The organism is Pseudomonas rhizosphaerae, assembly GCF_000761155.1.
Lineage (GTDB): Bacteria > Pseudomonadota > Gammaproteobacteria > Pseudomonadales > Pseudomonadaceae > Aquipseudomonas > Aquipseudomonas rhizosphaerae.
In genome coordinates, this window is the sequence record NZ_CP009533.1 from 1317047 (window position 1) to 2239792 (window position 922746).

Genomic DNA, 922746 nt, shown 5'->3' on the forward strand with positions numbered 1-922746 from the left:
TGACACGCCGCTCCGGCTTGGTTTCGCCATTGAGCGCCTCGCCGCGGGCCTGCTGCAGAATGCGCCGCTCCACGGCTGCATCCGGAAAGCCGATCTTGACGTGCATCAGGAAGCGATCGAGTTGCGCCTCGGGCAGGGGATAGGTGCCCTCCTGCTCGATCGGGTTCTGCGTGGCCATGACCAGGAACAACGGCGACAGGTCGTAGGTGCTGCGACCGACACTGACCTGACGCTCGGCCATGGCCTCGAGCAGCGCCGACTGCACCTTGGCCGGCGCCCGGTTGATCTCGTCGGCCAGCACCAGGTTGTGGAAGATCGGCCCCTGCTGGAACACGAAGCTGCCGGTTTCGGGCCGATAGATCTCGGTGCCGGTGATGTCGGCGGGCAACAGGTCGGGGGTGAACTGAATGCGGTGGAACTGCGCCTCGACGCCTTCGGCCAGTTCCTTGATCGCTTTGGTCTTGGCCAGCCCCGGCGCGCCCTCGACCAGCATGTGACCGTCTGCCAGCAGCACGATCAGCAGGCGCTCGACCAGCTTCTCCTGACCGAGGATCTGCGTGGAAAGAAAGGTTCGCAGCGCGATCAGCGCTTCACGATGTTCCATCGTTGACGGTTCCTGAAGAAGGGACCGAGTACGCGGGTGAGGGCGTCTTGGCCGGGGGCAGCTACTTTAATGCATTGGGGGGTAGGAGAGGAATCGGTGTGTTCGACCGGGCACCTCCGTATCCCGTAGGAGCGGTCAGTGGCCGCGAAGAAGCTTGCACGGCCAGAAAGATCGGTTGGGTCTGCCGGCCATTTCGCGGCCACTGGCCGCTCCCACACATATACAGAGCGGCGGATAGTGAGGTCAGTTGATTTCCAATGTCCCGACACCGGCCAACAAAATCCTCAACGTCTCTTCGATTTCCGCCCGATCGGCCCCATCGCTGGCATGTTCGATTTCAAGCACATCATCCCCACCGAATACATCCGCATCCCTAGCGGCCACTTCCACCAGCAGGCGTTTGGCACTCAGGGTCACCTTGAGGTCACGCAGCAGATACGGCTCTTCGCCGAGGGTGATTTCCAGCTCTTCTTCGTCCGGAAAGCGCGTCATCAGAAACATCTCGCCTGCGGTGCCGTGGCAGCACAGCAGGGCCATGTCGTCTTCTTCTTCATCGCGGGGGTTGGCCATCAGCAGGGAGGCGGTCATGCGCATGGAGGAACTCCTGTTGTAGGAAAATGGCGCGATTATAGCCAGTAATGCCTCGATGCGCTGGAACGCCCGTGCCAGTGCGCTCATACGACAACTCCTGCATGACCGAATATGTCGCCGCACCGCAAGAGTGCATGCCGGGCTCTGGGTAAGCTAGGTCGTTGGACCTCTTGAATGTCGCCCTGCAGCGCCGGATTGGCTATGGTTGATCCGAACCGGGGTGACCTGCGACGCTTCACCCAATAACAAAGCCCAAGCGGAGTACCACAGATGGCGTTCTTCACCGCAGCCAGCAAAGCCGACTTCCAGCATCAACTGCAATCGGCCCTGGCTCAGCACATCAGCGAGCAGCAACTGCCACAAGTGGCGCTGTTCGCCGATCAGTTCTTCGGCATCATCTCTCTGGACGAACTCACCCAGCGCCGCCTCAGCGACCTGGCCGGCTGCACCCTGTCGGCGTGGCGCCTGCTGCAGCGTTTCGATCATGCCAAGCCGCAGGTGCGGGTCTACAACCCCGATTACGAACGTCACGGCTGGCAGTCCACCCACACCGCCGTCGAGGTGCTGCACCACGACCTGCCGTTCCTGGTGGATTCGGTGCGCACCGAGCTCAACCGCCGCGGCTACAGCATCCATACCTTGCAGACCACCGTGCTCAGCGTACGCCGCGGCAGCCAGGGCGAGCTGCTCGAAGTGCTGGCCAAGGGTGCCCAGGGCGAAGACGTCCTGCATGAATCGCTGATGTACCTGGAAATCGACCGCTGCGCCAACGCCGCCGAACTCAATGTGCTCGCCCGCGAGCTGGAGCAGGTGCTGGGCGAGGTGCGCATCGCGGTGCAGGACTTCGAACCGATGAAGGCCAAGGTCCGCGAATTGATCACGCTGGTAGAGCAGACCGCGTTCGCCAGCGACGAGCAGGAAAAGGCCGAGATCAAGGCCTTCCTCGAATGGCTCACGGACAACCACTTCACCTTCCTTGGCTACGAGGAATTCGTGGTCGACGCCGATGCGCAGGGTGGCCAGCTCAGCTACGACCCACAGTCCTTCCTGGGCCTGACCCGGCTGTTGCGCGCCGGCCTGAGCAGCGAAGACCTGCACATCGAAGACTACGCTGTGCAGTACCTGCACGAACCGATGCTGCTGTCGTTCGCCAAGGCCGCGCACCCCAGCCGCGTGCACCGTCCGGCCTATCCTGACTACGTCTCGATCCGTCAGATCGATGCCGACGGCAAGGTGCTGAAAGAATGCCGCTTCATGGGCCTGTACACTTCGTCGGTGTATGGCGAGAGCGTGCGCGAGATTCCCTACATCCGCCGCAAGGTCGCCGAGATCGAACGCCGCTCCGGTTTCCACGCCAAGGCACACCTGGGCAAGGAACTGGCCCAGGTGGTCGAAGTGCTGCCGCGCGACGACCTGTTCCAGACCCCGATCGACGAACTGTTCAGCACGGTCATGTCGATTGTGCAGATCCAGGAGCGCAATAAGATCCGCGTGTTCCTGCGCAAGGACCCTTACGGCCGTTTCTGCTACTGCCTGGCCTATGTCCCCCGCGACGTCTATTCCACCGAGGTGCGGCAGAAGATCCAGCAGGTGCTCATGGAGCGCCTCAAGGCCACGGACTGCGAGTTCTGGACGTTCTTCTCCGAGTCGGTGCTGGCCCGCGTGCAGTTGATCCTGCGTGTCGATCCGAAGAACCGCATCGACATCGACCCGCAGCAGCTGGAAAACGAAGTGATCCAGGCCTGCCGCTCGTGGCAGGACGACTACGCCAGCCTGACCATCGAAAGCTTCGGCGAGGCCGCCGGTACCAACGTGCTGGCCGACTTCCCGAAAGGCTTCCCGGCCGGTTTCCGCGAGCGCTTCGCGGCGCACTCGGCGGTGGTCGACATGCAACACCTGCTGGCCCTCTCCGAAGCGCGCCCGCTGGTGATGAGCTTCTATCAGCCCCTGGCGCAGAGCGGTGAACGCCAGCTGCACTGCAAGCTGTACCACGCCGACACGCCGCTGGCGCTGTCGGACGTGCTGCCGATCCTGGAGAACCTGGGCCTGCGCGTGCTGGGTGAGTTCCCGTACCGCCTGCGTCACCGCAGCGGCCGCGAGTACTGGATCCACGACTTCGCCTTCACCTACAGCGAAGGGCTGAACCTGGACATCCAGCAGCTCAACGACACCCTGCAGGATGCCTTCGTGCACATCGTACGCGGCGATGCCGAGAACGATGCGTTCAACCGCCTGGTGCTCACTGCAGGCCTGCCATGGCGCGATGTGGCCCTGCTGCGTGCCTACGCGCGCTATCTCAAACAGATCCGTCTGGGCTTCGACCTGGGCTACATCGCCAGCACTTTGAACAACCACACCGATATCGCCCGCGAACTGACGCGGTTGTTCAAGACCCGCTTCTACCTGGCGCGCAAGCTGGCCGGCGACGACCTGGACGACAAGCAGCAACGTCTGGAGCAGGCGATCCTCACGGCCCTGGACGACGTCCAGGTGCTCAACGAAGACCGCATCCTGCGTCGCTACCTGGACCTGATCAAGGCCACCCTGCGTACCAACTTCTACCAGCCGGACGCCAACGGCCAGGTCAAGTCGTATTTCAGCTTCAAGTTCAACCCCAAGCTGATCCCCGAACTGCCCAAGCCGGTGCCCAAGTTCGAGATCTTCGTCTACTCGCCACGGGTCGAGGGCGTTCACCTGCGTTTCGGCAACGTTGCCCGCGGTGGCCTGCGCTGGTCGGACCGTGAGGAAGACTTCCGCACCGAAGTGCTTGGCCTGGTCAAGGCGCAGCACGTGAAGAACTCGGTGATCGTGCCGGTGGGCGCCAAGGGCGGTTTCGTCCCGCGCCGCCTGCCCCTGGGCGGCAGCCGCGACGAGGTGCAGAACGAGGCCGTGGCCTGCTACCGCATCTTCATTTCCGGGTTGCTCGACATCACCGACAACCTCAAGGATGGCAGCGTGCTGCCGCCGGCCAACGTCGTGCGTCACGACGATGACGACCCGTACCTGGTGGTGGCTGCGGACAAGGGCACCGCGACCTTCTCCGACATCGCCAACGGCATTGCCATCGACTACGGCTTCTGGCTCGGCGACGCGTTTGCCTCGGGGGGTTCAGCAGGTTACGACCACAAGAAGATGGGCATCACCGCCAAAGGTGCCTGGGTCGGCGTGCAGCGGCATTTCCGCGAGCGCGGCATCAACGTGCAGAAAGACAGCATCACCGTCATCGGCATCGGCGACATGGCTGGCGACGTGTTCGGCAACGGCCTGTTGATGTCCGACAAGCTGCAATTGGTGGCGGCGTTCAACCACCTGCACATCTTCATCGACCCCAACCCGGAGCCCGCCAGCAGCTTCGCCGAACGTCAACGCCTGTACGACCTGCCGCGCTCGGCGTGGAGCGACTACGACACCTCGATCATGTCCGCCGGTGGCGGCATCTTCTCGCGCAGCGCCAAGAGCATCGCCATCAGCGCGCAGATGAAAGAGCGTTTCGACATCAAGGCCGACAAGCTGACCCCGACCGAACTGCTCAATGCGCTGCTCAAGGCACCGGTCGACCTGCTGTGGAACGGTGGTATCGGCACTTACGTCAAGTCCAGCGAAGAGAGCCACGCCGATGTCGGCGACAAGGCCAACGACGCACTGCGCGTCAATGGCAACGAACTGCGCTGCAAGGTGGTGGGCGAGGGCGGCAACCTGGGCATGACCCAGCTGGGCCGCGTCGAGTTCGGCTTGAATGGCGGTGCGACCAACACCGACTTCATCGACAACGCGGCCGGGGTGGATTGCTCCGACCACGAGGTCAACATCAAGATCCTGCTCAACGAAGCCGTGCAGGCCGGCGACATGACCGAGAAGCAGCGCAACCTGCTGCTGGGCAGCATGACCGAGGAAGTCGGCCATCTGGTGCTCGGCAACAACTACAAGCAGACCCAGGCGCTGTCCCTGGCGGCGCGCAAGGCCTACGAGCGGTTGGCCGAGTATCGTCGCCTGATGGCCGACCTGGAAGTGCGTGGCAAGCTGGATCGGGCCATTGAGTTCCTGCCAACCGAGGAGCAGCTCAACGAGCGTGTCGCGAACAAGCAGGGCCTGACCCGGGCCGAGCTGTCGGTACTGATTTCCTACAGCAAGATCGACCTCAACGAGGCGCTGCTGGCCTCGCCGGTTCCCGACGATGCCTACCTGACCCGCGACATGGAAACGGCTTTCCCGCCGTCGCTGGTCAGCAAGTACGCCGAGGCCATGCGCAGCCATCGCCTCAAGCGCGAGATCGTCAGCACCCAGATCGCCAACGACCTGGTCAACAACATGGGCATCACCTTCGTGCAGCGGCTGAAGGAGTCAACCGGCATGACCCCGGCCAGCGTGGTCGGGGCCTATGTCATCGTGCGTGACATCTTCCACCTGCCGCACTGGTTCCGCCAGATCGAGGCGCTGGACTATCAGGTGTCCGCCGATGTGCAGTTGGCGTTGATGGACGAACTGATGCGCCTGGGCCGTCGCGCCACCCGCTGGTTCCTGCGCAGCCGCCGCAACGAGCTGGATGCAGGTCGCGACGTGGCGCACTTCGGTCCGCACATCGCGGCGCTGGGCCTCAAGCTGGACGAACTGCTCGAAGGGCCGACCCGCGAGCGCTGGCAGACCCGCTACCAGGGTTACGTCGAGTCGGGCGTGCCGGAGTTGCTGGCGCGCATGGTTGCCGGTACCAGCCACCTGTACACGCTGCTGCCGATCATCGAGGCGTCGGATGTGACCGGTCAGAACGCCGCCGAAGTGGCCAAGGCGTTCTTCGCCGTGGGCAGCAAGCTGGACCTGACCTGGTACCTGCAGCAGATCAGCAGCCTGCCGGTGGAAAACAACTGGCAAGCACTGGCCCGCGAGGCGTTCCGCGACGATATCGACCTGCAGCAGCGGGCGATCACCATCTCCGTGCTGAAGATGCAGGACGCTCCCGGCGACGTCGAGGAACGGCTGGACCTGTGGTTGGAACAGCACGAAGTGATGGTCAAGCGCTGGCGCGCCATGCTCGATGAGATCAAGGCCGCCACGGGGACCGATTACGCCATGTACGCAGTGGCCAACCGTGAACTGATGGACCTGGCCCTGAGCGGTGGAGCTCCGCAGCTCTAACTTGTAGACAAACCCATTCGCGCCGCGCCGCGAATGGGTTTGTCGATTCTCCGCCTGCACCCCGTATTCGCTGTCATCGTAGTACCTGTATGCGGGATACCTGTATCCCTGCAGTGCCCATATCCCTGTAGTGCCTGTCCAGAACCTGCTTGTTCAAACTGAGATCGGTCATCCGTGCAGTTTCGCTTTGCGCTGCCTGATGAAAACCTCAGCTCAACATCAACGACAGGATATGGACGTCAGCATGAATACATTTGCGGCAGGTTCCTTCTACGCACAACTCGAATGCATCACCCCTGGCCACACAGGTATCGTCGGCGTTGCTGAAAACGCCACGGTGCCTACTCAGAGAGGGCAACTGGTCATTGGCGAAACCTCAGCACGCGTAGTGTTTTTTTTCGACTACAAAGGGCAGGCGCAGGGTCGTATCCACTTCCGCATTCGTGCTGCCTTGAAGGGCAGTTGGCGCGGCGCCACGCTGGGCGTGAGCGGTGACGGGTCGTTGAGTCTGAACACACCTGAGTACGAAGCGGATGACTGGGGCATCGTCCCGCTGAATGCGTGGGGAACAGGATCCAAGCTTGAGTTCAGCCTGCAAACCAGGCAAGGCCGGCAGGTCGGTCTTCATTCAGAACGCCGCCTTGCCTTGGGCGCAGAACCAGTCGGCGTATTTCGTCCCACATTGCGTCGGGGTTGAACAGACCGGGCGGCATCCACTCACGCAACGTTCCAACGATCTCCCTTACCAAAGCTGAAGGGTGCAGTCCTGTACGTCACCACCCTTTTTTGGACGGAGTAATTATTTACCGCAGGGTGCACTTCCCGCCGTCATAGCCTCTTGGTCATGCAGAGAAGGGCATGCGCCCTGATCAAGAAGCGACCTGGGAGGTCACTATGAAAAATTTAATGGGCACTTCATTCATTGCACAGCTGAAATGCATCGCGGGCACTTACCCACCGTTTGTCGCGCTTTCCGAAGGCGACATCGCGGCGAAGTCGGGTTGGTTGGAGCTGACGCATGATTCGTCACGCTCGGTCGCATTCAGGTTCCAATTTCTCAGCCAAACCGAAGATCGTTTTCACTATGCGATTACCGGAGCGGAGGAGGCTGGCTATTACGCCGATGCGGCGCTGGGCGTGAGCTTGAACAGCTACGTAGGGCTGTATCATCTGGCCACAGTCGAGAACGTCTGGAAGTTTGACTTCACCGCGACGGGGCTGGATGAAGAAGGTTTTTGGCTGCGCGACAAGGACGGCTATCGCATGGCAGTGACTGAAATCCCGCATGCGGGGTTTGTAAGCATTCCCGGGGTGGCGGGTGTACCTCGACTGAACGTAGCCTCGGGAACCCTTGCGCGATTTGAATTGACGGCGGTACGCGCGTTGGGCTGAGGGTTGCCCAACCGATACGCCTGACAAAAAAAGGGTCGCTCTCCTGAGAGAGCGACCCTTTTATTTTTCCATCGACAAACAGGCGTTATGCAACAGGCATCAAGCCTGAACCACCGGAATGTTCGCGTTGGCCGCGGCATCGCGGAACTCGGCGATCTGGTCGAAGCTCAGGTAGCGGTACACATCGGCAGCCATGCTGTCGATGCTGGCCGCGTACTCCATGTACTCCTCGACCGTTGGCAGCTTGCCCAGGATGGACGCGACGGCGGCCAGCTCGGCGGACGCCAGGTACACGTTGGCACCGTCGCCCAGACGGTTCGGGAAGTTACGAGTCGAAGTCGACACCACGGTGGAGTTGGGTTCCACGCGTGCCTGGTTACCCATGCACAGCGAGCAGCCTGGCATCTCCATGCGCGCGCCAGCCTTGCCGTAGATGCCGTAGTAGCCTTCTTCGGTCAGCTGATGGGCATCCATCTTGGTCGGTGGCGACAGCCACAGACGGGTCGGCAGTTGGCCCTTGACCTTGTCGAGCAACTTGCCGGCAGCGCGGAAGTGACCGATGTTGGTCATGCACGAACCGATGAACACTTCGTCGATCTTCTCGCCCTGAACGGTGGACAGCAGGCGTGCATCGTCCGGATCGTTCGGTGCGCACAGGACCGGCTCTTTCAGGTCGCTCAGGTCGATCTCGATGATTTCGGCGTATTCGGCGTCGGCATCGGCACTCAGCAGTTGCGGGTTCGCGACCCACGCTTCCATGGCCTGGGCACGACGTTCCATGGTCCGCGCATCGCCGTAGCCTTCGCTGATCATCCAGCGCAGCAGGGTGATGTTGGACTTCAGGTATTCGGCGATGGCCTTTTCCGGCAGCTTGATGGTGCAACCGGCGGCGGAGCGTTCGGCCGAGGCGTCGGACAGTTCGAACGCCTGCTCGACGGTCAGCTCGTTCAAGCCTTCGATTTCCAGGATGCGACCCGAGAAGGCGTTGATCTTGCCTTTCTTTTCGACGGTCAGCAGGCCTTTCTGGATGGCGTAGTACGGAATCGCGTGGACCAGGTCGCGCAGGGTGATGCCCGGCTGCATGGTGCCCTTGAAGCGCACCAGGACCGACTCGGGCATGTCCAGCGGCATGACGCCGGTGGCGGCGGCGAAAGCCACCAGGCCTGAGCCGGCCGGGAACGAGATGCCGATCGGGAAGCGGGTGTGCGAGTCACCACCGGTGCCGACGGTGTCCGGCAGCAGCATGCGGTTCAGCCAGCTGTGGATGATGCCGTCGCCTGGACGCAGGGACACGCCGCCACGGGTGCGGATGAAATCCGGCAGGGTGTGGTGGGTGGTCACGTCGATCGGCTTTGGATAGGCCGCGGTGTGGCAGAAGGACTGCATGACCAGGTCGGCCGAGAAACCCAGGCAGGCCAGGTCCTTGAGCTCGTCGCGGGTCATCGGGCCGGTGGTGTCCTGGGAGCCGACGGTGGTCATCTTCGGCTCGCAGTAGGTGCCGGGACGAACGCCTTGGTTCTCAGGCAGGCCACAGGCCTTGCCGACCATCTTCTGCGCCAGGGTGTAGCCCTTGCCGGTATCGACCGGGGCTTCTGGCAGCTTGAACAGATCGGTCGGGCCCAGGCCCAGTTCGGCGCGTGCCTTGTCGGTCAGGCCACGGCCGACGATCAGCGGAATGCGGCCGCCAGCGCGGACTTCGTCGAGCAGTACAGGGGTCTTGAGCTCGAAGGTGGTGATCACTTCGTCGCTGTCGTGCTTGCAGACCTTGCCCTGGTGCGGGTACAGGTCGATCACGTCGCCCATGTTGATGTTCGACACGTCGAACTCGATCGGCAGGGCGCCGGCGTCTTCCATGGTGTTGTAGAAGATCGGGGCGATCTTGGTGCCGAAGCAGAAACCACCGGCGCGCTTGTTCGGCACGTACGGGATGTCGGTACCGAAGAACCACAGCACCGAGTTGGTGGCCGATTTACGCGACGAACCGGTACCGACCACGTCACCCACGTAGGCGACGGGGTAGCCGTCGGCGTACATCTGGGCAATCTGCTTCATCGGGCCGATCGAACCCTGGACGTCGGGCACGATGCCTTCGCGGGCCATCTTCAGCATGGCCAGGGCGTGCAGCGGGATGTCCGGGCGCGACCAGGCGTCGGGTGCAGGGGAGAGGTCGTCGGTGTTGGTTTCGCCGGTGACCTTGAAGACGCGCAGGCTGATCTTGTCGGCCAGGGTCGGACGCTTCTTGAACCACTCGCCGTCGGCCCAGGATTGCAGTACGCCCTGAGCGTGGGCATTGCCGTTCTTGGCTTTTTCCGCGACGTCGTGGAAGGCGTCGAACATCAGCAGGGTGAACTTGAGCTGTTCGGCAGCTACCGGCGCCAGGGTGGCGTCGTCGAGCAGTTCGACCATGGTGGCGATGTTGTAGCCGCCCTGCATGGTGCCGAGCAGTTCGACGGCGCGCTTGCTGTCGATCAGCGGCGAGGTGGCTTCGCCCTTGGCCACGGCGGACAGGAAGCCGGCCTTGACGTAGGCGGCTTCGTCCACCCCTGGCGGTACGCGGTTGGTGATCAGGTCGACCAGGAAGGCTTCTTCGCCGGCGGGAGGGTTCTTCAGCAGCTCGACCAGGCCTGCGGTTTGTTCGGCGTTAAGCGGCTGGGGCACGATACCCTGGGCGGCACGCTCTTCGATGTGTTTGCGATAGGCTTCAAGCACAGTTATTACCCTCATCAGTGGTCCCGGAAGGGACGCTCATCCAGGGAACGCCTGCATCCATGCGCACGGTCTTTTCGGCCGTTCAGCCAGGAAGGCAGGTATTCCTTACAGAAGCTGTTTTCAAAGTTTTACGCCTGTAGAAGGGAAAACTGATGAGGGCTGGCACCGGATGAACGGTGCCAACACCCTTCTACTGGATCAACTGTGCTCGTGACGCTTTGAAAACAGCTTCCAATGGACATTGGCGCCTAAAAAGGCTGCATGATTCTACGTTATCTTGCGCAGGAAGTTAAGTTAAGCCCCACTCTTTCTGGGGTGACCCCTGTTAGACAAAGGACTAACATGCGCCCGGTGTTCCACCGTCCAGCGTGCCGATCCACCATGTCCAACCATTCCATCAAGACGCCCTGCGTGGGCTTGTGCTCGACCGTCTACGGCGACCTGGTGTGCCGCGGCTGCAAGCGCTACCACCATGAAGTCATCCATTGGAACGGCTATGACGAGGCGCAGAAACGCGCGGTGTGGGTCCGTCTGGAGCAGTTGCTGGTGCAGGTCATGGTGGCCAAGCTGGAAGTGTTCGACCCCTTGAAGCTGCGCCAACAACTGGAACAACGCAAGATCCGTTTCGTCGAGCGGCAGTCGGAATACTGCTGGGCCTACCAGTTGATCGCCCGTGGTGCCCGTGTGATCAACAACCTGGAAGCCTATGGGCTGGTGCTGCTGCCCGAGTTCCGCGATTGGGATCTGCCGCAACTGCGCGATGCCATCGATCGGGAATTCTTCATTCTGTCCGAGGCTCATTACCAACGTTATATCGCGCCGGCGTTCGTGCGCGAGTTGAGCGAACAGCGCATTATCTGAATCTAAGTCTGCGGTGAGGCCTTCGCGGGCAGAGGCCCGCTCCCACCGGGACCGCGCTTGCTCTTGTGTGGGAGCGGGTCTCTGCCCGCGAACAGGCTACCCCGATCACTCCATAATTCTGGATACCCCCATGCTCATAGTCGCCGACGAAAACATCCCGCTGCTCGACGCTTTCTTCGAAGGCTTTGGAGAAATCCGCCGCTACCCTGGCCGGTCCATCGATCGGGCGGCGGTTGCCGATGCCGATGTGCTGCTGGTGCGCTCGGTGACTCAGGTCGACCGTGCCCTGCTCGAGGGCAGCAAGGTGCGCTTCGTTGGCACCTGCACGATCGGCACCGACCATCTGGACCTCGAGCACTTCGCCCAAGCCGGTATCCGCTGGGCCAGCGCACCGGGCTGCAATGCCCGTGGTGTGGTCGACTACGTGCTGGGCAGCCTGCTGACCCTGGCCGAGATCGAAGGGCTGCCCCTGAGCGAGCGGCGTTACGGCATTGTCGGGGCCGGCCAGGTCGGCGGGCGCCTGGTCCAGGTGCTGCGCGGCCTGGGCTGGGACGTGCAGGTGTGCGACCCCTTGCGCGAGGCGCAAGAAGCCGGCGATTTCGTCAGCCTGGAGCACATCCTTGAATACTGCGACGTGATCAGCCTGCACACGCCGTTGACCCGCAGCGGCCCTCACCCGACCTGGCACCTGTTCGACGATGCGCGTCTGCGCGCTCTCAAGCCGGGCACCTGGCTGATCAATGCCGCGCGAGGCCCGGTGATCGACAATGCCGCGCTGGGCTGGGTCCTGCTGGAGCGTGAAGACCTGCAAGCGGTGCTCGACGTCTGGGAACGTGAACCTGCGGTCGATCCGGCGCTGGCCGAGTGCTGCGTCATCGCTACCCCACACATTGCCGGCTACAGCCTCGACGGCCGCCGCCGCGGCACGGCGCAGATCTACCAGGCGCTGTGCGGATTCCTCGGGCGCGGGGTCGAGATCCACTTGGACGACCTCTTGCCCAAGCCTTGGCTACGCGAAGTCGGCCTGAGCACCGACACCGACCCGGCCTGGGCGCTGGCCATGCTCTGTCGGGGTGTCTACGATCCCCGTCGCGACGATTCCGACTTGCGCCGAAGCCTGGGTGTCGACATCGCCCGGCAACGGCTGGCCTTCGACCAGTTGCGCAAGCACTACCCGCCACGCCGAGAGATCGAAGGTCTGCGGGTGCGCATCGACGGCCCTGCGCCTGCGCTGGAGCGCATCGTCACGGCCCTGGGCGCAGTGCTGGTCTAGCCGGGTGCTGTTGACCAGGGCGCAAAAAGCAGAAACCCGGCCACTGGGGCCGGGTTTCAAAAGCAGCGAAGCGGGTGGGTCGATCAGTCGTTGCCGACCGGCTTGACCACATGTTCTTCCAGTTCGCGACAGGCGTCCTGCACCATGTCTTCGGTAATGGGCACTTCGCGTCCCTGTTCATCGATGATCGAGCCACCGACGGGCTCGTGGGGATGCACGCGTACCACTTCGATGCTCTTTTGCGTGTCGTCATGCGAGCTCATGGCCTGTCTCCTCTTCAGGTGTGTGCGCCGTCTGCTACGGGGCTGCTTCCTAGCTGACTTTGTCCGTTTGATGGAGTTCCACTGTAGTCGATCGAGTGTCTGGGTGTAGGCTTGCAGATCATTCGAATGCGGATCATCTACCTTGCAGCTATTGTCTTCAAGTCAACGTCGTGGCTTGCGCCTGGCCTGGCGCTTCGTGCGTCCCTATCGATGGCAGGCATTCGGCGCGCTGCTTGCGCTGCTGGTCACCGCCGGTATCACCTTGTCCATGGGGCAGGGCATTCGACTGCTGGTCGACCAAGGCTTCATGACCCAGTCGGCGCACCTGCTCAACCGTTCCATCGCCGTGTTCATGGTCCTGGTGCTGGCCCTGGCCACGGGAACGTTCGCGCGCTTCTATTTGGTGTCGTGGATCGGCGAGCGCTGCGTCGCCGACATCCGCAAGCAGGTATTCGACCATCTGGTTCATCTGCACCCGGCGTTCTACGAGAACAACCGCAGTTCGGAAATCCAGTCTCGGCTGACCACCGACACGGCATTGCTGCAGTCGGTCATCGGCTCGTCGCTGTCGATGTTTCTGCGCAACCTGCTGATGGTGATCGGCGGGGTGGTGCTGCTGTTCGTCACCAACCCCAAGCTGACCAGCATCGTGGTGGTCGCCTTGCCGCTGGTGCTGGCGCCGATCCTGATGTTCGGACGCCAGGTGCGGCGCCTGTCGCGGCAAAGCCAGGACCGCATCGCCAACGTCGGCAGCTACGTTGCCGAAACCCTGACCCAGATCAAGACGGTACAGGCCTACAATCACCAGGCCGAAGACCAGCGGCGCTTCGCCGTCACCGTGGAGCAGGCCTTCGATACCGCCAGGCAGCGCATCGTCCAGCGCGCCTGGCTGATCGCACTGGTGATCGTGCTCGTACTGGGCGCCGTCGCGGTGATGCTGTGGGTAGGCGGCATGGACGTGATCGGCGGGCGCATTTCAGCGGGTGAACTGGCCGCGTTCGTTTTCTACAGCCTGATCGTGGGCAGCGCCTTCGGCACCCTCAGCGAGGTGGTCGGCGAGTTGCAGCGCGCCGCCGGTGCCGCCCAGCGCATCGCCGAGTTGTTGCAGGCACGCAGCGATATTCAGCCGCCTGCCGCCGGTTTGCATCAGTTGCCGTCGCGGGTGACAGGGGCGTTGGCCCTCCAGGACGTGGTCTTCGCCTATCCGACGCGTATCGACGCACCGGCCATCCAGGGCATGAGCCTGACGGTCCGCCCGGGTGAAACCCTGGCCTTGGTCGGGCCTTCCGGTGCAGGCAAGTCGACGTTGTTCGATTTGCTGTTGCGTTTCTACGATCCGCAGCAGGGCCGCCTACTCATCGACGGGGTCGATCTGCGCGAGGTGGATCCCCAGGATCTGCGTCGACATTTCGCCATCGTATCGCAGACCCCGGCGTTGTTCTTCGGCAGTGTGGAGGACAACATCCGCTACGGTCGCGCGGACGCTACCGCCGAGCAGGTCGAAGCGGCTGCGCGCATCGCCCATGCCCACGACTTCATCCTGCAGTTGCCCCAAGGCTACCAGACACCCCTCGGCGACGCCGGCATGGGGCTGTCGGGAGGCCAGCGACAGCGCCTGGCGATTGCCCGCGCCTTGCTGGTCGACGCGCCCATCCTGCTGCTCGACGAGGCTACCAGCGCCCTGGATGCGCAGAGCGAGCACCTCATCCAGCAAGCCATGCCCACCCTGATGCAGGGCCGCACGACGCTGGTGATCGCCCACCGTCTGGCCACGGTGCAGAATGCCGATCGCATAGCGGTGATTGACCAGGGATGTCTGGTGGCACTGGGTACCCACGCCGAGCTGGTGGCCAGCAATGCACTGTATGCGCGCCTGGCGCATCTGCAGTTTGGACGCTAGCGCGAAGGGCCCCCGGAGCTGGGGGCCGGAACTGTCAGCGGTATTGGCAGAGGTACGCGGTTTCCACGTCCACGACCAGCTGAAACTTGCTGTTGGCGGGCACGTTGAAGCGACTGCCGGCGGTGAAGGTTTCCCACTCGCTGGCATCGGGCAGCTTGACCTTCAAGGCGCCAGAGACCACGTGCATGATCTCGCTCTGGGCCGTACCGAACTCATACTCGCCCGGCGCCATGACACCAATGGTGGCTGGGCCGTCGGCATCGGCAAAAGCAATGGACTTGACGGTGCCGTCGAAGTACTCGTTGACCTTGAACATGAGGCGGTTCCTTGCGAAGGGATGGAAATGGCTGGCCAGTATGCCCAACCCCCGGCAGGCCGTCATCCGCTTTACGGCGCCAGCACCATGGGCAGCAGGCGCGCGGTATTGCGCGCATCTTCCAGCGCCCGGTGCTGCTGGCCGCTGAACTGCAGGCCGGCCAGTTGCAGTGCGCTGGTCAAGGCAAGCGGTCGTGGCAGCTGACGGGCCTTGGCGAAGCGTTGCTTGAGGTTGATGTGAGGCACTCGTGCCAGCACGCTCTCCAGGTTGTGCCGTTGCCAGTCCTGCAACAGCTGCAGGCGGTCGTAATCGCCCCAGCTGACCCATCCCTGCAGTTGCCCCCGGTACGGCGACAGCCATTGCTCGAAATCTTTCCAGACCTGGGTCAGGCCCGCCGCGGCATCCACGTCCGCTTGGCCGATGTGGGTCAGCGCTCGGCAAAAAGGCGTCAGGCTGGGGCGTCGCAGCGGTTTGACGAAACGCTGGAAGTGGTCGACCTCGCTTGCGTCGCGGTTGACCAGGCTTGCGCCGATCTCGATGATTTCCATTTCAGTGACCGGCCAACCTCCGTCGTCGGTGGTGGCCTCCAGGTCGATGACCAGCCAATGCGGCATACCAGGCTCCCAGGCACATGCGCTTAGAGGCTAGAGCCTAACCCGGCGCAAAGAGTTCCGATATCCCGGCGACCGCGTGACAGAGCGGCTCGGCTCAGCCGGCTGTGGAGGAGGGCAAGGGTGTCCGACGCGGGTACATGGTTTAGCAGTTGTCAGCCCGATGGAAAAGCCCTAGCGTACGTGCTTCGCAAAACGGCTGGTGGGGGTTCTCTGCCTTGAAGTACGGTTATGTTAAGGCGGCCCTGCCACGCATGTTGCTGGCTGGCCTGGCCCTGTGGGCACTGGGCGGCCAGGCAGCCCAGGAAGTGCGCATCGGCGCGGCCCATTTTCCGCCCTACGTCGTGCACCCTGAGCAGGGCCGCAACGAAGGCCTGCTGCCGATGCTGATCGAGCAGCTCAACCAGGCGCAGACCACCTGGCATTTCGTCATGGTGCCCACTTCGATCGCCCGGCGTTATCAGGACTTCGAGCGGGGCAGGGTCGACATGGCGATCTTCGAGAACCCGCTATGGGGGTGGCAGCGCATCAAGCATCGTGCCGTCGATCTGGGCCTCGAGGATGCCGAAGTGTTCGTGGCGCTCAAGGAAGGTAACGACCAGGACGTTTTTGCCGATCTCACGGGCAAGCGGATGGCGCTGTTCTATGGCTACCACTACGCCTTCGCGGATTTCGACGCCAATCCGCAATACCTGCTGCGCCGTTTCAATGCCGTGCTGACCTATTCGCACGAAAGCAACCTGATGATGGTGGTTCGCAAGCGGGCCGACATCGCGATGGTCACGCGCTCGTTCCTTGCCGATTTCGTGGCCAACAACCCGGACGTTGGCGCGCAGCTGCTGGTCTCGCAACGCGTGGACCAGATCTATCGGCACTACGCGCTGGTACGTCCCGGCGCGCCGATCACGGCCGAGGAGTTCACCACGCTGATGCAACAGATGCACGCCACGGGAAGACTGTCGCCCATCTTCACACCTGCCAAGGTGGCCGTACTGGAGCAGCCAGTGCGTCGGGTCGCCGTGCACAACCCTGCTGTCAAGCCCTGAACTAACGGTACGATTTGCGCCCGGACACGCGGGAGACGTACGCCCGGCTTTCCCGTTCGGCTTCTTCACGGGTCGCGAACGGGCCTTCGAGGGTGTTTTCCCGCGTGCTGAAGAAATAGAAGCCATTGACCGTGCTGAAGCGTTCGGCACGAAAGTGCGTGGTTTCAACGAGGTCCTGGGCACGCTTGCCAAACATGATGTGCATCCTGTGTAGAAATGAATCTCTGTAGTGGATCGGGTAAGCCCACGACCAGCGCCATCGTTGCCGCACGATAACGCTGGCGGCAAGAGCTTAAAGCATTTCTTCGGGTCGTACCCACTGGTCGAACTCGGCTTCGCTCAAGTAGCCCAGAGACAGCGCAGACTCGCGCAGGGTCAAGCCCTCAGCGTAGGCCTTCTTGGCGATCTCGGCGGCTTTATCGTAGCCGATGTGCGGGTTGAGGGCTGTCACCAGCATCAGGCCGCGCTCCAGGTGCTCACCCATTTGTTGCGCATCCGGTACCAGGCCAGCCACGCAGTGCTCCTGAAAGTTGCGACAGCCATCGGCGAGCAGCTTGATGGACTGCAGCAGGTTATGAATGATCACCGGCTTGTATACGTTCAACTGCAGGTGGCCCTGACTGGCAGCGATACCGATCACCACGTCATTGCCCATCACCTGACAGGCCAGCATGGACAGCGCTTCGCATTGGGTCGGATTGACCTTGCCCGGCATGATCGAACTGCCCGGCTCGTTGGCGGGCAGCTTGATTTCGGCAATGCCGGCACGCGGACCGGAACCGAGCAGGCGGAAATCGTTGGCCAGCTTCATCAAGGCCACGGCCAGTGTCTTAAGAGAACCCGACAGGCTGGTCAGGGGTTCATGGCCGGCCAACGCTGCGAACTTGTTCGGCGCGGTGACGAACGGCAGTCCGGAAAGCGCTGCCAGCTCGGCGGCGATCGCTTCGCCGAAGCCCTTCGGAGCATTGAGCCCGGTCCCCACCGCAGTGCCGCCCTGGGCCAGCTCGCACACGGCGGGCAGGGCACTGCGAATAGCCTTCTGCGCATAGTCGAGTTGCGCCACGTAGGCCGAGACTTCCTGGCCGAAGGTGATCGGCGTGGCATCCATCATGTGCGTGCGACCGGTCTTGACCAGGTGCATGTGCCGCCCGGCCAGTTCAGCCAGTCCCTCGGCGAGCACAGCGATCGCCGGCAGCAAGTCGGCTTGTACAGCTTGTACGGCGGCGATGTGCATGGCGGTAGGGAAGCAATCGTTGGAGCTCTGCGAACGGTTGACGTGATCGTTGGGATGCACCGGCGACTTGCCGCCGCGGCCCTTGCCGGCCAGCTCGTTGGCGCGTCCGGCAATCACTTCGTTGACGTTCATGTTGCTCTGGGTACCGCTGCCGGTCTGCCACACGACCAGGGGGAACTGATCATCGTGTTCGCCAGCGAGCACTTCGTTGGCGGCCTGCTCGATCAGACGAGCGATGTCGGCCGGCAAATCGCCATTGCGATCATTGACCCGCGCGGCAGCCTTCTTGACCAAAGCCAGGGCGTGCGAAACCGGCAGTGGCATGCGCTCCTCGCCGATGGCGAAGTTCACCAGCGAGCGTTGGGTCTGGGCGCCCCAGTAGGCCTCTTCAGGAACTTCGACCGGTCCCAGGCTGTCTGTTTCGATACGACTCATGCTGTTCATGCTCCTTGTTGTCGGTCTCGCGTCACACCCTGAAGATGCACGTGCGGGTTTGGCTGCAGTTCATCGGCGGCTCTGGCTGTTAGGGTGCATACCGGGCTTCAGGTTCCATGAAACTGCGCCTGCCGTTCGTAGCCTGGGGTTGAGAGAGGCACGCGCTTGAGCGCAGAATGATCGTTTCTGGGGTTCTACCTCGCCTGCTAGATAAGGAAACTCGATGACTCGTTTTCGCGCCATCTGCACCGCGGCTGTTCTCGTCTGCGCCAGTGGCCAGGTACTTGCCGACACTGCCAGCCATAACGCCAGCGCTGACGCCTTCCTGATGATGGCTCATGCGGACAAACTCGGGACGCCGGTGTACATGCAGGTGCAGCAAATGTTCGCTCAGCGTTTCGAGCAGACCAAGGCACCAGCCAGCAAGCAAGCCACTCTGGAAACCTATCAGGCCAAGGCCAACGCCGCCCTGGATCAGGCCATCGGCTGGCCGAAGCTCAAGCCCGACATGATCAAGCTGTACACTACCAATTTCTCCGAGCAGGAGCTCAAGGACCTGGTCAAGTTCTACCAGTCGCCGTTGGGCAAGAAAGTCCTGGAAAAAATGCCGGCCGTGACCCAGCAATCTGCGCAGCTCACCCAGCAGAAGCTGGAAAGCGCAGTTCCGGTGGTCAACAAGCTGTTGGCTGACATGACCAAGGAGCTCGACCCTCAAGGCGCGGCCAAGGCTGCCGCCGGTCCGGCCAAGCCTGCGAAGCCGTAACGGAGTCGCCGCTAATGTCGATGAAGGAACGCATCGTTTCCACGCTGCAGATGCTGCAACCCGAGCATTTGCAGGTGTTGGACGAAAGTCATATGCACAGTCGCGGTACCGAGACCCATTACAAGGCGGTGTTGGTCAGCGAGCGCTTCGCCGGCCTCAACAGCGTCAAGCGCCACCAGTTGGTGTATGGCACGCTCGGCGAGCTGATGGGTGAGTTCCATGCCCTCGCGCTGCACACCTACACGCCCCAGGAATGGGCTCAGGTCGGTGCTGCGCCAGCGTCGCCGACCTGCGCAGGCGGTGGGCACTGAGTCAGGGATTTTGCTAGAATCCACAACCCGCCAGCGGCATGCCGCTGGCGGGTTTTTATTTGAGCTCTTGAAATCATGAGTTCTTGAAATCTCGATTCTCGAAGACCGAAGCCCCCTGAAAATCCGGTCCGGCCCTTGCGCGGTCGACCACCTGGAGCGTTTTACCCATGACCCAATCAATCGTCGTGGCGGCACTTTACAAGTTCGTCACCCTGGAAAACTACGTCGAAATGCGTGAGCCCCTGTTGCAGGCCATGCTCGACAACGGCATCAAGGGCACCCTGCTGATCGCCGAGGAAGGCATCAACGGCACGGTCTCCGGCACACGCGAAGGCATCGACGGGCTACTGGCCTGGCTCAAGCTCGATCCGCGCATGGACGACATCGACCACAAGGAATCGTATTGCGACGAACAGCCGTTCTATCGCACCAAGGTCAAGCTGAAGAAGGAAATCGTCACCCTCGGCGTTGCCGGCGTGGACCCCAATCGCACGGTTGGGACCTACGTCGAGCCGCAGGACTGGAACGCGTTGCTCGACGACCCTGAAGTCCTGCTCATCGACACCCGCAATGACTACGAAGTCGCCATCGGCACCTTTCAAGGCGCAGTCGACCCCAAGACAGCCTCGTTCCGCGAGTTTCCCGATTACATCAAGGCCCATTTCGACCCAGCGGTGCACAAGAAGGTCGCCATGTTCTGCACCGGCGGCATTCGCTGCGAAAAAGCCTCCAGCTACATGCTCGGCGAAGGCTTCGACGAGGTCTATCACCTCAAGGGTGGCATTCTCAAGTACCTGGAGCAGGTGCCCCAGCAGGAAAGCAAATGGGAAGGTGACTGCTTCGTCTTCGACAACCGGGTCACGGTGCGCCACGACCTGAGCGAGGGCGACTACGACCAGTGCCACGCCTGCCGCACGCCGATCAGTGCCCAGGACCGTGCCAGCGAGCACTACGTGCCCGGCGTCAGTTGCCCCCATTGCTGGAACAGCCTGAGCGAAAAGACCCGCAAGAGCGCCATTGATCGTCAGAAGCAGATCGAACTGGCTCGCGCGCGCAATCTGCCGCACCCTATCGGCCACAATTATCGCAAAGCCGCTCAGGACTGAGTTAATGTCGCGCAAACGCCTGATCTACGTGATGGACCCGATGTGCTCCTGGTGCTGGGGCTTCGCGCCCGTGGCCCAGGCTCTGATCGATCAGGCCGAGGCGGCAGGGGTGCACACCCACATCGTGGTCGGCGGCCTGCGCAGCGGCGGTGCGGCGCTGGAGCCCACTACCCGCGACTACATTCTCGAGCACTGGCACGCGGTGCACGATGCCACTGGCCAACCTTTCGAGTTCGAAGGCGCATTGCCGGCAGGCTTCGTCTATGACACCGAGCCTGCGTGCCGCGCCATCGTAGCGGTACGCGAGCTGGCACCCGATATGGCCTGGCCGCTGGTCAAGCTGATCCAGCAGGCGTTCTATACCCGCTGCCTTGACGTGACCCAACCGGCGGCACTGGCTGTCCTGGCCGAGCAGGCAGGGGTGCCGCGCATCGAGTTCGTCGAGGCATTCGACAGTGACCGCAGGGTGCAGACCACCCAGGCGGATTTCGCCTGGGCGCAGGGGCTGGGTATCGCCGGCTTCCCGACCTTGCTCGCCGAGCGCGACGGGCAGTTGGCCTTGCTCACTAATGGCTACCGGCCGCTTCCCGAGCTTGCACCGTTGCTGGCACGCTGGCTGGAACGAGCCGCCGATGCATGACCGACCCGGCGCGACCGGTGAAGCAGCTTCGCAGGGCGCAGTGTCGTCCGACCGACTGAGCTGGGCCGAAATCCGCCGGCTGGCCTTGCAACACAAGCGTACGCTGTGGACCGCCAACGGCGTTGCCGTACTGGCGACCCTGTGCAGCGTGCCGATCCCGTTGCTGTTGCCGCTGCTGGTCGATGAAGTGCTGCTAGGGCACGTCGGCAGTGCCACGCGCTGGATGAGCCACGTGCTGCCGGCGGGCTGGCAAGTCCCCGTGGGATTCATCGGCCTCATGCTGGTGGTCAGTCTCACCCTGCGTTGTGGCGCGTTGCTGTTCAACGTCGTGCAGGCGCGGTTGTTCGCCGGGCTGGCCAAGGACGTGGTCTATCGGTTGCGCCTGCGCCTGATCGAGCGGCTCAAGCGCATTTCGCTGAGTGAATACGAAAGCCTGGGCAGCGGGACCGTCACGACCCATCTGGTCACCGACCTGGACACCCTCGACAAATTCGTCGGCGAAACCCTCAGCCGTTTCCTGGTGGCCATACTGACCCTGGCCGGGACTGCCGGCATCCTGATGTGGATGCACTGGAAACTGGCCCTGTTGATCCTGCTGTTCAACCCTCTGGTGGTGTACGCCACGGTGCTGTTGGGCAAGCGTGTCAAACACCTGAAAAAACTCGAGAACGACAGTACGGCACGCTTCACCCAGGCGCTCAGCGAAACCCTGGACGCCATTCAGGAAGTGCGCGCCAGCAATCGTCAGGGCTATTTCCTGGGGCGCCTTGGTCTGCGTGCCCGCGAGGTCCGCGACTTCGCCGTCGCCTCCATGTGGAAGAGCGACGCATCGGGCCGTGCCAGTGCGCTGCTGTTCCAGTTCGGCATCGACATCTTTCGCGCCGCAGCGATGCTCACGGTGCTGTTCTCCGACCTGAGCATCGGCCAGATGCTGGCCGTGTTCAGTTACCTCTGGTTCATGATCACCCCAGTGGAACAGCTGCTGAACCTGCAATATGCCTACTACGCCGCAGGCGCCGCCCTCAATCGGATTAATGAATTGCTCGCCCGTGCCGATGAACCCAGGTATCCAGGTGGTAGCGATCCGTTCCACGACCGCGAGACCGTAGGCATCGATATTCGTGGCCTGAGCTTCGCCTATGTCGAAGACAAGGTGCTCGACCGCCTCGACCTGAGCATCGCGGCTGGCGAAAAGGTTGCCATCGTCGGCGCCAGTGGGGGTGGCAAAAGCACTTTGGTGCAGTTGCTGCTCGGGCTCTATACCGCGCAGGCCGGGGAGGTGCGCTTCGGCGGTACGCTGCAGCAGGCCATAGGCCTGGAGACGCTGCGCGATAACGTCGCCGTGGTGCTGCAGCATCCGTCGCTGTTCAACGATACCCTTCGCGCCAACCTGACCATGGGGCGCGAGGCCAGCGACCAGGCGTGCTGGAATGCCTTGCAGATCGCCCAGCTGGACAGCACCGTGCGGGATTTGCCGCAGGGGCTGGACAGCGTCGTCGGCCGCTCGGGCGTGCGTCTTTCCGGTGGCCAGCGGCAGCGCCTGGCGATCGCGCGCATGGTGCTCGCCGAGCCCAAGGTCGTCATCCTCGACGAGGCCACCTCGGCCCTCGATGCGGCCACCGAGTACAACTTGCATCAAGCCCTAGCGCGATTCTTGCGAGGGCGCACTACATTGATCATTGCCCACCGGCTGTCTGCGGTGAAGCAGGCCGACCGCGTACTGGTGTTCGACGGCGGCCGAATCGCCGAAGATGGCGACCATCAGCAACTCATCGCGGAGGGCGGGCTGTATGCGCGTCTGTACGGTTATCTGCAACAGGTTTGAGTTCGCACCTGGCGGCGCATGCGCCACGAAAAAAAAGGCCGAGCACCGAAAAAAAACTGTGCCGGTCCTTTCCGAAACTAGCCTAGAGTGTGCCAGTGGCGATTGAAGTTCTGACTTGGACGTTGCCTGGATGCTGAAGCAAGGAACCTCATGAAGCACACACAGACTCTCGATACACCGAGATTACTGGGGATTGTCTGGCCATTCATCGCCGTCGTGGGGTTGATGGCAATGCTGGGTTGCATCAGCCTTTACGCACTGTCCGCAGTGCGCAGCTATGTCGCGGGCGAAAGCTTCTGGTCCAAGGGCCAGAAAGACGCGATCTACTACCTCAACCTGTACGCCGACAGCCGGGACGAAGAGGTCTTCCAGAAATACCTGCGCGCCATCGCCATTCCCCAGGGCGGGCATCAGCTGCGCCTGGCCCTCGACCGGCCCGAGCCGGATCTGGCAGCGGCTCGGGCGGGCATTCTGAAGGGCAACAACCACCCCGACGACATGCAGAACATCGTCTGGCTGTACCGTCATTTCAGTGATGTCAGCTACATGTCCAGGGCCATTGCGCTGTGGAAGACCGGTGACACCTACCTGGTCCAGCTCGACGAACTGGCGCAGCGCATGCACGCCGCGCAGCAGGCCGGCACCGCAACCGAAGCGGACATGGCCCGCTGGAAGCACCAGATCATGCTCATCAACGACGCCGTCACGCCGGCAGCCATGGCTTTCAGCGCGGCGTTGGGGGAGGGCTCGCGGGCGGTCCAGTACCTGCTGGTGGTGAGCAACCTGCTGGTCGCGCTGCTGTTGATCGTCCTGGCCCTGTGGCGCACGCGCAAGCTGCTCAATCAGCGCCACGCCTTCGCCTACGCCCTGCAACTGGAAAAGGACCGCGCCCAGGTGACCCTGGCGTCGATCGGCGACGGCGTGATCACCACCGATGTCGAAGGCGCGATCCTCTACATGAACCCGGCCGCCGAACGCCTGACCCACTGGAGTGCCGACCAGGCCATGGGGCTGCCCCTGGCGGCGTTGTTCAATCTGCTCGACGAGAACGCGGAGAAAGACAGCTTCACCCTCATCGACCACATCGTCAGTGGCGACCTGCGTGGCGGCAGCGAACACGCGAAATTGATCCAGCGCCTGGACGGCAGCACGGTCTCGGTGACGCTGGTGGGTGCCCCCATCCAGACCGACCAGCACATCAGCGGAACCGTGCTGGTGCTGCACGACATGACCCAGGAACGCCAGTACATCGCCAACCTGTCGTGGCAGGCGACCCATGACGCGCTGACCGGCCTGGCCAACCGCCGCGAGTTCGAGTTCCGCCTCGAACAGGCACTTACGGCGTTGCAGCGCTACCCAGGCTGCCACTCGCTGATGTTCCTGGACCTGGACCAGTTCAAACTGGTCAACGACACCTGTGGCCATGCCGCCGGCGACGAGCTGCTTCGTCACATCTGTGCGGTGTTGCAATCCGGGCTGCGTGAGGGCGATACCCTGGCGCGCCTGGGTGGCGACGAATTCGGCATCCTCATCGAGAACTGCTCGACGACCGAGTCGGAAAAACTTGCCGAAACCCTGCGCCAGACCGTACAGAACCTGCATTTCGTGTGGAAGGGGCGCCCCTTCGTGACCACCGTGAGCGTCGGCATGGTTCACCTGACCCAGGCCCCGATCACCCTCGAAGCCTCGATGCGTGCCGCCGACATGGCCTGCTACCTGGCCAAGGAACGCGGCCGCAACCGAGTTCAGGTCTACCACACGGCTGATAGCGAGCTGACCGTGCGGGTCGACGAAATGGCGTGGGTTCAGCGCCTGCACATGGCCTTGGAAGAGAACCGGTTCTGCCTGTACGCTCAGGAAATTGCCGCGCTGAGCATCCAGGACGGTCCTCCCGGTGGGCATATCGAGATTCTCCTGCGCCTGAGCGATGAAACCGGGCGCATCATCATGCCCGAGGTGTTCATCCCAGCCGCCGAGCGCTATGGCCTGATGACCGCCCTGGACCGCTGGGTCGTGCAGAATGTGTTCAAGGTGGTGCGCCAGACCCTTGACCAACCCGACCAGGGGCCCTTGGCGGTGTGCGCCATCAACCTGTCGGGGATCAGCATCGGTGATGAGGAGTTCCTTGAGTTCCTCCGCGAGCAATTTAGCCTCTATGCAATTCCGGCAGAACTGATATGTTTCGAGATCACCGAGACCAGCGCGATTGCAAATCTGGGCAGCGCTATCCGCTTTATCAATGAATTGAAGGGCTTAGGGTGTCACTTTGCCCTCGACGACTTCTGTGCCGGTATGTCTTCTTTTGCCTATTTGAAACATTTACCCGTCGATTATTTGAAAATCGATGGCAGCTTCGTTAAAGATATGTTGGACGACCCGATCAATCGGGCGATGGTGGAAGTGATCAACCATATTGGCCATGTCATGGGCAAGCGCACCATTGCCGAGTTTGTCGAGACGCCTTTGATAGAACAGGCCTTGCTGGAAATTGGTGTCGACTACGCACAAGGCTATTTGATCGAGCGACCGCAGGTGTTCACCTGTGACAGTCTGCGCCGGCACCTGGGCAGGCTGCGGCCATTGCGATTTGGCGTTCCCGACACTTTCCGATAAGGGCAATTTGCCGCTGTTCTTCACTTAATTAAATGGAGGTTTGCCAGTGAACGATCCTTTTATTCGACTGGGTCCGCTGATGGACGCAAAGAGTTATCCCGAGTGGGCGCAGAAACTCATCGAAGACTGCGCGCCTAACAAGCGGCGGGTCGTCGAGCATGAGGTCTATGCACGAATGCGCGACAATCAGCTGAGCTCGCGCACCATGCGCCACTACCTGATCGGCGGCTGGCCGGTGGTGGAGCAGTTCTCGCTGTACATGGCGCAGAACCTGACCAAGACGCGCTTTGCCCGGCATCCGGGCGAGGACATGGCGCGGCGCTGGCTGATGCGCAATATCCGCGTCGAGCTCAACCATGCCGATTACTGGGTGCACTGGAGCCAGGCGCATGGCGTCAGCCTTCAGGACCTCATCGCCCAAGACGTGCCGGCCGAGCTGCATGCGCTCAGCCATTGGTGCTGGCAGAGCTGTGCCACCGACTCGCTGGCGGTCGCCATGGCGGCCACCAACTATGCCATCGAGGGTGCAACCGGCGAGTGGTCGGCAGTCGTGTGCGCTGACGACACCTACGCCCAGGCATTCCCCGAGCAGAACCGCAAGCGCGCCATGCGCTGGTTGAGCCTGCACGCCCAGTACGACGATGAGCATCCATGGGAAGCCCTGGAAATCATCTGCACGCTGATCGGCAACCACGCTACCGAAGCGCAGCAGACCGAGCTGCGCAACGCCATCTGCAAAAGCTACGACTTCATGTTCCTGTTTCTCGAGCGTTGCATGGCGCTCGAGCAGCAGCGCACCACGACCCTGGACAACAGGGTCGTGGCGTGAAGCCGGTTAGTGGTTGGCAACACAGTGCTGCTCTGACGCAGCACTAGCAGGATCGCCTCAGGCGGCACCAATGTTGCGCGACAGGCTGGCTGGCCGGTCGTCACAACGGTTGGCGCCCGCCCTGAGGACACCTTTCACTGGGCGTCGAACGCCTGGCCGTTGATCCCGGCACTGTCGGGTCCCATCAGATACAAGTACACCGGCATGATGTGCTCGGGCAGCGGGTTGCGGCTCGGTTCCTCGGCCGGGTACGCCTGCGCGCGCATGGCGGTACGCGTCGCGCCAGGGTTGATGCTGTTGGAGCGCGCGGCGCTGACGCCTTCCAGCTCGTCCGCCAGGGTCTGCATCAAGCCCTCGGTGGCGAACTTCGATACGCCATAGGCACCCCAGTGCGCACGGCCCTTGCGACCGACGCTGCTGGAGGTGAACACCACCGAGCCATCCGCCGCTTGCTTGAGCAAGGGCAGCAGGGCACGAGTCAGCATGAAAGTGGCATTCACATTGACCTGCATCACCTGGACGAATTCGTCGTCGGGCAGCACGTCGAGCGGCGTCCGCGGGCCAATGATCGAAGCGTTGTGCAGCAGGCCGTCGAGACGGCCGAACGTGGTCTCGATCATCTGCGCCAGCTGCGCATACTGCTCGGTGTGCGCGCTTTGCAGGTCGAATGCGATGACCACCGGCTGGGCATGCCCGGCTGCTTCGATTTCGTCATAGACAGCCGTGAGGTTGGATTCGGTCTTGCCCAGCAGCAACACGGTGGCACCATGGGCTGCGTAGGTTTTCGCGGCGGCGGCGCCGATGCCGCGGCCGGCACCGGTGACCAGGATGACGCGCCCGGCCAGCAGGTCGGGGCGGGCTGAGTAATCGAACATGGGATCTCCCGGATAATGAGTTGGCTCAGCAGCTGCAGAGGGCTTGATCCAGCACGCGGCGCAGATCCGACGGGTGATCCACCACCACATCGGCGCCCCAGTGATCGGGATTGTCGTCGGGGTGGATGTAGCCGTAGCGCACCGCAGCGGTCTTGGTCCCGGCGTCGCGGCCCGACGCGATGTCGCGCAGGTCGTCGCCGACGAACAGCACGCTGGCCGGGTCCAGGCCAAGCGTGCTGCAGGCCAGGCGCAGCGGTTCGGGGTCCGGCTTGCTGCGCGTCACGTGGTCGGGGCAGATGAGCAGTGCCGAGCGCTGGGCCAGCCCCAGCTGCTGCATGATCGGCTCGGCGAAGCGCAGTGGCTTGTTGGTCACCACGCCCCAGATCAGGTTGGCCTGCTCGATGTCGTCGAGCAGTTGCGCCATGCCTTCGTACAAATGGCTGTGGACCGCGCAGCCTTGTTGGTAACGCTCGAGAAACTCCAGGCGCAATGCTTCAAATTGCTCGGTCTCGGCCGGCACGTCGAACGAGGCCTGGACCATCGCCTTGGCGCCACCAGAGATCACGTCGCGAACCCGTTGCTCGTCGATGGGCGGCAGGTCGCGCGCAGCGCGCATGGCCTGGCAGATGGCGATGAAGTCCGGCGCGGTGTCGAGCAACGTGCCGTCCATGTCGAAGAGTACCGCTCGCAGGCGCATGCTCATTCCTCGCGTAGGGTCTGGATCATGTAGTTGACGTCGACGTCCGCCGCTAGCTTGTAGTGCTTGGTCAGCGGGTTGTAGGTCAGGCCGATGATGTCCTTGACGTTCAAGCCGGCTTCGCGGCTCCAGGCGCCGAGTTCGGACGGGCGGATGAATTTCTTGAAGTCGTGGGTGCCGCGTGGCAGCAGCTTCATGATGTATTCGGCGCCGATGATCGCGAACAGGTAGGCCTTGGGGTTGCGGTTGATGGTCGAGAAGAACACCTGGCCGCCGGGCTTGACCATGCGGAAACAGGCGCGGATGACCGACGAAGGGTCCGGCACGTGCTCAAGCATCTCCAGGCAGGTGACCACGTCGAACTGCTGCGGGCACTCGGCCGAAAGGGCCTCGGCAGTGATCTGGCGGTATTCCACCTCCACACCGGATTCGAGCTGGTGCAGGCGGGCGACCGCCAGCGGCGCCTCGCCCATGTCGATGCCGGTGACCTTGGCGCCGCGCAGGGCCATGGCTTCGCTGAGGATGCCGCCGCCGCAACCGACGTCCAGTACCTGCTTGCCGGCCAGGTTGACCCGCTCGTCGATCCAGTTGACGCGCAGCGGGTTGATGTCGTGCAGCGGCTTGAACTCGCTGTTGCGGTCCCACCAGCGGTGCGCCAGGGCTTCGAACTTGGCGATTTCAGCGTGGTCGACGTTGCTCATTGGGTGTCCTCTAAACGATGTGATTCTTGAATTCGGTAGTGCCGGGCCGGGGAACCATTACCGCTCTGCGGCAATGCGTTCACCCCAGGCGCTGGCCTTGTCGCGCAGCGAAGTTTCGTCCAGGCGCGTCAGGCGGCCCTCGTCGAGCAGTTGCCTGCCCGCGACCCAGACGTGGCGGACGCATTCACGGCCGCCGGCGTAGATCAGTTGCGATACCGGGTCGTACACCGGCTGCTGGGCCAGCCTGGACAGGTCGAAGGACGCCAGGTCCGCCGCCTTGCCCACTTCCAGCGAGCCAACATGCGCTTCCATACCCAGAGCGCGAGCGCCATTGAGGGTTGCCATGCGCAACGCGCGGTGCGCATCCAGGGCGGTCGCCGAACCGGCGACGGCCTTGGCCAGCAGCGCCGCGGTGCGCGTGTCGCCGAGCAGGTCGAGGCTGTTGTTGCTGGCGGCGCCGTCGGTGCCCACGGCTACGTTGACGCCAGCCAGCCAGAGTTTCTCCACCGGGCAGAAGCCACTGGCCAGCTTGAGGTTGGACAGCGGGCAGTGCACGACGTTGCTGTTGCTTTCCAGCAGCAGGGCAAGGTCGGCGTCATCTACCTGCGTCATGTGCACTGCCTGGAAGCGCGGGCCCAGCAGGCCGAGGCGGGCGAGCCTGGCCAGGGGGCGCTCGCCGCTCTGCTGCAGGGCATCGCTCACTTCACCTGCGGTTTCATGGACGTGCATGTGGATGGCGGCGTCCAGTTCGTCCGCCAGCACGCGGATCTTGTGCAGGTTTTCGTCGCTGACCGTGTAGGGCGCATGGGGGCCAAAGGCGATGCTCACGCGGGGGTGGTGCTTGAGGTCGTTGAACAGCTCGACGCCCTTGTGCAGCGCCTCGTCGGCATCCCGCGCGCCGGGGATGGGGAAGTTGAGCACCGGCACCGTCACCTGCGCACGCATGCCGCTGGCATGCACGCGCTCGGCGGCCACTTCGGGATAGAAGTACATGTCCGAAAAACAGGTGATGCCGCCTTGCAGTTGTTCGGCGATCGCCAGATCGGTGCCGTCGCGCACGAACGCCTCGCTGACCCAGCGGGCTTCGGCGGGCCAGATGTGTTGTTCGAGCCAGGTCATCAGCGGCAGATCGTCGGCCAGGCCGCGGAACAGGGTCATCGCTGCGTGCCCGTGGGCATTGATCAACCCCGGTGCGAGCAACTGGCCCGGTAGTTCGCGGATTTCCCTCGCCTGCAAGCGGGCGGCAGCACTGCGCGGGCCAATGAAGGCGATCTGGCCGTCCCGGATACCCAGGGCATGGTCCTGAAGCACGACACCCGCGGGCTCGACCGGTACCAGCCAGGTGGGCAGCAGGAGCAGGTCCAGGGCGGTATCGACGTCGGGCATGGCAAGTTCCGGGGCTTCGGCAGGTGATGGCGAAGTATACCCGAGCGTCTTGGGCGGGGGCTCGCTATAATCGGCCGCTTTTGGCGTCTGAGTACGGAGTGGGGCATGCGTGATCGATTGTTGGCGGCGGAACGGGTCAAAGCCGTTGATTGGCGAGGTGACGCGTTGCACCTGATCGACCAGCGCGCGCTTCCTGCGCAGGAAGTCTGGCAGGCTTTCGTCGATGCCCCCGGTGTGGCCGGTGCGATTCGTTCCGGGCTCGTGCTCGGTGCCTCGGCCGTTGCCATCTGCGCAGCCTATGCAGTGGTGCTCGCAGCCCGCCTGCATCGCGCGACCGGTGCCGACTGGCGCCACGGCCTCGACGAAGACCTGCGCATGCTGGCCGCACTCCGCCCGGCCACGGCGAACCTGTCCTGGGCGCTGGAACGCATGCGCGAACGCCTGGGCCGTGTGCGAGCCGACGAAGACCCACTGCCCGCGCTCGAAGCCGAGGCCCTGGCCATTCACCAGAGCGATCGCGAAGCCAATCTGACCATGGCCCAATTGGGTGTGGAATTGATCCGTCGGCACCAGGGCAACCTGCAGACCGTGCTGACCCACGCCAATGCCGGCGCCCTGGCCAGCGGCGGCTTCGGTACCGCGCTCGGAGTGGTGCGTGGGGCGTTCCACGAAGGCATGCTCGAACGCGTCTATGTCGGCGAAACCCGCCCGGCCCTGCAGGGTTCGCGCCTGGCCGCCTGGGAGCTGTCCCGCGAGGGCGTGCCGTTGACCGTGACGGCCGACTCGGCAGCGGCGCACCTGATGAAAAGCAAGGGCATCACCTGGGTGATCGTCGGCGCCGAGCGGATTGCCGCCAACGGCGATATCGCAGCGCCCATCGGCACTTATCAGCTGGCAGTCGGTGCGATGCACCACGGGGTTCGCTTCATGGTGGTGGCCACCAGCGCGGCGATCGACATGGCCCTGGAAAGCGGCGACGACATTCCCCTGCTCGAGCGCGATGCCCGTCAATTGCTGGACGTGGCCGGGACGCGCATCGGCGCCGATGTCGAGGCGTTCAACCCAATCCATGACGTGACACCGGCCGACCTCATCGACGTGATCGTCACCGAAAAAGGTATCGTCGAGCGGCCCGACGCGGCCAAGCTCGCGCAACTGATGTGTCGTCGACGGCTGCATTGAGCTCGCCACGGTGGCAAAACGCTCGTTTTTCGTACCCCGCCAGGTCTGCAAGCGCCGCAGTGCCATGCCAGAGGCTCGATACGACTCGATCAAGGGTCCTGTCAGGGTTTAAGGGGATAGGTGTCTGACGGCGATTGTGCTAACATCCAGCGGTTTTCAGGGGTGCATCGAGGTGTGCCCCCAGCGCCGTAGGTCCGAGGCGTAACTCGTTGATTTGTCGTAAGTCGCCGTTGGCATCTGCCAGCGGCGGCAAGCTTCGTTCTTCTCACAGGGAGGCAACGGAGTTTCACCAGAAAAAGGAATCAGGCTTCTCATGGGCGAACTGGCCAAAGAAATCCTCCCGGTCAATATCGAAGACGAGCTGAGACAGTCCTACCTCGACTACGCCATGAGCGTGATCGTCGGTCGTGCACTGCCTGATGCACGTGACGGCTTGAAGCCCGTGCATCGCCGCGTTCTGTTTGCGATGAGTGAGCTGGGCAACGATTGGAACAAACCCTACAAGAAATCGGCCCGTGTGGTCGGTGACGTGATCGGTAAGTACCACCCGCACGGTGATACCGCGGTCTACGACACCATCGTGCGCATGGCCCAGCCGTTTTCCCTGCGCTACCTGCTGGTCGATGGCCAGGGCAACTTCGGTTCCGTTGACGGCGACAACGCCGCGGCCATGCGTTACACCGAGGTGCGCATGACCAAGTTGGCCCACGAGCTGCTGGCCGACCTGCACAAGGAAACCGTCGACTGGGTGCCCAACTACGATGGCACCGAGCTGATCCCGGCAGTCATGCCGACGCGCATTCCCAACCTGCTGGTGAATGGTTCCAGCGGTATCGCCGTGGGCATGGCGACCAACATCCCGCCGCACAACCTGGGGGAAGTGCTCGACGGCTGCCTGGCGGTCATCGACAACCCGGACGTCACCATCGATGAGCTGATGCAGTTCATTCCCGGCCCGGATTTCCCCACCGCCGCGATCATCAACGGTCGCCAGGGCATCATCGAGGCTTACCGTACCGGTCGTGGCCGCATCTACATGCGCGCCCGTTCGCACGTCGAGGACATCGACAAGGTCGGTGGTCGCCAGCAGATCGTCGTCACCGAATTGCCGTACCAGTTGAACAAGGCCCGCCTGATCGAGAAGATCGCCGAGCTGGTGAAGGAGAAGAAGCTCGAAGGCATCTCCGAGCTGCGCGACGAGTCCGACAAGGACGGCATGCGGATCGTCATTGAGCTGCGCCGCGGTGAAGTGCCGGAGGTGATCCTCAACAACCTCTATGCACAGACCCAGCTGCAGGCGGTGTTCGGTATCAACATCGTCGCCCTGATCGACAACCGTCCGCGCATCCTCAACCTCAAGGACCTGCTCGAGGCCTTCGTTCGCCACCGTCGCGAAGTCGTCACCCGTCGCACCGTGTTCGAGCTGCGCAAGGCGCGTGAGCGCGGGCACATTCTCGAAGGCCAGGCGGTCGCGCTGTCCAACATCGATCCGGTCATCGCCCTGATCAAGGCCTCGCCGACGCCGTCCGAAGCCAAGGAAGCGCTGATCAGCACGCCGTGGGAATCCAGCGCGGTGGTGGCCATGGTCGAGCGCGCCGGTGCCGAGTCGTCGCGTCCGGAAAACCTCGATCCGCAGTACGGCCTGCGCGACGGCAAGTATTTCCTCTCGCCGGAACAGGCCCAGGCCATCCTCGAGTTGCGCCTGCACCGCCTGACCGGCCTGGAGCACGAGAAGCTGCTGGCCGAGTACCAGGAGATCCTCAACCAGATCGCCGAGCTGATCCGCATCCTCAACAGCGCCGAGCGCCTGATGGAAGTGATCCGCGAGGAGCTGGAGCTGATCCGCGCCGAATACGGCGACGTGCGCCGCACCGAGATCCTCGATTCGCGTCTGGACCTCACCCTGGGTGACATGATCCCGGAAGAGGAGCGCGTGGTGACCATCTCCCACAGCGGCTACGCCAAGACCCAGCCGCTGTCCTCCTACCAGGCCCAGCGCCGTGGCGGCAAGGGCAAGTCGGCCACCGGCGTCAAGGACGAGGACTACATCTCGCACCTGCTGGTCGCCAACAGCCACGCCACGCTGCTGCTGTTCTCCAGCAAGGGCAAGGTGTACTGGCTCAAGACCTACGAAATTCCCGAGGCCTCCCGCGCGGCCCGTGGCCGTCCGCTGGTCAACCTGCTGCCGCTGGATGATGGCGAGTACATCACCACCATGCTGCAGATCGACCTCGAGGCCCTGCAGGCCACCGCCGGTGCCGACGAAGAGCTGGACGACGCCGACGACACCGTGCTCGAAGGCGAGATCGTCGAGCCAGAGGAAGTCGTCGAGGCGGCTGAAGGCGAAGACGGCGACACCGCCGAGCTGGTGGCCGAGCCGACCGGCGCCTACATCTTCATGGCCACCGCGTTCGGTACCGTCAAGAAGACCCCGCTGGCGCAGTTCGCTCGTCCTCGTTCCAGCGGCCTGATCGCCCTGAAACTCAAGGAAGGCGACACCTTGATCGCCGCCGCCATCACCGACGGCGCCAAGGAAGTCATGCTGTTCTCCGATGCCGGCAAGGTGATCCGCTTCGCCGAAGGCGTCGTGCGTCAGATGGGCCGTGGCGCTCGCGGTATCCGCGGCATGCGCCTGGGCAAGGGCCAGCAGCTGATTTCCATGCTGATCCCCGAGTCCGGCGCGCAGATCCTTACCGCTTCGGAACGCGGCTTCGGCAAGCGCACGCCGCTGAGCAAGTTCCCTCGTCGCGGTCGCGGCGGTCAGGGCGTGATCGCCATGGTCACCAAGGAACGCAACGGCAAGCTGATCGGTGCGATCCAGTCCCAGGAAGGCGAGGAGATCATGCTCATTTCCGACCAGGGCACACTGGTGCGTACCCGCGTCGGCGAAGTGTCCAGTCTGGGCCGCAACACCCAGGGCGTGACCCTGATCAAGCTGATCACCGACGAGAAGCTGGTGGGCCTGGAGCGTGTTCAGGAACCATCGGAAGTCGAGGATGATGAGCTGGAAGAAGGTGTTGAAGGCGCTGAAGGGATCGAAGCTGTAGAGCTGGACGATTCCGAAGTGGCTCAGGGTGACGTCGAGCCCGATGCCGCGGACGAAGCGCCCGAGGAGTAAGCTGTAGGGCAGGGGAGTGGGCGGTGGATTCTTCGCGGCCAATGGCCGCTCCTACAGGTTGGCGAAAATCCCTGTAGGAGCGGTCATCGGCCGCGAAACACGCACCGCCGATTTCCGGCACACCCGGGTCAGCCCCGAATTCAAGCAGAGCGAGAGTGGATGTGAGCAATCGAGCCTTTAACTTCTGCGCAGGCCCCGCTGCGCTTCCCGAAGCCGTACTGCAGCGCGCCCAGGCTGAAATGCTGAACTGGCGTGGCAAGGGTCTTTCGGTGATGGAGATGAGCCATCGCAGCGAGGACTACACCGCCATCGCCGAGAAGGCCGAACAAGACCTGCGCGACCTGCTTGGCGTGCCGTCCAACTACAAGGTGCTGTTCCTGCAGGGCGGGGCCAGTCAGCAGTTCGCCGAAATCCCGCTCAACCTGCTTCCCGAGAACGGCACGGCGGACTACATCGAGACCGGCATCTGGTCGAAGAAGGCCATCGAGGAAGCACGTCGCTACGGCAACATCAACGTGGCTGCCAGTGCCAAGTCCTGTGACTACCTGGCCATCCCCGGCCAGGACCAGTGGGCGCTGACGCCTGGCGCGGCCTACGTTCACTACGCGTCCAATGAAACCATCGGCGGCTTGCAGTTCGACTGGGTGCCGCAGACCGGCGATACGCCACTGGTCGTCGACATGTCGTCGGACATCCTCTCGCGGCCCATCGACGTCTCCCGGTTCGGCCTGATCTACGCCGGCGCGCAGAAAAACATCGGCCCCAGCGGCCTGGTCGTGGTGATCGTGCGCGAAGACCTGCTGGGCAAGGCCCGCAGTGCCTGCCCGACCATGCTCGACTACAAGATCGCCGCCGACAACGGCTCGATGTACAACACCCCGGCCACCTATTCCTGGTACCTCTCAGGTCTGGTGTTCGAGTGGCTCAAGGAGCAGGGCGGCGTTCAGGCCATGGAGGCGCGCAACCGCGCCAAGAAAGACCGCCTGTACGGTTTCATCGATGCCAGCGGCTTTTACAGCAACCCGATCTCGCTCGACGCCCGGTCCTGGATGAACGTACCGTTCCGCCTGGCCGACGAGCGCCTGGACAAGGCTTTCCTGGCCGGTGCCGACGCACGCGGTCTGCTCAACCTCAAGGGTCACCGTTCGGTCGGTGGCATGCGCGCCTCCATCTACAACGCCCTGGGCCTTGACGCCATCGAAGCGCTGGTCGACTACATGGCGGAGTTCGAAAAGGAAAACGGCTGATGTCCGAACATGAACTCAAGGCCCTGCGGGTCCGCATCGACAGCCTCGACGAAAAGATCCTCGAGCTGATCAGCGATCGCGCCCGCTGCGCCGAAGAAGTCGCACGGGTCAAGATGGCCGCGCTGGCCGAAGGCGAGGTGCCGGTGTTCTACCGGCCCGAGCGTGAGGCGCAAGTGCTCAAGCGTGTCATGGAGCGCAACAAGGGGCCGTTGAGCAACGAGGAAATGGCCCGTCTGTTCCGCGAGGTCATGTCTTCCTGCCTGGCCCTGGAGAACCCGCTGAAGGTGGCCTACCTGGGTCCCGAGGGCACCTTCACCCAAGCGGCCGCCATGAAGCACTTCGGCCACGCCGTGATCAGCAAGCCCATGGCGGCGATCGACGAAGTGTTCCGCGAAGTGGTCGCCGGTGCTGTGAATTTCGGCGTGGTGCCGGTGGAGAACTCCACCGAAGGCGCGGTGAATCACACCCTCGACAGCTTCCTGGAACACGACATGGTGATCTGCGGCGAAGTCGAGCTGCGCATTCACCATCACCTGCTGATCGGCGACAACACCAAGACCGACAGCATTACCCGCATCTATTCCCACGCACAGTCGCTGGCGCAGTGCCGCAAGTGGCTGGACGCACACTACCCGAACGTCGAGCGCATCGCGGTCGCCAGCAACGCCGAAGCGGCCAAGCGGGTCAAGGGTGAATGGAATTCGGCCGCCATCGCCGGCGACATGGCCGCCGGCCTGTACGGCCTGGAGCGCCTGGCCGAAAAGATCGAAGATCGCCCGGACAACGCCACGCGGTTTCTGATCATCGGCAACCAGGAAGTGCCGCCCACCGGCGACGACAAGACCTCGGTCATCGTCTCCATGAGCAACCGCCCGGGCGCCCTGCACGAGCTGCTGGTGCCGTTTCACGACAATGGCATCGACCTCACGCGCATCGAGACACGCCCGTCGCGCAGCGGCAAGTGGACCTACGTGTTCTTCATCGATTTCATCGGCCACCACCGCGACCCGTTGATCAAGGGCGTGCTGGAACAGATCAGTCAGGAAGCCGTAGCACTCAAGGTGCTGGGCTCGTACCCCAAAGCGGTTCTTTAACAGAAGGGTTAGCACGCATGACCGATTTCCTTGCCCTGGCCCAGACCGGTATTCAGCAGTTGTCCCCGTACGTTCCCGGCAAGCCGGTGGACGAGCTGGCCAGAGAGCTGGACATGGATCCAGCCAGTATCATCAAGCTGGCCAGCAACGAGAACCCGTTGGGCGCAAGTCCCAAGACTCGAGCTGCCATCGAGCGCGAACTGGCCGAGCTGACGCGCTATCCAGACGGTAACGGCTTCGAGCTCAAGACCCAGCTGGCGCGGCAGTGCCGCGTACAGATCGACCAGGTGACTTTGGGCAACGGCTCCAACGATATTCTCGAGCTGGTCGCTCGGGCCTACCTGGCGCCGGGCTTGAACGCGGTGTTCAGCGAACATGCCTTCGCGGTCTATCCGATTGTCGTGCAGGCGGTGAACGCCGGCGCGCGGGTCATCCCGGCCAAGCAGTTCGGCCATGACCTGCCCGCGATGCTGGCGGCGATCGATGACAAGACGCGCATCGTGTTCCTGGCCAACCCGAACAACCCGACCGGCACCTGGTTCGGGCCGCAGGCCCTGGAAGACTTCCTGGCCGCGGTTCCACCCACCGTCGTCGTGGTGCTCGACGAGGCCTATATCGAATACGCCGTGGGTGGCGATCTGCCCGACGGCCTGGATTACCTGGCGCGTTACCCTAACCTTTTGGTGTCGCGCACGTTCTCCAAGGCCTACGGCCTGGCCGCACTGCGAGTGGGTTATGGTCTGTCTTCGCCGGTGATCGCCGATGTGCTCAACCGGATTCGCCAGCCATTCAACGTGAACAGCCTGGCGCTGGCAGCGGCCTGCGCTGCGCTCACCGATACCGACTATCTGCAACGCAGCCGCGAACTCAACAGCGCAGGCATGCAGCAGTTGGAGAAAGGGTTCGCCGAGCTGGGGCTGCAGTGGATCCCGTCCAAGGGCAATTTCATTGCCGTGGATGTCGGTCGCGATGCTGGTCCGGTGTTTCAGGGGCTACTGCGCGAAGGTGTGATCGTGCGCCCGGTGGCCGGCTATGGCATGCCCAATCACTTGCGCGTGACTATCGGCCTGGCCGAAGAAAACAGCCGCTTCCTGGAGGCGTTGCGCCAGGTGCTGGCTCGTGTCTGATTTCACGCAATTGCAACCGGGCGCTGCCAGAATAGGCCGCCTGGTGGTAGTGGGGTTGGGACTGATCGGCGGCTCGTTTGCCAAGGGCATCAAGCAAAGCGGCCTGGCCGATGAAGTGGTGGGGGTCGATCTCGATCCGCGCTCCTGTCAGCGTGCCGTCGAGCTGGGCGTGGTGGACCGTTGCGAAGTGGATCTGGCCAGTGCCTGTGTCGGCGCCGACGTGATCCAGCTGGCCGTGCCGATTCTGGGCATGGAAAAACTGCTGGCGGCACTGGCGCGGCTCGATCTGGGCCAGGCGGTGATCACTGATGTCGGCAGTGCCAAGGGCAATGTGGTACGAGCCTATCGCGACGCCTTTGGCGGTGATCTGTCACGCTTCGTCCCGGGCCATCCGATCGCCGGTTCCGAGCAGAGCGGGGTGGAGGCGGCCAATGCCGAGTTGTTCAAGCGGCACAAGGTGATCCTCACGCCGCTGGCCGAAACCTCGCCCCAGGCGCTGGCCCAGGTCGACGGCCTGTGGCGCGCCCTGGGCGCGGATGTCGAGCACATGCAGGTCGAGCGCCACGATGAGGTGCTCGCCGCCACCAGCCATTTGCCCCATTTGCTGGCGTTCGGTCTGGTCGATTCGCTGGCCAAACGCAGTGAAAACCTGGAAATCTTTCGCTACGCTGCGGGCGGTTTCCGCGATTTCACAAGAATCGCCGGCAGTGACCCGGTCATGTGGCACGACATCTTCCTCGCCAACCGCGAGGCCGTATTGCGCACACTCGATATTTTTCGCAGCGATCTCGACGCCCTGCGCGACGCGGTCGATGCAGGGGATGGGCATCACCTGTTGGGCGTGTTCACACGCGCCAAGGTGGCCCGCGAGCACTTCAGTAAAATCTTGGCCCGTCGGGCCTATGTGGACGCTATGAACTCCAACGACGACCTGATCTTCCTGGGCAAACCCGGCGGCAGCCTCACTGGCCGCATTCGCGTACCGGGCGACAAATCCATTTCGCACCGTTCGATCATGCTCGGCTCGCTGGCCGAGGGCACTACCGAAGTCGAAGGCTTCCTTGAAGGCGAGGACGCCCTGGCGACCTTGCAGGCCTTCCGCGACATGGGTGTGGTCATCGAGGGCCCGAACCAGGGCCGCGTGACCATCCATGGCGTCGGCCTGCACGGCCTGCAGGCGCCGCCGGGGCCGATCTACCTGGGTAACTCCGGTACTTCGATGCGCCTGCTCGCCGGTATTCTCGCGGCGCAGAGCTTCGACACTACGCTGACCGGCGATGCCTCGCTGTCCAAGCGGCCGATGAATCGCGTTGCCAATCCCCTGCGGGAAATGGGCGCGGTCATCGAGACCGCTGCCGAGGGCCGCCCGCCGATGGTCATCCGTGGCGGGCAGCGCCTCAAAGGCTTGAACTACACCCTGCCGATGGCTTCCGCGCAGGTCAAATCCTGCCTGTTGCTGGCCGGATTGTGGGCCGACGGCAAGACCACCACCACCGAGCCTGCCCCCACCCGCGATCACACCGAGCGGATGCTGCGCGGTTTCGGCTACCCGGTGGACGTCAATGGCCCGCGGGCGTCGGTCGAGTCCGGCCACACGCTGAAGGCGACCCATATCGAAGTGCCAGGAGACATCTCCTCGTCGGCGTTCTTCCTGGTGGCCGCCTCGATCGCCGAAGGCTCGGACCTGACCCTGGAGCACGTGGGCATCAACCCGACGCGCACGGGTGTGATCGATATCCTGCGTCTGATGGGCGCCGACATTACCCTGGAGAATCAGCGTGAAGTCGGTGGCGAGCCGGTTGCCGACCTGCACGTGCGAGCTGCCCGGCTCAAGGGCATCGAGATCCCCGAAGCACTGGTGCCGCTGGCCATCGACGAATTTCCCGTGCTGTTCGTCGCTGCGGCCTGTGCCGAAGGCCGCACCGTACTGCGCGGCGCCGAAGAGCTGCGGGTGAAGGAGTCCGACCGTATTCAGGTCATGGCCGACGGCCTGCAGGCGTTGGGCGTGAAATGCGAGCCCACGGCGGACGGCATCATCATCGACGGCGTCGGTCACGGTGTGCCGGCCATGGGCGGCGGCGAAGTGCACGGTCACGGCGATCATCGCATCGCCATGGCGTTCAGTGTTGCGTCCCTGCGCGCCAGTGCGCCGATCCGCATCCACGATTGCGCCAACGTCGCCACTTCGTTCCCCAACTTCCTTGGCCTCTGCGCCCAGGTCGGCATCAACGTGGCCGAAGAGGTTGCGTCGTGAACCAGGCGCCGGTCATCACCATCGATGGGCCAAGCGGCTCGGGCAAGGGCACCATCGCCGGTATCCTGGCCAAGCGCCTGGGCTGGAAACTGCTCGACTCCGGTGCGCTGTATCGACTGCTGGCCTATGCGGCACGCAACCACGGCGTGGACCTGAGCAACGAAGCCTCGCTGATGGTGATGGCTGCGCACCTGGACGTGCAGTTCATCGCTGCCGCCGACGGGCAGCCGCAGCGCATCGTTCTGGAAGGCGACGACGTCAGCAAGGACATCCGCAACGAGCAGGTCGGTGCCGGTGCATCCCTGGTCGCGGCGCTGCCGGCGGTGCGCGACGCGCTGTTGCAGCGCCAGCGCGCATTCCAAGAAGCGCCTGGCCTTGTGGCCGACGGTCGCGACATGGGCACGGTGGTGTTTCCCGAGGCGGCGCTCAAGGTATTCCTGACCGCCAGCGCCGAGGAACGTGCGCGCAGACGTTACTTGCAGTTGAAGGCTGCGGGCAACGATGTTAGTCTGTCGAGTCTGCTAGATGAGATACGTAAACGCGATGAGCGTGACACCCAGCGCGCAGTGGCCCCGCTCAAACCGGCGGCCGATGCCATACAGCTGGATTCCACGGAGTTGTCCATCGAGCAGGTGTTGCAACGCATCATGAGTGAAGTCGCACTGCGCGACATCGCCGGGTGACGAAGAAGCCATACGGGAACCCAGTCAAGATCCCGGTGGCTTTCTTTTACTTGAACGAAACCCACGTTGTCTGGAGCGTGGCTGATGGGCGTATGTTTCGCCCAAATCTACAGGAATTAAAATGAGCGAAAGCTTTGCAGAACTCTTTGAAGAAAGCCTAAAAACTCTCAATCTTCAGCCAGGCGCAATCATCACCGGTATCGTCGTCGATATCGACGGTGACTGGGTTACTGTCCACGCCGGTCTGAAGTCCGAGGGTGTCATCCCGCTCGAGCAGTTCTACAACGACGCTGGCGAACTGACCATCAAGGTCGGTGATGAAGTTCACGTTGCGCTGGACGCGGTAGAAGACGGCTTTGGCGAAACCAAGCTGTCCCGCGAAAAAGCCAAGCGTGCCGAGTGCTGGATCGTTCTGGAAGCAGCTTTCGCCGCCGAGGAAGTGGTCAAGGGCGTTATCAACGGTAAGGTTAAAGGCGGCTTCACTGTCGACGTTAACGGCATCCGTGCGTTCCTGCCTGGTTCCCTGGTCGATGTCCGCCCTGTGCGCGACACTACCCACCTGGAAGGTAAAGAGCTCGAATTCAAGGTCATCAAGCTGGACCAGAAGCGCAACAACGTTGTCGTTTCCCGTCGCAGTGTCCTGGAAGCCGAGAACTCCGCCGAGCGCGAAGCTCTGCTGGAATCCCTGCAGGAAGGTCAGCAAGTCAAAGGTATCGTCAAGAACCTCACCGATTACGGCGCATTCGTCGATCTGGGTGGCGTCGATGGCCTGCTGCACATCACCGACATGGCCTGGAAGCGTATCAAGCACCCATCGGAAATCGTCAACGTTGGCGACGAGATCGATGTCAAGGTTCTGAAGTACGATCGCGAGCGTAACCGCGTATCCCTGGGCCTGAAGCAACTGGGCGAAGACCCATGGGTTGCTATCAAGGCACGTTACCCAGAGAGCACCCGCGTCATGGCGCGCGTAACCAACCTGACCGACTACGGCTGCTTCGCAGAGCTGGAAGAAGGCGTGGAAGGCCTGGTACACGTTTCCGAAATGGACTGGACCAACAAGAACATCCACCCTTCGAAAGTCGTACAAGTCGGCGACGAAGTGGAAGTCATGGTTCTGGACATCGACGAAGAGCGTCGTCGTATCTCCCTGGGCATCAAGCAGTGCAAGTCGAACCCGTGGGAAGACTTCTCTGGCCAGTTCAACAAGGGCGATAAAATCTCCGGCACCATCAAGTCGATCACCGATTTCGGTATCTTCATTGGTCTGGACGGCGGCATCGACGGTCTGGTTCACCTGTCCGACATCTCCTGGAACGAAGTGGGCGAAGAAGCCGTACGTCGTTTCAAGAAGGGCGACGAGCTCGACACCGTCATCCTGTCGGTAGATCCAGAGCGCGAGCGCATCTCCCTGGGCATCAAGCAGCTGGAAGACGATCCGTTCTCCAACTACGTTGCCGTCAATGACAAAGGCGCTATCGTTCGCGGTATCGTCAAGGAAGTTGACGCCAAGGGCGCTGTAATCACCCTGGCCGACGACATCGAAGCCACTTTGAAAGCTTCCGAAATCAGCCGTGACCGCGTTGAAGACGCGCGCAACGTTCTGAAGGAAGGCGAAGAAGTCGAAGCCAAGATCATCAGCGTCGACCGCAAGTCCCGCGTCATCCAACTGTCGATCAAATCGAAAGACGTTGAAGACGAGAAAGAAGCTATCCAGAGCCTGCGCGACAAGCCAGCCACTTCGGATATCGCTGCTGGTCCGACCACTCTGGGCGACCTGCTGCGTGCTCAGATGGAAAAGCAGAACTAAGTTCTGTTTGACCTGTAGAAAAAGGGCGACTTCGGTCGCCCTTTTTTGTGCCTGTGATTTGTGCTCCTTGCAGTGCCGCAGACGGTCGATGGCGAACTAACCAGGGCCTTGGGTGTTCAAAGGCAATAAGTGAATACCCAAGGATCGCCAGGGATGAAAACCGTAGTAACCGCAATGCTGTTCGTAGTAGTTGGTCTGACATCCGCATGCTCGTCCACCTCGGTGGTCAAGCGAGATTATCGAGGCATGCAGGCGTTGCAGATCAACTGTAGTGGCTTGGGGTCGTCATGGGGCAAGTGCTACGACAAGGCAGAGCACGCCTGCCGTTCGGCGGGCTACAAGGTCTTGGCAAAGACCTCGGATATCAAGGAAGAACCGGAGGATGGCTTTCTTGGCTGGAATCCGGGCATGGCCAGCCGGACCATGTTCGTGCGTTGCAACAGTCAAGGCTGACTGCCCTGGGGACGCTATCTATAACTGGGAGCAACATACGAAAAGTTACAAACTTTTCAATCGTCGTACTGAAACCTGCCTGAAGTAAATTAGCAATTGGCCACTTACTTGGATAGGGTAGGTGGCTTGTCGCTGTCCCCCGATTTCGACATTTCGCTTGAAAAGTCGCCCCTTGAACCCGTGTCCATCCAAGAAGTAGAAAAGGCTCGAGTCATGAAATTTACCCTGCTCATCGCAGCACTGCTGCTGGTGACCGCGTGCGCCGCCACCTCCACGTCCCACGGCAAGCGTGGCAGTCGTGGGTTGCATATCAACTGTTCGGGCCTGACCTCGTCCTGGACGCAGTGCGAGAAAGAAGCCGAATCCGCCTGCGGGCCTGCGGGCTACCGCACCCTCGCCAAGTCCAGTGACGTCAAGGAAGAACCGGACGACTACGTCTTCGGTCTCAACCCTGCCGGTTATTCGACGCGCAGCATGATCGTCAAATGCCGCAAGAGCAGTGCGTTCAAATAGTGCGCCGCCAACTCATTTTCAAGAAGTCAAGAGTCGGGCTGTTCAAATCTGTCAAGCCATGCTAAAACCTTCTCAGCGCTGATCTAGCTGCTTGATAAAGAAGGGAAAAATATGACGAAGTCGGAACTGATCGAACGTATTGTCACCCATCAAGGTCTACTTTCATCCAAGGATGTGGAATTGGCCATCAAGACCATGCTCGAGCAAATGTCGCAGTGCCTTGCCACGGGCGACAGGATCGAGATACGGGGCTTCGGCAGCTTTTCACTGCACTATCGCGCACCGCGTGTCGGGCGCAATCCGAAGACTGGCCAGTCGGTGAGCCTGGACGGCAAGTTCGTCCCTCACTTCAAGCCTGGCAAGGAATTGCGCGACCGGGTGAACGAGGACGAAGAACTCGCTTGATCGACGTTGAAGGAGAAGGCTTTGCGTAATCTCAAGAAGTTGCTGCTGGTGTTGATTTTCCTGGCAGTCGCCGCTGTGGTGCTGGTGTTCGTGCTGGAGAATCAACAGGGCGTGGCGCTGAGTTTTCTTGGGTGGTCCAGCACGACATTGCCGGTGTCGGTATTCGTTCTGGCGGGCATGCTCGCAGGCATGCTGTTGGGCCCCTTCTTTGGTTGGTACATTGCCGCAAGCAGCAAGCGTCGCTGGCGCAAGCAGTTGCGCGCCAAGGCCCGGGCAGAGCAGCGCGCGACCCTGGCAAGCACATCGGTCGATTCACCTGCCACCGCTGCTACACCTGCGCAGGTCGCGCCTCAGCAGGTAGTGGTCAAGTAACGCAGTCCGTGGAAACATCGCGTATCAGCGCATGTCCCGGTTGAACGGTATTTGCTGCGCCATCGGTGCAGTTTCTGTTGCACAATAGCCGCAGACCGTTTTCCAGGACCCACAATGTCATTCCCATTACGCTTTGGGCGCCACCTTCCCAGCGCCATTCTGGCTCTTGCATGGCTTGGCCTGACAGGGTGTTCCTCGCCCAAGACTGCCATCTACGAACATGAAAACTTTGCCGATTCGGGCACTTTTTCCCGCAACTATCCGGTCAGCGATATCGCCTCCTGTGAGGCGGCGCGCCGGGCATTGCTGAGCCAGGGCTACATCATCACCAGCAACGATCCGCGTCAGGTGAGTGGGCACAAGAGTTTCCAGCAGACCGGCGAAAGTCACCTCGAGATCAGTTTCAATGTGGTCTGCGTCGCCGATGCCAGCAGCGAGCACAGCTCCACGTTGTTCGCCAATGCCTTGCAGGATCGCTACGCATTGAAGAAGGTCAACAACTCCGCGAGCGTGGGTGTCGGGGTACTGGGTTCGGTGTCGATGCCGATCGGCTCAACCGATGACTCCATGGTCAAGGTGGCCAGCGAAACGGTGGCATCGGACAAGTTCTACGACCGCTATTTCTCCCTGGTGGAGAGCTTCATGCCCGTGCAGGCGAAGAAGGTCGTGCCGGCCCAGCCTGCCAAGGATGAACTGGGCGTTCCCGATACCGTCCCTGCCGCTTCCTTAGCGCCTGCACCTGTACCTGCATCTACACCTGCAGCAGCCTCTGCGGCCGCGCCGCTGGTTCAGCCGACACCGACCGCCATCGAGGCGCCGCAGGCCGAGGTCGCTCCCGAGCAGCAAGCCTCACAACCGATCGCCCCACCTGCACAGCCGGCACCTATCCAGTACGTTCCGCTGCCCGAGACGACCCAGGCCATGCCCGATGCTGCTCCTGAAGCCCCAGCGGCGCCTGCCGTCGATTCGGCCGTTCCCCAGCCCTGAGGCTTGGGCCCGTGAAGGTCATTGGCGGCTCGCACGCCGGTATTCGCCTGGTGTAACCGCGCACCAACGCTTGAAGGCGCGCTGGAATGCCTCGGCCGACGTGAAGCCCAGCAGGTAGGCTATCTCGCCGAAGGCCAACTCGGTATCGCGGATGTAGGTTTGTGCCAGGTCGCGGCGGGTGTCGTTGAGAATCGAGCGAAACTGCGTACCTTCCTGGGTCAGTTTGCGCCGTAGAGTCCAGGCCGGCATCTTCAGGCTGGCGGCGACTTCATCGAGCGTCGGCTCGCGCCCGCCATTGAGCAACGGGCCCAGCAGTTGGCTGACCCGCTCGCCAAGAGTGCGGATGCGCGTCAACCGTTCCAGTTCCTGCTCGCATAGCTGCAACAGGTGTTGCCAGGTACTGGGGCAGTGTTCGGGATTGCGCAGGTTAAGGCTGGCATGGGTCAGGCGCAGCTGGTTGTGTTCGCAGCCGAAGGCGGCGTTGGCGGGGTAGTGGGCGGCATAGCCAGGCGCGGAAAACTCGATCTCCAGCCGCTGTGCATTCAGGTTCTGTCCGGCCAGAATGCTCAGTTGCCGTAGCCAGCCCGTCAGGAGCGAGTCCACCACAAAGCGGTTATAGGCGTTGTAGGGACTGATCGAATAGAAGCGCAGCCAAGCGCCTTCACGGTCCTCGTGGAAGCTCGACTGCCCGCGATAGTTGGCGGCGTACAGCGCTTCGAAACGAATGAGCGTGCGGGCCGCCTCGCGTACGGTCGGTGCCTGTGCTGCCGTGACTCCGGCAAGGCCTGCCTGGCTAAGTCGGCTGGCTTGGCCAATGCGCAGGCCCAGGGCCGGGTCGCCGGTCAGGGCGATGGCCGCGTGGCCCAGGCGCATGTAGCGGGCGATGGTCAGCCGCGCTCCGGCGACGTTGAGCCGGCTGGGTTCCAACCCGTACTGTGCTAGTAGAGGCATGGGATCATGGCCGTGACTGCGTACCGCTTGCGCCAGGCTCTGGGTGAAGCCCACTGACAAGTCGCCGAGTCTGGTGCGCTGGCCGCTCACGAGTCTAGAGCCACAGGTTGATCAGGCGCGCGCCACGCCCGTCGCCGACCTGGCTGAAGCGCTCGCCCTGGCGGGCAAAGCTGCGCCCCTCGTAGAACTGATTCCAGAAGTGCCCGCCCATGAACACGGTCATGCTCGCCTGCGCTACGCTTTCTTCGCCCAGGCGCTGCCAGGCTTGTGCCTCGCTGACCTGGCCCGGCAGCAGGGCGGCATTGTCCGGGGTGGCGCTGATGCGAAAGCCGCGCCACGGGCTGGACCAGCGGCCGCGGCCCAGCACCGATGCCGGTACCGCCAGCAATTGCACGTCTTGCTGGCGCAGCTGTGCATGGCTTGCCGGGTGCCAGCTGTCGGTGCCGATCAGCACGGCGAGTTTTCCCGCCGGGGTCTCGAACACGTTGAACGGTGCGTCGCCAAGAGGTTGCACATAGCGGCGCGTGGGGTGGCTGGTGAAGTGCTGCAGCTGCGGTTGACCCAGCACGGCGCCATCGGCGGCAAATACGACGCTTGCGTTGTACAGGGGCCCGTTATCGGTGCACAGGCGACCATCTACCACCGAGGGGCTGGGCAGAACGATGGAGCCTGCGACCAAGGTCACGCCAAACTGCCTGGCAAGGCCGCCGAACAGCGCTTGGTACTGGTCGGCCATGCGCACGGCCTTCATGCGCAGGTAGGCGTCGGCGAAGCGATCGTCGCCATGGGCGCGGGCCAGTCCGGCGAGCAGATCCACAGGGTTGCTGGCGGCCAGCCATTGTTCGGCATCGCGCCGCTGCAAGGCCTGGTAAAACTCGTTTTTCTCGCCCACTGCCCACAGCCAGGTGCCGATGTGCTCGGGCAGGACCACGACGGTCTTGCTGCCGATCAGGCCGGCGTTCTGGGCATGCTGCAGATAACCAGCCAGTTTCAGGCGCAGGCGCTCGACGCTTTGGTAGTCCGCCGGAAACAGTTCGGGCTGGATCCCCAGCAGATTGCCTCGCCCGGCAGAAGCGCCGTCGACCGCATCGAGGTTGATACGCAGGTCCGACAGGTAGTGCCCTACGGGGCGCTGGGTGGTCCATAGCGCATAGGTGGTCAATGCCGCCAGCAAAAGCAGGGCGACGGCGGACATGAGGATTTTGCGCATGAAGGACAACAACTGGCTCCTGTTGGTGAATCCGCCCTAGGGTAGACGTCGCGTGCAGCATGATCAATGACTTGTCATTTCTGGTCATTGAGGCGGGCGTCTCGCGTCTCTACTGTTAGACACCCCCTGTGACCGAGCCCGCCGAACGAGGCTCTGCACGTACCCGTGATCCTGCCTGTGGAGATCCCATGGCCGCTGCTTCCTATCCTCATCTGCTGGCCCCGCTGGACCTGGGTTTCACCACCTTGCGCAACCGTAGCCTGATGGGCTCCATGCACACCGGTCTCGAGGAAAAGCCCGGTGGTTTCGAGCGCATGGCTGCGTATTTCGCCGAACGCGCGCGGGGCGGGGTGGGCCTCATCGTCACCGGCGGCATTGCGCCGAACGAAGAGGGCGGGGTGTATGCCGGGGCGGCCAAGCTCAGTACGTCCGAGGAAGCGCAGAAGCACACGCTCGTTACCCAGGCGGTGCATGCGGCGGGTGGCAAGATCTGTCTGCAGATCCTCCATGCTGGTCGCTATGCCTACAGTCCCAAGCTGGTGGCGCCAAGCGCCATCCAGGCGCCGATCAACCCGTTCAAGCCACACGAGCTGGATGAAGAAGGCATTCAGAAGCAGATCGCCGACTTCGTCGAATGTGCCCGACTGGCCCAGTCGGCCGGCTACGACGGGGTCGAGATCATGGGCTCCGAAGGTTACTTCATCAACCAGTTCCTGGCAGCCCACAGCAACCAGCGCAGCGATCGCTGGGGCGGCAGCTACGCCAATCGCATGCGGCTGGCGGTCGAGATCGTCAGTCAGGTGCGGCAAGCGGTCGGGCGCGAGTTCATCATCATCTTTCGTTTGTCCATGCTCGACCTGATCGAAGGCGGCAGCGTCTGGGAAGAGGTGGTCGAGTTGGCCCAGGCCATCGAGGCGGCGGGAGCCACCCTGATCAACACCGGTATCGGCTGGCACGAAGCGCGCATTCCGACCATCGCCACCAAGGTGCCCCGCGCGGCGTTCAGCAAGGTCACGGCCAAGCTGCGCACGGCGGTGCGGCTGCCGCTGATCACCACCAACCGCATCAACACACCGGAGGTGGCCGAGCGCATCCTGGCCGAGGGCGACGCGGACATGGTGTCGATGGCCCGGCCGTTCTTGGCCGACCCTGAATTCATCAACAAGGCCGCCGCCAACCGGGGCGACGAGATCAACACCTGCATCGCCTGCAACCAGGCGTGCCTGGACCACACCTTCGCCGGCAAGCTGACCAGCTGCCTGGTCAATCCGCGCGCCTGCCATGAAACCGAACTTAATTACCTGCCGGTGACCCAGGTGCGCAGGATTGCGGTAGTCGGTGCCGGGCCGGCCGGGCTGGCTGCCGCCACCGTGGCGGCCGAGCGCGGCCACGAGGTGACCTTGTTCGACTCGCAGGATGAGATCGGCGGGCAGTTCAACGTGGCCAAGCGCATTCCCGGCAAGGAAGAATTCAACGAAACCCTGCGCTATTTCGATCGCCGGCTGAAGCGGCTCGGCGTCGACGTGCGCCTTGGCACGCGGGTCGGTGTGGCTACATTGGCAGGCGGTGGTTTCGACGAGGTCATACTGGCCACGGGCATTGCGCCGCGGCTGCCGGACATCGAGGGAATCGACCATCCCATGGTGCTGGGTTATCTGGATGTGCTGCTGGAGCGGCGCCCGGTGGGGCAACGGGTGGCGGTGATCGGCGCCGGTGGCATCGGTTTCGACGTCAGCGAATTCCTGGTGCATCAGGGGCCATTCACCAGCCTCGATCGCGAGGCGTTCTGGAAGGAGTGGGGTATCGACCTGACGCTGCAGGCCCGCGGCGGTGTGGCTGGGGTTGCAGCGCACAGCCATGCGCCGGCGCGCGAGGTCTACCTGTTGCAACGCAAGGCGGGCAAGGTGGGCGACGGCCTGGGCAAGACCACTGGCTGGATCCACCGTGCCGGCTTGAAGAACAAGGGCGTGCGCATGGTCAATGCGGTCGAGTACCTGAAGATCGACGACGCCGGCCTGCACGTGCGCGTCGGTGATAGTGAGCCGCGGGTGCTGGCGGTGGACAACGTGGTGATCTGCGCGGGACAGGATCCGTTGCGCGAGCTCCAGCAGGGATTGCTCGATGCCGGGCAGCGTGTGCACCTGATCGGCGGCGCGGACGTGGCCGCCGAACTGGACGCCAAGCGTGCGATCGATCAAGGCTCGCGCCTGGCGGCGGTGCTGTAGAATGAGCAGCGCCGGGTCGGACCCGGCGCCGCTCATTTCTACCTCCCGCTTGTCAGGCAGCCATGCTTCTCGACCTACCGCGCGCACCGCTGCAACCCTTGCGATTGTCCTGGCTCACTGCGGCCGGGATCGAAGCCGCCGTGCTGCGGCTGGACCTCATCGATCCGCTGATCAGCGGTAACAAGTCGTTCAAGTTGCAGCATCACCTGCTGGCTGCTCAGGCCGCTGGCTGCAATGGCCTGATCAGCCTGGGCGGCGCCCATTCCAACCATCTGCATGCCCTGGCGGCCGCCGGCGTGCGCCTGGGGCTGCGCACGGTCGGCTTGCTACGCGGCCACAGCCAGGTCACGCCGACCGTGACCGACCTGCAGCGCTGGGGAATGGAGCTGCATTGGTTGGGTTACGAGGGGTATCGGCAGCGTCACCGGGAAGATTTCTGGGCGCCCTGGCAGGCGCGCTACCCGGATCTGCTACCCGTGCCCGAGGGCGGTGGTGGGTTGCTGGGGGCCAAGGGCTGCGCTGCCTTGCAGGTTCAGGCGCACGCGCAGCTGGCGGACATCGGTTGGGACGATTTCGACGCGTGGTGGCTGGCCGTGGGTACCGGTACGACGCTGGCCGGTATGGTCCTCGCCGAAGGCGGGCGCCGTTTGGTGTACGGAGCCATGGCAGTGGGGCCGAGGCATGGTGTGCATGAGCAGGTGAGCGCGCTGTGTGGCGACCACGGCTATACCTTGCTCGATGCCAGCCGTGGCGGCTTTGCCAGGATGGACAGTACGTTGCTTGCGTTCATGCAGGCCTGCGAGGACGAGGCAGGAATCCCTCTGGAGCCGGTGTACACGGCCAAGGCGCTGTGGGCGCTGCGCGAGGCGGTTGCAGCCGGTGTGTTGGTGGCAGGCAGGCGAGTGGTGTTCGTGCACACCGGAGGCCTGCAAGGGTGGCGCGCGGCGCCTTGAGGCTTCAGTCGCGCTTTGGCAGCATGCGGCGCAGGGTGTTGTCGCCTCGCAGGTAGTGATGGGCCAGGCCCAGTCCTGCGTGCAGAGCAATCAACCAGTAGCCCCAGCCAGCGATGCGCATGTGCCACTCCTGCAGGCGTCCTCCCAGGTCGCGGTCCTCGGCGATCAGGTGCGGCAACTCGATACCCCAGAACACGATGGGCCTGTTCTGCGCGCTGAGAATGAGCCAGCCCAGCAGCGGCAAACCGATCATCAGGGCATACAGGGCAGCGTGCATCAGGCTCGCCAGGCGCGTCTGCCAGACCGGCAGAGGCGGCACGATGCATGGCGTGGCACCCAGGCTTCGCGCCAGCAGGCGCAACCACACCAGCAGGCCCACGCTCAATCCGAGCATGAAGTGAAACTGCACGATCAGCGCACGCCCGCCACTGCCCCGCAGAAACTGCCCCCGCAACTCGATGCAGGCATAGGTGGCAGCCAGCAGAACCAGCATCGACCAGTGCAGGGCGATCGACAGGCTGCCGTAACGTTCGTGGGTGTTTCTCCAGGTCATGGGGCGACTACTCGAGCGGTCATGCACAGGGTATCGGGCCGGCACTGGACATCTTTAGCCGGCCCGGGGGATCACACGCCTGGTAGCGCTGGCCAGGGGTCGGCGACCAGGAAGACCCTCTCGGCTTCCTGCCAGTCACCATGAGCGTCGTGGGTCAGACGCACGAGCATCTGCGCGGCGGCGAGTGGGTCCAGTTGCTGCAGCCAGGCGTTGAGCTGGTCGGGTGCCCAGGCGTCGGCGGCAGCGAGGCGAGCCGGTGCCAGCCAGGCATCGCGCGGCAGCGGATGCCAGCGCCCGTCTGGGCGTTGCTCGACGAAGGTCGGCCAGTCGCGCTGATGCACCCAGCGTCCGCGCAAGTGGTCGGGGTGGGCATGTTCGGGCGCACTCGCTGCACCTGGCCAGGGGTAGAACAGGTAGCCGGCCAGCCACAGGTGGGCGTCGAACCGTTCTATGCCCAGTTCCTGCAATGCCTCGCGGCCTTGGCTGGATGTGGAGATGGGCAACTGGTGCTCGGTCAGGTGGTTGAGCTTGCGACCCAGACGATCCTGAGTATTGGGGCCCAGCCATTGGAAGGCGTCGTGGCCATCGGCGGCCACCGGCCCCAAATATAGCTTGATGGCCAGTTCCAGGTGATGCACGCCGTCGCGGTCGCGGATCACCATGTCGAGTTCGCCCAGGGTGTGCCCGCCACTGCGGATCGGCAGGTTGGCGGCCAGCAGCTCGATACCGGGCGCCTGGTGCAGGGCGAATTGCCACAGGCGCTCGTAGTACAGGCCCAGGCGCCGGGTGGGGGCTTGGGCCAGCCAGTCGAGCAGCGGCTGGCTGGCGTCGTCCTGCGCCTGCAGCCAGGCTTGCACCTGCTCGGGCCGTTCGGCCCAGATGCTGCCGGCCAGTGGGTGACGTTGCGGCCACGGCGCAGTGTGCAGCAGCGGTGGGGCGAGGATGACCCACGCCAGATCGCGTACCTGAGGCTGGCGCAGGTGGCGCGGAAAGTCGGCAAGGGCGGCGAATGGATTCATGGAACGATCCCGGTCAATGGCGCGGTGGCTGAAAGGGTTTTGTGCGGCAACGGCTTTACTCCATAATCCAGATCCGTATTTGTGTCCGCAACCGCTGGTTGCGCGACAGCGTTGTGGAATGTGCCTGGCGCATCCCAATAGCCAGAACAGACCCGAGCAGGAGCCTCATGGAGCAATTTCGCAATATCGGTATCATCGGCCGCCTCGGCAGCTCGCAGGTGCTCGATACCATTCGCCGCCTCAAGCGCTTCCTGCTCGACAGGCACATGCACGTCATTCTCGAGGACACCATCGCCGAAGTGCTGCCCGGCCACAACCTGCAGACCTCGTCGCGCAAGATGCTCGGCGAAGTCTGTGACCTGGTGATCGTGGTCGGCGGCGACGGCAGCCTGCTGGGCGCGGCACGGGCGTTGGCGCGGCACAACACCCCGGTGCTGGGGATCAACCGCGGCAGCCTGGGCTTTCTCACCGACATCCGCCCCGACGAGCTCGAAGTGAAAGTCGCCGAGGTGCTGGATGGGCACTACCTGGTCGAGAACCGCTTCCTGCTCGAGGCCGAAGTGCGCCGGCATGGCGAGGCCATCGGCCAGGGCGATGCGCTCAACGATGTGGTGCTGCACCCGGGCAAGTCGACCCGCATGATCGAGTTCGAGATCTACATCGACGGTCAGTTCGTCTGCAGCCAGAAGGCCGACGGTCTGATCCTGGCCACGCCGACCGGCTCGACCGCCTACGCACTGTCGGCGGGCGGGCCGATCATGCACCCCAAGCTCGATGCGATCGTGATCGTGCCCATGTACCCGCACACGCTTTCGGGGCGGCCGATCGTGGTCGATGGCAACAGCGAGATGAAAATCGTTGTCTCAAAGAACATGCAGATCTATCCGCAAGTCTCATGTGATGGCCAGAACCACTTTACCTGTGCTCCGGGCGATACCCTCACGGTGCGCAAGAAATCGCAGAAACTGCGTTTGATCCACCCGCTGGACCACAATTATTACGAAGTGTGCCGGACCAAACTCGGCTGGGGCAGCCGGCTCGGCAACACCGGAGGCGATTGATGCTCGACCCGGCGCGAAGTTATGACCTGATCGGCGATGTGCACGGCTGCGCGCACACGCTTGAACATCTGCTCGACAGGCTGGGCTATCACAAGCAGGGCGGCGTCTGGCGCCATACCTCGCGCCAAGCGTTGTTTCTTGGCGACATCATCGATCGCGGGCCACGGATCCGCGAGTCCCTGCACATCGTCCATGACATGGTCGAGGCCGATCAGGCGCGTTGCATCATGGGCAATCATGAGTTCAACGCCTTGGGCTGGAGCACACCGGCCATGCCCGGTAGTGGCAAGCAGTACGTACGCGAGCATGTGCCGCGGCACGAACGCCTGATCCAGGCCACGCTGGATCAGTTCGCCCAGCATCCCGGCGACTGGCATGATTTTCTTGGCTGGTTCTACGAGTTGCCGTTGTTCCTGGACGCCGGGCGTTTTCGCCTGGTGCACGCGTGTTGGGACGCCGGCTTGATCGAGCCATTGCGTCGCCAGCACCCAGATGGCTGCATCGACGCCCATTTTCTCCAGGCGTCGGCGGTCAAGGGCAGCTTCGCCTGCCAGGTGTTCGACCGCCTGCTGCGTGGCACTGACATGCGCCTGCCCGGTGGCCGCACTCTGACCGGCGCGGATGGCCTGAGCCGCGCATTCTTTCGGACCAAGTTCTGGGAAGACGATCCGCAAACCTACGGTGATGTGGTATTCCAGCCCGACGCGCTGCCGGACGAGGTCGCCTGCGCGCCGTTGAGCCCCGAGCAGAAGAGCGCCTTGCTGCGCTACGGAGTCGACGAGCCATTGCTGTTCGTCGGCCACTACTGGCGCAGCGGGCGACCGGCGGCGATACGGCCGAACCTGGCGTGCCTGGACTACAGCGCGGTGCTGTACGGCAAGCTGGTGGCGTACCGTCTGGATCACGAAACCCGAATCGATCCGCGCAAGTTCGTGTGGGTCGATGTCGAGCGCCCGGAGGCGATCTGATGAGTGCTGTCGTTGTATTGCGTCTGCCTTTGAGCACCGACCTGAGTGGCTTTGTGGGCTTGCTGCGGCGTCTGAAAGTGCCGCATCGGGTCAGTGAAGAGCAGGGCAGCCAGGTTTTGTGGGTGCCCGACGAGCGTCTGGCCCATGATATCCGCGACCTGTACCAGCGCTACCCCGAGGGCAACGCGCAAGTCGATCCTGAGCTGATGGCCCGGCATGCGCCGGTGCGCGGGCCGGGTTTCGTCCAGCAGCTCAAGGCCAGCCCGGCCACGGCAGCGGTGCTCCTGGCGTGCCTGGTGGTGGCGGGGTTGACCTTGCTGGGAGAAAACCTGGGCAATATGCGCTGGTTGACCTTCCTCGATTTCCAGGTGCAGGGCGAATACCTCTATTTCACGCCTTTGGCCGATACCCTGGCCAGTGGCCAATGGTGGCGCTTGTTCACTCCCATGCTGATCCATTTTGGCCTGCTGCACCTGGCGATGAACGCCTTGTGGTACTGGGAGCTGGGGCGGCGTATCGAGGCGTTGCAGGGGCGGATCAACTTGCTGGGCCTGACCCTGTCGTTCAGCTTGGTGTCCAACGTGGTTCAGTACCTGGTCAGTGGGCCGAGCCTGTTCGGCGGGTTGTCGGGCGTGCTGTATGGCCTGTTGGGGCATTGCTGGCTGTACCAGTGGCTGGCGCCCAACCCGATCTATCGCCTGCCACGCGGCGTGCTGGTCATGATGCTGGTGTGGCTCGGGCTGTGCCTGAGTGGGCTGGTGAGCGTGCTGGGCTTTGGTGAGATCGCCAATGGTGCGCATGTCGGCGGCCTGCTGATCGGCTGCGCCACTGGCCTGATCGGCGGCCTGCTGGCCCGGCGCAAGTCCCGGTAATCGCGTCACGGCCGGACGCGGCTCGCACACCCCTGTAGCAGCGGCGCGAGCCGCGTCGGCGGTGTATGCGGTGTGTCCGATGTCGCGGTCGGTGGGGTGGCATCGCGTGGAAATCCGGCGGCTGCTCTTTCGGTCTGGGGTAACTGAAGGCACAATGCGGGTCCTTTTTTTGGCTGGCCATGCCGGGGGCCTCGAAATGATCAATACGCCGTACTACCTCATCGACAAACAGAAGCTCCTGGGCAACCTGGAAAAGATCGCCTACGTGCGCGAGCAGTCCGGGGCCAAGGCGTTGCTGGCGCTCAAGTGCTTCGCCACCTGGTCGGTGTTCGACCTGATGGAGCAGTACATGGACGGCACCACATCGTCCTCGCTGTACGAGCTCAAGCTGGGTCGGCAGAAGTTTGCCGGTGAGACCCACGCCTACAGCGTGGCCTGGGCCGACGACGAGATCGAAGAGATGCTCGCCAACTGCGACAAGATCATCTTCAACTCGATCGGCCAGCTGCAGCGTTTTGCCCAGGCTTCCCAAGGCAAGACCCGTGGCTTGCGAGTCAACCCGCAGGTGAGCAGCTCCGACTACCTGCTGGCCGACCCGGCGCGTCCGTTCAGCCGCCTGGGCGAATGGGACCCGGCCAAGGTCGAGGAAGTGATCGAGCAGATATCCGGCTTCATGTTCCACAACAACTGCGAGAACGGCGACTTCGCCCTGTTCGACAAGATGCTGGGGACCATTGAGGAGCGCTTCGGCCACCTGCTGCACAAGGTGCAGTGGGTCAGCCTGGGCGGCGGGATTCATTTCACCGGCGAAGGTTACGCACTGGACGACTTCTGCGCCCGGCTCAAGGCCTTTTCGCAGAAGTACGGCGTGCAGGTGTACCTGGAGCCCGGTGAGGCGGCGATCACCAACAGCGCATCGCTGGAAGTCACCGTGCTCGACACCCTCTACAACGGCAAGCACCTGGCTGTTGTGGACAGCTCGATCGAAGCGCACATGCTCGACCTGCTGATCTACCGGCTCAATGCCAAGCTGGCGCCCAGCAGTGGCGAACATACCTACATGGTGTGCGGGAAATCCTGCCTGGCCGGCGACATTTTCGGCGAATACCCGTTCGAGCGTCCGTTGGCCATCGGCGATCGCCTGTCGTTCGTCGATGCCGCCGGTTACACCATGGTCAAGAAGAACTGGTTCAACGGCTTGAAGATGCCGTCCATCGTAGTGAAACAACTCGACGGTACAGTCGAGGTGGTACGTGAGTTTGGTTTCGAAGACTACCTGTCCAGCCTTTCGTAAGCGGACAGCCGAGGAGAAGTGAATAAATTGAAGAAGAACGTTCTTATCATTGGTGCAGGAGGTGTCGCCAAGGTGGTGGCCCACAAGTGCGCGCAGCACAACGATGAACTTGGTCGTATTGCCATCGCGTCGCGCAACATCTCCAAATGCCAGGCCATCATCGACAGCGTCAAGGCCAAGGGCAGCCTCAAGCAGCCCGCCGACATCAAGGCGTTCGCACTCGATGCGCTGGATGTCGAGGCGACCAAGGCGCTCATTTTGCAGACCGAATCGCAGATCGTCATCAACGTCGGTTCCGCGTTTCTGAACATGTCGGTGCTGCGCGCCTGCATCGATACCGGCGTGGCCTACCTGGACACCGCCATCCACGAGGAGCCGGGCAAGGTCTGTGAAACCCCGCCCTGGTACGGCAACTACGAGTGGAAGCACCTGGAAGAGTGCCGGGAGAAGAACATCACCGCCATTCTGGGCGTGGGTTTCGATCCGGGCGTGGTCAATGCCTATGCCGCACTGGCGCAGCAACAGCATTTCGATCGCATCGATTCGATCGATATCCTCGACGTCAATGCCGGCTCCCACGGCAAGTATTTCGCCACCAATTTCGATCCGGAAATCAATTTCCGCGAATTTACCGGGCAGGTCTGGAGTTGGCAGAACAGCCAGTGGACCAGCAACACCATGTTCGAAGTCAAGCGCACAGACGATCTGCCAGTGGTGGGTTCGCAGAACCTGTACCTGACCGGGCATGACGAAGTGCACTCGCTGTCGAAGAATCTCGATGTGCCCAACGTGCGTTTCTGGATGAGCTTCGGCGAGCACTACATCAATGTGTTCACGGTGCTGAAGAATCTCGGCCTGCTGTCCGAGCAGCCGGTGAAGACCGCCGAAGGGCTGGAAGTGGTGCCACTCAAGGTGGTCAAGGCGGTACTGCCCGATCCTTCGTCGCTGGCACCGGGGTATACCGGCAAGACCTGCATCGGCGATCTGGTCAAGGGCAGCCGCAATGGGCAGCCGCACGAGGTGTTCATCTACAACGTCGCGGACCATGAAGAGGCCTACGCCGAGACCGACAGCCAGGGCATTTCCTACACGGCGGGTGTACCACCCGTGGCTGCAGCCCTGCTGGTTGCCCGCGGCGAGTGGGATGTGCAGCGCATGGCCAACGTCGAAGAGCTGCCAGCCGAGCCGTTCCTCAAGGCGCTCGACGCCATGGGCCTGCCGACGCGCATCAAGGACGCCTCCGGCGACCGCGCCTGGGACGCCATCGCGTAACCCTGCGGGACAGGCCCTTCTGTAGCTGCGCTGTGGGAGCGGTCTTTGGCCGCGAATTGGACACTGCGGTGCATCAGGCAATTCACGGCGTTCTTTTCGCGGCCACTGACCGCTCCTACTAGAGACAGGCAGCGGTGATAACCACGCGGCTTGCGCCGCTGCTACAGGGGTGGCGGTATTTTGCGCAGGACCGTTGGTCCGGCCCTGTGCGGGAATTTTGGAACATCAAGTTGCTATCAGTGGCCTGATATTTTGTAACGTTCCTATTCCCGTCCGAGGCACCAACAATGATCAAGACAGACCGAAAGTGGGCAATTGCACTGTGCGCGGCTGGCGTAGCACTGGCGTTGAGCGGTTGCGCTCGCGACCCGGAAAAACGTTCCGTCTCCGAGCTGGCTGTCAGCGGCACCAAGAGCATGTTCCGTACCGACTCGGACATGCAGACTGTCCTCAATAAATTCGCCAGCTTCGATGCCAAGGCCGTGGAAAAGATCACGGCGGTCGAAGCACGGCAGCAACCGACCATCGCCGACGCCGTGAAAGGCGTGCTCGTCGATGAAAAGCGCGACACCACGCCTACCGCTCTGGTCCCAGGCGTGACGACCCGTGACATCACCGTGCCCGGCGCGGCGGGTGCGTTGCCAGCCACCGTCTACACCCCCGAAGGCGCCGGCCCGTTCCCGGTGGTCCTGTATTTCCACGGTGGCGGCTGGGTGTTCGCCGATCGCAAAGTCTATGACGGCGGCGCCCGCGGGATCTCCAAGCAAGCCAACGCCGTGGTCGTGTCCGTCGACTACCGCCGCGCTCCCGAGAACAAGTTTCCTGCGGCCCATGACGATGCCCTGGCTGCCTATCGTTGGCTGAGCAAGAACGCCTCCGCCGTCAATGGTGATGGCAAGCGCCTGGCGCTGGCCGGTGAGAGCGCTGGTGGCAACCTGGCTGTGGCCACCGCCGTCGCCGCGCACAAGGCCGGCCTGACCGAGCCCAAGCACGTGCTGTCCGTGTACCCGGTGGCGCAGTCCAACACCGAGACCGAGTCCTATCGCAAGTATGCCGATGCGATGCCGCTCAATCGTCCGATGATGCTGTGGTTCATCGACAACGTGACCAAGGGCCCGGCAGACGCCAAAGATCCACGTATCGACCTGGTTCACGCCGACTTGAAAGGTCTGCCCCCGGTCACCGTGATCAATGCTGAGATCGACCCCTTGCGTGACGATGGCGCACAGCTGGAAAAAGCGCTGCGTACGGCGGGTGTCAGTGTTGAACGCGAGGTCTACCCTGGCGTGACTCACGAGTTTTTCGGCACCGCAGCGGTGGTGAAGAAAGCCGAGGAAGCCCAGATGTATGCAGGCGAGCGTTTGAAGGCCGACTTGGCCAAATAATAAAAACCAGCGTGATAACCGTACGACCTGAGCAGAGGCATGCACATGAGCCATTCTTTGGATAATCCGTTGCCGGAAAATCGGTTGACCGTCACGCCGCTGGAATTCCAGCCTTCATTCGAGCAAGTGCCCGATGACGAGGAGGAGACCAACCGCGAGCTGACCGAGGTGATGCGCAGTATTCTGGACACGACGTTCGAAGACGGCGGCCACGCGTTGCGTGGTGTGCATGCCAAGGCTCATGGATTGGTTCGAGGCCACATCACGGTGCTCGAGGGCCTCCCTGCGCCGTTGGCACAAGGGGCTTTTGCGGTTCCGGGCACGCTGCCTGTGGTCATGCGCTTTTCCACCAACCCGGGCGATCTGCTCGACGACAAGGTCTCGACCCCCAGGGGGTTGGGCTTGAAGATCGTCGGCGTGCAGGGCGCACGTTTGCCGGGCAGTGAAGGTGATGTGACCCAGGATTTCGTCATGCAGAACGCCAAGGCGTTCACTGCGGCCACACCCAAGGCTTTTTTGAAGAGCCTCAAGTTGTTGGCCAAGACGACCGACAAGGGCCCTGGCCTGAAGAAGGCGTTTTCGGCGCTGCTGCGAGGCGTGGAGTCGGTGATCGAAACCATGGGCGGTGAGAGCGGTACGCTGAAGAGCATGGGCGGGCATCCGCTGACCCATGTGCTCGGTGAAACCTTCAACACCGTTGTGCCGTTTCTCTATGGTAATCACTACGCCAAGCTGGCCGTGGTGCCCGTGGCACAGTCGCTGACCGATTTGACCGATCAACCGGTCGATCTGGACGGTAAACCGGATGGCCTGCGCGAAGCGGTCACCCAGTATTTTGCAAACCAGGGGGGTACGTGGGAAGTGCGTATCCAGCTGGCGACCGACCTTGAACAAATGCCCATCGAGGATGCGTCCAAGGAGTGGTCTGAAGAGTTGAGCCCTTTCGTTACCGTTGCACGTATCGAAGTGCCGGCTCAAGCCGCCTGGACCGATGAGAGCATTCAAGCGATCAACGAACAGATGTCGTTCAGCCCTTGGCATGGCCTGGCGGCGCACCGTCCGTTGGGCGGCGTCATGCGCGTGCGCAAACCGACCTACGAGATGTCTGCAGGCTTTCGCGGCAAGCACAATGGTTGCCCGATCCATGAGCCTCGTTGAGGTCTCTTGGGCGCGGTCGTCAGCCGGCTGAGGCGTATGCCGGAAAACGGGTGGTGAAGGTGGTTCCGGCCAACGCGCTGGAAACCACCTCGACGACACCCCCATGCGCCTTGGCAATTTCGCTGACGATGAACAGGCCCAGGCCGACGCTGCGCACCTCTCGGCCCAGTTCCGAGCCGCGTGTCATCGGTGAAAAAATCGAACCCAGCTCAGCCTCGTCGATGGGCTCACCCACGTTGTGCACGGCAATTTCGACCGTGCCTTGGGCGGCCGACACGCGCACTTCGACAGGGCTGGTGCCGTCGCCGTAGGTCATGGCGTTGGCCACCAGATTGCCCAGCAGTTGAGCCAGGCGGTCTGCGTCCGCGTGGCAGAACAGGGCCTCGTCGCTTGCACTGAAGACGATATCCCGGTGTGGATAGAGCAAGCGCAGCGAACCGACGGCGGCGGCAATGGCGCGATCCAGTTGTACCGGTGCGCGATTCACAGCCAGGCCCTGGCCGATGCGCGCCTGGGTGAAATCCAGAAGATCGTTGATCAAACGCTGGGAGCGCGCGGTCGCCTCACCGATGTGGCTGAGCATGGTGCTCTGCCGCTCGGTCATGTCCAGCGAGCGCAGGTACTGCGCGGCCATGGACACGACTTGCAACGGATTGCGCAGGTCGTGGCTGACGATGCCTATCATCTGTTCGGCAAATAGCGCGCGGTCGACAGCCAGTTCGCGCTGGCGATTGAGCTCGCGTTCGAGTACCACGTGGCGCTGCAGGGCATCCTCGGCCTGGCGCTTGGCCTGCAGCAACTCCTGTTCGAACCGAATCCGGTCGGCAACGATGAACGCCGATACCTCGTCGAACACCTGGCCCTGATGCTCGCGGCGTCCGGCATTGAGCACCATGGGCGTGACCTTGCCGTCGGCGGTGAGGAAGTCCAGCTTGACCTCGGTGATGGAGCGCTGCATTACCAGCAATGGCATCCAGTGGGTCTGGTAGAAGATGCGACCGCCCACGGTGAGCAATTCCTGCAGCTTGCGCACGCCAACCAGTTGCTCATGGGTGTAGCCCAGCCAGTGGCAGAAGGTCTGGTTGACCTTGAGGATCAGGCCTTTGTCGTTGGTGAGCACCAAGGCACAGGGGGCCTGCTGATAGAGCGCTTCGGCATCCGGGATGCCCACGGCCTCGACACTCATGCGCTCAGGTGGCCGCAGGTGTGCATCAGGAATGTCTGGATGGCGTCGATGCAGGCGGCAGGCTGGCTCAGGTGTGGGCAGTGGCCTTCGTTCTCGATGACCACCATGCGGCAGTCAGCGATTACACCGGTCAGGTACTCGCCAACGGCCCTGGGTGCGATGAAGTCGTCCGAAGACTGGAGCACCAGCACCGGCCCGCTCAATTCGCGTACATCCGCGCGACTGTCGCTGAGGAAGGTCACGCGGGCGAAGCGCTTGGCGATGTCCGGGTCGGTCTGGCAGAAGCTGTTGGTCAGCTCGGCGCCCAGTTCCGGCTTTTCAGGGTTGCCCATGATGCTCGGCGCCATCGCACTGGACCAGCCCAGGTAGTTGTTTTCCAGGGTCGAGAGCAGGGCGTCGATGTCCTCGCGGGTGAAGCCGCCGGGGTAGTCGAGGTCGTTGATGTAGGAAGGCGAAGGGCCGACCATCGCATGGGCACCGATCAGTCCGGGGCTGAGGTTGGCGGCCATGGCACCTGCCATCGCGCCGACCGAATGACCCACGAACACCACCGGGCCCTCACCGAATTCCCGGATGATCTCGACGATGTCGCGAGCGTAGCCTGCCAGTGTCGAGTACTTTTCGGCATCGTAGGCGCTGACGTCCGATTTGCCGCAGCCGACCATGTCGAACAGCACCGTTCGGTAGCGCCCGGCAAACGCCGGCTCGACCAGTCGCCACATGTTCTGGTCGCAGCCGAACCCATGGGCGAATACCAGCGTCAGCGGCCCTTGGCCTTTAACCACTACATTGTTGCGAGCCTGGACGGACATCCGTGGAATTCCTGTTTGAGCAAGCGAGCATGCGCGGGTGATTAGCCGGCTAGTCTACCCGAGCATAGCCGCCAGCGTCAGGCTCGCCAACGTTCTCAAACGGTGTTTTTTCTCACGTGCTCGAGCAGGGCCTGAAGCGGGTGACGGACCGTGTGACCTTCTTCACGCTTGACCTGGCTGCGGCACGAGTAGCCGTCGGCGAGCAGATTGCCAGTGCCTTGGTAGCGGGCCAGCAGCGGTTGCCAGGACTGCCCATAGATGACCTTGGAAGTCGCGACGTTGCGCGCTTCATGGCCATAGGTGCCGGACATCCCGCAACAGCCGCTGGCGAGTACCTGCAAGGTCGCCCCCAGGCGGCTGAAGACTTGTTGCCAATGGGTGATGCTGTTCGGCTCGTTGGTTTTCTCGGTGCAGTGCGGCAACAGCTGGTAGACCCCGCCGGTCCCAGGCTGTTCGGTCTGTGGCAGCACCTGGGCCAGCCACTCCTGGGGCAACAGCACGGTGGGGGCCTGCTCCTGGCCCAGGGTCTTGGCGTATTCCTGGCGATACACCAGGGTCATCGCCGGGTCCAGGCCCACCAGCGCAATGCCGCTGGCCTGGAGCTGGCGCAGCGACTGCGCGTTGTGCCGGGCGGCCTTGTCGAACGCCCCGAGGAAGCCCTGCACCTGCAATGGCTTGCCGTTGGCGGCGAAGGGCGCCAGGTAGATATCGAAGCCCAGCCGCGAGATCAGCTCCAGCCAGTCGGCCATGACCGGTGTGTCGAAGTAGCGGGTGAAAGCATCCTGCACCAGGATCACGCTGCGCTGGCGTTGCTCGGCGGTCAGCCGGGCGAGGCGGTCGGCGGTCGCCGCGCGCACGTTCCAGTCCCGGCAGTGGGCATTGAAGTCGACCAGGCTGAGCAGCGGGCTGTCGACCATGCCCGCGACGTGCTGCAGCGCCTGACGCACCGGGGTAAAGGACATCACCGCGTTGTAGGCGCGGGGGAAACGCGCCAGGTATGGAATGCTGAATTCCAGCGAACCGATCAAGTAATCCTTCAGCGGGCGCAGGTAGCGACCGTGGTAGAGCTGCAGAAAGCGCGCGCGGAACTCCGGCACGTTGACCTTGACCGGGCATTGCCCCGCGCACGACTTGCAGGCCAGGCAGCCCGCCATGGCGTCGTACACCTCGTGGGAAAAGTCGTCGCGGCCCATGCGCCGGGCCAGGCTGTTGCGGGCACGCTGGAACAGGCTGCCACTGGCGCTGTGCAACACGTTGGCCCCGTGCAGGCCCTGCAGGCGCAACCATTCGCGGATCAGTGAGGCACGCCCCTTGGGTGAATGGATACGGTTGCGCGTGGCTTTCCACGACGGACACATGGCGTCGTTCGGGTCGAAGTTGTAGCACGCGCCGTTGCCATTGCAATGCAGCGCGCTGTCGTAGCTCTGCCAGACCCGCTCGTCGATGCTGCGGTCCAGCTCGCCACGCAGGGTCACTTCATCGACCTGGGTCAGGCGCGCGTCGGCGACACTGGCTGGCGTAGCGATCTTGCCGGGATTGAGCTGGTTGAACGGATCGAAGGCGGCCTTGAGCGCTTGCAGCGCCGGGTACAGTTCGCCGAAGTACTCGGGCACGTATTGCGAGCGCAGGCCCTTGCCGTGTTCGCCCCAGAGCAGGCCACCGTGCCGCTGGGTGAGCGCCGCGACCTCGTCGGAAATGGGCCGGATCAGCGCGGCCTGGCGCGGGTCCTTCATGTCGAGGATCGGCCGCACGTGCAGCACGCCGGCATCGACATGGCCGAACATGCCGTACTGCAAGCCATGACCGTCGAGCAAGGCACGGAACTCGCCGATGTAGGCCGCCAGGTTCTGCGGTGGCACGGCGGTGTCCTCGACGAACGGCTGCGGCCGCGCTTCGCCCTGGACGTTGCCGAGCAGGCCCACGGCGCGTTTGCGCATGGCGTAGACGCGGCTCACCGCCAGGGCGCCGACTGCCAGGGTGTGGCCAAGGCGCTGCACCGTGGTGTCCTGCTGCAGGTGGACGATGAACTGCTCGACTCGCTGCTCGACCACGCTCAGGTCGTCGCCGCTGAATTCCACCAGGTTGATGCCCAGGGTCGGCGCCTGTGCGTCGGTGGGAAAGTATTCGGCCACGCCATGCCAGACGATGTCGTTCATGGCCAGCAGGAGGACCTTGGAGTCGACGGTTTCGATCGACAGCGGCTGGTGCGCCATCAAGGCATTGGCGTCGTTGAGCGCGTCCATGAAGCCGGCATAGCGCACATTGACCAGAATGGAATGCCTGGGGATCGGCAGCACGTTGAGCTTGGCCTCGACGATGAAGCCCAGTGAGCCTTCCGAGCCGCACAGTACGCTGTTGAGGTTGAAGCGGCCGTCGGCCTCGCGCAGGTGGGCCAGGTCGTAGCCGGTAAGGCAGCGGTTGAGTTTGGGGAAGACCGCGTCGATCAGTTCGGCCTGCTCGTCGGCGATGGTTGCTGCGCACTGATAGACCTCGGCGATGCGGCCGTCGCCCGCGCGGTTGGCTTGTAACTGCGACGCTTCCAGGCTGTGACTGTGCAGGCGCTCGCCACCCAGCAGCAGGGTGGTCAGTTCCAGCACATGGTCGCGTGTCTTGCCGTAGGTGCAGCTGCCCTGGCCACTGGCGTCGGTGTTGATCATGCCGCCGATGGTCGCGCGGTTGGAGGTCGACAGCTCGGGGGCGAAGAACAGCCCGTGGGGTTTGAGAGCAGCGTTGAGCTGGTCCTTGACCACACCACTCTGCACCCGCACCCAACGCTCTTCGACGTTGATCTCCAGCACCTGGTTCATGTGCCGGGACAGGTCCACCACCAGGCCATCGGTGAGCGACTGGCCGTTGGTGCCGGTGCCGCCGCCGCGCGGGGTCAGCACCACAGCACGGTGTTCCGACTGGCTGGCCAGGCGAGCGAGCACTTGCACATCGGCCTCGTCTCGGGGAAACACGGCGGCCTGGGGGCGGCGCTGATAGATCGAGTTGTCGGTGGCCAGCACCGTGCGCATGCCGTAGTCCTCGACGATCTCGCCTTGGAAACCTGCGTTTGCAAGTTCGCGCAGCAGAGCCTGGTAGGGCGCATGGGGGCTTTCTGGCGGGACAGTTCGGCGATCATGGCAGTCGGGATCCGGCGTGAGAGATCAATGTGCATTCGAAATGCGCAGGCTGGTAACAGCCAGAGCGGATGACGGTCGGGTAGGCGGTTATGACCGTCCTGGCCCTTGTAACATGACGTGTAGGGACGTATTTTCACCAACACGGGGCAACCTGGCAAACGTATATCCTTCGTTCTTTGCATGAGCTCCATGAATGAACCCCAGACGGCTTACCCCCTCCATGTCATTGCTGTTGGCGTTCGAAGCAGCCGGCCGCCACGGCAGTTTCACCCGCGCGGCGGCTGAGCTGGCCCTGACCCAGAGCGCGGTGAGCCGGCAGGTGCAGGCACTCGAGGCACTGCTGGAAGTGGCCTTGTTCAGGCGCGACGGCAAGCGTATCGAGTTGACCGCGGCGGGCGCCTTGTACCAGCACGAACTGGCGGGGGCCCTGGCGCGCATCCGTGGCGCTACCCTGCAGACCATTTCCCACCGCAGCGAAGCCGATACGTTGCACCTGGCGGTGCTGCCGACGTTCGCATCCAAGTGGCTGCTGCCGCGGATGGGCGACTTCTACGGCCGTCACCCCGGCAGCCTTGTCCATATTCATTCGCGGATCGTGGGTGGTGACCTGTCCCAAGGCGCACAGGACATGAGCGCGATCATCTGCGCGGGGTCGGGGCAGTGGCCGGGCTATGTGGCGCACCGGCTGCTCTCGGAGAAACTGGTGGTGGTGGCCAGCCCCAAGGCCATGCCCGCTCATGCCCAGGTGTCGGTGCAGGACGCCGCCCGGCAATTGTTGCTGGGCGTGGTGTCGCGCCCCCACGCGTGGTCCGACTGGTTCGCCAGTGTCGGCCTGGTCGGTTCGTCGACCCTACGCCTGGGGCCGAGCTTCGAGCACACCGCGCATCTGATTCAGGCGGTCATTGCCGGGATCGGCATCGGCCTGGTGCCGCGCATTCTAGTGCAGGACGAAATCGCCCAGGGCGAGTTGGTGACCCTGTTCGAGCCCATGGAAAGCGGTCGCGGGTATTACCTGGCGTATCCCACCCACAATCAGCAACTGCCGTCGCTGGTGGCCTTCCGCGAGTGGTTGCTGTCCATTCCGTTTCCAGACAGTTGACGATCAGCAGTCCCAGCATCGCAGAGGGCTTTGGTACCGACACGATATGTTCGTCTGGAGATGCCCTGTGGGAGCGGTCCTCGGCCGCGAAAAAGGTACCGCAGAGCAGCAGTCGATCCGCGAAGCTCTTTTCGCGGCCGCTGACCGCTCCCACGGAGATTGGCAGAGGGGCACGCTGCGTCTGCACACGTTCTGTAGCAACTCACTGACAAACCATCGAAGGGGCCGGCTGTCAGAGTGCCACTGACCATGAGGAATAGCCGTGTTTCATATCTATGCGACTGTCGCTTTTCTGTACGTTGCGCTGCGTTTCGTCTACCCGTTGCCCCTGGCCGCAGGCTGGCGTTTGCTGATCGGTCTGGTACTGCTCGCGGCCTCCAAGTACCACATGCTGATCCTGGCGTTTACCGGGACCATGTACTCGCCTGAAGTGCCGTACTGGGTGGCCTATTCAGCTGGATGGGCCTTCACGGCATTCGCCTTGCTGTTCGTCTTCGTGCTGCTGCTCGACGTGGGCATCCTAGTGACTCGTCTGGCCCGTCGCCGCGCCTTGCCTCGCCATGCCCTGGCCAGATGGCGCTATGCCGTGGCCGCGCTGGCGGTGGCTGTCTCAGGCTTCGGTGTGGCCCAGGCCACTCGCGTGCCGGAAGTGCGTCAGGTCGAACTGCAGATCCCTGGGCTGGCGCCGGCAATGGACGGCTTCCGGCTGGTGCAACTGTCCGACCTGCACATCAGTGTGCTGTTTCCCGAGCCTTGGGTGGAAGCGGTGGTCAAGCGCAGCAACGCCCTGGCGCCAGACCTGGTGGTGATCACCGGTGACCTCATCGATGGCACCTTGCAGGCGCGCGCCACGGATGTGAGGCCTCTGGCGCAGCTGCGTGCCCGTGCTGGCGTGATCGCGATCCCCGGCAATCATGAATACTATTTCGGCAACGAAGGCTGGATGGCCAAGTTTCGCGAGGCGGGCATGCACAGCCTGATCAATCAGCATGAGGTGATCGATGACGCCCGCGGGCAACTGGTCATCGCCGGTATCACCGACAAGGTCGCCACCCAGTATGGCGGCAGTGCGCCGGACCTGGACCTGGCCCTGCGCGGGGCTCCGGCGAATGTGCCGATCGTGCTGCTCAACCATCGCCCGGCCGGTATCGATCAAGCGATCGCCGCCGGGGTCGACCTGCAGCTTTCCGGACACACCCATGGCGGCATGATCCGTGGATTCGATCAAGTGGTGGCCAAGGCCAACGAAGGGTTCGTTTCAGGGCTTTATCGTCGTGCCGGGCTGCAGCTGTATGTGAGCAATGGCAGCGGCTTGTGGAACGGCTTTCCGATCCGTTTGGGCGTGCCTTCGGAGATCACCGAGTTCACCCTGCGTGCGGCGCCGTCCGGGCAGTGAATCGGCAAGTGGAGGGAATCAATGAGGCGTGCCGTACTCATTTGCTTGAGAGGTTTTTCATCACATGAGGAGTCAGACGATGAGCAATGCATTCAAGGTCGGTGATGCGGTGCGCTGGAATTCCGAAGCGGGGGAGATCCACGGCAAGGTGACCAAGGTTCATGTCAAGGATGTTGAATTCATGGGCAAGCACCGCCCGGCGTCCAAGGACGAGCCGCAGTACGAGGTCAAGAGCGACAAGACCGGGCATTCGGCCCTTCACCATGGCGATGCATTGCACAAAGCATGAACCCCTTCTACGCCGCCGTGTAGCAGCGGCGCAAGCCGCGTCGGCGTCACATGCGAAGTGTCAGGCGTATTGCGGTGGGGCCGGACGCTGCTTGCGCCGCTGCTACAGGGGCGGTGCAAGCCGGGGGTTGGGTTATTTGAAGTCGGCGGCGCTATGGCGCTCGGGGACTTGGGTCGCTTCATCGCCCCAGGTGCGGTTGACGCGTTGGCCGCGCTGCACGGCGGGGCGTTGGGCGATTTCTTCGGCCCAGCGTTGCAGGTGGGTGTATTCCTCGACCGCCAGAAATTGCGCCGCGTCGTACAGATTGCCGCGCACCAGTTGCCCGTACCAGGGCCAGATGGCGATGTCGGCCAGGGTGTACTCGTCACCGGCGATGTAGCGCGCCTGTGCCAGGCGCTTGTCCAGCACATCCAGCTGACGCTTGGCTTCCATGGTGAAGCGATTGATCGGGTATTCCAGCTTTTCCGGCGCATAGGCATAGAAATGCCCGAAGCCGCCACCCAGATAGGGTGCCGCACCCATCTGCCAGAACAGCCAGTTCATGGCCTCGGTACGCGCTACGACGTCGGTGGGCAGGAACTCGCCGAACTTCTGCGCCAGGTACAGCAGGATGGAGCCTGATTCGAACACCCGCACGCCGGCACCTTCACTGTGATCCACCAGTGCCGGGATCTTCGAGTTCGGATTGATCTCGACGAACCCGCTGGAGAACTGATCGCCTTCGCCGATGCGAATCGGCCAGGCGTCGTACTCGGCGTCGGCGTGGCCCAGTTCCAGCAGTTCTTCGAGCATGATGCTCACCTTGACGCCGTTGGGGGTCGCCAAGGAATACAGCTGGAACGGGTGCTTGCCTACGGGCAGGGTCTGCTCATGGGTGGCGCCAGCGGTGGGGCGGTTCGTCTTGGAAAACTGGCCGCCGGATTCCGCGTCGTGTGTCCAGACCTTGGGCGGGACGTAGGGAGTAGGGCTCATGCAGTGTGCCTCCTGGTGTGCTCGGCGATGCGCGCTGGGCGCGGGAAGTGTGCGATGAAGATAGGACTTGGCGCAGGCCCTGACAGTTCATCCAGTTGGGTCTGGTAACTGAGAGCAATACTGCTGGAAAGCAACCAGCTGTTTTTCAAGAATATTTATTGCAATTGGGGTTTCCTGTCGGAAAGAAACCTGATAAATTCCCGCTCGTTCATGCAGAGGCCAGCAACTGGCTTTCTTGCACCGGATACAGGGGCGTCGCCAAGCGGTAAGGCAGCAGGTTTTGATCCTGCCATGCGTTGGTTCGAATCCAGCCGCCCCTGCCATTATTCCCGTCACATGAACCCACTTCTCTTCTTGCAACTCCCTCCCCGCTTTTATTAGCCTGCCCGTTCTTCAGTGCAACAGCATCTATTGATAACATCCGAAATGTCCGACAGCGACAGGCGGCGAAGTCGAGACCGATGGTTTTTTTCAGCAGCGCTCGTTGCGGGAACTGTGCTGCCGGCCCAAGGCCTAACTGGCACAATGAAGTAACAGGTCGATATCACCCTGACAGGGTCGTGGGAGGCGTTCTGAATCACACCACAAACGTGGCAAATGTGTCCCAGGTCGAGCGGCTCCGCCGGCTGATGGAAGCGGCTGGTTTCAACCTGCACGACGCACAGACCCAGAGCGCGCTGGAACAACTGCAAGCCTCGATTGCGCATTCTACCGTCGCCACCAGTGATGCCGAACGCCTGTCGCAAGCCGACAGCCAGGCCCGTGAACGCGCGGCGCTCGAAAGCTTCAAGGAAACCCAGGAACGTTACCGCCTGGCCGTCAAGGCCACCAACGATGCAATCTGGGATTGGGACCTGAGCGGCAACCATGTGGTGTGGAACGAGGCCCTCGAGCAAGCCTATGGTCACCCCCTGGCCTTGGTCGAGCCGACCGGCGACTGGTGGATCGAGCATATCCACCCCGACGACCGTGCGCAGGTCGATGAGTCCATTCATGCCGTGATCGACGGCAGTCAGTCGGCCTGGTCCGGCGAATACCGGTTTCAGCGCCATGACGGGACGTTCGCCGAGGTGTTCGACCGAGGACATGTCATCCGCAATGCCCAGGGCCAGGCAGTGCGCATGATCGGCGCCATGCTCGACCTGACCCGAGTGCGCGCTGCCGAAAGCGCGCTACGGCAGAGCGAGGAGCGCTTCCGCAAGATTCTGGAGACCATCGAGTCGGCGTTCGCCATCGTCGAAGTCAAGTTCGACGCCCAGGACAAACCGGTCGACTACTGTTTCCTCGAAGCCAACCCGGCTTTCGAACGTCAGGCCGGTGTCAACCTGCGCGGTCGCTGGGTGACCGAATTCGCACCCGACCTGGAACAGTTCTGGTTCGACACCTATGGCCATGTGGCCAAGACCGGCGAGCCGGCCACTTTCGAGAACTACGCCGAGGCCTTCAAGCGCTGGTTCGACGTGCGCGCGGTAAAGGTCGGTCCTGCCGACGAACGCAAGATCGCCGTGATTTTCAGCGACGTCACGGAGCGACGCAACGCCCAGGAACGCCTGCGCGTCAGCGAGGCCGTGGCGCGCGAGAACGTCGAGCGGGTCCAGTTGGCGTTGGCCGCCGGCGCGATCATCGGCACCTGGCATTGGCACCTGCCGACCGATCGTTTTGCGGTCGACGAGGGGTTTGCCGCTGCGTTCGGTCTTGATCCAAAACTGGGTCGCGAGGGCTTGAGCCTGGAAACCGTCGTGGCCACCGTGCACCCCGATGACCGCGAAGGGCTCAGTGCGGCCATTGCCGAGGTGATCCAGCGCGGCGGCAGTTATTCCCATCAGTACCGCGTGCGCCGGGCCGACGGCCATTACTACTGGATCGAGGCCAATGGCCGTGTCGAAAACGACGCCGAGGGCAAGCCGCTGCGTTTTCCAGGCGTGCTGATCGACGTCGAGGCGCGTCGCTCGGTCGAGGCCGAGCGCGATCGCGCCCTGTCGGCGCTGCGTGCGCTCAACGACACCCTCGAACAGCGCGTGACCGAGCGCACGGTCAAGTTGATCCAGGCCGAAGAGAAGCTGCGCCAGTCGCAGAAGATGGAAGCGGTGGGCCAGCTCACCGGTGGCCTGGCCCATGATTTCAATAATCTGCTGGCCGGCATTTCCGGCGCGCTCGAGTTGATGAGCACGCGCATCGCCCAGGGCCGCTGGATGGAAACCGACAAGTACATCAGCACCGCGCAGGGCGCCGCCAAGCGCGCGGCGGCGCTCACGCACCGGTTGCTGGCCTTTTCCCGCCGCCAGACGCTCGATCCGCGCCCCACCGACGTCAACGCGCTGATGGAAGGCATGACCGAGCTGATCCAGCGCACGGTCGGGCCCAGCATTCGCGTCGAAACGGTTGGTGCCACCAACCTGTGGACGACGCTGGTGGATGTCAGCCAGCTGGAAAATGCCCTGTTGAACCTGTGCATCAATGCCCGCGATGCCATGCCCGATGGCGGGCGCATCACCATCGAAACCGCCAACCGCTGGATGGACCGCGAGGCTGCACGCAGCTACGACATTCCCGAAGGGCAGTACCTTTCGGTCAGTGTGACCGACACCGGTACCGGCATGTCCCCCGACGTCATCGCCAAGGCATTCGACCCCTTCTTCACCACCAAGCCGATCGGTCAGGGTACGGGCCTTGGCCTGTCGATGATCTACGGCTTCGCCAAGCAGTCGGGTGGCCAGGTGCGGATCTACTCCGAGGTGGGGCAGGGCACGACCTTGCGCATCTACCTGCCACGCTACTACGGCGAGGTCGACGACGAAGTGCCGGAGACCCGCGAGTCGCTGGCTGCGGCGGCCCATGCCGGGGAAACCATCCTGATCGTCGACGACGAGCCAACCGTGCGCATGCTGCTCAACGACGTGCTGGGCGATCTGGGCTACACCTTGATCGAGGCGGCCGACAGCCTGGCGGGCCTTAAACTTCTGCAGTCGGATGTTCGTATCGATCTGTTGATCAGCGACGTCGGGCTGCCGGGCGGCATGAACGGTCGGCAGATGGCCGATGCCGGGCGCGAGGTGCGGCCCGATCTCAAGGTGTTGTTCATTACCGGCTACGCGGAAAATGCCGCGATCGGCAATGGCTACCTCGGCCCGGACATGCAGGTCTTGACCAAGCCGTTCGCCATGGACACCCTGGCGTCCAGGGTCCGCGAGTTGATGGCGCCCTGACCCTTACCCGGTGCGGCGGGCCCTACAGGAGTTGTCGATGAACGATGTCATCCTCGCTGGCGCAGGACTGGAAAGCGGCTGGCATTCGCGGCGCAGGCTTGGCGCGGTCGAGGTTCCAGTGCATTACATGCGCGGCGGGACGTCGACCGGGGTGGTGCTGTGGGAGCCGCTGCTGCCGGCCGATATGGCATTGCGCGAGCAACTGTTGCGTCACCTGATGGGCGTGCCCAGTTCAGGCAGCCAGCCGGGCAACCGCCAGATCACCGGCCTGGGCCGTGGCCCGGCCACCAGCAACAAGGTGTTCGTGATGAACACCGAACGCGTGGATGGCCAGCTGCGTCTGGTCAGCACCCTGGCGCAACTGGCCAGCGACCATGCCGAGGTCGACTGGAGCGTGAACTGCGGCAACATGTCCAGCGCGCTGTTGTTGTGGGCCCTGGACATGGGTTTGCTGGAAGCCGCGGCCGATGGCGTCTGCGAAGTCGATATCCGCAACACCAACACCGGTGTCATCACCACGGCGCGCATGCAGCGCGATGCACAGGAGGGCTTTCTCCTGGCGCGGATTCCCGGCGTGATGGGCGACTACCCTGCGGTCGACCTGTTTCTGCATGCGCCGGTCGGCAACAAGACCGGCGCCTTGCTGCCAACGGGCGCGGTGGTCGACAACGTGGCCGGCATCGACGTCTCCTGCGTGGACGTGGCAGTGCCCATGGTCATCGTCGAGGCCCGCAGCCTGGGCAAGACCGGTCATGAACCCGTTGCCGCGCTCGCAGCCGATGCAGCGTTCATGGCGACGCTGCGCACGCTGTGGACCCAGGCCGGATTGAAGATGGGACTGCGCCGCAAGGACGGTGTGCTCATGACCGAGGACGAACTGGCGCGCAGCGAAACCATCCCCAAAATCTGCATCGTCGCCGCGCCGCGCGAGGGCGGCCATATTGCCGTGCGCTACTTCACGCCGCAGACCGGCCACGCCTCCATGGCGGTGTCCGGCGGCTGCTGCTTGGCGGCAGCCTGCCTGATCCCGGGTACCACCGCCCACCGCGTCGCCACCGACATCGCCGTCCCCGGCGCGGCGTTCGCGGACATTCACGTCAGCATCGAAAACCCTGCCGGGCGCCTGGACACCACCGTGGTCGCCGCACTGGACGACCGCCACCTGCAGATTCGCAGCGCCGCCTACCGCCGCAGCACACAGATACTCATGCGTGGCCATGTGCCGTTGTATGGCGCTTCGGGTGAGCTGCAAGAAGCCTTGCTCGCCAGCCAGCGGTAATTCACCGGGTCCCGAGAGACCCGGCGAACGCGGGTCGCTACGGCATGCCCAGCCAGTTGGGCAGGGCGAGGGAGAGGAACGGCACGTAGGTGACCAGCAGCAGGAACATCAGCAGGATCGACAGCCAGGGCAGGGCGGCGCGGATGGTCTGGCCCAGGGTCAGGCCCGTTACCGCTGAGGTCACGAACAGGTTCAGGCCCACCGGCGGATGCACCAGGCCGATTTCCATGTTGACCACCATGACGATGCCCAGGTGAATCGGGTCGATACCCAGCTCCATGGCGATCGGGAAGAAGATCGGCGCCAGGATCAGGATGATCGCCGAGGGCTCCATGAAACTGCCGGCCACCAGCAGCACGATGTTGACCATGATCAGGAAGCCCAGCGGCGTCAGTCCTTCCGACAGCACCCAGTTGGTGATCTGCTGGGGAATCTGTTCGGTGGTCAGCACGTGGGCGAAGAGCATGGCATTGGCGATGATGAACAGCAGCATGATAGTCAGGCGGCCGGATTCGAGCAGCACCTTCGGGCACTCGGCCAGGCGCATGTCCTTGTACACGAACAGGGCGATGAACGCCGAGTACACCGCCGCGACGGCGGCCGCTTCGGTCGGGGTGAACATGCCGCTGTAGATGCCGCCCAGAATGATCACCAGCAACAGCAGACCCCAGAAGGCGCGGCGTGCGGTGGTCAGCCATTCACGGAAGGTAGCGCGTGGCTGGGCTGGGAGTTTCTTGATCCGGGCGACGATGTAGATCACCACCATCAGGATCACGCCCAGCAGGATGCCCGGAATCACACCGGCCATGAACAGCTTGCCGACTGAGGTTTCGGTCGCCGCCGAATACACCACCATCACGATCGAGGGCGGGATGAGAATGCCCAGGGTACCGGCGTTGCAGATGATGCCGGCGCCGAATTCGCGGGGGTAGCCGGAGCGCACCATGCCGGCTACGGCGATCGAGCCTACCGCCGCGACGGTGGCGGGGGAGGAGCCGGACAAGGCGGCGAACAGCATGCACGCCAGCACCGCAGCAATCGCCAGGCCGCCGCGAATGTGGCCGACGCAGGCGTTGGCGAAATCGATCAGCCGTTGCGCGACGCCCCCGGTGGTCATGAAGGCGCCAGACAAGAGGAAGAACGGAATCGCCAGAAAGGTGTAGCTGTCCGAGGTCTCGAACAGCTTGATCGCCAGCGAACTCAGCGAGTCCTGACTGAACAGCAGAATGGACACCGCGCCGGAGAGGCCCAGGGAGATAGCGATGGGCACGCCCAGGAACATGAACACGAACAGCAGCAGGAACAGACAGATAACGGTCATCAGCGGTGCTCCTCGCCAGGGTTGGCCAGTTTGCTGGCTTCTGCCGCTTCGTCGGCCAGGCCCAGTCCTGTCTGCCGATGGGTATAGATGCGGTACATGATTTCCAGGTAGCGGGCGATGATCAGGGCGAAGCCGATCGGCACGATGAGTGCGATATGGCCGATTTGGATGCCGTAGCGATCCAGGTCCTCGGCGCCGATGCCGGCGACCAGCACCGCCGACACCCACTTGATGCTGGCGATCAGAAACAGGCCGGCGTACACCAGGCAGCAGCCGCAGGCGATCATCGCCAGAATGCGCTGCGCAGGCTTGCTGGTTTTCTTCACCAGCACGTCGACTCCCAGGTGGCCGGCGGTGCGCACGCCGTAGGCGATACCGAAGAAGATCAACCAGCCGAACAGCGCCTTGGTCAAGGCGATGCTCCAGGTCATTTCCTGGGCATAGCCCATCAGGTGGTCGCCGATGCCGGCGAACAGGTCGCTGCTCCACGCCCATTTGTCGCTGAGGGTGTAGAATATCGTGTAGAGGTTGTTCAGCGCGACGTAGACGAACGTCACCAGCGTCATGGCAGCCAGCAGGAAGGCGATCATGCCTTCCTCGAAATGCTCCCAGACTTGCCTGAGCGATTGCATAGGGATTCTCCGAGCGTCAAGAGAGCGGCCGCCGGCGAGCGGGCAGCCGCGCATGCTTCACCGGCGGCCGTAGCCAAGCCAGTGCAGGGGACGGGTCAGCCCCTCACGAGGCTTTGTTGGAGGCTTCGGCGGCCTTGATCAGGTCGGGGCCGATCTGCTCGGAAAACTTGTCCCACACCGGGCGCATCGCTTCGCGCCATTGCTGGCGTTGCTCGGCAGTGAGTGGGTCGATCTCGCTGGTCTTGGCGTCGATGATTTTCTGCCGCGCGGTCTGGTTCAGCGCTTCGGCTTGCTTGTTCACCTCGACGGTGACCTGGTCCATCAGCGTCTGCAGCTCGTTACGGACATCGTCGGGCAGGCCGTTCCAGAACTTGGAATTGGTGATGACCATGTAGTCGATCAAGCCGTGGTTGGTCTCGGTGAAGAAGGGCTGCACTTCGTGGACCTTCTGGCTCTCGTAGTTGGACCAGGTGTTCTCGGTGCCATTCACGGTGCCGGTCTGCAGACCCTGGTAGACCTCGGCGAAGCTCATCTTGCGGGGGTTGGCGCGTATCGCCTTGAATTGCTCTTCGAGTACGCTCGACGCCTGGACGCGGAATTTCAGGCCACGGGCATCCTTGGGCAGGATGACCTTCTTGTTCGCCGACAGCTGCTTGAGGCCGTTGTGCCAGTAGGCCAGACCGCGGATGCCCTTGTCGTCCATGGAGGTCAGCAGCGCTTTGCCCTGGGGCCCTTGCTGGAAACGGTCGACTGCGGCCAGGTCATCGAACAGGAACGGCAGGTCGAAGATCTGCACCTGCTTGGTGTAGTGCTCGAACTTGGCCAGCGAGGGCGCGAGCATCTGCACGTCGCCCAACAGCAGCGCCTCCATCTCCTTGCCGTCGCCGAACAGCGACGAGTTGGGATAGACCTCGACCTTCACCTTGTCCTTGAGCTTGGGATCGGCGGCCACCAGTTTCTGGAACATCAGCGCGCCTTGGCCCTTGGGCGTGTTCTCCGCCACCACGTGGGCGAATTTGATGACGACGGGATCGGCGGCCTGGGCCAGGGTTGCCATCGAAACGGCGGCGGCGCAGAGCAGCGCCTGGGTCAGCTTGAACATGGAGATCACCTTGTTATTGTTGTAGGACAATCCATTTTTGGGCGGCTGTGTCGAGTCGACCGGCCCTGTGCAGCGTAGGCGTGTTTTCAGCTTCAGGATCGCTTAATCGACGCCGTGCCGAAAATCTGTATTTGCGTAACCCGGCGTTCGGCGCTACCGAACGCCGGCGCGCGGTCTTATCGCTGCAGGGTGTCGAGCAAACGCCTGGCGCGCTGCAACACCGGCGCATCGACCATCTGGCCGTCGAGCTGGAAAGCGCCCGCACCCCCGGCGGCGGCACTGGCCGCCAGTACGGCACGGGCCCATTCCAGATCCTGGACGCTGGGCGCCAGTGCCGCATGAATCACCGCCACCTGACGCGGATGGATGCACAGTGCGCCGCCATAGCCGAGGTTGCGCGCGTGCTCGATGGCGCGCTGCAACCCCGGCGCGTCGTCCAGGGCGGCGAACACCCCGTCCAGTGGTGGCAGCAGGTTGGCGGCGCGTGAATGCAGCTGCACGCTCATGCGGCCTTGGTCGAGAAAGGCTTCTGCCGCTGGGGTGCCGCTGTGGAGGCCCAAGTCCAGGGCCAGGTCCAGGCTGCCGAAACACAGCCGCTCGACGCCGGGGCCATTGACGATGGTCTCCAGCGCCAACAGACCTCGGGCGCTTTCGATGATGGGCCACAGCGGCTTGCCGGCCTGGCTGGCCGTGGTCAGATGAGCGCGGGTTTCGGCCTTGGGCAACATCACCCCGACGACACCTGGGTGGCTGGCGCAGAAAGCCAGGTCGCTGGCGTGTTCGGCATGGCCGGGGGCGTTGACGCGCACCATCACGCGGGCCGTTTCGGTGTGACCCAGGAAGTGCGAAAGATGCTCGCGCGCCTGGCGCTTGAGGCCTTCCTCGACGGCGTCCTCGAAATCGACGATCACCGCGTCGGCGCCCGCGGCCAGGGCCTTGGCGAACCGATCAGGGCGGCTGCCCGGCACGAACAGGGCCGAGCGAAGGTTAGGTATCGGCATGGTTCAAGGTTCCCGATAGTGAGTTGGCGGGGAATCAGATCACGCCGGATGCCGCCATGTGTGTCTGCTGCTCGGCGGAGTAACCCAGCTCGTCAAGAATGCCTGCGGTATGCTGGCCCAGGTCGGGGACCGCATCCATGCGCGGCGCAAACGCTGTATTGCTGGCCGGCGGCAGCAGGGCGGGGAGCTTGCCGGACGGGCTGTCCACCTGGCGCCAGCGGTCACGCGCGGCCAGTTGCGGATGCTCCCAGACCCCAGCCATGTCGTTGACCCGGGCATTGGCGATCTGCGCGCTGTCCAGGCGCTCCAGCACCTGCTCGACCGACAACGCCGCGAAGCTGTCGACGATGATCTGCCGCAGTTGATCGCGATGACGCGAACGTTCGAAGTTGCTGGAAAAGCGCGGGTCGGCGGCCAACGGCGCGTCGAGCAGCACCTTCTCGCAGAACAGCGCCCACTCGCGCTCGTTTTGCAGGCCGAGCATGACGGTGCCGCCGTCACCGGCGGGGAAGGGCCCGTAAGGATAGATGGTCGAGTGTGCCGCACCGGCACGGGCGGGCGGCGGTGCGCCGTTGTAGGCGTAGTACAGCGGGTAGCCCATCCATTCCACCAGGCTTTCCAGCATGGACACGTCGATGCGGCTGCCGACCCCGGTCTTGTCGCGCAGCATCAATGCCGAGAGCACCCCGGTGTAGGCGTACATGCCGGCAGCGATGTCGGCGATCGAGCAGCCAGCCTTGGCTCGCTCGTCTTCGCCGGGGCCGCCGGTCACCGAGAGAAAACCGCCTTCGCTCTGGATCAACAGGTCGTAGGCTTTTTTCTTCTCGTAGGGACCGCCTTCGCCGTAGCCGGAAATGTCGCAGACGATGAGCCGCGGATACCGCGCCTGCAACGCCTCGAACGACAGCCCCATGCGCGCCGCCGCTCCCGGCGCCAGGTTCTGCACCAGCACGTCGGCCTTGGCCAGCAGGCCGTGCAACACGGCATCGGCGGCTTGCTGCTTGAGGTCCAGGGTCAGGCTCTCCTTGGAACGGTTGGTCCAGACGAAATGCGAGGCGAGGCCGTCGACCCGCTGATCGTAGCCGCGGGCGAAGTCACCGCTGCCGGGACGTTCGATTTTCACCACGCGTGCGCCCAGGTCGGCCAGTTGACGCGTGCAGAAGGGCGCGGCGATGGCGTGTTCCAGGCTGATGACGGTGATGCCGTCCAGCGGACGCGGATTGAGATCGGTCATGGGGTCACCTGTGGGTCAGATCAGATCGGTCAAGGTCTGGGTGTCGCGCAATTGCCAGATGCGCTCGATCAGCACCTGTCCTTGGGCCGGCGTGCGTGCACCGGAAAAGGCCAGCAGGCGCAGGAACTTGTCTTCCAGTTCGGGGCGCGACAGGGTATTGCCGGGGTCGCCCTTGGGTTCGTCGATGGCGGCGCTCAAGGTACGGCCGTCAGTGGTCGTGACGATGACTCGCCCCAGCCAGCGCGCCGGGTAGGCAGCGTCGACCTCGGGGTCCAGCTCCATGCTGACTTTCTGGCGGAAGCCGTCGACCGCCGCATCCGTCAGCGCCAGGTCGCGGAATTCGATCAGCTGTGCGCTGCCATGAACGGCGATCAAGCCCAGCACCGCGCCCATGGAGAATTTGGCCTGGTGTACCGTGCTGGGCTTGACCACCCGGCCCAGGACATCGATAGCGCCCTGATGCACGCGGGTGACCACCTTGGCGATCTGCTCGTGGTGCAGCCCTTCACGCTGCATCAAGTGCAGGAGGGCATCGGCGGCCGGATGGGTATGGCGGCACGAGGCGTGGAACTTGAACGAGGTTTCCGCCAGTGCCCAGCGGCTGCCCAGGCGATCGTCCAGGCGGCTGGCGTCGGCGTCGCTGGACATGCCCGCCGCCAGGCCCTGCTCGCCCTCCAGGATGTTGCGTGCTCCGGTCAGGCCGTCTTCAGTCATGTAGGCGGCGAGCAAGCCATCGGCGGCGGCCTTGGCGGTGTGCAGCTGCTTGGAGTCGGCGGCGTCGCGCAGGAATTCCCAGAGCCCGGCAGCCTGGGTGCCGGCATTGCCGAGCAGGTTGATGAACTGCTCGCGGTCGAACCCCAGCAGCTTGCCCACGGCGACTGCAGCGGCCAGGGTGCCCACCGTGGCGGTGGTGTGGAAGATTCGATAGTGGGAACGGCCCATGAACTCGCCGATGCGGATACCGGCCTCGTAGCCGGCCACCGACGCCAGCAGCAAATCGCGCCCGGACTTGCCGCGGTCCTGGGCGGCAGCCAGCACGGCGGAAAATACCACCGTGGCCGGATGCAGCACCGAGCTGTTGTGCAGGTCGTCCTGCTCCACCAGGTGCGACGCGGCGCCGTTGACCAGGGCGGCGAAGTAGGGCGAAGTACCGCGGCCGTTGACCAGCATTCTGGCCGGGCCGTCGCTGGGCCCCATGCGCTGCGCGTAGCGCTCGAACAAGGGAATGGGGTGGGCGCCCTGGCTGGCCAGCGCCGAGCCTGCCCAGTCCAGGAACAGGTCCTCGCAGCGGGCCAGGACGGGCTCCGGAATGTCCCCATAGCGCAAGTCGGCGAGGAACGTGGCCAAACGGTGAGTAGCATTCATCGACGGGTCCTCAGAAGCTGCGTGGCAGTTCGAGCAGATGCTCGGCCACGTAGGACAGGATCAGGTTGGTGGAGATCGGCGCCACCTGATACAAACGGGTTTCGCGAAACTTGCGCTCGACGTCGTATTCGCAGGCGAAACCGAAACCGCCGTGGGTTTGCAAGCAGGCATTGGCGGCTTCCCACGACGCCTTTGCGGCCAGGTACTTGGCCATGTTGGCGCTGGCCCCGGCGTTCTTGCCGCTGTCGTATTCCTTACAGGCGCGCCAGCGCATCAAGTCAGCGGCTTCGATTTCGATGTGCGCCTCGGCAATGGGAAACTGCACGCCCTGGTTCTGGCCGATCGGGCGGCCGAACACCACCCGATCGCGGGCGTAGGCGCTGGCCTTTTCGATGAACCACCGGCCATCGCCGATGCACTCGGCGGCGATCAGCGTGCGCTCGGCATTGAGGCCGTCGAGGATGTAGCGGAAACCCTTGCCTTCCTCACCGATCAGGCTGTCGACGGGCAGCTCGAGGTTGTCGAAGAACAGCTCGTTGGTCTCATGGTTGACCATGTTGGCGATCGGTTGAACGGTCAGGCCCTTGCCGATGGCTTCGCGCAGATCGACCAGAAAGATCGACATCCCTTCGGATTTGCGCGTGACTTCGGCCAGCGGCGTGGTGCGTGCCAGCAGGATCATCAAATCCGAATGCTGCACCCGCGAGATCCACACCTTCTGGCCATTGATGACGTACTTGTCCCCTTGGCGCACGGCGGTGGTCTTGATCTTGGTGGTGTCGGTGCCGGTGGTCGGTTCGGTGACGGCCATCGATTGCAGGCGCAGCTCGCCGCTGGCCAGCTTGGGCAGGTAATGGCGTTTCTGCGCCTCGCTGCCGTGACGCAACAGGGTGAACATGTTGTACATCTGGCCGTGCACGGTTCCTGAGTTGCCGCCGCAGGCGTTGACTTCCTCGAGGATCACCGAGGCTTCGGCCAGGCCCAGGCCCGAGCCGCCGTATTCGCTGGGGATCATTGCCGACAACCAGCCGGCGTCGGTGAGGGCCTTGACGAAGGTTTCGGGAAAACCCTTTTCTTCGTCGATCTTGCGCCAGTAGGCGGCATCGAACTCGGCACACAAGGCGCGCACGCCTTCGCGGATGGCATTGAGGTCTTCTTCGTCGTAGGCAGGCATGGCGGTTCTCGAAGTCGTTATTGTCGGAATCGTTGGAATCGTTGGATAGCCGTCACTGGCCGGACTGTGGCAAGCGGGCAGGGACAGCGTCGAACGTGACGTCCGCGCTCTGGGCGACGCCGGCCTCGTTACCAGCCCACAGACGCGCCTTGCCGGGTTCGAGCAGGCAACCCTCGACCTGGAACGGAGTGGGCACGGTCAGCGGCCGCACGCCGCGGTAGGCGAAATGGCGCACACGCGCTTGCGGATTGGCGCGGACGAAGCTGCGCAACAGCAGGGTGGCGATCAGCGGCCCGTGCACCACCAGGCCGGCATAGCCTTCAGTGCCCGTCACGTAGGGGTGGTCGTAGTGAATCCGGTGGCCGTTGAAGGTGACAGCCGAATAGCGAAACAGCAGGGTCGGGGTCGGCGTCACGGTTTCGCCCCACTGGGCGGCGAGCGGTGCCTGATCGCTGGACAGCTTGGGCGGGTTCGGCTCGCGGTAGACGATGTCCTGCTCTTCGCGCAAGCACAGGCGACCCTCCTGGCTGTAGTCGTGGCGCACCGTGACGAACAGCAAGGCGCCGGTATGGCCGTGCTTTTCTTCGATGCGCAGAATGGTCGAAACCCGCTCGGCGGCGCTGCCGACTTTCAGCGGCTCGATGAACTCGAGGCGGCCACCGGCCCACATGCGGTTGCGGCCGTCGGCGGCGGGCAGAAAGCCACCGCGCAGCGGATGCCCATCCGTGCCCAATCCACTTTCCGCGACCGGTGCCTGGAAGAAGCACCACTGCCACAGGGGCGGCAGTGGCTCGCCGTCTTTGGGCGTAGGTTCGCCGAAAGTCGCGGCAATGCGCTGGACCATGTTCTGGCTGAGCACATCGTGCGCCTGCTCGGTACGGCCCACCCAGGCGCTGTAGTCGGTGGCTGAATCTGAAGCGCTCATGGGCGGCCTCTGTCGTTGTCGTTGTGACGCGATGATGCGAGGCGCAAGGCATTCTGTGAATTTGCATTTGCGTAAGGCGGCGTTCATATTTGCCGAACGCCCGAAGGTAGGATCCCGACATGCATTTCGACCTGGCCGACCTGCGCCTCTTCATCCATATCGGCGAATCGCCGAGCCTGACCCAGGGCGCGCGACGGGCGTTCCTGTCGCCGGCGGCCGCCAGCGCGCGGATCAAGGCGCTGGAACAGCAGCTCGATACGCGCCTGCTGTACCGCGACAGCCGTGGTGTTGAACTCACCCCCGCTGGGCAGAAGCTGCTGGTGCACGCGCGGTTGATCATGCGCCAGGTCGACTACCTCAAGGCCGATTTCACCCATTTGGGCGCCGATTCGGCGGGGCACATTCGCATTTTCGCCAACACCACGGCGGTCACCGAATTCCTGCCCGAGGTACTGGCCGGTTTTCTCGCCGAACGTCCGGGTGTGAGCGTCGACCTGCAGGAGCGCCTGTCGCGCGACATCGTCCGTGGCGTGCTCGACGGCAGCACCGACATGGGCATCATTGCCGGGCCGGTAGAGGCAGCGGGCCTGCAAGTGATGCACTTCAGCACCGACCGCCTGGTGCTCACCGTGCCCGTGGGTCACGAGTTGGCCCAGTGCAAGCGCATCAGCCTGAAACAGACCCTGGCGTTCCAACACATCGCCTTGCACGAAGGCAGCACGCTGCTCAGCTTTCTGCGCGAACACGTCGAGCGGATCGGCCAGGGGCTGTCGCTGCGTATCCAGGTGTCGAGCTTCGAAGCGATCTGCCGAATGGTCGAGGCAGGCGTGGGCATCGGCATCATTCCCGAATCCGCCGCCTTGCGGCACAGCCGCACCATGCGCCTGGTGACCATCGAGCTGGACGAGCCCTGGGCGGTGCGCGAGCGCAGCATTCTGGTGCGTGAACTGGAGGCATTGCCGGGCACGGTCCGCGCGCTGATCGCCACCTTGATGCCAACCCCGGTGCCTGATTGAGATGATGCGTTGCAAGTTGGCCGCAGGGTTTCTATCATCGCCGCGGGTGCGCCGCTGCATAGGGTACGGCGCAGGTTAAAGTTCAGCGTTGGTCGGGCCGCCAACGGAGACGTCCCGTGTCCGAAAACAAACCGGCCCTGCCTGCCATTCCCCGCCCGCAACTGCTTACCGAGCGCGCGCTGGCGGCGCTCGAACGCTTCTCGCACATCGAGGCCGTCAGCGGCATCGTGCTGCTGCTCGCCGCCATCACTGCACTGGTCTGGGCCAACAGCCCGGTGGGCGACTCCTACGACCACTTCTGGCACACCCAGGTCACCCTGGGGCTGGGCGATTTCAGCGTGTCGCGCTCGCTGCACTTCCTGGTCAATGATGGCCTGATGACCATCTTCTTTCTGGTGGTAGGTGCGGAAATACGCCAGGAGATCAAGGACGGTGCCTTGGCCAACATGCAGTTGGCAACCCTGCCCCTGGGTGCGGCACTGGGCGGCGTGCTGATGCCGGCCTTTCTGTACTTCGCGCTCAACCATGGAACTGCCGCCAGCGCTGGCTGGGCGGTACCGACCGCGACCGATATCGCTTTTGCCGTGGGCGTGCTGGCACTGCTGGGCAAGTCGATCCCGGCCAGCGTACGCATCCTGCTGCTGGCGCTGGCGATCATCGATGACATCGTGGCGATCCTCATCATTGCGGTGTTCTATACCGCCAGCCTCGACTACCTCGGCCTGCTGGTGGCGGTGGCGGGGCTGCTGCTGGTGCTGGTGTTCCAGCGCATGGGCATCAGCAAGGCGTACGCCTATGTGCTGCCGGGTGCGATCGTCTGGTTCGGGCTGCTCAAGACCGGCGTCCATCCCACTCTCGCCGGGGTAATCCTGGGCCTGATGACGCCGGTCTATTCCAAGCCGATGGCCGAGCGTCCGGTGGACGTCATTCGCCGCAACTTCAACGAGTTGATGGAGCGCTTCACGCCCGGCAGCGACAACCGCGATGCCGTGGCCGAGCCTCTTCGCCAGTTGCGAGATGCGCAACGTGAGGTGCTGCCGCCAGTGCAGCGGGTCCAGGTTGGCCTGCACCTATGGGTGGCTTTCGGGGTCATGCCGCTGTTCGCCCTGGCCAATGCCGGGGTGAGTTTCGATGGGGCCAACCTGAGCGATGCGATGTCGCAGCACGTGTTCGCCGGTGTGATGATCGCCCTGGTGCTGGGCAAGCCCCTGGGCGTGCTGCTGGCCAGTGTACTGCTGGTCAAGTTGAACATCTGCAGGTTGCCCGAGGGCGTCACCTGGGGTGGGGTAGGTCTGGTCGGCCTGCTTGCCGGGATCGGTTTCACCATGTCGATCTTCATCGCGTCGCTGGCCTTCACCGACCCCACCCTGCTGGCGTCGGCCAAGCTCAGTGTATTGGCGGCCTCGACGGTGGCAGCGGTGCTGGGCCTGGTCTGGGGCAAGCTGACCTTCGGCAAGGCCCGCCCGGCCTGATAGCGACAGGCTGAGCCTCCTGTGAGGGGCGCTTGTGCAGGGACTTCTGTGGGAGCGGGCTCTGCCCGCGAAATGGGCACCGCGAACCCTTCGCGGGCAGAGCCCGCTCCCACAAAACCTGCTCCCACCACCGCCCCCTGTTCATGGAAGTCGAAGCGCGGCCGATACGCTTTGTAACGGCTCCGCGTATCTCTTTCAGGCTCTCCATGCTCAAGTCCAGCTTTACCTCTCCCGCATCCGGTGCCCGCCCCGCGAGCAGCACGTCTTTGGCTCAGGCGTCGTTGGTCACGTTCTGCGCCAGCCTAGCCGTGGTCTTTGCCCTGGCCGTCTCGTTGTCACTGTATTTCGCCCGTGGCCTGGATAGCACGGAGCAGGCCCAGGGCCAGTCGCTGGTGCAGAAAAGCATCGAGGCCGAGCGCCGGCTCTTGCAGCTGACCATCAAGGATTACTCTTTCTGGGGCGAAGCCTATCGGCACCTGCACCTCACAGTGGACATGGAGTGGGCCTACGTACGCGAGAACTTCGGCCCGGCGCTGTACGACGATTTCGGCTACCAGGCGGCGTTCGTCATAGGGCCGAGCAACCGCTCGGTGTATGCGGTGATCGACGGCAAGTACGAAACCGTCGCCGCAGCCGATTGGCTCGGGCGACCCGTCGACGAATGGGTGGCTGCGGCGCGCGGGCTGGCCGATGACGAAAAAGTCTTCACGGCACTCACCAGCCTTGCCGGCACACCGGCGCTGGTGGTGGCGGCGGCGATCACGCCCAGCACCGACCCCACCGTGCAGGCAGACGACCGGCTGCCCTCGGTCATGCTGGTAGTCAACCGGCTCGATCCGCAGCGGCTCGAAACGCTGGGCGCGAACATGGGGCTGCAGGGCGTGCGCATGGCTCGCCCGAACGACGCCACGGCGGCGCACGCGTCGCTGACAGGCGAGCACGGCACGGCCTTCGATCTGCAGTGGGACGCCGTCCGGCCGGGGCGGCAGATGATCATCGTGGTCCTGCCCCTGATCGTTCTGACGACGCTGATCATCTTCGGCATGACCTGGGTCATGCTGCGCCGCAACACCCGCGCGGCGCGCGCCCTGGACGGCAGCCACGAGCTGCTGCGCAACAGCCAGGCCGCGCTGGCGCAGAGCGAGTCGCGCTTTCGCGACGTTGCCGAGGCCAGCTCCGACTGGATCTGGGAAACCGACTGCGACGGGCGCGTGACCTACCTGTCCGACCGCTTCGAGGCGGTCACCGGGCTGGACAAGGCTCATTGGCTGGGGACCTGCATCGACGAGCGAGTGGACTTGCCCGACGGCAGCCTGCTGGCCTGGCTGCGCAGCAACGACGGGCACTGCAACCTGACCACCGAATGCAGCTATGTGGACGTGCACCTGCATCGACGCACCGCCCGCATCGCTGCGCGCACCATCGGGGTCCAGGGCTTTCGTGGCACGGCCACCGATGTCACCGAGGAAATCGAGGCCAGGCGACGGGTCGAGTACCTCTCGCGGCATGACGTGCTGACCGGGCTGCCGAACCGCAGCCAGCTGCGCGACTACTTGGAAAGCCGTCTGGAAAACGCGCTGGCCGCCAGCCAGTCGCTGATCATGCTGACCATCGACCTGGACCGCTTCAAACCGGTCAACGACCTGCTTGGACACGCCACCGGCGACCGTGTGCTGTACGAGATCGGCGCACGTATCAGGCAGTGCGTGCGCAGCCAGGACATCGTCGCCCGGGTCGGTGGCGACGAGTTCGTCATGGTGGTCGCAGGTCCGATCGGCCATGAAGAGATCGAAGCGCTGTGCCGACGGCTGATCGAGCTGATCGAGCAGGTCATCGAAGTCGACGACCAGGACATCCATGTCAGCGCCAGCATCGGCATCGCCGTGTCGCCGGGCGATGCCGCGCACGCGCCCGAGTTGCTGCGCTATTCCGACATCGCGCTGTACGAGGCCAAGGCCAGTGGGCGCGGCACCTGGCGCTTCTACGATGGGGACATGAATGCGCGCATCGTCGAGCGCCGGCGTCTGGAAAGCGACCTGCGCTATGCGATCAAGCACGGCGAACTGCGCTTGCACTACCAGCCGCGGTTTCGCATATCCGACGGGCAGATGGTCGGGGCCGAGGCGCTGGTGCGCTGGCAACATCCGCAGCGTGGCCTGCTGGCGCCCGACGCGTTCATTCCGATTGCCGAAGACACGGGGCTGATCACGGCGCTGGGCGACTGGGTAATGAACGCCGCCTGCCGGCAAGCCAGCCAGTGGCCTGAAGCGCTGTTCATTTCGGTCAACGTGTCGTCCAAGGAATTCCAGAATGGGCAACTGGTGGAACGGGTCAAGGCCGCGTTGCAGCGCACGGGCCTGACCGCGGCGAGGCTCGAATTGGAGGTTACCGAAAGCGTCATGCTCGAGGATGCCGACAACGCCCTGACCTTGATGCGTGCGCTCAAGGCATTGGGCGTGCGCTTGGCGATGGACGATTTCGGCACCGGTTATTCATCACTGAGCTACCTGCGTTCGTTTCCGTTCGATGGGCTGAAGATCGACCGCAGTTTCGTCAGCCGGCTGGGCGACAGCCAACCGGACCTGGCCATTATCGAGGCGGTGATTGGTCTGGGTCGGGCGTTGTCGCTGACGGTAACGGCCGAAGGCGTGGAAACCCAGGAGCACCTGCGGCTGCTTGACTCGGTGGCGTGCGACGAGGGCCAGGGCTATTACCTGAGCCGCCCGCTGGATGGGGCCAGCTTCGAGGAGTTGCTGCTGACCGCCTGCCATTGATATTGCATCGACCGATGACGCGGCTTGCGCCGCTGCTACAGGGGATTGGGGTGGGTGGGGGACGCGGCTCGCGCCGCTGCTGCGACCCTTCCTATCGATGTAGATGCTTCGTGGGAGCGGTCTGTGGCCGCGAACTGGGCGCCGTGGTGCATTCGTGAATCCGCAGGGCTTTCTTCGCGGCCACCGACCGCTCCTACGCATACAGGCAGCGGCGTACTCGATTACCTGGCACGCCCATGCTGGCGTTCCAATTCCTGCAACTGCACCAGCAACGGATGATACGGTGCCCGTGAACCTTCGCCGTCGGCGAAGCCGAACACGCCTGCAGGGCAGTAGCGGCCGTCGTCCCAACCGGGGTAATCCAGAAACGGATACCAGCACAACCCCTGCACATCGACGCCGCGTTGCAGCGCCAACGCCAGCTGATGGCCCACGTACTCCAGCCACGGCCCGCGGGCATCACCCTCGGCGCCCGTTTCGGCCAGCAGAATCGGCCGGCCATAGCGCCGATGCAGCTCAGTCAACAACCCCGCCAGCGGGCGAAATTCGGGATGCCCTTGCAGAATCCGTTCGCCATTTTGTCGCCATTGGTTCTGCGGGTAGAAATTCGCCCCGATGATGTCCAGGTAATCCTCACGCCCACCCAACCCGGGCCATTGACGACCGGCCAACATGTCCCACGCCTGGAACTGCGACAACCGATGACCCTCGGCACGCTCCTGATCTACACTGCGCGCAGAGTCGGGCACCACGTGAATCAACGGATCGCACTGGACGAACCGCGCCTGCGGCGCGTGCACGCGAATCGCCTCGATTGCCGCAATGCTGGCCCGCACCAATTGATGCTTGAGTTCCAACCCACGGCCATGGGCGCGAGGGTTGAAGTAGGCAACGTCGCCACCTGCCCAGCTCCAGAACGAGATCTCGTTGACCGGCGAATAGAACGGCGCTTCCAGGCCTTCATCGACCATCAGCCGGGCAACCGCGCCGGCGAACCGGGCGAAGCGCTCGACGAACTCGGGGCGCCAGATGTCCAATCCGTCTGGATACCCGTAATGCGCCAGGTCCCACACCACCTGCACATCGCAGTCGCGCGCGGCCCGCAGCAACGGCAGGAAACTGCTCCAGTCGTAGTGCCCCGGCTGTCGCTCGATCTCATGCCAGCGCAAGCCATCGCGCGCGCACTCAATGCCGCTGGCGCGTAGCTGAGCGTAGTCCCGCGCCGCCCAGCGCAGATGGCCGGTACTGACCTGCACATCGACCCGCTGGCCATCGCCGCGGCGCTGCGACGCGCATTCGTAACCGGCCATGGTGAACGTCTTGAACAGACCAGGGCCGGTCATGCATCACTCCGACCAGCCCTGCGTTCGTGCCTCAAGCCCCTTGCCCGTCGAGCAACGTGGCTGCTGCCATGCCTCCATGCACCGGCTGGCCCTGTTGCTCGATCCGCTGGAACAGCGCGAGCGCCTGACCCACGACCTGGTCCATGTTGTAGTACTTGTAGGTACCCAACCGGCCAAGGAAGGTTACCCCCGGCGTCTCGTCGGCCAGCGCCTTGTAGCGTTGATACAACTGAGCGTTTTCAGCGCGCGGAATGGGGTAGTAGGGGTCGCCGTCGGCGCAGGGATATTCGTAGGTGATGCTGGTCTGCGGATGTTCCTGCCCGGTCAGGTGCTTGTATTCGGTGATGCGCGTATAGGGCACCGCTTCATCCGGATAGTTGACCACGGCCACCGCTTGCAGCTGCGGCTGCTCCAGGGTCTTGTGCTCGAAACGCAGCGAGCGGTAGGGCAGGCGGCCCAGGCGGAAGTCAAAATACTCGTCCACCGGCCCGCAGTAGATCAATTGCGCATAGGACAACTGCTCGCGAACCTTGGCGAAATCGGTGTCCAGCAGCACGTCGATACGCGGATGGTCGAGCATGTTCTCGAACATGCGCGTGTAGCCTTCCAGCGGCATGGCCTGAAAGCTATCGGTGAAGTACCGATCGTCGTCGTTGGTACGCGTCGGGATCCGCGAGGTCACCGATTTGTCCAGCTGCGAAGGGTCCAGGCCCCACTGCTTGCGGGTGTAGCCCTGGAAGAACTTCTGGTAGAGCTCCTGGCCGATCTGGTTGATCACCACGTCCTCGGAGGTCCGGATGCATTCCACCGGTTGTGCACGGTCGGCGAGAAAACGCTCGGCCTGGGCTTCGTCCATTTGCAGGCCGAACAGGGTGTTGAGCGTGGTCAGGTTGATCGGGATCGGCACCAGGTGCCCGTCGACCTGGGCCAATACCCGGTGCTCGTAGGGGCGCCACTGGGTGAACCGCGAGAGGTAGTCGACGATGCGCGGGGCATTGGTGTGGAAGATGTGCGGCCCATAGCGATGGACCATGACATCGGCGGCATCGAGGTGGTCGTAGGCGTTGCCGCCGATGTGTTCGCGTCGGTCGATCACCAGCACGTTCAAACCCAGCCCTTCGGCCAGGCGCTCGGCAATGACGCTGCCGGCAAAGCCTGCGCCCACCACGACGTAGTCGTAGGGACGTCCATCAGCGTGCGTGGAAGGACCGCGGCTGGCGCTGTCGAGGGTTACCTGAGGCATTCGATCTGCTCCTTCATGGCCGCGCAGGTTTTGTCCCACGACATACCGTTCAATGCTGCATCGGCCTGAGCCAGCACGCTGTCGCGAGCCTCGGCGCTCAAGGCCTGTTCAACCGCCGCGATGAACGCGGCGGGCGTATCGGCAATGGCCACGACGCCGCTGGCACCGTAGCCGCTGATCACGTCGGCAATCGGCGTGGACACCACTGGGCGCCCACCGGCCAGGTATTCGGGAGTCTTGGTTGGGCTGATGAAGCGCGTCGAGGCGTTGATGGCGAATGGCATCAACGCAACGTCCCAACCGGCCAGGTACTGGGGCAGCTCGTTGTATTGCTTGGCGCCCAGGTAGTGGATGTTGGCGCGCCGGGGCAGGGTCTGTGGATCGATCTTGACCACCGGACCGATCAACACGACCTGCCATTGCGGACGCTGCCGGGCGAGTTCGTCGACCAGCTGGATGTCGAAGCGCTCGTCGATGACGCCGAAGAAACCCAGGCGCGGACGGCTGATGCCTGCCTGGTCGGCTGGGTCGGGCAGCAAGTCGCGGGCCTTGGCGAAGTGCGCGATGTCGACGCTGCTGGGCATCGAATGGGCGTTGGCGTGCTGATGCCGCTTGGCTTCCCACAGACTGTGACCACCGGTGAACACCACATCGGCGCGGGCCAGCAACTGCTGCTCCCGGTCGATCAGCTCGGGCGGTGCACCCATGAAGGCCGACAGCTCATCCATGCAGTCGAAGATCGTCACCTGGCCCTTGAGGTGCTCGGTGAACGCCAGGCTCATCGGCGTCAGGTACCACAGCAGCAGTTCGTCGTGTGGATGCTCGGCCAGATAGGTATCGAGTAATTCGCGCTGCAGGGCGATCACCCGTTCGTGCGGCACGCCCGCCGGCAACTGCGGCACCAGCACGGTCACCCCTTGGGTGGGCTGGCTGCTCAGCAACTGCGGCTTGGCGTTGTCGGCGAACACCGGTTCTTCGAAGAACAGCACGTCGTAGCTCTGCGCCAGGCGCGACATGACGTGTTGGGGTCGCTGATAGACGAAACCCCAGCGCAAATGGGAAAGGCAGAGCATGAGCGGCCGGCGTGTCGGCGCAGAGTCGCGCAGGGCATCGGAACGAGAAGCAGGGGTAAGGCCGGGCGGCGCCACATCGGTCATGGTGTTGTCCTTGGTTCGGAGCCTGAATCGGGACTGAAGCCAGGTTGAACCCTGCTTCGACGCCACCCGAGGGGATTGTGCGCGGCAGTGCGGCTGGGTGATCGGATCACGGTCTGCGCACTGGCAAGGTTTGGACGCCGCCGCCACGACGCTCGTTCAACTTTCCTTGCGCGACCGTCCGGCATCGCGGTGGAACTCCCCGGCTGCTCCATGCCCATACGTGGATAGGCCTGATCCCGTCGTCGTATCACGCAGGTGCTATCCCATGAATTGGACTGGTACGTGTCGCCTGCGGGCGAGACGGGGGAGTGGCAACGATGATTCTGGTCACAGGCGGTACGGGTTACATCGGCGCGCAGGTCGTGTTGCAACTGCTGGCCCATGGGCAAACCGTGGTCATTCTCGACAATCTGTGCAACAGCTCGCGCACCACCCTTGAGCGCATCGCCCGGCTGAGCGGGCGCCGTGCACGCTTCGTGCTGGGGGATATACGCAACAGGGCGCAGCTGGATGCCGTGTTCGCGGACTTTCCGATCACTGCGGTGATCCACTGCGCAGGCCTGAAGGCCGTGGGCGAAAGCGTGCGCGAGCCCCTGCGCTACTACGACAGCAACGTTGGCGGCAGCATCACGCTGTGTCAGGCGATGGCAGCCGCAGGGGTCTTCACCCTGATTTTCAGTTCGTCGGCGACGGTCTATGGCGACAGTCCCCGGATGCCCATCGACGAAACCTGTGCCACCGGACTGCCGACCAATCCCTACGGGTTTTCCAAGCTGATGGCGGAGAACGTCATGACCAGCCTGGCAGCTTCCGATGCGCGCTGGTCGGTGGGGCTGTTGCGGTATTTCAACCCCATCGGCGCGCATGATTCCGGCGAGCTGGGCGAGGCACCTGCGCAGGTGCCGAACAATCTCTTGCCTTATCTGTTGCAGGTGGCGAGCGGGCAGCGGGACGTGCTGCATGTGTACGGCAAAGACTACGCCACGGCGGATGGCACCGGGGTTCGCGATTACGTACATGTGATGGATTTGGCCGAAGGGCATTGGCTGGCGTTGCAGGCCTTGATCGGCGGCAGCGGGGTGCGGGTGTGGAACCTGGGGACCGGGCAGGGCTATTCGGTGTTGCAGGTGGTCGATGCGTTCACGCGCACGTGCGGTGTGTCTGTGCCGCTGGTGTTCGAGCCCAGACGCGCGGGCGATGTTGCCCAGTGCTGGGCCGATCCGGACAAGGCACGCCGTGAACTGGGCTGGCAGGCCCGACGCACCCTGGAAGACATGTTGCGCGACGCCTGGCGCTGGGAATGCCGATTGGCAGCCGAACACCGCCCCATCGTCTATACGCCCCGCATTGCCCCCGTAGCAGCGGCGCAAGCCGCGCCCGAATTCGCCGCGGTGTAACAGCTTGACCGCATGTATCGCTGACGCGGCTTGCGCCGCTGCTACAGGGATTTTGGCGTGACGGACTGCCGCGGTGTGTCGCACACACCGCGACAATCGGCTTTACAACACCACGCTCGGCAGCCACAGCGAGATAGCGGGGATATAGGTCACCAGCATCAACACCATGAACAAGGCCAGGTAGAACGGCAGCAGCGCCTTGACCGTGGCTTCGATGGTCACCTTGCCCACCGCCGCACCCACGAACAACACCGCGCCTACCGGGGGCGTGATCAAGCCGATGCCCAGGTTCACCAGCATGATCATGCCGAAATGCACCGGGTCCACACCCACGCTGACGATCACCGGCAGCAGGATCGGCGTCAGAATCAGGATCAGCGGCGCCATGTCCATGATCGTGCCCAGCATCAGCAGCATCACGTTAATGCACATCAGGATCACGTAGCGGTTGTCCGACAGCGTCAGGAACGCCGTGGTGATCTTCATCGGGATTTCCATCAGCGTCAGGATGTAGCCGAAGCTGGCAGCGAAGCCGATCAGAATCATCACGATGGAAATGGTCCGTGCCGCCCGGTGCATCAGCTTGGGCAGATCACGCCACTTGTAGTCGCGGTAGATGAACATGGTGACGAAGAACGACCACAGCACGGCGATGGCCGCCGACTCGGTCGCAGTGAACACGCCCGACAGGATACCGCCGAGGATGATCACCAGCGCCATCAGCCCCCACAACGCCTCACCGGCGATTTTCAGCGCCTGGCGCATGGGAATGACTTCGCCCTTGGGATAGTTGCGCTTGCGCGCAAAGATCATGCACAGGCCCATCATCACCGCACTGAGCAACAGCCCCGGCATGATCCCGGCCATGAACAGCGAGGCGATCGACACCGAGCCACCGGCAGCCAGCGAGTACAGCACCGAGTTGTGGCTCGGTGGCGTCAGCAAGGCTTGCACCGAGCCACTGACCGTCACTGCCGTGGAGAAGTCGCGCGGATAACCAGCACGCTCCATTTCCGGAATCAGCACCGAGCCCACCGAGGCGGTGTCGGCCACGGACGAGCCGGAGATGGCCCCGAAAAACGTCGAGGCGACGATGTTGACCAGGGACAGCCCCCCACGCACGAACCCCACCAGCACGCCAGCGAAGGCTACCAGTCGGCGCGACATGCCACCTTCGGCCATGATCGCACCGGCCAGCACGAAGAACGGAATGGCCAGCAACGAGAACTTGTTCACCCCACCGGCGATCTGGATCATCAAGGCATCGGCCGGAATATCGATCCACCAGGCACCGATCAAGGCCGACAAACCCAGCGCGTACGCCACCGGCATGCCCACCAGAATCAGCGCGATAAAGCTGCCCAACAGTATGAGAGCATCCATTTACGCGGCACCTTCACTGGCTTCTACAACGTCGAACCGCATCACGGCGCGGTGGCTCTGGTCACCCAGGAACAGCTTTTCCAGGACAAAGATCAAAGTCACGACGCCGCCAATCGGAATGGGCAGGTAGGAGATGCCCACCCGCATGGAAGGGATTTCGCCCAGGTACTGGTTCCAGGTGTTGGCGCACAGCTTGAAGCCCTTGAAGATCATGAACAGCGCGACCACCGCCATCAGGATCTGCACGCCGACTGCGGCGTAGCGGCGGACCTGCGCCGGCATGCGGTCCACGGCCATCGCCACGGCCATGTGCGCGCCGGCCCGGTAGCTGGCCGCCGCGCCGAAAAAGGTGAAGACCACCATCAGCAGGATGGCGACCGGCTCCGGCCAGCTGGAACCGCTGCCCAGGGCGTAGCGGGTAAAGATGCCCCATGGAATGATCAGGGTCATGGTCAGGACCGACAAGCCGGCGATCCCGGTGCAGACCCGGTAAAGCAAGTCGTTGAAACGCAGCACAGTGTTTTTCATGAGGCTCACCCAGCGGCAGGGGAGCGGGCGCAGGCCCGGTCCCCTGTGGTGTTGACGGACAGACTTACTTGACGGCTTCGATACGGGTGATCAGCTCTTTGTACGGCGCGCCGTACTTGTCACGCACCGGTTGAGTGGCGTCGTAGAAGGCTTTCTTCTGCTCAGGCGTCAGGGTGATGAATTCCACGCCACCGGCCTTGAGCTTGGCTTCCGCTTCGCTGGATTTCTTGTCCCACAGCACGCGCTCTTCCATCTGCGCCTCGCGGGCGAGTTTCTTCACCAGCGCCTGTTGTTCCGGGTTGAGCTTGTTCCAGGTGATTTTCGACATCACGATGGGCTCGGGCAGGATCAGATGCTCGGTCAGCGTGTAGAACTTCGCGTTCTGGTAGTGGTTGTGTTCGAGCATGGTCGGCGGGTTGTTCTCGGCGCCGTCGATCACGCCGGTCTGCAGGGCGCTGAAGATCTCACCAGTGGCCATGGCGATGCCGTTGCCGCCCATCGCGTTGATGGTTTCGATGAACACCGGGTTGCCCTGCACGCGAATCTTCATGCCTTTGAGGTCGCTGATCTGACGCACCGGTTTTTTGCTGTAAAGGTTGCGCGTGCCGCCATCCATCCAGCCCAGGGCGACCAGGTTGAATTCGGAATTGGTGATCTTGTCGAGGATCTCCTGGCCGATTTCACCGTCGATGATGCTGCGCATGTGCGCCTGGTCACGGAAGATGAACGGCAGGTTGAACACGTTGACGTCCGGTACCACCGGGCCGACGATGCCCAGGCTGACCCGGGTCATCTGCACCGCGTTGCTCTGGACCTGCTCGACCACTTCCTTCTCCGAGCCCAGCACACCGCCGGCGAACATCTTGAAGGTGATCTCGCCCTTGCTCTGTTCTACGAGTTTCTTGCCCATTTCCTGCTCGGCCACCACCGGCGGATAGCCGGCCGGGTGCACTTCGGCGAACTTGATGTTGATCGCGGCCTGCGCCAGCCCGGACAGGCAGAAGGCGAGCGGGAGTGCTGCTACGAGTAACGTGCGTTTGAAATCCATGGATAACTCCAGCGTTGTTGTTGTTTTGGTGTCGCAAAGGATTCAGTTGTCGCCAAATGGCCCGGAAGCCACGAAGGCGCCGCCCTGATAGACGCGTGCCGGATCGTCGGCAGCGGGCATCGGTTGAGCTTCGATCTTGTCGCGGAAGACTTCCGAGCTGTCCTTGGGGGTGAAGCCCAAGTGCGCGGCAAAGCGGTTGTCCCACCACAGGTCGCGGTTGGCCGAGGCCCCGTAGACCACGGTGTGGCCGACGTTGGGGGTGAACAGGCTCAGTTCGATGAGGCGAGTCAGGTCGTCGAAGCTGAGCCAGGTGCTCATCATCCGGCGGTTGGCGGGCTCGGGGAACGAGGAGCCGATGCGGATGCTGACGGTTTCGATGCCGTAGCGATCGAAGTAGAAGGTGGCCAGGTCTTCGCCATAGGATTTGGACAACCCGTAGTAGCTGTCCGGACGCCGCGGCGAATGAGCGTCGATGGTTTCGTCCTGCTTGTAGAAACCGATCACGTGGTTGGAACTGGCGAACACCACGCGCTTGACGCCGTGCCGGCGCGCGGCTTCGTAGATGTGAAACACCCCGCAGATATTGGGGCCCAGGATATCTTCGAAAGCATGCTCCACCGACACGCCGCCAAAATGCACGATGGCGTCCACGCCTTGCACCAGATCATGCACCGCTTGCTTGTCGGCGAGATCGCACAGCTGGATTTCGGTATGGGGATCGGCTTGCTGGGCGTCGGCACCTGCCGACAGGGGGGTGATATCGGAGAGCCGCAGGGTGCGGGCAAAGGGTTTGAGGCTTTCTCGAAGCACCTTCCCCAGACCACCGGCGGCGCCGGTCAGGAGAAGGCGGTTGAAGGGATTTTGGGTGGAGTGAATGCCTGTCATGAGCGAGACCTTTGTCGTTATTATTTTGTCATCTGTTGTCGTATGACTTGGCTCGGATTATCGACAGCTCCTGACGATCTTGTCAACGCGACTAATGGCGAAATCCGCTCGTAGCAGACACATTGCAGCGTTTTGCAGACAGGTGACTGCCGACTAGAGACGAATCCAGCGCTGGCGCATCCAGCCACTCAGGGCATCCACCGCCAGCACCAGGACCAGCATGGCCAGAATGAGCGTGCTGGCGCGTGCTTCCTGGAACAGGCTGAGGGTGACGTAGAGCATCTGGCCCAGCCCGCCGGCGCCGACGAAGCCGAGGATGCTGGCCATGCGAATGTTGTTTTCCCAGCGGTACAGGGTGTAGGCCAGCAGCTGTGGCCAGAGGATGGGCAGGGTGCCGTAGCAGAACGCCAGCCAGGCGTTGCCGCCCTGCAGGCGAATCGCATTGGCGGGTTCGGGCGGGGTGTTTTCCAACGCTTCGGCGAACAGGCGGCCGAGCACGCCCGCCGTATGCAAGGCCAGCGCCAGGGTGCCGGCGTTGGGTCCGAGCCCGGCCGCCAGCACCATCAGCACCGCCCACACCAACTCGGGTACTGCACGCAGGGCATTGAGCAGCAGCTTGGCCAGGCCCTGCATGGGCCAGCCCAACCGGCCGGCGGCGGGGATCGCCAGCAGCAGGGCAGCCACCGCGGCCAGTAACGTGCCCAGAGCCGACATCGCCAGGGTCTCCAGTGCGGCATGGCCCACGGCCCACAGGTGTTCGGCGGTGAAATCCGGAGACAGAAAGCGCGCCGCGTAACGAGCCATGTGACCCAGGCTGTCGGCATCGCCCAGGTTGAACGGGTTCAGGCCCAGATAGGCGAAGGAGGCGATCACCGCCAGGATGATGGCCAGTACCAGCACCGCATTGCCCAGGCGCCTCATGTGAAACGCCCTCGCAGCACCCGGCTGAGCAAGTCGGCGACCAGCACCAGAACGATGAACGTCAGCAGAATGCTGGCCACCTCGGCCGAAGCGAACATGCGCATCGACAGGTCGATCTGTTGGCCCAGCCCACCGGCGCCGACGAAGCCCATCACCACCGAGGCGCGCACTGCGCATTCCCAGCGGTACACGGTGTACGACATCAGTTCGGCGGCAGCGGCCGGAAGCGTGCCATAGGCGAACGCGGCCAGGCGTCCGGCGCCCGCACGCATCAGGGCCTGGGCCGGACGTTGATCGGCCGACTCGTAGATCTCGGCATACACCTTGCCGAGCATTCCTGCGTAGGTGATGGCAATCGCCAGCACACCGGCGGTCGGGCCCAGGCCTACGGCGCGGACGAACAGCAAGGCCCAGACGATCTCCGGCACGCTGCGCAGAAAGATCAGCACGCCACGCACCGGCCAGCGCAGGCAGGTGCCGAGCCAGCCGGGTTGAGCGCCGATGCTGGCCGCCGACAGCGACAGCGCGCGGCTGGCCAGCAGGCTGGCGGGTACCGCAAGCATCAGCGCCAGAAACATGCCTGCGGTGGCGATGGCCAAGGTCTGCAAGGTCGCGTCCCACAGCAACGCCAGAAAGTCCTGATCATGGGCCGGCGGCCAGAAACTGGCCAGGAAGGCACCGGTGGATCGGCTGACGGCCGGATCGAACAGCACGCCTGGGTTCAGCTCGGCCAGACGGATGCCGGGCCACAGCAACAGCACGGCCAGGGCGGCCAGCAGCAGCCGCGGCAAAGCGGCCGGATCGCGGTGGTGCCGACTCAGCATCGCGGCAGCCAGGGCGTCGCGGTGTCCGCTGACGTGGGGGCACGGCTCAGCTGCGCGTTGGCATACAAATCATCCAGGCGTTGTGGGGTGACTTCGGCGGCGCTCAGGTCGAAGGCGATCTGGCCGTCGCGCACGCCGATGATTCGTGGGAAGCAGGCCAGGGCCAGCTCCACCGTGTGCAGGCTGGCCACCAGGGTGACGCGCTGTTCGCTGGCGTGCTGGCAGAGCAGGTCCAGGGTATGCCGGGCCAGCCTGGGGTCCATCGCCGAAACCGGCTCGTCGGCCAGTAACAACTCTGGCTGTTGATACAGGGCGCGAGCGATGCCGACGCGCTGCAATTGCCCGCCCGACAGCTGCTGGCATTGGGCGAACAGTTTGTCGTCCAGGTCCAGCCGCGCCAGCAGCGCATGGGCGCCGGCGATGTCCACCGGATGCAGAAGGTTGAGCAGGCTCTTGCCCAGGCCCCATTGCCCCAGCTTGCCGGCCAGCACCGCCGTGACCACCCGTTGCCGGGGCGGCAGCGGCGGGGCCTGATGGATCAAGCTAATACGCGCGCGCAGGCGCTGGCGCACGCGACTGCTCAGCTGCCAGGGCTGCACACCCAGCAGCGCCAGCTCGCCGGCGCTGGGCTGCAGGGCGGTCGCCAGCACGTTGAGCAGGCTGGACTTGCCGGCGCCTGAAGGGCCGATGATCGCCACGCGCTCACCCGCGGCAATGCTCAGGTGCACGTCGCGCAGGGCCTGCACACCATTGCGGTGGCGCAGGTCGACGGCCGTCAGGCGCAGGGTCATTTCAACAGATCGGCAGCGCGGGCGGCGTCCTCAATGCCTTTGTAGTTCTCAGGCTTGGTGGCGATGAAGCGGCTGGCTGCCTGCAGGTCGAGAATCGCCTTGTCTTCCGGCTTGGCCGGGTCGAGGGCAAGGAACGCCTGCTTGAGCTTTTCCGCCAACGCCGGGTCGAGGGTGCCGCGCACGGTCCAGTTGTAGTCGAAGTAGGTCGGCGTGGTGGCAAACACCTTGACCTTGTTGGTGTCGACCTTGCCGCTGTCGACCAGCTTCTGCCAGACGCTGGCATTGAGCACGCCGGCATCGACCTTGCCGGCCTGCACCCACGCTGCGGTGGCGTCATGGGCACCAGAGTAGGCGACACGGCTGAAATAGGTCTCAGGCTTGATATTGTCCTGCAGCATGAAATACCGCGGCATCAGGCTGCCGGAAGTCGACGAGATCGAGCCGAACGCGAAGCTCTTGCCCTTGAGGTCCGCCAGCGACTTGACGTTCGGGTCGCTGGTGATGAATTTGCTGGTGAACTGGGCATCCTGCTCGCGCTGCACCAGGGGAATGGCGTTGCCGGTCTTCTGGTTCACCTGGACGAAAGTGAAGCCGCCCAGCCAGGCCATGTCCAGGCGATCGGTCGCCAAGGCCTCGACCACCGCCGGGTAGTCGGCCACTGGCACGAACTCGACCTTCATGCCGGTTTGCTGCTCGAGGTAGGCGCCCAGCGGTTTGAACTTGCGCAGCAGTTCGGTGGGTGCTTCGTCGGGGATGGCGGAAACGCGCAGAACATCGGCGGCAAAGCTGGTGACCGCGCTGGCGCACAGGGCGAGGCCGGCAACCAGTGACAGGGAGCGCTTGAACATGGTGAGTCTCCAAAGGGGCGGCGCACGGAGCGCCTGGGCGGCGCGTGCCGAGCTGGACAGGGCTGGCGCGATTATAAGAGTCACTGCAGGAAAGGCCAGCTTTGATAGACTTCGCAGCCTGTTTCCAGGACGTCGAGAATGCTGCCATGAATTCGCCCATCCGTTTGACCCAGTACAGCCATGGCGCCGGTTGCGGCTGCAAGATCTCGCCCAAGGTATTGGAGGTGATTCTGGCCGGCAGCGGTGCGCAGAACCTGGACCCCAAGCTGTGGGTCGGCAATGCTTCGCGCGACGACGCGGCGGTGTACGCCATCGACGAAGAACGCGGGGTGGTGTCCACCACCGATTTCTTCATGCCCATCGTCGATGACCCGTTCGATTTCGGGCGCATTGCCGCCACCAACGCGATCAGCGACATCTATGCCATGGGTGGCGACCCGTTGATGGCCATCGCGATTCTCGGCTGGCCGGTCAACCTGCTGGCGCCGGAAGTAGCCCGCGAGGTAATCCGCGGCGGCCGCGCGGTGTGCGACGCCGCCGGCATTCCCCTGGCTGGCGGGCATTCGATCGACGCGCCTGAACCCATCTTCGGCCTGGCGGTGACCGGCCTGGTCGACAAACGCCACATGAAGCGCAACGATACCGCCCAGGTCGGCGACCGTCTGTACCTGACCAAGCCGCTGGGCATCGGCATCCTCACCACGGCCGAGAAGAAATCCAGGCTGCGCGACGAAGACGTCGGCGTGGCCCGCGACTGGATGTGCACCCTGAACAAGCCTGGCAGCCGCTTCGGCAAGCTGGCTGGCGTCAGCGCCATGACCGACGTCACCGGTTTCGGCCTGCTCGGGCATCTGGTGGAGATGGCCGATGGCGCGCAGCTCACCGCGCGTCTGGACTACGCCGCCGTGCCGCGCCTGCCCGGCATCGATCACTACCTGCGCGAAGGCTGCGTGCCCGGCGGCACCCAACGTAACTACGAAAGCTACGGCGAACGCATCGCTGCCCTGACCGATGACCAGCGTGACCTGCTCTGCGACCCGCAGACCAGCGGCGGCTTGCTGGTCGCAGTCAGCGCCGCCGGTGAAGCCGAGTTCGTCGCAGTGGCCGCCGAACTGGGTCTGCAGCTTGCCCCCATCGGCAGTTTGATTGAGCGTCTGCCCCATGCGGTCGAGGTGGTCTGATGCGTGACAACAGCAGCGACTACCGCGCGTTGTTCCTGGGCGATGTGCCGATGATGGACGCCCGTGCGCCGGTGGAGTTCGACAAGGGCGCGTTCCCAGGCGTGCACAACCTGCCGCTGATGGACGACCTGGAACGGCAGAAGGTCGGTACCTGCTACAAGCAGCAAGGCCAGGAGGCTGCCATCGCCCTGGGCCATCGCCTGGTGTCCGGCGACATCAAGGCGCAGCGGATCGCGGCCTGGGCGGCATTCGCCCAGGCCAATCCGCACGGCTATCTGTATTGCTTCCGCGGCGGGCTGCGTTCGCAGACCGTGCAACGCTGGCTGCACGAAGCCGGGATCGACTACCCGCGGGTGCTGGGCGGCTACAAGGCCATGCGCAGCTTCCTGCTCGACACCCTCGAGCAGGCGGTGGAGCAATGCCGGTTCGTGGTGCTGGGCGGCATGACCGGCACCGGCAAGACCGACGTACTGGCGCAGTTGAGCAATGCCCTGGACCTGGAAGGGCATGCCAACCACCGGGGCTCCAGCTTCGGCAAGCGTGCGACCGGACAGCCAGCGCAGATCGATTTCGAGAACCGCCTGGCCATCGACGTGCTGAAAAAGCGCGCCGCCGGCATCGAGCAGTTCGTGCTCGAAGACGAAAGCCGTCTGGTCGGCAGCTGCAACGTGCCGTTGACGTTGCATCAGGGCATGCAGGGTTATCCCCTGGTGTGGCTGGAAGACAGCTTCCATAACCGTGTCGAGCGCATCCTACGGGACTACGTAGTGGACCTGTGCGCGGAGTTCGTCGCCCTGCATGGCGAGCACGGCCACGAGTTGTTTGCCGAACGCCTATTGCAAAGCCTTGATCGGATCTACAAGCGCCTGGGCGGCGAGCGGCATCAGCGCCTGCAGGCACAGATGCAGGCCGCATTGGAAGAACAGCAGCGCACCGGCCAGGTCGATTTGCACCGGGGGTGGATCGAGGGATTGCTGCACGAATACTACGATCCGATGTACGCCTTTCAGCGTGAAAGCAAGGCATCGCGGATCGAGTTCGCCGGCGACCAGGCCGCCGTGGTCGACTACCTGCGCGAGCGACTGGCCAAAGGCTGAAAGCCGCGGGCGCGGTTTGCAGCCAGGCCAGGATGGGGCTTAGTTGATGCGTGGATGCTGTTCCACCAATGACTTGCGCTTGGCTTCCAGCTCGGCGATCTGCGTGTCGATGTCTTCGATCTTATGCTCGATGTTGTCGTGGTGTTCGACCAGCAACTCACGGGCTTCCTCGATGTCCGACGCCGCTGGCGCTGCACCGCGTAGAGGTTTGTTGGCCGTCTCCTTCATGGTCACGGCGGTGACGAAGCCGACCACGGCGAACACCATCAGGTAATAGGCGGGCATGTAAAGGTCGTCGGTGCTTTCCACTAGCCACGCCACGGCCGTCGGGGTCAGGCCGGCGATCAGTACCGAGACGTTGAACGCGCTGGCCAGGGCGCTGTAGCGAATGTGCGTGGGGAACATCGCCGGCAGGGTCGAGGCCATCACGCCGATGAAGAAGTTGAGCACCACGGCCAGCATCAGCAGGCCGGCGAAGATCAGTCCGATCTGGCCGCTGTTGATCAGCATGAACGCCGGAATGGCCAGGAAGAACAGGCCGATGCTGCCGAACAGGATGAAGGGCTTGCGGCCGAACTTGTCGCTGGCATAACCGATCGCCGGCTGCGCGAACAACATGCCGACCATGATCGCGATGATGATCAGCACGCCATGGCTTTCGCTGTAGTGCAGGTTGTGCGACAGGTAGCTGGGCATGTAGGTGAGCAGCATGTAGTAGGTGACGTTGGTCACCGCCACGATGCCGATGCAGGTCAGCAGGCTACGCCAGTGCTTGGTCGCCACCTCTTTGAACGAGACCTTGGGGCCACCGGCCAGACCTTCGCGGTCACCTTGTTCGAGTTTTTCGACGTGTTGCTGGAACGCCGGGGTTTCTTCCAGCGCGTGACGCAGGTACAGGCCGATCATGCCCAGCGGCAAGGCCAGGAAGAACGGCACGCGCCAGCCCCAGTCGAGGAATTTCTCTTCGCCGATCACGGCGGAGATGCCGACCACCACACCTGCGCCGAGCACGAAACCGGCGATCGAACCGAAGTCCAGCCAGCTGCCGAGGAAGCCGCGCTTGCGGTCCGGGGCGTACTCGGCGACGAAGATCGAAGCGCCGGTGTATTCACCGCCCACCGAAAAGCCCTGCGCCATCTTCGCCAGCAGCAAGAGGATCGGTGCCCAGATTCCGATGGAGTCGTAGGACGGAATCAAGCCGATCGCGAAAGTGCTCAGCGACATGATCACGATGGTGGCGGCGAGGACTTTCTGCCGGCCGTATTTGTCGCCCAGTGCGCCGAAGAACAGGCCACCCAGGGGGCGAATCAGGAAAGGCACGGAGAAGGTAGCCAGGGCCGCGATCATCTGCACGCTAGGGTCAGCGCCTGGGAAGAACACCTTGCCCAGGGCGTAGGCCACGAAGCCGTAGACACCGAAGTCGAACCATTCCATGGCGTTGCCAAGCGCCGCGGCGGTGATCGCCTTGCGCATCTTGACGTCATCGACGATGGTGATGTCGTTCAACCCGATCGGGTTGCCTTTTTTTCTGCGAGATTTCATGGGTGTTTCTCTTGTGTCAAAGCGGCTTGTCCCCATGAGATACAAATTGACACCAAAAAATTCACTGGTGACGGCGATTTAGTGTCACCGCAGCGGTCCGTTCGCCAGCGCGTCCATCACAGTCGGTGATCGGCCAAGACGCACACGTGAAAAAACCGGATAATGCGCGCCATTCGTTTTTGCCGGTATCAGGTGCGCCCCCATGGAAATCAAGGTCAATTTTCTCGACAACCTTCGACTTGAAGCCAAGTTCGACGATTTCACGGTGGTGGCGGACCAACCCATTCGCTACAAGGGCGACGGCTCGGCACCGGGGCCTTTCGACTATTTCCTGGCATCCTCGGCGCTGTGCGCGGCGTACTTCGTCAAGCTGTACTGCAACACGCGCAACATACCCACCGACAACATCCGCCTGTCGCAGAACAACATCGTCGACCCGGAAAACCGATACAACCAGATCTTCAAGATCCAGGTCGAGTTGCCGGCGGACATGTCGACCAAGGACCGCCAGGGCATCCTGCGCTCCATCGACCGCTGCACCGTGAAGAAGGTGGTGCAGACCGGGCCGGACTTCATCATCGAAGAAGTCGACAACCTCGACGCCGATGCCCAGGCCCTGTTGATGCCGACCCAGCAGGCGGGCGCCAGCACCTATGTGCTGGGCAAGGACCTGCCGCTGGAGCAGACCATCGCCAACATGTCCGGCATCCTCGCCGGGCTGGGCATGAAGATCGAGATCGCCTCGTGGCGCAACATCGTGCCCAATGTCTGGTCGCTGCACATCCGCGATGCCTACTCGCCAATGTGCTTCACCAACGGCAAGGGCGCGACCAAGGAAAGCGCGCTGGCCTCGGCCCTGGGTGAATTCATCGAGCGGCTGAATTGCAACTTCTTCTACAACGACCAGTTCTGGGGCGAGGACATCGCCCAGGCCGACTTCGTCCATTACCCCGACGAGCGCTGGTTCCAGCCGGGCCGCAAGGATGCGCTGCCCGCGGAAATCTTCGATGCGCACTGCCTGCCCATCTTCAACCCCGATGGCGAACTGCGCGGCTCCCATCTGTACGACACCAACTCGGGCAACATCGAGCGCGGTATCTGCTCGCTGCCTTTCGTGCGTCAGTCGGATGGCGAGACGGTGTATTTCCCGTCCAACCTGATCGAGAACCTGTACCTGAGCAACGGCATGAGTGCCGGCAATACATTGGCCGAGGCCCAGGTGCAGTGCCTGTCGGAGATCTTCGAAAGGGCGGTCAAGCGCGAGATTCTCGAGGGTGAACTGGCGCTGCCCGATGTTCCGGCCGAGGTACTGGCGCGCTATCCCGGCATCGTGGCGGGCATCCAGGGGCTGGAAGAGCAGGGCTTTCCGGTGCTGGTCAAGGACGCCTCCCTGGGCGGGCGCTTCCCGGTGATGTGCGTGACCCTGATGAACCCGCGCACCGGCGGCGTGTTCGCGTCGTTCGGCGCCCATCCAAGCCTGGAAGTGGCGCTGGAGCGCAGCCTCACCGAGTTGCTCCAGGGCCGCAGTTTCGAGGGGCTCAACGACTTGCCGCAACCGACCTTCGAAAGCCATGCACTGATGGAGCCGAACAACTTCGTCGAGCACTTCATCGACTCCAGTGGCGTGGTGTCGTGGCGCTTCTTCAGTGCCAAGGCCGACTTCGCCTTTGCCGACTGGGACTTCACCGCCCAGGGCGACAACGCCAATGCCGAGGAAGCAGCGACGCTGTTCGCCATCCTCGACGGGATGGGCAAGCAGGTGTACATGGCGGTCTACGAGCACCTGGGCGCCAAGGCGTGCCGGATTCTGGTGCCAGGGTATTCGGAGATCTATCCGATCGAAGACCTGATCTGGGACAACACCAACAAGGCGCTGTTTTTCCGCGAAGACATTCTCAATCTGCATCGTCTGGATGACGATGCACTGGGCGATCTGTTGCAGCGCCTGGAAGAGTCGGAACTGGACGACTACACCGATATCCGCACCTTGATCGGCATCGAGTTCGACGAGAACACGGTGTGGGGGCAGTTGACCATTCTGGAGTTGAAGGTGCTGATCCAACTGGTGCTGGAGCGCTTCGACGACGCCAAGGAGCTGGTCGAGATGTTCCTGCAGTACAACGCCAATACTCAGGAGCGTGTGCTGTTTTTCCAGGTCTTGAACGTGGTGCTCGAGGTGCAGCTGGACAGCGATCTGGACATGGCCGATTACGAGGCCAATTTCCGCCGCATGTTCGGCGATGCGCGGCTGGACGCGGCGCTGGGTTCGGTGGACGGCAGCGTGCGCTTCCATGGCCTGACGCCGACGAGCATGAAGCTCGAAGGCCTGGATCGTCATCTGCGCCTGATCGACAGCTACAAGAAACTCCACAGCGCCCGCGCCCAGGCCTGACCCACCGCGTGCACCGCCAACGCGGCTGGCGCCGCTGCTACCGGATACTGGCGATACGGGGGGCGTGTCTTTGTAACATCATGACACGCCTTCTGTAGCAGCGGCGCGAGCCGCGTCCGGCAGCACCACCGTGCTCAAAGCGGGGCGGTCAGGTAACGCTCCAACAGTTTCTTTATCGAACCGTCGCGGTGCAAGGTTTGCACCGCCTTTCGCAAACCCAGCACCATGTGCGGCGAACAGCTCTTCGAACAGGCCAGGTACAAGTCCGTGGTCATCAACACCGGACTCATCAACAACTGCCGCTCGGACACCTGGCGCCAGATGTACTGCGACTCCGGCACGCCATTGAACCAGGCGTCGACGCGCCCCAACAACAGCATCTGCGCGGGGTTCTCGCCAATGCGCAACGGGTAGATCTGCGACGCGTCGAAGCCTTCGTCCTGCAGCTTGCGCTCTTGCGCACTGCCCAGGCCCACCGCGATCCGGTGATAGGTGCGACGCGCCTCGGCGAAGCTGTCGACCCGCTTGTCGAGGCTGAAGAACGCCCGGTCCATGCTCATGATCGGCGCGATCCAGGTGTAGCTCGCCTCCCTGTCGGGGGTGCGTGAGAGCGGCACGATGAGCATGTCCTGCCCTTGTTGCACCGTGCGTTGCGCTCTGAGCCAGGGCAGTACACTGACAGTGGTGTGATAACCCGCCAGCACCATCGCCTGCCGGGCGGCGTCGCCGAGGATACCTTGCTGACCTGCCTCGCCAGCCATGGTCAGCGGTGGCGCCTCGGCCATGTACAACTCGAAGGTGCGTGGATGCGCGGCCCAGGCGGCACCGTGCAGGGCGCTGCACAGCAGCAGACCGCAGACCGACGTGAACAGTAATCCGCAAGCGCGGTTCAGATGACCCATGGCAACGACTCGATGACGTTCAGTGGCAGGCTTCAAGACGGCCAGCATAGTCGCTAATGACGCCGCGTGCCTGTATGGGAACCGCCCAGAGCGCAGACCCTCCATATCAAGCACATACCTACGCACGAGGGCACTCCTGGTGGAGACCGAGCAAAGCTGGTCGTTCGATGCACTGCAGATTGAGCAGGCGCAGCGTTTCAACAAGACCCTGGCGCGGCTGCCGCGCTTCCGTATCCGCAACCGTGTCACCCCCATGCTGATCCAGACCCTGCTGCGCGCCGGCCAGTTAGCCAGTTCGTTGAAACCTGCGCGGCATGGCCTGGCCATCGAAGAACGCCTGCTGCCTACCATCGACGCCCGGCCCGTGAAGGTACGCATCATCCGTCCGCCCCGGCCACCCAAGGGCCTGGTCCTGGATTTCCACGGCGGCGGCTGGGTCATCGGCAATGCGCAGATGAACGATGACCTCAATATCGCCCTGGTGCAGGCCTGTGACGTTGCGGTGGTGTCGGTCGACTACCGCCTGGCCGTCTCGACACCGCTGCAAGGCTTGCTCGACGACTGCCTGGCCGCCACCCGCAGCGTGCTGGGCGACGGCCTTCCCGAGTTCGCCGATCTGCCGGTGATCGTCGTCGGCGAGTCCGCCGGTGGGCATCTGGCCGCGGCCACCCTGTTGCAGCTCAAGCAATGGCCTGCGTTGCTGAAGCGCGTGTGCGGTACGTTGCTGTATTACGGCGTGTTCGACCTGACCGGCACCCCCAGCGTGCGCGATGCCGGCCCCGATACCCTGGTGCTGGACGGGCCGGGCATGGTCGAGGCGTTCCGTCGGCTCACACCCGGTTTGGACGACGCGCAGCGGCGCCAGTCCTGGCTGTCGCCGCTCTATGGCGACCTTGCGGGCTTGCCGCCGGCGCTGATGTTCGTCGGTGAACTGGACCCCTTGCGCGACGACACCGTGCTGCTGGCCGAGCGCTGGGGCGAAGTGGCCGCAGTGGAACTGCGCCGGTTGCCCGCATCGCCCCACGGTTTCATCCACTTTCCTACGCCCATGGCGGACAGGGCTCTGGTCCACAGCCGTGAGTGGATCGTCCGACTGTTGGCGGCACAGGTTGCTGCGGACCCTGCCGGTTGAGTTGAAATGCACGGGCGCGCTCGCCAGAATGCCGGCCCAATCAAGAGAACCGATCGCTCGTGAATCCGCTCAGCTTGTCCCATCGTCTGGAGCGCGTGGCCGCCCAGGTCCCCGTCGGCGCGCATCTGGCCGATATCGGCTCGGATCATGCCTACCTGCCGGTAGCACTGGTGCTGCGTGGCGTCATCCCCCAGGCCGTTGCCGGTGAGGTCGCCCGCACGCCGTTCCTGGCGGCCCGGCGCAGCGTTCACGACAATGGCCTGGAGCATTGCATCAGCGTGCGGCAGGCCGACGGACTGGCGGCGATCGAGGTCGGCGACCGAATCACCGCGGTCAGCCTGTGCGGCATGGGTGGCGAAACCATTCGCGACATTCTGCAGGCGGGCAGGGCGCAGCTGAGTGGATGCGAGCGTCTGATCTTGCAACCCAATGGCGGCGAGCGGCCCTTGCGTCAATGGCTGATGGACAATAGCTATGGCATCCGGCATGAAGAAGTGCTGCGGGAAAACCGTTTCGATTACGAAATCATCGTCGCCGACACCGGTGAACCGGTGGCGTACAGCCCTCAGGAGTTGTTCTTCGGACCCTTGCAACTGCGCCACCGCACCCCGGCATTCCTGGCCAAATGGCAACGCCTGCTGCACCTCAAGCGACGCACCCTCGAACGCTTGGCCCACGCCCGCCAAAGCGAACTCGACGCCAAACGCCTCGAGCTGGCCCAACACATCCAATGGATCGAATCCCTGAACCCCCTGTAGCAGCGGCGCAAGCCGCGTCATTGCGCATGCGTTGGGTCAGTTGCCCTGCAGAGCCCCCGGACGCGGCTCGCGCCGCTGCTACAGGGGGAGCGCAATGTTCTGTAGCAGCGGCGCAAGCCGCGTCACTGCGCATGCGGTGGGTCAGTTGCCCTGCAGAGCCCCCGGACGCGGCTCGCGCCGCTGCTACAAGGGAATGCGGCGGGTTCACCAGGGTATGGCTTGGCCATCCCAGGCCCAGAAGCTGCCGGTTTGCGCCGGTCCGTGCTCGCCGATCAGTTCAAGCAGGCAACGCGCTGCGAAATCGGGGTCGAACAATTTTCCTGCCGGGACATTGCCCTGGAAGGGCTGCGAGAGTCGGGTGTCGGTGGTGCCTGGGTGCAAGGCCAACACCGTGGCCGCAGGATTCAAACGCTTGAGTTCGATGCTGGCCGTGCGCAACAGCTGGTTGAGCGCCGCCTTGCTGGCGCGATAGCTGTACCAGCCCCCCAAGCGGTTGTCGCCGATCGAACCGACCCTGGCCGACAGCGCGGCGAAGGTAGCGGGCTGTTTGCGCAACAAGGGCAACAGATGCTTGAGCAGCAGCACCGGGGCGAAGGCATTAGTGGCGAAGCTCGCCTGCAGACTGCTCAGATCCAGCTGGGCCAGCCCTTTTTCCGGCCGTGCGCCGTCCTGATGCAGAATGCCCAGCGTGCTGATCACCAGATGCAGATGAGCGCAATCGGCCGCCACCGCACCGGCCAGCCGCTGCAGGGCCTGTTCATCGCGCGCATCGCAATCGAGTCTGACCAGACGAGGCCCATGGCGCTCAGCCAACGCCGCCAGCTCGGCACTGGTCGTGGCTTGCCGGGAAACCGCAAACACCTGGGCGACATCCTCACGCTGCAACAACTGCTCGCACAACGCCAGGCCTATGCCTTGGCTGGCGCCACAGATCAGCGCAGACGCACTGCCGGATAGATCGGGTATCAACGCCATGCTCCACCGCCCTGCCAGAAGATCGTACCGATAGGACCGAGAACCACCCCCAAACGTTCTCCAGTGGCAATTGCCAGCTCATGCACGGCGTGCCATGGTGCCCACCTTTTTTCAGGAGAGACGCCATGGCCGCCACCATCCACATCGCTGCCGCACTGCTGCTCAACGAGCAAGGGCAAACGCTGCTGGTGCGCAAGCGCGGCACGCGCGCCTTCATGCAGCCAGGCGGCAAGATCGAATCGGGCGAGCAGCCTGCCCAGGCACTGGTTCGTGAGTTGGAGGAGGAGTTGGGCATCGCGGTGGATCCCGCCGAAGCCCGATTCCTGGGCACCTACACCGCCGTCGCGGCCAACGAGCCCGGCCATGAAGTGCATTGCGAGCTGTTTCAGATACGCACCCAGGCCCAGGTCAACCCCGCCGCAGAAATCGAAGAAGCGCTGTGGGTCGATGCCACAACGGTCGGCGAACTCGAATTGGCACCGCTGACCCGCGACCAGATACTGCCGCTGCATTTTCTTTGAGTCGCAGTTGCGATCCGCTTCAGTCCTGATCGACAGCGGCGCTCGCAGTATCGGCCTCGAGCGCCAGTCGCGCCCGGTCAGCCTTGCTGATGTAACGGTCCTTGCTCTGCGGCGCCAGCTTGGCGCTGGCTTTCTTGGCGTGTGCTTGCAACAGCTGTTTGATCTTCTTGCGGCGATTCATGGCATGGCCCAGGCGGAAAGTGGGTCGATGATACCAGTACGGCTCATCGACCCGCGCGCGGCTGCCGATCAGAAGCTGTACTTGGCCGTCAGCATCAGGTTGCGCGGATCGCCATAGCTGTCGCCGCCATAACTCGCCGAGTTGGCGATGGAGTTATAGTACTTGCGGTCGAACACGTTGTTGGCGTTGACCTGCAGGTCCAGGTTGCGGTTGACCTGATAGCCGGCCATCAAGTCGGTCACGGCATAGCCGCCCTGTTCCAGGCGGTAGCGGCTGCCATCGGTCAGGTCGATGTCGTTGTACAGGCGGCTCTGCCAGGAAAAGGTGCCGCCCACGCGCAGCTTCTCCAGCGGGCCCTGGAAGCGGTAGGTGGTGGTGACCTTGAACAGGTGCTCGGGAATGTCGGTGTCGAAGCGCTGGTTCTCGTTCTGCGGGTTGGCGCTGTCCTTGAGCGTGTGCACCCGTGCGTAGGTGTAGCCACCGCCCACCTGCCAATTCTCGGTCAAAGCCCCCTGCAGCTCGAAATCGATGCCCTGGCTGCGCACTTCACCGGACGCTTCGTAGCAGCTGAGCTGCGGGCAGTTCTCGACGAAGATCTGCACGGCGCGGTTTTCCTGATCGACCCGGAACAGCGCCAGGCTGGCATTCAGCGCGCCATCGAAGTACTCGCCCTTGATGCCGATCTCGTAGTTCTTGCCCTGGATCGGCCTGACTGGCGTGCCGCTGGTGTCCTGGGCACTCTGCGGGGTGAAGATGTCGCTGTAGCTGGCGTACAGCGAATGGTGGTCGTCCAGATCAAAGATCAGCCCGGCGTAACGGGTGACATTGCGCGTGACCTTGTAATCGCCTTCGCCATCGCGGTTGTCATAGTCGTACCAGTCCAGGCGGCCACCGAGAATCAGCTTCAGCGGATCGGCCAGGCTCAAGCGCGTGGTCATGTACACGCCATCCTGGGTGGTGACTTCGCGGTCGTTGTCGGTGTGGGTGAAGTTCGGCTTGCCGGCGTTGATCGGCCAGTTGGTGTCGTAGGGATCGTAGTTGTGCGTGGTCATGTCGTAGATGCGCCTGCTGGCGCCGACCACCAGTTCGTGAGTACGTCCCAACGCCTGGAACGGCCCGCTGACGAAGGCATCAAGGCCAGCCTGGTTTTCATCGTGTGCCGACTGGTACACGGTACGTGCCAGGGTATTTTCGAACCAGCGCGATTGATAAGAGCCCGAGAACAAGCCGTTCTGCTCGGCATAGTTGGCGTTGACCTGCAGGTTCCAGTCGTTGGCCAGGCGCTGGCGTACTTCCGCGAACACGGTGTTGATTTCCTGGTCCTTGTTCTCCCATTTGGTGCCCGGGTTGTACGAGCGGGGCAGGTCCAGGTGATGACCGTCCTGGCCGATCATCGATGAACCCCAGAAGTAATTGGTCTTGTCCTTCTGGTGAGAAAAACCCACGGTCAGCAGGGTGTCTTCGCTCAGGTCCGCTTCGGTCACCGCGTAGAACAGGCCATGGTCCTCTTCCACGCCATCGATGAAGCTGTTGGCATCGCGGTAGGACGCCACTACCCGGCCGCGCAGGGTACCCGCCGGGTTGAGCGGGCTGGAAGCGTCGATCTCGCCACGGTAGTCGTCGTGGCTGCCGGCGGCGCCGGTGAGGGTGACCTTCTGCTCGGCGAGCGGGCGTTTGCGCACCAGGTTGATGGCCGCCGAGGGGTTGCCGGCACCGGTGACCAGGCCCGTCGCACCACGCACGACTTCGACCCGATCGAACATCGCCAGGTTGGGCTGGGCGCCGATGGTGACGCCCGAGTAGCCGCTGGGGATACCGTCGTACATCAGGTTGTCGATGTCGAAACCGCGTGCCGTATAGGCCTGGCGACCGGGGCCGTTGGCATAGCTGAGGAACAGGCCAGGGGTGGCGCGCACCGCATCGTTGATGCTGGTCATGGCCTGGTCGTCCATGCGCTGGCGGGTGATCACGGTCACTGCCTGGGGCGTTTCGCGCAGGCTCAGTGGCAGCTTGGTGGCCGTTGCCATGCTGCCGGTGGTGTAGGACTGGGAGCCCTCGGTGTAGCTGCCCAACTGGAATGCGTTCGAGGTGATCTCGCTGGCACCCAGTTCGATGACCCCAGGCACCTGGCCCTGGGTTGGGGTGCTGTCGGCGGCCAGGGCTGGGGCCATCGTGGCCATGCAAATGGCCAGGGCCAACAGGTTTTGCGGAGAGTTGGGGAACTGCGAACGGGAAGGGCGGGACATGAAAAGCTTCCTGGCTAGACAAAGGCAATGCGAATCGTTAGCACTATTGTCTCAGAAATTTCCTACGCACGTCGCCCATGACGGCAAAAAATGTCCTGTTGCCGCGTCACGCTTGAGCGGCGCGTCAATCCTTTCGCGACGTTCCCGGACGCGGCTCGCAAGCCTCTGTAGCAGCGGCGCAAGCCGCGTCAGCTGCACTCGGCCACTACACCGGTGGTCGCGGCAATGGGGGATAGCGACGGTGCGTCACCCATATGTCACATTTCATGTCTAGCTTCGACCCTCACACCCCGGGCGCCGCCATCCTCCCTACCGCACAGAGCCGCCATGGAAATCGATATCTTCAAAGATCTGCTGGTCCCCGTCATCGGCGGCCTGGGCATCTTCATGCTCGGTCTGGAGTTCATGTCCGATGGCATCAACAACCTCGCCGCCAACCGCATGCGGGCCTGGCTTGCGAAGCTGGCAGGTACGCCGGCGAAAGGGCTGGCCGCCGGGACCGTCATCACCGGCGTGCTGCAATCCAGCACGGCGATGACCGTCATGGTGGTCGGACTGGTCAACGCCGGGGTGGTGGGTCTGCGACCCGCGATCAGCGTGATCATGGGCGCCAACATCGGCACCACCCTGGGCAACGGCTTGATCGCCATGCCGCTGGGTCCGCTGGGGCTGATCTTTGCCGGGCTGTTCGCCCTGGTCTATGTCTTCAGCAAAAACGAAAAGACCCGCCATCTGGCCATTGCCATCATCGGTTTCTCGCTGATCTTCTATGGCCTGAACCTGTTGACCGGCGGGCTCAAGCCCCTGCGCGAACTGCCGGAAGTGATGTCGGTCATCTCCGGATTGCGCGCCGACAGCTACACCGGCCTGGCCATCTGCGTACTGACCGCCGCCGGCATCACCGCCATGATCCACTCTTCATCCGCGACGATCGGCATCGTCATGGGCCTGGGGGCGGCTGGCATTCTGGACTGGCAAACCGCCGTGGCGTTCTCCCTAGGCGCCGACCTGGGCACCACCGTTACCTCATGGCTGGCCTCGCTCAACCTGTCGAAGAACGCCAAGCGCGCGGCCTATGCTCACATCGCCTTCAACTTCATCGGCGTTGCCGTGATGTTTCCGCTGTTCTTCTTGTCCATGGACATCCTGCAAGGCGCCATGGGCCTGTTCGGCATGGACGTGGCCCGCTCGGAAACCGTCGACGGCAAGGAAAGCTTCCCACTGGTGCCCGTGGCGGTGGGGCTTTATTCCATCGGCTTCAACATCTTCAACACGGCGTTGATGTTCCCCTTCATCGGCGTGTTCGACCGCGTGCTTTCGCGTATCGGCGCCAGCCGCAGCGACGAGGAAGACTACGCCGTGCCGCGCCATCTCGACCGCGCTGCACTGGCCAACGTCAACACCGGCGTGGCCGCCGTCAGCCAGGAACTGACCCGCTACAGCCAGGGCATGGGCCTGCTGCTGCACGCGGCGCGTGGGCAGTCCCAGGCGCTGAAGAACGCCGTGGAACACGAGCACGCGCTGGACACCCTGAGCCAGGAGATTCGCGGCTACACCGCGCAGATGTTCAAGAACGATGTCACGGCGCGGCAGACCAACCTGCTCGCCAGCCTCATCGAGGAAGAGGACTTCAGCGCGAGCCTGACCCGGACCCTGTCGCAGATCGCACGCCGCATCGAGCGTCAGGTGTTCTGCGCCAATGCCCGCAAGATCGTCGACGCCATTCTCGATATCGTCGAGCCGGCCGTGCGCAACGGGCCGCAGGGTACGTACCTGCCGAACGCCCATGCCAAGGATCTGCTGGCCCTGCGCGAACGCTGCCTGCAAAGCGAGCAAAAGCTGGGCTGGGACGAACGTGGCGCGATCCTGGCGTTGCTGGGCAGTGCCGAGCGCGCGCTGAATCTGGTTCAGCGCATCGCCGAGGAACGTCTTTCGGTGTCACGCGAGCTGGACCAGGGCGACCCAGCCTCGGCGGCCGACCACGCCCCGTCAGGGGTGTTGGCCAAACCGTTGTAGCTTGAGTCGGCGCTAGCGGGCGGCGGCGGCCGGGGCCGTGGCGTTGTACCAGGGCCGCAGCAGACTGAGCAGGCCCAGCAGCGCCATGCCGGCGCCCAGCCACAACGGGGCGCGCAACCCCAGGCCGGCATCGATCACTGCACCACCGGCCCAACTGCCCACCGCCAGGCCGGCGGTGATCACCGAGGTGTGCAGGGTGTTGACCAGCGCGCCGGGCTCGGCGGCCTTCATCACCCGCGCGACCATGGCCGGATTCAGCGCCACCCCGGTCAGGCCAACGGTGAGGAAACAGGCCAGGTTCAGCCAGAATATCTGGCCGGCGAGGGCGAATCCGCCCAGGGCCAGCACCAGCAGGGCCAGACCCCAACCGAGGGCGGCGAAGGTATGCCGATCGGCGATTCGGCCCACCACCATGTTGCCCAGCACGTTGGCCACGCCGTACAGCGCCAGCAGCGGCGCGACCTGGGCGGGAGCCACACCGACTTCCTCGATCAGGATCGGCGTGCAGTAGCTGAACGCAGCGAAGGTTGCGCCGATAATCAGGCCGCTGGTGATGTAGGCGCCCCAGAGGCTGCGATTCTTCAGGCTGATCCACTGGCTGCCCAGCGAGGGCTCGTCCCCGGCCTCGGCGCGCGGCAGGCGCGTGGCGACCAGCACCGTGCACAGCGAGGCCAGGGCCACCACCAGCCAGGCACTGGCCCGCCAGCCATAGTGATGTTCGACCCAGGCGGTCGCCGGCACGCCGGCCACGGGCGACAGCATCAGCCCGGCCAGCACCACCGAAATGGCCCGGCCACGGTCCTGCAGGCTCACCAGCCCCGCGCACAGGGTCATGCACAGGCCGATACAGGCGGCGCTGGACACGCCCATGACGATGCGTGCCACGGCCAGCACCGTATAGGTCGGCGCCGCGGCGGCCAGCGCGCCGGCCAGCACGTACACCGCCAGCAGCCCGACCAGCGCCCGCTGATTGCTGATCCCACGCGACAGCAGCAGCACCGTGACCGGTGGCCCGCCCAGGGCCATGCCCAGCGCATACAGGGCAATCAGGTTGCCGACCTGGGCCAGGCTCACGGAAAACGCGGCGGCCAGCGCCGGCATCATCCCGGCCACCATGAACTCGGCGGTCACCAGCGAGAAAATCGTCAAACCGAGCAGGTAGACGGTCGGCGGAAGCTTGGAACGGGTGGTCATGAGCATCTCGGACAAAAATGAAGCTGGCTACCCTAGGGATTGTTGAACGAATGGTCAAATAACCGAGGGCGCTCTGTTCATGTCAGCGACGACCGGCGCTGCCCCTTGCATCCCACCTCCGGCAAAGCGATGCTCAGTGCCTTCCCCTCAAGAGCGTGCTGTCATGCCCTGCGTAACGCAAAGCCCCGCCGAATTGGCCATGGATGAAACCTTCTGGACGGACGTTGCTGCACGCTACCCACGCGACGACGGACCGATCAATCTCGACGGCGGCTATTTCGGTCGCATGAGCCAAGGCGTGGTAAGCGCCTATGAAGACGCGATCCGTCAGGTCAACCGCAGCAACTCGGTGCACGTGCGCCAGCACTTCGACAAGCATGAGGCCGATGCCATCCGCCAGCAGCTCGCCGAGCTGATGGGCGTGCCCGCAGGCGAACTGACCTTCGCCCGCAGCGCGTCCGAAGCCTTGTACTCCCTCATACGCAACTACAAGCACCTGCAGCCTGGCGATCAAGTGTTGATCAGCGACCTGGACTACGGCTCGGTGCAGGGTGCCTTCGACTGGCTGCAGCAGGCACGCGGTGTCGAGCTGGTGCGTCTGGTCCACGAGCACCCTGCCAGCTATGAGGGTTTGCTGCAGACCTACCGCCGGGCCTTCGCCACTCATCCGCGGCTCAAGCTCATGGCCTTGACCCACGTCACCCACCGTACCGGGCTGGTCATGCCGATCAAGGTCATTGCTGCCGAGGCCCGTGCCCACGGCATCGACGTGATTCTGGACGGCGCCCATTCGCTAGGTCAGATGGAGGTCGATCTGGACGACCTGGGCATCGAGCTGGCCGGTTTCAACCTGCAGAAGTGGATCGGCGCGCCGCTCAGCCTGGGGGTCATCCACGTTCGCCGCGAGCGCCTCGCCGATTTCTCGCCGGACATGGGCAACCCCAGCTACCCGGCCGACGACATCCGCTGCCTGACGCCCTATGGCACGCCCAACGTGCCAGCGCTGATGAGCCTGCCCACGGTGTTTGCCGAGCACCAGGCGCTGGGCGGCTGGCCAGTGAAAGGCGCACGCCTGCGTTACCTGCGCGACCTGTGGCTGACGCCTGCACGAACGTTGCCGGGTATCGAAGTGCTCACGCCCGACGATCCGCGGCTGTCCTGCTGCATTGCGTCGTTCCGCTTTCGTGGCGTAGAGGACCAGCAAGGCAAGATCGACCAGCTGCTTGCCCAGTTCGATATTTTCACGGTGGCCCGCGACGGCTCGGCCTGCGGGCCGTGCATTCGGGTGACACCAGGAATCAACACCACGCCCGCCGACATGCATGCCCTGGTCGAGGCCTTGACGGTGATGAGTCGCTAACGGGGAGGGGTGGTTGCAACAGAGAACCGGCGCGCTGGACGCACGCCGGTGGGTAGCACCTCGGGGCAGGGCGCCCCAAGGCCAGCCTCAACGGCTGGGGGTGACCCGCCAGATGGTGTTGGCCAGGTCGTCGGCGATGATCAGCGCGCCGCGCGGATCGACCGTCACGCCTACTGGACGACCACGGGTCTTGCCATCGTCGCCGCGGAAACCGGTGGCAAAATCGATCGGCTCGCCGGCAGGCTTGTCCCCGGCGAACGGCACGAAAATCACCTTGTAGCCCACGGGGTTGTCGCGGTTCCAGCTGCCGTGCTCACCGACGAATGCACCCTGGGCAAATTTCTCACCCATGGCCGGGATCGAGAAGTCCACGCCCAGTGCGGCGACGTGCGACCCCAGGCTGTAATCAGGCTTGACCGCAGCAGCGACCTTGGCCGGATTCTGCGGCTGCGCCCGTGGGTCGACGTTCTGGCCCCAGTAGCTGTACGGCCAGCCATAGAACTGTCCTTCTCGGACCGAACTCAGGTAATCGGGCACCAGGTCCGGACCCAGCTCGTCACGTTCGTTGACCACGGCCCACAGCTGGCCGGTACCCGGTTGGATGGTCAGCGCCGTTGGGTTGCGGATACCCGTTGCATAGGGCTTGTGCGCACCGGTCTGGGCATCGATCTGCCAGACCATGGCGCGGTCGATTTCGACCTCCATGCCACGTTCGGTGACGTTGCTGTTGGAGCCGATGCCTACGTACAGGTAGCGGCCGTCGTCGCTGATGGCCAGCGACTTGGTCCAGTGGTGGTTGATCGCCGAGGGCAGGTCGGCCAGTTTGGTCGGTGCCGCGCTGGCCTTGGTCTGCCCGTCGGTGTAGTCGAAGCGCACCAGGGCATCCTGGTTGGCCACGTACAGCTTGCCGTCGGCATAGGCCAGGCCGTAGGGCGCGTTGAGGTTTTCCGCGAACACCGTCTTTAGCTCGTAGGTGCCATCGCCGTCGGCGTCGCGCAACAGGGTCAGACGGTTGCCGCCCTTGACCTGGGTATTGCCCTTGGCCTTGATATAGCTGGCGATCACGTCCTTGGGCTTGAGCTTGGCAGCGCTGCCGCCACGGCCTTCGGCGACGATGATGTCGCCGTTGGGCAAGACCAGGGTCTGGCGCGGAATTGCCAGGCCAGTGGCAATCGCGCTGATGGTATAGCCCTGCGGGACGGTAGGCTTGCTGTCACCCCAAGCCACCGGCTCGGCGATTTTCATGCTCGGCAGCAGGCCGCGCTGCGCTTCCGGCAACTTGGGATCGGGCCCGCGGGCCTGGGTGCTGTCGGCTTCGCTGCCGCAACCGGCGAGCAGCAACGCAACGCTGATGGCCGTCAAGGCGCCTGAATAGTTCATCGAACACCTCCGGAACGCAGATTGGTCAAGCCTACCCATGCCGCGATCAGCGACAGTACCGTCACGATCACTGACAGGATCAGGCCTGAGGGCATGACCGCCCAGGCATCCTTGGCATGCTCGAAGGCATTGACCAGCCCCAGTACCCAGGTCACCAGCAACAGCAGGAAATACAGGACCGGACGGCCGCCCTTGTGTTCGGCACGGACCAGGTTGATCACCGCGCACAGCAGCGCCAGGCCGCAGAACACCAAGGCACCGGCGATCAACCAGGCGGCGAAGTTGGCCCACTGGATCTGGTAGCTCTGGGCATAGGCAATATCGCTCAGAAGTCCGCCCAGAAACAGCGGCACGGTGCCGGCCAGGAAGATCGCATGCAGCGGGCCTGGCCTGTGTCGATAGGCAAGTTGAGTAGAAGTGGTCACGACAATTCCTCATCAAAGGACAACATCGGCACGGGTGCACCGGCTGGTCAGACGCGCACGTTGCGCATAGGAGAGGATTGCCCGTGATGACCGTTAGTTCACAAACCTTCGTGTCGAAATATTATCGAGTGCCAACCAGTCGTCGACGCGCGCGGTCGACGAACCTGGTTTGCGTTCAAGCAACCCATGATCAAGGCCGATACAGCATTAGCCCGTGCGTTCGCAGGGCCTAATCGCGAGGTCTTTCATGTTCAAAACGTCTCTGCGCGCCCAGGTGCTGGCCTTGCTGGCCGGCGGGTTGCTCATCCTGCTGCTGATTGCCTTGGGCAGCTTCAAATTCCTCGCAGAAAGCCTGGATGACTACACCCACCTGGTGGCCGGCCCGTTGCGGGCCACTGAACTGGTCGATCGTGCCAACGTTCAGTTCAAGACCCAGGTGCAGGAATGGAAAAACGTACTGCTGCGCGGAAAGGATGCCAAGGCCGCAGACAAATACTGGGCACAGTTCCAGGAGCAGGAGCGTGCGGTAACGGCCACCTTGCAGGCCCTGGTCGAGCTGCCTGGCGTGCCCGCCAGCGTCAGCCAGAACGCCCAACGCCTGCGCGCCGAACACACCGCACTGGGTGCGGCGTATCGCCAGGGTCGCGACGCCTTTCTGGCCAGTGGCGCCGACGCTGCCATCGGTGACAAGGCCGTGGCAGGCGTGGACCGTGCCACCAGCGAGCAGATGAATGCCCTGGTCACCGAACTGCGCGGTTTCGCCGACGCGCAGTCGCAATCGATCAACGAGCAGGGCCACCAGGCGATCATCTGGGGGATCGGCATCATGCTGTTGTCCGGCCTGTTGATCACCGCTCTGAGTTTGTGGCTGGTCAACCGCAATCTGGTGACGCCGGTGCGCGACCTGATCGCCTACGTGGCGCGCCTGAGCCAGGGTCATCTGGCCGAGCGTGTGGTCAACCATCGCCGCGATGAGCTGGGCAACCTGGCCGTGGCGGCGAACACCCTGCGTGACTTTCTTGCCGATACCTTTACCCGCCTGCAACGCAGCACAGCCAATCTGGACCAGGCCAGCGGCGAGTTGAACACCATTGCCGCAGTGATGCTGCAGGGCACCAACGAGCAGTTCGAGCGCACCGATCAAGTGGCCACGGCGATGCAGGAAATGTCTGCCACCGCGCAGGAAGTCGCCCGCCATGCCGCCGGCGCGGCCACCGCCGCCGCCGATGCCGACCGCGAGGCGCAGAGTGGTGAGCAGTCCATGCAGGCGACCATCCACACCATCACCCGCATGCGCGGCGAAATTGCCCTGACCGGCGATGTGATTCGCCAGTTGCGCGACGACAGCGGACGCATCGGCAAGGTGCTGGAAGTGATCCGCGGCATTGCCGACCAGACCAACTTGCTGGCGCTCAATGCGGCCATCGAGGCGGCGCGGGCAGGGGATGCCGGCCGTGGTTTTGCCGTGGTCGCCGACGAGGTGCGCACCCTGGCACAACGTACCGCCGCCTCGACCCTGGAAATCCACCAGATCATCGACACCGTGCAGACCGGGGCGGTGAACGCCGTGCAGGCTATCGAAAATGGCCAGCAGCGCAGCGATCAGGGCGTCGAGCAGGTGGTGGAAGCCGGGCAGACACTAACGCGCATCACCCAGTCCATCGAGGCCATCAGGGACATGAACCGGCAGATCGCGACGGCCGCCGAAGAGCAGAACGCGGTGGTCGACGACATCGCCCAGAACCTGGTGGAAATCACTGCGATCGCGACCACCAACCAAGCCAACGTCGATCGGACCCAGAGCGCCAGCAATCATCTGCATCAGTTGTCGGCGGAGCTGGGCCAGGTCACTGCGCGCATCAAGGCAGCCTGACCTGATCGCCGCGCTGCAATGGCGCGGCGACCTTCAACATCACTTGCGCTTGGGCAGCAGGCGCGCCAGCCTGCGCAGCTCGACCTCGGCTTTTTTCAGCTCGGCGGCCGAGTCCTGCGCCCAGACCTTCGCCAGCGGTTGCAGGTCGGCTTCAACCTCCGCCTTGAGGCACCACTGATGGTGGTCGTGCCATGAACCCAGCGCCGATTGCACGGCCTTGAGCGATTTTTCCGCCTTGGCCGACAACGGCGACAATTGGGCGAACGCCTGAGTGAGGTAACGCGTGCGTTTGACGAGGATGCGCAGTTCGTGCCGATCGAACTTGGCATCCTTGAGCGCGCGGCGCAGCTTGTCGACGTGCTTGTTCAACGTCTTTACCACGGTGCGCTTGAAGTGCGCCGAGTCCATGCCGGGCTCGCTGGCACGGAACGCGGCTGGCCAGGCATCGAGGGCCGTGAACAAGGCCTGCAGGGTAGGGTGCTCGACGATCAGCCGGTGCTCTATTTCAAGCCGTGCGCGACGGCTGTCGGCGGCGCCGTCCATGCCACGCTTTTGCAGCTCCTGGGCCATCACTTCCAGGTCGCGCGTGGGCGTGGTGAGTTGCCCCACGGCCTTCGCCGCCTTCAGCAGCGGACCCATGGCCGGCACCGATCGCACCGGAATCAACAGGCTGCGAATGCGTCGCACGGCAATGCGCAGATCGTGCAACGCTTCGGCATCCGCCGCGGTTTCCAGGCGAGCCCGCGCATGAAAGAGCGCCACCTCCAGCGCGATGATCTCCTTCACGTACATGTCGACGAATGCCATGGATCCTCCTGTTGATAATCGAGTGCGATGATCGAGCGGGGCGTCGCTGCGACGCAGAGTCATCGATAGACAGAACGCCGCGCGCAATGGTGCCCACCCTGTCGGACGAATATGTTTGCAAATACATCTGCCGCTGATCCACAGCCGTACTGCCCGCTTCGGTAAACCTCGAGCGCCACCTGCGGTCACACCTACTCATCCCATTGCACGCACGCGCTGCACCGCCCCATCAGGAGCTTTTCAATGACTGTGAAGTCAGACCCCGTCGAGACCTCGACACTCAACCCGCCGGTCTTCTGGATTTCGGCCATTCTGCTGCTCTTGCTGGTGCTGTTCGCCAGCCTGATGCCACAGCAGGCGCAAACGCTGTTCGCCCACGTGCAGGACTGGATCTTCACCAACGTCAGCTGGTTCTACATTCTCGCCGTCGCGGTGATTCTGGGCACCGTGGTGTTCCTGGGCGTCAGCCGCTACGGCGACATCAAGCTGGGCCCGGACCACAGCACCCCCGACTACAGCAGCATGACCTGGTTCGCCATGCTCTTCTCGGCGGGCATGGGTATCGGCCTGATGTTCTTCGGCGTCGCCGAGCCGGTCATGCACTTCCTCAACCCGCCCTACGGCGAAGGAGCCACGGTTGCCGCCGCGGGCGAGGCGATGAAGATCACCTTCTTCCACTGGGGGCTGCATGCCTGGGCGATCTACGCCATCGTCGCACTGATCCTGGCCTATTTCAGCTTCCGCCACGGCCTGCCGCTGACCCTGCGTTCGGCGCTCTATCCCCTGATAGGCGAGCGCATCTACGGTCCCATCGGGCATGCCGTGGACATCTTCGCCATCATCGGCACGGTACTGGGCGTAGCCACCTCGCTGGGCTTCGGTGTGGCGCAGATCAACACCGGTCTCAACGCGCTGTTCGGCGTACCGGTGTCGATCCCGATCCAGATCGCCTTGATCATCGGCACCACTGCACTGGCCACCCTGTCGGTGGTGTCGGGGCTGGACAAGGGCATCCGTCGCTTGTCCGAACTCAACCTGGGCCTGGCGGTGTTGCTCATGGCCATGGTCATGATCCTCGGCCCCACCGTGCTGATCCTGCAGACCTTCGTGCAGAACACGGGCGGCTACTTGAGCGAGATCGTCAGCCGAACCCTCAACCTCAATGCCTACCAGCCCACCGACTGGATCGGCGGCTGGACCCTGTTCTACTGGGGCTGGTGGCTGGCCTGGTCACCGTTCGTGGGGCTGTTCATCGCGCGCATCTCGCGCGGTCGCACTATCCGTGAGTTCGTCACCGGGGTGCTGCTGGTGCCTACCGCGTTCACCCTGCTGTGGATGACCGTGTTTGGCAACACCGCGATTCACATGATTCTCGAACAGGGCATGACCGACCTGGGCATGGCCGTGGACAAGGACACCTCGCTGGCGCTGTTCGCGTTTCTCCAGCACTTTCCGTTCTCTGGCGTGATCAGCGCCCTGGCGATCATCATGGTGGTGGTGTTTTTCGTTACCTCGGCCGACTCCGGCGCGATGGTGGTGGACATGCTCGCCTCCGGTGGGTCGGAAAACACCCCGGTGCGCCAGCGCATCTTCTGGGCCTCGAGCATGGGCCTGGTGGCCATCGCATTGCTGTTGGCCGATGGTCTCAAGGCGCTGCAAACCGCAACCATCGCCAGCGCATTGCCGTTCACCCTGGCGCTGTTGCTGAGCATGCGCGGCCTGCTCAAGGCGCTCAAGCTGGACGCCACCAAGCGCGGTCTGCGCCATCAGGCCCTGGCCATTTCCCCAAGCACGCCACGGGCTGGCGGTAACTGGCAGCGCCGTCTGCGTACCCTGGCGATGTTCCCGCGACGTGCCCACGTGGTCCGCTTCATCGAAGAAGTGGCCCGCCCGGCTTGCCTCAGCGTCGCCGAGGAATGGCGCCTGCAGGGTTACGACTGCACCGTGGAAGATGGCGAGGAGGGCGGTGTGCGCCTGAGTGTCGGCCCGACCGACGATGCCTTCATCTATGAAATCCGGCCCCATGCCTACGCCACGCCCAGCTTCGTCATGAGCGGGCCGACCGGCGAGGAACGCAAGTATTTCCGCGCCGAAGTGCACCTGCGCGAGGGTGGCCAGGACCACGACGTCATGGGCTGGTCGCGCGATGAGGTCATCGGCGACATTCTCGACCACTACGAACGCCACATGCACTTCCTGCACCTGGTGGGCTGACCGGCTCGCCGTTTCAATTTGCAATGGCGGGGCTGTAACATGCCCGCCATTGCCTCTCATTGACCTCAGGAGCCTCCCATGGCCCATTCAGACATCACGTTTCTGCCGGACCCCGACCCCGAGTCGATTTCCTCCGACGTCGCCGGCTTCGGCGGTCTGCTGGTAACCACCCAGATTCCAACCCGCGCCGACGGCAGCCTGGAACTGGGCAGCATCACCGAGCAGAGCGAATGCACGCTGCAGGCGCTGAAGGTTGCGCTGGAAGCGGCCGGCAGCTCGCTGGATCGCGTCCTGCACCTGACCATCTACCTGACCGACATGGCTGACCGCCCGGCCTTCAACGAGGTCTACCAGCGCTTTTTCAGCAAGCCCTGGCCGGTGCGCGCAGCCGTGGGTATCACCGCGCTCGCCGCCGCTGGCATGCGTGTGGAAGTGACCGCCATGGCCGCCAAGGGCTGATCGTGCAGGAGAACAGCATGATCGAAGTCACCGAGGTTTCCATCGCCGAACTGCGCGCGGCTCTGGAGAGCGGCCAGACCACGGCGGTCGAACTGGTCCGGGCCTACCTGGAGCGCATTGCGGCCTATGACGGCGCCGACACCGCCACTGCGCTGAACGCGCTGGTGGTGCCCAACCCCTCGGCCTTGGCCGAGGCTGCGGCGGCCGATGCCCGACGCGCCAGCGGCCAGACCCTGGGGCCGCTCGATGGCATTCCGTACACGGCCAAGGACAGCTACCTGGTCAAGGGCCTGACCGCGGCGTCAGGCAGTCCGGCCTTCGCCGGGCTGGTCGCCCAGCGCGATGCCTTCACCGTCGAGCGCCTGCGCGCCGCCGGAGCGATCTGCCTGGGCAAGACCAACATGCCGCCCATGGCCAACGGCGGCATGCAGCGCGGTGTCTACGGCCGAGCGGAAAGCCCGTACAACGCCGAGTTCCTCACCGCGCCGTTTGCCTCCGGCTCGTCCAATGGTGCTGGCACGGCGACCGCAGCCAGCTTCGCCGCGTTCGGCCTGGCCGAAGAAACCTGGTCGAGCGGACGCGGCCCGGCGTCCAACAACGGCCTGTGTGCCTATACGCCCTCGCGCGGGATCATCTCGGTGCGCGGTAACTGGCCGCTGACGCCGACCATGGACGTGGTCGTGCCGTTTGCGCGGACCATGGCCGATCTGCTGGAAATCCTCGACGTGGTGGTCGCCGACGACCCCGACACCCGTGGCGACCTGTGGCGCCTGCAACCCTGGGTGCCGATACCCAAGGTCGCCAGCGTGCGTCCGGCGTCCTACCGGGAACTGGCCACCACACCTGCAGCGCTTGCGGGCAAGCGCTTCGGCGTGCCTCGTATGTACATCAATGCCGACCCGCTGGCCGGCACGGCCGAGCAGCCAGGCATCGGCGGCCCGACCGGGCAGCGCATCCACACACGCGCCGCGGTGATCGACCTGTGGCAACAGGCACGGGTCGCCCTCGAAGCGGCTGGTGCGGAAGTCGTCGAAGTGGACTTTCCCTTGGTGTCCAACTGCGAAGGTGATCGCCCCGGAGCGCCGACCGTGTTCAACCGCGGCATCGTCGACCCGGCATTCCTTCATCATGAGCTCTGGGACCTGACGGCGTGGGCCTTCGACGATTTTCTGCGCGCGAACGGCGATCCAGCCCTCAACCGCTTGGTGGACGTCGACGGGCCGCTCATCTTCCCCCATGACCCCGGCACGCTGCCCAACCGCGAAGGCGACCTGGCCGCCGGCATGGACGAATACGTGAAGATGGCCGAGCGTGGCATCACCCCCTGGGACCAGATCAACACCCTGGCCGACGGTCTGCGTGCGTTGGAGCACACTCGCAAGATCGACCTGGAAGAGTGGATGCAGGCGTTGCAACTCGACGCAGTGGTGTTCCCCACCGTGGCCGACGTGGCCCCGGCGAATGCCGACGTTGACCCGGCGGCAGCAGACATCGCCTGGAGCAATGGCGTGTGGGTGGCCAACGGCAATCTGGCGATCCGTCACCTGGGCGTGCCGACTGTGACCGTGCCGATGGGCTTGATGGCCGACATCGGCATGCCGGTGGGGCTGACCTTTGCTGGCCGTGCCTACGACGACACGCAACTGTTGCGCCTGGCCGCCGCTTTCGAAGCCACCGGCGATCGCCGCACGATCCCGCCACGCACACCGCCGCTGCAGCGCTGAGCATCCTGCCGACCCCGTGGCGTCCATGGTCCTACGGGGTCAGCCACCGCGCTGGCCGTCGGTGCGGTCCATGAGCTCATTCCAGATGTACATGACTGCGTAGGCGCGCCACGGCCGCCAGTCCTCGCTGCGCAGCCGTTGATGCCCCAGTTTCAGCAGCTCAGGGTGCTCGCGGATGATCTCCTGCATGATCACCAGATCGCTGCCCGGCCAGGCATCGGTATCCCGCCAGGCGCGCATGGCCACGTATTCGACCGTCCATGGGCCAATGCCCGGCAGGGCCAGCAACCCTTGGCGCAGGGGCCCCAGGTCGGTCCGCGTCCGTTCATCAGGGAACGCCTCGATCTGCACCTGGTTGTGGGCCACTGCGGCGGCGAAGTTCTGCAGTGCTGCGACTCGCTTGCCGGGCATGCCGATCCGTTCGAGGTCGACTTCGGCCAGGGCAATGGGGGTAGGGAACTGCCACGCCACCTGTGGATGCTGTGGCTGGCTTACAGGCTGCCCGGCACGTTCGGCCAGGCGACCAGCGATGGTTGTCGCCGCCTTGACGCTGACCTGTTGGCCGACGATGGTGCGCACGATCAGCTCGAAGGTCGACCAGGTGCCCGGCACGCGCAGCCCGGGTGTTTGCAGCAGCAGGCGGCCCAGCCAAGGGTCGCCGTCGAGTGCGGCATGCAGCTTTTGCGGGTCCAGATCCAGATCGAACATGCGCCGCAGACGCGGCACCAGCGCAGGCAGGTGAGCACTGGCCGGCCCATCGACGCGTGCGATCAGGCAGTCACGGCTCGCGTCCTGCCGGACACTGAGCAAGCCTTCGTCGCCCAGCCATTCGACGGTGCGCAGGTACACGCCGTCGATGACCGTTTCGACCAACGCACTGGAGCGCCCGCCGTAAAACCTGAGCAGGCGTTGCCAGTCGAAGGGCGGTTTATAGAACAATTCGATGTCGGTATGGCGTGAGGGCATGGCGAAAAACTCCTTGCTGGTTCAGACCATGCCTCCCCTCACTTTGCTCCATCCACCGCCGACGCGGCTCGCGCCGCTGCTACAGACACATCGCCGTACCCACCGACACCGCGATCTTTGTAGCAGCGGCGCAAGTCGCGTCCGGCCTCACCGCGTTCATCCAGACACTCTGCGTTGCCCGCCGACACGGCTCGCGCCGCTGCTACAGACACATCGCCGTACCCACCGACACCGCGATCCTTGTAGCAGCGGCGCAAGCCGCGTCCGGCCTCACCGCGTTTATCCAGGCGCATCGCGGTGCCCAGTTCGCGGCCGAAGACCGCTCCCACAAGAGATTTGCGGAGAGCGCAATTACTTCGCGGTGGCCGGGCGCTTGATCATCAGCAGTGCCACGATCAATGCCAGAACTGCCACACCGGTGGCCAGCAGACCCAGCGACTCCAGGCCGAACTGTCGAATGCCCAGGCCACCGAAAATCGCGCCCAGACCAATACCCGCATTGGCCGCCGAGATGTTCAGCGAAGCTGCCAGGGCCTGGGCTTTGGCGCCGGCCTGCATGACTCGCACCTGGCAAATCGGAAACAGCGCGGTGTAGGCGATACCCCAGGCGATCAGCGAAGCGATCAACCAGGCTCGCTGCTCGGCGAACGCCACGGCGGCGGTCATACCGGCGCCCAGCACCACCAGAAACACCACCATGGCACCCAGCGGACGCTTGTCCACCATGCTGCCACCCAGGTGATTACCCAGCATGCCAACCGCGCCGAAGCCCATCAACCACCAGCCCACCTGACCCGCTGGCACGCCACCCAGGCGTTCGAGGATATCGGCCAGATACGTGTAGGCCGTAAACATGGCGGTAAAGGCCAGCACCGACAGCAGCACGTGAGCCAGAAAGCGCGGCTGACGCAGGATGGCCGTCTGCTTCTCGCCAGCGGCAGCGACCGGCGAGCCCGGCAACTTCGGCATCACCAGGTGCATCAGCACGCCGATCAGCAACGATACCCCGGCCAGCACCCAGAAGCTGCCGCGCCAGCCGATCAGGTCGGCGGCCACGGTGCCCAGCGGCACCCCGAACACCAGGGCTGCGGAAATGCCCAGATAGACCTTGGCCACCGCCTTGCCCGATTGCCCAGGCGCAGCCAGTTGCCCTGCGGTTTCACTGGCAGTGCCCCAGAACACTGGCAGCGCTAGGGCCGGGATGAAACGCGCGATGGCCAGCACCCAGATATTGGTGGACACTGCTGCCAGCACGTTGGACGCCGCGAACACCAGCAGAATCAGGGTAAACAGCTTCTTGCGCTCGACATGGGCCAGCCGCGCCGTGAGGTAGGGGCCGAACAGCATCACGGTGAAGGCGAACAGGGTCACCACCTGGCCCGCCAAGGCGATGGAAATGTCCAAGTCGCGCGCCAGGCTGGGCAACAGACCGACGATGAGAAACTCGGTGGTCACGATAATAAAGGCCGCCACGGCCATGATCAGGATCTGTATGCCCGAGGCGGTGTTGCCAGAAGCCGAGGGTACGGCTCCGGCGGTATTGGAAGTAGGCATCGAATGTAACTCCGGAAAGATTTTGCAATAGTCTATTGAAGAATCTCCGGCATATTCCGGTCATCTGGTACCTTGTGAATTGAATTGAATTCACCAATCGGAGCTGCAATGTTTTCGTCCGAGCGCCTCAAAGGCATCGATGTCTTCGTCAGCGTCGCCGACCTGGGCAGTTTCACCGCCGCCGCCGAACGCTTGAACCTCAGCAACTCGGCGGTCAGCAAAGGCGTGGCCCGCCTGGAAGCGCGGCTCGGCGTGCGGCTGTTCCAGCGCACCACACGGCGGCTGGCGTTGACCGAAGCGGGGCAGACCTTCTACCGCACCTGCACCGGCGTGCTCGCCGACCTGGAGGAGGTCGAGCTGGCGATGAGCGCCGAACAGCGCGAACCCCATGGCCGCCTGCGCATCGACCTGCCGGCGTCCTACGGGCGGCTGCACGTGCTGCCGCTGATCCTCGAGTTCACCGCCCAGTATCCTCGGCTGCAACCCCACATATCGTTCTCGGACCGTTTCGTCGACCCCGCCCAGGAAGGCATCGACATCGTCGTGCGCATCGGTGGCTCGGACGCTTGGCCAAGCAATGTCGGGCGACGCTTCTTCGGTCGCCAGCGCCTGGTGTTCTGCGCCGCGCCGGCCTACCTGCGCGATCACGGCACCCCGCAGGGCGAGCGGGATCTGGAGCAGCATCGCTGCGTGGGTTATGGACAGACCGATGGTTCGGTCTATCCCTGGTACTTCCAGGGCCGACAGGCCGGCGACATGGAACGGCGGATCATCCATCCCCACGTTGCAGTCGGCGATGGCGAAGGGCAGGTCATGGCGGTGCTGGCCGGGCACGGCATCGCCCAGCTGCCCACCTGGCTGATCCAGCGGCACCTGGACAGCGGCGCCCTGGTCGAGGTCCTGGCGCCCCTGGCCACCGATGGCCTGGCGATGAACCTGGTGTGGCTGAAAAGCCGCGAAGGCCTGCCCAAGGTGCATGCCCTGCTGGAGTTCCTCACCGCCCGGCTGACCCCGGCAGGCACGGTTGGGTGAAGGGCCGCCGGGATTTCCCTTTACGCACCCGGCACAGCGTTTAAAATGCCAGCATCCATTGGAGGCTTCCGCATGTCGTCATTCGCCCACATGATCGAAAACATCACCCCTGATATTTACGAAAGCCTGAAGCTGGCGGTCGAGATCGGCAAATGGTCCGACGGCCGCAAGCTGACCGCCGAGCAAAAGGAACTGACCCTGCAGGCGATCATCGCCTGGGAAGCCAAGAACCTGCCCGAAGACCAGCGCACCGGCTACATGGGCCCGCAGGAATGCGCCTCGAAGTCCGCGCCGATCGAGAACATCCTGTTCAAGTCGGACTCGATCCATTGACCAGCGATCTCTTCACGCAAGACACCCTGCAAGAGCTTGGCCGTGGTTCGGCCAGCAAGATGTCCGCGCGCCTCGAAGCGCCGGTGGTGCAATACCAGCTGCGTCTGGGCGAAACCCAGATAGCCGCCAACCCCCTGATCGGCACACGGATACGCCTGGAATTTCTCGGTGCCATCCACTGCGTCCATTGCGGTCGCAAGACCAAGACCAGTTTCAGCCAGGGCTACTGCTACCCGTGCATGACCAAGCTGGCGCAGTGCGACGTGTGCATCATGGCCCCGGAAAAATGCCACTACGACGCCGGCACCTGCCGCGATCCGGCCTGGGGCGAGCAGTTCTGCATGACCGATCATGTGGTCTATCTGGCCAACTCTTCGGGGGTCAAGGTCGGTATCACCCGGGCCAGCCAACTGCCCACCCGCTGGCTCGACCAAGGCGCGAGCCAGGCACTGCCCATCATGCGCGTGGCGACCCGTCAGCAATCGGGCCTGGTCGAAGACCTGTTCCGCTCCCAGGTGGCGGACCGCACCAACTGGCGCGCGCTGCTCAAGGGCGACGCGCCGGCGGTGGATCTGGTGGCGATACGCGAACAGCTGTTCGACAGCTGCGCAGCCGGCATCCATATGCTGCAGGAGCGCTTCGGTCTGCAGGCGATCCAGGCACTGAACGATGTCGAGCCGATCGACATCCGCTATCCGGTGCACACATACCCGAGCAAGATCGCCAGCTTCAACCTGGACAAGAACCCCGTCGCCGAAGGCACGTTGCTGGGCATCAAGGGTCAATACCTGATATTCGATTCCGGCGTCATCAATATTCGCAAGTACACGGCTTACCAACTGGCCGTGCATCAGTAGAAGGGTTTTCGCATGCGTACCGAACAACCGAAAATGATCTACCTGAAAGACTATCAGGCGCCCGATTATCTGATCGACGAGACCCACCTGACCTTCGAGTTGTTCGACGATCACAGCCTGGTCCATGCGCAATTGGTCATGCGTCGCAACCCTGAGCGGGGGGCGGGCCTGCCGCCGCTGGTGCTCGACGGCGAGTTGATGGAGTTGCTCAGCGTCAAGCTCGACGACACCGACCTGACGGCGGATCAGTACCAGCTGGCCGCAGACAGTCTGACCCTGCAACCGCGCAGCGATGCCTTCACCGTCGACACCAGCGTGCGCATCCACCCCGAAACCAACACCGCGCTGGAGGGCCTGTACAAGTCCACCGGCATGTTCTGCACCCAATGCGAAGCCGAAGGCTTCCGCAAGATCACCTACTACCTCGACCGCCCCGACGTGATGAGCCGCTTCACCACCACGTTGATCGCCGACCAGCAGCAGTACCCGATCCTGCTCTCCAACGGCAACCCGGTCGGCAATGGCCCCCAGGAAGACGGCCGGCATTGGGCCACCTGGGAAGACCCGTTCATGAAACCGGCGTACCTGTTCGCCCTGGTGGCGGGCGATCTGTGGTGCGTCGAAGACAGCTTCACCACCCTGAGCGGCCGCGACGTCGCGCTGCGCATCTATGTCGAGCCGGAAAACATCGACAAGTGCGCCCACGCCATGACCAGCCTGAAGAAGTCCATGCGCTGGGACGAAGAGGCCTACGGTCGCGAGTACGACCTGGACATCTTCATGATCGTCGCGGTCAACGACTTCAATATGGGCGCCATGGAAAACAAGGGCCTGAACATCTTCAACTCCAGCGCCGTGCTGGCTCGCGCCGAAACCGCCACCGATGCCGCCCACCAGCGCGTCGAGGCGATCGTCGCCCACGAGTATTTCCACAACTGGTCGGGCAACCGCGTGACCTGCCGCGACTGGTTCCAGCTGTCGCTCAAGGAAGGCTTCACCGTCTACCGCGATGCAGGCTTCAGCGCCGACATGCACTCGCCGACGGTCAAGCGCATCCAGGACGTTGCCTACCTGCGCACCCACCAGTTCGCCGAAGATGCAGGCCCCATGGCCCATGCCGTGCGGCCAGACAGCTTCATCGAAATCTCCAACTTCTACACCCTGACCGTGTACGAAAAGGGCTCGGAAGTGGTCGGCATGCTGCACACCCTGCTGGGCGCCGAAGGCTTCCGCAAGGGCAGCGACCTGTACTTCGAGCGTCACGACGGCCAGGCCGTGACCTGCGACGATTTCATCCGCGCCATGGAAGACGCCAACGGTGTCGAGCTGGGCCAGTTCAAACGCTGGTACAGCCAGGCAGGCACGCCGCGCCTGCAGGTCAGCGAGCAGTTCGATGCCCAGGCGCGCACCTATAGCCTGACCCTGCGCCAGAGCTGCCCCGCAACGCCGGACAAGGTCGAGAAACTGCCGTTCGTGATCCCGGTGGCGCTGGGCCTGCTTGGCGCCAACGGCCAGGAGCTGCCCTTGCGCCTGGCCGACGAGGCGTCGGCGGTCGGCACCAGCCGAGTGCTGGCGGTGACCGAGGCCGAACAGACCTTCACCTTCGTCGATATCCCCGAGCAACCGCTGCCCTCGCTGCTGCGCGGCTTCAGCGCGCCGGTCAAGCTGAGCTTTCCGTACAGCCGCGACCAGCTGATGTTCCTCATGCAGCACGATACTGACGGCTTCAACCGTTGGGATGCGGGCCAGCAGCTGTCGGTGCAGGTGCTGCAGGAAATGATCGGGCAGTATCAGCGCGGCGAGTCGCTGGCGATGGACTCGCGTCTGTCGACGGCCTTGGCCAGTGTGCTGGACAACACCGAGCTGGACCCGGCGATGGTCGCCGAGATGCTCTCGCTGCCCAGCGAGGCGTACCTGGCCGAAATCAGCGAGGTCGCCGACGTCGATGCGATCCACGCCGCTCGCGAATTCGCCCGCAAGCAGTTGGCCGATGGCTTGTTCGATGCACTGTGGGCCCGCTACCAGACCCACCGCGAGGTCTCCAAGGCGACCGCTTATGTGGCCGAGAAGGAGCATTTCGCCCGTCGCGCGCTGCAGAATATCGCGCTGTCGTACCTGATGCTCAGCGGTCGCCCGGAAGTCCTGGCTGCCACCTTGGAACAGTACGATGCCTGCGACAACATGACCGAGCGCCTGACGGCACTGGCGGTGTTGGTCAACTCGCCGTTCGAGGCAGAAAAGGCCCGTGCGTTGCAAGCATTCGCCGAGCACTTCAAGGACAACCCGCTGGTCATGGACCAATGGTTCAGCGTCCAGGCGGCCAGTGGTTTGCCGGGTGGGCTTGAACGCGTCAAGGCGCTGATGCAGCACCCTGCGTTCACCCTGAAGAATCCGAACAAGGTCCGTGCATTGATCGGCGCATTCGCCGGTCAGAACCTGATCAACTTCCACGCCGCCGATGGCTCGGGCTACCGTTTCCTCGCCGACCTGGTGATCGAGCTCAACGCCCTCAACCCGCAGATCGCCTCGCGCCAGCTGTCGCCGCTGACCCGCTGGAGAAAGTACGACAGCAAGCGTCAGGCCTTGATGAAAGCCGAGTTGGAACGAATCCTGGCCTCAGGCCCACTGTCCAGCGACGTCTACGAGGTGGTCAGCAAAAGCCTGGCTTGATGGGTTGATCCGTAGGGCCTCTTCGCGGGCAGAGGGCTCGCCGCCCGCCCCGCTCCCACAATGAAGCGGTGTACATGCATTCATTGTGGGGGAGGACATTGTGGGGGGCTTTGTAATAGCAGGCTCTGTGGAAGCAGATCCTGTGGGAGCGGGCTCTGCCCGCGAATAGGCCCCGGCGGCGTTGTCATATCCCGTGGGAGCGGTCAGTGGCCGCGAACAGGGCGCTGCGGATTGTCTGATGCACCGCAGTGTCAGGTTCGCGGCCGACGACCGCTCCTACAGAAGAGCCCAGGCTCAGGTACTGACCTTCAACCCCACCAACCCCAGGATGATCAGACCCACACTGATCATCCGCATCAGCGCCATCGACTCGCCGAACAGCACGATCCCGGCGATCACCGTCCCCACTGCACCGACACCGGTCCAGATGGCATAGGCCGTACCCAATGGCAGCTCGCGCATGGCCAGGCCAAGCAGGCCAAGGCTCGCCGCCATGGCAGCCACGGTCAATACGGTAGGAAGGGGGCGGGTGAAGCCGTCGGTGTACTTCAGGCCAATGGCCCAGCACACTTCGAAAAGACCGGCGAAGAACAACAATAACCAGGACATGGGAAAACCTCATCGAAGATGGGGTCGTCCCCGTTTGCAGGAAAAGTGGCGCCGGGTCGTCCCGGCGCCGAACACCATGTTGCCCATCCTTGAGCGATGGATCAAGTGCAGCGGATCAAGGGTCGGTCTTCAATCCACCGGGCTCGGTCCCTTCCATGCGGCGGAAATAGGTCGAGAGCAGTGCGCCGGAAATGTTGTGCCAGACACTGAACAAGGCACTGGGCACTGCCGCCAGCGGGGAGAAATGCGCGCTGGCCAGCGCCGCACCCAAACCCGAATTTTGCATGCCCACTTCCAGCGCCAGCGACTTGCGCTGCGCCAGAGGCAACTTGAACACCTTGCCAGTGAAGTAGCCCAGCAGAAAGCCGAAGCTGTTGTGCAGAATCACCACCGCCATGATCAGCAATCCCGACTCGGCGATGCGCGCCTGGCTGGCCGCGACCACGGCGCAGACGATCAGCACGATGCTGACCACCGACACCAGCGGTAGCACATCGACGGCCACCTGTACCCGTGCGCCCAGCAGTTTCTGCGCGAGCACGCCGAGCACGATCGGCAGCATCACCAGTTGCAGGATCGACCAGAACATTTCCATGAACGAGACCGGCAACCAGGCCGAGGCCAGCAGCCAGATCAGTGCCGGGGTGAGCAACGGAGCGAGCAGGGTGGTTACCGCCGCAATCGCCACCGACAGGGCCAGGTCGCCCTTGGCCAGCCAGGTCATCACGTTGGACGACGTGCCGCTTGGGCAGCAGCCGACCAGGATTACCCCGACAGCGATTTCCGGCGGCAGGTGAAACGCCTGACACAGCAGCCAGGCGACCCCCGGCATGATCACGAAATGCGCCACCACACCCAGGGCCACGCGCCATGGATGACGCCCGACCTCGGCGAAATCGTCAAGCTTGAGGGTCAGGCCCATGCCGAACATCACCAGGCCCAGCAACGGCACGATCAACGGCTTGAGGCCGATGAACCATTCAGGCGCCAGAAACGCCAGTACGGCGAACAACAACACCCAATAGGCAAAGGTATTGCCGACAAAGCGACTCAAAGCAGCGAGCGCACGCATGGGGTAGTTCCTTCTTATAGAAAATCATCATGTCATGGCCGAAGACCATTCTTGCAAGCGGCCCGCGAACCCTATTGCAGATCCCGGATGCAGAACCCTGATGCAGAACCCTGATGCAGATCCCTGTGGGAGCGGGCTCTGCCCGAGAAAGCCACCCCGCGATCTGCCTCAAACACCGCGGCGCCCGGTTCGCGGCCCAAGACCGCTCCCACACATGAGGTGCAAAGCAGGTACTACCGATCAAATCCCCTGTGGCAACTCTTCGCCACCCAAGGCCTCGAACAGCACCGGCAGGAATTCGCCAAAGGTCAGCATCATCAGTGTGAAGCTGGCATCCAACTGACCCAATGCTTCCTCGCCACCGTCCTCTTCGGCCTGGTCCTGCAGCAGTTCCTCGAACTTCAAACGCTTGACCACCATCTTGTCATCCAGCACGAACGACAACTTGTCCTGCCAGGCCAACGACAGCTGGGTGACCTGCTTGCCGGTGCTCAAGTGCAGCTGGATTTCCTCGCTGGTCAGGTCCTGACGCTTGCAGCGCACAATGCCGCCGTCTTCATGGGTATCGCGCAGCTCGCATTCATCCAGCACATAAAAGTCGTCGGCGGCTTTCTGGGTCTTGACCCATTCGGTCATGGTCGCGGTCGGAGCAACCTTGACGGTCAATGGACGCACCGGCAGCGAGCCGATCACTTCGCGCAGGGTCGACAACAGGTCTTCGGCACGCTTGGGGCTGGCCGAGTTGACCAGGATCAGCCCTTGCTTGGGCGCAATGGCCGCAAAGGTCGACGAGCGACGGATGAAGGCGCGCGGCAGGAAGGCCTGGATGATCTCGTCCTTGATCTGGTCGCGTTCCTTTTTATAGACCTTGCGCATCTGCTCGGCTTCGATCTCTTCGACCTTCTCCTTGACCGCATCACGCACAACGCTGCCCGGCAGAATGCGTTCTTCCTTGCGTGCGGCGATCAGCATGAAGTCCTGGCTGACATGCACGAACGGCGCATCTTCGCCCTTGCCGAACGGCGCGACGAAACCGTAGGTGGTCAGTTCCTGGCTGGCACAGGGGCGCGCCGGTTTACTTGCCAGTGCGGTTTCCAAAGCCTCGGCGTCGAAAGGGATATCCTGGGTAAGACGATAGACAAGCAGGTTTTTGAACCACATGGGGTGAAGCACTCCTCAACATTAGGAGGGCATTATTCTCCGTGTGCGGAGCTGACGCCATCCCTGTGCTAAGTGTTTGGAAGCGCTCGAAAATTTTTTTAAAAAAGTGCTTGCCAGAGTTAGGGTCGCTCCGTAGAATGCGCGCCACACCGAGAGACAAAGGGTGATTAGCTCAGCCGGGAGAGCATCTGCCTTACAAGCAGAGGGTCGGCGGTTCGATCCCGTCATCACCCACCAATCTCTCTCAGTGTTACGCGCAGCGGTAGTTCAGTCGGTTAGAATACCGGCCTGTCACGCCGGGGGTCGCGGGTTCGAGTCCCGTCCGCTGCGCCATTAATTCCGCTTCAGAGCCCTTGAACTCTCTGAAGCACAAAAGAAGCGACCTTCGGGTCGCTTTTTTTGTGCCTGCGATTCCTGTAGCCGCGGCGCAAGCCCCATGCACAGATGACGCGGCTCGCGCCCCTGCTACAGGGCCATGCAGATGAATCGATGACGCGGCTCGCGATGCTTGTAGCAGCGGCGCAAGCCGCGTCCGGAATCATCGCAATTGCCTGCGCGACCACACCCTGTGGGAGCGGGCTCTGCCCGCGAAGCAGTCGCTGCGGTGCATCAGCCTGGCCTCGGTCGGCTCACTCGCCTCTGATGTACTGCTGCAACTGCTCGATCAGGCGAGCCTGCTCGGCAATCGCTTCCTTGACCAGGTCCCCGATGGAGAGCAGGCCCAGCAACTGTCCGTTGTCGACCACGGGCAAATGCCGCAGGCGACCTTCGGTCATCAAGGCCATGCAGTGATCGATGTTCTGCTGGGGCGTCACTGTGATGACATGGGCACTCATGATTTCGCTGACCGGTGTGCCGATGGACGAGCGCCCCAGCAACACCATCTTGCGCGCGTAGTCGCGCTCGCTGACGATGCCCACCACGCGCCCGTCGAGCACCACGGGGAGGGCGCCAACGTTCATCTGCGCCATGAGCTTGAGGGCGTCCAGCACCATCTGCTGCGGCTCGATGGTATGAACCTGCTGGCTGTGCTGGACTTTACTCTTCAACAGTTCCGCGACGGTTTTCATGGGCGATGGCTCCAGAGAAAGCGAAAGTGGCGACAGCGCCCTCGTGGTCCGTGGCGCCAGGCCAATTAGTTCACGTTCGACACTGTCCGCTGTATCCCCAGAACGAACACCGCATGCCCAACCGCGTTATGCGGCCTTGCCATGCTCGATCGCCTCAGGCGACCTGGCACTGGCGGCAAACATGCTTGCCATCACGGTTGGCCCAGCCCAGTTCGGCAATGCGCGCTTCCGCGGCTGGCTTCTGTGCCTTGGTGCCAAGCTTGGCGTCTACCGCAAACTCGAAGTCCAGGACCTTGCCACAGCTGTCGCAATTGACTTTCCACTGGTGGATCGCCAGTTCCCCGAACACCGGACCAGTGGCGACCGCCACCCATTGGCCAGGCGGGTTGATCAGATGGCGGACCTTTTCCACCACCAGGCGCATGGACAAGTCCTTGCTGCCCTTGAGGGTGACCAGCAAGGTGTCGCCGTTGTGGATCGAGCCGCCGTTGCCGGTGACCTGATAACGGCCAGGCATCAGCGCGCGGCACTCGATCAGGGTGTGCTGGGGGTTGAGCAAGCTGAAGCGGAAATCGTGTTCGACCATGGGTCCTCCAAATAGACCCGACATGCTAGCACGCCAGCCGTGGCCGGGCCTCAGGCCATCGCCCGGGCCTGCTCCTCGAGCCTGAGGATCGCTTCGTCCAGTTCGTCCAGTGCCGCCAGTGCGGCCGGGTCGTTCTGCTTGAGCAGGGTTTCACTGCGCAGGCACGCGGCGCGCAGCTGCGGTACGCCGCAATAGCGGGTGGCGCCGTGCAAGCGATGCACTCGTTCGATCATGGCGTTCTGGTCAGCGGTGATCCGTGCCAGCTGGATAGCTTCGCGGTCGGCCTGCAGCGAGGCCAGCAGCATCGCCAGCATGTCGGCAGCCAGGTCGGCCTTGCCAGCGGCCAGGCGTAGCCCCTCTGCGGCATCCAGTACCTGCAGGCTGTTGCTTTCCAGCGGCAGCTCCGCCGTCTTGTCCAGCCCTTGCGGGGCCAGGCCAGGCCTGTCCATTTCAGCACCACTTGCGCCAGCTGGCGTTCGCTGATGGGCTTGGTCAGGTAGTCGTCCATGCCGCTTTGCAGCAAGGCGCGCTTTTCATTGGCCATGGCGTGGGCGGTCAGCGCCACGATGGGCAGCGCAGCGCCAGTCTGGGCGCTTTCCCAGACGCGGATGCGCTCGGTGGTTTCACGGCCGTCCATCTCCGGCATTTGCACATCCATCAGCACCAGGTCCAGGCCACCTTCCTGCACCGCCTTGATCGCCGCCGCACCGTTGTCCACCGCGCGCACCTCGGCGCCCAGGTCTTCGAGCAGGGTCTGCACCAGCAGCAGGTTGGCCGGATTGTCGTCCACGCACAGCACCCGCGGCGCACGTTCGGCACTGCCCTCGGGGCTTTCGTAGCGCAACTGCTTGGGGTTGATCAGGTCGGCCAGGGCGCGGCGCAGCCGGCGTGTGCAGCTGGGCTTGGCCTGCAACTGCCGGTCGGCATTGGGTACGGCGGCATGGAACAGTGCTTGCTCGGTGGTTGGGCACAGCACCAGCACCTGGCAGCCGCTCTGCTCGATCTCGCGAATCTGCACGGCCAGGCGTTCGGGCGATATCTCGTGGGCAGTAATGCCAAGCACTGCCAGGTCCAGCGGCTGGCCCGCCTGACGCGCGGCGTGTGTCGCCAGCACCAGCTTGTCCAGGGATTTGAAGTCGGTCACCTCCAGGCCGCAGTCTTCGAGCTGATGCTGCAGGGCTTGTCGGGCCAGTTCATGGCCGTCGACGATTGCGATGCGACGGCCCAGCAGGGGCGCCGACGGCAGGTCCTCGGCATCGTCGCGCGCCTTGGGCAGGTTGAGGCTGATCCAGAATTCCGAACCCTCGCCCGGCGTGCTGTCGACGCCGATCTCGCCACCCATCTGCTCGACCAGTCGCTTGGAGATCACCAGCCCCAGCCCCGTGCCACCGGGCTGGCGCGACAGCGAATTGTCGGCCTGGCTGAACGCCTGGAACAGTGCCCGCACGTCCTGGCTCGACAGGCCGATGCCGGTGTCCTGCACACTGATGCGCAGTTGCACGCTGTCTTCGCTTTCGTCTTCCATCATGGCGCGGGCAACGATGGTGCCCTCGCGGGTGAACTTGATGGCGTTGCTGACCAGGTTGGTCAGGATCTGCTTGAGCCGCAGCGGGTCGCCGATCAGTGACAAGGGCGTATCGCGGTACACCAGGCTGACCAGCTCGAGCTGCTTGGCATGGGCGGCCGGCGCAAGAATGGTCAGGGTGTCCTGCAGCAGGTCACGCAGGTTGAACGGAATGTTGTCGAGCACCAGCTTGCCGGCTTCGATCTTAGAAAAGTCGAGAATCTCATTGATGATGCCCAGCAGGCTGTCCGCGGATTTTTCGATGGTGCCCAGGTAATCCAGTTGGCGCGGGGTGAGCTCGCTTTTCTGCAGCAGATGGGTGAAACCGAGTATGCCGTTGAGCGGCGTCCTGATCTCGTGGCTCATGTTGGCGAGAAATTCGGACTTGATCCGGCTCGCTTCCAACGCTTCCTTGCGCGCCAGGTCCAGCTCGATGTTCTGGATCTCGATGGTCTCCAGGTTCTGCCGGACGTCTTCGGTGGCCTGGTCGATGCTGTGCTGCAGTTCTTCCTGGGCGTCTTGCAGGGTTTCGGCCATGCGATTGATGCCGGCCGCCAGGGCGTCCATTTCGTGGCTGCCCATGGCCGGGACGCGGCTTTCCAGGTTGCCGTCCTTGATCTGCGTGACCGTGTCCTTGATCTGCCGAATCGGCGCACTGATGCTGCGGCTCATGTGCGCCGCCAGCAGCGCGGTAATGCTCAGCCCGGTGAGAATCAGCAGCAGGCTGGCGAACAGGCTGCGGTAGCCGCGCAGCAACGTACCATCGTGGGACAGTTCCAGCTCGACCCAGCCCAGCAGGTGGTCGGCCTCCTCGGGCACCTCGTCGCTGGCCAGGTCGCGGTGGCGGCCGAACACCGGCATCAGGTAGCGGGTTGCGTCGAAGCCGCTGCGTTGCAGCGAATGGGTGCTGTTGCCGATGGGCACTGCGTTGAGCATCATCGGCCCGGCATGGGCGAGCAGGGTCCGGTCCGCGCCCAGGAAGGTCACCGAGCGCACGTCGGTCAGCTCCAGGGATTGCGCGGCGATGCGCTCCAGGCGCTCGCGGTCCTTGGCCACCAGTGCAGGTGCCGCCAACGGCGCCAGCTGTTCGGAGATCATGTCGCCACGCTGCAATAACTGTCGCTGCAGGTCGGACTGCTGCATCCAGGTGAAATAGCCACCCAGGATCAGCGCCATGCAGGTGGCCGGGGTGAGCGCGAGTAACAACACGCGGCTCTTGATACCGAGTTTCTTCAACACGCCGCAGGCGCCTTTCTGACTGAGCAATGCTGGGAAAATACAGCGGGGCGGGACAATGCGCCAGTCGTATGCAAGCGCTTATGCTTTCGCGCTATAAGGTGCGCACTTTGCGTGATATGGGTATGCCGCGTTTGCCGGTATGATAGTCCACCCCCCGCAGTCTGGATTGCGAATACGCCATGACCCCGCAGTACCTAACGATCGCCGACTGCGTCGGCAATACACCGCTGGTGCGCCTGCAGCGCCTGGCTGGCGAGACCAGCAACACCTTGCTGCTCAAGCTGGAAGGCAATAACCCGGCCGGTTCCGTGAAGGACCGCCCGGCGCTGTCGATGATCGCGCGCGCCGAAGCGCGTGGCCAGATCCAGCCCGGCGATACCCTGATCGAAGCGACCTCCGGCAATACCGGCATCGCCCTGGCCATGGCGGCGGCGATCAAGGGCTACAAGATGATCCTGATCATGCCCGACAACTCCACCGCCGAACGCAAGGCGGCCATGGCCGCCTACGGCGCCGAGCTGATCCTGGTCAGCCGCGAGCAGGGCATGGAAGGCGCGCGGGACCTGGCCGAGCGCATGCAGAGCGAAGGGCGCGGCAAGCTCCTGGACCAGTTCGCCAATGGCGACAACCCCGAGGCGCACTACCGCAGCACCGGTCCCGAGATCTGGCAGCAGACCGCTGGCACCATCACTCATTTCGTCAGTTCCATGGGCACCACCGGCACCATCATGGGTACCTCGCGCTTCCTCAAGGAGCAGAACCCGGCAGTGCAGATCGTCGGCCTGCAACCCATGGAAGGCGCCTCCATTCCCGGCATTCGCCGCTGGCCAGAACAGTACCTGCCGCGCATCTACCAGGCCGACCGGGTCGACCGGATCATCGACATGGCCCAGCACGAAGCCGAGGGCATGACTCGCCGGCTGGCACGTGAAGAAGGCATCTTCTGCGGCGTGTCTTCCGGTGGTGCGGTGGCGGGCATGCTGCGCCTGTCCCAGGAAGTGAGCCATGCGGTCATCGTCGCGATCATCTGCGACCGGGGCGACCGCTACCTGTCCAGCGGCATCTTCGACGCGCCCAACTGATGGCCAGAACCAAGCCTGGCCTGCGCTTCCAGCCGACAGGCGGCACCCGTGCGCCGCAGGTGCCGACCGGCAAGAAACAGCGCTTGCCGATCGAACGCCTGGCCAGCGACGGACGCGGCATCGCTTTCTTCGAAGGCCGTACCTGGTTCGTCAGTGGTGCCCTGGCCGGTGAGCAGGTCGAAGCCCGCGTGCTCAATGCCCACGGCAAGATCGTCGAAGCGCGCTGCGAACGCGTGCTGGTCGCCAGCGAGCTGCGTCGCCCGGCACCGTGTCCGCATTTCGGCATCTGTGGCGGCTGCAGTATTCAGCATCTGCCCCACGACCAGCAGTTGGCGCTCAAGCAGCGCTTGCTGGCCGAGCAGTTTTCCCGCGTGGCCGGCATCGAGCCGCAGGAATGGGCAGCTCCGTTGAGCGGTCCCGAACTGGGCTATCGCCGTCGGGCCCGCCTGGCCGTGCGCTGGGACCCCAAGGCGCGGCACCTGGCCGTGGGCTTTCGTGCCGCAGCCAGCCAGGACATCGTCGACATTACCCAGTGCCAGGTGCTGGTGCCTGCGCTGCAACCGGTCGTCGAACAGCTGCCGGCGCTGCTGCGCAGCTTTGCCAAACCGCAGGTGCTGGGCCATGTCGAGCTGTACGCCGGTACCGCACTGGCGTTGCTGGTTCGCCACACCGCCGCACTGGCCGATACTGACCTGGACGCGCTGCTGGCTTTTTGCGCAGGCTTGCACATGCAGCTGTGGCTGCACGGTGAAGACGAGCCCGCACCCGTGCACGCCGGTGAATCGCTGGGGTTCGTCCTGGCGCCTTGGCATCTGCAGCTGGCCTACCGGCCTGGCGACTTCGTCCAGGTCAATGCGGCGGTCAACGACGCCATGATCGCGCAGGCGCTGGAATGGCTGGCGCCCAAGCCCGATGAACGGGTTCTGGACCTGTTCTGCGGGCTTGGCAACTTCGCCCTGCCGCTGGCCCAGCGCTCGCGCGAAGTGGTCGCGGTCGAGGGCGTCGCGGCCATGGTGCAGCGCGCCGCCGATAACGCTGCTGGTAACAATTTGCATAACACTGGCTTTTTCCAGAGCGACCTGTCGCAGCCTCTGGACGCCGCCGAGTGGGCCCGCGAAGGTTTTTCTGCGGTACTCTTGGACCCACCTCGGGACGGCGCATTCGAGGTGGTGCGCACGATCCGCGCACTGGGTGCGCAGCGCTTGGTATATGTCTCCTGTAACCCGGCAACTTTGGCCCGCGACACGGTCGAATTGTTGAGGCAAGGCTACAGGCTAAAACGAGCCGGGATCCTCGACATGTTTCCGCAGACCGCGCATGTCGAGGCCATGGCGTTATTTGAAGCGGGCCAGGATGGCCCGTCCAATCCGACTGGCGTGCGAAATGCCTGATCGATGCCGGCCCAGCATCGGTCATAGCCAGCGACTGTTGATGCGCTTCGGCGTGTTGTAGGGAAAGGTAAGCAACATGGTACAGGTGAGAGCACACCAGCCGATCAATACGGACGGCAGTATCAATCTCGACGCGTGGCTGGATCATATCGTCAGCGTCGATCTGGTACTGGATCGAGGGGCCCTGAAGGAGGCCTGCGAGTTTGCCCAGGCCGCCGAGCTGCAGGGCAACCCGGCCCAGCATTCCTGGGCCGATGGCACTTCCTGTTTCCAGGCGGGCCTGGAAATCGCCGAAATCCTCGCCGACCTCAAGCTCGACCAGGATTCACTGATGGCCGCGGTTATGTACCGGGCCGTCCGCGAGGGCAAGGCCAGCCTGGAAGAGGTGGGCCGGCGCTTCGGCAGTACCGTGTCCAAGCTCATCGACGGCGTGCTGCGCATGGCCGCCATCAGCGCCAGTCTCAGCCCGCGCCAGTCCATGGTGCTGGGCTCCCAGGTGCAGGTCGAGAACCTGCGCAAGATGCTCGTGGCCATGGTCGACGATGTTCGCGTCGCATTGATCAAGCTGGCCGAGCGCACTTGTGCGATCCGCGCGGTGAAAAGTGCCGACGACGAAAAACGCAACCGCGTTGCTCGCGAGGTGTTCGACATCTACGCGCCGCTGGCGCATCGGCTGGGCATCGGCCACATCAAGTGGGAACTCGAAGACCTCTCGTTTCGCTACCTGGAACCCGATCAATACAAGCAGATCGCCAAGCTGCTGCACGAACGCCGGCTGGACCGCGAGCGTTTCATCACCGAGGTGATGAGCCAGCTGCACAACGAGCTGCTCGAGACCGGGGTCAAGGCCGACATCAGCGGGCGGGCGAAACACATTTATTCCATCTGGCGCAAGATGCAGCGCAAGGGCCTGGAATTCAGCCAGATCTACGACGTGCGCGCGGTGCGCGTGCTGGTCCCGGAAATGCGCGATTGCTACACCGCGCTGGGTATCGTCCACACGTTGTGGCGGCACATTCCCAAGGAGTTCGACGACTACATCGCCAACCCCAAGGAAAACGGCTATCGCTCGCTGCACACGGCGGTGATCGGTCCGGAGGGCAAGGTGCTGGAAGTGCAGATCCGCACCCACGCCATGCACGAGGAAGCCGAGCTGGGCGTTTGCGCGCATTGGCGTTACAAGGGCACCGACGTCAAGTCCACTTCCAACCAGTACGAAGAAAAGATCTCCTGGCTGCGCCAGGTGCTGGAATGGCATGAGGAACTGGGCGATATCGGCGGCCTGGCCGACCAGTTGCGGGTCGACATCGAGCCCGACCGGGTCTACGTGTTCACCCCCGACGGCCACGCCATCGACCTGCCCAAGGGCGCAACCCCGCTGGACTTCGCCTACCGCGTGCACACCGAGATCGGCCACAACTGCCGCGGCGCGAAGATCAACGGCCGTATCGTCCCGCTCAACTACAGCCTGAACACCGGCGAGCAGGTCGAGATCATCACCAGCAAGCACGGCACGCCCAGCCGCGACTGGCTCAACTCCAACCTCGGCTACGTCACCACCTCCCGGGCGCGGGCAAAGATCGTCCACTGGTTCAAACTGCAGGCGCGCGACCAGAACGTTGCGGCCGGTAAGTCGCTGCTCGAGCGCGAGCTCAGCCGCCTGGGACTGCCGCAGGTCGATTTCGACCAGCTCGCCGAAAAAGCCAACCACAAGGGCGCCGAAGACATGTTCGCCGCCCTGGGCGCAGGCGATCTGCGCCTGGCGCACCTGGTCAACTCGGCGCAGCAACTGGTCGAGCCCGAGCGCGGCAACGAGCCGGTGGAGCTGGTCACGCGCAAGGCCACCGGCTACAAGCCCGGCAAGCGCGGCGATATCCAGATCCAGGGCGTGGGCAACCTGATGACGCAGATGGCCGGCTGCTGCCAGCCGCTGCCGGGCGACGCCATCGTCGGCTACATCACTCAAGGGCGCGGGGTGAGCATTCACCGCCAGGACTGCGCGTCGGTGCTGCAGCTTGGCGGTCGCGAGCCGGAACGCATCATCCAGGTCAGCTGGGGGCCGGTGCCGGTGCTGACCTATCCGGTCGACATCATCATCCGTGCCTACGACCGCTCGGGCCTGCTGCGCGACGTCTCGCAGATCTTGCTCAACGAGCGGATCAACGTGCTGGCGGTCAATACCCGCTCGAACAAGGAAGACAACACCGCGCTGATGTCGCTGACCATTGAGATCCCTGGCCTGGATGCCCTTGGGCGTCTGCTGGGCAGGATTTCGCAGTTGCCGAACATCATCGAGACACGGCGTAACCGCACGCCGTGAGTTCGCGGATCCCGACACTTCTGCAAAGAGCCTGAGCATGTACACACTGCAAGACCTGCTCAACCTCATGGCCCGGCTGCGTGACCCGCAGCACGGCTGTCCGTGGGATGTGAAGCAAACCTATGCCAGCATCGTCCCGTTCACGCTGGAAGAAGCCTATGAGGTGGCCGATGCCATCGAACGCGAAGACTTCGAGCACCTCCAGGGCGAGCTGGGCGATCTATTGTTCCAGGTGGTCTACTACAGCCAACTGGCGCGCGAGGAAGGTCGCTTCGAGTTCGATGGCGTGGTCGATGGCATCACCCGCAAGCTGATTCGACGCCACCCCCACGTATTTCCCACTGGCGACCTGTACGCCGCACTCGACACGCCACGCCTTGACGAGCACCAGGTCAAGCAGCGTTGGGAAGAGATCAAGGCCCAGGAACGTGCCGAGAAGGGCGGGGTGGGGGAGCAGCTGTCGTTGCTCGACGACGTACCTGCCGCGCTGCCTGCCCTGGCGCGGGCGGCGAAGCTGCAGAAGCGTGCTGCCGTGGTCGGCTTCGATTGGCCCGGCCCTCTGCCGGTACTGGACAAGGTGCGCGAAGAATTGGACGAAGTGCTTCAGGCCATGGCTGAGGACGATGCACCGGCAGTGGCCGAAGAAGTCGGTGACCTGCTGTTCAGCGTGGTCAACCTGGCTCGCCACCTCAAGGTAGACCCGGAAAATGCCCTGCGCGGCGCCAACCTCAAGTTCGACCGGCGCTTTCGCTTCATCGAGCAGGCATTGCGCGACACCCACCGCAACATCGAAGATTGCACCCTGGAAGACATGGACGCCCTGTGGGGCGAGGCCAAACGTCAGGAACAGAATCTGCCCAGCTGTGGCTGAGCCGTTTTATAAGTGAGCAGAACACCATGAGCCTTTCCCTCCGCGACCAATTGTTGAAAGCTGGACTGGTCAACCAGAAGCAGGTCAAGCAAGTCAGCAAGGACAAGCAGAAACAGAAGCGCCTGGAGAACAAGGGCCAAGTCGAGGTGGACGATACGCAGCAGCGCATTGCCCAGGAGGCCATGGCCGAGAAGGCCCGTCGCGACCAGGAGCTCAATCGCCAGCAGCAGGAAAAGGTCGAGCAAAAGGCCCGTGCCGCCCAGGTCAAGCAGTTGATCGAGGCCACTCGCCTGCCCAAGTTGACCACCGAGGACTACTACAACTTCGTCGACGACAAGAAGGTCAAGCGGCTGTCGGTCAACAACCTGATGCGCAGCAAGTTGAGCAACGGTTCGCTGGCCATCGTCCAGCACGGGGGTGGCTACGAGGTCATTCCGCGCGAGGCCGCGCTGAAGGTTCAGGAGCGCGCGCCGCAGCGCATCGTGATGCTCAACGTGGCGACCGAGGAAGTCGAGTCGGCGGAAGATCCATACGCCGCCTACAAGATCCCGGACGACCTGATGTGGTAACCCGCCTGGCCACCCGCTGAAACGACAAACCCCGCCTTGGCGGGGTTTTTCTTGCGCGGCGAACGGTCAATTCGAAGCGCGTTGGCTTTCGAGGGTTTCCAGTTCGTTCTTGTAGCTCTGAGCGTCAGTCTCGTTGTGGAACATCCCCACCAACAGGTCCTGTTGGTAGACATCCCAGATCTGGATGCCTGCCGCCACACCTTCGTGGGACATGTGGGCTTCGTCGCGTTCGGTCACTTTTACGGTCATGGGAAAGCTCCTGTCTCGAATAGCTGCCTCGAATATCTGCACGTGGCGTGTGCAGGCCTTTGTTATAGAGTTGGGTAGCTTGCTAAGTAAACAGGCGGATTCCGTAACAGTTTTTTACAGAAAGTGACGCAATCGGCTAACCCGTACAGGCCGGGCGATGCGGCGGATTGTCGCAGTGGGTTCCGGGCGGTGAAACAAATTTCATCCAATAAAAAACCCATCCGAAGATGGGTTTTTTCAGTGCGGCGTCAGATCAGCGCGGGGTAGTGCCCTGAGGGGTAGTGTCTGGAGCCGGATCACGGCCTTCGGCAACACCCAAGTCATCTTCCGGACGACCATCGACGATGGCGCGGCCACCGGAGGCCAGTTCGGTCTGCAAGACTTTTTCGTCCAGCTCGCCGACCCACTTGGCAACCACCAGGGTGGCCACTGCGTTACCGACCAGGTTGGTCAGTGCGCGGGCTTCGGACATGAAACGGTCGATACCCAGGATCAGCGCAAGGCCTGCAACAGGCAGTTGGCCTACGGCCGACAAGGTAGCGGCCAGCACGATGAAGCCCGAACCGGTCACACCGGCTGCGCCCTTGGAGGACAGCAGCAGTACCAGCAGCAGGGTGATCTGGTGCGTCAGGTCCATGGTGGTGTCGGTCGCCTGGGCGATGAACACGGCGGCCATGGTCAGGTAGATCGAGGTACCGTCCAGGTTGAACGAGTAGCCAGTCGGAATGACCAGGCCCACCACCGACTTCTGTGCGCCCAGGCGTTCCATCTTGATCAGCATGCGAGGCAGTGCCGATTCCGAGGAGGAAGTGCCCAGAACGATCAGCAGTTCTTCACGGATGTAGCGGATGACCTTGATCACGCTGAAGCCGTGTGCGCGGCAGATGGCGCCCAGCACCAGCAGCACGAACAGTACGCAGGTGACGTAGAAGCAGATCATCAACTGGCCCAGTTGCACCAGCGAACCCACGCCGTAAGCGCCGATGGTGAAGGCCATGGCACCGAATGCACCCAGTGGCGCCAGCTTCATGATCATGTTGATGATGTTGAACATGGCGTGCGCGAAGCGATCGATCAGGTCCAGCAATGGCTTGCCGTAGGCACCCAGGCGGTGCAGAGCGAAGCCGAAGATCACCGAGAACATCAACACCTGAAGGATGTCGCCGTTGGCGAAGGCACCGACGATGGTGTTCGGAATCACGTTGAGGATGAAGCCGACGATGCTCTGGTCAGCGCCTGCCGAGACGTAGCTGGCGATCTTGCTGGCGTCCAGGGTCGATACGTCGACGTGCATGCCAGCGCCGGGCTGGACCACGTTGACCACGACCAGACCGATGATCAGTGCCAGGGTCGAGACGATTTCGAAGTACAACAGGGCGTAGCCACCGGTCTTGCCGACCGATTTCATGCTCTGCATACCGGCGATGCCGCTGACCACTGTACAGAAGATGATGGGGGCGATGACCATCTTGATCAGCTTGATGAAGCCGTCGCCGAAAGGCTTGAGCTTGACCGCGAACTGAGGATAGAAGTGGCCGATCAGAATACCGATGATGATCGCGACGATCACCTGGAAATACAGCGATTTGTACAGCGGCTGACGAGTCGTCATTGCAAGTTCCTCAAGTGTATCGCCTGGCACCCATTCCGGAGTGGTCGCGACACCTAAAGCACGAACCCTCCTGTCTGGAGGGATTTGTTGTGGGCGAGTTGCGCATTGGCAGGCCTCTGCCGACTGTATTGCAGGGGTCGTGCCATAGTTGCGTAATGATGGCGACAACGCCGGTGGCTGCGGCCTAGGCAGGGGTATGGTTGTCGTCACATAGCTGTACAAGTGGCGGGAATCCGCCCCAGTCGTCCCTGAGGGGCTTGTGCATGGCGGATATCCGCCCACAAAAAAGGGCCCCGCAGGGCCCTTTCGGTTTCAATACGGTGCAGCAGCTCAGCTGCCCTTCACCGACTTGCCATCCACCGAGCCGTCTTGAAGCATGATGTTGTATTCCTTGCCATCGGTCTCGACCTGTTGCAGGCGTACCAGCAGGTAGTCCCAGTCCTTGGCGAACCACAACACGGTGATGCGCTTGCTTTGCGTTGGATCGCGTACGCGCTCGACCTTGATCGCGTCGACCTGGCCCGCTTTGGTTTCGACTTTCTCGGTGCCCAGCACGCGGAAATCGTAGGTGTCGATCTCGTCGCCATCGACCACCTGGTAGCTCATGCTTTTCTTGCCTGCGGCTACATCGTGCTGCAAGGCCAACTGGTAAGTGGACTTGTCCAGGACGCCGGTGTTGAGCGGCAGGTTGATCGCATCGCCACGGTCGGTGCCGGTGACTTTCTTGGCCGCCCAGTCGAAGTCCAGGTTGACCTTGCGAGCCTTGCCCAGTCCGCCACGTTCGAACATGTAGGTCTCGGGCAGCATCGTTTCCTTGTCGACACGCAGGGTGCTGACCTCGGTCAGGCTGGCGATCATCATCGAAGCCTTGAAAGCCAGGGTCCAATCGCCATTGGCGCCCTTGCTCAGGCTGCGCTCGGCGGTGCCGCTCATGGGCAGCTGTTTCCAGTCGGCGGTGTAGCTGGCGGAAAAGGGCTTGAGGTCTGCGGCATGAACCGGAAGGGCCAGCAGGGCAACGGCGAAGAGCAGGGCGCGACGCATATAAACTCCTAGGGTCGAATCAAATGGCCACAAGCCGGCAGCGGCTGGCCATCGAGCAGTGCACCGTGGTCGCCGAGGCACACACGGCCTTCGGCAAACCAGCGCACTGCCAGCGGGTAGATCTGGTGTTCCTGGGCATGCACTCGGTGCGCCAGGGTGTCTGGCGTATCGCTCGACTGTACCGGAATCACTGCCTGTACGACCAGTGGTCCGCCATCGAGTTCCTCGGTGACGAAGTGCACGCTGCAGCCGTGTTCGGCATCGCCCGCTTCGAGTGCGCGGCGGTGGGTGTGCAGGCCTTTGTAGCGGGGCAGCAAGGACGGATGGATGTTGAGCAGGCGGCCATGGTAGTGGCGAACGAAGGACGGGCTGAGGATGCGCATGAAGCCTGCCAGGACCACCAGGTGCGGGTGGTACTGGTCGATCAGGTCGGTCAGGGCGGCATCGAAGGCTTCGCGGCCGGCGAAACCTTGATGTTCCAGCACCCGAGCTTCGATACCTGCATCGCGGGCGCGCTGCAGGCCGAGGGCATCGGCGCGGTTGGAAATCACCGCGACGATACGAACGGGGTTGTCTGCCTGCAGGCTGTCGAGCAAGGCCTGCAGGTTACTGCCGGTGCCCGAAAGCAACACCACCACGTTGCAAGTCGAAGGCATCAGTGAGCCTTGAGGTTCTTCAGTTCGACCTGAGCGGCGCCTTCGGCGGCGTCGGTGATGTCGCCGATGACCCACGGTTGCTCGCCGGCTGCGCGCAGGGAGGCCAGGGTTTTTTCGACGTCGGCCTGGGCCACGCAGATGACCATGCCAACGCCGCAGTTCAGCACGCGGTGCATTTCGTGCTCATCGACGTTGCCCTGCTGCTGCAGCCAGTCGAACACCGCAGGACGCTGCCAGCTGGCGACGTCGACCACGGCCTGGGCACCCTTGGGCAGAACGCGCGGGATGTTGTCGAGCAGGCCGCCACCGGTGATGTGGGCCATGGCCTTGACCGCACCGGTGTCCTTGATCAGTTGCAGCAGCGGCTTGACGTAGATGCGCGTCGGCGCCATGAGCAGGTCGGTCAACGGCTTGCCGTCGAGCTGGACGTTCTCGATGTCGGCACCGGCGACTTCGATGATCTTGCGGATCAGCGAGTAGCCGTTCGAGTGCGGGCCCGAGGAGGGCAGGGCGATCAGCGCATCGCCGTTGGCGACCTTGCTGCCGTCGATGATGTCGGCCTTCTCGACCACACCGACACAGAAGCCGGCCAGGTCGTAGTCTTCGCCTTCGTACATGCCGGGCATCTCGGCGGTCTCGCCACCCACCAGCGAGCAGCCGGCCAGTTCGCAGCCGGCGCCGATGCCGGTGACCACGGTGGCGGCGGTGTCGACGTTGAGCTTGCCGGTGGCGTAGTAGTCGAGGAAGAACAGCGGCTCGGCGCCACACACCACCAGGTCGTTGACGCACATGGCGACCAGGTCGATGCCGATGCTTTCATGGCGATTGAGGTTCAGCGCCAGGCGCAGCTTGGTGCCCACGCCGTCGGTGCCCGACACCAGCACGGGCTGCTTGTAGCCGGCCGGGATTTCGCACAAGGCACCAAAACCGCCCAGGCCGCCCATGACCTCGGGGCGCGCGGTACGCTTGGCAACGCCTTTGATGCGTTCGACCAATGCTTCACCGGCGTCGATGTCTACACCGGCGTCCTTGTAGCTCACGGAGGGTTTATTGCTCATGATCCAGGCCTTTAAAGGAGGGAGTCGGGGGAGTCGACCGTCGTCGATCCACGAAGGCGCGCGATTTTATCAGGCTTGCCCGACCGTCACCAGCGCGGTTCGATGGTTGTCCGCATACCGGCGCTAGGTCGGCCGCACCCAAGGGATGCGTGGGCATGCTACATTGTGTGCCGATATATTGTGCGCCGAGATTGACCACTGAGCTTTTTGCCGATTGTACGGTCACAGCCTCAATCCGCTATCACCGTCGGGAAACGTCCATGCGTCTGCGCCACTACCTGCTAGCCACCTGCATCACCTTGTCGAGCGTGCCGCTTCACGCCGAAACCATCAGCAACCTGTATCAGGTGCGCGAGCCCGTGGCCAGCCAGACGCCCGAGGAACGTACCCAGGCCACCCAGCGTGCGCTGGAGACCCTGGTGCTGCGCCTGACCGGCGATGCCAAGGCGATTGCCAACCCTGGTCTGGCCAGCGTGCGCCAGGATCCGCAGCAGATCATCAGTCAGTACGGCTACGATGCCGGCCCACCGGAGTCGCTGCAGGTCGATTTCGACATTGCCAGTACCGACAATGCATTGCGTTCGGCCGGCCTGCCGACCTGGGGCAGCAACCGCCCCTCGATCCTGGGCTGGTGGTTGAGCGACAGCGTCGAGGGTAGCAGCCTGGTCGGCGACGGGCAGTCCGCCGCCGAGCCGCTGCGCCGCGCGGCCCAGCATCGCGGCCTGCCGTTGCGTCTACCCCTGGCCGACCTTGGCGAGCAGGGCGTCGGCACTGCACAGAACATCGAAGCCAGCGACCCGGCAGCGCTGCGTGGCGCATCCGAGCGCTATGGCGCCGACGCCCTGTTGGCCGTGCATGCCCGCGAAGAAGAGGGCAAGTGGTCGGGCACCTGGCGCCTGTGGCTGGGCAGCCAGCGCGAACAGGGCAAGGCCGAGGGCGCCGATCAGGCCGCCCTGGCCGACGCCGTGTTGCTGGCTGTCAGCCAGCGCCTGGCCACGCGTTTCGTCGCCAAGCCTGGCGCCAGTACGGAAATGACCCTCGCGGTGGAAGGCATGAACCTGGAGCGTTACGCACAGATGGGCCGCCTGCTTGAATCCTACGGTGCGCGCGTGCGGACCGTGTACGGCGACAAGGTGGTCTATCGCGTGACTGGCAGTGCCGAGCAGCTGCGCGCCCAACTGGGTCTGGCCAAGCTTCAGGAAGTGCCGTACCAGGCGCCCGCTGTGCCGGTCGATGCCCAGGCCATTCCTGGGGCACCGGCGCCCGCGCCGCAGCCAGCCCCTCAGCCAGCGCCGGACCTGAGCTTTCGCTGGTAGTTTTTTCAGGGCTGCACCGTCCAAGCGGACGCGCAGCCCGAGTTCCCAACTTCGTTTTGTCTTCTCTATATATAGCTGAGCTGCCTGATGACTGATATGCGCCGTTGGTTCTGGCTGGGGGCCGTGCTGCTGCTCTGCGTCTTCCTCTATGTGCTGCATCCGATTCTCTCGCCATTCCTGGTGGGTATCCTGCTGGCCTACCTGGCCGATCCCCTGGTCGACAAGCTGGAAAAATGGAAGCTGTCGCGCACCTGGGGTGTGGTGGTGGTGTTCGCCCTGTTCACGTTGCTGTTGGTGCTGGCGTTGCTGGTGCTGATTCCCATGCTCGCCAAGCAGTTGGTCAGCCTCTACCAGATGGCCCCGCAGATGCTCGACTGGCTGCAGCACACGGCGCTGCCTTGGGTGCAGACCCGGCTGGGCCTGGCCGAAGGGTTCTGGAAATTCGACCAGATCAAGGCTGCGATCAGCAGCCACATGGGGCAGACCACCGATGTGGTCGGTGTGATCCTGTCCCAGGCCACCGCGTCGGGCCTGGCGTTGATGGCCTGGCTGGCCAACTTCGTGTTGATCCCGGTGGTGGCGTTCTATCTGCTGCGCGACTGGGACCTGATGATGGCGAAGATCCGCAGCCTGCTGCCGCGCCAGCGTGAAGGGCAGATCGTGCGACTGGCCGGCGAATGTCACGAAGTGCTGGGCGCCTTCGTGCGCGGGCAATTGCTGGTGATGCTGGCCCTGGGGGTCATCTATGCCACCGGGTTGATGCTGGTAGGCCTGCAGTTGGGCCTGCTGATCGGCGTCGTGGCGGGGCTGGCGGCCATCGTGCCGTACATGGGCTTCGTCATCGGCATCGGTTCGGCGATCATCGCCGGACTGTTCCAGTTCGGCCTGGACCCTTTCCACCTGATCGCCATCGTCGCCGTATTCATGATCGGTCAGGCGCTGGAGGGGATGGTCCTAACGCCCCTGCTGGTCGGCGACCGCATCGGCCTGCATCCGGTGGCGGTGATCTTCGCCATCCTCGCCGGCGGCGAGCTGTTCGGTTTCACCGGCGTGCTGTTGGCGCTGCCGGTAGCGGCAGTGATCATGGTGTTGGTACGGCACATGCACGACCTGTACAAGGACTCGAACATCTATGCCGGGTCCGAGGATCCGGACCTGTGATCGCGACGGACTTGGTCAGGCTTGCTCGAAGACAATGGGTAAACCTTTGATTTTCCAAGCAGTGTTGCGCATTGTGCGCCTGCGTGGGCAGGTATAGACTTTGCACACTTCACATTGAGGTCCGTTGCAGCTCGATCCCTGGGCTGTTCAGCCAGCATGAAACCGATTCAGCTGCCCCTTGGTGTGCGTCTGCGGGATGACGCCACCTTCATCAATTACTATCCAGGCGCCAATGCCGCGGCACTCGGCTACGTCGAGCGTCTGTGCGAAGCCGACGCTGGCTGGACCGAAAGCCTCATCTACCTGTGGGGCAAGCATGGGGTAGGGCGCACCCATTTGTTGCACGCCGCCTGTCTGCGCTTCGAGCAGTTGGGCGAACCGGCGGTCTACCTGCCGCTGGCCGAGTTGCTCGACCGCGGCGTCGGCATTCTCGATGATCTGGCCCAGTATGAGTTGGTATGCCTGGACGACTTGCAGGTGGTGGCCGGCAAGCCGGAGTGGGAAGAAGCCCTGTTTCACTTGTTCAATCGCCTGCGCGACAGCGGTCGCCGCCTGCTGATCGCCGCCTCCCATTCGCCACGCGAACTGCCGGTGAAACTGGCCGATCTGAAGTCTCGCCTGACCCTGGCCCTGATCTTCCAGATGCGACCGCTGTCCGACGAGGACAAGCTGCGCGCCCTGCAATTGCGTGCATCGCGTCGCGGCCTGCACCTGACCGACGAAGTCGGGCATTTCATCCTCACCCGCGGGACACGCAGCATGAGTGCGCTCTTCGAGCTGCTCGAACGCCTCGATCAAGCCTCGCTGCAGGCGCAGCGCAAGCTGACCATCCCCTTCCTCAAGGAAACGCTGGGCTGGTAAACGAGCAGGTCGATTCAGTCGCTCTATGACCTGTTTCACCGGTGTTCCATTCTGATCTAAGCCTGCTCTGTCACGCCATTTATCTGTATAGGCGTCCAGTTCCGATGGTGGCATTGTGCGATTATTTATTAGCCAATGAATCCGGGGGTATGGCCTCTTTATCGTGCATTGACCTTGCGGTAGGGCCGCAAAACGGGGCGTTAGATGTCACCGTAATTCTCCGGAGTCACATTTCGTTCGATTGAATTTGCAAATAATCGTGAGACAGGTATAGTCGCCACTTCTCAACCATTCCCCGTCACGGTCGTGCCCATGCTCAATCGCTTAGCACCCCTCGTGCCCATCGCACTGTTGACCTTGCTGGTCGGTTGCGCGGCGCAAGCGCCGGTCTCCCAGCAGCAGGTTCTGGACCCGGTTACCGCAGTCCAGCCGCATCAATCCCCCTCGAAAGCCTCGCTGGTTTTCGAAGATGAAATCGCCACCGAAGACGAACTCGCCCAGTTCGACGGCAGCAAGGCCTACAGCCTGCCGATCCTGGCCGACAGCATTCTGGAACGTGGCAAATCCCTGATCGGCACCCGCTACCGTTTCGGTGGTACCGACAAGGTTTCCGGTTTCGATTGCAGCGGTTTCATCGGTTATCTGTTTCGCGAAGAGGCCGGCATGAACCTGCCGCGTTCCACTCGTGAGATGATCAACGTCAAGGCGCCTCTGGTCGCTCGCAACAAGCTCAAGCCCGGTGACCTGCTGTTCTTCAGCACCAATGGTCGCGGTCGCGTCAGCCATGCGGGTATCTACCTGGGCGACGACCAGTTCATCCACTCCAGCAGCCGCCGCAGCGGTGGCGTGCGTGTCGACAGCCTGGGCGACAGCTACTGGAGCAAGACCTTCATCGAGGCCAAGCGGGCCTTGGCCATGGCGCCCGCCACGATGATCTCGAGCAAATAGCAGACGCAGCGCAACGAAGCGGCGGTGAGGTGAAAACCTCAGCGCCGTTTGTGTTTTCGGGTAATGAATCTAGTCTATTACGGCAGTCGGCTCAGGATGGTTCGGTACATGTCTACCCAGGCACGCGTTCTCGCTTCAATCGCAATGGCCGTCTTTCTTGCCGGCTGCGCCAGTGCGCCTCCCGCCAAGGTGGTGAGACCCAAGGTCATCAACCCAATCGTCATGAACCCCAACAACGACATGGTCGGCGCTGCCGATGACGTGCTGTTCCGGGCGCTGGGGTTGGTGGGTACACCGTACCGCTGGGGCGGCAATACGCCCGACTCGGGTTTCGACTGCAGTGGCTTGATCAGCTTCGTCTACCGTGACGCCGCCGGCATTGCCTTGCCCCGCTCGACGCGGGAAATGATCGTCATGCGTTCGCCCGATGTCGACCAGTCGCACCTGCAATCGGGCGATCTGGTGTTTTTCGCCACCAGCGGCGGCTCCCAGGTCAGCCATGCGGGGATCTATGTGGGTGAGGGACGTTTCGTGCACGCGCCGTCGAGTGGCGGTACGGTCAAGCTTGATTACCTGAACAAGCCCTATTGGCAGAAAGCTTATCTGAACGCCAAGCGGGTGCTGCAACCTGGCCAATTGGCCCGCAACCCGTGACTGCAACAGGGCGAGTTTCCTCGCCCTGTTCAAGCCCCATTACTTGGCGGCAGTGACTCGCCAGATCTTGTTGCCCACATCGTCCGCGACCAAGACGCCACCCTTGTGGTCGGGCAACACCGCTACCGGGCGACCCATGGCTTTCTCGTCGGCATTGAGGAAGCCGCTGAGCAAGTCGACGGGCTGCCCGCTTGGCTTGCCGTCCACGAACGGCACGAATACCACCTTGTAGCCGCTGTGCGGTTTGCGATTCCAGGATCCGTGCTGGCCAATCAACGCGCCTGTGGTGAACGGCGCAGGCAGCCCGCTACCGTCGGCAAAGCTCAGGCCCAGTGAAGCGGTGTGCGGGCCTACCGCGTAATCGGGTGCAATGGCTTTTGCCACCAGTTCGGGATTCTGCGGTTCGACGCGCACGTCCACGTGTTGGCCGTAATAGCTGTAGGGCCAGCCATAGAAGCCGCCATCCTTGACCGAGGTGATGTAGTCGGGCACCAGGTCGCTGCCGATTTCGTCACGCTCGTTGACCGCCGTCCACAGCTTCCCCGTCTTGGGTTCCCAGGCCATGCCGTTGGGGTTGCGCAGGCCCGAAGCGAAGATGCGATGCTGCCCGGTCGCCGCGTCCACTTCCCAGATCGCCGCACGGCCTTGCTCCTGGTCCATGCCGTTCTCGCCGACGTTGCTGTTCGAGCCAACAGTGACGTACAGCTTTTTGCCGTCGGGGCTGGCGATGACGTTTTTGGTCCAGTGATGATTAAGCGTGCCGCCCGGCAAATCCACAACCTTTTCGCCTGCGCCGCTAATCGAGGTGGCACCGTCTGCGTACTTGAAACGCAGCAGCTTGTCGGTGTCGGCCACGTAGAAATCGTTGCCCACCAGGGTCATGCCGAAGGGCGAATTGAGATTGGCGATGAACACGCTGCGAGTCTCGGCCACGCCGTCGCCGTCCTTGTCGCGCAACAGGGTGATGCGATTGGCGCTGGGCACGCCGGCGCCGGCCCGGCTCATGACCTTCTCCATGACGAAACCGCGCAGGCCCTTGCTGTCGTCCGGCTTGGCCGGCGAATTGGTTTCCGCCACCAGCACGTCGCCGTTGGGCAGCACGTAGAGCCAGCGTGGATGGTCCAGGTCCGCGGCGAAGGCTGCAACCTGGGTGCCTGGGGCCGCCGTTGGCTTGCCGCCTTCGGCCCAACCCACGGCCGGTGCGATGTTGACGGTGGGGATGAGGGTCTTGTTAGGCTCGGGCAGCTTGGGCGAGGGGCCGGTCCCGTCGCTGACCTGCAGCGACGACGTTTCGCCACAGGCGGCGAGGCCGGCAGCCAGCAGGATCAGGGTAGCGAGGCGGGTCTTGTGCATGGTCTGGCTCTCTGAGGTTTTGTTCACACAGGGTAGAGGCGCCGGGCGCGGGCAAGGTTCAACCGCGTTCCCGGTCGCCGAGTGCGGGGGATCAATTGACGCTCCAGGCGCAACCCTCTAACCTGCGCGGCTGTTCCAGGTGCTCGGCGATCAGGCGATTGGCGCGAGTGAAACAGGGAAGCCGGTGCGCAGCGTTTACGCGCCATGCCGGCGCTGCCCCCGCAACGGTAGACGAGTCAAGGCTGCACAGGATGCCACTGAAGCGATTCGGGAAGGCGTGTGGCCCGGGTGTACAAACCCCGCTCGTGAGCCCGGAGACCGGCCTGGTGCACTTTTTATGGCTCGTTGCAGAACCTGCGCTCATCCCACCGATGGCGTGGGCCTGTGTCGTGCCCTGATCCATGTTCTGTCGCGCGGGGAGAGCGGCATTGACGTTCACTGCCTGGCCCACCGGCCGCGGTGTCGCGTCGATGCTGCCTGCGCGCAGGTGTAGCGGAGAGCCACCATGAACGAAACAGCCGAGCGCGACGCCCGTCATCTGGCGCGCATGTTGCGCAAGAAAGCCGTCATCGACGAGCGCATCGCCAATTCCCCCAATCAATGTGGCTTGCTGCTGGTGCTCAGCGGCAACGGCAAGGGCAAGAGCAGCTCGGCCTTCGGCATGCTTGCGCGGGCCATGGGGCATGACCTGCAATGCGGCGTGGTGCAGTTCATCAAGGGACGCAACAGAACCGGCGAGGAGCTGTTCTTCCGACGCTTCCCCGAGCAGGTGCGCTACCACGTGATGGGCGAAGGCTTCACCTGGGAAACCCAGGACCGCCAGCGTGACATCGTGGCCGCCGAAGCGGCCTGGGAAGTGTCCAGGCAGATGCTGCGCGATCCGACCATCGGCCTGGTGGTGCTCGACGAGCTCAATATCGCCCTCAAGCATGGTTATCTCGACCTGGACACGGTGCTGGGCGATCTGCAGGCGCGTCCACCCATGCAGCATGTGATCGTCACCGGTCGCGGCGCCAAGCCCGAGCTGATCGAGCTGGCCGACACGGTGACCGAAATGGGCATGATCAAGCATGCGTTCCAGGCCGGCATCCGTGCCCAGAAGGGCATCGAGCTATGACCGAACCGCGCCAGTGCCCGGCGGTGCTGATTGCCGCGCCGGCCTCCGGGCAGGGCAAGACCACCGTCACCGCCGCCCTGGCGCGCCTGCATCGCAACCAGGGCCGGCGCGTGCGGGTCTTCAAATGCGGGCCGGACTTTCTCGATCCGATGATCCTGGCCAGGGCCAGCGGCGCCCCGGTCTATCAACTGGACATGTGGATGGTCGGCGAGCAGGACAGTCGACGGCTGCTGTGGGAAGCGGCGCAGGAAGCCGACATCATCCTCATCGAAGGGGTCATGGGCCTGTTCGACGGCACGCCGTCGAGCGCTGACCTGGCGCGTCATTTCGGCGTTCCGGTGCTAGCGGTGATCGACGGCACGGCCATGGCGCAAACCTTTGGCGCGCTGGCGTTGGGGTTGGCCTGTTACCAGCCCGACCTGCCGTTCGCCGGGGTGCTGGCCAACCGGGTCGGTACGGTACGCCATGCGCAGTTGCTCGAAGGTAGCCTGACCCAGGGTCTGCGCTGGTACGGCGCTTTGTCCCGGGAAACCGGGATCGAATTGCCGAGCCGCCACCTGGGCCTGGTGCAAGCCAGTGAGCTCAACGACCTGGACACCCGGCTGGATGCCGCCGCCGCGGCCCTGGCGCAGACCTGTGAAGTGGCGTTGCCACCGGCGGTCACCTTTGCCGCACCGGTCGAGCACAGGGTCGCGCGCCTGCTCGACGGCGTGCGCATCGCCGTGGCGCGCGACGCTGCCTTTGCATTCGTCTATGACGCCAGCCTGGACGTGCTTCGCAACATGGGCGCCGAGCTGGTGTTCTTCTCGCCGCTGCACGATGCGCACCTGCCTGCGTGCGACAGCCTTTACCTACCTGGCGGCTATCCGGAGCTGCATCATCTGGCGCTCGCCGCCAATGAATCGATGCTTGCCGACATTCGCGCCCATCATGCGGCCGACAAACCCTTGCTGGCCGAATGTGGCGGCATGCTCTACCTGCTCGATGCGCTGACCGATGTCGACGGCGCGCGTGCCGAGTTACTGGGGTTGCTGCCGGGCGAGGCGGTGATGCAGAAGCGCCTGGCCGCCCTGGCGTTGCAGGCGGTGGAGCTGCCGGAAGGCGTCTTGCGTGGGCACACCTACCATCACTCGCTGACCAGCACCCAACTGCAGCCGATCGCTCGCGGCGTGAGCCCCAATGGCGGGCGTGGTGCCGAGGCGGTATACCGCCAGGGGCGAATGACGGCTTCCTACGTGCATTTCTATTTTCCTTCAAATCCTGCGGCAGTGGCGGCGCTGTTCGCGCCCGATCTTCACCTCGACGCACAGGCGAACGAGCCGACTGATGAGTGAGCCCTACAGCGACAGCGAGCGCGCCGCGATCTACCGGGTGATCGCCGAGCGCCGCGACATGCGCCATTTCATCGGCGGCGACGTGCCCCCGGCGCTGCTCGCGCGGCTGCTGGCGGCTGCCCACCAAGGGCCCAGTGTCGGCCTGATGCAACCGTGGCGCTTCGTCCGCATCAGCGACCGGGCGTTGCGCAGCCGTATCCAGGCGTTGGTCGAAGATGAGCGACTGCGCACCGCGCAGGCCATGGGCGAGCGCTCGGACCAATTCATGCAGCTCAAGGTCGAGGGCATCAACGACTGTGCCGAGGTGCTGGTGGCCGCGCTGATGGACGATCGCGAGCGCCATGTCTTTGGCCGCCGCACGCTGCCGGAAATGGACCTGGCCTCGGTTTCCTGCGCCATCCAGAACCTGTGGCTGGCCGCTCGCGCCGAGGGTCTGGGCATGGGCTGGGTGTCGCTGTTCGATCCGCAGGCCCTGGCCGCGGTACTGGGCATGCCCGCCGGTGCCAAGCCGGTGGCGGTGCTGTGCCTGGGGCCGGTCGAGCAGTTCTACGAAGCGCCCATGCTGGAATTGCAGGGTTGGGCAGCAGGCCAGCCACTCGAACAGATGCTGTATGAAAACCAGTGGGGACAGTCGTTGTGAGTATTGCGTTGATGACAGTGGCCGGGGTCGCCCTCGATGCCCTGTTGGGCGAGCCGCGTAAGCACCATCCGCTGGTTGCCTTTGGCCGTCTGGCCAATCGCATCGAAGCGCGCTTCAACCGCGCCGGGCGCGGCTGGCGCAGCCACGGAGTCACTGCCTGGTTTGTGGCCGTGGTGCCCTTGACCCTGCTGGCGACCGTGCTGTCCTGGCTGCCGCTGGTGGGCTGGCTGGTCGAGATTTTCGCGCTGTACCTGGCGCTGGGCATGCGCAGCCTGGGTGAGCACGTGATGCCCGTGGCCCAGGCGCTGCGCAGCGACGACCTGGACGCTGCGCGTCAGCGCGTCGGCTACCTGGTCAGTCGCCAGACCGAAGAGCTCGACGCCGAAGCGGTAGCCCGCGCCGGCACTGAGTCGGTACTCGAAAACGGCAGTGACGCGGTGTTCGCAGCTATCTTCTGGTTCGTCGTGGCTGGCGCACCCGGTGTCGTCCTCTATCGATTGAGCAATACCCTGGACGCCATGTGGGGCTACCGCAACGAGCGCTTCGAGCGATTCGGCTGGGCTGCGGCGCGCATCGACGACATGCTCAACTACATTCCGGCGCGTTTGGTTGCGCTGACCTACGCGGTCTTGGGCAAGACCCGTCTGGCCGTGCGCTGCTGGCGCAAACAGGCCCCGCTGTGGGACAGCCCCAACGCCGGCCCGGTGATGGCGGCGGGCGCCGGCGCGCTCGGTGTGCAGCTGGGTGGCCCGGCGATCTATCACGGCGAACTGCATGAGCGCGCCGTGCTGGGCGAAGGCGCGCCCGCCGACGCCGACGCCATCGAGCGCGGTTGGCAGCTGGTCCAGCACGGTGTGTGGCTGTGGCTGTTGGTACTGTGCCTGGGAGGCTTGATCGATGCTTGAGCATGGAGGGCGTTTGCGCCAGGCAGTGGTCGAATACGGCATTGCCGAAGCGGACTGGGTCGACCTGTCTACCGGCATCGCACCTTGGCCTTTTCCCATACCCGACATCCCGACCCGCGCCTGGGCGCGGCTGCCGGAAAACGAAGACGGTCTGGAAGAGGCTGCGCGCGGCTATTACGGTTTCGAGCAGGTGTTGCCGGTGCCGGGTTCGCAAGCCGCGATCCAGACTCTGCCGCGCCTGCGCCGCAGTGGTCGGGTAGGGGTGCTGTCGCCGTGCTACGCCGAACACGCCGAAGGCTGGCGCCAGGCCGGGCATCTGGTTCGGGAAATCAACGAAGAGGAGGTCGAGCATTTCATCGACAGCCTCGATGTGCTTGTCGTCGTCAACCCGAACAACCCCACTGGCCGGTTGCTGCCGGCCGAACGCCTGCTGGCCTGGAATGCGCGCCTCAACTGTCGCGGCGGCTGGCTGGTGGTCGATGAAGCGTTCATGGACAACACACCACAGGCCAGTCTGGCACGGCACGGAACCCAGCCCGGACTGATCGTGCTGCGCTCGTTCGGCAAGTTCTTCGGCCTGGCGGGTGTGCGCTTGGGCTTCGTCCTGGGCGAGGCGCGCCTGCTGCGTGCGCTGGCCGACCTCATCGGGCCCTGGGCGGTAAGCGGGCCGACGCGCCGGCTGGGCCAGGAGTGCCTGCTCGATCAAGCGGCGCAGCAGGCACAGATCACTCGCTGTGCACTGGCCAGCGAGCGCCTCGCACAGTGCCTGCGACGCTACGACCTGGCACCCCAGGGTGGCTGCGCACTGTTCCAGTCGGTTTCCTGCGAGCAGGCCGAGCAACTGCAAGCGTTTCTGGCTCGCCGCGGCATACTGGTGCGGCTGTTCAAGCAGGACAGCCGCCTGCGTTTCGGCCTGCCGGCAGGCGAAAGCGATTGGGCGCGCTTCGAAGCGGCCCTGAGCGAATATCGGGAGCAAACGCCATGAGCACATTGATGGTCCAGGGCACGACGTCCGATGCTGGCAAAAGCACCCTGGTCACCGCGCTGTGCCGCTGGCTGACCCGCCAGGGCGTGGCGGTGGTGCCGTTCAAGCCGCAGAACATGGCGCTCAACAGCGCGGTCACCGCCGACGGCGGCGAGATAGGTCGCGCCCAGGCCGTGCAGGCCCAGGCCGCCTACCTGCAACCGCACACCGACATGAATCCGGTGCTGCTCAAGCCCAACAGCGACACCGGTGCCCAGGTGATCATTCACGGTCGCGCCGTGACCAGCATGAACGCGGTCGCCTATCACGACTACAAGGCCATCGCCATGCAGGCGGTAATGGCCTCACACCAGCGTCTGAGTGGCAATTACGCAGTGGTGATGGTCGAGGGCGCCGGCTCGCCAGCGGAAATCAACCTGCGTGCCGGCGACATCGCCAACATGGGCTTTGCCGAGGCGGTCGACTGCCCGGTGCTGCTGATCGCCGACATCAACCGCGGCGGTGTGTTCGCCCACCTGGTCGGCACGCTGGAATTGCTCTCGCCCAGTGAGCAGGCCCGGGTCCAGGGCTTCATCATCAACCGCTTTCGCGGTGACATCGCCTTGCTCCAGCCAGGTCTGGATTGGCTGGAAGCGCGTACCGGCAAACCGGTGATCGGCGTGCTGCCCTATGTGATGGACCTGCACCTGGAAGCCGAAGACGGCCTGGATCGACGTCAGTCAGACAAGGCCGACAGAGTGCTCAAGGTCATCGTGCCCGTGCTGCCACGCATCAGCAACCACACCGATTTCGACCCGTTGCGCCTGCACCCACAGGTCGACCTGCAATTCATCGGCGTGGGCGATGACATCCCGCCAGCTGACCTGATCATCCTGCCTGGTTCCAAAAGCGTGCGCGCCGACTTGGCTCACCTGAGGGCCCAGGGCTGGGAAGAGGCGATCACTCGCCACCTGCGTTATGGCGGCAAAGTGCTGGGGATCTGCGGCGGACTGCAGATGCTCGGTACTCGCATCGACGATCCGCTGGGGCTCGAAGGCGCCGCTGGTTCCAGCGCCGGCCTGGGCCTGCTTGAGTTCACCACTCAACTGCATGCGGAAAAACAACTGCGCAACGTGACCGGCCAACTGACCCTCGAGGACGCTGCCGTCAGCGGCTACGAGATTCACGCTGGCGTCACCGTGGGCACTGCACTCGAGCGCCCGGCCGTCCACCTGAGCGATGGTCGTAGCGACGGTGCGATCAGCGCGGACGGGCAGATCCTCGGCACCTACCTGCACGGCCTGTTCGAAGCACCGCAGTCATCGGTGGCATTGCTGCGCTGGGCGGGGCTTGCCGATGTGCAATCGGTGGATTACCACGCCTTGCGCGAAGCCGACATCGAGCGTCTGGCCGATCTGGTCGAACAGCACCTGGACACCACCCGGCTGCGCGAGCTGTGTGGCCTTACCGGCGGGAGTGACTGAAATGCTGCAACTGATTCTCGGCGGCGCCCGCTCCGGCAAGAGCCGCCTGGCCGAACGACTGGCTGCCGACAGCCAGCTTGACGTGATCTACATCGCTACGAGCCAACCGCTGGACGGCGAGCTCAACCAGCGTGTGGCCCTGCACCGCGAGCGCCGTCCCGAGCACTGGGGGCTGGTGGAAGAGCCCTTGGCCCTGGCCAGCGTGCTGCGTGCGCAGGCACGCACCGATCGCTGCCTGCTGGTCGATTGCCTGACCCTGTGGCTGACCAATCTGCTCATGCTCGACGATGCGCAGCGGTTAAATGCCGAGCGCGAGGCACTGCTCGAAACCCTGTCCAGCCTGCCGGGTGAAATCCTCTTCGTCAGCAACGAAACCGGCCTGGGCGTAGTGCCCATGGGCGAGCTGACCCGGCGCTTCGTCGACGAGGCCGGCCTGCTGCACCAGGCCCTGGCCGAACGCTGCGAGCGGGTGGTGTTCACCGTTGCCGGCCTCCCCATGATCTTGAAAGGACCTGCGTTATGAATTCAGCCTGGTGGCTGCAACCTGCTCGTGCAGCCGATGCCCACATTCATCGCGAAGCGCTGGAGCGCCAGCAGCAATTGACCAAGCCGGCCGGCTCGCTGGGCACTCTCGAACAAGCGGCGGTGCAGCTGGCTGCCCTGCAAGGCCGGCTCAAGCCCTCGGTGGAGCAGGTCTGGATCGCAGTGTTCGCGGCCGATCACGGCATCGTCGCCGAGGGTGTCTCGCCCTATCCCCAGGAAGTCACCGGGCAAATGGTGCACAACTTCGTCAACGGCGGGGCGGCCATCAGTGTGTTGGCCCGTCGACTGCAGGCACGCCTGGAAGTGGTGGACCTGGGCACCGTCACGCCCTTGGGCGATCTGCCCGGCGTGCAACACGTGCGCATCGCCGCTGGTACGCGCAACTTCATCGACACTGCGGCAATGACCGTCGAGCAGGGCGTTCAGGCGTTGCAAGCCGGTCGCGACAGCGTGCTGCGCGCCAAGGCTGCGGGTACCGAGCTGTTCATCGGCGGTGAGATGGGCATCGGCAATACCACCTCGGCCACCGCCCTGGCCTGCGCCTCGCTGGCCTGCGCCGTGGCCGACCTCACAGGGCCGGGCACCGGCCTGGACGCTGCCGGTGTGGCGCACAAGGTGCAGGTCATCGAGCAGGCCCTCAGGGCCCACGCGGACCTGCCCGACGAACCGTTGCAACGCTTGTTCTGCTTCGGCGGCTTCGAAGTCGCCGCCCTGGTCGGCGCCTACCTGGCGTGTGCCCAGGAAGGCATTGCGGTCCTGGTCGACGGCTTCATCTGCAGTGTCGCGGCGCTGGTCGCGGTGCAACTGAACCCCTCCATTCGGCCCTGGTTGCTGTTCGGTCACAATGGCGCCGAACCGGGTCATCGTCATGTCCTCGCCGCCCTCGATGGGCAGCCGCTGCTGCAACTCGGTTTACGCCTGGGTGAAGGCAGCGGCGCGGCATTGGCCGTGCCGTTGTTGCGCCTGGCCTGCGATCTGCACGGGCAGATGGCGACCTTCGCCGAAGCGGCCGTCGCGGACCGTCCGGCATGACCCTGCACCTGGATCTGCTGCGCCATGGAGAAACCGAGATCGGCGGCTTTCGCGGCAGCCTTGATGACGCCCTGACCGAGCGCGGTTGGGCCCAGTTGCAGGCTGCGGTCGCCGAGCGATCCGGCTGGGATCGCATCGTCAGCTCGCCGCTGCAGCGCTGCGCACGCTTTGCCCAGGTCCTGGCCGAACAGCGTGGGCTGTCGCTCAGTCTCGACGCCGACCTGCAGGAGCTGCATTTCGGCGCCTGGGAAGGCTTGAGCGCGGCGCAATTGATGCAGACCGATGAAGCCGGCCTGGGCCTGTTCTGGAACGATCCCTACGCGTTCACGCCGCCCGACGGCGAGCCCATGCTGGATTTCTCCGCGCGCATCCATGCCGCGTTGCGCAGGCTGCACCTGCAATATCCAGGCGAGCGGTTGCTGCTGGTGGTGCACGGCGGGGTCATGCGCCTGTTGCTGGCCGAAGCACGCGGCCTGCCACGCGAACAGCTGCTTCACGTCGAGGTCGCACACGCTGCCTTGTTCAGTGTGGTGGTGGCAGCCGACGGCAGCCTGAGCGAGCCGTCCTGAGCATGCTGCCCTTCTGGATCGCCTTGCAGTTTCTCAGCAGCTTGCCGGTGCGCCTGCCAGGCATGCCCAGCCCGGAGGCTTTAGGTCGCTCGTTGTTGTTCTATCCGGCCGTGGGGCTGCTGTTCGGCGTGCTCCTGTGGGTCGCCAATGCGCTGCTCGCCGGAACGCCATTGCTCCTGCACGCAGCGCTGTTGCTGGCGCTATGGGTGGTGCTCAGCGGTGGCCTGCACCTGGACGGTCTGGCCGACAGCGCCGATGCTTGGCTGGGTGGCTTCGGCGATCGTGAACGCACCCTGCTGATCATGAAAGACCCGCGCAGCGGACCCATGGCCGTGGTGACGCTGGTGCTGGTGCTGCTGCTCAAGTTCTGCGCGCTGCTGGCCTTGCTCGAGCAGGGCCAGCAGGCAGCGCTGCTCATGGCCCCGGTGTTGGCACGGGCAGCCATGCTCGGCCTGTTCATGGGCACGCCCTACGTGCGTGCCGGTGGGCTGGGCCAGGCCTTGGCCGACCATTTGCCGCGTGGCGCCGGAAGCTGGGTTTTGGCCGCGGTTGCGTTCGCCAGTCTCGGGTTCTGCGGGTTCTGGATCAGCCTCTCGGTGCTGGTGGGCTTCATGGCGTTGCGGCGGCAGATGATCCGGCGCCTGGGTGGCACCACCGGCGACACCGCCGGTGCCATGCTCGAGTTGCTTGAATTACTGGTCCTGCTCGCCGCTGCACTGTAGACAGTGCTTTGCAGAAGGCTGCCTGTGAGCCCGTGAACAGGCATACAATCGAGCGGCCTGTCCCCTCATGCCTGGAGCACACAATAATGACATCGGTATGGCGTACCAGCGGCTGGGTTCTGCTCGGCGCAGCCTTGATCCTCGCTCTGTCTCTGGGCATTCGCCACGGCTTCGGCCTGTTCCTGGCGCCCATGAGTGCGGAATTCGGCTGGGGCAGGGGCGTATTCGCCCTGGCCATCGCCCTGCAGAACCTGATCTGGGGTTTGGCCCAACCGTTTGCCGGTGCCCTGGCAGATCGTTTCGGCGCCGGCCGGGTCGTGGCGCTGGGTGGTGTGCTGTACGCGGTCGGCCTGGGCTGCATGGGCCTGGCCGACTCCGAGTTGAGCCTGAGCCTAAGCGCAGGCCTGTTGATCGGGTTGGGGCTTTCCGGTACATCCTTTTCGGTGATTCTTGGGGTGGTCGGACGAGCCTTGCCCGCCGAGCACCGCAGCATGGGCATGGGGATCGCCAGCGCGGCCGGCTCCTTCGGCCAGTTCGCGATGCTGCCAGGCACCCTTGGCCTCATCAGCTGGCTGGGCTGGTCGACGGCCCTGCTGGTGATGGGCGTGCTGGTGGCGTTCATCGTCCCCTTGGTGCGCATGCTCAAGGACCGGCCATTGCCACCTCAGGGCCAAGACCAGAGCCTGGGCCAGGCGCTGCGCGAAGCCTGCGGTCATTCAGGGTTCTGGCTGTTGGCACTGGGTTTTTTCGTGTGTGGTTTTCAGGTGGTGTTCATTGGCGTTCACCTGCCTTCGTATCTGGTCGACCAGCATCTTCCCGCGAGTGTGGGTACCACGGTGCTGGCGTTGATCGGCCTGTTCAATATCTTCGGCACCTACACCGCCGGCTGGCTGGGCGGGCGCTTTTCCAAGCCGCGCCTGCTCACTGCGCTGTACCTGCTGCGGGCCGTGGTGATCGTGCTGTTCCTGTGGTTCCCAGTGACGACCTTCAGTGCCTGCCTGTTTGGCATGGCAATGGGCTTGCTCTGGCTGTCCACGGTTCCCTTGACCAATGGCACGGTGGCGACCCTGTTCGGTGTGCGCAATCTGTCGATGCTGGGTGGCATCGTGTTCCTCTTCCATCAGTTGGGCGCGTTTCTGGGCGGCTGGCTGGGTGGCCTGGTCTACGATCACACCGGCAGCTATGACCTGGTCTGGCAGCTGTCGATCGCATTGAGCCTGCTCGCCGGGGTGCTCAACTGGCCGGTGCGAGAGCGGCCGGTTGCCAGGCTGCAGGCACAGGGAGTGATGTCGTGAACAGGCTTCAAACCCTGAAGCTGGCGGCGGTGGCCTTGCTTATGGCTTTACTGGGTGTAGCCTGGTGGGGCTGGCAGCAGGGCGGCCTGGCTCTGTTGCAGTTGAACATGAGCCTGTGCTGAACCTGACATGAAAAAGCCCCGAACCAGTCGGGGCTTTTCGTGTTGGCCGATCGATCAGAATCGATAGGTCACTGAAGTACCGAAGCCATGTGCACTGTTCTCGTACTTGGCCTGGTAGGCACCCTTGGTGGCGCTGACCAGATTGATCTTCGTGTCTTCTTCCTTCAGGTAGGAATAGGCGAAGTCGAAGGTCAGGTCGTCCGTCGGGCTCCAGCCAGCACCCAGGCTGAGGATGGCGCGGTCGCCCGTCGGGATGCGTGGCGAACGGTTGGTGTTGTTGGTCGGCGACTGGTCGACCGAAAAGCCCGTGCGCAGCGTCCACTGCTTGTTCAGCTTGTAGGCGGCGCCCACGGCATGGGACCAGGTGTCGTGCCAGTTCTGTTCTTCGGTAATGGTGCCGATCGAGGAGCGCAGCGCGGCAGGCACGCCGTCGTTTTCGACCGAAATTTCCTTCAGGCGGCTCCAACGGGTCCAGGTGCTGCCTGCGTACAGGGTCCAGTCCTGGTTGAGTTCGTGGGTGACCGAGAAGTCCACCGACTCAGGCGTGTCGATGTCCAGCGATGCATCGTACTTGCTGCCGTTGAACGGCCCGAACCCCGAACCTTCGACCTTGGTATGGCCGTCCAGCTTGTACTTGACCTTGGAGTGGTAGGTCAGGCCCACGCGGGTATCATCAGTGGCCTGAACGAGCACGCCGACGTTGAAGCCCACGGCGGTATCGTCGCCCTTGATCTTGACTTCGCCGTCGTTGCGGCCTGGCGTCGCGCGGTTCAGCGTGGCCGACGTCAGCTCGCCTTCAAGGCGGTTGAAGGTTGGACCGAAGCCGATCGATACACGCTCGTTGAAGGCATAGCTGACGGTAGGCTGCAGCGTGACGACGGCCACATGGCTCTTGTCGCCCCAGTAGCGTCCGGCAAAACCGCTTTCATAGTCGGTAACCAGACCGAAAGGCGCGTAGAGGCCGAAACCGACGGTCCAGTTGTCATCCAGGGGTTTGACGTAGTAGCCCATCGGGACGCCGACGAACGGGACCATGTCGCCGTCGTTGCTGCCGCCGAAGGTTCCACGTCCGCTGATGTCGGTCTTGGCAACGATGGCTGCGGCGCCGACGCTCACTTGTTCGCGCTTGATGCGCGACATGCCGGCAGGGTTGCCATAGACGGTACTGGCGTCTTCGGCAGAGGACGAGCGACCGGCAAATCCGGTACCCATTCCGCTGACGCTTTGTTCGTTGAGCGCGAAACCGGCAGCGTAGAGTTGGCCGGTTGCCAAGGTGACAGCGAGGCCGAGAGTGGTCTTGAGCATTAGTCTTTTCATTGTTTTAACTCTAGGGGGGCACTGAGGCGCAAGCTACCAACATTTTCACCGCAACGCTATAGCCTGAAACACTCCGGCTAGAGCGGTTTTGTAGGACAATCCGACGAGATTTCCTGTCGCTTTGAACAGTTCGCGAGTTCCGCTGTCGGCGTCCCCCTTGTGCCACGGGCGCGAGCTGGGATTGGACAGATCAGACCGAGCCGTCTAGACCGGCCTTCGAAGGGTGTTTTCAGACGAAAATAAATGACGTCAGTTTTTCGCCGTTGCGAACTCGGCACTCGGTAAAGGTTCAATCGCGCACTGTACGGCCTGTAACGTGTGTTTACAGTTGGCCGTCACGAATGGCTGCAATGCCCTGTACGCCCAGTCGAATCCCAGACATGAAAAAGCCCCGAACGGTCGGGGCTTTTTCGGTATCGCCGCAGCGATCAGGCAACCAGTGCCTGACGCGTGCGATCGATCACGGCCTGCAGGGGTTCGGCACTGGAGTACTGTTCCGGGTACAGGCGTTCGCTGTGACGGGCGATGCCGTGTTCATTGACGACGGTGAAGCTGAAGCAGCCTTTGCGAGCGGCCATGATCAGGCAGTTCATCGGAGCGAAGGCATGGGTGAGGGTGCGGATAGCATCCTGAGTATGGATATGAGTCATGTTGTTGTGTGTTCCTGCAATGGTCACGACTTGGAGCCGTGATCGATAAAAACGTTCCAGTAACGCGGGCCTTTTGGCCGGGCGAAGAACCTGTCTGGAACAAGACAGCCAGTGAACAGCGCCTTATCGATTTGGCTGTTGGGCTGACTGGTAGGTACTTAGGAGGGCAGGCAACATTCCGGGCTAAGGTTCGGGGCCCTGGATGCAGATCCTGATCAATCGTAGGTTGGTCGGGGCAGAGTAATTCGCTTGATGCCGGACTTGTGCGCAAGTCGCGGGGCGTTACCTGGAGACCATCGTGTTGGTCGATCCCGTGTGAACAGGGGTGTCGACCTGAATTGACTTTCAGCTTGGTACTAACGGGTCGAAGACTATCGCAGTTCTTGTGGATCGCGCAAGCCTTATCGCAAAAGAATAGGTCGTCGCCGTAAAACCGATGCAAGTGCAGGCCTGGGTGGCAAGAGTGTAGAAAAAGATGTCTACAGGGCCCTGAGATCCAGCTGCCATCATGGCTACTCGTTATGACTGACTTAAGTCAATGAAAAAAAACGTCTTTTCGAGTTGGTGAAAAAATCGACAGTTTGACTTCAGGCCCCATTCCATACGGGTTTGCGAGGGGCGGGGGGGTGTTGTCCACTGACTTATCCACAGCTTCTGTGGATTGTCCCAGCGGCGCGCTCTAGGACGGGGTTGGCTCGTTCGGGAACGACAACATTTGCGCTGAAGGCCTAAACCCCTTGCCGATACCGCCGATAACACGCACATGACCCTGATGCCGGTGCCCTATGTTCAATAACAAACTCAAGCAGCAACTCAGCGCCCAAGCCGACGAGCTGGTCGAACTGCGCCAATTGGTCGCCGGCATGACCCATGAGATGCTCAGCCTGGACATCGATACTTCCCTGCGCATCATTGCCTGCAACGAGCTGTTCGCCGCAACCCTGGGCTATACCGAAGCGCAACTGATGGGCAGGCTGATGACCGATCTGGTTCCCAGCTACGTGACCAAACTGCCCTGCTACAACAATTTTCGCGCGGCGGTAGCGGCCGGCACGTCGGTGTCCGACAACTATCGTTACCTCAAGGCGGACGGCAGCCTGGTGTGGGTCAATGCACATTGGAAGCCGGTCAGGAACGCGGCAGGTGTGCTGATGCACATCAAGTGTTTTGCCACCGATGTCACCCAGAGCATGGAGAAAGCAGCAGAAAACGCCTCGTTCATCGACGCCTTGTTGCGCTCCACGGCTGTCATCGAGTTCGACTTGAAAGGCACCGTGCTGTCGGCCAACGACCAGTTCATGCGCGGGATGGGCTACACCCTGGCGCAGGTGCAAGGCAAACATCACCGCATGTTCTGCCACAGCGAGGAAGCCAATGCGCCGAGCTACAGCGAGTTCTGGGCTAACTTGAACCGCGGTGAATTCGTTGCCGGGCGTTTCAAACGACTCGACAGCATGGGCCGAACCATCTGGCTCGAGGCAACCTACAACCCGGTCTACGACACCGAAGGCAAGCTCTACAAGGTGGTCAAGTTCGCCACTGTTGTCACCGAGCAGGTCGAGCGCGAAGCCGAAGTCAATCAGGCCGCGCAGACCGCCTATGAGATTTCGCGCAGCACCGACATTAGTGCCCAGCGCGGTGCGGTGGTGGTGACCGATACCGTGCAGACCATGCGCAAGATCGCCGACGACATGCAGTCGGCGGCAAGCGGTGTGGAAGCGCTGGGCAAGCAATCGTTGCTGATCAGCTCGATCATTCAGACCATCAGCAGCATCGCGCAGCAGACCAACCTGCTGGCGCTGAACGCCGCCATCGAAGCGGCACGCGCTGGCGAGCAGGGCCGCGGATTCGCCGTGGTGGCCGACGAGGTCCGGCAATTGGCGGGCCGTACCAGCACCGCCACCGACGAGATCGCCTCGGTGGTGCAGCAGAACCAGGCGCTGGTCGATGGAACCGTGCGCGACATGGCCAACAGCAGGTTGCAGGCCGAACAGGGCGTCGAACTGGCCGGGCAGGCCGGTGACGTGATCGTCGAAATCCAGGACGGCGCGAAGAAAGTGGTGGAGGCGGTGGCCCGTTTCACCAACCTCTGACGGCCTGTACGGCGCCTTCGCAGCAGTTGTATTAGAATGGGCCACGTTCATTCAGCGAAGGTAATCGATATGACAGTCCAGACCGAAACCGCTCTGCTGGCGGGTGGCTGCTTCTGGGGCATGCAGGACCTGATTCGTCGTTATCCAGGGGTCCTGCAGACGCGCGTAGGGTACAGCGGAGGCGATATTGCCAACGCGACCTACCGCAACCACGGTACCCATGCCGAAGCCATCGAGATCGTGTTCGATCCCAGTGTGATCAGCTATCGCCAGATCCTCGAATTCTTCTTCCAGATCCACGACCCGTCCACGGCCAACCGCCAGGGCAACGACGTCGGCCTGAGCTACCGCTCGGCGATCTTCTATACCAGTGAAGAGCAGCAGCGTGTAGCGCTCGAAACCATCGCCGATGTCGACGCCTCGGATCTGTGGCCCGGCAAGGTGGTGACCGAACTGGCTCCGGCGGGCGATTTCTGGGAAGCCGAGCCCGAGCACCAGGACTACCTGGAACGCATTCCCAACGGCTACACCTGCCATTTCATACGTCCAGACTGGAAGCTGCCTACGCGCGGCTGATCTCGTCCCTCCGCTCACAAGAAACATCCAGACATAATTCCCCGGCCATGCCATTCAGCCATGCCGGGGCACTCGTTGTCGTCAGTCCCCTCGTAAGCTCGTTTTCGCAGTGCAGCCCACATCCGTCGTGCCTTCCAGGCTTCGCTCAGTCGATAGTTTCGACTTCTTTCACGGATGCATCCCGGCCAAACCCGCAAGCAGTGTTTTCGGATGATTATGATTGGCAAGCGGGAATCCCTGCCAGACGCTAAGAATTATCGTTTACATTTTTTTGACATTTGCATAGCCTTGCCCCGCTTCCGCATTCAACGCGGTTTCGCACACAAGTTTGCGCGGTTTCCTACAGCCCGCATTCGAGTTTTCGTCCGGGGGGGACGGACCGCCTTGTGTGGGTTCCTGAGGTCATGCCATGAATCATTTTCCGTTGCGCGGTATTGCGCTGTGCGTCTCTTTGTCCATCGTCGGCCTGGCCCAGGCTGCACCGACAGCGGTGGCCCCGCCTGCGCAACCGCCTGGCAAAGCGTCCTCGGGCACTGACTCCAGCGATACCGTGATCGAACTGGGCGCGACCGCCGTGTCGGCTGCCAGCAGTACCATCGCTGGTACGGCCACCACCGAGCATTCCGGTTCCTACACCACAGGCAGCATGAGCACCGCGACCAAGTTGCCGCTGTCGATCCGCGAAACGCCCCAGTCGGTCAGCGTCATCACGCGTCAGCGCATGGATGACCAGGGCATGAACGACCTCAACGACGTGGTCAAGTACGCGCCGGGTATCACGTTGCGCAAGTTCGGTGGCGACCGTCAGGCATTTCAGGCGCGTGGTTTTTCCATCGACAACATCATGTACGACGGCCTGCCGACCAGCATTGGCCAATTCACCCTGGACACCATTGCCGGCGCCGATCTGGCCCTGTACGACCGGGTTGAAGTGGTACGCGGCGCTACCGGCCTGATGACCGGCGCGGGCAGTCCTTCGGCGACGCTGAATCTGGTGCGCAAGCGGCCTACCGCTACGCCGCAGGTCAGCATCACCACCAGCGCCGGCACCTGGGATCGCTACCGCACACAAATCGATGCGTCGAATCGGCTCAATGAATCCGGCACGCTGCGTGGCCGGGTGGTGGCGGCCTACGAAGACGACAACAGCTACATCGACGAGCGCGAGAAGCAGCGTCAGACGTTCTATGGCGTCTTCGAAGCCGACCTGAGCGATGCGACCACCTGGACCCTGGGCGCTTCCAAGCAGCGTGATGACGCCACGTCGGACTGGGGCAGCCTGCCGTCCGGTCCGAATGGCGAAGACCTGCACCTTTCTCGCTCCACTTTCCTGAGTAACGACTGGGCCTATTGGGATCGGGACAACGTCAGCGTATTCACCGACGTCACCCATCGCTTCGACAACGGCTGGACAGCCAAGGCCGCCGCCGCGAAGATCTGGGCCGAGTCCAACACCTTCTCCAGTTACCTGACTGCCCCGCGCAATGGCGTCTACGGGCAGGCCACCGGCGCCTACGACACCACCGACGTGCAGACCAACGTGGATGCTTCCTTGGCCGGTCCTTTCCAATTGTTCGGCCGCGAGCATCAGTTGACCGTCGGTGCGAGTCGCCGTCAGGAAAAGTTCGACCAGACCGGTGGCTACTGGAACGACTCCACGCCCATCGACATCTACAATTTCGATCCGGGTGTCATCGCCAAGCCCTCGCGCACCCGTAGCGACTATCGCCTCTACGAGAGCAAGAACACCGCGACCGAGAAGGGCGTTTACGCTGCGGCACGCTTCAACCCGGTGGACCCGCTGCACATCATCGTCGGCAGCCGGGTCAGTTGGTACGACTACGACAATCGCTCGGCAATCGGCGACTACAAGGTCACCCAGGAAGTCACGCCCTACGCCGGCATCATCTACGACCTGAACGACACCTACTCGGTCTACGCCAGCTACACCGAGATCTTCAAGCCGCAGACGCAACAGGACGTGGGCGGCACGGTGCTGGATCCAATGACCGGTGAAAGCTACGAGATCGGCATCAAGGGTGAATATTTCGACGGTGGCCTCAACGCGTCCGTGGCCATGTTCGACATGACCCAGCAGAACCGTGCCTATGCCATTGCCGACCAGCCCGCCAGCTGCCGTGCGACCAACCGCACCTGTTACGAAGCCGCTGGCGAGGTTCGCAGCCGTGGGCTGGACACCGAGATCAGCGGTGCCTTCACGCCTAACTGGCAGTTCTCTGCGGCCTACACCCTGGTGCTCAGCCAGTACGTGAAAGACCGTACGTACGAGAAGGGCAATCTGTTCGCGCCCAACCAGCCCAAGCATCTTTTCAAGGCAGCGACCACTTACCAATTCGAGGGCGCTCTGGACAGACTGCGCATCGGTGCCGATGTACTGGCACAGAGCGCCACCTACGGTCGCGTCGGTCGCGGCCATGCCGAACAAGATTCCTACGCCGTGCTTGGCCTGATGGCCGGCTATCGTTTCGACGAGCACTGGGACGCACGGGTCAATTTCAACAACGTGCTGGACGAGAAGTACTGGCAGGGTATTCCTACGGCCACCGGCAGCGGCACCTACGGCGATCCGCGCAACCTGATGTTTTCGTTGAAATGGACGCTGTGATCCGGTGACCGGCGGGGCGGGCGTGCAATGCGCCTGCCCACTGTTGTGGGTGCGGACATTCACAACCGCATCCGGTTCCCAAACAACATAAATAATCATTTACAAAATTTTCACAACTAATTATCTTCTCCCGCGACCGCAGCCGAGTGGTCATGTCCGCAAGTTCGCCGCCGCGCCACGCCGCTGCGAGTCGCTGCCCAGGATGGGCGGACCGCCTTGCGATCCATTCCTAGGGCATCGATATTCATGACTGACTTTCCCCAACGCTCGCTGGCGCTCTGCGTCTCACTGTTCATCGCCGGCCTGGCGCAGGCCGCGCCGGTGGCTATCAACCTGCCCGCGCAACCGCTCGCCGACTCCCTGCAAACGCTCGCACAGGCCGGCGGCCTGCAAGTGGTCTACGAGCCAGCGGCAGTGGTAGGCAAGACGGCGCCGCGCCTGGCTGGACAGATGGAGCCAAGCGTTGCACTGCAGCGCCTGCTGGCGGGCAGTGGGCTGGTGGGGAGCGTGCAGGGCAATGTGGTCAGCGTGACTGCGCCGACGGTGGCGACGGGTAGTGCGATCGAATTGGGTGCCACTGCGGTTTCCGCCGCCAGCAGTTCGATCGCCGGCACGGCGACGACCGAACATTCCGGTTCCTACACCACCGGCAGCATGAGCACTGCGACCAAGCTACCGCTGTCGATCCGCGAAACGCCACAGTCGGTCAGTGTCATCACGCGTCAGCGCATTGAAGATCAAGGGCTGAACGACGTAAACGACGTAGTCAAATACGCGCCGGGCGTGACACTGCGCAAGTTCGGTGGCGATCGTCAGCAGTTTCTGGCGCGTGGCTTCACCATCGATAATCTGATGTATGACGGTCTGCCGACCATTCTCAGTACCTTCACCCAGGATACGTTGGCAGAGGCTGACCTGGCGATATACGACCACGTCGAGGTGGTACGCGGTGCCACCGGTTTGATGACCGGTTCCGGCAGCCCCTCGGCCACGCTGAATCTGGTACGCAAGCGCCCAACCGCCACTCCTCAGGTGAGTATCACTACCAGCGCAGGCAGTTGGGATCGTTATCGCACAGAGGTGGATGCGTCGAACAAGCTGAACGACTCCGGTACCGTTCGCGGTCGTGTGGTTGCAGCCTATCAGGATGACAAAAGCTATATCGACGAGCGCAACAAGCAGCGTCAAACCTTCTACGGCGTCCTCGAAGCTGATCTGAACGATTCGACTACCTGGACCATCGGTGCATCCAAGCAGCGCGACGATGCCACCTCGGATTGGGGCAGCCTGCCGTCCGGCTACAACGGTGAATACCTTGGCCTGCCGCGCTCTAGCTTTCTCAGCGGCGATTGGGCCTACTGGGATAGGGACAACGTCAGTGTCTTCACTGACCTGACCCACCGCTTCGACAATGGCTGGAACGCCCGCCTGGCCGGCTCGAAGATCTGGGCCGAGTCCAACACCTTCTCCAACTACCTGAGCTTTCCCTATCCCTACCTGGGCTCGGGCTATGAGCAAGGCGCCGGCCAGTACGACACCACCGACACCCAGACCAATCTGGACGGCTCGCTGTCCGGCCCTTTCCAGCTGTTCGGTCGCGAGCATGAATTGAGTGTCGGGGTGAGTCATCGTCAGGAGAAGTTCGACCAGACCGGCGGCTACTGGGCAGGGTATCCAGTGGACCCCTACAACATTCGTCCTGGGTTGGTGCCGAAGCCTTCAAGGGCCGATCGGTCTCCCTACGCCAGCAAGAACACCGCAACCGAAGACGCTGCCTATGCCGTCGCGCGCTTCAACCCGATCGATCCCTTGCACATCATCGTCGGCAGTCGGCTGAGCTGGTATGACTACGACAACCGTACTGGCCCCGGCGACTACAAAGTGACCCAGGAAGTCACGCCTTACGCGGGCGTGATCTACGACCTCAACGACACCTATTCGGTCTATGCGAGCTACACCGAAATCTTCAAACCACAAACCGAGCAGGACAGTGGCGGCTCGGTACTGGACCCGATGACTGGCAAGAGCTATGAGATCGGACTCAAGGGCGAGTACTTCGACGGTGCCTTGAATGCTTCCTTCGCGTTGTTCGACATGACTCAAGAAAACCGGGCTTACCTGCTCGGCAATCAGAACGCGTCCAATTGCGCAACGTTTCCCGCGACCAGTTGCTATGGTTCGGCCGGTGAAGTCCGCAGCCGTGGTATCGACACGGAAATCACCGGAGCACTTACCCCGAACTGGCAGTTCTCGGCCGCCTATACACTTATCCTCAGCCAGTACGTCAAGGACGCGGTCGAAAGCAACGAGGGTCGCAAGTTTGCGCCTGATCAGCCCAAGCATCTGTTCAAGGCGGCCACCAGCTACAACTTCGAGGGCGACCTGAACAAACTGCGCATCGGTGCAGACGTTATTGCTCAAAGCGATACCTTCAATCGGGTTGGCAGCGGCTATGCCACCCAGGACTCGTATGCTGTGGTTGGCTTGATGGCGGGCTACCGGTTCGACGAGCACTGGGACGGTCGCGTCAATTTCAACAACGTATTGGATGAGAAGTACTGGCAGGGCATTCCGACAGGTTCGGGCAGTGGTACCTACGGCGATCCACGCAATGTGATGTTCTCGCTGAAGTGGTCCCTCTAGAACCGGTCACTGGCATGGGTCTGAGGAAGGCCCATGGGGTGGATGCCGGTGTTTCGAGCGGAGCTGCGGATATTCATGAAAACACTGCTCATCATCGGCATCGGCGCCGGTCATCCCGAGCACATCACCGTGCAGGCGGCGCGTGCGCTGGCGCGGGTGGATGTGTTCTTCCTGATGGACAAGGGCGAGCACAAGGGCAAGCTCAATGCCCTGCGCCGCGAGATTCTCGAGCGTCATGCCACACCCGGCTCGTACCGGCTGGTGGAAGTGCTGCAGCCCCAGCGTCCGCTCGGGTCGGATTATCGGGCGTCGGTGGATACGTTGAATGCGCACAAGCAGGCGGTCTTCGAGCGGTTGCTCGATGACGAAGTGGCCGACGGGGAGTGCGCGGGGGTATTGGTGTGGGGCGATCCGTCGCTCTACGACAGCACCTTGCGCATCGTCGAGGCGATCGCCGCCGACGGTGGGCGAGCGCTGCGCTATGAGGTGTTCCCCGGCGTGACCAGCATCCAGGCGCTGACGGCCGCGCACCGAATCACCCTCAACAGCATTGCCGGCGCGGTGCAGATCACTACCGGTCGACGCCTGGCGGCAGGGATGCCCGATGGGGTCGATACGGTGGTGGTGATGCTTGATGCGCACGACGGCTTCAAGGCCTTGATCGGGCAGGATCTGGACATCTATTGGGGCGCCTATGTGGGGACGGCTGATGAAGTGCTGCTGAGTGGACGGCTGGATGATTTGGCTGAGGTGATCGCCCAGGCGCGGCAGGACGCTCGGCGCCGGCATGGGTGGATCATGGACAGTTATCTGCTCAGGCGGCGTACCTGACACTGCGCGGTGCGGCCGGACGCGGCTCGCGCCGCTGCTACAAAGCGAGCGGCGGGGGTGGTGTAGCAGCGGTGCAAGCCGCGTCGGCGGATAAGGTGATCTGTCTGATACCCCGCGGTGCGGCCGGACGCGGCTTGCGCCGCTGCTACAGGGCGGCGGGGGTGGTGTAGCGTCGGCGGATTTTGCGTCTTGCGGGCTTGTATTACCTAAACGCGAAGGTCACCATCAGCGCACCTTGCGTTCCGCTGTGAGCCGATATGCCGACCCAGCCTCCCGAACACCCTTGCGACCCCTGCGCACCTGAAGAGCCGCGTGCTGCGGATGCCGCCGAGCGCTTGCAGCTGGCCCTCGACACCGGGGCGATCGTAGGCACCTGGGTCTGGGATGTCGCGGCCGATCACTTCAGTGCCGACGACCGCTTCGCCCGCACCTTCGGGCTTTCCGCCAAGGTATGTGCGCAAGGGCTGGCACTGGAGGAGGCCATGGCCAGCGTCCACCCCCAGGATCGACCCCGGGTCGAGGCGGCCGTGTTCGAAACGCTGGGCAACGGCGGGCATTACCGCTGCGAGTACCGAGTCCTGCAAAGCGACGGCAGCTACCGCTGGATCGAAGCCAACGGCCATGTGGAATTCGACGCAGCGGGCCGGCCACAGCGGTTTCCCGGTGTGCTCCTCGACATCCAGAAACGCCGCAGCGCCGAGGCCGAGCGCGACCGCATGACCCACCTGCTGCGCACCTTCACCGCAGCCGTGCCGGGCGTGGTCTACGCCAAGGATCGCCAGGGCCGCATGCTGGTAGCCAACCGCGGTACCACCGAACTGATCGGCAAACCGCCCGAGCAGTACATCGGTCGTACCGATCTGGAGTTTCTGGAAGACAAAGTCCAGGCCCGGGTGATCATGGAAACCGACCGGCGCATTATGGAAGGCCGGCACACCCAGGAGGTGGAAGAAGAGGTCCGCCTTCCTGACGGCACGGCGGCAACCTGGCTGTCGCTCAAGACGCCCCTGCTCGACGAGGAGGGCGAAGTCATCGGCCTGATCGGCTCGTCCATCGACGTCACAGCGCGCAAGAAGGCCGAGGCTGCGGTGCTGGAGCTCAACCAGACCCTGGAAGAACGTGTACGCACCGCCATCGCCGAACGGGAAAAAGCCGAGGAGGCGTTGCATCAGGCGCAGAAGATGGAAGCTGTGGGCCAATTGACCGGCGGTATCGCCCACGACTTCAACAATCTGCTGGCCGGGCTATCGGGGAGCCTCGAACTGATGCACATGCGCCTGAAACAGGGGCGCACCGATGACCTGGAACGCTACCTCAACGTGGCCCAAGGCGCGGTCAAGCGCGCCGCCTCGCTGACCCATCGCCTGCTGGCTTTCTCTCGCCGGCAGACCCTGGCCCCGGTGCCGACCGACGTGAACGCACTGATTCGTGGTCTGGAAGAACTGGTGCGGCGGTCGGTGGGCCCGTCCATCGAAGTGAGTGTGCGCGATACCGACGCATTGTGGACGGCCCTGATCGATCCGACGCAGCTGGAAAACGCCCTGCTCAACCTGTGTATCAATGCCCGCGATGCGATGCCCGCAGGTGGCCGCATCACTATCGAAACCGCCAATCGATGGTTGCCCCACAGTGACGCGTCCAATCAGGAAGTCCAGGCAGGTGAGTACCTAGTGGTACAGGTCACCGACAACGGTACAGGCATGACCGATGAAGTGATGGCCAAGGTCTTCGAGCCGTTCTTCACCACCAAGCCAGTCGGGGAGGGCACCGGCCTGGGGCTGTCCATGATCTACGGATTCGCCCGGCAATCCGGCGGGCTGGTGAAGATCACGTCACGGCCCGACCATGGCACCACGGTGAGCCTGTACCTGCCCCGGCACAATGCCGGCATCGAGGCGGAACCGCTCGGCGCCAGTCGGGTATCCATCGATACGGGCGGCAGCGGCGAAACCGTGCTGGTGGTGGACGACGAAGCGTCGGTGCGCGGCTCGGTGGCCGAGCTGCTGGAAAGCCTGGGTTACGTCGTGCTGCAGGCCGCTGACAGTGCCCAAGGGCGTGACCTCCTGCAATCGGCGGCACGGATCGACCTGCTGGTGACGGATGTGGGCCTGCCCGGTGGCCTCAATGGTCGGCAGATGGCGGAACTGGGGCGTGCGGCCCGACCGGGCCTGCCTGTGCTGTACATCACCGGCTACGCACAGAACCTGGCACTGGACCAATGCCACCTGCAGCCCCGTACCGAGGTGCTGACCAAGCCATTCGCCCTGGAAGCCTTGAGCGAGCGCGTACGCGCGTTGATCACCCAGAGCCTTGGGTAAAACATAATCTGCGCCCATGAAAAAGCCCCGCCTTGGCGGGGCTGCTCACTGCCGGCCGACTCATCGGGTCAATCTGGCATTCAGGATCGCGTCGCGTACCAGCGGACGGCAGGCTTCGACGAAAGCGATCAACTGACTGGCCGGGATCGAGCCCAATGCGCTGACAGGGGTGTGGCGGATGGTGTTATATTCCTGCGCTGACATGGCGGATACCTCTCAAGGGTTTCATTCGATGTGTCATCCGAGCCGCCGGGACTCTCACCTCCCGGGGGCTCTCCTTTACTTGGTTCGCCGGCCAGGTAAAAGCGTTCAATAATTAAGATGGCCAGTCGCCGTACGGTATGTTAGGCCCGCACAGCGTGCTCGTCGCCATTCACCCTTGCACGAACACCAACGCCTTGAGGCCGCTGGCCGGATCGATGTCGACGAATTCCGGCGGGTTTTCCAGGCGTTGCTGCAGACGCAGGCCCGACGCCTCGCGGCGCAGTTCCTCGACGAGAAACTCAGGCCCCAGTGCCGGGTCGTTCATGCAGGCCAGCACCACACCTGATTCGCTGAGCAGCTCCGGCAGACGGCGCAGCACCCGCTGGTAGTCCTTGGTCAGCAGGAAGCTGCCTTTCTGGAACGAAGGCGGATCGATGATGACCATGTCGTACGGGCCATCCCTGCTGACTCGCGCCCAGGACTTGAACAGATCGTGCCCCAGGAAGCTGACCTTGCTCAGGTCGTGGCCATTGAGGTGATGGTTCTCACGTCCCCGGCTCAGGGCGGCGCGCGACATGTCCAGGTTCACCACATGGGCGGCGCCACCGGCAATGGCGGCCACGGAGAAGCCACAGGTGTAGGCGAACAGGTTGAGCACGCGCCGGCCCTCGGCGTTTTCGCGTACCCAGTCGCGGCCATGGCGCATGTCGAGAAACAGCCCATTGTTCTGCTTGCGCCCCAGGTCGATGCGGTACTGCAGGCCGTTTTCAATCAGGATCGCCTGTTCATGTGCGTCGCCGACCAGCCACTCAACGTCGCTGGCCGGTAGATAGCGGTGTTGCAGGGCCAGGCTGCACGCGCCGCTGCTTGCCCAGACGGGTAATGCGCCCAGCTCGGTCAGCAGACGCTGCAAGGCGGCCAGTTGGTCGGCTGGCGGTTCCTTGAACAGCGACACCAGCACGATACCCTGCAGCCAATCCACAGTCAGTTGTTCGAGCCCAGGCCAGCGCCGCCCGCGGCCATGGAACAACCGGCGGGTTTCCACCGGTGGCTGGGCGAGTGCTTGAAGCAGGTTTTGGTGCAAGGTGGCGAGGGCGTCGGCGTTCATGGAAAAGGTCACGGCTGCAAAGGGCCGGCATTCTACGTCAGCTCAGGTACTTTTCGAACCAGCCCAGCGTACGGTCCCAGGCCAGGTCTGCCGCGGCCTTATCGTAGCGTGGCGTGGAATCGTTGTGGAAGCCGTGATTGGCGCCGGGATAGATGTACGCCTCATAGGTCTTGCCTGCGGCTTTGAGCGCCGCTTCGTAGGCCGGCCAGCCTTCGTTGATGCGTGTGTCCAGCTCGCCGAAATGCAGCAGCAGGGGTGCCTTGATCTTCGCCACGTCCTTGGCGTCGGCCTGACGGCCATAGAACGGCACTGCGCACGCCAGCTCTGGATAAGCCACCGCTGCCGCATTGGACACACCACCGCCATAGCAGAAGCCGGTCATGCCGACCTTGCCGGTGGCGCCCTCATGCTGCATCAGCCAGGGGATCGCAGCGAAGAAGTCGTTCATCAGTTTGGTCGGATCGACCTTTTCCTGCAGTGCGCGGCCCTTGTCGTCGTTGCCAGGGTAGCCGCCGACCGAGGTCAGCCCATCGGGCGCCAGCGCCATGTAGCCAGCCTTGGCGACCCGTCGCGCGACGTCTTCGATATAGGGGTTCAGGCCACGGTTTTCGTGCACCACCACCACGCCGGGGACCTTGCCGGTGGCCTGTGCCGGCCGCACCAGGTAACCACGGACCTGGCCGTGGCCGTTGGGCGACGGGTAGGTGACGTACTCCGCCACGATCTGCGGGTCGGTGAATTCGACCTGCTGGGCCAACGCGTAGTTGGGGCTCAGGCTGGCCAGCAAGGCACCAGCGGTCAGGCCGCCGAAGGTGAACAGGGCCGCGCGGTCGAGGAACTCACGTCGGTTGATCTTGCCGTGAGCGTAGAAGTCGTACAGATCGAGCAGTTCGGGGGAGAAGTCTTTGGCACTGAGGCGATCCATCGGGTACTCCTGTCGCAGGACACTGGGCGTTGAGGGTTGCACTCATTAAAGCAGCGTTTTGCCACCCGGCCACCGCTTCATGCGTCAGCGCCGATGCATCAGCTTCCAGTGATCTGCAACCTGGCCCATCGTCTTGGCTTCGCCACTCTTGAGCCAGGCCATGAAGGCCCGGTCGAAATGGAAGCTGGGACCGCAGGCTTCGGTCAGGAAGCGCCGCACGTTCTGGGTATTGCGATAGCCTCGGTCCAGTGGGGTGTAGCGGGTGATCGGCGCGCTGTGCCAGTCGAAATTCATGAATCGCTATCCTTCGCGAAAAGAGGGGGGCGGTGGGAGTGCCACACGGTGGTGCCGCGCATGATGACTCAGTGTACCGCCATCGTGCACCTAGCACTGTTCCTGTGCCACGTTTTGCCTCAGAGTTCGGAAATCGTCAATAGTGCCAAACACCGATGGAAGGCTGATGAGCGAAGACCAGTGGACCCAACGCATGCAAGACAACGGCTGGCTGTGGAACCCGGCGCAAACCGGCGCGCAGGCGCCGTGCCTGATCCTGGCGCACGGCGCCGGCGCGCCCATGGACAGCCCGTTCATGAACGCCATGGCCGAGCGTCTGGCGGCCGGCGGTGTCAGTGTGGTGCGCTTCGAGTTTCCCTACATGGCCCAACGCCGCAGCGGTGGCAGCAAACGCCCACCCAGCCCCCAGGCAAGTTTGCTGGAAAGCTGGCGACAGGCCTATGCGCTGGTGCGTCCACTGGTGACCGGGACCCTGGCAATAGGGGGCAAATCCATGGGCGGACGCATGGCCAGCCTGCTGGCGGACGAATTGGGCGCCGATGCACTGGTGTGCCTGGGCTATCCGTTCTATGCAGCGGGCAAACCGGAGAAACCGCGCGTCGAGCACCTGGCCGATCTGCGCACGCCGACCCTGATCATCCAGGGCGAACGCGATGCGCTGGGTAACTGCAAGACAGTGGCAGGCTATGAGCTGTCGGAGGAGATCGAAGTGTACTGGCTCAGCGCGGCTGACCACGACCTCAAGCCTCTGAAGGCGTCGGGGTTCACCCATGATCAGCACCTTGAAACCGCTGCCGACCGGATCGTGGCCTTTCTGTCCTGAAGAGCTGTCCTGATTCGCGTGCCGCCGTGCAGGCGGCGCCGCGAATCCAGAGGCCGATCAGCGGTTGAAGCGCTCCACCAGCGAGTACTGGCTGTTGGCGGTCTTGGTCAGTGCTTCGCTGAGCAGTGCCGAGTTCTGCGCCTGTTCGCTGGTTTCATCGGCCAGGTGCGAGATGGTGGTGATGTTGCGACTGATCTCTTCGGCCACCGCGCTTTGCTCTTCGGTAGCGGCGGCGATCTGCGTGGTCATGTCGGTGATGTTGGCGACTGCCTCGCTGATGCCGATCAATGCGCGGTCCGCCTCCAGCACACGGGCCACGCCATCTTCGGCCTGCCGGTGACCGGCATCCATGGTCTGCACGGCATTGTTGGCGGTCTGTTGCAGCTTGGCGATGAGCCCGTGGATCTGCCCGGTCGACTCACTGGTACGCTGCGCCAGCTGGCGGACCTCGTCGGCGACCACGGCGAAGCCGCGGCCCATCTCGCCAGCACGCGCGGCCTCGATGGCCGCGTTGAGTGCCAACAGGTTGGTCTGGTCGGCGATGCCCTTGATCACATCGACCACCCCGCCGATTTCGTCGCTGTCCTTGGCCAGTTGCGTCACGGTCTGTCCGGTTTCGCCCACCACCACCGACAGGCGCTGGATCGCCTCGCGGGTTTCGCCGGCGATGTCGCGGCCGCGGCTGGTCAGGCGGTTGGCCTCCTGGGTGGCGTCGGCGGTGCGCTGCACGTGGCTGGCGACTTCCTGGGTGGTGGCCGCCATCTGGTTCACTGCCGCAGCCACCTGCTCGGTTTCCAGGCGCTGGCGCTCCAGGCCTTGGGAGCTCTGGTGGGCCAGGGCGTCCGACTGCCGGGCCTGGCCGGTCAGGTGCTCGGCGGTGTCCTGCAGGCGGGTGAGGCAGGTCTTGAGGCGTGCTTCCTGGCTGAGAATCGCCATTTCCAGGCGCGCCTGGGCGCCGCGGCTGTCGGTGTACATCTGCGCGATGAGCGGATCGGAGGTGGTCTGGTCGGCCAGCTTGAGCAGGCGCTTGATGCCGCGCTGCTGCCAGCTCAGGCCCATCAGGCCCAGTGGAATCGACAGGCCGGCGGCCAGGGCGAAGCCCCACGAGGTGTCCAGCCAGGTGCCGATCATGAAGCCGACCTGGCTCACCAGAATGAAGGGTACCCAGTTCTGCAGCACCGGGATCCAGCGATCGCGACCGGGTACCGCCGACTTGCCGTTGTTCAAACGTTCATAGAGCGATTGGGCGCGGCGGATCTGCTCGGCCGTCGGCTTGATCCGAACCGATTCGTAACCCACTACCTGCTTGTTTTCCAGCACCGGGGTGACGTAGGCGTTGACCCAGTAATAATCGCCGTTCTCGCAGCGGTTCTTGACGATGCCCATCCATGGCAAGCCCTGGCGCAGGTTCACCCACATGTGTTCGAACACCGCTGGCGGCACGTCCGGATGGCGCACGGTGTTGTGCGGCGCACGAATCAGTTGCTCGCGGGTGAACCCGCTGATCTCCACGAACGCATCATTGCAGTAGGTGATCATTCCTTGGGTGTCGGTCGTAGAAATCAGGCGCTGCTGGGCAGGGAAAGTCCGTTCGCGCTGAGTGATAGGCTGATTGTTACGCATGAGTGTCCATTCATTCCGTGGGGCTTTGACAGGTTCTCGGCCAAGTCGGGAAAAGGTTGAATGGAATTTGGACGGCAGCAGGGTGGGGGGCTTGAGTGCCACGGCCACGGACGAAGCTCTTGCTTCGCCCCTGGCTTGGGGGAGGTCAGAGGGCCTGGATGACGGCGTTCATGTGCGCTTGCAGGTCGGCGATCGGGTCGTCGCTTTCTTCGGCCAGCACCAACAGCTTGCTGCCCGCAGCGGTGATTGCCGACTTGACCGCTTCGGGCGGCTGGCGGTGGTCGATGACCAGGGCGACGTCGTTGTCCTTGAGGGTCGCGCTCAGGTGCTCCAGTTGCGCGGCATCCCATTGCTCGTCGGTGAGCGCCTGGGTGGCCACCGTGTCCAGGTTGAGACCGGCCGCAAGGTAGGCGAACCGGTCGCTGAGGCTGACCACGCTGACATTGTCGGCCTTGGCCAGGCGGGCCTCGCTGTCGGCGCTGAGCTTGAGCAATTGCTGCTTGAGCGCCGCCAGGTTGGCATCGATGCGCGGCTTGGCGGCCGGTGCCAGACGCACCAGGTCGGCGGCCATGACATCGGCCATGCGCCCCATGTTGTTGCTCGACAACCACGGCTGGCTGTTCAGGCCGCCGACGCCCGGCTGTACGGCAATACCGGGCAGCACGCCATCGACCGGGCGCGCCGCGTCGATCTCGACGATACGAATGTTGCTACGGCGCGCCAGCGGGTACAGGGAATCGTCGGGCCACAGCGAACGCAAGCCGATCACGGCATCGGCGGATCCGGCCAGACCTGCCAGGGCCTCCGCGCCGCGCCCGGTGAAATAGGCATTCTGCCGGGAGCCAGGCAGGTTGGCTGCGGCTGCACGCTCCAGCTGCACGCCGCTGTCCTTGAGCAACAGCTGGCCCAGACCGTAGGTGATCGGCAGGCTGGCGAGGACTTTCACGGGCTCCGCCGCCAGGGCTGCGGGGGCGAGCACCGCACACAGGGTCAGGGCCGCTGTCAGTTTGCGCAGAATAGGCATTTATCCGATGTTCCCTTTGAGGCTGGGCAAGGTGCCGCGGGCGATGGCGGCCAGGGCGAAGGCCACGCCTGCAACCAGGATGATGGCAGCGCCGGACGGTACCGGCAGGTCGAAGAGAATTGGCAGCAGGATCCCGCACAGCGTGCTGAGCGTGGCAATGAGCACCGAGATCCAGAAGAATCCCTTCAGCGATTGGCTCAGGAGCCGCGCCGCCGCGGCCGGAATCACCAGCAGGGCACCGACCAGGATCGCGCCGATGACCTTGACCGCCGCTACGGTGATCAGCGTCACCAGGATCACGAACAGGTAGTCCAGCGCTTTCACCGGCACGCCGCGAACGGCAGCCAGCTGCGGGTTGAAGCTGGCCAGCATGATGCGGTTGTACAGCGGCAGGCTCAGGCTCAACACCAGCGCACCGACCACGGCCAGTACCAGCAGGTCGTTGCCGTTCACCGTGAGGACCGAGCCGAACAGCACGTTCTCGAGGATGTGTACGTTGATCTTGCCGGCCAGGGTCAGCAGCAGGCTGGCGCCCAGTGCCAGCGATACCGAGAGGAACACGCCGATCAGGGTGTCCGGCGCCAGGCCGGTGCGGTTACGCAGGTAATTGAGCACGATGCCGAACAACAGGCAGTAGCCGAACAGGCTGCCGTAGGGCCCGGTGTAGGGCTCGCCGAGCAGGATGCCGATGGCCACGCCGGTCAGTGCGGCATGGCCCACCGCTTCGGAAAAGAACGCGAAGCGCTTGACCACCACCAGCGTTCCCAGGCCGCCCAGCACCGGGCCGATCAGCAAACCGGCGATCAAGGCATTGACCACGAAGCCGTAGGCCAAGGCGGCGGGCAAGTAGCCGTCCGAAGCCAGGCCCTGGATGGCCAGGCGAAACTGTTCGTAGTCCATCAGGCGAGGCCTCCGGCGCGGGGATGGGTGGAGAACAGCGTCAGCAGTCGGTCCGGTGTGAGTGCCTCGGCCGGTGTGGCGTCGAACAGCACGCGGCGGTTGAGCCCGGTGACCCGGTCGGCCAGACGCTTGACGGCTTCCAGGTCATGCTCGATCCACATCACGGTGATGCCAGCCTGCTGCCAGTCCAGCAGCAGACGCTCGAACACCTGGATGCCGGCCTCGTCCAGCGCCGACATCGGTTCGTCGAGAATCAGCAGTTGCGGCGCCGGGATCAGGCCCTGCGCCAGCAGCACACGCTGGCGTTCACCGCCCGACAGCGCGCCCATGCGCCGCTTGCGCTTGTCCTGCATGCCGACGCGCTCCAGTGCTTCGCCGATAGCGCCGGCATAGTGCCTGGACAAGCCAAGAAAGGCCGGTCGACGCTGGCACATGGCGGCCATGAAATCGTCGACCGTCATCGGCAGGCCACGGTCGAACTCCAGCGCCTGGGGCACGTAGCCGATCACGCCGGGATCGCCCGGCCATTGCAGGCTGAGCTGCCCACGGTGGGGCATTTGCCCCAGCAAGGTCTTGATCAGCGAGCTCTTGCCGCCGCCGTTGGGCCCGACCAGCGCATGCACGCTGCCACTGGCCACACGGAAGCTGACGTCGTCGAGAATCAGCGTGCGGCCCAGCACCAGGCCTACCTGGGCGAAATCGATGGCAGGCCCGCTGCGGGCCAGGGCCAGGGGTTCGGCCGCGGTCATGCGCCGGCCTCCTGGATCGCCCGGACCACGGTGTCGAGGTTGCCGCCCATTTCCTTCTCATACTTGTCGGCGCTGTATTCGCCATAGGAGATATGCGAGAGCGGGTACATCTTGACCCCCGATTCGCGCTGGATGGTTTCGACATAGGTCGAGGGAAAATCCATTTCCGAGAAGATCACCTTGACGTCCAGTGCGCGCAGTTGATCGATGGTCTTTTTCAACTGGCTGGGGCTTGGCTCGATGCCGTGGGCGGGTTCGACCACTGCGGTGACTTCCAGGCCGAACTCGCGCAGCAGGTAATCGTAGGCGGCATGCACGGTTGCCACGCGCAGCTCGGCATTGGGCGCCTGGGTCAGCTTGGCCAGGGCATCGGCACGCAACGTGCGCAGGCGCTTGCCGTAGGCTCGGGCATTGGCGGTGTAGAACTTGGCGTTGTCCGGGTCGAGCTTGCCCAGCTCGCGGGCAATGTTGTTGACCTGGGCGATGGAGGCGCTGATGGACAGGAAGGTGTGCGGGTTGACCACCTTGCCGGCGCCGCGGGCCATGGTCCCGGTGGCCGCCAGCAGCGGCACGTCGGCGTTGGCCTCGATCACGGCGATGTCGGGCTTTTCGCTGGCATCGATCATGCGGTCGGCGAAGTCGTCATGGCCGACGCCGTTGAGCACGATCACGTCCAGGCTGCCGATGCGCTTGATGTCGTCGGCCCGTGGCTCATAGGCGTGGGGGTTGAATCCGGCCGGGATCAACGGCACGACTTCAGCCTTGTCGCCGACGATGTTCGCCACGTAGCTGTAGTAGGGGTGCAGAGTGATGCCGATGCGCAGCGGTTTGCCGTCGGCGGCCCAGGCGGCGGTGCTGAGCAGTGTGCCCAGGACTGCGACGGACACAAGTCGCAGCAACGGACGGCGGGCGATAGATCTGGGCATGGAAAATCCTGGGGAAGAGGGCGTATTCAATGGCGATGCTGGCGGGTGACACCGGTGTCGAACTGGGCGATGACCTGTTGCCAGCCTGCGTCGGCGAGCGTCTTGTCATCCATCTGCGAGGGTGCGCTGGCGGAAGGAGCGCGATTGATCCATACATCCGCGTCGGGGCCGTTCACCCGCAGCAGGAACGAGCCAGCCACCTCGGGCGCCTGGCTCAGGCCCACGTAGGAGTGCTGGACCATGTTCCATGCATGGCTGCCGCGGCTGACCGAGCTGGCGTCCTGGGCGAATGGCGCGAAGCCTTCGCGGGCCAACTGCGCAGGCGTCACGGGTTCGGGCTGTTCTTCGGCGAGCAGGCGCACCTCGTCCAGGGTCACGCGCAGGTCGGCATAGATACCCTGCTCGGCGGCGCTCAGGTCGCGCCGCGCATCGAGCTGATGCGACGGTACGGCCACCGCTTCGTGGCTGACCCCATGCCAGCTCACCACACCGGCGGCAGCCAGCAGGATGAACAGGCAGAGCAGGCCGACGTACAGCGTTTCATGGCCCGCCCCGGCAGGGCGGACGATGTGGGTGACGGGCGTGCTCATGGTGCCTCGATGTCGGCTTGGTCGATCTCGACGACATGGCCTGGGCCGGCATCGAACAGCACATAGAACTCGGCATCGGGGCGCTTGAAGGTCACGGTCGAATCGCTGCCCAGCTTGCCGGGCACCAGAATGCTTTCGTCATAGCCGACCACGTCCAGGGTGACCCCCGGCGCGCCGCTGCCATCGGAAAATCCTCCGGTACAGCGAATCTGCTGGTCGTCGATCTGCTTGCATTCGCACATGGGGTTGTGGGCCAGGGCGACGCTGCTGCAGGCAGCGGCGAGCAGCCCGAGCACCAGGGCAGGCCAGCGGATGAATGAAACGCGGGTCATGGTTGGGTTCCTTGACGGTTCAGCCAGGACACCGTTGCCGGTGACGCCTGGCTCAATGGAATGGAGGTTTGGTGCATGGAGCCGTCCCAGCCTTCCATGGTGATCCACAGCTGAGCATCGGCCTCGGTTTTTACCGGCACCGGCAAGCCGGCGAACATGCGGTAGCCACTGCCGAAGAAGATCACGCCCGCAGCCCGCAGGCTGCGCGGTTTGCCGATGCGCAGGTAGGTGGCCTTGACCTGGTCGATGCAGCGCTTGCACAGGGCAGCGGTGAAGTACTTGATGTCCTGGCCGCTTTCGGCGGTGGGGCCTTCGATGCGGCGCTCGGCCAGGGTCAGGCTCCAGGGACCGACCGCGATGTCGCCCACGGTGCGTTCGCCCAAACCACTGTCACCGCGATCCCTGGCGTTCTCGGCGAAATAGTGAGGCATGAAGCTCAGCGGGATGAGCACCAGCAGCACATTGATATGGAACCGCCACTTGCGCCAGAAACGCGACAGGGGCGACGGCAAAGGGGCACTGATGACTCGGCTCACAGGCTGCGCTCCGCGGTTTTGTGGGCAATAGGACGCAGATTCCCGGCGGGCATCTGTGCGGTGTCCTGGCGGCTGGTGCGCTTGAACGCCTGGGCAGTGGCCAAAGCGGTGCGTTTGCTCCAGATCATCAGGCCGCTGAGCACCATCATGCTCAGCAGCAGGCCGAAGAAGGCCCAGATCAGCTTGATCCACAGGCCACCGAAATCACCGGTGTGCAGAGGGCGCATGGACTCGGTGACGAATTCCAGGGCATTGCGGTCGCCGAGCAGGTGTGAGCTGATCAATTGTCCGGTGTAGGGGTTGATGCTGGCGGTCTGGTACATCAGTGGATACCAGCTGCGCCCGCCGACTTCCATCGGGCTGTAGGCATTCAAAGGCAGCGACACGTAGCTGGCATCCAGCCCCGGCACCTGTTGCTTGACCACGGCGATGGCCTGCTCGACCGGAATCATCGGCGCCGGGGTGCCATTGGCCACCAACGGTACGTCGGCCCGCGCGATCACCGAGGTAACCGGCGAATAGCTGGAGATGCTGATCTGGTTGTCGTAGAGGATCGCGCGGATCAGGAACCATACGCCGGTGATGGCGATCACCGCGATGAACCAGATCGACCAGATGCCGCTGAGGCGGTGAAAGTCGCCCCAGAACACTCGTGCCCCCTGGTTCAGGCGCAGGGTGGGCTTGAGGAAGCCTTTCCAGAACTTCTTGTAGACCACCAAACCGGTGATCAGCGACACCAGCAGGGGCAGCCCCAGGAACGACACCAGGTACCAGCCCCACGAGAAACCGTTGGTGAAGGGCACCAGCCACCAGCCATGCAAGGCACGGGTGAAGGCCGGGAAGTCGAACGCCGGGCTTACGCCCTGCAAGACGCCGGTGTAGGGGTTCACGTAGACCGTTGGCGAGCGGCCGTCCGGGTAGGTGACGCTGGCGTTGACCGCGAAGTAGTCGCCATCCGGGTGGGTCAGGTTGCTGACGCGTAATTCGGGGTGGTCGCGCTGGATGGCGGTCATCAACTGGTCGTAATTCAATGGCTGGGCATCGTCGGACGGCTTGTTGGCGCGCATTTCCGGGTTGATCAGCCACATGATTTCGGTGCTCACCACGGCCAGGGTGCCGGTCACGCACACGATCAGCACGAAGAACCAGATCGGCAGGGCCAACCAGCTGTGCACGAGGAACCAGATTTTCGAGCGGGATTTCTTCGACATTGGAAAACGTTCTCGATTCGAGAAGCCGGTTGCCTGACGGGCAAGGTACGGCGCCAGCGAACAGGTGGCCACGGATTTGGATGGCGGCTATTGCACTGGATAAACAAGAATGAGAACAAGAACCAAATGAGTTGCAGGTGCGTTTATTTGAAACTGAATGTTTCAAATGTGACGAAGTACCACCTTCGGGTAGGCATCCACCCCCTGTAGCAGCGGCGCAAGCCGCGTCATCAGCCCCCGCAGTAAACCTGCACAATCGCGGCGAGGCTGAACGCGGCTCGCGCCGCTGCTACAGGGGTTGCGACGGCAGGGGTTGCGACGGCGCAAGGGCTGTGCGGATGAAACGACCTTACACCACCGGGTTACCGATCAACTGGCGCAGCACATAATGCAAGATCCCGCCGGAGCGGAAATATTCCACTTCGTTGAGGGTGTCGATCCGGCACAACAACTCGACGGTTTCCTGCTGGCCGTCTTCGCGACGGATGTGCAGGTCCAGGCGCATGTGAGGTTGGATCCGGGCACCGCTCAAGCCGACGATGTCCAGGGTCTCGCGTCCGGTCAGGCCCAGGCTCTTGCGGCTCTGGCCGTTGGTGAACTGCAGCGGCAGTACGCCCATGCCGACCAGGTTGGAACGGTGGATGCGTTCGAAGCTCTCGGCCACCACGGCTTTCACACCGAGCAGGTTGGTGCCCTTGGCCGCCCAGTCGCGACTCGAGCCGGTCCCGTATTCCTGACCGGCGATGACCACCAGCGGTGTACCCGCCTCCTGGTAGCGCATGGCCGCATCGTAGATCGGCAGCTTTTCGTCCGTCGGGATGTACAGCGTGTTGCCGCCTTCTTCGCCACCGAGCATTTCATTGCGGATCCGGATGTTGGCGAAGGTGCCGCGCATCATCACTTCATGGTTGCCACGGCGCGAACCGTAAGAGTTGAAGTCCCGCGGCTCTACGCCCTTGTCGCGCAGGTAACGTCCAGCCGGACTGTCAGCCTTGATGTTGCCGGCAGGGGAGATGTGGTCAGTGGTGACCGAATCGCCCAGCAACGCCAGGATGCGGGCACCCTGCACGTCGGCGATCACTGGCGCAGGCCCGGCGATGTCTTCGAAGAATGGCGGATGCTGGATGTAGGTCGAATCCGCCTGCCAGACATAGGTCGGCGCCTGCGGTACTTCGATGGCCTGCCACTGCGCATCGCCGGCGAAGACCTCGGCATACTCCTTGTGGAACATGGCCGTATCGACCTTGGCCACCGCGTCGGCGATTTCCTGCTGGGTAGGCCAGATGTCACGCAGATAGACTGGTTGGCCGTCAGTGCCAGTACCCAACGGTTCGCTGCTGATGTCGCTGCGCACGCTACCGGCCAGCGCATAGGCGACGACCAGGGGCGGCGATGCCAACCAGTTGGTCTTCACCAGCGGGTGGACCCGGCCCTCGAAGTTGCGGTTGCCCGAAAGCACCGATGCCACGGTCAGGTCGGCGCTCTGGATGGCCTGCTCGATAGGCTCGTCGAGCGGCCCCGAGTTGCCGATGCAAGTGGTGCAGCCGTAACCGACCAAGGCGAAGCCCAGGGTATCCAGGTACTGGGTCAGGCCTGCCGCCTTGTAGTAGTCGGTCACCACCTTGGAGCCGGGTGCCAGCGAAGTTTTCACCCAGGGTTTGGTGGTCAGGCCTTTTTCGACCGCTTTCTTGGCCACCAGGCCGGCCGCCATCATCACGCTGGGGTTGGACGTGTTGGTGCACGAGGTAATGGCGGCGATGACCACCGCCCCGTGTTGCAGATTGTGCGTCTGGCCACGCCAGGTGTAGGGCGCGCCCTCGGTCTGGTCGGCATTGCCGACAGCGACGCCGCCGCCACCTTCGCTTTCCAGGCGGCCTTCTTCCTTTTTGGTCGGCTTGAGCTGCAAGCTGATGAAGTCGTTGAATGCTGCGCTGACTTTTGGCAGTGCCACCCGGTCCTGGGGACGCTTGGGCCCGGCCAGGCTGGCCTCCACCTCACCCATGTCCAATGCCAGGGTGTCGCTGAAGACCGGCTCCTGGCCAGGCAGGCGCCACATGCCCTGGGCCTTGCAGTAAGCCTCGACCAACTGGACAGTGGCTTCCGGCCGACCGGACAGGCGCAGATAGCCCAAGGTCACGTCGTCTACCGGAAAGAAGCCGCAGGTCGCACCGTACTCTGGCGCCATGTTGGCAATGGTCGCCCGGTCCGCCAGAGGCAGATCGGCCAGCCCGTCACCGTAGAATTCGACGAACTTGCCGACCACGCCTTTCTTGCGCAGCATCTGGGTCACGGTCAGCACCAGGTCGGTGGCGGTGATGCCTTCCTTGAGCTTGCCGGTGAGCTTGAAGCCGATGACCTCGGGAATCAGCATCGACACCGGCTGGCCGAGCATGGCTGCTTCCGCCTCGATCCCGCCAACGCCCCAACCCAGCACGCCCAGGCCGTTGATCATGGTGGTGTGTGAGTCGGTGCCTACCAGGGTGTCGGGGAAGGCGTAGGTGCGACCTTCTTCCTCTTTGGTCCAGACGGTGCGCCCCAGGTATTCCAAGTTGACCTGGTGGCAGATGCCGGTACCCGGTGGCACCACGCTGAAGTTGTCGAATGCACTCTGGCCCCAGCGCAGGAACGCGTAGCGCTCGCCGTTGCGCTGCATCTCGATGTCGACGTTTTCTTCGAACGCCTCGCCACTGGCGTAGTGGTCGACCATCACCGAGTGGTCGATCACCAGGTCCACGGGCGAGAGCGGATTGATGCGTTGCGGGTCGCCACCGGCCTTGGCCACGGCGGCGCGCATGGCAGCCAGGTCGACCACGGCCGGTACGCCGGTGAAGTCCTGCATCAACACGCGCGCCGGGCGGTACTGGATCTCGCGGTCGGAGCGGCGCTCATGCAGCCAGTCGGCGAGGGCGCGCAGGTCTTCGCCAGTGACGGTCTTGCCGTCTTCCCAGCGCAGCAGGTTTTCCAGCAGCACCTTGAGCGACATCGGCAGTTGCTGCAGGTCGCCCAGGCTCTTGGCGGCTTCGGGCAGGCTGAAGTAATGATAGGACGTGCCGGCGACGTCCAGGGTATTCAGGCTTTTCAGGCTATCGAGGGAGGGCATGGGTAGCTCCTTTTCGGGCCCGCACGGCACGGGCTGGATAATCAGGTTCTTTCAGTGAGGACTTCCAGTGCATGCCCAGGGTTCCGATTTCCTTTATCATGCGCCGATTTCGGCCCCTGGCAGTGAAAGTCTCTTTATGAATACGTTGTTTATGCATTGCCGCCCTGGCTTCGAAGGCGAGGTCTGCTCGGAGATCGCTGAACACGCCGCACGGCTGGGGGTTGCCGGCTATGCCAAGGCCAAGCCGCAGACCGCCTGCGCCGAATTCATCTGCCACGAGCCGGCTGGTCCGGCACGGCTGATGAGCGCGTTGCGGTTTAGTGACTTGATATTTCCCCGGCAATGGGCGCGCGGCGATTTCGTGCAGTTGCCCGAAACCGACCGCATCAGCGTTGTGCTCGAACACCTGGCGGCCTACCCGGTCTGCGGCAGCCTGTGGCTGGAAGTGCTCGACACCAACGATGGCAAGGAACTGTCGAACTTCTGCAAGAAATTCGAGGCCCCGCTGCGCAAGGCCTTGCTCGGTGCCGGCAAGCTGGTGGACGATCCCGACCTGCCGCGGCTGCTGCTGACCTTCAAGAGCGGGCGCGAGGTCTTTCTCGGGGTGGCCGACGCGGGCAATTTCGCCATGTGGCCCATGGGTATCCCGCGCCTGAAATTTCCCCGCGAAGCGCCCAGCCGCTCGACCTTGAAGCTGGAAGAGGCCTGGCACCACTTCATCCCCCGCGAGCAGTGGGACGAGCGCCTGCACGGCGACATGACCGGTGTGGACCTGGGTGCTGCGCCTGGCGGCTGGACCTACCAGTTGGTACGCCGTGGCATGCTGGTCACCGCCATCGACAACGGCCCGATGGCACAGAGCTTGATGGACACCGGCCTGGTCACTCACCTGATGGCCGATGGCTTCACCTACAAACCCAAGCAGACCGTGGACTGGATGGTCTGCGACATCGTCGAAAAGCCGGCCCGCAACGCCGCCTTGCTGGAAACCTGGCTGGGCGAGAACCTCTGCCGCGAAGCGGTGGTCAATCTGAAGCTGCCGATGAAGCAGCGCTATGCCGAAGTGCGCCGATTGCTCGAGCGTATCGAGGAGGGCTTCAAGGCCCGTGGCATCAAGGTCCAGGTCGGCTGCAAGCAGCTGTACCATGACCGCGAGGAAGTTACCTGCCACCTGCGTCGGCTCGACGGCGGCAAGCGCTGATCCAAGCAGGCACCGCGGCCTGGGGTCGCACACGGCGTTCGGCTTGTCTGTCGGCGCTACAATGGTTGAATGAATGGCTGCTTGAATGACCGGCTGCTTGAATGAATGGCGGCTCGAACGCCCGCTTGACCTGGAGCTTTGCATGAACCAAATCCTGTCTGCCGACCGTACCCTGGATGCCACTGGCCTGAGCTGTCCGGAACCGGTGATGATGCTGCACCAGCACGTGCGCGACTTGCCCGCCGGCGGCCTGCTCGAAGTCATTGCCACCGACCCCTCGACCCGTCGCGACATCCCCAAGTTCTGCGTATTCCTGGGCCATGAGCTGGTCCAGCAGGACGAAGAAGGCGGTACCTACCGTTATTGGATCCGCAAGAAAAGCGACTGATCGCCTTCGCAGATCAACCGCGGCGCGCACATACCCAGTGGCTGGCGAGCTGGGTATAATCGCTCCCTTTTTTCCAGGTGCCTGGCCATGTTGTCTGAAATTCACGCCTTTCTCGGCTGCCCCACGCCCGATGCCTGGGTCCAGGCCGCGCTGGCCGACCAGCACACGCTGCTGATCGACCACAAGAACTGCGAGTTCAAGGCAGCGTCCACGGCCCTGAGCCTGATTGCCAAGTACTGCACCCATGCCGACCTGATCAACATGATGTCGCGACTGGCGCGCGAAGAGCTGGTCCATCATGAACAGGTTCTGCGCCTGATGAAGCGCCGCAAGATCGAGCTGCAGCCGTTGTCGGCGGGCCGCTACGCCTCGGCGCTGCGCAAGCAGGTGCGCAATCACGAACCGGTCAAGCTGGTCGACACCCTGGTGGTCGGCGCCTTCATCGAGGCGCGCAGCTGCGAGCGTTTCGCAGCCCTGGTGCCCCATCTGGACGAAGAATTGGGTACTTTCTATAACGGTCTGCTCATGAGCGAAGCCCGGCACTACCAAGGCTACCTGAAGCTCGCCCACCAGTACGGCGACGCCGCCGACATTGCCCGCACCGTCGACAAGGTCCGCGTGGCCGAGGCGGAACTGATCGAAAGCCCCGATGCGGAATTTCGTTTTCACAGCGGTGTGCCTGCCTTCGCCTGACTGCGCTTCTGCGGCGCAAGTGTTGCGCCGCATCTGACTATCTCCCACGTCATACCCATGGCTTGAGCACGTTGCCAGTGCACGAGTTGACAGACCTGTAGTTGACGTTTACGTTAACGTAAAGCAACCAGGATCAGGTCGACGTGAGCACTCTCTACAGCATCTCCGAAGTTTCCCAACTGCTCGACGTAACGCCCAGGACCCTGCGCTTCTACGAGGAGCAGGGCATGGTCACGCCGACGCGTCGGGGCCAGGAAAGGGTCTATTCGGCTCGTGATCTGGTGGCGATGAAGTTGATCCTGCGCGGCAAGCGCATCGGGTTTTCCCTGGCCGAGTGCAAGGAACTCATCGATATGTACGACCCCTCGGGCAACCGCAAGCAGCTCGACCGGTTCCTGGAGAAAATCGCCGAGCGTCGGGCGCAGTTGCAGCAACAGATGCTTGATATCGAACAGATGCAGGTTGAGCTCGACACCGCCGAGGAACGCTGCCGTGTCGCGCTGCACACCTGATCGCGGCTAGGCACGCCCTTCGATCTCCCTGATAAATACAAAAATAGCGAGTGATGAACATGATTTCAGTACCGGGACTGTATTTTTTCCTTGGCGAAGACATCGACATGCTGCGCGATTCGGTGGCCGCTTTCGTGGCGCAGGAGATCACGCCGCGCGCCGCCCAAGCTGATCGCAGCGACCAGTTTCCCGCGGACCTGTGGCGCAAGTTCGGCGACATGGGCCTGCTGGGCCTGACCGTGCCTGAAGAGTGGGGTGGCACGGGCATGGGCTACCTGGCGCATATGGTCGCCATGGAGGAAATCTCCCGCGGCTCGGGGGCCATCGGCTTGTCCTACGCCGCCCATTCCAACCTGTGCGTCAACCAGATCAACCGCAACGGCAGCGCCGAGCAGAAGGCGCGTTTCCTGCCCAGGCTGATCAGTGGCGAGCACATCGGCGCCCTCGCCATGAGCGAACCGAACGCCGGTTCCGACGTCGTTTCGATGCGCCTGCGTGCCGACCTCAAGGGCGACCACTACGTGCTCAACGGCACCAAGATGTGGATCACCAACGGCCCGGACTGCGACGTGCTGGTGGTCTACGCCAAGACCGACATGGCGGCCGGCGCCAAGGGCATCACCGCATTCATCGTGGAGAAAGGCTCGCCCGGGTTCAGCGTCGCGCAGAAGCTCGACAAGCTGGGCATGCGCGGCTCGCACACCGGTGAACTGGTGTTCCAGGATGTCGAGGTGCCGCTGGCCAACGTGCTGGGCCAGCCGGGGCAGGGCGTCGGCGTGCTCATGAGTGGCCTGGACTACGAGCGCGCGGTGCTCAGTGGCGGGCCGCTGGGCCTGATGCAGGCGGCCATGGACCTGGTGCTGCCGTATGTTCACGACCGGCAGCAGTTCGGCCAGAGCATCGGCGAATTCCAGCTCATCCAGGGCAAGCTGGCCGACATGTACACCACCCAGCAGGCATGCCGCGCCTACCTGTACGCGGTTGGCCGGCATCTGGATGCACTCGGGCAGGCACCGGTGCGCCAGGTTCGCAAGGACTGCGCCGGGGTCATTCTGTATGCCGCCGAAAAAGCCACCTGGCTGGCCGGTGAGGCCATCCAGATTCTGGGTGGCAATGGCTACATCAACGAGTTTCCTGCCGGGCGCCTGTGGCGTGACGCCAAGCTGTACGAGATCGGCGCGGGCACCAGTGAGATTCGTCGCATGCTGATCGGTCGGGAACTGTTCGAGCAGACCCGCTGACCTTTTCTCGCTGCCCCTCCCATCGGTGCCGTACCCGCACAGGAAATGCCCATGGCCATTCTCCACAGTCAGGTCAACACACGTTCAGCCGACTTCGTCGCCAACCGCGAGGTGATGCTGCAGCAACTCGATACGCTGCAGCGGTGCGCAGCGCAGATCCATCAGGGCGGTGGCGAAGCCGCCCAGGCGCGCCATGTCGCCCGCGGCAAACTCCTGCCACGCCAGCGCATCGACGTGCTGCTCGACCCTGGCTCGGCGTTCCTCGAAGTCGGGCTGCTGGCCGCCCATGAGGTGTACGGCGAGCAGGTCGCCGCCGCCGGGCTGATTACCGGCATCGGTCGAGTCAGCGGCGTCGAATGCATGATCATCGCCAACGATGCCACGGTCAAAGGCGGCAGCTATTACCCGCTGACCGTGAAGAAGCACTTGCGCGCCCAGGAAATCGCCCAGCACAACCGCTTGCCCTGCCTGTACCTGGTCGACTCCGGCGGCGCCAACCTTCCAAGGCAGGACGAAGTGTTCCCGGACCGCGAGCACTTCGGGCGGATCTTCTTCAACCAGGCCAACATGAGCGCCCAGGGCATCGCCCAGATCGCAGTGGTCCTGGGTTCGTGCACGGCCGGCGGTGCCTATGTACCGGCCATGAGCGATGAAACCATCATGGTCCGCGACCAGGCGACCATCTTTCTGGCCGGCCCGCCCTTGGTCAAGGCCGCTACGGGCGAGGTGGTCAGCGCCCAGGCGCTGGGCGGTGCCGACCTGCACTGCCGGCAGTCGGGGGTGGCCGACCACTACGCCGAGAACGACCAGCAGGCACTGGCCATTGCCCGTCGCTGCATCGCCCATCTGAACTGGCGCAAGCAAGGCTGGTTGGCCTGCGCCGAACCCTTGCCGCCCCGCCATGCGGCGGATGAACTCTACGGCCTTGTGCCCGCCGACCCCAAACAGCCCCTGCCGATCTACGAGATCATCGCGCGCATCGTCGACGATTCGGCCTTCGACGAGTTCAAAACACTGTTCGGGCCGACTCTGGTGTGTGGTTTCGCCCATATCCACGGCTACCCGGTGGCGATTCTGGCGAACAACGGCGTGCTGTTCGCCGAAGCTGCGCAAAAGGGCGCGCACTTCATCGAGCTGGCCTGCCAGCGCGGCATCCCTTTGGTGTTCCTGCAGAACATCACCGGTTTCATGGTCGGCCAGAAATACGAGGCCGGCGGCATCGCCAAGCACGGCGCCAAGCTGGTCACGGCGGTGGCCTGTGCGCAGGTGCCCAAGTTCACCGTGATCATCGGGGCCAGCTACGGCGCCGGCAACTACGGCATGTGCGGGCGCGCCTACGATCCGCGCTTCCTGTGGATGTGGCCGAACGCAAAGATCGGTGTCATGGGCGCCCAGCAGGCGGCCGGGGTGCTGGTCCAGGTCAAGCAGGAACAGGCCCAGCGCCAGGGTCAGGCGTTCAGCGACGAACAGGCCCGGCAGTTGGCCGAGCCGCTGGTGGCCCAGTACGAACAGCAGGCTCACGCGTTCTATTCCTCGGCCCGTTTGTGGGATGACGGCGTGATCGACCCGGCGCAGACCCGGACCGTGCTGGCGCTCGGCCTCTCGGCGGCGTTGAACGCACCCTTGGCCGAAACTCGCTTCGGCGTCTTCCGCATGTAGCCCATGCGCTCATCTGAGGTCAGGATATGCACGAATTCTCGACGGTACAGCTGCACATCAGCGCCGACAACGTGGCCAGCGTCTGGTTGAATCGCCCGGACAAGAACAACGCGTTCAATGCGCTCATGCTCGAAGAACTGCAGGAGGCGTTCCATCGCGTCAGCCAGCAACCGGGGTTGCGCTTCATGTTCCTGCGCGCCCATGGCCGGCACTTCAGCGCCGGTGCCGACCTGGCCTGGATGCAGGCCAGCGCCCGCTTGAGCTATGCGGAAAACCTCGCTGAAGCCGTGCGGCTGAACGAGCTCATGGCGCAGTTGCAGCACCTGCCGTTGCCGACCGTGGCGGTGGTTCAAGGCGCCGCGTTCGCTGGGGCGATGGGCCTGGTCAGCTGTTGCGACATGGCCATCGCCGCCGACGATGCGCTGTTCAGTCTCAGCGAGGTGCGCCTGGGCCTGGCCCCGGCGGTGATCAGTCCCTACGTGGTGCAGGCCATAGGCCCGCGGGCAGCGCGACGCTATGCGCTGACTGCCGAGCGGTTCGATGCGCTGCGGGCCCGCGAATTGGGGCTGCTCGACGAGGTGTATCCGCGTGCAGAGCTGGAGGCGGCGGTGCAAACCTGGACCCGGCGCCTGCTCGGTAACGGCCCTGAAGCGATGCGCGCCTGCAAGGCGCTGTTGCTGGAGATTGGCGATGGCCAACCCACGGCCTCGCGCCAAGCCCAGGCACAGGCGTTGATCGCCCGACTGCGTACCGGCACCGAGGGCCAGGAAGGCATGCAGGCATTCTTCGACAAACGCGCACCGGCCTGGACAGAGGTAATGCCATGACACCGTCAACCAGAACCCTCGCCACATTGCTGATCGCCAACCGTGGCGAGATCGCCTGTCGCATCATCCGTACCGCCAAAGCCATGGGTATCCGTTGCGTCGCCATCTACAGCGACGTCGACGCCGATGCCCGGCACGTGCGCGAGGCCGACCTGGCCATCCCCCTGGGCGGCAGCAAGCCTGCCGACAGCTACCTGCAGATCGACAAAGTGGTGGCTGCAGCCCTGGCGTGCGGCGCAGATGCTGTTCATCCCGGTTATGGTTTCCTTTCGGAGAACGCCGCTTTCGCCCGGCGCCTGGCGCGCGAGGGCATCCTGTTCATCGGCCCGCCCGCCGAGGCCATCGAAGCCATGGGCAGCAAGTCGGCGGCCAAGGCGCTGATGGAGCGGGCCGGCGTGCCGCTGGTTCCGGGCTACCACGACCAGGCCCAGGACCTGCAGACCTTCGTCGATGCCGCCCAGCGCATCGGCTACCCGGTGTTGCTCAAGGCCGCAGCCGGCGGTGGTGGCAAGGGCATGAAGGTGGCCGAATCGGCCAACGAGCTGGCACCTGCCCTGGACTCCGCACGGCGCGAAGCCTTGGCCGCCTTCGGCGATGGCCACATGCTGGTGGAGAAGTACCTCGCGGCGCCCCGGCATGTGGAAATCCAGGTCTTCGCCGACGGGCAGGGGCATTGCCTCTACCTGCATGAACGGGATTGTTCCATTCAGCGTCGGCACCAGAAAGTGCTGGAAGAAGCCCCGGCGCCGGGCCTCGATGCAGCCCTGCGCCAGGCCATGGGCGAGGCCGCCGTGCGCGCCGCTCAAGCTATCGGCTACGTAGGTGCGGGCACCGTCGAGTTCCTGCTCGATGGCGACGGTCGCTTCTATTTCATGGAAATGAACACCCGCCTGCAGGTCGAGCATCCAGTGACCGAAGCCATTACGGGCCTGGACCTGGTGGCCTGGCAGATTCGCGTCGCGCGTGGTGAAGCCTTGCCACTGAACCAGGACCAGGTTCCACTGCTCGGCCATGCCATCGAAGTACGCCTGTACGCCGAGGACCCCGCGGGTGGCTTCCTGCCCGCCAGTGGGCAGCTGGCGCTTTATCAGGAACCGGCAGCCGGGCCGGGCCGGCGGGTGGACAGCGCCGTGCGCGAAGGCGACACCATCTCACCGTTCTACGACCCCATGATCGCCAAGCTCATCGCCTGGGGCGAGACTCGCGAGCAAGCCCGGCTGCGCCTGTTGGCCATGCTCGCCGAAACGGCCGTGGGCGGGATCAAGAGCAACCTGGCCCTGCTGCAACGCATCCTTGCCACGCCTGCCTTTGCCCAGGCTCAAGTCGACACCGGTTTCATCGAACGACACGCCGAAGCGTTGTTGCCCCAGCCCCCCGTGCTGACCGAAGCTTTCTGGCAAAGCGCCGCCCGCGCCTATCTGCGCTCGACGCCGGCCAGCGTGTGTGAACAAGACCGGCACTCACCCTGGAGCGAAGCAACCGGCTGGCGCCAACTGGCGCCGGCGCACGCTACCCTGGATCTACGCTGTAGCGGGCAGACTCGGCTGTGCACGGTGAGCCTGGCGACGGTCCGCACAACGCCGGATGAAACGCGCCTCATCGCACGCCATGGCGATACCGCCTACCTGCATTGGCAAGGCGATGCCTACGAGGTCACCGTGGTGGATGCCCTGTCCGCCAGCGCGGCGGCCCACGGCTTCGACGGTTCGCTCGCCGCGCCCATGAACGGCAGCATCGTCCGCCTCCTGGTCAGCCCTGGACAGCAGGTCGAGCAGGGCGATGGCTTGGTGGTGCTGGAAGCCATGAAGATGGAACACACCGTGCGCGCCCACCGGGCTGGCGTGATTCAGGCGTTGTGCTGTGAAGAAGGCGAGATGGTCAACGAGGGCACTGTATTGATCGAGATGCAGGAGGTCGAGCATGCTGCCTGAATGGGTGAGGATCGTCGAAGTAGGCCCCCGCGACGGCTTGCAGAATGAACAGGGCGCCGTGCCTGCCCAAGACAAGGTTGCGCTGGTCGACGCCCTGGTCGCAGCCGGCCTCAGGCATGTGGAAGTCGGCAGTTTCGTATCCCCGCGGTGGGTGCCGCAGATGGCCGACAGCGCGGCGGTCTTCGCCGCCATCGAGCGCGCGCCGGGGGTGACCTACGTTGCCCTGACGCCGAACCTGCAAGGTTTCGAGGCGGCCATCGCAGCTGGGGCGTCCGAGGTGGCGGTATTTGCCGCTGCTTCCGAATCCTTCTCCCAACGCAACATCAATTGCTCCATTGCGCAGAGCCTGCAGCGCTTCGAGCCGGTAATGGCGGCCGCCGCCGAGCGTAGCATCAAGGTTCGCGGCTACGTGTCATGCGTGCTGGGGTGCCCGTACGAGGGCGACATCGCGCCGGCGCAGGTGCGTGACGTAGCCAATGCCATGCTGCAGATGGGTTGCTACGAAATTTCCCTGGGCGACACGGTTGGCGTGGGTACGCCTGAAGCGGCGCGGCGGTTGATCGAAACGGTCGCACAGCGCGTGCCGCGTGCGCAGCTGGCCGGACACTTTCACGACACCTATGGCCAGGCCGTGGCCAACATCTATGCGTGCCTGCTGGAAGGCGTCCAAGTGTTCGACAGCTCCGTGGCAGGGCTGGGCGGTTGCCCCTACGCACCCGGTGCCAGTGGCAACGTCGCGACCGAGGATGTGCTCTACCTGCTGCACGGGCTGGGCATTTCGACTGGCGTGGACCTGGACAAGGTTGTCCAGGCCGGACAGGCGATCATGCTCGCCCTGGGCAGGCACGGCGCCTCGCGCGTGGCCCGTGCGCGGACGGGCGTCGGTGGGCCGCAGTAGCGAATCGCGCCCACAAAAAAGGCCACCCGAAGGTGGCCTTTTTCAGCAGGACATCAAGCAGCCGGATTGATCGGCTTCTCGGGGTACCAGGCGTCCAGCAAAGGGCTGACTTCGACGCGGGTCAGTTCGTCGCGGCCCTTGAGCCAGGCTTCGACGACGCTGCGCTGCTCTTCGGTGACCGAGCCACGCTTGGCCGAGCACACCAGGCCGAAGTCGTCGCCGCCAACATAGTCGAGGCCGTTGGCGTCCATCGCCTCGGTCAGGAATGCGTCGAGGAATGCGTCGATTGCCTCGTCACCCAAATCCTCCTTGAAGTCCAGGTTCAATTCGAAACCCAATTCCTGGAATTCGTCGACGCACAGTTTTTTGCGCAGACGACGGGAGCGGTTAGTGGCCATGAAACAATCCTCTTAGGTAATATCGCGGCGCAGTTTACCAGTTAAGCCGCTCGCCTGCCCGATTCAGTGACAAATGAACCGCACGTAGCCTGCACGGGGCGTTGCAACCAGATGCAATCATTCGTCAAGCTTGGCCAGCGTGCGTTGCAAGTCCGTCTGCAACTGCACCAGTGCCAGGTGCAGGGCGTCACGTCCAGGCCGCAGGTCGTCATGCGGGTCACTGGCCTCCAGTACCTGGCAGGCTTCATAGACAGCGCGCGCCTGGACGATGCGGGCCGCGCCATTGATCCTGTGGGCAATGTCGAGCATGCCTGGGTGATCGTCAGGGGCAATGGCAAGCAGGTTTTCGCAGTCGAGCGCGCAATTGCGCAGGACTTCCTCGAGCAGTCGCCGGGTCAGTGTAATATCGCCGCCGGTCAAGGCCTGGAGTTCGTCAATGATGTGGGTCATGCGGTCAATCACACCAATGCATTGCGCTTGGCCATTTCGATAAGTTCCACCAGCGAGTTCGCTTGAAGTTTCTGCATCAGGCGTTTCTTGTAGGTGCTGACCGTCTTGTTGCTGAGAAACATGCCGGTGGCAATTTCCTTGTTGCTGCGGCCCTGGGCAAATAACTGCAAGACCATCAACTCACGGTCGTTGATGGTCTTGAAAAGTTCGAGCTCTTCGAGTTGTCCTTCGTTTTCCCGAGACGGAATCAACGCCTGGCTAGGGAAATAGTTATAACCGGAGAATACCGCGCGCACGGCGCTGATCAGTTCGCTCAAGGCCTCCTGCTTGCACACGAAACCGGCAGCGCCTGACTGCATGCAGCGTATGGCGAACAGGGCAGGGGCCTGCGCGGTCAGTACCAGGATCTTGTAGGGGACGTTCATGCCGTGAAACCGGGTCAGCACTTCCAGCCCGTCCAGTTTGGGAATACTGATGTCGAGAAATTTCTAGACAAGCCATCTTTGGTGTCAAAGCCCTCGAGGCTTTGACTGCCCTTGCCCTTGCTTTTGATTCCAAAGCCCACAAGGCTTTGGTGCTCCTGCTCCTGCTCCTGCTCCTGCTCCTGCTCCTGCTCCTGCTGGGAAAGCTTAAGCGGTGTTTTTGATTGAGAGTGCTCTAGGCTGAATCTATCTGACACACCACAGCTCATGGCCATTGCGGGAGGCGGAGGATGAAGCCGTTACCTGCCGACTTCAAATAAGATCCTAACCTAAACTTAACGCACGGGTATGCCTGCAATATAAGTGATCTAACGATCCTCCCTCAGAGCCTGCTTTCCGGTCGAGCATGTAGACGCTCCATTCCGAATCGTTAGTGGAAATAGGTTTAGATGAGGGGAGGGTAGTTTGCATCCATAAAGGCAAGGTTTGGCCAGTAGTTCTCATAAATGGAATAGTCAAGGCTCCGAGCGTCAGCCCGCTCATGCTCGTTCAATAATGCCCAAGTCAGCTTCATCCGGCGCTTCCATCCTTTTGCAGTCAGAAGAGTTTCAGCGTCTATTAGAGTCACCCCGCAACCGATCAGGGCTCCAACAAAGCACGCCTTTGCAGCATAGGGGTTCTCTGTAATTCGTTTTCTAATAGCGTCAGACTCTCGGTATGCCAAGCCTATCAGTTGAAAGTCGGACGCCCACATTGATTCCTGTTTCTCGATACGGCTGCGGATCATGAAGTTTGATTCGTCGCATGCATTGACGGCAATCATTATGCTAAGGGTGGTCATACATTTTGCTCCATTTTTATCGCTCTTGTACCTCCATATTGCCGAGGAGTAAGTATCACCGCAAGCCTTAAGTCCGTTGACGCTTTTTGAGTTGGGGGTATGCAGGAAGTCAGTTGGGTAATATTTAAAGTAGTTTGCTAGTGATCAAGGCATGAGATGAAGGGGTTGGTGTTGTAAGCTTGGCTGTCTGGACTGCACGCAAATCCGAGATGGTTCAGAGAACTTACGTTGATCAACAATCAAACGCTTCGAGCGTGATCATATTCCTTGGCCACTTATGGGGATACCTCCTGCATGGATGCAAAATGCATGGTGTGACCAATGTCGTATCGGCCCGTGTGTCAACTCTCACGCCGGCCAGCTCTGCTTGCCGGTTGGCGGGAAAGCTACTATCCGCGTAGGCAATGGGTGTATCGTTTTGCTGCCGTGCGTGAAGATGGAAGAGCGGTAAATCTCCGGAGAGGAAGTCACACATCGGGTTATATCGACTGCTACGCCCAGAACCTTTGTGCACCTCGCTCGCCGGATTGAAGCAGGTTGTGTCACGTTGTCAAAGCCTGCTCAGTTACCCCGCTAACTCGGAATTGAAGATAGGTAATGTCTAACCATTCAAGGCTTCCACGAGTCGTACGTTGGGCTAGCGGGCGTAGACAAGTCCTCCCCGATTATCCGTCTCTGAAGCTTGACCGCCGTAAGTTGCCAGAACGTAAAAATGGCCACCAAGACAAAGCTCAAAGACCCCATGAAGACTAGCGCTAAACCTGATGTTTTCTGCGTTTCAATCGCATCAGCTATGTAACTGTCGTTGAAACCCAGCACCAGACGACAGATGACGTCTTTGTCCCAGCTGCTATCTAGCGGAACGGGGGCATCACCGTAGCGGCAGTCATGCTGCTGTATTTTCCACGCATCGCCTCGGAGGGTACCGGGGAGGTCGAATCGTACACTAGTAGCTTCGTTTTTCCCCACCCAAAACCAAGTGTCCGTCGCTGTGACTTTAAGCATGGCCTGGTCTGGGTTCTGGAGGATCGAGCCCGTGGCCACGAATAAGCATCCCAGCGCAAGAAACAGTACCCGAAAGACCCATATCTGCATTCTGCTCGGTATTTCGAAGATTAGTTTGTTGGCTTTGAAATACCAACCCGCGTGGCGTACCTCCGCGAATTCCAGATCATTTTCATTCAGCCATCCATGTAGCTGCGTCTTGGCCTTGACCGACTTAAGGCGAAAGCCAGTCTTCAGATTGAATTTGTTCAAATCCAAGTATTCGTCAGCAACCTTTTGATCGTCTGTGTTCGTATATTTTCCTTCGAGTCCCAGCCATTTCAGAATTTGATGAAACAGGAAGAAAAACGAACGGGTACGCCAAAACACAGCCCCTATGACCAGCAGCCCGCATGCGATGGGCCATAGCTTGTATAGAACGTCGAGTATGTGCATGACGGAGGTGAAAGTTTGATCTGTCATTGTGCAATGCCATCCTTGGAGGAATCGCATCCTGTCAGCACAAGCGAGGCGGCACAAGGCCAGCTTGGTATATGAGCTTACGGCAGATATCTGTCGAAGGCCTATTTTTCCACTTGAAGGTAGTGGGTTGGAACGAAAGCTTGCTGAATTTGGCAGCCAGCTCCTGTGCCCCTAATCCATATTCCTAGGCGTCTAAGGGGCTAGGGTATCGGGCGGTGGCCGCCTTTGGTGAGGCAACGACGGCTTAGCGCCATGTTGGCGTCAACGCTAGGTCACCACCGCATTGCACTCACTCGTCGATGTAGCCCTTGGCTACATAACGGCGGTGGAACATCTCGTGGTTCTCTAAATCCGTACGGTACGATTCCAGCTGGGTGGTTCCCGCCTCATTCGGGTAGTCTTCGTGACGCATCTGCCGGAGCTGAACAAGCTCATCAAGGTTGGTTTCAGCCTGACGAATCCACCTAGCTTGGATGGTCTCGGCGAGATCCATAAAACCATCAGACGACCGACCGTTTGCCCAAAACCACTGCTTCATATCCTGGTACATCTGAAGGTGTCTGCTGTCGAATCCGCCCCGATGCTCATCGATTTCGAACGAATACCTGGAAGAGTCGTACTGGTACAAGATGAACTCTTGAAGCGAGTAGGCGGTTCCGTACTTGCCATCAAGCAAAATTTCACGGTGCACAATGTAGGGTGACTCGCTCATTCCAGTGTCCTTTTTGAAGTCTAAAACCTCAGTCTAGACGCTCAATGATCTCGCGCTCCGTTAATAAAGTGGGTGGGCTCTGCTACCGAGCAGGGGATCTCATCAAGGATTAATCCCTTGCGGAATTGCGCTCCGCTTGACCCCCTACGTGCAGTCGATGTGACCAGTCATTTGCGTTATGTCTGACTACCGGTTGCATCGGATTTGACCAACATGATTCATCGATGGAGTGCGCGGCGGCGGCGAGTCATTTGGCTAATGAAGGCGGGGTGAAACTTCTTATCATTTGTTCCGGCCTCACTCAAAGCGCAGCAGGCCATTTCCTTTTCTTAGTAAGAATGCGACGCATGCGATTATACAGTGGCATCATTACGAGACTGAGTCCGAGCTCCAATACCTGCGCACCGACGTATAGGGAATCCCCAGGACGGCGGCAATTTCCGCCCGGGTCTTTCCTTGAGCTTTAAGCGCCAGTACCGCCTCGCGGTTCTGTGCTTTAAGCGGATACCCCAGTGGTCGCTTGGCCAACTGGGTTCCTTCCAGCTGGGCCTGAACCAGATCAAGCCCGCCCGATGTAGCGAAGATCGCTAGCCCATTGTGAGCACACGCGAGCGCAGCCTCGAACGACTCCCCGCGCTTTAGAGACACGCAAAGGGCTAGGAGCGCGACGATATCGAAGTCCAATGCCTCAGCAATCTCCGAAAGCTTCCCGATGGTGATGTCGGTTTCGCCACGCTCTAGGAGACCGAGAGTGGTACGAAACGAGGCTCCTTTCAGCTCCTTTTGCCCTACGCCGCGTTGCTCGCGAATCGCCCTGAGCGCTGCGGCTAGCTCGGTTTTCAGGTGCATAGGCATCCCCAAAAAGCGAGGATATAGCCACAGATCGCAGTAGCCAATAAACAGAGTATTATGGCTATAATGGCTATCTCGAGTTATGATGTGCTTCCATATGGGGCACTCCTGAAGCCTGGCTACCTGGAAAGCGTGAGTCGGGGCTTTGGAAGCAACCCGAATCAATTTACGCATAAGCCGACTTTAAGGGTGCTGCTTTATGAGGGCTTACGTGCTGTCCGACCTCCATATTGAGTTCTGTGATTTCAGCCCCGAGCCCGATGGCTATGACCTTGTGATCCTGGCGGGTGATATCCACACCAAAACCCGAGGTGTCGAATGGGCGAATGACACGTTCAGCTGCGATGTCGTTTATGTGCTGGGTAACCACGAGTTCTACAGCGGACACTTCGATCGAATGTTGGAGAAGGCTCGACAGGCCGCTGCGCCTCATGTCCACCTTTTGGAAAACGATACGTTTGTTTGGAATCAAATCAGGTTTCTCGGCACAACTTGCTGGACAGATTTCACGTCGAGCGGAGACATGGTTGCGGCAACGTCGATAGCCCGACAAACCATGACGGATTTCAGAGTCATACGTGCAGGCCCGAACTACCGGCGTCTGCGCCCTGACGATGTGATATGTCGAAATCGACAGGCGAAGGAATGGCTAACACAAGAGTTAAGTAGGCCATTCCCAGGACGCACCGTTGTCATCACACACCATTCGCCTCTTGTTGAAGTCGGGGGTGGGCATGAAGGGCATCTGACGGCAGCGTATTGCAACAGTTGGCATGGTCTTGTCGAGCAGGCCGATTTTTGGGTTTTCGGACATACCCACGAGTCGATTGATGTCCAGCTCAGCGGGTGTCGAGTGCTTTCGAACCAGCGGGGTTATCCAGGGGAGTCGACGGGGTTTGCACCGGGCAAGATCGTAGAGATTATTTGACGGAATAGGAGGGTAGAGGTGGTGTCTTCCATAGCGATACACGAGGCCTCACGCGAGCTTGAAGAAGCCCGTCAGATTGACTGGGGGGTCATGGTTGACGCTTATCTGACTGATGCTGCCCCTGTCGGTGACCGATACGCCGCGTGCGCGCATCGTGTTCAATCTGGAGCCATCCGAGATGGCATGACCGTCGTTACTCCTCCGGTAGTCTGTTTGACGGAGGTAGGGAGCTTTTCGTTGGTACGAAGCCGCTCCGGCCAAGACCACTACGTGATTGTCACTCGACATCACGGGCCTGAGGCATGACGTAATGACCGCTCCCCGCTCGGTAGACGAAGCAGCAAAAATCAATTTTGGAGTAGCCATCACCGGCTATTTGTATTGCCCTCAACTGTGCGGCTTTTGTTTTGAAGGCGTTGTCTATTTCGACCGAAAGGCACGCTTCGCGAGCGGGCGTTTGATACGCACCTCTGTAGTTTCAAATTTCTTGGAGATTGCTGGCTATTGGATAGCTCTCACATCCAGTGGAAGCGCCTATGTCCTTGTCGGTGAGGAAGGCCCGTGGCAGTACCCTCCAGAAAGCGGCGCGTCGATCAAACGCCGACCCGAGGCTACCTGAACGCTTTCTGGTGCGCAGGAATGACGCATCCCTAGGAGTAGAGGTTTATGTCCAATATTGACGTACAAGACATCATCGGCCCCAGTGCTGTCATGCAAGGCAGCAGCGTCGAGCTTCATGAAGCCATCCGCATCACCAAGGAGCGATTTCCAGGCCAGAGCTTTTGTGTGGTTGAAGATTGGGTGTGGCTGGACTTGGATGCGCCTGACCTCATCACAGAGGAGCTTGCAAGCGAAGGGCAGCAGCCCGTCATGCTGCTTGTCTTCAACGCGTTGTACGACAGCTCCAGCAGTGCCAATCATCACTGGTTTCGGTCAACGCCGCTCGTTGAGTTCAACGATGGAATGTTCTTTCTGACCGCATACAAGCTCTACGTGCTGCTTGGGCCTGGACGAAGGAAGACGATGTCATTGTCGGCTGTGGTGCGCTTGTTCTAAGCGGGGGTGCAAGCCAAAGAGGAAAAACAGATGATCAGCGGGGTTATATTTGATGCTTTTGGCACCGTGGTGCGAATTGGCGAACGAACAAATCCTTATCGTGAACTCCTCAAGCATGGTCGCCGGCAGGGGATGAGCTTCGACCCAGCCGCGTTTCATATCGCGATGACAATGAACCTGTCTTTCTTGGAATTGGCTTCACACCTCGGCATCGCTCTCTCGCCATCAAAGCGTGAAGAGCTGATTCAAGCATTGGAGGTGGAGCTGTCCTCGATCACCCCTTTCGCCGATGCGCTCGTAGCCATACAGCAGTTGAAAGAAGCGGGGCTGAAAGTCAGCATCTGCTCGAACCTAGCGACCCCCTACGTTCCAATTGTCAGAGAGATTTTTCGAGACATGGATGGGTATGCATTCAGCTGTGAACTGGGTGTGATGAAGCCAAATCGTGCTATCTACACCTCGGTTTGCAACCAAATGGGTGTAGTACCTGGAAACTTCTTCAGCGGAGAAACAGGCCGCGTTGTGATGATTGGGGATTCGCCGAGGTGCGACAAAGAAGGCCCGCGAACCGTGGGTATTTCAGGCCTTCATCTAGATCGCACGGGCCGTGGTCAGATTCAGGATCTCGCACAATTCGCAAAGATTGTGATCGGCCAAGGAATAATCGAGCCGACGTGAGCTACTGGATCAAACGGTTCCGGCGATTCTGGTTAACCTTACCCAGCTGTGCGCTAACTTGGAGTAAGCGTTCAACGAGGGAGATAGCGCCGTGCGGAATGCTGCCGTCTATAAGCTTTTCCCGCTGTGCTAGATGTGATCTAAGTCGGCCAGGCGGCTGTCTCTGACTTGCAGACGGGCTACTGAAGCAATTCGAGCCTGAGCGTCCTTCGTAGTTCGCAGAGTAGCGGAGGAGCATCGGGTTGGGGGTCTGATGGACGCTCTGTCCAAGCCAACGACCTGATTATCGTTAGCGGTGTCGATGTGGCTCAACTTAGTGATGGCAGGATCGTCCATTATAGGTGGTGCTCGGGCACCGTAGGGTTAAGGGGGGCAGTCAATGCGGTAGCAGGCCGGTGCTCGGCAGGGATGCCGGGAATGGGCTGTCACCTATCGGCCAGAAGCTGCCTGTTCATAAAGAGAAAAAAGCTTGGAAGGGGGCACCTGAGCGAGTATGGTTTATGGAATAGCGCTTTAGGTACTATGATATGCCCTCGATTCATACTCTGAACGCTCGTGACAACGGTTTGCTCCCTGTAATGCGGGAGTACTTCTCCCTCAGCGATGCACGCACCTTTACTGAGATCCAAGGTTTACATGGAGAGTGCGTAGACATTCTTCAAATGAAGGGGATCAACTATGCGTCTCTCAGAACGGCCCTGACCCCACAACCCACAAAGCACGAGGTAGCGTTCCTTTTCGATACGCATCGTTGTACCCGGAACTTCGCGCCTGGAGTGGAGTGCACCGAAGCCTTATTTAGAGCTCTGGGTGCTAAAACAACCCATAGCATACTGGGTGGTGAGCTCTTCGGCTCGAGCGATACGCTCGCGCGCACGCTGCTGAGTCCCGTAGTGGTCAGCACCAAAACGAGTTTTCGTCTGCCTAATACGTGCTTCGTCTTATACGTGAACAACCTGTCGGAAGGTGCTGTTGCTGCCATCGACTTTAAACTTCAGCAACTTCCAGCCTACGTAGGCTACTTGCGATGCACTTACTTCAGCGCAGCTAAAACATTCATCTCGCTGAAACTGATGAACTATGTAATCAAGCATGGCGACACGGTCATCATGGGTCACGAAGATGATCGACCGAATACGCAAGATTACAACCTCCACCAGCATGACTACGTGAAACAAGGTTTCCGACTCAGAAGTATTCAATTGATCTATTTTGGCACCTTCCTCTCGTACAAACCTGAGCGCCTGTTGCTCGATATCACCGACGACGACTTGGAGATCGCGGTAAGGGCTATGTCCTCTGTTACGGCACCGCTGGCAGAATTCACTGTCTTCATTGAGGACGCGAAATTCGAAAAATACCTTCAGACCACGAAGCTCGGGAAACTGCAAAAGGCAGGCTTGGCAGAACTTACTAAGACTGAACTCGAGGCAGCAATCCTAAGCAAGCTGCGGATGAACTACCTATATAATCTCGAGTGGGTGAGCCAACCGACTCATCAGCTCACCAAATTTAATATTCTGCTTGAGTTCCCACGATTTGGTGGTCACCCGGAACGAGTCGTTGTGGCATTGGAGTACCGTTCGGTCGAACGTATACTGCGCCTTCTCACCATCACCTGACTACATGTCCATACCAACGGTGACCTAGCGTGGGCGGTAGAGCATGCAAAAAAGGAGTCCCGCTTGTCACTTAGTCCACTATGGCAACCAGCCGAATTTCGCGACCCGGGTCAGCACAATGAATGAAATGGAACAGGAGGTTGTTTACCTAAATGCGACACTGGAGCTCATCAAGTCGATAGTCAATAGAGCCATGTTCGAGGTCGCAGGCAGCGGTAACGACCAGAACATCTGGTTTGCGACCACAGCTCACAAACAGTTATTTTCAATTGCGCTGGTCGATTTTTTGTCCGCTACAGATAGAGACGCTCCGGTGCCAAAAACTACTTATTTGAACGCACTTAGGACGACGGCGAACAACCCCAGTTTTGATCAAGCAGGTTCGGTAACGAGATTAAAAAAGGCAGTCGATAATTTTGCCGCTTGGCTCGACACTATTGTACAGATACCTGCCTGGCTTCCGACTATAAGCAAGCAGGTCACTCTAAAAATTCCGAGATCGCTCGTTTTGAAAATCGGGGGAAACTTGTCCAAACATAACTACCTTCGGGCTATTGGCATATCAAAGGAATTGCAAAGGCAGCTGGCTCAAGCGGGCGAGCCCGTCGAGCTATACCAGGCGATACTCGCACAAGAAGATATCTACCAGACATTCCACGACGACGTCGCTAGCTATCACGTGAGCACCATTGCCGAGTTTTTGAATGAGTTATGGTGGGGCATTCAAACTTATCTCGTTCCAGAATACGAACGAAGCCATCCTAACAACGAAGTCGATCCGCGTGACTGGTATCAATATCCCAGCGACCTGAATGATCTTTTTAGCAAAGCGTGCTACTGGAATCTAATGAATCAGATTCGATCCGGGCCCATATTTCCGCCGTTTCGGGTGACCAAACACCTCAAGGGTCGCTACTGAGGCTCTGGATGTCGGCCAAGTAGCCAACAGCAGCGTTGCGTAGTCGATAGCATACCTTCGCTCTAGTCATGTAATGCATCGGGTGTTTAATTGAATAGGGTACCTGGTACAACGAGGGGTGGGGTAGCCGTGGATCACCTTACTGGTCATGCGGCGGTTTCGTACGCCGTGCTGCACTCTGGCGCAGCGGAAAAAGCGGATCAGCTAAAATGGCCACGAGATCAGCAGGGCATAACAGAAATCGCTCGAGGCCTTGGACTGACGAATGTCATATTTCACCGAACGTTGGGATCCAACGGGACAAGCTGACCAGACGACTTTAGACGTTGCATGTCAAATTCATGCGCTCACGCTGTAATTGTCATGCTAGCCATTAGCTTTGAGGCCAAGCTCTGCTGGCCCTTGATAATGAAAGCACTGACAATCGAATGATAGGTTGTGTCCTGATTAGTCATATCAAAATGCGCTTGCCACGTTACCGTACTTCGTGAGCCATCTCCTTCTGGCCTTACCTTTATGGAAGCTAAGAAATCCGTAATGCAAAGCTCGGATTCCTCATGGCCATACGAGAACTCCATCAGGTCATTATCGATGGACAGAAGCCTCTGACGTACAAATCCCCCTTCGGCAAGAGTGAGCTTTCTGATAGAGCCACCAGTGTCCGCAGATTTCCCACTCTCAACAGTGCAGTGTGCTACACCAGTATGCCACTCAGCGATGCTGTCAAACTGTCTGAGGACGTGCCAGATTGTCTGAGGGTCTGCGTCGATAATGGCAGTGTATTTTACTGAAGCCACATTGGTTTTCCTTGTCCCTGTTTGGCACACCTGAAGATGGCGCACGTATGTAGTTGGCTTAATCGAACTAGATAGGCTTAACTGAAATCACTTCGACATATCTGAATTTCTTTCTTGCCACCTTTGTAGCCTCTTGTTCAGCTAGAAGGGTACTTAGCGTATCAGCCTCATGAGTCATCTCCTGAGTGTGACCTTCGAAATCGTTCCCTACGCGCAGGATGACCCTAAGCCTGGGTGTGAAAGCGTTTGCTGTTTTCTTTTTGAGGGGTTTTGCAGGAGCCTCTACTACGGATTCTGGAGTAGGTTCTGGTGCTTCTACAGCTGTGGCCGGCGCAGAAACCTCAACGCCGCCGAAAAGCGCTTGCCTCATTTCATCTTCTGTAAGTTCTGAACTCATGTGATGTCTCGGACTGCTTAGGGTAAAGATGCTTATGTCACTCTACCAGATTGGTCAGGTTAGCTAAAGTTCGGGGGTACGAAGTTGCTTATCTTCGTTCAAGTAATACGCTGCAATTGGTCGTGTTCACCGTCACTGAAGGTGTGCGGCTTGGAGTTAGACAGGCCGCTTCGAACCGCTGTTGTACACCGAGCCACTGGGTGTCTATGATCTATCGCTTCCATCTTCCGCTCTTAGGTCTGATCGATCTGTAAGCCCCGCTTGCAGCGACAGACAGTGTCTTCCGCGAACACGCAGTCATTGCTATGGATTCTGGTGATGGCTGCAGGACGCGCTTACGGAAATTCATCCGGTGGTAAAGTGATTGCAACCTCCTGTCTCAATTAGTAGGCGAAAAGATGCTTGAAGATGAGCGGTTGAGATTGCTTTATAAAAGCGTATGTCCGGGACGCGTCACTAGTTAATTAGATTTCAAAAGTGCACATATGCTGAAAAACAACCTAGCAAAACCCATAGGCTACCGAATATCCAAGGCGCACGCATTGAAAACGCAAGGGCCTTATTGTTTCCATTTTGCATTGTTTCTCTACGGTGAAATAGGGGAGCACCATCTTTATCTACATTTGCTATCGGTTCGCCGCTCAGCATGAAAGTTTGTTTAGCGTACCAGTGATCGATAGCGTCGTAGGATGCTTTAATTCCAGGCCAAGCCTGAGCAGATAGGATTACTCCGAACAATGCAAGAAGCACTGGCAGCACCAAGGTGAAGAATTTCCCCCATTCTGAATTCAGGTTTGCCATGGTCGACGCGTAGACGACAACTAAAAAAGATTGCGCGCCTAAGTAGGCATTGCTGCGATCAGACAGAATGGTAGTTTCGCATTGGATTTCGTTCCGATAGAAATCTAGTCGGTCGCGCACTGTAACGAATATTTTAGATGGGTCTTCAGGATGCACATCCTTGGAGGTGCCACCAGTGAGAATTCGCTTCAATGATCCATTCCTTGCAAGACGAGGCGAGAAAGCGCCTACCCAAATCAAGCCCCTCTGAAGTCCTGAAACCTGCATCAAGCAGACACTCCGCTACCCATTTTGAGCGTCACCACTGTGTTAACACAGGCTCCAGGCCAACAATTTCAGCCCCCAAGGGCACCTTTATGGATCGTCGGAATGCCCCCTGTTGGGGACGTTCCTTGCCGCTCGGCTAACGATCCACATTTCCAGTATGGCCTCGAATTCAGACCACAGCACGACATTCAATGAGCTGATCAAGTTATCGGGGGTTTGGCTGTTTATCCATTTCAGCGTTGTCGGGATCGATATCAGGGACGCCATTCTCGTAGGGATTAGTTGACTCATCACTTGGCGCATCGACTTCGTTGTTAGGCAGCTCATCAATGCCTGCCTCATCACTCGGATTCAAGTCAGTACGGCCAGGGCTAAGAGGATCAGTATTTTCAGGCGGGAACTGATTACTATCGGCTATATCATTCAACTTTGGATCTGACATGTTGCCTCCAATGAAAGCTTTTTACAGGTTTGAGGTGATTGGTTTCAGCCCTTGCTATGGCTATCAGACGTTGGGGGGATAGCAACACCTCTTGGCCCCGCGATGCCCCAGATAGCGAGTCCAACCACAGGCAATATGAAAATCAACACCGTCCAGCCTAGCTTCGTACCAGAGCTTTTGGTGCTTCGCCACACGCTTGTCAGTACCCAGACGTCTAGCAGCAAGACGATCACAGCGGACGCTGTCCAGAAAATTGAGGTTTCCATGGTTAATCACTCCTTATGGATCACCTACAGAAGAGGGTCACCGGTCTGCGCAAGTTCCCGATCATTTCAGGTTGGCGATTGACTGTTCACCCCTATGCCCGGAAGGCAGGATCAATCAAGCTATCTGCCTTTACCTCTGCAGGGCCAATGTACCTACGAGAAGGAAGATGTCCGCGTTCTACCAGTCACTATGCCTCTGGGTGCTGATGGCAAGATCTTGATACGCCCTCAAATTTCTTACGGTGGTCATCGCGGTGCCTCTTACAACCGAATGTCTAAACAGAAGATAGCGAAACTGAGTCCTTCACACGCCTAGCAGGGGCGGATGGCCATGACCTTGACGGAAAGAAAACCTATAGACTAACCTTGTTAGCTGTTGTGTAAGGCTTGGAGCGAATGTCTAAAGGACGTAGCAAGCGTGCTGGCTACACGTTGATCATAGAGGGCTTATGTCGTTACCGATCACAGCTAGGCAACTAAACGCCCTACGCGCCTTGCACAGAGCGAACCCGGATTTAGGGGAGCTGGCTAGCGCGGTTGCCCTAGCTTTTGACGCGTCAAAAATCGACAACCCAGAGCTTGCCAGGTTGATTTTGGAGAAGACATGCAGACGTATTGTCAGCGGCCAACCGGGAAGCCGCGAGATCATGGTTCAGCACCTTCAACACTTCGGGAGCCTCGAATGCTTATCTTCCCAGCAGGTCACCGAGTTCTCAACCCGCATTCGGAAGCTAGGCTGAGCCCGTAGGTGCACTGACAGCGCCTAGGCGCCTAGAAGATGCGATCAGGACAACCAGGACTCGACTGTGTCCGAGCCGTGCTCTGCCTTCCATTCTTTTAGGGTCTTGTGATTGCCGCCCTTGGTTTCGACCACCTCGCCATTATGCGGATTTTTATAGACCTTCAATGCACGAGCTTTCCGGCTCGCCTTGACCGGGGCAGGCGCAGTACGGGTAGATTTGGAGTCATTCTGGGGATCCAGGATCGCAATGATGTCCCGTAGGCTTTTGTTATATTCACCCAGCAAAGCGCGCAATTTGCTCTCAAATTCGATTTCTTGCTCAAGCCCCTTGTCGCCTTTCATGGCTTCCAGTGCAGCGAGTTGTTCGGCAAGATGACGTTCGAGACGGCGGAATTCAGCGAGTTTAGACATTCGTATTTCCTGAGATGATTAAGAGTAAATAGATTATGGCTCACTACGGCAAGATCTGCACGGTAGTAATCAAATTTACGTTGTGCCGATAGTACGGATCGCCTCAATCGGCATGTTGAGCCTGGTGGTTCAGTTGACGAGAGGTTTAGCCAATCTGCTGCGCCATTCTCGATCAAGCAATTCGCGACCTTTTATCCGAATGACCTAATTCGCCGTTTTAGCATCAGTTAAGCTGATTCAGGCAACGGAGGGCTCTGCGCTGCGCCATTTCATTTCCGATATTCCAAGGCGCTCGGCCTCAGGCCTCGATGTCTTTCTAGTTTTGTCGCGAGAACTCTTCGGGATGTACCCAAAACCGGCATCGCAGCTTGCCCAGTGCCATGCGGCAACGGTATCCATCTTATCGGCGCGAACCACGAAGCTCCTGGGCTGGCCATGGATGATGTAGTCGATGATGTATAGATGGTTTTTCATCTGTAGGCCCCTTGAAAAAACGTGACTAGGCATACTGATTTTCGCCGCATCAAAAGATTCCCTTTGCACCGATACATTCGCCCAGGCACGTCACTGCAGAAATCATTCTGAACTTGCCTTTGCCGAGTCGCTCACTGTGAAATACACACGAGTCTCATCTGCAGAGGGGAGTAGGAATGGAGAACTACCACATCACCACCACCACCGATGGCTGGGAGCTGAAAAAACAGGGTGCTACTCGAGCGTCGAAGACGGCTAAAACGAAGGCAGAGATCGTCAAATTAGCTACTGATTTTCTTGCTGGAAAGACCGCTTCGCTGAAGATCCATAAAGAAGATGGCACCATCCAAGAGGAGCGCACGTATCCTCGTAGCGCCGACCCTAAAAAGTCCAAAGGCTAATACCGTGGAGCGATTCATGGACGATTATCAAAGTGAGCTGGTTAGGATCACTGAATACATCAGGCAGAACTCGTTGCTGCTGTCCACGGCAGAGTCCTGTACAGCTGGCCAAATGATATCCTTAGTGGCCTCCGTGCCCGGCGCTGGTCAGCTTCTGGAGAGCGGGTACGTCGTTTATTCTCCTGAAGCCAAACAGCGGATCCTGCACGTCGAAGCCGACACGATCAATCAATACGGCCTCACGAGCGAGCAGGTTGCGGGCGAAATGGCATACGGTGCGCTAAAGGGTGGGCCCGCTACCGTGGCGATAGCCACTACTGGGGTTGCTGGCCCCGATGCTATAGAGGGGATTGCGCCGGGGACAATATGCTTTGCATGGTTGTTCGCGGTGAAAGATCGCTATGCTAGTTTTACTGGTACTCGTCATTTTGAAGGTGATCGACTCGAGGTGCAGATCGCCGCTTCACTGTACGCCTTGGAACAGTTGCAGCCGCTCCATTCTAAAGCGCTAAGAGGCGAGGGGCTGTGAGCCGTAGGGCGAGTTGGACAATTGCCCGTAACGCCCCTATGACTGGGTATCGCTACCGGCACCTTAATTTACTGACCGGCATCGCGACCGGGTGCTTGGCTAGGCTTTTGGCTTAGCGGGAGTATGCCTCCCGCTTTTCAGAAGCTGATGAGGTCTGTTTCAATGATCCGCTCGTTGGCATCTAGTAACGTTTTCTCAACGTTCCGGGTCTCCCCAGCCCAGGGCTTCTTAAGCTCCAGCCACATTTTATGACTTTGCCTATCAGCACAGCTTACCTTTCTGCTGACTTCTGATGACCATGCATGAATCCTTTCAACTCCAAACTCTCCGCCTTCCTTCGTTACCGTCTGGCGCCCCGTCACGTTCCTGCCGTATCTATCTGCAACCTTCAGTCGATAGATAGGTCGATTTCTTACCACCCCTGTAACCAGAGTTCTGACGGCAGCCGAGGGCGTCTCATGATTGGAATCATTGTCCCTGCACATAACGAAGAAGCGACCATAGGCCATTGCATCGAATCCTTGCTCGCAGCTGCAGCCCATCCGAGGTTGCAGGGTGAAGATGTTCAGATATTCATCGTAATGGATGCTTGTACAGATGCTACTGGAGACGTGGTAGCTGCTTATCCAGTACAAAGCATCGAGGTGGACTATCAGAATGTGGGCCGCTCAAGGGCAGCCGGGGCTGACCTGCAGATTCAGCAGGGTGCCCGATGGCTAGCGTTTACCGATGCAGACACGGCAGTGCCCGTCTCATGGCTGGCGGATCAGCTACGATTTCAAACCGACGCGGTCTGTGGGACGGTAAAGGTGGATGATTGGTCGCTCCATTCAGATGCTGTGCGCGAGCGCTATGATTCGCTCTATACGCCTATCGAAGGCCATCAGCACATTCATGGTGCAAACTTAGGCGTTGATGCGCGAGCCTATAAAAGCGTTGGGGGATTCAAACCCCTGAAGGCGCACGAAGATGTGCACCTGATCAACGACTTGAAAAATGCTGGGGCCTCTATTACCTGGACGACAGTGAATTGTGTGACCACGAGCGCACGGTTGGATTGCCGGTGCCGAGAGGGGTTCGGTGATTATCTTCGGTCGTTAGCACATAACAGCGTCCAAGCGATCGCTTGATGGTTAAGCGGTAAGGCTTCAAAATCTGGGCCTGAACTGCTGGGTTTAGCGCTAGGCAGGCCCCAAGCTGCCGTCCTCGAGTTTATAGGGATATTCAACGATGTGAGGTGCATTGCGAGTTTGGTTTTCGCTGTCCTCAAAGCGTGGTGACAGGGCTTTATTAATAACGCCTCCTATCCCTCGCTCCTGAGCCTATCGAGTGAGACGCCTGAACCCCTATGGTTGGGTGGCGAGTACGCTATCGTTACGTTCTAACGGTATCCGCTGTTGCTACTCCCAAGTAGCGCACTCCTCTGAATCGGCTTCGTATCAGGGACAGCCCAAAGCCTCTGCACGGTACCCTTTTGACGTAGATTGTTCCATATAGCCCCCTTCCATGAGCTACCGGCCAAACGCGTAGGAATGAGCGGGCTATCTTCAAACCATCTGCCTAAACAGAACTCCAGATAAATGGTTCCCTACTCGGACAGACCACCTTCATCCGAGAATTGCTATTCAACTCAGCAATTCGAGCGTGCTGTATAGCGGTTGAATGTCCCCATAGGTTCAGAAGGCATGATAGCCATCGATAGATAGCTCTGATCGTCCTTATTGGGAAAATCATTGAAACTTTCGCCATCCTACCTTTTGTCAGGTCAAGCAAAATTGTATGGATCAAGTCCGTTTTGCTATGGCTCTCAGGCCATGAAGGCGCTGCTGCATTTCCTCCCGCTCCATTGAGCGAAGCAGCGCCTAATCATCTAGAAAAACGCCTGAGGAAATGACTATGTTTTTACACAATAAGCGTCTTCAGTACACCGTTCGTGTCGCTCAGCCCAATCCTGGCCTGGCCAACCTGTTGCTTGAACAATTTGGTGGTGCCCAAGGTGAGTTGGCGGCGGCAGCACGATATTTTACCCAAGCGCTGGCCGAAGATGATCCAGGTCGCAAAGACTTGCTCATGGACATCGCTACTGAGGAGCTGAGCCATCTCGAGATCGTCGGCTCTATCATTGTGATGCTTAACAAGGGTGCCAAAGGCCAGCTCGCTGAAGGGGTGGAAGAAGAAGGTGAGCTGTACCGTTCTCTGAACGGCGCTGGCAACGACTCCCACATCACAAGCCTGCTGCACGGTGCCGGAGCACCGCTGGTTAACTCGGCAGGGGTGCCTTGGACTGCTGCCTACATTGATACCATCGGGGAGCCAACCGCAGACTTCCGCTCGAACATCGCAGCTGAAGCCCGTGCAAAGATTGTCTACGAGCGCTTGATGAATGTGACTGACGACCCAGGGGTGAAGGAAGCTCTTGGCTTTTTGATGACCCGTGAGATTGCTCACCAATTGTCATTCGAGAAAGCGCTGCACTCTATCCAGCCGAATTTCCCACAGGGCAAGCTTCCAGGGATGCCTGAGTTCACCAACAAATACTTCAATATGTCTGGAGAGCCAAACGTCCGTGGCCCATGGAATCAAGGGGATGAATGGGAGTACGTTGAAAGCCCTGAGCCGGCCGTGGACGGCGGGGATGGTCTGGCGTCAGTGACTCTGTCGTCTGCTGACTTCGACGTACTCGAAGCTATGAAGACTCGTACCATGTCAGATCCGTCAAGCAACCCCATTACTGGCGCAGACCTCGGCTCGGGTCTTGCGCAAGACAAAGACGCTTAACTGATAGGCTCGCGTGCTTTCACAAGTGCGCGGGCTATCTGAAATCACAGCCAAAAAGAATGATGTTTCAAAGCTCATGTTTTCCCTGCAGATTGATAAACCTAAGTTTTTCACCTCAGAAGCGGCATTGAGCTAGAGGCCCAGCGGGTCTGAGAGCCCGGCAGGTACCAACGAGCAGTCCATATTTTCGCAGTACAGCACGTAGAAAAATATAAATCGTACATTTGCAGGATACGGCGCGGCGGATGCAGAAGCAGTATGGCGCGACACATCTCGACTCAGATTCACGTCTACGCTGTATGAAGATACGCTAACCTTCTGTCGTAACGGTGGACAAAACAAAAATTAGGACTTTGTGAGGTGAGCAATGCTTTCCCATCTTGAGCTACGCCATCTGCTCGAATCCGCATTCCTTCCCACTGAATGCAAATGCACTGTCAGCTCAGACAGGACTATCAGTATCCAACTGATCAATCCCAAAACACGTAAAGTCGAGGTCAGCAGAAGCGGGGTTCCCATCGGCAGCCTAACTTCGAGCAGAGCGATAGCCAATCTCGTTGCAGAGCTCAAACAAGAGCTGCGCATTTGGCCAATCGCTCATCAGGATCGAAGGCAAAACAGACGATGATGAGCGCGTCGTTGGATCAAATCACGATAGAGCAACTGTCTTCACTGCAAACGAAGCGTACTGGGGCACCAGAGGCGTCTGTTGGGCATGTGAGCAGGCGATGCTTAGTAGACTATCCCGAAGCGTTGACTGCGGTTGTCGACGGACACGTATCGTCAAGGGTAGCTGCGTCCGTAGATAGCACCCGTAGCAATAAGCCTTCAAGCGGTAGGTGTGATATGACTTCGCCGGACGCACAGGAAGAGGTTCTAAACATGTTTGCGATGATGCGGGTATTCTGAAAAGCGGGATGATGTGGATTTTAACAGCGCTATAGTTCCCCCGAGCCCGATACTGGAGTAACGAATGGACTCAATCGAAACCCTAGGCACCACAGAGTTTGCTATTCGAAAAGCAATGCTTCGAATCGATGCTATCAGCTCTGTAAAATCTACGGAGGAAGCCGTTTTCCGTCTTGGCGCTGCCACCGCGTACATCACAGCGTGTGCCGGGTTGAAGGCAATACCGGAAAAGGTCTAGGCCAACCTGTTGGACGATGCGGACGCCGCGTACGACTCACATCCCTCCGCTGGAGGCACATCGGAAAGGTTTTCGGTGTAAGGGACTCAGACCGCAGGCTATGCAGCGAACCACTGATGCATTGGTCATGCTGCCTGCTACAACAGCCCGGCCGCTCGGTGAGGACAGTGGCGACACCGCGAATGTCCTATGTGCCAGATGCACAATGGCTGACAATGTTGTAGCTTGCACTGATCCACACAAAAATAACTAGACGTGAAATGCCTTATGAAACTCCAACCGATGCCGCCGCTAAACAGTCTGGTTGCGTTCGAAGCTGCAGCAAGACATTTGAGCTTCACCCTAGCCGCTCGTGAACTGAACGTCACCCAAGGTGCTATCAGCCGCCAGATTCGACTGCTCGAAGATTACCTAGGCAAACCCCTTTTCAGCCGCACTACGCGAGAAATCGTCTTGACGACCGTGGGCAAGCAATACTGCGACGTTGTGCGTGAATCGCTTCAACAAGTCGCTCATGCCACGTCCGGTATCCGCCATTGGCAAGGATCGCAGCGTGTGACAGTTGTCACCAGTACTGCCATGGCGTCGCTTTGGCTCCTGCCCAGGGTATCGGTGTTCAAGAACCTGAACGATGAGGTAGACCTGCGCATCATCGCCACCGACAACATGGGCGATTTTTCCAAGCTGGACTGTGATCTGGCGCTGTACTACTGCCGTTCCCAACCGACAAACGCCAGGGTAACGCCTCTGTTCGTCGAGGAGATATTCCCAGTCTGCAGTCCAGCTTATTTGGCACGTAATCCACAGCTATCCGATCCACAGCATCTGGGCGAGGCGACATGGCTGTGGTTAGAAGATCCGCAAAGCGACTGGGTTGGTTGGGCGGAATGGTTTCTTCGCAATGGATTGCCGCCTACCGAGCCCCGTAATCGCATCGATATCAACAGTTATTCGATGCTCATTCAGTCGGCGCTAGCGGGACAAGGCGTGGCGCTAGCATGGTCGAACCTGGTGGACAGCCACCTGCTTAACGGTGCTTTAGTTAGGCCGGTCGAAACAGTGCTTCGTACCGACGCCCGGTTTTGTCTGTTGGAGCCCAGCGGGCGCTCGGCCAATCGCCAAAGCGTTAATCGCTTCCGTGAGTGGCTGCTTACCCAAGTGAGTTACGTTCAGGTTGCTGATGTAGGTTGAGGAGCAACGGCACAGGGCTGGATCACTTGCACCGTGCAAAGCCGATCGGCTGACGTGGTGCGTATTGCGTGTGCGGCGAGTGTTTAAGCGCTGGCTCGCAAAGTACTAACAATCGGCTGATCGCCAATGCGGCGTTTTTGGAGTGCGCCGGATCTCCTGGCAATGTAGCGGATGAGCGATATTAGCAAGGTTGATGATAAGCTGATTCTGAGCGAATACTGTCAGTGGAGCCCGTTGAGCACGTGTCCTGGCCGCATACAACTGCTGCGCGTTGCCTGTAGCTTTCGCTGCTTTTATTTATTGCCTTGCTGACATTAGTTCGTCAACATGGCGTTGGCACGCGGTTTTTTTCAGTGATGGGGCGGAGCACCGCCACAGCTTTCCTTTGACTAAAAGGTGTCGACCGTGAGGGGGGCAAGTTAATTTAGACACCCATTCAAACTAGGCAGCAATCCAGCACTGATGTTAACTGCTATCTGTGGGAGTGTTAAGCAACAAATGCACGCGCAAAGTTAGTTCATTCAGACTAAAGGGCTTGGTCAGCAATGGATTGTCCTGTCGACCGAGACCAGACACCAATCACCTGCAAATTCGGTGATAAAATAATCAATTCGAGCACCTGGTATTTTTGCTTCAGCTCCGCAGCCAAGCTGATCCCGTTCATCAACCTTCGTAAGCCAATAGCGGTTAGCAGCAAATCCAGATGTTTCAACTTGTGCGCATGATTAGGGTGCTAACGTGAAAATATCTTTTCATCACAGAGTATTTCGCTAGGAACAAGAATCCAAGTCATTCCAGCAATAGTTACTTAAGCGATGAGAAATTTTGAAGAGTTGCTCGAGAAAGTGATCAAGGCCTGCTAGCCAACCTTTATCCGCAGTTGATGTAGTGCCGCTGTGCTGATCTCGATTTAACGCCATAGCCGTCGCACGTAGTGAGTTATAAATCATTAAGTACTTGTCATAATTACTGCTAAATTGTAATTTCATAGTTTTCGGTAACTTGTTGATGCTCATTGCGTGTGAGCTTGTATGTCTGCGGGAGAGGAAAACGTTCTGTTGCTCCCTCATCTACGCCATAATCAACCGTCGTCTTTTGATCTTGTTCGCTCTAGGAGCGTAATCCATGAGGCCCAATCGGCATCTGTGGAGAGTTTTTCTGGTGGCCTGTGAGTTTGATTGTCTTATGTTGAGCATCATTTGGGGCGAATAAATATGGTAAAAACGAAGATTTACATGGCTGGAAATTTTAAAGTTCTGGAGTGAGGCCAAGCGATAGGGTACAATGGGCGATCAAAATAATAAACCTCCAAGAGGTTAAAATGAGAAGCTTTCCGTTACCTCCGCTGAATAGCCTTATCGCGTTCGAGTCTGCTGCGCGCAATCTTAGCTTTACCCAGGCGTCAATTGAGTTGAATGTTACTCAGGGGGCTGTGAGCAAACAGATTAAGTTGCTGGAAGAGTATCTTGGCAAAAAGCTCTTGCATAGAAGTACAAAAAAAATGGAACTGACACTAGCTGGTTTGGAGTACTACGACACAGTCAGGAAGTCACTTTTCATTTTGGCGGAAGGCACAGATAAAATTCGTGGGGTGCATGGTAGCCAAGAGCTTACGGTCGCAGCCACCACGGCCATGACATCCCTATGGCTCATGCCGAAAGTCTCAACGTTTCAGGCCTTAAATGAAGACATCGAACTCAGGATCGTTGCCTCGGACAATTTAAGTGAAACGGCCCAATACGATATTGTTTTGAATTATCTGCGTTTCCCACCGCGTGGGTGCAGGGCCACAGCATTGTTTGATGAGGAGATTTTTCCTGTCTGCAGTCCTGAATATCTACGCAAAAATCCTAATCTTACTACCCCTGAAAGCTTATCTGACTGCACCTGGCTTTATCTTGAAGATATGCAGAAGGATTGGCTCGGTTGGCTGGAGTGGTTTGATGGGTTGGGAATACCTGCCCCAGTGCCGAAGCGTAAACTAAAAATCAACAGCTACTCCATGCTACTGCAATCCTGCTTGGACGGGCAGGGTGTTGCACTAGGATGGTCATATCTTGTCGATGATTATCTGCGAAGTGGAATGCTGATAAAACCAATGGAACCCATGCTGAAAACTGGTTCAAAATTCTGGCTCATCGAGTCCGATAGCTATACCCGCAACCAGAAAGGGGTTGATAACTTTCGCAATTGGTTGATCGACAAAATTCCGCATATATAAATCCTAAAAGCGCCGTTTAGGCGCCTCTTTATTAGCTTAATAAATAATTGGCGGCGTAGACTCTATGACGAGCATGATACATCCATGCTTCGAGTACAGCTGGTGCTCCGAGTCTTTTTTGTAGATTACACAATCACCCTTCTCATAAATAGTTCCAGTGGAATCCTCGACTTCCCCTTGCGAAATCATTATCAGCTCTACGTCAGTGTGGCGATGTAAAACTGATTGACAGTTAGTGTCCATTTTCATCCAGTAACTACACCAGGAATTGTTACTTTCTAGCATGAAGTAAGTGATGCCAGGTAGTAACTTACCATTTATGACTAATTCAGCCCATAGGACTTCATCTAGCTTGAATCTGTCTGAGCTCGCAGTTGGTATCATGAGGTTGACTCGCTCTTCTAGTTGGCCGGAGAATATGCCCAAATCCAGATTATTGATGATTCCCCCCTGGTGGTGGAAAGCATGTGTAGCCAGTTTTTCGTTCTGAGGGCGGTGAGTTACGTACCACCGCCCTAACGAGCAGATTAATCCAGCGCGCCAGCTTGCTGCAGGCTCAGAGACCGCGTTTCTGGCGCCATAATCCAGCTGGCGACCAAGCCTACTAAGGTTATGGCAGCTGCTGCGTACATAGTATTCGCGATACCGTAATCAGCAAGCGCCACTGGCACAGCATACGTACCTGCTGCTGCACCGATGCGTGATATGGATGTCCCCAGGCCCATAGCTTGAGCCCTGATTTCGGTCGGGAACAGTTCATTGGGATAAACCATCGTGAGAACTTGGGCGCCGCCAATAAACACGGCATAAGCGCCGAACAGGGCCAGAATCACCGTCGGTGAACCTTCGTGAAAAATCCCTAGTCCAAACAACGCAAGTCCTGATAACAGAAAACTGCCGATTAGTAGATTACGGCGACCAAGGCTATTGATTACGCGCGTAGCGACCATGCAACCGACGACAAAGAGTGCCGTGATTGTCACAGAGCCTATCGATGCCCAATCGTCTTTGATGTTGAGTGCTTGGAGCACCTTCGGAGCGAATGCATAGACTGCGAAGATGGGAACAATTGAACACGTCCAGAACACTGACACAAATAGCATGCGACGACCGTAGCCAGCACGAACCAAGCTCCAAAAGGAAACTTTGACCGACTGAGGTTCTTCAGGCAGGTTTTTCAATGAAAACTCATGGCCGTACACCTTTTTGATCACCTGCTCTGCTTCGGAATGTCGGCCTTTGCTTAAGAGCCACCGTGCGGACTCAGGGGTACCAATGCGTAGCAAAAGAAGCGCTATGCTGAAGACGGTAGTGCTGGCAAGCACCAAACGCCATGCATCCTGGCCCCCTATTCGCAGGATCAGCTCACCAACAACATACGCCACTGCCGCGCCGATAAACCAGACGATAACGAACCATCCCAACTTTGGGCCTCGCTCTTTTTTGGGTAGGAACTCGACGAGCATCGAGGTTGAGACAGGGTATTCGATACCCACTGCTATCCCGATGAGGAGTCTCAATAGGAAAAGTGTTTGTGCGTCTTGTACCCAGTACTGGGCCACTGAACCTACCGTGAACAAAATAGGCCCGACGTAGTAGATCGCACGTCGGCCATACCGATTGGTAAGCCAGCCGCCGAACAGGCCACCTATGAAAATTCCAACTAGCGCTGAGGCTGCGATCATTCCTTCCCAGAAGCTATCAAAACCCAGCGCTGCTGATGCGGGCATCAGGGCAATACCGATGAGGCTGAGAACGTATCCATCCACGAAGGAGCCACCAGCAGATCGCCAGGTAAGCAGCCGGTGAAATCGGCTCCATGGTAAGTCTTCGATATTGCGTACTTGATTCGTCATGTTATCTCCCGGTACGGCTGAATTTTTATTGTTGGTCGCTAAAGATTAAAGTCTCGAAACGCGACTATAATCAGTCCAAGGATTAGTGTTGTAAGCAGCTATCGGAATGCCTTCGTGTATTCCTTATAATTCATGCATGCACGTGCGAACTCGATTCCACGGAATTTAGACTCTTACGAAATCTTTAGAAACTTACGAAAGAATGAAGCTAGAAAGTTTATGGGTGGGTCTCCCTGCTAAAGATCGCCATCAGGTTCGTAAAGCGCGTGATTAGTGCTGTAAGAAAGTGCAAGGCGGGTTCGTATTGGCTGCGCCATAAGTAAGTCGATTGCGGTTGTACCTGATGCCGGGGCTGCTTCGAATCCTGAAACGGCTTTGCCGACAAAGCTAGGCACCACGAGTGAGGTGGCGATGTTTGTCGGAGCCGCGAGTATCGCGACAGCAGAGCAGCTACAGGATTTCAAAGCCATCCGTGATTCTCCTGTTGTTTTTAAATGTTGTTGGAGAGATAGAGCGAGTCGAGCATGCTGGTTGTGAGGCGTGGACGCAACGTAGTAATACTCATGCATTTATGATCTAAAGGAATAAATGAAAATCGTGCCCCTTGGCTTTTCGTCGGGCGTGCATTTATTCCAAAAGGTAATGAGTGGCTGAGAATAATTCGTTTGTCTGAAATGAGGAGTGAATTTTAAATGTCGCCATCGACCACCAAGGCGTTGGAGAAAATAACAATGACATCCAAAAACCTGATTCCTGTTCAGAGTCTTACAAACGTCCTGAATCCGATTGAGCACGCTCATGGCTTGACAAATGAATTCTATACCGAGCAGAAATTCTTTCAGCTGGATCGCGATGAGTTGATGGGCAAAGGTTGGACTTGCATCGGTTTCGCGACTGACCTGCCACAAAAATCCTATGTGAAGCCTGTTGATTTCATGGGGCTTCCGTTGCTGATGATGCGCAACAGAGAGGGAGAACTCAGAGTATTCCACAACGTCTGCAGTCATCGTGGAGTGAAGCTAATACAGGAAGCCGGCCCTATTCAGGGTGTTATTCGCTGCCCTTACCACTCCTGGACTTATGACCTCAATGGTGCTCTTAGGGGCACACCGCACGTTGGAGGTATCGACGTTCACAAAGATGACCGATTTAATTGCGAGAAGCATGGTCTGAAGCCTTTGCGTAGCGCTATTTTCATGGATATGGTTCTGGTGAATCTGTCTGGAGACGCAACCCCTCTCGAAGAAGTATTGGTTCCGCTGAAAGAGCGCTGGACTCAGTTTCTCGGGACTGATGGCCTTTCCCTAATCAGGAAGGAGGCCGATGGGGGGTCGATGGCGCTAGAGGTCGAGTGCAATTGGAAACTGGCGGTTGAGAACTTCTGCGAGGCATATCACCTGCCGTGGGTTCACCCAAGCCTGAACACCTATTCTCGGCTGGAAGACCATTACAACATCCTTTTCGACCAGTTCGCAGGCCAGGGAAGCTATGCCTATAACCTGTCCACTGTGGCGGGTACAACCCTGCCAATCTTCCCGAGTTGGCCAACTGACCGGACGAAAAACGCTGAGTACGTTGCGTTTTTCCCTAATACGCTGATCGGCATCCAAGCTGACCACGTTTTCGCAATGATGCTTCAACCCATTTCCCCAAGTCGCACCATCGAACACCTGCGCGTGTACTACATCGGCGACGAGGCATTAGGTGAAAAGTATGACGCATCGCGCAACGCAATTATGGAGTCCTGGAAGGTCGTGTTTGCTGAGGACATCGCCTCAGTAGAGGGCATGCAGAAAGGCCGTAGTTCACCAGGCTACAGCGGTGGTGTGTTCTCACCTGAAATGGATTTGCCAACACACTATTTCCACCGCTGGGCTGCTGAAAAGCTCCTCCAGACAGAGCAGGCTTGAGGCGGGAGTTTGAGAGCATGAAGCAAAGACATTGGCTAAATTTTATAGATGGCAAGTGGTGCGACAGCGATGCCAGATTCGAGCTGTTGAATCCTGCTACGAATCAAAGCATCGGAACAATCGCAAAAGCTTCGGTTAGCGATGCAGCAGCAGCTCTGGCGGCAGCGCGTCGCTGCGCCGACTCCAGACTCCTGTCTTCGGTACGACCCGCCGAACGAGTTAAGTGGATGACCCGAATTGCCCAGGAGATTCGCGTTCTTGCCGACGAAGGCGCGCATGTCCTGTGCGCTGAGAACGGCAAAACCGTTCCCGAAGCCCTAGACGAATTCCTTGAGGCCGCCAGATATTTTGAGTATTACGGTGGTATGGCAGACAAGATCGAAGGTGTATCCATTCCACTGGGTAATGGATACATAGACTTCACTGTGTACGATCCAATGGGCGTGTCACTGCAAATTGTCCCATGGAACTTCCCGGTCTCTATCTGTGCCAGAGCTCTCGCGCCGGCACTGGCTGCGGGTAATGCAGTCGTAGTGAAGTCACCAGAGCTCTCGCCGCTCGGAATCTGCGTCCTCTTCGAGGCCATTGAGCGTGCAGGTCTTCCTGACGGCGCGGTGAACCTGCTTTGTGGCAGTGGTCGCGAAATCGGATCTTACCTTGCTGCTCGGCGAGAAGTGGATCAGATTGTTTTCACCGGCTCTGTTCCTACCGGACAGACCATCTTGAAACTTGCTGCAGAGAATGCAACTCCCTGCGTGATGGAGCTCGGCGGGAAGTCGGCAGCCCTCGTTTTCCCGGACGCCGATCTTGACCAACTTATAGCCAGTGTACGCATGGGGATCTTCTTCAACGCGGGCCAAGTGTGCTCGGCCATGTCACGATTGGTTGTTCATCGCTCGATCTACGACACTGTCGTCTCTCGCGTTGAAGATCTTGCTACGGGACTTTCTGTTGGGAACGGCGCTGACGGTAACGATCTCACTCCGGTGATCACCGCGAGACAGTTGAATCATATTCAGCAAATGTGCCAGCGTGCTCAGCAAGAAGGGGCAGTACTGGTGACGGGTGGCGAAGCTTTAAGCGACAGCCAGGGCAATTTTCTGCGGCCTACTATTTTCAAAGATGTTTCCCCAGAGATGAATATCGCGCAGGAAGAAGTATTTGGGCCTGTTTTGGTCATCATGCCCTTCGACGACGAGCCTGAAGCCATCACCATCGCGAACAGCACTGCCTTCGGTTTGGTGGCGGGAGTCTTCACTCAGGATCTGAACAAGGCGATGCGGTGTGCGCGTCTTCTGCGTTCAGGCCAAGTGTTTGTCAACGAGTGGTATGCCGGCGGTATCGAGGTGCCTTTCGGTGGCGTGGGACTGTCCGGGTATGGGCGTGAACGTGGCCAGGAAGCGCTATATAGCTATGTTCGAACCAAGAACGTGGCTATCAAGGTCGCAGGTGAGTAATAAGCTATGAAAAAGTGGCTCTGTATTATCTGCGGCTGGATCTATGATGAGGCGGTAGGCTGGCCTGATGACGGGATCACTCCGGGCACACGTTGGGAAGACATTCCAGATGATTGGGTATGTCCAGAGTGCAAAGTTGGTAAGGCAGATTTTGAGATGCTTGAAATCTCTGACTCGGAAACGGCTGCAATTGTGCCCATTATTGCGCCTATCGCTCATGCACCAATTCAAGCAGTCGTTGTTCAAACTCCTATGCCTATCGGTTCGACTTCGGTTGCAGAACCTATCGTGATTATTGGTAGTGGTCACGCCGGCTATGGACTTGCTCAAGCTATCCGGAAAGCTGATCCGAATGTTGAAATCTGTGTCTTGACCAGTGAGTCCGGCCATAGGTATTACAAACCGGCCTTATCCATCGCTTTGGCACAGGATAAAGGCGCAGCACGGTTGATAGACGAGGCGCCTTTCCAAATTGAGTCGCGACTCTCGATCAGGGTCTACCCACATTGTCTTGTTGAGCGAATCGATTCGAAACAAAAGCGTATCCACACCAACTTCGGTGAGATTGGCTTTGGCAAACTTGTGATTGCGAGTGGTGCCAGCCCCATTCGCATTCCGCTGGACGGTAGCCATGATGCGATGCTCAGCGTGAACACTCTTACTGATTATGAGTTGTTCAGGAAAAAGCTTCCAAGCGCAAAGAGCATTGCCATTCTTGGAGAAGGCTTGATTGGTTGCGAGTTCGCAAACGACCTAGCATCTGCTGGATATCAGGTACATATCATTGGATTAGGTGCGTGGCCTATGGGTCGGCTTCTACCAGAACCAGCCGGAGTTCATCTGCAGGAAAAGCTTTCGGAGCTGGGAGTGAAGTGGAGCCTAAAGACAACCATCTCTAGCATCCAGAAGCGAGAGAACGATTTCAACATCGAGCTAGCGAATGGCGAATCTTTGATCGCCGACTTCGTACTGTCCGCTGTCGGTTTACTTCCGAATGTCGAATTCGTACGTGAAAGCGGCATTGAGTGTGGTCGTGGCGTCAAGGTAGATGCTCGGCTCCAGACGTCGGAAAAAGACATCTATGCCATTGGTGATTGCATTGAAATCAATGGGCAACTGCTTCCATACCTTGCGCCAATTAACGAGGGTATAAAAGCTCTTGCACGCACACTCTTGGGTGAGCCAACAGCCGTCCACTACCCACTGATGCCTATTACCGTGAAGACGGCGTCTGCTCCATTGTCTCTTCTTCCGCCACCTGCCGGCAGCACGGGTGACTGGTATATCGACTCCCTTCAGGATGGTCTAGTGGCCAGCCATAAGGATCAGACGGGCCGAGTTACCGGGTTTGTGTTGCTTGGACGTCAAGCCCAGAAGAGCAGGACAGATTTGCTCGCAAAATGTCAATCATTGCCTATCGGGTGAGTATAATAAAATGAATAATCAAGCCATTAATTTACCCAACGATGACAGCGACTGTGGTTGGTATGACATTCTTCCTAAGCCCACCCCTTCAAAAGTCTTGAAAGGTGAGCAGCGCGCGGACTATGTCGTGGTCGGCGCCGGTTTTGCCGGTCTTGCTGCTGCGCGACGTCTGGCAGAGTTGAAGCCAGAGGCAACGATTTTCCTAGTGGACGCTCAGCGAGTCGGATATGGGGCATCAGGCCGTAACTCTGGCTTCGTAATAGACCTTCCGCACAAGATGGCGCTGGAACATCCGGATCCGAATTTCAAACAGGCTCTGTTGCGGCTTAATCGTTCCGCGATTTCCAAGCTGGAAGGCCTGATCAAAACTCACGACATCGACTGCCAATGGTCTCACGCCGGTAAATACCAGGGCGCTGTTGGAGAGCGTGGCGTAGCTTATCTCGAGAATTTTGTCTCGCTCATGCGAAATCTGGGGGAGCCTTTTGAGATGGTCGAGCGGGATCGTCTGCAAAAAGTACTAGGCACCTCGCACTACACCCAGGCTGTCTTCACTCCCGGCTGCTACCTCATGCAGCCAGCTGCACTTGTGCGTGGATTAGGCGACTCACTGCCGAGTAACGTTCAGCTGTTCGAAAATTCCCCTGTTACCGGTCTGCGTAAAGGCAGCAGCGGAAACTGGGTTATCGAGCTGGCGGGCGCATCAGTACAGACGAAAAATCTACTCCTGACGACGAGCATCTTCACTCAAGAGTTTGGTTACCTCAAAAACCGCCTTCTGCCTGTGATGACGTTTGCGAGCTGGACTCGCCCTCTCACACAAGCGGAAATGGACGCCACAGGCATTACTGAAGATTGGGGGCTTACTCCGGCAGATCACGCCGGTACCACGGTTCGCATGACCAAGGATCGTCGCCTGATCATTCGAAACTCGTATCAGCACGTTCCAAAGTACGGTCAGAGTGTGAACGATGATCTGAGAGACAAGGTGCGCGCCAAACACCGAGTTTCCATGCTGCTTCGCTACCCACATCTAGCGAATGTTCCATTCACTCACACTTGGGGTGGGTCGTATGCTATCTCCCGGAACTTCACCAATTTTTTCGGGAAGTTAGATGAAGGCGTGTATGCGTCCGCATGTGACAACGGCGTTGGTGCTGCCTGGGGCACCATCGGCGGCACGTTACTGGCTGATAGCGTGGTCGGATCGGACTCATCGCTCTTGAACGATATTCGACATGTGAGCGGCATGCCTTCTCTGAACCCTCCCGAGCCGTTTCTGGGTATGGGTGTCCGCACGCGAATCCGTTGGGCAGCATGGAACAGCCGGAGCGAGCTATGAAGTCCACCACAGGCAGAACTCCGGTATATGTGGTTAATCACAAGGATCTTGAGTTCATCCATCGTGGTGGCCCACCCGGCAGTGCAAGTGTCGTCCGAGCGCTCTCTGACGATATCTCTCCGAACCTGGGTGTGGGATTTGGTAAGTGGGAAGGTGCCGAGGTTTCCTGGACTGTTCTTTATGACGAGGTGATCTTTGTCTTCGAAGGGTGTTTCACATTGAGGGCAAACGGTCAGACCTATGAAGTGCATCCTGGCCAGCTTCTCTGGATCCCCGAACATACCGTTCTTGAATACTCTGGCTATGCGACCTTCGGTTACGTTGTTTATCCGGGCGATTGGAAACGAAAAAATTCGCTTTAACTAACCGCATACCAACGTTGGCGTCCGATTCATAACGTGGAAATTTACTCCGAGCTAATGCGGGTATGGATCGCGATGATTTTTCCGAATAGATGTGCCTCGACTATAAACTTCAGTCGCTTGCCCAGGAGTGCTTATGTCCACTAGCGCATTCAAAAACAAAGATGAAATCCGAACACTTTTTTCTGCTGCAATGTCTGAGATGTATAAGAGTGAAGTCCCTCAATATGGAACGCTTTTGGATTTGGTGGCGTGCATTAACAAGGGCACCATGGAACGGGATCCACGGCTTGAGCAGAACCTGAGTCTGGGCGGGGAGTTGGATCGCCTGTCCATGGAACGTCATGGTGCCATTCGTGTAGGCACACCGGGTGAGCTGTCTACATTGCGCCGTTTGTTCGCAATCATGGGAATGGAGCCTGTCGGCTACTACGATCTCGCTCCCGCCGGCGTTCCAGTCCATGCCACCGCGTTTAGGGCTGTTGAAGAAAAGTCGCTCAACAAAAGCCCGTTCCGGGTTTTCACATCGCTCCTACGGCTAGAACTCATCGATGATGCAGAACTCAGAGAAGTTGCCCAAGCCGCCCTTCAAGCCAGGAATATTTTCACCCCCAAAGTAATCGAGCTGATCCAACTCCATGAGTCCAATGGTGGGCTCACGTTCGAACAAGCAGAGGTATTCGTTGCAGAGGCACTTGAGACCTTCAGATGGCATAGTTCGGCCACTGTCAGCCTAGAAACCTTTAACAAACTTCAGCAACAGCATCGCCTCATTGCCGACGTGGTCGCATTCAAGGGCCCACATATCAACCATCTGACACCTCGAACTCTCGATATCGATGCGGTTCAGGCCAGCATGCCGTCCAAGGGCATCGTCCCTAAAGCTGTGATTGAAGGGCCTCCGAAGCGCAAGGTCGATATTCTCCTTCGGCAAACCAGCTTCAAAGCTCTCAACGAGCACATCGCTTTCCCGGGTGACGGTGGAGAGGTAAATGGCAGTCACTCGGCTCGGTTTGGCGAGATTGAGCAGCGAGGAGCAGCACTTACTATTAAAGGCCGTGAACTCTATGACAGGCTCTTGCTCATTGCCAAAGCCGAATTGGGTGCGCCTCCATCCGAAGTCAACGCGCACCAATATGCTGAAATTCTCCAGCGTGTGTTTCAGGATTTTCCGGACGATATCAAATCGCTGCACGACAATGATTTGGTTTTCGTCAGGTACTATCCGGCGCTCGATAAGATACCGAATTTCCAGGATTCTGATCTGAAAGCATGGCCTCTAAAAGGCTTGATATCGGAGGGGCTGATCAAGTACAGCCCTCTTGTGTATGAGGATTTCCTTCCGGTCAGCGCTGCCGGAATTTTCCAATCCAACCTGGGTGACGAAGCTTCGGATACAGGTCTTTCTGGGTCATCCCGAAATGAGTTTGAGACTGCATTGGGCAGTGGGGTTCGTGACGAATTTTCGTTGTATCAAGATATCCAGGCTCGGTCGTTGGATTCATCCCTAAAAGCTCTCAGGATTGTGTAGCGCTTTTCTGTAAAAGTTAACTCTTTGCGCACATCTTGGTATGTGCGCTTTTTTTTGCACCGGAGCGGTGGGATGTTGCCACGTTCGAGCCCTCCTTTGAAAAGTTCGGGACTTATGCTCAAGGTGATAACTCGCGTGGACGTGAAGACCTGATGCATATTCAGCAGATCACAGAGCGCTATGATGCGAATTAAAAGTGAGCTTGCCGCCACAACGTGTGGATTAGTGGCTATTATTTTGTGGAGCACCGCCGCAGGATTGATTCGAAGTGTCAGTGAAATCTTCGGCCCATTGGGTGGTGCCGCGATGATTTACACATTGGGCGCAATCCTGCTTGTTTGCTTGCTGGGAAAACCTCGCCTTCGTTCGATATCAAAGCTTTATCTATTCTTGGGCAGTGCCCTATTTGTCGCTTATGAGGTGTGTCTTTCACTTGCTCTGGGATTTGCCAGCAACCGTACTCAGGCAATCGAGCTTGGCGTGGTGAACTACCTATGGCCATGCCTCACCGTTGTTCTAGCGATCATCATGAATGGCCAAAAGGCGCGGTGGATCATCATTCCTGGTACTGCTATCGCTCTCTTTGGCATTTTATGGGTAGTCAGTGGGGATGGTTTGTCATTGCTAGGCATCATCGCAAACGTTCAGTCAAACCCGCTTAGCTACAGCCTCGCACTAGGCTGCGGGATTACGTTCGCCTTGTATTGCAACGTTACTCGGCGGTATGCGAACGGGCAAAATCTGGTGGGGTTATTCTTCGTCTTGACCGCAATTGTGCTTTGGCTGAAATATCTGTTCAGCAGCGAGATGATTCCAGCAATCAGCTTGGGTGGCAGCCTTGAGCTTGTAGCCGCTGCTGTCGCAATGGCTGGCGGCTACGCGCTCTGGAACATCGGCATCTTACGCGGAAATATGACCTTGCTGGCCACCGCATCCTACCTCGCCCCCGTGCTGGCGTCGGCATTTGCTGCAGTATGGTTAGGAGCCGTGCTGAACATGCAGTTTTGGCAGGGGGCAGTGCTAGTTACAGCAGGATCGCTAATCTGTTGGCAAGCTACTCGACAGCGTGATGATTCAGTATGAGCGCCGGGTGTTTGGAGCTTTATATGACGGTAGCATCTGAATAATTCCAGCGTTTTGGTTATCGAGAACGGCCTCGCCACACAGTGCTCAAAGTTCCACCGAGCATTGCTGTGGTGTTTGTTCCATGTATTTTTAATCCGGGAACGGTAGGGACAGCAGCCAAGCACTGAAGGTCGCAAGCGCTGGCAAATGTTGATAGCGTGTGGCATACGCAAGGTAGTATTTGCGATCGCTTTCCATCGGGTCGAACAGTGCTATCAGCGCTCCGGATTTGAGTTCGTCCTGCACCAGAATGTCAGGAACAAGCCCGATACCAATGCCCACTGATACGGCCTGAATGAGGTGGGCAGTGAGCTCGAAACCTGGGCCGGTACGCATACTTCTATGACCAAGGTTGTAGCGGTCAAACCAATCAGACCACGCATTGGGTCGAGAGACGACATTCAACAAAACATGATCAACAACGTGCGCTGGTGACATAGCGCGAAAATCCGTTAGCGCCGCAGGGCTCGCTATAATGACCAGTTTTTCTTTGAGTAACAGATGCGAAATATAGCCTGGCCAGTCAGGCTGTCACAGTCATTGAAGAGCAAATCAAACTCCACTCGAGGGCATATAGATCTCATTACAATTGGAACTTCGCATCATGACGCATTGCCGAGCGCGACATCCGTCTGTAGAGGTTGAAAAAGTCTGCCTTCATCGCGCGGAACACCGGATCACCGTCCACGCAATTCTCGCGACCACCGTTCTGCCAAAATTGCCGTTGGTGGTGTCCAGGCTGGAACTAAGTGTTCCCACTCAGTGCGCTCTGATCGAGTTTCTTGTTTTCTCGCCTTGAGTCCACACGACTTAGCATCGATACGGCCACCTAATTTACCTACCCCACGTCCACTTGCAGCCACAGTACAACTCGCCAAAGGCACTGTTCGCTTGGTCGAAATAGATTTTTTGCTTGGCGATGACCTTGGCTTCGGAAAAAGTTGATGGCGGGCTTGAGAAGGCGGAGGTGGTGATCGAGAGGGCTAGCGCTACTACCCCAGAGCAGTTTTTTCATTCGGCAGCTTAAGCAATTTTGAGGGAGCGCATTATACGCACGACTTCATGGCACGCCTTGAGAACGAGACGGTGGGTTGCCGCGAACGAGCCGGTAGTTGGGATCAAGCGGAGCCACTCTTTGCTGGCGTCCGTGCATTGGTACTTGATCCGCGATCATGAGTTATTTTGATGGCAGTGCAGCGCGCTTCGCGGAAAATTCTCGATAGGAAATAGAGCCCCAGACATCAGTCGAGCCCCAGCCACCATTATTGCGCGCGTGTCTCGATGAGTTCACCGCATGCTTACGAGAGTGTGGCGTTATCTATCGCTTATCCATACTTAAACTGAGAATATGGGTGGGGCGATAATGCCAACTAAAGCGTCGTGCTGGATACGTTCTTGAATGATCTGAGTCTTGAGGATTTCAAACAGGAACGGCGTGTTGGGTTTATGAAGTGTCCGCTTGGAAGGCTGGGGCTGGTGCCCACTCCGATATTAGTGTGCATCATCTCTTGGCTCCATGAGGCTAGGTGGGGCTTTCCCGAACGGATGCGCCAACTAATATCTGTTGCATCCCTGCGATGCCTTAGCATTGTTCAATACAAGCGCTTGGAGCGCCACCGTAAGGATTATACGGGTGGCGCTCAATCACGATCGCTATTGTTTCAGGCGGTCTCTCGCAGCGCCGTTAGCGGACGCGCTTCATCCGGCTCTAGCTGCCGTATTGAGGCGGAATCGGCAGGTGCGCGCATGACCATCGTCTGCACTGGCCAAACCGTATCCTGTCGCAAGCTTCGTAGAAGGCTATACAAGGTAACCACGAGGAACAGCGCTATAGGGAAGCCGATCACGATGCTCGCCATCTGAACTGCGATCAGTCCTCCAGCCAATAACAACCCCGCAGCGATCGCACCTTCCAAGAAACACCAGAGCACCCTGATCCAATTAGGCGGGTTGATACTGCCTACAGAGTTCAGCATGCACAGCACCTGAGTTCCCGCGTCTGCCGCTGTAACGAAATGCACCGCCAAGAGCAGGCAGACAAAAATGCAGAGCACTCCCCCTACCACAGGCCCATCGAGACGCTCCAGCAAGGTGAACATCGCTGCAGTGGTCTCTTTCTTTGTGGCCTGCAAGAGCGGCCCTCCTTCGTATGCTGATCCCGCACTTTGTTCTGTGGTTACTTGTTGCGCGCTGAGCCGACGAGCGTCTTGTTCGTCCTTGAGTGCTGTGCCGCCGAAAACTGTCATCCATAGGATGGTGACCAATGTGGGCACCAACAATGCTCCGATGACCAGTTCACGAATCGTTCTACCGCGAGAAATACGTGCGATGAACAAACCCACGAACGGGCCCCACGTCATCCACCACGGCCAGTAGAATGCTGTCCAACTCTTTTGCCACGTAGAATTAGCTTGGGTGTCTGTCCATAAACTTAAGCCCACCAAGTGCTGGAAGTAGTCTCCGGTAGCTTCGAACAGAAACTCCAGGATATAGCGCGTGGGGCCTAATGCCATGACGATCAACATCAGGCCGAACGACATCCACATATTGAGCGTGGACAGACGTTTCATCCCTTTCGACACGCCTGCGACCAACGATATGGCTGCAATCACGCTCACCACCGCGATGATCATTAACTGCAGCGTGATACTCACAGGTACTTGGAAGACCTGGTTGAGTCCAGTGTTGATCTGCATAACTCCCAAACCGAGCGATTGGGAAACACCGAACGCCGTGATGCACACGCCGAGGATGTCAACGACATGCCCGATTGGCCCGTAGATTCGCTCCCCTATTATGGGGTAGAGGATAGAGCGTAGCGCTAAGGGCAAGCCTTTACAGTAAGCGAAATAAGCGAGACCTAGCCCGATGGTTGTGAAGATTGCCCATGGGTGCAGCCCCCAATGGAACAAGGTCAAGCGCATGGCTACTGTGGCCGACTCGTCAGTGAGCCCCTGGCTGAACGGGTTGGTTGAATAGTGCAACACAGGTTCGGCGACCGACCAGAAGATCAGGCCAATCCCCATGCCTGCGCTGAACAGCATGGAGATCCAGGCAGGAAAACTGAACTCAGGCGTATCGTGCTCTCGCCCTAATTTCAGAGTGCCATACCGGCTGATAGCTATCAGGATCAAAGCCCCGAGCAGGCCACTTACTACCGCGAGATAGAACCATTTGAAGTTATCGAGGATCGCGTCTGACGCGGTTTTGAAAGATTGTGCTGCTTGCTCTCCTTGCGTTGCGCATAGCACGACAAAGGCAAGAACTATAGTGACAGAACAGATTGTTACAACGGGATTGAGGCCCTTGAAAAGGCCGCTTTTTGCACGCATCAGGGTTCTCCCTTATTGTTTTAATGCGCTGCGGTGCAGCGCGATACGCTATGGGATAAATAGCCGTACCAAGATGAGCGAGAGCAGGAATCCCAACAAACCATTTAAACTCATCATATGATGAGATTTAGGAATGAATAGCAGGCTCAGCAGAGCATCCTGATAAAAAGCTATAAATGACAAAATCTCATCAATAAGCCCCAAAAAATCGTTTGCGTGCGAGGCTCGTTAATCTGAAGAATCTGCCGTGCAAGGGCTAGTACCACAGCCCTTATAACGTGCGATTTGGAGATAACAATAATGGGCACCGCAAACCTGATTCCTGTAGAAATCCTGGAAACCGTACTGTCCCCCATCGAGCAGGCCCATGGCCTGACTAACCCCTTCTACACCGATAATCTTTACTTCGAGATGGATCGCGACCATGTAATGGGCCGTAACTGGGCGTGCATTGGTTTCGCATCCGATTTGCCCACGAACGCATATGTTAAGCCCGTAGATTTCATGGGGCTACCGCTGCTGATGATGCGCAACCGTGAGGGCCGCGTGCAGGTTTTCCATAACGTTTGCAGCCATCGCGGGGTAAAGCTGGTACAGGAACCAGGTGAAGTACAAGGCGTCATTCGCTGCCCATACCACTCTTGGACGTACGATCTGAATGGCGCGCTGCGCGGCACGCCTCATGTCGGAGGCATCAACCAGCACAAAGACGAGCGCTTTGCCTGCGAGAAGCATGGCCTCAAACCTCTGCGTAGCGAGATCTGGATGGACATGGTTTTTGTCAACCTGTCCGGTGACGCCCCAGCTTTGCAAGACGCGTTGGCTCCGCTAACCGAACGCTGGACGCAGTTTCTGGGCACTGACGGCATGAGTCTGATGCGCCGTGAGTCAAACGGTGGCGCGATGGCTATCGAAGTGAAATGCAACTGGAAGCTTGCGGTCGAGAACTATTGTGAGGCGTATCACCTGCCTTGGGTACATCCAAGTCTGAATACCTATTCGCGCCTTGAAGACCACTACAACATCCTGTTCGACCAGTTTGCAGGGCAGGGCAGCTACGCCTACAACCTGTCGGATGTGGCGGGTACGCACCTGCCGACATTCCCTTCCTGGCCGGCGGATCGCATGCGCAACGCCGAGTACGTAGCCTTTTTCCCTAACGTCTTACTGGGTATCCAGGCGGATCACGCGTTCGCAATGATGCTTGAGCCCATCGAGCCTGGCAAAACTGTAGAGCATCTGCGCCTGTTTTATGTGGGTGACCAAGCACTGGAGCCTAAATACGAGGCTGCCCGCAAGGCGGTGATGGATTCGTGGCGTGTGGTGTTCGCAGAAGACATCGCTTCGGTCGAAGGAATGCAAAAGGGCCGCAGTTCGCCTGGCTACAACGGCGGTGCGTTTTCCCCCGAAATGGACATTCCAACGCATTACTTCCACAAATGGACGGCCCAGCAACTTCTCGATACAGCCAAGCAGGCGTGAGCCAGGAGAATCCTATGACTACCCAGCACTGGCTCAACTTTATCGACGGAGAGTGGGTCGACAGCGCAGAACGTCTGACTATTCTGGCGCCCGCCCACAATCAGCCTGTGGCGACTATTGCTCAGGCGAGCGTTGCCGACGCTGACCGGGCTCTGGAGGCCGCTCGCCGCTGCGCTGACAGTGGCGAGCTGACCCGCGCTCGCCCGGCGCAGCGCGTGACGTGGTTGCTCGAAATTGCCGCGCAAATTCGCGCCATTGCCAATGAAGGCGCACAAGTGTTGTGTGCTGAGAATGGCAAGACCCTCCGGGACGCAAAGGGGGAGTTTGATGAAGCTGCGCGTTACTTCGAGTACTACGCGGGCATGGCCGATAAGATCGAAGGCACCTCTATCCCGTTGGGTAACGGGTACATGGACTTTACCGTCTATGACCCAATGGGCGTATCGCTGCAAATCGTTCCTTGGAACTTTCCAGTGTCAATCTGTGCTCGCTCGCTGGCGCCGGCCCTGGCTGCTGGCAACGCGGTGATCATCAAATCCCCGGAGCTCTCGCCACTGGGGCTGTGTGTGCTCTTGAAAGCTTTGGAACGAGCTAGCTTGCCGCGTGGCGCTGTCAATTTGTTATGCGGTCGCGGCCGTGATGTGGGGGCACACATGGTGTCCAGCAAGCACATCGATCAGATCGTGTTTACCGGCTCCGTTCCGACCGGACAAAGTATTCTGCGGGCCGCTGCAGAAAATGCTGTGCCGAGCGTGATGGAGCTTGGCGGCAAGTCCGCCGCTGTGGTTTTCGCTGATGCCGACCGCGAGCAGGTCTTGAACAGCGTTCGCGATGGCATTTTCTTCAACGCGGGTCAGGTTTGCTCGGCTATGTCGCGCATTCTCATTCATCGCTCGATCTACGACGAGGTCGTGGATGCCATCGTCGCCATGGTTGAGACCCTTCACATTGGGCCAGGCGAGGAAAACGCAGACATTACGCCTGTGATATCTGCAGCCCAATTGAAAGGAATCGAGGCCCTCTGCCGTCAAGCCCAGGAAGAGGGAGCAGTGGTCGCCACAGGTGGAGAGGGCGTTTCTGATCGCTCGGGGCATTTTATGCGCCCAACCGTATTCCGGGACGTCACGCCCCAGATGAGCATTGCACAGGTCGAGGTGTTTGGCCCGGTGCTGGCCGCGATCGCATTCGACTCGGAGGAGGAGGCAATCGCTATTGCCAACGGCACCGATTTCGGCCTCGTTGCGGGCGTATTCACCCTGGATCTCAACCGGGCTCTGCGTTGTTCGCGCCGTCTACGAGCCGGCCAGGTGTTCGTCAATGAATGGTACGCCGGCGGTATTGAGACGCCATTTGGTGGTGTAGGCCTGTCGGGCTTCGGTCGCGAAAAGGGCCAAGAGGCGCTGTACAGCTATGTACGTACTAAGAACCTTGCCATTCGGGTCAAGGGGGAATGATGGAAATCGCATTCAAGAAGTGGCTGTGCATCATCTGCGGCTGGATATATGACGAAGCGCTCGGCTGGCCGGACGATGGAATCGCCCCAGGGACAAGATGGGAGGACATTCCTGACGATTGGCTGTGCCCAGAATGCAAGGTTGGCAAGGCCGACTTCGAGATGCTTGAGATTAGCGAGCCTGTGACGGCGGTGGCTCAAGCGCCTGCACCTGAATTGCCTGCCGCGGCGGTACTGCCTCAGCAACTGGCGGCGACTCTTGAACAGCCAATCGTCATCATCGGTAGCGGCTACGCAGGTTACGGCCTCGCCCAAGCACTGCGCAAAGCAAATCCTGACGTAGAGATCCGGGTGGTTACCCAGGAGGATGGGGACAACTACTCCAAGCCAGCCCTCTCTATTGCACTCGCGCAGGGACGTGAACCTGCCACCTTGGCCAGCGAAACGCCGCTGGCTATTGAGGAAAGGCTAGGCATCCGCGTCTACCCGCATTGCTGCGTCCACCGAATCGATACGCAGTCTCGGCGCCTTTTCACCAACTTGGGTGAAATGCGCTATGGAAATCTTATCCTCGCCAGCGGCGCATCACCGGTGCGACTGCCTATAAAAGGGGCAGCGGATGCGCTAGTGAGTGTGAACAATCTCCATGACTACCATGCGTTCCGCGACCGGCTGACTGTGGGAAGGCGCGTAGCAATCCTGGGTGACGGTTTGATCGGTTGCGAGTTTGCCAATGATCTGGCAGCGAGCGGTTACGAGGTTCAGGTCATTGGATTGGGGGCCTGGCCCATGGAGCGTCTACTACCGGAACAGGTCGGCGTGCAACTGCGCAACGCCTTGTCCGATCTGGGCGTTCGTTGGCACCTGGGTACTACGCTTCAGCGCGTTGACCGCCTTGCAGTTGGATACAGCCTGACGCTGGCTAACGAGGAGCGGGTTGAAGCGGACATTGTGTTGTCTGCGATCGGTTTGCGTCCCAATGTCGAGCTGGCACGAGCCGCTGGTATCGAGTGCGACCGAGGCATCCTGACCGATACGTTCCTTCAGACATCGCATCAGGGTGTGTACGCCTTGGGCGATTGTATCGAGATCGAAGGGCAGCTTTTGCCATATTTGGCGCCAATCAACCAGGGCATCCAGGCACTGACGAAGACACTGCTGGGGCAACCAACACCTGTGAGCTATCCGCTCATGCCCGTAATGGTAAAGACGCCGGCCGCACCACTGAGTCTGCTACTGCCGTCTCATGGCACGGAAGGTTCCTGGCGGTGCGACGTCACAGAGGATGGCCTATGCGCTGCTTTCCACGACCTACAAGGCGGTCTACGTGGCTTTGTTCTTCTCGGGAAGCAAGCGCAGACGCAACGATCTACTTGGCTGCAACGCTGCCAAGCCACACAACAACAAAACGTGGCGTGAGGCCTGGTCATGAACAGTATTGTTAAACTGCCTTTTGATGATACGGACTGCGGTTGGTACGCCGCATTGCCCCCTCCCATGTCCGCCAAACGGCTGGAAGGGCACCACACCGCCGACCATGTGGTGATCGGCGCCGGCTTTGCGGGGCTTGCCGCAGCCCGCCGTTTGGCTGAGCATTGCCCCCACGCGCGTATCGTGTTGGTCGACGCCCAGCGCGTGGGATATGGCGCTTCTGGTCGAAACTCCGGTTTCGTAATCGATCTGCCCCATAAGTTCGCTTTGGAGCATCCTGATCCGCAACACAAGCAGCGTTTGCTAGGGCTGAACCGCTCGGCTATCGCCCAACTGGGATCTTTGATTAAACAATATGGGATCGAGTGCCAATGGTCGCATGCCGGCAAATACCAAGGGGCGGTGGGCCCCCGTGGCTTGGCATATCTAGACCATTTCCGGTCGTTGCTGGATAACCTGGGCGAAGATTATCGGGTTGTTGAGCAGGCCGAGCTGAAAGGTGTTCTGGGAACCTCGCACTACAGCCGCGCGATTTACACCCCCGGGTGCTACCTGATGCAGCCTGCTGCACTGGTGCGAGGGTTAGGCGCATCACTGCCTGAAAACGTGGAGGTTCTGGAAGAGTCGCCTATCCGTGGTCTGGAAAGGGATTCATCAGGGGCGTGGCTTTTGACAGGCGACCACGGTTTGCTTCGTACGCCCAGCGTTCTGCTTAGCACCAGCATCTTTACTCAAGAATTCGGCTACCTGCGTAATCGCTTGTTGCCTGTGATGACTTTCGCCAGTTGGACGCGCCCGCTTACAGACGAAGAAATGGCATCAACTGGCATCCAGGCAGATTGGGGGCTGACGCCAGCTGATCATGCGGGAACAACGGTGCGTATGACTCAAGACCGCCGCTTGATCATCCGCAACACCTATAAGCACGTGCCGCGCTATGGGCACAGTGTTAACTCAGTCACTCGCGAGAGCATACGAAATGATCACCGCAAGGCGTTTCTGGCTCGCTACCCAGGATTACAGCACGTTCCCTTCACTCATACCTGGGGCGGCACCTATGCGATATCTCGCAACTTCACCAATTTCTTTGGAAAAGTAAACGAAGGGGTGTTCGCGACGGCCTGTGACAATGGGGTTGGCGCAGCTTGGGGCACGGTGTCGGGTCGTTTGCTGGCCGACAGGGTAGTCGGCGCGGATTCACAGCAGCTTCAGGACATCCAGGCTGTGACCGGAATGCCGTCTTTGAATCCTCCTGAGCCCTTTCTAGGCCTAGGCGTGCGCACGCGGATTCGTTGGGCAGCCTGGAACAGCAGGAGTGAGCTGTGAGTACACCACAATGTGCGGTAAAAAAAACGGTTCTGTTAGTTGACCATCGTGACCTGTTATTTAACCATCGGGGAGGCCCCCCCGGAGGGGCCAGCGTCGCCAGAGCTTTGAGCAACGAGGTCTCTCCCAATATGGGCGTGGGCTTTGCCCGCTGGGAAGGGGCAGAAGTAGCTTGGACAGTGCTGTATGACGAGGTTATCTTCGTCATTGAAGGCTGCTTCAATCTGTGCGCGAATGGCAAGCGGTACAAGGTCGAGCCCGGACAGATGCTGTGGATTCCCGAAGGTACCGAGCTGACGTACGGGGGCCATGCGCTGTTTGGTTACGTGGTTCATCCAGGCAATTGGAAAGAGCTTCACGGTATCGAATGATGAGTGATTTGCTTCCACTGTTGTATTCATAAGAGGAAAACAGTGCATACCTCTGGCGGTTCTACGTGGCTTGTAGTGTAAATAGTTAAGGTGGAATGATTCGCTAGCAATATATAAGCGTATCAGCAGAGTCCTGGTAGCAGTGATCGCATCGTTAGGAGCGCTCTGATCGAAGCAGGTACGCGCTACCCGGACGCTAGCGCGTACATAACAGTATGTGCTGAGCTGAAAACGGTATTGGAGAAGGAATACCCAACCACTTTTCAACGCCATGAATATTGGAGGTGCTACGATCAGGGGAGGCGGTGCCGAGCAGACCTTTTAAAGGCTGTTCTCCCGTCGGGAGCGTTAACGTTGATGCCACCACTTATCGCAGCACTTGGCCTTTAACATTTAATGGCGTGTAAAGTTTCTTTTGATGACCTTCGCTGAGCTCCTGTCTTTTTTTAGTATTATCTTGATGCACATTAGGTACTTCGGATCGCGAATCATATATGACCCTGTTCTTTCGTTGCGTGACAATAAGGGTGTCGGCTCACTAGTTAGTTCCGAAAGAATATTTCCGACCCCCATATGTTTTGCAACTTTTGTAGGGAACTCCTTCCGGATAAGCTTATCTATGTCCGACGAGTCAAACTGATGGCCAGTGAATTTTCCTATGCAGTATATAACCTGATTTCTGCGGGCGACGGTGGTCTCTCTGCTGTTTAAATGGCTTTCGACAACACCATAGCAGTGCCGGAGGCTGTTACGTAGCCAGCTATCGTCTGCCCTTTCCAGAAGAACGGAATCGTACGACCAGTCGTTGTCGCTTATCTCGAACGCAAGAGCTTCACAATACTCATGTACGCGTTGAGCAAAGCCTAGGGTTATATCCCATACATGATCAGAGATTTCAATTTGTTGCTCGGCGGATATCTCGATTCTTAACTGCATGAATCCTTTCTTTACCAGTTCCAAAACCTGTCCAGAGTCAAGCCCTTCAACCTTGCGAATTTCATATATACGATTTGCAACTGACTCTGCATTTTTTGTTTCTCGATAGTAATGGAGCACGCCATTTGGAACGCCTACTATCAAAAAGTTTATATTGCAATCAGCGTATCTTGAATCATCCAATAGGATGATTAGATCAGCAAGCTCTGTCATTAGCTGTGTGGTATTGAAAATAGACTCTAGGTTGTCAAGGACTATGATTTTCTTTGTGTTTTTACCTTCATTGCCTACTTCAGATAGTAGTTTAAATGCTTTGAGTAATGGTTCTTCTTGTGTTATGTCAAAAGTGTCTGTATGCTTCAAAACACCTTTTGCAAAATATGCATTTATTTCAGCGGCTTTCTCTGCGTTGTATTTCATTTTAATTGCAGTGCCTGGCTCGATTATGCAATTGCAAATCTCTGCGGTAAGAGATCCTGCGCGGGACGCGTTAGCACAGTTTACGGCAATGTAGGGGGTTTTGCTTTCGGTCAAAACCTTTTTGTAAAGCCAAGTCTTGCCGTTCCCGCTCTCACCGAATAAAAGCGTGTGAGTGTGGCGCGAAAATGACCGTGCCAAATCCTTCTCGTGGTATGGGCGGGGTACGTACATTCTTGGATTGACTTCGCGGCTGCGAGGAGTAAATACTTCTGTGATTTGTTTTCTGACCATCCTTGGTTATCTCATTGGGCGCTAAAAATGAATTGTAGTGCTTTAGCGCGAGGCATTGATACAGTTGAAAGTTTTACAAGGTATGTCAATTTATGCTGGATAGCGATTTCGACTCTAAAGTCGAGCTTACCATCGGCTCCTTTAGGCGCCTGCACAGCAACGCTGAGAACTGGACGTCTGCTTCATGAGCTAGGGAGGGGAGGTTCAGGCCCGAGGCTGATGACGAGTATCGCTTGGATGCAGAGGCGTTAGCTAGAAGTCACCTCCGGCCAGATCATGTGCTTCTGACTGGTATGCGTCCCCAGTATGGGGGGATCGACTTGCTCCTGCTGTTTTGGCAGTACCAGCCATTCCTACGTCAAGATGCTAGTTCCTGCCGTCTAGAACGATGTGCATCAACGTCATCTGGGTCATCTGGGTCAGTTTGTAGATAGTTTTCTAAAGCGCTTACTCATCGATAATTCCGCTATCGATGTCGCCATCAGGAGGTGATTAGGATCACCTCCATCCACCGCTGACTTAGCTCACTGATTTTAAAGGGATCGGCCCTTGGAGACGGTCTAGCATGGTGTTGCAGTACCAATCATCGAATTGGCAAACGCCGGTTTCGGCAGTTTCAGAAAACGGGCCAGGTTCAAACGAGGGGGAGGTCACGCCACGCTGCGTACCTTCCACCAGTGTCCTATCTTGGTCATTCGTTGCGATCCAAACCTTGGTCAGGCGATCAAGGTCGTAGTCGACGCCTTCCATTGCCGTGTTATGGACTAACCACTTAGTGGTTACCAATGTTTCAGTTGCGCTGATAGGCAGCACACGAAAGCTCAACGCGTGGTCACCTAAAAAATGGTTCCAGGTCGACGGGTAATTGAAGTACAGCAACGCGCCAATGTCCGGCTCTCCGGATTTGTCCAAACGACCATTTACCGCAGGCTTGCCGTCCATCGTGTAGCTGACTGCACCTGACGACAAGGGAATTCTGGTCATGCGGAAACGACCATGAATGTCCATGACCAAACGGCTAGGAAGACCTGCCTTTTCGCACTTGTTCCAGTAAGCCGTTAGCTCCGGATCATCTTCACCACTCGTGCCGCCCACTGAAAGATTGTCTACAAACGAGTTCAAAAGCTCAGGGTGAGAGCCATCGCAGTGGTAGCATTCACGATTATTCTCGAATACGAGCTTCCAGTTCCCCTTTTCGATGATGTTAGACTCGAAAGCGACTTTGCAGTCCTCCAGATTATGCGGTGCAACGAACGGATCTACTGCATTACGAAAGGATTCAAAATCAGGCTTTACGACACCAACGCACACGTAGATGAACGTATTAACCACTTCGCAATGCACAGGCTTGAGATTGTATTGGCTTTTATCAAAGTCCTGGCCCATATTGCCAGCAAAGAGCAATTTGCCATCGAGCTCGAAAGTCCACTTGTGGTACGGGCATACGAGCTTGGCGACTTTACCTTGTGCAGCTTCACAGACTTTAGCGCCGCGATGGCGACATGCATTATGAAATGCTCTCACTTCGCCATCTTTACTGCGTACGATAACTACAGGGTAGTCACCGACCTGGAGAGTAATATACTGACCCGGCTTTGCGACTTCGAATGTATGACCGGCAAAAATCCAATCCTTGTGCCATATCTGTTCTAGATCTTGACGGTATACTTCTTCGCTGCTATAAAGCGCGCCTGGTAATGAATGGTTGGGCTTGCGCTGAGAAACTAGGTCAAAGACGGTTTTTTTGGAATCCATATTATTCTCCAGGATGCAAACCTTCGGGGCCATATCTAAATCTAGCGTGGTAATATCGTCTGTGTTCCAAAGCAGTCAACGGCGTTGACTGGTACCCATTACGCCTTGGTTGAATGAACTAGACATGAACGCCTTTTGAGATCAACTGAATAGCTAGGTATGGCCATCGCTCACTCATGGCTGATGACCGCAGCCTATACCCGCTGATCATCTCGGATCAAACTACATTTCATGTAGACAATGAATGAGCGCAGGTTATGAGTCCACAGTGCTTGCACGTGTCTCGACGCGTAGGCTGCCATGCGCTTCAGGCTGACTGATGCACGTTCGCATGCGAATTTAGGAAAATTACCGAAAGCGAGTCCACAGCCGACGACGACAGCTCCAAGCTTTTTACTGCAATTTTGATTTCTTCGCGGCTTGCTTTGTCTAGCAACACTGATGCGAACATATCGTATTTGCTTTCGAGCTCCCCTAACGTCATCGCAGATTCGGGATCACCCTTCGCTGCCGTGGTTTTGCTGCTAAAAATAGTGCCGTTGACCATGGTAACAATGACTCTGGACAATATCTCTTGCGGAAAACGCCTCGACAGATCATCAGCCTCGACTATCTCAATTTTAGCGCTTATCGCAAGGATATCAGGAGCAAAGATTGAGTCGCCCGTAACCTCTTCAGGGCCGACCTTGCCCCTTACAATCAATGCCGCGAGGGGGAATGCGAGCGCATATTGGGCCTCGTCGGCATTGGATGGTCTATGGCCCTGTAGGCAAACCGACTCAAAAAAGGTCTCGACACGAATAGTCTCTATCTGAGCCACGTTGATACAGGGATGAGCTTCCAGCAGTTCCACCATTGCTGTGAGCGCGGGTTGGGCCCACCGGCAGACGGGCCAAGGCTTGAAGTATTGGCTATCTATCTCCCATCGATGCCCTAGATCTTCCCAAAACGCCGCGACGGATGCGTCCTCTATGGTTTCTGCCGGTGCCCCAGTCATACCTTCTTTTGCCATTAGCAAAGCATTCAAGCCCACGAATGCCCCAGAGCCATGGCCATCGCGCAGCATCGTCGGCGATTGCACAACGCGCATCATCGGGCAACGAGCACTGAAATATTCTGCGATCCCTAACGCGTGCCGAAGCGTTGATTCGTCGAAATCTAGCAGTCTGGCCCCAGCACATACGACGCCGATTGCCGAGAATGCTCCCGAAGCGTGATAGGTGGGTGATGTAGCCATTAGAGCCACACCGGCGCGTAAAGCGGTCTCGTAGCCAATACACAAAGCCGTCAACAATTCGAAACCGCTTATTGGCTTTCCTTGATGGGCCAATGCATCCGCCAGAGAGAGCAACGCGGGCACAACTGTTGCGCCAGCATGTCCCTTGGAGGTGAAATGGCCTTCATGCGCGTCTAGGCTATCGGCAGTGAATCCGCCCGCCCAGCTTGCTCCAAGAACGTTTACTCTGTGGCCGTCAAATATCAGTCGGCTGGTAAATTCACCGCCCGGGTAATGCGCCCGGGCGTATCGGCGGATTGCCTTACTCGTATCATTGCCAGTTGCGCCTGCCATGACACCAAGGATGTCCAACAGACTATTTTTAAGAATTTGTTGAGTCTTGGCTGGAGCTTGGTCAAAGTGAAAATCACGGCAGAACTGGAAAAGCGACATCCATAAGCTCCTTTGAATGATCTCGCTTGGCTAAACTTGGCCCGCGTCACCCTACGATGAGCGCGTCCGTGCAAATGAGCGAGCAACATTTTCTAGGTGCTATCGATAACTTTATGTGATGAGGCATAGAGGTTGGTGCCTAAGGCATGCCTCTGGACGTATGACGGCTATGACGAAAAAAAGCCTAGCGTCTCGGAAATTTGCCGAGCATCCATTCGCGAAATCTACGTAAGGCCTCATCGTTATCCGAGTTCTCTTTGCATGCAAGGTAGTGGCAGCTATTGCGCAGCTGCACTCGATCAGCAATGGGCCTGATGAGAAGACCTTTCTCGATCAGTCCGCTTACCAGATGATTCCAGCCCAATGCTATACCCTGATGAGTGAGTACCATACTAATGATCAAATTGTAGTCATTGGCATTGAAGATCGGTGGACTGCTAGGAGGACGGTCATCTAGGTCAACGGCCTGGAAGGCAAACCAGACGCCCCAATCGACGTGTTCGGCTACCTGCGAACGGCCATAAGGGCTCAGGTTGAGCAAAGCTGAATCACGAATCCCTTCCAGTGAGATGAGCTCAGGATGCTGCTCCAGAAAAGCCGGCGTGCAAACTGGATAAATCAGGTCATGGCACAAATGGTAGTTTTTGTACCCGTCGCGTATGCGCGCAATCTTGGTGATGAACGCGTCGGGCTGGACACCTGGTTCCATGGTTAGAAAATTCTGCGTGGTAATAAGATTAAGCTCGATACCTTCGCTTTGGGCAAAAAATTCCGGCAAATTGCTTGATAGCCATAGTGCAGAGAATGCGGGTGAGCAACAGATAGTCAGCACACGTTTCTCGGACTGGGCGCTGCGTATACGCTCTGCAGCCTGAGCGATATTAACGAACGACAGATGAGCGGCATCGAAAAATAAAGCCCCTGCTGGAGTCAGTTCCACCGCGCGGCCGACCCGCGTGAAAAGTGCTGCGCCGAGATGAACTTCAAGCTCCTTGATCTGACGGCTAATCGCTGCCTGCGAGACGCACAGAGCTTCAGCCGCACGGGTGAAGCTCTCGTACTTTGCAGCTGCTACAAATGCCTTGACTGCGCGTAATGACGGCATCTTGAGCAGAATTGCATCCGGGTCAACGTGCTTCGACATGCGAAACCTCCTGTCAGTGCCGCTGTGCTAGATCGCCGGCGAGGGTATAGGAACAGAGCCTCCGAGTGGCAGCTCGATGTCGTTTTCGATGCGCTTAAGTCGCTCGCTGGCACGCCGCAGCCTCTAGCCTGCCTGTAGCGCCAATCTATAACCCTACGTTATCCAATTATACCTGTAAATGTTGTTGGATCTGATGAGGTATTGGGCATAGATTGGAAAAACACCCTAATTCCTGGGGGTAAAAATAAAAAATCAAGGAAATCGTTGAGATGAAAAAATTTCAATACCACTGCCCATCACAAATAATTTCGCGCGTCTACGCGTCGCTTATTGCGATGTGCGCTGCTGCGAAGGAGGCAAGGTATGAATAACTCTGACGATATAATATCCGTCCAGAACGTGTACAAGGTTTTTGGAGCGCAACCAAACGTGGCCATGAACATGCTGCGTGATGGAGCCACAAAAGCCGAGGTATTTGAAACAACTGGACAAGTCATCGGCGTATTCAACGCAAGCTTCTCTGTCAAGCGTGGCGAAATCTTCGTAATCATGGGGCTTTCCGGGTCAGGAAAATCCACCATGGTGCGTCTCTTCAATCGATTGATAGAACCTACCTCCGGCTCTATTTTTCTGAACGGCAAAGAAATTACAGGTCTAGCTGATAAGGATCTGCTGCAGGTGCGCCGAAAAGATATGGGTATGGTTTTCCAGTCTTTCGCGCTTATGCCCCATATGAGCGTGATCGATAACGTAAGCTTTGGACTCGAAATCAGCGGTGTCAGCGAAAAAGAACGTTACAGCCGCTCAGTGATCGCGCTTCGGCAGGTCGGCTTGGCAGGCCAAGAATATAGCTACCCTCATCAATTGTCTGGTGGCATGCAGCAGCGCGTTGGTCTGGCCCGCGCATTGGCTAATGACCCTGCCATCCTTCTGATGGACGAAGCCTTCTCAGCGCTTGATCCCATGATTCGTAGCGAGATGCAGGGGGAGCTGATCAAGCTTCAGGCTGAGCAGAACCGTACGATCATTTTCATTTCGCACGACATCGAAGAAGCCGTTCGTATCGGTCACCGTATCGCAATCATGGAGGGTGGCCGTGTGGTTCAGATTGGAACGCCACGCGAATTGCTTTGCAATCCCGTGAACAAATACGTCAAGGATTTTTTCGAAGGTTTCGATACCAGTCGCATCCTGCGCGCCGGGGATATTGCGCAATTGGACTCGGGGATTGTTTTTGAGCCAGGCCGACATACGCCTATCAATGCTGACGCCTTATTAAAAGAGATTGTGTCCGTCGTTGCCACCTCGCAGACCCCTATACCCGTCGTGGATAGCAAGGGCATGTATAAAGGTACGATTTCGCAAGGTCATCTTCTAAGCTGCTTGAGCAGCCGCTAAATCTACGATCAGCTTCCGGGCCGTTTCTGAGGTGGGCTATGTCTGACTTTAATATTCTTGATCCTTTTAAAACTTTAAATGTGCCGCTTGGAACATGGATTGAAGGTGTTCTGAAATATCTCGTGCAAAATTTCCGTGATGTTTTCCGATCGATTCGGTGGCCTGTAGACCAGGTATTGGATGGCATTCAAGCCGGGTTGCTTTCGGCACCACCTACAGTGTTTATAATCTTAGCCGCCCTGATCAGTTGGCAGATCGGTGGTAAAAGAATTGCGATATTTACCTTCGCCACACTCACAGCTCTAGGCTTGATAGGTGTATGGAACGATGCAATGGTTACTCTGGCACTTGTACTGACGTCGCTTTTCTTCTGCGCCGTCATCGGGATTCCGTTGGGAATAATGAGCGCGCGGAGCGATCGGCTTGAAATGGTTATCCGGCCAGTGCTGGATGCCATGCAGACCTTGCCTGCCTTCGTATACCTCGTGCCAGTAGTGATGCTCTTCGGTATCGGCAACGTCCCCGGAGTGATTGTCACCATAATTTTTTCGGTGGCACCGTTAGTGCGCCTTACGAACCTAGGCATCCGCCAAGTACCCGAAGACAAGGTTGAAGCCGCTAGAGCGTTCGGTTGCACGGCCACGCAAATGCTCTTGAAAGTCCAACTGCCGCTCGCTGCACCAACGATGATGGCCGGTCTTAATCAGACTCTTATGCTCTCTCTCTCAATGGTGGTTGTCGCCTCCATGATCTCTGTGGGCGGTCTCGGTCTGATGGTGCTCAGTGGTATTGGCAGGCTTGACATGGGGCTTGCCAGTGTCGGCGGAGCGGGCTTGGTACTCCTGGCTGTTTTCCTTGATCGGCTAACGCAAGCGATGGGTGAGCGCAGTAAGGATCTTGCAACAGGTCAACGTTGGTACGAGACCGGCCCAATCGGCCTGGTAATGAAGCTCAAAAAGAAGAAGACAATAAAAAATGTAATAACACATTAAATTTCCTGCTCACCCAAAACAACCTTCAAGCGTGGTGACATATGAACCCTGCAAATTTAAAAAAAACCGTAGTTGCAAGTCTAGTAGCTTCGGTTCTTGGTACGGCGCTTACCTTTGGAGCGTTCGCTGCTGACGCCAACAAGCCTGGTGATGGTAAATCCATTACTCCTATTTTCCCATCTATCGCCGAAGAACGGTTTCGTGGTGAGGTTGCAATAGCAGGGTTGAAAGATCTCGGTTACGACGTGAAGCAACCAAAGGAGGTCGATTACCCGGCAATGTTCTTGGCACTGTCCTACGGTGATGCCGACTTTACCGTGCATGAATGGGGTGCGCTGCACGAGGGGTTTTATAACAAAGCCGGCGGCAACGATGTGATGGTGAAGGTCGGCGAAGTTATGAAAGGTGTCTTGCAGGGGTACATGATCGATAAGAAAACAGCAGATGCCTACAATATCAAGGATTTGTCAGATCTAAAAAAGCCTGATATCGCGAAGCTTTTCGACAGCAATGGCGATGGCAAGGCCGATCTCACTGGATGTAACCCCGGATGGGGATGTGAGGTCATGGTTGAGTACCATATGAAAGCCTATGGTCTTGAGCCTACAGTCGTTAACAATCGTGGCTCCTACTTTGCGCTCATGGCAGATACAATCTCGCGATACGAACAAGGTAAGCCGATCCTGTTTTTCACTTGGGTACCTCAATGGATCGCCGGTGTTCTAGTAGAAGGACGAGACGTGGTATGGCTTCCTGTGCCGTTTACATCTCTTCCTGACGGCAAAGAGCCCAAAGACACTTTCTACAATGGGAAAAATCTGGGCTTCCCGGTAGATACTGTCTACGCAGTGATGAATAAAGAATACTCTGAAGAGAACCCAGTCGCGACGAAGTTTTTGTCTGAGGTGCATATCACTACGGCAGATGAAAGTGCGCAGAACCTTCGCATGCAGAAGGGTGAAAAATCTTTAGCTGATATCAAGCGCCATGCGGCCGAGTGGATCAAAGCGCACCAGGCGGAGTATGACGGTTGGCTAGCAGATGCAAGAGCTGCTGCAAAGAAATGATAAATAGCATGATTAATTTGTTGGGTCGTGTCCTTGCTCGTGCCAGTGTTAGGGGTTAGATGATAGCCTCTATCACTTACATGGCAGTTATTGCAAGCTATCGCTGATACGTACGTGTTAACGGGCGCTTACAGCTGCACGCTTAACATATTATTAGCGCTGTTACCTGTCATCGGTTTATGTCTATGGCAGGCAACCTCAACTATTGATGGTCATGATCATGAAAGTTACTTCGCTGCCTGCGGATGATAAAAGCTGTGGATGGTTCCATCTGAGCTATCCACGCAAACCCGAACCTACTCACTCAGGGCATAGGAATGCTCACTGGGTCGTGGTGGGCGCGGGATTTACTGGCTTGGCGGCAGCGCGACAGTTAGCACTACGCTTTCCCGACGAAGAGATTGTGCTTGTTGAGGCTCAAGAGGTAGGTCTTGGCCCTTCTGGAAGGAATGCCGGCTTTGCCATCGATCTGCCTCATGATATTTCTGCGGAAGATTACATTGGCGATATTGAGCTCGCCAAAATCAGTCTTAAGCTGAACCTAGCAGGGCAATCCATCCTGAAGGATCTGGTAAGCCAGCACGCTATCGACTGTCAGTTGAAGGCGTGTGGGAAATACCAGGCTGCAGTCGAAGAACGTGGCATCTCAGTTTTGGAGGCTTATCGCAAGGGACTCGACAAGCTTGATCAGCCCTATCAAATGATTAGCGCCGATGAGCTACCTGATCATCTTGGGACACATTTCTATCGAAAGGCGCTTTACACCCCGGGTGCTGTATTGATCCAGCCCTCTGCTCTGGTGAAAGGTCTGGCAGACAGCCTTCCTTCGAATGTCACTCTCTATGAGCGTACGCCGATCACGGATGTTGAGTACGGCACCAAAACGGTTTTGAAGCATGCACATGGCAGTATCACTGCCGACAAACTGGTGTTGGCCAATAACTCGTTCGGTATGCGCTTCGGTTTCTTACAAGGTCGTATGCTGCCTATCTACACCTACGGCAGTATCACTCGGCAGCTTACTGAAGATGAGCAATCTGCCTTGGGCGGCAAACCCTTCTGGGGGGCCATCCCTGCGGATCCTTTCGGGACGACGGTAAGACGCACGCCTGACAACCGATTGCTCATTAGAAATAGCTTCAGCTTCAATCCTGATGGACGCAGCAACCAGAAGTTTAACGATCGCTTCGTGCGTCGTCACAAAGCGTCATTCGATGTTCGTTTCCCAATGCTTCCTGACGTGAACTTCGAATACACCTGGGGCGGAGCGTTGGCAATGTCGCGCAACCATAACGGTTTCTTTGGCGAACTGGCTCCCAATGTCTACGGTGCCTTGGGCTGTAATGGGTTAGGGGTTACGCGAGGCACTATCACAGGTACGCTTCTCGCGGACTGGTTAGCGGGCGATCAGGATCCTTTGATCGATTATCTTTTAGGGGCTCCACGCCCCAATACTAACCCACCTCAACCCTTCCTTTCTATGGGTGTAAATATGAACTTAAAGTGGGGGCAGTACCGCGCTGGACGTGAGAGCTGATAGCCGACTTTTGCCGTTAGCGAAAGTGTCAGGTCGTTGGCGGTGTGAGATTGCAAAGAGATCCGTTGTAATGCGGTCTATCAGCGGATGAACTGGAGAAGGATAAGCACGGAATGAAAGATAGTATTGTTTCGATTGAAGACGTACCCCTTAGTGGGTTTCATCGACTCCTGACGATTAGATCAGCAGGTGGATCCTTCGTAGACGGATACGTCTTAAGCATTATTGGCGTCGCGTTGGTGCATATGTCCACCTCGTTGGCTCTAGACGATTTTTGGGAAGGGATGATTGCGGCTTCCGCGTTGATCGGCATCTTCTTTGGTGGCTTTCTGGGAGTATGGTTGACTGATGTATTAGGGAGAAAACGTCTCCTGTTTTTTGGGCCGACTTTATTTGTAGTCGCTTCATTGGCACAGTGTTGGGTAGATTCGGCACCGGTGCTATTTTTTCTCAGACTGGTTCTTGGGGTGGCTGTGGGTATCGAATACCCGGTTGCTACATCATTGCTCGTTGAATTTTTGCCTAAAAAATATCGTGGCCCGAGGCTGGCAATGCTTACCATTCTGTGGTTCGCAGGGGCTGCAAGCGCCTACATTGTGGGGGAAGTCGCTTTCAGGATATGGGGCTCTGACATATGGCGCCTGGTGCTTGCGAGCGCGGCGGTGATTGGAGCGCTTTTGTTCCTGATTCGCTTAGGCACCCCTGAGTCGCCTCGCTGGTTGCTCAGTAAGGGGCGAGACGCAGAGGCGGAGGCTGTGATCAAGAAAGTCTACGGAGTTAACTTTTCTCTGGCCAACCTACCGGAGCAATGTCAGGGCGAGAAAATAACAATCTGGAACCTATTGCACTCTGGGTATGGGAAGCGAATGCTTTTTGTCATCGTTTTCTGGACTTGCTCGGTCGTGCCGTTATTCGCGGTGTATGCATTCGCACCGAAGGTACTTGCAGCGCTTAACTTGAAAGGTGATATGGCATCGTTAGGATCCATAGCAATCACTTTGTTCTTTGTTGTAGGATGTTTCATCTCTGCCCAGATAATTAATTTGGTTGGTCGAAGGAACCTACTGATCTATAGCTCTCTTTGTTCTGTCCTCGCTTTGTTAGGGCTTGGATGGAGTCATACTGGATCAGGTTTTCTTATACTGTTTTTCTTCGCCATTTATGCATTGTTTATTGGAGGCGCTCAGGTACTCACGCTTGTTTATCCAAATTAATTATTTCCAACAGAGATCAGGGCGCTTGCTGTAGGGATAGGCACATCGCTATCTCGCATAGGAGCAGCAATTGGGACATACCTCGTTCCACTGTCGCTGAGCTCTCTTGGTATTGCCCAAACGATGTATGTAGCTGCAGGTGTAACGCTTGTCGGATTGGTCTTGGCATGTGTTCTTGCACCTGAAACTCGCTCGTTAAGCCTGCAGCAGGCGGCGTCACTAAATTAACCGGCAGCCGATTCAGCTAAGCCGTATGGGATCTTAAATTGACCATTGGAGGCTACACCATGAACTTTGACGGCATCTTCACACCCGCCATCACTCCGTTGACGTCGGACGGTAAAATCGATCATCTCGCATTTGTCGAAGTGCTCGAATACCTCATCGATTCAAAGGTGCATGGGGTCATCATTGGCGGCTCCACGGGCGAATATTATGCTCACTCGTCTGAAGAACGTATTGAGCTGGCCAAACGAGCGAAAGCCGTTATTGGCAATCGTTTGCCCCTGGTGATCGGTACGGGCGCGATTCGTACTGAAGACTCAGTGCATTTCGCCCAAGGTGCTCGGGAAATAAAAGCTGACGCGATTTTGGTAGGTTCGCCGCCTTACGCACTTCCGACCCAGAACGAAATTGCAGCCCATGTGCTAGCCGTCGATCAAGCCGCCGGCCTGCCTATCATGCTTTATAACTATCCCGCACGAATGGGCGTAGCGATGGGTGACGATTTTTTCGACGCGGTAGCCGGCTGCAAAAACATTGTCGCGATCAAAGAAAGCTCTGGCGAAATGGCGCGGCTACACCGCTTGGCCACAGCTCATCCCTCTATCCAGATTTCCTGCGGCTGGGATGACCAAGCACTCGAATTTTTCGCTTGGGGCGCCCGCAGTTGGGTCTGTGCTGGATCCAATTTTATTCCTCGTGAGCATGTGGCGCTTTATGAAGCCTGCGTCCTTGAGAAAAACTTTGAAAAAGGTCGACGCATCATGGGCGCGATATTGCCGCTCATGGATTTCCTCGAAACAGGCAAATTCGTGCAGTCCATTAAGTATGGAAGCGAGCTGAGTGGCCTTCACCCTGGCGGTGTCCGCGCCCCACTCAAAGGGTTGGAAGAATCTGAGAAGGCTGAACTCAAGGCGGTCGTGGCAACCCTTAAACAGAACGTAGCGAAAATTACTGGGGAGATGTGAAATGACAGAGTTGCTTAGCAAAGAAGCGTATCTAGAACTGGCGGGTAAGCTCAAATACCGCACCCAGGCATTCATTGACGGCAAATTCTGCAGTGCGAAATCTGGCAAAACATTCGCTACTGCCAATCCGGCAACCGGTGAGCATCTCGCTGATATAGCCGCATGCGATACCCAAGACGTTGACTTAGCAGTATCCAGTGCAAAAGCTGCTTTCGAGGATGGCCGTTGGAGTTCTCTATCTCCAGCCTCTCGGAAATCGGTGTTGCTTGGGTTTGCCCAGTTGCTGGAAGACAATGCCCATGAGTTGGCAGTGTTGGAAAGCCTGGACAGCGGCAAACCTATCCGGGAATGTCAGAACACTGACATTCCCGAGACCATCAATACCATTCGGTGGCACGCTGAGCTGGGCGACAAAATCTACGATGCAACGGCACCCGTGGGCTCTGGCGCCGTAACAATGGTTGTACGAGAGCCCATTGGTGTCGTAGGCCTCGTGTTGCCGTGGAACTTCCCTCTACTCATGCTTGCATGGAAAATCGGCCCCGCACTTGCCGCTGGGTGTTCGCTTGTCGTTAAACCTGCCGCAGAGACGACGCTGAGCACTCTACGGGTGGCTGAACTAGCCTATAAGGCCGGTATCCCTGCGGGCGTGCTCAACATCGTCCCTGGCAGCGGCAAGGAGGCTGGTGAACCGATAGGCCGCCATCCAGACATTGCCATGATCAGCTTTACTGGCTCAACAGACACGGGCCGCCGTTTCCTCAAATACTCAAGCGAATCCAACCTAAAACGGGTTGTTCTTGAGTGCGGAGGGAAGAATCCAGCGGTTGTGATGGACGACGTGGAAGACGTAGATCAGGTGGCGCAGCACGTAGTGAATGGCGCTTTCTGGAATATGGGTGAGAACTGCTCGGCCTCCTCACGCCTAATTGTTCACAAGGACATCAAGGATGAGCTTATCAAGCGCATGGGCGTCCATTTGCGTGACTGGCAAATGGGTGATCCGCTCGATCCAGACAACCGTCTAGGATCCATGATCAGCAAGGCTCATTTCGAGAAAGTTCGATCCTATATTGACCAGGCTACTGACGAAAAACTTGAGTTTCTGGTAGGTGGCGGTGTTGGCGATTCTATGTTCGTCTCCCCTACGATCATCAATGATGTAAAGCGTGACAGCAGGCTCTTTCAAGAAGAGATCTTTGGCCCTGTGCTGACGGTCACAACGTTTGAAAGCGTTGACGAAGCGATCGAGTTGGCCAATGACACTGCCTACGGTTTAGCAGCGTCCGCTTACACGGGAAACCTGCGCAATGCGCTAAAACTGTCGCGTGGTATTCGTGCAGGCATCGTCACCGTGAACTGCTTTGGTGAGGGTGACGCGTCGACGCCATTTGGGGGCTACAAGGAGTCGGGTTTCGGCGGGCGAGACAAATCGATTTGGGCGCACGATCAGTACACTGAAATTAAGACCATCTGGATTGATGCTTCGTAACGGACGCAGCTAAGCTGCTCCCTGCCACCACCGCGCCAGGTGGTAGGGCGCTTAGCGGACAAATGGTCTGACGGTCAATTTAAGATGAGGGCATTCCATTGGTAGAACGGCGTATTTTCAGCAGCACCAACAGAGGCAAAAATCTAAGGTACCTTGATGACGTAGGAATTAAAGACCTACCTAACCTGAAGGTAGGATTTCTATTGCTCGAAAACTTCTCACTCCCTTCTTTCACACAAGCGCTTGACACGTTGGTGACAGCGAATCTTATCCGCTCGAATTTGTATGAGTCGTCTACTTTTTCTATCGATGGCAAAGAGGTAATGAGTGATTTAGGCATCGTGATCAAACCCGATAATATTCTTTCAAGTTCCTCCCTGGATGCTTGCGCTCTTTTCGTTGTGTGTGGGGGGCTGCGCACTCCTCTGCGGGAAAGCCCTACAATGAAGGCTCTGTTGTTGAAAGCATCAGATAGAGACATCGCGCTGGGCGGTCTATGGAGTGGCGCTTGGTTTCTAGCCACAGCAGGCCTACTGGATGCTTACCAATGCGCTATCCATCCTGAACACCGCTTAGCGCTGGCTGAAGCAGCGCCGCTTAGCTCGGTCACCAGTGAAAGTCATGTAGTGGATCGCAATCGCTATACAGCCGCAAGCCCGCATGGCGCTTTCCACATGATTCTTGACTGGGTAGGAAGGTCGCATGGTGCAGTCTTGGTGGAGGGCATTTCAGGCTTACTAGCGTTCGAGGCTTCTCGCTATCGCAGGTCAAATGCAACGCAACGCCCAAATATGACTGTACCGCTTAGGGAAGTGGTTAAGCTGATGGAGACCAACCTTGAGGAGCCATTGCAACTGGATCAAATCGCTCTGTATGTTGGTAAATCCCGCAGGCAGATCGAAAGAATGTTCAACACGCAGCTCAACACGACGCCATCGAAATATTATCTGGAGCTTCGAGTAACGGAGGGCCGTCGCTTACTCCAGCATTCGACGCTATCTATCGTCCAGGTCGCAGTCACATGTGGGTTTGTCTCTCCCAGTCATTTTAGCAAATGCTACACAGGATATTTTGGGCATTCACCTTCGAAAGAGTTGCGGCTGGAGGTCTGAGTCATTCGTAAAGTAGTATCTGATAGATTATTCCGTCCCGGAGCACTTGCACTGAAATCAGTCGATGGCCAGTGCATACTAAAATATCGTTCCCAAGAAAACTAGTTTTGGCAAACCGAGATAATTTAGGCGATCCCATGCCGTATCAACTATCCTCGGTCTCTCTTCTGATCGTGCTTCCAACAATCCATCATCAGTTATAACTTTCTTCACCGACACATCCCTTTTTAAAGTCACCATTGTGTCGTTAAGACGTAAAGCTTATTTAGAGTTCAGGGGGTACCGTACGCCTTCGGGTAGCTGCCCAGCAAATCAGCGATCCGACAGTCACGAACATGGCGCCCTGCCAAAATTGCGTTGTCACCACTGCACCGAGCCATGCTGCAGCAAAGGCTGAAGAAAGCACTGGTGCAAAATAGGAAACGGTTGCTAGCAACGTCAGGTTCCCGCGTAGGATTCCAACATTCCAGAGTGCGTAGCCGCCTGCCATCGATGTAGCTGCCGCGATTAGCTCTATAGTATTTCTGACAGTAAACAGTCCGATTTGCTGATCGCTAAACGCGTACTTTATCCATAGGGCGATTGCCGTAAGTGTAAAGAAAAAAGCAACCCCATTCTGACCACCAGCGTAACGTCTGGTCACGTTGCAATACAGCGCGAAAATAAGCGCTCCGCTAAGTGAAAGGCTATAGCTAAGCGGATTTGAAGAAATGCGTTCAGCAATTTTCGATACTGCCAACCCGTCTCCGCTTACTACCCACAAGATTCCGAAAAGAGCACATGCTGATCCGGGCACGATGATCCAGCGAGCTTTTTGTCCATTCATTGCTATGGCAAGCATCACTGTGAGGCACGGCCATAGGTAGTTTACGACGCCGAGCTCAATGGCCTGAGCGTTGTCTTGGGCGTAACCCAACGAAAGCGATAAGCAGATCTCATAAGCTACGAACAAAGCGCTTCCTACTATCAGATAGGAGCGTGGCCATTGGCGGATGTGCGGTCGGCCTAGAAAGATGACCAGGAGAAATGCACCTAGGGTATACATGAGCGCAGCGCCGCCAAGGGGGCTAAAAAGCTGGCTTAAACTACGGATTAGCCCAGGAGCTGCACACCAGAGGGCAATGGCAAATAGTCCGCAGACCGTTGCCTTGGCTTCACTGTTCAATATCACCTCTACGACGAGGGTGTCCACGCGAATTGCGATGTTCGATCCCCACGCTACGATTGACGGTACCGCTCTTTTGTACCTGGAGATTGCTTATTAACGACAGAAGCTTGCCTGTCATGGCTGGAGGCCGTGAAATGCAAGCGTTTGATGAGTGCATTCGCAATGTATTGCCGAAAATATGTCATTAGATGAATGAGCAGCGGCGCTGGTAGGAGGCGCTAGCTTGGGGTCTCCAACGCCACAATTAGAATCAGTTCCGCTGCCTCGATCACACCTCATAGCGCTGTTCTTTTGAAGGCGGATAGCCAAAAAAGCTTCGATAGGACTTGCTAAAGTGTGGGCTGGAAACGAAACCACATGCGATAGCGACCTCAGTAATCGGCATGTTTGAGTTCTGAATAAGGCGGCGCGCTTCGGTTATTCGCAGACGCAAATAATATCGCTGTGGTGTGGTGCACAGCTGCTCACGGAACATCCGCTGGATCTGCCGTCTCGAGAGTTGAACACACTCTGCCAGCTGCTCGGGATCTAGAGATTCCTCTAGGTTTGCCTGCATCAGATGAATGATCTCGCGCAAGGGCGCAGTCAAATTCTGCTGGCCACCCGTATCAGGCTTGCGTGAACGAGGTGGATCATAATTGAGTAGCTCAGCGATAGCGTCAGCCAGTTCTTGCCCACACTGCTTTTTGAGCCAGTCCACCATGACGTGGTAAGCGCCAATAGGCGTGGCTGCGGTGAGCCTGTCACGGTCAATAACAGCTGTGTCGGAAGTCACGCTCGCGTATGGAGAGCGCTCGGACAATGCAGAGCGTTGTTCCGGATGAATAGCGCATCGGTATCCATCAAGCAGCCCGGCCTTTCCCAAATACCATGCCCCATTCCAAAGCCCCCCAAGGGCGATCGGCGTCTTGGAAAGCTTCTTCAGGAGGACTGTAAGCCAAGGCGGCGCTATCCTCGTCGTACGAAGACCTCCGCAAATGATCATCAAGTCCAGTTCCGCTATTCGTACGTCCGTAAGCGGAGTGTCCGGCCGAATCGAAATGGCTAGGTCGCTGACGACCTCAGCGCTATTACCCGAAAAAGTTCGGATTTTTACCGCGCCGGGGCTGATTATGTTGGCGGTGGACAGTACAGCTAAGGCCTGTGTAAAGCAGGGCAGAGAAAACCCATCAAGCAATAAAAAACCGATAACTGACGTTTTTTGGTTCGCGCGCTGGGGGGGAGAGCACTGCCGAGCATGCGGCCCTGCTGAGAGCACCGATTGTTTTGCTGTTTCTGTCAACATGGACATACCTTATTGACCAAGCTAGAGCAAATGCAGGCGATTCCAATTGATCCGACTCTGCAATGCTGGTCAGCCCCGTTGGCTGCACGATTCCTACTGGTGCGTTCAGTCTACGGGCAAGGCGGTAACTCAGAAATCTACATTTTTGAAAGGCTTACGATGACGTGCGGTTATCAGCCGCTCCTAAGAAAGCTAGATGAGAAGCTTGCTACGATGCCAGTCGTCCTGTCTCGGTACCCCTTCAACCACAGACGCAGGCCAGCTCTTGGATGTCTGAGATTGGTCGACGTCAGCATCATGGTGGCTATCGCGCTAGCACCGCATCTAGCCTTCCTAATCATCTACGCATGGGCTGATTTTGAACGGATTAGTCGCGGTAGGTAAGAGGCGGATACGGAACCAAACAGCTTTCAAATCCAACGCAGGAATTCCCATAGTCATACGCAATCAAAGGGGGGTTGTACAGGTCGAAAGGATTCGATATGTCTAGCCTCGCAGAATACCGCCGACTCGAACAGTAAATTGCCGAGCAGCGTTCCAAGCTTGAAAAGCTTCAAGGGGACGAAGGATGGCGTTCCATTTGAAGATACCCAATATCCAGTTGAGTCGATTGCCGAGCTCTCAAGGCAAGGGATTCCTGACCTCGTGGCATTACTTTCATCACCCAATCCCACTATTTCAGCGCTTTCGATTCTATCGGCTCAGCTTGATGGGGCCGTTTTGATGGGGCACTCTCAAGCAGGTGCATTCCCACTGGGCACGGCACTGCTCAAGCCTGACATGGTGAGGGCGATGATGTTGATCGAACCCGGAAGCTGTTCACCAGACACTTGGACTGATGAGCAGATTGCTGTGTTTGCCAAAATTCCATTGCTGGTGGTTGATGGCGACCATCTTGACGCTCCTACCTACCTGCCAGTGGGAACACCTGGATGGCAAGCTCGGTTTGACGGATGCGAGCGTTTCATTGCCCGCGTGCGAAAAGCTAACGGGCAGGCGGATATGCTTCATCCCCCGAGACTAGGTATCCATGGGAACAGCCATATGATCATGCAGGATAAAAAAAATCTTCAAATCGCAGACTTGATCACTAAATGGCTGGATGCACAGACGAACGAAATGCTTCATAAGCAAACATCATTACTCAGATAACTGATCAGTGCCCCGGCTCTGACAACGCTTATTGCGCGAATGAACGAGGTTCTGGTCGGTATTCTCGAGGAGCAAACTGCAGAGCTCAATGAGCTCAGTCAGTTTCTGTCAAAAAGCCAGTAGCGCAATCCAAGTTATCTACTTCAAAGAGTGCGAGCGCATGGCGGCCTCGCGCTCGTTTACCTGCAATTACCCGCTTTCCTAAATCCAGCTGCTTCAGCTTCTGCCTCTGAGCCAAACTTCATCTGGTTTTTAGCCGCCACTTTATCGTAGCTAGGACACCCAGTCGGGAGGTGATACACGTGGCTATTTGTGTTTCCAATGATTACCCCTGCCGAGGCAGTACTGATAACCTGGGGAGCTGGCAGAGATTTCGCTACCTTGGGTGGAATAGGACTCACGATCCCATCCGCAGCAGGCTTGTATCCCGGCGTCCATGAACGCTTGCCGGTTACAAACAGATTCTCATGGCCCATGATCGCTGCAATACGCTTGTTCCGTTCAGACTCCCAAGATGTCACTGGGAACTGTTTGTCCCAAGCCATGAGGAGCTGTTGCTGCTGCCTCGACATGCTCAGGTTGTACCGGTCGAACATGTAGAAGCTCGTCCGGGCGACAAGACCTTTCATCTCATCACGCGGTTCTGCTGCGCGCTGCTCGAAATCTACTTTGGTCTTACATTGGCCATACTGTGGAGCCACCCCTGGGGCCATGCCGTAGTTGAAATTGCTTCGGTCTCCGTTTACCTCGCCAACCGATGGATAGAGGTTGAACAGGTCAGCTTCCATAGCGCGAAATACCGGGTCGTCGTCGACGCAGTGTTTCCGGCCACCGTGCTGCCAGCACTGGCGTTGATGCCCGAACGTCCATGCTGGAACGATATGCTCCCACTCTGTACGCTCGGCACGTGTCTCCTGTTTTCTAGCCTGGAGGCCACAAGACTCTGCATCAATGCGACCTCCTGACTTACCTACCCATTTCCATTTGCAGCCGCAGTAGAGTTCGCCCATGTTGCTACTAGCTTGGTCGAGGTACACCTTCTGTTTAGCGACGACTTTGGCTTCAGTGAATGTGCTGGGCGGTATGGCTAAAGCGGGCGCAATCGCTGATAGGGAAAGGGCTAAGCAGAGCAGTATTCTTTTCATGACACATACGATGACAAAAATGAGTAGGCATTTTACGGGCACGCGCGTCGTTGCCAATGGCTAATGTTGTCTATCGCACCCATTCCGCAGGCGCCGACTCTGCCCCTGACGGTATGGCCGGATTTTGTGCCATTCAGAGCTGCCAAGCCTGAGTCGAGCGAAGACACTGGTAGCTTCGACGTTAGGCTGCAAAATTCGCATGGTGGGCGCACACCAATGCGCATAGCCAATTCGAAAGGAGCCCATATGTCTCGTCTCACAGAATACCGCCGGCTCGAACAGCAGAGCACCGAGCAGCGTTCCAGGCTCGATGAGCTTCGAAGTGATCCAACGGTTGAGAAAGAGATGGAGTTTGAGGGCAAACTGCATGAGCTGCTTTATCCGCATGGCAAGGGGCTGGATGACATGGTCGACCGGCTTGATCCTAGGTTCTCAAGGGTACAAGGAGGGCAAGTGGCGGTGCCTGCTAAACGCTCTAGGCAGGCTAGGAGGGTGAAAGTTTATCGCAATCCGCTGACAGGCGAGATCGTGGAGTCGAAGGGCGGAAACAATCGGCTTCTTGCTGCTTGGAAGGCGCAGTTTGGCCATGAGGAGCTTGAGTCCTGGGTGAAGTGGCTAAGCCAATTGATGCGGTTGAGAAGCGTTTGCCGATACCCTGTGGGCCAAGGGTTACGTCACCTGTAATATTCACCGGCCTCCGACCAGATGTTTTATCGAGTCCGAGGCTGTGAGCTCGATGGAGGAAGGCATACCCCATACTCGATCAATTCTAAGGTGCATGATACGTAGTATGTCGGGGCCTTTGTCGAACAGTTCAGCACCTCTCTGAGAGATATTATCTGCGCCACGGTTTATCAGCTTAATACTGAATCAACTGCCAGGCGCCGTCCTTTCAGCTGCATAGAGTCGCTCTTCTAAGCCGCGAATGTATTCGCGAAGAAGCTTGAGCTCTCCAGCTACCTGCTCCTCCGAACTAAATTTTTGCCGGAACAACAGGTCTTCAAGTGTATTCTTGGTTTGTTCTAGATCATCTTTGATCGTTTGGAACGATTCATGTGAGTCAGGGGTCGTCAGCAATTTGTATTGCTCGTCGACATACGTCCAAATAGATTTTGGTCGTAAATGACCGGTTTTCGCTATTACAGTCCGAGCAACGGATTCTTTAAGCGATGATGAGAGTTCTCCCATGAGTTCGGGGTTCTTTCTGAATCGCAGCAGTAGCTCAGATTTGACCTCTCGGCTTACAAATCTATGACGAAACATAGATAAACAGACCTTCCTATCACTAAGGCCTGCATCGTCACATAGCCTGTCAAATTCTTTGGTTAAAGATGCTTTGTTTAATGGCGAACCATTTTTTCCTAAAAGTGTGGCGCTGGTTCGCAGAGTTGATCTGTTGATGGTAGTTATGTGACTGACAAACTCTGCCCTATCATCGAAGTAGGATTGTAGGCTTATTGCTAAGCCCATGTTTATCTTTAGTCTACGTATTGCTTTGGATGCTCTAGTCTTTTTTGTGGGTAAGCAAACAGTGAGGGTAGATATGATATTGGAGTTCTCATCGATCGGCATTTCCTGCAGCTCTTCTGGGCGCAGACCGAAGTTTGTCATCATGTTTATAGTAAACATTCTTCTGCTATATAGGTACTTGAGAGTATTTATTATGTGTAGATTTAACCGCTTGCCGGGCGTCTCTCTGGAAATAGCTTTATGATAGCGTTGGTAAACAACGGTGCGTAATTTTGCTATATGTTTTTCAGGCATCGGGAACTTATCATTAATTGCGGTTGTTGGTTGAACAAGATCTGCGTGCCATAGATATAATGTGTTATGGTATGTATGCCGCCACTCTATAGTTAGTCGAGGTTGTTCGATAGAAGTCCCTATTATGGGAAGGTGGTCGTGGGGGGGGTGATTTTGCTGAACCCATAGCAAAAACCTTAGACATGTATGCTGGATAGACAAGACTTGCGAGCCGGCGCGGGCACGAGTAGGAATTTGAGATCTACCCACCTTTAATTCATTCTGCAAATCGTTTTTAAAAATTGTAAAGTATGAGTCGCTGAATTCGTAAAATGAGATATTTCGTGTAAAGCAGAAGCGAATAAAATGGGTGATCAAGACTGCGTTGGTCTTGGCTGACTCTTTCCCGGTTGAGGTGGAAGCTATTTCCATAAGCCATAAATTTACTAAATGACAGGGCGTACCATTTGGCCAGTACATTAGCGGGAGTAGTCTATAGTTCGCGTAGGTTACATAGTGGTGTTGAGTGCGTGTAAGGGGTGATGCTCCGCTGGGCAGTTTCTTATCGGTAAGTAGTCTATATAACTGCGCCATTACTGTTTCCCTCCCTGAATAACCTGCAAGGCCGCACCCTCACGCGCTCCATGGGATGTGATATGGGAATATTTAGCATGACTGATAGAGATGAAATTATTGATTTTAGCTTGAAAGAGATTTGGTAGTGACGGTTCTCTCACCAGAGCTCTCAGGAATTCATACGCCTCTATATAAGCCATACTGCATAAATGTGCCTCGAGCAAAGCCAAGTTTTCAAGGTTTTCTAAATTCTTTTCCCCCTCAATAAGCCTCTGTTTTACTAAGGTTTCTTGATGCGCTTGGGTACGAAGCTCCTTGATATACTCCCAAGTATTAGCATGGTGATGAGGTGTCGCAATGCTTCTGTTTTTGACTGCGTATGCCTTTATTGTATTGTAGGCTTTCTGCGTAAACAGCCCTTTAATTTCTGCCGCCAGAAAACCCCGCAGATCGGAAAGGGCGGCTATATCCGTCTCGGTAGCTAAGATCTCATGCAGTATTATTTTACGAAGCCAGTCTATTCGGGCTTCAATATTTTGCTCAGTCGAATTCATTATCACGTGCTCCTTCAAATTTTATTGCGAATTCCATGGTTGTCAGAACACCATCTGTACCAGATATTTCAACTGTATATACGGTGCTTTTATATTTCCCGGCCTGTTGCAAGTGGTTGATAAACTTAATGAAGTTATCATGGCTCAAAGCTTGAATGGAATGTGTGTTGAAGTGAGTACAAATGTGACTATACAATGCAGCAAGGCCATCGTGACCCTCCGAGGGGATATGACCAAGTTCCAACGCGAGGAGTCTGTCACTAACGCACTGGCTTTCGTATTTTACGCTCTCGGGGTCGTCATGGGAAAAAGATGTGTACGCATCTATGTGCCCTTCGTGAATATGGCCTGCTCCATAGCCTAGCGTACGCCGGAGCGCGCCGTCATGGTGCTTGTACATCACAAGCAAGAAGAACTTACGCATTTGATGAATACGAATTTTCGAAGGCCGGCCATCCGCACCTGTTGGTAGAGCTATTAGTTCACAGAATGTATCGATGGCGGCATTCAACGTCTCACCAAGAACTTTGCCTGTTGGGGCTGAAAGGTATCGTTTTGGAATATAGAATAAACGGTCAATGACGGGGCCGTTTTTATCTCCGTATATTGCTCTAAGCTTTGCGGACAAAACTTGCAATAACTGGATCGCTCGGGCTACTAAGGAAGGAATAGGTCGCCTGATTACCTGCCGTTGCCCCTGAACGCCACTCTTCTCCAATTCGTGGATTAATAGAGCTCCACCATTTTCAAACTCCCAATCAAGGCATTCGAGATTGACTCGGTGCAGTTCACCATCGCGAATAGGCTTGCACATGCCGATCAAAAGAGCGCAAGCACCGTAAAAAGCTTCGTGGAGAGTTTGGAAAGTTATCTCACCCTTGGGGGCCGGAGAGCGGCTATTGGCTGTGAATGACGTGACATTGTATCGAATAAACAATGGAACGCCGCCAAACTGCTCGTCGGAACACCATTCCAACCTTTTGCGTTGGAAGAAGTCTTTCATTGAAGAGCTACGCTTTGGTTTACTATATGAACCTAAATACGTAAATTCGTCGGCAAACGCACCTGCTGCTGTTACTATTTGTTCGCCATAACATATGATCATCTCGGCTGCTTTATTAATGGCGCCGAGACCAACCTCCATTGGAAGAAGCATTGTATGTCCATCGAGCCCGAGCGTGTCTAGATGCTTCTCTTTAAAAGCAGAGTCTGAAATGTATGGGAGGTCACTCACCAGGTTATGTGCAGACATTAAGATTCGGATTTCTTTTTGATGCGTATACATCGTTTTCCTGACAATCGTAGATAAGGGGCCGATGCGGCGTTTATCTTTATGTATCAGGTTAACTGCTTCTGGAGAAGAGAGTTTATACTGGATATCGAACTGATTGAGAACATTTGCTATAATAGGATATCGATCGAATAGCTGCGATGAGCAGCCCAGCATTTTCTCCAGGTATTTACGAGATACTACTTTGCACTTTAGCCTTTTGGCGTGAATATAAGCTCCTTGCTTATGCAGCCAACATGCAGAGCTTTGAATAAAACCCTCATTCAAGCAGTTCTTGTTGGCAATAATTTCTGACAGTGGCAACGAGGTTAATGTTTTTTCGTGAAGTATCGCCAGAAATCTGTCTTCTAGCTTTAGTGTGTTTGCAATTCCCCCATTGGCAAACTCGTGAAAGTAAGCTTTGAGGTGATCATCGGTGAGTAGCTTAAATCCAAATTGTTGAGTCTGGAAAACCTCAGTGTGAAGCACCATCCACCTTGCTAGATTTACAGAGGTGTCAACGACTCTTAACCATTGTTTGTGCCAGCCGTGAAAGTGTTGAAGGTTGCCCATCCGCAAGTGGAATACTGCTTTTTGAATTGGCTCTAATAATAGTGAATTTTGAGCATCGGTTAATAAGCTGCCGTCTGGCAGGTAGTCGTCGAACTTTATAGTGAACACCGAACCTAATTCGTAGTCATCTATGACAAGCCACTGCTCGCTCCCGATGCCGCCGGCTTTTAACCAGTCAGCCTCATACTGGTCGTTCTGAACATGAATGAGTTTCCTCGCCTTATTAACTAAATTTTCGACTTGCACCTCTTCGCTGATGTGACGCGAATTTCGTCTGCGCATCTATAGTCTCCTGATCAGCTGTGCTTTTATCGGGCCAGCTGCACATTAACAAATAGTGAGTTATAGTATTCGATTTCGCCAAGCGCGATCTGGTGTGCTTCTTTCAATTCATCCCAGTCGCCGCCACAGAAGCTGTGAGAAATTTGAAAGTCAGATTCACTAGCGTTGTCTATGTCAAGTTCGGCTGCCAATCTAGAGAGACGTGCGATGTTACATACGGCTTGATGACTAAGCTGAGTCTCTGGATGGATCTTCAGCTGTTCTTCTGATGGCATATTGGCAACTTGAGATTCATAGGCATACAATGCAGCTAGTATCTCACTGTTTATGTGAAAGTGAAGATCACCGCTTTTCGGGGGTAGAACGGTAGAAAGGTTGTTAGCATTCGACAGTCGACGGCGAGCAACAACAGCAAATGGATCATTCCCAATAGCCTCAGAAAGAACTCTCACGATAAAGCGGTGGAGTTGTTCCGGGGTTGTAAAATCTGTTGCGGCCAGAGCCCATGGATGTCCATGCGTGGCGACTACAATAGCTTTCTGTGCCAGGATGCGTAGAGTTCTGTTAGCAAAGCGATTAACCAGCCACTTGGGAATATAGTTAGACTCTGTTACTGCAATGCTATTTCCTAAAACGAGGGAAGTCACCGCGAGACTACCTGTTCGCAGGAATGTGATGATTCCCTGCGTTGCTCTGAGCACTCTGGGTGATAAATCGAGTTCACCTCTGATGGAAGTGAGATCGCCAGCAAGTCGAGTCTTGAGTGAATTTTTGTCTTCGTTGTTGTTGCTTATCTGGCTAGCCCTGCTTGCAGGCCCCCGTGACGAAAAATAGATGAATAGCCGCGTCCAGTCCGAACGTTTATCGCTCTTTAGAAGCTGTCTGACGTTTGCGGTGCATTCAATTACCTTTGCAAGAATATCCCTACTTATTTTGTTCAAGTACGCGACCTTTCGACTCCCTGCCCTAGGTTTTGAAACCGAGAATCTCACTAATCCTTCTTCAGTATCCACCTGGACATAGCAATCACCGTTTTCCATATACAGATCTGCTACAGCGATGGACTCAGGGGTGAAGACAGGATTGTTAATGACAAGTACGGCTATCGCTGCGTTGCAATCTACTACACTTAATAACCCAATCAGCCGGCTTGCGTATTCGTTTGAAACTTTAGCTTTCATATATTTACGGGGACAAATCGCTTTCAGCGCCTGGAATAGCTTATTCACTCTCCCAAGACCTAAGCCGGCTGAAGTTCTAAAAAACTCAGTTGCGCTAATTGCTGTAATCAGGCCTTTCTCAAATTTGTGCTTCAGTAGGGTCAAGAGCCACGGGATGACTAGTCGACGCGGCGACGAAGGCGCGCAGACGTGGATGCCGTCAGCAGTAATTCCGTTTGCTTCAATTATTTGGTCACGGCCGAGCGCTGGAACAGAGTCCATCAGAGCTTTGCCGATACTATGCGTTGTCAGCATTTCTTCCCAATAACCGTTTAAAGCATTGGATACAAGTGCAACACTAGTTTCAAGCTCCTGTTTGAATTGCGTTAAATACAAGTCATCCGGTTTGTCGAGATCCAGCTCAACCAGAAACTTTTTTGGCAATATTTCTTCAATCGCTGTAACTAGTGGGATTTTTTCACATTGATAGCCGAGAGGGGGAGAGGAGTTTTCATCAGTCCGAGAATTGCTTTTGGCATTTGGAATCCTTACTGCACGAGGGATTACTCCCATTCGTGAAAGTTCTTTGATTATTTGCGCGGCGGAATTCCAGTACGTCACCCGTGATTGGAGTTTTAGTTTTTTCGCTTGGATGGTTTTTTCAAAAAGTGTAACAATAATATTTTGCCAGCCGGGGACGTTGTTGTGCGCCGGCCATTTAGATGTATTTAGTTTTTCGAGAATCGTGCTTAGGCCTTTGAAGCATGCGTTGTAACTGTTTTTCGAGAGTCTTGAACACACCGCTATGGTGCTGTCAGCGAGCACCTGCAACTGAGGAGGGGTGAATTTTCCATAATGAGTGCAAGCGTAAGTCTGCGAGCCTTTTACCGCTAAGTCGGACTGCCACTCGAAAGTCAGGACTTTGTCTGTGATTCGACACGTTAGCATGCTGAAACGTCCTGTGAGTGGAATGCTCTGAAGGCTAGCTCACTGACTCGAGGTGTCAAATCTAGGTGTCAAAATAAATGCTATCCTTCTGATATACATACATAAAATCCAGTAATCCAGAACGCTGTCTAGAAAATATCAATGAGCAAGTCAGGTTGGCACTCGCGCACCATCTGCATGGCATCCACGCCATTGTCGCTTTCTCCGACAACGCAGTAGCCTTCGTTTTCCAGAATCATTCTGACAGCAAGCCGAATGACAGGGTGATCATCGATAATGAATACATTACGCATGCAGCCTCTCCTGAACGATTCAGTAAAAGCGCGCACCTTAGCCCAGTTGCTTCGAAGGTCATACGAAAGGACATGGCAAAGTGTGATTCTAGGAAACTTCCTACACATTTAAGCGTAACGGAATACAAAAGAATACAAAGATAGTTTGATTCAAAAGAGTCAACTATCGTTTGTATTCGTTTGTTTCACCGCTTCAGGCTAGAACGAGTTGGAACGCCCGGTCATTTCTCCGGCCATTTCGGCGGCATAGCTGTCGGTCATGCCCGCGATGAAATCGATCATGCGCAGGAACGACTTGTGCAGTGGCCAGTCTGCCTGCGGCGCGTTGTGCCCCAGCAGGTCGAGAATGCGCTGGTGCTTGAACGACAACTTGCCGGTGGTGTGCTGCTCCAGCGCTGCGCCGCAGAAGGCATTGAGCAGGACTTCGAGGGTGGTGTAGGCGCCGATCTCGTGCAGTGTCTTGCGCTTGTCCTGGAAGATCTTCTTGCGCGCCATGTCCTTGGCATCGAGCACGCAGCGCTTGGCCGGACCGTGCATGTGCTCGACCAGATCGCCCGTCAGCTGGCCGGCCAACAACGCCTGCTGTTGTTCGACGAAGGCACGCGCCGCGGCATTGGTCAGGTGCTCGATGGCCTTGCCGCGCAGGATCGCCAGCTTGCGCCGCCGCGAGTCCAGCGGACCCAGCTGGCGATAGGTGTCGGGAATGTCGTCGCCCACCAGGTCGAGCAGCAACGCTTCGACCTCGGCATAGTCGAGCAACTCCATCTCCAGGCCGTCTTCGAGGTCGATCAGGCCATAGCAGATGTCGTCGGCCGCCTCCATCAGGTACACCAACGGGTGCCGGGCCCAGCGCTGTTCTTCGAGCAGCGGCAGGCCCAGCTTGCCGGCGATCTGCTCGAGCAATGGCAGCTCACTCTGGTAGCAGCCGAACTTATGCTTCTTGTAGCCCAGGGCGTCGGCATGGCGCGCGGTCCAGGGGTACTTGAGGTAGGTGCCCAATGTGGCATAGGTCAGCCGCGTACCACCGTCGAACTGGTGGTACTCCAGTTGCGTGAGCACCCGAAAGCCCTGGGCGTTGCCTTCGAAATTGAGAAAGTCGTCGCGTTCCACTTCGCTCATCGCGTCCAGCCAGCCACGGCCTGCAGCCTGGCGGAACCAGTGGCGAATGGCGTCTTCACCCGAATGGCCGAACGGCGGATTGCCGATGTCGTGTGCCAGGCAGGCCGATTGCACCACCATGCCCAGGTCGCTGGGTTCGCACCACTGCGGCAGCTGTTCACGCAAGGTTTCACCCACACGCATGCCCAGGGAGCGGCCAACGCAGCTGACTTCCAGCGAGTGTGTCAGGCGCGTGTGGATATGGTCGTTGCTCGACACCGGATGGACCTGGGTCTTGCGCCCCAACCGGCGGAAGGCGCCGGAAAAGATGATGCGGTCGTGATCCTTGTGGAACGGGCTGCGGCCCAGTTCTTCAGGGCTGTGCAGGGGCTTGCCCAAGCGTTCGCGTGTAAGCAGTGTATGCCAATCCAAGGCGATTCCTCCGGGACCCGATCTAGCCTGCAGTGTCGGCTTGCGTACGCCGGCTGGCAAGGCTGGCATTGGGCCGTGAATGTGTGGGGCGTACTTCTGAAAGCACAAATTCGGCGCAAAAAAAAGCAATCCGTACACAGCGAAAGCTGCGTCCGGATTGCCTTTTGTTGCAGCATTAGCGTCGGCGCGACGAGCCCTGCATGGCCAGCTTGATCAGTGGCAACAAGGTTGCCCCGACTTTCGCCAACCGTGAGAGACGCCCGGGGCCGCGCACCGGCACAACCACCGGAGCCCGTACGCTGTTGCCAGCGCCGCGCCCGGTGAGGAAGCCCATCAGCGTAACCCCGGCAATGCCCCACAGCGAGGCATGCTTGATGCCCATGCCGGTCTGTACCGATTGGCCCAACCCACGCAGACGGTTGAGCGGGTTGACCAATTGCCGGGACTCATGCCGCAGCTCCTGACGATGCATTTCCATGCGCAGGCGAATCAACGACTTGCGCATTTCGCGCCGCGATTGCGCGCTGGTGGGTTCGTTTCGGCTCATGGCAGCAGGCGCTCCCTGTCGTTGGCCAATTCTTCCAGTGTTCCACTGAATGGCGAGGACTCATCGAACACGGCCGCCTTGAGGCGGAATGCGCAGAAGATCCCTGCCAATACGTAGAACACCGCCAGGCCGACCATGCCGGCCATGCGGTAGTTGTCCCACAGCAGAATCAGGATGAGCCCGGACAACGCGACCAATGCCAGCAACGCGAATACCAGGGCCAGCCCGGCAAAAAGCAACAGGCTGACGGTTCGAGATTTCTGCTCCTGCAACTCGATGCCGAACAGTTCGACATGACTGCGTAGCAGGCCGAGCATGGCAGCACCCAGGCGCCGAGACGTGGAGCCGGTGCTGGTGTCTGTGGTATCCGAGTCGAGGAGGGACATATCAGTGCCTTGTAGCCAACAGGCCCAGAAGGAAGCCTACACCCGCGGCGATGCCGACGGACTGCCAAGGGTTTTCCTGTACGTAGCCTTCAGCCGCTACCACGGCTTCCTGGCCGCGCTCGGCAGCGGTCTCCTTGGTCTGCTGCAGGGATTCGCGAGCCTTGAGCAGGCTTTCGTTGATCTGCGCACGCAGTTCTTCAGCTTGAGTACCGGCGATGCTGGCCGTGTGCTCGAGCAATTTTTCGGTGTCGCGGACCAGGGTCTGAAAATCCGCTTTGAGAACTTCTTGAGCTGCTTTGGTGGTCGGGGTGGCCATGTTGATCTCCATATGGGTGGCGTCTGGATGTTTCGAGTAGGGGTGATCCCGAAGGTTCAGTGCCATTACGCAGTGTCATCCTCTGTATAGCTCATTATTCCGGGCTCGGGTGCGATTGACGGGCCGCCGCGGCCTGTTTATGCTGTATAAAGATACAGTATATGGATAACGTCTCACCCATGCTCAACGTCGAACAACTCAAGTACAGCGTCAACCGCATGGCCCCGGACGTAGTGCGCGAGGCCGTGCTTGAACTGCGTCTCGATGGCCTGGTGACTGAAGGCAAGACGCCGTTCAGCAAGCTGCACTTCAACACCTGCTTTGCCGAAGTCGAAGCGTTGTTCCAGCGCGCCGGCTATCACCGTCCACTGGATGTCGTGGGCTACAAGGGTCTGCTGTACGCCCTGTACGATCCCACTCGCTGGGAAGCGGTGGACGTCTTGCGCTGGCTCAAGGAGTTCACCGAGGCTGCCGAGGCCGTCCACGCGCAATGACAGCCGTGTCGTGGTGGGCGATAATCGCGGCCTGAAACGACCGTGGAATCAAGGCATGTCTGCACCCAAGTTCGACCCCGCTGCTCATCAGGCCAGTACCCTGTGCTTGCCCCCTGGCAATTGGGCGACCGTACTGGACTGCCTCTGCGAGCATTTCCAGGCCATCGACCGTGCTCAATGGTTGAGCCGCATGGCCAGGGACCGGGTGCTGGATGCCGAGGGCGTACCCATCGGGCCAGCCCATGCCTACCGGCAGGGTTTGCGCATCCACTATTTCCGCGAAGTGCCGAACGAACGACCCATTGCCGCTCAAGAGCAGGTCTTGTACGCCGACGAGCATCTGGTGGTCGCCGACAAGCCGCATTTCCTGCCGGTAACCCCCACCGGCGAATACGTCGAGCACACGCTGTTGCGCCGCCTGATCCGCCGGTTGGACAATCCTCACCTGGTGCCGCTGCACCGTATCGATCGGCACACCGCCGGCCTGGTGCTGTTCTCGGCCAATCCGCAGACACGCAGTGCGTACCAGCAGTTGTTCCCCACTCGCCAGATCGAAAAGCGCTACGAGGCCATCGCCCCTGCGCTGCCCACGCTGACCTTTCCACTGGTACATCGAAGCCGCCTGGAACATGGCGAGCCGTTTTTCCGCATGCGCGAAGCGCCAGGGCAGGGCAACAGCGAGACCCGAGTCGAAGTCGCTGAAAAAGGCGAGCACCTGTGGCGCTACCTGCTCAATCCGGTCACCGGCAAGACCCATCAGCTGCGGGTGCACATGACCGCGCTGGGCGCGAGCATCTGCAACGATCCCTTCTACCCGCAGTTGAACAACACCGAAGTGGACGACTATGCCCGTCCACTGCAACTGCTGGCCCGCTCGCTGCAGTTCCATGATCCGCTCGACGGGCGTTCGCGCTGCTTCGAAACGCAGTTGAAGCTGAACTTCTAGAACGAAAAAGCCCGCCGAATGGCGGGCTTTGACGTGCAACCGAAACTCTGCGGAATCAGAGCTCCTTGACGGTACGCACCTGGTCCTTGTTGACGCGGGTGGTCTTGCCGTCCAGCTGCTCGAATTCGTAGAAACCAGCGTCTTCGTCGTAGGAGGGGGTGTCTACTGCCTGGATTTCACGACCGTCATTCAGCGTGATCACGGTAGGCGATGCGCAACCGGCAAGCGATGCCAAGCCCAGCGCGAGCATGAAAGCGGGAAGGATCCGGTGAGTCATTGTGTTTCTCCACAAAACAAAAAAGGGTGCTGGCGTATACGGGGGTGAGACGCTCCCAGTGCCAGCAAAGTTCCGTTGGTCCGACCTCTACAGTCTAGCGCCTGTGCGCCCTGTCAGCGACCCAGTAGTTGGGGCGTATTGAGGTTGGCCAGGCGCGGGTCGTCTTCGGCGCACTGGAGCGCCTGCGCACCCATGGCCAACAGGACCCGGCGCGGGCTGCGTTCACCCGCCTGCCAGGCCTGACGCACCAACGGCAGGTGTACCGTCGGCACGATGCACAGCAAAGGCTCCCAGAAATCGCCCTGACGCAGCATCAGCGGCTGGTTCGGATGCGCCTGCTGAGTGTGGCGCATGGCGTTGAGCAGCGCTTCGTCCACGCCGGGCACATCGCAGGGCAATACCAACAGCAACGGGTGGCGAGCCGCTTCCAGGCCAGCCATCATCCCGGCCAGCGGCCCGGGGAAGTCGCTGTCGTCGTCATGGACCAGGCGGTCGGCAAAGGTCGCATAACGCGGGTAGTTGCGGTTGCACGAGATGATCAGGTCATCGGTCAGCGGGCGCACGCGTTGTTGCAAGTGCTGGATCAACGGCTGGCCGCGCCAGTCGATCAGGCCTTTGTCGCGGCCGCCCATGCGTTGCCCGCGACCGCCTGCCAGCAGCAGGATAGAGCAGGGTGGCAGGGTATCGACAGGGTTCATTCGGGCGCTCGGACAGTAGCTGGGGGCTGTGATATAACACCGCCCATTCCATCAGACAACCGGACCTCGCCAATGAAAGCCAAGGCAGATGTACCCTTCGTGCCCCTCAATATTGCCGTCTTGACGGTCAGCGACACCCGAACCGAGGAAACCGACACCTCTGGCCAGTTGTTCGTCGATCGCCTCGGCGCATCCGGCCACGGGCTCTATGCGCGTGTACTGCTCAAGGACGATCTGTACAAGATTCGCGCCCAGGTGGCGCAGTGGATCGCCGACGATCAATGCCAGGTGGTCCTGATCACCGGCGGCACCGGCTTCACCGGTCGCGACAGCACTCCGGAAGCAGTCGCCTGCCTGTTGGACAAGCAGGTCGATGGCTTCGGCGAGCTGTTCCGGCAGATATCCGTGGCCGACATTGGCACCTCGACCGTGCAGTCCCGCGCCCTGGCCGGGCTCGCCAATGGCACCCTGGTGTGCTGCCTGCCAGGCTCGACCAATGCCTGCCGCACTGGCTGGGACGGCATTCTTGCCGAGCAGCTGGACGTGCGTCACCGGCCCTGCAACTTCGTCGTGCACCTCAAGCAGGCCGAGCCCTGCGTCAGCCGTGGCTGAGTTGCCGGCGGCGCAGCCGCTGCTACCGGTCGAGCAGGCGCTGGCGCAACTGTTGGCCATGGCCGATGCCGCGCCCATTCGCGAGCGCGAGCAGATCGCCCTGGCCCAGGGCAGCGGTCGAGTGCTTGCCGACGACCTGATCGCCACCCTCGACCTGCCACCTTGGCCCAACAGCGCCATGGACGGCTACGCGCTGCGCCGAGACGACTGGCAGGGTAAACCGCTGCGCGTCAGCCAGCGTATCTTCGCCGGCGCCGTACCCGAGGCGCTGGAGCCCGGCACCTGCTCACGCATCTTCACCGGCGCACCGATGCCGGACGGCGCCGACTGCGTGGAAATGCAGGAAAACGCTCGCATCGAGGATGATGAGCGGGTGAGCTTCAACCAGACCTTGACGGTTGGCCAGAACATCCGTCCGCAAGGCCAGGAAACCCGTATCGGTGACCGCCTGCTGGCGGCGGGCAGTCGCCTTGGCGCAATCGAGCTGGGGTTGCTGGCGTCCATGGGGCACGCGTCCATCGATGTGGTGCGCCGGCCACGGGTGGCGGTACTGTCGACGGGCGATGAGTTGGTCGAACCGGGTCAGCCGCTGGGCCCTGGACAGATCTACAACAGCAATCGACAGGTGCTGTGCAGTGCCTTGAGCGGGTTGGGCTGCGAAGTGGTGGATGCCGGGATTCTGCCCGACGATCTGCAACAGACACGCCAGCGCCTGGCGGCGTTGGGTGATGTGGACCTGATTCTGTCCACAGGGGGCGTCTCGGTGGGCGAAGCCGATTTTCTCGGCATTGCCCTGCGCGAGGAGGGTCAGTTGGCCCTCTGGAAACTGGCGATCAAACCCGGCAAGCCGCTGACCTTCGGCCACTTTCGTGGCGCGCCGGTCATTGGCCTGCCGGGCAATCCCGCGTCTACGCTGGTGACCTTCACCTTGCTGGCACGGCCTTACCTGCTGCGCCGCCTGGGTGTGCGGGACGTGGCGCCGTTGCGCTTCCAGGTGCCGGCCGGCTTTGCCTGGCCGCGCGCCGGCACTCGCCGCGAGTACCTGCGCGGGCGCATCGAGCAGGGCCGGGCTGTGATCTATCCCAACCAGAGCTCCGGCGTGCTGCTCAGCGCAGCCTGGGCCCATGGACTGGTCGAGATCGGTGAAGGCTGCACCGTGGATGAAGGCGATCTGGTCACCTTCATCTCGTTCAGCGAGCTGTTCTAGACCTTGCTCTTGTCCGACTCCACGGCTGCCGGTGCGCGGCCGTAGATGTCGGTGAAGCGCACGATGTCGTCTTCGCCCAGGTATTCGCCGCTCTGCACTTCGATCATGACCAGGTCGATCACGCCGGAGTTGACCAGGCGGTGCACGTGGCCCTGCTTGATGAAGGTCGATTCGTTGGTGTCGAGCAGGAACTCGTTGTCACCGTTGGTGACCCGGGCCATGCCGCTGACCACGATCCAGTGCTCGCTGCGGTGGTGGTGCATCTGCAGCGACAGGGTGCCACCGGGCTTGACCACGATGCGCTTGATCTTGAAGCGCTTGCCTTCCTCGAGGATGGTGTAGGTGCCCCAGGGGCGGGTGACGGTGCGGTGCAGGCGGAAGGCATCGTGACCCTGGCGCTTGAGCTGCTGGGCGAGCAGCTTGACGTCCTGGGTGCGGCTGCCGTCGGCGATCAACAGCGCGTCCGGGGTGTCGATCACCACCAGGTTGTCCACGCCGACCGCGCCAACCAGGCGCCGTGGCGAGTCGATGTAGCAGTTGCTCACATCATGCAGCACGGTCTCGCCATTGCACTGGTTGCCCTGTGCGTCGGCCGGGGTCAGCTCGCGTACCGCCTGCCATGAACCGATGTCGCTCCAACCCATCTGGCACGGGATGACCGCAACCTTGTCGGAGCGCTCGAGCAACGCGTAGTCGATGGAAATATCCGGCGCCAGGGCGAAGGTGCTGCTGTCCAGCTCGACCTGCAGTTCACGGTTGCCCTGCTTGGTGTCGCTGACCTGCAGGCAGGTGGTGGCGGCCAGCAGCACGTCGGGTGCGTGTTTTTCCAGTTCGCGCAGCAGCACGTCGACACGCATGCAGAACATGCCGGCGTTCCACAGGTAATCACCGCTGTCCAGGTAAGCCTGGGCGGTGGCCTGATCGGGCTTCTCGCGGAACTGTGCAACCTGGTAGCTGCCGTCGCCCAGATCGGCGCCGCGTTCGATGTAGCCGAAACCGGTTTCCGGCGTCTGCGGCACCAGGCCGAAGGTCACCAGCCAACCCTCGTCGGCTTTCTTGCGTGCTGCGCTGACCGCTGCCTGGAAGGCGTCGATGTCGCGAATCAAGTGGTCGGCTGGCAGCACCAGCAGTTGCGCCGATGCACCGTAGTGCTTGGCGGCATGCAGGGCGGCGCTGGCGATGGCCGGTGCAGTGTTGCGCCCGGCAGGCTCGAGGATGAAGTCGAGCGAGGCCTCGCGATCGTTCAGTTGGCGGTAGTCGTCCAGCGTGCGGAAGAATACTTCGCGATTGGTCACGGTCAGGACCCGATCCACGCCCGGCAACTGGGAGGCGCGGGTGAAGGTTTTCTGCAGCAGGCTTTCACCGTCCGGCAGACGCATGAAGGGCTTGGGCATGGCTTCGCGCGACACGGGCCACAGGCGGGTGCCGGAGCCCCCGGCGATGATGCAGGGAATCAGAGTTGTCATAGGTCGAGCCTCGAATTGAAGAAGGCGGGCGGCGCTTGCGTATACGAGCGCACACGTCCAGCCAGGCTGGATGCATGAAAAAGTCGGTGAAAAAAAGGGCACAGCGCAGGATTCGTCGATTCGACAATGCTACCGCCACCCTGAGTCGGGGTGGGCGTGCAGGAATCGGGGAGGTAACGACCACTTCGATGGTGGCCAGTTGCTTCGCAGTAAAGCCTAAACGAGAACGGTTGGCGAGTGGTAAATGCACGAATGGTTAAAAACTTTTCGTCCGGGCTTTTTTTCCTGCGGCTGTGGTCACATCTGGCAGAGTTCAACTCAATGGCCACCGGAGACATGCAGCATGAGCGAGCGCAAGGCAATCCTGATATTGCACGGCAAACAAGCTTCCAACGAAGAGGTGCGCAGTGCGGTGGGGCGCTACCGAGAGCAAGGCAACGAGCTGGACGTGCGCCTGACCTGGGAAGGTGGCGATGCCCAGCGTCTGGTCAAGGAAGCACTGGAGGGCGGTTACACCCAGATCATCGCCGGCGGTGGCGATGGCACCTTGCGCGACGTGGCCGAAGCGATGGCGCTGGCCAATACCGACGCCAGCCTGGCCCTGATGCCCCTGGGCACGGCCAACGACTTCGCCCGCGCCGCCGGTGTACCCCTGGAGCCCGAACACGCGCTGGCCTTGCTGGCACGCGAACCCCAGGCTATCGATCTGGGTGAAGTGGGCGGGCAGGTGTTTCTGAACATGGCCACCGGTGGGTTCGGCAGCCAGGTCACGGCCAATACCTCCGAGGACCTGAAGAAGGTGCTCGGTGGCGCGGCCTATCTGTTCACCGGCCTGTCGCGCTTCAGCGAATTGCGTGCTGCCTCTGCCTCGCTCAGCGGGCCGGACTTTCATTGGGAAGGCGACCTGCTGGCACTGGGCATCGGTAACGGCCGCCAGGCCGGGGGCGGTCACGAACTGTGCCCTGAAGCGGTGGTCGACGACGGGCTGCTGGAGATCAGCATCCTGCCGGCACCCACCGAAGTGGTCGGCACCCTGAAAAGCCTGCTCGGCGGCGGGGGACTGGAAACGCTGTTCGTACGTGCGCGGTTGCCGTGGGTCGAGATCAACAGCAAGGAAAACCTCGACATCAACCTCGATGGCGAACCGCTGCGAGGCGAGAATCTGCGCTTCAGCGCCATGCCCAAGGCCTTGAAGGTGCACCTGCCCGTCGGGTCGCCGCTGCTGAGCCACTGATCGAGCCACCGATTAAGCGTAGCGACCGTAGTCAAGATATTCCTGCCAGCGCCGATAGCCCGGTACCTCTTCTTTCAATTGGGCTTTGGAGCTTCAGATGGCCGGCATTCTCGACACGGTTGACCAACGTACACAGCTGGTGGGCGAAAACCGGCTGGAACTTCTGATGTTTCGCCTGGCTGGCAGGCAACTGTTCGCGATCAACGTGTTCAAGGTCCAGGAAGTCCTGCAGTTGCCCAAGCTGACGCTGATGCCCCAGCGCCACCCGCATGTCTGCGGCGTGATCAACCTGCGCGGGCAGACCCTGCCGGTGATCGATCTGTCCCAGGCCATCGGCATGCGCCCCCTGGTGCCGGGGCCTGGCAGCACCATCATCGTTACCGAGTACAACCGCTCGATCCAGGCGTTTCTGGTCGGCGGGGTCGACCGCATCGTCAACATGAACTGGGAAGCGATCCTGCCGCCCCCGACCAGCGCCGGGCGTCAGCATTACCTCACCGCGATCAGTCGGGTCGACGAGCAACTGGTCGAGATCATCGACGTGGAAAAGGTGCTCGCCGAAATCGTCCCCTACAACGCCCGCGTGTCGCGGGACAAGCTCGACGACCCGTTGCTGGCGCGCGCTCGCGGCCGCGAAGTGCTGCTGGTGGATGACTCGTCGGTGGCCCTGGCCCAGTTGCGCGATACCTTGTCGCAGCTGGACATCAAGATGCATGTGGCCAGCGATGGCCTCAAGGCGTTGAACAAGCTCAAGGCCTGGGCCGACGCCGGGGAGTGCATGACCGACAAGCTGCTCATGGTCTTCACCGACGCCGAGATGCCCGAGATGGACGGCTATCGCCTGACCACGGAGATCCGCAACGACCCTCGGCTGCGCGAGCTGTACGTGGTGCTGCACACGTCGTTGTCGGGCAGCTTCAACGAGTCGATGGTGAAAAAGGTCGGCTGCGACAACTTCCTGTCCAAGTTCCAGCCCGACAAGCTGGTGGACGTGGTTCGCCAGCGCCTGGAGCTCGATCGACGCTGACCGCCCCCTCGTTATTGCCCTGCGGCTTCCGCTAGACTGGCTTTCTTTTCGTCTGAGGAGCCGGGCCATGTCGAGCCTCGCTGCGCTGTACCGTTACCCGCTCAAATCGGCCCGCGGCCAATCCCTGCCGCAATCGGCGGTGGACGGCCTGGGTCTGGTCGGCGACCGACGCTGGATGCTGGTCGACGCGCAGCGCGGTCGGTTCCTGAGCCAGCGTGCAGACCCTCGCCTGGGTCAATTGGGTACGCAGATCGATGCCGATGGTGGCCTGCACCTGAGCGCCGACGGATACCCCGATCTCTACGTACCGGTGCCGGTTGCCGGCGAGTTGCGTGGCGTCACGCTCTGGAACGACAGCTTCCGGGTCCCCGATGCCGGTGAAGCGGCGGCGGGTTGGGTAAGTGACTTCATGGGCAAGCCGGTTCGGCTGGTGTACGTACCTGCCGATCGCGCGCGCACCGTCAGTTCCGGCTATGGCGAAGGCGGCGACAAAGTGGCCTTCGCCGACGGTTTTCCGCTGTTGTTGATCGGTCAGGGTTCACTTGACGATCTGTCCGCACGCGTCGGGCGGACGCTGGAAATGGCGCGATTTCGTCCCAACCTGGTGGTGCAGGGCAGTGCGGCCTTCGCCGAGGACGGCTGGAAGCGTATCCGCATCGGCGGCCTGGATTTTCGTGTGCTCAAGCCCTGCGCGCGCTGCATCCTGACCACGCTGGACCCGCAGACCGGTGAACGCAGCCCCGACCGCGAGCCACTGGCAACCCTCAAACGCTACCGCGAGCAGGACGGCCACGCGATGTTTGGTCAGAACCTGGTGTGTGACGGTACAGGCGTGCTCGAAGTGGGCATGCCCATTACCGTGCTCGAATGACAGGCCGGCAGCGCGCAGGCTGCCGGCCATGACTCACTGGTCGTCGAAGAAGCGCTCGTGCCAATCCACCACCGGCTGCGGCGCGTTGAGCTTTTCGCCGTAGATGACGGCGTAGGACAGCACGTTCTGCACGTACTGGCGCGTCTCGTCGAATGGAATGGATTCTACCCAGACATCGAAGCTCAGGTGGTTGGCGCCCCGGAGCCACTGCCGCACTCGGCCTGGACCTGCGTTGTAGGCCGCCGAAGCCAGCACCCGGTTGCCGTTGAACTGGCTGTGCACCTGGCTCAGGTAGGCTGCGCCCAGCTGGATGTTGGTGTCGGGGTCGAGCACCTGCTGCGGTGAAGACAGCGGGATACTGAACTTGCGCGAAGTTTCCTTGGCGGTACCCGGCATCAGCTGCATCAGCCCCATGGCGCCAGCGCCGGAACGGGCATCGTCCATGAACGCGCTTTCCTGACGGGTGATGGCGAACACCCAGCTGGTGTGCAGGCCGCGCACGTTGGCTTCGCGAATCAGGGTGTCGCGGTGGGCCATCGGGAAACGGATGTCCAGGTCGTCCCAGTACTGCGCCTGGCTGATGGTACGGATGGCCGGGAAATACCAGCGCATGTCGTAGGCCAGCTTGGCCTGGGCGACCATTTCGTCGCGGTCGAAATGGCGGCTGACGTGGTACCACTCGCGCCGGGCATCGACGATCTGGCCACGTGCGTACAGCTCCAGGGAGCGGCGGATACCGGCGGTGTTGCGCACCTTGTTGACCAGCGCCTGGCTCATCACCAGCGGCTTGTTGTTGAGCGAGTAGGGCGCCTGGATGCGGTCTGCCGCCAGGAAGCCGTAGAAGTCGCGTTCCTTGGCCACGGCCTTGTACAGCTGCGGCACCTTGGCGCTTTGTGGCTGGGCCAACTCCAGGCTGCGCGCCTGCCAGTACTGCCAGCGGTTGCTTTGCGCCAGGTCCTTGGGCAAACGCGTGGTCAGGTCGTAGGCTTCCTGCCAGCGCCCCAGGCGCAATAGCAGGCGCAGGCGCCACTCGGTCACGGTGTCGTCGCGCAGCTCCGGGTCGTAGCGGGTCATCAGCTCCAGCGCTCGCGGATCGTAGCGGCGCGCCAGGGCCAAGCCGATCTCACGGGCGATGGCAACTTTTTCCTCGGCCGAAAAGCGCATGCTGCTGGCATAGCTGTCGAGCATGCGCATGGCGTTTTCCGGGTCCTGGCGTGCCAGGCGGCGCAGGCCCAGCCCGACCACGTCGGACATGGCTTCATCCACCGGCATGAAGCGCCCGGGCTGGTCGAGCAGTTCGGGTTTCTGCGCCACATCGAGCAACAGCCGGCCCTGGGGCGACAGCGTGGTCAGGCTCTGTACCAGGCTGGTAGCCAATGGATAGTTGCGCGCCTGGGCGGCGAGCTTGGCCCGCTGCCAGCGCTTGTTCTCGGTCAACTGGCCTTCGCTGGCCCAGCGCTGGAACAGCCCGTCGCAGGCCGTGGGCAGCGACTTGCCGGTGAGCCACAGCTTGTCGGCGTTGGCGTAGCCTTCGGCGCGCAGCTGGCTGTTGCTCAACTGGTACTGGCCGTACAGGCAGTCGAGCTCCTTGAAATTGAGCTTGGGATCGTAATATTTGACGAACGGTGCCCATTCACCGCGCTCCGCCAATTGCCGCAGCCAGCGCAGTTTCATCCAGTTGGCCTGGGGCAGGTCACCGTGCTTGGCCAGGAAACCCTCGATCTCGGCGTTGCTGGCGCTGCGCAGGCGCGGCGTGAGTTCGTCGTAGGCCAGGTAGGCTTCGAGCGGGTAATCCTGCAGTTCTGCGGCGTAGCGCATGTACGGGCCGCTGTCGCCCTTGGCCAGGGCGCGCTTGGCTTCGTCGTAGTACTGGCGCTGCGTGGCCAGGTCGGCGGCCTGGACATTGGCGACGCTGGAGGCGGACAGGATGAGGCAGGAGAACAGGCTGAACAGGCGACTGCGCATGAGACTTCCAGGCAGAGAGGACGTGACAAGTGTCGGCAATGCCAGCACTAAAGAAGTGAGCCTAGCTTAGCCTTTAGAGCAGGCGCGATGAAAGCGTTCAGGATCATTCATTTTATTGCCGCCTTCGGTCTGCCGGGGCAAAAGTCGGTTAGAATGCGCGCCCGGTTTTTGGAGAAGCTCATGACCCTGCTCAAATTCAGCGATGTGTCCCTTGCATTCGGCGCGATGCCGTTGTTGGACAAGGTGTCCTGGCAGATCGCCCGTGGTGAGCGGGTGTGCATCATCGGCCGCAACGGCACTGGCAAATCCAGCATGCTGAAGCTGGTCAAGGGCGTGCAGAAACCCGACGACGGCGCCGTCTGGCGCGCGCCCGGGCTGAAAATCGGCGAATTGCCCCAGGAACTGCCGGTGGCCGACGAACGGACCGTGTTCGACGTGGTTGCCGAAGGCCTGGACGGCGTTGGCGCATTGCTGGCCGAATATCACCATTTGAGCCAGAACATCGTCACCGACGAAGACCTGAACAAGCTCATGCATGTTCAGCAGGACCTCGAAGCCCGTGACGGCTGGCGCCTGCAGCAACTGGTCGACAGCACCCTGAGCCGCCTGCAACTGCCGGCCGACAAGACCCTGAAGCAGCTCTCCGGTGGCTGGCGCCGTCGCGTGCTGCTGGCCCAGGCGCTGGTGTCCGAACCCGACCTGCTGCTGCTCGACGAACCGACCAACCACCTGGACATCGGCGCGATCGCCTGGCTCGAAGAAGCCCTCAAGGATTTTCAGGGCGCGGTGCTCTTCATCACCCACGACCGTTCCTTCCTGCAGAACCTGGCCACGCGCATTCTCGAACTGGACCGCGGCGGCCTGATCGACTGGAACGGCGACTACGCCAGCTTCCTTGTGCACAAGGAAGCCATGCTGGCCGCCGAGGAAACCGCCAACGCGTTGTTCGACAAGCGCTTGGCCCAGGAAGAAGTGTGGATCCGTCAGGGCATCAAGGCCCGGCGTACCCGCAACGAAGGCCGTGTGCGTGCCCTCAAGGCGCTGCGCGTCGAGCGCGGCGAGCGTCGCGAACGCACCGGTAAGGCCAACATCCAGCTCGACACCGCAGACAAGTCCGGCAAGCAGGTGATGGTGCTCGATAACGTCAGCTTCGCCCATCCGGGCGGACCGATGCTGATCAAGGATTTCTCCATGGTCCTGCAGCGCGAGGACCGTATCGGCCTGCTGGGCGCCAACGGTACCGGCAAGACCACCCTGCTCAAGCTGATGCTCGACAACCTGCAGCCCACCAGCGGTTCGGTCGACGTCGGCACACGCTTGGATGTGGCCTACTTCGACCAGTTGCGCCACCAACTGGACCTCGAGAAGACCGTTATCGACAACGTCGCCGAAGGTCGCGACTTCATCGATATCGACGGCCAGAGCCGCCACGTGTTGAGCTACCTGGGCGACTTCCTGTTCAGCCCCCAGCGTGCGCGCACGCCGGTCAAGGCATTGTCCGGCGGTGAACGCGCTCGGCTGCTGCTGGCCAAGCTGTTCAGCAAGCCGGCCAACCTGCTGGTGCTGGACGAACCGACCAACGACCTCGACGTCGAGACCCTTGAGCTGCTCGAGGAAGTGCTGTCCAGCTTCAAGGGCACCGTGTTGATGGTCAGCCACGACCGTGCATTCCTCGACAACGTGGTCACCAGCACCCTGGTGTTCGAAGGCGAGGGCAAGGTTCGCGAGTACGTCGGCGGCTATCAGGACTGGATCCGCCAGGGCGGCTCGCCCAAGCTGCTGGGCGTGACCGAGAACAAGTCGGGCAAGGCCGAACTCAACAGCGCTGTGGTCAAGGCGCCTGAACCCGCAGTGGTGGAAGCGCCAGCGCCGGCGAAGAAGAAGCTGAGCTACAAGTTGCAGCGCGAACTGGAGGCCCTGCCCGGCCAGATCGATGCCAAGGAGCAGGAAATCTCCGGGCTTGAGGCCGAGATGGCCGATGCAGGTTTCTACCAGCGCCCTGCGGCAGAAACCGCAGCGGTGATGGCCAAGCTGGAAGCTTCGCAGGCCGAGCTGGAAGCGATGGTCGAGCGCTGGGCCGAACTCGACGCCTGAGTGCCTGTGCTGCAATATCAGCGGGGCCGAAATCAGTCATTCGGCCCCGCTGATGAGCTTACTCGGCGCGCTTGACCAAACGAACTGCGAGCACGTCGCACGGAGCACCGTGCAGCACGTCGTTGGCGGTCGAACCCAGCAGCAACGCCAGGCCGTGACGGCCATGGCTGCCCACCACCACCAGATCGCACTCGGACTTCTTCGCCAGGTTGTGGATTTCCTGGCGCGGCTGGCCGTAGGTCAGGTGGCAGTCGCCCACCACCAGGTCCGGGTACTTGACCTTCAGCGTTTCCAGGCGCTCCTTGGCCTGATCGAACTGCTGCTGTTGCAACTGCGAAAGATCCATCGGCACGTCCCCGCCGAATGCCATGGCCATCGGTTCTACAATGTGCACTAGCGAGAGCTTGGCGCCATTGCTGACCGCCAGTTCCCTGGCCCGTTTGATGACCGGGTCACACTCTTCGGTGAGGTCGACGGCGACCAGAATGTGTTGGTAGGGCATGAGAAGCACTCCTGACGATTGCGATAGCTTGAGTATGGACTGTTTGGGCGGGGCGCAACATGAACAACCCTCACCGATCTTTTTGAAACGCTTAGCGGGTGTACTCTTTATGACGGTCTGGATAGTCGTGTCAATCCTTGCGCTGATTCTCAGCCCCATGGTATGGCTGCGGCCCTCGCGCAGCCAGAGCGGGCGCATGGCCGTGCGCATGCAGGCCCGGCGCATGGGCCTGGCGATGCAACTGGCGCCGCAGCAGTGGCCACACTGGTTGAGCGTCGAGCCCCCCGACCCCTGCGCGCAATACCATCGGCCACGCCGCAAGGGACGGGTCGACAGCTGGAGCTACTGGCAGACCGAACCCGGTGTGTGGTGCAACCAATGGCGCGAAGCCTGCGCCGATCCCGACCTGCTACCGCACCTGTCGACGCTGCCGGCCGATGTCTACAAGCTCGAGGCCGGCCCGCAGATGCTGGCCCTTTACTGGGGCGAGAAGGGCGATGAAAAGGTGCTTCAGGATATTGCCAAAGTCCTTCGAGCGCTGGCCTGAGCGCATTCTCGAGCTATCGTCATATGCCTGCGGCAGCCTGTCGCAGGTGTGCGTTTCTTCATATTCCGGAAATGACCGCAAAGTCGCGTTTTCAAAGGCCTTGCGCGGCATTTGACAATCGTCCGCAATTCCGTGAATGTACACGCACCCCAATCAAACGGGCGTATGAATCGAGCGTTTTTCTCTCGCGCTCCAGCATTATCCCGACTACCGCGCTGACGGGTATGCCTGGCTACAGAGAGCGGCGGCCATGTACCGCCCCCTTTTTACCCAGCGTCCGGCGTGTACTGTTCAGCTTCCATATCGTGGAGATCAGTGGATGATTTACGAAGGTAAAGCCATCTCGGTGAAGGCTCTTGAAAGCGGCATCGTCGAACTGCGGTTCGACCTCAAGGGCGAGTCCGTCAACAAGTTCAACCGTCTCACGCTCGAAGAACTGCGCGAAGCGATCGCGGCGATCAAGGCCGACGCATCGGTCCAGGGCGTAATCGTCAGCAGCGGCAAGGACGTCTTCATCGTCGGCGCCGACATCACCGAGTTCGTCGAGAATTTCAAACTGCCCGAAGCCGAACTGGTCGCGGGCAATCTGTTGGCCAACCGCATCTTCAGCGACTTCGAGGATCTCGAAGTGCCCACCGTCGCTGCCATCAACGGCATCGCCCTGGGTGGTGGCCTGGAGATGTGCCTGGCGGCCGACTACCGGATCATGTCCAGCGAAGCGAAGGTGGGCCTGCCTGAAGTCAAGCTGGGCATCTACCCAGGCTTTGGCGGTACGGTGCGCCTGCCGCGCATCATCGGCGCCGACAATGCCATCGAGTGGATCGCCTCTGGCAAGGAAAACGGCGCCGACGACGCCCTCAAGGTGGGTGCGGTCGATGCGGTCGTGGCGCCGGACAAGCTGGAAGCTGCTGCGTTGGATCTGGTCAAGCGGGCCATCAGCGGCGAATTCGACTACAAGGCCAAGCGCCAGCCCAAGCTGGCCAAGCTCAAGCTCAATGCCATTGAGCAGATGATGGCCTTCGAAACCGCCAAGGGGTTCGTCGCAGGCCAGGCCGGGCCCAACTACCCGGCGCCGGTCGAAGCGATCAAGACCATCCAGAAAGCCGCCAGTTTCGGCCGCGAGAAAGCCCTGGAGATCGAGGCCGCCGGTTTTGCCAAGATGGCCAAGACCTCGGCCGCGCAGAGCCTCATCGGCCTGTTCCTCAACGATCAGGAACTCAAGCGCAAGGCCCGTGGCTACGACAAGGTGGCTCGCGATGTGAGTCAGGCGGCCGTGCTGGGCGCTGGCATCATGGGCGGCGGTATCGCCTACCAGTCGGCGCTCAAGGGCACGCCGATCCTGATGAAGGACATCAACGAGAAGGGCATCGAACAGGGCCTGGCCGAAGCTTCCAAGCTGCTGGGCGCCCGGGTCGAGAAGGGCCGACTGACGCCTGCGAAAATGGCCGAGGCGCTCAACGACATTCGTCCGACGCTTTCCTATGGCGATTTCGGCCATGTCGACATCGTCGTCGAAGCCGTGGTGGAAAACCCCAAGGTCAAGCAGGCGGTACTGGCCGAGGTCGAGGCGCAGGTGAAGGACGACACCATCCTGGCGTCCAACACCTCGACCATTTCCATCAACCTGCTGGCCCAGGCACTCAAGCGCCCGGAAAACTTCGTTGGCATGCACTTCTTCAACCCGGTGCACATGATGCCGCTGGTCGAAGTGATTCGTGGCGAAAAATCCAGTGAAGTCGCCGTCGCGACCACCGTGGCCTATGCCCGCAAGATGGGCAAGAACCCGATCGTAGTGAACGACTGCCCCGGCTTCCTGGTGAACCGCGTGCTGTTTCCCTACTTCGGTGGTTTCGCCCGCCTGGTCAGCGCCGGCGTGGATTTCGTTCGCATCGACAAAGTCATGGAAAAGTTCGGCTGGCCAATGGGTCCGGCCTACCTGATGGACGTGGTCGGCATCGACACCGGCCACCATGGCCGTGACGTGATGGCCGAAGGGTTCCCGGATCGCATGAAGGACGAGCGTCGCTCGGCCATCGACGCGCTCTACGAAGCCAACCGCCTGGGGCAGAAGAACGGCAAGGGCTTCTATGCCTACGAGACCGACAAGCGTGGCAAGCCTAAGAAAGTCGCCGATCCTGCCGCTCTCGATGTGCTCAAGCCAGTGATCTACGAGCAGCGCGAAGTCAGCGACGAGGACATCGTCAACTGGATGATGATCCCACTGTGCCTGGAAACCGTACGCTGCCTGGAAGACGGCATCGTGGAAACCGCCGCCGAGGCCGACATGGGCCTGGTCTACGGTATCGGTTTCCCTCCCTTCCGTGGCGGCGCGCTGCGCTACATCGATTCGCTGGGCGTTGCCGAGTTCGTCGCCCTGGCCGACCGCTACGCCGAGCTGGGTCCGCTGTACCAGCCAACGCCGAAGCTTCGTGAAATGGCGCGCACCGGGCAGACCTTCTTCGGGCAAGCGGCCAACGTACAGAACAAGGGTGAATGACTTATGAGCTTGAATCCTAGAGACGTGGTGATCGTCGACTTCGGTCGCACCCCCATGGGCCGCTCCAAGGGCGGCATGCACCGCAACACCCGCGCCGAGGACATGTCGGCGCACTTGATCAGCAAGCTGCTGGAACGCAATGCCAAGGTCGATCCGGCCGAAGTCGAGGACGTGATCTGGGGCTGCGTCAACCAGACCCTGGAGCAGGGCTGGAACATCGCGCGCATGGCGTCGCTGATGACCCAGATCCCGCACACGGCAGCCGGCCAGACCGTCAGCCGTCTGTGCGGCTCCTCGATGAGCGCACTGCACACCGCGGCCCAGGCCATCATGACCGGCAACGGCGACGTGTTCGTGGTCGGTGGCGTCGAGCACATGGGCCACGTCGGCATGATGCACGGCGTCGATCCCAACCCGCACATGTCGCTGTACGCTGCCAAGGCCTCGGGCATGATGGGCCTGACCGCCGAGATGCTTGGTAAAATGCACGGCATCACCCGCGAACAGCAGGACGCATTCGGTGTTCGCTCGCACCAGTTGGCGCACCAGGCCACGGTGCAGGGCAAGTTCAAGGACGAGATCATCCCGATGCAGGGCTGTGACGAGAACGGTTTCATCAAGGTCTTCGACTACGATGAAACCATTCGTCCCGACACCACCCTGGAAAGCCTCGCCGCGCTCAAGCCTGCGTTCAACCCCAAGGGCGGTACGGTCACGGCTGGTACCTCGTCGCAGATCACCGACGGCGCCTCGTGCATGATCGTGATGTCGGCGCAGCGCGCCCAGGATCTGGGCATCACGCCATTGGCGGTGATCCGCTCGATGGCCGTGGCCGGTGTCGACCCCGCGATCATGGGCTATGGGCCGGTTCCAGCGACCCAGAAAGCGCTCAAGCGCGCAGGTCTGGGCATTGCCGACATCGACTTCATCGAGCTCAACGAAGCCTTCGCCGCACAGGCCCTGCCAGTGCTCAAGGATCTGAAAGTGCTCGACAAGATGAACGAGAAGGTTAACCTGCATGGCGGCGCCATCGCCTTGGGCCACCCTTTCGGTTGCTCAGGTGCCCGAATTTCCGGCACGCTGCTCAATGTCATGAAGCAGAACGGCGGGACTTTCGGCCTGTCTACCATGTGCGTAGGCCTGGGGCAGGGCATCACCACGGTTTTCGAGCGCGTCTAGTCCAGATGCATCGAGTCGAACGAACCGGGGCCCAGCGCCCCGGTTTTGTTTTTTTGGTTTTTTTGAGTCAGTATTTCAAGCGAGGCGCAACATGCATATACAGCCTGGGCTCTATCGTCACTACAAAGGCCCCGAGTATCGTGTCTACGGCGTCGCGCGCAGTTCCGAGGACGAGCAGGAAGTGGTGTTCTACCAGGCGCTGTACGGCGAATTCGGCCTTTGGGTTCGACCGCTGAGCATGTTCCTTGAGTCGGTCGAGGTTGACGGCGAGAGCGTCCCGCGCTTTGCTTTGATCGAGGCCGAACCCAGCCTGTTTTCCGTTCCGCAGGCGCCGACCGCTTGAACCCCGGCGCTTGACCTCACGTTCTCACCACTATATATAGCGGGGCCTCGCAAGGCGCCGCATGCCTTTCATTTCAAGAATTCAGGAATTTTCCGATCCATGGGCAAATCGCTGGTCATTGTGGAATCCCCGGCTAAGGCCAAGACCATCAACAAGTACCTGGGCGACCAGTACGTGGTGAAGTCGAGTATCGGCCATATCCGAGACTTGCCCACCAGTGGTTCGGCCAGCGCGAGCAAGGAGCCGGCCGCCAAGCGCGGCAAGGCTGCCGCTAGCGACGCGCCGGCGCTCTCGCCCAAGGAAAAGGCCCGCAAGCAATTGGTGGCACGCATGGGCGTGGACCCGGACCAAGGCTGGAAGGCCAAGTACGAGATCCTGCCCGGCAAGGAAAAGGTCATCGAGGAACTGCGCCGCCTGGCCAAGGATGCCGACACCATCTATCTGGCGACGGACTTGGACCGCGAGGGGGAAGCCATTGCCTGGCACCTGCGCGAAGCCATCGGTGGTGACGACAGCCGCTACAAGCGCGTGGTGTTCAACGAGATCACCAAGAAAGCCATCCAGGAGGCCTTCTCGCGTCCTGGCGAGCTGGACATCGACCGCGTCAACGCGCAGCAGGCTCGCCGTTTTCTCGACCGCGTCGTCGGCTACATGGTCTCGCCGCTGCTGTGGCAGAAGATCGCCCGTGGTTTGTCTGCCGGGCGCGTGCAGTCTGTCGCGGTGAAGCTGGTGGTCGAGCGTGAGCGCGAGATTCGTGCGTTCAACCCCGAAGAGTACTGGGAAGTGCATGCCGACCTGGCATCGGCCAAGGCGGCCAAGGTGCGCTTCGAAGTGGCCCGCGAGAACGGCGAGGCCTTCAAGCCCTTGAACGAAGCGCAGGCCATGGCCGCGCTGGCCAAGCTCAAGGACGCCAGCTACAGCATCGTCAAGCGCGAGGACAAGCCGACCAGCAGCAAGCCGTCGGCCCCTTTCATCACGTCCACCCTGCAGCAGGCGGCGAGCAACCGCCTCGGCTACGGCGTGAAGAAGACCATGATGATGGCGCAGCGCTTGTACGAGGCCGGCTACATCACTTACATGCGTACCGACTCCACCAACCTGTCGGTTGACGCCGTGCAGATGGCCCGGGCCTACATCGAAAGCGAGTTTGGCAAGCAGTACCTGCCCGAATCGCCAATGGTGTATGGCAGCAAGGAAGGCGCTCAGGAAGCCCACGAGGCCATTCGCCCCTCGGACGTGAACACTCACCCCAGCAAGCTCACCGGCATGGAGCGCGACGCCGAGCGCCTGTACGAGTTGATCTGGCGCCAGTTCCTGGCCTGCCAGATGCCGCCTGCCCAGTACCTGTCGACCACCGTCACCGTCGCTGCCAGCGATTTCGAGCTGCGCGCCAAGGGCCGCATTCTCAAGTTCGATGGTTACACTCGCGTGCTGCCGCAGATGAGCAAGCCGGGCGACGACGACGTGCTGCCGGACATGAGCCAGGGTGAGCAGCTCAAGTTGCTGCACCTGGACCCTACCCAGCACTTCACCAAGCCGCCTGCCCGCTATTCCGAAGCCAGCCTGGTGAAAGAGATGGAAAAACGCGGCATCGGTCGACCTTCGACCTACGCGGCGATCATTTCCACCATCCAGGACCGCGGCTACGTGGCGCTGCACAACCGTCGCTTCTATTCGGAAAAGATGGGCGACATCGTCACCGAGCGGCTGTCCGAGAGCTTCTCCAACCTGATGGACTACGGCTTCACCGCCGGCATGGAAGAGAACCTCGATGACGTGGCTCACGGTGAGCGCGACTGGAAGAACGTGCTCGACGAGTTCTACGGCGACTTCAAGGGCAAGCTCGATGTAGCAGGTGCTGCCGACAGCGGCATGCGCGCCAACCTGCCGACCCTGACCAACATCGCCTGCCGCGAATGCGGCCGCCCGATGATGATCCGCACCGCTTCCACCGGGGTGTTCCTGGGCTGTTCGGGCTACGCGTTGCCGCCCAAGGAGCGCTGCAAGTCGACCATCAACCTCATTCCGGGCGATGAGATCGCAGCCGACGATGAAGGTGAGTCCGAATCGCAGATCCTGCGCGGCAAGCATCGCTGTCCGATCTGTGCGACTGCCATGGATGCCTACCTGGTCGACGAGAAGCGCAAGCTGCACATCTGTGGCAACAACCCCGACTGCCCAGGCTATGAGATCGAAGAGGGCAACTACCGCATCAAGGGCTATGAAGGCCCCAGCCTGGAATGCGACAAGTGTGGCAGCGAGATGCAACTCAAGACGGGCCGTTTCGGCAAGTTCTTCGGTTGCACCAACCCGGAATGCAAGAACACCCGCAAGTTGCTCAAGAGCGGCGAGGCAGCACCACCGAAGATGGACGCGGTGAAAATGCCCGAGCTCAAGTGCGAAAAGGTCAACGACACCTACGTGCTGCGCGACGGCGCTTCGGGTCTGTTCCTGGCTGCCAGCCAGTTCCCCAAGAATCGCGAGACCCGTGCGCCGCTGGTATTGGAGATCATTCCGCACAAGGACGAAATCGATCCCAAGTACAGCTTCCTGTTCGATGCGCCGATCAAGGACCCGGACGGCCGTCCGACCGTGATCCGCTACAGCCGCAAGACCAAAGAGCAGTACGTGCAGAGCGAAGTCGAGGGTAAGCCAACCGGATGGAAGGCGTTCTACGACGGCAAGACCTGGAAGGTCGAAGACAAGCGCTGAGGCGCTCGTTGCAACGTAGGCCGCGCCGTCCATGAGGACGGTGCGGCCTTTTTCATTTGTAGCTTGCGCTGCCCCGGCGGGTTCTCGACACTGTAGGCGATCAGTGTTCATTGCGGAGACCGCCACCATGGCCTATGAGCTCTACACCCGTACCAACCAGAAAATCTATTTCGCCGGGCTGGCGCTGGAGGCGATGGGCAAGGCCGAGCTGGGCCAGGCGATCAATGCCCAGGCACAGTTGCAGGCGCAGCGCGAATCGGCGCTGTTCCACCTGTACGGTGCCTTGCTGGGGCTTTGCCATGAGATTGCCGGTTACTATCGTCTGCCGCAGGCCGGCACCGCCCGCGCTGAAACCCTGTTGTCACCTCAGGCGCTGGAGGGTGCGTCCATTCCCGAGCTCGGCGAGCTGGTGGAGTTGGCCCAGCACTCCCATACCTGGCTGGCGCAGCTGCTTGCAGCGCACAGCACGCTGTTCGTGCCGCCCCGTGCGCCAAAGAAGCCCAAGGGGGACGTGACCCAGCCGTTGATACAGGCAGTGAATCTGGACGAAGTGGAAGAGCCGGAATTGAGTCGCGAGGTGCTCGAGAGCTGGCGTCAGCAGCTCAAGGGCTTGACCGTTCGGTTCCGAGAGGGGCTCAGTGAGTGCTGATTTACCCCGGCACTGCTACAATGCCCGCCTTTCGTGGAGAACATGTCCTTATGCCTACGTCCTTTCTTGAGATTGTCGAGCTGCCTGACGGCCGCATCGAGTTGCGTCGTGCCGAGGACGAAGGTTCGCTGGTGACGCTGAATTTTTCCGAAGATGCCAAGGCATTCTTGCAGGGCCAGCACGTGGAAGTGGCCAAGGCCATGCTCAGTGTCGGCGTGCAGATGGCTGGCAAGCTGGTGGAAGGCGAGCTCGACAAGGAAGACGGCCCGCGCGTCCTGCACTGATCCTGCCGCAAGGCAAGCGCTTGCCGGGGTGGACGGTCCCAATAACGGCAGGGGCTAGCCCAGTCGAATGTTCAAGCTCTGCGCGCCGCCCTGGCGTGCTGCCGAGATCAATTGTTGCCTGGCCACGGCAGGCAGCGGATTGAGCCAGCTCACCACCGTGTGGCTACGGCCCAAGCGCAACGCCTCGCAGGTAAGTCGTTGCGCGCTCTGGGTGCCACGCGGCTGGAGCAGCAGGATCCGTTCGCGGTTGAGCCCTGCATCGCGCAACCAGGCCTGGGTCAGGCTCGCGGGCGGGGCAATCAACGTCAGCCAGCGTGCGTCCTGCTCTTCACTGAGCTCGCGCAGCATCGGCGCCAGCAGGCTCAGGCAGTTCCCCGCAGCACCACGCAGAGACATCTCGCTGAATACATCCGGCTCGGCAAGGGTCCAGGGCGACTCGACGGCCTCCTTGAATCGCGGCACGGCCGGTGCGGCCATGAAAGCTTCGAACAGCGACATTTGTGCCTGTTGGGGTGTCAGGGGAAACTGCATGATGCCTCCTTATCGACGAATGACGCCGACGCTCAAACCTTCGATGACCAGATCCTGATCCTTGAGGTCGACTTCAATGGGTGCGAAATCAGGGTTTTCCGCAACCAGAAAAACCTTGTTGCCCTCGCGCTGGAAACGCTTGACCGTGACCTCGTCGCCGATCCGTGCCACTACGATCTGCCCATTGCGCACTTCACGGCAGGTGTGCACGGCGAGCAGATCGCCGTCGAGAATGCCGACGTCGCGCATGCTCATGCCCTGCACGCGCAGCAGGTAGTCGGCGCGCGGATGGAAGAAGCCCGGGTTGATCTTGCAGGACTCCTCGATGTGCTCCTGCGCCAGGATCGGCGCACCCGCGGCGACCCGGCCCACTACCGGCAGACTGGCGTCGTCGTTGCGCGCCTCCGAGCCTGGAATACGAATGCCACGCGAAGCGCCCGGGGTCATTTCGATCGCGCCTTTGCGCGCCAGGGCCTTGAGGTGTTCTTCGGCGGCATTGGGCGACTTGAAGCCCAATTCCTGGGCGATTTCTGCACGTGTAGGTGGAAAGCCATTGTCGTCAAGGCAGCGCTTGATGAAGGCCAGAATTTCAGCTTGGCGTGGCGTCAATTTCAACATGTCGATGGCTCTGTCTTTTTGTACAGTGACTGGGATTATATACAGTAGATAGCCCTTGGCAATACCGTTTTCAGGGGGCTGGTTCCGGGGATGTTCGCATGCTGCGCTAAGGCGATGAATTTGTATGCTTTAATACGTGACCGCATGGCCATAAATAGCCCGCCCGGACTTGACAGTCACAGGCTTTGAAACGTATGTTTCAAACAAGTGTTTGTCAGGCGGAGTAGCCATGGCCCAGTCGGAAACCGTTGAACGCATCCTCGATGCCGCGGAACAGCTTTTTGCGGAAAAAGGCTTCGCGGAAACGTCGCTGCGCCTGATCACCAGCAAGGCCGGGGTCAACCTGGCGGCGGTGAACTACCATTTCGGTTCGAAGAAGGCACTTATCCAGGCGGTCTTCTCGCGGTTCCTCGGGCCGTTCTGCGCCAGTCTCGACCGCGAACTCGAGCGGCGCCAGGCCAGCGCCACGCCCAAGGCAAGCCTTGAAGAACTGCTGGAGATCCTCGTCGAGCAGGCCCTCGTGGTGCAACCGCGCAGCGGCAACGACCTCTCGATCTTCATGCGCCTGCTTGGCCTGGCATTCAGCCAGAGCCAGGGTCACTTGCGTCGTTACCTGGAGGACATGTACGGCAAGGTGTTCCGCCGCTACATGCTGCTGGTCAACGAAGCAGCACCGCGCATTCCACCCCTCGAGCTGTTCTGGCGCGTGCATTTCATGCTCGGCGCCGCCGCGTTCAGCATGTCCGGGATCAAGGCGCTGCGTGCCATCGCCGAGACCGATTTCGGTGTCGATACCTCGATCGAGCAGGTCATGCGCCTGATGGTGCCGTTCCTGGCTGCGGGCATGCGCGCACAGAGCGCAGTGACCGACCCGGCCATGGCCGCGGCTCAGTTGCGCCCGCGCAGCAAGAGTACCCCGGCCGTTGCCAAGGCCTGATTCGGGCATGGCTGTCTTCCAGATCCCTCTTTACAAGGAAACCCCATGAGCGCTCGTCTGCAAGGCTCCTTGATGGTCGACGTCGCCGGTACCTGGCTTACCGCCGAGGACCGACATCTGTTGCGCCAGCCCGAAGTCGCCGGGCTGATCATCTTCGCGCGCAACATCGAGCACCCGCGCCAGGTGCGGGAGTTGACGGCAGCCATCCGTGCCGTGCGGCCCGACTTGATCCTCGCTGTGGATCAGGAAGGCGGTCGGGTGCAGCGCCTGCGCCAGGGCTTCGTACGGCTGCCGGCCATGCGCGACCTGGCGCGCCATGCCGATGCCATGGCACTGGCCGAGCAGTGTGGCTGGTTGATGGCCACCGAAGTGTTGGCGGTCGGGCTGGACCTGAGTTTTGCTCCGGTACTGGACCTCGATCATGGGCACAGTGCGGTAGTTGGCACCCGCGCGTTCGAGGGCGACCCGCAGCGGGCGACGGCGCTCGCCGGTGCGTTCATCCAAGGTATGAATGCCGCGGGAATGGCCGCCTGCGGCAAGCATTTTCCCGGCCATGGCTGGGCCGAAGCCGACTCCCACGTGGCGATTCCCACCGACGAGCGCAGCCTGGAGCAGATCCGTGCGTGCGATCTGGTGCCGTTCGCGCGGTTGGCCGACAAGCTGGCAGCGGTCATGCCGGCGCATGTCATCTACCCGCAGGTCGACGCCAACCCGGCGGGCTTTTCACGCCGATGGCTGCAAGACATCCTGCGCGGTGAGTTGGGCTTCGAGGGTGTGATCTTCAGCGACGACCTGTCGATGGCCGGTGCCCACGTGGTGGGTGATGCGGCCAGTCGTATCGAAGCAGCGCTCAGCGCTGGCTGCGACATGGGCCTGGTGTGCAACGACCGCGCTGCAGCGGAGCTGGCCCTGAGCGCAGCCCAGCGCATGGGTGTGCAGCCGTCGCCGCGCATCGCGGCCATGCGTGGCCAAAGCCAGGCGAATGTCGAGTATCGCCAGCACCCGCGCTGGCAACAGGCAACCGCCGCGTTGCGCGCCGCAGCGCTGATCGATTGATCCTGTGCGTCAGCGGGTGAGCAGGCGCAGGGGCTGGCCGGCATGCCAGGCCAGTATGTCTTCGATCATCTGGGTGAAGAACAGCCGGTAGTTGTTCCCGGTGACGTAGCCGATGTGCGGGGTAGCCAGCACGTTGGGCAGCATGCGGAACGGATGATCTTGCGGCAGCGGCTCTTCGTCGAACACGTCCAGCGCGGCGCCAGCCAGGCGGCCTTCGCCAAGGGCTTGAATCAAAGCTGCTTCGTCGATGATCGGGCCGCGCGAGGTGTTCACCAGCCGCGCACCCGGCTTCATCCAGCCCAGGGCTTGCGCATCGACCAGCCCCCGGCTGCGCTCGCTCAGCACCAGATGCACGCTGAGCACGTCGGCCTGTTCGAACAACTGCTGTTTGTCCACGTACTCGACGCCTACCTCAGCCGCCCGCTCGGGGGTGAGGTTTTGGCTCCAGGCGATCACGCGCATGCCGAACGCCTGGCCAAAGCGTGCCACCTTCTCGCCGATGCTGCCCAGGCCCAGCAGGCCCAGGGTGTTGCCATGCAGGTCGCCACCTAGGCCGATTTGCCAGCCACCGCTGCGCAGCGAATTGGCCTCGCCCAGCAGGTCACGGGTCAAGGCCATCACCAGGGCCCAAGTCAGCTCCGGGGCCGCATGCTTGTAGCTGTCGGTGCCGGCAACCTGGATGCCCAGGCGGGCGGCTGCCTGCAGGTCGATGGCGGCATTGCGCATGCCGCCGGTGACCAGCAGTTTCAGCTGTGGCAGTTGCTCGAGCAAGGTGGCGTCGAAGAGGGTGCGTTCACGCATCACGCAGATGACAGCATAGGGCGCCAGGCGCTCGGCCAATGCCGTGCCGTCGGCGGGATACTCGTGGATGAAGTCGAGCTGGCCTACGGCTTCGAGCGCGGTCCAGTCGACCGCGCCTTCAGCCACCGATTGCCAATCGTCGATGACGGCTATTCGCATGGGCATTGCCTCGTATCAAAGTGGTTTCTGGGGAGCGTCCAGCCAGTCGAGCAGGGCCTTGTGGAATCGCGCCGGTTCTTCCATCTGCGGCGCGTGGCCCAGGCCTGCGAACTCCACCAGGGTGCTGTGGGGGATCATCTGGCTGGCCTGCTTGCCCAGCACGGCATACTTGCCCAGCTTGGCCTTGACTTCGGGCGGGGCGATGTCACTGCCGATGGCCGTGGTATCGGCATCGCCGATCAGCAGCAGGGTCGGTACTTCAAGGTTTTTGAATTCGTGCACCACCGGCTGGGTGAAAATCATGTCGTAAATCAGCGCCGAGTTCCATGCCACCAAGGTATGCCCCGGGCCCTTGTTGAGGCCGGCGAGCATGTCTACCCAGCGGTCATACTCGGGCTTCCAGCGACCGCCGTAGTAGGTGGTGCGCTCGTAGTTGCGGATGCCGTCGGCGGTGACCTTGGACTCGCGTTCGAACCATTGGTCGACACTGCGATAGGGCACGCCCATGGCTTTCCAGTCTTCCAGGCCGATGGGGTTGACCATGGCCAGGCGCTCGGTGTCTTCGGGGAACATCAACGCATAGCGTGTGGCGAGCATGCCGCCGGTGGAGTGGCCCATGATCACTGCTTCCTTGACCCCGATGCGGGTCAGCAGGTCGTGGGTGTTGTTGGCCAACTGTTGGAAGCTGTATTGATAGTGTTCGGGCTTGCTGGAGGTGCAGAAGCCGATCTGGTCGGGAGCGACCACGCGGTAGCCGGCATCGCTGAGCGCCTTGATCGAGCTTTCCCAGGTGGCGCCGCAGAAATTCTTGCCATGCATCAGCACCACGGTGCGGCCGTTGGCCTTGCCGTTGGCGGCGACGTCCATATAACCCATCTGCAGGCTTTTGCCCTGAGACTCGAAGGCGTAATGTTGCAGGGTGTATGGATAGTCGAAGCCTTGCAGTTCGGGGCCATAGGCAGGCGTCGAGTCGGCGGCCAGCAGTGGCTGGGCGAAGACGCTGGCAAGTGCCAGCATGGACAGGCGAAGCATGGGGACCTCCTGGAGTCGGCTGTAGACAAGGGTAGACGCACGGTCGCTGCGTGCTGCCGGCGTTCACCGTAGCACCCATTGGAGGTCGACAGGCCCCGGTGGTGCCGGGCTGCGGCGATAAATGTCCGACATCAGGTTTCAGAATGCTACAAGCCCCAAGCGCGACCACGGGCAATGCGCCGCCCGTGGGTCGATACAACAATAATCATCGAGGCAGAAAGTGCCTCTACCTGGAGATCTACATGGCTTTTGAAACCATCCTGTTGGAAACCCGCGGTCGCGTGGGCCTGATCACCCTCAACCGTCCCCAGGCGCTGAATGCGCTCAACGCCCAGCTGATCGACGAGTTGAACCAGGCCCTGGATAGCCTGGAAGGCGATCGCGAGATTGGCTGCATCGTTCTGACCGGTTCCGCCAAGGCGTTTGCCGCTGGCGCCGACATCAAGGAAATGGCTGAACTGCGTTACCCGCAGATCTACTTGGACGACCTGTTCCACGAGAGTGACCGCGTGGCCAACCGGCGCAAGCCGATGATCGCCGCCGTGGCCGGCTTCGCCTTGGGTGGAGGCTGTGAGTTGGCGCTGATGTGCGATTTCATCCTGGCCGCCGACAACGCCAAGTTCGGCCAGCCGGAAATCAAGTTGGGCGTACTGCCGGGCATGGGTGGGACGCAGCGCCTGACCCATGCGGTGGGCAAGGCCAAGGCCATGGAGCTGTGCCTGACCGGTCGCCTGATGGGCGCCGAGGAAGCGGAACGGGCAGGGCTGGTGGCCCGCATCGTCGCCGCCGACCGGTTGCTTGACGAAGCCCTGGAGGTCGCCCAACAGATCGCCGCCAAGTCGCTGCCGATCGCGATGATGGTCAAGGAAAGCGTCAACCGCGCGTTCGAAGTGAGCTTGTCCGAAGGGGTTCGTTTCGAGCGGCGGGTGTTCCACGCGGCGTTTGCCAGCGAGGATCAGAAAGAGGGGATGGCGGCATTCATTGCCAAGCGCCAGCCGCAGTTCAAGGGTAATTAGCCCGCCTGCAAGGGGGCTGGTGCCTGGCCAGCCCTCTTGCGGCAATGTGAGTCATCACAGCGCGTGGGTTACAGCAGGTAATGACGCAGCTCGCGGGCGATCAGCATGCGCTGGATTTCGCTGGAGCCTTCGTAGATCTGCGTGATGCGCGCGTCGCGGTAGTACTTTTCCACCGGATAGTCTTCCAGGTAGCCGTAGCCACCGTGAACCTGCACGGCGCTGGAGCACACCCGTTCGGCCATTTCCGACGCGAAGAGCTTCGCCTGGGAGGCTTCGGACAGGCACGGCAGGCCCGCGCTGCGCAGGCGCGCAGCGTGCAGCACCAGCAAGCGTGCGGCATTGACCTGCACCTGCATGTCGGCCAACAGGTTGGCCACGCTTTGGTGTTCGATGATCGGCTTGCCGAACTGCACCCGCTCGCGGGCGTAGCCCAGCGCGGCCTCGAACGCGGCGCGGGCGATGCCCAATGCCTGCGCGGCGATGCCGATACGGCCGCCTTCGAGGTTGGACAGGGCGATGTTCAGGCCCTTGCCGCGTTCACCCAGGAGGTTGGCTGCGGGTACGCGGCACTGGCTCAAGGTGATGGCGCAGGTGTCGGAGGCGCGGATGCCGAGCTTGTGCTCGCTGCGGTCGACGGTGAACCCTGGGGTGTCGGTGGGAACCAGAAAAGCCGACAGGCCCTTCTTGCCCAGCTCCGGGTCGGTGACGGCGAAGACGATGGCCAGCTTGGCTCGGCGACCATTGGTGACGAATTGCTTGGCGCCATCGATGACCCAGTGCTCGCCGTCGAGCACGGCGCGGGTGCGCAGGTTGTTCGCCTCGGAGCCAGCCTGGGGTTCGGTCAGGCAGAAGCAGCCGATGACCTCGCCGCTGGCCAGGGCTGCCAGCCAGGTGTCCTGCTGGGCCGGGCTGCCGTAGTTGAGCAGGGGGCCGCAGCCCACTGAGTTGTGTACGCTCATCAACGCACCCAGGGCACCGTCGGCTGCGGATATCTCTTCCACCGCCAGCGCATACGCGACGTAATCGGTGTAGCTGCCGCCCCACTGTTCGGGCACGACCATGCCTAGCAGCCCGAGGGCGCCCATCTGTGCCACCAGCGCGTCATCGATCCAGCCCGCCTGTTCCCAGGCACGGGCGTGGGGCGCCACTTCGGCGCGGGCGAAGTCGCGCGCCATGTCGCGGATCATGATCTGTTCTTCGCTCAGTTCCAGGTCTTGCATGGCAGACTCCGGCCTCAGAGGCCTTGAAAGAAGGGCTCGACGCGGGCGCGTGCAAGCCGGTCTAGCGTCGGTGGGTTCCAACGCGGGTTCTTGTCTTTGTCGATCAGTAAAGCACGTACGCCTTCGATCAGGTCGCCGTGCTCGAACCACTGACGGTTCAGGTGCAGCTCCAGGGCGAAGCATTGCTCCAGGCTGCAGTGGCGACCGCGGCGCAGCAGTTCGAGGGTGACGGCCATGGCCAGCGGGGAACGGGTGCGCATCAGCCGCGCGGTGTTCTGCGCCCACGCCTGGCTGTCGGCGACGCTCACGTTTTCCAGCTGTTCGACCAGACTGGTCAGGTCGGCTTGACCGAAGAAATGGTCAATGGCCGGCCGCAGCCGGTGCAGCGGGGCGTCGGGGAGGGTCTGGACGCCGAGGCGGGCGAGTACACCTTGCAGGTCCTTGAGGGCATTGTCGCTCCACTGCAGTTTGTCCAAGCGCTCGTCGAGCTGGGCCAGCCGCTCGCTCTCCAGGTACCAGTCCGCCAGGCCGCAGTAGAGCGCATCGGCTGCTTCGATCTGTACGCCGGTGACGCCCAGGTAAGTACCGATTTCACCGGGGATGCGGCTGAGGAAATAGCTGGCGCCGACATCGGGAAAATAGCCAATGGCCACTTCCGGCATGCCCAGTTTGCTGCGCTCGGTGACCACGCGCAGCTCGGCTGCCTGGGCCAAACCCATGCCGCCGCCCAGGGTGTAGCCATCAAGCAGGGCCATCACGGGCTTGCGGTATTGATGCAGGCATTGATCCAGGGCGTATTCTTCGTCGAAGAACGCCTCGTGCAGGGATTCCCGGTTGCGGTAGCTCAGGTAGAGGTTGCGGATGTCACCGCCTGCGCAGAAGCCGCGGTCGCCAGCGCCGCGCAGGACCACGGCATGGATCTGCGGGTCCACGGCCCAGGCATCCAGGTAGCCGCGCAAGGCGCGGACCATGTCCAGGGTAAGCGCATTCAGGCCGGCCGGGCGGTTGAGGGTCAAATGGCCAATGTGGTTGCGGACTTCGCCGAGCACGTGGTCGTCGAGCTCCAGGGGAGAACGCTGGGGAGAGGAAAAAACCTGAGCTGTCATCGCTGAATCCCTGCTTGTTATTGATTTCCTGAGATAAATGAGCGGACCAGGCGATCGTGACAGGCAAGTTTGCAGCTTTCAATACAGATTAATGCAGGTCTTGCCTGCAAATTTGCACGGACTGCGAACGCGGGTCGGCATCCAGTAGACCGGCCCCGCGCCACGGCGTTCGTTGCCGTAGCAGCGGCGCAAGCCGCGTCGGCGGTGGATGCGGGGGTCAGGAATAACGCGGTGAAGCCGGACGCGGCTTGCGCCGTTCCTGTAGCAGCGGCGCGAGCCGCGTCGGCGGTGGCTGCGGTGTGTCTGATGCCACGCGGTGAAGCCGGACGCGGCTTGCGCCGTTCCTGTAGCAGCGGCGCGAGCCGCGTCGGCGGTGGCTGCGGTGTGTCTGATGTCACGCGGTGAGGCCGGACGCGGCTTGCGCCGCTGCTACTGGGAACGCGGCGCTGGCGTCGGCGGTTGGTGCGATGGATCAGGGGAAAGCGGTGAAACTGGATGCGGTGGTTCAGGCGACGGCTTCGACGACTTTTCCCTGTTTCTCATACAGGAAACTGAGCACCGCTAGGCGGTACTGGTTGTAGCGCGGGTCGTCGGCCAGGGCCAGGCGGCTGCGCGGGCGGGGCAGGTCGATGGTGAGGATTTCGCCGATGGTCGCCGCTGGGCCATTGGTCATCATCACGATGCGATCCGACAGCAGCACCGCTTCGTCGACATCGTGGGTGATCATCATCACCGTGTTGTGCAGCTCGCTCTGGATTCGCATCACCTCATCCTGCAAATGCGCGCGGGTCAACGCATCCAGCGCGCCGAACGGCTCGTCGAGCAACAGCACCTTGGGCTGCATCGCCAGCGCGCGAGCGATGCCGACACGCTGCTTCATGCCCCCGGAAATCTCGCTGGGGCGCTTGTGCAGGGCGTGGGTCATGTTGACCATTTCCAGGTTGTGCAGTGTCCAGGCATGGCGCTCGCTCTTGCTCTTGCTGTGCTTGAAGACCTTGTCCACACCCAGGGCCACGTTCTCGTAAACGGTCAGCCACGGCAGCAGCGAATGGTTCTGGAACACCAGGCTGCGGTCCGGCCCCGGCTGACGCACTTCCTTGCCGTCGAGAATCACCGCACCGTTGCTCGACTCGATGAGCCCGGCGACGATGTTCAGTACTGTCGACTTGCCGCAGCCCGAGTGGCCGATGATGGAAATGTATTCGCCGCGTGCGACGTTGAGGTTGATCCCGCGCAGCACCTGGCTGGTGACACCGTCGCGCTCGAAGTGCTTGTCGACGTTTTCGATACTCAAGTAATGGCTCATGTTGCCTCCTCAGCTTTGCGAAGTGCCACGGGTGACCAAGCGTCCGACCATCGCCACGAGACGGTCGAGGCAGAAGCCAACCACCCCTACGTAGGCCAGGGCGAGGATGATGTCGCTGATGCGCGAGGCGTTCCAGGCGTCCCAGATGAAGAACCCGATGCCGACACCGCCAATCAGCATTTCCGCAGCGATGATCGCCAGCCACGACAGGCCGACACCGATGCGCAGGCCGGAGAAGATGTAGGGCGCGGCCGCCGGCAGCATGATCTTGCTGAAGTATTCCAGGCCGTTGAGCCGCAGTACCTTGGCCACGTTGCGGTAGTCCTCGGGAATGTTGCGTACGCCCACCGAGGTGTTGATGATGATGGGCCAGATGGCCGTGATGAAGATCACGAAGATCGCCGAAGGGTAGCTGTCCTTGAAGCCGGCCAGCGACAGCGGCAGCCAGGCCAGCGGCGGCACCGTACGCAGGATCTGGAACAGCGGATCGAGGCCGCGCATGGCCCAGGTCGACTGCCCCACCAGCACACCGAGGCTGATCCCCACCACCACGGCCAGGGCGTAGCCATAGGCGACCCGTGACAGGCTGGCCAGCAACTGCCAGGCCATGCCCTTGTCGTTGCCGCCGTTGTCGTAGAACGGGTCGACGATCAGCTCCCAGGTGTCGGTGATGACCTGGGTCGGCGGCGGCAGCGCCGCGCCCTTGCCGCTGCACACCAGTTGCCAGACCAGCAACAACAGGGCGCCAATCACCACCGGTGGCAAACACTGTTGCAACACGAAGCGGCGGGTGTTCTTCAGCAGGCTGGCCATCCGCGGCGGCTTGACCTGCGCCTTGGCGACCGCCTGGGCGGCGCTGTGCAGCTTCTTCACTTCAGCATTCATGGTGACCTCCGGTCAGTGCGGGGAGCATCAGGCCAGGGCCTTGATGGACAGGCTGTCGAGATAGGCCTGCGGGTTCTGTGGATCGAAGGTCTTGCCGTCGAAGAAGGTCTCGATACCGCGCGAGTCGGAATCGGGAATCTGAGCGGACGGCACGTTCAGTTCGGTGGCGGCCTGGCGCCAGAGGTCGGAGCGGTTGACCTTGGCGATCAAGGCCTGGCTGTCGAAGTCCTTGGGCAAATAACCCCAACGCTTGTTCTCGGTGAGGAACCACAGGTCGTGGCTCTTGAACGGGTAGGAGGCGAAGTCGTCCCAGTAGCGCATGATGTGCGGGCTGTCCTTGACCACCTTGCCGGTGCCGTAGTCGAAGTTGCCTTTCATGCGCTCGATGATGTCCGCCACCGGCGCGTTGATCCAGCGCCGCTTGGCGCAGATTTCAGCCACTTCTTCCTTGTTCTGCGGCTGCTCGCAGAACATCTGCGCTTCCATCACCGCCTTGAGCAGCGCCTTGGTTGCGTTGGGGTGCTTGTCGACGTAGTCGGCGCGCAGGGCCAGGGCTTTCTCGGGGTGCTTGTCCCAGATCTCGCCGGTGGTATTGGCGGTGTAGCCGATCTTCTGGTTGATGAGCTGGGCGTTCCATGGCTCGCAGACGCAGAAGCTGTCCATACTGCCGACCTTCATGTTGGCCACCATCTGCGGTGGCGGCACGACGATGGTGGACAGGTCCTTGTTCGGGTCGATGCCGCCTGCAGCCAGCCAGTAGCGCAACCACAGGTCGTGGGTGCCGCCGGGGAAGGTCATCGCGGCATTGACGGTCTTGCCGCCGGCACGCTTGGCTGCCAGCGCCGCCTTGAAGGGCGCAGAGTCCAGGCCCAGTTTCAGGTCGGCGTGTTCGTTGCCCACGGAGATGCATTGCCCGGCCAGGTTCAGCCGGGCCACGATGTACATGGGCACCGGTTGGTTGTTCGGGGTGACTTTGCCGGCAGCGATCAGGTAGGGCATGGGCGTGAGAATGTGCGCGCCATCGATGCCGTTGGCAGCCGAGCCCAGCACCAGGTTGTCTCGCGTCGTGCCCCAGGAAGACTGCTTGAGCACTTCCACGCCAGTCATGCCGTGCTTGGCGAAAAAGCCCTTTTCGTCGGCGACGAACAGCGGCGCGGCATCGGTCAGTGCGATGAAGCCCAGCTTGGCCGTGGTGGTTTCCAGACCGTCGGTGCCTGCTGCCCAGACCGCCGAGGCCAGGCCGGGCGGCAGCAGGCCCAGGGCAGCACCGGCGCCGGCGACGGTCAAGGATTGCTTGAGAAAGTGCCGACGCTTGGCGTCGTGCGGGTGTCCCTTGAAAGGCGTGTCGTCCATCGCTGATTCCCCTGCTGGTGGCGGCCAAAAAAAAAGCAAAAAAAAACGGCGTTCACGCGGTCCGGGCAGTGCTGCCGGGAACGCGTGGACACCGTTGTCCAGGATTCGAATAGTCGACCGCAGTTGGCTGCGATCCTGTGTGTCTCAAAGCAGATTGCGTGCCAAGGCCGCATGAGCCGCGTAGCACGTGGATGGGCAGGTGCCGCGCAGCACCGGCGTGCACGGATGCGGAGCATGCCACGTGCGGGGTGCGCAAATAGGGCGCAGTGTCCGCTTCAACCCTTGCCGGCCACGGCCAGAACGTTCTGGGCCATGTCGACCATGCGCAGCCCTCGCGACATCGCCGATTGCCGCAAGCGGGTGTAGGCCTCGTTTTCGCTCAAGGCGTATTCACTCATCAGCAGCTGCTTGGCGCGTTCCACCAGCTTGCGCTCGTTGAGCGCCTGGCGCGCCTCGTCCAGTTGCAGGTTGGCGTCTTGCAAGCGATGGGTCTGGGCTTGCAGCAGATCCAGCAGCGAGCGGCCCATCTGCGGTCCGTGGCCGTCGGGCGCGGGGCTGTCGAGATCGCTGGCATGCACGCTGAACAGCCGGGCGTCGCCACAGCCCATGGTCTCCAGGCTGGCCAGGCGTTGCAGCAGCACACGATGGTTGTCCAGGTCGGCATGGGCCAGCTTGATGCTGCTCTGACAACTGGCCAGAAGTTGCTCGGCCAGGTGCTTCTCCACTTCGTGCATCTGGTCGATGCGCTGGCTGTGCAGATCGAACCATAATTGCGACAGGCCAGGGTCCACCGGATGCTGCGCCGAGGTGCGCATGCCGACCTCGCGCAGGCGCAACAACTGTGTGGTGAGTTCGCTGCGCTGCAGCTCGGCCCAACGCTGACCGGCCACCGGGTCGGCGAACTCGCCAAAGGTCTGGAAGCAGCGCTCCTGGCTTTGCGTCAGGTGCAGGATGCGCTCCTGCACGCTGGCGTCGAAGAAACCCGCTGAAAAGCCCACCACACCGGTGGCCCGCTCCTGGCCCGCCAGTTCCTTGCCCTGCATGAAATTGAACAGCGCTACCAGCACTCGGGTGATGCTGGGATCGATGGCGGTGTCGGCCGCTTCGAAGACGACCGCCATCAGCCCACCCACCAGGCGGGTCAGCGCCGAGGTGGCCACGCTGGGCGCCAGTAGACGTTCGCGGATGCGCCGACGCAGGCCGGGCAACTCGTCGAAGCCGTGCAGGACATAGGCGACACGGTTGAACAGCCGGGCACGGTCGGCAGCGCTGGCCGCGTTGAGGTCCATGGCCTGCAGCCGCGGCAGTACGTCCTGGGCCAAGGCCTGCGCCTGGTCGGCGTGCAGGTCGAGCTGGCCACGATAGGTTTCGGCCTGGCTGCCCAAGTAAAGGTTGGTGTAGCCACGTTCGCGCTGCAACGCGTGCACCAGGCGGCTTATCAATGTCACCAGTTCACAGGTGTCGGCCAGTCCGCGCAGGCCTTCGAGCTCGCTGCGGCGGGCGGCCAGCATGAAGCGCAGGGCAGGGGGCATAGGACGATCAGGCAGGGCGCGATCAGGCATGGCGGGCTCGCAACTTCGATGAGGGACGGCATGGCTGCATGCAAATCCTGGTCCCGACGCCGCGCCTGCCGCGTGCATCGCCGCGTATGCCGACGGCTGCGTAGCTGCTATAACGCGCAGGCCCAACAATAAAAAAGGAGTTCACGATGTCCCCCATTCGTCTCGGCGTGGTCGGCTACGGCAAGATTGCCCAGGATCAGCATGTCCCCGCCTTGCGCAACGACCCGGCCTTCGACCTGGTCGCCGTGGCTACCCTCGGCGAGCCATGCCCCGGCGTCGCGCATTTCGCCAGCCTGCACGAGTTGCTCGAACAGGCAGCGGATATCCAGGCGCTGGCCTTCTGCACACCGCCCCAGGGTCGCTATGCGCAGGTCCGCGAAGCGCTGCTGGCCGGCAAGCACGTGCTGGTGGAAAAACCACCCTGTGCCAGCCTCGGCGAGGCCATGGCCTTGGTCGAACTGGCCGCCGAGCAGGGCGTGACCTGCCTGTTCGCCTGGCATTCACGTTTCGCTGCCGGTGTCGAGCCTGCGCGCGCCTGGCTGGCGGGCAAACGCCTGCAGTCGGTCACGGTCCAGTGGAAGGAAGACGTGCGCAAGTGGCACCCGGGCCAGCAGTGGATCTGGCAGGCCGGCGGTCTGGGCGTGTTCGATCCGGGCATCAACGCCCTGTCGATCATCAGCCACGTGCTGCCCGAAGCGCTGTTCGTCACCCAGGCCAGCCTGCGCTTTCCCGGCAATCGCCAGGCGCCGATCGCGGCTGACCTGAGCATGAGCGATGCACAGGGTTTGGCAGTCAGTGCTGCGTTCGATTGGGACCATGGCCACGACGAGCTCTGGCAGATCGAGGTGCGTTGCGCCGAAGGCTGCCTGCGCCTGACCCACGGCGGCGCACAGCTGCTGATCGACGATGTACCGCAAACGCTCGAGACGACAGGCGAGTACCCCTTGCTCTACCGGCATTTCGCGCAGCTCATCGAAGCCGGCCGCAGCGATACCGATCTGCAGCCGCTGCGCCTTGTGGCCGACGGGTTTCTGCTCGGGGAGCGCGCAACGGTCGTCGACTTCGTCGACTGAGGCTGCGCTGCGTCTAACGGCGCTTGGCTGGCGGGCTCGGCAGCGGCGCGAGCAGGGCGTCGATATCGTTGTCCTGCAGGCGCCAGTCGCCGGTTTCCCTTGCATCGAGAATGCCGGCCGCCAAGGCTGACTTTTCCTGCTGCAGGTGCTGGATCTTTTCTTCCACGGTGCCGCGGGTGATCAGCTTGTAGACGAACACCGGTTTTTCCTGGCCGATGCGGTAGGCGCGGTCGGTGGCCTGGTTTTCCGCGGCCGGGTTCCACCAAGGGTCGTAGTGGATCACCGTGTCCGCTGCGGTCAGGTTCAAGCCCACGCCGCCGGCCTTGAGGCTGATCAGGAAGATCTGCAGCCTGCCGTCCTGAAAGTCCCTGACCGGTGCCCGGCGATCGCGCGTGGTACCGGTGAGCAATGCGTAGGGGATGCCTCGCTGCTGCAGCTCCTGTTCGATCAGGCCCAGCATGGAGGTGAACTGGGAGAACAGCAGGATGCGCCGACCGCTGCCCAGCAGTTCGTCGAGCAATCGCAGCAGGCTGGCCAGCTTGCCCGAACTGTGGCCCGGTGGCGGTGCTGCAACGCTGTTGACCAGGCGCAGGTCACAGCACACCTGACGCAGCTTGAGCAGCGCTTCGAGAATGATGATCTGACTGCGCGCCACGCCCTTGCGGTCGATCTCGGCGCGGACCTTCTTGTCCATGGCCAGGCGCACGGTTTCGTACACGTCTCGCTGCGCCTCGTTGAGTTCGACCCAGTGGACGATTTCGCTCTTGGCCGGCAGCTCGGTGGCGACCTGCTCCTTGGTGCGGCGCAGCAGGAACGGCTTGATGCGCGCGTTCAGGTGCTGCAATCGTGCCTGGTCGCCCTGTTTCTCGATCGGCAGGCGGTAATCGCGGCTGAACTGCTTGCTGTCGCCCAGCCAGCCGGGCATGAGGAAGTGGAACAGCGACCAGAGCTCGCCCAGGTGGTTTTCCAGCGGCGTACCGCTCAGGCACAGGCGTTGCCTTGCGTTCAACTGGCGTGCCGCCTGCGCGGCCTTGCTGCCAGGGGTCTTGATGTACTGAGCCTCGTCCAGCACCAAGACGTGCAGCGGCACCTGTTCAAGTATTTCAAGATCCTTGGGCAGCAGGGCATAGGTGGTCAGCAGCACGTCGTACTCGGCCAGGTGCGCGAAGTGCTTCTTGCGCGTGGCGCCGTGCAGGGCCAGCACCTTGAGCGCTGGCGCAAAGCGTGCGGCTTCGTCCTGCCAGTTGGGCACCAGGCTGGTGGGCATCACCACCATGGCCGGCCGATCCAGGCGCCCGGCCTGTTTTTCGATCAGCAGGTGGGCAAGGGTTTGCAGGGTCTTGCCCAGGCCCATGTCGTCGGCGAGGATGCCGCCCACCTCTAGTTGCCGCAGGGCCTGCATCCAGCTCACACCGTCCAGCTGGTAAGGGCGCAGGGTGGCACGCAATCCCTCGGGGGCGGCCACTGGACAGTGGCGGATGTCACGCAGGCGGTCGGCAAAATTCCGTACGCGCTCGCCACCCTGCCAGTCCAGCGGCAACGCCTGCAGCCCTTCCAGCCGCGTGGCATCGGCAGTGGCCAGGCGTATCGAAGTGTCGCCCGGTTCGCGCAGGTAGAAATCCCCGAGCGTCGCCAGCACCGGCTTCAAACGGCCGTAAGGCATGGCCACTTGCAAGGTTCGCTGAACCCCGGCATGCACGGTGTGTATGGGCACCAGAATCTGCTCGTCGTCGCGACGTCGCGCCAGGTGGGTCGGGTTGAGCAATTCCGGGTGGCTGCGCAGCAGGTTGAGCAGGATCGGCAGCAGGCTCAGCGGCTCACCGTCGACGACGATGCCCAGTTCCAGGTCGAACCAGTCCCGCCCAGGCGCTTCCTCGATGGTGGCGTACCAGCGCTCGACCGGCGTCAGGTCGAAGGCAAACTCCTCGGCGTATTCGATCTCCCAGCCCTGCTCACGCAACCCAGGCAGTTCGTTGAGAATGAAGCGCAGCCAGGCCGCGTCGCTGGGCAGCTCGAAGATTTCCCCGGCGCTTTCGGGCAGTGCCTTGCTTTGCCGGGTGGCCAGCTTGAAACCGATGCCCTGCAACTGTTCGCGCAAGGCACGCTCGGCGGCCGGCTGACGCTCGATCCGTGCGCTCTGGTTTTGCCATTGGCGCGCCACGCTGGTGGGCCGTGGCCCGCTGACGTATTCCCCCGCATAGCCGTAGGCCAGCGCTGCGCGGTGCTGCACGTAGCGCTGCATCTTGCCGTTGCGCGGTTCGAAGGCGCTGAACTCGACGCTGCCCAGCCACAGCCGTGGCCGCGGTTGCAGCGTATCGATCACGCGCTCATCGGGCATATCAACCGGCTTTTGGCGTCAGGCGCTCGAACAGCGCTTCGATGACGTTGAAGCGCTCCTCGGCGCGCTCCATCGGCACCATGAACTTGAACAGCGTGGCGCCTTCGAACTTGTAGCGCTTGGGCTGGCTCTGGATCAGCTTGATCAGGGTCAGTGGATCGACCGGCGTACTGGCGCCGAATTCGATCCGCCCACCTTGCGGGCCGCCGTCGACCTTGGTGATCCCCAACTGCTCGGCCTGAAGCTTGAGCAGGGTCAGGCGCACCAGGTTCTTGGTCGGCTCGGGCAGCAGGCCGAAGCGGTCGATCATTTCCACCTGCAGGTCCTTGAGACCATCTTCGTCCACCGCCGAGGCGATGCGCTTGTAGAGGATCAGGCGCGCGTGCACGTCGGGCAGGTAATCCTCGGGAATCAGCGCCGGCAGGCGCAGGTTGATTTCCGGGCCGCCACCCAGGGGCTGGTCCAGGTTAGGCTGCTCGCCCTTGCGGATCGACTTGACCGCACGTTCGAGCATTTCCATGTAGAGGGTAAAGCCGACCGCCTGGATCTGCCCGCTCTGGCCTTCGCCGAGCAACTCGCCTGCGCCGCGGATTTCCAGGTCATTGGTGGCCAGGACGAAACCTGCGCCCAGATCCTGGGTATTGGCGATCGCTTCCAGGCGCTTTTCCGCGTCCGGCGTGATCTGCTGGCGCGGCGGGGTCAGCAGGTAGGCGTACGCCTGGTGGTGGCTGCGCCCGACGCGGCCGCGCAGCTGATGCAGCTGGGCCAGGCCGAACTTGTCGGCCCGCTCGATGATGATGGTGTTGGCGCTGGGCACGTCGATACCGGTTTCGATGATGGTCGAGGCGATCAGCACGTTGAAGCGCTTGTGGTAGAAATCGCTCATCACCTGTTCCAGGTCGCGCTCGCGCATCTGCCCGTGGCCGATGCCGATGCGCGCCTCGGGAACCAGTTCGGCGAGGTCGGCGGCGCATTTCTCGATGGTCTTCACATCGTTGTGCAGGTAGTACACCTGTCCGCCGCGCAGCAGTTCGCGCAGCAGCGCTTCCTTCACGGTGCCCTTGTTCTGCTCCATGACGAAGGTGCGCACCGACAGGCGCCGTGCCGGTGGCGTGGCGATGATCGACAGGTCGCGCATGCCGGCCACGGCCATGTTCAGTGTGCGCGGGATCGGCGTGGCGGTCAGGGTCAGGATATCGACTTCGCTGCGCAGGGCCTTGAGGGCCTCTTTCTGGCGCACCCCGAAGCGGTGTTCTTCGTCGATGATCACCAGGCCCAGGTTCTTGATCTTGACGTCGTCCTGCAGCAGCTTGTGGGTACCGATGACGATGTCGATCTTGCCTTCGGCCAGTTGCTCGACGGCGGCACCGACTTCCTTGGCCGACTTGAAGCGGCTCATCACTTCGACCGTTACCGGCCAATCGGCGAAACGGTCGCGGAAGCTGTTGTAGTGCTGCTGGGCGAGCAGGGTGGTCGGCACCAGGATGGCCACCTGGCGGCCGCCGTGCACGGCGATGAACGCCGCGCGCATGGCCACTTCGGTCTTGCCGAAGCCGACGTCGCCGCACACCAGGCGGTCCATCGGCTTGGGCGCCAGCATGTCGTGGCGCACCGCTTCGATGGCCGACTGCTGGTCCGGGGTTTCCTCGAAAGCGAAGCCGGCGCTGAACGTGGCGTAGTCCAGGGCCGGGTCGGCGAACGCATAGCCTTCGCGCGCGGCGCGGCGGGCATAGATGTCGAGCAACTCGGCAGCCACGTCGCGCACCTGCTCGGCGGCCTTGCGCTTGGCTTTCTGCCAGGCCTCGGAGCCGAGCCGGTGCAGCGGCGCCAGGGCGTCGTCGCTGCCGGTGTAGCGGGCGATCAGGTGCAGGTTGGCCACCGGCACATAGAGCTTGGCGTTCTCGGCGTATTCCAGGGTGAGGAATTCAGCGACCTGGTTGTCGATCTCCAGCGTCGCCAGCCCCAGATAACGGCCCACGCCATGGTCGATGTGCACCACCGGCGCGCCTTCGCGCAGCTCGGTGAGGTTCTTGATGACGTTGTCGTTGGCCGCGTCGGCGCGCTTGTCGCGGCGGCGCCGCTGCATCACGCGCTGGCCAAACAGCGGGCTTTCGGCGATCAGGGCCAGGGCCGGGTCGAGAATCTGCAGCCCTTCGTCCAGCGGCGCGATGGTGATTGCCAGGCGTTCCTTGCCCTGGGCGAATTCTTCCCAACCGTCAACCGTTCTTGGGCGTACCTTGAGGCGCTCCAGCAACTCCAGCAGCACTTCGCGGCGGCCGGCGGATTCAGCGGTGAACAATACCCGCCCGGGGAACTGGTCGAGGAATCCGGCGAGCGCGGCGAGGGGCTGGCTGGCCTTGGCCTCGATGGCCAGGTCTGGCAGTTTCGCCGCAGCGAAGCGTTCGCGGCCCGGCCCCGACTCCAGGTCGTCCTGGCTGACGACGATGCGTGGCCAGGTCTTGAGTTGGGCGAAGCAGTCTTCTACCGGCATGAACAGCTCGGCGGGCGGCAGCAGTGGCCGCGCAGGATCGACCCGGCGCTCTTCGTAGCGGTTGCGCACGTCGCTCCAGAAGTGCTCGGCCGCCTGCTCGATGCCGGGCAGCGAGAACACCTGGGTGTCCTGGGGCAGGTAGTCGAACAGGGTCGAGGTTTCTTCGAAGAACAGCGGCAGGTAGTACTCGATACCGGCAGGGGTAATGCCACTGCTCAGGTCCTGAAAGATCGGGCAGCGGCGGAAATCGACGTCGAAACGCTCGCGAAAGCGTGCCTTGAAGCGGGTCACCGCTTCCTTCTGCAGGGGGAACTCGCGGGCCGGCAGCAGGCGGATCGACTCGACTTTGTCGATGGAGCGCTGGGTCTCCGGATCGAAGGTGCGCAGCGTCTCGATCTCGTCGTCGAACAAGTCGATCCGGTAGGGCAGTTTGCTGCCCATGGGGAACAGGTCGATCAGGGCGCCGCGCACGGCAAATTCGCCGTGCTCGTACACCGTGTCGACATAGCGGTAGCCGCTGGCTTCCAGGCGCGTGCGCATCTGCTCCACATCCAGGCGCTGGCCGACGTCCAGCACCAGGCTGCTGCCCAGCAGGAACTGGGTCGGCGCCAGCCGATGTAGGGCTGTGGTGATGGGCACTACCAAAACCCCGTGCGCCAGCTCGGGCAGGCGATAGAGGGCGGCGATACGCTGGGAGATGATGTCCTGGTGCGGCGAGAACAGGTCGTACGGCAGGGTTTCCCAGTCGGGGAAATGCAGCACCGGCAACTGCGGGGCGAAAAAGCGCAGTTCCTGTTCCAGCCGATCGGCGCTTTGGCTGTCGGCAGTGAGCAGCAGGGTGAAGCGCTTGGCGGCATTGGCCGCTTCGGCGATCGCCAGGCTCAAGGCAGCCCCGGGCAGGTTGCCCCAGGCGTGTTTGCCTGCCGAGGCAGGGAGTTGCGGAAGGCGCAGAACAGGCACGGGAGGTTGAGCTCCAAGCGTTGCGGCGGAAAACGAGGAGTGTACCGGGGTGGCAGTGGGCTGTCAGGTGCTGTTGTGGGGTTGCGACAATGAAGCCGCTTTCGCGGGCAGAACGTAAAAGGTCTTGGCTTTGCAGCGCTTGGCCTGCAAGGGCAGGGCCAGGCTTTTAACGGCGCGCCGCAGTCTGTCGCCATCCCTCGTCATAAAACCGCCGGGTATGATCTACCTCATTGGCAGGCCTCGGTTTTTTTGACGGCCCTATTCGCCAATCTTCACGACGTCGATAAGCGCAGATTGCTCCGGCCGCGCGGCGAAGTCATAATGTAGCCCGTTTTCTCAGCCCCTACATGTGGAAGGTTACCGTGACTCAGAAGCCCGACCAGTGTCTTGGTGAATGGATCGATCGTGAAGCTCTCGCCGAAGCGATGATTCCTTTGATCGGCCAGCTCTACCGCAATAACAACGTAGTCACCTCCATCTACGGCCGCAGCCTGATCAACCGTTCGGTGATCGAGCTGCTCAAGGCGCACCGCTTCGCTCGCCATCGCCAGTCCGATTCCTCGGAGCTGTCGGTGCACGAGACGTTCCCGCTGATCAAGGCGATGAGCGAACTCAAGCTGGGTGCGGCTTCCGTCGATCTGGGCAAGCTCGCGGTCAAGTTCAAGGAAAGTGGCAACGGGCGCAACGCCGAACAATTCGTGCGTGAAGAGTTGGCGGACGTGGTCGGCCAGCAGAACCAGGGCGAGCGTACCGGCACCGACGTGGTGCTGTACGGTTTCGGCCGCATCGGTCGCCTGCTGGCGCGCATCCTGGTCGAGAAGGCCGGTGCCGGCGACGGCCTGCGTCTGCGTGCGATCGTCGTGCGCAAGGGCGCCGACAACGACCTGGTCAAGCGCGCCAGCCTGCTGCGTCGCGACTCGGTGCACGGCTCGTTCGACGGCATCATCCATGTCGACGAGGCGAACAGCACCCTGACCGTCAACGGCAACCTGATCCAGGTCATCTACGCCAAGAACCCGAGTGAAGTCGACTACACCCAGTACGGCATCAAGAATGCCCTGCTGGTCGACAACACCGGCGTCTGGCGCGATGCCGACGGCCTTGGCCAGCACCTGGCCTGCCCAGGCATCGACCGCGTGGTGCTAACCGCACCGGGCAAGGGCAAGCTGAAGAACATCGTGCACGGCATCAACCATGGCACGATCACTGCCGACGACAAGATCGTGTCGGCCGCGTCCTGCACCACCAACGCCATCGTGCCGGTGCTCAAGGCGGTCAACGACAAGTTCGGCATCGTCAACGGCCACGTCGAAACCGTTCACTCGTACACCAACGACCAGAATCTGATCGACAACTTCCACAAGGGCGACCGTCGCGGCCGTTCGGCGGCGTTGAACATGGTCATCACCGAGACCGGCGCTGCTACCGCTGCCGCCAAGGCGCTGCCCGAACTGGCCGGCAAGCTGACCGGCAACGCCATTCGAGTACCGACGCCGAACGTCTCGATGGCCATTCTCAACCTGAACCTCGAGAAGGCCAGCACCCGCGAAGAGATGAACGAGTACCTGCGCTACATGGCGCTGCACTCGGACCTCTCCCGCCAGATCGACTTCGTCAACTCCCAGGAAGTGGTATCGACCGACTTCGTCGGCTCGCGCTACGCCGGTGTGGTCGACGCCGAGGCCACTATCTGCAACGACAACCGCGTCGTGTTGTACGTCTGGTACGACAACGAATTCGGTTACAGCTGCCAGGTGGTACGCGTGATGGAAGACATGGCGGGCGTCAACCCTCCAGCCTTTCCTCACTGAGCCTGAGCGCTGAATGAAAAACGTCCCGACTGGTTCGGGGCGTTTTTGTGTGTGGGGTGTCAGTGATGGCCTCTTCGCGGGCAGAGCCCCGCTCCCACAAGTGCCCGTATTCACATAACGACAATCTGTGGGAGCGCGGCTCTGCCCGCGAAGGCCGCACCACGGTGTCAGGCTTGCGCCGCCAAAGCCGTGCGCTGCGCATGCCGGTCGCCGCGAAACAGCACTAGCGTCGCTATCAGCCCCAGCACCGCCGCGCCACTGAGCCAGATGCCCGGTGCCGCCTTGTTGTCCAGCGCATGAATCAGATAGGTACAGGCCACCGGCGTGAACCCGCCAAAGGTCGCCGTGGCCAAGCTATAGGCCAGTGAAAACCCGGTGGTGCGCACGTCCAGTGGCATGATCTCGGTCAGCGCCACGACCATGGCCCCGTTGTACGAGCCATACAGGAACGACAGCCACAGCTCGACCATCAACAGACGAGCAAAGCTGGGGTCCGCTACCAGCCACGACAAGGTCGGGTAGGCCGTTAGAATCGCCAGCACCGTGGCCGCGAGCAGCAACGGCTTGCGCCCGATCCGGTCCGACAGTGCGCCCATGATCGGCAGCCAGATGAAGTTGGAAAGGCCCACGGCCATGGTCACCAGCAGCGCATCCATGTCCGACAGGTGCAGCTCGTTCTTGCCGAAGGTCGGTGTGTAGGCGGTGATCAGGTAGAACGACACAGTGGTCATCACCACCAGCGCCATGCCGGCCAGGACCAGACGGAAGTTCTGCGCCACCGAATGCACGACCTGCTTGAGCGTAGGCCGATGGGTGCGCGCTTCGAACTCGGGCGTCTCTTCCAGCGAGCGACGGATGAAGAAGATCACCGGCACGATCATGCAGCCCACCAGGAACGGTACGCGCCAGCCCCATTCACCCATTTGCTGCGCATCGAGAAACTGATTGAGCAAGACCCCGAGCAGGCCGGCGAAGACCACGGCAACCTGTTGGCTAGCGGACTGCCAGCTGACGAAGAAACCCTTGCGCCCCGGCGTGGCGATTTCGGCCAGGTACACCGACACACCACCCAGCTCGACCCCTGCCGAGAAGCCCTGCAACAGCCGCCCAAGCAGGACCAGCAACGGCGCCGCAACGCCCAGGGTCGCATAACCAGGTACGCAGGCGATCAACACCGTCCCCAGGGCCATCAAGGCCAGGGTCACGATCAAACCTTTGCGACGCCCGTGGCGGTCGATGTACGCACCTAAAAAGATGGCCCCGAGCGGGCGCATCAGAAAGCCGGCACCAAAGGTGGCCAGCGACAGCATCAGCGAAGCGAAGGCGCTGTCGGCCGGAAAGAAAGTCTTGGCGATGGCCGTGGCGTAAAAGCCATAGACCATGAAATCGAACATTTCCAGAAAATTGCCGCTGACAACGCGAAAGATCGCTTTGCCTTTACCCACCTCAGACGTCATGGCTGTGCTCACTTTACTTGATCTTGTTGGTGCTCCAGGGTTGAAACGCGTTGGCCCAGCGGGCACAACGGTTCAGCACTGGGAACATATCTTGTAACAATATGTTCCAGATCCACCTCAGGTAAAGTGAAGATGTTCGCTAGCTAAGCAGTTTGACGAGGGTAGGCGTGCCGCGCATCGCTCAGGCTGGACGCCAGCTGACTGCGTGGATGCCGAATTTTTCCGCCAATGGCTGGCTGGTTTTTTTCACGTGCTCGCGGCCGAACCGGCCAATGCGGCCCACCCCGGCGTCGCAGCTTGCCCAGTGCCAGGCTTCGCTGGCGTCCATTTTTTCGGCGCGGATGACGAATGACTTCGGATCGCCGTGAAGGGTGTAGTCAATGACGAACAGTTTCGCGTTGTTCATGGGGCCGGGAATCTTCCTTGTGGTGTGCGTCGCAGTCTGGTTCGGAGTCCGGCCCGTCTGAATAATTCCGTTGGATCGGCGCAGCTGCGCCGGTCCACTGGCCGCGCTGCCCCTGACTCAGCCCAGACCGGCCTGGCGGGCCAGCGCGGTCGCCAAGCTCGGGGCCAGTGGCAGGGTGGGCAAGAGCGTTGCCTGATAGGCGTGATAAAGATCGGGCTTGCCTGGCCAGATGGTCCACGCCGGTCGATTGCAAGTGTCCAGCTCGTGGTGCCAGCTGCCATGTTCACGGTCGATCAGGTACAGGTCGATGTAATCCCAGAACTCTCGGTACCACTGCTCATAGCCTGCATCGCCGGTGCGCTGGTGCAACGCGGCTGCGGCAGCCGCCGCCTCGGCCAGCGTCCAATGCAGGCGCTGCGCGACCACTGGCCGCTGTTGCCAATCCACGGTGTAGACGATCCCCGGCTGGCCATCTACGGTCCAGCCAACCTGACAAGCGGCAGCGAACAGGCGCTGGGCGTCTTCGGCCAGCCAGCTCGGGTTGGCCAGGCCGATGCGGTGCCGTGCGGCTTCCAGGTGCAGCAGCAGCCGCGCCCACTCGAAGGCATGCCCGGGGGTTTGCCCGTAGGGACGGAACTCGTCGCCGGGACGATCATGGTTATAGTCGCGCAGTGGTTGCCACTGGGCATCGAAATGCTCCACGGGCAGGTAGCCGGCGGCCGCCGCATGCTGGTGGATCATCCGTTCGCTGATCGCCAGCGCGCGATCAAGCCATTTCACATCGTTGCACACATCGGCCAAAGCCAGGCAGGCTTCCACGCCGTGCATGTTGCTGTTGCCACCACGGTAGCGCTCGAGATCGCTCCAGTCCTGGGCATAGGACTCCAGAAATGCCTGCTCCTCTTCGCACCAGAAGTGTCGCTCCAGTATCTGCACCGCGTCATCCAGCAACGCTGCTGCATCGGGTCGTCCGGCCGCCACCGCCGAGCTCGCCGCCAGGGCGACGAAGGCGTGCAGATAGGCTTGCTTGCGCGAGGAGGGCTCGGCTCGCTCGCCGGCATACCAGCCGCCATGGCATGCGTCGCGCAACGGGCCGTGCAGCGCGCGCAGGCCATGGTCGACCATGGCCGCACTGCCTGGAATGCCTTGCAGACAGGCCAGGGCGAAGCTGTGGGTCATGCGAGCGGTCTGGATGGTCAAGGCGCCGCTGGCTAGATCCGGCCGACCGCGGTTGTCGAGGTCGGCGAAGCCGTTATCGATTCGCGAGGCCTTGGCGAATTCCAGCAATCGCTGGCCCTGCAGGGCCAGCCAGTGTCGGTGCGCGGGGAGGTTCAGCCAACTGTTCGTGGTAGCAGTGAGCAATTCCATCTGTACGAATGCCTCGCTGGGGATGCAGGAAGCATTCAGCATAGCGGTCCGTGACCGGCCCTGGGGTAGCGCCGGTCCGTACAGTCAGGCTTGTGGCCGATTCGGCCTACTGATAGGCGTCGTCTTCGTCTTCGAACTCTTCTTCCTGAAGCGGCACGGTGGCATCTTCGGTGGTCACCGAACCCGGATCCTCGCTGCCTGGATCATTGATGAAGGGCACACCGTTGGGGCCTTTTTCTTCTTTACCTTCGGTTTCAGGTGTCATGCTCATTCTCCTGTGGGCGGGCGTCGGTGAGCGACCAGCGTACGGTCGACTCAGGCATTGGACGCCCGGGCGCGGGCGACGTTCATGCTGACCATTGCCACGATCGCCACCAGCGCCACCAGTACGCTGAAGAACTCGGCGGAGTGATGCAGGCCGAACAGCGGAATGCTCACGCCCACCGCGATCACCGGCAGCGACATGGACACGTAGTAGACGATGAACAGCGCCGAGGTGACGCCGGCTTTCTGTCCGGCGGGTGCGGCATTGGCCACTGCGCCCATGCCGGCACGGAACGTGAGACCCTGACCGATCCCGCTGAGGGCGCCGCCCAGGACCAGTAGCCACAGCTGCGCGCTGGCGATACTCATGCCCAGACAGGCCACACCAAGGATCAATATGCAGCAGCCGACGCTCATCTGCGCGGCCTCGCGGATCCGTCTGACCCAGGCCTGGCCGACGATCGAGCCCAGGAACAGCACAAAAATCACGGCGCCGATCATCAGGCCCTGATCATGGCCCATCACTTGACGCATGATGGCCGGCACCAGCGAGGTGAACAGCCCGGTCACGCTGAAGCCGGCAAGACCGGCGATGGCTGCGGGAATGAACGGTCCGCGCACCGCTGCAGGCACGCTCGGACGCTGAAAACCCAGGCGTGGGCTGGCGGGCCGCTGCACCGTCTCGCCGACGGCCAGGATGGCCACCGCGGCCACCAGCAACAGCAGCAGGTGCACGATGAAGGCCAGGTGCACGGGCCACGGCAGCAACTGCGAAGTGAAGCCGGCCAGCAATGGCCCCAGTCCCAGGCCGAGCATGTTGGCGGCCGTGGCCACCAGTGTCGCGTTGGCCTGCCAGCGCTTGGGCGCCGCTTCGATCACCGCCACGGTGCCGGTACCGGTCATGATCCCGGCCGAGAAGCCCGAGATGAGTCGAGCCACCAGCAGTCCGCCGATGGAGTCGGTGCACAGGAAGATCACCGCGCTGACAGCGCCCATCGCCAAGCCGGCCAGCAGCATCGGGCGCCGACCCAGTTGATCGGACCAACTGCCGACCGCCAGCAACGCAAGGATCACCCCGGCAGCGTAGATGGCGAAGATCAACGTCACCCAGGTCGGGCCGAAGCCCAGGTGCTGTTGATACAGGGCATAAAGCGGTGTCGGCAGGGTCGTGCCCACCATGGTGATCAGGAACGCCAAGGCGATCAGCCAGAAACTGGTGCCGTTCGATTGTTTATTCACGTGCTGGCCTCACGGGTGCTTGAAGTGAGCGCCCCGGCGCAGCCTGATCGGCCCTTCCGGTTCGCTGTCGGGGTCCAGGCGCACGTCGCCCTGAGTCAGGTCGATGATCTGCGCAGCCGCGAGAGCCCTGGCCACCCGACGAACTTCGGGCATCAGCGCACGCCACGCGGGCTCTTCCTGCTCCAGCGAGCGGGCCACTTCCGAAGGGCAGATCGAGGCGCCGATAGCGCGTTGTTCGAGCAACTGCAGGACGCGGCTGGCGATGACGTCGTCGGGATGGATCATGGGAGGCGTTCGTCCTTGCAGGCGACATGGCGAAGGTGAAAACAACTTCAGCCATGTTACCTGCAACGTCCAGGACTGGACACATCGAACCGTTCGCGGTGCCAGGCCGCGAACGGCGGCGGTTCAGGCGCTGGCGGTCTCGTCGGGGGTGAATTCCTTCTCCATGTGCCGTTCGATCTGCTCCAGCGACTTGCCACGGGTTTCCGGGACACAGGTCATCACGAATATCAGCGACATGACGTTGATCACCGCGAATACCACGAAGGTATAGGGGCCGAAGCCGGCCAGTGCGATGGGAAACAGGAACGCCACCACTGCATTGCACAGCCACTGGAAGCACACCGCCGTGCCGGTCATCAGTCCGCGCAGGTGGGACGGGAACAGCTCGGACATCAGCAGCCAGTAGACCGGGGCGATGAAGGTCTGCATGAACAGCAGGAACATCAGGATACAGGCCAGCGCCAGGTAGCTTTGCAGCAGCGAGGAGGGCAGCAGGGTGAGCACGCAGCACAACAGCACCTGCGCCAGGATCACGAAGCACAAGCCGGTCATCAGCATCGGCCGACGGCCATGGCGGCCGACCAGCCAGATACCGATGAGGGTGGCGATCACCGAAGCGACACCGTTACCAATGGTCGCGGTCAGCGCCGCGTTGGTGCCCAGGCCCGTGGATTTCAGAATCACCGGGGTGAAGTACATGAATGCGTTGACGCCCGTGAGCTGGGCGACGAAGCCCAGGCCCATGCCCACCAGCAGCAGGCGGCGCAGCCACGGCTCGGACCAGATCGAGGACCAGCTGACATCGGCCCGCTCTTCCTCGTTCTGGGCAATGATTTCCTTCATTTCCTTGTCGACCTGCTTCTTGCTCGAGCGGATCTTTTCCAGCACTTCGCGCGCCTCTTCCATCCGCCCCTTGCTGGCGAGCCAGCGCGGCGAGGTGGGCACGAAGTGCATGCCGATCCACAACAGGGCGGCCGGAAGGATCGCGATGGCCAGCATCCAGCGCCACACATCCGGGGTGTGGGCGAAGTGCGCGAGCAGGGCATTGGACACGTAGGCCACCAGTTGCCCGGTGACGATCATCAATTCGTTCTGGCTGACCAGGCGCGCGCGCTTGTTGGGGCCGGCAATCTCGGCAATGAACATCGGCACGATCGCCGATGCACCCCCGACCGCCAGGCCCAGTACGAAACGGGTGGCGACCATGATCGCCACGCTCGGAGCCAGGGCCGAACCCAGGGCGCCGATCATGAACAGGATGGCCAAGCCCTTGAGCGCCGTCAGGCGGCCGTACTTGTCGGCCAGATGACCGGCGAACAAAGAGCCGAATGCAGCGCCCAGGATCAGCGACGATGCCACCAGGCCTTCGGTGAATGGGGTAAGCCCTAGGCCTCCTTGGTCGGGTCCCTGGGTCATGAAGGGCAGGGCACCGGAAATCACCCCAGTGTCATAGCCGAATGCCAGGGCACCCATGGTGGCGATGATCGCCACGCGCACCACGATCTGGCCGGGGGAGGTGCGCGTGGCATCGTTTTCCTCGCCCGCAGGCAAGGTGTCAGGTGCAGTGGTGTTGGAACTGGACAAGGCTCATTCCTTTCATTGCGCGCAGGCAATGTCTCGTGATGCGCCACGCAGGATCGCGCACGAAATGAGCAGGGCAGGTGTCAGCGTTCGGTGTTGCGATGCCGGGCAGGGAAAGGAACGGTCCCAAAGGCCGTCGGCGCCAGCGGATATTATGATTATGTCGAACTGCTTGAATCTTGACGTCTTTGAACCGGGTTCAAGGACACTGCCTTTGCGCTTTTCGCGGTCATCTGCCGGTGTGGCGCTGGGCTGTGAGTCTTATGAACAAAGTGGTTACAAAAAGTTTTGTATCGTTTGAAATTAAATGCTGTCATCGCGCAGAAGCCAGGAATCCAACGTGTCCTGTCAGCCTGCTCTGCTAGCATAGGCGTTCGAACAGCAGGAGAAATCAGTGAGCCGCAAAAATCTGAGTCGCACCCCGGAACAAGTCGCCATGGCCCGCAGCGCGGGTGCCCTGGCCGCTGACGTGCTGCGCATGATTGCACCGCATGTGCAGGCCGGCGTCACCACGCAACAGCTGGACGCGCTGTGCAACGCCTACATCGTGAACGAACTGAGGGTGATCCCGGCGAACGTGGGTTACCACGGTTTCACCAAGACGGTATGCATCTCCGTCAATCATGTGGTGTGCCACGGCGTGCCCAGCGACAAGGTGATATTGGTCGACGGCGACATCGTCAACATCGATGTGGCAGTCATCAAGGACGGCTGGTTTGGCGATACAAGCCGCATGTATTACGTCGGCGAGCCCAGCCCACTGGCACGGCGCCTGGTGGACACGACCCACGAAGCGATGCTGGCCGGGATTGAAGTAGTCAAGCCAGGCGCCACACTGGGCGACATTGGCCATGCGATTCAAACCGTGGCCCACCGTGAAGGCTTCAGCGTGGTGCGCGAATACTGTGGGCATGGTATCGGGCAGATTTATCACGATGAACCACAGGTGCTGCACTATGGCCGCAAGGGCGAGGGCATGCGCTTGACCGAAGGCATGATTTTCACCATCGAACCCATGATCAATGCTGGCAAGGCTGGCACCCGCCAGCTGCCCGACGGTTGGACGGTGGTAACCCGCGACCTGTCGTTGTCCGCGCAGTGGGAACACATGGTGGCGGTCACTGCCAACGGCTACGAAATTCTCACGCTGTAGCGCGTACGACACATGCCCGCGCAGGCGGGCATTTCCACGAACCTTGGGCTAGAAAGGCTCGAGCGGAACCAGCTGGCGAATCTTCTTTACCACTTCATTGATGTCGAAGGGCTTGTCGTAGACGGCATTGAACAGGTCGGGAGTGGCCCGTCCGACGCTGCCCTGTGCGCCACTCATCAACAGGATCGGCACAGACTTGAACGAGGGATGGCTGCGGATCTTCTGCGCCAGTTCCAGCCCATTCATGCCCGGCATCATGAAGTCGGTAATGACCAGCGCAGGACGCTCGCGATCGAGGATCTCCAGCGCACGCTTGCCGTTGCCGGCCTTGACGGCCATGTAGCCCTCGTCTTCGAGCGCGTAACCAAGGATGTCGGCGATGAGATACTCATCGTCGACGATCAGGATAGTGGCCATGTCAGTTCGACCCCGGAAACATCACGGATTCGATATCGTGGAGGCGCTACCTGATAACACTGCCTCTGCATTTTTGAACGCCTTTCTCAGGTCGATTCCGTGACCATGGATGACCAGCTCCAATAGCGACGGATCATAATAACTATCTCTGACTTTAAGAATGGAAAGCAAGCGCTTAAGTTCAGACTCATGTTCGACAAATCGAGTCAGCAGGACGTTGTCGACGATGCTGGAAAGGTCGGGCGCCGGTGAAGTGATTTCCGGACCGAACAACCCGCGAATCTCCCAGGTGGCAAACACGGTCACACCCCGTGTACGCAGCTCGCTCATGAGCGTGCTGAAGAACTCGGTCAAGCGTACGGTACTGGTTGCCGTGCGGGCCATCCCGCCCAGGCTGTCGATCAGCACGCGCTTGATGCCGTGGGTTTCCACCTGACGCAGCAGGCGCGCGCCCAGACCGTCGAGCAAGCCTTCGGTGGTCGGTTGCCAGCACACGTGCAGGGCGCCGCTGGCCTGCAGTGCTTCGAAGTCATGGCCCAACGACCGAGCCTTGACCTGCAGGCGCCGTTCCGATTCGTACATGCCGAACAGCAAGCCAGGCTCTTCGGGTGTGGAGGCGCCCAGGAAGTTGATCCCCAGACTGGTCTTGCCGATCCCCGAGGGACCCATCACCAGCGTCACCGAGGAGCGCGGCAGACCGCCACCAATCAGGTTGTCCAAATCAGGAATGCCGCTGGGCACCCGGCTCAGATCGGTGAGGTCGGGGCAGGAAGGGCGGCTGTACAGACTCTCGAGGCGCGGATAGACCACCAGTCCATCGTCGGTGATCTCGCATTCATGCAGGCCCGACAATGCACCGCTGCCGCGGGTCTTGCGCAACTGGATACGGCGGACCGAACGGGTGTTGAACAGCTCCTCGCCCAGTTCGATGACGCCATCGACCATGGTGTGCTCAGGGCTGCCATCGTCCAGTCGCGAGCTGGTCAGGAACAACACCGTACACCCGGCGAAGGCCGCATGGCCTTGCAACTCGGAAATGAACTTCTTGGTGTCGATTTGCGAATCGGCCTTGGAACGGGCATTCAGGACGCCATCGACGATCAGAATCGTTGCCTTTTGCCGGCTTATTTCGCGACGCAGCAGCTTGACCACCTCATCCAGGCCCTCGTTCTCCAGCGTGTCGAAGGCACTGACGAACTGAATTTCGTTGCCGATTTTCGAGGCGTCGAAAAAGCTCAGGGTAGAGAGGTACTGAAACAGCCGTTCATGGGACTCGGCCAGCAGCGTGGCAACCAGGACCCGGCCGCCTTCGCGCACGTGATTGAAGCCCAACTGATTGGCCAGGATGGTTTTGCCTGAACCGGGACGACCCTGCACGATGTAGGACGCACCGGCCACCAGCCCACCCTTGAGCAACAAATCGAGCCCTTCAATCCCGCTAGCGAGGCGCTTTAGCTGTTCCAATATCCGATCTGCCTGTATGGGTTATGCATGATCGGCCTCGTCTGGATGACAACGACCGATCCATCAAATGCTGGCGATTCTATACCTTTTTGGCAGGGTGGGTGCATCCGAAGCCATAGCCGCGGCTCGCGCCGCTGCTGCAGAGATCGTCCTAGCCTTGGCATATTGCATTCACCATTAAGCCGGCTTTCGCCGCCGTTCATAGTGCTCGAGCAGCGGCTGGGTGCTGATGCCGTGTACCAGGATGCTCAACGCCACCACCGACAGCGTCAGGCTGATACACACCTGCTCGACCGATTCAGGCAATTCGTGTGCCAGGGCATAACACAGGTAGTAGATCGACCCGATCCCACGTATGCCGAACCAGCCCAGCAACGCGCGCTGATGCCCATCGAGCAAGCGGCGACTCACCAGCAGCCACACGCTCAATGGCCGAATCACGCAGAACAGCGCGGCCGCCAGGCCCACCGCTCGCCAATCCCAATAGGCGGACAAGGTCGCCCCCAGAATGGTGATCAGCAGTACCTCCATGGACCGTTCCACCAGATTGCCGAACACCAGGATGTCGCCCATCATCACCCCAGCGGCCAGCTGCCCATCTTCCAGATCGTTCGGATGGGTGACGGTGCCTTCTTCGGGGGCCATGTCACGGTGGCCGCTGATCGGTTTCGCCAGGTGCTCCGAAGGCACCTCGGAGTTCGACGTGCGTACCTCCGCCTGCCGCAACCCCAGGCCTGCGGCGAACACGGCGAGAAAACCGAAGGCGCCCACGGAGGCGGCGGCAAAGTAGGACAGCGCTATCAAGGCCAGCGCCAGAAAATCGTTCGGCGAGTTGGTGCTGTCGGCGTGGCGCACGCGCAGGTAGATCATCAAGTGGCCGATTGCCCGGCCCATCCCGTAACCGATCAGCAATCCGACCGGCACGCCCCACACCAGATTTTCCAGGGCCCACTGACCCAGCCAGTGGCTGTCGAGGCTGCCATGATGCAGCATCAGCAGGCTCAGGATCACGAAGGGAAAGGCGGTGCCGTCGTTGAGCCCGGCCTCGCCCGACAGCCCGAAGCGCACGCGGTCGAAATCCTGCGCGCTGTTCACCTGGACCATGGACGCCAGCACCGGATCGGTCGGCGCCAGCATCGCCCCGAGCAGCATGCTCACCCCCCACGACAAGCCCAGGGCATAGTGCGCCACCAGGCATACCCCCAGGATCGAGACGATCATCACCGGGCCTGACAGCATATAAGCTGCGCGCCACGCACTGCGGCCCAATCCCAGCCGCAATTTGATGCCAGTGCTGAACAGCGAAAACAACACCGCGGCCTCCGCCAGGCGTTCCAGCCACGAAGCGGTGTCCTTGAAGTCGGTGGTGAACAGGCCCAGCCCCATTGGGCCGATGGCCACGCCGAATGCCAGGCACACCGCGGAGGTGGTCACTGGCAACCAGCGCAGGTAAGACGCCGTCAGCGCCAGCATCAACAGCAGGACGCCCAGCACGGCCATCCACAAGATAAAGCTCATCAGGCCTCGTCGGGCTCTCACCCATGAAATGGCTACAAAATGTAACCGCTACTGGTGTGACTGCTCATGTGTCTGTTAGTTGAGCGACAAAACGTCGCGGGCGTCATGAGGGGCACCGCTCGTCCGATCTAGCGTTACCCGATGCTTATGGATGGCCAGAAAGTCCGTAGCTCTGTCTGACTTGGTCCGTGATTCCTCCGCGATTGGACGCGTTGATCGTTTTCATCTGCCCCATGAGGTTTTCGCCCGTCTTGCTGGCGAGCAAGTCCCTATGGGTTTTGGCGATCTCTCCCAGCTCCTCGGCGCCATGCACCACCCCGGTCACTGTCCATGCTGCAGACAGTATCTTGAGGCCAGCCTTCGCGACCGGATGAGGCACGATTGCTGCCGCTCCATCCAAACCGGCCTTGACCGTACCTCCGAACGATAGACCGGTAATCAGCTTGTCTTGCGCCAGCTCTTCCAAGTCGTTTACCGAATTCTGAAGCTGCTCGGTCTTGGTATTGGAAAGTGTGGCCAGCTCGGCGGTGCTCTGCACCACTTTTTTAGCTGTTTGCACAGTGCCCTTGACGCCTTGCACGACGCCCTGTGCAGCATCAGTAGCCACCGCGCCCGCCAAGGATGTCTTCTCGAGTTGCGAGACGCTGCCGCTATGGCTGAACTCGGCCACGGTACTGATAGTCGACGCCCCTTCGAGGACCGCCTGGGCGCCCGGTAGTTGTCCATGGGCCAGATGCTCGGCAGTTTCGGCCCGACCGATAGCGCTGTCCTTAATCTGACGTGCAGGGCTGAACTCGTCCTTCATGCGTTGGATCTTTTCGATCGCTTGATCCGCTCTACGATCGCCCATGGAGCCACTCGGTGCAGGCGCGGATGCCTGTGGCGCAGGCTGTGCTGCCTTTTCGTTATGCTTCCACGCCTCGTAGCCCAATCCCGCTGCGCCAACACCGCCTCTGACCATGATCCGCAACATGCGACCATCGTCATCCACCGCTGACGCTGGCGAGTTGCGGACCATGGCGTAAAGGTTCAGGCCATCCACCGTGCCTGCCGGATCGGCGCTCAGCCAGCGACCGATCCATGGCTGGTAGTAGCGATAGCCGTAATAGTAGAGTCCGGTATGGTCACGTTCTTTTCCTGAATAGCGGACCGTCTTGTATCGGGCTTCGACCTGACTCCGGCAAGCCCATATGGCCGTGGCGCCGAACGGGAAGAACTCTTCGCGGCTGATCACCTGGCCTTCGCCGTCCAGCTCTAGTCCGTGACTGCCGAGCAGGTCTGTATAGCTGTAGCGCAACTGGTCGTTGGCCACACCGTTGGGGCTGCCTGCAGGCCAGTGCAACAGACGAATGTGCTCGCCCACGCTGATGCAGTGCAACGCTTGCCCGTCGTTTTCATGCCATTCCAGTCCCGGCAAATAGCGGGTAGTCCCCAGCGCATGGGTCTTGCGCAACCGTTGATGCTGAAGGCCATAGAGGTAGTGCTCGATGCCACCCCCTGTACAGGCAACGCTGCGCAGTTGCATGCGGCTGTTCCAGGTAGTGGTTTGCGAGTGATCCAACGCCCGCTGCTGGCCAGCAGCGTCGAAGTGATCGTCGATCTGGCTGGGGTCGTCGCACAGACTGCTCGGCAGCGTCCGATTGCTGCGGGTGGAGGTCGTTAGCTCAGTGATGAAGCCCGCGCCGGTTGCCGGTACGCTATGCCGAATGGCTTGCAGGTTGCCGGCCTGGTCATACACGTATCGACGGCGGTAGCGAGCGTAGGCACTGGTGTCGATGGCAAGCGCGCCAGGTAGCTCGCTGCCGACTTGACCGAGTGCGGCCATTTGCCGACCACACGTTTCGATGAGCTGCGCCAGTGAGTCATAGCGATAGTCTTGCTGCGGCTCGATTTTCTGATTGCGCCAAAAGCGAGTCTGTTCGGCGTCATTGCGCACCTGGGTCACTAGACCCGTCGGGTCGTACTGGTAGCGTAGGTATTGCATTGTACGGCGGTCTCGCAGGCGCAGAGTATGCAGGCCGACCAGGCGTTGGCTATCAGGTGCGTAGCTATGGGTCACGACAATGCCATTGGCATGCCGCTCTACTTCCTTTTGCCCGCCTGCACCGTAGCTCACGTCCAGCACCGCTGGGATCTCGGTCCTCTGCGCGAGGGTGCCCCAGCTGGCTCGGAACTGCCCGCAACGGTCACGGCCATAGCGTTGACGATGCCCTTTGGCATCCTCGCTGGCGACGATGGCGCCACAGGCATCGAACGCTACCGTGCTGATCATGGGTTCTGGTTCCAGGAATTCGGTCCAGGGCTGGGAATCATCGCCGTTCCAGTCACTTTCGGCATGGCTGGCAAGCAATTGCAGGCTTTCCCTGGCAATCGCACCATGAAGACTGCGCGCCTCGACAACGTTTTTACCGCCGCTGTCGAAACGTGAGTGGCAATGGCCGGCCAGGTTGCGTGCCTTGGTCCACTCGCCAACGTCCGCCCATTGCCAGCGTTCGGCTGTACGCCAGACTTGTGCGGCGTCACGTTCGTGAACCGCCAGCAGGCGGCCGGGCAATGGTGCATGTTCATAGTTCCGGGTCTGCGCGACACCATTGGCGAGCCAAGTCATTGCCTCACGGCCGCTGGCGTCAAGCAAGATCACCTCTGTCCCGGCGTCGACGCTACGGCTTTGCAGGCATCGACCGCTCAAGCTGTGGCGGTGCTGCAGATTGGCAGCCACATTCGCTCCGTTGGCTTGAGCCGTATGAAGACGCGGGTCGATACTGTATGCGAGCTGCCCACTCGCATTGTATCCCTGGCGCGTGATGTGCGCGTGGGCGGCGCCAGGTTGGTCACGGTAGTAGGCGATATTGCGCAGCGCCAGCAAGCGGTTGTCGAATACCTGAAGTGCAGGGGTAGCGTGATGAATCGCGTGAGACGCAGAGTGGGTCATGGCAGCACCTGTAACCTTGGAATCGAGTGTGGGTTGCTCTTCCTTGTAACCCGTGGCGCCATCTGGAGGCCCGTGGTGCGGTCTGTTACGACGCTTGCCACAAAGCTTTCAGGCAATTGACAAATCCCCGATCCCTGACCATAGTTCCCTTCACGCAAACGTTTGCGGTTGCCCGCGAACTGTTGCTCGAAAATAATCATAAGATCGGAGTAACCCCTCATGAAGCTGCCCTTCGCTGGACGCCTGCTTGCCGTCTCCCTGATGGCTGCCATCGGCACCGTCGCCCCGTTGCAATCCTCCTTCGCCGATGCCCAGAAGCCCAAGGTCGCGCTGGTCATGAAGTCTCTGGCCAACGAATTCTTCCTGACCATGGAAGACGGCGCCAAGAGCTACCAGAAGGAACACGCCGCCGATTTCGACCTGGTGTCCAACGGCATCAAGGACGAGTCCGACACGGCCAACCAGATCCGCATCGTCGAGCAGATGATCGTGGCCAAGGTCGATGCGCTGGTCATTGCCCCGGCAGACTCCAAGGCCCTGGTACCTATCATCAAGAAAGCCATGGATGCCGGTATCAAGGTCGTCAACATCGACAACCAACTGGATGCCGGCGTGTTGAAAAGCAAGGGCATCCAGGTGCCGTTCGTAGGCCCCGACAACCGCAAGGGCGCCAAGCTGGTGGGTGACTACCTGGCCAAGCAACTTGCCGCAGGCGACCAGGTCGGCATCATCGAAGGCGTACCGACCACCACCAATGCACAGATGCGCACTGCCGGTTTCAAGGACGCCATGGAAGCGGCGCAGATGAAGATCGTCTCGGTGCAGTCGGGCAACTGGGAAATCGACAAGGGCAATGCCGTCGCTTCCGCCATGCTCAATGAATACCCCGACCTCAAGGCCCTGCTGGCCGGCAACGACAGCATGGCGCTCGGTGCGGTCTCTGCGGTGCGTGCCGCCGGCAAGGCAGGCAAGGTGCAGGTGGTGGGCTACGACAACATCAATGCCATCAAGCCGATGCTCAAGGACGGCCGCATACTGGCCACGGCTGACCAGTTCGCCGCTCGCCAGGCAGTGTTCGGTATCCAGAGTGCCCTGGGCATGATCAAGGGCGACAAGCTCGACGTCGACGCCAACGGCGTGATCCAGACCCCGGTCGAGCTCGTCACCAAGCCCTGATGCAGAGCGTCTCGTGGCAGGCCTGGGCATTGCCTCGGCCTGCTATCGGCAGGCGCGTCTGGAGAACCCTATGACATCCAATGTTGTGCTGTCGGTGAGTGGCATCGGCAAGACCTATGCCCAGCCGGTGCTGTGGGACATCGATCTGCAACTGCACCGTGGCGAAGTGCTGGCCCTGACAGGCGAGAACGGTGCAGGCAAAAGCACCCTGTCCAAGATCATCGGCGGGCTGGAAGCGCCGACCACAGGGCAGATGCAGTTCCAGGGTCAGCCCTGGCTGCCGGGCAGCCGCACCGCCGCCGAGCGTGGCGGGGTGCGCATGGTCATGCAGGAACTCAACCTGCTGCCCACCCTGACCGTCGCGGAAAACCTGTTTCTTCACGAACTGCCCAGCCGCGCAGGCTGGATCGACCGTCGGCGCCTGCGTGAACAGGCTCGTCAGGCGATGGCTCAGGTGGGCCTGGACGCGATTGATCCGGACACCCTGGTCGGCGATCTGGGAATTGGCCATCAACAGATGGTCGAGATCGCCCGCAACCTGATCGGCGAGTGCCGGGTGCTGGTGCTCGACGAACCCACCGCCATGCTCACCGCGCGCGAAGTCGACATGCTGTTCGCGCAGATCCTGCGCCTGCGCGAACGCGGCGTTTCCATCATCTATATTTCCCATCGCCTGGAAGAGCTGGCCCAGGTCGTGCAACGCATCGCCGTGCTGCGCGATGGCCGTCTGGTGTGTGTCGAACCGATGGCGCGCTACAACAGTGAGCAATTGGTCAACCTCATGGTCGGTCGCGAGTTGGGCGAACGCATCGACCTGGGTGAGCGGCGCATCGGCACGACGATGTTTCAGGTCCAGGGCATGAGCCGTGGCGACAAGGTCAAGGACGTGTCCTTCGACGTGCGCCAGGGCGAGATCTTCGGCATTTCCGGATTGATCGGGGCAGGGCGCACCGAGCTGCTGCGGCTGATCTTCGGCGCCGACACCAGCGATGCCGGCACCGTTGCTATCGGCCTGCCACCCAAGCCGGTCAACATTCGCAGCCCCGCCGATGCCGTGGCCCACGGCATTGCCCTGATCACCGAAGACCGCAAGGGCGAAGGTCTGCTGCTGTCGCAGTCCATTAGCGCCAATATCGCGCTGGGCAACATGCCGGCGATTTCTGCCGCTGGCATCGTCAACAATCAAGCCGAAGGCGCCTTGGCACAGCGCCAGATCGAGGCCATGCGCATCCGCAGTTCGAGTCCGGCACAGACCGTGTCGGAGCTGTCCGGCGGCAATCAACAAAAGGTGGTGATCGGCCGCTGGCTGGAGCGCGACTGCGCCGTGCTGCTGTTCGACGAGCCCACCCGCGGCATCGATGTGGGTGCCAAGTTCGACATCTACGCCTTGCTCGGCGAGCTGACCCGTCAGGGCAAGGCCCTGGTCGTGGTCTCCAGCGACCTGCGCGAGCTGATGCTGATCTGCGACCGCATCGCGGTGCTCTCGGCCGGCCGCCTGATCGACACGTTCGAGCGCGAACATTGGAGCCAGGATGAACTGCTGGCGGCCGCGTTCGCCGGTTATCAAAAACGCGATGCGCTGCTGGCCGAGCCTGCAGCAAGGACCTCTGCATGAAAACTTCGACGCTGCCCAAAGCTACCCCTGGCACAAAATCCAGCGGCACCTACCTGGGCCTGGGTACCTACCTCGGTCTGGCTGGCGCCTTGCTGGCCATGATCGTGCTGTTCTCCGTGCTCAGCAGTCACTTCCTGTCGTACAGCACTTTCAGCACCATTGCTAACCAGATTCCCGACCTGATGGTATTGGCTGTCGGCATGACCTTCGTACTGATCATCGGCGGCATCGACCTGTCGGTGGGCTCGGTGCTGGCACTGGCTGCTTCCGCCGTCAGCGTCGCAATCCTCGGCTGGGGCTGGAGTGTGTTGCCCGCCGCGCTATTGGGCATGGGCTGCGCGGCGCTTGCCGGGACCATCACCGGTTCGATCACCGTGGCCTGGCGCATCCCCTCGTTCATCGTCTCCCTGGGCGTGCTGGAAATGGCTCGCGGGGTCGCCTACCAGATGACCGATTCGCGCACGGCCTACATCGGCGACGCCTTCGCCTGGCTGTCCGACCCGGTTGCCTTTGGCATCGCGCCCTCGTTCCTGATCGCCCTGGGGGTGATCGCCATCGCCCACCTGACCCTCACACGCACGGTCTTCGGCCGCTACCTGATCGGCATCGGCACCAACGAAGAAGCCGTGCGCCTGGCCGGGATCAACCCCAAGCCCTACAAGGTGCTGGTGTTCTCGCTCATGGGGCTCCTGGCCGGGGTGGCTGCACTGTTCCAGATTTCCCGGCTGGAGGCGGCTGACCCCAATGCCGGTGCTGGCCTGGAGCTGCAGGTAATCGCCGCGGTGGTCATCGGTGGGACCAGCCTGATGGGCGGACGTGGCTCGGTCATCAGCACCTTCTTCGGCGTGTTGATCATTTCCGTGCTGGCTGCCGGCCTGGCGCAGATCGGCGCGAGCGAACCGACCAAGCGCATCATTACCGGTGCCGTGATCGTCATCGCCGTGGTGCTCGATACCTACCGCAGCCAACGCGCACGCAAGCGGGGTTAGCATGGCGACCATCAAGGACGTCGCGGCACGGGCGGGGATCTCCTACACGACCGTCTCCCATGTGGTGAACAACAGCCGACCGGTCAGTGCGCACGTGCGGCGCAAGGTCGAGTCGGCCATTGCCGAACTCAACTACGTGCCCAGCGCCGTGGCGCGCTCGCTGAGAGCGCGCAGCACGGCGACCATCGGTTTGCTGGTGCCTAACAGCGTCAACCCGTATTTTGCCGAACTGGCGCGAGGTATCGAGGACTGCTGCGAGCGCAATGGCTATTGCGTGATTCTGTGCAACTCTGACGACGATCCGCAGAAGCAGCGCAACTACCTGCGTGTGCTGCTGGAGAAGCGCGTCGACGGCATTGTGTTCGCTTCGGTCGGTGGCGATGCCGCGCTGACCGATATGCTGGCGGCAGTGCGCACCCCCATGGTCATCGTCGACCGCGGCTTGCACGAGGTGACGGCCGATCTGGTGTGCATCGACCACGAGCAGGGCGGTTACCTGGCCACCCTGCACCTGCTGGAGCTGGGCCATCGCGCCATTGCCTGCATCAGCGGTCCGGAGCATACCCATGTGGCCCAACTGCGGATGGACGGCTACCATCGCGCGCTCGCCGAGTACGGTGCACAGCCCGCGAAAGGCCATGTCCTGCACAGCGACTTCACCAGCCCGGGCGGCTATCGGGCGGCGGTGCAATTGCTGGCAGGCGAGCGGCCCACGGCGATCTTCGCCGCCAACGACATGATCGGTCTGGGCGTGCTGCGCGCCGCCGCCGAACAGGGCATTCGGGTACCTGAACAGTTGTCGGTCATCGGTTTCGACGACATTCAGCTGAGCCGCTATGTGTATCCGGCCTTGACCACCGTTGGCCAGCGCATCGGCGAGCTGGGTGAGGTCGCCGCCGAGCGGCTGCTGGCTCGCATTGCCGGGGCCGCAGGTGTGGCTGCCACGCAACAGGTCATCGCGCCACAGATCGTGGTGCGCGAGTCAACGGCACGATACGCCGGTCTTTCCCATGAATTGCGCTGAGAGTGGCCCAAGATGCAAGCGAACGTGTTGGTAATAGGCAGTCTGAACATGGACCTGGTCGCACAGGCCGAGCGGCTGCCACGGGCAGGAGAAACCCTGCTGGGCCAGTCCTTCGCGACGGTTCCAGGTGGCAAGGGCGCCAATCAGGCCGTCGCGGCGGCGCGCCTGGGCGGTCAGGTGGCGATGATCGGCTGTGTAGGCGCCGACGCCTATGGCCACGCGCTGCGACAGGCGCTGGCCGATGAGGGTATCGATTGCCAGGGCGTGCGGGTGGCCGAGGACGTGGCGACCGGGATTGCCATGATCGTGGTCGATGCCAACAGCCAGAATGCCATCGTGATCGTCGCGGGCGGCAACGGCCAGCTCGAATGCGCCGACATCGAACGCTTCGATGGTCTTCTGCAAGCCGCTGACGTGGTGGTGTGCCAACTGGAGATCCCCTACGCGGTAGTGGCCTTTGCACTGGAGCGTGCCCACCAGGCGGGCAAGACGGTCATTCTCAATCCCGCGCCGGCCAGTGGCCCGCTGCCGCAGGAGTGGCTGGCCTGGGTTGACTACCTGATCCCCAACGAGAGCGAAGCTCAGGCCCTCACCGGGCTGGCAGTGGACTCGGTGGACGATGCAGAGCAGGCCGCCGGCCTTTTGCACGAAGCCGGCGCAGGCAAGGTCATCATTACCTTGGGCGAGCGGGGCGTGTTGTTTGCGGCGGGCGCACAGTCCCGCCACTATCCTGGGCGCAAGGTACAGGCCGTGGATACCACGGCAGCGGGCGATACCTTCGTCGGCGGCTTCGCCGCGGCCCTGGCGCGAGGCCTGGACGAGTCGCAGGCCATCGCTTTCGGGCAGGCCGCCGCGGCGCTCTCGGTTACCCATGCTGGTGCGCAGCCTTCCATTCCCACTCTGGCGCAGGTCGAGCAGGTGCTATCGTGAAAAAGACTGCATTGCTGAACATTTCCCTGTCCCAGTTGGTCGCCTCCCTGGGCCATGGCGACATCGTCGTGATCGGCGACGCCGGCCTACCGGTGCCGCCGGGCGTGCCTATGATCGACCTGGCGCTCACGCCGGGCATTCCCAGCTTCGTCAGCACACTGGAGGTGCTGCTCAGTGAGATGCAGGTGGAGAGCCACGTGATCGCCGAGGAGATGCTCCAGGTACTGCCCCCGGCGTCGACCCGAATCCAGCAACTGCACGATCAAGGCACACTGGGCGTGCGCCAGATGGTCAGCCATGCGCGGTTCAAGGAATTGTCAAAAAGCGCCCGCGCCATTGTGCGGACCGGTGAATGCCAGCCCTACAGCAACATTGCCCTGATGGCAGGCGTTACTTTCTAGATTCATCAATGAGCACAAGGAGTGTGATATGCAACGTTTTTTCCTGACCCTGATCCGAGGATTTTCGCTGATGGCCTTGCTGACCAGTGCCACCGCCATGGCCGCCGACAAGATCGATCTGATCATCGATACCGATCCGGGTGCCGATGACTTCGTCGCCTTGCTGCTGGCCTTGTCCTCACCTGAGCAGATCAACGTTCGCGCGCTCACCACAGTGGCCGGCAACGTGCGCCTGGACAAGACTTCCCGCAACGCACGCCTGGCTCGCGAATGGGCCGGCCGCGAAGACGTACCGGTGTATGCCGGAGCGCCCAAGCCATTGGTCCGCGAGCCGATCTATGCCGCCAACGTACACGGCGAGGAGGGCGTGCCGGGTATCCCCGTGCATGAGCCCAGCAAGGGTCTCGCCGAAGGCAGCGCGGTGCAGTACCTGATCGACACCCTCAGCCAGGCCGAGCCCCACAGCATCACCCTGGCGATGCTGGGGCCACAGACCAACCTGGCGCTGGCCCTGATCCAGGCCCCGGGCATTACCCAGGGCATCAAGGAAGTGATCGTCATGGGTGGCGCGCACTTCAATGGCGGCAACATCACCCCGGTGGCCGAATTCAACCTCTTCGCCGACCCCCACGCCGCCCAGGTCGTACTGGCGAGCGGCGTCAAGCTCACTTACGTGCCGCTGGACGTCACACACAAGGTGTTGACCAGCCCGGCTCGCCTGCACCAGTTGGCCGCCTTGCAGAACAAGGCCGGTCCGCGCGTGGTGGACATTCTGCAGGCCTACGTCAAAGCCGACATGGAGCACTACGGGCTGCCCGGCGGCCCGGTGCACGATGCCAGTGTGATCGCCTATCTGCTGGCGCCTGAGCTGTTCAGTGGGCGCAACGTCAACCTGACCATCGACACTCGAGAAGGCCCTACCTTCGGCCAGACCGTGGCCGACTGGTACGGCACGCTCAAGCAACCCGCCAATGTATTCTGGGTGAACGAAGGCGATGCCCAGGGGCTTTTCGATCTGTTGACGCAGCGGTTGCAGCGTCTGCCTTGATCCGGCGAGCCCTTGCCGGGCTCGAACATTTCACAGCGTAGGTGCGTTCTTGAGGGGATGCGCCACACTGTTGGTCGTCGCTGCCAGGTGCTCGTTCGCGTAGCGCTCGAACACCTGCATGACGAAGCTGCGCGCGGCATCGGTGCCCAGAGCCTTGACCAGGACATCTACGCCGATGATCGCCAGCTCCTCGGGCGTGCCGGGGCTGAAGGAGCTTTGGCCCTGCGGCCACTGGACCTTGATGTCCGCCTTGATCGATACGTTTGCCATGCTGCTCTCGCCAACGGTCACAAGCGAACGACGTTCGCTCCTCATGCCCAAGTAAAGCATTTTCGCCAGCGCTTTACACCGGCCCTTGGGCAGATGGCAGACTGCATGGCAAACTTGCACCCATTCTTCGGCATGGAGGCTTACGTGCACATTGATCTTACCCAGAGCGGCTCACTGACCCTGGAGGCTGTCCGCGCCCTGCTGGCGTCGGGAAACCCGGCGGTCCACAACCAACTGCGCGTCAACCGAGCAGGCCTGGCCTTTCTGTCTACCCATGCGGTCGGCGGTATGGATGTGCAAGACCTGTGCTTTCGTCTCGAAACCTGGGCGGCAGGCTCTGGCTACGTAGGCGCTGCGGCGGCTGCGGACGACCTGTGGGTGCAACAGGTGCATGCCGCCTTGCAGACTCACTGGCCCGTGCCACGGTCCGACTACATTGACTTGTATTGAGCGTCCGTTGGCTACATATCCCGTGACGATTTCGCGGGCACTTCACCATGGCTCACTCGGGCAGACTACACAGGCGTGCAACCAATCCGACTGCAAGGGGTCGCACAACCTTACCCGCTGAAACAGTTACCGAACCCTTCAACCAAAGAAAGAGGAGGCTACATGCCTTTCCCGCGCAAGACCTTGTTGATCCTGATGGCAGCCCTGGCCGCCAGCGGCTGCTCCACATCCGGACCCTCGACCGGGCCATCTGCCGCTGCCGCACCTGCTTTCGACGGACGCTGCAATGCCGATGGGGCACGCTACACCGTCGGCAAGCCGGTATCAGCCGACCTGCTTGAACAGGCCAGGGTCAAGGCAGGCGCACAGGTCGCTCGCGTACTGCGTCCCCATGACATGGTCACCCTCGAGTACCGCTCCGACCGTCTCAACCTCAATGCCGATGACAACGGCCAGATCACCCGCGTCAATTGCGGCTAATCACAGCGCAATTGGCATAAATCGCAGGCGAAAAAAAACCCGTCACATGGACGGGTTTTTTCAGTCGCTCAGATTACTCTGGGCGAACTTGAGCAGCTTGCATGCCCTTTTGGCCTTTCTCAGCCACGAATGAAACGTTCTGGCCTTCTTTCAGGCTTTTGAAACCGTCCGATTCGATAGCTTTGAAGTGTACGAACAGGTCGTCACCGCCACCTTGAGGAGTGATGAAGCCGAAGCCTTTCTCATCGTTGAACCATTTTACGGTGCCGGTCTGGCGATTAGACATGGTGAATCTCCAAGAAACATAATATTCAGTAGTGCTGTGCTGCTCAGGCCAACTGGGCACACGGTCCCTATCATAGTCCAAAACCTGGACTGTGAACCCCCCTTGATTGGGGTCGGTACTCAAGGTTGTCGTCGTTTGGTCTGTTCAACGCTGCTAAGCCCCTTATTTTATTGGGCTTTGCACCTGAAAATTCTTTTAAAAAAAAACCGCATTTGGTCGTAAATAATTCAGTAGCCTGCCGTTTGCGGGCCTGAAGAACCCCCGCAGGTGCTCTTCAGGCAGGCGTGCATTGTTATTGGTTGTTGCAAACCAGCACTTCTTTCATCAGCTTTTGGCGCAGTGCCATTGGCGGCTCGACCTTCTTGTCAGTCAACTGGTCGATTTCGGCCTGGCTGAATTTCTCTTCGATCACTTTCGCGCCACAGCTGCAGTGTGCCTTGGCCTTGGCAGGGTCCACATTTTGTTGCACGGCCGCAGCTTCGCACTGAGCGGTGTATTCGGCCTTGGCATTGGCGGACAGCGCGGCAGCCTGGGCTGTGAATGGCAGCAGCAGGGCCAGGCAGGCAGTCAGGGGAAGAAGTCGTTTGAGACCCATAATGAATAGCTCCTTGTTCTCAGGCGGTATTGACTCACCTCATCTGAGGGGTGGAAAGGGCTGCAAGTTCAGCCACCGGCTCAGTTGCCGCGCTGCATGCATGGCGCACCAATCCGACGCACTATATGTGCTAGGATGCTCGGCCCAGCGTTCGGCGCAGTTTCTACAGGCTGTGCAGCCTGTTCCGCCAAGCGTGGGATTTACCTTTTTCGATTGCTCCAGTCACTCTGGTTCGTGTTCCGGTCGGCCGCAAGGCTCCTGCCAACGTAAGGCAGGCATACTGGGCGAATCGCGTACTGGCTCATCCCAACCCATGTGACCTTTGGTAGGGGTCACCACTAGGAGAGGAGGCGCCATGCCCACCATTACTCTTCCCGACGGCAGTCAGCGTTCGTTCGATCACCCGGTTTCCGTTGCCGAGGTCGCTGCATCCATCGGCGCCGGTCTGGCCAAGGCCACCGTGGCCGGCAAGGTCAACGGCCAACTGGTCGATGCCTGTGACCTGATCACCGCCGACGCCACTTTGCATATCATCACGCCCAAGGACGAAGAGGGGCTGGAAATCATTCGCCACTCCTGCGCCCACCTGGTCGGCCATGCGGTCAAGCAGCTGTACCCGACCGCGCGCATGGTGATCGGGCCCGTCATCGAAGAAGGCTTCTACTACGACATTGCCTTCGAGCGGCCTTTCACACCAGACGACATGACCGCGATCGAGCAGCGCATGCAGCAGTTGATCGACACCGAATACGACGTGATCAAGAAAGTCACGCCGCGCGCCGAAGTCATCGACGTGTTCACCGCTCGCGGCGAAGACTACAAGCTGCGCCTGGTCGAAGACATGCCGGATGAGCAGGCCATGGGCCTGTACTATCACGAAGAATACGTCGACATGTGCCGCGGTCCGCACGTGCCGAACACGCGCTTCCTCAAGTCCTTCAAGCTGACCAAGCTGTCCGGTGCCTACTGGCGCGGCGATGCCAAGAACGAACAGCTGCAGCGCGTGTATGGCACTGCCTGGGCGGACAAGAAGCAGCTGGCGGCCTACGTCAAGCGCATCGAGGAAGCCGAAAAGCGCGATCACCGCAAGATCGGCAAGCGCCTGGGCTTGTTCCACCTTCAGGAAGAAGCGCCTGGCATGGTTTTCTGGCACCCGAACGGCTGGACCGTCTACCAGGTGCTCGAGCAGTACATGCGCAAGATCCAGCGCGAGAACGGTTACCTGGAAATCAAGACGCCGCAGGTGGTCGATCGTAGCCTGTGGGAAAAATCCGGGCACTGGGCCAACTACGCCGAGAACATGTTCACCACCGAGTCGGAAAATCGCGACTACGCCATCAAGCCGATGAACTGCCCATGCCACGTGCAGGTGTTCAACCAGGGCCTGAAAAGCTACCGCGAGTTGCCACTGCGTCTGGCCGAGTTCGGCGCCTGCCACCGCAACGAGCCTTCAGGCGCGCTGCACGGCATCATGCGCGTGCGCGGCTTCGTCCAGGACGACGCGCATATCTTCTGCACCGAAGAGCAGATGCAGTCCGAATCGGCGGCCTTCATCAAGCTGACCATGGACGTCTATGCCGACTTCGGCTTCAAGGATATCCAGCTCAAGCTATCGACTCGCCCCGAGAAGCGCGTCGGTTCCGATGAGCTGTGGGATCGTGCCGAGTCGGCCCTGGCTGCAGCGCTCGATGCCGCTGGCCTGCCGTACGATCTGCAGCCGGGCGAGGGCGCCTTCTACGGTCCCAAGATCGAATTCTCGCTGAAGGATTGTCTGGGTCGAGTCTGGCAATGCGGTACACTGCAGCTCGATTTCAACCTGCCGATCCGCCTGGGTGCCGAATACGTCACCGAAGACAACGGTCGCAAGCATCCGGTCATGCTGCACCGGGCGATCCTGGGTTCGTTCGAGCGCTTCGTCGGTATTCTGATCGAGCACTACGAGGGCGCATTCCCGGCCTGGCTGGCTCCGGTGCAGGCTGTGGTGATGAATATCACTGATAAACAAGCCGATTTCGTGCATCTGGTCGAAAAAAATCTGACGGAAAGCGGGTTTCGTGCCAAGTCCGACTTGAGAAATGAAAAGATCGGCTTTAAAATCCGTGAGCATACTTTGCTCAAGGTTCCTTATCTCCTGGTCATCGGGGACAAGGAAGTTGAAACGCAAACTGTCGCTGTGCGTACCCGTGAAGGCGCTGACCTGGGCTCCATGCCCATCGCGCAATTCACCGAGTACCTTGCACAAGCGGTTTCCCGGCGTGGTCGCCCAGATTCGGAGTAATTATTATTAAGCGTGAAATGAGACAAGATAAACGAGCTGCACCGAAAGCCCCGATCAACGAGAATATCTCGGCACGCGAGGTTCGGTTAATTGGCGCTGACGGCGAGCAGATTGGCATCGTCTCTATCGATGAAGCGCTTCGTATCGCTGAAGAAGCGAAGCTGGACCTGGTGGAAATCTCCGCCGATGCCCTCCCGCCCGTATGCCGGGTGATGGACTACGGCAAATCGATCTTCGAGAAGAAGAAGCAGGTTGCCGCGGCGAAGAAGAACCAGAAACAGGTTCAGGTAAAAGAAATCAAGTTTCGTCCAGGGACGGAAGAAGGGGATTACCAGGTAAAACTCCGCAACCTGGTACGTTTCCTGAGTGATGGGGACAGGGCCAAGGTATCCTTGCGATTCCGCGGCCGTGAGATGGCGCATCAGGAGCTGGGTATGGAGCTGTTGAAGCGGGTCGAAGGTGACCTGCTCGAATACGGCTCCGTCGAACAGCATCCGAAGATGGAAGGACGCCAGCTGATCATGGTCATCGCCCCCAAGAAAAAGAAATAACCACCAGGGCACGGCAGGCCTTGCGGTTATGTTTATCAATTGAATGTGGAGTACCCGAACATGCCAAAGATGAAAACCAAGAGTGGTGCAGCTAAGCGGTTTTTGAAAACCGCTAACGGCATCAAGCACAAGCACGCTTTCAAGAGCCACATCCTGACCAAAATGTCGACCAAGCGTAAGCGTCAACTGCGCGGTAGCAGCTTGCTGCATCCGTCTGACGTGGCAAAAGTCGAGCGCATGCTGCGCCTTCGTTAATTTCGGTCAAAGATAGAGGACTAACTCATGGCTCGTGTTAAGCGTGGCGTCATTGCCCGTAAGCGTCACAAGAAAATTCTGAAACTGGCTAAAGGCTACTACGGCGCTCGTTCGCGCGTATTCCGTGTTGCCAAGCAAGCGGTCATCAAGGCAGGCCAGTACGCCTACCGCGACCGTCGTCAGAAAAAACGTCAGTTCCGCGCCCTGTGGATCGCTCGTATCAATGCTGGTGCTCGTGTAAACGGTCTGTCCTACAGCCGTTTCATCGCTGGCCTGAAAAAAGCGTCCATCGAGATCGACCGCAAGGTTCTGGCTGATCTGGCAGTGAACGAAAAAGCGGCGTTTGCTGCGATTGTCGAGAAAGCTAAAGCCTCGCTGGCCTAAGTACCCCGACAATCACCCTGCCTGCCGTCGGCAGGCCTGGGTGTTAAACGTCATGAATAGGGGAAGAGCCTTCAAGCTCTTCCCCTATTTCGTATCTGGAGTCTGTACATGGAAAACCTGGATGCGCTGGTCTCCCAAGCTTTGGAGGCCGTGCAACACGCTGAAGACATCAATGCCCTGGAGCAGATCCGGGTTCAATTCCTTGGCAAGAAAGGCGAACTGACTCAGGTGATGAAGACCCTGGGCAACCTGCCTGCCGATGAGCGGCCCAAGGTGGGCGCGCTGATCAACGAAGCCAAGGAGCGTGTCACAGATGTCCTCAATGCGCGCAAGGCGGCTTTCGAAGAAGCCGAGCTGAGCGCCAAGCTCGCTGCCGAGCAGATCGACGTTACCCTGCCTGGCCGCGGCCAGACCACAGGCGGCCTGCACCCTGTCACTCGGACGCTGGAGCGTATCGAGCAGTTCTTCACCCATATCGGCTACGGCATTGCCGAAGGCCCCGAGGTGGAAGACGACTATCACAACTTCGAAGCGCTCAACATCCCTGGCCATCACCCGGCCCGCGCGATGCATGACACCTTCTATTTCAATGCCAACATGTTGCTGCGTACCCACACCTCACCGGTGCAGGCGCGGACCATGGAATCGCAACAGCCTCCGATTCGGGTCGTCTGCCCGGGCCGGGTCTATCGTTGCGACTCGGATATCACCCACTCGCCGATGTTTCATCAGGTCGAGGGGTTGCTGATCGACCGCGACATCAACTTTGCGGACTTGAAAGGCACCATCGAGGAATTCCTGCGGGTGTTCTTCGAAAAAGAGCTGGCGGTACGTTTCCGTCCCTCGTTCTTCCCCTTCACCGAGCCTTCGGCTGAAGTCGATATCCAATGCGTGATGTGCAGCGGCAAAGGCTGCCGAGTCTGCAAACAGACCGGCTGGCTGGAAGTGCTGGGCTGCGGCATGGTGCACCCCAACGTGCTGCGCATGTCGGGTATCGACCCCGAAGAGTTCCAGGGTTTTGCTTTCGGCATGGGCGCAGAACGTCTGGCCATGCTGCGTTACGGCGTCAACGATTTGCGCCTGTTCTTCGACAACGACTTGCGGTTCCTCGCGCAATTTCGCTAGCCGTAACGAATCTTTCAGGAGAGCAGGATGAAATTCAGTGAACAATGGCTGCGTGGCTGGGTAAGCCCGCAGGCCTCGCGTGACGAGCTGGTAGCGCGTCTGTCGATGGCAGGTCTGGAAGTGGACAGCGTGACCTTGGCCGCAGGCGAGTTCAGCGGTGTGGTCGTGGGCGAGGTGCTCGCCACCGAGCAGCACCCTGACGCCGACAAATTGCGCGTTTGCCAGGTCAGCGATGGCAGCGAGACTTTTCAGGTGGTCTGTGGTGCGCCGAACGTGCGTCCCGGCCTGAAGATTCCGTTCGCCAAGATCGGTGCACAGTTGCCCGGTGACTTCAAGATCAAGAAAGCCAAGCTGCGCGGCGTCGAGTCCAACGGCATGCTGTGCTCGCAGTCCGAGCTGCAGGTCGGTGAAGGCAACGAAGGCCTGATGGAGCTGCCGGCCGATGCACCCACCGGTGAAGATTTCCGGGTTTACCTGGGGTTGGACGACGCCAGCATTGAGGTCGACCTGACTCCGAACCGTGGCGACTGCCTGTCCCTGGCTGGTCTTGCCCGGGAAGTGGGCGCGCTCTACGGTGCACCGGTGACGCGTCCGGTGATCGCTGCCGTTGCACCGGTCAACGACGAAGTCCTTGCGGTAGACGTACTCGCGCCGGCGGCTTGCCCACGTTTCCTGGGCCGCGTGGTACGCAATGTCGACCTGTCCAAGGCAACTCCGCTGTGGATGGTCGAACGCTTGCGCCGCAGCGAAGTGCGCAGCATCGATGCCGCCGTGGACATCACCAACTACGTGATGATCGAGCTGGGCCAGCCGATGCACGCCTACGACCTTGCCGAAATCGACGGCGGCATCCGCGTACGCATGGCCGAGGAGGGCGAGAAGATCACCCTGCTTGACGGTCAGGAAGTCACCTTGCGCGGCGAGACCCTGGTGATCGCCGACCACGTACGACTGCTGGGTATTGCCGGCGTCATGGGTGGCGAGAACAGCGGCGTGACCGCCAAGACCCGCGATGTGTTCCTTGAAGCGGCTTTCTTCGAGCCGATCTCGGTAGCTGGCAAGGCACGCTCCTATGGGCTGCACACCGATGCCTCCCATCGTTTCGAGCGTGGTGTCGATTCGAACCTGGCACGCGAAGCCATGGAGCGTGCGACTGCGCTGCTGCTGGAAATCGCCGGCGGTGAGCCCGGCCCGATCATCGAAAGCGTCAGCCAGCAGCATCTGCCGCAGGTCGCGCCGATCACCCTGCGCGCCGAGCGCGTCAGCCAGATGCTGGGCCTGGAACTGGGCGCCAGCGAGATTCAAACGCTGCTGACCGGCCTTGGTTTGGGCGTGAAGGCCAGCGGGGAAGGGCAGTGGTCGGTCGAAGTACCCAGCCACCGCTTCGACATCAGCCTTGAAGTCGATCTGATCGAGGAACTGGCTCGGCTTTACGGCTACAACCGTCTACCGGTTCGCTACCCGCAGGCGCGTTTGGCGCCACAGGCCAGTCCGGAAGCTCGCTCCGACCTGCCCGCCTTGCGCCGTCTGCTGGTCGCACGTGGTTATCAGGAAGCGATCACCTACAGCTTCATCGATCCAAAGCTGTTCGAGCTGTTCAGCCCTGGCGTCGAGCCGCTGTTGCTGGCCAACCCGATCTCGGCCGACATGGCGGCAATGCGCTCGTCGCTGTGGCCGGGCCTGGTCAAGGCCCTGCAACACAACCTCAACCGCCAGCAGGATCGCGTTCGCTTGTTCGAAAGCGGCTTGCGCTTCGTCGGTCAGTTGGATGGCCTGAAGCAAGAGCCCATGCTGGCTGGCGTGGTGTGCGGCAGCCGCCTGCCCGAAGGCTGGGCACAGGGTCGCGAGACCGTGGATTTCTTCGACGTCAAAGCCGACGTCGAAGCGGTGCTCGGCTTCGCCGGCGCGCTCGATGCCTTCACCTTCGTTCCCGGCCAGCACCCCGCGTTGCATCCGGGCCAGACCGCACGGATCGAACGTGACGGACAGGAAGTAGGGTATCTCGGCGCATTGCACCCGGAACTGGTGAAGTCGCTGGGTCTGGATCGCACCGTGTTCGTCTTCGAGCTGGTGCTGGCCGAAGTATCCGAAGGTCGTCTGCCGAAATTCCAAGAGCTGTCGCGTTTCCCTGAAGTGCGTCGTGACCTGGCCTTGCTGGCCGATCGTGATGTGGCTTCGAGCTCAGTGTTGGCGGTAATTCGAGAGAATGCAGGCGAATGGCTCACGGACCTCAGGCTGTTTGACGTCTACCAGGGTAAAGGCATTGATCCTCATAGAAAAAGCCTGGCTGTTGGCTTGACCTGGCAGCATCCATCGCGCACTCTTAACGACGATGAGGTGAATACCACGACACAAGCCATCCTCACCTCGCTCGAACAAAGGTTGAACGCCACGTTAAGGAAGTAGCGCATGGGGGCTTTGACGAAAGCTGAAATGGCGGAACGTCTTTATGAAGAGTTGGGCCTGAACAAGCGAGAGGCCAAGGAATTGGTCGAGCTGTTCTTCGAAGAAATCAGGCACGCTCTTGAAGACAACGAGCAGGTCAAATTGTCGGGTTTCGGCAATTTCGACCTTCGGGACAAACGCCAGCGGCCTGGCCGCAATCCGAAAACCGGTGAAGAAATCCCGATCACGGCTCGCCGCGTGGTCACCTTTCGTCCAGGGCAGAAACTGAAAGCCCGAGTTGAGGCCTATGCTGGAACCAAGTCATAACGACGAACTTCCGCCCATTCCCGGCAAGCGCTACTTCACCATCGGTGAAGTCAGCGACTTGTGTGCCGTCAAGCCTCACGTGCTGCGGTACTGGGAGCAGGAATTTCCTCAGCTCAACCCCGTGAAGCGTCGCGGAAACCGTCGGTATTACCAGCGCCAGGACGTGCTGATGATCCGCCAGATCCGCGCGCTGCTGTATGACCAGGGTTTCACCATCGGCGGTGCGCGTCTGCGTCTGTCCGGTGACGAAGCCAAGGATGACACCACGCAGTACAAGCAATTGATTCGCCAGACCATCTCCGAGCTCGAAGATGTGTTGAGTGTCCTCAAGAAGTGAATTTCTGGAAAAAAATACTTCCATAATTCAAATGCTTAAGGTATATTTCTCGACGTTCTCAGAGGTTCTGGAACAGCTTTACGCTCGGTCGGGGCGTAGCGCAGCCCGGTAGCGCACTTGCATGGGGTGCAAGGGGTCGAGTGTTCGAATCACTCCGTCCCGACCATTTATTCTAATGACTTAGCCCAATCTTCACAGGTTGGGCTTTTTCATGCGTGGGGACTTTTTCGGGACATCATCCGATTTTCCCGTCAAGACCAGCCCGCGCAAGTCGGTCGCCGATGGATCGGGCTGGTAGTTATGTGTCATCTCCTCGTCAGTATGGCAAGCGATCCTCTGCCCTCCCTCTCTGAAGCGCTTTTAGACGCGCAGACCGATTGCTTCAAGGCCTGGCGTTGATATATGTGTGGGGTACATGCAACGCTGGGGGAAATTCGATCACCTTAGCTTTGTCAGCAGCGCAGGTATCACTGGGTGATATTTTTGAGGTCCCAAATACTGCTGCGCCATCCACCACGCAGCACCGAGCGCTGATGCTACAACCGTCGCCAAACCTAGGAGAGCCAGGAACGTTAGTCGTCCTTTTGTCACCATGTGATTTTCGATGTTAGCAAGTCGATTCTCTACGGCTTGCGACGACAGCTTGAGCGCTACGATATCGCCAGCAACGCCTTTAACATCGACCTTGATCGAGGAAATGTCACTGCGCACGTATTCCATATGACTTTCAAGCTTTGCAACTCTAGGTTCCACGTTATTGCCTCCGCTGGGTGGACCTCCGCCGCCCCGCTTGGGTTGGTCCCGGTCCGTGTCATGGAGTTTATACTCGTCCTTCATCCAGCTGATGTTATCACTCATCGGTTGGATCTCCGGACACATTCCACGGATAGCGGCCGTCGTAGATCCTGCCCGTACGGGAGTCTATCTGCTCAAGGGCGTCAAAAACCTCTCGGAATTTATTCCAAGCGCTATCTGCCCTTTCCTTGGCCTCGCCTTCCAGCGGCATTGCTTTCATAGCAAGTAGCATATCGAGCGTAACTGAGGTCAAAACACCCACTGCAGATCTTAGGGGGCCGATTACCTGTGTCAGCGCAGAGTATCCACCGGGCCATCCAAAAATTTGCTCACGTGTTCAGGAAGGCTGTCAGGCCCTTTTTCATCTGCCATATGAGGCTCCTAGCCAAAAAAATGAATGTCACTCTTTTTTGCATTCCATCTCGTCAGAGCCGCGCCTGTTAACGGCCGCGTCATCGATGAGCACCGTTCTATTTGCGGTCATCGGGACACCAGTAGCTCACTCCACACGCATAGCACGCGCGCGAAAAATGTCTCTGCCCTCTACCTTCACTGCCATGGCCGAATGCATGACGCTGTCAGCTACTCTCTTCAGATATCCTTCCCAATGGCATGCGGTCCCTCCGCGTTCTAGAGCGTTCCAGGGCATCTATGTGTGATCTTAGCACTGCCCAGGACCGCGCTCACATCGACAATTCGGCCGGCGAGGTCTAAAAGTGTCGCAAGTTAATTGGGGAGGATGATGTTCGGTGATCGAATCGATGATCCAAGCACTGCGGTAGCTGGCAGCCCAGCTTTCTGAGCTTTTCTACAAGCCAAGGCCGCTTGTTGCGACCGCCTGCAATAGCTCGTAGCTTTAGTCGCTCAGCGTCATGGCGCTCACTGGCCAAGATTTGAATGCGGTCCACTTCTGCTGGCGAAACACAGAGAAAACCATCTTCGTCGCCAACGATCAGAGCACTTGGTTCGATCACCATGCCGTTAATAGCAATTGGTAGTGCAAGGGGTCGAGTGTTCGAATCACTCCGTCCCGACCATTTATTCCTAAGTGAAATCGGACAGTTAAGCCACTTCTCATAAGTGGCTTTTTTGAGCCCGCGCAAAACTATCTGGTGATTTCTCTGATATCCAAGTCAGCGTCAACCTCTGACCAGACCGGCCCAGCCCAGCCCAGCCCAGCCCAGCCCAGCCCCCCAGACATCCTCAAAACCTGTTCACCGGAATCTTCAAGCTGCACAACCCGCTCTCATCCGCAGGTGGCAGGTTTCCGGCCCGGATATTCACCTGTAGTGCCGGCAGCAACAGCGCAGGGACCGACAGGCTGACATCCCGAGTGGTGCGCATGCGCACGAACGACGCCAGATCCGAAGCATCACTGACGTGAATGTTCTTCTCGCGCTGCTCGGCGACAGTGCTTATCCAACACGCTTCCCTACCAGCGGGAGGGTAGTCATGACACATGTACAGTCGGGTGTGCGAGGGCAGGTTCAGTAGCCGCTTGATCGATCCATACATCTGCTCGGCATCCCCGCCTGGAAAATCGCACCGGGCGGTGCCAACGTCTGGCATGAACAGCGTATCGCCGACGAAGACATGTAAGTCGTCGACCAGATAGGCGATGTCTGCCGGCGTGTGTCCAGGTACATGCAGAACTTTCACCGGGATCGCGCCGATGTGAAACGCCTCGTCCGCGTCGAACAGTCTGTCGAACTGCGAACCATCGGGCAGGAAACTGGGTTCGAGGTTGTAGATGTCGCGAAACACCTTCTGTACCGCTGTGATCTGCGCACCGATGCCGATCTGGCCGCCGAGTTTGTCCCTGAGGTAGGCGCTGGCGGACAGGTGGTCCGCATGCGCGTGGGTTTCCAGTAACCACTGCACCTGTAGCCGGTGCTCATTCACGAACGCGATGATACGGTCTGCACTATCGGTGTGGATGCGTCCGGCTTTGGCATCGTAGTCCAGCACGGGATCCACGATCGCGCAGGGGCCTCCCGAGGCCTCGAAAATGACATAGCTCACGGTTGCCGTGGCGGTGTCGTAGAAGCCTTCAATCTGCGCGGTCATTGCCAGCCCCCTTGCTTAACGTCATTACACTATATTGAAAGATATACTATCCAATCGTAGACTGTCGATCTTCCACTGTCGGGGCTTGCCATGTCTGCTCAATTGTCCGCCGAGGAAATCGGTCTGCTGCGCGATTCAGCCGCCAAGGCGTGTGCCCTGCTGAAAGCGCTGGCCAACGAAGACCGTCTGTTGCTGCTGTGCCAATTGACCCAAGGCGAGCGCAACGTGGGCGAGCTGGAGGCATTGTCCGGGATCAGGCAGCCGACGTTGTCTCAGCAGTTGGGCGTCCTGCGTGAGGAGGGCATGGTCAACACCCGCAGAATGGGTAAGTACATCTACTACTCGCTGGCCAGTTTCGAAGTGGTCTCTCTGATGCAGACGCTATCGGGCCTGTACTGCGGCCAGGCGCTCAAGAAGTAAGCCTCAGCACTATCACACAGCGTACATGCCTGGAGTTTGCAATGGAGCAAGTGGTAAAGCGTATAGACGCAGGGTTCTCGGTGGCTGGCCAGCTCGATCCGGGCAATTTGTCTGAAGTGCGGGCCATGAGCTTCGCCAGCGTGATCTGCAACCGTCCGGATCATGAGGGTGGAGTGGATCAACCCGATCATCTGGCGATGGAGCGAGCGGCTATCGCGGTAGGGCTGGAGTTCCGCTACCTGCCTGTAGCGAGCGCGGGTGCCACGGCTGCGCAGGGGCAAGCGCTGAAGGCGCTTCTGGAGCAACTGCCCGCGCCTGTCCTTGCCTACTGCCGTACCGGCAATCGATCCGCCAAGCTCTACGAGCTGGCGACCCAGGGTAGCCCTGAAACCCGGCTGTACGATGTGGTGGTCATGGGCGGTGGTTCAGCCGGCATTGCGGTGGCGGCCAGTCTGCTCAAGCGAGATTCGTCGTTACGCGTCGCGATCGTCGAGCCGGCCAGCGAGCATTACTACCAACCCGCCTGGACGCTCGTGGGCGGGGGTGCCTACAACATCGATGACACCCTGCGCCCAATGGCCAGCGTCATTCCTCAAGGCGCGCACTGGATCAAGGCGTCGGTATCGGCCTTCGCGCCTGGCCGTCAGCGTGTGTTGCTCAGCGATGGTACCGAGCTGGGTTACCAGCAGCTCATCGTCTGCCCCGGCCTGCAGCTGGCCTGGGAGAAAATCGAGGGTCTCGAAGACACGCTTGGCAAGCATGGGGTGACCTCGAACTACCGACACGACCTGGCGCCCTACACCTGGGAGCTGGTGCGCTCGTTGCGCAGTGGGAGGGTCTTGTTCAGCCAGCCGGCGATGCCGATCAAATGCGCAGGCGCTCCGCAGAAGGCGATGTACCTGTCCTGCGATCACTGGCGCAAGGAGGGCGTGCTGAAGTCGATTTGCGTGGAATTCAACCTTGCAGGTCCGGTGTTGTTCGGGGTTGTTGCATTCGTCGCCCCGCTGATGAAGTACGTCGAAACGTACGGCGCAGCACTGGCCTTTCAGTCCAATCTGGTCAAGGTCGACGGTCCCGGCAAGACCGCCTGGTTCGATGTAACGGACGCGGACGGCAATGTGACCCGTGTGCAGAAGTGTTTCGATGTGCTGCACGTCGTGCCACCTCAGCAAGCGCCGGATGTGATTCGTCGCAGCGAATTGGCCGACAAGGCGGGCTGGTTCGAAATCGATCCGGCGACCTTGCAGCATCCTCGCTACCCGGAAATCTTCGCCGCGGGCGATGTCTGCGGCACCGGCAATGCCAAGACCGCTGCGGCTGCGCGCAAGCAGGTCGTGGTGGTCGCCGAGAACCTCATGGCATTGCGCAAGGGCCGGGAACTGCCTCGCCGTTATGACGGCTACGGCTCGTGTCCGCTCACTGTCGAGAAGGGCAAAGTCATATTGGCCGAGTTCGGCTATGGCGGGAAATTGCTGCCGACGTTCCCGATGGACCCAACCATACCGCGCCGGTCGGCGTGGTTCCTCAAGGCGCGCTTTCTGCCGTGGTTCTATTGGAACGGCATGCTCAAGGGGCGCGAGTGGTTCACCGACTGCGCCTCGAAGTGATCGGATGCTGACCTTCCTGCTGGGGGCCTGCGTGGGCCTGGTCCTGGGGCTCACCGGCGCAGGGGGTGGCATCCTGGCGATTCCGGCGCTGACTCTGGGGCTGGGTTGGTCGGTGACCCAGGCCACGCCTGTCGCCTTGCTCGCGGTAGGCAGCGCTGCCCTGATCGGCGCGATGCAGGGGTTGCGCCAAGGCCTGGTGCGCTACAAGGCGGCAGCGACGATGGCTGCGGTAGGCTGGCTGGTTGCGCCGCTGGGACTTTACATCGCCACGCGGGTCCCCGGCACAGCGCTGATGACCCTGTTCGCTGCCGTCATGCTGGTGGTGGCGGGCCGTATGTACCTGCAGGCCAGGGCTGACAACGAAGCGCAAGGCACGTTACAGCGCAACTGCATGCTCGATCCTGCCACGGGCCGGCTCGACTGGAACGCCCGATGCCTGGCTACCCTGGCCTCGATTGGCGCAGCGTCCGGATTCTTGACCGGCTTGTTGGGCGTGGGGGGAGGGTTTCTCATCGTCCCCGCCTTTCGAAAATTCAGCGATGTGCGCATGCACGGTGTGGTGGCCACCTCGTTGATGGTTGTCACACTGGTCTCGCTGGGCACCTTGTGCCATTTGTTCAGCCAGGGGGTCAGGTTTTCTTCAGCAGGCGCTTTGTTCACCTTTTCGGCACTGGTCGGGATGGTCTGCGGTCGCCTTGCAGCGCCGAACGTACCTGAGCGGCTTTTGCAGCGAATGTTTTCTGTTCTTTGTGCAGGTGTGAGCCTGCTGATGCTGGGCAAGGTTTTCTATGGCATGGGTTGAAAGGTCGAGGAGTCAGTGTTCAGGACTAAACTCACCTTCGCACGCTGAATGTCGATGCTGCGATTACGCTGGAATCCATATCCCGCCTCCGCACCTCGCTGCTCAGCGGCGCACCGTTACCAAATCAACATTCGCGTTCAAGAATCTTTATCCAATCCAGCGGTCAGTTACTCCCGATGTACCCTATGTGTTGCCATTTGCGGCAGACCAACCGAAGAACTGAATTGGGAGCTGCTGAGGCATGAGTGAACTGAGTATCTGGCTGGAAGCGATAATCCTGGGGCTGGTGCAGGGTTTGACGGAGTTTTTACCGGTGTCTTCCAGCGCGCACCTGCGCATTATCGGGCCATTGCTGCCCTCGGGTGGCGACCCAGGCGCAGCCTTCACTGCCATCACCCAACTGGGCACCGAGGCCGCGGTGCTGCTGTATTTTCGCAAAGACATCCTGCGCATCGCCTTGGCCTGGATCAGGTCGCTCGGCGACGCCGCGTCCCGCAGTAACCCCGACGCCAGAATGGGCTGGTTGATCATCATCGGCACCTTGCCTATCTCGATCCTGGGCTTGGTGTTCAAGGATTACATCGAAGGAAGCCTGCGTAACCTTTACCTGACGGCGACCATGCTGATCGTGTTCGCACTGATCCTGGCGGCGGCCGATAAACTGGGACGCAAGGAGCGCAAGCTCGATCAACTGACCTGGACCCAGGGCCTGATATTCGGCTGCGCCCAAGCGCTGGCCTTGATTCCCGGCGTATCACGCTCGGGCGGCACCATCACCGCCGGGCTGATCATGGGCTACACGCGTGAGGCAGCAGCTCGCTATTCGTTCCTGCTGGCGGTACCGGCGGTGATCGCTTCGGGTTTCTATCAGCTGTACCGCAGCTGGGGCGAGCCTGGCGTGTTCTCCGGCGGCCCCACGTTGCTGGCCACGGTCATTGCATTCGTGGTCGGTTACGGGGTGATCGTGGTGTTCCTCAAACTGGTTTCGACCAAGAGCTACATGCCATTCGTGTACTACCGCATCGCCCTGGGGCTGGGCGTGATGGCGCTTCTGGGCATGGGCGCTCTCAGCGCTGTGTGACCGCTGCGGGAGTGTGTGGGGTGGCTTGACCAGCAATGCAGACTGACGGCGACTACGTCATTTGCATTGTGCTGCCGGTGGCGGCAAGGGACCCCGGTCGCTCTTTCGTGGCTAAGCTCTCGTGATTCAAGGACAGCCGGGTGTTTTCAAAACTTCTTTGGAAGCCTCCTGAAGCATGTCCTTGAGTTCGATGGCGTCACGGCTCGCGTAGATCCGTCCCCCCGTGTTTTCCGCCATGCAATTGGAAAGCGCGTTTTTACCGATATTGACAACATTGACCTTCAGCTTCGGCTGGTCTTGGGCAATACGTCGGGATACCGCACAGGCATCCTGCTGGCAGTTATCCTGGCCGTCGATGAACATCACGATGTAGGCATCGCGATTGCGTCCGTCGACTGTCGAAGCAGCTTGCGCCAAGCTTTCCGCCAAGGGCGTTCCGTAGTCGGCCCTCAAACCGTTTATGCCTTTGATCAGCTGTGATCGCTGCGGTGTGGGAAACAACCCGTAATCTGCGACTCTCCCACAGCCTTCGAATGCCATGAAGCGCATGTCGATCTGGGGCAGTAGGTTGTCGATCATTTTGGCCAGTGAAACTTTGGCAACGTCCAGCCGCGTGGGTTGGGTCAGTAGTGGCGCGACGCGAGGATCGCGAGGGTCTAGTCGGGCGCCGACCTCTCCGTACCATTGATCGTCCCTGGGCGAGGTTTTGACGTTTAGGTTCATCGAGCCGGAGGTGTCCAGCACTACGACGAATTGTGGCGGTATCGCGGGGTCTGCTGGTTTAGGGCAAGCCTTGGTTTGCTTCGTGTTCTCGATAGGTTTGGATTTTGGTACCGGCACAGGCACAGGTAAAGCTGGTTCAGGTTCAGGTTCAGGGATCGGCTCGGGTACCCCTTCAGGTAGAAGTTCAGGATCAGGTAACGGAACCGCCACTTGAGGCTGAACCATGGCAGCGGGTGTGGCTGGCACCGGCTCTGTGACCGGTGCGCGCAAAAACCACCACACAAGAAAAGCCAGTAGCAGCAAGGCCAGCGCGAGCAACAGCCAAGGCCATAAGCGCCTGCGAACGGGGCTAGAGGCGATAACGGTCGTTGTGGCGGGTAACACCGGAGTCACCGGCTTGGGCTTCAACATATGCCAGCAGATTACCAGCGGCTCGCCATTCAGGCTGTAGAGATTGCCTGGTAATGGCTCGCCGATAAGGCTACGTAAGCTGGCCGCCGTGTCCGACTGGCCTTTGCTTTGTTGTTCATCGGCCACCCGTTCAAGCGAATGCTGGCGCTGCTCAAAGGTATGCAGTAGTTGACGCTGCTGACCCTCGTTCAAGGCGTTGAACGCTATCGCCTGACCGCCCAGCTCCGTCCACCACTCAAGCACGTCACCGCTGCCTGTACGTGGAATGGCATACAGGCTGGCAACGTTGGGGGCAGCGTATTTGCGGACGATCTCGAGCTTGGCGTCGAGTGCGGTCATGTCGCGCGCAGATAGGCTGGCATCTCTGATGACCCGCTGCATTATGCTATCTCTTGCAAAAATTCAGACGTCCCAGGCGGGGCGCTGGTTTGATTTTATTGGTCGAAGCCAAGGCTAAGCTGCAACTTGCTGACTTTCTTCTGCAGGGCTTTGAGCTCTTCTTGCTTGGCTGCCAGCTGCTGCGGATTGCTGCTCTGCGGCTGACTCTGGGCAGTTTGCAATTGGCTTTGAAGCGAGCTGATCTGTTTTTGCACGGACGTTTTATTAGCGTGTCGACTCTTGAGTGCTGAAAGCAGCTGTCCCAATGACTGGTTCAGTGACGCCTGAGCCTGTTGCTGTGCTTGCAGATCCTTGCGTGTCGCGGCCTGTTCGGCAGCAATGCTGTCGTAGACCCGTTTGAACATCGCGTTTTCATGGCGCGCAGCGATCAGTTCGTTTTCTTTACTTTTGACTTGATCACTGTATCCGCCGGTGTAATCGCAGTTCATCTTGGTGATCATGCTCACGTCACGATTGGTGGCGTCGCATGAGCCGGGAGCTGTAGCGCAACCGGAAAGCGCCCAGGCACCTCCCAGGCAGACAAGCAAGCTAACGGTCGTATTCATGAGGTCAACCCAGGGTGATAGCAGAACGTTGGCTGTACAGACCGTCGACTTCTTTCTGCAGCGCGGCGACCTTTTCATTCATTTTCAGAATGTTGATATCAACAGCCTTGAGCTCGGCACTGCTACCTTGCGCTCGCTCGGCATCGGCGACCTTGGTGTACTCAGTGACCTTGCCGCGCATGTTGCCCACCTCCTTACGCAGGTAAGTGATGTTCTCGTCAATGCTAGCGATGTCAGATTGCGCCTTGGCCTTGTCCAGCTTCTTCGCAATTATGTCGCGCTTGATCTGGGCGATACTCTGCTGGTCATCGCTGATGACCTGCTGTGCCACGGCCGTTCGAGCAACGACTTTGTCGGTATCAGCCTGAACATCCCGGGTGATAACCTGCAGCCGTTCAGTGGTATTGGCATACTGGCTGCGACGTTGGTCCAGGTAGTAGTTGGCGCCCATTGCTACGCCGCACGCCGCTATACCGGCAACGACGGCACAGGCGGCCTTATTGCCTGAGTTGGACAGGGCGCAAGCCAGCACGCCAGCGCCAGCGGCGACTGCACAGGCCTGATAGCCTGACTTGGTGAAGAATTCAGCGGTCGCTCCTTGCGTCAGACGCGGGTCTGGCGAATTGCCTATAAGGCTACTGCCTGTAGATGCACACCCGGTCAGCAGAATGCTGCCTGCCACGACAAAGCTGATCATCAGCTTGGAATGGAAACGCAGGCCTTGAGTCATGGTGTAGCTCCTTGATGTGTGCTGATAGATTATTGCTTCACGGCTTTGCAGGCTGTTAGCCAGGCATCGGCATCGATTTTCTGTTTTTGCAGGAAGGTTTTCTGATTGCTCCAGTGGGCCTTCAGATAAGGCTTGAGCGCTTGCAGCTGCTTATTGCGATCCATGATTTCGTCCATGACCGGCACCTGTTTTTCCAGCAGCGGCTGGCCGTACAGAGACGCGGACTCCACCAGGCTGCTGGCATAATAGAGCCCGAGCTTGTGGACGCGGCTCTTCTGCTCGTCGAGCTTGGCTTTACGCATATCGCAAGTAGGATCTTTCTCGGAACCTTCACAATTGAGCGCGTAATTTTTCTGCGTGAAGTCCAAGTACTGGCCATCATCGAGCATCTTGGTGCACAGGAATGCGCCAAGATTCAGGCTGGCACGTATAGCCTGATCACGATTTTCCTCCTGTAGAAGATTCGTCGCACGTAACTGATTTTCCAGTGCCTGAAGTTTTTCCTTGAGCGCTTTGTCATCGACGCTGGAAGCCAAACTGTTGAGCGCTTGAACGGTGCCTTTACCTTCCCCTTGAGCCGGCTCCTCGCTGCCCGTACCGAGGGTTTTCCAGCTGCTTTCTATTGCTTTGACACGATCGCGAGAAGTCAGGGTTTGCGAAACCATGGCCAGTCTGAAACCTGTTGTCTTGCTTTTCATCTGGCCATCGGCGTTGTAGTACGGATCTTCCTGGCGCAACGAGGTGCGAATGTCGGCAGATGCGGTCAGGTAATTGCCGCCACGCACTACATAGCCGCCAGCCTGGCCGTGCTGACGATCCAGTTTGTTCAACCTGAACGGCTCGAACATCATCTCATCGGCATTGCCCAGCATGTCATGAAGGCCCAAAGGGTTTGGCTTGAGCAAACCTGTGAGCTGCAACTGACCATTCGATGATTGAGACCCGGCGAACCACTCGTAAGCATTCATGTTTTCGGGCATCGGGTAGCGAGTGTCACGAAATTCTGCGGCGCTGACATCGACGCCACCTCGGGCAGCGAACTCCCATTCTATTTCGGTGGGCAGGCGCAGGAAACCTGCCGAGCCGTCCTCTTTGGGTAACTTGTCTACTGCATTCTTGCGCAGCCAGAGGTTATATTTATCTGCTGCCTGCATCGCGTCGAGCCAGCTCACATTGACTTGCGGCAGGCGTAGCTTGTTGGAGGGTTCAGGGCACTTTTCATCCGTCAGCGCGCGGTATTGCAGCTGAGTCAGTTCGTACTTGGCCATCAAGTAGTAACGAGACTTGTCGGTTTTGGCACCGGTGAAACTGCCTGCGATGAACGCTGGGCGGGTCTGTTCCACGTAGCCATATTCAGCACCGTCCTGACCCACCTTGACCGGAAAGTCGTCCAGCGGTCCGGCAAGCGGGATATACGCCTTGCGAAACACCATAGCTCCCTCGCATGGCATGGGTAAAATGACGTCTTCGTTGTCCGGCATGGGGTTGAATTGCTTTTCTTCCCAGGAAACCGCTGAGGCGTCGAGCCAGGGAACCACTGTCAAAGGCAGCAGCAGGGCGATACGTCTAAAGTTCACGCAGACTCTCCGCAGGTTGAATGCCGATAGCGCGGACGGCACCGATGAGGGCGACCAAGACGGCCACCAGTAGGGACAGGAGCAATGCGGCAAAGCCGTGCCAAGGGGTAATATGGCAGGCGAAGGCCCCTGTGCTCTGACTGCTGCCGAGCACATGGTCGAACAATCGACTGCCCACCAGATAGAACGCCAGTCCGCCAATGTAGCCGATCAGGCTCAGCACGATGGCCTGCAGGACCACGAACCCGGCCACCGCCGGGCTGCTGAACCCCAGCAGACGCAGGACAGCCAGGCTTTTGCGCTTGCGGTCGATATTGGCCAGAAATGCGCCGACCAGCGAGGCAATACAGCCGGTCAGCGCGGCGGCTGCGATCACTCCGAAAATCAGACTTAGCACATGGTTGATGGCTTTAACGTTCTCGATGTCGGCCAGTCGGCTCGATGTCTGAATATTCTGCGCCATCAGCCAGTGCTCGAGCGCGGCTACGCTGTCGATATTTCGCGCATACACCCTTGCCCGCGCGTACAGCGGTTGCAGGTTGTCCAAAGGCTTACCGGATTCCAGGCCGAATGCCGGGACCCGATAACCGTCTCGAAAGTGCTCGAGCGACAGCAGCAGAGAAGGTGCGATGAAACCTGCCGCGCGACCGAAACGCGAGGCATCCAGGATTGCGACGACGTTGAGGTTGATTTCACCCAGCTCGCTGATGCCGTCCAGGCGGCGCGCTGCCCGTAGTCGAACACTGCTGCCGACCTCGGCCTGCAGGCGCTGTGCGGCGGACGCGCTGAGGATCAAATCATTACCCTGCAAGGCGCTGGCTGGCATGTTCAGCAGAGGGTCGCCAGCCTGAGTTGGCAGAATCTCTGCATTTTCGACAAAACGTTGCAGGCCGATCAGCAGGTCAGCCTGGGTGTTGAGCGAACGGGTCTGGCCAATGGCGAAACCTGTCTCGGGCACCTGTTGCAAGCGCGTGATCCAGGTGTCGTCGAAGCTGCCGCTGCTCAGCATTTTCACTTCCAGATTGCGCGGGTCGCGCAGGAGGTCATCCTGCAACTGGCTCACCACGCCGTGTTTGAGCCCGAACAAGAGCAGTAACGGTGCAATAACCGCGACCAGAGACGCTGCGATGCAGAGCGAAACCTTGCGGTCGTGCCATAAATCCTCGACCGCAAGCTTGCAGAGCAGCCGCAGCCGATCAATCCAGCGGTTCAAAACGCGTCTCTCCTGCATGGCTGACGGCGTCAATACGCCTGAGGCCGAAATCCCTGACCAGTGCCCAGTCATGGGACACCACCAAGGCGCTCAGGCCCAGTTCTGCTACCAGACTCAACAGCAGCTCGAACAAACGCTGGGCACTGTACGGGTCAAGCGCCGCAGTCGGCTCATCGGCCAATAGCAACTGTGGCTCATGCGCGATGGCCCGTACGCAGGCTACCCGCTGTCGCTCGCCGATGGATAGGGCATGTGGAAGTTTGTCCAGCAAAGCATCGAGTCGTAGCGCGGCGATTGCCCGTTCCACGTGAGTGCTGTCTGCATTCATGCCCAGCAGGCGGCGCGGCAGACTGATGTTGTCGCGCACTTTCAGAAACGGCAGCAGGCCGCCGCTTTGCAGAATGAAGCCCAGATCCCGAGAACGGACCTGTGTCAGGGCGGCCTGATCATCGGTTGCAAGCATTTGTCCGACGTCCAATCCATCGCGCCCAAGACGAAAGCGGCCCAGCTGCGAAGGCATTAACAGCAAGCCGATCGCTTCCAGCAAGGTACTTTTGCCGCAGCCGCTTTCTCCGGTGATAGCAAAGATTTCACCCTTGCCGATCTGCAGGCTGGGCAGGTGTACGCGGTGCGCTTGTGCGCCGTCTCCACGTTGCACAAGCAAATTTTGGATTTCGAGCATGGGCTGAACGGTCTCGCTACGGCATCATTTCAAGAGGCACGGGATAAACGTTATCTCTTGCATCGCTATCCTTGGCCAGCGCGACCCAACGGTCGACGTCGGCGTTGTAGCGCTGGTAGTGCCGAAGCTTGGTGCTTAAAGTACGGATAAATTTTTCCTGCGCGAGTCCGTCCCAGCTTTTCCATGTGTCCTCATCCAGATTGAGTACTTCACTGTGATAGGGCAGGTCTTCGAGGTATTCACCCAAAACGCCCAAGTCTGCGACTTTGGTGTTGTTGTTCTGCTTAAGCTGGTTGGGATCGGTGCCCATGGTCGCGGCCACTGATCGCAGCTTTTCGAACATGTCGGTGGGCGAAATCAGCCCTTCATTGGCGGCGTCCAGAATCTGCTTCATGACGTCGCTGAGGTCACTGAGCTGGGATTTGGTCAGCAATACGCGTACGTCGGTGGCGGGAATGTTCTGCTTGATCAGATCGCGGTCGGTGATCCATGCCTTGAACACCGGCGGCGCCTGGGATTGGTTCTTCTCACCCAGGTAGGCCAGCTGCATGGCGTAGCCTATAAGGGCGGCGTCTTCCAGCATCTTCTTGTCGTCAGGGTCTTGCTTGGCATTCGCCGCGCTGCCAATCGCCTCGTCGCCCATGTAGGCAGCTTTGACTTGCGAGGTAATGGCAGTCGCCAAAGAGTCCACTTTGCGCCCAAACTCTTGGACGTCGCCTGCGTTTACCGGGTAATACAGCGAGGTGTTGGTGCCAGGGTAGGTCGATAGATTACGGTATTGCGCTTCCGCCCGGGCATGATCCTTGATACCGGCCGGAGTCTTGAGGTGCAGCGTGTAAACGGCAACCCCGGGGTTGGCTGCCTCGAGGCGCACCTGATCTGCGCTCAGACCCGTATTGGAAAGTTTGTCGGTACCTTCTAGCGCGCCTGCATCTGTGATCAGTACCACATAGCGTGCACCGAACTGGCTCCAGTCCACTTTGTCGATGCTGTGCATGACGCCTGCGTAAGCGTCTTCATCGAACGCCCCGCTCGAGACCTTCGCCTGCTTAAGATCAGCAACCTTAGCCAAGAAATCTGCGCTGTCCTGCACTTTGTTAGGGTCTGCATACATTTTGCTTACGTATTCAAGGCCCGGAACCGCTTTGGTGCTGGAGCGGAACGCGACCAAACCAAATTTCACCTGCTTGCCGAGATTTTCTTTTTCGATCTGTTTATAGACTTTGCTAATGGCTTCACGAGTCCGGTCAATGTACGGATCCATCGAGATGGTGGAGTCGATGACAAATACCACAGCCGCGCTGAATTCCTTCAGCTGGCTCGGGGCAGGGGAGTTGGTAGTTCCCGTTGCGCCAGTAGCAGTTCCTGGACCAGCGCCAGCGGCCGCTGATTGTTCATCGGTCTTGCTGACGGAGGCAACGTTAAGGATGCGTGTGCGAAAACCCGCTTCGGTCATCACCTCCTCACCACTCAATACCGGCAGCAAGTAGAACTGCTTTTGCATATCGACGAAATATTCGGGTTCCTGCGCCAGTACGCCCGGCGCTTGCACGCCTTGTTTGAGCTTGGCACGCAAGGGCGCCACTTTACTCACCGGATCCGGCGCATCAAGTATGCCTTCCAGCGTTGGCCGCTCTTTGAAGAACAGAAGACGATCACGATTGGCCGGGTTGGTGAAGGCCAGGGTCAGTTGCATTTTCCATTCGACGGTACATGTCGAGGGAAGCCAGCCAACTGTTTTACCGAAGCTGTCAGCCCCGACCTTGAGCCACTGCGCATTAGCCGCCTGCGCTCGCTCGTAGACATAAAAACGGCTAAAGGTCGGTTGCACGATGCCATCGCTGGTACCCGCCGCAGCGCTTAGCTGACAGCCCGGCGTGGTCAGCACCCGTTGGAACAGGGTTTTCTTGCCCTCTTGAATCAGCGGTTTGTCGGCAGCATGGGCCCATGGGTCGATAGCGCATAGGGTCAACAGCGCTACGCTGCCCAGCGTACGTCGAAATCCACTCATGGCTTGAGTTCCTCGAAACGTTGCTTGGCATCTGCATTGTTCGGGTCAAGCCCCAGGATGGTCTCGTACCAATAGGCAGCGGTGGCTTTATCAGGCTCGGCGAAGCACTCGCTTGGCTGATGATATTTGGGGTCGTATTCGTGGGCGTAGGCCGTTGCGATCATCAGGTCGCCTGCCTGTGAACGGTTGGCATACAGCCGCTGTGCGACTCCGCAGTGCTTGCTCGCCTTTGCGGTCTCGATGATCTTCAGCAATTCGGCACTGGCTGGCGACTGCTTGATGCATGCCTGAACGAATGCCAGCTCAGGTTGGGTGTTCATGCTTTCCAGTGTGCACGCAGCGCCCGCCGTTGGAGTCCCGGGCTCGACAGCGGCTGCTGGCACTAAAGGCACGGGCGTATCGGCTTTTTTATGGAAGAAAAACCAGGCGCCTGCAGCCGCGAGTATCAATACCAGCAGACCAAGGATGATCGGCAGCAATTGGCTCTTCTTTGGCGGTACCGGCCCGGCAGCTCGCTCCAACGGTTCGCTATGAATCGGTTCGTGCTGCAGCTCGACTTCTGGTGCGTTGGATGCGTCGAGCCCTGGCACAGCAGAGATATCCAGCGGCTCGCCTGGCACCGTAGGGATAACCAGATCGGTGCCGCCGTAGATGCCTCGGGTTTGGCCACCGGCGCTGGATGCCAGCAATCCAATGCCGGGACGGATCACGCCACGGTCACTGAACCCTGGTCCCTGTTCGCGCAGCTCGATCTGGAAGTTGGAGTTGGCACCGCCTTCGAGCAACGGATCGACTACGTCGGGGCCGACCAGGGTTTCCAGCGATTCACCGCTGGCGCCTTCGCTGAAATGTGGCACCTTGAACCAGAATGGATTGCTGCTCCACTGCTTGTGTTCCTGCAGGTAAAACCTGTCCTGGTTGCGCTGGATGGAAAACTCCAGACGCTCGTGGACGCCTTGCCATTTCTTCACCGTCAGGCAGGCTTGTCCTGGCACGCCAGGTTCCAGGCCCAGTAGATCAACTCGAATCGGCATCGCTTATCTCGCTTTCAACGCGGCGAGCACGTGGCCCAGCCGTTCATTTTGTTCGGAAGTGATTTCCCGGCCTGCGCTGTGACCGGCATTGCCCAAGGTGAGCGCTGCCAGACCTGATAGCCAGTCGCCGACGAACAATTTGGCCTGGTTGGCTGGCTGCGCGGGCAGAATCGGCAGTCGGCCCTGCTCCACATCGGCATAAAATGCATAGAGGTGGTCTTTGCTGCCCACCAGACTTTTCGGACGCTGTGCCAGGGGCGTCTGAATAAAGCCGAACCACGACACGAAATCACCCAGCACCAGTTGAACCTCAAGGACCTGGCGTTCCACCAGTTGATCGCGGCGTGCCCCGCTCTGGGCGCGCTTCAATACGGCTTTGGCCAGTTGTCCTGGAACATCCTGTCGGTAAGCGGCAGTGATCAGTTCGTCGGCCACCGCTTCGATGATTGGTTTGGTCAGACCCAGCAGGTTCAGCAGGCTCTGCCGATTGGCCAATTCGCGCAGATGAGCGATCCAGGCGTTGAACACAGCCTTGGCGAAGCGGTGATCGGTGCCTTCCGATTCCGGTGCGACCGACGACGACTGTGGAGCGGCAGCCGTATCTTCCGGTGCATCGAAAGCGGCGCTGAAATCGGCGAAGTCGAACCCGCCACTGTTGCCGTAGAGGCTGGCCGGCGGGGTGTCGAGTGCGACGTTCTGGGTGATGGGTGCGCTGTGTTCCTCATAAATGCCGCTGAGATAAAGATCACGCACGCCGTCGCCAGGCAATTGCAGGTTGTCGATCAACTCGCCGACGATTGCCTGATTCCTGCCCACGTGTTGCAGGATCGACTGGGCCTGGCTGCGTTTTGCGGCCATGGCGCCGTGACCGTCGGATTGATACCAGCTGCTCAGGCCGTGAGTGGTGAGGTCTTCCAGGCACTCAGTCAGCTGGTCGCGAATGCGTGACAGCTTGAACTCGGTATTAGCGACATCCTTGAAGCTTTCGCTGAAGCGCTTGATGCCGCCATCGTTGATTTGCAGCAGCGCCGCCCACGCCTGCGCGGGCTGGTAGATGTGCTTGCCGACCAACGTATTTGCACTAAAGGTCTGACCCAGCAGATCGATGCGCTCACGGGAGCGTTCGAGGATGTGCAACTCGTCGCCCGTTTGGGCATGCAGCTCGATGAAGGGTGTTTCCATGCGCGGCTTGCGCACCAGATACGTATTCTGGAAGGGCATTCCAGCCCAGTCGGTCATCCAGGAGAAGCTGCCAAAGCGCTCGATCATGGTCAGCTTGACCATACCTTCCCAGCCCGCATCGAGCATATTTGCTGGCGTGTTCAGTGCGCCGGAGATACGTTTGTCGAGCATCGTCAGGGCCCAGATCAGGCCAATGCCGGAGCGCTTGCCGCGATCCTGAGCGTTCACGCCCTGGGTCTTCTCGATCCAGCGGGTCAGCACAGGGCCGACATCCGGCACGTCGCTCTGTTTGTCCGATGCAGTGCACACCACCAGGGCGTTCATTTCCTGGCAATCGGTGTAGCGCTCGAACAGGTAAGCGACTTTGCCGCGCAACAACAGTTGAGACACCACATTGTCGTCGGCGCCGGTCGAGTCCTTGAGTTCGCGCAGTTTCATCCGACCGCGATAACCTGGGAAGTCGAGCAAATCGACGGTGTTGACCACCGCATCCTTGGGCTCATTGATCAGGCAGAACGTCATCTCGGTCGTCAACGCAGCCAACTGCGCTACGGTGACCGACGCGCTGGCGCCCAGTTGTCCGTCGCGCTGAGGCCTGACGTCAATCGACAGGTCGGCGCTGGTGTCGAACCGGTTGAGTATATCGACGTTCATGATGCTGTCGGTCTGGCTGTACTCGCCGTACCCGTCACGACTGACCAATGCAGCAAGCGGCGCGAACACAGCATGTGGGTGACCCAGTTTGGCCAGGGCCGCGCTGAGTTTTTCGTACACGCGGGTCAACGCGGGCTGTTCGCCCCACAAGATCGAGAACAGCTCGGCACGCTGCTGAATGCTCAAGCGTGGTGCCAGCCGCAGCACATGCGGCCAGTACAGGTGCTGCAGTTTCTTCACCGAGCCTTTGAAGTTGTCGTTGAGGTAGTCCCACAGCGAAACCACGTTGTCGGCGCTGACACCAGGCACATCTACGGGGCTTTCCCGGCCTTCGACGGCCTTGAGGATCCGCTGGATGCGCGCTTCGTCGATTTCGTATTCGATCTGCTCAAGGTCGAAATCCTTGAACCACGCATTGGCCAGGATCTTGGCGATTTCAATCTCGCTGAACAGCTTGAGCTCTACCGGAAACGCCGGATCGGGGCTCGGCAACGCCGCGCGGCTGAAACGCGTGACCAGGCCGGTGGCCTCCTTGCCACCGCCCACCGGATTGATATGGGCGATGAAGTCCAGGGTCTCGGCACCGAAGCGCGTTTCCAATTTACCGCTCTCGCCAGCAGCCAACGCTGAAATCAGGTACGACTTGCCCGCCTGAGACAGACCGAAAAAGCCGATGGTCATGGGGGTACAGGCTACCCGCTCCAGATTGCGGGCTAGGTTGCGGGCGCGATGCAGACGCACGTTCAGGTTGTCCGCTTCACCGTCCAGACGCGGTGCATCAGGGCGCGTCTGCTCGATCCACTGCAACGCCTGGCCTGCACCGTGATGCACTGCAGCCCAGCTGGCCGCCAGCTCGGATTGTTGTTTGCTCAGGTCGCTCATTTGCGTTTCACACTTCCACTGTCGAGCCAATACTTGGTCTCGCTCAGGCCTGCGTCGAGCATGGTGTTGAGTTCCAGCTCCAGGTCGCTGCGCGGGTTGAAGTTGACGTTGTTGCTGTTGGATTCAATGCCCGCCACCGACAATCGGTCACTGACCAGCCCGTGCTTGCGGGTGTGCTTGTCGGGGGCTTTGACTTCGAACCGCACCTTGAGCAGAGGCGCCTGGTTGTCGGTCCCAACGGCCCTGGAAAACTTGTCGCGACCTGCCGCGGTGAAACGCAGTGTGTACAGCGGCGATGCAGACCAGCGCTCGGTGGCGAGCTGGCGAAAGCCCAGGCGCAGATCGCCACGCATTTCAAGCTGTGGACTGTCGGCGTCGTCACCGATGCCCACCAGTGGCAGTTGTATCTTGCCGTCCTGGGACTGAATATCGCGGTACAGCACATCGGCGTCTTTGATGACGTTGTTCAAGTCGATCACGCCAATATGCTTGACCGTCGAGTACGGCTTGAGCGCCGAAGACCGGAAATAGAAATTCGGCAGGCTGTGGTTGGCACATAGCAGGCACAGCATTGCCCCTACCGAAGCCGTACTTTTCGGATCGTCGATCAGGCCGCTCTTGTGAAACGGATACCAGCCGCCGGTCCGGTAGTTCTGCAGTGGCAAGATGCGTCCGGGAGGTAGCGGAAGCATTTTGCGTATGAACGCTTGCACACCAGGCAACCGCGACGGTCGACCGGTCAGCAGTAGCACGTCACAGGGATAGTGAAAAATCACTTCGCACAGCGCGCCAAGTGTTTTGGTGATGTTGATCTGTTCGTTGAGAAATGCCGCGTGCAGTTTCTGCAAGTCGAAGCTGATTGGCGCGTCGAACAGCTCGAATGGACTCTGTACACCGACTTCCCGGCGCACGGCACTGTGCACGTATTCAAGTACGGTCTGGCTAATAGCCGTCTCGCCTAAAAGCTCACGATAGCTATATACGCGAACCTCCAGCGGCGTTTCCGGATCGTACTGCTCGTATGCCTTGAGCAGCGCCAGGCCCAGGGGCGTGAAGACTTGCAGATTCAATTGCTGGCGCAGAATCATGTCTTGCGCGCTGACCGATTCATCGCCGCACAGACGTGACATCAACGAGCGAGGAGATTTAACCCCGGCGCTGAGCAGAGCCTTTTCGAAGCTGGGCAGCACGAAATCCTGGATCACATCGAGCAAGATATCGTCGCCTGCCACTTTGAAGCCGTCCCGAAAGCGCTGTTCCGGCACAATGTGGACATTGCTGCCGCTGCCCGAGCTACCGGCACGGTCCAGATGGTAGTCGGTTATCACCAGGTCGGTGGTGCCACCGCCGATGTCGATAGTGGCTACGGTAATGCGTTCGCGATCGGTTTTGTCTGGACGGGCGAGGGTGTCGAAAAACTCTTCAGGGTGTCCCGCAAAATTCTCGTTGATCTCGGTGTACAGGTACACGAGTTGACCGCACGACGCTTCGTCCCACTCTACGCGGACACTAGGTACCGGTGTGCGCGGAGGGGTGAGCTCATCGGTCTGCGGATCTTCTTCGCCGCTGTGCCAGCCCATGCTTTTCCAGACCAGACCAATGGCTTGTTGCACGCGCTCGTTGAGAATGCTGCGCTCTGCCTGAGGCATGCCTGGCGGCACGGTCAGGGTAATGCTGTTGAGCTGACGCGGCATACGGGTATTGCCTTGACGCGAACGCTGCGCGGGGCTGTTGATCTGCGACAGTGCCTGCGCAAGGACCTCGGCGAGCATGAACGTCATCAACGAACTGCGCGAGTAACGTGGCATGAACACCGGCAAGCGATCGTCTTCATCCAGCGTGTACAAGGCCTCGCCGGTTTCGTTGATCAGATGCGAAAACGGTGCGGCGGTGGCATAGGGCTCGTTGTCGGTCTTGATGTACGAGCAGTTGAAGCGCCAGCCATGGCCGTACGGATTTTCGTCCCAGAGGTAGCGTTTCGGGCTGGAAAGCCCGGTCGACCCTTCGGTTCCGCGGCGGCGACTGGCCAGGCGACTGGCTTCACTGCCCACACGGGCAATCGTTGCCCATTGGAACGCATCGTGGCGTCCGCTTTTGACCGAACAGTGGTCTTTGCCGAAGTACGCCTGAGAGAACTCGACGCGACTCTCGAACGGCTGGTTGTAGGTGTGCTCCGGCGTGATGAGGTCTCGCAGCTCAAGCACGTAATTCTGCTTGAGCCCGGAACCGGCCTGACCGTGGTTCTCGATCAGGATGCCGCAGGTACGCGAGTTGCCGACATCCAGCACCAGATCCACCTGGATCGGCTTGACCTGACCCCTGCTGTCGTTGGCGACCACTTTCAGCTCGGGAATCTCCACGCGGGCCTTGTTTTGGTGACGTGCATGCGTCGCGCTACCGAGCAGGCTCAGCACGTTCAGGTAATGCGCGAGGTGATGACCGGCGCGAATGTCGATGTCCAGTTCTTCGCGGGAGCGCTGCGTGTTGCCCTCGTTGAAGACCTCCAGCAGCCATTCGTTGACCCAACCCTGCGCCAGGAACCATCGCGTTTCGCGCGCTTTGGTTGCCAGCTTGAAAGAGACCCCGGAGCTAACGTCCTCTTCGTTCGGGGCCAGATAGGCGGTGCCGTCGCGTTTAGGCATCACGCGGCTGTCGAACGCCAGGGTCAGACGGTGACTGTGGCCGTCGATGTCGGGTGCCGGCAGCTTGACGACACGCATCCTGGCCCAGTTGGTAGGGCCTTCATCGAAGCGGTGTGGTTGCATGAAGCGAAAGAAAGGCAGCGGCAACCACAGACCGTTCAGCAATTCCAGACTGCTGCGCATGTCGATGCTGAACACCGGTTTGGTCTTCTCGATTCTCTCGGGTTCTGGTTCGTAGAAGAAAAAGTCCTTTTCTTCGTCGTAGACCAATCGACAGATGAGCCCGTCGGCCATTGGCGCGAATTCGCCGGCCTGCTCTTTGCGCACGTCGAGGCGCAACGCGAAATCCAGGAACTGAACACCCGTGTCGCTGACCAGTGAAACGGTATCTTCGAATTGTGTAACTTCAGGCAACATGTCAGTTCTTCCAGTCTTATTCGGTCAACTGCCGCATGGACATGGGGAATTTCTCCGCGCCATAACCGCCGGTGCAATCAGCGATGTTCTGGGCACCTTTCCCACATTCGATCTTAGGCATGTCATAGGTGCTGCCGTCGCCACAGGTGGCCTGGGCGCTGCTGTTGATGGACAAGTTTCCGCCACTCATCGCCGCGTTGACCGGCCCGGAACAACTGATGCCGTTTGCTTGGCGCACAGTGACTTCACCTTTGCCGTCTTCGAACTTGTATTCCAGTCGCAACGGTCGACCAGTGCGCCGATCTTGAATACCGGCGCCGGCACGGTAGTGGCCGTCGAGGAAGTCTGCAGTACCGTCTTTCACGTGCTCAGGGATGCTCAAGGAGGCAGCCGGCTTTTCGGCTGACGTTTCCCCTGGCTGGCGTTCGGGCTTGCCGGCGGGCTCGTCGGCTGGCGTCGGTTGCGTTGGCGTTTGCGCGGCCGCATCTTGCGGGGCTACCGACGCCGGCACCTGGGGCTCGATGCCGGCGTCTTTTTGCGGATCAGGCGTAGCAAGGCTGGCGTTATCGCCCGCGGCGCCGCTACTGCCGAGTACGGGTGCGCTCATCCCGCTATCGGTGTTGAGCGTTGCCGTGGGCAGGCCGGAAGGGGAGGACACCTCTGGCAACGCAGCGGCGGGCACCCCTGGAATTGCCAACGTCGGCACGCAGCTGCGCAACCCAAAAAGCAACAGCAGCAACAGCAGCAGTAGAAGTGGTAGCAGCCACCACCAGCGCCGCCACCAGGATCGGCGAACCTGTACGGGCGGCTCCGCCTCGACGACAGGCGCGACCGGAGGGGAAGGTGCCACGGCTGGCGTCACGGTTTCTTCAGGCGGGTACAGGCAACGAAGCGGGCTACGATCAGGGTCGGCGTTGGCGTGTTGAAAGCCCCAGAACGTCAAGACTGGCTTGCCTGCGACCAGGTAGACGAAGTGTTGATCCGGAAAATGGATGACGCGTTTGAGCAGTTTGCCAAATACGGCTTTATCGCCCTGTTGCTCAACCGGGTCTGGCCCCAAAAAACGTTCGCTCAGTTGCATGAGCGCTACGTTGAGCTTCTCCAGCTGCGACCTGGCAGGCGCGCGTTCATCTTCAGTTGCAGCACTCCAGGGAATGACATCGCCTTCGATGCTGCTGTACCAGTCGATTTTGTTGCCCACCTCATCGCTTTGAGGGACTGCGAAGTGGTCGACCAGCTCGGGGTTCTTTCGCCGAATCGCTTCAAGTAATTGCAGTGCAGCCCGGTACACGGGCCGGCCCGTTTCGCCAAGCGCAGTGAATGACTCGCTCTTGCCACTACGTAATAGTGCGCCTTGCATCCTTGCTCCAAACCAGAGTTATGACGGGTAAGCGCTATCGAGAAGCTCCATGCTACCCCTGTGAGGCGGGACAGTACCTCACACCTGCACCAGACTCAACACCGCCTCCGCGAATTCAGCCGGTGCTTCTTGCGGCACGTTGTGCCCCACGCCCTCCAGAATCGATCGATGAACAGCCCCTGTGAACGGGCGCAGCGCCTGCTGCTCATCCTGAGCCGGTGTCACCCCATCGTCTGCGCCGGCCAATATGACCGTAGGTACGGCGATGCTGGGCTGCTCGGCCAGTCTGCGTTCGATGGCCGCGTACTGCGGATCGCCATCGACCAGTCCGAAGCGATGGCGATAGGAGTGCGTGACCACGTCCACAAAGTCGGGGTTGTGGAATGACTGCGCCGAGGCCGAAAACAGCGCGTCACTGAACGTCCACGTGGGCGACCACTGTTGCCATAGCAACTTGCAGAACGACTCGCGATTGGCTTCAAGGCCAGCTCGGCCGCGGGCGCCGTGCAGGTAATACTGATACCACAGGCGGTGTTCGGCCTCCGGGGTCGCGGGGTGTGTGGCGCGGGCGATGTTCTGGATGTTGTAGCCAGGCTCGCAGCTGACCAGTCCGATCACGCGCTCGGGCCACAGGGCCGCCACCACGCAAGCTGCGCGGCCGCCCCAGTCGTAGCCGGCCAGCACGGCTCGCTCAATCTTCAATGCGTCCAGCAGGGCCAACAGGTCAGCACCCAGGGCCGCCTGCTCACCTGAACGAAGCGTGCCGGCGTCGGTGAAGTGGGTACTGCCGTAGCCACGCAGGTAGGGGATGATGCATCGGCAGCCGGCGTTGGTAAGCCGTTCGGCCACCGAGTCGTAGGCATGGACATCGTATGGGAAGCCATGAAGCAGCACGACGGCTGGGCCATCGGCCGGACCGATGTCCTGGTACGTAACGTCAAGCACGCCTGCTTGAATCTGTTTCATAGGCTTATCCCTCTGTAGGTGATGAGGGTGTGACAACGGTGAAACGCGCACATCACCACGACATAAGGATTCAGAAAAGAGATGTTATACTGTATCGATTCTATCAATCGATGCGACATTTTTCATGCTCACGACCCAGCACCATGCCCAGTCATCCGAACCCGACGTGCTCGCGGAGATCCTTCGTGACGACATCAATCTGGCCGTCTGGGCGCGACCTCTACCACCTGGGATAGCCCTGTTCAGCGAAACACTGTTAGCTCGCGGCGATCCACTGTCCGAGTCGCGGGTGATCGAATTGCAGGGCGACGATCTCCCTCGGTTGCCTGGCTTGGCTGCGGCCTTCGCTCGATGCGAGGGTCATGCCGAGTTCGTCGAGGACGTCGCCTGGCTTACCCAGGCCTACGGGTGCTTGCTGGGCGCAGAGCGCATTGGCCTGCGCCTGCGGATTTTGGACAAAGCCATGTGTCCGCGTTACCACGTCGATTGGGTCTCCGTACGCCTGATCACGACGTACGCCGGCCGTGGCAGCGAATGGCTCGAAGAGGGCGCGATGGCCAGAGAGGGGCTGGGTAATGCAGCGTGCGAGCCAACTGGCGAACCGGGTCGATTGCAGGCCGGTGACGTCGCCTTGTTCAAGGGCGAGCGCTGGGAGGGTAACGAGGGATGCGGAATCATCCATCGCTCGCCCCAAGTGGAGAGCGGCGAGCGCCGCCTGATCATGACGCTGGATTGGCTGAAATGACCGGGCGGCGCGTGAACTCAGTGTTGATGCGCCTTGCCGACGAAGGTCAGGGACGTGAAGAGGCTGCGCTCCGAAATGTCCTTGCGGTCGACTGCCGGTACCTTGGCTTGTGCGGCGATGACGTTGAGCCCGGCATTGCGCACGGTGACGCTGGCGCGGCCTTGTGCATCGGTGACGACGCTGCTGGCGTCCGACAAGCCTCGATAGTCATCGAGCAGGGCAATCCCGGCAGCCGGCTTGCCGTCGATGGTCACTTCAACCGGTAACCGATTGCCGACGCCGACGTCGCTGGGGTCTTTCAATGGCCGAATGACCATGGCCAGTTTCAACGCGGCGGGGACCTGGGCGTGTGCATCGAGGATCGCCAGGCTGTACTTGTAGCTGTGACTGGCGCTGACGGCGCCGGGCACGTCGGCCATGGCCTTGTTCACCGATTCGCCCTGGGCGTTCTTGCTCCAGACACCGTTGTCCAAGGCAACGGCCAGCACGGCAGGCGGCTTCTCAGGATGCAGCCGCGCGTGGTCGCCAAGTTTCTCCACCGTCACCGGGATCATTTGCCCGCGCGCGTCGTAAGCCCACGCGCCTTTGACCTTATCTGCCGCGTAGGCCAGGTCTTCTGCGCCGTGTCCATACACGACCTCCAACTGGCCGTAGCGCTGTTCCGTCCAGATGCCATGGGCATACGCGCCGTGGGCACTGAGAAGGGCTACCGCTGCAAACACTGGCAATGCAATTTTCATGGGGCTTCCTGATGGCTCTGAAAGGAGGGTGAAACGATGCCGAGGGGCATCACACGTTCAGCGTGGCGAACGTGCAGATGGCTTGTGGTCAAGGATCTCACTCGAAGGTATTATCGACACGTTATATCATAACGTAAAGGATGATTCATGTACGGACAAGGGAATCGTATCAGGCGTCTGACGATGGCCAGTGCAGCGCTGACGGGAAGTTTTGGCTTGTGCATGCCGTTGGCGGCGCAGGAGTCGGGAACGGCAGGGTCCACTGAGCTGGGGCCGATCGAAATTTCGGGCGGCAGGCAAGGCTCGGGAGCAGCGCAGCCGCTGATGCGTGGCAAGATCGGTAGCACTGCGCAAAGCCTGCCGACCGCTGTCACGACGATCACCGAGGAGGAGATTCGAACCCTTAACGTGGATCGCGATATTTCCAATATCTACCGGCGGGTACCGGGCGTGGTGGCCAACAATATCGATCAGGGTGACACCGGCAACGGTTTTCGCATGCGTGGGTTCGCCACCAATGGCACTCACGGTGCAGATGTGGCGGTGTCCGTGGACGGCGTGCCGCAGAACATTCCTTCAAGCCAGGGTGGGGCGGGGCATGGTCCGGTATTTCTGGAGTGGCTCACGCCGCAGATGATCAAACGCGTTGACGTCATCAAGGGCCCGGTGTCGGCCCTGTACGGTGATCAGAACCGTGCGGGCGCGGTGAACATCGAAACCCTCGACGGCGGCGATGTCGCGTCGAGCGTCGGGGTGGATGTGGCCAGCTTCGATGGCCGGCGGACCAATCTGGTGCTCGGTGGTGAGCACGAAGGGTTGCAGTCACTGTTGGTGACCGACATCTACCGGACCAATGGCTATCGCAAGGCGGCCGAGACCGAGCGCGACAATTACTTCTGGAAACTTTCCAAGGTCATTGGCGAGGCCAAATATTCGGTACGGTTCAGCCACTACGAATCGGACTTCAAGAATGACGGCTACCTGAACCTGCCTGCCCTGAAGGCAGGCACAATCGGCCGCCGCGACACCGATAACCTGTACGGCTTCGGTAACGCCAACCGCAACACCTACGTTTTCAATCGGGCGCCGGCCGACGGAGACGCGGGCCTGTACTACACCGCCTATTACGAAGACTTCAGGCGCGTGCGCGGCATCTCCAACGGTACGAACACGCATAACTATGGCAAGGACGACCGAGACATCTATGGCGGTCGCCTGACCTACAACTTCGTGCATGAAGATACGGCATCGCTCATGGTGGGTACGGATGTGCGCCGCGACAAGGGCGATGCGTTCAGGCGGCAGTACCGAAATTTTGCGCCTACGCAGAACTTCTACCACGACTTCGACATGGACCTGATCACCTATGGGGTGTTTGCCCAAGGTCAGTACAAGCCAATCGATTCACTCAAGTTGCTCGCCGGCGTTCGCCATGATCGGTTCGATTACGCTATCGACAACCTGAAGTTCCGCAATGCCAGTACCGGCTACAACAGTTCGGTGACCACGCCCAAGTTCGGCCTGGTGTGGACGCCGTTCGAGCCGCTCGAGCTCTTCACCAACGTGGCCCAGGGTTTCCGTTCTCCGGCGGCGGAGTACATCAGCTCCGGCAGTGGCAGTGCGCTCCCGCTCAGGGACACGGGCGGGCAGATCAACGACAGCGTGCGGCCGAGCAAGGTCAAGTCCTATGACATCGGGTTCACCCTGCGTCCCAGCGATCGGCTGTCCACGACCACTGAGTTCTATTACATCCAGAACGACAGCGAGACGGTGCAGACCTCGCCTGGGGTGTACGAGCAAGTGGGCGATACGACGCGCAAAGGCGTGGAGACCAGCTTCAACTATCAAGCCACTTCCACCCTCAGCACCTATGCCAGTTACGGCCGTATCATCGATGCGTTGATCACCAACCCTGCGCCGGGTATCGGTGCGCGACTGGTCGTGCCGGAACACACCTACAAGGCAGGTGTTCAGTACCGGGATGGGTTCATGGGCGGGCAAATTACCCTGAACGCCGATGCCTATCACCTGGGCGGCATTCCCTACTATGTGGGCACCGATAAAAGGACCATGCCGGCCTACACGCGCTATGACCTGCGCGCCAGTTACGACTACAGCGATTACCAGTTCAGCGTCTATGGCACCTTTCGGCCCCACCGGTACGGCACTGAAGTGGCCTATGGCACCAATAGCGGTCTGGTGATCGTGCCGCAGCCGTCCACGACCCTGGGTGCTTCGGTCAGGTATTTCTTCTGACGGTCGAGGGTGCGCTCACCATAGCGCTTGCTGGGTGATCACCTGGCGAGCGGCATCTCGATAGCCGAGCAAGACGTTGTAATCCTCCAGCGCCGTTTCCTGCACGGTCACGATGCCTGTTACAGCCGCAACCTGGGGCAGGTTGGCCAACGCCGCATTCATCGCTTGCCGCAATGACTCCGGGGCCGGCCCTCTACGGCTGGTGATGTACGGCAGGGTGGGGGCATGGGCGGTACGACCCAGCACGCGGACGCCGTCCAGTTCACTGGGCGCATACTGGGTCAGATAGGCGAACGTGACACTGTCGACGGCGGCCAGGTCGGCGTGATGGTCGGACACCTGCGCGATGCTCTGGCGATGGCTGCCGGTCGCCTGGACACTCTTGAAGAACCGACCCTGCCGCGCATGGGGAATAAGGGCATGGCGCAACAGGTTCATGCCGCTGTTGGAATCGAGGCTGTTATAGGCACCCCGGCAATCGAAGAACTCGGGCAGTGTTTGCCGCGCATCATCGCGCCGCGCGATCAAGAGACTGCAGTGCTGTCCGGCCTGGGCATCGGGCAGGGCGAAACAGGGGCGGCCGACCACACGGACCTGGTGCTTGAGTTCGGTGATCAGAGGGAAGCCACAGGTTTGCGCCAGCAGCAGTTGCGGGTGCAACCAGAGTTCCAGCAGTGAGCCGTGCCAAGCACTCGCCTGCTGAATGCCTAGCAGTTTCAGGGTTTCGTGCAACCAGCGTCGGTAAGCCTCACCGACGACGGCGGGCGCCGGGTACATGGGCAGGTCGGCGATCACTTCGGTGCTCATGGCTGCTCGGTGCTCGTGGTTGCGTAGTCCCACCTCGAGGGTGCAAGGGGCTGTCTACCGGGCAGACGGCGTACTGGCGAAACAGCTCGCTGTAACCATTGACCAGGAAATGCCCGCTGCGTTGCAGCCAGTCGGCCCGTCGCTCGCGGTAGACACGCGGCAGGTAGTACCAGGGCAGCCCGGGCAGGTCGTGATGGACCAGATGCAGGTTGAGGTTGAGAAACAGCCAGCGCCAGGGCCAGCCCGCCTCGTTGAGTACCGAACGCTGTTCGGGCGCGGCAGCAGGGCGATGCTCGTAGTAGGAACGCACCATGGACAAGGCCAGCGCCAGGACGCTGGCCAGCACGTAATCGATCACCGGCACCCCGTGGTGGGCGATGAACCAGAACAGCGTCAGCACGCAGGCCAGATGAGTCGTCCACATCAGCCAGGCCTGCGCCTCGCCACGAATCAAGCGCCCAGACTGTTCCCTGATCAGACCCGCAAGCGCCAGCGCCGGGCCGACGCACAGGCGCCCGAGCATCGTCTTGTTCAGCCAATGCAGCGCCTGGCCCGGCGCCGTGCTGCCGGACCAGCCCTGGGCATCGAGGTAGCGACTTTCAGGGTCGTGGCGTGGCACGGTGATGGTTTCGTCGCGGTGATGGGCCAGGTGGCTGTCGCGATAAAGGGTGTAGGGGTACCAGACGGCGAATGGCGCATAGCCCAGCACTTTGTTGACAGCGCGCCAGCGGGTGGGGTGGCCGTGGAGCAACTCATGCTGCAGTGACATCCAGAAGGTCAGCAGCGGCACCAGCAGCAATACGGTAAGCGGGCGCCCGAGGTGTGAGCCCGCTTCGATGAGCACCCACCAGCCGCCATAGGTACCGAGCAACAGCAACCAGGTGGGCCAGTCGCTACGGGCGGTCCAGCTGCTCTGCAAGTGAAGGATCGACTGACGGTGACGAGAATCGAGATAATTGGGCATAAGGGCGACATGACGGCTGATCGGTAGAGACCGACACTAGCACTGTCACTTATGTCTGGATAATCACCAAACGCTTATAGGTAATGCCTGTCTGGAATAACGCACGGCGTCTTGAAGCATTGAAAACTCAGGCTGCCTTTTCCATTCTCAGCGCGGTGCCTTTCAGGTCCTCAATGGTCAGCGCCAGCGAGCCCGCCTGGTTTTCGACAAGCAGCACGTCATCGATCAAGTGGTCGATGTTTCTGCTGCGCAGGAACAGGGCATGGCCGCGCAGCATCTGGTAGATCATCTCCAGCTGGCGGGCGGCGTCATGGACGTCTTGCTGCATTTCCTGGATATGAGTGGTGGGCAAGGTATGCTCCATAGGCTCGATCGTTCTTCTGGCGTCCCTGGCCACTGGATGAGCGCTGCTATTCATGTGGGTGTGATCAGACTATCGGCTGAGGCGGGCAGAGCTTAAATAGTCTTTTTCGATAAAGGCTATAGGCCATCATGTTGCTGGATCGGCATGGATGGGCCAGCATCGCGGGGCTGGCCGTGCATGACCGGCATTCTTTCGCCAAAAAGAGGGTTTTTCGATGAGCGACGTCAGATACCGCCGCCTGGGCCGTCACGGTCTTCAGGTTTCCGAAATCACCTTGGGTACGATGATGTTCGGCGGCCAGACCGACGACGCCACGGCCAAGCGCATCGTCGACGATGCCTTGGAGCAGGGCATCAATGCCATCGATACGGCGAACAACTACAACGATGGCGCTTCGGAAATCGCAGTGGGCAAGTTGATCGCCGGGCAGCGTTCGCGGTGGGTGCTGTCGAGCAAGTTCGTCAACCCCAACCCCGGTGTTCAGGGCCCAAACGGGCGTGGCGCGTCGCGGCACAGTGTCGTCGAGTCGATCGAAGGCAGTCTGCGCCGCCTGCAAACCGATTATCTGGATCTGTATTACGTCCACCGCGAAGACCCGTTCACGCCTGTTGAAGAGACCGTCCGCGCCCTGACCGATCTGATTCGCGCGGGCAAGATCCGTGGTTACGGGCTGTCGAACCACAGTAGCTGGAAGCTGGCGGAGTTCTGCCGCGTCGCTGACTTGCTGGGCGTCGAGCGGCCGACCGTCAGCCAGCCGCTGTACAACCTGGCCAACCGGCAGATCGAGAGCGAGCATCTGCCGGCGGCCGAGCACTACGGCATTGGTGTGGTTTCCTATAGCCCGCTGGCGCGCGGCGTGCTGACTGCCAAATACCAGCCTGGGGCCGAGCCCGGCAGCGACACGCGAGCCGGCCGCAGCGATCCGCGACTGCACCAGACCGAGTGGCGTCCGGAGTCGCTCGACCTGGCCCAGCGAATCAAGGATCACGCCCAGGCGCGGGGCATCACATCGGGGCAGTTTGCATTGGCGTGGGTGCTGAACAATCGGTTGATCAGCTCGACGATTGCCGGCCCGCGCACCGAGGAGCAGTGGCGGGACTATGTGCCGGCATTGCGGTACAGGTTCACCGAGGAAGACGAGGCGTTCGTCGACGCTCTGGTCGTGGCCGGCCACAGCTCGACGCCTGGGTACACCGATCCGAGCTATCCAGTCACGGGCCGCTGCGTTCAGTTCTGAGCTGCGCCACAAACGACCACGGGTGCCTGAATGGCCGTGGCGATCGTGCTGCCTGCCTGGGGCGATCCATAGAGATAACCCTGCGCGTAGTGGCAGCCGTTCTCTGCGAGCCACTTGGGCAGGTAGGGGTGGTGAAAGTCTTCGATGCCTTCGGCCGTCACCTTCATTTTCAGGCTTCGCGCCATCCCCAGGATGGCCTCGACCATGGGCAGGTGGTCGATGTTGCCGGCTTCGAAGAATGAGCGGTCGATCTTGATCTTGTCGATGGACAGCCGCGTCAGGTGGTAAAGGCCTGAATAGCCGATGCCGAAGTCGTCCAGCGCCACGCTGATGCCATACCCATGCAGTTTGCTGAGGTTGCGTTGGGCCGCTTCCAGATTGCCGACCAGCGCTTCTTCGGTGATCTCGACTTCGAACCGTTCGAACGGGAAGTCCTCGTGCCTGAGTTGCTCGACCAGGCGATCCGGAAACAGCTCATCGGTGATCATCGTGGCGCTGACGTTCAACGAAAGATGAAGGTCGTCGTCCCACAGGCTAGCGGCCCGGCAGGCCTGCCTGACCAGCGAACGGGTCATCGCCGGTATCAGGCCCATGCGCTCCAGAAGGGGAATGAAATCGGTCGGCATTCCGGTGCTGCCATCGGGCTTGAGCCAGCGGGCAAGGATCTCGAAGCCGACGACCTGCTGTGACGGCAGGGTCACGATGGGCTGGAAGAACGGCACGATTTCTTCCCGATCCACGGCATGCCTGAGGGCAAGATCCAGATCGGCTTGGGCCCGCAGCTGCCGTTCGTATTCGTTGTCGTAGAAATTGAAGGTCGAGCGACCGGTGTTCTTCCCTCGGTACATGGCAGTGTCCGCGCAATGCAGCAGGGACGATGCATCCTGCGCATCCACCCACGACCGGGAAATGCCGATGGTTGCGCCCAGTCGCGCGCACAGGGTGGTTTCGAGCACCGGTTCGCTCAGCCAGCGGACCGCCAGCTCGGCTATTTCGGCAAGCTCGCTCTCTTCCCTGTGGTCGAGGAACAGCAGGCAGAATTCGTCTCCGCCCAGGCGCGCGGCCGTTCCCGCGTGGATGGCGGCGATGCCCTGCAGCCTGTGCGAAACCTCTACCAGCACGCTGTCTCCCGCCGAATGGCCATGCTGATCGTTGATGGCTTTGAAATGGTCCAGATCGATCAGCAAGATGGCCAGGGGCCGCTGCAGGTCGAGCTTTTTGCGCAGCACGTCCATGAACACGCGCCGGTTGATCAGCCCACTGAGCGAATCGTATTTGGCCAGGGTCTCGGTCTGCGACTGGATGCGTTGTAGGCGTCGATAGCTCGATTGCGTATTGGCGACCAGGCGCGTGAGCACCACCGTCGGGATGATCAGCGACAGCATCGAGAAGCCCGAAGCCGTCAAGACGAATCTCCAGCGTTCGGCATCTTCGAAATCGCCGTCATAAGGCAGATTCAGCCAGTGCATGACAAAGGCTTCGAGGTGGAATTCCCAGAGTATGGAGAGACCAACCACAGTGAGCAGACTCAGCAGCAGAAGCGTGGGCAGGCGGCACGGATTTCGGCGGTGTAGATCGGTCATGGTTGGCCTCGCAGGGCCATGTAGGGGAAGAGTGATGTCAGACCGCCATTATTCCACAAGCGTTCCTACCGCTGATCGGCATCTGTGTGCATCTGGTCGCCATGCAGCAGGCCGGACGTATGGCAAGCCACGTTATTCAAGCTTCCATGGCGGGTGCCGATAGAGGGCTCATACCACCCTAGACCCTGATGCGAAGTACCCGACGCCGCGGTGCTTTTCGGTCGACCTGACAGGACATCCGTATGACATGGCTCCGCGATGCAAAGTTATCCTCCAAATTGATCGCAGCCTTCGGGTTGTGCGCACTCATTACCCTGGCCGTTGGTGTACTGGGCAGTCGCGGTGTGAGCCAGATGTCGGACAGTCTCAAACTGGTGTTTTCCAATAACCTGATCTCGGTTTCCAAGACGGCCGAAGCCAAGAGCAAGGCCATCGCCCAGCTCAAGGATCTGTACGCCCTGATCGCCGCTCATGCGGAGAATGATTCGCAGAGTGTCAAAGACACCATTCGCCAAAGCATGAATGCCAACCTTGCCGACAGCGAGAAGGCCTTTTCGATCTACCGCAAGACTCCACTGGCGGACGACGAGCGAGCTGCCGGTGACAGGATGGAACGTGATTGGCCGGTCTACCAGGCGCAGATCCAGAAAGTGCTGTCGGTGCTGGACGCTGGCAATGTACAGGGTGCACGTTCACTTATGTCCGGCGAGATCCAGCAAGCCTATCGTACCGTGATGGATGAGTTGACCATCATGGTAGAGTCGAACAACCGGCAAATCGGCGAGGGCGCCCTTGACGCTGAAGCGCAGGAGCAGGCAGCGATCAGGGTGCTTTATATAGGTATCGCGTTGGCATTCCTCGCGGCGTTGGCACTGGGGCTGTTCATCAGCCGTTTGATCAGCCGCCCCATCGCAACAGCAGTGGCCAGCGCCCAGCTGATCGCCAAAGGTGACCTGACCCATACCATCGGTAGCTCGGCACGCGACGAGACCGGGCAGTTGCTCACGGCCCTGGGTGAAATGCAGGAAGGCCTCAAGGCCACCATTCACCAGATCGCCGATGCATCGAACCAGCTCGCTTCGGCCGCGGAAGAGCTCAATGCCGTCACCGAGGACGGCAGCCGCGGGCTGCTGCGCCAGAACGACGAGATTCAGCAGGCGGCCACGGCCGTCACCCAGATGACCTCGGCGGTGGAAGAGGTCGCACGCAATGCCCTTTCTACTTCGGAAGCCTCGCAGACCGCCAGCAGTCAGGCCACCGACGGCCTGACCCAGGCGCGCAATGCGGTGGACGCGGTGAACAATGCCACGGTTGAAATCCAGTCCTCGACCACCATCGTCGAAGACCTGGCCGTGCAAGTACGCGATATCGGCAAGGTGCTCGACGTCATCCGCGGTATCGCCGAACAGACCAACCTGCTGGCGCTCAACGCGGCCATCGAAGCGGCCCGTGCTGGCGAGCAGGGGCGTGGTTTCGCGGTGGTCGCCGATGAGGTCAGGGCCTTGGCGGCACGGACCCAGTCGTCCACGGGCGAGATCGAAAGCATGATTGGCGCTGTACGCTCGCGAGCGGATCAGGCGGTGACGGCCATGGGCAAGAGCCAAGGCCTGGTGGGCGATACTCAAGTGTTGGCCAAAGCCACCGGCGATGCGCTGCAATCCATCGCCACCGGGATCGCCCAGATCAACGACCGCAACCTGGTCATCGCCAGTGCGTGCGAGGAGCAGGCCCATGTCGCACGTGAAGTGGACCGCAACCTGATCAACATCCAGGACCTGTCCACGCAGACCGCGGCAGGCGCTCACCAGACCAGCGCATCGACTCAGGATCTGTCGCGCCTGGCCACTTCGTTCAATGATCTGGTGAGCCGCTTCCGTCTGTAAAATGTTCGGAATGGTTCAACGGGCTCGGCAAACGATCGTGACAACCCGTACAATACAGATGGGACGCATTCGCGTCTTTTATCCAGTACGGAGTTACATGTGTGGTCAAGTCGTTGAATCGGGCCCCTTCGTGGGTGCTGTTGTGCTCAGTCCTGCCTGGCTTGGCCATCGCAGCCACAGAGTTGCCGTCCAGTGTCATCCAGGCCACCGGTGAAGGTGACGGCGCTGACAGCTACACCCAGGCCCGCGGGGAAACGGCGAGCAAGAGTGCCACGCAGAACCGCGACGAAGCACAAACCGTCAATGCGGTGACGGCGCGCACGCTCGACGATTACCAGGTCAAGGACCTCAACGACGCGATGCGCTTCGTCAGCGGCGTGACCCAGACCAACACCCTGGGCGGCACCAAGGATGCGCTGATCAAGCGCGGCTTCGGCAGCAACGACGACAACTCCATCCTGCGCGACGGTATCCGCTCGGCCATTGGCCGCAACCTGGGCGCGACCACCGATCATGTCGAAGTACTCAAGGGACCAGCCTCGCTGATGTATGGCGCGCTGGAGCCGGGTGGCGTCATCAACGTGGTCAGCAAGCAGCCGCAGTTCACTCGCAGCACCACCTTGAGCGCATCGGGCTTCAGCGAGGGCGGCGGCTCGCTGTCCGTGGACACGACGGGTCCGCTGGGCGATACCGATCTGGCCTACCGACTGGTCGCCGAGCGCAGCCATGAAGACTACTGGCGCAACTATGGGACGGACGAACACACCCTGATCGCACCCTCGATCGCCTGGGTGGGCGAGCGCGCCAGTGCCTCGCTGGCCTACACCTATAACGACTACGCCAGCCCGTTCGACCGCGGCACCGTGTTCGTCGGCGGACGACCGGCCGATATCAGCTACCGCGACCGCCTCGACGAGCGTTGGGCCAAGACCGTGGGCATCAGCCAGAGCACCACGGCAAAATTCGAGTACCAGTTGGGTGACGCCTGGCGCAGCCGCCTGACCTACGGCTGGACCCAGGACCGCTACAGCCTGGCCATCGCCCAGCCCAATACACTCAACGGCAACACCCTGCGACGCATCGCCAACGGCGGTCATTACGATTACGAAAGCCGCTACACGGCGCTGGATCTGATTGGCGATCAACAACTGTTCGGCCAGCGGCATGAAATCGTCGTGGGCCTCGACAACGAGTCGCTGGACAAATACCGCGGCAAGACCTACCGCAACGTCAACACTGCCGCCGGCAACATCGACATTCGCAACCCGGTGTATGGTCGCCTGGCCGAACCGAGCACGGTCAGTGCGACCCAAAGCAACGCCGAGAACAACCTGGTTACCACCTCGTTGTATTTCAAGGACAACTGGCACCTCAACGATCGCTGGATCCTGGTGTTCGGTGGCCGTCAGGCGCATTGGGACCAGTACAGCGACCAGGGGCTGGGCCGCTCGTACGCCCCCGGTGCGGATTCCAACGGCGACGAGTTCATCCCTTTCGGCGGGATCGTCTACCAGCCCAGTGAGACCGTGGCGCTGTATGCCAACTACAGCCGATCCTTCGTGCCCAACGACGCCGACGATGCGGGCAACAGCTTCAAACCGACCGAGGGTCGCAGCTACGAAGCCGGCATCAAGTACACGCCGACTGCCGCGTTGAACGTGAACCTGGCGGTCTATGACATCGAGAAGAAAAATCTGGTCAACAGCGTTTTGCAGAGCAATGGCGACAGCCTCGACGAGGCGGTCGGCAAGGCGCGGTCACGGGGTATCGAGCTGGATGTCACCGGTGAAATTGCCCAGAACTGGAGCGTGATCGGCACCTACGCCTACAGCCATACCGAGGTACTGAAAAACGCCGAAGCACCCGAACAGGAAGGCAATCGCCTACCCAATGCACCGATGCACACGGCCAGCCTGTACCTGACTCACCATCTGGCTTTGCCGGCGCAGACCGGCCGGTGGCACGTGGGCGCAGGTGCACGCTATGTGGGCGAGCGGCCGGGCGACAACGCCAACAGCTTCTGGATGGACAGCTACACCCTGGCCGATGCCTTCGTGCGCTGGGACCTGCCCACCCAAGGCTATGAGACGCGCCTGCAGTTGAACATCGACAATCTGTTCAACAAGCAGTATTACCCGTCCACCACCGGCAGCAGCACGCTGCAGGTGGAAGAGGGCGCGCTGCGCACGGCGCGTCTCACGGCTAGCGTCAAATTCTAAGCCGCACTTCGCCGACGACGCCTACAGCAGCCACAACGCGGCAATCAGGGCAGGGGGCATGACCACGGCGCCGAGCTTGAGGAACCTCCAGGCGCTGATCTGCACACCCTCGCGGCGTACCGCGATCAACCACAGCAAGGTCGCCAGGGAGCCGGTGACCGACAGGTTAGGGCCCAGGTCCACGCCGACCACCAGCGCGCCGGTGACGTTGGGCGGCAGATGGCCCAGTTCGTTGATCGAGCCGCTGAGCAGGCCGACCGGCAGGTTGTTGCCGATGTTGCAGGCCACGGCGACCAGAATTCCAGCCCACCAATGGGCCTGCGCCGGCGCGTCTCGGGCGGCCTGCTCCAGCCACGAGGCCAGCTGCGCGGTCACGCCAGTCTGACCGATGCCTTCCACCAGCACGAACAGCCCCGCCACCAAGGGCAACACGCCCCAGGCGACTTCCTTGCACACCGGCCAGGGGTTGCTGCGTTTATACAAGTGCACCACCGCAAGGGTGGCGAAGGCGGCCAGGAAGGTCGGCAATCCCAGTGCTTCGTCCAGGGCCGACACGGTCAGCAGCAAGACGGCTGTCACACCCAGACCGGCAGCCGTGAGCCGTGCGCCGGTGCTCAGGCGGGGCAGCTGCTCGACGAGTTCAAGGCGCTGCCGCAAGTGCCGACGCTGGGTCAGGCGCAGCACCAGGTAGGTCATGGCGATGGCTGCCAGCGACGGCAGGCTGAACATGGCCAGCCAATCCAGCAGTGGTGGCATGTGCTTGCCGAATATCACCAGGTTGGCCGGGTTGGAAATCGGCAGGACGAAGCTGGCAGCGTTGGCGATGAACGCGCAGACGAACAGGTAGGGCAGCGGGTCGACCCGGGCAGCCCGCGTGGCTGCGTACACCGCAGGCGTCAGCACCACTGCCGTGGCATCGTTTGAAAGAAAGATGGTCACCAGCGTGCCGACCGCAAACACCAGATCGAACAGGCGCTGCGCGCTGCCACGGGCCTGGCGAGCGGCAACGGTTGCCAGCCAGTCGAACAGCCCTTCGCGTCGGGCCAGTTCGGCGAGCAGCATCATGCCCACCAGAAACAGGTAGACGTCGACGCCCTTGAGCACTGCAGCCAAAGCCGCCGACCAGGCGATCAAACCACCGGCGACCAGCCCGATTGCTGCCGCCAGTGCCCATACGTATTCGGGAATCCGCAGTGGCCTGGTGATGATGCCCAACGTCGCAAGGAGGCTTACGCCCCAGATGATCAAGCTGGCGTGGGGCAAGGTGCGGCTTCCTGTTCGGTGTCGTTGCGCAGGGTTTCGGGCATGGCGGTAAGCAGCAGCAGGAAGGCCGCCGCGGCAACCCCGGCCAGGGTCAGGAAGGCTGCGCTGTAACCGGCTGCCTGGACGACGAAGCCGGCCAGGCCGTTGCTCAACGCGGCGCCCAGGCCGAAGGCCGTGGTCAGCGCGCCCAGGCTGACGTTGAAGCGTCCGGTGCCGTGGGTGAGGTCCTTGACCACCAGCGGAAACAGGGCCCCGAACAAGCCAGCGCCGATGCCGTCGAGCAGTTGCACACCGACCAGCCAATAAGGGTCATTGGAAAACGTATAGAGCACGCCGCGAATCGGCAGGATGAGGAAGCCGGCCAGCAGCAATGGCTTGCGCCCCCATTGGTCGGCACGCGCGCCTACCAGCAGGGCGGCAGGCACCATCACCAGCTGGGCGGCGACGATGCAGGCCGAGGTCAGGGGGGTGGCCATGCTCAAGTCGATCTGCGAAAGCTTCTGGCTGACCAGCGGCAGCATGGCCGCGTTGGCCAGGTGGAACAGCGCGCAACACACGGCGAACACCAGCAGAGCGCGGTTGCTCAGCAGCACCTTGAAACCGGAGGGCTGTTCATGCTCATGCTGGTGATGCGCTTCCAGCCCACGGGCGACGTCGTGGTCGATGGCGTCTGCGCTTACGCAGCTCACGGCCAGTACGCTGGCCAGGGCCATGGCCGCCATGAGATAGAACACCGCTACCGGCCCGAATAAGTAGGCGAAACCACCCGCCAGCAAGGCAGCGAAGGCATTGCCGGCGTGGTTGTAGGTTTCGTTGCGGCCCGTACGCCGAGTGAACGCTTTGGGGCCGGTGATACCCAGGGAAATCGCAGCGATGGCCGGTGCGAACACTGAACCTGCGATGGCGCCCAGCGCTTGCGTGGCGGCGACCAGGCCGAACGAAGTGATGAAGGGCAGCACCACGCAACTGGCGGTGACCAGCAGGGCAGCCACAACCACCACCGCGCGCTTGTGCCGGGTCTTGTCGATCAGGGCGCCGGCAGGCGTCTGGGTCAGCAACGCCGCCAGCCCCGCCAGGGTCATCACCAGGCCAATGCTGCCGGGGTCCCACTTGTGCACGGCCAGCAGGTAGATCGCCAGGTACGGCCCGAGTCCGTCACGGACATCGGCCAGGAAGAAATTCAGGCCGTCGAGAGACAGCGCGTTACGCCGCGAAGTGGCAGATGTGGCCAAGGCAGTAGTCTCGGATGAGGGCAGGCAGGTACAGAACTGAGTGGGCGAATCGGGCTTAAGTTCCAGCATCGACGGTGGGTTCGAGTGAAGATTTTGCTACCTGTGCCGGGACCTCGGAAAGATCGCCAGAAAGGCCGGTAGGGCGAAGGTGAACAGGGCGCCAGTCACGCCCATGACGCCCATGGCTGCACCGAACAGCGGCGCTCCGGCAGTTTGCCCGAGGGCCAGGCACAGGAACGGAAAACCGAGCCCCAGGTCGGGCCGATCCGGCAGCAGCGCGATGCCCTGGATCAGGTAGGTGCCCGAGGACATGATGTAGGCGGCGCCGAACAGGCTCATCGCCACGAAGCCGAAGGCGGCGTTGAACCCGCTTGCGGCCAGGGCCAGGATTGCCACGACGATGGCTGACAATGCCCCGGTATGCATTCGTGCGGTGCCGAAGCGGTCGATCAGCACACCGGTGGCCGCGCCGCTGGCGCCGGCAGTCCCCAGTGCGATCCAGGCCCAGGCGATGCCGGTGTCGCTCACGCCGAATGCCCCGCGCAGTATGTCCGCGCCGAAGGTCCAGATGGCCGTGCTCGACAAGCCCATGGCAAAGGCGCTGAAACAAAGCGTGGCCACGCCGGGGCGGCGCAGAAGGTCGAGGGAGATGCCAGCGGTGGCTTCGTTGCTGCGCGCCTTGGGCACGGCGCACCACAACCACAGCGTCACCGCCGCACCGATCAGCGCGAACAGTCCATACAGTTCACGCCAAGCGCCGAAGGTCAGGGCCGCCGCCATGCCCGAGAACACGATGCCAACGGCCGTACCGGCATTGATCACCGCGTTCGCCCTGGCCCGGCCGTCGGCAACGATGTGCGCTGCGACGGCGCTCGCCAGCGGCGGCGAGGTCAGCCCGGTGCTCAGTCCGGCAAGCGCAACACCCGCACCCAGCACCCAGCCGGTCGAGGCAACCATGATGCAGGCCATTCCTGCCGTGGCGGCCAGGCCGGCGAACGCGGCAAGGGCGCGGGGCGTCAACCTGCCACCGCAGACGAAGGTCAGGACGATGCCGACGCAATAGGCCGCAAAGGCGCTGCTGCCGATCCAGCCTGCGGCGGTGGCATCCAGGAACAGCTCCGCGCGGATCTGTGGCAGCAGCAGGCCATAGGCAAAGCGCGCCAGCCCGTACGACAGCGCGGTGAGGGCGAACGCGGCGGCAACCAGGTTGAGGCCGCGCTTCACGACTTTTCGGCCCTGGCGCAGGCCGTCAGAGTCAGCGCCGCCTGTTTCGCCCCGTCGATCACCGCCGCGCCGGCCACGCTGGCGGCGGCTGTGGCACCTTCGAACAGCAGCCAGACCTGCAAGGCCAGTGCAGGATGTTCACGGCCCAGGGTGGCCTGCACCCGGCGTGCGATCTCGGCGTGGAACTGCTCTTTCTGCTGCTGCACCAGCGCCACGATGGCCTCGTTGGCTTCGGCGTATTCACCGCGTGCGCGCAGCAGCATGCAGCCACAGGTGCCCCTGACGTCTACCCATGCCGCAAGCGTATCGAACAGCGCGGCGATCGGTTCGCTGCCTGCCGCTTCGTTGCCCAGCTGCGCCATGAACTGCTGATGGCGGTCTTCGAGCACGGCAAGCACCAGGCCGTCACGGGAACCGAAATGTTTGTAGAGGGTACGTGTCGAGGCGCCGGAGGCGGCCAGTACCTGATCGATGCCAACGCCACGCAGGCCCTGGGTTTCGAAGGTGCGGGCAGCACCAATGAGAATTTCCGTACGTTTGTCCATGGGTCGAGTGTAAAGCGATCGTTTTACATGTCAACCTGGCGATACAGTTGACTCGCGCATTAGTTTGATAGCATTTCGCTATTATTCCCGCCTGCATTACCAATTGGATTGTTCGTGGGCGGCGCTTTAAGGTCCGCCACTTCGGCGCGACCGCACTCCTGCAGCGCGCCCCTATTCAGTCCTTGCCGTGCCTACTGCCGAGCCTCCCATGAAAAGACCCTTGTCCCTGGCCACGCGCATAGCCCTGAGCTTCGCAGCCATTCTCGCGTTACTGGTGATGATCACTGCCATCGGCATCCAGCGTGTCGCGTTCATCGACTCGACCTTGAGCGACGTGAGCGAAAACGCCGCGAAGATCCAGCGCTACGCGATCAATTTCCGCGGCAGCGTGCACAACCGTGCCATCGCCATACGTGATGCGGTGCTGGTGGACAACGATCGCGACCTTGCCAAGCACCTGGCGGAAGTGGCCACGCTGGAGAAGGCTTACATCGATTCGGCAGCGCCCATGGACCAGCTGTTCACCAACGCCGATGTCACCGCTCAGGAACGCGAGCTGCTGGACGCCATCAAGGGCATCGAGCGGCAGACCCTGGCGTCGAGCCGCACCCTCATCGACCTGCGTCGCGGCGGTGACATCCAGGGTGCCCAGGCCCTGCTGCTGCGGCAGACCTCGGACGACTACAGCGAATGGCTCAAGCGGATCAACGCGCTGATCGATTATGAGGAAGCTTCGATCAAGGCCAAGCTGGGCGCCGTGCAGGCCACCGCCAGCCAGTTCAGCACGTTGATGCTGGTGGCCACCGCTATCGCGCTGTTGCTGAGCATTGTGCTGTCGATCGTGATCATCCGTTTCGTCAAGTCGACCCTGGGCGCAGAGCCGTCCGAAGTGGCTTTGGCGATCGAGCAGCTGGCTGTCGGCAATCTGAACCAGACGATCGTCACCGATCACCCCGGCAGCGTGATGGGGGTGCTGAAAACCGCCCTTGGCCATCTGGCCGACACCATCGAGCAGGTGCGCAGCGCCGCGCGGGAGGTCAACCACTCCTCTGCGCAATTGTCCGCAACCTCGACGTCCAACGACGCGCACATCCGCTTGCAGACCCGCGAGGCCGAACAGGTGGCCACGGCCATCACGCAGATGGCGGCAACCGTAGGCGAAGTCTCCGGGTACGCCGCTCAGGCGGCGGATGCCTCGCGCCTGGCGGACATTGAAGTGGAGAGCGGTAACCGTCTGGTGGCCAGCACCACCCGGGCCATCGAACAGTTGGCCTTGACCCTGGCACAGACCACCGAGACGGTTGATCAGGTATCGCGCCACAGCGAAAAGATCGAATCCGTCATCGATGTGATCAATTCGATTGCCGCACAAACCAATCTGCTGGCCCTGAATGCCGCCATCGAGGCCGCCCGCGCCGGCGAGCACGGCCGTGGCTTTGCCGTGGTCGCCGACGAAGTGCGCTCCCTGGCCAACCGCACCCAGCGCTCCACCGAAGAGATCCGCGACATGATCAGCACCCTGCAATCGGGCACCGACGCGGCCGCGCAGACCATGCGCAGCAGCTGCGAACTGGTGGGGCAGACCGTCACTCAGACGCGCAGTGCGCAAGACGCCCTGGCCAAGATCAGCGAGCAGGTCGGTGCGATCAATTCGATGAACGCGCAGATCGCCAGCGCGTCCGTACAGCAGAGCGCAGTGGCCGACGACGTGTCGCAGAACATCACGCGCATCCATGGCTCGACGGTACAGTCGGCGAGCGGCTCGCAACAGGTCGCCACCGCCAGCACCGAGCTGGCGCGCCTCGCGGATCGGCTTTCGCAGAAGGTCGCTTTCTTCGGCGCTGTCTAGACGGACGAAGGGCAGTGGTAGGGTCCGGGCAAAGGTCGCTACAGTTACAGGCAGGGCTGCCGATACAATGATGCAGCCTTGTCTTGAGTGACTCCCCTTGCGACCGACCATCGGGCAATGAATACCGTGATGACCCATTCTGTCCCACCCTTCCCCGACAACGAGCAGGAGCGCGTTCTGCGAGTCGCCGAACTGTGCTACCGCGACGCGGTCGACGATGAAGTGCTGGACCGGATCGTCGCGCTGGCCGTGGAGATCTTCGGCGCGCCGATATCGATCATTTCCATTCTCGAAGAACAGCAGCAATGGTTTCGCGCCAAGGTCGGTATCACCGTTTCATCGACGCCACGGGACGTGTCCTTTTGTGGCCACACCATCCTGGTCGATGAGTTCTTCGAAATTCCGGATACCCACCTCGACCCACGGTTCAGGCACAACGTGCTGGTCACCGGCGCGCCGGGCATCCGCTATTACGCCGGTGTGCCGTTGCTGACCGACGACGGTATCGCCCTGGGCAGTCTGTGCGTCATCGACAAGCAACCGCGCGCGCCGATGTCCGCCGGCCAGTTGGCGAGCCTGAAGCATCTTTCGCGGCTGGTGGTGCATCGGTTGCATGACCTGCGCACCGCTTCGTTCGTTGATCGGCCCACCCGCCTGATGAACCGCATTCGCCTGGAAGACGACATTCATCGCCACCTGAGCCAAGGCGAGGAGCCGTTGCTGATCGCGGTCGATTTCCTCTCTCCCAGCTTCGTCAACGATATCGTCAAGGCGCTGGGCTATTCATTTTCTCAGTACCTGGTCAGTGAAATCAGCCGTCGCGTGGCGGGCTTGATCGGCCATGATTGCGTGCTCTATCGCATCGGTCTCACGCGTTTCGCGTTCATCAAGCCGCGCGACGAGTGCCTGACCACCTTGCACGAGAAATTTTCCACAGCCTTCGCCGCACCCGTCGAACACGACGGCATTCCCATTCGTACGCAGATCGGCATGGGCGCGCTGGAACTGGATCGCCAGACCATCAACGACCGCGACTGGGTGCGTCTTGTAGTCAGCGCCGCCGATTACGCGCGCGACCGCGGAATCGGCTGGGCGCGATACCAGGCCGAGCTGGACATCGCCCAGCAGCGGGCCTTCGTGCTGCTCAGTTCACTGTCCTACGCCCTGGAAGAATCCGCACAACTGGGCCTGGTGTTCCAGCCGCGCATCGACTTCGCCAGCGGGCGCTGCTGCGCGGTGGAGGCGTTGTTGCGCTGGACTCATCCGACCCTGGGGCCCATAGGGCCAGATGAGTTCGTGCCGCTGGCGGAAAAGACCGACCTGATCCGTCTGTTGAGCGTCTGGGTGGTCGAGGCGGCCATCGAGCAGACCCGGCAATGGCGGGACGCAGGCTACGACTTCAAGGTCGCGATCAACATCAGCCCCTGCGATCTCGAAGGGCCGGCCTTCACCGACCGGCTGATCCAGACCCTGGCACGGCACGGCGTCGATGCCGCGACCCTGGAAATCGAGTTCACCGAGGGAGCCTTGATCAGAAATCCTGCCGAGTGCCGCCGCCAATTGACGCGCCTGCGCGCGCTGGGCATCGACATCTCCATCGATGACTTCGGCACCGGTTACAGCAACTGGACTTACCTGCGCGAGCTGCCGGCCACGTCGGTGAAGCTCGACCGTTCGCTGATCAAGGACATCGAGAACCAGGAAAAGGATCGACGCCTGGTCACCACGCTCATCGATCTGGCACAGCGCCTGGGCTACAAGGTGGTGGTCGAAGGCATTGAAAGCCAGGCCAGCTACGACGCGGTGAAAAGCTGGGGATGCGATGAGGGGCAGGGTTATTTCATTGCCATGCCGATGCACGGCGAACAGCTGATCGAATGGTTCGAATGCCAGGCCGGGGCGGTGTCCATCGATCAGGCCGTGGACAAGGTTTCCTGCTGAGACCCGGCACGCCCGCGCCACGCCATTGTCGACAAAACTGGACATGGCGACCCACGAAGCCATCGTTAAGTGGCAGAATCTGCGCCACTTGATTCCAATGGAGACCCCCATGCTTCGTGCATTCGAACGAAGGCTCGACCCTTTTCCACCTGACGAAGTACCCCCACCGCCTGCCGGCCTTGTGCGTTTTCTGTGGGCCTGCACGCGGGGTGCGCGTGGCTATATCCTGGCGTTCGCGCTGCTCAGCGCCGCCGTTTCGGTGTATGAGGCCTGGCTGTTTTCATTTCTCGGCCAGGTCGTCGACCTGCTCACCACCTGGCAGCAGGGCGGTGATGCCGCCGCCCAGGAAAGCCGCGTGTTGTGGGGCATGGGCCTGGTCATGGTCGGCAGCATTGCACTGGTCGCCTTGCGCACCATGGTCCAGCACCAGATTCTGGCGATCAACCTGCCGCTCAGGCTGCGTTGGGATTTCCATCGGCTGATGCTGCGGCAAAGCCTGTCGTTCTTCTCCGACGAGTTTTCCGGCCGGGTCACCACCAAGGTCATGCAGACCGCCCTGGCCGTGCGCGACGTGCTGTTCACCCTGATCGAGATCCTGCCGGGGATCGGCGTGTATTTCATCGCCATCATCGCCCTGGCCGGCGGCTTCGCGGCCAAGCTGATGCTGCCGTTCGTGGGCTGGCTCATTCTGTTCGGGCTGGCGATGTGGTATTTCGTGCCGCGCCTGGGCCAGGTCGGGCAGGAGCAGGCCCACGCGCGCTCGTCGATGACCGGGCGCATTTCCGATGCCTACACCAACATCGCCACGGTCAAGCTGTTCTCCCATTCCAACCGCGAGGCGCACTTTGCCCGCGCGGCCATGGAAGACTTCAAGAACACCGGCTTTCGCCAGATGCGTCTGGTCAGCCAGTTCGAGATCGTCAACCAGGCGCTGGTGGTGGGCCTGCTCATGGCAGCCGGTGGCTATGCCTTGTGGCTGTGGCACTTGGGCGAGATCGGCACCGGCGCCGTGGCGGCGATCACGGCCATGGCGCTGCGCATCAACGGCATGTCGCACTGGATCATGTGGCAGATGACCTCGCTGTTCGAAAACATCGGCACCCTTGAGGACGGCATGGGCACCCTGACCCGCGGGGCGAAGGTGCAGGACGCCCCCGACGCCGGTGCATTGACCACTTCCGGCGGCGCGGTGACGTTCGACAACGTCAGTTTCAACTATAACGGCGAACGCCAGGTGCTCGATGGTCTGAGCCTGGACATCCGTGCGGGCGAGAAGATTGGCCTGGTGGGGCGTTCGGGGGCCGGCAAGTCGACGCTGATCAACCTGCTGCTGCGCTTCTACGATGTGGATAGCGGCGAGATCCGCATCGACGGGCAGAACATCGCCCACGTGACCCAGGACAGCCTGCGCAGCGCTATCGGCATGGTGACCCAGGACACCTCGCTGCTGCACCGTTCCATCCGCGACAACATCGCCTATGGCCGCCCCGATGCCACCGACGAGCAGGTACGCGCCGCTGCGGCCAGCGCCCAGGCCCATGAGTTCATCGACCAACTCAGCGACCGCCAGGGCCACAGTGGCTACGACACCCTGGTGGGCGAGCGCGGTATCAAGCTGTCCGGCGGCCAGCGTCAGCGCGTGGCGATCGCGCGGGTGATGCTCAAGAATGCGCCGATCCTGCTGCTCGACGAAGCCACCAGCGCGCTGGATTCGGAAGTCGAGGTGGCCATTCAGGAAAGCCTGGATCACATGATGCAAGGCAAGACCGTGATCGCCATCGCCCACCGCCTGTCGACCATCGCTGCCATGGACCGGCTCATCGTCATGGACCAGGGGCGCATTCTGGAGCAGGGCACCCACGCCCAGTTGCTGGCTAAAAATGGTATCTACGCGCGGCTGTGGCAGCACCAGAGCGGTGGGTTCCTCGGCGAGGATCAATTGCTGACAGAGGGCGTGAACCAGGGCTGAGTGGCACTGGATGTACACCGACCGGTGACCCGCGGCTGGTAATTGCCGCGGGTATGCCTCTAGTCTTGGTGCAAATTCCAAGGCATATCGAGGCTGCCCCATGACTGCTCTGAGCGGAATCCGCGTCATCGAAATCGGAACCCTGATCGCCGCCCCCTTTGCCGCGCGCATGCTGGGCGAGTTCGGTGCCGAGGTCATCAAGATCGAAAGCCTGGGGCAGGGCGATCCCCTTCGCAAATGGCGCAAACTCCACGAAGGCACCTCGTTGTGGTGGTACCTGCAATCGCGCAACAAGAAGTCTCTGGCCTTGAACCTTAAGTCGACCGAAGGCATCGAGATCGTCAAGCAACTGGCCGAAAGCGCCGACGTGCTGATCGAGAACCTGCGCCCTGGCGCCTTGGAAAAGCTTGGGCTGGGCTGGGATGTGCTGCACGCGCTCAATCCTAAGCTGACCCTGGTGCGTATCTCCGGCTATGGCCAGTCCGGCCCGTATCGCGATCGGCCCGGTTTTGGTGCGATCGGCGAGGCCATGGGCGGTATCCGCTACACCACTGGCCACCCGGATTCGCCACCGGCGCGGGTGGGGGTGAGCCTGGGCGATTCGCTGGCGTCCATGCATGCGGTGATGGGCGCGCTGATGTCGCTGCTGCGGGTCAAGACCGGTCAGGGGGACGGGCAGGTGGTCGATGTTTCCCTGGCCGAAAGCGTCTTCAATGTGATGGAAAGCCTGGTGCCCGAGTACGCCATGCTGGGCCACGTGCGCGAGCGCAGTGGCGGCGCATTGCCCGGCATTGCCCCGTCCAATACCTACCCCACGGCCGATGGCGGTTATGTAGTGATTGCGGGCAACAGCGATCCCATTTTCAAGCGCCTGATGAACGCCATCGGTCGAGCCGATCTGGGCGATGACCCCGCGTTTGCCCACAACGACGGGCGTGCCGCGCAAAGCGACCTGCTCGATGGCGCTATCAGCACCTGGAGTGCCCAGCGTTCGATCGAGGACGTCTTGCAGGCATTGGAAAACGCCGAGGTGCCTGCCGGGCGCATCTACTCGGTCGCCGACATCGTCGCCGATCCGCACTATCAGGCTCGCGGCATGATTCTCGACGCGCAGCTGCCCGGTGGGGTGGAAACGAAAATGCCGGGCATCGTGCCCAAACTTTCCGCCACCCCGGGTGTGGTCAATTGGCAGGGGCCGAGCCTGGGGCAACACACCCGGGACGTGCTGACCGAGCTGGGTTTGAGCGAGAGCGCTATCCAGCGCCTGAAAGATAAGGGGATCGTGCAATGATCAGCGACTACTCGCACCGTCTCATCGTCCAGGAAGTGGCGCCGCGCGACGGCTTGCAGATCGAACCGATGTGGGTCGCCACCGAAGACAAGATCAAGCTCATCGACCAGCTCTCGCTCGCCGGCTTTAGCCGTATCGAAGCGGGCTCCTTCGTTTCGCCCAAGGCCATTCCGGCACTGCGTGATGGCGAAGAGGTGTTCCGAGGTATCACGCGTTGCCCTGGTGTGGTCTATGTCGCGCTGATCCCCAATGTGAAGGGCGCCCAGCGGGCGCTGGCGGCAAGGGCTGACGAGCTCAACCTGGTGCTGTCAGCCAGCCAGAGCCATAACCTCGCCAACATGCGCATGAGTCGGGAGCAGTCGCTGGCAGGCTTTGCCGAGGTGGTCGAGCTGGCTCGCGGCATGTCGGTCAGCCTTAACGGAACCGTCGCCACCACCTTTGGCTGCCCGTTCGAAGGGCGTATCGATGAAAAGGTTGTCCTGGGCCTGGTCGAGGCCTACCAGCGCCTGGGCCTGCAAGGGGTGACCCTGGCCGACACCACCGGCATGGCTAATCCGCGCCAGGTGTATGGGCTGGTGCGACAAGTATTGGAGCAGCTGCCCGCCGACGCGCTGACGCTGCATTTTCACAACACCCGTGGGCTGGGGCTGAGCAATGTGCTGGCGGCCTATGAAGCGGGTGCTCGAAGGTTCGATGCATCGCTGGGTGGCTTGGGCGGATGCCCGTTCGCGCCGGGCACCTCGGGCAACATCTGCACCGAGGACCTGGTGAACCTGTGCGAGGAAATGGGCATTCCCACCGGTATCGATCTGCCTCGTCTGCTCGAGCTGTCCCGCACCTTGCCGGCACTGTTGGGGCATGAGATGCCGGGGCAGGTGGCGAAGGCGGGGCGTAATCAGGACCTTCATCCGTTGCCGCCGGGGCTCGACGGTCGACTGGCGCCTTGCTGATGTGAGGCTCCTACGGATACCGCACATTCCGTAGGAGCGCAGCGTGGTCGCGCAGGGCCCGCTGTGGTCAGCCAACGCGTTCCAGGCTGGTGTCCAGGTTTTCGCCGTCGCCTTTGTAGTCATCATGCTTGACGTCGTCGAAGCCGGCTTCGGGCAGATGGCCTTCCTCAGCGTAGAACTCATACTCGCCGTCGCGATACTCGAAGATGCTTTGGTCGTCGGGCGCGTCGCGTTGGCCATAGTTGTACATGTAGGCATCGAGGAATTCGAAGCGCTTGTCGCCGTCTTCGGTCAACAGGCCCTGTTCGGACAGCTCGGCGAACAGATCCTGCAGGTCGTCGCGATGGGCGTCCATGCGGTTGTTGTGCTTGATGTCCTCGACGATCAGGAACGGCGTCAGTGCCAGGGTCAGGGCCGCGCCCGCCCACAGCAGTGGACCGGTCAGCGCGCGGGCGACGTTGGAGCCGACCAGCGCCGCTATCTGCGCACCGCCACCGGCCAGGTTGAAGGCCCCCGCAGCCACGGTGATCGCGCCCTGGGCCACCACCGTCTGGTCGTTGCTGTTGAGCCCGGACTTGATCTTCAAGCCGCCCAGCACCAGGTCTGCCACACCGGCGAAGGTGTTGGCGCCTGCGTCCATGATCCGCAGAAATGCCGAGACCGCGCGGGTGCTCGGCGTGCTGCCATTGAGGCCGGGGTTCTTGGCGAAGCCGTCGCGAAAGCCCTCGGTCAAGGTCTTCATGTTGTCTTCGGACAGGTCGAGCTTTTCGGCCAGCTTCTTCTTGTCGTCTATCGGTGCAGCGTCGATAGCCGCGTTGAAGTCTTCGAGCAACTTCTTCAGGTCGCCTTCCATGATACTGAACGGGCGACCACCGCCCTGGGGCTTGTCGTTGCCGAAGATCTGCGGCAGCGACTTGTCCAGGCCGAGCATCTGGTTGACCTGGGTGCCGCGCACGCTGTCGACGATGTTGGAGCCCAGGTTGACGAAATGCTGGCCGGCACCGAGCACGCTGACCATGTCCTTGGCGATGGCCAGGCGCTCTTCCGGCGTGTCGGCCAGGCTGCCGCCCTTGCCGACCAACTGGTAGATACCCGACGCCAGCGAGATCAGGCCGCCGGCCGAACCCAGCACGCCGTTGCCGTTGAGCTCGCTGAGGGTGCGCAGCATGCTGCCATGTGCGCCTTCACCCAGGGTCTTGTAGACGTCCTTGCCCATGACCTTTTCAATGTCGGCCTGGCTCACCGTACCGTTTTGGCTGAAGGTGGCACCCAGCTCCTTCAAGGCACTGGCGAAGGTTTTGGCAGTCTGCTTGTTGCCAAGAAACTCCTGAACGAAGCGCTCGGTTTCCACGGTCCGCCGGGGGATGTCGACGCCGCCTTTCTTCAAGGCCGCCAACAATGTCTTGATCGTGTCCTGGGTGGCTAGCACCGTGTTCTGGTCATTGATGCCGGAGGGATCGGCCAGCAGTTTGTCCAGGTCCATGGTGGTCGCATCGATCATCATGTGCTGGGAAAACTGCGCGGCCTTTTCCGGATCGAAAGCGGCGAGGGCGGCGTAGGTCTTGCCGATGTCGGCCTCGGCCAGGCCATCCTTGCCGTCCTTCTTGAGTTCGGCGATGTAGCGCGAGTAATCCTCGGAGAAGGCCATCTCCTCGAGTTTCTCGCGCACCGCGGTCTTGTCCGGCAAGGCATCGATGGCCTTGGCCTGCTGCGCCTGGAAGTCTTTCTGAACACTCTCGGCACCGAACAGTTCGGCGGTCCGCTCGTCGACCTTGACCCGATCGATGATCGAGGACAGGTCATCGCCACTGACATTGGCCGTGTTCTGGCCCATGGACATGTCCAGCACCACCATGTCCAGGCCACCGTCGCTGGCCGCCTGGGCGCGCAGGGCGTTGTAGAGCTTGGCGCGGTCGTCGTCCTTGGCGATGCTGCCGTTGTCGACGCCGGTCTTCCATTCGGCTATCAGGTTCTGCCAGGTCAGTTCGCTGACCGTGAGTTTGCGATTGGCGTCATTGGGGTCGACCGTGCCGGTTTCCAGGTTGCCGGCGTCCAGCTCGGTCATGCTGGGCAGGTCGGCTTCCTTGCGCGCATCGTCGATCTTGCCGTCGTCGTTGCGTCGGCCCTCGTCCACAGCCACGAAACGCTCGTACAACTGCGCATTGGTCTCCTTGGACACGATGACCTTGCGGCTGCCACCGTCGGCATCGAACACCTCGGCGCGGACCAAACCTGGACCGACCTCGTCCTTGACGCCAATGGTGGCGCCGTCGATATCCGCGTCGGTGAAGGGGTTGTCGTCGACGCGTTCGTAGCCGTCTTGCTCGCTGCTCTTGATGCCGTCCAGGGTCTTGGCCATGTCGTCCAGGGTATCGAAGGCTTCCGGGGTCAACTCGCGGGTCACCACCACCACGCTGTCGTCCTGCTTGTAGACCATCAGCACATCGGGGTTGCTGGGGTCTCGCTCGATCGTGCGGACCTGGTCGAGGCTCGGCGCGTCCTCGCTGCGCAACACGCTGGCGTCGTGAAGCTTTTCCTGCAGCTCGATCATTTCCCGCGTGTCGGGGTTCTCGATAGGCAGGGGCTGGGCCTGTTTTGCGATGCTCTTGGCGATCGCGATCAGGGCGTCGAAAGTCAGCTCGGGATTGGTTTGCGGGACGACCGGATCGGTCGACGTGGCAGGCTGAAGGGTATCGGTCATCGGCTTGCTTCCTTTTGGGAGGGTGCGAATGGCGAGCGCGCGGGACAAGCGCCGAATGCCTACCGTACAGCCCGAGTGTTTAACTTTTGGGTCACCGATCAGATCAGGCGCGCGCCAACCAGAATGTCGGCCACTTCCTGGAACGTCGCGTCGGGCACGGCGTCGCCGGCCGCGCGCACGGCAATGCGGCGCGCCAGCGGCCCATTCACGGCATGGGCGATGCCCAGAACCCGGGCCTGCTCGAGCATCGCCGCCGATTCGTCCTCGCTGGCGCGACTGACGATCACTGGCACCGGCGTTTCGCCACGCACGTAGCGCAGGCCAACCGCCCACTGGCCAGCCTCGCCGATCACCAGCGTGGCGTTGTGCAGCCCCCGCTTGGTGGCCAGTGCGTGCATCTGCTTGCGCTGGCGTTGACGCGCCTGGCGGATCAAGGGATCACCGTCGGTGTCCTTGGTCTCGCGCTTGCGATCGCTCTTGGTCATGCGCATTTCCCGCCCGAACAGCCAGCGTTGCATCAGCACGTCCAGAGCGCCCACCAGCAGGAAGGCGATGATCAGCGTGACCAGCAGCGGCCGGAACACCTGCAGGAATGAAGCCCGCACGCACTCGGCGCCACAGCCCGAAGATTGCATCAGGCTCTGCATCCCGGTGCGGTAGACCAGCACGAACGCCGTAGCCAGCGCGCCGAGCTTGAACAGCCCCTTGAGCAACTCGATGAGGCTGCGCACCGAGAAGATTCGCTTGAACCCCGCCACCGGGCTGATGCGTTCGAACTCGGGTTTGATCGGATCGGCACTGAACACCGGCCCACCCATGGTCACCAGATTGCTCAGCACCACGGTGACCACCGTCACGGCCAGCAGCGGCAGGGTGACGCTCAGCAGCAAGTCTACAGCCGTGCTCTGCACCCTGGGCCAGAGGCTTGCAAAGGGTTGGCTCCAGACCTGGGCTACCAGATCGACGAATGCCATGCAGCGCTGTTGCAGCTCGTCGACGACGCTGATCAGGTACAGGCTGCAGGTCAGGATGACCATGGCCGTGACCATGTCCTGGCTCTTGGGCAACTGACCTTTGCGGCGGGCATCGCGCAACTTCTTCTGCGACGCGGGCAGCGACTTCTCTTCGCTGGGCTGATCGCTCACGTCGCACCGGCCTGCACCGTGGCCTTGACCACGTCGAACGCGCCGCGCATCGCCCCCAGCTGGTTGAGCATGTAGGGGATCATGAAGCTGACGTACACGACCATCAGGAACGAGAACAGCAGGTTTTTCACCGACAGCGACAGGTCGAACACGTGCAGCTGCGGTGCCATGCGTGCCAGGTAGGCCAGCAGCAGGTCGGCGGTGAGGATGGCGATCACGATCGGAGCGATCATCAGCACGCCGGTCTGCATCACCTTGTCCAACACCCCCACGATTTCCATCACGGTACCTGCGCCCAAGGTGGGTGCTGCAGCCAGCACTGGCCACAGCTGGTAGCTGCGGTACAGCCCGTCGAGCATCAGGGTGAACCCTCCGGACATGAAGAACAGGGTGATCAAGGTGATGCTCAGCAGCGTCGAGGTGACGCTCGATTCGCCCGAGCTCAAGGGGTCGAGCAACTGCGCCATGGTCGAGCCCCGTTGCAGGTCGATCAGCTCCCCGGCGACCTCGGCGGCCCAGAAGGGGATGCCGAAAATCAGTCCGATGACCACGCCAATCACCATTTCCTTGATCAGCAGCGCCATCAACATCAGGGTCGAGGGAGACTGCTCGCCGGCCAGGGCCACGAAGATGTCCGGCGCGATTGGAATCGACACGACCACCGCGACGGCGCTGCGGATCATGCCGGTGAGCCCCAGCCGGTTGAACGCCGGGGTGATGATGATCATCCCCAGGGCGCGTGCCACGGCCATGCCGAAGGCGCTGAGCAGGGGGTAGGCCAGGTCGAGGAAACCTGCCAGATGCTCACCGAGCATGGGCCACCGTCACCGTGTCCATGCGGGAAAGTTGTCGAGCATCTGTCCGGCCAGGTTGACCACCTGACTGGCCAGCAGCGGACCGAGTACCAGCAACACCAGCATGACGGCGACCAGTTTGATGGCCTGGGGCAGTGTCTGGTCCTGGATCTGCGTCAGCGCCTGGACCAGACCGACGCCGAAGCCCACCACGATGGCAACCAACAGGGCTGGGGCCGACAGCAACAGTACGGTCATCAGCGCGTCTTTCATTACGCTCAGGAAGATGTCCTGGCCCATCAGGGCTACCTCGCGAGCAATGGGAGAACGGCGTTCATGTGCCGTAGCTCATGATCAATCCGTGCATCAGGCGCGACCAACCGCTCACGGCCACGAACAGGAAGATCTTCAAGGGAATCGAGATCAGTGTCGGTGAGACCATCATCATGCCCATCGCCATGAGGATGTTGGAGACGATCAGGTCGATCACCAGGAACGGGATGTACAGCAGAAAGCCGATCTCGAAGGCACGAGTCAGCTCGGAGCTGACGAACGCCGGGATCAAGACCACCAGATCGTCGTCGCGCAGGTCGGCGCGGGCTTCCGGCGACCAGATGCTTTCGGTCGCCTGCAGGAAGAACGCCCTTTCATCGGGATTGGCGTAGCGTGACAAATGCGCCTGCAACGGCGCGCGCAGCACGTCGCCCGCTTCGCGCAGGCCGTCCACGCTTTGCAGGCTGATGGGCTGTGCTTCGAGCCGGTGAAGCATTTCCCCCACCAGCGGCGTGGTGATGTAAACGGTCAGGATCAACGCGATGCCGTACAGCACCAGATTGGGCGGGGTCTGCTGCACGCCCAGTGCGTTGCGGATGAGAAACAGCACCACGGAAATCTTCAGGAATCCGGTCATGGTGACGACCACCAACGGCACCAGGCCGATGGTGGAAACCACGATGATTATTTCGATCAGGTTGGGTTGTAGCTCATTCATGGGCGACACGGCTCGTCAGGCGCACGCCCAGGCCTTCGCCCAGGGTGACCAGTTCGCCGTGGCCGAAGGCTTTGCCATTGGCGTGCAGCATGACCTGCTGACCCTCTCGATCAGGCAGGGGCAGGATGCTGCCCGAGACCAGCTCACCCAGCGCCTGCACGGTCAGCTCCAGGTGTCCAACCTCGCAGATCAGCGTGACCGGCAGGTGCGCCACGGGGTTGTCGGGGGATTGCGCCATGCTCAATGCTCCAGGCAAGGAAGAGGTAGGGGACAGGTACGGTGGATCGTCCAGGCGCAGGCCGCCGGGAATGAGCGTGGCGAAGGCGTGCAGGCGGTCGGCGATGCGCACCAGCACGCCGTGCGTGGGCCGATCGAGCATGACCACATCGCCGTGCTTCAGGCTGTGCAGCTCGGCCATGGACAGCTGCTGCCAGCCGCAGGCGACCGACACTGGCAACGCTAGCCCGTCGAGGCGATCAGGCACGCATGGAGCCTGTGTGTTCAGGAGGGTCAGCAGACGTTCGGCAGCGCCCAGGTCGAGTGCCAGGCCCAGCGTTGCCTGCCAGGATTCGCTGCCCACGCTCAACCCCAGGCGCACCGGAAGCGGATGCTGCGCCGGCGGCTCGGGGATGCACTGCAAGGGCTGTGCGGTCGCCTGCTCCAGGGCTTCGACGAGATCGAGCAACAGGTACTCGAGCAGCAGGCAGCGCTGCTCGGGGTTGGCCCCTTGCAGGCTGGTGCTCGTTGGGGCGCCAAGCGCCTCGGCCAGCCAGGCCATGGGCAGGTGCAAGGTGCCCGTGTCTTGCCCGAGCTTGAAGGTGACGTCCACGCTGTCGCCGAGCGCCTCGGGCCAGGCTTGCACCTTGACCTGGCAGGCCTGGCCGCCCCAGGAAAAGTCGAGGGCGGTGCGTGGGCGCAACCACTGATTGATCGGCTCGACCGCGTGGACATCGACCGACGGGAACCGCGCCGGCCGGATCGGCAGCACGGGCGGTGGCGACGTTTTTGCAACGCGGATCGGGCGGACCTCACCCATGGCGCGAGCCGCTCGGCCGGTCTTCGGCTTCCCATTCGGCGTGCCACTGCGCTCGTAGCTGGACCTGGCGCAGCGCTCGTCCCAACACCTGCGCCATGGCCTCGCTCCGGGCCTGGTGCTGTTGATGGTGTCGGCGCAGGGTGTCCAGTCGAGCAAGCACTTGGGTCCGTTCATTGGCGAGCGCTTGCAACTGCCGTGTGAACTGCTCATCCAGCCGGACGCGTTCGCCGGCCTGCTCCTGGTAATGCTGGACCTGCCAATGATCGACGATTTCACCCAGCAGCGCTGCGCCATTTCGCGCGTCACGATGGGCCAGGTCCTCGCTGTGTCGGCGGTGTGCCTGAGTCAGGGCGTCCAGGCGCTGCTCCAGCTCGTCGCGGCTGCGCACCTGATGGGCGAGCGCCATGCGGGCTTTGCGTTCGCGCAGCTCGCGCAATCGCACCAGTGCCTGCAAGCGCTCGGCAGCGGTCATTGGAGCAACTCGAGCAGGGCGCGCACTGTGTGTTCATAGTCGCTGCAGCTGTTCGCGTCCTGGCGCAGGAACCCTTCGATCGACCCTTGCCGAGCGATTGCAGCGTCGGTCTGCGGGTCGCTGCCGGCACTGTACTCGCCCACTTGCAGCAACAGCTGGACATCGGCGTACAGCGCCATGGACTGTCGGATCTGCGCTGCGCCCTGGCGTTGCAGCGGCCGCACTACGTTGTCCATCAAGCGGCTGCGGCTGCGCAATACGTCGATGGCCGGGAAATGATTCTTTTGCGCCAGGGCGGCGCTCAGCACGATGTGGCCATCGAGAATCGAGGTGACTTCTTCGGCGACCGGGTCCTGGCTGCCGTCGCCCTCGGTCAGCACCGTATACAGACCGGTGATGCTGCCGCGCGCGGCCGGCCCTGCACGTTCCAGCAGGCGCGGCAGCGCGGCGAAGAACGATGGCGGAAACCCGCGCCGGGTCGGCGGCTCGCCCGCAGCCAGGCCGACCTCGCGCTGGGCCCGGGCGAAGCGGGTGACGCTGTCCATCAACAGTAGGACGTGCAGGCCTTGATCGCGGAAGTATTCGGCGATGCTGGTGGCCACGTGGGCAGCCTGGACCCGCTCCATCGCCGGACGGTCCGAGGTGGCGACCACCGCTACCGTGCGGGCACGGGCCTGCGCACCAAGCTGGACGTCGAGCAGTTCACGGACCTCGCGGCCACGCTCGCCAATCAGCCCCAGCACGATGACGTCGGCGGCGGTGCCGCGCACGATGCTGGTCAGCAGGGAAGATTTGCCCACGCCAGGCTCGCCGAAGATACCCACTCGCTGTCCGCGGGCAATGGTCAGTAGCCCGTCGATCGCGCGGATGCCCAGCGTCAGCGGGTGCTCGATCAGGCTGCGCGAGAAAGCGGCCGGAGGCTCGCCGTGCACCGGGTAGTGGCGCGTAGGGCCGGACGCCGGCGCCGGGCCGTCGAGAAAGTGGCCCAGGGGGTCAATGACCCGGCCGAGCAGATGATCGCCCACGCTCACGGTCAGGGGCGCGCCGGTCGGAATGACCTCGCAGCGCGTCGACATGCCTTGCAGGTCGCCGATTGGCGTAAGCAAGGCTTCATCGCCCTCGAAGCCGATCACCTGGGCGGCGATCCGACGCTGGTCCAGAGGGTCGCGCAAGTAGCACAGCTCGCCAATGCGAGCCATGGGCAAGCTGGCGTAGACCATGATTCCGCGAATCCGGCGGACCTTGCCGCGCATCGGTCGCGGTATGGCGCTCCTCGCCCGTGCGAGCAGGTCGGGCAGCAGCTCGTCGAACACCGCGTTCACGGCGCCGCTTCCAGGTTGGCAGGCGTCTCCGGCAGGCCGAGCGCCGCGCGCAGTCCTTGCAGCTGCTCGTCGATGTCGAGATCGACCAGCGCTGCCGGGCTCGACAGCGTGGCCTGGCGCGGGCCCAGGCTGGCGTCGCCGTGGACTTCGACAACGCCCAGCAGCGCCTGCAGCAATGTGGTAACCGGCTCCAATTGAGCCGTCGGGACGCGCAAGATCAAGTGCTGCTGGTCGCGGAAGTCGCGCAGGGCGCGCTGGCAGAGGTGGGCGATCAAGGGCGCTGCATCGAAGTCGTCCAGCACCTGGCGGACCAGTGTCAGGCTCAGCTCGGCCAGTTGCACCGGCACCGTGGCCAGATAGCGGTCGAGCGCAGTGCCGGTTTCGACCAACCGTCGACCCGCCGCTGCCTGCCCCTCGGCCAGCCCTTCGGCGTACCCGGCCGCACGTGCATCCTGCGCCTGCCGGTCGGCTTGTTCGAGCATCTGGCGAGCCTGCTCTCGGGCGTCTTCCAGGAACTGTTGGCCGTCGATCCACTGTGCAGCCTCATGGGCTCGCACGATGCGCTTGGCAGGGGTCGGCAACGGGCTCGCTTCACTCATCCGGCGCCCCCTGGATCGGCGAATCGCTTCGTACCACCCGGCGCACGATGGCGGGCCCGTACTGTTCGATGCGTGCAGTGATGGGGGCGGCAGCAGCCGGATCGTCGATCTTCAATCGGTACCAGGCGGCCAGGGCGCGAGGCTGTTCGGCCAGCCAGGCGTTGACGCAGGCCTGGCCGTCACGCTCGACCGCGGTGTCGAGTTCATCGAGCGACGCCGGCAGTTCGCCGGGTGCCAGTGGGCAGGCCAGGGCCTGTTCGGCCAGGGCCAGCTCAAGCAGCGCGTCGCCAAACCGCTCGCGCAGGGCGCGGACCGCCGGCGCGCGAATTTCCCGAACCAGCGCTTCGGCCCAGAACACCACCCCACAGCGCCGCGCCAATCGCTTCGATTGCGCGATGTCCAAGGTGGCTATGGGCACATCCTCACACTGTGGCGGTTGCAAGGCTTCAAGGGGTTGCAGGGCAAAACGTTGTTCCAGCATGCGGGTCAGCCGCTCCTGCAGGCGCGGCTGGGCGAGCATGGCATCCAGGGTGGCGGCGGGCAGGTCGAGGTTGTCGAAGCAGGCCTGCAGGCGCGCTCGGTGCACGCTCTGCAGGGGTTGGGCGGTGAAGGCTTGCCAGCGCTGCTCATGCTCGGCTGCGGCGAGGGTGCGTTGCTCCGCGCTCATGTGGCATCCACCAGGGCATAGCTGCGGGGCTGACGGGCCTGCCACAGCACATAGCCCAGTGCGCCCGCGAGGGCCACGATGCTCAGCAGCATCACGCCGAACAGGACTTTGGCTTGGGTCTGGCTGGCGTCCAGCACCCAGATGCCCATGACCGATGAGAACGCGGGAGCCTGGCGGGCCTGTTCACGGGCCGCGGCCTGGACGGGAATGACCGAAACACCGTCGTAGCCCAATCCGGCAATACCGTTGGCGACCAGGGTCTTGATCTGCGGGATCAGTGCGTTGATGTCCAGCCCGGCTTCGTAGCGAACGAACACCGAGGCGGACGAGGGGGTGATGTTGCGCTTGAGCAGGTCGTTGTCCGGCAGCACCACATGGACCCGGGCCGAGACCACGCCGTCGACCTGCGATACGGTGTGTGCCAGTTCTTCGCTCAATGCGTAGATCAACTGGGCGCGCTCCTGAGTCGGCGACGACACCAGACCGTTGCTCTTGAACACCTCGCCCATGCTGGCGAAGGTCTGCTCCGGCAGGCCGGCCTGCTCCAGGATCGCCATGGCCTGGGCAAAGCGCTCCTGCGCCACGTTGACGGTCAGGCGTCCGTCTTTCTGCACCACCCGTTCGGCGGGGATGCCCTCGTGCAACAGGGCGGCGACCATGGTGTTGGCCTCGCGCTCGCTGAGGTTGGTGTACAGCTGGGTCTTGCAACCCTGCACCAGGCAGGCGAGCAGCACGATGGCGAGCAGACGGCGCGCCGCGCGGTGCAGGGTCGTCGGTGGTGAAAGGTTCATCATTGACCCTTGAGCAAGGTGTTGGCAGCGCCGGACACCTGGGTGGCGCCACGCACCACCATCTGCGTTTCGATGGAGTGATCGAACATCAGGCTCAGCGACTCGACGACTTTCTGCAGTTGCGGATCGGCAGGGCCAGGGGATGGGGTCGAGTGGCCGACTGTCGGAGCGCCGGCGGGCCTATCGCTTGGCCTGGCGCCGAGGTCGGCGGCGCGCTCGGCGAAGCGCTGGGTGCGATTGAAGAAACCGTCGAGGTTGTCCAGAACGCCAGCCCCCAACTGTGCGGGGCTGGTGCCGGTGGGGGCGATGGCTGGTTGGCGGGCCATGTGTTCGAAAAGGTTCTGCGATACCTGGCCGGTGCCCACAGCATCGGCGACGGGTGGCTGTGCCGGTACGGCGTTGGCGGCAATGGGCAGCATGGTCAGGCTCCTGTTCGACGAGAGGACGGTTCAGCGTGCCGCGATCACTCGTCGGACATCGCTTCGTTCAGCATTTCGTTGGCCTTGGGCATGATGATCATCTGGCCCGCCACGGTGACGGCGCCGCTGACCAGTTGATCGGTGAACTCGGCATCGGTCAGCTCCGTGGAGCTGTCCAGAGCGGCGTTGAACTGCGCTTCGCCGTCAGTGCCGACAGAGGGGTCCAGGTTCGGATCGATAGCATTTGTAGCCATGGTCGTTCTCCTTGCTGTTGAGCCCGAAGGCAGGGGTAGAACTCAGTTGAGGCCTGAAACCACTTGAGTCTCGGCGCCGCCGCGAAAGACCCTCACGCTGGCAGGGCCGGGCCCGGTGCTGACCGTCCGGCGCACGGTTGGACGCAGGGCGGCGAGTTGCTCATCGATCAGGCTCAGATAACCGGGCAAGCCCACCGCGCGCACCTGGTGGCCGGTAGCGTCGACGGTCAGCCGGGCGCGCGGGCCGCCTGCCAGTAGCGGCGCCAGTGCGCCGTGCACCGCCGCGGTCGATAGCGTGCCGGTGTCGAAGGTGCGTGCCGCAGTGTCCTGGGTACTGTCGACGAACAGCGTGCTGCCATCGAAGTACCAGCCAAGCCCGTTGGCGATGCTGAGCGCGGCGAGAAAATCGGCGGCATTGTCGGCGCGCACCTTGCCGCGCACCTTGCCCTTGACGCTGTCGGCAAGCACCACGGCAAAGCCCAGGTTGCTGCCCATTTCCTGCAGGACGCCACGCACGTCCTGGTCGATGATCAGGTAGGGATAGGGCTGCGCGGTCCAGGCCAGTGAGGCGCCGGCGTTTGCCCAGGCTGCCTCGTGCGCGGCCAGCACGCCCAGCGTCAGCAGCAGGCACAGCCGCGACAGTGCGCTGCGTGGGCGCAGGCGTGACCTGCACATCGTTTCTGCGCCGTGTTGGCTCATGCGCTGTGGGCTCCTGCCGGTTATTGGAACGGGCCGAGTGTAGCCGCGCACACTTTGCGGTTTTGTGACGATGAGGCATTCACACTGTTGCCTCGGATACGGGCTGTCGCTGTCACCGGACTGTCACCTGTTTAAGGTTCACTCAGCCCTTTGTCAGCCTTCAGGGGAGCGGTTCAGTGGGCGTTTCAAGACCCGGAAAGTCTCTGCCGATCTCGGCCCTGGCAGCAGTCAGCTTGTTGATGGGTGGCTGTGCAACGCAGGCTCCGCCCAGCGATGACGGCGCGCGATTGATGCAACTGGCCGCCGAGGTCGATCGCCGCGGCGACCCGTCATCGGCGGTGGCTCTTTACGAGCGTGCTGCGGTACTGTCCAAGGAGGCGCCCGAGGTCATGCTGCAGTTGGGCGAAGCGCGCTTGGCCAGCGGCGATCCGCAAGGTGCGGCACGGGCCTTCCGTGGCGTGTTGGTCAATCAGGCTCAAGAGCCGCGAGCACTGCTGGGTCTGGGCACGGCGTTGTTGCAGGCCGGCGAAGTCAGCCGGGCGAGTGAGACCCTGGCACAGGCGGCGCCCATGATCGGCACGGCCAGCGCCTACAATCGCCTGGGTACTGCCGCAATGCTCGCCGGCCGGCAGGCGCAAGGGCTCGCCGCGCTGCGACAGGCCCACGACCTGGCGCCGCAGAATCTGGATATCAGCACCAACCTGGCGCTGGCCTGCGCGCTTGGCAGTCAGTCCGGCGAGGCCGTCGAGCGCATGACCCAGGTGGTACGCTCGCCATTGGCACGCCCCAGTCACTTGCGCCAGCAACTGCTGGTACTGACCCTGGCCGGCCAGGAGCAGCGCATCGCCGCCGAATTGCCCGATCTGGGCGCAAGCGAGCGAGTGGATCTGATCGGCAAGGCGCGAGCCATCAAGCTGCTGCTAGACCCGGCCGACCGCGCTCGCGCCTTGGGCATTCTCACTCGCCAGGCGCGCTGAGGCTCAGGGCGGCGGCGCGGCGAGTCGTTCCCGCTCCAGTGCCCGCTTGCGTTCCACATCGGCGGTTTCGCCCAACAGATAATACTGGGCGGCGCGTCCCACAGGCGCTGCCAGCGTCGGCCCCATGGTTTGCCCCTGGTGCACGTCATTGGGGTTCTGCACCATCCGTTGCAGGTTCAGGGCGTTGGCGCAGCCGACGGGCAAGCGCGCATGTCCCGCAGGGTTGTCGCCGCCGGTGCAAGCCATGGGCAAGGCGCGCGCAGCACCGGTCGATGGATCTTCGCGCAGCATCAGGTAGTCCAGGGAATCGTCCGGCGTGTCCAATTCGGTGGCGCATCCGCCGAGTATCAGCAGGGATACAGCGCAGGCCAGGGTTCTGCAACGGGCAATCCACACAGGGTCAGTCCACGTACGCTCAGTCCACATAAAAGCCGAACTCCCTGTGTGCGGTCAGCGCAACGTTGCCGTTGGCCAACCGCCAGGCCGGGTTGTCGCGGGCAGGGTCCAGTGGCGTGGCCAGGCTGCGGTCGGCGACGGGCTCGACGATGTAGGGCGTAATCAGGATGACCAGTTCGGTTTCACTGCGCTGGAAGCGTTTGGACCTGAAGAGGTTACCCAGCACCGGCACATCGCCCAGCAGCGGCAGCTTGTCGATGTCTTGCGAACTGCTGCGCTGGAACAGCCCAGCGATGGCAAAGGTCTGCCCGCTGCCGACTTCGACGCGGGTGTCGGCCCGACGCACTTGGAAGCTGGGTACGCTGAACCCGCTGATCTGCACCTGGCTGGTGGTGGAGAGGCTGCTGACTTCGGGCCGCACTTGCAGGCCGATGCGTTTGTTGGGCAGCAGAGTCGGGGTGAACTGCAGCGAAACGCCGAACGATTTGTAGTCGATGCCGATCAATTGGTTGCCGACCGGGACGGGCACCGGAATTTCACCACCGGCCAGGAAACTGGCGGTCTGGCCGCTCAGGGCCGTGATGTTCGGCTCGGCCAGGATCTCCAGGAAACCGTTGCTCTGCAGTGCGTCGAGCAGCACATCGACGCTGGCGCTGCTGGAGTTGAACCCGGCCGACAACAGGTTGGTGGCGCCGGCCACCGCCGAGCTGGCCAGTGGGCCGCCGGTGATCAGCCCGAACGAGAACGAGCCGCTGTTGATCAAGGCATTCCAGTTGACGCCGTAGCGCAGTAACTGCTCGCGGGAGACCTCGGCGAAGCGCACACGGATGTTCACCTGAGGCGAGCCTGGGTAGGTCGCTGCGTTGATCGGCGGCACGCCGGGCGGCGCACTGCTAACCAGCAGGGCGTTGAGTTCGATCGCGCTGTCGAGGTCGGCCACGGTGCCGCTGGCCAGCAGACGCTTGCCCTGGCTGTGTACCTGCACTTGATTGTCCGAGTTGTGTTGTTGCAGCGCCGCGCCGATGGCCGGGCTGACGCTGACCCGCACCGCACCTTGTGACACTTGCCGGGCGTCGAGGGCAAGCAGGTTGGTCTGGCCGTCGGTCTTGCCGAATACATAGGCTACGCCGGGCGAGACGATACGAATGTCGGCTATCGCGTTGTCGGCGATGAACACCGATTCCACGGGTGCAGCGAAGCGCAGGATGCGCCCTTCGCCAACGCTCAACTGGACCGTAGTGCTGTCTGCCGGATCAAAGGTCATGCCCTGGGCCTGGCCCGCCAGCACAAGCGCCAGGCATGCGCCGGCACGCATAACCGGTCTCAGCAGGCGGCTCAGCCTCCCCGCAGGCGCGAAATGCAGGCTCATGCCGTGACTCCTGCATCGGGAGCGGCCAGTGCTGGAGCAGGGTTGCCGGGCAGGGCGATGGATCGCAATGTGTGCAAGGTGAACTCTCGGGTCAGGTCTTGATAGGACAGCACGGGGACTTCCAGGTCGTGACGAACCAGCCATTGGCGCAGATAGCGGCGCAGGTCGGCCGATACCATCAATACCACCTGAAAATCGTCGGCCGTGCGGGTGAAGGCCTGGCGCAACTGCTCCAGCAGACTGTTTCCCAGCACTTCCGGCAGGCTCGCGCCGCGGCCCGATTCGGTTCGGCGCAAGGCCTGGCGGATCGCGTCTTCGGCAGGCCGGGCCAATACGAAGGCGGCGATGACCCGGTGCTCGTCGGCATAGCGGTGACAGATCTGGCGTGACAACGCACTGCGTGCGTGCTCGCTGAGGACATGCAGCTCGAGGTCGCGCGGCCCCCATTCCACCAACGCCTCGAGCAGGCCACGCAGGTTGCGCACCGCTATGCCCTCGTCGAGCAGGCGCCGGAGGATGTCGGCCAGGCGCTGCAGCGACGTGTGCCGCAGTGTTTCGCGCACCAGCTCCGGGTAGTCGGCTTCGATCCGGTCGAGCAGGCGACGGGTTTCCTGGATGCCGATGAAGTCTGCGGCGTAGCGGGTCAGCACGGTCTGCAGATGGGTCCCCAGCGCCAGCTCCAAGCCGTGAAAGCCGATGCCAGCCTGTTCCAGCGCCTCGCGATGGATATTATCGACCCACAGGGTTTCGCTGCGCCCGACCAGGGCCATGCCATGCTGTGGCTCCACGTCCAGCAATTGCAGGTGCATCGGGTCATCGCGCACCCACAGATGGGTAGCAGGCAACGGACCTGCGCTGATGGGAACGCCTTCGAGCAGGATCGCGAACTGGTCGGCCGCCATGCCGGTGTCGATTCGAGTGCCCACCTCGGGCAACTCGATACCCAGCTTGTGCATCACCGCCTGGCGGGCGTCCTCGGCGTGCGCGCGCAGTTCGTCCAGCGTGAGGTGCTGGGCCAGAGCCTGGCCGACGCGCAACATGATTCGGCGCTCCGGCTCCATCGGCGCCGGCAGGCTTTCATGGTGGGCAGCGGCAGCCGCTGCGTCCGGTGGTTGCATGGTCGTGGTAGGCAGGGCTTGTGTCAGTGCAGAGCGGGTTTGCCGTCGATGCAAGGCAAACGCTGCCGCACCCAGAATTGCCGAAATGGCCACGAACACGGCTGCGGGAAAACCGGGAATCAACGCTACGGCCAACAAAATCACGGCGGTCAGGGTCAACGCGCGCTGGTTCGAGCCCAGCTGACCCATGATCTCGCTGCCCAGATCCTGGTCGTCATCGCTGGCAACCCGCGTCACCACGATCCCGGCCGCCACTGCGATCAGCAGCGCCGGGATCTGTGCGATCAACCCGTCGCCGACGGTCAGCAGAGAGTAAGTGTGGCTGGCTTCGCTGAACGAAAGGCCGCGCTTGGCCATGCCGATCGCCATGCCGCCGAGCAGGTTGACGAACAGGATCACTAGGCTTGCGATCGCATCGCCTTTGACGAACTTCATCGCCCCGTCCATCGCCCCGTACATCTGGCTCTCGCGTTCCAGCAGGGCGCGGCGCTGCTTGGCCTGTGCCGGTTCTATGTCGCCATTGCGCAGGTCGTTGTCGATACTCATCTGCTTGCCGGGCATGGCGTCCAGGGTGAAGCGCGCCGCCACTTCGGCGACCCGTTCGGCGCCCTTGGTGATCACCAGGAACTGGGCCACGGTGATGATCAGAAACACCACCAGGCCGATCACCACCTCCCCGGCAATCACGAACTCGCCGAACGCGGCGACGATTTCACCCGCATCGCCCTGCAGCAGTATCAAGCGCGTGGTGGTGATCGACAGCGAAAGGCGCAGCAGGGTACTGAGCAAGATGATCGGCGGCAGTGCGGAGAAATCCACCGAACGCGACACATAGAATGCCACCACCAGCACCAGCAGGCTGAAAGCGATGTTCACCGCAATCAGCGCATCGACCATGACCGTGGGCAGGGGAATGATCATCATCACCACTGCCAGCATCATGAAGGCGGCAATGACCACGTCGCTGCGCTGGGACGCCAGCACCGCCAGGCGGTTGAGAGGGGCGAGATTCATCGGTTCGAATTCCTTGGCGGCGTAGGCCCCAGCAGATGATGGGAAAAACACTCGCGTGCGCTGGCATGATCGCCGCTGACCCACAGTGCGCGACTGCGCAACAGTGAATGACACGGGTGATCACCTTCCAGGCCGATCAGGTAGTCGAGTGCGTTGAGTGCCCGGCGTCCGTCGCCCGACTGGGTGAACAGGCCGATCAGGCTGCGCAGGATATGAATGTCGTCAGGGCAGATTCGGTAGGCCATGAGCAGGTAGGTCAGCCCGCGTCGTTCTTGCCCACTGCGTGCATACGACTGTCCCCGGCTGTGCAGCCACTGGGCGCAGTCACGGGGTAGCTGCGCCGCCCGCGTCTGGTCGGCGTCGCCTGGCAGATCGCGTTCAGGCGTCATGGTCGACGCCGGCTTCCAGATGCTGCTCGATGTCGCGCTGCAGTTGCAGTTCTTCGTGCAGCAAGGCCAACGCGACCGCCTCGGTCTCTGCATCGGCACCCAGGCGCGGCACGATCACCTCGATCAGGTGCTGGAGGATCTGCGCGGTGCGGTGCGGGCTGAATATCGTCGGGTCCTGAATTTGCACCTGGGTCAGTTGCTCGAGCCGTCCGCGCAGCGATCTACCGACCTCGGCGCGGCGGTTGCGGAAGTGTTTCTCGAAGGCCTCGCGGGTGGCCGCCGCGGCCCCGGCGGCGGCGGGTTGCACAGGCTCGCTGCGCAGGCTGCCGGCTGCGGGCTCGGGCCCCTTGCGTGCTTCGACCTTCATGCCGGTCGCTCCAGCGTCACAGGCCCGTTCACAGGGTCAGCTCGAATTCCTTGCCCTGACGGGCGAGGATCAGCCGATCGTGTTCGATACGGTGCAGGAACCAGCCATCGGCCAGGGCTGCACCGGGATAGAGACGTTCGCCGCGTTCACCGACGACATAGGGCTGCGGGCCCAGCCAGACCGCCTGGAAATGCACCCGTGGCGGGACCAGCGGCGCCGGCTGGACATCGTTGCGCAGCACGGGCGTATTGCCCCAGGTTCGGTCATACCAGTTCTGTACCTCGATCCAGCGGGTGCGTTGGTCGCTGTCGACCAGGCCGCTGACTCGCAGCGTGTCGCCTTGAGTATCGATGGACAGGGGTTGCAGGCCAGCCTGATCCAGGCGATCACGCAAGGCAGCCAATGCTTCTGGCTGCGTTGCGGCGACGGCGCGCGGCGTGGAGGCACCCGGTGGAGCGCTGGCAGCGACAGCTGCCGGAGCAGCGTCGGGGCCAAGCCACCAAAGACAAGCTACGCCGATCGACAAACCCGCCACGGCGAGCATGGCCCAACGGGTAATTGCCGTTTGATGGGTCGTTTCGGCACCGGCCGGATGCGCCAGGCGCAGAGAAGTCTCGCCGATGCTCATATGCACCGGCAGCGTGCAGCGGTAGCCGTGGCCTTGACTCACCCGTACGGCCCCGACCATGACATCGCCACCGGTGGCCTCTATCGCGAGGAAGCGCCGGTGCACGTGGATTGTCAGGTGGGCTGGACGAATCTGGGGGTCGCGCAGGACGATGTCGCAGTCTTCGTGTGCGCCAATGCGACACAGGCCGCTTTCAAGCGCAACGACCGCACCGGCATGCAGGCCGCTCAGCACGTTGAGCTCGGGAAGAAGGGGACGGGCAACCAGTGGTAGAGCGCGGTGTGCAGCAGTCACAGGCATTCATCACTCGACGGCGACTAGAACGGGCGGATGGCGCAGGGCGCCACCCGCCAGCGAATCAGTTCTGCGGACGCTGCTTGGCGGCGTCTAGTTCGGACTTCTTCTCGGTGGTGATCTCAGTCACCTTGGCCGATTTCTCGATGGCCGAGTCGAAGGCGGCAGTCATTTTCTCGATGGCTGCGTCGGCGCTGCTGGTGCTTGCTGCTGGGGTAGTGGTGCTCATGGTGTCTCTCCTTGTTGAGGGGATGTAGGTCTGTTTCGCTGCTACTGCACAGATGCAGACTGCATGTCACCACAGCCACCGCGAGGTCAGTCCCGGTGGTTGCAGGGCTACCCTACAGGCAAGGCGGTTAAGGAATTGTGTCAGCGGCGAAATGCGCGGCGTTGGGTTGTAGCCGCAATACCTCGGTTGTCGGATAATGACGCGCAGCCTCGCCAGCACGGTCGAGGTCTCGCCACTGAGGATTGTGTGATGGTAAAAGCGCGCCCGCGTCCGGCGGTAAATGGAGTCGCTTCGGCCGATCGGGTGCTGACGGTGCTTTCCGCGTTCGCAATAGGCGATACCGCGCTGAGCCTGGTGGAGCTGGTCAATCGCACCGGGCTGATCAAGAGCACCATCATGCGGCTCATGGTGTCGCTGGAAGACCACGGCTACATCACCCGAATGGCCGACGGGCGCTACCAGCTCGCCAGCGAAGTGATGCGGCTGAACGCGGTGTATCAGGAGGCCCTGGACCTGGAGCGCCACGTGATGCCCAGGCTGCAGCTGCTGGCCGAACAGACTGGCGAGACAGCCTCGTTCTATGTGCGCCATGGCGCCTACCGCATGTGCCAATTCCGGGTGAACTCCGCGCATCGGCTGCGGCTCAACATGCAGCCCGGCGACATGCGTCCAATGGATGAAGCAGCCGGGGCCCAGGCGCTGCGTGTGCCGGTACAAACCGGTACTGCGCTGGAACAACCCTATTTTTCCAAGGGCGCCACCGATCCCCACGCATCATCCATTGCCCTGCCGGTGTATGGCGCGCAGCGCGAGCTGATGGGGGCGTTGGTCATTTCCGGGCCGGCCAGTCGGCTCACCGAAGAGGTCGCCCAGGGCCACTGGACGCTGCTCTTCGACACCGCCCGCGACCTCATGCGCAGCCTGGGCTTCAAGCCCGTGGACGACAAAGCTGCTGGCGGCGAATCGAACGCCGCCGACTGAGCTTCACATCCTGTGCCACTGACGCAGCTGCACGCCCAGGTGGTCAACGACCCAACAAATGACGGTTGACCACACAGCGCGGATCCAGCTCGGCACCGCTCCAGACGGCAAGAATCTGTTGCAGCGCCACCAGGCCCACACGGTCGCGAGCCTCGGCAGTATTGGCGCCCACGTGCGGGGTGGCAACCAGCGTCGGCAGATCCCATAGGGTGCTGTCCGCTGGCGGTGGCTCGGGGCTGAACGTATCCAGGCCGGCACCGGCAATCTGTCCTTCGCGCAGTGCCCTGACCAGCGCTTCAGTGTCCACCAGCTCGCCCCGCGCGGTGTTGATCAGAATGCTGCCCGGACGCATGCGCGCCAGTTGCGCAGTGCCGATCAGATGGTGATTGCTGTCGGTCAGCGGGCAGTGAAGGCTGACGACATCGCTATCGGCCAACAGCCGCTCCAGGTCTTCCTCACGCTCGACATGGGCGCGCATCGGCAGCTCGCACAGATAGGGGTCGTAGACCTTGACGCGCATCTGCAGCGGCGCCACCAGGTCCATGAGGATGCTGCCGATGGAGCCCAGGCCGACCAGACCCAGGGTCTTGCCGAATAATTCGATGCCATTGGCCGACGACTTGTCCCAATGACCTTGGCGCATGCGTGCGTCCAGCCATGCGGTCTGGCGTGCCACGCTGAACAGCAGGGCAAAGGCGTGCTCGGCCACCGACTGCGCGTTGGCGCCCACCGCGATGGTCACCGGAATGCCGAGGTCTGCGGCGGCCTGGATGTCGATGGTGTTGTAGCCCACCCCATGCTTGGCAATGATTTTCAGCGCATATGAGGCGTCGATCATTGCGCGGGTCAATTGACCTTGGCGAACGATGATCGCGTCAGGTTGCTCCGCCCGGATAACGGCGAGCAGTTCCTGCTCGGGCAGATAAGGCGTGGTGGGGATGACTCTCACGCCATGTGCGGCAGCGAGATGCATGGCTTCGGGAGCGAGCTGGGGACCTGTCAGCAGGACGGTGTGGGACATCGTGAGTACCTTGTTCTTATTGGAAGCTTGCGGGGAGGAGTCTGCCAATGCTCGGACATGACCCAGAAAAGAATCTAGCATAATGAAATGACGTTGCAATAAATGACTCTAGAAAATCTTCTGCTCACGATCTGTCGCGATAAAAGACGGTTGCATCGGTTTAAATGAAATGCAATTCTAAAAAAACGACATCGAATAACATCAAGTAGAGGTATGTCACATGAGCATCGGCTTTCAGGTCCTGCAGCGCCCGCGCAAGGTCGACCCGCAATGGGTCGAGCGCTATCGTGAACTCCCCGTCGCCAATGTGAGCGATTCCATGAACCGCATGACCGCCGCCGGCACGCGTCTACGGCCCATGCACCGGCAAGGCGTGCTGGCCGGACCGGCATTGACCGTCAAGGCGCGGCCTGGCGATAACCTCATGCTGCATTACGCGCTGGATATCGCCGAGCCGGGCGATGTGATCGTGGTCGACGCGGGCGGCGATCTGACCAATGCGCTGATCGGAGAAATGATGGTGGCCTACGCCGTCAAGCGGGGCGTGGCAGGAATCGTCATCAATGGTGCCATTCGTGACGCGGCCAACATCGGTGCGGGCGACTTTCCACTGTTCGCTGCAGGCGTTTCCCATCGTGGCCCCTACAAAGATGGCCCCGGCGAGGTCAACGTGCCGATCGCCATCGACGGCATGGTGGTCGAACCCGGTGATTTGATGATCGGCGATGAAGACGGTTTGCTGTGCGTGCCCTTCGACCATGTCGAACAGGTGCATGCACGTGCCGCTGCCAAGTACGCCGCCGAGCACAAGCAAATGGAGCAGATCGCCCAGGGCAGCAACGATCGTTCTTGGGTGATCGCTGCCCTCAAAACCAAGGGTTGCGCGCTGCTAGGCGAGGCTTGATTGAGCGTCTTCGCTAAAAAGCGAGCCGGCAGACCCGCTGACAGAAATGGCTTTTAAAATGCCGTTCTATTCTGCTAGATTCGATGCATTGTTCCTTGACACGAGAATCCTGCCGCCAAGCCCCAACCCGTTTGTTGCCTCCAATAAAAACAACAGAGGAACACATTGATGAAACGCCACAGCACCTGTTTGTCCGCAGCGTTCCTGGCCCTTGCCATGAGCTCGCTGAACGCCCACGCCGCCTGGCCGGAAGACCGTCCCATCGAATTTCTCGTCGCCTACGCGCCGGGTGGCAGTACCGACGTGATGGCGCGCACCATGCAGCCGTACCTGGAAAAACGTCTTGGGGCCAAAGTGGTCATCGTCAACCGCCCCGGTGCTGCGGGTGAAATCGCCTACACGGCATTGAGCAAGGCTCGGCCCGACGGCTACACCTTCGCGTTCATCAACACACCTGGCTTCCTCAGCACCCGAGTGCAGCGCAAGGTCGGCTATGCGGCCGACTCCATTCGTCCTGTAGCTCGCATCGTCGATGACCCCACCGTGCTGGCCGTGCCGAACGACTCACCCTATAAAACCCTCAACGATTTCATACAGGCTGCCAAGGCCGCTCCAGGCAAGTTGTCGGTGGGCACCTCGGGCGTGGGCACCGACGATCACTTGATGATGGTGCAACTGGACCAACTGGCGGGTATCGAGCTGACCCACGTTCCCTTCGGGGGCGCATCCGAGTCGAGCACTGCCTTGATGGGAGGTCACATCAGCGCGGCCGGACAGAACATCAGCGAACTGAGCGATGACAGCAAGTATCGGGTGTTGGCACAGTTCTCCGCCGAACGCATGCCCCAGGAACCGGACCTGCCTACGGCCAAAGAGCAAGGCGTCGACCTGGTGATGACCTCCGAGCGCGGCATTGCGGCACCGGCCAAGGTCCCGGTCGAGATCGCTGCACGCATGTCCGTGGCTGTGAAGGAGGTGCTCGAGGATCCGGCTTTTCTCAAGCAGGCCAAGGACCTGTCCTTGCCCATCGCCTACCTGTCCGGTGAGGACTGGGCTGCCCAGATGCCGGCGCAGACGGAGCGCTTCCAGCAGCTCTGGAGCGCGTCGCCATGGGTGAAATGAGCATGACCGCACGGGGCAGCCGCCCCGACGTGCTGGCGAGCGGGATCTTCATCGGTCTGGGTGGCCTGGTGCTGTGGTCGACCAGCGACCTGCCGGTCGGCAGCGCGGCGATGATGGGGCCCGGCTTCATGCCGCTGATGATTGGTTCGCTGATCATCGTCCTGGGTCTGGTCGTGGGCCTGGTCGGCATGTTCAAGCAGGTGGAGGCCATCGATCGGGTCAAGCTGCGCCCGCTGCTGATCCTGCTGGCAGCGGTAGGGGGATTCGCCCTGGCCGCCGAGCTGGCCGGGTTCATCATCGCCGCAGCAGGACTGATCATCTTCGGCAGCATGGCCGACAAGGAGTGGCGTGTTCGTGAAGTGCTCATCTCCAGTACGGTATTGACCCTGTTCGGGCTGCTCGTATTCATCTATGGACTCGATGTCCAAATGCCGGTGGGACCCTTCTGATGGACATGTTCGACGCACTGTACCTGGGTTTTTCCGAAGCAATGAGCCCGACCAATCTGGCGTTCTGTCTGATCGGTGCACTGCTCGGAACCTTGATCGGCGTATTGCCAGGCATCGGTCCGACCGCAACCGTGGCGATCCTGCTGCCGATCACTTATTTCCTGCCGCCACTCGCCGCGCTGATCATGCTGGCGGGTATCTTCTATGGCGCTCAATATGGAGGATCGACCACAGCCATTCTGGTCAACCTGCCGGGCGAGGCCTCGGCGGTCGTCACGGCGCTCGATGGCCACGCCATGGCCAAGCAGGGCAGGGCGGGTGCGGCCTTGGCGACCGCGGCGCTGGCCTCTTTCTTCGCCGGTACCGTGGCGACCGTGGCCCTGGCCGTGGCAGGTCCGCTGCTGTCCAAGTTCGCGCTCTCCTTCGGCCCCGCTGAATACGTGGCCTTGACCGTGTTCGGGTTGCTGGCGGCGACCATCCTGGCCAGTGGCTCGGTGATCAAGGCGGTCGGCATGGTCTGCATCGGCTTGCTCCTGGGGATGGTCGGCATCGACGTGAGCAGCGGTTCCACGCGGCTGACGTTCGGCAGCACCGACCTGTACGACGGTATCGATTTCGTGGTCATCGCGGTGGGTCTGTTCGGCATTGCCGAGATCGCGGTCAACCTGGAGTCCGGCGAAGCCAAGACGTCGCTGGCCGGCAAGATCACCCGCCTGTGGCCCACGCGCGAAGACTTCCGCAAGGCGTGGCCGGCTACCCTGCGAGGTACGGCCCTGGGTACGTTTCTAGGTGTATTGCCAGGCGGCGGCGCAACGCTCAGTGCCTTCAGCGCCTACTCGCTGGAAAAGAAGATGTCGAAGACCCCGGAGAAGTTTGGCACCGGTCTGGTCGAAGGGGTCGCCGCACCGGAAGCCGCCAACAATGCCGGCGCGCAGTCCTCGTTCATTCCATTGCTCACCTTGGGCATTCCTTCCAACTCGATCATGGCGATGATGCTCGGGGCCATGATGATCCATGGCATTACCCCCGGTCCTTCGGTGATCACCAACCAACCGGCGCTGTTCTGGGGGCTGATAGCCAGCATGTGGATCGGCAACGTCATGCTGCTGGTCATCAACCTGCCGTTGATCGGCCTCTGGGTGCGCCTGCTGCGGGTGCCATACCGCCTGTTGTTCCCGGCTATCCTGCTGTTCTGCTGCGTTGGCGTGTACAGCGTGAACAACCGCGGTTTCGATGTGGCACTGGTGATCATCTTCGGCCTGCTGGGCTATCTGTTCCGCAAGGCCAAATGCGAGCCTGGCCCGCTGTTGCTCGGCTTCGTACTGGGCCCGCTGCTGGAAACCAATCTGCGCCGCGCACTGTTGATCTCCCAAGGCGATCCCGCCGTGCTCATCGAGCGGCCCATCAGTGCGGTGTTGTTCGCCGCGTCGGCCATTCTGTTGGTGATGATGGTGCTGCCGGCGTTTCGCAAGAAGCGTGAAGAAGCTTTCCAGGACGAAGAAGTGTAAAGGCGTACCGAGCGTGGTTCGGACACGTTCAGCCGTGCAGATAGCGGTGGATGTGTTCGACGACGCAGGCTTCCACAGCGCCTTCACCGGCACCCTGGGCAAACACCGCACAACTGGCCGAAACGTCGCCTGCGCAACCTCGGTACACCGCCACGACGCTGCCGGGGCCGCATCCGGTATGCCCCGTCAACACCTGCCCATCGGCCACGGGCCCGCGCATCAGGCCCAGCGCATAGCCCGGCGCCGACCAGGGGCGGCCGGCAATCGGGCCGCCCAGTGTGCGCGTCTCCTGCATCGCCACCAGCAGGTCGGCCGGCAGCAGGGTGTCAGCCAGCAGCCGGTCCAGGAGCAGGGCAGCTTGCGACAGTGGGCCGATCAGCAATCCGTGATAGACCCAGCCCGGGTCATAGTTCGAAGCCCCCGTGCAGGCGTGTTGCAGATCGGCTCGATCGGTCGCGAAACGCACATCGTCGAGACCCAATGGCAGCAGCACACGGGTGCGAACCGCCTCGGCCAGGGTCAGGTTGCTGGTGTGTTCGATCAACCTTGCCACCATCAGGTAGCCCACATTCGAGTAATGCCAGCCTGCACCAGGCTTGTACCGAAGCCGGTCGGCCTGCAACCGCTCGAGCATTTCCTGCGCCGACCAGGGCAGTTCATGGTTGGCGACAGCGGTGTGGTAGTCGGCCAACTCGGCATAATCCGCCAAGCCCGCCTCGTGCCGCAGCAGTTGGCGAAGGGTGTAGTCGTTGCCTGCCAACGGATCGTCCAGGCTCAGTTGCCCATCGCGCACCAGCGTCAATGCGGTGGCGGCAAGGACCGTTTTGGTGAAGCTCCACCAGGGCAGCGTTGGCTCGCAGGGTTGTGGATACAGTACAAGTTGGCCGTTGACGACCACGGACATCAGCATGCTGGCCTCGCGAGTGAGCGATGGGACGGATGAGGAGCGTGCGACTGGCGCCTTTCCCCCAGGCGTCCTATGGTAGACCAGACTTGCACACAATGACTTCCCCACCTTACTGGAGGCTTCCATGCAAACCACGGGCAACACGATCCTGATCACCGGTGGCGGTAGCGGCATCGGTCGCGCTCTGGCCGAAGCCTTTCTGGCCCGAGGCAACGAAGTGATCATCGCGGGGCGCCGAGAGTCACTGCTCGAACAAGTGGCTCAGGCCAATCCCGGCTTGCACTACACCGTACTCGACACCAGCGATGCGCAGGACCGGCAGCGAGTCGTCGAACAGCTGATCGAACGTCACCCGGACCTCAACACGGTCATTCACTCGGCCGGCATCATGCGCGGCGAGTCCTTGCGGGCAGGCTCCACCGAACTTGAAGCCACGGTCGCTACCAACCTGCTGGGGCCCATCCATCTGGATGGCCTGCTGCTGCCGCACTTTCTCACTCGACCCCACGCGGCCATCGTGACGGTCTCCTCCGGATTGGCGTTCGTCCCGCTGGCCCTGAACCCCAGCTACTGCGCGACCAAGGCGGCGGTCCACTCCTACAGCCAGTCACTGCGCTACCAGCTCAAGGACACCGCCGTGAAGGTCCACGAACTGGTGCCGCCGTACGTCCAGACCGAACTGATGGGCCAGCGCCAAGCCAACGACCCCCACGCGATGCCGCTCGCGGAGTTCATCGACGAAGTCATGGCGATTTTCGAACGCTCGCCGGATGCCGAGGAGATTCTCGTCGAGCGGGTCAAGCCGTTGCGTTTCGCCGAAGCCAATGGCGGCTATGGACAGTTCTTCACGAACTTCAACGACCAGATGGCTGCGGCGCGGGCGGGGGAGTAGGGCCAAAGAGGGTTGTACCGATCTTTCGGATTCATCTTTCCGGCGCGGATGTTAGGAGAACGGTTTGCTGGATTGGCTTGCATCACATTCGGTACTGGCCGATAATCGCTTCCAACAACTAATCCTCGTGACTGGCGTGGTTTGGCCATCTGGTTGGAGGAGGAAAAAGCCGGCGCGAGCCGGTTTTTTCGTTTCTGGAGTATGGCAAATGCAGCTACCGCCTCAGTCGGAGCCTCTGCGCACTCGCATTTACATCGATGGATACAACTTTTACTACGGATGTCTACGTGGCACTCCCTACAAGTGGCTGGATCTGCTGCCCCTTTTCGAAAGACATATCCTCCCATCGGCACTGGTAAAGGATGAAGAAGGTCGGATCAGACAATCAATCCTGCTTGCGTCCCCTTCGATAAAGTTCTTTACCGCGAAAATCGTCGAGTCCGTTGCTCGCGCGGCCGATTCCGTTTCGTCGCAAGCGCGTTATCACACTGCGTTGAGAAAGCTATATGAAACGCGTATCGAGTTGGTCGAAGGTTACTACGCGGTCAACAAGATGAAAGTGAAGGTCGTCGATCCTGATTGCCCGAACCGTGCTCCACGCGAGTGCCGGGAGGTACAGGCCTGGAAAGTCGAAGAAAAGCAAAGTGACGTGAACCTCGCTCTGCAAGCCTATCACGACGCCATTACCGGCCAGATTGACCACGCCGTCATCGTCACCAACGACACCGATATCGCTCCAGCGCTGCAAATGATCAGAGCCCATACCACCGTGCTGATCGGTGTAGTCGTACCAACCATCGACCAGCGCCGTCCTCCCAACACCGACCTGGTGAAGCTTGCCCATTGGAGACGGGAGCATATCAATCCTCATGAGCTGGCAACTTGCCAATTGCCCCGTGTCATTCCGGGGAGAAAGGCGACCATAAAGCCTGAATCCTGGTATGCCCAACCTGAGTTGCTCAAAGCGATTCTGGAGTTGGCTGCCCCTGTACGTGGAAGCAAGGCAGCCGTATTCAAATGGATGGATCAAGTGAATCCCTATCTGGGCGATCAACGCCCGATCGATATGATCGACTCTCACTCGGGTGCGAATCAGGTACTTGAATACATTCGAAACTATCTTTCGCAAACTACATCCAGACCTGATGACATACATACCTCTTAGGCATGACGTAGGACTCTTCCGAACTTCTCGCATTATATTTTCCATCGTCATCCGCCATAACGCCGATACAAAGCCCGCTTGACGCCTCGTGCCCATTAAACCCCAGGCAGCTTCGCTATCACCTTGATCTCGAAATCGAAGCCATATAACCACGTAACGCCCACGCAGGTGATGTTCGGGAAAGGCGCCTGTCCCCAGTATTCAGGCACCACTTCCCAGATGGTTTCGAACCGCGATTGCGGGTCGACGATGAACACCGTGACGTCCACCACGTCGTCGAAGGTGCACTGCGCCGCGTGCAGCACGGCGTTGAGGTTCTGGAACGCCAGGCGCACCTGGTCTCGCAGGTCCGGCTCGGGCGAGCCGTCTTCGCGGCTGCCGACCTGGCCGGACACGAACAGCAGGCCATTGCTGCGAACAGCGGGTGAATAGCGGTTGCGTTCATAAAGGGCCTGGCGGCCGGTTGGAAAAACGACGTCACGCTGAGTCATGGGATTGCCTCCGTAAGCGGGCCGGGCGACCCGTTATCTATCGAAGGAAAACAGTAGAGGCTTGCCCTGGCGGGATAAACGAGCAAGTCTGACCAGGACTGTTTGCGTTTTCCAAACAATGGCTCCTGAAAACGAGGTACCGATGGACCGTTTCGATGCCATGCAGGCGTTTGCGCGGGTGGTGGAGACGGGCAGTTTCACCCAGGCGGCGCACACCCTGCACATGAGCAAGACCACGGTGACCCAGCTGGTGCAGCAGCTCGAAGCGCGTCTGCGGGTGAAGCTGCTCAACCGCACCACGCGCCGGGTCAACGTCACCGCCGACGGCGCCGCCTACTACGACAGGGTGGTGCGCCTGCTGGCCGATCTGGACGACGCCGAGACCGGTCTATCCAGTGCCGCCACCGTTCCGCGCGGCAGGCTGCGGGTCGACGTGCCCAGTCCTTTCGCCAGCCATGTGCTGATGCCAGCCTTTCCCGAATTTCATCGCCGCTACCCGGATATCCAGATCGACATGGGCGTCAGCGACCGCATGGTCGACATCATCGGCGAGAACGTGGACTGTGTCGTGCGCGGCGGTGAATTGACCGATCAGTCGCTGATGGCGCGCCGCCTGGGCGACCTGCGATTGGGCGTCTATGCATCGCCCGGCTATTTGCGCCGACTCGGCACGCCCCAGCATCCCGGCGATCTGGAAGCGTCCGATCACCGAGTGATCGGCTTTCTCTGGGCACGCACGGGCAGGGCCCTTGCTTACACCCTGCAGCGCGACGGCGAGCGCGTGACCGTACGCGGCCAAGCGGTGCTTTCGGTCGACGACGGCAACGCCTATCTGGCCGCAGGGCTGGCTGGCATGGGGGTGCTTTGGCTACCGGAGTACATGGCCAGCGCACCCGTAGCGCGCGGCGAGCTCGTTGCGCTGTTTCAGGACTGGCAACTGGAGTCCATGCCGATGTACATCGCCTATCCGCCCAATCGACATATCAGCTTGAAACTGCGGGTGTTCATCGAGTGGGTGGTGGAACTGTTGCCGTTCGAAGGAGCGGCGAGCGGGTAATACAATGCCTGTGCGGTCAGCCGATGATGATGGTGCCGGCAGCGATAATCGTACAGGCCAGCACTTTGCGCACGGTGAGGCTTTCGCCCAGGAAGAACCAGCCGATCAAGGCTGCGAACAGCACGCTGGTCTCGCGCAGCGCCGAGACCATACCCATGGGTGCATCGGTCATGGCCTGGATGACGATGCCATAGGCTAGCAGGGACACCAGGCCGCCGGCAGCCGCCGTTGCCATTCCGGGACGATAAGCAAACAGGCTGCGCGCTCCGCGCCGACCGATATACACCATCGGCATCAGCACCCCCCACAGCACACACATCCACACGGTATAGGCCATGGGGGCGCCGGACAGGCGCGCACCGATGCCATCGGTGACGCTGTAGGCTGCGATGAACACACCGGTGCCCAGGGCGTAGGGCAGGCTGGGCACGGCCAGTTTGCCCTTGCTGAAGGCCAGCAGGATGATGCCGCCCGAGACCAGGCAGATGCCGGCCAAGGCACTGGCCTGGATGTGCTCGCCGGCGAATATCGCTGCACCCAGCGCGATCAGGATCGGCGACGAGCCGCGGGCAACCGGATAGGTCTGCCCGAGGTCGCCCATCCGGTAGCTGCGCACCAGAAACAGGTTGTAGCCCACGTGCAGCACGCCCGACAACACGGCATACGGCCAGCTCGCCATGGCTGGAGCCACCATGAACAGTGCCAGGACGATGCAAGTGCCAGCCACGGCCAGGCACATGACGGTCATCGACCAGAGCCGATCCGCGCCACCGCGCAGCAGTGCGTTCCAACCGGCATGGAGCAGGGCGGCGAATAACACGAGGGAGATGGTGGAAATAGGCATTGCGGCATTCTAGGCCAGCAAGCAGGAGACAGGACAGTGAAGTCTGCTCGTCGTCGATATCGGATCATCAACGCAGCAGGCCCGCGCAGTTCAGCCGAACTGCGCGGGCCTGCCCTTGCGATCAGAGCGATCGCAGGGGGGCGTCAGACAGTGACGTGCAGACGAACGTCGACGTTGCCGCGGGTGGCATTGGAGTACGGGCAGACCTGGTGGGCCGCTTCGACCAGCGCTTCGGCGTCGGCCTGTTCCAGACCTGGCAGGTGGATGTGCAGATCGATGTCCAGACCGAAACCGCCGGGGATCTGGCCGATGCCCACGTTGGCCGTGATCGAGGTGTCGGCCGGCACGCTGCGCTTGCTCTGGCCGGCGACGAATTTCAAGGCGCCGATGAAGCAGGCCGAGTAGCCCGCCGCGAACAGCTGCTCCGGGTTGGTCGCTGCACCGCCGGCACCGCCCAGTTCTTTCGGTGTTGCCAGAGCCACGTCGAGAATCTTGTCACTGGAGACAGCACGGCCATCACGGCCACCGGTGGCAGTTGCGGTTGCGGTATAGAGAACGTTCATGGATTTATCTCTTCAGGACTGGATGGGGGTACCGCCAGCGCGCATATGCACGATAAACAGTGATGATTAATCTATCGTGCAAATATTTAGCACGCAAGACATTCCTGTGTTGATTTCGGCAGGGTGCCCGATCTGGCCCTGTTGCTCTTGACCCGCAGGGCCACATTTGGCGGTTAGGTTAGCGTCAGCGCCTGAAGCAACGGTTGGTACACCCTGATCATCTGGGCAGCGGTCCCATGGGCTCCAACTCCCGGATCAGATCGATCAGCAGCCTGAGCCCAACGGGCACCTGTCGAAAGCTCGAGTAGTAGATGTGGAAGCCAGGATCGGTGTGGGCCCAGTCCTTCAGGACCTCCTGCACGGTGCCGTCCTCGATGTACCTGGCGATGACACGTTCAGGTACGTACATCAGACCGGCTCCTCGGGTGACCAATGCAACGCCGACGCGGGTTTCATCGATGGTGATCGCGCCGGGTACCTGCACCTCGAGTTTCTGGCCGTCCTTGACGAACTCCCAGTCATACAACCGCGCGTTGCCGAGGCGGATCTTCAGGCACCGATGGGCTTTCAACTGCTCGGGATGAGTGGGCACACCGAAACGCTCGAGATAGCAGGGTGTTCCCACCACGCTCCAGCGCACATCCGGGGACAATCGCTGAGCGATCATGTCACTGGGCACCGTGCCGCCGAAACGAATGCCTGCGTCGTGGCCCTCGCCAATCACATCGATCATCCGGTTGGTGACGGTCAGGTCCACTTCGATGTCGGGATAGCGCTCCACGAACACTGGCAGGACAGGGCCGAGCAGTAATTTCGCGCCATCGCTGAGGACGTTCAAACGAATGCGACCTGCCGGCTCGTCGCGCAACCGGTTGAGGGTCTCCAAGGCGTTGCTGATGTCGGTCAGTGGATGGCTGACCAGCCCCTGCAGCTCTTCGCCGGCAGCGGTAAGGGTCACGCTGCGGGTGGTGCGATTGAGCAGGCGAACGCCCAGGCGCGCCTCCAGGCCTTTCATGGCATGGCTGAGCGCCGAAGCGCTGATGCCGACTTCGACGCTCGCACGGCTGAAGCTCTGGTGCTTGGCAATGGCCAGGAAATAGATGATGTCAGCCAGGTTGGCACGACTCAGTTGCATGGATCACCCGCCAGCGGAGCGCTTGAAAGGGCAATCATACAGAAGCGGGTAACTGATCGATGAGCTTGTCCAGCGTGATCGGATAATCCCGAACCCGTACCCCAGTGGCATTGTAGATGGCATTGGCGATGGCGGCGGCCGCACCGGAGATGCCCAACTCACCCACGCCCTTGGCTTTCAACGGCGTTGCGCAAGGGTCGACCTCATCAAGAAAGATGACCTCCTGATGGGGAATGTCGGCGTGCACGGGGACCTCGTAACCCGCCAGGTCGTGATTCACGAAGAAACCCAGGCGATGGTCCACCACCATGTCCTCCATCAACGCCGCGCCGGCGCCCATGGTCATGCCGCCAATGATCTGGCTTCGTGCCGTTTTCGGATTCAAGATACGGCCGGCGGCGCACACCGCCAATTGGCGACGGATGCGAATCTCGCCGGTGGCTGCATTCACCCCGACCTCGACGAAGTGCGCACCGAACGTCTGCTGGGAGAAGCGTTTGGCCAGATCGCCATATTCCATCAGATCCTCTGCCTCGATATCGCCGTGCGCCGCAGCGCTGGCCAGCATAAAGCTGGCGCCGGCGTCGCGCACCTGGCCGTCGACGAACTCGGTCGTCACCGGGTCCAGGCCGAGTTTCTGCGCAACGGCTTCGCGCAGCTTCACACAGGCGGCATAGACACCTGCGGTGGAGGAGGCCGCCCCCCATTGGCCACCCGACCCGGCGGACTCGGGGAATCGCGAATCACCGAGAAGGACCTCGACCTGATCGATATCCAGCCCCAACATTTCGGCAGCGGTCTGGGCAATGATGGTGTACGTGCCGGTGCCAATGTCCGTCATGTCGGTTTCCACGGTGACTCGGCCTCGCCGGTCGAGTCGTACGCGAGCGGCGGATTTGCTCGTCGGCGCGCCCCGGATGGCTGAAGCCACCCCCATGCCGATGAACCAGCCATCGTTCAGGACCTGAGCGGGCGCCGACAGCCGCTTGCTCCATCCGAAACGCTCGGCGCCGAGGGTCAGGCACTCGATCAACTGACGCTTGGAAAAGGGTCGGGTGGGTTGTTCGGGATCGACCTGCGTATCGTTCATGACCCGAAACCGCACGGGGTCCATGTTCAGCTTGGCGGCCATTTCATCCATGGCGATTTCCAGCGCCATCATGCCCGGCGCCTCACCGGGCGCGCGCATGGCGTTGCCCTCGGCCAGATCCAGCACGGCCAGTTTCAGGCGCGTCAGACGATTCGCGCCTGCGTACAGCGAGCGGGTCGCCGCCGTCGCCGGTTCGGTACGGCCTCCACGCAGATTGCCCGACCAGCTCTCGTGGCCTATGGCAGTGATGCTGCCATTGCTGTCCGTACCGATGCGTATACGCTGCAGGGTGGCCGGGCGGTGGGTCAGATTGTTGAACATCAGCGGCCGGGGCAGGGCGACCTTGACCGGGCGTCGGGCCTCTCGGGCCGCGAGCGACGCCAGCACCGCGTCGCACAGGATCGTCCCCTTGCCGCCGAAACCGCCGCCGATATAGGGCGAGATCAGATGGACCTGCTCCTTGGCGATGCCGAGCGTCTTGGCCAAGTCGCGAACGCCCCAGTTCAATTGCTGGATCGACGTCCAGAGGGTCAGCTGATCGCCTTGCCATTGAGCGATGGTGGCATGGGGTTCCATCATGGCGTGAGCCTGATCCGGGGTGCTGTAGGTTTCGTCGAGTTGCACCGCTGCACGTTGGAACGCGCCGTCGAAATCGCCGACGTCGGTCTGCGCGGGGGGACCGAAGGCGGCGGGCGGCGGCGTTTGCGCCGCGTCTTTCTGTGCTTTCAGGTCGAACTGTCCAGGCTCTCGAACATAATAGATGCGCAGCAGTGCAGACGCCGCGCGAGCCTGCTCGAAGGTTTCGGCCACCACGATGGCCACGGCCTGGTGATAGTGATCCACCTGGGGGCCGCCCAGCGCCCGGCTGACATAGAACTCGCCCTTGTCCAGCTTGCCGGCATTTGCATGGGTGACGATAGCGATCACGCCCGATGCCTGCCTGGCTTGCTCCGAGTCGATCGACGAAATGCGCCCCTTGCTGATCGCCGCCCCGACCACGTAACCATAGGCAGGGTTGCTGACTGCCGCATTCTGCTCATAGGCGTAGGTGGCGGTGCCAGTGGTCTTGAGCTTGCCATCGATGCGGTCTTTGGGGTGGCCGATGACATTGAGCTGATCGATCGGATTGGTCGTCGCGGGCGTATCGAATTTCATGGGCTATCTTCCTGTTCGGTTCGCCGGTCGGCCAGCGCGATAGGCAATGGGCGGCGTTACGACGACGCTTGAGCCAGTGCCAGACCCAGCGTGCGCTCGGCGAGTTTCAGCTTGAACGCGTTTTGCGCCGTGGGGCGGGCGTCGCCGAGCAGGCGGGCGCTCACTGCGGCCGCCCCTTGAGGCAGCAAAGCGTCTGCGGCGACGTCGTGCCACGGCTTGTAGGCGACACCTCCGAGCGCGATCCGTCCCGTTCGATCCGGCTGCACCACTGCCGCCACCGAGATCAGGGCAAAGGCGTACGAGGCGCGGTCACGGACCTTGTAGTAGATGTGCCTGCCGCCTGCCGGTTTGGGCAGGATGACCGCCGTGATCAATTCGCCCGGGGTCAAGGTGTACTCCAGGTGAGGCGTATCGCCGGGCGCCTTGTAGAGCTGCGCGAGTGGAAACGTGCGGGTCTGGCCGCTGGCGTTCAGGGTTTCGACCGCGGCATCCAGTGCCTGCATGGCCACCGCCATGTCGCTCGGATGGCTGGCAATGCAGGCATCGCTGACACCGATCACGGCTTGCTGACGACTCATGCCGCCCAGCGCTGAGCAACCGGTACCGGGACGGCGTTTGTTGCAGGGTTGGTTGGTGTCGTAGAAGTAGGAGCAGCGGGTTCGCTGCAGCAGATTGCCCGCCGTGGTCGCCTTGTTCCGCAGTTGCCCGGATGCGCCCGACAACAGGGCCCTGGACAGCACGGCATAGTCGCGCCTGACTTCGGGCGCGGCAGCCAGGTCGGTGTTGCGCACCAGCGCGCCGATGCGCAAACCACCCTCGCGCGTGGCCTCGAGGGTATCGAAGCCCAGACCGTTGACGTCGAGCAGGTGCTGTGGGGTTTCGATCTCCAGCTTCATCAAATCCAGCAGATTGGTGCCCCCGGCAATGAACCGCGCTGCGGGGTTGGCCGCTGCTGCCGTGGCGGCTTGCTCGGGCGACGTCGCACGTTCGTAGGTGAATGACCTCATGCGGTTTCCCCCGTGGCAACCTCGGTAATGGCATCGATGATGTTGGAGTAGGCGCCGCAGCGGCAGATGTTGCCGCTCATGCGTTCACGCAGTTCGGCTGGGGTCTGCACGACCGGCGCGATCAGGTCCTGGGTTACGTGACTGGGAATGCCGGCCTTCAATTCGGCCAGCACCGCCACCGCCGAGCAGATCTGTCCAGGCGTGCAATAGCCGCATTGATAGCCGTCATGCTTGATGAAGGCGGCCTGCATCGGGTGCAGACGCTCCGGCGTGCACAGGCCTTCGATGGTGGTGATGCTGTCGCCTTCATGCATGACTGCAAGGCTCAGGCATGCGTTGATCCGGCGTCCCTCCACCAACACGGTGCAGGCGCCGCATTGGCCATGGTCGCAACCTTTTTTGGTCCCGGTGAGTTTCAAGCGCTCGCGCAACACATCCAGCAACGTGGTTCGGTTGTCCACCTCAAGGGTCTGCCGGCGACCGTTCAACGTGAAGGTCACAGAAGAGCTCGCCGGTGCCTGCGCGGCTGTCTTGCCGGGCTCGACGGCGTTCACGGGCGCTGCCGACAGGGCCATCGACACGGCCGAGCCTGCCGTTCCCACCAATACCTGACGGCGAGACAGCCTGAAGCCGTCTTTGGGATGCAGATGATCCAAGTCTCTCTCTCCTTCAGCAATGCCCGTCGGCACGAACAACAATGACCCACGCAAAGGACACGTCGGATTGAGGCAGGTGAATCCAGCAGGTGCTGAAGCAGATCCCCTACACCCTTTAAGGTTAAGGCATCACGTCAGTGGCGATAACGTCGATGGGCGGGATGAAGTAGTGAATGAAGCTCAGTAATGGCGTGAAGGGCAAATCATGGGGCCGGCGTTCGTCGCAACGCTATCAAGGGCCGATTCGAACAGCGATCAGGCATCGTGACCTGTGCTCAGGCTGTCCCACAGCCCCATCGTCTGATCGACCGCCGCGTCCAGGGTGGCCGCCGTCACACCGTCGCGAGCCAGCGTCGACAGACCCAGCAGAAAACTGTCGAACGCGGTGGCAAGCACTTCAGGGATCACGGTTTTCGGGAGTTCACCGCTGCTAATTCCTCGCTCGACGCAGGCGCGTAGGCCGGCGCGGTTGGCATTTCTTGCGTTCACCAACGGCTTGGAGATGATTTTGCTCTCGGCCGAACATGCGCTCATCAGCCCCAGCGCGACCAGGCACCCGGTTGGGTGACCGGCCTCGGACTGCATGCTGGCCGAGCGGCGCAGGGTCAGTTCGATGGCCGTCCTGGGGGGCAGGGTGGTGTCGAACAGGCTTTCAGTGACGCGGCCGTGGGTACCGAGATAGCGCTCCACCACCTCATCGAACAGCGCCTGCTTGGAGCCGAAGGCAGAGTAGAAACTGGGCGCGGTGATACCCCCGCCAATGCTGGCTTTGAGCTGGCTGAGCGAGGTGGCGTCGTAGCCATGCTCCCAGAACAGGTGCATCGCCTGAGTAATTGCCTCGTCGCGGTCGAACGTGCGAGGGCGCCCCATCTGAGCCATGTCGGATCTCCTTCGTTGGTACATAGATACTAAACGATACATAAGTGGTTGACCACGGCGAGCGGCTTGTTTAGATTTGTATCGATCGATATATAAATCCCTAGGAGCACACCGGATGACCACGGATGAAACACAACGCGACACACTCCCGCTCGGCGCTTTATTGGCCCTGGCGATGACCGGTTTCATCTGCATCGTGACCGAGACGCTGCCCGCTGGCCTGCTCCCGCAGATCGGCAGCGGCCTGGGTATCTCGCCGTCGCTGGCTGGCCAGATGGTGACCGTCTACGCCCTAGGGTCGTTGCTGGCGGCCATCCCGTTGACCATCGCGACCCAGAGCTGGCGGCGCAGAACCGTCCTGCTGCTGACGATCGCGGGGTTTCTGCTGTTCAATTCCATCACTGCCTGGTCGTCCCATTACGTACTGACCTTGGTCGCCAGGTTCTTTGCGGGTGTGTCGGCAGGTCTGGCCTGGAGCTTGATTGCCGGGTATGCGCGACGCATGGTCGTGCCGCAATTGCAGGGCCGGGCGCTGGCCGTGGCGATGATCGGCACGCCGATTGCCCTGTCGCTGGGCGTGCCCCTGGGTACCTGGCTGGGCGGCTTCATGGGCTGGCGCATGGCGTTTGCGTTGATGTCCGTCTTGACGCTGGTGCTGATCGGCTGGGTGCTGGTCAAGGTGCCGGACTATCCGGGGCAGTCTTCGACCCAGCGGCTGGCGTTGCACGAGGTCTTTTTCACCCCAGGGGTGCGACCGGTGCTGGGTGTGGTGTTCACCTGGATGCTGGCACACAACATCCTCTATACCTACATCGCACCTTTCGTAGCGAAGGCGGGGTTGGCCAACGATGTCGATCTGGTCCTGCTGGCCTTCGGCATCGCCGCGCTGGCGGGCATCTGGGTGACGGGGCGTCTGGTCGACCGTCATCTGCGCACAGCGGTCCTCTTCAGTCTGGCCAGCTTTGCCGCCGTTGCGGTATTCCTCGGCCTGTTCATGACCTCGGCGACCGCCATTTATCTGGGCGTGGCGATCTGGGGGCTGACCTTTGGCGGCGCCGCCACTCTGTTGCAGACGGCACTGGCCGACTCCGCAGGCAGGGGCGCAGACGTTGCGCTGTCGATGAATGTGGTGGTGTGGAACAGTGCGATTGCAGGCGGTGGGTTGCTAGGTGGTTTCTTGCTCGGCCACTGGGGGGTGGGCTGGTTTCCCTGGGTATTACTAGCGGTGGTTTTGATCAGCCTGGGAATCGCCTCACGGGCGAGGGTGCATGGTTTTACCAAGGGCGGCCGGATCTCGGGCGAGGTCGTTATCGGTCACTGATGCTCAAGGCGCCTGCCAGTCAGGAGCCTTGTGGAATAGTGATGTCCACCGCTAGGTCTGTAAGCAGCCCGGACATTGCCGCCTGGATTCGTTCTTCGTTGCGCCTGTAGTAGGTCCATTTGCCCACCTTGCTGGCCTCGACGAAACCCTGATCAAGCAAGGCTTTGAGGCAGATGGAGGTGGCCGGCTGCGACAGCCCGGCCTTGTCCTGAATAAGGCTGGCGCAGACGCCGTGCACACTGAAATCGTACAGCTGGCTGTAGCCTGCGAACGACCGATGAGGATCCTTGAGCCAGGTCAGGACGGCTCGCCGGGTAGGGCTTGATAGAACCTTCAGTGCTTCGTTCAACGCCGTCATGTGGATGCCTGACCCTGTGATGGCCGAGAGTGAACCCGCCCGAAAGCGTCTATTTTAAGGGGTCATGAACGGATAGTCGATGTAACCCCGTTCTCCACCGCCGTAGAGCGTTGCGTGGTCGACCGGATTGAGGGGTGCGCCGTGCGCGAAGCGCTTGGGCAAATCCGGGTTGGCGATGAACGTGCGGCCGAATCCGAACAGATCGCCATGACCGTCAGCGAGCACCCGTTCGGCTTTTTCCCGGGTGTAGCAGCCGGAATACATGATCGGATTGTCGAAGGTTTCGCGCAGTGCCTGGCGGAAGCTCACAGGCAACTCCGGAGCATTGTCCCAGTCGGCTTCGGCAATGGACAGGTAACCAATGCCCAATCCATTCAACATCGCCGCCGCCTGAACGTAGGTGGCATGAGGGTCGCTTTCCACCAGGCCCAGGTAGACACGCGCCTCCTCGGTAGTCTCGAACAGCGGTGCGAAACGCACGCCGACACGCTCGCGGCCGAACACCGAGATCACCGCTTCGGTCACTTCACGCAGAAAGCGCAGGCGGTTTTCGAGGGAGCCGCCGTATTCGTCGGTGCGCTGGTTGGTATGTTCGGACAGGAACTGATTGAGCAGATAGCCATTGGCCGAATGCAGTTCGACGCCGTCGAAGCCTGCTTGCTTCGCGTTCACGGCGGCCACGCGGTACAACTCCACCAGCGCTTTGACCTCTGCCGTGGACAGTGCGCGAGGCAGGCTGGGATCTGCCAGCTCGCCCGTTTCAGGGCCGGTCTCGATGAACACTTTCACTGCCGTTGCTGCAATGGCCGACGGGGCTACAGGTGGCTGGTTGTCAGGCTGCAGGCTGTTATGGGACACCCGCCCGACGTGCCAGAGCTGGCAGAAGATCACGCCGCCTTCCTCGTGTACGGCGCGAGTGACCTGCTGCCAGCCAGCGATCTGCTCCTGGCTGTAGATACCCGGCGTCCAGGCGTAACCCTGGCCGCGCGGCTCGATCTGCGTGCCTTCGGTGATCATGAACCCCGCACCGGCACGTTGTCGGTAGTAGGTGCTCATCAAGGCATTGGGGACGTCGCCCGGCTGGCTGCTCCGCGACCGCGTCAGAGGGGAGAGGGCAATGCGGTTCTTGAGGGTCAGGCCACCGAGTGTGAGGGGGGTGAACAAGCTGGCGTCGGTCATGGTGATTCCGTAGGGCTACTGAAAGTGGCCACACATTAACACATTCGAATGTGTTTATGTGAATCAGCCCATCCAGCCAACGGCCGTCTTCGGAATCACCTCCGACTCATCCAGCTTGGATGCGAACATGCTGACCGCTTCCACGGCATCGCTGGTTCCCGTACGGATTTGCAGGATCACCGAGCCGGCTTGCTCGGCCAGCAACACGCCTCGTTGTGCACCTTCATGGGTGGAATTGATACTGGTGACCGCGTCCCGGGTTTCAGCCAGGATCTTGCCGATCATTTCAGCGATCTCGCTGGTCGATCGACTGGTACGCCCGGCCAGTTGCCGGACTTCGTCGGCTACCACCGCAAAGCCACGACCCTGGTCGCCTGCGCGCGCCGCTTCGATGGCGGCGTTGAGTGCCAGAAGGTTGGTCTGGTCGGCGATGCTGCGGATGGTGTTGACGATTGCCGTGATCTGCTCCGAGCGCTCTCCCAGTTGACCCACAAGGCGCGCCGAGGACTCGATATGGTTGGCAATCAGGCGCATTTCCACCGCCGTTTGCTGAATGACTTCGGCGCCCTGCTCGGCGACTTTCTCGGTTTCGGCCGAGATATGGTAGGCGCGTGACGCGCTGCGCGAGTCTTCCTCGAACTTCTCCACACGCTCGGTGATGTCGCTGGCGAACTTGACGATCTTGGTCAGGGTGCCATCCGCGTCGAAGACGGGATTGTAGGTCGCTTCCAGCCACAACGTTCGGCCGTGCTTGCCGATGCGTTTGAATTGGCCACTGAAGACTTCTCCGGAGTTGAGTCGTTTCCAGAAATCGCTGTATTCGCTGCTGCCGACCAGGTCGGCCTCACAGAACATGCGGTGGTGCTTGCCCTTCAGATCCGCCTGGGCATAGCCCATGGTATTCAGGAAGTTCTGGTTGGTCTGAAGGATGTTGCCGTTAAGGTCGAACTCGATGACCGCCATCGCCCGATCCAGGGCATTGAGCTTGCTGTTGGCCTCGGCATCCTGGAGCACCTTCTGGGTGACATCCAACGCGAACTTGACCACCTTGCAAACTTTGCCCTGCTCATCCAGCACGGGGCTGTAGCTGGCCTCCAGCCACACCTTTCGCCCGTCCCCGCCGACCCGCTGGAAGGTGCCGGAAACGAATTCCCCGGCTCGAAGACGGCCCCACAACTCCGTGTAGGCAGGACTGCGGACCAGAGCGGTCGGACACAGATCCGCATGCGCCACGCCGACGATTCGCTCGGCGCGATAGCCCATGATCCGCAAGAAGTTTTCGTTGGCGCGAATGACCTTACCGTCCAGACCCAGCTCGACGATTGCCATCGAGCGATCCAGTGCATTCACCAATCCTTGGTGTTTGATGATTTCAGCGTCCTGGGATTGCAACCTACGTTTCAGCGCTGAATTGAACACGTCGTTACCCTCGGATTGGATGTATGCCTCTCAAAGGGGTATCGACCGCGAACCGCAAAGCTCCATGAACACCGAGAAAAAAGCTGTGAAGAGAAATCGCAGCCTTTTTTTTGCGCATCGGGCCCGCGATTGGATGATCGAGCCGAAGGAAAGGTGAAACGCTGCTGGCCAGAGCCCATGGCCAGGGCGGGTATCAGGTTCCAAGTATCCGCTGACGCCGCTTGCAGTTGGCAACCTTGCACAAGCGCCGCGATAACTGCTCGATCGAGTAGGGTTTATGCAGCAGTTCAAAACCGAAGGTGCCGTTCTCTGCCAGGGCATGGCTATACCCCGATGTGAGTAGTACGGGAAGGTCGTGGTGCTCTTCGCGGATTTTCCGCGCAAGATCGATCCCGTTCATTCCCGGCATCATGACATCGGAAAACACCACATCGAAGCGATCTGCGTCTGCGGCCAGTTCTGCAAGGGCTTGCTCTGCGTTGTTGGCCAGTACTGGAAAGTAACCCCGATCTATCAAGGACTGCACAGCGACATTGCCAACCTGGACGTTGTCTTCGACCACCAACACACAGGTGCCATGGCCGTATACCAGCGCTTCTTCCTCTTCCTGCGAAACCGCTGGTGCAGGCGCCTCTACTTTGGGCAGGTAAAGGTTGAAGGTGCTTCCATGCTCTGTCGAGCTCTGCACCGTGACCTCGCCCCCCGACTGTTTCGCAAACCCGAAGACTTGAGACAGGCCCAGGCCGGTACCTTGACCTGGGCGCTTGGTGGTGAAAAAGGGTTCGAACACCTTGGCAAGTTGATCCTGAGGAATACCGACACCCGTGTCGATGATCGACACCTGCACGTACGGTCCGTCGATTGCTGCCTGCCCCTGCAGGGCTGGAATCCGTTCGATCGTCTGAACCCTTATCGCAAGCTGGCCTTCACCGCCCATGGCGTCCCTTGCATTGACGACCATGTTGATCAGGGCGGTCTCGTACTGGCTGACGTCTGCCCTCACGAAACAGGGATCTTCCGGCAGCTGCGTGACGATCTGGATCAGGGAACCCGTCAGCGTCTCGATCATGCCGGACAGTGATCTGACGGTATTGCAGGCGGCGAACACTTCGGGCTTGAGCGCTTGGCGTCTGGCGAAGGAGAGCAGTTGTGAGGTCAGCTTGGCCGCCCTGTCTACCGTATCGGAAATAGCGCCTACATAGCGCTGGCGGCGGGTGTCGGGCAAGTCAGGCTTCTTGAGCATGTCCACCGAGGACTTGATCACCGTGAGCAGGTTATTGAAGTCATGTGCGACGCCACCAGTGAGTTGCCCGATGGCCTCCAGCTTCTGGGATTGGCGCAATGCTTCTTCGGCTCGTGTCAGCGCTTGCGCCTGCTGCTTTTCCAGGGTGACGTCGCGCCCGGTTGCATAGGTAACGTCGCCGGCCGGCGCAGCCACCCAGGAAAACCAACGCAACGATCCATCCTTGTGTCGGTATCGGTTCACCACCCGAGGCATTCCGCCTTCAGCGGCGAGTACATAGGCGTCAACCGTGTCGTCATGGTCATCTTCGACCACGAATTCGTTGACGTGATGGCCGACCAGTTCGTCGGGTAAATAACCCAGCAAGGCCGTCCAGGACGGGTTCACCCGAAGAAACACCCCGTGGAAGTCGATCACCAGGAGCAAATCGGGAGAGGTATGCCAGAGCTGGTTGAGTTCCAGGGTGCGCTGCTGGACTTGCTGCTCCAGGGTTTCGTTCAGGGTCTGCAACTGTGCTTCGATACGCGCTCGCTCGCGTTCCTGGCGAATGGCTTCAGTGATCTCCGTGCCCTGGTTGAACAGGCCCACGATAAGGCCGTTCTCGCCACGAATCGGCGCAGCACTGAAGTTCCAATACGTCGTCTCGGACTTGCCTCGCCGGATCATCGGCAGTTCGACTTCGGCTTGCGAGAAGCCTTCGCCCGTGCGTTGGCAATGATGGAACGGGGCGCATACCTGCTCCCACGCCGAACCCCAGACGTGCGCGACCGGCGTTGCCATGGCATTGGGGTGGCGATCGGCCAACGAAGGGATGTAGGCATCGTTGTAGAGCATGATCAGGTCCGGGCCCCACAGCACGGTAGCCAGTACTGGCGAGTTCAAACAGGTCGAGACCATCGTCTTGAGCGACTGCGGCCAATCGGCCAGGGGGCCCAGGGAGGTGGCGGCCCAGTCGTGAGCGCGCATGCGCTGGCCCATCTCGCCGCCACCCGAAAGGAAAGCATACGGATCGCCGAAACCATCGATTGTAGGCATCGCTTGAACAGGCTCCTGCTGAAGTGCTGATCACCTCAGCTCGACTTGAACCGCCGTCGATGGCCTGGGGACTGAACTGTGTAATTCGTGATGATGATTAGTAATCTGGCGGTAAGCAAGGTTCAGCTCATCGCGCCCCAGATTTGTTAACCGCGATTCACTATTGGCTGATCATCGGCAGTATTTAACACCCGAGACCGATTCATCTGTGCTTCGAGCGGTGGCACAATGGTCCGGCTGATTTTTCCAGGGCAGTCAGCACACCTCATCGCCGAGCTGGGCCATGGAGAGATTGACCGATGGTCCCCAAGAAGGGCTCCGATCCCTTGCCTTCCTGCAACCCAGTCACTACCGGATTTTGTATGCAAGAGATGCCGCCTGCCGAGACCATTCGTGCAGCTCTCCAGATTTCCCATGCCCGACTTCGCAAGCAACACGAGCTGGTCGTCGAGTTCGGCGTCAAGTCCCTTCGCCTGTCCAATGTGGACGAGCTGCTGACGCAGGCCTGCGAGGCTGTCGCCGTTGGGATGGATACGCGCTTCGCCAAAGTCTTGCGCCCCATACCCGATAGCGACCAATTCATTCTTTCGCACGGGGTAGGGTGGGCTGAGTCCGATATCGGCAGCGCAACCGTGGGTGCGGACGAAGCCAGCCCGGCTGGATACGCGTTCTCTACCAATCGGCCAGTCATTTCCAACCATTTGAGTGCAGAACACCGGTTCAGAACTCCGGCTTTGATGAAGGCGTATCAGATCGAGCGGGCCATCAACGTCCCTATCCGCGGCATTTCTTCGCCCTACGGGGTGCTGGAAGCCGACAGTCGAGACGGTGATGATTTCATCGAAAGCGACCTGGTATTCATGGAGGGCATCGCGAACGTGATCTCCATGGCGGTGGAGCGTATCGGGATCGACGCCGAGTCCAACGGACCGCATCTGTATTCGGAGAGCGTGCTCAATGCCAGCCCCGACTGCGTGAAGATTCTTTCGGCCGCAGGTGAAATCGAATTTTTCAACGAGACCGGTCTGTGCCAGATGGAAGTCGACAGCCTGGACAACGTGTTTGGCAAGCCGTGGGCTCAGCTCTGGCCAGAAGAATCCAAATCCACGGTCGTCAATGCGGTGAACCGTGCGGCAAGCGGTGAGTCGGTGCGCTTCGAGTCGTTTTGCCCGACCGCCAAGGGTGACCCACGCTGGTGGGATGTGACCGCAGCACCAATCTTTGGCAAACGTGGTGATATAGAAAAAATCATCGCTGTGTCGCGGGACATTACCGAGCGACACAACCATGAGGCCAGCCTGGCGTCGTTGATCGAAATACAGAATACCAAACTGACCAACAGTGACCTTCACCTGGAAGAGATACACCATCGGGTCAAGAACAGCCTTCACCTTGTGAACACGCTGTTGCTTCTGCAAGCCAACCTGGCTGTCGAGGAAGCGGTGAAGATCCAGTTGGAAACGGCCGCGGGAAGAGTCCTCACGATCGCGACGGTGCACGAGCGTTTGTACCAGACTTCCCAATCCCAGGCCGTTTGTGCGGCCGATTATCTTCAAGCACTGTTGGGCGACATCGGCAAGGCGTTTGGCGATCGCAACATCGACCTGCAGGTCGACGCGTTCGCACTGTCACCCGAAAGAATGGCGCCTTTGGGACTGGTCATTTCCGAGTTGGTGACCAATGCCTTGAAGTATGGCAAGGGGACCATTCAAGTCAGTGTCATCCATGCCGCAGACCACGCGGTAGTTACCGTTGCAGACGAAGGTGACGGCTTTCCCGAATCCTATCCAAAGCCCAATGGAACGGGCCTTGGCATGAGATTGGTGAAAAGCTACTCGGGGTTTGGCAAGGAAGCCATCGCGGTCGATCGGTCCGCGAAGACGAGCACCATTCGGGTCCGCTTCAAGCTCTGAACGTATTGCCTGGGCGGCACGCAACGCTGACCTGGCCGGAGTCGTTGCTGAAGCAGCGGTCCCAGACCACCCCGAGGCAGGCGGGCAGCCTGGCGGCGTTTTCGCGCGACATTGATGAGTCCTGCTCACTGATCCATGCAGGTTTCAGTGGCTAATCGGATGGATATCTACCTGATAGATTGAAAGTTCTCACATGAACCACAGGAGAACGCCAGATGAAAGCACTTGCAGCCGCAGCACTCTCGCTGTCCCTGTTGACATCCGAAAGCGAAGGAGCACAACCCATGAATGTCGTCGTCACGCCTGCCGGCTCACAGCCTTCGGCTGTCGGGCCTGCCGAGTATTTCACTGGCCAGGTGCGGGTCGATGCACCCTTCAAAGGCACCGACGGCGCGCGTATCGGCGGCGCTACCGTAACCTTCGAACCGGGCGCACGTACGGCCTGGCACACCCATCCCCTGGGCCAGACGCTGATCGTGACCGCCGGCGCGGGCTACGTGCAGCAAGAGGGCCAGGCCCGGCAATTGATTCGTCCAGGCGATACGGTGTGGATTCCTCCGCAGGTCAAACACTGGCATGGAGCAAGGCCCGATACCGGTATGAGTCATATTGCCATTGCCGAAGCTCAGGACGGCGAGGTGGTGGAATGGCTCGAGCAGGTCAGCGATGCGGAGTACGGCCACGGAGAATGACACCCATCCCCGGCGTTCATCGGCCAATGGCATTGTTGCAGCGATGAACTGCTGACTGTATCTGCGGCTTGCTATAAAATCGATGCCAAAGTGCCATGCCGCTCGACGCACCGTCCCCAGCGGCCCCACGGCACTTCCGAGCTCTGACAGGGCACATTGATAGCAGAGCCGGAGAGCCTTGGAATGCCACTCAGTCGCCGTGAGTTGGGGATAGAATTTGCGCGTCGTATCTACCGACCCCGTTCGGTAGGCTGCCTGTTGAGCGCTGTGTTCATCAGCGCAGTGCTGTGGGTCGATCCCGGCACGCCGGCATGGGTATGGGCAGCGATGCTGGCCAACCTCATGGCCTGGCCGACCGTTGCCTATCTGCTCGCACGCAGAGCATTGAATCCTTTCGCCGTCGAATTGCGCAGCCTGGCCTTGGACAGCTTGTTCGCTGGATGCTGGGCGGGGCTGATGGCGCTGAATCTGCTGCCCTCGGTTCTCCTGCTGGCCATGGTCGCCATGAACGCGATGGCCGCAGGCGGGTGGCGTCTGTTCAGAACCAGCGTCGCGCTGCAGGCCTTGGGCCTGCTGCTCATGCTGAGCCTCAAGGGTTTTGAACTGTCACTGGCAACCAGTGCATTCCAGCAACTGACCTGCTTGCCGATGTTGGTCATCTACCCGTTGATCGTGGCCCGTGCCAGCTACGCTGTTTCCGTGCAGCTGGCAGTGCACAAGAAAGCCTTCAAGCTCATCAGCAAGCTGGACGGCATGACCCGGCTGTTGCACCACGCATCGTGGAGGGAAAAGCTTGACGAGATCTTCCCTCGCTGCAGAAGAGGCGAGGTGGTGGCGATGCTGGCCTTGATAGACATCGACAACTTCAAGCGCATCAACGACGAACACGGTCATCTGGTGGGCGACGCCATCATTGGTCGCCTGGCAAATCTGCTGCGCTCGGGGCTGGGAACCTCCGCCGTGCCGGGTCGCTACGGCGGGGACGAGTTCTGCTTGCTGTTGTTGGATGCAGGCGTCGACGAAGCGTACCGGCAGCTGGACGAGATTCGCCAGCGATTTGCCGAATGGGCCGACGTCACCGTGCCCGTTCAGGTGACGCTGAGTATCGGACTGGTGCCTTACTCACACCAATATGCCAGCGAGCGTGACTGGATCAAGGCCACGGACGAGGCGCTGTATCGGGCCAAGCGCGGTGGCAAGAACCGGCTGTGTGTGCAGGAGTGGCCACTCGCAGTGGATGGCTGAGGGCTGCCGGAGCTGGATACAACGTTAAAGCGCGGCTTGCAGGTCGCGCCCCAACACACGGTGGTACTCCGCCTGCGCAGTGTGCTCGGTGAACTCGCCGGACCACTTCGAAACCACCACCGTCGCTACGCTATTGCCAATGGTGTTGCAGGTGGCGATGGCCATGGACATGAAGCGGTACACCCCGAACAGCAACGCAAGCCCTTCCACGGGCAGCGAGCCGATGGCGGTGACCGTGGCCGCGAAAACCACGAAGCTGCCGCCGGACACCGCCGCAGCACCTTTCGACGTCACCAGCATGATCGCGATGATGCCCAGTTGCTGTTCCCAGCTCAGAGGAACGCCATAGGCGTTGGCGATGAACAGCACGCACAGGGACATGTAGATGGAAGTGCCATCCAGGTTGAAGGCATAACCGGTAGGCAACACCAGGCCCACACTTTGCTTGGAGCAACCGAACTTCTCGAGCTTCTGCAAAAGACGCGGCAGCGCACTTTCGGAAGAGGCAGTGCCCAGTACGATGAAAATCTCATCTTTGATGTACTTGAGGAACCGCCACAGGCTGAACCCGGAAATTCGGCAGACGATGCCCAGTACGATGAAGATGAAGAACGCGATGCAGACATAGAACATCAGTACCAGGTTGGCGAGTGACATCAGTACGGCCGCCCCGTTGCTGCCTACGGCATAGGCCACCGAGCCAAAAGCGCCCAGAGGGGCGAACTTCATGATCAGATTGATGAACTCGAAGAAGCATTCGGAGATGCGGCTCAGTCCATCCTCGATGACACTGCGACGTTCGGGCTTGAGCGCCAGCAGGGCAAAGCCGAACAATACCGAAATGACCAGCACTTGCAGCAACTGCCCGCCCGCGAAGGCGCCAACGAAGTTGTCGGGGAAGATCCCGTAGATGAAGTCCATGGTCGAGGCCGGCGCGTGACCTTTGGCGACTGCAGCCGAGGCAGCGGCGGCGGTGGCACTGCTCGGATGCGCATCGTGCATGCCCGAGCCGATGTTCAGCAGATTGCCCCAGAGCAAGCCGATGGCCAAGGCAATGGTGGAGACGATCTCGAAGTAGATCAACGCACGCAGGCCGACTTTGCCAACCCGTTTTATATCACCCGCCGAAGCTATGCCGTGCACCACGGTGAAGAACACCAGCGGGGCGACGGCGGTCTTGATCAATTTGAGGAAGATGTCCCCGAGAATCTTGAATTTGGCCGCCAGCTCCGGCGCCAGGAAGCCGAAGGCAATGCCCAGCACCATGGCGGCGATGACCTGAAAGGTCAGGTCTTTGTAGAACGGCTTCTTGTTGAGGGTCGTCATGTCTGCGGTCTCGTTGTTGTTATAGGCGAGCAGTAGGCAGTAGGGCTCGCTCGCGGCGAGCCTGGGCAAAATCAACGCTTGACGCTGCCCTCACGCGCTAGGGCGATATCGACCATCTGCGGTGCCAGGCCGAGATAGTTGGAAGGGTCGGTCAGTCGCTTGAGCTCTTCGATGTCAAGCTCAGCCGTGGCTTCGCCCTGGGCGAGCAACGCGTCGAGCAGGCTGGTGCCTTCGTCGTTGGCCATGCGGCAGGCGGCGTAGACCACATCGTGTGCCACCTGTCGACCCAAGGCAGGGGCGAGGCCCATCATCACGGCTTCGGCCACGATCAGCCCTTGGGTCATGTCCAGGTTTTTGCGCATGCGCTCGGGGCGAACTTCCAGGCCCGCGAGCATGAACTTGGCCTGACCCAGCGAGGCGGCGCTCAGGGCGAAAGCTTCGGGGATGGCGATCCATTCGGCCTGCCAGGGGCCAGTAGAACGCTCGAAGTCCTGAATCATTGCGTCGAGCATCAGCCCTGCATGCTGACGGACACCCTTGGCGGCTGCGTACATCAACTCGCAGGAAATCGGGTTGCGTTTCTGCGGCATGGTGCTGCTGGCACCACGTCCCTTGACGAAAGGTTCGTACACCTCACCCAGCTCACTGGTCATCATCATCATGACGTCCAAGGCAACCTTGCCCAGAGAGGCCGTGACCAGGCCGAGGAAGTTCAGGGTTTCCGCCAGACCGTCCCGGGCGACGTGCCAAGTGGCCTGCGGGACGCCCAGGCCCAACTCCGCCATCAACGCCTCCTGCACCTCCAGACCCTTGTCGCCCAATGAAGCCAGGGTGCCAGCCGCGCCTGCGAACTGACCGATTTCCACCCGCGGACGCAGTTCCACCAGACGCTCGGCGTGGCGGTCGAACATGCTCAACCAGACGGCGCATTTATAGCCGAAGGTGATGGGCAGCGCGTGCTGCAGGTGGGTACGGCCCGCCATGGGGGTATCGCGGTAGCGCATGGCGAGGTCGGCGAGCAAGCCCCGTACGGCTTTGATATCGCGTTCGATCAGCACCAGCGCGGCGCGGATCTGCAGCACCACGGCTGTGTCCATGATGTCCTGGGTCGTAGCACCCCAATGCACGTAGCGCCCCGCATCGCCGCAGGTTTTCGACAGTTGTTCGACCAGAGGCAAAATCGGGTAGCCGACGATTTCGGTTTCATGTTGCATCAGTGCCAGGTCAAGGGATGAGTAGGTGGAGCATTCGGCAATCCGTTCGGCGGCTTCGCTCGGGATGACACCACAGCGAGCCTGAGCGCGCGCCAATCCCACTTCCACCTCGATGTAGCGCTCGATCAGCGCCTGGTCGGAAAACACGCCACGCATTTCGGCCGTGCCGAACATGTCGCGGAAAAGGACGGAGTCAAAGACGGTGCTGGACATGAAGTGATCCTATTATGTTTGTTATTTACCGTACATATTAATATGTACGTACATAATAATTGCGTACGCGCTGATACACTGTCAACTCGTTGATCGCCTGAGACTGATGGAAGGTATGAGCCAAGCGCGCTATGAAGTGGTTGCGAAGGACTTGATGGAAGGAATTTCCAGCGGGCGGTTTCCCGTAGGCACACTGCTGCCTACCGAGCTGGAGCTGTGTGACCTGTACGCCGTGAGCCGCCACACCGTGCGCGCCGCGATTACCCAACTGCAGAATCAGGGGTTGGTTTCGCGGCGCAAGCGGGTGGGCACACGGGTCGAGTCGGCCACGCCCATCGGGGGATACTCGCAGTCACTGGCCTCGGTGTCAGACCTGGTCCATCTAGCCGAAACCCAGGTGCGCCGCATTCAGAACGTCCTGCATTTCGTAGCCGACATTGCCTTGGCCAAGCGGTTGGGACTGACACCCGGGGAGCACTACTTTCGGGTCTCCAGCATCCGCGTCGATCAGAACAATCCACGCGCGCCCCTGTGCTGGACTGACGTCTACGCGCAGGAAATCTACGCTGGCGTGGTCGAATTGGCCGAACAGCATCCCGACGAGTTGATCGCAGCCCTGATCGAACAGCATTTCGGTCGGTACATCGACGTTGTCGATCAGCACGTTCGTGCAGTGCTGCTTTCGGCTGAAGTTTCGAAAAGCCTCAATGCCGAAGTCGGCTCACCCGGCCTGAATATCCTTCGTCAATACCGGGACCGGGAAGGGGCGGTGATGGTGGTTTCGGAAACCACGCATCCCCAGGACCGCTTTACTCTGGTTTCGCAGATGCGCAGGGACAGGGTCTAGCCCTGACTCCCTGTGCTGCAAGAGCGCCAACACTGCATAAGGGCTTGATCGGCCCTATGCAACGGCAAACTCGGGCAGGAGATACTCCTGCAATTCGGCGATCACTTCCAACGCCGGGCGCCGTGTCGGTTTGAGGTTCAGGGCGACATGGTTGATGCCCGCCTCGCGCTGGTCGGCGAAAAACTTTTTCAGAGCGTTCCTGCCGCCGCGCAGGACGCGACCGGTCTGCAGGGGGGCATCGGCGTCCACGTCCAGGTCGAACATCGCCCCATAGCCGAACGGCACGAAACCCCGCGATGCAGTCATTTCACGCCAGTGCGGCACCACTTCCGGCATCCGTTGGGCGTCGCCGTGCCAGATCCAGGCATCGACGTGTTCGGCCAGCCATTCGAGGCTTTGCCCGGCGCGGCCTATGGCAATGATGGGGATGCGCGAAGCCGCTGCTTTGGGTACCAGGTCGATGTCGCCGCGCAAATGACCGAAATGCTCTGTTTTCAAACGCGGGAACGACACTGAGGTCAGGGTCTTGATCAAAGCCACCGCTTCGCGATAGCGCTCCACACGCGTGCCGAAGTCGACTCCGAACGCCGGGTATTCGGTGGGTCGGTCACCGGAGGCCATGCCGGCCAGAAAGCGTCCGCCCAACAGCTGATCGGCGGTGGTGATCTGCTTGGCGGTGATCACCGGTTCTCGCAGGGGCGTTACGAACCCGGCGGTGCCGATCGCGATGCGTTGGGTGAGCGCGGCCAGCCAACCGGCGTACACCAGCGGGTCGAGCACCTGGCCCGTGTCGCCGAACGAGGGGTCGTAGAAGGGCACGTCGCGCAACCACAACGCAGCGGCGTCGCTGCGATCCAGGCTCTGCACGATCTCGGCCTGGTCCGACAGGCTCGGGAACGGGCTGTCCGGATAGCCACAGGCAGGCGCAATGAAGCCGATGCTCAACTGGCCCGGCTGGAAGGTACGGCTGAACGCGTCATGGTCAGCCAGGTCGTGCGATTGAGTGTCCTGATTTCGTACATTCATAGTGTCTGTCCAAGATTCAAGAGATGGCATCAGTCTAACGGCCAGCCTGATGCCTGTTTCCGACCTTTTGGATCGACACTGGTGAAAAACATTCCTCAATCGCGCGTGGACTCAGTAGCCGGTGCCCGCGTGGCTGCCGGTGACGATGGCGATCCCCGAGCTGGTGCCCAGGCGGGTAGCGCCTGCTTCGATCATGGCCTTGGCCGTGGCTACGTCGCGCACGCCGCCCGATGCCTTGACACCGATATCCGGGCCGACCACCCGACGCATCAGGGCGACGTCTTCAAGGGTGGCGCCGCTGCGGCTGAAACCGGTGGAGGTCTTGACGAAGGCAACGCCCAATTCGCGGCAGATCTCGCACGCACGCACCTTCTGCGCCTCGTCGAGCAGGCAGGTTTCCAGGATCACTTTGAGTGGCACCTTGCCGCAGGCCTTCAGTACGGCGGCGATGTCATCGCGAACGTCGGTGTACAGGCCGTCCTTGAGCCAGCCGATGTTCAACACCATGTCGACTTCCTGCGCACCGGCTGCGATGGTCAGCGTCGTTTCCGAAGCCTTGGCAGCGCTCAACCCCGCGCCCAGCGGAAAGCCCACTACTGCGCAGACCTTGACCGCAGAGCCTGCCAGGCGCTGCGCCGCGAAAGGCACTTGGCTCGAATTCACGCATACCGAATAGAAGCCATGCTCGCGGGCCTCTGCGCACAGTGTGGCGATCTGCTCGCGGCTGGCATCGGCTGCCAGCAAAGTGTGATCGATGGTTTGGGCCAGTGCAGCGGGGTCGAGTGAAGTCATGGAGCGATTCCTGTCATCAGTGGAAACACGGGGCTTGAGCCCGCACGTTATAAAATTAACAATCGGTGTTACTTTGTTCGCGGTATCAACCGTCCCTACACCACCAACGGATCGCCGGCATGCCCGTGGACGTCAAGAAAACCAATCGAATCAAACAGATCCAACAGGTCCTGCAAGACCAGAAGGCCGTTCATCTGCGCGAAATGGCCGCGCTGCTCGACGTGTCCGAAATGACCTTGCGCCGCGACCTGAGTCGGCATCCGCAACAGCTGCGTCTGCTGGGCGGCTACATCACCCGCGCCCACGACGATCCGGAGCCCGGGGATTACCGGGTCAGCGAGCAGGACACCCGGCACGTCGAGGAAAAGCGCCGGATCGGCAAGCTGGCCGCCGCTTTCATCCAGCCGGGTGATACGGTGTTCTTCGATTGCGGGACGACGGTCCCTTTCGTGGTCGACTTCATTCCCGACGATCTGGAGTTCACCGCGGTATGCAATTCGCTGAACGTCCTGCTCAAGCTGCAACACAAACCCCACTGCAGCATCGTCCTGTGTGGCGGTGTCTTTCACCGCAAGAACCAGGTGTTCGAGAGCCAGGCCGAAGCCAGTATTCTGGATGGCGTGCGCTTGACCTGGGCGTTCGTGTCCGCCGCCGGGATCAGCCTGGAGTGTGGCGTCACCTGCTTCAATTTCCACGAGGTGGAGGTCAAGCAGAAAGTCATGCGCCAGGCGCGGCAATGCCTGCTGCTGGCCGATCACTCCAAGTTCGACGCCGTGCGCACGGCGCACTTTGGCGCGTTGAGCGACTTCCAGTGCGTGGTCAGTGACAAGAAAATCCCCCGTGCCTACCGCGAAGCCATCCAGGCGGGCGGCGCCCAGCTGGTGTTGTAGACCGCTCACGTGGGCAACGCCCGCCGTTCCGCCACTCCGAGAAAACCGGTGCGCACGCTGAATTCGGCGCGCGCACCGGGTGCCACGCTGCGGACGTTGCCCTTGGCCTGTTCGGCGCGGTAACCCTCAGGCTCGCAGGTGGCAGGCAAGACGAACGCCGCTACCTGCTGGTCCGCGTTGTGCAGGATCCAGCGCGCCGCGTGGTCGAACTGGCGAGGGCTGTAGCGGGTGTAGAAGGCCGCGCCATCGGGATGCTCCAGAAAGAAGTGCGCCTGGCCATCGGCATCGCTGCGCACGTCATCGAAGAAGCAGACGATTTCCGGGTCGTACAGCGCAGGGGAGTCGAGTACTGCAAGGCGCGTCGGGTCTTCGCTCAGGTGTGCCATGTAGTCGGTCCAGGCCGGCGTCGGCCGCACATGGGCCGGTACGCTGGCGCGCACGCGGGTGCGTTCGCAGCCCAACGGCTGGCTCAGCCGCGCGCCTTCGACATAGGCGTAGTTCATGTGGGCCATGTACATCAGGTCCATGGGCTTGCCCGCCAGGTTGACCACGTGCATGCCGATGTCAAACAGCCCGCTGGCCGGGCGCAGGGTCACGCTGGGGCTGGCTCGGTAGTGGTCGCCAAAACCTTGTACGTATTCATACGTGCCGCCCAGGCGCAAGTAGACGCCGTGCTCGTCTTCGCCCGTTTCCAGCCAGGCCTCGTCCATCGGCGCGCAGGGCATTTCGCCGTGCAGCGCGTGGTCATCCTCCGGCCCTGGGCAGCCGTTGCGCAGCAAGCCACTGTGAAACATGAAGCAGCCATAGGTGCCGATCACGCTGGCAGTAGGGCGGGGCTGGCTGAACATGTTGCGCATGGTCAGGTCATGGCCATCGAACTCGGCCGACCAGATCATCTGCCCCTGCCAGGGCAATATCACCAACTTGCCGCGGCTGTTCTCCAGCGACAGCGCCTTGACCCCGCTGGGGTAGGTCCAGGCGCGTACGCTGAAATGGCGCGACTCGAGCAGGGTCCGGCTGGCGTTGTCCCACAACTGTGGGTACAGCGGCAGGCGCAGGTGGTCGGCACTCATTGCACCACCGCCGCAGGTGAGCCGTTCAGCACCGGTTGTGGCTGGCGCATGCAGCGCACCGCGTACATCACGATGGCCACGAAGCACAGCAGCGGCACTGTGTAGGCGATCTGCATATTGCCGTTGTTGGCGTCGCTGAGCAGGCCCTGGAAGATCGGGATCACACCGCCGCCGACGATGCTCATCACCAGCAGCGAACCGCCGACGCCGGTGTCTTCACCGAGCCCGTCGATGGTCAGGCCGTAGATGGTCGGCCAGCAAGGACCGAGAAAGACGCTGACCCCAACGGCCGCGTACACCGCCGTGATGTTCGGGACCAGAATGGTATAGGCCAGCAGCAGGATGCACAGCACGCCATACAGCGCGAGCACCTTGGCTGGGTGCATCTTGCGCATCAGCAGGTTGGCGACCAGCTTGCCGACGAAGTAGGCAGCGAAGGTGATCAGCAGGAACCACGAGGCGCTGCGTTCGTTCATGCCGCCCATCTGCATGGCCAGGCGAATGGTGAAGCTCCACACACCCACCTGGGCGCCTACATAGAGGAATTGCGCCAGCACGCCGAAACAGAAGCGCGGATTGCGGCGCAGGCGGCCCAGGCTTTCGCCAAGGCTGGCCCGGGGTTCGCTGGCGCTACGGTTGCCCTTGCAGGCCGGAAAACGGGTGATGGCAATGAGGATGAACATCAGGATGAGCACGGCGATCATCCATTTGTACGGCAGCAAGGTGGACTGGATCATCTGTAACTGCTGCACCGCCGCCTCGCTGGTGCTCATCTGGGTCAACTGCTCGTGGGTGGCGTCGGTGTCCTTGAACATCACGAAGCTGCCAACGTAGACCCCGGTCATGGCGCCGAACGGGTGGAAGGTCTGGGAGATGTTCAGGCGTCGCGTGCCGGTCTTCCGCGGCCCCATCAGGGTCGAATAGGTGTTGCACGCGGTTTCCAGGAACGACAGGCCGGCTGCGATGACGAACAGCGCGATCAGAAACATGCCGTACTTGGCGGTGGACGCCGCCGGGAAGAACAACGCGCAGCCGAACAGGTAGAGCATCAGGCCAATGAGGATCGTGGTCTTGTAGCTGAAGCGACGCACCACCAGTGCCGCCGGTATGGCAACGAAGAAGTAGCCCAGGTAGAACGCCGACTGGACGAAAGCCGACTGGAAGTCGCTGAGCAGGAAGGCCTTCTTGAAGTGAGCGATGAGCACATCGTTCATGCCGGCCGCAGCGGCCCACAGGGCGAAGATCAGACACAGCAGGATGAAGGCGAACCACGGCGTGCGGTTCAGGTAGAACCCGTCCGGGGTTTGTTGCAGCGCAGGCTTATTCATTATTGTTCTCCGCGAGAGTGCTGGTGAGGTTCAGCGGGCCGATGTATCGAGAAACCGTGCGAACGTAGCCGCATCGGGGTAGGAAGATTGTGTGCCCAGGCCGGTGACCGAACAGGCGGAGTAGGCCACCGCCTGGTGCATTGCCTGGCGAATATCTCGGTCCTGACTCCAGTGACGGGCAAAGCAACCGATGAAGGCATCGCCTGCGCCACTGGTGTCGCGTGCCTCGACCTTGACCCCGGGAACCTGCCACTCGCCTTCGGCGCCCACGTACAAAGCGCCTTGCTCGCCCAAGGTGACGATGACGTGGCGCATGCCCTTGGCCACCAATGTCCGCGCCGCCTGTGCAGCTTCTTCGGCAGAGGTCACCGGCAACCCGCTGATGAGGGCCAGTTCGCTTTCGTTGGGGATCAGGAAGTCCAGCAGCGCCAGGTGGTCGTTGCTCAGACCGGCCAGGGCAGGGGCGGGGTTGAGCAGCACGGCGATGGCATGGCGACGGGCGAATTCGATGGCGTGGTAGACGGTTGCCAGTTCGATTTCCAGCTGCAGCACGATCAAGGCGCAGTCGCGTAGCTGTGCCTCGGCGCGGTCGATGTCGGCTGGCTGCAGGTGCGCGTTGGCGCCTTTGACGATCAGGATGCTGTTGTGGGAGTTCTCCTGGACGAAGATCGGTGCAACGCCGCTGGATACGCCCGGTACGCGCTCGACGAAGCGCGAGTCGATACCCAGGCGTTGGAAATTGGCCAGGGTGGTGTCGGCGAAGCCGTCGTCGCCCACCTTGCTCAGCATCAGCACGTCAGCCCCCAGCAGCGCCGCAGCCGCAGCCTGATTGGCGCCTTTGCCACCACAGCCCATGGCGAAACGGGGTGCTTCGAGGGTTTCACCCTGGGCAGGCATGCGATCGATGTAGGTAATCAGATCGACCATGTTGCTGCCGATGACTGCAATCTTGCTCATTGTTGTTGTGACCTCGCCAGCGCCGACGGAAGCATCCACGGCTGTTATTTGTGTTATTTAAATAACATTTTCTGTGAGGATTCAATCTTTATTTTATGCGGCTGCAGTGATGTCGCAATGACATCGGTCAAAACATAAGGTTCAAAAGTCATACAAAAATAATTAATTGTACAATTTTTTGTAAAGTTATCTCGATGCCTACCGATACGCACGTTTGACCACAGAACACTTGTGATCAGCCAAAGGGCCAGACAGAGCCCGGCGTCCGAGAAAATGGACCGTTCTCACCCAAGACCCACAACAAACCGACCCATTCCGGGCTGTGAGAACTTTATGAACATCCTTGCTCCTGCCGTCACATTGGCCAACCGGCTACGCTTCCCGACAAAATTCGCGGTACTTGCCTTCATCGTTCTGGTCCCGCTGCTCCTGCTCGGTACCCGCTTCATCGTTCAGCTCAATGACAGCCTGGCGGTCATACGCTCGGAGCAGACCGGCCAGCGCTACCTGCTGGATGTAACGCCGATCCTGCGCCTGTCCATGATGCAACGCGCGTTGACCAACCGTTTGCTCAGCGGCGACCAGACCGCGCAGGCTGATGTCCTGGCCAACCAGGCGAAGATCGAGGCTGCGTTCTCGAAACTGGCGACCACCGATGGCCAGTTCAACGACGCCTTGCAGACCGGCGATCGCGTGGAGCGCCTGCATGCCTCGGCTACGCGCTTGATGTCGTCGGCCAAGCCCGGCGTCGATCCGAGCGGCATGTTCGATGGATGGAACGACCAACTGACCGAGACGCTCAATTTCGTCTACTACGTTTCGGCCACCTCCGGCATGGTGCTGGATGAGGATTACGCCTCGCTGTTCATGATCGACCTGAGTACGCTACGTTTGCCCCGGCAGATCAACATCGTCGGGCAATTGCGTGGGTTGGCCAGCGGGCTGCGTGAAGGGCAGCCGTTGAGCCCGGCAACGCGTGGCGTGATCAAGTCGATGCTCAAGAACGAGTTGCTGATCCACAAGGAGTTGCAGCAAAGCCTGGAATTGCTGCGTCGCCGAGAGCCCGCGCTGGCCGATCGCATTCAGGCACCCATCGACAGTGCGTTCATGAGCCTGACCGGCTTCCGTGCCGATCTTGATGCGGTCACGTCCTCCACCAGCGATACGCTGGTCAACGTGCAGAACGTACCCGCCAAGGGCAACACGGTGGTGGCCGAGCTGTACAAGGCGCAAGACACGCTGCAGGAAGAGCTGCTCAACCGCCTGGCCTATCGGGCTCAGGAAAAGACATCGGAACGCCTGTTCATTCTCGGCATGTTCGCTGTCGTCGGCTTGTTGCTGGTGTACGTTTTCTGCGGCATCTACAGTGCCATGCGTCGCAGCATTCAAGATGTGCTGCAGGCCACCCAGCTCATCGCCCAAGGTGACTTGAGCACACGCGTCCAGGTTCGCGGAAAAGACGAAATGGCCGACGTGGGCAACAGCCTGAACCGCATGGTACAAGCCTTCGGCAGCTCGCTGACCCAGGTCGAGCGCAGCTCGCAGTCCGTTTCCGACGCCGCTGCGCGCATGGGTGTCTCCATCGACAGTGCCAAGCGCGCGATGAGCACTCAGCAAGGCGAGACCGAACAAGTGGCCACGGCCATCAACGAGATGACCGCCAGCGTTGCCGACGTGGCGCAGAACACCGAAGGCGCCGCCCACGCTGCCGGGCAGGCCAGCCAGTCCACCCATGCCGGCCTGGCACAGATGCACGAAACCAAAGTCACCATTGAGTCTCTGGCCGACGAAGTGGAGCGCAGCGCGCAGAAAGTCTCGGCGCTGGCCCAGCACAGCCAGCAGATCGGCGGGGTCATCGAGGTGATTCGCAATATCGCCGACCAGACCAACCTGCTGGCCCTCAATGCGGCCATCGAAGCCGCCCGTGCCGGGGAACAGGGCCGTGGCTTTGCCGTGGTCGCCGACGAGGTGCGGACCCTGGCTTCACGCACGCAGAACTCGACCGAGGAAATCCGCCGGATTATCCAGGAGCTGCAATCGGCCACCTCGGCTGCTGTCGAGCAGATGAAGGCCGGCAGGCAGCGCGCCCAAGAGTGCTTGCAGTCGGCCGATGCGGCGTCGAACAGCCTGGATGCCATTAGCGAGGGTGTCGAGCAGATCGTCGGCATGAACACCCAGATCGCCAGCGCCGCCGTTCAGCAACATGCCGTGTCCGAAGACATCAACCGCAACGTGACCGAAATCCGCAATGGCAGCCTGGCGTTGATGGAAGGGATCGAAGACAACGCGGTGACGGCGGAAGAACTCACCTTGTTGGCGACGGAACTGCGTACCGTGGTATCGCGATTCAAGGTGTAGCGAGGAAGAAACGGTGTCGATCCGCGCTCGGCGGCGGATCGACAGACCGAGGTCTAGCGGGGCTGGCTGCCTGAGGAAGCCAGAGTCGTGGCCAGCTTCGCAGCCGCATCGAGGGCGGCGGTGAAATTGGCCTCGGCGGTTGCGGCATCGCCAAGGGTACCTTCCGATTCCACCGTGTCGATGGCGGGAATACCTACCATGCGGGCCCAGGTCCGCAGAAAAGCCACCTGATGGTCGAAGTCTTCGGTGGGGTAATCTTCACCAAGCGCCACTCCACGGGTGGCCAGTACCACCACTTTCTTGCCTTTGAGCAGGCCGACCATGCCCTTGTCGTCGAAGTCGAACAGCACGCCGCGCTGTGACACCGAGTCGATCAGATGCTTGAGACGGTAGGGCACGCCGAAATTCCACATGGGCACACTGAACACAATCACGTCAGCACGATGGAATCGCTCGCCCAGGGCGTGGATCTGTTTCCAGACAGCCGCCTGCTCGGCGGTCATTTCTACACCCTCCAAGTCCGCGTATTTGGCTTTCAACGCGGGGCCGTCGAACGGCAGCAGGTCGGTGGTCCAGACATCCAGTACGTCGACGGTAGTGTCCGGCGCAATCGATGCAGCCGTTTCGAGGTAGCGGTCGGCCAGTTTCAGGGAGGCCGAACGCTCCCCGCGAGGCGAGCTGGCAATGTGAAGAATATGCATACACGGGGTTCCTGAGTGAGGGGCTGCGCAAGGTTTCAAATTAGTCCTCGACGCAAGCGCCGATGTTCAATTCTGCAGCGCGTAGCGGCGACAGTGTTCCAGGTAGCCTTGTTCATGGCTGCCCACCAGATGTACCACGCTGGACCATAGCCAGGAAGGCGCATCCAGGGTATTGGAGCGGTTGGTTTGCAATTCGCGGATCCAGGCGGCTCTGGTCGAAAGGTCCATCTGCCGGGCATGGGCCGTGCCGACGACGCTGGCCAGGTAGCTCGCCGCACGCATGGCTTCGGTTTCGCTCAACTGATCGAGCTCGAGCTTCATGTCCTGGGGCAGCAGTTCGCGAATGAAGAAGCCATGGTCGAGCATACGGGTGGCCAGCATGCGATTGCCCAGCCCCGGTGACAGATGCCGGGCGCCTTCGACCACGCGCTTGCCGTTGTCCCGCGGCATGCCCGCACGAACGGTACGCGGCGCTGCGGCCGCCACGGCTTCCTTGATGTCCAGAAGGCAGAGCTCCTGATCGTCGTCGTCGCCCACGCCCAGCAGCACGGCGTAGCGTTTCAGACCCAGGGAGCTGCACCCCTTGACCCAGTACGCCGAATCGAGCAACTCGACATTGTCGCTGCCCGACCGGCCTTTCAGCGAGGTGACCAGGTCGTGGATCTCGTCGGTGGCGCACAGCGTCTTGATGGCGCTGCGTTCGGTCTTGGACAAGGCCCAGAAATGCTTGCCCAATGGAATGGTCGGACGCATGTCCTCAATGCGCTCCTGAGCCAGGTGTTTCCACGTGCGCTGCACGGCGCTGCGCATGCCGGCCTTCACCTGTGCCGGGCGTTGCGGCTCTTCGTCATGGTCGTTCTTGAAGGCCTGCTCATAGCCCACCATCATCTCTTCGAGCATGCGCGCGGTGGCCACGCCAGGCAGGTCCGATCCGCGCGCGGCGGTCGCCAGGGACAAGCCGAGCCGAACCAGGTCATGCACGGGATTGCCGATGACCGTCTGGTCCAGGTCGCGGATGTGGATATCGATGCGGCCCTTCGAATCCCCGGTCGGGCCCAGATTGCCGGCATGGCAGTCGCCGCAGATCCACACCGGCGGCCCGCTGGGTAACCGCCGACCCGACTGGGACTGCAGCCATTCATAGAACTGCACCGTGCTGCCCCGCACATAGGCGTGGGCGGAACGCGCCATCTTCAGGTTGCGCAGTTGCTCGAGCGGTTCCAAACGTGCGGCAGGGCGGGGCGTCTTCATGGATTAGTCTTTGAGGGAAAGACGTTGGAGTAGGGAGATGCGCCGCGTGTTTCAAAATGTTTCTACGTTTTTTTGGGGCAGTGGCCGTGCGCCTGGCCGTGGTGCACTAGAACACGGGTGGATCGAGCAGCACGCTGCGGATCATCCACAGGCAACCCCTGAGCCACGGCGAATGCGATTTCCATGCAGGTAAAGCCCAGGATCAACAAGCTTGCGCCGTGTGCCACCGCGTACAACTGCCACGCAGAGAACAACACGCGGGCTACCCCATCGTACAAGCCGGCGCGGCGAGTGGGGTGTCGCAGGCGCCACAGTGACCAAACCACCACCAGGCTGCCCATCAGATTGGCGAACAGCAGGCTGGTCGCATCCAGTACGGGCACCGGGCGGGTCAATGCCAGTGCATCGGAGAGCGCGGCTAAACCGTCGAACACCCAAAGCGCCGTCCAAGGCGTCATGAAGCCCGCTGTCATCAGTAGGTCATAGCCGGCGCTGAGCCGGACGGTCTGCAGATTTGTCTTTGCGCTGATCATGGTTATCCCTCACTGTTCGAGCGCGCAGGCTAAACCCTGGTGCTAGGACCAGAGTCAACAGAAGGATTAGGCCATGAGAATCGGTCAGGTAGCCGCACGCACGGGCGTGTCCATCGATGCATTGCGGTTCTACGAAGAGAAGGGCTTGATCAAGCCCCGGCGTACTGCCAATGGCTACCGCAGCTACCCGGAGCAGACGCTGCAGCTGGTGGGCTATATCAAGCTGGCCCAGCAGCTTGGGTTTTCGCTGAGCGAAATCGGTGAAAACCTGCCGTTGCTGTGGAACAGTGGTCAGGCTTCGGCCGAGGTACTGGCTCGGTTGTTTACCGAAAAGCTCGCGCTGCTCGATGACCGAATCGAGCAGATGCAGGGGCTGCGTGCCTTGCTGGCGGAGCGGGCTGCGCAGGTGTGTCCCTTGCTTGCATCCAATTCATCGTCCTGATCAACCGTGGGCGAACTGGTCGACCAACCCCAGACGTGGGATACGGGTATTGGGCGGCAGTAGCGCACCGGGTGCGATCACCGCATTCGCGCCGATCTTGCAGCCGTCGCCCACCAGGGCACCGAACTTGTTCACGCCCGTCTCGATGACGTCATCGCCATGGCGAATGCGAATGTTTGCCCCGTCCAGTTCATTGCGGTAATTGGCGATGATCGCACCGGCCTCGATGTTCACTCTTTCGCCGATCACCGAGTCACCGACGAAATTGAAATGGGCCAGCTTGCTGCCGTCCAGCATGAAGGTGCTCTTCAACTCGCAGCTGGGGCCCACGATGCAGTGGCTGCCCAGATAGACACCGCCACGCAAGTACGCGCCCGCAGCGACGAATGCTCCTTCACCGATGATGATCGCGCCTTTGAGTACAGCGCCTTCTTCCACCACCGCGCTTTCGTGAATGGCGCAGTTTGCGTGACGTCGATAACCCCGGCCAAGACGATCGAGCAAGGTCAGAACCTGGTTTTCGCAGTCCTGAGCCACTTGCCATGGCGTTGATCGTGGCAGGCCCAGCGCGTGCCAGCGAGTGATGAAGCTGTGGATTTCGAACGTGTTCATGGACAACCTGCGACAACGAGAGGCATGGATTAATCTGTGCTGATTCGGTCCGTTGACATGAACCGCTACCTATTGGCGAGTATGGGCGAGTCGTCTTGGCGACTTTTACTGCTCACTACCGCCCCTGGCATGAGGCTCCAACGTGAGACCTATCTTGCCTCTCCAGGAAAACATCCGGTTTGGTACTGAACCGCTCGGCCAACGCATAGGCCATCTTGTGGCTGATCGGACGCGTGCCCGCAAGCACTTTGGAGACTACGTGCCTGTCTCCAACTTCAGGCAGATCTGAACCGCTAAGACCTAGTACGTCCATGAAGTCGCGTAAGAGCTGCACTGGCGTGCTTGCAGATGCCAGATTCGCATTGATAGCAGCGAATTGTTCTGAGTCGCGCTCGTATGTCTGGATAGCTTCCTCGAGCTCGATCAGGACCTGTGTCTCGTACTTGTTGAGGCTGTGGCCATCGGTCAGTTCGTCTAGCAGAATAGACGCACGTTGGTACTCGTCGGGCGTATGGATTCCGCCAACGAAAGATTCACGAAGTTGCTCAACCAGCCGCTGAAGGCTCTCCAGAGCAGCGCGAATAGCTTGCGAATTTTCAAGCACAGCGGTCATGGCTTCACTCCTTGACTGTTTCTGGCATACCAATCGTCTGCAACGTCGTATTCCGCATGTGTATAGATATGTTCTACGTATAACTTCTGCCGCTCGTAGTTGATGCCAGCGATCAGCCTTAATTTGTTACCGCCAATATCAATCACAACCCATCCTGCTTCAGAACGAGGTTTGAACAGATCAAGCCTGTTACCTAACGCAGCACCTAAATCGTTGTAATTTTCAGGTTCGAGAGCGCACAGCACGCGATAGCACGTCTTGAGCGCATTGGAACACGTTGGATGCCTTCGACATGCTTCATCAAACCGATCCCTCTTCAGTACGTCCATAAGCATTCCTTGCCTTCAATTCAATCATACGCTTGTTGTCATTTTTGGCAACGGGTGCGAGTTTGACAGGTTGTTTTACTATCAGCCAAATGGGCGAAAAAGGTCGCGCTGGCGCTCAAAGAGAATCAGAGGGCGGCCGCTTGCGCGATGTACGATCCGTGCCAGGAAGCGTACAGCTGTCGCCGCGGCAACGCGCGGCGCCGTCAGGGTGGGGCAGCCACGCCAGATGCGGGCGCCAGCGGCAGAACAGGCGATAACCTACGTTGAACAGCGGCCGGGCCCACCGCCATGACAACGGTGCCGCCCACGCGCCAAGGCCTGCAGCTCGCCAGCTCCAGAGTGTGGCGTCAAGGCCGGTGACCCACGTTCCGTCGGCGAAGCGCGCATGCAGCAAAGACCCCATGTGCGCGCGGGTGAATCCCAGGGGTTGCGGATCGAACGTCGGATCGGCAATGTCGATGAACCGAAGGCGATCGGGTGAAGCGCGGCCGCTCAGAACCTTGATCTCGTGAGCGCACAGGGGGCAGTCCCCGTCGAAGTAGAGCGTCAGCGGCCAGTGGGGTTTCTCGTACATCGATGAGCGTTCCGTATTGGTAGTGGCATGCGGTGCCTGACAACAAGGCAATGTTCTTCACGTCACATAGACATCGCATTCAGTCTTTTCCGCCATTTTTAACGCACTTGCTGTCCGGCGGCCAGGCAAACGGCGCAGCATATTTTTCGCCTTGTTGCAGGCTCTGGGATCTCGCAGAATGGAAGGGCTGTTGGCGGATGGATACGGACGTCACGCAATGCGTGGCAATCGCCGTGCACGCTCACAGGCAGGCCGCTTGTTATTGCAAGCGGCTGTCATTTCCATGGATGTTCAGGAGCGCAACGGGTGATGATGGAACGATACATCGATACTGCGGCCCTCAAGGATCTGGCTACCCAGGCGTCTGCCATCAGCCTGGACTGTCACTGCCTGCAACGGGATCTGCAAGGCTGGGCCGCATGGCCGGTGGGCTATCACGAGGATGACTTCGTGCAACTCGGGACGCTGGCCCGGTATTCGCCCGATGAGTCCATCATTGATGAATATCACCCAGCCGGTACCAGCTATTGGTCGAACGATGCGCCGATCGCCCCGCGCTTCTATCCCTACAATCAAAGCGCAGTCTGGCAGTGCCGGAGCTGTGAACGCCTTTACCTGCGCCATAACGACGATGGCGCCTACCATGTGGCGCCGCGTATTCGCCTGGCCTGCGCGACGCTGATCGTCGATGCGCAGCATCCGAACGATGGCCGCGAAAGGGCGGCCATCTAACCGATGTGCTAGTCACGCGACGCTCGCCCAAGCGCTTTGCCCATGCCCTGATTCCTGGCGTGCCGCCAATCACGGTCGGCCTTGCTGTCGATGCCGATATGGCGTTGCAGCTCGCCGGCGACGCTGGCCTGGCATTGGCGAAAGCCGTCGTCCCAGCCGGTGGCGTATTGGCGATCGGCAAGGTAGGCGGGGACGTTCTTGCGAAATTCGCCCAGCGCCTGCGCGGCGTTGCGCCCACTGCTGCAGCCGTCTTCGAAGCCGTTGGCGAAGGGCGCAGGGTAGCCTTCGGCCAATAGCCGCTCTCGCGTCGTCTGGCAGCCGCTGAGCAGGGCGGCCGCCAAGGCCAGGCCCAGCAGCAGGCTCGCCTGTTTGAACGGACCGCCCCTGGCGCTCATCTCAACGATCTCCGTGGGCCGCAAGGGCATGGCTTTGCACAGCCTGGGACGGCGCGGGGCGATAGAGAATCCAGCGATAACACAGCACGCAGATCAGCCAGTCGATCAGCAGCGTCCAGATGTTGTGAGACAGGAAATGCGCGCCCTGTGCCATGCGGCCCAGGGAAAAAATCGCGCCCAATCCCAACGCCACGGCCAGCGCGATTCGTGCGGTGCGTGGGCGGCGGTCGCGCCAGAAGAAGAACAGCGCAATCAGCGAGAAGCCGCTCGAGGCGTGACCTCCCGGCCAGCACAGGCCGGGCTTCTGGGTCTCGGCGCGTGGGCTGAGCAGCGGTGTGTAGGTTTCCTGGCCACCGAACTCTTTCAGGCTCCACGGGCAATGCACGGCAGTGAGCACCTTGAGCGGGGTGACCACTGAGGTCGTCAGTGCCATTGCCAGCACCACGTAACCCAAGGGGCGGCGCCATTCACGCAACCTGGGTGAACACACGCTGGCGATGAACCCGCCCAGTGCCAGTACGGCGAAGGCGATCACGGCCTGTTTGGCGCGGTCGTGGAGGATATTTTCCAGCCAATAACTCTGCCGTCCGATGAAGCCGGTGCCCGGCACATAGAACAGTTGCGCAAGAGCGAAATCGAGTGCAGGTGGATATAGCCACAACATCAACGCCATAAGCACGAGGGGAGCGCCCAGCGCCAGGCGAAAATCAAAAGGGCGGGAGGCACGCAAGGGTACTTCGATAGCCATGAACGGCTCCGATGGTTGGGTAGAGAATCGACGACGGCGATGGGCGCGAAGCCTTGCATGTGGTGCTCGGCTGGCTGCTGCCTGCTGTGCTGGCGACGATAGGTTTCAGGCCTTCAGCGATGGGTGAAGAAGATGTGAAAAATGCGTCGGGCACGCAGTTTCCAGTGGGCAATCAGGATAAATAATCAATGTGTCTCAGAGGCGTGGTTTGCGGTTTTTTCGAGCAAGCTTTTCCTCGCAAATCTTTCACGAAAGTTTGAGTTATTCGCGTCTAGAGTCCGCGCTGTCGATACCCGGCGCATTGCGCACGGCCCGCCTATCTGCCTGACAGTAGACCCGCATGTTCAAGATAAAACCTGTTCGCCCGGAATTCGTGACACTGGCTGCCAGCCTGTTTCTGTTGGTCGGCTTCAATACACCGCTTTGGACACACCTGGCGTCCATCACCGGTGGTGAGGGCGCCAGTACGCAACTCGCCTGGGCGTTCGCCGTGCTGCTGTTGTGCGTATTCAACTTCGTGCTGACGATGCTCGCGTTTCCCAAACTACTGAAACCCCTGTTGATGGTGCTGTTTCTGGTCAGCGCCTGTGTCGCCTACTTCATGGGGCAGTACGGAATCGTGGTCGACGCGGGCATGTTCCGCAATCTGGTTGAAACCAATGTCACCGAAGTAGAGGGCTTGTTGTCGCCCCTGCTGTGGGTGTACATCCTTGGGTTGGGCGTGCTGCCCTGTGCGTTGGTGTGGAAGACGCCCATTGTCTACCGCAGGCCGCATCGCGAAGTGCTGAGCAAGCTGCTGATCGGCACCGGTTGCGCCGGCATCATCGCCACGGTTGCGCTGCTGGACTACCAGGGCCTGTCATCGCTGTTGCGCAATCACCACGAGTTGCGCCTGATGGTGGTGCCAAGCAATTACATCGGCGCTTCGATCGGCTATGCACGAGAGCAGGTTTCGACTGCCCAGCATCCTTTCGTGCCGCTGGGTGAGGATGCGGTACGTGCCGTCAACGTGAGCAACCACGCCAGCAAATCCCTGACGGTATTGGTAGTAGGCGAAAGTGCGCGCGCCGAGAACTTCGGTGTCCTCGGTTATGGGCGCGATACCACGCCGCAACTGACCGCAGAGCAGGGGCTGGTGTCGTTCACCGACGTTCACTCTTGCGGCACCGAAACGGCCGTTTCCGTGCCCTGCATGTTCTCCAACATGGGCCGCAAGCAGTACAAGGCGGCCATCGCGAAAAACCAGGAAGGGTTGCTGGACGTGCTCAAGCGTGCCGGCCTGGACGTGGTGTGGTGGGACAACCAGTCCGGCTGCAAGGGCACCTGCGACCGGGTCACGTTGCTGGATGTCAGCCATGAAAAAGATCCGACACTGTGCGCGGACAGCGAGTGCAGGGACGAAATCCTGCTGCAGGGTTTGCAGGCGTTCATCGATCATATGAGCAAGGACACTGTTCTGGTATTGCACCAGATGGGCAGTCACGGCCCCGAGTATTACAAGCGCTACCCGCAAGCCTTCGAACACTTTACCCCAGTGTGCAAAAGCAACGCCCTGGATGCCTGCAGCCGGGAGAGTATCGTCAATGCCTACGACAATACCGTGCGGTACACCGATCACGTTCTGGCGCGGCTCATCGATACCCTGCGCAACAACCAGGACCACGTGGCCAGCGCGATGATCTACCTCTCCGACCACGGCGAGTCGCTTGGGGAGTACAACGTGTTCCTGCACGGTACGCCTTACATGTTGGCACCCGACCAGCAGAAGCACGTCCCGCTGCTGGTATGGTTTTCCGACAGTTACCAACGTGCGCTCGCCGTCGACAGTCGCTGCCTGCAGCGCACACGCAATGCCCCGCTCAGCCAGGACAACCTCTTTCACTCGATGCTAGGCTTGCTGAATGTTCAGACGCGTGTCTACAACAGCGCGCTGGATATGTTCGCCGGCTGCAAGGGGGTGAACGGCAATGCGCTTGTGGCCACGAAACAAATGCCAGTCGAGCGTTGAGTGGTCAGTCGTTTTTCGTTCTCCTGCCTTGAATAACAAAGAGACTTCCATGCGCATACTGGTCATCGAAGATCATGCTGACATCCTCGCCAACGTCTCGGAATACTTCGTGCTCAAAGGCTGCGAAGTAACCGGCGCGCTGGATGGCGTGACCGGGCTTCACCTGGCGATGACGGGTAGTTATGACGCCATCATTCTCGATGTGATGCTTCCCGGCATGGACGGCAACCAGGTCTGTCACAAGCTGCGCTCGGTCTCCAGGCGGCACACGCCCATTCTGATGCTCACTGCCCGCGACGAACTGGAAGACCGGTTGACCGGATTTCGCGTCGGCGCCGACGACTACATCATCAAGCCCTTCGCCTTGTCCGAGCTGTTTGCCCGTGTCGAGACGGTGAGTCGGCGATCGGCCGGGATGAGAAAAAACGTGCTCGAGGTCCATGACCTGAGCTTCGATCTGGATTCGCTGGAAGTGAGGCGGGCGGGCAGGTTACTCAAGCTCAACCCCACCACGCTGGTCTTGCTGGAGCTGCTGATGCGCAAGAGTCCCGCCATCGTGAAGCGCCGCGAGCTGGAACGGGCGCTGTGGGGCGAGGAAGCGCCCGATTCCGACAGCCTGCGAACCGGCATCTATATGCTGCGCCGAACGATCGACAAAGCCTTCGAGGTGCCCTTGCTGCACACCGTGCACAGCATGGGCTACAAACTCCAGGCGCCGAGCGACGTCCAGTTGGCGGTCGACCGCCACTGACTTGGGCCCGCATTCGGTCTCATGCCAGCCGAAGCGTTTCCAGGATCTGCTCGACTTGCTCTCTGGCTTGCCTGTTGAGTCCCTTGAGGGGCAGCGGCAAGCAGTCCGCCGCAGTATGGCCCATGATCTGCGCTGCAGTAGCGACCACTCTCAGACTGCCGTATTGGCGGAACATCGCCCATAACGGCTCGAGCCGTGTTGACGCCTGGCGCTGACTTCCAACGAACGCTTTGCCGGTGCGCTGTCATCGGTGCCGAAGGTATCCGGGTGGAAGCTCTATCGGCGTGGCTTGTTGATGCACCTTACCAACCCGAAGGCGATCCTGAGCTGGATCGCGACGATGACCATGGGTCTGGGGCCAGGCGCTACCACCTCAACGGTCGCCATCATCCTGGCCGGTTGCGCCGTACTCAGCGTGACTATTTTCGGCGGCCACGCGGTGGTGTTTTCCACGGTGTCGATGGTTCGCGCCTATCAACAACCCCGCTGCTGGATCGAGGGTACGCTGGCGGCGGTGTTTCCCGGCGCGGGCCTGAGGCTTCTGTTTGCCAGAGCATAAGGTGGTGGTGGATGGGTTGTGGTACGCATCTATAGTCGCCTGCTAGCCCCACCTGACTGCACCTATCCAATACGACGCCACGACCAGTCACTTCACCATCGCTTAAATAGTTCGCGAGGTGATACGTACGCGGCTACTAATTCTCGGGATCTATGAGGCTGCGGATATCCAATCGACTAGGTTCTATCTATGCAGTAGGTGGAGGGATCAGGCGAACGGATTGGTCAATAAGTATGAATTGGTTGCGTTGGCGTATAAGTGTGAGCTGTTTTTTTGGATGTATAAATGATGGAGGGTATGGAAGATGACCGGGTTTGAAATTGGCGTAACTTCGTCATGTCACAGGCTTGCACTTTTCTTATTGCCGGATGGCGTTGCGCCTTCATGTTGGACATATCCCGATAATATTATCAGCGGCCGTTCAGGTGTTTGGCCCGCTATGCTTGTTATCGAACGGGCTAAAGGGCGTTGCTTGTAGAGCTTAAGATCCTGTTGCCTGCGTTAAATGGCGAAGGGGCTAGCGTTTGCAGAATTTTACGCTACAAGTGATCGGGGTGAGTCATGAAAACTCTCGTATACATATTTTTCGTTATGGCTGCTGTGCTAGGTGAGATAGATTCCGCAAGAGCTGCCGGTGTGTGGTGCGGGCTCTGGGGTAAAGACACTGTTGTAATCGATATGAAATACACGTTTTTCCCACCCGAGCTGGAGGGGGATTCGTGGGTGCCTCGTCCCAAGCACGGCACAAAAGACTGTACGGGGTCCTTCAAGTCCATTGTGCTGGAAGTCTATTATCCGGGCATGGAAGCTGCTGGAAGACGCACTGTCTATAACGATCCGGATCGGCGCCATGTTTCGATACATATGGTGAGGTTGAACCCCGCAACCAGCAGTTTAGACTTTACCGGAACACTACAACGATACATGCCACATCTTAGAACGGGTCAGGGCGAAGCATACGGTACGGAAGAGGCATTTGGCCTTCAGAAATACTCCGGCGTGGATCCGGTCTACAAAACAAGCCTAGCAGAAATCTACTGGTCTAACGCGGCTAATGAAGGTGATCCGTTATACATCATCTGTAGGTTTCATTCGAGCAAGTTTCGAACAAGATGCTTACTTTGTGTCAAGTCGGTGGGCGACGCCACTGAAGTAAATGTTGAGTTTAGTTATCATTCGATTTCAAAATGGAAAGAGCTTCTGAATGAAGCCGAAACGTTAGTTGGTAGCATCAAAAACAGGGAGAGGTAAATGGTTCAGTCAGTCAAGCGAGCCGAGCTAGATGTCGCGAGTAAAATACTTGTGACCGAAGGAGTTAGTAAGATGTACGGCTACCTTGCCGATAAAGGCTTTAACTATGCGCGCTTAGCTAATGGGGTTGCGCTGGGGAATTCACTTTCCGGTGAGGCCGCAATATCGTATATGAAGTCTGTCGCTAAAAGCCATGGAAAAGTGCTAACCGAAGCAGATGTTGATAAAGTTCGTTGGGATATGGCTCACGGCTATCTAAATACTCTATCTTCATTAGCAGTGGGTGATGATGCCTCCGTCGGGCGCGATGTAACTGCTAAAGAGGCCTCTCGGTTTCATACAAATGTTTTCGAAGCTAACGGCCTGCCTATCCAAGCCTGGACGCTGGACAGTATCTTCAAAATAATCAACGACTCGTCAGAAATTGAAGCGTATTGGGAAAAAGTGTTGGAGTCTGCAGGGCATGCCGATAAAGAGCTGGAGCTTGCCTTTGAAACGATGGGCTTGATGTACCACAGCTATGACACTGGTAGTAACGTGTTGGAATCCAGCACCTGGTTGGGCCACATGATCAGTTTTGACAGTGTGTGGAGTACGCTCACTCACGTGTTTGCTCCGCGCGAGTCCATAGACTTCGATGTCTATACTGATTTCATCAATGCGCGGCAGGTTATCGATCCTCTTGTCCTCGATCTTGACGGTGATGGAGTTGAAACAGTGTCTGCAGATGTCGGGATCATGTTTGACCATGACGGGGATGGCATAAGAACTGGATCAGGGTGGGTACTCAGCGACGACGGCCTTTTAGTCATTGATAAAAACCGGGACGGTGTCATTAATAACGGCAGTGAGCTGTTTGGTGTCGACATGGTACTTTCGTCAGGACAGAAAGCCAGTAATGGTTTTGAAGCGCTCGCTGATTTCGATACCAATGAGGATTTGGTTTTCGATGCCAGAGACGCTGATTTCGAATATGTTAAAATATGGCAGGATCTGAACCAAGACGGCCTGTCACAAAGCGCGGAGCTCAAAAGTCTGAGCGAGCACGCTATAACCTCGATCAGCCTGACTCATCAGGCTGTGAGTTATGTCGATAATGGTAATGTAATTTCGGATGTCGGTAGTTATCAGTCGACGGTTGCTGGTGCGACCGTTGAAAGAAGCATTGAGGGTGTCAATTTCGTCAAGAATACGTTCTTTCAGGACCCTCAAAGTCCCATTGCACTCGATGCTGTTGCCGCAAGACTTCCTGATATGAATGGCTCCGGCTCGTTAAGAAGTTTGCGCGAATCCGCAATGCTAAGCGGTAAACTGAAAACAGCGCTCGCGGCTTATGCCAAGGCTCCTACGAGATTGGCTCAATTTGCACTGCTCGATGACCTGTTGATCTCCTGGAGTGAAACCAGCACTGGGAAGAACTTTAAGGAACGGATCGGCTCCTTGTCACGTGACCAGCACGCCGTGGAGTTCCAGTACTCTTGGCATGCAGGTTTGCGAGCGTCCGAATCGAATGTGGCTTCCATTTTGCCCTCCCCTGAGGACCTATCGAAAGCGGAGCTGTTACGAAAGATTGGAATACTCGAGGCTTTTACAGGTGTTGAACATTTCACGTTTGATCCTGAAAATTTTGATCTGTTTTCATTGCATTCTATGACGGGCGGGGAGGTGGATAGTGAAACAGGACCCCATGTATCGTCCATCGACTCGGCCCCAGATAAAATATATGTTACGGAACGAGACCTCGACGTTCAACCACAGCAGATAACTCAGATAGAAAGAGCTTACACTGCACTCAGAGCATCGGTGCATAATGGTCTTAATTTGCAAACAAGACTTTCTGCTTATGCTGGCAAGAGAAGGTTCGTCATTGAAAATGGTGCTCCGGTCGAACGGTATGGAGAAATAACACACTCTCTTGAGGCACTGGTGCAAACAAATCCGCTGCAGGCCGTAGCTGATGCTATCGAACTCACTCGTGAACTGAAAACTGACGAGTGGGCAAGTATGATAATACCCACTGCCCGTGCCTTGTCGCCGCAACAACTTGCTCGGCTTACGGCTATGTACAGCCATGATCTGGATGGAGTGATTGGTCGCCACCAACTGGCAGGTTCACGCGATCGGTCTGACTTTATATTGGCGGGAAATGGAGCTGACCATGTGCACAGTGGCTTTGGAGACGACATCGTTGGTGGCGGGGATGGAAATGATAGAATTAAGGGTGGGGCAGGCAGAGATATCCTTTTTGGAGAAGAGGGTGATGATAATGTCGCCGGTGGTGTAGGCAACGATTTCCTGAATGGAGGCGCTGGGGACGATGAGCTCTCCGGGGAATTTGGCAATGACATACTTATTGGTGGAGATGGCGATGACCTCATCTTCGGTGGCCATGGCGATGACTTGTTAATAGGTGGATCGGGAAACGATACGCTGTCGGGGGGACGAGGTATGGATACCTACTACTTTTCGCGCGGATGGGGGGGAGATATCATCAGGGAATCAACTGGCGCTATCAATGTGGTGAAATTCGGGCCTGACATAGCGCCTTCAGATATCAATCTTTATCGATCCATGCACGACTTGGTGATTCAGCTCGCAAATGATTCCTCTCAATCCATACGTGTAGAATCTTATTTTATTGTTCATGATGGCTCGCCGGAATCGATCAGTAGCATTGAATTTTCTAATGGGTTGTCTTGGAATCGCGAAAACATCCATGCGGCGGTATGGGCAGGGACTGAAATCGCTGATGACCTTCGTGGTGATCATAGGGATAACGTATTGGATGGAGAAGATGGAAATGATTTGATACTTGGAGGTGGAGGGAATGATGTTCTTCATGGTGGCTCGGGTGACGACGAGATTTATGGCGATGCCGGTGATGATCAGCTCTTCGGGGACGAAGGTAATGATCACCTTGCCGATAACGGAGGTGATAATTTATTCGATGGTGGTAAAGGAAATGACACTATCGTTTTTGGCGAAGGGAATAATACCGTATTTTTCGGCCGCGGATCTGACCACGATGTTCTGGAGTGCGGCGGTTTCAGCCAAGTAAACGTACAATTGCCCATTGGTGATTTTTCAAGCTACGCGCTTGAGCGTTCTGACGCAGACTTGGTATTGTACTTTGGTGACACCAGGCAAGACACGCTTACGTTTCGGTCGGTCTTCACGCAAGGTGATATACGGTACGCAATTACTCTAACCGATGGACACCAGGCTTTACACTATTCGCCCGATCATTTGCTATCAACCTTCCCTATATCCAACACGATTTCCGGAAGCGAGCAGTCAGATTGGCTTCATGGTCTTTCCAGTAATGATCTGATCCTCGGGCTGGCCGGTGACGATGTCCTTCATGGCGCTGCGGGAGACGATATTCTCAACGGCGGAACAGGTGACGACTATCTATCGGGTGATCGTGGCGACGACACGTATATTTATGAGTCAGGTGGAGGTCATGACAAAATTGCCGCAGGCACTGGGGGCGCTGATAGATTGATCCTGGATAAACGTATCTTGCTCGACTCGATTTTATTTCAGCGCTCTTTTGAGGATCTTATTATACGAATAGGTGACGGTGTGGATCAGAGCGTTACGGTCCTTGGTTATTACTTCCAAGGCGGCTCTCTAGCTTCTATTACTATCGAAGGTGTTGAATATATGCCCGCACAGATCGAGTCAATGGTGGTGATGAATCCTCTTGATCACTGGACTGACGAAAGTCCAGGCAGCGACTTGATCCTGGGTGGGCCGATGGTTGCTTCGATAATGAGCGAGTCTGATGATGAGGTAAGGCTTGGTGGCCAGGGAATTGAGCCTCACCATGATTCGGGGAAGCAACGCATTTGGATTGGCGACAGGCTCGAGACCTCGGAGGTCATGGGTATATCCGACCCTGTTGCTTTCGCAGGTTGGAATCAAAGTGTAGCCAGTCGAGCTCAGGAGATATCGGTAGGTGACTATCCAAGTGATACCTTACGAGTTGAAATTCTCGTCAATGCGATGGCGAGCTTCGGAGGCCCTCAAGGCGGGGATATTTCAAATCCGCTGTCCAGTTCGGGACCAACCGAGATGACGCCGATGCTTTTGAACCAGGGGATTGCTGCTCCTCTGACCTCGTTCGTAATCTAACCATCAGGCGCGCGTGCATTACCCTATCCCGTCGGCAAAGGTCGTCTTCGCATTCACCTCACACTCGCTGGCTCAAGTGTTAGTGCCGCACGTCGATGACGGATGGCATCAACATCTGATCGCAATGGAATCCTGCATGATCATCAGACGCCTCAATCTCGCCCCTCGCGCTATCGCATTTTTCTCGGCCGTTGTTGTGGTCATAATCGCGACGAACTGGAAGACCGGTTGACCGGATTTCGCGTCGGCGCCGACGACTACATCATCAAGCCGTTCGCCTTGTCCGAGCTGTTTGCCCGTGTCGAGACGGTGAGTCGGCGATCGGCCGGGATGAGAAAAAACGTGCTCGAGGTCCATGACCTGAGCTTCGATCTGGATTCGTTGGAAGTGAGGCGGGCGGGCAGGTTACTCAAGCTCAACCCCACCACGCTGGTCTTGCTGGAGCTGCTGATGCGCAAGAGTCCCGCCATCGTGAAGCGCCGCGAGCTGGAACGGGCGCTGTGGGGCGAGGAAGCGCCCGATTCCGACAGCCTGCGAACCGGCATCTATATGCTGCGCCGAACGATCGACAAAGCCTTCGAGGTGCCCTTGCTGCACACCGTGCACAGCATGGGCTACAAACTCCAGGCGCCGAGCGACGTCCAGTTGGCGGTCGACCGCCACTGACTTGGGCCCGCAGTCGGTCTCATGCCAGCCGAAGCGTTTCCAGTATCTGCTCGACTTGCTCTCTGGCTTGCCTGTCGAGTTTCTTGAGGGGCAGCGGCAAGCAGTCTGCCGCAGTGTGGCCCATGATCTGCGCTGCGGTAGCGACAACTCTCAGACTGCCGTATTGGCGGAACATCGCCCATAACGGCTCGAGCCGTGTTGACGCCTGGATGGCTTGATCAGGGTCTCCCAAGTGCGTTGCGCGGACAAGCGCCTGCGCGGTGTGCGGGAACAGCCCGCCGACCACGGAGTACCACACATCACATCCCGCATTGAGTCCGGTCACCGCGCAGGCATCGCCACTGATGCCGATGCTGACGTGGTCGGGAATGATCGCCCTCAAGCCCGCTATCCGAGCCGATGCCTGCGCAGGGTCGATTACCACGGCGGGGATTTTGATCGAAGCGATGTTGGGCAAAGCTGCAATGCGCCCGTGCAGCTCGTCGGTGAACTGGAAGTGCGTGGTGCCAGGGTTGTCGTACACCACCAACGGCACCGACACTCGGTGTGCGACCGTTTCGTAGAGGTCGAATACTTCGTCCGCGCCCAGCGTCTGATAACTCACCGGCGGCAGCAACAGCGCCGAAGCACCTGCGGCCTGGGCGTCATCGGCCAGCAACAGCACGTCTCGGGTAGCGATCGAACCAATCCCGACGATGACCGGCACCGCCCCGGCCACTTGAACGGCGAGCCGAGCCGCGAGGCGCCGCTCCTCCTGGTTCAGATACGCATAGCTGCCTGTCGATCCCAGGGCACCGATGGAGTCGACCTTGGCCGACTCCAGGTTCTCGACCAGACCCGCGAAGGCTTTCTCGTCCACCTTGCCGTCGCGCAGCGGAGTCAATGGAAACGCACTGAGACCTGTGAACATGCATGAACTCCCTGGTACTGAATGTTGCGACTGGGTTTACTTCCCAGACCGACGCTACTATAGGGTATCCAATCAGATAACCTGCACCCGCCTTTAGTGGAGTCCTTCAATGTCATTCGATCTCCACCTGCTGCTTTTGGTGTTCGTGACCTACATCATTGGCGCCGCCAGCCCAGGGCCCAGCAACATGCGCATCATGAGCGTGGCGATGCACCAGGGCAGGCGACCGGCGTTGATGCTGGCGGCGGGTGTCATCAGCGGGTCGTTCTTTTGGGGCACCATGGCCGCGACAGGTGTGTCTGCGGTGATCGTCCAGTACGCCGAGGCGCTCTTCGTGTTGAAGGTAATAGGCGGCGCCTATCTGTTGTTCCTTGCCAGCAAGGCCTGCCGCTCGGCGCTGACCTCCAACGAACGCTTTGCCAGTGAGCTGTCAGCGGTGCCGAAGGTATCCGAATGGAAACTCTATCGACGTGGCCTGTTGATGCACCTTACCAACCCGAAGGCGATCCTGAGCTGGATCGCGACGATGACCCTGGGTCTGGGGCCAGGCGCTACCACCTCGACGGTTGCCATTATCCTGGCCGGTTGCGCCGTACTCAGCGTGACTATTTTCGGCGGCTACGCGGTGGTGTTTTCCACGGTGCCGATGGTTCGCGCCTATCAAAAGGCGCGCCGCTGGATCGAGGGTACGCTGGCGGCGGTGTTTGCCGGGGCGGGCCTGAAGCTCCTGTTTGCCCGCCCATGATCAGCTACCGGCCGGGCGTAGTGTCCAGCCGGGCCGCCAGGCGCATCAGGTTGGCCCGGTCCAGCCCCAGGCTGCGGGCGGCGGCTGCGGCATTGCCGTCGTGGCGTGCAAGGGCGTCGCTGAGCAGCTGCCGCTTGTAGGCGTCGACGGCGCTGCGGAAATCCACGGGCGGCGCCGAGTCTGCAGAGTGCGGGAGAGGGGTTGCCGTGGAGCTATGGTCCGTGGTGGCTTCGAGAAAGTCCAGGTCCTCCGACTCCAGGGTCAGCACCTGTTTGGCCAGGGAGGACGTCGTGCGTTTGTTTGCCTTGAGTGCGGCCCTCGCCATCAGGTGTTCCAGCTCGCGAATATTGCCGGGCCAGGCATATCCGATCAGGGCGCGACGGGCGTTCTCCGAGAATCGCAACGAAGGCACGCCGATGCGCCAACGGTTGTGTTCGGCAAACGCCCCGGCCAGCAGCATGATGTCTTCGCGACGTTCCCGTAGTGCCGGCACCCGCAGCGGGTAGACGCTCAGACGATGATACAGGTCGGCCCGAAACCGCCCCTGCCGCACTTCGTCGGCGAGGTTGCGGTTGGTGGCGGCGATCAGGCGAATGTCGACCACGTGGAGCTTGTCCGACCCGACCCGTTGCAGCTGGCCGCCCTGCAGCACTCTCAGGAGGCTGGCCTGTACGACCAGGGGCAGTTCACCGATCTCGTCGAGGAAGAGCGTTCCCGAGGTAGCCAGTTCGAACTTGCCCAGGCGATTCTCGATGGCCCCGGAAAAAGCTCCCTTGACGTGCCCGAACAGCTCGCTTTCCACCAGGTGTTCCGGCAACGCGGCGCAATTGACCGTGATGAAGGGCTTGTCGGCCCGAGCCGAGCCGTCATGCAGCCGTTGTGCGACCAGCTCCTTGCCCACGCCCGTCTCGCCGGTGATCAGCACGGTGAGATCACTGGGCGCCACCAGATCGACCTCCGACAGGAGCTGCCTGAAGCGTTCACTGTTGCCGATCATCGCAGGCTTGGGCCGATGGGCGGCGAGTCGATACGCTTCGGCCCGCTTGCGTTCACCGGCCACGGTCTGCAACAGGTCATCGAAGCGAGACGCCGCCACCACCGTAGCGGCCGCGAACGTGGCGAAGGTCTCGATGGTCTGCAGATCGCGTTCGGAAAACTGGCCGACGGTCAATGCGTCGAGGGTCAGCACGCCCCAGATCTGCTCGTTGATCCGCAATGCACAGCCCATGCAGTCATGCACGGGCAATGCGCTCGAGCCGATCAAACCGTCATAGGGGTCTGGCAGGTCACAGTTCGGCGGGAACAGCACGGGGCCTTTTGCTTCGACGATCGCCTTCAGGCGCGGGTGGCGTACCACAGGGTAGCGGCGGGCCATGGCGTCTTCGGCCAGACCGTAGGCAGCGACAGGAATCAGTTCGCCATGATCCACCCGCAGCAAGGCCATGGCATCGGCCGGTACCAGTTGCTGCAGGGCATCGAGCACCCGGTAGTAGCGCAGCTCGGAAGAAACTTCTGCAGTCAGGTCACCCAGCAGCGGTAGCAATGCCTGGAGGGCCCTGGCTTGGTGGGTCGTAATGACTTCTTTTGCCATTTTTTGTGTCCAAAGGACTCGGTCAGAAAGACTGTTCTACACGGTTTCCTTGTTGATTTACAAGGGTTTTTGGTTTGGCATGAGGGTTGCTCTGGCTATTGGCATAACTGTTTGACTATCCGGAGCTGAACCATGCTGACTTCTGCCCAACGCAACATCATCAAAGCGACCGTGCCGGTTCTGGAAACCGGCGGCGAGGCGCTCATCACCCATTTCTACCGGCTCATGCTCGATACCTATCCGCAGGTGCGACCCTTGTTCAACGAAGCGCACCAAGTCAACGGTGCACAGCCCCGGGCGCTGGCCAATGGTGTGCTGATGTACGCCAGGAACATCGACAAGCTGGAGAACCTGGGCGAGCTGGCGGGTCGGATCATCAACAAGCATGTGTCGTTGCAGATCCTTCCGGAGCATTACCCGATCGTCGGCACCTGCCTGCTGCAAGCCATCCGCGAAGTGCTGGGGACCGCCGTCGCCACGGATGAAGTCATCGCAGCCTGGGCAGCGGCGTATCAGCAGTTGGCGGACATCCTCATCGAAGGCGAAGCCAATGCCTACGACGCTATTGCCGCCGCACCCGGCGGCTGGCGTGGTGCGCGGTCGTTCCGAGTGGCAAGCAAGGAAGTCGAAAGCGCCGAGATCACATCGTTCTACCTGGTGCCCACCGACAGCCAGCCGGTCATCAAGCACGCAGCCGGGCAGTACATCGGCCTGCGCCTGATGATCGACGGCCAGGAGGTGCGTCGCAACTATTCATTGAGCGAACAGGCCAATGGCGTCCACTACCGCATCAGCGTCAAGCGTGAAGCCGGAGGCGTGGCCTCGACGTACCTGCACGATCATGTCGAGGAAGGCTCCCTGCTCGAACTGTTTCCGCCGGCCGGAAACTTCACGCTCAACGATCAGGCCCGACCGCTCGTGTTCATCAGCGGCGGCGTGGGAATCACGCCCACGCTGGCGATGGCCGCCGAGGCGCTGGAAGCGGGCCTTCGGCCTGTGACGTTCATCCATTACGCCCGCAACGGCCAGGTGCATGGGTTTTCACAGCTGTTGCAGGCATGGCGACAACGCTATCCGCAGTTCCAGTGCCATGTCGTGTACGGTCAAGCGACCGATCGCGATGCCTGCACCCCGGATGCCATTGGGATGCCGAGCGTTGCCCACCTGGAAGCCTGGCTACCCGCCGACCGTGACGTGGACGCCTACTTCCTGGGCCCGACGCCGTTCATGGAGTTCATGAAAAACGCGCTGCATGACCTGGGCGTACCCGACCCACAGGCCCGCCATGAATTTTTCGGCCCTGCCCAGGCTTTGGCGTAAGCTTCTCGCTGCAACCCTTTGAAGAGGTCGGTGCAATGCGCAATCTTCGTTTCTGGAGCCACGTCGGCGTGCGGCTGCCCATCGTTCAGGCGCCCATGGTCGGGGTCTCCAACCCCACGTTGGCGGCTGCGGTAAGCAATGCCGGCGCCCTGGGTTCGATTGGCCTGGGCGCCAGCACGCCGGAGCAGGCACGAACGCTGATCCGTCAGACCAGCGCGCTGACCGACCGGCCCTTCAATGTCAACCTGTTCTGCCATGCACCCGCGCGTTTCGACGACGCGCGCAACACTGCCTGGCTGGCGCACCTGGCGCCCTGGTTTGCCGAATTCGATGCCGTGCCGCCGTCAGCGCTGCGCGAGATCTACACCAGTTTTCTGGATGACCGTGCAATGCTCGACGTGCTGCTCGCCGAGCGACCGCGGGTGGTCAGCTTCCACTTTGGCGTGCCCGAACCCCATTGGATCGAGCAACTGCGAGGCGCGGGCATCGTCACACTAGGGTGTGCTACCACTCTTCAAGAGGCGCGGTGGCTTGAAGACGCCGGGATCGATGCCATCGTGGCCCAAGGCTATGAGGCAGGAGGGCATCGGGGCGTGTTCGACGACTCGCCGAACCAGGACCAGGCGTTGGGACTGTTCGCGCTGCTGCGCGTGCTGACGACCAAGCTCAGCCTGCCGGTGATAGCCGCCGGTGGCATCATGGACGGGGCCGGCATCGACGCGGCGCTGGCCCTCGGTGCCTGCGGCGCGCAGCTTGGCACCGCGTTCATCCTCTGTCCCGAGTCCTCGGCCACGCCGCAGCATCGGGCCGCACTCGCCTCCGCCAAGGCGCATGACACTCGGGTGACCCGCTATCTGTCCGGCCGACCCGCGCGGGGTTTGGTCAACCGACTGTACCTGGAAGGCTCGTCGGAGCCATTGCCGCAGGCAGCCGAATATCCGCTGGCCTACGATGCGGCCAAGGCGCTGCATGCCGCTGCCGTGCTCAAGGGTAGTCATGAATTTGCCGCGCAGTGGGCGGGGCAGGGCGCGCCGCTGGCGCGAGCGATGCCGGCTGCGCAATTGATACAAACCTTGGCTGACGAGATGGGCGAGGTCTCAGCTCTCGCGTCGTTGCCATAGCGAAACGAGCGCCAGAAGCGACTTTCAGGGAGGAAGGCTACCCGCTGCCGTTGCGGCAATCCAGTCAGCCCCGCGACTCAAGAGTTTGCCTTGCAGGCCGATGACAGATGGCATCAACCCCTGATCGCAATGGAATCCTGCATGATCATCAGACGCCTCAATCTCGCCCCTCGCGCTATCGCATTTTTCTCGGCCGTTGTTGTGGTCGTAATCTTGTTAGGCAGTATTTCCCTGGTCCAGATGAACAAGCTGTACGAGGCCGAACAGGACGTGGAAACCAACTGGATGCTGGGTATTCGCGACGCAGGTCAGATGAACAGCGGGCTGTTGAGGTTGCGGCTGGAAAGCTTGCGCGGTGCCACCACCACCGACGCCGCGCTGCGCGAGCAGACGGTCAACGCGTTCGCCGGCTATCGCACTGCTTTCCTGGACGCCGTGAAACACTACGAAAGTACCGTGGCGAGCGATGATGACCGCAAGCTGTATGAATCCATACGTTCCGATGCGGCGGCGTACGACCAGCTACTGGGCCAACTCGAACCCATGCTGCGCAACGCCGACGCCACCTCGGCCACCGGCCTGATCAACACGACCATTCGGCCGCTGACAAACAGGCTCGAAGGCAAGGTCAACGAACTCATGGCCCTGAACGACCGCGGTGCGACCGATGCTGGCGATGCTGCGGCCGCGACCTTCGAGGCGGGGCGCAGCTGGGTACTGGGGCTGATGGCAGCAGCAGTGCTGGTGACCATCGTCCTGGCTGCGCTGCTGATCCACAGTATTGCGCAGCCCATTAAGGAAGCCGTACAGATTGCCCAGCGCATCGCACGCAAGGACTTGACCGAGCAGATCGTCGTGGTCGGGCAGGACGAAGCCGCCAGTATGCTCACGGCGCTGGCCCAGATGCAGGCCAACCTGCGTCAGACCATCGCGCACATTTCCGACAGCTCCAACCAACTGGCGGCGGCAGCGGAAGAGATGACCGCCGTGACCGAAGAGTCCGGTCGTGGGCTGGTGCGCCAGAACGATGAAGTCAACCAGGCGGCCAGCGCCGTCACCCAGATGAGCTCGGCGGTCGACGAGGTAGCGCGCAACGCCGCAGAAGCCGCCGATGCATCCGCCACCACGCAGTCGCTGGCCAGGGACGGGCTGGGCAAGGTCGAGCAGACCCTGACGGCCATCCAGGCGCTGGCGACGAACGTGGGCAGCACCAGTGACCAGGTCAAGCAGCTGTCGTCACGGGCGCGGGAGATCAACACCGTGGTCGAGGTGATCCGCGCCATTGCCGAACAGACCAACCTGCTGGCCTTGAACGCGGCCATCGAAGCAGCCCGCGCCGGTGAGCAGGGCCGCGGTTTCGCCGTGGTGGCGGACGAGGTCCGCGCGTTGGCCCATCGTACCCAGCAATCCACCCAGGAAATCGAAAAAATGATCGGTTCGATGCAGACCGATTCGGTCCAGGCCGTGCAGGCCATGGAGCAGAGCCAGCAGATGGCCAGCGATTCTTCGGCCGTGGCGCAGCACGCCAGCACCTCCCTCAATCAGATTTCCGCTTCGATCAACCTGATCAGCGAACGCAATACCGTGATCGCGACAGCTGCCGAAGAGCAGGCCCAGGTGGCACGGGAAATCGATCGCAACATCATCAGCATCCGGGACCTGTCGATCCAGAGCGCGGCAGGGGCCACGCAAACCGCTACCGCCAGCGGCGAGGTGTCGAGACTGGCGGTGGGCCTGACGGCCATGGTCGGTGAATTCGCGATCTGAGCCCACGCTGGCCAACCCAGCCTGGGGTCAGCGGTTGTTGCGCAGGATCGAGAAGTTCAGCGCTGCCGCTACGCAGAGCCAGGCCAGGTAGGGGAACAGGATCAGCCCCGAGATGAGGTCCAGGCGGATGGCCAACACCACCATGGCAGCGGTTACCAGCCACAGCACGACGATGATCACCAGACCGGCCAGCAGCCGGTGGGCGCCGAAGAATACCGGCGTCCACAGGGTATTGAGGGCGATCTGTGCGGCCCACAGTGCCAGCACCGTCTCGCTGCCCGGCAGTTGGGTCAGTCGATAGCCCGCCCAGGCCAGCAACAGGTAGATCACCGTCCAGGCCAAGGGGAACGCCCAGTTCGGCGGGGTGAACCGCGGCTTGACCAACGAGGCATACCACTGGCCGGGCTTGAAGATGACACCGGTGCTGGCCGCGGCGGCGCAGGCCAGCAGGAAGATGAAGAAAACCATGGTAAGTCCCTGTGCAATGATGAAAGTGCAGTCGCGAAAAGTCGCTATCAAGCTGACGCCTGAATCAGGGAAAAGTTTGTGTCCGGTGTGTCGGTGTCATCAGTCGTGCGATTCCTTGACCAGCTTGGCGAACGCGTCGGCGGCGGCGCTCCGATAGCCGTTCTTGCGACGTAACAAGGCCGCCGTTCGCCTGGGCAGCACGGGGCTGGTGCGAAGCTCGCGCAGGTCGTGCTGCTCGCGCACGATGGCGTCGGGCAGGATGGTCACCATGCGCCCTTGCTTGATGACCTTGAGCAATATGGCGATCGAATTGGCTTCCAGGGCGATAGTGGGCGTGAAGCGCTGTTTGCGGCACCAAGCATCCACCGAGATCCGCGTGGCGAACGCTGGCGCCAGCAAGGCGAAGCGAAGCGCCTTCAGGTCGGCCACGGTCAACACCTTGTCCAACGCCAGTGCTCCTTGCTGACCCGTGTTCAGGCTCGAGCCTGCCGTGACCAGACACAGTTTCTCCTCGAACAGCGGTTGCGCGTCGATGTCGGCGCCATGCTCGCCGGTAAAGCCGATGGCCACATCCAGCAGATCGCGGGCCAGGGCATCGAGGATCTGTTCCAGCGACATTTCCGTAAGGCTGATCGCCACGCCAGGATGACGCGCGGAAAAGCGGTCGATCAGCGGCGCCACCAGGTATTCACTGAAGGTCGGCGTGACGCCGAGGCGCAACTGGCCGCGCGAAAGATCGCTGACGTCCATTACCGCACGCCGGCCCGCATCCAGCTCCGTCAGCGAGCGTCGCGCATGTTCCAGATAAACGCGTCCGGCGTCGGTAGGGACGATGCCCCGACCGCTACGGTCGAACAGCGGCACGCCCATGCTCAGCTCCAGCTGTTTTATCTGTTGCGACAACGCTGGCTGGGAGACATGCAGCGCCTCGGCTGCGCGGGTGAAACTGCCGTGATCAGCGACGGCCAGCAGGTAGCGGATATGACGTAGCAGCACGGTTTCACCATAAGCTAAAATTATGGACATGATCTGAAATGAGTCTTGGTCATTATGGTGGGTTTTGTTGATTCTGTGCGTCCAGGCGTTACCCCCTGAACTTGCGTTTCCATTCGGAGAATCGACCATGTCCCAGAGCAACGTTTCCAAGGCACCACGCCAGACCCTGACCGAGCGAGTGCTGCAGGCCAAGACCGCGAACAATCTGACTTGGGCGGGATTGGCCGAAGGCACCGGATTGAGCACGGTGTATGTGACCGCCGCTTTGTTGGGTCAGCATCCACTGCCTGAGGCGGTGGCGGAAGTTGTGGCTGAACGCCTGGGCCTGGATGCGGAAGCGGTGACGCAGTTGCAGACCATACCGCTACGCGGCAACGCCGAAGACGTATCCAACGATCCGACCATCTATCGCTTCCACGAAATGGTCCAGGTCTACGGCACCACTTTGAAGGCGCTGGTGCACGAGCAATTCGGTGACGGCATCATCAGCGCGATCAACTTCAAGCTCGACATCAAGAAAGTCGACGATCCCGAGGGCGGCTCGCGCGCGGTGATTACACTGGATGGTAAGTTCCTGCCCTACAAACCCTTCTAGGATCCTCGACATGAGCGAAGAAACACGCCCGCCACTGCCACCGTTCACCCTCGAAACCGCGACCCGCAAAGTTCGCGGTGCCGAGGACGGCTGGAATTCGCGAGACGCCGCCAAAGTGGCGCTGGCCTATACCCAGGACACCTACTGGCGCAACCGCAGCGAGTTCATCGAAGGCCGCGCCCAGGCCCAGGCGTTTCTCGAACGCAAGTGGCGCAAGGAACTGGACTACCGGCTAATCAAGGAACTCTGGGCCTTCGCCGACAACCGCATCGCCGTGCGTTACGCCTATGAATGGCACGATGATTCGGGCAACTGGTTTCGCTCCTATGGCAACGAGAACTGGGAGTTCGCCGCCAACGGACTCATGCAACGGCGCTTCGCCTGCATCAACGATTTGCCCATCGCCGAGTCCGAACGCAAATACCACTGGCCCCTGGGCCGCCGCCCCGACGATCACCCAGGCTTGAGTGATCTGGGGCTTTGACCAAGCGTTCGCTGTCGGGATAACGAGGGCAGGCGAGCCAGCTGGCCCGGCCGTGATTCAGAGACCGACGTCGGGCAGGGTGGGGCGGTTGGCCAAGGCCTTGGCCATGATGCGCTCGACGAACAGGCGGTCTTCCTCTGGCAGGGCCAGGCGGGGTGGGCGGGTCAGGGCGCTGCCGCGGCCCATGATGGCTTCGCACAGCTTGATGCATTGCACCAGGTCCGCACGGGCGTCCAGGTGCAGGATCGGCATCAGCCATTGGTAGATTTCCATGGCTTCGGCGAAACGTCCGGCCTTGGCCAGGCGGAAGATGGTTTCGCCTTCCTGCGGGAAGACGTTGGACATGCCCGACACCCAGCCTTCGGCACCCACCGCGATGCTTTCAAGGACGACGTCGTCCAGGCCTGCGAACAGCACGAAGCGGTCGCCCACCTCGTTGCGCACGTCGATGAAGCGCCGGGTATCCCCTGATGAGTCCTTGAAGCACACCACGTTGTCGCAGTCAGCCAGGGATATGAGGATGTCGGCAGTCACGTCGTTCTTATAGATCGGCGGGTTGTTGTAGACCATCAACGGCACGTCGGCGTGCCTGGCCACGTAGCGAAAGTGCTCGGCGGTTTCGAAGGGTTTCGAGCCGTACACCAGCGCTGGCATCAACATGACGCCATCGACCCCGGCCTGGCGAACGGCGTTGGCCGTCTTCGCCGCCGCGACGCTGGTGAATTCGGCCACGCCGCAGATGACCGGCACGCGCCCACCGGAAGCGTCGACGGCCACTTCCGTGACGGCGATCTTTTCTTCGGCGGTGAGCGAGGTGTTCTCGCCCACCGAGCCGCAGACCACCAGGCCGGACACACCGTCGCGGATCACATTGGAAATCACTTGGTGGGTCTTCTCCAGATTGATGGAAAAGTCATCGTTGAATTGGGTGGTGACGGCCGGGAATACGCCACTCCAGTTGATGCGCTTGCTCATTTGAATGTCTCCAGGGATTAAGTGTATTTCGTATACGTTTAGACTTAGCGGTGTTGATAAAGCGGGTTGTGCACGCGTCGGGCTATTGCCTGCTGGCGGTTATTTGACTGACTTCAGGAACGCAGCCGTTTCCGGCTGCAATGGATTGCCAATGACCTGATCCGGGCTGCCGATCTCATGCACCAGGCCGTTGCGGAAGAAGGCGACGCGATCGGACACATCGCGGGCGAAGCGAATTTCGTGGGTCACCAGCACCATGGTCATGCCGTCTTCCGCCAGCATGCGCATGGTGTCGAGCACTTCGCCAACCAACTGCGGATCGAGCGCCGAGGTGGCCTCATCGAACAACATGTAGTCGGGCGACATGGCCAGCGCCCGGGCGATCGCCATGCGCTGTTGCTGGCCACCCGACAGCTTGCCGGGGAAGGTCTTGAACTTGTCGCCCAAGCCAACATGGGTCAGCTGCCGCACGGCCAGCGCCTCGGCCTCATCCTTGCTCTTGCCCAGCACCTTGCGCGGCGCCAGCATGACGTTCTCGAGCACCGTCAGGTGCGGAAAGGCATTCCATTGCTGGAAGACGATGCCGATTTTCTGCCGCAACCGATTGATGTTGGTGCTGCTGTCGTGGACCTCGATGCCATCGACCCGGATGCTGCCCCGCTGGATCGGCTCCAGGCCGTTGATGCACATCAGCAGGGTGGACTTGCCCGAACCCGAGCCACCGATGATGGACACCACCTCGCCCTTGCTCACCGTCAGGCTGACGCCCTTGATGACCTCCAGCTCGCCGAAGGATTTGTGTACGTTGTCGATCTCAATCATTTTCCTGCCACCTTCTTTCCAGACGAGCGCCTAGGCGTGCGACCACCAGGCTCATGACGTAGTAGATGAGGCCGGCGATGCACAGCACCAGCAGCGGTTCCTGTATGCGCGTGACGATGGTCTGCGAGGCGCGCAGCAGTTCGACGATGCCGATCCACATCACCAGCGCGGTATCTTTCATGACGCCCAGCACCAGGTTCAGCCAACCGGGGAAGGCTACGCGGGTGGCCATTGGCAAGACGATGTAGCGCAGGTCCTGCCAGTAGCTCAGGCCCAGCGAGCGGCTGGCGCGGCGTACCGACGGCGACACGGCCAGCACGCCACTGCGCACGATTTCGGTGAAATACGCGGCGGCGTAAACCCCCAGTACGATGCAGCCGACGCTGAAGGCGCTGATGTCCAGCCCGGCAATGCTCTTGAACGAATTGAGCAGGACGAACTGGATCAGCAACGGTACGCTGCGAAACACGTCCAGCACCCAGGCCAGGGGCAGGCTGGCGCGCGGCGCCAGGGCGCGCAGCAGGCCGCACAGCAAACCGCCGAAGGAGCCCAGCAGGATTGCCCAGAACGTCAGTTGCAGGGTCACCCAGGCGCCGTCGAGCATGTACACGAGGTCTGTCGCGGTGAGGCTGGTAGAAAACATGCGCCGCTCCTCAGTAGCGAAACAGACGCCAGCTCAACAGCCGGGCAAGGCCGACGATCAGCTTGGCGATCAGGTAGTAGAGCACCGCGGCCATGGCGAAGTACTCGAAGGTGCGGAAGGTCTTCACGTTGTAGTCCTGGGTGACGCCGGTGAGGTCGTCGTTGAGCCCGACCACCACGCCCAGCGAGGTCATCAATACCGCCCAGACCATCTGATTGCTGAGCGGGTAGAACACCACGCGCAACAGTTGCGGCACGATGATCATCCGGTACGCCTGAAAGGCGCTCATGCCCAGCGAGCGTGCAGCACGCATCTGCGTGTCGGGCACTGCCTTGAGACCGCCGCGGAAGTTTTCCGCCAGGTAACCGGCGTTGTTGAAGGTGATGCCGGCCAGCAGCGCCAGCCAGGAGCTGACGTGCAGCCCCATGGAACCCAGGCCGAAGTAAAGGATGTAGATCTGGAACAGCGATGGGGTATTGCGCGCGATCGACACCCAGCCGTCGCCGATGCCGCGCAGCACCCGGCCGCGCAACGTCCGTTCGGAGCCTGCGCGCATCACGGTCAGCAGCAGCGCGATCAGCACACCGAAGATCATCGACAGCGCGGCGGTTTCGAACGTGACCCAGGCGCCCTGCAGCATGTCGGGCAGGGCGCGCCACGCGGCCCGCCATTGGAAGGTGTAGTCAAACATGGTTCGAGCGCTCCACTGGGCTGGCGGCGTACAGCCAGGCGGGCGGTTCACCACAGGTGCTGCCGCTGCACGCGCTGTCGACGCAGACGGCCAGGCTGGCGAAATGCACACTGCGCCCGACCAGGCCCGGCGCGTAATGGGCGAACTTGCCTGAATTGGTCATCAGTGAGCGTGTGCCTATGGGAATCACCGGTTCGCCCAGCATGCACCAGCAGGTGTCGGTGATCAGCGTTGCGCCGAAGGCGTCGAGCACGGTCAAGTGACCGGCTGCGCGCGCTTGCTCCAGCACCGCTCGGCCGCAGGTGATGGCCAGCACCACGTCCGGGTGCTTGCGCCGGCCTCGGCACAGCTCAGCCAGGCGGGCAAACTCACTGAGGGAAAAATGCGGATTGCCCAGGGAGATCATCCGCACTTGCGGATCCCAGGCACTGTTGAGTTCCTTCCAGCTCGCCAGCAGGTCGAGGGGCGTGATCGATAGATGTGGCAGCGTCCCTGACGAATCGATCGAGCACGCTGGGTCAGATGCTTCCGGCGTGACCCCGGCCATGTGAAACATCGGTGCGGCACTGGTAGTGGCGAACGCGGCGCCGAACGCCTTGAGGTCATCCAGGCCGGGGCGCAGGTGTTGCAGACCGTCGATCAGGGGAATGCGACTGCCGCAGAGGGCGCCGATGTGATAGCCCAGCAACGGGTAGAAGCTGTCGTCCCGTTCCGTCAGGGCCGGTACCGCGATGCGCAGTTGCGGCTGGCGTTGCCCGGTGAGGTGGCAGCCGATCGACGGCGCGCGGCCGGTCAGGGCGATGCAGATGTCGAGGTAGTCGGGGTATTTGAGGGTACGTGCGCCGAGCACGCTGTTGGCGTACACCACGGCGTTGGACTCGGCCCACACCACTTGCTCGCCGAGCTGTGGCGCACTGTCGAGCAGATAAGGCGCGCAGGTGAAACTCAAGCGTGCGCCCATGGCCATGTAGGCATCGCCCAAGGCGCTGGCAGGTTCGCCCAGGGCCGGGTCGATACCCAGTTCGCGCCAGCGACGCTGGTCCACCGAGATCGCGTTCAGGGTAGTGGGTACGCGCACCTGCGCGCCCCACTGTACGAGTTGCTCGGCAAACCGCAGGCTCGCCGGGCCGGTGTAGATGCACCCGTCGATGTGCGCCTGGGTGATGTCGATCAGTTCCCGGGCGCCTTGCAGGCGCGCCATGCGCAGGATGATCTGCATCGCCACCTGCGCTGCCTTGCCATGGGTGCCTTCGAGCAGTTCATGGTCGCGGTGGTCGAGTTCAAAGCCGGTTTCGGCGGGGTCGTCCTGGGCTGGGGTTTGGCAAGGCTGCCAATCGTCTTCCGGCATGTTGTTGTAGAGGCTCACAGAGCCGCCTTCGAGCCGCGCCCAGCCTTGGCCGCGCAAGGTGGCGAAGGCTTCGTGGCCGACGCACAGCACCGGCAGGGAGCGGCCAAAGAAATGCTGCGCCACCAGCGCCCCCAGGGTCAGAATCTCGTCCGCTTCGGCCAGCACCAGCGCCGCCGGGGCATGACCGTTGGCGATCAGCTCCATCATCACGCTGCTGCCGGTGCAGGAGCCACGACTGCCGGGAATCGCCAACACCCGGCCTCCCACGCTCTGGCCACTGAGCGGATGGTGGCGGTCGATGACCTCGCCACTGCTGGGGTCGACCCCGCCCCAGAAACTCAGGCCAGTGTCGGCGAACAGCAGGGCACCCTGCGCGCTGCCGTCGATCAGGCGGCGTCCACTGGCGATGCCGGGCATGGTCGTCACCTCAGTAGTAGACGTTGGGGACGGTGAGGTTGGTGGGCGCAATCTCGGTGCCGACCCATTTCACGAACAGCTCGTTGTAGCGACCGCTGCGCACTTGCTGGTTGACGAACAGGTTGAGGTAGTTGAGCAAGCCATACTCGGTGCGCTTGGCCCCAAGGGAAACGTAATCGATCACGTAGGGCGCATTGCCGGCGACTTTGAGGTTCTTGTATTTGCCGGATTTCAAGGTGGCGGCAGCTACGGTGTTGGTGACCACGGTGGCCTGGATGTGGCCCTGGGCGACGGCCAGGATGGTGTCGTTCTGCGACTGGTAGGCACGGAAGCTGCCGCCACCCCAACTCTTCACGTCCTTTTCCAGGGCTATGGCCTCGTAGGTGCCGCTGGTGTTGCCCAGTGCCTTGCCCTTGAGGTCGTCGAAACCGTTGATGCCCGTGTCGTCGCGGGTGAGCACGACCATCTGGAAGGCGAAGTAGGGCACGCTGAGGCCAACGGTCTTGGCCCGCTCCAAGGTGTCCGACGTGGACGCCACGATGACGTCGGCACGCCCCGAGATCAGCGCCGGAATCCGATCCGGAAATGGCGTCTCGACGACTTCGGCATCTACGCCGAGCACCTTCGCCAGGTCATGGCAGTAATCGACGTCGAAGCCGGCGGGTTTGTTGGCGCTGTCGCGAAAACCCATGGGCGGGAAGTCCAGCGTCACCGCGCAGCGCAGTTTGCCGGAGCCGACGATGTCGTCCAGCTTGTCGGCTTGGGCGGTTGCCATGAAAGCGCTACTGAGCACAGCGGTAAGGGCTACGGCGAAGGCGGGTGTTTGCATGGGAACCTCGGATGGGATAGTGCAGGAATGACCGATGAGATTTCGTATACGATATTTGAAATGCAACAGCCGTGCCTGTTCGCCTTTGTCACTGGATGATTTCAAGGAAGCTTGAACCAGACACGTTTCAGGTGGGTACGAGCATGCCTTCGCGTTTCCGAGATCCAATCTGGGGTGTTACATAAGGGAGCATCGCCAGCGTCACTGCCCGCTAACGGAACATCAGCGATGACTATCGCGATACAAACTGGGTGACAAATGCGTCAAGGCGCGGAATTGTCGGCTGAATGCACTGTGGTCGGTGTAGCCGCAGCGCAGGGCGATGTCGGTGATGGGCAGGTCTTCTTCGCGCAGCAGGCGCGAGGCTTCTTCCAGGCGCGCCTTGTGGATCAGCTGGCGCGGGGTGAGCTGGAAGATCCGCTTGCAGTGCCGCTCCAATTGCGCGACCGACAGCCCGGCAATCGCCGTCAGTTCCGCCAGGCTGATCGGGCGATGGAAGTGGGCGCGGATGTGCGCATCCACCGCCGCCACTTTCTGGAACGAAGGATGACTGGATTGCGGCAGTTGCAGGTCTCGAGAGATGCCGGCCAGACCGACGATGCGACCTTGCTCGTCGTGCAGGGCGATCTTGTGGGTCAGGCACCATACCGGCTGATTGCCGTCATAGAGGTGCAGCTCCAACTGGTCGGCCAACTCGCGGCCACTGCTCAGGACCTTGCGGTCCTGTTCGGTGTACAGCGAGCCAAAGCGCGCCGGGAACACCTGCTCGGCGGTCAGGCCCAACAGTTGCCGGTGGGTCTTGAACCCGCAACGCCGGGCCAGGGTGGTGTTGACGAAGGCATAGCGAGCGGCGTCGTCCTTGATGAAGAACACCACGTCGGCCAAGGCGTCGAGCAGTGGCGCCAACGGTTGCAGGCTGACCAGCAGGTCGGGCAGGTGGCAGGGACTGGCAGGAACGAGGGCGGCGAGCATGGCGTCAGGCTCCGGAAAGGACGCCCGGAGCATAGTGCCCCCGGCCCGCTGCGCAAAGTGCTGGCGATGGGATCAAGTAGGCGGGTGGTCGTCGATGCAGAGCAAGGTCGCGATCCGGGCCGGGCTGAAGGGCGGGCGAGGTGTGGACGGCTGCCAGCCGAACAGCTGCGCGGTGGCAGCACCACACACCCGGCCCTGGCAGGCGCCCATCCCGCAGCGGGTGGCCAGCTTGGCCTCGCGCCAGGAGCCATGTGGTTGAACGGCCGCGTAGGGCACGTCTTCACAGCGGCAGACCAGTGTGTCCGGTTCGCACAGGGTGGCGAGCGCCGGCCTCAGGGCGAACGCGCGGTTCAGCACGGCGGCGAAGCCCTGCCAATGGCTGCGCTGCGACCAAAGCTGTGCGGCTGCGGCTTGATCGCCGACCGCAGCGTGCCCAGCGATGCTGCCTTCGACCAAAGCCAGCTCGCTGCCGCCGAAACCGGTGCATTCGCCGGCGGCGAAGTGATCGGCCAGGCTAGTCGCCTGCCAGCCATCGACGGCAATGGTTCCAGCCTGCAACGCACAGCCCAGGGCCTCCCCCAACTGCGTGTTGGGCACCAGGCCGAAGCCACAGGCCAGTCGCTCACACGGTATTTCCACGGTTCGCCCCCGTTGCATCAGGCGCACGCCTTCGAGCCGTTCGCTGCCGAGCGCGGCCAGTACGTAGCTGTCGGCGCGATACACCGCTGAGCCGAGTTGCAGTGCTTGCAGCGCCTTGTGCGGCCAGCGTGGCAACTGCGCTGCGAAGCGCGCGACAGCGCCGGTGCTGGCCTGCTCGGCGATGCGGATCACCCGAGCGCCCTGCTTTTGCGCGGTGTGGGCGCTGGCCAGCAGCAACGGACCGCTGCCCGCGACGACCACACGCTCGCCCGCGATGGGCAGGCCGCCCTTGACCAGAGCCTGCAAACCTCCCGCGCCGGTCACGCCGGGCAGTGTCCAACCGGGGAAGGGCAGCAACAGCTCACGGGCGCCGGTACACAGGATCAGCTTGGCATAGTCGATGATCCAGCCGCGCTCCTCGTTCTCCACCAGCAAGCGGTAGGGCGCGGGCCGGGCAATCACTCGGGTGGCGGTGTGGAGCTGCACATTGCTATATCCCTGCAAGCGCTCACGCAGTCGAATCACCTGAGTCGGCAACGCGGCGTGGGGCCCGTCGCGCCAGATTTGTCCACCGGGGGCCGGATTGTCGTCGAGCAGCACAATGCGAGCCCCGCTGGGTGCTGCTGCCAGTGCCGCATGGAGGCCAGCGGGGCCAGCACCGATGATCAGGACCTCGGCGTGTTCGTTCATCATGAGGTGTGCACCTGCATGCCGTCGCGGCAGTGCGTCTGGCACGCCAGGCGCCGGGAACCGTCGATGGTGACCCGGCACTCCTGGCAGATGCTCATGCCGCACAGGGGCGCACGCCGCTGGCCGCTGACCGAGGTCCGCGTGCAGCCGTCACCGGCGATCGCCAGCGCGGCTGCGACACTGGTGCCTGCAGCCACACGCAGTGTGCGACCATTCACAGTCAATTCAGGCATGGGCACATGCTCCGAGAAAACGCTGTGGCAGGTACGGTGCTGCGGCCAGCGGCAGCGATTCGTCGAACAGTTGCGCCACCAGCAGGTCGGCGGTCGCCGGTGCGGTCGTCACCCCCAAGCCCTCATGACCCACCGCCAGCCACAGGCCCGGACGCTGTGGATGCTCACCCACCAAGGGCAAGCCGTCCGGGCTGGCCGCGCGGAAACCGGTCCAGGCACGAATCACGTTCATGTCGTTCAGGGCAGGGACATACTCGGCCGCGCGCCTGAGCATTTTGGCGAGCATCCAGCCTTCGACGTCAGGCTCGGTGGTGTCGAATTGTCGCGAAGCACCGATGAACAATTGCCCGGTCGGGCGCGGTTGGATGTTGCAGGCCGTAGACGGGCCGCTGGCGGTGTGGGCGCTGGTGACGTAGCCCAGCTCTACCAGCGTATGGGTGATCTGCGCGGGGTAGCGGTCGGTGATCGCCAGATGACCTTTCTTGGCCTGCACGGGCAACTCGGGGCACAGCGCGGTGGCCTGGATGCCATTGGCCAACAGCACCAGATCGGCGCTCAGCCATTGACCGTCGGCCAGGCGCACACGGTGGCCGTCCACCTCAATGACCGTGGCGTGTTGCTGACGAATCAAGGGATGGTCGAGCATCCACTGCGCGGTCGCCGGTGCATACACAATACCGTCGCCCTTGATCAACAGACCGCCTTCCAGGCCCTCGCGCAACAGCGGCTCACGCGCGCGCAGGGCGGTCGCACCAAGGATTTCGCACGCCTCGCCATGCTCGCGCAGCACCTTGAACTTGTGCTCGGCAACGGCCATTTCCTCATCGTTCGCAGCCAGCCAGAGGGTGCCGTTGCTGCGGTACGCACAGCCCTGAGGCAGCGCCGAGGCCATCTCGCGCCAGCGCCTGAGCGAGTATTGGCTCAGCGCCAGTTCGGCGGCGTTGTCGTCGAGCACCAGCAGGTGGCCCATGCCAGCCGCCGTGGCGCCGGGCTGTCCGGCGTCCAGCACCTGAACGTTCAGGCCACGTTTGGCGAGCGCCTGGGCGCAGGCGGCGCCGACGATGCCCGCGCCGATCACAATGGCGTCGGCCACGGCCTGCGTGCTCACAGGCGAATGCCCCAGGCGAAGGGGTCGTTACCGTGCAAAATCAGCGTGGCTTCGGCGCTCACATACGCCTGCCCGCGAATGGTCGGCACCACCCGCCCATCGGCGCTCGGCTCCAGCGGCTCGTAGGACCCTTCGAACGTGCTGCCGATGACGCTGGCCTGACGCCAGATCTGGCCGGGCTGCAGCTTGCCGTCGGCTGCAAGGCACGCCAGCTTGGCGCTGGTCCCGGTTCCGCAGGGCGATCGATCGTAGGCTTTGCCCGGGCACAGCACGAAGTTGCGGCTGTCGGCCTGCTCGTCCTCGGCGAACAGTTCGATGTGGTCGATCAGGCCACCGTCTTCGCCGCGTAAGCCTTGATCCTCGAGCGCCCTTTGCACGGCGACGGTGTAGGCCGTGAGGGCTTCGAGGTTGTCACCGCTGACAGCCAGCCCATGCTCGGCGATCAGGAAAAACCAGTTGCCGCCCCAGGCGATGTCGCCCACGACCGGGCCGAAGCCCGGTACGTTCAGTGCTACATCCTTGCGGTAGCGATAGGCCGGCACGTTGCGCACGCTGACCGAACCGTCGTCATGCAGTGTCGCCTGAACGGTGCCCACCGGTGTCTCGACGGCGTGCATACCCGCACCGATGCGGCCCAGATGGGCCAGCGAGGCAATCAGGCCGATGGTGCCGTGGCCGCACATGCCCAGGTAGCCGGTGTTGTTGAAGAAGATCACGCCGGCGCAGGCGCTGGGGTCCACGGGCGTACACAGCAGCGCGCCCACCAGCACGTCGCTGCCACGCGGTTCCAGCACGCAGGCGGCGCGCCAGGCATCGTGGTGTTCGGCAAGCCGTTGTCGGCGCTCGGCCATGCTGCCCGTGCCGAGCTCGGGGAAACCGCCGATCACCAGGCGCGTGGGTTCACCCCCGGTGTGCGAGTCGATCACTTCAATGCGGTTCATGGGCCACTCGTCGAGTCGTTTCAGTGAACCCTAGCGTGGCGCAGATGAGGCGGTGGGGCTTGAGCGATTTAACGCGTGCCGATGACGAATTCGGCACAGTGGCTGATTTTATTGGCCGGTTCCCAGGACGATTTCAACGCGCGCTGGGCAGGTGCTCGAACAGGGTCTGGCAGACCCCGGCGATGTGTTCGTCCAGCAGGCGCACGGCAAGCTCGACGTCGCCCGCGCGACAGGCCTGGAGAATCTCCCGGTGCTCGTGGTCGGCGCGATCCTTGCCGGCCGACAGGCTCATCTGCATGCGCAGGTAACGCTCCAGCTTGTCGTTGACCGAGCGAATCATGCCCACCAGAAACGGCCGCTGCGCAGGTTCGTAGAGGCAGGCGTGCAGCGCCCAGTTCAGCTCCGCCCAGCGGCCCACGTCGTTCTCACCGATGAACTCGCGGCAGATGCTCTCGGCGCGGACGAAGGTCGCCTCGGTCATGTTCGGAATGGCCAGGCGCAGCACCTTGTCTTCCAGCAGCATGCGCACTTCGAACATCTGCGCCAGCTCGGCTTCCGACAAGCGCGTGACCATGGCCCCGCGGTTGCGCTGGAACATCACCAGGCCCTCGGCTTCGAGGCGCTTGAGCGCTTCGCGCACGGGGATCTTGCTGACATTGAACTGGCGCGCGATGTCGTCCTGGCGGATCGGTTCATCTTCGGCAAAGTGCCCGGCGACGATCGCGTCGCGCAGGTGCCGAGTGATGATCTCCGAGGTCGAAGGCGAGTTGCCGAGGTCCGGCGCGTTGAGTTTGGTCTGGGCCACGTCACTGGGTCATTCGAGGGATTGAGCGTATAGGGTATACGCTTTTGCGCCGGGTTGACTCGGCATCCATCGGCCTAGCGCGACGAGCCCTGCCGCCGATGGTGCCGGTACAGCTTCACCAAGGCGAAAGCGAGCAGGGCGCCGAAGCCCAGGGACACCGCCTCCACGCCTGCGCGTTGCCAATCGCCGACCCGTGCGTAGTGCCACAGCGCCTGGCCGGTGGTCCACTGGTTGAGCAGCGGCAGGCACAGGCACAGCAGCGCCGCCAGGCCCAGTTGCTCGGTCCATGCCCGCTGGCGGGGCCGACACAGAGCGTGCAGCAAGGTCGCCGCCCAGATCAGCAGGAAGCTGCGTATTTCCCATCGGCTACGGTCCGCCAACTCGAGGGGCAGCAGCCGGTTGGCATAGAAATAGCCGCAGCACGCCAGGCCGATGCCGACGCTGCACACCACATTGAAGGCTTCGACGCAGTGATAGAAACGTCGCGTGGCGTCACCGAATTCGTGCTGACCCTTGATCCGTCGCTTGATCGAAAACAGCAACATACCGGCTACCATCATCGCGGTGCCCAGCAAGCCGCTGGTGAAGTAAACCCACCTCAATGCCCAACTGCCGAAATCGGCAAAGTGCAGGGAGCGCATCACGCCTTTGATCCGCGCGCCCATGGACATGCTGGCCGGGTCGGGCCGCTGGATCTGCAGCACCGCGCCGCTGGCGGCGTCGAACAGCACGCTGGCCTGGGCCGTGAACAGGTTGGAGGAAGGTTGCCTCGGGTCCGCACGTCCGATGATGCGTACGCGTGCGTTGGCGGAGCCGGGCGCGTTCACCAGCAGCATCTGCGCCGGTTGCCCGGTCAGCATGCGCGCCTTTTCCAGAAGACCTGCCCAATCCGGAGCTGGACCGGTCGGCTGCGCCATGGAACCGACCACAGCTGGTTCAGCGGCAAGCTCGGAGGTGAAGCGTGCATAGGCGCTATCGTCCGCACCGTACACCGCTTGCACAGGCCACGGCATGTAGCTGCTGGCGAAGATGCACAGGCCGGTGTAGGCGATCATCAGCAGGAATGGCAGGGTCAGTACGGCCGCGGCGTTATGTGCATCGAGCCAGGAACGTGGCCCGATGCCCGGCCGGAAGGTGAAGAAGTCGGCGAAGATGCGCCGGTGGATCACCACCCCGGACACCAGTGCCACCAGAAAGCCGACGGTCAGTGCGCCGACGATCCAGAACCCCAGCAACGGCAACTGCAGCATGTAGTGGAACGACATGAAGTGCCGGCCGCCTTCGGTCTGGCGCAGCGCTGCTGGCGACACTGGCGTTCCGCGAGCAGGGTCCAGGGCGATCTGCTGGATGCCACTGCCGTCGCGCCAGAGCAGGCGTACGGCTTCGCCCGGATGGGCCGGCAACTGCACCCGCCACAGCCGTGCGCCAGCGCCATGCACGGCGAGGTAGCGCTGCGCCTGCGCTACGGCGCGCCCCTCGTCCACCGAGCCCGCAGCGTCGGATGCGGCAATCGGCTGCGCCTCCATCCAGCGGGTGATGGGTTCGCGGAACACGCTGAGCGAACCGGTGAGGAAAATCACGCACAGCACCCAGCCGCACACCAGGCCACACCAGGTGTGCAGCCAGGCCATCGACCGGCGTAGCGTACCCTTCACTGCACTGCGCCCTGCACCGATGCGATCAGAAATCGCCCCGCAAGGTCAGCATGTAGCTGCGCGGCTCGCCGAAGACGTTCGAGCGGTCGACTGCCACGGCCGTGGTGTAGTAGCGCTTGTCGAACAGGTTTTCGGCGTTGAGCTGGACTTTCCAGTGCTCGTCCAGCTTCCAGGCCACCCGCGCATCCCAGATCGCGTAGCCCTGGCTGCCGAAATCCAGCCCGGTGGTCGACGAAGCCTTGTAGTAGGACTGCGCCGAAACGCCGCCACCGACGGTCAGCCGGTCCCAGGCGCCCGGCGGGTTGTAGCTGGTCTGCAGGCGCAGCATGTGCTTGGGCGTCTCGTAGGCAACCTCGACGTCCTCGGTGTTGTTGCGCAGCAGATTGAAGGTGTAGCCGCCGAACACCTGCCAGCCCGGCAGGATCTCGCCGCTGGCTTCCAGGTCGATGCCCTTGCTGCGCTTGATGGTGCCATTGACGTAGCAGGTGCCCTCGGAGTCGTTACTGGTGCAGTTGGTGTTGGCCAGGTCCACCAGCGCGACGTTGGTCTGCTTGATGTAGAACAGTGCCATCGACAGGTTCAGGCGGTTGTCGAACAGAGCGCCCTTGATACCAGTTTCGTAGTTGTCACCTTCGGAAGGCGAGAGCGGCGTGCCGCGGGTGTCGACGTAGTTGCCTTGGGCGTTGAAGATTTCCGCATAGCTGGCGTACCACGACCAGTCGTCGTTGAGGTCGTAGATCACACCGGCATAGGGCGTGACCTTGCGCGTCACCTTGGACTCGTAGGGCAGGGCGGCGCCGCGCTTGATGTCGTAGGTGTAGTCGTACCAGCTGGCGCGGCCGCCGAGCACCAGGCTCAGCGGTTCGCTCAGGCGCAGCCGCGAGTTGGCGTACAGGCCGGCACGCTCCTCGGTCATGTCGATGTCGGTGGTCCAGGCCGGCCGGGCAGGCTTGGCGATGGCGTGGTGGTCGACATCGAAGATGTTCAGCGCTTGGTTGCGCAGGCTGGCGGTCGCTTGCTGGGTGGTGGCTTCCTGCCGCGACCAGGTGCCGCCCACGGTCACATCATGGGTCAGGCCGAAGGCGTCGAAATTGCCGCTGACATGGCTGTCCAGGCCGGTGCTGGTGACTTCGTCCTGGCGGAACAGTGCCCCCTGGAACACCGAACCGGTGTTGGTCACCGGACTGATGGCGCGTCGCGCGTAGGCGATCTGCTGATCGAAGCTGCCCTGGGACACGGTGACCGAGGTGGTGCTCGACCAGCGCTCATTGAAGCGATGTTCGATTTCGGCGAACGCCTCGCTCATCTCGCTTTCGTGCCGGTTCCAGTCCTGCACCAGGGAAGTGGAGCGCGAGATGTCCAGCGCGTTGCCGTTGCTGTAGCGCGGCAGGCCGTAGATCGAATAGCCGTTGATGACGTTCTGCTGATGACGCAGGCTCAGGCTCACGGTGGTGTCGGGGTTCAGATCGGCCTCGACGATGCCGTACACCAGCGGCGTGCGCGTGTTGCGCTCGTCCAGGTAGGAGCCGTTGTCTTCATAGGCGGTGACCAGTCGGCCGCGCACGCTGCCGGTATCGTTGAGCTTGCCGCTGGCGTCCAGGTCCATGCGGTAGCGGTCCCAGGATCCGGCACTGGCCTGAACCGTCAGCCGTGGTTCGGCGGTCGGTCGCTTGCGCACTAGGTTCACCGCGCCACCCGGCTCACCGGCGCCCACCAGCAAACCGGCCGCGCCGCGCAACACTTCGACCCGATCGTAGATGGCGGTGTCGGGCTTCATCCAGCCGGTGATCTGGTAACCCTGACCGGGAACGCCGTCGACCAGAAAGCTTTCCGCCAGCAGCGAGAATCCGCGCGAGGTGTACACGTGGCCACCGAAGTTGCGGTACTGGAAGGTGATGCCTGGGGTCTGTTCGAGCACCTTGTCCAGGCTGGTGAGCTTTTTGTCGTCCATCAGCTGACGGGTGACCACGCTGACGGTCTGCGGGGTTTCCTTCAGGCTCAGATTGAGCTTGGCGGCGGTACTGCTGCTGCCGGTGGTGTAGGAACCAGTACCGTCGGTGGTGCTGCCCAGGTCGTTCAGGGCATTGACCGTGGTCGCGCCCAGGGCCATGGCCGGGTCATCGCGGGCCGGCAGCTTCTGCAGCACCAGGGTGCGCTCGTCGAGCAGTTGCCAGGTAAAGCCGCTGCCGCGCAGCAGGATTTCCATGGCCTGGCTGAGGGTATAGCGGCCTTTCAAGGCAGGTGCACGCAGGTTGGCCACGTCCGCCGAGTTGAAGATCAGCCGCACGTTGGCCTGGTCCGCCAACCGGGTCAGCGCCTGGTCCAGCGACTGCTCGACCGATTGCAGGTCCAGCGCCGTGCTGGCTTCGGCCGCTTGTGCCGAAAGTGAAAACGTCGGCAAGCCGGTCGTCATGGCCAGCAGCAGCGCCAGGGTCAGGGTGCGACCGGCGGCGGGAGCGAAGTGCGGAAAACGTGCCTGCATCTGAAACGTCCGTTATCGAATGGAGATGAAATGCCCGAGAATCAGGGTTCTCTCTGCAACGACGACCGACATAGGCCAACCTTGCCGTCCAGATTGAAATTATTTTCATTATCATCCGCCATTCTGATGATAAGCGTTCTCAATTGGGATAGGATGCGCCGCTTAACCGCCGGGGCCGTGCGCATGTCCGTGTCACCCAACTCCAACCCTTTGCTGATGGTCTTTCAGGAGCACTACGCCGACCTGTTGGCCTTTCTGGCACGTCGCCTGGGAAATGTGGAGAAGGCTGCCGATGTGGCGCAGGACACCTATGTGCGCCTGGCCGGGCTGGCCGACACGGCGCAGATTCTCGAACCGCGCGCGTTCGTGTTCCGGGTGGCGGGCAACCTGGCCATCGACCGCCTGCGTCAGGAACGGCGCTACTGCGCGCTGCAGGGCGAGGAATCCGACGAGGAACCCTGCGATCCCATGGCCTCCCCGGAGCGATCCTTCCTGGCCGCCGAAGCCATCGAACAGCTCGACCACGCCTTGCATCGCTTGCCCAGCAATGCACGCCTGGCATTGCTGCTCAGCCGGCTCGAAGGCCTGACCCACGCGCAGATCGCTGCGCGCCTGGGGGTTTCGCAAAGTTCGGTGGGCAAGTACCTGGTGCTCGCCATGCGTCACTGCCGCGATTGGCTTCGTCAGTCGGAGTGCCTCTAGAATGCACGGTACTGACGTCCTTCCGGCGACGTTTGCGAGCCCATCACCATGACCAAGCCCATGACCCCGACTGCTGCTGCCATCGAACTGGAAGACCAGGCCATCGAGCAGTGGGTGCACCTGACCTCGGGCCATGCCAGCGACGCGGACCGTGACGCTTTTGCCCGCTGGCGCCTGCTGAGCCCGGAGCACGAAGCGGCAGCACGACTGGCCGAACAGATCTGGCAGGCGCTGCCCGAGACTCGCACGGTGCAGACCTTCGTCCCACCCGCACGGCCCCAGCGGCGGCCGCTGCGCTGGGCAGCCCTGGCGGCCGGGCTCGGTGCACTGGCACTGACCGGGCTGAGCGAGCCGGCCAAGGTGCATTTCGCCGACTATGCGACGGCGGTCGGTGAACGCCGCGCACTGACCCTCGAAGACGGCAGCCAGGTCTGGTTGAACAGCGGCTCGGCGCTGTCGGTTCACTACTCCGCCACGCAACGGGAAATCAGCCTGTTCAAGGGCGAAGCCTTGTTTCAGGTCAGCAAGGATGCCCTGCGGCCGTTCGTGGTGCAGGCCTCGGGCGGCAAGGTGCAGGCGGTAGGTACCCGCTTCGATGTCGACCGCCAGGGCGAACACGTACGCGTGGGAGTAACGGAGGGGGAAGTGAAGGTCACGTCCGGCGGCGCGGTGGTGCCGTTGAAAGCGGCCCAGCGCCTGGCTTACATGGCGGGAGAAGCGCCTTCGCCGACCGCGGTCCTGGACCTGGACACAGCGTCGGCATGGCAACGCGGCAAGCTGATCTTCAACCGTCAGCCGCTGGCCGAGGTGTTCGCCGATATCGAGCGTTACCTGCCGGGCTCACTGGTCATCGCCGGCAGCCTGCCGAGCACTGCAGTGAGTGGCGTATTCAACCTTGACGACGTGCCTGGCATGCTCGATGTGCTGGCGCGTACCCAACCGGTACGAATCTATCGGATGCCTTGGCTGACCGTGGTGGTGGTGAATCAGACGCGTGCGTGAGGGGGTATCGAACAGCGTTGACAACGGGGGAATGCGAGGGAATACCGAGGGAAAGCTAGGGCACGAGGCCCTAGCAGACAACGAATGTCACTTTTTTTTCTTCGCAGGCTTTTCTGCTTTTTCAACTTTGTCGGACTTCTTGGCCTTCTCGGCCTTTTCCGGCTTGCTATCGGCTTTCTTCGCAGTTTTCTTCGGCTCTACATCTTTCTTCTTGTCTTTCTTGTCCTTGTCGGAGGACTTCGAAAGTGCGGAAGCTGCAGCAGATTTCTTTTCCGGCGAAGACTTTTTGTCCTTCAATTCCTTGCTGGCTTTCGAAGCGTCGCTTTTGGTTTTCTTTTCGTCTTTAGCCACGTTGACCACCTCTCGGAGAGTGCCGATATTGACACAGTGCCTGTGGGAATATTCACAAGCTGATCATTAGGTGAGCGGCTGGAAAGGCAGTTCAAAATTTTTTTGCGATCTGCGCAGGTGCGCTGAGAATCCTGCCGGGATCCTCAGCGCACACGGGCTCAGCAGGGTTGGGCCACCGCGTTGTTGCTGACCTTGCGACCCAGCACCAGCACCGTCGCAAAACCTGCGCCGACCAAGGCCGTAGCCAGGCTCAGCAGCACCGAGCTGCCCAACTGGTCGACGATCTGCCCACCGAAAAACGACCCCAGCGCGATGATCACCTGGAACAGCGCAACGAACAGTGGCATACCGCGTTCGACGTCCTTGGGCGCGACCACGAACATCCAGATGCTGGAGCAGGCCGGGAACGCGCCAAAGGCAAACCCCCACAGAGCGATCAGCATCGCGGCGCCGACAAGGCTGGTGGCGAAATGCGGGAAGAGGGCGGTGCTGGTGCCGATCATCAGGGCCACCAGCAGCAATGTGTAGCGCACGTTGCGGTTGGCAGCGAACCCGGCGAACACGTTGCCCAGCACCCCGGCCATGCCGTAGAGCAGCAACAGCGAGCCGATGGTCGACCCGTCGAACCCGGCACTTTGTTTGAAAAATGGCGCGACATAGGTGTACGCGGCAAAGTGCGCCAGACCGATCAGCAGCACGGCGATCAAACCCACCCGCGCCTGGGGGTTCCTGAACAGCGCAGGCAGGTCATTGACGCGAATGGCCCGATCCGGGTGCAGCGGCGGCAACAGGAATATCTGCGCCAGCAGCACCGGTATACCCACCAGCGCGGTGACCAAGAAGGTCATGCGCCAGCCCATCAAACCGCTGAGCCAGGTGCCCACGGGCACGCCCAGCACCGTCGCCAGGGTCACCCCCATCATGATGATCGACGTCGCCTTGGCCACGCCGACACCCTTGGGCGCCAATCGGCCGCTCAGGGCAATGGCGGTGGCCCAGAAGCCGCCGATGCTGACGCCCAGCAACACGCGGCCGAACAGCAACACATTGAAGTCGCTGGCGAAGGCCACGATGCAGTTGGCGATGATCATGATCAGCGTCAGGCCGGTGAGCAGGTAGCGGCGGTCCATGGCGCCGATGCCGACCGACAGCAACGGTGCGGCGAGGGCAGCCATGATGCCGGGCAGGGTGACCATCAAGCCGGCATGTCCGGCACTGATGCCCAGGTCGCTGGCGACATCGTTGAGCACGCCCACCGGCAGGAATTCGCTGGTCACCAGAGCGAAGGCGCCGACGGCGACCGACAGAATCGCCAGCCACTGCTGCTTGACGCTCTGCGGCTTGGCTTCGGAAAGGCCGGAGGCGGCCGCGTGGGGGGTTGGCATGGGAATCGGTTCCAAAAGGGCAGGTCGCCTGCGGACAGGCGCGGAGAGCGGGGAATTGGCGGCGATTATAGGGGAGGGTTGCAGCGAGCTGGGAGGCGGGGGGCTTGATAGTGATCATCAGTGAGATCGATCCGGCGCCCCACGCAAGATGAGAGCCCACCTGTGGGAGTGGGGCATCTAATGTGTAGGAGTGGGCTCTGCCCACGAAGGCCTCACCGCGGTCTCCCGGAAACATCGCGGCGTCTTCTTCGCGGGCAGAGCCCGCTCCCACAGGGGTTGGGGCACCCCACAGGGGGTTGGGGCATCTACTGTGTAGGAGTGGGCTCTGTGTGGGAGTGGGCTCTGCCCACGAAGGCCTCGCCGCGGTCTCCCAGAAATACCGCGGCGTCTTCTTCGCGGGCAGAGCCCGCTCCCACAGGGGGTAATTACTGGCCTTCCCAGCGTCGGAACAGCGCACTGGCGTTGACGCCGCCGAAGCCGAAGCCATTGGAGAGCGCGTGGGTCATCGGGGTCTTGCGCGCAGTCAAAGCCACCAGATCAAGCCCATGGGCGGCTTCATCCGGCGTCTGCAGGTTCAGGGTCGGCGGCACTGTCTGGTCGCGCAGGGCCAACACGGTGAAGATCGCCTCGATCCCGCCTGCGGCGCCCAGCAGGTGGCCAGTGGCGGATTTGGTCGAGGTGATCGCAAGACCTGCCCGAGTGCCGAACAGGGCGCGAATGGCCGCCAGCTCGCCTTTGTCACCGACCGGCGTGGACGTCGCATGGGCATTGATGTGCTGGACGTCCTCCGGGCCGATGCCGCCTTGGCGCAAGGCTTGCTCCATGGCCCGGCGAGCACCGCTGCCGTCTTCCGGGCCGGCCGTCAGGTGGTAGGCGTCGGCACTGGTGCCGTAGCCGATCAATTCCGCCAGCGGCGTCGCGCCCCGGGCCAGGGCGTGTTCCAGGGACTCGATCACCAGCAGGCCCGCGCCCTCTGACATCACGAACCCGTCGCGATCCCGGTCGAAGGGGCGGCTGGCCTCGGCAGGACGATCGTTGAACTCGGTCGACAGCGCACGAGCAGCCGCGAAACAGCCCAGGGTGACTCGGTCGATAGCCGCCTCGGTACCGCCGCACAGGGCAATGTCCGCCTCGCCGCTGCGGATCAGCCGCGCGGCATCGCCGATGGCTTGGACGCCGGCGGCGCACGCGGTGACCGGCGCGCCCAACGGGCCTTTGAAACCGTTGCTGATGGAAACGTGCCCGGCCGCCATGTTGGCCAGGAACGACGGTGCGGTGAACGGCGACAAGCGCCGCGGTCCACGCTCGTCCGTCGTGCGAACGGCTCCTGCGAGCGCGCCGAAGCCGCCCACGCCGGAACCGATCACGGTTGCCGTGCGCTGCTGCTGAGCTTCATCGGTCGGGTGCCACTGCGCCTGGGTCAGCGCTTCATGGGCGGCGACCAAGGCGAACTCGATGAAGCGGTCCATCTTCTTGCGTTCCTTGGCGGGTATCAGCGCATCTGCGTTGTAGCCTGCCACCGGGTCCATTTCCAATGTGGGCACCTGCCCGGCCACGGCAACGCCGGTGCCTTCGCCGATGTGCTCTGGCAGCGCACGGATGCCCGACATGCCGGCCAGCAACCGCCGCCAGACCTCGTACACGCCACATCCCAGTGGTGTGACCAGCCCTGCGCCGGTGACCACGATGCGCTTCTGGCCATCTTGAGTGTTCATTGATGTGTCTCCAAACCTGTCTTTGAATGAGGTGTCGAGCCGGTATCGGCACGGATACGAAAGCCGATGGCATACATGGCAGGCAGAAAGATCAGGGTCATGACCGTCCCGCCGAACGTGCCGCCGATGAGCGTGTAGGCCAAGGTGCCCCAGAACACCGAATGGGTCAGCGGAATGAACGCCAGGATCGCCGCCAGCGCCGTCAGCAGCACTGGCCGAGCGCGTTGCACGGTGGCTTCGACCACGGCATCGAAGGGCGCCAGGCCATTCTTCTCATTGAGGTCGATCTGCCCGATCAGGATCAGCGTGTTGCGCATCAGAATCCCGGACAGTGCTATCAGACCGACCAGAGCATTGATGCCGAAGGGCTGGTTGAACAGCAGCAGCGTAGGCACCACGCCGATCAGGCCCAGCGGCGCTGTCAGGAACACCATCGTCATCGCCGCCATGGAGCGTGTCTGCACGACAATGATCAACAAGGTAATGGCGATCATGATCGGGAACAGTGGCGCCAGTGCCGCGGTGGCCTTGGCCGACTCTTCGATCGAGCCTGCCTGTTCGATGCGGTAGCCGTCGGGAAGCGCGGCGATGATCGGTTGCAGCGTCTTTAGCAGTTGGGTGGATACATCCGGCGGCTGCAGGTGCTCGGCGATGTCGCCGCGCACGGTCAAGGTCGGCACCCGATCGCGGCGTCGCAGGATGGGATCTTCCATGCGCACCTCGACGGACCCGATCTGCGCCAGCGGTATGCGCTGGCCGCCTGCGCCGACCAGGCTCAGGTCATCGATCCTGGCGGGGTCGAGCCGCACAGGCCCTGCGGCCCGGGCCACCACCTGCACCGAGCGGATGTCTTCACGCACGGCGGTGACAGGCACCCCGGAGAGCAGGAACTGCAACTGTTCGGCGACGGCGGCGGAGCTCAGGCCCAGCGCCTGCAGCCGGTCCTGATCCAGGGAAAAATGCAGCGTGGGCACGCGCGGCCCCCAATCCTGGTTCACGGTGCGCATCATCGCGCTGCCCTGCATGACGGCCTCGACCTTGCCGGCGATCTCGCGCAGCACCTGCGGGTCAGGCCCCATGACCCGGTAAGCGACGGGGTAGGGCGAGTAGGGCCCGAACACCAGTTGCGTCACGCGCACCCGCGCCTCGGGCGCCAGGCCTTGTGCAATGGCTTCGCGGAGCCTGAGTTTCAAGGCATCGCGCGCTGCCTGGCTGTCGGCGAGCACGACGATCTTGGCGAACGAGGGATCGGGAAGCTCTGGCGCCATCGCCAGGTAGAAGCGGGGCGAACCCTGGCCGATGTAGGCGGTGACGATTTTGGCCGCGTCATCCTTGCGCAGCCAGGCTTCGATCTTGGCCGTGGCTGCGCTGGTCTGCTCGATGGCCGTGCCATAGGGCATCTGCACCTCGATCAGCACTTCCGGGCGATCGGAGGTCGGGAAGAACTGCTTGTTGACCAGCGCCATGCCGGCGATGGCCAGCGTGAATGCCAGTATGACGGTACCGGCCACGGCCCACTTCCAGCGGATGATCCGGCTCAGGAACCGGCGAAAGCGGTTGTAGTGAGGGGTGTCGTAGATCGCGTCGTGTCCGCCTTCGACCGCTTTGATCGGCGGCAGCAGCTTCACGCCCAGGTAGGGCGTGAACACCACCGCCACGACCCAGGACGCGATCAGCGCGATGCCGACGATCCAGAACATGTTGCTGGTGTATTCCCCGGCCGTGGACTGGGCGAAGCCGTTGGGCATGAAGCCCACGGCGGTCACCAGAGTGCCGGCCAGCATCGGCGCGGCAGTATGGCTCCAGGCATAGGCCGATGCTTCGATGCGGTCGTAGCCTTCCTCCATTTTCACCACCATCATCTCGATGGCGATGATCGCATCGTCCACCAGCAGCCCCAACGCCAGGATCAGCGAACCCAGGGTGATGCGATCGAAGTGCTTGCCGGTGGCTTCCATCACCACGAACACCATGGCCAGGGTCAGCGGCACCGCTGCTGCAACCACCAGGCCGACGCGCCAGCCCATGCTCACGAAACACACCACCATCACCACCAGCAGGGCGACGAAGAACTTGATCATGAACTCGTTCACTGCCGCGCCGATGTTCACCGATTGATCGGTGACCTGCGCCAGGCTCATGCCCAGCGGCATCTCGGCATTGATTCGCGCCGTCTCGGCGGCCAGCGCCTTGCCCAGATCCAGGCCGTTCCAGCCATCGCGCATGACCACGCCCAGGATCAGCGCCGGTTCGCCCTGATGGCGCACCATGAACGTCGCCGGGTCTTCGTAGCCGCGCGTCACCGTCGCCACGTCCGCCAACTTGAGCGTGTGCCCGCCGGCGATCACTGGCGTGTTGCGTATGGCGTCCAGCGAGTCGAAGGCGCCGTCCAGCCGCACCACGATCTGTGGACCCTGGGTGTCGATCGAGCCGGCGGGGGTCAGGCGGTTCTGGCCGTTGAGGCTGGCGAAAACGTCCTGGGGCGACAGGCCCAGGGTCGCCAGGCGCTCATGGGAAAAGGACACGAAGATCCGTTCGGGCTGCTCGCCGATGAGGTTGACCTTCTTCACACCAGGCACATGCAGCAGACGCTGGCGCAAAGCTTCGGCCTCGCGCACCAGCAGGCGTTGCGGCTCGCCGCGGGCCTTGAGCGCGAACAAGGCAAACGTGACGTCGGCGAACTCGTCGTTGACCATTGGCCCGACCACGCCGGCCGGCAGGCTGCTAGCCGCATCGCCGAGCTTTTTCCGGGCCTGGTAGAACTGGTCTTCGACCTGCGCCGGCGGGGTCTTGTCCTGCAGCGACAGCAGGGTGAAGGCCAGCCCCGGTCGGGTGTAGGTTTCGCTGCGGTCGTACCATTGCAGCTCCTGCAGGCGCTTCTCCAGAGGCTCGGCCACCAGGTCCTGCATCTCTTGCGCCGTCGCGCCTGGCCAGGCCGTGACCACGGTCAGCTGCTTGACCGTGAACGGCGGGTCTTCGGCGCGGCCCAGCTTGAAGAACGACAGCGTGCCGACGATGGCCACCAGAAAGATCAGGAACAGCGTGACCGAGCGCTCGCGCACGGCAAGCGCCGACAGGTTGAAGCGCGTGCCGCTCATGGTTGTGCCCCGGCCTGGGCTTGCAGGTCCGGCGTCGCGATCAGTACTTCCTGGCTGTCGTGCAGCAGGTGAGGCCCCAGGGCAACCAGTCGCTCGCCTGGCTGCAAGCCCCGCACCGTGGCGGTATCGTCGCTCAGGCCGATGACCTGAACGGCCCGCCACGCGGTTCGCGCCGGCGCCCCGGCGACGCTCCACACACCCGGCCCGTTGCCCGGATCGTGAAGGGCGGCAATGGGAACGCTCAGAGCATCGGGTGCAGCAGGTGGCGCGCCGATGAACAGGGTGACGGTCGAACCCAGCGGCGCACTGGCATGTTCGCCATCGAGCACATAGCGCGCCTCGAAAGTCCGTGTCATCGGGTCGGCAGCGTCGGCGAGTTGCCGCAGCGTGGCGGTGACGCTTCGGCCAGACCCGCCGAACAGGCTGGCCTGAGCCGTACTGCCCACCGCCGGCCTGAGCGTCTCGGGCAACTGCACCACGGCCTCGCGCAGGCCGGCCTTGGCCAACTTCACCACGGCCTGCCCAGCGCTCACGACCTGGCCGGGTTCTACCAGGGTGGCCACCACGACGCCGTCGGAATCGGCGCTCAGGGTGGCGTAGCTCTGCTCGTTGCGGCCCACGGCCGCCTGTGCCTGGAGCGCTACCAGATCGGCCCGGGCGGTGTCGGCCAACGACTTGAACCGGTCGTAGTTGGCGGCGGAAATGGCACCGCTGGCGACCAGTTGGCGGTTGCGTCGCTCATCGCTTGCGGTCTGCGCAGCCAGCGCCTGGGCGGCGGCGACGGCTTGCTCGCGGGCATTGGACTGTAACGCCAGGTCGGCAGGGTCCAGGCGCATCAAGCGCTGCCCGCGCGTGACCGACTGGCCGGCATCGACGAAGCGCTCCACCACCTTGCCGCTCACCCGAAAGCCCAGGTCGCTTTGCACCCGTGCCGCGACCACGCCGGTGAAGGCGCGGCGGCCGTCAGGGGCGGGGCCGGCCGCGACCACCCTGACCACCGGCGGCTGGGTGCGCGGATCCGCAGCGTTCGGCTGGCTGTCGCAGGCGGTCAGAAGCAAGGGAAGCAGGCAGATACCGAGCGCAGGCGCGCGAAGCCGAGACATGGGATTCCTTACGTAGGCAAGGGGAAAGGAATCCGATTCTGATACGAGTGACTAATTCAGTCAATGGTCACTTATCGCGGCGCCAGGCTTCTCAGGATCAACGCGGGAAGCTGCTCGGCAGCGGTGGCAGCCGTCTCCAGGTTGTACTGCAACTGCACGGGACTGATGTAGGGGCGCATCACCAGGAAAACCGCGTGACTCGCTTCGTCCAGTGGCGTGTGGCCCTCGAACTCGCCGGTTTCTCGGCCTTCGCGCAGAATCTGCTCGATCAAACGGTGCAGGCGTTCGCCGTGGCCTGCGGCAGAAGGCCAGTTGTCACGCGCTGCGACGGCGGCGATGTCGTACAGCTTGCGATCATGGAAGAACAGTTCGCTGCCCGCTTGCACCAGCGCCTTGAACAGACGGCTCAGCTTGTCCGAAGGGCTGCTGGCTTCGGCCATGGCCTGGTCGACGACGGCCATGATCATGGCCAGCCGGCTGGCGCAGATCATCTCGCCGATGGCCTGCTTGGATTCGAAGAACTTGTAGATGTAGGCCTTGGAAAAACCGATGGCCTTGGCCAGGTCCGACACCGTGGTTTTTTCGTAACCGTAGTGGCCGAAATGCTGCATGGCGGCCTCGACGATCTGGTCGCGAACGCTGTGATCGGTAGGGCCTCGTGAGGGAAACGTGGGGGGCTGGCGGGTCATGGCGGCTGCTGGGCTCGGTAGGCGTGGATCGACAAAGAGTGACTGTAACCCGTCGTGGTCACAAGTCCATTTTCGCTCGATCGCCGCTACAGGCGGTGTAGATGCAGCTGACCCACGCCCTTGGGCGCAGGTCAGCCGGCTGCCACGTGATCTAGAAATCGACGCTGGCCGACAGTTCATAGGTGCGCGGTGCGCCCAGGCCCAGGCTCTGCGTCTGCGGGATGCCCCAGTAGTCCTTGTCGGCCAGGTTGCGGATGCTGGCGCGCAAGGTCACCGGCTTGTCGGAAACCTTCGTGGTGTAGCGTGCCCCGGCATCAAAAATCGTGTAACCGGGAATCGACAGGCTGTTGTCGGCGCTGATGTACTGCTTGGAGACGGAGGTGGCGTTGGCGGTCAGGGTCAGCCCCTCGAGCAGCGGCGTGTCCCATTCCACACCGAGCTTGCCCTGCAGTTTGGGGTAACCGGTAGCGGTCTTCCCATCGGTGGCGCCACCGGCACTCTTGGTGACCTCGGGGTCGACGTAGGCGATGCCGCCCATCAGCCTTACGTCCATCATCGGCGAGCCAAAGAAACCCCACTCAACGCCGCGGTTGCGCTGTTCACCGCCGAATGAATAGATGTTGGTGGCCGGGTCGGTGTAGGCATTCGGACGCTTGATCTCGAACACCGCCAGGGTGTGGGTGAAGGTACCCAGGTCGAGCTTGAGGCCGACCTCCTTCTGCTTGGACTTGAACGGCGCGAACACGTCACCGGCATTGGCGGCACTCACCGGCGCCGACGCGCCCTTGCTCAGGCCTTCGATGTAGTTGGCGTAGAGCGAGAGGTTGTCGGTCAACTTGAACAGGATGGCGCCGGCCGGCGAGGTGGCGTGGGTGTCGTAATTGGGCCGGTTGCGCGCACCAGTGACGACGCTGAAGGTGTCGGTGACGACCTCCTGGCGGCGCACCCCGGCGGTGATCTGCAGGCGGTCGTCGAACAGCGACATCGTGTCGGCGAGGCCGTAGCTTTTCAGGTCGTTCTCGGTGTGAATGATCAGCGGCCAGGCTTCCGGGGCTTCTGGTCCCCAGACGGGGCGATAGATGTTGGTCGTCCAGTTTGCACCCGGTACCGAGCGACGGCCCCAGTCCTTTTCCTTGTCGCTGTACTGGGTCGCGTTCACCGACCACTGGTGGTTGATGCCGGAAGTATCGAAGTGCCCGCGCAGGCCGACTTCGGCCGAGGTCTTCTCGATTTCGAACTTGAGCTGGCCCATGGTGGTGGTGAAATCACCGGCCTGATTGACCAGCGCCGACGACAACGCACCGTTGTACTTGTAGTTCGTCTTGCTGGTGCCCACCGCACCGTAGGCCATCACGTAATCGTTGAGGTCGTACTCGCCGCGCAGGATCACGCCCTTGTCCTGGGTTTCTACGGAGGCCCAGTCGGGGTTGAGCAAGGTGTCGGCCTTGGGCGGCTTGGGAATGCCGACGCCGGGGGCCAGGCCGATACCGCGGTTCTGACCGTCGATGTGGTCGTCGCTGTCGAACAGGTCGACCGACAGCCGGGCGCGCTCGCCACGCCAATCCAGCGCCAGGGCCGACAGCACGTTGCGCGCGGACTGGTCATCGGTGGAGGTGTCGCCATCGCGGTACACGCCGTTGAAACGCACACCGAACTGGTTGCCCTCGCCGAAGCGCCGGCCGATGTCCAGATGTCCGCCAAATTGCGCATCGGAATGGTAGGTCCCGGTCAGGCGAGTCAGGGGCGTATCGGCCGCTCGCTTGGGGATCAGGTTGACGATGCCGCCTACCGAGCCGCCCGGCGGCATGCCGTTGAGCAGCGCCGAAGGGCCTTTGAGCACTTCGATACGCTCGTACACTTCCGGCGACGCCCGGTAGAAGGGCGCCATGCCGTACAAGCCGTCGACGGTCATGTCGCTGAAGCTCACCGGAAAACCGCGGATCGAATAGCTTTCGCCGTGGCCGCCCTTGATGCCGTTGGTGAACACCGAAGGGTCGGTGGCGGCGATCACGTCGGTGATGTCCCTGGCCTGCCTGTCGCGAATGTATTTGTCGGTGTAGCTGATGGTGCTGAAAGGCGTCTCCATGATGTCCTTGTTGCCCAGCAGACCAACGCGGCCACCTGTCGCCACTTGCCCCCCGGCGTACTCGGGCATGAGCGTGGCGATCGGGTCCAGGGTGCCTTCGACCGTGGTTTCGGACAGGATCAGGCTGCCTTGATCAGTCTCCGCGCGCGTTTTTTCAGCCGGCTCCTGGGTCTGCGAGAAGGCGCCGAACGATGCACCGCTCAGGCCGAACAGCAAGGCCATGTGCACCGCCGTGCCGGTGCGGTTCAACGCGAATTTCGGTGCTGGCGAGGCTGGGTTCACGGGTCGCGGATGACTGTGTTGCAACATGCTGGATTCCTTTCGATTCGGGAATTAGTGGGGGCTCACTAGGGTTCCGAAACAAAGCGAAATATCCTCAATGCAAATCGTTAACATTCGATAAAAATTCCTGTCTATGTATTTTCCGTTGGCGTTTGTCTCGCCGGCTCAGCGCTCATAACCCTGCATCACCTCGTCGGCCATGCGCGTCAGGCAGGTCACGCTGGCGGTGCACAGGTACCAGGTGCGGGCGTCGACGAAGATCACCCGGCCCTGGGTCCAGGCCTTGGTCTTGCGTAACAGCGGGTTGTCCAGGCTGTCCAGGTTCAGCGCCGGGCGTCGTTCCATCACTGCCGTGCGGTCTATGACGTAGAGGATGTCCGGGTTGGCCTGCTGGATGAACTCGTTGGAGATCGGCTGGCCGTGCAGGCCGGCTTCGATGTCTATGCTGGCGGGCTTCACGCCCAGGGTATCGAAGATGAAACCGTAGCGTGACTTGACGCCGTAGGAAGTGAAGGCCCCATTGTTGTGCAGCACGATCAGCGCTTTTTCGGGACGCCCTTCGGTGACCTTGCGCGTCTGCTCGACCTTGGCATCGATGAGCGCGACCTTTTCCTGGGCCAACGCCTGCTTGTTGAGGATTCGACCGAGCAGGGTCAGGTGGTTCTTTGCCGTCTCGATGAAGTTGCCCTGCTTATTGGTCAGGTCGATGTCGTCGTAGATCGTCGGCGCGATCTGGCTGAGTTCGTCATAGCTGCGCGCCTGCAATGGCGAGATCAGGATCAGGTCGGGCTTGAGTGCATGCAGCCGTTCCAGGTTGGGCTCGATGGTGGTGCCCACATCGGCGATGTTCGGATCGTCGCGGTACTTGAGCAGAAAGTCGGCGACGTAGTCCTTGGCGATGCCCACCACTGGCGCACCGAGTTGATCGAGGCTGTCCAGCTCGCTCATGTCGAAGGCCACGACACGTTGTGGAAGCTGGTCGATGGTCGTCGTGCCCAGGGCATGCTGGACGCTGACTGGGGTGTAGGCGGTCGCGGCGGGAGAGGCGGGGGCCGCCGCGGTTGCGGTGGCCTGTGCAGCAGGCTGGTCGCAGCCGGACAAGGCGGTGATGGCCAGTGTCAGTAGCGCGCAGGCGACGTTGTGGTGTGCCCTGTTCATATCGGTTCCCTCGACGGCGATGGGTTGAAGTAATTGCAGACGAACCCGCGCTCGCTGCGCAGGATCTCGAAATCCAGTTCGTACAGGTCGCGCAGGCAGGTTTCGGTGACCACCTGCGCCACCGCGCCCTGGCTGTGCACGGCGCCGTGTTTCATGGCCACGATGTGGTCGGAGTAATTGGCAGCGAAGTTGATGTCGTGCACCACCAGGATCACCGTCCGGCCCTGCTCGTCGCACAGCCGGCGCAGGGCGCCCATGATCATCACCGCGTGCTTCATGTCGAGATTGTTCAGCGGTTCATCCAGCAGCAGGTAGTCGGTCTGCTGGGCGATGGTCATGGCCAGGAACGCCATCTGCCGCTGCCCGCCGCTGAGCTCGTCGATGTAGCAGGCTCTTAGAGGCTGCAGTGCGAGAAAACCCATGGCCTGGTCGATCGCTTCATGATCTGCGGCGGTGAGGTTGCCCTGGCTGTAGGGGAAGCGGCCGAAGGCGACCAGTTCCTCGACCGTCAGGCGCAGGGTGAATGCCTGGGTCTGGCGCAGGGTGGCGACCTGCTTGGCGTATTCGCGCACCGGAATGCCGGCGCTGTCGCGCCCGGCGAGGGTCACGGTGCCCCGCGACGGCGTCTGCAGCCGGGCGATGAGCATCAGCAAGGTGGTCTTGCCGGCGCCGTTGGGGCCGATCAGCGACGTGACCTTGCCGGACGGGAACTGCACGCTGACGTCGTTCAGTACCGGGGTGTTGCCATAGGATTTGTGCACGTTGCTCAGGGCGATCATGGGTTGCCTCGGGTGCGAATCATCAGCGCGAGGAAGTACACGCCACACACCAGGTTGATGAGAATGCTGACGGAGGTGGTGTAGTTGAACAGGTGCTCGACCAGGTACTGGGCGATGATGAACACGCCGATGGCCACGCCGCAGGCCGTTGGCAGCGTGACGCGGTGGCGCGCGGTGCGGGCCAGGGCATAGCTGATGTTGGCAACGATCACCCCCATGAACGCGGTGGGGCCAACCAGGCTGGTGGACACTGCCACCAGCACCGCGATCAGGGCCAGTTGCAGGCGCACGCTGGGCAGGTAGTCGACGCCCAGCGACACGGCCTGGTCCCGGCCCAGCGCCAGCACGTCGAGCACTGGCAGCGTACGGTGCACCACCAGGCAGGCCGCAGCGACCAGCACGGCGCAATAGATCACCTGGTCCAACCGTGCCTTGTTGAACGAGGCGTAGTTGAAACCCTGCAGGATCGAGAACTCGCCTGGACTGATTTTCAACTGGATGAACTGGGTGAAGGTCGCCATCACCATGCTCAACACCAGCCCCAGCAACAGCAACAGGTAAACGTTGTTGCGCCCGTTGCGGAACAGCCAGTGGTGGATCAGCCAGGAATAGCCGAGCATCAGCACGATCGACAGCAGCGCATTGCCGCCGCGGCCCAGCAGCACCAGGCTCTGTGTGCCCAGGCAGAGGATCAGCAGCGCCTGGAACAGCAGGTAGATGGCCTCGTATCCCATGATCGCCGGAGTCAGGATGCGGTTGCCGGCAATGGTCTGGAAGATCACCGAGGTGTAGGCGATGCAGACCCCGGCGATGACCATGGCCGCCAGGCGGATCAGGCGCCGCGGGATCACGTAGGCGAAATCCATTGCCGAACCCAGCAGCACGAAGCCTACCGCCAGGGCCAGTACCGCGAGCCAGAGGCCGTTACGGAGGGCGCGCGCGCTCATGTGTACTTCCTCAGCAGCACAATCAGGAACACCACGCCACCAATGCAGCCGGCGGTCATCCCGATCGGCACTTCGAAGGGGTAGATCAACAGGCGTCCGAGAATGTCGCAGGCGAGCAGCAGCGCCGCCCCGTACAAGGCCACGATGGGCAGGGTGCGTTGCAGGTTTTCGCCGTGGTAGAGCGCCACCAGGTTGGGCACCACCAGGCCCACGAAAGGGATCGCGCCAACGGTGATCACCGTGGCCGACACGCACACCGCCACCAGCATCAGGCCGAGTGCCGCATTGGCGGCGTAGTTCACCCCCAGGCTGCTGGCCATGCCTTCGCCCATGCTGAGGATGGTGAAGCGCTGGGCGAACAGGTAGGTAAGCAGCACGATGGGCAATATCAGGTAGATGATTTCGTAGTTGCCCTGAACGATCTTCGAGAAGTCGCCCAGCATCCAGCCCTGCATGCTTTGCAGCAGGTTGTGGCGATAGGCGTAGAACTCGGCCACCGCGCTGAGCACACTGCCGTACATCAAGCCCACCACCGGCACCAGCACCACGCTCTTGAACTGGATGCGGCGAATGATCGCCACGTAGAGCACGCTGGCCAGAAAACAGAAGCCCAGGGCAAACAGCATCCTTGCCGTGCTGCCCGCGGCCGGAGCCACCGTCAGCGAAACCAGGATGCCCAGCTTCGCCGCATCCAGGCCGCCGCTGGTGGCAGGCTCGACGAAGCGGTTGCGCACGATCTGCTGCAGGATGACCCCGCACATGGCCAGCCCGGCGCCGGTCAGCACCAGTGCCATCAGGCGCGGCAGGCGACTGGCAGTGACGGTCAGCCACGCGTCGCCGGAGAAGCTCCACAATTCGCTCCAGGACACCTCCTTGACTCCCAAGGTCAACGACAGGCAACACAGCAGCCCGAACGGCACCAGCCAGACTGCAGGTCTCAAGTAGCGTCCTCGTTCGTCGTGTCCGCAGCGAGGCGCCAACCCTTGGCGGCGCGTCGCTGCGCCAGAAAGCGTGCGTACGGCCCGGCCTGGCCGCTGAGCTGGGCATGACTGCCGCGCTCGCCGATGCGGCCGTTTTCCAGCACCACGATCTGATCGGCCATTTCCACGGTCGACAGCTGATGGGCGATCACCACCAGCGTGCGCTTGCCACGCAGCCTGGCCAGGGTCTGCGCGATGGCCGCCTGGTTCTCGGCATCGAGGGCCGCAGTGGCTTCGTCGATCAGCAGGATCGGTGCGTCCTTGAGCAGGGCGCGGGCGATGGCGATGCGCTGACGCTCGCCACCGGAAAGCCGTGCGCCGCCTTCGCCGACCTGGGTGTCGAGCCCCAGTGGCAGGCGCGCGACGATGTCCAGCACGCCGGCCTGTTCGGCGGCCAGCAGGATCTGTTCGCGACTGGCATCGGCCTTGCCGACCCCGATGTTGTCGGCGATGCTGCCTTGAAACAGGTAGGCGTCCTGGAAAATCTGGCTGATCTGCCCGGCCAGTTGGGCACTGGACAGCTGCCGCACGTCGGCTCCGCCGATCTGTACGCTGCCCTGGTCGACGTCAAAAAAGCGCGCGATCAAACGCACCAGCGTGGTCTTGCCAGACCCCGATGCACCGACCAGCGCAGTCATGCTGCCGGGCGCAATGTGCAGGCTGATGTCGTGCAGTATCCGCGGCTGATCTGGCCCATAGCCAAAGCTCACGTCATTGAATGCCACGCTGCTGTCTGCAGGCTGCACCGGCTTCTGCGGCGGCGGCAACGGTTGCACGGCAAACAGCTCGTCGACCACGGCCAGTTGCCCGCGCGCGCCGCGCAGTACCTCGCTGTAGCTGGCGACTTCCAGCAAGGGATCGACGAAGCGGCTGACCAGCACCAGCGCTGCCACCAGCGCCGTCATGGAAGCGGGCGTCACTGTACCGCCCAACGACCCATTCAACGCCCAGCCGGCCGCGACCAGCAGCGCGGCAAAGCTCGCCTGCACCGCCCAGGTGTTGACCACCACGGACATGGCCGAGACGTGGATCAGCCGCCGGGCCGACCGTTGCTGGCCGGCGATCGCCTGCTCCAGGAACCGTGCGCCGCCATCCTCGCCATTGAAGGCGCGCAGCACCGACTGGGCCTGGGCGAACTCGACCATGCGCCGGCTGGTGCGGGCAGTGCTGGCGTGCAAGCCGGCATCGCTGCGCCGTCCCAGGCGCGCCGTCAGCCCAAAGGCCGCCAGCAGCAGCGGCAGTGTCACCAAGGCAATCAGCGCCATCTGCAGGTTCAGGTAGAACAGCCCGGCGATCACTGCCAGCGGCGTGATCACGCTGGTGATCAACGGCGTGAGGACGTGGGCGGGCAGTTGCGCCAGGGCCATCATGCCCTGGGTCGAGACATGACTCAGTCGCGCCGTGTTGTCCGGGTCGAACCAGCCCACGGGCAGCCGGGCGACGTGCTCGCTCAAACGATGGCGGCCGGTTTGCAGCACGGCCATGCCGAAGCGCACGCCGGCTTTCTCGACGGTCCGGCGCAATGCCCAGCACACCGCCACACCCACCAGCATGGGCGCCAGCCCGCTCACGGCGGCAGCGATGTCATGACCCAGCAGGCCGTGGAGTACCGGCACCACCGCGACGATGGTCAGACCGTTGAGCAGGCCATACAACAGGGTCAGGCCCAGGTAGCGATGCAGCACTTGGGCGTCGTCGCCGAGCAGGCGCAGGAAGGTCTTCAGCATGGGGCGTGCTCCGTGCACTCGGTGTGCGAATAGCCGCCTGCCTGCCATAGGCGCGCATAGCGACCGCCTGCGGCGAGCAGTTGGGCATGTGTGCCTTGTTCCTGAATGCGGCCGTGGTCGATCAGGATGATCTGGTCGGCGTGCATCACCGTATCCAGGCGGTGGGCGATGACCAGCACGGTGCGTCCGTGGGCGAAGCGCGACAGGGCCTGTTGGATCTGCATTTCGTTTTCCGCATCGGCGGCGGCAGTGGCTTCGTCGAGCACCAGCACGGCCGGATCGAGCAATACCGCGCGGGCAATGCTGACCCGTTGCAGTTCGCCACCGGACAGCTGGGCGTCTTCACCCACTACTGACTCGTAGCCACGGGGCAGGGCGATGATCCGCTCGTGGACGTTGGCCAGGCGCGCCGCCTGCTCGATCTCCTCGAGGCTGGCTGACGCGCGCCCCAGGGCAATGTTTTCGCGCAGGCTGGCATGGATCAGGCGGATGTCCTGCAGCACGAAGCCGACATGTCGGTAAAGCTGCACGCTGTCGATCTGGCGCAGGTCGACGCCGCCCAGGGTGATGCTGCCGGCATCCGGGTCGAAGAAGCGCAGCAGCAGGCGCGCCAGGGTCGACTTGCCCGCGCCGGACGGGCCTACCACGGCCGTTACCGTGCCGGGCTCGAGGGTCAGGTCGATGTCGCTGAGCACTGGCGTTTCGCCGTCGTAGCTGTAGCTCACGTTCTGCACCCGCAGTTCGGCCCGTGGCAGCAGCGTGCTGGCTGCATGGGTCGGGCCGGGCAGTACCGGGGTGTTCAGCAGCTGCTGGATGCGCAGGGCCGCGGCCGTGGCGTTGTGCAGGTCGTGGGTGATGTAGCTGAGCAGCAGCAGGGGTGCGCACAGGCTGGGCGCGACCAGCAGGAAAGGCAGCAGGTCGATGGCCTCGATCCAGCCCAGCCAGGTGAACAGCGTACCGAACGTGAGCACGATGCCAAGCACCACGACCGGGGTGATCAGCGCGTGGGCATTGGCCATGGCACTGACCAAGGGACGAGCGAAATCCTGGAACGCCAGTGCGAAGCTGTCCACGGCTTCACGGTAATTGGCCTGGGCCTTGCCCTCGACGCCGAAGGACTTGACCACGGTGATGCCGTTGACGAATTCCACCACCGCGTTGTTGATGCGCGCCATCCCGGCGCCGAACGCCTGCATGTTGGCGCTGCTCGCCCGGGTGGCCCTGGACACGAACAGGAAAAACAGCGGGAAGGGCAGCAGCGAGACGAGCGCCATGCGCCAGTCCATGGCGAACAGATACAGCGTGGCGAACAACACCGCGCCGAGCGCCCGGCCCACCGTGGTGTAGAAGTGCGCGGTCAGGCTGTGCAGGGTGTCGACGTCATCCTGCATCGCCTGCTTGACCTCGCCCGAGGCTCGCGCGGTGAACCAGCCCAGCGGCACCTTGGCCAGACGGCGGGTGATGGCCAGGCGCAGGTGCGCGGTGATCCGGTTGTCGAGCAGGTGGGCGAGCATCTCGCCCAGGGAGATCAGGATCATGCCCAGTGCGAGGCAGGCCAGGCTGCCGGCGATGACGGCCCAGACCCACGCTGTCGAATCTGCCGTCGCCAACCCGAAAGTAGCAGGGCCCAGCGCAACGGTGGCCAGGTAGGCAATTCCGGCCAGCGGCAGCAGGGTCAGCACGGTGCCCAGGCCGGCGAGGGCCGCCGCCGCGACCAGGCGTCCGCGAATGGGTTTGAGCAGTTGGGACAGGGCGCCTTCGACGGCGGCAGGGGGGGCGGGGGGCGTTGCGTCGCTCATTGGATCTCCGGAACAGGGCTGCAAGGCCGTCGGCGAGGCGTGGAGGCTCGACGCGGCGCTGGGATGCACGGTGCTTACCGTGTATTTCGAACGACGCCGAAAAATCCTCAATGGGCGCAGCGATTGCGCGGGCGATCGCTGGCGAAGGGCTGACAGGCGCGCATGGCGCTGGCGATGTATTTCTCCACGGAGGACACCGACACCTCGATCTCGCTGGCGATTTCGCGATGGCCCATGCCGCCCAGTCGATGCAGCAACAACGCCTGGCGAGCCTTGGCCGGCTGCAGGCTGATGGCGGCGTCGACCTGGGTCAGGGCTTCGAACGCCAGCGCGCGGCTCTCTTCCGACGGCCCCAGCGGCACCTCCTGCTGCCTCAGGCGCTCCAGATGACCGGCCTCCAGGCGGCGCCGGCGATAGAGGTCGATGAGCATGCCCTTGGCGATCTGGGTGAGATGGCAGCGGCACTCATGGGGCGCTGGTACGGCGCCTTTTCTGATGAGGTTCAGGTAGATGTCGTGCGCCAGGTCGGCGGCGTCGGTGGCGTTGCCCAGCTTGCGGCGCAAGAGGCTGCTGAGCCAGCCGTGATGGTCTATGTAGAGTCGCTCCAGTTGTTGCCTGAGCGCGAACGATCCGTTGTCCACGATGCCTTTCCCACCCCATGTCGATGTTGCGATTTTGACGGATGATAATAAGTATGATTATCATTTGCACGATACGTTTTTTGCGTGCTGAGTGCAAATGCACCACCCATTGCTGCTTCCGTGTCGCGTTCATGCATCGACCATGACCCTGTTTTTTCTGCCAACCAAGGTGCTTATTTCCATGATGGAATCCCGTCCCGACACTCCCCCGCAGGATCTGCTCACCCCCCATGAAGAGCAGGCCTGGCTCCTTCAGCAGCAGTACCCCGAGCAGGTCCGCAAGCACTTCAGCGCCTGGTCGCTGGGTTGCGCCTTCGATACCCAGCGCCTGGAGTCGGCGCTCAGGGCCGTCATCGACGCGCTGCCGGCGCTCAATGCTCGTTACCTGTTCGACGATGAAGGCGAGCTGCGCAGGGTCACGGCCGAGGATTGGCAGGCCTGTGTCGGCGTGCTGCAGGTGGACACCGAGGCGCAGGCCAGCGAACTGCTGCTCGCCCGCCAGGCGTTGCCCTGGGATGCTGAAACCCAGGCGCCGCTCAATGCACTGGTGATTCAGACAGAGCAGGGTGTGATCCTGGGTTTCGTGCTGCATGAGGTGCTGGACCAGACGTGTCGTGAAGACGACCTGTATCGGCTGGTCATGGACGCCTACGACGGACGTCCGGTGGGCGTGCCTCACTTGCCTTGGCTGGTTCGCCAGGCGTGCGACGGTTCGGTTTCGACGTCGGCCGATTCCACGGCGGGCGCGGACGTCGACACCTTGGGCGCGCTGATCCTCGCCGAATTCCGCACGACCCTGGCGGAGCCGGACATGACCCTGGAAGACGACTTCTTCGAGTTCGGCGGCCATTCCCTGCTGGCAACGCGGATCATCGGCAAGCTGGCGGACAGCCATGGCGTTGAGGTGGGCTTCAACGACTTCTTCAGTGCCTCTTCGGCAGGCGCACTGGCGTTGCGGGCACGTCTGCGCGAGCACCACCCGACCAGCGCCGCCGTGGTGACGCCCAAGGCTGTACAGACCGCGCCCTTCGCGCCGGCGCAGGCTTCGCTGGGGCGCGCCTATGCGGCGTTCGATTTCGGCACGATCTTCAATCTGCCGTTCGCCGTGGCGTTTCGCGAGTCGGTCGACGAGGTCATCTTCGAGCAGGCATTGCGTGACCTCGTCGAGCGTCATGCCAGCTTGCGCACCACCTTCCATTTCGACGAAGGCGAGCCCTACCAACGGCTGGTGCCCGTCGAGCGCTTGGGCCAGTACCAGTGGTTCTGGTCCAGCCAGCATGGCGACGGCGCGAGCCTGGCCAGCGAAGCCGGACATGCTTTCGACCTGTCCCGCGAGCTGCCGATGCGCGTGCGCTTCCTGCGTGATGCGCAGCACGGTGGGCAAGTGCTGTCGCTGCTGGTCCACCACATGGCCATCGACGAGTGGTCGCTCAACGTCATGATGCAGGACCTGAGCCAGGCCTATGCGGCACGCGCCGCTGACCGCGCGCCGGTCTGGCACGAGCCGGCGCCGGCGTTTCACGAATTCGCCACTCGCGCCCGGATCGCCGGCATTAACCCACGGCATCTGGCTTACTGGACCGACATGCTGGCCGATGCCACGCGCGGTCTGCGCCTGCCCAGTCCCGTCGGCGAAGGCGCTGTAGCCTCGACCGAATCCGCTATTCAGGCGCAGTGGTTCGAGATTACCCCGAGCCAGGCGCTGACCGACGAGCTGCAGCGTTTCGCCAGGCTGAACAACGCATCCCTGTTCGGCGTGCTGTACACGGCGATTGCGCTGGCCTTGCACAAGGTCGGCAACCTTGAGGAACTGGTCATCGGCACCTCGGCTTCGGGACGCACCGACCCGGACTACTACAACACGGTCGGCTACTTCACCACCATGGTCGCCCACCGCGTGCGCTTCGAGCCGCAGCAGGCGCTGGGGCGGATGGTCGAGTCGGTCAGCAGCCTGATCAATGATTCCATGGCCTACGCCGACGTGCCTCTGGAACAGATCCAGCAGGCGCTGGGCATGACGGCCGCCGATGGCCTGCTGTTCGACGTGTACATCCAGATCCACGCCAACAATGCCTTGAACGGCGCCTTGCGCGGGGCCGATGGCGAGGCGATCCGCTACCGCCAGATCGACCCCGACAAAAGCCAGTCGATGTTCGGCATGCAGTTCGAGATCATGGAAAACAAGGTTCATGGCCAACGCTCGCTGCGCCTGGTCGTGACCTACCAGACCGCCCGCTACAGCGCCGTGCAGATGGCCAGGGTCAGCCAGGCCATCGAGCAGGTGATGGCTGCCTTCACCGGTGAAGAAGGCGCAAGCGCCCTGGTAAGCCAATTGACCCTCTAGCAGCTCCCGTAGGAGCGGTCATCGGCCGCGAAGGGCGCGCTGCGGTATGACTGCTCCTCCGCGGCGGCCTTTTCGCGGCCACGGACCGCTCCTACAGGAGATCGGTGCACACCGCGGGGATGTACACCCCGTAGGAGCGGTCATCGGCCGCGAAAGGCGCGCTGCGGTATGACTGCTCCACCGCGGTGACCTTTTCGCGGCCACGGACCGCTCCTACAGGAGATCGGTGCACACCGCGGGGATGTACACCCCGTAGGAGCGGTCATCGGCCGCGAAGGGCGCGCTGCGGTATGACTGCTCCACCGCGGTGGCCCTTTCGCGGGCAGAGCCCGCTCCCACAGAATGCGTTTTAGGCTTGATGCATGCCGTAGCGCTGGAACGACGAGCGCTTGGGCAGCCGATAGCGCTCACGCCCCAGCAGTTGGTTGGCGATGGTGGCGTTGCGCGTCGGGGCGATACCCAGGTCGGGCGAGCCCACGCCGTGCTGGAAGATCTCGGCGTTCTGCACGAAGATCTTCCCGGCGCCTTCGTCGCGGCGCCGTGCGGTGAAATCGGACTGCACCACGCAGTCGCCGTGGTCATCGGTGTCCAGCACCGTTTCCTTGAGCCGTTCGAACCATTCGGGCCAGGTATGCCGGTAGCCGGTGGCAGCGACGATCGCATTCGCCTCGATGGACCCGCTGCGGTCCAGTTCGCGGTGCCGGTAGGCGATGCGCAGAGTACCCTGGAGATCTTCCACCCGTTGCACTTCGCAGTTCGACAGCAGGGTCAGGCCCGGCTCGCGCCCGCCGATGGAGCGCTCGTAGATCAGGTCGTACAAGGCGCCGATGGTCGAGAAACTGATGCCCTTGTACAGCAGCCCTTGCCCGGCGACGATCTCGCGCCGGCGTTCGGGCGCCAGGCTGTGGAAGTAGTCCATGTAGGCGGGGGTGAAGCATTCCTGGCCCAGCTTGGAGTATTCCATCGGGTGGAAGCCGGGTGAGCGCGTGATCCAGCGGATCGAAGCGCCGGCCGCGACCCGCTCTGGCGTCAGCGCGCTGAACAGCGCCAGTACGCATTCGGCGGCGCTTTGTCCGGAACCGATCACCGTGACCTGTTGGCACTCGGCCAGCTCAGCCTGGCGTTTGCCGAACTGCGCCGAGTGCATGATCGGCGCCGCGCTCTTGACCTGCGCCCACTGTGGCAGCAAGGGTTGGGTGCCGATGCCCACCGCCAAGTGCCGGCTGCGATAGTGACGCTTGAACCCGGAGATCGACCGGCTCTGGATCACAAACCGTTGGTCATCGACATCGTAGGTGACATCGCACACTTCCTCGTCGAAGCGGCACGTGTTCAGGCGTTGCGCCGCCCAACGGCAGTAGTGGTCGTATTCCAGGCGCGGCACTTGGAAGTTGTCGTAGTAGTAGAACGCGTGCAGGCGGTCGTGATGATGCAGGTAATTGAGATAGCTCAAGGGGTGCGTCGGGTCGGCCATGGTCACCAGGTCGGCCAGAAAGGGCACTTGCAGGGTGGTGCCCGGAAGCAGCAACCCTTCGTGCCAGCGAAACTCGCTCTTGCGTTCCAAAAACAGATGGCTCACCTCGGGGTGGCCATCGAGCAAGGCGGCCAGCCCCAGGTTGAACGGGCCGATGCCTATGCCCGCAATGTCTATCGTCGTTACATCCGTCATCCCGTCTCTCCATGAGCATTGTCGGGTAGGCACGGCGCCACTGCAGGGCGCCGTGATCGATTCACTGCGCCAGTGCGGTGCGGCCCTTGGCGAGCAGCCGTTCCACGTCGTGGGCGTTGCGGCACTGCAGCAACTGGCCGGGTGACAGCGTCACGGCAAAGCATTCGCGCAGCCTGGCGGCAATGGCCTTCAAGTGTTGGGGGCGCAAGCCCAGGCTGATGAAAGGAGTAGCGGAATCGTCGGTGGCTTGCGCCGTGCGACCCAGCACACTCAGGTAAGCCTGCAGCACGGCCGGCGCCACCGCGTCCGCAGCAGGGGCTGCATCCAAGGTCGGCGCGGCAAGCAGTTGCCGTGCCTGCTGGCGGTCGACCTTGCCGTTCGGCGACAGCGGTAAGCTGGCGACGGCCAGCAGGCGCGTCGGCAGATGGGAAGGTTGCAGATGCTCGCGGGCATAGTTGCGCAACTGGGCGACGCTGACCGGCTCGGTACCCTGGTCGCTCACGTACAGCGCACCGAGGTTGGTTTCGCCCTGGCTTGCGTCTGCGTAATCCACCACCAGCACCTGGCGCAGTGCGGGATGGTTGCTCAGCACCTTTTCCACATCGGGCAGCGAAACACGCACGCCGCGCACTTTCACGTAGCCATTGACCCGGCTGGCGAAGATCAGCGTGCCGTCGGTGCGATAGCGCCCGCGGTCGCCGCTGCGAAACGCCCTGACAGGTTGACCCTGTTCATCGCCGACGGTGATGAAATCGGTCTGCGCGTACTGGCCGTCTTCCAGGTAGCCAAGGGCCAGATTGACGCCCGTGGTATGGATACGGCCAACCACGCCCGGCGGGCAGTGCCGGCCGTGCTCGTCCAGCACCAGGTAGCGGTTGCCGGGCAACGGCTGGCCGTAGGGGATGACCGTACGGTCGTCGCTGCCGATCTCGTGCCAGATGCTCCAGATGGTGGTTTCGGTCGGTCCTCCAAGGGAAATCAGCCGAGCATCGGGCAGCCATTCGCGCAGCTGCGCGATCACCACCGGCTTGATGTAGTCGCCGCCCTGGGCGACCAGGCGCAGGCTGCGCAGGTCGTGTTCGCCACGGCAGGCCAGGAGCATTTCCACGATTGCCGGCACCGAGCACCAGAGGCTGACCCCATGCTTGGCGATCAACTGGTTCCAGCGCACCGCGTCCTTTTCTTCGTTCGCCGCAGGCAGCACCAGTGTGGCGCCGGCGCTGAGGCTGCCGAACACGTCGAACAGCGACATGTCGTGGTGCAACGGCGTCACCGACATGAACACATCGTCTTCGCTGACCTGCCAGCGTGCCAGGGTGCTGCCGATCACGTTGGCCGTGGCGCGGTTGTTCAACACCACGCACTTGGGCTGGCCGGTGGTGCCCGAGGTGTACAGGTAGTAGGCCGGCGCGTCACTCAAGGACAGGTCGCTCAAGGACAGCTCTGACCGAGCCGGATCATGCGCAGACTGGGGCAAGGCCGCAGGCGTGGCGAGCAGTGCCGACATTGCGACGGCGGGGTGATCGACGGGTTCCAGCTCGGCCATCACGACCAGATCGGGCTGGCAGTTTTCCAGCAGGTAACGACGCCGTTGTGCAGGCGCCGACGCGTCGATGGGCACCCAGATCACCCCTGTCAGTGCGCAGGCCAGGGTCAGCAGGGTGTGCTCGGGGCTGCGCGGCAGGCAGATCGCAACCACCTGCCCGCGCGCAATATCGCGGGCCTGCAAGGCGGCGATCACCCGTGCCACGCCGTCGCCCAGTTCGGCATAGCTCAGGCGTGTGGTGCCGCAGATGAGCGCAGTGCGCCTGTTGTCGGGGTCGAACAGATGCCCGGCGATGCGAGCCAGGAAAGGCGTTTGGCAAGCCTCGCTCTCGGGGCTGTTGTGGCGGTAGTGGCGGGTGTCCAGCAGCGGCGCGGTGGCCAGGGCGAAACGCTCGCCGGCGGCCACTTGGGCCATGGCACGGTCGAGCATGCCCAGGATGCAGGCGACGTGTTCCGAGTCCATCACCTTGTCGGCATAGTCGATGTCTACCCTCAGCGCGCCTTCGGCGTCGGTCGACAGCCGAATGTCCATGGCCACCTGCGGCGTCTGGGTCAGCCCTGTGTGCAGGCGCACGGGACTGTCGGCAGGGGTCACCGGCCACGACAGGCCACTGGTGATCACCACCGGCAGCACCGGGCCCGGTCCGTGCTTCTCGAACAGCAGGCGGGTCAGGTCGACCCCCGAATACGCCAGGTGCTGCAACCCTTCGAGCACATCGACCTGCAGCGCGCTGGCGCGTTCGGCGAACGGGCGCGAATCGGCGGCCCAGTTGATGGCGATGAAGCTCGAATGGTTGGCCAGGTCGGCGCCAGCGGCCGGCGCGACCGGGAGCGCCACGCACAGATCGCCCTCGTCGAGCCAATGCGCAAGCACTTCCATGACCACGGCCATGAGCGCGGAGTTCTTGAACAGATGCTGCCGTGCCGCCAATCGGCTCAGCGCGGCGAACGTTGTCCGGGGCACCACCAGGCTCTGCCGCCGGTAGCTCGACGGCCCCGCCTGGGCAAGTAGCTGCTTCCACGGCAGGCACGGCGGGCCGGTGACGGCTGCCAACTTTTCGCGCCAGTAGGCCATGTCGGCCTTGCGCTGTTCGCTCGAGGCTGCCGCAGCTGGCCGTGATGCTGGCGCGGCGAGGCTCTGCTCGGTGCTGCCGGTGAACAGTTCCACCAGCAACGCCGCGATCGAGTGGCCGTCGAGGATCAAGGCGTCCATGCGCACGAACACCACGTGTTGGTCCTGCGCCAGGTGGAACACCGTGACGTTCCACGGTGCGGCGCGCAGATCGAACACGGCGTGGGCATAGGCCTCGCGGCGTTCTTCGACGCTGCGCAGGCCGTCGCTCAACGCCAGGTGGCGCAGGTCGATGTCATCCAGGTGCACCTCGGCCGCGGCACTGACGTACTGCACGCGCTGCTCGGCGTCGATGTGGGTGCGCAGGCACGGGTGACGTTCCACCATCGCAGCCAAGCGGCTGCGCAGCAGATGTGCATCGATAGGCCCGCGGTACTCACGAAATTCCTGCATGGCCACGCCGCCCAGGGCCATGTGTGCGCTACGGCCCAGCAGGTAGGCCTGTTGCAAGGCGTTCAGCGGCTGTCGAGCGGGCGGTGCGCTGAACGGCTGGTCCAGACGCGCCGGGTCGGCGGCAACGGCCTGCACCCGTGCGACGAACTGCTCGAACAGAGTAGAAACCCATGGCAGAGGCAGGGCGTCGACGCGAATGTCCCAGTTGATCGAAAGGCCCTGGTCGATGTGCGCCACCTGAACATCCAGCGCCACCTGTGGGCCTTGGGAGATGACCCAGTTCATGGGGCCGAAGACTTGCCGCACGCGTTCGGACAACAACCCTGCCTGGCCACGGTCGAGGGCCGCGGTGAACACCACCGGCGCCAACTGCGGCGAACCCTTGTGGCGTGACAGGTCGCGCATCAGGTCCACGCCCGAATAGGCGCTGTGCTCCAGGGCCTGGATCAGGTTGTCGCCTAGTTGCCGACACAGGCTCGCCGGACTGTCGGCGCTGGCCATGTCCACGTCGACGATCAACACGTTGGCGAACTCGCCGAGGGTGTCTTGCACCCAGGGCAGCAGCGGCGCGCGCCAGAAGCTGGGGACGTTGAGGCGAAAGCGGACGTCCCCGGTACGCTCGCCCAGCACCGTGGCGAACAGCCCGAGCATCAGGTTGGACAAGGTCATTCGCCGCTCGCGCGCCAGCCGTTGCAAGGCCTGATAGTGCTGCGCGTCGAGCCAGGTGTGCAGGCGCTGGCTGCGTGGCTGCGCCGCGGGCTGATCGAGCAAGGGCAGGGTGGGGGCTGGCGCAATGGCATCCAGACGCTGGCGCCACCAGTGGCGATCGCGATCGCGGGCGCTTTTCACCGCCGGGTCGGCGCGTAGCGTGTCCAGCCACTGGAAGAACGTCGGCGGCGTTGCGCCTGGCTGCTCCGGTGTTACATAGGCCGTTGCATAGGCCGCCGCCAGGTCTTCCATCAGCGTGGGAAAACTGGATGGGTCGATGGCGATCATGTCGGTGTCGACGTGCAGGCGAAAACGCGCGTGCGGAAGCAGGCTGATGCCTAGGCGCAGCCCGCCGAAGTGGACCAGGTCCAGTTGCTGATGAGTCCACAGGTCGCGTTTGTGCAGCAGCACCCGATCCATTTCCGCGGCCGCAAGTCCGCTCAGGTCCTCGACTTCAAGGGACGGCGCGCACGCCGTCGGCGGGGTGTGCTGCAAGCCGTCGGGGCTTACCCGCAACTGCAGCATCGGGTGGCGCCGGCCGGTTATTTCCAGTGCCGCGCGCAGCCGGTCGAGGTCGATCCCATGGCCGTCGAACTCGGTGTACAGGTGAGCTGACACGTTTCCCAACGCCGCATGAGCAGCTCGCCCGATCCAGCAGGCGGCTTGCATTGAAGTTAACTCTCTCATGGCTCACTCGTTTCACGTGATTGACAAGGTTGTGGATATGCCGTCACCATTAGAAACAATAATCATTCACATTCGCAATTAAAAATTACACTTTAGGGCAGGGAGGCGAAACCGAAGATGAGATCAGCCATCGTCAGAACGACCGCGCCGCAAGACATGCAACAACTTGTTTCAAATGGTGATTTTTCGTTCGTATCGGGCCAGCGCGAGCTGCGTGCCCAGGGGGTCGTGCAACGCGTCGAGGTTCCGGCGCTGGGTGGCCATGATGGCCAAGGCCGATTCCAGCAAGCCGTGCAGGAGGCGTTCGCCCAGGCTCGGCAAGCCGGGCAGGAGGTGCCGATGGTGGTCGGGGCAATCCCCTTCGACCCGTCCGAGCCGTCTTGCCTGTATGTCCCGCAACAGGCCCAGTGGCACGACTCGCCGCCAAGCGGTCCAGGCACGCTGACACCCATGCCGCCGTTGCTGGAGCAGCGCAACCTGCCTGATGAGCACGCGTTCATGCGTTCGGTCGAGCACGCGGTGACCAATTTTGGCTACAGCGATGTGCGCAAGGCAGTGCTGTCCGTGCAGCGCGAACTGCTGTTCGCGCAGAACATCGACGTCGACGCCCTGGCCCGTAACCTGCGTGCGCAGAATCCTGCGGGCTACCACTTCCGCGTGCCGATGGCCGACGGTGCCACGCTGCTGGGCGTGAGTCCCGAGCTGCTGGTGCGCAAGCACGGGGCCTCGTTCGTCTCCAACCCGCTGGCGGGGTCGGCCAAGCGCATGGCCGATGCCGACGCCGATCGACGCAGCGCCCAGTGGCTTTGCGAATCGGACAAGGATCACTACGAACACGGCTTCGTCACCGCGGACATCGCTGCGCGAATCAGCGAGCTGTGCTCGCGGCTGGATGTGCCGGAGCAGCCCTCGCTGATCAGCACCCCGACCCTGTGGCACCTGTCGACGCGCATCGAAGGCACCCTGGCCGACCCCAGCGTGTCGGCCTTGCAGCTGGCCTGTCGGCTGCACCCTACACCTGCCGTCTGCGGTTTCCCTACGGAATTGGCGCGACGTCTGATTCGCTTCGTCGAACCCACCGAGCGCGGCCTGTTCACTGGCATGGTCGGCTGGTGCGACGCTCAGGGCAACGGCGAATGGGTCGTCACCATTCGCTGCGGCACGGTTGCAGGCCCCAGGGTCAGGCTGTTTGCCGGAGCCGGCATCGTCGAGGCCTCGCAGCCCGCAGTGGAGTGGGCCGAAGTCCAGACCAAGCTGCGCACCATGCTCCAGGCCTGCGGACTGCACACCTGATCCACCTTTCTCATGACGAGCGAAACCATGACTATCGAATTCACCCGCTGGCCGCAGCAACGCGCTCAGGCCTATCGCGACCTCGGCTACTGGCTCGACCAGCCATTGACGTGCATTCTCGACGAGCGCTGCCAGGTTCAACCTGACGCGCTGGCGATCATCTGTGGCGAGCGCCGCTTCACCTACGCCGACCTCGACCGGCTGTCGTCCAACCTGGCTTCGCGCCTGGCTGCGCACGGTTTGGGCCAGGGCGATGCGGCGCTGGTGCAGTTGCCGAACATCGCCGAGTTCCATGTGGTGCTGTTCGCCTTGCTCAAGGCCGGCATCGTGCCGCTCAATGCGCTGTTCAGTCACCGCCGGCTGGAGCTGGGCGCCTACGTCAAGCAGCTTTCACCCAAATTGCTGATCGCCTCTCGCGAACATGAAGTGTTTCGCGACGACGGCTATGAAACCTTGTTCGAGCAGGCCACGGCCCGGCCACAGATTGCCTTGTTGCTCGGTGACGCCCGCACCGAACACAGCCTAGCCCACTGGATCGAGACACCTGGCAGCGAACAGGCGCCGTACGCGCCCACGGCCGCCGACGAAGTGGCCTTGTTCCAGCTGTCCGGCGGCAGTACCGGCACGCCGAAATTGATCCCGCGCACCCATAACGACTACCACTACAACGCCCGTGCCTGTGCCGAGGTCTGCGCGCTCACGGCACAAACGCGCTTTCTCTGCGCGGTGCCGGCCGCGCACAATTTCCTGCTCAGCTCGCCGGGTGCCTTGGGCGTGTTCCATGCCGGCGGCTGCGTGATCATGGCCGACAATCCGGAGCCGCTGGCGTGCTTTGCGCTCATCGAGCAGCACGGCGTCAACACCGTGGCCCTGGTGCCCAGTGCCGTGGCCCTGTGGCTGCAAGCCGCGCCCCCACACCGTGAGCAACTGCAATCGCTGCGCTACCTGCAGGTCGGCGGCGCGGTGTTCGCGGACTCGTTGGCGCGCCAGGTGCCCACGGTGCTGGGCTGTCAGTTGCAGCAGGTGTTTGGCATGGCCGAAGGGCTGATCAACTACACCCGCCTGGACGACAGCGACGAGCAGGTATTCACCAGCCAAGGGCGTCCGGTCAGCCCCGGCGATGAAATCAAGATCGTCGACGAGCAGGGCACCGAGGTGCCCGACGGCCAGGCAGGGATGCTCGCCACTCGCGGGCCGTACACCTTCTGTGGTTACTACAAGAGTCCCGAACAGAATGCCCAGGCGTTCGACGCGCAGGGCTACTACTATTCCGGCGACCTGGTGCAGCGCCTGCCCAGCGGGGATCTGCGCGTGGTGGGAAGGATCAAGGATCAGGTCAACCGCGGCGGCGAGAAGATCGCCTCCGAAGAGATCGAAAACCTCATCGTGCTGCACCCCGCCGTGACCCATGCCGGCCTTGTGGCCATGCCCGACGAGGCGTTGGGCGAGAAGAGCTGCGCGTTCGTGGTCACCCGCGATCCGACCCTCAAGGCGCCTGCGCTGCGTCGTCACCTGGTGGAGCTGGGCATTGCCGAGTACAAGTTGCCCGACCGCATCCGCCTGATCCCGAGCATGCCGCTGACGGCCGTGGGCAAGATCGACAAGAAACGCCTGCGCCAACTGCTGGCAGTGGACACCAACCGCACCTGGCTGAAGACGCGCCTGCTGCAATTGATCGAAGACGGCGAAACCCTCGACCCCGAGGAAAACCTGATTTTCTACGGCCTGGATTCCTTGCAGGTGATGCGCCTGGCGGCCGAGCTCAAGGAGCGCGGCGTGGCCGTGAGTTTCGAGGAACTTGCCAGCGCGCCGACCCTGGCCAACTGGTGGGCACTGGTCGAGAGCCGCCAGAAAGCCGCCTGACTCAAGGTGCGGGCCGCGCCGGTGCAGTGCGGCTCGCCTGGTCATTCCAGAGAGGATGCAAGATGACATTGTCTACTGCCGACACCCACCGACTCGATGATTTCTGGCAACACTGCCTCAAGCATCAGTTCTTCAATATCGGCTACCCGGAAAACGCCGATTTCGACTACAGCGCGCTGGAGCGTTTCCTGCGCTTTTCCATCAACAATTGTGGAGACTGGAGCGAGCACAGCAACTACGTGCTCAATTCCTTCGACTTCGAAAAAGAGGTGATGGCGTATTTCGCCGACCTGTTCGAGATTCCTCGCGAGGACAGCTGGGGCTATGTCACCAACGGCGGCACCGAGGGCAACATGTTCGGCTGTTACCTGGCGCGGGAATTGTTTCCCGACGGGACTTTGTACTATTCAAAGGACACCCATTATTCGGTGGCCAAGATCGTCAAGCTGTTGCGTATAAAGTGCCGCGCCGTGAACGCCTTGCCCACCGGCGAAATCGACTATGACGACCTGCTGGCGAAGATCGCCGCAGACGGTGAACGGCACCCGATCATCTTCGCCAACATCGGCACGACCATGCGCGGCGCCGTCGACGACATCGCCGTCATCCAGCAGCGCCTGCAAGATGCCGGCATCGCCCGGCGCGACTATTACCTGCACGCCGATGCCGCGTTGAGCGGAATGATCCTGCCGTTCGTGGACGCGCCGCAGCCGTTCACCTTTGCCGACGGCATCGATTCGATCTGCGTTTCCGGGCACAAGATGATCGGCTCGCCGATTCCCTGCGGGATCGTCGTGGCCAAGCGCAGGAACGTTGCGCGCATCTCCGTGGAAGTGGACTACATCTCGGCAAGCGACAAGACCATCAGCGGCTCGCGCAACGGTCATACGCCGATGATCATGTGGGCGGCGCTGCGCAGCCATTCTTCCGCGCAGTGGCGCCGTCGGGTCGAGCGCAGCCTGGCTGCCGCCCAGTATGCGGTCAACCGCCTGCAGGCCGGCGGGGTCAAGGCGTGGCGCAACCCCAACTCCATCACCGTAGTGTTTCCCTGCCCCTCGGCGGACATCGCCCGCAAGTACGGCCTGGCCACCTCGGGCGACACCGCGCACCTGATCACCACGCCCCATCACCGCGACAACCGGGCCATCGATGCCTTGATCGACGAGGTCATCGCCGATGCCCGTCCGGAAGTCTGGCGTGCCACCCTCCAGCGCAGCTGGCAGGGCAGTGCCCAACGGCTGCCGCGAACGGCTTCATGGAACCAGGCAGCTGGCCTGGGAAGATTTTGATGCCGGGTCTGCAATGCTCCAGCTTTTCCATTCCACCTTGCCAGAGAGAGGCTACCTTGACCCCACCACTCCACCCCCGGGACTGCGCGAACCTGGAGGATATCCGCGGCGGTATCGATTGGCACGACCGGCAGATTTTCCAGGCACTGGTGCAACGGCTGGAATACGTCAAGGCCGCGGCCCAGTTCAAACCCAGCGAAGAATCCATTCCGGCACCCGAACGGGTTGCCGCGATGCTCCAGCAGCGCTTGGACTGGGCCGCTGCCGCCGGATTTGATTCGGCGTTCACCGAGGCGCTGTTCGAGAAGATCATCCACTGGAACATCCAGCAGCAGATTGAGCACTGGCGCGCGACCCGAGCGCCCTACGTCTGATCATTCCGCACCTACAGGAATGGCAGTGCATATGTGGGAGCGGTCATCGGCCGCGAAGCAGGCGCTGTGGTGTGTCAGGATAAACGCGGTGCGCCGTTCGCGGCCACGGACCGCTCCTACGGGATTGCAGTGCATATGTGGGAGCGGTCATCGGCCGCGAAGCAGGCGCTGTGGTGTGTCAGGATAAACGCGGTGCGCCGTTCGCGGCCACGGACCGCTCCTACGGGATTGCAGTGCACATGTGGGAGCGGTCATCGGCCGCGAAGCAGGCGCTGTGGTGTGTCAGGATAAGCGCGATGCGCTGTTCGTCCTACAGGGATCATGGGAGGATGATGTATTCATTGCGCTGCTCGATGCCCTGATGTGGCCTTTCGATCAGGTGCACGTAACGACCGCTGACCTGGTCGATCGGTACGCAATCGTCCACGTCCAGCACCGCATCGGTATGGGGCTGGCGCCAGTGTTCGAGGCACTGGCGCCTGGCCTTGCTCTTGGCTTCGCGAGGGGCCTGTGCAACCACCAGCACATAGTGATGGGCTTCGCCGAACGCCCGCGGCTCGTAACCGCCCAGGTTGATCACGTACAGCCTTGGCGAACCAGCGGCGGGCGCCAACGGGCTGAACTCGACCTTCCACTGCTCGATGCCGTCCACGGCCATCCAGGCATCGATGTGCAAGCCCTTTTGACCCCCGAACCAGTCCGCGCGCAACTGCGGGTAGATGGCTTGCAGATCGTCGCCGACCGCACAGGCGATGTCGTGTACTTCGATGCGCGCCTTGGGGTGCTTGCCGCCCAGTAAAACGATGTAAAGCATGGGTGCGATCCTTGGAGAGTGGGGGCTGGTAAGATCCAGGCCTTTTCTCGATTTCGAAAGGTCTTCTATGACATCCATCTGCAAGCCATTGCTCACTGCTGCCTTGCTGTCGCTCTGTGCCGCCCAGGCCACGCTGGCCTCGGCCGAAGGCTCCACGTCGACTTCCGACTACAGTTCGGCCTACAGCACGTGCATGGACAGCAACAGCTCCACCACCGGCATGGTCAGCTGCGCCGCCGCCGAGACGAAGCGTCAGGACGCACGCTTGAACGCCAACTACCAGGCCGGCATGAAAACACTCGAAGGCGACAAGCGCACGGCGCTGCGCGATGCACAGCGGCTGTGGATACAGTTTCGCGATGCCGACTGCGCCATCGAGGCCGGTCTGACGGGCGGCACGCTAGACCGGATCAATGCTCAGATGTGCCTGTTGAAGGCCACCAAGGTCCGCGCCGACACGCTGGCAGTGCGGTTTCAGCCGCAGGATCTGTAGTAGCGCCGCTACTTCAGGTTGTCGTCGAGAAACTCACCGATCACCGGGATGATTTCCCGTCCGTGGGTTTCCAGAGCGAAGTGCCCGGTGTCGTAGAAGCGAATGTCCGCCTTGGGCAAGTCACGCTTCCAGGCCTCGGCGCCCGCCGGCAGGAAGAACGGATCATGCTTGCCCCACACCGCCAGCAAGGGCGGCTGGTACTGGCGGAAGTACGCCTGGAACTGCGGATACATCGCGACGTTGGCGGCGTAGTCCAGAACCAGATCGAGCTGGATGTCGGCATTGCCGGGCCGCTGGATCTGCAGGCCTTCCAGGGTATAGCCGTCCGGTGAAACCGTGCTCGGGTCGCTGACGCCTTCCAAGTACTGCCACTTGATCGAAGCCGGTGTGGGGAAATCCTTCAAGGCCTCGCGGTGTTGCGCGGTAGGTTCGCGCCAATACGTTTGAATCGGCGCCCAACCGGCGCCCAGGCCTTCCTCGTAGGCGTTGCCGTTCTGCGAGACGATCGCCGTCACGCGCTCTGGGTGAGCAACGGCCAGGCGCCAGCCTACCGGGGCGCCGTAGTCATGGACCATCAGCGCGTAGCGGTCGAGCTTGAGATGCTCGGTGAACTCGCCGATGGTCTGCGCCAGTTGGCTGAACGTGTAGGCGTATTGGCCACGGGCAGGTGCCTCGGTAAAGCCGAACGCTGGCAGATCCGGTGCGATCACGTGATAGCGGTCGGCCAGTTGCGGAATCAGCTCACGGAACATGAACGACGAGGCGGCGAAGCCGTGCAGCAGCAACACCGTGGGGGCACTGGGGTTGCCGGCCTCGCGGTAGAAGACCTTGACGTCGCCTACCTGCTCATAGCGGTAGTGTACGGTGCTCTCGGCATGGTCGGTGTTGGCGGTATCGACGGCCTGTGCAGTGCCGGCCAGCAACGAGGCGGCAAGCGCAGCGGCGATTGCGGATTTGGACGTAGTCATGAAGGCTCCTTGTGTAACCTCTAATGTGTTCATTTGAAGGTTACGAATAGTTTTGGTAACCTGTCAAACACATTTTCCAAGTTACAGGCTGTCATGAACTCAACCAGCATTGCTCCTGACACGCTTTTCGTGGCCGACAATATCGCGTTGGATTTCATCAACACCGCGTACGGTATGGGTGATCAGCAGCATGATTGCCTGCACGATGACGAGGCGGTATTGGCTTGGCTCAAGGCGGCGGGGCTGATGGCCGAGCAGGGGCATCCAGAGGCTGTCCCGGGATTATTGGCTCAGGCCCGAGCGCTCCGGCTCGGTGCGCGGGCCGTGGTGGACGCTGCCATGACGGGGGCGCATGCCGATCTCGGGGTAATCAACCAGCTACTCGAGGCGGGGCGGCCTGTCAGCTGCCTGCAATGGGATGGCGCAGCCCAGGCGTTTCACCTCGTCACGCGACCCAAGGACACCAGCCCGGCAAGCTTGCTGTGGCCGGTGGCCGATGCGCTGGTCGGCCTGGTGACCGGCGACAAGTTCGAGTTCGTGCGGCAGTGCGAGGCCCACGACTGCATCCTGCTGTTCCATGACCTGAGCAAGTCGCACAGACGCCGCTGGTGCAGCATGGCAACCTGCGGCAATCGCATGAAAGTGGCGGCCTTTCGCGCCCGGAAGAAGCCCGAATAGACGTGGCTCAGGCTGTGTGGAGTACCGGAAAGCGCAGCGTGAAGCGGATGCGTCCGGACTGTGGCTGGACAACACTGGCCTCGCCACCGTGCAATTGCATGATCGCCGCGACGATGGCCAGGCCCAAGCCATTGGAGTCGGAGTTCTGCTGACGCGAGGCGTCGCCGCGGTAGAACCGATCGAACAGATGGGTCAGCGCCGCAGGGTCCAGGGCCGGCCCCTGATTTTCCACCCAGATCATGCAGTGCCCCGCGTTCGACTCCACGCCAATCAGCACATCACTGTGCGCGTCGGCATAGCGGATCGCGTTGGCCACCAGGTTGCTCAACGCTCGCCGCAGCAGCAGTGGGTCGGCATCCAAGGTCGCTTCGCCCGAGGTCAGCAGGCGGATCCGCCGCTCTTCGGCAAGGCCCTCGAAATACTCGGCCACGCGCTCCAGCTCAGCGTGGACCCGCAGCGGCTGACGCTGGACCACGGCTTGGGTATCGTCGGCGCGGGCCAGGAACAGGATGCTTTCGACGATGCGCGAAATCCGTTCCAGCTCTTCCAGATTCGACGCCAGCAGCGCCTGGTACTCGTCGGCGCTGCGGCCCTGGCGCAAGGCGACCTGGCAGTGACCCATGAGCGAACCCACCGGCGTGCGGATCTCGTGGGCCAGGTCTGCGGAGAACTGGGTGAGCCGTTGATAACCCTCGGCCAGGCGATCGAGCATGGCGTTGTAGGCCTCGCTTAATTGCTGCAGTTCGACAGGCGTGTTTTCGCTGCTCATGCGGCTGTGCAGGCGCGCCGGGGAGATGTCGGTGGCATGCGCTGTCATGTCCCGCAATGGCCTCAGCCCGCGACGCAGTAGCACGAAGCCGAGCAGGGCGGTGAGCAGGAAGGCGATGCCCACGGCCAGGTAAATGCGCTGGCGGAACTCGGTGAGCATGGCCATTTCCTTGACCATGATGTGTGCGGCCGTCAGCTTCACTTCGCGGCCGCCCGAAGTGGTCAACACGCTTGCCGCGCGCAGCGGTACACCCGCAGGCGCCATCCCCGTGCGCAGGTCGGCCCTGCTGGGCACGCTGTCGTGGGCGACCTCGGGCAGGGGCGGCAAGGTCGCGCGCAGCGGGTTGACCTGGATCACCGGTGGCTGGCCGACTTCGGCAATGACGAAGATGTCGTCTTCGCTGCCCAGCATGTTCTGGAAGATCTGCGGGCTGCTCGACAGCTTGTCCAGGGTCAGGTCGTAGTGCAGCAGTTTGCGAAAGTGATCGAGCCGACCGAGCACCGCGTTGTCGCTGCGTTGCAGCACCGACGCCTTCATGGATTCGTACAGGTACCAACCGGCGCCCGCCACCGTGAGCATCGCCACCAGCGAAAAGGCCAGGGTCGAGCGCAGGGTCAGGGATGGGGGGCGTCGGCGTCCCATGGGCGCACCTCGCAGACGTAGCCGATGCCGCGCACGGTGTGGATCAGCTTGACCGGGTAGGGCTGGTCGATCTTGCTGCGCAGGCGCTTGACCGCGACGTCGACCACATTGGTGTCGCTGTCGAAATTCATGTCCCACACTTCCGAAGCGATCTGGGTGCGCGAGAGCACATCGCCTTCGCGGCGCAGCAGCAAGTGCAGCAGGGCGAATTCCTTGTTGGTCAGGGGGATGACTTCCTGTTGCCGCGTCACGCGGCGGCGCAGCAGGTCCAGTTCGAGGTCGGCGAGGTGAAAGCGATCGGCTTCGCGCGCGCCACCGCGGCGCAGGATGGTACGAATCCGCAGCAACAGTTCGGTGAACGAAAACGGTTTCACCAGGTAGTCGTCGGCGCCCAGCTCCAGGCCGCGGATGCGGTCCTGTAACTGGTCGCGGGCGGTCAGGAACAGCACCGGTACTGCTTGCCGAGCGCGCAGCACCTCCATGATCTGGAAGCCGTCGATGCCGGGCAGCATCACGTCGAGCACCAGCAGGTCGTAGGCGTTTTCCAGCGCCAGGTGCAAACCGTCGGCACCGTGCTGCGCCCAATCGACGTTGTAGCCGGATTCACCCAAGCCTTTTTTCAGGTACTCGCCGGTCTTGATGTCGTCTTCGATCAACAGGATATGCATCGATCAGGCTCGCTCGGGCGTCGGCGGTTCATAGGTTGGCGGTTCAGGGTCCAGGCGCGCGGCGAACAGGGCCTGCGCAGTGCAGTCTAATGGAGCAGGACGGCGCTGTCGGTTACATTCCTGTCATCGATGGCGCCGTCGCACGAATGACAGAAATGTCATCGCCCGGTCATTCACGCGTGCCAGTTGTTGGCCGAACATGACTGCACACCTACCGCAAGGAGTCGTACCGATGAAGATCAAAACTGCCCTGTCGACCACCCTGGGCACGTTGCTGCTCAGCGCCGCCGTGATGGCCTCGGCTGCGGACATGCCAGTCGTCAAGCCGATGCGTGGCACGGTCGATGGCCTGGACAATAACACCTTGTCCTTCACCACCCGCAGCGGTGCGCACCAGACCATTGGCCTGACCGACAAGACTGGCATTCGCCTGGTGTCCAAGGCCAGCATCGATTCGATCAAGGCCGACAGCTTCATCGGCTCGGCGGCCACGCCCCAGGCCGACGGTACGCTTAAGGCGCTGGAAGTGACCGTGTTCGAGCCGAGCCTCAAGGGCAGCGGTGAAGGGCACTACGGCTGGGAAAACGCTGATGGCACTACTGGCACCATGACCAACGGCACCGTGGGCAAGCTGGCCCAGACCAATGGCCGGACCTTGACCGTGAACTACAAGGGCGGCGAGAAGCAGGTCGTCGTGCCTGAAGATGTGCCGATCGCCTACGTTGAAGCGGGTAAGGCCGAGCAACTGGTCAAGGGCGCCAAGATCGTCGTGTTCCCCGCCGACGACGGCAAGACCGCCCGTGGCGTAGCTGTAGGCAAGGACGGCTTCCAGCCTCCGATGTAACACAGCGGGCTTTCTCCCGTAGGAGCGGTCATCGGCCGCGAAAGACGCATCGCGGAGTATCTGATCTACCGCAGTGGTCTTTTCGCGGCCACTGACCGCTCCCATAGGGGGGGCGGTGTGTTTTCTTATAGGGGAGGGCCATTTCATGGCCGTGCAACGCATACATTCACTCACGGTACGCCTGACCCACTGGATCAATGCCTTCGGCATGACCTGCATGTTCATGAGCGGCTGGGGTATCTACAACGCGTCACCCCTGTTCGCGTTCCGCTTCCCGCCCTCGCTCACCCTGGGCGGCTGGCTGGGCGGTGCGCTGGCCTGGCATTTCGCAGTCATGTGGCTGCTGCTGATCAATGGCCTGGTCTACGTCCTTTACGGACTGCTCAGCCAGCACTTCAAGCGCGACCTGCTGCCGGTCACGCCTACCGCAGTCAAGCGTGACCTGCGGGATGCATTGCGCCTGCGTCTGATCCATGAAAAAGGCGTCTACAACGCCGTACAGCGCCTGATGTACTGGCTGGTGCTGGCAGCCGGCGTGCTGATTCTGGTCTCCGGCGTGGCCATCTGGAAGCCCATACAGTTCCAGGAACTGGTCGCCCTGCTGGGCGGTTACGACTTCGCCCGCTATGTTCATTTTGCCGCCATGTCGGCCATCGGTGCTTTCGTGGTCGTGCATCTGGCCCTGGTATTGCTGGTGCCCAAGACACTGCCGCCGATGATCACCGGCGGTGTGCGGCCGCTGACCCACGAGAAGAACGATCATGAATGAACCCAGGCCCCGCCGTACTGCCCCGATCAAGCTGGAGCCTGCCCAGCGCACCGAATTGGAAAGCCTCCAGCGCCGGCATTTCCTGCGCGGCGGCTTGACCGTCGGCGCCATGGCGATGCTCAGCGGCTGCAACCTGCAAGACGGCGACCAGGTCGACAAGGTCTTGTGGGCCATGTCGCGCTGGAACGATCGCGTGCAAGCCTGGCTGTTCAACGGCCAACGGCTGGCGCCCACCTACAGCAAGGCGCAGATGACCCAACCGTTCCCGTTCAACGCTTTCTACAGTGAGGACGACATCCCCGACATCGATGTCGCCGGCTATGCCCTCGCCGTGTCCGGCCTGGTGCGCGACAAGGCGCCCTGGACTTTGGAAGGTCTGCGCAAGCTGCCCCAGCGCAGCGACATCACCCGGCTGATCTGCGTCGAGGGCTGGAGCGCCATCGGCCAGTGGGGCGGGGTGCCGCTGAAAACCTTCCTCGAGCATATTGGCGCCGACACCACGGCCAAATTCGTCGGGTTCAAGTGTGCCGACCGTTACTACTCGAGCCTGGACATGCCCACCGCCCTGCACCCGCAGACGCTGCTCGCCCTGGACTACGGCGAAATCGCCCTGCCGCCCGAATACGGCTACCCGCTACGAGTCCGTGTGCCGACCAAACTGGGCTTCAAGAACCCCAAGCATATCGTCGAGATCTTCGTCAGCAACGACTACCCCGGCGGCTATTGGGAAGACCAGGGCTACAACTGGTTCAGCGGGATCTGACGCCGATCAGCAGGCGCAGGACGCGGTCACGGCCGTCGTCGCGTCCCGGCCATCAGCTTTGGCGAGCGGTAAGCCTTCGTCGAGCCAGCCGGTGACGCCGCCGATCATCTCCTTCACCTGATGGCCCAGGCTGGCCAGTCGCACCGCGGCCCGGTGCACCCCGTTGCAGTGGGGTCCGGCGCAGTAGACGACGAACAGGCTGTCGGCTGGGAACTGGGCAAGACGTTCGGGGGTGATCGTTCGGGTCGGCAGGTTGACCGAGCCGGCTACATGGCCGGCGGCGAACGCGGTTTCGTTGCGTACATCCAGCAGGATGAAGTCGACCTGGCCGGTTTGCTGGCTACGGTACACATCGGAGCAATCGGTTTCGAAACGCAATCGCTGGCTGAAATGGGCGAGTGCTTCGGGGGCGCTGGCGGCGGGGTGTTCACTGATCAGGCTGGGCATATGGGTGGCTCCTGGCAAGGTGGGTGTAGCGTCACTTTAAAGGTGTCGCACCTTGCGCTACAGTGGCGAACTCGACATCGACCGGTAGTTTTTCGCCAATGCATGACGCTCCTGGGCTGGTGGCCATATTGGCCTACGATGGTTTGTGCACGTTCGAATTCGGTATTGCTATCGAGATATTCGCGTTGCCCAGGCCGGAATTCGATTTTGCCTGGTATCGGCATAGCATCGTTGCCGTCGACCGGGGGCCGCTGCGTGCGACAGGGGGGTTCATGGTCAGCGCCGATGCCGGGTATGAGGCGTTGACCGAGGCCCGTACCATCGTCATTCCCGGATGGCGGAGCCGCGATGAACTGCCGCCGCATGCGCTGCTCGACGCGCTGCGCCAGGCGCATGAGCGCGGCGCGCGCCTGCTGTCGATCTGTTCCGGGGTATTCGTGCTGGCGGCAGCCGGGTTGCTGGACGGCAAGCGCGCCACTACTCATTGGCGCTACTGTGATGAGCTGGCGCGGCGGTTTCCCGCAATCCTCGTGGATCCTGCCGTGCTGTATGTGGACAGCGGGCAGGTGATCACCTCGGCGGGCAGTGCGGCCGGGATCGATGCCTGCCTGCATCTGGTGGAGCGGGACTTTGGTGCCCATGTGTCCAACACGGTGGCCCGACGGCTGGTGATGGCGCCGCTGCGCGCCGGCGGGCAAGCGCAGTTCATTGCTGCGCCGGTGGCCCAGGTGCCGCGGCATGATCTGGCGGCGGTGCTGGAGTGGGCTCGTGAGCGCCTGGGTGAAACCCTGACAGTGCCGCAAATGGCCGCCAAGGCGCTGATGAGCGAGCGCACGTTTTTGCGACGCTTCAAGGACGCGACCGGCATGACACCCAAGGCCTGGTTGCAACACGAACGAATGGCCCGGGCTCGCTCGCTGCTGGAAACCAGCGCGTTGGATACCGAGCAGGTAGCCCAGCGGTGCGGTTTCGCGTCAGCAGAAAGTTTCCGAGTCGCCTTTCGCAAAGCCGTCGGCTTGGCGCCATCGTTCTACCGCGAAAGGTTCGGGGCCCGGCAGCGCTGACGCGGTGTCTCTGGATGACCGCGGCGGACCCGGACGCGGCGTTAGAGGCGGGGTGAGTGCAGTTTGTGTAGCAGCGGCGCGAGCCGCGTCGGCGGTGGGTGAGGTATGTCTGGATAAACGCGGTGGGCCCGGACGCGGCTTGTGCCGCTGCTACGGGGGGCGTGTGTCAGGGTTTGGTGACGGTGAGGACGACGGCGGCGATTCGTTCGGCCTGTTGATAGCCAGGGGTTTCCAGCTCTTCGCCGAACACGTCCGGGTCCACTTCTTCATAGGTCCACTGCAGGCCCGGCACATTCAGCAGCGGTTGTACCTGGGCCAGGAACAGGTCGACGCCGTCCACCGACGGTGCGCCGGTGTACAGCAGCAGACTGCCGCCGGGTGCCAGACGGTCCAGGGCCTCGCGGGCGATGCGGACCGACAGTGCCGATCCCAGCTCGCCACCGCCATCGCGATAGGCCCGCGCCTCGGGGTCCTGCATGTAGGGCGGATTGGCGACGATCAGATCGAAATCGCCACTGGTCCCTTGCAGGACATCACTGTGCCAGGCCGAAACGTTGCTGACGCCCGCCAAGGCAGCATTCACCGCCGTAAAGCGCAACGCGATCCGGTTGATATCGACGGCCTGAACCTGCGCTTCGCGGCGCGCGAGGGCGATCACTATCGCGCCGGCGCCACTGCCACAGCCGATGTCGATGGCGGTGCGGACAGGATGTAGGGACTGGGCCAGATGCTTATCGATGGCTCGGGCAAAACGATGGGTGTCCGGACCGAAAAATACCGAATCATGAGCCACGGTCGGATAGGCCGAATGCACGAACAACTGCCCGTCCAGACTGGACCAGCGCACCTCGCTGTGCAGCAACCCCGAGCGCTCGGTGAGAATGGCGCTCTCCAATAACGCTGCAGTTTCCACCTGCGGCAACAGGCCTGGTTCGAACGGGCGACTCCAGCCGAACACACCGCGCAGGTCACGGGCGACCCGATTGCCCGCGCGTTCATTGTTGCGCTGGTGGGTCAGCGGCGTCACGGTGACGAAGCGGTAACCGTCCGCCTGCAGACGACGGCCCAGTTGCAGCAGCACCGTGTCCAGCTCGCCATCCTCCCCGGCACCGCAGGCGTCCGCCTGGCCCCTGGTCAAACCGTGTACATCAATGCTCAAGGCTCAGCACTCCCTCGCTCAGGCGTTGCGTAAAAATGCGCGTGGCTTCAAGCCCCTCAGGCGACGCGTGCAGCGACGGCGACATCTTGCGAATCAATTCCCGGGTCGAGTCAGCAGGCGTGGCCCCGGCGGCGGGGATCGACGCAACGGCCTCCCGGCGACGGAACCGCGCCCTGAATGGATTGTTCACGCCGGACTGCGTGTCTACCCAATCCCCGGCGATCCAGTCCTTCAGCAATTGCAGCTCGTAACCGTTGAACACGCCAAACATCGGCGCGCCGGGCCCATCGATCATTTGCCAGAAGCGGCTGGCCTGCGGGTCTTGATGGCGTTTTATCCAACCCTTGTTTTCCAGAGCGGTCAGAAAATCACCGCACTGGCCTGGCTGGGCCAGCCATTCGTTGACGGTCTTGCCTTCCAGGCGGCAGTAATCGGAGTGCATGAACTGGCCAAAGCCGCGCTTGCGCTCCAGCATTTGCACCACTTCATGGTCCAGGTTGAAGCCCTCGATCACTGCAGAAGACCCGACGCCCAGATCATTGAGGTTATAGCCTGCCCGCAACCGCTCGAGGAATACCGCATTGCCAGCACCTCCCGGCAGCAGGTCCAGGACGGCCGCCACGGCCTTGTGCGCATGCCCGGTGCCTGCGTTGTCTATGGTCACGTGCAACGTGAAATAGTAGGGGTCGATGCCCAGCTCGTTGAGTTCGAACGCAGTGATCAGCAGGTGCAGCGGCAGCTGTTCATACCCCAGGTTGTAACCGATGACCTCAGGCAGGAAGTCATCGCTCGCCTGTCCGAGTGCCAGCTGGATAGCGCCTTGCAGATACAGACCGTCGGCCAGCTCATGGGTCGCCAGACAGTCATGCTCGGCCAGCAATGCGCGGTAGAGCGTCACGTGGTTCAGCGCCGGGTCACCGTCGCCCAGCTCCTCGAGGTAGGTGCGGATCAGCCCTCGGTAACGCCAGTCGGCCGAGTGGCGCACCGTTCCAAACAGCCACGCGCCATCCACCAATTTGCTCGGCGCGACCTGCTGCAGAAAGTACAGCGCATGCGCCTTGCTGCTGAAGAAACGCCGCGGCGCACCGGCATGGCGTAACTGCAGATACTCCGAGTACTGGCGACCCACCGCTGCGGCATTGTCCGCCACCCACTGCAACAGCTGGGCCGGCTCGGTCGGCATCGGGCAGGGCAGTGCCGAAGCCTGCTCCAGTTGCTCTTCGAGAAAGCCTTTTATCACGGTGGGATCAGTGGTTTCAGGGTCGCCGAGTAGCGATTGGTACATCGGCAGGGCGGCACGGCTGGGCGTGGCGCACGAAGGCTGGCAGGCCATGGATTGGAGCGAGATCATCATGGTACCAATTATGTTTTTGGTGTGATGATTCGAGTTCGGCCGGCCGCAGAAAATTCAGCCGGAGCGACGAAGCGACACGTCAACAGTGAGTGCGCCTTGACCGGCGTGCCGTGCGACTCGCCTCTATCCAGTCAGACCGCCTGACTGTGAGTGTGCCCATGGCGATGCAACGCAACCCAGATCACCACGGCCAGTACGCCGATCAAGGTTGCGGCCGACATCAATACCAGGCTGTGGGAAGTACTGAACGCCGCCTGGCCTGCGGCGACCAGTTCGGTCGCCTGTGGGCCGCCCAGCGCTTTCGCAGCGCTCATGGTCTCGCCGATCGAGTGCCGGGCACTCTCCGCGATGGCGGGCGGCAACCCTTCGGGCATCTGCATCGAACGGGTGTAGCCACTACCCAGCACGATGCCGAAGCCGGTGATCCCCAATCCCGAGCCCAGGTCATAACTGGTGGCCTCCAGCGCGCCGGCCGAGCCGGCCTTGTGCGGCGGGGTGCTGCTCATGATCGCCACCGAGGAAGCTGTCAGGCCAATGCTCAGCGACGCGCCGAGCACTACCAGCAGGCCGATCACGCCCAGGCCGCTGTGGTGCAGATCGGCCATGGCCAGGCCCGCCAGGCTGGCACTGGCGGCGGCCAGCGACAGGCTGCCGACCCAGCGCAGGCCGATGGCGCGCAGCAGCAAACCGGCCATGGGGCCGCCGACGGCCGAGGCGACCATCAACGGCAACAGGAACATTCCAGCTTGCAGCGGCGTTTGTCCCAGGACGAACTGCAGCTCCTGCGCCAGCATCAATTCGACCCCGGCCAGTGCACCCATCACCACCAAAGCCATGACCACACCCGCGCTGATCGCTGGCGAACGGAACAGGCTCAGGTCCAGCATCGGTTGTGCGGCATGCAGCTGCTTGTGCCCGAACCAGCCGAGCATGCTCAGGCCGATGAGTGCCGAAGCGGTGGTCACGGATGCCGAGCTACCCGGTTTGAATCCCGACTTGAGGGCATAGACCGTGGCCATGATGCCCAGCATCAGGATCAAGGCCTGGCCGATGGTCCAGTTGCCGTCGCCGGTAATGGCGGTGCGCGGAACGTGCTTGAGCACCAGCGGCATCACTACCAGCATCACCGGCACATTGACCAGAAACACCGCGCCCCACCAGAAATGCTCCAACAGGGCACCGCCTACCAGCGGGCCGATGGCAGCGCCCGCCGAGCCAGTCGCGCCCCAGATGCCCAGGGCCATGGCGCGCTCGCGCTCGTCGTCGAAAGTCTGGCGGATGATGGCCAGGGTGCAGGGGATGATCATCGCCGAGCCGAAGGCCATGAATGCCCGCGCGGCGATCAGCGCAGCGACGCTGGGCGAGAACGCGGCAAATACCGACCCGAGGCTGAAGAGGCACAGCCCGGCAATCAACAGTTGGCGATGGCCGATGCGGTCGGCGAGGGTGCCCATGGGAATCAGCAGGCTGGCCATGATCAAGGGGTAGATGTCGATGATCCACAACACCTCGGTACCGGTGGCCAGCAGTGCCAGGGTCAGCGATGGGACCGCCACGTGCAGGATGGTCACGTCCAGCACCACCGGCAGAAACACCATCATGACCGCGAGCAGCACCCACCAGCGTTTTACAGATTCAGACGACGACACGGGACTTCCTTGAATGATCGAACGGACTCCAGATGCGGCAGCCCGGCATAGTGTGATATCATCATGCCATTATCTGCATGATAGGCCGAGACACACGTCACATAGCAGCTCGCCAGTGATAGTATGCATGTTCTTCACGTCAGCTCACATTCGCCCCACCTGAAACTCATTCGTCATCCTGAGCATTCGATCACTGAACCTGTTCATCAGCGAGATAGCGCTACCAATAGCACGTGGGCATAGCGACAGTGCCGGTTAGGAAGGGTAGTTAATCGTCGTGCCAGTGGTGCCGGACTTCGGCACGGTATGGGTTTGAGAAGCCTCGACAAGTCGGTTTACTGGCGTTTTCGCAGAGTTGCGAGGATAAGCCTGACGCGATTTCGTAACACACTTGTTGCGCATACGTTGCACACTGGAACTGGCTGAAAATGCCACAGCCCTCGGTAACCGAGGGCTGTGGCTCGCCCTATGGTGGCAGCGACGAGCGTTTTGCCAACGAACCGTCATTTATTGACGGGTGTTTGTCTCGAGCTGGTCGCTGAACATTCTTTGGCGCCAATAATATTGACGCCCGAGGCCCGCAGATATTTGGCGCCATCATTTAAGTTTGCGTAAGTTATTGTTTTATATGGATTTTTCAAAAAATTTCAGGCTTGACAATTTATTTACACGCCAGTGATAGCACTCGGCTTGCACTGCCGGAGTTTCGACACCTAGTATCACCTCGCCGTACCGATGCCGCCCCAGAGTCGGCACTGACAAAACGCGACCAGACCGGCCGCACAAGATCGACACTGCCTTGCGTACATCACCGTTTCGGTACCCCACGGTGCTGGACGAGACGTGTACCTGATTTATTTTGCTCCGATGCGATGTTTATACGACGTCCGGACTGAACCTTGGCGCAACAGCTTGTCCAAGGTCAGCTTCGCAGGATGTGCCGATGGGCGTTGCACTGGTTGTTGCTGCATACCAAAGACTCTGGAGATTTGCATGAAAGCGATTGTCACCGGCGTAACCGGCCAGGATGGAGCGTATCTGACGCAGCTGTTGCTGGAAAAAGGCTACACCGTCTACGGGACCTACCGACGCACCAGTTCGGTGAACTTCTGGCGCCTGGAAGAGCTTGGTGTCGCGACCCATGCCAACCTGCACCTGGTCGAGTACGACCTGACCGACCTGTCGGCCAGCATTCGCCTGCTGCAGAACACCGAAGCCACCGAGGTCTACAACCTGGCGGCGCAGAGTTTCGTCGGCGTGTCGTTCGAACAGCCGCTGACCACGGCCGAGATCACCGGGGTGGGGGTGGTCAACCTGCTCGAAGCGATCCGCATCGTCAACCCGAAGATCCGCTTCTACCAAGCGTCCACTTCCGAGATGTTCGGCAAGGTGCAGGCGATTCCGCAGATCGAGAGCACGCCGTTCTATCCGCGCAGCCCCTACGGTGTCGCCAAGCTCTACGCCCACTGGATGACCATCAACTACCGCGAGTCCTACGGGTTGTTCGCCACCAGCGGCATCCTCTTCAACCACGAGTCGCCGCTGCGCGGCCGTGAGTTCGTGACCCGCAAGATCACCGACAGCGTGGCCAAGATCAAACTGGGCAAGCTCGACGTGCTCGAACTGGGCAACCTCGACGCCAAGCGCGACTGGGGTTTCGCCAAGGAATACGTGGAAGGCATGTGGCGCATGCTGCAGGCCGACGAGCCGGACACCTTCGTGCTGGCCACCAACCGTACCGAAACCGTGCGCGACTTCGTCAGCATGGCGTTCAAGGCTGTAGACATCAGCCTGGACTGGTCGGGCAAGGATGATTCGGAATGCGGCACCTGCCGCGCGACCGGCAAGGTGCTGGTCAAGGTCAACCCGATGTTCCACCGTCCAGCCGAAGTCGATCTGCTGATCGGCGACCCGGCCAAGGCGCGTGAAGTGCTGGGTTGGCAGCCGCAGACCAGCCTCGAAGAGCTGTGCCGGATGATGGTCGAGGCAGATCTGCGACGCAACGAAATCGGCTTTTCTTTCTAGGCGCCCTTGGCGTCTACCCGAATTACGGCAGTGGGAATGGATATGAATAAACAACAGTGGATGGCATGCCTGGCGCTGGCGCCTTGGCCCTTGAGCGCTTGGGCGTTGGAACCGGCAAAGGTCGAGCTTGGTCCCGTGAACTTCACTCCGACACTGGAGATAAGCGAACGCTACGACGACAACTTTCGTGCAGTGGATCGCAATGAGGACGCAGCGTGGATCACCTCGGTCAAGCCGACCCTGTTGTTTACCCGCGAAACCCGTAACACCGGTTACAAATTTCGGTATTCGGCCGACAGCCAGACCTACCTGGACCACGCCGACGCCAGCCACATCGACCATGATGCCGAGCTGAACGGCATCTGGGCATTCGATTCGCGCAACCGCCTGGACGCCTCGCTCGATTACAAGCGCGGCGAAGAGACCGTCGACTCCGCCGACGAGCGTGAAAACGACAAGTACACCCGCCAGGGTGGTCGCTTGAAGTACACCTTCGGCGCGCTCAGCGCCATGAACCAGATCGAACTGGGTGGCGGCTACCGTCAGCAGCGCTATCGCAATGCCAACGGCATCAACGACGACAAGGAATACGACGCCACCAGCGTCAGCGGTACCTGGTTCCATCGTCTGGGCGGCAGCACCCGCGCCCTGGTCCAGCTGGACCACGTCGACTACGACTACCTGGACTTCGACCGCCGCAACAGCAAGGGCAACCGCGTGCTGTTCGGTATCGACCGCGACGTCACCGCCAAGCTCAGCGGTACCGCCCGCGCAGGTTACGAGCGCAAGGATTTCGAAAGCTCGCAGAGCAACGACTACGGCAGCGGCACTTGGGAAGTGGGCATGGACTACAAGCCACGCACCTATTCCACCATCTCGGTGAACATGCGCCGCGCCTTCGACGAAGGTGACGACGGGGCCAACACCGTGCACGTGACCAGCAGCCGTCTGGGCTGGCGCCACAGCTGGTCGTCGTTCTTCGCCACCGACGTCAACTACCGCCACGCACAGCGTGAGTACCTGGGCACGGGCGGTCGCGACGACACCCAGAACGCCGCCGGCGCCGAGGTGATCTACACCGCCAGCCGTTGGGCCGAGGTTTCCCTGGGCTACAACCGCGTGGACAACAACTCGAACGTGGACAGCGAAGACTACGTTCGCAACATCTACCTGCTCAGCCTCAAGCTGTCCCTGTGAACCTGACCCAAAGGGGAGAAGCCACCATGTTCAAGCATGCATTGATTGTCGTACTGGCACTGTTCAGCCTGGGAGCCCAGGCCGATGCCTACAAGCTCGCTTCGGGCGATGTCATCCGGGTTTCCGTACTGGGTGAACCCGACCTGACCAACGAAGAAGTCCATCTCAACGACTCCGGCACGTTCTCGTACCCCTTCCTGGGCGCCGTGAAAGCACTGGGCAAGACCACCGACGAGATCGAGCGCGTCATTACCAAGGGCCTGAGCGGCGACTACCTCAAAGATCCGAAAGTGTCCGTGAGCGTGGTCGAATACCGTCCTTTCTATATTGGCGGTGAAGTCAAGGCGCCAGGCGGGTATCCGTACAAGCCGGGCCTGACCATGGACCGAGCCATCGCCCTGGCTGGCGGCCTGACCGAGCGTGCTTCGGTCAACCGCATCAACATCAATCGCGGCGGCAGCGCCAAAGCGGCCCAGTTGGCAACACCGGTAGAACCGGGCGACACCATCACCATCGATCAGGGGTTCTTCTGACATGAGCCAGATAGCCGTAAGAAACAGCCAGGGCGGCGTTGCCCCGTGGCAGGCCGCGCCCGCGTTGGAAGACCGCGACGCGTTGGACTCGCGCAAACTGTGGCGCACGCTGTGGCGTCGCCGCGCCATGATTCTCGGTGTCTTCGCGGTGGGCACGGCTGCCGCCGTGATCTACGCCCTGAACATGACGCCAACCTATCGCTCCGTCACCACCCTGGTGATCGAGCCCAGCGGTAACCAGGTCATCACGTTCCAGCAGACGCCGGACCGCCCCGACCCGAACAGCGACTACTTGCAGACCCAGATGGGCCTGATCCAGAGCCGCGAAGTGGCCGAGCGCGCCGTGCGTGAACTCGACCTGTCGCACCACGAAGAGCTGGATCCACGGCAGAAGCAGTCGCGCCTGTCCAAGATCAAGGCGCAGCTGTCCAACTGGCATGCCGACTGGTTCCCGCAGAGCTGGCACCAGGAGCTTAACTACACCGAACAGCAGGCATTCAACAGCGCTGTGATGGAACTGCGTCAGCGCACCAGCGTGACGGTCGTCGGCAAGAGCCATCTGGTCAGCATCGGCGTGACCATGGCCGATGCTGAAACCGGCGCCGCCACTGCAAACGCCTTGGCCCAGGGCTACCTGGCCAGCCGCCAGAACTCGCAGCAGCAGGAATCGCTGACCGCCAGCCGCTGGATGAACACCCGCATGGTGGAACTGCGTACCCAACTGCAGCAAGCTGAAAGCAAGCTGCAAGCCTACCGCGACGGCCAAGGCCTGGTCGATGTAGGCGGCGTGGCAACCATCACCGCCAACGAGCTGGCCCGCACCAGCGACCGTCTGGTCGATGCCCGCCGCGAACGCGCCGATGCCCAGAGCCAGTACCGTCAAGTACAGGGCCTGTTGGCTCGCGGCGGCAATCTGGACCTGTCCAGCGTACCTGCGGTGATCAACAACCCGGTGATCCAGCAGTTCCAGGCCGTCGCCGCCACTGCCCAGGCACGTGTCGACGAGTACAGCCAGCGCTACGGCGACAAGCACCCGCAAATGGTCGCTGCCCGCTCCGAGCTGCAAGCTGCCCAGGCCAGCCTGCGCAGCCAGGTCGGCCAAGTGGTCGCCGGTCTGCAGCACAACTATCAGTTGGCCCAGGACAACGAGAACTCGCTGCGTTCCTCGTTCAACAGCAACAAGCAGGAAATCCAGGACATCTCCCGCAAGGAGTTCGCCCTGCGTGAACTGCAACGCGACGTCGACAGTAACCGTGATGTGTACAACACCTTCATGACCAAGCTGCGCGAAACCATGGCCACCGCCGACCTGGTCTCGGGCAATGCCCGCGTAGTCGACCCAGCCATCGCGCCGCTGTTCCCGACCACGCCGCGCAAGGCCATCCTGGTGATTCTGGCCGCGCTGCTGTCGCTGATTGCCGGTTGTGCCATAGCCCTGTTGCGTGAAGCCCTGAACAACAGCTTCAAGAACAGCGCCGACGTCGAGCGTGCCTTGCAACTGCCGGTACTGAGCGTGGTGCCGCTGCTCAAGCGCCGCAACCGCTCGCGCATCCATCGCCAGTTCGAGCGCAACGACGACGCGGCATTCGCCGAAGCCGTACGGACCCTGCGTACCGGCGTGATGCTCAACGACGACGATGTACGCCGCAAGACCCTGGTGCTGACCTCGACCACTCCGGGCGAAGGCAAGACCACCCTGGCGATCAACCTGGCCGGTGCCATGGCCCGCGTCGAACGCGTGCTGTTGGTGGAAGCCGACCTGCGCCGTCCGAAAGTGGCCACCAACCTGGGCCTGGACGCTCACCACATCGGCCTGGCCGAGTTGCTGGCGGGCAAGGCGGGCGTCGATGACTGCCTGCAGAGCATCGGTAGCCTGGACGTGATCTGCGCCGGTGAAATGCCCTACAACCCACAGGAACTGCTGGCCAGCACGCGCATGCAGACCTTCCTGGAGTGGGCACGCCACCGCTACGACCGTGTGATTCTCGACACCCCGGCCAGCCAGTCGGTGAGCGATGCGGCGCTGCTGTGCGGCATGGCGGATTCGGTGATCTACGTGATCAAGTCCGAAGTCACCAGCATGCCACTGGTACGCAAGAGCATCGGTCAGCTGTTGCAGACCGGCGCGCCGATCACCGGTGTGGTCCTCAACCAGGTCTCGCGCCCCGAGCCCGGCCAGCGTCGCGACCATTACTACGACTACCTGCCGGCAGCCCCGGCCCAATAAACCTTTCCGACCTTGCAGCCGCGCCGCTCACCCTTCGGGGCGAGCAGTGCGCACGGCTGGCCGCGTTACGGAAAATGCCAATCCACGCCGCACTTGTCTGCAGAGGATACTTCTATGATTGCGCCTCGCTTGCACCCGATGGTAAACCGCCGGGGCCTGACGTTCTGGACCATGTGGCTCGCGGGTGCCGCTTTGGCATGCGCGCTGACCTTCAGTGTGCTGTACGCCCATTTCGACGCGTTCCCACCCCAGTACCGGGTGCTGATGATGATCGGGGTGCTTGCCTCGGTTCCCGTCTACAGCTTCCTGCACGTCTACCACAAGCGTTTGAACTACCTCTTGGGCCTGCTGCGCCTGCTCGGCGGCTGGCTGACCCTGGTCGCCGCCCTGGCCGTGGTCATCTGGCTCAGTGGCAGCCCGCAGACCCTGGCGCCCGGCATGGCCGTCAAGTTGATCGCCTACGGCTTCCTGGCCCAGGCCGCGACGTTCATCCCTTTGCGCTTCTTGCTCAACCGCCACAACCAGCGGCTGAAGAACGAACGCAAGGCCGTGATCATCGGTGCCGGTGAACTGGCCGGCAAGCTGGCCCGCCAGCTCAAGCCGCGCGTGCCGGTACTGGGCGTGATCGCGCCCGACGCCGAAGTCGATGCCGACTGGGTGCCGGTGCCTGGCGTGCCCCACCTGGGTGGCTTCGACGAGCTGCGCGACATCGTTCAGCGCGAGCAGGTGCGCCGGGTGTACATCGCCCTGCCGCTGGACCGCATGGTGCAGATCGAATCCATCTACGTCGACCTGCTCGACCTGGCGGTGGACGTGGTCTGGGTACCTGATTTCGGCAGCATGATGCTGCTCAACCAGTCGATCTCGCAGATCGAACAATTCCCGGCCATCTACCTCAACGAAACCCCGCTGAGTTCGCACCCGGCGGCGGCCATGGCCAAGGACCTGATCGACCGCAGCCTGGCGCTGCTGGCAATCGTGGCCTTGGCACCGGTGCTGATCAGCTGTGCGGTGGCGGTGAAGCTGTCCTCGCCAGGCCCGGTGTTCTTCCGCCAGGGTCGCGACGGTTGCAACGGCACGGTGATTCACGTCTACAAATTCCGTTCGATGCGCATGCACGACGATCAGGAAGTCAAGCAGGCCACCCGCAACGATTCGCGCGTGACCCGCGTGGGTGCATTCCTGCGTCGCTCGTCCCTGGACGAGCTGCCACAGCTGATCAACGTTCTGCGTGGCGAAATGGCCCTGGTCGGTCCGCGTCCACACGCCATCGCCCACAACCATTACTACTGCGACAAGCTGATGGCCTACATGGCGCGTCACCGCATCAAGCCGGGCATCACCGGCCTGGCCCAGGTCAGCGGCTTCCGTGGCGAAACCGACACCCTGGACAAGATGCAGGGACGTCTGGAACGTGACCTGGCCTACATCAACCACTGGTCGCTGTGGCTAGACATCAAGATCCTGATCAAGACCCCGTTTACCCTGTTCTCACGGAACATCTATTGAGCCCGGAGGCTGGGATGGAACACGACTTGAGCCAGGGGCCGACACCGGCCCCTGGCCTGATCCAGCAGCTGCGCCAGAACCGCATGGTGCGTAACCTGGCGACAGCGCTCGGCGGCTCGGCCGGCGCGCAGCTGATCAACCTGGCGCTGATCCCGGTGATCATGCGTATCTACGGCCCCGAAGCGTTCGGGGTGGTGGGTACCTTCCTCAGCCTGACGATCATCCTGATCCCGGCCTGCAGCCTGACCTGGTCGATGGCCATCGTCCTGCCCCGAACCCATCGCGATGCCAGTGGCCTGGCCAAGCTGGCGACCCTGGTTGCCTTGCTGGTGTCCATCCTGGTGGCCGGCGTGCTGTTGTGGTGGGGGCCGATGCTGGCCGAACGCTGGAACCTGGCATTGCTCACCCCGTACCTGATGCTGCTGCCGCTGGTAATGTTCAGCTCGGCGGTGCTCGAAGTACTGCAGCAGTGGCTGTATCGGCATGGCCGCTATCGCCTGACCGCTCGTGCGGCCACCAGCCACGCGCTGGTCTACAACGGCATGCGCAGCGTCGGTGGCCTGTTCAACAACAGCGCAACCATGCTGGTGGTCACCAGCGCGCTGTACTACGTGGTGCACAGCCTGTTGATTCTGATCGGCATGGCCATGAGCAAACCGGCTCCGGCCGAGGCGAGCGACACCGACGAGGCACCACGCAAGACTCTGCGCCAACTGGCCAGCGAATACCGTGACTTCCCCCTTTTCCGTGCCCCGCAGGTATTGATCAACGCACTGTCTGTGCACATGCCTACCCTGGTGCTGGCGTCGCTGTTCGGTGCCATACCGGCAGGCTATTTCGCCCTCTGCCTGCAAGTGCTGGCCATGCCCAGCAATTTCATCGGCAAAGCCATGGGCAGCGTCTTCTACCCGCGCATTGCCGCCGCCGTACACGCGCGTGAAGCGGTCGTCGGCCTGCTGCTCAAGGGCGTGGGCGCGATGACGGCGATCGGCGCCTCGGGCTTTCTGATCCTGGTCATTGCCGGGCCCTGGCTGTTCACCCTGGCCTTCGGTGCCCAGTGGCACGAAGCGGGCGAATACGCGCGCTGGCTGGCCCTGGCCGAATTGGCACGGTTCGCAGCGATGCCGTGCGAGGTCGCTATCCCGGCGTTGCGCCTGCAGGCCTACTTCCTCGGTTTCGAAGTCTTCGCCACCTCGTTGCGCTTCGGTGCAGTGGCCATCGGCGCCCTGTGGGGCGGCTCGGCCCTGGCTGTGGTGATGGCGATCGCGGCGGCAAACATTTTCATCTACCTGGCGATGATGTCGATCGTCGTATTCAAGGCGCGTGCCTGGCAGAACCGCCAGAGTGGCACTCTACAGGAGGCTCAAGCATGACCCGATCCAACAACGATGTGTGCGCGATCATCCTCAACTGGAATGGCGCCGATACCACCATTGACTGCATTCGTGCTCTGGACGCGCATTGCCGTGTCCCGGTCGTGGTGATCGACAACGATTCCAAGGACGACAGCGTTTCGCGCCTGAAGCACTTCCTCAGCGACTCGACCGGCCCGGACCTTCACGTCATCGACGAGCGCGCGGCCGGCAGCTACGACACGCCGCACGAGCGGGTATTGATCGTCAACGAAGGCAACCACGGCTACGCCGGTGGCAACAACGTCGGCATCGATTACGCCGTGCGCGCAGGCTACCGCTACATCTGGCTGCTCAACAACGACGTGACCGTCGAGGCCGGCGCCCTGGAAGCCTTGCGCGACACCCTGGAACAGTCGCCCAAGTGCGGCTTCTCGGCCTCGGTGCTGGTGTACTCGGACCGCCCCCAGGTAGTCCAGTGCGTAGGCGGCGGCACCTTGTTCCCCTGGCTAGGCAAGACCAAGCTGATGGGCAAGAACCTGGACCGTGCGCAGCTGGCTACCGCCGGCCTGCCCGAGCCCGACTACCTGATGGGTGCCAGCCTGATGGTGCGGCGCGAGGTCATCGAAGAAGTCGGCATGATGGACCATCGCTACTTCATGTACTCCGAAGAAGTGGACTGGGAACGTCGCGCAGCGGCGGTCGGTTGGCACGGTCGCGTCGCCCTGAACAGCTTCGCTCGCCATGGCGACAGCGGCAGCACCAAAGGGCGCAGCCACATGTTCCATTTCTACCGCAACCGCGCCGCCATCATGTACAACAAGCGCTTTCATTCGACCGCGTGCACCTTCGTCTCGGCCATTGCGCTAGGCGCGATCACCGTGCTGCAGAACCGCAGCAGTGCCAAGAACATCAAGTTCGGCATCAAGGGCATCACCGAGGGCTTGGCGTTCAAATGGCGCTGAGTGATCTATCGTCCACGAGGTAACGGACATGCTCCAGGCTTTGTTCAATCCGCGCACGTTGCTGTGCCTGCTGGTGGTGGTCAACTCCGGCTTTATCTTCCTGACCGACAACAAGCTGGCGGGGCTGCCGTACCTGCGTGAACTGTATCTGGCCGGTGTGGTGGGCTCGGCGGTGCTGTTGCTGACCATGTGGCAACGCCCTTGGCAGTCACGGGCCAGTATGTGGATCCTGTTCATGGGCGTGGCCCTGCCGGTGATGTCCGCACTGTTCTCCTGGTATCACTTCGAGCAGCCGCTGTTCTACGGCCTGCTCGAAGAGCGCCGCAACTTCCTGTACTTGCTGTTTTTCCCGGCGCTGTACTTGATGCTCAAGGCGCAACCGACCCAGGAACAGCTGGAACGCTATTTCCTGATGGGCGGCCTGGCCTGCGTGGCGGTCGGCTTCCTCTACTACTTCAAGATCGTCCCGGAAAACGCCGCCGTGGCGTTCAACGTCGATGAGAAGGACTACGGCCTGAACCCGTTGCGTCCGGATCGCTTCAGCATCGGCGGCTCTTACGTGTCGCTGTGCGCAATGATGCTGATGTACCGCCTGCGCCGGCGTATCGAGTTGGTGCCGGTATTGCTGCTGGGCCTGTTCGCGGCGTACTTGTGGCTGGTGCTGCAGACCCGTAACACCATGCTGGTATGGACCCTGGCTGCGCTGTGGATCTTCCGCGCGCACCTGCATGTGCTGGTCAAGCTGGGCCTGGCGATGATCGTGGTGGGCGGGATTGCCTACATGGTGATGCCGGCACCGTTCGAGGCACAGTACGAGCGGCTGATGGCCCTGGTGCAGGAAGCGACCGAGCCGGGTGGGGTGCGTGCCGATACCACGGCGATCATTCTGCGCGACACCGCAGCCAACTGGTACGTGGGGATGGGCGCACTGTCACTGCAGTGGCAGGGCGGTTTCTCGCGCCTGTACAGCTCGTATTTCTACTTGTCAGACGTGGGTGTGCTGGGCGTGATGTATCGCTACGGCTTCATCATGCCGCTGATCATTTTGGTGTACTTCGTCGGATTCTGGCGAATCGGTCGGCAGTGCCGGAACAAAGGTGACCTGCTCGCTGCCTTTATCCTGGACATGTGTTTCAACCTGATCAACCTGTTCCTGTCGCCGGCCATGATGTATGACGGCAACATTGCAGCGCTCGCGGTTGCGGCATTCGTCTACTACGGGCAGGTGAGGGTGCCGGCGTCGCAACCGGCCGATCGTCCCCAGGAACGACCGGCCGGCCCAGCGGGCCTGTCGGTTACGTCGGGCCGATAGCCTTGCACTTCGGCTCTTTCAGGTACCTGCCCATGACCGACCATTGAGGGCGGGCCTTGCCGTTGATCGGCTCGACCGCCATGAAGTAGCCACCCCAGTAGGGGCCGCTCGACCAGTAGGTGATCGGCATGCACTGGATGGCCAGGTACTTGTGCAACCGCTCGGCCGCATCCAGCCAGCGCGGGTCGTTGTCAGGGATGCCGAATTCGCCGATGTGGCCCTTCTTGCCATTGCGCTTGAGCCAATCGACGAACGGCTTGACGCGGTTCACAGCGATATCCGGATCCCATTTGCCGGAAATTCGATTCTTGTAGTTACCACTGCCGTCGGGATCGATGTAGATATGCGCGGAAAAGATCAGCTTGTTCGATGGGTCGTTGAGTTTGAGCAACTCATCGTTGTAGTGCGGCCAGCGCTCGGCACTGGACCACGAACGACCCTCGACGTAGATCGGGCGGGTCTTGTCGATCGCCCGTATGGCATCGATGCCGGCTTGCGCCGCAGTCGGCCAGATGGCGTCGGACTCGTCGTGCGGCTCGTTCATCAGGTCGTAGCCGGCCAGTGCACTGTAGGGGCTCCAGCGGCGGGCCATCTGACTCATGAGGTTCTTGTAGTGAGCCACGGTGACGTCCTTGGTACCGATGATCTTGCCGCGGTAGCGCCCGTAGTTGTGCACGTCCAGGATCACCTGCATGTTGGCCTGAGCGGCCTGCACCAGCATCTTGTCGATCAATCTCGCGTAAGTCGGGTCCAATGCTCCGCCCAGCGTAGGTTGCAGCCGCTCCCACTTGAGCGGGAAGCGCACGCTTTGAACGCCCCGACGCTTCCAGTTGGCAAAGAAACCTTCGCGCGGAAAGAAATAGTGCGTACCTTCCACGCCCGGAAACGCATTCTCGGAGAACTCAGCCCCCGAAACGTTGACCTGCGTCATCGGCACATCCGCGAGTGCGGCGCCAGAGCCCAGCACCAACGCCATCGCCGCACTCAGCAGTGTGCGACGAGGGCGTGAGGCATGGAGTTTCGGCACGAAAGGTACTGCGCGCCCGGACACTGCACGTGAATACAACCTTTTGATGTTCATGGGCTCAGCCTATGGATAGAAGACAATCAATTACCACGCTTTAGACGAATAAGCCGAATCGTCCAAGCTCCCGCAGCCTTTCTACGGCGCTGCATTAACGCATTCTAGAACTGATAGGACGGCCTGGATGAAAGTTTTTGGGATAGATTTCTACAAAGGTGACCAAAGGGACCTGATCCGCGCCATCAAGGGCGAAGTGAACAAGCCTTTTGGTTACGTAGTGACCGCCAACGTCAACCACGTTGTGCTGCTTGAAAACGACTCGGTATTCCGCAACGCCTACGACACTGCGGCCTACCGGATCTGCGACAGCCGGGTATTGATGCCGGTGCTGCGCAAGTTCGACGCCGGCGTGCCCGAGGCCATCCCCGGCAGCACCCTGACCGTGTCGATGATGGACGAAGCCCAGCGCGAAGGCTGGACCGTGACGGTCGTCGGCTCGACCACCGACGTGCTGCAGGTGCTGGCCCAGCGCTACCCAGCGGTGACGTTCCTGCACTACAACCCGCCCATGGGCTTCATCGACAACCCGGCGGAGGTGGAAGCCACTTTGCAGTTCGTCGAGCAGCACCGGGCTCAGCTGTTGATCATGTCGGTCGGTTCGCCGCGTCAGGAACTGCTCAGCAAGATGATCGCCGACCGCGGTCGTGCCCATGGCGTAGGCCTGTGCACGGGTGCGGCGCTGAACTTTCTTTCGGGCAAGGTCCAGCGTGCCCCGATGTGGGTGCAGAAGCTTTCGCTCGAATGGCTGCACCGCATTCTCAGCGAGCCGCGCCGCCTGGCCGGGCGCTATTGGCACGACGGGCGGCGTATTTTGCCGATCATCCTGCGGCAACGCTCGCAGCAGCGTCAGTATTCGCAGCAGCGCGACAAGCCCTGAAAACGACAAAGCCACCTATGGGTGGCTTTGTCGTTTCAGGGCGCTGGCCTCAGCGCTTGCCCATGGAGCGGCGGGTACCGTTCGGCGCGCGGCCTGGGGTCTTGTCATGGTTAGACTTGCCCGCGCCGGGGTACCGGGCTGCTTCCTTGGCCGCGAAAGCACCTGGCTTGAAGGGGAAGGTGAAGGCCGGGATCGGCGCCTGGCCATCGACTTGGGCGGCCTCGACGAGCGGCTCGGCATCGGGGTGTTGATTGGCAGGCATGGTGACTCCGGGGCAAGCACGTTGTAAGGGAGGGGCAGTATACCCGAGCCTCCCTTGCAACGCTTGGTGCTGCGTTCGGTGTCTGGATTGGCGCCAGTGTGGCCAGCCAGGCCTGGCGTTAGGCCGGGCAGGCGGTGTGGCCGTTGTCCAGTCCCTGCTTGACGTTGCGCGAGAGCAGGCTGGCCTTGCCGTCGTGCCAGGTCAGGGTGAGCACGTAGACCGAGTCGAAATCGTTGGATTCCCAGTCGTTGGTGATGTTCATCTCCTGACCCACGGCGCGGCCGGCCACTTCGTTGATCAGTTCGGGCAGGTAGCCGTGCGACCAGGCCGTGTAGATGACCGCGTTGTGGTACTTGTCGCGCATCAGTTCCTTGGCCAGGTCCTGGGTGTCATTGGCGCCGTACTCGATGTTCACCGGCAGGCCCAGCTTGATGGCGCTGGGGCTGATGGTCATGAGCGGGCGCAGGTAGCTGTAGGATTCGTCGTTCTCGCCTTCCTCGACGTGCCGACCCGGGTCGGCGGCAAACACGAAATCGGCGTTGCCGAAGCGTTGCGGCAGCACTTCGGCCAGGTTCAGGGCGCGGTTGAGGCCTTGGCAGTTGAGCTGGCCGAGGCCGCCGGCGGGTTTTTCGGCGTGGCGCAGGAACACCAGGGTCTGGGTGCCATCGACGGGCGCTGCACGACTGTCGCTGATCTCGAAGGCGAGGAAGGTGCAGGAGCCGGCCAGGAGCAGGGCGGGCAATGCGTAGTAGTAGCGTTTCAACTGCCGGGCACAGTTGCTCAAAGTTTTCATAGGAAGGTTCTTGAACTCTCTCTGGGTTAGCTGACACACCCGACCAATGCGCGTGGCATGCACGCGCCTGGGCTCTCCCTGTCTTTATTTTTCCTGCCTGTTATCCAGTGGCAGGGGCGACTCTCTGAGTGCGATCTTGCCAGTTTGTTCGACGTTGGCTCCAATCAAGATAGTGGCATTTTGTTTCAGATTGACGACGCCGGGCTGGCGCGCAGGCCAGCGCTCAAAACACCCGCCATGGCGTTGCGGGTGTCGGACAGCGCCTTGCGGAACACCTCGTGCTGCGCCTCGACCCGCCATACCGGACCCACCAGGGCCAGGGCGTACTGACCTTGCGAGGTTTGCAAGGCCACGGCCATGGCGCCCACACCTATCATGTGCTCGTCGGAGTCGCAGGCATAGCCCCGGTCGCGAACCTCGGCGAGTTGTTCGAGCAGGCGGGGCAGGTCTGGCGTGCTCGGCGTCAACGGTTCCAGCACCGGGCCGAGCAACTGTACCACGGCCTCGTCGCTCATCTTGGCCAACAACGCCTTGCCGCCCGAGGTCGCGTAGACGCTGAGGAAGCTCCCCGAAGAAGGCGCTACACGTAATGGCTGCGGCGACACCACCGAGTGCAGCAGCATCAGGTGGGTACCGTTGCGGTTGACCAGCACGGAGGTTTCCCCGGTTCGCTCGGTCAACGCCTCCATATAGGGGCGCACTTGCTGAATGATATCGACGTGGCTGTTGGACGCCAGGCGCATCAACGCCGGGCCCAGGCATACGCCGCCGGCACCCTGGACCTTGAGCAGCTCTTCATGGGCCAGTGCGTCGACCAGGCGCTGGACCGTGGAGCGGGGCAGGTCGATGCGCTTGGCGATGGCGCCCAGGCTCAGACCGTCCGGTTCGCTTTCCAGACAGCGCAGGATGGCTGCCGCCCGAGAGATGACCTGAATACCGTTACGATCATTGTCGCTGCTCATAGAATTTGCCTTTTGTATCACTGATCGGTACATTGTATCGGAATTCAGCAGTTCGCAATAATTTGTTACCCGTCATTCGCAGCAAGCAGGTTCATTTCGTGTCCCCACCTTCTTCTCCTCCCGGTCCGGCGCCGTTCGGCTGGCGTCTAGCCATTGGGCTGGTCGGCGTGCTGATCGCCGCCTTGACGTCTGGCATCAACGACCGGGTCACCGATATCACCCTGGCCGACCTGCTGGGCATCTATGGCTACGGCCACGATGAAGGCAGTTGGATCAGCTCTGCCTATGCAGCGGCCGAAGTGTCGGCGATGCTCCTGGCGCCCTGGTTGGCAGTGACTTTTTCCCTGCGCCGCTTCGCCATCGTGGTCACGGTGGCGTTCGCCGGCTTCGGCGCACTGTGCCCGTTCGCGCCCAACCTGGAAAGCCTGCTGGTGTTGCGCGTGCTTCAGGGCCTGGCCGGGGGCGCGCTGCCGCCGCTGCTGATGACCGCCGCCCTGCGGTTTCTGCCGTGGCACATCAAATTGTACGGGCTGTCGGCCTATGCGCTCACGGCCACGTTCGGCCCCAACCTGGCGATGCCGCTGGCCGCCTTGTGGACCGAGGGCAGCGACTGGCGCCTGGTGTTCTGGCAGATCATCCCGGCGTGCCTGATCGGCGGCGCCTGCATTGCCTATGGCCTGCCTCAGGACCCTTTGCGCCTGGAGCGCTTCAAGCAGGCCGATTGGCGCGGCGCGTTGCTGGGCACGGCCGGCCTGAGCATGCTGATCGTCGGTTTGACCCAGGGCGAACGGCTGGACTGGCTCGAGTCGCCCTTGATCGCCTCGCTGCTGATCGGTGCCGGGGTGTGCCTGCCGCTGTTTCTGCTCAACGAATGGTTTCATCCACTGCCGCTGTTCAAACTGCAGTTGCTGGGGCGGCGCAACTTCGCCTTCGGCATCACCACGCTGTGCCTGTTCCTCTTCGTTGGCATGGCCGGCAGTGCGATTCCCGCAGGCTACCTGACCCACATCCAGGGCTACCGGCCGTTGCAGACCATGCCCACTGCGCTGTGCATCGCCTTGCCGCAGTTGCTGATCGCGCCGCTGGTGGCGTTCGTCATCAACCGCAACTGGGTGGACGCACGCTACGTGATGGCCGCTGGTTTCGGCCTGCTGACCCTGGCGCTGCTGGGTGGCTCGCAGCTCACCGGCGAATGGATTCGCGACGACTTCTACCTGTTACAGGCCTTGCACACCTTCGGCCAGCCGATGGTGGTGGTGCCGTTGCTGATGATCGCCACCGGCGTGATCCATCCACTGGAAGGGCCGTTCGCCTCGTCGATGGTCAATACCCTGCGTGGTTTGTCGTCGGTGGTAGCAGGGGTGGTGCTGGAAAATTTCGTCACCGCCCGTGAGCACCTGCATTCCAACACCTTGCTCGACCAGGTCGGCAACAGCTACCAGAGCCTGTTGCCGCTCTACGGCGAACCGGCCGCCGAACTGGCCGGCCGCGTGCGCGCCCAGGCGTTCGTGCTCAGCTACAGCGACGCGTTTCTGGCACTGCTGGCCTTCATCGCCGTGCTGCTGGTGGTACTCGCCACCCTGCCCAAACGTGCCTATCCACCGCAACCTCCGGTACCGTCATGACACCTGCCACCAAACACCGAACCGCCGTCTCCCTCATTGTCGCGGCCATCTTCGTCTGCGCTGCCTATGGCCTGTACCACGTGCTGCACAGCGATGGTCTGCAGCGCACCGATGACGCCTACATTCGTGCCGACTCGGTACTGGTAGCGCCGCGGGTGGCCGGGGTGGTCACCGAGGTGCTAGTGCAGGACAACCAGTCGGTCAAGGCAGGGCAGTTGCTCGCGCGCCTGGACCCGCGCGACTACCGTGCATCGGTGGCAGCCGCCCGCGCCGACGTCAGTGCGGCACAGGCACAGGTGAAGAACCTGCGCGCCAGCATCGAGCGTCAGGCGGCTGTGATCGACCAGACCAGTGCCGCGACCCGCGCGACGGCCGCGTCGCTGAAGTTCGCCCAGGCCAACGCCCAGCGTTACCGCAACCTGTCCAACGCTGGCGCCGGCACCCAGGAAGAGCGGCAGAAGGCCGAGGCCGAGTTGCAGGGCTGGGAAGCCTCGCGTGACCGCGATGCCGCGTCGCGCGTTGCAGCGCAGCGTACCCTGGATGTGCTCAAGGCCGAGCTGGAAGTGGCCCAAGCAGCGCTGGACAAGGACCGCTCGGCGCTGGAGCAGGCCGAGCTGAACCTGTCCTACACACAGATTCTGGCACCGGTCGACGGCATGATCGGCCAGCGCTCGGTGCGCGTCGGCGCCTATGTCGCACCTGGTCGGCCCCTGTTGGCCCTGGTGCCGCTGCACGAGGCGTTCGTGGTCGCCAACTTCCGCGAGACGCAACTGGCGCACATGCACGCCAATCAGCGCGTGGACATTCAAGTCGACAGCATTCCCGACCAGATTTTTCAGGGTCACATCGACAGCGTTGCGCCGGCCACCGGTCTGTCGTTCGCGCAGATCAGTCCGGACAACGCCACCGGCAACTTCACCAAGGTGGTCCAGCGCATCCCGGTCAAGGTGGTGTTCGAGGCCGATCAGCCCCATCTGGACCGTCTGCGCGTGGGCCTGTCGGTCATCGCGTCGGTCGATACCACCCAGGAGCCCTGAGATGAAACGTGCATTGCTTGCCCTGGCCCTGAGCAGCGTCGCCGCCTGCAGCGTCGGGCCGGACTTTCAGCGGCCCCAGGCGGCGCTGCCTGCGCAGTGGCAGGACCGCGCCGGCACCCGCGCCGACGCGGCGCTGGACACCGCCTGGTGGCAGCAACTGGGCGACCCGCAACTGACCGCGCTGGTCACCCGCGCCGCCAAGGCCAATCTGGATATCCGCTCGGCGGCCAACCGCGTGCAGCAGAGCCAGGCCCTGCGCCAGGTCAGCGGCAGCGAGCAGTTGCCGGGGCTCAGCGCGCGCGGTGGTTACCAGCGCGAGCGCAACAGCGGCGAAGGGTTGAACGACCCGTCCGGGCAGAACGGCCGGGCGCCGTTCGAGCTGTGGAGCGGGGCGCTCGATGCCAGTTGGGAGGTGGACCTGTGGGGCCACGTCCAGCGCAGCGTCGAGATGGCCGAGGCCGACGTGCAGTTCAGCCAGGCCCAGCGCGACGCGGTCGGCCTGAGCATCGCGGCGCGTACCGCCACCGACTACATTCGCCTGCGCGGCGTGCAGGCACGCCTGGCCGTGGCACGGGAAAACCTGGAGATCGCCCGGCAGAGCCAGCGCCTGACCCAGACCCGCTACGAGAACGGCGTCACCACCAACCTGGACACCGCCAACGCCGCCGCGCTGGTGGCCACCATCGAAGCCTCGCTGCCCGTGCTGCAGGCGCAGCAGGACCGCTTGATCAACGCGCTCAGCTACCTGCTGGCCGAACCGCCACGGGCCCTGGCCGACGAGTTGCGCACACCGCGGGCCATTCCCGATCCCGCACCGGACGTGCCCATGGGCTTGCCCTCGGAACTGGCCCAGCGCAGGCCCGACATCCAGCGCAGCGAAGCGGCCCTGCACCGTGCCACCGCGGCCATCGGCGTGGCCAAGGCAGACTTCTACCCGCGCGTCAGCCTGGGCGCCAGCTTCGGCTCCCAGGCCTTGGCCGGCTCGGACCTGGGCAGTTGGGATTCGCGCAGTTGGTCGTTCGGCCCCAGCCTGTACCTGCCGATCTTCCAGGGCGGACGCCTGACCGGCACCCTGGAGCTGCGCGAGCATCAGCAGCAGGAAGCTGCGCTGGACTACCAACGTGTAGTGCTGGCCGCCTGGCACGAGGTCGACGACGCCATGAGCGATTACGCTGCCGAACAGCAGCACCATGCCGCTTTGGGCGAAGCGGTGCGGCAGAACACCGTGGCCTTGGGCACTGCCCGCGACCGCTACAACCAAGGCGCTACGGACTTCATCAACGTGCTCGGTGTGCAGCGCGCGCTGCTGGCCACGCAAAGCCAACTAGTCGACAGCGCTACCGCCGCGGCGATCGACCGTGTGCGGCTGTATCGGGCCCTGGGTGGGGGCTGGCCAAAAGACGCCTGAAGAAGCCGCGATGCCCCCGGCAAGCCGTGCTAGGGTAAGGTCTGTCAGCCAACAGGAGCCTGCCCATGCCCGACCACGTCCCGCTCAAGCTCAGCAACCCGCCCGGCCTTTTCGACCCGGCGCCCTATGGTTACTCCCATGTGGCCGAGGTCGCTGGCGGCAGCAAGTTGTTGTTCATCGCCGGCCAAGGCGGTGAAAGCCTGGACAGCAGCATTTCCCCGGACTTCCAGCTGCAGGCCGGGCAGGCCCTGGCCAACCTGCGCACCGCACTGGCCTGCGCCGGTGCCGATTACTGCCACGTCGCCAAGCTCACCGTGCTGATCGTCGACCATGACCATGAGCGCCTGGCCCTCTGGAGCGACACCCTGCGCGAGGCCTGGGGCGATGCCATGACGCCTGCCTGCACCTTGATCCCGGTGCCGCGCCTGGCCCTGGACGGCATGCTTATCGAAGTCGATGCGGTAGCGGTGATGCCGCAATGAGCGAGTTGATCAGCGCTCTGCGCGGCATTGTCGGCGCTACCCATGTCCTCACCGAGTCGGCCGAGACCGAACGCTTTCGCCAGGGCTTCCGCTTCGGCAGCGGCGCCGCGCTGGCGGTGGTCCGTCCCGGCTCGCTGCTGGAGCAGTGGCAGGTGGTCAAGGCCTGCGTGGCGGCCGATGTGATCGTCATCATGCAGGCGGCCAACACCGGCCTGACCGGTGGCTCCACCCCCGACGGCGGCTACGACCGCGATGTGGTGATCATCAGCACCTTGCGCATGCGCACGGTGCACGTGATCGAGGAGGGCCGTCAGGTCATCTGCTTCCCCGGTTCCACCCTCGATCAGCTGGAAAAGGTCCTCAAGCCGCTGGGCCGCGAGCCCCATTCGGTGATCGGTTCATCCTGCATCGGCGCGTCGGTGTTCGGCGGCGTCTGCAACAATTCAGGCGGCTCGCTGGTGCGCCGCGGACCGGCCTACACGCAGATGGCGGTGTACGCCCAGCTCGGCGCTGACGGCACCTTGCAACTGGTCAACCACCTGGGCGTCGAACTGGGCGATACGCCCGAGCAGATTCTGGGCAACCTCGACGCGCAGCGCTACACCGCCGCCGACATCCAGGCCGACGCCGGGCTGGGTTCCGACCATGGCTATGCGGCCTATGTGCGCGAGGTCGATGCGCCCACCCCCGCGCGTTTCAATGCCGACCACCAGCGCTTGCACGAAGCCAGTGGCAGTGCCGGCAAGCTGGCGGTGTTCGCCGTGCGCCTGGACACCTTCGCCGCCGAGCGCGACACCGCCGTGTTCTACATTGGCAGCAACGACACCGCCGACCTCACGCAGATTCGCCGGCACATGCTCGAACACTTCGACGAGCTGCCGATTGCCGGCGAGTACATGCACCGCGACGCCTACGACGTGGCCGCCGAATACGGCAAGGACACGTTTCTGATGATCCACCACCTGGGCACCCAGCGCCTGCCCAAGCTGTTTGCCTTGAAGAGCCGCGCCGACACCTTCCTCAAGCGTTTTCCCTGGCTGCGCGCGAACCTCGCCGACCGGGTGCTGCAAGTGGCCGCGCGCTGCTTTCCCGACCACCTGCCGCCGCGCATCCGCGACTTTCGCCGGCGCTACGAGCACTACCTGATGGTCAAGGTATCGGCCGGCTCGGTGGAGCCGACGCAGAAACTATTGGAGGAACTGTTCGCCGGGCGCGACGGTGATTTCTTCCGCTGTACCGCAGAGGAGGGCAGCAAGGCCTTTCTCCACCGCTTCGCTGCCGCGGGCGCCGCAGTGCGTTACCGCGCCGTGCACGACCGCGAGGTGGAAGACATCGTGGCGCTGGACATCGCCCTGGCGCGTAACGATCGACAGTGGTTCGAGACGCTGCCCGACGACATCGAGCGGCAGATGATCGTCAAGCTCTACTATGGGCATTTCTTCTGCCACGTATTCCACCAGGACTACATCCTGCGCAAGGGCAGCGATTGTCTGGCGGTGGAGCATCGCATGTGGGCGCTGCTCGATGAGCGCGGCGCGGAGTATCCGGCCGAGCACAACGTCGGCCATCTATACCCGGCCAAGCCGGCGCTCAAGGCCTTCTATCAGCAACTGGACCCCTGCAACGCCTTCAATCCGGGCGTCGGCCAGACCTCCAAGTGCCGCCACTGGCAGGAATGACTGCGGCGTCCCTTTCGCGGGTAGAACCCGCTCCCACAGGGTCACCGTTGTTTCTTGTTCACGGTGGTACCGCCGTTTCTTGTGGGAGCGGGCTCTGCCCGCGAAGGGCTCGACGCGGTGCATCTGGTCGACCGCGGCGTCCCCTTCGCGGATAGAAGGCTCAGCCGCCCGCCCCGCTCCCACAGGTCTCCACTGCTTCTTGCACAGGGCTGTGTCTTGTCCAGGGGATTGCCGCCGATTCAGTCCGGCAGCCACTCCTGCAAGGTCAGTTCCACGGTGATGAACGACAGGTTGCGGCCGCGCTCCAGGCGTCCGGCAAAGATGTTGCCGTCGGCGTCCGCGACCACGGCCTGCAGGCGACTGTCGCCGATGACGATTTCGCCACTGATGCTGAGGATCTCGACGCCGGGGCCCGGTACGGCCAGGGTCTTCATGCCGTGTCGGCCCAGGTAGCCCAGGTTCGCGTCGATCAGGCTGCCCAACCCGCCGCGAATCACTGCCAGTTCGATGCCGTGGCTGGCGCACAGGGCTTCGGCACTGTCGACGATGTCTTCGTTGGGCTTGAGCCTCGCCACCACCAGCCGCCCCAGGCGACCGGTCTGCACGGTTGAAGCGGACAGCTCGGGTTCGAGTACGGCACTGGCGTTCATGAGGCCTCCTGATCGATCGGGTGCAACAGGCTGAAATGGGTTTCGGCGTCGGGCTGCGATTGGTAAGCGACGTGATCGAACAGGCACAGGCGGATCACCAGGTTTTCGCTGCCGACCACCAGTTTGTCCAGCACCAGATGGCCGCCGTGCTGCTGGCCGTCGCGGTCCAGAAACCCGGCGTGGCAATGCAGCAACGGTTGGTTCTGCGCATCGCGGCCGACGGTGATCGCACCGCTGATGAAGGTGATGTAGCCGTCCAGCACCACCGGTGCACCGTAGTCGTAGGGCCGTTGCGCCTTGTCGGTGACCACCATGCGGTGGTAGCTCAGGTGCGCCGCGCCACCGCAGAGAATGCGACCCACCGCGCTGCCGTAGCGACGTCCGCGCAGGGCCGCGAGCACGCCGTCGGCGACGTTGCAGGCCAGGGGCAGCACGATGCGCAGCTCTTCACCCTGCGCCACGCTGCGATCCAGGCGCCGCGGCTGCTGCGCCGGCCCGCCGTGGACGAAGACCCGCACACCGTCGCGCTGTTCGAAATGAGGGTTCATCAGGCTGCCTCCTCGCGTTCCTGCAGCAACGCGCGGATCTGCTTCTTGACGATCTTGCCGTAGCCGGACTTGGGCATGTCCTCCCAGCGCACGAATCGCTTGGGCCATTTGTAGCGGGCCAGGCGCGGCTCCAGGTGCGCCAGCAACTGTTCGTCGCTGACCTGGCCGGTGGTGACGATCACAGCGCAACCGCACTCGCCCCATTTCTCGTCCGGCATGCCCAGCACGGCCACCTCGTTGACCGCCGGGTGGGTGAGCAGCGCTTCCTCGACCTCGCGCGGGTAGACGTTGGAGCCACCGGAAATGTACATGTCCGAGGCCCTGCCGGTGATGAACAGGTAACCGTGCTCGTCGACATGGCCCAGGTCGCCGGTGTGGAACCAGCCGTGCTTGAAGCAACTGGCGTTGGCTGCCGGGTTGTTGTAGTAGCCGCTGAACACGGCCGGCCCGCGCACGCAGATCTCGCCGTCCTCGCCGGTGGCCAGCTCGTTGCCGGCGTCGTCGAGAATGGCCACCTGCATGCCCGTGCGCGGATAGCCGCAACTGCCGACCTTGGCGGCGGGCGAGTCCTCGGCGTCGTGGCAATCGGCGGGCAGCACGGTAATGTTGCCGGTGACTTCGCCCAGGCCGTAATACTGCACCAGCACCTTGCCCAGCTTGCGCAGGGCGTGGCACTGATCGGCGCGGTACATCGGCGCCCCCGCGTAGATCACATGACGCAGGCTGCTGTGGTCGTAGCGGTCCACGGCCGGGTCTTCGGTGAGCATCTTGACGATGGTCGGCACGGTGAACAGGTTGTCCACGCGGTGCTCCTGCACCAGGCGCCAGGCTTCGTCGCAGTCCAGGCGGTCGCTGGCCGGCAGCACGCAGGCGGCGCCACGCGCCACGTTGACCAGGGCGTGGATGCCGGCGCCATGGGACAGCGGCGCTAGCACCAGCGAGCGCGAATGCTGGCTGAGGCCGGGCATCAGGTCGGCGATGTGGTTGTTGACCACGAAGGCCATCTGCCCGTGGGTGAGTACGCCGGCCTTGGGATGGCCGGTGGTGCCGGAGGTGTAGAAGAACCACAGCGGGTCATGGTAATTGACGTCGGCGGCGCGGAACGTGCTGGCGTGTGGCGCGCCTTCGTCGAGCAGTTGCCCATAGCTCAGCTCGCCGGCGCGTGGTTCACCGATGGCGATCACCTGCCGCAATGCCGGCGACTCGGCGCGCACCGCGTCCACGTAATGCGCCAGCCCCTCATCGTAGAGCATGGCCACCGCGCCGCTGGAACTGCCCAGGTAGGCAGCCTCGGGCGGGGTGATGCGCACGTTGGTCGGCACCCACACCGCGCCCAGGCGAAACGCCACCCAGGCGCTCTCGAACAGCGGCAAGTTGTTGCGCGAATGCACCAGCAACTTGTCGCCCTTGCCCAGCCCGCGGGCGCGCAAGGCGGTGGCGACGCTGTCGACCCGTTGCGAAATGCTTCGCCAGGTGTGGACCTGGTCGCCGCGAATGAAGCCCGGCGCATCGGGGTAGCGCCGGGCGATCTGGTTGAGCAGTTCGCCCAGGTTCATCACGTTGTCGATGCCGGTCATTGCACGCGCTCCAGAATGCTCACGTAGTTGGTCACCGCCGCGCCGCCCATGTTGAACACCCCGGCACGGTCGGCCTTGGCCAGTTGCATGTCGCCGGCCTGACCGCTGAGCTGCATGGCCGCCATCACGTGCATCGACACCCCGGTGGCGCCGATCGGGTGGCCCTTGGACTTGAGCCCGCCGGAGGGGTTGATCGGCAGTCGGCCGTCCTTGCGGCTGATGCCCTCGGCGATCACCCGCGCGCCCTGGCCGCGTTCGGCCAGGCCCATGGCCTCGTATTCGAGCAGTTCGGCAATGGTGAAGCAGTCGTGGGTTTCCACCAGCGACAGGTCGGCCAGGCTCAGGTTGGCGGTGCCCAGCGCTTGCTGCCAGGCCCGGGCGGCACCTTCGAAGACGGTCGGGTCGCGGCGCGACAGCGGCAGGTAGTCGTTGACCTGCACCGCTGCCCTGAAGGTGATCGCTTGGCCGCGGCCAGGCGCGTGGTCGTCGCGGCTGATGACCAGCGCGGCAGCGCCGTCGGTGATCAGCGAGCAGTCGGTGCGCTTGAGCGGCCCGGCCACGAACGGGTTTTTCGCCGACGGCTCGCGGCAAAATTCGTAGCCCAGGTCGCGGCGCATGTGGGCGTAGGGGTTCAGCGCGCCGTTGGCGTGGTTCTTCGCGGCGATCATCGCCAGCGCGTCGGACTGGTCGCCGTAGCGGTCGAAGTAGGTCTGGGCGATGGTGCCGAACACCCCGGCGAAGCCGCCTTCGATCTGCGCTTCCTCCTTGGCGTAGCAGCATTTGAGCAGGATCTTGCCAACCTCGTCGGTGGGCAGTGTGTTCATTTTCTCGAAGCCGACCACCAGTGCGTGGCGAGCCTGGCCGGAGAGCACCGCCTGCAGCGCCGAATGGATGGCTGCAGAGCCGGTGGAGCAGGCGTTTTCCAGGCGCACCGACGGGGTGAAGCGCAAGGCCGGAATATGGTTGGCGAGCAGCGCGGAGGGAAAGTCCTGATACAGAAAGCCGGCATTGAAATGGCCGACGTGGACCGAATCGATCTGTTCGGCGTCCAGCCCGGCATGTTCGAGCGCCGCCACGGCTGCATCGGCCATCATCTGCTCGGGGTCGAGCTGGTCGAACTTGCCGAAGGGGGAGTGGTACCAACCGCTGATGACTGGCGAACCCATGAGGTGTTTCCTCGATTGATGTTGTTTGCCAGGGTCGATAGCAAGAGCGGTGCCAAGGCCCGCAAACCCCTGCTGCTGGCGGGTTGGCTGTTACCCCGCAGACGTCGGGTGTCGCCCCAGGTGTCGCTTTGTCGATGGTGGGCGACACCTGAGGGAGACACCTGTTACACCCAGCAGGGCGGGGCTTGGCGCGTGACATCTGCAGATACATTCACGTCGGTACAAGTTTGTTCAGGTAAAACAGCAGCTTGCTGTCCGCTTTACGCTGATGGGCGCGGTTTTTCCGCAGGTTGGGCACGGGTGGCACCCGATTTGCTTTCTTACCGGTACCCCAGCGCCTGCCCCGGCAGCCCGGTGAATGAAAGCTGGTCAATAAAAACAAGAAGGTCAGGAGAGCTAAATGAGTGATTTCTCGCGCCGCCGTTTCATCAAGACCGCCACCCTCGCATCGGCTGCGGTCGCAGCCACCGGCCTGGGCTTGTTCAGCTCGCGCAGCGAAGCGGCGGACTTCAAACTCAAATTCGCCAACAACCTGCCCATGATTCACCCGATGAACGTCCGGGCGCGGGAAATGGCCAAGGCGATCAAGGAAGAAACCAACGGCGCGGTGCAGATCCAGGTGTTCCCCAGCAGCCAGTTGGGCAGCGACACCGACACCCTGGCCCAGGTGCGCTCCGGCGCGGTGGACATGTTCGCCCTGTCGCCGGTGATCCTCGGCACCCTGGTGCCGTCGGTGCAGATCAGCGCCGTGGGCTTCGCCTTCAAGGACTACGACCAGGTCTGGAGTGCGATGGACGGCGATCTGGGCGCCCATGTGCGCAGCGAGATCGCCAAGACCGAAACCCTGTTCGCCTTCGACAAGATGTGGGACAACGGCTTCCGCGTCACCACCACCAGCACCCGTCCGGTGCTCAAGCCAGAAGACTTGGTCGGCATGAAGTTGCGCGTGCCGCCCAGCCCCATCATCATGTCGATCTTCAAGGCGTTCGATGCCGCGCCCACCAGCATCAACTTCGCCGAGGTGTATTCGGCCCTGCAGACGCGCATCGTCGAAGGCCAGGAAAATCCGCTGACCCTGGTCTCTTCGGCCAAGCTCTACGAAGTGCAGAAGTACTGCTCGCTGACCAACCATGTCTGGGACGGTTTCTGGATGCTGGGCAACAGCAAGTCGTTCGCCCGTCTGCCGGCGGACGTGCAGGCGGTGGTGCGCAAGCACGTCGATGCCGCCGTCATGGGCCAGCGCGCGGACCTTGCAGCCTTGCAGGGCAGCATCCGCGACACCCTCAAGGAAAAAGGCCTGGAGCTGGCCGACACCGAGCCGCAGGCGTTCCGCGAGAAGCTGCGCAGCGCCAACTACTACGCCGACTGGCACGAGAAGTTCGGTGACGCTGCCTGGGCCATCCTCGAAAAATACTCCGGGAAGCTGGCATGATGAGCGCCGAGGCGATGCCGGCCGAAACCGTTGCCATGCGCCTGCCGGCCCGGGCGCTGACCTGCCTCAACCGCTGCGCCATGCGCGTGGTCGAGGTGCTTGCCGTTGCCTTGATGCTGATCGAGACCTGCGTGCTGCTCGCCGGCGTCGTCTCGCGCTACGTGTTTCACAACCCATTGGTGTGGACCGACGAGCTGGCCTCGTCGCTGTTCATCTGGCTGGCGATGTTCGGCGCCGTGCTGGCGCTCGATCGGGGCGAGCACATGCGCATGTCGGCGCTGGTCAACAAGCTGCCGCCGGCCTGGCGGGGCTTCAGTGAAACCCTGTCGGCGCTCATCGTGGTGTTGTTCGTGGCCATGATCATCACCCCGGCGATGGTCCACTCCCATGAGCAGATGGCGATCACCACGCCGGCCCTGGGCATCCCCGACGGGGTGCGCGCCGCGGCATTGCCGGTCGGCGCCATGCTCATGCTGCTGGCGGCGGTCGCGCGAATGGCGCGCTATTCGACGCTGCGCCAGTTCGTCGCCGGCGTGGCCGTGGTTGCGGTGGTCGGCGGCTCGCTGTGGCTGGCCCAGCCGCTGCTCGCCGAGATCGGCAACTACAACCTGGTGGTGTTCTTTCTGGTGCTGCTAGGCGCCTGCGTCTTCGGTGGCATCCCGATCGCCTTCGCCTTCGGCACCGCCACCATGGCCTACCTGGCCCTGGCCACCCACGCGCCCCTGTCCATCGTCGTCGGGCGCATGGACGAAGGCATGTCGCACATGGTGCTGCTCGCCGTCCCGCTGTTCGTCCTGCTGGGGGTGGTGCTGCAGCTGTCGGGCATGGCCCGCACCCTCATCGACTTCATGGCCTCGCTGCTGGGGCATGTGCGCGGCGGCCTGCAATACGTGCTGCTTGGCGCCATGTTCCTGGTGTCGGGGATTTCCGGCTCCAAAGTGGCCGACATGGCCGCGGTGGCACCGGCGCTGTTTCCGGAAATGAAGAAGCGCGGCTCCGAGCCCGAAGAGCTGGCCGCCTTGCTGGCTGCCACCGGGGCGATGACCGAAACCATTCCGCCGAGCCTGGTGCTGATCACCATCGGCGCGGTGTGCAGTGTCTCGATCACCGCGTTGTTCATCGGCGGGCTGATGCCGGCGGTGGTGGCCACTGTGGTGATCGCCATCGTCTGCTGGTGGCGCTCGCGCAAGGAGGCCATGCCCACGGTCAAGCGCGCACCGATGTCGGTAGTGGCCAAGACCTTCATGATCGCGCTACCAGCCCTGGCCTTGCCATTGCTGATCCGCGTGGCGGTGCTCGAAGGTGCGGCCACGGCTACCGAAGTCTCGACCATCGGCGTGGCCTATGTGGTGCTGGTGGGCTTGGTGATGCACCTGTTCATGCGCCACATCGAGTTCCGCAAGGTCTACCCGATGATGATCGAGGCGGCAGCGTTGTCCGGGGCGATCCTGTTGATCATCGGCATGGCCTCGGCGATGGCTTGGGCACTAACCCAGTCGGGCTTCTCGGCCAATCTGGTCGACCTGATCAGCGAGATTCCAGGCGGCGCCATCGGCTTCATGTTCGTCACCATCGTGACCTTCCTGATCCTGGGCAGCGTGCTCGAAGGCATTCCAGCCATCGTGCTGTTCGGGCCCTTGATGTTCCCGCTCGCCGAAATGCTCGGCATCCATCCGGTGCACTACGCCATGGTGGTGATCCTGGCCATGGGCATCGGCCTGTTCGCACCGCCCTTGGGCGTCGGTTTCTATGCCGCCTGCGCCATCAGCAAGACCCCGTCCGACCATGTCATCCGCCGTGTGTGGGGCTATCTGGCGGCGTTGGTCGTGGCGCTGGTCATCGTTGCCTGTTTCCCGTGGATTTCCATCGGTTTCCTCTAAGAGAGTCCTGGTCATGAGCCAAGCAGTCAGACAGCTTCCCAGCAAGAGCGGCGAGGGCCGGGTGGCCTTCATCACCGGCGCGGCCATGGGCATTGGCGCGGCGATCGCCCAGCGTTTGGGTGAGGACGGCCACAGTGTGGTGGTGGCCGACATCAACCGCGGCGCTGCCGAAGAGATGGTCGCCGGTTTGCGCGCCCAGGGGATCGAGGCGCGGGCGGCGGTGATCGATATCGGCGATGCGCAGTCGATCGCCGAGGTGTTCGCCGGCCTGTCGCGCTGCGACGTGCTGGTGAACAATGCCGGCATCGCCAGGACCCAGGCCTTTCTGGACTGCGACCTGGCCGACTGGCAACGGGTGTTGAACATCAACGTGACCGGCGCGCTGTTGTGCGGCCAGCAGGCGGCGCGCCTGATGAAGGAGCAGGGCTGGGGGCGGATCATCAACATCGCGTCCATCAGCGGCATGCGGGCGAGCACGGGGCGCACCGCCTATGGCACGTCAAAGGCCGCGGTCATCGGCCTGACCCGGCAGATGGCGGTCGAGTTGGCCGAGTACGGCATCACCGTCAATGGCATCGCCCCGGGGCCCGTGGATACACCCCTGACCCAGCGCCTGCACTCCAGCGCCACCCGCGACTCCTACGCCCGCGCCGTGCCCATGCGCCGCTACGGCACCCCGGCGGAAATGGCCGGCGCGGTGGCCTTCCTGGCCTCCGACGACGCCTCCTACATAAGCGGTCATGTAATCCCAGTAGATGGCGGCTACATGGCGTCCGGCATCCTGGAAATCTGAGCTCGCCCGTGGGAGCGGTCAGCGGCCGCGAAAGGGGCACTGCGATATACCTGAGACTCACTGATCCTGCAGCGTCGCCTCTTCACTCGCGCGCATTGCGCTTTCCACGAAGGTGGCAATACAGGGGTTGTGGTTGTCGGCTTTCCACACCGCGACCACTTCGATCACCGGTGGGGCCACCAGGGGCCGGAAGGTGGTGGTGGTCAGGCGCATGTTGCGCATCGAGCGCGGCACGATGGCGATGCCCAGCCCTTCGCCCACCAGGTTGACGATGGTCTGCTGCATGTTGATCTCCAGCCCGACGTTCGGCGTCACGCCATGTTGCAGGCAATAATTGACGATCATGTCATGCAGGGCAGGGGCGATACGGCGCGGCACGATGATGAAGGTTTCCGCCGCCAGGTCGCGCGGGTCGATCAACGGCTGCTCCAGCAAACGATGCCCCGGCGGCAGCACCACCGTCATCTCCTCGCGGTAGATGGTCACCGTTTCCAGCCCACTGCAATCCTGGGGCCGGTACATGATCGCTACGTCCTTGTTGCCGCTGCTGATGTCCTGGGCCAGGTCCATGGGCAGGGTCTCGGTCAGCTTCAGGTTCACTTGCGGATACTGCGCCGCGTAACGCCGAGTGATCGCCGGGGTGACGCTGTAGGCCGTGGACATCATGAAGCCCACCGACAACTCGCCTGCCGCGCCACGCGCCGCCGCCAGCGCATTGCGCTTGGCCTGCTCGAACGCCGCGAACACCGTCCCCGTGTCCAGATAGAAGCGCTGGCCGGCATCGGTAAGCTCCACATGGCGCCGCGAGCGGTCGAACAGCTTCACCCCCAGCTCTTCTTCCAGCAGCGCGATCTGCCGTGATAGCGGTGGCTGGGAGATGTGCAGCCGCTCCGCCGCGCGACCGAAGTGCAGGGTTTCGGCCAGCGCACGAAAATACTGTAAATGCCTGAGCTCGATCATGATGCTCGCAAAGGTATCAGTGGGTGCCTGATTATGGATTGGAAAACATAAGTTCGCCTGCCGTATTGTGAAATGGCCAAAGCGTCGAGGCTTGCGTCACGAGCGCCAGACCTCGAGATAGTCACGAGCTATAAAACAATAAAAGGTGACGCCGATGTCTTCTGTATGCGAACACACCGCACGTGCTTCGACTGCTGCGCCCGTACCGTCCTCATCCGCACTGCTTTCAGCCGAGCAGTATGAATCCGATATCGCCAACGACAGCGACCCGCAGGTACGCCAGGCCTTTCGCCGCGCCCTGCGCCTGATGGAGCGCGGCATCGCCGTGCTCATCCAGGGCGAAACCGGCACCGGCAAGGAAGTGCTGGCCCGCACCCTGCATGCTCACAGCCAGCGCCGGCAGGCCCAGTGCGTGGCGCTCAATTGCGCCTCCATCCCGGAAAGCCTGATCGAGAGCGAGCTGTTCGGCTACTCGCGCGGTGCTTTTTCCGGCGCACTGCCCTGTGGCAAGAAGGGCAAGGTTCAGCAGGCCGACGGCGGCACCTTGTTTCTCGACGAGATCGGCGACATGCCTTTCGAACAGCAAACCCGCTTGCTGCGGGTGATCGCCGAGCGCGAAGTCACTCCGCTGGGCGCAGAGCGCAGCCTCAAGGTCGACTTCGCCCTGATCTGCGCCACCCACCAGAACCTCACCAGCCTGGTCCAGCAGGGTGCCTTTCGCGAGGACCTGTTCTACCGCATCGCCACCGGCGTGGTGCAGCTGCCGCCGCTGCGCGAGCGCACCGACCGCGCCGAACTGGTCTGCCGCATGGTCGCCAGCGAGCTGCCCGGCTGCGACCCGCGGCAGGTCATCGCTTCGGATGTCTGGCCACTGCTGCTCAATCACCCCTGGCCGGGCAACTTGCGGCAGATGCGTGCGGTGATTCGCTACGCCTGCGCAGTGATGGAAGGCAGCCGCATCCAGCGCACCGACTTGCCCATGGATTTCCTCGGTCACGGCTGCCCGACCGCATCGCCCGCACCTGCCAACGTGACCCCGATTCGCCGTCCGGTGACCCTGGCCGCGCCGCTCGACGAGCGTGCCGACGTACTCGACGTGCTCAATGCTTGCCGCTGGAACATGTCGGCGGCGGCGCGTGCCCTGGGTATCTGCCGCCCGTCGCTGTACCGAGTCCTGCGCCGGTTGGGTATCCCACAGCTCAAGGACCAGCTGGCCCAGGGCGCTTACCTGCCGGCCTGAAGACGCATCGCTGCTGTCTGCTTTTCAACCAAGGGAACAACAATAATGAATGCCCCTATCAGTCTTGCCATCACCGGTCAGGTGGCGGTGGTGACCGGTGCCGCCCGCGGCATCGGTTTCGCCATCGCCCAGGCGTTGGGTCAATGCGGTGCGCGGGTGGCGATCGCCGACCTCGACGGTATGGCCGCCAGCATTGCCGCCGGGCAACTGCGCGAACTGGGTATCGAGGCTATCGGCGTGGCCGTGGACGTGGCGGACGAAAGCCAGGTGCTGGCCATGGTCGACACCGTCGAAGAGGCGCTGGGTGGCGTCGACATCCTGGTCAACAACGCCGGGATCGTCTCGACCGGGCCGTTGCTCGACGTCAGCGCCGCCGAGTGGAACCGGGTCATGGCCATCGACCTCACCAGCGTGTTCTTCTGCGCCAAGGCAGTGCTGCCGGGCATGATGGCGCGCCGTGCCGGCCGCATCATCAACATCGCCTCGGTGGCGGGCAAACGTGGCGGCGGCCTGTTGGGCAACAGCTGCTATGCCGCGGCCAAAGGCGGCGTGATCGCCTTGACCAAGGGCCTGGCCCGCGAAGCCGGGCCGTTCAACATCACCGCCAATGCCATCACCCCGGCCTTGACCGACACCGAGATGACCCGAGCTCTGGCGCCCGAGGCGCGCGCCCGGGTGCTCGCCGACATACCCTTGGGCCGTGCCGGCTCGCCACGGGACATCGCCGCAGCGGTATGCTTCCTGGCCAGTGGCGCGGCCAGCTTCATCACCGGCGAGATCATGGACGTCGACGGCGGCTACATGCGCGACTAACGTTGCACCGCTGCCGGTATGAACGCCAGGATGAGCGACACCGTGACCAGCGACAGCAAGGTCGATACCAGGATCGCCCGCGACATGGTGTCGGCCTCGCGGCCATACAGCGCCGCCAGCATGAAAGGCCCGTTGCCGATGGGCAGGGCACTGACCAGCAGCGCCGCCCAGGCCCACATGGCTGGTATGTCGAACACCCAGAACGCCAGCCAGGCCGTCAGTGCCGGTTGCACCAGCAACTTCATCGCCACCAGCATGACCAAGGTCCTGCTGTCGGCCTTGTGGGATTTTTCCGCTGCCAGGAACAGCCCGATCGACACCAGCGCGCAAGGCCCGGCCGCTGCGCCGAGGAACTGGAATAGCTGGCGCACGCCTACCGGCAGTATCAGCCCGCTGTAGGCCACCAGCGAACCCAGCACTGGCGCGACCATGATCGGATTGCGCAGCAGCGAGGTGCCGACCTTGAGCAAGGTACGCCCCAGGCGTTTCTCGGTTTGCTGGAAGGTCTCGATCATGATGATGGCCACGGCGAACAACACGCAGGCCGTCATCACCGCACCGATCACGGCCGGGGCGATGCCAGGGTCGCCGAAGGTCAGCAGGCACAGCGGAATGCCGAGAAATCCCGAGTTGGGATAGCCTGCGCCCAGCGCATCGATGGTCGCGTCGAGAAAATGCGCGCGGGCGCGCAAGCGCAGCCACAGGGTCAGCAGGAAGACGATGCCCATGCCCAGACCGAAAGCCAGCACGTAGCCCATGTCCAGCCCTTGCAGGGTGCCCAGCCGCGCCATGGCTTCGAACAGCAGGGCAGGCAGCCCCAGGTAGATCACGAAACGGTTGAGCTCGATCGAGGCATTGGGCCCCAGGACGTTGCGCCGACGGCAGACGAAACCCACCAGAATCAACCCGAACACTGGAAAGGCGACGTTGAAGATTGCGAGCATCGGCTGCTGTGTCCTTTGGACTGTTGGAAGCCCCAGTGTAGCAGCGCCACCGCTGCCGGCACGGCAGGCTGCGACCCATTGGGCGCATCGCAGGGTGCCGTACTTATCAACTCGAGCATGCCGTCGAGCAACTCGTCGTTTTTTTCTTGAAGGGTAGGGGGGAAGTCCATCTACACTGATGGCACTATCACATTAGGAGGCGATAGTGTGTCATGACAGCCAATAACCTGATGGACCTGGTTGCGCTGAAGCCGCTGTCTGCCACCGAGGCGGGCTGCGTGGATCGTGTGTTGCGCGCCATGCGCATACACTTGGGCATGGATGTAGCGTTTGTTTCCCACTTCCGCCGGATCGACCGCGTGTTCACCCATGTCGACTCCGCCAGCTCGGTGCCCCTGAGCCCAGGCGATGTGCTCGAGATGAGCGCCGGCTACTGTCGCGGCGTGGTCAGCGGTGAACTGCCGGGGCTGATCCGTGACACCGGCCAACTGCCGGCCGCCATGGCCGTGCCCCAGACCCCGGGCCTGCCGATCGGCGCGCACATGAGCGTGCCCATTCACTTGAGCGATGGCCGCCTGTACGGCACCTTTTGCTGCTTCAGCCACGCACCCGATCCGGGTTTGACCGAACGCGACCTGAAGATGATGAGGGTCTTTGCCGAGCTGATCGCCGAGCGTCTGGAGTCCGACCTGGAAATGGTCCGTGATCACGACGACAAGGCGTTGCGCGTGCTCGAGGTGATGCAGGAACAGCAACCGCGCGTGGTCTACCAGCCGATTTATGATTTGAGCAACATGCGTATAGCGGGTTGGGAGTGCCTGTCGCGTTTCAGTGGCAAACCGGTGCGTCCGCCGGACGTGTGGTTCAAGGAGGCCGCTGAAGTCGGTCTGGGCAAGCAGCTTGAGTGCTTGGCCATTGGCATGGCCCTGGCCGGTCTGGCACGGCTGGCGCCGGACACCTACCTGAGCATCAACTGCTCGCCCGAGCTGGTGCTCAGCGGCGAACTGCTGGGTGTCTTGCAGGATTACCCAGCCGAGCGCCTGGTGCTGGAACTGACCGAACATGCGGTGGTGCAGGACTACGTATCGTTGCAAGTGGCGTTGCAGCCGCTGCGCGTGCGAGGGGTGAGGGTAGCGATCGACGACGCCGGTGCCGGCTATGCCAGCATGCGTCATATCCTTCAGCTGCGTCCGGACATCATCAAGCTCGACATGAGCCTGACCCGCGGCATCGATCAGGATTTCCAACGACGCGCGATGGCCTCGGCATTGATCGCGTTCGCCCGCGAAACGGGTAGCGTGATCGTCGCCGAAGGCGTGGAAACGGAAGCGGAGCTGGCACAACTCAAACGCCTGGGCGCCGCCAACGCCCAAGGCTTTCTCCTGGGCCGCCCCGAACCCCTGTAGCCGCGGCGCCCCGGACGCGGCTCGCGCCGCTGCTACAAGAACCGCGTCAACCACGACCCCTGTAGCAGCGGCGCAAGCCGCGTCGGCGGTATACGCGGTGGCCCATGAGAAACGCGGCGGGGCATGAAGCGGTTTAGAAAACCACGCCCTGGCTGCGCAGGTAATCGTCGTACGTGCCGCTGAAATCGATCACGCCACTGGCGCTCAACTCGATGATGCGGGTGGCCAGGGAAGACACGAACTCGCGGTCGTGGCTGACGAACACCAGCGTGCCGGGGTAGTTCTCCAGCGCCAGGTTCAGCGCCTCGATCGACTCCATGTCCAAGTGGTTGGTCGGCTCGTCCATGATCAGCACGTTGGGCTTCTGCAAAGTCAGCTTGCCGAACAGCATGCGCCCCTGCTCACCACCGGAAATCACCTTCACCGACTTCAGAATTTCGTCGTTGGAGAACAGCATGCGGCCCAGAGTGCCTCGCACCATCTGCTCGCCCTGGGTCCACTGGCCCATCCAGTCGAACAGGTTCATATCGTCTTCGAAATCGTGCGCGTGGTCCTGGGCGTAGTAGCCCAGCTCGGCGCTCTCGGTCCACTTCACCGCACCGGCGTCCGGGGTCAGCTCGCCGACCAGGGTACGCAACAGGGTGGTCTTGCCGATCCCGTTCGGGCCGATGATCGCCACACGCTCGCCAGCCTCGACCACGAAACTGAAGTTTTCGAACAACGGCTTGCCGTCGAAGCCCTTGGACATGCGCTCGACGGTGACCGCCTGGCGGTGCAGCTTCTTGTTCTGCTCGAAACGAATGAACGGGCTGACGCGGCTCGAAGGCTTGACCTCGGCCAGCTGGATCTTGTCGATCTGCTTGGCCCGCGACGTCGCCTGCTTGGCCTTGGAAGCGTTGGCCGAAAAGCGCGAAACGAACGTCTGCAGCTCGGCGATTTGGGCTTTCTTCTTGGCGTTGTCCGACAGCAACTGCTCGCGCGACTGGGTCGCAGCAGTCATGTACTCGTCATAGTTGCCTGGGAACAGGCGCAACTCGCCGTAATCCAGGTCGGCCATGTGGGTGCAGACGCTGTTGAGGAAGTGCCGGTCGTGGGAAATGATGATCATGGTGCTGTTACGCGCCGTGAGAATGTTTTCCAGCCAGCGAATGGTGTTGATGTCCAGGTGGTTGGTCGGTTCGTCGAGCAACAGCACTTCCGGATCGGAGAACAACGCCTGCGCCAGCAGCACCCGCAGCTTCCAGCCCGGCGCAACTTCGGTCATCGGGCCGAAATGCTGCTCCAGTGGAATGCCCAGACCCAGCAGCAGCTCGCCGGCACGGGACTCGGCAGTGTAGCCGTCCATTTCGGCGAACTCGGTCTCCAGCTCGGCGACGGCCATGCCGTCTTCCTCGCTCATTTCCGGCAGCGAATAGATGCGGTCGCGCTCGGCCTTGACCTTCCACAGCTCCTCGTGGCCCATGATGACCGTGTCGATCACGCTGAAATGCTCGTAGGCGAACTGATCCTGACGCAGCTTGCCCAGGCGCACGTTCGGTTCGAGCATGACCTGCCCACCCGAAGGCTCCAGGTCGCCGCCCAGGATCTTCATGAACGTCGACTTGCCACATCCATTGGCGCCGATCAGGCCGTAGCGGTTGCCGTTGCCGAATTTCACGGAAACGTTCTCGAACAGCGGCTTGGCGCCAAACTGCATGGTGATGTTAGCTGTGGAGATCAAAGAGCTTACCTATCAATAACTTGGGGAGCGACGGTTTTGGGCGATACCGATTTGATACCATTTTGGAGCTTTTCCATCTCGCTCCAATCTGAGCTTGAGTTGATCCATCGCGCATACGTTGATAGCAGCATCTGCACACTGTGGCCAAGCTGCTGAGCGATAAAGGCGGGATTCAAACCGGACATTAAGCATATTGTCGCATAGGTGTGGCGGCAGTTGTATGGCGGCCGGTAGCGAGTTCCCAGCGCCAGCAGGGCTGGACGCCACTGCTTGTGGATGTCCGATGTCTGTTTTACGTACTCTCCGTTCTTCGAGGGAGGGAAAACGTAGGGTGTCTCAAGCACCTTACCAACTCCACTTTTCCGACGTTCTGCATAATCTCGCGCGAACTCCAAGGCGTGAAGCGCGCGATCGTTCAGCAATACGAACCGATCGCCGCCGGTTTTCGTCCGCTCTTCGATCTCTCCTAGGGCGACTGTCCGACAGACGTGAGCGATCTTTTTATTGAAATCGATCGCGTCCCAGCGCAACGCAAGTGCTTCAGAGAGCCGCAGTCCCGTGAAAAAGACGAACTCGTAGAAGGCTGCGTAGATTGTTCCAGGCCAGTGCTTGTGGGCGTAGAGCTGAGCAATGATCCGGTTCGCCTCGTCTAACGTGAATGGGTCTATCTCTTTACGGTTGCGCTTTGGCAGTTCGATTGAGTCGGCGGGATTCTTCGCAAGCAGCCCGTCGGAGACGGCCGACTTCAGCACTGTGGAAAGCTTGGTAAGGGCGTTGCGCTTCACCCCAGGCGAAGCCCAGGCCGTAGAAGTGATGATCGTACGGATCAAGGTAGGGGTGATCAGATCGATCCGAACCAGTGCCAAGCGCGGGACCCAGTATAGGTTCAGTGCCCCTTTGTAATTGTTCCTAGTGCCCGCAGTGATCTCCCGGCTATCCAACCAAAGCTGGGCATATTGGCCGAAGCTGAGCGCGCTTCCGGAGACGGTTGCCGAGCCGGGGAACAGCTCGGCGTATTTGTCGTCATCAAGCAGCCCATGTTTGATGAGGCTGACTACCTGATCGCGAAGCTTGGATGCAGCTGCGATGCCTTTTTGTGTCTGGGGATAGGGGAGCGTTTCACAGCGCCGGACCCCGTTGTAGGTAAAGCGGACACGGAGAGCGTTCCGGAAGACTTCCACCCCTCGGGGCATACCCACTGACTTTCCAGCCATTCTTCGTATCTCCTGATGCTGTAGATGATTCGGCTACCTTGCTTGATCCAAACTCCCATGGGGATCTGGCGGCGTGCACGCCTGGCCCGCAACGCATATACGGTGGTGCCCAGCAGGTCCGCCATTTTCTCTTCCGATACCTTGTCCATTTCGTGGACAACGGCCACCTCGCGCTCTGCGCTCATGTTTTGGTACCTCTCCAATTGAATTTCGGCCCGCACTCGGGCAGTCGGCGCCCACTGTTGGCGGCAGAAGGCGTTAGCTCGGGCGTTCGGTCTTATCTCTCGACAGCGCCCTATCCATCAGCGCAATCGACTTTCGGCGTCGGTCCTGGACCTCAGTGCTGTCTGGGTCGTAGGTAGGGCCGAGATAGCTGCAAGGATCCTTCGCCATCGCCCGCTTCACGCGGTTGAAGTTCTCATCGCGCTGCCAAAGGCTGCTCCAGACCATGACCGGTTTCTTGCCTTCGGATTCAGCCTCGGCAAGCTTCCAGATTGCTTGGCGATCGAAGGTCATCAGGATGTCCATGGCGCAGACTGCCAGGCGCAGGTCGTCATAGTCGGGCCGCTCGCCTGAGCGTGACGCTTCAACAATTTCGCCGAGAGTTTTCATGGCGTCACCACACGGCGAGCCCACTGCACATAGGGGCCGTCATCCGTATCGAAGATTCCCATCAGGAACCACTCAGGCCCTGGGGATTCAGGATTCCACGCAGTGCACGCAGCATCTTCGTCGGGAAGATCTTCGAGCTCGTCGCCTGAGTGCCACCCTTTGAGCTCGAGGCCTTGCTCTTTCGTCCAGGCAAAGTAGGGCGCAGGGTCCTCACCGCCGCCGAAATCTGGAATGTCTGGGTGGTACCACCATCCGTCTCTGTCGCGCGCCACTGCCACCGGCTGGATCAAAACAGTTTCTTCAGGCATGACTTCGTCCTCACCGCTACAGCGGCTGACTGTGAATTGAAGGGGAAGGGGTTACTTGGCGATGACGTCGGCGCTTGCGATGTAGCGGCCGATGATCATGCCGAGGGGAAGTTGTAGGCAGAGCCACACGATGACGCATTGAGCGGCGAGCAGGCTCATTGTTTCCTCGCTTGTGCATACCGCTGCTGACGCTTCTTGGAGCAGGAGCGGTGGTTTCCGTGGGCGCGGTATTGGCCGGATTCGTCGCATACCCCGTTGAGCTCGAGGCAGGGCATGGGCCTGGCGCGGGGTGTGGTGGTGCGGCGCAGGGCGGTCACGCTGCCACCGCCTCACGCGCCGCGGCGCGCCAGGGATCATTCGCGCGGGCCAGCGCCGCCATCGGCGGAGGGCTCACGCTGTTGCCACACATGTGCACCTGCTCGGTCTTCGTGAACTTCCGGCCGTCTGCGCCTTTGTCGATGATGTAGTTAGCGGGGAAGCCCTGGGCGCGGTACAGCTCATGGGGCTGCAGCATGCGCAGGCAGATGTCGAAGATCACATAGGGGGTGCCTTTGACCATGACAGTTACCAGTGCCAGCCGATCCTTGGTCGTGATCGTCGGCGCCGGGCTGCTGCAGCCGCTGACGTTCTCCGTGCCGTAGTAGCTGATCAGGAACGCCGCAACGCGCAGCGCGCCTTCTTCATGCTCGGGCGACAGCTTCAGCTCCACCAGTGAGCTCTTGCCCCCACCACAGGCCGTGATTGTCGGTGCGGGTTCGTCGATAGCCTGGCCGACGCTGGCGCCGAACTGGCGCTCCATGAAGGCGGTGACCACGCCGTGGTGGGTGCCGCCGGCGCTGATCGTGTGCAACGGGTCTGCAGTGTCCCGCGCATCACAGTTGCCTCGCAGGTGCACTAGGTTGGCAGTGACCAACTGCTGCTGGCTTCCGGTATTGGTGACGGTGGTCATAGGCTCGTCCATGGGTTTGGCGTCGGTGGTGTTGAATCCGCCGTTCATCTGGGCCATGACTGCCGTGCACACCCCCATGGCATGCGCGGCGCCGGGCGGGCGCTGGTAGTTGCCGCCGCTGGTGATGGTCGGTAGAGGCTCGTCAAGCGCTTTGCCTGCATCATCGAATCGGAACTTCACCAGGTGCGCTGCAGCGAGCGCGCGGTGACTCTGCGTCATCAGAGTCCCAACTGGCTGATCAGCGCCCACCGGCTTCCCGGCATATTCCGGCCCGCCTGCGCCAACGAGCACGGCGCTCGACAACGCATGCTTCACGCCGCCTGCAACGACGGTCCCCAGCGGGGTATCGAGCCCAGGGACCCGCGGCTGTTGTCCCTCACGCTCTCCGTAACCGGTCTGAACCAGCGTAGGGCTGATCAAGGTAAGCTCTCCGCGGTTGGCGCATGTCACGGTCGGCAGCGGCAGGCATGGATCGTTGACCCGGTCGCTACCCTGGTGGGTGGCTGGCGCGATGATCGGGCTGGCCATGGCGAATGATCCGCCACGTGGCCACGACGTCACCGTACGCAGCGGTTCATGAGCAGACTGGGCCAGTTCTCTGGACCAGTTCGCGATCGGCACGATGAAAGGGTCGGCGCTGTCGATCACGAACTTCTTCATGCCCTTGGCAACCCGGCGAAGCGTGGCCGGGGCCAGGTCCTTCTTGCGGCCGAAGATGCTTTTGCTCGGCACCGACCAGTCGATGCAGTCGGCGGCTGTGCGCCACTTCTGTTGGCCCTTGGCGGGCTTGCGAGCGTGCGTTGGCTCTGGCCACACAATGGGCTGGCCATCGCACCGGGCGATCATGAACAGCCGCTCGCGGCTGGTGGGCGCGCCGAAGTCGCAGGCTTTGATCACCCGCCACTCGACCGCATAGCCCATGCCTTCCAGTAGCGCCACGAACCGGCGCCAAGTGGTGCCGCGGCGCTTTGGGTCAGGCACCAGGAATTGCTGGTGCACAGGAACCACTTCGCCCGGCGCGGCGACCTGGCCGCCCAGCTTCATCACCCGTCCGGTGACCTTATCGCGCTTGGCGATCAGCGGGCCCCACTGCAGGATCTGCTTCACGTTCTCTAGGCTGATGACCCGAGGCCGCTTCTTGCCGGCCCATTTCAGGCCGATCCACGACAGATTGCGGATCTCACGCTTGCGCGGCTGGCCGCCGGCGGCCTGGCTGTGATGCGTGCAGTCAGGGCTCATGTGGAACCAGCCCACGGCGCGCCCGCCGCATTCTTGGTCGGGGTCACCTTCGAACACGTCGGTGGTGTAGTGTCGGGCCGCCGGGTGGTTGGCGGTATGCATGCTGATCGCTGCCGGGTTGTGGTTCTTGGCCACAGTCACCGCGCGACCCAGGCCCATTTCCAGCCCGGTACCGGCGCCGCCGCCACCGCAGAAGAAGTCCACCACGATCTCATCGTCTTGCGGATCGAAGCCAAGGCCGTACTGGGTTTTGAAGTCGAGCAGGTGTTTCTTCTGGTTAGCTGACATGAGAAGTCCTCGCCGGTGGCGTGTATTTACAAATGTGATTGAAATGGGTTCCCTCTGATTTGGACCCGGACTGGCAGTTGCTGCCGCTTTAGCCTATACATGGTTCACAATCAGAAATAAGAGGTGTGTTGGTCATGGTCAAGGATATTGAAAAGGCAGTCAGACATGCCAAGGCCGCTTTTGACGATATGACTCAGGAGGAGTTGGATGAATGGAATCTAATTAACGATAAAGAACACCGGGAGCAGTACCAAGATTTTATTGATGGCTACAAGCAAGAAACTTGTTACCTCTGCGGTAAGGATTTCAAGACTGTTAGCAGGGATGATCCATGTGTGCACTGGTTACTACGTCGAGGAAAGTTTAGGACGAAAGATATAAAATTAGTTACGGCCAAGTTCGGTTACCACAATATATGTGCGTACCTTAGATGGTGCGCCAACGCTGAAAGGATAGCTGTAAACATAAATGATTTGACTGAAGAGGCACCTGCAGGCAAAGTTTTGAGCTCAACTATCAAATGGAAGAATATCGAGTGGTCATTCGACTGTTCCCCTAACGATTTTGCTGGTCATGGCGGAGCTCATTCGAACTTCCCGCATTATCATTTCCAGATGAGAATTGATGGTAGACAGTTCATAAACTTTAACGACTATCATCTGCCTTTTAGCGACTTCGATTTGGTCCAAATGCGTTTATCTCAGGAGCCAGGCGTGCATTCCGACTATGGAGCCCATGGGTTTGGTATGCAGGATGCCATGCATGCTGATCCAGCAGATATTATTAACTACACGAATCCAACAGATGATGAAAGTGACTCCGTTTTTAATATTCAAACCATGGTCATGGCGCCGGATAACCCAATAAGAGGTGAAGAAATAATCGCAGCTTTCGAAGAAAGCAAGCGAACGGGGAGAACCATGGCCGCGATCTTCAGGGAAAGGTTCGCAGGTTCCAGCGTCCAAGTGCAGACCGTAGTCAGCCCATCGGACAACGTTCCGCAGATAACCTCGAGGACGGAGCATAAGCCTCGGTGACCTTCGTTCCCATGTTGGAAAATTATCGAGCACCCAATTGCCAACCCTGCGGGCCACCGAACTTACTGTTTAGTACCGTCTTGAATTTTTCGTCAATAGCCTAGCTCTGGACATCCTCATCAATCCAGCGCAATTTAAGTACTCGTGGCCAGCCCCTGGTGATGACCGAGATGCGCAGTGTAACCAGTTGTTCGGTGAGGCCGTCAAACGGGATGCAGCACACAAAGAGGTTTTTCTTTGCTACGTGCTTAAATCTACGGCTGCGAAGATTGTTGAGATAGCCAGCAGCTATCGAAAGCGGCCCGCCTGTCGAGGCGTTCAGCGTGATAGGTGAAGGTGGGGTGGGGGGCTACGCGGCTACGGTGTCCGGCTCGGCCAAGGCCTGCTGCACCGCGGCAATGATGCGTTCGAGGTCGTCGTAGTCGGGGTTGGGCTCAGTGGCGTCGTTGTCCGCCGCTAAGTGCCACCACTCATCACCGAACAGTCTGTGCATCAGCTCGCTATGCGCGCCATGCAGGTGGTCGATGGACGGCGAATCCCGCAGATCTCCGGCCTCGTCGTAAAGCTCGCGCGCTTCGTCCCGGCCATAGCAGAATGTTCTGCGCTCCTTCAGAACCTGGCGCCGCGCTTTGTCGGCAAGTGCTTCGCCACTGAACTGCCTGGAGCGCATCTGTGAATCGAAATAGCCGATGATGTAGCTCGCACTGAGCTCGCGGAAGAACTGGCCTACGGTCATGCCGTCCCACATTCCACCCCAGAACGCCGTCCAGCTTTTTCCCCAGCAGCTGACGGTGATTTTGCCGCGCTTGGGCTCGAGGTCTTCGAGGAAGACCGTGATGGGGTCCAGGTTCGCGGCGCCTGTGATGTACAGCTTGGTAACGCTCGAGGTCTCGACCTTCATGGCAATCTCCATTGCAGGCGCCCCTCCGTCGCTCGGAGGTAGCTATTTAATGTTTCAAGAAGTAAGAGTGTGGTCCGGCATCCCGTCGGCGAGCGTTACGCCAATGAAAAGCATGCCGACCAATGTGGAGGTTTCTGCACGTATCGGAATTTCAGAGGAAGAAGTGGCCCTCTACCGTCAGTCTTCATCACGACGAGTCGATGGGTTTTGGGTCATAGTTTTCAGTTACGACATGCCCGCATTGCTCAGGAAGCATCTCTCAGGCAGCTTCACAGTCATCATGGAGCCGGTCATTCGATCCTAATGTGTGCGGCCTGTGCTCATTCAATGGGTATTCAATGGAGGTGCGTTAGCGTATAGGTGGGCCCCGGCATTCGGCCGGACAAAGGAAATGTCAATGTTTAGTCCCGTCGAAAACGTCACAGCTATTGAGCAGGCGACCGTTGCTCTGCTCACTGAATTGCACATGTCAGGAGGCGATTTAGTTCTGAGTGCTGATTTCGCGAAGCGTGGTATCAAGTCCGGCGCTGCGTACAGTTGGGTAGGACCTGAGCTGGTAGCTGGATCACAGGATGCTGTCGATCGCATCGTAGAAGCGATCACGCTGGCTAGCTGATCCGTAAGGAATTAGTGGACTCACCGGTCAGCCGCCCGCCTGCCGAGGCGTTCGGCGTGATAGGTGAAGGTAGGAGAAGGGTTAGGCGGCTGCGGTGTCCGGCTTGGCCAGGGCCTGCTGCACCGCGGCAATGATGCGTTCGAGGTAGTCGTAGTCGGGGTTGGGCTCCGTGGCGTCGTTGTCCGCCGCTAAGTGCCACCACTCATCACCGAACAGCCTGTGCATCAGCTCGCTATGTGCGCCGTGCAGGTGGTCGATGGACGGCGAATCCCGCAGATATCCGGCCTCGTCGTAAAGCTCGCGCGCTTCGTCCCGGCCATAGCAGAATGTTCTGCGCTCCTTCAGGACCTGGCGCCGCGCTTTGTCGGCAAGTACTTCGCCACTGAACTGCCTGGAGCGCATCTGTGAATCGAAATAGCCGATGATGTAGCTCGCACTGAGCTCGCGGAAGAACTGGCCTACGGTCATGCCGTCCCACATTCCACCCCAGAAAGCCGTCCAGCTTTTTCCCCAGCAGCTGACGGTGATCTTGCCGCGCTTGGGCTCGAGGTCTTTGAGGAAGACCGTGATGGGGTCCAGGTTCGCGACACCTGTGATGTAAAGCTTGGTCGCAGTCGAGGTTTCAACCTTCATGGCAATCTCCATTGCAGGCGCCACCCTCCGTATCCGGCGGGAGGCAAGACTGGTTAAAATGAGTGTTTTGGTCTGGATGGCACAGACATGGACACAAGGACGAATGAGGCAAAGCCCATGAGCTACAAAGGGCACACAGTCAGAGCCTTCGCTCACTGGACGAGTGGATCTGGTGAATCGCATCTGCTGCGCATCATCAATGTGGTTGTTGGCATGAAGACCAAGGTTATCTATGGGCCTTGGGAGTCCAATGAGGCTGCCATCGAGGCAGTGCTGAAAGCAGCCGGCGAAATTCTCGACTCTTCACCTCACGCCGTGCTCGGCCCTCCGATATCTCGGTGAGTGGCAAATAAGGCTGGGGTGGTCTATAGGTATTGGCCGGCACAGGGCCGGACTAAAATGGAGTCGGATATGGCTATTGGGAAACTGATGCAACACCAGTTAGAGGAAATACTTTCTGCCGGAGCTGCTCTAGAGCTTTCTGCGAAAGGCCGAATGCCGAGTCAGCTCATTGACCTTGCTAAGTGCGCCAAACGTGGAGGTTCGCATCTTACCCTCACAGATGCAGGCGAAATCTTGCATCACCTATTGTTGGAAATTGCCCGCGATGGGCAGGGTCATGTCACCTTGAAGGATTGAATATTTCATCTCTATCATCCTGCAGAATCATCAGCATGCTCCACCGGACGTATACTGCGCGGAATGCTTGGGGTCTTCGTGATCAGGTTGAGCTTGACCAGGGCGCCAAGGCGCTCGGCGATGCAGTTCTGGCGGACCCCGGCGAGTTCGGCGAGGTCAGCCAGGGTAGGCGAGTACCCGTGCTTTGCGATGTACTGGCGGATGTGCTCCAGCGTTTCGAGCTGGGGTTTGCTGGGCTTTTTACTTGCGGGCATTGGTACCTCCGTAGCCTGCAGGATGGCGGGCCCGTCTCCAGGCCTCCGTCCCGTTAACGTGGGTCGAATGAACCCAAGGCGAGGGTCGCCGCTTCGCCAATCTTGTCCTCGAGGACCGCTTTGAATTCCTGGGCAATGTCTTCGCGCTGGACATCTTCACCGATCCAGCGCAACTTCAGCACCGGCTGTTGGCCGCTGGTGATGACCGAAAGGCGGAATTTGATCTGCTGCTCAGTCAGGCCCTCGAACGGGATGACATTGAACAGCAGTGCCACCGGCAAGGTTTCCTTGCTGCGCGCCTCGATCTGGTCCATGGCGCTGCGGCTGGCGCTGGTATCCCCGACCGTTGTTTCCGATTCGCTGGTGGCCTTCACCGTGATGGTGCGCACCGCGGCGATAGCCTTGGCGATCGCGATGGCAGTTTCGTTCTCGTCGACCGGGGTCAGGTACTGGTGCCAGTCCTCGATCCAGTCGCTCATATCCTTCTGGGTCATCGCTTTGCCGTTGACCAACTGAGCGGCCTTGTACCCCGCAGATGGCTTCAGCTTGAGCAAGGCACGGTCATCAGCGTGGCCCGGGCTGATCTCGTCTCCGATGTTGAAGAAAAGAGAGCAGGACATCTCGTCCTGGTCGATGAAGCCCTTGGCGCCGGGCATGTTGCGCTTGATCACATGGCCAACGAAGTCAGCCAGCGAGTGAGTAGAGAAGGTGCCGCGGAAGCGGCTACGCCCGGCCATGTAGCGCTCAAGGTCGGCTACGCTCACGGCGTCTGGTATCAGCGCGACTGGCGTGTTGGTGGGCAGCATCTTGCCGGCGGCCGACAGTGCGGTCTCGGTAATCTGCTGGATTGCATCTTTGGTCAGGGACATTCTTCTATTCCTGGTGGTGGGGTTCGAGATCAGGTGCGGGGTTTGATAGGGGCTTCATCACGACTGAACAACTGGTCGTGCTTCTCTTGGAAGAGGCTGATGCGGCCGCCGGAGCCGACGTACATCGGGGGTGTCCAAGCTGGTGTTCTCACTGCGCGTGCCGCGCTTGGTGGGCACCTTGTAGTCGAGCTTGTGCTTGATCTTCACCTGGTGGGATTCGCCGATCTGGCTGAAGTCCAGGGTGATGACCAACTTCCCGGCCTTGCCGTGATCGACGACGCCCGAGGCGACTTCGGACAGGGCATGGCCGATCTGGCTGGCGAAAGCGCCGCCATTCAACTCTTCAAGGAATTCGGCGGTATCTGTGGGTGTAGGCACTACGTGTCTCCAGGCGATGATGTTCAGCTAGCCCAGCGAGTGCGGTACTTCACGATGTCCCTAGCATTGGAAACACCGCAGCCGTACTTGGCCGCCAGATATTCGTAACCACCAACGCCCGCTTCGTACTCGGCGCGCATGGCGGATACTTGTTCAGTGGTGAGCTTTGCCCGCTGGTGGCTGGCACCGCAGCGATGATTCGTGTGGTTTCGAGTGATCTTTTGCATGCAGTCCGCTCGCAGGTATGTCCAGCCAAGCCAGACGTCGTCGCTGACTTACTCTTTTGGTGAGGCGCTTCAAGATTCGAACCCTGAGCCTTCGATCAGCGCCCTGGCGTCAGCTTTCAATTCCATCTCCTCAGCGAATTTGCTCGCTTCCTTCCAAGTGTCCCGCTCGCCAACTACCTGGCCGGTCGAACGCTCGGTGACTTGATAGGCGCCTGGGCCCTTGCCCACGATCTGATAGCGCAACTGCTGCACTGGTGAGCGTCTCCCGATGCGGTTGTACAGGTCGACGGTGGTGGTGTTCATTCGAGCGCGACACGCCTCAAGGACGGTTACGCGCTGATGCATGGCTGCGTGCATGTCTTTCTCCTTGTCTGAAGGCATTGGTCAGGACCCTGGGGCAGGGTGCTGGCTCATATCGACGGGCAAAGAAAAGCCCGGACATGCCGGGCTTTGCGCTCAAGTGGTACCACCCTACGAGAGCGTTGCGTGCTGCCCTGGGCGGGCGCTTGTTTATGGCTTCATGGCTCAACCCTCCATCCGTACGCCGCTGTGTATAGGCAGCGGCACCCATCAAGCGCAGTATTCGAAGGCTTCGGCCTTGCGCATCACACGCACCTCGGCGGTACGACGCTCCGGCGCGCGGCGGTCTCGGCGCATTGAGTGGTCATCAGCCACCGCGTGCATGGTGATGAGCGCGGCGAGCAGGATGCACACCGGTGAAATGATCTGACGCTTCATGGCCTCGGCCACCAGCGCGGCCCGGCGGTGCACACCTAACTTGAACATGGCCACGTCCAGCCGCTTCTTCACGGTGCCCGGCGAGATGCCGAACACCTTGGCGATTTCCTTGGCCGTCATGCCCGCCGCGACGGACATGCAGTACTGCAGTTCTTTGGGCGCCAGGCCTCGTCCGAGGTGGCCTTTCCATTCGCCGCTGATGATGGTTTCCATGATGATTCCTCAGACTTGGTAACTCGTTCGATTTCCCGTCTGGCCCTGTCGCCAAGGCCAGCCAGTGAAATCAGGTGCCGGTCTTTTCCCGGCTGTCATCCAGTCCTCGGCACTGGCGCCGCTCCGTGCCCGCTGTTGATTGCAGGCCGAGAGTCGTCGATGGTTTGGGCGGTGAGCTTCCTCCCCAGGGCGTTAATCAACATCTGTTCGCCTTGGATCGCGGGCCTATACAACATGCATGCTGCAGCTCGTTTGCCCGGATAAGTGGGGCAGGGTGCATGAGGTCCGGCGCCCCTCAATGCCGAAGCTCGGGGCGCTAATTTGAATCGTTTGAATGTGGGTCCGTTTCTCCTAAAGAACTTGGTCCAGTCGATCCCTCGCGGGGCTGGGAGGCCAATTCGCTGGCCCCGTGCTAACTGGCGGCTTCACCAGTCGTGTCCCGAGCCGCGCTGGCGTCTCGATGGATGTAAATATAGGCGAACACATAATTGCTGTCTATGGGTACGCACATAATTTTATGGGTTACCTATTTTTTGGCTGAAAAAAAGCCCGCTCAAGGCGGGCTCATCTCAGACTTCGCAATACTCTCGCCAGCCTATTCGAACTTCCTTTCCGTCTACCTCATCAACCTTTATCCCGGCAGTCTCCGATATCTCGTTCAGGAGCCGCCGCCAATCTGCAGGCGGCTCGTTAGGTAACCTGGACACCACAACGAATTGGCGCTTCTGAACCTTCGGATCATTGATGATGCGCTGCACGCGGTGGCCGATCTGCTCGTAGGTGCGCGGCTTGGTCTGGGTGAAATCTGGCTGGTGAAGCAAAGTGAACCTCCTTATCTACTGCTGTATGTACATACAGTATTCAGGAGTAGGGGAAATGGCAAGCGCAGTGGAGGATCAATCTGACAGGCACAAAAAAACCCGCCTGCCGCGGGTCTGGTATTTCTAGTAGAGGCTGGAACCGATACCTGTTCCGGCATCAGCCTATGCTGGTTCAAAGCTTCATGAGCGCTCTCACCACCACGCCAACGATCTTGCAGTCGTCCGCGCACGGCTCAATAGGGTAGGCCGGGTTCAGCGGTTTCAGGAAGCGGCGCCCACCGTCCTCGACCAGCTTCTTGAACGTGGCTTCATTGCTATCGGCCAGCTTGGCGATTACAAGCTTGCCCGAATGCACGTCGGCTTCGGTGTCCACCAGGATGAACGTCCCTTCTGGAACGCTCTGTCCGTTAATGGAAGTCATCGAGTCGCCTTTCACCTCGAGCCAGAAGGCTGGGCCTTTGGAGTCGTACTCCGACATTTCATACCGATCGGAGAAACCAGGTGGGAAGGGCTCTACCGCCTCAGACCACGCGCCAGCGGCAACCCAGGAGATGACCGGATACCGGAACATCATGTTGGGTTGCACTATGTCCCGAACATTGCTCTGCTCGGTTTCCCCGATCATCTGTCCCGCACCGCTTTCTATCCAGATAGCCGATACGCCACAGGCCTTCGCAATTGATGCGTTGTACGAAGATCGGGCTGAGCGCCCTCGCTCCAAGTCGGAGATCGACGCCTGGTCTATGCCCACCAGCTTGGCCAATTGCGCCTGAGTGAGCTTCGCGTGGCGCCGCGCGGCTTTGATTCGGTCTTTATATTCCATCGCTCGATTATTACTGGTGCTCCCATATCGTTGCAAAGAGGTATACCTATGCTCTACGATATGGGTATTCACATAAGTAGGGGCGACATGAACACGATTTTTAAGGACCTGGTTGCCTTCTTCGGTACGCAGGAGGCAACCGCTGAGAAGCTGAAGGTCGATCAGAGCACCGTTTCGGGCTGGGTCCGGGGTAAGCATGGCATGTCTCCTATTGTCGCCAAGCGGGCCGAGGCTCTGAGTGAAGGATCTTTCAAGAAAGAGGATCTCTGCCCCTCATTTCCATGGGCTGAGATGGCGGCGTAGCCGGGCATTTATCCAGCCGGTGAGTGAATTATCCGCGTGTTGGCGCTTGGCCAGTAGTTACCCCGCAGGGCTGTTGATTTAACCAGTATAAAAAATGCAGACGAAAAAAAACCGCCTGGCAGGGCGGCTTCTTAAACGACATCGGAACTGAGGTTGATTATGCACACCCAGATCACCCCCCGCAATACCCTCGATGATTCGTCATCGGCTCAGAATCACCAAACGATGACGCGTCATGTCATGTCATCGCGCGAGATCGCCGATCTCACCGGGAAGCTTCACAAGAACGTCAAGCGCGACATCACCACTATGCTCGTCGAGCTGAAAAAAGATGCGCTCAGTTTTGAGCGCATCTACTTGGACGCACAAAACCGCAATCAGACCGAGTACCTACTCGACCGCGAGCATACCGACTGCCTGCTGACCGGTTACAGCGCCGAACTGCGTATGAAGGTGATCCGCCGCTGGCGCGAGCTCCAGACTCAGGCTCAGGCGATTCCTGCGACCTACGTCGAGGCCTTGCGTTTGGCCGCCGACAAGGTCGAAGAGAACGAACGCCTGCTCGGCGTGATCCAGTTGCAAGCTCCGAAGGTGGCCGCGATCAAGCGCCTGGCTGCTGCCGCCGGCGCCATATGCATCTCCGATGCCGCAAAGCAGCTGCAGATCACCCCTTCGAAGCTGTTCAGCTGGCTTCAGGCGAACCGCTGGATCTTCCATCGCGGCAGCTCCACTCGCTGGATCGCCTATCAGCCGCGCATCACCGCCGGCTTCATGGTGCACAAGGTCACCCAGCTCAAGCCTGACGCTGAGACCGGTGCCGACCGTGCTGCCTACCAACCCCTCATCACTCCGAAAGGCCTCGCGTGCTTGGCCGAGAAGAATATTGGAGCCTCGCTGTGAGCGTTCAAGCAATGTCCTGGGCACTGTCCCGTCGCGACCTCGGGAAGGACTCGAGCGCGCGCCATGTGCTGCTGTGCCTGGCCAACTATGCCGCCGCCGACGGCCGTGGCGCTTTCCCATCGGCCAAGACCCTGACCGAAGACACTGGCCTGTCCGAGCGCACCGTGCGTTCGAAGCTCGATCTGCTCGAGGTCCAAGGCCTCATCGTTCGTGGCAACCAGGCCTTGGCCGCCGTGTACATCGACCGCCATGACCGCCGCCCGGTGGTGTACGACTTGATGCTCAAGCGGGGTGCAGCAGATGCACCCCGTGAAGAGGGAACGGGGTGCAGCCAGCAACAGAACGGGGTGCAACCTACGACAGAACGGGGTGCAGCCATTGCACCCAATACATCACTTAACCATCAATTAACCGAACAGCAGCAGCCGCACGAGATTTCGGATGTGGTGGCTGAGCAGGACCTGGCCGCCGCTGCAGAGTTGGATGGATCTGCCGAAGGTCGCCAGCGCTTCTCGATGCACGCTGACTGGGCCGTCAACCACGCCTCCCTGGCTGCCCAGCTCAAGATCATGGGGATCACCACGGTCCTCACCGACGAGACCTTCGGGTCATTCATGGGCTTCCACATTGCCAAGCCGGACATCCGCGACACCGACGCTGGCTGGTGCCACCGCTTGGCCAAGTGGACCAAGCGCCAAGCCTCCGAGAGCACAAGCGCTGCCGACGCCGGCGAAGGATCGGCCAACTGGGCAGCCAAGGGGGTTCGGCTGTGAAGACCGCAACCAGCGTACGCGACCTGATCGCTACCCGCCGTACCGACCCAACGTATCAAGCACCTGTCGAGCCCGGCGCTGTGGCGGTTGACCCGGCCACCCGGGCAGTGATCGACGACCTGTTCCTCCGCCTGCGCGGCGCGTGTGGCGCCTGGCGCCAGTCCTGGCCGACCGAAGCTGTCATGAACGCCTCGAAGCTGGAGTGGCTGGCTGAGTTCATGCGCGCGGGCATCAACCGCATGGAGCAGATCGACCACGGCATGCGCGTTGTGAGCGCGAGCAAGCGGGCATTCGTACCGACCCCCGGTGAGTTCGTGAGCTGGTGTTTTGCGCCTGAAGGTCTGGGCCTGCCCAGTGTCGAGAAGGCCTATGCCCAGGGCCTGCGCAACTGCCATCCGGCCATGCGTGCCGATGCCAAGTGGATGCACCCGGCCGTCTACCACGCCACGGCCGCCGCCGGCTTCCACAGCCTGCCGCTGCTTACCCGCGAACTGGGCATGGCCTCGTTCGAGAAGCACTACCTGGAGCAGTGCCGGAAGATCTGGAAGGGCGAGCAGCTGGGTGCTGTCCCGGTGGCAGAACTCGCCGCACCGGCCGCGCCGCGCAACCCAGAGGTGGCCCATGCTGCCCTGGCAAACCTTCGCTCGAAAGTATCGGGAGCACGCCCATGAACATCCGCCAGACCAAATTGACCAAGGCCGCCTGCGGCCGTGACTGCCAGGTGCGTGTGCCTGGCGTGTGCAACGGCAACCCTGAAACCACCGTGCTGGCGCACTACCGCCTGGCCGGCACAAGCGGCATGGGCTGCAAGCCGAACGACTTCCAAGGCGCCTGGGCGTGCTCGGCCTGCCACGACTACGTCGACGGGCGCGGCTCAAGTCGCCGCCGTGACGACCGGGAAGAATCACGCCTGCTCCACGCCGAGGGCGTCATGCGTACGCAAGACATTCTGATCCGTGAAGGGAAGGTGGCATCGTGAAGGCCGCGGAGCTGAAGTTGTTCAAACCCAAAACGGTACGGGCCAGGCCCGCCGACCGCGAGGGCCAGGAGCAGACAGCGCTGATGCGTGAGATCGAGCTGCGTTATCCCGATGCGTTCGCACTCATGTACCACGTCCCGAACGGAGGGCACCGGCACAAGGCCGTCGCCGCCAAGCTGAAAGGGCAGGGCGTGAAGGCCGGGGTGCCAGACCTGGTCCTGCCGATAGCACGCGGCGGGTTTTTCGGCCTGTACATCGAATTCAAGGCCACGGTCGATCCCGCACCAGTCTCTGCAAGCCAGCATGCCTACATCGATCGCCTCAACCTGCAGGGTTACCTGGCGATCGTCTGCCGAGGGCACTTCGATGCGATGGAGCAGCTGCGGGCCTACCTCCGTCTGGCACCGACGAGAGCTGCGGTATGACCCTTGTGGTTGCATTCTCCGATGCCGAGCTGCGCCGCCGCGCAGATGACCCCTCTGCTGTTCTCATGCGCGACCCGCGTCACCCTGGCCTGTACTTTCGGTTTACCGAGGCCCGCCCGCGTGGCACCTGGAGCTTGGTCGTACGGAAGAAGTGGATGCGGATCGGCTCCTACCCTGATCTGTCGGCCAAGGCTGTACTGGCGGCGCTGCCCGAGACTCGGCAGCGGCTAGGCGCGGATGCCAACGCTACCGCTGCGGTATGCCCGTGGGCCACCTTGGGCGAGCTGTTGGCCTGGTACAGCGACCGGATGAGTCGAGACCGGCATCTGTCCGCCAAGCGCAAGGCCACGGCCAAGTCTGCCATTGCGTGCCATCTGATCCCGCGCGTGGGCGGCCTGGCCTTCGCTGAGATTGATCGCGCTACGCTCGACACCAAGCTGATGTGGCCGCTGCAGGAGAAGCTTTCGCTGGAGTTCGTTCGGCTGATATTCGCGTTGCTGGTGCTGGCCTGTCGGCAGGCATTCGTGCTCGACATGATCCCCACCAACCCGATGGCCGGGATCAAGTTCAGCGATTTCTCCAAGACGAAGATCAAGGCCAAGGCGGCGCGGCTGCGCGGTGTGCAGGTCCAGGATCTGCTGGAGCAACTGGCGGATGCCTTCGAGCGGCGGCCTGCGCACGGCATGTTGGCCTTGATGATGCTGTGCCACGGTACGCGCGTCGGCGAGACCCGCATGGCGCTCTGGTCGCATATCAGCTTGGCCGACCGTACGTGGCATATCCCGGCCGTCCACACCAAGACCCGAGTCGAGCATTCGCTCCCCCTGACCGATCAGGTGTGTGCGCTGCTGGCCCGCTACCGTCATCGCCAGACCGATATCGGCTACACCGGGCAATACCTGTTTCCGGCCCGTCATGGCAAAGGCATGAGCGAGGGTCAGGCCAGCCTGGTATTCACACAGCTGGGGCAGGGCGAGTGGACCAGTCATGACCTGCGCAAGTTGGCACGCACCGGCTGGGCGGACCTGGGTATCGACTTCCTGATCGGCGAGATGCTGATCAACCACGCCATGGGTCACAACGTGCAGGCCTACATCCACACCACAGTTGAAGAGCGCAAGCGCGAAGCCTTGGAGAAGTGGCACAGCCATTTAGACGCCAAGGGATTCAGCGTGATTCATGGGTTGGAGGGCGTCGAAAACAAAGAGTCCAGCATCGGTCTGGAAGCCGCGCCGCACAAGGGCTGCGAGCCAGTTCAAGAATCAACCATAGGCGAGGTTTCAAAAGCATGAAAAAGAGCCATGGGCCTGCTTTCCGTGCTGCTCGCATTGAGCTCGCCAGGTGCTCGGCCTGCCGTGGTCGCGCTGTGACGCAGGGCGTTTTCCATGAGCTGCCATGCGACCAGTGCAGCGCGTCCGGCTGGGTTTCGGCTGAGACCGGCGAGGCACTGCCGCACGATGTGCTGGTGACGCAGCTCAGCCTCCGTTTACAGGCTGCCGAACAGCAGATCGAACAGTTGAAGCGGCCGGCGCTGATGAATGGCCCGGCCGCCCAGTACAAACAGAACAACCGCCGCGGCGCCGGCGGCACGAACTACACAGGGGATTGAGCGATGGCTATTTATAAAGACGTGATGGGCACCCTGGTGCGCGTGCTGGCCGCCGACAACATCGACAACAGCACCAAGCAGTCCTGGCAGAAGTTGATCGATGCCGATCTGCGCCAGGGCGGTACCGGCAGCACTATCTCGGTTCGCGACAAGTTCGACTACGACTGCTGCCTGTACGCACTGCTGCACCGCGAACTGGCCTCGGCCCACTGGGATGTGCTGGTCGCCAAGTACTCGACGCACAAGGCCAACAAGGTCGCCGCCATTGGCCGCCTGGTGAGCCGCATGACAAGCCCGGCGCCGCAACTGTTCGTCTTCAAAGCGCTCACCGCCTGGGCTATCCCTAAGCTCAAGGGTGAGCAGTCTGGCAAGCGCTCCACCGACATGATCGTCCTGCCGGTCGAGTTCTACGACATGAACACGTGGGATCCCGATGCATCGCCAGAGCGCACCCGCCGCAACTGGCGCGCTGGAATTCACAAGCGCCTTGAGCAGCTGGAGGAAGCCGCCGTAATCCACGCGACTGAGATATTCGACGCCGAGCAAATCTTTCTGGACGCCGCTTGACCGGGATGGCCGATTGGCCGTAAATTATCCCCATCATGTCGATCTTGCGTGCGCTGATACGCAACGACAATAAAACATCCGAAACCCGGCCATTGCGCCGGGTTTTTTCGTTTCTAGCTCCCCAGTTTGGGGAGGCATTCGGATTTCAATCATGCCAGAGAAAGACCCCGACCTCTGGGCTCAGGTATGGCTGCACCTTCGCCTGTACCTAGCCAACCCTCTCTGGCAAGGAGCGATCATGGCAACGGTAATTTCTGGGCTTCGTGTGTTGTACGAGGCCAAAGAGACCAGCAAGCGGCGCATCCTGCTGGAGTCACTGATTTGTGGCGGGCTAAGCCTGTCCGCGAGCAGCGTCATCGAGTGGATGGAGTGGCCTTCGAGCTTATCCGTTGCCGCTGGTGGTGCGATCGGCTTTGTCGGTGTGACCGTCATCCGCGAAATGATCGTGAAGTTCCTAGGACGCAAGGCGGACAGCCTATGAGCCTGCTCAAAAACATTGCCGCTGCACTGATCATCGCTTTGGTGGCTGCACTGCTCATTGCCATTCAGCAGTACCGCGTGATCGCCCTGGAGGGGCAGGTGACGGTGCAGACACGGGCTGCCAAGGATGCAACTGAAGCCAACACCGAAAGCCTGAAGACCATCACCACGCTCCAGGCCGAGGCCAAGCGTAACGCCAACTACCTGGCCGATCTGCAGCAGCGCCTCAAGGCCAGCGAAGACAAGGCCCGCCAAGCGAGGAAGGACTTTGAAGACCTCAAGCGTAAGAGCCCGGCTGTTCGCAAGTGGGCTGATCAGCCTTTGCCTGACGGCCTGCGCGGCAAGCCCGCAGCCAGCGCCGGGAAAGACGTCAGCGGTAACGCTGGAAGCACCGGTAATGGTGCCGTGCGAACGGGTCAGCGATAGCGATGACAACCTGGCGCTGAATGGCGACCTTTGGGCACTGAAGGATCGGGCCATCAACCTGCTTGATACCTGCGCTGATCAAGTAGATGCGCAGATCAAGCGGAGCCAGAGCAAGTAGGCCTCGCCACAAGTTCACGGCGGCCATTTTGTGGCGCGTATCGAGGTGCACTGATGGCTAGACTAAAGACGCTCGGCCCGCGTCTCAAAGAGTGCAGCACCTCCAGGGTCCAAGTGGTCACGACCGGTAGCTGGCGAAGCGGTATGACCAGCTCGCAGCGAGGCTACAACTACAAGTGGCAGAAAGCTCGAGAGCGCTACCTCAATAGCAACCCACTGTGCGTTCACTGCCAGCAGATTGGACGCGTGACGGCGGCAAGCATCGTCGACCACATCGTGGCTCACAGGGGTGACATGGTCCTCTTCTGGGATCAGACCAATTGGCAAAGCCTTTGTAAGCCCTGCCACGATTCGGTCAAACAGGCGGAGGAAGCTGCCAGCCGTGGAGGCTAGGGAGTCAGCCTGCGCGTAAAACTACGAAATCCGGACCTAGGCACGTCATTGACGTGCCTCAAGGGGGTAGGGGGGGCAAAAGCTTAGGGCGTTCCACTAGCTAGACCGCTTCCGACCCCACGTACAGATTTTTTCCCGCTCAGGATTTTTTGTTAAATGGCACTCACCCCTAAAAAGCGCGCATTTGTCGATGCGGTGAGGGGAGGTGCGTCCAACAAAGACGCTGCGATAGCCGCAGGATACGCGGCTTCCAGCGCTGCACAGGCCGGCGCCAGGTTGGCGAAAGACAGGTTCGTGATCGAGGCTTTGACCGGTCAACCAGTTAACAAAAAAGTTAACAAATTTGTTAAAGGCAGCCCCCCGGCTACGGCGGCACCTTCGGTAGTCGACGGTCAGGATCTACCGACAGAGGAGCAGGGCGACGCGGCCTTCGATCTGTCAAAGGCTCTGCGGTTTTCTGATCCGAAGGACTTCCTACTGGCAACGATGAATGACTTCGAGGCCGAGGCCAAGCTGCGCGTGGACGCAGCAAAGGCGCTGATGCCATTCATTCACCCACGCAAGGGTGAGAGCGGCAAGAAAGAAGTGGCCAAGGAAAAGGCGGCCGGCGCTGCCCAGGGCAGGTTCGGCGTGCGTAAAGGCCCGCTCTCGGTGGTGAAATGATGGAGTGGTCAACGGCCTGTACAGACTGGGAGCAGCGCATTGTTGCCCGCCAGAGCTTGATACCGTTCGAACCTCTATTCCCTGATCAAGCAGCTGAGGCGCTGGAAGTCTTCGGCGACCTGCGCATGGTAGATGCCACCGGCAGCCCGCTGATGAGCGAGACCGTGCGCTCATGGGTGAACGAGTTCGTCGCAGCCATCTTCGGCGCCTATGACCCGTACAGCGGCCGCCGGATGATTAGTGAGTTCATGCTCCTGATCAGCAAGAAGAACGGCAAGTCGACCATTGCCGCCGGTATCATGCTGACGGCTCTGGTGCTGAACTGGCGGACGTCGGGTGAGTTCATCATCCTAGCCCCGACTAAGGAGATCGCTGACAACTCCTACATCCCGATTCGGGACATGGTGAAGGCTGACGAGGAGTTGTCCGCCTTGCTGAAGGTGCAAGACCACCTGCGTACCGTGACCCACATGGAGACCGGCGCCACGCTGAAGGTGGTGGCGGCTGACAGCGAGACTGTGTCGGGCAAGAAAGCCATTGGCGTGTTCATCGACGAACTATGGGTGTTCGGCAAGCGAGCCAACGCCGAAGCCATGTTGCGCGAGGCCACGGGCGGCCTAGCATCACGGCCGGAGGGGTTCATCATCTGGGCGACGACTCAGTCTGATGCGCCGCCGGCAGGTGTCTTTCGGCAGAAGCTCATGTATGCCCGCAAGGTGCGAGACGGCGAAATTAAAGACCCGTCGTTTCTTCCGGTGTTGTATGAGTTCCCGAAGGCCATGCTTGACGCTGGTAAACATCGCGACTTTTCCAATGCCTATGTCACCAACCCCAACCTAGGACTGTCAGTCGATGAGCCGTTCATTGAGCGCGGTTACACGCAGGCTCAGCTCGACGGCGAAGAGTCGTTCCGTGGCTTCCTGGCCAAGCACCTCAACGTGGAGATCGGCTTAGCGCTGCTCTCGGATCGTTGGGCGGGTGCTGACTTCTGGGAGGTGCAGGCGTCCGAGCTGTGCCGCACGCTGGAAGATCTGATCGAGCGCTGCGAGGTGATTGATATCGGTGTCGATGGAGGCGGCTTGGATGACTTGCTGGGGCTGGCTGCAGTTGGCCGCGAGCGCGCAACCCGGCGCTGGCTGACCTGGACACATGCCTGGGCGCACCCCTCGGTGCTCGAGCGGCGAAAAGCAGAGGCACCACGCATCCGTGACTTTGCGAAAGATGGGCACCTGACCCTTGTCGAGCGCATCGGCGACGACATCAAGGAGGTGGCGCAGTTAGTGGCGCAGGTCGAGCAGGCCGGCTTGCTGGATAAGGTCGGCCTGGACCCGGCCGGCGTTGGCGCAATTCTCGATGAGCTGGAGGCTTTAGGGATTCCACGCGAGAAGATCGACGGCATTTCACAGGGCTGGCGTTTAGGCGGGGCGATCAAGACTGCCGAGCGCAAGCTGGCCGAGGGCACGCTACTGCACGGTGGTCAGCCAATGATGGCCTGGTGCTGCGGCAACGCCAAGGTCGAGCCACGCGGTAACTCGATCCTGATCACCAAGCAGGCCAGCGGCTCGGCCAAGATTGACCCGCTGATGGCGCTGTTCAACGCCGTGACGCTGATGGCTCTCAATCCAGAGGGGCAGGGCGGAATGGAAAATTTCATGGCCGGTATTCGGGACCCATTGATCGCATGAACGCATTTCACTACTTCATCATCTCTGCGCTGCTCGCGTTTGGCTTGGCGTGTGCCGGGGTCTGGGTGCTGTTCGGTACAGGCTGGTCACTGCTCGCCGGTGCTGCCAGCTTGTTCAGCATTGCAGCATTCATCCGACGAGGGCTGAGCAGTGATTAAATCCCTCACCCAGGCGCTGGGTACCGCTGCGACCAAGCCCACGGCCAGCGTGAGCGGCTGGCTTGGCAAGAGCATTCGATTGTCAGACGGCGGCTTCTGGAACGCCTTCATGAGCGCGCAGTCCAGCAGCGGCAAGTCAGTGACGGTCGACAAGGCCATGCGGCTTTCAGCTGTGTGGGCGTGTGTGCGAATCATCTCCACGTCCGTCGCAGGGTTGCCGCTCAGCATCTACCGTCGTCTCCCCGACGGTGGACGCGAGACAGCCCGGGACTTCCCGCTCTACGACGTTGTGCACAACAGCCCGAATGAGGACATGGCGGCCTTCCACTTCTGGCAAGCGGTCGTCGCTTCGATGCTGCTGTGGGGCAATGCTTATTGCGAGATTCACCGGGCTGGCGGTCGGGTGATCGCACTGGACTTCCTGATGCCGTCGCGGGTGACGCCGGAAACGGACGACGATGGTCGGCTGCGCTACTTCTTCCAACCACGTAAAGGCGCTCGCCGGGAGATCGCCCGGGGCGACATGCTGCACATCCCGGCCTTCACCCTGGATGGCAGGATGGGCTTGTCGGCCATTCGCTATGGCGCCGATGTATTCGGCTCGGCGATGTCGGCTGATGATGCGGCGAACACCACATTCAAGAACGGGATGATGCCCACCGTAGCCTTCTCTGTGGACAAGACGCTCAACCCAACGCAGCGCGCCGAGTTTCGTGACTACGTCAAGACGATCTCCGGCGCGCTCAATGCGGGCAAGAGTCCGGTGCTCGAGCAGGGCGTGAAGCCTGAGATGATTGGCATCAACCCAGCTGACGCTCAGTTGCTCGAATCGCGGGGCCACAGCATCGAGGAGATCTGCCGGTGGTTCGGCGTGCCGCCCTGGATGGTGATGAAAACAGACAAGGGCAGCAACTGGGGTACCGGTCTTGAACAACAGCAGATCGCATTCCTCACCTACTGCATCATGACCTACACCGCGCCGATCGAGCAGTGCGTAAACAAGCGCTGCATGACGGCGGTGGACCGGATCAAGCATTACTCGGAATTCTCGCTGGAAGCTTTTCTGCGCGCTGACAGCGCTGGCCGTGCCGCCTATTTGAGCACCATGAGCCAAAACGGCCTGATGACGCGAAACGAGGGCCGGCACAAAGAGAACATGCCGAGCAAACCCGGCGGCGACATCCTGACGGTGCAATCGAACCTGGTGCCGCTGGAGCAGTTGGGAAAACAGAACGACAGCCAAGCCGCGCGCAACGCGCTGATGAACTGGCTCAAGAGCGAATCCGAGGAGTAACTCATGAAACACAAGATCCAGTCTCGCGGTCTGCGCAGCGAGATGAGCCCGCGTGCGCTCGACAAATGGAACCCGGCCATCCAGGCGGCCGTGGAAAACACCTCGGAAACCATCACCATCTACGGCGTGATCGGCGAGGACTGGTATGGAGAAGGTGTGACCGTCAAGCGCATCGATGCAGCGCTGCGAGCGATCGGCGATCGCGAGGTGACGGTGTACATCAACTCACCAGGTGGCGACATGTTCGAAGGGATCGCCATCTACAACCGCTTGCGTGAACACAGCCAGATGGTCACGACCAAGGTGCTGGGCATGGCCGCTAGCGCAGCCTCGATTGTGTATTTGGCCGGCAAGAAACGTGAGGTGGCCAGCAGCGCCTTCCTGATGATTCACAACTGTTGGACCTTCCTCTCCGGTAACCGCCACTACCTACGCGACGTATCGGACGACATGGAGGAGTTCGACGCCGCCATGGCCGATCTCTACGCCGAGACCAGCGGACAGTCCGTCGAGGACATGGCCGAATTGATGGATGACGAGACGTTCATCCGTGGCAAGCGCGCGGTGGAGCTAGGACTGGCCACCGGCCTGCTGGCAGCGACCGAGGTCACCGAGCGCGAGACCGAGGAGGTCGGCCAAGCCAATGCACTCAAGGCCATGGACACTGCACTGGCCAAAGCGGGCATGACCCGCTCCGAGCGCCGCGAGCTGTTCGCCAGTTTCAAGTCCGGCACGCCTCGCGCTGCCGGCGGGGGCACGCGTAACGCTGCCTCGACCGATAAGCCCAGCGCTGTCGCGCCAGACCTCTCCGCCTCTCTGAGCGCGGCAACCGATCTTCTCAAATCTCTGAAAGGAAAGTGACCATGGACTACGAAGCCCAAGTCAAGGAATTCAACGCTACCCTCAAGGGCATTGGCGACCAGATCAAAGCCCAGGCTGAAGCCACCGAAAAGCAGATCAAGGCCACCGGCGAGATGAACGCCGAAACCCGCGCCAAGGTCGACGAACTGCTGACCAAGCAAGGCGAGGTGTCGGCGCGCCTGCAAGAAGCCGAGCAGAAGCTGGTCAACGCCAGCCGCGCGCCGGCTGACCGCGAAGAGCCGCAGAAATCGGTCGGCGCTCTGGTCGTTGGCAGCGAAGAAATGCAGGGCATGAACTCCTCCTTCCGTGGCTCGCGCCGTGTGTCGGTACCGCGTGCCGCTATCACCACGGCCACCGGCGGCGCTCTGACCACTGCAGATCGCCAGCCAGGCATCATTGCTCCCCCTCAACGTCGCCTGACCATCCGCGACTTGGTGGCACCTGGTACCACTGAAGCCAACTCGATCGAGTATGTGCGTGAAAGCGGTTTCACGAACAACGCTCGAGCCGTCGCCGAGAACACGGCCAAACCCTACTCGGACATCGCGTTCGAACTGGCCACCGCCAACGTGCGCACCATCGCGCATCTGTTCAAAGCCAGCCGCCAGATGCTCGACGATGCTCAGGCGCTGCAGAGCTACATCGACGCTCGTGCGCGTTATGGCCTGCTGATGGCTGAAGAGGCCCAGCTGCTGTACGGCAACGGCACTGGTGCCAACTTGCAGGGCCTCATGACCGTTGCGCAGCTATATGCCGCTCCCGCAGGCGTGGCAGTGGTTGGCGAGCAGCGCATTGACCGCCTGCGCCTCGCCCTGCTGCAGGCCGAGTTGGCCGAGTTCCCATCGGACGGCATCGTGCTCAACCCGATCGACTGGGCCGCTATCGAGCTGACCAAGGATGGCGAAGGTCGCTACATCATCGGCGAGCCGCAGGACGGCACCACTCCACGTCTGTGGAACCGTCCGGTTGTCTCGACCCAGGCTATGACGCAGGACGACTTCCTGGTCGGCGCATTCAAGTTGGGTGCACAGATCTTTGATCGCATGGAAATCGAAGTGCTGATCTCCACTGAGAACGACAAGGACTTCGAGAACAACATGGCAACTATCCGCGCCGAAGAGCGTTTGGCCTTCGCCATCTACCGCGGCGAGGCCTTCGTTACTGGCCCGCTGACCGGCAGCGGCTCGTAACCCTCCACCCCAAGGCGCCAGCGATGGCGCCGTACAGGAGCGATATCCATGGCTAGCAGCAAGAAGCAAGACAAACCCAGCACGGTACCTGAGCAGGCTGTACCAGCACCTGCTGAACAGGGCTTGATCTCGCCGCCCAGCGGCAGCAACGCCACCGCTGTCGATGCGGTCGAGCCGAGTACGGCAGTTGCCGGACCCGCTGCTGACCCTGGCGCCAGCGACACGCAAGAAACGGGCAGTCCGGTGACCGAACTACCGACAGAGCTGACGCCGGTTGCTACCCCGGCAGAGGATGCTGCAGGTGCAGGTGCAGGTGCAGGTGCCTCGCTGAGCCAGCCTGGCCAGACTGGCGATGCGCTGCATGGTGCTACCGATGCGGCAGAGCTGGGCGAATCCACCTCGAGCGTTACGGTCGATTTGAATCCAACCACGGTCGAGGTTTACCCGCTGCGCTCGTTCATGGACGAGGGCGAGCTGCGCCGGCGCGGCGGGCCAAGCTACCAGGTGCCAAAGCTTCATGCTGAGGAGCTCGAGCAGCGGCAGCTGATATCGCGCACGCCGTTCGAGGAGTGACTAATGTCAGTGATCAGCATGGCGCAGGCCCGAGCCCACCTGCGTGATCCAGACGATGACGACGACTACCTGCAACTGCTGATCGAGGCGGCTGAGCATTCGGCTGTGAACTATCTCAATCGCCTGGTTTACGCCGATGCTCAATCGATGGCAGATGCCGTCGCAGCAGGGATGGCCGGGGAACAACCCATGCTCAGTAACGCCCCGTTCAAGTCGGCCTGCCTGCTGATCCTGGGGCACCTATACGCCAACCGTGAGGACGTCGTGACTGGCACGATCGCTACCGAGTTACCCAGAGGATCGCAAGCACTGCTGACTCCGTACCGGGTCGGGTGGGGCGTATGAGGGCCGGGCCGCTTCGGCACTTGTTCAAAGTGACCTTCCGGCATGAAGAGCGCACCAAGTCCGGAGGCGCAGTTGTCACCTGGCTTCCTGCCGCTCGCCCGGAAATGTGGGGTCAAGTACGAACCCCCTCTGGGCGGGTCATCGCTGTGGCCGAAAAGCTGAACGCAATAGTGACGGCCGAGATCATCGGTCGACCTCGAGCGGACATGGTTGCGGGTGCAAGACTGACGCGGCGGGGCGTCACGTACCAGGTTGAGGCTGTATTACCTGATAACGAAAACACACTGATGAGGCTTCTTTGCTCTTCGGTACCAAATCCTTGAGGTGACTTATGAAAATACGTGCATTGGGTCCGCTGACCGGTGCCTCTGGCGAACGCGAGAAGGGTGAGGAATTTACCGTCTCTAAGGAACAAGGCGAGGGTTTGATTGCCCGCGGCTACGCCGAGGAGGTAGTCGAGGTTACCAAACCGACGAAGGGCGACCAGGCCAAGGAGTAAGCCATGGCCCGCCGTTCTAAAATGCGCGGCGATATTCGCCTCCGGCGGACGCTGCGCAATATCCATAAGACGATGGACAACGAGCTGGCGCCGGCCATGCGCAAGGCGGCAGAACGTGTCTTGTCTACGCAGCAACAACTGATGCCCAGGGATACGGGCGCCGCTGCTGGCGCGCTGAAGATCTACGTAGCCCCAAGCGGCCTTGATGCGCAGATCGGCATTCGCGGCAAACGCGACAACCGGAAGTTCTTCTACTTGCGCTTTATCGAGTTCGGTACCAAGGGCTACCGCAGCGGCAAGCGAGGCGGCAACCGTAATCAGCGCTCGACCAACAAGAGCGATGGCGTGCACTTCTTCGGCAAATACCCCGATATTCCGGCCCGCCCGGCTCACCCTTGGCTTCGGCCGTCGATGGACGTGAATCGGGAGTATGTAATGGCCGATATCGAGGAGGCCGTGCGGCGAACGCTGCGCAAGGCGAGCCAGGGGGTGGGCAATGCCTGACCCTTCCGTTGCCTTGCAAGAAGCGATTTTCGCCAGGCTGCAGGCCGAGGTGAGCTGTCCCGTTTACGACGGCGCGCCCATGAACGCCGATATGCCGTACGTTTCAATCGACCGGGAGGTGTCGGTCAACGACAGTCCTATCTCGGGCCGCAAGCGCGAGCAGCGCCTGCTCTACCTATCGGTCTGGTCGGATGCTGGAGGCCAGGCGGAGGTCAAGCGCCTCAACGGCGAGGTGATTGCTGCGCTCGACGAGCGCCCGCTTGCGCTGGAGGTTGGCCGAGCAGTCTCCGTACGCGTGATCCAGTCCGATGCCCAGCGCGATGCTGACGGCATCACGTATCAAGGTTCGATCACGGTCCGCGTCATCACAACCCACTGATTCAACTGCTAGCCGCGCAGCGGCTTTATCCAATGTGCCCTTGGAGGAACCCCCATGGCTGATGACAACCTGAATACAGCTGCGGACTGCCGCCTTTACCTAGGCGGTAAGACCGGCGCTGCAACCGAAACCGAGTACAAGGCCGACACCTACGTGGATGTGGGCGAGATCGAAGACCTGGGTGAGTTCGGTGACACCTTCAATGCGGTGAACTTCACCGCCCTGCGCGGGGGCCGCGTGCGCAAGTACAAGGGCACCGCCGATGCCGGCGACATGACGCTGGTGGTCGGCCTGGACAATGGCGATGCGGGCCAAAAGGCCGTGGCCGTCGCCCATAAGGACCGTTCGAAGGGCAACTACAACATCAAGGTCGTGCTCAACGACGGCGATGCCACTGCCACCCCGCCGGTGCTGCCGACCACGTTCTACTTCGGGGCCAAGGTCATGAACAACAAGGTGGCCGCCGGTAATGCTGACAACGTCGTACGCCGCAACGTCACCCTCGGAATCAGCACCGACATTCTCGAAATCGTGGCCGGCCCGGCCGCTCCCTGACCGACGGGGCTGCGGCCCCGTTCATTCTGAGGCGAATCCATGAGCGAAGCTCTGTACGGCACCATCACTCTGGTGATTGGTGCTCGAACCTACACCCTGCGCCCGACGCTCGAAGCAGCGCTGCTGATTGAGAGCCGTTTTGGGGGCTTACGCGGCGCGCTCGAATCCATGCGGCTGATGAGCATTGCGGCCAGTGCCGACATCATTGTCGCCGGCGCCGGGCTTACGCCGGACAAGCACTCTCAAGTAGCTACTGAGGTGTTCAGCACCGGCGTCGCCAAGGTCTCAGCACAGCTGACCGACTTCATCGCGGTGCTGCTCAACCCGGTACCGCCGAGTGTGGCCGCTCGGGGAAAGGACGAGGCGGACAGCACAGCGCCGTGAAGGACGGTAGCTACGTCGACTATCTGTTCGGCGTGGCCACCGGCTGGCTTGGCTGGCCGCCTGATACCGCCTGGCGAACGCCCATACCGCAATTGATGCTGGCGCTGGATGCGCGGATCGACTGGACCGGTCGCGGTCAGGGCACTGCGTCGAACCAGCAGGAGGCCTCGCGCAGGCCTGGTACCGTTGCCGACAAACTGAAGGCCTTTTTCCGAGGTCGGCAGCAAGAGTAAGTCGCCGCCTCCGGGCGGCTTTTTTGTGCTTGGAGAAATGCATGGCCGATCAACAAGTCCAGGGGATGCTGGTCCAGATCGAGGCGACCACGGCCCAGCTGCGCCGCGAGCTGGCGAATGCCGACCAACTGGTGGCACGCAGTACCCAGGCGATCGACCGCAACCTGGCTACCGTCGATTCTGCTTTCGACAGGGCAGGCTCTGCAGCGCAATCAGCGGGTGTGTTGATGCGCGGCGCATTTGCTGCGGTTGCAGGCGCCGGCGTAATTGGCGGCATCATCAAGCAGGTGGACGCCTACGGACAAATGTCCGACCGCATGAGGGCCGCCGCTGGCAGTGCTTCCGAGTATCAGGTTGTTCAGGATCACCTGATGCGTACCGCGCAGGAGACCTACCGACCACTGGCTGAAGCGCAAGAACTCTACATCCGCACAGCAGACGTGATGCGCAGTTTGGGATTCAACACCCAGCAGACACTCGACATCACCGACAGCTTCAGCTTCCAACTTGTGACCAACGCTGCCACGGCTGACAAGGCCTCGTCGGCACTCGATGCTTATTCGAAGGCACTGCAAACCGGCAAGATTGAGGCCGATGGGTGGGTATCCATCCAAAGCGCTATGCCCACCATCGTGCAGGCAATTGCAACGGGTACTGGCAAGAGCGCCGATGCCATTCGCAAGCTGGGCGTGGAAGGCAAACTGTCGCTGGATGACCTCAATACCGGTCTGCTTCGCACTGTCGATGCCAATCGCCAAGCTGCCGCCGAAATGTCCACGAGCGTGCAAGATGCGCTGGTCAATATCGGCAATGCCGTCAGCACGTTCCTGGGCAATATGGAGGAACGCACTGGGGCGGTTGGCACGCTTTCGCAGGTGTTGCTGGTACTGGCGGACAACGTCGACCTTGTAGCCACCGCGATGGCCGGTGCGGGTGCTGCGGCGCTGACGCTGTATGTGGCCAAGGCAGGTTTGGCGCTGAAGGCGGCATTGGCGCAGCGCATCGCTGAAGTTGAAAATGCCAGAGCCGCGATTCGCGCCGCCGACGCCCAGCGGGTTTACGCCCAGGCGCAGCTGCAACAGGCAGAGGCGTCGGTAGCTGCCACCACTGGCCTGCAGCGCTTGTCGGTCGTGCAGACGCAGCTGCTGCCCAAACAGGCGGCGCTTACGGCGTCGACTGAAGCCCTGACCATCGCCCAGGCGAATCTCACGCGGGCAGCCACCGGTGGGTTGCTGTCGGCGTTGGGCGGACCGGTGGGGCTGGCGCTGCTCGCAGGCACCGCCGCGGCAAGCTTCCTGATGCTCAGCGAAAACTCCGACGGGCTCGAGAAAAAGCTCGGCGACCTGGCCGAGCCACTCGACAAGGTGGTAGAGCGGTTCAACAAGCTGAACAGCGCGACCCAGGCAGTGGCGCTCAGAGAGCTGCAAGGCAAGATCGACGACTTGCAGAGTAATCTGGGTCAAACGTCAGGCGCCATCGCTGACAAGTTCGAGAACGACCTGCGCGGCATGGGTGCTGCGGGCGTCGATGGGTTCATTGCCGGGCTGGCGCCGATGCCGCAGGAGGCCCAAAGAGCGCTGGACTTAGTTCGTGCTGCTGCGAATCAGGCAGCGACCGGCGCGGTCGTGGATTGGAAGGCAGTAGCTGACGAAGTCCGCGGCATCCCTGGCGTCACTGAGGCCATGGCGCAGGCGATCGAGACAGGCCAAATAAAGGCGTCCGATCTCAGCGTTGAGCTTATAAACCTTCGCGCCAAGCTGGCAGAACTGACCGGTGAGACCGATCGCAATACTGCCTCCACCCAGGCCAACAATGCTGCGAAGGCAGGCATGAGCTCTGCCGGCCAGACCTATCTGGACACGCTCCAGAAGCAGCTGGCCGGGCTTCAGGACAACGGTGACGCGATCAAGATCGCAAACCGGCATATCGCCGAGAACGCGGATCTTACCGAGACCGATCGGCTGGCCATTCTCTCTGCGGCCAGTGCCATCGAGGCCCAGAAGAAAGCCAATAAGGATTCCACCCAAGGCAGTAAAGACCGGGCAAAAGCGCTCAAGGATGAAGTCAAGGCGCTGGATGCGATCATCGACCGCGCCCTGCCAGAGCGTAAGCGCCTCGACGACCTGAAAGAGGGTATCCAGGGTCTACGCAAGGCTCAGGCCAGCGGCAAGATTACCGCCGCCGAGATGGAGCTTGGCATCAAAAATCTGAACACCGCCTATGCCGCACCAGTGCTTCAGAAGCGTGCCGAAGAGGAGCGAAAGCTTGCAGAGGCACGGCGCAACAGTGCCGAGTCATACCGCAAGGCCATGGAGGTGGTGCTGCAAACGCGCCAGGACGCGATAAATGCTGATGTGTCCGGCATCGGCATGGGCGATAACGAGCGGGATCAAGCCGACCGACTCAATGGGGTGCGGCAGAGATACGCCGAGGCGCGCCGGCAGTTGGAAGAGCAGCAAGAGGATGTGTCCCGTCGATTAAGTGATGATGCCTACCAGCAGCGTCTCGCCGATCTAGGCGATTTTCAGGCCCGTGAGCTTCAGATGGAGGTGGATGGCTACGACGCCAGACTGGTCGCACAGCGGGACTATCGAAACGGCGCCAAGCGCGCCTGGGCCAACATTCAGGCCGACGCCGAAAATGTGGCTGGCACCACCGACGAGATGCTTACCTCAGGCTTCAACACTGCAAAAGATGCCTTGGCCGAGTTTGCCGTCACGGGAAAGGCCAACTTCAAGGATTTCGCCTCCAGCGTGATTGCAGACATGGCGCGAATTGCCAGCCAGCAGGCGGCAAGTTCGCTGCTGAGCGGGCTGGTAGGGCTGGGGGTGTCTGCGGTTGGCAGCTACTTCGGCGGCGCTGGCAACGGCATGGCGCCGGGCTCTGCCGGCGCGGTCTCGTCAAACCTTGGCGCCTCACAGGCGGGGTACTCGAATGCCTACTTCCAGGCACTGGGCGGCGGATGGGATGGCGGCGTGCAAATGTTCGCGAAGGGCGGTGCGTTCGCTACCAACAGTGTTCTGACCAAGCCGACTGGATTCGGCATGGCCGGGGGTGGACTCGGCATCGCAGGTGAGGCCGGGCCTGAAGCCATCATGCCACTGGCGCGCGGCGCGGACGGATCGCTGGGGGTGCAGATGGTAGGTGGCGGGGGTGGTGGCTCAACACTCGTCCAAGTCAGTGCGCCTGTGGCCGTGACGCTGGAGGATAGAAGCTCCGAGGGTATGGAGCTGGACACCGAGGCCCTTCAACAGAACATGCAGCGCCAGATGCAGGGCATTGCGGAAAAAGCGGTTTCTGACTCTTGGCGAGCTGGGGGGCTCAGTCACCGGAACAGCAGTGGGAGACGCTGATGGCGATCGAAACATTCACCTGGACACCTGACGACGAAGCCAGTGGCGACAGCACACTGAGGACAAGGAAGTCGCAGTTCGGGGATGGCTATGCGCAGGTGTCGAGCGATGGGCTCAACGGCGAGACTGATAGCTGGTCATTGTCGTTTGGCGGCCTCGCTGACGAGATAGCTCCGCCCCTGGCCTTCATACGGCGCCACCGCGGCGCCAAGTCGTTCTTGTGGACTAACCCTGAAGGGGTGCTCGGGATGTACCGATGCGAGACCTTCCGGCAGCAGCGCAAGCCGGGTGATGTCGTGGTGCTGTCGGCAACCTTTGAGCGAGCGTATCAACCATGAGCCTGATCACTCAGTTACAGAAACTCGATCCAGGCGCCGAGATCCTGCTGTTTGAGCTGGACGGCTCGGACTTTGGTGCCGATATCCTGCGGTTCCATGGGCATGCAATACCGCACACGCCGGAGGAGTTGGCCACCGCTGGCGCCAATGCCGATCAGTTGCCGGCCAAGTCGATCTGGTGGCAAGGCAACGAGTACGGTGCATGGCCCATGCAGATCGATGGTATCGAGGCGAACTCGGACGGCACTGCGGTCCGGCCTACCTTGAGCGTTGGCAACGTCAACGGCAGGATCACGGCGCTTTGCCTGGCCTTCGACAACCTGCTGGAATTCCAGCTGACCATGCGGCACACCTTTGCCGAGTATCTCGACGCTGAGAACTTCCCCGGCGGCAACCCTTCAGCAAATCCATCGGAGGAAAGCATCGAGGTCTGGTACATCGACCAGAAAGTGTCGGAGAACGGCACCGCGGTTGCGTGGGAGCTGGCCAGCCCCGGCGATGTAGGCGGTGAAACGATCGGCCGGCAGATGACGCAGCTGTGCCACTGGGCCATGACTGCCGGGTACCGCGGGCCCAACTGCGGCTATACCGGACCCTATTACGACATGGACGGCAAACCGACTACCGACCTGGCCAAGGACGAGTGCAACGGCTGCCTTGATACCGGCTGCACCGTTCGCTTCCGCGAGGGCAACCCGTTGCCCTTTGGCGGGTTCCCTGCTGTTTCCTTGATTGCCCGGAGTTGAGCATGCGCAAGCACATCCTGGCCGCCGTGCAAGCGCACGCAGCGGCTGAATACCCGCGCGAGTGTTGCGGCCTGCTGCTTCAGATCGGCCGCAAGCAGGTATACCACCCGTGCTCCAACGTCGCCCAGGACCCCACAGAAGAGTTCCGCATCGCGCCGGAACAATACGCCGAAGGTGAAGATCTGGGCGAGGTGATCGGCATTGTGCACTCGCACCCTGACGCCACCAGCAAGCCGTCGCCGCGTGACCTGGCCATGTGTGAAGCCACGGGCCTGCCCTGGTACATCCTTTCGTGGCCGGAGGGCGACCTGCGATCCATCACCCCCACCGGCGACACACCGTTGCTGGGCCGACCGTTCGTGCACGGGGCTTGGGACTGCTGGCAGGTCTGTGCTGACTGGTACGAACGGGAATGGGGGCTGGAGTTTCCAGCCTACGCCCGCGAGGAGGGCTGGTGGGAGAATGCTGCCGGTCCGAGCCTGTACGAGCAGGCCTTCGAGGGGGCCGGCTTCTACCAGGTCAGCCAGCCCCAGCGCGGCGACATGATCGTCATGGCCGTAGGTCGCACCGCTCACCCCAATCACGCCGGCATCTATCTGGACACCGACGTACAACTGCCAGAGACACACGCCCAAGTCTTCGGGCCAGGCCCATTCATGCTGCATCACCTGTTGGGGCGGCCGTCAGAAATTGTCGTGTTCGGCGGACCCTGGCTCGGGCGGACTCGGCTTGTGTTGCGACATAAAATGGCGCCGGGATGATACATTCTCAGTTTGAGGAGGGAGCACATGCGAATTTTGATAGGAGCATTGGGTTTGGTTTTGCTCGCGGGGTGCGTGTCGCCAGGCGATCTGGAAAAGAACAATCCCAGCATAAGCGCCAATACTTCGAAGGATCCCAAACGCTACGCGCTTTGCGTGTTCCCAAAGTGGCAGGCGGCTCGCGCAGACTCCTCCATGGTGGAGACCGAGAGCGGTTACAGGCTGTGGGTTGCCAGCAGTAACATGGCTGACGAACTGCTGGACATCAAGAAAACCAAGTCCGGAAGTTCTGTGATGCTACGGCAGCGCATGGCCTGGTCGCCGGGTTTGGGTCGAAGCGATATTGAGGGGGCAGTCAGATCCTGCCTTTAGTGAGCGCCAAAACATGAGAGCCGCCTCCGGGCGGTTTTTTTACGTCTGGAGGAAACATGGCCGCTGCAGCACACGATGGCCGTCTAACTGCAATCAAGCTTTCTGGCTCACTGGCTGTGAAGTTCGGCAGGCTGCATAGACGGCTACTGGACACAGGGAAATCTTGGGAGGCCTTCAAAGCGTTAAAGGCCACGATCCCTGGCTTTGAGGATGAGATCAAGCGACTTGATCGGCTGGGGATGAGATTCGCAATTTTCCGAAATGGAAAGAATATTGGTCAGGATGGATTCGACCGAGGCGGCACCAGGGAGATCAGGATTGTGCCCGCTGTGGGAGGGAGCAAGCGCGGTGGCGTGCTGCAAACTGTGATCGGGGCAATCCTTATCGCGGCATCATTCATACCAGGCTTCCAGGCTCTGCTGCCTATTGGCATATCACTGGTCGCTGGCGGCGTTATGCAGATGCTGAGCCCACAGGCGAAAGGCCTTACTCAAAGCGGCTCGCCCGAGAACCTGCCGTCGTACGCCTTCGGCTCAGCCAAGAACACCACTGCCAGCGGAAATCCGGTCCCCATCTGCATCGGCGAGCGCCGCTGGGGCGGGGCGATCATATCCGCCTCGATCTACGCCGAAGATAAGACCTAACGTCACATCAGCAAACCAGCCGCCTCCGGGCGGTTTTTTTATTGCCTGGAGGAAAGCATGGGCGCAGCAGCTCACTTGGATATTACTGGCGACAAAGGCGGCGAGAGCAAGCCAAAGACGCCGGTCGAGGCGCCCGACAGCCTTCAGTCCACGAACATCGCGAAACTGTTGCTGGCCGTGGGGGAGGGTGAGTTCGATGGCATTCCAACTGCTCGCGACATCTACCTGGACAACACGCCTATCGTGGACGCAAGCGGCAACGTCAACTTCCCGGGCGTGAAGTGGGAGTGGCGCAGCGGCAGCCTTGAGCAGGAATACATCCAGGGTATCCCCGCGGTCGAAAACGAGACCACGGTCAACGTCGAGCTGCGCAGCGACAACCCGTTCGCTCGCGCCCTGAGTAACACCCAGCTCTCCGCTGTTCGGGTTCGCATGTCATGGCCGCGCCTGGCCCAGCAGGACAGCAGCGGCAATACCAACGGCTACCGGATCGAGTACGCGATCGATATCGCCACTGATGGCGGTGCCTATGCTGAAGCTCACCGCGGCGCCGTAGACGGCAAGTCCACCAATGGATACCAGCGGTCAGTCCGCGTCGATCTGCCGAAAGCGACCTCGGGCTGGATGATGCGTGTCCGTCGGCTCACGCCGAACGCCAACAAAGGTACCATCGCCGACACGATGACCATCGCGGGTTACACCGAGATCATCGACGAGAAACTGCGCTATCCGAACACCGCGCTGCTGTACATCGAGTTCGATGCCCAGCAGTTCCAGAACATCCCGGCGGTGACCGTCGACTGTAAGGCCAAGCGTTGGCCAGTACCGAGCAACTACAACCCGATCAGCCGCATCTATACCGGGGTCTGGGACGGCACCTTCAAGCAGGCTTGGACCAACAACCCCGCGTTCGTGACGTACGGTCTGTGCGTCGAAGACCGCTTCGGGCTGGGTAAACGCATAAAGTCGTGGATGGTCGACAAGTGGGAGATGTATCGGATCGCCCAGTACTGCGACCAGCAGGTGCCAGATGGCGTGGGCGGCCAAGAGCCCCGTTTCCTGTGTGACCTGAACCTGCAGGGCCGTGCCGAGGCCTGGACGCTGTTGCGCGACCTGTCGGCCATCTACCGAGGCATGGTGTACTGGGCCCACGGATCGCTGTTCATGCAGGCGGACATGCCGCGCGCGCAGGACATCGACTACGTCTTCACCCGGTCGAATGTGATCGACGGCGAGTTCATATACGGCGGCGCTGAGCGCAGCACGCACTACAGCCGCGCTTTGGTCAGCTACGACAACCCAGCCAACAACTACGACACCGACGTCATTCCTGTGACCGATAATGCGCTGCAGCGCCGGTACCGTGACCGACCCATCGAGTTATCGGCGATCGGCTGTACCCGTGCCTCCGAGGCGCAGCGCCGCGGCAAGTGGGCGCTGTTGAGCAACAACCAGGACCGGACCGTCACCTTCAAGACCGGCATGGAAGGCCGTATCCCGCTGCCGGGCTACGTCATTCCGGTGGCTGACGAATTGGTGGCAGGTCGCCCGAACGGTGGCCGGATCTCGTCTGCAGCCGGCCGCGTGATCACCCTGGACCGCGACACTCCGATCAAAGCTGGTGATCGGCTGATAGTGAATCTGCCGAACGGGACCGCCCAGGCGCGCACCGTGAAGTCTGTTGCTGGGCGCGCAGTGACGGTGACCACTGATTACGGCATGCAGCCAGAATCTGAGCTGCAGTGGGCGATCGACTACGACGACCTAGCGGTTCAGCTGTTTCGCGTGCTTAAGACGGTGCGCACCCAAGACGGCGACTACGAGATCACTGCGCTGGAGTTCAATCCGAGCAAATTCCCGGCAATCGACACAGGCGCCAAGTTGGACGAGCGCCCGATCAGCGTCATTCCGGTGACCACCGTGGCGCCGCCGGACAGCGTTTCGCTGTCGGCGGGGCACATGATTGATCAGGGGATTGCGATCAGCACCATGACCATTGCCTGGCCCGCGGTGCAGGGCGCCGTTGCTTATGACGTCGAATGGCGCAAGGACAATGGGAACTGGGTACGGCTGCAGCGCACTGGGGCGGCGTCTGTGGACGTGGTCGGTATCTATGCTGGCGCTTACCTGGCCCGTGTCCGTGCGGTGAGTGCGTTCGATATCACGTCGATCTGGAAAAGCTCGCAGCTGACCCAACTGAACGGCAAGGCCGGACTTCCGCCGGCAGTCACCTCGCTCACCACCGAGAGCTTGCTCTTCGGCATCGGTGTGCACTGGACCTTCCCGCCTGGTGCGGAAGATACCCAGCGCACCGAGCTCTGGTACAGCCAGGGTACCGACGTGACGGCAGCGACCAAGCTGTCCGACCTGGCGTACCCGCAAAGCGACCATGTGCTGCAGAACCTGCGCGCGGGTGCGGCCTTTTTCTTCTGGGCGCGCCTAGTGGATCGCACCGGCAACGTCGGCCCGTTCTACCCAGCCGGCGTGGGCGTGCGTGGTGAACCCAGCAGCGATGCTGGCGCCATTCTCGACCAGATTGCCGGCCAAGTCGGCGAGTCCGCGCTGGGCAAAGAATTGGCCGCTGAGATTGAGTTGATCAGCGGCAACGGCCCGGCCTCCGTGAATAAGCGCCTGCAGGAAGCCAAGGACCTGCTGGCCGAGCAGATTGCTGCCGTCGATACCGAGTTGGCGGGTGTGAAGACCGAGCTGCAGGAGCAGATCGACACGATCGCCGATCTCGCCGACTCGATGCCGTACAAGCCAGACCAGGCCTATGCCATAGGCCAGGGAGTGCTGGGGGCTGATGGCGTTATCTATCAGGCAGTCAAGGCAGTGCCGATCAACATGCCGCCGCCGAACACCACGTACTGGCTGAATGTTGGTCAGGCGGTGGTCACCGCGAACGGCCTCGCCGCGCGCGTGCAGACGGTTGAGATGAAGGTAACTTCGGTCGAGGACGTGAACACCTCACAGGCCCAGCAGATCACCGGCCTGCGCACAGACGTGGACGGCAAGGCATCGGCCAGCAGCGTGCAGACCTTGGGCAACCGAGTGACCAGCGCTGAAAACTCGCTCACAAGCCAAGGCTCGGCCATCACAGGTCTGGACAACAGCCTGAAGACGACGAACACCAACGTCGGCAATGCCCAGACGGCAGCAAACAACGCTGCCACGCTGGCCGGCAGCAAAGGCAAGGTGCTGGTGCAGACGGGAACGCCCGCAGTAGCGGACCAGCTGGCGCAGAACCTCTGGATCGATATTACCGGCGGGGCCAATACGCCCAAGCGCTGGAATGGCTCGGCCTGGGCGGCTGTAACCGACAAGGTGGCGACAGATGCGGCGACGGCCGCGGCCAACGCGCTGACCCAGGTGCAAACCAAAGCCGACGCCAGTGCCGTGTCGGCTCTGACGAACCGGGTTACTGCAACTGAGACCGCCATCACTTCTCAGAGCAGTAGCATTGTCAGTCTGAACAACAACCTCTCGTATGCCGGGGGCGAGAACCTGGCCTATAACCCAGACTTCGTTAAGCCTGGTGCCGATGGAACGGTGGCCGAAGGGTATCTCACGGATGCACCCGGCTCTCCCGGTGCTTCTACGGGTGTCTTTTCGTTGGTGCCCTCCTGGCTGAATACAGCAGAGAAGGCCCAGCGCATTGCGGTCACGGGCATCAACCAGAGTGCGCTGTACAGGTCTATCCGCAACAACGGCAACAGACTGCCGAAGGTCTCTGAGGGCCAGCCCGTGGCTTCGTCGATCTTCGTGCGTGGCACAGTCGGTCTCGGTTTTCGGATCTTCATTCAGCAGGTCAACGCCTCGGGCGGTGTGCTCACAACCACAAACACGGTTATGTATTACTTGACCGGCTCTACCCAGCGAATCGCTTTGAGCGTGCCGTCTCCGGTGGCTGGCACCGTCGCCCTGGTGATGTTCTACAGGGTATACGGCAGCGAAAGTGTTTCGGACGGGTACATTGAACTGGCCCGCCCCCAAGTTGAATACGGCAACGTGGCTACAGGCTGGAGCAATAACGGCCAAGTGAACACGGCTGATCTGATAACGACGTCCAGTGCCATTTCCTCACTGGGCAGTAAGGTGGATCAGCAGGGCGCAGCCCTGACCTCGACCAGTAACAGCGTGGTCAGCTTGTCCAATACTGTTGCAGGTGTTCAGGGCAGCATGGGGGCCTTCGGGATTGACCCTGCTACTGGCGGGCTTTGGAATTTCGATGCCGGCGCTGAGGGGTGGACTCCCGCGAACTCAACTCTGTCCATGGCTTCGCCCGGGGTGCTTCGGCAGACCTCTACATCTGGCGATCCCAGCATCAAAGTTGACGGGCTCAGCATCAACGGTGCGCTGTACACAAAGGTCAGAGTATCGATTACCCGTCGCGCGGGCGCGCCGGCCACTGACTGGGATGGGTTGGTGTTTTACGCCACAAGTGCCCATGGTTTTACAGCCAACTACTACAAGGCGATCCCCAATCCCAACTTGGCTGTGGGCGAAAGCAAGGTCGTTGAGTTCGACATGGCTTCTCTTACGGCCGGGGGAAGCGACTGGACCGCAAGCACCATCACGTCTCTGCGTTTGGATATCGGTCTTTCGGGGTCTGGCGTGTTCGACTTTGAATGGATCGTTGTGGGGCGCGTGAGTCCGGCTGCGTCGAGTCGCGCTCTTGATTCATTGACCTCCACGGTCAACCAGCAAGGGGGCAACCTGACTAGCGTATCAGCTCGAACAACCAGTCTTGAAAACACGGTCAACAGCACCACAAGTGGCCTCGGCACCAAAGCCAGTGCATCTGCCGTAGATACACTGGCCAACAGGGTCACTGCAGCCGAAGGGGTCAACAAGAGCCAGAGCACCAGCATCACCGATCTGAACAATGGTGTATCAACGCTCCAAGGCAACCGCACCGCAACAAGTCGCGCCTTGACCTCGCTTTCCTCGGAGGTCACGCAGCAGGGTGACAAGCTGACTGCACAGGCTAAGCAGGTCACAAATCTGAGCGCGTACGTTGGGGATGTGGCAACCGTGCTCAACAACGAGACCACGGCTCGCGTCAATGCGGATCAGGCTCTGGGACAACGGGTCGACACCGTCCAGTCCACGCTGGGTGATACCAGGGCAGCAGTCCAGCAGACCTCCACCGCGCTTGCGGGGTTGAATGGGCAAGTGAACGCGCAGTACTCCGTGAAAGTGATGACAACAAGCGGTGGGATGAAGGTCGCTGCGGGCTTTGGTATTGGCCTTGAGAGCGAGGGAGGCGTAACTCAAGGGACATTTGCTGTCAGCGCTGACAGGTTCGTCGTGTTGCCATCCGACTTGAGCGGTACTTTGACATCGCCGTTCGCTGTGGAAAATGGGCAAGTCTTCTTGGCAGATGCCTATCTCAAAAAAGCCACGATCCAGCAAGGAATCGTCGGACAGTCACTGTATTCACAAACGTACACCAACTACGGCCAGCCGGTCATGAACGTCGATTTTAACGCTGGTCAGATCCTTATCCAGAACAGAACAACCAACGGCGCCTACATGTTCATCCGACAAGATGGCATATTCATGGTGCAAAACGGCGTAGTTGTGGTGGAGTTAAGCATGGGGTAATAAAATAATGGCTGGGTTGATTCTGCGTAATCCTGCAAACGGCCAAGAAATTCTAAACATGACCGGGAATTACAGTCAGGACTTGGGCTCAGTAATAACCAATGCGGTCAATGGATCGGTTTCGATCCCTTCACCGCCACCGGGGAAAACGTTGTTCTATAACATCCTGCCTCTTGTTGACCTGCAGAGGGAAAAGGGTAAGCGACCAGGTGTTACAATCTCGGGAAATACGTTGTCATGGGCCTATTCCTATAACACAAATGGCTGGGGGTACTTTTCTGCCAACTGCAAAATCTCCTATGGATATTACTAATGGCAGGATTAAAAGTAAGAAAGCTTGACGGTACGTTGTTGCTAGATACTCAAAGGATCACTTACGGCTTGGTGAAAAGCGGGCGGTTGACACAGGGAGAACGTTGGCCAAGAAAATACCTGAGGTCTATCCAGCTCGACCCGAACAATGGACAGAACTGGGTCGACAGCCCCGGACTTTCAGACCAAGTTTGGAACTTCACTGTTCCGAATGCCGTCGCGCCGATGCTATTTATCGTAGGGAATGGCACGTTGAACGGGTCGACGATATCAGGCAATACCATCACATATTTCTATCTGAACGCCGATGCAAATACCAAGGTCTACGCATTCGACCAAATGCGAGAAATGGGTTCTGGACCAAGGCTGCGCTGCCGAAATGTCGCAACAGGCGCTCTAACTTTTAATTCGTATATGGTGCCATTAAACGTACTTGCGGTAGTACAAGCACCCACGATCCCAGGCGTACCGCCACCGCCTTATGGTTCTGGTGTTGATAACGGCAGCAGGGCTACAACATATGTGAACGGTTACAACCAAGATATCACGTATGGGAATAGCCAAACTGTTGCCTCGGTTATTTACTCGAAGGTAGATATCCCTTTCGCAAATGAAGAGTACGCAGCGCATCTGACATTTACTCGTGGCGCCACTGTTCAAATGCAAACACCGAGCGGTGCAAACTTTCAATTCGGATTGGAGGAGGGTTGTGGCGGATACACCGGGGGCATTCGGTTTATGTTTGGTCCAGCCGGGGGAACGCCTCAACAAAGTTCCAGCGGGAGTTGGACACTATTTTATGGAATCCCTACAGACCGTTTTCCCACGGCTCTGGTCATCCGAACCTCAAACCTACCATTTCCTTTCAACTGATTACTCAACCGGGCCCCGTTGTGCGGCCCCTCACTTGGAGAGACACCATGCCTTACATCGTCATCAACGGTGCGAACTCGTACGACCCCAACAACCAGGTGGAATACGCCACCGAAGCCGAAGCGGACGCCAAAGCGCGGGAGATCCTGCAGTCGTTCCCCCAATCGTCGATCCGGACCGCTCAGTTGCTCAACAGCTACAGCGCGAAGGTGACGATCAGCACCAAGGCCGTGCCAGAGCCCTCGCCGGCAGCAGATGAATCGCCGACTGCTGAGTAAAACACCCCACTCCATATGCCCGCCTCGAGCGGGCTTTTTTACGTCCGGAGAAAAGCATGAAGACCTCATCGAAGGGCATCGCCCTGATCAAATCCGCAGAGGGCCTGCGGCTCAAGGCCTACCCCGACCCCGGCACCGGCGGCCTGCCTTGGACAATCGGTTACGGCAGCACGTCGGGCGTCACCCGGAACATGGTGATCACGGAAGCCCAGGCCGAGCAGATGCTGGCGGAAGATCTGGTGCGTTTCGAGCGCATCGTGGAGCGCGCGGTTCGCGTGCCGGTCACCCAAGGCCAGTTCGATGCGCTCGTGTCGTTTACCTACAACGTCGGGGAAGGCAATTTCACCAAGTCGACGCTGCTGCGCAAGCTGAATGCCGGTGATACCGCCGGTGCCGCCGAGCAGTTCTCCCGCTGGGTCCATGCTGGCGGCAAGGTGCTGTCAGGCCTAGTCAAGCGGCGCGCCGCCGAACGGGCCTTGTTCCTGGGAATCGCGTGACCTGACCAACAATCAAGCGCTCCACCGCGCTGCTTTCCTAAGGTGACCATCGTGGCTGCATACACCGTTCAGAAAACCTTCCCTTGGCGCTGGTCCAATTCGCCTGTCGTAATAACCACTGTGGTCAAGACGGGCACGGTCATCGTCGAGAAGCAAGCTGGCGATACCTGGGTTCCCGCCTTCACATTCACAGAAACCGGCTGCCAGGCCCTATGGCTGGGCCGCGGCTTGTTCCGAGTCACTCCCACCGGAAACGCCGTCTATGAGACCGACGAGCTATGACGGTCGCGGTAGGGAATGGAGTCATTGCAGGGCCAGGAAACAAGGCATCAGTTCAAGGCGTCATGGCTAGCCAGGAAGACCGCCGCGGGCTGCAGCTTATTCAGAACTACAAGTTCGAGACCGATCTGGCCGGATGGTCTGCTGATCCTGCCTACGTTCGAAAGACAGAGGCAGGCTTCAATGGCGGCGACCCGTTTGTCGAGTACAACGGCGTGTCAGGCAATTTCGACAATTTCACCACCTCGAACGACGCTGATTCGGGGATGCTGGTGGAACCGTCCACGACCTACACCGTCAGCGGTACCCGAACGGCCAACTTCACCGGGAACTACCCGCAGGTGCAGATCAACACCGGCGCGGACGACGGAGCTGGCCATGCCTTCCCTGGCACCACCCTGGGCTCCATGCGATTCACGGCGGCGGCAGCTGAAGCTCGTTGGTCACTGCAGTTCACGACTGGCGCTGATACGAAAAGGGTCTGGATCCGATTCCAAGGCCTGGGCGGTGTTGGCCGGTTGCGGCTGATGGAACTCAACCTGACCAAGGATGCCGCTGTCCAGCCGTACCGCGACTACTTCAACCCAGGCAATTGATGTCGGCGCGATGGTCTTGGTGCTGGATTGAACCGTCTTCCCAAGTTCACCACACGTCCTAGAAAAAATGAAAAGAAGCGGCCGTCCACCATGCTTCAACATGGCAGCCGGCCGCCGAACCGCAGACCAATCCTGCAAGTCCAGCCAAGGCTCCCTGCTTCGTGCACAAAGCGGGGGGAGCCTAGCACCTGTTCATACATACAGTAAAGGCTTGCTAAATCATGTCGAATCCCGTCATACCTTGGATGGGTGGCAAACGCCGCCTGGCCGATCGTCTCATCCCCCTATTCCCACCACACGACTGCTACGTCGAAGCCTTCGCGGGCGGAGCAGCGTTGTTTTTCCTGCGGCCCCAGCCGGCGCCTGTCGAGGTGCTTAACGATATCAACGGTGATTTGGTCACGCTGTATCGTGTCATTCAAAATCACCTGGAAGAGTTCGTGCGTCAATTCAAATGGGCGCTGAGCTCGCGCCAGGTGTTCGAGTGGCAGAAGATGACCCGGCCCGAAATACTGACCGATATTCAGCGAGCCGCCCGTTTTTTCTATCTGCAGCACCACGCGTTTGGTGGCAAGGTTTCGGGTCAGACCTTTGGTACAGCCACGACTGGGCCAGCCATCAACTTGCTGCGAATCGAAGAAAACCTATCGGCCGCATGGCAGCGCCTGGCGGGTACCTATGTCGAGCACTTGCCCTGGCATGACTGCGTTCAGCGTTATGACCGACCGCACACGTTTCACTACATGGATCCGCCATACTGGGAAACGGCCGGCTACGGCGTGGACTTTCCGTTCGAGAACTACATTCGCATGGCTGAATTCATGCGGACGTGCAAGGGAAAGGTGATGGTCAGCATCAATGATCATCCCGACATCCGAAAGGTGTTTGAAGGATTCCATTACGAGAGACTGGATATCCGCTACACGACGGCCAACCAGAGAAACGGTCAGTCTGATCTAGCAGGTGAACTGGTGATTATGAACTGGAAACCGTCGGATCTAGGTCACCTTTTTTAGGGTAAGCATCATACTAGCGTAGGTACCAATGCTGTTTGGAATGGAATTCAACAAAAGACCAGGTCGTTGCGTCGATTTAGGCTAGAACAATACGACTTGCAAATCATCAACAAATGAACCACAAACGTGCCTTGAGTTAGACGGTTTTTAGTTAAAGACATTTGGGCGCTTGAGCTGCCCGCAGGATCTACGGGCAGCGGCATGCATTACCTCGCGAGAAATTAATCAACTTTTGGTTGAGTGCTGCATTTATCCCCTGTATGTGAGATGTAAAATAGTAATAGTGCAGGATGGATGCGTGCCTGGTGGCGATGATTTAAAAAATAGCCGGAAATAACTATGAGCTACCAACTTTTACAGCCATATGAATGCATAGAGAATGTTCGTCGCCTGCGTGCAAATGGTGATGAAGTTTTTTTATCGAGCCATAAGGGGTTCCTATCAAATCTATCCTGGCAGAGCTAATATTTGACCTGTTGCTTACACTGGACATATCTAGGGAAGATATATGCGCGCAATAGCGATTCCACCAGCTGTCGAAATCTAAGCCATTATAGTATGTGATTAAAAAGGTCCTTTTCACATCTACTGGGTTGTAGCTTGTTAATAGCTTCGAGTAATGTGTATTAATGTAGTTGCTATTTACTGAATCTAGTCTCATCGCCTCAACGATGGCGAAGAGATCCATTTGATGTTCGATAATTATATCTAGCTCGCCAGAGCCCACTCCCGAACTCGACTGTCCTTCGCGAGTCTGATCTTTAACTTCGTATCCTTTAGACATGATCATGTCCCTAAGATAATCGTTGCTATAGTCTTCAGAATCAGATTTTTTTGCTCGGCGAGCTAGTCTCTGCAGGACCCATTCGATATCGGATTCAAGCTCAATATATGTTGGCATGGTCTTGAACCTATTTTCTGTTTGGATTTGGTTTATATTCTGTAGATTTAATAGATTTATTCTCTGCCTATTGATTTCAGAGATGAAGTCGGAATAATGGTTGTTGTCATCAGCCACAATGGACTTGCTAAAACTCGTTATCGCTCTAGATATGGTTCGATAGACTGTTTCGCCACTCGACATGGATCCAGCAGATGAAGATAGGAGCATTTTACCTGAGTCGCATGATTCAAGTAACTTGCGCCACATTTTATAGTTGGTAAAGCCGTTCACATCTTCGCTTAAAGAGGATACATAAGAAGTGCTAAGTTTTTCTTCTCTGTCCAGTACAACTTGATCTTCGGAATACAGCAAAGCTCCCATGAAAAAGTTAAAAAAGACATGGTCATTGCCTATATTTTTAGATAGGAAGCTAGGGCAAATGCAGTGAGAGCTTCTCATTATGATTGCACCTCAGAATCTTTGTTAACTTTAGCGTACTTGAGTTGCTGTATTTTTATTGTGTCTTTTATTTCCACATCCATAAAATCTTTCGGCCACTTGATATCGCCGTTATCACTTATTTTTATGTCGTCAAGTAGAGTGTGGCGATTTATTCTGTCTCGGTGCAGGTGATATATTTTTACATCATCCTCGGTAAGTGCAGAGCTGTCGTCTACTATCCGTAGCCTAATTCTTCGAATAAGCGCATCACTGTGAGTTTCTATCAAAAATCTTTTACGCTCGCTTAATGCGATTTTGATTACAGCATCTGTCAACCAGGCTTGCATATTTGGATGTAGATGTATTTCGGGTTGTTCGATTATCGTCAGAGATCCCGCCGGTGACAAGTACGCTTGGACTAATATTGGAAGAGCCTGAGATATTCCAAATCCCACATCAGTAAGCTCAAGATCCACATCATCCTGATTGACAACAATTTTATAAATGATGTCGTTAACTTTTACGATGTCAATGCCGATATTGAATGGGGCGAGCAATAAGTTGATATTGTCTTTGATTGTAGGGTTGTTCTTTAAAACCTCTGCCAGCTCAGTGCCATCCAGGACGTTCAGCTTTGTATGATGTACAGATTTATCGAGCAAATAGTATCTTTGAGGGAAAGCCCGGAGTGGGCTCACATGATTGACCTGGAGGCCGCTCAAAGCGGATAGTACATGCTTTGAAGTGATATTAACCATCCGCGATAGGATTGCTGCGAATGGACTGCTGCTTCCTTCAAGCGATGAAAAGCTTCCAAACGATCTATTTAGCTCTGTAGCGTGCTTCATAAATACAAGAGAGTCTGGCGATATCAGCTTTAGTAACTCTGATCTGGATCGGCTCAGCACACTAGGATCGATAACATCTGAGAAAATGTCAGAATTGTTGCCTTCCTTTTTATATCCGAAAATGACCCCGCCTAATTTGTTATACTGTATGTATTCAACAACTTGTAGGCACTCAAGTCTTTTGTTGTAAGCGAAAGAGTATGATACTTTGAATGGTGTTATTTTTGCGGACGGAAGCTCTAAGTAGCCAGTGAAGCAGTCTTCGATTTTTTTAAGAGACGCGCTATGCGTTAGATTAAAATATGCTTCAGGTAGATTCGGGCTCACCCTGACACCTCCCATGATAGCCCGGTAATGTTTAATAAGCTTTAAGTAAATCAACTTAAAATCTTTTATTTTGGCGATACTGATTGACGACTCTCGACTTCTGAAAGTAATGTCCTCTAATTTCGGAAGTAGTTTTCGGAATGCTACAAGCGCTGAAGGGCTGGCAGGCACACCCTTCGAAGATTGAGATGAGGCAAAATGCGACATAAACCTAATCACAGTATCATGATCTTGAAGAATTGCCGTCTTGGCTTCAGAGATCTTCTTTCTGATATTGTCTCTCTGAGAGAGCTCAAAAGAAAAACTTAGCCGGTTCGCAGGATTTTTATCTTTGATGATGTTGAGAGTTTCTCCCATCCCGGTTTTGTTGCCGTTGAGCCTAAGTGGAGATTCTGAAATTAATGTCGAGTCTGCGGATTGAGAAAGCATCAACAATGAGTTGATCAGTGCGCTTTTGCCGCTGCTATTCGCGCCTAGCAAAACGGTCAAAGGGCGCAACTCTAACTTAAAGTCTTTAAAGGCTTTATAGTTGCTTCCAGAGAAAGTTGATATCACAGCAATTCCTTTTGAATGGGAGAGGGTGTTCACGCGCGTTTTATCATCCCCAAGCAAAATATGCAAGAAATATCGATTTTGGTCTTTGCCTCTCTATATGCTTTATGTTGTAGGGGTATGTAGCGAGTGCGCAGATTAAAGCTTTAATGCTCTATGATTAAACAGCAATTGCTCCTATTTGGGCTGAATCTTGGCATGTATTAATATGATTCCCGATTGGGTGGCGAGGCGGGATTTAAATATTGGACCTAATGGCGTGCCGCAAATGATTTGTCTTCACTTTGAGGCTCAATGTTATTCTTGCTTCTATTCCTAATATAACCCCTCCTGGTGATTTTCGTGAGAGATGCAGATTTTCCACTAATCAAACGTAGCGGAAAGCAATGAGAGTTCCAGAGTGCGGATGACGCTTTCTGTTTCTATATTTTATCAAAGATTGAAATTCGTTCCTCATTAGCGTGTTGCTTTAGCAGGTACAGCTCTTCGAGTTAGACCGCTTTTTGCATCAACTGCCGCCGGTCCAGGGCACGAGGTGTAACGGGGCCGGATGCAATTGAATTATCAATAGAACAGCACTCAGGTGGTGAAGTGGCAAGAGATTCGTCAGCTATTAATAGGTGGTATTTTCACTATAAGAGCTGGCTCCCCGTGTATATTTCTTGTCCGGTATTGCCAGTTATTAGGATCATAGCGTGTCGGCTATCGTTTGGGTTTTCTTTCTAACTGCTCATTTATGTCGACGCAAGAGCGCCAGACTTGGCAAATTAGCGAGCCCGATCAAAATGTACGCGTGTGAGCTGGCCTACGACATGGTCAGCGGCGGCGGTAGAGCGATCTACCCAGCACCGCTCGTGTATTCAACTATCCAACGAAGATCACGCCATGGAAAGCAGCTTTGGCCACCCCTTAGTGTGCAGAATGGGGTGTGCATGAACGGCTTGCCCGAATCTCGAAGCTGTTGATAGCCTTCACAGGTCCTGCAGCGAATGTGTGGAATGGGTTCATCGTGCACGGCCCATAACTTGGACCAAGTATCCAGATCACTGATCTGCGGTGTCAGGTTCAGCCAGTCCAGCGTGTCCATACGCACCTCCGTTGTCGTGGCGCAAGCATAGTAGGCTTTGCCGGTCTTGGGTCGGTAATTGCGCAGGTGCTTCTGGCTGCGGATCTGGTGCCGCCAATGTTTCGCGGAAAGGGTAGGGGCTCTCGGCTGACTGCCGCGCTGCCATCTGCATCCCCCGCATCCGATTGCCGAGCGCTGATAGCTCGACGTGGGCAGCGGAGAGGTCGCGTTTGTACGACGCCAATAGGTGCAGCGCCTGGTCGCGCTCGCGCGCAGTGACTGCGTGGATGTCGACCAGCTTCAGGATATTCGTCCGGGCCTGGCGCAGGTCGGCGGCCACCTGCTCGTACTCTGCCTGGACTAAGGCGGCCTGTTGCTTCCATATCTGTGCTTCGGTGGGTATGCCGAGGCATCCGAACGCTTCGTCTTCAATGTCCATGCTGCTGCTCACAAATACTGTATTTGCGTACAGTATTCGAGGTTTGTCAGATTGCTCAAGGGCGGATCGATAGGTGGTGCAGGGGAGGGGTATTGAAGGTCGGCAGAACGCCGGGGGAGGGAAATAGGCAGCGTGACCAAAACGTGAGTCACGCCAGTTCACAGCGTGAACAAGGTGCGCATTTGTGAGACAGCGTGACCGATTGCGGGCGGCGTAAACGCTTGTTTTTAAAGGGCTCCCTCAAGGAGCATATGATTTAGGTTCCTGTGCGTCTTGAGTCGGATGGTTGCCCAAGACCCAGGCTGCAAGCCCCGTATTTCCGTTTGCAAAAACACAGAAAAGGTTACTTTTTGGCTTTGTCAGACAGCCGTGATGGTATCCTCTAGATATTCGAGAAGGGCGCGGAAGCATCTCAATATGCAAGCAAACTGCTTAAAGAGGATCGCAGTCGCTAGGGCGTTGAAGAAGACAGGGTAAGTTGAACAGATCTTTTAATTAGATTCCTCATGCTCGTCCCGGCGGTAGTGCTGCAGGGCTTTTTTATTCTATTCTTCTTTTTATCTGATCCATGATCCATGCAAGATCTCGCCATGGGAGATGGCCGTACGGGTCATATTTTTCACATTCCGGACCATGGGTAAAAAGGGTAAGGGCGTCCGATGGCCACTGCGCCCACCCACAATATCTGCACTCGAGATGATCAGCTTGAATGCTCCAACTTACATTCCATTCCTTCAGATCGTAGTCGCTAGCAACCAACCTCAGACCAAGCCCTGCCATAGTCACCTCCACGAGGACGTGTCAGCATAGCTGTGCTTGCCTACCTATAGCTCAAGGATTGAAAACCGCCTGTCTGCAAATCGGTCGCGCTGTCCATATGTACAGCGCATGAGCCAAGCCATGGACGCCATTCCAACCCGAACACTTCGATATCTCCATTGACGACCTGTTGTGCATGCGCGCATGGCACCTACCTGGATCGCGTGGCCGGTGACAACATTATTCGCGCCGGGATTTTCGATGGTGACCTACTTATCTTCGACAGGGGCGCGGGAGCAAAAAAGGGCAGGTGATCATAGGCGTTACGCCTGTCGGCGGAGTGCGCACACCCCGTCAGAGGGCTCAGGTTATTCCGTTCGGCCCTTCGATGGCCTGTCGGATCTTCTTGGCTAGATCGCTAGGGATGTACGGCTTGGCAATTACCAAAAAATCACCACCTCCGGCATCTGTGCGCTCCAGAGAGTTCTCAGAGTAGCCCGTGGTCAGGAGCACCTTGATATTTGGGTACCGGCGCTTCGCTTCCCTGGCCAACATCACTCCATTCATGCCGCCCGGCATGATGAGATCCGTGAACAATACATCGTAAGCAGCGCTCTCCATACGTTCCAAAGCTTCCTTTCCGCTGTAGGCGATATCGCACTCGTAGCCGTATTCCTCAAGCACAGCTTGCGCGAGATCCGCGACATCCGGACGGTCTTCAACGACTAGTACCCGCTCATGACCTTGATGAACGTGAATTTCCTCGGCCGCTGCTAGCGTGTGGAGCTGACTATCATCTGCCGGAAAATACATACGGATAGTCGTTCCGATCCCTTCTTCGGAATAAATCCGAGCCACGCCACCAGACTGTTTTACGAAGCCGTAAACCATCGAAAGCCCCAGGCCTGAGCCTTTGCCCTCCTCCTTGGTAGTGAAGAAGGGGTCCATCACTCTGTTTAGGATGGACTCCGGCATTCCTCGGCCATTATCGGTAATGGCGACGCTGACATACCGACCAGGCACGAGGCCCTCATAAGACGAGTTTTTGCTCAGCGTCACGTTACGGGTTTCAACGGACAACATCCGAGCATCCTGTCCCTCCATAGCGTCTCGAGCATTGATGTAAATGTTGAGCAGCGCCACTTCGGTCTGGGTCGGGTCTAATCTCGAGTTCCAGAGGTCTTTCGCAAGGTCATAGCGGATCTGCGTATCGACCAACGTGCGCTCTGCAGTTTCCTCGAAAGATATGATAAGCGTATTCAGGTTGATAACGCGCCCCTGCAGCTTTTGCTTGCGTGAAAATGCCAATAGCTGCTGGGTGAGGGTAGTGGCTCGCTCCGTGGCATCCCGTGCCTGAGTAGCATTGCGTTTAAGCCGCTGACGGTCGATCTCTGGCTTATCAGCGGAGCGCTGGATCATGTCTAGGTATCCCACCATGACCTGCAGCAAATTATTGAAGTCATGGGCTATTCCACCCGTCAGTTGGCCTAGTGCTTCCATTTTTTGCGATTGACGCAGCCCGTCCTCAGCATCACGACGTCTGCTCACGTCGAGCTGTGATGCGAAGAAATAGATTAGGTCGCCTGACTCGTTGTAAACCGGCGAGATAAACAGCGCATTCCAAAATGAGGTGCCATCTTTCTTGTAATTCACTACCTCGACGGCTATCTCCCGCCTGTCTTCAATCGCTTTTCTCACCTGCCCGATGATCTGTCGGTCCGTTTCAGCACCCTGAAGAAATCGACAGTTACGACCAACAATTTCCTCACGGGAGTAGCCAGTCATGTCTATGAAGGCATTGTTGGCAAAAATGATGGGATTATCAGGCCTCTTTGGATCCGTAATCGTCATCGGCATGCGCGTGGTTTCGACGGCTGCGAAGAAGATATTGTGATCAGATGCGCTTATGTCACCGGTAAAGTTGTCGGTCACGCGGTTGGAATGCTTAGCCATTTACGCTCCTGGTTTGGCGGTAGCTACCTTGAGGGCCTAGCTCTTGGAATCGCGAATCGGAGGATCCCTAGACTTGCCGATCAGAAGAAAAGATCTTCCGACAAAACGTCTCGAGACATTGCAGGGAAAAAGGCTTTGCAAGCCAGTGAACATCATCACTTCTCAGCGAATCCGCTCGTGGGTGATAGCCTGACATGACGACGATCGGGCTCTCAGGTTGAGTCGCTTGAAGCTTACGCACCAGATCCATTCCGTCCATCTTCCCAGGCATACACAAGTCTGTAATTAGCAGCCGCACTGGGTAGGGCCTCTGCTGGATGTGCAGCCAGGCCTGGTCTGCTGTCTCAAAGACGTGAACTTGGTAGCCTAGATCTTGGAGGAACTCGAAGAGAAGATCACGGACCGGCTGCTCGTCTTCAACGAGAATGATAGTGTTCATAGGAGGTCATTTTCGAAGGAGATACGACATTGACTGCCAGCGTTCACGAACATTCCCTGCGGTTAGATTTTAGTCAACAATCATGAGTTGTGGTGCATGCTCGATGCGCCGGAAGGGGCGATTGAGGAATCTGTGAGCAGCGGATGCAACCTGCAGTGGACGATTTTGGGTTCAGCGAGGCGAGTTCAGGATGAGCTGACGCCCTTGGATGAACTGGTTCTGTCGTCAATGACGCAAACAGGTCCTTGCCGTGGGGTTTGGATGTGCAGGGTGAATGCGTCGGTAGATAAGCCATCCTAAGGCCGCAGCTGTACAATCTGCATAATCTTCACCTTCTTTTCTCTAAAATCAGGATCTAGGATCGGATGTCAACATCAGAATTTGAAATCGATATCGCTTCTATCGGAAAGATGGAGAGCATTCCTTTGATTCTGAGCTTGGTGAAAGCGACCACAGGTTTGCGCTTCGCAGCTGTTGCCAGGGTGACCACGAGTCGATGGGTGGCTTGTGCGGTCGATGACTCGATTGGATTGGAGTTGGCCGTTGGTAGCGAACGTCTTACAGCAGAGACTTTATGCGGCCAAGTGCATGATCTGCGCAGATCATTGGTGTTCGGTAGCGGTTTTGCTGAATTGTCTCGTTTAGGATACGAAGCGGTGGCGCCGAGCGATTTGCCTGCCGTACAAAGCCATATTTCCATTCCCATCATTACTGCCAATGGGGAGCTATTTGGAACCCTATGTGCGCTGGACGTAATGCCCATTACCTTGAATAAGCAGTCGGCTATAAATACGCTTGAGCTTTTCGCTCAGCTAATCGCCGTGAATTTGAGTTTGCACGATCGCCTTGAACAAAGTGAATCTCAACTCGTTGCATCAACCGAGCTTGGCCGGCTCCGCGAACAATTCATTGCGGTTCTAGGGCATGACCTCCGTACCCCGCTTAGCGCCGTAAGGCTCAGCGCAGATGCGCTACGCGCGAACATTTCGGAGAGCCGACGTTTGCTGCTGGCCGAAGGTATTCGGTTAAGCGCGGCACGCATGGCCGCATTGATAGAGGACATTTTGGACTTCACACGCTGTCAGCTAGGAGGTGATGTCGTAATGAATCTCCGTCGAGCAGACGACATTTTTGATGTGCTTGGAGCTGTTGTTCAGGAGGTCCGTTTGGCCCATCCGGAAGCAAATATCACGTTTGACTATGAGGGCGCTACTGCATTGTTATGTGATGTCGGCAGGATTAGTCAGCTGGTTTCCAACCTCTTGACCAACGCAGTAGCGCATGGTCAAAAAGGAGGGGCAATTGTGCTAAAGGGGCGCATCGATGAGGGAATGTTGGTGCTGAGCTGCATCAACGGGGGCAGCCAATCCCAGATACGTTGCTTGGATCTCTTTTCGAGCCTTTTACGCGTACCGACCGTGACAGTCACACAGAGGGCCTTGGGCTGGGCCTATATATATGCTCGCAGGTTGCTGAAGCTCATGGTGGTACGTTGAGCGTAACCTCCAACAAAGACGCAACGATATTTGTCGCATCAATACCAGTACGCTTGTAGGTTCACTACGATGCTTCGCGGTAACGGAACAATGGCTTGAAGCCTACAAATGGCTACAGATTCCATTGGTCACAAGCGAAGGCCGTATGCATAATCGGCATAGGGCTCGGCAATGTCATCTGATACCAATTCTGATACCAATGGCGGCTTTTTGTTGATGCCTCACGAGCGCTGGGGAGCGGGAAATGCCCGAAAACATTGATCAACAGCTAACGTCAGCAACCACTTAAGACTGCATGGTGATGTTAGCTGTGGAGATCAAGGAGCTTTACCTATCAATAACTGGGGGAGCGATGGTTTCAGGCCATACCGAATCGATAGCCGATTCGGTACCAATCTGGAGCCTGGCAATAAAGGCGGGATTCAAACCGGACATTGCGCCTATTGTCGCATAGGTGTGGCGGTAGTTGTATGGCGGCCGGTCGCGAATTCCTGGCCCCTGAAGCCTAGACAGGACATGGCTTTGCCAGCTCATTACCCGCAAGCTCCACGAAGGGCAGGGCTTGTTTTCTGTGATTCCAGCTCTGAAAATGTGGGCTTGGATTTTTTGATCAGGGATGAAACATTGAAGACTCTTGTCTGGCTGGTGATTGCAGCCGTTATCGCGTGGAAATTTTCCCCACAGATCGATGGATGGCTGAATTCCGATTCTTCAGCGAATTCAGGCGGCCTTGTATCCCCAACGCCGTTAAAGCCCCCGGTAAGTCGCGCGCCATTCAATTGTGATGGTCGACAGTACTGCTCGCAAATGACGTCCTGCGCCGAGGCGATGGCTTTTCTGCAGAATTGTCCAGGTATGAAAATGGACGGCAATAACGACGGTGTTCCCTGCGAAACCCAGTGGTGCAAGAGATAGGTTTTTTTCTACGCGGCTTCTGTACATAGAGAAGGCTAATCGTTACTGCTTTCAGTCGTTCGCTACCCGCCGTAGAGAGCTGAGCGACCGCCGACCCCTGCACGTACCGCCGCTAACGCAGAACGTTCAAATACCGTCGTTGCAAAGTTATCAGGCAGCTTCAACTGAAACGGCGAGATGCTTGCCCATGGCGGCCAGCGCTGATTCGATCTGCTCCATCTTGGATGTATGCAAAAAATCTACCAGACGATCTCCTTGGGTTTGATGAAAGCCCAGCAGCCGGCACAGATCTGCTTTGCGCATATCTCGCTCTATCATCGTATTCCAAAGCACGATCTTCGCTACGGTCACAGCAGGCAGATGAATGATACGCTCGCCCTGTTGCGGTGCTGATGCCCGCGGAATTGGACGTCGTTGGTCAACGTAGATCGACAGCGTTGTTTCTATCGCGTCAACGGCCTCGTTGACAGCGTGCTGTTCGTCGTCCCCAAAGCTGTTCAGTTCCGGCAAGTCTCTGCAGTAGACGGCGAGACCGGGAACAGTGTCTGTTTCAAATCGGATTGCATAGTCATACATGGCTTAGTCCTCCGGGTGATAGGCCTGCTGTCCGCAAAGCGAAAAACCATCAAAGCCCCAGTTGTTTAATGATCGCCTTGCATGTCCCTTCCAGCCTTCATTTTGCTCTGACGGGTCGAGTTCAAGCCCCCCGCCCCAGATGAGCCAGACTCGTCGCCAGCTCATTCTTCCTGAACGGCTTGCTCAACCGCGGCAGGTCCGGGTCGAGGCCTTCACGCTCGGCGTAGCCGGAAACCAGCAGGATCGCCGTCCCAGGCCTGGCCCGACGCACGCGCTTGGCCAGGTCGGTCCCGCTGATGCCCGGCATGAGGTGGTCGGTGATGAGCAGGTCGAATGTCTCGCCGGTATCCATCAATTCCAGGGCTTCTTCGCCGGATGCCGCTTCGATCACGCAATAACCCAGCTCGGCCAGCATGTACGAAGTACTCGCCCGTACCAGTTCTTCATCATCCACCAGCAACGCCACGCCACGGCTGGAGGACAGCTCGGGCGTGTCGACCAAGCGCAGGGCCTCGGCGGGGAGGGCAATGCTGCGCGGCAGCCACAGCTCGACATTGGTGCCCAGGCCCGGCGAGCTTTGAATGGTCAACGCGCCGTTCAACTGCGACGCCAGCCCATGCACCATCGACAATCCCAGGCCAGTGCCCTGGCCCACGCCCTTGGTGGAGAAAAACGGCTCCACCGAGCGTGCCAGCGTCGTCGGGTCCATCCCGGTGCCGGTGTCGGCGACCGAGAGGCACAGATAGTTGCCCGCTGGAAGACGTGAACGGTGCCCCTCAGCGATCGATTCCATGCAGGCGGATATGCGCAGCGTGCCGCCTTCGAGCATCGCGTCACGGGCGTTGACGGAAAGGTTGAGCAGCGCCATCTCGAGTTGGTTCACGTCGGCGATGGCTGCGGGCAGGTGCTCCGGCGCGTCGACCACCACCTTGATCTGCGGCCCGGTGGTACTGGCCAGCAAGTCACCCATGTCGCTGACCAGCTTGCCGACGTTGACCGCCACGGCCTGCAGCGGTTGGCGCCGGGCGAAGGCGAGCAGCCGCTGCACCAGCGTCTTGGCGCGGTCGGCGGACTGCACGGCGCCGGAAATCAGTCGCTGCTCCCGTTCACCGCCCACTCCGCGGCGCTGGAGCATGTCCAGGGTGCCGACGATGGGCGTGAGCAGATTGTTGAAGTCGTGGGCCACGCCGCCGGTGAGCTGCCCCATGGCTTCCATTTTCTGGCTCTGACGCAGGGCCAGCTGGACTTCTTCACGCTCAGCGACGGCCTGGGCGATCCGCGCTTCGAGGGTGGCATTGAGCTCGCGCAGGTTTTCGTCTGCGGTCTTGCGTGCGGTGATATCCATCGCCGTGCCGGTCACGCGCAGGCAGCGCCCGTCCTCATCGAACACGGCACGGCCCTTGGCCGCGACCCAGCGAACCACGCCGTCCTCGCGGCCGACGGTTCGGTAGTCGACTTCGTAGAGCGCTCGGCGCTCAGGATCCATCGCCGCTGCGAAAGCCTCCAGAGTCGCCTTGCGATCCTGCGGGTGCAGACCCTCGTAGAAGTCTTGCAGCGTGACCGCGACGTCAGCTGAAATCCCGAACATGGCTTTGGTCTGGGGTGGCCACACCAGCGTGTTCAAGACGAAATCCACGTCCCAGAAGCCCACGTCGGCATGGTCGACGGCCAAACGCAGCCTGGCCTCGCTGGTGCGGATGGCCGCGTCGACTCGGGTGCGGTGCACCATGAGGCCGATGGTCTGCACCACGAAGTCGAGGATTTCCACATCGGCTGGCGCGCACTCGTGCAGTTCGGGGTCGTACAGGACGAAAGCACCCATCACGGCACCCTGGGCCGACCTGATGGGAACCGACCCGCATACCTGCAAGCCCTGCTCGATCGCCAGGTTTCCGAGCTTCTCCTGCCAGGCATCGTTGGAGATGTGAACGACAGTCATCAGCCCGTTGTGTGGCATGGGAGCGCTACAGGTGCTCGAGTCCGGGTCGATGACCATGGCCTTGACGGCGTCCTGGTAGAGGGCAGGCAGGCTGGGACCCACGCAATGCTGTACCTGCCGGCCTTGTTCGTCCAGAAGCACGATGCTTCCCAAAAGGCGCGACGTGGACAAGGCTTCGACTTCGCGCACGACCGACTCCAGCGTGACGTCGAGGGTATTCTCTTCCACCGCCAGGGCCAGAATGCGGTTTTGCGCAGCCCCGATGGCAGCGGCGCGATTGCGCGCTTGCGTCAGGCGTGCGTTCTCGATGGCAATCGTCGCCAAGCGCGCCAGGCTTTCAAGCCTTTCCACGGTGTCGCGGGAATGAGGCTGCGCCTCGGACCAGTAGGCGCCGAGCGCTGCCACGGCAACTGGTTGGCCTATCGGGACCATGATCAGGCTGCGCACGAACGTCAATGCGTAGGCGTCCTGCGGGATACGCGAGTCGAGCCGCACGTCGGGGATGACGATGGTCTCGTTGCCGAGCATCGCGCGCCCCGACACGCAGCGCTCGATCGGAAAGGTCTTGCCTTGCCACAAGGGAGAGACGGCATCTTCGGCAACGTATGAACAGTGCCCGTCGTGTTCGATGGCGATCGCGATCCCCTCGGCGCCCACGGTCGCACGCGCCGTTTCGCGCAGCACGCTGACCACCTCGTCGATCGACTTCGCCGTCACCAAGCGTTCGCTGGCGTGGAGCACGTGCGACAGCCGATCATCACTCTCAAGAGCCGTGGGTACAGTAGGCAAGCGGAACTCCGAATGATGGGGGTGACGAACGAGGTGCCAGATGACCCGAGTTGCCGGGCCAGGTCGGGTTCAGTCTCTCAGAAATGCGCGCGAGCCGATAGCACGACGGTACGCGGGCCGCTGATTGAAGCCCGGCGCTGGTCGGCTCTACTTGAGCACCAACAAGCGATAGACGCCCCCATCGTTTTCGATCCCATGGGTGTCGTGGGCAAAACCTGGAAAAGAGCGGTCGAAAGTCTCCAGCGCTTTCAGGTAGGCAAGCAGCGGCCCGTCAGCTGCGCCGGCGTGCTCGCCCGGCATCAGCAGGGGGATGCCGGGCGGGTAGGGCACGATGCCCGTCGCCACGATGCGTCCGGCCGCAGCGTCCAGAGCCACCAGTTCCACTTCGTTGCGGACCAGCTTTTCGTAGGCTTGAACCGGGCTGAACTCGGCCTTGGGCAGCGTGCCGAACGCTGCGGACATGGCCGCCGTGGTGCGGTTCTCTTTCATTGCGGCGAAGATGTCTTGCGCCAGATCCCGCAAGCCCATGCCGCTGTATCGCTGCTGCGTGGCAGCGAGCAGGTCGGGCAGGCACAGTTCCAGCTCCAGGTTGGCGTCGTAGTCGCGCTTGAAGTCCAGCAACGCGTTCACCAGGGTGCCCCACTTGCCCTTGGTGATTCCGATGGAAAACAGGAAAAGCAGAGTGAAATCGGTGGTTTTTTCGACCACGATTCCCTGCCGACCCAGATACGCGCTGAGCACACAGGCCGGAATGCCGAAATCCAGAAGCTGGCCGTCGTCGCCCATGCCGGGGCTCAGAATCGATACCTTGATCGGATCGAGCATGCAGTAGCCGTCTTCGATGTCGCCGAAACCGTGCCAGACCTCGTTGGGGTGCAAGACCCAGCACTTCGGGTCGGACTTGAGCATGAGCGGGTCGACTTCATGGAAGGCGATGGCCGCCCCGCCGACCTGTATCACCGGCGGCTGCCAGCACGACACGAACCAGTCGCCGTTGGCGGCCATGTCGCTGTGCATCCGCGAGATCACCTGGCGAAAGGCGATGGCCTCTTCGATGGATTCGTTGGTCAGAATCTGCCCGCTCGGCGCTTCCATCATGGCCGAACTGACGTCGCACGAGGCCATGATCGCGTAGTTGGGCGAGGTCGAGGCATGCATCATGTACGACTCGTTGAAGCGTCCGTGGGGGATCGGGTTGCGCCCATTGCGCACATGGATCATCGACGCCTGGGACAGGGCGGCCAGCAACTTGTGGGTGGATTGGGTGGCGAACACGGTAGGTTTGGACGCGTCGTGATCGTCCGGGCTGCCGTGCATGGCGAAGCGGTCCTTGTACAGCGGGTTGAAGCGCGCATAGCCATACCAGGCCTCGTCGAAGTGCAGGCGGTCGACGCTCTGCCCGAGCAGTTCCTCGACCCGCGTGACGTTATAGGTCAGGCCGTCGTAGGTGGAGTTAGTGACGATGGCGTGTACGGGCGTGGGGTCGATGTGCGGCTTGACCAGCGGGTTGCTGGCAATGGCGGCCTGCACCCCGGCGGCGCTCAACGTCTGCGGCAGGATCGGACCGATGATGCCGAAGCGGTTGCGCGTCGGCACCAGATAGGTCGGAATCGCCCCGGACAGCGTCATGGCATGCTCGGCGGACTTGTGGCAGTTGCGGTCGCACAGCGCGATCTGGTCGCGCGTGACGCTGGCCATCAGGATCACCCGGTTGGACATCGACGAACCGTTGGTGACGTAGTAGGTGCGATGAGCGCCGAACACCTTGGCCGCGTAGCGCTCGCCCTGGCCGATGGGGCCGCTGTGGTCGAGCAGCGAGCCCAGTTCGCCGACCGAGATGGACAGGTCGGAGCGCAACAGGTTTTCCCCGAAGAACTCATAGAACGCCCGGCCTGCCGTACTTTTCAGAAAGGCCGTGCCGCCGGCGTGCCCAGGGGTGTGCCAGGAGTATTCGTAGCTGCGGGCGAACTTGAGCAACGCGCCGAACATCGGCGGCAGCACCGCCTGACGATAGCGCTCAATGGCGGCCATGATCCGCCCACTGAGGAAGCGGCTGGTGTCTTCCGGCAGCCAGATGAAATCGTCGGCGTGCTGCATGACGATCAGCGGCACGTTGCCAGCGGTGCTGCGGTCACTGATCAGGAACACCGGGACCCGCGTGTTGCGCTCGCGCAGGGTGGTCAGCAGGTCGATGCATTGCTGGTGGTCGTCGCTTTTGTCCATTTCCCAGCTGAGCAACACGCACTGGATCGCAGGGTCGGTGCTCAGGATCGATTTGGCGTCGTCCAGACGCTCCGAGGTGATCACGCTGATGGAGCGCTCTTCCACATCGGCGATGAGCTGGATCAGTGCCCGACCGAACACGGTTCTCTTATCGGGCTGGGTGCTGATCAGCAAGGCGAGCATGCCCAGCAGGTTTCTATGGTCCGTCATGGTCGTGCCTCCGGTGCAGGGGTGTTCGATGTCGGGCTGGCCAGACTGTTCACGGGAATCGGCGTGCCGACGATGTGCTGGGCCGCGACGGTTTGCGTCGGGGCACTGTTGTTGACCGCTTCCAGGCGGATCAGGCGGTTGTTGACGAAGCCGAACAGCGTGTAGCCGACGATGGTCGCCACGCCGCCGAGCATCAGCGCCTGGGCACCGGAGCTGTAGAGCGCGAGGTAACTGTAGGCCGCCGCGATCCCGGCCACGATGTTGGTCACCAGCGCCTTGTTGGCCGGCACATTGGAGACCTTCTGCAGCGTCATCAAGGTGGCCATCGACAGGATGTACGGCACCAGGTTGGTCACCACCGCCAGGTTCACCAGCGTGTCGAACTGCTTGGCCAGGTCCGGGCTGATGGTGAGCAAGGCCAGTGCCGTCTGGATCGCCAGCAGAATCAGCATGCTGATCACCGGCACACCATGCGCGTTGACCTTGGCGAAGATCGGCAGGAAGTAACCGGTGTCGGCCGAGCTCTTGAACACCTGGGCCACGGTGAACTGCCAGCCCAGCAGCGAACCGATGCAGGCCAAGACCATCAGGCCCATGACCAGGTTGCCGACCATCGGCGTGAACATCTTGGCGAACACCAGGCCGAATGGCGCCGTCGAGGACACCAGTTCGGCGTTGTCGACGATGCCGGCAATCACGTTGGTGGACACGATGTAGATCACCGCTGCGCCCAGGGTCCCGCCGAGCACGGCGATCGGCACGTTCCTTTCCGGATTCTCCACGGCATCGCCGTTGGCACACGCCGATTCCAGGCCGAGAAATGCCCACAACGTGATCGCCACCGACGCGCCGGCCGCTTCGTACCAGCGCATGTCGTAAGGGTTCCAGCCCGCCGCGTAGGTGCCGCTGTCGAACCAGAACCAGCCCACCGTCGACACCAGTACCACGGGCGCGATCACACCCCAGACGGTTATGGCGCCGATCTTACCCGTCACGTTCGCGCCGCCGAAGTTGGCGAAGGTGGTGATCCACAACAGCGCGATGGTCGCCAGGCCGACCTGCAGCGAGCCCAGTTTGATATCGAACAACGTCTGGATATACCCGACCGCCGTGATGCTGATCGCCACGTTGGCGATCAGCAGCGACAGCCCATAGGTGTAGTTGGTGATGTAGTTGCCCGATTTGCCGAAGGTATATTCTGCATAACCGCCCATGCCGCCGGTCTTGCGGCTGAGCATGCCGCAGCGGGCAAAGGCGTAGGCCAGGGCCAGGGAGCCGGTGGCGGTGATCAGCCAGGAGAGAATGGAAATGCCACCCACCTCAGCGAGTTTGGTCGGCAGCAGCACGATGCCGGACCCCAGCATGTTGACGGCTGTCAGCATGGTCAGCTGACTCACACTCATCTTCTTCATGACGGACACTCCATTGCCTGGATGATCAGAGAGGTCTTTAGCTATAGCAAAGATTGCAGAGAAGACAAGGCAGGGGGTGGGCGCAGTGGCCCTGATGCCGCTCGTCAAGTCGACGGCACTTCCAGCTTCAGGGCGATCTCCCACTAACAGGCGCGGATGAACCGCGTCACGAAAGGAGACATATCATGGTCGAAGACAACAACCACCCGCAGAATCCGTATCCAGGGCCGGCCGAGCCCGGTAGCGGGGAAGAGGGCTACCCTGATATCCATGATGAGCACGATGATGATCAGGATGGCTCGCCAGGCAACAAGGCGGTAGACGAACCAGACACCGGGACCAATCCGCCGGTGGATGAAGACGAAGAGCCTTCTCCAGGCAACCGTCTCTAAACGCTACGCGTAACGCCGCAGCAGACCTGCACCCTGCCATGCGCGGGGTGCATATCCCCAGTTATCCCCCAGTTATCAGATCGGTTATCCAATCCGTTATCAGATCCAATCGCCGGTTCAGCCGTCGTGCAAGCCGTGCAGTTGCATGTACTCGTCCCACGGCATCCCGGCCATCTCGGCGACTTCCTTGTGCACTTTAAGACGTTGCGCCTTGAATTCTTCCGGCGTGGCAGCCGTGAGCTGCAGGGTCAGCTCCCAGGCGAACAGGCCTTGCGCATCGGCGGCTTCCTCGAATGCCTCGTGCAGGCGTTCGGCGCGGTATTCTGCGATGCTCAGCCCGGCCGCACGTGCGGCCAGGGGGTTGAGGCCGTCCAGCTCCGTTTGCAGCTCGGCATGCTCTTCGAGGAAACGGTCCAGTGCGGCCTGGTGACGCGAATCGGGTTCTGCCATGGGGCCTTCGATCAGTGTTGGGTAGGCTTCGATTGTGCAGCCCCGAATCGATCCAGGCAATGCCGGCTGCAGGGCAGAGCGGTGATCGAGCGCTGGCAGCTTGCAGCGCGCAATTGCGCAGTGATGATGCCGAGGGCGTGCCGCAGTGCTACATTCGCGCTTTGACTGGAATGGAAACGACGATGCGGATCATCGCTGCAGCACTTGGCTTGTGCGTACTCACCGGTTGCACAGGCATCAACATGAAACAGGCGCGCAGCGGTGCGCCGGTGCAATCCGTCACTTCGCAAAAGCCTGCGCAGAAGATTGCCCAGTGCGTGCAATTTAGCTGGCAGGACGAAGCCATGTTCGGTGTCATGACCGATGCTTCCACCGAAGCCAGCGACGGCGGCTACACGGTCTTCACGCCTGCGGCAACCTACTTTGCCGACATCCGTCCACGCGGCGCCGGGAGCGTGGTGAGCTTCTATGCCCGCGAGCAGGGCGAGGTCGCCACGCGCCGCCTGGCATCCCTGGCCACCTGCCTCTGAGCGCAAAAAAGCGTCTTCCCACAGGCAAAATAATCTGCACCCCCGCGCCGCTGCTGCGTCTCATGCCATGAACCCGTTCATGCAATGAAACCCTGTGCTTAGTGAGGATGATATGGCACCCAGCAGTTCGACGCAGATTCCCGACCCTTTGGATCGTCCGAACGATCCCGTCGCTCCCGAACCCTATGCCGAGGGCAAGCCCGACGAGGACGTACGTCCGGGCGATGAAACTCTGTCGCCCGTGCCTATGGACAGTGACCCGGAAGTGGACCCCCGCCAGGTACGCACCCAGACCGGCGAGCCGGACATCAGCCCAGACGACCCTGCCTGACGCTACCAGCTGATTCGCAACCCCAGGCTGCCCTGCAGGCTTTCCTGGGGTTGGGAGTCCAGGCTTCGGGCGTAGTCGGTGTCGAGGTACACGCTGACATCGTCGCTGAGCCTTGCGGTGAGTCCCAAGCCCAACTGGGCCTGCGTTGCCCGGTGCCGCGTGTGCAGGGTATCGCGGTCATCGAAGGTCACGGCGTCTTCACCCTGTAAGGTGTGCCAGACGTTGGCTCGCACGGAAGGCTCCAGCGGCAGGCTGCCCACGCGATATTCGCCCTTCAAACGCACGCCCAACCTGGCTCGCCAATAAGGTTCGCTGTCGAATGCAATCTCGGAGACGGGGTCGCGCGCTGTGTCCAGCGAGTTTTTCTGCCCGATCACCTGTGCTTGCGGCTCCAGCATCCACTGTCTGGAGAGCATGATCGGGTAGCCGCCTTCCACGGAAACGGCGATGCCCTGGCCGTCGAGGTCGAGGGTGTAGCCCCGCTCGGAACGGCTGCGCCCGTCGAAGCGGGTGCCCATTGCCACGACGTCCAGGTAACCTCCGGCCGGGCTTACCAGCGTCCAATAGGCGCCGAGGCTGTCGGCGCGCAAGCGGATGTCACCCGAAGGGGTGTCGTCGAATCCCAGGGCGAAACCGCGTACCTTGCCGTCCAGGCGTGAGTGTCCGACGAACAGGCCGGCATGCTGGCGATAGCCGTTGTCGCCCAGAGCAGCGAACAGGTCGTGGCCCACCTGGTAACCGCTGATGTTGCTGCTCAAGCTCGGCGCTGCCGAGCCGGCCCATTTCTGTCGGCCATGGCTGCCGAAGGTTCGCGCCCACCCCGCCGCCAACGCGCCGCGTTCCTTGAGCAGGCTCTGTTCGCCATGGCGTTGGTGAAAGCTGCCCAGGCTGTCCAGCGCCAGCAACGCGGCCGCTGGGGGCACGGCGCTGTAGGCAGGGACTTCTATCCGGTACAGCAGGATGCTTTGGCCGGGAATCGCCGGCGGCAGGCCTGGCGTGCCAACTGCAGCGATGGGTCCAGACGGCGCCGGTGCGGGCTCGGGGGGTTGCGGCTGTACGGGAGGCGGCGGCACGACCAGGTCGACCTGGGGGGGCTCAGGCGGCTCGCCGCTCGGGGGCGTTACCGGCGACGGCTCGTTCACGGGCGGCTCCGCTATGGGGGGCTCGACTATCGGTGGTTCCACTGTCGGCGGCTGCACTACTGGCGGTTCGACTACAGGCGGTTCAACGACAGGTGGGTCGACGATCGGTGGTTCGACCACAGGCGGCTCAACGACGGGCGGCTCCACCACAGGTGGCTCGATCACTGGCGGTGGCGGGATGACGGGCGCCACGGACGAACGCAAGAACCAGCTGTTCTCGCTGCCCGCCGTCACGCCGCCCTTGAACAGGTAATACTGATAGGCCCCCACCGAGAGGTTGTTGGCCAAGGTAAATGCGCCATCGCTGCTGGTCGCACCCTGGGTGGCTTCAACCAGGGGAATGCCGTTCGCGGCGGTCAGTGCGCCCTGGCCGTCGAGGTTGTCGACGGTGATCGCCGTGCTGCCACTGATCGTGCCTTGGGCGACGATCAGCCGGTCGGAAGGGGCGTCGTCTGCGCCCAACACGCTTTGCAGCTTTAAGCGCGCGTCGTTGCCCACGTAGTTGCCGATGATGGTCAGCCGATCGCCCGCCTGGGCCCCGCTGCGGGTCAGATCGATCGATCCGGCGTTGTTCACCGTGACTGTCTGCCCGGCCACTATCGGCCCCACCGACCCCTGTGTGGCGCCCAGCGTGCTGGTGCGGTCGAGGGTGAGCAGGCCACTGCCCAGGGGCGTCGAGTCGTCGGCCAGGCTCAGGCGATCGGCAAGGTCCAGCACCGAGCCGTTGTTCAGGTTGATCGTTTCCCAGTAGCTGTACCGCGCGCCGCCCGTGGCGCGGCTGTTGTCGAAAGTCAGCGTATCAACACCGGCATCACCGTAGATCAGGTTGGGTGACGCCAGTTGCGCATCGGAGAGATTGCTCAGCAGCGCCGTGTCATTGCCGGGGCCCAGGCTGACGGTGCCATGAATCAGGCCCCCATCGCGCCAGATGAAGCGGTCGTCACCGAAGCTGAGCAAGACGTTGCCACCGATGTCGCCGCCGCTCACGGTCACCTGGTCGGTGCCGCCGCTGACGCTGATGTTGCCACCGATGCTGCCAGCCGACACCGTAATGGTGTCGTTGCCGAAGCCGGCCACCAGGTTGCCGTTGATACGGCCGCCGGACAGTTCGAACAGGTTGTTGTCCAGCTTCATGTCGACCCGGCCGATGGTCCCCCCGCTCATGCGCGCGATGTCGCCGTCCTCGAAGGCGCCGACGATCGTGCCGTCGGTCATTAGGAAAGTGTCAAGCCCGTCACCTTGGCTCAGCGACTGGATCTGCCCGCCACGCATGATGAAGCTGTCGATGCCGCTGCCCTGGCTGACCGCACCGCTGACGATGCCGCCGGTCATCTCCAGCACATCGGCGCCATCACCCTGTGCCAGGGAAAACAGCCGCCCACCGCCGAAGAACACAGTGTCAGCGCCCGCGCCGGTGTTCATGGCGCCGCCAACGCTGCCCGAGTGGATCCGCACAGCGTCTTGGCCGGGGCCGAAATCGACCGGTCCGGTGATGCTGCCCGTGCCATCGACGGGCAGGGTGAGGCTGTTGTCGCCCAGCAGGTCGGAAAGCGCCGGCGCGGTTCCACTGTCGCACACATAGGCATCATTGCCCACGCCGGGGGCGAATGCGCAATCTGCCAGCACCTGGTCGCTTGGCACTATCAAAGCGGTCAACAAGCCGGTGCGCATGAGTAACGCATTGGTATTCATCGGCAACTCCCGCAAGCACTCGCGCAGCCGAACCGGACGCGATGAGCGTTCGGGCGGTCGATGGAAACATGCAATGCAACGAGTGTAGTCGAGGGAGATTGAAAGTTGAGGCAGAAAGCAACTTTGCAAGAAGTTATTCAATAACGGCCGCGATGAAAATTATTGTTCATCGTGGCCGCTGTTACATAGTAGATATCAAATAACTGTTGTAGATAAGTTGGTCAGGTTCACGAAGCCTTGCGCGGGCGGCGTCTGGCTGGCGCTTTTTTCGGGGCAGTCTTGGCTTTTGCCGGTTTGGACTTCGAAGCGGCAGAAGGCTTGCCGGCCAGGCTGCGCTTGAGCAGTTCGGTCAGGTCGATAACGTCCGCCGTCTGGCGTGATTCTTGACCCGCCTCGGTTTCCACGTCTTCGATCTCACCCTTGTTGGCCTTCTTCTCGACCAACGCCATGATCTTCTGTTCGAACTTGTCGACGTACTCTTCCGGCTGCCAATCGCCACTCATGTCTTCGACCAGACGCTTGGCCATGTCCAGTTCTTTCTTGGTCAGTTCGGGTTTCTTGACTTCTTTGCCCAGCTCCAGAATGTCCAGGTCACGCACTTCCGACGGCCAGCGCAACTTGACCATCACCAGCGCGCCGTCAAGTGGCATGAGCGCAGCCAGGTATTGGCGGGTGTGCAGTACGACCAGTGCAAGTGCAACTTTCTTGGTGCTGATCAGTGTTTCGCGCAGCAAGGCATACACTTTCTCGCCACGGCGATCCGGGGCCAGGAAGTAGGGCGTATCGATGTTGGGCAAGGGAATCTGGGTGCGGTCGACGAAAGAGAAAATGTCGATGGTCTGGGTCGAGACCGGGTGGGCAGCGCGGATTTCATCTTCGCTCAGCACGACGTAGCGACCTTTCTCGTACTGGACACCCTTGACGATGTTTTCCTTGTCCATTTCCTTGCCGGTCTTCTTGTTGATGCGCTTGTAGCCGACCGGGTCCATGCTGCGTTTGTCCAGCCAGTCGAAGTCCACGCCTTGGGACGCGGTGGCGGAGACCAATGCCACGGGAATGTGAACCAGACCGAAACTGATCGCGCCTTTCCAGATTGCTCTTGCCATGGTGAAGGGTGCTCCTGCGCGGTGTGTCTGCAGGTGACATTCGAGGCCTTGGCAAAGTTTCAATGGGCAGACGCTATGCAATTTGCAACGGCAGTGCACCATGATCTTGCACATTGCACGATCGGCAGCTTGCTGTTCTACGCTAACTCATTGATTGGTATGGAAGCGGTTGTGGTGCACAGTGGGCATGAAAGGTGCACTGTCTTCGAGCAAACCCGATGTCAGGGATAAGACCAAGAATGGAGTGTCATCATGTTGTCCACCCTTGAACTGCGCAACATCATTGAAAGCAGTTTTCTGCCGCAGCGCTGCCAGTGCACCCAAGCCACCGACCGCTCCCTGACCGTACGGGTATTCGACCACGCTACGCATAAGGTCGATTACACCTTGAGTGGTATCCGCACCGAGCAGTTGACCAGCAGCCGCGCGATCTCGAACCTGATCGCCGGCATGCGCACCGACCTCAAGCGCCAGGGCCAACTGCCCAAAGCGGTTGGCGAATACCTGTAACACCGCCAACGCCACGGACACCACCCCCTGTAGCAGCGGCGCAAGCCGCGTCCGGCCACACCGCGGTCATTCAGACGGACCGCAATACTCGCCGATGCGGCTTGCGCCGCTGCTACAGTGTTAATCGCGGTAGAACACTTGGACCAGGTGGTAACCGAACTTGCTTTTTACCGGGCCGTGCACCGTACGCAGCGGTTTCTTGAAGATGATCTGATCGATCGCCCCCACCATCTGCCCGGGTCGCACCTCGCCCAGGTCTCCACCTCGTTTGCCCGAGGGGCACGTGGAATACTTCTTGGCCAGCACATCGAACGCCTCGCCCTTGGCGATACGCAGGCGCAGCGCTTCGGCTTCCTCGGCGGTCTTGACCAGAATGTGCCTTGCTTGTGCCTTCATTACCCAGTGCTCGCTGAAAAAAGCCGCTGATTATGCCGCAAATCAGGACAGGTTGATCATGTCGCGGATCTTGCTGCCCAGTCGCTCGAGGGAAAACGGTTTGGTGATCATGTCCATGCCCTCTGCCAGAAACCCGTAGCGCTCGGCCGCTTTCTCGGCATAACCGGTGATGAACAGCACCTTCAGGCCGGGCCGCTGCTGTCGGGCGATCTCCGCCAATTGCCGCCCATTGAGCCCCGGCAGGCCGACGTCGGTCACCAGCAGATCGATGTGCAGCCCAGCCTCGATCAGGGCCAGCGCGGCCGTCGCCTCGGCGGCCGAATGGGCGGCGTAGCCCAGTTCGTCCAGCACATCCAGCACCAGCATGCGCACCGCCGGATCGTCCTCGACCACCAGCACGCTTTCTCCGTCCTGTGCCATGGGTGGCGCGGCCGACGCGTGTTGTTCGGTGATATCGCCTAAGGGTTCGAGGTGTCGCGGCAGGTACAGGCGCACGCAGGTGCCTTCACCCACTCGGCTCTGCAAAGTCACCTGGCCGCCGGACTGCTGGGCGAAGCCGTAGATCATCGACAACCCCAGCCCGGTGCCCTGGCCGATAGGTTTGGTGGTAAAGAAGGGATCGAACGCCTTGGCCAGCACCGGGGCACTCATGCCACTGCCGTTGTCGCTGACCCGAAACATCACGTAGGCCCCCGGCTTGACCGGTTCCAGGGTCGCACCCTCGGGGGTCGCATCCAGTTCGCAGTTGGCCGTCTCGATGGTCAACACCCCGCTGTCGGGCATGGCATCGCGGGCATTGATGATCAGGTTGAGCAGGGCGTTTTCCAACTGGCTGGCATCGGTGTTCACTGGCCAAACGTCGGGCGCCAGTTGCAGACGTAATTGCAGGTGTTCACCCAGGGTCCGGCTGAACAGCTCCTCGAGTGAATGCACCAGCTCATTGGGCGCCAGACGCTTGCGATCCAGCGACTGCCGCCGCGAGAACGCCAGCAGGCGATGGGTCAGGCCGGCCGCACGGTGGGCGGAACTGACCGCCGCCTCGCTGAACCGCTTGATCTCGCTGCTGCGCCCGGCGTCGATGTAACGCTGCATCAGGTCGAGGCTGCCGATGATGCCGGTGAGCATGTTGTTGAAGTCGTGGGCGATGCCGCCGGTCAACTGACCGAGCGCTTCCATTTTCTGCGCGTGGCGCAAGGCCTCTTCGGCGCGCTCGCGCTCCTGCATTTCGTTCTGCAGGCGCAGGTTGACCTCGGCCAGGGCCTGGGTGCGTTCGCTGACCCGGGTTTCCAGGTGCTCGTTGAGCTCGCGCAGGGCCTGCTCGACCTGACGACGATTCTGCACGTCCTCGGTCATGCCGAACCATTGCCGGATCACGCCCTCGGCATCCAGCCAGGGCAGGGCGCGGGCGTGCATCCAGTGGTAGCTGCCGTCGGCCATGCGCAGGCGGTACTCGGCGTCGTACGGACGGCCAGTGCTGACCGCCAGCTGCCAGGCATCCAGGGTCGGCAGATGGTCGTCCGGATGCACCAGTTGCGCCCAGTCGTCGTCGGGTCGCAGGCTGTGCATACCCGTCAGTTGCCGCCAGCGCTCGGTCTGGCTCTCGCCGTCGGTGCGGCCATTGGCCTCGGCGGTCCAGTGCACTGCCGGGGACAGCTCGATGGCCATGCGAAAATGCGCTTCGCTGTCCCGCAGCTCCTGTTCGGCGCGCTTGCCTACCGCGCTCACTTCGCGCCGCTCGTTGGCCTCGATGGCGGTGACCAGAATGCCGGCCACGCGCTCGTTCTCATCGCGAATCGGGCTGTAGGTGAGGTCCAGCCAGACCTTCGCCCAATGGTCCTCGCGCGGCAGGTTGAAGTCCTTTTCGTTGAAAGTGCGCACCTCTCCCTGCAACACGGCGGCGTAGATCGGGTCGGTGAACGGCTTGAGTTCCGGCCAGATGCTGTCCACCGGCTGGCCCAGCGCCCGTGGGTGGTTGCTGCCCACCAGCAGGGCAAAGGCGTCGTTGTACAGCTGGCACAGCTGCGTGCCCCACAGCAGCAGCATCGGCATGGGCGAGTGGGTGACGATGTCCACGGCTGTGCGCAGGCTTTGCGGCCAGGCGTCGGGGCCGGGCAGGGGACTGTCGGCCCAATCCATGCTGGCGATCAATGTCGCGACCTTGCCGCCCACAGGTGAGGCATTCATTGCGTTATCCTTTGATTTACCGCGGCTGGGTCTCCAGCCAAGCTATAGCGTACTTTCAACGACGGCCTTCGCAGGACCCCAGCACATGGAAATTCAAGCATTGCTCAAGCTCCTGGCCAGTCAGGATGGTTCCGACCTCTACCTGTCCACCGGCGCGCCACCCTGTGCCAAGTTCAACGGCGTGCTCAAGCCGCTCAGTGCCGAGGCGTTGAAGCCCGGCGACATCGCCGAAATCGCCGCCGGCATCATGGACGCCGAGCAGCGTATCGATTTCGAGCGCGAGCTGGAAATGAATCTCGCGCTGTCGATCCACGGGGTAGGGCGCTTTCGCGTCAACATCTTCAAGCAGCGCAACGAAGTGTCCATTGTCGCACGCAACATCAAACTCGACATTCCCAGCTTCGAAGACCTCAAGCTGCCGCGCAAGCTGCTCGACGTGATCATGGAAAAACGCGGCCTGGTGCTGTTCGTCGGTGCCACTGGGTCGGGCAAGTCGACGTCGCTGGCAGCATTGATCGACTACCGCAACCGCAACAGCAGCGGGCACATCATAACCATCGAGGACCCGGTGGAGTTCATCCATCGGCACAAGAAGTCGATCATCAACCAGCGCGAAGTGGGGGTCGACACACGCAGTTTCCAGGCAGCTTTGAAAAACACCCTGCGCCAGGCTCCGGACGTGATCCTGATCGGCGAGATACGCGACCGCGAAACCATGGAGCATGCACTGGCGTTCGCCGACACCGGTCACCTGGCCATTTCCACCCTGCACGCCAACAACGCCAACCAGGCACTGGACCGCATCATCAACTTCTTCCCCGAAGACCGTCGTCCGCAGTTGCTCAACGATCTGGGCAACAACCTGCAGGCGTTCGTCTCGCAGCGGCTGGTGCGCACCACCGACGGCAAGCGCCGCGCGGCGGTAGAAGTGATGCTGGGCACCCCGACCATCCGCGACTTCATTCACCGCAACGAATTTTCCGAACTCAAGGGCATCATGGAAAAATCCGTGAACCTGGGCATGCAGACCTTCGACCATGCGTTGTACGAGTTGGCCATCGAAGGAGCGATCAGCGAGGAAGAAGCGCTGAAGAACGCCGATTCGGTGAACAACCTGCGCCTGCGCTTGAAGCTGCACGGCGAGGAAGGCGTGCAACACACCACCGCCCCAGCCCCACCCACACCCGCCCCGACCGCAAAAGCGCGGATTGGGGCCTGGTGGCAGATGACCCAGAAACACCCTGATCACCGCCCCTGTAGCAGCGGCGCAAGCCGCGTCCGGCCGCACCGCGCCGTTCCAGAAACACCGCCGGCGCAACTGATGGAACGCGAACCCCTGTAGCAGCGGCGCAAGCCGCGTCCAGATTCACCGCGTTCATCCAGGCACACCGCGTATGCCGCCGACGCGGCTCGTGCCGCTGCTACAGGTGGATCTCCACCGCCAGGGGCAGATGGTCCGACAGATGCGTCCAGGGCTTGTTGCCCAGGATGATCGGCCCGTGGCTGGTCGCGTTCCTAACATACACCCGGTCCAGGCGCAGCAACGGAAACCGCGCCGGGTAGGTCTTGGCCAACTGGCCGTTATGGCGCTCGAACGCCTCATGCAGATCCTGCCGCTTGGCCAGCGTCGCATTGCCGCGAAGCTGCCAATCGTTGAAATCCCCGGCGATGATCACCGGCGCATCGGCAGGCAATGAATCGAGCAATTGCCCCAACAGCGCCAACTGCAACTGTCGATGGCTTTCCAGCAGCGACAGGTGCACGCAGATCGCGTGGACCTCGTCATGCCCTGGCACTTGCAGCACGCAATGCAACAGGCCGCGACGCTCGGGCCCGGTGATCGAGATGTCGAGGTTGGTGTAACGCAGGATGGGGTACTTGGACAGCACCGCATTGCCGTGGTGGCCGTCCGGATACACCGCGTTGCGCCCGTAGGCGAAATCGCTCCACATGCTGTCGGCAAGGAACTCGTACTGTGACATCTGCGGCCAGTTGGAAAACTTCGACGCGTGGCCATCGTGGCCGCCCAGCACTTCCTGCAGGAACACCAGGTCGGCGCTGGTGCTGCGCACCGCCTCGCGCAGTTCGGGCAGGATGAAACGACGGTTGAAAGCGGTAAAACCCTTGTGTGTATTCACCGTCAGCACCCGCAGGCGATGCACTTCACGGGGCTGGTCCGGCGCTTGCGCACCGAGCGGTTCGCTGGGGGGAGCGATGGTCACAGAAGCTCCTTGCACATGAGAATGTCCTTACTCCGACTTTGCCGGCACTGGGCGGTTCCCCGCCTCATTGCGCCAGCCAGCCACCGTCGATGTTCCAGGCCGCACCACGGACCTGGCTACCGGCCTCGCTACACAGGAACATGACCAGCTCGCCCAGGTGCTCGGGCGTGACGAATTCCAGTGACGGCTGCTTTTCGGCGAGCAATTCTCGCTGGGCGGCAGCTGGATCACCGCCCCTGGCCGCACGATCGTCAATCTGCTTCTGCACCAGCGGAGTCAGCACGAAACCCGGGCAGATGGCGTTGCAGGTAATCTGCGTGGTGGCCGTTTCCAGTCCCACCACCTTGGTCAGACCGATCACCCCGTGCTTGGCCGCCACATACGCGGACTTGCCCACCGAGCCGACCTGGCCGTGCACCGAAGCGATATTGACGATCCGCCCCCAGCCTTTCTCGCGCATGCCAGGCAGTGCCAGGCGCGTGCCGTGGAAGACCGAAGACAGGTTGATCGCAATGATCGCGTCCCAGCGCTCCACGGGAAACGCCTCGACCGCCGCCACGTGCTGGATGCCGGCATTGTTGACCAGAATGTCGACACCGCCGAAGCTGGCCTGGACGTACTCGAACAGCTCGGCCAGTTGCGTCGGGTCACTGACGTCGGCGCCGTGATGGGCAACCTGGGTGCCGTGTCGGCGCACTTCGGCCAGGGCCTGCGCCGGGTCGCCGAAGCCGTTGATCACGACGTTTGCGCCGTGACGTGCCAGCACCGAGGCGATGCCCAGGCCGATGCCGCTGGTGGAACCGGTAACCAAAGCTGTCTTGCCGTCGAGTGCCATGCGCGTTACCTCAGAGGTTGTCGTGCAATCTATACCACGCTACACCAGCGCTGCCTGCAGCAATTCCTGGGTATAGGGGTGGCGGGGGGCGCTGAACAGCCGGTCGGTGGGGCCATGCTCCACCACCTGGCCGTCCTTGACCACAATCACATCATGGGCCAGCGCCCGCACCACCGCCAGGTCGTGGCTGATGAACAGGTAGGTCAAGCCATGGCGCTCCTGCAGCTGTTGCAGCAACTGCACCACCTGCTTCTGCACCGTGCGGTCGAGGGCCGAAGTCGGCTCGTCCAGCAGCATCAGGGCAGGACGCAGCACCAACGCGCGGGCGATGGCGATGCGTTGACGCTGACCGCCGGAAAACTCATGGGGGTAGCGATGCCGCGCTGCCGGATCCAGGCCCACCTCGCGCAGCACCTGGATCACCTGCTCGTCGCACGCGCGGGCGTGGGCGCCGCTGTGCACTTCCAGGCCCTCGCTGATGATTTGCGCCACCGACATGCGCGGGCTGAGGCTGCCGAATGGGTCTTGGAACACCACCTGCATCTGCTTGCGCCAGGGCCGCATCTGCTTCTGGTCCAGGCCGTCGAGGGCCTGGCCCTGAAAGCGGATGCCGCCCTGGGAGTCGAGCAGGCGCAGGATCGCCTGGCCCAGCGTCGACTTGCCCGAGCCGGACTCGCCGACGATGCCCAGGGTCTTGCCCTGTTGCACGCTCAGGCTGATGCCATCCACCGCCTTGACGAACTCGCGTGGCTTGCGAAACAGCCCGCCGTCCAAGGGGTACCAGACCTTCAACTGTTCGACCTGCAACAGCTCCGGACGGGTCTCGTGAAACAGCGCCACGCCGGCCGGCTCGGCGTCCAGCAACAGTTGGCTGTAGGGATGCTGTGGCGCGCTGAACAGCTGCTCGCAAGGGGCCTGCTCGACGATCTCCCCGGCGCGCATCACACACACGTGCTGGGCGATGCTGCGCACCAGGTTGAGGTCGTGGCTGATCAATAGCAGCGACATGCCCAGGCGCTCCTGCAACGACTTGAGCAGCAGCAGGATGCGTCGCTGCACCGTGACGTCCAGCGCGGTAGTGGGCTCGTCGGCGATCAGCAGTTGCGGTTCGCAGGCCAGTGCCATGGCGATCATCACGCGCTGGCGCTGCCCACCGGACAACTGGTGGGGGTAGGCCTTCAAGCGTTTGTGCGGTTCGCGGATGCCGACCATTTCAAGCAGTTCCAGAATGCGCGCTTCGGCCTGCTTGCCGCCCATGCCCTTGTGCACCAGCAGGGTTTCACCGATCTGCTTCTGCACCGTGTGCAGCGGGTTCAGCGAGGTCATGGGCTCCTGGAAGATCATCGCAATGCGATCGCCACGCATGCGGCGCAAGGTCGCCGCATCGGCGCCCAGCAGTTCCTGCCCCTGGTAGCGGACGCTGCCGCTGCTCTGGCAGCCGCTGGCCGGCAGCAGTTGCAGGATGGAATGGGCCGTCACCGACTTGCCCGAACCCGATTCACCGACCAGGGCCACGCACTGGCCGACGGGAATGTCGAAACCGACATCCTTGGCCGCCGCCTGGCCATTGAAGGCCACGTTGAGGTGGCGGATCTCGATGAGGTTTTCAGCGGTCATGGGCAGGAGCCTTGTGGGGTGACAGGGAGGGCCTCTTCGCGGGCAGAGCCCGCTCCCACAAGGACCTGTTGAAAACCGAACTTGTGGGAGCGGGCTCTGCCCGCGAAGGGCGCCCTGCCAATCTCAACTCAAGCACGCGGATCAAACGCATCGCGCAGCCCCTCTCCAATGAACACCAGCAGCGACAGTATCAGCGCCAGGGTGAAAAACGCGGTAAAGCCCAGCCACGGCGCCTGCAGGTTCTGCTTGCCCTGGGCGATCAACTCGCCCAGCGAAGCACTGCCCGCCGGCATGCCGAAGCCCAGAAAATCCAGCGCCGTGAGGGTCGAGATCGCCCCGGTCAGAATGAACGGCAGAAAGCTCAAGGTCGCGTTCATGGCATTGGGCAGGATGTGCCGCAGGATGATCTTGCGGTCCGACAACCCCAGCGCCCGCGCGGCCTTCACGTATTCGAGATTGCGCCCGCGCAGAAACTCGGCGCGCACCACGTCCACCAGCGCCAGCCAGGAAAACAGCGCCATGATGCCCAGCAACCACCAGAAATTGGGCTCCACGAAACCCGACAGAATGATCAACAGGTAAAGCACCGGCAGCCCCGACCAGACCTCTAGCAGACGCTGGCCGAACAAATCCACCCAACCGCCGTAGTAGCCCTGCAACGCCCCGGCGCCAATACCGATCAGCGAGCTGATCAAGGTCAGCGCCAGGGCAAACAGAATCGACACCCGCGCGCCGAAGATCACCCGCGCCAGCACGTCGCGCGACTGGTCGTCGGTGCCCAGCCAGTTGGTCGTCGACGGTGGGCTAGGGGCGGGCTGGGTCAGGTCGTAGTTGGGCGTGTCGGCGCTGAACGGAATCGGCGGAAACAGCATCCAGCCGCCGCGCGAGGCGATCAGCTGGCGCACGTAGTCACTGCGGTAGTCGGCCTGGAACGGCAACTGCCCGCCGAACTCCTGTTCGGTGTGACGCTTGAACACCGGAAAGTACAGTTCGCCGTCGTACTTGAGCACCAGCGGCTTGTCGTTGGCCACCAGCTCGCCGCCCAGGGTCAGGGCGAATAAAGCCAGGAACAGCCACAGTGACCACCAGCCGCGGCGGTTCTGCTTGAAGCGGTCCAGGCGACGACGGGCCAGGGGCGACAGACGCATCAGGCATTCCTCGCGCTGAAGTCGATGCGCGGATCGACCAGGGTGTAGCACAGGTCGCCGATCAGTTTGATCAGCAGCCCCAGCAGGGTAAAGATGAACAGCGAGCCGAACACCACCGGATAGTCCCGCGACACGGCCGCCTCATAGCTCAGCCGGCCCAGCCCGTCGAGGGAGAAGATCACCTCGATCAACAACGAGCCGGCGAAGAACACGCTGATGAACGCCTGGGGCAGGCCGGCCACGACCAGCAGCATGGCGTTGCGGAACACGTGGCCGTACAGCACCCGTTGCTCGCTCAGGCCCTTGGCCCGCGCAGTCACCACGTATTGGCGGGTGATTTCGTTGAGAAACGAATTCTTGGTCAGGATGGTCAGCGTGGCGAAACCGCCGATCACCAGCGAGGTCACCGGCAGTACCAGGTGCCAGAAATAATCGGCCACCTTGCCCAGCAGGCTGAGCTCGGCAAAGTTGTCCGACACCAGGCCGCGCACCGGAAACCAGTTCAGCGAGGTACCACCGGCGAACACCACGATCAGCAGCATGGCGAACAGGAACGCCGGCATGGCATAGCCGATGATGATCAGGCTGCTGCTCCACACGTCGAAGCGGCTGCCGTGGCGCACCGCCTTGCGGATGCCCAGCGGGATCGACACCAGGTAGGTGATCAGGGTTGCCCAGAACCCCAGCGAGAGGGTCACCGGCATCTTGTCCAGAATCAGGTCGGTGACCTTGGCGCCGCGAAAGAAACTGCTACCGAAATCCAGCACCGCGTAGCTCTTGATCATCAGCCACAGGCGTTCGTGGGCCGGCTTGTCGAAGCCGTACTGGCGCTCGATGTCCTTGATCAGCTTGGGGTCCAGCCCGCGGCTGGCCCGCGAGCCCCCTTGCACCATGTCGCCACCGCCGCCGGTGACGCTGCCGCCGCCCACACCCTGCAGGCGTGCGATGGCCTGTTCCACCGGGCCGCCCGGCGCGGCCTGGACGATGGCGAAGTTGACCAGCAGGATCGCCAGCAGGGTCGGCACGATCAGCAGCAGGCGGCGTAACGTGTAACCCAGCATCAGTGAGTCTTCCCTGTCAGGCGGTCGCGCATCTGTTCGGTGGTCAGCGCAGTGGGGCTGACCTCCCACCAGGTTTCGATGGCCGGGTCATTGGCGGCCGGGGTGGCGGGCATGCCGAAGCGGTTCCACCACACCGTCGAGGTGCCCGGCGGGTAGTAATTGGGCACCCAGTAGTAGTTCCACTGCAGCACCCGGTCCAGGGCGTGGGCGTAGTCGCGCATCTGCGTCTGCGTGCTGGCCGCGCCCAGGCCGTTGATCAACTCGTCGACGGCCGGATTCTTCAGCACCATCAAGTTGTTCGAGCCGGGGTCGGTGGCCACGCCGGAACCGAAGAAACCGTACAGCTCGATGCCCGGCGTCGGTGTGACCGGGTAGCCGGTGATGATCATGTCGTAGTCGCGGGCCATCAGCCGGTTGACGTACTGCGAAGAGTCGATACGGCGGATCTCCATGGTGATGCCGATCTGCGCCAGGTTGCGCTTCCACGGCAGCAGCAAACGTTCCAGGCCGTTCTGGGTATTGAGGAAGGTGAAGCTCAACGGCTCGCCGTCGGCGTTCACCAAACGGTCGCCGTCGGCATGCCAGCCGGCCAGCTGGAGCAGGCGCAGCGCCTGCAACTGCTTGTCGCGGATCAGCCCTGAGCCATCGCTGACCGGGGCGTGAAACACCTGAGTGAACACCTCATCCGGCACCTGGCCGCGCAGTTTCTCCAGAATCTTCAGCTCGCTGTCGCTGGGCAGTTGCCGTGCGGCCAGCGGGCTGTTGGAGAAGAAGCTCTGCTGGCGGATGTACATGCCGCGCATCATCTGCCGATTGCTCCATTCGAAATCCCAGAGCATGGCCAGCGCCTGGCGCACGCGGCGATCCTGGAATACCGGCCGTTGCAGGTTGAAAACAAAGCCCTGGGCGGCCTGCAGGCCTGCTTTGGCCAGGTGCGCGCGTTGCAGACGGCCGTCGTCGAGCGCCGGGCCGTTGTAGCCGATGGTGTAGGCCGTGGCGGAAAACTCGCGGTTGTAGTCGTAGCCACCACCGCGCAGCACCTGGCGCGCGACGTCGGTGTCGCCGAAGTACTCGATGCTGAAACGGTCGAAGTTGTACATGCCGCGCGCCTCGGGCAGGTCCTTGCCCCACCAGTCGGGGTTGCGCTTGAAGGTGATGCTGCGGCCGTTGTCGATCTTCTCGATCGCGTAGGGGCCGCTGCCAAGGGGCGCCTCGAAGCCGCCACCGCTGGCGAAGTCGCGGGTCTTCCACCAATGCTCGGGCAGCACCGGCAAGGTGGCCAGGTCCAGCGGCAAGGTACGGCTTTCGGCGTTCTTGAAGTTGAAGCGCACCTGTCGCGGGCCTTCTACTTGCACATCGGCAACGTTGGCGAACTGGGTGCGGTAGCCCAGGCTGCCTTCACGCATCAGCAGCTCGAAGGTGTAGCGCACGTCTTGCGCGGTAATCGGCTGGCCGTCGGCGAACACCGCCTTGGGGTTGAGGTAGAAGCGCAGCCACAGGCCGTCGTCGCCGCGTTCCATGCGCTCGGCCACCAGACCATAGACGGTGTAGGGCTCATCCAGCGAGCGCACGGCCAAGGGCGAGTAGAGCAGCCCGTCGACCTGGCTGACGCCGATGCCCTTGTCGATGTACGGCAGGATGTGGTCGTACTGGCCGATCTCGATGGCCGAACGGCGCAGGCTGCCGCCCTTGGGCGCGTCGGGGTTCACGTAGTCGAAATGCTGGAAGTCTGCGGGGTAGCGGGGCGCTTCGCCATAGACGGTCAGCGCGTGCTGGGCGGCGGCCTGGGCGCCCGTGGCCGTGGTGAACAGGGCACAAAGAACGATGGAGAGGAAAACTGCGCGCATTGTCTGCCTGGGTCGAAAAGCGAAGGGTGCAGCCTAACATCATGGCCCGGTGGTATTGCAAACGCAGAACGGCCCGCGATAGGCGGGCCGTTCGGGCGTAACGCAGACCGCAGACTATCAGTCCTGACGGCTGGTGACTTCCAGCAGGTGATAACCGAACTGGGTCTTCACCGGGCCTTGCACGACGTTGATCGGCGCGCTGAATACGACGGTGTCGAATTCCTTGACCATCTGGCCTGGACCGAACGAACCCAGGTCGCCACCTTGACGGCTGGACGGGCAGGTAGAATTGGCCTTGGCGATTTCCGCGAAATCGGCGCCGCCCTCGATCTGAGCCTTGAGGTCGTTGCACTTGGCTTCGTCGGCAACCAGGATGTGGCGGGCAGTGGCTTTAGCCATGGTGATTCTCCTTTCTGAAAAAGTGGGCAGGTTACCCGATTGAGGGGCGGTTTTCCTGCAAAAGTTCCATACGAATCTGTACGGCGAGTCAGTCGCGGCTGTGCACCCGGCGGCCGGCGGCATAGGTCTGCAAGACCGCGCGGTCGTCGCCCAGGGTCATCAGTACGAACAGCACTTCTTCAAACGTCTTGGCTTGCGCGATGCGGTAGCTGAGCAGCGGCGTGGCATGGTAGTCGAGCACCACGAAGTCGGCATCGGTGCCCGGCTGTAGGGTGCCGACGCGGTCTTCCAGGCGCAGCGCGCGGGCGCCACCCAGAGTCGCCAGGTACAGCGACTTGAACGGGTTGAGTTTTTCACCCTGCAACTGCATGACCTTGTAGGCCTCGTTCAGGGTATGCAGTAGCGAGAAACTGGTGCCAGCGCCGACGTCGGTGCCCAGGCCGACGTTGACCTTGAAGCGCTCGGCCTGGGGCAGGTTGAACAGGCCGCTGCCCAGAAACAGGTTGGAGGTGGGGCAGAAGGCAATGGCCGAGCCGGTTTCCGCCAAACGCTCGCACTCGGCGTCGCACAGGTGCACACCGTGGGCAAATACCGAGCGCTCGCCGAGCAACTGGTAATGGTCGTACACGTCCAGGTAGTTGCCGCGCTCGGGGAACAGCGCCTTGACCCATTCGATTTCCTGGAGGTTCTCGCTCAGGTGGGTCTGCAGGTAGACGTCCGGGTACTCGCGCAGCAGTTGCCCGGCCAGGGTCAGCTGGGCCTCGCTGCTGGTCGGCGCGAAGCGCGGCGTCACCGCGTAGTGCAGGCGGCCCTTGCCGTGCCAGCGTTCGATCAGCGCCTTGCTCTGGGCGTAGCTGCTCTGGGCGGTGTCGGTCAGGTAGTCGGGCGCGTTGCGGTCCATCATCACCTTGCCGGCGATCAGCCGCAGGTCCAGGGCCTGGGCGGCTTCGAACAGGGCGTCGACCGATTCAGGGTGGACGCTGCCGAACACCAACGCAGTGGTGGTGCCGTTGCGCAGCAGTTCCTTGAGGAAGATCTGCGCGACACCGTCGGCATGCGCCTTGTCGGCGAACTGGCCTTCACAGGGGAAGGTGTACTCGTTCAGCCAGTCCAACAGTTGCTCGCCATAGGAGCCGACCATGCCGGTCTGGGGGAAGTGGATGTGGGTGTCGATGAAGCCGGGGGTGATCAAGGCATCGGGGTAATGGGTCACCTCGACGTCGTCCGACAGCGTCGGCAGCACCTCGCTGGCGGCGCCCAACGCACTGATCCGCCCGTCCTCGACCACCAGCACGCCATCGGCGAAGTATTCGTAGGAGGCCTGGACACCGACCAGGGCAGGGTCGTCGAGGCTGTGCAGGATTGCGGCGCGATAGGCTTTGCAGGTAAGGCTCATGGTGCATCTCTCAAGGCAGCGGGGCTGCGGCGCGAGCGCGGCAGCAGTTGGGCGACCCCCGGCGAGCTGGCTGTCCCCGGCTCGGCGCGGGCGCCAAAGTGCGCATTGTAGGTGGCGATGATCTCGGCGGCGATGGAAACGGCGATTTCCATGGGCAGCTTGCCCTTCACCGCTTCCAGGCCCATGGGGCAGCGCATGCGCTGCACCACACTGGGCGCGATGCCGCGGTCACGCAGGCGGTGCTCGAAGCGCGCGCGCTTGGTGGCGGAGCCGATCAGGCCGAACCAGGTGAAGTCGTTGCGCTCAAGGATGGCTCGGGTCAGTTCCAGATCCAGCGAGTGGTCATGGGTCATGACGATGCAGTAGCTGCCCACCGGCAGGCTCGCGACCTCGTCCACCGGCTCGTCGGTGATCACCTGGCAGACACCGTCGGGCAGGCTCGCCGGAAACTCCTCGGGCCGCGAGTCGACCCAGCGCACCCGGCATGGCAAGCTCGCCAGCAGCGGCACCAGCGCGCGGCCGACATGGCCGGCACCGAACACCACCACCTGCGCCTGCGTTTGCGCCACCGGCTCGAACAGCAGGACGGTGGCGCCGCCGCAGCACTGCCCCAGGCTGGCGCCCAGGCTGAAACGCTCCAGGCGTGTGGCGCGGGTGCCTTCGGCGAGCATTTCGCGGGCGATGTGCAGCGCCTTGTATTCCAGGTGGCCGCCGCCGATGGTGTCGAACAAGGCGGTGTCGCTGACCACCATCTTGGCCCCGGCATTGCGCGGCGTGGAGCCTTTCTCTTCGATGATGGTCACCAGCACGCAGGCTTCGCCACGGGCCTGCTGTTCGGCCAGGGCACCGATCCAGTCAGTCATGGCGTACGCTCCCGGGCGCCGCCTGGCGCATCTGCTCGCAACCCCACAGCACCCGTTCCGGCGTGGCGGGCGCGTCGATATTCGGTTGCAGGCGGTAGTCGCCCAGGCTGGCCACGGCATCCTTGATCGCGCACCAGGCAGCGATGCCCAGCATGAACGGCGGCTCGCCCACGGCCTTGGAATGGAACACGGTGTCTTCGGGGTTCTTGCGGTTTTCCACCAACTGCACGCGCAGGTCCTGGGGCATGTCGGCCACCGCCGGAATCTTGTACGACGCCGGGCCGCTGGTCAGCAGCTTGCCCTGATCGCTCCACACCAATTCTTCGCAGGTCAGCCAGCCCACGCCCTGCAGGAAACCGCCTTCTACCTGGCCCAGGTCGATGGCCGGGTTCAAGGAGGCGCCGACGTCGTGGAGGATGTCGGTGCGCAGCAGCTTGTACTCGCCGGTCAGGGTGTCGATCAACACTTCGCAGCACGCCGCGCCATAGGCGAAGTAGTAGAACGGCCGGCCACGGGCCAGGCTGCGGTCGTAATGAATCTTCGGCGTCTTGTAGTAGCCGGTGCTGGACAGCGACACCTGGCCCATCCACGCCTGCTGCACCAGGCTCTGGAACGTCAGCAGCTGGTCGCGCACGCGCACATGGCCGTTGCTGAATTCCACGTCTTCCTCACTGACCCGGTAGTGCCGCGCGGCGAACTCGACCAGCCGCTGCTTGAGAATCAGCGCCGCGTTCTGCGCCGCTTTGCCGTTGAGGTCGGCACCGCTGGACGCCGCAGTCGGCGAGGTATTGGGCACCTTGTCGGTGTTGGTGGCGGTGATCTGGATGCGCGCGATGTCGACCTGGAATACCTCGGCCACCACCTGCGCGACCTTGACGTTCAAGCCCTGGCCCATTTCGGTGCCGCCGTGGTTGAGGTGGATGCTGCCGTCGGTGTAGATATGGATGAGCGCGCCAGCCTGGTTGAGAAAGCTGGCCGTGAACGAGATACCGAACTTGACCGGCGTCAGCGCCAGGCCCTTCTTCAACACCGGGCTGTCGGCGTTGAACGCGCGGATCGCCTCGCGGCGCTGTTCGTAGTCGCAGCTGGCTTCGAGTTCGGCGGTGATCTCTTCGAGCAGGTTGTGCTCCACCGTCTGGTGGTAATGGGTGACATTGCGCTCGGTCTTGCCGTAGTAGTTGGCCTTGCGCACCGCCAGCGGGTCGAGGGCCAGGTGGCGCGCGATGCGGTCCATCACTTCCTCGATGGCCACCATGCCCTGGGGGCCGCCGAAGCCGCGGTAGGCAGTGTTGGACGCCGTGTGGGTCTTGCAACGGTGGCCGTTGATGGTGGCATCGCCCAGGTAGTAGGCGTTGTCGGCATGGAACATCGCCCGGTCGACGATCGACGCCGACAGGTCAGGGGAGTAGCCGCAGTTGCCGGCCAGGTCCAGATCGATCCCGTGCAGCCGCCCGTTGTCGTCGAAGCCGACGTCGTATTCGATGTAGAAAGGGTGGCGCTTGCCGGTCATGAGCATGTCCTCGACCCGCGGCAGGCGCATTTTGGTCGGCTGCCCGGTCAGGTGCGCCACCACGGCGCACAGACAGGCCGGGCTGGCGGCCTGGGTCTCCTTGCCGCCGAAACCACCGCCCATGCGGCGCATGTCCACCACCACCTGGCTCATGGACACGTCCAGCACCTCGGCCACCAGCTTCTGCACCTCGGTGGGGTTCTGCGTCGAGCAGTAGACGATCATTCCGCCGTCCTCGGTGGGCATCACCGAGCTGATCTGGGTTTCCAGGTAGAAATGTTCCTGGCCGCCGATGTGCAGGCTGCCCTGCAAGCGGTGGGGCGCGCTGGCCAATGCCGCGGCCGAGTCACCACGCTGGTGGGTGTGGCTGTCGAGCACGAAATGCTGCTGGCGCAGCGCCTGGACCACGTCCAGCACCGGCGGCAGGTCTTCGTACTCGATCACCGCCGCCATTGCCGCGCGGCGGGCACTGTCCAGGTCGCGGGCGGCCACTGCCAGTACCGGCTGGCCGACGAACTCGACCTTGTCGATCGCCAGCAACGGGTCGCCGGGCAGTAACGGGCCGATGTCCTTGAGGCCGGGGATGTCCTCGTGGGTGATCACCAGGCGCACGCCGGGGATGTCGTAGCAGGCGGAGGTGTCGATGCGCAGGATGCGTGCGTGGGCCCGGTCGGACAGCCGCGCATACACGTGCAGCTGGTTGGGGAATTCCAGGCGATCGTCGATGTACACCGCCTCACCCGTGACGTGCTTGTCGGCGCTGTCGTGCTTGACGCCCCGGCCTACGCCGGTGGTCAGCCCCTGGGCGAACAGTTCAGCCATGCGTGCCTGGCTGTCGGGCGCTTGATGCTCAGACATGGGCGCTCACCCGCGTTTGAATGTGCGGCGACTGCAACTCGATGAAGCACTTGCGCAGCAGGTTCTGCGCGGTCAGCAAGCGGTACTGCTTGCTCGCGCGAAAATCCGACAGCGGCGTGAAGTCCTCGGCCAGCGCGGCGCAGGCGGCCTCGACAGTCGCCTTCGTCCAGGGCCTGTCGAGCAACGCGGCCTCGCAGCCTGCGGCGCGCTTGGGAATCGCCGCCATGCCACCGTAGGCGATGCGTACGTCATGAACGCGGCCATCTTCGATCAGCAGACTGAACGCGGCACACACGGCGGAAATGTCATCGTCCAGCCGCTTGGAAACCTTGTAGGCACGAAACACGCGGCGGGCGTCGGCGCGCGGGACGATGATCTTTTCGATGAACTCGCCGTCTTCCCTGGCGGTGACTCGATAGTCGATGAAATAGTCCTGCAGGGGCAGGGTGCGGCTGCGCTCGCGTTTGCGCAGCACCACGTGCGCGCCCAGGGCCAGCAACAACGGCGGGCTGTCGCCGATGGGCGAAGCGTTGCCGATGTTGCCGCCCAGGGTGGCCTGGTTGCGAATCTGCAACGACGCGAATCGATGCAACAAGTGGCCGAAGTCGGCGTACTCGGCCGCCAGCGCCTGATAACAATCGGTCAAGGGCATAGCCGCGCCGATCTCCAGGCGATCGTCGAAGGTCTCGATACGCTTCATCTCGGCAACGTGGCCGACGTAGATCATCACTGGCAGCACCTTGTGCGCCTGGGTCACTTCCAGCGCCAGGTCGGTGCCACCGGCCAGCAAGCGCGCCTCGGGCTGCTCACTGTACAGCTCGGCCAGGTCGGCCACGGTCAAGGGCACCAGGCAGCGGTTGTTGCCGCCGTGAAGCTCGTCGGTCCGTGCTGGCGCGATGGCTTGCAGCCGGGCAAGGGTCTGCGCCTGCTGGCTGTCGAACTGATCCGGCAGTGCAGGCCCGCCGCAGGCCTGGGCCGCGGCATCGAGAATGGGTCGGTAGCCGGTACAGCGACAGAGGTTGCCGGACAACGCCTCGCAGGCCTGCTCGCGGTTCGCCTGCGGCTGGTTCTTCTGCAGGGCGAACAACGACATGACGAAACCCGGTGTGCAGAACCCGCACTGAGAGCCATGGCAGTCGACCATGGCCTGCTGAACGCTGTGCAGGCGACCTTGGAGCTTAAGGTCCTCGACGCTGAGCAGCTGCTTGCCGTGCAGGCTGGAAACGAACGTCAGACAGGCATTGCTGCTGCGATAACGAATGTGCGGCTGACCGCCGTCTTCGACCCGCTCGCCGATCACCACGGTGCAGGCACCGCAATCGCCGCTGGCGCAGCCCTCTTTGGTGCCCGGCCGCGCCAAATCGGTGCGCAGGTATTCCAGCACTGTCAGGTTTGGGTCCAGGGCATGCTCGGTGTGCAGCGTTTGATTCAAAAGGAACTGGATCACGGATGGCCTCACGACGCCTGATTCTTCGGTCTGCCTCTAGCAGAATCTATGCGGCAGCCGGGGGGCGGTCAACGATTAGCTGACCTGCGGGTCAGGAAATTGGGCGAGCCCGTTTCCTGCGCCCCGGCAGACATGCCTTTAGCCAAGCCACATCCGTGCCAACCTGCCGCCTTTGCCCTGCAATTGGGGTACACTGCGCCCCATGCTGCGATCACAGACAGCCGATCACCGATTACCGATTGTCGAAGGAAAACCATGACGTTCAAGGCGCCGGACAGCCTCGCCGAGCAAATTGCCCATCATCTGGCCGAGCGCATCATCAGCGGTGAGCTCAAGCCGGCCGAGCGCATCCAGGAACTCAAGGTCACCCAGGCGCTGAACGTCAGCCGTGGCTCGGTGCGCGAGGCCCTGCTGATTCTCGAACGCCGCCATCTGGTCGACATCCTGCCGCGCCGCGGCGCCCAGGTCAGCGAGCTCAGCGAACACAAGGTACGCAGCCTCTGCGCCCTGATGGGCGAGATGTACATCATGCTCGGCGACGCCGTGGCCCAGCGCTGGAAGACCGAGGCCGACCTGGCGCCGTTTCTGATCATCCAGGGGCGTTTGCAGACCAGCTTCGAACGCCAGGACATCAACGCCTTTGTCGAAGACAGCTTCAACGTCATGCGCGCCGCCTATCCTTTCGCCAACAACCCGTACCTGCAAGAGACCATCGAGAACCTGCAGCCGGCCATGAACCGCACCTATTACCTGGCCCTGGAACAGCGCAAGGCGTCGATGAGCGAATACCTGGCCTTGTTCGGACGCCTGCTGCAGGCGGTGTCGGCGCGTGACCCGCAGCTCATCCGCAAGGTGCTGGGCGAATACTGTCAGCGTAGCTGCGAATTGGTGCTCAGCGCCTTGGCGGTTCGCTGAGCATGCGCCTCAAGTGCATTCGTCTGGCCGGGTTCAAGTCGTTCGTCGACCCGACCACGGTCAATTTCCCCAGCAACATGGCCGCCGTGGTGGGGCCCAACGGTTGCGGCAAGTCCAACATCATCGACGCCGTGCGCTGGGTCATGGGCGAAAGCTCGGCGAAGAACCTGCGCGGCGAGTCGATGACCGACGTCATCTTCAACGGCTCCACCAGCCGCAAGCCGGTCAGCCAGGCCAGCATCGAACTGGTGTTCGACAACAGCGACAGCACCTTGGTGGGCGAGTACGCCGCCTACGCGGAAATCTCGATCCGCCGCAAGGTTACCCGCGAGAGCCAGAACACCTATTACCTGAACGGCACCAAGTGCCGTCGACGCGACATCACCGACATCTTCCTCGGCACCGGCCTGGGCCCGCGCAGCTACTCGATCATCGAGCAGGGCATGATCTCCAAGCTCATCGAGGCCAAGCCCGAAGACCTGCGCAATTTCATCGAGGAAGCGGCCGGCATCTCCAAGTACAAGGAGCGTCGTCGCGAAACCGAAAGCCGCATCCGTCGTACCCACGAGAATCTGGCGCGCCTGACCGACCTGCGCGAGGAGCTGGAACGCCAGCTCGAACGCCTGCACCGCCAGGCCCAGTCGGCCGAAAAATACCAGCAGTACAAGGCTGAAGAGCGTCAGCTCAAGGCGCAGCTGTCGGCCCTGCGCTGGCAGACCCTGAACGAGCAGGTCGGCCAGCGTGAGGCGGTCATCGCCGACCAGGAAGTGGCCTTCGAGGCCCTGGTCGCCGAGCAGCGCAATGCCGATGCCGGCATCGAACGCCTGCGCGATGGTCATCACGAGCTGTCCGAACGGTTCAATACGGTGCAGGCGCGTTTCTATTCCGTGGGCGGCGACATCGCCCGGGTCGAGCAGAACATCCAGCACGGCCAGCAGCGCCTGCGCCAATTGCAGGACGATTTCAAGGAAGCCGAACGCGCGCGCCTGGAAACCGAATCCCACCTGGGCCACGACCGCACGCTGCTGGCGACCTTGGGCGAAGAGCTGGAAATGCTCGAGCCCGAACAGGCCATCAGTACGGAAGCGGCCGAAGAGGCCGCCGCAGCCCTGGAAGAAGCGGAAACCCGCATGCACGGCTGGCAGGAACAGTGGGACCGGTTCAATACCCGCTCGGCCGAGCCGCGGCGCCAGGCCGAAGTCCAGCAGGCGCGCATTGCCCAGTTGGAGCTTTCGATGCAGCGCCTGGCCGAGCGGCAGCGCCGCCAAAGCGAAGAACGCGAGCTGCTGGCGGCCGATCCGGAAGATGCGGCCATCCTCGAACTGGACGAACAACTTGCCAGCAGCGAAATGCTCATCGAGGAATGGACCGCGCAGGAGCAGCAGCAAGCCGAGCAGTTGGAAGCCACCCGTCAGCAACTGCACGAGGCCACCCAGGCCCAACAGCAGGCTCAGGGCGAGTTGCAGCGACTCAACGGCCGCCTGGCCTCCCTGGAAGCGCTGCAGCAGGCCGCGCTGGACCCGGGCACGGGAACCGCGCAGTGGCTGGACCAGCAGGGGCTGGCCCAGCATCCGCGCCTGGCCGAAGGGCTGCGGGTCGAGCCGGGTTGGGAACAGGCCGTGGAAACCGTACTGGGCGCCGACCTGCAAGCCGTGCTTGTCGATGATCTGGCGGGCCTGGACCTGGCCAACTTCGAACAGGGCGAATTGCGTTTGGTCAGCGCTACGGCAGGCGGCGCGGCCCTGGCCGACAGTCTGCTGCACAAGGTCCACAGTGAGGTCGACCTGAGCCCGTGGCTCGCTGGCGTGCGCGCAGTGGCCGACCTCGACACCGCCCTGGCATTGCGCAACCAGTTGGCTCCTGGCGAAAGCCTGGTCAGCCAGGACGGCTACTGGCTGGGACGGCACTTCCTGCGGGTCAGCCGCGGCAACGACGCCAGCCGTGGCGTGCTGGCCCGCGGGCAGGAGCTGCAAGCCCTGCACCTGGACGTGCAGGCCCACGAGGCGACCCTGGCGCAGGTCCAGGAACAGTTGCTCACCTGCCGCGAGCAGCAGCAAGCCCAGGAGCAGCTACGCGAACAGCTGCGTCGGCGCATCCAGGACGAAAGCCGCCAGCAGGGCGAACTCAAGGCCAGGCTCTCGGCCAGCCGGGCCAAGGCCGAGCAGTTGTCGCTGCGCCGCCGCCGACTCGACGAAGAACTCGGCGAGCTGGCCGAGCAGCGTGCGCTCGAGCACGAGCAGGTTGGCGAGTCGCGCCTGCAATTGCAGGACGCCCTCGACGCCATGGCCAGCGATACCGAACAGCGCGAACAACTGATGGCCCAGCGCGACGAGCTGCGTGAGGGTCTGGAGCGCATCCGTCAGGACGCCCGCCAGCATAAGGACAGGGCACACCAGTTGGCGGTCCGCCTGGGTTCGCTGCGCGCCCAGCACGACTCCACACGCCAGGCGCTCGAACGCCTGCAACTGCAGGCCGAGCGCCTGACTGAAAAACGTGAACAATTGACCCTGGGCCTGGAGGAGGGCGAAGCGCCCCTCGAAGAGCTGCGCCTGAGCCTGGAGGGCCTGCTCGAACAACGCATGGCCGTGGACGATGAAATGCGCCACGCGCGGCTGGCCCTGGACGATGCCGACCGCGAATTGCGCGACGTCGAAAAGCGGCGCACCCAGGCCGAGCAACAGAGCCAGGTACTGCGCGGCCAGCTGGAACAGCACCGCCTGGAGTGGCAGGGGCTCAGCGTGCGGCGCAAGACCCTGCAGGAACAACTGCATGCTGACGGCTACGACCTGCACGGCGTGCTCGCCACCCTCGACGTGCTGCTCAACGAGCAACAGGCCGAGGAAGAACTTCAGCGCATCGATGGGCGCATCCAGCGCCTGGGCGCGATCAACCTCGCCGCCATCGACGAATACCAGCAGCAGTCCGAGCGCAAGCGCTACCTGGACGCCCAGGATGCCGACCTGGCCGAAGCGCTCGACACGCTGGAAAACGTCATTCGCAAGATCGACAAGGAAACCCGCAGCCGCTTCAAAGACACGTTCGACCAGATCAATGCCGGTTTGCAGGCACTTTTTCCGAAAGTTTTCGGTGGTGGCAGTGCTTATCTGGAACTGACGGGCGAAGATTTACTCGATACAGGGGTAACGATCATGGCGCGTCCGCCCGGCAAGAAGAACAGCACCATTCATTTGCTCTCCGGTGGAGAGAAAGCCCTGACCGCACTGGCCCTGGTTTTCGCCATCTTCAAATTGAATCCGGCGCCGTTCTGCATGCTCGACGAAGTCGATGCACCGCTGGACGATGCCAACGTCGGTCGCTACGCACGGTTGGTGAAGGAGATGTCGCAGACAGTGCAGTTCATCTATATCACCCACAACAAGATCGCCATGGAAATGGCCGATCAACTGATGGGGGTGACCATGCATGAACCAGGCTGCTCGCGACTGGTCGCCGTGGACGTCGAGGAGGCCCTGGCCATGGTCGAGGCCTGAAAAACCCTGAATTCGACGTTAAAATCGAGCTATGTGCGACAGACGGTGTAAAGTTGTTTCCGGTCGTGCTAGTTTTACCGAAATAGTGTTTACGCGTGGAGAAAACGCCTGTCAGAACATAGAGTTGGCGCCACGTCTTAAAGAGGGTTCACGCCCTTTATTTTTCATTTTCATTAGAGGCACGGGATTACATGGAAATCGGTCTGCGCGAGTGGCTGATCCTCATCGGCATCATTGTCATTGCCGGTATTCTTTTCGATGGCTGGCGCCGGATGCGCGGCGGCAAGGGCAAGCTCAAGTTCCGTCTGGATCGCAACATCAACAACCTTCCCGAGGAAGACACCGGCGCCGAAGTGCTCGGTCCTCCCCGTGTGCTCGATACCCACAAGGAGCCGCAACTGGACGAGCATGACCTGCCGCCCATGAGTGCCCAGCGTGACGGTGGCAGCCAGCGCGCCAAGCGCGAGCCGACCGCCGACCACGCCGACCTGAACCTGACGGTGGAGCCGGACGAGATCAAGGAACCCCGCGAAGCCCGTCCACCCAAGCCTGCCCGCGAGCCCAAGCCTGCCAGGCCGCAGCCGGCCATGAAGGCAGCACGCGACAGCCACGATGACTTCGCCAGCGATGGCAAGGGTTTCTCGAGCAGCGGTGCGCCGGCCGTGGAGAAAGACCTGCCGCCGGTTGAAGAAGTGCTGGTGATCAGCGTGATTTCCCGCAGCGAAAGCGGCTTCCGTGGTCCGGCATTGCTGCAGAACATCCTGGAAAGCGGCCTGCGCTTCGGCGACATGGATATTTTCCATCGCCACGAAAGCATGGCGGGCAATGGCGAGATCCTGTTTTCCATGGCCAACGCGGTCAAGCCAGGCATCTTCGACCTGGACGACATCGACCACTTCAGCACCCGTGCCGTGAGCTTCTTCCTCGGGCTGCCCGGTCCGCGTCATCCCAAGCAAGCGTTCGACGTGATGGTAGCGGCCGCTCGCAAGCTGGCCCATGAACTGGACGGCGAGTTGAAAGATGACCAGCGCAGCGTACTCACCGCGCAAACCATCGAGCACTACCGCCAGCGCATCGTCGAATTCGAACGCCGCGCCTTGACCCACAAGCGCTAGGCTTTAAACCGCGGCGCTCCCTTCGCGGGCAGAGGGCTCGCCGCCCGCCCCGCTCCCACAGATGACATCATGATGGGAGCGCGATGTCTGTGGGAGCGGGCAGTGCCCGCGAAGGGCGCGCTGCGGTGGGCCTGATTCAACCCAAGAGCAGCCCAGGCTGCTCTTTTGCTTCAAGCGAGAACCGATCATGACCGACGCCACCCGTATCCTCGAACTGCGTGCCGAACTCGACCAGCACAACTACCGCTACCACGTGCTCGACGAACCCAGCATTCCCGACGCCGAATACGACCGTCTGTTCCGCGAGCTCAAAGCCCTTGAAGCCGACCACCCCAACCTCATCACTCCCGACTCGCCCACCCAGCGCGTCGGCAATGCGGCCTTGAGCGCATTCACCCAGGTTCGTCACGAAATCCCCATGCTCAGCCTGGGCAACGCCTTCGAAGAAGTTGATCTGCGCGAATTCGACCGTCGCGTCACCGAAGGCCTCGACCTGCCCACTGGCGATCTGTTCGGCAGCGGCGCCGCCATCCACTACAGTTGCGAACCCAAGCTCGACGGCCTGGCCGTGTCGCTGCTGTACCAGGACGGCGCCCTTGTGCGTGGCGCGACCCGCGGCGATGGCACCACCGGCGAAGACATCAGCGTCAACGTGCGTACCATTCGCAACGTCCCGCTCAAGCTGCACGGCAGCGGCTGGCCGCCGGTGCTGGAAGTGCGCGGCGAGGTGTTCATGTCCAAGGCCGGTTTCGAACGGCTCAACGCAAGTCAGATGGAAGTCGGCGGCAAAACCTTCGCCAATCCGCGCAACGCCGCGGCCGGCAGTCTGCGCCAGTTGGACTCGAAGATCACCGCCAGCCGTCCCCTGGAATTCTGCTGCTACGGCATCGGTCAGGTCACCCAGGACATTGCCACCACCCACACCGGCAACCTCGAACAGCTCAAGCAGTGGGGCATGCCGATCAGTCGCGAACTCAAGGTCGCCGAGAACATCGAGCAGTGCCTGGAGTACTACCACGACATCGGCGCGCGCCGTACCCAGCTGCCCTATGAAATCGACGGCGTGGTGTTCAAGGTCAACAGCCTGGCAGCGCAGCGCGAACTCGGTTTCCGCGCCCGCGAGCCGCGCTGGGCCATCGCCCACAAGTTTCCGGCCATGGAAGAGCTCACCGAACTGCTCGACGTGGAGTTCCAGGTCGGCCGCACCGGCGCCGTCACGCCTGTGGCGCGCCTCAAGCCGGTCAAGGTGGCCGGTGTGACGGTGGCCAACGCCACCCTGCACAACATGGACGAGGTGGCACGCCTGGGCCTGATGATCGGCGACACCGTGATCATCCGCCGCGCCGGCGACGTAATTCCCCAGGTCATGCAGGTCGTCACCGAACGCCGTCCGGAAAACGCCCGCCTAGTGCACGTGCCGGAAACCTGCCCGGTGTGCGGTTCCCATGTCGAGCGCACGCAGTTGATCAAGCGCAGCAAAGGCAAGCAGACCGTCAGTGAAGGTGCGGTGTATCGCTGCGTCGGACGCCTGGCCTGTGGTGCTCAGCTCAAGCAGGCGATCATTCATTTCGTTTCCCGGCGTGCCATGGACATCGACGGCCTGGGTGAAAAAAGCGTCGAGCAACTGGTTGATGAAGGCTTGGTGAGCTCGCCGGCCGACCTCTACACCCTGCAGTTCGACGACGTGGTCAAACTGGAAGGTTTCGCCGAGGTGTCCAGCAACAACCTGCTCAAGGCCATCGAAGACAGCAAGCGACCCAGCCTGGCGCGGTTCATCTACGCCCTGGGCATTCCGGACGTAGGCGAGGAGACGGCGAAAGTACTGGCGCGTTCGTTAGGTTCGCTGCAACGCGTCAGCGAGGCGTTGCCGCAGGTGCTGACCTACCTGCCGGACGTCGGCCTGGAAGTGGCCTTCGAAATCCACAGCTTCTTCGAGGACCCGCACAACCGCACCGTCATCCAGCAACTGCTCGAACGCGGCCTGCAGTTGCAGGAGGAGGGCGAGGTGCACCCCGAGTACGCCGCCAGTACGACCCTGGCCGGGATGATCGCCAAACTGGACATCAGCTCGGTAGGCCCGACCGGCGCGGAAAAGCTCGTGGCCAAACTCGGCAGCCTGAACGCGATCATCGCCGCCGACGGCATCGACCTGCGCCAGGCACTCAACACTCGGCAGGCAGAAGCGGTGCGCGAGTACTTCAAGCAACCGCACCACGCCGAGACGGCGAGGGCGGTAGAAGCGCAACTGCAGGCGTTCGGTATGCACTGGGCCAGCGAGAAGAAGGCCGTCGAAGGCCTGCCGCTGGCAGGGCAGACCTGGGTGCTGACCGGCTCGCTCGAACAGATGAGCCGTGACGAAGCCAAGCAGAAACTCGAAGCCCTCGGTGCCAAGGTATCAGGCTCGGTCTCCGCCAAGACCCACACCGTCGTCGCCGGCCCCGGCGCCGGCTCCAAGCTGGCCAAGGCCAGCGAACTGGGCATCAAGGTCCTCGACGAAGAGCAATTCCTGAAGTTCCTGGCATCGATGTAACATCATGACATAAAAGGCGCATCCCCACCCCGATGCGCCTGATGCACCCAAGTTCTGTAACATCATGACGCATCGGCATTGTCATCATATCCCAACCTACTGAGCCCCCTGTAGCAGCGGCGCGAGCCGCGTCCGGCACACCGCGTTCACCCTGACACACCGAAACCACCCCCAACCGCGTCCAGCCACCCCACGCTTATCCTGATGCACCGCGTGTACCGCCGACGCGGCTCGCGCCGCTGCTACAAATACCCCCAGCCGCGCCGGGCTGCACCGCGTTTATCCTGATGCACCGCGTGCGCCGCCGACGCGGCTCGCGCCGCTGCTACATGCGCCACAAAACTACTGTAGCAGCGGCGCAAGCCGCGTCCGGCCACACCGCCTTTCCCCCTGACAGATCGCGCCCGACTGCACCGCATTTGTCCTGGTGCACCGCGTGTGCCGCCGACGCGGCTCGTGCTTAACCTCTCATCTGCTTTTCATCCAACCAACATCGCAAATGAAACCTTTTTCATAGCCGCAAGCTCTAGTCATGGCAGGCCACTGGAGATCGCCATGTACCGTTTTTTCGAACAGCTCAGCACCCGAATCACCGCCCCATTTACCAAGCCAGACAATCGCCACAGCAAGGTATGGGAATGCACCTGCGGACAGTCGATCTTCTTCCGCAACAGCCAGTGCCTGGCCTGCCACGCGCTACTGGGCTACTGGCCAGCCAAGAACGTGCTGTCCACACTCGACGCAGGTCCCGAAGCAGGCAGCTGGCGCTTGCACGCCGCCCCGGACGCCGGGCTGTTTCGCCGCTGCGCCAACCTCGACACTCCGGCAGCCTGCAACTGGCTGGTCCCGGCAGAGCAGGGCGCCGCAGCCCTGTGCACCGCGTGCAGCCTGAACCGCACCATCCCCGACCTCAGCGTCCCGGAAAACCCCGAACACTGGCGCAAAGTCGAAACCGCCAAGCGCCGCCTGATCGCCCAGCTGATCAATCTGGGCCTGCCGGTGATCGCCAAGACCGAAGACGAAGCCACGGGCCTCGCGTTCGACTTCATCGGCACCGACCTCAACGGCAATGCGCCTACCACTGGCCATGCCAACGGTCTGGTGACTCTGGACATCAAGGAAGCGGATGACGCCCACCGGGAAAAGGTTCGCGTGCAGATGCGCGAGCCATACCGCACGCTGCTCGGACATTTCCGACATGAAGTAGGCCACTACTACTGGGACCGGCTGATCGCCGACACCCACTGGGTTGCCGACTATCGTCGTTTGTTCGGCGACGAAAGCCAAAGTTACGCCGACGCCTTGCAGCGCCACTACGACCAGGGTGCCCCGGCCGACTGGCAGCAGAACTTCGTCAGTGCCTACGCCACCATGCACCCTTGGGAAGATTGGGCCGAAACCTGGGCGCACTACTTGCACATGATGGACGCCGTAGACACCGCGCTAGGCTTCGGCATGAGTGCGAAGGAAATGGACTTGGACTACACGCCGTTCCCATTGACCACTTTGTACGATCCGGACCACACCAGCGGCCCGGCATTCCTTGCATTCGTCAACGCCTGGATCGAACTGGCGGGCATGCTCAACGAGCTGTCACGCGCCATGGGTCAGCCCGATTTCTACCCCTTCGTGCTGCCCCCGGCCGTGATCGCCAAGCTCCACTTCATCCACGTCGTCGTCCAGGAAGCCGGCGGCCGCGCCGACGACGTCCTTCAGGTGTGACCTACACTTCATGAGCAAGCCCCTCCCTGTGTGGGAGCTGGCCACTGTGGGAGCGGGCTCTGCCCGCGAAGAGGCCCTCCCAGTCACCCCCCAGTATAGGAACGGGCCACTGTGGAAGCCCCCCACTGTGGAAGCGGGCTCTGCCCGCGAAGACGCCCTCCCAGTCACCTTCTTATCCAAAACCTGCATCGCCCATCCGGACATCTTCGCGGGCAGAGCCCGCTCCTCACAGTAAGTCATTCCCACAGGGGCTCACTCCCACATTTCGCCGGAATCCCCCTACAGCACCAACACAAACCTGCGCTCATAACCAATCCGGCCACGGTAAGCCTCACCGCGGTCCACCCACCCCAGCGCCTTGTACAAACCCATGCCTGCCACATTGTCGGCATCCACCGACAGCTCCAGCTGCTGCACACCCGGCCATGCTCCCCGCGCGGCATCGGGCAAGCCTTCAAGGCACGCACGTCCCAACCCTCGGCCCTGCATGCGCCAATCCACCTGCAACGCATGCAGCGTCGCTGACCCTGGATGGGCCCATTCCGGCACGTAGCGTCCATGCTTGAGCAACAGGAACGCCTTCGGCACCTCATCCACCAGCAGGGCGAAACCCTGTATCTCGCCGTCCATGCAGCCCAGCAGGGTATACATCGCCATGTCCACATCTCCGGAGTACTGCTTCTGCTCCGGGCGAATTTCGATATCCATCAATTGCTGCAATTGCGCAGGCGACAAGTAGGGGTAGGGCGTCAGAACGTTCATTGCAGGCAACCGGGCAGGGGAAATGCGGCGACGTTACCAATTCACATGCCTGCTGTCGCTTATCCTGCGCGTACGCCGGCAGCACAGGCTTCAAACACCCAGCCGGCCATCCGCGCCAAGTCCCTGACAGCCCTCGAAATTTTATCTCGCGCAACGGGTTGTAACTTCCGTCAGGACCGGTACAATGGCCCCCGCTCGCTACCTAGCGAGTGTCGTTATGGTGACCCTGCCGGTCCCCCCGCAACGATTACCCGTGAACCTGGTCAGATCCGGAAGGAAGCAGCCACAGCGGGAACATTGTGTGCCGGGGTGTGGCTGGTAGGGTTGCCACCTCTTCCAGAATTCGTCATTGCACGGGTTCGCAGCATCACCCCTCCCAAGTCTATGTTCATGCGATCAATCGCCATCGCCCACTTTCGCCTGCGTTTCTACAAGCCAACGCAGCAATAGAGCAGGGCGCGGATGCAATTTTGGCCCTGCTCCATTAGCATTGGCGGTCTTCCGCTTTCATGTCGCGACGGTTTTCGATGAGTTATCAGGTTCTTGCACGTAAATGGCGTCCGCGCTCGTTCCGCGAAATGGTCGGCCAGACCCATGTGCTCAAGGCATTGATCAATGCGCTGGACAACCAGCGGCTGCATCACGCCTACCTGTTCACCGGTACCCGGGGCGTGGGCAAGACCACTATCGCGCGGATCATCGCCAAGTGCGTCAACTGCGAGACGGGCATCACCTCCACGCCGTGCGGCGAATGCTCGGTCTGCCGCGAGATCGACGAGGGGCGCTTCGTCGACCTGATCGAGATCGACGCGGCCAGCCGGACCAAGGTCGAAGACACCCGCGAACTGCTCGACAACGTCCAGTACGCTCCCAGCCGCGGGCGCTTCAAGGTCTACCTGATCGACGAAGTGCACATGCTGTCCAGCCACTCTTTCAACGCGCTGCTGAAAACGCTGGAAGAGCCGCCGCCCTACGTCAAGTTCATTCTCGCCACCACCGATCCGCAGAAACTGCCGGCGACCATCCTGTCGCGCTGCCTGCAGTTTTCGTTGAAGAACATGACCCCGGAGCGGGTGGTCGAGCACTTGAACCATGTGCTGGGCGTCGAGAACGTGCCGTTCGAAGACGACGCGCTGTGGCTGCTGGGCCGCGCGGCCGATGGCTCGATGCGCGATGCCATGAGCCTGACCGACCAGGCCATCGCGTTCGGTGAAGGCAAGGTGTTGGCCGCCGATGTGCGAGCGATGCTTGGCACCCTGGACCACGGTCAGGTGTATGGCGTGTTGCAGGCACTGCTCGATGGCGATGCCCGTGCGCTGCTCGAAGCGGTACGCCATCTGGCAGAGCAGGGGCCGGACTGGAACGGTGTGCTGGCCGAAATGCTCAACGTGCTGCACCGCGTGGCCATCGCCCAGGCGCTGCCCGAGGCGGTGGACAACGGCCAGGGTGACCGCGATCGCGTGTTGGCGCTGGCCCAGGCACTGCCGGCCGAAGATGTGCAGTTCTACTACCAGATGGGCCTGATCGGCCGCCGCGACCTGCCTTTGGCCCCGGAGCTGCGAGGCGGCTTCGAGATGGTGCTGCTGCGCATGCTCGCGTTCCGCCCGGCAGGCACCAGCGACGGACCCGATCAACCACTAAAGACAGTGGGGATCAGCCAAGCCACAGTTGATTCCACCCAACCCGTGGCCGCCTTGCCCCCTGTAGGAGCGGTCATCGGCCGCGAAGAATCCCCTGCGGATAACCAGACAAACCGCGTCGCCTCCTTCGCGGGCAGAGCCCGCTCCCACAGTTTGATCGCAGCGGAACAACCCCCCGCAGATCAAAAGACAGACCACCCCCACAGCCGGCCTCCAGCGGAGCAGCCCCCTGTGGGAGCGGGCTCTGCCCGCGAAGAATCCCCGCAGATCAAAAGACAGACCACCCCCACAGCCCGCCTCCAGCGGAACAGCCCCCTGTGGGAGCGGCTCTGCCCGCGAAGAAGCCGCCGCGCAGCCCCAGGCAGCCCCCGAACCCATCATTGACCTGCCCTGGAACGATCCAGTTGCACCCGCCGTCGTGCCCACCCAGGAACCCATCCTCGACATCGTCGGCGAGCAGCCCGCATTGACCCCAATGCCAGCGCCTACACCCGCCAGCGCCGTCCCCGATGCCCCTGAAACCGAGCCGGAGCCTTCCGAAGACGACGCCGAACCTGTCGACTACACCCCAGCCGGCATGGACCGCGACGACGAGCCGCCACTGGACGAAGACTACTACGCCCCGGAAACCGACGGCGCCGCCTACAGCTACCTCGACGAGCTCGCCAGCGAGACTGTCCACGATGCGCCGGTCGAGGCCGAACCCGAGGTGCTGCCCGCCGCGCAGCCAGCCACCGGCCTGGCCCTGCAATGGCTCGAACTGTTCCCGAAGCTGCCGATTTCAGGCATGACCGGCAGCATCGCCGCCAACTGCACCCTGATCGCCATGGAGGGCGACGACTGGCTGCTGCACCTGGACCCGGCGCAAAGCGCGCTGTTCAACAGCACCCAGCAGCGCCGCCTGAACGACGCGCTCAACCAGTACCACGGGCGCCCGATCAGCCTGACCATCGAGCTGATCCGTCCGGAACAGGAAACCCCGGCTCAGGCCGCTGCGCGCTGGCGTGCCAATCGCCAGGCCGATGCCGAGCAGTCGATTCACCAGGACCCGTACATTCAACAAATGCTGCAACAGTTCGGTGCCATCATTCGCGACGATACGATTGAACCAGTCGAGGCGGTGGCCAGCCCAACGCGTTAAGCACCCGACCCAATCCCGCGCAAGACGCCTCCGGCGCTGCGCGTTCATACCCATTGACCCTTGAGGTGAACCCCATGATGAAAGGTGGCATGGCCGGCCTGATGAAGCAGGCCCAGCAGATGCAGGAAAAAATGGCTCAGATGCAGGAAGAGCTGGCCAAGGCCGAAGTAACCGGCCAGTCGGGCGCAGGCCTGGTGAGCGTAGTGATGACCGGACGTCACGACGTCAAGCGCGTCAGCCTCGATGACAGCCTGATGCAGGAAGACAAGGACGTTCTGGAAGACCTCATCGCCGCCGCCGTCAACGACGCCGTCCGCAAGATCGAGGCCAACAGCCAGGACAAGATGTCCGGCATGACCTCCGGTATGCAACTCCCGCCAGGCTTCAAGATGCCGTTCTAAACCCCAAATGCCAGGCCCTCAGCCTGGCATTTTTTTGCGCCGCTCATTCCCCGTAGGAGCGGTCATCGGCCGCGAAAGGCAGACCCCGGTCCACCAGCAAGACCGCGTAATCCCCTTCGCGGCCACTGACCGCTCCCACGACGCCAAGCCCCCAGCCCCGGACTTTTAGCCTCCCACATTCCCCGTAGGAGCGGTCATCGGCCGCGAAAGCCGGACCCCGGTCCACCAGCAAGACCGCGTAATCCCCTTCGCGGCCACTGACCGCTCCCACGACGCCAAGCCCCAGCCTCGGACTTTTAGCCTCCCACATTCCCCGTAGGAGCGGTCATCGGCCGCGAAAGCCGCGCTACGGTCTCCAGCCAAGCCTCGTCTCTGAAAGGGCCCAGTTGAACATCCCCCCACCCCCCGCTGTCCTTTTCCTATAGCCACTTGCTCAAGGAATACCCCGCAATGTCCCAAGACCTGACCCTCAACCAGCGCTTCGTCCTCGCGTCCCGCCCAACCGGCGCGCCGACGCCGGAAAATTTCCGCCTGGAGCGCGAAGCATTGCCGGATCTCGAGGACGGCCAAGTCCTGCTGCGCACCCTCTACCTGTCACTCGACCCCTACATGCGTGGCCGCATGAGCGACGCGCCGTCCTACGCGGCGCCGGTTGAAATCGACGAGGTCATGACCGGCGGCACCGTCAGCCGTGTGGAAACCTCCAAGCATCCAAAATTCCGCGAAGGCGATCTGGTCGTCGGCATGACCGGTTGGCAAACCCACTGCATCTCCGATGGCAGTAACCTCACGCCGCTGCCTGCCGGCATCCCCAGCCCGTCCATGGCGCTCGGCGTCCTCGGCATGCCTGGCATGACTGCCTACATGGGCCTGACCCACATCGGCCAGCCCAAGGAAGGCGAAACCCTCGTCGTCGCTGCAGCTTCCGGCGCGGTTGGTTCGGTAGTAGGGCAGGTGGGCAAGATCAAGGGCCTCAAGGTCGTCGGTATCGCCGGCGGTCCGGACAAGTGCCGCTATGTCGTCGAGGAGCTGGGCTTCGACGCCTGCGTCGACCACAAGAGCGACACCTTCGCCGAAGACCTGGCCAAGGCCTGCGATCAGGGCATCGACATCTACTTCGAGAACGTCGGCGGTAAAGTCTTCGACGCGGTCATGCCCCTGCTCAACGCCCGTGCGCGCATCCCGGTCTGTGGCCTGATCGCCGGCTACAACGCCACCGATCTGCCGGAAGGCCCCGACCGTTTCGCGCTGCTGCCGCGCACCTTGCTCACCAAGCGCATCCGCATGCAGGGCTTCATCGTGTTCGACGATTTCGGCGATCGCCACGCCGAATTCTTCTCGGCCATGGTGCCGTGGGTTCGCGACGGCAAGATCAAGTTCCGTGAAGACGTGGTGGAAGGTCTGGAGCGCGCGCCAGAAGCTTTCATCGGGCTGCTGCAAGGGCATAACTTCGGCAAGCTGGTGGTCAAGGTTTCCGAGGTCTGATCATTTGACGTGGTCCGGAGGCGCGGGTATAAACCGCGTCTCGTCGTCATTCCAGGCCGCCTTCCATGAGCTTCAGCCCACTGATCCGTCAACTGATCGACAGCTTGCGCACCCTGCCCGGCGTCGGTCAGAAATCCGCCCAGCGCATGGCCTTGCAGCTGCTCGAGCGCGACCGCAGCGGCGGTAGCCGGTTGGCCCAAGCCTTGAGTCAGGCCATGGAAGGCGTTGGCCATTGCCGCCAGTGCCGTACCCTCACCGAAGAAGAACTCTGCCCGCAATGCGCTGACCCGCGCCGCGACGACACGTTGCTGTGCGTGGTGGAAGGGCCAATGGACGTCTATGCTGTGGAGCAGACCGGCTACCGCGGCCGCTATTTCGTCCTCAAGGGGCATTTGTCGCCGCTCGATGGCTTGGGCCCGGAGGCAATCGGCATTCCACAGCTGATGGCACGCATAGACGAGCAGGGCACCTTCGCCGAAGTGATCCTGGCCACCAACCCGACCGTGGAAGGCGAAGCCACTGCACATTACATCGCTCAGCTGCTGGCGAAAAAAGGTCTGATAGCTTCGCGTATTGCCCACGGCGTGCCATTGGGTGGCGAATTGGAGTTGGTAGACGGCGGCACCCTGGCCCATTCTTTCGCTGGCCGCAGACCAATCACCTTGTAACCGGTTACCATAGCCCCCGTAGCAGCGGCGCAAGCCGCGTCGGCGGCACACGCGGTGGACCGGAACAACCGCAGTGCTGCCGGACGCGGCTCGCGCCGCTGCTACAGAAACTGGGTCGCTGGCAGGCACATTCACCAGGCTCCCACGATCCCCGTAGCAGCGGCGCAAGCCGCGTCGGCGGTATACGCGGTAGGCCTGAACAAACGCGGTGCTGCCGGACGCGGCTTGCGCCGCTGCTACAAAAATTACAGCGTCATTGCCTTCACACATTCACCTTCAGGGCCGACCATGCACCGCTTAGCGTTCAAGCAAGTCGACGTCTTCACCCACCAGCGCTTCAAGGGCAACCCGCTGGCGGTCATTCTGAAGGCCGAAAGCCTGACCCGCGAACAGATGCAGCAAATCGCCCACTGGAACAACCTGTCCGAAACCACCTTCGTGCTGCCTGCCACGCGCCCCGAAGCGGACTACCGCGTCCGCATCTTCACCCCCAGTTCCGAGCTGCCGTTCGCCGGCCATGCCACCATTGGCTCCGCCCACGCCTTGATGGAAGCCGGCCTCATCGAGCCCCGCAACGGCAGGCTGGTGCAAGAGTGCCCCGTGGGCCTCATCAACGTCGACGTCACCAGTCAGCCCGATGGCTCGCGGCTGATCACTTTCGAGCTGCCACCCGCAACGATCCAGCCGGTCAACGACAGCGATTATCGCGAACTGCAGGCCGTGCTGGGTGTGAGCGTGGTGCGCGATCGCCGGCCGTGCTTCGTGACGGTGGGTCCGCGCTGGCTGGTGGTGCAGCTGCGCGACGCGCAAACGGTACTGGCCGTGATACCAGACCTGGCGCGCATGGCCATCAACGACCACCGCACCAGCACCACGGGCGTTGTGATTTTCGGCCCGCACCCTGAAGGCAGCAATGAACACATCGAGGTGCGTACCTTTGCACCCACGTGCGGCATCGTCGAGGACGCGGCTTGTGGCAGCGGCGGCGGGGCGGTAGCAGCCTTCATTCGTGCCACGGGCCAGACCGCCTCGTTCGGTTCGCAAATACGTATCGCCCAAGGCGCCGCCCTGGGGCGCGCCGGCAAGCTGCACCTGTCGATCAGCGATGAATCGATCAAGGTCAGCGGTGCCTGTGTCACCTGCCTTGATGGCTTTCTCAAACCCTAGCCAGCACCAAGGCAGACCTCAGCGGCCCACCACCTCGATGCCGCCATCGGTATGTTGCCGATACAGCGTGTATGGCAGCATCAACGTATCGAACACCGCCGAGACGGCCATATCCACCGCCACAAAACCTAGCTGCGCTCCGTCTCGCGTCTGTCCCGGCCTGGCCTCCTTCCCATGCAGGAGGCAGAAGTCGTACACCACGCCGCTGTACACCCGAGGCACCGCAGCGCAGAACGATTCCGCTTCCTTGAGGTTGTCACTGGTCACCACGTCGTCGCGAAACACCGTATTGATCGTGCCGCAACCGGCCAGCAATCCCGCGAGTAACACACCTACCACTGCTTTCATGCGTACCACTCCTTGTGTGAGGTCGGCACTATACCGGTTCTCCATGCCGGCTTCGCCCTGCGCCAAATGTGCCTTTCGTCAGATGAAGGGAACTGTCATTTACGAAAACGCAAAATGCGTTGTCCATTGCCTCGCCGAATCGAGCCGCCATATCAGGTAAGTGCGCTGAAGGGAGCTCTAGTTACCTCCCGTAACATCTTTTTTCGCAGTCTGTACAACGGGCGTTACAACCTTCGCTGCTGGCCTGAAAGTCCCGTCGGGACACACCCTGGGTGGTTTGGTATGATCCGGCCTTTGAACATTTTGCATACGTCGGGCGCATCCTGAATCGATCCAGCGCGCCCCATCTTCAACTCGATGGTGTTGTTTAACGTGAAAATCCTTGTAACCGGTGGTGCAGGCTTCATTGGCTCGGCAGTGATTCGCCATATTCTGGCGAATACCGACGACGCGGTGGTCAATGTCGATAAACTGACCTACGCCGGTAATCTGGATTCGCTTATGGGCAGTGAGCGCACCCCGCGCTACGCCTTCGAGCACGTCGACATCTGCGATCGCGCGCAAATGGATCGCGTGTTCGCCGAGCACCGGCCGGATCGGGTCATGCACCTGGCCGCCGAGTCCCATGTCGACCGTTCTATCACCGGGCCTGCTGCCTTCGTCGAAACCAATGTCATCGGCACCTACACGCTGCTCGAGGCCTCCCGCCAATACTGGTCGCAGCTCGATGCCGAGAAACAGGCCGCATTTCGCTTTCACCACATCTCCACCGATGAAGTGTATGGCGACCTCGAAGGTCCCGAAGACCTGTTCACCGAAACCACACCTTACCAGCCCAGCTCGCCGTATTCCGCGAGCAAGGCCAGCTCCGATCACCTGGTCCGCGCCTGGCAGCGCACGTACGGCTTGCCGACGCTGATCACCAACTGTTCGAACAACTATGGGCCGTGCCATTTCCCGGAAAAACTCATTCCGTTGATCATCCTCAATGCCCTGGAAGGCAAAGCGTTGCCCATTTATGGCAAAGGTAATCAAATCCGCGACTGGCTGTATGTCGAAGACCACGCACGTGCGCTGTATCGAGTAGTGACCGAAGGCGAGGTAGGGGAGACCTACAACATCGGCGGTCACAACGAGAAACAGAACATCGAAGTCGTGCACACGGTCTGCGCCTTGCTCGACGAACTCTGCCCGCAGTCCCCCCATCGTCCTCATGCGCAGTTGATCACCCACGTACAAGATCGCCCCGGCCATGACGTTCGCTACGCCATCGACGCCAGCAAGATCCAGCGCGAGCTGGGCTGGACGCCGGTAGAAACGTTCGAGTCGGGTATCCGCAAGACCGTGCAGTGGTATCTGGATAATCCCGAATGGGTGAACCGCGTGAAGAGCGGCGCCTACCAGCAATGGATCGATACGAATTATCAAGGGCGTGAACTGTGAAAATATTGCTCCTGGGTAAGAACGGTCAGGTGGGTTGGGAGCTGCAGCGTGCGTTGGCGCCGCTGGGCAATGTTGTCGCGCTGGGCAGGAACATCGATGAAGCCGGTCTGTGTGGCGACCTGGCGGCACTGGAGGGCTTGGCCGACACGGTTCGGCGTATCGCGCCGGACGTGATCGTCAACGCCGCCGCGTACACCGCCGTCGACAAGGCCGAAACCGAAAAGGACACCGCCGACCTGATCAATCACCGGGCCAGCGGCATGCTCGCCCGCGAAGCGCTCGAGCTGGACGCCTGGCTGGTGCATTACTCCACCGACTACGTGTTCGACGGCACGGGCGACAAGCCCTGGCTCGAAACCGACACCACGGTGCCGGTCAACTACTACGGTGCCAGTAAGCTGGCCGGCGAAGAAGCCATTCGACAGTCCGGCTGCAAGCACCTGATCTTCCGCACCAGCTGGGTCTACGCAGCACGGGGCAACAATTTCGCCAAGACCATGCTGCGCCTGGCCAAGGATCGCAAGAGCCTGAGCGTCATCAGCGACCAGATCGGCGCACCCACCGGTGCCGAGCTGCTGGCCGACGTCGTTGCGCATGCCATTCCCATGGCCGTGGCCAGCCCGGATCTCGCGGGCACCTACCACCTGGCGGCCACCGGTGAAACGTCCTGGCACGCTTTTGCCAAACTGGTCATCGAGAACGCCCGCCGCCAAGGCACCAAGCTGGCCGTGGAAGCGGTCGAGGCCATTCCCACTAGCGCCTACCCGACGCCCGCGCGGCGCCCGCTGAATTCGCGCCTCGACACCACCAAGCTGACCGAGCGTTTCGGCCTGACGCTGCCGCACTGGGAAGTGGGCGTGAAGCGCATGCTGGCTGAAATCAGCACCAAGTGATGGCCGCTGAACTAGTGACCCACGCCGAGTGTCCAAGCGCGAACGATTTGCGCTTGGCCCCATATTTCCTGATATTCTAGCCGCCACTTCCTTGACTCATCAGCAGCGAGCGGTTTTAGGGGTTTGACGTATAAGTTGTCTGCGGCGCAGGGAGCCGCGAGATCTTCGATACGCCGGGGTGGTGCACCCCATGTACAGATGGTCTACAGATCGATTTCACAGTGCCGCTACACCGGCAAACAAAGGATCCAATACGCATGAACCTGATCCCCGTTATTCTTTCCGGCGGCGTTGGCAGCCGGTTGTGGCCCGTTTCCCGCGAGGCCCATCCCAAGCCCTTCATGGCGCTGCCCGACGGCCAGAACCTGATTCAAAAAACCTTCCTGCGCGCCGCCAAGCTCGAAGGCGTGTCCGAAGTGCTGACCGTCACCAACCGCGAACTGCTGTTCAAGACCGAAGACGAATACCGCACCGTCAACAAGACCGGCCACGCCCAGGGCTTCATCCTCGAGCCGTTCGGCCGCAACACCGCCGCCGCCGTTGCCATGGCCGCGCTGCAACTCAATGACTCCCACGGCCCCGACGCCCACATGCTGGTGCTGGCAGCCGACCACCTGATCCAGAACGAAGCCGCATTCGCCGCGGCCGTCGCCAAGGCCGTGAAGCTGTCGGCCGATGGCTGGCTGGTCACCTTCGGCATTCAGCCCCAGTACCCTGAAACCGGTTTTGGCTACATCGAAGCCGGCGTCGGCACCGGCCTGGACGGCACCTTGAAAGTCGCCCGTTTCGTCGAAAAGCCGGACCTGGAAACCGCCAAGGGCTATGTGGCCGCCGGCAACTACTTCTGGAACTCGGGCATGTTCTGCTTCAAGGTCGGCAGCGTCCTGGAAGAGCTGAAAAAGCACGCACCGGACGTGCTGGCCGCCGCCGCGGCCGTCAAGGACGCCTCGCGCCTGACCGAAGCGCCGAACTACCGCTGCCTGGCCCTGGACGCTGATGCGTTCGCCCAGGTTCCGGACATTTCGGTCGACTACGCCCTGATGGAGCGCTCGGACAAGGTCGCCACCGTGCCGTGCGACATTGGCTGGAGCGACATCGGTTCGTGGAACGCCGTCAGCGAGCTGACCGAAGCCGACGCCCAGGGCAACCGCTTCGAAGGCGAAGTGCTTTCGCACAACGCCCGCAACAACTTCGTCCACAGTGAAGACCGCCTGACCGCGCTGGTTGGCGTCGACGACCTGCTGGTCATCGACACCCCTGACGCCCTCATGATCAGCCACAAAGATCACTGCCAGGACGTCAAGCACATCGTCGGCCAGCTCAAGGCCAGCGGTCACCACCTGCACAAGCTGCACCGCACCGTGCACCGTCCATGGGGTACCTACACCACCCTGGAAGAGGGCGAGCGCTTCAAGATCAAGCGCATCGTGGTCAAGCCGCAGGCGTCGCTGTCGCTGCAGATGCACCACCACCGCAGCGAACACTGGATCGTGGTCAGCGGCATGGCCGTCGTCGTCAACGACGACCGCGAGCTGATGCTCAACACCAACGAATCGACGTTCATTCGTGCCGGCCACCAGCATCGCCTGAAAAATCCGGGCGTGATCGACCTGGTCCTGATCGAAGTGCAAAGCGGCGACTACCTCGGTGAGGACGACATCGTCCGTTTCGAAGACGTCTACGGCCGCGTTGACAAGGCCTGATCGATATCCCCCGCATCGGCCTCTGCGCGTGCTTGAAACACATGCGCAGGGGCCGAACCGCGCTGGTCGTTCGTCAGCGACCGTCCAATCTACCGACGTCCGCACTGATTGCGCGTCGGCCACATAGAGCGAGCGATTGCCATGTATCCCCCTCTCCAGACCCGTTGCTTCAAGGCCTATGACATCCGCGGCCAAGTCCCTGCCGACCTCAATGACGACATCGCCTACCGCATCGGCCGCGCGCTGGTGTCCGAGCTGCACGGCAAAGCCTATGTGGTCGGGCGCGACATGCGCCTGGAAAGCCCAAGCCTGGCCGCTGCCCTGATCAAGGGCCTGACCGAGGCGGGCGCCGATGTGCTCGACCTGGGCCTGTGCGGCACCGAAGAAGTCTACTTCGCCACCAGCCACCTCAAGGCTGACGGCGGCATCATGATCACCGCCAGCCATAACCCCAAGGGTTACAACGGCATGAAGCTGGTGCGCGAGCACTCCAAGCCGATCAGCGGCGACACTGGCCTGGATGCCATCCGTGCCCGGGTCGAAGCGGGTAACTTCGACGAAAAGGCAGCCACCGCTGGCCACGTTCGCGAAGTGTTCGACAAGAGCGCCTACATCGAGCACCTGCTGACCTACATCGACGTCAACTCGCTCAAGCCCCTCAAGGTGCTGGCCGACCCAGGCAACGGTGCCGTTGGCCCGACCATCGAACTGCTCAAGGCCAAGCTGCCGCTGGAACTGATCGTCATCAACGGCGAGCCAGACGGCAACTTCCCCAACGGCGTGCCCAACCCGCTGCTGCCGGAAAACCGCGAGCTGACCCGCAAGGCCCTGCTGGAAAACGGCGCCGACATGGGTATCGCCTGGGACGGCGACTTCGACCGCTGCTTCTTCTTCGACGACAAGGGCCGCTTCATTGAGGGCTACTACCTGGTTGGCCTGCTGGCTGAAATGCTGCTGAAGAAACACCCCGGCAGCAAGATCATCCACGACCCGCGCCTGACCTGGAACACCATCGAGCAGGTGGAAGCCGCTGGTGGCGTCGCCATCCAGAGCAAGACCGGCCACGCCTTCATCAAGGAGCGCATGCGCGCCGAAGACGCCGTGTACGGCGGCGAGATGAGCGCCCACCACTATTTCCGCGACTTCGCCTACTGCGACAGCGGTAACATCCCGTGGCTGCTGGTCGCCGAGCTGATGAGCGTCACCGGCAAGACCCTCGCCCAGTTGGTGGACGAGCGCATCGAAGCCTTCCCGTGCAGCGGCGAGATCAACTACGAAGTCGCCGACGTCAAAGGCTCGATCGAGAAGATCCTGGCGTTCTACACCGCCGAGAACCCCAGCGTCGACCGCACCGACGGCATCAGCGTCGAGTTCGCCGACTGGCGCTTCAGCCTGCGGGGTTCGAACACCGAGCCATTGCTGCGCCTGAACGTGGAAAGCCGCGGCAGCGAAGAATTGGTGGCTCAGCGTGTCGCTGAGATTGAGCGTTTGATCAAAGGATAATTATGTTCGGCATGTTAAGAGGCATCTGGGACTACAGAGGCTTCATTGCAACTTCCATCAAGAACGAGTTCGTTGCGCGCTTTGCGCGCAGCAAGCTCGGTGGCCTCTGGATGATCATTCATCCGCTGGCCCAGGTCGCTATCTATGCGCTCATCCTGTCGAACGTGCTCGGTGCCCGCCTGCCGGGCATCGACAACAAGTACGCCTACGCGCTGTACCTGATTGCCGGCATCCTGGCCTGGAACCTGTTCGCGGAAATCGTCGGGCGCTGCCTGACGGTGTTCATCGAGCAGGGCAACCTGATGAAGAAGATGCGCTTTCCGCGCATTGCGCTGCCCATCATCGTGGTCGGCTCCGCGCTGCTCAACAACCTGCTGCTGTTTGCCGCAGTGTTGATCATCTTCGCCGCGCTCGGCCATGCGCCTAACATGCAGATGTTCTGGTTGCTGCCGTTGACGCTGACGATCGTTGCACTGGCCGTCGGCATCGGTCTGGTGTTGGGCGTCTTGAACGTGTTCATCCGAGACATCGGCCAAGTCATGCCTATCGTGCTGCAAGTGTGGTTCTGGTTCACGCCTATCGTATATTCGATAAACATCGTGCCGGACTATCTGAGAGGCACACTGGACTCCAACCCCATGTACCCGATCGTTGCCGCCTACCACAACGTACTGGTGTACAAAGTGCCACCTGATCTTGCGCAGATCGGCGTGGTGGTCTTGATCGCCGTGGGCTTGATGTTGCTGGGCTTGTTCCTGTTCCGTCGGGCGTCTGCAGAAATGGTGGACTCCCTATGACTCTTCTAGTCGTCAGCAATGTAGGCAAAGCCTACCGCACCTACCGTTCGGAATGGCAGCGCATGGCGCGCTGGTTCTACATGCCGATCAAGGCAACCGAAGAGCATTGGGTGCTCAAACACATCAGTTTCAGCCTGGGCGCTGGCGAGGCCATCGGCCTGGTCGGCCAGAACGGCGCCGGCAAGTCCACGCTGCTGAAGATGATCACCGGGACCTTGCAACCCAGCGAGGGCAAGGTTCAGGTCAACGGTCGCATCGCCGCCATTCTCGAGTTGGGCATGGGTTTCAATCCCGAGCTGACAGGTCGGCAAAACGTGTATCACGCCGCAGGGCTGATGGGCTTCAACGTCGGCGAGATCAACGGTGCAATCGACGATATCGAAGCCTTCGCCGAAATCGGCGAGTATTTCGATCACGCCGTACGGACCTATTCCAGCGGCATGCAGATGCGCGTTGCGTTCTCGGTGGCTACCGCATTTCGCCCGGAAATCCTGATCATCGATGAAGCTCTCTCAGTCGGCGACAGCTATTTCCAGCACAAGAGTTTCGGCCGCATTAAGGAGTACCAGAAAGCGGGTACCACCTTGCTGATCGTGTCCCACGACAGGGGTTCGATCCAGGCGCTGTGCAGTCGCGCCATTCTTCTGGACGGCGGCACCATCATCAAGGATGGCCCGCCGGAAGAAGTCATGGACTACTACAACGCGATCATTGCGCAGAAAGAAAACTCAGTGGTGGAAGTGAATACCTTGGCCGATGGCGGCCGGCAGACCAAGTCCGGCAGCGGCAAGGCCTCCATCGAAAGTGTGACGCTCTACAACACCGAAGGTGCTCCGGTCGAGTACATCGCTGTGGGCGAGGACGTGTGCTTGACCATCAAGGTCAAGATCAATGTCCAGTTGCCCGAGCTGGTCGTCGGCTATGTCATCAAGGACCGATTGGGCCAAGACGTATTCGGCACCAATACCCACCACCTGAAGTGTGTACGGACGGATCTGCAGGAAGGCGAATCGCTGTCCTACGAGTTCCGCTTTCCTGCCGCGCTCGGGGTCGGGTCCTACTCGGTGGCCGTGGCGCTGCATGCCACCGATAGCCATATCGCTGATAATTACGAGTGGCGCGACCTGGCGTTGCTGTTCAACGTAGTCAACATGTCCAAGGGCAGCTTCGTCGGCTTGGCCTGGATACCGCCAACCGTGGAGTGCAAGTGATGGATGACGGTTTCTACAGGGCTTTCGAAGACCGCTATCGGGGTTCGCGTGAACTGATCACCGAGCGACTGCGCGTCTATTTGCCATTTCTCGAACCGCTCAAGGGCCTTTATCAGGATTATCCGATACTGGACCTTGGCTGCGGTCGTGGCGAATGGCTCGAGTTGCTTCAGCGCGAAGGCTACGCCCCCATGGGCGTTGATCTGGACGAGGGGATGCTGCAGGCCTGTCAGGCACTGGGATTACCTGCGCGCAATGCGGATGCGCTCGCGGCGCTCAAGGAGCTGCCAGACAACAGCCTGATAGCCGTGACTGGCTTTCACATCGCTGAACACATTCCATTCCCGGTGCTGCAAGAGGTGGTCGCCGAGGCCCAGCGCGTGCTGCGCCCGGCCGGGCTACTGATCCTGGAAACGCCTAACGCGGAAAGCCTCGTCGTCGGGACCAACACGTTCTATCTGGACCCGACCCACGAACGGCCACTGCCAGGCTTGCTGCTTTCGTTTCTGGCAGAGCATTCAGGGTTCGCCAGGGCCAAGATCGTCCGCCTTCAAGAGCGCGACGAACTGCGCAACGAAGGCCAGAGTATTGGGATCTGGGACGTGATTTCGGGCACCAGCCCGGACTACGCCGTGGTCGTTCAGAATCCGGCTGGCGCCGAACAACTCGAAGCCTTCGCGTCTGCGTTCGACGCAGCCTATGGTGTCGCGCTGGACCAATTGGCAATGCGTTACGACCATGCTCTCGAGCTGCGCCTGAACGCGATCGAAAGCAAGATTGCGCAAGGCCCTGACCAGGAAGCCCAGGGGCAGTTCGTCACCTACCCCGGCCTGCAAGGCGCACTGGAACGCATCCACATTCATCACGCGGAACAACTGAAGCTGCTGCACGACAACTTCCAACATGCAGCTGACGTCCACGAAGACCGCTTCAACCAGGCAAGCCGGGCCCAGGAGCAACGTTTCCACGATCTCGTCATTGCTCAGGAGCAGCGCTTCAGCGACGCCGTGGTGGCTCAGGAGCAACGATTCGTAGAAGCGGCGGCCGCGCAGGAGCAACGCCTCATCGAGTCGTCGGTCGTGCAGGAACAACGGTTCAGTCAAGAAGTCGAGGTGTACCAGCACCGGTTCAGCGAAAGCGTGATCGATCTGCAGCAGCGGTGCACGCAGCTTCAGAACAGCCTTGCAGAAGCACACCTTCACCACAGTAACGCGGTGCAGGAGCTCGACCAGGTTCGCACCGAACTCAATGCATCGCTGGGTCATGCCCACCATTGGTACTTGCGCGCCGTGGCGTACGAGCAGCAGTTGCAGGAGATGCAGCGCAGTACCTTTTGGCGCGTTACCAGTCCGGCGCGCTGGTCGGTTCATACAGTCCGCACCGCCCCGGGTGCAGCGGTCGGCGTCGTGCGCGGCTCCGGGCGCAAGGTCCTGGGCGCCGCCGTACAGTTCGTTCTGGCTCGGCCGATGCTGCATCAGCGTCTGAACAACGCGCTCAAACGTTCTCCGCGCCTGTACATGGCGCTCAAGAGCGTCGTGCACAACCACGGGATGATGCCCGATGCCGCGCTGGCATCCAGTCTTCCTTCGGACAGTTCAGTGCCTGCGCACCTGGAAGGCCTGTCGGTTGAAGCGCGTCAGATTTATCACGACCTGAAAAAAGCTATTGATCAAAAGGACCGGGGCTAATGCGGATTGTTATAGACATGCAGGGCGCTCAGGTTCATTGCGCCACCTCCGAGTCGCCTTGCTACGTCATGGACCTGGTGGAAAGCCTGGTTGAAAACGGTGGAGAGCACGAAATATTCCTGGCCCTGAGCAGCCTGCTCGACGGGACCATTGAAGCCATTCGTGCGAAGTTTCACGGTGTATTGCCCAGCGAGAACATTCGCGTCTGGTCCGCGCCTGGGCCTGTCGACCTGCACCACGGCGAAAACGCCGGGCGTGCCAAGGTCGCCGAGCTGGTGCGTGAAACCTTCCTGGCCAACCTCGAGCCGGACCTGTTGCTGCTGTCCCACGCAGCCATTAGTACTGGCAGTGAAGCTGCGTCGCTCGTAAGCGCGTTGCCCAGCGGTATGTCGATCGGCATGATCGTCGAAAGCGTAAGCGCGTTCGAAGAGGGCGCGCCGCGCCCGCAGTGGGTGCATCAGTTCGACCGCGAAGGTCAAGCCCACAGCGTATTGCTGCTGCGCCCGCTGGACGTCGAAAGCGTCAGTCAGGCGCTGGATATTCCCGCCGAGCGGATCATTTCGCTGAACACCGATTCAACCACCGACTTTGGTGAACAGGACCTGCGCAACGACGCGTCGAACGTGCTCGCGCTGCTGGAGCGAAGTGGCGTTCCTCCATTGGAAAAGCCGGCGTTGCGCCATCGCCTGGCCTACGTCTCGCCTTTGCCACCACAGAAGAGCGGCATTGCCGGGTACAGCGCCGAGCTGCTGCCCGAGCTCAGCGCCTACTACGACATCGACGTGGTGACTGGCCATCTGGAAGTGACTGACGCGTGGGTGCTGGACAACTGTACGCTGCGCTCCGTCGACTGGTTCCGGGAAAATGCCTCGAGCTATCAGCGGGTCATCTATCACCTGGGCAACAACCCGATGCATGCCTTCATGTTCGAGTTGCTCGAGGACATTCCAGGCGTCGTGGTGCTGCACGATTTCTATCTGGGCAATGTGCACTGGTATCGCCAGGCGCATGCGCTGAAACCCGGCGCGTGGGTACAGGAGCTGTACCAGGGCCATGGTTACAAAGCGGTGGCGGATTTCTTCGAGGACGGCGTGCATGACACGCTTCCCCGCTATCCGGGCAGCCTGGGCGTGCTCAGCAAGGCCCTGGGGGTGATCGTGCATTCCGAATACTCACTGTCGCTGGCGCGGCATTGGTATGGCAACTCGGAACACTGCTCCATGATTCCGCTGCTGCGTGTCCCCGCCGCCGCACCCGATCGGGCCAAGGCACGCAAGGCGTTGGGCTTGAAGCCCGACGACTTCGTGGTGTGCACCTTCGGATTCATGGGCAAGACCAAGCTCAACCATCGCCTGCTCTCGGCATGGGAATATTCCGAACTCTTAAGCCAGGACCGCAAGTGCAAGTTGTTCTTCGTGGGGCAGAACGAGGCCTCCGACTACGGCCAGGCCATCGAGGAACAGCTCAAGGCCCGCAAGCAGGCTTCAGGCGTGAATATCGTCGGCTGGACCGACAACTCGACCTACGAACTGTACTTGGCAGCGGCGGACGTGGGCGTTCAGTTGCGTGAGCTGTCACGTGGCGAAACCTCGGCCGCCGTGCTCGACTGCTTCAACTACGGCCTGGGCACGATCGTCAACGCCAACGGCGCCATGGCGGATCTGCCCGACGACGTGCTGATCAAGCTGCCGGACCAGTTCAGCGATACTCAATTGACCGAGGCCCTGGAACAGCTGCGCGGTCATCCGCATTTCTGCCGAGAGCTGGGCGACCGGGCTGCCGCCTTCGTGCACGCCGACCACGCCCCCGCACAGTGCGCCAAGCTGTACATGGAGCGTATCGAAGCGCACTACGAGGAACACAGCCGCTACAAGACCTTCGTGTCGTCGGTGGCCAGTGTCATTGCCAGCGACGAAGCCAACGTCGATATTCTCGAAACCTCCAAGTGCATCGCGCTCAACCAACCGCCGACCATCGGCCTGCGTCGTATCTACGTCGATGTATCTGCGATGGCTCGCGTCGATTTGCGTACCGGCATCCAGCGCGTGGTGCGTGCGTTGCTGTTGGCACTGATCGAATCGCCGCCGCCGGGTTACCTGTTCGAGCCCGTGCTGCTGAGCAACGTGGGTGGTGCATGGCACTGGCGCTACGCGCGCAGTTTCATGATGACGCTCATGGGCTGCCCCAACGAGTGGCTGCGCGATGACCCGGTCGACATGCAGCCGGGGGAGCAATTCCTCGGTCTGGACTTCTGCGGTTCGTACACCGTCGAAGGCGGCAAAGCCAAGGTCTTTGCCCGCATGCGCGAGCGGGGCGTAAGGACATCGTTCGTGGTCTACGACCTGATCCCGATCCTGTTCGAGGAGCACTTCCCGCCAGGCACCAAGGATGCCCATGCCCAGTGGCTGTATGAAATCACCCAAGCCGATGCTGCGCTGTGCATTTCCGCGGCCGTGGCCCACGATCTTCAATATTGGCTGGCTGTCCACGGTGCCCCGCGTCCGGATCACAAACGCCTGGAAACCAGCTGGTTCCACCTCGGCGCCGACCTGAACTCGTCGGTGCCCAGCACCGGGATGCCGGACGGCGCCGCCGAGATCCTTGCTCGCCTGCGCAGCGCGCCGAGCTTCCTTTCGGTAGGCACCATCGAGCCGCGCAAGGGTTACGCCCAGACGCTGGCGGCATTCGACCTGCTATGGGACGAGGGCGAGGAACTGAATCTGGTGTTCGTCGGCAAGGAAGGCTGGATGGTCGAGAAGCTCGCGGCCAGCGTGCGCAAGCATCCACAGCTGAACAAGCGCCTGTTCTGGCTGGAAGGCATCAGCGACGAATACCTCGAAAAGCTGTACGAGTCTTCGTCTTGCTTGCTTGCTGCCTCGGAAGGAGAGGGGTTCGGCCTGCCACTGATCGAGGCTGCCCAGCACAAGTTGCCGATCCTGGCCCGAGCACTGCCGGTGTTCCGCGAAGTGGCGGGCGAGCATGCTGCTTTCTTCGAAGGCGATACGCCTCGTGCCTTGGCCGATGCGGTGCATCAGTGGGTCCGCAGCGATGCCGATGGCAAGACGGTCCGGTCCGACGACATGCCGTGGCTGACCTGGAAGCAGAGTGCAGAACAGTTGAAAAAGGCTTTGTTCGGTCTCGAGCAGATAGCGCCGACGACGATCGTTCAAGCTGCCACCGCGCCCGATGCAGTGCATGAAACGGAGGGCAGTCGGCAGGAATGCTGAAAGGTCGCAGACGGCGTTGATGCCGTTCCATGACCCATTGAAAGCGTTGGCCCGAAGGCGTTTTTCGTCGCTGACCGGGGCACCGCCAGGGTGCCGACCGTAGCGGTCGGCGCGGCCCTGCTTATACCCAAATGGCTGTTTCCAAGGTATTATTGGCGGCTATATGCGTTCTCCCGTTCGTGGGTCAGGACCGAACTAAACCAATGACGGTGCACGTGCAATGACAACCCGCCTGAAGCTTGAAGAGCGACTCGTTGGCAAGAAAATTCTGGTCACCGGGCACACCGGTTTCACCGGAAGCTGGGCATGCCTTTGGTTGACATCTATCGGTGCCGAAGTCGCTGGCTACTCGCTGGCTCCCGACACCACTCCTTCCCTGTATCAGACCATGGGTCTGGACAAGGACGTCGCCAGCACACTGGGCGACATCTGTGATTTCGAATCGCTGCACAAGGCAGTCGAAGCGTTCCAGCCGGAGCTGATCCTTCACCTGGCTGCTCAGCCACTGGTGCGCAAGTCCTATCGCGAGCCGGTGCAGACATTCCTCGTCAATGCCCAGGGCACTGCCCATGTTCTTGAGGCCGCACGTCTGGTCAAAAGCGTGCGTGGCGTGCTCTGCATCACCACGGACAAGGTCTACAAGAACAACGAATGGGCCTGGCCATACCGCGAAAACGATCCGTTGGGTGGCAAGGACCCGTATAGCGCCTCCAAGGCCGCTGCGGAAATGGTCATTCAAAGCTACGCCGCTTCGTATCCTTTCGCGGAAGGCCAGGGCCCAGCCATTGCGACGGCGCGCGGCGGCAACATCATCGGTGGTGGAGATTGGTCCGAAGATCGCCTAGTGCCGGATTTCGTCCGTGCCGCCATCGACGGCCAGGCCATGACGCTGCGCTACCCGGACGCCACCCGTCCATGGCAGCACGTGCTGGCCCTGGTACACGGCTACATGGTGATCCTGGCCGAGCTGGCCTCGGACACACCCGAGCGAGTTGCCAAAGCCTGGAACCTGGGCCCTCAGGAACTCAAGCAGTATTCGGTCAGAAGTGTCCTCGAACTCATGAGCGAACACTGGCAGCGTCCAGACCTCAAGTACATGGACAACCCTCTGCCTGAAGCCGGTTCCTTGGCACTCGACAGCTCCATCGCCCGAAACCAGCTGAACTGGATTCCGGTGTGGGACACTGAAGAGGTCGTTCGACAGACCGCGCTGTGGTATCGCGACTACTACGCAAACCCTGAAAAGGCCCGAGACATTACCTTGGCCCAGATCAACGAGTGGCGCGCAGGCATCCAGGAGTGATTTACATCCTGGGCGGACGAGGCCGGCTGGGGCAAGCCCTGGCCGCGCTGTACGAGCCAGGCCAGAGCGTCTGCCTGGACAGGGCAGTGTATGACGCCTGGTCGCAGCCCGATGCGGCCGGTGCCGTCAGGTCATACTTCTCCCGGTGCACGCCGGTGCCCTCGATCATCTATGTCTGCTCGGGTCTGCTGGACCCGCAGATCCCGGACGACGAACTGCTGGCGGTGAATTACCAGTTGCCGCGTAATGTCATCGAAGGTGTCCAAGGGCTGGGCATCAAGGTGGTGACGTTCGGCACGGCCATGGAGCATGGCCTGGCAACCAACCGTTATGTCCAAAGCAAGGTCAAGCTGAGCGAGTTCGTCGAGCAGTCCGTCGCCCAGGGCGCCCTGGCAACGCATGTGCGCATCCATACGCAGTACGGGGAGGGCGAGCCTAGTTCGTTCATGTTCCTCGGTCAGATCCTGACTGCGCTGCGGAACGACACCCCGTTCGCCATGACGCTGGGGCGCCAGCTGCGTGAATACCATCACGTCGCAGACGACGCCAGGGCCATTCAATTGCTGGTTCAGGAAGCGATTGTCGGTCCGGTGGACTTGTCCCATGGCGAACCGGTGACGTTGCGCAATCTGGCCGAAGCGATCTTCGAGTCGCTTGGTAAATCCCATCTTCTTCAAGTAGGCAAGCTGCCGGAGCCCGTTCAGGAAAACTTCGATACGGTCTTCGTCGTCCCCGAAACACTCCAGACACTTTCATTCAGGGACACCCATCCGGCGGTTGTCGACTACATGAAGTCAAGGATGAATGGTTAATGCAAGGTTTTGATGCACATATGCTTAGATCAGACAAAAAGCCTTTGGTCTCGATATCCATTCCGGTACTCAACGAGTCGGGCAACCTGGAAAACCTCTACAAGCGCCTCGTTGCACTGGGCGTGAAGATGGAGAGTCGTTGCGATCTGGAGTTCGTTTTCTCGGACAATCATTCGGACGACACGACCTGGGACATGCTCACGGAATTGGCCGCCAGGGATTCGCGGGTTCGGGCCATTCGCTTTTCCAAGAACTATGGCTTCCAACGCTCCATTCTCGCCAACTACATGCACACCCGCGGCGACGCTGTCATGCAGATCGACGCCGACCTCCAGGACCCACCCGAACTGCTGGAAGCATTCTTCGAGCGCTGGGAGGCGGGTTTCGACGTCGTCTATGGCGTGCGCCGCAAGCGCCCTGAAAGCTGGCTGCTGAACAACTTCCGCCGTGTGGGCTACTGGGCCATCGACAAGGTCAGCGAGCATCCCATTCCTCGCGACGTCGGCGACTTCCGCCTGATCGATCGCAAGGTGGTCAATGTCCTGCTCAAGACCAAGACGGCCAACCCCTATCTGCGTGGCATGATTGCCGGCATCGGCTTCAACCAGACAGGTATCGCCTACGACCGCGATGCGCGCGTGGCCGGCGAAAGCAAGTTCAACGTCAACCGCCTTGTTCGCCTGGGTCTTACCGCCGTCTTCAACCATTCCACAGTTCCGCTGCGCGCTGCATCGTTCGTGGGCAGTCTGATACTGGCCGCAAGTCTTATCGGCGCGCTGTATTACGTGGTGTTGAGGGTCTTTCATCCCGAGTTGCCGCCGGGCCTGGCAAGTATTCATATCCTGGTGCTGTTCGGCATCGGTTTGAATTCATTCCTGCTGGGCATCATTGGCGAGTACATCCTGCGTATCTATCTGGTATTGCGCGCTGACCCGGTCGCCGTTATCCAGCAAAGTCTCAATTTCGATCCCTCCGATCTCAAATTATAAGGAGCATAAGATGAAAGCTGTCATTCTGGCCGGTGGCCTGGGTACTCGCATCGCCGAAGAGTCAGACACCAAGCCAAAACCGATGGTCGAGATCGGCGGCAAGCCGCTGCTGTGGCACATCATGCGTTCATACGCCAACCACGGCATCAAGGACTTCGTCATCTGCCTGGGCTACAAGGGCTATGTCATCAAGGAGTTCTTCTTCAACTACTACCGCCACATGTCGGACATGACCATCGACCTGTCCACCGGTGATACGCAGATCCTCAACAGCCAGGCCGAAGACTGGAAAATCACCCTGGTCGATACCGGACCTGAAACCATGACCGGCGGCCGCCTGAAGCGTGTTGCGCCTTATCTGGACAATGAAACGTTCTGCCTGACCTACGGTGACGGCTTGTCCGACATCAACATCAGTGCCGAGGTTGAATTCCACCGCCAGCACGGCAAATTGGCTACCGTTGCCGCAGTACAACCGCCTGGCCGTTTCGGCGTGCTGAACATCGACGCGCACAACGCTGTGTCCAGCTTCGAGGAAAAACCGAGCGATGAAATCGGCTGGATCAACGGCGGTTTCTTTGTACTGGAACCTCAAGTCATCCAGTACATCGATGGCGACAGCATTTCCTGGGAGCGCGAGCCGCTGACCAACTTGGCAAAAGACGGGCAACTGTCGGCGTTCCACCACACCGGTTTCTGGCAGCCGTGCGACACCCTGCGTGACAAGCGCGAACTCGAAGCCCTGTGGGCGGCCAACAAAGCCCCGTGGCGGATCTGAGCAAGCACATGACCCAAGCGACAGCGGTAAAAGAACGGCGCTGGATCAAGCACCTGATAGGGGGCGGGATCACGCTCATCTGTCTGGGCGCGATCTTCCGCCTGGTGAAGTTCTCCGAAGTGATGGACGCCCTCAAGCAGTTCGAATGGCATTACCTGATCTTGGGTGTGATGTCCCTGGCGTTCGGCTACTGCGTGCGGATCTTCCGCTGGTCGGTGATGCTTTCGGCCACCGGGAGCGAGGTCAGCTTCAAGAACTGCGCTGCGCCGTTCCTGGGGGCGATCGCGCTCAACAACGTGCTGCCGCTGCGCCTGGGTGACGTTGTCCGCGCTTTGGTTTTTCCCAGTGCCATGGGTGTGACCAAAACCGCCGCCGCGACCAGCCTGGTCGTAGAACGCCTGATCGATCTGGTCACGTTGCTGGCGTGTCTTGCCCTGGGCGTGCTGGCCATCCAGACGCTTCAAGTGCCGCCTGCACTGCGTGAAAGCGCGGTGGTGCTGGCACTGCTCGGCGGTATCGCCCTGGCGGTAGGCTTTTTCTTTTCGGGCAGTTTCGCGCGCTTGTTCAACAAGCTCGGCGGCGGTACCGACGCGAGCAGGGGCTCGGCCAAGCTGCAGCAGATCTTTCGCACCATTGCCGGCCTGTTCGAAAGCTTCGACGTGATGTCGCGCCCACGGGTGCTGGGCACCATGTTGCTGCTTTCGATACTGGTCTGGATGGGCGAGGCGGGCTTGTTCTATTTTGCCCTGCAAGGCCTCGGCCTGGAGGCGACGCCGTTGATGGCACTGTTGGTCATGGCGATTACCACCTTGTCGACGCTGGCACCGTCCTCACCCGGTTATGTTGGCCCGTTCCATTTGGCGGCATTCACCGCAGTTTCCCTGATCGGTGGCACTTCCGCGCAAGCGGGCAGTTACGCCGTGATCGTACACCTGGCGCTTTGGCTGCCGACCACCATCGTCGGCGCCCTGGCCATCTGGTCCCGGCCGGCTCTGTTCAAGGCCGCCCGCAAGTGATCAAGACCTTATCCATTCTGGTAAACATCAATGAATAATTACGACGTAGTGATTGTAGGGGGCGGTTTTACCGGCCTCACCGCAGCGTATGTACTGGCCAAGCAAGGCAAGAGCGTACAAGTCATCGAAGCGGACTCCACCCCTGGCGGCCTGGCCGGTATCTTCGAGTTCGACGACGGTGTGCGGGTCGAGAAGTTCTACCACCACTGGTTCAACAACGACGTGTTCGTTCCCGAGCTGGTCAAGGAACTGGGTCTGGAAGGCGACGTGATCCTGCTGCCAACCCGCACCGGCATGTACTTCAATGGCCGCATGTGGAAGCTCTCCACGCCGCTGGACCTGCTGCGCTTCAAGGCACTGTCGTTCGTCGACCGTATCCGCCTGGGCCTGCTGGTGTTCCAAGTGCGCAAGATCAAGGACTGGAAGTCCATCGAGCACCTGAGCATCCGCGAGTGGCTGGAAGGCATGTGCGGCAAGTCGGTGTACAAAGTCGTCTGGGAGCCGTTGATCGACTCCAAGTTCTCCGTCTACGCCGAAGCGGTGAACGCCGTGTGGATGTGGAAAAAACTGGTACTGCGCGGCAGCACCCGTAACGACAAGGGCGGCGAAGAACTTGCCTACTTCAAGGGCGGTTTCGGTCGCCTGGCCGAAGCGCTGGTCTCGGCCATCCGCGAGCACGGCGGCGAAGTCACCCTGAACACCAAGGTTCAGGGCCTGGTGACCGAGGGCAAGCAGATCACGGCCGTGACCACCGATAAAGGCGAAGTGGCAGGCAAGAAGTTTCTGTTCACCCCATCGTTCCCGTTGATCGCCGACCTGTTCGAAGGCAAAGCGGACGACCAGTGGCTGGCCAAGCTGCGTCGCGTGAAGTACCTGGGCAACATGTGCCTGGTGCTGCGTCTGAAGCACAGCCTGTCCGACACCTACTGGTTGAACGTCAACGACCCGGGCTTTCCGTTCGTGGGCGTGATCGAGCACACCAACTTCGACACCCCGGAAAACTACAAGGGTACGCATATCGCCTACCTGTCGCGCTACCTGGCGACCCAGGATCCGGTATGGGCCTACAACGACGAGCAGTATCTGGACTTCGCCCTGGGCCACCTCAAGCGCATGTTCCCCAAGTTCGAGAAGGACTGGGTCGTCGACTACAAGGTATGGCGCTCCGAGTACGCACAGCCGGTCACCGAGCGTAACTATTCGCAGTACGTACCTGACGCCACGACGCCGTACGACAACGCCTTGATCTCGACCATGGCGCAGATCTATCCGGAAGACCGTGGTACCAACTACGCTATCCGCGAAGGCCGAGCCATCGCCAAGCAGCTGTAAACACAGTTGAACGGGTAGGGTAAATCTCCGGGTGTCTGACCAGTGCAGACGCCCGGAGCCGTTTTGAAGGGTCCCAAAAAGGAAGATGGGTACGCTCATCTTGGAGAGGCAAATGCACTCAGGAACTGTGCCGTCAAAGCTGATGGTCTGTTTGATGTTCGTAGCTTTGGCGCTGTTGGTGGCGCTCAACATCGACGCGCTGTGGGGGCATGCCGTTGACCTGGCCCACCACTACGTACTGGTGTTCAGGATAGGCGAGCAATTCAACCTCGGTAATCCCACCGATCCCTCCATGGGCGAGATGAATTTCTACCCTCGGCTGAGCCACATCGTGGCTGCGGTCGCAGGCTTCATAGTGGGGTCGCCGTTGCTCGGCTTGCACCTGACCGCGCTGCTTTCACTTTTCCTGATCTGGTTTTGCTACGTCTACCTGCTGGGCACGCTGCCGCGTGCGTTGGCGGTTGCGAGCATCGTCTGCCTTGCCGTGCTCTCGTTTCTCAACAAGCGGGTCTTCCATCTGGAAGTGCACGGCAGCGAGCTGGTCGACAACTACTTCTTCTCCCAGTTGATGGCGCAAAGCGTGACCATGCTGGTCATCGCGATCGGCCTGCTGTCCGAGCGCAAGGCCGGCCGCTGGTGCGCCTACTTCGTGCTGGTCATGGGCATCTTCATCAACACCGGCATACACCTGCTGCCCACCCTTGAACTGCTGGGTGTGCTAGGTTTTGTATTGCTTGTGGATGGCATCAAGGTTCGCCGTACGGACCCGCGATTGAGGGTCTGGCTGCTGCCCGCACTCATCGTCCCAGCCTGCGCGTTGGCTGGCGTACTGATCAATCCGGCATTCGCTGCCATGCGCCAGATCGCGGACAACAACGGCGGCCTGGGCTTTGATCGAATCAGCTACCCCGTAGGTTTGATCACCGTTTGCCTCGCGGTAATGGCGATGTCCTTCGTGGCCGCATGGGCCTACTTGCGACCTCATGGCCAGTACGCCTGGCCCGTGCTCAAGTACCTGTCGGCGCTAGGCATGGCCATGGCCACGCTTTGCCTGTTGCAGATGGTGCTGGCGCAGTTTGGCTATGGCTCCGATTACGCAGTCAAGAAGTACGGAAACGGCCTGCTGACGCAATTGTTGGTGCTTGCCAGTGCCGGCTTGGGTGCCTTGATCCTACGTCGGCCCCGAATCCGAGCGTTGCAGTTGCCGGGTTGGCTGTTTGCACCCGGTGCGGCCGTGCTGTTCTTCTGTATCGCCACCAACGCCACGCCGCGCAAGAGTGATTTCGACGTGTCCGAGCTCGTACAGCTCGAAAAAAGCATGATCGGCTTGCTGGCCAGCCAGTACACGCCGGCAGTGTCGCCCAAGCAGGATGTAGTGATAGGCCTAAGCAAGGAACCGACCTTCGACTACATGTTTACCTTGGCGATCGCTCGTACGTCACGCAAGTACGCCACACCTGAAATCTTCTACACCCACGCCATCACCGATTTCAGCAAGTACGACAATGTCATCACCGCGCCCGGTACACCCCGTTACGATAGCCCCCAGTGTCGGCGCAACAGCAACCGCCTACTGGTGGTCGACTCGGCAGCGTGCCTGGCGACATTGGCGCAGGAGGTTGAAAAGCAGCAGACGGCTTTCGATTTCACCTCCGACAGCACCTTGCCTGTGGGCAGCATCGACGGTTTCAGCGTCCCGGAGGCACACGGGCGCTGGATGCAGACACCACAAGCGCGCTTTACCTGGCTGCGACCCAGCGTTGCACCCAATACCCTGAAGGTAAAAATCACGCCTTTCCTGAGCGCCGAGCATCCGCGACAAAGACTGTTGATCAAGGTCAATGGCCAGCGCGTGTATGAAGGGGAGTTCCTCTATGAAGGTCTGGTAGAACCCATTCAGGTTGCAATCCCGGCACCCACCGAGCGTGGCTACGTGGTCGAGTTCGACGCGCCCGACGCCATCTCACCCAAGGCACTGGGATTGAGTGAAGACACTCGAGAATTGAGCTTCTCGGTTAAGGAATTGACGTTTGAGTAACAGCAGTCCTTCGCCAGCTCCTGCCGACATCCATCGTGGGCGAGATATAACGGGGTATCGCCTTAAACATTTCCAACCCGCCGTCGCTGGCCTCACGGCCGCAGCGGTAAGCATGCACGGAAGTCGACTTTATGCGTGACACGAAAACCGTACTTCATCAGCCGCAACAACGTCATATGGGCGTCTACGTAGGCATCTGCCTGGCCCTGCTGTTCCTCTATCTGCTGTTGAGCCGCCTGGCGCCCGTACGCGTAGGCGATGGCTCGGAGTACTACGCCATGTACCTGGCGTGGCGCGATACGCTGCGTCCCTGGATGAACCCCGCTTCGTTCGCGTCCTACCAGCAGCTGTATTCGGAACATGGCATTGCTGATCTGGTAACCCTGGAGTGGCTGCAGACAGCCTTCCCGGCGCTCCAGCTCGGCGACATGGCCGACTTCAACCATTTCTGGTTCTACAGCTTCCTGGCCTTCGTCGTCAGCAAGGCAGTGAGCCTGGTAGGCCTGGTTCTGGTGCCCCATCAAGCGTTCCTGGCGCTGCACTGGCTCTTGCTATGCATCACCGGTATGACCGCTTACCGCTTGTATGGAAAGCGCGGCATCGGCGTATTCACGGTGCTCACGCTTTTCTCTCCCATGCTCTGGTTCACAGACAAGGTTCACACAGAGGTGCTGACCTACTGCCTGACCTTGATGGGCATCATGTTCGTCTTCTCCAGGCTGTACCTGGCGGGTGCGTTGGTCATCGGCATTGCCGCCACGCAAAACCCGAGTTTCGCGCTGGTAGCGTTCATTCCGTTCGCCTATCGCTTCGTGCTGTTGCGCACGCAACGTTTCACTTTCTTCGAAGTATGCCTGGTGGTCGGCACTGCATTTGCCGTACTGGCGCACCCGATCTACTACTTCCTGAGATTCGGTGTGATTACACCGCAACTGCTCGCCGGTGGCGCATCACTGGGCAGCAATCTGTCGACGTTCTATATCTGGATCCTGGACCCGGACCTGGGCCTGTTGCCGAACTGGCCGGTCGGTGCGTTCTTCATCTTGACCGCCGTAGCCCTGGCCAAGTGGGCGAAACCCATAGCCGGGGAGGGTGGCGACAGGGCCTTCTATGTGTTCCTGGCCGCCTTCTTCCTCATCAACTTCTATGCTCACTCATCGACCATAAACCTTAACTCAGCAGGCACACCAGGTGTTGCCCGCTACTCGCTGTGGTACCTGCCGGCATTCTTCCCGGTTGTCTATTTCGTGGCACGCTGCCTACCCTTCGGGCGCTTTATGACAGCGCTGTGGGCCTTGGTACTGCTGGCACTGGGCATCTATGGCATACAGCAAAACAACCCCGTCAAACCCGAGCAGTATTCGTCTCCTTCGTGGTTGTCCAACGTCATTCAAACCAACGTCCCAGGTCTCTACTACCCGCCAGCCGAAGTATTCACCGAACGCTACTCAGGGTATGGCGAAGCCATCAAGGTGTTGAAGCCACGTGCCGTGCTTGGGCCTGACTGCCACAAGCTGTTCGTCTTCGCAGGCCAACGCGAGCGCATGGTCACAGCACCGTCGTCGTGCACGCTTGACCTTAAAAAGCTGGAGACTCTGGTAGCGACCGATTTCGTCGGAGTGACCGAAGACCAGTATGTTCAACTCAGCAAAGACCAGCTCGCTTCCGCGGCATTCATAATGGCCCCCGGTAGCTATCAGGTTGGTACGTCCGGTACCGGCTCGCCTGTGATAGGTGATGGCTGGTTCGCCACAGAGCCGTGGGGACGGTGGTCAAGCGCGAATGCCACGTTGGTATTGCCGTGCAATCCCGCGCAACCCTACGCAGGGAAAGAAAGCCTCAACTTGGCGCTGCACCTCGAAAGCTTTGCAGATCAGCCTGTACAGATCAGCCAGGACGACAACGTTCTGTTCGACGGAGCGTTGCCTGCGGATGGCTTGGTTCCGATCAAGGTGAAAGTTGACAGCTGTAGAACCCCGATCTTGAAGCTGGACGTGCATGTCGAGAATGCAAAGTCTGCGCTTGAGCGAGGGTTGTCGGATGATCCGCGGAGGCTTGGGGTGGGGTTGCGGGGGGTTGAGGTGTTGCCTTAACGGAAAAAGGGAGGGCCCAGCCGCTGGTGCTGGGCTCTTTAGCAAGCTGCGTCCAGTGTTCCACAAAAATTACCCAGCCAATTAATAGTAGGGTAGGTGTAAGACCTGTCACGCCAAACTTGAGTCGGGCACGCTATGTTGCAGCGCTATTCGATTTTTGGAGTGTTTCGATTTCGGCTTCAATCAGCTCAAGCTCCAAGGCAGCATGCAATCGTGAGGTTTCAAGAAGGTTCATCCTGGTGTGATAATCGGCCGTAGATTGATCAGGGGGAACAGACAATGTGCCATGGGAGGCCTTGATAGACACAACTTGCTCGTGGCATCCGGCAATATTTCGACGGCCCAGTGCATTTTCTAAAGCCGGTTTCCTTCTAATAATGCACATTGAGTTGACAAATTCAATGGAGTGAATTTCAGATAGCAGCGATTCACTGAGAGCTGGAGTCAGGCCATAAGCTTTCAAATAATCGGCCCTTGTTCGACCAATCTGCCAGTGCTCGTGATTTATGATGTCAGCAAGTTTCTTGAAAAAAGCCATCGCGGAGAGCGGATAATTGAGTCCGCCCTCCCAGTCCGCCCAATAGCTACAGTGCAGATCTTCAGCAATAAAAATTCCACCCTCACTGATGAAGCCGAACATATCAGAAAAAGTTCGGATTATATCGGAGCTGGTGTGGGAGCCATCATCGATGATGATGTCGAAAACGGGTGAGCGTTCCGTTAATTTATTCTGAGTGTCCTGATTCTTTATGTCACCAATAACAATATTTATTCTATTGGAATTGTAGCTGAGTGAGGCACACTCTTCGTTGATGTCGCATCCTGAGATCGATGTAGCATTGGGAAAATATTTATCCCAGATCTCCAGTGAGCCGCCGTTCTGGATGCCGATCTCGAGAATCGATAGAAAATGTTCTCGAACAGGGCTAAACAATCTATCGTAATGGTATAAATAGCTTTGCCACTTGTCCGAAACGCGTCCGACATGCTGATTATAGATTTCGTCTAACACCATAATTTTTATCTACTCTCTAAAGCTGAATTTGTTAAGCAGTGCAGGAGGCCGGGCCGGTGAAAAAAGCACATCGGCCCATTCGTTAGCTGTGCGTCACATCGTGCTCAGCGCCTTGTAAAAATTATTTTTGTGAGATGTCCCAAATTGGTAATTAGCCACCTTGAATTTCAGGCGCTCTCTTTCAAGATCAGTGAGCCGTTGAAGCTTTTCGGCGATCACGCTTTTGATTGAATACGTGCCGTAAACAGCAGGGCACTCCAATATGAAGCGTGAATTTGACTGAAGTAAGACATGGTCAGGACGCTCGTGATCCAATATCGTTGTATCAACGGATGCACTGCTATGAACTTGAACCACGCGGCTAAAAAATAACGTAAGTGGTTTAACTAAACTGTCCGAAGATGAGCTGCCAAAGACGACCAACGTACGATGCATGTGTGCTGAGGGATTCTCGAACACAACGATTTTGCCGTTGTTGTTAATGTGATTATTGAATGTCACAGCCAAGGCGGAATCGGGTATGCTGAAAGCAATTCTAGGATGCAGCGGTGGGGGGTCTAGCTTTTCAGCTAAATCCCCTTTGCTCTGCTCAATGGTATAGCTGATTTTCATATGCCGTTCAAAGCTTTCCATGTCCAAGCCAAAGCTCGAAATGATCCGCGTGAACGCTACATAAGCACCATAATCCGTCCAGTGCGTATCGCCTTTCCAATAGGTAAGAGCCTTGTCATGGGTCAGCTCGGCGAGTGGGTAGATAAACCTAGCATCCGCTTTGAAAAGTTCAACGAACTGATTAGGCGTATTGAATGGACTACATGCATGCGGATAGTACTCAGGCAGTACATATTCCTTTCCGGGGGCAAGCAGAAATCGCCATTCAAAACCGCGTTCATTAGCAGCTGTTGAAAAATGCCGGATGTAATCCATCCAGTCGTGCTTTAGCTGATCATCTAGAATCACGTCACCCACATACTGCTCGACGCTATTGTTGGTGTCGTTGTCCAGAAAGAGCCAGCCATCGCGACCTATTTGCACTTTTGAAAGTTCTTCAAAAAAGAACGTGCCTAGCCAGCAGGGTTGATCATCATGCGTCAAAGCGATATCAAAAGACGGAACATCTGAGCTGGGGATATTAGTCACAATGCTGAACCCGCATGTCAGCACAGGTCGAGTACCCTTGAACTCACCTGAGAGCGCTTCTGCAACATCGGTTCGTTCAATGTCGATAGGGCCGCTAAACCGCCGGCCAGCGATATCTATCAAAACGTGGGTAGCTTTATGAACACTCAAAACCCAGCCACTGATGGTAAAGGGAGATCCGTCGTCCCGGGACTCAAAACTAGGCGCCGGCTCTTCGAGATTCCAAGCATGTATAAGCTCAGAGATACTTTCGGCCTTAGCCGGAATAAAATTTCGAAGAGTGGTCATAAGTTAATTAGCTCCAAAGGTTCGTTGTCGAATCTTCTCTCTGAGTTCATCGAGGCGGGTTTTGCATTTCTCGAAGAGATCGTTTGTTATAACCGAGTCTCGAGACTCAGTGTTTGTGATGGCAAGCGTGTGTGCTCTATCGGTACAATGCAGGTAATCGCCAATGTAAAAATTCTCACTCAAAGAAGCCCAGTCAGTCGTGGTCTCATCGAAAATCTGCAACGTGAGGTAGTAGTCTTCCATGAATTTCTGGTCTGAGAAATACTCTAGCGCATTAGCATCAAACTTTGATTTGTCCAGCATGAAGCTATGAAGTGGGGCATGGTTTGTCTCTAAGAACTCTTTATAGGTGAAGCCGTATTCGTATGTTTTATTTCTTTTAATGAACCGTTCCGACTCCGATTCGTAGGTTGTATCATACACGCGTCCAAACGTAGCTTTGGATTGGGTCGTTTGAAGTCTATTTATTAGGTAGCTGTAGGAATCGCTGAGCATGAGATCGTCATGGTCTAGGAAGGCAACATAACGCGAGGTCGCTGCGTTCAGTCCATCATGTAGAAGTTTGGCTCGAATATCCTGGGAGTTATTATGGGAGTTGAATCGCATAATGGATATTTGGGTGTTGGGTGAGTAATTAAAGTTATCGCACAACGACGTCAATGCTTTAAATTGCTGTTGAGATAGATCTTGGGCGCATATGAGTGGTTTGACGACGCAGGAATGGATGGCTGCCAAACTCAGCAATGCATTTCTAAGCTCACTCAGGTTGTCGTTTTTGTGAAATCTAATGATAGTCGTTACCTCGGATAGAAGGTCCGGGTTTTGAGTTGTAACTTTCGTTGGAAACACACGGGCTTTATGGCATATTTTGAATGTCTGATCTCTGTGGCCCGAAGGAATGAGGATAACAGAGTTATTGTAAGCACTCTCGGAATGTACGGAGCAATGGCCTACGTCTTTTTGTAGTTCTTGGGATGCGCCGTATTCATTCGATATGATAACGGACTCTGTATTGATTGAGTGAGCCTTCCGCATCTCGCTGATGAAACTTTCAGTGATCAGTGCCAGCTTTCTAAACTGTAATTTGAAAGACGGTTTGTGCTTCGAGAGCTGAACGATGGGGCATTTTAGTCTGTTCAATTCGTCAGCGGCAAATTTATTGCTTACCACGATTTTTAGTTTGCTATTGCGAACAGAAGCAGCCAGTTGTTTGAAAAATTTTAGTTTGGTAAGGGCGTCTGAATCCAGATCTCGAATAAGATAATCAGGAAGTTCGATTTCAATACATGTTATTGCTTTTAGATTGGGGTTTGAGCCGATGTCGTCTGAATAGGGTATGTTGGACAGTGCTCGGCCCACACTATTGAGGTACGCATATCCAAAATTTTCATCTGGTTCTAAATGCGCACCCTCCGCCCATTCGTTCCAGGCGTTGATAACAACTATCTGTCGGTCTGTAGGGAGGTTTTCTTTGGTGTAGGAAATTGCGCTTTCAAGCCAATTCTGAAATTTCTCAGGCGTGCTGTCATGCACAATATGGGCTTCCGAACCATAACGGGCGGTATTATCCCAAGCCGGAACAAGACTTCTGAAATACTCGAAGTCTTTTGAGCTGGTCTGATCCATATAGTAACTAGCGACGTCATCATATTTGAGAACACTGCCATTCACCGGCCAATATTTATGCAAAGTGTCCCTGATTTCAGGGGCATTACCAGCGGTCCAGTCATGTAATACCCTTTCCAGGGCCCCATCCATGCCGTAGTCCCTAGGGTCGGTGGCACCTCTGGTCATGATAGCGGTGATGTAAAGCGGCGGTATGCCATGTTCTGCACACACTTTGTTCCAAGTGCTGATGTACTGATCGGGATTTGGAATGGATGATGGACGATAAATATAGAGAACGGGTCGGCCATCTATCGTGATGTAGCGACTGTCTTTCAAAAATGGCACGAGATACCGTATGAATGCTTCAGCATCTTCTTGTGAGTAATTTTGCGATAGCAGTACTTCGGAGTCGTTCCCATCCCAGCGCTTAGTCCAGTTCTCATTGGCCCAGCAGAAGCAGTAAGGCATGTCTACATCTTTGTTGGCAAGCAACATGCGAGCGGGCTCTTCCAGAATCAATTTCCCGAGAACCAATAGTGATAGAAAATTTGGCCATGCACGCCGGCCACTTTCATAAGCTGAGCCTGCTTTTTTAGAACGGCAGGGGAGTCCAATAGGTAATAACCGATGTCACTATGTGGCACATGTTGTTGGTAGTGCTCATTGAACAAAGGCGTTGACGTTTTAACCTTGGTCCACTCGGTAAATCCTTTTCCATGCCACTCATCGTTTTCAGGGATAGGGTGAAACTGAGGCAGATAGAATGATAAAATCTTGATAGCCTGTTCATTTATAAGCTTGGCGTAATTTCTCTGCGGCTCATAATATAGTTTCCCTATGTCGCTTTGACCGTTAAGAAGCTTCAGTATTTTTCCAGGAGCGTTGCGCCCGCTTATCAATATTATCCGTTCCAAAGCGTGCGCTAAAGTACCATCTGTGGGTATGGGTTCTTCAGGGAAATTTTCCCAGCCCAGCGACATCGAAAGGAAAGGCGAAATTCCTTCCTTGCTTGCCCAAAACATTGAACCTTCAGGGAATTCGATTTTTTGGAAGTCCGAGATACTGATGTCAAGATGTTCATGCAGTACTTCTCGAGCTATATCGTAATTTCCCGCCCAGCCTGATGGATCTTTAATGTAATAGCTTTGGCCTTCGGGATATATAAATTTGGTTTCGCTGTTTATCAAGCTCAGTATCTTGTGAACTTTATCTTTCGAGCCGAGCAAAGAGTTGAGGATCTGATCGCCCCAGCGCTCAAGGTCTTGAGTATGTGTGCTTTTCTTCGTATGTATGTGACACACTGCGTCGTAGGCTTGAAGCTCTGCGCCGAACTCGATTATAAATGGTGCTAGATCTCTGCCTTTGTTAGGCACCGTTTTTATGTTCAGTTCCTGTATGTTGCTGACGTGCTTGACTATCTCTTCCGATATTTCGCGAGTGGACGTGCAAGGGGTGGACACGAAAAGATCGAAAGCAAGGGGTATGTTGTTAAGATGCTGAATCATCTTCTGAAGCATGTCAGGGTAAAATAAGTGCAAGTGTATCGCGACCGTCATACCGTCGATCGATTGTGGTGATCCGCTGTATACTGAGCTTTCCAGGTAATAGGGTATACTCGAGACATTCTGCGTTGAAGCGGCTTGTTCAGGCCAGCCACTTTTACTGAAAAGCCGGTCAATACCATTGATCTGGCTTCTAAGCGCGCTGACTTCTTTACGTACGCTATCGCGGAAGGTTACAAATGAATGCACTCGTTGTTCGTGTTTTCCGAACATTTCAAAGTGTTGTTGCGCAGATCCAAATACACCGTCTCTTACCGCTTCTTCAATATCAGGGTACACATTGAGATAGATAGCTTCATCAAACGCATCCGGTTCGTGGTATTTGTTGGCGACTATCCGAGTCAGCATTTCAGAGCGTCGCACTGATTCATTCAAGGTCGCTAGTATGGGGGCTCTCAATGCCGCCATGTCCTTCATAAGCTTTTCCTGAATAGTATCCACCTTCTTGGTTTTCTTTTGGATTCGCTGTTTAGCTAGGCGTATATTGTATTCAACTATCTTTCCAAGCTCAGGATTTTCTTTTCTTGCCCGCTCATAGCTTTTTATCGCACTTCGATAATCTTCAGCGCGAAACTGCTCGTTGGCGATTGAAAGGCTGGTCTTGGTTTTCATAATGGGGTCACTGTAGATTCAGTCTATGATTTAAGAGGGCTGATATTCGCTATTGCCTGTTTTGTACAGATTAAATCCGCATCAGCCTCTTCGTTTTACCGTAGGTCCACGGAGGCTAATTAATTTTTGGATGTGGGTAATCGAACAAGGTCTTTGGTTTGTAGTCTGGCCGTAGAAGGTGTCTTTGCTGCTTTCCGACCCTTTTCTCGGGGCTTTTCCGGGCCGGCCGATGTATTTCTGATCAGTATCTGTTTCAACGATTCGCTGACGACCTTCCATCGTGTGCAATCTGCGCCTTGCAAGGCACCCGTAAAAATAAGGTTATCCAATTGGGTCGGCAAGCTAACCACTATAGCGGTTATTAATAGCTTGTCTTCATCCTGCAGCAGGTTCCACACGTTCGTATCCATCGCATGAGGCATCGCGAATCGAAGTTCTAATCGCTTCCCCCGATCATCATCGCTTTCTGCAAACCAGCTGTGAAAAGCATGTGCACTGCTTTCAAAAAACTCCAATCTAGGATTTTGGCCAAAACTCTCGTTAATGTCGTTGGCGCTCGCGAGCTTATACTCAAATTCTGGCCACACTTTGTGGCCAAGCCGAACATTTTTCAAAATAATGGAAATCGATTGATAATTATCGAGATTAGCAGTGCTAGATATGAGCACGTCGTCATATCTAAGAAGTCCTGGCCAGCCTTGCAGCAGGTGGTCCAAAACCGAAAAGCCATTGATGAATTCATCTTTATTGAAATTGGCGAACTTCGTGAGTTCGGTATTCTTCACGGCTCTTAAGACCTTGCGCACCAGTTCGCAGACCATTAGCCAGTCTGAAGAACCCAGTTCGCTCAAAATAGCATTGCCATGTTGCATCACTGGTCCTTGAGTAGCGACCAGGGGTAGCTGGTTGCTTTGTTTGAACGCAGTCGGCCATTTAATCAGCGGCGAACAAGCAGCTGAGCGATAAAGAGTGATGGTGCCTATGCCACTGCACACTTTCGTATCAAAGCGTAAGGTCGGAATATATAGATTGTTAATATAAGTTTGCGTCACAATCCAGCGTAACGTTTCATTGTCGACAACATTTACTGAAATCGAGTCACACTCCCAGTAATGAGGGTTTTTGTTTATGAAGGACTCGATACGATGCTGCTGCCTCTGTGTCATGTTTCTTTCGTCGACCAGTCTTTCAATAATCTCTTGGGATTGATGAAGCTGGAATAGCAACTCCCTATTTTCATCCTGCGCATTTATTTTATCGAATTCTATCAAGGAGGCTGTCTTGAAAGCAGCCTGTTCTTCACTTACCAGTCTCTTGTTCGCTTTCTTTAGGCTTTCGCAATCTTCATTTAGTATTTTGATTCTGTGCAGCGCGGCTTCGTGCTCTTCAAATATCTCGTGTAAATGCGCAGTGCCTGTTTGTCCTTTTATAAGTCCGGTTGATCCGGTGGAGATATCTTCTTTCAGTTTTTCGATAAGCGCGTATTTGCTTCTTAACTGTCTGTTAAAATTTGCTACTGCTTTCTCTGAATCAAAAATAGTATTTTCGATTTCTTTCTGCAGTTTTTCCAGGCTTGAAGTTATGGACGTCCGAGCTGAAAGGCCCGTCGCGATGACTGGCTCTTTGTCCAACGGGTGCAGGCTCTTCTCACTTCGCTCTTTTTTTGCCGTCATTGTCGGTGTGTCCAATATCGTTTCGACTAAAGTTCAGGTTGAAGTCGTATGCTGATAGCGGTGTAATTCATCACGCTGCATCATCGATCAGCACCCGGATCCGCAAGTCCTCTTAACGCTATCCACTGGTTCGCACTAAATTATCGTCTTTCAAGGACAAAGCGTGTAATGAGCGCAATGGCTTTCTCGAAGCCGTTGGCTTATCGAGCCCCCTTACGGTCGACAGCGGTCTTGGAGGTAGTGCGAGGCCTCCGTAGGGTCCTGTCTGATAATCGTGACTCAACCCAGGATGGTAGTAATCATCCACTTGTCCATTGTCGGTCCAATTGGATCTGAAAAATCTCTGTTCGCGCTGTCCCCGGGCAATGCGATCTACAGTCGAATCTTTTCCCCGGCTGGCAGACTCCGCATGAATCAGTTCAGCGAAAGGCGTCCACAACACTTTCAAGCCTCGTTCGCGTATCCTTAGGCATAGATCCACATCATTGAACGCAATAGGCAATGAATTCTCATCCATTCCACCCAGTTCTAGATAGATGTCTCTAGGCGTAAGCATGCATGCACCGGTAACGGAACTCTGGCACCGAACGACCTGATTCATCCCAAGATAACCAGCATCCTGTCTAGCACTACTATTTCCCGCATGTGCCGCGAGCCCGTTTATACCTATGGTGACGCCACCATGCTGTACCATGCCGTTCGCCCAGAGTAATTTGGCACCAACCGCTCCAACGCCTGGCCGCAGTGCTTGGCTTACCAATTCCTTGAGCCAATCGGCTTCGAGAATCTCGATATCATTATTTAACAAGCATAAAAACCTGCCAGTTGCAATTTCAGCAGCTCTATTGTTGACCGCCGGATAGTTGAACGGATACGGATGAGGTAGTACATGCACACCGCGGCTTTCAAGTTCGGCTAGATAAGCGAGGGTCCTGGTGTCGCTGGAATCATTATCAACTATAATAACCTCTAAATTATCATAGTCAGTATGTCCCAGTACGCCTTCGACGCAGGTTCTCAAAAGGTCAACTTGATCTCGTGTAGGGATCATTATGGTTACCCGTGGAAGGACCTCTGGCAACGGCCAGCGTGCTCTCAGTAGGCCCGGATACCCCGTGACATCGTCCAGAGTCGCATCACTTGATAAACATTGAACAAGCCAAGCTATAGACTCTCGTCGACTGCTTGTCTTGGGATCCTCTGCGGGGGTTCGCGCTAACCTATTGCTCCTGTGGTACACTACGCGCGGTAAATGCATGACACGTTTGGAGTTAACTACAGTCGATAGTGCCATACCAGCCAGAAACATGTCCCAGCTTAATTTGCCTTCATTCTTGCAGTTCTCTGTAAGATCAATCGCGGCGTTCACCGCTGACATACTAAAAATCGCCCCTGGGGAAAATACGTCCTCGCCTATGAAAAGATCTATATCCCAAGCAGGTTTGAGCCAAGGTGCGGTGCGTCGGCCGCTGATATCGTCGCAGTCGCAGTCTCCATAGGCCCAGTCAACGCCTTCAATCATTAGTTCTTGCAATTGATCAAGTGCAAAAGGCGCCAGCCGATCACCCGCCATAACCGGAATGACATTACGGCAACCCTGTGACTGTAGACTTTTTAACGCGTCAACTACATCATCGCTTGAGCAGCACTCTATCGCTTTGGCTGGATGTCTTTGAACCAAGCTAGCCATGGAAATCGCTTCAAGTTCCTTTGCCTTTTTCGTGAGCACAAGAATCCCGCAATTGACAGGTTGATCATGCAGCATCGGGGGGGCGGATTGAAACGCTTCGTACCATTCATGGTAATGGTTGAATCCAGCACTTTTGGGCAATATGAGCTCATGCTGCTTAGCTACTTCGGCCAGTAATTGAATATCTGGATCATTCAGTTCACTCGCTTTTTTATTGCGCAGTATACCTTCTATTCCTTCTGGCCAAGTGCACACTGTGATTGGGCTGCCAGACAAAGGCTCCCCGCGGTCGTTTTCTATAGTCAGGGTATGAACCCTGCCGTCGGCCAGTTGCCACGGAAGGTCCAATTCAAACGCATGATCGTTTGTATTTAGATAAGACAAGGAGTGGTGCGCCAGATTCGCTACAGTGCTGGTGAGCTTCTGGCCGTGTTCGATTACGTTTATTGTGACATTCCGATTTGGACTGCCTGTATCCCAAGCCCAACCATAGATTTTAAGGCCCCCTGTGTGCCAGACCTGCGAGGCGGCATTTGACTGTCCCGCAGAACGAGGTGCCGGCAATGCGATACCGTCGCAGAGCCAATACCCGAGGTTTGCGACTCGGGCGGAGATTTGTCTGGCATTGGTTAGATAGCGTTCCTGTATTTTCATGGCGAAGCCATGAAACCCGTCACCGATGATAGGATTCTGAATAAACGCCTCAGCCCTCGCAAATCCTACACTCTGGCCGTCTGCGAAAACTTCTACGACAATTCTCGTCTCGGTATGATCATCGTCTATAGCCCAGCCTTGAAGCACGTCGCCATACAACCCGGTGATTGCTCCTCGCACGCTTGGCTTGATTTTCATAGAATGCTCAGCGTCAAATTCGTCATTTAGTAATTTCATGCCTGGGCGTCACTGAATGGTCCGTTTGTTGTCCTGCCAGCCGAATAGTGTCGCGATTAACTGCCATATCAAAACAAGGTGTCGGCGGCTCAATTTGGTTCTGGCTTGCAATTTTGGTCGGCGCGCTACAACCGCTGAGAACGTTGCTGTCCATGCGGGTAAGGCCTGGAAGTTCATATATGCCCATGACACAATCCAGCGCACACATGGCGGTGTAGCTGGTGGCATCTATATCCGTAAGAAAAATTTGCTGTTTGCTGATTGCTTTTCTTTTTCGAATGAATTCGAGATGGTTGTTGATCGCTTCTTCAGATGTGTTGTCGCTTTCCATCAAAAGTCTCGGGTGAGAGAGGTCCTGATTGGTAGATGAGCGCTTGTCACCATGTGAATACTCTTGGATTGTGTCATTACAACCATCATGTTGTATGGTCGTTTTCAGTCGCGAATGACATTCAAATTTCAACGTTTTTGCGAAGTGTGGTATCGGGTGACGTGCGGAATAGACAAAAGATATCTGGCGCATATGTATAAGCTGATTAAGATCATCTGCCAAATTTTGCATCTGGGCGCTCAAGTCATAATTGACAATCATCGCTAAGGAGCTGAATTCTATTTTTAGCGTAGCAACTTCGCCCCATGCGAGCTGTTGATGGCTGAGGCTTGCTGCATAGCGTTTATCTGTATGACCCATGTTCGGCATGGACGTTTGGGGAGTATCGACTTTCCGACCCGTGATATCATGCTTAATTATGAATGCGTCCAATCGAGCCTTTTGCAATGCATTACGGGCCGTTTGCAGAGGGTCATGCTGGCAAAAATCCAGATAGGCTTTTTCTGCTTTAGGGTAACGCTGTCTGAGCACAGCGTTGTTGTACGCGACTCGTATGTTTTTTTCCTCTCCGAAAGAGACTCCCCCTTTATGAGCAATGAATACATTAGTAGCGCCCAGGTGGCGCCAACCCATGGTTTTCGCTCTCAGGCACCAATCAGTTTCTTCCCCGTAGCCACGAGTTAGTGTAACTTCATCTAGATAGCCGACACTTTCCAATGCTGTTCTTTTTATATAGAGACAGAATCCGCACCCGGTTTCCAGCTCTACCGCAGCACTGGAGATATCGCTCGCCAGGGTGTCCAGTTCAGACTGTTCCTCAGCACTGGGCATGGGCGAACTCACCCGGCTGACTGGAAAGCTCATCAGTTCGCCGTTATTGGTAAACGGCGTCACCGAAGCGATATCGTCGGCGGCGTAGGCGGTATCGCGCAGCCGATCCAGCCAGTTGCCATGCACGCGGGTATCAGCGTTCAACCACACAACGTCCTGGCGAGGGCTGAGTGCCATGGCGCGATTCATGGTGCGTATGAAGCCCAGGTTCACCGGTTGCTGTACCAGCGTTATCTTGCCCTTGCTCGCCAGTAGCTTCAGCGCCTTGCGCAAGGCGGGTACGGGAGTCGCGTCGTCCAGCACCACGAGTCGATGGGGCGTACGGTTGAGCTTGCGCGTCGCGATCGCGCTGATAATGCACTCCAGGGTTTCCTCGAGGCCATCGTAGATCGGAATCAGAACATCGACCGGGTGGTTCTTACCCACATCGCCAATCGGCGTCGGAGGTACGAAAGTCGGCATAGCCGAAACCGGACTGCCTAGAAGAACTGTGCCTGTTGTAAATCTCACGGTCACTGCTGGAGTCGGATTAGGAACCTTGATACGGATTCCGCCATGGGTTGCAGGTAGGCCTGCGGCCGTGAGCAGGGGATGGGCCACGTTGGCCGAGACGGTCATGGCCCTTCCGTTGGCTTCCAACTCCAGTGCAGCAGGTGCATGCACGTTGCGCAGGTCAACGGCCCAGCCCTGTATTTCCTTTTCCTCGGGCAGATAGCGCGCTACACCGACAGTGGCTGGCGCATCGGTTTGCGCAGCGAGAATCTTGAGGACGAAGTTCAGCTCATTGCCGGCCGTGATATCTGGCAAGTGGGCAAGGATCAAGCGGCGAAGCTCGGTAGGGCTCGCCGACTGGCTGCGAGCTTGCCACAGCATCATGCGCAGAGCGGGGTCATTGGGGAGCTTCTGCCATATGGCTGCGAGATAGCGAGCGGCCATTTCAGGCTGCCCCTGCGCCAGCATGCTGCGGCCAAGCAGGGCGTGTACGTCTGCACGCTCGGGGAGGGCGTGCGCTGCATTGCTGAAAAAAATAAAAGCCAGCTTGGGATCATTCGGCAAAGCATCGATGCCTTTCCAGATCAAAGCTTCTGGACGGTATTCGGGCGTCTGCAGAGCGAGCTCGAGCATCGCCGCGGCGCTTTCATGCTCTTGCGCCTCACGGTGACGATGAAATATGTCCATGAGCGTTTCTCGCCCACGGTCGAGGTTTATGGACATAGCTGGCGAATTCACTGCAAATAATAAAAAGAAGGGCGACCCTGAAGTCGCCCCTTTTCGAAAACCACCCGCCTTGCGGCGGGCAGTATTCAGCTTGCTACGACTGGGCGGTTTAGACCTGGCCGTGGATCACAATGACGTTGTCAATTGTGTTGGTAGCTTCTTCCGAACCGACGATGGCGATAGCGACGTCCGCCAGGGTGTGACCCTGAGCGATATAGTCGATCCAGCCAGCCTTGCTTGCAGCGTCTTCGGTCGCGGAGCGGCCCAAGGCGTTGGTGTACAGGCTGTCGATGAAGTCGCTGTTGATTTTCTGACCGGCTTCAGCCGAGTTCAGAATGCTTGCAGCGACTTCGGTACGGCTAGTACCGGTGACCAACTGGCTGATCCAGTTGTTCAGGCCATCGGCTTCGGCACCGCGACCCAGTGCAGCCTGGTACAGGCCCTGGACGTACGAACCGTTGCTCTGGTCGTTGCTGATGGCTTCCTGCGAAGTGGCAATTGCGCTGACCACGTCGGTACGAGTGCCACCGGCAGCCAGGGTGTTCAGCCAGCTCTGTACGCCTGCTTCATCGACGTTGGTTACGTCACGCTGCAGAATCTGGGTGTACAGAGACTCAACGAACGCTTCGTTCGACACGACGGTGTACTCGGAAGAGTTCAAGAACTCTTGAGCGATGGCGGTAGTGGAAACACCGGCTTCGGCCTGAGCAGCCCACAGTTGTGCACCATCCTTGTCTGCATCACGGCCCAGCAGGCCTTGGAACAGACGCAGCGCAGCCGCTTCGGCTTCGCTGTCGACCAGAGCAACGGATTCGTTGTTGTCGAAGGACAGGAACTCGGCGTGAGTGATCGACGCAGTTTGCGTGCCGGTCAGGTTCACATCGAAGTTGTTGCCGACGGTGAAGTCGTAGTCCTGGCGCGAACCGCCCAGGTGAACGACATCGTAGCCTTCGCCAGCGTCGACCACATCAGCGGTACCAGCCAAGAAGATCTCGTCGTTACCGGCACCCGAAAGGATAACGTTGTTGCCAGCGCCACCGTAGATGGTGTCGTTGCCAGCAGCAGTAATGATGGTGTCGTTGCCGTCACGGCCGTCGACGTAAACATTACGGTCGCCAGTGAAGATCAAGGTGTCGCTGCCATCACCTGAAGTAACGATCAGGTCTGGGGTGGAATCAGTTACAGCAGCGGCAGAAACGTCGCCTTCGGCGGCGAATGCAGCAAAGGCAGCAACAGCAGGTGCATCGAAAGACACAACCAGGTTGGCTTCGCTTTCAAATACGAACGCTTGAGCTGCGGAAAGCTGGGCAGGAATGGCCACAGCAACGTTTTCACCCGCTGCGCCGGCGATGGTTGCGCTGACCAGGGCAGGAGTGGTGCCGGCTGGCGAGACTGGGGCGGACACGCCGTCCCACGAAGCAACACTTACACTTTCAGCAGTGTCCAGTGCCAGCAGAGTGCTGATGGCAGCGGCGGTAGTGGAGGACAACAGAGTAGGGTTGTTGGCCAGCGAACCTTTCAGTTCGGACGCGGAGTAAGGCTGATCGTATTGCATGTGTAATTCCTGTTACTTCAGGCCATCTGGCCTGTGCTGCTATTTTTCTGCTTCAGTGCAGAGTTTTCCCACGGAGACTTATAGCGGGGAGCGTTCGTCTTCGTGACGGGATCTATTGAGAGATGCAGCGCCACCAGAGGCTCGGTGCCAGTGGGGCCATACATCATCTGATTGGGCACGACGAGTTGTGGCGATGAGCCAGAAAACACGATGTGACCCGAGAGTTCGTAAAGGCAGCGGTTTGGCCCGACCAGGCTGAACCCTGCAGAGATAAGGGGGGACGACTTGCCGCGGGTGCCGCTGAAGGTACCTGCTGCCACATTAGGGCTGGGGCCTGAGCCGGCAACTGTCGAGGTGTAGACGAGGTCAACGCCCTCGGGCTTGTTTTCCCAGATGACGCTGAAACCCTCTAGTCGCTTGGTGCCGTCATGTTCGCCGACCCAGCCCTTGGTGGACTCCACATCGCCCGCGCCTTGCAGGTGTGCAATCAACTTCAGGGTTGCGGGTGCTGCCTCTACTGCCAACGTATAGCTCGGCTCAGGCGTTGCAACCACGGCAAAATTTCGCATGATGGCGGGGGAGGTATCGATACGGTCGATACGGAGATCCACCGGATCGATTTCGGCGTCGAACATGTGGTATTCGGTGATGAGTACAGTTGCGACGCCACCTTTGACACGGGCGACTATGGTGTCGCCCAGGTGCGTGAGCATGTTCTTGCTGACGCCTTCGCCCGGAAAGAAATCGATAGATCCTTTGCCTAGGGGCGCTTGCTGTAGCGAAATACAGACGGGCTTGTCAGACGGTGGCTGAGAGGCATACCGGAATATATACATTCCAGGCTCAAGCAGGGTTACCCGCGAGCTTATTTTCAGGCCATCTAATGCATGCGAAGGCAGTGACATGAATTTCCATTTCCTGTTGGCTTGAACACACTGTGCCATCTAAAAACGGCAAACCTGTTACAAATGACTCGGCCAGTGGCGGCGTCCCTTCGAGCGAGGATGATTAGGCTTAACGGGGTGAGATGTCAATCACTGAGTGTAAAAATTCTTACACGCGATATGGATTTTTCCTACATGTGCATCGTAATTGTTGTTGCGGCGTATTTCCCTGGCCTGATGAAATAAGATATGCATATATCCAGAAATTCTAAAAATTAAAAAATCGTTATAAATCAAACTATTGTGATAACTAATGACTTTTCAGGTTTAGTGCGACAAATTTAAGGCGCGTGAGTGCTAGCTTTGCGCCACTACTTAGCATTGTCTTTTTATCGATTGGAGTGGCTAGTGGCGCTTCGATTGAGGCAATCTCAAACACTGTCCGGTTAGTCTGGTTTCCCCGTATCGCGGCGAGCGCTGCCTTTAGAACCCTTGCTCCCTTCCTCAAGAGAAAATTAAGTAATCCCTATTTTCGTAAGCTTTCCGTTTCCCTATCCTTGTGCTCTCTAGAGCGCTTTGAATTGATCGCATCGGCACACTAACGTTGCGCCCCCGCACTCCAGCACCAGTGATACACTGCCCGCCGTTTTCGCCTTTTTTCAAGTACGGATGCTATGAGTCGTTTACCAGAAAATAATTTGCAGGCCGCCCTCAAGGCATGCAAAAGCAGCTTCGTTTCTGTGGGTGTGTTCAGCTTTTTCGTCAACGCGCTGATGCTGGTTCCGACGTTCTACATGATCCAGATTTCTGGACGGGTCGTGCCATCCAGCAGCAGCTCGACGTTGATCATGCTGACGCTGATTCTCACCGTCTTGATGATCACCATGGGCGCTCTGGAATGGGTGCGATCGCGCATGATGGTTCGCATAAGCAACCGCCTTGATGTATTGCTCAGTCGTGATGTCTACCGTGCGAGCTTCAAGCGCGCGCTCAACAGCGGTGGGATGGATGCGACAGCCCAGTCGCTGAACGATTTGACATCCCTACGCCAGTTTCTGACCGGTCCTGGACTTTTCGCCTTTTTCGATGCGCCCTGGTTTCCGATCTACACCGCAGTAATGTTCATGTTTCACCCCTGGTTCGGCTGGATGACCGTGGGATGCGGAGTGGTCCTCGTGGTACTGGCATTCATGAATCATCGCTTCACAACTCAGGCTTTGGCTGATGCCAATCTGCAAAGCGTCAAATCCAACGTTGCTACCGCCAAGAACCTGCGCAACGCCGAAGTCATCGAGTCCATGGGCATGCTCGAGACACTCATGAATCGCTGGGCCGTGCGCCAGCGCCGAATCTTGCTGCTGCAGTCCAATGCGAGCGACAAGGGCGGGGCGGTCACATCCATCTCCAAGACGTTCCGCATGTGGTCGCAGTCGATCATGCTGGCGATGGGTGCCTACCTGGTGATCATTCATGAGATCAACCCAGGGTTGCTGATGGCCGGCTCCATTCTGCTTGGTCGCGCACTGGCGCCTATCGATCAGATGATCGGAAGCTGGAAAGGTTTCGTAGGCGCAAAGGTGCAGTATGGGCGCTTGAACGAGGTGTTGGACAAGCTCAACGCCGAGCCCGAACGTATGCCGTTGCCGGCCCCACAAGGCCACATCCAGGTTGAGAATCTGGTGGTCGCGCCGCCCGGCGCCAAAGCGCCTGTCATACGTAATATCAGCTTCGTCGCACCTGCCGGGGCTGTTGTCGGCATCGTCGGGCCGAGCGCGGCAGGTAAATCGACATTGGTACGGGCCTTGATGGGCATCTGGCCGCCTCAGCACGGCGTGGTGCGCCTCGATGGCGCCGATATCAGTACCTGGGACAAGCACGAACTGGGGCCGTATGTAGGCTACCTTCCGCAGGACATCGAGTTGTTCGAAGGAACCATCAGCGACAATATTGCCCGTTTCGAGAAGGTCGATGCCGAGAAAGTCGTGCTCGCTGCGCAGACTGCCGGTGTGCACGAAATGATTCTGATGCTGCCCGACGGTTACGACACCATAATCGGCAGCGATGGCGTAAATCTGTCGGGCGGCCAGCGTCAGCGGGTGGGCCTGGCGCGTGCCCTTTATGGGAGCCCCAAGCTGATCGTGCTCGACGAGCCCAACTCGAACCTCGACGAAGTCGGCGAGCGTGCGTTGGGCGTGGCCTTGCAGAAGGTCAAGGAGAATGGCTCGACGGTCTTCATCGTTTCACATCGCCCTAATATCCTGTCTCGTCTTGACCATATTTTGGTGATGTCGGCAGGTACCATTTCTATGTACGGCCCGCGTGACAAGGTAATTGCCGAGTTGGCGGCGCAACAGAACAAGGGTCAGCCACGCGTGGCCCAGCCAGCGCCGGGCGCCCCAGTTACGCCTCCTGCCGCTGGTGCCCCGGTCGCCCCGGTCGCCCCGACCCCGCCCGCCGCACCTCCTGCACCTGCGGCACCCAAGCCGCCAGCAGGCCCGGCCAACACCCAATCGACCGGCGCGTGAAAGGATTTCATCGATGACCAGCAAAGCCATTACCGCGTTCGACCACAATTTCGATGACATGCCGATCTCCGATCGAGGTATCCGCCGCATCGGCTTCACGATTATCTTCGTCACCTTCGGCATTTTCGGCACCTGGGCGGCCGTTGCGCCCCTGAGCAATGCCGTGCATGGGAGCGGTATCGTTACCGTACAAAGCTATCGCAAGACCGTGCAGCATCTGGAAGGGGGGATCATCAAGGAGCTCAACGCCCGTGACGGCGACATGGTCAAGCAGGGCGACCCGCTGATCGTGCTCGATGAAGCGCAGCTGAGCTCCGAGTACGAGTCCACTCGCAACCAGCTGATCGTGGCCCGCTACAAAGAAGCCCGTTTGCGTGCAGAACGCGACGGCCTGCAATCGGTACCCCCTGTGCAGATGACGGGTACCGATTCGGACCGCGCCATGGAGGCGCTGGCCGGTGAGCAGCAGGTGTTCAAGGCTCGCCACGATTCGCGTTTGAGCGAAATCTCCGTGCAGCGCGAGCGTATCAGTCAGCTCAAGCAGCAGATCCTGGGCTTGCAGGGCATGATCAGGACCAAGCAGAACCTCGAGAAGTCCTACAGCGGCGAGATCGTGCAGCTCAAGGATCTGTTGTCTCAAGGCTTTGTAGACAACCAGCGCTTGCTGGAGCAGGAGCGCAAGCTCGACATGCTGAAGACGGAGGTGGCCGATCATCAGTCCACCATCCTCAAAACCCAGCTGCAAATCAGCGAGACCGAGCTGTCCATCGTTCAGTTGAACAAGAAGTTCAGCTCTGACGTGGCCAATGATTTGTCAGATGTGCAGGCTCAAGTGTTCGATCTTCAAGAGAAAGAGGCAGCTCTCAACGATCGCCTTTCGCGCGTAGTCATTCGCGCGCCGGAAAGCGGCATGGTGCTGGACATGAAGGTGCACACCGTAGGTGGCGTGGTCAGTGCGGGCACGCCACTGCTTGACATCGTGCCTGCTGAAGCTGAGCTGATTGTCGAGGCGCGTGTAGCACCGGCCGATATCGATCGTCTGGAGATGGGCAAGCGTGCGGATATTCGCTTCAGCGCATTCAATAATGCAACCACACCGGAAATCGACGGCGAAGTCACGCGAATTTCTGCTGATGCGCTGAAGGACGAACGCTCTGGCGACTCCTATTACCTGGTTCGGGTGAAGGTGACTGAGCGAGGGCTGAAGACGCTTGGTGATCGCAGGTTGCAACCGGGCATGCCAGCGGACGTCTTGATCAACGCAGGTGATCGCACAATGCTGGAGTATCTGCTGAAGCCGGCACGCAACATGTTCGCCAAGTCGATGATCGAGGAATGACTGTGTTGCGATTGTTACCTGGTGTGATGTTGAGCATGTTGGCGTTGCAAGCAGTAGGCGCCGAGGCGCTGGTTCCCAAGGATGTACCGCCCAAGCCGCCGGTGTCGGCTTCTACCTACGCGCTCGATCTGGCCGGGCTGTACCGCGAAGCGCGGCTGGAGGACCCGCGGGTGCTGGCGGCCTATGCCCGTGCCCGTTCCGCGTCCGAACAGCAGCGCGAGGCGTTGGGCGGTTTGCTGCCGCAGTTGTCCGCGCAAAGCAATTTCAACCGGATTCTGCGCAAGGACGATGCCGCGCGCGAAATCTATGACAACAAGAGCTATTCCCTGAGCCTGACTCAGTACCTTTACAACAAAACAGCTTGGGAAGGTTGGCAGAAGGCCAAGAGCATCACGGCGCAGAAAGGCGCTCAGGCCGAAGATTCCCATGCTGAGGCCACGGTGGATCTGGCCAAGCGCTACTTCATCGCCCTGGCTGCCGACGACGAATTGGAGCTGGTGCAGGCCGAGCGTCGTGCGACGCAGAAGAACCTGGACCGAATAAACATGCTCTACGAGCGGCAGATGGCCAAGATCACCGATCAGCTCGACCTCAAGGCGCGAGTCGATGCCCTGGCGGCGCAGGAGGTGGACGCGCGCAACCAGGTGCAGGTCAGCCGTGAGGCCTTGTCCGAGATCGTTGGCCGACGCATCGACGAGCGCCTGAGCCGGGTGCGTAACGACGTGGCGCTGCAGGCGCCGACTGCGCCTTTGGCCAATTTCGTGTCCCAAGCGATGGATGCCAACCCTCTGCTCAAGGCCTACCAAAGTGGTGCCGAAGCTGCCGATGCTGCTGTGCGTGAAGGGAAGGGTGGGCACTATCCCCAGTTGAGTGTGAGCTTGAGTGCTCAGCAAAGCGACGTGGGTTACGACAATACCTTGACGCCGCGTAGCGACAGCTATGTGGCTACGTTAGGGGTGCGGGTGCCGATCTACAGCGGCGGGTCCACGTCGGCGCGGGTCCGTGGATTGTACGATGATCAATTGGCGGCCGAGCAGGACCTTGAAGGTGTGCGTCGGCAGGTGGTGAAGGAAACCACCACGGCTTACCTCACGGCCCAGGCCAGTGTGGAGAAGATGCGCGCGAACAAGAACGCGCTGTCTTCGGCGCAGCAATCCAGTGTGGCGGCGCAGAAGGCCTTTGCCTATGGCGTGGTGAATGCGGTGGACGTGTTGACCAGTGTGCAGAACGAGTTCAGGGCGCGCAGGGATCTGCTCAAATCCCAATATGACTTCATTACCAACCTTTTCATGTTGAATCGTTGGAGCGGGCAGTTGAACCAAGAGAGTGTCGACAGTGTCAACGTCTGGCTCAGCCCCGAGCCCGAGCAAGGTCTACCAGGCGGCGATGTCGCCAAGGTGAAGACCAAGCCCTGATTCAGTGTGTATCACCGACGTAACAACCCCGTAGGAGCGGTCATTGGCCGCGAACGGCACACCGCACACATCAGTAAGTCCGCGGTGTTCTTTTCGCGGCCAATGACCGCTCCTACGGGTGACAGGTGCCAGGCGGGGGAGGCTGGGCTGGGCTGGCGGGTATATGTATACTCCGCGCTTTGTAAATTCGGGCGCCGGTGCTTTGCGCTGCCGCAAGCGTTGTTCGGTTTCTCATTCGTTGCCTCGTCGGCACTAAATGGAGTTGGTTAATTCGCATGAAAGCTATTGTCACTGGTATCACTGGTCAAGATGGCGCCTACCTGGCGGAACTGCTGCTGGAAAAGGGCTACACCGTATACGGCACCTACCGCCGTACCAGCTCCGTCAACTTCTGGCGTATCGAAGAGCTGGGAATCCAGAACAACCCTAACCTGCATCTGGTCGAATACGACCTGACCGACCTGTCCGCCAGCATCCGCTTGCTGCAGACCACCGAAGCGACCGAGGTCTACAACCTCGCTGCCCAGAGCTTCGTAGGCGTTTCGTTCGAGCAGCCGCTGACCACCGCCGAAATCACCGGCCTGGGCGCTGTCAACCTGCTCGAAGCCATTCGCATCGTCAATCCGAAGGCGCGCTTCTACCAGGCTTCGACCTCCGAGATGTTCGGCAAGGTGCAGGCCATTCCTCAGATCGAGGAAACCCCGTTCTACCCGCGCAGCCCTTACGGTGTGGCCAAGCTGTACGCCCACTGGATGACCATCAACTACCGCGAGTCGTACGGCATCTTCGCCACCAGCGGCATCCTGTTCAACCACGAGTCGCCACTGCGCGGCCGTGAGTTCGTGACCCGCAAGATCACCGACACCGTCGCCAAGATCAAGCTGGGCCTGCAGGAAACCCTTGAGCTGGGCAACATGGACGCCAAGCGCGACTGGGGTTTCGCCAAGGAGTACGTCGAAGGTATGTGGCGCATGCTGCAAGCCGACGAGCCGGACACCTTCGTGCTTGCCACCAACCGTACCGAAACCGTGCGTGACTTCGTCACCATGGCCTTCAAGGCCGTGGACATCGAGATCAAGTGGCAGGGCGAAGCCGAAGCCGAGCAGGGCCTGTGCGCCAAGACCGGCAAGGTGCTGGTGTCGATCAATCCGAAGTTCTACCGCCCAACCGAAGTCGACCTGCTGATCGGCAACCCGGCCAAGGCCAAGCAAGTTCTGGGTTGGGAGCCGAAGACCTCGCTGGAAGAGCTGTGCCGGATGATGGTCGAGGCCGACCTGCGTCGCAACGAGAAAGGGTTTTCGTTCTGATGGCTAATGTCGGCAAGCGTGCACTGATCACTGGTATCCAGGGTTTCACCGGTCGCTACATGGCGGCCGAGTTGCAGGCCCATGGGTACGAAGTCATCGGCCTGGGCAGTCAACCGTCGGAGGAGCCGGGTTACTACCAGGCCGATCTGAACGATGCGCCCAGGCTCGCCGCCTTGCTGGCAGAGTTGCAGCCAGACTACGTGGTTCATCTCGCCGCCTTGGCGTTCGTGGGCCATGGTGTGGCTGATGCGTTCTATCAGGTCAACCTGATCGGGACGCGCAACTTGCTCGAGGCGGTCGCCGCTTCGGGCAAGGCGCCTGAATGTGTATTGCTGGCCAGTAGCGCCAATGTGTATGGCAATGCATCCGAAGGCATGCTTGACGAAGGCACGGCGCCTGCGCCGGCCAACGATTACGCCGTCAGCAAGCTGGCCATGGAATACATGGCCAGCTTGTGGCAAAACCGCTTGCCGATTGTCGTCACCCGGCCGTTCAACTATACCGGAGTGGGGCAGGCGGACAATTTCCTGTTGCCCAAGATCGTTTCGCACTTCCGCCGCAAGGCCGAAGTGATCGAGCTGGGCAACCTCGATGTATGGCGCGACTTCAGCGACGTTCGTGCGCTGGTAGCTGCCTACCGTGGGCTGTTGGAAAGCAAGCCCGTGGGGCAGACCGTCAATGTCAGCTCGGGTGTTACCCATTCCCTGCGTGAAGTGATCGAGTTGTGCGAGAGCATTACCGGCCACAGCATGCGGGTTGAAGTGAACCCTGCGTTCGTGCGCGCCAATGAAGTGAAGACGCTGTGCGGTGACAATACCCGCCTGCGCTCGCTGGTCCGCGACTGGCAGACCCCGCCCTTACGCGACACCCTGCAATGGATGTTGGCTGCCCAATAAATGAAGGTCGTCCTTTCCGTTGAGCCTGTCCGCTTCCCGCTGACGGGCATCGGTCGTTACACCTATGAATTGGCGCGACGCCTTCAGAACAGCGCCGAAATCACCGATCTGCAGTTCTTTGCCGGGCGTAGCTTCTTGCCTGGCTTGCCCAATGCGTCAGATGCTTCGGGCAGCGGCTACAGCCTCAAGCGCGCGGTGCAGAAGAACTTCCTGGCCATCGAGGCCTATCGCCTGTTGATGCCGCTGCTCAAGGCCCGTGCCTTGAAGGGGCACGGCGAATATCTGTACCACAGCCCCAATTACTATCTGCCGCCGTTCAAAGGGCCGCGCGTGGCGACCTTTCATGACCTGTCGCCATTCACCTGGTCCCAGTGTCACGCACCGCAGCTCGCGCGCTACCTGCAAAAAGAGCTGCGGTTGACCTTGAAGCGGGCCGACCGACTGATCACCGATTCCGAATTCACTCGGCGCGAACTGGCCGATTATTTCGATTGGCCCATCGAGCGGATCGATGCCGTGCCGCTGGCCAGTTCGCCCGAGTTTCATCCGCGCAGCGCAGCAGAAACCGCCGAAGTGCTCGGGCGCCACGGCTTGACCCACGAAGGCTACAGCCTGTTCGCCGGCACCATCGAACCGCGCAAGAACATCGAGACGCTGCTCACGGCCTACGAAACGCTGCCACTTGCCACGCGCCAGCGCTGGCCGTTGATCCTGGCGGGCTATCGGGGTTGGCGCAACGAAGCCATCTTCGCGCGCATCGAGTCGGCGCAGCGTCAGGGCTGGGCGCGCTATCTGGGGTTCGTCCCGGCCGAGGATCTGCCCGTGCTGTTCGCCGGTGCGCGGCTGTTCGCCTTTCCGTCGCTGTACGAAGGCTTCGGCCTGCCGGTGCTGGAATCGATGAGTTCGGGCGTGCCGGTGGTCTGTGCCAATAACTCTTCGCTGCTGGAAGTGGCGGGCGATGCGGCATTGATGTGCGAGGCGATGGATGTCGACACCTTGGCTCGGCACATGGCTCGGGCGCTGGAAGATGACGCGTGTCGCGTCGAAGCACGGCAACGCGGGCTGGCTCATGCTGGCGGATTCTCCTGGGACCGCTGCACCGCACAGACGCTGGTCGCCTATCGCAAGACGTTGGAAAGCCGATGATCAAGGTGCTGCATTTCTTCAAGACCTACTTCCCCGATTCCATGGGCGGTATCGAGCAGGTCATCTTTCAGCTGGCTGAAGGCTGTGCCGCTGGCGGTGTACAGTCCGAGGTGTTGTACCTCAGCGACCGCGGCGCAGCGCGCAACGAACGGGTAGGGCACCACATCGCTCACCGCGCCAAGCTGGATCTGCATGTGGCCTCCACCGGGTTTTCCTGGTCGGCACTTGGCGATTTCAAGGAGCTCGCGAGCCAGGCGGATCTCATTCACTACCATTTTCCGTGGCCGTTCATGGACCTGGTGCATTTCGCCAGCCGTACGGGCAAGCCGTCGGTGGTGAGTTATCACTCCGACATCATCAAGCAGAAGACTTTGCTCAAGCTGTATCAGCCGCTGATGAATCGTTTTCTCGGGTCCATGGATCGCATCGTCGTGTCTTCGCCCGATTACGCTGCCAGCAGCACAGTGCTGCAGCGCTTTCCTAAAAAACTGTCAGTCATCCCGTTTGGCCTCGACCCGGCCACCTACCCCACACCGTCGGCCGAGCGCCTGGTGCATTGGCGGGGCCGTTTCCCCGGCAAATTCTTCCTGTTCGTCGGTGCGCTGCGCTACTACAAGGGGTTGAATTACCTGCTGGACGCGGCCAAGACCACCGGGCTGCCGGTGGTGATTCTGGGCGGTGGCCATCTCGAAGCCGAGCTCAAGGCATATGCCCAACAGCTTGAGGTGAGCAACGTCCACTTTCTCGGCGGCTTGCCGGACGAAGACAAGGCCGCGCTGCTTACCCTGTGCCATGCCTTCGTCTTTCCCTCGCATCTGCGCTCCGAATCGTTCGGCATCTCGCTGCTGGAGGGTGCCATGTACGGCAAGCCGATGATCTCGTGCGACATCGGCAGCGGCATGAGCTACATCAACCGCACCGGGGAAACCGGCTGGGTGATTCCCCCGCGCGATTCTCAGGCGCTGGCGGCGGCCATGCAGGCGCTGTGGAACGACGAAACCATGGCCAGCGCCATGGGCGCCGCCGCAGCGCGGCGTTTCCAGCAAGTATTCACCGCACAAGGAATGGCGGACAGTTATGTGCAGTTGTATCGCGACGTATTGCAGCGTTAACCCACTCGACCAAGGTACTCGCTCATGATCTCGAAACCTGTTTTGATCACCGGTGCGTCGGGTTTCGTCGGCGCCGCCGTGGCGGCTCGGCTGGTACAGCTGGGTTGTCCGACCACACGCGCAGCGGTGCGCCGCGCTTACACTCAGCTGCCCCTGGGGGTGGAAGGTTGCGTGGTCACCACGCTGGCCGCCGACACCGACTGGACCAGTGCCTTGGCCGGTATCGACAGCGTGGTGCACGCCGCCGCCCGTGTGCATGTGATGCGTGAGTCCGCAACCGACCCCTTGGCTGCTTTCCGCCGGGTCAATGTCGAAGGCACTCTGAACCTTGCTCGCCAGGCGGCCCAGGCCGGGGTGCGGCGCTTTGTGTTCATCAGTTCGATCAAGGTCAATGGCGAAGTCACCGAGCCGGGCCGACCGTTTCGTGCCGACGACGAGCCTGCCCCGCAGGACGACTACGGGGTGTCCAAGCTGGAAGCGGAAGTAGGCCTGCGCGCGTTGGCTGAAGCTACCGGCATGGAGGTGGTGATCATTCGTCCGGTGCTGGTATATGGGCCGGGCGTACGGGCGAACTTCCAAGCGCTCTTGCGCCTGGTGAACAACGGTGTGCCGTTGCCATTCGGCAAAACTGCCAACCGCCGCAGCCTGGTGGCGCTGGATAATCTCGCCGACCTGGTGTGTACCTGCCTGGAGCATCCAGCCGCCGCTAATCAGACCTTCCTCGTCAGCGATGGCGAAGCCGTGTCGACGGCGGGCCTGGTGCGCGCCATGGCGACAGCGCTGGGCAAGAAGCCGCGCCTGCTCGATGTACCGTTGCCGTGGATGAGCCGCGTGGCGCAGGCGCTTGGGCAGGGCGCGGTGACGCAACGCTTGTTCGACTCGTTGGAAGTGGACATCGACAAGAATCGCCAGCTATTGGGTTGGCAGCCGACCACTCGGATGGCCGATGCATTGGCCGCCACGGCGCGGCCCTATGTGGAAGCACGCCGTCGATGAGCATGTGGGTCTGGCTGTTGGTGGTTCTGGCGCTTGCGTATGGGCTGACGTTCGCTTTGCGCCGCTATGCCCTGGCGCGCAGTTTGATGGACGTGCCCAACGCGCGCAGTTCCCACACGGTGCCGACGCCGCGCGGCGGCGGGGTGGCGATCGTGCTGGTGTTTCTTGCAGCCATCAGCCTGCTGGCCTTCAGCGCAATGCTGGATACCCGCGTGTGGCTGGCCTTGTTCGGCAGCGGTGCGCTAGTGGCCGTGGTGGGCTTTCTCGACGATCACAACCACATTGCCGCGCGTTGGCGCCTGCTCGGGCACTTCGCGGCGGGCGCCTGGGCCTTGCTGTGGCTGGGCGGCATGCCGGGCGTGCTCGGTGCGGTCGATGGGCTGGCCGCGCTCTGGTGGCTGTTTGGCCTGTTCTACCTGGTGTGGATGCTCAACCTCTACAACTTCATGGACGGCATCGACGGTATCGCCAGCGTCGAGGCCATCTGCGTGTGCGCCGGGGCCTGCCTGATCTATGCGTTGGGCGGGCATCCGCAGCTGATGTGGCTGCCGGCGTTGCTGGCGGCGGCGGTGTCGGGCTTTCTGCTGTGGAATTGGCCGCCGGCGAAGATCTTCATGGGCGATGCCGGCAGCGGCTTTCTCGGGGTGATCCTGGCCATTCTTTCAGTCCAGGCCGGAGGGGTCGAGACAGATTACTTCTGGGCCTGGGTGATCTTGCTGGGTGTGTTCATCGTCGACGCCACGTTCACCTTGCTGCGACGGTTGCTGCGCGGCGACAAGGTGTATCAGGCGCACCGAAGCCATGCCTATCAGTACGCGTCGCGGGTCTACGGACGACACTTGCCGGTGACTGTCGCAACGGCGTTGATCACCCTCGGATGGCTGTTACCGTGGGCCGTTGGTGTGACAGTTTTCGGTCTAAATCCTCTGCTGGGTACGTTTATTGCGTACATCCCTTTGTTGTGGCTGGCTTTTCGTTATCATGCCGGGGAATTGGAAAACGCATGAAAATGTGTCCATGCACTGGTGCAATCGGCTGATCGCACTTAAGGTTACGTAGTTGCTGCAACCGACTGTCACGGTCAGGGGCCATTCGGGTCAAATGTTGATGGATAGAATACGTACACGCTTGCTGGGTTTGCCGCGTCGCCAGAAGCGCATGCTGCAAGTGGTCACAGACATCGTATTGGTCTGGGTCGCGCTGTGGATGGCGTTCCTGGTGCGCCTTGGCATCGAGGACATGTACAACCCGATCCGTGAGCACGACTGGCTGTTCATGGCCGCGCCGCTGGTAGCGATACCGCTGTTCATTCGTTTTGGCATGTACCGCGCGGTGATGCGGTACTTCGGCAACGATGCACTGGTGGCCATCGTCAAGGCGGTCAGCCTCTCGGCGCTGATCCTGGCGGTGGTGGTGTATTGGTACAGCAATCATCAGACGGTGGTGCCGCGCTCGATCATCTTCAACTACTGGTGGATCAGCCTGGTAATCATCGGCGGCCTGCGCCTGGCGATGCGTCAGTACTTCATGGGCGACTGGTTCAACGCGGTGCATAACGTGCCATTCGCCGGGCGCGACGACCGCCTGACCAAGGTGGCGGTGTACGGTGCAGGTGTTGCGGGCAATCAACTGGTCGCTGCGCTGCGCATGGGCCGGGTGATGCGTCCGGTAGCGTTCATCGATGATGATCCCAGCATTTCCGACCGGGTAATCGCTGGCATCCAGGTGTTCAAGCCCAAGCATATCCAACGCATGATCGACCTGACCGGCGCCGAGGAGCTGTTGCTGGCGCTGCCGTCGACGTCACGCTCGCGTCGTCGCGAGATTCTCAGTTTTCTGGAAGGCTTTCCCCTGCACGTGCGCAGTGTGCCCAACTTCACCGCCTTGGCCAGCGGTGAGGTGAAGGTCGACGACATTCAGGAAGTGGACATCGCCGACTTGCTCGGCCGCGATTCAGTGCCTGCGCAGGATGACTTGCTGGAGCACTGCATCGCCGGCAAGTCGGTGTTGGTGACCGGGGCAGGGGGGTCGATCGGTTCCGAGCTGTGCCGACAGATTCTGAGCCTGGAACCGGCGCTGCTCATTTTGCTGGACCATGGCGAGTTCAATCTCTACACCATCAGCGGCGAGCTCGAGCAGCGTGCTGCTCGCGAAGGGTTGAGCGTCCAGATGCTACCGACCCTGGGCACGGTGCGCGACCAGGCCAAGCTGCTCGAAGTGATGACCACCTGGAAGGTGGATACGGTCTACCACGCCGCGGCCTACAAGCATGTACCGATGGTGGAGCACAACATCGCCGAAGGCGTGCGCAACAACGTGCTGGGCACGCTGAATTGCGCCCAGGCGGCTCTGCAGGCAGGGGTGGCCAACTTCGTGTTGATTTCCACCGACAAGGCAGTGCGTCCGACCAATGTGATGGGCAGCACCAAGCGCCTGGCCGAGATGACGTTGCAGGCGCTCAGCCGCGAAGTGGCCCCGGTGCTGTTCGGCGATCCGGCCAATGTGGCGCGGGTCAACAAGACGCGCTTCACCATGGTGCGTTTTGGCAACGTGCTGGGCTCGTCCGGTTCGGTGATTCCGTTGTTTCACAAGCAGATCAAATCGGGTGGGCCGGTGACGGTGACGCACCCGAACATCACCCGTTATTTCATGACCATTCCCGAGGCCGCGCAGCTGGTGATCCAGGCCGGCTCCATGGGGCGCGGAGGCGAGGTCTTCGTGCTGGACATGGGCGAGCCGGTCAAGATCATCGACCTGGCGCAGAAGATGATTCATCTGTCGGGCTTGAGTATTCGTTCGGAACAGAACCCTCAGGGTGATATCGGTATCGAGTTCACCGGGTTGCGGCCGGGTGAGAAGCTGTACGAAGAATTGTTGATCGGCAACAACGTGGTCGCTACCCGTCATCCAATGATCATGAGTGCCCATGAGGATCATCTGCAGTGGGAAGCGCTCAAGGGTGAGTTGAGTGGTTTGCTGCGTGCACTGGACGAAGCCGACTTCGACCGGGTCCGCGCGATCCTGCAAGAAGCGGTCAGCGGCTACGCGCCCGAAGGCGAAATCGTCGACTGGCTGCACATCCATCAGCACCGTGGCAGCAACGACTAAGCATGGACCGAACATGCCGATCTGTTCCCGGTGGGAGCGGTCCGTGGCCGCGAAAGCCGCACCGCGGTGTGCCTGACCCACAGCGTCAACCTATTCGCGGCCGATGACCGCTCCCACGGGTGGGGCCTCTTCCTATACCTCACTGCGGCGGTTAGGCATTGGTCGACAATCGGGTACGGATCGCCCATCATGCACCGCTGCCGATACCAGGCCGTACATATCCGAACCAGTCGTTGCCCATAAAAATGACCGACCTACTTTCCGAACCTGCTGTTCGAGCCGACATGGCGGATCTCCCCCTCGTCTCGATCGTGGCGCCGTGCTACAACGCTGAGAAGTTTCTCGAGGAGGCGCTGGCCAGCATCTTCGCCCAGGACTACCCCAATTTCGAAGTGATCATCGTCGACGACGGTTCCAGCGACCGCAGCATCGAAATGCTCACGGCGCTGCAGGGTACCTACGACTTCCAGTTGCTGCAGCAGGCCAACCAGGGTGTCAGCGCGGCGCTCAATTTCGGCCTCCAGCACGCCCGTGGAAAATACGTCTCCACCCCGGATCTGGACGACGTCATGCTCGCTCACTCCCTGCGCGTGCGCGTCGACTACCTCGAACAGCATCCTGAAGTCGGTGCCGTAGGTGCATTGATTACCTACATGGACACCCAGGGCAACGCCCTCAAGGACCAGACCCACACCCGCATCCGCCGCATGGATTTCGCCGATATCCTCGCCAATGCCCGGGTGTGCGGCGCGCCGGTGTCGCTCTACCGCATGGACGTGCTGCGCAAGGCCAAGTTCTACGACCCGGCCATCAAGGTGCAGGACTTCCAGATCACCCTGCGCATCGCCGAACAGGGTGTCCAGATTCACATGCTGCCGGTGATCGTCACCCGCTACCGGCGCCATCCGCACAATCTGTCGCGCCGTTACAAGACTCTTCTCGAGGCCGACATGCGTGCCATCGAGCCCTATCGCGGGCACCCTGGTTACGAGCGTGGCCGCGCCAAGCTGGTCAACAAGGCGTTGAAGTACGCCGTGGTGGAAGACAAGAAGGATGCGTTGCGCCTGCTGCGCTCCATCCCGCTCAAGCTATGGGACCGCACTACGTTTCGCCGTCTCAAGCGTTTGGTGCTGCACTGGTAAGTAAGGATATGCGTCGATGAAGTGGTGGGACCGGTTGAAGAAAAGGAAGGTGCGCAAGCACCTCGGTCAGTTCGAAAAACTGTTCCGTGGGCCTGAGCGAATCCGTTTGCGTTACCCGCAGTACTCGTTTGGCGTGGGCACCTACGGCATTCCCGATGTGCAGGAGTTTGGTGACGCTACCACCCTGAAGGTGGGCAACTACACGTCTATCGCCGAGGGCGTAAGGATCCTGCTCGGCGGTGGCCACCGCACCGACTGGGTATCGTGCTTTCCGTTTCCGTTGATCATTGACGAGGTCAAGGATGTGCCGGGCGCAGCGCCTACCAAGGGCGACGTGATCGTCGGCAGCGACTGCTGGCTGTGCGCCAACGTTCTGATTCTGTCTGGTGTAACAGTTGGACATGGCGCGGTCGTTGCAGCCGGTGCGGTAGTGACCAAGGACGTACCGCCCTATGCCATGGTGGGAGGCAACCCTTGCCGGTTCATCAAATGGCGGTTCGAGGAGCCTGTAAGGCAAGCGCTGCTGGCCTCGGCGTGGTGGGAATGGCCCGTGGCCGAGGTCAAGGCCGTGGCTCACCTGCTGTGCAGCGACGACCTGGAGGCATTCCTGGCCTATGCCCGCGATCGCCAATCCTCCGCGGTGCTTCAGTAAGGTATTGAATTGTTTCAATAGGTTAGCTGGTTGTACGTAAGGCCTGACAGTCATTGTGGGCATGCATTGTTACAATGCGAACGGCCCGGGTGAATGACCTCGTGGCCTGTCATACCTTGAGTACGTGCCATAGCATAGGCACGGCTTCTTTTTTTTCAGAGCAGCGAATATGAACACGTCCATCTCCGACAATCGAAAGCAGCCTCTGGTAACGGTGATCATCGCATCGTACAACCACGCGCCGTATATCGAAGCGTCGATCGGCAGCGTGCTGGCGCAGACCTACGCCAACATCGAGCTGCTGGTGGTGGACGATGGCTCGACCGATGGCAGCGTCGAGCTGCTGCGCACGCTCAGCATCCAACACGGTTTCGATCTGCGTGTGCAGGAGAACAAGGGGCTGTCGCGGACCTTGAACGAGTCGGTGGCGCGTAGCAAAGGCAGCCTGGTGGTGCCGTTCGGTTCGGATGACGTGATGTTTCCCCATCGTATCGCTACCCAGGTGGCGTACATGGAAGGCAAGCCCGAGGTGGGCATCTGCTCGGCCAATACCGAGATCATCGATGCCACCGGCAAGGTGATGTGCGAGCGCGAGCAGCGCAAGCGCAACGAGCCGTTCCGGCGGCTGGATTTCGACGACATGTTCATGGACCGCAAGCCCGGGCCCACCGCTGCCACGCTGATGTTTCGTCGCGAGGCGCTGGAGAAGGTGGGCGGGTTCGATCCGGAGATCCGCCTGGAGGATGTCTACATCGAGCTGGCGGTGACGCGGGCAGGGTATTTCATCGACGTGCTGGGCGAGCCGTTGGCGCAGTATCGCAAGCATGCGACCAACACCTACAAGAACGGCCGCTTCATGGTCGAGAACGTGCTCAAGACCTATGCGGTGTACCGCGAGCACCCGGCGTACGAGCAAGTGCGCTGGCGCTTCCTGAATTCGATGTTCTTGAAGTACGCCCGCAAGGACAAGGGCCTGAGCAGGGAGCTCCTCGGCATGATCCCGCTCAGGGCCTGGAACAAGAAAACCCTGCGCGGCATGATCCGCATGGTGTTCGGCTAGAGCCCCGCTTGCAACAGGCTTACCGGTGCCTGTAGCAGCGGCGCGAGCCGCGTCCGAGTCCGCTGTGGTGTATCAGATGAAACGCATGGGCCGCCGACGCGGCTCGCGCCGCTGCTACAGAGAGCTCAATCCCGTGTAGCAGCGGCGCTGCAGTCAGTCGGTTTTAGCGGGGCGGCCAAGGCGGTTGCCCCAGTGGCATAGCCATTGCGCATATACCAGGCCCATCGGAATCCAGATCAGGAACCAGTGCTCCTTGGGCCGGGACATGAAGGCGCTGCCTTCGGTCAGACCCGAGGCGAACCCGAACACCAGCCAAGTGGCGGCCAACACCACCTGCGGTTCACGCCGATTCATCCAGCAAAAGCGCATGGCCAGTCCGTACAGCACCATCCACAGGCTCAGCCCCGCTACGCCGCCGATGTACAGCACGCCCAGTTCGATATTGTGCGGGTCGGCCAAGGTGTATGGCAGCCCCGGAATCACGATGGTCATCTCCGAATCGTAACCGCGCCCCAGCCACGGGTTCTCCCCGATCTGACGCAACGATTCCATCCAGATTTCCGGTCGGTAAGATGCACCGCGTGAAGTCAGCACGTCAGGCATCACCACATACAGCGCCGCGATCCCCAGCAAGGCAATGGCAATTGCCAGGCCGCCACGCTTCTTGTTGCCTGCGGCCATCAGCCAGAGCAACGCTGCGGCCATGCCGATGATCGGTGTCCGCGAGCCGGTGGCGATCAAGGTCACCCCCAGTACTGCCAGGCAGCCCAGTGCCAACGGATTCCACGGATTGCGACCGATGTACCAGGTGGCCAGCCAAACGCTGGCGAAGGCGCCGAACACGTGCGCGCTGAGCAGGGGGTTGTAGAGCGCCCCATACCCGTCCAGACGACTGCCCAGGGACGCGCCCTGCACCCCATAGAAATAGATCAACGACAAACCCGCCGCCGCCGTCGCGATCAGCGCCGCCAGACGGGTGATCTGCGCCAGCCGCGCCGGCATCTTCAGTGCAATGAGGCCTGCGGAGAGCAACACCATGGCGATGTACAGCGGCCGCTTGAACAGCGAGCCGAAGTCTTCGCCGTCCACTGCCCAACTCACGCTGAGCAGGATGTAGGCGCTGAACGCCACGAAGGCGAGGAACATCGGATTGCGCACCAGCGCCTTGAACGGGCTTGGTTGTAGCGCCAGGGCCAGCAGCGTGGGGACGGCGAGGAAGATGTAGAACAGCTTGTGGTAAAGCGAGCGATCCCAGGCCCAGAACATGCCGGTCATGATGACCAGCCAGCCGATGGGCAGGACGTAGGCGTTCAGCACATGCGTCGTACGCTCGCGCACGGACGTGCCTTGAGTTGGGGTGAGGGGTTGTCTGTCCATAGGCCTAGGTAATGAAATATTGAGGGCGGGTGGATTGTACGTGGATGTGACTTCGTATCAACAGTGAAGGTCCTGGCGCTGAATAATCCTACGGATCGGCGCTAGCCAAACATGTGCTTACACAGGTTCCATAGCCTGAAGCCGCCGTTTAGCGAAGGGGTGGGGTGCGCGGACACGTCGTGCAACACGGTGGCGGTGGAACAACTGGCAGGCTGGGCTAGGGTTCCCAGGCGGCTGGGAATGCCGCGTTTCCCATTCACGTCATGGAGCGTATGCAATGCGTAAGATCCTTCTTCCCGCACTGGTGCTGGTTCTGTTCGCCAGCACTGCCGGGCCACTCACCACCCCAGCGGCAATGGCAGCTGCGCCGACGTCGACATTGAATGCACGGGCCAGCCCACCGGGGCGGGTCAACCTCAATACGGCGGACGCGGAAACCCTCAAGCGGGAGCTGTCTGGGGTTGGGCTGACCAAGGCCACTGCCATCGTCAAGCACCGACAGACCTACGGACCGTTCGAATCGGTCGAGGAGTTGCTGGAAGTCACCGGGATCGGGAAAACCCTGCTCGACCGCAATCGCGAAAAGCTCAGAGTTGACTGATGGCTTGTGCGGCTGGCCTCGCTCGGGCGGGTTCAACCGGAACTGACGAGGCGCAGCTTGAAGCGATCGGGAATCACCGCCTCGATGATATCGGCGGCGCGCTGGGTGCCGCCCATCAGGTGAATGGCATCGGCCAGGTGTTCCAGGTCGGGCCATTGGTTTTCCAGTAAATGACGCATGTGTTGCGCCAGCTCCTGGCTACTGCTGTGCCGGCTGGCATGCACCCCGGAACCGCTGTAGGCCACCCGCGCCGCAACACCTGGCTGGTCGGCGGCGATGGGCAAGGCCAGTATCGGCGTTTCCGCCACGACGGCTTCGAGCACGATGTCGAGGTCGCCGTGGGTCACCAGGACGTCGGCGTACTGCAATAGCATGTGCTGATCGGCAAAATCCGTGACCCAGGTCGCGCCATGTCGCAACAGTTGATCGCTTTGGCGATGGTTCAGTCCGCCGCAGTGCATCACCAGCAGTTGTGCATCGAGCATCTTGCAAGCCTGGGCGATCCGCTTGAACAGATTCATCCGGTTGCCATGCAGCGCACCCAGGGTCGCGACGACGAAGGGCCGGGTGTTGTCCAGTGTGTAGGGCAGATGGTTGGTTTCGTCCGAAATACGGCGCAGTGGGCCAACCTCATGAAACCAAGGCGGCAGGTTGGGCCGCGGGAAGTCGAACTCGAGCACCGTCTGGCTGATCTGCGCCAGCGGCGACAGGCATTGGTGCAGGCCTTCGCGTGCAGGCAGGCCGAGCGCAGCGCACTGGCGGGCGATGGCCATGCGCAGTGGTTTCATCAGCCAGTCATGAAGACGCTGCGCCCGCGCATAGCGCTTGACCGCATCGTCGCCTCGCTCATAGGGGTAGGGCAACACCGCCAATGGAACGGTTACATCCTCGCGATTGACCGGCAGCGCGCAGGCAATCGAAACGAAAGGCAGGCCGAGGGATTCCGCCACCAGCCCGCCGGCCGCCTCCAATTGATCGCAGAGAAGCGCATCGATACGAGCCTCCTGAAGGGCGGCGGGAAGATGTTCACAAAGCATCTCCGTCATCTGCGCCATGTCCGCATAGTTGCGACGTTGGCCCAGCAGGGTGTCGAAGTCGGCGGCCAGTGCCAGGCTCTTTGAAAGGCTCCCGGCAGGGAAGCGTTCGTCGCCGACACTGCGGAACTTGATCTTGTCGAACCGCAACAGGTGACGGGCGTCGGGTCGGTGAAAAAACGTCACGCTGTGGCCGCGCTCGATCAACTCCATGGCCAAGTGTTCAAGTGGCTGGAAGTGGCTCGGCAACGGCGGAGCGATGATGGCAAAGCGGATCATTGTCGACTCCCGCAGGTTCAGACGAGCACAGTGCACCAAGCCCGGTCTCCACGGCAAGCTGGGCGGGCCGCGCACTGATGCAAGCTATCTGCATGAGGGGAGGGATTGAAGCTATGAACCCGGTTCCGTGACGCTCGTTCCATATTCTGTTGCAAATTATGCAACTCGACAGCGCTCGTCGTCGGAAAAACATCTGGAATGAGTCCGTCAATAAAAAATAAAGCCATTTAAAACATAGCCTTATCAGAAATCCCGAATGTGGTTTGTGATTTGTAGTCAAATGCTCGACGTTTTCCATTCCGAACTGCTGTATTGGAGAGTAAGCTTGCCGGCGGGCCACCCACTGCGGGTGATATCGATTGGAAGACGCGGGTCGGATTGCACCCGCTGTAGTGGCTTGGCGCGGCGGGTAAGGGACCGTCCTGCGCCCATGCCTGGGAAGTGGATGATGGCTGACAAGACATTGCGGATCCTGATTGCCGACGAGTTGGACCAGCAAGCCGTGCAAATCGAGCGAACACTCAACAACCTGGGCTACTTCAGAGTGGTGCCGGTGGGTTCGCTCGACGAATTGCTGACCATGGTACAAAGCGCTTACCAGCCGTTCGATCTGTTGATTGCCAATACCGACATGGCCGTGCGCTCGGGTGTCGATCTGCCGCGGTTCTGCAAGAACAGTGAGCACGTTCGCCATGCGTTGCTGTATGAAAGCCAGAAGCGCGTCGAGACCGAACTGGCCGATGCCAGCGGCGAGCGCCTGAGCACCAGCGTGACGCAGCTGCCGGACCGTGACGCCCTGCAAACCTTCATGGCCATCGTCGAGTCGCCCAAGGCACCGCCAGAGCACCGTGTACGGGTGATCGGCGATGGCATGCGTGCACGCAAGTCCGTGAATTCCCCGCCCCTGTAACCGCATCGCGCCTGCCACGACCGACACTTTTTGCTATCCTGCGCGCCTTTGACAGGCGCGAGCATACGCGCCGTCGGTCACCAGCGGACTTGCCCATGCCTGCCGATAGCTCAACCCAGCCACTGCTGCTCAGCCGCAGCGACCACAAGACCCTGGGCCTGGCAGCCCTGGGCGGTGCGCTGGAGATCTACGATTTCATCATCTTCGTATTCTTCGCCCTGACCCTCAGCCAGCTGTTCTTCCCACCACAGATGCCCGAATGGCTGCGCTTGCTACAGAGCTTCGGCATCTTCGTGACCGGTTATCTGGCACGCCCACTGGGCGGCATTGTGATGGCGCACTTTGCCGATCGGCTAGGGCGCAAGCGGGTGTTCAGCCTGAGCATCCTGATGATGGCGGTGCCCTGCCTGTTGATCGGAGTGATGCCCACCTATGCCCAGATCGGCTACTTCGCGCCACTGCTGCTGCTTGCCCTGCGGATCCTGCAGGGCGCGGCGGTAGGAGGCGAGGTGCCCAGTGCCTGGGTGTTCGTGGCCGAGCACGTGCCGCAGCGGCGACGCGGCTATGCATTGGGATTTCTCCAGGCCGGGCTGACCTTCGGCTACCTGCTGGGTGCGCTGACCGCTACCCTGCTGGCGCGACTGTATACCCCCCAGGAAATTCTCGACTGGGCCTGGCGGCTGCCGTTTCTGCTTGGCGGCGTGTTTGGCGTGGTCGGGGTGTGGCTGCGGCGACTGCTCAGCGAAACGCCGGTGTTTCTGGCGATGCGTGCACGCAGCGAGCAGGTCAGCGAGTTTTCCCTGCGTACCGTATTGCGCGAGCACCGCGCCTCGCTGATTCCCGCCGTGTTGCTGACGTGCGTGCTGACCTCGGCGGTGGTGGTACTGGTAGTGATCACGCCGACGGTGATGCAGCAACGCTTCGGCCTCGATGCGCGGCACACCTTTGCCTTGAGCAGCCTGGGTATCGTTTTCCTGAACATCGGCTGCGTACTGGCAGGGCTGCTCGTCGATCGCATTGGCGCCTGGCGCGCACTGGTGCTCTACAGTGTGCTGCTGCCCGTGGGCATCACTGCGCTCTATGCCAGCCTGGTAGCCGGGGTGGGGAACCTGGGTGTGGCCTACGCTATGGCCGGCTTGGGCTGCGGGGTGGTCGGCGTGGTGCCCTCGTTGATGGTTGGTCTGTTCCCCGCCAAGGTTCGCGTGTCGGGTATCTCGTTCACCTACAACATCGCCTATGCACTGTGGGCCAGTACCACGCCGTTGCTGCTGATTGCACTGATGCCGTGGAGCCCGTGGGTGTGCGTCGGCTACTGCCTGTTGATGGGCGCCGTAGGTATCGGCACCGCGTGGTTCTTCGGCAGACGCCGAGCCCTTCAGGCATTTGCCTGACTTCAAACGAACCGGCCTCTCCAGGCCGGTTTTTTTATGCCCCCGATTTCTGGGCAGCAGGCCAACCTGTGGGAGTGGGCTCTGCCCGCGAAAGGCGCGCTGCGGTCTGGCAGATATACCGCAGTGGAGCCTTCGCGGGCAGAGCCCGCTCCCACAGAGAGCGTGCTCTCTAAAGATGAAGCGCTTGATTTATCCCTATATATGGGATTGATAATTATATATTGAGATTTTACTCAAGATAGATTTATAGTCGGCCATCACACACCGCCACTCACTACCAAAAACAAACAAGGTGAAGCGATGCAGCCGCAACTCGTTGCACTCGATTGGGGAACCAGTTCCCTGCGAGCCTATCTGCTCGGCCCTGATGGCCATGTACTCGACCAGCGCTCGCTGGATCGCGGCATCATGCAGCTGTCTAATACTCCCCGCACCATTGCCGGCGAATCCACCCACGATGGCTTCGAGCTGACGTTCGATGAAGCCTGTGGCGACTGGCTCGACGCCTATCGCGATGTGCCCGTGATCGCCTGCGGCATGGTCGGCAGCGCCCAGGGCTGGCACGAAGTGCCTTATTGCCCAAGCCCTGCGCAGGCCGGCGACGTGGCTGCCGGAATGGCGCGGGTACGCACCTTGCGGGGTATCGACCTGCACCTGGTGCCCGGCGTGCTGCAGCGTTCCACGCTGCCCAATGTGATGCGCGGCGAGGAGACCCAGATTTTCGGTCTGCTGCAGTCGCTGCCCCAGGCCGAGCGCGACCAGACGCTACTGGTCGGTCTGCCCGGCAGCCATTCCAAGTGGGCGAGGGTGGTCGAACAGCGCATCGAGCATTTCGACACCTTCATGACCGGCGAACTGTTCGCCGCAGCCAGTGCCCATACCATTCTTGGCCGCACCCAGAAGCGCAGCGCTTCGTTCGACAGCGCGGCGTTCGAGCGCGGCGTGGCCGTGGCCACGTCCCGCGAGGGCAGCATTGGTGTGCTGTCGACCATGTTCAGCGCGCGCAGCCTGGGTTTGACTGGCCAATTGGCCAGTAGCGAACAGGCCGACTATCTGTCCGGCTTGATGATTGGTCATGAACTGCGCGCTTTGGCTGAAATGCTGCGCCAGCGCAGCTGCCACGACACGCTGCCGGCCGTGGTGCTGATCGGCAACGGCGCGCTGTGCCAGCGCTATCGACAGGCATTGGCCTTGTGCGGTTTCACCAGCGTCAGCCTGGCCGAACAGGCTACCGAACGCGGTCTCTGGAGCCTGGCGCTGGCCGCCGGGCTCGTCGCTCAACAGCTCCAAGAGGTTTGACATGCTCAAGCAAGCAATGGCCCAGAACGGGCTGATCGCCATTTTGCGCGGCCTGCGCCCCGAAGAGTCGGTGGCCATCGGCGAGGTGCTGTACGACGCCGGGTTTCGCATCATCGAGGTACCGCTCAACTCGCCGCAGCCCTACGACAGCATCCGCCTGTTGCGTAACACGCTGCCGGCCGATTGCCTGATCGGAGCGGGCACGGTGCTGTCGGCCGAGCACGTGCAGCAGGTGAAGGCGGCAGGCGGGCAGTTGATCGTCATGCCTCACAGTGATCCTGCAGTGCTCAAGGCGGCCAAGGAGGCCGGCCTGTACCTGGCACCGGGCGTGGTGACGCCGACCGAAGCCTTTGCCGCCCTGGTCGCCGGTGCCGACGTGCTGAAACTGTTCCCGGCCGAGTCGCTCACGCCCGCCGTGGTCAAGGCGTTGTTGGCAGTGCTGCCCAAGGGTACGGCGCTGGTGCCGGTGGGGGGTATCAGCCCTGACAACATGCACGCGTTTCTCGACGCAGGTGTGGCCGGCTTTGGCTTGGGTTCTGGTTTGTTCAAGCCGGGCATGACGGTGCAGCAGGTCGCGGATAACGCCAAGGCGTATGTGCAGGCGTGGCAGTCGCTTAAAGGTTGACATGCTGCGTGCGCCTGTAGGAGCGGTCATTGGCCGCGAAAGGGGCACCGCCCTGTGCTTGACACACCGCATTGCCTGGTTCGCGGCCGAAGACCGCTCCTACAGAAGATCGACAACAGCGAGCCCCGACAAAATTTTTGACGCTCGAGCGTCCATCGAACAAGAGAGACAACAGATGAAAATCACCAAACTCACTACATTCATCGTCCCACCGCGCTGGTGCTTCCTCAAAGTCGAGACCGACGAGGGTGTGGTCGGCTGGGGCGAGCCGGTGGTCGAAGGTCGGGCGCACACCGTGGCCGCGGCAGTCGACGAATTGTCCGACTACCTGATCGGCAAGGACCCACGCAACATAGAGGACATCTGGACGGTGCTGTACCGCGGCGGTTTCTACCGTGGCGGTGCGATCCACATGAGTGCGCTAGCCGGTATCGACCAAGCGCTGTGGGACATCAAGGGCAAGGCCCTGGGTGTTTCGGTCAGCGACCTGCTCGGCGGCCAGGTACGTGATCGCATTCGGGTGTACTCGTGGATCGGCGGCGATCGTCCGGCCGATACGGCGCGGGCGGCGAGTGAAGCCGTTGCCCGTGGGTTCACAGCGGTGAAGATGAACGGCACTGAAGAGCTGCAGTTTCTCGACACCTTCGACAAGGTCGATCGCGCCCTGGCCAGTGTGGCGGCCGTGCGCGATGCGGTCGGGCCGAACGTGGGCATCGGCGTCGACTTCCATGGCCGGGTGCACAAGCCCATGGCCAAGGTGCTGATGAAGGAACTGGATCAGTTCAAGCTGATGTTCATCGAAGAGCCGGTGCTGAGCGAGAACTATGAAGCGCTCAAGGAGCTGGCGCCGCTGACCAGCACGCCGATCGCGCTGGGCGAGCGTCTGTACTCGCGCTGGGATTTCAAACGAATTCTCAGTGAAGGCTATGTCGACATCATCCAGCCTGATGCATCGCACGCCGGGGGGATCACCGAAACCCGCAAGATCGCCAACATGGCCGAAGCCTATGACGTGGCACTGGCATTGCATTGCCCGCTGGGTCCGATAGCCCTGGCGGCCTGCCTGCAGCTGGATGCGGTCTGCTACAACGCGTTCATCCAGGAGCAGAGCCTGGGCATTCATTACAACGAGAGCAACGACCTGCTGGATTACGTAAGCCATCCTGAGGTGTTCGATTACGACAACGGGTTCGTGAAGATCCCCAACGGGCCAGGCCTGGGCATCGAGATCAACGAGGAGTACGTGCGGGAACGGGCCGAGATCGGCCATCGCTGGCGCAACCCGATCTGGCGCCATGCCGATGGCAGCTTTGCCGAGTGGTGAGGCCTGCCGCAGTGTGCCTGATATACCGCGCCGTGCCTTTCGCGGCCGCAGACCGCTCCCACGGGCACTGCGCCGATTGCGTGGGAGCGGTCATCGGCCGCGAACTGGGCAGTGCGCGGCCTCAGACTCACTGATCCGGCTACAGGCTCAGCTACAAATACAATAAGAGGTATGACCCATGCACACCCACACCGCATCCACCGCTCCGGCGCTGGCGACGCCCAGTCGCAAGCGTTTTTTCATCATGGTGCTGTTGTTCATCACCGTGGTGATCAACTACCTGGACCGCAGCAACCTGTCCATCGCAGCGCCCGCGCTGACCAGCGATCTGGGCATCGATCCGGTCCACGTGGGCCTGATCTTCTCGGCCTTCGGCTGGACCTACGCAGCCATGCAGATTCCGGGCGGCTGGCTGGTCGACCGCGTCCCGCCACGCATTCTCTACAGCGTCGCGCTGGCATTGTGGTCCATCGCCACAGTCATGCTGGGCTTCGCCGGCAGTTTCATCGCCTTGTTCGTGCTGCGCATGGCAGTGGGCGCGCTGGAGGCGCCGGCGTACCCCATCAACAGCCGCGTGGTCACGACCTGGTTCCCCGAGCGCGAGCGCGCTACCGCCATCGGCTTCTACACCTCCGGCCAGTTTGTCGGCCTGGCTTTCCTTACCCCCGTGTTGGCCTGGCTGCAACACGAATTCGGTTGGCACATGGTGTTCGTCAGCACCGGTCTGGTGGGCATCGTCTGGGCCGTGATCTGGTACGCCGTGTACCGCGAGCCGCGGGATTTCAAAGGCGCCAACGCGGCCGAGATCCAGCTCATCAGCGACGGTGGCGGTCTGGTCGACATGCAGAAGTCGGCGCGTCAGGCCAAGGCCGGTTTCAGCTGGACCGACCTGGGCATCGTGTTGAGCAAACGCAAGCTGTGGGGCATCTACCTGGGCCAGTATTGCCTGAACTCGACCTTGTGGTTCTTCCTGACCTGGTTCCCGACCTATCTGGTGAAATACCGCGGCATGGATTTCATCAAGTCGGGCATGCTCGCTTCGTTGCCCTTCCTGGCGGCCTTCGTCGGCGTGCTGTGCTCGGGGTTCTTCTCCGACTGGCTGGTCCGTCGCGGCGCCAGCATCGGTTTGGCGCGCAAGCTGCCGATCATCGGTGGTTTGCTGATCTCGACCTGCATCATCGGCGCCAACTATGTCGACTCCACGCCCTTGGTCATCGCCTGCCTGGCGTTGGCGTTCTTCGGCAACGGCCTGGCGTCGATCACCTGGTCGCTGGTGTCGACCCTGGCACCGGCGCGCTTGTTGGGTCTGACCGGCGGCGTGTTCAACTTCATTGGCAACCTGTCGGCGATCACCACGCCCATCGCCATCGGCTTCCTGGCGACCGGTGACTCGTTCGCGCCTGCGATCACCTACATTGCCGTCACGGCGCTGGTCGGGGCGTTGTCGTACATTTTGTTGGTGGGCAAGGTCGAGCGGATCGAGCTTTGACCGCATTGCAAGCAGGCGAACATAATGCGCCTGCTTTTTCCCCATGCGAAGGTTGACCATGCAGGACGACACAACCCCCGCCGCCCCGACCGGCACCCAGACCCTGCTGCGCGGCCTGGCGGTGATCCAGGCGGTCGCCGGCGGCGCCCGTGACCTCAAGGAGATCGCGCGGCGCATCGGCACCACGCGCAGTACCACCCACCGGTTGGCAAGCTGTCTGGTGGATGAGCGCTACCTGCGGGTGTTGCCTCAGGTGGGTTACCTGCTCGGCCCGCGCCTGATCGAGCTGGGTTTCCAGGCCCGGGACGAGGTGCCACTGGTAATGCTGGCCACGCCGTGGCTCGATGAGCTGTCGGTGCTGACCGGCGATACCATCCATCTGGCGGTGCGCGACGGCGACGAGGTTCTGTACCTACACAAGACCCCAGGGCGCAACGGCCCGGAAATGCGCTCGCGTGTGGGCCACCGCATGCCTCTGGCGCGCACCGGCATTGGCAAGGCATTGATGCTCGACGCGGGGGCAGGGGAGTGGCAACGACTGTTCGAGCGAGGCGAGGCGGTTGCGGCCGAATCCGCGCTATGGCCGGACCACCCGCAACTCACCTGGCCTCAGTTCCACGCAAGGATGCAGACCTATGTGGCAGGTCGATATGCGTTCGACCTGGAAGACAACGAACCCTCCATCCGCTGCGTGGCCGCGCCTATCCACGACGCCAGCGGACAGATCGTGGCGGCGATCAGCGTGGCCAGCACGCTGCCGTACATGCCCCTGGAAAAAATGCAGGGCCTGGTGCCCACCGTGCAAAAAGCCGCCCAGGCGGTCTCTGCCGAACTTGGCGTACGGGTGTAACCCTCTACACCGCGGTGCCCTTTTCGCGGCCACTGACCTCACCCACGGTGCGAGGCGGTGTGTCGATCCCGTGGGAGCGGTCATCGGCCGCGATGGGGGCGCGCGGTGTACCAGACAAAACGCGGCGCCGCTTTCGCGGCCACTGGCCGCTCCCACGGTGCGAGGCGGCGTGTTGATCCCGTGGGAGCGGTCATCGGCCGCGAAGAGGGCTCGCGGTGTACCAGACAAAACGCGGCGCCGCTTTCGCGGCCACTGGCCGCTCCCACGGTGCGAGGCGGCGTGTTGATCCCGTGGGAGCGGTCATCGGCCGCGAAGAGGGCTCGCGGTGTACCAGACAAAACGCGGCGCCGCTTTCGCGGCCACTGGCCGCTCCCACGTTGTGACGTGGTGTGTCGATCCTGTGGGAGCGGTCATCGGCCGCGAAGAGGGCTCGCGGTGTATCTGACAAGACGCAGCGCTCCTTACAGCCAAACTGCATCCCAAAGCGAGTAGTCCCCAACCCTGGAAACCAGCCCCGCACGAACCGGGTTTGCCACTACATAACGGGCGGTAGCGAGCAGATCCTCTTCCTTGCGCAATGCTCGGTCATGAAACCCTGCCTGCCACAGTTGTCCCATACTCCCAGACAGGTTGTTTACCGCTTTGGTCGACCGTGACTTGACTTGGCGCATCAGGCTTTGCAACGAAGCATCCTTCAGTTGCACCAGCCAGTGAACATGGTCCGGCATCACTACCCAGGCCAGCGATTGCGCCTGGTTCCACCGTTGGGCATTCATCAACTCCCTCACCACGCAACGGCCTAGTTTGAAATCCTGGAAAACTGGTGCGCGGTTCAGCACCACTGTGCTCAAGAGATAGATACCGCCGTGCTGCGAGTAGCGACCCGTGCGCAATTTGCAACTTTTGTAGAATGGCATGACAGCCTCCATGGCAAGAAAGCTGAATGTAGCCATTGAGCCCAATGGCATGGTGGTGAGATTGGTGACTGGCTATGTCATTGACAGTCAGGGTGCTTGTGCTGCGCTGCATTAGCACACAGCGGGTTGTCCGTTGGAGTGGTCCGTGGTCGCGAAGGGGGCACCGAGGTGTGTCAGGCGCACCGCATGCGCTGTTTCGCGGCCGATGACCGCTCCCACGGGGAGGCGGTGGGCGCGGTCAACTGTGGGAGGGGGGCAACCGAGGTGTGTCAGGCGCACCGCATGCGCTGTTTCGCGGCCGATGACCGCTCCCACGGGGAGGCGGTGGGCGCGGTCAACTGTGGGAGGGGGGCAACCGAGGTGTGTCAGGCGCACCGCATGCGCTGTTTCGCGGCCGATGACCGCTCCCACGGGGAGGCGGTGGGCGCGGTCAACTGTGGGAGGGGGGCAACCGAGGTGTGTCAGGTGGACCGCGTGCGCTGTTTCGCGGCCGATGACCGCTCCCACGGGGAGGCGGCGGGCACGGTCAGCTGTGGGAGCGGTCCGTGGCCGCGAAGGGGGCGCCGAGGTATGTCAGGTGGACCGCATGCGCTGTTTCGCGGCCTATGACCGCTCCCACGGGGAGGCGGTGGGTACGGTCAACTGTGGGAGCGGTCTGTGGCCGCGAAGGGGGCACCGAGGTGTGTCAGGTGGACCGCGTGCGCTGTTTCGCGGCCGATGACCGCTCCCACGGGGAGGCGGTGGCGCGGTCAGCTGTGGGAGCGAAGGGCGAGGTGCGGTGTCTCAGGCATCAGTTCAGGCCCAGCTTTCCGCGCAGGGTCGAGAGGTCTTCAGCGAGCGTGTTGACCGGGCCGATCAGGGCTTTGCGGTCGTTTTCCTTGACCTTGTCGTAGGTTTCGAAGCCGCCGTCCTTTGTACGGTACTTGGCCAGGATCTTGTCCACGGTGGCGAAGTTCTTGTCGACTTTGGCGGCGAACGCCTTGTCCTGGCCTTCGATCTGCGGACGGAACAGGTCGACGATTTTCTTGGCGCCGTCGATGTTGCCCTGGAAGTCATACAGGTCGGTGTGGCTGTAGCGGTCTTCCTCGCCCGACACCTTGGTCGCGGCCACTTCCTCGAGCAGTGCGGCAGCGCCGCCGACCACTTTTTCCGGTGGGAAGGTCAGCTCGGCGATGCGGTTCTGCAGATCCTTCACATCCTTGAGCAAGCCGTCGGCCAATGCGTCCAGCCCTTTGGTGGTGTTCTCCGAGTACAGGCTGTATTCCAGGCGATGGAAACCGGTGAAATCTTCCGCCTTCACGCCGGCTTCATGGTCGTCGACCCGGGAGTCGATCGACGCGTCCAGATCGCTGAACAACTCGGCGATCGGCTCGATGGCCTCGTAGTGCACGCGAGTCGGTGCGTACAGCTTCTTGGCGGTGGCTAAGTCGCCTTTCTTGATCGCGTCGGTGAACCTGGCGGTTTCCACGGCCAGTTGGTCAACCTTTTCGGTAACGTAGATCTTGTAGTCCGAAACCGGCCCCACCAGGTCCAGCGGCGACTGGGTCGCGGCGAAGGCCGATAGTGGAGCGTTCAACAGGCCAAGGGTCAGCAGCAGAGCGAGTGGCGTCTTTGTCATGAAGGGTTCCCCGGTGGTATCAGATGGTCATGCGGTGGTCGTGGTGGTTTTGGTTGCGTCGAGCAGGCTGCGGCCGATGAAGTCCTGGGCGCCGGTCACCCCCGGCAGGGTGAAGAAATAGCCACCGCCGACGGGCTTGAGGTATTCCTCCAGCGGTTCGCCGTTGAGGCGGGTCTGCACGGTGATGAAGCCTTTTTCCAGGTCCGCCTGGTAGCAGATGAACAGCAGGCCCATGTCCAGCTGGCCGTTCTTGTTCACGCCGTTCGAGTAGTTGAACGGCCGGCGCAAAATCAGATTTTGCTGCGACTCGGGCGTGCGCGGGTTGGCCAGGCGGATATGTGCGTCCAACTTGGTGATCTTGCCCTCGGGATCCTTGGCGTAGTCCGGCACATCGCTTTCGAGTCGGCCATCCATGGGCGCACCGGTGGTTTTCACTCGGCCGAAGATGTTTTCCTGTTCCTGCAGCGGGGTGCGGTCCCAGCGTTCGACGAAGTTGCGGATGATGCGCACGGCTTGATAGCTGCCGTGGGCCGCCCAGGCCGGCTCGTCGCTGCCGGGTTGGACCCATACCCGGGTGTCCATCAGGCGAGCGTCGTTGGAATCCGGGTTGGCGGAACCGTCGCGAAAGCCGAGGAAGTTGCGTGCGCTTTGTTCCGGTTCGCCCGGCTTGGCGGGCGCTTGTGGCGGCACGGTGCCTTCCTGTTTCCAGCGCACGAACAGCAAATCGGGCAGGTTCTTGACGATGTCGCGCAGGGCGTGAATGTTGCTGTCTGGCGTGTTGGCGCAGAACTGCAGGGTCAGGTCGCCGTGGCACTGATCGGCTTCCAGCGCATCGTTGGGAAAGCCGACCATGCGCGACAGGCGCTTGGGCTTGGCCTCGGCCAGGCCGAAACGCTCGTCGAACAGCGACTCGCCCACCGACACGGTGATGGTCAGGTTGTCCGGCACTACCACCGGGCCGAGGATGCCCGAGTCCACCGGAGGCAGCTTGGGGTCGACCTGGGCCACGGCGCCGCCGGTCATCAGGAAGCGAATGCGCTCGTCCAGGGTGCGGAACAGGCGCTCCAGGTCTTCGCGGTCGCTGGCCAGTACGTCGAACGCCACCATCATGCCGGCGGCGGGCCGCGGCGTGACGATCCCGGTCTGGTGCTGGCCCTGGTAGTCGTGACGGTCCTGGGTCTTTTCACTCTTTGGCGCTTCGGTCACTTTGGCCGCGGGGGCCGCCATTGCCGGGCAGCTCAGCCCTGCGCCGGCCAGTGCCGCGCCGGCGGCGCCCAGGCCCAACAGCACGCGGCGGCGCTGGGCATCGACCGGAGAATTCGGGTTGTCGGAGTTGCTCATGTTCGTTGACCTCGTATCTGTTCCATTCACCGAACCCCTGTAGCAGCGGCGCAAGCCGCGTCCAGCTTGGGCGCGTTCAGCCAGCCATACCGCGAATACCGCCGACGCGGCTTGCGCCGCTGCTACAGGGGTTGGCGCAAGCCGCGTCCAGCTTGGGCGCGTTCAACCAGTCATACCGCGGATACCGCCGACGCGGCTTGCGCCGCTGCTACGGGGGTCGGCGCAAGCCGCGTCCAGCCTCGACGGGTCCGGGGTTAGCGCAGGGTGGAGAGGCCGAGCGCCGGGTCGATGCCGTCGAGGGCATCGGCCAGGGCCTTGGCCTGGGCGGCGATCTGCTCGCGCTGCTCGGCGCTGACCGTTGTGTAGCTCTGGTAGCCGTCGCCACTGCGTAGACTCGCCAGCTGCATGGCCAACTCGTCAGCCGCTGCATCGATACGCGGCAGCAGATCGGCGGCCGATTTGGTCAACAGCGGACGCAGCAGGTCGATGACCTTGCGCGCACCCTCCAGATTGGCGGCGAAGCCATTCAAATCGGTGTGGCTGTAGCGCTCTTCTTCACCGTCGGTGCGAATGTCCGCCAAACCATGCAGATTGCGCGAGACGATGTTCACCAGTTGTTCTGGCGGCAGCGGTTGCGCCAGCAGTTGCTTTTTCAACTCGGCGACGTCGGCGGCCAGTTTCTGCGCCACCGGCGCCAGGCCGTCCACGGTGTTCTGCCGGAACAGACCGTATTCCAGGCGATGGAAGCCGCCGAAGGCCGGGTCTTGCTCGCGCTTCTCGTAGTAGTCGGCGCGGGCGTTGATGGCATTGTCCAGCTCGGCCAGCCGTTGCGCCGCCGCTGCGATGCGTTGATAGGCCGCGCGCGCCGGCACATACAGGCTGCGCGCCTGCGCCAGATCGCCTGCAACAATGGCCTGCTGCAAAGCGTCCACGGCGCGGATCAAAGCGCTGCCCTGGGTGGCCAGGTACACGCGGTATTCCGACAGGGGGCCAACGAAGGCCACCATCGACGGCCGCGCCTTGGCGGCCGCATCGGATTCTGCCGTAGGCGTCACCTTCAAGGTGCCGCGGGGGTTGCTGAGCAGGCCGCAGGTGATCTGATAATCGCCGGGCTGCAGGTTGGCATTGATCACCTGGCTTAGGCCGGGCGCGATGTTCTCGCGTTCCTCGACCACCAGCACACCGTCGAGGATCTCCCATTCCACCGCGCGCTCGGAGCGGTTGACGATGCGAAAGCTGTTGCGCCCGGCGGCCACGGTCAGCGCAGCCGGCTCGCAGTTGTGCGGGTGGATATTCACCACGATTTCGTTCTGGGCACTGGCCTGGCGTTTGTTCGAGGCGACTTGCGAGGCGTAATAGAACAGGCCGCCGGCGGCGATCATCACGACCACCGATCCGGCGAGCGCCAGACGCATCAGGCGCGGCGACGCGCCATTGACTGGATTGGACATGGAAGCCTTACGGATGAGTGGCAGGAGATGAGTTGACCGGCGCTGGCGCCGCATGGGGCATGAAGAACGCCACCAGTGCCACCACCAGGTAGATCAGGTAGGCGCCCAGGGTGCTTACCGTAGGTGCGTCCTGATAGCCGAACATGCCGGCCAGCACCGAGCCGGTCGGGCCGTCCATGGGCAATGTGGCGCTGATGTCGAAGACCACGGTTTGCAGGCTGTTCCACACACCGGCCTCGTGCAGTGCCATGACCGAATTGCCGAGGATCCCCGCCGCGACGACCAGGATGAACAGCCCGGTCCAGCGGAAGAACAGCGACAGGTTCAGGCGCATGCTGCCCGAGTAGATGGCGAAGCCGATGGCCACTGCCAGCAGCAAACCGAGCAGGGCGCCGATGGGCGCGCTGGGGCCTTCGCTCTGTTGAAACACGGCGAGCAGGAAGAATACCGTTTCCAGGCCTTCGCGGGCTACGGCGAAGAACACCATGGCGATCAACGCGGCCACCTGATGGCGGGAGCCAGTCAGCGCCTGGTCCAGGGCGGCCTGCAGCGAGTGCTTCACGGAGCGAGCAACCTTGCGCATCCAGAACACCATGGAGGTAAGGATGACCACGGCCACCAGGCCGATGAGCGCTTCGAACAATTCCTGTTGTTTCTGCGGAAACTCCGCGCTCATTAGTTCCAGGCCACCACCGACCAGCAGCGCCAAAGCCGCTGCCAGGAAGACGCCGATCCAGACCGCTGGCATCCATTGACCACGGCCGGTCTGTTGCAGGTAGCTGGCGATGATGCCAACGATGAGCGCGGCTTCAATCCCTTCGCGCAGCATGATCAAGAATGGAACCAGCACTTCGCACCGTTCAACGAGTAATAAGGATGCTAACTTGTAACATAATGATACTCATTATTAAACAGAGTGCTTGATCTTTGCGCCGAATGGAAGCTGAACAAATCTTCAGGAAGAAGGCGGTGAGAACACCTCCTGCCCCAGGCGCTGGACCAGCAACGTGACCGAGTCGGCATTGGCCAAGATCAACTTGGAACGCACCTCGGGATCGGTTCGAAACACCTTGCGGGCAGCGGCCAGGCTGGTCTTGCCGGTGAGCCGCAGGACCGTCTCGCTTTGGCGACCGTCGCTGGGCCGGAAGTCGCGTCGGCCCTTGGTGCCAGGGCGGGTGAACAGTTTCGCGTCCGGGGTAGTCAGCGACAGCGCTTTCTGGCGCAGCGTGTGCAGGGAGTGCGCATATTGCTGCGCCTGTCCGGACGGTCCGCCCAGGTCGTCGAAGTGTTGGTGCAGTGGGCGAAACGTGTCCAGATAGGCCAGGTCCACGGTCTTGAGCACCTGATGGCTGACTTCGTGCAGCAACGAAGCCGCCTGATGGTGCGCGTAGAGCTGCGCCTGGGTGCGTTCGTGACTGGAATACATCAGGGTCTCGATCGGCAGGTCGAAGAATTTATCTGTCAGGAACAGGCGCTTTTGCGGATCGCCTTCCCAGATGAAGGCGTGATTGCTTTCGTGTCCCTCTTCATTGAGCCCGTCCCAGTAGCGCGGTGACGAGTGCGGGTCCAGTGCGTCGCTGGTCAGCTCGTCGAGCAACTGCACGCAGCTGCTGCGCAAACGGTGCAGCATGGCCGGCGTCACATCCACTTCGAAGACATCGGTCAGAATGTCCAGGGTCTGCGTTGGCAGAGGCACGTGGGGAAATTTCTGGTTGAGATTTTTCAGCGCGTTGCGCAAGCAGTCGACCCCGTGGGCGTGGGCCCGGACGATCATCTGTTGATGGCGCGGGTAGCGCTGGCGGATCTGCTCGATGCCCTTGGCCTGGGTGATGAACACGTCGGCTATGTTGAGGTCGGTGACCCAGCTCTCGTAGTTGTCCATCATCGAGTAGCCGGCGCCCATCCGTGCGATCTCCAGATCGGCGTGCCATTTCTGCTGGCTGTCCAGGGTGATGGTGGGCCCCTCGCGTCCCTTGCTGACGATGGACCAACCCTGCTCGGCGCGCGTGACCTCCATCACCCGGCCATCGACGATGGCATAGCGATGGGTGGCATTGGCAGTTTCGTACATATTGAGCAGCGCATCGTAGTTGAGCGTGTTCAACGCCACATCGGTCGCTTCCAGGGAGGCCAGTTCGGCGTTCATACCGCCCTGGGGTCGCCCCCCCACACGCGTAGTCGAGATACGCTCCGCAGTTTCGGCGGCCTGGATTTCCTGCCTGAAATGCTCGGCGCCGCGGCGCGCGCCGACCACCGACGCCAGGGCCGCCACGAAGTCGGCCAGCGCTTCACCCCAGTTCCTGCGGCCGATGGCCTTGACCGAATCGTTGAGCAGCTGCTGGGACTGATACAGCGCCACCAGGGACCCTACGGCGCTGGGCAAAATCATTGCGCCTTGTTCCAGCCCCAGCTTGACCAGGTGACAGAAGGCATTCCAACTGGCTTCGCCGGAAGACCGCGTCTGTTGCCGAGCCACCAGTTGGATGAGCTGCAGGTTGTCTTCGAACAGGTAGTCCAGGGCATTGCCCTGTTCCGGCTGATCGAGCAGTACGATGGCGGGCGGCTTGCCCAGCCGCTCGCCGTCGCTGACCTCGGTGGTCCAGGGAATGTGCGGTTCAGTGAATCCGGAATGCTCATAGCGCGAGTGGACGGCTTCGGGCAGGCGACTGAGAATCTGCGCCTGCAGGGCCTCATCGGTCTTGATCTGCGCCAGCAGGTCGGCGCGCGAAGCGTATTCGCGCATGCTGTCGGCCTCGCTGTAGACGGTGTAGAGCACCACCGGACCGCGTTCGGGATGCGCAGGCGCAATCAGGTACATGCCACAGGCGATGTCGGCTTTCATGCCCACGTCTGGGATCAACCCCAGGGGGCCGAGGGTGATCTTCTGCCCCTGCAAGGGTTCGCGAGCCACACCGTCGGGCATCTCCACCACCTGGGCGATCATATCGGTCGCGGCGGCGCTGAGCCTGCCTTGCATTTGCTGTTCGATTGCGTTGCGCAGCATCTGCGCGGGCAGTGCCTTGACGAACAGAAGCCGGCGCCAGGCGTGGTCGGCGGACTGCTTCGACAGTTTGACGGCCAGCAGCTTGCGGTACTCGCCACCGACGTCCGCGTCCTCGACCACCTGGCGCACCTGGTGGGTGGTCGGCACATCCAGGGTCAGCGAGGGCGGATCGAGGGTGATGTGCATCTCGCTGGACAATGACCCGGCAAACTGGCTTATCGCCCACTCAGTCAGGGTCTTGGTGCGGCTGGTGAGCGTGCCGGTACCGATCATGCCGCCAATGTTCATGCCGCCGCCGCTGGTGTCGGTCAGCCTGATCACCACGCGGTCCGGATCGCTGGGCCCGGTGGGCCAGAACTTGGCCATGGAAGCGCGCAAGCGGGTGCGGGAGAAGTCATCGATGAACGGAATCTGCGCCAGGTAATTGCTCTTGTCGTTGGCGGTCGCCATGCAACGCGCGAGGATGTCGGCGTAGCGGACCAGCTGGTCGGCACTCGCGTGCTTGATCCAGGGTGGCAGCAGTTCGCCGAGCTGCACGTTGGCCGCATCGACCGCCAGCCGATCCAGGGCAGTGGTGAGCATGTTGTCGCCGCGGCTGTAGTCCGCGTTGCGCTGGAACGATGTGGCCGCAAAGCTGCACTCGATGGCCAGCGCCATGTTGATGCCCAGGGCGGTGAGCTGACGATGGCTCTCGATCACATCGAGTTCGGTGATGAAGTCGCCCGTCATCGCCCGGGTTTCCACCTGCAAGCCATCGATCATGGTGGTCTGGATGCGTTCGAGCATCGTCGCCACCCAGGCGGGGTCCAGCCCCCTCAGCCAGCGTGCACGGGACTGGGGGTGGACGACGGAAGCTGCGACGGTCTTCTTCAACTGCTGCAGCGAGTCGAACGCGAACAGGCCATGGTCGCCGGACCACATCAACACCGGACCGGCCGGTTCGGAGTGACGGTGCAGCACGAACATGTCGGTCAGCGGAATGCTGCTGGTCTCCGAAGGCGCCTTCAGATAAATGGCGTGCACATCGGTGGCGGCCGTATTGCGCAAGCCGGGGGTAGGGTAGTCGACGGCAGTGGCGAGCAGCTTGAGCAACGCCTTGTCGATCATGCCTTCACGCGTGGCAATGGCCAGGCTGGTGCGCAGGCCGATTTCGCGCAGCGCCCGCCGCTGACCGGGCAGGTCGTAGGCCCCCAGGCAAGGCGGTTGCGGTGCCGACATCTGTCGCCGGACCAGGCGGCGGTAGGTCTTGGTCAGCGCGGGGCTGCAGGCCAGCACCAGTTGTTTGATCTGTTCGACCTCTGGCCAGTCGAGCGCGGTGCCTGCCGAATCAAGAAGCTGGTCCGCCGAGGTCAGGGTCTGGACGATGGCGCCACTGGTGCGCTCCAGAAAATAGTCCACCAGGCTTATCGCGGCAAGCTCGGGGGCTCCGGCGATGCGCAGGCGCGGCTGGTCGGCGGGCCGCGGTGACTGCATGGCCAGCAGGCCGGGTGCCAACAGGACTCGTACACCGTCCTTCACGGTCAGGGTGCGCTGCACGTTCCACTGCTGCCACTCGCGCATGGCCTTGATCTGCAGCAACCAGTTGCTTGGCGTGGCCTGCGCAGACAGGTCGAGGGGTCGAGTCGGGTCTGGTGTGCCCGTGCGCTCGCTGTCGAACCAGTTCAGGCGTGGGTGTGCCAGTGGGCGCAGGTCCACGGCGTCGGCGACCGCCGTCAGGGGCGAGGCGCGCAGCGCAGTCTTGTCGACGAACACCTGGCGTGCCCGCCGCTGCTGCAGATCGATCAGCCCGTCGGCAAGGGCGTCGAAGGCGTTCCCGGTCAGCGCAAGCCGCTCAGGTACGGGAAGAATCGTCGCGTTGAACAGTGCCCGGTCGCGTTCGACCACGCGTAGGCTGTCGGCCACCTGGGAAACCAGCCCGGTCAGGTACTCGCCCAGGGCTTGCAGGTCCGGGCAGGAGGTCAGGCCCTGGTCGGTATTGAAGACGAAGTAGCCCAGCGCAGGCCGTTGCGCATCGCTGATGATCAGGGTGCCCGGCCATGCCACAGGGGTGTCGCGCGATGCGCCATCGGGATTGAACCGGACGGTTTCCAGGCGTAGTCCGGCAGGCGCCTGGGGTGCCGCTACCGACTTCAGCAGTGCGAGCTGATCGACGCTGGAACGCAGATGGCTTTGCTCCTCCAGCACCAGGCCGAGGTAGGTGTGCTGCAGGCTTTGGCTCAAGCCATCACGCAGACTGGCGCTTTGCGTATCAGAGCTGGCCTGCCAGAAATCGCTCAGGGCGGCGCTGTATTGACCGGGCAGCTGGGTCACGCTCGTGGCCAGGGTACTGCGGTAGAGCTGCGCCTGGGCTTCGGTCAATGTCTGGCCGTATACGCCCAGGAAGCGATGCTGGATGTCGCCTTGCGGTGCCTCGGCGAGCAGGTCCAGGGCCGTATCCAGCAGGCGCTGCACATTGACCACCGCCTTGGTTTGCGAGTCGACCCGGTGCACCTTGTGCCTGCGCGGAACGATGGGGTCGCTCGCTGGCATTGCGCTGCGCATGGCCTGGGTAAGGTGCTGGTCGAAGACGTCGCTCAGCAGTGGCAGCCGGTGCCAGGTGTGGTCGATGGCTTTCAGACGCAGGGCCTGGGCCACGATGATCGCCTTCATCCAGCGCTTGAAGGGTGTCTGCGTCAGCGACAGCCACTTCGGCTCGCGCGGTTTGGCCCAGCGGCCGTCGGTTTGCCCCGATGCCCGTGCAACCAGGGCGTCGCGCAACGCCGTGGCATCGTCGAAGGGCAAGATGCCGGTCAGGGGCGAGTAATAGTAGGCAGCCGGCTTGTCCGGATCGGTGTAGGTGATGCGCAGCCCGCAGAAGATACCGGGATCGGCGTTGTCCAGCAGGCAGACCTGCATGTCCTGTTCAATGCTGGGGTTGTCCGGCAGGCGACGCAGCCAGTCGTACTCGATGACGCTCAGTTGCTCGTTTTTCAGGGCTTGGGTGAGGTGGCGGGACATGCACTGGGCAAGTTGACGCGAATGAAACCAGGGAAGGGTATTGGCCATGATGCGCTCCATTGATGGAACAGGCGGCGGGTGCCGGCCTGCGAACGATCAAGGCTAGGGCCGGGCCATGGCGCGATGGCTGTACATATGTGGCGGGGAAGATGAGCGCGGCAGGGTAGAAACGAACATGCCCCGATGCGTGGTCGGGGCATGTCAGTTTTGCAGGGTGCAGCGCGCGGTCAGACCGGGAACAGTTCGCTCAGCTTCATGGCCAGCATCATGTCGCCTTCGGCGCGCAGTTTGCCGCCCATGAAGGCCTGCATGCCGTCGGTTTCGCCGCTGACGATACCCTTCAGGGTTTCGCTGTCCATGACCAGGGTGACGTTGGCGTCCGGGTTCTCACCTTCCTGCAGGTCGCAGGTGCCGTCTTTCACGAGCAGCGCGTAGTGCTTGTCTTCGTCGGTGATGTTGAAACCGAAGACCAGGTCCAGGCCTTTGGCGGCTTCTGGATTGAACTTGGCTTTCATGGCGTGTACGGCGTCGGCTACGGAGGTCATGGTGCGGTCCTTTTGTTGGAGGGGTGCGGCGATCGTGAGCGTCCTGCGAGGTTAGGGGGGGTATGGACGGCTGTCAACGAATAATCATACGCGCGTTTGAAAAGCGTGTTTGATGCCGATCGTTTCACGGCTGGCCCAAGGCTTTGCCCCCCGGTATGCTGGGCTCATTCAATCGCCCCCTGGCTTGGCGGGCGTCATGCACGTAAGGAGTCACCGTGGAGTTTTTTGCCGATTACGCCGGCTTTCTGATCCGAACCGTTACGCTGGTCGTCGCCATTGTGGTGGTGCTGGCTGCCATTGCATCGCTGCGCGCCAAAGGCCGGCGCAAACCGGCTGGGCAGTTGCAGGTCAGCAAGCTCAACGACTTCTACAAGGGCCTGCGCGAGCGGCTCGAAGCCGGCCTGTTCGACAAGGACAAGCTCAAGGCCTTGCGCAAGGAGCAGGCCAAAAGCGAAAAGAAAGCCAGGAAGACCAAGCCCGACAGCAAGCATCGAGTGTTCGTGCTGGACTTCGATGGCGACATCAAGGCCTCGGCCACCGAGAACCTGCGCCACGAAATCACCGCCGTGCTGACCCTGGCCACCCCCAACGATGAAGTGGTGCTGCGCCTGGAGAGCGGCGGCGGCATGGTCCACAGCTATGGCCTGGCCTCCTCGCAGCTGGCGCGTATCCGTCAGGCCGGTATACCGCTGACGGTGTGCATCGACAAGGTCGCGGCCAGTGGCGGCTACATGATGGCCTGCATCGGCGAGAAGATCATCAGCGCGCCGTTCGCCATCCTTGGTTCCATCGGCGTGGTGGCGCAACTGCCCAACGTCCACAAGTTGCTCAAGAAGCATGACATCGATTTCGAAGTGCTCACCGCCGGCGAGTACAAGCGCACGCTGACCGTCTTTGGCGAAAACACCGAGAAAGGCCGGGAGAAATTCCAGGAAGACCTGGACATCACCCACAAGCTGTTCAAGAGCTTTGTCGCCCATTACCGCCCGCAGCTGTCCATCGACGACGTGGCGACCGGTGAGGTATGGCTGGGCGTGGCGGCGCTCGACAAGCAGCTGGTCGACGAGCTCAAGACCAGCGACGAATACCTGGCCGAACGTGCCAAGCAGGCCGAGGTGTTCCACCTGCATTACGCCAAGTCCAAAAGCCTTCAGGAGCGCGTAGGCCTTGCCGCCAGCGGCTCGGTCGAGCATCTGGCCAGCAAAGCGTGGGAGAAGCTCAGCCAGCAGCGCTTCTGGTAACCCTCAGCCTTATGTAGCGCAGGTCGCGCTGCAAGGCTTGCTCCACTGGTTGTTCGGCGGCGATTGCCCGCCGGCCAACTTCGAAGGAGCATCCTTGTGGCCACGTTCGACCTCGATTCCCCTGCAGGCCCGCAGCCTGCGCACCTTGATCTGATCACCCAGCGCATACCGGCCTGGCTCACCCATGCCAGCGCCGACGATCGCGCCGCCTATCACCAGGCATTGAAACGCAACCAGGCAGCCGCCGCCAAGGTGGCGGCCTTGATACGTCGTTTCAAGGCGCCGGGCGTTTTTGCCGAAAGCGTGTTGAGTGCCGCCATCCAGGCGCGATTCAATCTGGATATCGATGTTTCCAGTGCCCAATGGGTGCAGTTTCAGCGCACCTACCAGCTTGATCGACGGGTGACGTCCGTGCGTCGCCGCACGCTGCTGGAAGCGGCCATGAACAACTTTGCCGCAGACGAGCCCTTCGATGGCGATACGTTGCTGCTGCCGGCGGACGCCTTGCAGCTGGTGGTGGCAGAGAACTTCGGCTGGCGCTACGCCCCTGCCAAGGTGCTTGCCATCGCGCCCGCACGCTTTGCCGAGCTGTGCCGTTCGTTGGACCTGGGCCAGGCGTACCAGGCTCACTTCAACACCGTGTTCAAGCCGCAGGACGGCAGCAAGGCTTGGGTGCGTGAGAGCCTGGAAAGCAATATCCGCGAAGAACTGACCGTGCAGGCCCATCGAGCGATGCTCAGGGGCGACATCGCGGCAGATGAGCGGCAAGTGCTGCTCGACCTGGTGGCTGAGCCTGAAGTGGCAACGAAATGGAATGGCCAGCCGGTAGTCATTTCGAGCCTGCAAGCACTGGCACCTGGTTCACGGACGGTTACCCCCTGTCGGGCCTGCGCATCGTTCAAACCCGCGCTGCGGCCGATGCTCCTTGCATCGTTTACATGCCAGGTGAGCCCGATACCCCGCTCAAGACCTACGCCAGTTTCGCTGTCTTCGCCGACGACCTGCGCGAGCGACTGCGGCGCCTGGGGTATGCGGACTATTTTGGGCGGTTCATCGCCCAGGCCGACCGACAGACGTTCCTGCAACGCTTGAACGATACGCTGCGGCCCACACCCTTGGCACCGTGGGCGAGCCCGGTGCGCCAGGACGATCCACACGCCGACATCGGCCTGCGACTCAAACCCGGCACCGGGCGGTTGGTCGCAGGCCTCTGCGACACCTGGCTCGACAAACTGGCAGCCGATGCGCGTGCGTTCGTCGTGCCGAGTGCGGATGTCGACAAGGCAGTGCGCGAAGCCCGGCTGCTCGAGTACGCCGAACTGGGCTTGACCTTGCTCAATGCGTCCGCGTTCTTCGTGCCCGGCGTGGGCGTGTTGATGGCGGCGGTGGGGACAGCGCAATTGCTCGGTGATCTGTTCGTGGGCATCGACGACTGGACCCATGGGCAGACCGAGCAGGCCATGAGTCATTTCTTCAATGTGGCCGAGAATGCCGCTCTGGTGGCGGTGACGGCGGGGGCAGGGGTAGCGATTGCGCGTTCGCCGTTCGTCGAGGGCATGCTGCCGGTGATCGACCGTGCAGGCACGACGCGTCTGTGGAATGTCACGCTCGACGACTTCGCCAGCCAGGAGCCGTTGCCCGATCACCTGGTGCCCAACGCTGCGGGCCAATACCAGTGGGCGGGCGAGCAGTACATCAAGATGGACAGCGTGCTGTACCGGCAAAGCCATGATGCCGAACTCGGACAGTGGCATCTGGAGCATCCGGATCGAAAGTGGGGCATGCGCATCCCGTTGCGGCACAACGGCGAAGGCGCCTGGCGAGCCGCCCATGAAGATCCGCGGCAATGGACGTCGGACCAGGCGATGCGTCGTTTGGGTCCACCCTTGGATGACATGAATGCCGCAACCCTGCAGCGCATTCGGCAGGCTGCAGGCTACCGGGGCCGGCAGATCAGGGCGTTGCATCTGAGCGATGCGCCCATGCCCGCCGCACTCAGGGTCTGCGCTGAAGACTGGCAGGGGGCGTCCGCTGCATCGTCGGGCTGGCCCATCGGCCATCCGGCCGAGGCCCTGCACAGGGATTTCCCCCGCCTGCCGGCGGCGTTCGGCGACGAGATCTGGCGTCGAGCCAGTGCCTTGGAGCGCAATCGCCTGCGCGCCGGGCAGAAAGTGCCTCTGCGCCTGGCCGTGATGGCCCGCAAGGCTGTCTGGGACTACAAGCTGAACCGCGCGATTTCAGGGCTTTTGCTGCCGCAACTGACAGGCACCCAGAGCGTCAGGTTGCACGAGGGCCTGCTGAAACTGTTGCCAGCGGCGCAACGCCCGGCAGCCACCGCCAAGGCCGTGTTCGAGTTGGCCATTGCCGATCGTCCAAGGGCGGCGCGGTTGCTTGGCCAACGCCGACCTTCGAGGTTCACCACGCCCCAGCGCCTGGAAGACGGACGCCTGGGCTTTCGCCTGAGCGGACGCGCGCGCCTGCCTGAAGAGCCAGTGGGACCAGGCATGGCCGCCGGTCTGGCGCAGGCCCGCCGTGAAGCCGAGGGTGCGCGACTGGCCAGCGTGCTGGAACGCTGGGCGGCGCAGCCAGCCACTGCACTTGACCCGCGGGGAGAGGTCATAGCGGTGGATCCAGCCGACCGCCTCGAAGCCCGGGAGCGCATCATGGCCGCTTGGCGCAACCAAGCCCCCGCCATGGACAGCTCGCCGTGGCCTCACTCCCGGTATTTTCTCGACCTGTCCGAGTTGCGCATCGGACCGTTGCCGACGTTGGAAGGGGACTTCAGTCGGATCAGTTATCTGTCTGTGGAAAATTCGGGCCTGGCAAGTTTTCCGCCGGGATTTCTGCTGAGTTTCCCGGGTTTGGCGGTGCTGGATCTGCAAGGTAATTTCCTCACCGAGATCCCGGCCGAGGTCTCGCAGCTCAGTGCCCTGGAGTCCATCGCGCTGGAGCACAACCGGCTGGCGGCCTCACCGGGCATGTTTGACCGGCTGCGCGATCTGCACCAATTGCAGGCCCTGATTCTGCGCGATAACCCGATGCGAATTCCGGCACAGGCGATGCGCACCCTGGCCAGCCTGACACCGTTGCGCTATCTCTCGCTGGACATGACCGACAATGTAGCCATGGCTGAACATCTGCTGGAGCTGGCACGCCTGCCCAATCTGGAAAACCTGTGGCTGCGCGACACGGGGCTGGTGCTGACGCCGGCAGCGATGCAGGCATTGGCCTCGATGTCGGTCCTGGATTCACTGGACCTGTCCGGCAACCCGCTGGGCGAGCACCTGGACCTGTCACTGCTACCCGTGATCGGCGCACTCGATTTGCGCAACTGCGGCCTGCAAGCCTGGCCGCGCGGCTTGACCGACCTAATGTCGCGCGATCCGCTGTCATTGCGTCGGGTGGCGCTCGAAGACAATCCCATCGTCGAAGTGCCGCCACTGCAGGCACTGGCGTTTTTCGGCGAGCATTCCGAAGTGATCACACCGCTGACCCTGTCCCACACGCACCTGAGTGCCCGCAGCCTGGCCAGGCTGAGTGCGGTAGGGGTGAACTTCGATTACCTCACACTGCTGGCGGCCAACGCCGACATCGACAGTGCCCAGCGCCTCGAAACGCTGCGCCAGGCGCCTGGTTCGGCGCGGTTCATGCAGCTGCTCGCGCGGCTGAGCGACACTGCCGACAGCCGCCGCGTACCGGAGCACCTTGCCACCCGTGCCTGGGCGGTCATCGACGGTGCCGCGCGCTCCCCGAGCCTGCGTGAAGACCTGTTCGCCCTGGCCCAGCGACCGGAAACCTGCGGCGATGAGGTGATCGCCCTGTTCAACGATCTGGAGGCCGCACTGATGTTCGCCCAGGCCAACGATCCAACCCTTGACGGGCCGCAGCGCGCCGCCGAGCTGCTGGCCACGTCGCGCAGCCTGTTTCGCCTCGACCGGGTCGAAGCCATCGCCCGTCTGGACATGCGGCAACGTATCGAGGCGCGGGGCATGGAGCCTGACGAGTTCGAGGAAGTCGAACTGCTGCTGGCCTATCGCATCGGCCTGGCGCAACGCCTGGGCCTGCTGAACCAGCCCGAAGCCATGCTGTTCGCGGCGACCGAACCGGTGACCACCGCGCAGCTCGACGCTGCAGCTGCGCAGGTGCTGGCTGCAGAAACCCTTCCAGCGCTGCTGGACTGGCACATGGGCCAGGATTACTGGCGAGGCTACCTGCGACGCCAGCACGCAGCGCAGCTGGAACAGACCCTGGCACCGTTCCAGCTGCGCCGTGAGGCATTGGCTGCGCAGGCCTACGATGACGCCTACGACGAGCAACTGGTGGCCCTTCAGGTCGAGGAGCAGGCTGCCGAAGCCGCCTTGCTACGGCAGTTGACCGAGCAGGCCATGGCCGGCTGAGGTCCCCAGACCTATCTACCGCAAGCCTGGGGCTGCACCTTGTTTCACTGCGTACCGGACCTGCCACATGGTGTGGCCGGTGTCGCAGTGGAGCACAGCCATGACCCTTGAACACGCCGACCCCGCGTCGGACTCGACTCACCAGGCCTTGATCGAAACGGTATTGCCCCAGTGGCTGACCCGTGCCGAAGCGCCGATGCGCGCAGACTATTTCAAAAGCTCGCTGTTGAGCGCCGGGTCCAGCGCCGCCGCGGCTGCGGTGACAGCCCGTTTTCAATCACCTGCGGCGTTCTGCACCCCCTTGCTGCAAGCGGCCCTGGACAAGCGCTACCCCGACCTGCATCTGGATGTGAACAAGCACGAACTGATCCGCATGGTGCGCAAGCGCGATGTACTGAGTACGGAGCTGGTCCCTCACCACCAGACGCTGCTCGAGGCCGCACTGCAGAACTTTCTGCCTGCCGAAGCCCAGGCCGGTGGTATCGAATCCGGGTCGGTGATCTTGCCGGTGGGCGTATTCCGCGTCACGATCAAGGACGATGGCAAGGTTGCCTATCGTTATCCCAGCAACGCCCGGATTGCCCTGGAACCTCACGATTTCGCCGCCTTCGTGCGTAGCCTGGACCTGGGTCGGCAGTATCAGGAGCACTTCCAACAGGTCTTCCGGCCGCTCTCCAGTTCGTCGGCTACGGCCGATGCCGAGCAGGCCGAGATCGGCTTGACCTTTCAGCACAGCCTGCGCGATGCCCTGGACGCCGACGCCGTGGCCGCGCGTATGCGCGGGCACATCAGCCCAGCGGCGTACCAGATGCTCTTGCAGATCACCCGGCCGCAGCGTCTGGAACCTGCGCAATGGTCGGGTGAAACCGTGCATTTCTGTCAGTTGGGCCTGCTGCATACTCGTTTCAACCAGGGCCACAGCCTGCTCGGTTGTGTCTTGATCGAGCCAGTCAGTGGGGCCGCACACTGTGTGGTGTACATGCCCGGCGCGCCGGATCAGCCGCTGATGGAGTATGCCTCCCTGCAGGCGTTCGCCGAGGCGTTGCGCGAGAAGCTGCGCCAACCTGCGTTTCGCAACTACTTCCAGCGCTTTGTCCCGCACCGTTCGCGCGAGGTGTTCACCGAACGCCTGCTCAACACCCTGTCGCCCGTTCCGTTCATCGTACCGGGAGCGTTCGCCAAGCCCGGGGTGCCCGACCCGAACGCCGACATTGGCGTGCGTCGCTATGCGGTGGCCGGCACGCTGGTGCGTCTGCTGTACAACCAGCAACTGATCAACCTGGCCGAAGCGGCACGCCTGATCGTCGTCCCTACCGACGATGAAAATGCCTTGGCACGCGAACAGCGAATTGCCTGGTGGGAAGGGCTGGCGTCCGCTGCCTTCAATGCGGCAGCGTTCGTGGTGCCAGGCCTGGGCGAGCTGGCCGCAGCGGTCGGCGCGGTACAGCTGGTGGCCGACCTGTGCGTGGGCGTGGACGACTGGCAGCATGGACAGACTCAGGAGGCCATCGCCCACTTTGGCGCCGTGGCGCAGAACGTGGCGATGCTGGCGGCCGGTGTCGCCGGCGGGGTCGCGCTGGCTCGCTCGCCGTTCATGGAAGAGCTGGTACCGATCACCGACACGGGTGGACGCCAGCGTTTGCTGCACCCCGACTTGAGCCCCTATGCAAGCGACGCAGTGCTGGCCGAGGATGCCGAACCCAACGCGCTAGGCCAATACCAGATGGATGGCAAGACGTTCGTCAAGCAAGGCATGCACGTCTATGAGCTGATGTTCGACAGTGCCGGCCAGCACTGGGTGCTCGAACATCCAAAACTGTCGGGCTCCTACAGACCGCGTTGGTTGCATAACGAAGCGGGGGGCTGGCAGCACGTTCACGAGCAACCTCTGGAGTGGGAGGGCGCGACGTTGCTGCGTCGTTTTGGCGCGATCACCGAGCGCTTGACCGACACTGAACTGCTCGCCCTGAGCGACGCTTGTGGCATGACCCCTGACCAGCTGCGTGAAGTGCATGTCAATCAGCAACCGGCACCGGCGCTGTTGCGTGACAGCTTGCTGCGCTACCGCGCCGGACGCGACGTCGACCGTTTGCAGGCACGTGTTCGCGCAAGCCTGGCACCGGGCGAAGGGGGCGAATTCTGTTTGCCACTGGTCACACGTCTGGCCGGATGGCCGGAAGGGGTGGGCCTGCGATTGCTGGAAACCGACGGGCGTTTCATTGATTACGGCGACCACAGCGCCGCCACCGTCAGCGTGACGCGCGAGCAATGGCGTCAGGGGCTGCTCGCGCGCCGGGTCGTGGAACAGTTGGATGCGAAGCGCAAGGCCGCCCTGTTTGCCGACAGCGTGGAAAGCACGATACCGGCACAGAGCACGGCATTGGCTGGCGCCCTGGCGGACGCCGTGCAGGCCAGCCGCAGTGAGATAGCTGCCAGCCTCTATGCACGCCAGCAACCGGCATTGAGTGCCGAAGGCGCGCTGATCCAACGTGATTTTCCCCAGGTCTCGTCCATTCTGGCCAACCAGGTCGCCGCCGCGGGCAGCGATTGGGAATTGGCAACGCTGCGCACTCGCAGTCGTGTGCCTACGCGCATGGCCGAGGAGGCGGTGATGCTCGGCCGCGAGAGTCGCCTGAATCAGGCGTGCGAGGGCTTGATCGACGCCAGCCGTGTTTCCGACGACCGTGACATCCTGGCCATGGGCCTGCTGGAGCGCTTGCCCGGCTGGTTGCCCACTACGCGGGTCGAGCTGCGCGCAGCGTCCGTCACAGGCAGACAGCTGGCCTCTGCCGGCCCTTCGGATGCCGCCGAACTCAAATACATCGTCAGAAGCGAGGAAGGCTATCGCGCCTACGATCAGCGTGAACAGGAGCTGGGAGGCCAGCAGGATCTGTTCGGCGCCCTGTGCAGCGCGTTGCCCGATGCGCAGCTCAATGCCCTAGGCCTGGCGCGCCATCAGAGCGACGCACTGCGCACGCGCCTGTTGGCGCTGGCCGCGAAGGATCGGCCGCAGGCCGGCAAGTTGCTGGGCCAGCGTGCGGTGCAGCCGTGGTTCAGGTCGCCGGTGCGAACCCCGCAAGGCATTGGCTATGTGCTCAGTGGCCGTGGCGAAAGCTCCTGGGGCCAGCGGCGACGATTGCGAGCGCTGTACCCCAGCCTGAACGACGAGCAGATGCGCACGCTGCGCCACGCCATCCGCCGCGAAGGCGAAAGCTACGAAATCGCGGTGCAGCGGCTCGAGCAGGAATACCGTGTGCTGGATCAAACCCTGCTGGAATGGCAACGCGAGCCTTCAGGCTACCGCGAGGCCCGCACGCTGGCTCGCAACCGCCTGCTCAAGGCTTGGCGAGGGGAGACCTTCGACCTGAACCTGAGTGGCAATGTAGTGGGTACACTACCGCTGCTGACCGCCGACTTCAGTCATATCGCCAAGCTGCGACTCGATGGCATGGGGCTCTCGCAAGATCCTTCGTTCTTTATCAGCCGGTTTCCCAATGTGAAGGTGTTGTCGCTTGCAGATAACCGGCTCAGCGCCATTCCTTCGGCCATCAAGGAACTGAAGAAGCTCGGTGGCCTGAGCCTGAACGACAACCGCATCGTCGCCGGCGACGATCCGTTCGGGCCCTTGTCGACCGACGACGGCAGCAACCTGCTGTTGCTCAACATGAACGATGCTTTCGAGGGCGTACTCACTGAAGACGACGCCCACCAGATTCGGGGTATAGCCATCAACGAAAACGCCATGCGCTCGTTGGCGCGATTGAAAAAGTTGCATGGGTTGAGCCTGTCGAACAATCCCTTGCAGTTCGACGACGGCGCCATGCAGGTCCTGGGAAGCATGCAGCAGCTCGAAGAGCTGGCGCTGCGCAGTACGTTGTTGCAGCTGACACCCGTGGGGCGTGCGTCCCTGGCGCGCCTGAGCCGCCTGAGGACACTGAGCCTGGGCTTCAATAACCTGGGGCTGGCGCCCGACGTTACCCGAATGGCCCTGCTGACCCACCTGATGCTGGACTCCGCCGGCATCGCCGAGTGGCCCGAAGGGCTGACGGCGTTGATGACGCGCAGAACCACGGCGTTGCGTTCGGTGATTCTCAGCCGTAACGACATCACCGAAATCCCTGATCTGGCCAACCTGCAGTTCACCCGTTTGCTGCGCTCGTTCTACTTGCGTGGACAGTACGTACTGGACTTGGATGTGAATCCGCTGGCACTGGTACACCGCCGTCGCCTCAGAGGGCTGGGCATCCACTTTCGTGCGCCCGGGGGCGTGGGCCCAGGTGGGGCTGGCGGCGTCGGCGACACGCTGTGGCTGGACGGCTGCCCGCCGAGCTTGCGCCACCGCATCGAGTCGGACCGCTCGGCCCCGGAGGCCGAGGCGTTCTATCGGGTCATGGATCGGGTCAGCTCGACAGCGGCTTATCTGCAGTTTCCCGAGACCTACAAAGCGCGCATGTGGGAGATCATGAAAGCCGTGGTGCCGGGTTATTACCGGGAAGAGGGGGACGGTCTCGGGCGTTTCGATTTGCGCAGCCAATTGTTCGAGCAAGCTACCTTGGTCGAAAACACCTGCGGCGACGGCATGAGCCTGATGCTCGACGACTTCGAGACACGCGTGGCGGCCTGGCAGGCGGCCTCCGTGAGCCTGGACGGCGGCGAGTCGATGTTGCGACCATTGCTGACGCTGGGTCGTCAGCTCTACAAGGCCGCACTGGTGGACGAATATGCGGTGCAGATCACTCAGGCGCGCCTGAACCGCCGCGCCGCGCTGCTTGACGATGAGGCTCAGCCGCCAGCCCTGCATCCCATGGACCGCATCACCGACGCCCAGTTGCTGGACGGCCATCCGGACGAAGTGGAAATTCGCCTGTTGCTGCGTACGCGTCTGGAACAAACCTTGGGGCTGCGGCCGCAACCGCCCATGCGCTACGGCGAAATTCTCGCGGCCGAAACGGTCACGGCCGTGGGCGAGGGCGTGCTCAAGCAGGAAAACGGCACGGGCTTGCTCCAGTGGTTGGTGGAACAGCCATTCTGGGCACTCTACCTGCGACGTGTGTATCCACAACGTTTCGAAGCCATCAACCAATTGTGGGGGGATGTACTGGCGCATTTTGAAGAAGCGATCAGCGCTGACGATGCCTTCAGCCTGGAACCCGAGCGACGCAAGCGAGTGTTGGCTGAGCTGGGGAGCATGAAGTTGGACCCCGAAACGCCGCTCGTCTGGCAGGATGCCGAGGGCATGCCGGTGCGACTGGATTTGACCGAAGATCAGCGCTTGCAGTTGTATGCACAGATCGACCAGGGCAAGCGTGTGGCGGAAACTGGCCTGATCCGGACGCTGTCGGTGCAGGCAGTAGGAGGCGAGGCCACGTGAGGGCGTAGCAGACAGGTAGCGGCAGTGCGTTGCAGCTGCCCTTGCGCCGAGCTTGCGGCGCGAGGGCAGTGTCGATCAGCGGCGACGGAACAGCGGCAGCGGTTCGTCGGTAGCGGCCTGGTAACTCACGGAAAAATCCTTGAGGCTTTCCAGTGCTTCGTAGGGATCCTTGTCGGCGCGCAAGGCGAAGGCATCGAAGCCGCAGCGGTGCAGGTAGAACAGTTGGTCGCGCAGCACGTCGCCAATGGCGCGCAGCTCGCCTTTGAACCCGTAGCGGTCGCGCAATAGGCGTGCATTGGAGTAGTTGCGGCCGTCGGTGAAGGCCGGGAAGTTCAGGGCGATGACCTGAAACTCGTTGGCCTGCTCACCGATTTCCTCGGCTTCCTCGTCGCTGTCCAGCCACACGCCCAGGCCCCCGTCGCGGGCCTTGAGCGCCGACCCGTGCTCGCGCCACAAGGCTAGCGGCACGATCAGGTCGTCGCAGTTGCTGATGCCGTCGAACGAGGTGTCCTTGGGCAGCAGATGCCAGGTTTCGTCGACGACTTCGTTGTTCTTAATGATTCGCTGCATAGACGCGCTCCTTGAAGGGGTCGATGCCGATCCGCTGGTAGGTATCGATGAAACGCTCGTCTTCGGTGCGTTTTTCCACGTACACGTCGATCAGCTTGGAAATGACATCGGGCATGGCGTCCTGGGCGAAGGAAGGGCCGAGGATCTTGCCCAGGCTGGCGTCCCGGCTGGCGCTGCCACCCAGGGAAACCTGGTAGAACTCTTCGCCTTTCTTGTCCACACCCAGAATGCCGATGTGGCCGACGTGATGGTGACCGCAGGCGTTCATGCAACCGGAAATGTTGAGGTCCAGCTCGCCAATGTCGAACAGGTAGTCCAGGTCGTCGAAACGGCGCTGGATGGATTCGGCGATCGGGATCGACTTGGCATTGGCCAGGGAGCAGAAATCACCGCCTGGGCAGCAGATGATGTCGGTCAGCAGGCCGATGTTCGGCGTCGCGAAGCCGCCTTCGCGCAGCTCGTTCCACAGGCTGAACAGCTGGGCCTGTTCGACGTCGGCCAGAATGATGTTCTGCTCGTGCGAAGTGCGCAGCTGGCCGAAGCTGTACTTGTCGGCCAGATCGGCGACGGCGTCGAGCTGCTTGTCGGTCAGGTCGCCGGGGGCCACGCCGGTCGGCTTCAGCGACAGGGTCACGGCCACGTAGCCTGGCTTCTTGTGCGCCAGGGTGTTGCGCGAGCGCCAGCGCGCGAAGCCTGGGTGCTCGGCATCGAGCTGGGCCAGTTCGGCAGCGAAATCAGGCAGCGCCTTGTATTCCGGGTCGACGAAGTGCTTGGCCACGCGGTGCAATTCGGCGTCGGTCAGGGTGGTGCTGCCGCCGCGCAGGTGCGCCATCTCGGCGTCCACTTTCTGGGCGAAGACTTCCGGCGTCAGGGCCTTCACCAGAATCTTGATGCGCGCCTTGTACTTGTTGTCGCGACGGCCATAGCGGTTGTACACGCGCAGGATGGCGTCGAGGTAGCTGAGCAGGTCCTGCCAGGGCAGGAACTCATTGATGAACGCGCCCACCACTGGTGTACGGCCCAGGCCGCCACCCACCAGCACGCGGAAACCCAGCTCGCCAGCCTCGTTGTGCACCGGCTCGAGGCCGATGTCGTGCACTTCGATGGCGGCGCGGTCGGTGCTGGCACCGTTGACGGCAATCTTGAACTTGCGCGGCAGGTAGGCGAATTCGGGATGGAAGGTAGTCCACTGGCGAACGATCTCGCACCAGGGGCGCGGGTCGATCACTTCATCGGCGGCGACGCCGGCGAACTGGTCGGTGGTGACGTTGCGCAGGCAGTTGCCGCTGGTCTGGATCGCGTGCATCTGCACGGTGGCCAGTTCGGCGAGGATATCGGGAATGTCTTCCACGGCCGGCCAGTTGAACTGCACGTTCTGCCGGGTGCTGATGTGCGCGTAGCCTTTGTCGTAATCGCGAGCGATCTTGGCCATCATGCGCGTCTGGCGCGATGTCAGCTGGCCGTAGGGCACGGCAACGCGCAGCATCGGGGCAAAACGCTGGATGTACAGGCCGTTCTGCAGGCGCAGCGGGCGAAATTCTTCTTCGCTCAGTTCGCCAGCCAGGTAGCGGCGGGTCTGATCCCGGAACTGCTTGACGCGGTCCTCGATGATCCGTTGATCGTACTCGTCATAAACGTACATGGTGATCCTGTTCTCAGGCTGTCTTTCGCATCATCAGAAAAAGCACGCGCACGGTCGCGGGCTCTTAGCAGAGCCGACGGAAGATAACAGTTTGTAAATAGACGTAAAAGTGATGTTTGAGTATATGCACCGAACCAGAATGCATATGCGCGGTGGGAGTATTCATCCCGTGGGAGCAGTCATCGGCCGCGAAGCGGGGCCGTGGAAGTATGAAAGTCAGAGGGCCTTGCTGATATGGATGTCGCTGATCTTCGCGGCATCGTCACCGTGCAGGGCGAGCAGGGCCGCCTGGGCTTCTTCCAGCGAGCCTGTTTCCAGGTGCGCGAAATCCCAGCGGCGCTGGCCGTCCAGGCTGTAGCGGATGACGTACTTGATCATGGGTGCTCCTGGCTCAGGTGAATTTCGAAGCCGTGCGGCGCACGATCTTGATCTTGTGGGTGAAGCTGCTCTTGCGCGCCACGCTCGACAGCTTGGTGCCAGCGGTGTCGATGGTGATGTTCCAGAAACCGGTACTGGGCGCGCTGATCTTGGCCGGGAAGGTGTCGAACGCGCCGCCGTGATAGCTGTGTCGCCCACCGTTCTTGAAACTGCGGAAGTTGGCGTCGCTCATCAGGCGGATATTGCAGCGCTGGGAGCACTCGATGACAACCAGGTCGTCTTCATTGAGGTGCTCGCGCTGGTGAACGAATTTCATGGGCTCTCCACAGTGACAGGTGCGCGAAAAGGCGCAACGATATCATGCGCGCCGCAGCACGGATAAATTCTACCGATGCATGGAGCAAATTCCTGACCTTGCGGTCACAGGGTATTTGATAACGGAGATGCGTCATGAAGTGGGCCTGGTTGACGGCAGTGGTAATGCTCGGTGGTTGCGCCACCGTATCGGACATCGAGAAAAGCCCTGAGACCATGAGTGTGATTTCCGGCAAGACTCCGAAGGAATATTCGACCTGCGTGGTCGCCCAACTGAGCGATAGCCGTGGGCCTTCATTGATCGAACAGAAACACGACGGCTATCGCATCATCGTTCCGCAGAAACTTTCCAAGGACCCGGCCGCCGTGCTGATCGTCGACGATCGTTCCGGCGGCAGCAGCATAAAGGTGCACGAGCGCCTGTCCAATGTGCCCATGCGCCCGGCTGATGTGCGTCAAGCCGCCGAGAAATGCATTTCCGGTTGAACCGGTACTACTTGCAGACCACCACCAGGCTACGGGTCTGGTAGTTGCCCAGGTCGGCATCGGCCAGCCCGACGTCGCCCGAGCGCCGAGGCACGCCTTGCGTGGCGACCGTCTGGTAGCCGGCAGGGCACTCCAGGCGGGCTTGTTCGTCGCACTTGTCCCAGGACATGGCTTGGCCTGAACAATCGATGTTCAGGCCCTGTTGGCCGTTCTTCAAGATAGTCGGCGAAGTGCTCGCGCAGGCTGAAATGGCCAGCACGGCGAGGGAAGCCAGGGTGGTACGCAGGGGGGTGCTCATGGGGCGGGATTCTTCAGGTAGACAAGGGGTCCGCTATGCGGTGGCCCAATGCTATACACTGGCAGGCGGCAAGGGTAGTTGTGCACGGAAATTTTCCGTTGCTCAAGCGCTGTAGCAATATTTACCCTGCAGTGGAACTATCTGCATCAGGATTTCTCTATCAACCAATCGGTTGGCCAGCGGCAGGCATTGTTAGGTAGTCGACGCCTGAACCCGACTGTGCCGTAACTCGTCAGCATTGCTCTTTTGTAAGGACTCACATGATCAAGAAATGCTTGTTTCCAGCGGCCGGCTACGGTACTCGCTTCCTGCCAGCGACCAAAGCAATGCCCAAGGAAATGCTGCCGATCGTCAACAAGCCACTGATTCAATACGGTGTTGAAGAGGCCCTGGAGGCTGGCTTGAGCCAGATCTCCATCGTCACCGGTCGCGGCAAGCGCGCGATCGAGGACCACTTCGACATCAGCTACGAGCTGGAAACCCAGATCAAGGGTACCGAGAAGGAAAAGTACCTGGTCGGCATTCGCAAGCTGATCGACCAGTGCACGTTCTCCTACACCCGCCAGGTGCAGATGAAAGGCCTGGGTCACGCCATTCTCAGCGGTCGTCCACTGATCGGCGACGAGGCGTTCGCCGTGGTGCTGGCGGACGACATGTGCGTGAATCTGGAAGGCGACGGCGTGCTGCAGCAGATGGTCAAGCTGTACAACCAGTTCCGCTGCTCCATCGTCGCTATTCAGGAAGTCGATCCTCAGGAAACCAACAAGTACGGCGTGATCGCCGGTGACATGATTCGTGAAGACATCTATCGCGTGACCAGCATGGTTGAAAAGCCAAACCCTCAAGATGCCCCATCGAACCTGGCCATCATCGGCCGCTACATCCTGACCCCGGACATCTTCGACCTCATCGAACAGACCGAGCCAGGCAAGAGTGGCGAGATCCAGATCACCGATGCCCTGATGAAGCAGGCCCAGAACGGTTGCGTACTGGCCTACAAATTCAAGGGGGAGCGTTTCGACTGCGGTGGTGCGGAAGGCTACATCGACGCCACCAACTTCTGCTTCGAAAACTTCTACAAAACCGGCAAGGCGTTCATCTGACGTCCAATCGGTTAGCATGATCGACGCCGCTGTCCTTCTGGACAGCGGCGTTCTTGTTTATGGCTACGGCTCGCGCGGGTCGTGCAGGTGCCAGGAGAGCAACATGAGCTATGACTTCGATTTATTCGTGATTGGTGCCGGGTCCGGAGGAGTGCGCGCGGCGCGTTTTGCCGCGGGTTTCGGGGCGAAAGTGGCAGTCGCCGAGAGCCGCTACCTGGGCGGGACCTGTGTCAACGTGGGCTGCGTGCCCAAGAAACTGCTGGTCTACGGCGCCCATTTTGCCGACGATTTCGACCATGCCAGCGGGTTTGGCTGGAGCCTGGAAAAGCCCTCGTTCGATTGGCCGACACTCATCGCCAACAAGAACAAGGAAATTGAGCGCCTCAACGGCATCTACCGCAACCTGCTGGTCAACAGCGGCGTCAAGCTGCTCGAAGGCCATGCACGGCTGTTGGATCCGCACACTGTCGAGGTCAATGACCAGCGCTTCACCGCCAAGCACATCCTTGTCGCTACCGGCGGCTGGCCGCAGATTCCTGATGTGCCAGGACGCGAACACGCCATCAACTCCAACGAAGCCTTTTTCCTCGAGCAATTGCCCAAGCGCGTCATCGTGGTGGGCGGCGGTTATATCGCGGTGGAGTTCGCAGGCATCTTCAACGGCCTGGGCAGCGACACCACCTTGCTCTACCGTGGCGACCTGTTCCTGCGCGGCTTCGACGGCGCGGTGCGCAAGCACCTGAGCGAAGAGTTGACCAAGCGTGGCATGAACCTGCAGTTCAACGCCGACATTGCCCGCATCGACAAACTCGACGATGGCAGCCTCAAGGCTACCCTCAAGGATGGTCGCGAGTTGATCGCGGACTGCGTGTTCTACGCCACCGGGCGCCGTCCGATGCTGGACAACCTGGGGCTGGAGAACACCGCTGTGCAGCTGGACGACAAGGGTTTCATCCAGGTCGACGAACAATTCCAGACCACGGAGCCTTCGATTCTCGCCTTGGGCGACGTGATTGGCCGCGTACAGCTGACCCCGGTGGCGCTGGCCGAGGGCATGGCCGTGGCCCGTCGCTTGTTCAAGCCCGAACAGTACCGCCCCGTGGACTACAAACACATTCCGACGGCGGTGTTCAGCCTGCCGAACATCGGTACCGTGGGCTTGACCGAGGAAGAGGCGCGCGAGAAGGGGCATTCGGTGCAGATCTTCGAAAGCCGTTTCCGGCCCATGCAGTTCAGCCTGACCCACAGCCAGGAGCGCACCCTGATGAAGCTGGTGGTCGATGCCGATACCGACAAGGTGCTGGGCTGCCACATGGTCGGGCCGGACGCGGGCGAGATCGTACAGGGGCTGGCGATCGCGCTGAAAGCGGGCGCAACCAAGCAGGTCTTCGACGAAACCATCGGCGTGCATCCCACGGCCGCCGAAGAGTTCGTGACCATGCGCACGCCAGTGGACGCCTGATCCGAACCGCCTGCCGGTCAGTCCGGCAGGCCGACCACTGCCGCGTATTCCTGTAGCGCCGCGTCATGGCTGATGCCCAGCTTTTCCATGGCGCAACGCTTCTGGCGGCTGATGGTCTTTTCACTGCGCTCCAGCCGCGCCGCCACATCGCGTCCGCTCAAGCCGCCCACCAGTAACTTCAGCACCTCCAGCTCGCGGGCCGACAGGCGCTCATGGGCGCCACGGTGTTCCACTTCGTACTCGGCCAGCCGCCTGGTGAAGCGCGCACTCAGGTAATGACTGCCGCGCATCAGGCTGTAGGCGGCAGTGCTCAGATTGCTCAGGCATTCCTGCTTGTCGTATAGGCCCCGTGCGCCGCAGTCGAGAATGGCCCGCAGCACCATGGGGTTGTCCAGGGTGGTGAGCACCAGCACTGGCAGGCGCGGATAGCGCAAGCGGACCTGACGCAGCAGGGCCAGGCCGTCGCCACCTTGCTGCTGGGGCATACGGTAATCGGTGATGAGCAGATCGCAGGCATGCTGCTCCAGCAATTCCAGGACACGGCTGGCGTTGTCCGCTTCTGCGACCACGCTGAAACGTGAGCGCGGCGCACGCTCCAGGGCGATACGCAGCCCAAGTCGAACGGCCGAATGGTCATCGGCCACGATGGTTTTGATAGTCACCAGGTTTATCTCATCTGCGAAAGCGGACCCCATGCTAGCGGTCATGTCCAGGACATGGCTGTCAGAGGGCGTAGGTGCAGGTGTGCGAAAAGTCGACAAAATGCAGCGTCATTGCCCCGCGTTCATATTTCTTCTTTATTATGGGTAGGCGCGATAGGCAAAACCAATCGATAGCATCCAGTTTGCCAATGAGCTATCGGGTGAGCATGTGTTTAGGATGCTCCCTATTGAATTCAAACACGATTTCAACCCCCTGAAGGAGAGTCACCGATGCCGATCATCAACAGCCAAGTCAAGCCATTCAACGCCACCGCTTACCACAATGGCGCTTTCGTGCCAGTCAGCGATGCCGACCTGAAAGGCAAATGGTCTGTCGTATTCTTCTACCCAGCCGACTTCACCTTCGTCTGCCCAACCGAACTGGGCGACCTGGCCGACAACTACGAAGCCTTCAAGCAACTGGGCGTGGAGATCTATGGCGTGTCGACCGACACCCACTTCACCCACAAAGCCTGGCACGACACTTCCGACACCATCGGCAAGATCCAGTACCCGCTGATCGGTGACCCGACCCACGTCATCTCGAAAAACTTCGACGTGCTGATCGAAGCCGACGGCATCGCTGACCGTGGCACCTTCGTGATCAACCCAGAAGGCCAGATCAAGATCGTCGAACTGAACGACGGTGGTGTAGGTCGTGACGCTTCCGAGCTGCTGCGCAAGGTCAAGGCTGCCCAGTACGTTGCTGCCCACCCAGGCGAAGTGTGCCCGGCCAAGTGGAAAGAAGGCGAAGCTACCCTGGCTCCATCGCTGGACCTGGTAGGCAAGATCTAAGCAGCTTCCCGAGCTGTGTCCCGCGATTCATTCGGGATTGCTATATGTCTGTAGGAGCGGTCAGCGGCCGCGAATCAGGCGCTGCGATGTATCAGAAATATCGCATCGTTTGATTCGCGGCCAATGACCGCTCCTATGGCGATACACCCCTGACGGATCGCATACGTAATATCGCTCCAAAAGTATCTCGCTCACGCGGGGCCAAGTGCCCTGGCGGGCAACTGTCGTCTTCGAAACACTCAAAACGGAAATCGCCCTCATGTTGGACGCCAATCTTAAAGCCCAGTTGAAAGCCTATCTGGAACGGGTCACCCAACCGATCGAGATCGTCGCGTCCCTTGATGACGGCGCGAAATCCGAAGAATTGCTCGGTCTGCTGCGTGACATTGATGCCCTGTCGGACAAGATCACGCTGCTGGACAACGGTAACGATGCGCGCAAGCCATCGTTCTCGATCAACCGCCCTGGGGCGGACATCGGCCTGCGTTTCGCCGGTATTCCCATGGGTCACGAATTCACCTCGCTGGTACTGGCGCTGCTGCAAGTTGGCGGCCACCCGTCCAAAGCCAGTGCCGAGGTCATCGAACAGATCGCCGCATTGAAGGGTGAATTCCTGTTCGAAAGTTATTTCTCGCTGTCGTGCCAGAACTGCCCGGACGTGGTCCAGGCGCTGAACCTGATGGCGGTGCTCAACCCCAACATTCGTCACGTGGCCATCGACGGCGCCCTGTTCCAGGCCGAAGTCGAAGAGCGCCAGGTGATGGCCGTGCCGAGCGTCTACCTGAACGGCAAGAACTTCGGTCAGGGCCGCATGGGTCTTGAAGAGATCCTGGCGAAGATCGACACCAGTGCCAGCGACCGCCAGGCCGAAAAGCTCAACGCCAAGAAGGCGTTCGACATGCTGGTGATCGGTGGTGGCCCTGCGGGTGCATCGGCGGCCATCTATGCAGCGCGTAAAGGTATTCGTACCGGTGTTGCAGCCGAACGCTTCGGCGGTCAGGTGCTGGACACCATGGCCATCGAGAACTTCATTTCCGTGCAGGAGACCGAAGGTCCGAAACTGGCCGTAGCGCTGGAAGAGCACGTCAAGCAGTACGAAGTGGACATCATGAACCTGCAGCGCGCCGAGAAACTGGTGCCTGGCAAGGACGGCGCGCCCCACGAAGTCATCTTCGCCAGCGGCGCTTCGCTCAAGGCCAAGACGCTGATTCTGGCGACTGGTGCGCGCTGGCGTGAAATGAATGTGCCGGGCGAGCAGGAATACCGCAACCGCGGCGTGGCCTACTGCCCGCACTGCGACGGTCCGCTGTTCAAAGGCAAGCGTGTGGCCGTGATCGGTGGCGGTAACTCGGGTGTGGAAGCAGCCATCGATTTGGCCGGTATCGTTGCCCACGTGACGCTGATCGAGTTCGACACTCAGCTGCGTGCCGACGCCGTGCTTCAGCGCAAGTTGCACAGCCTGCCCAACGTCAAGGTCATCACCAGTGCCTTGACCACTGAAGTGACCGGTGATGGCCAGCGCGTCAACGGCCTGCGCTACAAGGACCGCCAGAGCAGCGAGCATCACGAAATCGCGCTGGAAGGTATCTTCGTGCAGATCGGCCTGCTGCCCAATACCGATTGGCTCAAGGGCACCATCGAGCTGTCGAACCGTGGCGAGATCATGGTCGATGCCCGCGGTGAAACCGATCTGCCAGGCATTTTCGCCGCCGGTGATGTGACGACCGTGCCGTACAAGCAGATCGTGATCGCGGTGGGCGAGGGCGCCAAGGCTTCGTTGTCGGCCTTCGACCACCTGATCCGCACATCCGCACCGGCCTGATACAACCAGGAAAGCCCCCTGTAGCAGCGGCGCAAGCCGCGTCGCTCTTGACGTATGCCGTTCCGGACAAAACTTACATAATTGCGTTTGCTGCACTCCTACGCGTCTGAAGTTGCATCTTTTTATACAGACGGATGTACACCGTCCGGCAGTGCCGTAAAAAACAACAGATGCTCTTCAATGTTTTCACATACTTTTCACAGCCACTGTTCCACTATGAAATCCGCTGATGGAACAGCGCCCCAAATGCCCGCTTCGGCGGGCTTCTTATTGCCTGCGGTTTCATGTGTATCGTCCGCGTTACAACTTACCCTGCGTCTCACTGTCGCGCACTCAATGCCTTATCCGGTTTGGCATCATCCCTACCGTTCCGTATCATGAACCCCAGCTACTGCCCATTCATCCAAGGGAGCTTTCATGAGCCTCGATCATTTGAACAGTGTGCCCGGTGTGACCGCGCAACCTGAAGCCGCTACTTCTCAGTTCGTTTTCAACCACACCATGTTGCGTGTAAAGAACATCGAGAAGTCGCTGGACTTCTATACCCGTGTATTGGGTTTCAGCCTGGTTGAAAAGCGTGACTTCGCCGAGGCGCAGTTCAGCCTGTACTTCCTGGCACTGGTGGACAAGTCGACCATTCCTACCGACGACAAAGCGCGTACCACCTGGATGAAGTCGATGCCGGGCGTTCTGGAACTGACTCACAACCACGGTACCGAGAACGATGCCGACTTCGCCTACCATGACGGCAACAGCGACCCCCGTGGTTTCGGTCACATCTGCGTGTCGGTGCCGGATATCCACGCAGCCTGCGAGCGTTTCGAAACACTGGGTGTGGATTTCCAGAAGCGCCTGACCGATGGCCGGATGAAGAGCATCGCCTTCATCAAGGACCCGGACGGCTACTGGGTCGAAATCATCCAGCCCGACCTGTAACCGCCCTGTACCATCCGCGGCGAATACGGGATGGAAACTGTCAAGGACGTGCCATTCCTGTGGGAGCGGTCCGCGGCCGCGAAAGGGTTTCTGCGGTTTTGCAGGCGTACCGCGGCGCCTGCTTCGCGGCCGATGACCGCTCCTACGGGATGGCTGCACCCACGTGCTCGTTATCAAAGCGGAATGTGCTGGCGGTAACGCTGATAGGCACCTTGGTAGGCGAGGACATTGGCAGCGACAGGTTGGGTGTGGCTGGTTTCGTCCAGCCGCACACAACGTTTGCATAACGCGGCCAATCCCCGAGCGTCCTGACCGACGCACCATGCCGCCTGAATCGCTGCGCCCAGTGCCGCCGCTTCCGGCTGTTCGGTACACACGACGGGCGTGTCCATGACATCCGCCACCAACTGCCGCCAGACCGGACTTTTCGAGCCGCCGCCGATCAGGCGTATGGCGTGGGTCTGCAGGCCCCCGGCGCGCAGCAGGTCCAAACCATAGCGCAAACCAAAGGTGGTGCCTTCCACTGCCGCACGACACAGATTCGCCGCGTTCAGGTTATCCGTCGTCAGGCCCAGTACCGAACCGGTCGCCTGTGGCAATGCGGGCACCCGCTCGCCATTCAAAAACGGCAGCATCAAGATGCCCTGGGCGCCAATCGGAGCCTGTGCCACGGCCTTGTTGAACCCGCTGATGTCCAGCTGCAGCAATTCGCGCACCGCCGTGGTGACATTGGTCAGGTTCATGGTGCAGATCAGCGGTAACCAGCCCCCCGAAGACGAACAGAAACTCGCCACCGCAGGCTCATCCAGCACTGCCGGCCGATCGCTGTAGGCGTAGACCGTGCCCGATGAGCCCATGCTCATGGTAATGACCCCAGGGTGGATGTTGTCGGTGCCGATGGCGCCCATCATGTTGTCGCCACCGCCACTGGCGACCACTGCCAGCGGATTGATGCCCAGGCGCGCGGCGATGCCTGGACGGATGGTGCCGACCGGCTGGTGCGATTCGATCAATTGCGGCAGTGCCGCTTCCAGCCGCCCGCTGGGGTCGATGTGGTGCAGCAGGGCAAGGTCCCACTGGCGTTCGCGCACATTGAAATAGCCGGTGCCCGAGGCATCCCCGTATTCGGCGCGAACCTGCCCGGTGAGCCAGAAATTCAGGTAATCGTGGGGCAGCAGGACGTGGGCGATGCGCGCGAAAACGTCTGGATGATGCTCGCGCGTCCAGAGCAGTTTCGACACCGTATACCCCGGCGCAATCACCAGCCCCAGACGTTCGAGCGAACCCCGTTCACCGCCCAGCTCGGCCAGCAGACGTTCGTTCTGCGGCGTGCTTTCGGTGTCGCACCACAGCTTGGCCGGGCGCAGCGCCTGACCGTCGGCGTCCAGCAACACCAGCCCATGCTGCTGGCCGGAAACGCCGATGCCCAGAATGCGCTGGCCATCGATACCAGCCTGGGCCAGAGCCTGTGCGGTGGCCTGTTCGAACGCCGTGAGCCAGTCACTGGTGTCCTGCTCGCGACGCCCGTTTTCGCCGCTGATCATGTGATGGGCCGCCGAACCCTGGCCCAGTACCTCACCGCTGTCGGCGTCGAGGATCAGCGCCTTGGTCCCTTGGGTGCCACAGTCGATCCCGAGAAACATGGCGGCTTACTCCTGGCCAGCCAGCAACTGCTCCAGGGTGGCATGCACACCCTGGGTACGCAGGCTGTGGAGATTGCGTTCGAAGGCAGCGACGAACGCGGCCGACTGCGGGATGTGCGTACCGAAAATCTCCTCGACACCCAGCAGCCGGTGGGTGAGCGATGCCGGGTCGGCGACCAGTGCCTGGCAGAACTCGGCGCGCGGGTCAGGAATGCTGTAGCGAGTACCGTTTTCGTCGATGCCGCCCAGGTAGAGTGCCCAGGCCGCCACCACCAGGGCAGCACGCTCGGTGTCCTGGCCGTCGCGGATCAGCCGGTCGATGGTCGGCACGGTGAACTTGGGAAACTTCGAGGAGCCGTCCGAGCAGACGCGCTCCAGTTGGTCGGCGATGGCCTGGTTGGAGAAGCGCTCGATGAGCGTGTCCTTGTAGCCCTCCAGGTCGATGCCCGGAACCGACGCCAGTTGCGGCGTAACGTCCCGGTCCATGTAAGCGCGTATGTAGCGCACGAACAGCGGATCGTTCATGGTTTCGTGAACGAAACGGTAGCCCTTGAGGAAGCCCAGGTAGGTCAGGGCCAGGTGGCTGCCGTTGAGCAGCTTGATCTTCATTTCTTCATAGGGCGTGACGTCGTCGGTGAACTGCACGCCGACCTTTTCCCAAGCAGGCCGACCCGCGCCGAACTTGTCTTCCAGCACCCATTGCACGAATGGCTCGCAGACCACCGGCCAACTGTCCTCGACACCATGGCGCTCGTGCAGCTGCGCGCGATGGGCATCGCTGGTCATTGGCGTGATGCGGTCGACCATGGCATTGGGGAACTGCACGTGGCTGGCGATCCAGTCGTGCAGCGCTGGGTCGTGCAGCTTGGCGAACGCCAGCAGCGCCTTGCGTGCGACCGCGCCGTTGTGCGGGAGGTTGTCGCAGGACATCACGGTGAACGCCTCGATACCGGCATCGCGACGTTGCTTCAAGGCGGCGCAGAGAAAGCCGAACACCGTGCCGGGCGCCTGCGGATGAGCCAGGTCGTGCTGGATCTGCGGCAAGTGGGCCATGAACTCGCCGCTACTGTCATCGATGCAATAGCCACCCTCTGTGATGGTCAACGAGACGATGCGCACGGAAGGCTCGGCCAGTTTGCCGATCAAGGCCGCGGCGCCGTCTTCGGCCAGCAACATGTCGGTGATCGCGCCAATCACGCGCACTTCGGTGTCAGGGGTGTCACCCAGCTCCACCAGGGTGTAGTAGAAATCCTGCCCGGCCAGGGCGTCGCGGACCTTGCGGTCATCGCTGCGCAGGCCGGCGCCGCAGATGGCCCACTCCTCGGCCTCGCCCTTGTTCATCAGTGCGTCGGTATAGAACGCCTGGTGCGCACGGTGAAAGCCGCCGACTCCGATGTGGACGATGCCATGCACACGGGTGGCCGGGTCGTAGGCGGGCAACTGGATGTGTTCGGCGAGCTGGTGCAGATTCTGTCGATTGAGTTTCATCATCGGTCCTGTATCAGGCAGCAGCCTGCAGCGGTTTGGCCACGGCAATGCCCTGGGCGTCGAAAAGGTGGCAGTACTGTGCGTCGAGCAGCAGGCTCAGGCGTTCGCCGTACTGGCTGCGCAGATCACCGCGAATGCGCAAGGTCAGCGGTTCTTGCGAATCGGTGACCACGTGGCAGAAGGTATCGCTGCCCAGGCGCTCGCTGACGTCGGCGGTCACCGCCAGCTGGCATTGGCCCGCCTGCGCCAGGTCGAGGTGCTCGGGGCGGATGCCCAAGGTGACCGAATCGCCCACGCTCAACGTTTGGCTGACGCGCGGCAGGTAGATGTGCGTGCCAGCATCCAGGGCGACTTCGCAGCCCTGAGCGTCGACGCGACTGAGCTTGCCCTTGAGGAAGCCCATCTTCGGCGTCCCCAGGAAACCGGCGACGAACAGGTTCGCCGGATGGTGATAAAGCTCCAGGGGCGAGCCGACCTGTTCGACGCGGCCGCCGTTGAGCACCACCACCTTGTCGGCCAGGGTCATGGCCTCGACCTGATCGTGGGTGACGTAGATCATGGTCGCCTGCAACTCTTTGTGCAGCCGCGACAGTTCCAGGCGGGTCTGCACGCGCAGGGCGGCGTCGAGGTTGGACAGCGGTTCGTCGAACAGGAAGATTTTCGGATGGCGCACGATGGCCCGGCCGATCGCCACGCGCTGGCGCTGGCCGCCGGACAGCTGCTTGGGCTTGCGATCGAGCAGGGCGCCCAGCTCGAGAATCCGCGCCGCCTCGGCCACCTTGCTCTCGACTTCGGCCTTGGGCTTGCCGGCCAGGTCGAGGGCGAACGAAAGGTTCTTGCGCACGGTCATGTGCGGATACAGGGCGTAGGTCTGGAACACCATTGCCAGGTCGCGCTTGGCCGGGGTCACTTCGGTGATGTCACGACCGTCCAGCTCGATGGTGCCGCTGCTCACTTCTTCGAGCCCGGCGATCAGGCGCAGCAAAGTTGACTTGCCGCAGCCGGACGGGCCGACGAACACCACGAACTCGCGGTCGTGCACTTCCAGGTCGATGCCCTTGATGATCTGCAGACCTTCGAAGCCCTTTTTCAGGTTTTTTATTTTCAGAGTGGCCATGGGTGTGGTCCTTTGCAAAGAGGTGTTGTTCGGGCGGGCGTCTTCGCGGGTAGAACCCGCTCCCACAGGGGTGCGCCGCACAATGATGCCTGGGTCACTTGACTGCGCCGAAGGAGAGGCCGCGCACCAGCTGCTTCTGGCTGATCCAGCCGAAGATCAGGATCGGCGCGCAGGCCAGGGTGGACACGGCCGACAGCTTGGCCCAGAACAACCCTTCGGGACTCGAGTACGAGGCGATCAACGCGGTCAGCGGGGCGGCGCCGGAGCTGGTGAGGTTCAGCGACCAGAACGCCTCGTTCCAGCACAGGATCAGCGACAGCAGCACGGTCGAGGCCAGGCCACCCTTGCTGATCGGCAACAGCACCCGAAGCATTTCCTGACCCAGCGTGGCACCGTCCAGGCGCGCTGCTTCGAGGATTTCCCGCGGAATGTCCTTGAAGTAGGTGTACACCATCCAGACCACGATCGGCAGGTTGATCAGGGTGTAGATGACGATCAAGGCAATGCGCGAATCCAGCAGCCCTGCGCCCTTGGCCAGCAGGTAGATGGGCATCAGCACGCCGACCGGTGGCAGCATCTTGGTGGAGAGCATCCACAGCAGGGTCTGCTTGGTGCGCTTGGTCTCGTAGAAGGCCATCGAGTAGGCAGCAGGGACGGCGATCAACATGCACAGGGCAGTGGCGCTGAACGAGATCAGCACCGAGTTCCAGGCGAAGTGCAGGTAGTCGCTGCGCTCCTGGATGTGCAGGTAATTTTCCAGCGTAGGCGTGAAGATGAACTGCGGCGGCGTGGCGAAGGCATCGATCTCGGTCTTGAAGCTGGTCAATACCATCCAGAAGATCGGAAAGAACACCACGATGGCGATGGCCCAGGCCAGGCAGCCCAGGACCACGCTTTGCAGGCGACGCGATTGTTGAAGTGTCATGGCGCAGGCCTTCAGTTCTTGTCGGTGAGGTTTTTGCCGATCATCCGCACCAGGATGATCGCGGCGATGTTGGCGATGACCACGGCAATCAAGCCACCGGCCGAGGCCATGCCCACGTCGAACTGCACCAGCGCCTGGTTGTAGATCAGGTAGGCGAGGTTGGTGGACGCAAAGCCGGGGCCGCCGTTGGTGGTGGTGAAGATCTCGGCGAACACCGAGAGCAGGAAGATCGTCTCGATCATCACCACCACTGCGATGGGCCGCGCCAGGTGCGGCAGGGTCAAGTGCCAGAAGATCGCCAGGGCGCCGGCACCGTCCAGTCGTGCGGCTTCTTTCTGTTCCTGATCCAGCGACTGCATGGCGGTCATCAGCAAGAGGATGGCGAACGGCAGCCACTGCCAACTGACGATGACGATGATCGAGAACAGCGGATAGTGGGCGAGCCAGTCGACCGGCTCGGCGCCGAAGAACTTCCACACGGCGGCGAGAATCCCCGAGACCGGATGAAAGATCAGGTTCTTGAAGATCAGCGCGCCCACGGTGGGCATGATGAAGAACGGCGAGATGAGCATCACCCGCACGATCCCGCGGCCGAGAAACTCGCTGGCCTCCAGCAGCGCGGCGATCAGTACCCCGAACACCACGCTGATCAACAGCACGCTGCCGACCAGCAGCAAGGTGTTGGTGGCGCCGGGCATGAACCCTGCGTCGGTGAGGAAGAAGCTGAAATTCTCCAGTCCGACGAATTCGTTCTCGCCGGGGTACAGCAGGTTGTAGCGGATCAGCGAGAAGTACACGGTCATGCCCAGCGGCACGATCATCCACAGCAGCAGCAAGGCCACGGACGGAGTGACCAGGAACCAGCCGGGATTGGACAAGCGGCGCTTGCCCGTCACCTCAGCGGTATCGGGCTGGGGCTTGGCAGTCGTAGTATTCATGGGTGCGCACCTGGTGAGCAGGGCTGCCCGCCGCAGTCGGCGGGCAGCAGGGCGGAGGTGTTACTGCTTTGGATAGCCGGCGCGTTTCATGGCTCGCTCGGTGGCGGTCTGCGCAACCACCAGGGCCTGATCTGCGGTGGTCTGGCCGGTCAGCGCGGCTGCGAACGCCTTGCCCACTTCGGTGCCGATGGCCTGGAACTCGGGGATCGTCACCAGCTGGATGCCGACGTAGGGCTTGGTGTCGGTCTGCTTGGGATCGGCCACCTTCAGCGACTCGAGGGTGATGTGCGCGAACGGCGCCGCCTTCAGGTACTCGTCGGTGTAGGTCGATTTGCGTGTACCGGGCGGCACGTTGGCCACGCCATCAGTCTTGGCCACCAGCGCGGCGTACTCCTTGGACGTCGCCCAGGCGGAGAACTGCTGTGCGGCCTGTTGGTTCTTCGAGCTGGTCGGAATGGCCAGGGCCCACGAGTACAGCCAGGCCGAGCCCTTGTCCGTGGTTTCGTGGGGAGCGAAGGTGAAGCCGACGCTGTCGGCGACCTTGCTCTGGGTCTTGTCCATGGTGAAGGAACCGGCCACGCTGGCGTCTACCCAAATGGCGCACTTGCCGCTGTTGAACAGGGCCAGGTTCTCGTTGAAACCGTTGCTCGACGCACCCGGCGGGCCGGACTTCTTCATGTTGTCGACATAGAAGTTGAGCGCCTTCTTCCAGGCCTCGCTGTCGAACTGCGGCTTCCACTCGTTATTGAACCAGCTGCCACCGAAGCTGTTGGCCACGGTGGTGATCAAGGCCATGTTCTCACCCCAGCCGGCCTTGCCGCGCAGGCACAGGCCGTACTGGTCCTTGCTCTTGTCGGTGAGTTTACCGGCGAAGTCAGCGATTTGGGTCCAGGTGGGTTTCTCGGGCATCTCCAGCCCGGCTGCCTTGAACAGGTCGGTGCGGTAATAGGTCATGGAGCTTTCGGCGTAGAACGGCAGGGCGTAAAGCTGGCCTTTCACCGACAGCCCGTCGCGTACCGAAGGGAAGACGTCATCGATGTCGTAGCTGGCCGGCAGGTCCTTCATCGGCGACAGCCAACCCTTGGCGCCCCATAGTGAGGCTTCGTACATGCCGATGGTCAATACGTCGAACTGGCCGCCCTGGGTAGCAATATCGGTGGTCAGGCGCTGGCGCAGCACGTTCTCTTCGAGCACCACCCAGTTGAGCTTGATATCGGGGTGCTGGGTCTCGAACGTCTTGGCCAGGCGCTGCATCCGAATCATGTCGCTGTTGTTGACGGTGGCGATGGTCAGGGTGGTGTCGGCATAGCTGTAGCCACTGATGGCCAGTGCGCTGCACAGACCGCCGGCAACGAGCAGATGTTTGTAGTCGATCGTCATCTCGCATTCCTCTTCGGCACGCGCGGGCGCGGCCCTGGTTATTATTCTTGTGTCTTCGTAGAGGTGAAGCACTGCCTGTGATTACAGACCCCTGCGCTCAATCTGACAAATCCCTGGACGCACCCGCACTGATACTAATTTGCACTGCTTGCCTACACGCTGCGGCGGGCCAGAGGCACCCACCCGATCGCTGTGTAGGTTTGCGTACAGGTTTCAGGAGCTCAGACGCTGGGTGGCCAGGCGACGATAGTGCGACGGGGTCATGCCTTTGAGCTGCTGGAAACGGCGATTGAAGTTGGAAATGTTATTGAAGCCGGACTCGAAGCACACGTCCGTGACCGGACGATCGCCGTCGGCCAGCAGCTCACAGGACTTGCTGATGCGCAGGCGATTCACGAACTCGACGAAGCAACGGCCGGTGGCTTGCTTGAATACGCGCGAGAAATAGGTGGGTTTCATGCCCAGGTAGGCAGCAACTTCCTCCAGGGACAGCTCCCGCGCGTAGTGGGCGAAGATGTAGTCGACGGCGCGATTGGTACGTTCCACCGCATGCTCGTCGGCGTCCTGGGCCACGGCGGTGCCCGAAAGCAGTTGGTAATCCTCGCACGCTGCCAGCGACTCCATGAGAATCAGGAAGTGGCCAAGTCGGCTGATGCCTTGGCTGTCGGCAATACGCTGCATCGACAGGCTGGCTTGGGCGATGGTCTGCGCGCAGCGAAATTCGATGCCGTATCGGGCCCGTTCCAGGAGCGGCGCAAGGCTTCTGAGTTCGCTGAACACCTGATGGCCTTGGTCGAACAGCTCATCGGTGAAATTGACCAGCATGTCGCGCTTGTTGACCGACTGGCCGCTCTGCATCTGGCTGATCCAGTTGTGCGGCAAGTTGGGGCCGGTCAGGAACAGGCTGCCGGGGTTGAAATTACCGATGTAGTCGCCCACGAACACCTTGCCCGAGGTGGCAACCAGCAGGTGCAATTCGTATTCCTTGTGGAAATGCCAGCGCACCAGTGGGCAGGGGAAGCCGTGCTGGCGGTAGATGATGGAGCGACCTTCGTGATCGTCCATTAGCTCGTAGGAGGGGTCGGTGATACGTGTAGGTCGAGTCATGCCGTGGCTGCTTTTATGGTTGTGCCGATCGGGAATGCGCAGCCAAGCATAGCGGCGTTCGACCAGGGCCGTCCAAGGCTGCGACGGCCCTGCTTCAGAATGTGTCGTCGCTCCTGCGCGGGGCGTTGGCCCGAGGTTGGCCTGGCAGTGAGCGCAGGTTGCCGCGGTCCGGATCCCAGTCGGGAAGGGCAGCCTCGGCACCGCCGGGTAGCGGTTTGCACAGCTGCACGTGTGCCAGCAACGTTTCGATCGCCGCCATCAGCCCGACTTTGGAATTGGGCAGCACCGGGTGGTTGGAAGGAATGAACAGGCTCATCTTGGAGAGCTGCACCAAGGGTGATGCTGGGCAGTCGGTAATGCTCAGCACACATGCCTCGCGGGACTTGGCGTACTCGGCCAGGCGGATGGTATCGCGGGTGTAGGCGGGCAGGGCGATGGCCAGCAGCGTATCGTTGCGGGTGATGCCGGACAGCCTGTAGGCAGACCCCTCCAGCCCGCCATCCAGTGTCACGCAGTGCGCGCCTACGCAGAATGGGCTGAGCCCGGCTGCGGCCATGGCGGCCAGATGAAAGCTGTTGCCGAAACCGACCACGAAGACATTCTGCGAACGGGCCAGTTGACGGGCCATGTTCTCGAAGGTCTGGTTGTCGTTCATTCGAGTGACGTTGTCCAGATGATCCTTGCTCAGGCTGATCTGCTGTTCCAGGTGGAAGCCGGTGTTGGGTGAATGCTTGAGCCGTTCCTCGAACACGTCGGCCGACGACACCACCGCCAGCAGGTTTTCCATCAGGGCAAAGCGCAGCCCGGTGAAGCCGTTGAGTTCGATCGCATTGGCCAGGCGGTTGACGGCGGCGGTCGAGGTACCGGTTGCTCCGGCCAGCTCTTCTATGTTGAGCGTCGCACTGCGGTAGGGGTTGGCCTGCAGAAAGGTCGAGACTTTCTTCAGGGCAGGGCGCAAATCGGCGTGTTTGTTGCGCAGCCTACGCATGAGCTCGGAATCGTACACTTTAGTACTGTCGATGGGCGCCATCGTCGTTCATCCTGAATGAGTATGGGAGCGGTACCTCGAGCACTTGATTCTAGTTGTCCGACCTCTAACGTCCAGCAGGTCCTTATACCGATTGGTTCTTGGATTGGATCCACTGTGAGAAGTATTTGGTGCTTTTGTGCAGATGGTGGCGAAGCATGGTGCCGATGAAATTCGCTCGACGATGCTGCTCCAGGCTCTGGCTGAGCTGATACAGACGCCGAACCAGGGTCTGACTATGTTGCTCAAACCCATACTCTGCGCACAGATGCTCGTGGCATTGCGCTTGCGCGGCACCCCATTGATCTGAATCTTCGTACAATCGAACCGCCCAGGCTGCCAGCTCGTCCGCACTGCAAGCGATGTGGCCAGGCCAACGGTCGCCCGTGCGCATGCCCTCTGCACCCAGTGGGGTCGTGACGCTGGGCGTACCGCAGAGCATGGCATCGAGCAGCTTGCCCTTGATCCCGGCGCCGAAGCGCAGCGGCGCCAGGGCCACCCGGGCCTGGCCGACCACCTGCAGGGCATCGGCTGCCCAGCCTTTGACCAGAAACCCTTGCGCGGCGTTGTGCAGCGCCGTGGCCTTGGGCGGTGTGTAGGCGCCGTACAGGTGCAGTTCGGCCCGCGGCAGTTGCTTGCGAATGCGCGGCCACACCTGATTCTTCAGCCAGAGAACGGCGTCCCAGTTCGGTGCGTGGCGAAAGTTGCCGATGCAGACGAAATTCGCTCGCTGATCGAAATCGAGGGCGGGCGTGGGCAGTGGCGCGACCATCAGCGGACAGTCGTGGAGCAGGCTGGGCGGCACGCCGAAGCGCTCGACCAGCAGCTGCCCTTCGAACGGTGAAATCATCAGGCTCAGATCGCAGCGGAAAATGGCCGCGACTTCACGCTGGGTGATGTCGGCCTCGCTCATGTGTCGGTACAGGGTGTCGGAGGACACGTCGAACAGCGCGCCGAAATCGTTTTCATCTTCGCCTGCGCGCAGACGTTCCTTGAGCAGGCCCTGGCGGGCGTCGCGCAGGCTTTGCAGGTCGCAGGTCTCGAGTACGCGCATGGCCTGGGGGCAGTGCAGCTCGACGCGCCAGCCGAACTGCTCTTCCATCATGAAGCGGTCGAACAGCACCATGTCTGGCTGCAAGGCCGCCACGAAACGGTCGAAGCTTTCGTCGTTGAGTGCGATGGTCTGTTCGGCAATGCCCAGCGCTGCCAGGTCGGCCTTGTGCTCGCCCACTTTGGCCGGGCTGGCAAAGGTCACGCTCCAGCCCTGGGCGACGAAGCAGTGCAGCAACTGCATCATGTGGCCGCCGGCCGCCGAAGAAGTGGGTTCGGGCCAGACATAGCCGATGACCAGGACGTGCTGAAGGGACATGAACAAGACTCGGGGCGAAAAACCGGGCGCGCATTAGGCCATGATTACGCGCCGGGGTGTAGCGGCTGACGCGGCCTCAAGCCACCAGCATGCTCTTGACCTTGTCGCGCAGCTGATCGATGGAAAACGGCTTGCCGATACTGCTCATGCCCGAGGGTACGTCCAGCGCTTCGGCATAGCCGCTGGCGAACAGCACCGGCAGCACCGGACGCAGGACGCGTGCCTGCTCGGCCAGTTCCTTGCCATTCATGCCCGGCAGGCCCATGTCCGTCATCATCAGGTCGATGGTCTTGGCCGAATCCTCGAGGAATTTCAGCGCGCTGGGGCCATCCTCGGCTTCCAGTACCTCGAACTCGAACTCCTCCAGCACGTCCACGATCAGCATGCGGACGATCGCGTCGTCTTCGACGACAAGAATGGTTTTAGGGATATCGGACATCGTTCGGATCCTGGTCGGCAAGGGGCGCAGACGGCGCCGAGCCGTCATTTCGCACATATCGTTGCGCCCCGGGGGTGACTGGCACCTGGGAAGCAGGGCGCCAATCATAAAGCATGGGTCAGGGGCAGACCATGCCTTGGAAGGCAATAAACGAGACCATTCCCACGTTTAGAAGTAAAAATTCCTACATATCAATCGGAAAAAACCTAACTGTTTGATCGAATTGCGGCAAAATCCCCGGCCTCGATTACAGGATCCGGGTCCAAGGACATGAACAAACCCTCTTCGATCGACGAGCAAAGCTTCCGTCGGCTGCTCAGTCGCAACGTTGGCCTGCCGCTGGGCGTCGGTGTGCTCAGCGCCGCCGTGTTCATCGGCATCATCGTCTACCTGCTGTCGGTGATCGACTGGGTCGAGCACACCGACCGGGTGATCAACAACGCCAACGAAGCGACCAAGCTGTCGATCGACATGGAAACCGGCATGCGCGGCTACCTGCTCTCAGGCGGGGAAGGCTACCTGGATCCGTACGAACTGGCCAAGCCGCGCCTGGCCGCCGAACTTCCGGCGCTACAGGCGCTGGTGGCCGACAACCCGCGCCAGGTCGACCGGCTCACGCGCATCATGGCGCTGCAAAAGGACTGGCTCGAATACGGCGAACAGCTGATCGCGCTCAAACGCTCCACCGGCGACTATTCCAGTGTGGTCCAGACCGGTCGCGGCAAGCGCCTGACCGATGCCATCCGCAAGGAATATGACGGCTTCATCGCCATGGAGCAGCAGCTGCGGGTTGAGCGCAGCGAAAACGTATCGCGCACCATCTGGGCGTCGGTCAGCCTCTATGTGCTGTTCGTCCTGGTAGTCAGCGCCTTGCTGGCGTACTTCGGCCGTCGCGACATGACTGAGCTGTCGACCTCGTACGGCGGTAACCTGGCCGCCCTGCAGAAAGGCGCCAAGCGCCTGCAGGACCAAGCCTGGCTGCGAACCGGCCAGACCCAGCTGGCCGAGCAGTTGCTGGGTCAGCAGACCTTGCAGATGCTGGGCCGCAACATGCTGCAATTCTTCGCCCAGTACCTGGGCACGGTGGTCGCTGCGGTGTATATCCGCGAAGAGCATGGCAACCTGCGCCGCATCGCCTCGTACGGGTTCTCTCGCGAGCGTGAAGTGACCGACCAGGTACTGCTCAACGGCGAGGGCATTGCCGGCCAGGCCGTTGAGCGCAACCGTGTGATCCGCCTGGACGATGTGCCGGCCGATTACCTGCGCCTGAGCTCCGGCCTGGGCGAGGGCGCGGCGCGCAGCGTGCTGGTGATCCCGACCAGCGACAACGACCAGATCAATGCCGTGGTCGAGCTGGGTTTCCTTCGGCCCCTGACCGACCGCGACCTGGAAATCGTCGAGTTGCTGGCCGATAACATCGGCACCGCCGTCGAAGCGGCGCGCTACCGCCAGCGCCTGCAGGAAGTGCTGGCCGAAACCCAGCAGCTCAACGAAGAACTGCAAGTGCAGCAGGAAGAGCTGAAGACCGCCAACGAAGAACTCGAAGAGCAGTCGCGGGTGCTCAAGGAATCCCAGGCGTACCTGGAAACCCAGCAGGCCGAACTCGAGCAGACCAACGAACAGCTGGCCGAACGGACCGACGCCTTGGGCGAGCAGCGCGATGCCCTGGACCGCAAGAACATGGAGCTCAACCAGGCTCAGGTGCAACTCGAAGAGCGTGCCGACGAGCTGCAGCGCTCGAGCCGCTACAAGTCCGAGTTCCTGGCCAACATGTCCCACGAACTGCGCACACCGCTCAACAGTTCGTTGATCCTGGCCAAGCTGCTGGCAGAAAACCCCCAGGAAAACCTCACCGCCGATCAGGTCAAATTCGCCGAGTCGATCTATTCCGCGGGCAACGACCTGCTCAACCTGATCAACGACATTCTGGACATCTCCAAGGTCGAGGCCGGCAAGCTCGATCTGCGTCCGGAAAACAGCAGCGTGCCGAGGCTGGTCGACAGCCTGCGGATGACCTTCGAACCGCTGGCCGGGCAGAAGCACCTCGATCTGTCGGTACAGATCCTTGCCGATGCGCCGGCGATGCTCTACACCGATCGCCAGCGCGTGGAACAGATCCTCAAGAACCTGCTGGCCAACGCACTCAAGTTCACCGAGCACGGCAGCGTCGAGCTGCTGGTGTCCGGACACGCCAATGAGGGCATCGCCTTCCAGATTCGCGACACCGGTATCGGCATCGCCGTCGACCAGCAGCAGGCCATCTTCGAAGCGTTCCGTCAGGCCGACGGCACCACCAACCGGCGCTACGGCGGCACCGGCCTGGGCCTGTCGATTTCCCGCGACCTGGCCAACATGCTCGGTGGCTACATCACCGTCACCAGCGAACTGGGCAAGGGCAGCACCTTCACCCTGGTGCTGCCGCAACGCTACGAAGAAATCATCGAGGCGCCGCGCCACGCGCCGGCGCCCATGGTGATCGCACCCCAGCCGGTATCCCGCACGCCGGCCGTGCTCGAGGCACCGTTGACCGTGGCGCGCTTTGCCGACGACCGCGACAAGGGCCCGTTCACCAAGCGCTGCATTCTGGTGGTGGAAGACGAACCGAATTTCGCGCGTATTCTCTACGACCTGGCCCACGAACTGGACTACCACTGCCTGGTGGCCCACGGCGCCGACGAAGGCTTCGACCTCGCCGCGACCTTCGTGCCCGATGCCATCCTGCTCGACATGCGCCTGCCCGACCATTCCGGGCTGACCGTGCTGCAACGCCTGAAAGAGCTCGCTACCACTCGCCATATCCCGGTCCACGTGATCTCGGTCGAGGACCGCGTCGAGGCCGCCATGCACATGGGCGCCATCGGCTATGCGGTCAAGCCGACCACGCGCGACGAACTCAAGGAAGTCTTCGGCAGGCTGGAAGCCAAGCTGACCCAGAAGCTCAAGCGCATCCTGTTGGTGGAAGACGACGACCTGCAGCGTGAAAGCATTTCCTTGCTTATTGGCGACGACGACATCGAGATCACCGCCGTGGGCTTCGCCCAGGAAGCGCTCGATCTGCTGCGCGACAACGTCTACGACTGCATGATCATCGACCTCAAGCTGCCCGACATGCTCGGCGGTGACCTGCTCAAGCGCATGTCCAACGAAGAGATCCGCTCGTTCCCGCCAGTGATCGTCTACACCGGACGCAACTTGACCCGCGACGAAGAAACCGAGCTGCTCAAGTACTCGCGCTCGATCATCATCAAGGGTGCACGCTCGCCCGAGCGGCTGCTCGACGAGGTGACGCTGTTTCTGCACAAAGTCGAATCGCAGTTGTCCCATGAGCGGCAGAAGATGTTGAAAACCGCCCGCAGTCGCGACAAGGTCTTCGAGGGCCGCAAGATCCTCGTGGTGGACGACGACGTGCGCAACATCTTCGCCTTGACCAGCGCCCTGGAGCACAAGGGCGCCATCGTGGAAATAGGCCGTAACGGCCGTGAGGCGATCGACAAGTTGAATCAGGTCGAAGACATCGATCTGGTGTTGATGGATGTGATGATGCCCGAGATGGACGGCTACGAAGCGACCCGCGAGATCCGCAAGGACCCGCGCTGGCGCAAGCTGCCGATCATCGCGGTCACCGCCAAGGCGATGAAGGACGATCAGGAACGCTGCCTGCAGGCCGGTTCCAACGACTACCTGGCCAAGCCCATCGACCTGGACCGCCTGTTCTCGCTGATTCGCGTCTGGTTGCCGCAACTGGAGCGCATGTAGTGAGTGATTCCCTGGCCGGCAAGGCCTCCCAGCCGGCTGTTCAAGGCAATATCGATATCGAGATCAAGCTGTTGATCGAGGCGATCTACCTCACCTACAGCTACGATTTTCGCGACTATTCGGGCGCGTCGGTCAAACGGCGGATTCTTCACGCGCTCGGGCAGATGGAGTGCAGCAGCGTTTCCTCGCTGCAGGCGCGGGTGCTGCACGAGCCCACGGCGTTCATGGAGCTGCTGCAGTACCTGACGATCCCGGTCAGCGAGATGTTCCGCGACCCGGAGCATTTCCTGGCGTTACGACGCGAAGTGGTGCCGCTGCTCAAGACCTACCCGTCGGTCAAGGTCTGGATCGCCGGTTGCAGCACGGGCGAAGAGGTCTACTCCATGGCCATCCTGCTGCGCGAGGAAGGGCTGCTGGAACGCACCATCATCTACGCCACCGATATCAATCCCACGTCCCTGGAAAAAGCCAAGCAGGGCATCTATTCCATGGAGAACGTGCGCGCCTATACCCAAAACTACCAGCGCGCCGGGGGAACCCGCTCGTTCGCCGACTACTACACGGCAGCCTACGACCGCGCGATCTTCGACAGCAGCCTGCGCGCCAACGTCACGTTCGCCGACCACAGCCTGGCCACCGACAGCGTGTTCTCCGAGACCCAACTGGTGTCGTGCCGCAACGTGCTCATCTATTTCAACAAGGGTTTGCAGGATCGCGCCTTCGGCCTGTTCCACGAATCCCTGAGCCATCGCGGCTTTCTCATGCTCGGCAGCAAGGAAACCCTGGATTTTTCCGCCTACAGTTCGCGCTTCGATACCTTGACGCGCCCCGAACGGATCTATCGCAAGTCATGAGTCGCTTTCAAGCAGTGGTGGTGGGGGCTTCGGCCGGCGGCGTGGAAGCGCTGCTGGGCGTCTACGGCCAGTTGCCGATGGATTTCAAGCTGCCGGTGCTGACGGTACTGCACCTGCCGGACGAGCGTCACAGCCAGCTGGCCGAAGTGTTCGAGCGGCGTTTGAATCGGCCGGTGCGTCAGGCGCGCGACAAGGAAACCATCGAGCCAGGTATGTTCTACTTCGCTGGCCCCAGCTATCACCTGTCGGTGGAGCGTGATTTCAGTCTGTCGTTGAGTCAGGAAGAACGGGTGCATTACTCCCGCCCGGCCATCGACTTTCTTTTCGACTCGGCGGCCGATGCCTACGGCGCCGGCCTTATCGGCATACTGCTGACCGGCGCCAACGAAGACGGCGCCCGCGGCATGGCCAGTATCAAGCGCAAAGGTGGCTTGACCATCGTTCAAGACCCCGCCGAGGCGCGGGTTGCGGTCATGCCGCAGGCGGCCATCCGCCTGCAGACGCCTGACCATATTCTTTCACTCCACGGCATTGGCTGTCTGCTTGCCGAGCTGGAACGAAGCACATGCTAAGCAACGTCCAAGCAAAACTGTTGATCGTCGACGATCTGCCGGAAAACCTGCTGGCCCTGGAGGCGTTGATCGCCAGTCCCGGCCGTGAGGTGCACAAGGCGCTCTCGGCAGATGAAGCCCTTTCATTGTTGCTGCAGCACGAATTCGCCATGGCCATTCTCGACGTGCAGATGCCGGGCATGAACGGCTTCGAGTTGGCCGAGCTGATGCGCAGTACCGAGAAGACCAAGAACATTCCGATCGTCTTCGTCAGTGCCGCCGGGCGCGAACTCAACTATGCCTTCAAGGGCTACGAAAGCGGCGCGGTGGACTTCCTTCACAAGCCGCTGGACATGCAGGCGGTGAAGAGCAAGGTCAGCGTGTTCGTCGACCTGTATCGCCAGCGCAAGACCCTCAAGGAGCAGCTCGATGCGCTGGAGCGCTCGCGCCAGGAGCAGGAAGTGCTGCTCAAGCGCCTGCAGGTGACCCAGAGCGAACTGGAGCATGCGGTGCGCATGCGCGACGACTTCATGTCGATCGTGTCCCACGAAGTGCGCACACCGCTCAATGGTCTGATCCTGGAAACGCAACTGCGCAAGTTGCACTTGGCTCGCGACAACGCCGACGCCTTTACCCTCGACAAGATGCGCGCCATGGTCGAGCGCGACGAGCGCCAGATCCAAAGCCTGATTCGCTTGATCGAGGACATGCTCGATGTGTCGCGGATCCGCACCGGCAAGCTGTCCATTCGTCCTGCCCAGTTCGACCTCGCACAACTGGTGCGCAATCTGGTCGACAGTTTCGCGCCCCAGGTGGCCGCCGCCGATTGCACCATCAGCCTGCTCGCCGACGAGCCGGTGCTTGGCATCTGGGACGAGTTCCGTATCGAGCAGGTGGTCAGCAATCTGATCTCCAATGCCTTGCGCTACGGTGGCAAAGGCCCGGTCGAGGTCACCGTCTATGGGCACAATGGCTGGGCGCGGGTGGAAGTGCGTGACCACGGCATCGGCATCAGCAAGGAAAACCAGCTGCGTATCTTCCAGCAGTTCGAGCGGGTATCGGGCAGTAACGTGGTTGCCGGGCTGGGGCTGGGTTTGTTCATTTCCGAGCAGATCGTGGCGGCTCACGGCGGGCGCATCGAAGTCGAGAGCGCACTGGGCGATGGCGCGACCTTCAGGGTCAGCCTGCCGCTTTAGGAATAACCGCAATCACACGCAACCTCTGTCGCAGGTCATGGTCGTAATGGCAGCGAAACATATAAGCACATAGGCTTCCCCATGAGTGAAGATGCACAAGATGTCGTTCTCATCGTCGAGGACGAACCGTTGATACTGATGGTGCTGGCAGACTACCTGTCTGGACTGGGCTATCGCGTTCTGAAAGCCGAGAACGGCGAGCAGGCGTTGGAAATCCTCTCGACCAAGCCGCACCTGGATTTGATGGTCACCGATTTTCGCCTGCCCGGCGGCATTTCCGGAGTGAAGATCGCTGAGCCGGCGGTCCTGCTGCGACCGGACCTGAAGGTGATTTTCATCAGTGGCTATCCCCAGGAAATCAAGGAAACCAACAGCCCGATCGCGCGCAAGGCGCCGATTCTGGCCAAGCCGTTCGACCTGGAAACGCTGCACGAGCAGATTCAGGAACTGCTGGCCTGACAGTGCAGGGCGCCCGGCTCGAAGCTCGGGCGTCTAGGTAGCCTGGCCCTGCTTGCCAGGCCCTGCCTGTCTGGCACAGTTGGCTTCAAGGAGTGGGCAGTTGAGCGCCTTTGGGCCAGAGCAGCCACACCTGACCTTCCTGCTTCATGTTGCCGGCCAACTCGCCGGCTTCTGGCCCCGTCCCCCAAAACAGATCGGCGCGCACTTCGCCAGCGATTGCACCGCCGGTGTCCTGCGCGGCGACCGGGCGCACCACCGGGCTGCCGTCGGGCCGTGTGGTGGACAGCCACAGCAAGCTGCCCAGTGGTATCACCTTGCGATCGATCGCCACGCTGTAGCCTGCCGTCAGGGGTACGTTGAGTGAGCCGCGAGGGCCTTCGTTACTGTCTGGGCGCAGGCTGAAGAACACGTAGCTGGGGTTGCTGGCGAGCAGTTCCGGCACGCGCTGTGGATTGGCTACGGCCCAGTCACGGATGCGGCCCATGCTGACTTCTTCTTTCTTGAGCAGGCCTTGCTCGACCAACCAGCGCCCGACCGGGCGGTAGGGGTGGCCATTCTGGTCGGCGTAGCCGACGCGCAGTTGACGACCATTGTCCAGTTGCAGGCGGCCGGAGCCCTGGATCTGCAGGAATTGCAGGTCCATGGGGTCGCGCATCCAGGCCACCACAGGCGCATCGATGCCCTGACGCTGGATGGTGGCAGCGTCGTCATAAGGGCGCAGCACCTGGCCATCGAGCCGGCCGCGCAGGCGCTTGCCCTTGAGCTCAGGGTAGAGGCTGTCCAGTTGCACGCTGATCATGTCGGCCGGTACGCCGTAGACAGGCACCGGATGCTGAGCGTCGGCCTTCAGGCTGCCGGGGTAGACGGGTTCGTAGTAACCGGTGATCAGACCGTGTTCGCCTTTTTCTGCAGAGCGCAGGCCATAGACCTGCAGCTGGGCCTGAAGAAAGGTACGAATCGCGGCAGGCGACGTGTCGACTGTCTGCGCGGCGGCGCAAGTGGCTCCCCAGATAGCGTCCTTGGCCAGGCGCTGACAGGCAGAACGCCACGCAGCAAAACCGGCTTGCAGATCGCCATCGCTGACCTTGGGCAGTTCATCCCAAGTGGCGGGTGCGTAGGTGGCAACGGGGTGGGCGGTTTCGACAGGCTTGTTGTCGTTGTCGCAGGCGGACAACAGCGCCAGCGCAGGCACAACGCCGATGAGCAGGCGTCGCCAGGGGAAACGGAAATGGGTCACGCAACGCATCCTGATAGCGAGAAGAGGCGGCTACTTTGGATAAACCCAACGTGGACGTCAAATCGATGCGTGGATTCAGAGCCCGAACCCTACAGAGCGACATCATCCCTTGTAGCAGCGGCGCAAGCCGCGTCCGGGACAATGCGGTCACCCAGCCACACCGCGCAACCCGCCGACGCGGCTCGCGCCGCTGCTACAGAACGACATGCTCTTCTGTAGGAGCGGTCCTTGGCCGCGAATCAGGCGCCGCAGTGCAACAGGAAATACGCGGTGCCCTGTTCGCGGCCGCAGACCGCTCCCACAGAATGCAATCAGCGGCCCATCAGCAATAGCTCGCGATGCGGCGCACTTGCCCTTGGCCTTGGCTGAGGTTCCATTCCCGGTTCAAGGTCTGGAATACATCGTTGACGAACTGCCGATCCGCGGCGGCCTTCTTGCCAACGTACCCTTTGCCGCGCCGGTAGATCGGCATGCGCGCGCGCAGTTCGGGGTGGGTGCGTTCGAAATCCTCGCCGTCGGCGTCGTTGGCCAGAGCATCGATATGCACGTCGCCACGCTTGCAGACCCACAGGATGTGGTCATCCAGGGTGTCACGGCCGGCCGCCAGGATACGGGCGAGTTGGTCAACGGTAGGTTGCTGGTTCAGGTTCATGAATACGCTCCTTGAGCTCTGTGCGATCTGTCGGGTTGTGGTCTTCAGCACGTATCGGCAGGTACGCCTCACGTGTGGTCCGTCAAGGTCAGTACTGGCTCGAGCTCGATGTGTAGTGCCAGAAACCCTTACTACATGAAAAGCCATGAGTTTGGAGGTTCAGCGGCCCGCCTGGTACGCGGACGTCATCGGAGTGGCTCGATGGCGCATCGAACGGAACCCGGTGCGGCTCCGTTCTGTTCCCGATCAGGGAGACGGCCTCATCATGCAAGGCCATGGAGGTCTCGTCAATGGATATGTAGTGCTTTTATATCGGCACTACATATTTTATTTATGACCTGCAAGTCACGTTCTTCGATGCGTTGCCAAGGCCAGTGATTGCGTGGCAAGGCTTGATTGTTGGCACGGCTACGATAATCATGCTCGGCCGAACGCGGTCGGTTCGTCCCGTACAGATACCCTATGGAGCGGTATGGAGTTCAAGCAGAGTCTGAGTCGCCGCATCGTCATCGTGTTTGCGTTGATGAGCGCCTTCGTGGCCGGGGTGTTCGCCGTGGGTATCGTCGCCACCGTGCATCTGGTGGAGCGCAAGCTGACCACCATGAGCCTGAGCGGCAACATGCATCGCCTGCTGCTGGTCGACAACGCGGACGATTGGCGCCACCGTCCGGAAAAGGACGAGCTGTTCTATATCGACGGTGGCGACGGCGACCTGAGCATGCCTGACGAGCTCAAGACCCTGCCGGTCGGATTCCAGGAACTGACCCTGGGCCCACGCACCTACTACGCCATGGTTGCCCAGGTCGACGGCCGACAATACGTGCTGCTGCGCGACCAGGAAGGCATGGAGCAACGTGCCCATGTGCTGTTCATCGTCGTGGGCGCCGGTTTTCTGTTGAGCATCGCGCTGGCGATTCTGCTGGGCGGGCTCCTGGCTCGCCGTGTGATGGCGCCGGTGGTACGCCTGGCCCGCCAGGTGCGCCATCGCGACAAGACGTTCGGTCTGGCGCCGCCCTTGTCACCGGACTACACGGACGATGAGGTCGGCGAGCTGGCGCGATCCTTCGACGAAACCTCGAGCAAGCTGCGCGCAGCGCTCAACCGCGAGCAGATGTTCACCAGCGACGTCAGCCACGAACTGCGCACCCCGTTGATGATTCTGGCGAGCTCCTGCGACCTGCTGCTGGCCACCGAGCTGGATGAGCGCTCCGAGCGCCAGGTGAAGCGGATCGCCCGCGCTACCGATGGCATGAGCCAGTTGGTCGAGACCTTCCTGCTACTGGCGCGGGACCGCGAAGCAGCCAGTCATGGCAACCCTACAGCGACCTTGCGGCGTACCGCCGATGAATTGGTGGAGATCTGGGGTCGGCAGATCGAAGCCAAGGGCCTGGCGTTCATCTATGTCGTGGATAACGACTCGAGCGACGTCTATAACCAGGCCTTTCTGCACTCGGTGATGGGTAACCTGCTACGCAACGCCTGGCACTACACCGACACTGGTTTCGTGCGTCTGACCCTGACCGACAAAGGGTTTCACGTGGAGGACAGCGGCATCGGCATCCCCGAGGAAAAGCGCAACGCCATGTTTCAGCCGTTCGTGCGTGGCGACGAGCAGCGGGGCGAAGGCCTGGGCCTGGGCTTGTCCCTGGTCCAGCGCATTTGCGCCAACCAGGGCTGGAGCGTCAGCTTGAGCAGTCGCGAGCCCCATGGGTGTTTTTTCAGCGTACACCTGGGCGACGCTTAGCATTTGCGTGCTGGCAACGTGCACCCAGTCACGATTTTTTTGTGAACCTAGGCACCGTTTTGTGGTCTTTCAGCTGGCGGCTTGAACCGACGGCATGCCGGGCAATAGGCCCAGGAGAGGCTTTTCATCGCCGCTCTTCGCAAGTAGTAGCCATCCTCAGCGGTAGTAGCGACAGGCACCGCCGGCGCAGGCCCAGCCCCACGGGACATTGTTGTCCCGCTTTTCAATGGTCCGTTCATCGGGGCCTTTTTTCTTATTCATGTGAAGATCGTCATGCCCTCATCTCAACGTTTTTCTACCGTATTCAGTCGCACCCGCCTGGTTGCCACCGGCCTGTTCACCGGCCTTTTGTTCACTGTTGGCCCGGCCCATGGCGAAGAGGCCCCTGGCAACACCCGCTGGGTCAGCGACAACCTGAGTACATTCGTGCGCAGTGGTCCCACCGACGGCTATCGCATCGTCGGTAATTTGAAGTCCGGGCAGAAGGTCGAGCTGCTTTCCACGCAAGGCGACTACAGCCAGGTGCGCGGCGAAGGCGGTTCAAGCGTGTGGATCCCCAGCAGCGACCTGCAAACGACCCCAGGGCCCGCCGAGCACGTTCCGTTGCTGACACAGCAGGTCACCGACCTGAGCGGCAAGCTGCAATCCATCGACGACAGCTGGAAAAACCGCGTACAGGGCATGCAGGAAACCCTGGATGCGCGCAAGGCGCTGATCGACGAGCTGGAAGCGCGCAGCAAGGCCTTGAATGCCGAACTCAGCGATGCCCAGTCCGAGTTGCGCAGCACTCAGGCGAAATTGGGTGATGAAAACAAGCACGTGATGATGAGCTACATGGTCTACGGCGGCAGCATCGCCGGCGCGGGCCTGTTGGCCGGGCTGATCCTGCCGATGATGACCCGTGGCCGCAAGCGGAACGACCGCTGGTTCTGAGGGCCATGCCTACAGTTTGTGCTGAACCTGCAAGGTTGCTTGATGATCTATGGTGTTGCACTCCACATCACCACAGATAGAGGCTTGCCATGAACACCAGTGACCTGCTTGAACAACTGCTGCGCGGTCGCAGCGGGCAATCCACAGCCAGCCAGCCCGGCACCACGAAAGGTCAGGGCGGGCAGGGCGGCCTGGGCGATCTGCTTGGCGGCCTGCTCGGTGGTGGCCGCGGCGCGTCGGGTGCAGGTGGGCTGGGCGGGCTGGGTGGTCTGGGAGGGATGCTTGGCGGCTTGCTCGGTGGGCGTGGCGGGAGCCGATCCGGTTCCGGCAAGTATGCCGCGCTGGCTTCGCTGGGGATGATGGCGTTCAAGGCTTATCAGGCCTGGCAGCAACAGCAGGCCAACGCGCCACAGCAGGCGTTGCGTACGGTCGATCAATTGTCCGAGCCGGAAGCCGAAGGTCACAGCCATGCGATCCTGCGGGCGTTGATTGCCGCGGCCAAGGCCGATGGGCGGGTTGATGCACAAGAGGAAGCCGCGATCCGCGCCGAGTTGACCGCGCATGCCGAGGACGCACAGTTGCAGCAATGGCTGGATGCCGAATTGGCCCGGCCGTTGGATGCGCAAGAGCTGGCCAGTGCGGCCGATGGCCCAGCCATGGCTGCCGAGATGTACCTGGCCAGCGTGATGCTGATGGGTCAGCAGGATGCCGGCGAACGCGCCTGGCTTGACCAGTTGGCAGTCGCCTTGGGCCTGGCGCCGGAACTGCGCGCCCAGCTCGATCAACAAGCCAAGGCGCAATAATCCCATCCCAACAGCCGTACGGCGATGCTGCAGGCCAACCCCATGCACCGCCGACGCGGCTCGCGCCGCTGCTACAGGAAATCACCCACACGTGCGCCCCACACCCCCGTAGCAGCGGCGCAAGCCGCGTCCAGCCGCCCCCCAAATCCAGCAAATACCCCACACCCCGTAGCAGCGGCGCAAGCCGCGTCCGACCGCACCGCAAATCCTGCAAATACCCCCCGCCTCCCGTAGCAGCGGCGCAAGCCGCGTCCAGCCGCACCGCAAACTCCTACGGATTGTTACAAAGACCCCAGCTCCAACCATATCGGCGCATGGTCAGACGGTTTCTCCATGGCCCTCAGGTCGTAATCGATCCCGGCGGCCTTCACCCTGGGCAGCAACCCGTGGGACGCCAGGATCACATCGATACGCAACCCCCGCTTGGGCTCGTCCTCGAAACCACGGCTGCGGTAGTCGAACCAGCTGAACCGGTCTGTAACCTCCGGGTGCAAATGGCGGAAACTGTCCACCAGGCCCCACTGCTGCAACCGCTGCATCCATTCGCGCTCTTCGGGCAGGAAACTGCACTTGCCAGTCTTCAGCCAGCGCTTGGCGTTGTCCGCACCGATACCAATGTCGCAATCCTGCGGCGAAATGTTCACGTCACCCATCACGATCAGCGGCTGATCGTTGCTGAATCCCGTGTCCAGCAGGGTTTGCAGATCGCTGTAGAAACGACGCTTGGCAGGAAACTTGGTGGGATGGTCGCGGCTTTCACCCTGGGGGAAGTAACCATTCATGACCGTCACCACTTGCCCTTCAGCATCGGCGAACGTGCCACGGATGAAGCGGCGTTGCGCGTCTTCTTCGTCACCGGCAAAGCCTTTGTCGATACTCAGCGGCGCGGCGCGGGACAGCAGCGCGACCCCGTAATGACTTTTCTGCCCATGAAAGTGGACGTGGTACCCCAGCGCCTCGATCTCGGCTTGGGGAAATTGCTCATCCGACACCTTGGTTTCCTGCAGGCCGATCACATCCGGCTGGTACTTGTCGATCAACGCCGCCAGCTGATGGGGGCGGGCACGCAAGCCGTTGATGTTGAACGAGACGAGTTTCATGGTCGCGGATCCTGGCAAATGGACGATGCTAACGGAGTGTGGTCCGGGGGACCAGCACGGCAGGCATGATTTGCCTGCGCCGGGCACGGAACCCCTGAGCGTGCGGATCGTCCATTGACTACTCGTTGCACTCCTCAAGGACAGACCCGATGCTCCAGACCTCGACCACCGCTGCAGAAGTACGTCAGCTCGATGGTGGTTATGCGCGCGAAACCCGTGCGCTGCTCTATCAGACCTATCTTAAAGATCCGACCTTTGCCTATCTGTTCGAAGCCGATCGCCCTGGCTTCGAACGGCGTGTGCGTTCGACGGTTCGGCAACTGGTCAACCAGCACTTTCTCCAGGACCTGCCTGCCCTGGGCTTGTTCTTCGATGACCGCCTGGCCGGCGTGGCACTGGTCGCACCGCCGCAGCGCCGTCTGGGCATCACCGAGAGCTGGGCGTGGCAGTGGCGGATGATGCTGGGCACCGGCGTGGAAGGCACTCGCCGCTACCTCGAGTACCATCACGCCGTGCAGGAGTGCCTGCCGTCGGATGCCGTGCACGTGCTGCCCCTGATGGGTTTGCACCCGGATTTCCAGGGCCCCGAACTGGCCGAGCAATTGCTCACCGCGGTGCACAACTGGTGCGCCCAGGACCCGACCTCCGAAGGCGTGGTGCTGGACACCGGCAATCCACGCTACCTGGCCTTTTTCGAGCGGCAGGGCTATACCCAGATTGGCGAAGTGGTTTTGGGGCCGGTTGTGGAACATGTGTTTTTCCACCCCAGCCCTGAAACAGTCGGTTACGCACAGGGCTGATCCAGAAGCCTCTCCGATGCCTGGCAGGGTCCAAATCGACATATGGGTCGTGATAGCATTCGCCTATGAATTATTCAGGACGATTGGCCGGCAGCCTGGCGCTGCTGGTCGCAAGTATGGCGGCCCAGGCCCAAAGCGTACTCGACGTACGCGTCAACCCTGCCAACCCGGCGCTCAAGAGCAACGTCGAAGGCTACATCGGCAGCTTGGGTGATCGCGACGGTGAAGCGCTGGTGCGTTTCAGTCGCGGTGCCGAGGAGCAGGCGCAGAAAGCCGCGCAAGCCCTGGGCTACTACCAGGCGCAAGTCACCAGCGAAGTACAACCGGGCGAAAATCCGCGCCTGCTCCTGCGCATCGAGCCAGGCGAGCCGATTCATCTGCGTAACGTCACGGTGCGCGTCGAAGGGCCAGCAGCCCAATTGAAAGCCTTTCGCGTGCCGCGCAGCAGCGAGCTGGCGCCCGGCGCCGTGCTGAACCACGGTCAATACGAGAATGCCAAGCAACTGATCCTGAACCAGGCCTCGCGCTATGGCTTCTTCAGTGGCACCTTCAGCAAGCAGCGTCTGGCCGTGGACCCGCGGGCGGGTGTGGCCGACGTCGAGCTGGTGTACAACAGCGGTCCGCGTTTCAAGCTGGGCAAAGTGAGCTTCGAGGGCGACACGCCGTTCGACGAGGAACTGCTGCAACGCATGGTGCCGTTCAAGGAAGACACCGCCTACGACTCCGAACTTATCGCCGAACTGAACCAGGCCCTGCAATCGAGCGGTTATTTCGAAGGCGTGCGGGTCGATGCCGCACCCACGGCCGCCAATGAGCGGGTCATCCCCGTGGACGTGCAACTGACCACGCGCAAGCCGCGGACCATGGGCCTGGGCCTGGGTTATTCGACCGACGTCGGTCCGCGCGGCAAGGCCAACTGGACCCGCCATTGGGTCAATCCCCAGGGCCACAGCTATGGCGCGGAAATGGAACTCTCGGCGCCACGGCAGAACGTCGGGCTGTGGTACGACATTCCCCTGGATCCACCCCTGACCGACAAGCTGCGCTGGGCCGGTGGCTACCAGTACGAAGAGCTGGCCGACACCGACAGCCTGAGCAAGCTGCTCACGTTCGGGCCGGAATGGCACAGCAAGCTGCCCAGCGGCTGGCAACGGGTCATCTCTTTGAAGTGGCAACGCGAAGAATACCGGCTCGGCGACGACACCGGCCTGAGTACCTTGCTGATGCCGGGGATCAGCTACACCTACCTCAAGAGCGATAACAAGGTCGATCCGCACAACGGCTACCGTGTGCAGTTCGATGCACAGGTGGCCAAGGAAGGGCTGCTGTCGGACACCAACCTGTTGCATGGCAACGTAATGCTCAAGGGCTTGACCACCGTGGCACAGAATCACCGTTTGCTTGGCCGGGTGCAGTTGGGCGGCAATGCCACCAACGGCTACAAATCCGTTCCTCCTTCGTTGCGCTTCTTCGCCGGTGGCGACCAGAGCGTGCGTGGCTACGATTACCAGACCCTGTCACCGGAAAACTCCGACGGCGATCGCATCGGCGGCCGCTACATGGTGGCCGGCAGTGTCGAGTACCAGTACTCGATTGCCGAGAAATGGCGCCTGGCAACCTTCATCGACAAGGGCAACTCGTTCAACGACCTGAAATTCGCCGACCTCAAGACCGGCATCGGCGTGGGTGTACGCTGGGTGTCGCCGGTGGGTCCGATCCGTCTCGACCTGGCCCACGCCATGGATGACGATGGCGGTGTGCGTCTGCACTTTTCCATGGGGCCGGAACTATGAGGCCGGCGATCAAACGCGGTGTGCTGATCGCCCTGGCAACGCTAGTCGGGTTGTTGCTGATGGTGGTATTGGCTGTCTCGGTAGTGTTGGGCACGCAAGCCGGCAGTCGCTGGGCGCTGGCCCGAGTGCCCGGGCTGACCCTGGAAAATTTCCAGGGTACTTTGGGTGGTCACTGGCAGGCAGACACGCTGGTCTGGCAACAGGGGGCGACGCGGGTCGAGGTCCATGCGCCTGAAATGGCCTGGTCGCCGAGCTGCCTGTTGCGCATGACCCTGTGCATCGACACCTTGCACACCGACGCCATTCTCGTGCAACTGCCCGCCAGCGAAGCGCCAGCCAGCGACGGCCCGATCACCTTGCCCGATCTGCAGCTGCCCGTGGCGATCGAGCTGGGCGATGTGCGTATCGGCAGCCTGCAACTGGACGGCGTGCAGCAGCTCAGCGGTCTGGAGCTGGCGGCCCACTGGACCGCCGATGGCCTGAAAATAGACCGCGCGCACCTGCAGCGCGACGAACTGGTACTGGACCTGGACGGCACCCTGCGCCCTGGCGGCCAATGGCCGCTGGACCTCAACGCCCAGGTGCAATTGCCCAAGGTGGACGACAAGCCCTGGCACGTCACGCTCAACGCCACGGGCGATCTGCTCGACACCCTCACTCTGGACGGGGAAAGCACGGGTTACCTGCCAGCGTTGATCGCCGGCACCGTGAAACCCCTGGCCGAGCACTTGCCGGCGCAGCTGCGCATTTTCAGCGAGGCATTCAAGCCCAGCGCCGGGCTGCCCGACACGTTGGCATTCAATCAGCTGGAGCTGCTGGCCAAGGGTGATTTGCAGGCCGGCTATGCCATCGATGGCCATGCCAGCCTGCCGGCCGAGCAGGCACCCATGACCCTGTTGCTGGGCGCGCAGGTGGATGCCAAGGGGGCTGTGGTGGAAACCCTGGACCTCTCGTCCAGCGCCAAGCAGCATCTGCGCGTGTCCGGTAGCGTGGATTGGCAGCAAGGCTTGGCCGCGAAGGCGAAGATCGACTGGCTGGATTTCCCCTGGCACCGCTTGTACCCGGTGATTGCCGAGCCTGACGTGAAGGTGCGGCGGTTCAACGGCGAGATCGACTACCGGGACGGCCACTACCTGGGCAACCTCGAGGGTGCATTCGATGGCCCGGCCGGAGCATTCACCCTGGTCACCCCGTTCAGCGGCGACCTGCAGCAAGTCTTCCTGCCGCAGTTGGAACTGGTGGCCGGGCAGGGCAAGGCGGCAGGGCACCTGAACCTCAAGTTTGCCGACGGCATCGCCTGGGACACCGCCCTGGACCTCAGCGCCATCGACCCTGCCTACTGGGTCGCGCAAATGCCGGGCAGCCTCGCCGGTCCACTGCGCAGCACAGGCGAATTCAAGAACGAACAACTCAAGCTCGACGCCAACCTGGACCTCAAGGGTCGCTTGCGCGGCCAGCCGGCGGTGCTCCAGGCCAAGGCCCAGGGCGCCGGTGAGCGCTGGACCCTAGGCAACCTCGACGTTCGTTTGGGCGATAACCGCATCCAGGGCCAAGGCAGCCTGGCGCAGCAGGTACAGGGGCGGCTGGCTATCGATCTGGCCCGCCTCGGGCAACTGTGGCCCGGTCTGCAAGGCCAGCTCAAAGGCCAGCTCGACGCCGCTGGCACCCTGCAAGCACCGCAGGGCCAACTCAAGCTGCAAGGCCGCGAATTGGCGCTGGACACTAATCGTCTTCGGAACCTGACCCTGGAAGCTGCGCTCGATCGCGCCCAGCGCGGCACACTGGATTTGACCGCCGCAGGGATTCGCGCAGGTGAAACCGACCTGGGCACCCTGACCGGCAAGGCCTCCGGCGATATCAAGCGGCAACAGTTGCAACTGGCCCTCAAAGGCCCCCAGCTCGCCCTGGCGACCAGCCTGGACGGTACGCTGGACAAAGGCTTCAGCGCGCAGAGCAGTTGGCGTGGACGCCTGGCCAGCGGCTCGGTCCAGGCCGGTGGCCAGGACTGGCGTCTACAGGCACCTGCACGTCTGGAATACCTGGCCGGTGGCCAGGTCAATTTCGGTGCCCACTGTTGGCGTTCCGGGCAAGCCAGCCTGTGCGGCGAGGACCAGCGCCTGGCACCGCAGCCGCGGCTGCGCTACCACCTCAAGCAGTTCCCGCTGGAGAGTCTTGCCCAGTGGCTGCCCAAGGATTTCGCCTGGAAGGGCATGCTCAACGCCGATGTGGCAGTCGACGTACCTGCAAGCGGTCCTGCGGGCCAGATCACCATCGATGCCGGCAATGGCACCTTGCGCATGCGCAACAAAGACCAGTGGGTCGACTTCCCGTACCAGACCCTGCGCCTGAGCAGTCGCTTGAACCCCAAGCGGATCGACACCGAGCTTGATTTCCGCGGTGATCGCCTGGGGCAACTGCAGGTCAGCACCCAGATCGATCCGATCCCCGACAGCAAGCCGATCACCGGCAGTTTCCGCCTGGCCGGGCTTGACCTGTCCATCGCTCGTCCCTTCGTGCCCATGGTCGACACCTTGAAGGGCCAGCTCAACGGCAGCGGGCAGATTTCAGGGTCTTTGATGGCCCCCCAGGTCAACGGTAACGTTGCCCTCAGTGGTGGCGAAATAGCTGGCCCGGAGCTGCCCACTACCCTTGAAGACCTGCAATTGCAGGCGCTGATCGCCGGTGAAAGCGTCCGCCTGCAAGGCAGCTGGAAAAGCGGCAAGACGGGCCAGGGCTCGTTGGGCGGCACTGTCGCCTGGGCCAACGCCCTGGATGTGGACGTGCAGCTCAAGGGCTCGCGCCTGCCGATCAACGTCGAACCCTATGCGACGCTGGAAGCGGCACCTGACCTGAGCATCCAGATGAATGGCGAAAGGCTTGCCGTCTCCGGCAAGGTGTTCATTCCCAAAGGCGCCATCGTCGTCCGGCAGCTACCGCCGTCCACGGTCAAGCTGTCCGATGACGTAGTGATCGTCGGCAACCAGACCGAGGAGGGCAAGACACCCCTGCCCATGGCCATCGATATCGATGTGGAGGTGGGCCAGGAAAAACTCACCTTCAACGGCTTCGGCCTGAGTGCCAACCTTGCCGGTCACGTGCACATCGGCGACAACCTCGATACCCGAGGCGAGCTGGCGCTCAACGATGGGCGCTACAACGCCTACGGCCAGCGGCTGACCATACGCCGCGCGCGCCTGTTGTTCGCCGGGCCGATCAGCCAGCCTTACCTGGATATCGAAGCGATCCGCACCACGGGTGACGTGATCGCCGGGATCCGCCTGACCGGCAACGCCGAGCAGCCCACCAGCGAGGTGTTCTCCGAGCCGACCATGAGCCAGGAGCAAGCGCTTTCGTACCTGGTGCTGGGACGTCCATTGGGCAACAGCGGCGAGGACAACAACATGCTCGCCCAGGCGGCGCTTGGGTTGGGCCTGATGGGCAGTTCGGGGGTGACCAGCAAATTGGCTACCGACCTGGGCATCGAGGATTTCCAGCTCGACACCCAGGGCAGTGGAGACGCTACCAGTGTGGTGGCCAGCGGCAACCTGTCCGAGAAGCTCAGCCTGCGCTATGGGGTGGGCGTGTTCGAGCCGGCCAATACCATCGCTCTGCGCTACCTGTTGAGCAAGCGCTTGTACCTGGAAGTGGCCAGTGGCGTCGCCAGCTCGCTGGATCTGTTCTACAAGCGCGATTTCTGAAGCCTCACCCCTAGCCTGCGCACCGGCCAGGGGTGAATGCTTTACCCTGCAAGGCTGCGACGGATATTGCCGATCTGGCGCTGGCTCAAGCCGTACTTGTGCGCCAGTTCGCTGCGTGACGTGCCGTTGCGCGTCTCGTGGTGGATCTGCTGGTTGCGCCATTGCCGCAGGAAATGATCGGCCTTGGGGATCTCCAGGGCCATGCCAGCGAAGCGCTGGATCAAGGCGGCTACCGTTTTGGCTTCAAGGTGTTCGGCCAGGCCCGTGCGTTGCGGGTGCTTGGGTATGTATCGTGGGCGTCCGCCGTACAGCTGGGTCAGGCGATAGGCTTGTTCGACGCCAATGCATTCGATCAGCACTTGCAGGGAATGAGGGAGTTGCTCGACGTCGATCAGCTGAAGCTGTTGGGTGTTCATGGTGACTTCCTTGTGGCAGCACTTGGCCAATCCGGCCGGCCGTCATTCTTGTCCAGGCGCCTTTGTGGCTCTAGGAGTCAAGGGGTCTCTGGATGTGGGCAGGTTCCGACAGGTGTGTCAGAAAGCTCCACCACGAGTCCACATGGCCACAGCCAGTTGACCAGACACTGAAGGCCAACCCTTGTTGGCCTTGGCATTGTAAAATGCAATTTTCCCGCGCTGATCCGACTTCGGCTCATGCGCGCTCCATGCAAAAAGTCATAACCCGGATACCTAAGCCGGCCAACACCACTGTCAGGACCTTCAGATGACCCAAGCTCAACGTATCAAATATTCCTTGCTGATCGCCCTGGTGGTGCTGCTGGCAATGCTCGGTCTGTCCTACCTGCAGACCCAGGGCGTCATCACCGAAAAAGTCTTCCAATACATTGCCATGGGCATTGCCGTGCTGGTGGTGGTGATCAATGGCGTGATGCGTCGCAAGGTCAAGCGCCCTTGAGCGTGCAGCCCTTGAACTAATTTTTCGGCTCGATGCTCCAAGACAGTGCAGCACACATCAATCACTGTTATGGAGTGCCCCATGTTCAAGAAGACTTTGACTGCCATCGTTGCAACTTCCGCCCTGATGACCGCTGGCCTGGCGCTGGCCGACAAGCCGGGCGCCGGTTGGATCACCATCGAGAAAGCCATCGAAACTGCCAAGTCCAAGGGCTACACCCAGGTCACCAAGATCGAAGCCGATAACGATGGCTATTGGGAAGGTGAAGGTATCAAGGCCGATGGCGTGAACTACGAGTTCCGCATCGATGGCGTATCGGGCAATGTGCTGCGCGACCAGAAGGACTGATGTCCACGACCGCTCTCATCAAGACCCCCAGTCAGTGTGGGAGCGGTCTTCGGCCGCGAATGGCTCTGAGCGGACTTGTGGTCAAGCGTGATGGTATGGCGTACTACCGCCTTCCGTTCACGCCAGGAAATATCCGATGCCTGCCTGCGACGCTGCCACCCAATCGTTGTCCTTCTCCGATCTGACGCAGCTGTTGCGTCAGATCTTTCTGCGTCATGGCACCTCTGCCGAGGTCGCCGATATTCTTGCCCATAACTGCGCGACCGCTCAACGCGATGGCGCTCATAGTCATGGCACATTCCGCATCCCTGGTTACATTTCCACCCTGGCCAGCGGCTGGGTGGACGGCAAGGCGCGTCCGCAGGTCGAGGATGTAGCCAGCGGTTACGTAGCAGTCGACGCCGCAGGCGGGTTTGCCCAGCCGGCATTGGCGGCGGCACGTGGATTGCTGGTGGCCAATGCACGCGAAGCCGGCATCGCGGTGCTGGCTATCCGCAATTCCCATCACTTCGCCGCGCTGTGGCCGGACGTGGAACCCTTCGCCGCCGAAGGCTTGGTGGCCTTGAGCGTGGTCAACAGCATGACCTGCGTCGTCCCGCATGGGGGCAACAAGCCGTTGTTCGGCACCAATCCCATCGCGTTTGCGGCGCCCTGCGCGGGCAAGGAACCCTTGGTCTTCGACATGGCCACCAGTGCGCTGGCCCACGGCGACGTGCAGATCGCCGCGCGAGCTGGCCACTCTGTGCCGGTCGGCACAGGTGTCGACAAGCACGGGCAGCCCACTACCGATCCGGCCGCGATCCTCGACGGCGGGGCGCTTCTTCCCTTTGGCGGGCACAAGGGCTCCGCCTTGTCGATGATGGTAGAGCTGCTCTCGGCGGCGCTTACGGGCGGAAATTTTTCTTTCGAGTTCGATTGGAAGCGTCACCCTGGGGCGCAGACACCCTGGACCGGGCAGTTGATCATCGTCATCGACCCCAGCAAGCGTGCCGGGCAGGATTTTGCCCAGCGCAGCCGGGAGTTGGTCGAGCGCATGCAAGAGGCGGGGCAGTCACGCTTGTCCGGTGACAGGCGCTACCGTCAGCGCAAGCTGTCGCAGACCCAGGGCATTTCGATGCCTGTAGAAGAACTGGAAAAATTGCGGGCGTTGGCGGGGGGGTGATGCGAGAGGGCCGCAGAGATCGACGGCCCGAACCAAAGGGTGAATCAGTCGCGACGGCCCAGCAGCAGGCCCAGCAGCAAACCACAGGTGGCCGATGCGGCTACGGTCTGCCATGGATGGCCACCGATGTAGGTTTGTGTGGCTTCGACCACCGGCTTGGCGCGTTCACGCAGGCCCGCCAGGGAATAGGACACGTGTTCAAGTTTGGAGTTGACCTGCGCGCGCACGCTGTCGGCCTCGTTGCTTGCCAGAGAGGCGCTGTCCCTGAGCATTTTTTCCGATTCTTCGATCAACGCCAGCAGCTCGCTGAAAACTTGATCCTTGATTTGATCCTCGGCCGATTGAGCACCTGATTTACGGGCCATTTCACTAACTCCTGGTGTTTATTAAGGCAGTGCAAGATTGAGTCCCAGCGCCCTGGAAAGTTGCATGCGGGGCTCGGGCAGGCCATCTGTTCCTACAGATTTTCATGTCCAGGCGTGTAAGATGTCGCCTGTTTTTTCTGCTGACAGGTACGTGCAATGAGCTTCAATCTCGCCAACCGTTCGCTGGCCGAGCGCGCCATGATCGAGGATGAAAAGGCCCGTCTCTACGAGTTGTGGCAAGCCAATCTGGGCAAGGCCAAGGCCGATGCCGCTCGACTCATCGGCGAAAAAGCCAAGCGCAAGGGGCGCTGGGCCGAGTGGGTGCGCGGTGAGCTCGACGGCATGTCGCCTCCCGAATACGCCAACATGGTCCGTGCCGAAGTAAACAAGCTGATGGCTGCAGCGCGCTGAGCAGCGCAATGCCCGTTCGATCGGCGCCGGCGTCTGGCCTCAATACCCCGCGGCAGCCGGCAGGCTCAACGTACCACTATCGCTGAAACGCACTGTGCCGAACAGCCCGCCGGCGAGCTTGCCGTGCAATCGGTAGGGCAGGCCGTTCAGGCTCTGCGCAGGGTTCAGCCCTACCGCCTGGCGCAGGGCAGTCAACGCGGACACACTCACTGGCACCACCAGCACCTCTTCCGAATACCGCTCGATGCGACCGTGCTGGTTGCTGACGCCACTGGCCAGCGGCCGGCCGTTGACGTCCAGATTCACCGCCACGCCGTCGTACTCGATGGCGGTTTCGTTGGGGTTCTGCAGCCGTAGCTTGATCGCGAAGCGCAGCTCCAGCTCTTGCGCAGGCAGCGGCTCGATCCCCACTACGCTGATTGCGACCGGATCCCGGGAGGGCAGTAGCGAACATCCCACCACACTGGCCAGCAACACCAAGGTCAAGCAACTGCGCATCAAGCGAAACATGGTTCTGCACTCTGAAGGCTGAGCACAACGCTCCCTGTGTGCGACCGCCTGCACGGCTGTCGGTTCGTTGTCGGCTTTCGCGGGCGATACAGGTTTTGCCAGTGAGGTGCTGCAGGCTGGCTTGATGTGTGCAGATGTTTCACGAAATCGGCGTTCCTGCGTGGTCGACCACACGTCGAAGAATGGTTGCAGCCCTCGGTGCATCGGATCGGTGCTTGAAACAGACGCAAGCCCCGGCCTGGCGCACGGTCGCGCAAGCCAGAGCCAAGTATCTTTCGTGCTCGCGGCGCCAAGTGCCCACTGGGCGCCTATGGTTACCCTTCAGGAACGCTCCTTTGCACACATCCGTCTCCGAGGGCACAACCCATGACCGTTTCGACACTCAAGCCCACGCTGGGCACCCTGCACCTGTGGGGCATTGCCGTTGGCCTGGTGATTTCCGGTGAATATTTCGGCTGGAGCTATGGCTGGGGCAGCGCTGGCACCCTGGGTTTCCTCTGCACGACGCTGATGGTCGCCGTGATGTACACCTGCTTCATCTTCAGCTTCACCGAATTGACCACCGCCATTCCCAACGCAGGTGGCCCGTTTGCCTACAGCCTGCGCGCGTTTGGCCCTACAGGGGGAATGATCGCCGGCCTGGCCACCCTGATCGAATTCGTCTTCGCCCCGCCCGCCATTGCCATGGCCATCGGCGCTTACCTCAACGTGCAGTTTCCCGGCCTCGATCCCAAATGGGCGGCGGTGGGGGCCTATTGCGTGTTCATGAGCCTGAACATCGTCGGCGTGAGCATTGCCGCCACGTTCGAACTGGTGGTGACCATCCTGGCCGTGTTCGAGCTGTTGGTGTTCATGGGCGTGGTCGCCCCGGCGTTCAGCTTCAGCAACTTCGCCCTGGGCGGATGGGCCGGGTCGGACACGTTCAGCCTGGGCGCATTGAGCGGCATGTTCGCGGCGATTCCCTTCGCCATCTGGTTCTTCCTGGCCATCGAAGGTGCGGCCATGGCTGCCGAAGAAGCCAAGGACCCCAAGCGCACCATTCCCCGGGCCTACATCGCGGGCATCCTGACCCTGGTGACCTTGGCCATTAGCGTGATGATCTTCGCCGGTGGCGTGGGTGACTGGCGCGCCTTGGCCAACATCAACGACCCGCTGCCGCAGGCCATGAAAGGCGTGGTGGGCGAGAACTCCAACTGGATGCACATGCTGGTGTGGATCGGCCTGTTCGGTCTGGTCGCCAGCTTCCACGGCATCATCCTGGGCTATTCGCGGCAGTTCTTCGCCCTGGCACGCGCCGGTTTCCTGCCCAAGGGCCTGGCCAAGCTGTCACGTTTCCAGACGCCGCACCGTGCCATCCTCGCCGGGGGCGTGGTCGGCATCGCGGCGATCTTCAGTGATGGCCTGGTCAACCTCCAAGGGCTGAGCCTGACGGCGGCGATGATCACCATGGCCGTGTTCGGTGCCATCGTCATGTACATTATGAGCATGCTGAGCCTGTTCAAACTGCGCCGCAGCGAGCCCCAGCTGGAGCGTTCCTTCCGTGCCCCCGGCTATCCCGTGGTGCCAGCGATTGCGCTGCTGCTGGCGCTGGTGTGTCTGGTAGCGATGGTGTGGTTCAATGCCATGATCTGCGGGATGTTCATCGGCCTGATGGCCCTTGGCTCGCTGTTCTGCGTATTGGTGCGCAGCCGTGGCGACCGTCACGCCGTACTGGCCAGCGAGTAAGGAGGGCAGCATGAGTTTCGTGCACAGCATCGGCGGGCAAACCTGGCGTTTCGACAGCCTTCGCCAGTTGATGGCCAAAGCCAGTCCGGCACGCTCGGGGGACTACCTGGCCGAGATCGCCGCCAGCAGCGATGCCGAGCGCGCGGCGGCGCAGATGACCCTTGCGGACGTGCCGCTCAAGCGTTTTCTGGACGAGGCGCTGATTCCTTATGAAGAAGACGAAGTCACTCGGCTGATCGTCGACACCCATGATGCGCAGGCTTTCGCTGCGGTCAGCCATTTGACCGTGGGCGGCTTCCGCGATTGGCTGCTCGGCGACGCGGCCACCGAAACCAGCCTGCGCGCGCTGGCGCCCGGCATCACGCCGGAAATGGCCGCCGCCGTGTCGAAGATCATGCGCGTGCAGGACCTGGTACTGGTGGCGCAGAAAATTCGCGTGGTGACGCGCTTTCGCAACACGGTCGGCTTGCGTGGGCGCATGTCGACCCGCCTGCAGCCCAACCATCCAACGGACGATCCGGCCGGCATTGCCGCCAGTGTCCTGGACGGCCTGTTGTACAGTAACGGCGATGCCATGATCGGCATCAACCCGGCCAGTGACAGCCTGAGCGCCATCAGCGAGCTGTTGAAGATGCTCGATGGCGTAATCGAGCATTACGGCATCCCCACCCAATCCTGCGTGCTCACCCATGTGACGTCTTCCATAGCCGCCATCGAGCGTGGCGTGCCGCTGGACCTGGTGTTCCAGTCCATTGCCGGGACGCAAGCGGCCAACGAAGGTTTCGGCGTCAGCCTGGCGGTGTTGCAGGAAGGTTATGAAGCGGGTCTCAGCCTGCGGCGCGGGACTCAGGGCAACAATTTGATGTACTTCGAGACGGGGCAGGGCAGTGCGTTGTCCGCCAATGCCCACCACGGCGTCGACCAGCAGACCTGCGAGGCGCGGGCCTATGCCGTGGCGCGACGATTCAATCCGTTTCTGGTCAACACCGTGGTCGGTTTCATCGGTCCGGAATACCTCTATAACGGCAAGCAGATCATCCGCGCCGGGCTCGAGGATCATTTCTGCGGCAAGCTGATGGGGGTGCCGATGGGCTGCGACATCTGCTACACCAATCATGCCGAGGCCGATCAGGATGACATGGACATGCTGTTGACGTTGCTGGGAGTGGCAGGGATCAATTTCATCATGGGTATTCCGGGGTCGGACGACATCATGCTCAATTACCAGACCACCTCCTTTCACGATGCCCTGTACGCGCGCAAGACCCTGGGCCTGCGTCCGGCGCCTGAGTTCGAGGAATGGCTGGCGCGCATGGACATTCTGCAACAGAAGGATGGCCAGCTCCGTCTGGGCAGCGGCGTGCCACCGTTGTTCGGCAAAGCACTGGGGCGGCTGGGTTGAAGCGCCGGTTTCGTCTGGTCATAGCGATGGGGTGGAAAGTAACTCATGAACGATAAGACGCTGACACAAGGTGATCCCTGGCATGCGTTGCGTGCACTGACACCGGCGCGTATTGCCTTGGGCCGGGCGGGCACGAGCCTGCCCAGCAGTGCCCAGTTGGACTTCCAGTATGCCCATGCGCAAGCCCGCGATGCCGTTCACCTGCCGTTCGATCAGGCTGCGCTGGCACAGGCCCGTCCCGACAGCCTGAGTCTGCACAGCGCGGCGGCTGACCGCCATGTCTATCTGCAGCGGCCGGACTTGGGGCGGCGACTGGATGAGGCGTCGTTGCAGGCGTTGCTTACCCACGCCGCCGAGCATGCGAGCGGTTTCGACCTGGCCGTGGTGATCGCCGATGGTCTCTCTGCGCTGGCGGTCCACCGGCATGCGCTGCCCATGCTTGAGCGCATCGAACGGATCGCTGCTGACGAGGGCTGGAGCCTTGCGCCGGTGTGCCTGGTTGAGCAGGGTCGAGTGGCGGTGGCCGATGAAGTGGCGCAAGCGCTGGGCGCGCGTATGGTGGTGCTGCTGATCGGCGAACGGCCCGGCCTGAGTTCGCCCGACAGCCTCGGGCTGTATTTCACCTATGCGCCGCGGGTGGGGTTGAACGATGCCGCGCGCAATTGCATTTCCAACGTACGCCTGGAGGGCCTGAGCTACGCCACCGCTGCCCATAAGTTGCAGTACCTCATGCGCGAGGCCTGCAAGCGCCAGTTGTCGGGCGTCCACCTGAAAGACGAAGCCCTGGTACCGGAAATCGAGAGCGAAGCCCCCCAGCGCCCCGGCAATTTCCTGCTCAACAATACCTTGTAACACCGGTGCCTGTGGGAGCGGGTTCTACCCGCGAATGGATCACCGCGATAGATGGACACCGCACATGCCGCCGACGCGGCTCGCGCCGCTGCTACGGGGGATCGCGTATTTGCTAGCCTTTGTGCATCTTTTCGATATGAATCCAGAGGTTTTCGTCCTCGTAGGATTCGATCACCAGGTTGGCGCCGGCGGAGCGCAAAGTCTGCGCCGACTGGCTGGTCGACAGGGCGACGGTGAACAGGCCGGCGGCCACTGCCGCAGTCACGCCGGGCACCGAGTCTTCGAAGGCGATACCTGCGTCGGCATGGGCGCCCAGGCGTTGCAAGCCGGTCAGGTAGGGCAGGGGGTCGGGCTTGGCCCGTTCCAGCTCTTCGGCAACCACCACATTCGGCAGGCGTTCGGCCAGGCCCAGAGCGTCGAGCATGTGCTCGGCATTGGCGCGTGGGGCGTTGGTCACCACCACCATGCCGAGATGTTGCTGCTCGGCGTAGTCGAGCAGGCGCAGCAGCCCGGCAATCGGAGCGAGCTGCGGTGCAAGCTCGCGAAAGCGCGCTTCCTTGCGATCGGCAAAGGCTTCATGTTCGGCCACCGAGCGGTCAGGGAACAGGTACTGGCACATATCGGCATTGGCCCGGCCACTGGCATGCAACTGGAACTCTTCGTGGGTGAATTCGCGACCTTCCTCGGCCAGCAATTGCTGGACGGCAAGCAGGTGCAGCGCGTCGGTTTCTGTCAGAGTGCCATCGAGGTCGAACAGCAAGGCTTCAAGCATGAATCGTCCATTCCTTCCCAAGGTTTGCCCCAGTGTAGCAGCGTCGCCGCTCGTTCCGATGTTCGCAGGTTGACTACCGAACAGATGGGGCTTGGCAATCATTTAGTGCGATGTTATTTTGCCACCACTCAAATGGCTGGCGACTCACCGGCCATTTTTCTGAATGAATACACTCAGAACCACTCGCCGGTCTCTCGCAGGAAGCTCGAGCCTGTCATTCGCAGGAAAGTTTGATGTTGGATACTGTCCATGCTTCTGCTCAGGCTTCCCTGTCGTGCGATCGGCTTACCCAGTTGCCCGATCGCCGGCAATTCCTCACCGACCTGGGTCATTTGCTGCTGCAGCATCCGGACGAATCTCGCTATCTGGTGCTGATCGATGCCATGGACACCGCCTGGGCCCACGACATGACGCTGGCCCTGGGCATGGTCCCATTCGAGAACCTGCTGTGCTGCATCGCCCGCCGACTGGTGCGTTTGCGTGCAAGCCAGGGGCGGGTCTATCACATCGGGCGCAAACGCTTCGCCTTCGTGCTCGACGCCGCGCACGCCGATGTCGGTGGCTACCTGGATGTCATGGTGCACGCCTTGCGCTGCACCACCCAGATCGAAGGCATGCCGGTTCGCCCCAGTGTGCGCGCTGGGGTCACGCCCTTTACGATCAGCTTCGAAGCGGTCCGCGATGCACTGCGCAAGGCCATGTACGCCGCCGAACTTGCCCTGCTCGGCGGCCACGCATGGGCATGGTACGACCCGGTGCGCGACAACGCCTATCGAAGGTCTTTCAAGCTGGCTTCCGACGTCACCCAGGCGATGCGTGATGGACAGTTGCGCCTGGTGTTCCAGCCACGTTTCGCGCTGCGCGAGGGTGACCAGGTCAGCGCCGAAGCCTTGCTGCGCTGGGAGCACCCGAGGCTGGGCCCGGTCTCGCCGGCCGAATTCATTCCGGTGCTGGAAAAGAATGCACTGATCCATGGTGTGACGCGTTGGGTGATCGACGCGGCCTTGGCCAAGCTCGCCCAATGGCCAGCCACGGTCCTGACCAAGCTGTCGGTGAACCTTTCGGCACTGGATTTCGACGGCCACGACATTACCCAAGTCATCAGCAATGCCTGTCGTACCCATGGCGTCGATCCGGAGCGCCTGGAGGTCGAGATCACCGAAGGAGAGTGGCTGCACTCCAACCCCCAGGTGCTGACTCAATTGGTGGCCATTCGCGACCTGGGTGTGGATGTGGCAATCGACGATTTCGGTACCGGCTACAGCAACTTCTCCTACTTGCACGAAATACCGGCCAACGTGGTGAAGCTCGACAAATCGATGATCACTGGCGTGGAGCACAACCCCCGGCATCAACTGATCGTCCAGGCGGTGCTGGAGCTGGCACGCAAGCTGGGCTACCGCACGGTGGCCGAAGGCGTGGAAACCTTCAAGTGCATGCAGATGGTGCGCGCCCTGGGCTGCGACGAGGCCCAGGGTTTCTATTTCGCCCGGCCCATGGTCGAACAGGAGTTCCTGGGGTGGAGTGGCGCCTCGCGCTTTCCGCTGCGCAAGATACTGGTCGCGAAACCCGAGTGACGGGCGCCGATCGCGTGCTCGATAACGACAAGTTAAAATAGGTGCTTTACTGTTCATGCATACAGTAGTAAAAATGCACCCATGAACAGATCACTCCCACTCACCGACCGCTTTTTCCTGCCCCGCCTGGCCATGAGGGCAGGGCAGTGATGGGCGCAGTGGTCAGCCTGGAAGGGCTGATCGACCAACGTCGCATCTGGCGCGGTCGCCAGGAGCCTGGCCCCAGTGGCGTGCAGCCCACTGGCCATGCCGCCCTCGACGCGGTGCTGCCCAGCGGTGGTTGGCCACCGGCGGCACTGAGTGAAATCCTGCTTGCCGCCAACGGCAGCGGCGAATTGCAGCTGCTCTGGCCGACGCTGGCGCGTTTGAGCCAGGCCGGTGAACGAATCGTTTTGATAGCGCCGCCGTTCATTCCCTACCCGCATGCCTGGATGGCGGCCGGTGTACGTTTGCAGCACTTGTCCGTGCTTCAGGCCCAGGGCAAGGATGCTTTGTGGGCCGCCGAGCAATGCCTGCGCTCGGGCAGTTGTGCAGCCGTGTTGTGCTGGCCGCAAAATCCCGACGACAAAGCCTTGCGACGCTTGCAGGTGGCAGCGGAAACCGGCGAGACCCTGGGCTTCGCCTTGCGCGAACGACAGGCGGCGCAAAACCCCTCGCCAGCCGCCCTGCGGCTCGCGCTGCAAGGGCCTGCGGGGCAGGTGCAAGTGCTCAAATGTCGCGGCGGGATCCCCCCCGCGATGCCCATCACTTTCGCCAGTTACGCTTGAGATTGCCATGCTTTGGGCCTGCATTCTGCTGCCGCAACTGGCCCTCGATGCCGTGCTGCGCCAGCGCGACGATCCGCAACAGCCCCTTGCCCTGATCACCGGGCCGGTGCAGCGGCGGGTACTGCAGGCGGTCAACCCGGCCGCGCGAGCATTGGGCCTGAAACCGGGGCAGTCGCTCACCGCCGCCTACATGCTCAGCCGCGACTTCGCCACGGCGCCCTACGACCCGGCCCAGATCGAGCACTGGCAGCGCTTCCTGGCGGCCTGGGCCTACCGGTTCAGCTCACAGGTCAGCGTACATTACCCCCGTGTGCTGTTGTTGGAAGTCCAATCAACCTTGGGCCTGTTCGGCCCCTGGCCTCAGTTCGAGGCCCGCTTGCGCGCTGAACTGACCGCCCTGGGCTTTCGCCACCGCATCACCCTGGCGCCCAACCCGGCTGCTGCCCGCATGCTGGCCAATGCCTACGATGGCCTCGGCGTCGAAGATCAATGCGCCCTGGCCGATATCCTCCAGCAATTGCCAGTGGAGCGGGTCGGCCTTGCACCCGACGACGCCACCGCGCTCAAGCGCATGGGCATGCGCCACTTGGGTCAAGTGTTCGCCTTGCCCAGGGCGCAATTGGCGAGGCGTTTTCCGGCCCAGGTGCTTAGCCATCTGGACACCCTGCTGGGGCACCGCCCGCTGGCGCTGGAATTCTTCATTCCCGCCGATGTATTCGACCAGCGCATCGAGCTCAATTTCGATGTGGAATCTCATCAGGCGCTGTTGTTTCCCTTGCGCCGCCTGATCAATGACCTGGCGGCGTACCTGGCTGGCCGGGACGTGGGGGTGCAGCGTTTCACCGTGCACCTCGAACATGCCGAGGGCGAGGACACGCAGGTCGACGTTGGATTGCTGGCCGCCGAACGGGACGCGGCCTTGTTGTTCGAACTGGCCCGCGGCCGGTTCGAACCTATGCAGGTACCCCGACCGGTACAGGGTGTGCGCCTGAGCGCGCTCGATCTGCCGCGTTTCGTACCTGTCTGCAAGGAGCTGTTCGATCAGCGACCGCAACAGACCCAGCCCTGGGAGCAATTGCGCGAACGCTTGCGCGCGCGCCTCGGCAACGATGCCCTGCAAGACTTGCGCGCCCACGCGGACCATCGCCCCGAGCGCGCCTGGCGCAACGATGGTCCCTGGTTGCCGGCCTCGCTGGACCTGAGCGCCCAGCGGCCAGGGTGGTTGCTGCCACAGGCTGAGCCTTTGCCGGACCACGGCTTGCGCGTGCTGGCGGGGCCTGAGCGCATCGAATCGGGCTGGTGGGACGGTGGCGATGTGCGCCGTGACTACTATCTGGTCGAAACCTCGGCAGGACGGCGGGGCTGGGCCTACCGGGCCGTGGGCGATGATCAGCCGTTGCTGCTGCAGGGGTGGTTCGCATGAGCCAGGGCTACGCCGAGTTGCATTGCTTGTCCAACTTCAGCTTTCAGCGCGGAGCCTCGAGTGCCGATGAGCTGTTTGCCAAGGCAGCGGCGCTGGGCTATCAGGCGTTGGCGATCACCGATGAATGCACCATGGCTGGTATCGTGCGGGCGTGGCAAGCCGCCCAGGCCCACTCGATGACGCTGATCGTGGGCAGTGAGATGCGTATCGAGCAGGGGCCCAAGCTGGTGTTGCTGGCGCAGGATCTGGGCGGCTACCAGGCTTTGTGCCGCCTGATCACGCTGGCGCGCCGGCGCGCTAGCAAAGGCCAGTACCGGTTGCTGCGCGAAGACCTCGACGAGGTCGAGCGCGAGGGCTTGCTGGCCCTGTGGATAGCCGATGAGCCTCACGATCTGGCCCACGGCCACTGGCTCAAGGGGCGTTTTGCCGAGCGCCTGTGGGTGGCCGTGCAGTTGCACCGCGGTGCGGATGACCAACGGCGCCTGCACGGGCTGCTCGAGCTGGCCAGGACCTTGGGCCTGCCGGCGGTGGCCTGCGGCGACGTGCACATGCATGCTCGAGGTCGACGCGCCTTGCAGGACACAATCACCGCCATCCGCCATCACGTACCGGTTGCCCAGGCCGGGCATGTCTTGTTCGCCAATGGCGAGCGTCACTTGCGCACATTGCCGCAACTGGCCGACATCTACCCGGCTGCGCTGCTCGAGGAAACCCTGAACATAGCCCGGCGCTGCAGTTTCGACCTGGGCCAGCTGCGGTATCAATATCCCCGCGAGCTGGTCCCCCGCGGCCATGACGCCGGCTCCTGGCTGCGTCACCTGAGCGCCCAGGGCGCGCGCTGGCGCTGGCCGTCGGGGGTGGACGACGAAGTCCAGGCGTTGCTCGACAAGGAACTGCAGCTGATTATCGAACTGGGCTATGAAAGCTATTTCCTGACCGTCCACGACATTGTCCGCTTTGCCCGCGAGCGGCACATTCTCTGTCAGGGGCGCGGTTCGGCCGCCAATTCGGTGGTCTGTTTCGCCCTGGGTATCACCGAACTGGACCCGCGCGACACGCACATGCTGTTCGAGCGCTTCATCTCCAAGGAGCGCAACGAACCGCCGGACATCGACGTGGATTTCGAGCACGAGCGCCGCGAGGAAGTCCTGCAGTACGTGTTTCGTCGCTACGGTCGCGACCGTGCGGCCCTCACCGCCGTCGCCAGCAGCTATCGAGGCGCCGGTGCGGTGCGTGATGTTGCGCGGGCGTTGGGTCTGCCGCCGGACCAGATCACAGCGCTAGCCGATTGCTTCGGCCGCTGGAGCGACCACCTGCCCCCGGTCGAGCGGTTGGTCGAAGCCGGCTTCGACACCGAAAGCCCGGTGCTCAAGCGGGTCATGGCGCTGACCGAGCAACTGATCGGTTTCCCCCGTCACCTGTCCCAGCATCCGGGCGGTTTCGTCATTTCCGAGCATCCCTTGCACACCTTGGTGCCGGTCGAGAACGCGGCCATGGCCGAGCGTACAGTGATCCAGTGGGACAAGGACGACCTGGATGCCGTGGGCCTGTTGAAGGTCGACATCCTGGCCCTGGGCATGCTCAGCGCGATCCGCCGCTGTTTCGATCTGGTGCGTGGGTACCGTGGCCGCGATCTGACCCTTTCGACATTGCCCAAGGAGTGCCCGCAGACCTACGCCATGATCAGCCGGGCCGATACCATCGGCGTGTTCCAGATCGAATCCCGGGCCCAGATGGCCATGCTCCCGCGCCTGCAGCCCAGGACGTTCTACGATCTGGTGATCGAGGTCGCCATCGTCCGACCGGGGCCCATCGTTGGCGACATGGTTCATCCGTACTTGCGCCGGCGCAATGGTCAGGAGACGGTCAGCTATCCCTCCGAAGCCCTGAAAAAGGTTTTCGAGCGAACCTTGGGTGTGCCCCTTTTCCAGGAGCAGGTGATGGAGCTGGCCATCGTCGCCGCCGGCTACACACCGGGTGAGGCCGACCAACTACGTCGCTCGATGGCCGCCTGGAAACGCCATGGCGGTTTGGAGCCCCATCAGATCCGCCTCACCGAAGGCATGCTCAAGAACGGCTACACCCGTGAATTCGCCGAACGCATCTTCGAGCAGATCAAGGGCTTTGGCAGCTACGGCTTTCCCGAATCCCACGCCGCCAGCTTTGCCTTGTTGACCTACGCCAGTTGCTGGCTCAAGTGCCATGAGCCGGCAGCCTTTGCCTGCGCCTTGATCAACAGTTGGCCCATGGGCTTCTACAGCCCCGACCAGATCCTGCAGGATGCACGCCGCCATCATCTGCAGATCCTGGCCGTGGACGTGTGCCACAGCGACTGGGACTGCAGCTTGCAGCCTAGCGCTGCCGGGCAACCGGCGATTCGCCTGGGGTTGCGGATGGTCAAGGGCCTGCGTGAAGAGGCTGGGCGTGCGGTGCAGCAAGCCCGTCAGGCTGGCCCGTTCCTCGATGTGACCGACCTGGCCCGGCGTTGCGGGCTGGACAATCGCGCCCTGGAGCAACTGGCCGACGCCAATGCCTTGCTGGGCCTGGTGGGGCACCGCCATCAGGCACGCTGGGACGTGGCCAGCGTCGAGCAGCAGTTGCCGTTGTTCGCCGAGGTGCCGGACCTGCGCGAGGACAACGTGGCTTTGCCGGTGCCCAGTGTCGGCGAGGACCTGTACGCCGACTACGCCAGCCTCGGCACTACCCTGGGGCCGCACCCGCTGGCCATGCTGCGCGAGCGGTTGCAGGCGTTGCGCTGCCGCAGTTCCCACGACCTGCAGAGCCTGGCCCACGGGCGCCCGGTTACCGTTGCCGGGCTGGTGACGGGGCGACAGCGGCCGTCGACCGCCACCGGAGTGACCTTCGTCACGCTGGAGGATGAGTTCGGCATGATCAACGTGGTGGTCTGGCGTGATCTGGCCGAGCGTCAGCGGCGCGTGCTGGTAGGGTCGCAGATGATGCAGGTCAAGGGGCGCTTCGAGCACAAGGACGGCGTACGGCACGTCATCGCCGGGCACATGGCCGACGTCAGCGCGATGCTCCACGGGCTGGACGTCCGCAGCCGAGATTTCCACTAGCCAGGCTGCGCAGGGCAAGCAAATGCAGTATTGTTGTGCCCATTCGTATAAGCCTGTGCTGTTCAGGCGATCGCCAAAGGGTAGAGGGTGTCATGGGTCACGAAAGCATCAACTGGGACAAACTGGGTTTCGACTACATCAAGACCGATCTGCGCTACCTGTCGCACTGGCGCGACGGCGAATGGGACCAGGGCAACCTGACCGAAGACAACGTATTGCACATCAGCGAAGGCTCCACCGCCCTTCACTATGGGCAGCAGTGCTTCGAGGGCCTCAAGGCCTACCGTTGCAAGGATGGCTCGATCAACCTGTTCCGCCCCGACCAGAATGCCCTGCGCATGCAGCGCAGCTGTGGTCGCCTGTTGATGCCGCAAGTACCCACCGATGTGTTCATCGAAGCCTGCCGCAAAGTGGTCGCGGCCAACGAGCGCTTCATTCCGCCCTATGGTTCCGGCGGCGCCCTGTACCTGCGTCCATTCGTGATCGGCGTGGGTGACAACATCGGCGTGCGCACCGCACCCGAGTTCATCTTCTCGATCTTCTGCATCCCGGTCGGCCCCTACTTCAAGGGCGGCATGAAACCGCACAACTTCATCATCTCTGGCTATGACCGTGCTGCGCCAAACGGCACCGGCGCTGCCAAGGTCGGTGGCAACTACGCTGCGAGCCTGATGCCCGGTTCCAATGCCAAGAAAGCCAACTTCGCCGATTGCATCTACCTGGATCCACAGACCCACACCAAGATCGAGGAAGTGGGCTCGGCCAACTTCTTCGCAATTACTCAAAACGACGAGTTCGTGACCCCGAAATCGCCGTCGGTATTGCCTGGCATCACCCGTCTGTCATTGATCGAACTGGCGCAGTCGCGCCTGGGCTTGAAAGTCATCGAAGGCGATGTGCTGATCGACCAGCTCGACCGGTTCAAGGAAGCCGGTGCTTGCGGCACCGCTGCGGTGATCACCCCGATCGGCGGCATCGAATACCAGGACAAGCTGCACGTTTTCTACAGCCAGGAAGAAGTGGGGCCGTTCACCCACCGCCTGTACAAGGAATTGACCGGCATCCAGTCCGGCGACGTCGAAGCTCCCGAGGGTTGGATCGTCAAGGTCTGACCCTGCTGGGCAGGCCGGCACCTGGCGGCCGGCTTGCCCTGTCTCTCGCCGCCGCTCGTTCGAGCGGCAACGGCGTCCCTCCAGACCTGCATTCGTGCGGTCGAAGCTTGCGAATTCACCCCATCAGGCGTGTCTGAAACGGCACACGTTGAAACTCTGTACGCGCAGTTTCCATGGCTTGTGCTTCGCGTCGCCTGTCTGCACGCAACAGCCCAACGAAAACCACAGCCCCGAGAACGGACAGTGCGCACCAGCCCAGCAGAAAGGTAATCATGGGTCTCTCCTGTTGATCGCCCGCGCAGGGATCAGCCCCTGCCAATGCTGTATCGGCCTGATGGCACAATGCTTTATACCGAATGTGATACCGAATGTCGGATCAGGTCTGCGCGCGCCTTCAGGGAAATCCGCGACGGATGCAACGATAACCTTCCGTCGTACTCTCAATGTAGGACACTTTTCGAGGGCAAGTAACGATGACGACGCCGGACAAGGACTATATTCAGTGGCTGGTCGACCAGTCCATGCTGCACACGGCCAAACAGCGCGCCAAGCTGTACGCCGGACAGGCACGGATGTGGCAACGACCCTATGCCCAGGCCAGGCCTCGGGATGCTTCAGCCATTGCTTCGGTCTGGTTTACCGCCTACCCAGCCTCCATCGTCACTCGCGAAGAGGGCTCGGTGTTGCAGGCCCTGGGCGACGAAACCCTATGGCATGCGTTGTCGGAGATCGGAATCCAGGGCATTCACAACGGCCCGTTGAAGCTGTCCGGCGGCCTGCGCGGACGTGAACGCACGCCTAGCGTGGACGGGAATTTCGACCGCATGAGCTTCGACATCGACCCCGAGCTGGGCACCGATGCCGACATGATCCAGCTCAGCCGCATGGCTGCAGCCCACAACGCCGTGGTCATCGACGATGCAATTCCTTCGCACACTGGCAAGGGGGCGGATTTTCGCCTGGCCGAAATGGCCTACGCTGACTATCCCGGCCTCTACCACATGGTCGAGATCAAGGAGGAGGACTGGGGGCTGTTGCCCGAGGTCGCCGCTGGCCGTGACGCGGTCAACTTGACGCCTGAAGTGTGCGACATCCTCAAGGACAAGCACTACATCGTCGGCCAACTGCAACGGGTGATCTTTTTCGAGCCCGGCGTCAAGGAAACCGACTGGAGCGCCACGCCTGTCGTCGTGGGTGTAGACGGCAAACAACGTCGCTGGGTGTACCTGCACTACTTCAAGGAAGGCCAGCCTTCGCTGAACTGGCTCGACCCCACCTTCGCCGCGCAGCAGATGATCATTGGTGATGCCCTGCATTCCATCGACGTGATGGGTGCACGTATCCTGCGCCTGGACGCCAACGGTTTCCTGGGCGTCGAGCGGCGTGCCGAAGGTCCGGCCTGGTCGGAAAGTCACCCGTTGTCGGTCAACGGCAACCAGTTGCTCGGCGGCGCGATTCGCAAGGCGGGCGGATTCAGTTTCCAGGAGCTGAACCTGACCATCGACGACATCGCCTCCATGTCCCATGGCGGGGCAGACCTGTCCTACGACTTCATCACCCGGCCCGCGTATCAACACGCGTTGTTGCTGGGCAATACCGAATTCCTGCGCTTGATGCTGCGCCAGGTACACGCGTTCGGTATCGATCCCGCCTCGTTGATCCATGCGCTGCAGAACCACGACGAGCTCACCCTCGAGTTGGTGCATTTCTGGACCCTGCACGCCCACGACACCTACCTGTACCAGGGTCAGACGTTCCCCGGCAACATCCTGCGCGAGCACATTCGCGAAGAAATGTACGAGCGCCTGGCCGGCGAACATGCGCCCTACAACCTCAAGTTCGTCACCAACGGCGTGTCCTGCACCACCGCCAGCATCATCACGGCGGCTTTAGGCATTCGTGACCTGGAGGCGATCACCGAGCAGGACATCAAGCAGATCCAGCATATTCACTTGCTGCTGGTCATGTACAACGCCATGCAACCGGGCGTGTTCGCGCTGTCGGGTTGGGACCTGGTCGGCGCGCTGACCTTGCCAGCCGATCAAGTTGCCCATTTGATGGAAGACGGCGATACCCGCTGGATCCACCGAGGTGCCTACGACCTGGTTGGGCTCGACCCCACGGCCGAATTCTCCGCCGGCAACATGCCACGGCCGAAGACGCTGTACGGCAATCTGGTCGACCAGCTGCAACGGCCGGACAGCTTCGCTTCCCAACTCAAGAAGATTCTGGCCGTACGGCGTGCCTACGACATCGCAGCCAGCAAGCAGATTCTGATTCCGGATGTGCAGCACCCCGGGCTGTTGCTGATGGTGCATGAATTGCCAGCCGGCAAGGGGACGCAGATCACGGCCCTGAACTTCAGCAACGAGCCGATCGTGGAGACGTTGCATCTGCCGGGGATCGCTGCGGGACCTGTGGTGGACATCATCAACGAGCGGGTCGAGGGCGACTTGACCGAAGCCGGTGAATTCACCATCACCCTGGACCCGTACGAGGGTCTGGCCTTGCGTGTGGTGAGTGCCTCGCCGATCTGACCGGGTGCCGCCCCTGTGCATGATACGCAACGGGGCCTGCAATCCAAATCGCGGAAAGCACTGAGGGGAGCCTAGGCTCCCCTCAAGGTTTTTCTGCATGCTCTTTTTTTATTATTGAGGGGCGGCCTGTTGTTGTATTTGTCAGCCGTGACCCTTGTCGCTTGTTGTGCGATCCCGAAAAGGGATCAAGAGCAAACGTATTTTTTTGAGCGCTGATCTGCTTTCATCATCGATCCAACCAGTGGGTAGCTACTTGGCGTAGTTTTGTTGTTCTCTACCTGGCTGCGGGGCAACCCCCTGAAAAGCCCATCTTCTCCAAAAAAATCTGTTAGCTACGTCTCTGTCGCGTTTGTTCTTGTTATGTCAGAGTCGTTTCGTCTTATTGTTATTGGTTTATCGCGTTGTTGTTATTGTTGTACGTAAGACATAGCAGGGTGCGTGCCAACTTTTACGATTCCTTCTAAATCAGTAGCTTACGTTTATCAAACCAAATGCGTGCGACAGAGTGACGCAGATTTGTTCCCTTGTTACCCGCCTGGCGTTCCCGCCATTGCCTGGCCGGTAACACTTTGTGTCTGAGCCACGCCGGTAGTCGTGCCTTCATCGCGAGGGGTAACCCAGACTTCAACCCGACGATTCTTGATCCGCCCCTCATCGACCTCGTTGGTCGCCACCGGCAATTGCGCACCCAGGCCCAAGATGTCGCGAAACACCACCCCGGCCTTGGCCAGTTCCCGGCGTACCGCCATGGCCCGTAGCCGTGACAGCAGCACCGCGCGGGCGGCATCGGCCTTGGCATCGCCGAAACCGACCAGGGTGGTGGTGTTGTGCAGCAGGTCATGGCGACGCAGGTAATCCTGCACGCGGGCCACATCGGCCATGGCCTTGTTATCCAGGGTGGCGCTGCCCTCGGCGAAGCGGAAACTCACCGACAGGCGCCGCCCTTCGCGCGCCAGTTGCTTATACAGCGCGGGCATGGCTGGCGAGGCGGGGACACTGATGGCTTGTACCGTCTGGGCAACGAACCCCTGGCTTGCGACGATGGCCTGGCCCGGTTCGCTCTGAGCAAAGGCAATCAACGCGTCGGCCCAGGGCGAAGGCCGTGAGGGTGGGCTGTACAAGTACAGACGCCGGGTCAGGGGATAGTCCTGGGTCGCGATCAAGCTGACCGTGGGCGCCATGGCCTGGCTGTCGCCATCGACGATGGCCAGTGCGCGCGCCTGGCGGACCGCGGCGAGACCGATGAAGCCAATGGCTTGCCGATCGGCGCTGACCCGGTCCGACAGTTGCTCGCTGGATTCCAGCCTGGCGGCATGGCCAGACAATCGGCTGCCATACGGCGTCAACACCTGATCGCGGAACGTCTCCCAAGTGCCCGAGCGGTCGTCACGGGCCAGCACATGGATCGGCCCATGGCCGCCCAGCACCCGCCAGTCGTCGATCTCGCCGCTGAACATTTGGGCAAGTTGCTGCGTGGTCAGCTGACGCAACGGATTATCCGGATGGACGATGACTGCCACACCGTCGATGGCAATCACGTGTTCGGCGGCGAAACGAGTCAGGTCACCCAGGGGCGCCAGGCGCATACGCTCCTGCTCGCTGATCGGCCGGGACGAAGCGGCCAGGTCCGCTTGCCCGGCCAACAGGCTGTCGAAGCCAGTGCTGGAGCCGTGGGCGCCGATCACGAAACGCAAGGGAGCACCCTCTGTGTCCCGCGCGGTGATGGCCTGTTCGCCGGGGGACAGGTGCAGCTTTCGAATGTCGTGCATGCCCCGAGCTTCGAGCAAACCTCGGATAAGCGCCGGCATCAGCGCCGCGCCCAATGTGTTCGAGCCTTGAATACGCAAGGTGTCCGGACCGGCGAGGGCGCCGGCGCTCAGGCTCAGAATGCACAGTAAGAGAAGCAGACGGCGCATGGTGTATCACCGGGTCGGGAAGCCTCGCAGATTAAGTCAGGGATGTTGCAGGGGGATGACGGGGAGGGATTCAGGCAGACCGTGTCACGGCTTTCGCGGCCACGGACCGCTCCTACAATAGATTGGCGCAAATCTCCCCTGTGGGAGCGGTCTTCGGCCGCGAAGAGATCACTTCGATCTCTGGTTGAAACTCAAACCTTGCGCTTCACCGAGATCGAAGACGCTGCGCTGATCACCAGGTCTGCATAACGCTTGGTGTCGCGCTCCGGGACCCAACGCGAGCGGGAGACCGCCAGGTTCACCGCACCGATGCCGCGCCCGTTGCCGTCGACGATGGCCGCCGCGGTGGAAACATCGCCATAGAAGAACTGGTCTTCGGTATGGGCGTAGCGGCGCTGGCGGATTTGTTCGATGCTGGCCCAGATCTGTCCGCGGTCGGTGATGGTCGCCGGTGTGTGCTGGACGAACTGGCTGCGGTCGAAGATATCGTTCACTTCATCGTCACTGTAGGTCGCCAGTAACGCCTGACCGGGCGCGGTGCACCAGGCCGGCAGACGGGTGCCGATGATGACGCTGGCGTTGAACACATGCCGACTGACGATCCGTTGCACGTAGACGATGTCGGTGCCGTCGAGCACCGTCAGGTTGGTCGCCTCCTCGGTGTCGGCGCTCAACTGCTGCAGATAGGGCGCGGCGCGGGTCACCAGTTCGCTGGAGGTCAGGTAGTGGTAGGTGAAGTCCAACAGTCGCGGCGACAACTCGTACTTCTTGCTGCTGTCCTTGTTCAGGTAGCCCAGGGTTGCCAGGGTGTGGGTGAAACGCTGGGCGGCGCTGAGGTCCATGCCGGTCAGGCCAGCGATGTCGGACAGCGACAACTGGCGTTGGCTGCCGTCGAACGCCATGAGCACCTTCATGGCCTTGTCGACGGACTGGACGTAGAGCGAGGAAGCCGTTGGATCGGCAGGGTGAGTCTTCGGGGTACGGGCCATGAACGCAACACAGTGGTAAAAAAACCGATTATCCGGCAGTTGCCCGGCACTTTCTATCGCTATTCACTAACCCCTTACCACTCGAGCCTCCCTGGGCGCCGCGTTCAACGGCGGCTGTCCCAGGCCTGGCCAACATCCTTGGGCAGCAGGTGTTTCTTGATACGTTCGCTGGGGGTCAGCTCGAAGTGCTCTACCTGCCGGTAATAGCGCGGCAATTGATAGGAGGCGCAACGGGGTGCGGCCCATTCGAGCATGGTTGGCCAGTCCGGCGTGGCAGCGGCCTGCAACTGCACGAACAGCAGGATTTCCTGCTCGCCCACCGCCGACTCGACGCCCACCGCCGCGCAGGCTTGTACGGCAGGATGGGCACTGAACACCCGTTCCACTTCCCAGGCCGAAACGTTTTCGCCGCGCACCCGCATGCTGTCGGTGCGGCGCCCGACGAAGAACAGGTCACCTTCGGCATCCATCCGCGCCATGTCCCCGGTAAACAGTCTTCCGTTGCGCAAGGCAGCGTCCGTGGCTTCTGGGTTGTCCAGATAGCCTGGCAAGAACACGCCCTCGACTTCGCTGGATAGCACGATTTCCCCCAACTGCCCGACTTCGACCGGCTGACCGTAGGGGTCCAGCAGTTCCAGACTCAACCAGGGCAGGGCACGACCGATGGAGCCCGGCTTGCCGGTGCGATTCAAGGTGGCGAAGCTGGAACACTCGGTCATGCCATAGCATTCGCGCAACGGACAGCCGAAACGCTGTTCGATGGCCGCCCAGTTGGCCAGGCTGACGCCCGCGCCCCACAAGGTGCGCAGCGCATGCCGGGCGGGCCACTGCTCGGCGGGTTGCTGCATGAGGATATCGATGATCCCGCCCAGATAATGCAGTTGGGTCGCCTGCACCTGAACGCACTGCGCCCAGAACTTGCTCGCGGAAAACCGTTGCACCACGTTCAGGCTGACTTCGGCCAGAAAAGGCATCAGCAGCATCTGCGCACCGCCGATGTGGCACAACGGCTCCCACAGCAGCAGGCGGTCGCCCGCCTTGACATCGGCGACCTGCAGCACTGCCTCGCTGGCGATGCGCAACATGCGGTGGGTAAATACCACACCCTTTGGCGCGCCGGTGGTGCCTGAGGTGTAGATCACGCAGAGCGTGGCCTGGGCGGCACTGTCCTCCAGGCGCAGGCTTGCGTCCGGGCAGGCCAGGGCCTGCTCGTGCAGCACGTCGATACCTACGTAGTCCAGGTCCGCTGCGGCGCTTGCGGCCAGGCGCTCGGCAAACTCGGCGTCACCGACCACCAGGTCCGGGCGCGCATGTTCGAACGGATAGTCCAGGCCCGGCCCGCGCAGCTTGGTGTTGATCGGGATCCACACCAGACCGCTCAAGATCAACGCATAGATCAGGACGATCTGGTCGTCGCTGTTGCTCAGCATGACCGCAACCCGTTGCCCGGCGCGCAAGCCGCGCTCGGCCAGCACTTGTTGCAGGGCTGCGACGCGCTGGCGCAACTCCAGGGTGCTCAGCGACCGGCCCTCGAAGGTGACGCGCACGGCGTGGTCATCAATCAGCAGGCCAGCATGGATCAGCGGCGCGGTGGTCAGCTCATCCTGGCTGATGCGATGCGGGAAGAATCGAGTGTATGGATGCATCGTTCAGAGCCCTTGACGTTTGGAGTTGGAACGCCGCGACACCCATTGGGCAATCACGGCAAACAGCACGATGAACACCAGCAAGGTGGTGGAAACCGCAGCCAGGGTCGGCGTCAGCGCCAGCTGGATGCTGTCCCACATCTGCTTGGGCAAGGTGGTATTGATGCCGCCGCTGACGAAGATGGCGATGGTCAGGTCGTCGAACGAGGTGATGAAGGCCAGCAGGAACGCGGAGACCAGGCTCGCCGACATCAGCGGCAGGGTGACCGTGCGCAACCGTGTGAAAGCGCCGGCGCCGAGAATCCGCGCGGCATCGTCCAGGCGCCAGTCGTACTGCTTGAATGCCGCAGACAGGGTCACCACTACATAGGGCAGGGCCAGTACGGTATGGCCCAGCACCAGGCCGATGTCCTTGCCCGCCAGCCCCAGCCGTGAGAACAGGTACAGCAAGCCCAGTGCAATCACGATGCGCGGCACGATCAATGGGGCAATGAACAGCGCGAACAACCCCTTGCGCCAACCCGCACTGACCCGCGTCAATGCTAGGGTTGCGCCGAAGCCCAGCACCAGCGCCAGCAGGGCGGTTGCCACGCCGACGCCCAGGGAGCGCAGCAGGGCCGCCTGCCAGACCGCCGAGGTGAAGAACTCGTCGAACCACTTCAGGCTGAACAGCTTGGGTGGAAAGGCAATGAACGGACTGCTGGTGAAGGCCAGGGGGACGACCACCAGCACCGGCAGGATCAACAACATGACCAGCAGCACGCTGTAGCCGGTCAGCAGCGCACTGTCGCCACTGCGCCGGGGGGCTTTGCCCTTGCCCGAAAATCGATGCCCGAGCCAGATCAGAATCTGCAGACCTCGCCCTGACTGGCGCTCTTTGGGTGCCTCGCCGCCCAGCGACGACAGGCCGGCGATACGGTCGTAGATCACGAAGACCACCAGCGAGCAAGCCAAGAGCACCACGGACAGAGCGCCGGCGAAGTTCATGTCGAACAGGTCGAGCACCGAGGAAATGACCAGCTGCGCGACCATCATTTCTCGTGGCGAACCCAGCAGCGCAGGCACGATGAAGAAGCCCAGGCTGGTAATGAACACCAGCAGTCCGGCGGCAGCGATACCGGGCGCCGACAGCGGCAGAAAGATACTGAAGAAACTCATCGATCCGCTGGCACCCAGGGTCTGGGCGGCAGGCGCCAGGCGTTGATCGATGCTGCGCATGATCGGCAGCAGGGTGATCACCGCCAGCGGCAGCATGGAATGGACCATGCCGATCAACACCCCCGACAGTGCCGGGACCAGCCCGGAAGGATTGTCCAGGACATCGGCGGCCAGGGTTGTCAGCAGGCCCTTGCGTGACAGCAGCAACATCCACGCGTAGGTCTTGACCAGGTAGCTGGTCCAGAACGGCAGCATGATCCACAGCAACCAGCGCTCGCGGCCCATGGGCGAGAGGCGGGTCAGCAGGTACGCCACTGGGTAGGCCAGCAGTACCGACAGTAACGCGGTCAGCGCCGAGATCCAGAACGTGATACCCAAAACGCGTGCATACACTGGGGTCGATGCGATTCGTTCGAAGTTGCCCAGGCTCAGTTCGCCACTGGCGTTCTGAAAGCTGCCCATGAGCATTTCCGCGACCGGCAGCAGGAAGAACAGCGCCAGAAACAGCAGGGCCGGTATGGCTGGAATCAGGCCCTTGCGCCAGCTCATGACGCAGCCTGCGCGGGCAGGAGGGTGGCCCGGGTCGGCTCCCAGGCGATGCCCACCGGGTCTCCGACGCGCGGGCTGAGGTCGCGCGAACAGCGCACGCTGAAGCGGTTGCCCGAGGGCAGGCGCACCAAGGCGCGGGTGTCACTGCCCAGGAACACGCATTCATCCACGGTGCCCTGCAGCAGGCCGGCGGCGGGGTCGGTGAGGCGCGCGGCTTCGGGCCGGATCAGCAGGAACGCCTCGGTACCTGCGCTGGGCGCCTGGTGCCCGGCGCATCCGCTCAGGTCCAGCCGTTGGCCTTCGACCTGCAGGTGGCCAGTACCATCGCGCTGGCCCTGCAACAGGTTCGAATGGCCGATGAATTCGGCTGCAAAGCGTGTGGCCGGGCGATCGTACAGTTCTTCTGGCGTTGCCAGCTGCTCGATCCGCGCCCGGTTCATCAGGCAGATGCGGTCGGAGAGGGTTAGCGCCTCCTCCTGGTCGTGGGTGACATAGATGAACGTTGCGCCCAGTTCCTTGTGCATGCGGCGGATTTCCAGCTGCATGTGCTCGCGCAGGTTCTTGTCCAGTGCGCCAAGCGGCTCGTCGAGCAGGATGATCGAGGGCCGATAGGCGAAGCAGCGCGCCAGGGCGATTCGCTGCTGCTGGCCACCGGACAGTTCGTTCGGGTAGCGATGCGCGAAGTCTTCCATGCGCACCATGGCCAGGGCATCGTCGACTGCCTGGCTGACCTCGGCCTTGGGGTACTTGCGCATGCGCAAGCCGTAGGCCACGTTGTCGCGCACGCTCATGTGCGGAAACAGCGCGTAGCTCTGGAACACCAGGCCGATGCCGCGTTTGCCGGGTGCGATGTGGGTCGCCTCCTGGCCATCGATCAGCAACTGCCCGCTGTCGGGCGGGACCAACCCGGAAATCATCTGCAGCAGGGTGGTCTTGCCCGAGCCCGAAGGCCCGAGCAGGGTCAGGAATTCGCCTTCACGCACCTGGATATCGGTAGGTTGCAGGGCGACGAACTGACCATAGGTCTTGCCCAGGCCACGGGTTTCAAGTTTCACGCTCATGCATCGACTCCCTTACGACAAGATCCAGGCGTTGAACCGCTCGGTCACGGTGGTGCGGTTCTCTGCCCACCAGGCCGGGCTGGGCAGGCGCATGTTTTCCAGGTTCTGGGGCGCGGTGGGCAACAGCGCAGCCCGCTCGGGAGCGATGAACTCGAACGACCTGCGGTTGGTGGGGCCGTAGGCCAGCGTGTCGGTGAAGTCGGCCTGACGTTTGGCATCGGCGCAAAAGCGCACGAATTCCTTGGCCATGTCGGCATGCGGCGTGCCCTTGGGGATGGCCCAGCCTTCGATCGAATACAGCCCCTGGTTCCAGACGATCTGCACCGGCGCGCCGTTGTCGATGGCCGCCTGGGCGCGGCCGTTCCAGGCCGAGATCATGTCGACTTCGCCGCTCTGGATGGCCTGCATGGCTTGCGCACCTGAGGTCCACCACAGGTCGATGTGCGGTTTGATCTTGTCCAGGCTCTTGAACGCGCGGTCGACGTCCATCGGGTACAGCTCGTCGAGGCCGACGCCGTCCGCCAGCAGCGCTTGCTCCAGAGTGTCCAGCGGGCTGCGGCGCAGGCAGCGGCGACCGGGAAATTTCTCGACGTTCCAGAAATCCGCCCAGCTCTGCGGACCCTTGCCATCCTTGAAGGTGTCGGTGCGGTAGGCCAGCACCGTGGAGTACACGTCGACGCCGAGGAAGTTGGGGGTGATGGCTTCGGGCAGCAGGTCGGGGTAGTCGCTGGCCGACAGGCCGATGGGTTCCAGAAAACCCTGGGCTTGGAGGTAGGGGATGTCGGCGGAGATGGTCAGGGTGGTGACGTCCCACACATAGTTGCGGGTTTTCACCATGGCCGAGAACTGTGCCACGGGCTGGGATTCGCGCGCCACGCTGACGATCTTGATGCCGGTAGCCTTCTCGAAGGGGTCGTAGAAGGCCTTGCGGTAGGCCTCGGTGTAGGGGCCGCCGGGGTCTGAGACGATGATCTGTCTGTCGGCGGCGCGGACCACATTGGGCAGACCGCAGACCAGGGCCACGGTGGCACCGGCCTTGAGCAACCGACGGCGTCCAGGGTTGGAAGGTGTGTGCATGACAGTCTCCTACAGAAAACGAATGGATCGTTGGGTAGTCAGGACGTCGGCAGTCAAGGTGTTGAAAAAGCCGGGGTAGGTACGTGGCCGCCGCCGTGCGTAGTGCTATCTGTGGGAGAGGACCCTGTGGGAGCGGGTCTCTGCCCGCGAACGGGCCTCCACGGTGTATCAGTGCCTCCGCGTCGCTGCCTTCGCGGGCAGAGACCCGCTCCCACATTGGGCGCGCTCCCACTGCTAATCTGCTTTCAGAAGGTAGGCCAGGTTTTATTTGGCCCGCGCCTTGAAGAAGGCTTCCATCATGCGTGCTGGCTCGCCGGAGTCGTACGCCTCTTTCTGCAGGCGTCGGCCGGCTGCGATGCAGTCCTTGAAGCCCGGCTCGCTCATCTCGCGGAAGCGTTGCTTGTCCAGACGCATGGCGATCGGTGGCTTGGCGGCCAATTCCTCGGCGATTTCCAGAGCCTTGCTCATCACCTGATCGGCCGGCACCAGATGGTGAATCAAGCCGATCTGCTTGCATTCATCGGCGTTCATCAAACGGCCGGTCAAGGTCAGTTCGATGGTGCGCGACATGCCCAGCATGCTGTTCATGATCCAGGGACCGGTGGTACTGGGGATGCCAGAGTTGATCTCTGGCTGACCCATGCGCACGCCCGGATGGCCGACACGAATATCGCCCAGCAACGCCACCTGGAACGCCGAACCTGCAGCGGTGCCGTTGAGGGCGATGATCAGCGGCTTGGACAGGCCGCGCAGGGTGGCGTAGTAGCGCTCCCATTCACCCACCCATTCGACGGCGCGATCACCGTCGAAATCATGGGCTTCGGAAAGGTCCTGACCAGCGGAAAACGCCCGGTCGCCGGCGCCGGTCATGATCACTGCCTTGATGGCAGGGTCGGTGTTGTAGCCGTTCAAAGCTTCGATGATTTCGTTGCGCATCGGCGTGGTCCAGGCGTTGAGCACAGCCGGACGATTGAGGGTGATGACAGCGACGGGGCCTTTGATTTCTAGCACGATGTCTGACATATTTATCTCAATGCGATAGTTGATGTGGAATAACGATAGAATTATCCCGCTTGATGCGCAACAGGTTTATGTGGATTATTGGCAAAGCGCGTACGACAGAAGAGGCCACCGCAGTCTGAACAGCGCGCACACGGTGGCAGCGGTCAGTGGCCGCGAAGAGGACGGTGGAGGGTGTCAGGTATTACGCGGCAAGATTTTCGCGGCCGCTGACCGCTCCCACGAAAGCAGCCAGAACTGCATGTACTCCGTAGGAGCGGTCAGTGGCCGCGAAGAGGGCGGTGCGGTGTGTCAGGGGTTATGCGGTGTGATTTTCGCGGCCGATGACCGCTCCCACGGAGGGGTGTGGGAGCGGATCATGGAGAGGTGAGGTCAGGTCACTACGCGGTAGCAAGGCACATAGGCTGCGCCACCTGGCAGCTTCATGCGGTTCTGCTCGACGAAGGCTTGCAGCAGTTTGTCCAGCGGTTCCATTACGGCAGCGTCACCCCGGATCTGGTACGGGCCGTGTTCTTCGATCAAGCGAATACCCTTGTCTTTCACGTTGCCCGCCACGATCCCCGAAAACGCCCGGCGCAGGTTGGCTGCCAATTGATGCGGGGGCAGGGCGCGGCTCAGTTCCAGATTGGCCATGTTGGCATGGGTCGGATCGAAGGGACGCTGAAAGCTTTCTTCGATCTTCAGCAGCCAATTGAAATGGAACGCATCGTTGCGCTCGCGGCGGAACAATTTGACCTTCTTCAGCGACTCGGTCATCTCCCGTGCCACTTCGGCCGGGTTGTCGATGATGATCTGGTAATGCTCGCGCGCCGCCTCGCCCAACGTCGCGACCACGAAATGATCGAGTTGCTGCAAATAGGCCTCGGCGCTCTTGGGCCCGGTCAGGATCACCGGGAACGGCAGGCCATGGTTGTCCGGGTGCATCAGAATGCCCAGCAGGTACAGGAATTCCTCGGCCGTGCCCGCGCCGCCGGGGAAGATGATGATCCCGTGGCCTACTCGCACGAACGCCTCCAGGCGCTTTTCGATATCCGGAAGGATGACCAGCTCGTTGACGATCGGGTTCGGCGCTTCTGCCGCAATGATCCCCGGCTCGGTCAGGCCCAGGTAGCGCCCGCCGCTCATGCGCTGCTTGGCATGGGCGATGGTGGCGCCTTTCATCGGGCCTTTCATCACGCCAGGGCCGCAGCCGGTGCAGATGTCCAACTTGCGCAGACCCAGCTCATGGCCGACTTTCTTGGTGTACTTGTATTCGTCCGAGTTGATCGAGTGCCCGCCCCAGCACACCACCATCTTGGGTTCCAGGCCGGCGCGCAGGGTGCGGGCATTGCGCAATAGATGAAAAACGTAGTCGGTGATGCCTTGGGAGTCGCTGAGGTCGATGCGCTGGCTGTCCAGCTCGCTTTCGGTGTAGACGATGTCGCGCAGTGCGCTGAACAGCATTTCGCGGGTGCTGGCGATCATCTCGCCGTCAACGAAGGCATCGGCCGGGGCGTTCAGCAGTTCCAGGCGCACGCCGCGGTCCTGCTGGTGGATGCGCACTTCGAAATCCTGGTAGGCATCGAGGATGGTCTTGGCGTTGTCGACATGGGCGCCGGTATTGAGGATGGCCAGGGCGCACTGGCGGAAGAGGGTGTAGGTGCTGCCTGAACCGGCGGCACTGAGTTGCTGTACTTCACGCTGGGAGAGGGTTTCAAGGCTGCCCTTGGGGCTGACCGAGGCATTGATCACATTTCTTGGGGCCATTCTATATTCCCTTAACGCAATGTAGCGCGGCCGCACGGGCCGCCCCATCTGGATAGTGAGCGACTTCACCGGCGCCGGGCTGTCTGGCACGGGCGCTGGGTCTGCTGGTCCTGCTGGCGAAAAACCGGTTTCTCCTGAGCGTGGGAGCTGCTGGACGCCGGCCTCATCTTACTCTGCGCCGCTGCGCGTCGGTCAACGTCCGTCGGCACAAAAACTTCAATGCAGTGAATTGCTTGGCAGCGCACCGCGTTACCTGTGACACTTACGGTGACCGAGTCGTGAACCTTATACCTGCGCGCCCGGTCGATAGCTGCGGCCAACCCTTTTACCTGTGCCGCTTTCGGGTCAATGCTGTGGATACCTGCCAGCGATTGTCTTGGCCCGTCTACTTCCTGGAGAACACCCCGTGATACTGATCAGACCCTCGGCCACGCTCAAAGCATGGGGCGCCCACGGCTTCACCGCCACCGGCGTGGTGCTGGCCTTTCTTGCCACACTGGCCCTGTTCGATGGCCAGCCGAAGATCTGCCTGCTGTGGCTGGGCTTGGCGCTGGTGGTCGACGGCGTCGATGGCTCGCTGGCACGCAAGCTCAACACCCAGTCGGTGCTGCCGCACTTCGATGGCTCGACGCTGGATCTGGTGATCGACTACCTGACCTACGTGTTCATTCCGGCGCTGTTCATCTATCGCTACATTCCCTTGCCCGAGTTCACCATGCTGATCACCGTCAGCATCATCCTGGTGTCGTCGCTGTTTTGCTTCTGCAACGTCAACATGAAGAGCAAGGACAACTACTTCGTCGGTTTCCCGGCGGCGTGGAATGTGGTGGCGCTGTGCATGTACATCATCTCGCCGTCGCCTTGGGTAGCCCTGCTGGCCGTGATCGGCCTGGCCCTGCTCACCGTGACCAAGATGAAGTTTCTGCACCCGTTCCGAGTGCGCCGCTTCATGGCGATCAACATTGCCGTAACCTCGATCTGGCTGCTGTGCACCTTCGTGCTGATCCTCAATCATCCGGCCAGCAACCCCGTTGCGATGGGGCTGTGGAGCTTGATGTCGGCCTATTTCCTGGGCATCTGCGTCTGGCGCACAGTGGTCGAATGGCTCGGCCGCCTGCGCGCCTGATGCCTGGATTCAAGCGCCGGGCAGGCTGAGCATCTCGATCCACAAGGCGCCTTTGCCCGAAGGCGCCTCCCCGGTGCGGGTCAGTGCGCCTTGCGCGCCAACCGCGTAACTGCCTACCTTGTCGGCTTTCTCACCGGTCACCAGCAACCAGCGTCCGCTCGGCGAGAAGGCGATGTTGCGCGGTTGTTTTTCCTGCAACGGGTAGTTGCCCTGGAAACTCAGGGTGCCACTGGCCGGATCGGCCTTGAATGCCGACACCGAGCTGGTGGTGCGCTCGGTGATATAGATCAGCTGGCCGTCGGGCGATACTCGAACGTCCGCAGCCCAGATGCGCGGCGTCGGGTCGTCCTTGAGGTCGTTGTTGGCTGCGTTGCGAATTTCGCCGTGCGCCAGGTTCAACGATTTCGGTACGCCTTCGGCATGGGCGACCTTGGTCAGGGCGCCGGTTTGCGGGTCGATCGAAAAGCTGTCGACCGTGCCACTGAGTTCACCCACCACGTAGAGAAACTTGCCGCCTGGCGCGAAGGCGATGTGGCGCGGGCCGCTGCCGGCCGTTACCAACGCATGCCCGGGACCGATGGGCTCCAATGCGCCGTTCTGCTGGTTGAAGGAGAACTGCAGCACCTTCTCGTCGCCGAGCGTGGTGGCGTAAACGAAATGGTTGCTGGGATCGCTTCGAACCGAGTGGGCATAAGGGCCCGTAGTGTAGACCTTGCTGTCCTTGGCCGGACGATGCTGCGCATCGATGGCCTGCACGGTCAGTACGTTGCCGCCGTAGGAGGCGCCCATCAGGTAGCGGCCGCTGCGGTCGGTGCTCAGATAGGCCAGGCTTGCCGCCAGTGGCGCTTCGGCGGTCGGTGCCAGTTGGCCAGTGGCCGGATCGATGCGATAGGCCATGACTCGGAACGGCTCGACCCGCAGCGCGGCGTACAGGGTGGTGTGGTCGGGGCTCAACGCCATGGGGTTGACCTTGTCACCAGCGGACGTCTGGTGCAGCAGGGTCAAGGCGCCGGTGGCTTCATCCAGGCGGTACTGGGAAATCATGCCGTCGTCGGGGCTAGAAATGTAAGCGAAGGTATTGGCCTGGGCCACACCGCCTGCACAGCCGATAGCGGCAGCAAGAAGCAAGTGTTTACGCATGGATGATCCTCGGTTTTGTTGTTGTGATCAGTCATCCTATGAGTGCCGCGCAGCGAAGTAAAGGATCCCACGCCGCCTGTTCAGCCGCGCTATGGTGGCCAGGAAAATAGCGTAAGTCGGGGAAGGGGGTATTCTGTAGCAGCAGCGCAAGCCGCGTCCGGCCGCGCCGCGGAATTCCAGGAAGATAACGGGTATCGCGTGCGCGGCAGGTTGCGGGTGGTTAAAGGCTGGAACGCAGCGGGATTTCCTCGCGCATGGTGTGATTGCCTTCTTCGGGGTTGCCGATCATTTCATCATGGGCATTGCCCTGAACCAGGAACAGCTTGATATCGGCGACGCCGGCCAGCACCTTGCGCGCTTCCTCCACCGAAGCGACGTGAATGGTCGCGCCATTGGCACTGGCCACCGGCTGCGACACGCCTTCCAGGATCGCGTGCAGCACATACGAACCACCTTCCATGGAAACAAGGTTCACTTCACTGATCTCGCCATTGTTGACGTGGCTACTCAATTTATCGATGTTCATGCACGACCTCGAAATGGCGTGATGGACCGGAATGGCCATCGCTCTTGCTTCATGCAAGGTTTGAGGCTGTCCGTGCGCAGGGAGTTCAATCGCGCAGCTGCCCTGCCGCTTGCGGCATCAGATTTTCCAGCGGCCTGCGGTCTTGGCCAATCGCTGCTGCAGCCCGTCCAGGTTATTGACCAATTGCAGCGTCAGCAGCCGATACCCGATCAGCTCACCGGGCACCACATTGGGCGCGTCCGAATCGGCACTGGCGTAGTTGCGCTCGAGTCGCTCGGTGGCACCATCGCGCAGGGCGCGGGCCATGCCCACCAGTTGCCGGCGGATGTGCCGGTTTTCACCGTTCAAGCACTGCTGCAGTTGTGCCATTGCATTGCGGTCGCTGCCACTGGGACGCAGGTTGGCAAGAATTTCCAGGGTGCTCAGGCACATGCGAAAATGGCCTTGGATCGCGTCCAGCTCGGTCATGGAAATCTTCACTTCCTTGGACACCGAAGGCAGCAGCGAGCGCAACTGGACCATGTTCGCGTTGAGTTTGGCCATCAGCTTCAGGTGCTCGTCGGCGGACACCGGCTGGCCGCTGACGATACGGCTGTGGATGGTGGCGCAGCCGCGCAGTCCGGTGGCCAGGTTGTAGCGCCACGAATACACCGCATACAGCGGCAAGGCGAACGAGAACGCCAGGGCCAGGGCGATACCGATGAGGATATCGACGGTGCGCCACAGCCCGTCGGTGATCGGATTGTCGCCATGGCCGGCGACGATGAACAAGGTGATGGCCGAGAGCAGCGCGGTATAGCCGCCCTTGCCGATGGCGTGGTAGGCGAAGAAGCCGCACGCCACCGACATCAGCAGATAGGTCACGACGGGCATTTCGAAGTAGTTCTGCTGGGCCACCACCGCCAGCCCCAGCGCGGCGCCGATGAGGGTGCCGTAGGCGCGCTCGATGGATTTCTTGCCGATGTTGCCATGGTGCTGCAGCCCGCCGATCACGATCAGCAGGGTCACCGAGGCCCATTCGCCATGGGGCAGGTTGAAGCCGCTGGTCAACAGGATCGACACCAGCAAGGCGGCGACGATGCGCGCCGCATGGATCAGGCGTGCGTGTCGGTAACGGCGGTAGGGATCGAGCAATGGCCGCAGGACGCGGCGCAACCAGACGGGTAGGGCGATAGATTTGAATGCATTCATCCGTTAAATGACCATGGGTGCCTGGAATAAGTCCGCCACACAGCTGTCGACTCTGGGCTGGAACGTAAATTGTGTCATGGCTGCGGCCATTTATCTTGTTCAAGGAATGCTTTTGTCGATGCCTGCCTTCTCCCGCCTCAAGACCTTTCTGGGCCAAGCCCGGCGCGCCCTGCAATTGGTCTGGGCCACGTCACCCGGTTTGCTGCTCGGCTTGGTGCTGGCGACGCTGGCTGCGGGCATCCTGCCAGCACTGGCTGCGTTGCTGGGCCAGCGCATCGTCGATGCAGTGGTGGCTGCCATGCAGTTGCACCAGCAGACCGGCGCGGCGCCCCTGTGGCCAGTGCTGCGCTACGTGCTCATGGAAGCCGGCGTGCTGGCGTTGCTGGCGGGCGCACAGCGCGGCCTCTCGGTGCAACAGGCGCTGCTGCGCGTACAGCTGGGGCAAAAGGTCAACACACTGATTCTGGAGAAAGCCCAGACCCTGTCGTTGATGCAGTTCGAGGACTCGGAATTCTATGACAAGCTGGTGCGCGTGCGCCGCGAGGCTTCAACGCGCCCCTTGGCGCTGGTGAGCAAATCGCTGGGGCTGGTGCAGAACCTGATCTCGCTGGTCAGCTTCGGCGTGCTGCTGGTGCATTTCTCGCCTTGGGCACTGGCCATTCTGGTGGTAGGCGCCTTGCCGGTGTTCTTCGCCGAAGCACATTTTTCCGGCGACGCGTTCCGCCTGTTCAGTCGCCGCGCACCGGAAACCCGGCGGCAGAACTACATCGAAACGCTGCTTTCCCACGAAGGCTACATCAAGGAGGTGAAGCTGTTCGGCTTCGCGCCGCTGTTGCTGCAGCGTTATCGCGACACCTTCACCAAGCTGTATGCCGAGGACCGCCGCCTGACCTTGCGCCGCGATGGCTGGGGTTTCGTGCTGGGCCTGTTGGGCACGACGGCTTTCTATCTGGCGTATGGCTGGATCGTCATCGACACGGTGAACGGCCATATCACCCTGGGTCAGATGACCATGTACCTGGTGTTGTTCAAGCAGGGACAAAGCGCGGTCAGCAGCAGCCTGACGGCCATTGGCGGGCTGTATGAGGACGGCTTGTACCTGGCCGACCTGTATGACTATCTGGCCTACCCGGTGCAGGTTGCCCAGGGCGATATCACCGAAGGCGTCAGGCCGGGCGACGGCTTGCGCTGCGAAGGGCTGGGCTTCCGCTACCCAGGCGCCAACCGGGCCACCCTGCAAGGCATCGACCTGCATCTAGTGCCGGGCAAGAGCCTGGCGCTGGTGGGTGAGAACGGCTCGGGCAAGACCACCTTGATCAAGCTACTGACGCGTTTGTACCGTCCCGACGAGGGGCGCATCCTGCTCGACGGCAGCGATCTGCAGGACTGGCAGGAAGAGGCGCTTCGTCAGCGTATCGGGGTGATCTTCCAGGATTTCATCCGCTATCAGTTCAGCGTCGGGGAAAACCTTGGCGTAGGGGATACGCGGGCGTTCGATGACACCCAGCGCTGGCGCGAGGCGGCAGTGCAGGGTACTGCGGAACCGTTCATCGAGCGTCTGGAAAACGGCTATGCCACGCAGTTGGGGCGCTGGTTTGCCGGTGGTCAGGAGCTGTCCGGCGGGCAATGGCAGAAGCTCGCGTTGTCGCGGGCGTACATGCGCCGTGACGCCGACATTCTGATTCTCGATGAGCCCACTGCAGCCTTGGACGCCAGTGCCGAAGCGGCGGTGTTCGAGCATTTCCGCGAGTACGCCAAGGGCCGCATGACCCTGTTGATTTCGCACCGCTTCTCGAGTGTGCGCAATGCCGACCATATTGTGGTACTGGAACAGGGCCGGGTGCTGGAGCGCGGCAACCATGAACAATTGATGGCCCAGGCGGGGCGTTATGCCGAGCTGTTCGAGGTGCAGGCGCGGGGTTATCGCTGAGGGTAATGCTGCCTCCTGAGGTCCGGCCCTTGCACCGCATTGACTGCTTCGCGGGCAGAGCCCCGCTCCCACAGGGTCCACATCGCACTCACACTTCACCACCCCACCCTGTGGGAGCGGGGCTCTGCCCGCGAAGAGTGCCCCACGGTCCGGCAGAGGTACCGCCAAGAGGTACCGCCACTCTTCTGCAGAACGGATCTGTGATGCGTTCGCAAGTACCGCCGTCTATGGCTTGATCCCTTGATGCGAGTAGCCCGATGCAAGCGCTTTTGGTTGAAATACTGGATGCCGTCCGCCCACTGATCGGGCAAGGCAAGGTGGCCGATTACATCCCGGCGCTGGCCGATGTGCCACCAGCGCAGCTGGGCATTGCCGTGTATGGCAACGATGGCGAAGTGTTCAGTGCTGGCGATGCCCACACGCCGTTTTCCATCCAGAGTATTTCCAAGGTGTTCAGCTTGGTCCAGGCCATTGGGCACTCGGGCGAGGATATCTGGCAGCGGCTGGGTCACGAACCGTCCGGCCAGCCGTTCAATTCGCTGGTGCAGTTGGAATTCGAACGGGGCCGACCGCGCAATCCGTTCATCAACGCCGGCGCGCTGGTCATCTGCGATATCAACCAGTCCCGGTTCGCCGCGCCTGCGCTGTCGATGCGCGACCTGGCCCGGCGGTTGTCGGGCAACCCCCAGGTGATCGTCGATGGCCGGGTGGCGGAGTCGGAGTACCAGCATCGCGCGCGCAACGCGGCCATGGCCTACCTGATGAAGTCGTTCGACAATTTCCACAATGACGTCGAGGCCGTGCTGCGCAGCTATTTCAGCCACTGCGCATTGCGCATGGACTGCGTCGATCTGGCCCGCGCCTTCTGCTTCCTGGCCAACGACGGCTACTGCAAACACAGTGGCGAGCAGGTACTGACCCGGCGCCAGACCCAGCAGGTCAACTCGATCATGGCCACCAGCGGCTTGTACGACGAGGCCGGCAATTTTGCCTACCGGGTCGGTCTGCCGGGCAAGAGCGGCGTGGGCGGCGGCATCGTGGCGGTCGTGCCGGGGCAGTTCACCGTGTGCGTCTGGTCCCCGGAACTCAACCCTGCCGGAAACTCCCTGGCCGGCATGGCGGCCCTGGAACTGCTCAGCGAACGCATCGGCTGGTCGGTTTTTTAGGTAGAGGCCTGACCGACCGAGGTGCTGTTTCGCGGCCACAGACCGCTCCCACACGATCAGCGTGCATCCGTAGGAGCGGTCATCGGCCGCGAAGGGCATGGCACGATGTGTCTGATCGACCGAGGGGGCTTTTTCGCGGCCACGGACCGCTCCTACATGATCAGCGTGCATCCGTGGGAGCGGTCATCGGCCGCGAAGGGCATGGCGCGGTATGCCTGACCGTCCGCGATTAAACAAAATGTGACAGGTTGCAGTGCCCAACTGGAGCCTGGACCCTTAAACTGCGGGCCTCTCCAGAGGGCAATATGGCATGAACGATTTTCCGACCCGCCGCCGAGTACTCGCCGGCATGGGCATTCTCGGTCTCGGCGCGCTGGCCGGATGTGGCGACAGCAACAAGTTGTCATTCAAGCACGGCAAGGACCTGAGCAACGAGATCCTCGGCCGCACCTTCCGCCTCAAGGATCCACAAGGCAATGAAAAAACCTTGTCCAGCTTCCGCGGCATGATGCCGATGGTCTTCTTCGGCTTCACCCAATGCCCGGCGGTCTGCCCGACCACCCTGGCGCGCGCGGTCCAGGCCAAGAAACTCATGGGCCGCGATGGCGACCGCCTGCAAGTGATCTTCATCACCCTGGACCCTGAGCGCGACACGCCCGAAGTACTGGACGCCTACGTCAAGCTCTTCGACCCCACGTTCGTGGCCCTGCGTGGCACGCTCGAGCAAACCGCCGAGGTCGCCAAGGAGTTCAAGGTCTTCTTCGAAAAGGTCCCGGTGGGCGACACCTACACGATCTCCCACACCTCGACCAGCTACGTCTTCGACTCCCGCGGCGTGCTGCGTCTGGGTTTGTCCCACTCCCTCACCGCACAAGAGTGCGCCGAGGATCTGCTCACCGTAATGGAAGTCTGCTGATGAAATTCGTCGTCAAGAAGCTGTCTGTGACCACTCTGAATACTGTCCGCCACGCCACCCTGCTGATCGCCGCGCTGGGCTTCACTGGCCATGCCATGGCGCAAACCACAGTCGAAGACGCCTGGGCACGCGCCACCGTTCCCGGCCAGCCTGCCACGGGCGCGTTCATGACCCTGAAGGCCGACGCTGACAGCACCCTGATCAGCGTGCAATCACCGGCTGCCAAGGACACGCAGATCCACCAGTCGACCATGAAAGGCGACGTGATGAGCATGTTGCCGGTGGACGAAGTCAGCCTGCCCGCCGGCGAACCGGTCGTGTTCGATGCCAACGGCTATCACGTGATGTTGATAGGCTTGGTCAAGCAGGTGAAAGAGGGTGATGCGGTGCCATTGACCCTGAAGATCAAGAATGCACAGGGAGAGGAAGAAACGCTGGAAGTAAACGCCGTGGCCAGGGCACTGAATGCACCCGGCCACGCTCATGCTCACTGAATGACCGGCAACTGGGCGCTGCCGGCATCACAGTTGCACCGTCGCAATCACTTACCGACGGTCTGACCCAGGAACCAGGCGCGTTCTTCGGCCTGGTCGATCCACTCTTCTAGCAGGCTGGTGGTGGACAGGTCGTTGGCTTCGTCGGTGACGCCGTGGGTAGTGCGCATGTAGGCAGCCAGGGACTGGTTGTCGTCATGCAGCTCGGTCAGCATGTCTTCCGGCGACAGGTCGGCAGCTTCGCTGCTGGCCAGACGCTTGAGTTGCACCATCTGCTCCATCGAGCGGACAGTCGGCTCGCCAATCTTGCGGGCGCGCTCGGCGATCAGGTCAGTGATGGCGTAGATCTGAGTGGCTTGCTCTTCCAGCAGCAGGTGATAGTCGCGGAAATGCGAGCCTTTCATGTGCCAGTGGTAGTTCTTGGTTTTGAAGTACAGCGCAAAGACGTCAGACAGCAGCACTGCCAGTTCCTGACCAACTTCGGCTTGGTTCTGCAAGCGGGCGCCTTCGCCTTTCTCGGCCTTGGCCTTGACGGACGATACGGTCTTGAGTTCCTGTTTCACATTGGCAACGGCCATTTGAAATCTCCTGGTACAGGTTTGCGGGATAGGGTTTGTAACCACTAATTGAATCGACCGCGCTGTGAACCGGAATGCTCAGAGATTTTTTCAATCACACCGATGAAGGGTCGCTATCAGGGTTGAAATCAAGCTGCAGAGTGCCTGCATTCGGGAAGCTCAAGGTGAAGGTCGTCACGCCGTTGCCACTGGACGCACTCACCTTGCCGTTCACCAACGTCATGATTGACTGCACTATGGCCAGTCCCAGGCCACCGGAGTCGCCAGGCTCCGTGCGTGCCGGGTCGATGCGAAAGAAGCGATCGAACAACTTCGGCAGATGCTCGGGCGCGATGGTGTCACCTTCGTTGCGTACGCACAGGCGCACGAACGCCGCGTCATCGTGTTGGCTCAACCGCACAGTCGTGCCGGGGCGGGCGTGGCGCACCGCGTTGGCGAGCAGATTGCCCAAGGCCCGTTGCAACAGTTGCAGGTCGGTGTTCAATGTCCCGTGCAACGAATGCTCCAGGCATGCTCCGCGCTCGTCGGCTAGCAGCTGGAAGTAGTCGCACAGCTCTTCGCCCAGATGAGCAAGGTCGATGGCCTGCGGGTGCACCGGGCGCTGGCCGTGGTCGGCACGGGCCAGGAACAGCAGGTTTTCCACCATGCGGTTCAGACGCTCGTACTCTTCTATGTTGGAACCGAGCAATTCACGGTATTCATCCGAACTGCGGGGCTGGTTCAGGGCCTGGCCAGTGCTGGCCAGCAGCGTGTGCAGCGGCGTGCGAATCTCGTGGGCCAGATCGGCCGAGAATTGTGAGAGCCGTTCGAAACCCTGTTCGAGCCGCGCCAGCATGCCATTGAGCGCCTGGATGGGCGCCTGCAATTCCAGGGGCGCGGCGGTATCGGCCAGCCGTCGGTGCAGATTGCGCAGGTCGATGAGGGCCAGCGCGTCGGCCATATCGCGCAGGGGCGTCAGCGCCCGCCGTACCAGCAGCAGACCGATGATCCAGGCCAGCAAAGCGCCCGCCGCCACGGCCAGGTACAGACGCAGTCGATAGCTGGCCAGGATCGCCTCGCGCTCGTGCAGGCGTTTGCCGACCATCACCGTCAACGCTTCACCCGCGGGGCCCACAGCATCGCCGGCCAGCAACGAGGCGCCACTGTCCAGGCGAATATCGGACCGACGCGGGTGCTGGCCCAAGCCGATGCGCAGGGGATCGCCCAGCTCATCGCCGTGGGGGTTGATCTCGAACACCAGGCTGCCATCGGCGCGGCGCACCCGCAGTACGCTTTCCTGGTTGCCAAGCATGTTCTGGTACAGCTGAGGCCGCTGTTGCAGCGCGCCCAGGCTGTCGCTGTCGTGCAGCAAGGTACGGATTTGCTCGAGCCGACCCAGCAGGGCGAGGTCGTCGCGGTAGGCGATTTCGGCCGCCAGCGAGCGGTACAGAAACACCGCCACCGTGCTCATCACCAGTGTGCAGACCACCGCCACGGCCAGCGCGAGACGCCAGGCCAGGGAATGGCGGCGTTCACTCATCCTGATGCTCCAACTGGTACCCGACGCCGCGTACGGTATGAATCAGCTTGGGCATGAACGGATCGTCGACCTTGGCCCGCAGGCGGCGTATCGCCACCTCGACCATGTTGGTATCACTGTCGAAATTCAGGTTCCATACCTGAGACGCTATCAGGGTACGCGACAGCGCTTCGCCAGGCCGGCTGATCAGCATGTGCAGCAAGGCGAACTCCTTGTTGGTCAGGCTGATGCGTTGTCCACCGCGGCTGACCCGACGGCGCAACACGTCCACCTCCAGATCGGCCACCTGATAATGCTCCACCTCGCGCACCGCGCCCCGGCGCAACAGGGTGCGCACCCGCGCCAGCAGTTCGGCGAAGGCGAACGGTTTGACCAGGTAGTCGTCGGCGCCCAGCTCGAGGCCGCGCACGCGGTCTTCGATGGCGTCCTTGGCGGTCAGGAACAGCACTGGCGTCGCGCCGCGCTGGCGAATCAGTTTGAGCAACTGCCAGCCGTTCAGGCCAGGCAGCATGACGTCGAGAATCACCAGGTCATAGGCCTGCTGCTCGATCAGGTAGCGCCCGTCCAGGCCATTGAGGGCCACATCCACCGCAAAGCCGGATTCGCCCAGCCCCTTGGCGAGAAAATTCGCCGTTTTTGCTTCGTCTTCAACCAGCAACACACGCATCGTTCAGCTCCAATACCTGCGCATAGGCTAGGCCTCTGCCGGGCGATTGCCTATTACAAAGTTGTAATCCCTGCGACGGGGTTCTGTCGCGGGCAGCTTGCTAACGTGGTTGCCACTGATCACGGAGATGCCCGATGAAAGCCCTTTGCATGACATTCACCTTGGCCTGCCTGATGGCCACCCAGGCCCATGCGGCACTGGCCCAGCACCCTGACCTGGACCTGGCAACCGCCCAGCGGCTGGCCAACGGCAGCGGCTGCGTGGCTGCCGTGGCGGTCCTGGATCGCGGCGGCAACATCCTGGTGCAGCAGCGCGGCGACGGCGTGGGCCCGCACAACACCGAAGCGGCCCGGCTAAAAGCCTATACCGCCTTGTCGACCAAGACCCCGACCCGGCTGTTCGCCGAGCGCGCCCGCAACAACCCCGAGGCGGCCAATCTGAGCTCGTTGGGGCAACTGCTGCTACTGGGCGGTGGCGTGCCGGTCTACGAAGGCAAGCAACTGGTCGGTGCCATCGGCATTGCCGGTGCCGGCGGCGCCGAGCAGGACGAAGCCTGTGCAATCAAGGCCACCGAATCCGTCGGTCTGGCCACTCACCCTTGAAGGAGCGATGCACCATGTTGAAGAAAACCCTTTTGGCGGCCACCCTGGCCTCCCTGTCGAGTCTGGCGATGGCTGCCAACCCCCTGAGCGTCCACGTGCTGAACCTGGAAACGGGCGTACCCTCGGCCGGTATAGAAGTCACCCTGGAGCAGCACTCGGGCAACCAGTGGCAGCCGCTGGGGCAGGGCGTCACCAACGAGCAGGGACGCATCGCCGGGCTGTACCCGGAGCAGCGTCAATTCGCACCGGGCGAGTACCGTGTGGTATTCAAGACCGGTGACTACTACCACAAGGTCGGCCATGAGACGTTCTTTCCAGAAATTCCGGTGATCTTCGAAGTGAAGAATACCGAGCAGCACTATCACATCCCGTTGCTGCTCAGCCCCTACGGCTTCAGCACCTATCGCGGCTCCTAGTGGTACAGGCCAGGCGCAAACGCCTGGCCACGGCTGGTCTCTGGCAAGAGCTGCCGTCATGCTTTCACTGTGCCCGGAAAACTATTGCCCCATGCGTGCGGTCTGTTGCACCAGAGCAAGCGCTGCGGGGCAGGGCGCCGGGGACATTGCGCAGGATCATGACGGGTACCATTGATGAAACAGCTTGATCTGCAGGTCATACAGCAAGCCCAGGCCTGGCTTGGCCAGGGCCGGGGCGTGTGGCTGTGCACGGTATTGTCGACCTTCGGTTCGGCGCCACGCGGGCCGGGGGCAATGCTGGTCGCGCTGGACAACGGCGAACATTGTGGGTCGCTGTCTGGCGGCTGTGTCGAAGACGATTTCCTGGAGCGCGTCGCCGCCGGGTATTTCACGCCCATCAATCAGGTGGTGCGCTACGGCGACGGCGGCCTGGCACCGACCATGGCGCTGCCGTGCGGCGGTGTGCTGGATGTGCTGGTCGAACACCTTGCGCCCGATGACGCCACGCGGCAGCATCTGGCGCAGATCGAGCAGGCCTTCGCCGGCGGTGAGCTGGTAGCACGGCAGGTGATCCCTGGAACTACGCAACGCAGCATTCGCGCAGGCCACATGGGCGACGCGCGGGTGGCGGTGAGCGACCAGGAAATCAGCATCCGCATTGGCGCCGTGCAGCGCCTGATCCTGGCTGGCCTTTCGCCGGTGGCGGAGTTTTGCGCCGGGTTTGCCCTGAGCCTGGGCTATGAAGTGATCCTTTGCGAGCCACGACCCGAAGTCCTGGCCCGTCTCGATCTGCCAGGCGTGCAGGTCCATGAAGTCTTGCCAGCGGTGTTCATCGCCGAGGGCGGCTGTCATTCGGCGACAGCCGTGGTGGCGTTGACCCACGACCCTCGACTCGACGACCTGACCCTGCTCGAAGCGGTGCGCACGCCAGCCTTCTACATCGGTGCCATGGGCTCGATGCGCACCAGTGAAAAGCGTTTCGAGCGCCTTCAGCGAATCGGAGGTCTGGACGCCGACGCACAACAGCGTATCCATGCACCCATCGGTCTGAACCTTGGTAGCAAGACACCCGCCGAGATCGCCCTTGCGGTCATGGCGGATATCCTGCGTGTGGCCAACGGTATCGACCGGCAGCGACTATGAGTGTGCGGCGGGCGGCTGAAAGCCTTTTAGCCGCAGCGCATTGACCAGCACGAAGACCGACGACAAGGCCATGGCCCCCGCCGCGAATTGCGGCGACAGGGTCAGCCCATAGATCGGGTAGAGCACCCCAGCAGCCACCGGAATCAGCGCGGCGTTGTAGACGAAGGCCCAGAACAGATTCTGCCGAATGTTGTTCAGGGTCGCCGTCGACAGCGCGATGGCGGTGGCCACCGAGCCCAGATTGTCCGACATCAGCACCACATCCGCTGCCTCGATGGCGATGTCCGTGCCACTGCCCACGGCAATGCCGACATCGGCCTGGGCCAGCGCCGGCGCATCGTTGATGCCGTCGCCTACGAACACCGTTACGCCGTACTCGCGCTGCAAGGCTTGAACTGCGGCCACTTTGCCCTCGGGCAAGACTTCGGCCACCACCTGATCGATGCCCAACTGGGCGGCGATGGCCTGGGCGGTGCGGCTGTCATCCCCTGATATCATCGCGACTTTCAGGCCCAGTGCATGCAGCGTCTGAATCGCAGCCTGGGTAGAGGGCTTGAGGGTGTCTGCCACGGCGATGACCGCAGCCAGTTGGCCATTCACTGCGGCGTACAGTGGGGTCTTGCCGTGTTCGGCGAGCGAGTGCGCGGCGCTGGCGAACGGCGCGGTATCCACACCCAGTTGCGCCATGTAGCGATCGGCACCGATTGCAATACTTTGCCCATCCACCGTAGCGCTTACGCCGTAGCCAGTGTGCGCCTGGAAGTCCTGCGCTTGAGGCCAGGTCAGCTGTTCCTCCTGTGCCGCCACTACGATGGCCCGGGCCAGCGGGTGCTCGGAAAGTGCTTCGACCGCTGCCAGCAGGGGCAGCAGCCGTTCGCGGGTGAAGCCAGGTGCAAGCTGCAGGTCGGTCAGGCGCGGCTGGCCTTCGGTAAGCGTGCCGGTCTTGTCCAGCGCGACCACCCGTGCTCCCTTGAGCTGCTGCAATGCCTCGCCCTTGCGCAACAGGATCCCCAGCTCGGCGCCACGGCCGGTGCCGACCATGATCGAGGTGGGTGTCGCCAGGCCCATGGCGCAGGGGCAGGCGATGATCAGGACCGCCACTGCATGGACCAGCGCCATGCCCAGGGCCGGCTGCGGGCCAAGCCAGTACCATCCGGCAAAGGTCAGCAGTGCCAGCAGCATGATCACGGGGACGAACCACAGGGTCACCTGGTCCACCAGCGCCTGGATCGGCAACTTGCTGCCTTGTGCCTGCTCGACCATGGCAACGATCCGCGCGAGCAGGCTAGCGCTGCCCAGCTCGGTGGCCCGGACCTGCAACGTGCCGTTCTGGTTCAGCGTCCCGCCGACCACGCGGTCGCCGGCCTGCTTGCGTACCGGCATGGGTTCGCCGGTGAGCATCGACTCGTCGACGAAGCTGTCGCCAGCCAGTACGGTGCCGTCCACCGCGATCCGCTCGCCGGGGCGTACCTGCACCACGTCACCCTGCACCAATTGCGCCAGTGGGACTTCCATCAGCCCGACCTGGCGTTGCACCCAGGCGGTCTGAGGCTGGAGATTCAGCAGCCGCTTGATGGCTTGCGAAGTGCGGCCGCGGGCGCGGTTTTCGAGAGTGCGGCCCAGCAGGATCAGGCAAATGATCACGCACACGGCTTCGTAGTAGACCGTTGCCGTGGCGCTGGGCAGCAGATGCGCGGCGAAGGTCGATACGACGGAAAAACCGTAGGCGGCGAGGGTGCCCACCGCGACCAGAGAGTTCATGTCCGGCGCACCGCGCAGCAATGCCTGGATACCCTTGCCATAGAAGCGCTTGGCACAGGTGATCAGCACCAGGGTGGTCAACGCGAACTGCAGCAGCCAATTGCCCTGCTGAGCGAAATGCTGGTCGATCCAGGCATGAAAACCGGGTATCAGGTGCGCGCCCATCTCGAGGATCACCACCGGCAGCGACAGCAGTACCGACCAGCGCAGGTCGCAGTGCAGGCGGGCGGCATCGGCGGCGTGAGCGCGGCTGGATCGGTCCAGTTCGTCCTGGGTGTGTTCGATAGGGGTGGCGGTGTAGCCGGCCTTGTCGATGGCAGCGATCAGGGCCTGCACATCCAGGCTTTCATCGCCTTCCACCCGCCCGCGTTCGGTGGCCAGGTTGACCGCTACCGTGGTGACGCCGGGCACCTTGCCCAGCGTCCGCTCGACCCGACCCACACAGGACGCACAGGTCATCCCCTGGATACCCAGCTCGATCGCACCTTTATTCGCCGCCATGCCCACATCCTCCTTCCATTCCAAGCCTCGACTTTGACCCTTCCCATCATGGGAAGGTCAAGCCCGACAACACCCTGCGTAGGAGCGGTCCGTGGCCGCGAAAAGAGCACCGCGGTGTACCAGCCACACCGCATCGCGCCATTCGCGGCCGATGACCGCTCCTACAGGTTCAGCACCGACCGCGTGGGAGCGGTCGGTGGCCGCGAAAGGGGCAATGCGGTCCGCGAGGTGCGCTGTGGGCGATTCGATTCGCGCCGGCGTGGCGAAAATGGCAGCATGGGCATACAAGAACTGGAGAACGGCCATGAAGATCGTCATTGCACCTGATTCATTCAAAGACAGTCTCAGCGCCGCCGATGTCGCTGCGGCCATTGCCCGGGGGCTGCGCCAGGCGTTGCCGGAGGCTGCGCTCGTCGAGCGGCCGATGGCCGATGGCGGCGAAGGCACCATGCAGGCGATCATGGCGGCCTGTAAGGGCGAACTGCGCACTGTCACGGTGGACGGCCCTCTGGGCGACCCTACTCGAGCACAGTGGGGCTGGCTGGCCGCCGAACGCACGGCAATCATCGAAATGGCCGAAGCCAGCGGATTGCAGCTGCTCGAGCGCCAGCACCGCGATGCCTGCAACAGCAGCACCTACGGCACCGGGCAGTTGATCGCTGCGGCTATGGATGCTGGCGCCCGACGAATCATCCTCGCCATTGGCGGTAGCGCGACCAACGATGCCGGTACCGGCATGCTGCGTGCGCTTGGCCTGCGCCTGACCGACGCCCAAGCTGCCGATCTAGCCCGAGGCGGGTTGGCGTTGTCACACTTGACCACGCTCGACATCAGCGGACTCGACAGGCGCCTGGCCGAGGTGCAGTTCGAAGTCGCGGCAGATGTCGATAACCCTCTGTGCGGACCCCACGGTGCCTCGCATATTTTCGGCCCGCAGAAAGGCGCTACAGCCGAGCAGGTGCTAGCCCTCGACACGGCCCTGGGCCATTTTGCCGACCATTGCGTACCGGTACTCGGCCATGACCACCGCGACCTGCCTGGGTGCGGCGCAGCGGGTGGCATGGGTTTCGCGGCCAAAGCCTTTCTGAATGCATCGTTCCGTCCGGGCGTCGAAGTCGTGGCGCAGCTGGTGGGCCTGGCCGAGGCCGTCATCGGTGCCGATCTGGTCATCACCGGGGAAGGGCGCTTCGATGCCCAGACCCTGCGGGGCAAGACGCCCTTCGGCGTGGCTCGTATCGCGCGTGACGCAGACGTTCCGGTGGTGGTATTGGCTGGCACGCTCGGCGAAGGCTATCAGGACCTGTACGCCCATGGCATCGATGCCGCCTTTTCCCTGGCCTGCGGGCCGATGACCCTTGAGCAGGCCTGCGCCGATGCGAGTGCGTTGCTCAGCGACCGTGCTCGCGATATCGCTTTGCTCTGGCAGCTGCGCCGCTAGAGCCATGCGCGGTGTCGGTCAATCCCGCTCGCGCATGAAAAACCCGGCCACGTACTTGCGGAAGGTCTCCAGACTCTTGAAGTCGGCCAGGCGCTTGAAGGTCTCGGAGCTGGGCTCCGGACCCAGCGGCTCCTTCATCAGCGAGACCGACAGCACCCGGTCCAGGTCCGAACTGAGCACCAGTTCGTCCATCACCATGGCGCCGATCACCGGTCGGCGCATCACCACCTTGACGCCCTTGCTGGCCATCCAGTCGATCAGCGAAACCAGCATCTTCAGCGGCTCGCGCTCCTCGTCGCGGAACACTGGAAACAGGTGCCCACGCGTCAGCACCGGCACCGTCGCCACGTGGACCATTTCGTAGAACTGACTGCCGGCGGTCGCCGGTGAGTACAACGCCAGCGCCAACAGCGGTCCACTGCTGCGCGCGCCACCCCACAGCAGATGATGACCCTGAAAATCGAACCCGGCGCTGCTGCGGTCGGTGATCACCTTGCGCCCGACCACATCCGCCACGCAGTCGAGCAGCAGACCATAGCGACGCTGACCGATGAACGCAGTAGAATCCTTCAGCCGCGACTTAAGCATCATCATGTGCTTCATGTCGATGCGGGTTTCCAGGTAGTTGCTCGCCGGCACCCGGTCGATCAGCGGGTAGCGCGTGGCAACCGCACGCAGGTCGGCGAACTGGCGGCTCAGGTCCTTCTTCAAGTGCGTGGCATACACATTGAGCCCGGACGCTTCGATGAACGTCAGCAACAGCGACAGCAACCGATGTTGCTCCCGACGCTGACTGGCTGCCAAGGCGTTGGCAGGAGTGCCTGGGGTGGCTGGGGCGCGGAAGTCGCCTATCAGCTTGAGCGGCACGTCAGGAGGCAGCCAGGCCGCAGGCAATGACGCATCCTCCCCACGCACCGACGGGTTTTCACGTTCGTCATGGATGAACGGGCAGCCGGGAGCATGCTCGGCGGTGCCCGGGTTGTTCTTCAGGAACAACGTGCCAGTGCTGCTGTTGAGCGTGACGTTCATCACCGGCAGCGTGCCAGGCCGGCAATCGCAGGCCAGCCACTGACCCTGGGTACGGACCTTCATCAGCCACTGATTGGCCTGCAGCAGCTTCGGACCTTCGCTGCGGCCTTCGGCGAACTCGGTCACCAACAGCTGCTCGGCAGGGGTGAGGGCGCGCACTTGGGCGCCGGTTTTTTCGATGATTCTCATGACGCTGCAGACGCCCCTTCGACGAACAGGTTCAGGCCAGGTTGGCTTCCATGGGACAACGCTTGTGCGTCATGTTTCCGTTGCTCGCGTCCCAGCGCACCGTGCGTCACAGCCGCACTGGCGCTGTAGTCAAGGACAAGAAGGAATGCACTAACGGCTTGCTGCACACTCGAACCCTCGCTACCGTTGTACCTCAGCCCATCGACAGGAGCCATGACATGGCAAGCACGCAAGCGAGCATCGACATTCCGGCATCGGCCGACCAGGTCTGGAACCTGGTGGCCGGATTCAACTCCCTGGCCCAGTGGTTGCCGATGATCCAGCACAGCGAAGCCCAGGAGCATGGCCGGTTGCGCCACCTGACCACAGTGGATGGCACGGTCATCGTCGAGCGCCTGGAAAGCTACGACAACGCTGCGCGCACCTACAGCTATTCGATCACCGAAGGTCCGTTTCCGGTGACCGACTACCTCGCCACCCTCAAGGTCATCGAAGTGGACGCCGGCAACAGCCGCGTGGAGTGGGGCGGTCAATTCACCCCGGCAGGTATCACTGACGCCGAGGCCGTAGAGATCTTCGACGGCGTCTATCAAGGCGGCCTGCAGGCACTGCGCGATAACTTCTGAGCGAACCCGGCGGGGTGACGGCGAGCAGGTCAGGCAGGGATGCGGGTGTTAGAATGTTCGGCGTTCACTTCGACGCCTTAAAGGATCCCCACGGTTTGTCTGATCTGCAAAACCCTCTGTTGCAATACCTCGCCCGGCTGATGCCGTCCAGCCGTACGACCATGCAATATGTACTGCAGGACGCCGCCGACCGCCTGGGCTTCGACGACGCCGACATCCGCGACGTGCCCTGGCATCTGCTGGAGCCGGGCCATGTCACCTCACTGGTGGCCGCCCTGCGCGAAGACGGTTATGCGCCCAACACCACCTCGCTCTACGTCAACGCTGTGCGCGGCGTCATGAACGAAGCCTGGCGGCTGAGCCTGATCGATCAGGATCACCTGCTCAAGATCCGCTCGGTCAAACCCATGCAGGGCACGCGCCTGGGCAACGGCCGCAACCTCAAGCGCAGCTTGATCCGCGACTTGATGGAGGTCTGTGCCAGCGATCCTCGCCCCCAGGGCCTGCGCGATGCCGCCGTGATCGCCATTCTGTATGGCTCGGGGATGCGCAAGTCGGAGTCGGTCAACCTCGACCTGACCCAGGTCGACTTCAGCGAACGCAGCCTGCGGGTGGTGGGCAAGGGCAACAAGGAATTGATCAAGTACGCGCCCAGTTGGGCCTTCACGCACCTGGAAACCTGGCTGGCGTTCCGCCGCAGTCAGCTGCCGGCAGGCCAGGCGGATGATGGTTTCCTGTTCAACCGCATTCGTCGCGGCGCGCACATCACCCGCGAGCGCATCACCAAGTACGCCATCTACTACATCGCCCGACAGCGCGGTGCGCAGGTCGGGGTGAAGATCATGCCCCACGATTTTCGCCGCTCGTTCATCACTCGGGTGATCGAAGAACACGACCTGTCGATCGCCCAGAAGCTGGCCCACCACACCAACATCCAGACCACCGCTGCCTACGACATGCGCGACGACAACGAACGTCGGCGTGCCGTGGACCGTTTCGACCTCTAAGCGGGCGCGGCTTACTGGCGAGCCGCGGGCGCGGCCGGCAGGAACCAGTTCAGCACCAGCGCGCAGATACCCCCGGTGGCCACGCCCGACTCCAGCACATTGCGCAGCGCCCCCGGCATGTGCGCCAGGAACTCGGGCACCTGGGCCACACCCAGGCCCAAGGCCAGCGACACGGCAATGATCAACAGCGCGCGGCGATCCAGATCGACACTGGCCAGAATGTTGATGCCCGACGCGGCAACCGCACCGAACATCACCATGGCAGCGCCACCCAACACCGGTTCGGGCACCGCCTGGATCACCCCGGCCACCGTCGGGAACAGGCCAAGCAGCACCAGCATCGCCGCAATCCACACGCCGATGTGCCGACTGGCGATGCCGGTAAGCTGAATCACGCCATTGTTCTGCGCGAAGATGGAGCTGGGGAAGGTATTGAACAGGCCGGCCAGCATCGAATTGACGCCGTTGACCAGCACGCCACCCTTGATGCGCTGCATCCACAACGGACCCTCGACGGGCTGGCGTGACACCTTGCTGGTTGCCGTCACATCGCCGATCGCTTCCAGGCTGGTCACCAGGTAGATCACCAGCATCGGAATGAACAGCGCCCAGGAAAAGCCCAGGCCGAAGTGCAGGGGCGTGGGCACTTGGAACAGCGCCGCCTGATGCATGCCAGTGAAATCCAGCCGGCCCAGGTAGCCGGCCAGCGCGTAACCCATGGCCAGCGCGATGACGATGGCCGCGCTGCGCATCCAGGTCACCGGGATGCGGTTGAGCACCACGATGATCGCCAGCACCAGGCCAGAGAGCATGAGGTTTTCGCCGTTGGCGAAGGTACCGTTAGCCATCGCGCCGAAGCCGCCGCCCATGCTGATCAGGCCCACCTTGATCAAGGTCAGGCCGATCATCAGCACCACGATGCCGGTGACCAGCGGGGTGATCAGTTTCTTGACGAAAGGCAAAATCCGCGAGATGCCGATTTCCACGAACGAACCAGCAATGACCACGCCGAATATGGCCGCCATCACAGCCTCCACCGGCGTACCCTGCTGCACCATCAGCGCGCCCCCGGCAATCAGCGGCCCGACGAAGTTGAAGCTGGTGCCCTGCACGATCAACAAGCCTGCGCCGAACGGACCGATGCGGCGACACTGCACGAATGTGGCGATTCCGGAGATGACCAGCGACATCGAGACGATCATGTTGGTGTCACGGGCGCTCACGCCCAGTGCCTGGCAGATCAACAACCCCGGGGTGACGATTGGAACGATGATCGCCAGCAGGTGCTGCAGGGCGGCCAGCAAACCCAGCAGTGGCCGGGGGCGGTCTTCCAGACCCAGGATCAGGTCGTCACTGGGGGGCAGGGGGGCGGTCATGGCGCGGGCTCCAGGAAAAAGAGCGCGATGGCTCTGCTGAAAAGAGCGCGATTCTACGGCGCGTGGCCCACTGGGCAAACCGCTTTCTGCCAGGCTTGCCTGATCTGCCGGCAAGAAAAAGCCCGCGCGAGGCGGGCTTTGACGTGGCAGCGATGGATCAGTCGTCGCGACCCATGATGCCGAACAGCTGCAACAGGCTCACGAACAGGTTGTAGATCGACACGTACAAGCTGATGGTGGCCATGATGTAGTTGCGTTCACCACCATGGATGATCGCGCTGGTCTGGAACAGGATGCACACCGACGAGAACAGCACGAAGCCGGCGCTGATCGCCAACTGCAGACCGGCGATCTGGAAGAAGAAGCTTGCCAGCACCGCACCCAGCAGCACGAAGAAGCCTGCGGTGATGAAGCCGCCCAGAAAGCTCATGTCCTTGCGGGTGATGAGCACGTAGGCCGACAGGCCGCCGAACACCAGGGCGGTCATGGCGAAAGCCGAACTGACGACCTCGGCACCGCCTTGCATGCCCAGGTAACGGTTCAGGATAGGGCCCAGCAGAAACCCCATGAAGCCGGTGAGGGCGAAGGTGGACACCAGGCCCCACGCCGAATCGCGCAGCTTGTTGGTCAGGAAGAAGAGCCCGTAGAAACCGATCAGTACGACGAAGATGTTCGGGTAGCCGACGCGCATCTGCTGCGCGACGTAGGCCATCACACCACTGAAAGCCAGGGTGAGGGCCAGCAAGCCGTAGGTGTTGCGCAGGACGCGGCTAACTTCTAGCTGCTGCACCTGCGAGCCTTGATTAACTGCATAATCCTGTTCGCGCATGGCGAGACTCCTTTGATTGAACACGTCTGAAACGTTCAGATGCAAAGATCATATCAGACCCATGTGTAGCCGCTCTATCCAGAGTTTGACAGCGTGTTTCATTACGGTATTATGGCGCCCGCAAAGCAACCAGCAAGACATTCGGGAAATTGGCAGAGTGGTTGAATGCACCGGTCTTGAAAACCGGCGAACGTTAATAGCGTTCCCAGGGTTCGAATCCCTGGTTTCCCGCCAAACATCGTGAAGCCCCGCATTGGCGGGGCTTTTTCGTTTCTGGGGTTCCAGAAACGCGACGTTGAGAAACTTACCCGTGCAGGTGTCCTGATTGTTGCGCTACAGCAAGAAAAAGCTCTCGAGAATGATCAGGAAAGGTGTCGTCTACGTGACGGTCATGGGAGTGATGGGCAACTCCGGTAGGATCTTCGACCATGTTTCCACCTGGCAACCGTGGCGCCTGGCCAAGCAGATGCTGGGCTACGTACTGATGCACTGACCACTGGCCGATCAGTTGGCCGTCAACCGCCCACGCAGGGCCAGCACCTTGTCGCGCAGCGCATGTCCGCGGCACATCAACACCACCAGCGAGCCTGCAGCTGCCACGGCCATGTCTTTCTGGGCGTCCCAGAAATCGCCCTGGGCACCAACGAAGGCCGAGTCGCCGCCGCCCACGTACGCCGCGCCTACCCACTCCATCAGTTCATAGAGCATGGATGTCGACAGCACCAGTGACCAGGCAATGAGTGATGCCCATGCGCCCTTGAGTTCACACTTCTGGCTGACGATTTCCCGCAGCGGCAGGCTGAACAGCAACCCGTATGCCAAATGCACGAAGCGATCGTATTGGTTGCGCTCCCAGCCGAACGCGGCATTCAGGTCCATACCGCTGATCAGATGGATTGCTTCGTTATAGGGAACCTGGGGATAGGTGAAGTGCGTGCCCACTTCGTGCAGGCAGAGAAATGCGATCACCATGATCCATGATCGACGGCTCCAGTAGAAATGCTGGCGGCTGCACCACACGGCCATCGCACCTATCAGTATCAGAATGTTCTCGATCAACCAGGTTTGCCGGTCCACAGGCTCCCAGCCCGAGACGATCAGGGCCAGCAGCAGGATGCAGTGCAAATAGCCCACGCCTGTCGTTCGAGTACTCATCAACCGGCTCCTCGCCAAATGCTCTGCTTCGGTTGATCACCCTGCCGCCCATTAATTCGCTCAGGTTCGGGCCTGGACTGGCAGCGGTAACGGCTCTGCGCGGTAAAAGTGGATAAGTCGATAATCAAAGTGAACATTTGCCGCACTACCACCCGTCGTATCTATCTGCAACGAACGCGCGATAGATAGGTCAAGAGACTTACGGCCGCCGGGTGCCGGCCTCTCCACGACAGGTATCGTCCATGATTGGAATCATTGTCCCAGCTCATAATGAAGAAGCGGTGGTTGCCCAGTGCATCGAGTCGTTGTTGCTAGCCGGTGAGCACCCGGCGTTGGCGGGCGAAGAAGTCTGTGTGGTCATCGTGCTGGACCAATGCTCCGACGGCACCCAGCGCGTGGTCAATCGCTACCCGGTGCAGAGCCTTGTGGTATCCCATTGCAACGTGGGTCGCACGCGGGCTGCGGGTGCCGAGTCGATGCTGGGGCAAGGTGCGCGCTGGCTCGCGTTCACCGATGCCGATACGGTCGTGCCCGCTACCTGGCTCGTCGATCAACTGAGATTTCGTACCGACGCCGTGTGTGGCACCGTACGGGTGGATGACTGGTCGCTGCACGGCGAGGAAGTGCGCAGCCGCTACGATGCCCTGTACACCCCCGTTGAAGGTCACCAGCATGTACATGGCGCCAACATGGGGGTCAGTGCCCAGGCTTACCGCCAGGTCGGCGGATTCAAGCCATTGAAGGCTCATGAAGACGTGCATCTGGTCGCCGACTTGAACCAGGCAGGCGCGTCCATCACCTGGACGTCCATCAACTGCGTGACCACCAGCGCACGCCTGGATTGTCGCTGCCGCGAGGGCTTTGGCGACTATCTGCGTTCGCTGTCGATCAGTGCGCCGCTCGAAGCTGTGAGCTGAATGTGCGTCATACAGCGGTACGAAAGTACCAACTGACATATTTAAGAAAATACAGGCAATACGATAGGAACTATTCACGGCGTACAACGCCCTAACATCAGGCAGCAAGTACGGAGCTTTCTGGCTTACATACTTCAAGTACTGTCATTCAACATTGATCAAGGTGAGAACTAATATGAAAAGCGAACAGATCGAAGGCGTAGCAGAGAAGATTGCTGGCAAGGCTCAGGGCGTCGTAGGCAAATTGGTCGGTGACCATTCCCTGCAAGCCGAAGGCGCAGGCCGTGAAGCCGCTGGCCAACTGACCAAAACCTATGGCGACGCACTGAACAACGTTTCGGCTTTCGTCAAGGAAAAGCCAGGCGCTTCGCTGGCCATCGGCGCAGCCGTGTTCGTACTGGTCAGCCGCTTCCTGCGTCGCTGATTCGGGTTCGCAGCACGGTTTCTTCCAGATCGTTCGATGACAGGCTCACTGCCGGTTGAACGATCGGGAAGTGCCGCCAACGGGCGGCCATATCTCCTCGCTTTTTCTACTTTCCCCAGCCCAACGCCGCTTTTATAGCCTGCCGATAAGGTGTATCGATCTGCTGCGGCAGTCGCTCGATATATTCCCGGGCGTGGGTCCGAACATCCCCTTGCAGAATTTCAAGATAACCAACGACGTCATCGACGCTGGGTACCCGTGCCTCGATTCCAGCGAAGCGAGGGGGCAGGGCAGTCCAGATGACTGCGTCCAGCTCTTGGGCGCGAGCCCATTTAGCGATGACGCCGGTAGCCGTGCCGCTGAGGATGAATGTGCCAATGCCGTCGTCGCGCGATCGCGGTATCTGCTCGCGTTCACGCAGCGCCTCGCAGGCGTGTTCCAGCGAATTGCTGTCCAGCACTGCCCAAAGCGATGGGCTGGCAGGTGCGTTGATGCAAATCGCCGTGGCCAGTTCGCCGCCATCTCCCACCCTGCAAAGCTCCACCGGCAAGGCCGGGCCATCTTCATGCCACGCACTGCAGACCGGTAGCACGCCGGGCTTCCATATGAGTGATCCCCAGGCCAGACAAGCTATCTTCATCATCCACTCCTGTTTGTACGGCCGTTGTCTGCGGGTGCAGTGTCAACTAAGGCTAGTGGCAAGGCGTACAAGTTCAGGGTATTGGCCAGGCGGGCAGGGAACAGCGCACCGCGCACTGTTCAGTCCAGCAAAGGCCTGGCCACAGCGCGCAGCCGTTGTTTTTCCTCATCGAGCGTGAGGGCGACGTTCGCTCGTTTCAGCAGCCACTGTGCATGCAGCCTGCACTGCGGGCCGAAGGTTGCCTGGCTGATGTGGTTCAGGCTGATGAGCGCCTTGAGCATGCGGATGTCGACTTCCAGCAGCCCGGCACCGTCACGTGCCACCAGGGTGAAGAAGTCGTCGAACAAATCCGCCAGCAGCAGCCCGTGTACGTGTACTCGTTGGCAGCGAGGGTCGATGTCCCGCTGGTCATGCTCGGTGGCGGCGTGAACGTGCCAGGCGGTCAGGCAGCGAACCGCGCGGCCGATCACGTCGATCACCGTGCCCGAATCGTTGGTGGCTGGCGACAAGGCGCGCGAGGCGATCTCTGCCAGCACCGAAAAGCCGAAGCGCGGGTCTTGTTCGAAAGTGCGGCGCAAGCCGACCGTCATGGCCTGGCGAATGGCGGTGGTCAGGTCTTCAAAATTTGCGGCCTGTTCAGGGTCGTCCTTCACCAGTTGGGCGATCGGCGCACCCAAATGCAGGAACGCGCCAGGCAGTACTTCCACGAAGATGCGCAGTCCGTGCTTGTCCGCCAATATGCCCAGTGCCGCGACGTCGATGTGTTGCACGTAGCCAGTCTGATCGCTGTTCACGGTGTGGGCTCTGGACGGCAAGCTTTCATCGACCGGGTAGGGGGCTGCACCCATGTACGGCCATTGCGCGCGATTCTTCAAGGACTCAAGCGCGGCGGCTTCCACGCGGTCGATGGTCTCGCCGACCCGGCCGAGCTTGGACAGGTGATCGATCCAGCGCAGCAGGGTGTAGACGATGAGGATGATCATGACGATGGTCACTGCGAACAGCACCACTCGCCCTTGGGCGCCATAGGCGCCGGTGCTCAGGGCGATGATGCCGACCAGGCTGAACAGGAAGGAGCCAATGAAGGTCGCCAGGGCATTCTGCGTGGTGCTGTCTTCCATGACCAGCGAGGTGGCGCGAGGCGTTACGCCACTGCTGGCGGCGCTGTAGGCACTGACCATGGTGCTGAGCGAGAAGGTCGTTACCGCGAGCATGCTGGACGCAATGATGGCCAGGATCTTGTCGACCGAGTCGGCACCGATCTTCGTCGGCAAGTCGGCAGGGACGAAATCCTTGAAGACAATGGCCACTAGCGCGGTGGCGATGCCCACCAGGGAAAACAGGCTTGCGCGGAACCACAAGCGTTTGGTCATCTGACCCAGGGCCCAGCGCCAGCGAGCGATCATGGTGAATTCCTCGGGAGTGCAAGTCGAACGGTACCGGCCCCAGCATCAGCGCGGCTGCACATTGAGTCCCGGACCTCGATGAAAGTTTCACGATGGCGTCGTGACAACGCGTATGGCCGTCTGTAGGAGCGGTCATCGGCCGCGAAGGGTTTGTGCGGTTTGCCTGACGTACCGCTGTGCCCTTTTCGCGGCCACTGACCGCTCCCACAGGGACCTTCGTGACATTGGACGGAACCCTGGATCGGTCAGTGGGCTCACAGTGTTGAGCCCCTCATTGAAAGGAACCGACCATGGCCGATGACAAGCAACCGCCCGCCGAGGACACCGAGGACCAGACGCCTGCCCATTCCACACCGGAAGAAAAGGAACGGCTGAAGGATTTCAACAAGGACGGGATTCCGCCAGGCGTGGCCTGAGGCTGCACTGCGGCATTTCGCCTGATGGCGCACATCCATGACTGGAGGATTTATGAGCAACGATACCAAGCCTGACGACGAACTGGGTTTCGATCCGGATTCACCCGACCTTGCGGACCCGCAGATCGATCCGCCGAAACCGGCCAAGACCCCCGAAAGCGAGCAATCCGACAAGCAGAACGATGGCGATGATTATCCGCCCTATGGCACCAAGGACTGAGTCTGGTAGCCTTGTGCAGGCAGTTGTCGGAGTCTGCCTGCCGTACCACGGTAAAACGTGATGGCGCCGCCACTGCCAACTGATGGCGCACCCACGCTGCGACAAGTCTCCAGCCATGACATCGCCAGGAGAAGCTCAAGATGATTCCCACCACCGAAATGCGCCGCATCGTCGAAGCCAGCTTCGCGCCCCTCAAATGCCATTGCACCCTGAATCCGGGCGGCACCATGACCGTCGAAGTGAGCGACCCAGCCAGTGGTCAGGTAGACCTGTTGATGGTAGGCGTGGACACCCAGCCGCTGTCCAGCAGTCGTGCCATCGCCGAATTGGTCGCGCAGCTGCGTGTCGAGCTCAAGGGTAACCAGGAATGGTTTTGCCGCAACTCGCCGCGCGGTGCTACCCGGCCTTGATCAGGCCGGGTGCTTCTGGCGCTCGGGCAGTGCTTGCTCATTGTTGTCGATGGTCCATAGCGGTCTGAACAATCGAGTCCACAACCCCACGATCAGTAATGTACCGACGGCGCCAAACACCGCCGCCGGCACGGTGCCCAGTGCGGTCGCACTGACCCCGGCACGGAACTCGCCCAATTCGTTCGAAGACCCTATGAACAGCATGTTGACCGCGCTGACCCGGCCACGCATGTCGTCGGGCGTGGCGAACTGGATCAGGGATGACCGGATATAGACGCTGATCATGTCGGCCGCACCGGCGATGAACAGCGCTGCGCACGACACCCAGAACCAGGTGGACAAGGCGAATACCAGGTTGGCCACGCCGAACACTGCCACGGCCAGGAACATGCGTTGACCCATCCGGGCATTCAGTGGCCGCAGGCTCAGGTAGAAGCCCATGCCCAACTCACCCAGCGCGATGGCGCTACGCAGCAACCCAAGCCCGGCTGGACCGACATGAAGGATTTCCGCCGCATAGATCGGCAGCAGGGCGACCACACCGCCGAGCAGCACCGCGAACAGGTCCAGGGAGATGGCGCCCAGGATGATGGGCCTCGACGTGATGAAACGAATGCCAGCGGTGAAGCGGCTCACAGCGGTGGTCTGATCGTCGACGGCGCGGACGATGCGTACGCTCGGCACCCACTGCAGCAGGAACACGCCAATGGCGAAGCCCAACAGGCAAACCCCGAACGTCCAGCCACCGATCGCGGCGTACAAGAGCCCGCCCAGCAACGGGCCAGCAATCACTGCGACCTTCATGATCATGCTGTTGGTGGCGATGGCTTGCGCCAGGTGCTCGCGCGCGACGATCTGCGGCAACAGGCTCTGCACGGCCGGCCCGGTGAAGGCGCGGGTACAGCCGAAGACGAACAACGCGACATAGTACGGCCAGGTGTCGACCGTTTCACTCAGGGCCAGCCACAGCAGCGCGGCGGACGAGAGTACCGACACGCTCCAGCTGATCTGCAAAATCCGGCGCCGATCGAAGCGGTCCAGCAGGTCGCCCGCCGGCAGTAGCAACAGCACCATGGGTATGAATTGCGCAAGGCCGACGTAGGCGAGGGTCAGCGGGTGGCGGGTCATGTCGTACATGTGCCAGGCAACGACGATGGCCTGGATCTGCATGGCGAACATGGCGGCCAGGCGCACCATCAGGAAGGCGCGGAAGCCCGGTTGGGAAAAGATAGCCGTGGAAGTGCGTTTCAAAGTCGACGTTCTTGTGCCAGTCAATGGGTCACGCGATCAGCGCATACGTTTCAAGATGTTAACGCCATTGAGTGTACGTGATGCTGCCTGAGGTGTGCAGGGTCAGTCGGTCCGCCGATCATAAAAGGTGCGATCGATATGTCGATAATGACTATTGACGAACACGATAGTGGCAGCCTGATCGGGCTGGTATCTTTGATTTCGAAGATGAATACAGGGCCAGCCGCCGATTCTTCCCCCCGCATGGCGACTGGCCAAGTGCTCCGCTTCGACTCTCTTTGGTTTGTATTTCAGCCACCTCACGTCAGTGCGGTGGCTTTTTTTTGCCCTGAATCTGCGCTCTTACACGCTGTTGTGTTTCAGGTGCACCGCGGTGACGCCTTCGCGGCCGATGACCGCTCCCACAGGTGGCCGAGTTCTTTACAGGTGGCTGCAGTTGTCTGTAGGAGCGGTCTGTGGCCGCGAACAGGCACCGCGCGGGATCTGTCCGTACATCGCTCAGTCAGTTCGCGGAGAAGGCGAACACTGTGGTCTGGTTATACGTCTGGCCGGGATCGAGACGGGTGCTGCTGAAGTTGGGCTGGTTGGGCGCATCGGGGAAGTGTTGCGTTTCCAGGGTGAAAGCGCCCCAGTGCGGGTACAGCTTGCCGCCTTTGCCGCGAACCGTGCCGTCGAGAAAGTTGCTGGTGTAGAACTGCACACCCGGTTCAGTGGTGTACAGGGTCAGGGTGCGGCCCGATGCCGGGTCGGTCACCTTCGCCGCTTCGCGCTTCATGTCGCCTTCGGTGTCCAGCACCCAGTTGAAATCGAAGCCACCCTGTTTCGGCTCGGCGAATGCCAACTGCTCGTGCTTGGCGCGGATATGCTTGCCGATGGCAGTGGGCGCGAGGAAATCCATCGGAGTGCCTTTCACAGGTGCCAACTCCCCGGTCGGGATCAGCTTCGCCGTCACCGGTGTATAGCGGCTCGCATGCAAAGTCGCCACCTGTTCCAGCACATCGCCGTTGCCTGCACCGGCCAAGTTGAAATAGCTGTGGTTGGTCAGGTTGAGCACGGTCGGCTTGTCGGTGGTCGCCTTGTACTGAACGCGCAGCTCGTTGCGCTCGTTCAGGCTGTACGTGACCTCAGTGGACAGTGTGCCGGGGAAACCCATCTCGCCATCGGGCGAGCGATAGGTGAAGGTCGCAGCAACCTGATCGGCATCCTGCTTGGCCTCCACGGCCCAGACATGCTTGTCGAATCCGCGTGTGCCGCCGTGCAGCGCATTGCTTTTGTCGTTGAGCGGCACCGAATAGGTCTGTCCATCCAGGCTGAACTTGCCGCCGGCCAGACGATTGCCGAATCGACCGATGGTCGCGCCGAAATACACGGTGGGGTTGGCCTGGTAGCCCTGAATGTCATCGAAACCCAGCACCACATCGGCAACTTCGCCTTTTTTGTCGGGCACCTGCAGCGCCTGCAAGGTTGCGCCGTAGGTGATGATGCTGGCCTTCATGCCGTGGCTGTTGCTCAGGGTGATCTTTTCCAGCGGCGTGCCGTCGGGCAGGGCGCCGAAGCTTTCGCGGGTCGAAGTCAAGCCTGCCGCATGGGCAGAAATGGACGCAGTCATGAGGGTCAATCCAATAGCGCTGAGCAGTTTTTGATGAATAGGCATGTAAGGCGTTCCGTAGTTTTTTATAGGAGATAGCTCGATCCCGGGGTTGGACAACCTCACCCCGGCGATGGCTGCACTGGCAGGTATAGCTGAAATTCGACGGCCGTAAAAATAAATGGTAAGACTATTGGCGGATTGATCGCAGCGCCATTTCCTACAGGATCTCTGGCGCGCTGCCGTTGCCGGCGCGAGCGTGACGTTACGTTACAAATGCCTATCCTGGAATATGGTATGACTATTCGCTGATGTTGCTGGACGCTGTAGCTATTCAATAAAAATAAGGAGTTAGCTATGTTGAGTCGTCACGGGATCCGTTCCCTGTGCTGTGCCGCCCTGACCGCCGCGATGTTCGCAGGCTCATCGGCTTCCTGGGCCGAAGAGGTCAAGATCGGCTTTCTGGTCAAGCAAGCCGAAGAACCCTGGTTCCAGACCGAGTGGGCCTTCGCCGAAAAAGCCGGCAAGGACAAAGGTTTCAAGGTCATCAAGATCGCCGTGCCCGACGGTGAGAAAACCCTTTCCGCCATCGACAGCCTGGCCGCCAACGGCGTCAAGGGCTTCGTCATCTGTCCACCGGATGTGGCTCTGGGCCCTGCCATCGTCGCCAAGGCCAAGCTCAACGACATGAAAGTGATGGCGGTCGACGACCGTTTCGTCGACGCCAAGGGCAACTTCATGGAAGACGTGCCGTACCTGGGCATGGCGGCCTTCGAAGTGGGCGAGAAGCAAGGCATGGCCATGGCCGGCGAAGCCAAGAAGCGGGGCTGGGACTGGAAAGACACCTACGCGATCATCAACACCTACAACGAACTGGACACCGGCAAGAAACGCACCGATGGCTCGGTGAAGGCCTTGCAGGCGGCCGGCTTGCCGACCGAGCACATTCTCTTCGCCCCGCAGAAAACCCTCGACGTGCCTGGCAGCATGGACGCCACTAACTCCACGTTGGTGAAGTTGCCGGCGGGCGCCAAGAACCTGATCATCGGCGGCATGAACGACAACACCGTGCTGGGCGGCGTACGCGCCACCGAGAGCGCCGGGTTTGCCGCTGCCAACGTGATCGGTATCGGCATCAATGGCACCGATGCCATTGGCGAGTTGAAGAAAGCCAACAGCGGCTTCTTCGGTTCGATGCTGCCCAGCCCCCATACCGAGGGCTACAACACAGCGAGCATGATGTTCGAGTGGGTCACCACCGGCAAAGAGCCGCCCAAGTACACGGCCATGGATGACGTGACCCTGATCACCCGGGAGAACTTCAAGCAGGAACTGGAAAAGATCGGTTTGTGGAACTGACCCGATCGATGGCCTCTGCTCAGCGGAGGCCCCTTGGTCACGGTGCGCCGTGATGCCTGCTCTGGAGTTGTATCCATGCGTGTAGAGTCGTTGCGTTTCAACGGTATCGGCAAGAATTTTCCGGGCGTGCGCGCCCTGTCGGACATCAGCTTCGAAGTCCGCCCCGGCAGTGTGCATGCCCTGATGGGCGAGAACGGTGCCGGCAAGTCCACTTTGCTGAAGATTCTTGGCGGCGCCTATCAGCCCAGCGTTGGCAGCCTGCAGATCGGCAGCCAGACCATGGCCTTCAAGTCGGCCGCCGAGAGCATCGGCAGTGGTGTGGCGGTGATTCACCAGGAGCTGCACCTGGTGCCCGAAATGAGCGTGGCCGAGAACCTGTTGCTGGGTCATATGCCCTCGCGATTTGGTTTGATCGATCGCGGTGCCATGGTCCGCCGCGCAAGCGAGCTGCTGGCGGGCCTGGCCGACGAAATCGATCCGCGTCAGCGGCTCGGCAGTCTGTCGCTTGGGCAACGGCAGTTGGTAGAAATCGCCAAGGCGATGTCGCGAAATGCCCATGTAATTGCTTTCGACGAGCCGACCAGCAGCCTGTCGGCGCGGGAGATCGATCGCCTGATGGCCATCATCGCCAAGCTGCGCGACGAGGGCAGGGTGGTGCTATACGTCTCCCATCGCATGGAAGAGATATTCCGTATCTGTGACGCGGTGACGGTGTTCAAGGACGGGCGCTACGTGCGCACTTTCGACGACATGGCCCAGCTGACCCATGACCAGTTGGTGACCTGCATGGTCGGCCGCGACATCCAGGACATCTACAATTACCGCCCTCGGCCGCACCAGGGCGAAGCGTTGCGTGTCGAGGGTTTGCTGGGCCCAGGGTTGCAGGAGCCGATCAGCTTCAGTGTCGCCAAGGGCGAAGTACTGGGCTTTTTCGGTCTGGTGGGCGCAGGTCGCACCGAGCTTTTGCGGCTGCTGTCCGGACTGGCGACCAGCAAGGCCGGCAGCCTGACCCTGGACGGCCGCGCGCTGACCCTGGCCAACCCGCGCGACGCCATCGCTGCGGGCATTCTGCTGTGTCCCGAAGACCGCAAGAAGGAAGGCATCGTGCCGCTGGCCAGCGTTGCCGAAAACATCAACATCGGTGCCCGCGACCGCCATCTTACCTTGGGCTGCCTGGTGCAGGGCCCGTGGGAGAAGGAAAACGCCGCGCGGCAGATCAAGGCGCTGAACATCAAGACTCCGTCTGCCGAGCAGCCGATCATGTACCTCTCAGGCGGCAATCAGCAGAAGGCCATTCTCGGCCGCTGGCTGTCGATGCCGATGAAAGTGTTGCTGCTAGACGAACCCACGCGCGGCATCGACATCGGCGCCAAGGCCGAGATCTACCAGATCATTCATGGGCTGGCCTCCGACGGCATCGCGGTGATCGTGGTGTCCAGCGACTTGATGGAAGTGATCGGCATCAGCGACCGCATCTTGGTGATGAGTGAAGGTGCGTTGACCGGCGAAGTGCTGCGCGAAGAGGCGCAGGAATCCAGGTTGCTGCAATTGGCACTGCCGCGTACGCGCGGCTGAACAATAACAATAGAGGTGCATATGTCTACGCAAAACACGCTGCCGGCGCCCCGCCAGGGCCTCAACCTGCGTCGCTTCCTTGACGAGTGGGTCATGCTGCTCGCCGCGCTGGCGATCTTCGTGCTGTGCACGATGTTCATCGACAACTTTCTCTCGCCGCTGAACATGCGCGGGCTCGGGCTGGCCATTTCCACCACCGGGATCGCCGCCTGCACCATGCTCTACTGCCTGGCGTCGGGGCACTTCGACCTGTCGGTGGGTTCGGTGATCGCCTGCGCCGGAGTCATCGCGGCCGTGGTGATGCGCGACACCGACAGCGTGCTGCTGGGTGTGGGCGCAGCCCTACTGATGGGCCTGATCGTCGGCCTGATCAACGGCATCGTCATCGCCAAGCTGCGCATCAATGCGCTGATCGCGACCTTGGCCACCATGCAGATCGTGCGCGGACTGGCCTATATCTTTTCCAACGGCAAAGCGGTCGGGGTGATGCAGGAGGACTTCTTCGTCTTCGGCAACGGCCAGTTACTGGGCGTGCCGGTGCCGATCCTGATTACCATCGTCTGCTTCATCTTCTTCGGCTGGCTGCTCAACTACACCACCTATGGCCGCAACACCATGGCCATCGGCGGTAACCAGGAAGCTGCCTTGCTGGCCGGTGTGCACGTGGATCGCACCAAGATCATCATCTTCGCCGTGCATGGCGTGATCGGCGCGCTGGCCGGCGTGGTGCTGGCATCGCGCATGACTTCGGGTCAGCCAATGATCGGCCAGGGCTTCGAATTGACGGTGATTTCGGCGTGCGTGCTGGGCGGGGTGTCACTGGCGGGCGGGATCGGCATGATCCGGCATGTGATCGCCGGGGTGCTGATTCTGGCGATCATCGAGAATGCGATGAACCTGAAGAACATCGACACGTTCTATCAGTACGTGATTCGCGGGACGATCCTGCTGATCGCGGTGATCATTGATCGTTTAAAGCGGCGGTGATCTGCGGAGCGGCTTTCGCGGCCGATGACCGCTCCCACAGGGGCATGAATTCTGTAGGAGCGGTCTTTGGCCGCGAACCGGGCACTGCGGTGCATCAGGCACACCGCGGTGCGGCTTTCGCGGCCGATGACCGCTCCCACAGAATGATCTCCAGGGTTTAAACCACCAGCGACAAGAGCAGGATGAAGATCAGGCCTACCACGGACAGGATGGTTTCCATCACGGTCCAGGTCTTCAGGGTTTCGGTGACGGTCATGTTGAAGTACTGCTTGACCAGCCAGAAACCGGCGTCGTTCACGTGAGACAGGATCACCGAGCCGGCGCCGGTGGCCAGCACCAGCAGCTCACGGTTGACGCCCGGCATCATGCCGATGACCGGGGCCACGATGCCCGCGCCGGTGATGGTTGCCACCGTCGCCGAACCGGTAGCGACGCGAATCACCGCAGCCACCAGCCACGCCAGCAGGATCGGGTTGACCTCGGCCTGCACGGCCATCTGCCCGATGATGTTGCCCACGCCAGTGTCCACCAGCATCTGCTTGAAGCCACCGCCAGCACCGACGATCAGCACGATGGCCGCAGTTGGCGCCAGGCTCTGGTCCAGCAGCTTCATGATCTTGGAACGGTCGAAACCGCGCGCCACGCCAAAGGTGTAGAAAGCCAGCAGCAGGGCGGCGAGCAGGGCGGTGATCGGGTGGCCGATGAAGTCCATCCACTGGCGGAACAGGTTTTCCGCCGGCAGGGCCACGTCGGCGAAGGTTTTGAGCATCATCAGGAACACGGGCAGCAGGATGGTGATCAAGGTCACCGCGAAGCTGGGCAGATTCTGGTTGTCCGACTCCTTGGCGATCTGGTCCATCAGTTCCTTGGAAGGATTGCCCGGAATGTACTTGGAAATGAACGAACCGAAGATCGGACCGGCGATCATCGCCGTAGGCAGGCCGACGATCAGACCGTAGAGAATAGTCTTGCCGATGTCAGCGTTGAAGATGCCGATGGCCAGCAGCGGGCCCGGATGCGGCGGCACCAGGCCGTGCACCACCGACAGGCCGGCGAGCAGCGGGATGCCGATCTTCACCAGCGACACACCGGAGCGGCGGGCGACGATGAACACCAGCGGGATCAGCAGGACGAAGCCGATCTCGAAGAACAGCGGGATGCCCACCAGGAAGGCGGAAAACATCATTGCCCAGTGAATGCGCTTGACCCCGAACTTGCGGATCAAGGTCTGCGCGATCTGGTCGGCGCCGCCCGAGTCGGCCATCAGCTTGCCGAGCATGGTGCCCAGCGCGAGGATGATACCGACGAATCCAAGGACCCCGCCAAAGCCATCCTGAAACGACTTCATGACCTTGACCACCGGCAAGCCGGACGTCAGGCCGAGGAAGATCGCCGCGATGGTCAGTGCAACGAAGGGGTGAACCTTGAACTGGGTGATGAGCACGATCAGACCAATGATGGTGACCAGTGCATCAAGCAGCAAGTAGGTGTCGTGAGCTAAGCCAAACATAAAGGTCTGCCTCGTGTTGTCGTTGTTGTGGGCGCAACGGTTGTGGTTGGGACATCAGGCACTGCTGCGCGGGATGCTCAGACAGCGCTGTCTTCAAAAGCCGATCAAGCCAGCGTGGACGCGCCGTGCTCGACCAGCCAATCTTCTACTTGCTGCGCCAGCTCCACGATCGGGACCGTGGCATCCAGGGGCAGGGTCAATGCTTCGCCGGTGGGCGGCTCGAGGGTCGCGAACTGGCTGTCGATGAGGCTGGCGGGCATGAAGTGGCCGGGGCGGTGGGCAACGCGGTTGGCAGCTTCCTCGCGGGTCAGTTCGAGAAACACGAAGCCCAGGCCGGGCACGGCGTTGCGCAGCGTTTCGCGGTACTTGAGCTTCAACGCGGAGCAGGTCAGCACAGGGCGCTGGCCCGATTCGATGCAGGCATGCATCTCTTCGCCAAGACGCAGCAGCCAACCGGCGCGGTCCTGGTCATCGAGAGGGGTGCCGGCGCTCATCTTGGCGATGTTGGCTTCGGGATGAAAGCTGTCGCCTTCGATCAGGCGGCCGCCACTGCGGCCGACGATGGCGGCACCGACGCTGCTTTTGCCGCAGCCGGATACTCCCATCACCACCAATGCGTTCAGAGGGGCATTCATCAAGTCACTCCTGCTGGGGCGGACCGTCATGCATACGGGGCCCTCATCTTATTGATCTTGTCAAAGCAGTCTGGTGCAGCCTGCGGTAATAGCAAGGCACAAATCATTATTGCTCTGGATTCGAGACAGCGCTACCTTACCTCAACTCTTTTTCATTGCAAGTAGATAACAACAAGAATCATGGCGCGAATCGGCTCACGCGCAACCGGCCTGCCGACCCTGGCCGAAGTTGCCAAACTCTCTGGTGTTTCCCCCATTACCGCTTCACGCGCACTGCGCGGGGTGTCCACGGTCGCGCCACAACTGGCCAGCAAAGTGCTGGAAGCTGCGCAGGCCTTGGGCTACGTGGTCAACCCGGCAGCCCGTGCCCTGGCTTCGGCGCAGAGCCAGTCGGTGGTGGTACTCATTCCTTCGCTTTCCAACCAGTTGTTCATCGACACCCTGGAAGCCATCCATGGGGTGATGCGTCCGCGTGGGCTGGAAGTGCTGATCGGCAACTTTCACTACGATGTCGACGAAGAGGAAAACCTCATTCGCAATTACCTGGCGTACAAGCCGGGTGGCATCCTGCTGACCGGCATGAGCCGTACCGAACGCTCGCAGGCCATGCTGCACAACAGCGGTGTGCCGTGCGTGCACATGATGGAGCTGGGCGCGGACGGCGGGGGCGCCTGTGTCGGCTTTTCCCAGGAGCAGGCCGGGGCTGTTGCGGCGCGGCATTTGCTAGATGCCGGTCGCCGGCGCCTGGGGTATGTGGCGGCGCAACTCGATCCGCGGGTGATGCAGCGAGCCAAGGGGTTCAGGGCGGCGCTCGAGACGGCGGGGGTTCATGACCCGCAGCTTGAAGTGCTGTGCCCGCAGCCTTCGTCGATCGGCCTAGGTGGTGAGTTGTTCGCCGACTTGATGCGTCGGCATCCGGACGTGGACGGCGTGTTCTTCTGCAACGACGACTTGGCGCAAGGGGCCATCTATGAGGCCCAGCGTCAGGGCATCGCAATTCCGGGGCGGGTGGGGATGGTGGGGTTCAACGATCTTCCCGGCTCGGCGCATCTGGTACCCCGATTGACCTCGATTCGCACCCCGCGTGCGGAGATCGGCCGCAAGGCGGCGCAGATGCTGCTCGACAGCATGGACGGCAAAAGCCATTGCGCAGGGGCGATCGACCTGGGCTTCGAATTGGTCGTGCGCGAAACCTGATTCGATCGGCAAACCTCGACGCGGCTTGCGCCGCTGCTACAGGGGATCGCGGCGCTTGTGTAGCAGCGGCGCGAGCCGCGTTGGCGGTGGATGCGGTGTGTCTGGTGCCACGCGGTGAGGCCGGACGCGGCTTGCGCCGCTGCTACAGGGGCGGTGCTGTACCTGACGTTGCGCTGGAATTCAGCGCAGGTCGCGTTCCTGGCCGGGGCTGTGGTTGAAGAGGCGCTTGTACTCGCGGCTGAACTGCGAACTGCTCTGGTAGCCCACCTTCAACGCAACCTGGCTGACGTTCATTGCGTCGGCCACCAGCAGTGCGCGGGCCTTGAGCAGGCGCAGGCGCTTGATGTATTGCACCGGCGAGGCCAGGGTGTTGCGCTTGAAATGCTCGTGGAAGGTCGAGGCACTCATGTTCGCGCGACGGGCCAGGTCATCGACCTGCAACGGCTCTTCGTAATGCGCATGCAGCCAGGACAACGCGCCAGCGATGCGGGCGAATTGCCCCTGTTGCTCCACCAAGGCACGCAGCACATGGCCATTGGGCCCGCGCAAAGCGGTATAGAGGACTTCGCGCAGGCGAGCCTGGCCCATGGCCAAGCGGTCCTGGGGATCGTGCAGACACTGCAGCAGCCGCTCCACGGCCCCGCGCATGGAATCGTCCAGCGGCACGGCGGTCATCGACTCGGTGGTCTGCGCCTGACTCGGCCCGGGCTCCATGGCCAGGACCAGTTCACCCAGCAACGTGCGATCGATCGGTATCGACACGCCGAGCAGGGGCAGCTGTTCACTGGCGAAGGTCTCGCACTCGAACGGCACCGGCAGGGCCTGGATCAGGTAATGCCCGGCGCCATACTCCAGGGTGCGCTCGCCCAGGTACGCCAGCTTGCTGCCCTGGGCGATCACCATCAGGCTGGGTTCATAGATCTGCGCGGTGCGCGCGATGTGGCTGCGGCACGAAACCACCCGCAAGCCGTCGATGGACGTAGGAATCCAGTCGTCGGCAACGGCCAGCGGACGGATCAGCTCCACCAGGCGGGCGTTGGCGTCGAGGTGTTTGGTCAGGCTCATGGGATACCACGGATCAGGCATGAAATCAGACGCCCATGATCGCACGTTCGGGCCCCGTTTGCGGGGTGCTCGGAGGAATGGGCATGCATCGCGCAGGATCGGACATGGCCGCGGGCGCGGGTGAGGGCCACAATCGGCGCCTGATCATCTTCGTTTCGAGAGGTTTCAACATGTCCAAGGCACTCGGCTACGCCGCGCTTTCGCCCACTACGCCACTGGCTCCCCTGAGCTTTGATCGTCGTGCCCTGCGCCCCGACGACGTCAGCATCGCCATCGAATACTGCGGCGTCTGCCACTCCGACCTGCACCAGGCCCGCAACGACTGGGGCATCGCCGTGTATCCGCTGGTACCGGGCCACGAGATCGTTGGCCGCGTGGTCGCCGTCGGTGCCCAGGTGCAGAAATACGCCGTAGGCGACCGCGTGGGCGTGGGCTGCATGGTCGACTCGTGCCAACACTGCGATGCCTGTCACGCCGACCTGGAGCAATACTGCCTGGAAGGCCCGACCATGACCTACGCCACGCCCGACCGTGTCGATGGCACCAACACCATGGGCGGCTACTCGGACAGCATCGTGGTCAGCGAGAACTTCGTCGTGCGTATTCCCGACGGCCTCGATGCGGCCAACGCTGCGCCGATCCTCTGTGCAGGCATCACCACCTACTCGCCGCTCAAGCACTACGGCGTCAAGCCGGGTGACAAGGTCGGCATTCTGGGCATGGGCGGCCTGGGCCACATGGGCATCAAGTTCGCCAAGGCGCTGGGCGCCGAAGTGACACTGTTCACCCGTTCGGCGAGCAAGGCTGCCGAAGGCCGCCGCCAGGGTGCAGACCATGTCATCGTATCCACCGATGCCGAGCAGATGAAAGCAGCTGCCGAAACCTTCGATTTCCTGCTCGACACCATTCCAGTGCCTCACGACCTGAACCCCTACCTGGAAACCCTGCGCTTCGACGGCGTGCACATTCTGGTAGGTCTGATCCAGCCAGTGGACCCTGCACTGCACGCAGCCAACCTGGTGCTCAAGCGCCGCGTGCTGGCCGGCTCGTTGATCGGTGGCATCAAGGAAACCCAGGAAGTGCTGGATTTCTGCGCCGAACACAACATCACCTGTGATATCGAGATGCTGGACATCAAGAACATCAACGAAGCCTTCGAGCGCATGCACGCCGGTGATGTGAAGTACCGCTTCGTGATCGACATGGCCACCCTCAAGGCCTGACACGACCTCGTCGACCCTGCCCTGTAGCAGCGGCGCGAGCCGCGTCGGCGGCCAATGCGGTGTGTCCAGGTGACCGCATTGACCGGGACGCGGCTTGCGCCGCTGCTACGGGGGTCGAGGGGGCGCTTTAGATGCAACCATTCCTGCGCGCCAGCCTCAAAGCTGCAATCCGTGCCAGGAACATCCTCGATGTCTTCATTTGCCTCTCGTCCGTTGCGCATCGGTGTGCTGACGCACATCAAACATCCCATTCGCCAACCGTTCGCCGGCGGCCTGGAAGCGTTCACCCATGACGTGACGTCCGGGCTGATGCAGCGGGGCCACGACGTCACGCTGTTCGCCAGTTCGTCCAGCGATCCGGCACTCAACATCGTGCCGGTGTGGGACGACTCCACCTACAAGGACGGTCGACGCGCCTGCCTGAGCTCCGAATACATCGAAGAGCATCATGCCTACCTCAAGGCGATGCAAAACATCGACGACCATCGCTTCGATGTCATTTTCAACAACAGCCTGCACTATGTGCCGGCGACCATGGCTTCGATGATTCGCACGCCGATGCTCACGGTGCTGCATACGCCGCCGTTCTTCGAGCTGATCAACGCCTACAGCGGTGAACGCCGTGCCGGGCATTTCGCGACCATTTCCGAGGCCAATGCACGGCAGTGGAAGGACGTCATCCCCGAGTGCCATATCATTCCCAACGGCATCGACCTGCAGACCTGGTCGCCGCGGGCCGCACCGTTGGAGCATGCCATCTGGTTCGGCCGACTGGTACCCGACAAGGGCGCGCACTTGGCCATGGACGCCGCGAAGTTGGCGGGTGTCCCGTTGCGCCTGGCCGGTCAGGCGGTGGATCCTCGCTACTTCAAGGAAGAGATTCAGCCACGCCTGAGCGAGCAGTGCCAATACCTCGGCCATCTGGGGCGTGAAGAGCTGGCGATCGAGTTGGCCAGTGCATCCGCTGCGCTGGTCACACCGTGCTGGGAAGAACCCTTCGGCCTGGTCGTGGCCGAAGCGCTGGCCTGCGGCACGCCTGTAGCGGCCTTTGCCCGTGGCGCAGTGGGCGATCTGCTGACCGACGCCACCGGCGTACTGGCCGCCGGCGGCGACGTCGAGGGCCTGGCCCAGGCGCTGCGTCTGGCTCGGCGCAAGTCGCGTCTGGCCTGCCGCCTGCACGCCGAGGCGCAGTGGAGCCATGAGGTCATGCTCGATCGCTACGACACGCTGTTGCGGCAGGTGGCCGAAGCCCGTGCCTGAGCGTCCGCAGATCGGCTACTACGTCCATCACCACGGTTCGGGCCATGGCATGCGCGCCCTGGCCATCGCCCGGCACCTGGACTGCGACGTCACGTTGATCGGCTCGCGACTGCCCGAGGGGCCTTATCCCCCGAAGGTAAAGGCTCTGCAGTTGCCCGGTGACACCGCGCCAGGCATGCAGGTCGAAAGCTTTCCTGCTTTGCACTACGCGCCCCTGGCCGTGGACGGGTTGCGCGAACGCATGGGCCTGCTGGCCGACTGGATGCGCGACGCCTGGCCGTGCCTGTTGGTGGTGGACGTGTCGGTCGAGGTCGCCATGCTGGCCCGGCTGTTCGGCGTGCCGTGCGTGTACATGCGTCAGCATGGCGAGCGAACCGACGCCGCCCACCTGCAAGCCTATGCCTCGGCCTCGCGTCTGTTGGCGCCGTATCCGTTCGCCATGGAGTGCAGCCAGATGCCCGAGTGGGTGCTGGCCAAGACCGATCATTGCGGGTGGGTGTCGCGTTACAGCCGTCGCGCTGGCGCACACGCAGAGGCCGAGCAGGGAAGCGTGCTGGTGATCACGGGGCAGGGCGGCACCGCCTTTACCGAAGATTCGCTGGCGGCGATTGCCCGTCGCTGTCCGGATCATCGATTCCGTGTGGCCGGTCCATTGCCGACGAGCGACGCGCCACTACCCGCCAACCTGACGCTACTGGGACAGCTCGCCGACCCCTTGCCGGAGCTGCTGCGCGCTGAAGTCGTGGTGGGCAGTGCCGGCGACAATGTCGTCGCCGAAGTCGCCCATCTGGGTGGCCGCCTGATCGCGATTGCCGAGCAACGGCCGTTCGACGAGCAACGCCTGCAAGCCTTGCAACTGGAACGGTTGGGTGTGGCGGTGGGTGTGCTCGGCGTGCCGGCAGCGGACGAATGGCCCGCGTTGCTGGAACGAGCTCGACGGTTGCCCGGTTCCAGCGCCTGGCAGGCACTGCTCAGTGACAGTGCCGCGCAAGACGCCGCCGCGAGTATTGTAGAAACGCTCGACGGCCATTTTCAGCCAGCGCTCAGCCCGCCTTGAGTGCTTGGGGCGGGATGAACGCTTCGAGCTCGGATTCCACCGCCTCGATGATGCGCTCCACGTCGGCGGCGTTCATGACGGTCGCGCAGGGCAGGCCGGCAATGGTTAGTAGCGTTTCACCGCTGCTGCGGTCGAAGAGCCTGGCGACCATGCTGCTGGCAGCGTCCATGCTGCCTTCGAAGCCCATGGGGTGAAAATGCCAGCGCATGACCTGGCATGCATTCGGAAACGTCATCTTGTTCATCGCGCCCACCTGTTGCACGCCACTTGCGGTAGGGCAGGCAATCCGTGGATCGCCTGTCTTGGTTACCTCTAGAGGTTTAACCGTAGCACCGCTTGGATGACAGGTGTGCGGTTTGCCGCGAACGCTGGATGATTTCATCCAGTTTCATGATCTGGGTCAGTGTTTGCACGGCTTGAACGCTGCCGTGGCGGCTTGTTTGACGTCCAGGTCACAACCGCTAGGCTTGAGCAGTAGGGTCAGCAGCGCCGACAGCAACAAGGCGCCGCTCATCAACAGATAGGACGCACCAGGGTTGCCGGTGCTGGCGTTCAGGTAACCCACCAGGTAGGACCCGGCGAACGAGCCCAGGGCGCCCATGCTGTTGATCAGCGCCATCGCGCCGCCCGCCACGTTGGCCGGAAGGATTTCCGGGACGATGGCAAAGAACGGCCCGTAAGGGGCGTACATGCACGCGCCGGCGACCACCAGCAGCGCGTAGGATCCCCAGAAGTGATCGCTGCCCAGAGCGTAGGAGCCGTAGAAAGCCAATGCGGCCAGCAGCAATGGCGGCCAGACGAAACGCTTGCGCTTTTGCATGCGGTCGGAAAACCAGCTCACTACCAGCATGCCGATCACTGCCGCTAGGTAGGGCAGGGACGACAGCCAGCCGGCCTCGATCATGTCCATCTGCGCGCCTTGCTTGAGAATCGAAGGCAGCCACAGCACGAAGCCGTAGACACCCACACTCCAGAGGAAGAATTGCAGCGACAGCGTGATGACCTTGCCCGAGCGGAACGCCTCGGCGTAGTTCTTCACCGGCTTCATGCCCACTTGCTCGGCGGCCAGGGCCGCTTGCAAGTCGTCTTTCTCTTGCTGGCTGAGCCACTTGGCCTGGGCCGGACGGTCGTCGGCCAGGCGCCACCAGATGAAGGCCCAGATCACCGCTGGCAGCCCTTCGATGATGAACATCCAGCGCCAGCTGTAATGCTGGATCAGGTAGCCCGACACCACCGACATCCACAGCATGGTGACCGGGTTGCCCAGAATCAGGAACGTGTTGGCCCGCGAGCGTTCGGCACGGGTGAACCAGTGGCACAGGTACACCAGCATCGCTGGCATGACCACCGCCTCGACCACCCCGAGCATGAAGCGGATCACGATCAGCCAGTAGGCGCTGGACACCACGCCAGTCAAGGTTGCCAGGCTGCCCCAGAGGATCAGGCTGACGAAGATCAGCTGCTTGACGCTGTGCCGCTGCGCGTAGATGGCGCCGGGTACCTGGAAGAAGAAGTAACCCAGAAAGAACAGCGCGCCGAGCAGCGAGGACAGCCCTGGCGTGATGTTCAGGTCGGCGGCCATGCCCGAGGCGGCGGCGAAGCCATAGTTGGCCCGGTCCAGGTAGGCCAGGCTGTAGGTGATGAAAACGATCGGCATGATGTACCACCAGCGACGGCTGGCGAGTTTCACGGTCTGGCTCTGCATGGTCTGACTCCTGAGCATTTTGTAATTGTCGCAACAGGTAGAGGGGTGCTGATTCAACGATCTTGCGTGGCTGTTCTTTCAGGTCATCGGTTTTCGTCCGCCGTGAGCGCGGCGCGGGTGGGCAAGCCTTCCATGTCACCTGGGCTCTGCACCGCCAGGCTGCCGATCCAGTTGCCGCGAGCGGCGGCCTTGGGCAGGTCGCGGCCTTCGAGCAGGGCACTGATGACGCCCACGGCGAAGCCGTCGCCGGCGCCAACCGTGTCCACCACTTTGTGCACTGGGCGTGCGGCCACATAGCCCTGTTGCTCGTGGCTGCAGTAGAAAGCGCCGTCCGCGCCCAGCTTGATCACCACTGCGTGCACGCCCAGGTCCAGGTAGAAACGGGCGATGTCTTCGCAGCGTTCTTGCCCGGTCAGCAGCTGCCCTTCGGCCAGCCCTGGCAGTACCCAGTCGGCAAGGGCTGCAAGGCTGTTGACCTGCTCGATCATGTGCGCCTGGCTGGGCCACAGCGACGGGCGCAGGTTGGGATCGAACGACACGCTGCGGCCGCCCGCACGCATCTGCGTCATCAAGTGCCGCGTCAGCGCGTTCATGCTGGGCGACAGCGCAGGCGCAATGCCGGTCGCGTGCAGGTGACGCGCATCGAGCAAGCGCTCGGGCACATCGGCGATGCCCATATGGCTGGCCGCCGATCCGCGGCGGAAATATTCGACGCTGGGGTCCGTGCCGTCGTTCTGCAACGACTTGAACTGGAAACCGGTAGGGTGCTGCGGATCCACGCCGACGTGGCTGCAGTCCAGCCCCTCGCGTTGCAGCGCTGCGACGATGAAACGACCCAGGGAGTCGTCGCCCACGCGGCTCAACCAGCCAACGTCGAAGCCTAGCCGCGACAGGCCGATGGCAACATTGTTGTCAGCACCGGCGATGCGCTTGTTGAAGCGCTCGACATCGGCCAGTTCACCGGTCTGCTCGGCGACGAACATGGCCATGGTTTCGCCAAAGCTCAGTACATCGAACTCAGCCATGGGCCACCTCCTGCGTGGCTCGGCCCAGCGCAGCCAAAGTCGCCACTTGTACCTGGCTGACAGCCAGCAGGTCGGCGCCCTGCAACGGGTACTCGATGGCCCGCACCAGGCCCGGCGCCATGTGCCGGAACAGGCGTGCCCACTGGTGCAGGTCGGTCAGTTCAGGTGGGGTCGCGACCAGCTTGCCGGCGGCGGTACGCTGTACCGCCTTGCAATGGATGTACTCCACGAACCGACCCAGCTGCAACGCTGCACTTGACACCGATTGTTGCTGCCACTGCCAGTTGCCGATGTCGAAGGTCATGCCCACGGGCAGACCCTGTTCGGCAACCGCGGAGAAGAATTTGACCAGGGGATCGATCCGCCCACCCTGGGCGGTCTGGTCGTTTTCGACGAGCAGGCGCACGGGCTGGCCGCGCAGCTGCTCGTGAAGCACGTTCAGGTCGCTTGCGGATGAATAGAACCCCAGCGAGACCTTGAGCCACACCGCGTCGCAGGCAACGGCCCGCGCCAGCGCCTGTTGCAACTGCGGGTTGGGAGCGGTCTGGCCGGGCTGCCACAGCTCCAGTGGCGAGGAATAGACACAGGTCAGTCCCTGGGCAGCGATCGCGCTGCGCAGGGCGGATGCATCGAAGCTGTCGAACAACTCTTCGCGCAACTCGATGTGGCTGGCGCCGATCTGGGCAACCAAGGGCGCCAACTGGCCCTGGCCCTGCGCGCGAACATAGTCCGCGCCGAAGCTGGATAGGCTGATGGAGACGGGATAGAGATGCATTGTTATTGTCCTCTGAAACCGGTTTCAATTTTAGGCATGGGTAACGCGCATGCGGTTGTGCTGACTCAACGTGGCGGTGTCGAGCCTCGAATGATCAATTCCGGGGTGAAGTGGAACGTCTGGGCCGGGCCCTGTGCGCCCTGCAAACGTTGCAGCAGGCACTCCAGGGCCTGCACGCCGATGTCGTGCGTGGGTTGGGCCAGGGCGGTGATGCCGTCGCCTACCAGTGGGTACCAGTCGAGGTCGTCGAGGGCGATCAGGCCCACCTCGTCGAAGCGCGCGCTGCCCAGTTCGCGCAAGGCCAGCGTGCAGGCCAGGGCCGCGACGCCGTTGGCGCAGAACAACGCCTTAGGGCTAATCTCGCTGCTGGCGAGAAACAAACGCAATTGTTCGATGAGGCCGGCGCCGGTGTGAAACACAGGGCCTTGGGTGCGCCGCTCGAAGGCATCGATGCGTTCGATACGGGAACTGGTGCCGTCGACCGGTTCGCTGACCAAGGCGATGTGGTGATAGCCACGCTCTTGCAGATGATCGATGGCCATGTCGACGGCGAGCTGGTTGTCCAGCCCCACCAGGTCGCTGGGCAGGTGCGCGACCTTGCGGTCGACCAGCACCATGGGCAGTTCCTGCTGCAGCTCGCGCAGTTCGTCCTGGTGGCGGCCCAAGGTGTTCACGATCAGGCCTTCGATGTTGTAGGCACGCAGGGCCTGCAACTGTTGGCGTTCCTGCTCGGGGTCGCGATCGGTGTTGCAGACCACCAGGCTGTAGCCATGGCGCCGGCAGGCGGTTTGCACACCGTGCATGACGGCCACCGAGTAGGGGTTGCGGATGTCGGCCATGAGCATGCCGATCAGGCGTGTGCGACCACGCTTGAGGCCGCGGGCCATTTGATTGGGGCGATAGCCCAGCTCTTCGATGGTGCGGGCGATGCGATCGGCGATGGCGTCGGAGAGCAGAGCGCGATCCTCGCCGATGAAGCGCGAGACGCTGGCCTTGGAAACACCTGCACGCTCGGCGACGTCGAGCATGGTCACACGGGGGCGTGCAGTCACGGAAAGACGGGTCACGGCCTGGATCCTTTTATGGATGTTATGGGCAGGCGATCGATAGATTGAAACCGGTTTCAGGAAACACCAAATCGACGTGGCCGTCAACGGGGGAAGAGGGATATTTGCGCAGGCGATCGGGCGGGTGGGGCGTGCGTTTCAAGTCTGGAACCGCAGCGCGGCCTTCGCGGCCGATGACCGCTCCCACAGGGGATTGGGGTACCCCTGTAGCAGCGGCGCATGCGGTCTGTCTGACTTACCGCTGGCAGGCCGGACGCGGCTCGCGCCGCTGCTACAGGGGGGCAATGTTCAACCGGCTGCGACGACGGTGATCTCCACCAACAGGTCAGGTGCAGCCAGGCGCGATTCCACGGTGGCGCGGGCTGGGGCGTGGCCTTCGGGGGCCCAGGCGTCCCACACCTCGTTCATGCCGGCGAAATTGGCCTGGATATCCGACAGCCACACCTGTGCGGTGACGATACGGGTCTTGTCCAAGCCTGCCTGCTCCAGAAAATTGTCGATCTTGGCCAGCACCTGGGCGGTTTGCCCCTTGATGTCCAGGCTACGGTCGGTGGCAGTCTGGCCGCCCAGGAAGGTAAAGCCGTTGCACTGCACGACACGGCTCATGCGCTGGTTGGTTTCGATGCGTTTGATGTCCAACATGGTGTATTTCCTCACGAGTGGATAAGGGTTGTTGCAGGTTGTTCGAACGCCATCGCCGACTGCGCGAAACGCCCGATGGAAAAGGGATCGAGACTGATCGGCGAGTGCTCGCCAAGGATTTGCTGGGCCAGCCGCTGGCCGGTTCCTGGGCCCATCTGGAAACCACTGCCGCAGAAGCCGAAGGAATAGCTCAACCGTTCCGCCTTGCAGCTGGCGCCGATCACTGGGATGTCGTCGGCAGTGAAGGCTTCGACGCCTGCCCAGACGCGGTTCACACCCAGGTTGCGCAAGTGCGGGAACAGGTCGGTCACAGTCCGTGCGCTGGTGCTCAAGCGGTCCATCTGCACCTCGCCGTGGCGGGCGGCAAATTCCACCGACCCCACCAGCTTGCCGCCGATCACCACCGTGCCATTGGCAAACTGCTTGAACGACAGTGCGCGGCCCGTGGCGCCCAGCACGGGCGCGCAGAACGGTGCCACGCGGTGGGTGACCATCAGCATCAGGCCCTCGGGATGCACCGGCACCGGTTCGCCGACCTGCGCCGCCAGTTGCGCGGCCCAGGCACCCGCCGTGACCACCAGATGCTCGGCTTGATACACACCCGTAGGCGTATCCACGCGCCAGTGGTTGGCGGAACGCTCAATGCGCTGCGCCGGCGTCTGCTCGAAGATCTGCACACCCAGCCTTTGCGCTGCCAAACGGAAGGCGGTCACGGTGCGGTAGGGCACCGCGTAGCCGTCGCCGCTGACCCAGATACCGCCCACTACATGGGGCGCTACCGTAGGGACCAGCTCCAGTACCTGTTGCCGATCGATCAACACCTCATGGGTAAAACCCAAGGCCCGTAATTGCTCCACGCGCCGTTGGCACTCCTGCAATTCCGCTTCGTTCTCGGCAAGTTTCAGCTGGCCGCTGGCGACGAAGCCGCCGTCTTCACCCAGCACGTCCTGCAGGCCGTGCCAGAGCGCTCGCGAAGCGAGTGCCAAAGGTATTTCCTCCACGTGGCGGCCCAAAGTGCGCACGCCACCGGCATTCACCCCGGAGGCATGCCGCCCACAGTATTCGGCCTCCAGCACGGTCACGCGCACCCCGGCGCGCGCCAGGTGCAGGGCAGTGCTCAGGCCGTGGATACCGCCGCCGATCACCAGTACGTCAGCGCCTTGGCGCAAAGAGTCAGTCACCCGCCAATTCTCCCAAGGTGATGGGCTTGATCGGCGGACGGATCCGGTAATAGCCGACGTCGCCTGGCGCTGCCGCCCGGGCCTCGGCGATCACTTCAGTGACCGTCAGACCACACAGGCGTCCTTGGCACGGGCCCATGCCGCAGCGCCCGAACGACTTCGCCTGGTTTGGCCCGGCGCAGCCCATGGCGACGAATTCGCGCAATTGGCCGGCGGTGACTTCTTCACAACGACAGACGATGACCTCGTCGGTCGGGATGCGATGTTCGTCGCGGGGCCGATAAAGAACGTCCAGAAACGGCCGGATGCGCAGGTTGTCGTTCAATTCCTGGCGCAGGTCCACGCCACGCTGGTCGCGCTGCGGAGCGCCCAGTGCGCCCAGTCGTGCAGCGATGCCCAAGGCCGCCAGCCGACCCTGCAGCGCCGCGGCTTGGGCACCGCCAATGCCACCGCCATCACCGGCGACGAACATACCCGGCACGTCCAGCTCACCCCAGCTGTCCCTGAGTGGGCTGAAGCACAGCTGCTGCGTATCCCAGGCATGGGTCGCCCGCAACGACTGGCTGAACTGGATATTGGGCACCACACCTTGATGCAGCAGCACGCACCGGGTAGCGATGCGCTCGGTCTTGCCCTGAACACTGAAACTCAGCGCCTGGGCTGAATCACTGCCTTCGACCGCCAGGGCCGTGGCGCCCGTGAAATGGGGGATGCGCGCCTGGCGCAGGCTGCGCATCAGTTGCAGACCCTTGCGCAGGTAGGGCCAAGCGCGCAGTGCCGAGACCAGATGCCGCCGCGCGCGCCAATAGTCGTCGCGGTGGGTCGTGTCGACCAACGCCTTGATCGGCACGCCTGCGCGCAGGTACTGCCAGCCCAGCAGATACAGCAACGGTCCGCAGCCGGCCAGTACCACCGGCTCGACAGGCGCGGCACCCGCGCTCTTGAGCAGGATCTGTGCGGCGCCCGCAGTCATCACCCCTGGCAGGGTCCAGCCGCGGATCGGGAAGGGCCGCTCCATCGCGCCGGTGGCCAACAGCACCGCGCGAGCCTGTAACGTGTGCATGCGCCCGCTGTGCAGATAGCTCACTTGATGATCGCGACTCACCTGCCACACAGCAGCCTCTTTGATGTGCCGCACCGACGTGTTCGCCAGCGCCTTGGCCAGTACGTTGCCATGTGCGTAGTCCGGTCCCAACAGGTCGCGCCGGCTCAGCGGGGCTAGCGTGATGCCGCGGTAGATCTGCCCGCCGGGGCTGCCTTGCTCGTCCAGCAACACCACGTTCAAACCAAGCCCGGCCAGGTCGGTGGCCCCGGCCATGCCAGCGGGTCCAGCACCCACGACGACGACATCGACCGATTCAAGGGTCATGGCTGCACCTCCAGCACCTGCACCAAGGGCACGTCGAATTGCAGATCGCGGGCGCCTTCCTGGGAGTGCACCTGCATACCGTCGACCACCTCGATCAGGCAGCTTTGCCGATTGGGCACGCCATCGATGTTGACCAGGCACTCGAAACACACACCCATCATGCAGTAAGGCGCGCGCGGCGATTCGCTTACAGGCGTGGCGCGGAAGCGTTCCACGCCCGACATCAACAGGGCTGCGGCGACGCTGATGCCCGGCGGTACGTTCAGGGCCTCGCCGTTGAAGCTTAGGGTCACGCTGCGACGGCTGGGGGTTTCGCTGGCCACCGCCTGGAACAGCGGGGCGCGGCTATGGGCTTCAATGGGCATGGGCAAGCACCTTGTCGCTGAGAAAACGTTCGCCGTTGAACACGGCCAATTCGTCGGGTTGTGCGCCGCCCATCACCCACGGCGCGATGCGCAGGGCATGGGCAGCGGCCAGGGTCACGCCGCTGTGGCAGGTGATCACGTAAGCGCCGGGATGAGTTGTCGACTGCTGATAGATCGGGAAACCGTCCGGGCTCATCACCCGCAGCGCTCCCCAGGCGCGGATCAGGCGCACATCGCGCAGCAGCGGAAAGGTCGCCACGCCACGCTGGGCAATGGCCGAGAGCACGCGGGTGGACGTGCTGTCGTCGAAGCCGACCTCTTCCATCGAGTCGCCCAGCTGGACCGTGCCTTCGTCGGTTTGGCGAACGTTGATGGTGGGGTAGTCGAGAAACGGCTGGACCCGCTCGCTGACCAGTACCTGGCCACGGTTGGGCGCGACCGGCGCGTGCAGCCCGACCTGCGCGGCCAGCCCGGGGTTGCCCAGGCCGGCGGCGAGCACCACGCGCGGCGCGCAATAGGCCTGCTCGCCGACCCGGACGCGGAAGTCACCGGCGCCGCCCTCGATGCGCTCGATGTGTTGGCCACCGACGAAACGCGCGCCGTGATGCTGCGCCGAAGCGTGCAGGGCACGCAGCAGTTTCAGCGGGTTCACGTGGCCGTCCTGGGGCGTGTAGCTGGCGCCGACCACGGCCTTGCCGATCAGCGGCAGGCGCGCTTTGAGCTCGGCGGCGTCGAGCATCTCGAAGGGATAGTCACCGACCGCGACCTGCAACTGCCGCAGCCGGGATTCGCGCTCCAGCAAGTCTTCATCGCTGAAGCACATGTGAAAGCCGCCCGGTTGCTTGAGGCTGACATCCACGCCGCTGTCGGCCAGCAGCGCATCGCGCAGGCCGGCCCAGCGCTGCGCTGAAGACCGGGTCCAGCGCGCATAGTCGGGCAGGTTGTAGCCCTTGCCCTGCACCCAGACCAGCCCGAAATTGCCGCGCGAGGCGCGAAAGGCGTCGTCGCCCTGGTCGAGCACCACGGTGTCGGCCCCTTCGCGCGCCAGTCCGTAGGCGACCGCCGTGCCCACCAGCCCGCCACCGACGACGATGACGTCGGCGTTGATCGCTGCCGTCGAATGCTTCATTTGCCTTCTCCTATCAGCACGCGATCCAGACCCACCAGGCGATCGAGCACCAGCATCAGGATCAGCGTGCCGACGATCAACACCGTCGATACCGCCGTGATCAAGGGATCGATGGTCTGGGAAATCTGGTTGTACATCGCCACCGGCAGCGTAGTGGTGCCCGGCGTGGCGACGAAGACCGTCATGGTCAGTTCATCGAAGCTCTGGATGAACGCCAGCATCCAGCCGCCCACCACGCCGGTGCGGATGCGCGGCAGGATGACGCGATGAAACGCGGTCCAGCGTTTGGCCCCCAGCGACAGCGCGGCCTGCTCGATGTCTTTCTCCAGGCCGATGGTTGAGGCCAGGGTCAGGCGCAAGGCATAGGGCAGCACGACGATGACGTGGGTCAGGCACAGCGCCCAGAACGAACCGCCGATCTGGGCGATGGAAAAGAAGCGCAGGAAAGCGATACCCAGCACCACCGAGGGAATCATCAACGGCGAGAGCAGGAAGCCCGTCAGCGTACCGCGACCGGGAAAGTCGTAGCGGCTGATGGCCAAGGCCGCCGGGATGGCCAGCAGGGTGGCGATGGTGGCCGAGGCCAGGCCCAGCTTGATCGACAGCGCGAACGCGTCAAGCATTTCCTGGTTGTCCAGCAAGGCCCTGAACCAGCGCAGCGACAGGCCGTCGGTCGGCAGGGACAAGTACCCTTTGTCGGTGAACGCCATGGCCATCACCACCAGTAGCGGCGCGACGATGAAGGCGATGAACAGGATATGGAACAGCAGCGAGAAAAAACCGTTCTTGTGCATGGCGGCCTACTCGAAGACTTGCTTGAAGCGGCGCTCGGCCAGCTTGCTGCAACCCAGGATGATGATCAGATTGGCCACCAGCAGCAGCATGGCGATCGCTGCGCCGAGGGGCCAGTTGAGGGTGCCGAGAAATTCGTCGTAGGCAGCGGTGGCCACCACCTTGAGCCGGCGTCCGCCGATGATCGCCGGGGTGGCGAAGGCCGAGGCGGCCAAGGCGAAGACAATGATCGAGCCGGAGAGGATGCCCGGCATGATCTGCGGCACGATGATGCGCCGGAACACCGTCAGGCGGGACGCACCAAGGGACAGGCCGGCCCATTCCACTTGAAGGTCCAGGCGCTGCAAGGTGGCCCACACCGCGATCACCATGAACGGCACCAGCACGTGGGTCAGGGCAATGATCACGCCGACCTGGGTGAACAGGATCTTGACCGGTTCGTGGGTGATGCCCAGAGCCTGCAGCGCATCGTTGATCAGGCCGTTGTTGCCCAGCAGGATCGCCCAGCCCAAGGTCCGTACCACCACTGAAATCAGCAACGGACCCAGCACCACCAGCAGGAAGGTCGAACGCCAGCGCGGCGCCATGCGCGCGATGATGATGGTCTCCGGCACGCCCAGCAGCACACACAACAGGGTGACGGCCAGCGCCATGGCGCCGGTGCGCAGGAAGATCTCGTGGAAATAGTCGTCCTTGAACACTTCGAGGTAGTTCGCCAGGCTGTATACCGGCAGCACGCCTTCGGTGTCGCTGAACAGGTTGAGCGACAGCAGCGCGGTCAGTAGCAGGGGCGCCAGCAGCAACGCAATGAACACCAGCAGTGCGGGGCCACTGAGCAGCCAGGGTGCTGCGCCGACGTGTTCGGCATCATACCTGGCCATGGGCAGCCTCCCGGTCGAGCAGCCGCAGGTCATCGTCCGACCAGTCCAGGCCGACTTCGCTGCCTTCGGCCGGCGGCACGTGGCCCAGGTTCGGCTGGGTCATGTGGACCAATCCGAAATGACTGTCCACGGCAATCAACCACAGGTTGCCCAGGAACACGCGCAGACTGATGCGGCCATTGATCCGTCCCAGCCCCGGTTCGGTCAGGCGGATCTTCTCGGGGCGGATGTACACATTGACGTCCAGCCCCAGTGAACGGTCCTCGTGGGGCACGTGCAGCAGGGTGTCGCGCACCTGCACATGGCAGCAGCGCTCGTTGCGCAGCTGCACGGCACCGGCGAAGGCGTTGGTCTTGCCGAGGAAGGCCGAGGCAAACGGCGAATGGGGACGTTCGTAGGCTTCGAAGGGCGTATCGATCTGCACGATGCGACCGCGCTGCATCACGGCAATGCGGTCGCTCATGGTCATCGCCTCGACCTGGTCATGGGTCACCAGAATGGTCGTGATGCCCAGCTCGCGTTGAATCGCCCGCAGCTCGATGTGCATTTCTTCGCGCAGCTTGGCATCCAGGTTGGACATCGGTTCGTCGAGCAACAGCAGGTTGGGACGGATGGCCAGGGCACGGGCAATGGCCACGCGCTGGCGCTGGCCACCGGACAGGGCCTTGGGGTAGCGCTCGCCAAGCCCGCCCAGGCGCACCAGATCCAGCGCCTCGATGACCCGCTTGGCGCGCTCGGCATTGGCCACGCCGCGCATTTCCAGACCGAAGCTGATGTTCTGCGCAACCGTCATGTGCGGGAACAGCGCATAACTCTGAAAGACGATGCCCAGGCCGCGCTCTTCCGGGCGCACGTGGGTGATATCGCGTCCGTCGAGCACGATGCGCCCCTGGGTCGGTTGGACGAACCCGGCGATCGACTGCAAGGTGGTGGTCTTGCCACACCCGGAAGGACCGAGCAGGGCGACGAATTCGCCGTGCTGCACTTCCAGGCTCAGTTCGTCGATGGCTTTGAACGTACCGAAGTTCTTGACGAGGCCTTCGAGTGTCAAAAATGCCATGGCTTTGCCACGCAGGCGTGCGCCTGCGGCTCCTGAAAAGGGTCGGGAGAAATCGAGCAGTGCGGTGGGATCAGCGCTCGACGGTACGGTTCCAGCGCGTGGTCCATTCGCTGCGCTGCTGGTTGATCGTCTCCCAATCGACCTTGATCAAGGCGCTGACCTTGTCCGGACCGTAGGGCATGCGCGCGGCAAGCTCGGGGCTCAACTGAACGGTCTTGTTGACCGGTGCGAAACCGTTCTCGCGGGCCTGAATGGCCTGAACCTCGGGCGACAGCACGTACTGGATGAAGGCCTGCGACAACGCCGGCTCGGCATTGGGTGTCACGCCGCAGGCGGCCAGCAGCAAGGCCACGCCGCCTTCCTTGGGGTAGATGAACTTGAGCGGGAAACCGGTGCCCTGCAGGGCCACGGCGCGACCGCTGCCATAAACGGCCATGACCACGTCGCCGTTCTGCATCATGCCGTCCATTTCCCCAGGTGCCGAGACCCAGGCCAGCACGTTCGGACCGATCTCGTCCTTGAGAGCCTTGAAGCCGGGGTCGATGTTCTTCTCGCTGCCGCCGCGCAGGCGGGCCATCTCCACCAGTGTGTGCAGGCCGTAGGTATTGGTCACCGGTGGCATGCCCAGCAGTTGCTTGTAACGCGGATCGGCGAGGTCTTCCCAGGAGTCGGGCGCCTCCCAACCGCGCTTCTTGAAGGCTTCCTCGTTGTAGCCGATGCCGGTGGCGACCATGCCAATGCCGGTGGCCTCCGGGCTCAGGCGGGCCAGTGGGTAGAGGTCCTGGTAGACCGGCGCATCGCTGAGCGGGCCGCACAGACCTTGCTGCAGCGCCTGGTACATGGGGCCGTCGTCCATCATGGCGACGTTGATCTGCTGGCGGCCTTTCTGGGCTTGCAGCTTGGCCAGGGTTTCGGTGGAGTTGCCAGCCACATAGACCACCTTGACATCGTGCAGCTTTTCGAATGCCGGGATGATCTTGCTCTTGTACATCTGCTCGGTGGAGCCGCCGACGCCGGCGACGTAGAGAGTCGAGGCGGCGTGGGCGCTGGCGCAGCTCAAGGCAGCGAAAGCGAGGGCGACGCGCAGGGAAGTGAAGCGAAAGGACGGTTGTTGGCTATTCACAGACTATCTCCGAAGTGCAGGGGGCAGATCGAACAATGCGTCGGTCGCTCCGGCGAACCGGGGCCACGCATGCGCTGTGCATGCTCCCGGCCGTAAGCCTCGCCGGGTAACGCATCTTGGTGTGCGCTATGTGCTGCTGGGCTTGAGTATTGCGAGGGGTGCGGTATATGGTCAAATACGGATATCGGGCCTAGTCATGCATATTTGATATGGAGGCATCAGTGAATCTCAGGCAGATCGAAGCATTCCGCAGTGTGATGCGCATGGGCTCGATGACGGCAGCAGCCGATGTGCTGTACACCTCGCAACCCAATGTCAGCCGACTGATCGCGCAACTGGAGTTGAGTACCGAGCTGACCCTGTTCAAGCGCGCCGGTGTGCGGCTCATTCCCACACAGGAGGGCAGGGCGTTCTTTCAGGAAGTGGAGCGCGCCTTCGTCGGGCTCGACAGCCTCAAGCACTCAGCCAAGAACATCCGCAACCTGGGCACCGGGCGGCTGCGCGTGGCGGCAGTGCCTTCCATGGGCATGAGCGTGATCCCGGAGGTGCTCAAGACCTTCACTTCGACCCGTCCGGAGTTGACGGTGTCGCTGCACGTGAACTCGTCGCAGACCGTCGAGCAATGGGTGAAATCGCAATTCTGCGAGATCGGCATCGTGGTGCACCCGGGCGATGTGGTGAACCATCAGGTCGAGTTGTTGGCCGAGGTTCCGGCAGTCTGCGTATTGCCGGCGGCCCATCCGCTGGCACAGCGCGAGAGCATCACCTTCGGTGACCTGCACGGTCAGCCGTTCGTGTCGTTGTGCCACGGCGACGGCACTCGGGCTCTGGTGGACAGGTTGTTCGAGCAGGCCGGGGTCGAGCGTGTCATGGCGGTGGAAGCGCAGTACGGCGCGATCAACTGCGAGATGGTCGCCCATGGCATGGGTATTACCCTGGTACATCCGCTGGTAGCCCGGGATTACCTGCACCGTGACATCGTGGTCCGGCCTTTTCACCCGGACATTCCCTTGCCAACCTACGTGATCTGGCCGCACACGGAAAACCGTACCCTGTTGGCCGAGGATTTTATCGACACCTTGAAGGCCTATTTTCGCCAGCTGACGAAGACCTTCTAACGCGCGGCTGCTAAAGAGGCACATTCAGCATGGTCCGCACCCCTGTAGCAGCGGCGCGAGCCGCGTCCGATGACCCCGCGTTTTTCCAGACACACCGCCGATAAAACCGACGCGGCTTGCGCCGCTGCTACAGGGGAAAGTGCGTTACATGACCTGGTCGGCCAACGGGAGGGCGTGGGCCATGTCTTCGGCGCGGGCCTGGGCCTTGTGCAGGGTGACGGGTATGGACTTGGCGGCCGGCACCTTGCTCTTGCTCGCGTAATGCCACAGAGGAATCAACGCGTTGCATTCGGGGTAGTAGGCGCCGGCGCAATTGATCGGGATGTTATAGGCGATGATCTGCATCGGCCCTACTTCGCGCCGCACCCCAGGCTCGATGGCGGTACGGAGGGTGACCCAGTCACCGGGATGGAAGCCCAGCCGAACGATGTCATTGCGGTTCATGAAGATCACGCTGCGGGTGCCCTTGACCCCGCGGAAACGGTCTTCGTAACCATACACCGTGGTGTTGAATTGATCGTTGCTGCGCAGTGTCATCAACTGCAACACATCGCGCTGATCACTGTTCTTCGAGACATCGTCGTCTTCGTCCAGGGTCTTGGCCGTGACGAACTGGGCCTTGCCCGAGGGCGTGGTCCATTTGCGCTCGCAGGCGCCCAAGGGTCGGTGGAAACCACCGGGCTCCCACATCCGCGTTTCCATGTCATGGAAGATCTCGGGGTAGGTCTGGGCAATGGCCTCGCGCACGCGGGCATAGTCCTGACGCCACAGCTCCCACGGAATCTGCTCGCGACCACTGAGGGTCGCCTGAGCCAGGCCGGCGATGATTGCCAGCTCGGCGCGCAAGTGTTCGCTGGCCGGTTCTGCGCGGCCTTCCCAAGCCCGGATGCAACCGGTGCTGTCCTCGGTGGTGTAGACCTGACGGCGACCGTCCTGTACGTCGCTTTCGATGCGACCCAGGCAAGGCAGCAGCCAGCCATGTTGGCCTGGGAACAGATGGGTGCGGTTGAGTTTGGTGGCAATCTGCACGTTCAGCGTCAGGTCGGCCCACGCGGGCTCGATGCGATCGGTGTCGGGCACAGCGCGCAGGAAGTTGCCACCCAGGCCGATGAAGCCTTTCACCGTCCCGGCGACGATGCCCTCGCAGGCGTCTACCGTGGCCATCCCTTTTTTCTTCGGCACCTGGATGCCGAACAGCGATTCGATCTTGTCCGCAGGGACCTTCGCCGGATCCTCGGTGATGCCTACGGTCCGTTGCCCCTGCACGTTGGAATGCCCGCGCACAGGGCAGATGCCAGCGCCGGGCTTGCCAATGTTGCCGCGCAGCAGCAGCAGGTTGACCAGCATCTGCACGTTCTGTACGCCATGACGGTGCTGGGTCAGGCCCATGCCGTAAATGATCATCACCCGATCGCTGCGGGCATACACGGTCGCCGCCGCTTCCATCGCCGCACGATCCAAACCACTGCGCTGCTCCAGCGCTGTCCATTCATGCTGGTCGACCTGGGCCAGGAATGCGTCCACGCCCTCGGTGTGCTCGGCAATGAACGCGTGGTCGATCACGGCGGGGCGACCCTCGGCCTGCGCCGTGCGATCCATGGCCAGCAGCGCCTTGGCGATGCCCATGACCGCCGCGGTGTCGCCGCCGATGGCCACCTGATGATATTGCGTGCTGATCACCGTGGAATCGGGACCGAGCATTTCCACCGGCGACTGCGGATTGACGAAACGCTCCAGGCCCCGTTCGCGCAGCGGGTTGAAGCTGATGATCGGCACCTGACGCTTGCGCGCTTCCTGCAACGGGTGAAGCATGCGCGGGCTGTTGCTGCCTACGTTCTGACCGAAGAAAAAGATGCAGTCGGTGCGTTCGAAATCATTCAAGGACACCGTGCCGACCGGCACCCCGATGCTTTCCTGCAAGCCGACCGAGGTGCTTTCGTGACACATGTTCGAACTGTCGGGCAGGTTGTTGGTGCCGTAGGCACGGGCCAGCAACTGGTACATGAACGAGGTTTCCAGCGACGCACGGCCCGAGGCGTAGAAAATCACGCTGTCGGGTTCCAGGCCGCGCAGCTGCTCGCCGATGCCTTGGTAGGCTTCTTCCCAGGTGGTGGTCACGTAGCGGTCGCTGGTCGCGTCGTAGCGCATCGGATGGGTAAGGCGGCCGTGGCGTTCGAGCTCGTAGTCGCTCCAGGTCCGCAGCTCGGTCAGGCTGTGCTTGGCGAACAGTTCCGGGCCGGTGCGCAAGGCAGTCAGCTCCCAGGCCGTGGCCTTGGCGCCGTTTTCGCAGAATTCCAGGGCGTGCGGGTTGCCCGGCTTGGCCCAGGCACAGCTGACACACGCAAAGCCATCGGGCTTGTTCTGCTTCAGCAATGCCGCCGGACCCTTGCCCAGGGCCTGCTGGCGCCAGAGGATATTCATCACCGAAAACGCCGATCCCCAGCCTCCGGAGGACGAGGTGTAGGGCTGATAGCGCGCTTTGGGATGAATGATTTGCATGGTCGTGGTCCTTGGCTGTGGAAGCCTGGATGAATCAGGCCTGCATTTACGACGGCGACCGGTTGGCAAAGGTTCGAAGAGCTTTCCGAGCCGCCGAATCCAAGCCCTTTCGGCACCCATGAACTGCGCGAGCAGAGCGGCCAGCGCTGGCGCCACGGCGACGATTGCGCTAAAACCGATGGCACCCTTTGGCAAAGGCGTCTATTTTGAATGCAAAATACAATAAGCAAGGGAGAAACAGCATGACCAGCTCCGCCAAACGCCCTGTAAAGGTCCCGTTCACCGGCCCGGCACTGCTTGCCACGCCGTTGCTCAACAAGGGCACCGCCTTCACCGCTCAGGAACGCGACGTCCTGCATCTGCAAGGCCTGCTGCCGCAACAGATCGAAACCATCGACCAGCAATGCGAGCGCGCCTATCACCAGTTCCAGGCCTGCTCGACCGATCTGGAACGCCACGTGCTGCTGCGCTCGATCCAGGATTCCAACGAAACCCTGTTCTACCGCTTGGTCGATGCCCACATCGACGAGATGCTGCCGATCATCTACACCCCCACCGTCGGCAAGGCCTGCCAGGAATTTTCACGCATCTACCGCAGCCACCGCGGTTTGTTCATCAGCATCGATGACGTCGAGCGCATGGACGAGATTCTCAACAACGTGACCAAGGACAACGTCAAGGTCATCGTCGTCAGCGACTGCGAACGTATCCTCGGCCTGGGCGACCAGGGCGTGGGCGGCATGGGTATCCCTATCGGCAAGCTGTCGCTGTACACCGCGTGCGGTGGTATCAGCCCGGCCTATACCTTGCCAGTCGTGCTGGACGTGGGCACCAACAACCCCGAGCGGCTCGCCGACCCGCTGTATTTCGGGCGCCGCGAAGAGCGTGTACGCGGCGAACGCTACGAGGCCTTCGTGCAGGCATTCGTCGAGGGCGTGCAACGCCGCTGGCCCGAGGCGATCCTGCAATTCGAGGATTTCGCCCTGAGCAATGCCATGCCGCTGCTGGAGCGTTTTCGCGATCAGCTGTGCTGCTTCAACGACGACATCCAAGGCACCGCCGCGGTCACCGTGGGCACCTTGCTGGCCGCGTGCAAGGTCAAGGGCCAGAAACTTTCCGAACAGACAGTGGCCTTCGTCGGTGCCGGCTCCGCTGGCTGTGGCATCGCCGAGCAGATCATCACCGCCATGCAGCTGGAAGGCTTGAGCGACAGCGAAGCGCGCAGCCGCGTCTATCTGCTCAACAGCAAGGGCCTGCTGACCGACCGCCAGCCCGACCTGTACGACTTCCAGCAACGCCTGGCCCACGACAGCGAGAGCCTGACGTCCTGGTCGTTCGCTGGGCAGTGGCCAACCCTGCTGGAAGTGGTGAGCAACGCCAAGCCGAGCGTGCTGATCGGCGTCTCCGGCAAGGCCGGCTTGTTCACCGAAGAGGTGGTCAAGACGCTCTACCAGCATTGCTCCAAGCCGATCGTCATGCCGTTGTCCAACCCGACCTCGCAGATCGAAGCCCATCCCAAGGACATCCTGCAGTGGACCGAGGGCAATGCACTGGTGGCCACCGGCAGCCCATTCCTGCCAATCGAAGTGCTGGGCCGGACCTTCCCCATCGCACAGTGCAACAACTCCTACATCTTCCCCGGTGTAGGGTTGGGCGCCATTGCCAGTCGGGCCACGCGCATCACCGACGGCATGCTCATGGCCTCGGCCCAGGCGCTGGCCGACAGTGCGGCACCAGGCCAGATGCTGCCACCGCTGCGCGACGTGCAGGCAGTCAGCAAGCGTATCGCCCTGGCCGTGGGCCTGGCCGCGCAGAAGGACGGTGTGGCGGCGCCCATGGATGAGGCCGCGTTGCGCGAGGCCATCGAGGTGCACTTCTGGAAACCGGAATACCGCGCCTACGAGCGCCAGCCTCTATAAAGCACTGACGGCTCAGGCCAGGTTGTGGCTCTTCATCCAGCCCAACCCGGCCTCGGTGCCGCTCAACGGTTTGTACTCGCAACCGACCCAGCCCTGGTAGCCGATCCGGTCCAGGTGCTGAAACAAAAAGCGGAAGTTGATTTCCCCGGTGCCCGGCTCGTGCCGGCCCGGATTGTCTGCCAGCTGCACATGACCGATGGCAGGCAAATGCGCCTGCAGTGTGCGCGCCAGATCCCCCTCCATGACCTGCATATGGTAGATGTCGTACTGCAGCAACAGATTCTCGTGGCCCACCTGTTCCCGAATCGCCAGCGCTTGCTGGGTGCCATTCAGATAGAAACCGGGCATGTCGCGAGTGTTGATCATTTCCATGACCAGGCGAATACCGTGAGCCGCCAGTGCTACGCTGGCGTAGCGCAGATTGTCGACCAGGGTCTGCTGCACCTGCCGTGGATCGGCGTCGAGCGGAGCGATCCCAGCCAGGCAGTTGATGCGCGTATTGCCCAGGACTTTCGCGTACTCGATGGCTGTGGCGACGCCTGCGCGAAACTCGTCACGCCGATCCGGCAAACAGGCAATGCCGCGCTCGCCGTTGTCCCAGTCGCCGGGTGGCAGGTTGAACAGCACCTGGGTCAGGCCGTGCTGCTGCAAACGTGCCTTGATCTCGGCGCTGTCGAAGTCGTACGGAAACAGGAATTCAACGCCTCTGAACCCTGCCTTGGCAGCGTGGGCAAAGCGTTGCAGGAACTGATGCTCGGTGAACAGCATGGAAAGGTTGGCGCACAAACGCGGCATGGCAGGCTCCTTCTGTCAGGGAACGCGGTGACCGTCCTGGCGTGTCACCGCGCACATCGATGCCATCCTACGCCTACCTGGGCATCATCGGATCATTTGGGCATCACCACGGCGGCGGTGACGGGGTTGGCCGGCAGGTCGTAGACGAAGCGGTTCTGCGGACGCATGCGGAACGACAGCACCACACCGATGGCCAACAGCACGATGCTGACCATGAACGGCAGCTGCCAGTTGCCGAACTTGTCGATCAAAAGCCCCGCTGCTACCGGGCTGATGATCGCGGCCATGGCCGATCCCGTATTCATCATCCCGCTGGCGGTGCCGCAGTGGTCCGGGGCGATGTCCATGGGGATGGCCCACATCGGGCCGATGGTCATCTCCGAAAAGAAGAACGCGATGGCCAGGCAGGCCAGGGACACGTACATGTCGTGGGTGAACATCAGCGGCAGCAGGGCGACCAGGGTCAGTGACAGGCAGATCGCGACCATCAGACTGCGCGCCTTGTTGAGATTGCCGGTGCGCTTGTAGATGCGGTCGCTGACGATACCACCCAGGGTGTCGCCGACCACCCCACCGAAGAACACGGTGGAGGCGAAGATGGCGGTGTTCTTCAGGTCCAGGCCCATGTTCATGAAGTACATCGGCACCCAGCTCAGCAGCAGCCACAGCGTCCAGCCGTAGCAGAAGTAGACGATGGTGACCGGCGCCATGCGCCGAAACAGTCGTCCCCAGGGCAGCTTGATGGTGTTCTTGGGCTTGGGCGGGGGGAGTGCGTCGAGCTCCTGCTGGGTGATGCGTGGGTGATCCTTGGGTTGCTCGGTGAACACCAGCGCCCATAGCACCACCCAGACGAAACTGATGCCGGCACAGACATAGAACGACTCGCGCCAGCCATAGGCCGCCATCACCGCCACCATGGCCGCCGGCGCCAGTGCATTGCCCAGGCGCGCAAAGGCGTGGGTGATGCCTTGGGCGAAACCACGGTTCTCCTTGCCGACCCAGCGCGACATGGCCGCCGTGGCCGCGGGGAAGGTCGCGCCTTCCCCCAGGCCCAGCAACACCCGAGCGACGATCAGCGAGACGAACCCACCGGCCATGCCGGTGAGCACCGTGGCGCTGGCCCAGATCAGCCCGCACACCACGAGCGTGCGCTTGGCGCCGAAACGGTCGCTGACCCAGCCGCCGATGATCTGGAACACCAGGTAGGGATAGGCGAAAGCCGAGAAGACGATGCCGATCTCGGTCTTGGTGAGGTTGAATTCCTTGCCGAAACCGACCGCAGCGGTGCTGACATTGACCCGGTCCAGGTACGTGATGAAATACATGGCGCACAGCATGACCAGCACCATGGTAGTAGGGCGCAGATATAACCGCTTCATGTTCTATCTCCAGTTTCTTATTGTTTACGCCGGGAGGCGTTGAGTCGGGATAGTCAGTCGCATCGAGCGCCAGCCAAGGGCGGCGGCGCCGTTGATTTCACTCGCGGCGCAGGGGCACGTGTTGTCCGCCCAGGTAATCCATCGCGGCCAGCACGCCGCTGGCCTCGAGCTTCACCCCCGCCATCTGCAGGCCCATTTCGCAGCCGCTCAACGTGGCCATCAAGGTCAGGTCGTTGCAGTCGCCCAGGTGACCGATGCGGAACATGCGCCCCTTGAGCTTGCCCAGGCCTGTGCCCAGCGACATGTCGAAGCGTTCGTAGATGGTCTTGCGCACGGCGTCGGCGTCGATACCTTCGGGCGTCATCACGCCGGTGAGCACCGGGCTGTAGACGCTGGGGTCGGCGCATTGGATGGGCAGGCCCCAGGCTTGCACGGCGGTACGGCAGGCGTGGGCGAGGCGTTGATGGCGGGCGAAGACGTTGTCCAGGCCTTCGCCGAGGATCATGTCCAAGGCTTCGGACAGCCCGTACAAGAGGTTGGTATTGGGGGTGTAGGGCCAATAGCCGGTCTTATTCATCTCGATGATTTCATCCCAGGCCCAGAAGCTGCGCGGCAGCCCGCCACGCTGGCTGGCTTCGATGGCCTTGGGCGAGAGCGCGTTGAAGCTGATGCCAGGGGGCAGCATCAAGCCCTTCTGCGAGCCGGAGATGGTCACGTCCACGCCCCACTCGTCGTGACGGTAGTCCGCCGAAGCCAGCCCGGAGATGGTGTCCACCAACAGCAGGGCCGGGTGACCGGCAGCATCGATGGCCCTGCGCACGGCGGGTATGTCGGAGGTGACGCCGGTACTGGTTTCGTTGTGCACCACGCACACCGCCTTGATCTGATGCCCGCTGTCCTGTTCCAGCCGTGCCTGGATCATGTCGGCGCGCACGCCTCCGCGCCAGCCCTCTATCCCGGGAAGCCCGATGAATTCAGGCTTGAGCCCCAGGCTGATGGCCATCTTCTGCCATAGGCTGGCGAAATGGCCGGTTTCGAACATCAACACCTGGTCGCCCGCACTCAGGGTATTGCACAGCGCTGCTTCCCAGGCCCCGGTACCGGAGGCGGGGTAGATGATCACCGGGTGGCGGGTCTTGAAAATCCGCTGGATGCCTTCGAGGACTCTCAGGCCCAGTTCACCGAACTCGGGGCCGCGGTGATCGATGGTGGGATAGCTCATGGCCCGAAGGATGCGATCCGGCACCGGGCTGGGGCCAGGGATCTGCAGGAAGTGACGGCCGGCAGGATGGAAATCGAGCTTGAGCATGGGTTGACCCTTTGTTGTTGTATTTTGAATGCAAAATTACATTAGCAGCTGAGCGCCCTGTGTCAAACCACTCAATTGCGCTAATATCGACCCATATTCGTGCTTTTTAGAATAAGAAAAGCTCGCGTTAATCCATTGATACAAGGAGTTTGCATGCAGTCTTCGCCAATGGCCTCCAGCGCTGCGCCTGCCTTGCAGTTGCCCCGTCTTGAACGTCAGCGCCTGCACGACACCGTGGTAGAGCACCTGCGCGGGTTCATCACCGAGGGGGTGCTACCGCCCGGCACCAAGCTGAACGAGCGTGAGCTGTGCGAAACCCTAGGCATTTCACGCACGCCCCTGCGTGAAGCGTTGAAGGTGCTGGCCGGGGAGGGCTTGATCGAGATCAATCCGAACCGGGGTGCCAGCGTGGCGCGCATGAGCGAATTGGAGATTCGAGAGGCGTTCGAACTGATGAGCGGTCTGGAAGCGTTCGCTGGGGAGTTGGCGTGCGAGCGCATTACCGACGCTGAACTCGACGAGATCAAGGCGTTGCACAACGCCATGGTGGTGAGCAAGAGCCAGCACGACTTGGTGGGCTACTACCAACGCAACCGTGCGATCCATGACCTGATCAACCTGGCCTCGCGCAATTCGGCGTTGCGCCAAATGTACCTCACGGTGAATCGTCGTTTGCAGGCGTTGCGTTTCCTTTCCAACCAGCAAGCGCCGAAATGGGACCGGGCCCTGCACGACCACGAACACATGATCGAAGCCCTGCAGGCCCGGGACGGCAAACGCCTGAGCACGATCCTGCGCCAACACCTGTTGGAAAAACGCGACGCCATCATGCTACTGGTCCAGAACAGCGACCGCCCGTGATTCCCCGGACGCGGTGTGTCTGAACGAACGCGGCGCCCCCGGACGCGGCTCGCGCCGCTGCTACGGGGAAGCGGGGGTCAGCGCAGGGTCAGCGGGATGTTCAGGTCCTTGATGCGCTGGGCGGTATCGGCATCGACTTCGCCTGCCACGAACGAGGACTCACGGGTCGTCCCGTTGTTGGCTGGCAACGGCGTATCCAGCGACGCGAGGGGCAAGCCTGCCAACGCCTGCCAGCTCGACTGCCGCGGCGGAACATGGCCATGGTAGTACTTGCGGATTGCATCGCCGTCTTCCACGGGCGTGTCCTTGAACAACGCCAGGGTGCTCGGCACCGTCAACCGACCTTTCGCCTCCACCGAGGCAGCATGGGTGGCCAGACGCGCTGCCGAAATATCGATGTCACCTCCGGCTTTCATCGAAAACCCGTTGTGGGTGCGTTCTGTCATGTGTGCCTGTCCGTCATCGTCTGCCGGACTGAAGTAGTGATCGGGAATGTCATTCTCCAGCCACACCGCCTTGTTACGCGGTCCCGTGGCTTCCAGGCTCCCGGTGAGCTGAATGTCGCTGGCCCGCAGCTTGATGTCACCCTCGCTTTCCAGCGCCGAGCCGGCCACATCGAGCATCGCACCTGCCTCCATGTGCAAGGAGCCCCCGGCAATCGTGCTGCGTGCTTGTGACACCTGGTACCCTTCGCGGCGCCACTGGCCTTGCGGCAGCTCGCCAGCCACCGGTCCCCACTGCGACCCGCTCAGGTTGAAACCTTCTTTCTGAGCCATACCGCTGACCCACACATTACCCTGGGCAATGAATGTCAAGGCATTGTTCGCCAGCAGATGTGAGCCGGCGACGGACACATTGCCGTTTCGAAAAGCCGAACGACCCGCTCGCACGGACAGCGTATCACTGGCCTTCACCAGGGTAGGCATGGACACCTCAAAGGTACGGTCGAAGCTGCGCAGTTCCTGGTCGGCGCTCGGGCGGGCGCCGTCGATACGCACGCGCTTGCTTGAACCTGCGATGGCGATATCGCCTTCGCTATGGAGACTGACCTTCGTTCCAGAAAGCTGGCCGCCATCGATGCGGATATCCTTGCCCGTTATCGACAGGTGGCCACCGCGCGCTTTCATTCGTGTCGGCTGCTGATACGTGTGCTCGCGGTAAGCCTCGTGCGCCAGGCTTTTGGACAAGGTGACGCGCCGCGTGCCGGTGCCCTGGGTGAAGCTGCTCTTGAGATCCAACCCGCTGATCACGATAGCTCCTGGCCCGTTCATGCTGACCGAATGAGCTGCGTCGATCCTGGCACCTACCAACTTGCCAGTGGGCAGATCGACTGAACCGCCTTTGATATGGCTGGCCTGAGCGCTTTCAAAATACGTGGAGGCACTGTCTTCGGGAGCATCGGACGAGGCGAGTCGAACCGTGCGCCATTGTTTGTCCACCTTGGCACCGGCTTGCAGGCCTCCACGCACGGTGTACATGCCCACGAATTCCGGGCCTTCGACACGGGTCGCCGCCATCTCGATACCGTCGCGACCGTCCAGCCTCACCGTGCCGGTGGCAATCAGGGTATTGCCCACATGGCGCACCGAGCGCTCTTCGATCTGGGCATCCGTTTCGCCTTGCGCCAGGGTGAACCAGGTGTCGGCAGCCGTCGCCTGTCGCTGCGTCTGGGTTTCGTTGCTCAACGCGTCGAGTTTCAGCCGGCCACCTGACCGCGCGTCGATATGGCGCCCGGCGAGTGCCAGGGATGTCAGCGTCATGTCGCCTGCGGCGGACAGCTTCACATCTTCTGCCTTGGCATCGATCGAAGCTCGCGCATGCCGCCCATTGCGAGTGGTTGAAGAGCCGATCGCCAGTGCCCCGGCGGAGGCGATCTCGATACCTTGCTCGGCGCTCAGTCGGGTAACGCCCATGTTTACGCCAGCGCCGTTCTGGGTGCTGACGATCTTGATGCGCCGGGCCTGCATGGCCCCCAGCAGCTTGGCATCGACCGCTGTAGCAGTCTGGGCTACTTCGGCGATCGCCAACGTTCGCGCATCGACCCGATGCTGCCCCAGCAGCAGGCTCAAGTCGCCACCTGCGCTGATGTCGCCGTCGACTTGCACGGTGGGCGCGATCAACTGCACGGAACCGGCGCCAACCGCCACGCCGCCTTGGCCGACCTCCAGCGACTGCTGCGCCGTGCGCGTGTCGTAACGGGCGATACGGCCATCCTCCAGTTCGGCTGTGCCCACCACATAAGTCGCGGCGTTGGGCTGATCCAAAGTCATGCGAGCGCCGTTGAGCATGATGCCGTTGGGGTTGCTCAACACGTAGTCGGCGGCTTGGCCGAAGATGACTTGCTCGCCGTTGATCTCTGAACCGCGCGTGCCTACCACTTCGTTGAGAATGGTGCTGGCAGCTGTGCCTGCGAACTGGCTGTTGGCACCGACCGCGAGTTGCTGCCCGCCGACCTCTGCCTGCCCGGCCGCCAGGCTGTTGTTCAGCACCACGCCGGCGGTGCCGACGTTGTAGTCCTGCCACTGGTTGTGGGACAAGCCCTGGGCATTGGGCGCAACGATATCGATGATTGGTGCGTGCGCCTGGCTGTCGACGATTGCCATGCCCATCGGTCCATCGACCGCGACCAGTCCCTCTGCAAAAGCAGGTTCCAGCGTGGCCAGCAGGACGGCCGAGATGGCCAGGCCTAGTGTGTGTCGGGTAAAGGAAGGATGCTTGAAGACTGTCTGTTGCACGAAGATGCTCCTCTCTGGGGCTATGGGGTGTTGGCAAACGGCTGGACGAATCCGCCGGGGGCCACTCTAGAGAGAAGCGAGGCACGGTAATGAGTGTAGGAATGGTCCTCGTGATGTAGGACGTGTCTGTCAGATGCACAGCCGGCGGGCAACCTGTACCCGTCCACGCGGGACGGGCACTTGGCCGAGAATCCTGCATGTCAGGGCAGGCTGAACTCCACGCGTTCGGGGATACGGTTCATCAGCACCCGCCCGCCGCGAATCGACACCCGCGCCTTGGCTTGCTGGCGCACTGCCTCATAGTCGCTCTCGGCGCCCAGGATCACCATGTTCGCCGGGCGTCCGACGACGATCCCATAGCGCTCGCCCAGGTTCAGCGCCCGAGCACTGTTGTCGGTGACCAGGTCGAGCGAGCGCTGCAGGTCCTCGAAGCCCATCATGTGACAGATGTGCAGGCCGGCATCCAGTACTCGCAGGATGTTGCCGTTGCCCAGCGGGTACCACGGGTCCTTGATGGAGTCCTGGCCGAAGCAGACATTCATGCCGGCTCGATCCAGCTCGGCCACCCGCGTCACGCCACGGCGCTTGGGAAAGGTATCGAAACGGCCCTGTAGGTGAATGCTCTCGGTGGGGCAGGAAACGAAGCTGATCCCCGACTGCTTGAGCAGGCGGAACAGTTTCGAGCAATAGGCGTTGTCGTAGGAGCCCATCGCCGTGGTGTGGCTGGCGGTGACACGGCTGCCCATGCCGCGCACGCGGGCCTGCTCGGCAAGCACTTCGAGAAACCGCGAATGCGGATCATCGGTCTCGTCGCAGTGCACGTCCACCAAGCAGCCGGTGCGCTCGGCCAGGTCCATGAGGAAGCCGATGGAGCTGACACCTTGCTCCCGAGTGTTCTCGAAATGCGGAATGCCACCGACCACGTCGGCGCCCATGGCAACCGCGCGCTCCATTAGCTGACGGCCGTCGGGATAGGACTCGATGCCTTCCTGGGGAAACGCCACGATCTGCAGATCGATCAGGTGACGTGCTTCCTCGCGTACTTCCAACATGGCCTTGAGCGCACCCAAGGTAGGGTCGGTGACGTCGATGTGCGTGCGCACATGCTGGATGCCGTGCTCGGCCAGCATGCCGATGGTGGTGAGGGCCCGCTGCTTGGTGTCTTCGTGGGTGATGCTGGCCTTGCGCTGGCCCCAGCGCTCAATGCCTTCGAACAGGGTGCCACTCATGTTCCACTGCGGATCGCCCGCAGTGAGCGTGGCGTCCAGATGGATGTGCGGCTCGACCAGTGGCGCTATCAGCAGTTGGCCCTGTGCATCGATGTCGCCACCCTCGGGCTGCACGATGCCGTGCTGAGCTTGCAGCGATGCAATGGTGGCGCCATTGCAGGCAACGGTGTGCAGTCCATCGGTCTTGCGCAACCGGGCGTTGATGATTTTCATGGGAAATCCTCCTTTCTGGGTGCCGATGGTCCATGGTGCCATAGTTGTCCGCCATGCTCGGAAAACCTTCACACGGGTGCCGTGAACAACTCGCGGCGGGCGCCCTCGGTGATGGCCACGATGCCGGGATGCTTGACCTTGCGCTCGACTGAAATCACGTAGAACGACTCGGTGACCGCTTCGGTCTGACCGATCAAGCGAACGCGATACTGGGTCATGATCTCATCGGCGATGACACTGGGTGCAATGAAGATGCCGCTGCCCGATTGGCCGAAAGCCTGCATCAAGGCGCTGTCGTCGAACTCACCGACCACCCGTGGCAGCAGGCCCTGATCGCCGAACCAGCGCATCAAGCGGCTGCGTAGCACGCTTTCCTGCCCAGGAATGAGCAGCGGCGCCCCGTGCAGGCACTGCGGAAAATCGCCGCCGTGGCGGGCCGCAAGTTGCTCGGTGGCGAAGAAACTGATGCCGCACTCACCCAGTTTCTGGCTGTAGCCCTTGATGTCCAGGTGCGACGGCATGGGGCTGTCGGAAATGACCATGTCCAGCCGCTGGATCGCCAGGTCGGCCAGCAGCCGCTCCAGCTTGTCTTCGCGGCAGGTGATGCGCAACGGTTCACTCAATTCCATGGTTGGCGCGATCAGCCGGTAGACGATCGACTTGGGCACCACATCGGCCACGCCTACCCGAAAGGGGATCTGTTCCTCGTCGGGCTGGGTGCGCAGCACGGCCTCCAGCTCGCCGCCAATCTGGAACATGCGTTCGGCATAAGGCAGCGCCTGGCGACCGGCTTCGGTCAGCTCAAGATGTCTGCCAACACGCCGAAACAATTTTACGCAGAACGTTTCTTCGAGCAGGCTGATCTGACCGCTGATGGTTTGTGCGGTGAGGTTGAGTTGCTCACTGGCACGCACGATGCTT

General features: G+C 61.4%; 797 protein-coding genes, 5 tRNA genes, 1 other RNA gene, 20 pseudogenes and 1 riboswitch (2 of these 824 only partly in view). Of the genes and pseudogenes, 419 read left to right on the forward strand and 404 right to left on the reverse strand.

Going from position 1 to position 922746, the window contains the following annotated elements; genetic code table 11:
* On the reverse strand, positions 1–604 hold the 5' portion of the coding sequence (locus tag LT40_RS06005) for an AAA family ATPase (protein ID WP_043187645.1). It extends 356 nt beyond the left edge of the window; the window shows 604 of its 960 coding nt (coding positions 1–604); its start codon is at positions 602–604; its stop codon lies off the left edge, out of view.
* Between the two features lie 243 nt (positions 605–847).
* The gene (locus LT40_RS06010) at positions 848–1198 is read right to left on the reverse strand and encodes a hypothetical protein (RefSeq protein ID WP_043187649.1); all 351 of its coding nucleotides are present in this window, start codon (positions 1196–1198) and stop codon (positions 848–850) included.
* A gap of 267 nt (positions 1199–1465) precedes the next feature.
* Between LT40_RS06010 and LT40_RS06015 the strand changes: the two genes are divergently transcribed.
* The 3 genes from LT40_RS06015 to LT40_RS06025 all read left to right on the forward strand — a co-directional run bounded on the left by LT40_RS06015 (position 1466) and on the right by LT40_RS06025 (position 7717).
* Complete coding sequence (locus LT40_RS06015) at positions 1466–6325, forward strand: NAD-glutamate dehydrogenase (RefSeq protein ID WP_043187653.1); 4860 nt, start codon at positions 1466–1468, stop codon at positions 6323–6325.
* 244 nt (positions 6326–6569) lie between these two features.
* Entirely contained in the window at positions 6570–7022 is a 453-nt protein-coding gene (locus tag LT40_RS06020; protein WP_148308518.1) for a hypothetical protein, read from the forward strand.
* Between the two features lie 161 nt (positions 7023–7183).
* A complete protein-coding gene (locus tag LT40_RS06025) occupies positions 7184–7717 on the forward strand; it encodes a hypothetical protein (RefSeq protein ID WP_043187659.1) in 534 nt (177 codons plus the stop codon).
* A gap of 99 nt (positions 7718–7816) precedes the next feature.
* On the opposite strand, the gene acnB is transcribed toward LT40_RS06025, so the two are convergent.
* Complete coding sequence (gene acnB / locus LT40_RS06030; protein WP_043187663.1) at positions 7817–10426, reverse strand: bifunctional aconitate hydratase 2/2-methylisocitrate dehydratase; 2610 nt, start codon at positions 10424–10426, stop codon at positions 7817–7819.
* A 381-nt stretch (positions 10427–10807) separates the two neighbouring features.
* Here acnB and LT40_RS06035 point away from each other — a divergent pair, with 381 nt between their 5' ends.
* Positions 10808–11287, forward strand: a complete 480-nt coding sequence (locus LT40_RS06035) for a DUF1289 domain-containing protein (protein WP_043193342.1) — start codon at positions 10808–10810, stop codon at positions 11285–11287.
* Positions 11288–11417: 130 nt separating this feature from the next.
* Positions 11418–12560: a 4-phosphoerythronate dehydrogenase PdxB gene (pdxB, locus tag LT40_RS06040; RefSeq protein ID WP_043187668.1), complete on the forward strand. Its 1143-nt coding sequence runs from the start codon at positions 11418–11420 to the stop codon at positions 12558–12560.
* An 83-nt stretch (positions 12561–12643) separates the two neighbouring features.
* Here the strand turns inward: pdxB and LT40_RS06045 are convergent, their stop codons facing one another.
* Entirely contained in the window at positions 12644–12823 is a 180-nt protein-coding gene (locus LT40_RS06045; protein WP_043187671.1) for a PA1571 family protein, read from the reverse strand.
* A 142-nt stretch (positions 12824–12965) separates the two neighbouring features.
* Between LT40_RS06045 and LT40_RS06050 the strand changes: the two genes are divergently transcribed.
* A complete protein-coding gene (locus LT40_RS06050; RefSeq protein WP_043187675.1) occupies positions 12966–14723 on the forward strand; it encodes an ABC transporter ATP-binding protein/permease in 1758 nt (585 codons plus the stop codon).
* A 34-nt stretch (positions 14724–14757) separates the two neighbouring features.
* On the opposite strand, the gene ppnP is transcribed toward LT40_RS06050, so the two are convergent.
* Both ppnP and LT40_RS06060 read right to left on the reverse strand, forming a co-directional pair.
* Positions 14758–15039 carry a pyrimidine/purine nucleoside phosphorylase gene (gene ppnP / locus LT40_RS06055; protein ID WP_043187677.1) on the reverse strand — a complete coding sequence of 94 codons (282 nt, stop codon included), beginning with the start codon at positions 15037–15039 and terminating at the stop codon, positions 14758–14760.
* A gap of 71 nt (positions 15040–15110) precedes the next feature.
* On the reverse strand, positions 15111–15653 hold the full coding sequence (locus tag LT40_RS06060; RefSeq protein WP_043187680.1) for a 3'-5' exonuclease: 543 nt from the start codon (positions 15651–15653) through the stop codon (positions 15111–15113).
* Positions 15654–15904: 251 nt separating this feature from the next.
* On the opposite strand from LT40_RS06060, the gene LT40_RS06065 reads away from it, so the two are divergent.
* Positions 15905–16696 carry a substrate-binding periplasmic protein gene (locus LT40_RS06065; RefSeq protein WP_043187683.1) on the forward strand — a complete coding sequence of 264 codons (792 nt, stop codon included), beginning with the start codon at positions 15905–15907 and terminating at the stop codon, positions 16694–16696.
* A 1-nt stretch (position 16697) separates the two neighbouring features.
* Here LT40_RS06065 and LT40_RS06070 read toward each other — a convergent pair whose 3' ends face one another.
* Positions 16698–16892 (reverse strand): DUF6316 family protein, encoded by a 195-nt coding sequence (locus LT40_RS06070; RefSeq protein WP_043187686.1) that lies wholly within the window; start codon positions 16890–16892, stop codon positions 16698–16700.
* Positions 16893–16988: 96 nt separating this feature from the next.
* Positions 16989–18365 (reverse strand): class II fumarate hydratase, encoded by a 1377-nt coding sequence (locus LT40_RS06075; RefSeq protein ID WP_043193344.1) that lies wholly within the window; start codon positions 18363–18365, stop codon positions 16989–16991.
* Between the two features lie 223 nt (positions 18366–18588).
* Between LT40_RS06075 and LT40_RS06080 the strand changes: the two genes are divergently transcribed.
* The 7 genes from LT40_RS06080 to LT40_RS06110 all read left to right on the forward strand — a co-directional run bounded on the left by LT40_RS06080 (position 18589) and on the right by LT40_RS06110 (position 26452).
* Complete coding sequence (locus LT40_RS06080) at positions 18589–19128, forward strand: DUF2059 domain-containing protein (protein ID WP_043187688.1); 540 nt, start codon at positions 18589–18591, stop codon at positions 19126–19128.
* A 14-nt stretch (positions 19129–19142) separates the two neighbouring features.
* The gene (locus tag LT40_RS06085; RefSeq protein ID WP_043187691.1) at positions 19143–19439 is read left to right on the forward strand and encodes a BolA family protein; all 297 of its coding nucleotides are present in this window, start codon (positions 19143–19145) and stop codon (positions 19437–19439) included.
* A 167-nt stretch (positions 19440–19606) separates the two neighbouring features.
* A complete protein-coding gene (gene trhO / locus LT40_RS06090) occupies positions 19607–20545 on the forward strand; it encodes an oxygen-dependent tRNA uridine(34) hydroxylase TrhO (RefSeq protein ID WP_043187694.1) in 939 nt (312 codons plus the stop codon).
* A gap of 4 nt (positions 20546–20549) precedes the next feature.
* Positions 20550–21185 carry a DsbA family protein gene (locus LT40_RS06095; protein ID WP_043187698.1) on the forward strand — a complete coding sequence of 212 codons (636 nt, stop codon included), beginning with the start codon at positions 20550–20552 and terminating at the stop codon, positions 21183–21185.
* Positions 21178–23010, forward strand: a complete 1833-nt coding sequence (locus LT40_RS06100; protein ID WP_052393265.1) for an ABC transporter ATP-binding protein — start codon at positions 21178–21180, stop codon at positions 23008–23010. Before LT40_RS06095 ends, LT40_RS06100 begins: the two co-directional genes overlap by 8 nt.
* 150 nt (positions 23011–23160) lie before the next feature.
* The gene (locus LT40_RS06105; RefSeq protein ID WP_043187701.1) at positions 23161–25623 is read left to right on the forward strand and encodes an EAL domain-containing protein; all 2463 of its coding nucleotides are present in this window, start codon (positions 23161–23163) and stop codon (positions 25621–25623) included.
* 46 nt (positions 25624–25669) lie between these two features.
* Positions 25670–26452, forward strand: coding sequence for an iron-containing redox enzyme family protein (locus tag LT40_RS06110; RefSeq protein ID WP_043187704.1), 783 nt, complete (start codon positions 25670–25672; stop codon positions 26450–26452).
* A gap of 134 nt (positions 26453–26586) precedes the next feature.
* Here the strand turns inward: LT40_RS06110 and LT40_RS06115 are convergent, their stop codons facing one another.
* From LT40_RS06115 to LT40_RS06130, 4 genes are read right to left on the reverse strand one after another with little or no spacing between them, the layout of a single operon-like run.
* Positions 26587–27327, reverse strand: coding sequence for a YciK family oxidoreductase (locus LT40_RS06115; protein WP_043187708.1), 741 nt, complete (start codon positions 27325–27327; stop codon positions 26587–26589).
* 25 nt (positions 27328–27352) lie between these two features.
* A complete protein-coding gene (mupP, locus tag LT40_RS06120) occupies positions 27353–28024 on the reverse strand; it encodes an N-acetylmuramic acid 6-phosphate phosphatase MupP (RefSeq protein ID WP_043187713.1) in 672 nt (223 codons plus the stop codon).
* 2 nt (positions 28025–28026) lie between these two features.
* A complete protein-coding gene (gene ubiG / locus LT40_RS06125; protein WP_043187716.1) occupies positions 28027–28725 on the reverse strand; it encodes a bifunctional 2-polyprenyl-6-hydroxyphenol methylase/3-demethylubiquinol 3-O-methyltransferase UbiG in 699 nt (232 codons plus the stop codon).
* A gap of 57 nt (positions 28726–28782) precedes the next feature.
* On the reverse strand, positions 28783–30111 hold the full coding sequence (locus LT40_RS06130) for a TRZ/ATZ family hydrolase (RefSeq protein ID WP_043187718.1): 1329 nt from the start codon (positions 30109–30111) through the stop codon (positions 28783–28785).
* 105 nt (positions 30112–30216) lie between these two features.
* Here LT40_RS06130 and mtnA point away from each other — a divergent pair, with 105 nt between their 5' ends.
* The 13 genes from mtnA (at position 30217) to LT40_RS06195 (ending at position 45356) form a co-directional block, all read left to right on the forward strand.
* A complete protein-coding gene (gene mtnA / locus LT40_RS06135) occupies positions 30217–31293 on the forward strand; it encodes an S-methyl-5-thioribose-1-phosphate isomerase (RefSeq protein WP_043187719.1) in 1077 nt (358 codons plus the stop codon).
* A gap of 313 nt (positions 31294–31606) precedes the next feature.
* A complete protein-coding gene (gene gyrA / locus LT40_RS06140; RefSeq protein ID WP_043187721.1) occupies positions 31607–34411 on the forward strand; it encodes a DNA gyrase subunit A in 2805 nt (934 codons plus the stop codon).
* 161 nt (positions 34412–34572) lie between these two features.
* Positions 34573–35658, forward strand: coding sequence for a 3-phosphoserine/phosphohydroxythreonine transaminase (gene serC / locus LT40_RS06145; protein WP_043193347.1), 1086 nt, complete (start codon positions 34573–34575; stop codon positions 35656–35658).
* On the forward strand, positions 35658–36752 hold the full coding sequence (gene pheA, locus LT40_RS06150; RefSeq protein ID WP_043187723.1) for a prephenate dehydratase: 1095 nt from the start codon (positions 35658–35660) through the stop codon (positions 36750–36752). Before serC ends, pheA begins: the two co-directional genes overlap by 1 nt.
* 17 nt (positions 36753–36769) lie before the next feature.
* The gene (gene hisC / locus LT40_RS06155) at positions 36770–37879 is read left to right on the forward strand and encodes a histidinol-phosphate transaminase (RefSeq protein WP_043187725.1); all 1110 of its coding nucleotides are present in this window, start codon (positions 36770–36772) and stop codon (positions 37877–37879) included.
* Positions 37872–40133, forward strand: a complete 2262-nt coding sequence (locus LT40_RS06160) for a bifunctional prephenate dehydrogenase/3-phosphoshikimate 1-carboxyvinyltransferase (RefSeq protein WP_420329674.1) — start codon at positions 37872–37874, stop codon at positions 40131–40133. Before hisC ends, LT40_RS06160 begins: the two co-directional genes overlap by 8 nt.
* Positions 40130–40816 carry a (d)CMP kinase gene (cmk, locus tag LT40_RS06165; protein ID WP_043187727.1) on the forward strand — a complete coding sequence of 229 codons (687 nt, stop codon included), beginning with the start codon at positions 40130–40132 and terminating at the stop codon, positions 40814–40816. Before LT40_RS06160 ends, cmk begins: the two co-directional genes overlap by 4 nt.
* Positions 40817–40937: 121 nt before the next feature.
* The gene (gene rpsA / locus LT40_RS06170; protein ID WP_043187729.1) at positions 40938–42626 is read left to right on the forward strand and encodes a 30S ribosomal protein S1; all 1689 of its coding nucleotides are present in this window, start codon (positions 40938–40940) and stop codon (positions 42624–42626) included.
* Positions 42627–42779: 153 nt separating this feature from the next.
* Positions 42780–43079: a hypothetical protein gene (locus LT40_RS06175; RefSeq protein ID WP_043187730.1), complete on the forward strand. Its 300-nt coding sequence runs from the start codon at positions 42780–42782 to the stop codon at positions 43077–43079.
* A 213-nt stretch (positions 43080–43292) separates the two neighbouring features.
* A complete protein-coding gene (locus LT40_RS06180) occupies positions 43293–43592 on the forward strand; it encodes a fimbrial protein (protein ID WP_043187732.1) in 300 nt (99 codons plus the stop codon).
* A 111-nt stretch (positions 43593–43703) separates the two neighbouring features.
* Positions 43704–43997: an integration host factor subunit beta gene (gene ihfB / locus LT40_RS06185; RefSeq protein ID WP_043187734.1), complete on the forward strand. Its 294-nt coding sequence runs from the start codon at positions 43704–43706 to the stop codon at positions 43995–43997.
* A gap of 21 nt (positions 43998–44018) precedes the next feature.
* Complete coding sequence (locus LT40_RS21905) at positions 44019–44369, forward strand: LapA family protein (RefSeq protein WP_084139722.1); 351 nt, start codon at positions 44019–44021, stop codon at positions 44367–44369.
* Positions 44370–44483: 114 nt separating this feature from the next.
* Positions 44484–45356: a DUF2242 domain-containing protein gene (locus tag LT40_RS06195; RefSeq protein ID WP_052393267.1), complete on the forward strand. Its 873-nt coding sequence runs from the start codon at positions 44484–44486 to the stop codon at positions 45354–45356.
* An 18-nt stretch (positions 45357–45374) separates the two neighbouring features.
* On the opposite strand, the gene LT40_RS06200 is transcribed toward LT40_RS06195, so the two are convergent.
* Entirely contained in the window at positions 45375–46397 is a 1023-nt protein-coding gene (locus LT40_RS06200) for an AraC family transcriptional regulator (RefSeq protein WP_043187736.1), read from the reverse strand.
* A gap of 4 nt (positions 46398–46401) precedes the next feature.
* Positions 46402–47517: a nitrilase-related carbon-nitrogen hydrolase gene (locus tag LT40_RS06205; RefSeq protein WP_043193358.1), complete on the reverse strand. Its 1116-nt coding sequence runs from the start codon at positions 47515–47517 to the stop codon at positions 46402–46404.
* A 188-nt stretch (positions 47518–47705) separates the two neighbouring features.
* On the opposite strand from LT40_RS06205, the gene LT40_RS06210 reads away from it, so the two are divergent.
* Together LT40_RS06210 and LT40_RS06215 are read left to right on the forward strand one after the other, a co-directional pair.
* Positions 47706–49742 carry an NADPH-dependent 2,4-dienoyl-CoA reductase gene (locus LT40_RS06210; RefSeq protein ID WP_043187739.1) on the forward strand — a complete coding sequence of 679 codons (2037 nt, stop codon included), beginning with the start codon at positions 47706–47708 and terminating at the stop codon, positions 49740–49742.
* A gap of 62 nt (positions 49743–49804) precedes the next feature.
* Complete coding sequence (locus LT40_RS06215) at positions 49805–50695, forward strand: 1-aminocyclopropane-1-carboxylate deaminase/D-cysteine desulfhydrase (RefSeq protein ID WP_043187742.1); 891 nt, start codon at positions 49805–49807, stop codon at positions 50693–50695.
* Positions 50696–50699: 4 nt separating this feature from the next.
* On the opposite strand, the gene LT40_RS06220 is transcribed toward LT40_RS06215, so the two are convergent.
* Together LT40_RS06220 and LT40_RS06225 are read right to left on the reverse strand one after the other, a co-directional pair.
* Positions 50700–51248 carry a cytochrome b gene (locus LT40_RS06220; protein ID WP_043187746.1) on the reverse strand — a complete coding sequence of 183 codons (549 nt, stop codon included), beginning with the start codon at positions 51246–51248 and terminating at the stop codon, positions 50700–50702.
* A gap of 71 nt (positions 51249–51319) precedes the next feature.
* A complete protein-coding gene (locus LT40_RS06225) occupies positions 51320–52267 on the reverse strand; it encodes a DUF1853 family protein (RefSeq protein ID WP_043187747.1) in 948 nt (315 codons plus the stop codon).
* 167 nt (positions 52268–52434) lie between these two features.
* On the opposite strand from LT40_RS06225, the gene LT40_RS06230 reads away from it, so the two are divergent.
* The 7 genes from LT40_RS06230 (at position 52435) to LT40_RS06260 (ending at position 60277) form a co-directional block, all read left to right on the forward strand.
* The gene (locus LT40_RS06230) at positions 52435–53328 is read left to right on the forward strand and encodes an NAD(+) kinase (protein WP_043187749.1); all 894 of its coding nucleotides are present in this window, start codon (positions 52435–52437) and stop codon (positions 53326–53328) included.
* Positions 53325–54296: a metallophosphoesterase gene (locus LT40_RS06235; RefSeq protein WP_420329675.1), complete on the forward strand. Its 972-nt coding sequence runs from the start codon at positions 53325–53327 to the stop codon at positions 54294–54296. The genes LT40_RS06230 and LT40_RS06235 overlap by 4 nt, the downstream gene beginning before the upstream one ends.
* Positions 54296–55168 carry a rhomboid family intramembrane serine protease gene (locus tag LT40_RS06240; RefSeq protein ID WP_043187756.1) on the forward strand — a complete coding sequence of 291 codons (873 nt, stop codon included), beginning with the start codon at positions 54296–54298 and terminating at the stop codon, positions 55166–55168. The genes LT40_RS06235 and LT40_RS06240 overlap by 1 nt, the downstream gene beginning before the upstream one ends.
* Before the next feature lie 196 nt (positions 55169–55364).
* On the forward strand, positions 55365–56462 hold the full coding sequence (locus tag LT40_RS06245) for a carboxynorspermidine decarboxylase (protein ID WP_043193362.1): 1098 nt from the start codon (positions 55365–55367) through the stop codon (positions 56460–56462).
* Positions 56463–56489: 27 nt separating this feature from the next.
* A complete protein-coding gene (locus LT40_RS06250) occupies positions 56490–57734 on the forward strand; it encodes a saccharopine dehydrogenase family protein (RefSeq protein WP_043187758.1) in 1245 nt (414 codons plus the stop codon).
* Positions 57735–58021: 287 nt separating this feature from the next.
* Positions 58022–59119 carry an alpha/beta hydrolase gene (locus LT40_RS06255; protein ID WP_043187762.1) on the forward strand — a complete coding sequence of 366 codons (1098 nt, stop codon included), beginning with the start codon at positions 58022–58024 and terminating at the stop codon, positions 59117–59119.
* Positions 59120–59164: 45 nt separating this feature from the next.
* Positions 59165–60277 carry a catalase family protein gene (locus tag LT40_RS06260; protein ID WP_043193365.1) on the forward strand — a complete coding sequence of 371 codons (1113 nt, stop codon included), beginning with the start codon at positions 59165–59167 and terminating at the stop codon, positions 60275–60277.
* 19 nt (positions 60278–60296) lie between these two features.
* On the opposite strand, the gene LT40_RS06265 is transcribed toward LT40_RS06260, so the two are convergent.
* From LT40_RS06265 to ydiJ, 3 genes are all read right to left on the reverse strand, one after another.
* Complete coding sequence (locus tag LT40_RS06265) at positions 60297–61463, reverse strand: PAS domain-containing sensor histidine kinase (protein ID WP_043187764.1); 1167 nt, start codon at positions 61461–61463, stop codon at positions 60297–60299.
* A complete protein-coding gene (locus LT40_RS06270) occupies positions 61460–62275 on the reverse strand; it encodes an alpha/beta fold hydrolase (protein ID WP_043187766.1) in 816 nt (271 codons plus the stop codon). Before LT40_RS06270 ends, LT40_RS06265 begins: the two co-directional genes overlap by 4 nt.
* A 95-nt stretch (positions 62276–62370) precedes the next feature.
* Entirely contained in the window at positions 62371–65349 is a 2979-nt protein-coding gene (gene ydiJ, locus LT40_RS06275; RefSeq protein ID WP_052393270.1) for a D-2-hydroxyglutarate dehydrogenase YdiJ, read from the reverse strand.
* Positions 65350–65593: 244 nt separating this feature from the next.
* Between ydiJ and LT40_RS06280 the strand changes: the two genes are divergently transcribed.
* The 3 genes from LT40_RS06280 to LT40_RS06290 all read left to right on the forward strand — a co-directional run bounded on the left by LT40_RS06280 (position 65594) and on the right by LT40_RS06290 (position 68184).
* Positions 65594–66499: a LysR substrate-binding domain-containing protein gene (locus LT40_RS06280; protein WP_043187767.1), complete on the forward strand. Its 906-nt coding sequence runs from the start codon at positions 65594–65596 to the stop codon at positions 66497–66499.
* Between the two features lie 262 nt (positions 66500–66761).
* Positions 66762–67895: a metallophosphoesterase gene (locus tag LT40_RS06285; RefSeq protein WP_043187770.1), complete on the forward strand. Its 1134-nt coding sequence runs from the start codon at positions 66762–66764 to the stop codon at positions 67893–67895.
* A gap of 79 nt (positions 67896–67974) precedes the next feature.
* Positions 67975–68184 carry a hypervirulence associated TUDOR domain-containing protein gene (locus tag LT40_RS06290; protein ID WP_043187772.1) on the forward strand — a complete coding sequence of 70 codons (210 nt, stop codon included), beginning with the start codon at positions 67975–67977 and terminating at the stop codon, positions 68182–68184.
* 132 nt (positions 68185–68316) lie between these two features.
* Here LT40_RS06290 and yghU read toward each other — a convergent pair whose 3' ends face one another.
* Positions 68317–69156: a glutathione-dependent disulfide-bond oxidoreductase gene (gene yghU / locus LT40_RS06295; protein ID WP_043187775.1), complete on the reverse strand. Its 840-nt coding sequence runs from the start codon at positions 69154–69156 to the stop codon at positions 68317–68319.
* 248 nt (positions 69157–69404) lie between these two features.
* On the opposite strand from yghU, the gene LT40_RS06300 reads away from it, so the two are divergent.
* The 3 genes from LT40_RS06300 to LT40_RS06310 all read left to right on the forward strand — a co-directional run bounded on the left by LT40_RS06300 (position 69405) and on the right by LT40_RS06310 (position 73641).
* A tRNA-Gln gene (locus LT40_RS06300) sits at positions 69405–69479 on the forward strand.
* Positions 69480–69785: 306 nt separating this feature from the next.
* On the forward strand, positions 69786–72362 hold the full coding sequence (locus tag LT40_RS06305; RefSeq protein ID WP_420329683.1) for a PAS domain-containing protein: 2577 nt from the start codon (positions 69786–69788) through the stop codon (positions 72360–72362).
* Between the two features lie 37 nt (positions 72363–72399).
* Positions 72400–73641 (forward strand): PrpF domain-containing protein, encoded by a 1242-nt coding sequence (locus LT40_RS06310; protein WP_052393272.1) that lies wholly within the window; start codon positions 72400–72402, stop codon positions 73639–73641.
* Positions 73642–73678: 37 nt separating this feature from the next.
* Here the strand turns inward: LT40_RS06310 and dctM are convergent, their stop codons facing one another.
* The 8 genes from dctM to LT40_RS06350 form a co-directional block, all read right to left on the reverse strand.
* On the reverse strand, positions 73679–74962 hold the full coding sequence (dctM, locus tag LT40_RS06315) for a C4-dicarboxylate TRAP transporter large permease protein DctM (RefSeq protein ID WP_043187778.1): 1284 nt from the start codon (positions 74960–74962) through the stop codon (positions 73679–73681).
* Positions 74962–75594, reverse strand: a complete 633-nt coding sequence (locus LT40_RS06320) for a TRAP transporter small permease (protein WP_043187782.1) — start codon at positions 75592–75594, stop codon at positions 74962–74964. Before LT40_RS06320 ends, dctM begins: the two co-directional genes overlap by 1 nt.
* Positions 75595–75697: 103 nt before the next feature.
* Positions 75698–76696: a TRAP transporter substrate-binding protein gene (locus tag LT40_RS06325; protein WP_043187785.1), complete on the reverse strand. Its 999-nt coding sequence runs from the start codon at positions 76694–76696 to the stop codon at positions 75698–75700.
* Between the two features lie 176 nt (positions 76697–76872).
* Entirely contained in the window at positions 76873–77697 is an 825-nt protein-coding gene (locus tag LT40_RS06330; protein WP_043187788.1) for an HpcH/HpaI aldolase/citrate lyase family protein, read from the reverse strand.
* Between the two features lie 34 nt (positions 77698–77731).
* Positions 77732–78931: a CaiB/BaiF CoA transferase family protein gene (locus tag LT40_RS06335; RefSeq protein WP_043187790.1), complete on the reverse strand. Its 1200-nt coding sequence runs from the start codon at positions 78929–78931 to the stop codon at positions 77732–77734.
* A gap of 15 nt (positions 78932–78946) precedes the next feature.
* Positions 78947–80296, reverse strand: a complete 1350-nt coding sequence (locus tag LT40_RS06340; RefSeq protein WP_043187793.1) for an MmgE/PrpD family protein — start codon at positions 80294–80296, stop codon at positions 78947–78949.
* Between the two features lie 10 nt (positions 80297–80306).
* A complete protein-coding gene (locus tag LT40_RS06345) occupies positions 80307–81470 on the reverse strand; it encodes an acyl-CoA dehydrogenase family protein (RefSeq protein WP_043187796.1) in 1164 nt (387 codons plus the stop codon).
* A 52-nt stretch (positions 81471–81522) separates the two neighbouring features.
* Positions 81523–82395, reverse strand: a complete 873-nt coding sequence (locus LT40_RS06350; protein WP_052393275.1) for an HTD2 family dehydratase — start codon at positions 82393–82395, stop codon at positions 81523–81525.
* A gap of 119 nt (positions 82396–82514) precedes the next feature.
* On the opposite strand from LT40_RS06350, the gene LT40_RS06355 reads away from it, so the two are divergent.
* The 3 genes from LT40_RS06355 to LT40_RS06365 all read left to right on the forward strand — a co-directional run bounded on the left by LT40_RS06355 (position 82515) and on the right by LT40_RS06365 (position 87657).
* Positions 82515–83411: a LysR family transcriptional regulator gene (locus LT40_RS06355; protein ID WP_043187799.1), complete on the forward strand. Its 897-nt coding sequence runs from the start codon at positions 82515–82517 to the stop codon at positions 83409–83411.
* 116 nt (positions 83412–83527) lie between these two features.
* The gene (gene nhaA, locus LT40_RS06360; RefSeq protein WP_043187802.1) at positions 83528–84883 is read left to right on the forward strand and encodes a Na+/H+ antiporter NhaA; all 1356 of its coding nucleotides are present in this window, start codon (positions 83528–83530) and stop codon (positions 84881–84883) included.
* Positions 84884–85089: 206 nt separating this feature from the next.
* Positions 85090–87657, forward strand: coding sequence for a bifunctional diguanylate cyclase/phosphodiesterase (locus LT40_RS06365; RefSeq protein WP_043187805.1), 2568 nt, complete (start codon positions 85090–85092; stop codon positions 87655–87657).
* 221 nt (positions 87658–87878) lie between these two features.
* Here LT40_RS06365 and LT40_RS06370 read toward each other — a convergent pair whose 3' ends face one another.
* Genes LT40_RS06370 through LT40_RS06380 form a run of 3 tightly spaced genes read right to left on the reverse strand, consistent with a single transcriptional unit; the run spans position 87879 to position 91316 of the window.
* Complete coding sequence (locus LT40_RS06370) at positions 87879–89000, reverse strand: beta-glucosidase (protein WP_043187808.1); 1122 nt, start codon at positions 88998–89000, stop codon at positions 87879–87881.
* A 31-nt stretch (positions 89001–89031) separates the two neighbouring features.
* On the reverse strand, positions 89032–90243 hold the full coding sequence (glf, locus tag LT40_RS06375; RefSeq protein WP_043187811.1) for a UDP-galactopyranose mutase: 1212 nt from the start codon (positions 90241–90243) through the stop codon (positions 89032–89034).
* The gene (locus tag LT40_RS06380; RefSeq protein ID WP_237749313.1) at positions 90231–91316 is read right to left on the reverse strand and encodes a glycosyltransferase family 1 protein; all 1086 of its coding nucleotides are present in this window, start codon (positions 91314–91316) and stop codon (positions 90231–90233) included. Before LT40_RS06380 ends, glf begins: the two co-directional genes overlap by 13 nt.
* 401 nt (positions 91317–91717) lie before the next feature.
* Here LT40_RS06380 and galE point away from each other — a divergent pair, with 401 nt between their 5' ends.
* Positions 91718–92797, forward strand: coding sequence for a UDP-glucose 4-epimerase GalE (gene galE, locus LT40_RS06385; RefSeq protein ID WP_084139725.1), 1080 nt, complete (start codon positions 91718–91720; stop codon positions 92795–92797).
* Positions 92798–92899: 102 nt separating this feature from the next.
* Here the strand turns inward: galE and LT40_RS06390 are convergent, their stop codons facing one another.
* The 8 genes from LT40_RS06390 to LT40_RS06425 form a co-directional block, all read right to left on the reverse strand.
* On the reverse strand, positions 92900–94180 hold the full coding sequence (locus tag LT40_RS06390) for a TRAP transporter large permease (protein WP_043187815.1): 1281 nt from the start codon (positions 94178–94180) through the stop codon (positions 92900–92902).
* Entirely contained in the window at positions 94181–94708 is a 528-nt protein-coding gene (locus tag LT40_RS06395) for a TRAP transporter small permease (protein WP_043187817.1), read from the reverse strand. It abuts the gene before it with no gap.
* Between the two features lie 64 nt (positions 94709–94772).
* Entirely contained in the window at positions 94773–95756 is a 984-nt protein-coding gene (locus LT40_RS06400; RefSeq protein WP_043187821.1) for a TRAP transporter substrate-binding protein, read from the reverse strand.
* 42 nt (positions 95757–95798) lie between these two features.
* Positions 95799–96641 carry an NAD-dependent epimerase/dehydratase family protein gene (locus tag LT40_RS06405; RefSeq protein ID WP_043187825.1) on the reverse strand — a complete coding sequence of 281 codons (843 nt, stop codon included), beginning with the start codon at positions 96639–96641 and terminating at the stop codon, positions 95799–95801.
* 153 nt (positions 96642–96794) lie between these two features.
* A complete protein-coding gene (phnE, locus tag LT40_RS06410; protein ID WP_043187828.1) occupies positions 96795–97562 on the reverse strand; it encodes a phosphonate ABC transporter, permease protein PhnE in 768 nt (255 codons plus the stop codon).
* Positions 97559–98386, reverse strand: coding sequence for a PhnE/PtxC family ABC transporter permease (locus LT40_RS06415; RefSeq protein ID WP_043187830.1), 828 nt, complete (start codon positions 98384–98386; stop codon positions 97559–97561). The genes phnE and LT40_RS06415 overlap by 4 nt, the downstream gene beginning before the upstream one ends.
* Positions 98380–99177 (reverse strand): phosphonate ABC transporter ATP-binding protein, encoded by a 798-nt coding sequence (locus LT40_RS06420; protein WP_043187833.1) that lies wholly within the window; start codon positions 99175–99177, stop codon positions 98380–98382. The genes LT40_RS06415 and LT40_RS06420 overlap by 7 nt, the downstream gene beginning before the upstream one ends.
* On the reverse strand, positions 99174–100025 hold the full coding sequence (locus tag LT40_RS06425; protein WP_043187835.1) for a putative selenate ABC transporter substrate-binding protein: 852 nt from the start codon (positions 100023–100025) through the stop codon (positions 99174–99176). The genes LT40_RS06420 and LT40_RS06425 overlap by 4 nt, the downstream gene beginning before the upstream one ends.
* A gap of 146 nt (positions 100026–100171) precedes the next feature.
* On the opposite strand from LT40_RS06425, the gene selD reads away from it, so the two are divergent.
* Positions 100172–101206 (forward strand): selenide, water dikinase SelD, encoded by a 1035-nt coding sequence (gene selD, locus LT40_RS06430; RefSeq protein WP_043193378.1) that lies wholly within the window; start codon positions 100172–100174, stop codon positions 101204–101206.
* Positions 101206–102303: a tRNA 2-selenouridine(34) synthase MnmH gene (gene mnmH / locus LT40_RS06435; RefSeq protein ID WP_043187838.1), complete on the forward strand. Its 1098-nt coding sequence runs from the start codon at positions 101206–101208 to the stop codon at positions 102301–102303. Before selD ends, mnmH begins: the two co-directional genes overlap by 1 nt.
* A 39-nt stretch (positions 102304–102342) precedes the next feature.
* On the opposite strand, the gene proP is transcribed toward mnmH, so the two are convergent.
* Positions 102343–103845, reverse strand: coding sequence for a glycine betaine/L-proline transporter ProP (gene proP / locus LT40_RS06440; RefSeq protein ID WP_043187841.1), 1503 nt, complete (start codon positions 103843–103845; stop codon positions 102343–102345).
* 202 nt (positions 103846–104047) lie between these two features.
* Between proP and LT40_RS06445 the strand changes: the two genes are divergently transcribed.
* On the forward strand, positions 104048–106237 hold the full coding sequence (locus tag LT40_RS06445; RefSeq protein WP_043187843.1) for an OsmC domain/YcaO domain-containing protein: 2190 nt from the start codon (positions 104048–104050) through the stop codon (positions 106235–106237).
* A 134-nt stretch (positions 106238–106371) separates the two neighbouring features.
* Here the strand turns inward: LT40_RS06445 and LT40_RS06450 are convergent, their stop codons facing one another.
* Positions 106372–107139, reverse strand: coding sequence for a substrate-binding periplasmic protein (locus tag LT40_RS06450; RefSeq protein ID WP_043193381.1), 768 nt, complete (start codon positions 107137–107139; stop codon positions 106372–106374).
* A 139-nt stretch (positions 107140–107278) separates the two neighbouring features.
* On the opposite strand from LT40_RS06450, the gene LT40_RS06455 reads away from it, so the two are divergent.
* Both LT40_RS06455 and LT40_RS06460 read left to right on the forward strand, forming a co-directional pair.
* Positions 107279–108271, forward strand: coding sequence for an alpha/beta hydrolase (locus LT40_RS06455; protein WP_043187846.1), 993 nt, complete (start codon positions 107279–107281; stop codon positions 108269–108271).
* 59 nt (positions 108272–108330) lie between these two features.
* Positions 108331–109029 carry a tRNA (adenine(22)-N(1))-methyltransferase gene (locus LT40_RS06460; protein WP_043187850.1) on the forward strand — a complete coding sequence of 233 codons (699 nt, stop codon included), beginning with the start codon at positions 108331–108333 and terminating at the stop codon, positions 109027–109029.
* A 204-nt stretch (positions 109030–109233) separates the two neighbouring features.
* On the opposite strand, the gene LT40_RS06465 is transcribed toward LT40_RS06460, so the two are convergent.
* Positions 109234–110004, reverse strand: a complete 771-nt coding sequence (locus LT40_RS06465) for an SDR family NAD(P)-dependent oxidoreductase (RefSeq protein ID WP_043187853.1) — start codon at positions 110002–110004, stop codon at positions 109234–109236.
* 125 nt (positions 110005–110129) lie between these two features.
* Here LT40_RS06465 and LT40_RS06470 point away from each other — a divergent pair, with 125 nt between their 5' ends.
* A complete protein-coding gene (locus tag LT40_RS06470) occupies positions 110130–110525 on the forward strand; it encodes an NUDIX hydrolase (RefSeq protein WP_043187856.1) in 396 nt (131 codons plus the stop codon).
* Between the two features lie 19 nt (positions 110526–110544).
* Here LT40_RS06470 and LT40_RS21085 read toward each other — a convergent pair whose 3' ends face one another.
* Together LT40_RS21085 and LT40_RS06475 are read right to left on the reverse strand one after the other, a co-directional pair.
* A complete protein-coding gene (locus LT40_RS21085; RefSeq protein WP_084139726.1) occupies positions 110545–110706 on the reverse strand; it encodes a DUF2986 domain-containing protein in 162 nt (53 codons plus the stop codon).
* A gap of 68 nt (positions 110707–110774) precedes the next feature.
* Positions 110775–112886 (reverse strand): TonB-dependent siderophore receptor, encoded by a 2112-nt coding sequence (locus LT40_RS06475; RefSeq protein WP_420329684.1) that lies wholly within the window; start codon positions 112884–112886, stop codon positions 110775–110777.
* Between the two features lie 393 nt (positions 112887–113279).
* Between LT40_RS06475 and LT40_RS06480 the strand changes: the two genes are divergently transcribed.
* Positions 113280–114968: a Na/Pi cotransporter family protein gene (locus tag LT40_RS06480; protein WP_052393277.1), complete on the forward strand. Its 1689-nt coding sequence runs from the start codon at positions 113280–113282 to the stop codon at positions 114966–114968.
* Between the two features lie 12 nt (positions 114969–114980).
* On the opposite strand, the gene LT40_RS06485 is transcribed toward LT40_RS06480, so the two are convergent.
* On the reverse strand, positions 114981–116162 hold the full coding sequence (locus tag LT40_RS06485; RefSeq protein WP_052393280.1) for an MFS transporter: 1182 nt from the start codon (positions 116160–116162) through the stop codon (positions 114981–114983).
* A 163-nt stretch (positions 116163–116325) separates the two neighbouring features.
* On the opposite strand from LT40_RS06485, the gene LT40_RS06490 reads away from it, so the two are divergent.
* Positions 116326–117522 carry an aminotransferase class V-fold PLP-dependent enzyme gene (locus tag LT40_RS06490; protein ID WP_043187866.1) on the forward strand — a complete coding sequence of 399 codons (1197 nt, stop codon included), beginning with the start codon at positions 116326–116328 and terminating at the stop codon, positions 117520–117522.
* Between the two features lie 87 nt (positions 117523–117609).
* Here the strand turns inward: LT40_RS06490 and LT40_RS06495 are convergent, their stop codons facing one another.
* The gene (locus LT40_RS06495) at positions 117610–118902 is read right to left on the reverse strand and encodes a PQQ-dependent sugar dehydrogenase (RefSeq protein WP_043187869.1); all 1293 of its coding nucleotides are present in this window, start codon (positions 118900–118902) and stop codon (positions 117610–117612) included.
* Positions 118899–119327 (reverse strand): DUF2231 domain-containing protein, encoded by a 429-nt coding sequence (locus LT40_RS06500; RefSeq protein ID WP_043187872.1) that lies wholly within the window; start codon positions 119325–119327, stop codon positions 118899–118901. The genes LT40_RS06495 and LT40_RS06500 overlap by 4 nt, the downstream gene beginning before the upstream one ends.
* A gap of 727 nt (positions 119328–120054) precedes the next feature.
* On the opposite strand from LT40_RS06500, the gene LT40_RS06505 reads away from it, so the two are divergent.
* Entirely contained in the window at positions 120055–121200 is a 1146-nt protein-coding gene (locus LT40_RS06505; protein ID WP_410904129.1) for a methyl-accepting chemotaxis protein, read from the forward strand.
* Between the two features lie 39 nt (positions 121201–121239).
* Here the strand turns inward: LT40_RS06505 and LT40_RS06510 are convergent, their stop codons facing one another.
* Positions 121240–122007: a CHAD domain-containing protein gene (locus tag LT40_RS06510; RefSeq protein ID WP_043187877.1), complete on the reverse strand. Its 768-nt coding sequence runs from the start codon at positions 122005–122007 to the stop codon at positions 121240–121242.
* Between the two features lie 243 nt (positions 122008–122250).
* Here LT40_RS06510 and LT40_RS06515 point away from each other — a divergent pair, with 243 nt between their 5' ends.
* From LT40_RS06515 to LT40_RS06525, 3 genes are all read left to right on the forward strand, one after another.
* Positions 122251–124221 (forward strand): BCCT family transporter, encoded by a 1971-nt coding sequence (locus LT40_RS06515; protein ID WP_148308519.1) that lies wholly within the window; start codon positions 122251–122253, stop codon positions 124219–124221.
* 78 nt (positions 124222–124299) lie between these two features.
* Positions 124300–124680: a RidA family protein gene (locus LT40_RS06520; RefSeq protein ID WP_043187880.1), complete on the forward strand. Its 381-nt coding sequence runs from the start codon at positions 124300–124302 to the stop codon at positions 124678–124680.
* Between the two features lie 17 nt (positions 124681–124697).
* Positions 124698–126404, forward strand: coding sequence for an amidase (locus LT40_RS06525; protein WP_043187883.1), 1707 nt, complete (start codon positions 124698–124700; stop codon positions 126402–126404).
* Positions 126405–126443: 39 nt separating this feature from the next.
* Here LT40_RS06525 and LT40_RS06530 read toward each other — a convergent pair whose 3' ends face one another.
* The 3 genes from LT40_RS06530 to LT40_RS06535 are packed head-to-tail and all read right to left on the reverse strand — an operon-like array spanning position 126444 to position 128924.
* Entirely contained in the window at positions 126444–127370 is a 927-nt protein-coding gene (locus LT40_RS06530) for a DNA-3-methyladenine glycosylase family protein (protein WP_043187888.1), read from the reverse strand.
* Between the two features lie 38 nt (positions 127371–127408).
* A complete protein-coding gene (locus LT40_RS21545; protein ID WP_148308520.1) occupies positions 127409–127663 on the reverse strand; it encodes a hypothetical protein in 255 nt (84 codons plus the stop codon).
* Positions 127664–127721: 58 nt separating this feature from the next.
* The gene (locus LT40_RS06535) at positions 127722–128924 is read right to left on the reverse strand and encodes an MFS transporter (protein ID WP_043187891.1); all 1203 of its coding nucleotides are present in this window, start codon (positions 128922–128924) and stop codon (positions 127722–127724) included.
* Positions 128925–129032: 108 nt separating this feature from the next.
* Between LT40_RS06535 and LT40_RS06540 the strand changes: the two genes are divergently transcribed.
* From LT40_RS06540 to pepN, 4 genes are all read left to right on the forward strand, one after another.
* Positions 129033–129956, forward strand: coding sequence for a LysR family transcriptional regulator (locus LT40_RS06540; protein WP_043187895.1), 924 nt, complete (start codon positions 129033–129035; stop codon positions 129954–129956).
* 72 nt (positions 129957–130028) lie between these two features.
* A complete protein-coding gene (locus tag LT40_RS06545) occupies positions 130029–130289 on the forward strand; it encodes a YeaC family protein (protein ID WP_043187898.1) in 261 nt (86 codons plus the stop codon).
* Between the two features lie 26 nt (positions 130290–130315).
* The gene (locus tag LT40_RS06550) at positions 130316–131146 is read left to right on the forward strand and encodes a DUF2797 domain-containing protein (protein WP_043193390.1); all 831 of its coding nucleotides are present in this window, start codon (positions 130316–130318) and stop codon (positions 131144–131146) included.
* Between the two features lie 12 nt (positions 131147–131158).
* Positions 131159–133816, forward strand: a complete 2658-nt coding sequence (gene pepN, locus LT40_RS06555) for an aminopeptidase N (protein WP_043187902.1) — start codon at positions 131159–131161, stop codon at positions 133814–133816.
* Positions 133817–134110: 294 nt separating this feature from the next.
* Here the strand turns inward: pepN and sugE are convergent, their stop codons facing one another.
* The 3 genes from sugE to rdgC all read right to left on the reverse strand — a co-directional run bounded on the left by sugE (position 134111) and on the right by rdgC (position 136658).
* Positions 134111–134425: a quaternary ammonium compound efflux SMR transporter SugE gene (gene sugE / locus LT40_RS06560; RefSeq protein ID WP_043187905.1), complete on the reverse strand. Its 315-nt coding sequence runs from the start codon at positions 134423–134425 to the stop codon at positions 134111–134113.
* A gap of 115 nt (positions 134426–134540) precedes the next feature.
* Positions 134541–135497: a bile acid:sodium symporter family protein gene (locus LT40_RS06565; RefSeq protein ID WP_043187908.1), complete on the reverse strand. Its 957-nt coding sequence runs from the start codon at positions 135495–135497 to the stop codon at positions 134541–134543.
* A gap of 240 nt (positions 135498–135737) precedes the next feature.
* On the reverse strand, positions 135738–136658 hold the full coding sequence (rdgC, locus tag LT40_RS06570; RefSeq protein ID WP_043187911.1) for a recombination-associated protein RdgC: 921 nt from the start codon (positions 136656–136658) through the stop codon (positions 135738–135740).
* Positions 136659–136819: 161 nt separating this feature from the next.
* Here rdgC and LT40_RS06575 point away from each other — a divergent pair.
* Together LT40_RS06575 and LT40_RS06580 are read left to right on the forward strand one after the other, a co-directional pair.
* Positions 136820–136895: transfer RNA gene (locus LT40_RS06575), tRNA-Val, on the forward strand.
* Positions 136896–136914: 19 nt separating this feature from the next.
* Positions 136915–136991: transfer RNA gene (locus LT40_RS06580), tRNA-Asp, on the forward strand.
* Between the two features lie 296 nt (positions 136992–137287).
* Here the strand turns inward: LT40_RS06580 and LT40_RS06585 are convergent.
* From LT40_RS06585 to LT40_RS06595, 3 genes and pseudogenes are all read right to left on the reverse strand, one after another.
* Entirely contained in the window at positions 137288–137728 is a 441-nt protein-coding gene (locus LT40_RS06585; RefSeq protein WP_043187914.1) for a CBS domain-containing protein, read from the reverse strand.
* Between the two features lie 154 nt (positions 137729–137882).
* Entirely contained in the window at positions 137883–138314 is a 432-nt protein-coding gene (locus tag LT40_RS06590) for a hypothetical protein (protein WP_043187916.1), read from the reverse strand.
* 50 nt (positions 138315–138364) lie between these two features.
* Positions 138365–141117, reverse strand: a pseudogene (locus LT40_RS06595) (response regulator).
* Between the two features lie 179 nt (positions 141118–141296).
* Between LT40_RS06595 and cysM the strand changes: the two are divergent.
* The 5 genes from cysM (at position 141297) to LT40_RS06620 (ending at position 147350) form a co-directional block, all read left to right on the forward strand.
* On the forward strand, positions 141297–142199 hold the full coding sequence (gene cysM / locus LT40_RS06600; RefSeq protein WP_043187919.1) for a cysteine synthase CysM: 903 nt from the start codon (positions 141297–141299) through the stop codon (positions 142197–142199).
* The gene (rlmD, locus tag LT40_RS06605; protein WP_043187921.1) at positions 142199–143590 is read left to right on the forward strand and encodes a 23S rRNA (uracil(1939)-C(5))-methyltransferase RlmD; all 1392 of its coding nucleotides are present in this window, start codon (positions 142199–142201) and stop codon (positions 143588–143590) included. Before cysM ends, rlmD begins: the two co-directional genes overlap by 1 nt.
* Before the next feature lie 76 nt (positions 143591–143666).
* Positions 143667–145910 carry a GTP diphosphokinase gene (gene relA / locus LT40_RS06610; RefSeq protein ID WP_043187924.1) on the forward strand — a complete coding sequence of 748 codons (2244 nt, stop codon included), beginning with the start codon at positions 143667–143669 and terminating at the stop codon, positions 145908–145910.
* 37 nt (positions 145911–145947) lie between these two features.
* On the forward strand, positions 145948–146781 hold the full coding sequence (mazG, locus tag LT40_RS06615) for a nucleoside triphosphate pyrophosphohydrolase (RefSeq protein ID WP_043187927.1): 834 nt from the start codon (positions 145948–145950) through the stop codon (positions 146779–146781).
* Positions 146782–146807: 26 nt separating this feature from the next.
* On the forward strand, positions 146808–147350 hold the full coding sequence (locus LT40_RS06620; RefSeq protein WP_043187929.1) for a DUF2058 domain-containing protein: 543 nt from the start codon (positions 146808–146810) through the stop codon (positions 147348–147350).
* A 66-nt stretch (positions 147351–147416) separates the two neighbouring features.
* Here LT40_RS06620 and LT40_RS06625 read toward each other — a convergent pair whose 3' ends face one another.
* From LT40_RS06625 to purM, 5 genes are all read right to left on the reverse strand, one after another.
* Positions 147417–147599 carry a hypothetical protein gene (locus tag LT40_RS06625; protein ID WP_043187931.1) on the reverse strand — a complete coding sequence of 61 codons (183 nt, stop codon included), beginning with the start codon at positions 147597–147599 and terminating at the stop codon, positions 147417–147419.
* Positions 147600–147852: 253 nt separating this feature from the next.
* Positions 147853–149211, reverse strand: a complete 1359-nt coding sequence (locus LT40_RS06630) for a dicarboxylate/amino acid:cation symporter (RefSeq protein ID WP_043187934.1) — start codon at positions 149209–149211, stop codon at positions 147853–147855.
* Positions 149212–149541: 330 nt separating this feature from the next.
* Positions 149542–150252, reverse strand: a complete 711-nt coding sequence (locus LT40_RS06635) for a DUF3108 domain-containing protein (protein WP_043187939.1) — start codon at positions 150250–150252, stop codon at positions 149542–149544.
* Positions 150253–150260: 8 nt separating this feature from the next.
* Positions 150261–150908, reverse strand: coding sequence for a phosphoribosylglycinamide formyltransferase (gene purN / locus LT40_RS06640; RefSeq protein WP_043187943.1), 648 nt, complete (start codon positions 150906–150908; stop codon positions 150261–150263).
* Positions 150908–151966, reverse strand: coding sequence for a phosphoribosylformylglycinamidine cyclo-ligase (purM, locus tag LT40_RS06645; RefSeq protein ID WP_043187946.1), 1059 nt, complete (start codon positions 151964–151966; stop codon positions 150908–150910). Before purM ends, purN begins: the two co-directional genes overlap by 1 nt.
* Positions 151967–152226: 260 nt before the next feature.
* On the opposite strand from purM, the gene LT40_RS06650 reads away from it, so the two are divergent.
* The 5 genes from LT40_RS06650 to LT40_RS06670 all read left to right on the forward strand — a co-directional run bounded on the left by LT40_RS06650 (position 152227) and on the right by LT40_RS06670 (position 156906).
* Positions 152227–153282, forward strand: a complete 1056-nt coding sequence (locus LT40_RS06650; protein WP_043187949.1) for a DUF2066 domain-containing protein — start codon at positions 152227–152229, stop codon at positions 153280–153282.
* Between the two features lie 87 nt (positions 153283–153369).
* Positions 153370–154443, forward strand: coding sequence for an AI-2E family transporter (locus LT40_RS06655; RefSeq protein ID WP_043187950.1), 1074 nt, complete (start codon positions 153370–153372; stop codon positions 154441–154443).
* Positions 154444–154599: 156 nt separating this feature from the next.
* Entirely contained in the window at positions 154600–155304 is a 705-nt protein-coding gene (gene hda, locus LT40_RS06660; RefSeq protein ID WP_043187952.1) for a DnaA regulatory inactivator Hda, read from the forward strand.
* A gap of 312 nt (positions 155305–155616) precedes the next feature.
* Entirely contained in the window at positions 155617–156252 is a 636-nt protein-coding gene (locus LT40_RS06665; protein WP_043187953.1) for a C40 family peptidase, read from the forward strand.
* A 108-nt stretch (positions 156253–156360) separates the two neighbouring features.
* Complete coding sequence (locus tag LT40_RS06670) at positions 156361–156906, forward strand: C40 family peptidase (RefSeq protein WP_043187956.1); 546 nt, start codon at positions 156361–156363, stop codon at positions 156904–156906.
* Positions 156907–156945: 39 nt separating this feature from the next.
* On the opposite strand, the gene LT40_RS06675 is transcribed toward LT40_RS06670, so the two are convergent.
* Complete coding sequence (locus LT40_RS06675; RefSeq protein ID WP_043187957.1) at positions 156946–158259, reverse strand: PQQ-dependent sugar dehydrogenase; 1314 nt, start codon at positions 158257–158259, stop codon at positions 156946–156948.
* Positions 158260–158379: 120 nt separating this feature from the next.
* Positions 158380–158600: riboswitch (cobalamin riboswitch) on the forward strand.
* Between the two features lie 164 nt (positions 158601–158764).
* On the opposite strand from LT40_RS06675, the gene cobO reads away from it, so the two are divergent.
* The 12 genes from cobO to LT40_RS21910 all read left to right on the forward strand — a co-directional run bounded on the left by cobO (position 158765) and on the right by LT40_RS21910 (position 168986).
* Positions 158765–159376, forward strand: a complete 612-nt coding sequence (gene cobO, locus LT40_RS06680) for a cob(I)yrinic acid a,c-diamide adenosyltransferase (protein ID WP_043187959.1) — start codon at positions 158765–158767, stop codon at positions 159374–159376.
* A complete protein-coding gene (locus tag LT40_RS06685; protein WP_043187960.1) occupies positions 159373–160710 on the forward strand; it encodes a cobyrinic acid a,c-diamide synthase CobB in 1338 nt (445 codons plus the stop codon). The genes cobO and LT40_RS06685 overlap by 4 nt, the downstream gene beginning before the upstream one ends.
* The gene (gene bluB, locus LT40_RS06690; protein ID WP_043187962.1) at positions 160703–161350 is read left to right on the forward strand and encodes a 5,6-dimethylbenzimidazole synthase; all 648 of its coding nucleotides are present in this window, start codon (positions 160703–160705) and stop codon (positions 161348–161350) included. The genes LT40_RS06685 and bluB overlap by 8 nt, the downstream gene beginning before the upstream one ends.
* Positions 161347–162255: an adenosylcobinamide-phosphate synthase CbiB gene (cbiB, locus tag LT40_RS06695; RefSeq protein WP_043187964.1), complete on the forward strand. Its 909-nt coding sequence runs from the start codon at positions 161347–161349 to the stop codon at positions 162253–162255. Before bluB ends, cbiB begins: the two co-directional genes overlap by 4 nt.
* Positions 162248–163240 (forward strand): threonine-phosphate decarboxylase CobD, encoded by a 993-nt coding sequence (gene cobD, locus LT40_RS06700; protein ID WP_043187967.1) that lies wholly within the window; start codon positions 162248–162250, stop codon positions 163238–163240. The genes cbiB and cobD overlap by 8 nt, the downstream gene beginning before the upstream one ends.
* Positions 163237–164703: a cobyric acid synthase gene (locus LT40_RS06705; protein ID WP_043187969.1), complete on the forward strand. Its 1467-nt coding sequence runs from the start codon at positions 163237–163239 to the stop codon at positions 164701–164703. The genes cobD and LT40_RS06705 overlap by 4 nt, the downstream gene beginning before the upstream one ends.
* Before the next feature lies 1 nt (position 164704).
* Positions 164705–165226 (forward strand): bifunctional adenosylcobinamide kinase/adenosylcobinamide-phosphate guanylyltransferase, encoded by a 522-nt coding sequence (cobU, locus tag LT40_RS06710; RefSeq protein ID WP_043187970.1) that lies wholly within the window; start codon positions 164705–164707, stop codon positions 165224–165226.
* Positions 165223–166278, forward strand: coding sequence for a nicotinate-nucleotide--dimethylbenzimidazole phosphoribosyltransferase (cobT, locus tag LT40_RS06715; protein WP_043187972.1), 1056 nt, complete (start codon positions 165223–165225; stop codon positions 166276–166278). Before cobU ends, cobT begins: the two co-directional genes overlap by 4 nt.
* A complete protein-coding gene (gene cobC, locus LT40_RS06720; RefSeq protein WP_043187974.1) occupies positions 166275–166847 on the forward strand; it encodes an alpha-ribazole phosphatase family protein in 573 nt (190 codons plus the stop codon). Before cobT ends, cobC begins: the two co-directional genes overlap by 4 nt.
* A 2-nt stretch (positions 166848–166849) precedes the next feature.
* Positions 166850–167569, forward strand: coding sequence for an adenosylcobinamide-GDP ribazoletransferase (locus LT40_RS06725; protein WP_043187977.1), 720 nt, complete (start codon positions 166850–166852; stop codon positions 167567–167569).
* Between the two features lie 86 nt (positions 167570–167655).
* Positions 167656–168864: an MFS transporter gene (locus tag LT40_RS06730; RefSeq protein ID WP_043187982.1), complete on the forward strand. Its 1209-nt coding sequence runs from the start codon at positions 167656–167658 to the stop codon at positions 168862–168864.
* The gene (locus LT40_RS21910; RefSeq protein WP_272945806.1) at positions 168861–168986 is read left to right on the forward strand and encodes a hypothetical protein; all 126 of its coding nucleotides are present in this window, start codon (positions 168861–168863) and stop codon (positions 168984–168986) included. Before LT40_RS06730 ends, LT40_RS21910 begins: the two co-directional genes overlap by 4 nt.
* A 54-nt stretch (positions 168987–169040) precedes the next feature.
* Here LT40_RS21910 and LT40_RS06735 read toward each other — a convergent pair whose 3' ends face one another.
* Both LT40_RS06735 and LT40_RS06740 read right to left on the reverse strand, forming a co-directional pair.
* Entirely contained in the window at positions 169041–170303 is a 1263-nt protein-coding gene (locus LT40_RS06735; protein ID WP_043187985.1) for an OmpP1/FadL family transporter, read from the reverse strand.
* 428 nt (positions 170304–170731) lie between these two features.
* Entirely contained in the window at positions 170732–170953 is a 222-nt protein-coding gene (locus tag LT40_RS06740) for a hypothetical protein (RefSeq protein WP_043187988.1), read from the reverse strand.
* Between the two features lie 875 nt (positions 170954–171828).
* Between LT40_RS06740 and LT40_RS21970 the strand changes: the two are divergent.
* The 7 genes and pseudogenes from LT40_RS21970 to LT40_RS06770 form a co-directional block, all read left to right on the forward strand.
* A pseudogene (locus LT40_RS21970) lies at positions 171829–172515 on the forward strand (PAS domain-containing protein); the annotation flags it as partial.
* A 102-nt stretch (positions 172516–172617) separates the two neighbouring features.
* Positions 172618–173046: pseudogene (locus LT40_RS21975) on the forward strand (methyl-accepting chemotaxis protein); the annotation flags it as partial.
* A gap of 69 nt (positions 173047–173115) precedes the next feature.
* Positions 173116–173622 (forward strand): peptide-methionine (S)-S-oxide reductase MsrA, encoded by a 507-nt coding sequence (msrA, locus tag LT40_RS06750; RefSeq protein WP_043187995.1) that lies wholly within the window; start codon positions 173116–173118, stop codon positions 173620–173622.
* A 409-nt stretch (positions 173623–174031) separates the two neighbouring features.
* A complete protein-coding gene (locus LT40_RS06755) occupies positions 174032–176248 on the forward strand; it encodes a TonB-dependent siderophore receptor (protein WP_043188000.1) in 2217 nt (738 codons plus the stop codon).
* Between the two features lie 246 nt (positions 176249–176494).
* Positions 176495–178891 carry a TonB-dependent siderophore receptor gene (locus tag LT40_RS06760; RefSeq protein ID WP_043188002.1) on the forward strand — a complete coding sequence of 799 codons (2397 nt, stop codon included), beginning with the start codon at positions 176495–176497 and terminating at the stop codon, positions 178889–178891.
* Between the two features lie 75 nt (positions 178892–178966).
* Entirely contained in the window at positions 178967–179722 is a 756-nt protein-coding gene (cobF, locus tag LT40_RS06765; RefSeq protein WP_043193392.1) for a precorrin-6A synthase (deacetylating), read from the forward strand.
* Positions 179723–179979: 257 nt separating this feature from the next.
* Positions 179980–182040, forward strand: a complete 2061-nt coding sequence (locus tag LT40_RS06770) for a hybrid sensor histidine kinase/response regulator (protein WP_043188006.1) — start codon at positions 179980–179982, stop codon at positions 182038–182040.
* 60 nt (positions 182041–182100) lie between these two features.
* Here LT40_RS06770 and LT40_RS21665 read toward each other — a convergent pair whose 3' ends face one another.
* The 4 genes from LT40_RS21665 to LT40_RS06785 form a co-directional block, all read right to left on the reverse strand.
* Positions 182101–182244 (reverse strand): hypothetical protein, encoded by a 144-nt coding sequence (locus tag LT40_RS21665; protein ID WP_156463138.1) that lies wholly within the window; start codon positions 182242–182244, stop codon positions 182101–182103.
* 169 nt (positions 182245–182413) lie between these two features.
* Positions 182414–183352, reverse strand: coding sequence for a class I SAM-dependent methyltransferase (locus LT40_RS06775; protein WP_043188009.1), 939 nt, complete (start codon positions 183350–183352; stop codon positions 182414–182416).
* Positions 183353–183389: 37 nt separating this feature from the next.
* A complete protein-coding gene (yghX, locus tag LT40_RS06780) occupies positions 183390–184277 on the reverse strand; it encodes a YghX family hydrolase (protein WP_043188010.1) in 888 nt (295 codons plus the stop codon).
* A gap of 84 nt (positions 184278–184361) precedes the next feature.
* Positions 184362–184571 carry a DUF6434 domain-containing protein gene (locus LT40_RS06785; protein WP_043188013.1) on the reverse strand — a complete coding sequence of 70 codons (210 nt, stop codon included), beginning with the start codon at positions 184569–184571 and terminating at the stop codon, positions 184362–184364.
* A gap of 166 nt (positions 184572–184737) precedes the next feature.
* Between LT40_RS06785 and LT40_RS06790 the strand changes: the two genes are divergently transcribed.
* Positions 184738–185394, forward strand: coding sequence for an alpha/beta family hydrolase (locus tag LT40_RS06790; RefSeq protein ID WP_043188016.1), 657 nt, complete (start codon positions 184738–184740; stop codon positions 185392–185394).
* A 57-nt stretch (positions 185395–185451) separates the two neighbouring features.
* Here LT40_RS06790 and LT40_RS06795 read toward each other — a convergent pair whose 3' ends face one another.
* The 10 genes from LT40_RS06795 to acnA form a co-directional block, all read right to left on the reverse strand.
* Positions 185452–187017: a methyl-accepting chemotaxis protein gene (locus tag LT40_RS06795; protein WP_043188019.1), complete on the reverse strand. Its 1566-nt coding sequence runs from the start codon at positions 187015–187017 to the stop codon at positions 185452–185454.
* Positions 187018–187162: 145 nt separating this feature from the next.
* Positions 187163–188041 carry a metal ABC transporter substrate-binding protein gene (locus tag LT40_RS06800; RefSeq protein WP_043188023.1) on the reverse strand — a complete coding sequence of 293 codons (879 nt, stop codon included), beginning with the start codon at positions 188039–188041 and terminating at the stop codon, positions 187163–187165.
* A complete protein-coding gene (locus LT40_RS06805) occupies positions 188042–188941 on the reverse strand; it encodes a metal ABC transporter permease (protein ID WP_043188025.1) in 900 nt (299 codons plus the stop codon).
* A complete protein-coding gene (locus tag LT40_RS06810) occupies positions 188941–189690 on the reverse strand; it encodes a metal ABC transporter ATP-binding protein (RefSeq protein ID WP_043188028.1) in 750 nt (249 codons plus the stop codon). Before LT40_RS06810 ends, LT40_RS06805 begins: the two co-directional genes overlap by 1 nt.
* Complete coding sequence (locus LT40_RS06815; protein ID WP_043188030.1) at positions 189687–190616, reverse strand: metal ABC transporter substrate-binding protein; 930 nt, start codon at positions 190614–190616, stop codon at positions 189687–189689. The genes LT40_RS06810 and LT40_RS06815 overlap by 4 nt, the downstream gene beginning before the upstream one ends.
* A gap of 26 nt (positions 190617–190642) precedes the next feature.
* Entirely contained in the window at positions 190643–191206 is a 564-nt protein-coding gene (locus tag LT40_RS06820) for a DUF6162 family protein (protein ID WP_043188033.1), read from the reverse strand.
* Positions 191203–191538: a hypothetical protein gene (locus LT40_RS06825; protein ID WP_043188035.1), complete on the reverse strand. Its 336-nt coding sequence runs from the start codon at positions 191536–191538 to the stop codon at positions 191203–191205. Before LT40_RS06825 ends, LT40_RS06820 begins: the two co-directional genes overlap by 4 nt.
* Positions 191535–192074 carry a hypothetical protein gene (locus LT40_RS06830; protein ID WP_043188037.1) on the reverse strand — a complete coding sequence of 180 codons (540 nt, stop codon included), beginning with the start codon at positions 192072–192074 and terminating at the stop codon, positions 191535–191537. Before LT40_RS06830 ends, LT40_RS06825 begins: the two co-directional genes overlap by 4 nt.
* Positions 192071–193285, reverse strand: a complete 1215-nt coding sequence (locus LT40_RS06835; protein WP_043188039.1) for a PepSY-associated TM helix domain-containing protein — start codon at positions 193283–193285, stop codon at positions 192071–192073. The genes LT40_RS06830 and LT40_RS06835 overlap by 4 nt, the downstream gene beginning before the upstream one ends.
* A 349-nt stretch (positions 193286–193634) precedes the next feature.
* Positions 193635–196385 (reverse strand): aconitate hydratase AcnA, encoded by a 2751-nt coding sequence (gene acnA / locus LT40_RS06840; protein ID WP_043188041.1) that lies wholly within the window; start codon positions 196383–196385, stop codon positions 193635–193637.
* Positions 196386–196521: 136 nt separating this feature from the next.
* Here acnA and rlmM point away from each other — a divergent pair, with 136 nt between their 5' ends.
* The 9 genes from rlmM (at position 196522) to LT40_RS06885 (ending at position 205735) form a co-directional block, all read left to right on the forward strand.
* Positions 196522–197586 carry a 23S rRNA (cytidine(2498)-2'-O)-methyltransferase RlmM gene (gene rlmM, locus LT40_RS06845; protein ID WP_043188043.1) on the forward strand — a complete coding sequence of 355 codons (1065 nt, stop codon included), beginning with the start codon at positions 196522–196524 and terminating at the stop codon, positions 197584–197586.
* 142 nt (positions 197587–197728) lie between these two features.
* Complete coding sequence (gene tusA / locus LT40_RS06850; RefSeq protein ID WP_043193394.1) at positions 197729–197974, forward strand: sulfurtransferase TusA; 246 nt, start codon at positions 197729–197731, stop codon at positions 197972–197974.
* Positions 197975–198061: 87 nt separating this feature from the next.
* Entirely contained in the window at positions 198062–198667 is a 606-nt protein-coding gene (locus LT40_RS06855; RefSeq protein ID WP_043188047.1) for a MiaE family protein, read from the forward strand.
* A 143-nt stretch (positions 198668–198810) separates the two neighbouring features.
* Complete coding sequence (locus tag LT40_RS06860) at positions 198811–199179, forward strand: MerR family transcriptional regulator (RefSeq protein ID WP_043188049.1); 369 nt, start codon at positions 198811–198813, stop codon at positions 199177–199179.
* A 62-nt stretch (positions 199180–199241) separates the two neighbouring features.
* A complete protein-coding gene (locus LT40_RS06865) occupies positions 199242–200420 on the forward strand; it encodes an isovaleryl-CoA dehydrogenase (protein WP_202807712.1) in 1179 nt (392 codons plus the stop codon).
* A gap of 51 nt (positions 200421–200471) precedes the next feature.
* The gene (locus LT40_RS06870; RefSeq protein ID WP_043188052.1) at positions 200472–202079 is read left to right on the forward strand and encodes a carboxyl transferase domain-containing protein; all 1608 of its coding nucleotides are present in this window, start codon (positions 200472–200474) and stop codon (positions 202077–202079) included.
* Positions 202080–202105: 26 nt separating this feature from the next.
* Positions 202106–202906, forward strand: a complete 801-nt coding sequence (locus LT40_RS06875) for an enoyl-CoA hydratase-related protein (protein ID WP_043188056.1) — start codon at positions 202106–202108, stop codon at positions 202904–202906.
* Positions 202903–204837: an acetyl/propionyl/methylcrotonyl-CoA carboxylase subunit alpha gene (locus tag LT40_RS06880; protein WP_043188060.1), complete on the forward strand. Its 1935-nt coding sequence runs from the start codon at positions 202903–202905 to the stop codon at positions 204835–204837. Before LT40_RS06875 ends, LT40_RS06880 begins: the two co-directional genes overlap by 4 nt.
* Positions 204827–205735, forward strand: coding sequence for a hydroxymethylglutaryl-CoA lyase (locus LT40_RS06885; RefSeq protein WP_043188062.1), 909 nt, complete (start codon positions 204827–204829; stop codon positions 205733–205735). Before LT40_RS06880 ends, LT40_RS06885 begins: the two co-directional genes overlap by 11 nt.
* A gap of 53 nt (positions 205736–205788) precedes the next feature.
* Here LT40_RS06885 and LT40_RS06890 read toward each other — a convergent pair whose 3' ends face one another.
* From LT40_RS06890 to LT40_RS06925, 8 genes and pseudogenes are all read right to left on the reverse strand, one after another.
* A complete protein-coding gene (locus tag LT40_RS06890) occupies positions 205789–206133 on the reverse strand; it encodes a YggL family protein (protein WP_043188063.1) in 345 nt (114 codons plus the stop codon).
* A gap of 117 nt (positions 206134–206250) precedes the next feature.
* Entirely contained in the window at positions 206251–206583 is a 333-nt protein-coding gene (locus LT40_RS06895) for an Hpt domain-containing protein (protein ID WP_148308521.1), read from the reverse strand.
* 8 nt (positions 206584–206591) lie between these two features.
* Positions 206592–207065 (reverse strand): annotated as a pseudogene (locus LT40_RS06900) (LuxR C-terminal-related transcriptional regulator); the annotation flags it as partial.
* A complete protein-coding gene (locus LT40_RS06905; protein ID WP_043188069.1) occupies positions 207023–207262 on the reverse strand; it encodes a hypothetical protein in 240 nt (79 codons plus the stop codon). The pseudogene LT40_RS06900 and the gene LT40_RS06905, both read right to left, overlap by 43 nt.
* A gap of 188 nt (positions 207263–207450) precedes the next feature.
* Positions 207451–207846, reverse strand: coding sequence for a hypothetical protein (locus LT40_RS20900; protein ID WP_052393282.1), 396 nt, complete (start codon positions 207844–207846; stop codon positions 207451–207453).
* A 609-nt stretch (positions 207847–208455) separates the two neighbouring features.
* Positions 208456–209313 carry a DUF6216 family protein gene (locus LT40_RS06915; protein WP_043188073.1) on the reverse strand — a complete coding sequence of 286 codons (858 nt, stop codon included), beginning with the start codon at positions 209311–209313 and terminating at the stop codon, positions 208456–208458.
* Positions 209314–209602: 289 nt separating this feature from the next.
* Positions 209603–210025: a hypothetical protein gene (locus LT40_RS06920; RefSeq protein ID WP_043188074.1), complete on the reverse strand. Its 423-nt coding sequence runs from the start codon at positions 210023–210025 to the stop codon at positions 209603–209605.
* Positions 210026–210394: 369 nt separating this feature from the next.
* Complete coding sequence (locus LT40_RS06925; RefSeq protein ID WP_043193403.1) at positions 210395–210874, reverse strand: helix-turn-helix domain-containing protein; 480 nt, start codon at positions 210872–210874, stop codon at positions 210395–210397.
* Between the two features lie 202 nt (positions 210875–211076).
* On the opposite strand from LT40_RS06925, the gene LT40_RS06930 reads away from it, so the two are divergent.
* From LT40_RS06930 to LT40_RS20905, 6 genes are all read left to right on the forward strand, one after another.
* A complete protein-coding gene (locus LT40_RS06930; protein WP_043188075.1) occupies positions 211077–211805 on the forward strand; it encodes a metallophosphoesterase in 729 nt (242 codons plus the stop codon).
* 310 nt (positions 211806–212115) lie between these two features.
* A complete protein-coding gene (locus tag LT40_RS21095) occupies positions 212116–212424 on the forward strand; it encodes a hypothetical protein (protein ID WP_084139728.1) in 309 nt (102 codons plus the stop codon).
* A gap of 47 nt (positions 212425–212471) precedes the next feature.
* Positions 212472–212861 carry a DUF6957 family protein gene (locus tag LT40_RS06935; RefSeq protein ID WP_043188082.1) on the forward strand — a complete coding sequence of 130 codons (390 nt, stop codon included), beginning with the start codon at positions 212472–212474 and terminating at the stop codon, positions 212859–212861.
* A gap of 30 nt (positions 212862–212891) precedes the next feature.
* Complete coding sequence (locus tag LT40_RS06940; protein WP_043188084.1) at positions 212892–213539, forward strand: HAD family hydrolase; 648 nt, start codon at positions 212892–212894, stop codon at positions 213537–213539.
* Positions 213540–214066: 527 nt separating this feature from the next.
* Entirely contained in the window at positions 214067–215161 is a 1095-nt protein-coding gene (locus tag LT40_RS06945) for a hypothetical protein (protein WP_043188088.1), read from the forward strand.
* A gap of 118 nt (positions 215162–215279) precedes the next feature.
* Positions 215280–216080, forward strand: a complete 801-nt coding sequence (locus LT40_RS20905; protein WP_052393284.1) for a hypothetical protein — start codon at positions 215280–215282, stop codon at positions 216078–216080.
* Positions 216081–216427: 347 nt separating this feature from the next.
* Here LT40_RS20905 and LT40_RS06955 read toward each other — a convergent pair whose 3' ends face one another.
* From LT40_RS06955 to LT40_RS06965, 5 genes are all read right to left on the reverse strand, one after another.
* Positions 216428–216877, reverse strand: coding sequence for an SRPBCC family protein (locus LT40_RS06955; protein WP_043188090.1), 450 nt, complete (start codon positions 216875–216877; stop codon positions 216428–216430).
* A 67-nt stretch (positions 216878–216944) separates the two neighbouring features.
* Positions 216945–217274 carry a hypothetical protein gene (locus LT40_RS21100; protein WP_084139730.1) on the reverse strand — a complete coding sequence of 110 codons (330 nt, stop codon included), beginning with the start codon at positions 217272–217274 and terminating at the stop codon, positions 216945–216947.
* Positions 217275–217745: 471 nt separating this feature from the next.
* Positions 217746–218267, reverse strand: coding sequence for a hypothetical protein (locus tag LT40_RS21105; RefSeq protein ID WP_084139731.1), 522 nt, complete (start codon positions 218265–218267; stop codon positions 217746–217748).
* Positions 218268–218547: 280 nt separating this feature from the next.
* Positions 218548–218784 carry a hypothetical protein gene (locus LT40_RS21110; RefSeq protein WP_084139732.1) on the reverse strand — a complete coding sequence of 79 codons (237 nt, stop codon included), beginning with the start codon at positions 218782–218784 and terminating at the stop codon, positions 218548–218550.
* 44 nt (positions 218785–218828) lie between these two features.
* On the reverse strand, positions 218829–219050 hold the full coding sequence (locus LT40_RS06965; protein WP_043188096.1) for a PLD nuclease N-terminal domain-containing protein: 222 nt from the start codon (positions 219048–219050) through the stop codon (positions 218829–218831).
* A 449-nt stretch (positions 219051–219499) separates the two neighbouring features.
* Here LT40_RS06965 and LT40_RS21800 point away from each other — a divergent pair, with 449 nt between their 5' ends.
* Positions 219500–219790 (forward strand): hypothetical protein, encoded by a 291-nt coding sequence (locus tag LT40_RS21800; protein WP_043188100.1) that lies wholly within the window; start codon positions 219500–219502, stop codon positions 219788–219790.
* Between the two features lie 44 nt (positions 219791–219834).
* Here LT40_RS21800 and LT40_RS06975 read toward each other — a convergent pair whose 3' ends face one another.
* Both LT40_RS06975 and LT40_RS06980 read right to left on the reverse strand, forming a co-directional pair.
* Entirely contained in the window at positions 219835–220203 is a 369-nt protein-coding gene (locus LT40_RS06975) for a histone-like nucleoid-structuring protein, MvaT/MvaU family (RefSeq protein ID WP_043188104.1), read from the reverse strand.
* Positions 220204–220440: 237 nt separating this feature from the next.
* On the reverse strand, positions 220441–220677 hold the full coding sequence (locus LT40_RS06980; RefSeq protein ID WP_043188107.1) for a DUF6555 family protein: 237 nt from the start codon (positions 220675–220677) through the stop codon (positions 220441–220443).
* 176 nt (positions 220678–220853) lie between these two features.
* Between LT40_RS06980 and LT40_RS06985 the strand changes: the two genes are divergently transcribed.
* From LT40_RS06985 to LT40_RS07010, 7 genes are all read left to right on the forward strand, one after another.
* The gene (locus LT40_RS06985) at positions 220854–221078 is read left to right on the forward strand and encodes a DUF2188 domain-containing protein (protein ID WP_043188109.1); all 225 of its coding nucleotides are present in this window, start codon (positions 220854–220856) and stop codon (positions 221076–221078) included.
* A 16-nt stretch (positions 221079–221094) separates the two neighbouring features.
* Positions 221095–221607 (forward strand): CinA family protein, encoded by a 513-nt coding sequence (locus tag LT40_RS06990; protein ID WP_043188111.1) that lies wholly within the window; start codon positions 221095–221097, stop codon positions 221605–221607.
* A 458-nt stretch (positions 221608–222065) separates the two neighbouring features.
* Positions 222066–222737 (forward strand): glycosyltransferase family 2 protein, encoded by a 672-nt coding sequence (locus tag LT40_RS06995; protein ID WP_043188113.1) that lies wholly within the window; start codon positions 222066–222068, stop codon positions 222735–222737.
* 766 nt (positions 222738–223503) lie between these two features.
* Positions 223504–224385 (forward strand): manganese catalase family protein, encoded by an 882-nt coding sequence (locus tag LT40_RS07000; protein ID WP_043188116.1) that lies wholly within the window; start codon positions 223504–223506, stop codon positions 224383–224385.
* A 367-nt stretch (positions 224386–224752) separates the two neighbouring features.
* Entirely contained in the window at positions 224753–225013 is a 261-nt protein-coding gene (locus tag LT40_RS21980) for a DUF1652 domain-containing protein (RefSeq protein WP_084139733.1), read from the forward strand.
* 786 nt (positions 225014–225799) lie between these two features.
* The gene (locus tag LT40_RS07005) at positions 225800–226723 is read left to right on the forward strand and encodes a LysR substrate-binding domain-containing protein (protein WP_043188121.1); all 924 of its coding nucleotides are present in this window, start codon (positions 225800–225802) and stop codon (positions 226721–226723) included.
* Positions 226724–228044: 1321 nt separating this feature from the next.
* Positions 228045–228944 (forward strand): LysR substrate-binding domain-containing protein, encoded by a 900-nt coding sequence (locus LT40_RS07010; RefSeq protein ID WP_043188126.1) that lies wholly within the window; start codon positions 228045–228047, stop codon positions 228942–228944.
* Positions 228945–229471: 527 nt separating this feature from the next.
* On the opposite strand, the gene LT40_RS07015 is transcribed toward LT40_RS07010, so the two are convergent.
* Complete coding sequence (locus LT40_RS07015; protein ID WP_043188144.1) at positions 229472–230800, reverse strand: MFS transporter; 1329 nt, start codon at positions 230798–230800, stop codon at positions 229472–229474.
* 731 nt (positions 230801–231531) lie between these two features.
* On the opposite strand from LT40_RS07015, the gene LT40_RS07020 reads away from it, so the two are divergent.
* The 7 genes from LT40_RS07020 (at position 231532) to yddG (LT40_RS07050) (ending at position 239910) form a co-directional block, all read left to right on the forward strand.
* Complete coding sequence (locus LT40_RS07020) at positions 231532–232710, forward strand: aromatic ring-hydroxylating oxygenase subunit alpha (RefSeq protein ID WP_052393507.1); 1179 nt, start codon at positions 231532–231534, stop codon at positions 232708–232710.
* A 17-nt stretch (positions 232711–232727) separates the two neighbouring features.
* Complete coding sequence (locus LT40_RS07025; protein WP_043193409.1) at positions 232728–234167, forward strand: aldehyde dehydrogenase family protein; 1440 nt, start codon at positions 232728–232730, stop codon at positions 234165–234167.
* A 6-nt stretch (positions 234168–234173) separates the two neighbouring features.
* Entirely contained in the window at positions 234174–235592 is a 1419-nt protein-coding gene (locus LT40_RS07030) for an FAD-dependent oxidoreductase (protein ID WP_043188148.1), read from the forward strand.
* A gap of 10 nt (positions 235593–235602) precedes the next feature.
* Positions 235603–236934, forward strand: coding sequence for an NAD(P)/FAD-dependent oxidoreductase (locus LT40_RS07035; protein ID WP_043188150.1), 1332 nt, complete (start codon positions 235603–235605; stop codon positions 236932–236934).
* On the forward strand, positions 236931–237296 hold the full coding sequence (locus LT40_RS07040; RefSeq protein ID WP_043188153.1) for an ethanolamine utilization protein EutQ: 366 nt from the start codon (positions 236931–236933) through the stop codon (positions 237294–237296). Before LT40_RS07035 ends, LT40_RS07040 begins: the two co-directional genes overlap by 4 nt.
* A 136-nt stretch (positions 237297–237432) precedes the next feature.
* Positions 237433–238827: a 2-oxoadipate dioxygenase/decarboxylase HglS gene (gene hglS, locus LT40_RS07045; RefSeq protein ID WP_043188165.1), complete on the forward strand. Its 1395-nt coding sequence runs from the start codon at positions 237433–237435 to the stop codon at positions 238825–238827.
* 183 nt (positions 238828–239010) lie between these two features.
* Positions 239011–239910, forward strand: coding sequence for an aromatic amino acid DMT transporter YddG (gene yddG, locus LT40_RS07050; protein WP_043193412.1), 900 nt, complete (start codon positions 239011–239013; stop codon positions 239908–239910).
* Positions 239911–240042: 132 nt separating this feature from the next.
* Here the strand turns inward: yddG (LT40_RS07050) and LT40_RS07055 are convergent.
* The 3 genes and pseudogenes from LT40_RS07055 to LT40_RS07060 form a co-directional block, all read right to left on the reverse strand.
* A pseudogene (locus LT40_RS07055) lies at positions 240043–240477 on the reverse strand (LysR substrate-binding domain-containing protein); the annotation flags it as partial.
* A gap of 109 nt (positions 240478–240586) precedes the next feature.
* A pseudogene (locus LT40_RS21125) lies at positions 240587–240967 on the reverse strand (endonuclease); the annotation flags it as partial.
* Between the two features lie 646 nt (positions 240968–241613).
* Positions 241614–243284, reverse strand: coding sequence for a BCCT family transporter (locus LT40_RS07060; protein WP_084139736.1), 1671 nt, complete (start codon positions 243282–243284; stop codon positions 241614–241616).
* A gap of 300 nt (positions 243285–243584) precedes the next feature.
* Between LT40_RS07060 and LT40_RS07065 the strand changes: the two genes are divergently transcribed.
* Genes LT40_RS07065 through LT40_RS07085 form a run of 5 tightly spaced genes read left to right on the forward strand, consistent with a single transcriptional unit; the run spans position 243585 to position 249347 of the window.
* Complete coding sequence (locus LT40_RS07065; RefSeq protein WP_043188166.1) at positions 243585–244766, forward strand: aromatic ring-hydroxylating oxygenase subunit alpha; 1182 nt, start codon at positions 243585–243587, stop codon at positions 244764–244766.
* Positions 244767–244780: 14 nt separating this feature from the next.
* Entirely contained in the window at positions 244781–246220 is a 1440-nt protein-coding gene (locus LT40_RS07070) for an aldehyde dehydrogenase family protein (RefSeq protein ID WP_043188169.1), read from the forward strand.
* The gene (locus tag LT40_RS07075) at positions 246220–247638 is read left to right on the forward strand and encodes an FAD-dependent oxidoreductase (protein ID WP_043193417.1); all 1419 of its coding nucleotides are present in this window, start codon (positions 246220–246222) and stop codon (positions 247636–247638) included. Before LT40_RS07070 ends, LT40_RS07075 begins: the two co-directional genes overlap by 1 nt.
* A 9-nt stretch (positions 247639–247647) precedes the next feature.
* Positions 247648–248976: an NAD(P)/FAD-dependent oxidoreductase gene (locus LT40_RS07080; RefSeq protein WP_084139737.1), complete on the forward strand. Its 1329-nt coding sequence runs from the start codon at positions 247648–247650 to the stop codon at positions 248974–248976.
* A complete protein-coding gene (locus LT40_RS07085; protein WP_043188171.1) occupies positions 248973–249347 on the forward strand; it encodes a cupin domain-containing protein in 375 nt (124 codons plus the stop codon). Before LT40_RS07080 ends, LT40_RS07085 begins: the two co-directional genes overlap by 4 nt.
* A gap of 393 nt (positions 249348–249740) precedes the next feature.
* On the opposite strand, the gene LT40_RS07090 is transcribed toward LT40_RS07085, so the two are convergent.
* The 4 genes from LT40_RS07090 to LT40_RS07105 form a co-directional block, all read right to left on the reverse strand.
* Positions 249741–250994: an AAA family ATPase gene (locus LT40_RS07090; protein ID WP_043188174.1), complete on the reverse strand. Its 1254-nt coding sequence runs from the start codon at positions 250992–250994 to the stop codon at positions 249741–249743.
* 519 nt (positions 250995–251513) lie between these two features.
* Positions 251514–252749, reverse strand: a complete 1236-nt coding sequence (locus LT40_RS07095; RefSeq protein ID WP_043193421.1) for an aromatic ring-hydroxylating oxygenase subunit alpha — start codon at positions 252747–252749, stop codon at positions 251514–251516.
* Positions 252750–253056: 307 nt separating this feature from the next.
* The gene (locus tag LT40_RS07100) at positions 253057–254418 is read right to left on the reverse strand and encodes an MmgE/PrpD family protein (protein ID WP_043188177.1); all 1362 of its coding nucleotides are present in this window, start codon (positions 254416–254418) and stop codon (positions 253057–253059) included.
* A 184-nt stretch (positions 254419–254602) separates the two neighbouring features.
* Positions 254603–255562 (reverse strand): LysR family transcriptional regulator, encoded by a 960-nt coding sequence (locus tag LT40_RS07105; RefSeq protein ID WP_043188181.1) that lies wholly within the window; start codon positions 255560–255562, stop codon positions 254603–254605.
* 363 nt (positions 255563–255925) lie between these two features.
* On the opposite strand from LT40_RS07105, the gene LT40_RS07110 reads away from it, so the two are divergent.
* The 8 genes and pseudogenes from LT40_RS07110 (at position 255926) to LT40_RS21130 (ending at position 265564) form a co-directional block, all read left to right on the forward strand.
* A complete protein-coding gene (locus LT40_RS07110; protein ID WP_043188184.1) occupies positions 255926–256960 on the forward strand; it encodes a quaternary amine ABC transporter ATP-binding protein in 1035 nt (344 codons plus the stop codon).
* Between the two features lie 38 nt (positions 256961–256998).
* A complete protein-coding gene (gene proW / locus LT40_RS07115) occupies positions 256999–257952 on the forward strand; it encodes a glycine betaine/L-proline ABC transporter permease ProW (protein ID WP_043188187.1) in 954 nt (317 codons plus the stop codon).
* 41 nt (positions 257953–257993) lie between these two features.
* Entirely contained in the window at positions 257994–259019 is a 1026-nt protein-coding gene (proX, locus tag LT40_RS07120) for a glycine betaine/L-proline ABC transporter substrate-binding protein ProX (RefSeq protein ID WP_043188190.1), read from the forward strand.
* A 220-nt stretch (positions 259020–259239) separates the two neighbouring features.
* Positions 259240–260556, forward strand: a complete 1317-nt coding sequence (locus LT40_RS07125) for an NAD(P)/FAD-dependent oxidoreductase (RefSeq protein ID WP_148308523.1) — start codon at positions 259240–259242, stop codon at positions 260554–260556.
* Positions 260557–260669: 113 nt separating this feature from the next.
* Positions 260670–261998 (forward strand): annotated as a pseudogene (locus tag LT40_RS07130) (MFS transporter).
* A 59-nt stretch (positions 261999–262057) separates the two neighbouring features.
* Positions 262058–262960: a dihydrodipicolinate synthase family protein gene (locus tag LT40_RS07135; protein ID WP_043188193.1), complete on the forward strand. Its 903-nt coding sequence runs from the start codon at positions 262058–262060 to the stop codon at positions 262958–262960.
* Between the two features lies 1 nt (position 262961).
* Complete coding sequence (locus LT40_RS07140; RefSeq protein WP_043188195.1) at positions 262962–264452, forward strand: aldehyde dehydrogenase; 1491 nt, start codon at positions 262962–262964, stop codon at positions 264450–264452.
* Between the two features lie 98 nt (positions 264453–264550).
* Complete coding sequence (locus LT40_RS21130; protein ID WP_043188197.1) at positions 264551–265564, forward strand: GlxA family transcriptional regulator; 1014 nt, start codon at positions 264551–264553, stop codon at positions 265562–265564.
* A 265-nt stretch (positions 265565–265829) separates the two neighbouring features.
* Here the strand turns inward: LT40_RS21130 and yddG (LT40_RS21135) are convergent, their stop codons facing one another.
* Positions 265830–266756, reverse strand: coding sequence for an aromatic amino acid DMT transporter YddG (gene yddG, locus LT40_RS21135; protein WP_272945807.1), 927 nt, complete (start codon positions 266754–266756; stop codon positions 265830–265832).
* Positions 266757–267000: 244 nt separating this feature from the next.
* Positions 267001–268017, reverse strand: a complete 1017-nt coding sequence (locus tag LT40_RS07150) for a GlxA family transcriptional regulator (protein WP_237749286.1) — start codon at positions 268015–268017, stop codon at positions 267001–267003.
* A 543-nt stretch (positions 268018–268560) separates the two neighbouring features.
* Here LT40_RS07150 and LT40_RS07160 point away from each other — a divergent pair.
* On the forward strand, positions 268561–269169 hold the full coding sequence (locus LT40_RS07160; protein WP_148308524.1) for an alpha/beta hydrolase family protein: 609 nt from the start codon (positions 268561–268563) through the stop codon (positions 269167–269169).
* 179 nt (positions 269170–269348) lie between these two features.
* Here LT40_RS07160 and LT40_RS07165 read toward each other — a convergent pair whose 3' ends face one another.
* Positions 269349–270314, reverse strand: a complete 966-nt coding sequence (locus LT40_RS07165; protein ID WP_043188203.1) for an endonuclease — start codon at positions 270312–270314, stop codon at positions 269349–269351.
* 246 nt (positions 270315–270560) lie between these two features.
* On the opposite strand from LT40_RS07165, the gene LT40_RS07170 reads away from it, so the two are divergent.
* A complete protein-coding gene (locus LT40_RS07170; protein WP_052393289.1) occupies positions 270561–270998 on the forward strand; it encodes a histone-like nucleoid-structuring protein, MvaT/MvaU family in 438 nt (145 codons plus the stop codon).
* Between the two features lie 186 nt (positions 270999–271184).
* Here the strand turns inward: LT40_RS07170 and LT40_RS21670 are convergent, their stop codons facing one another.
* The 9 genes and pseudogenes from LT40_RS21670 to LT40_RS07200 form a co-directional block, all read right to left on the reverse strand.
* Complete coding sequence (locus LT40_RS21670) at positions 271185–272078, reverse strand: hypothetical protein (RefSeq protein ID WP_158497437.1); 894 nt, start codon at positions 272076–272078, stop codon at positions 271185–271187.
* Positions 272079–272650: 572 nt separating this feature from the next.
* Entirely contained in the window at positions 272651–273187 is a 537-nt protein-coding gene (locus LT40_RS07175; protein ID WP_043188205.1) for a hypothetical protein, read from the reverse strand.
* Positions 273174–275312 (reverse strand): hypothetical protein, encoded by a 2139-nt coding sequence (locus LT40_RS07180; protein WP_043188208.1) that lies wholly within the window; start codon positions 275310–275312, stop codon positions 273174–273176. Before LT40_RS07180 ends, LT40_RS07175 begins: the two co-directional genes overlap by 14 nt.
* 26 nt (positions 275313–275338) lie before the next feature.
* The gene (locus LT40_RS21140) at positions 275339–277420 is read right to left on the reverse strand and encodes a hypothetical protein (protein WP_084139738.1); all 2082 of its coding nucleotides are present in this window, start codon (positions 277418–277420) and stop codon (positions 275339–275341) included.
* A gap of 140 nt (positions 277421–277560) precedes the next feature.
* A pseudogene (locus tag LT40_RS21145) lies at positions 277561–277713 on the reverse strand (response regulator); the annotation flags it as partial.
* A 198-nt stretch (positions 277714–277911) separates the two neighbouring features.
* A complete protein-coding gene (locus LT40_RS07185) occupies positions 277912–279243 on the reverse strand; it encodes a deoxyguanosinetriphosphate triphosphohydrolase (RefSeq protein ID WP_043188211.1) in 1332 nt (443 codons plus the stop codon).
* A gap of 175 nt (positions 279244–279418) precedes the next feature.
* Positions 279419–279790, reverse strand: a complete 372-nt coding sequence (locus tag LT40_RS07190; RefSeq protein ID WP_043188215.1) for a hypothetical protein — start codon at positions 279788–279790, stop codon at positions 279419–279421.
* On the reverse strand, positions 279787–280176 hold the full coding sequence (locus LT40_RS07195; protein WP_043188218.1) for a phage holin family protein: 390 nt from the start codon (positions 280174–280176) through the stop codon (positions 279787–279789). Before LT40_RS07195 ends, LT40_RS07190 begins: the two co-directional genes overlap by 4 nt.
* Before the next feature lies 1 nt (position 280177).
* On the reverse strand, positions 280178–280492 hold the full coding sequence (locus LT40_RS07200; protein ID WP_043188220.1) for an ElaB/YgaM/YqjD family protein: 315 nt from the start codon (positions 280490–280492) through the stop codon (positions 280178–280180).
* A 179-nt stretch (positions 280493–280671) separates the two neighbouring features.
* Here LT40_RS07200 and LT40_RS07205 point away from each other — a divergent pair, with 179 nt between their 5' ends.
* Both LT40_RS07205 and LT40_RS07210 read left to right on the forward strand, forming a co-directional pair.
* Positions 280672–280986 (forward strand): hypothetical protein, encoded by a 315-nt coding sequence (locus tag LT40_RS07205; RefSeq protein ID WP_043188222.1) that lies wholly within the window; start codon positions 280672–280674, stop codon positions 280984–280986.
* A 55-nt stretch (positions 280987–281041) separates the two neighbouring features.
* The gene (locus LT40_RS07210) at positions 281042–281932 is read left to right on the forward strand and encodes a pseudouridine synthase (RefSeq protein ID WP_043188225.1); all 891 of its coding nucleotides are present in this window, start codon (positions 281042–281044) and stop codon (positions 281930–281932) included.
* Between the two features lie 55 nt (positions 281933–281987).
* Here the strand turns inward: LT40_RS07210 and LT40_RS07215 are convergent, their stop codons facing one another.
* Both LT40_RS07215 and mobA read right to left on the reverse strand, forming a co-directional pair.
* Positions 281988–282209, reverse strand: a complete 222-nt coding sequence (locus LT40_RS07215) for a YgdI/YgdR family lipoprotein (RefSeq protein WP_043188230.1) — start codon at positions 282207–282209, stop codon at positions 281988–281990.
* Between the two features lie 113 nt (positions 282210–282322).
* Entirely contained in the window at positions 282323–282907 is a 585-nt protein-coding gene (gene mobA / locus LT40_RS07220; RefSeq protein ID WP_043188234.1) for a molybdenum cofactor guanylyltransferase MobA, read from the reverse strand.
* Between the two features lie 72 nt (positions 282908–282979).
* On the opposite strand from mobA, the gene moaB reads away from it, so the two are divergent.
* Entirely contained in the window at positions 282980–283519 is a 540-nt protein-coding gene (gene moaB, locus LT40_RS07225) for a molybdenum cofactor biosynthesis protein B (RefSeq protein WP_043188237.1), read from the forward strand.
* Positions 283512–284726, forward strand: coding sequence for a molybdopterin molybdotransferase MoeA (locus LT40_RS07230; protein ID WP_052393291.1), 1215 nt, complete (start codon positions 283512–283514; stop codon positions 284724–284726). The genes moaB and LT40_RS07230 overlap by 8 nt, the downstream gene beginning before the upstream one ends.
* Here the strand turns inward: LT40_RS07230 and LT40_RS07235 are convergent.
* On the reverse strand, positions 284723–286192 hold the full coding sequence (locus tag LT40_RS07235) for a mannose-1-phosphate guanylyltransferase/mannose-6-phosphate isomerase (RefSeq protein ID WP_043188241.1): 1470 nt from the start codon (positions 286190–286192) through the stop codon (positions 284723–284725). The two genes, LT40_RS07230 and LT40_RS07235, sit on opposite strands and share 4 nt — an antisense overlap.
* 343 nt (positions 286193–286535) lie before the next feature.
* On the opposite strand from LT40_RS07235, the gene yegS reads away from it, so the two are divergent.
* From yegS to LT40_RS07250, 3 genes are all read left to right on the forward strand, one after another.
* Positions 286536–287426, forward strand: a complete 891-nt coding sequence (yegS, locus tag LT40_RS07240) for a lipid kinase YegS (protein ID WP_043188243.1) — start codon at positions 286536–286538, stop codon at positions 287424–287426.
* A gap of 97 nt (positions 287427–287523) precedes the next feature.
* A complete protein-coding gene (locus LT40_RS07245) occupies positions 287524–288453 on the forward strand; it encodes a chemotaxis protein CheV (RefSeq protein WP_043188245.1) in 930 nt (309 codons plus the stop codon).
* 67 nt (positions 288454–288520) lie between these two features.
* Positions 288521–289324, forward strand: coding sequence for an MOSC domain-containing protein (locus tag LT40_RS07250; RefSeq protein WP_043188248.1), 804 nt, complete (start codon positions 288521–288523; stop codon positions 289322–289324).
* Between the two features lie 33 nt (positions 289325–289357).
* On the opposite strand, the gene LT40_RS07255 is transcribed toward LT40_RS07250, so the two are convergent.
* The gene (locus LT40_RS07255; protein ID WP_043188251.1) at positions 289358–291289 is read right to left on the reverse strand and encodes a transglycosylase SLT domain-containing protein; all 1932 of its coding nucleotides are present in this window, start codon (positions 291287–291289) and stop codon (positions 289358–289360) included.
* 180 nt (positions 291290–291469) lie between these two features.
* On the opposite strand from LT40_RS07255, the gene LT40_RS07260 reads away from it, so the two are divergent.
* On the forward strand, positions 291470–293383 hold the full coding sequence (locus LT40_RS07260) for an ATP-binding cassette domain-containing protein (RefSeq protein ID WP_043188255.1): 1914 nt from the start codon (positions 291470–291472) through the stop codon (positions 293381–293383).
* A 58-nt stretch (positions 293384–293441) separates the two neighbouring features.
* On the opposite strand, the gene LT40_RS07265 is transcribed toward LT40_RS07260, so the two are convergent.
* Positions 293442–293885, reverse strand: coding sequence for a universal stress protein (locus LT40_RS07265; RefSeq protein ID WP_043188257.1), 444 nt, complete (start codon positions 293883–293885; stop codon positions 293442–293444).
* Positions 293886–293994: 109 nt separating this feature from the next.
* Here LT40_RS07265 and LT40_RS07270 point away from each other — a divergent pair, with 109 nt between their 5' ends.
* From LT40_RS07270 to LT40_RS07300, 7 genes are all read left to right on the forward strand, one after another.
* Positions 293995–294432: a hypothetical protein gene (locus tag LT40_RS07270; RefSeq protein ID WP_043188260.1), complete on the forward strand. Its 438-nt coding sequence runs from the start codon at positions 293995–293997 to the stop codon at positions 294430–294432.
* A 319-nt stretch (positions 294433–294751) separates the two neighbouring features.
* Complete coding sequence (fadB, locus tag LT40_RS07275) at positions 294752–296929, forward strand: fatty acid oxidation complex subunit alpha FadB (RefSeq protein WP_043188262.1); 2178 nt, start codon at positions 294752–294754, stop codon at positions 296927–296929.
* 3 nt (positions 296930–296932) lie between these two features.
* A complete protein-coding gene (gene fadA / locus LT40_RS07280; RefSeq protein WP_043188265.1) occupies positions 296933–298108 on the forward strand; it encodes an acetyl-CoA C-acyltransferase FadA in 1176 nt (391 codons plus the stop codon).
* 91 nt (positions 298109–298199) lie between these two features.
* Positions 298200–298451: a DUF1653 domain-containing protein gene (locus tag LT40_RS07285; protein ID WP_043188268.1), complete on the forward strand. Its 252-nt coding sequence runs from the start codon at positions 298200–298202 to the stop codon at positions 298449–298451.
* Between the two features lie 99 nt (positions 298452–298550).
* Entirely contained in the window at positions 298551–301163 is a 2613-nt protein-coding gene (gene topA, locus LT40_RS07290) for a type I DNA topoisomerase (protein WP_043188271.1), read from the forward strand.
* A gap of 127 nt (positions 301164–301290) precedes the next feature.
* Positions 301291–301812, forward strand: a complete 522-nt coding sequence (locus LT40_RS07295; RefSeq protein WP_043193428.1) for a DUF6586 family protein — start codon at positions 301291–301293, stop codon at positions 301810–301812.
* 50 nt (positions 301813–301862) lie between these two features.
* A complete protein-coding gene (locus LT40_RS07300; RefSeq protein WP_043188273.1) occupies positions 301863–302096 on the forward strand; it encodes a hypothetical protein in 234 nt (77 codons plus the stop codon).
* Between the two features lie 54 nt (positions 302097–302150).
* On the opposite strand, the gene sulA is transcribed toward LT40_RS07300, so the two are convergent.
* A complete protein-coding gene (sulA, locus tag LT40_RS07305) occupies positions 302151–302627 on the reverse strand; it encodes an SOS-induced cell division inhibitor SulA (RefSeq protein WP_043188275.1) in 477 nt (158 codons plus the stop codon).
* A 9-nt stretch (positions 302628–302636) separates the two neighbouring features.
* A complete protein-coding gene (gene lexA, locus LT40_RS07310; protein WP_043188277.1) occupies positions 302637–303245 on the reverse strand; it encodes a transcriptional repressor LexA in 609 nt (202 codons plus the stop codon).
* 229 nt (positions 303246–303474) lie between these two features.
* Here lexA and LT40_RS07315 point away from each other — a divergent pair, with 229 nt between their 5' ends.
* The gene (locus tag LT40_RS07315) at positions 303475–304182 is read left to right on the forward strand and encodes a TetR/AcrR family transcriptional regulator (protein WP_043188279.1); all 708 of its coding nucleotides are present in this window, start codon (positions 303475–303477) and stop codon (positions 304180–304182) included.
* A 45-nt stretch (positions 304183–304227) separates the two neighbouring features.
* Positions 304228–305238, forward strand: a complete 1011-nt coding sequence (gene nagZ, locus LT40_RS07320; RefSeq protein ID WP_043188281.1) for a beta-N-acetylhexosaminidase — start codon at positions 304228–304230, stop codon at positions 305236–305238.
* Between the two features lie 9 nt (positions 305239–305247).
* On the opposite strand, the gene LT40_RS07325 is transcribed toward nagZ, so the two are convergent.
* Both LT40_RS07325 and LT40_RS07330 read right to left on the reverse strand, forming a co-directional pair.
* Positions 305248–306204, reverse strand: a complete 957-nt coding sequence (locus LT40_RS07325) for a D-2-hydroxyacid dehydrogenase family protein (RefSeq protein ID WP_043188283.1) — start codon at positions 306202–306204, stop codon at positions 305248–305250.
* Between the two features lie 9 nt (positions 306205–306213).
* On the reverse strand, positions 306214–307230 hold the full coding sequence (locus tag LT40_RS07330) for an alpha/beta fold hydrolase (protein WP_052393294.1): 1017 nt from the start codon (positions 307228–307230) through the stop codon (positions 306214–306216).
* Between the two features lie 242 nt (positions 307231–307472).
* On the opposite strand from LT40_RS07330, the gene LT40_RS07335 reads away from it, so the two are divergent.
* A complete protein-coding gene (locus tag LT40_RS07335; protein WP_043188284.1) occupies positions 307473–308246 on the forward strand; it encodes an enoyl-CoA hydratase in 774 nt (257 codons plus the stop codon).
* 68 nt (positions 308247–308314) lie between these two features.
* Here LT40_RS07335 and LT40_RS07340 read toward each other — a convergent pair whose 3' ends face one another.
* From LT40_RS07340 to LT40_RS07365, 6 genes are all read right to left on the reverse strand, one after another.
* Entirely contained in the window at positions 308315–309466 is a 1152-nt protein-coding gene (locus tag LT40_RS07340) for an acyl-CoA dehydrogenase family protein (protein ID WP_043188286.1), read from the reverse strand.
* Between the two features lie 14 nt (positions 309467–309480).
* Positions 309481–310572 (reverse strand): enoyl-CoA hydratase/isomerase family protein, encoded by a 1092-nt coding sequence (locus LT40_RS07345; RefSeq protein WP_043188289.1) that lies wholly within the window; start codon positions 310570–310572, stop codon positions 309481–309483.
* Between the two features lie 505 nt (positions 310573–311077).
* Positions 311078–311878, reverse strand: coding sequence for an ABC transporter ATP-binding protein (locus tag LT40_RS07350; protein ID WP_043188292.1), 801 nt, complete (start codon positions 311876–311878; stop codon positions 311078–311080).
* 9 nt (positions 311879–311887) lie between these two features.
* Entirely contained in the window at positions 311888–312763 is an 876-nt protein-coding gene (gene ntrB / locus LT40_RS07355; RefSeq protein WP_043188294.1) for a nitrate ABC transporter permease, read from the reverse strand.
* A 27-nt stretch (positions 312764–312790) separates the two neighbouring features.
* Positions 312791–314116: a CmpA/NrtA family ABC transporter substrate-binding protein gene (locus LT40_RS07360; RefSeq protein WP_043188297.1), complete on the reverse strand. Its 1326-nt coding sequence runs from the start codon at positions 314114–314116 to the stop codon at positions 312791–312793.
* 275 nt (positions 314117–314391) lie between these two features.
* Positions 314392–315678: a nitrate regulatory protein gene (locus tag LT40_RS07365; RefSeq protein ID WP_237749287.1), complete on the reverse strand. Its 1287-nt coding sequence runs from the start codon at positions 315676–315678 to the stop codon at positions 314392–314394.
* Between the two features lie 146 nt (positions 315679–315824).
* On the opposite strand from LT40_RS07365, the gene LT40_RS07370 reads away from it, so the two are divergent.
* The gene (locus LT40_RS07370; protein ID WP_043188301.1) at positions 315825–316751 is read left to right on the forward strand and encodes a Gfo/Idh/MocA family protein; all 927 of its coding nucleotides are present in this window, start codon (positions 315825–315827) and stop codon (positions 316749–316751) included.
* A gap of 13 nt (positions 316752–316764) precedes the next feature.
* Here the strand turns inward: LT40_RS07370 and LT40_RS07375 are convergent, their stop codons facing one another.
* Entirely contained in the window at positions 316765–319089 is a 2325-nt protein-coding gene (locus LT40_RS07375; RefSeq protein WP_052393299.1) for a DEAD/DEAH box helicase, read from the reverse strand.
* Between the two features lies 1 nt (position 319090).
* Entirely contained in the window at positions 319091–322540 is a 3450-nt protein-coding gene (mfd, locus tag LT40_RS07380) for a transcription-repair coupling factor (RefSeq protein WP_043188304.1), read from the reverse strand.
* 347 nt (positions 322541–322887) lie between these two features.
* Between mfd and LT40_RS07385 the strand changes: the two genes are divergently transcribed.
* The gene (locus LT40_RS07385; protein WP_043188307.1) at positions 322888–324351 is read left to right on the forward strand and encodes a glyceraldehyde-3-phosphate dehydrogenase; all 1464 of its coding nucleotides are present in this window, start codon (positions 322888–322890) and stop codon (positions 324349–324351) included.
* Between the two features lie 167 nt (positions 324352–324518).
* Here LT40_RS07385 and tcuC read toward each other — a convergent pair whose 3' ends face one another.
* The 7 genes from tcuC to LT40_RS07415 form a co-directional block, all read right to left on the reverse strand.
* The gene (gene tcuC / locus LT40_RS07390; RefSeq protein ID WP_043188310.1) at positions 324519–325808 is read right to left on the reverse strand and encodes an MFS transporter; all 1290 of its coding nucleotides are present in this window, start codon (positions 325806–325808) and stop codon (positions 324519–324521) included.
* Positions 325809–325989: 181 nt separating this feature from the next.
* Positions 325990–326214: a DUF6555 family protein gene (locus LT40_RS07395; protein WP_043188313.1), complete on the reverse strand. Its 225-nt coding sequence runs from the start codon at positions 326212–326214 to the stop codon at positions 325990–325992.
* A gap of 117 nt (positions 326215–326331) precedes the next feature.
* On the reverse strand, positions 326332–327582 hold the full coding sequence (locus LT40_RS07400) for a D-mannose isomerase (protein ID WP_043193433.1): 1251 nt from the start codon (positions 327580–327582) through the stop codon (positions 326332–326334).
* Positions 327583–327688: 106 nt separating this feature from the next.
* Positions 327689–327847 carry a hypothetical protein gene (locus tag LT40_RS21720; protein ID WP_167335518.1) on the reverse strand — a complete coding sequence of 53 codons (159 nt, stop codon included), beginning with the start codon at positions 327845–327847 and terminating at the stop codon, positions 327689–327691.
* Positions 327848–327897: 50 nt separating this feature from the next.
* On the reverse strand, positions 327898–329085 hold the full coding sequence (locus LT40_RS07405; RefSeq protein WP_043188316.1) for an MFS transporter: 1188 nt from the start codon (positions 329083–329085) through the stop codon (positions 327898–327900).
* Between the two features lie 9 nt (positions 329086–329094).
* A complete protein-coding gene (locus LT40_RS07410; protein ID WP_043188319.1) occupies positions 329095–329370 on the reverse strand; it encodes a DUF3253 domain-containing protein in 276 nt (91 codons plus the stop codon).
* Between the two features lie 123 nt (positions 329371–329493).
* A complete protein-coding gene (locus LT40_RS07415; RefSeq protein WP_043188323.1) occupies positions 329494–330954 on the reverse strand; it encodes a sugar porter family MFS transporter in 1461 nt (486 codons plus the stop codon).
* A 391-nt stretch (positions 330955–331345) separates the two neighbouring features.
* Between LT40_RS07415 and map the strand changes: the two genes are divergently transcribed.
* The gene (gene map, locus LT40_RS07420) at positions 331346–332104 is read left to right on the forward strand and encodes a type I methionyl aminopeptidase (RefSeq protein ID WP_043188327.1); all 759 of its coding nucleotides are present in this window, start codon (positions 331346–331348) and stop codon (positions 332102–332104) included.
* A gap of 48 nt (positions 332105–332152) precedes the next feature.
* Here the strand turns inward: map and LT40_RS07425 are convergent, their stop codons facing one another.
* The 4 genes from LT40_RS07425 to LT40_RS07440 form a co-directional block, all read right to left on the reverse strand.
* On the reverse strand, positions 332153–332521 hold the full coding sequence (locus tag LT40_RS07425; protein WP_043188331.1) for a response regulator: 369 nt from the start codon (positions 332519–332521) through the stop codon (positions 332153–332155).
* A gap of 21 nt (positions 332522–332542) precedes the next feature.
* Entirely contained in the window at positions 332543–333988 is a 1446-nt protein-coding gene (locus tag LT40_RS07430) for an ATPase domain-containing protein (RefSeq protein WP_084139740.1), read from the reverse strand.
* A gap of 174 nt (positions 333989–334162) precedes the next feature.
* Positions 334163–335503, reverse strand: coding sequence for a cation:proton antiporter (locus LT40_RS07435; RefSeq protein WP_043188337.1), 1341 nt, complete (start codon positions 335501–335503; stop codon positions 334163–334165).
* Between the two features lie 145 nt (positions 335504–335648).
* Positions 335649–338435, reverse strand: coding sequence for an RHS repeat domain-containing protein (locus LT40_RS07440; RefSeq protein ID WP_043188339.1), 2787 nt, complete (start codon positions 338433–338435; stop codon positions 335649–335651).
* 219 nt (positions 338436–338654) lie between these two features.
* Between LT40_RS07440 and LT40_RS07445 the strand changes: the two genes are divergently transcribed.
* From LT40_RS07445 to LT40_RS07475, 7 genes are all read left to right on the forward strand, one after another.
* Positions 338655–339611: a sugar ABC transporter substrate-binding protein gene (locus LT40_RS07445; RefSeq protein WP_043188343.1), complete on the forward strand. Its 957-nt coding sequence runs from the start codon at positions 338655–338657 to the stop codon at positions 339609–339611.
* Positions 339612–339681: 70 nt separating this feature from the next.
* A complete protein-coding gene (locus LT40_RS07450; protein WP_043188347.1) occupies positions 339682–341226 on the forward strand; it encodes a sugar ABC transporter ATP-binding protein in 1545 nt (514 codons plus the stop codon).
* Positions 341223–342215, forward strand: coding sequence for an ABC transporter permease (locus LT40_RS07455; protein WP_043188350.1), 993 nt, complete (start codon positions 341223–341225; stop codon positions 342213–342215). Before LT40_RS07450 ends, LT40_RS07455 begins: the two co-directional genes overlap by 4 nt.
* Position 342216: 1 nt before the next feature.
* Positions 342217–343239, forward strand: coding sequence for a LacI family DNA-binding transcriptional regulator (locus tag LT40_RS07460; protein ID WP_043188353.1), 1023 nt, complete (start codon positions 342217–342219; stop codon positions 343237–343239).
* A gap of 12 nt (positions 343240–343251) precedes the next feature.
* The gene (gene rbsK / locus LT40_RS07465) at positions 343252–344169 is read left to right on the forward strand and encodes a ribokinase (RefSeq protein WP_043188356.1); all 918 of its coding nucleotides are present in this window, start codon (positions 343252–343254) and stop codon (positions 344167–344169) included.
* Entirely contained in the window at positions 344166–344570 is a 405-nt protein-coding gene (gene rbsD, locus LT40_RS07470; protein ID WP_043188359.1) for a D-ribose pyranase, read from the forward strand. The genes rbsK (LT40_RS07465) and rbsD overlap by 4 nt, the downstream gene beginning before the upstream one ends.
* Before the next feature lie 28 nt (positions 344571–344598).
* Positions 344599–345618 (forward strand): nucleoside hydrolase, encoded by a 1020-nt coding sequence (locus LT40_RS07475; RefSeq protein WP_043188362.1) that lies wholly within the window; start codon positions 344599–344601, stop codon positions 345616–345618.
* Between the two features lie 30 nt (positions 345619–345648).
* On the opposite strand, the gene LT40_RS07480 is transcribed toward LT40_RS07475, so the two are convergent.
* The gene (locus LT40_RS07480) at positions 345649–345888 is read right to left on the reverse strand and encodes a hypothetical protein (protein ID WP_043193434.1); all 240 of its coding nucleotides are present in this window, start codon (positions 345886–345888) and stop codon (positions 345649–345651) included.
* 144 nt (positions 345889–346032) lie between these two features.
* On the opposite strand from LT40_RS07480, the gene LT40_RS07485 reads away from it, so the two are divergent.
* Together LT40_RS07485 and LT40_RS07490 are read left to right on the forward strand one after the other, a co-directional pair.
* On the forward strand, positions 346033–346338 hold the full coding sequence (locus LT40_RS07485; protein ID WP_043193435.1) for a hypothetical protein: 306 nt from the start codon (positions 346033–346035) through the stop codon (positions 346336–346338).
* Positions 346339–346500: 162 nt separating this feature from the next.
* Positions 346501–346818: an I78 family peptidase inhibitor gene (locus tag LT40_RS07490; protein ID WP_043188365.1), complete on the forward strand. Its 318-nt coding sequence runs from the start codon at positions 346501–346503 to the stop codon at positions 346816–346818.
* A 73-nt stretch (positions 346819–346891) separates the two neighbouring features.
* On the opposite strand, the gene LT40_RS07495 is transcribed toward LT40_RS07490, so the two are convergent.
* Complete coding sequence (locus LT40_RS07495; protein ID WP_043188369.1) at positions 346892–347104, reverse strand: cold-shock protein; 213 nt, start codon at positions 347102–347104, stop codon at positions 346892–346894.
* 292 nt (positions 347105–347396) lie between these two features.
* Positions 347397–347699, reverse strand: a complete 303-nt coding sequence (locus tag LT40_RS07500) for a hypothetical protein (RefSeq protein WP_043188373.1) — start codon at positions 347697–347699, stop codon at positions 347397–347399.
* Between the two features lie 355 nt (positions 347700–348054).
* Here LT40_RS07500 and thrS point away from each other — a divergent pair, with 355 nt between their 5' ends.
* From thrS to LT40_RS07545, 9 genes are all read left to right on the forward strand, one after another.
* A complete protein-coding gene (gene thrS, locus LT40_RS07505; RefSeq protein ID WP_043188376.1) occupies positions 348055–349977 on the forward strand; it encodes a threonine--tRNA ligase in 1923 nt (640 codons plus the stop codon).
* Complete coding sequence (gene infC, locus LT40_RS07510) at positions 349977–350528, forward strand: translation initiation factor IF-3 (protein ID WP_192090208.1); 552 nt, start codon at positions 349977–349979, stop codon at positions 350526–350528. The genes thrS and infC overlap by 1 nt, the downstream gene beginning before the upstream one ends.
* A 60-nt stretch (positions 350529–350588) precedes the next feature.
* Positions 350589–350783, forward strand: a complete 195-nt coding sequence (rpmI, locus tag LT40_RS07515) for a 50S ribosomal protein L35 (protein ID WP_002553160.1) — start codon at positions 350589–350591, stop codon at positions 350781–350783.
* Between the two features lie 27 nt (positions 350784–350810).
* Entirely contained in the window at positions 350811–351167 is a 357-nt protein-coding gene (gene rplT / locus LT40_RS07520) for a 50S ribosomal protein L20 (protein WP_043188388.1), read from the forward strand.
* Positions 351168–351275: 108 nt separating this feature from the next.
* A complete protein-coding gene (gene pheS / locus LT40_RS07525; RefSeq protein WP_043188391.1) occupies positions 351276–352292 on the forward strand; it encodes a phenylalanine--tRNA ligase subunit alpha in 1017 nt (338 codons plus the stop codon).
* A 27-nt stretch (positions 352293–352319) separates the two neighbouring features.
* Positions 352320–354698, forward strand: coding sequence for a phenylalanine--tRNA ligase subunit beta (gene pheT / locus LT40_RS07530; protein WP_043188394.1), 2379 nt, complete (start codon positions 352320–352322; stop codon positions 354696–354698).
* Between the two features lie 3 nt (positions 354699–354701).
* On the forward strand, positions 354702–355004 hold the full coding sequence (ihfA, locus tag LT40_RS07535; RefSeq protein WP_002553164.1) for an integration host factor subunit alpha: 303 nt from the start codon (positions 354702–354704) through the stop codon (positions 355002–355004).
* Complete coding sequence (locus LT40_RS07540) at positions 354985–355341, forward strand: MerR family transcriptional regulator (protein ID WP_043188397.1); 357 nt, start codon at positions 354985–354987, stop codon at positions 355339–355341. The genes ihfA and LT40_RS07540 overlap by 20 nt, the downstream gene beginning before the upstream one ends.
* 89 nt (positions 355342–355430) lie before the next feature.
* A tRNA-Pro gene (locus tag LT40_RS07545) sits at positions 355431–355507 on the forward strand.
* A 272-nt stretch (positions 355508–355779) separates the two neighbouring features.
* Here the strand turns inward: LT40_RS07545 and LT40_RS20910 are convergent.
* Both LT40_RS20910 and LT40_RS07555 read right to left on the reverse strand, forming a co-directional pair.
* Complete coding sequence (locus LT40_RS20910) at positions 355780–356199, reverse strand: hypothetical protein (protein ID WP_052393301.1); 420 nt, start codon at positions 356197–356199, stop codon at positions 355780–355782.
* 1140 nt (positions 356200–357339) lie between these two features.
* Positions 357340–358203: an MBL fold metallo-hydrolase gene (locus LT40_RS07555; protein ID WP_043188400.1), complete on the reverse strand. Its 864-nt coding sequence runs from the start codon at positions 358201–358203 to the stop codon at positions 357340–357342.
* Between the two features lie 90 nt (positions 358204–358293).
* Between LT40_RS07555 and LT40_RS07560 the strand changes: the two genes are divergently transcribed.
* The 4 genes from LT40_RS07560 to LT40_RS07575 all read left to right on the forward strand — a co-directional run bounded on the left by LT40_RS07560 (position 358294) and on the right by LT40_RS07575 (position 362113).
* On the forward strand, positions 358294–358623 hold the full coding sequence (locus tag LT40_RS07560; protein ID WP_043188403.1) for an ArsR/SmtB family transcription factor: 330 nt from the start codon (positions 358294–358296) through the stop codon (positions 358621–358623).
* A 41-nt stretch (positions 358624–358664) separates the two neighbouring features.
* Complete coding sequence (locus LT40_RS07565; RefSeq protein ID WP_084139741.1) at positions 358665–360230, forward strand: bifunctional protein tyrosine phosphatase family protein/NAD(P)/FAD-dependent oxidoreductase; 1566 nt, start codon at positions 358665–358667, stop codon at positions 360228–360230.
* A gap of 4 nt (positions 360231–360234) precedes the next feature.
* Positions 360235–361032, forward strand: a complete 798-nt coding sequence (locus LT40_RS07570) for a sulfite exporter TauE/SafE family protein (protein WP_043188405.1) — start codon at positions 360235–360237, stop codon at positions 361030–361032.
* Between the two features lie 241 nt (positions 361033–361273).
* Complete coding sequence (locus LT40_RS07575) at positions 361274–362113, forward strand: undecaprenyl-diphosphate phosphatase (protein WP_202807708.1); 840 nt, start codon at positions 361274–361276, stop codon at positions 362111–362113.
* Positions 362114–362239: 126 nt separating this feature from the next.
* Here LT40_RS07575 and LT40_RS07580 read toward each other — a convergent pair whose 3' ends face one another.
* The 12 genes from LT40_RS07580 to LT40_RS07635 all read right to left on the reverse strand — a co-directional run bounded on the left by LT40_RS07580 (position 362240) and on the right by LT40_RS07635 (position 379541).
* On the reverse strand, positions 362240–363628 hold the full coding sequence (locus tag LT40_RS07580) for a vWA domain-containing protein (RefSeq protein ID WP_043188408.1): 1389 nt from the start codon (positions 363626–363628) through the stop codon (positions 362240–362242).
* A 53-nt stretch (positions 363629–363681) separates the two neighbouring features.
* The gene (locus LT40_RS07585; protein ID WP_043188409.1) at positions 363682–364191 is read right to left on the reverse strand and encodes a hypothetical protein; all 510 of its coding nucleotides are present in this window, start codon (positions 364189–364191) and stop codon (positions 363682–363684) included.
* Positions 364192–364195: 4 nt separating this feature from the next.
* Positions 364196–364921 (reverse strand): hypothetical protein, encoded by a 726-nt coding sequence (locus LT40_RS07590; RefSeq protein WP_043188412.1) that lies wholly within the window; start codon positions 364919–364921, stop codon positions 364196–364198.
* A gap of 29 nt (positions 364922–364950) precedes the next feature.
* Positions 364951–366402, reverse strand: coding sequence for a formylglycine-generating enzyme family protein (locus LT40_RS07595; RefSeq protein ID WP_162473366.1), 1452 nt, complete (start codon positions 366400–366402; stop codon positions 364951–364953).
* Positions 366403–366487: 85 nt separating this feature from the next.
* Positions 366488–367711, reverse strand: a complete 1224-nt coding sequence (locus tag LT40_RS21805) for an ABC transporter permease (protein ID WP_148308529.1) — start codon at positions 367709–367711, stop codon at positions 366488–366490.
* The gene (locus LT40_RS07605) at positions 367695–368393 is read right to left on the reverse strand and encodes an ABC transporter ATP-binding protein (RefSeq protein ID WP_043188421.1); all 699 of its coding nucleotides are present in this window, start codon (positions 368391–368393) and stop codon (positions 367695–367697) included. Before LT40_RS07605 ends, LT40_RS21805 begins: the two co-directional genes overlap by 17 nt.
* Positions 368394–368409: 16 nt before the next feature.
* Positions 368410–370404 (reverse strand): vWA domain-containing protein, encoded by a 1995-nt coding sequence (locus LT40_RS07610; protein ID WP_043188425.1) that lies wholly within the window; start codon positions 370402–370404, stop codon positions 368410–368412.
* Positions 370401–371438, reverse strand: a complete 1038-nt coding sequence (locus LT40_RS07615) for a hypothetical protein (RefSeq protein ID WP_043188428.1) — start codon at positions 371436–371438, stop codon at positions 370401–370403. Before LT40_RS07615 ends, LT40_RS07610 begins: the two co-directional genes overlap by 4 nt.
* Before the next feature lie 3 nt (positions 371439–371441).
* Positions 371442–374156 (reverse strand): putative virulence factor, encoded by a 2715-nt coding sequence (locus LT40_RS07620; RefSeq protein ID WP_043188431.1) that lies wholly within the window; start codon positions 374154–374156, stop codon positions 371442–371444.
* On the reverse strand, positions 374153–377215 hold the full coding sequence (locus LT40_RS07625; RefSeq protein WP_043188433.1) for a virulence factor SrfB: 3063 nt from the start codon (positions 377213–377215) through the stop codon (positions 374153–374155). Before LT40_RS07625 ends, LT40_RS07620 begins: the two co-directional genes overlap by 4 nt.
* 16 nt (positions 377216–377231) lie before the next feature.
* The gene (locus tag LT40_RS07630) at positions 377232–378575 is read right to left on the reverse strand and encodes an SrfA family protein (protein WP_043188437.1); all 1344 of its coding nucleotides are present in this window, start codon (positions 378573–378575) and stop codon (positions 377232–377234) included.
* A gap of 78 nt (positions 378576–378653) precedes the next feature.
* On the reverse strand, positions 378654–379541 hold the full coding sequence (locus LT40_RS07635) for an alpha/beta fold hydrolase (RefSeq protein WP_043188439.1): 888 nt from the start codon (positions 379539–379541) through the stop codon (positions 378654–378656).
* Positions 379542–379665: 124 nt separating this feature from the next.
* Between LT40_RS07635 and LT40_RS07640 the strand changes: the two genes are divergently transcribed.
* Positions 379666–380286, forward strand: a complete 621-nt coding sequence (locus LT40_RS07640; RefSeq protein WP_043188441.1) for a DUF1826 domain-containing protein — start codon at positions 379666–379668, stop codon at positions 380284–380286.
* Between the two features lie 17 nt (positions 380287–380303).
* Here the strand turns inward: LT40_RS07640 and LT40_RS07645 are convergent, their stop codons facing one another.
* Positions 380304–381026: a DUF4198 domain-containing protein gene (locus tag LT40_RS07645; protein ID WP_043188443.1), complete on the reverse strand. Its 723-nt coding sequence runs from the start codon at positions 381024–381026 to the stop codon at positions 380304–380306.
* Between the two features lie 183 nt (positions 381027–381209).
* Here LT40_RS07645 and LT40_RS07650 point away from each other — a divergent pair, with 183 nt between their 5' ends.
* Positions 381210–383282 carry a TonB-dependent receptor gene (locus LT40_RS07650; protein ID WP_158497438.1) on the forward strand — a complete coding sequence of 691 codons (2073 nt, stop codon included), beginning with the start codon at positions 381210–381212 and terminating at the stop codon, positions 383280–383282.
* Between the two features lie 15 nt (positions 383283–383297).
* Here the strand turns inward: LT40_RS07650 and LT40_RS21560 are convergent, their stop codons facing one another.
* The 3 genes from LT40_RS21560 to LT40_RS07665 all read right to left on the reverse strand — a co-directional run bounded on the left by LT40_RS21560 (position 383298) and on the right by LT40_RS07665 (position 385405).
* Positions 383298–384089 carry a phosphate/phosphite/phosphonate ABC transporter substrate-binding protein gene (locus LT40_RS21560; protein ID WP_043188447.1) on the reverse strand — a complete coding sequence of 264 codons (792 nt, stop codon included), beginning with the start codon at positions 384087–384089 and terminating at the stop codon, positions 383298–383300.
* Positions 384031–385053 carry a fatty acid desaturase gene (locus LT40_RS07660; protein WP_084139742.1) on the reverse strand — a complete coding sequence of 341 codons (1023 nt, stop codon included), beginning with the start codon at positions 385051–385053 and terminating at the stop codon, positions 384031–384033. Before LT40_RS07660 ends, LT40_RS21560 begins: the two co-directional genes overlap by 59 nt.
* Positions 385054–385180: 127 nt before the next feature.
* Positions 385181–385405 carry a hypothetical protein gene (locus LT40_RS07665; protein ID WP_148308530.1) on the reverse strand — a complete coding sequence of 75 codons (225 nt, stop codon included), beginning with the start codon at positions 385403–385405 and terminating at the stop codon, positions 385181–385183.
* A 226-nt stretch (positions 385406–385631) separates the two neighbouring features.
* Between LT40_RS07665 and LT40_RS07670 the strand changes: the two genes are divergently transcribed.
* Complete coding sequence (locus LT40_RS07670) at positions 385632–386654, forward strand: aldo/keto reductase (RefSeq protein WP_043188451.1); 1023 nt, start codon at positions 385632–385634, stop codon at positions 386652–386654.
* On the opposite strand, the gene LT40_RS07675 is transcribed toward LT40_RS07670, so the two are convergent.
* Positions 386645–388237 (reverse strand): putative bifunctional diguanylate cyclase/phosphodiesterase, encoded by a 1593-nt coding sequence (locus LT40_RS07675; RefSeq protein WP_052393304.1) that lies wholly within the window; start codon positions 388235–388237, stop codon positions 386645–386647. The genes LT40_RS07670 and LT40_RS07675 overlap by 10 nt on opposite strands.
* A gap of 242 nt (positions 388238–388479) precedes the next feature.
* Between LT40_RS07675 and LT40_RS07680 the strand changes: the two genes are divergently transcribed.
* Entirely contained in the window at positions 388480–390120 is a 1641-nt protein-coding gene (locus LT40_RS07680; RefSeq protein ID WP_043188454.1) for a methyl-accepting chemotaxis protein, read from the forward strand.
* Between the two features lie 134 nt (positions 390121–390254).
* Positions 390255–392339 carry a TonB-dependent siderophore receptor gene (locus tag LT40_RS07685; protein WP_420329685.1) on the forward strand — a complete coding sequence of 695 codons (2085 nt, stop codon included), beginning with the start codon at positions 390255–390257 and terminating at the stop codon, positions 392337–392339.
* A 21-nt stretch (positions 392340–392360) separates the two neighbouring features.
* On the opposite strand, the gene LT40_RS07690 is transcribed toward LT40_RS07685, so the two are convergent.
* From LT40_RS07690 to LT40_RS07705, 4 genes are all read right to left on the reverse strand, one after another.
* On the reverse strand, positions 392361–393602 hold the full coding sequence (locus LT40_RS07690) for an arsenic transporter (RefSeq protein ID WP_043188459.1): 1242 nt from the start codon (positions 393600–393602) through the stop codon (positions 392361–392363).
* Positions 393584–394834 carry an MFS transporter gene (locus LT40_RS07695; RefSeq protein WP_043193440.1) on the reverse strand — a complete coding sequence of 417 codons (1251 nt, stop codon included), beginning with the start codon at positions 394832–394834 and terminating at the stop codon, positions 393584–393586. The genes LT40_RS07690 and LT40_RS07695 overlap by 19 nt, the downstream gene beginning before the upstream one ends.
* A 96-nt stretch (positions 394835–394930) precedes the next feature.
* Entirely contained in the window at positions 394931–396058 is a 1128-nt protein-coding gene (locus LT40_RS07700) for an MFS transporter (protein WP_043188462.1), read from the reverse strand.
* A complete protein-coding gene (locus LT40_RS07705) occupies positions 396055–396603 on the reverse strand; it encodes a TetR/AcrR family transcriptional regulator (protein WP_043188464.1) in 549 nt (182 codons plus the stop codon). The genes LT40_RS07700 and LT40_RS07705 overlap by 4 nt, the downstream gene beginning before the upstream one ends.
* A gap of 208 nt (positions 396604–396811) precedes the next feature.
* Here LT40_RS07705 and LT40_RS07710 point away from each other — a divergent pair, with 208 nt between their 5' ends.
* The 5 genes from LT40_RS07710 (at position 396812) to LT40_RS07730 (ending at position 404603) form a co-directional block, all read left to right on the forward strand.
* Positions 396812–398452 carry a methyl-accepting chemotaxis protein gene (locus LT40_RS07710; RefSeq protein WP_043188467.1) on the forward strand — a complete coding sequence of 547 codons (1641 nt, stop codon included), beginning with the start codon at positions 396812–396814 and terminating at the stop codon, positions 398450–398452.
* A 129-nt stretch (positions 398453–398581) separates the two neighbouring features.
* Positions 398582–400393 carry a putative bifunctional diguanylate cyclase/phosphodiesterase gene (locus LT40_RS07715; RefSeq protein ID WP_043188470.1) on the forward strand — a complete coding sequence of 604 codons (1812 nt, stop codon included), beginning with the start codon at positions 398582–398584 and terminating at the stop codon, positions 400391–400393.
* 109 nt (positions 400394–400502) lie between these two features.
* Positions 400503–402362, forward strand: coding sequence for an ABC transporter ATP-binding protein (locus LT40_RS07720; protein ID WP_043188473.1), 1860 nt, complete (start codon positions 400503–400505; stop codon positions 402360–402362).
* A 100-nt stretch (positions 402363–402462) separates the two neighbouring features.
* Entirely contained in the window at positions 402463–403653 is a 1191-nt protein-coding gene (locus LT40_RS07725) for a CaiB/BaiF CoA transferase family protein (RefSeq protein ID WP_043188477.1), read from the forward strand.
* Positions 403650–404603 (forward strand): hydroxymethylglutaryl-CoA lyase, encoded by a 954-nt coding sequence (locus tag LT40_RS07730; protein WP_043188479.1) that lies wholly within the window; start codon positions 403650–403652, stop codon positions 404601–404603. The genes LT40_RS07725 and LT40_RS07730 overlap by 4 nt, the downstream gene beginning before the upstream one ends.
* A gap of 67 nt (positions 404604–404670) precedes the next feature.
* On the opposite strand, the gene LT40_RS07735 is transcribed toward LT40_RS07730, so the two are convergent.
* From LT40_RS07735 to LT40_RS20915, 14 genes are all read right to left on the reverse strand, one after another.
* On the reverse strand, positions 404671–407304 hold the full coding sequence (locus LT40_RS07735; RefSeq protein ID WP_043188482.1) for a hypothetical protein: 2634 nt from the start codon (positions 407302–407304) through the stop codon (positions 404671–404673).
* A gap of 98 nt (positions 407305–407402) precedes the next feature.
* On the reverse strand, positions 407403–408449 hold the full coding sequence (locus tag LT40_RS07740; RefSeq protein ID WP_043188487.1) for an EscU/YscU/HrcU family type III secretion system export apparatus switch protein: 1047 nt from the start codon (positions 408447–408449) through the stop codon (positions 407403–407405).
* Complete coding sequence (sctT, locus tag LT40_RS07745) at positions 408446–409264, reverse strand: type III secretion system export apparatus subunit SctT (protein ID WP_043188492.1); 819 nt, start codon at positions 409262–409264, stop codon at positions 408446–408448. Before sctT ends, LT40_RS07740 begins: the two co-directional genes overlap by 4 nt.
* Before the next feature lie 9 nt (positions 409265–409273).
* Positions 409274–409543 (reverse strand): type III secretion system export apparatus subunit SctS, encoded by a 270-nt coding sequence (gene sctS / locus LT40_RS07750; protein ID WP_043188495.1) that lies wholly within the window; start codon positions 409541–409543, stop codon positions 409274–409276.
* Positions 409544–409577: 34 nt separating this feature from the next.
* On the reverse strand, positions 409578–410234 hold the full coding sequence (gene sctR, locus LT40_RS07755; protein WP_043188497.1) for a type III secretion system export apparatus subunit SctR: 657 nt from the start codon (positions 410232–410234) through the stop codon (positions 409578–409580).
* The gene (locus tag LT40_RS07760) at positions 410227–411270 is read right to left on the reverse strand and encodes a FliM/FliN family flagellar motor switch protein (RefSeq protein ID WP_052393309.1); all 1044 of its coding nucleotides are present in this window, start codon (positions 411268–411270) and stop codon (positions 410227–410229) included. The genes sctR and LT40_RS07760 overlap by 8 nt, the downstream gene beginning before the upstream one ends.
* Positions 411263–411742, reverse strand: coding sequence for a hypothetical protein (locus tag LT40_RS21675; protein WP_043188501.1), 480 nt, complete (start codon positions 411740–411742; stop codon positions 411263–411265). The genes LT40_RS07760 and LT40_RS21675 overlap by 8 nt, the downstream gene beginning before the upstream one ends.
* Positions 411739–413064, reverse strand: coding sequence for a FliI/YscN family ATPase (locus LT40_RS07770; protein WP_043188505.1), 1326 nt, complete (start codon positions 413062–413064; stop codon positions 411739–411741). Before LT40_RS07770 ends, LT40_RS21675 begins: the two co-directional genes overlap by 4 nt.
* Positions 413061–413663, reverse strand: coding sequence for a hypothetical protein (locus LT40_RS07775; RefSeq protein ID WP_043188509.1), 603 nt, complete (start codon positions 413661–413663; stop codon positions 413061–413063). The genes LT40_RS07770 and LT40_RS07775 overlap by 4 nt, the downstream gene beginning before the upstream one ends.
* Positions 413656–414330: a hypothetical protein gene (locus LT40_RS07780; RefSeq protein ID WP_052393312.1), complete on the reverse strand. Its 675-nt coding sequence runs from the start codon at positions 414328–414330 to the stop codon at positions 413656–413658. Before LT40_RS07780 ends, LT40_RS07775 begins: the two co-directional genes overlap by 8 nt.
* Positions 414327–415121 carry a type III secretion system inner membrane ring lipoprotein SctJ gene (gene sctJ, locus LT40_RS07785; RefSeq protein ID WP_052393511.1) on the reverse strand — a complete coding sequence of 265 codons (795 nt, stop codon included), beginning with the start codon at positions 415119–415121 and terminating at the stop codon, positions 414327–414329. Before sctJ ends, LT40_RS07780 begins: the two co-directional genes overlap by 4 nt.
* Positions 415121–415540 carry a hypothetical protein gene (locus LT40_RS07790; RefSeq protein WP_052393315.1) on the reverse strand — a complete coding sequence of 140 codons (420 nt, stop codon included), beginning with the start codon at positions 415538–415540 and terminating at the stop codon, positions 415121–415123. Before LT40_RS07790 ends, sctJ begins: the two co-directional genes overlap by 1 nt.
* A 44-nt stretch (positions 415541–415584) precedes the next feature.
* Positions 415585–415794 carry a hypothetical protein gene (locus tag LT40_RS07795; protein ID WP_043188512.1) on the reverse strand — a complete coding sequence of 70 codons (210 nt, stop codon included), beginning with the start codon at positions 415792–415794 and terminating at the stop codon, positions 415585–415587.
* Positions 415795–415836: 42 nt separating this feature from the next.
* On the reverse strand, positions 415837–416493 hold the full coding sequence (locus tag LT40_RS20915; protein WP_052393317.1) for a hypothetical protein: 657 nt from the start codon (positions 416491–416493) through the stop codon (positions 415837–415839).
* Positions 416494–416783: 290 nt separating this feature from the next.
* On the opposite strand from LT40_RS20915, the gene LT40_RS07805 reads away from it, so the two are divergent.
* The gene (locus LT40_RS07805; RefSeq protein ID WP_052393318.1) at positions 416784–417470 is read left to right on the forward strand and encodes a tetratricopeptide repeat protein; all 687 of its coding nucleotides are present in this window, start codon (positions 416784–416786) and stop codon (positions 417468–417470) included.
* 3 nt (positions 417471–417473) lie between these two features.
* Here the strand turns inward: LT40_RS07805 and LT40_RS20920 are convergent, their stop codons facing one another.
* Genes LT40_RS20920 through LT40_RS21725 form a run of 7 tightly spaced genes read right to left on the reverse strand, consistent with a single transcriptional unit; the run spans position 417474 to position 423274 of the window.
* A complete protein-coding gene (locus LT40_RS20920) occupies positions 417474–417866 on the reverse strand; it encodes a hypothetical protein (protein WP_052393319.1) in 393 nt (130 codons plus the stop codon).
* Between the two features lie 19 nt (positions 417867–417885).
* On the reverse strand, positions 417886–419181 hold the full coding sequence (locus tag LT40_RS07815; protein ID WP_043193450.1) for a type II and III secretion system protein family protein: 1296 nt from the start codon (positions 419179–419181) through the stop codon (positions 417886–417888).
* Between the two features lie 50 nt (positions 419182–419231).
* Positions 419232–421367 (reverse strand): type III secretion system export apparatus subunit SctV, encoded by a 2136-nt coding sequence (sctV, locus tag LT40_RS07820; protein WP_043188515.1) that lies wholly within the window; start codon positions 421365–421367, stop codon positions 419232–419234.
* Positions 421364–421756, reverse strand: coding sequence for a tetratricopeptide repeat protein (locus tag LT40_RS07825; RefSeq protein ID WP_237749288.1), 393 nt, complete (start codon positions 421754–421756; stop codon positions 421364–421366). The genes sctV and LT40_RS07825 overlap by 4 nt, the downstream gene beginning before the upstream one ends.
* Entirely contained in the window at positions 421746–422123 is a 378-nt protein-coding gene (locus tag LT40_RS07830; RefSeq protein WP_043188518.1) for a hypothetical protein, read from the reverse strand. The genes LT40_RS07825 and LT40_RS07830 overlap by 11 nt, the downstream gene beginning before the upstream one ends.
* A gap of 28 nt (positions 422124–422151) precedes the next feature.
* Positions 422152–423051 carry a SctD/MshK family protein gene (locus LT40_RS07835; RefSeq protein ID WP_084139747.1) on the reverse strand — a complete coding sequence of 300 codons (900 nt, stop codon included), beginning with the start codon at positions 423049–423051 and terminating at the stop codon, positions 422152–422154.
* Between the two features lie 58 nt (positions 423052–423109).
* The gene (locus LT40_RS21725) at positions 423110–423274 is read right to left on the reverse strand and encodes a hypothetical protein (RefSeq protein ID WP_167335519.1); all 165 of its coding nucleotides are present in this window, start codon (positions 423272–423274) and stop codon (positions 423110–423112) included.
* A 249-nt stretch (positions 423275–423523) separates the two neighbouring features.
* Here LT40_RS21725 and LT40_RS07845 point away from each other — a divergent pair, with 249 nt between their 5' ends.
* Complete coding sequence (locus LT40_RS07845; protein ID WP_043188525.1) at positions 423524–424255, forward strand: IclR family transcriptional regulator; 732 nt, start codon at positions 423524–423526, stop codon at positions 424253–424255.
* Positions 424256–424298: 43 nt separating this feature from the next.
* On the opposite strand, the gene LT40_RS07850 is transcribed toward LT40_RS07845, so the two are convergent.
* Positions 424299–425276, reverse strand: coding sequence for a hydroxyacid dehydrogenase (locus LT40_RS07850; protein ID WP_043188526.1), 978 nt, complete (start codon positions 425274–425276; stop codon positions 424299–424301).
* Positions 425277–425496: 220 nt separating this feature from the next.
* Here LT40_RS07850 and LT40_RS07855 point away from each other — a divergent pair, with 220 nt between their 5' ends.
* The 4 genes from LT40_RS07855 to LT40_RS07870 all read left to right on the forward strand — a co-directional run bounded on the left by LT40_RS07855 (position 425497) and on the right by LT40_RS07870 (position 429259).
* Positions 425497–426180, forward strand: a complete 684-nt coding sequence (locus tag LT40_RS07855; protein WP_043188529.1) for an RraA family protein — start codon at positions 425497–425499, stop codon at positions 426178–426180.
* A gap of 168 nt (positions 426181–426348) precedes the next feature.
* Positions 426349–427302 carry a tripartite tricarboxylate transporter substrate binding protein gene (locus LT40_RS07860; RefSeq protein ID WP_052393320.1) on the forward strand — a complete coding sequence of 318 codons (954 nt, stop codon included), beginning with the start codon at positions 426349–426351 and terminating at the stop codon, positions 427300–427302.
* On the forward strand, positions 427290–427751 hold the full coding sequence (locus LT40_RS07865; protein ID WP_202807709.1) for a tripartite tricarboxylate transporter TctB family protein: 462 nt from the start codon (positions 427290–427292) through the stop codon (positions 427749–427751). Before LT40_RS07860 ends, LT40_RS07865 begins: the two co-directional genes overlap by 13 nt.
* Positions 427751–429259, forward strand: coding sequence for a tripartite tricarboxylate transporter permease (locus tag LT40_RS07870; RefSeq protein ID WP_043188531.1), 1509 nt, complete (start codon positions 427751–427753; stop codon positions 429257–429259). Before LT40_RS07865 ends, LT40_RS07870 begins: the two co-directional genes overlap by 1 nt.
* A 28-nt stretch (positions 429260–429287) precedes the next feature.
* On the opposite strand, the gene LT40_RS07875 is transcribed toward LT40_RS07870, so the two are convergent.
* Positions 429288–430169, reverse strand: coding sequence for a serine hydrolase domain-containing protein (locus tag LT40_RS07875; protein WP_043188533.1), 882 nt, complete (start codon positions 430167–430169; stop codon positions 429288–429290).
* Between the two features lie 121 nt (positions 430170–430290).
* Here LT40_RS07875 and LT40_RS07880 point away from each other — a divergent pair, with 121 nt between their 5' ends.
* Both LT40_RS07880 and LT40_RS07885 read left to right on the forward strand, forming a co-directional pair.
* On the forward strand, positions 430291–431058 hold the full coding sequence (locus tag LT40_RS07880) for an SDR family oxidoreductase (protein WP_043188536.1): 768 nt from the start codon (positions 430291–430293) through the stop codon (positions 431056–431058).
* Positions 431059–431266: 208 nt separating this feature from the next.
* Complete coding sequence (locus tag LT40_RS07885) at positions 431267–432223, forward strand: antitoxin Xre/MbcA/ParS toxin-binding domain-containing protein (protein ID WP_052393323.1); 957 nt, start codon at positions 431267–431269, stop codon at positions 432221–432223.
* Between the two features lie 95 nt (positions 432224–432318).
* On the opposite strand, the gene LT40_RS07890 is transcribed toward LT40_RS07885, so the two are convergent.
* The gene (locus tag LT40_RS07890) at positions 432319–432714 is read right to left on the reverse strand and encodes a RidA family protein (RefSeq protein ID WP_043188538.1); all 396 of its coding nucleotides are present in this window, start codon (positions 432712–432714) and stop codon (positions 432319–432321) included.
* Between the two features lie 142 nt (positions 432715–432856).
* Here LT40_RS07890 and LT40_RS07895 point away from each other — a divergent pair, with 142 nt between their 5' ends.
* Positions 432857–433771 carry a LysR family transcriptional regulator gene (locus LT40_RS07895; RefSeq protein WP_043188541.1) on the forward strand — a complete coding sequence of 305 codons (915 nt, stop codon included), beginning with the start codon at positions 432857–432859 and terminating at the stop codon, positions 433769–433771.
* Between the two features lie 16 nt (positions 433772–433787).
* Here the strand turns inward: LT40_RS07895 and LT40_RS07900 are convergent, their stop codons facing one another.
* From LT40_RS07900 to LT40_RS07930, 7 genes are all read right to left on the reverse strand, one after another.
* Entirely contained in the window at positions 433788–434615 is an 828-nt protein-coding gene (locus LT40_RS07900; RefSeq protein ID WP_043188543.1) for an EamA family transporter, read from the reverse strand.
* A 143-nt stretch (positions 434616–434758) separates the two neighbouring features.
* Positions 434759–435178, reverse strand: coding sequence for an organic hydroperoxide resistance protein (locus LT40_RS07905; RefSeq protein ID WP_043188545.1), 420 nt, complete (start codon positions 435176–435178; stop codon positions 434759–434761).
* 217 nt (positions 435179–435395) lie between these two features.
* Positions 435396–436313 carry a LysR family transcriptional regulator gene (locus LT40_RS07910; RefSeq protein WP_043188548.1) on the reverse strand — a complete coding sequence of 306 codons (918 nt, stop codon included), beginning with the start codon at positions 436311–436313 and terminating at the stop codon, positions 435396–435398.
* Between the two features lie 34 nt (positions 436314–436347).
* Complete coding sequence (gene paoC / locus LT40_RS07915; RefSeq protein WP_043188551.1) at positions 436348–438558, reverse strand: aldehyde oxidoreductase molybdenum-binding subunit PaoC; 2211 nt, start codon at positions 438556–438558, stop codon at positions 436348–436350.
* 56 nt (positions 438559–438614) lie between these two features.
* A complete protein-coding gene (locus LT40_RS07920; protein ID WP_043188555.1) occupies positions 438615–439565 on the reverse strand; it encodes an FAD binding domain-containing protein in 951 nt (316 codons plus the stop codon).
* A complete protein-coding gene (gene paoA, locus LT40_RS07925) occupies positions 439562–440221 on the reverse strand; it encodes an aldehyde dehydrogenase iron-sulfur subunit PaoA (protein WP_420329676.1) in 660 nt (219 codons plus the stop codon). The genes LT40_RS07920 and paoA overlap by 4 nt, the downstream gene beginning before the upstream one ends.
* A gap of 255 nt (positions 440222–440476) precedes the next feature.
* On the reverse strand, positions 440477–441100 hold the full coding sequence (locus LT40_RS07930; protein ID WP_043188559.1) for a TetR/AcrR family transcriptional regulator: 624 nt from the start codon (positions 441098–441100) through the stop codon (positions 440477–440479).
* Between the two features lie 115 nt (positions 441101–441215).
* Between LT40_RS07930 and LT40_RS07935 the strand changes: the two genes are divergently transcribed.
* On the forward strand, positions 441216–442421 hold the full coding sequence (locus LT40_RS07935) for an MFS transporter (RefSeq protein WP_043188561.1): 1206 nt from the start codon (positions 441216–441218) through the stop codon (positions 442419–442421).
* A gap of 19 nt (positions 442422–442440) precedes the next feature.
* Here LT40_RS07935 and LT40_RS07940 read toward each other — a convergent pair whose 3' ends face one another.
* From LT40_RS07940 to LT40_RS07955, 5 genes and pseudogenes are all read right to left on the reverse strand, one after another.
* Positions 442441–442779, reverse strand: coding sequence for an ArsR/SmtB family transcription factor (locus LT40_RS07940; RefSeq protein ID WP_043188564.1), 339 nt, complete (start codon positions 442777–442779; stop codon positions 442441–442443).
* A 54-nt stretch (positions 442780–442833) separates the two neighbouring features.
* On the reverse strand, positions 442834–443958 hold the full coding sequence (locus tag LT40_RS07945; RefSeq protein ID WP_043188568.1) for an alkene reductase: 1125 nt from the start codon (positions 443956–443958) through the stop codon (positions 442834–442836).
* A 63-nt stretch (positions 443959–444021) separates the two neighbouring features.
* Entirely contained in the window at positions 444022–444606 is a 585-nt protein-coding gene (locus LT40_RS21985) for a methyl-accepting chemotaxis protein (protein ID WP_237749317.1), read from the reverse strand.
* Between the two features lie 3 nt (positions 444607–444609).
* Positions 444610–445377 (reverse strand): annotated as a pseudogene (locus LT40_RS21990) (PAS domain-containing protein); the annotation flags it as partial.
* A gap of 193 nt (positions 445378–445570) precedes the next feature.
* Positions 445571–447454: a hybrid sensor histidine kinase/response regulator gene (locus tag LT40_RS07955; protein ID WP_237749289.1), complete on the reverse strand. Its 1884-nt coding sequence runs from the start codon at positions 447452–447454 to the stop codon at positions 445571–445573.
* Positions 447455–448017: 563 nt separating this feature from the next.
* Here LT40_RS07955 and LT40_RS07960 point away from each other — a divergent pair.
* The 3 genes from LT40_RS07960 (at position 448018) to LT40_RS07970 (ending at position 451505) form a co-directional block, all read left to right on the forward strand.
* Positions 448018–449568, forward strand: a complete 1551-nt coding sequence (locus LT40_RS07960) for a sensor histidine kinase (protein WP_043188574.1) — start codon at positions 448018–448020, stop codon at positions 449566–449568.
* A 215-nt stretch (positions 449569–449783) separates the two neighbouring features.
* The gene (locus tag LT40_RS07965) at positions 449784–450260 is read left to right on the forward strand and encodes a (R)-mandelonitrile lyase (RefSeq protein WP_043188576.1); all 477 of its coding nucleotides are present in this window, start codon (positions 449784–449786) and stop codon (positions 450258–450260) included.
* A gap of 183 nt (positions 450261–450443) precedes the next feature.
* Positions 450444–451505, forward strand: a complete 1062-nt coding sequence (locus tag LT40_RS07970) for a diguanylate cyclase (RefSeq protein WP_043188579.1) — start codon at positions 450444–450446, stop codon at positions 451503–451505.
* Between the two features lie 24 nt (positions 451506–451529).
* On the opposite strand, the gene dctA is transcribed toward LT40_RS07970, so the two are convergent.
* Positions 451530–452831, reverse strand: coding sequence for a C4-dicarboxylate transporter DctA (dctA, locus tag LT40_RS07975; protein ID WP_043188582.1), 1302 nt, complete (start codon positions 452829–452831; stop codon positions 451530–451532).
* Positions 452832–452902: 71 nt separating this feature from the next.
* Positions 452903–454258 (reverse strand): class-II fumarase/aspartase family protein, encoded by a 1356-nt coding sequence (locus LT40_RS07980; RefSeq protein WP_043188586.1) that lies wholly within the window; start codon positions 454256–454258, stop codon positions 452903–452905.
* 115 nt (positions 454259–454373) lie between these two features.
* Here LT40_RS07980 and LT40_RS07985 point away from each other — a divergent pair, with 115 nt between their 5' ends.
* Complete coding sequence (locus LT40_RS07985) at positions 454374–455105, forward strand: GntR family transcriptional regulator (RefSeq protein ID WP_043188589.1); 732 nt, start codon at positions 454374–454376, stop codon at positions 455103–455105.
* 54 nt (positions 455106–455159) lie between these two features.
* Here the strand turns inward: LT40_RS07985 and LT40_RS07990 are convergent, their stop codons facing one another.
* Together LT40_RS07990 and deoC are read right to left on the reverse strand one after the other, a co-directional pair.
* The gene (locus tag LT40_RS07990) at positions 455160–456131 is read right to left on the reverse strand and encodes an LLM class oxidoreductase (RefSeq protein ID WP_052393329.1); all 972 of its coding nucleotides are present in this window, start codon (positions 456129–456131) and stop codon (positions 455160–455162) included.
* Between the two features lie 111 nt (positions 456132–456242).
* Complete coding sequence (gene deoC, locus LT40_RS07995; protein WP_043188592.1) at positions 456243–456923, reverse strand: deoxyribose-phosphate aldolase; 681 nt, start codon at positions 456921–456923, stop codon at positions 456243–456245.
* A gap of 119 nt (positions 456924–457042) precedes the next feature.
* Here deoC and deoR point away from each other — a divergent pair, with 119 nt between their 5' ends.
* Positions 457043–457813 (forward strand): DNA-binding transcriptional repressor DeoR, encoded by a 771-nt coding sequence (gene deoR, locus LT40_RS08000; protein WP_084139748.1) that lies wholly within the window; start codon positions 457043–457045, stop codon positions 457811–457813.
* A gap of 5 nt (positions 457814–457818) precedes the next feature.
* Here the strand turns inward: deoR and LT40_RS08005 are convergent, their stop codons facing one another.
* From LT40_RS08005 to rbsK (LT40_RS08015), 3 genes are read right to left on the reverse strand one after another with little or no spacing between them, the layout of a single operon-like run.
* A complete protein-coding gene (locus LT40_RS08005) occupies positions 457819–458886 on the reverse strand; it encodes an aldose 1-epimerase family protein (protein ID WP_043188595.1) in 1068 nt (355 codons plus the stop codon).
* Complete coding sequence (fucP, locus tag LT40_RS08010; RefSeq protein ID WP_043188598.1) at positions 458883–460214, reverse strand: L-fucose:H+ symporter permease; 1332 nt, start codon at positions 460212–460214, stop codon at positions 458883–458885. Before fucP ends, LT40_RS08005 begins: the two co-directional genes overlap by 4 nt.
* A gap of 30 nt (positions 460215–460244) precedes the next feature.
* Positions 460245–461171 carry a ribokinase gene (rbsK, locus tag LT40_RS08015; protein ID WP_043188601.1) on the reverse strand — a complete coding sequence of 309 codons (927 nt, stop codon included), beginning with the start codon at positions 461169–461171 and terminating at the stop codon, positions 460245–460247.
* A 333-nt stretch (positions 461172–461504) separates the two neighbouring features.
* Here rbsK (LT40_RS08015) and LT40_RS08020 point away from each other — a divergent pair, with 333 nt between their 5' ends.
* A complete protein-coding gene (locus LT40_RS08020; protein ID WP_043188604.1) occupies positions 461505–463529 on the forward strand; it encodes a methyl-accepting chemotaxis protein in 2025 nt (674 codons plus the stop codon).
* Between the two features lie 53 nt (positions 463530–463582).
* Here the strand turns inward: LT40_RS08020 and LT40_RS08025 are convergent, their stop codons facing one another.
* The 3 genes from LT40_RS08025 to LT40_RS08035 all read right to left on the reverse strand — a co-directional run bounded on the left by LT40_RS08025 (position 463583) and on the right by LT40_RS08035 (position 466014).
* A complete protein-coding gene (locus LT40_RS08025) occupies positions 463583–464230 on the reverse strand; it encodes an FMN-dependent NADH-azoreductase (protein ID WP_043188607.1) in 648 nt (215 codons plus the stop codon).
* A gap of 66 nt (positions 464231–464296) precedes the next feature.
* Positions 464297–465481 carry a DUF2252 domain-containing protein gene (locus LT40_RS08030; RefSeq protein ID WP_043188612.1) on the reverse strand — a complete coding sequence of 395 codons (1185 nt, stop codon included), beginning with the start codon at positions 465479–465481 and terminating at the stop codon, positions 464297–464299.
* Between the two features lie 62 nt (positions 465482–465543).
* Entirely contained in the window at positions 465544–466014 is a 471-nt protein-coding gene (locus LT40_RS08035) for a hypothetical protein (RefSeq protein ID WP_193385572.1), read from the reverse strand.
* A gap of 73 nt (positions 466015–466087) precedes the next feature.
* On the opposite strand from LT40_RS08035, the gene LT40_RS08040 reads away from it, so the two are divergent.
* Positions 466088–466456 (forward strand): MerR family transcriptional regulator, encoded by a 369-nt coding sequence (locus LT40_RS08040; RefSeq protein ID WP_043188616.1) that lies wholly within the window; start codon positions 466088–466090, stop codon positions 466454–466456.
* Here LT40_RS08040 and LT40_RS08045 read toward each other — a convergent pair whose 3' ends face one another.
* The 4 genes from LT40_RS08045 to LT40_RS08060 all read right to left on the reverse strand — a co-directional run bounded on the left by LT40_RS08045 (position 466457) and on the right by LT40_RS08060 (position 468584).
* A complete protein-coding gene (locus LT40_RS08045) occupies positions 466457–467068 on the reverse strand; it encodes an LbetaH domain-containing protein (protein WP_043188620.1) in 612 nt (203 codons plus the stop codon).
* A gap of 115 nt (positions 467069–467183) precedes the next feature.
* Complete coding sequence (locus tag LT40_RS08050; protein ID WP_052393331.1) at positions 467184–467681, reverse strand: helix-turn-helix domain-containing protein; 498 nt, start codon at positions 467679–467681, stop codon at positions 467184–467186.
* The gene (locus tag LT40_RS08055; protein ID WP_043188623.1) at positions 467678–468010 is read right to left on the reverse strand and encodes a type II toxin-antitoxin system HigB family toxin; all 333 of its coding nucleotides are present in this window, start codon (positions 468008–468010) and stop codon (positions 467678–467680) included. Before LT40_RS08055 ends, LT40_RS08050 begins: the two co-directional genes overlap by 4 nt.
* Positions 468011–468125: 115 nt before the next feature.
* Positions 468126–468584, reverse strand: a complete 459-nt coding sequence (locus LT40_RS08060) for a thiol-disulfide oxidoreductase DCC family protein (RefSeq protein WP_043188627.1) — start codon at positions 468582–468584, stop codon at positions 468126–468128.
* A 309-nt stretch (positions 468585–468893) separates the two neighbouring features.
* On the opposite strand from LT40_RS08060, the gene LT40_RS08065 reads away from it, so the two are divergent.
* Positions 468894–469316, forward strand: a complete 423-nt coding sequence (locus tag LT40_RS08065; RefSeq protein WP_043188631.1) for a hypothetical protein — start codon at positions 468894–468896, stop codon at positions 469314–469316.
* An 8-nt stretch (positions 469317–469324) separates the two neighbouring features.
* On the opposite strand, the gene LT40_RS08070 is transcribed toward LT40_RS08065, so the two are convergent.
* Entirely contained in the window at positions 469325–469711 is a 387-nt protein-coding gene (locus tag LT40_RS08070; protein ID WP_043188635.1) for a hypothetical protein, read from the reverse strand.
* Position 469712: 1 nt separating this feature from the next.
* Complete coding sequence (locus LT40_RS08075) at positions 469713–470459, reverse strand: phosphatase PAP2 family protein (protein ID WP_043188638.1); 747 nt, start codon at positions 470457–470459, stop codon at positions 469713–469715.
* A 340-nt stretch (positions 470460–470799) separates the two neighbouring features.
* Between LT40_RS08075 and LT40_RS08080 the strand changes: the two genes are divergently transcribed.
* The 6 genes and pseudogenes from LT40_RS08080 to LT40_RS08100 all read left to right on the forward strand — a co-directional run.
* Entirely contained in the window at positions 470800–472467 is a 1668-nt protein-coding gene (locus LT40_RS08080; RefSeq protein WP_043188641.1) for a phosphoethanolamine transferase, read from the forward strand.
* Between the two features lie 49 nt (positions 472468–472516).
* A complete protein-coding gene (locus LT40_RS08085) occupies positions 472517–473218 on the forward strand; it encodes a response regulator transcription factor (protein WP_043188645.1) in 702 nt (233 codons plus the stop codon).
* 250 nt (positions 473219–473468) lie between these two features.
* Entirely contained in the window at positions 473469–473777 is a 309-nt protein-coding gene (locus LT40_RS08090) for a LysE family translocator (protein ID WP_272945808.1), read from the forward strand.
* A gap of 561 nt (positions 473778–474338) precedes the next feature.
* The gene (locus tag LT40_RS21565) at positions 474339–475028 is read left to right on the forward strand and encodes a hypothetical protein (RefSeq protein WP_148308534.1); all 690 of its coding nucleotides are present in this window, start codon (positions 474339–474341) and stop codon (positions 475026–475028) included.
* Positions 475029–475100: 72 nt separating this feature from the next.
* A complete protein-coding gene (locus LT40_RS21920; RefSeq protein WP_158497439.1) occupies positions 475101–479165 on the forward strand; it encodes a calcium-binding protein in 4065 nt (1354 codons plus the stop codon).
* Between the two features lie 207 nt (positions 479166–479372).
* Positions 479373–479831 (forward strand): annotated as a pseudogene (locus LT40_RS08100) (response regulator transcription factor); the annotation flags it as partial.
* Positions 479832–479850: 19 nt separating this feature from the next.
* On the opposite strand, the gene LT40_RS08105 reads toward LT40_RS08100, so the two are convergent.
* Positions 479851–480741, reverse strand: coding sequence for a dihydrodipicolinate synthase family protein (locus LT40_RS08105; RefSeq protein ID WP_043188653.1), 891 nt, complete (start codon positions 480739–480741; stop codon positions 479851–479853).
* A 109-nt stretch (positions 480742–480850) separates the two neighbouring features.
* On the opposite strand from LT40_RS08105, the gene LT40_RS08110 reads away from it, so the two are divergent.
* The gene (locus LT40_RS08110; protein WP_043188657.1) at positions 480851–481486 is read left to right on the forward strand and encodes a LysE family translocator; all 636 of its coding nucleotides are present in this window, start codon (positions 480851–480853) and stop codon (positions 481484–481486) included.
* A 4-nt stretch (positions 481487–481490) separates the two neighbouring features.
* Here the strand turns inward: LT40_RS08110 and norR are convergent, their stop codons facing one another.
* The gene (norR, locus tag LT40_RS08115) at positions 481491–483077 is read right to left on the reverse strand and encodes a nitric oxide reductase transcriptional regulator NorR (protein WP_043188661.1); all 1587 of its coding nucleotides are present in this window, start codon (positions 483075–483077) and stop codon (positions 481491–481493) included.
* Positions 483078–483209: 132 nt separating this feature from the next.
* Here norR and hmpA point away from each other — a divergent pair, with 132 nt between their 5' ends.
* The 4 genes and pseudogenes from hmpA to LT40_RS22000 form a co-directional block, all read left to right on the forward strand.
* Complete coding sequence (gene hmpA, locus LT40_RS08120; protein ID WP_043188664.1) at positions 483210–484397, forward strand: NO-inducible flavohemoprotein; 1188 nt, start codon at positions 483210–483212, stop codon at positions 484395–484397.
* 35 nt (positions 484398–484432) lie between these two features.
* A complete protein-coding gene (locus LT40_RS08125; RefSeq protein WP_043188669.1) occupies positions 484433–485518 on the forward strand; it encodes an NAD(P)H-dependent flavin oxidoreductase in 1086 nt (361 codons plus the stop codon).
* Positions 485519–485659: 141 nt separating this feature from the next.
* Positions 485660–486430, forward strand: a pseudogene (locus LT40_RS21995) (MCP four helix bundle domain-containing protein); the annotation flags it as partial.
* Between the two features lie 339 nt (positions 486431–486769).
* A pseudogene (locus tag LT40_RS22000) lies at positions 486770–487285 on the forward strand (methyl-accepting chemotaxis protein); the annotation flags it as partial.
* A 27-nt stretch (positions 487286–487312) separates the two neighbouring features.
* Here the strand turns inward: LT40_RS22000 and tspO are convergent.
* Positions 487313–487753 carry a tryptophan-rich sensory protein TspO gene (gene tspO, locus LT40_RS08135; protein ID WP_043188676.1) on the reverse strand — a complete coding sequence of 147 codons (441 nt, stop codon included), beginning with the start codon at positions 487751–487753 and terminating at the stop codon, positions 487313–487315.
* A 99-nt stretch (positions 487754–487852) separates the two neighbouring features.
* The gene (gene cynR / locus LT40_RS08140) at positions 487853–488749 is read right to left on the reverse strand and encodes a transcriptional regulator CynR (RefSeq protein ID WP_043188679.1); all 897 of its coding nucleotides are present in this window, start codon (positions 488747–488749) and stop codon (positions 487853–487855) included.
* Between the two features lie 127 nt (positions 488750–488876).
* Here cynR and cynS point away from each other — a divergent pair, with 127 nt between their 5' ends.
* Together cynS and LT40_RS08150 are read left to right on the forward strand one after the other, a co-directional pair.
* Positions 488877–489344 (forward strand): cyanase, encoded by a 468-nt coding sequence (gene cynS / locus LT40_RS08145; RefSeq protein ID WP_043188684.1) that lies wholly within the window; start codon positions 488877–488879, stop codon positions 489342–489344.
* 10 nt (positions 489345–489354) lie between these two features.
* Positions 489355–489828, forward strand: a complete 474-nt coding sequence (locus LT40_RS08150) for a nuclear transport factor 2 family protein (RefSeq protein WP_043188688.1) — start codon at positions 489355–489357, stop codon at positions 489826–489828.
* 57 nt (positions 489829–489885) lie between these two features.
* On the opposite strand, the gene LT40_RS08155 is transcribed toward LT40_RS08150, so the two are convergent.
* From LT40_RS08155 to LT40_RS08220, 14 genes are all read right to left on the reverse strand, one after another.
* On the reverse strand, positions 489886–490803 hold the full coding sequence (locus LT40_RS08155; protein ID WP_043188691.1) for a dihydrodipicolinate synthase family protein: 918 nt from the start codon (positions 490801–490803) through the stop codon (positions 489886–489888).
* A 99-nt stretch (positions 490804–490902) separates the two neighbouring features.
* Positions 490903–491625 (reverse strand): amino acid ABC transporter ATP-binding protein, encoded by a 723-nt coding sequence (locus LT40_RS08160; protein WP_043188694.1) that lies wholly within the window; start codon positions 491623–491625, stop codon positions 490903–490905.
* Complete coding sequence (locus LT40_RS08165) at positions 491618–492268, reverse strand: amino acid ABC transporter permease (RefSeq protein WP_043188696.1); 651 nt, start codon at positions 492266–492268, stop codon at positions 491618–491620. The genes LT40_RS08160 and LT40_RS08165 overlap by 8 nt, the downstream gene beginning before the upstream one ends.
* A gap of 10 nt (positions 492269–492278) precedes the next feature.
* Positions 492279–492959: an amino acid ABC transporter permease gene (locus LT40_RS08170; RefSeq protein ID WP_043188697.1), complete on the reverse strand. Its 681-nt coding sequence runs from the start codon at positions 492957–492959 to the stop codon at positions 492279–492281.
* Positions 492952–494724, reverse strand: a complete 1773-nt coding sequence (lhpI, locus tag LT40_RS08175) for a cis-3-hydroxy-L-proline dehydratase (protein WP_043188698.1) — start codon at positions 494722–494724, stop codon at positions 492952–492954. The genes LT40_RS08170 and lhpI overlap by 8 nt, the downstream gene beginning before the upstream one ends.
* A gap of 10 nt (positions 494725–494734) precedes the next feature.
* Entirely contained in the window at positions 494735–495553 is an 819-nt protein-coding gene (locus LT40_RS08180) for an ABC transporter substrate-binding protein (protein WP_043188699.1), read from the reverse strand.
* A 222-nt stretch (positions 495554–495775) separates the two neighbouring features.
* Positions 495776–496525 carry an AraC family transcriptional regulator gene (locus LT40_RS08185; protein WP_043188701.1) on the reverse strand — a complete coding sequence of 250 codons (750 nt, stop codon included), beginning with the start codon at positions 496523–496525 and terminating at the stop codon, positions 495776–495778.
* Between the two features lie 72 nt (positions 496526–496597).
* Complete coding sequence (locus LT40_RS08190) at positions 496598–497854, reverse strand: NAD(P)/FAD-dependent oxidoreductase (RefSeq protein WP_043193468.1); 1257 nt, start codon at positions 497852–497854, stop codon at positions 496598–496600.
* Complete coding sequence (locus LT40_RS08195) at positions 497854–498087, reverse strand: (2Fe-2S)-binding protein (RefSeq protein WP_043188705.1); 234 nt, start codon at positions 498085–498087, stop codon at positions 497854–497856. The genes LT40_RS08190 and LT40_RS08195 overlap by 1 nt, the downstream gene beginning before the upstream one ends.
* A complete protein-coding gene (locus tag LT40_RS08200) occupies positions 498080–499195 on the reverse strand; it encodes an NAD(P)/FAD-dependent oxidoreductase (protein WP_043188707.1) in 1116 nt (371 codons plus the stop codon). Before LT40_RS08200 ends, LT40_RS08195 begins: the two co-directional genes overlap by 8 nt.
* Positions 499192–500136 carry a 4-hydroxyproline epimerase gene (locus LT40_RS08205; protein ID WP_043188711.1) on the reverse strand — a complete coding sequence of 315 codons (945 nt, stop codon included), beginning with the start codon at positions 500134–500136 and terminating at the stop codon, positions 499192–499194. Before LT40_RS08205 ends, LT40_RS08200 begins: the two co-directional genes overlap by 4 nt.
* 133 nt (positions 500137–500269) lie before the next feature.
* Positions 500270–500941 (reverse strand): GntR family transcriptional regulator, encoded by a 672-nt coding sequence (locus tag LT40_RS08210; protein ID WP_043188713.1) that lies wholly within the window; start codon positions 500939–500941, stop codon positions 500270–500272.
* Positions 500942–501015: 74 nt separating this feature from the next.
* Positions 501016–502596: a PepSY-associated TM helix domain-containing protein gene (locus tag LT40_RS08215; protein ID WP_052393335.1), complete on the reverse strand. Its 1581-nt coding sequence runs from the start codon at positions 502594–502596 to the stop codon at positions 501016–501018.
* A gap of 25 nt (positions 502597–502621) precedes the next feature.
* Positions 502622–505078 (reverse strand): TonB-dependent siderophore receptor, encoded by a 2457-nt coding sequence (locus LT40_RS08220; RefSeq protein ID WP_237749291.1) that lies wholly within the window; start codon positions 505076–505078, stop codon positions 502622–502624.
* 183 nt (positions 505079–505261) lie between these two features.
* On the opposite strand from LT40_RS08220, the gene LT40_RS08225 reads away from it, so the two are divergent.
* Both LT40_RS08225 and LT40_RS08230 read left to right on the forward strand, forming a co-directional pair.
* The gene (locus tag LT40_RS08225; RefSeq protein WP_043188717.1) at positions 505262–505780 is read left to right on the forward strand and encodes a sigma-70 family RNA polymerase sigma factor; all 519 of its coding nucleotides are present in this window, start codon (positions 505262–505264) and stop codon (positions 505778–505780) included.
* Positions 505781–505828: 48 nt separating this feature from the next.
* Positions 505829–506782 (forward strand): FecR family protein, encoded by a 954-nt coding sequence (locus tag LT40_RS08230; protein WP_237749292.1) that lies wholly within the window; start codon positions 505829–505831, stop codon positions 506780–506782.
* Between the two features lie 87 nt (positions 506783–506869).
* Here the strand turns inward: LT40_RS08230 and LT40_RS08235 are convergent, their stop codons facing one another.
* From LT40_RS08235 to LT40_RS08300, 14 genes are all read right to left on the reverse strand, one after another.
* Entirely contained in the window at positions 506870–507142 is a 273-nt protein-coding gene (locus LT40_RS08235) for a hypothetical protein (RefSeq protein ID WP_043188722.1), read from the reverse strand.
* Between the two features lie 149 nt (positions 507143–507291).
* The gene (locus LT40_RS08240) at positions 507292–508518 is read right to left on the reverse strand and encodes an MFS transporter (protein ID WP_043188725.1); all 1227 of its coding nucleotides are present in this window, start codon (positions 508516–508518) and stop codon (positions 507292–507294) included.
* Positions 508519–508943: 425 nt separating this feature from the next.
* Positions 508944–510233: a beta-ketoacyl-ACP synthase II gene (gene fabF / locus LT40_RS08245; RefSeq protein ID WP_043188728.1), complete on the reverse strand. Its 1290-nt coding sequence runs from the start codon at positions 510231–510233 to the stop codon at positions 508944–508946.
* Positions 510230–513331 (reverse strand): efflux RND transporter permease subunit, encoded by a 3102-nt coding sequence (locus tag LT40_RS08250; protein ID WP_043188732.1) that lies wholly within the window; start codon positions 513329–513331, stop codon positions 510230–510232. Before LT40_RS08250 ends, fabF begins: the two co-directional genes overlap by 4 nt.
* Positions 513328–514434: an efflux RND transporter periplasmic adaptor subunit gene (locus LT40_RS08255; RefSeq protein WP_043188734.1), complete on the reverse strand. Its 1107-nt coding sequence runs from the start codon at positions 514432–514434 to the stop codon at positions 513328–513330. The genes LT40_RS08250 and LT40_RS08255 overlap by 4 nt, the downstream gene beginning before the upstream one ends.
* Positions 514435–514505: 71 nt before the next feature.
* Positions 514506–515123 carry a TetR/AcrR family transcriptional regulator gene (locus LT40_RS08260; protein ID WP_043188736.1) on the reverse strand — a complete coding sequence of 206 codons (618 nt, stop codon included), beginning with the start codon at positions 515121–515123 and terminating at the stop codon, positions 514506–514508.
* A 151-nt stretch (positions 515124–515274) separates the two neighbouring features.
* Positions 515275–517518, reverse strand: a complete 2244-nt coding sequence (locus tag LT40_RS08265) for a TonB-dependent receptor (RefSeq protein WP_052393336.1) — start codon at positions 517516–517518, stop codon at positions 515275–515277.
* A gap of 138 nt (positions 517519–517656) precedes the next feature.
* Entirely contained in the window at positions 517657–518649 is a 993-nt protein-coding gene (locus LT40_RS08270; protein ID WP_043188738.1) for a siderophore ABC transporter substrate-binding protein, read from the reverse strand.
* Complete coding sequence (locus LT40_RS08275) at positions 518646–519428, reverse strand: iron ABC transporter ATP-binding protein (RefSeq protein ID WP_043188742.1); 783 nt, start codon at positions 519426–519428, stop codon at positions 518646–518648. The genes LT40_RS08270 and LT40_RS08275 overlap by 4 nt, the downstream gene beginning before the upstream one ends.
* Positions 519425–520375, reverse strand: a complete 951-nt coding sequence (locus tag LT40_RS08280) for an iron chelate uptake ABC transporter family permease subunit (RefSeq protein ID WP_043188745.1) — start codon at positions 520373–520375, stop codon at positions 519425–519427. Before LT40_RS08280 ends, LT40_RS08275 begins: the two co-directional genes overlap by 4 nt.
* Complete coding sequence (locus tag LT40_RS08285; protein ID WP_043188747.1) at positions 520372–521316, reverse strand: ABC transporter permease; 945 nt, start codon at positions 521314–521316, stop codon at positions 520372–520374. The genes LT40_RS08280 and LT40_RS08285 overlap by 4 nt, the downstream gene beginning before the upstream one ends.
* Positions 521313–523082, reverse strand: coding sequence for an ABC transporter ATP-binding protein (locus LT40_RS08290; RefSeq protein ID WP_043188749.1), 1770 nt, complete (start codon positions 523080–523082; stop codon positions 521313–521315). Before LT40_RS08290 ends, LT40_RS08285 begins: the two co-directional genes overlap by 4 nt.
* Entirely contained in the window at positions 523076–524881 is a 1806-nt protein-coding gene (locus LT40_RS08295) for an ABC transporter ATP-binding protein (RefSeq protein WP_043188752.1), read from the reverse strand. Before LT40_RS08295 ends, LT40_RS08290 begins: the two co-directional genes overlap by 7 nt.
* A gap of 107 nt (positions 524882–524988) precedes the next feature.
* Entirely contained in the window at positions 524989–525522 is a 534-nt protein-coding gene (locus LT40_RS08300) for a sigma-70 family RNA polymerase sigma factor (protein WP_043188755.1), read from the reverse strand.
* A gap of 181 nt (positions 525523–525703) precedes the next feature.
* On the opposite strand from LT40_RS08300, the gene LT40_RS08305 reads away from it, so the two are divergent.
* On the forward strand, positions 525704–527866 hold the full coding sequence (locus LT40_RS08305; RefSeq protein ID WP_043193473.1) for a condensation domain-containing protein: 2163 nt from the start codon (positions 525704–525706) through the stop codon (positions 527864–527866).
* A 349-nt stretch (positions 527867–528215) separates the two neighbouring features.
* Here LT40_RS08305 and basC read toward each other — a convergent pair whose 3' ends face one another.
* Complete coding sequence (gene basC / locus LT40_RS08310; RefSeq protein WP_043188758.1) at positions 528216–529535, reverse strand: putative histamine N-monooxygenase; 1320 nt, start codon at positions 529533–529535, stop codon at positions 528216–528218.
* A gap of 61 nt (positions 529536–529596) precedes the next feature.
* A complete protein-coding gene (locus LT40_RS08315) occupies positions 529597–534000 on the reverse strand; it encodes an amino acid adenylation domain-containing protein (protein ID WP_043188761.1) in 4404 nt (1467 codons plus the stop codon).
* A 156-nt stretch (positions 534001–534156) separates the two neighbouring features.
* Between LT40_RS08315 and LT40_RS08320 the strand changes: the two genes are divergently transcribed.
* From LT40_RS08320 to LT40_RS08335, 4 genes are all read left to right on the forward strand, one after another.
* On the forward strand, positions 534157–535293 hold the full coding sequence (locus tag LT40_RS08320) for an isochorismate synthase (RefSeq protein ID WP_237749294.1): 1137 nt from the start codon (positions 534157–534159) through the stop codon (positions 535291–535293).
* 27 nt (positions 535294–535320) lie between these two features.
* On the forward strand, positions 535321–537156 hold the full coding sequence (locus LT40_RS08325) for a (2,3-dihydroxybenzoyl)adenylate synthase (RefSeq protein WP_043193475.1): 1836 nt from the start codon (positions 535321–535323) through the stop codon (positions 537154–537156).
* 62 nt (positions 537157–537218) lie between these two features.
* Positions 537219–538445, forward strand: coding sequence for a histidine decarboxylase (locus LT40_RS08330; protein WP_043188769.1), 1227 nt, complete (start codon positions 537219–537221; stop codon positions 538443–538445).
* Between the two features lie 56 nt (positions 538446–538501).
* Positions 538502–538819, forward strand: coding sequence for an isochorismate lyase (locus LT40_RS08335; RefSeq protein WP_043188773.1), 318 nt, complete (start codon positions 538502–538504; stop codon positions 538817–538819).
* A 319-nt stretch (positions 538820–539138) separates the two neighbouring features.
* Here LT40_RS08335 and LT40_RS08340 read toward each other — a convergent pair whose 3' ends face one another.
* Positions 539139–539633 carry a DUF1543 domain-containing protein gene (locus LT40_RS08340; protein WP_043188776.1) on the reverse strand — a complete coding sequence of 165 codons (495 nt, stop codon included), beginning with the start codon at positions 539631–539633 and terminating at the stop codon, positions 539139–539141.
* A gap of 67 nt (positions 539634–539700) precedes the next feature.
* Here LT40_RS08340 and LT40_RS08345 point away from each other — a divergent pair, with 67 nt between their 5' ends.
* Entirely contained in the window at positions 539701–540126 is a 426-nt protein-coding gene (locus LT40_RS08345) for a lysozyme inhibitor LprI family protein (protein WP_193385573.1), read from the forward strand.
* An 8-nt stretch (positions 540127–540134) separates the two neighbouring features.
* On the opposite strand, the gene LT40_RS08350 is transcribed toward LT40_RS08345, so the two are convergent.
* Positions 540135–541094, reverse strand: a complete 960-nt coding sequence (locus LT40_RS08350) for an alpha/beta fold hydrolase (RefSeq protein ID WP_084139757.1) — start codon at positions 541092–541094, stop codon at positions 540135–540137.
* 93 nt (positions 541095–541187) lie between these two features.
* On the opposite strand from LT40_RS08350, the gene LT40_RS08355 reads away from it, so the two are divergent.
* Complete coding sequence (locus LT40_RS08355; protein WP_043188779.1) at positions 541188–541772, forward strand: CGNR zinc finger domain-containing protein; 585 nt, start codon at positions 541188–541190, stop codon at positions 541770–541772.
* A gap of 7 nt (positions 541773–541779) precedes the next feature.
* On the opposite strand, the gene LT40_RS08360 is transcribed toward LT40_RS08355, so the two are convergent.
* Together LT40_RS08360 and LT40_RS08365 are read right to left on the reverse strand one after the other, a co-directional pair.
* A complete protein-coding gene (locus LT40_RS08360; RefSeq protein WP_043188782.1) occupies positions 541780–543183 on the reverse strand; it encodes a heavy metal sensor histidine kinase in 1404 nt (467 codons plus the stop codon).
* Positions 543156–543851: a heavy metal response regulator transcription factor gene (locus tag LT40_RS08365; RefSeq protein WP_043188785.1), complete on the reverse strand. Its 696-nt coding sequence runs from the start codon at positions 543849–543851 to the stop codon at positions 543156–543158. The genes LT40_RS08360 and LT40_RS08365 overlap by 28 nt, the downstream gene beginning before the upstream one ends.
* 238 nt (positions 543852–544089) lie before the next feature.
* Here LT40_RS08365 and LT40_RS08370 point away from each other — a divergent pair, with 238 nt between their 5' ends.
* From LT40_RS08370 to LT40_RS08380, 3 genes are all read left to right on the forward strand, one after another.
* Complete coding sequence (locus LT40_RS08370) at positions 544090–544695, forward strand: hypothetical protein (protein ID WP_084139879.1); 606 nt, start codon at positions 544090–544092, stop codon at positions 544693–544695.
* Between the two features lie 145 nt (positions 544696–544840).
* The gene (locus LT40_RS08375) at positions 544841–545464 is read left to right on the forward strand and encodes a cytochrome b/b6 domain-containing protein (protein ID WP_043188791.1); all 624 of its coding nucleotides are present in this window, start codon (positions 544841–544843) and stop codon (positions 545462–545464) included.
* The gene (locus LT40_RS08380) at positions 545457–546227 is read left to right on the forward strand and encodes a molybdopterin-dependent oxidoreductase (RefSeq protein ID WP_043188794.1); all 771 of its coding nucleotides are present in this window, start codon (positions 545457–545459) and stop codon (positions 546225–546227) included. Before LT40_RS08375 ends, LT40_RS08380 begins: the two co-directional genes overlap by 8 nt.
* Positions 546228–546233: 6 nt before the next feature.
* Here the strand turns inward: LT40_RS08380 and LT40_RS08385 are convergent, their stop codons facing one another.
* Complete coding sequence (locus LT40_RS08385; protein ID WP_043188798.1) at positions 546234–546674, reverse strand: rhodanese-like domain-containing protein; 441 nt, start codon at positions 546672–546674, stop codon at positions 546234–546236.
* Positions 546675–546772: 98 nt separating this feature from the next.
* On the opposite strand from LT40_RS08385, the gene ftrA reads away from it, so the two are divergent.
* The gene (gene ftrA / locus LT40_RS08390) at positions 546773–547738 is read left to right on the forward strand and encodes a transcriptional regulator FtrA (RefSeq protein ID WP_043188801.1); all 966 of its coding nucleotides are present in this window, start codon (positions 546773–546775) and stop codon (positions 547736–547738) included.
* A gap of 166 nt (positions 547739–547904) precedes the next feature.
* Here ftrA and LT40_RS08395 read toward each other — a convergent pair whose 3' ends face one another.
* The 3 genes from LT40_RS08395 to LT40_RS08405 all read right to left on the reverse strand — a co-directional run bounded on the left by LT40_RS08395 (position 547905) and on the right by LT40_RS08405 (position 551900).
* The gene (locus LT40_RS08395; protein WP_052393516.1) at positions 547905–548876 is read right to left on the reverse strand and encodes a methyltransferase; all 972 of its coding nucleotides are present in this window, start codon (positions 548874–548876) and stop codon (positions 547905–547907) included.
* 10 nt (positions 548877–548886) lie between these two features.
* On the reverse strand, positions 548887–550248 hold the full coding sequence (locus LT40_RS08400; RefSeq protein WP_043193479.1) for an iron-containing redox enzyme family protein: 1362 nt from the start codon (positions 550246–550248) through the stop codon (positions 548887–548889).
* Positions 550249–550382: 134 nt separating this feature from the next.
* A complete protein-coding gene (locus LT40_RS08405) occupies positions 550383–551900 on the reverse strand; it encodes an MFS transporter (protein WP_043188804.1) in 1518 nt (505 codons plus the stop codon).
* Between the two features lie 993 nt (positions 551901–552893).
* On the opposite strand from LT40_RS08405, the gene gmd (LT40_RS08410) reads away from it, so the two are divergent.
* From gmd (LT40_RS08410) to LT40_RS08445, 8 genes are all read left to right on the forward strand, one after another.
* Complete coding sequence (gene gmd / locus LT40_RS08410) at positions 552894–553925, forward strand: GDP-mannose 4,6-dehydratase (protein ID WP_043188809.1); 1032 nt, start codon at positions 552894–552896, stop codon at positions 553923–553925.
* A gap of 42 nt (positions 553926–553967) precedes the next feature.
* Positions 553968–555122: an outer membrane beta-barrel protein gene (locus tag LT40_RS08415; protein ID WP_052393517.1), complete on the forward strand. Its 1155-nt coding sequence runs from the start codon at positions 553968–553970 to the stop codon at positions 555120–555122.
* Positions 555123–555148: 26 nt separating this feature from the next.
* A complete protein-coding gene (locus LT40_RS08420) occupies positions 555149–555655 on the forward strand; it encodes a polysaccharide biosynthesis/export family protein (protein ID WP_043188815.1) in 507 nt (168 codons plus the stop codon).
* Between the two features lies 1 nt (position 555656).
* On the forward strand, positions 555657–557882 hold the full coding sequence (locus LT40_RS08425; RefSeq protein WP_043188819.1) for a GumC family protein: 2226 nt from the start codon (positions 555657–555659) through the stop codon (positions 557880–557882).
* Between the two features lie 114 nt (positions 557883–557996).
* Entirely contained in the window at positions 557997–559391 is a 1395-nt protein-coding gene (locus LT40_RS08430) for an undecaprenyl-phosphate glucose phosphotransferase (RefSeq protein WP_043188823.1), read from the forward strand.
* Between the two features lie 14 nt (positions 559392–559405).
* Positions 559406–560764, forward strand: a complete 1359-nt coding sequence (locus LT40_RS08435; protein WP_052393341.1) for a lipopolysaccharide biosynthesis protein — start codon at positions 559406–559408, stop codon at positions 560762–560764.
* Positions 560761–561708 (forward strand): glycosyltransferase family 2 protein, encoded by a 948-nt coding sequence (locus LT40_RS08440; RefSeq protein WP_043188826.1) that lies wholly within the window; start codon positions 560761–560763, stop codon positions 561706–561708. The genes LT40_RS08435 and LT40_RS08440 overlap by 4 nt, the downstream gene beginning before the upstream one ends.
* A gap of 28 nt (positions 561709–561736) precedes the next feature.
* Positions 561737–563020, forward strand: coding sequence for a hypothetical protein (locus LT40_RS08445; protein ID WP_052393343.1), 1284 nt, complete (start codon positions 561737–561739; stop codon positions 563018–563020).
* On the opposite strand, the gene LT40_RS08450 is transcribed toward LT40_RS08445, so the two are convergent.
* The gene (locus LT40_RS08450) at positions 563004–563951 is read right to left on the reverse strand and encodes a glycoside hydrolase family 5 protein (protein WP_237749295.1); all 948 of its coding nucleotides are present in this window, start codon (positions 563949–563951) and stop codon (positions 563004–563006) included. The genes LT40_RS08445 and LT40_RS08450 overlap by 17 nt on opposite strands.
* 277 nt (positions 563952–564228) lie before the next feature.
* Between LT40_RS08450 and LT40_RS08455 the strand changes: the two genes are divergently transcribed.
* Complete coding sequence (locus LT40_RS08455) at positions 564229–564981, forward strand: WecB/TagA/CpsF family glycosyltransferase (RefSeq protein WP_043188830.1); 753 nt, start codon at positions 564229–564231, stop codon at positions 564979–564981.
* Positions 564982–565030: 49 nt separating this feature from the next.
* Here the strand turns inward: LT40_RS08455 and LT40_RS08460 are convergent, their stop codons facing one another.
* The 3 genes from LT40_RS08460 to LT40_RS08470 all read right to left on the reverse strand — a co-directional run bounded on the left by LT40_RS08460 (position 565031) and on the right by LT40_RS08470 (position 566998).
* Positions 565031–565243 (reverse strand): hypothetical protein, encoded by a 213-nt coding sequence (locus LT40_RS08460; protein WP_043188832.1) that lies wholly within the window; start codon positions 565241–565243, stop codon positions 565031–565033.
* A 118-nt stretch (positions 565244–565361) separates the two neighbouring features.
* Positions 565362–566036, reverse strand: a complete 675-nt coding sequence (locus LT40_RS08465) for a hypothetical protein (RefSeq protein WP_043188834.1) — start codon at positions 566034–566036, stop codon at positions 565362–565364.
* Positions 566037–566221: 185 nt separating this feature from the next.
* Positions 566222–566998 carry an IclR family transcriptional regulator gene (locus LT40_RS08470; protein ID WP_043188837.1) on the reverse strand — a complete coding sequence of 259 codons (777 nt, stop codon included), beginning with the start codon at positions 566996–566998 and terminating at the stop codon, positions 566222–566224.
* 74 nt (positions 566999–567072) lie between these two features.
* Here LT40_RS08470 and LT40_RS08475 point away from each other — a divergent pair, with 74 nt between their 5' ends.
* From LT40_RS08475 to dld, 5 genes are all read left to right on the forward strand, one after another.
* Positions 567073–568623, forward strand: coding sequence for an MFS transporter (locus LT40_RS08475; RefSeq protein ID WP_420329686.1), 1551 nt, complete (start codon positions 567073–567075; stop codon positions 568621–568623).
* The gene (locus LT40_RS08480; protein ID WP_043188840.1) at positions 568620–569660 is read left to right on the forward strand and encodes an HlyD family secretion protein; all 1041 of its coding nucleotides are present in this window, start codon (positions 568620–568622) and stop codon (positions 569658–569660) included. Before LT40_RS08475 ends, LT40_RS08480 begins: the two co-directional genes overlap by 4 nt.
* Before the next feature lies 1 nt (position 569661).
* Positions 569662–571068, forward strand: a complete 1407-nt coding sequence (locus tag LT40_RS08485; protein WP_052393346.1) for an efflux transporter outer membrane subunit — start codon at positions 569662–569664, stop codon at positions 571066–571068.
* A gap of 65 nt (positions 571069–571133) precedes the next feature.
* Positions 571134–571550 carry a RidA family protein gene (locus tag LT40_RS08490; protein WP_043188843.1) on the forward strand — a complete coding sequence of 139 codons (417 nt, stop codon included), beginning with the start codon at positions 571134–571136 and terminating at the stop codon, positions 571548–571550.
* The gene (gene dld / locus LT40_RS08495) at positions 571547–573229 is read left to right on the forward strand and encodes a D-lactate dehydrogenase (RefSeq protein WP_043188845.1); all 1683 of its coding nucleotides are present in this window, start codon (positions 571547–571549) and stop codon (positions 573227–573229) included. The genes LT40_RS08490 and dld overlap by 4 nt, the downstream gene beginning before the upstream one ends.
* Before the next feature lie 239 nt (positions 573230–573468).
* Here the strand turns inward: dld and LT40_RS08500 are convergent, their stop codons facing one another.
* Genes LT40_RS08500 through LT40_RS08515 form a run of 4 tightly spaced genes read right to left on the reverse strand, consistent with a single transcriptional unit; the run spans position 573469 to position 577170 of the window.
* Entirely contained in the window at positions 573469–573879 is a 411-nt protein-coding gene (locus LT40_RS08500; protein WP_052393348.1) for a PPC domain-containing DNA-binding protein, read from the reverse strand.
* Positions 573876–574427 carry a PPC domain-containing DNA-binding protein gene (locus LT40_RS08505; protein WP_043188848.1) on the reverse strand — a complete coding sequence of 184 codons (552 nt, stop codon included), beginning with the start codon at positions 574425–574427 and terminating at the stop codon, positions 573876–573878. The genes LT40_RS08500 and LT40_RS08505 overlap by 4 nt, the downstream gene beginning before the upstream one ends.
* The gene (locus LT40_RS08510; protein WP_202807710.1) at positions 574427–576004 is read right to left on the reverse strand and encodes an acyl-CoA synthetase; all 1578 of its coding nucleotides are present in this window, start codon (positions 576002–576004) and stop codon (positions 574427–574429) included. Before LT40_RS08510 ends, LT40_RS08505 begins: the two co-directional genes overlap by 1 nt.
* Positions 576001–577170, reverse strand: coding sequence for an acetyl-CoA acetyltransferase (locus LT40_RS08515; RefSeq protein WP_043188850.1), 1170 nt, complete (start codon positions 577168–577170; stop codon positions 576001–576003). The genes LT40_RS08510 and LT40_RS08515 overlap by 4 nt, the downstream gene beginning before the upstream one ends.
* 400 nt (positions 577171–577570) lie before the next feature.
* On the opposite strand from LT40_RS08515, the gene LT40_RS08520 reads away from it, so the two are divergent.
* From LT40_RS08520 to LT40_RS08530, 3 genes are read left to right on the forward strand one after another with little or no spacing between them, the layout of a single operon-like run.
* On the forward strand, positions 577571–578602 hold the full coding sequence (locus LT40_RS08520; protein ID WP_043188853.1) for a TRAP transporter substrate-binding protein: 1032 nt from the start codon (positions 577571–577573) through the stop codon (positions 578600–578602).
* Positions 578599–580482, forward strand: a complete 1884-nt coding sequence (locus tag LT40_RS08525; protein WP_148308537.1) for a TRAP transporter large permease — start codon at positions 578599–578601, stop codon at positions 580480–580482. The genes LT40_RS08520 and LT40_RS08525 overlap by 4 nt, the downstream gene beginning before the upstream one ends.
* 13 nt (positions 580483–580495) lie before the next feature.
* On the forward strand, positions 580496–581275 hold the full coding sequence (locus LT40_RS08530; RefSeq protein ID WP_052393353.1) for an SDR family NAD(P)-dependent oxidoreductase: 780 nt from the start codon (positions 580496–580498) through the stop codon (positions 581273–581275).
* A gap of 57 nt (positions 581276–581332) precedes the next feature.
* Here LT40_RS08530 and LT40_RS08535 read toward each other — a convergent pair whose 3' ends face one another.
* Positions 581333–582235, reverse strand: coding sequence for a LysR family transcriptional regulator (locus tag LT40_RS08535; protein WP_043188857.1), 903 nt, complete (start codon positions 582233–582235; stop codon positions 581333–581335).
* A 154-nt stretch (positions 582236–582389) separates the two neighbouring features.
* On the opposite strand from LT40_RS08535, the gene LT40_RS08540 reads away from it, so the two are divergent.
* Together LT40_RS08540 and LT40_RS08545 are read left to right on the forward strand one after the other, a co-directional pair.
* Positions 582390–583475: a sigma-54-dependent Fis family transcriptional regulator gene (locus tag LT40_RS08540; protein ID WP_043188859.1), complete on the forward strand. Its 1086-nt coding sequence runs from the start codon at positions 582390–582392 to the stop codon at positions 583473–583475.
* Between the two features lie 45 nt (positions 583476–583520).
* On the forward strand, positions 583521–584288 hold the full coding sequence (locus LT40_RS08545) for an SDR family NAD(P)-dependent oxidoreductase (RefSeq protein ID WP_043188862.1): 768 nt from the start codon (positions 583521–583523) through the stop codon (positions 584286–584288).
* Here the strand turns inward: LT40_RS08545 and LT40_RS08550 are convergent.
* A complete protein-coding gene (locus LT40_RS08550) occupies positions 584285–585232 on the reverse strand; it encodes an AEC family transporter (RefSeq protein WP_043188865.1) in 948 nt (315 codons plus the stop codon). The genes LT40_RS08545 and LT40_RS08550 overlap by 4 nt on opposite strands.
* A 212-nt stretch (positions 585233–585444) precedes the next feature.
* On the opposite strand from LT40_RS08550, the gene LT40_RS08555 reads away from it, so the two are divergent.
* The gene (locus LT40_RS08555) at positions 585445–586638 is read left to right on the forward strand and encodes a sensor domain-containing phosphodiesterase (protein WP_043188867.1); all 1194 of its coding nucleotides are present in this window, start codon (positions 585445–585447) and stop codon (positions 586636–586638) included.
* 133 nt (positions 586639–586771) lie between these two features.
* Here the strand turns inward: LT40_RS08555 and LT40_RS08560 are convergent, their stop codons facing one another.
* From LT40_RS08560 to LT40_RS08580, 5 genes are all read right to left on the reverse strand, one after another.
* The gene (locus LT40_RS08560) at positions 586772–588358 is read right to left on the reverse strand and encodes an ABC-F family ATPase (protein WP_084139759.1); all 1587 of its coding nucleotides are present in this window, start codon (positions 588356–588358) and stop codon (positions 586772–586774) included.
* Between the two features lie 5 nt (positions 588359–588363).
* Entirely contained in the window at positions 588364–589572 is a 1209-nt protein-coding gene (locus tag LT40_RS08565; protein WP_043188871.1) for a tyrosine-type recombinase/integrase, read from the reverse strand.
* 258 nt (positions 589573–589830) lie between these two features.
* Complete coding sequence (locus LT40_RS08570; RefSeq protein ID WP_043188874.1) at positions 589831–590184, reverse strand: hypothetical protein; 354 nt, start codon at positions 590182–590184, stop codon at positions 589831–589833.
* Entirely contained in the window at positions 590181–590492 is a 312-nt protein-coding gene (locus LT40_RS08575) for a hypothetical protein (protein ID WP_043188878.1), read from the reverse strand. The genes LT40_RS08570 and LT40_RS08575 overlap by 4 nt, the downstream gene beginning before the upstream one ends.
* A 313-nt stretch (positions 590493–590805) precedes the next feature.
* Entirely contained in the window at positions 590806–592968 is a 2163-nt protein-coding gene (locus tag LT40_RS08580) for a DNA cytosine methyltransferase (RefSeq protein WP_043188881.1), read from the reverse strand.
* A gap of 134 nt (positions 592969–593102) precedes the next feature.
* Between LT40_RS08580 and LT40_RS08585 the strand changes: the two genes are divergently transcribed.
* Positions 593103–594005 carry a hypothetical protein gene (locus LT40_RS08585; protein ID WP_043188883.1) on the forward strand — a complete coding sequence of 301 codons (903 nt, stop codon included), beginning with the start codon at positions 593103–593105 and terminating at the stop codon, positions 594003–594005.
* Positions 594006–594354: 349 nt separating this feature from the next.
* Here LT40_RS08585 and LT40_RS08590 read toward each other — a convergent pair whose 3' ends face one another.
* A complete protein-coding gene (locus tag LT40_RS08590) occupies positions 594355–594906 on the reverse strand; it encodes a phiTE_072 family protein (protein WP_043188887.1) in 552 nt (183 codons plus the stop codon).
* Between the two features lie 397 nt (positions 594907–595303).
* Between LT40_RS08590 and LT40_RS08595 the strand changes: the two genes are divergently transcribed.
* Positions 595304–595522, forward strand: coding sequence for a hypothetical protein (locus tag LT40_RS08595; RefSeq protein ID WP_043188890.1), 219 nt, complete (start codon positions 595304–595306; stop codon positions 595520–595522).
* Positions 595523–595603: 81 nt separating this feature from the next.
* On the opposite strand, the gene LT40_RS08600 is transcribed toward LT40_RS08595, so the two are convergent.
* Entirely contained in the window at positions 595604–596155 is a 552-nt protein-coding gene (locus LT40_RS08600) for a phiTE_072 family protein (protein ID WP_043188893.1), read from the reverse strand.
* 117 nt (positions 596156–596272) lie between these two features.
* Here LT40_RS08600 and LT40_RS08605 point away from each other — a divergent pair, with 117 nt between their 5' ends.
* Entirely contained in the window at positions 596273–596497 is a 225-nt protein-coding gene (locus LT40_RS08605; RefSeq protein WP_148308538.1) for a hypothetical protein, read from the forward strand.
* Positions 596498–596566: 69 nt separating this feature from the next.
* Complete coding sequence (locus tag LT40_RS08610; protein WP_043188900.1) at positions 596567–596794, forward strand: hypothetical protein; 228 nt, start codon at positions 596567–596569, stop codon at positions 596792–596794.
* Positions 596795–596808: 14 nt separating this feature from the next.
* Here the strand turns inward: LT40_RS08610 and LT40_RS08615 are convergent, their stop codons facing one another.
* From LT40_RS08615 to LT40_RS08645, 8 genes and pseudogenes are all read right to left on the reverse strand, one after another.
* Entirely contained in the window at positions 596809–597048 is a 240-nt protein-coding gene (locus LT40_RS08615; protein WP_043188902.1) for a LexA family protein, read from the reverse strand.
* A 53-nt stretch (positions 597049–597101) separates the two neighbouring features.
* On the reverse strand, positions 597102–597917 hold the full coding sequence (locus LT40_RS08620; protein ID WP_043188904.1) for a DUF2303 family protein: 816 nt from the start codon (positions 597915–597917) through the stop codon (positions 597102–597104).
* 29 nt (positions 597918–597946) lie between these two features.
* Positions 597947–598295: pseudogene (locus LT40_RS08625) on the reverse strand (hypothetical protein).
* A 23-nt stretch (positions 598296–598318) separates the two neighbouring features.
* Positions 598319–598522, reverse strand: a complete 204-nt coding sequence (locus LT40_RS21575) for a hypothetical protein (RefSeq protein WP_148308539.1) — start codon at positions 598520–598522, stop codon at positions 598319–598321.
* A 69-nt stretch (positions 598523–598591) separates the two neighbouring features.
* On the reverse strand, positions 598592–598825 hold the full coding sequence (locus LT40_RS08630; RefSeq protein ID WP_148308540.1) for a hypothetical protein: 234 nt from the start codon (positions 598823–598825) through the stop codon (positions 598592–598594).
* A 267-nt stretch (positions 598826–599092) separates the two neighbouring features.
* The gene (locus LT40_RS08635) at positions 599093–599473 is read right to left on the reverse strand and encodes a helix-turn-helix transcriptional regulator (protein ID WP_043188907.1); all 381 of its coding nucleotides are present in this window, start codon (positions 599471–599473) and stop codon (positions 599093–599095) included.
* A gap of 569 nt (positions 599474–600042) precedes the next feature.
* Entirely contained in the window at positions 600043–600294 is a 252-nt protein-coding gene (locus LT40_RS08640; protein WP_043188909.1) for a DUF1654 domain-containing protein, read from the reverse strand.
* Positions 600295–600466: 172 nt separating this feature from the next.
* Positions 600467–601315, reverse strand: a complete 849-nt coding sequence (locus LT40_RS08645) for a LexA family protein (protein WP_084139760.1) — start codon at positions 601313–601315, stop codon at positions 600467–600469.
* Between the two features lie 345 nt (positions 601316–601660).
* Here LT40_RS08645 and LT40_RS08655 point away from each other — a divergent pair, with 345 nt between their 5' ends.
* The 40 genes from LT40_RS08655 to LT40_RS08825 all read left to right on the forward strand — a co-directional run bounded on the left by LT40_RS08655 (position 601661) and on the right by LT40_RS08825 (position 633084).
* Complete coding sequence (locus LT40_RS08655) at positions 601661–602320, forward strand: phage antirepressor KilAC domain-containing protein (RefSeq protein ID WP_043193501.1); 660 nt, start codon at positions 601661–601663, stop codon at positions 602318–602320.
* Complete coding sequence (locus LT40_RS08660) at positions 602317–603093, forward strand: DnaT-like ssDNA-binding domain-containing protein (protein WP_237749296.1); 777 nt, start codon at positions 602317–602319, stop codon at positions 603091–603093. The genes LT40_RS08655 and LT40_RS08660 overlap by 4 nt, the downstream gene beginning before the upstream one ends.
* The gene (locus LT40_RS08665) at positions 603090–603764 is read left to right on the forward strand and encodes a replication protein P (protein ID WP_043188916.1); all 675 of its coding nucleotides are present in this window, start codon (positions 603090–603092) and stop codon (positions 603762–603764) included. The genes LT40_RS08660 and LT40_RS08665 overlap by 4 nt, the downstream gene beginning before the upstream one ends.
* 2 nt (positions 603765–603766) lie before the next feature.
* Positions 603767–604072, forward strand: coding sequence for a DUF1364 domain-containing protein (locus tag LT40_RS08670; protein WP_043193502.1), 306 nt, complete (start codon positions 603767–603769; stop codon positions 604070–604072).
* Positions 604069–604497, forward strand: a complete 429-nt coding sequence (locus LT40_RS08675; protein ID WP_043188919.1) for a VRR-NUC domain-containing protein — start codon at positions 604069–604071, stop codon at positions 604495–604497. The genes LT40_RS08670 and LT40_RS08675 overlap by 4 nt, the downstream gene beginning before the upstream one ends.
* Positions 604494–605789, forward strand: coding sequence for a tyrosine-type recombinase/integrase (locus tag LT40_RS08680; protein WP_043188922.1), 1296 nt, complete (start codon positions 604494–604496; stop codon positions 605787–605789). The genes LT40_RS08675 and LT40_RS08680 overlap by 4 nt, the downstream gene beginning before the upstream one ends.
* Positions 605786–606106, forward strand: a complete 321-nt coding sequence (locus LT40_RS08685) for a hypothetical protein (RefSeq protein WP_043188923.1) — start codon at positions 605786–605788, stop codon at positions 606104–606106. The genes LT40_RS08680 and LT40_RS08685 overlap by 4 nt, the downstream gene beginning before the upstream one ends.
* A gap of 3 nt (positions 606107–606109) precedes the next feature.
* Complete coding sequence (locus tag LT40_RS08690; RefSeq protein ID WP_043188924.1) at positions 606110–606673, forward strand: hypothetical protein; 564 nt, start codon at positions 606110–606112, stop codon at positions 606671–606673.
* A gap of 151 nt (positions 606674–606824) precedes the next feature.
* Positions 606825–607154: a phage holin, lambda family gene (locus LT40_RS08695; protein WP_043188925.1), complete on the forward strand. Its 330-nt coding sequence runs from the start codon at positions 606825–606827 to the stop codon at positions 607152–607154.
* A complete protein-coding gene (locus tag LT40_RS08700) occupies positions 607151–607579 on the forward strand; it encodes a hypothetical protein (RefSeq protein WP_043188926.1) in 429 nt (142 codons plus the stop codon). The genes LT40_RS08695 and LT40_RS08700 overlap by 4 nt, the downstream gene beginning before the upstream one ends.
* Positions 607479–607697 (forward strand): hypothetical protein, encoded by a 219-nt coding sequence (locus tag LT40_RS21835; RefSeq protein ID WP_237749319.1) that lies wholly within the window; start codon positions 607479–607481, stop codon positions 607695–607697. Before LT40_RS08700 ends, LT40_RS21835 begins: the two co-directional genes overlap by 101 nt.
* 53 nt (positions 607698–607750) lie before the next feature.
* Positions 607751–608089, forward strand: coding sequence for an HNH endonuclease (locus LT40_RS08705; RefSeq protein ID WP_043188930.1), 339 nt, complete (start codon positions 607751–607753; stop codon positions 608087–608089).
* A gap of 156 nt (positions 608090–608245) precedes the next feature.
* Positions 608246–608752: a hypothetical protein gene (locus LT40_RS08710; protein WP_043188932.1), complete on the forward strand. Its 507-nt coding sequence runs from the start codon at positions 608246–608248 to the stop codon at positions 608750–608752.
* The gene (locus tag LT40_RS08715) at positions 608752–610437 is read left to right on the forward strand and encodes a terminase large subunit (RefSeq protein ID WP_167335533.1); all 1686 of its coding nucleotides are present in this window, start codon (positions 608752–608754) and stop codon (positions 610435–610437) included. The genes LT40_RS08710 and LT40_RS08715 overlap by 1 nt, the downstream gene beginning before the upstream one ends.
* Entirely contained in the window at positions 610434–610595 is a 162-nt protein-coding gene (locus LT40_RS21730; RefSeq protein WP_167335520.1) for a hypothetical protein, read from the forward strand. The genes LT40_RS08715 and LT40_RS21730 overlap by 4 nt, the downstream gene beginning before the upstream one ends.
* Positions 610588–611889 (forward strand): phage portal protein, encoded by a 1302-nt coding sequence (locus LT40_RS08720; protein ID WP_043188937.1) that lies wholly within the window; start codon positions 610588–610590, stop codon positions 611887–611889. Before LT40_RS21730 ends, LT40_RS08720 begins: the two co-directional genes overlap by 8 nt.
* Positions 611890–611892: 3 nt before the next feature.
* Positions 611893–612750 carry a head maturation protease, ClpP-related gene (locus LT40_RS08725; RefSeq protein ID WP_043188939.1) on the forward strand — a complete coding sequence of 286 codons (858 nt, stop codon included), beginning with the start codon at positions 611893–611895 and terminating at the stop codon, positions 612748–612750.
* Between the two features lie 2 nt (positions 612751–612752).
* Positions 612753–613940, forward strand: a complete 1188-nt coding sequence (locus LT40_RS08730; RefSeq protein WP_043188941.1) for a phage major capsid protein — start codon at positions 612753–612755, stop codon at positions 613938–613940.
* Positions 613941–613988: 48 nt separating this feature from the next.
* Positions 613989–614513, forward strand: a complete 525-nt coding sequence (locus LT40_RS08735) for a hypothetical protein (RefSeq protein ID WP_043188945.1) — start codon at positions 613989–613991, stop codon at positions 614511–614513.
* Between the two features lie 3 nt (positions 614514–614516).
* Positions 614517–614858, forward strand: a complete 342-nt coding sequence (locus LT40_RS08740) for a head-tail connector protein (RefSeq protein WP_043188947.1) — start codon at positions 614517–614519, stop codon at positions 614856–614858.
* Positions 614855–615181 (forward strand): head-tail adaptor protein, encoded by a 327-nt coding sequence (locus tag LT40_RS21190; RefSeq protein WP_084139761.1) that lies wholly within the window; start codon positions 614855–614857, stop codon positions 615179–615181. The genes LT40_RS08740 and LT40_RS21190 overlap by 4 nt, the downstream gene beginning before the upstream one ends.
* 8 nt (positions 615182–615189) lie before the next feature.
* Positions 615190–615357, forward strand: coding sequence for a DUF7210 family protein (locus tag LT40_RS21735; RefSeq protein ID WP_167335521.1), 168 nt, complete (start codon positions 615190–615192; stop codon positions 615355–615357).
* A gap of 3 nt (positions 615358–615360) precedes the next feature.
* Positions 615361–615861 carry an HK97 gp10 family phage protein gene (locus tag LT40_RS08745; RefSeq protein ID WP_043188950.1) on the forward strand — a complete coding sequence of 167 codons (501 nt, stop codon included), beginning with the start codon at positions 615361–615363 and terminating at the stop codon, positions 615859–615861.
* On the forward strand, positions 615854–616240 hold the full coding sequence (locus tag LT40_RS08750; protein WP_043188953.1) for a DUF3168 domain-containing protein: 387 nt from the start codon (positions 615854–615856) through the stop codon (positions 616238–616240). Before LT40_RS08745 ends, LT40_RS08750 begins: the two co-directional genes overlap by 8 nt.
* Positions 616241–616294: 54 nt before the next feature.
* Entirely contained in the window at positions 616295–616795 is a 501-nt protein-coding gene (locus LT40_RS08755; protein WP_043188956.1) for a hypothetical protein, read from the forward strand.
* Positions 616796–616834: 39 nt separating this feature from the next.
* Positions 616835–617179, forward strand: a complete 345-nt coding sequence (locus tag LT40_RS08760; protein ID WP_043188958.1) for a hypothetical protein — start codon at positions 616835–616837, stop codon at positions 617177–617179.
* On the forward strand, positions 617176–617412 hold the full coding sequence (locus LT40_RS08765) for a hypothetical protein (protein ID WP_043188961.1): 237 nt from the start codon (positions 617176–617178) through the stop codon (positions 617410–617412). The genes LT40_RS08760 and LT40_RS08765 overlap by 4 nt, the downstream gene beginning before the upstream one ends.
* Before the next feature lie 41 nt (positions 617413–617453).
* A complete protein-coding gene (locus LT40_RS08770) occupies positions 617454–620765 on the forward strand; it encodes a phage tail tape measure protein (RefSeq protein ID WP_043188963.1) in 3312 nt (1103 codons plus the stop codon).
* On the forward strand, positions 620765–621103 hold the full coding sequence (locus tag LT40_RS08775) for a phage tail protein (protein ID WP_043188966.1): 339 nt from the start codon (positions 620765–620767) through the stop codon (positions 621101–621103). Before LT40_RS08770 ends, LT40_RS08775 begins: the two co-directional genes overlap by 1 nt.
* On the forward strand, positions 621100–621849 hold the full coding sequence (locus tag LT40_RS08780; protein WP_043188969.1) for a phage minor tail protein L: 750 nt from the start codon (positions 621100–621102) through the stop codon (positions 621847–621849). The genes LT40_RS08775 and LT40_RS08780 overlap by 4 nt, the downstream gene beginning before the upstream one ends.
* A gap of 2 nt (positions 621850–621851) precedes the next feature.
* A complete protein-coding gene (locus LT40_RS08785) occupies positions 621852–622610 on the forward strand; it encodes a C40 family peptidase (RefSeq protein ID WP_043188972.1) in 759 nt (252 codons plus the stop codon).
* Between the two features lie 27 nt (positions 622611–622637).
* Positions 622638–622982 (forward strand): hypothetical protein, encoded by a 345-nt coding sequence (locus LT40_RS08790; RefSeq protein ID WP_043188974.1) that lies wholly within the window; start codon positions 622638–622640, stop codon positions 622980–622982.
* 56 nt (positions 622983–623038) lie between these two features.
* Complete coding sequence (locus tag LT40_RS08795; protein ID WP_043188977.1) at positions 623039–623626, forward strand: tail assembly protein; 588 nt, start codon at positions 623039–623041, stop codon at positions 623624–623626.
* A gap of 57 nt (positions 623627–623683) precedes the next feature.
* On the forward strand, positions 623684–629233 hold the full coding sequence (gene gpJ / locus LT40_RS22005) for a TipJ family phage tail tip protein (protein ID WP_084139762.1): 5550 nt from the start codon (positions 623684–623686) through the stop codon (positions 629231–629233).
* A 312-nt stretch (positions 629234–629545) separates the two neighbouring features.
* Complete coding sequence (locus LT40_RS21580; RefSeq protein WP_148308541.1) at positions 629546–630418, forward strand: hypothetical protein; 873 nt, start codon at positions 629546–629548, stop codon at positions 630416–630418.
* A 47-nt stretch (positions 630419–630465) separates the two neighbouring features.
* On the forward strand, positions 630466–630696 hold the full coding sequence (locus LT40_RS08805; RefSeq protein WP_043188980.1) for a hypothetical protein: 231 nt from the start codon (positions 630466–630468) through the stop codon (positions 630694–630696).
* Positions 630697–630752: 56 nt separating this feature from the next.
* Positions 630753–631193 (forward strand): lysozyme, encoded by a 441-nt coding sequence (locus LT40_RS08810; RefSeq protein ID WP_043188983.1) that lies wholly within the window; start codon positions 630753–630755, stop codon positions 631191–631193.
* Positions 631194–631244: 51 nt separating this feature from the next.
* On the forward strand, positions 631245–631475 hold the full coding sequence (locus tag LT40_RS08815; RefSeq protein WP_043188986.1) for a hypothetical protein: 231 nt from the start codon (positions 631245–631247) through the stop codon (positions 631473–631475).
* Positions 631476–631537: 62 nt separating this feature from the next.
* The gene (locus tag LT40_RS08820; protein WP_043188990.1) at positions 631538–632068 is read left to right on the forward strand and encodes a hypothetical protein; all 531 of its coding nucleotides are present in this window, start codon (positions 631538–631540) and stop codon (positions 632066–632068) included.
* 221 nt (positions 632069–632289) lie between these two features.
* Positions 632290–633084: a DNA adenine methylase gene (locus LT40_RS08825; RefSeq protein ID WP_043188995.1), complete on the forward strand. Its 795-nt coding sequence runs from the start codon at positions 632290–632292 to the stop codon at positions 633082–633084.
* 337 nt (positions 633085–633421) lie between these two features.
* Here LT40_RS08825 and LT40_RS21585 read toward each other — a convergent pair whose 3' ends face one another.
* The 5 genes from LT40_RS21585 to LT40_RS08845 all read right to left on the reverse strand — a co-directional run bounded on the left by LT40_RS21585 (position 633422) and on the right by LT40_RS08845 (position 640791).
* The gene (locus LT40_RS21585; RefSeq protein ID WP_148308542.1) at positions 633422–634426 is read right to left on the reverse strand and encodes a hypothetical protein; all 1005 of its coding nucleotides are present in this window, start codon (positions 634424–634426) and stop codon (positions 633422–633424) included.
* Positions 634426–636171: an AAA family ATPase gene (locus LT40_RS21205; protein WP_202807711.1), complete on the reverse strand. Its 1746-nt coding sequence runs from the start codon at positions 636169–636171 to the stop codon at positions 634426–634428. The genes LT40_RS21585 and LT40_RS21205 overlap by 1 nt, the downstream gene beginning before the upstream one ends.
* A gap of 1007 nt (positions 636172–637178) precedes the next feature.
* Positions 637179–637640 carry a hypothetical protein gene (locus tag LT40_RS08835; protein ID WP_043189001.1) on the reverse strand — a complete coding sequence of 154 codons (462 nt, stop codon included), beginning with the start codon at positions 637638–637640 and terminating at the stop codon, positions 637179–637181.
* A 1122-nt stretch (positions 637641–638762) separates the two neighbouring features.
* The gene (locus LT40_RS08840) at positions 638763–640352 is read right to left on the reverse strand and encodes a histidine kinase famiy protein (protein ID WP_043189005.1); all 1590 of its coding nucleotides are present in this window, start codon (positions 640350–640352) and stop codon (positions 638763–638765) included.
* A gap of 67 nt (positions 640353–640419) precedes the next feature.
* Entirely contained in the window at positions 640420–640791 is a 372-nt protein-coding gene (locus LT40_RS08845) for a response regulator (RefSeq protein ID WP_052393357.1), read from the reverse strand.
* 410 nt (positions 640792–641201) lie between these two features.
* Between LT40_RS08845 and LT40_RS22010 the strand changes: the two are divergent.
* Positions 641202–641858: pseudogene (locus tag LT40_RS22010) on the forward strand (histidine kinase dimerization/phospho-acceptor domain-containing protein); the annotation flags it as partial.
* A 311-nt stretch (positions 641859–642169) separates the two neighbouring features.
* Positions 642170–642346, forward strand: a complete 177-nt coding sequence (locus LT40_RS22015; RefSeq protein ID WP_158497440.1) for an ATP-binding protein — start codon at positions 642170–642172, stop codon at positions 642344–642346.
* Between the two features lie 268 nt (positions 642347–642614).
* Here the strand turns inward: LT40_RS22015 and LT40_RS22020 are convergent.
* Positions 642615–642779: pseudogene (locus LT40_RS22020) on the reverse strand (site-specific integrase); the annotation flags it as partial.
* 279 nt (positions 642780–643058) lie between these two features.
* Between LT40_RS22020 and LT40_RS22025 the strand changes: the two are divergent.
* A pseudogene (locus tag LT40_RS22025) lies at positions 643059–643202 on the forward strand (excalibur calcium-binding domain-containing protein); the annotation flags it as partial.
* 150 nt (positions 643203–643352) lie between these two features.
* On the opposite strand, the gene LT40_RS08855 reads toward LT40_RS22025, so the two are convergent.
* The 4 genes from LT40_RS08855 to potE all read right to left on the reverse strand — a co-directional run bounded on the left by LT40_RS08855 (position 643353) and on the right by potE (position 650360).
* Complete coding sequence (locus tag LT40_RS08855) at positions 643353–643778, reverse strand: type II toxin-antitoxin system HicB family antitoxin (RefSeq protein WP_043189009.1); 426 nt, start codon at positions 643776–643778, stop codon at positions 643353–643355.
* Positions 643779–643899: 121 nt separating this feature from the next.
* On the reverse strand, positions 643900–646506 hold the full coding sequence (locus LT40_RS08860; RefSeq protein ID WP_084139767.1) for a GAF domain-containing hybrid sensor histidine kinase/response regulator: 2607 nt from the start codon (positions 646504–646506) through the stop codon (positions 643900–643902).
* 147 nt (positions 646507–646653) lie between these two features.
* A complete protein-coding gene (locus LT40_RS08865) occupies positions 646654–648939 on the reverse strand; it encodes an Orn/Lys/Arg family decarboxylase (RefSeq protein ID WP_043189012.1) in 2286 nt (761 codons plus the stop codon).
* The gene (gene potE, locus LT40_RS08870; RefSeq protein WP_043189014.1) at positions 648936–650360 is read right to left on the reverse strand and encodes a putrescine-ornithine antiporter; all 1425 of its coding nucleotides are present in this window, start codon (positions 650358–650360) and stop codon (positions 648936–648938) included. The genes LT40_RS08865 and potE overlap by 4 nt, the downstream gene beginning before the upstream one ends.
* Before the next feature lie 176 nt (positions 650361–650536).
* Here potE and LT40_RS08875 point away from each other — a divergent pair, with 176 nt between their 5' ends.
* A complete protein-coding gene (locus tag LT40_RS08875) occupies positions 650537–650743 on the forward strand; it encodes a hypothetical protein (protein WP_043189015.1) in 207 nt (68 codons plus the stop codon).
* A gap of 117 nt (positions 650744–650860) precedes the next feature.
* On the opposite strand, the gene LT40_RS08880 is transcribed toward LT40_RS08875, so the two are convergent.
* The gene (locus tag LT40_RS08880) at positions 650861–651193 is read right to left on the reverse strand and encodes a DUF6388 family protein (protein ID WP_043189019.1); all 333 of its coding nucleotides are present in this window, start codon (positions 651191–651193) and stop codon (positions 650861–650863) included.
* A gap of 182 nt (positions 651194–651375) precedes the next feature.
* On the opposite strand from LT40_RS08880, the gene LT40_RS08885 reads away from it, so the two are divergent.
* Together LT40_RS08885 and LT40_RS08890 are read left to right on the forward strand one after the other, a co-directional pair.
* Positions 651376–651723 carry a hypothetical protein gene (locus LT40_RS08885; protein WP_043189023.1) on the forward strand — a complete coding sequence of 116 codons (348 nt, stop codon included), beginning with the start codon at positions 651376–651378 and terminating at the stop codon, positions 651721–651723.
* Between the two features lie 112 nt (positions 651724–651835).
* Positions 651836–652054: a hypothetical protein gene (locus tag LT40_RS08890; RefSeq protein ID WP_043189026.1), complete on the forward strand. Its 219-nt coding sequence runs from the start codon at positions 651836–651838 to the stop codon at positions 652052–652054.
* 2 nt (positions 652055–652056) lie between these two features.
* On the opposite strand, the gene LT40_RS08895 is transcribed toward LT40_RS08890, so the two are convergent.
* Both LT40_RS08895 and ku read right to left on the reverse strand, forming a co-directional pair.
* Positions 652057–654888, reverse strand: a complete 2832-nt coding sequence (locus LT40_RS08895; protein WP_043189029.1) for an autotransporter family protein — start codon at positions 654886–654888, stop codon at positions 652057–652059.
* A 227-nt stretch (positions 654889–655115) separates the two neighbouring features.
* On the reverse strand, positions 655116–655994 hold the full coding sequence (gene ku / locus LT40_RS08900; RefSeq protein ID WP_043189030.1) for a non-homologous end joining protein Ku: 879 nt from the start codon (positions 655992–655994) through the stop codon (positions 655116–655118).
* A 252-nt stretch (positions 655995–656246) separates the two neighbouring features.
* Here ku and LT40_RS08905 point away from each other — a divergent pair, with 252 nt between their 5' ends.
* A complete protein-coding gene (locus tag LT40_RS08905; protein WP_043189032.1) occupies positions 656247–656504 on the forward strand; it encodes a DUF1652 domain-containing protein in 258 nt (85 codons plus the stop codon).
* A 120-nt stretch (positions 656505–656624) separates the two neighbouring features.
* On the opposite strand, the gene LT40_RS08910 is transcribed toward LT40_RS08905, so the two are convergent.
* Together LT40_RS08910 and LT40_RS08915 are read right to left on the reverse strand one after the other, a co-directional pair.
* The gene (locus LT40_RS08910) at positions 656625–656900 is read right to left on the reverse strand and encodes a peptidylprolyl isomerase (protein WP_043189034.1); all 276 of its coding nucleotides are present in this window, start codon (positions 656898–656900) and stop codon (positions 656625–656627) included.
* Between the two features lie 42 nt (positions 656901–656942).
* Positions 656943–659084 carry a response regulator gene (locus LT40_RS08915; RefSeq protein ID WP_043189036.1) on the reverse strand — a complete coding sequence of 714 codons (2142 nt, stop codon included), beginning with the start codon at positions 659082–659084 and terminating at the stop codon, positions 656943–656945.
* Between the two features lie 85 nt (positions 659085–659169).
* Here LT40_RS08915 and LT40_RS08920 point away from each other — a divergent pair.
* Positions 659170–660329, forward strand: a pseudogene (locus tag LT40_RS08920) (PilT/PilU family type 4a pilus ATPase).
* A gap of 176 nt (positions 660330–660505) precedes the next feature.
* On the opposite strand, the gene LT40_RS08925 reads toward LT40_RS08920, so the two are convergent.
* The 11 genes from LT40_RS08925 to xdhA form a co-directional block, all read right to left on the reverse strand.
* Positions 660506–661300, reverse strand: a complete 795-nt coding sequence (locus LT40_RS08925; protein ID WP_052393518.1) for an endonuclease/exonuclease/phosphatase family protein — start codon at positions 661298–661300, stop codon at positions 660506–660508.
* Positions 661301–661370: 70 nt separating this feature from the next.
* A complete protein-coding gene (locus tag LT40_RS08930; protein WP_043189040.1) occupies positions 661371–662141 on the reverse strand; it encodes a 3-hydroxybutyrate dehydrogenase in 771 nt (256 codons plus the stop codon).
* Positions 662142–662180: 39 nt separating this feature from the next.
* Complete coding sequence (locus tag LT40_RS08935; RefSeq protein ID WP_043189042.1) at positions 662181–663758, reverse strand: ABC transporter ATP-binding protein; 1578 nt, start codon at positions 663756–663758, stop codon at positions 662181–662183.
* 128 nt (positions 663759–663886) lie between these two features.
* On the reverse strand, positions 663887–664909 hold the full coding sequence (locus LT40_RS08940) for an ABC transporter permease (RefSeq protein ID WP_043193508.1): 1023 nt from the start codon (positions 664907–664909) through the stop codon (positions 663887–663889).
* Positions 664906–665967, reverse strand: a complete 1062-nt coding sequence (locus LT40_RS08945; RefSeq protein ID WP_043189044.1) for a microcin C ABC transporter permease YejB — start codon at positions 665965–665967, stop codon at positions 664906–664908. The genes LT40_RS08940 and LT40_RS08945 overlap by 4 nt, the downstream gene beginning before the upstream one ends.
* On the reverse strand, positions 665967–667814 hold the full coding sequence (locus tag LT40_RS08950; RefSeq protein ID WP_043189045.1) for an extracellular solute-binding protein: 1848 nt from the start codon (positions 667812–667814) through the stop codon (positions 665967–665969). The genes LT40_RS08945 and LT40_RS08950 overlap by 1 nt, the downstream gene beginning before the upstream one ends.
* Before the next feature lie 117 nt (positions 667815–667931).
* Positions 667932–668213: a peptidylprolyl isomerase gene (locus tag LT40_RS08955; protein WP_043189047.1), complete on the reverse strand. Its 282-nt coding sequence runs from the start codon at positions 668211–668213 to the stop codon at positions 667932–667934.
* Between the two features lie 88 nt (positions 668214–668301).
* Positions 668302–669609, reverse strand: coding sequence for a guanine deaminase (gene guaD, locus LT40_RS08960; protein ID WP_043189049.1), 1308 nt, complete (start codon positions 669607–669609; stop codon positions 668302–668304).
* Positions 669606–670472 (reverse strand): xanthine dehydrogenase accessory protein XdhC, encoded by an 867-nt coding sequence (xdhC, locus tag LT40_RS08965; protein ID WP_043189051.1) that lies wholly within the window; start codon positions 670470–670472, stop codon positions 669606–669608. The genes guaD and xdhC overlap by 4 nt, the downstream gene beginning before the upstream one ends.
* A complete protein-coding gene (gene xdhB, locus LT40_RS08970; protein WP_043189054.1) occupies positions 670465–672840 on the reverse strand; it encodes a xanthine dehydrogenase molybdopterin binding subunit in 2376 nt (791 codons plus the stop codon). Before xdhB ends, xdhC begins: the two co-directional genes overlap by 8 nt.
* Positions 672833–674287 (reverse strand): xanthine dehydrogenase small subunit, encoded by a 1455-nt coding sequence (gene xdhA, locus LT40_RS08975; protein WP_043189057.1) that lies wholly within the window; start codon positions 674285–674287, stop codon positions 672833–672835. Before xdhA ends, xdhB begins: the two co-directional genes overlap by 8 nt.
* A 255-nt stretch (positions 674288–674542) precedes the next feature.
* On the opposite strand from xdhA, the gene LT40_RS08980 reads away from it, so the two are divergent.
* The 5 genes from LT40_RS08980 to LT40_RS09000 all read left to right on the forward strand — a co-directional run bounded on the left by LT40_RS08980 (position 674543) and on the right by LT40_RS09000 (position 684060).
* Complete coding sequence (locus LT40_RS08980) at positions 674543–675202, forward strand: GntR family transcriptional regulator (protein ID WP_043189060.1); 660 nt, start codon at positions 674543–674545, stop codon at positions 675200–675202.
* Positions 675203–675204: 2 nt separating this feature from the next.
* Entirely contained in the window at positions 675205–678693 is a 3489-nt protein-coding gene (smc, locus tag LT40_RS08985; protein ID WP_043189063.1) for a chromosome segregation protein SMC, read from the forward strand.
* A gap of 191 nt (positions 678694–678884) precedes the next feature.
* Positions 678885–679808: a cell division protein ZipA gene (gene zipA, locus LT40_RS08990; protein ID WP_043189066.1), complete on the forward strand. Its 924-nt coding sequence runs from the start codon at positions 678885–678887 to the stop codon at positions 679806–679808.
* A gap of 187 nt (positions 679809–679995) precedes the next feature.
* Positions 679996–682338, forward strand: a complete 2343-nt coding sequence (gene ligA, locus LT40_RS08995; RefSeq protein ID WP_043189068.1) for an NAD-dependent DNA ligase LigA — start codon at positions 679996–679998, stop codon at positions 682336–682338.
* A 555-nt stretch (positions 682339–682893) separates the two neighbouring features.
* Positions 682894–684060 carry a zinc-binding metallopeptidase family protein gene (locus tag LT40_RS09000; protein WP_043189071.1) on the forward strand — a complete coding sequence of 389 codons (1167 nt, stop codon included), beginning with the start codon at positions 682894–682896 and terminating at the stop codon, positions 684058–684060.
* Positions 684061–684339: 279 nt separating this feature from the next.
* Here the strand turns inward: LT40_RS09000 and LT40_RS09005 are convergent, their stop codons facing one another.
* Positions 684340–684822: a GNAT family N-acetyltransferase gene (locus LT40_RS09005; RefSeq protein WP_043189073.1), complete on the reverse strand. Its 483-nt coding sequence runs from the start codon at positions 684820–684822 to the stop codon at positions 684340–684342.
* Between the two features lie 227 nt (positions 684823–685049).
* Here LT40_RS09005 and ffs point away from each other — a divergent pair.
* The 7 genes from ffs (at position 685050) to LT40_RS09040 (ending at position 691324) form a co-directional block, all read left to right on the forward strand.
* An RNA gene (gene ffs, locus LT40_RS21220) (signal recognition particle sRNA small type) lies at positions 685050–685146 on the forward strand.
* Between the two features lie 203 nt (positions 685147–685349).
* Positions 685350–686846, forward strand: a complete 1497-nt coding sequence (dnaX, locus tag LT40_RS21850) for a DNA polymerase III subunit gamma/tau (protein WP_420329677.1) — start codon at positions 685350–685352, stop codon at positions 686844–686846.
* A gap of 34 nt (positions 686847–686880) precedes the next feature.
* Positions 686881–687603, forward strand: coding sequence for a DNA polymerase III subunit gamma/tau C-terminal domain-containing protein (locus tag LT40_RS22030; protein ID WP_043189076.1), 723 nt, complete (start codon positions 686881–686883; stop codon positions 687601–687603).
* Between the two features lie 74 nt (positions 687604–687677).
* Positions 687678–688004, forward strand: coding sequence for a YbaB/EbfC family nucleoid-associated protein (locus tag LT40_RS09020; protein ID WP_043189078.1), 327 nt, complete (start codon positions 687678–687680; stop codon positions 688002–688004).
* A 450-nt stretch (positions 688005–688454) separates the two neighbouring features.
* A complete protein-coding gene (locus tag LT40_RS09030) occupies positions 688455–689489 on the forward strand; it encodes an NADP-dependent oxidoreductase (protein ID WP_043189084.1) in 1035 nt (344 codons plus the stop codon).
* A 65-nt stretch (positions 689490–689554) separates the two neighbouring features.
* Positions 689555–690157 (forward strand): recombination mediator RecR, encoded by a 603-nt coding sequence (gene recR, locus LT40_RS09035; RefSeq protein WP_043189087.1) that lies wholly within the window; start codon positions 689555–689557, stop codon positions 690155–690157.
* 288 nt (positions 690158–690445) lie between these two features.
* Positions 690446–691324: a PhzF family phenazine biosynthesis protein gene (locus LT40_RS09040; protein ID WP_043193511.1), complete on the forward strand. Its 879-nt coding sequence runs from the start codon at positions 690446–690448 to the stop codon at positions 691322–691324.
* An 18-nt stretch (positions 691325–691342) separates the two neighbouring features.
* Here the strand turns inward: LT40_RS09040 and LT40_RS09045 are convergent, their stop codons facing one another.
* Positions 691343–691672 (reverse strand): YceK/YidQ family lipoprotein, encoded by a 330-nt coding sequence (locus LT40_RS09045; protein WP_043189089.1) that lies wholly within the window; start codon positions 691670–691672, stop codon positions 691343–691345.
* 372 nt (positions 691673–692044) lie between these two features.
* On the opposite strand from LT40_RS09045, the gene rfbB reads away from it, so the two are divergent.
* From rfbB to LT40_RS09125, 16 genes are all read left to right on the forward strand, one after another.
* Positions 692045–693115 (forward strand): dTDP-glucose 4,6-dehydratase, encoded by a 1071-nt coding sequence (gene rfbB, locus LT40_RS09050; RefSeq protein WP_043193512.1) that lies wholly within the window; start codon positions 692045–692047, stop codon positions 693113–693115.
* Entirely contained in the window at positions 693112–694008 is an 897-nt protein-coding gene (gene rfbD / locus LT40_RS09055) for a dTDP-4-dehydrorhamnose reductase (RefSeq protein WP_043189091.1), read from the forward strand. Before rfbB ends, rfbD begins: the two co-directional genes overlap by 4 nt.
* Positions 694009–694265: 257 nt before the next feature.
* On the forward strand, positions 694266–695711 hold the full coding sequence (locus LT40_RS09060; RefSeq protein ID WP_043189094.1) for a mannose-1-phosphate guanylyltransferase/mannose-6-phosphate isomerase: 1446 nt from the start codon (positions 694266–694268) through the stop codon (positions 695709–695711).
* A 141-nt stretch (positions 695712–695852) separates the two neighbouring features.
* Entirely contained in the window at positions 695853–697214 is a 1362-nt protein-coding gene (locus tag LT40_RS09065) for a phosphohexomutase domain-containing protein (RefSeq protein WP_043189096.1), read from the forward strand.
* Positions 697215–697216: 2 nt separating this feature from the next.
* Complete coding sequence (locus LT40_RS09070) at positions 697217–698011, forward strand: ABC transporter permease (RefSeq protein WP_043189098.1); 795 nt, start codon at positions 697217–697219, stop codon at positions 698009–698011.
* Positions 698008–699222 (forward strand): ABC transporter ATP-binding protein, encoded by a 1215-nt coding sequence (locus tag LT40_RS09075; RefSeq protein WP_043189101.1) that lies wholly within the window; start codon positions 698008–698010, stop codon positions 699220–699222. Before LT40_RS09070 ends, LT40_RS09075 begins: the two co-directional genes overlap by 4 nt.
* Positions 699222–700910: a class I SAM-dependent methyltransferase gene (locus LT40_RS09080; protein WP_043189104.1), complete on the forward strand. Its 1689-nt coding sequence runs from the start codon at positions 699222–699224 to the stop codon at positions 700908–700910. Before LT40_RS09075 ends, LT40_RS09080 begins: the two co-directional genes overlap by 1 nt.
* On the forward strand, positions 700910–704137 hold the full coding sequence (locus LT40_RS09085; protein WP_084139769.1) for a glycosyltransferase: 3228 nt from the start codon (positions 700910–700912) through the stop codon (positions 704135–704137). The genes LT40_RS09080 and LT40_RS09085 overlap by 1 nt, the downstream gene beginning before the upstream one ends.
* Before the next feature lie 220 nt (positions 704138–704357).
* Complete coding sequence (gene rfbG / locus LT40_RS09090; RefSeq protein WP_043189107.1) at positions 704358–705440, forward strand: CDP-glucose 4,6-dehydratase; 1083 nt, start codon at positions 704358–704360, stop codon at positions 705438–705440.
* On the forward strand, positions 705437–706252 hold the full coding sequence (locus LT40_RS09095; protein WP_043189109.1) for an NAD-dependent epimerase/dehydratase family protein: 816 nt from the start codon (positions 705437–705439) through the stop codon (positions 706250–706252). Before rfbG ends, LT40_RS09095 begins: the two co-directional genes overlap by 4 nt.
* A gap of 20 nt (positions 706253–706272) precedes the next feature.
* Positions 706273–707241: a glycosyltransferase family 2 protein gene (locus tag LT40_RS09100; RefSeq protein ID WP_043193515.1), complete on the forward strand. Its 969-nt coding sequence runs from the start codon at positions 706273–706275 to the stop codon at positions 707239–707241.
* Between the two features lie 10 nt (positions 707242–707251).
* On the forward strand, positions 707252–708019 hold the full coding sequence (rfbF, locus tag LT40_RS09105) for a glucose-1-phosphate cytidylyltransferase (RefSeq protein WP_043189111.1): 768 nt from the start codon (positions 707252–707254) through the stop codon (positions 708017–708019).
* An 8-nt stretch (positions 708020–708027) separates the two neighbouring features.
* Positions 708028–709035 carry a lysylphosphatidylglycerol synthase transmembrane domain-containing protein gene (locus LT40_RS09110; RefSeq protein WP_043193517.1) on the forward strand — a complete coding sequence of 336 codons (1008 nt, stop codon included), beginning with the start codon at positions 708028–708030 and terminating at the stop codon, positions 709033–709035.
* A 30-nt stretch (positions 709036–709065) separates the two neighbouring features.
* Complete coding sequence (locus tag LT40_RS09115; RefSeq protein WP_043189113.1) at positions 709066–710367, forward strand: NAD(P)/FAD-dependent oxidoreductase; 1302 nt, start codon at positions 709066–709068, stop codon at positions 710365–710367.
* Positions 710368–710521: 154 nt separating this feature from the next.
* Positions 710522–712405, forward strand: coding sequence for a hypothetical protein (locus tag LT40_RS09120; RefSeq protein WP_148308543.1), 1884 nt, complete (start codon positions 710522–710524; stop codon positions 712403–712405).
* A 278-nt stretch (positions 712406–712683) separates the two neighbouring features.
* Entirely contained in the window at positions 712684–714498 is a 1815-nt protein-coding gene (locus LT40_RS09125) for a hypothetical protein (protein ID WP_148308544.1), read from the forward strand.
* Between the two features lie 133 nt (positions 714499–714631).
* On the opposite strand, the gene LT40_RS09130 is transcribed toward LT40_RS09125, so the two are convergent.
* The 9 genes and pseudogenes from LT40_RS09130 to LT40_RS09170 form a co-directional block, all read right to left on the reverse strand.
* Positions 714632–715513: a class I SAM-dependent methyltransferase gene (locus tag LT40_RS09130; RefSeq protein WP_052393362.1), complete on the reverse strand. Its 882-nt coding sequence runs from the start codon at positions 715511–715513 to the stop codon at positions 714632–714634.
* A gap of 93 nt (positions 715514–715606) precedes the next feature.
* On the reverse strand, positions 715607–716941 hold the full coding sequence (locus LT40_RS09135; protein ID WP_043189118.1) for an alginate O-acetyltransferase AlgX-related protein: 1335 nt from the start codon (positions 716939–716941) through the stop codon (positions 715607–715609).
* A 3-nt stretch (positions 716942–716944) separates the two neighbouring features.
* Positions 716945–717976: a glycosyltransferase gene (locus tag LT40_RS22035; protein ID WP_420329687.1), complete on the reverse strand. Its 1032-nt coding sequence runs from the start codon at positions 717974–717976 to the stop codon at positions 716945–716947.
* Positions 717977–718360: 384 nt separating this feature from the next.
* Positions 718361–720723: pseudogene (locus tag LT40_RS20935) on the reverse strand (glycoside hydrolase family 99-like domain-containing protein); the annotation flags it as partial.
* A gap of 119 nt (positions 720724–720842) precedes the next feature.
* Entirely contained in the window at positions 720843–722396 is a 1554-nt protein-coding gene (locus LT40_RS21680; protein ID WP_043189120.1) for a hypothetical protein, read from the reverse strand.
* Positions 722397–722514: 118 nt separating this feature from the next.
* A complete protein-coding gene (locus tag LT40_RS21225; protein ID WP_084139770.1) occupies positions 722515–724977 on the reverse strand; it encodes a glycosyltransferase family 2 protein in 2463 nt (820 codons plus the stop codon).
* A gap of 756 nt (positions 724978–725733) precedes the next feature.
* Positions 725734–727318, reverse strand: a pseudogene (locus LT40_RS09160) (glycosyltransferase family 2 protein); the annotation flags it as partial.
* Between the two features lie 148 nt (positions 727319–727466).
* Positions 727467–728912 (reverse strand): DUF4214 domain-containing protein, encoded by a 1446-nt coding sequence (locus tag LT40_RS09165; protein ID WP_043189128.1) that lies wholly within the window; start codon positions 728910–728912, stop codon positions 727467–727469.
* Positions 728913–728929: 17 nt separating this feature from the next.
* The gene (locus tag LT40_RS09170; protein ID WP_043189132.1) at positions 728930–729748 is read right to left on the reverse strand and encodes a hypothetical protein; all 819 of its coding nucleotides are present in this window, start codon (positions 729746–729748) and stop codon (positions 728930–728932) included.
* A 722-nt stretch (positions 729749–730470) separates the two neighbouring features.
* Here LT40_RS09170 and LT40_RS09175 point away from each other — a divergent pair.
* From LT40_RS09175 to LT40_RS09235, 13 genes are all read left to right on the forward strand, one after another.
* Positions 730471–732321, forward strand: a complete 1851-nt coding sequence (locus LT40_RS09175) for a type I secretion system permease/ATPase (RefSeq protein WP_043189135.1) — start codon at positions 730471–730473, stop codon at positions 732319–732321.
* A gap of 13 nt (positions 732322–732334) precedes the next feature.
* Positions 732335–733660 (forward strand): HlyD family type I secretion periplasmic adaptor subunit, encoded by a 1326-nt coding sequence (locus tag LT40_RS09180; RefSeq protein ID WP_043189137.1) that lies wholly within the window; start codon positions 732335–732337, stop codon positions 733658–733660.
* Positions 733657–735075, forward strand: a complete 1419-nt coding sequence (locus LT40_RS09185; RefSeq protein ID WP_043189139.1) for a TolC family outer membrane protein — start codon at positions 733657–733659, stop codon at positions 735073–735075. The genes LT40_RS09180 and LT40_RS09185 overlap by 4 nt, the downstream gene beginning before the upstream one ends.
* A gap of 275 nt (positions 735076–735350) precedes the next feature.
* Positions 735351–736382, forward strand: a complete 1032-nt coding sequence (gmd, locus tag LT40_RS09190) for a GDP-mannose 4,6-dehydratase (RefSeq protein WP_043189141.1) — start codon at positions 735351–735353, stop codon at positions 736380–736382.
* Complete coding sequence (locus tag LT40_RS09195; protein WP_043189143.1) at positions 736382–737278, forward strand: GDP-mannose 4,6-dehydratase; 897 nt, start codon at positions 736382–736384, stop codon at positions 737276–737278. The genes gmd (LT40_RS09190) and LT40_RS09195 overlap by 1 nt, the downstream gene beginning before the upstream one ends.
* Positions 737279–738424 carry a glycosyltransferase family 4 protein gene (locus tag LT40_RS09200; RefSeq protein ID WP_043189146.1) on the forward strand — a complete coding sequence of 382 codons (1146 nt, stop codon included), beginning with the start codon at positions 737279–737281 and terminating at the stop codon, positions 738422–738424.
* A complete protein-coding gene (locus LT40_RS09205; RefSeq protein ID WP_084139771.1) occupies positions 738421–739536 on the forward strand; it encodes a glycosyltransferase in 1116 nt (371 codons plus the stop codon). Before LT40_RS09200 ends, LT40_RS09205 begins: the two co-directional genes overlap by 4 nt.
* A 24-nt stretch (positions 739537–739560) precedes the next feature.
* Positions 739561–740532: a UDP-glucose 4-epimerase family protein gene (locus LT40_RS09210; protein ID WP_043189148.1), complete on the forward strand. Its 972-nt coding sequence runs from the start codon at positions 739561–739563 to the stop codon at positions 740530–740532.
* Positions 740529–741539, forward strand: coding sequence for an MraY family glycosyltransferase (locus LT40_RS09215; RefSeq protein ID WP_043189150.1), 1011 nt, complete (start codon positions 740529–740531; stop codon positions 741537–741539). Before LT40_RS09210 ends, LT40_RS09215 begins: the two co-directional genes overlap by 4 nt.
* Before the next feature lie 100 nt (positions 741540–741639).
* Positions 741640–743640 (forward strand): polysaccharide biosynthesis protein, encoded by a 2001-nt coding sequence (locus LT40_RS09220; RefSeq protein WP_043193531.1) that lies wholly within the window; start codon positions 741640–741642, stop codon positions 743638–743640.
* A 245-nt stretch (positions 743641–743885) separates the two neighbouring features.
* The gene (locus LT40_RS09225; protein WP_420329678.1) at positions 743886–744782 is read left to right on the forward strand and encodes a glycosyltransferase family 2 protein; all 897 of its coding nucleotides are present in this window, start codon (positions 743886–743888) and stop codon (positions 744780–744782) included.
* A 16-nt stretch (positions 744783–744798) separates the two neighbouring features.
* Positions 744799–745434: a CatB-related O-acetyltransferase gene (locus tag LT40_RS09230; RefSeq protein WP_043189154.1), complete on the forward strand. Its 636-nt coding sequence runs from the start codon at positions 744799–744801 to the stop codon at positions 745432–745434.
* Positions 745435–745603: 169 nt separating this feature from the next.
* Positions 745604–746494 carry a glycosyltransferase gene (locus tag LT40_RS09235; RefSeq protein WP_043189158.1) on the forward strand — a complete coding sequence of 297 codons (891 nt, stop codon included), beginning with the start codon at positions 745604–745606 and terminating at the stop codon, positions 746492–746494.
* A 153-nt stretch (positions 746495–746647) separates the two neighbouring features.
* Here the strand turns inward: LT40_RS09235 and LT40_RS09240 are convergent, their stop codons facing one another.
* Positions 746648–747871: an O-antigen ligase family protein gene (locus LT40_RS09240; RefSeq protein WP_052393365.1), complete on the reverse strand. Its 1224-nt coding sequence runs from the start codon at positions 747869–747871 to the stop codon at positions 746648–746650.
* Positions 747872–748148: 277 nt separating this feature from the next.
* On the opposite strand from LT40_RS09240, the gene LT40_RS09245 reads away from it, so the two are divergent.
* Positions 748149–748472, forward strand: a complete 324-nt coding sequence (locus LT40_RS09245) for a ComEA family DNA-binding protein (protein WP_043189162.1) — start codon at positions 748149–748151, stop codon at positions 748470–748472.
* A gap of 32 nt (positions 748473–748504) precedes the next feature.
* Here LT40_RS09245 and LT40_RS09250 read toward each other — a convergent pair whose 3' ends face one another.
* A complete protein-coding gene (locus LT40_RS09250; protein ID WP_043189164.1) occupies positions 748505–749785 on the reverse strand; it encodes a glycosyltransferase in 1281 nt (426 codons plus the stop codon).
* A gap of 448 nt (positions 749786–750233) precedes the next feature.
* Here LT40_RS09250 and LT40_RS09255 point away from each other — a divergent pair, with 448 nt between their 5' ends.
* The 7 genes from LT40_RS09255 to LT40_RS09285 all read left to right on the forward strand — a co-directional run bounded on the left by LT40_RS09255 (position 750234) and on the right by LT40_RS09285 (position 757673).
* Positions 750234–750695, forward strand: a complete 462-nt coding sequence (locus tag LT40_RS09255) for an ANTAR domain-containing protein (protein ID WP_052393366.1) — start codon at positions 750234–750236, stop codon at positions 750693–750695.
* Positions 750696–750790: 95 nt separating this feature from the next.
* Positions 750791–752086 (forward strand): MFS transporter, encoded by a 1296-nt coding sequence (locus tag LT40_RS09260; protein ID WP_043189167.1) that lies wholly within the window; start codon positions 750791–750793, stop codon positions 752084–752086.
* A gap of 300 nt (positions 752087–752386) precedes the next feature.
* Positions 752387–753385: a 2-dehydro-3-deoxygalactonokinase gene (locus tag LT40_RS09265; protein WP_043189169.1), complete on the forward strand. Its 999-nt coding sequence runs from the start codon at positions 752387–752389 to the stop codon at positions 753383–753385.
* 1 nt (position 753386) lies between these two features.
* A complete protein-coding gene (locus LT40_RS09270; protein ID WP_043189172.1) occupies positions 753387–754010 on the forward strand; it encodes a 2-dehydro-3-deoxy-6-phosphogalactonate aldolase in 624 nt (207 codons plus the stop codon).
* A gap of 175 nt (positions 754011–754185) precedes the next feature.
* Complete coding sequence (dgoD, locus tag LT40_RS09275; RefSeq protein ID WP_043189174.1) at positions 754186–755334, forward strand: galactonate dehydratase; 1149 nt, start codon at positions 754186–754188, stop codon at positions 755332–755334.
* A 178-nt stretch (positions 755335–755512) separates the two neighbouring features.
* Positions 755513–756823, forward strand: coding sequence for an MFS transporter (locus LT40_RS09280; protein ID WP_043189177.1), 1311 nt, complete (start codon positions 755513–755515; stop codon positions 756821–756823).
* Positions 756824–756881: 58 nt separating this feature from the next.
* Complete coding sequence (locus LT40_RS09285; RefSeq protein ID WP_043189179.1) at positions 756882–757673, forward strand: IclR family transcriptional regulator; 792 nt, start codon at positions 756882–756884, stop codon at positions 757671–757673.
* Positions 757674–758134: 461 nt separating this feature from the next.
* Here the strand turns inward: LT40_RS09285 and LT40_RS09290 are convergent, their stop codons facing one another.
* The 7 genes from LT40_RS09290 to LT40_RS09325 form a co-directional block, all read right to left on the reverse strand.
* Entirely contained in the window at positions 758135–758590 is a 456-nt protein-coding gene (locus LT40_RS09290) for an REP-associated tyrosine transposase (protein WP_043189181.1), read from the reverse strand.
* A gap of 790 nt (positions 758591–759380) precedes the next feature.
* The gene (efeO, locus tag LT40_RS09300; RefSeq protein WP_043189185.1) at positions 759381–760208 is read right to left on the reverse strand and encodes an iron uptake system protein EfeO; all 828 of its coding nucleotides are present in this window, start codon (positions 760206–760208) and stop codon (positions 759381–759383) included.
* Positions 760209–760235: 27 nt separating this feature from the next.
* Positions 760236–761549 carry an iron uptake transporter deferrochelatase/peroxidase subunit gene (gene efeB / locus LT40_RS09305; protein ID WP_043189187.1) on the reverse strand — a complete coding sequence of 438 codons (1314 nt, stop codon included), beginning with the start codon at positions 761547–761549 and terminating at the stop codon, positions 760236–760238.
* Between the two features lie 254 nt (positions 761550–761803).
* Entirely contained in the window at positions 761804–763000 is a 1197-nt protein-coding gene (gene efeO, locus LT40_RS09310; RefSeq protein ID WP_043189189.1) for an iron uptake system protein EfeO, read from the reverse strand.
* A gap of 7 nt (positions 763001–763007) precedes the next feature.
* Positions 763008–763850: an iron uptake transporter permease EfeU gene (gene efeU / locus LT40_RS09315; protein ID WP_043189190.1), complete on the reverse strand. Its 843-nt coding sequence runs from the start codon at positions 763848–763850 to the stop codon at positions 763008–763010.
* Between the two features lie 105 nt (positions 763851–763955).
* Positions 763956–769049, reverse strand: coding sequence for a dermonecrotic toxin domain-containing protein (locus LT40_RS09320; RefSeq protein WP_043189193.1), 5094 nt, complete (start codon positions 769047–769049; stop codon positions 763956–763958).
* A gap of 179 nt (positions 769050–769228) precedes the next feature.
* Positions 769229–769546, reverse strand: a complete 318-nt coding sequence (locus tag LT40_RS09325; RefSeq protein ID WP_043189195.1) for an SCP2 sterol-binding domain-containing protein — start codon at positions 769544–769546, stop codon at positions 769229–769231.
* Positions 769547–769761: 215 nt separating this feature from the next.
* Here LT40_RS09325 and sohB point away from each other — a divergent pair, with 215 nt between their 5' ends.
* The 4 genes and pseudogenes from sohB to LT40_RS09345 all read left to right on the forward strand — a co-directional run bounded on the left by sohB (position 769762) and on the right by LT40_RS09345 (position 780555).
* The gene (gene sohB, locus LT40_RS09330) at positions 769762–770787 is read left to right on the forward strand and encodes a protease SohB (RefSeq protein ID WP_043189196.1); all 1026 of its coding nucleotides are present in this window, start codon (positions 769762–769764) and stop codon (positions 770785–770787) included.
* Between the two features lie 252 nt (positions 770788–771039).
* Positions 771040–771621 (forward strand): annotated as a pseudogene (locus LT40_RS22135) (dermonecrotic toxin domain-containing protein); the annotation flags it as partial.
* Positions 771597–775184 (forward strand): NEL-type E3 ubiquitin ligase domain-containing protein, encoded by a 3588-nt coding sequence (locus LT40_RS22140; protein ID WP_084139773.1) that lies wholly within the window; start codon positions 771597–771599, stop codon positions 775182–775184. The pseudogene LT40_RS22135 and the gene LT40_RS22140, both read left to right, overlap by 25 nt.
* Positions 775185–775284: 100 nt before the next feature.
* A complete protein-coding gene (locus tag LT40_RS09345) occupies positions 775285–780555 on the forward strand; it encodes a dermonecrotic toxin domain-containing protein (RefSeq protein ID WP_043189204.1) in 5271 nt (1756 codons plus the stop codon).
* Between the two features lie 75 nt (positions 780556–780630).
* On the opposite strand, the gene LT40_RS09350 is transcribed toward LT40_RS09345, so the two are convergent.
* The 4 genes from LT40_RS09350 to LT40_RS09360 all read right to left on the reverse strand — a co-directional run bounded on the left by LT40_RS09350 (position 780631) and on the right by LT40_RS09360 (position 783461).
* Positions 780631–781125 (reverse strand): DUF934 domain-containing protein, encoded by a 495-nt coding sequence (locus LT40_RS09350; RefSeq protein ID WP_043189207.1) that lies wholly within the window; start codon positions 781123–781125, stop codon positions 780631–780633.
* Entirely contained in the window at positions 781109–782767 is a 1659-nt protein-coding gene (locus LT40_RS09355; RefSeq protein ID WP_043189209.1) for a nitrite/sulfite reductase, read from the reverse strand. The genes LT40_RS09350 and LT40_RS09355 overlap by 17 nt, the downstream gene beginning before the upstream one ends.
* Positions 782768–782983: 216 nt before the next feature.
* Positions 782984–783145, reverse strand: coding sequence for a hypothetical protein (locus LT40_RS21740; RefSeq protein WP_167335522.1), 162 nt, complete (start codon positions 783143–783145; stop codon positions 782984–782986).
* Between the two features lie 13 nt (positions 783146–783158).
* A complete protein-coding gene (locus tag LT40_RS09360) occupies positions 783159–783461 on the reverse strand; it encodes a DUF1883 domain-containing protein (RefSeq protein ID WP_043189213.1) in 303 nt (100 codons plus the stop codon).
* A 134-nt stretch (positions 783462–783595) separates the two neighbouring features.
* Here LT40_RS09360 and LT40_RS09365 point away from each other — a divergent pair, with 134 nt between their 5' ends.
* Complete coding sequence (locus tag LT40_RS09365; RefSeq protein ID WP_043189215.1) at positions 783596–783946, forward strand: hypothetical protein; 351 nt, start codon at positions 783596–783598, stop codon at positions 783944–783946.
* 7 nt (positions 783947–783953) lie between these two features.
* Here the strand turns inward: LT40_RS09365 and LT40_RS09370 are convergent, their stop codons facing one another.
* Positions 783954–784244: a hypothetical protein gene (locus LT40_RS09370; RefSeq protein ID WP_043189217.1), complete on the reverse strand. Its 291-nt coding sequence runs from the start codon at positions 784242–784244 to the stop codon at positions 783954–783956.
* 260 nt (positions 784245–784504) lie between these two features.
* On the opposite strand from LT40_RS09370, the gene galU reads away from it, so the two are divergent.
* Both galU and gorA read left to right on the forward strand, forming a co-directional pair.
* On the forward strand, positions 784505–785347 hold the full coding sequence (gene galU / locus LT40_RS09375) for a UTP--glucose-1-phosphate uridylyltransferase GalU (protein WP_043189218.1): 843 nt from the start codon (positions 784505–784507) through the stop codon (positions 785345–785347).
* Positions 785348–785450: 103 nt separating this feature from the next.
* Positions 785451–786809 carry a glutathione-disulfide reductase gene (gorA, locus tag LT40_RS09380; RefSeq protein ID WP_043189221.1) on the forward strand — a complete coding sequence of 453 codons (1359 nt, stop codon included), beginning with the start codon at positions 785451–785453 and terminating at the stop codon, positions 786807–786809.
* A 17-nt stretch (positions 786810–786826) separates the two neighbouring features.
* On the opposite strand, the gene LT40_RS09385 is transcribed toward gorA, so the two are convergent.
* Positions 786827–787471: a response regulator gene (locus LT40_RS09385; RefSeq protein WP_043193537.1), complete on the reverse strand. Its 645-nt coding sequence runs from the start codon at positions 787469–787471 to the stop codon at positions 786827–786829.
* Between the two features lie 270 nt (positions 787472–787741).
* On the opposite strand from LT40_RS09385, the gene ahpC reads away from it, so the two are divergent.
* From ahpC to gloA, 3 genes are all read left to right on the forward strand, one after another.
* The gene (ahpC, locus tag LT40_RS09390; protein ID WP_043189224.1) at positions 787742–788305 is read left to right on the forward strand and encodes an alkyl hydroperoxide reductase subunit C; all 564 of its coding nucleotides are present in this window, start codon (positions 787742–787744) and stop codon (positions 788303–788305) included.
* A 259-nt stretch (positions 788306–788564) separates the two neighbouring features.
* Complete coding sequence (gene ahpF / locus LT40_RS09395) at positions 788565–790127, forward strand: alkyl hydroperoxide reductase subunit F (RefSeq protein ID WP_043189227.1); 1563 nt, start codon at positions 788565–788567, stop codon at positions 790125–790127.
* A gap of 417 nt (positions 790128–790544) precedes the next feature.
* Positions 790545–791063, forward strand: coding sequence for a lactoylglutathione lyase (gene gloA, locus LT40_RS09400; protein ID WP_043189229.1), 519 nt, complete (start codon positions 790545–790547; stop codon positions 791061–791063).
* A gap of 173 nt (positions 791064–791236) precedes the next feature.
* On the opposite strand, the gene xylB is transcribed toward gloA, so the two are convergent.
* The 10 genes from xylB to LT40_RS09450 all read right to left on the reverse strand — a co-directional run bounded on the left by xylB (position 791237) and on the right by LT40_RS09450 (position 802496).
* Positions 791237–792706 (reverse strand): xylulokinase, encoded by a 1470-nt coding sequence (xylB, locus tag LT40_RS09405; RefSeq protein ID WP_043189231.1) that lies wholly within the window; start codon positions 792704–792706, stop codon positions 791237–791239.
* Between the two features lie 6 nt (positions 792707–792712).
* Positions 792713–794194: a mannitol dehydrogenase family protein gene (locus LT40_RS09410; RefSeq protein ID WP_043189233.1), complete on the reverse strand. Its 1482-nt coding sequence runs from the start codon at positions 794192–794194 to the stop codon at positions 792713–792715.
* A 13-nt stretch (positions 794195–794207) separates the two neighbouring features.
* The gene (locus LT40_RS09415) at positions 794208–795311 is read right to left on the reverse strand and encodes an ABC transporter ATP-binding protein (protein WP_043189235.1); all 1104 of its coding nucleotides are present in this window, start codon (positions 795309–795311) and stop codon (positions 794208–794210) included.
* A gap of 94 nt (positions 795312–795405) precedes the next feature.
* Positions 795406–796236: a carbohydrate ABC transporter permease gene (locus tag LT40_RS09420; protein WP_043189237.1), complete on the reverse strand. Its 831-nt coding sequence runs from the start codon at positions 796234–796236 to the stop codon at positions 795406–795408.
* 11 nt (positions 796237–796247) lie between these two features.
* A complete protein-coding gene (locus tag LT40_RS09425; protein WP_043189238.1) occupies positions 796248–797174 on the reverse strand; it encodes a carbohydrate ABC transporter permease in 927 nt (308 codons plus the stop codon).
* A 60-nt stretch (positions 797175–797234) separates the two neighbouring features.
* Positions 797235–798554, reverse strand: a complete 1320-nt coding sequence (locus tag LT40_RS09430; protein WP_043189240.1) for an ABC transporter substrate-binding protein — start codon at positions 798552–798554, stop codon at positions 797235–797237.
* Between the two features lie 213 nt (positions 798555–798767).
* Positions 798768–799661: an AraC family transcriptional regulator gene (locus LT40_RS09435; RefSeq protein WP_043189243.1), complete on the reverse strand. Its 894-nt coding sequence runs from the start codon at positions 799659–799661 to the stop codon at positions 798768–798770.
* Between the two features lie 94 nt (positions 799662–799755).
* On the reverse strand, positions 799756–800649 hold the full coding sequence (locus tag LT40_RS09440) for a MurR/RpiR family transcriptional regulator (RefSeq protein WP_158497442.1): 894 nt from the start codon (positions 800647–800649) through the stop codon (positions 799756–799758).
* Positions 800650–800773: 124 nt separating this feature from the next.
* Positions 800774–802057 carry a glycosyltransferase gene (locus tag LT40_RS09445; RefSeq protein ID WP_043189247.1) on the reverse strand — a complete coding sequence of 428 codons (1284 nt, stop codon included), beginning with the start codon at positions 802055–802057 and terminating at the stop codon, positions 800774–800776.
* Positions 802058–802133: 76 nt separating this feature from the next.
* Entirely contained in the window at positions 802134–802496 is a 363-nt protein-coding gene (locus tag LT40_RS09450; protein WP_043189251.1) for a response regulator, read from the reverse strand.
* 270 nt (positions 802497–802766) lie between these two features.
* On the opposite strand from LT40_RS09450, the gene LT40_RS09455 reads away from it, so the two are divergent.
* From LT40_RS09455 to LT40_RS09475, 5 genes are all read left to right on the forward strand, one after another.
* Positions 802767–806252 (forward strand): response regulator, encoded by a 3486-nt coding sequence (locus LT40_RS09455; protein ID WP_043189255.1) that lies wholly within the window; start codon positions 802767–802769, stop codon positions 806250–806252.
* Positions 806252–807106 carry a CheR family methyltransferase gene (locus tag LT40_RS09460; RefSeq protein ID WP_237749297.1) on the forward strand — a complete coding sequence of 285 codons (855 nt, stop codon included), beginning with the start codon at positions 806252–806254 and terminating at the stop codon, positions 807104–807106. The genes LT40_RS09455 and LT40_RS09460 overlap by 1 nt, the downstream gene beginning before the upstream one ends.
* Entirely contained in the window at positions 807103–807678 is a 576-nt protein-coding gene (locus LT40_RS09465) for a chemotaxis protein CheB (protein ID WP_043189259.1), read from the forward strand. The genes LT40_RS09460 and LT40_RS09465 overlap by 4 nt, the downstream gene beginning before the upstream one ends.
* The gene (locus LT40_RS09470) at positions 807672–808853 is read left to right on the forward strand and encodes a hybrid sensor histidine kinase/response regulator (RefSeq protein WP_043189261.1); all 1182 of its coding nucleotides are present in this window, start codon (positions 807672–807674) and stop codon (positions 808851–808853) included. The genes LT40_RS09465 and LT40_RS09470 overlap by 7 nt, the downstream gene beginning before the upstream one ends.
* An 81-nt stretch (positions 808854–808934) precedes the next feature.
* Positions 808935–809312 (forward strand): response regulator, encoded by a 378-nt coding sequence (locus LT40_RS09475; RefSeq protein ID WP_043189263.1) that lies wholly within the window; start codon positions 808935–808937, stop codon positions 809310–809312.
* A gap of 85 nt (positions 809313–809397) precedes the next feature.
* Here LT40_RS09475 and mltA read toward each other — a convergent pair whose 3' ends face one another.
* Together mltA and LT40_RS09485 are read right to left on the reverse strand one after the other, a co-directional pair.
* Positions 809398–810549, reverse strand: coding sequence for a murein transglycosylase A (gene mltA, locus LT40_RS09480; RefSeq protein ID WP_420329679.1), 1152 nt, complete (start codon positions 810547–810549; stop codon positions 809398–809400).
* A 322-nt stretch (positions 810550–810871) separates the two neighbouring features.
* Entirely contained in the window at positions 810872–811201 is a 330-nt protein-coding gene (locus LT40_RS09485) for a hypothetical protein (protein ID WP_043189265.1), read from the reverse strand.
* A 472-nt stretch (positions 811202–811673) separates the two neighbouring features.
* On the opposite strand from LT40_RS09485, the gene LT40_RS09495 reads away from it, so the two are divergent.
* From LT40_RS09495 to LT40_RS09505, 3 genes are all read left to right on the forward strand, one after another.
* Complete coding sequence (locus tag LT40_RS09495) at positions 811674–812945, forward strand: sensor histidine kinase (protein WP_043189270.1); 1272 nt, start codon at positions 811674–811676, stop codon at positions 812943–812945.
* A 273-nt stretch (positions 812946–813218) separates the two neighbouring features.
* Entirely contained in the window at positions 813219–813878 is a 660-nt protein-coding gene (locus tag LT40_RS09500) for a TIGR04211 family SH3 domain-containing protein (protein ID WP_043189275.1), read from the forward strand.
* Positions 813879–813967: 89 nt separating this feature from the next.
* Positions 813968–814681, forward strand: a complete 714-nt coding sequence (locus tag LT40_RS09505) for a DUF533 domain-containing protein (protein WP_043189278.1) — start codon at positions 813968–813970, stop codon at positions 814679–814681.
* A gap of 281 nt (positions 814682–814962) precedes the next feature.
* On the opposite strand, the gene xthA is transcribed toward LT40_RS09505, so the two are convergent.
* Positions 814963–815781, reverse strand: a complete 819-nt coding sequence (gene xthA, locus LT40_RS09510; RefSeq protein WP_043189283.1) for an exodeoxyribonuclease III — start codon at positions 815779–815781, stop codon at positions 814963–814965.
* Positions 815782–815930: 149 nt separating this feature from the next.
* On the opposite strand from xthA, the gene LT40_RS09515 reads away from it, so the two are divergent.
* The 3 genes from LT40_RS09515 to LT40_RS09525 all read left to right on the forward strand — a co-directional run bounded on the left by LT40_RS09515 (position 815931) and on the right by LT40_RS09525 (position 822072).
* On the forward strand, positions 815931–816581 hold the full coding sequence (locus LT40_RS09515; protein ID WP_043189286.1) for an N-acetyltransferase: 651 nt from the start codon (positions 815931–815933) through the stop codon (positions 816579–816581).
* A 65-nt stretch (positions 816582–816646) separates the two neighbouring features.
* A complete protein-coding gene (locus LT40_RS09520; RefSeq protein WP_043189288.1) occupies positions 816647–818374 on the forward strand; it encodes an autotransporter assembly complex protein TamA in 1728 nt (575 codons plus the stop codon).
* Complete coding sequence (locus tag LT40_RS09525) at positions 818371–822072, forward strand: translocation/assembly module TamB domain-containing protein (protein ID WP_148308545.1); 3702 nt, start codon at positions 818371–818373, stop codon at positions 822070–822072. The genes LT40_RS09520 and LT40_RS09525 overlap by 4 nt, the downstream gene beginning before the upstream one ends.
* Positions 822073–822113: 41 nt before the next feature.
* Here LT40_RS09525 and LT40_RS09530 read toward each other — a convergent pair whose 3' ends face one another.
* Complete coding sequence (locus LT40_RS09530) at positions 822114–822488, reverse strand: Mor transcription activator family protein (protein WP_043189292.1); 375 nt, start codon at positions 822486–822488, stop codon at positions 822114–822116.
* 307 nt (positions 822489–822795) lie between these two features.
* Between LT40_RS09530 and LT40_RS09535 the strand changes: the two genes are divergently transcribed.
* From LT40_RS09535 to LT40_RS09545, 3 genes are all read left to right on the forward strand, one after another.
* A complete protein-coding gene (locus LT40_RS09535) occupies positions 822796–822987 on the forward strand; it encodes a hypothetical protein (RefSeq protein WP_043189295.1) in 192 nt (63 codons plus the stop codon).
* A gap of 81 nt (positions 822988–823068) precedes the next feature.
* Positions 823069–823335, forward strand: a complete 267-nt coding sequence (locus tag LT40_RS09540; protein WP_043189298.1) for a PepSY domain-containing protein — start codon at positions 823069–823071, stop codon at positions 823333–823335.
* A gap of 136 nt (positions 823336–823471) precedes the next feature.
* Complete coding sequence (locus tag LT40_RS09545; protein ID WP_043189300.1) at positions 823472–824497, forward strand: Ldh family oxidoreductase; 1026 nt, start codon at positions 823472–823474, stop codon at positions 824495–824497.
* A gap of 44 nt (positions 824498–824541) precedes the next feature.
* On the opposite strand, the gene LT40_RS09550 is transcribed toward LT40_RS09545, so the two are convergent.
* A complete protein-coding gene (locus LT40_RS09550; RefSeq protein WP_043189303.1) occupies positions 824542–824862 on the reverse strand; it encodes a DUF883 family protein in 321 nt (106 codons plus the stop codon).
* A 156-nt stretch (positions 824863–825018) separates the two neighbouring features.
* Here LT40_RS09550 and LT40_RS09555 point away from each other — a divergent pair, with 156 nt between their 5' ends.
* Positions 825019–825273, forward strand: a complete 255-nt coding sequence (locus LT40_RS09555) for a hypothetical protein (protein WP_043189305.1) — start codon at positions 825019–825021, stop codon at positions 825271–825273.
* Between the two features lie 39 nt (positions 825274–825312).
* Here the strand turns inward: LT40_RS09555 and LT40_RS09560 are convergent, their stop codons facing one another.
* The gene (locus LT40_RS09560) at positions 825313–825783 is read right to left on the reverse strand and encodes an LEA/WHy family protein (protein WP_043189307.1); all 471 of its coding nucleotides are present in this window, start codon (positions 825781–825783) and stop codon (positions 825313–825315) included.
* A 366-nt stretch (positions 825784–826149) separates the two neighbouring features.
* Between LT40_RS09560 and eat the strand changes: the two genes are divergently transcribed.
* The 3 genes from eat to eutC are packed head-to-tail and all read left to right on the forward strand — an operon-like array spanning position 826150 to position 829762.
* Positions 826150–827508 carry an ethanolamine permease gene (gene eat, locus LT40_RS09565; protein WP_043189308.1) on the forward strand — a complete coding sequence of 453 codons (1359 nt, stop codon included), beginning with the start codon at positions 826150–826152 and terminating at the stop codon, positions 827506–827508.
* A 10-nt stretch (positions 827509–827518) separates the two neighbouring features.
* Positions 827519–828910, forward strand: coding sequence for an ethanolamine ammonia-lyase subunit EutB (locus tag LT40_RS09570; RefSeq protein WP_043189310.1), 1392 nt, complete (start codon positions 827519–827521; stop codon positions 828908–828910).
* 45 nt (positions 828911–828955) lie between these two features.
* Complete coding sequence (gene eutC, locus LT40_RS09575) at positions 828956–829762, forward strand: ethanolamine ammonia-lyase subunit EutC (RefSeq protein ID WP_043189312.1); 807 nt, start codon at positions 828956–828958, stop codon at positions 829760–829762.
* Between the two features lie 112 nt (positions 829763–829874).
* On the opposite strand, the gene LT40_RS09580 is transcribed toward eutC, so the two are convergent.
* Entirely contained in the window at positions 829875–830534 is a 660-nt protein-coding gene (locus LT40_RS09580) for an HAD family hydrolase (RefSeq protein ID WP_043189315.1), read from the reverse strand.
* A gap of 233 nt (positions 830535–830767) precedes the next feature.
* Here LT40_RS09580 and LT40_RS09585 point away from each other — a divergent pair, with 233 nt between their 5' ends.
* The 5 genes from LT40_RS09585 (at position 830768) to LT40_RS09605 (ending at position 838490) form a co-directional block, all read left to right on the forward strand.
* Positions 830768–832111 (forward strand): putative bifunctional diguanylate cyclase/phosphodiesterase, encoded by a 1344-nt coding sequence (locus LT40_RS09585; protein ID WP_043189319.1) that lies wholly within the window; start codon positions 830768–830770, stop codon positions 832109–832111.
* Between the two features lie 149 nt (positions 832112–832260).
* Entirely contained in the window at positions 832261–832878 is a 618-nt protein-coding gene (imuA, locus tag LT40_RS09590) for a translesion DNA synthesis-associated protein ImuA (protein WP_043189321.1), read from the forward strand.
* 7 nt (positions 832879–832885) lie between these two features.
* Complete coding sequence (locus LT40_RS09595; RefSeq protein WP_043189325.1) at positions 832886–834301, forward strand: Y-family DNA polymerase; 1416 nt, start codon at positions 832886–832888, stop codon at positions 834299–834301.
* Positions 834298–837378 carry an error-prone DNA polymerase gene (locus LT40_RS09600; protein ID WP_043189328.1) on the forward strand — a complete coding sequence of 1027 codons (3081 nt, stop codon included), beginning with the start codon at positions 834298–834300 and terminating at the stop codon, positions 837376–837378. The genes LT40_RS09595 and LT40_RS09600 overlap by 4 nt, the downstream gene beginning before the upstream one ends.
* A 92-nt stretch (positions 837379–837470) precedes the next feature.
* On the forward strand, positions 837471–838490 hold the full coding sequence (locus LT40_RS09605) for a branched-chain amino acid aminotransferase (RefSeq protein WP_043189332.1): 1020 nt from the start codon (positions 837471–837473) through the stop codon (positions 838488–838490).
* A gap of 115 nt (positions 838491–838605) precedes the next feature.
* Here LT40_RS09605 and LT40_RS21685 read toward each other — a convergent pair whose 3' ends face one another.
* The gene (locus LT40_RS21685) at positions 838606–838764 is read right to left on the reverse strand and encodes a hypothetical protein (RefSeq protein WP_158497443.1); all 159 of its coding nucleotides are present in this window, start codon (positions 838762–838764) and stop codon (positions 838606–838608) included.
* A 199-nt stretch (positions 838765–838963) separates the two neighbouring features.
* On the opposite strand from LT40_RS21685, the gene treS reads away from it, so the two are divergent.
* On the forward strand, positions 838964–841027 hold the full coding sequence (treS, locus tag LT40_RS09610; protein ID WP_043189335.1) for a maltose alpha-D-glucosyltransferase: 2064 nt from the start codon (positions 838964–838966) through the stop codon (positions 841025–841027).
* Between the two features lie 527 nt (positions 841028–841554).
* Here treS and LT40_RS09615 read toward each other — a convergent pair.
* The 8 genes from LT40_RS09615 to ppnN form a co-directional block, all read right to left on the reverse strand.
* Entirely contained in the window at positions 841555–842943 is a 1389-nt protein-coding gene (locus LT40_RS09615) for a substrate-binding domain-containing protein (RefSeq protein WP_084139776.1), read from the reverse strand.
* A gap of 191 nt (positions 842944–843134) precedes the next feature.
* Positions 843135–843932 (reverse strand): IclR family transcriptional regulator, encoded by a 798-nt coding sequence (locus tag LT40_RS09620; protein WP_052393370.1) that lies wholly within the window; start codon positions 843930–843932, stop codon positions 843135–843137.
* Positions 843933–844036: 104 nt separating this feature from the next.
* Positions 844037–845578: an AMP-binding protein gene (locus LT40_RS09625; protein WP_043189338.1), complete on the reverse strand. Its 1542-nt coding sequence runs from the start codon at positions 845576–845578 to the stop codon at positions 844037–844039.
* A gap of 3 nt (positions 845579–845581) precedes the next feature.
* On the reverse strand, positions 845582–847285 hold the full coding sequence (locus LT40_RS09630; RefSeq protein ID WP_052393371.1) for an ABC transporter permease subunit: 1704 nt from the start codon (positions 847283–847285) through the stop codon (positions 845582–845584).
* Positions 847282–848346 carry an ABC transporter ATP-binding protein gene (locus tag LT40_RS09635; protein WP_043189343.1) on the reverse strand — a complete coding sequence of 355 codons (1065 nt, stop codon included), beginning with the start codon at positions 848344–848346 and terminating at the stop codon, positions 847282–847284. The genes LT40_RS09630 and LT40_RS09635 overlap by 4 nt, the downstream gene beginning before the upstream one ends.
* A 12-nt stretch (positions 848347–848358) precedes the next feature.
* Entirely contained in the window at positions 848359–849423 is a 1065-nt protein-coding gene (locus tag LT40_RS09640) for an ABC transporter substrate-binding protein (RefSeq protein WP_043189347.1), read from the reverse strand.
* Between the two features lie 264 nt (positions 849424–849687).
* Positions 849688–850446 carry an enoyl-CoA hydratase/isomerase family protein gene (locus tag LT40_RS09645; protein WP_043189352.1) on the reverse strand — a complete coding sequence of 253 codons (759 nt, stop codon included), beginning with the start codon at positions 850444–850446 and terminating at the stop codon, positions 849688–849690.
* A gap of 369 nt (positions 850447–850815) precedes the next feature.
* Positions 850816–852189: a nucleotide 5'-monophosphate nucleosidase PpnN gene (gene ppnN, locus LT40_RS09655; RefSeq protein ID WP_043189358.1), complete on the reverse strand. Its 1374-nt coding sequence runs from the start codon at positions 852187–852189 to the stop codon at positions 850816–850818.
* Between the two features lie 406 nt (positions 852190–852595).
* Here ppnN and pcsA point away from each other — a divergent pair, with 406 nt between their 5' ends.
* Positions 852596–853315, forward strand: a complete 720-nt coding sequence (gene pcsA / locus LT40_RS09660) for a phosphatidylcholine synthase (protein WP_043189361.1) — start codon at positions 852596–852598, stop codon at positions 853313–853315.
* Positions 853316–853324: 9 nt separating this feature from the next.
* On the opposite strand, the gene LT40_RS09665 is transcribed toward pcsA, so the two are convergent.
* The 3 genes from LT40_RS09665 to LT40_RS09675 form a co-directional block, all read right to left on the reverse strand.
* Entirely contained in the window at positions 853325–854455 is a 1131-nt protein-coding gene (locus LT40_RS09665; protein ID WP_043189364.1) for a lactonase family protein, read from the reverse strand.
* Between the two features lie 220 nt (positions 854456–854675).
* Positions 854676–854981 carry a DUF6482 family protein gene (locus LT40_RS09670; protein ID WP_043189368.1) on the reverse strand — a complete coding sequence of 102 codons (306 nt, stop codon included), beginning with the start codon at positions 854979–854981 and terminating at the stop codon, positions 854676–854678.
* A 117-nt stretch (positions 854982–855098) separates the two neighbouring features.
* Complete coding sequence (locus tag LT40_RS09675; RefSeq protein ID WP_043189371.1) at positions 855099–856172, reverse strand: FUSC family protein; 1074 nt, start codon at positions 856170–856172, stop codon at positions 855099–855101.
* Between the two features lie 118 nt (positions 856173–856290).
* Here LT40_RS09675 and LT40_RS09680 point away from each other — a divergent pair, with 118 nt between their 5' ends.
* The 4 genes from LT40_RS09680 to LT40_RS09695 all read left to right on the forward strand — a co-directional run bounded on the left by LT40_RS09680 (position 856291) and on the right by LT40_RS09695 (position 860678).
* Entirely contained in the window at positions 856291–858102 is a 1812-nt protein-coding gene (locus tag LT40_RS09680) for an ABC transporter ATP-binding protein (RefSeq protein WP_043189374.1), read from the forward strand.
* Between the two features lie 257 nt (positions 858103–858359).
* A complete protein-coding gene (gene glsB / locus LT40_RS09685; protein WP_043189377.1) occupies positions 858360–859268 on the forward strand; it encodes a glutaminase B in 909 nt (302 codons plus the stop codon).
* Between the two features lie 310 nt (positions 859269–859578).
* Positions 859579–860184, forward strand: coding sequence for an SCO family protein (locus LT40_RS09690; protein WP_043189381.1), 606 nt, complete (start codon positions 859579–859581; stop codon positions 860182–860184).
* On the forward strand, positions 860184–860678 hold the full coding sequence (locus LT40_RS09695; protein ID WP_052393372.1) for a copper chaperone PCu(A)C: 495 nt from the start codon (positions 860184–860186) through the stop codon (positions 860676–860678). Before LT40_RS09690 ends, LT40_RS09695 begins: the two co-directional genes overlap by 1 nt.
* 47 nt (positions 860679–860725) lie before the next feature.
* On the opposite strand, the gene LT40_RS09700 is transcribed toward LT40_RS09695, so the two are convergent.
* The 3 genes from LT40_RS09700 to LT40_RS09710 form a co-directional block, all read right to left on the reverse strand.
* Complete coding sequence (locus LT40_RS09700) at positions 860726–861256, reverse strand: Dps family protein (RefSeq protein ID WP_043189385.1); 531 nt, start codon at positions 861254–861256, stop codon at positions 860726–860728.
* Positions 861257–861350: 94 nt separating this feature from the next.
* Complete coding sequence (locus LT40_RS09705; protein ID WP_052393373.1) at positions 861351–862775, reverse strand: heavy metal sensor histidine kinase; 1425 nt, start codon at positions 862773–862775, stop codon at positions 861351–861353.
* Positions 862768–863442, reverse strand: a complete 675-nt coding sequence (locus LT40_RS09710; protein ID WP_043189388.1) for a heavy metal response regulator transcription factor — start codon at positions 863440–863442, stop codon at positions 862768–862770. Before LT40_RS09710 ends, LT40_RS09705 begins: the two co-directional genes overlap by 8 nt.
* A 134-nt stretch (positions 863443–863576) precedes the next feature.
* On the opposite strand from LT40_RS09710, the gene LT40_RS09715 reads away from it, so the two are divergent.
* From LT40_RS09715 to LT40_RS09725, 3 genes are all read left to right on the forward strand, one after another.
* Positions 863577–864044 carry a GlcG/HbpS family heme-binding protein gene (locus LT40_RS09715; protein ID WP_052393374.1) on the forward strand — a complete coding sequence of 156 codons (468 nt, stop codon included), beginning with the start codon at positions 863577–863579 and terminating at the stop codon, positions 864042–864044.
* A gap of 14 nt (positions 864045–864058) precedes the next feature.
* Positions 864059–864460 carry a hydroxyisourate hydrolase gene (gene uraH / locus LT40_RS09720; RefSeq protein WP_043189390.1) on the forward strand — a complete coding sequence of 134 codons (402 nt, stop codon included), beginning with the start codon at positions 864059–864061 and terminating at the stop codon, positions 864458–864460.
* Positions 864461–864634: 174 nt separating this feature from the next.
* The gene (locus LT40_RS09725; protein ID WP_043189393.1) at positions 864635–865603 is read left to right on the forward strand and encodes an XdhC family protein; all 969 of its coding nucleotides are present in this window, start codon (positions 864635–864637) and stop codon (positions 865601–865603) included.
* Here the strand turns inward: LT40_RS09725 and LT40_RS09730 are convergent.
* Positions 865598–867865: a heavy metal translocating P-type ATPase gene (locus tag LT40_RS09730; protein WP_052393375.1), complete on the reverse strand. Its 2268-nt coding sequence runs from the start codon at positions 867863–867865 to the stop codon at positions 865598–865600. The genes LT40_RS09725 and LT40_RS09730 overlap by 6 nt on opposite strands.
* 304 nt (positions 867866–868169) lie before the next feature.
* Here LT40_RS09730 and LT40_RS09740 point away from each other — a divergent pair, with 304 nt between their 5' ends.
* A complete protein-coding gene (locus LT40_RS09740) occupies positions 868170–869303 on the forward strand; it encodes a glycerate kinase (protein WP_043189397.1) in 1134 nt (377 codons plus the stop codon).
* A gap of 18 nt (positions 869304–869321) precedes the next feature.
* Here LT40_RS09740 and LT40_RS09745 read toward each other — a convergent pair whose 3' ends face one another.
* On the reverse strand, positions 869322–870521 hold the full coding sequence (locus tag LT40_RS09745; RefSeq protein ID WP_043189399.1) for a hypothetical protein: 1200 nt from the start codon (positions 870519–870521) through the stop codon (positions 869322–869324).
* 218 nt (positions 870522–870739) lie between these two features.
* Here LT40_RS09745 and LT40_RS09750 point away from each other — a divergent pair, with 218 nt between their 5' ends.
* Positions 870740–871147, forward strand: a complete 408-nt coding sequence (locus LT40_RS09750; RefSeq protein WP_043189401.1) for an SRPBCC family protein — start codon at positions 870740–870742, stop codon at positions 871145–871147.
* A 53-nt stretch (positions 871148–871200) separates the two neighbouring features.
* Positions 871201–872154, forward strand: a complete 954-nt coding sequence (locus tag LT40_RS09755) for a site-specific integrase (RefSeq protein WP_052393376.1) — start codon at positions 871201–871203, stop codon at positions 872152–872154.
* Between the two features lie 11 nt (positions 872155–872165).
* Here LT40_RS09755 and LT40_RS09760 read toward each other — a convergent pair whose 3' ends face one another.
* The gene (locus LT40_RS09760; protein WP_043189405.1) at positions 872166–873530 is read right to left on the reverse strand and encodes a nucleobase:cation symporter-2 family protein; all 1365 of its coding nucleotides are present in this window, start codon (positions 873528–873530) and stop codon (positions 872166–872168) included.
* 157 nt (positions 873531–873687) lie between these two features.
* Positions 873688–874359, reverse strand: a complete 672-nt coding sequence (locus LT40_RS09765) for a Bax inhibitor-1/YccA family protein (protein WP_043189407.1) — start codon at positions 874357–874359, stop codon at positions 873688–873690.
* A gap of 143 nt (positions 874360–874502) precedes the next feature.
* Here LT40_RS09765 and LT40_RS09770 point away from each other — a divergent pair.
* Together LT40_RS09770 and LT40_RS21925 are read left to right on the forward strand one after the other, a co-directional pair.
* Positions 874503–874593: transfer RNA gene (locus LT40_RS09770), tRNA-Ser, on the forward strand.
* Between the two features lie 124 nt (positions 874594–874717).
* On the forward strand, positions 874718–874852 hold the full coding sequence (locus LT40_RS21925; RefSeq protein WP_272945809.1) for a hypothetical protein: 135 nt from the start codon (positions 874718–874720) through the stop codon (positions 874850–874852).
* 11 nt (positions 874853–874863) lie between these two features.
* Here the strand turns inward: LT40_RS21925 and LT40_RS09775 are convergent, their stop codons facing one another.
* Positions 874864–875514, reverse strand: a complete 651-nt coding sequence (locus LT40_RS09775; RefSeq protein ID WP_084139777.1) for a DUF2238 domain-containing protein — start codon at positions 875512–875514, stop codon at positions 874864–874866.
* A 242-nt stretch (positions 875515–875756) separates the two neighbouring features.
* Here LT40_RS09775 and LT40_RS09780 point away from each other — a divergent pair, with 242 nt between their 5' ends.
* On the forward strand, positions 875757–876431 hold the full coding sequence (locus LT40_RS09780) for a glycosyltransferase family 2 protein (protein WP_043189408.1): 675 nt from the start codon (positions 875757–875759) through the stop codon (positions 876429–876431).
* A gap of 175 nt (positions 876432–876606) precedes the next feature.
* Entirely contained in the window at positions 876607–876855 is a 249-nt protein-coding gene (locus LT40_RS09785) for a CsbD family protein (protein WP_043189409.1), read from the forward strand.
* A 106-nt stretch (positions 876856–876961) separates the two neighbouring features.
* Here the strand turns inward: LT40_RS09785 and LT40_RS09790 are convergent, their stop codons facing one another.
* Together LT40_RS09790 and LT40_RS09795 are read right to left on the reverse strand one after the other, a co-directional pair.
* Complete coding sequence (locus tag LT40_RS09790) at positions 876962–877498, reverse strand: hypothetical protein (RefSeq protein WP_237749298.1); 537 nt, start codon at positions 877496–877498, stop codon at positions 876962–876964.
* A gap of 116 nt (positions 877499–877614) precedes the next feature.
* Complete coding sequence (locus LT40_RS09795) at positions 877615–878901, reverse strand: DUF2254 domain-containing protein (protein ID WP_043189412.1); 1287 nt, start codon at positions 878899–878901, stop codon at positions 877615–877617.
* A gap of 290 nt (positions 878902–879191) precedes the next feature.
* Between LT40_RS09795 and LT40_RS21930 the strand changes: the two genes are divergently transcribed.
* From LT40_RS21930 to LT40_RS09800, 3 genes are all read left to right on the forward strand, one after another.
* Positions 879192–879317 carry a hypothetical protein gene (locus LT40_RS21930; protein WP_090358366.1) on the forward strand — a complete coding sequence of 42 codons (126 nt, stop codon included), beginning with the start codon at positions 879192–879194 and terminating at the stop codon, positions 879315–879317.
* A gap of 52 nt (positions 879318–879369) precedes the next feature.
* A complete protein-coding gene (locus LT40_RS20940; protein ID WP_237749299.1) occupies positions 879370–879537 on the forward strand; it encodes a DUF6021 family protein in 168 nt (55 codons plus the stop codon).
* 140 nt (positions 879538–879677) lie between these two features.
* Positions 879678–879947 (forward strand): DUF1652 domain-containing protein, encoded by a 270-nt coding sequence (locus LT40_RS09800; RefSeq protein ID WP_043189414.1) that lies wholly within the window; start codon positions 879678–879680, stop codon positions 879945–879947.
* Here the strand turns inward: LT40_RS09800 and LT40_RS09805 are convergent, their stop codons facing one another.
* Together LT40_RS09805 and LT40_RS09810 are read right to left on the reverse strand one after the other, a co-directional pair.
* A complete protein-coding gene (locus LT40_RS09805) occupies positions 879948–881198 on the reverse strand; it encodes an MFS transporter (protein ID WP_043189416.1) in 1251 nt (416 codons plus the stop codon).
* A 502-nt stretch (positions 881199–881700) separates the two neighbouring features.
* On the reverse strand, positions 881701–882852 hold the full coding sequence (locus tag LT40_RS09810) for an aldose epimerase family protein (RefSeq protein ID WP_043189420.1): 1152 nt from the start codon (positions 882850–882852) through the stop codon (positions 881701–881703).
* A gap of 291 nt (positions 882853–883143) precedes the next feature.
* On the opposite strand from LT40_RS09810, the gene LT40_RS09815 reads away from it, so the two are divergent.
* From LT40_RS09815 to araH, 3 genes are all read left to right on the forward strand, one after another.
* Positions 883144–884145, forward strand: a complete 1002-nt coding sequence (locus LT40_RS09815; RefSeq protein ID WP_043189422.1) for a substrate-binding domain-containing protein — start codon at positions 883144–883146, stop codon at positions 884143–884145.
* Between the two features lie 75 nt (positions 884146–884220).
* Positions 884221–885720, forward strand: a complete 1500-nt coding sequence (gene araG / locus LT40_RS09820; RefSeq protein WP_043189425.1) for an L-arabinose ABC transporter ATP-binding protein AraG — start codon at positions 884221–884223, stop codon at positions 885718–885720.
* A gap of 21 nt (positions 885721–885741) precedes the next feature.
* Positions 885742–886707 (forward strand): L-arabinose ABC transporter permease AraH, encoded by a 966-nt coding sequence (gene araH / locus LT40_RS09825; protein WP_043189427.1) that lies wholly within the window; start codon positions 885742–885744, stop codon positions 886705–886707.
* 157 nt (positions 886708–886864) lie between these two features.
* On the opposite strand, the gene LT40_RS09830 is transcribed toward araH, so the two are convergent.
* Positions 886865–888217, reverse strand: coding sequence for a GntP family permease (locus tag LT40_RS09830; protein ID WP_043189428.1), 1353 nt, complete (start codon positions 888215–888217; stop codon positions 886865–886867).
* A 104-nt stretch (positions 888218–888321) separates the two neighbouring features.
* A complete protein-coding gene (locus tag LT40_RS09835) occupies positions 888322–888852 on the reverse strand; it encodes a gluconokinase (protein ID WP_043189431.1) in 531 nt (176 codons plus the stop codon).
* A gap of 180 nt (positions 888853–889032) precedes the next feature.
* Between LT40_RS09835 and gntR the strand changes: the two genes are divergently transcribed.
* Positions 889033–890049 (forward strand): HTH-type transcriptional regulator GntR, encoded by a 1017-nt coding sequence (gntR, locus tag LT40_RS09840; protein ID WP_043189433.1) that lies wholly within the window; start codon positions 889033–889035, stop codon positions 890047–890049.
* A gap of 180 nt (positions 890050–890229) precedes the next feature.
* Here gntR and LT40_RS09845 read toward each other — a convergent pair whose 3' ends face one another.
* Positions 890230–891114 (reverse strand): AraC family transcriptional regulator, encoded by an 885-nt coding sequence (locus tag LT40_RS09845; protein ID WP_043189436.1) that lies wholly within the window; start codon positions 891112–891114, stop codon positions 890230–890232.
* Positions 891115–891284: 170 nt separating this feature from the next.
* Here LT40_RS09845 and LT40_RS09850 point away from each other — a divergent pair, with 170 nt between their 5' ends.
* From LT40_RS09850 to LT40_RS09860, 3 genes are all read left to right on the forward strand, one after another.
* Complete coding sequence (locus tag LT40_RS09850) at positions 891285–892337, forward strand: NAD(P)-dependent alcohol dehydrogenase (RefSeq protein WP_043193552.1); 1053 nt, start codon at positions 891285–891287, stop codon at positions 892335–892337.
* A gap of 189 nt (positions 892338–892526) precedes the next feature.
* The gene (locus LT40_RS09855; protein WP_237749300.1) at positions 892527–893597 is read left to right on the forward strand and encodes a glycosyltransferase family 4 protein; all 1071 of its coding nucleotides are present in this window, start codon (positions 892527–892529) and stop codon (positions 893595–893597) included.
* The gene (locus tag LT40_RS09860; RefSeq protein ID WP_148308546.1) at positions 893590–894654 is read left to right on the forward strand and encodes a hypothetical protein; all 1065 of its coding nucleotides are present in this window, start codon (positions 893590–893592) and stop codon (positions 894652–894654) included. The genes LT40_RS09855 and LT40_RS09860 overlap by 8 nt, the downstream gene beginning before the upstream one ends.
* Here the strand turns inward: LT40_RS09860 and LT40_RS09865 are convergent.
* The 14 genes from LT40_RS09865 to LT40_RS09930 form a co-directional block, all read right to left on the reverse strand.
* Positions 894641–894916, reverse strand: coding sequence for a DUF1652 domain-containing protein (locus LT40_RS09865; RefSeq protein ID WP_043189441.1), 276 nt, complete (start codon positions 894914–894916; stop codon positions 894641–894643). The genes LT40_RS09860 and LT40_RS09865 overlap by 14 nt on opposite strands.
* Before the next feature lie 138 nt (positions 894917–895054).
* On the reverse strand, positions 895055–896359 hold the full coding sequence (locus LT40_RS09870; protein WP_043189443.1) for an MFS transporter: 1305 nt from the start codon (positions 896357–896359) through the stop codon (positions 895055–895057).
* 83 nt (positions 896360–896442) lie between these two features.
* Positions 896443–897384, reverse strand: a complete 942-nt coding sequence (locus tag LT40_RS09875; RefSeq protein WP_043189446.1) for a sugar kinase — start codon at positions 897382–897384, stop codon at positions 896443–896445.
* The gene (locus LT40_RS09880; RefSeq protein WP_043189447.1) at positions 897377–898159 is read right to left on the reverse strand and encodes a sugar phosphate isomerase/epimerase family protein; all 783 of its coding nucleotides are present in this window, start codon (positions 898157–898159) and stop codon (positions 897377–897379) included. Before LT40_RS09880 ends, LT40_RS09875 begins: the two co-directional genes overlap by 8 nt.
* A gap of 65 nt (positions 898160–898224) precedes the next feature.
* Complete coding sequence (locus tag LT40_RS09885) at positions 898225–899226, reverse strand: LacI family DNA-binding transcriptional regulator (RefSeq protein WP_043189450.1); 1002 nt, start codon at positions 899224–899226, stop codon at positions 898225–898227.
* 288 nt (positions 899227–899514) lie between these two features.
* Positions 899515–899868 carry a RidA family protein gene (locus tag LT40_RS09890; RefSeq protein ID WP_043189452.1) on the reverse strand — a complete coding sequence of 118 codons (354 nt, stop codon included), beginning with the start codon at positions 899866–899868 and terminating at the stop codon, positions 899515–899517.
* 11 nt (positions 899869–899879) lie between these two features.
* Positions 899880–901049 (reverse strand): NAD(P)/FAD-dependent oxidoreductase, encoded by a 1170-nt coding sequence (locus LT40_RS09895; RefSeq protein WP_043189456.1) that lies wholly within the window; start codon positions 901047–901049, stop codon positions 899880–899882.
* A complete protein-coding gene (locus LT40_RS09900) occupies positions 901042–902418 on the reverse strand; it encodes an FAD/NAD(P)-dependent oxidoreductase (RefSeq protein ID WP_043189460.1) in 1377 nt (458 codons plus the stop codon). Before LT40_RS09900 ends, LT40_RS09895 begins: the two co-directional genes overlap by 8 nt.
* A complete protein-coding gene (locus tag LT40_RS09905) occupies positions 902415–902783 on the reverse strand; it encodes a (2Fe-2S)-binding protein (RefSeq protein WP_148308547.1) in 369 nt (122 codons plus the stop codon). The genes LT40_RS09900 and LT40_RS09905 overlap by 4 nt, the downstream gene beginning before the upstream one ends.
* Positions 902773–903912 carry an NAD(P)/FAD-dependent oxidoreductase gene (locus LT40_RS09910; protein WP_043189463.1) on the reverse strand — a complete coding sequence of 380 codons (1140 nt, stop codon included), beginning with the start codon at positions 903910–903912 and terminating at the stop codon, positions 902773–902775. Before LT40_RS09910 ends, LT40_RS09905 begins: the two co-directional genes overlap by 11 nt.
* Entirely contained in the window at positions 903909–904706 is a 798-nt protein-coding gene (locus LT40_RS09915) for an ABC transporter permease (RefSeq protein WP_043189466.1), read from the reverse strand. Before LT40_RS09915 ends, LT40_RS09910 begins: the two co-directional genes overlap by 4 nt.
* Positions 904707–904712: 6 nt before the next feature.
* A complete protein-coding gene (locus LT40_RS09920) occupies positions 904713–905585 on the reverse strand; it encodes an ABC transporter permease (RefSeq protein WP_043189470.1) in 873 nt (290 codons plus the stop codon).
* Positions 905572–906645, reverse strand: coding sequence for an ABC transporter ATP-binding protein (locus tag LT40_RS09925; protein ID WP_043189473.1), 1074 nt, complete (start codon positions 906643–906645; stop codon positions 905572–905574). The genes LT40_RS09920 and LT40_RS09925 overlap by 14 nt, the downstream gene beginning before the upstream one ends.
* 70 nt (positions 906646–906715) lie before the next feature.
* Positions 906716–907768, reverse strand: a complete 1053-nt coding sequence (locus LT40_RS09930) for an ABC transporter substrate-binding protein (protein ID WP_043189477.1) — start codon at positions 907766–907768, stop codon at positions 906716–906718.
* A 221-nt stretch (positions 907769–907989) separates the two neighbouring features.
* Here LT40_RS09930 and LT40_RS09935 point away from each other — a divergent pair, with 221 nt between their 5' ends.
* Positions 907990–908886, forward strand: a complete 897-nt coding sequence (locus LT40_RS09935; protein WP_043189480.1) for a LysR substrate-binding domain-containing protein — start codon at positions 907990–907992, stop codon at positions 908884–908886.
* A 144-nt stretch (positions 908887–909030) separates the two neighbouring features.
* Here LT40_RS09935 and LT40_RS09940 read toward each other — a convergent pair whose 3' ends face one another.
* Complete coding sequence (locus tag LT40_RS09940) at positions 909031–911385, reverse strand: FdhF/YdeP family oxidoreductase (RefSeq protein WP_043189484.1); 2355 nt, start codon at positions 911383–911385, stop codon at positions 909031–909033.
* A gap of 242 nt (positions 911386–911627) precedes the next feature.
* Here LT40_RS09940 and LT40_RS09945 point away from each other — a divergent pair, with 242 nt between their 5' ends.
* Entirely contained in the window at positions 911628–913304 is a 1677-nt protein-coding gene (locus LT40_RS09945) for an NAD-dependent malic enzyme (RefSeq protein WP_043189487.1), read from the forward strand.
* Between the two features lie 12 nt (positions 913305–913316).
* On the opposite strand, the gene hyi is transcribed toward LT40_RS09945, so the two are convergent.
* The 3 genes from hyi to LT40_RS09960 all read right to left on the reverse strand — a co-directional run bounded on the left by hyi (position 913317) and on the right by LT40_RS09960 (position 916787).
* The gene (hyi, locus tag LT40_RS09950; RefSeq protein WP_043189490.1) at positions 913317–914099 is read right to left on the reverse strand and encodes a hydroxypyruvate isomerase; all 783 of its coding nucleotides are present in this window, start codon (positions 914097–914099) and stop codon (positions 913317–913319) included.
* Between the two features lie 92 nt (positions 914100–914191).
* Positions 914192–915478 carry an MFS transporter gene (locus LT40_RS09955; RefSeq protein WP_043189491.1) on the reverse strand — a complete coding sequence of 429 codons (1287 nt, stop codon included), beginning with the start codon at positions 915476–915478 and terminating at the stop codon, positions 914192–914194.
* Positions 915479–915575: 97 nt separating this feature from the next.
* Positions 915576–916787 (reverse strand): pyridoxal-phosphate-dependent aminotransferase family protein, encoded by a 1212-nt coding sequence (locus LT40_RS09960; protein ID WP_043189494.1) that lies wholly within the window; start codon positions 916785–916787, stop codon positions 915576–915578.
* A gap of 153 nt (positions 916788–916940) precedes the next feature.
* On the opposite strand from LT40_RS09960, the gene LT40_RS09965 reads away from it, so the two are divergent.
* Positions 916941–917648 (forward strand): GntR family transcriptional regulator, encoded by a 708-nt coding sequence (locus LT40_RS09965; protein ID WP_043189497.1) that lies wholly within the window; start codon positions 916941–916943, stop codon positions 917646–917648.
* Between the two features lie 77 nt (positions 917649–917725).
* Here the strand turns inward: LT40_RS09965 and LT40_RS09970 are convergent, their stop codons facing one another.
* From LT40_RS09970 to nhaR, 3 genes are all read right to left on the reverse strand, one after another.
* Entirely contained in the window at positions 917726–920383 is a 2658-nt protein-coding gene (locus tag LT40_RS09970; protein ID WP_043189501.1) for a filamentous hemagglutinin N-terminal domain-containing protein, read from the reverse strand.
* Positions 920384–920583: 200 nt separating this feature from the next.
* Positions 920584–921825, reverse strand: coding sequence for a cytosine deaminase (gene codA / locus LT40_RS09975; RefSeq protein ID WP_043189503.1), 1242 nt, complete (start codon positions 921823–921825; stop codon positions 920584–920586).
* 68 nt (positions 921826–921893) lie between these two features.
* On the reverse strand, positions 921894–922746 hold the 3' portion of the coding sequence (gene nhaR, locus LT40_RS09980) for a transcriptional activator NhaR (RefSeq protein ID WP_043189507.1). It continues 50 nt past the right edge of the window; 853 of the gene's 903 nt are visible here — the last part of the coding sequence; its start codon lies off the right edge, out of view; the stop codon is at positions 921894–921896.

Excerpts from the sequence above, each read along its gene's own strand:
- LT40_RS06105 (WP_043187701.1), top strand. The coding sequence starts at position 23,161 with ATGAAGCACACACAGACTCTCGATACACCGAGATTACTGGGGATTGTC.
- LT40_RS06990 (WP_043188111.1), top strand. The coding sequence starts at position 221,095 with ATGGACGATTATCAAAGTGAGCTGGTTAGGATCACTGAATACATCAGG.
- LT40_RS08715 (WP_167335533.1), top strand. The coding sequence starts at position 608,752 with ATGGAGTGGTCAACGGCCTGTACAGACTGGGAGCAGCGCATTGTTGCC.
- LT40_RS07450 (WP_043188347.1), top strand. The coding sequence starts at position 339,682 with ATGACATCCAATGTTGTGCTGTCGGTGAGTGGCATCGGCAAGACCTAT.
- LT40_RS06800 (WP_043188023.1), bottom strand. The coding sequence starts at position 188,041 with ATGCCTATTCTGCGCAAACTGACAGCGGCCCTGACCCTGTGTGCGGTG.
- LT40_RS08775 (WP_043188966.1), top strand. The coding sequence starts at position 620,765 with ATGGCGATCGAAACATTCACCTGGACACCTGACGACGAAGCCAGTGGC.
- LT40_RS21740 (WP_167335522.1), bottom strand. The coding sequence starts at position 783,145 with ATGATCAAGTACGTCATCCGCTACAGCCTGGACGGCCAGCGCCGCTGG.
- LT40_RS06255 (WP_043187762.1), top strand. The coding sequence starts at position 58,022 with ATGATCAAGACAGACCGAAAGTGGGCAATTGCACTGTGCGCGGCTGGC.
- LT40_RS06915 (WP_043188073.1), bottom strand. The coding sequence starts at position 209,313 with ATGACAGATCAAACTTTCACCTCCGTCATGCACATACTCGACGTTCTA.
- LT40_RS09605 (WP_043189332.1), top strand. The coding sequence starts at position 837,471 with ATGGGTCACGAAAGCATCAACTGGGACAAACTGGGTTTCGACTACATC.
- LT40_RS09665 (WP_043189364.1), bottom strand. The coding sequence starts at position 854,455 with ATGCGTAAACACTTGCTTCTTGCTGCCGCTATCGGCTGTGCAGGCGGT.
- LT40_RS09355 (WP_043189209.1), bottom strand. The coding sequence starts at position 782,767 with ATGTACGTTTATGACGAGTACGATCAACGGATCATCGAGGACCGCGTC.
- LT40_RS07250 (WP_043188248.1), top strand. The coding sequence starts at position 288,521 with ATGTCGAGCCTCGCTGCGCTGTACCGTTACCCGCTCAAATCGGCCCGC.
- mnmH (WP_043187838.1), top strand. The coding sequence starts at position 101,206 with ATGCGTGACAACAGCAGCGACTACCGCGCGTTGTTCCTGGGCGATGTG.
- LT40_RS06495 (WP_043187869.1), bottom strand. The coding sequence starts at position 118,902 with ATGAACTATTCAGGCGCCTTGACGGCCATCAGCGTTGCGTTGCTGCTC.
- cobD (WP_043187967.1), top strand. The coding sequence starts at position 162,248 with ATGCTTGAGCATGGAGGGCGTTTGCGCCAGGCAGTGGTCGAATACGGC.
- LT40_RS07480 (WP_043193434.1), bottom strand. The coding sequence starts at position 345,888 with ATGGCAAACGTATCGATCAAGGCGGACATCAAGGTCCAGTGGCCGCAG.
- LT40_RS09170 (WP_043189132.1), bottom strand. The coding sequence starts at position 729,748 with ATGTATATATTCCGGTATGCCTCTCAGCCACCGTCTGACAAGCCCGTC.
- LT40_RS07455 (WP_043188350.1), top strand. The coding sequence starts at position 341,223 with ATGAAAACTTCGACGCTGCCCAAAGCTACCCCTGGCACAAAATCCAGC.
- LT40_RS07365 (WP_237749287.1), bottom strand. The coding sequence starts at position 315,678 with ATGCCTGATCGCGCCCTGCCTGATCGTCCTATGCCCCCTGCCCTGCGC.
- LT40_RS09940 (WP_043189484.1), bottom strand. The coding sequence starts at position 911,385 with ATGCAAATCATTCATCCCAAAGCGCGCTATCAGCCCTACACCTCGTCC.
- LT40_RS08855 (WP_043189009.1), bottom strand. The coding sequence starts at position 643,778 with ATGTATGACTATGCAATCCGATTTGAAACAGACACTGTTCCCGGTCTC.
- LT40_RS06465 (WP_043187853.1), bottom strand. The coding sequence starts at position 110,004 with ATGGCGTTGATACCCGATCTATCCGGCAGTGCGTCTGCGCTGATCTGT.
- LT40_RS07065 (WP_043188166.1), top strand. The coding sequence starts at position 243,585 with ATGGGCACCGCAAACCTGATTCCTGTAGAAATCCTGGAAACCGTACTG.
- LT40_RS08025 (WP_043188607.1), bottom strand. The coding sequence starts at position 464,230 with ATGCATATTCTTCACATTGCCAGCTCGCCTCGCGGGGAGCGTTCGGCC.
- LT40_RS21685 (WP_158497443.1), bottom strand. The coding sequence starts at position 838,764 with ATGATTACCTTTCTGCTGGGCTGGTGCGCACTGTCCGTTCTCGGGGCT.
- LT40_RS06655 (WP_043187950.1), top strand. The coding sequence starts at position 153,370 with ATGACTGATATGCGCCGTTGGTTCTGGCTGGGGGCCGTGCTGCTGCTC.
- yghU (WP_043187775.1), bottom strand. The coding sequence starts at position 69,156 with ATGAGCCCTACTCCCTACGTCCCGCCCAAGGTCTGGACACACGACGCG.
- LT40_RS07720 (WP_043188473.1), top strand. The coding sequence starts at position 400,503 with ATGCTTCGTGCATTCGAACGAAGGCTCGACCCTTTTCCACCTGACGAA.
- LT40_RS06525 (WP_043187883.1), top strand. The coding sequence starts at position 124,698 with ATGATCGAAGTCACCGAGGTTTCCATCGCCGAACTGCGCGCGGCTCTG.
- LT40_RS08450 (WP_237749295.1), bottom strand. The coding sequence starts at position 563,951 with ATGACGCAGGTCAACGTTTCGGGGGCTGAGTTCTCCGAGAATGCGTTT.
- LT40_RS07710 (WP_043188467.1), top strand. The coding sequence starts at position 396,812 with ATGAAAAGACCCTTGTCCCTGGCCACGCGCATAGCCCTGAGCTTCGCA.
- LT40_RS06590 (WP_043187916.1), bottom strand. The coding sequence starts at position 138,314 with ATGGTCGAACACGATTTCCGCTTCAGCTTGCTCAACCCCCAGCACACC.
- LT40_RS09225 (WP_420329678.1), top strand. The coding sequence starts at position 743,886 with ATGACCGACCTACTTTCCGAACCTGCTGTTCGAGCCGACATGGCGGAT.
- basC (WP_043188758.1), bottom strand. The coding sequence starts at position 529,535 with ATGACGGATGTAACGACGATAGACATTGCGGGCATAGGCATCGGCCCG.
- fadB (WP_043188262.1), top strand. The coding sequence starts at position 294,752 with ATGATTTACGAAGGTAAAGCCATCTCGGTGAAGGCTCTTGAAAGCGGC.
- lhpI (WP_043188698.1), bottom strand. The coding sequence starts at position 494,724 with ATGCCCGGCATCGCCAGTGGACGCCGCCTGATCGACGGCAGCGCGCAG.
- LT40_RS06785 (WP_043188013.1), bottom strand. The coding sequence starts at position 184,571 with ATGAATTTCGACTGGCACAGCGCGCCGATCACCCGCTACACCCCACTG.
- LT40_RS07775 (WP_043188509.1), bottom strand. The coding sequence starts at position 413,663 with ATGAGTGAAGCGAGCCCGTTGCCGACCCCTGCCAAGCGCATCGTGCGA.
- LT40_RS09960 (WP_043189494.1), bottom strand. The coding sequence starts at position 916,787 with ATGCTCAAGCTCGATTTCCATCCTGCCGGCCGTCACTTCCTGCAGATC.
- LT40_RS09435 (WP_043189243.1), bottom strand. The coding sequence starts at position 799,661 with ATGACTCGACCTACACGTATCACCGACCCCTCCTACGAGCTAATGGAC.
- LT40_RS09280 (WP_043189177.1), top strand. The coding sequence starts at position 755,513 with ATGCACACCCACACCGCATCCACCGCTCCGGCGCTGGCGACGCCCAGT.
- guaD (WP_043189049.1), bottom strand. The coding sequence starts at position 669,609 with ATGAGCCTTACCTGCAAAGCCTATCGCGCCGCAATCCTGCACAGCCTC.
- LT40_RS07650 (WP_158497438.1), top strand. The coding sequence starts at position 381,210 with ATGGCCAGTGCAGCGCTGACGGGAAGTTTTGGCTTGTGCATGCCGTTG.
- LT40_RS08035 (WP_193385572.1), bottom strand. The coding sequence starts at position 466,014 with ATGATCAGCGCAAAGACAAATCTGCAGACCGTCCGGCTCAGCGCCGGC.
- LT40_RS07490 (WP_043188365.1), top strand. The coding sequence starts at position 346,501 with ATGCCTTTCCCGCGCAAGACCTTGTTGATCCTGATGGCAGCCCTGGCC.
- LT40_RS09525 (WP_148308545.1), top strand. The coding sequence starts at position 818,371 with ATGAGGCCGGCGATCAAACGCGGTGTGCTGATCGCCCTGGCAACGCTA.
- LT40_RS06725 (WP_043187977.1), top strand. The coding sequence starts at position 166,850 with ATGCTGCCCTTCTGGATCGCCTTGCAGTTTCTCAGCAGCTTGCCGGTG.
- LT40_RS07300 (WP_043188273.1), top strand. The coding sequence starts at position 301,863 with ATGCCTACGTCCTTTCTTGAGATTGTCGAGCTGCCTGACGGCCGCATC.
- LT40_RS06340 (WP_043187793.1), bottom strand. The coding sequence starts at position 80,296 with ATGAATGCTACTCACCGTTTGGCCACGTTCCTCGCCGACTTGCGCTAT.
- LT40_RS06815 (WP_043188030.1), bottom strand. The coding sequence starts at position 190,616 with ATGCCCAGATCTATCGCCCGCCGTCCGTTGCTGCGACTTGTGTCCGTC.
- LT40_RS06310 (WP_052393272.1), top strand. The coding sequence starts at position 72,400 with ATGAACGATGTCATCCTCGCTGGCGCAGGACTGGAAAGCGGCTGGCAT.
- LT40_RS09240 (WP_052393365.1), bottom strand. The coding sequence starts at position 747,871 with ATGGACAGACAACCCCTCACCCCAACTCAAGGCACGTCCGTGCGCGAG.
- trhO (WP_043187694.1), top strand. The coding sequence starts at position 19,607 with ATGACCCAATCAATCGTCGTGGCGGCACTTTACAAGTTCGTCACCCTG.
- LT40_RS09680 (WP_043189374.1), top strand. The coding sequence starts at position 856,291 with ATGCCTGCCTTCTCCCGCCTCAAGACCTTTCTGGGCCAAGCCCGGCGC.
- LT40_RS08955 (WP_043189047.1), bottom strand. The coding sequence starts at position 668,213 with ATGGCTAAAGCCACTGCCCGCCACATCCTGGTTGCCGACGAAGCCAAG.
- LT40_RS06935 (WP_043188082.1), top strand. The coding sequence starts at position 212,472 with ATGTCCAATATTGACGTACAAGACATCATCGGCCCCAGTGCTGTCATG.
- LT40_RS07615 (WP_043188428.1), bottom strand. The coding sequence starts at position 371,438 with ATGCCGATTCGAGTTGATCTACTGGGCCTGGAACCTGGCGTGCCAGGA.
- LT40_RS08400 (WP_043193479.1), bottom strand. The coding sequence starts at position 550,248 with ATGATCTCGCTCCAATCCATGGCCTGCCAGCCTTCGTGCGCCACGCCC.
- LT40_RS07335 (WP_043188284.1), top strand. The coding sequence starts at position 307,473 with ATGGCTTTTGAAACCATCCTGTTGGAAACCCGCGGTCGCGTGGGCCTG.
- LT40_RS07900 (WP_043188543.1), bottom strand. The coding sequence starts at position 434,615 with ATGCCTATTTCCACCATCTCCCTCGTGTTATTCGCCGCCCTGCTCCAT.
- LT40_RS07940 (WP_043188564.1), bottom strand. The coding sequence starts at position 442,779 with ATGACGGCGTTGAACGAAGCACTGAAGGTTCTATCAAGCCCTACCCGG.
- LT40_RS20910 (WP_052393301.1), bottom strand. The coding sequence starts at position 356,199 with ATGAGTGATAACATCAGCTGGATGAAGGACGAGTATAAACTCCATGAC.
- LT40_RS06810 (WP_043188028.1), bottom strand. The coding sequence starts at position 189,690 with ATGACCGCGGCCGAACCCCTGGCCCTGGCCCGCAGCGGGCCTGCCATC.
- LT40_RS07170 (WP_052393289.1), top strand. The coding sequence starts at position 270,561 with ATGTCTCGTCTCACAGAATACCGCCGGCTCGAACAGCAGAGCACCGAG.
- LT40_RS06665 (WP_043187953.1), top strand. The coding sequence starts at position 155,617 with ATGCTCAATCGCTTAGCACCCCTCGTGCCCATCGCACTGTTGACCTTG.
- LT40_RS06730 (WP_043187982.1), top strand. The coding sequence starts at position 167,656 with ATGACATCGGTATGGCGTACCAGCGGCTGGGTTCTGCTCGGCGCAGCC.
- LT40_RS08375 (WP_043188791.1), top strand. The coding sequence starts at position 544,841 with ATGGCCGTGCAACGCATACATTCACTCACGGTACGCCTGACCCACTGG.
- LT40_RS07590 (WP_043188412.1), bottom strand. The coding sequence starts at position 364,921 with ATGACTCAAGGCCTGCGTTTCCATTCCAAGCTGATGATCAGCTTTGTC.
- LT40_RS08105 (WP_043188653.1), bottom strand. The coding sequence starts at position 480,741 with ATGTTCACAGGTCTCAGTGCGTTTCCATTGACTCCGCTGCGCGACGGC.
- LT40_RS08620 (WP_043188904.1), bottom strand. The coding sequence starts at position 597,917 with ATGTCCCTGACCAAAGATGCAATCCAGCAGATTACCGAGACCGCACTG.
- LT40_RS06280 (WP_043187767.1), top strand. The coding sequence starts at position 65,594 with ATGAACCCCAGACGGCTTACCCCCTCCATGTCATTGCTGTTGGCGTTC.
- LT40_RS09795 (WP_043189412.1), bottom strand. The coding sequence starts at position 878,901 with ATGATCGCTCGCTGGCGCTGGGCCCTGGGTCAGATGACCAAACGCTTG.
- LT40_RS06985 (WP_043188109.1), top strand. The coding sequence starts at position 220,854 with ATGGAGAACTACCACATCACCACCACCACCGATGGCTGGGAGCTGAAA.
- LT40_RS09785 (WP_043189409.1), top strand. The coding sequence starts at position 876,607 with ATGAAAAGCGAACAGATCGAAGGCGTAGCAGAGAAGATTGCTGGCAAG.
- LT40_RS06025 (WP_043187659.1), top strand. The coding sequence starts at position 7,184 with ATGCGCCCTGATCAAGAAGCGACCTGGGAGGTCACTATGAAAAATTTA.
- LT40_RS06270 (WP_043187766.1), bottom strand. The coding sequence starts at position 62,275 with ATGTCCGTCCAGGCTCGCAACAATGTAGTGGTTAAAGGCCAAGGGCCG.
- LT40_RS09880 (WP_043189447.1), bottom strand. The coding sequence starts at position 898,159 with ATGCATCTCTATCCCGTCTCCATCAGCCTATCCAGCTTCGGCGCGGAC.
- LT40_RS07400 (WP_043193433.1), bottom strand. The coding sequence starts at position 327,582 with ATGGAATTGCTCACTGCTACCACGAACAGTTGGCTGAACCTCCCCGCG.
- LT40_RS08790 (WP_043188974.1), top strand. The coding sequence starts at position 622,638 with ATGCGAATTTTGATAGGAGCATTGGGTTTGGTTTTGCTCGCGGGGTGC.
- LT40_RS08425 (WP_043188819.1), top strand. The coding sequence starts at position 555,657 with ATGAGCCAGATAGCCGTAAGAAACAGCCAGGGCGGCGTTGCCCCGTGG.
- LT40_RS07880 (WP_043188536.1), top strand. The coding sequence starts at position 430,291 with ATGCAAACCACGGGCAACACGATCCTGATCACCGGTGGCGGTAGCGGC.
- LT40_RS21730 (WP_167335520.1), top strand. The coding sequence starts at position 610,434 with ATGAACGCATTTCACTACTTCATCATCTCTGCGCTGCTCGCGTTTGGC.
- LT40_RS09890 (WP_043189452.1), bottom strand. The coding sequence starts at position 899,868 with ATGTTGGACATCAAACGCATCGAAACCAACCAGCGCATGAGCCGTGTC.
- LT40_RS22035 (WP_420329687.1), bottom strand. The coding sequence starts at position 717,976 with ATGCGGAAGGCTCACTCAATCAATACAGAGTCCGTTATCATATCGAAT.
- cobF (WP_043193392.1), top strand. The coding sequence starts at position 178,967 with ATGAAAACACTGCTCATCATCGGCATCGGCGCCGGTCATCCCGAGCAC.
- LT40_RS08510 (WP_202807710.1), bottom strand. The coding sequence starts at position 576,004 with ATGACCGGCATCGACAACGTGATGAACCTGGGCGAACTGCTCAACCAG.
- rbsK (WP_043188601.1), bottom strand. The coding sequence starts at position 461,171 with ATGAGCAAGATTGCAGTCATCGGCAGCAACATGGTCGATCTGATTACC.
- LT40_RS07445 (WP_043188343.1), top strand. The coding sequence starts at position 338,655 with ATGAAGCTGCCCTTCGCTGGACGCCTGCTTGCCGTCTCCCTGATGGCT.
- LT40_RS21670 (WP_158497437.1), bottom strand. The coding sequence starts at position 272,078 with ATGCCTGAAAAACATATAGCAAAATTACGCACCGTTGTTTACCAACGC.
- LT40_RS08320 (WP_237749294.1), top strand. The coding sequence starts at position 534,157 with ATGCAACAACTTGTTTCAAATGGTGATTTTTCGTTCGTATCGGGCCAG.
- LT40_RS09165 (WP_043189128.1), bottom strand. The coding sequence starts at position 728,912 with ATGCAATACGATCAGCCTTACTCCGCGTCCGAACTGAAAGGTTCGCTG.
- LT40_RS07080 (WP_084139737.1), top strand. The coding sequence starts at position 247,648 with ATGAACAGTATTGTTAAACTGCCTTTTGATGATACGGACTGCGGTTGG.
- LT40_RS09235 (WP_043189158.1), top strand. The coding sequence starts at position 745,604 with ATGAACACGTCCATCTCCGACAATCGAAAGCAGCCTCTGGTAACGGTG.
- rfbF (WP_043189111.1), top strand. The coding sequence starts at position 707,252 with ATGAAAGCTGTCATTCTGGCCGGTGGCCTGGGTACTCGCATCGCCGAA.
- hda (WP_043187952.1), top strand. The coding sequence starts at position 154,600 with ATGAAACCGATTCAGCTGCCCCTTGGTGTGCGTCTGCGGGATGACGCC.
- hisC (WP_043187725.1), top strand. The coding sequence starts at position 36,770 with ATGACCGATTTCCTTGCCCTGGCCCAGACCGGTATTCAGCAGTTGTCC.
- LT40_RS07605 (WP_043188421.1), bottom strand. The coding sequence starts at position 368,393 with ATGCTCGAAATCCAAAATTTGCTTGTGCAACGTGGAGACGGCGCACAA.
- LT40_RS07680 (WP_043188454.1), top strand. The coding sequence starts at position 388,480 with ATGACATGGCTCCGCGATGCAAAGTTATCCTCCAAATTGATCGCAGCC.
- gmd (WP_043189141.1), top strand. The coding sequence starts at position 735,351 with ATGAAAGCTATTGTCACTGGTATCACTGGTCAAGATGGCGCCTACCTG.
- LT40_RS08600 (WP_043188893.1), bottom strand. The coding sequence starts at position 596,155 with ATGAAGGTTGAAACCTCGACTGCGACCAAGCTTTACATCACAGGTGTC.
- LT40_RS08980 (WP_043189060.1), top strand. The coding sequence starts at position 674,543 with ATGACGTTCAAGGCGCCGGACAGCCTCGCCGAGCAAATTGCCCATCAT.
- LT40_RS08185 (WP_043188701.1), bottom strand. The coding sequence starts at position 496,525 with ATGCTCGCCGCCCTCGTTCCTGCCAGTCCCTGCCACCTGCCCGACCTG.
- LT40_RS09180 (WP_043189137.1), top strand. The coding sequence starts at position 732,335 with ATGACCAGCAAAGCCATTACCGCGTTCGACCACAATTTCGATGACATG.
- LT40_RS07030 (WP_043188148.1), top strand. The coding sequence starts at position 234,174 with ATGAAAAAGTGGCTCTGTATTATCTGCGGCTGGATCTATGATGAGGCG.
- LT40_RS07960 (WP_043188574.1), top strand. The coding sequence starts at position 448,018 with ATGCAAGAGATGCCGCCTGCCGAGACCATTCGTGCAGCTCTCCAGATT.
- LT40_RS06085 (WP_043187691.1), top strand. The coding sequence starts at position 19,143 with ATGTCGATGAAGGAACGCATCGTTTCCACGCTGCAGATGCTGCAACCC.
- LT40_RS08710 (WP_043188932.1), top strand. The coding sequence starts at position 608,246 with ATGGCACTCACCCCTAAAAAGCGCGCATTTGTCGATGCGGTGAGGGGA.
- LT40_RS08260 (WP_043188736.1), bottom strand. The coding sequence starts at position 515,123 with ATGACCCGCCAGCCCCCCACGTTTCCCTCACGAGGCCCTACCGATCAC.
- LT40_RS09730 (WP_052393375.1), bottom strand. The coding sequence starts at position 867,865 with ATGGCGGCGAATAAAGGTGCGATCGAGCTGGGTATCCAGGGGATGACC.
- proW (WP_043188187.1), top strand. The coding sequence starts at position 256,999 with ATGTCTGACTTTAATATTCTTGATCCTTTTAAAACTTTAAATGTGCCG.
- LT40_RS08220 (WP_237749291.1), bottom strand. The coding sequence starts at position 505,078 with ATGCAGGCACGTTTTCCGCACTTCGCTCCCGCCGCCGGTCGCACCCTG.
- LT40_RS09245 (WP_043189162.1), top strand. The coding sequence starts at position 748,149 with ATGCGTAAGATCCTTCTTCCCGCACTGGTGCTGGTTCTGTTCGCCAGC.
- araH (WP_043189427.1), top strand. The coding sequence starts at position 885,742 with ATGTCTACGCAAAACACGCTGCCGGCGCCCCGCCAGGGCCTCAACCTG.
- LT40_RS09530 (WP_043189292.1), bottom strand. The coding sequence starts at position 822,488 with ATGAACACCCAACAGCTTCAGCTGATCGACGTCGAGCAACTCCCTCAT.
- LT40_RS07870 (WP_043188531.1), top strand. The coding sequence starts at position 427,751 with ATGGACATGTTCGACGCACTGTACCTGGGTTTTTCCGAAGCAATGAGC.
- LT40_RS07005 (WP_043188121.1), top strand. The coding sequence starts at position 225,800 with ATGAAACTCCAACCGATGCCGCCGCTAAACAGTCTGGTTGCGTTCGAA.
- LT40_RS08160 (WP_043188694.1), bottom strand. The coding sequence starts at position 491,625 with ATGATTGAGATCGACAACGTACACAAATCCTTCGGCGAGCTGGAGGTC.
- LT40_RS08770 (WP_043188963.1), top strand. The coding sequence starts at position 617,454 with ATGGCCGATCAACAAGTCCAGGGGATGCTGGTCCAGATCGAGGCGACC.
- LT40_RS09945 (WP_043189487.1), top strand. The coding sequence starts at position 911,628 with ATGACCAGCTCCGCCAAACGCCCTGTAAAGGTCCCGTTCACCGGCCCG.
- LT40_RS08735 (WP_043188945.1), top strand. The coding sequence starts at position 613,989 with ATGGCTAGCAGCAAGAAGCAAGACAAACCCAGCACGGTACCTGAGCAG.
- LT40_RS07805 (WP_052393318.1), top strand. The coding sequence starts at position 416,784 with ATGCAACTGGCCGCCGAGGTCGATCGCCGCGGCGACCCGTCATCGGCG.
- LT40_RS08820 (WP_043188990.1), top strand. The coding sequence starts at position 631,538 with ATGGCTAGCCAGGAAGACCGCCGCGGGCTGCAGCTTATTCAGAACTAC.
- LT40_RS06870 (WP_043188052.1), top strand. The coding sequence starts at position 200,472 with ATGGCCATTCTCCACAGTCAGGTCAACACACGTTCAGCCGACTTCGTC.
- LT40_RS06535 (WP_043187891.1), bottom strand. The coding sequence starts at position 128,924 with ATGCCTACTTCCAATACCGCCGGAGCCGTACCCTCGGCTTCTGGCAAC.
- LT40_RS08125 (WP_043188669.1), top strand. The coding sequence starts at position 484,433 with ATGCGCAATCTTCGTTTCTGGAGCCACGTCGGCGTGCGGCTGCCCATC.
- LT40_RS21545 (WP_148308520.1), bottom strand. The coding sequence starts at position 127,663 with ATGCGCCTGGATAAACGCGGTGAGGCCGGACGCGGCTTGCGCCGCTGC.
- LT40_RS22140 (WP_084139773.1), top strand. The coding sequence starts at position 771,597 with ATGGAATGGCCAGCCGGTAGTCATTTCGAGCCTGCAAGCACTGGCACC.
- LT40_RS09690 (WP_043189381.1), top strand. The coding sequence starts at position 859,579 with ATGAACGATTTTCCGACCCGCCGCCGAGTACTCGCCGGCATGGGCATT.
- LT40_RS07830 (WP_043188518.1), bottom strand. The coding sequence starts at position 422,123 with ATGAAGGTCGAAGCACGCAAGGGGCCCGAGCCCGCAGCCGGCAGCCTG.
- LT40_RS06230 (WP_043187749.1), top strand. The coding sequence starts at position 52,435 with ATGGAGCAATTTCGCAATATCGGTATCATCGGCCGCCTCGGCAGCTCG.
- LT40_RS21225 (WP_084139770.1), bottom strand. The coding sequence starts at position 724,977 with ATGAAATTACTAAATGACGAATTTGACGCTGAGCATTCTATGAAAATC.
- LT40_RS07215 (WP_043188230.1), bottom strand. The coding sequence starts at position 282,209 with ATGACTCACCGGATCCTTCCCGCTTTCATGCTCGCGCTGGGCTTGGCA.
- LT40_RS06790 (WP_043188016.1), top strand. The coding sequence starts at position 184,738 with ATGAGCGAAGACCAGTGGACCCAACGCATGCAAGACAACGGCTGGCTG.
- LT40_RS21100 (WP_084139730.1), bottom strand. The coding sequence starts at position 217,274 with ATGAGTTCAGAACTTACAGAAGATGAAATGAGGCAAGCGCTTTTCGGC.
- LT40_RS06400 (WP_043187821.1), bottom strand. The coding sequence starts at position 95,756 with ATGGATTTCAAACGCACGTTACTCGTAGCAGCACTCCCGCTCGCCTTC.
- LT40_RS06485 (WP_052393280.1), bottom strand. The coding sequence starts at position 116,162 with ATGACCACCCGTTCCAAGCTTCCGCCGACCGTCTACCTGCTCGGTTTG.
- LT40_RS09540 (WP_043189298.1), top strand. The coding sequence starts at position 823,069 with ATGTTCAAGAAGACTTTGACTGCCATCGTTGCAACTTCCGCCCTGATG.
- tusA (WP_043193394.1), top strand. The coding sequence starts at position 197,729 with ATGAACCAAATCCTGTCTGCCGACCGTACCCTGGATGCCACTGGCCTG.
- LT40_RS09030 (WP_043189084.1), top strand. The coding sequence starts at position 688,455 with ATGTCCCAAGACCTGACCCTCAACCAGCGCTTCGTCCTCGCGTCCCGC.
- LT40_RS07370 (WP_043188301.1), top strand. The coding sequence starts at position 315,825 with ATGTCCCCCATTCGTCTCGGCGTGGTCGGCTACGGCAAGATTGCCCAG.
- LT40_RS09845 (WP_043189436.1), bottom strand. The coding sequence starts at position 891,114 with ATGAGCCTGACCAAACACCTCGACGCCAACGCCCGCCTGGTGGAGCTG.
- LT40_RS09910 (WP_043189463.1), bottom strand. The coding sequence starts at position 903,912 with ATGAAGCATTCGACGGCAGCGATCAACGCCGACGTCATCGTCGTCGGT.
- LT40_RS08760 (WP_043188958.1), top strand. The coding sequence starts at position 616,835 with ATGAGCGAAGCTCTGTACGGCACCATCACTCTGGTGATTGGTGCTCGA.
- LT40_RS06875 (WP_043188056.1), top strand. The coding sequence starts at position 202,106 with ATGCACGAATTCTCGACGGTACAGCTGCACATCAGCGCCGACAACGTG.
- LT40_RS09715 (WP_052393374.1), top strand. The coding sequence starts at position 863,577 with ATGAAAGCCCTTTGCATGACATTCACCTTGGCCTGCCTGATGGCCACC.
- LT40_RS08630 (WP_148308540.1), bottom strand. The coding sequence starts at position 598,825 with ATGAACACCACCACCGTCGACCTGTACAACCGCATCGGGAGACGCTCA.
- LT40_RS08740 (WP_043188947.1), top strand. The coding sequence starts at position 614,517 with ATGTCAGTGATCAGCATGGCGCAGGCCCGAGCCCACCTGCGTGATCCA.
- LT40_RS20905 (WP_052393284.1), top strand. The coding sequence starts at position 215,280 with ATGAATGAAATGGAACAGGAGGTTGTTTACCTAAATGCGACACTGGAG.
- LT40_RS08555 (WP_043188867.1), top strand. The coding sequence starts at position 585,445 with ATGACAGCCAATAACCTGATGGACCTGGTTGCGCTGAAGCCGCTGTCT.
- LT40_RS08150 (WP_043188688.1), top strand. The coding sequence starts at position 489,355 with ATGAGCGAAGAAACACGCCCGCCACTGCCACCGTTCACCCTCGAAACC.
- LT40_RS09040 (WP_043193511.1), top strand. The coding sequence starts at position 690,446 with ATGCACCGCTTAGCGTTCAAGCAAGTCGACGTCTTCACCCACCAGCGC.
- LT40_RS08890 (WP_043189026.1), top strand. The coding sequence starts at position 651,836 with ATGGCACCCAGCAGTTCGACGCAGATTCCCGACCCTTTGGATCGTCCG.
- LT40_RS08530 (WP_052393353.1), top strand. The coding sequence starts at position 580,496 with ATGAGCCAAGCAGTCAGACAGCTTCCCAGCAAGAGCGGCGAGGGCCGG.
- LT40_RS09915 (WP_043189466.1), bottom strand. The coding sequence starts at position 904,706 with ATGCACAAGAACGGTTTTTTCTCGCTGCTGTTCCATATCCTGTTCATC.
- pheT (WP_043188394.1), top strand. The coding sequence starts at position 352,320 with ATGAAATTCAGTGAACAATGGCTGCGTGGCTGGGTAAGCCCGCAGGCC.
- LT40_RS09430 (WP_043189240.1), bottom strand. The coding sequence starts at position 798,554 with ATGACGATCGACTACAAACATCTGCTCGTTGCCGGCGGTCTGTGCAGC.
- LT40_RS09740 (WP_043189397.1), top strand. The coding sequence starts at position 868,170 with ATGAAGATCGTCATTGCACCTGATTCATTCAAAGACAGTCTCAGCGCC.
- LT40_RS08460 (WP_043188832.1), bottom strand. The coding sequence starts at position 565,243 with ATGCCTGCCAATCAACACCCCGATGCCGAGCCGCTCGTCGAGGCCGCC.
- LT40_RS08060 (WP_043188627.1), bottom strand. The coding sequence starts at position 468,584 with ATGTACGAGAAACCCCACTGGCCGCTGACGCTCTACTTCGACGGGGAC.
- LT40_RS06355 (WP_043187799.1), top strand. The coding sequence starts at position 82,515 with ATGCATTTCGACCTGGCCGACCTGCGCCTCTTCATCCATATCGGCGAA.
- cobC (WP_043187974.1), top strand. The coding sequence starts at position 166,275 with ATGACCCTGCACCTGGATCTGCTGCGCCATGGAGAAACCGAGATCGGC.
- LT40_RS08270 (WP_043188738.1), bottom strand. The coding sequence starts at position 518,649 with ATGAACAGGGCACACCACAACGTCGCCTGCGCGCTACTGACACTGGCC.
- LT40_RS08345 (WP_193385573.1), top strand. The coding sequence starts at position 539,701 with ATGACATCCATCTGCAAGCCATTGCTCACTGCTGCCTTGCTGTCGCTC.
- LT40_RS09250 (WP_043189164.1), bottom strand. The coding sequence starts at position 749,785 with ATGATCCGCTTTGCCATCATCGCTCCGCCGTTGCCGAGCCACTTCCAG.
- LT40_RS09675 (WP_043189371.1), bottom strand. The coding sequence starts at position 856,172 with ATGAATGCATTCAAATCTATCGCCCTACCCGTCTGGTTGCGCCGCGTC.
- LT40_RS08930 (WP_043189040.1), bottom strand. The coding sequence starts at position 662,141 with ATGGCACTCGACGGCAAGACAGCTTTGGTTACCGGTTCCACCAGCGGC.
- LT40_RS06070 (WP_043187686.1), bottom strand. The coding sequence starts at position 16,892 with ATGTTTGGCAAGCGTGCCCAGGACCTCGTTGAAACCACGCACTTTCGT.
- LT40_RS06395 (WP_043187817.1), bottom strand. The coding sequence starts at position 94,708 with ATGAAAAACACTGTGCTGCGTTTCAACGACTTGCTTTACCGGGTCTGC.
- LT40_RS09045 (WP_043189089.1), bottom strand. The coding sequence starts at position 691,672 with ATGAAAGCAGTGGTAGGTGTGTTACTCGCGGGATTGCTGGCCGGTTGC.
- LT40_RS08615 (WP_043188902.1), bottom strand. The coding sequence starts at position 597,048 with ATGCCCGCAAGTAAAAAGCCCAGCAAACCCCAGCTCGAAACGCTGGAG.
- LT40_RS06095 (WP_043187698.1), top strand. The coding sequence starts at position 20,550 with ATGTCGCGCAAACGCCTGATCTACGTGATGGACCCGATGTGCTCCTGG.
- LT40_RS06705 (WP_043187969.1), top strand. The coding sequence starts at position 163,237 with ATGAGCACATTGATGGTCCAGGGCACGACGTCCGATGCTGGCAAAAGC.
- LT40_RS07835 (WP_084139747.1), bottom strand. The coding sequence starts at position 423,051 with ATGCCTGTGACTGCTGCACACCGCGCTCTACCACTGGTTGCCCGTCCC.
- LT40_RS08915 (WP_043189036.1), bottom strand. The coding sequence starts at position 659,084 with ATGAATGCCTCACCTGTGGGCGGCAAGGTCGCGACATTGATCGCCAGC.
- LT40_RS07760 (WP_052393309.1), bottom strand. The coding sequence starts at position 411,270 with ATGGGTGAGGTCCGCCCGATCCGCGTTGCAAAAACGTCGCCACCGCCC.
- LT40_RS21735 (WP_167335521.1), top strand. The coding sequence starts at position 615,190 with ATGAAAATACGTGCATTGGGTCCGCTGACCGGTGCCTCTGGCGAACGC.
- smc (WP_043189063.1), top strand. The coding sequence starts at position 675,205 with ATGCGCCTCAAGTGCATTCGTCTGGCCGGGTTCAAGTCGTTCGTCGAC.
- relA (WP_043187924.1), top strand. The coding sequence starts at position 143,667 with ATGGTACAGGTGAGAGCACACCAGCCGATCAATACGGACGGCAGTATC.
- LT40_RS06015 (WP_043187653.1), top strand. The coding sequence starts at position 1,466 with ATGGCGTTCTTCACCGCAGCCAGCAAAGCCGACTTCCAGCATCAACTG.
- LT40_RS21680 (WP_043189120.1), bottom strand. The coding sequence starts at position 722,396 with ATGACGGCAAAAAAAGAGCGAAGTGAGAAGAGCCTGCACCCGTTGGAC.
- LT40_RS08835 (WP_043189001.1), bottom strand. The coding sequence starts at position 637,640 with ATGGACATTGAAGACGAAGCGTTCGGATGCCTCGGCATACCCACCGAA.
- LT40_RS09560 (WP_043189307.1), bottom strand. The coding sequence starts at position 825,783 with ATGTTTCGCTTGATGCGCAGTTGCTTGACCTTGGTGTTGCTGGCCAGT.
- LT40_RS06060 (WP_043187680.1), bottom strand. The coding sequence starts at position 15,653 with ATGCCGCATTGGCTGGTCATCGACCTGGAGGCCACCACCGACGACGGA.
- LT40_RS07920 (WP_043188555.1), bottom strand. The coding sequence starts at position 439,565 with ATGAGGTCATTCACCTACGAACGTGCGACGTCGCCCGAGCAAGCCGCC.
- LT40_RS08505 (WP_043188848.1), bottom strand. The coding sequence starts at position 574,427 with ATGAACCCTCATTTCGAACAGCGCGACGGTGTGCGGGTCTTCGTCCAC.
- LT40_RS09920 (WP_043189470.1), bottom strand. The coding sequence starts at position 905,585 with ATGGCCAGGTATGATGCCGAACACGTCGGCGCAGCACCCTGGCTGCTC.
- LT40_RS08825 (WP_043188995.1), top strand. The coding sequence starts at position 632,290 with ATGTCGAATCCCGTCATACCTTGGATGGGTGGCAAACGCCGCCTGGCC.
- phnE (WP_043187828.1), bottom strand. The coding sequence starts at position 97,562 with ATGAGGCGCCTGGGCAATGCGGTGCTGGTACTGGCCATCATCCTGGCG.
- LT40_RS21800 (WP_043188100.1), top strand. The coding sequence starts at position 219,500 with ATGTCGTTACCGATCACAGCTAGGCAACTAAACGCCCTACGCGCCTTG.
- LT40_RS21085 (WP_084139726.1), bottom strand. The coding sequence starts at position 110,706 with ATGAATCGCCGCAAGAAGATCAAACAGCTGTTGCAAGCACACGCCAAG.
- yghX (WP_043188010.1), bottom strand. The coding sequence starts at position 184,277 with ATGGATCGCCTCAGTGCCAAAGACTTCTCCCCCGAACTGCTCGATCTG.
- LT40_RS06540 (WP_043187895.1), top strand. The coding sequence starts at position 129,033 with ATGTTTTCGTCCGAGCGCCTCAAAGGCATCGATGTCTTCGTCAGCGTC.
- LT40_RS09775 (WP_084139777.1), bottom strand. The coding sequence starts at position 875,514 with ATGAGTACTCGAACGACAGGCGTGGGCTATTTGCACTGCATCCTGCTG.
- LT40_RS08865 (WP_043189012.1), bottom strand. The coding sequence starts at position 648,939 with ATGACGGACCATAGAAACCTGCTGGGCATGCTCGCCTTGCTGATCAGC.
- LT40_RS09080 (WP_043189104.1), top strand. The coding sequence starts at position 699,222 with ATGGATGACGGTTTCTACAGGGCTTTCGAAGACCGCTATCGGGGTTCG.
- deoR (WP_084139748.1), top strand. The coding sequence starts at position 457,043 with ATGCCCGTGGACGTCAAGAAAACCAATCGAATCAAACAGATCCAACAG.
- ku (WP_043189030.1), bottom strand. The coding sequence starts at position 655,994 with ATGGCAAGAGCAATCTGGAAAGGCGCGATCAGTTTCGGTCTGGTTCAC.
- LT40_RS06965 (WP_043188096.1), bottom strand. The coding sequence starts at position 219,050 with ATGGAAACCTCAATTTTCTGGACAGCGTCCGCTGTGATCGTCTTGCTG.
- LT40_RS06470 (WP_043187856.1), top strand. The coding sequence starts at position 110,130 with ATGGCCGCCACCATCCACATCGCTGCCGCACTGCTGCTCAACGAGCAA.
- LT40_RS08545 (WP_043188862.1), top strand. The coding sequence starts at position 583,521 with ATGAATGCCCCTATCAGTCTTGCCATCACCGGTCAGGTGGCGGTGGTG.
- LT40_RS09130 (WP_052393362.1), bottom strand. The coding sequence starts at position 715,513 with ATGGTGTTAGACGAAATCTATAATCAGCATGTCGGACGCGTTTCGGAC.
- LT40_RS20900 (WP_052393282.1), bottom strand. The coding sequence starts at position 207,846 with ATGACCACCCTTAGCATAATGATTGCCGTCAATGCATGCGACGAATCA.
- LT40_RS09185 (WP_043189139.1), top strand. The coding sequence starts at position 733,657 with ATGACTGTGTTGCGATTGTTACCTGGTGTGATGTTGAGCATGTTGGCG.
- LT40_RS09765 (WP_043189407.1), bottom strand. The coding sequence starts at position 874,359 with ATGCGCGAACAGGATTATGCAGTTAATCAAGGCTCGCAGGTGCAGCAG.
- LT40_RS09060 (WP_043189094.1), top strand. The coding sequence starts at position 694,266 with ATGAACCTGATCCCCGTTATTCTTTCCGGCGGCGTTGGCAGCCGGTTG.
- LT40_RS06390 (WP_043187815.1), bottom strand. The coding sequence starts at position 94,180 with ATGGATGCTCTCATACTGTTGGGCAGCTTTATCGCGCTGATTCTGGTG.
- LT40_RS09810 (WP_043189420.1), bottom strand. The coding sequence starts at position 882,852 with ATGCCTATTCATCAAAAACTGCTCAGCGCTATTGGATTGACCCTCATG.
- LT40_RS08680 (WP_043188922.1), top strand. The coding sequence starts at position 604,494 with ATGACCCTTGTGGTTGCATTCTCCGATGCCGAGCTGCGCCGCCGCGCA.
- LT40_RS08690 (WP_043188924.1), top strand. The coding sequence starts at position 606,110 with ATGGCTATTTATAAAGACGTGATGGGCACCCTGGTGCGCGTGCTGGCC.
- LT40_RS06035 (WP_043193342.1), top strand. The coding sequence starts at position 10,808 with ATGTCCAACCATTCCATCAAGACGCCCTGCGTGGGCTTGTGCTCGACC.
- LT40_RS07885 (WP_052393323.1), top strand. The coding sequence starts at position 431,267 with ATGCAGCTACCGCCTCAGTCGGAGCCTCTGCGCACTCGCATTTACATC.
- LT40_RS07075 (WP_043193417.1), top strand. The coding sequence starts at position 246,220 with ATGGAAATCGCATTCAAGAAGTGGCTGTGCATCATCTGCGGCTGGATA.
- LT40_RS09830 (WP_043189428.1), bottom strand. The coding sequence starts at position 888,217 with ATGTTTGGCTTAGCTCACGACACCTACTTGCTGCTTGATGCACTGGTC.
- LT40_RS06685 (WP_043187960.1), top strand. The coding sequence starts at position 159,373 with ATGACCGAACCGCGCCAGTGCCCGGCGGTGCTGATTGCCGCGCCGGCC.
- LT40_RS08805 (WP_043188980.1), top strand. The coding sequence starts at position 630,466 with ATGCCTTACATCGTCATCAACGGTGCGAACTCGTACGACCCCAACAAC.
- LT40_RS09900 (WP_043189460.1), bottom strand. The coding sequence starts at position 902,418 with ATGACCCTTGAATCGGTCGATGTCGTCGTCGTGGGTGCTGGACCCGCT.
- LT40_RS06975 (WP_043188104.1), bottom strand. The coding sequence starts at position 220,203 with ATGTCTAAACTCGCTGAATTCCGCCGTCTCGAACGTCATCTTGCCGAA.
- LT40_RS06325 (WP_043187785.1), bottom strand. The coding sequence starts at position 76,696 with ATGTTCAAGCTGACCCAGGCGCTGCTCTGCGCCGCCGCCGTTTCGATG.
- LT40_RS08275 (WP_043188742.1), bottom strand. The coding sequence starts at position 519,428 with ATGATCGCCCTGAGCAACGTGCACAAATCCTATGGCAACACCCCGGTA.
- LT40_RS06980 (WP_043188107.1), bottom strand. The coding sequence starts at position 220,677 with ATGAAAAACCATCTATACATCATCGACTACATCATCCATGGCCAGCCC.
- LT40_RS08360 (WP_043188782.1), bottom strand. The coding sequence starts at position 543,183 with ATGGGACGCCGACGCCCCCCATCCCTGACCCTGCGCTCGACCCTGGCC.
- LT40_RS09755 (WP_052393376.1), top strand. The coding sequence starts at position 871,201 with ATGTTCGGCGTTCACTTCGACGCCTTAAAGGATCCCCACGGTTTGTCT.
- LT40_RS08730 (WP_043188941.1), top strand. The coding sequence starts at position 612,753 with ATGGACTACGAAGCCCAAGTCAAGGAATTCAACGCTACCCTCAAGGGC.
- LT40_RS09320 (WP_043189193.1), bottom strand. The coding sequence starts at position 769,049 with ATGGCCAATACCCTTCCCTGGTTTCATTCGCGTCAACTTGCCCAGTGC.
- glsB (WP_043189377.1), top strand. The coding sequence starts at position 858,360 with ATGCAAGCGCTTTTGGTTGAAATACTGGATGCCGTCCGCCCACTGATC.
- LT40_RS08415 (WP_052393517.1), top strand. The coding sequence starts at position 553,968 with ATGAATAAACAACAGTGGATGGCATGCCTGGCGCTGGCGCCTTGGCCC.
- LT40_RS21675 (WP_043188501.1), bottom strand. The coding sequence starts at position 411,742 with ATGACCGCTGCCGAGCGCTTGCAGGCACTGGTGCGATTGCGCGAGCTG.
- LT40_RS07140 (WP_043188195.1), top strand. The coding sequence starts at position 262,962 with ATGACAGAGTTGCTTAGCAAAGAAGCGTATCTAGAACTGGCGGGTAAG.
- LT40_RS07180 (WP_043188208.1), bottom strand. The coding sequence starts at position 275,312 with ATGCGCAGACGAAATTCGCGTCACATCAGCGAAGAGGTGCAAGTCGAA.
- LT40_RS08045 (WP_043188620.1), bottom strand. The coding sequence starts at position 467,068 with ATGAACACGTTCGAAATCCACAGCTTCATCACTCGCTGGCACGCGCTG.
- LT40_RS07095 (WP_043193421.1), bottom strand. The coding sequence starts at position 252,749 with ATGGATTCCAAAAAAACCGTCTTTGACCTAGTTTCTCAGCGCAAGCCC.
- LT40_RS08170 (WP_043188697.1), bottom strand. The coding sequence starts at position 492,959 with ATGTTTGACTACACCTTCCAATGGCGGGCCGCGTGGCGCGCCCTGCCC.
- norR (WP_043188661.1), bottom strand. The coding sequence starts at position 483,077 with ATGGCAAAAGAAGTCATTACGACCCACCAAGCCAGGGCCCTCCAGGCA.
- LT40_RS06755 (WP_043188000.1), top strand. The coding sequence starts at position 174,032 with ATGAATCATTTTCCGTTGCGCGGTATTGCGCTGTGCGTCTCTTTGTCC.
- LT40_RS09750 (WP_043189401.1), top strand. The coding sequence starts at position 870,740 with ATGGCAAGCACGCAAGCGAGCATCGACATTCCGGCATCGGCCGACCAG.
- LT40_RS09640 (WP_043189347.1), bottom strand. The coding sequence starts at position 849,423 with ATGCACACACCTTCCAACCCTGGACGCCGTCGGTTGCTCAAGGCCGGT.
- LT40_RS06635 (WP_043187939.1), bottom strand. The coding sequence starts at position 150,252 with ATGCGTCGCGCCCTGCTCTTCGCCGTTGCCCTGCTGGCCCTTCCGGTT.
- ihfA (WP_002553164.1), top strand. The coding sequence starts at position 354,702 with ATGGGGGCTTTGACGAAAGCTGAAATGGCGGAACGTCTTTATGAAGAG.
- LT40_RS09005 (WP_043189073.1), bottom strand. The coding sequence starts at position 684,822 with ATGAACGTTCTGACGCCCTACCCCTACTTGTCGCCTGCGCAATTGCAG.
- gorA (WP_043189221.1), top strand. The coding sequence starts at position 785,451 with ATGAGCTATGACTTCGATTTATTCGTGATTGGTGCCGGGTCCGGAGGA.
- yddG (WP_043193412.1), top strand. The coding sequence starts at position 239,011 with ATGCGAATTAAAAGTGAGCTTGCCGCCACAACGTGTGGATTAGTGGCT.
- LT40_RS06925 (WP_043193403.1), bottom strand. The coding sequence starts at position 210,874 with ATGCACCTGAAAACCGAGCTAGCCGCAGCGCTCAGGGCGATTCGCGAG.
- ubiG (WP_043187716.1), bottom strand. The coding sequence starts at position 28,725 with ATGAGCAACGTCGACCACGCTGAAATCGCCAAGTTCGAAGCCCTGGCG.
- LT40_RS07195 (WP_043188218.1), bottom strand. The coding sequence starts at position 280,176 with ATGTCCCTCCTCGACTCGGATACCACAGACACCAGCACCGGCTCCACG.
- LT40_RS06445 (WP_043187843.1), top strand. The coding sequence starts at position 104,048 with ATGGAAATCAAGGTCAATTTTCTCGACAACCTTCGACTTGAAGCCAAG.
- rlmD (WP_043187921.1), top strand. The coding sequence starts at position 142,199 with ATGGCCAGAACCAAGCCTGGCCTGCGCTTCCAGCCGACAGGCGGCACC.
- LT40_RS08645 (WP_084139760.1), bottom strand. The coding sequence starts at position 601,315 with ATGCTTACCCCGGACCCAGCCCGAAACGGTGCTCTGATCGACCTTCAG.
- LT40_RS09800 (WP_043189414.1), top strand. The coding sequence starts at position 879,678 with ATGATTCCCACCACCGAAATGCGCCGCATCGTCGAAGCCAGCTTCGCG.
- LT40_RS21585 (WP_148308542.1), bottom strand. The coding sequence starts at position 634,426 with ATGAGAAGCTCTCACTGCATTTGCCCTAGCTTCCTATCTAAAAATATA.
- LT40_RS06180 (WP_043187732.1), top strand. The coding sequence starts at position 43,293 with ATGAAATTTACCCTGCTCATCGCAGCACTGCTGCTGGTGACCGCGTGC.
- LT40_RS07715 (WP_043188470.1), top strand. The coding sequence starts at position 398,582 with ATGACCCATTCTGTCCCACCCTTCCCCGACAACGAGCAGGAGCGCGTT.
- LT40_RS09135 (WP_043189118.1), bottom strand. The coding sequence starts at position 716,941 with ATGACCACTCTTCGAAATTTTATTCCGGCTAAGGCCGAAAGTATCTCT.
- LT40_RS07285 (WP_043188268.1), top strand. The coding sequence starts at position 298,200 with ATGCATATACAGCCTGGGCTCTATCGTCACTACAAAGGCCCCGAGTAT.
- LT40_RS09570 (WP_043189310.1), top strand. The coding sequence starts at position 827,519 with ATGAGTTTCGTGCACAGCATCGGCGGGCAAACCTGGCGTTTCGACAGC.
- LT40_RS08155 (WP_043188691.1), bottom strand. The coding sequence starts at position 490,803 with ATGAGCAAGCGCATCAACTGGAGTGGCGTATTCCCGGCCGTCACCACC.
- LT40_RS07895 (WP_043188541.1), top strand. The coding sequence starts at position 432,857 with ATGGACCGTTTCGATGCCATGCAGGCGTTTGCGCGGGTGGTGGAGACG.
- LT40_RS06475 (WP_420329684.1), bottom strand. The coding sequence starts at position 112,886 with ATGGCCACGATGGCCCCAGCCCTGGCCGCCGACAGCACCCCAACCCAG.
- LT40_RS07340 (WP_043188286.1), bottom strand. The coding sequence starts at position 309,466 with ATGCAAGACCTGGAACTGAGCGAAGAACAGATCATGATCCGCGACATG.
- LT40_RS21095 (WP_084139728.1), top strand. The coding sequence starts at position 212,116 with ATGACCGCTCCCCGCTCGGTAGACGAAGCAGCAAAAATCAATTTTGGA.
- LT40_RS09255 (WP_052393366.1), top strand. The coding sequence starts at position 750,234 with ATGGCTGACAAGACATTGCGGATCCTGATTGCCGACGAGTTGGACCAG.
- LT40_RS08590 (WP_043188887.1), bottom strand. The coding sequence starts at position 594,906 with ATGAAGGTCGAGACCTCGAGCGTTACCAAGCTGTACATCACAGGCGCC.
- cobT (WP_043187972.1), top strand. The coding sequence starts at position 165,223 with ATGAATTCAGCCTGGTGGCTGCAACCTGCTCGTGCAGCCGATGCCCAC.
- LT40_RS09450 (WP_043189251.1), bottom strand. The coding sequence starts at position 802,496 with ATGTCCGATATCCCTAAAACCATTCTTGTCGTCGAAGACGACGCGATC.
- LT40_RS08455 (WP_043188830.1), top strand. The coding sequence starts at position 564,229 with ATGAAAGTTTTTGGGATAGATTTCTACAAAGGTGACCAAAGGGACCTG.
- LT40_RS06820 (WP_043188033.1), bottom strand. The coding sequence starts at position 191,206 with ATGAGCACGCCCGTCACCCACATCGTCCGCCCTGCCGGGGCGGGCCAT.
- LT40_RS09325 (WP_043189195.1), bottom strand. The coding sequence starts at position 769,546 with ATGACCTCCGTAGCCGACGCCGTACACGCCATGAAAGCCAAGTTCAAT.
- LT40_RS08380 (WP_043188794.1), top strand. The coding sequence starts at position 545,457 with ATGAATGAACCCAGGCCCCGCCGTACTGCCCCGATCAAGCTGGAGCCT.
- LT40_RS07090 (WP_043188174.1), bottom strand. The coding sequence starts at position 250,994 with ATGGTCAGAAAACAAATCACAGAAGTATTTACTCCTCGCAGCCGCGAA.
- LT40_RS07970 (WP_043188579.1), top strand. The coding sequence starts at position 450,444 with ATGCCACTCAGTCGCCGTGAGTTGGGGATAGAATTTGCGCGTCGTATC.
- acnA (WP_043188041.1), bottom strand. The coding sequence starts at position 196,385 with ATGCCCTCCCTCGATAGCCTGAAAAGCCTGAATACCCTGGACGTCGCC.
- LT40_RS07660 (WP_084139742.1), bottom strand. The coding sequence starts at position 385,053 with ATGCCCAATTATCTCGATTCTCGTCACCGTCAGTCGATCCTTCACTTG.
- LT40_RS06530 (WP_043187888.1), bottom strand. The coding sequence starts at position 127,370 with ATGCCCTCACGCCATACCGACATCGAATTGTTCTATAAACCGCCCTTC.
- LT40_RS09360 (WP_043189213.1), bottom strand. The coding sequence starts at position 783,461 with ATGAAATTCGTTCACCAGCGCGAGCACCTCAATGAAGACGACCTGGTT.
- LT40_RS07850 (WP_043188526.1), bottom strand. The coding sequence starts at position 425,276 with ATGTCCCACACCGTCCTGCTGACAGGTCCCCAGCTCGCTCCCGAAGCC.
- LT40_RS07565 (WP_084139741.1), top strand. The coding sequence starts at position 358,665 with ATGGAGCAAGTGGTAAAGCGTATAGACGCAGGGTTCTCGGTGGCTGGC.
- LT40_RS06100 (WP_052393265.1), top strand. The coding sequence starts at position 21,178 with ATGCATGACCGACCCGGCGCGACCGGTGAAGCAGCTTCGCAGGGCGCA.
- LT40_RS08780 (WP_043188969.1), top strand. The coding sequence starts at position 621,100 with ATGAGCCTGATCACTCAGTTACAGAAACTCGATCCAGGCGCCGAGATC.
- LT40_RS06380 (WP_237749313.1), bottom strand. The coding sequence starts at position 91,316 with ATGCTCTGCCTTTCCCATTTGCGCTGGGGTTTCGTCTATCAGCGACCC.
- LT40_RS08075 (WP_043188638.1), bottom strand. The coding sequence starts at position 470,459 with ATGGCTATCGAAGTACCCTTGCGTGCCTCCCGCCCTTTTGATTTTCGC.
- LT40_RS07725 (WP_043188477.1), top strand. The coding sequence starts at position 402,463 with ATGACTGCTCTGAGCGGAATCCGCGTCATCGAAATCGGAACCCTGATC.
- LT40_RS20915 (WP_052393317.1), bottom strand. The coding sequence starts at position 416,493 with ATGAGCCAACACGGCGCAGAAACGATGTGCAGGTCACGCCTGCGCCCA.
- cynS (WP_043188684.1), top strand. The coding sequence starts at position 488,877 with ATGTCCCAGAGCAACGTTTCCAAGGCACCACGCCAGACCCTGACCGAG.
- LT40_RS21980 (WP_084139733.1), top strand. The coding sequence starts at position 224,753 with ATGCTTTCCCATCTTGAGCTACGCCATCTGCTCGAATCCGCATTCCTT.
- LT40_RS07705 (WP_043188464.1), bottom strand. The coding sequence starts at position 396,603 with ATGGACAAACGTACGGAAATTCTCATTGGTGCTGCCCGCACCTTCGAA.
- LT40_RS21560 (WP_043188447.1), bottom strand. The coding sequence starts at position 384,089 with ATGAGCACCGAAGTGATCGCCGACCTGCCCATGTACCCGGCGCCCGCC.
- LT40_RS07000 (WP_043188116.1), top strand. The coding sequence starts at position 223,504 with ATGTTTTTACACAATAAGCGTCTTCAGTACACCGTTCGTGTCGCTCAG.
- LT40_RS06115 (WP_043187708.1), bottom strand. The coding sequence starts at position 27,327 with ATGTTCGATTACTCAGCCCGCCCCGACCTGCTGGCCGGGCGCGTCATC.
- LT40_RS21720 (WP_167335518.1), bottom strand. The coding sequence starts at position 327,847 with ATGACACCTGAAACCGAAGGTAAAGAAGAAAAAGGCCCCAACGGTGTG.
- LT40_RS06260 (WP_043193365.1), top strand. The coding sequence starts at position 59,165 with ATGAGCCATTCTTTGGATAATCCGTTGCCGGAAAATCGGTTGACCGTC.
- LT40_RS08205 (WP_043188711.1), bottom strand. The coding sequence starts at position 500,136 with ATGAACCGCATTGAAGTGATCGACTCGCACACCGGGGGTGAACCCACG.
- LT40_RS09230 (WP_043189154.1), top strand. The coding sequence starts at position 744,799 with ATGAAGTGGTGGGACCGGTTGAAGAAAAGGAAGGTGCGCAAGCACCTC.
- LT40_RS06895 (WP_148308521.1), bottom strand. The coding sequence starts at position 206,583 with ATGACCCACATCATTGACGAACTCCAGGCCTTGACCGGCGGCGATATT.
- LT40_RS07165 (WP_043188203.1), bottom strand. The coding sequence starts at position 270,314 with ATGAAAAGAATACTGCTCTGCTTAGCCCTTTCCCTATCAGCGATTGCG.
- LT40_RS06420 (WP_043187833.1), bottom strand. The coding sequence starts at position 99,177 with ATGACCCTGCGCCTGACGGCCGTCGACCTGCGCCACCGCAATGGTGTG.
- LT40_RS06920 (WP_043188074.1), bottom strand. The coding sequence starts at position 210,025 with ATGAGCGAGTCACCCTACATTGTGCACCGTGAAATTTTGCTTGATGGC.
- msrA (WP_043187995.1), top strand. The coding sequence starts at position 173,116 with ATGACAGTCCAGACCGAAACCGCTCTGCTGGCGGGTGGCTGCTTCTGG.
- xdhC (WP_043189051.1), bottom strand. The coding sequence starts at position 670,472 with ATGACTGACTGGATCGGTGCCCTGGCCGAACAGCAGGCCCGTGGCGAA.
- LT40_RS09205 (WP_084139771.1), top strand. The coding sequence starts at position 738,421 with ATGATCAAGGTGCTGCATTTCTTCAAGACCTACTTCCCCGATTCCATG.
- xdhB (WP_043189054.1), bottom strand. The coding sequence starts at position 672,840 with ATGTCTGAGCATCAAGCGCCCGACAGCCAGGCACGCATGGCTGAACTG.
- hmpA (WP_043188664.1), top strand. The coding sequence starts at position 483,210 with ATGCTGACTTCTGCCCAACGCAACATCATCAAAGCGACCGTGCCGGTT.
- ppnN (WP_043189358.1), bottom strand. The coding sequence starts at position 852,189 with ATGGCCCCAAGAAATGTGATCAATGCCTCGGTCAGCCCCAAGGGCAGC.
- LT40_RS07555 (WP_043188400.1), bottom strand. The coding sequence starts at position 358,203 with ATGACCGCGCAGATTGAAGGCTTCTACGACACCGCCACGGCAACCGTG.
- sctR (WP_043188497.1), bottom strand. The coding sequence starts at position 410,234 with ATGAATGAGCTACAACCCAACCTGATCGAAATAATCATCGTGGTTTCC.
- LT40_RS09505 (WP_043189278.1), top strand. The coding sequence starts at position 813,968 with ATGAACACCAGTGACCTGCTTGAACAACTGCTGCGCGGTCGCAGCGGG.
- mobA (WP_043188234.1), bottom strand. The coding sequence starts at position 282,907 with ATGAACCCTGTCGATACCCTGCCACCCTGCTCTATCCTGCTGCTGGCA.
- LT40_RS21110 (WP_084139732.1), bottom strand. The coding sequence starts at position 218,784 with ATGTCAGATCCAAAGTTGAATGATATAGCCGATAGTAATCAGTTCCCG.
- efeO (WP_043189189.1), bottom strand. The coding sequence starts at position 763,000 with ATGTCCAATCCAGTCAATGGCGCGTCGCCGCGCCTGATGCGTCTGGCG.
- LT40_RS06405 (WP_043187825.1), bottom strand. The coding sequence starts at position 96,641 with ATGACAGGCATTCACTCCACCCAAAATCCCTTCAACCGCCTTCTCCTG.
- xylB (WP_043189231.1), bottom strand. The coding sequence starts at position 792,706 with ATGTTTCTCGGGATCGACTGTGGCACCCAAGGGACCAAGGCGCTGATC.
- LT40_RS09455 (WP_043189255.1), top strand. The coding sequence starts at position 802,767 with ATGAACAAACCCTCTTCGATCGACGAGCAAAGCTTCCGTCGGCTGCTC.
- LT40_RS09410 (WP_043189233.1), bottom strand. The coding sequence starts at position 794,194 with ATGAAACTCAATCGACAGAATCTGCACCAGCTCGCCGAACACATCCAG.
- LT40_RS06335 (WP_043187790.1), bottom strand. The coding sequence starts at position 78,931 with ATGACCGATCTCAATCCGCGTCCGCTGGACGGCATCACCGTCATCAGC.
- deoC (WP_043188592.1), bottom strand. The coding sequence starts at position 456,923 with ATGACTTCACTCGACCCCGCTGCACTGGCCCAAACCATCGATCACACT.
- LT40_RS09520 (WP_043189288.1), top strand. The coding sequence starts at position 816,647 with ATGAATTATTCAGGACGATTGGCCGGCAGCCTGGCGCTGCTGGTCGCA.
- LT40_RS21925 (WP_272945809.1), top strand. The coding sequence starts at position 874,718 with ATGATCAGGAAAGGTGTCGTCTACGTGACGGTCATGGGAGTGATGGGC.
- LT40_RS07640 (WP_043188441.1), top strand. The coding sequence starts at position 379,666 with ATGCTCACGACCCAGCACCATGCCCAGTCATCCGAACCCGACGTGCTC.
- LT40_RS07475 (WP_043188362.1), top strand. The coding sequence starts at position 344,599 with ATGCAACGTTTTTTCCTGACCCTGATCCGAGGATTTTCGCTGATGGCC.
- LT40_RS09415 (WP_043189235.1), bottom strand. The coding sequence starts at position 795,311 with ATGGCCACTCTGAAAATAAAAAACCTGAAAAAGGGCTTCGAAGGTCTG.
- LT40_RS06825 (WP_043188035.1), bottom strand. The coding sequence starts at position 191,538 with ATGACCCGCGTTTCATTCATCCGCTGGCCTGCCCTGGTGCTCGGGCTG.
- mtnA (WP_043187719.1), top strand. The coding sequence starts at position 30,217 with ATGCGTGATCGATTGTTGGCGGCGGAACGGGTCAAAGCCGTTGATTGG.
- lexA (WP_043188277.1), bottom strand. The coding sequence starts at position 303,245 with ATGTTGAAATTGACGCCACGCCAAGCTGAAATTCTGGCCTTCATCAAG.
- LT40_RS09580 (WP_043189315.1), bottom strand. The coding sequence starts at position 830,534 with ATGCTTGAAGCCTTGCTGTTCGACCTCGATGGCACTCTGACAGAAACC.
- LT40_RS08535 (WP_043188857.1), bottom strand. The coding sequence starts at position 582,235 with ATGATCGAGCTCAGGCATTTACAGTATTTTCGTGCGCTGGCCGAAACC.
- LT40_RS08910 (WP_043189034.1), bottom strand. The coding sequence starts at position 656,900 with ATGAAGGCACAAGCAAGGCACATTCTGGTCAAGACCGCCGAGGAAGCC.
- LT40_RS06245 (WP_043193362.1), top strand. The coding sequence starts at position 55,365 with ATGATCAATACGCCGTACTACCTCATCGACAAACAGAAGCTCCTGGGC.
- LT40_RS07135 (WP_043188193.1), top strand. The coding sequence starts at position 262,058 with ATGAACTTTGACGGCATCTTCACACCCGCCATCACTCCGTTGACGTCG.
- LT40_RS07790 (WP_052393315.1), bottom strand. The coding sequence starts at position 415,540 with ATGCTGCCCATTGCCGCCAACGCCGTACCGGCACAGCCACCCGTCGCC.
- LT40_RS06630 (WP_043187934.1), bottom strand. The coding sequence starts at position 149,211 with ATGACGACTCGTCAGCCGCTGTACAAATCGCTGTATTTCCAGGTGATC.
- fabF (WP_043188728.1), bottom strand. The coding sequence starts at position 510,233 with ATGAACACTCAAGATGGCCAGAAGCGCATCGTGGTCACCGGCGCAGGG.
- LT40_RS08520 (WP_043188853.1), top strand. The coding sequence starts at position 577,571 with ATGAGTGATTTCTCGCGCCGCCGTTTCATCAAGACCGCCACCCTCGCA.
- LT40_RS08255 (WP_043188734.1), bottom strand. The coding sequence starts at position 514,434 with ATGTCTCGGCTTCGCGCGCCTGCGCTCGGTATCTGCCTGCTTCCCTTG.
- LT40_RS08845 (WP_052393357.1), bottom strand. The coding sequence starts at position 640,791 with ATGAACACTATCATTCTCGTTGAAGACGAGCAGCCGGTCCGTGATCTT.
- LT40_RS06205 (WP_043193358.1), bottom strand. The coding sequence starts at position 47,517 with ATGCGCAAAATCCTCATGTCCGCCGTCGCCCTGCTTTTGCTGGCGGCA.
- LT40_RS06515 (WP_148308519.1), top strand. The coding sequence starts at position 122,251 with ATGACTGTGAAGTCAGACCCCGTCGAGACCTCGACACTCAACCCGCCG.
- LT40_RS09120 (WP_148308543.1), top strand. The coding sequence starts at position 710,522 with ATGTTCGTAGCTTTGGCGCTGTTGGTGGCGCTCAACATCGACGCGCTG.
- LT40_RS09615 (WP_084139776.1), bottom strand. The coding sequence starts at position 842,943 with ATGCGCCGTCTGCTTCTCTTACTGTGCATTCTGAGCCTGAGCGCCGGC.
- LT40_RS21575 (WP_148308539.1), bottom strand. The coding sequence starts at position 598,522 with ATGCAAAAGATCACTCGAAACCACACGAATCATCGCTGCGGTGCCAGC.
- LT40_RS08705 (WP_043188930.1), top strand. The coding sequence starts at position 607,751 with ATGGCTAGACTAAAGACGCTCGGCCCGCGTCTCAAAGAGTGCAGCACC.
- LT40_RS07330 (WP_052393294.1), bottom strand. The coding sequence starts at position 307,230 with ATGCTTCGCCTGTCCATGCTGGCACTTGCCAGCGTCTTCGCCCAGCCA.
- LT40_RS09345 (WP_043189204.1), top strand. The coding sequence starts at position 775,285 with ATGACCCTTGAACACGCCGACCCCGCGTCGGACTCGACTCACCAGGCC.
- LT40_RS09600 (WP_043189328.1), top strand. The coding sequence starts at position 834,298 with ATGAGCCAGGGCTACGCCGAGTTGCATTGCTTGTCCAACTTCAGCTTT.
- LT40_RS08225 (WP_043188717.1), top strand. The coding sequence starts at position 505,262 with ATGTCCGTGTCACCCAACTCCAACCCTTTGCTGATGGTCTTTCAGGAG.
- LT40_RS08880 (WP_043189019.1), bottom strand. The coding sequence starts at position 651,193 with ATGGCAGAACCCGATTCGCGTCACCAGGCCGCACTGGACCGTTTCCTC.
- LT40_RS08885 (WP_043189023.1), top strand. The coding sequence starts at position 651,376 with ATGCGGATCATCGCTGCAGCACTTGGCTTGTGCGTACTCACCGGTTGC.
- LT40_RS08295 (WP_043188752.1), bottom strand. The coding sequence starts at position 524,881 with ATGAGCGACGCAACGCCCCCCGCCCCCCCTGCCGCCGTCGAAGGCGCC.
- LT40_RS08420 (WP_043188815.1), top strand. The coding sequence starts at position 555,149 with ATGTTCAAGCATGCATTGATTGTCGTACTGGCACTGTTCAGCCTGGGA.
- LT40_RS08280 (WP_043188745.1), bottom strand. The coding sequence starts at position 520,375 with ATGAGCGCGCGCGCCCTCCGTAACGGCCTCTGGCTCGCGGTACTGGCC.
- LT40_RS06415 (WP_043187830.1), bottom strand. The coding sequence starts at position 98,386 with ATGCTGAGTCGGCACCACCGCGATCCGGCCGCTTTGCCGCGGCTGCTG.
- cobO (WP_043187959.1), top strand. The coding sequence starts at position 158,765 with ATGAACGAAACAGCCGAGCGCGACGCCCGTCATCTGGCGCGCATGTTG.
- LT40_RS07955 (WP_237749289.1), bottom strand. The coding sequence starts at position 447,454 with ATGCTCTACAACGATGCCTACATCCCTTCGTTGGCCGATCGCCACCCC.
- LT40_RS07015 (WP_043188144.1), bottom strand. The coding sequence starts at position 230,800 with ATGACGAATCAAGTACGCAATATCGAAGACTTACCATGGAGCCGATTT.
- LT40_RS09705 (WP_052393373.1), bottom strand. The coding sequence starts at position 862,775 with ATGAGTGAACGCCGCCATTCCCTGGCCTGGCGTCTCGCGCTGGCCGTG.
- LT40_RS08610 (WP_043188900.1), top strand. The coding sequence starts at position 596,567 with ATGGCTATTGGGAAACTGATGCAACACCAGTTAGAGGAAATACTTTCT.
- LT40_RS08040 (WP_043188616.1), top strand. The coding sequence starts at position 466,088 with ATGAGAATCGGTCAGGTAGCCGCACGCACGGGCGTGTCCATCGATGCA.
- LT40_RS09550 (WP_043189303.1), bottom strand. The coding sequence starts at position 824,862 with ATGGCCCGTAAATCAGGTGCTCAATCGGCCGAGGATCAAATCAAGGAT.
- gpJ (WP_084139762.1), top strand. The coding sequence starts at position 623,684 with ATGGGCGCAGCAGCTCACTTGGATATTACTGGCGACAAAGGCGGCGAG.
- LT40_RS08635 (WP_043188907.1), bottom strand. The coding sequence starts at position 599,473 with ATGGAAACCATCATCAGCGGCGAATGGAAAGGCCACCTCGGACGAGGC.
- LT40_RS06670 (WP_043187956.1), top strand. The coding sequence starts at position 156,361 with ATGTCTACCCAGGCACGCGTTCTCGCTTCAATCGCAATGGCCGTCTTT.
- LT40_RS08165 (WP_043188696.1), bottom strand. The coding sequence starts at position 492,268 with ATGTTTTCTACCAGCCTCACCGCGACAGACCTCGTGTACATGCTCGAC.
- LT40_RS07735 (WP_043188482.1), bottom strand. The coding sequence starts at position 407,304 with ATGACCGATACCCTTCAGCCTGCCACGTCGACCGATCCGGTCGTCCCG.
- LT40_RS08875 (WP_043189015.1), top strand. The coding sequence starts at position 650,537 with ATGGTCGAAGACAACAACCACCCGCAGAATCCGTATCCAGGGCCGGCC.
- LT40_RS06045 (WP_043187671.1), bottom strand. The coding sequence starts at position 12,823 with ATGAGCTCGCATGACGACACGCAAAAGAGCATCGAAGTGGTACGCGTG.
- proX (WP_043188190.1), top strand. The coding sequence starts at position 257,994 with ATGAACCCTGCAAATTTAAAAAAAACCGTAGTTGCAAGTCTAGTAGCT.
- dnaX (WP_420329677.1), top strand. The coding sequence starts at position 685,350 with ATGAGTTATCAGGTTCTTGCACGTAAATGGCGTCCGCGCTCGTTCCGC.
- LT40_RS06880 (WP_043188060.1), top strand. The coding sequence starts at position 202,903 with ATGACACCGTCAACCAGAACCCTCGCCACATTGCTGATCGCCAACCGT.
- hyi (WP_043189490.1), bottom strand. The coding sequence starts at position 914,099 with ATGCCGCGTTTGTGCGCCAACCTTTCCATGCTGTTCACCGAGCATCAG.
- LT40_RS08570 (WP_043188874.1), bottom strand. The coding sequence starts at position 590,184 with ATGAAAACTCTCGGCGAAATTGTTGAAGCGTCACGCTCAGGCGAGCGG.
- LT40_RS08540 (WP_043188859.1), top strand. The coding sequence starts at position 582,390 with ATGTCTTCTGTATGCGAACACACCGCACGTGCTTCGACTGCTGCGCCC.
- LT40_RS21930 (WP_090358366.1), top strand. The coding sequence starts at position 879,192 with ATGGCCGATGACAAGCAACCGCCCGCCGAGGACACCGAGGACCAGACG.
- LT40_RS07205 (WP_043188222.1), top strand. The coding sequence starts at position 280,672 with ATGCTCAACGTCGAACAACTCAAGTACAGCGTCAACCGCATGGCCCCG.
- treS (WP_043189335.1), top strand. The coding sequence starts at position 838,964 with ATGACGACGCCGGACAAGGACTATATTCAGTGGCTGGTCGACCAGTCC.
- LT40_RS08190 (WP_043193468.1), bottom strand. The coding sequence starts at position 497,854 with ATGAACGAACACGCCGAGGTCCTGATCATCGGTGCTGGCCCCGCTGGC.
- LT40_RS09875 (WP_043189446.1), bottom strand. The coding sequence starts at position 897,384 with ATGGCTGAGTTCGATGTACTGAGCTTTGGCGAAACCATGGCCATGTTC.
- LT40_RS07260 (WP_043188255.1), top strand. The coding sequence starts at position 291,470 with ATGACCCTGCTCAAATTCAGCGATGTGTCCCTTGCATTCGGCGCGATG.
- LT40_RS08250 (WP_043188732.1), bottom strand. The coding sequence starts at position 513,331 with ATGAGCGGCACGCGCTTCAACCTGTCGGCGCTTGCCGTGCGCGAGCGC.
- LT40_RS06265 (WP_043187764.1), bottom strand. The coding sequence starts at position 61,463 with ATGAGTGTCGAGGCCGTGGGCATCCCGGATGCCGAAGCGCTCTATCAG.
- LT40_RS09725 (WP_043189393.1), top strand. The coding sequence starts at position 864,635 with ATGAAACAGCTTGATCTGCAGGTCATACAGCAAGCCCAGGCCTGGCTT.
- LT40_RS09905 (WP_148308547.1), bottom strand. The coding sequence starts at position 902,783 with ATGCCCATTGAAGCCCATAGCCGCGCCCCGCTGTTCCAGGCGGTGGCC.
- LT40_RS09850 (WP_043193552.1), top strand. The coding sequence starts at position 891,285 with ATGTCCAAGGCACTCGGCTACGCCGCGCTTTCGCCCACTACGCCACTG.
- LT40_RS08745 (WP_043188950.1), top strand. The coding sequence starts at position 615,361 with ATGGCCCGCCGTTCTAAAATGCGCGGCGATATTCGCCTCCGGCGGACG.
- dgoD (WP_043189174.1), top strand. The coding sequence starts at position 754,186 with ATGAAAATCACCAAACTCACTACATTCATCGTCCCACCGCGCTGGTGC.
- LT40_RS07460 (WP_043188353.1), top strand. The coding sequence starts at position 342,217 with ATGGCGACCATCAAGGACGTCGCGGCACGGGCGGGGATCTCCTACACG.
- gmd (WP_043188809.1), top strand. The coding sequence starts at position 552,894 with ATGAAAGCGATTGTCACCGGCGTAACCGGCCAGGATGGAGCGTATCTG.
- LT40_RS06835 (WP_043188039.1), bottom strand. The coding sequence starts at position 193,285 with ATGTCGAAGAAATCCCGCTCGAAAATCTGGTTCCTCGTGCACAGCTGG.
- LT40_RS06760 (WP_043188002.1), top strand. The coding sequence starts at position 176,495 with ATGACTGACTTTCCCCAACGCTCGCTGGCGCTCTGCGTCTCACTGTTC.
- tspO (WP_043188676.1), bottom strand. The coding sequence starts at position 487,753 with ATGGTTTTCTTCATCTTCCTGCTGGCCTGCGCCGCCGCGGCCAGCACC.
- fadA (WP_043188265.1), top strand. The coding sequence starts at position 296,933 with ATGAGCTTGAATCCTAGAGACGTGGTGATCGTCGACTTCGGTCGCACC.
- LT40_RS08785 (WP_043188972.1), top strand. The coding sequence starts at position 621,852 with ATGCGCAAGCACATCCTGGCCGCCGTGCAAGCGCACGCAGCGGCTGAA.
- LT40_RS08695 (WP_043188925.1), top strand. The coding sequence starts at position 606,825 with ATGCCAGAGAAAGACCCCGACCTCTGGGCTCAGGTATGGCTGCACCTT.
- topA (WP_043188271.1), top strand. The coding sequence starts at position 298,551 with ATGGGCAAATCGCTGGTCATTGTGGAATCCCCGGCTAAGGCCAAGACC.
- LT40_RS08230 (WP_237749292.1), top strand. The coding sequence starts at position 505,829 with ATGACCAAGCCCATGACCCCGACTGCTGCTGCCATCGAACTGGAAGAC.
- LT40_RS08055 (WP_043188623.1), bottom strand. The coding sequence starts at position 468,010 with ATGGACGTACTGAAGAGGGATCGGTTTGATGAAGCATGTCGAAGGCAT.
- LT40_RS09535 (WP_043189295.1), top strand. The coding sequence starts at position 822,796 with ATGACCCAAGCTCAACGTATCAAATATTCCTTGCTGATCGCCCTGGTG.
- LT40_RS08020 (WP_043188604.1), top strand. The coding sequence starts at position 461,505 with ATGAACATCCTTGCTCCTGCCGTCACATTGGCCAACCGGCTACGCTTC.
- LT40_RS09370 (WP_043189217.1), bottom strand. The coding sequence starts at position 784,244 with ATGAGCACCCCCCTGCGTACCACCCTGGCTTCCCTCGCCGTGCTGGCC.
- LT40_RS07150 (WP_237749286.1), bottom strand. The coding sequence starts at position 268,017 with ATGTTGACAGAAACAGCAAAACAATCGGTGCTCTCAGCAGGGCCGCAT.
- LT40_RS06240 (WP_043187756.1), top strand. The coding sequence starts at position 54,296 with ATGAGTGCTGTCGTTGTATTGCGTCTGCCTTTGAGCACCGACCTGAGT.
- LT40_RS09265 (WP_043189169.1), top strand. The coding sequence starts at position 752,387 with ATGCAGCCGCAACTCGTTGCACTCGATTGGGGAACCAGTTCCCTGCGA.
- LT40_RS07315 (WP_043188279.1), top strand. The coding sequence starts at position 303,475 with ATGGCCCAGTCGGAAACCGTTGAACGCATCCTCGATGCCGCGGAACAG.
- LT40_RS08330 (WP_043188769.1), top strand. The coding sequence starts at position 537,219 with ATGACATTGTCTACTGCCGACACCCACCGACTCGATGATTTCTGGCAA.
- LT40_RS09630 (WP_052393371.1), bottom strand. The coding sequence starts at position 847,285 with ATGAGCTGGCGCAAGGGCCTGATTCCAGCCATACCGGCCCTGCTGTTT.
- gntR (WP_043189433.1), top strand. The coding sequence starts at position 889,033 with ATGGCGCGAATCGGCTCACGCGCAACCGGCCTGCCGACCCTGGCCGAA.
- LT40_RS08585 (WP_043188883.1), top strand. The coding sequence starts at position 593,103 with ATGGTCAAGGATATTGAAAAGGCAGTCAGACATGCCAAGGCCGCTTTT.
- LT40_RS07980 (WP_043188586.1), bottom strand. The coding sequence starts at position 454,258 with ATGTCCAGCACCGTCTTTGACTCCGTCCTTTTCCGCGACATGTTCGGC.
- LT40_RS06480 (WP_052393277.1), top strand. The coding sequence starts at position 113,280 with ATGGAAATCGATATCTTCAAAGATCTGCTGGTCCCCGTCATCGGCGGC.
- LT40_RS09485 (WP_043189265.1), bottom strand. The coding sequence starts at position 811,201 with ATGAACCTGAACCAGCAACCTACCGTTGACCAACTCGCCCGTATCCTG.
- LT40_RS06425 (WP_043187835.1), bottom strand. The coding sequence starts at position 100,025 with ATGTTCAAGCGCTCCCTGTCACTGGTTGCCGGCCTCGCCCTGTGCGCC.
- dctM (WP_043187778.1), bottom strand. The coding sequence starts at position 74,962 with ATGACCGTTATCTGTCTGTTCCTGCTGCTGTTCGTGTTCATGTTCCTG.
- LT40_RS08500 (WP_052393348.1), bottom strand. The coding sequence starts at position 573,879 with ATGAACGCCAGTGCCGTACTCGAACCCGAGCTGTCCGCTTCAACCGTG.
- LT40_RS09815 (WP_043189422.1), top strand. The coding sequence starts at position 883,144 with ATGTTGAGTCGTCACGGGATCCGTTCCCTGTGCTGTGCCGCCCTGACC.
- LT40_RS07265 (WP_043188257.1), bottom strand. The coding sequence starts at position 293,885 with ATGCCCTACCAACACATTCTGGTCGCCGTCGACCTCACCGAAGAGTGT.
- LT40_RS06620 (WP_043187929.1), top strand. The coding sequence starts at position 146,808 with ATGAGCCTTTCCCTCCGCGACCAATTGTTGAAAGCTGGACTGGTCAAC.
- LT40_RS08365 (WP_043188785.1), bottom strand. The coding sequence starts at position 543,851 with ATGCATATCCTGTTGATCGAAGACGACATCAAGACCGGCGAGTACCTG.
- LT40_RS08490 (WP_043188843.1), top strand. The coding sequence starts at position 571,134 with ATGCCCGACCACGTCCCGCTCAAGCTCAGCAACCCGCCCGGCCTTTTC.
- sctT (WP_043188492.1), bottom strand. The coding sequence starts at position 409,264 with ATGCTCGGTGAGCATCTGGCAGGTTTCCTCGACCTGGCCTACCCCCTG.
- LT40_RS07825 (WP_237749288.1), bottom strand. The coding sequence starts at position 421,756 with ATGACGCCTGAACGCGATCTGCCAGGCGACGCCGACCAGACGCGGGCG.
- LT40_RS08595 (WP_043188890.1), top strand. The coding sequence starts at position 595,304 with ATGTTTAGTCCCGTCGAAAACGTCACAGCTATTGAGCAGGCGACCGTT.
- LT40_RS09620 (WP_052393370.1), bottom strand. The coding sequence starts at position 843,932 with ATGGCCCGTACCCCGAAGACTCACCCTGCCGATCCAACGGCTTCCTCG.
- LT40_RS07105 (WP_043188181.1), bottom strand. The coding sequence starts at position 255,562 with ATGTCGAAGCACGTTGACCCGGATGCAATTCTGCTCAAGATGCCGTCA.
- LT40_RS07100 (WP_043188177.1), bottom strand. The coding sequence starts at position 254,418 with ATGTCGCTTTTCCAGTTCTGCCGTGATTTTCACTTTGACCAAGCTCCA.
- LT40_RS07985 (WP_043188589.1), top strand. The coding sequence starts at position 454,374 with ATGAGCCAAGCGCGCTATGAAGTGGTTGCGAAGGACTTGATGGAAGGA.
- LT40_RS06130 (WP_043187718.1), bottom strand. The coding sequence starts at position 30,111 with ATGCCCGACGTCGATACCGCCCTGGACCTGCTCCTGCTGCCCACCTGG.
- LT40_RS08240 (WP_043188725.1), bottom strand. The coding sequence starts at position 508,518 with ATGCCAACCCCCCACGCGGCCGCCTCCGGCCTTTCCGAAGCCAAGCCG.
- araG (WP_043189425.1), top strand. The coding sequence starts at position 884,221 with ATGCGTGTAGAGTCGTTGCGTTTCAACGGTATCGGCAAGAATTTTCCG.
- LT40_RS09115 (WP_043189113.1), top strand. The coding sequence starts at position 709,066 with ATGAATAATTACGACGTAGTGATTGTAGGGGGCGGTTTTACCGGCCTC.
- dld (WP_043188845.1), top strand. The coding sequence starts at position 571,547 with ATGAGCGAGTTGATCAGCGCTCTGCGCGGCATTGTCGGCGCTACCCAT.
- rpsA (WP_043187729.1), top strand. The coding sequence starts at position 40,938 with ATGAGCGAAAGCTTTGCAGAACTCTTTGAAGAAAGCCTAAAAACTCTC.
- LT40_RS09175 (WP_043189135.1), top strand. The coding sequence starts at position 730,471 with ATGAGTCGTTTACCAGAAAATAATTTGCAGGCCGCCCTCAAGGCATGC.
- LT40_RS09085 (WP_084139769.1), top strand. The coding sequence starts at position 700,910 with ATGCGGATTGTTATAGACATGCAGGGCGCTCAGGTTCATTGCGCCACC.
- LT40_RS06365 (WP_043187805.1), top strand. The coding sequence starts at position 85,090 with ATGCTCAAGTCCAGCTTTACCTCTCCCGCATCCGGTGCCCGCCCCGCG.
- LT40_RS09965 (WP_043189497.1), top strand. The coding sequence starts at position 916,941 with ATGCAGTCTTCGCCAATGGCCTCCAGCGCTGCGCCTGCCTTGCAGTTG.
- LT40_RS09070 (WP_043189098.1), top strand. The coding sequence starts at position 697,217 with ATGTTCGGCATGTTAAGAGGCATCTGGGACTACAGAGGCTTCATTGCA.
- pheS (WP_043188391.1), top strand. The coding sequence starts at position 351,276 with ATGGAAAACCTGGATGCGCTGGTCTCCCAAGCTTTGGAGGCCGTGCAA.
- LT40_RS06350 (WP_052393275.1), bottom strand. The coding sequence starts at position 82,395 with ATGAGCGCTTCAGATTCAGCCACCGACTACAGCGCCTGGGTGGGCCGT.
- LT40_RS09420 (WP_043189237.1), bottom strand. The coding sequence starts at position 796,236 with ATGACACTTCAACAATCGCGTCGCCTGCAAAGCGTGGTCCTGGGCTGC.
- LT40_RS08795 (WP_043188977.1), top strand. The coding sequence starts at position 623,039 with ATGGCCGCTGCAGCACACGATGGCCGTCTAACTGCAATCAAGCTTTCT.
- LT40_RS08195 (WP_043188705.1), bottom strand. The coding sequence starts at position 498,087 with ATGCCTGAATTGACTGTGAATGGTCGCACACTGCGTGTGGCTGCAGGC.
- bluB (WP_043187962.1), top strand. The coding sequence starts at position 160,703 with ATGAGTGAGCCCTACAGCGACAGCGAGCGCGCCGCGATCTACCGGGTG.
- LT40_RS07670 (WP_043188451.1), top strand. The coding sequence starts at position 385,632 with ATGAGCGACGTCAGATACCGCCGCCTGGGCCGTCACGGTCTTCAGGTT.
- LT40_RS07675 (WP_052393304.1), bottom strand. The coding sequence starts at position 388,237 with ATGACCGATCTACACCGCCGAAATCCGTGCCGCCTGCCCACGCTTCTG.
- LT40_RS08065 (WP_043188631.1), top strand. The coding sequence starts at position 468,894 with ATGATGGAACGATACATCGATACTGCGGCCCTCAAGGATCTGGCTACC.
- paoC (WP_043188551.1), bottom strand. The coding sequence starts at position 438,558 with ATGAAATTCGATACGCCCGCGACGACCAATCCGATCGATCAGCTCAAT.
- LT40_RS08945 (WP_043189044.1), bottom strand. The coding sequence starts at position 665,967 with ATGCTGGGTTACACGTTACGCCGCCTGCTGCTGATCGTGCCGACCCTG.
- pheA (WP_043187723.1), top strand. The coding sequence starts at position 35,658 with ATGTCCGAACATGAACTCAAGGCCCTGCGGGTCCGCATCGACAGCCTC.
- LT40_RS07325 (WP_043188283.1), bottom strand. The coding sequence starts at position 306,204 with ATGCCCATGCGAATAGCCGTCATCGACGATTGGCAATCGGTGGCTGAA.
- LT40_RS09955 (WP_043189491.1), bottom strand. The coding sequence starts at position 915,478 with ATGAAGCGGTTATATCTGCGCCCTACTACCATGGTGCTGGTCATGCTG.
- ahpC (WP_043189224.1), top strand. The coding sequence starts at position 787,742 with ATGCCGATCATCAACAGCCAAGTCAAGCCATTCAACGCCACCGCTTAC.
- LT40_RS09445 (WP_043189247.1), bottom strand. The coding sequence starts at position 802,057 with ATGTCCCTTCAGCACGTCCTGGTCATCGGCTATGTCTGGCCCGAACCC.
- ntrB (WP_043188294.1), bottom strand. The coding sequence starts at position 312,763 with ATGAATGCTGAAGTGAAGAAGCTGCACAGCGCCGCCCAGGCGGTCGCC.
- LT40_RS08465 (WP_043188834.1), bottom strand. The coding sequence starts at position 566,036 with ATGAAAACTTTGAGCAACTGTGCCCGGCAGTTGAAACGCTACTACTAC.
- LT40_RS06215 (WP_043187742.1), top strand. The coding sequence starts at position 49,805 with ATGCTTCTCGACCTACCGCGCGCACCGCTGCAACCCTTGCGATTGTCC.
- LT40_RS07010 (WP_043188126.1), top strand. The coding sequence starts at position 228,045 with ATGAGAAGCTTTCCGTTACCTCCGCTGAATAGCCTTATCGCGTTCGAG.
- LT40_RS06305 (WP_420329683.1), top strand. The coding sequence starts at position 69,786 with ATGGAAGCGGCTGGTTTCAACCTGCACGACGCACAGACCCAGAGCGCG.
- LT40_RS07595 (WP_162473366.1), bottom strand. The coding sequence starts at position 366,402 with ATGCCGGACAACGAAGACGTCATTTTACCCATGCCATGCGAGGGAGCT.
- galE (WP_084139725.1), top strand. The coding sequence starts at position 91,718 with ATGATTCTGGTCACAGGCGGTACGGGTTACATCGGCGCGCAGGTCGTG.
- LT40_RS06330 (WP_043187788.1), bottom strand. The coding sequence starts at position 77,697 with ATGCCGATACCTAACCTTCGCTCGGCCCTGTTCGTGCCGGGCAGCCGC.
- LT40_RS08480 (WP_043188840.1), top strand. The coding sequence starts at position 568,620 with ATGACACCTGCCACCAAACACCGAACCGCCGTCTCCCTCATTGTCGCG.
- purN (WP_043187943.1), bottom strand. The coding sequence starts at position 150,908 with ATGCCTTCGACTTGCAACGTGGTGGTGTTGCTTTCGGGCACCGGCAGT.
- LT40_RS07905 (WP_043188545.1), bottom strand. The coding sequence starts at position 435,178 with ATGAACGTTCTCTATACCGCAACCGCAACTGCCACCGGTGGCCGTGAT.
- sctS (WP_043188495.1), bottom strand. The coding sequence starts at position 409,543 with ATGGGCCAGGACATCTTCCTGAGCGTAATGAAAGACGCGCTGATGACC.
- LT40_RS21725 (WP_167335519.1), bottom strand. The coding sequence starts at position 423,274 with ATGAGCACCACTACCCCAGCAGCAAGCACCAGCAGCGCCGACGCAGCC.
- LT40_RS09270 (WP_043189172.1), top strand. The coding sequence starts at position 753,387 with ATGCTCAAGCAAGCAATGGCCCAGAACGGGCTGATCGCCATTTTGCGC.
- purM (WP_043187946.1), bottom strand. The coding sequence starts at position 151,966 with ATGAGCAATAAACCCTCCGTGAGCTACAAGGACGCCGGTGTAGACATC.
- LT40_RS07350 (WP_043188292.1), bottom strand. The coding sequence starts at position 311,878 with ATGAGCCATTACTTGAGTATCGAAAACGTCGACAAGCACTTCGAGCGC.
- recR (WP_043189087.1), top strand. The coding sequence starts at position 689,555 with ATGAGCTTCAGCCCACTGATCCGTCAACTGATCGACAGCTTGCGCACC.
- LT40_RS08050 (WP_052393331.1), bottom strand. The coding sequence starts at position 467,681 with ATGACCGCTGTGCTTGAAAATTCGCAAGCTATTCGCGCTGCTCTGGAG.
- LT40_RS06625 (WP_043187931.1), bottom strand. The coding sequence starts at position 147,599 with ATGACCGTAAAAGTGACCGAACGCGACGAAGCCCACATGTCCCACGAA.
- LT40_RS07395 (WP_043188313.1), bottom strand. The coding sequence starts at position 326,214 with ATGAACAACGCGAAACTGTTCGTCATTGACTACACCCTTCACGGCGAT.
- xthA (WP_043189283.1), bottom strand. The coding sequence starts at position 815,781 with ATGAAACTCGTCTCGTTCAACATCAACGGCTTGCGTGCCCGCCCCCAT.
- LT40_RS07235 (WP_043188241.1), bottom strand. The coding sequence starts at position 286,192 with ATGACAACTCTGATTCCCTGCATCATCGCCGGGGGCTCCGGCACCCGC.
- LT40_RS06520 (WP_043187880.1), top strand. The coding sequence starts at position 124,300 with ATGGCCCATTCAGACATCACGTTTCTGCCGGACCCCGACCCCGAGTCG.
- LT40_RS07620 (WP_043188431.1), bottom strand. The coding sequence starts at position 374,156 with ATGAGCGACCTGAGCAAACAACAATCCGAGCTGGCGGCCAGCTGGGCT.
- LT40_RS06585 (WP_043187914.1), bottom strand. The coding sequence starts at position 137,728 with ATGAAAACCGTCGCGGAACTGTTGAAGAGTAAAGTCCAGCACAGCCAG.
- LT40_RS08265 (WP_052393336.1), bottom strand. The coding sequence starts at position 517,518 with ATGTTGCAACACAGTCATCCGCGACCCGTGAACCCAGCCTCGCCAGCA.
- LT40_RS07425 (WP_043188331.1), bottom strand. The coding sequence starts at position 332,521 with ATGGCCACTATCCTGATCGTCGACGATGAGTATCTCATCGCCGACATC.
- LT40_RS09365 (WP_043189215.1), top strand. The coding sequence starts at position 783,596 with ATGAAGTGGGCCTGGTTGACGGCAGTGGTAATGCTCGGTGGTTGCGCC.
- LT40_RS09195 (WP_043189143.1), top strand. The coding sequence starts at position 736,382 with ATGGCTAATGTCGGCAAGCGTGCACTGATCACTGGTATCCAGGGTTTC.
- LT40_RS09020 (WP_043189078.1), top strand. The coding sequence starts at position 687,678 with ATGATGAAAGGTGGCATGGCCGGCCTGATGAAGCAGGCCCAGCAGATG.
- LT40_RS09855 (WP_237749300.1), top strand. The coding sequence starts at position 892,527 with ATGTCTTCATTTGCCTCTCGTCCGTTGCGCATCGGTGTGCTGACGCAC.
- proP (WP_043187841.1), bottom strand. The coding sequence starts at position 103,845 with ATGAAATCTCGCAGAAAAAAAGGCAACCCGATCGGGTTGAACGACATC.
- LT40_RS06735 (WP_043187985.1), bottom strand. The coding sequence starts at position 170,303 with ATGAAAAGACTAATGCTCAAGACCACTCTCGGCCTCGCTGTCACCTTG.
- LT40_RS08005 (WP_043188595.1), bottom strand. The coding sequence starts at position 458,886 with ATGAGTGCCGACCACCTGCGCCTGCCGCTGTACCCACAGTTGTGGGAC.
- LT40_RS09635 (WP_043189343.1), bottom strand. The coding sequence starts at position 848,346 with ATGAGCGTGAAACTTGAAACCCGTGGCCTGGGCAAGACCTATGGTCAG.
- LT40_RS06650 (WP_043187949.1), top strand. The coding sequence starts at position 152,227 with ATGCGTCTGCGCCACTACCTGCTAGCCACCTGCATCACCTTGTCGAGC.
- LT40_RS06220 (WP_043187746.1), bottom strand. The coding sequence starts at position 51,248 with ATGACCTGGAGAAACACCCACGAACGTTACGGCAGCCTGTCGATCGCC.
- ahpF (WP_043189227.1), top strand. The coding sequence starts at position 788,565 with ATGTTGGACGCCAATCTTAAAGCCCAGTTGAAAGCCTATCTGGAACGG.
- LT40_RS06930 (WP_043188075.1), top strand. The coding sequence starts at position 211,077 with ATGAGGGCTTACGTGCTGTCCGACCTCCATATTGAGTTCTGTGATTTC.
- LT40_RS09125 (WP_148308544.1), top strand. The coding sequence starts at position 712,684 with ATGTACCTGGCGTGGCGCGATACGCTGCGTCCCTGGATGAACCCCGCT.
- LT40_RS07780 (WP_052393312.1), bottom strand. The coding sequence starts at position 414,330 with ATGAGCGCGGAGCAACGCACCCTCGCCGCAGCCGAGCATGAGCAGCGC.
- LT40_RS09065 (WP_043189096.1), top strand. The coding sequence starts at position 695,853 with ATGTATCCCCCTCTCCAGACCCGTTGCTTCAAGGCCTATGACATCCGC.
- LT40_RS06010 (WP_043187649.1), bottom strand. The coding sequence starts at position 1,198 with ATGCGCATGACCGCCTCCCTGCTGATGGCCAACCCCCGCGATGAAGAA.
- cysM (WP_043187919.1), top strand. The coding sequence starts at position 141,297 with ATGACCCCGCAGTACCTAACGATCGCCGACTGCGTCGGCAATACACCG.
- LT40_RS08080 (WP_043188641.1), top strand. The coding sequence starts at position 470,800 with ATGTTCAAGATAAAACCTGTTCGCCCGGAATTCGTGACACTGGCTGCC.
- LT40_RS06545 (WP_043187898.1), top strand. The coding sequence starts at position 130,029 with ATGTCGTCATTCGCCCACATGATCGAAAACATCACCCCTGATATTTAC.
- mazG (WP_043187927.1), top strand. The coding sequence starts at position 145,948 with ATGTACACACTGCAAGACCTGCTCAACCTCATGGCCCGGCTGCGTGAC.
- sctJ (WP_052393511.1), bottom strand. The coding sequence starts at position 415,121 with ATGAACCTTTCACCACCGACGACCCTGCACCGCGCGGCGCGCCGTCTG.
- LT40_RS09515 (WP_043189286.1), top strand. The coding sequence starts at position 815,931 with ATGCTCCAGACCTCGACCACCGCTGCAGAAGTACGTCAGCTCGATGGT.
- LT40_RS06195 (WP_052393267.1), top strand. The coding sequence starts at position 44,484 with ATGTCATTCCCATTACGCTTTGGGCGCCACCTTCCCAGCGCCATTCTG.
- LT40_RS09075 (WP_043189101.1), top strand. The coding sequence starts at position 698,008 with ATGACTCTTCTAGTCGTCAGCAATGTAGGCAAAGCCTACCGCACCTAC.
- LT40_RS09215 (WP_043189150.1), top strand. The coding sequence starts at position 740,529 with ATGAGCATGTGGGTCTGGCTGTTGGTGGTTCTGGCGCTTGCGTATGGG.
- LT40_RS06805 (WP_043188025.1), bottom strand. The coding sequence starts at position 188,941 with ATGGACTACGAACAGTTTCGCCTGGCCATCCAGGGCCTGGCTTCGGAC.
- LT40_RS07175 (WP_043188205.1), bottom strand. The coding sequence starts at position 273,187 with ATGAATTCGACTGAGCAAAATATTGAAGCCCGAATAGACTGGCTTCGT.
- LT40_RS07935 (WP_043188561.1), top strand. The coding sequence starts at position 441,216 with ATGACCACGGATGAAACACAACGCGACACACTCCCGCTCGGCGCTTTA.
- LT40_RS09760 (WP_043189405.1), bottom strand. The coding sequence starts at position 873,530 with ATGACCGCCCCCCTGCCCCCCAGTGACGACCTGATCCTGGGTCTGGAA.
- LT40_RS09260 (WP_043189167.1), top strand. The coding sequence starts at position 750,791 with ATGCCTGCCGATAGCTCAACCCAGCCACTGCTGCTCAGCCGCAGCGAC.
- tcuC (WP_043188310.1), bottom strand. The coding sequence starts at position 325,808 with ATGACGTCTGAGGTGGGTAAAGGCAAAGCGATCTTTCGCGTTGTCAGC.
- rfbG (WP_043189107.1), top strand. The coding sequence starts at position 704,358 with ATGACAACCCGCCTGAAGCTTGAAGAGCGACTCGTTGGCAAGAAAATT.
- LT40_RS09790 (WP_237749298.1), bottom strand. The coding sequence starts at position 877,498 with ATGATGAAGATAGCTTGTCTGGCCTGGGGATCACTCATATGGAAGCCC.
- LT40_RS07190 (WP_043188215.1), bottom strand. The coding sequence starts at position 279,790 with ATGAGCCGAAACGAACCCACCAGCGCGCAATCGCGGCGCGAAATGCGC.
- eutC (WP_043189312.1), top strand. The coding sequence starts at position 828,956 with ATGAACGATAAGACGCTGACACAAGGTGATCCCTGGCATGCGTTGCGT.
- imuA (WP_043189321.1), top strand. The coding sequence starts at position 832,261 with ATGGGCGCAGTGGTCAGCCTGGAAGGGCTGATCGACCAACGTCGCATC.
- LT40_RS07295 (WP_043193428.1), top strand. The coding sequence starts at position 301,291 with ATGGCCTATGAGCTCTACACCCGTACCAACCAGAAAATCTATTTCGCC.
- LT40_RS08550 (WP_043188865.1), bottom strand. The coding sequence starts at position 585,232 with ATGCTCGCAATCTTCAACGTCGCCTTTCCAGTGTTCGGGTTGATTCTG.
- LT40_RS09500 (WP_043189275.1), top strand. The coding sequence starts at position 813,219 with ATGCCCTCATCTCAACGTTTTTCTACCGTATTCAGTCGCACCCGCCTG.
- LT40_RS08935 (WP_043189042.1), bottom strand. The coding sequence starts at position 663,758 with ATGACCGCTGAAAACCTCATCGAGATCCGCCACCTCAACGTGGCCTTC.
- mupP (WP_043187713.1), bottom strand. The coding sequence starts at position 28,024 with ATGCGCCTGCGAGCGGTACTCTTCGACATGGACGGCACGTTGCTCGAC.
- LT40_RS08180 (WP_043188699.1), bottom strand. The coding sequence starts at position 495,553 with ATGCAAACACCCGCCTTCGCCGTAGCCCTTACCGCTGTGCTCAGTAGC.
- LT40_RS08895 (WP_043189029.1), bottom strand. The coding sequence starts at position 654,888 with ATGAATACCAATGCGTTACTCATGCGCACCGGCTTGTTGACCGCTTTG.
- LT40_RS06290 (WP_043187772.1), top strand. The coding sequence starts at position 67,975 with ATGAGCAATGCATTCAAGGTCGGTGATGCGGTGCGCTGGAATTCCGAA.
- LT40_RS08725 (WP_043188939.1), top strand. The coding sequence starts at position 611,893 with ATGAAACACAAGATCCAGTCTCGCGGTCTGCGCAGCGAGATGAGCCCG.
- LT40_RS07625 (WP_043188433.1), bottom strand. The coding sequence starts at position 377,215 with ATGTTGCCTGAAGTTACACAATTCGAAGATACCGTTTCACTGGTCAGC.
- LT40_RS08575 (WP_043188878.1), bottom strand. The coding sequence starts at position 590,492 with ATGCCTGAAGAAACTGTTTTGATCCAGCCGGTGGCAGTGGCGCGCGAC.
- LT40_RS08325 (WP_043193475.1), top strand. The coding sequence starts at position 535,321 with ATGACTATCGAATTCACCCGCTGGCCGCAGCAACGCGCTCAGGCCTAT.
- LT40_RS08515 (WP_043188850.1), bottom strand. The coding sequence starts at position 577,170 with ATGGGTTCGCCAGTCATCAGCGGTTGGTACCACTCCCCCTTCGGCAAG.
- fucP (WP_043188598.1), bottom strand. The coding sequence starts at position 460,214 with ATGAATAAGCCTGCGCTGCAACAAACCCCGGACGGGTTCTACCTGAAC.
- LT40_RS07440 (WP_043188339.1), bottom strand. The coding sequence starts at position 338,435 with ATGACCCACTCTGCGTCTCACGCGATTCATCACGCTACCCCTGCACTT.
- LT40_RS09110 (WP_043193517.1), top strand. The coding sequence starts at position 708,028 with ATGACCCAAGCGACAGCGGTAAAAGAACGGCGCTGGATCAAGCACCTG.
- LT40_RS08435 (WP_052393341.1), top strand. The coding sequence starts at position 559,406 with ATGGAACACGACTTGAGCCAGGGGCCGACACCGGCCCCTGGCCTGATC.
- LT40_RS09545 (WP_043189300.1), top strand. The coding sequence starts at position 823,472 with ATGCCTGCCTGCGACGCTGCCACCCAATCGTTGTCCTTCTCCGATCTG.
- LT40_RS09350 (WP_043189207.1), bottom strand. The coding sequence starts at position 781,125 with ATGCAGCGAATCATTAAGAACAACGAAGTCGTCGACGAAACCTGGCAT.
- LT40_RS09285 (WP_043189179.1), top strand. The coding sequence starts at position 756,882 with ATGCAGGACGACACAACCCCCGCCGCCCCGACCGGCACCCAGACCCTG.
- ftrA (WP_043188801.1), top strand. The coding sequence starts at position 546,773 with ATGCATGACGCTCCTGGGCTGGTGGCCATATTGGCCTACGATGGTTTG.
- LT40_RS07210 (WP_043188225.1), top strand. The coding sequence starts at position 281,042 with ATGTCTGCACCCAAGTTCGACCCCGCTGCTCATCAGGCCAGTACCCTG.
- LT40_RS08110 (WP_043188657.1), top strand. The coding sequence starts at position 480,851 with ATGTCATTCGATCTCCACCTGCTGCTTTTGGTGTTCGTGACCTACATC.
- rlmM (WP_043188043.1), top strand. The coding sequence starts at position 196,522 with ATGAATACGTTGTTTATGCATTGCCGCCCTGGCTTCGAAGGCGAGGTC.
- LT40_RS09670 (WP_043189368.1), bottom strand. The coding sequence starts at position 854,981 with ATGAACATCGATAAATTGAGTAGCCACGTCAACAATGGCGAGATCAGT.
- LT40_RS07410 (WP_043188319.1), bottom strand. The coding sequence starts at position 329,370 with ATGATCCATCCCGACGACGTCATCGCCAGCCGCGTCCTGCAGTTGCTC.
- LT40_RS08950 (WP_043189045.1), bottom strand. The coding sequence starts at position 667,814 with ATGCGCGCAGTTTTCCTCTCCATCGTTCTTTGTGCCCTGTTCACCACG.
- LT40_RS06450 (WP_043193381.1), bottom strand. The coding sequence starts at position 107,139 with ATGGGTCATCTGAACCGCGCTTGCGGATTACTGTTCACGTCGGTCTGC.
- LT40_RS09700 (WP_043189385.1), bottom strand. The coding sequence starts at position 861,256 with ATGGCCGTTGCCAATGTGAAACAGGAACTCAAGACCGTATCGTCCGTC.
- LT40_RS21580 (WP_148308541.1), top strand. The coding sequence starts at position 629,546 with ATGGCAGGATTAAAAGTAAGAAAGCTTGACGGTACGTTGTTGCTAGAT.
- LT40_RS08070 (WP_043188635.1), bottom strand. The coding sequence starts at position 469,711 with ATGAGCGCCAGGGGCGGTCCGTTCAAACAGGCGAGCCTGCTGCTGGGC.
- LT40_RS06855 (WP_043188047.1), top strand. The coding sequence starts at position 198,062 with ATGTTGTCTGAAATTCACGCCTTTCTCGGCTGCCCCACGCCCGATGCC.
- LT40_RS08305 (WP_043193473.1), top strand. The coding sequence starts at position 525,704 with ATGATGGAATCCCGTCCCGACACTCCCCCGCAGGATCTGCTCACCCCC.
- LT40_RS21190 (WP_084139761.1), top strand. The coding sequence starts at position 614,855 with ATGAGGGCCGGGCCGCTTCGGCACTTGTTCAAAGTGACCTTCCGGCAT.
- LT40_RS07570 (WP_043188405.1), top strand. The coding sequence starts at position 360,235 with ATGCTGACCTTCCTGCTGGGGGCCTGCGTGGGCCTGGTCCTGGGGCTC.
- yegS (WP_043188243.1), top strand. The coding sequence starts at position 286,536 with ATGAGCGAGCGCAAGGCAATCCTGATATTGCACGGCAAACAAGCTTCC.
- LT40_RS06890 (WP_043188063.1), bottom strand. The coding sequence starts at position 206,133 with ATGGCCACTAACCGCTCCCGTCGTCTGCGCAAAAAACTGTGCGTCGAC.
- LT40_RS06210 (WP_043187739.1), top strand. The coding sequence starts at position 47,706 with ATGGCCGCTGCTTCCTATCCTCATCTGCTGGCCCCGCTGGACCTGGGT.
- LT40_RS08470 (WP_043188837.1), bottom strand. The coding sequence starts at position 566,998 with ATGAGCAGCGACAATGATCGTAACGGTATTCAGGTCATCTCTCGGGCG.
- LT40_RS07990 (WP_052393329.1), bottom strand. The coding sequence starts at position 456,131 with ATGAATGTACGAAATCAGGACACTCAATCGCACGACCTGGCTGACCAT.
- LT40_RS06175 (WP_043187730.1), top strand. The coding sequence starts at position 42,780 with ATGAAAACCGTAGTAACCGCAATGCTGTTCGTAGTAGTTGGTCTGACA.
- LT40_RS06075 (WP_043193344.1), bottom strand. The coding sequence starts at position 18,365 with ATGAGTCGTATCGAAACAGACAGCCTGGGACCGGTCGAAGTTCCTGAA.
- LT40_RS07845 (WP_043188525.1), top strand. The coding sequence starts at position 423,524 with ATGGTAAAAGCGCGCCCGCGTCCGGCGGTAAATGGAGTCGCTTCGGCC.
- LT40_RS07245 (WP_043188245.1), top strand. The coding sequence starts at position 287,524 with ATGGCCGGCATTCTCGACACGGTTGACCAACGTACACAGCTGGTGGGC.
- LT40_RS07435 (WP_043188337.1), bottom strand. The coding sequence starts at position 335,503 with ATGAGCTTTATCTTGTGGATGGCCGTGCTGGGCGTCCTGCTGTTGATG.
- LT40_RS21920 (WP_158497439.1), top strand. The coding sequence starts at position 475,101 with ATGTACGGCTACCTTGCCGATAAAGGCTTTAACTATGCGCGCTTAGCT.
- LT40_RS08655 (WP_043193501.1), top strand. The coding sequence starts at position 601,661 with ATGTCATCGCGCGAGATCGCCGATCTCACCGGGAAGCTTCACAAGAAC.
- ihfB (WP_043187734.1), top strand. The coding sequence starts at position 43,704 with ATGACGAAGTCGGAACTGATCGAACGTATTGTCACCCATCAAGGTCTA.
- LT40_RS06795 (WP_043188019.1), bottom strand. The coding sequence starts at position 187,017 with ATGCGTAACAATCAGCCTATCACTCAGCGCGAACGGACTTTCCCTGCC.
- LT40_RS09465 (WP_043189259.1), top strand. The coding sequence starts at position 807,103 with ATGAGTCGCTTTCAAGCAGTGGTGGTGGGGGCTTCGGCCGGCGGCGTG.
- LT40_RS08605 (WP_148308538.1), top strand. The coding sequence starts at position 596,273 with ATGAGCTACAAAGGGCACACAGTCAGAGCCTTCGCTCACTGGACGAGT.
- LT40_RS09425 (WP_043189238.1), bottom strand. The coding sequence starts at position 797,174 with ATGAATACTACGACTGCCAAGCCCCAGCCCGATACCGCTGAGGTGACG.
- codA (WP_043189503.1), bottom strand. The coding sequence starts at position 921,825 with ATGAAAATCATCAACGCCCGGTTGCGCAAGACCGATGGACTGCACACC.
- LT40_RS07540 (WP_043188397.1), top strand. The coding sequence starts at position 354,985 with ATGCTGGAACCAAGTCATAACGACGAACTTCCGCCCATTCCCGGCAAG.
- nagZ (WP_043188281.1), top strand. The coding sequence starts at position 304,228 with ATGAGCGCTCGTCTGCAAGGCTCCTTGATGGTCGACGTCGCCGGTACC.
- LT40_RS07500 (WP_043188373.1), bottom strand. The coding sequence starts at position 347,699 with ATGGGTCTCAAACGACTTCTTCCCCTGACTGCCTGCCTGGCCCTGCTG.
- pepN (WP_043187902.1), top strand. The coding sequence starts at position 131,159 with ATGCGTACCGAACAACCGAAAATGATCTACCTGAAAGACTATCAGGCG.
- LT40_RS06775 (WP_043188009.1), bottom strand. The coding sequence starts at position 183,352 with ATGAACGCCGACGCCCTCGCCACCTTGCACCAAAACCTGCTTCAAGCA.
- ppnP (WP_043187677.1), bottom strand. The coding sequence starts at position 15,039 with ATGTTCAAGGTCAACGAGTACTTCGACGGCACCGTCAAGTCCATTGCT.
- LT40_RS09835 (WP_043189431.1), bottom strand. The coding sequence starts at position 888,852 with ATGAATGCCCCTCTGAACGCATTGGTGGTGATGGGAGTATCCGGCTGC.
- LT40_RS08440 (WP_043188826.1), top strand. The coding sequence starts at position 560,761 with ATGACCCGATCCAACAACGATGTGTGCGCGATCATCCTCAACTGGAAT.
- dctA (WP_043188582.1), bottom strand. The coding sequence starts at position 452,831 with ATGACGACCCTCAACAAGAAGCCGTTCTACAAAGACCTGACCTTTCAG.
- LT40_RS21565 (WP_148308534.1), top strand. The coding sequence starts at position 474,339 with ATGAAAACTCTCGTATACATATTTTTCGTTATGGCTGCTGTGCTAGGT.
- rbsK (WP_043188356.1), top strand. The coding sequence starts at position 343,252 with ATGCAAGCGAACGTGTTGGTAATAGGCAGTCTGAACATGGACCTGGTC.
- LT40_RS08430 (WP_043188823.1), top strand. The coding sequence starts at position 557,997 with ATGATTGCGCCTCGCTTGCACCCGATGGTAAACCGCCGGGGCCTGACG.
- LT40_RS07860 (WP_052393320.1), top strand. The coding sequence starts at position 426,349 with ATGAAACGCCACAGCACCTGTTTGTCCGCAGCGTTCCTGGCCCTTGCC.
- LT40_RS09645 (WP_043189352.1), bottom strand. The coding sequence starts at position 850,446 with ATGTCAGACATCGTGCTAGAAATCAAAGGCCCCGTCGCTGTCATCACC.
- eat (WP_043189308.1), top strand. The coding sequence starts at position 826,150 with ATGACCGTTTCGACACTCAAGCCCACGCTGGGCACCCTGCACCTGTGG.
- efeB (WP_043189187.1), bottom strand. The coding sequence starts at position 761,549 with ATGAGCAACTCCGACAACCCGAATTCTCCGGTCGATGCCCAGCGCCGC.
- LT40_RS07495 (WP_043188369.1), bottom strand. The coding sequence starts at position 347,104 with ATGTCTAATCGCCAGACCGGCACCGTAAAATGGTTCAACGATGAGAAA.
- LT40_RS08580 (WP_043188881.1), bottom strand. The coding sequence starts at position 592,968 with ATGTCAGCTAACCAGAAGAAACACCTGCTCGACTTCAAAACCCAGTAC.
- LT40_RS07070 (WP_043188169.1), top strand. The coding sequence starts at position 244,781 with ATGACTACCCAGCACTGGCTCAACTTTATCGACGGAGAGTGGGTCGAC.
- hglS (WP_043188165.1), top strand. The coding sequence starts at position 237,433 with ATGTCCACTAGCGCATTCAAAAACAAAGATGAAATCCGAACACTTTTT.
- LT40_RS08755 (WP_043188956.1), top strand. The coding sequence starts at position 616,295 with ATGGCTGATGACAACCTGAATACAGCTGCGGACTGCCGCCTTTACCTA.
- LT40_RS09555 (WP_043189305.1), top strand. The coding sequence starts at position 825,019 with ATGAGCTTCAATCTCGCCAACCGTTCGCTGGCCGAGCGCGCCATGATC.
- LT40_RS09710 (WP_043189388.1), bottom strand. The coding sequence starts at position 863,442 with ATGCGTGTGTTGCTGGTTGAAGACGAAGCAAAAACGGCGAATTTTCTC.
- LT40_RS09585 (WP_043189319.1), top strand. The coding sequence starts at position 830,768 with ATGTTGGATACTGTCCATGCTTCTGCTCAGGCTTCCCTGTCGTGCGAT.
- LT40_RS07580 (WP_043188408.1), bottom strand. The coding sequence starts at position 363,628 with ATGCAGCGGGTCATCAGAGATGCCAGCCTATCTGCGCGCGACATGACC.
- LT40_RS08840 (WP_043189005.1), bottom strand. The coding sequence starts at position 640,352 with ATGGCTAAGCATTCCAACCGCGTGACCGACAACTTTACCGGTGACATA.
- LT40_RS07645 (WP_043188443.1), bottom strand. The coding sequence starts at position 381,026 with ATGAAAATTGCATTGCCAGTGTTTGCAGCGGTAGCCCTTCTCAGTGCC.
- LT40_RS08485 (WP_052393346.1), top strand. The coding sequence starts at position 569,662 with ATGAAACGTGCATTGCTTGCCCTGGCCCTGAGCAGCGTCGCCGCCTGC.
- LT40_RS09495 (WP_043189270.1), top strand. The coding sequence starts at position 811,674 with ATGGAGTTCAAGCAGAGTCTGAGTCGCCGCATCGTCATCGTGTTTGCG.
- LT40_RS06020 (WP_148308518.1), top strand. The coding sequence starts at position 6,570 with ATGAATACATTTGCGGCAGGTTCCTTCTACGCACAACTCGAATGCATC.
- LT40_RS08810 (WP_043188983.1), top strand. The coding sequence starts at position 630,753 with ATGAAGACCTCATCGAAGGGCATCGCCCTGATCAAATCCGCAGAGGGC.
- LT40_RS07385 (WP_043188307.1), top strand. The coding sequence starts at position 322,888 with ATGTGGAAGGTTACCGTGACTCAGAAGCCCGACCAGTGTCTTGGTGAA.
- LT40_RS09870 (WP_043189443.1), bottom strand. The coding sequence starts at position 896,359 with ATGCAGAGCCAGACCGTGAAACTCGCCAGCCGTCGCTGGTGGTACATC.
- LT40_RS07200 (WP_043188220.1), bottom strand. The coding sequence starts at position 280,492 with ATGGCCACCCCGACCACCAAAGCAGCTCAAGAAGTTCTCAAAGCGGAT.
- LT40_RS08290 (WP_043188749.1), bottom strand. The coding sequence starts at position 523,082 with ATGCTGAAGACCTTCCTGCGCCTGCTCGGCGACGACGCCCAAGTGCTG.
- LT40_RS07630 (WP_043188437.1), bottom strand. The coding sequence starts at position 378,575 with ATGCAAGGCGCACTATTACGTAGTGGCAAGAGCGAGTCATTCACTGCG.
- LT40_RS08905 (WP_043189032.1), top strand. The coding sequence starts at position 656,247 with ATGTTGTCCACCCTTGAACTGCGCAACATCATTGAAAGCAGTTTTCTG.
- LT40_RS06885 (WP_043188062.1), top strand. The coding sequence starts at position 204,827 with ATGCTGCCTGAATGGGTGAGGATCGTCGAAGTAGGCCCCCGCGACGGC.
- gloA (WP_043189229.1), top strand. The coding sequence starts at position 790,545 with ATGAGCCTCGATCATTTGAACAGTGTGCCCGGTGTGACCGCGCAACCT.
- LT40_RS09595 (WP_043189325.1), top strand. The coding sequence starts at position 832,886 with ATGCTTTGGGCCTGCATTCTGCTGCCGCAACTGGCCCTCGATGCCGTG.
- rpmI (WP_002553160.1), top strand. The coding sequence starts at position 350,589 with ATGCCAAAGATGAAAACCAAGAGTGGTGCAGCTAAGCGGTTTTTGAAA.
- LT40_RS07060 (WP_084139736.1), bottom strand. The coding sequence starts at position 243,284 with ATGCGTGCAAAAAGCGGCCTTTTCAAGGGCCTCAATCCCGTTGTAACA.
- LT40_RS06740 (WP_043187988.1), bottom strand. The coding sequence starts at position 170,953 with ATGACTCATATCCATACTCAGGATGCTATCCGCACCCTCACCCATGCC.
- LT40_RS07375 (WP_052393299.1), bottom strand. The coding sequence starts at position 319,089 with ATGCCCGATGAGCGCGTGATCGATACGCTGCAACCGCGGCCACGGCTG.
- galU (WP_043189218.1), top strand. The coding sequence starts at position 784,505 with ATGATCAAGAAATGCTTGTTTCCAGCGGCCGGCTACGGTACTCGCTTC.
- LT40_RS07255 (WP_043188251.1), bottom strand. The coding sequence starts at position 291,289 with ATGCGCAGTCGCCTGTTCAGCCTGTTCTCCTGCCTCATCCTGTCCGCC.
- LT40_RS09470 (WP_043189261.1), top strand. The coding sequence starts at position 807,672 with ATGCTAAGCAACGTCCAAGCAAAACTGTTGATCGTCGACGATCTGCCG.
- LT40_RS06510 (WP_043187877.1), bottom strand. The coding sequence starts at position 122,007 with ATGGCATTCGTCGACATGTACGTGAAGGAGATCATCGCGCTGGAGGTG.
- LT40_RS08750 (WP_043188953.1), top strand. The coding sequence starts at position 615,854 with ATGCCTGACCCTTCCGTTGCCTTGCAAGAAGCGATTTTCGCCAGGCTG.
- LT40_RS09440 (WP_158497442.1), bottom strand. The coding sequence starts at position 800,649 with ATGCGTAGGCTGCGCAACAAACACGCCGATTTGCGCCCTGCCCTGAAG.
- LT40_RS06770 (WP_043188006.1), top strand. The coding sequence starts at position 179,980 with ATGCCGACCCAGCCTCCCGAACACCCTTGCGACCCCTGCGCACCTGAA.
- efeO (WP_043189185.1), bottom strand. The coding sequence starts at position 760,208 with ATGACAAAGACGCCACTCGCTCTGCTGCTGACCCTTGGCCTGTTGAAC.
- LT40_RS09210 (WP_043189148.1), top strand. The coding sequence starts at position 739,561 with ATGATCTCGAAACCTGTTTTGATCACCGGTGCGTCGGGTTTCGTCGGC.
- LT40_RS06995 (WP_043188113.1), top strand. The coding sequence starts at position 222,066 with ATGATTGGAATCATTGTCCCTGCACATAACGAAGAAGCGACCATAGGC.
- sctV (WP_043188515.1), bottom strand. The coding sequence starts at position 421,367 with ATGAATCTCGCCCCTCTCAACCGCCTGGCGGTGCTGGCGTCCCAGCGC.
- LT40_RS07035 (WP_043188150.1), top strand. The coding sequence starts at position 235,603 with ATGAATAATCAAGCCATTAATTTACCCAACGATGACAGCGACTGTGGT.
- LT40_RS06320 (WP_043187782.1), bottom strand. The coding sequence starts at position 75,594 with ATGCAATCGCTCAGGCAAGTCTGGGAGCATTTCGAGGAAGGCATGATC.
- LT40_RS09200 (WP_043189146.1), top strand. The coding sequence starts at position 737,279 with ATGAAGGTCGTCCTTTCCGTTGAGCCTGTCCGCTTCCCGCTGACGGGC.
- LT40_RS09625 (WP_043189338.1), bottom strand. The coding sequence starts at position 845,578 with ATGCATCCATACACTCGATTCTTCCCGCATCGCATCAGCCAGGATGAG.
- LT40_RS08685 (WP_043188923.1), top strand. The coding sequence starts at position 605,786 with ATGAAAAAGAGCCATGGGCCTGCTTTCCGTGCTGCTCGCATTGAGCTC.
- LT40_RS07910 (WP_043188548.1), bottom strand. The coding sequence starts at position 436,313 with ATGCAACTGAGTCGTGCCAACCTGGCTGACATCATCTATTTCCTGGCC.
- LT40_RS09475 (WP_043189263.1), top strand. The coding sequence starts at position 808,935 with ATGAGTGAAGATGCACAAGATGTCGTTCTCATCGTCGAGGACGAACCG.
- sulA (WP_043188275.1), bottom strand. The coding sequence starts at position 302,627 with ATGCAGTTTCCCCTGACACCCCAACAGGCACAAATGTCGCTGTTCGAA.
- LT40_RS09695 (WP_052393372.1), top strand. The coding sequence starts at position 860,184 with ATGAAATTCGTCGTCAAGAAGCTGTCTGTGACCACTCTGAATACTGTC.
- LT40_RS07610 (WP_043188425.1), bottom strand. The coding sequence starts at position 370,404 with ATGAGTGGATTTCGACGTACGCTGGGCAGCGTAGCGCTGTTGACCCTA.
- LT40_RS09745 (WP_043189399.1), bottom strand. The coding sequence starts at position 870,521 with ATGAGAATCATCGAAAAAACCGGCGCCCAAGTGCGCGCCCTCACCCCT.
- LT40_RS08445 (WP_052393343.1), top strand. The coding sequence starts at position 561,737 with ATGCTCCAGGCTTTGTTCAATCCGCGCACGTTGCTGTGCCTGCTGGTG.
- LT40_RS06370 (WP_043187808.1), bottom strand. The coding sequence starts at position 89,000 with ATGACCGGCCCTGGTCTGTTCAAGACGTTCACCATGGCCGGTTACGAA.
- LT40_RS07855 (WP_043188529.1), top strand. The coding sequence starts at position 425,497 with ATGAGCATCGGCTTTCAGGTCCTGCAGCGCCCGCGCAAGGTCGACCCG.
- LT40_RS07560 (WP_043188403.1), top strand. The coding sequence starts at position 358,294 with ATGTCTGCTCAATTGTCCGCCGAGGAAATCGGTCTGCTGCGCGATTCA.
- LT40_RS06065 (WP_043187683.1), top strand. The coding sequence starts at position 15,905 with ATGTTGCTGGCTGGCCTGGCCCTGTGGGCACTGGGCGGCCAGGCAGCC.
- LT40_RS20940 (WP_237749299.1), top strand. The coding sequence starts at position 879,370 with ATGAGCAACGATACCAAGCCTGACGACGAACTGGGTTTCGATCCGGAT.
- LT40_RS07965 (WP_043188576.1), top strand. The coding sequence starts at position 449,784 with ATGAAAGCACTTGCAGCCGCAGCACTCTCGCTGTCCCTGTTGACATCC.
- cobU (WP_043187970.1), top strand. The coding sequence starts at position 164,705 with ATGCTGCAACTGATTCTCGGCGGCGCCCGCTCCGGCAAGAGCCGCCTG.
- LT40_RS09925 (WP_043189473.1), bottom strand. The coding sequence starts at position 906,645 with ATGGCATTTTTGACACTCGAAGGCCTCGTCAAGAACTTCGGTACGTTC.
- LT40_RS08030 (WP_043188612.1), bottom strand. The coding sequence starts at position 465,481 with ATGAAGACGCCCCGCCCTGCCGCACGTTTGGAACCGCTCGAGCAACTG.
- LT40_RS06505 (WP_410904129.1), top strand. The coding sequence starts at position 120,055 with ATGAATGCCCTGGTCACCGAACTGCGCGGTTTCGCCGACGCGCAGTCG.
- LT40_RS07890 (WP_043188538.1), bottom strand. The coding sequence starts at position 432,714 with ATGACTCAGCGTGACGTCGTTTTTCCAACCGGCCGCCAGGCCCTTTAT.
- LT40_RS07875 (WP_043188533.1), bottom strand. The coding sequence starts at position 430,169 with ATGCTGATGTCCGTGGTCGTCAACGGCCAACTTGTACTGTATCCACAA.
- LT40_RS07945 (WP_043188568.1), bottom strand. The coding sequence starts at position 443,958 with ATGACCGACGCCAGCTTGTTCACCCCCCTCACACTCGGTGGCCTGACC.
- LT40_RS06345 (WP_043187796.1), bottom strand. The coding sequence starts at position 81,470 with ATGCCTGCCTACGACGAAGAAGACCTCAATGCCATCCGCGAAGGCGTG.
- LT40_RS06675 (WP_043187957.1), bottom strand. The coding sequence starts at position 158,259 with ATGCACAAGACCCGCCTCGCTACCCTGATCCTGCTGGCTGCCGGCCTC.
- thrS (WP_043188376.1), top strand. The coding sequence starts at position 348,055 with ATGCCCACCATTACTCTTCCCGACGGCAGTCAGCGTTCGTTCGATCAC.
- LT40_RS08340 (WP_043188776.1), bottom strand. The coding sequence starts at position 539,633 with ATGCTTTACATCGTTTTACTGGGCGGCAAGCACCCCAAGGCGCGCATC.
- LT40_RS07270 (WP_043188260.1), top strand. The coding sequence starts at position 293,995 with ATGACGGTCTGGATAGTCGTGTCAATCCTTGCGCTGATTCTCAGCCCC.
- LT40_RS07930 (WP_043188559.1), bottom strand. The coding sequence starts at position 441,100 with ATGGCTCAGATGGGGCGCCCTCGCACGTTCGACCGCGACGAGGCAATT.
- LT40_RS21665 (WP_156463138.1), bottom strand. The coding sequence starts at position 182,244 with ATGTCAGCGCAGGAATATAACACCATCCGCCACACCCCTGTCAGCGCA.
- LT40_RS08350 (WP_084139757.1), bottom strand. The coding sequence starts at position 541,094 with ATGACTACGTCCAAATCCGCAATCGCCGCTGCGCTTGCCGCCTCGTTG.
- LT40_RS09290 (WP_043189181.1), bottom strand. The coding sequence starts at position 758,590 with ATGCCATTCTACAAAAGTTGCAAATTGCGCACGGGTCGCTACTCGCAG.
- pdxB (WP_043187668.1), top strand. The coding sequence starts at position 11,418 with ATGCTCATAGTCGCCGACGAAAACATCCCGCTGCTCGACGCTTTCTTC.
- uraH (WP_043189390.1), top strand. The coding sequence starts at position 864,059 with ATGTTGAAGAAAACCCTTTTGGCGGCCACCCTGGCCTCCCTGTCGAGT.
- zipA (WP_043189066.1), top strand. The coding sequence starts at position 678,885 with ATGGAAATCGGTCTGCGCGAGTGGCTGATCCTCATCGGCATCATTGTC.
- LT40_RS09100 (WP_043193515.1), top strand. The coding sequence starts at position 706,273 with ATGCTTAGATCAGACAAAAAGCCTTTGGTCTCGATATCCATTCCGGTA.
- LT40_RS06080 (WP_043187688.1), top strand. The coding sequence starts at position 18,589 with ATGACTCGTTTTCGCGCCATCTGCACCGCGGCTGTTCTCGTCTGCGCC.
- LT40_RS09780 (WP_043189408.1), top strand. The coding sequence starts at position 875,757 with ATGATTGGAATCATTGTCCCAGCTCATAATGAAGAAGCGGTGGTTGCC.
- LT40_RS07575 (WP_202807708.1), top strand. The coding sequence starts at position 361,274 with ATGAGTGAACTGAGTATCTGGCTGGAAGCGATAATCCTGGGGCTGGTG.
- LT40_RS07020 (WP_052393507.1), top strand. The coding sequence starts at position 231,532 with ATGACATCCAAAAACCTGATTCCTGTTCAGAGTCTTACAAACGTCCTG.
- selD (WP_043193378.1), top strand. The coding sequence starts at position 100,172 with ATGAATTCGCCCATCCGTTTGACCCAGTACAGCCATGGCGCCGGTTGC.
- LT40_RS07040 (WP_043188153.1), top strand. The coding sequence starts at position 236,931 with ATGAAGTCCACCACAGGCAGAACTCCGGTATATGTGGTTAATCACAAG.
- LT40_RS06940 (WP_043188084.1), top strand. The coding sequence starts at position 212,892 with ATGATCAGCGGGGTTATATTTGATGCTTTTGGCACCGTGGTGCGAATT.
- LT40_RS09220 (WP_043193531.1), top strand. The coding sequence starts at position 741,640 with ATGGATAGAATACGTACACGCTTGCTGGGTTTGCCGCGTCGCCAGAAG.
- LT40_RS08315 (WP_043188761.1), bottom strand. The coding sequence starts at position 534,000 with ATGAGAGAGTTAACTTCAATGCAAGCCGCCTGCTGGATCGGGCGAGCT.
- LT40_RS06490 (WP_043187866.1), top strand. The coding sequence starts at position 116,326 with ATGCCCTGCGTAACGCAAAGCCCCGCCGAATTGGCCATGGATGAAACC.
- LT40_RS06565 (WP_043187908.1), bottom strand. The coding sequence starts at position 135,497 with ATGCGTGCGCTCGCTGCTTTGAGTCGCTTTGTCGGCAATACCTTTGCC.
- LT40_RS09000 (WP_043189071.1), top strand. The coding sequence starts at position 682,894 with ATGTACCGTTTTTTCGAACAGCTCAGCACCCGAATCACCGCCCCATTT.
- LT40_RS07795 (WP_043188512.1), bottom strand. The coding sequence starts at position 415,794 with ATGGCTACAAATGCTATCGATCCGAACCTGGACCCCTCTGTCGGCACT.
- LT40_RS06225 (WP_043187747.1), bottom strand. The coding sequence starts at position 52,267 with ATGAATCCATTCGCCGCCCTTGCCGACTTTCCGCGCCACCTGCGCCAG.
- LT40_RS08355 (WP_043188779.1), top strand. The coding sequence starts at position 541,188 with ATGAACTCAACCAGCATTGCTCCTGACACGCTTTTCGTGGCCGACAAT.
- LT40_RS08525 (WP_148308537.1), top strand. The coding sequence starts at position 578,599 with ATGATGAGCGCCGAGGCGATGCCGGCCGAAACCGTTGCCATGCGCCTG.
- rplT (WP_043188388.1), top strand. The coding sequence starts at position 350,811 with ATGGCTCGTGTTAAGCGTGGCGTCATTGCCCGTAAGCGTCACAAGAAA.
- rdgC (WP_043187911.1), bottom strand. The coding sequence starts at position 136,658 with ATGTGGTTCAAAAACCTGCTTGTCTATCGTCTTACCCAGGATATCCCT.
- LT40_RS07815 (WP_043193450.1), bottom strand. The coding sequence starts at position 419,181 with ATGCGTGCCGGCGCATGCCTGGCGCTTGTGCTGGCGGGCCAGGCCCAG.
- LT40_RS08565 (WP_043188871.1), bottom strand. The coding sequence starts at position 589,572 with ATGGCTGGAAAGTCAGTGGGTATGCCCCGAGGGGTGGAAGTCTTCCGG.
- LT40_RS08385 (WP_043188798.1), bottom strand. The coding sequence starts at position 546,674 with ATGCCCAGCCTGATCAGTGAACACCCCGCCGCCAGCGCCCCCGAAGCA.
- LT40_RS21140 (WP_084139738.1), bottom strand. The coding sequence starts at position 277,420 with ATGCTAACGTGTCGAATCACAGACAAAGTCCTGACTTTCGAGTGGCAG.
- LT40_RS07025 (WP_043193409.1), top strand. The coding sequence starts at position 232,728 with ATGAAGCAAAGACATTGGCTAAATTTTATAGATGGCAAGTGGTGCGAC.
- LT40_RS08085 (WP_043188645.1), top strand. The coding sequence starts at position 472,517 with ATGCGCATACTGGTCATCGAAGATCATGCTGACATCCTCGCCAACGTC.
- LT40_RS07110 (WP_043188184.1), top strand. The coding sequence starts at position 255,926 with ATGAATAACTCTGACGATATAATATCCGTCCAGAACGTGTACAAGGTT.
- moaB (WP_043188237.1), top strand. The coding sequence starts at position 282,980 with ATGAAAGCCAAGGCAGATGTACCCTTCGTGCCCCTCAATATTGCCGTC.
- ligA (WP_043189068.1), top strand. The coding sequence starts at position 679,996 with ATGACCGACGCCACCCGTATCCTCGAACTGCGTGCCGAACTCGACCAG.
- LT40_RS06945 (WP_043188088.1), top strand. The coding sequence starts at position 214,067 with ATGCCCTCGATTCATACTCTGAACGCTCGTGACAACGGTTTGCTCCCT.
- LT40_RS07730 (WP_043188479.1), top strand. The coding sequence starts at position 403,650 with ATGATCAGCGACTACTCGCACCGTCTCATCGTCCAGGAAGTGGCGCCG.
- LT40_RS08700 (WP_043188926.1), top strand. The coding sequence starts at position 607,151 with ATGAGCCTGCTCAAAAACATTGCCGCTGCACTGATCATCGCTTTGGTG.
- LT40_RS07635 (WP_043188439.1), bottom strand. The coding sequence starts at position 379,541 with ATGAAACAGATTCAAGCAGGCGTGCTTGACGTTACGTACCAGGACATC.
- LT40_RS07585 (WP_043188409.1), bottom strand. The coding sequence starts at position 364,191 with ATGAATACGACCGTTAGCTTGCTTGTCTGCCTGGGAGGTGCCTGGGCG.
- LT40_RS07865 (WP_202807709.1), top strand. The coding sequence starts at position 427,290 with ATGGGTGAAATGAGCATGACCGCACGGGGCAGCCGCCCCGACGTGCTG.
- LT40_RS07125 (WP_148308523.1), top strand. The coding sequence starts at position 259,240 with ATGAAAGTTACTTCGCTGCCTGCGGATGATAAAAGCTGTGGATGGTTC.
- gyrA (WP_043187721.1), top strand. The coding sequence starts at position 31,607 with ATGGGCGAACTGGCCAAAGAAATCCTCCCGGTCAATATCGAAGACGAG.
- sugE (WP_043187905.1), bottom strand. The coding sequence starts at position 134,425 with ATGTCCTGGTTATTGTTGTTCTTCGCCGGTCTTTTCGAAGTGTGCTGG.
- LT40_RS07360 (WP_043188297.1), bottom strand. The coding sequence starts at position 314,116 with ATGGACGACACGCCTTTCAAGGGACACCCGCACGACGCCAAGCGTCGG.
- LT40_RS07345 (WP_043188289.1), bottom strand. The coding sequence starts at position 310,572 with ATGACAGCTCAGGTTTTTTCCTCTCCCCAGCGTTCTCCCCTGGAGCTC.
- glf (WP_043187811.1), bottom strand. The coding sequence starts at position 90,243 with ATGCCTCAGGTAACCCTCGACAGCGCCAGCCGCGGTCCTTCCACGCAC.